Raw genomic sequence first — 897,346 nt, forward strand, 5'->3', positions numbered from 1 at the left:
TCGAGCCTTCCTCGTCGAGGATGAGCTTGAGCTGGTCGAGGTGGCGCGCAGCGGTGGCGACCGGGTAGGCGTCCATCTGGCTGGCGACCGTCTCGGCCACCTCGTCGGACAGGAAGCGCAGCGGCCGGCCGGTCCACAGCGCCTTGACGTAGTTCTCGCAGGCGCGCTCGAAGTAGTAGAGTCGGTCGAATGTGTCGGCGACGGTCTGGCCGATGACGAGCAGGCCGTGATTGCCCATCACCATGGTCTTGATCTTCGGATCGGCGAAGAGCTTCGCGCAACGCGTACCCTCCTCCTCGAAGGCAAGGCCGCCATAGCCGTCATCGACCACGACGCGGTTGTGGAACATCGCCGAGTTCTGGTCGACCGCCGGCAAGCGCGAATCTGCCAGCGAGGCGAGCACGGTGGCGTAGCGCGAATGGACGTGCATGGCGCAGCGCGCGTGCGGCACGAGTCTATGCAGCGAGCCGTGCAAGCCCCAGGCGGTCGGGTCCGGCGCGTCCGGGCGCTCCATGGTGCGCGGATCGTTGGCGTCGACCAGCACGAGGTCGCTGGCGCGCACCCGGCTGAAATGCACCATGTTCGGATTGATCAGGAACTGCGTGCCGTCGTCGTTGACGGCGAGCGAGAAATGATTGGCGACAGCCTCGTGCATGTCGAGCCGCGCGGTCCAGCGTAGCGCCGCCGCAAGGTCGATGCGCTGGTCGAAATGGGTGATGTTGGAACCGATACGGCGCGCGGCGACATTCATGGGCTGGGCTCCTGCGAGGCCGCAGCATGCACCGGCGCGAGACCCCGCACAACAGCACCGATCTTCCGGGCCGTAGTCCTGAAACGAAAATGGCCGCCACGGTGGAGGGGGGTTCCGTGGCGGCCTTACTCGAAACGATGCGGCAGCCCGGAGAGGGGGGATGAGGCTGCCGCAGTGTCCGGTATAGGCGGGGGACGGGCCTTCAACCGAACTCGGCGTTAATTGCCGATGACCGTGATTTGGGTCCCTGAACGTGGCGATTCAAGGGCGCCAAGATTACATCTTTGTAACGAACCCGTGAGAATCGGGGACGTCCTCCCGGTCCTGTCAGGTCCTGACAGCTACCGCTGGCCCGCGCGGCTTTCCGATAGACCGTACGTCGCCAGCGCGCTATCCCTTCGGCCATGAAAAAAGGCGATCACCTCTTCCTCGTCGATGGCTCGGGCTACATCTTCCGCGCCTACCATGCCTTGCCGCCGCTCACCCGCAAGTCCGACGGGCTGCCTGTGGGTGCGGTCTCAGGCTTCTGCAACATGCTCTGGAAGCTGATGCAGGATGCGCGCAACACCGACGTCGGCGTCACGCCCACCCATCTGGCGGTGATCTTCGACTATTCGTCGAAGACATTCCGCAACGAGCTTTATCCCGAATACAAGGCCAACCGCTCCGCACCGCCGGAAGACCTGATCCCGCAGTTCGGGCTGATCCGGCAGGCGACCAAGGCCTTCGATCTGCCCTGCATCGAAATGGAGGGCTTCGAGGCGGACGACCTGATTGCGACCTACTGCCGGCTGGCGCGGGAGGCAGGCGCAGACGCTACGATCATCTCATCCGACAAGGACCTGATGCAGCTCGTTGGCCCGGCGGTGTCGATGTACGACCCGATGAAGGACAAGGAAATCAAGATTCCCGAGGTCATCGAGAAGTGGGGCGTGCCGCCGGAGAAGATGATCGACCTGCAGGCGCTGACGGGCGATTCCATCGACAACGTGCCGGGCGTGCCGGGCATCGGGCCGAAGACGGCCGCCCTCCTGCTCGAACAGTTCGGCGACCTCGACACGCTGCTGGCTCGTGCCGGCGAGATCAAGCAGGAGAAGCGGCGCGAGGCGATCATCGCCAATGCCGAGAAGGCGCGTATCTCGCGGCTCCTGGTGACGCTGAAGGACGACGTGCCGAACGTCGAACCGCTGGAGGATTTCGTCCTCCAGCCGCCGAACGGGCCGAAGCTGATCGCCTTCCTCAAGGCGCTGGAGTTCACCACGCTGACCCGGCGCGTGGCGGAAGCGAGCGGCACGGATGCGGCTGAGGTGGAAGCAGCCGTGGTCAAGGTGGAACTTGGCGACGCCGCGCACGGGCCGGATGTGGGGGCGGGCGACAGCGTTCCAACCTCCGCCTTGCGGGGAGGTCGCCCCGAAGGCGCGGGTGGGGGTGAAGCCGCCTCGACTCCTGCCGGTGCATCCCCACCCACTCCCCTCAGAGGGGAGGGGGACACGCCTCAAACCCTCGCTGCCGCCCGCGCCGAGACGGCGGCGTCGATGCCATTCGACGTAAAGTCGTACACTTGCATCCGCGACATCGCCGAACTCTACCGCTGGATGGACGAGGCACGGGACGCAGGCGTCGTCGCCTTCGACACCGAGACCACTTCGCTCGATCCGATGCAGGCGGAGCTGTGCGGTTTCTCGATCGCCACCGCACCCGGCCGAGCGGCCTACGTGCCGGTCGGCCACAAGAACGGTGTCGGCGACCTGCTCGGCGGCGGGCTGGTGGAGAACCAGATTCCAATCCGCGATGCGCTCGCCGCGTTAAAGCCGTTGCTGGAGGACCCGTCGGTCCTGAAGGTTGCGCAGAACCTGAAATACGACCTGGTGGTGATGAACCGCCACGGCATCGACGTGCGCCCCTACGACGACACGATGCTGCTGTCCTACGTTGTCGACGGCGGCGCATCGACCAGCCACGGCATGGACGCGCTGTCGGAGAAGTGGCTCGGCCACAAGCCGATCGCCTTCAAGGACGTCAGCGGTTCGGGCAAATCGTTCCAGACTTTCGACATGGTCGATCTCGAGCGGGCGACCTGCTACGCGGCCGAGGACGCCGACGTGACGCTGAGGCTCTGGCTGGTCTTGAAGCCGCGGCTCGTCGCGAAAGGCCTCGTCTCGGTCTACGAGCGGCTGGAGCGGCCGCTGGTGCCGGTGCTGTCGAACATGGAGCAGCGCGGCATCTCGATCGACCGGCAGATCCTTTCGCGCCTCTCGGGCGAACTGGCGCAGAACGCCGCCCGCATCGAGGACGAGATCTATGCGCTGGTCGGCGAACGGATCAACATCGGCTCGCCCAAGCAACTGGGCGACATCCTCTTCGGCCGGATGGGCCTGCCGGGCGGCTCGAAAACCAAGACCGGCCAGTGGTCGACATCGGCGCAGCTTCTCGAGGACCTTGCGGCGGAAGGCCACGAACTGCCGCGCAAGATCGTCGACTGGCGCCAGCTCACCAAGCTGAAATCGACCTATACGGATGCGCTGCCGGGTTTCGTGAACCCGGAGACCGGCCGCGTGCACACCTCCTACGCGCTTGCCTCGACGACGACGGGACGATTGTCCTCGTCCGACCCCAACCTGCAAAACATCCCGGTTCGCACCGCCGAAGGCCGGAAGATCCGCACCGCCTTCGTCGCCGAACCCGGCCACAGGCTGATCTCGGCCGACTACAGCCAGATCGAGCTGCGCGTTCTGGCGCATGTCGCCGACATTCCGCAGTTGAAGAAGGCCTTTTCCGAGGGTGCCGACATTCACGCGATCACGGCCTCGGAGATGTTCAATGTGCCGGTCGCCGGCATGCCGTCGGAAATCCGCCGGCGGGCCAAGGCGATCAATTTCGGCATCATCTACGGCATTTCAGCCTTCGGGCTGGCCAACCAGCTGTCTATTCCACGCGAGGAGGCGTCGGACTACATCAAGCGCTACTTCGAGCGTTTCCCCGGCATCCGCGACTATATCGAGGAAACCAAGGAGTTCGCGCGCCGCGAAGGCTATGTCGAGACCATCTTCGGCCGGCGCATCCACTATCCGGAGATCAGGTCGCCGAACCCGTCGGTGCGTGCGTTCAACGAGCGCGCCTCGACCAATGCGCGGCTGCAGGGCACGGCCGCCGACATCATCCGCCGCGCCATGATCCGCATGGACGCGGCACTCGTCGCCGCCGAACTGGATGCGGTGCGCATGCTCCTGCAGGTGCACGACGAACTGATTTTCGAGGCGCGCGAGGAGGATGTCGAGCTGGCGATCCCGGTGATCCGCGAGGTGATGGAGAACGCGGCGATGCCGGCGGTGTCGATGTCCGTGCCGCTCAGCGTCGACGCGCGCGCCGCGCACAACTGGGACGAGGCGCATTGAAGGCGTCCCGATCGCGTTCGATCTGAGCCGCGGGTCCGCTCAGGCGGAGGCGCACTTCCCGCAGGTGCCGCGCAATTCGATGGCGGCCTTGCTCGCCTTGAAGCCCGTAGCCTGCGCCCAGGCTTCCAGGCGTTCGGACAGGACCGGATCGGTGAATTCCGTCACTTGGCCGCAGGTTTCGCAGATGGCGAAGCCGGTGATGCCGTGGTCGTGGTGATGGTGGCCGTGGCAGGCGACGAAGGAATTTATGCTCTCCAGCCGATGCACCAGCCCGCTCTTCATCAGCGTGTCGAGCGCGCGGTAGACCTGCAGCGGCGCACGAAAGCCATCGTCGCGAAGCTGGTCGAGCAGGGCATAGGCGCTGAGCGGCCCTTCGGACTTTTCGAGCCGATCGAGCACGAGGGTCTGGTTTCGCGTAAGGTCCGTCCTGGTCGCCATATTGCCTTCAACCATTCCGCGCGCGGTTTGTGAAGCGCGATGGCACGAATATGGGGGCTTTGCCTGAGGAAGCCAAGCGGTTCAGGCCGGACGCATGCCCGCGAGCGTCGCGAGGAGGTCGGCAAGGCCGTCGATGACGATGTCGGCGCCGATCTCGTCGACAGGCACGGAGGTGTAGCCGCCGCGCAGCGCGATCACCGGAATGCCCGCCGCGCGGGCAGAGCCGACATCCGCGACGCTGTCTCCGACCAGGACAGCGTCCTCCGGCCTGAGGCCCAGCCGGTCGAGCGCGGCGAAGATCATGTCGGGCGCCGGCTTCTTCTCCACGCCCGAATCGCCGCCGATCACGGCGTCGAGATAGGGAGAAAGCCCGAAATGATCGAGGATCGCCTCGGTGGGCATCTGCGGCTTGTTGGTGACGACGCCCATCAACACGCCCTGCGCATGGAGCTCCTCGACGATTTCCCGCGCGCCGGGCGTCAGCACGGTGAGCACGGTCAGGTGATCGGCATATATGCCGATCATAGCTTCGTATTCGAGATCGAGCTCGTCGGCGTCCAGCGGATGGCCGACCGCGATGAAGGCGCGCTCGACCAGCTTCTTCACCCCGTTGCCGATCATCGACACCACGTCAGGCAGCGACAGCGGCCCGAGCCCGCGACGCATCAGCAGGATATTGATCGACGCATGCAGGTCGGGCGCCGAATCGATCAGCGTTCCGTCGAGGTCGAACAGGACCGCCCGCGGCCAGGTGTCGCTCAAATCAGGTTTCTCCAAGGCCGATCGAACAGTTCGATCTTGATCCGCTTTACGGCGATTTTCTAGGCCGCGCGCTTCATCGCGCCGTCCGACGCCGTGCGGATCGCTTCGATGTTGGCGCGGTAGGAGGCTTCGGAGCCGCCTTTGAAGACGGCGGAGCCGGCGACCAGCACGTTGGCGCCGGCAGCAGCGACGAGAGGGGCAGTCTCGGGCGTGACGCCACCGTCGATCTCGATGTCGATCGGCCGGTCGCCGATCATCGCCTTCACGCGCTTCACCTTCTCGACCACGGAGGGGATAAAGGCCTGGCCGCCGAAGCCGGGATTGACGGTCATCAGGAGCACCAGGTCGAGTCGGTCGAGCACGTATTCGATGACGCTCTCAGGCGTCGAGGGATTGAGCGACACGCCGGCCTTCTTGCCGAGATTGCGGATCGCCTGCAGCGATCGGTCGAGATGCGGCCCGGCCTCGGCATGGACCGTGATGACGTCGCAGCCGGCATCCGCGAATGCGGCGAGATAGGGATCGGCGGGCGTGATCATCAGGTGGCAGTCGAACACCTTGTCCGTGCGGTTGCGGATAGCCTTGATGACCGGCGGACCGAAGGTGATGTTCGGCACGAAATGGCCGTCCATGACGTCGAGATGGATCCAGTCCGCGCCGGCGCGCACGATCGTCTCGACCTCGTCGCCAAGCTTCGAGAAGTCCGCCGAGAGAACCGACGGCGCGATGATGGTTCGGCTCATGCGTCCTGCCTCGCTATGGTCATGGTGGGAGACGTTTGCCCACGCGGGGGGCGACGGGTCAAGGCGTTTCTCTCTTTGGCGGCGACCTGTACCGGTTCAAAAATCGGCCTCAATCTGCCATGAACCTTCCCTTACGGCCGGTGCGCCGCTTGGGCTTGGGAGAGACGAATGGTTTTGAAACGCGCGGGCAGCCTGCTTGCGGCCATGGCGTTCGCCACACTGTGCGGTGGAACGCTGGAGGCCGGGGCGCGGACCAACAGGGCGCTGCTCGTCGGCGTTTCGGAATATCCGAACCTGCCGAAGGGCGACTGGCTGGAAGGACCGAAGAACGACGCCGGCCTGGTGCGCGACTATCTCGTCAGCAATCCGACAGCGCCCTTCGCGGCGGTCGACGTGACCGTGCTTGCCAGCAACACCGAGGGCGCGGAAGCGCCGACACGGGCGGCGATCCTGAAGGGCCTCGCAAATCTCGCGGCGAAGGCCGAGGCCGGCGACTTCGTCTACATCCAGTTCTCCGGCCATGGCTCGCAGCAGCCGGCGATCGAACCTTCGACGGAGATCGACGGCAAGGACGAGATCTTTCTCGCGTCGGACGTCGCCAAGATCGATCCCTCCACGAAGCAGGTACCGAACGCGATCCTCGACGACGAGATCGGCGCGGCGCTGGACGCGATCCGCGACAAAGGCGCCTTCGTCTGGGTCGTGTTCGACGCCTGCCATTCGGGCACGGCGACGCGCGCGGCTGGACTCGGCGTTGAAGAGAAGGAGCGCAAGATCTCGCCGGAATCGCTCGGCTTCACGCCTCAGATGATGGCCGAGGCGCGCGGGGAGGCCACGCGTGGAGCGGGAGGCGACGCGGAGCGCGAGAATGCGCTTGGGCTTTCTGATGAAGAAGAAGGGGCAGGCGGAGCGGAGCGCGGCGGCATGGTCGCCTTCTTCGCCGCGCAGACCGTGGAGACAACACCGGAGTTTCCGCAGCCGGTGACTGATCCTTCGGGCAAGATCTTCGGCCTGTTTACCTATACGCTGATGTCGAAGCTGGCCGAGAATCCGCAGGTCACCTACCGCCAGCTCAGCCAGAGCATCCTGCAGGCCTATTCCGGGCTCAACCGAACCAAGCCGACGCCGCTGTTCGAGGGCGATCTCGACGCGCCGGTGTTCGGCATGGAGCCGGGCGACGCCGTGCTTCAATGGAAGGTGGCGATTAAGGACGGCGTCGTGGCGCTGCCGGCCGGCATGCTGCACAGGGTCGAGCCCGGCACCAAGCTCGCCCTGCTGAAATCACCGCTCGATCCGATCGACGACGCGATCGGCTACCTGGAGGTGCGCTCGGCGACCAACCTGACCAGCCAGGCGCTGCCGGCGGCCTTTGCCGGTCGCTCCGCGCTGCGGATGGAGGAAATCCCGGACGGGGCCTATGCGCGGATCGCCGAGATGGCGATCAACTTCGAACTCGCGGTCGCTAAGGCGCCGGATGCGGACGGACTGTCCGAGGATGTCGCGCGCGCCAACGCGGCTTTGGAGGCGATCGCGGCGGACGGCAAGACGCCGCTGAAGCTGAGCGTGGTCGAGCCCGGCGCGCCGGCCGACATACGGCTCGCGGTGATGCGCGAGAGCGACGTGCCGGGCGCTGCCGCCGAAGCGTCGAAGGAGGCCGCACTCTGGCTGTTGCCGCCCTCGGGAGAGATCAGCCTGGAGCAGGGCCGCCGCCCGCCGTCGATGTTCACGTCGGATGCGGAAAAGCTCGGCGCGAAGCTTTCCGATGATCTCGTCGTGATCTCGCGGGCGATGAACCTGTCGCGCCTTGCGGGCGCGTCCGACTTCCGCCGCGGCGATGTCAGCGTCACCTTCTCGATCCAGCGAGCGGACGAGGAGGAGCTGACGCCGATCGAGGCGGGGAACGTGCCGGTGCTGCATCCGGGCGATTCGATCTTTGTCTCGGCGAAGAACGAGTCCCGCAAGCCGGTCGACCTCAACGTGCTCTATGTCGGCAGCGACTACACGATCAGCTCGGCGGAAGCGCCGATCCGCCTGCACGAGCGGGACGAGCTGCCGGACACCGGCCTGTTCACCGTGTCGGAGGGAAGTTTCGGCAACGAGCGACTGATCGCGGTGCTGACCGAGGCGGAGCAGCAGTCGTCCACGCTCGACCTTGGCTACCTGGCGCAGAAGGGCGTGCGGCAGGCGACGCGCTCGGCCGCTGCGCCCGAAGGCTTCGCGGGTCTGCTGGACGATATCGCCAAGGCACCGGCGACGCGCGACGTCAAGCGTTTCCAGGACAAGCGCGGCTCCAAGGGCGCGGTGCTTGTCTTCCCGATGGAGACCAGCCCGGCTGCAAACTAGCCGGCTTCCTCTTGAAGCAAACCGCGTCTATGGAATCATGATCGGGCAAGGCCCGAGACGAGGCATGACATGACAGGCATCAGGCATCTCGCACTGGCGGCCGTAGCCGCGACGGCCGCCTTCGTTCCGGCGGCTCGGGCGGACTGTGTGATCTGCGCCAACTCGATCGTCATGAACGAGGATCTCGCGGACTGCTTCCTGCAGAAATACGCCGATCCGGCGGCGATCAGCGGCGACATGGTGGCGGTCGACCTCAGCCGCTGCGAGAAGAGCCGCAGTGTCGTGCTGGCGCTGCCTGAGCCGAAGGCCGCCTTCGAGGAGCCGGACACCAAGTTTCTCCTGTCGCGGGGTCAGGTCGAGTGCCTGAAGGACAAGCTGCAATCCGACGAGATCGACCTCGATCCGTCGGCACGCATCGACCTGGGCGCTTGCCGATGAAGAAGCCGGCGAAGCTGCCGGATACCGGCACCGGCATACCGATGCCGAACACGCAGGAGCCCAAGGACGAGCCGAATCCCTTCAAGGCGACAGACTGGCGGCTGTTCCTGTTTGCCTGGAGCGGCTTTACGCTCCGGGTGCTCTTATGCGTCGGCGCCGTCTTCTCGGCGGCGCAGTTCCTGCAATCGCGCCAGGACAAGCGGGTCGAGCGCACGCTGGCGTTGGTCGAGCTGTGGGAAAAGCCGGAATACCAGGAGGCGCAGAGCGCCGTGAAACGCCGGCTGGGCGAGCTGAACCGGCAGGCGGCAGGCCTCGTGACGTCGCAGACCTCGCCGGAGCAGATGGACATCATCATGGCGAGCATCGGCGCGAAGGCGATGACCGATGAGGGCGGAACCATGCCGCTTGCCGAATTCCAGGACCGGTTCGACAGGGTCGTCTACTTCCTGAGCCGGCTCGCCTCCTGCGTGAACACCAAGCTCTGTGACCGCGCGGTAGCGGACGAGTTCTTCCTCGACTATGCGCGGTCGTTCTGGCGCTTCTTCTCGACCTATATCGAGCGCGAGCGCAAGGCCGGCACGGCCAATCTGGCCGTCGGGATCGAGACCTACCTCAAGGCGCCGCGGTGAGGCTGCTCGACACCGACCACCCGTTCTTCCGGCCGCTGTGGATTCGCATCGCGACCTTCGGCTTCACCGCAGGCTGGGCGCTCTTTGAACTGTGGAGCGGCGCGTTCCTGTGGGCCTGCGTGGTAGGCGCGCTGGCGCTGATGTCGTTTCACGGCTTTTTCATCGACTTCAATCCAGACCGGCACCAGCTCAGCCGGAAGGACGACGAAGCCTCCTGAAAGCTCACCCGCGCGATGCGCCGGCTTTCATCAGCGCGGCGAGGTCGAAACCGGACGCCTGCACGGCTTCCAGGGTCAGCGGTGTCGGCTGGCTGAGCAGCCGGCGCGCCGCCATGTGGTCGCCCGGCACATTGACCGTTTCCACGCCGATCAGCTCGCCGAGACGGAAGCACTGGACGGAAAGCTTGCCGTCGTCGACACCGCCGCGAATCTCGTGATGGTCGGCGCCCGCCGTCAGTCCGGCGATCTGGAGCTTGTGCGGTCCCTGGTCGCTCCAGAACCAGGGCAGCTTGTCGTAGCGCTCGGGATGGCCGACCAGCCGCCGCGACAGACATTTCGCCTGGTCGATGGCGTTCTGGACGGATTCGAGGCGGATCTGCAGGCCCTCCTGGCCGAAGGGGAAGGAGGCGCAGTCGCCGATCGCCGAGATGGCGGGGTCCTCCGTGGCGAGGAGATCGTCGACACGCACGCCGTCATGCACGTAAAGGCCGGCGGCTTCCGCGATTTCAGCATTCGGAATGACACCGGCCGAGATGAGGACGAGGTCCGCCGGGATTCGCTCCCCCTCGGCGGTTTCGACACCGCCCGCCTTGCCTGCCCCGTCGTCAAGGATGGCGCGGGCGAGCGAGTTGAGCCGCACGTCGACGCCGCTCGCCGTGTGGACGGCGTAGAAGTATTCGGAGACCGGCGGCGAGACGACGCGCGACATCAGCCGCGCGGTGGCTTCGAGAACGGTGACATGCAGCCCGGCCGCCCGCGCAGTCGCCGCGACTTCGAGGCCGATGAAGCCGCCGCCGACCACGACCAGGCGTGAGGCCCCGGCGAGCCGCTCGCGCAGGTTCTCGGCATCGGCCAGCGTGCGCAGGCCGACCACATTGTCGAGGTCGATCCCCGGCAGCGGCAGGCGGCGGTTGCGCGTGCCGGTGGCGAGGACGAGATGGCCGTAGGCGATGGTGCGGCCGTTCGAGAGCGTGACGGTCCGATCGGCGCGATCGATTCCGGTGACAGTACGGCCGTCCTCGAGGCCGATCCTGTTCTTCTCGAAGAAGTCGGCATTACGGAAGAGCAGCCGGTCCGGATTCGGGTCCTTGATGTATCCCTTGGAGAGTGGCGGCCGCTGGTAGGGCAGGCCCGGCTCCTCGCCGATGATGAGGATTTCGCTCTCGAACCCGTCCTGGCGCAGGCTCGCAGCGGTCTGGAAGCCGGCCTGGCCGCTGCCGGCGATGAGAATTCTGTCGGTCATGGTTCAGTCCGAGAAAGCGGGACCGGGCGTCCCTGGCAGACGCGAGATGAACCATAATCGGAAGAGAAAGCCAATCTCTCGTTGCGACCGGCGTTTGTGCCCGCCTGCCGCTTTTCACTCCCGAAAAAACAAACGACCCCCGGACGAACCGGGGGTCGCGCAATGAAGATGCGGTCAGATCAGCAGTAAGCTGCGCTGGCCGTGCAGGTCGCCTGCATCATGCCGCCGATGTTGCCGGCGCCATAGGCTCCGTAGGATGCATTCGGCCATTCGGCGTTCTGGCCGAACCAGGACGCGCCCTGGACGTTGATGCCGACCGAGGTGTAGCCCCAGCTCGTCACGCCGACGACGATATTCCGGTTGGCCGCATTGCCGAGCGAGGCGCTGCCGGTCACGACCGGAGCCGTACCGAAGTTGACGAGCCACGGGCCACCCGAGGAACCGCCTGTCATGGCGGAGCCGAGCTGGGTGTTCTTCAGCAGCTTGCCATTCGAGCCGGTCAAAGTGATGTACTTGCCGTAGGAGTCGCCGCGCAGCATCTGGTAGCCGTTGTCGATCGCGACCGGATAGCCGATCTGAGTGATCTGGGCGACCGTTGCATTGCCGAAGATCGGCGTAGAGAGATAGCTGTAACCGTTCCAGCCGTAGCCGTACCAGCCGCCCATGCCAGTGCCTGCATAGACACTGTTCTTCGGCGCAAGCGTGACGGTCGCCAGATCGTTGTTGCAGACCACGCCGGTGGCGCCGGACTGGCAGGTGTCGGTGCCGTTGAAGTAGACGGTCGGAATACGCCAGGTCACGCCGCTATAGTAGCCCCACGGGCCGCCCGCGGAATTGTAGTTCGCCGGATACCAGCGCACTTCGTTCGCGAAGCCGGCCGTGCCCTGGCCGTAATTGTGCACGCAGTGCGCGGCGGTGATCAGCACGCCCTTCTTCACGAGAGACGCGGTGCAGACGTACCAGCTCGAGCCGAAGCGCATCCAGAGCTTGCCGGAATAGCGATAGGGGCGGCTCCCGACGGGAACGAGTGCGCCGTTGGTCGTGTTCATAGGAACGCCGGTCACAGCCACGCGGGCGATGGTGTAGGGCCACTTGTAGCTGCTGTTCAGGCCGTAGGCGTTGCTGCCGACGCCGTTGTCTCCGGTCGCACCGGCCTGCTCGCCGACGGTTGGCGTGCCGCCCGTGCTGGCATAGGGAACGACGCTCGGCGTGGTGGTCGGCAGACGGCTGAGACCGGGGCCGACGGGTCCCGAGGCCGAGGCAGATCCCGATGGCCCGGCTGCTACGGTTTTGGCTCCGTTGGCGAGCTGGGCACTGCCCATCTCCACAAGCGCCAGCGTGATGCCAAGTGTGATTGATGTGAGCCTGGCTGCTTTCAGCAAGCTAGACATGATGTTCCTCCAAAAAGGGGTTCGACTTATTCCGGCGCGGAGATTACTCCGGCCATTGGGTTACGCAAGGGAAATTTATGGTAAGAAATGGGCGAAAACTGTGTTTTTTCTCACGTAAGAAAAAATAAATAGTCGTCCGACTGTGACATGTTTCACAAAGCAGTTGTATGAAAACTATCCTGTTTCGGTTTAGTTTAAGAGTTGTTTCAAGTTTCGAAGGAGATTGGCAGAGATGCTAGTACGTTCCCTAACGTAAGATAAGCATAGATCAAATCGAACCGTGTCCAGAGCGTTCTCTTTCGCGATTGCGGTGATTCGATTCTGAATCATGTATTGGTGGAAATCCGCACCCTGGGTTTCGCTGAGGCCTGAGATACTTGAGGCAAGTGGCCGGTCAACACGACCGAGGTTCGAGGCGGAGACATTATTTGCACGAGAACTGATCGCTGCCCGTAAAAGTTGAACAAGCGCGATTGTCCTCCCCATGTGAGGGAAGGCCGATCTTATCTGCGATGACGCTGCGATCAGGGGCACGACAGGTGCTTTTCAGGACGTGTCGTGTAGCTCGACTGGAACGGCGGCGGATATGGCGAGCCTTTCGATGAGCGCGCCCAGGCCACGGGTCGCGCCGCCCTCATTGCCGGCCTCGTCAGACGCCAGTCCCCGATGCAGGAACGACAGGCGGCACAGATGCGCCGCCACCGCCCGCATGTAGAGCCCGAATGCCCTGAGCGAATCGGCAACATCCTCCGCATCGAAGGGATGGCTGCCGAAGCCGGCCTGCATCGGGACGGGCGTCCAGGGTCTGCGGGCGAAGCTCCGGAGCGTGCCTTCGACATAGGCGCTCAGCAGCGTATTCGCCTGCCAGGCGGCCCACAGCACGCACCAGCGGACCCAGAACGAGCGGCTAGCAGCCTGTTCGGCCATGTCGGCGATCGAGAACAGGCGCATGACGATCCTCGCCATCTCCGCCTGTTCCCTCCCTGCCTTCGCCCTCCAGCCCATCTCCGGCTCCCGTTTGACCGGATGTAGTTTTGGGCATGCTGGCAGGGGTGGGGATGGAAAAAGTTTCGGCTGTGAGAATCTCCAAGCTGGACAAGGGGTTACGGGAGAGCAGGCGAAAATCGATCCACCGGAAGGCTCGTTTTTGCTTCGTTCGGCGCAGAGGAACGACGGGACCGCCGAAGGCGGCGAGGGCGATCAGTGCGGTATGTGCGAACGACCCGGCTGTTGCGACGCCCCCCGAGATGCGGGATTCATATGAGAATCCTATTTCTTTGACCTGCGGGCGCTCTCGAACGTTTATGGGGTTCGGGGGCATATCCTCGCCAGCTTCAGCGCCTCGCGGCCAGGTTGGTCCGGTGAAGCCGGTCGCCGAGCGGACGCAGGTCTCTCGGCAGGCACCTTGCGACGGCAGCTGAGTAACAAAAGGCCTTATGCCGCCGGCTATCGACGATGGCTCGCGCGCAAAGGGCCAAAATGAGCCGGTAGGTGTCCGATGATACTGGAATATGTCCTGAGCGGAGCCGTCACGATATTTGTCGCGGCATATCTCGCCTATGCCTTGCTCAGGCCGGAGCGGTTCTGACCGCGGTCCCGGCGTCTTTCCCGAGACAGTGCAGAGCATGGCCAGCCGCTTCCGCCGCTCGACCGGCGAGATCAATCCCCGGCCTCCCGTCCGCGAGGACAAAAAGGGTGTTCGCGCATCGGACATCATCTTCGGGATCACGCTGGCGATGCTGATCTCGGCGCTGCTGGTCCGGGCCGTGGCGAGCCTGTTCACGCCGGCTTGACCGCGGGCGCGTTTCCAAGAATTCACAACTGGAGTCTCCCATGAGCCAGTCGAAGTCCGCCAGCGTCATGGATGCCGGCATCCTCATTCCCGCGATCGGCGGGGCATTTCGCAAGCTCGATCCCCGAACGCTTGCCAGGAACCCGGTCATGTTCGTCGTGGCCGTGGTCTCGCTGCTGACGACCGTGCTTTTCCTCAAGGATCTGGCGGCCGGGGCCGAAGGCCTCGGCTTCTCGTTCCAGATCATCCTCTGGCTGTGGTTCACGGTCCTGTTCGCCAATTTCGCAGAAGCCGTGGCGGAAGGCCGGGGCAAGGCCCAGGCGGATTCGCTCAAGCGATCGCGCACCGAGACCCAGGCCAAGCTGCTCACCAATGGCGGCCGGCAGGAGTTCACGACGGTGCCCGGCACCAGCCTCAAGGTCGGCGACCTGGTGCTGGTCGAGGCGGGCGACATCATCCCGTCCGACGGTGAGGTGGTCGAGGGTATCGCCTCGGTGAACGAGGCGGCGATCACCGGCGAATCCGCGCCCGTCATCCGCGAATCCGGCGGCGACCGCTCGGCCGTAACAGGCGGCACGCAGGTCCTCTCCGACTGGATCAAGGTCAGGATCACGGCGGCCGCCGGCTCGACCTTCATCGACCGGATGATCGCGCTGGTGGAGGGCGCCGAGCGCCAGAAGACGCCGAACGAGATCGCCCTCAACATCCTGCTCGCCGCGATGACGCTGATCTTCGTGATGGCGGTGGCGACCATTCCCGCCTTTGCCTCCTACGCCGGCGGCGCCATTCCGATCGTCGTGCTGGTTGCCCTGTTCGTGACGCTGATACCGACCACGATCGGTGCGCTGCTGTCGGCCATCGGCATCGCCGGGATGGACCGGCTGGTGCGCTTCAACGTGCTCGCCATGTCCGGCCGCGCCGTCGAGGCGGCGGGCGACGTCGACACGCTGCTGCTCGACAAGACCGGCACGATCACCCTCGGCAACCGCCAGGCGACCGAATTCAAGCCGGTGAAGGGCGTGACCGAGCAGGAACTGGCGGATGCGGCGCAGCTGGCGTCGCTGGCGGACGAGACGCCCGAGGGACGCTCGATCGTCGTTCTCGCCAAGGACAAATACGGCATCCGCGCCCGCGACATGCAGAGCCTGCATGCGACCTTCGTGCCGTTCACGGCGCAGAGCCGCATGAGCGGCATCGACTTCGAAGGCTCGACCATCCGCAAGGGCGCCGTCGACGCCGTGCTGAAGTATATCGGGGAGACCGTGGCCGGGCGCCCGGAGGGCGGGGCCGTTCGCGATATCCAGGCCATCGCCGACGAGATCGCCAAGGCGGGCGGCACGCCGCTCGCCGTCGTGCGCGACAGCCGGCTGCTCGGCGTCGTCCATCTCAAGGACATCGTCAAGGGCGGCATCCGCGAGCGTTTCGCCGAGCTGCGCCGCATGGGCATCCGCACCATCATGATCACCGGCGACAATCCGATGACCGCAGCTGCGATCGCTGCCGAGGCCGGCGTCGACGACTTCCTCGCCCAGGCGACGCCCGAGAACAAGCTGACGCTGATCAGGGAGGAGCAGGCCAAGGGCAAGCTCGTCGCGATGTGCGGCGACGGCACCAACGACGCGCCGGCGCTGGCGCAGGCCGATGTGGGCGTGGCGATGAACACCGGCACGGTCGCGGCCCGCGAAGCCGGCAACATGGTGGACCTCGACAGCGACCCGACAAAGCTGATCGAGATCGTCGAGATCGGCAAGCAGCTGCTCATGACGCGCGGCTCGCTGACGACGTTCTCGATCGCCAACGACGTCGCGAAATACTTCGCCATCATCCCGGCGATGTTCATGACGCTCTACCCGCAGCTCGGCGCGCTCAACATCATGGGGCTCGCTACACCGCAGAGCGCCATCCTGTCGGCGATCATCTTCAACGCGCTGATCATCATCGCGCTGATCCCGCTCGCCCTGAGGGGCGTTGCCTACAAGGCGATCGGCGCGGGCCCGCTGCTGCGGCGCAACCTGCTGATCTACGGCCTCGGCGGACTTATCGTGCCGTTCGCCGGCATCAAGCTCATCGACATCGTCGTCACAGCCCTCAACCTCGCCTGACCGGGGAGCGCTTCCATGACCATTCTCTACCTCGTTCTCGGCCTGATCATCTTCGCCCTGCTGTTCGCAATGGCCTCGGCGCTCGATCGCGCCTGATGCGGAGTCATTCCAATGCTGCAAGCCATACTTTTCGTCGTTCTCATCCTCGGCGTCACCGCGCTGATCTCCTGGCCACTCGGGCGCTACATGCGCTGGGCGATGGATCCCTCGGAGTCCGCGGGTGAGGCCAGGCGTTTCACCTCGCTCTTCCAGTCGATCGGCGGCGCGCTCACGCGGGACGGCCAGGACTGGAAGCGCTACGCCCTGTCCCTGCTGACGTTCAATGTGGTGATGTTCGTCGTCACCTTCTCGATCCTTGCGCTGCAGCAGTACCTGCCGCTGAATCCGGACGCCAAGGAAGCGCTCGACCCCAGCCTGATCTTCAACACGGCGGCATCGTTCACGACCAACACCAACCTGCAGCACTATTCCGGCGAGGTCTCGCTGAGTTATCTCGCCCAGCTCGCGGCGCTGATGTGGCTGCAGTTCGTGTCGGCAGCCGTCGGCATCGCCGTGCTCGCGGCGCTTGCCCGCGGGCTGGCCGGCCGCAAGCTCGGCAACTTCTTCGTGGACGTGCAGCGGGCGACGTTCCTCGTCCTGCTTCCGGTCGCCTTCGTGGTCGCCCTGCTGCTGGTCGCCACCGGCGTGCCGATGACCTTCAACGGCTCGGTCGTCGCGACTACGCTCGAGGGCGTGCAGCAGACGATCGCCCGCGGTCCGGTGGCGGCCTTCGTGTCGATCAAGCAGCTTGGAACCAATGGCGGCGGCTTCTTCGGCCCGAACAGCACACATCCGCTCGAGAACCCGACCTTCTGGTCGAACGTGATCGAGACCGTCGCGATCATCCTCATCCCGATGGCCTGCGTCTGGATGTTCGGCCGCATCATCGGCCGCATGAGGCATGCCGGCGTCCTGTTCGCCGTGATGCTTCTGCTGATGGGCGCGCGCATCGTCGGTGCGGTGGCCTTCGAGACGGCGCCCACCCAGGCCTTCGCCTCGCTGCCGATCACGCAGGACGTTGGAAACCTCGAAGGCAAGGAACTGCGCTTCGGAGCCTCCGCTGGCCCGCTCTGGGCGGTGCTGACGACCTCCACCAGCAACGGCTCGGTCAACGCGATGCACGACAGCCTGAATCCGCTCACGGGCCTGATGCCGATGATCGGCATGTGGCTGAACGAGGACTTCGGCGGCGTCGGCGTCGGCATGGTGAACATGTTTCTCTACATCATCGTCGGCGTCTTCATCGCCGGCATGATGATCGGGCGCACGCCGGAATATCTCGGCTGGCGGGTCGAGGCGCGCGAGGTGAAGTTTGCCATGCTGGGCCTTCTGGCGCACGGCTTCTTCATCCTCGTCGGCACGGCGATCTTCGCCGCGACGCCATGGGGTGCGGCGACGCTGAACAATATCGGGCCGCACGGCTTCAGCGAGATCCTTTACGAGTTCTCGTCGGCGACGGCGAACAACGGCTCCGGTTTCGAGGGTCTCGGCGACGCCACGCCGGCATGGAACATCGCCACCGGCGCCGTCATGCTGCTTGCCCGGTTCATCCCGATCATCCTGCCCCTGGCGATCGTCGGGTCGCTCTCCGCCAAGCGGCGCGCGACCGAATCGAGCGGCACGCTCTCGGTGGAGGACGGCACCTTCGCCGGCATGCTGACGGCCACCGTGGTGATCGTCGGCGCGCTGACCTTCTTTCCCGCGGCGACGCTCGGCCCCATCGCCGAACACGTCATCTCCATGAACTGACAGGAGACAGCGATTATGGACTCCCTCCTCGCAAGCATCCGCATCGGCGTGGCGACCATGGCGATCTGCGCCGGCGTCTACACGGCCGCGGTCTGGGGCGTGGCGCAGGCGCTCACCCCGGCCACCGCCGAAGGCTCGCTCGTCGCCAAGCCGGACGGCACGGTGATCGGCAGCAGCCAGATCGCCCAGGCATTTACGCAGCCGGGCTATTTCTGGCCGCGCCCGTCGGCGGTTTCGTACAACGCGGCCGGCGCCGGCGGCTCGAACAAGTCGCCGACCGGCCCCGACCTTGCCGCGCGCGCGGCCGAGACGGTGGCCGCCTATGGCGCGACGCCCGCCAATCCGCTGCCGGCCGAGCTCGCAGCTGCGTCGGGCGCCGGGCTCGACCCGCACATCACCGAACGGGGCGCGCTCTATCAGGTGCCGCGCGTCGCGCAGGCGCGCGGCGTCCCGGCGGCGCAGATCGAGGCCATGATCCGCGACCGTGCCTTTGCGCCGGGCGGTTTCGTCACGCCCGACCGCATCGTCAACGTGCTGGAGCTCAACCTGGCCCTCGATGGCATGTCAGGGAAGCAATAGCCGCAATTCCGCAATCGCCCGAGAGCGGATAGAAAGCAGGACATGAGCCGCGACGACCTGCGAGACGACGACAAACGGCCTTCCCCGGACGCGCTTCTGGAGAAGGCGGAGCAGGAGATGCGCGGCCGCCTGAAGATCTTCTTCGGCGCAGCGCCCGGCGTCGGCAAGACCTACGAGATGCTGATGTCCGGCCGGGCGCGCAAGTCCGACGGCGTGGACGTGGTGATCGGGGTCGTGGAGACGCACGGGCGCAAGGAGACGCTGGCCCTGGTCGAAGGGTTCGAGGTGATCCCGCGCGCCGGGATCTCCTACAAGGGGCAGCGGCTCGAGGAGATGGACCTCGACGCGATCCTGGAGCGGCGGCCGCAACTCGTGCTCGTCGACGAGCTGGCGCACACCAATGCGCCGGGCAGCCGCCATCCGAAGCGCTATCTCGACGTGCTGGAACTGCTCGACCGGGGCATCGACGTCTACACAACCCTCAACGTGCAGCATGTCGAGAGCCTGAACGACGTCATCGCGCAGATCACCCGGATCAAGGTGCGCGAAACGGTGCCGGATTCGGTGATCGACAGAGCCGACGACGTCGAGATCATCGACCTCACGCCGGACGACCTGATCAAGCGGCTGCACGAGGGCAAGGTCTACCTGCCCAAGACCGCCAAGCGGGCGATCGAGAACTATTTCTCGCCGGGCAACCTCACCGCGCTGCGCGAACTCGCGCTGCGGCGTACCGCACAGCGGGTCGACGAGCAGCTGCTGTCCCACATGCAGGCTCACGCCATCCACGGTCCGTGGGCGGCCGGGGAGCGGGTGCTCGTCTGTGTGGACGAGAGCGCGCGTGGCGCCGCACTCGTGCGCTATGCCCGGCGGCAGGCCGACCGGCTGCGCGCGCCCTGGGCGGCACTCTACATCGAATCGCCGCACGCGGCCGCCCTGTCGGAGGCCGACAAGGACCGCGTCGCGGCAAATCTGAGGCTGGCCGAACAGCTTGGCGGCGACGCGATCACGCTGCCCGGCCAGGACATCGCCGGCGAGATCCTGCGCTACGCGGCGGCCAACAATTACAGCCATGTGATCATCGGCAGGTCCGACAAGCCGCGCTGGCGCGAGGTCTTCGAAGGTTCGGTGTCGCATGACCTCATCCGCCATGCGGGCGACATCAGCGTGCACGTCATCTCGGGCAAGGAGCGCGAGGCGCTGCCGGCGCGCGGGGTGGCGCCGGTCGACGCTCGGCGGCCGCCGAGCTTGCGGCCCTATGTCTTCAGCCTGGCCTATGTCGGGATCGCGGCGGCCTTCGGCATGCTGCTCTCCAGAACGCTGGACGTGCGCAACATCGCGCTCGTCTTCCTGATGGCGGTGTTGACCTCGGCGGCGACGGCGGGCCTGTGGCCAGCGCTGTTCGCCTCTGTCGTGGGCGCGCTCGCCTTCAATTTCCTCTTCCTCGACCCGCGCTACACGTTCACGATCAGCGACCCCGAAAGCGTCATCGCCTTCGGCTTCTTCCTGGGTGCGGCGGTGATCGCCAGCAACCTGACCGCGCGCGTGCACCGGCAGGCAGCGGCGGCGCGGCTGCGGGCACGGACGACGGAGGACCTTTACCTCTTTTCGAAGAAGCTCGCCGGCACCGGCACGCTGGACGACGTGCTGTGGGCCACGGCGCATCAGATCGCGGCCATGCTGAAGGTTCGCGTCGTCATCCTGCTTCCCGAGGGCGACACGATCGCGGTCAAGGCGGGCTATCCGCCCGACGACACGCTGGTCGACGCGGACATCGCGGCCGCCCGCTGGGCGTGGGAGCACAACCGCCCGGCCGGGCGCGGGGCGGACACGCTGCCGGGCGCCAGGCGTCTCTATCTTCCGCTCAGGACAGGGCGCACCGCCGTCGGCGTGATCGGCCTCGACAACGACCGGCAGGGGCCGCTGCTGACGCCCGAGCAGCAGCGCCTGTTCGATGCGCTGGCCGACCAGGCGGCAGTGGCGATCGAGCGCATCCAGCTCGTCGCCGACGTCGACAAGGCGAGGCTCGCCGCGGAAGCCGACAAGCTGCGCTCGGCGCTGCTCACATCGATCTCGCATGACCTGAAGACGCCGCTGGCGGCGATCATGGGAGCGGCCGGCACGATGAGGGACTATTCGGCGATCTCGGAAACCGACCGCGCAGATCTGCTGGCGACGATCGTGGACGAGTCCGAGCGGCTGAACCGCTTCATCGCCAACCTGCTGGACATGACGCGCCTGGAGAGCGGGGCGACGGAGCCGAATACATCGCTCCATTATGTCGGCGACATCGTCGGCAGCGCGCTGCGCCGGGCGGAGAAGATCATGGCCGGGCACAGGACGGAAATCGACATCCCGCGCGATCTGCCGATGCTGCGGATCGACCCGGTTCTGTTCGAGCAAGTGCTGTTCAACCTGCTGGACAATGCAGCGAAATACGCGCCTTCCGGGTCCACGGTGCTCATCCGGGCGCGGACGGACGACGGATCGGTCGTCCTCGACGTGCTCGATGAAGGGCCGGGTATCCCGCCACAGGACCTGGAGCGTGTCTTCGATACCTTCTACCGTGTGCGCAAGACGGACCACGTGCGCGCCGGCACCGGGCTCGGCCTGCCCATCTGCCGCGGCTTCGTCGAGGCGATGGGCGGCACGATCTCGGCCGCCAACAGGCGCGACAGGTCGGGCGCGGTGTTCACCATCAGGCTGCCGCTGCCGGCGACGGCCGGCCCGGAGGAGACCAAATGAGCATTTCGGCCGTGACGATCCTGGTCGTCGACGACGAACCGCCGATCCGCAAGCTCCTGCGCGTCGGCCTGACAAGCGAAGGCTATGCGGTCGTCGAGGCATCGAACGCGCGAACGGCGATCGAGAGCGTCGCACACGAGCGGCCGGATCTGATCCTGCTCGATCTCGGCCTGCCGGACATGTCGGGTCACGACCTCCTGGCGAGATGGCGCGGCGAGGGGATCGAGCTGCCGGTCGTCATCCTGTCCAGTCGAACCGACGAGAACGGCATCGTGCGGGCGCTGGAGCAGGGCGCGGACGACTACGTCACCAAGCCGTTCGGCATGAAGGAACTGGCGGCGCGCATCCGCGTCGCGCTGCGCCACCGGCTCCAGCAGCAGGGAGAGCGGCCGGTGTTCCACACCGGCGAGCTCTCGGTCGACCTGGTCAAGCGCATCGTCAAGGTGGCGGGCAAGGACGTGAAACTGTCGCCGAAGGAATACGACATCCTGCGCATCCTCGTGCAGCATGCGGGCAAGGTGATCACCCACCAGCATCTCCTGCACCAGGTGTGGGGGGGCTCCGCCGACGTGCAGTACCTGCGCGTCTATGTGCGCCAGCTTCGGCAGAAGATCGAGCGCAGCCCGGACGATCCGTACTACATCACGACCGAGACCGGCGTCGGCTACAGGCTGCGGGAAGCCGACCCCGAGCAGCCGGTGGGACCGGCCGGCTGACGCCCAGGCAAGCCGAGAGAGAGCGACCCATGATGATCTCGCAATGCATCAGGCCGGCCCATGCCGTGCTTGATCTGGACGCCGGCTCGAAGACGGACCTGCTCAAGGCGCTGGCGGAAAAGGCAGGGCAACACCTCAACGTCGCAAGCGACGACATATTCGCCGCGCTGGCGTCGCGCGAAAGGGTCGGCTCGACGGGTATCGGCGAGGGCGTTGCCATACCGCATGCGCCCGTCGCCGGCGTGACGCAGCCCTTTGGGATGGTGGCACGGCTCGCCGAGCCGATCGACTTCGACGCCATCGACGAGATGCCGGTCGACATCGTCTGCCTCGTGCTGACCCCGCCCGAGAAGGTAGCGACCTGCCTGAACCTCCTGTCGCGGATCGCAAGGCAGTTCAGGGCGCCGGGCGTGCTGGACAGGGCGCGCGCGGCGAGACGTCCCGAAGAGCTCTACGCAGCGCTCACCCGGGACGACCATTGAGCGGTGTCCGCGCGTCTGAGGATGCGCAGGCACCGTGGAATCGCGCTTCGCGAACTCAGTTCGCGGGGACCGGGCAGGCCATGTCGCCTTCCTGGCAGCTCAGATAGCCGTTGAAATTGCCGATGCGGACCTTGGTCAGGTCGCTGAGGCAAGCCTCAAGCACTTCGCGATAAACGCTGCCGCCTTCCACGCCGGAGGCCGAGAAGGCGCATTCGGCGTCGCGGAAGGCAACCCAGGCGCGCTGGGCCTTGATCAGCTGCTGCTTCGTCGCGTGGTCGTTGATCAGGCGGGATTCGATCTTCTGGTAGAGCCTGTTCAGCTCCGCATCCGCGGCGGCGTAGGTGTCCTGGGCGGCAGCCGGCCACGCGGCGGCCAGGAGGAGGATGGATGCAAGAGCCGTGCGCCGAAGCATGGAAGAACTCCCTTTATATCTGATTCGCCGGTCTACCTTAGCCCGGATCGGCGGCGGAACGAGAGCGTCCGCGCGTGTTTCGGCGAGAGATGAACCAGTATGCGCACTCGGACGGGCAAGGCCGCGACAGGCCCTTGATTTAATCATAGATATGCGCATAATACTGACTAATTGGCATGGGAGGATCGAATGCTGCCGATCATTGTCGCGGGTGGAGGCATCGGCGGGATAGCCGTCGCGCTTGGGCTCGCCCGCAAGGGAATCCGCACGCTGGTGCTCGAACAGGCAGCCGAACTCGGCGAGATCGGCGCCGGAATCCAGATCGCGCCCAACGCTTTCCACTGCTTCGATAGACTGGGCATCGGCGACCAGGCGCGCTCGGAAGCGGTGTTCGTCGATCGCCTGCGTCTGATGGACGGCCTCACGGGCGAGGAGATCGTGCACATCCCGCTCGGCGACGACTTCCGCAGGCGCTTCCGTAATCCCTATGCCGTCGTCCACCGGGCGGACCTGCACGCGGCTCTGCTCGCCGCGGCGCGGACGAGCGGACTGGTCGAGATCAGGACCAGCCACAGGGTCGAACGCTACGAGCAGGACGGCTCGTCGGTGACGGTGTCCTGCATCGGCCATGAGCCCATCCGCGGCTCGGCGCTGATCGGCGCAGATGGCCTGCGCTCCCCGGTCCGCGCCCAGATGCTCGCCGACGGCGAGCCGATCGTCTCCGGCCACACGACCTACCGCTCGGTGATTCCGGTCGAGCAGATGCCCGAGGATCTGCGCTGGAATGCCGCGACGCTGTGGGCGGGGCCGAAGTGCCACATCGTCCACTATCCGCTGAAGGGCTGGAAGGTGTTCAACCTGGTCGTCACCTACCACAACGACGTGAAGGAGGCGGTGGCCGGAAAGCCAGTCTCGGTGGAGGAGGTGAAGCGCGGCTTCGAGCACATCCATCCGCGTGCGCAGAAGATCATCGAGCATGGTTCGAACTGGAAGCTGTGGGTGCTGTGCGACCGCGATCCGGTCGACCGCTGGGTCGACGGCCGCGTGGCGCTGCTGGGCGATGCGGCGCACCCGATGCTGCAGTATTTCGCGCAGGGCGCCTGCATGGCGATGGAGGACGGCGTGACGCTGTCCGAACTGGCGGCCGCCCATCCCGGCGACATCGAGAAGGCCTTCGCCGCCTATCAGGCGCTGCGCGTGCCGCACACGGCGCGCGTCCAGCTTGGCTCGCGGGCGATCGGCCAGTACATCTACCATCCGGCGGGCGCGACCGCCCTGGCGCGCAACCACGTGCTGCGCTCCTGGACGCCGGATGAATATTACGACCGCCTGGAATGGCTGTACGGCGGCTCGATCCTGCCGCCGGCCGGGCCATCGGCGGCCGGCCAGACGCATTGAACAGGAGGAACATCAGGTGAGTTTCGTCTTAGAGCCCCAACCGACGCCGAGCGTCGCAGTCCATGGCGAGGAAGCGCGCTTCCCGGTCCGGCGCATCTTCTGCGTCGGCCGCAACTACGAGGCGCATGCGCGCGAGATGGGCAAGGACCCCACCCGCGAGGCGCCGTTCTTCTTCACCAAGCCGGCCGATGCGGTCGTCGATGACGGCGCCGTCGTGCCCTATCCGCCGCTGACCAAAAACCTGCATCACGAGGCCGAGCTGGTTCTCGCGATCGGACGCTCCGGCTTCGAAGTGTCGGAGGAAGATGCCTGGGATCTGATCTGGGGCTATGCGATCGGCAACGACCTGACCCGCCGCGACCTGCAGTTCGAGGCGCGCGACAAGGGCAGGCCGTGGGACTGGGGCAAGTCTTTCGACAACTCGGCCGTCTGCGGACCGATCCGCAAGGCTGGCGAAATCGGACATCTCGAGAAGGGCGCGATCCGGCTGTCGGTCAACGGAACGGTGCGACAGGACGCGGACGTGGCGGATCTTATCTGGTCGGTGCCGGAGATCGTCTCGATCCTGTCCCGCGCGGTGCGGCTGCTTCCGGGCGATCTCGTCTATACCGGGACGCCGGCCGGCGTCGGTGCCTTGGTGCCGGGCGACGTCTGCGTGATCGAGATCGACGGGCTCGGCAAGCTGACGACGACGATCGGTGAGCCGGCAAAATGACCGGTCTCGTCCTGCACAACTACTTCCGGTCCTCGACGTCGACGCGGCTGCGCGCCGCGCTCAACCTCAAGGGGCTGACATACGACTATGTCGCCCACCATTTGAGGAAAGGCGAGCATCGCAGCGCGGACTATCTCGCCCTCAACCCGCAGGGGCTGGTGCCGGCGCTGGTGCTGGAAGACGGAACGGTGCTGACCCAGTCGCTCGCGATTATCGAATATCTCGACGAGACGGTTCCCGAGCCGCCCCTGCTGCCCGCGACGGCCGTCGACCGGGCGCGGGTCAGGTCGCTCGCCTATGCGATCGCCTGCGAGATCCATCCGGTCAACAACCTGCGGGTGCTCGGCTATCTGAAGTCGGCCTTCGGAGCCGACGACGAGGCAAGCGCGGTCTGGTTCAGGCATTGGGTCGACGAGACCTTCGTTCCGCTGGAGAAGATGCTGGCCGGCGATCCGAGGACCCGACGCTTCTGCCATGGCGACACGCCCGGGCTGGCTGATGTGTGCCTCTACGCACAGGTGCTGAACAACCGGCGCTTCAAGGTCGACATGACGCCCTATCCGACGATCGGCCGCATCTTCGACGCATGCGCGGCGTTGCCGCAATTCGCGCAGGCCGCGCCCGAGAACCAGCCCGACGCGGAGTGAGGATGGACGAGGCGTGATGGCGAAGCAGGCGGGTGAACCCAACAACGACGATGTCGCGGCCAGCGAGGATAGCTTCCTCGCCATGCCCGGCCACCTGCTGCGGCGCTGCCACCAGATCGGCGTGGCGGTCTTCCTCGACGAATGCCGCGCGTTCGACCTCACACCTCTGCAATTCAGCGTGCTGTCGGCACTGGACGGGTTCGGTGCGATGGACCAGGCGCGGCTGGGCGGCGTCACGGCGCTGGATCGCACGACGATCATCGTCGTGCTGACGAAGCTGGAAGAGCGGGGTCTCGTGACGCGCGTGCCGTCGAAGAAGGACAAACGCGCCAAGATCGTCGCCATCACCGAAGCGGGACGACGCACCCTGGCGGATGTGCTGCCGAGCGCGCTCGAGGCGCAGAAGCGCATGCTCGGGCCCCTGAACGGTCGCGAGCAGGCACAATTGCTTACGCTGCTGCGGAAGATGGCCGAGGGCAACAACAGCCTGAGCCGCGCGCCGCACAAGCTGCCCTAGCCGGTGCGCCATCAACAAAGAACGCGAAGGAGGAGAAGATGAACGACGCGGGCCATAGCAATGTGATGAGGCCGGAGGACACTCCGGAACTGCGCCAGCTCTATGCCGACTTCGAGGCCGAGCACCTGAAGCCGCTCTGGACGCAGATCGACGACCTGATGCCGGTGGTGCCCAATCCCAAGGCCGTCCCGCATATCTGGAAGTGGTCGAAGCTGTTCCCGTTGGCGGAGCGTTCCGGCGATCTTGTGCCGGTCGGGCGGGGCGGCGAGCGGAGGGCGATCGGCCTCGCCAATCCGGGGCTGGGCGGAAAGGCCTACATCAGCCCGACGCTGTGGGCGGCGATCCAGTATCTCGGCCCGCGCGAGACCGCGCCCGAACATCGCCACGCGCAGAACGCTTTCCGCTTCGTGGTCGAAGGCGAAGGCGTGTGGACGGTGGTGAACGGCGATCCGGTGCGGATGAGCCGCGGCGATCTGCTGCTGACGCCGGGCTGGCATTTCCACGGCCATCACAATGACACCGACAAGCCGATGGCGTGGATCGACGGGCTCGACATCCCGTTCTCCTATCAGAACGACGTTGGCTTCTTCGAGTTCGGCTCCGACCGTGTCACCGACTACGCCACGCCGCGTTTCTCGCGTGGCGAGCGGTTGTGGGCGCATCCGGGGCTGAGGCCGCTGTCGGAGCTGAAGGACACGGTGAGTTCGCCGCTCGGCGCCTATCGGTGGGAGTTCACCGACCGGGCCCTGACGGAACAGCTCCTGCTCGAGGACGAAGGCCAGCCGGCGACGGTCGAGCAAGGCCATGCGGCGGTGCGCTACGTCAACCCGACCACCGGCGGGGACGTGATGCCGACGATCCGCGCGGAGTTTCATCGCCTGCGGGCGGGAGCCTCCACCCCGCCGCGCCGCGAGGTCGGATCGTCGGTGTTCCAGGTCTTCGAGGGCAAGGGATCCGTGCTGCTCAACCGGACCGAGACCAAGCTCGACAAGGGCGATCTTTTCGTAGTCCCGTCCTGGGTCGCGTGGTCGCTTCAGGCCGAGACGCAGTTCGACCTGTTCCGCTTTTCCGACGCGCCGGTGATGGAGCGGCTCGGCTTCGCGCGGACGCAGGTCGAGGAGGCGGCGCGCTAGCCAAACGGCATCAGGAACGGGAGGTCCGGCATGACCGATCACGGCGAGGAGGAAGCGCGCGCCCGGCTGCGCGAGAGGCAGGGGAGCGGCGCGCGGTACGATTCGCCCGCGGCGCCGGCGCGCGACCTGCTATGGGCGCGGCGGGGCACGGCCTATTTTGCCCGCAAGCTGAACGAACTGCCGGACAGCGCGCTCGACGCGCCGTCCCGCGTCCCCGGCTGGAGCCGGCGTCACGTCGTCGCCCATGTCGGCTACCATGCACGCAGCCTGGCGCGTTTGGCCGAGGCGGCGCGCAACGGGATGGCGGAGGAGGTATTGGCGGAGCCCGAGAACCAGATCGAGGACGTCGAGTTCGGCGCGACGCTCCCGGCGCACGCGTTGCGCTATCTGTTCCAGCATTCCGAAGTGCATCTCAACGTCGAGTGGCGCGACCTGAACGAGACGGGCTGGAAGGCGAGCGTGCGGGCGCTGAACGGCGAACTGGTGCCGGTCGCAAGGACCCCCTGGCTGCGCGCGCGGGAGATCTGGCTGCGCGCGCTCGACCTCGACAACAAGGGCTCGCCTGCCGACTTCCCGCCGGATTTCGCCGACGCGCTGCGCACCGACGGTCTCGCCATCTGAACGGCAGCCGGCTCGATCCCCGAAGAGCGCACAGGCGCAACAACGGAGGCGTTGCCCGGCAAAGGCCAGACTTGTCCAGCGCTGTCACGGGGCGCATCTGTCCGCGCGACGAACCTACGGAGAGGAGTGCGACATGTCGGTGAAGAAGTCGGTGGACGGGGTTCTGCGCGATCTGGTGATGGCGAACCGGATTCTCGCGCGCGAGGGCATCATCGACGACTTCGGCCATGTCAGCGTGCGCCATCCGGAGGATCCGGGCCGCTACTTCCTGTCGCGCTCGCGCAGCCCCGAGATCGTGACCATGGACGACATCGTCGAGTTCACCCTCGACGGCGAGCCGGTGCGGCCGGAAAAGCGCAACCTCTACAAGGAACGCGCGCTCCACGGCACGATCTACATGGCGCGGCCGGATGTGCAGGCGGTGGCGCACCACCATGCGCGTTCGATCCTTCCCTTCACCATCACCGACCTGCGCCTTAGGCCCGTGTTCCACATGGCCTCGGTCATCGGCGCGGAAGTGCCCAAGTGGGACAGCCAGGCCGAGTTCGGCGATACGAACATGCTGGTGGACGATCTTCCGAAGGGACACTCCCTGGCCCGTGCGCTGGGCTCCGGCACGACGGCGATCCTGAGGGGGCACGGCTCGGTCTGCGCCGCGCACAGCCTGGCGGCCGTCTGCTTCACGTCGATCTATCTTGCCGAGAACGCCAAGGTTCTGCTGGAAACCTTGCCGCATGGCGAGCCGACTTATCTGACACCCGGCGAGGTCGAGCAGACGGCGCAGATGCTGCTGAGCGACCTGCCGATGGAACGCGCCTGGGCTTACTACACCGCGCGGGCGGGCTTCGCCGGGCTCTGACTGTCCCTCCGGTGAGGCAATGATTAGAGCGTGATGCCGCGATAGCGCCCGCCGAGCGTTGCGAGGGGTGTACGTTCGCTGGTTGCATGGTCCTCGATCCGGCCGATGATGAGTTCCGTGCCCTCGTGGATGAAGATTGCGGACACCCGGCAGTCAAGCGCAAGCACCGCCTTGGCGAAGACGGGCGCGCCGGTTGTCATCGTGATCCATTCACCTTCGGCGAAACGATCGGCCCCCGACAGGCCGCGACGGCCGCCAAAGATCTCCGCCGTCTCCTCCGCGCCTTCCGGAAGGTAGCTGATCGCGAATGCACCCGACGATTTGATCGTCTGCAGTGCGCTGGTCGACTGGCCGACGCAGACGAGCATCGATGGCGGAGCCGCGGCCACGTGCGTGGCGGAGAGTGCGAGCAAACCGGCAGGGCCATCCGATCCTCGCGCCGCCACGACCGGCACGCTCACCGGGCGCGCACCCATCAGCCGCCAGAAGGTTTTTACATCCGGTTCCGCCATTCCGTTTTCCTATCTGAGATCGTGCGCGGCGATCGACTTGCCGCCGTCGACGGAGATGACCTGCCCGTTGACCCAGCTTGCGGCATCCGAAGCCAGGAAGGCGATGACGGTGGCGACTTCCTCCGGCCTGCCCATCCGGCCGAGCGGCGTGCGCCGTATCGTCGCCTCGGCCCAGTCGCTCGGCTTGCCGGGCTCGGCGAGCGCAGCCTCGGTCAGGATGGGTCCGGGAGCGACGGCGTTGGTGCGGATGCCGTCGCGCCCGAGCTCCACCGCGAGCTGGCGCGTCAAGCCCGTGAGCCCGGCCTTCAGCGACGCGTATGCCGAAAAACCCACCGATCCCTGGATCGCAGCACCCGAGGCGACGTTCACGATCGTGGCGTCGCCGGCCGCCTCGACCGAGCGCTTCAGGGCTGGCAGGGCGCACTGCACGCAGGCGATCGCACCCTTCAGCCCGACGGCGAGCGTCTTGTCGACATTGTCCTCGCTCAGCTCGCTGAAGGATTCAAAACGCAGATAGACGGCGTTGTTGACCAGAGCCCGCAGAGGAGCGCCGGCGAGGAAAAGATCGAAGGCCTTCCCCAAGCCCGGCCGGTCGGTGACATCCGCGACGAGCGGCGCAACGGACAGACCTTCCGCCTCGAGCCCGGCTGCCGCCTGCCGAACTGCCGTCTCGTCGATGTCGAGGAGCCCGACCCTGAGGCCGGCCTGCGCCATCGAGCGGGCGGTTTCGAGGCCGATGCCGCGCGCGGCGCCGGTGACGATGGCATGCTGGAGATGAGACATGGATTCCGACCAGGCTTACGGTAAATGCTGGCCAAGGAACTAGGGTGGTTGCTGCACTCTCGGCAATCGCGAGCAAGCGCCGGCGCGCTGTCACGCAAGAAACCCTGCGTTCGTCGCAAACCGCCTCCGGCGATGAGCCAAGGCCTCAGCTGCGCAACGAGTGCGGCAGGTCTTCCCTGATCAGCTTCGCGACGGTTGCGAGGAATTGTTCCCGCTCCTCCTGGGCGAGCGGGGCCAGGATGCGCGCCTGCGCAAGGGCCACCTTGTGCTCCAGCCCCGGCAGCAGCTCTTCGCCGGCCGGCTCAAGGAACAACGCTCGCGCCCGGCGGTCGTGCGCCTGGATGCGCCGGACGATCAGCCCCTTCTTCTCCAGCCGGTCGATGACGCCGCCGATCGTCGCGCGATCGTAGCCGATGACATAGGCCAGCGATCCCTGGTCGATGCCTGGATAGGCGTGGACCGCCGTCAGCGCGGCATACTGGACTGGGGTAAGGTCGGTTCCTGCGCGCTCAAGCTCTTCTGTCACCAGCGACATTGAGGTCTTGTGAAGGCACCAGAACAGATAATTGGGGCTTGAATGCAACAATAGTGGTCCCTTGTCTCCCCCGACCGGGAGAGCCCGTTCCTTTCGGTCCGGCGTTTCGTCCGCCTGTGGCGACAAGCTTGCGGATTCGGCGGAACGATGAACGCCCTTCGCTCCATTGCTTGCCGTCATTCGAAACGCCGCTCCTTGATCTCGATCAATACCCGACCCGTCCGTCGTCGCGCTCCCGGGCCTCGTTACGCCGGTGTGCCACCACCTTCAACCCTGACACGGCCGAAACGAGCGGCCATGGGTTGCATCGATCGCTACCATAACATGCATTCGTTTTGCGCAGGGCATGCAAATGCGTCGTGCCGTTTTTGAGTCCGCGCATGCATTCTTCAGCACCGACGCAACGCCGATTGCCCGTTCGCGGAACAGACGAAAGGCTGTCTGCGCAACGTTCACGGTGATCGCATGGCAAAACCCTTCCACCTTGCTTGGTTCATGAGCTTCTCGGCCGGAGACTGGGAAGGCGCGTTTTCCTCGGGTGGCCAGCCGTGGGACGGGCGCTATTACATCGACCTCGCCCGCCAGATGGAGCTGGCTTGCCTCGACTTCATTATGATCGAGGACACTCTCCACGTTTCCGACGTCTATGGCGGCAGCGCCGGTGCGACGCTGGGCAATGGCATGTACGCGCCGAAGCACGACCCGGCGCCGCTGGCCGCCCTGATGGGCGCTGCGACGTCGAAGATCGGCGTCGTGGCGACGATGTCGACGCTCGGCTATCCGCCTTTTCTTCTCGCACGGCTGGCCTCGACCATCGACCATATTGCGGGTGGTCGGTTCGGCTGGAACATCGTCACCAGCAGCGAGGACCGGGCCGCGCAGAACTTCGGCCTGGATGCGCTGACGCCGCACGAGCAGCGCTACGAGATGGCGGAGGAGTATGTCGACCTCGTCTGCAAGCTGTTCGATTCCTGGGAACCGGGAGCCGTCGTCATGGATCGCGACAGGCGTGTCTATGCCGATGCGTCCAAGGTTCACACGGTCGACTTCGAGGGCAAGTTCTACAAGTGCCGCGGACCGCTCAATACCGTGCGTTCGCCGCAGGGGCGGCCGGTCTTCCTGCAGGCGGGCGCCTCGCCGCGTGGCATTCGCTTCGCCGCAAAGCACGCGGATGCGATCATCGGGATCGCCCGCGGCGTCGCCGGAATGAAGCGCTATCGCGACACCGTCAGGCAGGCCGCCGAGGAGGAGGGACGCGATCCCGACCACGTCAAGATCATGTTCCTGATCCACCCGACGATTGGCGAGACGGACGAGGAAGCCCTGGCCCGGCGGGCGCGGCTCTTGGCCGATCCGGCGTCGGTGCAGCGATCGCTGGCCTCCATGTCGACCTTCACGAATATCGACTTCGCCCAGTTCGACCTCGATCAGCCGCTTCCCGACGTCACGACGAACGGCACGCAAGGGTCGCTTGACCGCTTCGCGCAGAAGGGGTCGGGAAAGACCCTGCGGCAGCTGGCGCTCGCCGAATATGACGAGGCCGCCGATCCGGCCCTCGATTTCGTCGGGTCGCCGGACACGGTGGCCGACAAGATGGCCGCGGTGATGGAGGAGGTCGGAGGCGACGGCTTCCTCATCAGCCCACCGATGCAGCGAACCTCGCGGCGCGTGTTTGCCGAAATATCGGATGGGCTTGTGCCTGCGCTCCAGCGGCGAGGCCTCGCCCGCACCTCATACACGCGGCAGACGCTTCGCGAGACGTTGCGGGAATTTTGATGGAACGGACAACGGGGCGAAGCAATGCTCTCGCTTGACGGGGTGAGCAAATCCTTTGGCGCGCATATCGCGGTCGAGGGGGCGACTTTCGAGGTCAGCCGCGGGGAGACGATTGCTCTTCTCGGGCCGAGCGGCTGTGGCAAGACGACGACGCTGAGGATGATAGCCGGCTTCCTGAAGCCGGACGGCGGGGCGATCCGCCTGGCAGGCGCCGACATCACGTCGAGCAAGCCCTACGCGCGGAACATCGGGATCGTGTTCCAGGACTATGCCCTTTTCCCTCATCTGTCCGTCGCGGAAAATGTCGCGTTCGGGCCACGCCATCGCGGCGTCGGCAAGGAGGAGACCCGGCAGCGGGTCGAGCGCTACCTGCGGCTCGTCCAGATGTCGGACAAGGCGGCGAACCAGCCCAACGCGCTCTCGGGCGGGCAGCAGCAGCGTGTCGCGCTGGCGCGTGCGCTGGCGACCGAGCCGGAGATCGTCCTGCTCGACGAACCATTGTCGGCGCTCGACGCCAAGCTGCGCGAACGGCTTCGCAGCGAGTTGAAGCAGATCCTCGGCGCGGCCGGTGCGACGACCATCATCGTCACGCATGACCAGGAGGAGGCGCTGAGCCTCGCGGATCGCGTTCTGGTCATGAATGGCGGCCGTATCATGCAGGACGCCGCACCGCGCGAAATCTACGACCGGCCGGCCAACCGCTTCATCGCCGAGTTCGTCGGCCGGTCGAACTGGATGAAAGGGGCCGTGACGGAGGACCGAACGGGATTCCGCATGGCCGGCGGGGCACTGGTGCCTCTCGCCGCATCCCTGCCGGCGGGCCGGCGGGTGTCGGGGTTCATCAGGCCGGAGAAGCTGCGGATTCTGGAAGCTTCCGGAGACACGCCGTCCGGCATGGTCTCGCTGCCGGCCGCCTTCCGCGACGCGATCTTTCTCGGCACCGACACGGAGATCACCTGCATGCTCGACACCGGCGACACCGTCGTGGTGCTCGACCGGACAGGTCGTGCCGCGGGCCTTGGCCGGGGCGACCGCGTGCGCGTCGGATTCCATCCGACGGAGATGGGGTTCGTCGACACCGAATAGAAACCGGTCGCAACGACCGAAAAGAGGGGAAGTCCAATGCGATTGTCCAGACGCCACCTGCTCAAGACCGGCATGCTTTCCACCGCGACGCTCGGAGCGCTGTCGGTCACCTCCCGCCTGCCGGCCTTCGCGGCCGACAAGCCGCTGACCGTCATCGACTGGGGCGGCAACTACATCGACAATATCCGCCTGGTGAGCGAGAAGCTGACCGGCTTCGACGTGACCTATGACGTCCATGCGGGAGACGCGACGGCCACCCTGACCAAGATGAAGACCACCTGGCCGAAGAGCGACTACGACGTCGTCGCGGCGTGGAATCCGATCTTCTCCTCCATGATCAACGAAGGCTGGGCGGAGACGGTCACCGCCGACGAGATTCCCAATCTGAAGGATGTTCCGTCCGCGCTTTTCATGAGCGACGGGACCGGCGCGTGGAAGACAGTGCCCCGGTCGATCATGGCGCTGCATTGGGGCTATGCGAAGCAGTTCTGCCCCTTCCCGCTCACCAACATCCGCGACCTTCTCGATCCGCGACTCAAGGGCCTGGTGCTGATGCCTCCGCCGCAATCCAGCACCAACATGCAGATGATATCGATCGCCTATGCGCTCGGAGGTGACGAGCGCAACATGGAGCCCGCCTGGGAGTTCGTGAAGAAGATGGCGGAGGCCGGCAATATCGGCCGCGTATCCATGTCCGACGCCGACACGTTCACGTCGATGTCTACCGGCGAGACCTGCGTCACCTTCACCACCTCGACCGGCTTTCAGCACATCGGCACGGTCACCCCGGTCGAGAACCTGGCGCGGATGCCGGCGGACAGCGGCTTCCGCACCGGCATCGTCACCGAAGGCTGGATCGTGCCGAAGGGAGCCAACACGGCGGCCGCCAAGGAATGGCTGAACGGCATGATGAGCCCAGAAAGCAACGCGGCCTTCTGTTCGGCGGTCGGCAGCATTCCCGCCAACATCAAGGCCACGGTGAGCGAGGAGCAGAAATACGTCGCCTTTACGGAAGAGGAATACGCGAAATACACCTTCCCAACCGACTGGGCCTATGTGGCGACGCAGGTCGATGGCTGGATCCAGCGCTGGGAAAAAGAGATCGCTCCGCTGCTTTGAGAAGGAGACGGCCATCGGCGGACTTGAAAGGACAGATATGTCGGGAACCGACCAACGCCTGCGGCTCATGCTAGTTGCGCTGCCGCTGGCGCTCTATCTTGTCCTCTTCCTTGCGCCGATGGCCATCGTCGTGATCGAGAGTTTCCGGCAGTTCGTGCCGGGGCGCATCGGTTCGGCGACGGGTGCGCCCCTGACGCTCGCCAACTATGCCGAACTGCTCGACGCCGCCTATCTCGGCTACTTTTTCCAGACGCTGCGCCTGTCGCTCGTCGCGTCCGTCGTGACGCTGGCACTGAGCTATCCGCTGGCGCATCACATCGCGCGACGCCCGACCGACCTCGCGCACAAGCTCATGGTCTGCGGGCTGGTGCTCCTGTTGTTCATGAGCGCGCTCGTCAAGGTCTTCGCACTGCTCATCTCGCTCGGCCCCTATGGATTCGGTCGCGAACTGGCAGGGCTTCTGGGTACCAGTCTCAACAGCCGCTTCATGTCCGAACTTCTCGTGGTCATCGGGCTGTTCAGCTTTGCCTTCCCCGTCTGCACGCTGATGCTTGTCTCCACGATCCAGGACGTCAATCCGCGATTTCTCGAGGCTGCGATGGCGCTGGGGGCGAACCGTACCAGCGGCCATTTGAAAGTCGTGATGCCGCTCTGCGCGCGTGGCTTCGCGGCTGCATTCCTCGTCGTCTTCACCCTCGGCATCAGCGCCTTCGTCATTCCGATGCTGCTGGGCCGCGGCAAGGTCACGTTCATGACCACGCTGATCTACAGCCGCTTCAGTTCGGTCGGGAATTTCCCGAGCGGAGCCGCCCTCGCGATCGTTCTGCTGCTGCTGTCCCTGCTGTCCGTCTACATGATCGGCATCGCTGCCGCGCGCCTCGCGCCCCGCATACAGGAGAAGATGGCGTGAAGCGGATGGCGGACAGGGCGGTGTTTATCGTCGTCGGCGCAGCGATGGCGCTGACGGCGGCAGTTCTCATCCTGCCGCTCGTCTACACGATAGCGATGTCGTTCGAACCGCGACCCACGATCGGTCCATTCCCGCCCGAGACGCTGTCGCTGCAATGGTACCGCAAGTTCTTCGAGAGCCCGTATTTCCTCGGAGGTCTCTGGACCAGCCTACTGGTGGCGCTGATCTCGTCGGCCGTCTCCTCGACGCTCGGCACCTTCGCTGCGATCGGCCTGTCGCGGGCGACGTTTCCGGGTGCAAGGCTGCTGAGCGCGCTGTTCCTGTCACCGCTTGTCGTGCCCGGCGTCGTGCTCGGTTTCGCCCTTGTCGTCTTCTTTTCGCTCACGGGCCTGGACTCGAGCTTCGCGCGCATCGTGCTGGCGCATTTGCTCCTCACGATCCCCTACACGATCCGGACGAGCCTTGCCGTGGTGGACGGCATATCACCAACCCTGACGGAAGCCGCTCTCAGCCTCGGAGCCAATGAGCGGCAGGCGCTGCTTCGCGTAGTCTTCCCTCTCGCCCGGACCGGCATCGCGACAGGCTTCATCCTCGCCTTCGCGTTTTCGATGGACGATATTTCGGCGACCATTTTTCTGACCGATCCGAAGGTCTACACCTTGCCCGTCGCGCTCGCGAGCAGCATCAAGTCCCAGTTCAACCTGACGATCGCCGCGGCATCCATCATGCTCATCCTGCTCGCCATCGCCTTCATCGTTGTTCTCGACAGGATTGTTGGCATCGAGGCGGTGCTGGGCAAAGGAATATACCGCTCATGAACGCAATCGCAGTTCCCGATGCCGCCGAGAACCGGCCGCTCGCACATGCCGTCCCGCGGACGTCGTCGCGTCTCGCGGCGCATTCGTCGGCGGTCGAGAGGCATCGCAAGATGCTCCGGTCCCGCCTCATCGACCGGAATGTCGGCGCGGTTCCTTCGGCCATGCTGGATTGCGCCGCCCACATGCTGCTTTATCTGGACGATCCAGCCGGCCTGCAGCGCGCCGTGCTGAGGCACCTGCTGGAGAAGCTGGACGCGAGCAGGACCGACATAGGTCTCGGCTCGCCCGACGAGCCGATGCACCGGATCGCCGTCGAGGAATGGCGCGACGGCGTGCCGGATCGCGCCCAGAGCCGTGAGGTGCCCAACAGGCACCCCGCGGTGCAGATCGTCTGGCGTTCGAACGGCGCGGTCTATCTCGACATCCAGAACGACCCGGTCCTGGGGACGCTGAGGACGGCGACCCTCGGCAGGGGCGTGCGCGCCAAGCTGGCATGCCGCATCCAGGACGGCGGGCGGGTGATCGGCATGGTCTGCGTCGACGCCCGCGAGCCGCGCGGCGACTGGAACGGACAGGCGCGGGACTATCTCAACACCATGACGGAGACTTTCATTGCCCCGATCCTGCGTGCGAGCCTCGATTGCGTGGAAGGGCGGGCACCGATGCCGCTGACCACGGCGGAGATGGCGGTGGCGCGGCTGGTCGCTGCGGGTATGACCGACAAGCAGGTTGGCAAGACGCTGGGCAAGTCGCCCAACACGATCGACAACCAGCTCAGAAGCATTCGCGCCAAGCTCAACGTCGCCAACCGGACGCAGCTCGCCAATGCCTGCTGGGCGCTTCTGTAGAGGCCAGTAGCGGATTCTCGCTATTTGCGGCAGGCAGATGTTGCCGTCTTGTTGAATCATCGGAGAACTGAGCCGAGACGGACAGGCGCAATGGCCGGCGTCGGGCTCCAACCAGAGGGATGAGCATGCATAGCCCTGTTTCGAGAATGCTGAGGTCGGCCGTCGCCGTCGTTGCGATGGCTTCGAGCCTGGCCGTGTCCGGCCCGGCGTCGGCCGCCGACTACAAGATCGCCTATCTCGCCGCCTCGCGGCCGAACATCTTCAACCAGGCCGTCTTCTCCGGGATGGAGAAGGCCGCGGCCGAGTTCGGCGTCGAGATCGAGATTTTCGACGGCGAGTTCAATCCGTCGAAGCAGTTCTCGCAGGTCGAGGACGTGGTCGCGTCCGGCCGGTTCAACGCGATCGCACTTCTCGCCAACGATTCCGTCGGCATCGTCCCCGCGCTGGAAGCCGCAGCCGCATCCGGCCTCAAGGTCGCGGCCGTCCAGTTTCCGCTGGGTGCCAACCCGGACACGCTCGAACCGCAGTTCAAGGGACTGACGACGACGGTCGCTTCCGTGCCCGCCGAGGCGGCGAAGCTGCAGGCCGATGCCGTCGTCGCCTTCTGCAAGGACAAGGCGGAATGCCGGGTGCTGATCCTGATCAGCCGGCTGATCTATCCGTTCGACAAGCGCAAATACGACGTCTTCGTCGAGGAGTTCGCCAAGCATCCGAACATAAAGGTGGTCTCCACCGTCGAAGGCGCCTACGACACCAGCACGTCGATGAAGGGTGTCCAGGACGCGCTCCAGGCCAATCCCGAGATCGACGCCATCCTGTCGATCGCCGACCAGCAGACGCTCGGTGCGGAGGTTGCGATCGAGGATGCCGGCCTCGAGGTCGAGAGCCTGTTCATCGTCTCGGGCGGCGGCACCGACATCGGGATCGAACGCATCAAGTCGGGCAAGTGGGACGCCAATCTGGCAGAGTTCCCAGCCAGCGAGGGCTACATCGCGGTGAAGACGCTCGTCGAGGCGCTCCAGGGCAAGGAAGTGCCGGCCGTCATCGACGCGCTGAAGATCGGCGCCGTCCCCTCCCTGGTCACCAAGGACGTGCTCGACTCCCATCCGGACTTCGTGCCGGAATGGAAGGGCTGAGAGGCCTGGCGCAACAAGGTGACGATGAACCCGGCTCCCGTATCCTTGTCGGCCAGCGAAGGCGACGCGGCGTTCGTGCGTCTTCGCGGCATCGGCAAGTCGTTCTCGGGAGCCAAGGTGCTGAGCGAGGTCGATGTCGACTTCAGGGCCGGCGAGGTCCACGCGATCATCGGCGAGAACGGAGCCGGGAAATCGACCGTGGGCAAGATCGTCGGCGGATACTACGCTGCCGACGAGGGATCGATCGAGATCGACGGCGCGAAGGTGGGGCGTTTCTCGCCGCGCCAGGCGCTCGCGAGCGGCATCGCGATGATCCATCAGGAGCTTCAGCTGGTGCCACAGCTCTCCGTCGCGAAGAACGTCTTCCTCGGGATAGAGAACAACCTGCTCGGCGCGACGCGGGGCGACGAGACCGCGAGGCTTCGCAAGCTCGACGAGCGTTGCGGTTTCGGCCTCGATCCTGACGCGCTGGTGTCGACCCTGCGCATCGCGGATCGCCAGAAGGTGGAGATCATGCGCGCGATCGCGCGCGACGCGCGGCTCATCATCATGGACGAACCGGCGTCCTCTCTGACCGCGGACGAGGTCGAGCGGCTGCATCGCATCATCATCTGGCTGCGCGACGACGGGCGGTGCGTCGTCTACGTGACGCACCAGCTGGATCACGTGCTGGCGCTGTGCGACCGCGTCACGATCATGCGTGACGGGCGACGTGTGCGGACGTCCGCCGTCAGCCCCGAAACCCGCGCCTCGCTCGTCGAGGGCATGATCGGATCGGCGACGGACATCGTGATCCCGCACCGGCCGCCGCGTCCCTCGCCGGAGATCCCCCCAGTGCTCGACGTGAAGGCGCTCACCACCAGCACGGGTCTGCGCGACGTCTCGATCGCCGTGCGGCCGGGCGAGATCGTCGGCCTGATCGGCCTCGTCGGCTCCGGGCGGTCGGAACTTGCACGCGCCATCTTCGGTGCGGACCCTTTGCAGGCGGGGCGCATTGTTGTCGCGGGGCAGGAGTATCAGAGCCCGTCGCCGGCGAAATCGATCAGGCGCGGCGTCGCCTTCGTGCCGGAGGACCGGCGCAAGCAGGGGCTCGACCTGACGCAGCCGACGCGCCCTAATCTGTCGCTGGTACATCGGCACCTGGTCAGCCGGCACGGCATCCTGAACCGCGGCGCCGAATATGCGCTGGCGCGCCGCCTGACCGACTGGCTGGGCGTCGTGCCGCGCGATCCGGATGGCATGGTCGCCACCTATTCCGGCGGCAACCAGCAGAAGGTGCTCCTGGCTCGCTGGACCTGCGAGCGGCCGATCCTGGCGATCCTCGACGAACCGAGCAGGGGCGTCGACATCAATGCACGGCGGCGCATCCACGATTTCGTGGTTGAGCTCGCCGGCCAGGGGGCGGGCGTCCTCCTGATCTCGTCGGAGCTCGAGGAAGTGCTGGGCCTGGCGCATCGCGGCTATCTGATGCGGGGCGGCCGGATCGCGGACGAGATCGATTGCGAGGGCGTCACCGAGGCGGACGTACTGCGCCGCCTCTTCGACGTGGAGGAGAAGACGAACCCCATGGCAACCCACCCGGGTCCAGCGCAGGCGAGCAAGACCGGATGATCCGCGACACTCTTCAGAAGTATGGCGTCCTGATCCTGATCGTGGCGCTGATCGTCGTCCTATCGGTGGCGAGCAATGCGTTCCTGACACCGCGCAACCTGCTCAACGTCGTCAACCAGGCCGTCCCGCTGGCACTGATCGCCAGCGCGCTGACGCTCGCGATCATCGCCGGCGGCTTCGACCTGTCGACGGGCGCGGTCTTCGGCGTCGCCTCGGTGCTCAGCGCCACGGTCGCGGTCAACCTCGATCCCATGCTGGGCCTCGTCGCGGGGCCGCTGATCGGCCTCGTTCTCGGCCTGGTCAATGGCGTCATCGTGACCGGCTTCAGCGTGCATCCCTTCCTCGCCACGCTCGCCACCGGCGTGGTCTATCGCGGCCTGGCTATCCTGATCGCCGGCGGCGGCCTCATCCCGGTGCGCGACGAGGTGTTTTCCTGGCTTGGCCGCGGCCGCGTCGGCATCGTCAATATCGCGGTGATCGTGCTCGCGGTCTTCGCGGCGGCGATGATGTTCCTGCTCAATGCCACCACCTTCGGTCGGCGCGTGCGTGCGGTCGGCGGCAACGAGGAGGCGGCGATCCTCTCGGGCGTCCGGACGGATCTGGTCAAGATCGCAACCTTCGCGCTGACGGGCCTTGCCGCAGGCCTCGCGGGCACGATCGCCGTCTCGCGCATCGGCGTCGGCCAGCCGACGGCCGGCGTCGGCATGGAACTGGACGCGATCGCCGCGGTGATCATCGGCGGCACCAGCATCTATGGTGGATCGGGCGCGGTCTACCGCTCGCTGTCGGGCGTGCTGCTGCTGGCGCTGATCGGCAACGGCTTCAACATCCTCAACGTCGACCCGTTCCTCAAGGATTTGACGACCGGACTGGTCATCCTTGTGGCAGTCGGCCTCAGCGCCAAGCGCCGGGCCCGATAGGCCGGACGATCGACATTCAGCATACGGAGAAAAGGCAATGACGTCTGAACGCCTTCGGTCTTTCGACTATGTCATCGTGGGAGCCGGGTCAGCGGGCAGCACGCTCGCCAGCCGGCTGTCGGAAGATCCGAAGGCGCGCGTCTGCCTGATCGAGGCGGGGCCGGCGGACTCTAACCTGTCGATCCATGTTCCGGCGGCGCAGATCAAGAACATGGTGAGCCCGCATTATTCCTGGCATTATTTCACCGAACCGCAGCGAGGGCTCGGCGGCCGCGCGATCCACATGCCGATGGGACGTATCCTCGGCGGATCGAGCTCGCTCAACGGCATGCTCTACGTGCGCGGCGACCGTTGGGACTACGACCACTGGGCGGAGCTCGGCTGCGACGGCTGGGCCTACGAGGACGTCTTGCCCTTCTTCCGCAAATCGGAGGGCAACGAGCGCGGCGCGAACCATTATCACGGGGGCGACGGGCCCCTGAAGGTGCGCAAGGGGACGCCCGGCACCGCGATCTGCGAGGCCTTCGTTGAGGCCTGTGCCGGCGCCGGCGAACGCATCAACGACGATTTCAACGGAGAGGACCAGGAAGGCTTCGGCTATTTCGACAACACGATCCATCGCGGCAGGCGCTGGAGCACGGCCTCCGCATTCCTGCGGCCCGCCGAGCGCCGGTCTAACCTGACCGTGCTGACACGCGCACTGGTGCCGCGCATCGTGCTCGAGAACGGCGTGGCGCGGGGTGTCGAAGTGGTCGTGAACGGTCGCAGCGAAACGGTCCAGGCGGATGCGGAGGTGATCCTCTGCGCTGGCGCGATCGGCACGCCGCACCTGCTGATGCTGTCGGGCGTGGGGCCGGCCGATCATCTGCGCTCCGTGGGCGTGGACGTGGCACTCGACGTGCCGAGTGTGGGTGCGAATTTCCAGGATCACCTTGGACATCACATCAATATCGATTGTCCGTTGCCGGTCAGCGCCTACCGGCTCCTGAATCCGGTGCGGGCCTTCATGGCCGGCGTGCAATATACGCTGACGCGCGGGGGGCCGCTGGGCCGCCCTTCGCTTCCGACCGGTGGTTTCTACAAGTCGAAACCGGACGCGGAGGTCGCCGATGCGCAGATGCATCTCACCATCGCCAAGCTGCCGGAGATCGAGGAGGTGTCGGGCAAGATACCGCTCCCCTCCGGCCATGGCTTCTGCGTCGTCGTCAACCAGGGCAGACCGGCGAGTCGCGGTCATGTCAGGCTCAAATCCGCCGACCCGATGGCGCGGCCGGCGGTCGATCCGAACTATCTCGGGGAAGCCTCCGACGAGGATGGCCTCTTCGCCGCAGTGGCGAAGGTCGGAGAGCTGATGGAGCGACCCGAGATGCGGCCTTACATCACCCTGCCCGACGAGCTGCCCCGCCGCTTTGGCGACCGCAAGGTCTTCCGCGCGGAGCTTCTCAGGATGGCCGGCAGCGCGTTCCACCCGGTCGGCACTTGCCGGATGGGCACGGATGCGGAGGCGGTCGTCGATCCGCAACTGCGCATGAACGGCATCAGGAGACTGCGCATCGCCGACGCGTCCGTCATGCCGACGCTGATCAATGGCAACACCAATGCGCCGTCGATCATGATCGGCGAGAGGGCCGCGGCGCTGATATCCGGCCGATAGGCGGCGACGGCTTTTGTCAAACAAGAGGGGCGGGATCATCCCGCCCCTCTTTCATTTCGTAGGTCTGGATGCTCAGCGGCCGGCGACGGCCTTGTAGCTTCCGTCGTGATAGACCAGCGGCATCGTCTGCGACCGCGAGCCTCGCAGCACGCGGCCGATGAAGATCGTGTGCGTGCCGACGCTGAGCTCGTTAACGGTCTCGCATTCGAGCGTGGCGACGACGCCGTCGATGACGGGGATGCCGTGCTCGTTGATCGTATAGGAAATGCCGTCGAACTGGTCGTCCAGCTTGCCGGCAAACCGGTTGCCGAGCTCGATCTGGTCCTCCGACAGGAGGTGGACGACGAAGTGCCGGCTGGCGCTGACGAGTGGATGGGTGCGCGTCGAGCGGTTGAGCACGATCAGCACCGTGGGGGGATCGGCCGACACCGACGAGAAGGCAGTGGCTGTCATGCCATGCATGTGACCTTCGTGCGAGGTGGTGATCACCGTCACACCGTTGACCATGGTGCGCATGATGGAACGGAACGCGCCATTGTCCATCGAGGGGAGGGCTGGTTCGGCGGCATCCACATGGATCGTCATCGCTTGCTCCTTCGGATCGTCATGCGAGTTCGTCATGGCGGCACAATGTTGGTGTGGCGGGCGGCCATCAAGCGATGCGTGGACCGGTTGCGCCCGGCGGCAACAACTCATGCCGCTGGCGGAAAACCGCGGCCGCATCGGCCTGCCGTAAACCCGGCAGAACGCGGCCTATTTATCGTCGGCGCACTATTGTTTTTCACTTCCGCGCCGTTCGATGACTTGTCGGAAAAGGCCCCCTAGCTTCGAAGCCGCGCTGCCAGCAGGCATGCGCCGCAAACGGACAGGACCGACTTGAACGCGATCGTCGAACTCAAGGATATCAGCATCTCCTTCTCGGGAGAGACCGTCTACGACCGGCTGTCCTTCGACATCCGCGACGGCGAGTTCCTTTGCATCGTCGGGCAGAGCGGCTGCGGCAAGTCGACCCTTCTCAGGGTGATCGGCGACCTGCTTAAAGTCGATTCCGGCAAGGTGCTGGTCGGCTCGCGGCCGGCGGACCAGGCTTGGGACGAGATCGCCTACGTCTTCCAGTCGCCTCGCCTACTGCCCTGGCGCAATGCCGAGGAGAACGTCGTTCTCGGCCAGCAGCTTCGTTTCGGGCGCAGTCGCTCCCGCGCCGAGATGCTGGAGAGGGCCCGCTCGCTGCTCGAGCTCGTCGGCCTCGGCAAGGACCGGCTGAAGATGCCGGCCATGCTGTCGGGCGGCGAGCGCCAGCGCGTCTCGATCGCGCGGGCGCTGGCGGTGGAGCCGCGCATCATCCTCATGGACGAGCCCTTCTCCGCCCTCGACGTCATGACGCGCCACCGCATGCGCGCCGAGATCGTCGATCTTTGGCGCAAGACCGGCAAGACCATCATCTTCGTCACCCACGAGGTCGACGAGGCGATCGAACTCGCGGACCGGATCGTGGTGCTGTCCAGCAAGCCGACGAAGGTCCGCTCGATCATCGAAGTGCCGCAGGACCGTCCCCGCAATCTAGAAGATCCGGCGCTGCGCGCAATGCACGACCAGCTCAGGAAGCTGATCGGCGACCCTTCGGTCCACTAGCAAAAAACGCCGGCTCGGCAATCGACCGGCTATAGAGGGAAACAGCCATGAAATCTCGTTTCGGAGCAGTCCTGGGAATGGCGTTGTCCATCGCCGCGTCGAGCGCGGCCTGGGCGGCGGAGAAGGTCACGGTGGGGATGATTGCCGATCCCGGCTATCACTCGGCCATGTGGGCGATCCTCAACGGCAAGGTGAGCGATCCCAATGTCGAGGTGTCGGTCGACTTCATGCCGATCCCGGCGGCGCACCAGGCGGCGCTGTCGCAGCAGTACGACATCATGCCGAACGGCACCAATGCGATCCCGGCTCTCGCGGAGCAGGGCCTGCCCGTGCGCGTGCTCGCCACCGTCATCCGCTACCTGCCCGGCGAGGACGTCGTGCAGCCGGGCCTGTGGGTGCGCAAGGACAGCCCGATCCAGAACCTGGCCGACCTGAAGGGCAAGTCGATCGCGGTCCAGTCGGTCTCGGCTGGCGACGTCGTTTCTCGCCGCGCGATCATGCAGGAATTGTACGGTTACAACGTCTCCGCAATCGGCGGCGACTTCAACTGGGTCGAGATTCCCGGCTCGCAGTTCGAGGCGGCACTGGAGGCCGGTCGCGTCGACGCCGCGGCCTTCTCGAACGTGAAGGCCTATCAGATCTCCAAGTCGCCGGACTATCGCGCCGTCATGCATGGCGGCGCCGATCTGGTGAAGCTCTATGGCGCGCCGCTGCCGGCCATCCTGCTCTTCACCTACCAGACCAAGATCGACGAGAAGCCGGAGGCGATCGCGGCGGCGGCCAAGCTGCTCGCCCAGTCCGCCCAGTATCTCAAGGAGCACCAGGACGAGGTGTTCGCGGACGTCGCGCCGAAATACAACATGAACCCGGCCGACCTGAAGGGCTGGTTCACCGAGTTTGGCGAGATGCCATACACGCTGAAGCAGTCCGACAAGGACGTGATGGTCAAATCCTGGGCCACCGCCGTGAAGCTGGGCATCCTCACCAAGGCACCTGATACGGCCGACGGGCTCATCGCGCCCCAGGCCGTGATGGCCGATTGATCCACACGCCATGCACTGGCGGCCTCCGCGATGCGGAGGCCGTTCCTGCTTGACCACGTTTACCAAGGACATCGAATGCAGATGGCCGCTGAGAGGCTGACGGACACGGCACCCGCGAAGGGTGCGCGCACGGGCGGCGGACGATGGATGCCGAGCCGGCGCACGGTGGCGACGGTGGCTTTCCTCGTCGCGGTGCTTGCCGTCTGGCAGGTCTACTCTCTGTTCGTTCCCCCGATCCAGATTCCTTCGCCGCTGCGCGTCGCGTCGCGCTTCGCCACGATGTGGTCGGATCCCGGCTTCCTGACCTATGCCGGCTACACTTTTCTGCATGTGCTGGTGTCGGTCGTGCTCGCCTTCGTTCTGGCACTCGTCATCGCCCTGCTCTGCTACTTCTTCCCGGTGCTGGATCTGGCCGTGTACGGGCGGCTCGCGCCATTTATGAACTCGTTTCCAGGCATCGGCTGGGCGTTCCTGGCGCTGATCTGGTTCGGCATCAACAGCCAGGCGGTGATCTTCTCCGCGACCGCCGCCATGCTGCCGCTTGCCCTGATCAACATCGGCACGGGGCTGCGCGAGCTCAGCCGCGAGGCGATCGAGATGTCTGTCTCCTTCACGCGCGCGCCGCTGCGCCAAGTCCGGCTGGTCATCCTGCCGATGCTGTTCCCGTATCTCTTCGCGGCGCTGCGCCTGTGCTTCGGCGTCTCGTTCCAGATCGTCGTCATCGTCGAGCTGCTCTGCGGCGCCAAGGGATTGGGCAGCATCATCAACTTCGCCCGCTCGCGCTACTGGACGGACATGATCTTCGCGGTGGCGATCCTCATCCTCCTCGTCGTCTTCCTGGTCGACCGGCTCGTGCTTGCGCGGCTGCAGGACCGCATCGGCAAGGTGTACAATGTCTAGCGGAACGCTCCTCTACCGGCTCTTCGGCCGCTCCAGCCTGGTCGCCAACGGACTGCTCGTCCTTGCGCTGGCCGCCTGGTGGGCAACCTCCAGCACACTGCCGGAGCGGATCTTTCCATCCATCGGCACCATCGCGCTCACCTTGCTCGATTTCGCGCAGGATCCGGAGTTCTGGTGGAACGCGGCGGTCACCTTTTCGCGCATCGTGGTGGCGATCGCGGCGGCGACGATCGTCGGTGGGTTGATCGGTATCATGCCGCGCTACTGGCCCTCCACCGGCGGCATTGTCGACAACATCCTCGTGCCGTTCTTCAGCTCCTTTCCCGGCCTCGCCTGGGCGATCCTGGGCACGGTCTGGTTCGGGGTGACGTCACAGGCGGTCATCATCGTCCAGTTCTTCATCGTTCTACCGTTCGCCCTCGTGAACGTCGCCGAGGGCGCCAAGGCGATCGGAACCGAAGAGGTGGAGATGGGGCGCAGCTTCAGCCGCAACCGACTTGCCACGTTCTGGCGCATCGAACTGCCGCTGCTCAGCCCGTTCTTCATGTCAGCGATCACGATCTCCTATGGCGTATGCTGGAAGATCAGCCTGATCGCCGAACTGTTCGGCGCCCGGTCGGGCATCGGCTACATGATGCAGCATGCCCAGGATGTCGGGCAGACGGATCGCATCCTCGCGCTCTGCATCGCCATCGTCATCTTCGTCATCATCGGCCAGCGCTTTATCCTGCAGCCGCTGTCGCGGCTAATCGTCAAGGGCGAAAGCAGCGGCGTGGCCGGCCGCAATGGCTGACCGGTCGCCTTCCGCGGGAGATCGAAGGCGCGTCCTCTTCTGGGGGGCGGGCGCGATCGGCGGGACCGTCGCGGCATATCTCGCGCGCAGCGGCCATGAGATCACCGTGGTCGATGCCAACCGCGCCCATGTCGAGGCGATCCGCGCGCATGGGCTGAAGATTGTCGGCCCGGTTGACCAATTCACGGTCGATGTCCCGGCATTCTCACCGGAAGAGGTGGCCGGCCGCTGGCCGGTCGTGATGCTGGCGGTGAAGGCGCAGGCGACGCGCGAGGCCTGCCGGCAGATCGCGGAGCATCTCGACGAGGATGGCATCGTCGTCTCGCTGCAGAACGGATTGTGCGAGACGCTGATCGCGGAGGAGCTGGGTGCGTCGCGCACCATGGGGGCCCTTATCGGCTTCATGGGCGACTGGCTGGCCCCTGGCGAGATCCGCTTCGGCCAGCGGGCGAAGTTCGCGGTCGGCGAGCTGGACGGGCGGATGTCGCCGCGGCTCGCCGATCTTGCGCGATTGCTTGGTGACTTCGAACCGGACGTCGAGGCGACGGACGACATCTGGGGCTATCTGTGGGGGAAGCTCGGCTTCGGCGCCCTGATCTTCGGAACTGCATTGGGTAAATCAACTCTTACCGAGCTGTTCTCCTCGCGCGAACTGCTGCCGGTGTGGCGTGGGCTCGCCGGTGAGGTGATGGCGGTCGCGGCGGCATCGGACATAAGGCCGAGGGGCTTCGATGGTTTCGAGCCGGCGGCTTTTTCGGCACAGGCGAGCCCGGCCGACGCGCAGCGCAGCATGGACGAGATGGCGGCGATCCTGAAGGGAAGCCCGAAGACGCATTCGGGCCCATGGCGCGACATCGCCGTCCACAAGCGCAGGACCGAGATACGCGATCAAATGGAGCCGGTGATCGCGGCAGGGCTGCGCAACGGCGTACCGACCCCGATGCTTCGCCGCCTGGTTGATCTCATCGGACGTGTCGAAAGCGGCGAGCTGGAGCAGTCCGACGCGCTGATCAGGCGGCTTGCCGACGGTGATCCGGCCCTCGCGGTCAACGAAGCATCCATTGCCTAAGGGAGAGAACCTCATGTCGTTTGCGCGTCCGGACCGCTCGAACTGGAAACTGCCGGACAGCGCGCGCATCGCCGTGTCCGTGAATCTCGCGCTCGAGGCGTTCCGCCACAAGAGCCAGCTGACGCTCGAGGCGCGGCCTGGCAAGACCGACCACTTCTCGCTGTCCTATGCGGAGTATGGCGCCCGCGCCGGCATCTGGCGGATCCTCGACCTGCTCGATGAGCTTGGCCTCAAGGCATCGATGTCGACCAACGGCAAGGCGGCGGAGCTTTATCCGGATGCCGTGCGGGCGGTGGCGCAGGCGGGGCACGAGGTCGTCGGCCACGGCTGGGAGAACGACGTCCTCAATGAGGACGCCGATCCCGAGAAGGAACTGGAAGAGATCCGTCGCGTCACAGAGGCCATTGCCTCCGCGGCCGGCGTGAGACCCGTCGGCTGGACCAGCCCCGGCTCGGCTGGATCGCAGAACACGCTCGATCTGCTCGCGGGCGAGGGCTACATCTGGAACGGCGACCAGGCCAATGACGATCTGCCTTACAGCGTGCCGACGAAGAACGGCCCGATGATGATCCTGCCGCGCGTGAACATGCCGCAGAACGACCTCATCATGTGGGCGAAGGCGAACAATCCGCCCGGTGTCATCTTCGAGAGCTTCAAGGACACATTCGACGAGCTCTACGCGGAGGGCCGCAAGGGCAGCCCGAAATGGGTGGAGATCGTGCTTCATGCCCATATGGGCGGACGTCCGACGCTCATCCCCACCGTGCGGCGCTGCATCGCCTATGCCCGCCAACACGAAGGCGTCTGGTTCCCGCGCAAGGGCGACATCGCCCGCTGGGCCGCTGGCATCGAGGGCATAGACCTCGGCGCCCGCGCCTGACGGCGGTTCGGGCACAGGATAATCATCAGACGTTCTGACGGAATTGTTCTTCGGTCTGCCGAGGATCGATTGGGCTATTCTCAAGGATATTGCTGGATCGGAAGGATTTCGAGATGCAGAAGAGTATTTTCATGCAAGGCGGCGCGCCCTTCAAATTGGGGTTGTTCGGCTACCTGCATGACGGTGGGGTGAGCCTGACCACCGCCAGCGAGCGATGGGCCGCCAACTGGGACGACATCGCGAAGATGGCGGTCTATGCCGATGAAGGCGGGCTCGATTTCCTGCTGCCCTATGCCAGGTGGAAGGGCATTCCCGGCGAGATCCCCCAACGCACATGGTCGTTCGAGACCCTGGCGCAGGCGGCTGCGCTGTCGGGCCTGACGAAGCGTATCGGCGTCTTCTCCACCGTTCACACGCCGATCATCCATCCGGTCATTGCGGCAAAGATGATGGCGACGATCGATCACGCGTCGCACGGCCGCGCGGGCGTGAACATCGTCTGCGGCTGGAACCAGGACGATTTCGACATGTTCGGCATCGAGAGCCTGCCGCATGACGAACGCTACAAGCACGGACGCGAATGGTTCGAGATCTGGTCGCGGCTGATGTCCGGCGTGACCGAGCCGTTCGACTACGACGGCGATCATTTCAAGGGCGTCCGCCGGGCCGAGGCGATGCCTGGAAGCGTCCAGCGCCCCTGGCCGGTCGTCATCTCCGCCGCGTTCTCACCTGCGGGGCGGAGCTTTGCCATGGAGACGTCGGACTATCTTCTGACGGTCGCAGAGGATCTGGAAGCGGCGCGCCGGGAGATCACGGCACTGTCCGACCTGCCGTCAAGCGGCAACCGTGCCGAGCCGCTGAAGCCGATCGCGGTGTGCTACGCGGTCTGCCGCGAGACGCGGGAGGAGGCCGAGGCGTTTCACCGCTACTATGCCGAGGAGAAGGCCGACAATGTCGCCGTCGACTATTGGGTAGCGGGCCGCCAGACACAGGCGATGCTGCCGGAGGCGATCTATCGCATGCGCACGCGCATCGCCGGCGGCAATACCAACTTCCCGTTGGTCGGCAGCCCGCAGGATGTCGCCGACCAGCTCATCGCCCTCCATGAGGCAGGTTTCTCCGGCGCGGGGATAGGGCTCGTCGACTATGTCGCGGACCTGCCGATCCTTGTCGAGAACGTGGTGCCGATCCTCGCCAAGGCCGGGCTTCGCGCGTAGTCGCTAAAGACCCCCTCGTCGTCCGGCCGAGTGCCGGGCGGCGGCATGCCGGAAAAGGACAAGGCGGCCGAAGCCGCCTTGCGAGAGCCGAACCGGAAGCGTATTAGCCGGCTAATTCCCGGCCGGCGGCGCGGCGCCATTCGGTCGCCGACAGGCCATAGCGCTGCTTGAATGCCGCCGCGAAATGCGCCTGGCTCCTGAAGCCCACCCGATAGGCGATCTCGCGGATCTGGACGTGCGCCTTCTGCGGATCGGCGAGCTCCTTGCGGGCCACTTCGAGCCGGTTCGTGCGCATGAATTCGCAGACCGTCTCGTCCGACTCGTGGAAGATCTTGTGCAGATAGCGGACCGAAATCCCCATCGCGTCGGCGATCTTGTTGGGGCCGAGCGCCGGGTCCGCGGCATTGGCCTTCACGTAGGCGGCACAGCGCCGGAAGATCGCATGGCGGCCCGAGGGATCGATGGTGCTCTGCGTGTCGGCCTCGACCGCAATGCTCACGAGCTCGATCACCTGGCTGCCATAGCCGTAGGCCATCGGCATAGGGATATGCCGGATCTCGCTGAGCAGCAGCTTGAGCTGGTTCGATGCGATGCGCCACGGTGAGCCGCTGCAGGTTATGGGCTGGGCGATCAGCGCCGGGACGTGGCGCAACCGCGCCTGCAGCAGCGAGGCGGGGATGAAGATGCCCAGGATCGAATATTCACCGCTTGCCGTAAATTCCAGGCTGTGCGCGCAATCGAGCAGGACATACTGGCTGCGCTCCAGCGTGAAGCGCCGCCCCCGGTGTTTCACGGCAATTGCGCCGTTCTCGACGAGCAGCAGCAGGAACCGGTCCGCCCTCGTATAGGCGAGTTCGGCCAGCTGTTCGACGGATTGCGCCTTCTCGAGCGTCAAGGTGACGAGCTCGACATTTCCCAGCATCGTCACCGGGAGCTTGGGGCTCCGATGGACCTGATGCGGTACGGATACTCGTAAGGACGTACTGATCATTTCATGCTCCGCGTTCGAGGTGCGAGGCAAAATCCCCGATGCCGGACCGCTCTTTCGGCGGCTGTTCGGTGGAGGTCGGCTCTCTCGGCTCCAGATATGATGCATACTTATTATAAGAGTACAGTCAATATGAATTCGTCGTTTTGAGGCTGCGCCGCAGGCGTGTTTGCGGTCGTCCGTTGCGGTTCCGGCGTTCGGGCTGGATGCGTTCGAGGAGACCCTGCGACAGGCCGCGGCCTTCGATTTCCCGGTGACGCAACAATTCCTGCGTTGTCGCGATCAGCCGGGCATCGGCTCCGCATTGGGCATGGCCAGCGATGCCCATAGACTCCCCGGACAGAATCCAGCCCTTCGGAGTTTCGAGCCATGACCAGGAAAAGAAGATCCTTCCCGCGTGAGTGGTCGTGGCCGGATGGCAAACTCATGGCCGTCACCATCGGCGTGCCGTTCGAGGCATTCCGCTTCCAGAGCCAGTTCAACTACATCGCCACGCCCGGCAAGAAGGACCTGCTGTCGCTGTCCTATGCCGACTACGCGTGGAAGTCGGGCGTATGGCGCCTACTCGATCTGCTCGACCGCTTCGGTGCCAAGGCCTCGATGGCGACGAACGGCCAGGCCGCCGAGACGCATCCCAACATCGTGCGCACCTTCGTCGAGGAGGGGCACGAGGTGATGGGGCATGGCTGGGTCAACGACGTCTATATCAAGGACGCCGGCGAGGAGGCCGAGCGCGAGGAGATCCGCCGCTGCACCCAGGTGCTGACCGAGGCCTCGGGCGGCGTGGCGCCGGTCGGCTGGACGAGCCCCGGCAGCACGGGGTCCGACCACACGATCCGGCTGCTCAAGGAAGAGGGCTACATCTGGAACGGCGACGATCTGAGCGACGACCTGCCCTTCGTGGTCGAGAGCGGCGCCGGCCCGTTCGTGATGATGCCGCGCCAGAGCCTCGCTACCAACGACATCACCCACTGGGTGTTCTCGCGCAATCCGCCGAGCGTGATGTGGGAAGGCTTCAAGGATACGTTCGACGCGCTCTATGCAGAGGCGAAGGAAGGTGGCGCGCGCTCGATCGACATCACGCTGCACGCGCATATGGCCGGCCGGCCGACTCTTATCCCGGCGATTGAGCGCATGCTCTCCTACGCGCTCGAGCACGAAGGGGTCTATTTCACCCGCAAATGCGACATCGCGCGCTGGACGCTGGACAAACACGCCGCGGCCTGAGCCGCGGCGGCGTCAGTCGACGCTTCGCCGTTTGGCCGTCACTTCGATCTCCACCCACATTTCCGGCAGCATCAGGCTGCTCACGGTCATGAGGGTGGAGGCCGGACGTATCTGTGCGAGCACCTCGCCGCACACTTCGGCCACCGGAACCATGTAGGCGCGGTCCGTCACGTAATAGGTGGCGCGCACGATGTCGGCGAGGTCAAACTCCGCCTGGGCTAGCGCATCGCCGATGATGCGCCAGCAGTTCCAGACCTGCCTGCGAATGTCGGGCGGCAGCGTCGTTGAGCCTTCCTCGTAGCCGACGACGCCGGAGACGAACACGAAGGGCTCGTCCACTACGGCGCGCGAATAGCCGTATTTCCGCTCGAACGGCGAGTTCGTGGCGATCAGCCGGCGCATCGCAACGCCGGCTCAGGCCGCTTCCGCGGCCAATCCCGACTGGAATGCCGTGAGAAGGCGGAAGAATTCGTCCGGTTGCTCGCGGAAGGGGAAAGATCCGGAGCGGTTTATCAGATGGAAGTGCGCCGCGCGCTGTTTGGCAGCGATGATCCGGTAGAGCCAGACGCCGTGATCGACCGACACCAGCGGATCGTTCTTCGCCCAGATGATCTGTGTCGGCACGCGAACGCCAGCTTCGCGCGCGACGCGGAAGAAACGCGACTTGGCGCGCATGATCGAGACCTGGATATCGCTCTCCGTCGCCGGCCGATCCGGGTCTGCAACCGCCCTGTGACCGGCGAGCCCTGCCGCCCTGACCGAAGCGTCGAGCAGGTCGGCGTCGATGTGGTGATGGCTGTAGGAAAGCCGGTCGTAGGCCCATGCCTGCGACTCGCGCGACCAGAGCGGTCGCGGCGGGCTGAGCAGCGACAGGTTCTCCACGCCGTCGCCCGTGGGCGAGGCCGCATTGCTGGCGACGATGGTGAGCGAGGCGACGCGGTCCGGATGATCGATCGCCGTCCAGAGCGCGACGAGGCCGCCAAGGTCGTGGCCGACGAGTTGCACCGGTTCCCGCGCCTGGCTGTCGATCAACGCAGTCACGTGCGCGACCATGCGCTCCACCGTAAGCGGCCCGACGCCGGCCTCGGTGTCGCCGCTCGCCAGAAGGTCCGGCACGAAGATGCGGCCACGTTCGGCCAGCCGGTCCGGCATGGAGCCCCACAGATGCGTGCCGCCGCAGAAGGGCGAAACGCCCGGCAGGCCGCCGTGCAGCAGGACCGTGGCCGGTCCGGGACCGGCTCCGCCGGCCAGGACGCGGGTACGGACGCCATCGATGGCGGCGAAGGATTCGGTCAGCTTGGTCATGAATCCCTCCTAGGCGCTATAGAGCGAGACAAAGGCGTCGAGCAACGCGTTGAAGCGGTCGGGATGTTCCCGGTAGACGAAGTGCCCCGCCTTGTTGACGAGGTTGAGCGTTGTGCGGCGTTCGTGCGCGGAGATCATGTTGAACATCTCGACGCCGCGCTCCGCGACTACCGTGCGGTCATTGAAGCCCCAGACGATCTGGGTCGGGCGCTGCAGCCGGCCTTCGTTGATCCAGGCGAGCGTCTCGCGCTTGTAGCGCGCGAGGTCGGGCAGGAAGAGGCGGACGCCGAGCTTCTCTTCCACCATTTTCGAGACGCCCTTGCGGTAGACCGGTTGCGAAAGGACATCCATGACGACGTCCAGCCATTCCTCGGTGACCGTTTCGGGGTTGTGGCAGTAGTTCTCGTAGACCCACCGTGCCGATTCCCGCGTGAAGGGCGGGAAGGGCGGGTTGGCCAGCGTCACCTCGTTGGTGCCGACGCCGGGGCTGAGCGTGCCAGACGAGACGATCGACAGCGAGCGGACCAGTTCCGGATACTCCATCGTCAGGCGGGCGGAGGCGAAGCCGCCACGCGAATGGCCGACGATGTGGACAGGGGGAAGCTTCATCGCGCGGATGAAGTCTGCGATATGCCGGACCACGCGCGACATGACGTAGTCCTCGTCTCGCTCCGGCACGTCCGTGTAGCCCTGGCCGATCTTGTCGGGAACGACGACGCGGTATTTCTCCGAGAGCGGGCCGGCGTTGAGGCTCCACACCGCGGCGCTCGACGACGCCTCCGCGCCGCCGAAATTGCCGCCATAGACGAAGACGATCGTCTGCTCTCCCGATCCGAGGTCGTGATAGGCGGTGCGGATGCCGCCGACATCGATGTACGAGCGTTGCGGGAAAGCCGTCGTCGCGGCTCGGGCTGGTTGCAGCATCATGTTCTCCTAGGCGGCCGCCTTGCCCACGGGCGCGAAGGGCGCGCGGAGGCCGCGTTGTTCGAGGATGGGCAGGACGTCGCGGTTGAACCGGGTCATCCCGTCGATGAAGTCGACATAGGTGAAGAGGATTCCGTCGAGGCCGGCCTGCGACAGCTGCGTCAGCCGTTCGGCGATGTGGTCGGCGGTGCCAACCAGCTGGTTGCCGCCGCCGCCGGCGGCGAAATGGTTGCGCAACTTGGCCAGCGTCTCGGGCGACATGCCCTTGGCAGTCGCCGCGTTTCCGGCGACCCAGCCGTCGACGCTCTCCTTGTCCTGCTGCTCGACCGCGTAGTGGTTGAGATAGGCCTGTGCCTCGCTCATCGTATCGCGTTGCACCATCGGCGCATAGGTCCAGACCTGGACCTCGCGGCCGAACTCGTCGCGGGCGAACTGCTTGTAGGCGCTGATCTGATGACGCCACTCTTCGGGATCTTCCGAGTGCAGCAGGAGGAAGCAGATGTCAGCATGGGCGCAAGCAAAGCGGCGGCCGGTGTCGGAGCCGCCAGCGCTCATGATGGGAGGGCAGGGCTTCTGCACCGGCTGCGGCATCGACATCGCTGCCTTGACCTTGAAATATGTTCCTTCGAAATCGAATTCCTCGCGGGCAGTCCATAGCCGGCGAATGATCTCCAGCCATTCGGCGAGATGCTCGTAGCGTTCGGTGTGCTCGCGCAGCGGCGCGCCGAACATTTCGAGCTCCGGCCGGTTCCAGCCGGCAACGACGTTGAGCACGAGACGCCCGTTGGAGATGATGTCGATCGTTGCGCATTGCTTGGCGGCGGCGATGGGGTGGATCGTCGGCGCGTGGCTGGTGGCGAACACCGCCGCGTGGGACGTGGCCTGCGCGACGCCGGCCGCGAAGGTGAACGGGTCGAGGATGATGCCGGCCGGATGATCGATGCGGCCTTCGATATAGCCCTTCCAGCGCGCATAGGCGACGATCGCCTCATAGCCGGACTCGTCGGCAAGCCTCGCCGTGCGGATCACGTTGTCCCAGGCCGGCTTGTACGCCTCGGGCACGAGCGTGTGGGCCGAACCCTTCCCGTTGGTGCCGAAGATGCCGATCTTGAGCTTGTTGGCCCCGAACAGCGGGTTGTTGGGTCGATGGACGAGCTGGGTCATCGGCGGCCTCCATGCGGGTCCTGTCGGCCCGGAAAATGTTCTCAGGGACGTTTATGACCGGCCGCCTCGGAAGGCCATGCAGGGCTTTTCGCGGCAGCGCCCGGATGTTTTTCTGGTCGAGGTCGCAGCTTCCGCCCCGCGCGCACGCCGAATATCCGATCGCTATCGACCCTCCGGCCCAAGACTCTCCGTCGGCCCAAAAACAGCTAAGGTGTGCATGTGAACGGTGCGGAACTCCTGTGCGACGTGCTTCTCGCGCACGACGTGGATACCTGCTTCGCCAATCCCGGAACGTCGGAGATGCACTTCGTCGCGGCGCTGGACCGCAACCCGCGCATGCGTTGCGTGCTGGGTCTGTCCGAAGGTGTCGTGACGGGGGCGGCGGATGGCTATGCCCGCATGACCGGCAAACCGGCCGCGACCTTGCTCCATCTCGGACCGGGTCTCGCGAATGGTCTGGCCAACCTGCACAATGCACGCCGCGCGAACTCGCCGATCATCAACGTCGTCGGCGATCACGCCGGCTACCATCTGCCGCTGGACGCCCCGCTGACTTCGGATATCGAGAGCCTTGCCCGTCCGATGTCGCACTGGGTGGGCCGCGCCAGCGATGCGGCGCTGATCCGCGAGGTCGCGACCGAGGCGTGGTCGCAAGCCGTCTCCACGCCCGGCATCGCCACGCTGATCCTGCCCGCCGACGCGGCATGGGGCAATGCGGGCCAGCAGCGGGCGACGCCATCGCGTCAGCCGCAACCTGCCGTACTCGACATCTCGCGCATGGGCGAGGCCGCTCGCGCGCTCTCCGCCCCGGAGGGCGTTGCGATCCTTCTCGGCGGGCGCGCCTTGCAGGGGCATGCCCTGGAGCTTGCCGGCAGGATCGCCGCGGCGACCGGCGTCCGTATCTTCGCCGAGACGGGAAATGCACGCATGGAACGCGGCGCAGGCCGCGTGCCTGTGGACCGTATTCCGTATCCCGTCGACTTGGCGGTCGCGTTCCTCGCGGATGTGCAGACGCTGATCCTGGTGGGCGCGAAGCCACCCGTGGCCTTCTTCGCCTATCCCGGCAAGCCGGGCCGGCTCACCCGACCGGACTGTCGTATCGTCGACGTCGCGGGCAGGGGGCACGATCTCGAGGCGGTGCTGGAGGAACTGGCCGAACGGGTCGGCGCGAGCGATGCAGTCGCTTCGGCATCGGCCTACGAGGCGGATGACATCTCGGCGCTTCCGGACGGCCCCCTCACCCCGGCCACCATTGCGCACATCGTGGCGGCAACGCTGCCGGACGGCGCGGTCGTCTGCGATGAATCGCTGACCTCCGGCGCTGATTTCTTCGCGCGCTCGCACACATCGAGGCCGCACGATTTCCTGTCCTTGACCGGCGGTTCGATCGGCATCGGCATACCGCTCGCCACTGGTGCGGCGATTGGCGCGCCGGGTCGCAAGGTGGTGGCGCTGCAGGCCGACGGGAGCGGGATGTATACCGTGCAGGGGCTGTGGACCCAGGCGCGCGAGCGTCTCGACGTCGTGACGATCGTCTTCGCCAACCGCGCCTATCGCATTCTCGAGACGGAACTGCGCAATGTCGGCGTATCCGACGCCGGGCCGAATGCGCGCCGCATGCTGGAGCTGGTCGAGCCGTCGCTCGACTGGGTCAAGCTTGCCGAGGGCATGGGGGTCGAGGGACGCCGGGTCGATACGGTTGCCGGTTTCAGGAAAGCGCTGTCGGCGGCGTTCGAATCCAGAGGTCCTTTTCTCATCGAGGCGGTCATCTGAGGGGGCCGAAGATGTTCGGGGCCGACCTCTCCGCGAATTTCGTCATGCGCCGTTCCTGACCGGGACGGCTTCCTTTTCCAGGAGGTTCAGATGTCGTTTGCAGGAAAGGTCGCGGTCGTCACGGGTGCCGCCGAAGGCATCGGGGCGGCGATCAGCCGTGCCCTGTGGGATGCCGGCGCGGATATCGCCGCGATCGACATCAAGCCGGTCGAGCGCGAGCGGCTGACCGGCGGAAGGCAGGGCACGGGACAGCGCTTCCGCTCCTATCATTGCGACGCGACATCGTCCGATCAGGTCCGGACCGTGTGCGCGCAGGTGCAGGAGGATTTCGGCCCGGCCGCGATCCTCGTCAACAATGTCGGTGGCGGCGGAACGGAACCCGGGGACGACGTCGAGACCATCAGCGACGAGCAGTGGGAATTCGTGCTCTCTCTGACGCTCTCCAGCGGCATGCGCTTCACGCGCGGGCTCGTGGGAGGGATGAAGGCGCAAGGCTACGGCCGCATCATCAACATCTCGTCCTCATTGCGTGAGGGCGTGTTCGGCTCGGTCGGCACGGTGCGCGGCCGGCTGCCCTATGTAACCTGCAAGATGGCGGTCGTCGGCCTGACGCAGCAGCTCGCCAACGATCTCGGCCCGTTCGGCATCACGGTGAACTGCGTCAGCCCCGGGCTGACGCTGCCGGGCGAGGATGCGCGCATCACGCAGCGCTTCCGCTCGCTGCCGCCGGAGGAGCAGCAGAAGCTCTACGCGCATATCCCGCTCGGGCGGCTGGCGTCGGGCGAGGACATCGCCAATGCGGTGCGGTTTCTGGCGACGGAGGAAAGCGGATATGTCAGTGGCCAGACGATCACGGTAGCTGGAGGGGGCTATCGCTAAAGGAGGAGGCCGGACATCCGGGCCTGATAGATCAATAGTCAAATGCCTATGGATAGTAGGCGAACTATATATTGGACGACATGAGGCCTCCTCCTTTAGCTAACGGCTAGACGCTCGGTTTGCGTCACGGGAGGAGAACATGATTTTCAGGCAGGCGATGCTGGCCGCGGCCAGCGTCTTGGCGATCTCTGGCGCCGCGCTGGCGCAGGATGCAAAATCCGCCGTTGCGACCGCGCGCGAGGCGAAGACGACCTGGCCCGGCCCGACCGAGGCCGTGAAGGCCGAGGGCAGCAAGAACATCTATGTCATAACCTGCGCGTCGCAGGGCATCGGCTGCGTCCGCGCCGCCAATGGCGTGGTCGAGGCGGGCGCAGTGCTCGGCTGGGATGTCCGCGTCATCGACGGCCGCGGCGATCCGGCCGCGTGGAATGCCGGCATCCTGTCGGCGGTGACGGCGAAGGCTGACGGCATCGTGCTCGCCGCGGTGCCGCCGATGCTGGTGGGCGATGCGCTGGCGCAGGCCAAGGCAGCCGGGATCTCGGTCGTGTCCGTCTTCAACCCGAAGCCGGAGCAGGCCGACAGCGTCTTCGCCTATGTCAGGCCCGACCACGTGGCACAGGGCGCGCTGGCGGCCGACTGGGTGGAGGCCGATTCCGGCGGGACCGCCAAGATCATCCTCGTCGAGGACCCGATCTTTCCCGAACTCGTGCAGCGCGGCGCGGGCTTCCGCGAGAGCATTGCGAGCTGTGGCGGCTGCGAGATCGTCGAGGCGGTCGAGTCGACGCTCGCGACCATGGCGCAGCGTCTGCCCGGCGCGGTCGCTGCCGCGCTCAGCCGGCGCCCGGACGCCAACTACGTCATCGCTCCGTTCGATTCGAACGGCTTCTTCGCCAATGAAGGCGTCCGCCAGGCCGGGCGCATCGGCGCCGTCCGTGTCGGCTCCTACGAGGGCGATCCGCAGACGATCGCGGCGATCCGCAATGGCGAATACGCGATGACGATCGCCGACCCGGCCGAATGGATGGGCTGGCAGGCGGCCGATGAGCTTGTCCGGGCCTTTGCGGGTGCGGCGCCGGCAAATGTCACGGTCGTCGATCGGCTGGTCGACAAGGACAACGCGCCGACGACCGAGGGTTGGCTCGGCGATCTGGACTACAAGGCGGAATTCCGGAAGCTCTGGGGCAAGTGAGATGTCCGGGTCCGTTCTCTCGGTGCGAGGTGCGACCAAGGCCTTCGGAGGCGCGGTCGCCCTGCGCGGCGTGGATCTAGAGGTCGGCGAGGCCGAGATCCATGCGCTTCTCGGCGAGAACGGCGCCGGGAAGTCGACGCTCATCAAGATCCTCGCCGCGGTCCACGCGCCCGATGCCGGCAGTTTCGAGATTGCCGGAGAGACGCTGCCGGCGGGCTTCGGGCCGGACGACATCGCGCGCGCGGGCATCCGCTTCGTGCATCAGGATCTCGGTCTCATCGACACAATGAGCGTGATGGAGAACATGGCCCTGGTCGGCGGTTTTGTCCGTCGCGCCGGGCTGATCGACCATCGTGCGTCATCCCGGCGTGCCGGGGAACAGCTTGCCCGGCTCGGGCTCACGGTGGATCCGGAGGCCCTTGTCGGCAGCCTGTCGGTGGCGGAGAAAGCGATCCTGGCCCTTGCCCGCGCCATGTCCGGCGATGCGCGGCTGATCGTCGTCGACGAGGTGACCGCGGCCCTGCCGAGCCCGGACGTGGCGCGTGTCCACGAGGCCATCCGGGCGGCGCGGGACCATCACGGCGCGGCGTTCATCTACGTGTCGCATCGCCTGGAAGAGGTATTCCAGCTCTGCGACCGGCTGACGGTGCTCCGCGACGGCCGCACCATCGCCACGGCGGAGGTCGGTTCGGTCGACATGGCGCAGGTGGTCAACTGGATCGCCGGCAAGTCGCTCGGCCTGGGCCGGGCTTCGGTCGGCGGAGGCGGTGGCGCGGTCCGACTGGAGGCAGAGGGCATTCGCGGCGGCGTTGTCGGGAATGGCGCAGCACTTTCGGTGTCGGCGGGCGAGATCGTCGGCATCACCGGTATCATCGGCTCGGGCTACGACGCCATTTGCGAGATGGTTGCCGGGATCGCGACACCTGTCGAAGGCAGGATTGGCATTGGCGGACAGGCGATTGCGCCTGGAAGCACCGCGGCCACGCGCGCGGCCGGGCTGGAAATCGTTCTCGGCGATCGCAGCCGCGCAGCCTTCGCGGAACGGGCGGTCCGGGAGAACCTGTTCGCCGACCGGCTGTTTCGTGGCCGGGGTCGTCCCGACCTGCCCGGCGAGCGGGTGCGCACCGGCGAGCTGGTCGCCGATTTCGACGTGCGGCCGAGGAATTGCGGCGAGGCGGCGATGCAGTCGCTGTCGGGCGGGAACCAGCAGAAGGTGCTGTTCGCCCGCGCGCTCATGGCCGAGCCCAAGGCGCTGGTGCTGATCGATCCGACGGCGGGCGTCGACGTCGGCGCGCGCGCCGAGCTGCACGAGTTGCTGCGTCGGGCGGTCCGCAAGGGAACCGCCGTGCTGTTCGGCTCGAGCGATTTCGAGGAGATCGTCGCCGTGGCCGACCGTGTGCTGGTGGTGCGCGACGGCCGCATCTGCGCGGAGATCTCGGGGGAGGACGTGACGTGGGATCGACTGTTCATGGAGGCGCATGGCGGCCACGCGCCGTTGCCAACGGCAACAATGCAAGGGCTGGCGTCATGAGTGCGCTCGATCATTCCGCCATCGGCAAGGCGCTCTGGGCGAATTCGCTGTTCTTGATGCTCATCGTCGTGGTGGCCTTCTTTTCGATCCTGCTGCCGCAGAGCTATTTTTCGTTCGCCAACGCGCAGATGATCTTCTCGACGAACGCGGTGCTGGCGCTGCTCGCGCTGGCGGCGGTGCTGCCGCTCATCAGCGGCCAGTTCGACATGTTGATCGGCTTCACCCTGGCCCTGGCGCAATCGCTGTGCGCAGGGCTGATCATCCATCACGGCGTGCCGCCGCTGCTGGCGGGCGCCATTGTGGTCGGCGTGGGCATGCTCATCGGCCTGATCAACGGCCTGCTTGTCGCCCGCGCCGGCCTCAACGCCTTCATCACGACGCTGGCGACCGGCATCGTCATCCAGGGCTTCGCCCAGCTCTATACCGGCGGCTCGTCTCTCTTCGGCCAGATGCCGTCCTACTTCCTGGCGCTCGGCCGCGGGCGGCTGTTCGGCATTCCGCTGCCGCTTGTCTATGTGCTGGCCGTCGCGACGCTGATGTGGGCCGTGCTGCGCTACACGGACTGGGGACGGCGGTGCTACGCCATCGGCGGCAATGCCAAGGCGGCGCGGCTGGTCGGCATCCCGGTCGAGCGGATCACGGTCCAGGTTTTCATGGTGTCCGGCGCGCTCGCCGCGCTGGCGGGCATCCTGTCGACCAGCATTCTCGGCTCGGCCAATCCGAACATCGGGCTCAATTATCTGCTGCCCGCCTTCGCGGCGGTATTTCTAGGCGCGGCGCCCGCAGGCCCGGGCCGCTTCAACGCGTGGGGCACGGTGATCGCCGTCTATGTGCTCGCCGCCGGCATCTCAGGGCTGCAGCAGCTCGGCGCGGCCTTTTACGTCGAACAGTTCTTCAATGGCGGTGCGCTGCTGCTTGCAGTCGCGCTCGCCCGCTGGATGGCGGTCCGCGCTGCGGCCGCGACCAAGCGATAGATCGATCGGGAGGAAGATATGTATCTGGGAGTGGATATCGGCGGCACGTTCACCGACCTCGTGCTCGTCGACGGCGAGGGTCGCCTAACCACGACGAAGGCGCTGTCGACGCCGGGAGAGCTGGAAGTCGGCGTGTTCGACGCCGTACGCAACGCGGCCGAGCAGATCGGCATGACCGCCGAGGAGCTTCTTGCGAAGGTCACCGCCTTTGGCCATGGCACCACGCAGGCCACCAATGCGGTGATCGAACGCGACGGCGCGCGCACCGGGCTTCTCGCCACGCGCGGCTTCGGCGACACGCTGGCGATCCAGCGCCTGATGGGCTTCACCGCCGGTGTGCCGGTCAGCCGGCTGGGCTGGTATTCGCGCCGCCGCTATCCGGATCCGATCGTGCCGCGCAGCCTGGTCCGCGAAGTCCGCGAGCGTGTCGATCACCAGGGCAAGGTGCTTGTCGAACTCGATGAGGACGGCGTCCGCACGGCCGTGCGCGAACTGCTCGACCAGGGCGTCCAGACCTTTGCCGTCGCCTTCCTCTGGTCGTTCCGCAACACCGACCACGAGCGGCGCGCCGGCGCGATCATCCGGGAGATGGCGCCCGACACCTATGTGACGCTGTCGAGCGACGTGGCGCCCGTCATCGGCGAATATGAGCGCACCGCGACCGCCGCGTTGAATTCCTATCTTGCGCCGAAGGTGGTCTCCTATCTCGACGGCATCGAGCAGATGCTGCGCCGTCGCGGCTTCAAGGGGGCGTTTTCCATTCTCAATTCCGCCGGCGGCGTAATGCCGGTCGCGGAGGCCGCCCGACGCCCGGTGACGCTGGTGACCTCCGGTCCGACCGGCGGCGTGATGGGCTCCGTCCACCTCGCCCGCCGGCTCGGCTATCGCAACCTGATCACCACCGACATGGGCGGCACCTCCTTCGACGTCGCCATCGTGGTCGACGAGAAACCGCTGATGTCGCTGAACCACGAGGCGGGCGGCTTCCATATCGCCACGCCAATGATCGAGGTGCGCGCGATCGGCGCCGGTGGCGGCTCCATCGCACGTGTCGTCGACGGCCAGCTTCGCGTCGGTCCCGACAGCGCCAGCGCCTGGCCGGGACCGGCCTGCTACGGCCGCGGCGGCACGGAGCCGACGGTCACGGACGCCGACGTCGTGCTCGGCATCATCGACCCCGAGACCTTCCTCGGCGGCAAGATGAAGCTCGACCGCGCTGCGGCCGAAAAGGCGGTGCGCGACCGGATCGCCGAGCCGCTCGGTCTCTCCGTCGAGGAGGCGGCCGCCGGCATCAGGCGCATCGTCGATGCGCAGATGGCCGATACGCTGCGCGAGGTCACGATCGGCCGCGGCCATGACCCGCGCGACTTCGTCATCTTCGCCTATGGCGGCGCCGGCCCCGTTCACTGCGCCGGCTACGGCGCGGAGCTTGGCGTGCCGAAGATGATCGTGCCGGTCACCTCGATGGCGCATTCCGCCTATGGAGCACTTGCCGCCGACGTCCAGTATTCCCGCGAGCGCTCGATGCTGATGCGCGGCGGTGGCGGGCCGCGCAAGCTGAGCGAGGGGCTCGACCCTTGCGCGGTCGGCTCGGCCTTCGCGGAGCTCGAGGAGGATTGCCGTACTGCCATGGAGCGGGCGGGAGTCGCTGCCGACGACGTGCGGCTGCTGCGCGCCGCCGACCTGCGTTACCGGCGCCAGACCAACGACCTGATGATCTCCTTCCCCGCCGGGGCCGTGGATCAGGCTGCGCTCGAAGAGCTCGTCGCGCGCTTCGAGGAGACCTACGAGCAGACCTACGGCAAGGGCTCCGCGTTCCGCGAAGCGGGCATCGAACTAACGAACGTGCGCGTCGAGGCCTTCGGCGCGGCGCGGAGGCCCGAGCTCAAAGTCGAAACGTCGGTCAAGGAACCGGCCGCCGGCCGCCGTCGCATCTTCGAGCCGGTCGCCATGCAGTGGATGGAGACCGCCGTCTACAACTGGCGCGACCTGCCGGTTGGCTTCCGCATCGACGGCCCGGCGGTCATCGAACATCCCGAAACCTCGGTCTTCGTCGCCGCCGGCCAGTACGCGCGGCTCGACGAGGGCGCCAACATCACCATCGAACAGAACGTGGAGGCATAGGATGAGCTCCGCTCCCGCCATCGACCCGATCACCTTCGAGGTGGTCCGCAACAAGCTCGGCGCCATCACCGAGGAACAGGCGATCACGCTCAAATCCGTTTCGGGATCGCCCGTCGTCACCGAGGCGACCGACTTCAACAACGGCATCTATCTGCCGGACGGTTCCATCGTGACGATGGGTCCGCAGGTGATCTTCCACACCGGCACGATGTCGACGGTGATCCGCTCGATCATCGAGAACTTCTCGGAGAATCCGGGCATCCGCGACGGGGACATGTTCATCCTGAACGACCCGTATCGCGGCGCGATCCACCAGCCGGACGTGTCAATCGTGGCGCCGGTGTTCCACGAAGGCCGTCACGTCGCCTGGGCGGGCTCCTGCGCGCACCAGCTCGACGTGGGCGGGATGAGCTTCGGCTCCTGGGCGATCGGCGCGACCGAGATCCAGCAGGAGGCCATGCTGCTTCCAGGCATCAAGCTCGTCGAGGGCGGCGTGCTGCGGCAAGACCTCTGGCAGATGATCATGGGCATGACGCGCCTGCCGCATGTGCTGGGCCTCGATCTCAAGGCGATGATCGCGGCCAACAACGTTGCGGCGAACAGGCTGCGCGCGCTGATGGACAAATACGGCGCCGACACCGTGTCGACCATCATGGCCGAGGAGATCAATGCCTCCGAGCGCCAGATGCGCCAGACGCTGCGCGAGCTTCCCGACGGCGTCTTCCGGGCACGCGACTACATCGAGCATGACGGGCACGAGAACCGCCTCTACGAAGTGGTCGTCACCGCGACGAAGAAGGGCGACAGCCTGACCCTTGACATGACGGGGACCTCGCCGCAGGCGCCGGGCTTCATCAACTGCACCTTCTCCGGCATGCGGGGCGCGGCCCTGACCGGCCTTCTGCCGATCCTCGCGCCGACGATCCGCTGGAACGAGGGCATCATCCGCGCTGTGGATTTCGTCGCGCCGGAGGGCATTCTCTGCAACGCCTCCTGGCCGGCCCCGATTTCCTCGGGCACGATCTCGACAGCCTGGATCGTCCAGAACGTCGTCGTGGCCGCGCTGTCGCGCATGGTTGCCTGCTCCCCAGCGCATGCGAAGGAAGGCCAGGCCGTCACCAAGGGCCACATGATGGTGATGACCTTGGCCGGCCAGGACCGCGACGGCGGCCCCTTCGGCACCTTCCTGCTCGATTCGACCGCCGGCGGCGGCGGGGCGTTCGTCGACCATGACGGTCTCGACGGTTCGGGCGACTACTGCGTGCCGCGCCCGGCGATCGCCAATGTCGAGTCCAACGAAGCGAACGGGCCCTTCCTCTACCTCTATCGTGGCTTCGTGCCCGACACCGGCGGGCCAGGGCGCATGCGCGGCGGCGCCGGCACCTCGCTGGCGATCGCGCCCTACGAGACGCCGGGTCTGCATGCGATGATGCTCGGCCATGGCGTCGAGGTGCCTAATTCCACCGGTCTTTTCGGCGGCCAACCGGGCGCTTGTGGCCGCAACTTCATTAAACGCGACGCAGGCGACGCCGCCGCGATTGCCGGGCTCGCCGCCTCGGCGGACGAACTGAAGGACGTCGGCGTCGATGAGCTTGGCCCGAAGCCGGGCCGTATGGCGCTCTCGCCGCGCGACGTGCTCGGCTACGCCTTCCAGGGTGGCGGCGGCTATGGCGATCCGCTGAAGCGCGATCCGCAGGCCGTGCTCGCCGACATCCGCAACGGCCATGTGAGCGTTGGCGCCGCCGAGCGGCAGTATGGCGTCGTGCTCGACGGCGATGCGGTGGACGCCGCAGCGACGCGTGGTCGTCGCGCGGAAATCCGGTTCGGACGGCTTGGCCGGCGGCCTGCCACGGAACCGGGAGCTAAGGACCTGCATCTTGCCGGCGGGCGTTTCCGTTGTGGTTGCGGCTGCGACCTGGGAGCTGCGAGCGGCAACTGGAAGGCGGCGGCAACGACGCGGCCGGTCGGGGCGGACAGCTACGGGCCGCATTTGCGCACCCATGCCGAGCTGGAACTGCGCGAGCATCTCTGCGGCGAGTGCGGAACGATGCTCGAAGTGGAAGTCGTGCGGCGCGGCGACCCATCCCTGCACACAATCGCGTTGAGTGCCTGAAGGAGACACGCATCATGGCATCGAGATTTCCCACGCGCGGTGGCGTGATCGTCACCGGCGCCGCCCAAGGCATTGGCCGGCGGCTGGCGTTGATGCTGGCGGCGGAAGGCGTCGACGTCTGCATTGCCGACTGGAACGATGAGGGCGGTCGCGCCGTGGTCGCGGAGAACCCTGACGGCGCCGGCCGCATGATCTTCGTCCGCACCGACGTGTCCGACGAGGCGAGCTGCGCCAATGCGGTCGGCGAGGCGGAGGCGGCGTTCGGCGGCGTGTTCGGCGTCGTCAACAACGCCTCGATCTTCTCGACGCTGCAGATGCGGCCGTTCTGGGAAATCCCGACCGAGGAATGGGATCGCGTCCAGAACGTCAACCTGAAGGGCGTCTTCAACATGTCGCGGGCGGCCCTTCCGGCACTGCGTAACTCGGGCGCGGGCTCGATCGTCAACATCGCCTCCTCGACCCTGCTCTTCGGCCGGCAGAACTATGCGCATTACGTGTCGTCGAAGGCGGGAGTGATGGGGCTGAGCCGCGCCATGGCGCGCGAACTCGGCGGATTCAATATCCGCGTCAACACGCTGACGCCCGGGCCGACCTTCACCGAGATCGAGCGCAAGACGGTCACGCCGGAGCAGCGCGAGGCGATGATCCGCCAGCAATGCCTCGAGCGGGCCGGCGCGCCGGACGACATCGCGGCGCCGATCATCTTCCTGCTGTCGTCCGAGGCGCGCTGGATCACCGGCCAGCTGCTCAATGTGGACGGCGGGATGGTGATGCACTGACGGGCCGGTCCCGTCAGGCGCAATATGGAGATGTGAGATGGCCTATGTGACGCAAGCCGACCGGATGCTCATCGGCGGAGAGCTGGTTCACGCCAGCGACGGGGCGTTCGACGAATCGATCAATCCGGCGACCGAGGAGGTGATCGGCCGCGTGCCGCGCGCCACCGTGGCGGACGTCGATGCGGCCGTCACCGCAGCCGATGCGGCCTGGCCGGCCTGGGCGGAGCTGACGCCCGCCGCGCGCGGTCGCGTGCTGCGCGATTTCGGCCAGGCGCTGCGCGCCCGCGCCGAGGAGATCCTTCGTGTCGAAGTGGCCGACACCGGCAACACGATCACGCCGATGCGCGGCGATGTCGGCGTCGCGGTCGACAGCCTCGACTATTACGCCGGTCTCATCCACGAGCTGAAGGGTGAGACCATTCCCGCCACGCACGAGAACCTGCACATGACGGTTCGCGAGCCCTATGGCGTGGTCGTGCGCATCGCGCCGTTCAACCATCCGCTGATGTTTGCGGTCGCCCGCACCGCCGCGGCACTCGCCGCCGGCAACGCGGTGGTGGTCAAGCCGCCGGAGACGAGCCCGCTGTCGGCGATGATCCTGGCCGAGATCGCCCGCGATGCACTGCCGCCGGGGGTGTTCAACATCGTGACCGGCGACGGGCGCACGGCCGGCGACGCGCTGGTGCGCCATCCGCTGGTGAAGCGCATAGCCTTCATCGGTTCGCCGGCCACCGGACGCGCCATCCAGCGCGCGGCGGCCGATGTCGCGGTCAAGCACGTCACGTTGGAGCTTGGCGGCAAGAACCCGCTGATCGCCTTCCCGGACACCGATCCAGAGGCGATCGCCGACGCGGCGATCCGCGGCATGAACTTCTCCTGGCAGGGCCAGTCCTGCGGGTCGACGTCGCGTCTCCTGTTGCACGAGGATATCCACGACCGCGTGCTCTCGCTGGTGATCGATAAGGTCAAGGCGATCCGCCTCGGCGACCCGCAAGACCCCGCGACCGGTATGGGGCCGGTCAATTCGCGCATGCAGTACGACAAGGTGCTGGCCTTCTTCGAGGCGGCGAAGAAGGATGGCGCACGGCTGATGACGGGTGGGCGCAGGCCCGAAGGCGCGGGCTTCGAACGCGGCTTCTGGGTCGAGCCGACCGTCTATGCCGGTGTCGAGCCCGGAATGCGCCTCTGGCAGGAAGAGGTGTTCGGACCGATCCTCTCCGTCGGCAAATGGAAGACGTTCGACGAGGCCGTGGAACTGGCGAACAGCACCGAATACGGCCTGACCGGCGCGGTGTGGAGCAACGACATCAACAACGCGCTGCGCATGGTGCGCCGGATCCGCGCCGGCCACACCTGGGTCAACGGCTGCTCGGCGCATTATCTCGGCGTGCCCTTCGGGGGCATGAAGAACTCCGGCGTCGGCCGCGAGGAGGGCATCGAGGAGATGCTCAGCTACACCGAGACGAAGACCATCAACATCGTACTGCGGTAGGACCCTCATGCACGACGACGCCATTGTCAGGACGACCATCCAGGAACTCGTCATCGCCAACCGGGCGCTCGCGGCGGAGAACGTCATCGACGATTTCGGCCATGTCAGCGCCCGCCATCCCCTGCGGCCGGACCGCTTTCTCCTGTCGCGGTCGCGCTCGCCGATGCTGGTCAGCGCCGACGACATCATGGAGTTCGAACTGGACGGCACGCCGGTCGACCAGAACGGGCGGCGCGTCTATGCCGAACGCTTCATCCACGCCGCGATCTTCGCCGCGCGACCGGAGGTGAACTGCGTGACGCATCACCACGCCCGCTCGGTCCTGCCCTTCACGGTGACTGACACCGTGTTGCGTCCGATGTTTCACATGGCGTCCGTGATCGGTCACGCCGTTCCGGTCTGGGAAAGCCAGGACGAGTTCGGCGACACGAACATGCTGGTTGACACGCTGCCGATGGGAGAGTCTCTCGCACGGGCTCTCGGCGACGGCACCTGTGCACTGCTGCGGGGCCATGGCGCGGTCTGCGCGGCGTCGACGATCGCCGGGGCCTGTCTCGTCTCGGTCTATCTCAAGGAAAACGCCGAGATGGTGCTGAACGCCTTGCCGCTGGGCGCGCCGCGTTACCTGACGGCGGGCGAGGTCGACAAGGCCGCCGCGATGCTGCTGAGCCCGATGCCGCTCGAGCGGGCATGGACCTACCGAAAGGCGAAGGCGGGTTTCCACGGGCTCTGATCCAGGCGGCGCGCCACTGCCTGGATGACCGGTCAGTCGTCGTCCTGTTCGCCGGTGCCGTTCGAGGTCGGCTTCAACTCCGCGCGCAGGAACTCCATCAGCAGCCGCTGCAGGCGCGAGAAGCTCTTGCCGCGCCGGTGGACGAGGAATGTCGGGACCCCCAGCTTGATCTGCGGCACCGCGATGTGCCGAAGCTGCCCGTTGGCCAGCTCGTTGCGCACGGACGTCTCCATGACGAAGGCCACGCCGGCATGGGCGCGCACCGCCTGTTTGATCGCTTCCGGGTGGCCGAACTCCAGCTTGATGTTCTCGCGGACGATGCCGTAGGCGCGCAGCGCATCCTCCTCCAGCTCCCTGCGGACCTGGTTGCGCGGCGCGCTGACGAAAGGGATCGTCGCAAGCTCGGCGGCGGTCGCCTGCGCGCCGAGACCTTGATAGTCCGGCGCCGCGATCAGGATAAACTGCTCCTCCCAGAGGCGTTCCACCACAAGACCGTCGATGTCGTGACGCGGATCGAGGATGGTCAGGCCGAAGTCGCAGGCGCCGCTGCGGACCGCATCCGTCACGCCCTGCGGATTGGAGACGCTGACGGTGACCGTCGAGGCCGGATTGATGCGACTGAACCGCGCGAGCGTCGGCGGCAGGCTGTAGGAGGCCACGGTCATCGAGGCGGCGAGTGCCGCCGAACCGGTGAGGTCGCCCGCCGGTGCGCCGAGCTCGCGCTCGAACTCGCGCGTCCGGGTCACGATCTCCGTCGCCCAGTCGAGCGCTCGCTCGCCTGCCTCTGTCAGAGCAATGCGGCGGCCCTGCTTCGCAAAGAGCCGCACGCCGAGCTTGTCCTCCAGAAACCGGAGATGCGCCGTAACGACCGGCTGCGCCACGCCGATCTTCTCGGCGGCCCGCGTGACGCTCTGGAGCTGGCAGACGAGACAGAAGATCTCGAGCTTGTGCAGCGTCGCCTGCGACGCGAAGAGACGTTGCATCGGCATTTCCTCCCGGAGGGAGGTTAGCCGTCAATCATAGTGCAATCCATATGAATCGGGCTGGAATCCGGGATTTTCCTGATGAACGGAACTTCGGTCAGTCGCGATGACCAAGCGTTCCATCCAGCCTTCCAGACCTTCACCGCTGACGAAGACGACATCAGCCTCTGAGGTTCTTGGCATCATCCAACGTCGGTTCGTATTTATGAGGATCGCCGTCCGGGGGCACGATGGTTTTGACCTCGACATTCGAGTCTCCGATTTCTTTCGCTACATCGGCGAGAACGGTGAAGCTTGCGACCACCTTGAGCGGTTTGGCCGAAGCCGTACCTGCCACTGCAATCGTGGCCGCCGTCGCTACGGAAGCCAGAAGATACAATCTAGGCATTGTCATTCTCTCCTTGGACATCAGCCCGTGAGATGCGGGCGCGGGAACAGGCGCCTGAGCGCGCGCGTCGGCGCGGCGAGCAGCGGGACGCTACAGGAGGCTTGCCGCCGACCGAGCAGTCGACTACTTCGTCAGGAAATGCCGGTTCTGTTCACGCTCGATGACGGCAATGACGGCCGGACGCTGCAGCATTTGCACCTTGTGCCGCGTGTAGTTTTTAAGATCCTGCATCGGCAGGCCATTGCTGGTTCCCCAACCGTAGAACACGAGCGCATAGGGATCGACGACGGTGTAGGCATCCCCCATCATCCAGTGATTGTCGCCGATCAGCGCATCGATCTCCCGCATGCATTCCCAGTAGCTTGATGCTGCCTTGGTCCTGATGGCGTCGTGCATGTCCTCGTGGTCGACGAAGCGGTGCGGCCGGAACCTGGCGCGCTGGAAGATGTGCGGCGTGTTCGAGAACCACGCCATCTGCGCGACGCACTGCATGCGCGAAATGAGGTCCGTGGGAAGCAAGCCGGCCTCCGGATAGGCGGTCGCGATCCACGTCAAGATTGCGGTGTTCTCCGTGATCACCTTGCCGTCCACGCTGAGCGCGGGCACTCGGCCGCGTGGATTGATCTCGAGGAATTCCGGCGTCTGGTGCTGGTTCTTGGCCAGAAGAGTCTCGATCGCGCGGTAGGGGTGCCCGCTTTCCTCGAGCGCGATGTGGGAGGCCAGCGAGCAGGCGCCTGGGCTGTAGAAGAGCGTCGGGTCGCCGTCGCGGGGTACGCCGATGTGATGCGCCGTAGTCATGCTAAAATCCCTTCCGTGATTGTCCGTGCCGTCGGGGGGCGCGGCAGTCGTCATGTGTCCATCAGAGCCGCGACGACGCGGTCCCGCGTCATCGGCATGTCACGGATCCGCACGCCGAGCGCGTGGGCGACGGCATTGCCGATAGCAGCCGCCGCCGGACCGCCCGCGCATTCGCCGACGCCGAGCGGGTCGTGAGCAGACGCCTCGACCAGTTCGACATGGATCTCTGGGATGTCGTTGAAGCGGATGACCGGATAGCTCTTCCAGTCGACACCGGCTGGTCCACTCGCGTCGAACCGCATCTCTTCGATCAGCGCCCAGCTGACCGCCTGCACGATGTTGCCTTCGACCTGGTTGGCGACCCCGTCGGGATTGATGACCAGGCCGGCGTCGACCGCACACCAGACATCGGTGACGCGGACAGCCTCGTCCACCTCGACGGCTGCGACCACCGCCGCATAGGCAGAGCTATTCTTGTAGCGGGCAAGTCCGAGCCCGAGGCCGCGTCCGGTTCCGCCCGGGCCGCGCTCCGACCATCGCGCGAGGGCGGCGGCGCGTTCTAGCACTGCCCGTGCACGCGGATCGCTCAGCAGCGACAGGCGATAGGCGAGCGGATCGGCACCGGCGCGTGCGGCCAGTTCGTCGACGAGGGCCTCGATGGCGAAGACGTTCAGCGTCGCCCCCAGCCCGCGAAGCGACGAGGTGCGGACCGGAACGTCGTGGATGAGGTGGAAGTCGATGCCCTTCGTCGCGATATCGTAGAGTGGAATGCCGTTGCGCGTTGCCCCACCGCCGCGCTCCTCGGGGATGTCGAAAGGCTTTCGCTCGGGCGGTGGCGTCTCCAGCGCCTCGGCGGCCAGGAGATAGGCGCCGCCGACGCCGGGCCGCTGGCCGTGCGCCGCGCTCCAGATCTCGGTTGTCCAGCCGACCGGACGGCCATCCTCGCCGACCGTCGCATGCACTTCAACTTCCATCGCGGAAGAGAGCGGCTCGTAGGAGAATTCGTCGGCACGGGTCCAGCAGAGACGGATCGGTCGGCCAGGTAATTCCATTGCCGCCAGCGCGGCGTCGAGGGCGGCATCGTCGGCGCCGTTGTGACCATAGCAGCCGGCGCCCTGCACATGGTGGCAGGCGACCTTGTCGATCGACAGGCCGAGGGTTGCCGCGATGTTGGCGCGCAACGGATGCATGCCCTGCGCATGCGACCAGACGGTCAGGCGCGCGTCCTGCCACAGCGCAAGGGCGCAGGAGGGCGCGATCGAGCCATGTGAGAGGAAAGGCCGCGAGAAGCGCATCGAAACGCGGTGCGCGTCGCCGGCTGCCGCGGGATCGCCGATGCGGCGGTCATGCGACGGCTGCGCGGCGAGCCAGGCCGGGCTCGCCTGTTCGGCACGGAGCTCACGACGGGTCTCCCACACCGCGATGTCGGCCGCCTTGGCTGCCGCCTTGCGCACGGCAGTTTCGTCCTCCCCGGCAATGGCGACGAAATCCGCCCGCCGCACGATCATCACCTCGTCGCCTGCCGCCCGCCGCACGGCCTCGTCGTCGAGCGCGCGCAGCCGGGCGCCGCGTCGAGGCTGGCGCACCGGGCGCGCGTGGAGCATGCCGGGCATGACAATGTCCTGGATGAAGCCGGTGCCGGTAAGCTTCGCCGGCAGGTCGAGACGCGGGATGGCCCGCCCGACAATGCGATGCTCCGCGACGGGCTTCGGCGCGACGGCATCGGTCGCCTCCGCCGACAGGTCGATTTCCGGTGCGACGTCCCAATAGTCGAGCCCGGTAGCAAGGCCACCCCGGACGAACTCTCCGGCCAGCACCGACAACTCTTCCGGCGCGGCATTGAGCCGGAGCGCGGCGCGGGTGAGCGCGAGCGCGCGGACCTCGGCGGACACAGCCCGGATCGCGCCGCCGGAATGCTCCACCGACCAGCTCGACGCGGTGTAGCCCTCTCCCGGACCTTCGAGGCTGTTGCCGGACATGACCCGTACCTGGTCCAGGCGCAGGTCCAGCTCCTCAGCGGCGATCTGCGCCAGCGCGGTGAGGATGCCTTGTCCGAGTTCCACCTTGCCGGTCGCGACGCGTATCGTCCGGTCGGGCTCGAAGCGCAGCCAGCGGTCGAGGCGGGGATTGTCCCGCAGGCTCTGGCTAGTAGCCATTGCAGACCTCCCCGCGCAGCATGCCTGCCGCTCGAGACACCGCGCGCAGGATGCGAGGATGCGCACCGCAGCGGCAGAGGTTGGGATCGAGCGCCGCGACGATTTCGGCGCGACTGGGCGACGGGTTGCGGTCGAGCAGCGCCTTGGCCGCGATCAGCATGCCCGACAGACAATAGCCGCACTGGCCGGCCTGCTCGTCGAGGAAGGCTTGTTGCAACGGGTGAAGGGCTCCGTCCGTGGCCAGTCCCTCGACCGTAACGATGAAGCGCCCTTCAAGGGTGCCGGCCTCACGGCTGCATGAATAGGCGGTATCGCCGTCGACCAGCACCATGCATGCGCCGCACTGCTCGAGGCCGCAGCCATAGCGGGCGCCAGTCAACCCGAGGTGATTGCGCAGAACGTCGAGCAACGGGGTCGTTACGGGCGCCTCGACCACGTGGTCACGGCCATTGACGGTCAGGGTCAGATGTTCGTTCATGCGGTCCTTCGCGGCGTCAGGATATCAGTTCGCCGTTGAGGCGGAGCGTCACGGCCGGCGTGACGCTGGCGGCAGCTGCCGCATGCATGAAGCATGTGCGGGCGGCCATGTTGAGGAGATTCTCGTGCATTTCCTCGGGCGCGTCTCCGTTCAGGAACAGGTGCGTGTCGAGCACCTCGGTCCGGACGTCTGCACCGCCTGTGAACGCGGTCTGCTGGACGAGCCGCGGCGAGCGGATCGCAAGCTTTTGCGCCTCGACGTAGCGGTGAAGCTGGGTGAGAAAGCAGAAGGCGATCCCCGTCGAGAGAAGGCCCAGTGCCGATGGCGCCGTGTCCGCCGGACTATCGTCGCTCAGCAGACGGAAATGGCTCATCCCGGGGCGTGCGATCCACGTCTCCGTCGCGAACCGGCCGTGGCCGAGGGACGTACCTCGCCCCGCGATCGTGAAGTATCGTTTTCCGGTCGAAGCGAAAGGTATCTGCGGCGCTTCGCCGATCTCGGTGATACCTGGCTTCTCCAGGATCGCCCTATCGCCTTGTAGTCCTTCCGGCCGTGGGGGCTTGAGCGTCAGAAACGGATCGGCGAAGTCCCCACCCACCGATTGCCGCCCACCGAGGGCCAAGCGCTGCCGGCCGTTGATGGTCAGAGCGAAGCTGCTGCTCCGCGCCGGCTCGCGCAGGAAGGCGATCGCCGGTGATGTGTCCATAGCCTCCTCCAGCAGCGAGCGCGCGGCCGCCGCTGACAGGCTGCCGGTCAGAGCGACGTCGAGGCTTGCCGCCTCCGACGTGGCCGTCGCCGTAGAATGGATGAACGAGCCGCTCGCGCCGAACGTGTGCGACACGTCGATCGCGGTCCCGACCAGGTCGACGCGGGCCCGTCCGGCTGCTGCCTCCAGACGGCTGGACAGATCCCCGGCCACTCCTGCGATCAGGTAGCCGAGCGGGAACGGCGCAATATCGTGCCCGTTCATCGTCGCGCCCTCGTCGGCGGTCAGACGCCAGGTGCTGCCTTGGTCTCCCTCCGAAAGCACGCCTTCCTTCTGCTGCGCTTCAGCCGCGCGCGCTGCCACCCTGAAGCACCCGTCTCCCGCGCCTACCACCACGTCAGGACGGGACGCACCGATCCGGGTTCGGAAGCCAAGCGGATCGCCGTATCGAAGGATGCTGTCCTGTGATCCGCTGCTCATCGGGATGGTCCTGCCGGAAAGGATTGCACCCGCGGCTCGGCGTGCCACGACAGAGGGAGTGCGCGAGTCGGACCGGCAAAGCGACCGGTTACCCGGATCGATCCCGGCGATTGAAGAACGGCTTCATGGTGCGGTCGAATGGCCGACCGCACCATCTGGCCCTCAGGTTCAGCTTGGCTGAACCAGGCCGGCCTCGACAAGAGGTCTGATCGCATCGATTTCGCGGGTGATAGCATCGGCCATCTCGTCCGGCGTGTTCGCGACGGCGCTCACTCCGATCGCCGTCAGCTTCTGCTGCGCCTCTGGTGTCGCTTCCCATTCCTTGATCGTGATGTAGATCGTGTCGACGATGTCCTTGGGCATGCCCTTCGGTCCCACGGCGCCGAACCAGAGCGTCTGGTCGTAGCCGTCCAGGCCTTGCTCAGCGACCGTTTTGACGTCGGGGATCTCCCCAAGCCGCTTGGCAGACGTCACTGCTACGCCGGCGATCTTTCCGTCCTTGATGTGCTGCAGGTAATTGGTCGGCGCGTCGAGCGAGAAGTGGATGTGACCGCCCAGGATGTCTGCCGCGAGCGGGCTCGACCCCTTGTAGGGGATGTGATTGATCTCCACACCGGCGATCTGACCGATCAGGGCAGCGCAGATATGTCCCTTCGTGCCCGCGCCCGGGTTGCCGATATTAACTTGCCCGGGATTGGCCTTGGCGTAGGCGATAATCTCCTGGAGGGTCTTCGCCGGCGCGTTGGCGCTGGCGCTGAGCAGAGCCGGACTCTCGGCAACGATCGTGATCGGTGTGAAATCCACCTGCGGATCGTAAGCCAGGTTCTTCTGCACCACCTTGTTGGCGGCGATCGGGGCGCTGCCGGACACCATGATCGTGTAGCCGTCGGGCGCCGAGCGGGCGAGCTTGCTCCCCGCAAGCGCACCGGCAGCGCCGGCCACATTCTCAACGACGAACTGCTGGCCGAGCTTAGACGTCAGAACATCGGCGACGAGACGGGCGACGACGTCGCTCGTGCCGCCGGGCGGATAGGCCGAAATAAGTGTGACCTGCTTGGACGGCCACTCGGCGGCGCGGCCGATGCCGGTTGCGCCCACGACGAGAGCTCCCCCTCCCAGTGCGATAAGTTCACGACGATTGATCATTGTGTCTCCTCCCTTCCCGTTGCGCCATACGCTGCATCAGGCCTGTGTCTACCTATGCCAAGGTGAGTGTCCGCCGGTATCGAACAGTGGCATCATTCCGCCTCGCGGAATGGTCGGGCGGATTCGAAGTTAGGCGCCCTCCGCGAGCCATTGCCGCTCGCGAGCATGGAACGCCGCCAGTTCCTCCGGCCTATCGTCGCCGAGCAGGTCCGGATTCACCCTCACGCCGCGCGTCTGCTGGACATAGGCGAGAAACTTGTAGGACGGCCGCAGGGTAGCAACCAGACCCCAGTCGATCGGAAGGGCCTCTGACGGATTGACCGGCTTGAGGACGTCGCGCTCGAACAGGACCTCGAAGCTCATGAGCTTCCACGTGCCGTCGACGCGCAGGGCGCGCGAGAAGAAGCGGCAGAAGACGTGGAAGTCGGCCTCCACCCCGCCCAAGGTGACGCGGTTGAAGATCATCGCAGGGCTCTCAACGGTGGCCCGATCGCTGGCAAACTCGGCATAGGCCGGAAACACCCAGTGCTTGCCGTTGCCTGCCTTGCCCATGAAGCTGCGCGTCGCCTCGACATAGGCCTGACCGCCGCGTCCGTCGTACCAGCTCGTGCGGATATAGGCGTCCGGATGGAAGCACTCGGCCATCACGTCGAAGCGGCGCTGGTCACGGGCGAAGCGCTCGCGACGCACGAGGTCGAAGAGTTCCTCACGGTCGAGAAAGCTCTGCAGTCGCGTCCCGGCATCCTGTTGCACGGTAATTCCTCCTGTGAGCTCGGATCCGGCGTCATTGCGGGCGGTCTGACGGGTGAAGCTTAATCCGCTTCCTGCAGCCCCTCCTCGCGCACCTTGCGGAAGTGAGGAGAGAGGATCGACAGCAAAAGCAGCGCGGTGACGACCAGAATGACGAGACTAATCGGACTGGTAAAGAACACCGTCGCGTCACCATGCGAGATGAGGAGCGTTCGGCGCAGGTATTCCTCCGCCATCGGTCCGAGGATCAGCGCCAGGATGAGCGGTGCAGGCTCCGCGCCGACCTTGCGGAAGAAGAAGCCGAGCACCCCGAACAGCGCCATCAGGTAGACGTCGAAGACATTGTTGTTGATCGAGTAGACGCCGATCGCCGTGAACACGCAGATCAGCGGGAACAGGAAGCGGTAGGGCACCGAGATCAGCTTCGCCCACATGCCGACCAGCGGCAGGTTGAGCAGGAGCAGCAAGAGGTTGCCGATCCACATCGAGACGACGAGGCCCCAGAACAGTGCCGGCTGTTGCGTCAGCATCTCCGGCCCCGGCTGAACGCCCTGGACGACGAGTGCGCCGATCATCAGCGCCATGGTCGCCGTGCCAGGCAGGCCGAGCGTCAGCATGGGGATGAAGCAGGTCTGCGCCGCGGCGTTGTTGGCGGCCTCCGGCGCGGCCACGCCCTCGATCGCGCCCTTGCCGAACTCCTCGGGCCAGCGCGAGATCTTCTTCTCCAGCGCATAGGCCGAGAACGACGCGAGCAGGACGCCCGCGCCCGGCAGGATGCCGAGCGCGACGCCGACGCCGGTGCCGCGCAGGATCGGCGCGGTCATCCGCTTCCAGTCCTCGCGGGTCGGGAACAGCCGGCTCACGGGGGCCACGCCGGCAATGCGGGAATGTTCGTTCTGCAGGTTGGCGATCACGTCGCCCAGGCCGAACACGCCCGTCGCGATGACCACGAAATCGAGCCCGTCGAGCAGGTTGGGCGATCCGAACGTGAAGCGCGAGAAGCCCGAATTGATGTCGGTGCCAATCATGCCGAACATCATGCCGAGCAGGGCCATGCCGAAGGCGGTCAGCAGCGACCCGCTGGTAAGCACCATGGACGTGACGAGGCCGAGCACGATCAGCGAGAAGTACTCGGCCGGACCAAAGGTCAGCGCGAGGCCTGCCAGCAAGGGCGCGGCGACGACGATGAAAAGAGTGCCGACCGTACCGGCGAAGAAACTGCCGATGGCCGCCGCGGCCAGCGCGCGCCCGGCCTTGCCCTGCTTGGCCATTTCGTGGCCGTCGAGCGTGGTGACCACCGAGGAGGCCTCACCCGGCAGGTTCATCAGGATCGCGGTCGTGGAGCCGCCATACTGCGAGCCGTAGAAGATGCCGGCGAGCATGATCAACGCGGTGTCGACCGGCAGGCCGAAGGTGAAGGGCAGCAGCATCGAGATCGTCGCGATCGGCCCCAGTCCAGGCAGCACACCCACCGCCGTGCCGAGGAAGACGCCGAAGAAGCAGTAGGAGAAGTTCGACAGCGTCGTCGCCGTCGAGAACCCCAGCATCAGCCCGTTGAAAATGTCCATGGCGCCCTCCCGGCGTTGCTCGGTTCAGCCTGAGAACGGCAGCCAGCTGCCGGCGAGCGGGATCGGCAGGCCCAGCAGCTTGACGAAGAGAAGCGCGCAGACCACCGAGAAGACGGCCGCACCGGCGGCCGCCTTCCAGCTGACCTCGAACATGGCGCTGGCCGCAGCCGTGCAAACGACGAGCATGAACACCGACAGCGGCAGTCCGAGCCGTTCGATCGCCAGGCCGAAGATGACGATCATGAGCGGCACGACGACGACGGGCCGCCAATTGACCGCCTCGATCGGCGGCGAGCCGTCGCGGCGGGCGCGCAGCAGGGTCGCCGCGCCAGTCGTCGTTAGCAGGACCGAGATGATCAGGGGAAAGAAGCCCGGCCCCATGCGGCTTGGGCTGCCGATCGGGTAGCCGAGCGAGATGGCGCCGGCAGCGATGCCGATCGCCGCGAAGAAGAGCCCGAGCGCGACGTCCTGACTGACTTTCATGCGATGTCCTCCCCGTCAAACCATGCCACGCCGACAATGGCGAACCACGGTCGCATATCCGAAGCAACACGTGATCATCGGCATTCTCCTCGTGCTCGGCATCGATGGCTTGACGCATACGATGCCGGCTGCGGGCCCGGCCGGCCAGGCCCTCGACCGCCTCCCTGTCCCGCCGTCGCCTTTGCCCTAGAGGTGTCGTCCCTCGTCAACCGGAAGGACGATGCCTGTCGAGCTCGTCAGACTGACGATACACGCCACGGCCGCCCGGGCGACATCGTCCGGCACGGTGACGCGGCGGAGCGGGACCTTCTCCGCCGTCCGTTCGAGCTGGTCGCGCGTGCGGTTGGGCACGAAGTCGGTGTCGACGCCGGCCGGCGAGACGGAGAACACCCGGACTTTTGGCGCCAGCACCTTGGCAAGCGCGATGGTGAGCGAATCGAGCCCGCCCTTCGCGGCAAGGTAAGCGAGGCTGCTGCCGATGCCGGTGCGCGCCGCGATGGACGAGATGTTGACGATGGCGGCGTTCTCTCCGCGTTCGAGCAGCGGGCGCATTGCCCGGATCGTCGCGAAGGGGCCGCGCAGGTTGAGCAGAACCGCACGGTCGAAGATCTCGTCGGTCAGCGCGTCGAGATCGGCGGCCGGGACCGGCGTCGTCGCGCCACCCGAATTGACCAGCGCGTCCAGATATCCCCAGCGCGCCTCGAGCGACGCCTTGGCCTGCGCGATCGACGCGGGATCCTCGATCGTGATGCGGATGGCGCAGTGGCCGTCCCCGCGCAGACCGGCGACGACCTCCTCGGCGGCATCCGCACGGCTGTTGTAACCGACCGCCACGCGGGATCCCATGTCCGCCAGGCGCGCGGAGACGGCGCGGCCGATGCCGCCGCTGCCTCCCGTCACCAGAACCGTGCGCGGCACCGCGAGCGCGGGCACTTCGATCGCTGCCATCGATTGTATTCCTCCTCCGGGCGCTTCACCGGGATGCCCGGTGCCGTGTGCCGCCCTTCGGGGCGCGGCGCGCCTGTTTCCCTGCATCCGTTCCGGCGTCAGCCGGCATAGTCCTTGATGACGGCCGCGGCCGCCGAACGGATAAAGCCGTGATCGCTCGAAAAGGCCAGAGCCGATGCGCCCAGACCGGTCGCGAACTCGAAATCGGACCGCCCCGTCGGCAACATCATCAGCGGCACGTCGGCGTCGCGCGCGGCGGCGGCGACCCGCCGGCTGATGTCCGCCACCTTCGCCCCGGCGTCGGGATCCTCGCCGAACGATGCGGTGAGGTCGCCCCGCCCTACGAAGAGCGCATCGATGCCGTCGACCCGCGCGATGTCACCGGCCGAGTCGATGGCGTGCTGGTCCTCGATCATCGCGATCACAGCCACCTGTGCGTCCTGCGCAGCCATGTGGCCGGTCGCGCCGACGCTGCCCCAGTTGCTCGCGCGGGTCAGCCCGGCAAATCCGCGGCTGCCGCCCTTGTAGCGCGCGCTCCGCGCGATGGCCTGCGCCTTCTCCACGGAGGCGACGTGCGGAACCATGATGCCCATGGCGCCGGAGTCGAGCGCGCTTAGCACATGCGACTCGGTGAATTCCGGGATCCTCACGACCGGCGCGATGTTGGCCGCGCGCGCGGCGAAGATCATCAGGTCGGTGATGGCGCGGTCGAGCGCAGCATGCTCCTGGTCGATAATGACAAAGTCGTAGCCGATGGGCCCGATTATCTCGATCACCTGCGTGGTCGGCAGCTTCAGGAACGTGCCGAGGAGCCGCGTTCGGGCCAGCAGCCTGTCTCTGAACATAGCGAATGGGGGACGGTGATCTGACATGGCGCTTCCAACTGGTCGATCCTTTCTACCGAGAGCGGCCAGCCAGCGGGGGCGGGAATAGACTCTGTTTCGCCAGACGGAATGGCGAAGTCGTTTCCCGCTGCGAAACGGGCCGGCATCAGCGTTGCCCCGCGCGTCGCCCCGATGCGAGCAGGGGCATGCATCCGTTCGCGGACCTCTAACGCAGGGAACCTGTCGCCTTGGCCGATCCGACCATCATCAGCTGCGCCGTGACCGGCAACATCACGACACCACAGCAGACGCCCCACCTGCCGATCACGCCCGGGCAGATCGCAGACGCCTGTCTCGAGGCGGCGCGCGCCGGCGCCGCGATCGTCCACATTCACGTGCGTCATCCGGATGGCCGGCCGAGCATGGAGTTGGCGCATTATCGCGAGGTGGTGGAACGCCTGCGTGCGGCGGACGAGGATGTGGTGATCAATCTGACGACCGGGCCCGGGCAGCGGTTCATCCCGAGCGAGGCCGATCCGAGCGTCGCCGCCCCGGGGACGACCTTGATGCGGCCCGAGCGGCGCGTGACGCATGTCCAGGCGCTGCGGCCGGAACTGTGCAGCCTGGATCTCAACACGATGTACTCGGGATCCTCCGTCGTCATCAACACGCCCGCGAGCCTCGGCGTCATGGCCGAACTGATCGCCGAGGCGGGGGTGAAGCCGGAGCTGGAGGTGTTCGACAGCGGCGACATCCAACTTGGCAATCATTTCATCGAACAGGGTCGGCTTCCCGCCTCGACGCTGTTCCAGATTGTGCTCGGCGTCCGCTACGGCGCTATCGCGACCCCGGAAACACTGATGTACATGAGGTCGCTTCTGCCGCCGACGGCCCCCTTCAGTGCGTTCGGCGTCGGCCGCTGGGAGTTTCCCATGCTGGCGCAGAGCTGGCTCCTCGGCGGCCATGTGCGCGTCGGCCTGGAGGACAACATCTACATCGAAAAGGGCGTGCTGGCACCGAGCAACGCCGCGCTCGTCACGAAGGCGGTCCGCATGGTCCGCGACCTCGGCGGTCGAATCGCCACGCCCGGCGAGACCCGCGAGATGCTCAGCCTCATCAGGCAGGCACCGCTGCCGGCCTAGGCCGGGCACGCGACAAACGCGACGACCCAACCAACGGAGGCCAATCATGTACGATCAAAGCGACCCACGATCCACCCTGACGAGCCGCCCTGACCCTATGCCCACCCACATGCACGACAGCTTTTTCGGGTCAGAGACTGCGCGCTTCTACGAGACCGCGCCGCAGCAGGCGGACGCGAACGGCAAGACCTGGATCAGCCGCGGCCAGAACTTCGTCGTCGCCTACAGCGAAGCCCGCGAAGGCGGCGTGTTTGCCCGCACGGCCCAGCCGGACGAATATGCGCTGATCGTGCCGGACGCCAAGACGTCGATCGAGATCACGACGCCACAGGGCAAGACGATCGTGCCGGGCTATTCCGTCGCCTTCATTCCGCCCGGCGACAGCTCGATCCGGATGCTGACGGCCGGCACGCTCGTCCGGCTCTTCACGCCGAAGTCGCGTGACATGGCCGAGGCGGCGTCCAACGCGGCGGCATTCAAGGGTCCGCACCCCAACGTTCCCCCATTCCAGCCTTGGCCGGATCCGCCCGGTGGGTTCAAGGTCAGGTCTTATACGCTGGACGTGCCTGAAGACCCCTCCCGCTTCGGGCGCATCTACCGGTGCACGACGTTCATGATCAACTACCTGACCCCGCGCGTCGGGCCGCGTGCCCGCGACAAGGTTTCGCCGCATCACCACGACGATTTCGAGCAGTGCTCGCTCGCGCTCACCGGGGACTTCACCCATCATCTACGCTGGCCGTGGACGACCAACATGAACGTCTGGCGCGAGGACGAGCACATCTTCTGCGGGTCGCCGTCGATCTGCGTCATCCCGCCGCCCTCGATCCACACGACCACGGCCGAGGGACAGGGCGTCAACCAGCTGGTCGACATCTTCGCGCCGCCCCGCATGGATTTCTCGCTGAAGCCCGGCTGGGTGCTGAACGAGGCGGACTATCCGATGCCGGGCCAGTAACCCGTATCCCCCGGTGCCGGGCGGACGTCCGTCGGTATCGGACGAGGCTACTCGGCGTCGCGCGGACGCGGCACGGTGTCGGCGCATGTCGCATCGACGGTCAACACGACCTTGCCGATCTGCAGGTTGGCGTCGAGGAGCGCGTGGGCAGTAGCGACCTCCTCGAACGGCACCGCCGCGTGGATGCGCGTCGCGATCCGCCCGTTTTCGAGCAGGGGCCACACCTGCTCTTCCAGCGTCCGGGCGAGTTGGCCCTTGTACTCGGCCGGCCTCGGCCGCAGCGTCGAGCCGGTGACGGTCAGCCGTCGGCGCACGACCTGGCGCATGTTGATCTCGGCGAACTCGCCCTGGTGGCTGGCGATGAAGACCAGCCGGCCGTCCTCGTTCAGGAGATCGAGCTGGCGCTGGGTAGCCGGCCCGGCCTGCCCGTCGAGGATGATGTCGACGCCTCTGCGCGCCAGGTGTTCGCGGATCTGGACGTCCCAAGCGTCCCGATAATCGAAGGCGGCTTCGGCCCCGACCTCCAGGCACACTGCCCGCTTCTGCGCACTGCCGGCGGTCGCCAGGACCCTTGCATCGAAGAGCTGGCGTCCGATCTGGATCGCCGCCATGCCGACACCGCTGGTGCCGCCATGGACGAGCAGGGTATCGCCGCGGCCGATCCTTGCGAGCCAGACAATGTTGTTCCAGGCCGTGAAGAAGACTTCGGGCAGCGATGCCGCTTCGATGAAGGTCAAGCCACGCGGGACGGTCATGCACTGGACTGCTGGCACCACGCAGTAGTCCGCGTAGCCGCCGCCGTTGGCGAGCGCGCAGACCGGATCACCCACCGCAAGATCTGCAACCCCGCCGCCGACCGCATGGACGAGGCCCGCGATGTCGAGGCCCGGAATGGGCGTCGTGCCGGGAGGCGGCGGATAGAGGCCGCGACGCTGCTGAATGTCGGGACGGTTCACGCCCGCCGCGACGACCCGTATCAACACCTCGCCGGCGCGCGGCTGCGGAATGTCACGTTCGACGATCCGCAGGACCTCCGGTCCTCCGGGCCGTGCGATCTCGACCACCCGCATGGCGGGTCAGCCCTCCTGGCCGACCAGCCGCGCCGGATTGGTGGCAACCATCATGCGCACGTCGTCATCGCTGAAGCCCAGCGCGAGGCAGAGCTTGATCACCTCGCGCATGCCCTGGACTGGCGTCGGATTGTCGACCTGGCCCAGGTCCGAGCCGATGGATGAATGCTCCACCCCGGCAGCCTCTATGTGTTCCTTCAGCTCCTGCGGCGAGTAGGTGTTGAAACGGGAATCGATATACAGCCCGGCCGACTGCTCCACCACCGCGCCGAGCCGCGCGAGGTCGCGGATGTCCTCGTAACTGAAGTGCAGGCCGTACATCGGGTGGTTGATCAGCAAGCGCTTGACGCCGCGGGCGCGCGCCTCGTCGAACAGCTTCCAGATCTCCCAGACATGCAGGTGCCCGGACGACAGGATCGCATCGAACTCCGCGATCGAGTCGAGGATCTGCTTGACCGGATCGAGCACATTGCCGAGCGGGTCGAGCGGGCTGAGCAGCGGCGACGACTTGAGCTGGACGTTCGAGGCCAGCCGCGTCTTGCGGTGCGCGCTGCGCACGTGGTTGGCGGCCTGCGCCGTCGGCATCCAGATCAGCCGCGCACCCATCTTGAGCTGCGCGTCGACGACGTAGGGATTGAACCCTCCGGTCGAATTGTTGAGGACGAGACCGCTGTACATCTTGAAGTCTGGCCGGGCGAGAACGCGGTCGAGCAGCGGGATGAACGGCGCCACGGAATAGTGGTGGTCCTTGAAGAGCAGGCCCTTCATGCCAGCGGCCACGGCTTCCTCCGCCGCTTCGAGGTGGTCCACCTGGCGCGGCATGGTGGACGGGCCGGAATGGACATGCAGGTCGTACGCACCCTTGAGCAGGGCATTGGCCCTTCCGTCGTCGATCGTTGCGATAAGGTGTCTCGCCTCCTCGCGGTTCCGGGTCGCCTGGTCTGCAGCAGCCATGGATTGGGTCCTTTTCTTGGTTGCCACGGGCATAGAGATTGACCCCGCATTGCCTCAACCTGTAGTCGGGGGCGTTCCGCAGGACGGAATATCGGAGGAGAGAAACCATGGGCATCCGGTCCATCGAACGCGCGATGAACGTCCTGCAAGAACTGAACCTGCAACCGATCAACACGATCGCGCAGCTTCACGCCCGAACCCGGCTACCGAAGCCGACGCTGGTGCGCATTCTCAAGACGCTGGAGGATGCCGGCTATGTCGAGAACGACGTGCGCGAAGGCGGCTATCGGGTCAGCGCCCTGGTCACCTCGCTGAGCTCCGGCTTCCACAAGGGGCCGCTGGTGGTAGAGGCCGGCCGCGCCTGGGCCGTCGCCATAACGCGCAAACACAAGTGGCCGACGGCGATCGCGCTGCCTGACTATGACGGCGTGATCATCCGCTTCAGCACCGTGCCCGACAGCCCGGTCTCGCCTTTCCACAGCACGGTCAACCGGCGTCTGAACCTGCTCACGCGCGGCATGGGTCTTGCCTACTTTGCGTTTCTCGAAGGGGAGGAAGCGGAACTGATCACCGATGTCCTGCGGCGTTCCGACGATCCCGAGAACGTGCTCAGCCACCACCCGGCCGAGCTTGCGCGACTGGTACGGAAGGTGCGCGCCAACGGCTACGCGACACGTTCCTCGCTCGTGGAGCCCCGCAATTCCAACACCATCGCCGTCCCTATCATGGGCGGGTCGGGCAAGGTCCTAGCCAGCCTCGGCCTGACCTATTTCACGTCGGCCTTTCCGTCCGAACAGGAAGCCTGCGCACGCTATGCACCCGTCCTGCTTTCGGCTGCCTCGGCCATCGCGGAGGATCTGGAACGGTTGTCAAAGAGCATCTCGATCGAACTGGATACACCTGCCGTAGAATAACAGATCGCGGGCAGACCTTGTCGAAAGGAAGAGCAGACCGCATGAGAGACACGCTCTCCGAAAGAGCGCACAAATCGGCAAGCCGCCAGGATCGCAACCCAATCGATCGAGGGGCAGCTTCCGGTGCTGATCGGAGGTCGAAAAATCCGCGTTGTCGGCGTTTGTCGAAAAGATCGCGAACGTCCGCTTCTAAGTTAAAGCAGAGTTCGCCGGAATGTCCGGGATGGGGGCGCATTCCCGTCGTTACGACGTTCGGGACTGCGTTTCATGCGTGGAAACTCTTCCCGGCGTCTGAGCTCGGTGAATGGCCAGCGGGAATTGGAAGATCGCGACAGACAAGTTCGGCCGAAGAAACCCGCCCTTCCGCATGCGTGAATAGCATGCATACAAGTTCAGAGTGACACAAAGCTGGTGACGGCGATGCCAATGTGCGCGAGGAGATGTTCGCCGAGCTAGCGGCGCTACTTCCCGAGGGGTTCGAGTGGTAGACCGTCACCCTGGTCGGGGCTGAGTGCCTGGAAAAGTCGAACTTCCTTTCAGAGAAGGGCGGCGAGGTGTTGGGTCCTGGTGCGAAGGATCATTGGCAGCCGCCGATGGTCGGTCAGTTCGTTCTCGCCTATGGCGTCGAATGGGAAGGCTGGTTCGACGCCGAGATCACAAGCATCGAGCCCAATGGCCTCTATGTCATGCGCAGCCAGTAGATTCCGGTGCTCGGATGTTTGGTCGGATGGCTCACGCGAAGCACTACGTGTATCACCCTTGTGCATCACTCGGGCGATCGTAAGTGCCTATTTTTGCTTAATATTCAGCGCCGTCAACACCTTAGAGGGTTGATGGTGCCCAGAAGAGGACTCGAACCTCCACGCCTTGCGGCACACGGACCTGAACCGTGCGCGTCTACCAATTCCGCCATCTGGGCAACGGTGCGGCCCGCCATGTAGGCGGGCGATCCGCTTGTGTCAACGCGAAAATGCGTCCCGCGGCACTATCTCGTGCCGCCGCCTCACGCTTCGAGCAATTCCTTCGAGGCGACCGTGGAATCGGCGTTCAGGCGGTAGAGGACTGGGACGCCGGTCGCGAGTTCCATCTTGACCACTTCCTCGCCGGTCAGCCCGTCGAGCGCCATGATCAGCGCCCGCAGCGAGTTGCCGTGCGCGGCCACCAGCACGGTCCCGCCCGACAGAACGTGCGGCTGGATCGTGTGGATGTAATAGGGCCAGACGCGCGCGCCGGTGTCCTTCAGGCTCTCGCCGCCGGGCGGCGGCACGTCGTAGGAACGACGCCAGACATGCACCTGCTCCTCGCCCCATTTGGCGCGGGCGTCGTCCTTGTTGAGGCCGGAGAGATCGCCGTAGTCGCGCTCGTTGAGCGCCTGGTCGCGCACCGTCTTCAGACCGGTCTGGCCGAGCTCTGCGAGGATATGGGCGCAGGTCTTCTCGGCCCGCATCAGCACCGAGGTGAAGGCGATGTCGAACTTCAGCCCCTTGGCCTTCAGCCGCTGGCCGGCCGCCTTGGCTTCCGCCGTGCCCTGTTCGGTGAGGTCGACGTCGCGCCAGCCCGTGAACAGGTTCTTCAGGTTCCATTCGCTCTGTCCGTGGCGGACGAGCACCAGCGTGCGCGACATCGTCTAGTCCTCTTGCGTTCCGGCTCTTCCGAAAGCGTCGGCGACGCCCATCGCCTCGGCGATCAGGGCGAAGTCGACGGGCTCGACGGGGAAGAGCGATTTCCTGAAATACATGCCCCAATGGCCTCTGTCCCGTACGAAGGAGAAGCGGTCAAGCAGGGGATAGATGTCGGCCTTGCGCGCCGGCAGCCATTCGGCATTGCGCTGCCAGCCGGTGTCGCCTGCGGCGGTCATCAGCTGTTCGTGCGGCTCGCCGGGAAGAATGCGGCCGATCGCGGTGAAGGCGCGCACCTCCGCGCCCTCGTTCATGCCCTCGCGCGGGCTGTAATAGGCGACCCAGTCGCCCGGCCGGGTGCGTAGCGCGGCAGAGTGCCTGCCATGGGCGAACATGGCGAAGCTGTTCTCGACGGCGATCCGGACGTGGCGTGCGGCCGCGACCCCGATCCAGTATCGGGTCATTCCGACAGGCCGAGCACGTCGAGCATGGAGTAGAGGCCGGACTTGCGGCCATGCGCCCACAGGGCGGCCTTGACGGCGCCGCGGGCGAAGATGGCGCGGTCCTCGGCGTGGTGCGACAGCACGATTCGCTCGCCGGCGCCGGCGAGAATGACGGAATGGTCGCCGACGACCGAGCCGCCGCGCAGCGTCGCGAAACCGATCGTGCCTTCCGGGCGCGGGCCGGTGTGGCCATCGCGCACCCGCACGCTGCTGTTGGCGAGGCCAATCCCCCGCCCCTCTGCCGCTGCCGCGCCGAGCAGCAGCGCCGTGCCGGACGGCGCGTCGACCTTATGCTTGTGGTGCATCTCCAGGATCTCGATGTCGAAATCCGCCGCGTCGAGCGCTTTTGCAGCCTGTCGGACCAGTACGCCGAGCAGGTTGACCCCGAGGCTCATATTGCCGGACTTGACGATCGGCGTATGCCGCGCGGCGGCCTTGATCTTCGCCTCGTCCTCGGCCGAGCAGCCGGTGGTGCCGATCACATGCACGACATGCGCCTGCGCCGCATAAGCGGCGAAGCCGACGGTCGCAGCCGGCGAGGTGAAGTCCAGCACGCCGTCCGCCCTGGCGAACACCGGCAGCGTGTCGGACGAAATGGCGATGCCGTTGGGGCCTGTTCCCGCCAGTTCGCCCGCATCCTTGCCGAGATGCGGCGAATCCTCGCGCTCGATCGCGCCGGCGAGGACTGCGCCTTGCGTCTCGGCGATGATGCGGATCAGCGTGCGGCCCATGCGGCCGGCAGCGCCCACCACCACGAGCTTCATGTCGCTCATCGCGTTCCTCCCGACTTGCGCCGCGAGGACTTGGGTGCGGCGACCTCGACCACCTCTCCCGTGCGGTCCTGCATGAAGTGGAAGCGCGCGTAGGCGCCGCCCGGCTTCACCAGCAGGCTGCGATGCGTGCCTTCCTCGATCAGCCGTCCCTGCTCCAGCACCACGATATGGTCGGCATTGACCACGGTCGACAGGCGGTGCGCGATGACGAGGGTGGTGCGCCCCTTCATCACTGTGTCGAGCGCCTGCTGGACCTTGGCTTCCGATTCGTTGTCGAGCGCGGACGTCGCCTCATCCAGGAGCAGGATCGGCGCATCTCGCAGGATGGCGCGCGCGATCGACAGGCGCTGGCGCTGGCCGCCCGACAGCGTCACGCCGTTCTCGCCCACCAGCGTGTCCCAGCCCTGTGGCTGGAGCGCGATGAAGTCGGTCGCCTGCGCAAGCCGCGCGGCTTCCTCCACCTCCACATCCGTCGCGTCCGGCCGGCCGTAGCGGATGTTGTCGCGGATCGAACCTTCGAACAGGTAGGGCTGCTGCGAGACATAGGCGATGGCGCCGCGCAGCGATCGCTTGGTCACGGCGCCGATGTTCTGGCCGTCGATCTCGATCGCGCCGCCGGTCGGGTCGTAGAAGCGCTGCAGCAGGGCGATCAACGTCGACTTGCCCGCTCCGGATGAGCCGACGATCGCCGTCGTCTTGCCGGCTTCCGCCCGGAAGCTCACGCCGCGCAGAACCGGCGGCCCTTCGGCATAGGCGAACTCGACGTCGCGGAAGACGACGTCTCCCTTGTCGACGCTGATTTCGCCGGCGCCGGGGCGGTCTCCCTGCTGCGGCTCGATGTCGAGGATCTCGTAGATCATCCTCGCATTGACCAGCGCGCGCTCGAGATTGGCCTGGACGCGGGCAAGCCGCTTGGCCGGTTCGTAGGCGAGCAGCAGAGCGGTGATGAAGGAGATGACCGCGCCCGGCGGCACCTGGGCGACCGCGGCCCGGTAGCCGGCATAGCCGATGACGCCTGCGACCGCGAAGCCGGCGAGGAATTCCGTGATCGGCGTCATCCGCTCGGAGATGCGGGCGATGCGGTTCGCACGGGCCTCGGCGCTGTCGATCAGGCTGCTGATCTTGTCCGACAGCAACTGCTCCATCGTGAAGGCCTTGACGATGGTGATACCCTGCGTCGCCTCCTGCATCGCACCGATGAGGCGCGAATTTACCTCCACTGCCTCGCGCGTCGCGCGCCTCAGCCGCCGCATCAGGTAGTTGACCGAGACGAGGATCGGCGGGCCGATGACGAGCGCTATGACCGACAGTACCGGGTCCTGGTAGACCATGACGCCGACCAGCGCGATCAGCGACACCGCGTCGCGCGCGATCGCCGTCAGCGTCATCGACAGGATGTCGCGGATGCCGGTGACATTCTCGTTGATCCGCGCGGCGAGCTGACCGGAGCGGGTCGACGTGTAGAAGCCGACGCCGAGGCGCATCAACTGGTCGAAGATACGCCGCTGGTAGCGCGCGACCAGGTTGTTGCCGATCTTGGCCAGCAGCACAGCCTGACCGTAGCTGGCCAGCCCGCGCACTCCGAAGGCCACCACAACCGCGCCGCAGATCAGCAGGATCAGGTCCTTGCGCCGCTCGGCGAACAACTGGTCGACGATGTCGCGCATGATGTAGGCGGTGAAGGCGGTCGTCACCGCGAAGGCGACGAGGCAGAGCACGGCGAGCGCATAGTAGCCGAGATAGTCGCGGCCGTTTTCGGCGAGCATGCGCCGCAGCACGGAGACGACTTCGCCCGTGTCAACTCGTCTGCTGCTGCCGTCTGCCGCCAAGTCGATCCTGTCCCGCTGCCCTGGTCCCACGCATCGCGTCGTGGCACGCTCATAGCGGCATGTGCCGCCCTTGCCTATGGCAGCGATGCCACAAAATTCCGCTACGACCGCCAGCGGCGCCCCGAGGTCTCGACGCCGAAGCGTCCCGGCGTGCGCGAATAGGCCGCGAGGCCAAGAAGCGCCGCCATCGGATGGGTGATGACATAGACCGGCATGTCGCGCATCAGCGCCGAGTGGGGCGCCTTGTCCTCAAAGGCGGCGCGGAAGTCGCTTTTCACCAGGAGCGACACGATCTTCTGCGCGATGCCGCCGGTCAGATACACTCCACCCTTGCTCATGAACACCAGCGCCAGGTCGCCGGCGATCCGGCCGAGGCAGGTGCAGAACATCGATACGGCCTCGACCGCGGTCTTGTCGGATCCGTCGAGCGCGGCGCTGGTGATCTCCGCCGGCGTCGTGAACGGCGCGGGCGTTCCGTCCGCCTTGCCGATCGCGTGGTAGATGTTGACGAGGCCGCGCCCGCACAGGAGCTGCTCGCCCGAGATGCGACCCTCGATCCGCTCTATATGCGGAAAAACCTCGAAGTCGCGCGGGCTGCGCGGGCCCATGTCCATATGTCCGCCTTCGCCTGGGACCGGGATCCAGGTGCGGCGCGCGTGGACAAGCCCCGCCACGCCGAGCCCGGTGCCGGGACCCAGCACGACGCGGCTGGCGGCCGGCTCCGGCGTGCCGGCGCCGATGCGGATCATATGCTCGTCGCCCAGCGCCACGACGGCGAGCGCCTGCGCCTCGAAATCGTTCAGCACGACGATGTCCTGCAGGCCGAGCTCTGCCTGCATCGCCTTGGGGCGCACGACCCAGGGACAGTTCGTCAGGTGGATCTCGTCACCGTCGACCGGACCCGCGACTGCCAGCACCGCAGACCGCGGCTGGATCGAGGTGCGGTCGAGGATCATCGTCTGGATCGCCTGGTCGATCGTCGCGAAGTCGGCGGTCTGGACGACAGGGAACTCCTTCGGCTCGGCATAGGAATCGATCAGGATCGCGAAGCGCGCATTGGTGCCGCCGATGTCCCCGATCAGGATAGGGAAGTTGAGCACCATGTCCGTGTCTGTGATTCGGGCCATTCTCTCCCCCGGTTGCAATCGTCTCAGGCCCGCGCCGTTGTTTCGTTGCCGGACAGGATGATCTCGGCGGTGGCGCGATTCAAGGCCATCGGAATGTCGTAGACGATGGCGAGGCGCATCAACGCCTTGACGTCGACATCATGCGGCATCGGCGTGAGCGGGTCGACGAAGAAGATCAGCGCGTCGACCTTTCCCTCGGCGATCAGCGCGCCGATCTGCTGGTCGCCGCCGAGCGGCCCGCTCTTCAGCCGCCTGATCGTCAGTCCCGGCCAGGCCTCCGCGACGCGCCCGCCGGTCGTGCCAGTGGCGACCAGGTCGCAGTCCTTCAGGAAATCGCGATGGGCGCCGGCGAAAGCGACGAGGTCGTCCTTCTTCTCGTCATGCGCGATGAGGGCGATACGCACGCGCCAGCCATCCGGTTAAATCGGTTGAAGTGTCCGGGAAGGCTTAGCCCAATCACCCGCTGGAGTGAAGCGCCAAGTTGCCGCCTCACTGCGCCGGATCGGGCCGGAACATCGGAATGGGGATCCGGTCGAGCGGAATCTCCGAGAAAGCGTTCGCCGTCACGGGCGTCGAACTGCTCGACGTCGCCGCGATCGTCGGCTGCGGGCTGCCGAGGCCCCGCACCGTCACCGCCGCTTCCGATACCGGGGAGGGCGCGCTCAGCACCGCGACGCAGGCTGCCGGCAGGCTCTTCATCGTCATGATGTCGCGGGCCTTGGGCGCGTCCGGGTTCTTGTTGGGCCGCCAGGGCTCCTCTGTGAACCACCAGGCGAGCGACTTGTCGCAGCCGTCGCCGGCGGCGACCTTTTCCTGCCCGCGGCATTCGGTCGATCCCGGCTGGCAGCCGATGCGGATGTGGAAATGGTAGTCATGCCCCCAGAAGGGGCGCACCTTGCGCAGCCACGAGCGGTCGCCGCTCACCGTGTCGCAAAGCTTCTTCTTGATGCCTGGATTGACCAGGATGCGCTCGACCTCGGGATAGCTCGCGGCGCGCTTCAACAGGTTGGTATGCGCCTTGGTCCAGAGCTTGTCTTTCACGAGGTGGGTTTTCTCGTCCACCATCAGCGTCGCGCTCATGTTCTCGCGCTCGCTCGCGCTCAGTCGCTTGTCGGGCATCGGCGTCAGCCAGATGTCGGCGTCGAGGCCGATCTGGTGCGAGGCATGGCCGGAAAGCATCGGTCCGCCGCGCGGCTGGGAGATGTCGCCGAGCAGCAGTCCCGGCCAGCCGTCCTGCGTCGAATCGCGCGCCAGCTTCTCGATCAGGTTGATCATCGCCGGATGGCCCCAGCGCCGGTTGCGCGACAGCCGCATCGCCTGCCAGTTGGGTCCGTCGGTGGCGATCGCCACGCCGCCAGAGAAGCAGCCCTTGGAATAGAATCCGTAGGACTTGGGCGCCGTCGCCGCCGGCAGGGTCTTGGCGCCGAACAGGTTCTTCGCCAGTTGCTCCGCCTGGGCGTCCACCGCGACCCCGGTCAGGGCCAGCGCAGCGACGAAGCCCGCGATCAGGCCCCTGCGGGCGCTTCGCACAGTCTTGCTCATAGTCCAGTCCCCGATGTCCGAGGCCTCGATGCCTGACAACTTTGGCGAAGCGTGGGCGGCAAAGGGTTAATGGATGGTGAAGGATACGAAACTGCTTGCGTGGCGGCTTCCGGCTTCGGTTTTAACGCCGCCAGTTGCCCTTCGCCCACATTGCGGTCAACGCAGCGCGGTAGTCCGGGTGTATGAAGCGGTAATCGGTCGATTTCAGCTTTGCGTTCGAGACGCGCTTGTTCTCGCCGTAGAAGGAGCGCGCCATGGGCGTCAGGTCCGCCGTGTCGAAGTCGACCTCCGGCGGCGGCGCGACGCCCATCAGCCGGGCCGCGAAGGCGACGACGTCCTGCGGCGGCGAGGGCTCGTCGTCGGTGACGTTGAAGACGCCGCCGGTCTCGTGCCGCGCGAGATGGAGCAGGCTGCCGGCGATGTCGTCGACATGGATGCGATTGAAGATCTGGCCCGGCTTGATGATGCGGCGCGCGGTCCCGTTCTCCAGGTTGACCAATGCGTTGCGGCCGGGGCCGTAGATGCCCGAGAGCCGCAGGATCGCCAGCGGGACGCCGCGCTGCCGGGCGAGGTCGCTCCACTCCTTCTCTGCTTCCAGCCGGTTGTCGGAACGGCCGGGGCGGGGACGACATTCGGCCGTCTCGTCGATCCATGCGCCGTCATGGTTGCCGTAAACACCGACGGTGGAAAGATAACCGATCCAGCGCAGCGCCGGCATCGCGCCGGTGAGCAGGTGGTGCGCGGCGGCGATCACCGGGTCGCCCGCCTCGGTCGGCGCGGCGGAAATGACCAGATGCGTGGCCTGTGCGAGTTCCGCTGCGATCTGTGGCGATACGTCCGTGCCGTCGAACAGGAACGGCTGGATGCCGGCGGTGCGCAGGGCGTCCGCCTTGCTCTCGCTGCGGGTCGTGCCTGCGATCGCGTCCGCTTCATCGGCTGCAAGTTTCGCGAAGGCGCGGGCGGAATAGCCGGCACCGAACAGGAAAATCCGCATGGTCATGCTGTCAGCCTTTCGCGCCGCTCGCCGAGTGCGGCCGCCCATTCCTCGCGAACCGAAGCATCGCTCTCCCCGGCCTCCATGTCGCTCGAAAGCGCCTGGAATGCCTTATCCCCCATCAGCCGCGACAGTGCCCACACCGCCGCGCCCCGCACCAGCGCCGAGGGGTCGTCAAGCAGGTTCCGGCACGGTGGGATCAGCGAGGTGTCGCCCGAATTGCCGGCTGCGACGAGCACGTTGCGCACGAAGCGGTCGCGGCCGATTCGTTTCACCGGCGAGCCGCTGAAGAATGCCCGGAACGCGCCGTCGTCCAGCGCCAGCAGGTCCGCGATGTGCGGTGCCTTCAGATCGTCGCGCGCGACCAGCTTCGCCTCGGATGCCGCGGCGGCGAACTTGTTCCAAGGGCAGGCTGCCAGGCAGTCGTCGCAGCCATAGATGCGGTTACCGATCGCGACGCGGAACTCGCGCGGGATCAGCCCCTTGTTCTCGATGGTGAGGTAGGAGATGCAGCGCCGCGCATCGAGCCGGTAGGGCGCGGGGAACGCATTGGTCGGGCAGATGTCCAGGCAGGCGCGGCACGAGCCGCAATGGTCGACCTCGGGCGTATCGGCCGGCAGCTCCGCCGTGGTGAAGATCGAGCCGAGAAAGAGCCAGGAGCCGAATTCGCGGCTGACGAGATTGGTGTGCTTGCCCTGCCAGCCAAGCCCCGCAGCCGCGGCCAGAGGCTTCTCCATCACCGGCGCGGTGTCGACGAAGACCTTCACGTCCCCGCCGGCCCGCGAGGCGATCTTGCCCGCCAGTTCCTTGAGCCTGCCCTTGATGATGTCGTGATAGTCGCGGTTGCGGGCATAGACCGAGATCGCGGCGCGGTCCTTGCGGTCGAGCAGGCCGAGCGGGTTTTCATCGGGACCGTAGTTCATGGCGAGCATGATGACGCTGCGGACCTCCGGCCACAGCACGGCGGGCGCGGCGCGCCGCTCGAAGGTTTCCGCAAGCCAGTCCATGTCGCCGTGATGACCGGCCGACAGCGCCGCCGCCAGCCGCTCGCGGGCGAGCGGGATCGAATCGGGCGTGGTGACGGCGACGGTCGAGAAGCCGAGCCGTCTCGCCTCGCGATCGATGAACGGCCGCAGCGTATCCGGTCTTGATGCCGGTGCCGCGCGCATCGTTCTAGAAGTCGAGATTGGCGTAGTGCGCGGCGGGGGAAAGGCCGCGCACGCGGTCGTTGAGAAGTGGGCGGAAGGCCGGGCGGGACTTGATTCGGCTGTACCAGTCGCGCGCCGCGCCGTTCTCCGCCCAATCGATCTCGCCGAGATAGTCGAGGATCGACAGCGTGCCGGCCGCCGCGAGGTCGGCATAGCTCATGCGCGTGCCGGCCAGCCAGTCGCGCGTACCGGCCAGCCAGTTGGTATATTTCAGGTGCTGCTTGATGTTGGCGCGCGCTGCGCGGATCGCGGCCGAATCGGGCGAACCGCCGCCCTGCGAGGACGGCATGTGCGGCTTGAACACCCGCTCGCGCACCAGATGGCGCGTTACCTCGCTCTCGGTCTTGACCAGGTACCAGTCGCACAGCCGGCGGATTTCGGCGCGGCCGATCGAATCCTCGGCGAAGAGGCGCTTGTCGCGCTTGAGGACGCCGCGCGTCTCGTCGACATATTCGGCGATGACGTTGGCGCCGACAATCGGCACATCGCCTTCCGCCAGAAGCACGGGCAGAGTGCCGGCCGGGTTGAGCGCGAGGAACTCCTTGCGCCGCGCCCACGGCTTTTCCTCGATCAGTTCCAGCTCCTCGCCATACTCGCCAAAGGCGAGCCGGACGAAACGGCTGGCGGCGTTCATGGGATGGTGGAAGAGAGTCAGCATCGATCCGTTCTGGACGCACCGGCGAGGTTGCGGAAGGCCCCGTCGCGGCACTGGCGTTTTACCGTCGGGGCGGCTAATCCTGCGCCACCCGTCGAGGTCGGGATTCGTGCCGACCTATACGGGCTCGACCCGTCGATGACAAGCAAGCCGCCCTCCCGGAGCTTCCCATGCAGGACCAGTCCATCGTTTCGGCGCTCTTGCTTGGCTTGCTGGAGGGCCTGACCGAGTTCATCCCGGTCTCGTCCACGGGGCACATCCTGCTCGCCGGCCATTTCCTCGGCTTCGAATCGACCGGCAAGGCCTTTGAGGTGCTGATCCAACTCGGCGCGATCCTCGCCATCCTGTCGGTCTATTTCGGCCGGCTGTGGAAGCTCCTCGTCGACCTGCCCCGCGACGGCAGGACGCAGCGCTTCGTGCTTGGCATTCTCGTTGCCTTCCTGCCGGCCGCCTTCATCGGCGCGCTGGCGCACGACTTCATCAAGACGGTGCTGTTCGAGACGCCGATGCTGATCTGCGTCATGCTGTTGATCGGCGGCGTGGTGCTGTTGTGGGTGGACCGCTGGGCGCTCCAGCCACGCTATCACGACGTGATGGACTATCCGCTGTCGCTCTGCCTGAAGATCGGCCTGTTCCAGTGCCTCGCCATGATCCCTGGCACCTCGCGCTCCGGCGCGACCATCGTCGGCGCGCTTCTGATGGGCGCCGACAAGCGCTCGGCCGCGGAGTTCTCGTTCTTCCTCGCCATGCCGACAATGGCCGGCGCCTTCGCCTACGACCTCTACAAGAACCGCGACATCCTCTCAGCGGCGGATCTGCCGATCATCGCGGCGGGCTTCGTCATGGCCTTCATCTCGGCCGTGATCGTGGTGCGCTTCCTGCTCGACTACGTCTCGCGCCACGGCTACGCGCTGTTCGGCTGGTGGCGCATCATCGTCGGCGGCGCGGGAATGATCGCGCTGCTGATGCTCGGCTGAGTGTGAAAAAGGCGCGGCAGGAGCTGCGCCTTAACCAGCCCTTACACTGTTTTCCGTCGTCAGATCTTCGCCATGCAGATCGAGGCATGTCCGCGCGAGACCATGCCGATCTGGCGGGCGGCGGCCTTGGAGAGGTCGATCACCCGGCCCTTGATGAACGGGCCGCGGTCGTTGATGCGAACCACCACGCTCTTGCCGTTGTGCTTGTTGGTGACACGCACTTTCGTACCGAAGGGAAGCGAGCGGTGTGCCGCGGTCATGGCGGATGGGTTCATCCGTTCGCCCGATGCCGTCTTGGAGTGAAGCGCATACCACGATGCGCGTCCGCACTGGGCGAAGGCTGGATTTGTTGAAAACGTCGCCCCCGCGATGGCCACTGCCAAGACAACACCGAAACCGTTCCGCATTCCGTAGGCACCCTCTGCCGTTGATCCTGAGTTCGGCGCCTAGGGGCGAAAGGGGGGCGGAATGTGGAGCGAATGCGGCGCTGAAGTGGCGGGGATCTAACGAATGGAGTCGCCTTGTCACATCGCGTCAGACGCGACGGCGGCAGATTCTCCTCAACCGAAGCGGGCGCGGTAGGCCGGGAGAACCTCGGGATTGCGCAGGTTGACGGGCAGATCGCCGCGCAGGATGCGCACGACTTCGGCAACCGCACCCGTTCCCATCCGCATCATGCTCTCCTCGGTGATGCCCGCCATATGAGGCGTCACGATCACATTGTCGAAGGAGAAATAGGGATGGTCCGGCGGCAGCGGCTGGGTTGCGAAGACGTCGAGCGCCGCCCCCCCGATGCGTCCCTGGCGTAGCGCGGCCACAAGCGCGTCGTCGACGATCACCGGCCCTCGCGCGACATTGACGATCAGCGCGCCCGGTTTCATCAGGCCAATCCTGCGGGCGTCGATCAGGCCGCGCGTCTCCGGCGTGAGAGGACAGCAGAGCACGACGACGTCGCTCTGCGCGACGAGAGCGTCGACATCCAGGAACGCCGCCTCGCCGAGATCCTCCGGCCGGCTGCGGCTGTTGACCGCGACCTCGAGGCCGAAGCCTTGCGCTGCGATCGCATGCACCTGCCGCCCGACAGCGCCGTAACCAACGATGCCGATCCGGCGGCCGGACAGTTCGTTGGTGTGTTCCGCATGCGCCCGGCCTGCGAGCCAGCCGGCGGTCCGCAGGTCGCGGTCCATCATCCGGAAGCGACGGAGCAACGCCATGGTCACGAAGAACACGTGCTCCGCAACCGAGCGGGCATTCACGGCCGGCACGTTAGCGACCAGCACGCCGGCCGCCGTCGCTGCCTCCATCGGGATCATGTCCAGGCCCGCGCCATGCCGAACCGCCGCTCGGAGCGCCGGAGCATCCCGGAAGATCGTCTCGGGCAGGTTGGCGCGAACGATGATGGCCGCGGCATCGCGCGACTCCGCGATCAGCGTGGCCGGATCGAGCGCGGTTGCGATCTTGAGCTTGCCTGCGCCGTCAAGCGCTGCGACCGCGGCGGGATGCAGCGCGTGCGTCGAGAAGATGACCGGGGCAGCCGCGTCAGGCATTTTCCAGACGCGCGCCTTCCTTTAGGTCCATCTCGCTGATCAGGCCCTTCCAGTAACTCTCCGCCCCCTGGAGATGCGCGTTCATAAGTGCCTGGGCGAGGTTGCCATCGCGCCGCACCAATGCTTCGAAGATCTGCAGGTGCTCGGCGTGCGATTTGCGGCCGCGCTCCGGGTCGTTGAAATAGATCGGCAGCCGGCCCTCTCCCATGACGTAATAGAGGGTGCAGATTCGGTAGAAGACGCTGTTCTTGGTCGCGCGCACGATCTCGAGGTGGAAGTCCCGATCCTCGGTATGGATCGGCTCGCCGGCCGCGACCTTGGCCTCGGAGGCGCGCAGGATTTCGCGCAGCGCCTCGTAGTTCTCTTCCGTCGCGCGGCTGCAGGCGAGTTCAGCGGCCTTGATCTCGTGGATCTTGCGCAGTTCGACGGTCTCGTAGATCTGCACCGGGTCGAGCGGCAGGCCGGCGCGGGCAAACAGCGCCATCGCCTCGACGCTCGCCTCGTGCTTGGTCAGGTAGATGCCCGACTTCGCCCGGCGTTCGACCAGCCGCATCGCCTCAAGGATCGCCAGCGCTTCGCGGATCTGGCCACGCGAAACCTGAAAATGCTCGGCAAGCTCCCGCTCGGACGGCGTGCGGTGGCTTTCCGCATCCGATTCTGCGATCAGGAACGCCGCGAGATGCGGCAGCAGGTCTTTCTCGGCCATGGCTTCAGCCACCCATTGCGTGGGCTTTCAGGAAATCCTCGTCGACAGTGATGCCTAGCCCCGGCGCGTCCGGAATGGCAATGGTTCCTTCGGCCACATCGAGTTTCTCCACCACGAGATCGTGCAGCATCGGGTTGGCGCCCAGCGAATATTCGAGAATGAAGCTCGACGGCGACGCCGCGCAGACATGCAGGCCAGCATAGAAGGCCGGCGCGCCGGCCCACAGATGCGGGGCGAGCCGGATGTTGAAGGCCGACGCGATCGCACCGATCTTCATCGCCTCCGAGATGCCGCCGCAGAAACCGAGGTCGGGCTGGAACACGTCGGCCGCGCGCGCGACGGCGAGATCGCGGAAGTCGAACCGGGTCGCCTCGCTCTCGCCGGCGGCAATCGGGATACCGCAGGCTGCTCGAACCTCCGCGATGCCCTGCTTGTCGTCCGCCGCCACCGGCTCCTCGAACCAGGCCAGGTCGCAGTCGCGCACCATGTGCGCGAAGCGCTTGGCGTCGGCGACGGTGTAGGTGCCGTGCGCGTCGACCATGATCGAGATCCCCGGCCCGAGCGCTTCGCGCGCGGCGTGCACGCGTTCGGACGAAACGTGCGGCGCCCCGTCCATCGAACCGACCCGCATCTTCACCGCCTTGAAGCCGCCCTTGTCGATATAGGACTGCAACTGTTCGCCGATCTTGTCGGCGCTTGCCCAGCCGCCGGAGGCATAGGCCGGCATGCGCTCGCTCTTGCGGCCGCCGAGCAGCTGCCACACCGGGACGCCGAGCGACTTGCCAAGGATATCCCACAATGCGATGTCGATCGCACTGATCGCGGCAACCGTCAGTCCCCGGCGCGCCAGAACCGGCATGACGTGGCCGGAAGCGGCAGCCTTCTGGTGGCGCACGCCGTTGTAAAGCATCTCCCAGATGCCATTGATGTCGCGCGCGTCGCGGCCGCGCAGCGCGGGCGCGATCTCGTTGTTGATGAGCGACACCAGCGCGCCGTAGGTCCCGGCGCTCCCGGCGGCGTTCTTGCCCTCGCCCCAGCCGACGATGCCGGCGTCTGTCTCGACCCTGACGATGGCGGCGTCGAAGGTCGTGATCTGGCCGAAGTCGCTCTTGTGCTGGCGCGCGGCCTCGATCGGGATCCTCACCCACCATGCCTGGATTCGTGCGATGCGCATGTCGCTACCCCGTTGCCGCCCCGCCATTGCGGGACGGCTTTCTCTCGACTGTGTTCGAACCCATCACTTGATCAGCGGCAGCAGGGTTTCCGCGGTGATCCGCATCTGGTCGGTGTAGAATTTCTCAGTCAGCACCGAGGAGCCGTGGTCCTGGATGAACTTGAGCTGCTCGGGCGAGATGTCGACCGGGTTGCGCTCCACCATGTCGGGGTAGCGGTTGGCGGGCGTGCGGTCGACCGGCGCGACGAACTCGTTGGTGAGCGCGCCGTCATAGCCCGCCTCGCGCAGCCAGCCGACGAGCTGCTTCCAGTTGATCGTGCCGAGACCGGCGGCGAAACGGTTGTTGTCGGCGACGTGGAAGTCGAACAGGCGCTTGCCGGCCTTTTGGATCGCTTCCTTGACGTCGAATTCCTCCATGTGGATATGGTAGGCATCGAGACAGACGCCGCACTCCGGCGATACCGCGTCGGCCAGCGCCAGCGCCTGTTCGCCGCGATTGAAGAGATAGGTTTCGAACCGGTTCAGCGGCTCGACCGCGACTCGCACGCCGACTTTCTTGGCGTGGGTGAAGCACTCGCGGGTCGCGTCCACCACCCACTTCCACTCCTCTTCCTCGGTCGCGTCTGGCACGACCTTGCCGACGGTCGCGGGCACCAGCGTGATGATCTCGCCGTCGAGTTCGCTCACCATCGTCAGCACGTCCTTGACGTACTGCACGGAGCGCTCGCGCTGGCCCTGGTCCTTGGCCGCGAGGTTGCGCTCGCCGAGCATCAACGTCACCGCGCCCCAGCAGCGGATGCCGTGCTCCTTCAGCAGCGCGCGGGTCTCTTTGGTCTTGTACTGCTCCGGCTCGCCCGAGATCTCGATCGACTCGTAGCCGAACTTCTTGATGCGCTTCAGCGTCGTTTCCAACGGCTCGGCGCGCATCCAGTTGTGTGTCGAAAGATGCATGGTGTCTCCTCTCCAGATGCTCCTGCGCGGGCGAGGTGCGCGAAAACGCGCGTCACGATCCCTCGCCCGATTTTCCTCCCGGTCCCGCCGGTTCAAAAACTGGTTGGACCAAAATCAAGCGATTGGACGAGTAACGCATTTTTCCTACCCCCGCAAGCAAACTGGATGAACGACGGGACGATATGTGCTAAGGCGCTGCAAAGAGGCGGATTGTGGTGGGTTTTCGACGTTCGGATGACGTTCGTGCGCGGTTCCGGCTCTTGACCGGCCGTCTCTCATTGGTCATACCAGAATGAACGAATGCTTGTGGCAGCGGCGTGCCATTGCGCTTCCGCGCCGCTGCCTTCTAAAAAGATCGTCTGGGAGGACAAACAGATGCCAAAGACCATGAAGGGGCCGGGAATCTTCCTGGCGCAGTTCGGCGGCGACGCCGCGCCGTTCAATTCGCTGCCCGCGATCACGAAGTGGGCCGCCGGGCTCGGCTACAAGGGCGTTCAGATCCCGACATGGGACGGACGCCTGTTCGATCTGAAGAAGGCGGCCTCGTCTAAGAGCTATTGCGACGAGGTGAAAGGCATCTGCGCCGATGCGGGCGTCGAGATCACCGAACTGTCGACCCATCTCCAGGGCCAGCTCGTCGCCGTGCATCCTGCCTACGATTCGATGTTTGATGGCTTCGCGCCGCCCGAGGTGCACAACAATCCGAAGGCCCGCCAGAAATGGGCGGTCGAGCAGATGAAGTTCGCGGCCAAGGCGTCGAAGAACCTCGGGCTGACGGCCTCGGTCTCCTTCACCGGCGCGCTCGCCTTCCCCTACCTTTATCCCTGGCCACAGCGGCCGGCTGGTCTGATCGAGGAGGCATTCGCCGAGCTCGGCAAGCGCTGGAAGCCGATCCTCGACGCCTATGACGAGGCCGGCGTCGATCTCTGCTACGAAATCCACCCGGGCGAGGACGTATTCGACGGCGCCACTTTCGAGATGTTTGTCGACGCGGTCGGCGGCCACAAGCGGGCCAACATCAACTACGACCCGTCGCACTTCCTGCTGCAGCAGCTCGACTATCTCGCCTTCATCGACATCTACCACGAGCGCATCAAGGCCTTCCATGTGAAGGACGCCGAGTTCAATCCGGACGGGCGCCAGGGCGTCTATTCGGGCTATCAGGGCTGGGTGCAGCGCGCCGGCCGCTTCCGCTCGTTGGGCGACGGCCAGGTCGACTTCTCCGGCATCTTCTCCAAGCTCGCGCAATACGACTACGACTCGTGGGCGGTGCTGGAGTGGGAATGCTGCCTGAAGCATCCGGAGGACGGCGCAGCCGAGGGGGCGCCCTTCATCGAAAGCCACATCATCCGCGTGACGGAAAAGGCCTTCGACGACTTCGCCGGAGCGAAGCCGGACAAGGCGGCGCTGCGGAAGCTGATGGGGATTTGAGGGGTTAGGGGAGTAGGGCAGTAAGGCAATAGGGCAGTAGGGGAAGCGGTAGGAGGTGGTGGGGCAGCAGATCGAAATCGGACATGTCATGCTTCGGTTTCCCCTACTGCCTTACTGCCCTCACACGGGAGGACAAAATGGTCAGCGGCAAGATGATCGAATCCGGCAATGGGCCGATCAGGCTCGGCATGGTGGGTGGCGGGCAGGGCGCTTTCATTGGCGGCGTGCACCGCATTGCGGCACGCATCGACGGCGAGTTCCAACTGGTCGCCGGCGCGTTGTCGTCGAGCCCCGAGAAGGCCAAGGCTTCTGCGGCCGAACTCGGCCTGGACCCTTCGCGCAGCTACGGCTCGTTCCAGGAGATGGCCAAGGCCGAGTCGAGCCGTGCCGACGGCATCGAGGCGGTGTCGATCGTCACGCCCAACCACATGCACTGGCCGGCTGCAAAGGCTTTCCTCGATGCCGGCATCCACGTCATCTGCGACAAGCCGCTGACGTCGAACCTGGCCGACGCGAAAAAGCTGGCAGCACTCGTGGCGAAGTCCGGCAAGGTCTTCGTGCTGACCCACAACTACACCGGCTATCCGATGATCCGGCAGGCGCGGGACATGGTGCAGAAGGGCCAGCTCGGCGAGATCCGCGTTGTCCAGGCCGAGTATCCGCAGGACTGGCTGACCACGAAGGTCGAGGACACCGGCGCCAAGCAGGCGGTCTGGCGCACCGACCCGAAGCAGTCTGGCGCCGGAGGTGCGACCGGCGACATCGGCACGCATGCCTACAACCTCGCCCGTTTCGTCACCGGCCTTGAGCTCGACAGCCTGTCGGCCGACCTCAACGCCTTTGTGAAGGGCCGCCTGCTCGACGACAACGCGCACGTCATGCTGCGCTTCAAGAGCGGCGCCAAGGGCATGCTCTGGGCGAGCCAGGTGGCGCCGGGCAACGAGAACGCGCTGAAGCTGCGCGTCTACGGCACCAAGGGCGGCATCGAGTGGAGCCAGGAACAGCCGAACCATCTGTGGTTCACGCCCTTCGGCGAGCCGAAGCAGCTGATCACACGCGCCGGAGCCGGCGCCGGTCCCGCCGCCGCCCGCGTCAGCCGCGTGCCGTCGGGTCATCCGGAAGGCTATCTCGAGGGCTTCGCCACCATCTACGCCGAAGCCGCCCGCGCCATCCGTGCTGCGCGCAGGAAGAATGGCAAGCCGGCGAAGGATGTCATTTACCCAACCGTGGCCGACGGCGTCGAAGGAGTGGCCTTCGTCGAGGCCTGCGTGAAATCGTCGAAGAAGAACGCGGCCTGGACGAAGCTGTAGAAGGCAGTAGGCAGTAGGCAGTAGGCAGTAGGCAGTAGGCAGTAGGATGCTCTGCTCCCCGCTTCGACGATACTGCGATCGCCATTGACCGTAGGCAGGCGGCCGGAACTCTTCCCTACTGCCTACTGCCTACTGCCTACTGCCTACTGCCTACTGCCTCACTCCTCCTGGAAATACTCCCGATTGAGATCACGGATCTGGTGGATCTGCGTGTCGATCTTGCGCAGGTGCTTGCGCATGTGCGCCTCGGCGAGGTCCGGATTGCCCGACAGGATCGCCTCACCGATGTCGCGGTGTTCGCGGATCGTCGCCGGCATGCCTAGTTTGAGCGAAAGATAGCGCACGCGGTCCATCTGCACCTTTTGTGCGTCGATCAGCTTCCAGACGAATTCGTTGCCCGACAGCTTGGCGATCAACCGGTGGAACGCGTCGTCCTTGGCGTGGAAGGCGCGGTAGTCGTTGGCATCGGAGGCATCGGTCTGTGCCTTGAACAGCTCGTCGAATGTATCGACCGGCATTTCGGCGCACTCCGCGGCGGCCTTGCGCACCACGGCTACCTCGAGCGCCTCGCGCACGAAGCGCGCATTGAGCACGTCGCGGATGGAGATGCGGATCACCTCGGTCGACCGCTGCGGCCGGATCCGCAGCAGCCCCTGCTCAGCCAACTGGATGAACGCCTCGCGCACCGGCTGGCGCGAGACGCCGAAGCGCGCGGCGATGTCGCTCTCCGAGATCGTGTCCCCCGGCTTCAGATCCAGCGAAACGATGGCGTCGCGCAACGATTCCGCAATGCGCTTGGCGATCGTCGGACGTGTCTCGGCGTCGAAGGCCAGCCGCTCAATATTCATCATACGAATTTCGCCCAATTCCGAGTTGACATAACATGTATACTTCCATACCAGTTCCTCGCAAGGATTTCTCGGGAGGAAAGTCCGGCGTGCCCCTGCTGAGCGACGACAGGCTTTTTCCAGCCGACGCGACGACGCGATCCATAGCGCGACAACTCTACGCGTCGGTCAAGGATCTGCCCATCGTCAGCCCGCACGGCCACACCGATCCGCGGTGGTTTGCCGACAACGCCAACTTTCCCGATCCTGCCCAGCTCATCGTCGTTCCGGACCATTACATCTTCCGCATGCTGTTCAGCCAGGGCGTGGCGCTGGAGAGGCTGGGCGTGCCGCGGGTCGACGGCGGCGCGGTCGAGACCGATCCGCGCGCGATCTGGCGGCTGTTCGCCGAGCACTATCATCTTTTCCGCGCCACGCCCTCGCGCCTCTGGCTCGACCACACCTTCGAGACGCTGTTCGGGCTCGACGTTCCGCTCTCGGCCTCTACGGCGGACCTTTACTACGACGCCATCGACGCGAGGCTGAAACAGGACGACTACCGCCCGCGCGCGCTCTACGAACGCTTCAACATCGAGGTCATCGCCACGACCGAAGGCGCGCTCGACGACCTGCGCTGGCATGCCCAGCTCAAGCAGTCAGGCTGGAAAGGACGGGTCGTCACGACCTACAGGCCGGATTCGGTCATCGATCCCGATTTCGAAGGGTTTCGAGACAACATCCGCGTACTCGGCGAAATCACCGGCTGCGACACTGGCACCTGGCAAGGCTATCTGGAGGCGCACCGCCTCCGCCGCGCTTTCTTCCGCGATCATGGCGCGACGGCGACGGACCATGGCCATCCGAGCGCCGACACCGCGAACCTGTCCGCCGACGCGGCCGCCAAGCTCTACCAGATCGTCACCTCGCGCGACGCCACACCCGACGAGGCGCGCCTGTTCCGTGCCCAGATGCTGACCGAGATGGCGAAGATGAGCGTCGAGGACGGTATGGTGATGCAGATCCATGCCGGTTCGCGCCGCAACCACTCGGCCGACATCTTCGCCCGCTTCGGCCGCGACAAGGGCTTCGACATCCCCGGCCGCACCGACTACGTGCAGGCGCTGAAGCCGCTGCTCGATGCGGTCGGCCTCGAGCCGAACCTCACTGTCATCCTCTTCACGCTCGACGAGACCGTCTATTCGCGCGAACTGGCACCCTTGGCCGGCGTCTATCCGTGCCTGCGGCTTGGCCCGGCCTGGTGGTTCTTCGACAGCCCGGCCGGCATGCGCCGCTTCCGCGAGCTAACCACGGAAACCGCCGGCTTCTACAACACCGTCGGCTTCAACGACGATACCCGCGCCTTTCCCTCGATACCCGCCCGGCACGACGTGGCCCGACGGGTCGACTGCGCCTACCTCGCGGACCTCGTGGTCGAGGGCCAGCTTCGCGACGACGAAGCGGCCGAGCTCGCCCACGATCTCGCCTACCGCCTGGCCAAGCGCGCCTACCGACTCTGAACTGCAACATCAGGAGCCCAAGGGAGGAACTCATGAACCTGATACGCAAATTTGCGACTGCCGCTGCGATGACCGCACTGATGACGGCGAGCGCTCTCGCGCAGACCGTCCTGAAGTCGTCCGACACCCATCCGGATGGGTACCCGACGGTCGAGGGGGTGAAGTATTTCGGCGAACTGGTGAAGCAGCGCACCAACGGCCGCTACTCGGTCGAGGTCTACCACTCGGCCCAGCTCGGCCAGGAGAAGGACACGATCGAGCAGGTCCGCTCGGGCGTGATCGAGCTCAACCGCGTCTCGATGGCGCCGTTCAACGGCACCGTGAAGGAGACCATCGTGCCGGCGCTGCCCTATCTCTTCCGTTCGGAAGAGCACATGCACAAGGTGATGGACGGCGCGATCGGCGATCAGATCAAGGCGGCGTTCGAGCCGGCCGGGCTGGTCGTTCTCGCCTTCTACGACGCCGGCGCGCGCTCCTTCTACAACAAGACCAAGCCGATCAACTCGGTCGCCGACATGAAGGGTCTGAAGTTCCGCGTCATCCAGTCCGACATCTTCGTCGACATGGTCGCGGCTCTTGGCGCCAACGCCACTCCGATGCCCTATGGCGAGGTCTATTCGGCCATCGAGACCGGCGTCATCGACGGTGCGGAGAACAACTTCCCGAGCTACGACACCGCCAAGCATTTCGAGGTCGCGAAGAACTACTCGCTCGACGAGCACACCATCCTTCCCGAAGTGTTCGTCATGAACAAGGGCGCGTGGGACAAGCTGACGCCCGAGGATCAGGCGATCTTCAAGCAGGCAGCCACGGAGAGTGTCGCCAAGCAGCGTGAGCTCTGGGCGGCGAAGGTCGCGGAATCGCGCAAGATCGTCGAGGCTGCCGGCTCGCAGATCACCACCCCGGAAAAGCAGGGGTTCATCGACGCGATGAAGCCTGTCTACGACAAGCACGTCACCGATGAAGTGCTCAAGAAGATGGTCGCCGACGTTCAGGCGGTGCAGTGATCTTTTGAGACGCCGAGCCATCCCCTTTGCCGTCTTTGGCGCCTCCTCCTCCGTCGATGGGGAGGAGGTCCGAGGACGGGGTGTCCTCCCTCCCCTGGACGGGGAGGGTGCTGGGCGACGCCCGGTGGAAGGGGCGACCGGCCTATCCAATTCTAGCAGGTTGCCCTGATGAGCACCGACCTACGACACGGCGTACCCATCCTCTCCCGTCTCAACACGGCAGCGCTCTATCTCGCCGGCCTCGGCCTGGTGGTGATGACGGCGACTGTCGCCTACCAGGTGTTCTGCCGCTACGTGCTGAACGACTCGCCGAGCTGGACCGAACCGGGCGCCGTCATGCTGATGAGCTGGTTCATCTTTCTCGGCGCCGCCGTCGGCGTGCGCGAGAACAATCATCTCGGCTTCGACGTCCTGCTCTACGTCCTGCCTCCAGCGGCGAAGAAGTGGCTGCGCATGACCTCCGACATCGTCGTGCTCGCCTTCGGCTTCGGAATGATCTGGTACGGCAGCAAGCTTGTCGGATTGACGTGGGGCACGGTCATGCCGGCGCTGCGCATATCCGGCGGCTGGGACTACGTTCCGGTGGTCGCCGGCGGACTGCTGGTTTCGCTGTTCGCGCTGGAGAGGATCGCGCTGCGCATCTACGGCGCCCCGATCGACGATGTGCTCGATCACCTGCCGCCGCCCGAGATCGCGGTAGAGCTCGAGAACGTCGAGGACGTGCGCCGGGACGCGGCAGAGCTGGCGAAGAGGACCTGACGATGGAACTATGGATCCTCTTCGGCACCTTCACGCTGCTGATGCTGATCGGCACGCCGATCGCCTTCTGCCTCGGCGTCGCCAGCTTCGCGACGGTCCTCTACATGGGCCTGCCGCCGCTGGTCGTCTTCCAGCAGCTCAATTCGGGCATGAGCGTCTTCTCGCTCCTGGCCATCCCCTTCTTCATCTATTCCGGCGATCTGATGGTGCGCGGCGGCATCGCCCAGCGCATCGTCGCCTTCGCCGCCTCGCTGGTCGGCCACATCCGCGGCGGCCTGGGCCAGGTCAACATCGTCACCGCCACGCTCTTTGGCGGCATCTCCGGTTCAGCGGTCGCGGAAGCCGCGGCGGTGGGCGGCCTGATGATCCCGCAGATGAAGGCGCGCGGCTACGGCGCGGACTACGCGGTCAACGTCACCTCCATGGCGGCGCTGATCGCGCTGCTGCTGCCGCCGTCGCACAACATGATCATCTATTCGATCTCGGCCGGCGGAAAGATCTCGATCGCCGATCTCTTCACCGCCGGCGTCATCCCCGGCCTGCTGCTCGCGACCTCCCTCATGGTCACGGCCTATTTCGTTGCGCGCAAGCGCGGCTACCCGACCGAGCCCTTCCCCGGTTTTAGCGCGATCGTCTATCTCTTTGCGGTCGCGACGCCCGGTCTGCTCCTGATCGCCATCATTTTTGGCGGCGTCAGGTCGGGCATCTTCACGGCGACGGAAAGCTCCTGCATCGCCGTGCTCTACGCGCTGCTAGTCACGCTTACGATCTACCGGCAGATGAGCTGGCAGGATTTCGTCCACGCCACCATGGGCGCTGTGCGTACCACGGCGATGGTCCTCCTCATCATCGGCACAGCGGCCGCCTTCTCATGGCTCATGGCCTTCCTGCGGGTGCCTGCGACGCTGGTCGCCTGGATGCAGACGATTTCGGACAATCCGATCATCATCCTGCTCCTGCTCAACATCATCATGCTGGTGCTCGGCACCTTCATGGACATGGGGCCGACGATCATCATCACCACGCCGATCTTCCTGCCGATCGTCGTCGCCTACGGGGTCGATCCGGTTCATTTCGGTGTCATCATGATCCTGAACTACGGAATAGGCCTGAACACACCGCCGGTTGGAGGAGTCCAGTTCGTCGCCTGCGCGGTGGGCAAGATCACGGTATGGGAGGCGATGCGGTCGATCTGGCCGTTCTACGGCGCCGGTGTCGTCGTGCTGCTGCTCGTCACCTATATCCCGGCCCTGTCGCTGTGGCTGCCGGCGGTGTTCAGGTGAGCATGTCGATGAACGACGACACGCTGGCTCCCGTCCGCAGGCCCAAGCTGGCCGACCGGCTCGTCGAGGAGATCCGGACCCGGATCTCCTCGGGCGATCTCAAGCCGGGTTCGCGGCTGCCGACCGAGCAGCAGCTCACCGAGGAGCATCGGGTCAGCCGGACCGTGGTGCGCGAGGCGGTCACACGGCTCGCGGCCGACGGCCTCGTCACCGCGCGCCAGGGTGCCGGCGTCTTCGTCAACGATCGTCCTGAAGCCTTGCTCGGAAGCCTGCTCGCCGACATGACCGGCAAGGTCTCGATGGTGCTCAACGTGCTGGAGGTGCGCATGGCGATCGAGATCGAGGCCGCCGCGCTCGCGGCACAGCGCAGGACGGCCTCGCAGGAAGCCGACATCCGCGTCGCCTTCTCTGCGTTCGATAAGCAGTTGAGCCGCGGGGAACCGACCGGGGCAGCGGACTTCGATTTCCACAGGGCGATCGCGGCGGCGACCAGCAACCCGTTCTATGTCGAGATCCTCGATGTGCTCGGCCGGCGCACCATTCCGCGCGACCTTGTCACGACGGTCTCGGCCAGCCTGCTGCAATCCTCGGACTATCAGCAGCGGCTGCAGGCCGAGCATCGCGACATCATGAACGCTATCATCGACGGCGACGCCACCTCCGCGCGCGACGCAATGCGGCGGCACCTGTCGGCGAGCCAGCGACGCTATCAGAGCCTGCTGCATGGTGGCGACCTCGCGCGGTCCGCCGCCCGGGCGTGACGATTATTTTTCATCCAGGGACTACAAACCATGCATGTTGACGTCAGACAGGCCATCGATCCACAGGCAGCGGCCGGCTACGGCACCGATAGGCTCCGGTCGGAATTCCTGATCCAGAACCTGTTCGTTCCGGGCGAGATAAGACTCACCTACTCGCAATACGACCGGATGGTGGTCGGCGGCGCCACGCCCGCGGGCGGCGCGCTCAGGCTTGAGCCCGTCAAGCAGGCCGGCACGCCCTCCTTCCTCGATCGCCGCGAGCTCGTCGCGGTCAACATCGGCGGCAAGGGTACGGTCTCGGCCGGCAAGGACAGTTTCACGCTCGACCATCGCGACATGCTCTATCTCGGCATGGGCGCTGGCGAGGTCTCCTTTGCCAGCGCGGATGTCGCGAACCCGGCGAAGTTCTACCTGCTCAGCGCGCCCGCTCACCATTCCTACCCGTCGCGCCTCGTGCGGATCGGCGAGGCGAACCGGCTCGACCTCGGCGCGCAGGCGACGTCGAACGAGCGCTCGATCTACCAGTTCATCCATCCCGACGTGCTGAAGACCTGCCAGCTCGTCGTCGGCATGACGGTGCTGGCGCCCGGCTCGGTCTGGAACACCATGCCTTGCCACGTGCACGACCGGCGTTCCGAGGCCTATCTCTACTTCGCGCTGGGCGAGGACGCGCGCGTGGTCCACCTCATGGGCGAGCCGGCGGAGACGCGGCACCTGATCGTGAAGAACGAGGAGGCGATCCTGTCGCCTGGCTGGTCGATCCACTCGGGTGCCGGCACGTCGAACTATACGTTCATCTGGGCGATGGCCGGCGACAATGTCGACTACAAGGACGTCGACATGGTCGCCATGGGCGATCTGCGATGAGCGGCCTGTTCAGCCTCGAAGGCCGGCGCGCCATGGTGACGGGCGCCAACACCGGCATCGGCCAGGGCATCGCGCTTGCCCTCGCCGCAGCGGGGGCGGAAGTGCTCGCGGTCGGGCGCTCGTCGATGGCCGAGACCGAAGCTGCGATCCGCGATACCGGCGGGAAGGTCGTCGCGCTCAAGGCCGATCTCGCCAGGACGGCGAGCGTGGCGCCGATGCTCGACGCGGCCTGGGAAACGCACGGCCCGATCGACATCCTCGTCAACAATGCCGGCATCATCCGCCGCGCGGCGGCGTTGGATTTCTCCGAGCAGGACTGGGACGACGTGCTCGACGTCAACCTCAAGAGCGTCTTCCTGCTCAGCCAGGCCTTCGCCCGTCGCGTCTTCGCGGCGGAGCGCGCCGGCAAGATCGTCAACATCGCCTCGCTGATGTCGTTCCAGGGCGGCATCCGCATCGCGTCCTACACGGCCGCGAAGAGCGGTCTCGCCGGGCTTACGCGCATCCTCGCCAACGAATGGGCGGCGAAGGGCATCAACGTCAATGCGATTGCGCCGGGCTACATCGTCACCAACAACACCGAGGCGCTGCGCAACGACCCGGAGCGGTCGGCCGACATTCTCAAGCGCATTCCGGCCGGCCGCTGGGGCAGCGCGCAGGACATCGGCGGCACGGCGGTCTATCTCGCCAGCGACGCGGCGAACTACGTCCATGGCGCAATCCTGCCGGTCGACGGCGGCTGGCTGGCGAGGTAGGGGCGAGATGACCGCGAGCGACAATTTCGTAAGACCGGGCGAGGCCGACTGGACCCCGACCGAGCCGGGCGTGAAGCGCCGTATCCTGACCTACAACGAGCAGCTGATGGTGGTGGAGGTCGCCTTCGAAGAGGGCGCGGTCGGCGCTCTGCACCGGCACCCGCACATCCAGGCAAGCTATGTCGCCGAGGGTGCCTTCGAGGTGACCATCTCCGGCCGCACCGAAGTGCTGACGAAGGGCCAGAGCTTCATCGTGCCGGGCGACGAATGGCACGGCTGCCGCGCTCTGGAGGCCGGCGTGCTGATCGACACGTTCACGCCGATGCGGGCCGAATTCCTCGCCAACTGAGCCGTTGCCGCGATTCTGCATGGAATTCATGCGCGAAGTTGCGTTGACGGAACGCGGCTCGCCTGTTCATCATTCCCCCAAGCTCGCAAAGAGTACCCAGAACAATCCAAGGGAAGAAGCGATGTCGCATGCTGAAATCGGACTGATCGGGCTCGGCGTGATGGGATCCAACCTCGCGCTCAACATCGCCGAGAAAGGTCATCCGATCGCGGTCTACAATCGCACGGCCTCGCGCACCGGCCTGTTCTTCGAGAATGCCGAAGGCCTGCGCGAAAACATCGTTCCCTGTACCACGCTTGCCGACCTCGTCGCCGCCATCCGTCCGCCGCGGCCGATCATCATCATGACCCAGGCCGGCAAGGCGGTCGACGAGCAGATCGCCGCGTTGCGCAAGCTGTTGTCGCCGGGCGACATCATCATCGACGCGGGTAACGCCAATTTCCGCGACACGATGCGCCGCTTTGCCGAACTCGAAGGCTCGGGCATCGAGTTCCTCGGTGTCGGCGTATCCGGCGGCGAGGAGGGCGCGCGCCACGGCCCCTCCATCATGGTCGGGGGTGCCAAGGAGTCCTGGCACCGTGTCGAACCGGTGCTGACCGCGATCGCCGCCGCCTACAACGGCGAGCCCTGCGCCGCCTGGCTCGGCCCGGATGGCGCCGGCCATTTCGTCAAGACGCTGCACAACGGGATCGAATATGCCGACATGCAGATGATCGCCGAGGTCTATGGCGTGATGCGCGACGGGCTCGGCATGGGGCCGAAGGAGATCGGCCAGGTCTTCGGCCGCTGGAACGAAGGCCCGCTCAATTCCTACCTCATCGAGATCACCTCCGCAGTGCTTGCTGCCGACGACCCGCAGACCGGCCGGCCGATGGTCGATGTCATCGTCGACAGCGCCGGCCAGAAGGGCACCGGCCGCTGGGCCGTGATCGAGGCGCAGATGATGGGCGTTCCGGCCACCGGCATCGAGGCGGCGGTCGCCGCGCGCAGCCTGTCGTCGATGCGGCAGGAGCGCGACGCGGCCGAGCGCGCCTATGGATCGCCGGTGAAGCCGATCGATCCGGCCGATCGCGACGCGCTGATCGCGGATATCGAGCAGGCATTGTTCGCCGCCAAGATCGGCGCCTATGCGCAGGGCTTCGCGGTGATGCGCGCGGCCTCGCAGGAGTTCGGCTGGGACCTGCCGATGGCGACGGTGGCGCGCATCTGGCGCGCCGGCTGCATCATCCGCTCGCAGTTCCTCGACACCATCGCCTCTGCCTTTGAGGCGAAGGCCGACCTTCCCAATCTTCTCGTCTCGCGGGCCTTCGTCTCGATGGTCTCGAAGGCCGAGCCGTCGCTGCGCCGCGTCGTGGCAACGGCCGCCACCCATGGCCTCGCGGTGCCGGCGATCTCCTCGGCGCTGGCCTATTTCGACGCCTATCGTCTCGCACGCGGCACGGCGAACCTGATCCAGGCCCAACGCGACTTCTTCGGCGCCCACGGCTTCGAGCGCATTGACGGCCCCGGCGCGCATCACGGCCCCTGGGGCGGCCATATGGCCGGCTAGGCCGGTCGGGCGCTGTCTCTCACGATCAGCGTCGCCGGCAGCGTGCGGATCAGTTCGGTTGTCGCGCCGTTGAAGGCCTTCAGGAACGTCGCGAACGCCGCCTCGCCGATCTCGTGCCGGGGCTGGCGCACCGTGGTCAGCGCCGGAATGTAGCGTTCCGCGATGTCGATGTCGTCGAAGGCGACGACGGACAGGTCGCGCGGCACCTCGACGCCCTTGCCGTGCAGTTCCGAGATGAAGCCGAACGCCATCTCGTCATTGGCGAGGAACATCGCGCGCGGGCGCTCAGCCAGTTCCAGCCATTCGCGCCCGGCCTGGACGCCCGAATCCAGCGTGAAGTCGCCCTGCAGGATCCAGTCCTCGCGGACCGGCAGTCCGTGCCGCGCCATCGCCCGCCTGTAACCGGCGAAGCGGGCGTCGGTCAGCACGTTGCCGGGCGGGCCGAGCAGGTGGCCGATGCGGCTGTGGCCGAGCGAGACGAGATGCTCGACCGCCAGTTCCGCGCCACCCTCGTTGTCGAACCTTACCGAGGGAACGCCGAGCCCGTCGTGCCATTCGCAGGCGAACACCAGCGTCGGCCTGCCGCGCCCGCCGGAAGCGGAGGACAGGATCGATCCCGGCAGGTTGCCGTCGAGCGAGATCAGCCCGTCGGCGCGGTTGTTGCGGACGAAGTCCATCAGCATCTCGCCGCCGCCCGGCGGGCGCGTGTCGGAAACAAGCACCGTGTAGCCCGCCCGGCTCGCGGCGGATTCGATGCCGGCGATGATGTGCGAGAAGAACTGGTTGCCGAGGTTCGGCACCAGCACGACGATGGCACTCGTCGTTCGCCGGCGCAGGTTGCGCGCGAGCTGGTTGACGACGTAGCCGGTCTCCTCGACCGCACGCAGCACCTTGATCCGTGTCGCCTCGGACACCTTGTCCGGAAAGGACAGCGCCCGGCTCACCGTCGCGGCGGAGACGCCGGCGGCTTGTGCGACGTCGCGTACGGTCGGCTGACGGTTTGGCATTCCCCCTCGCGTGCTTCGCCGGACTCTTTCGCGTCGAAGCCGGGAAATCAATGTAATCGATTGCAGAACTGGCGACTTTCGCTGTCGAAATACTGGAGCGCCGCCCCTTAATCGATTAGAACCAGACATGACAGATCGGCAAAGGGCCGACGATACCGGGAGAAGACGCAGATGGCCTGGCAGCCGGCGGAAAACCGCTATGAAAAGATGATCTATAACCGCTGCGGCACGTCGGGTCTCAAGCTGCCCGCGCTGTCGCTCGGCCTGTGGCACAATTTCGGCGACGACACGCCGCACGCCACCAAGCAGGCGATCGCGCGCAAGGCCTTCGACCTCGGCATCACCCATTTCGACCTCGCCAACAATTACGGCCCGCCGCCCGGTTCGGCCGAGCTGGCCTTCGGCGAGATGCTGCGCACCGATTTCGCCGGCTATCGCGACGAGATGATCATCTCCACCAAGGCCGGCTACAACATGTGGCCCGGCCCATATGGCGAATGGGGCAGCCGCAAATACCTGCTCGCATCGCTCGACCAGAGCCTGAAGCGAATGGGCCTCGACTATGTCGACATCTTCTATTCCCACCGCTTCGACCCCGACACGCCGCTGGAGGAGACGATGGGCGCGCTCGACCACGCGGTGCGCTCCGGCAAGGCGCTCTATGTCGGCATCTCGTCCTACAACTCACAGCGCACCCGCGAGGCGGCGACCATCCTGCGCGAACTGGGCACGCCCTTCATCATCCACCAGCCGAGCTATTCGATGATCAACCGCTGGATCGAGGACGACGGCCTGCTCGACACGCTCGACGGGCTCGGCGTCGGCTCGATCGTCTTCTCGCCGCTGGCGCAGGGCATGCTCACCGACAAATATCTGAAGGGCATTCCCGAGGGCAGCCGCGCCACGCAGGGCAAGTCGCTCCGGCAGGAATTCCTGAACGACAAGACCATCGCCAACATCCGGGCGCTGGATGCCATCGCCAAGCGCCGCGGCCAGACGCTTGCCCAGATGGCCATCGCCTGGGTGCTGCGCGGCGGTCGCGTGACCACGGCCCTGATCGGCGCGAGCCGACCCGAGCAGGTGGAGGACTGCGTGGCGGCGCTCGACAACCGCGACTTCACCCCGGCAGAGCTCGCCGAGATCGACAGCTATGCCAAGGAAGCCGACATCAACCTCTGGGCCGCGTCGGCGGAGCGGAAGGGGCCGGGGAGGAAGTAACGGCCGGCACGGTGAGGGGGACTTCGCCGACGTTCAGAATGGGGCTTTGGGAGGAGCCGCACGCATGACAAAAATCCGCAACCCGATCCTGCGCGGCTTCAATGCCGATCCGTCGATCTGCCGGGTTGGCCGCGACTACTACATCGCGACTTCCACCTTCGAGTGGTACCCGGGCGTGCAGATCCATCACTCGACGGACCTCGCCAACTGGACGTTGGCGAAGCGGCCGCTCGATCGCGCGAGCCAGCTCGACATGCGCGGCAATCCGGACTCGGGCGGCATCTGGGCGCCGTGTCTCTCCTATGCCGATGGCCTGTTCTGGCTGGTCTACACCGACGTGAAGCGGCTGGAGGGCAACTTCAAGGACGCGCACAACTACATCGTCACCGCGCCCGCGATCGAAGGTCCGTGGTCGGACCCGGTCTATGTCAACTCGTCGGGCTTCGACCCGTCGCTGTTTCATGACGACGACGGCAGGAAGTGGTTCCTCAACATGCAGTGGAACCACATCTCGCACGGCGTCGGCGGCAGCCCGAAGCATCCGTCCTTCGACGGCATCCTGCTGCAGGAATACGATCCGAAAGCGGGGAAGCTGGTCGGCCCGATCCGCAACATCTTCGCCGGCTCGACGCACGGGCTGGTGGAGGGGCCGCATCTCTTCAGGCGCGACGGCTGGTACTATCTCACCACGGCGGAGGGCGGCACCGGCTACGACCACGCCGTGACCATGGCCCGCTCGCGCGACATCGCGGGACCCTACGAACTGCATCCCAGCACGCATCTCATCACCTCGAAGGACGCGCCCGACGCGCCGCTGCAGCGCGCCGGCCATGGCCAGATCGTCGAGACGCCGGACGGCGAGGTCTACCACACACACCTGACCGGCCGGCCACTGCCCGGCCTGCGCCGCTCGCCGCTCGGCCGCGAAACGGCGATCCAGAAATGCGAATGGCGCGACGACGGCTGGCTGTATCTCGCGCATGGCGGGCAGGTGCCGGCGCTGGAGGTCGATGCGCCGAGGGGGACGGCGGGCAGCCGGGCGGACCGGTCGGTCTCCATCCGCCACGATTTCGCCGATGCCACGCTGCCGCCCGACTTCCAGTGGCTGCGCACGCCGCTGCCCGAGCGCATCTTCGCACTGACCGGCAAGGGGCTGCGCCTCTTCGGCCGCGAGTCGATCGGCAGCTGGTTCGAGCAGGCGCTGGTCGCGCGCCGGCAGGAGCATTTCGTCTATCGCGCCGAGACGTCGCTCGCATTCCAGCCGGAGACCTACCAGCAGGCGGCGGGATTGGTGAGCTACTATAACCGCCACAAGTTCCACTTCCTGGCGGTGACGTATACGCCCAAGACCGGCCGCGCGCTGATGATCATGTCCTGCCTGGGCGACTGGCAGAACGGCAAGCTGACCTTCGGCCTGCCCGAGCCGCTCCCGCTGCCCGAAGGGGAGATCGGCCTGCGCGCCGAGGTCGACGGGGCGTCGCTGCAGTTTTCGTATTCCACCGGCGGGGACTGGATGCCCGTGGGTGAGGTACTCGACCAGTCGATCATCTCCGACGAAGGCGGACGCGGCGAGCACGGCTCCTTCACCGGCGCCTTTGTCGGCATGGCGGCCTTCGACACGTCGGGCCGGGCGATGCCGGCGGACTTCGGCTATTTCCTCTATGAGGGCACGGATGCGCCCTGAACGGCCGCTTGCGCGTCCGTCAGGATGTCGTGGGCAGGGCACTTTCCCGCAAGGGTGTGGCTGATGCGCCTGCCCTGGAGGGATGAAGGAACTGTCCGGGCGTTAGGAGGTGTCGAGGCGCGGGGGTGTCGCTGCCGCGGCGCACATGGTTTGCATGATGCGGACGACATCCTGGTGCGGGAGGACGGCGCCGACGCTCTCGCCGGATGCCTCGTCTTGCTGCATGAGTGAAACGCGGCGGATCTGCGTCGCCATGTGCAGGATGATCATCGCCAGCGCGCGCAGCGAGACGGCAAGGGCAAGCGCATCGGCGGGGTCGGTGCCGTAGCGGACCATTGGCATGGCGGGCGACCAGTGCCCGTCTGTCTCGTTCCACGTCCGGCCGGCGATATAGTACCTGACCTCCGCATCGGCCACCCAGAGATATGCCAGTGCGGCCGACCGGACCGAATACGACCGGCCGGCCGCCTTTTCGGCGAGATTGGCGAGCGAAAGCAGCAGCAGGACGATGCGGTACAGCGCGTCCGTCCCTGTCTTTTCCTTCCGACCCATCGCCGTCTCCTTTCGACCGGCCTTAGTGTGAGGCATGTCGGCGAAAGGGGGATCGGAAAAATTTCCGCTCCAACAGAAACAAGGGCTTGCAGGAAAATGGACGGAAATCGATCCACAAGACGGACGCCCAGACTGACCGCTCGTGGCCCGCTCAAGCCAGTCCCAGAGCGGAGCCGTCGACGTCGTGCCGATCAAAGCGAGGTGCGCAGGACGTAGCCGGGCGGATGGACGAGGCGGACGAGGGTGACCGGCGCGTCGCCGATGAAGGTCGCACGCTCGGCGATAAACACGGCCTCGCCTTCCGGCAGGCCGAGGATTTCAGCCTCGGAGCGCGAGGCGCGGGCGGCGCGGAAGGAGAAGTCGGCCTGGGAGAAGGGCGAATTGCGGACGAGCCATTCGTTCGGGCTGATCCCGGCGAAGCTCTCCTCCAGGGCGCCGGGAACCGCCGCCGGATTGATCCAGCGGTCCTCGAACTGGAACGGCGCGCCGTTGGCCAGATGCAGGCAGCGCAGGTGGAGAAGCTCGCCCTCGACGCCGAGGCGGGCGCGCACGAGATCCGGCGCGCGCTCCATCTCGCGCGACAGCAGCGCATAGCGGTATTCCGCGCCCTCCGCCTCGATCTCCTGCCGCACCAGCGGGATGACGAAGCGCGCCTCGCGCACCGGATGGAGCGAGACGCGGGTGCCGGCCTTGCGCTTGCGCTCGACCACGCCGGCGCGGGCGAGCTCCTGCAGCGCGCGATTGACCGTCGCCCGCGCCGAGCCGAACTCGCGCGCCAGCTCCTCCTCGGCGGGAATCATGGCGCCCGGCTCCCATTCCCGCGCGGCGATGCGGCGCTCCATCTCCTCCTTGATCGCCCGGAAGGTGGCCATCAGAAACGCTCCAGTATCGATGCCAGGCAGGCCCGATAGCGCGCCGCGATCGCCTCGCGCGCGACGTGCCGGCCGCTCCTCACCTTGTGCCGCCCCGCCGACCAGAGGTCCGATACGGCGGCATTGCCGGCCGAGAAGACCCATGAATCAAGCGCGGCCTGTTCGCCGAGAGGCGCATAGCCTGCCGCGTCGAGATCGAGCGCGACGAGGTCCGCCCAGCGGCCTTTCTCGATCGCGCCCGTGTCGCGGCCGAGCGCGCGCGCGCCGCCGGCGAGTGCGGCGCGGTAGAGCACATCGCCCGCCGATTGGCCGGGATCGGCCAGCACCACGCGCCGCCGGTCGCGCAGGCGCTGCGAATATTCGAGCTGGCGCAGCTCCTCCGACGCCGAGATGCGGATGTTGGAATCGGAGCCGACGCCGATGGAACCGCCGAAAGAGAGGAAACGCCGGCCATCGAAAATGCCGTCGCCGAGATTGGCCTCCGTGACCGGGCACAGGCCCGCGACCGCGCCGCTGCGCGCCAGACCTTCGGTCTCGCCCGGCGTCATATGGGTGCAGTGGATCAGGCACCAGCGCGCGGAGACATCGTGCTCTGACAACAGCCATTGGACCGGCCGCGCGCCGAACACCGTGCGGGTCTCCTCCAGTTCCTTCTCCTGCTCGGCGATGTGCATGTGCAGCGGGTGACCGGGCGCGAGCGCCGCGAGATGGCGCAGGTCGTCCCGCGAAACGGCGCGCAGCGAATGGGGCGCGACGCCCCAGCCCGCATCCGCAGACAGGCGGCCGGCAATCTCCGGCATCCGCGCGACAAGTGCCTCGAAGGAAGCGAGATCGTTGCGGAAGCGCAATTGCCCGCCGGCGAGCGGCCGGCCGTCGACGCCGCCCTGCGCGTAATGCACCGGCAGCAACGTCAGGCCGATGCCGGTCTCCGCCGCGGCGGCGGCGATGCGCAACGACAGTTCCGCCGGGTCGTCGTAGCGCGCGCCGCCCGGCCGGTTGTGCAGGTAGTGGAACTCGGCCACGGCCGCGAAGCCAGCCTCCTGCATCTCCATGAAGGCATAGGCGGCGATGGCCTCGATCTCGTCGGGCGTCAGGACATCGAGGAAACGGTACATCACCTCGCGCCAGGTCCAGAAGGAATCGTGCTCGGACGGTCCGCGCGTCTCGGTCAGCCCCGCCATGGCGCGCTGGAATGTGTGGCTGTGCAGGTTGGACAGCGCCGGAAGAAGGAACGGCACGCGGACGGCATCGGTCACGAAGGCGACGCCCGGGGCGACGGAGACGATACGCCCATCGGAGCCGATCTCCACCCGGACATCCTTCGACCAGCCCTCAGGCAGCAACGCAACCGAGGCATGAATTGCGCCCCCGCGCGTCGTCATCCTCGGGCTTGTCCCGAGGATCTGCGGCGATTCCGCAGAAGCGATGCCGCCTCGATGCGGATTTTCGGCCGCGTCGGCAGATCCTCGGGACAAGCCCGAGGATGACGGCGCTGCATTGCCCGCCTCCGCCGGCATCCCCATTCTATTCATGCGCTTGCCCCGTTGACTCTTTATGTCTATACATAATAGCAATATGCGCAGACATTAAAAGCGAAATCCGATGAGCCGTCGCCTTCTCGACAATCTGCGTATCGCCACCATGGCCGGGCCGCACGGCTGGGGCATGGTCGACGGCGCGATCGGGATCGAGGACGGGCGGATCGCCTTCGTCGGCGCGGCGCCCGCCGGCTGGCAGGGCGTGGAGCGCGAGGATTTCGCTGGCCGCCTCGCCACGCCGGCGCTGATCGACTGCCACACCCATCTCGTCTTCGGTGGAAATCGCGCGCGCGAGTTCGAGATGCGGCTGGAAGGCGCGACCTATGAGGAGATCGCGCGGGCCGGCGGGGGCATCGTCTCGAGCGTCACGCAGACACGGGCGCTGAGCGAGGACGAGCTGGTCGCCCAGGCGCTGCCGCGCCTCGACGCGCTGCTGGCCGAGGGCGTCGCCACGGTCGAGGTCAAGTCGGGCTACGGGCTGACCATCGCCCACGAACTGAAGATGCTGCGCGTCGCGCGTCGGCTTGGCGGCCTGCGGCCCGTGCGCGTGGTCACTTCCTGGCTCGCCGCGCACGCGGTGCCCGCCGAATATAAGGGCCGCGCGGACGCCTATCTGGACGAGGTCGCGCTGCCGGGGCTGGAGGCGGCGCAGGCCGAGGGCCTCGTTGACGCCGTCGACGGCTTCTGCGAGGGCATCGCGTTCTCCCCTGCACAGATTGGCAAGGTGTTCGAGAAGGCGCGCGCGCTCGGCCTGCCGGTCAAGCTGCATGCGGAGCAATTGTCAAATCTCGGCGGCGCCCGGCTCGCGGCCTCCTTTGGCGCGCTGTCGGCCGACCACCTCGAGCATCTCGACGCCGCGGGCGTCGCGGCAATGGCCGCGGCCGGCACCGTCGCGGTGCTTCTGCCCGGCGCCTACTATTTCCTGCGCGAGACGCAGGCGCCGCCGGTGAAGCTGCTGCGCGAGGCCGGCGTGCCGATCGCACTCGCCACGGACTGCAACCCCGGCACCTCGCCGCTCACCTCCGTTCTCACCACGATGAACATGGGCTGCACCCTGTTCCGGCTGACGCCGCAGGAGGCGCTGGCCGGGTTCACCCGCAACGCCGCCCGCGCGCTGGGTCTGTCGGAGGAGATCGGGACGCTGGAGCCGGGCAAGCGGGCCGAAATCGCGATCTGGAACGCCGCCGAGCCGGCGGAGCTTGCTTACAGGATAGGGTTCAATCCGCTGCACGCTCTCCTTCTCCCCGTTCACGGGGAGAAGGTGGCCGAAGGCCGGATGAGGGGCGGCGCAAGATCATGAGAATATCGATGACCAATGTCGGACGCTGCCCCTCATCCCCTGCCGGACCTTCTCCCCGTGAACGGGGAGAAGGAAGCTCACGATGATCACCCTCCACCCCGGCTCGGTCCCCCTCTCCGACCTCGAAGCCATCTATCGCATCGGCGCGCCCGCCCGGCTGGACGACGCCTTCCGTCCCGGCATCGCGAAGGCCGCTGCCCGCATCGCGGAGATCGCGGGCGGCGGGGATGCGGTGTACGGAGTCAATACCGGCTTCGGCAAGCTCGCCTCGGTGCGCATTCCGCCGTCCGACCTGGCGACCCTGCAGCGCAACCTGATCCTGTCGCACTGCTGCGGCGTCGGCGCGCCGCTTGCCCCGGACATCGTGCGGCTGATCATGGCGCTGAAGTTGATCTCGCTGGGCCGCGGCGCTTCGGGCGTGCGGCCGGTGGTGGTCGAGCTGATCGAGGCGATGCTGGACAAGGGTGTGATCCCGGTGATCCCTGAGAAGGGCTCGGTCGGCGCATCCGGCGACCTTGCGCCGCTGGCGCATATGACGGCGGTTATGGTCGGCGAGGGAGAGGCCTTCTTTGCCGGCGAACGATTGAACGGCAAGGCTGCACTTGAAAGGGCCGGCCTCGCGGCGATCGTGCTCTCTGCCAAGGAAGGGCTGGCGCTGATCAACGGCACGCAGGTCTCGACCGCGCTGGCGCTCGCCGGCCTGTTCCGGGCGCATCGCGCGGCCAATGCGGCGCTGATCACTGGTGCGCTCTCCACCGACGCTGCGATGGGATCCTCGGCCCCCTTCGTCGAGGAGATCCACACGCTGCGCGGCCATCGCGGCCAGATCGAAACCGCAGCGGCGCTGCGTGCGCTGATGGCCGGTTCCGAGATCCGCGACAGCCATCTGGAAGGCGACGAGCGCGTGCAGGACCCCTATTGCATCCGCTGCCAGCCGCAGGTCGACGGCGCCTGCCTCGACCTGTTGCGCATGGCCGCGACGACGCTGGAGACGGAGGCCAATGCCGTCACCGACAATCCGCTGGTTCTCTCCGACGGCCGCGTCGTCTCCGGCGGCAATTTCCACGCCGAGCCGGTGGCGTTCGCCGCCGACCAGATTGCGATTGCCGTCTGCGAGATCGGCGCGATCGCCCAGCGCCGCGTGGCGCTGCTGGTGGACCCGAAGCTCTCCTACGGCCTGCCGCCCTTCCTGGCGAAGAATGCCGGTCTCAACTCCGGCATGATGATCGCCGAGGTGACCTCGGCTGCGTTGATGAGCGAGAACAAGCAGATGGCTTTCCCGGCCTCCGTGGATTCGACGCCGACCTCCGCCGACCAGGAAGACCATGTCTCCATGGCCTGCCACGGCGCGCGGCGGCTGTTGCAGATGACCGACAACCTCGCCGGCATCGTCGGCATCGAGGCGGTGGTGGCGGCGCAAGGGCTGGACTTTCGGGCGCCGCTGACGACGAGCACCGAGTTGACGAACGCGCATAGGGCAATCCGCAGCGTCGTGCCGACGCTGGAGGTCGACCGCTACATGGCGGGCGATCTGGAGGCCGGCGCCGAGCTGGTGAAGAGTGGCAAGCTGAATGCCAGCGTCAGCGCGGGCATTTTGCCGGGGCTCGGATGATCATTCGCGCGAGAAGAGTCTTTTGATGAAGAACATCCAGCTGATCGATGGCGCGGAAAACGCCGCCTATAACATCTATGCGATGCCAGACGAGGATTTCGATTTGATGTTTCCGAATGGCCAGGACATCGAGTTCGTTGAGGACTTCTTCAAACGCCTCGGCAGTAAGCGGGCGGGCGAGATCTATCACGCTTGTTGGCCGCGCCGTGTCGTAAAATCGGAGGTTCAAGGGATTCACGGAACCCTGTTCGTGGGGCTGAAGAAGCAGAAGAAGAAGCACTATCCGACAAAGCGCTTCTCCGACGATGGGGCATCCGAATTCTGATGCTGCCCGCTGAGATCATTCCCGGCACCTCCCCCGTCATCCTCGCCTTCCCCCATACCGGAACCGAGGTGCCCATCGACATCGCCTCGCACCTCAACGCCGAGGGCGCAAAACTCCGCGACACCGACTGGCACATCCACCAGCTCTATGCCGGCCTGCTGCCCGACGCGACGACGGTGCGCGCGACGTTCCATCGCTATGTGATCGACGCCAACCGCGATCCGTCCGGCGAAAGCCTTTATCCCGGCCAGAACACCACCGGCCTCGTGCCGCTCACCGACTTCGACAACCAGCCTCTCTGGAACGAAGCACCGACCGAGGTGGACATCGCCGTGCGGCTCGCGCAATTCCACCGGCCCTACCACGCCGCGTTGCAAGCCGAGATTGGCCGCGTGAAAGCGCTGCACGGCATCGCCGTCGTCTACGACTGCCACTCCATCCGCTCGCGCTGCCCTTTCCTGTTCGAGGGCGTGCTGCCGGATTTCAACATCGGCACCGACAACGGCAAGACCTGCGCGGGCGAGATCGAGCGCGCGGTGGCAGAGATCTGCGGCAAGGCCGACGGCTACACATCAGTGCTCAACGGCCGCTTCCGGGGCGGCTGGACGACGCGGCACTACGGCAGGCCCGAAACCGGTGTCCACGCGATCCAGATGGAGCTGGCGCAGATCACGCACCTCGCCACCGAGGAGCTCCCCTTCGCCCTCGATCCCGGCAAGGCGCGCCGGCTGCGCACGGTGCTCGCCGACATCCTTACCGAAATCGAACGTATTGCCTACGAACTCGGAGGCCGCACATGACCAATCCCCGCCACAACATCCGCGAGGTCCGCGCCCCGCACGGCCCGGAGCTTTCTGCCAAGAGCTGGATGACGGAAGCGCCGATGCGCATGCTGATGAACAATCTCGATCCGGGCGTCGCCGAAAATCCGAACGAGCTGGTCGTCTATGGCGGCATCGGCCGCGCGGCCCGCACCTGGGCCGACTTCGACGCCATCGTGGCGACGCTGAAGACGCTGACCGAGGAAGAGACGCTGCTGGTGCAGTCGGGCAAGCCGGTCGGCGTGTTCCGCACCCACAAGGATGCGCCGCGGGTGCTGATCGCCAATTCCAATCTCGTGCCCCATTGGGCAACCTGGGACCATTTCAACGAGCTGGATAAGAAAGGGCTGGCCATGTACGGCCAGATGACCGCCGGATCATGGATCTACATCGGCACGCAGGGCATCGTGCAGGGCACTTACGAAACCTTCGTCGAGGCCGGCCGCCAGCACTATGGCGGCAGCCTGAAAGGTAAGTGGATACTGACGGCAGGCCTCGGCGGCATGGGCGGCGCGCAGCCGCTGGCGGCGGTGATGGCGGGCGCCTCGTGCCTCGCCATCGAATGCGACGAGACCCGCATCGATTTCCGGCTCCGCACCCGCTACGTCGACGAGAAGGCGACGACGCTGGACGAAGCGCTGGGGATGATCGAGCGCTGGACCAGGGCCGGCGAGGCGAAGTCGGTCGGCCTGCTCGGCAACGCCGCGGAGATCGTGCCGGAGCTCTACCGGCGCGGGATCCGCCCCGACATGCTGACCGACCAGACCTCGGCGCACGATCCGCTCAACGGCTATCTGCCGAAGGGCTGGACCGTCGCCGAGTGGCGCGACAAGCGGGAAAGCGACCCTAAAGCCGTGGAAAAGGCCGCCCGCGCGTCGATGCGCGAGCATGTCGAGGCGATGGTCGCATTCTGGAACGCCGGCGTGCCGACGCTCGACTACGGCAACAATATCCGCCAGGTCGCGAAGGACGAAGGCTTCGACAACGCCTTCGCCTTCCCAGGGTTCGTGCCGGCTTACATTCGCCCGCTGTTCTGCCGCGGCATCGGCCCGTTTCGCTGGGCGGCCCTGTCGGGCGATGCGGAGGACATTTTCAAGACCGACGCCAAGGTGAAGGAGCTGACGCCAGGCAACACGCATCTGCACAACTGGCTCGACATGGCGCGCGAGCGCATCGCGTTCCAGGGGCTGCCGGCACGGATCTGCTGGGTCGGCCTCGGCGATCGCCACCGGCTCGGCCTCGCCTTCAACGAGATGGTGGCGAAAGGCGAGCTGAAGGCCCCGGTCGTCATCGGCCGCGACCATCTCGATTCCGGCTCGGTCGCCTCGCCCAACCGCGAGACCGAGGCGATGAAAGACGGGTCGGACGCCGTGTCCGACTGGCCGTTGCTCAACGCATTGCTCAACACCGCCTCGGGCGCCACCTGGGTGTCGCTGCACCACGGCGGCGGCGTCGGCATGGGCTTCTCGCAGCATGCCGGCATGGTGATCTGCGCCGACGGCACGGCCGATGCGGCGCGGCGGTTGGAGCGGGTGCTGTGGAACGATCCGGCGACGGGCGTCATGCGCCACGCGGATGCCGGCTACGACATCGCCATCGACTGCGCCAAGGACAAGGGCCTCAGGCTGCCCGGCATCCTCGGCAACTGATGCGCATCATCCGCGCCGCCGAGCACCGCGTCGTGCCTTGGAAGAACGGCGGCGGATTGACGCGCGAGGTGCTGGTCGAGCCGGACCCGGCCGATCCCGCGCAGTTCCTGTGGCGGGTGAGCATCGCGACGGTGGCCGAAGCCGGCCCGTTCTCGCGCTTCCCGGGCATCGACCGCAGCATCGCGGTGCTGGACGGCGCGGGTATGCGGCTCGATGTCGACGGGGAGATGGTGACGCTGCTCAAGGGCGACCCGCCATTCCGTTTCACGGGCGAGGCGGAGGTTCGCTCCGAGTTGCTCGACGGAGCGACGACAGACCTCAACGCGATGACACGGCGGGGCCGATTCCGTCATCGCATGGAGCGCGTACGGTGCGAGGAACTGACGGTTCCGACGGGGGCGGCGGAAACGAATATTCTGCTGTTCACCGGACCGGTGACCGTCGCAGGCATGCCGCTGGATCGCTTCGATGCGCTTGTCGGCCTCGGACGCGTCGAGAAGATCCGGATTCGGGCGGAAAAGCCCTCCGACATGCTCGTGATCGCGATCGAACAGATGGGTGACTGAGGCCCTGAGGCCCATTCCGCAATCCCGCCGCGCCTGTCACGCTCGTCGCGATGAGCCTTCTGCGTTCGCGACGTCGTCTTTGCCCTCTTGACCGCGGTCTCGCATCCGGATTCTGATCCGCCAGCCAAAAGCCATCCGGAGATGTTCATGCCTCGCCTCGTTGCATCCACCCTTGCCGCGTTCGCCTTCGTCCTGTCCGCCGGCGTGGCGAACGCTCAGGATGCCGAGGCGGGCAAGAAGATCTTCGCCCGTTGCGCCGTCTGCCATGGCATCGGCGATGCGAAGAAGCCGATCGGTCCGACCCTGAACGGCGTGATCGGCCGCACCGCGGGAACCGAACCGGATTTCGCCGCCAAGGCGTCCGGCTATTCGAAGGTGATGAAGGAGGCCGGGGAGAACGGCCTAGTCTGGGACGAGGCCAATCTCGACGAATACCTGGCCGAGCCGCGCAAGAAGCTGCCCGGCAACAAGATGGCGTTTGCCGGCATGAAGAACGAGAAGGACCGGCTGGACGTCATCGCCTACATCAAGACGTTCGGCGAGTGAGCGCGCTCACGACACAGTTTCGATACTCCGCCATGCTAGCGCCGGACAGTCCGGATGTCCGGACGAAGATGCTGCTTGACGGACGGTTACGTGGAAATTTCCGGCAGGGCTATCGCATATCGGGAGACCCCCACCCCTGACCCCTCCCCGCAAGGGGGAGGGGGGCGTCGTCGTAGTGCCTTCGACAGAAACGATTGCTGTGGCGAAGCTCCCGCGATCCCCCTCCCCCTTGCGGGGAGGGGCCAGGGGTGGGGGTCATCCGGCCAAAGCGACACGAGATTTGTCTCGATCGTCCTGCCGAGGCTCGTGCTTTGCATCGCGACCCTCGTTCTTGTTCTGGCGTTCGCGGCAAGGCCGGTGCTGGCGCAGGAGCCGAAGAGCCTGAACGGCGTGGCGCTGGTCATCGGGCAGTCGGCCTACCAGAACATCCAGCCCTTGCCCAATCCCGCCAACGATGCGCGCGAGATGGTCAAGCTGCTCACCGATCTCGGCTTCGACGCGCGCGGTGTCACGGACCGGGACGCCAATCGGCTGCGGCGCGACATCGAGCGCTTCGTCGAGGACGCCGCGGAGGCGGACGTGGCGCTGCTCTATTATTCTGGCCATGGCATCGAGGCGGCCGGCGACAACTGGCTGATCCCGGTCGACGCCGGCCCGGCAGCGTTGGACTCGGCGGAGGAGTCCTTCATTTCGCTCGCTTCGATCGTCGAGGAACTGAAGAAGTCCGTGCCGGTGACGATCGTGCTGCTCGACGCGTGCCGCACCAGCCCGTTTCCACCAGACGCGACACTGAAGCGCACGCCCACCGGCTCGGCCGAACCCGTCTCGGCCGGGGGACTCGGCGCGGTGCGCGGCGTCACCGGCTTCAAGGCGCAGACGCCCGCCAACGACAATCTCGGCATGGTGATCGGCTTTGCCGCCGAACCCGGCCAGCCGGCGCTCGACGGCGAGCCGGGCGCCAACAGCCCCTATGCGGCCGCGCTGATCCGCCATCTCGCGGCGATGAAGGGGCTGGAGTTCGGCCAGGTCATGCGCATGGTGACGGAAGAGGTCTATCTCGCCACCGGCGCGAAGCAGCGGCCGTGGATGAACGAGAGCCTGAGGCGCCTGCTCTATTTCGGCCTTGCGCCGGAGGAACCCGAAGGCGTCGACGCCACGATCACCGGCGAGCGGCGACAGCTGCTGCTCACCATGGCCGACCTGCCGGACTTCGAGCGCGTCCAGGTCGAGCAGGTCGCACTGCGCGAGGGCGTCAAGCTCGATTCGCTCTACGGCGTCCTTCGCGCGCTGGGCGAGGAGCAGACGCCCGGCACGCCGGAGGAACTCGGCAAGCTGCTCGAGGCGCAAGCGGGCCGGCTGAAATCGATGCTGTCGGAGCGCGCGGCGTTGCGCACTGACGATCCCGAACTGCTGGCGCTCGCCAACGCTGCCGACCGCGCCATCGGCGAGGGCGCGATCGTCGCGGCACGGCGTTTCCTCGACGACGCGGTGGCGAAGGTGGAGGCGGGGAGCGCCGCGGTCGACGCGCTGGAAGACCAGCTGAAGGAAAAGCGGCTGGCCGACGCCGCGATCTATGCCAGGCGCGCCGACGCGTCGGTTCTCGTCTTCGACTTCCGCGCCGCGGCGGCCGACTATGCCAAGGCCTTCGACCTCGTCGAAAAATGGGACGACCGGCTCGCCTGGAACTACAAGAACCTCGAGGCGGAGGCGCTGCGTGGCCAGGGTGCTGCCACCGGCGACCGCGCTGCGCTGGATGGCGCGCTCGCCGCCTACCAGACGGTGCTCGACATGCTGCCCAACGGCGAGAAGGGCCGCGACTGGGCCATCACCCGCAACAACATGGCGGTGGTGCTGAACACGATCGGCGAGCGCGAGGAAGGCACCGAGACGCTGAAGCGCGCGCTCGACACGTTCCGCGAGGCGATGGAGATATTCAGGGCCGAGGGCGACGACACCAACTGGGCCGCCGCGCAGAACAATATCGGCAACATCCTGCTGGCGATGGGCGGCCGTTCGGGCGATCGTGCGATGACGCGCGACGCCGTCGCCGCCTATCGCGCCGCGCTGGAGAAGCGCTCGCGCGACAAGGTCCCGCTCGACTGGGCGTCCTCGCACAACAACATCGGCATCGCGCTGTTCCAGCTCTCGCAGCCCACCGGCGACGTGGCGGGGCTGGTCGAGGCGGAGGCGTCCTACCGCGCCGCGCTGGAGGTGCTGACGCGCGACTCGGCGCCGGTCGACTGGGCGCTGGTGCAGAACAATCTCGGCAATACGCTGAACGCGCTCTCGCTCGTGCGCAACGATCCGGAGCCGGCGAAACAGGCGGCCGAGGCCTTCAAGGCGGCCATGACCGTGCGCACCAGGGAGACCTGGCCGTTGCAGTGGGCCAGCAGCCAGCTCAATCTCGGCAACTCCTACACCGCGCTCGGCCGCCACGAACTCGGCACGGCGAACATCGAGGAAGCGCGTGCGGCCTATGAGAACGCGCTGAGCGTCTTCGACCGTCAGAAGACGCCGCTCGACTGGGCCTCGGTGCAGAACAATCTCGGCTCCTCGTGGCAGACCATCGGCCAGCGCACCCAGGACCTTTCGGCGCTGCAGAAGTCGCTGGAGGCCTTCCAGGCGGCGCGGCGCGTCTACAAGCGCAGGGATTTCCCGTCCGACTGGGCGATGACCGAGAACAATGCCGGCAACACGCTGCGTCTGATGGCGGTGGTGTCGGGCGATCCGAAATACTATCGCGAGGCGATCGAGGCCTATGACCTGGCGCTGCGTGAATACACACGCGAGCGCGCACCGATGCAGTGGGCGCTGGCGACGTCGAGCATGGGCGACGCCATGCAGTTCCTCGCCGCGACGGAGGAGAAGACCGACAATCTGCACGCGTCCGTCGCAGCGCGCCGCGCCGCGCTGGAGGTGCTGACCGCGGAGAATGCGCCCGTCGACTGGGCCAATGCGCAGAACGGCCTCGGCATGTCGCTGCTCAACCTCGCCACGCGCGAGCAGAACGCGGCCTTCCTGCCCGAGGCCAAGGCCGCGTTCGAGGCGACGACGAAGGTCTTCACCCGCGACACGCAGCCGGTGCAGTGGGCCTTTGCGCTCAACAATATCGGCGACGTGCACTGGTCGCTCGCCGCCCAGGGCGGCGGCGCGGCCGACTACCGCCAGGCGCTCGCCATGTTCGAGCAGGCGAAGGAAGGCTTCGCGGCGGCCGGCTATGCGCCGCTGATCCAGCTGGTCGACCAGAAGATCGACCTGGTGAAGAAGAACCTGGCGAAGTAAGCCGGGAAGTGTCTTCTGGTTCGGTGCCGGGCAGTCGACTCTCGTTATTGTGGCGCGTTACCCCCACCCCTGCCCCTCCCCGCAAGGGCGAGGGGGACTTGGTCGTGTGCATGTCGGCCCGGAACCGCCAATGATCGGCGCCGGACTGGCGGAGTTCCCCTCCCCCTTGCGGGGAGGGGCAGGGGTGGGGGTAACGCGCCCTACGCGACAGTCCCGCGGCTCAGCCGAGCCCGTCGAACAGCACCGTCGACAGGTAGCGCTCCGCGAACGAGGGGATGATGACGACGATGTTCTTGTCGGCGTTTTCCGGCCGGCGGCCGACCACCGTCGCCGCCTGGAGTGCCGCACCCGAGGAGATGCCGACCGGCACGCCTTCGAGCCGGGCGACGAGGCGGGCATTGGCGAAGGAATCCTCGTTGGAGACGGTGACGATCTCGTCATAGACCGTGGTGTCGAGGATTTTCGGCGCGAAGCCGGCGCCGATGCCCTGGATCTTGTGCGGGCCGGGCTGACCGCCTGACAGCACAGGCGAGGCTTCCGGCTCGACGGCGACGACGCGGACGCCCGGCTTGCGCGCCTTGAGCACCTGGCCGACGCCGGTGATCGTGCCGCCGGTGCCGATGCCCGACACCAGGATGTCGACGCCGCCCTGCGTGTCGTTCCAGATCTCCTCGGCCGTGGTCTTGCGATGGATTTCCGGATTGGCCGGATTCTCGAACTGTTGCGGGATGATGGCGCCGGGAATGGTCTGCACGAGCTCCTCGGCCTTGGCGATGGCGCCCTTCATGCCCTTGGCGCCTTCGGTAAGCACGAGTTCCGCGCCCAGCAGCGCCAGCATCTTGCGGCGCTCCATCGACATCGTCTCGGGCATGGTCAGGATCAGCCGGTAGCCCTTGGCCGCGGCTGCGAAGGCGAGCGCGATGCCGGTATTGCCCGAGGTCGGCTCGACCAGCGTCGTCTTGCCGGGCGTGATGCGGCCGTCGGCCTCCATGGTCTCGATCATGGCGACACCGATACGGTCCTTGACGCTGGCGATCGGGTTGAAGAATTCGAGCTTCGCCAACAGGTTGGCGACGATGCCCTTCTCCTTGGCGAACTTGTCGAGCCGCACGATCGGCGTGTCGCCTATGGTCTCGGTGATGGAATTGTAGACCCTGCCGCGGCCCGGCACGTGCGTGGCGCTCGCATGCTTGTTCATCGTTTTCTCCCTGAGGCGGTTTGCAGCACCATAGTCTCTTGCAGGCCGAAATCCGAGAGGCGAACGATCGCGCAGGGCGCGTTGTGTAGAATTTTGTCCCAAGAAAGCCTGGAACCTAGAATGAAATTCTACGGCTCAGATGCCAGCTGCCTTGCGGGCGCCGTTTGGACGGCAGCGGAGGGCCCGGCGGAGTCGTCCGACGCGCTTGCAATCCGTCATCCACGCGCTAAACCCGTCGATGACAGGCGCCCCGCGGACGGACGGCGCGGAGAGCGGGACGCTTCATGAGTCAGTATGACGTGCTGTGCATCGGCAACGCGATCGTGGACATCATTGCGCGGTGCGAAGAGAGTTTTCTCGTCGACAATGCCATCATCAAGGGCGCGATGAACCTGATCGACGCCGACCGCGCCGAGCTTCTCTACAGCCGGATGGGCCCCGCGATCGAGGCGTCGGGCGGCAGCGCGGGCAATACGGCGGCGGGCGTCGCGAGCTTCGGCGGCCGGGCCGCCTTCTTCGGCAAGGTTGCGAAGGATGCGCTGGGCGAGATCTATGCGCACGACATCCGCGCCCAGGGCGTGGCTTTCGACACCAAGCCGCTCGACGTGCCGCCGCCCACCGCCCGCTCGATGATCTTCGTCACCGCTGACGGCGAGCGCTCGATGAACACCTATCTCGGCGCCTGCGTGGAGCTCGGGCCCGAGGATGTCGAACAGGACAAGGCGGCCGGCGCCAAGGTCACCTATTTCGAGGGCTACCTGTGGGACCCGCCGCGCGCCAAGGATGCGATCCGGCTGGCGGCGAAGCATGCGCATGCCGCCGGGCGCGAAGTGTCGATGACGCTGTCGGACTCCTTCTGCGTCGACCGCTATCGCGACGAGTTCCTGTTCCTGATGCGGTCCGGAACGGTCGACATCGTCTTCGCCAACGAGAGCGAGCTGAAGGCGCTCTACCAGACCTCGTCCTTCGAGGCGGGGCTGGAGGCGATCCGCAAGGATTGCAAGCTCGCGGCCGTGACGCGCTCGGAACTCGGCTCCGTCGTCGTGCGCGGCGACGAAACGGTCGTGGTGGACGCGATCGAGATCGGCGAGCTGGTCGACACGACAGGCGCGGGCGACCTCTACGCCGCCGGTTTCCTGTTCGGCTACACGACGGGCCGTTCGCTCGCCGATTGCGGCAAGCTCGGCTCTCTCGCGGCGGGGCTGGTGATCCAGCAGGTCGGCCCGCGCCCCCGTCAGAGCCTGCGCCAGGCGGCCGTCGAGGCGGGGCTGCTCTGAGCAGGGCTTGACAAGGCGGGCCGCCGCGGCAGTTCATGGGTGCGGGCCGGCATGGCAGCGCACCCAGGGAGGTCGCCAATGAACGTCGCCAATCTCCAGCTTCAGGGTCTTCTGATGGCGGTTGCGTCCATCAACGAGATGCTCGTCAGGAAAGGCCTTCTGTCGGTCGAGGAGATCGACCTGGCCCTGCGCAAGGCGGAAGCCGATCTCACTTCCGAGGAAAGGATGACGGAAGACCTGTCGCATTCGAACCGGGATGCGATCTGCTTCCCGATCCGTCTTTTGAAGGCTGCAAACCGCGGAACGTCGGAACGGACGACCTTCTCCGACCTTTCGCGCAAGGTCGGCGCCAACAAGGAGCGCCATGCCGATCAGGCGTAGCGATCAGAGACTGTCTGGAAATTCTACTCTGACGGCCGTCTGATGGCGTTTTCTGCGCTTCCGGTGCTCACGGACCCAAATGTCCGCTCCGCTTCTGTTCTCGAAACCGCCACCAGCTGTGTCGCCAGAGCGAATTTCGAAACAGTCTCTCAGAACTTGTAGGTGAGCTTGCCCTCGATCAGGTCGATCTCGAGCGAGTTGCCGGTGTTGTTCAGGTCTTCGAACTTGTATTTCAGGTATTGCAGCCCGAAGATCGCGTTCTGCAGTGTCGCGAAATCGAGGCCCGCGCCCACGGCCAGGCCGCGACCGTCGACGCCGGCGCTCGTGCTGCCATAGGCGCCGCCGGCGGTGCCGTAGACCAGCACGCGGTCGAAGGAATAGCCGAGCCTTGCCCGCAGATCGATGACGGAGGTCAGCCGGTTGTCGGGGCCGATCTCGATGTCGGCGGCGGATACCGAACCTTCGACGCCCGCGACCGCGTCGCCGAGCGTCCAGTCATAGCCGCCATGGATGCCGCCGATCGCGCCGTCACCGGCCACGACGCCCGGACTGCCCCAGGCATAGCCGCCCTGCACGCCGAGCCTGAAGCCGCTCCAGTCGAAATTCTGGTCACCCGCGAAACGCTCGGCGATCGGTGCCGGAATCTCGTCAGCCGCGACGGCGGGCGTCGCGGCGAGCAGCAGGATTGCGGTCACACAACGTTTCACGCTTCAGTTCCCAGATACAACGACGTGTTTGTATCGACTCACCGTTTCAGCAGAATGCCGTTCACTGATAATTGTTCCGTTAATACGGTTACGTGAACGTTGCTGCCGAAATGCGTCAGAAATGCGAAAACCGTGTGGCGAACGTTAAGGGATGTCTTCCGGGCGGCGTCCCGGCCGGGTGCGATAGCGCGGAAAGGTCCAGCCGAATTTCAGCGCCCCGCCGCGCACCACGAAGGCCGCCGCCGCCGCGATCAGCGCCGAGGCGAGCAGCGGAAAGCCCGCCAGCACCAGCCCGGTATGCGCCGCCGCGCCGACGAGGGCAGCGGTAACGTAGATTTCCGGCCGCAAAAGCACCGAGGGCTCATTGGCGAGCAGGTCGCGCAGGATGCCGCCGAAGGTGGCCGTCAGAACGCCGGTGACGATCGCGACGGCCGGTGAGCCGGTCGTAACCAGACCGATCTGCGCGCCGAGCACGCAATAGGCAGCCAGACCGACCGCATCCAGCCAAAGAAGAAGCTTCCACCGGCTCTCGAAAAGATGGGCCGTGAAGAACACCAGCACCGCGACGCCCGCGCAGACGAGAATGTAGCCCGGCTCCCGAACCCAGAATACCGGCGTCAGCCCGAGGATCAGGTCTCGGAACGTGCCGCCCCCGACGCCCGTCACGCCCGCGAGGAACAGGAAGCCGATGATGTCGAGTTGCTTCCGCGACGCCGCCAGCGCGCCGGTGGCGGCGAAAACCGCGATGCCGGCATAGTCGAAGGCGAGGATGGGGTTCATGTATTAAGGGAGTAGGGGAGTAAGGGAATAGGGCAGTAGGGCGTTAGAGACGCATTCATAGCACGTCTCCGCGGTTGCCAGGAGCGACTTCCTACTGCCTTACTCCCCCCTATTCCCTTGTCCCCCTACTCACGCATCCTTCTCGGCCTGCTCGTTCACCGGACCGGGCTCCGCGGCCTGGGCGGGGGCGGCCTTGGGGCCGCCCTTGGCGATGCCGACCATGGCCGGGCGCAGCACGCGGTCGCCGATGGAGTAGCCTGACTGCACCACCTGCACGACAGTGCCGTTCGGCACGTTGGGGTTGGGCACCTCGAACATCGCCTGGTGGAAATTGGGGTCGAAGCGTTCGCCCTGCGGTTCCAGCTTCTTCACACCGTGGCGTTCGAGCGCCGAGAGCATGGCGCGCTCGGTGATGTCGACGCCTTCGAACAGCGCCTTGAAACCGGCATCGCCTGCCTCCTTCGCCTCGGCCGGCACGGCATCGAGCGCGCGGCGCAGATTGTCCGACACCGTCAGCATGTCACGCGCGAAATTCGTTACGGCATAGGTGCGCGCATCCGCGACGTCACGCTGGGTGCGGCGGCGCAGGTTTTCCATTTCGGCTGCGAGGCGAAGCGCCCGGTCCTTGAGCTCCTCGTTCTCCTTCATCAGCCGCACCAGCGCCTCATAGTCGCCGTCATTGCCCTGGCCGTTTTCACCGGGCGCGGCATCTTCGATGCGCTCGTCGTTCATGTCGTCGTTGGGCTTCTCGCTCATCGCGTCGGTCCTGCATCAACTGTTCGTGAGTTGTGCCCGATATCGATACTTGCGGTCGAAAAATCAAGGCTGGATCGGCGGTATGCAACCTCTTCCTGTTCGCTCGCAACGCGTTTGGCGCGCGACCATGGAGATTTGATCGCTCTATGGTGCTTGCGAGGCTGTCGTCGGGCCGCGTGGACAGCTACGCAAGAAAAGCCCGCCAATCTGGCGGGCTTCGCTTCCGACGACGATGAGGCGCGGCTTGCACCCGCGTGTTAGCCGATCTCCAATCTAGTTGGGAGAGAAGAGCCGTTTTTGTGCAGGGTCGTATTGGATGTTCGGATCAGATCCCAACACCGTCATCACCGCCGTAAAGTTTGCGGCATCGAGGCTCGGCGTTGTCGCGACCGTCCCTCCTGCCAATGCAAGCTGAACGACGCCGATCTTCTGATCGATGTCCCAGGAACCACGATAGTTCAAGACCTGCGGCATGCCATCCTCCCATGATTGAGAAGATAGATAATACACGTATAGATAGAGAATGGCTACCGTAGCATCCGGCTGATCATCTGCGCGGTATAGTCCACCATCGGCACGATGCGGGCATAGTTCAGCCGTGTCGGGCCGATGACGCCGAGCGCGCCGACGACGCGGGAATCCTTGTCGCGGTAGGGCGCGACCACCAGCGACGAGCCGGACAGCGAGAACAGCTTGTTCTCCGAGCCGATGAAGATGCGCACGCCCGATCCGCCCTCGGCGAGGTCGAGAAGCTGCATCAGCCCGTCCTTGGTCTCGAGATCCTCGAACAGGTGGCGCAGCAGCTGGATATCGGCCTCGGCGGTGACGTTCTCCAAGAGGTTGGCGCGGCCGCGCACGATCAGCGTCGCCGGCAGGCCGCCGTCGCCGCCCGACCAGACGGCCAGACCCTTGTCGACCAGATCCTGCGACAGCGCGTCGAGCGCCGTCTTGGTCTGCGCCTTGAGCCGGGCGACCTCGGCGCGGGCCTCGGCCAGCGTGCGCCCGACGATATGGGCGTTGAGGAAGTTCGACGCCTCCATGAGCTGCGAGGTGGTCACGCCCGGCGGCAGCTCGACGATGCGGTTCTCCACGTCCCCATTCTGCGACACCAGCACGGCGAGCGCCCGGGTCGGCTCGAGCTGGATGAATTCAAGATGCTTCAGTGGCACTTCGTTCTTGGCGGCTACGACGAGGCCGGCGCCGCGCGACATGCCCGACAGCATCTGGCTCGCCTCGGTCAGCATCTGCTCCAGCGTCGATCCGGAACCGGAGGCCTTCACCTGCGCGTCGATCGTGCGCCGCTCCTCCTCGGACAGGTCGCCCAGCTCCATGAAGGCGTCGACGAAGAAGCGCAGGCCCTTCTGGGTCGGCAGGCGGCCGGCCGAGATGTGCGGCGCGTAGATGAGGCCGAGCTGCTCCAGGTCGCTCATCACGTTGCGCACGGTCGCCGGCGACAGCGAGGCGGGCAGCATGCGCGACAGGTTGCGCGAGCCGAGCGGCTCGCCGTCGCGCAAGTAGGAATCGACGATCGCCCGGAAGATGTCCCGGGAGCGGACGTCGAGCGACTGGAGATTCTGATCGAAGACCGGGTTCGTCATGGCCGGAGGATGGGACCGGAGCGCTGGATTCTGTGCAGAAGAATATAGTCGGGTGCGCGACCCGTGCAACCGAGCCGGCGTTTCGGTTGCTCCGCGCCTAGACTGCGTCTACAAGCGCCCTTCTCCAGCCAACCGGAACCGAGTCATGCGTCCTTCCAAGCGCCAGCCCGACGAGATGCGGGCCATTTCCTTCGAACGCGGCATTTCCAAACATGCCGAGGGCTCGTGCCTCGTCAAGTTCGGCGACACGCATGTCCTGTGCACCGCGAGTCTCGAGGAAAAAGTGCCCGGCTGGCTGCGCAATACCGGCAAGGGCTGGGTCACCGCCGAATACGGCATGCTGCCGCGCTCGACCGGCGACCGTATGCGCCGCGAGGCGGCGAGCGGCAAGCAGGGCGGCCGCACCATGGAAATCCAGCGCCTCATCGGCCGCTCGCTGCGCTCCGTCGTCGACCTGCAGGCACTCGGCGAGGTGCAGATCACGGTCGACTGCGACGTGATCCAGGCCGACGGCGGCACGCGCACGGCGGCGATCACCGGCGGCTTCGTCGCGCTGCACGACTGCCTCTCCTGGATGGCGGCGCGCAAGATGACCGACGTCTCCAAAGTGCTGAAGGACCACGTCGCGGCAATTTCCTGCGGCATCCACGACGGCGTTCCGGTGCTCGATCTCGACTATCTGGAGGACTCCTCCGCTGGCACCGACGCCAACTTCGTCATGACCGGGAAGGGCGGCATTGTCGAAATCCAGGGCACGGCGGAAGGAATCCCCTTCACCGAGGAGGAATTCGCCGCGCTGATGGGGCTCGCCAAGAAGGGTATTGCCCGGCTGGTCGACCTGCAGAAGATGGCGGTGGCGTAAGCCTCCGGCATCAGGCCCCTGCAAGGAGCTGCCGATGAAACCCTCCGCCGTCCTCGAATCCGCCCTCTACGTCACCGACCTCGCCGCCGCCGAGCATTTCTACGGCGCGGTGCTCGGGCTGGAGCCGCTCGGCAGGGTCGAGGGGCGGCACGCTTTCTTCAGATGCGGCGGAAGCGTCGTGCTCCTGTTCAGCGCCGAGGCGACCCGGCATCCGCCGGCACCCGATGCGCGCCTGCCGGTGCCGCCGCATGGCACCGTGGGCGAGGGACATCTTTGCTTCGCGGCGACCGAGGCGGAGATCGACCGCTGGAAGGCGCATCTGATCGAAGCCGGTGTGGCGATCGAGGCCGAGTTCGAATGGCCGCAAGGCGGCCGCTCCATTTATTTCCGCGATCCGTCGGGCAATTCGCTCGAATTCGCCAATCCATCCATCTGGGGGCTCTGATGAGGGATCTCGGCAAGCGCATCGTCGTCGCCAGCCACAATGCCGGCAAGCTGGCGGAGTTCGCCGACCTTCTGGCGCCGTTCGGGCTGGAGGCGAGGTCCGCCAAGGAATACGGCCTGCCGGAGCCGGAGGAGACGGGGACGACTTTCGAGCAGAACGCCTACATCAAGGCCTATGCGGCTGCGTCCGCCACCGGCCTGCCGGCCATGTCGGACGATTCCGGCCTGGTGGTCGACGCGCTGGACGGCGCGCCCGGCGTCTACACGGCGGACTGGGCGACGAAGCCGGACGGCACGCGCGACTTCATGATGGCGATGCAGAAGACCGAGGATGCGTTGCAGAAGGCGGGTGCGACCGTGCCGGACCAGCGCACCGGCCGCTTCGTCGCGGTCATCTGCCTTTGCTTCCCCGACGGCGAGGCGGAGTATTTCCGCGGCGAGGCCGAAGGCACGCTGGTCTGGCCGCCGCGCGGAACCAGTGGCTTCGGCTACGATCCGGTCTTCCTGCCCGACGGGCATTCGCGTACCTTTGGCGAGATGACCGCCGAGGAAAAGCACGGCTGGAAGCCCGGCATGGAAACCGCCACCTCGCACCGCGCCTGCGCCTTCAAGAAGTTCGCCGAGGCGAGATTGGGGTTGAAGTGACCTCGGTCGGCCGCCCCCTCACCGCATCGCTTCGCTCGGCACCTCTCCCCGAGGGGAGAGGAGGACGCGGTGGCGACGCGGCGCCCTTCTTCTTCCCGGCGGGGAGAAGGTGGCCCGAAGGGCCGGATGAGGGGGCGTGCTAGTGCGGTTGCTCACCGACCCCGGCTTCGGCGTCTACCTGCACTGGCCGTTCTGCGCGGCGAAGTGTCCGTATTGCGACTTCAACAGCCATGTCCGCCACCAGCCGCCGGACCAGGCGCGTTTCGCGCAGGCCTTTCGCCGCGAGCTGGAGCACTTCCGCGCTCGCACCGGGCCGCGCGAAGTGACGTCGATCTTCCTCGGCGGCGGCACGCCGTCGCTGATGGAGCCTGAGACCGTCGGCGCGCTGCTCGATACAGTGGCGGAGCTCTGGACCGTGCCGGAGGGCATCGAGGTGACGCTGGAGGCCAATCCCTCCTCGGTCGAAGCCGGGCGCTTCCGCGGCTACCGCGCCGCCGGCGTCAACCGCGTCTCGCTCGGCGTCCAGGCTCTGAACGATCCGGACCTGCGCTTCCTAGGCCGGCTGCACGACGTGGCGGAGGCCAAGCGCGCCATCGGGCTGGCGCGTGACATCTTTCCGCGGCTTTCCTTCGACCTGATCTATGCCCGTCCCGGCCAGTCGCTCGACGCCTGGCAGCGCGAGCTCGGCGAGGCGATCGACCTCGCGGCCGACCACCTGTCGCTGTACCAGCTAACCATCGAGGAAGGCACGCGCTTCCATGCGCTTCACGCGGCGGGCAAGTTCGTCATGCCCGATCCGGATCTCTCGGCCGACCTCTATGCGCTGACGCAGTCGGTGACGGCCCAGCGCGGCCTGCCGGCCTACGAGATCTCCAATCACGCCAGGCCGGGCGCGGAAAGCCAGCACAACCTCGTCTACTGGCGCTACGGCGAATATGTCGGCGCCGGCCCCGGCGCGCATGGGCGCTTCGTCGAGAATGGCCGCCGCGTCGTCACCTTCACCGAGAAGATGCCGGAGACCTGGGCCAATCTGGTCGAGGCCAACGGCCACGGCGTGGTGGGCGGCGAGGTCCTCCACCGGAGCGAGGAGGCCGACGAGTTCCTGATGATGGGGCTGCGGCTTGCCGAAGGCATCGACCTCGCCCGCTACGAGGACATGGCCGACCAGCCGCTGTCCTTGAAGCGTATCGCCGTGCTGCAGGGCGAGGGGCTGGTCGAATCGTTGGGCAATTCCCGGCTGCGCGCCACGCCGACCGGCATGATCGTGCTCGACGCCCTCGTTGCCGATCTCGCGCGGACCGACTAGCGCTTGACGACGCTGAATTTGTTTTCCGGGAGTTTCGAACCCTGCACGCCGCCTTCGCGGCGATGAGGGTCGGCCCTGCCACCCGGATCGCCGGCGGGGCCGTCCTGGTCGCCGTCCGCTGAGCGGGCACCCTGCGATGCGTCCATCGTATGGACGAGATACTCGATCTTCGCCGAGAAGCGTGCAGCGGCGCTCATGAGCGGGGCAGCCGCTCCCAGGGCTTCGGCAGGTTGACCGGCAGCGGCGTTGCCGGCTGGGTCGCGGCGTCCTTGACGTCGGCCCGCCGCAGGGCTGGCGGCCGCGGCGGCTTTTCCTTCCGGCGCTCGCGTCCGGCATAGTAGGGTTCGTAGCTGTCGTGAATGAGCAGGCCGTCCATCCTTCGCCTCCTGATGTCCGATGCCTAAATCCGCCGAATCGGTTTTCGTTCCCGATCGTGGCGCGGGCGTGGCGATGCTCTTCCCTTGGACCGGACGGGCATGCGACACACGGCGCATGAGCAGGCACGACACATCTCCCGAAGCCTCGCCGCGCCGGACCTTCCTCGTCGGTGAGGCGGAGGTCGTCGCGCGTCCGCTGGAGCCGGCGCTCTATCTGGTCGCAACGCCGATCGGCAACCTCGGCGACATCACGCTGCGCGCGCTGGAGACGCTCGCTGCGGCGGACGTGCTGGCCTGCGAGGACACGCGCGTCACCCGCAACCTGCTCTCGCGCTACGGCATCCGCCAGCGGCCGGTGTCCTATCACGAGCACAATGCCGCCGAGGCCGGCCCCGGCCTGATCGCGGCCCTTGCCGAGGGCAAGAGCGTCGCGCTTGTCTCCGATGCGGGCACGCCGCTGGTGTCCGATCCCGGCTATCGGCTGGTGGGCGAGGCGATCGGCGCGGGGCACCGCGTCGTGCCGATCCCCGGCGCATCGGCGCCACTCGCCGCGCTGACCGCCAGCGGCCTGCCGTCGGATGCATTCCTGTTCGCCGGCTTTTTGCCGGTGAAGGACGGCCAGCGCAGGCAGCGGCTGGAAGCTTTGAAGGCGGTGCCGGCGACGCTGATCTTCTTCGAATCGCCGCGCCGTCTCGACGATGCGCTGGCGGCGATGGCCGAGGTGCTCGGCGACCGTCCGGCCGTGGTCGGGCGCGAGCTGACGAAGACCTTCGAGGAGTTCCGCCGCGCCGGTCTTGCCGACCTCGCCGCGCACTATGGCTCGGTCGATGCGCCCAAGGGCGAGGTGGTGATCTGCGTCGGTCCGCCGGCTGAGGAGGTGGCAGACGTCGAGGATGTCGACCGGCTCCTCGTCTCGCTGGCGGCGGAAATGTCGGCGTCGAAGGCCGCCGCCGAGGCGGCGCGGCTGACCGGGCAGCCGAAACCCGGCCTTTATCGCCGGCTCCTCGAACTCAAGGGGGAGGGCGGTGGCGCCTGACGGCCGTCGCAAACGCCTGCGCGCCTATCGCCTCGGCTTCCGGGGCGAGTTCCTCGCTTCGGTCGCCCTGATGGCCAAGGGCTACCGCATCGTCGCGCGGCGCTATCGCACCAAGCTCGGCGAGATCGACCTGATCGCCCGGCGCGGCGACCTGATCGCCATCGTCGAGGTCAAGGCGCGGCCGACGCTGGCGCAGGCGATGGATGCGATCGGTCGCGAGTCGGCCTGGCGCATCGAGGGCGCGGCCGACATGTGGCTGTCGTGCCAGCGCGATTTCCCGCGCCTGTCGGTGCGCTTCGACATGGTGGCGGTGCTGCCGTGGCGCTGGCCGGTGCATGTCGAGAATGTTTTTTCAGGCAGGCGGTAGCCGCACCTCATACTTCCCTTGCGGAACGACGACATCCCCTGCACTCTGAATGGTCTCAATAACCTTCGGAGTTATCGATATGTGTCACGCCTGCGTTATCGAGAACGTCAAGTCGAACATGCTGTCGCGCCGCGCCTTGTTCCGCGGTCTCGCCGGGGCGGGTGCTGTCGCCGCTGTCGCGTCGGCTCCTGCGCCGCTGTTTGCCCAGTCCGCCGCGCCCGGTAAGGCGCATGACCTGACCCACGAGCTCTACGACAAATTCCCGACCTACTTCGGCGCCCAGCAGTTCTGGATGGATCAGAAGTTCAGCCATGCGAAGGACACGTTCAACCTGTTCGAATGGCGGCTGAGCGAGCACACCGGCACTCATATCGATGCGCCGCTGCATTTCACCGCCGACGGCAAGTCGGTTGCCGAACTGCCGGTGGAGGACCTCGTCGGGCCGCTCGTCGTCATCGACATCAAGGCCAAGGCCGCCGACAACCCGGATGCGCAGGTGACGCCCGAAGATATCAAGGCTTGGACCGACGCCAACGGGCCGCTGCCGGACGGCGCGGTGGTGGCGATGAACTCGGGCTGGTCGGCGCATGTCGCCACCGACAAGTTCCGCAACCTCGGCGCCGACGGCAAGACGATGCACTTCCCCGGCTTCCACGTCGACGCCATTAAGCAGCTTCTCGAAGGGTCGACCAAGGCGATCGCGGTCGACACGCTGTCGCTCGACTTCGGCCAGTCGCCCGACTTCATCGTCCACAACACCTGGCTGCCTGCCGGCCGCTACGGCATCGAGGGCATCACCAACCTCGACGCCCTGCCTGCCAAGGGCGCAACCATCGTCGTCGGCGCGCCGAAGGTGAAGGGCGGCACCGGCGGCCCGGCGCGGGTGTTTGCGCTCGTGTAACGGCCTATCGCGCCGCCAACACCGCCAGTCGCGGGTCGGCGGCGAAGAGCGCGATCGGAAACGACAGGCGAGCCTCGGGGCGGTCGCACAGCGCGATCGCCTCACGGGCCGAGAAGCCGATGCGCCATGTGGCGTATCGGGCAGGCGCCGGTGCGGAGAAGGCGAGACAGGACAGGAGCGCCAGGTTCGCCCTGCCGTGCGGATCGCGGATCGATCGGTAGCGGATCGCGGTCACTCCGGCCGCGCGGGCGGCGTCAGCCAGATCGAGGCAGGCCGAATAGTCGGCCGGATGGGTCCAGAGCGCTGCATCGGAGGAGAATGGCGCCGCCGTCAGGTCGATGGCGGCGTCGACGCGGAAGGCTACCTCGAACCCGGTGAATTCGAGCGGATTGCGCGGAAAGGGCGTCGTCGGACTCTCGGCGAAGAAGAGCAGCCGGTAGAAGACGGTCTCTGCCACCGCGGTTTCAGGGTGCTCGGCCGCATAATAGACGCCTGGCGAATAGCCTTCGCGCCGGAACCTCGAACTCCCAGGATATCGTCCGTATCGGAACGGCGTCGACAGGAGGTAGTGGAGGCCGGAACATTCGGGCGGGCCGGGCGGCTTCGTCCGTTCCAGTTCCTCCTCCAGCAGCGCCTGCTCTTCCAGCGTGTCGACCAGTTTCATCGTCGACACGCGATGCTGCGCCTCGACGAGGCGCCAGCAATCGCCGCCGAGCGGCCTCGCCTCAGACCGGAGCGCGTCGGGCGTCCAGATAGGCGAGGACATGGGTGAGCCCGTCTATGCTTCTGATGCGCGCCAGCGGCTGTCCGCCCAGCGCGAGGTTCTCGGCGCGCAGCCAGTGGCGCGAGGCAGCATCGTCTCCGCCCATGATGGCGTCCAGCGCGCGGTAGAGCCTGACGAAAAGCAGCGCCAGCTCATAGGGCTTGCCGGAGAGGCGGAAGCTGGCGTCGCCCCGCTTCATCCGCGACAGGCTTGCCTCCGACACGCCAATGATCGCGGCGAGATCCCTGCCCGAAACATCGAGCAGATCAGCGGCCCGTGTTACGGCCTTGGCGGCGACCACGGAAGTGTCCAGCGGGTGGTCGAGTTTGAGCGCGGTCGACACAGCAAAATCCTTTCTGTTGAAAGGAAATATAGATCTTCTTTCGCAAGAAATCAAACCTGCGACCTACACGCGTGCCGTCACCTTCATCGGCAGGCCACCCTCCGGCTGGGTGGTCAGCTTCTGCACCGGCCACGGCCTGGTCTCCGCCACCGTGTCGAAGCGGAAGCGCGAGAGGAGCACGGCGAGCGCGATAACGGCTTCCTGCATGGCGAAACTGGCGCCGATGCAGATGCGCGGGCCGGCGCCGAAGGGGAGATACTGATATCGGTCGATCGCGTCGCGCCGCCCGGGATGGAAGCGCGACGGCATGAAGGCGTCGGGCTTGTCCCAGAGCTTGCGGTGGCGATGCACCGTCCACGGCATGACGAGCACGGTCGCGCCCTTGCGCAGGACGAGGTCGCCGTAGCGGTCTTCTTCCACCGGCTCGCGGTTGATCGACGGCGCCGGCGGATAGAGCCGCATCGCCTCCTCGAAGGCCGCGCGCGTCAGCGGCATGGCGTCGAGCCATTTCACCGGGTCCGACTCGCGGGCGAGGACGGAGGCGATCTCTTCCTCGATCTTCTCGCGCTCCCACGGCGATTCCGCGAGGCAGTAGATGGTCCAGCCGAGCGCGCGGGCAGTGGTCTCGTGGCCGGCGCCGATGAAGGTGATGATGTTGTCCTCGACCTCGCCGCGCGTCAGCCCGTCGGGTCCTTCCGCCCTCAGCAGCAGGGTGAGGAAGTCCTGCGGCGCGCTGCCGGGATCCTTCGCCAGGTGCTCCTCACGCAGCGCGATCGTGTCGGCGACGATGCCGCGGAAATAAGCCATCGTCTTGCGTCCGCGGATACGCGTGATGCGCGGCAGCCAGTCCGGCGCCCTGAGCAGGTCGAGCGGGTCGACGCGGCCCATGGTCTCGAACAGGCGGTCGATCTGGGCTTCGAACGTGCCGGGAGGCGCTGCGATCTCGCCGGAAAACAGCGTCTCGGCCAGGATGTCGTAGGTCAGCGTCGTCATGTCGCGCGCCAGGTCGACCGTTGTGCCCGACACGTAGCGGTCAGCGAAGTCCTGGGTGCGCTTCAGCATCGGCTGCGCGAAGCCGAAGATATGGCGGGGCGTGAACACCGGCGCCATCGCCTTGCGCGAGCGTTTCCAGGTGTCCCCCTCGGCGGTCAGCAGCCCGTCGCGCAGGATCGGCCGCAACACCTTCTGCCGTACCGTCGACATGCGGTAGTTCTTGACGTTGTCGACGAGGATATGCCGGATCAGCCCGGGATCGTTGGCGACCACCAGCGGCCCGCCGAAGCCCGAGACAGAGATCCAGGGCTGGTTGTAGGACGGCTCGCCCCACAGTTCGAGCGGATTGCGGTAGACGATCCGCATCATTTCCAGCGTCGACGGTGGCGAGGTCCGCGGTTTCGGCGCGGGCGGCACGAAGGGGGCGGGCGTTGCGTCCATCGATCGGAAATCCGTTTCGTCCTCTACATAGGTGATGTGCGACATGCCGCCAACTTCACTCGACGCGTGATCGTGTGGCACATGGTCGTCACGCGACAGAAACCCTGGAAAAGTCGCCTGAATTTCGTTCCGGCGTGCGGTTCGGCTTGATAAAAGGGCGTGAGTGCAACTTTATCTGTCATCGGAAGTTTGAGTATCCCGGAGAAGGGCAAAAGAGGTTCACAAGCGGAAGTCTGGAATGTCGTGCAGGATACTTGTGGTTGAAGACGAAATCTTCGTCGCTATCGAGATAGAACACGTGGTTTCTCAGATGGGCCATCGGCCGATCGGCATTGCGGCCGACAGCCGCAAGGCGGAGGAACTGGCGGGCGAAGCCGAAGTGGCGTTGGTCGACCTGAATCTGCGCGACGGTCCGACCGGTCCGGCGATCGGGCGCATGCTTGCCGAGAAGCATGGCGTGACGGTGGTGTTTGTCACCGCCAATCCTTCACAACTCGGCGAGGGAGTTCCTGGAACGCTCGGTGTGATCCCAAAGCCCGTCAACGACGACGAGATGCGTCAGGCGGTGAGTTTCGCGATTGCGCATCGGCAGCGTCAGGAGGCAATGCCGCCGGCAAGCATGACGCTCTTTAGCGCTGATACGAGCAGACTCGCCAGCTGATATCCGGCTGGTCTAGGCGGAGCGACGGAGCGCCCGCGCCGGTATCGTGACGCGCACGCGCAGACCGTCCTGTTCCCACATCCGTTCCAGCCGCCCGGACAACTGACCTTCAACCGACAAGGACATCAGCCGGCTGCCAAAGCCCTCCTGCCGAGCTGGGGCCGTAATGGCCGATCCGCTCTCCTTCCACTCGATAAAGAGATTATCGGGGTCGGTATCGAGCCGAACGACAACCCGGCCGTTCTTCTCCGCGAGAGCGCCATACTTTGCAGAGTTTGTCGCGAGTTCGTGCAACAGCAACGAAATCGGTGTGGCGGATCGCTCGTCGATCCGCGCATCGTCGCCGGAGATCGACAGCCGGTCGTCTCCTTCATCGCGATAAGGCTTCAGCAAGGTTGTGATGAGGCCCTTCACAGTCATTTCGATCCCGGCCGGCCGGGATGCGGCCGAATGAGGCCGAACAAAGTCGTGTGCCACGCCGAGCGCCGAGATGCGCGCCCGCAGGGTGCTCGCCAACGGCGCCAGTTCGGGATAGGTGCGCGCCGAAAGCGCGACGATCCCGCTCATTACGGAAAAGATGTTCTTGATCCGGTGACTGAGTTCCTGAGCCACTATCTCGCGTTCTTCTGCCACGAGCTTGGTTTCGTGGATGTCAGTACAGGTGCCGAACCATCTCACGATGCGACCGTCATTGCCGCGGATGGGCATCGCCCTGCCGAGCGTCCAGCGATATTCCCCGCTGTGGTGCCTCAAGCGATACTCGATCTGATAGGGCTCGCCGGTCGCAAGCGAATGCCTCCAGGCGGCCCAGGCTTTTTCCTGATCGTCGGGATGGAACATCCCGTTCCATCCCTCGCCGTCCGTGGAGCCCTCGGGCACTCCGGTATATTCGTACCAACGGGCATTGTAGTAGTCGTGATATCCGTCCGGAAGCGTGGACCACACCATCTGCGGCATCGAGTCGGCGATCGCCCGGAACTTCGCTTCGCTCTGCGCCAGTTGTTCAGCGACCATCTTCTGATCGGTGATGTCCACCGCGACGCCTGCAAGCCGAACAGGCGTGCCGTCCGGGTCGACGATCACGCGGCCGGTGGCGAGGACCCAGCGTTCTTCCGCTCTCCGGCCAGCCAGCCGATACTCGGCCCGGAAAGGGCTTCGTTCAGCGATCGACTTTTCAATTGCCGCGGTCAGTACCTCGCGGTCCGAGACATGAACACTGTCGATGTAAGTCGCAATCGGGGCACCGGCTCGCGATGCTTCAGGATCGACGCCGAACATATCATCAAATCGCTCGTCGGCGGTCACCCGATCGGCAATGAGATCCCAGTCGAACACCCCGACGATGCCGGAAGCATCCAACGCCAGTGACAGCCGCTCTTCGCTCCGCGCCAAGGCCCGTTCGGCAAGTACGCGTTTCGTCATCTCGCTGACGATCACCAGTTCCGCGATCGGCACGCCGCGCTCGTCGAGCACGGGGCTGTAGTTCAGATCGAGCCATAGATCTTCGAAGACGCCGGTCCGATCCAGGGTCATTTTCTGATCGGTGAAGGAGACGGTCTCGCCGGAAAGAACCCGTTTCAGGATCTCAAGATTGAATTCGGCGATCTCCGGCCAGGCGATCGCGACATCCTTGCCCAATATTTCCGGATGCCGCAGGCCAGCAAAAACGGCATAGCCGTCATTGTAGACCAGAACACCGGTTTCACCCATCAGCATGACCATGGGGACCGGCGAGGACAGCATGATCCTGACTGCCGCGCGGAGACACTCAGGCCAAGCCTGTATCGGGCCGACAGCCGTTCCTCCCCAATCGAAGCTGTTGATCAGACCGAGCATCTCGCCGGAGCCGGCGCCCTTGGGGGAAACACCGCCGGCAGCCGGGAATATGGTATTGGGCATCGTGGAGAGATCTCGGGAAAAAGCGGGCGAGTTTGAATATCTATAGATGCAGTTTTGTCTTTGTCACGATGCCGGAACGGAAGTTGCCGGCTGTGAAAACGCGGAGATCGGCCCCCGGTTCCGCCCTGCCGGGCTGCCAAGGCCATTCCGGGAGCATTTAGCGGGGATAGCTCGGCATTCGACCGCCCTATCGGGGCCTGCAAACTTGGAAAGACCCCATCAAGCGCCTATATCTAGGCAGGGTTTGACGCCTGATTCGGCGTGATCCGAGCGCCTGTCCGGCGCGCTGGAGAAAAAGCACTGCATGAGCGATAACACCGAGAATCCGGCTGCCGCCGCGCCCGGAAACGAACCGGCCGAGTACGGCGCCGATTCCATCAAGGTTCTCAAGGGGCTGGACGCCGTCCGCAAGCGTCCCGGCATGTACATCGGCGACACCGACGACGGCTCGGGCCTGCACCACATGGTCTATGAGGTCGTCGACAACGCGATCGACGAGGCGCTGGCCGGCCATGCCGACCTGGTGACCGTGACGCTCAATCCGGACGGCTCCTGCACCGTCACCGACAACGGCCGCGGCATCCCCACCGACATCCATTCTTCGGAAGGCGTGTCGGCGGCGGAAGTCATCATGACGCAGCTCCACGCCGGCGGGAAATTCGACCAGAATTCCTACAAGGTTTCGGGCGGCCTGCACGGCGTCGGCGTGTCCGTCGTCAACGCGCTCTCGATCTGGCTGAAGCTCAAGATCCGCCGCGACGGCAAGATCCACGAGATGAGCTTCACCCATGGCAATGCCGACGGGCCGCTGGCCGTGACGGGCAGCTATGAGGCGCGCAAGGTGTCCGGCACCAACGAAGGCCGCAGCGGCACCGAGGTGACGTTTATGCCGTCGAGCGAGACCTTCACCATGGTCGAGTTCGACTACAACACGCTGGAACACCGGCTGCGCGAGCTCGCCTTCCTCAATTCGGGCGTCCGCATCGTGCTGACCGACGCGCGCCATGCCGATGTGAAGGTGCAGGAACTGCACTACGAGGGCGGGCTCGAGGAGTTCGTGAAATATCTCGACCGGGCCAAGAAGCCGCTGATCACAGCGCCGATCGCCATCCGCGCCGAGCGTGACGGCATCACGGTCGAGGTCGCGATGTGGTGGAACGACTCGTACCACGAGAACGTGCTGGCCTTCACCAACAACATCCCGCAGCGCGACGGCGGCACCCATCTGGCCGGCTTCCGCGGCGCGCTGACGCGCCAGGTCACCGGCTATGCCGACACGTCCGGCATCTCCAAGAAGGAGAAGGTCTCGCTCACCGGCGACGACTGCCGCGAGGGCCTGACGGCCGTGCTGTCGGTCAAGGTGCCCGATCCGAAATTCTCCTCGCAGACCAAGGACAAGCTGGTGTCCTCCGAGGTCCGCCCGGTGGTCGAGAGCCTCGTCAACGAGGCGCTCGGCACCTGGTTCGAGGAGCATCCCGCCGAGGCGAAGGTGCTGGTGGCGAAGGTCGTCGAGGCCGCCGCCGCCCGCGAGGCGGCCCGCAAGGCGCGCGAACTCACCCGGCGCAAGGGCGTGCTGGACATCACCTCGCTGCCCGGCAAGCTCGCCGACTGCCAGGAACGCGATCCGGCCAAGTCCGAAATCTTCATCGTCGAGGGCGACTCTGCAGGCGGCTCCGCCAAGGGCGGGCGTTCGCGCCAGAACCAGGCGATCCTGCCGCTGCGCGGCAAGATCCTCAACGTCGAGCGCGCCCGCTTCGACCGCATGCTGTCGTCCGACATGATCGGCACGCTGATCACCGCGCTCGGCACCGGCATCGGCAAGGACGAATTCAACGCCGACAAGCTGCGCTACCACAAGATCATCATCATGACGGACGCCGATGTCGACGGCGCCCACATCCGCACGCTGCTCTTGACCTTCTTCTTCCGCCAGATGCCGGAGCTGATCGAGCGAGGCCATCTCTACATCGCCCAGCCGCCGCTCTACAAAGTCTCGCGCGGCAAGAGCTCGCAATACCTCAAGGACGAGACCGCTTTTGAGGAGTTCCTGATCGAGTCCGGGCTGGACGAGGCGACCCTGACGGTCGCGGGTGGCGAGGTGCGCGCCGGTCAGGATCTGCGCGCCGCGATCGGCGATGCGCTCGCCGTGCGCGGCCTCATCAACGGCCTGCATACCCGCTACAACCGCGCCGTGGTCGAGCAGGCGGCAATCGCCGGCGGCCTGAACGCCGAGATCGCGGGCGATCCGGCCCGCGCGATCGACATGGCGGCCAGGATCGCCGCGCGCCTCGACCTGATCGCCGAGGACACCGAGCGCGGCTGGGAAGGCCGGACCAGCACGTCCAACGAGGGCGCCGGCGGCTTCATCTTCGAGCGCACCGTGCGCGGCGTGCGCGAATATGCGCATCTCGACATGGGGCTGCTGAACTCGGCCGACGCCCGCGCGCTCGACCGCTACGCGCAGCGCCTCGGCGAGGTTTACGGCACGCCGCCGGTGCTGCGCCGCAAGGATGTGAACGAGACGATCACCGGACCGGTGGCGCTGCTCGACGCCGTGTTCGCGGCGGGCCGCAAGGGTCTCACCATGCAGCGCTACAAGGGCCTCGGCGAGATGAACGCCGAACAGCTCTGGGAGACGACGCTCGACCCGAACGTCCGCTCGCTGCTGCAGGTCAAGGTGACGGAGGCAAACGACGCCGACTCGCTCTTCGCCCGCCTGATGGGCGACGACGTCGAGCCGCGCCGGGAGTTCATCCAGGACAACGCGCTGAGCGTGGCCAACCTGGACGTCTGACCCAAAGGCGCCCTTATCGGGCAATACGGCGAGGGGCTTCGGCTCCCGGCGTCGTTTGCCAGCCGGAGAGGCGAACGGATGACGACGCCAGCGGAAAATAATCCGTTGGCGGCCAGCGCAGGCCGCTTCCCGCCGGCCGTGCGGCATGCGAATGTCCTTACCGCGCGGCGAGGGGTGCCGCGTTTCTTTCGGGGACTTTTTCCATGAACAGCCTTTTCATGCGCAGCCTGGCGGCTGCCGCATTCGCCACGACGGCCGTGCTTGCGGCGTCGTCCTTATCGCTGGCGAGCGACGTGACGTTCGTCATGAAGAATTCGCATCCCAACGCGCTGGAGGTCGAGCTCTACAGCCAGGACCGCGATCATGTCTGGCCGGGCAACAACCAGGTCTATTATCTCGACGACGGCGAGACGAAGACCATGCCGCTTTCCTGCGAGGAGGGCGAGACGATCTGCTACGGCGCCTGGATTTCGGGCGACAAGGGCACCTATTGGGGTGTGGGGCCGGAAAATTCCGAGAATTGCGACGACTGCTGCTACACCTGCACCGGCGGCGAGACCGAGGAAATCGATCTGGTCCCGTAGGGCACGCTATCGTGGCTTCACGAGATCAAGTAAGGGGCGCGGAGACATCCGCGCCCTTTTCAGTTTGCGAGCCTCGATGACGACCGACCGAAACGCCGTGCCGATCTTCCTCGGCATCGACACCGGCGGCACCTATACGGACGCCGTGCTGTGGGCGGAGGACCGCGGCGTCGTCGCCAAGGCGAAGTCGCTGACCACAAGGCACGATCTCGCCGAGGGTATTTCCGGCGCGGTGGACGCGGTGCTCGACAAGGCGGCGGTCGCGCCGTCCTCGATCAAGCTCGTTTCCATGTCGACCACGCTGGCGACCAATGCGCTGGTGGAAGGGCAGGGCGGGCGCGTCGCACTGGTGATGGTCGGCTTCTCGGCGGCGGACCTCGAGCGCGACGGGCTCAAGGCAGCACTCGGCTCCGATCCGGTCGTCTTCTGCCCCGGGGGCCACGATGTCCACGGCAATGCCCAGCCCCTCGACCTGTCTGCGCTGGGGGAGGCGCTGCCGGCGCTCGGCGGGTCCGTCTCGGGCTTCGCGGTCTGCGCCTATTTCGCCACGCGCAATCCCGCGCACGAGAACGCCGCGCGGGATATGATCCGTAAGGCGACCGGCCTTCCGGTCACGGCCAGCCACGAATTGACCTCGAAGCTCGGCGGCCCGCGCCGGGCGCTCACCACGCTGCTCAACGCCCGGCTGATCTCGATGATCGACCGGCTGGTGGCGGCGACCGAAGGCTTCCTTGCGCAGCGCGGCATCGAGGCGCCGCTGATGGTGGTGCGCGGCGACGGCGCGCTGGTGTCTGCGGCCTTTGCCCGCACGAGGCCGATCGAGACCATACTGTCCGGCCCCGCCGCCAGCCTCGTCGGCGCGCGCCACATGACCGGGCTGGACGACGCCATAGTGTCCGACATCGGCGGCACCACGACCGACGTCGCGGTGCTCGACAAGGGGAGGCCGCGCCTCGACCCGGAGGGAGCCACAGTCGGCGGCTTTCGCACGATGGTCGAGGCGGTGGCGATGCGCACCTTCGGCCTCGGCGGTGACTCGGAGGTCTCGCTGGAGGACGGCGGGCTTGCGCCGCGCATCCAGCTCGGCCCGCGGCGGCTGGTGCCTCTGGCGCTGGCTGGCGTGAGGCACGAGGCGGTTGTGAGGGAACATCTCGAACGCCAGTTGCGCGCGCCCAATCCCGGCCGCATGGACGGCCGCTTCGCCTTCCGCACCGGCGTGCCGGAGCGGCTGGCGGCAGGACTGACCGCACCCGAGCAGAAGCTCTACGACGCGCTGACCGACGTGCCGCAGCCGCTGGACCGGGTGCTTGCGTCCACCGCGCAGGCGGCGACGCTCAACCGGCTTGTCGCGCGCGGCCTCGTGCATGTCTCAGGTTTCACGCCGTCGGACGCGGCGCACGCGTTGGGACTGCAGCGCAACTGGAATGCGGCGACGGGCCGGATGGCGGCCGACTTGTTCGCCCGTCGCCGCGACGGCCGCGGCCAGCCGATTGCGGCGACGCCGGAGGAAATCTCGCGCCGCGTGCTCGATGCGCTGACCCGCCGCTCGGCCGAGGTGATTCTGGAGACGGCCTTCGCCGAAGACGGGCTGGATGGAGCCGCGACCGTCGCGCACGCGCTGGTGCAGCGCGCCGTCGACGGCGACCACGGCATTGCGCGGCTCGCGGTCTCGCTCGACCGGCCGGTGATCGGCCTCGGCGCCTCCGCGCCGCTGCATTATGAGGGGCTGCCGCCGCTCGTCGGCAACGACTGCGTCGTGCCGGAAGACACCGACGTCGCCAATGCACTCGGCGCGGTGGTCGGCCAGGTGCGCGTCTCGGTCGAGGCGCGCGTCAGCCAGCCGAAGGAAGGACTGTTCCGGGTCGCCGCCGGCGACACGATCCGCGACTTCCCGAGCGAGGAGGCCGCCATGGAGCTGGCGGAAACCGAGATCCGCGCCACAGCGGCGGAGCGCGCCCGGGAGGCGGGCGCGGCCGACGCCAATATCGAGCTGCTGCGGGACATCCGCGCCGCCACCGTCGAAGGCCAGCGCACCTTCATCGAGGCGATCCTGACCGCCACGGCCGCGGGCAGGCCCCGGATCGCTGAGTGATTTGCTTTTCTGAAGAGTGTTTGGCGGTTCGGACAGCTTGACGCCCTTCGCGCCCGCGTGTTGAAGCGGGCGCGACGAAAACGGGAGAACGTGCATGACCGACCGCATCGACATCGACGGATTGAAGATCGCGCGCGAGCTGCATGACTTCGTGGCCAACGAGGCGCTGCCCGGCACCGGCATCGATCCGGCGAAATTCTGGTCGGACTTCTCGGCCATCGTCCACGACCTCGCGCCGAAGAACCGGGCGCTGCTTGCCCGCCGCGACGAGCTGCAGGCGAAGATCGACGCCTGGCACCGCGACAACGGCGCGCCGGTCGATCTCGCGGTCTACAAGGCCTTCCTGTCCGACATCGGCTATCTGCTGCCCGAAGGCGCGGATTTCTCGGTCGCCACGGCGAATGTCGATCCCGAGATCGCGACCATCGCCGGCCCGCAGCTCGTCGTGCCGGTGATGAATGCCCGCTATGCGCTGAACGCCGCCAACGCCCGCTGGGGCTCGCTCTACGACGCGCTCTACGGCACCGATGCGATCCCCGAGACGGACGGCGCGGAGAAGGGCAAGGGCTACAATCCGGTGCGCGGAGCGAAGGTGATCGCCTGGGCGCGCGCATTCCTCGACGAGAGCGCGCCGCTCGACGGCGCCTCCTGGACGGACGCGAAGTCGTTCGACATCGCCATGGGCCGCCTAGCCGTGACGCTGGTGGACGGCCGCATGACCGGCCTGGCGGACGGCGCGCAGCTCGCCGGCTATCTCGGCTCGCCCGATGCCCCGTCGCAGTTCCTGCTGCGCAAGAACGGCCTGTTGGTCGAGGTGCTCATCGACGCCACGTCGGCGATCGGCAAGGACGATCCGGCCAACATTTCCGACATCTGGCTGGAATCGGCCATCACCACGATCATGGATTGCGAGGATTCGGTCGCGGCCGTCGACGCCGAGGACAAGGTCGTCGTCTACCGCAACTGGCTCGGCCTGATGAAAGGCGACCTGACCGAAGAGGTGTCGAAGGGCGGCAAGATCTTCACGCGCAAGCTCAATCCCGATCTCGACTACACGGCGCCGGACGGCTCGACCTTCGAGGTCACCTGCCGCTCGCTGATGCTGGTGCGCAATGTCGGGCACCTGATGACCAATCCGGCGATCCTGCTGAAGGACGGCTCGGAAGTGCCGGAGGGCATCATGGATGCCTTCATCACGGCCGCCATCGCGCTGCACGACGTCGGTCCCAACGGGCGCCGGAAGAACTCGCGCAAGGGCTCGATGTATGTCGTGAAGCCCAAGATGCACGGTCCCGACGAGGTCGCCTTCGCCTCCGAGATCTTCGCCCGCGTCGAGGATGCGCTCGGCATGGCCCGCAACACGATCAAGATGGGCATCATGGACGAGGAGCGTCGCACCACGGTGAACCTCAAGGAGGCGATCCGCGCCGCGAAGGAGCGGGTGGTGTTCATCAATACCGGTTTCCTCGACCGCACCGGCGACGAGATGCACACCTCGATGGAAGCCGGCCCGATGATCCGCAAGGGCGACATGAAGGCCGCACCGTGGATCCAGGCCTACGAGAACTGGAACGTCGACATCGGGTTGGCCTGCGGCCTGCAGGGGCGCGCCCAGATCGGCAAGGGCATGTGGGCGATGCCCGACCTGATGGCGGCGATGCTGGAGCAGAAGATCGCGCATCCCAAGGCCGGCGCCAACACCGCCTGGGTGCCGTCGCCGACCGCCGCGACACTGCACGCGACGCACTACCACAAGGTCGACGTGAAGGCCGTGCAGGACAGACTGAAGAGCCGCCCGCGCGCCAAGCTGGACGACATCCTCTCCGTGCCGGTCGCGATACGTCCCAACTGGACGCCGGAAGAGATCCAGCGCGAACTGGACAACAATGCCCAGGGCATCCTCGGCTATGTCGTGCGCTGGGTCGACCAGGGCGTCGGCTGCTCCAAGGTGCCCGACATCAACGATGTCGGACTGATGGAAGACCGCGCGACGCTGCGCATCTCCTCGCAGCACATCGCCAACTGGCTGCATCACAAGGTCTGCACCGAGGACCAGGTGACCGAGACGATGAAGCGCATGGCGGGCGTGGTGGACCGCCAGAACGCTGGCGACCCGCTCTACCGGCCGATGGCGCCCGATTTCGAGAACTCCATCGCCTTCAAGGCCGCCAGCGACCTGGTGTTCAAGGGCCTGGCCCAGCCGAACGGCTATACCGAGCCGGTGTTGCATGCACGGCGGCTGGAGCTGAAGGCACGGGATAAGGCGAGGTAACAGAGGACTGTCTTGCGCCCCCTCCACCATGCTTCGCATGGTCCCCCTCCCCCGCTTCGCAGGGGAGGATCGACCGCGGCGATCGGCCTCGACCTGATCCTCCCCCGTGCAAACGGGGGAGGGGGACCGCCGAAGGCGGTGGAGGGCGCGCAAAGTATTTTCGCCGAAGCGTCATGATCCTCCTCGCCATCGACACCGCCTCGTCCCTCTGCGCCGCCTGCGTCTACGACGCCGTGGCGGGCCGCGAGCTTGGCCGCGCCGTCGAGGACATCGGCAAGGGCCATGCCGAGCGGCTGATGGATGTGATCGCGGCAGCGCTCGCCTCTGCCGGGAAGACCCATGCCGATATCGGCGCCATCGCCGTCTCGATCGGGCCCGGCTCCTTCACCGGCATCCGTGTCGGCGTCGCCGCGGCGCGCGGGCTGGCGCTGGCGCTGAAGGTTCCGGCCCATGGCGTTACCACGCTCTCGGCCATTGCAGAGGAAGCCCGCGAGACCTTCCCCGGCCGCCGCATCGTCGCGTCGATCGACGCCAAGCGCGACGAGATCTATGTCGAAGAGCATGCGGCGGATAGCTCGATCACACATGGTCCGGCTATCGTTGCGGTGGATGAAGCGCCGGCTCTGCTCGACGGTGAGCGCCCCGTCCTTGCCGGGTCCGGCGCGGCGGTCATCGCGGCCGGCGCCGATCCGGCGCGATATGAGCTCGCGGGCGGGGCGGCGACCGCCGACATCGCCGTCTATGCCCGTCTCGCCGCCGCCGGCCGCAGCTTCAACTCGCCGCCGAAGCCGCTCTACCTGCGCGGGCCGGATGCGCGCCCGCAGGACGGGTTCGCGCTTCCGAGGAGGGCGCCCTGATGCGCCTGCCCTTCGTCTCCCGTCGCCGCGAATACATGGTCGAACGCCTGCTGCGCGACGATGCGCCGTCGGTGGCGAAGCTGCACAAGGAGGATTTCGCCCGGCCCTGGTCGCCGGGCGAGTTCGCCGACCTGATCGACCAGCCGACGGTGTTCGGTTTCATCGCGCGCGAGGTCGGCCGCAAGATGGACCCTGCCGGCTTCGTGCTGGCGCGGCTCGCCGCCGACGAGGCCGAGATACTGACCGTCGCCGTCGCGCGCGCCCATCGCCGCGAGGGCCTCGGCCGCGAGCTGATGGAGGCCGTGCTGCGCCAGCTTCACGCCGATCGCGCCTCGCATCTGCTCCTCGAAGTGGACGAGACCAATGCGCCGGCGCTGGCGCTCTACCACCGCCTCGGCTTCCGCGAGGTCGGCAGGCGGCGGAACTATTACGAGCATGCAGGCGCTCCGGCCACCGGCGCGCTTGTCATGCGCCGCGATCTCCGCTAGCGCGGCCGGGCGAGGTGGAGGGCACTCGGGCATGATCGGCTGGCTCCGCCTCGTGTTCGGCCTCGCTGTCGCGATCGTCGTCACTCCGCCGCTGATTCTGTGGCAGATGCTCGCCATGCGCTTCGGCTGGAACGAGAAGCCGGCACCGCGTCTGTGGCACCGCATCGTGCTCAGGCTGCTCGGCATCCGCGTCCATGTCCACGGCGACCTCGCCCGCGAGCGTCCGCTGCTGATCGCGGCGAACCACGTGTCCTGGAGCGACATCGTCGTTCTCAGCTCGATCGCCGACGTGCATTTCATCGCCAAGTCGGAGATGGCGACATGGCCGGTGTTCGGGCTGCTGGCGAGATGCCAGCGCAGCGTCTTCGTCGAGCGCGAGCAGCGTCGTAAGTCGGGCGCCCAGGCGAACGAGATCGGCTCGCGCATCGCCAAGGGCGACCCGATGGTGCTGTTCGCTGAAGGCACAACCGGCGACGGCAACCAGATCCTGCCCTTCAAGTCGACCCTGTTCGGCGCTGCAAAAGTGGCGCTGTCGAATGGTGGCGGCGAGCGCGTCTTTATCCAACCGGTCGCCATCGCCTACACCCGGCTGCACGGCATGCCGATGGGGCGCCAACATCGCGTGCACGCTGCCTGGATCGGCGACAGTGTTCTGGCGCCGCATATCGGCGCCCTGCTGCGGGAAGGGGCGATGGACGTGGAGGTACATTTCGGTGCGCCGGTGGAGTTCACGTCCGACAGCCGCCGCAAGGAGGTCGCGGCGGCCGCGGAAAACGAGGTGCGGCGCATGTTGTCGGCGGCGCTGTCCAATCCAGACCCGTCGCGCCGCAAACGCTGATCCGGCGCCCTGCCCGCCAGGGCATCTGTCGCTCGGCGTCAAAAAGCGCTATGAGCCCGCCCATGAACGAAGAGATGATGACCCTCGAGCCCCGCGGCGCGGGCGACGTGGCGGCCGGGACTGCCCCGAAGCGCTATTTCGTCAAGACGTTCGGCTGCCAGATGAATGTCTACGACAGCCAGCGCATGGCCGACGCGCTCGCCGCCGACGGCTACAGCGCGACCGAGAACCCCGACGACGCGGACCTGATCCTGCTCAACACCTGCCATATCCGCGAGAAGGCGGCGGAGAAGGTCTATTCCGACGTCGGCCGGCTGCGGGAGATCAAGGCGCAGCGCAAGGCGGCGGGCCAGCAGACGACGATCGCGATCGCCGGCTGCGTCGCCCAGGCGGAGGGTGCGGAGATCATCCGCCGCGCGCCGCTGGTCGACCTCGTCATCGGCCCGCAGACCTACCATCGGCTGCCGGACGCGGTGCGCCGCGCCCGCGCGGGCGAGAAGGTGGTCGAGACGGACTACGCGGTTGAGGACAAGTTCGACCACCTGCCAGCGCCGAAGCCTGCTGCCACCCGCAGCCGCGGCGTGACGGCCTTCCTCACCGTGCAGGAAGGCTGCGACAAGTTCTGCACCTTCTGCGTCGTGCCCTATACACGCGGCGCCGAAGTGTCCCGCCCCGTCGGCCAGATCATCGCCGAGGCCGAGCGGCTCGCCGCCTCGGGGGTGCGCGAGGTCACGCTCCTCGGCCAGAACGTCAACGCCTGGCACGGCGAGGGCGCGGACGGTCGCGCATGGGGGCTCGGCGAGCTGCTGCGCCGGCTGGCGGACATCCCCGGCCTCGCGCGCCTGCGCTACACGACCAGCCATCCGCGCGACATGGATGATGGCCTGATCGCCGCCCACCGCGACCTGCCAAATCTGATGCCCTATCTGCACCTGCCGGTGCAGGCGGGGTCCGACCGCATCCTGAAGGCGATGAACCGCAAGCACACGGCGGACGACTATCTGGCCCTGGTGGAGCGGATCCGCGCGGCACGGCCGGACATCGCGCTGTCGGGCGACTTCATCGTCGGCTTCCCGGGCGAGACCGACGAGGATTTCGAGGCGACCCTCGATCTGGTGCGCAAGGTCCGCTACGTCGCCGCCTATTCGTTCAAATATTCCCCGCGCGCCGGCACGCCGGGCGCCGGCATGGCGGACCAGGTGCCGGAGGCGGTCAAGGATACGCGGCTCCAGGCGCTGCAGACCCTGCTCAACGAGCACCAGGCCGATTTCGTCGGCGCGCTGAAAGGCAAGCCGGTCGAGATCCTCATCGAACGCCAGGGCAAGGAACCGGGTCAGGTCGTCGGTCGTTCTCCCTGGCTTCAGCCGGTGATTGTTGATGAAAAGGCCGGCGGAATCGGTGACATTGTCACAGTGCGAATCACAGGGACGGGATACACCCTTTATGCCGAGCCGCTCTGACGGCGGCCGGCGCCCAACAAGGAGAGATGTTTGAACGCCGCTGCAGAACTGAAGACTACCCCCGCGGGGGCGTCCGACATGGCGCACATCGTCCTGACTTTCGACAACAACAAGCACGCCAGCGCGATCTACGGCCAGTTCGACCAGAATCTGGCCCTGATCGAGCAGAAGCTCGGCGTCGACCTGCGCTCAAAGGGCAATCAGCTCTCGGTGCGCGGCTCGACCGTCGCCGCGGAGCAGGCGCGCCGTGCGCTCGATTATCTCTATGAGCGGGCGCAGAAGGGCTCGGAGATCGCTCCATCTGACGTCGAGGGTGCGATCCGCATGGCGGTCGCGGCCGACGACCAGCTCACCTTGCCGACGCTGGAGCGCAAGGGCCGCCTCGCCGCGGCGCAGATCTCGACCCGCAAGCGCACCATCTATGCCCGCACGCCCAACCAGGACGCCTATATGCGCGCCCTCGAGCGCTCGGAGCTGGTCTTCGGCATCGGCCCGGCCGGCACCGGCAAGACCTACCTCGCCGTGGCGCACGCGGCGATGCTGCTCGAACGCGGCATGGTCGAGCGGATCATCCTGTCGCGCCCGGCGGTCGAGGCGGGCGAGCGGCTGGGGTTCTTGCCCGGCGACATGAAGGAGAAGGTCGACCCGTATCTGCGGCCGCTCTACGACGCGCTCTACGACATGATGCCGTCCGACAAGGTGGAGCGGGCGCTCGCCGCCGGCGTGATCGAGATCGCGCCGCTGGCCTTCATGCGCGGCCGCACGCTGGCGCATGCCGCCGTCATCCTCGACGAGTCGCAGAACACGACGTCGATGCAGATGAAGATGTTCCTCACCCGCCTCGGCGAGGGCGCGCGCATGATCGTCACCGGCGACCCGACGCAGGTCGACCTACCGCCCAACACCAAGTCCGGGCTGGTCGAGGCGCTGAAGATCCTCGACGGCGTGCCGGGCATCGTCACGGTGCGCTTCAACGACGCCGACGTGGTGCGCCATCCGCTCGTCGCCGAGATCGTGCGCGCCTACGACCGCGCCGGCGCCGACAAGGGCGCCGTCTGACGACCATGCCGCGAGCTTCCGCAAAATCTTCGGCCACCGGTCTCCCGGTGGTCGAGATCGATCTTTCGGTGGAGGCCGGCGAGTGGCCGGCCGAGGCCGAACTCGCAGCGCTTGGCGACCGGGCCGTGGCGGCCGCGCTGGCCGAACTCGGCGCAAAGGCAGGCCACAGCGAACTCAGTGTCCTCTTCACCGACGACGCACACATCCGCACCCTCAACGCCGAGTGGCGCGGCAAGGACAAGGCGACCAATGTCCTGTCTTTCCCGGCCTTTCCGGTCCGGCCGGGCGATGCGCTGCCGCCGATGCTGGGCGATATCGTGCTCGCCGCCGAGACGGTCCGCGCCGAATCGGCACTGGAATCCAAGTCCTTCGACCACCATCTGACCCATCTCCTGGTGCACGGCCTGCTGCATCTTCTGGGGTACGACCACGAGACGGACGACGAGGCGGAAGAGATGGAAGCGCTGGAACGTCGTATTCTTGCGAGGCTTGCCATCGCCGACCCCTATGCGGTAACGGATGAAGCCTGATTGAAGCGATGACGATGAACGACATTTCGGATAGCTCTGCGCCAGCGGGTTCGCCCCGCGAACAGGCGGGGGCGGACACCTCGGGCGACCCGCAAAGTACGCCCGCGCGGACATCTCCGCGCACCTCACTCTTCGACGGGCTCCTGCATTTCTTCCGTGGCCGCAACGGCAACACGTTGCGCGAGGACCTTGCCGACGCGCTGTCCGAGACGGCGCCCGACGGCGCTTCCTTTACGCCCGCCGAGCGGGCGATGCTCAACAACATCCTGCGCCTGCGCGAGGTCCGCGTCGAGGACGTGATGATTCCGCGCACCGACATCGAGGCGGTGGAGATCGGCACGACGCTGGGCGAGGTGCTGGAGCTTTTCGAGGAATCCGGGCATTCGCGCATGCCGGTCTATGCCGAGACGCTGGACGATCCGCGCGGCATGATCCACATCCGCGACGTCGTCGGCCATCTCACCCGCACGGCGCGGCAGAAGAAGGGCCGCGGCGCACGCAAGGCCGATCCGTCGGGGCTCGACCTCGCCCAGGTCGATCTGAAGCGTCCGATCGGCGATCTCGGCCTCACCAGATCGGTACTGTTCGTGCCGGCCTCGATGCTTGCCTCCGACCTGATGGCGCGCATGCAGGCCACCCGCACCCAGATGGCGCTCGTCATCGACGAATATGGCGGCACCGACGGCCTCGTCTCGCTGGAGGACATCGTCGAGATGGTCGTCGGCGACATCGAGGACGAGCATGACGATGACGACGAGCCGCTGATCACCCAGACCGGCGACGGCGTCTTCGTGGTGGACGCCAAGGCCGAGATCGACGAAGTCGCCGAGAAGGTCGGCGGCGACTTCACCGCCGGCGAGCATGGCGACTATGTCGACACGATCGGCGGTCTGATCTTCTCGACGCTCGGCCGCATACCGGCGCGCGGCGAGGTCGTCCGCGCCGTGCCCGGCTACGAATTCCACGTGCTCGACGCCGATCCGCGCCGCGTGAAGCGCGTGCGCATCGTCCAGGTGAAGGCAGCCGAGCCGCGCCGCCGTGCGCGGCCCGCGAAGGGAGAGGCGAGGCCCGAGGTTGCCGAGCCCGAGGCCGGCCCGGAGCAGTAGGCCCGGTCAGCTCGCGTGCTTGAGGCTGAGGCCGCTGGCCTGGTCGAAGATCGTCAGCTTGTCCGGATTCCAGCCAAACCGCACCTCGTCTTCGATCGACAGGCTGGTGCGGGCGGGAACCGTCGCGCGCAGCATGTTGTCGCCGACGCGCAGCGTCAGGATCTTCTCGACGCCGTGGTTCTCGACATCGTGCACCTTGGCCGTCACCGGCGCGCCCTGTTCCACCTGCACATCCTCCGGGCGGATGCCGAAGGTGAGCGGCCGGTCCGCTGCGCCGGCGGCGGTGGCTCCGGCGGGCAGCTCGAACCCCGGCGCGACCACGGCGCGGCCTGCGACGAGGCGGCCGTTGACCAGGTTCATCGGCGGCGATCCGACCGAGCGGGCGACGAAGGTGTTCTTCGGATTGGCGTAAATCTCCTGCGGCGTGCCAACCTGCACCAGAGCGCCGTTGTTCAGCACGCCGATCTTGTCGCCCATCGACATCGCTTCGATCTGGTCGTGGGTCACGAACAGGAAGGTCTGGCCGAGATTCATCTGGATGTTCTTGAGCTCGGTGCGGAGCGCCTCGCGAAGCTTGGCATCGAGCGCCGACAGCGGCTCGTCCATCAGGAACACGCGCGGCTTGCGCACGATCGCGCGGCCGATCGAGACGCGTTGCATCTCGCCGCCCGACAACCGGTCGGTCTTGCGCTCGAGCAGGTGTTCGATCCGCAGCGTCTTTGCCGCCTTGGCCACGCGCTCGGCGATCTCGCCGTCCGGCACGCGCCGCAGCTTGGATTTCAGCGGAAATTCGAGGTTCTGCTTCACCGTGTAGCGCGGGTAGAGCGAGTATTGCTGCAGAACCAGCGCCACGTCGCGCTCGGCCGCGCCCCAGTCGGCCACGTCGACGCCGTCGATGAGCACGCGGCCCTCGGTGGGCTTCTCCAGCCCCGCGATGATGCGCAGCGTCGTCGTCTTGCCGGCACCCGTCTCGCCGAGCAGCACGAAGAACTCGCCGTCGGCGATCTCGAGGTTGAGGTTCCTGAGCGCGGTATGGGCGCCGAAGGTCTTGGTGACGTTGTCGAGACGGATATGGGCCATCAGAATGTTCCTTGGGTGCCGCTCTTCGAGGGCGATCGGAAGCACGCGCCCCCTCCACCATGCTTCGCATGGTCCCCCTCCCCCGCTTCGCAGGGGAGGATCGACGGCGCCGCCGGCACAACCATAATCCTCCCCCGTTTACGGGGGAGGGGGACCACGTAGTGGTGGAGGGGGCGTCGCTCGCTCAAAGCCGCACCCCCAGGCTCCGCCCGCTGTCCGTGTCGAAGAAGTGCGCCTGCGCCGGGTCGATGCGGGCGTAGACCTTTTCGCCTGCCCTCGGCACGAAGCCGGCGCGGGTGCGTGCGCGCAGCATGGTCGAGCCTACCGCCAGGTCGACGATGTCGTAGGCGCCGAGCGGCTCGATGATGTGCGCCTCGACCGGCAGGTAGCCCTGACGCTCCTCGCGCTCGACAAGCACGCCCTCCGGCCGGATGCCGAGCTTGAGCGCGCCCGGTTTGTCCGCATGGCCGTTGAGCTTGCCCGTCAGTTCTTTCGGGAAGGCGAAGCCGTTCGCCTCTCCCCCCATCATCACGGTTGCCCCCTGGGTGTTGGACGACACCGTCACCGGCGCGACGTTCATCACCGGGCTGCCGACGAATTGGGCGACGAACAGGTTGGCCGGGTGGGCGTAGACCTCCTCGGGCGCGCCGATCTGCTGCAGCACGCCCTCATGCATGACGACGATGCGGTCGGCGAGGCTCATGGCCTCGACCTGGTCGTGGGTGACGTAGATCGTCGTCGAGCCCTGCTGGAGATGCAGCCGCTTGATCTCGGCCCGCATCTCCTCGCGCAGCTTGGCATCCAGCGCGCCGATCGGCTCGTCCATCAGCATCGCCTTCGGCTGCCGCACCAGCGCGCGCCCGATCGCCACGCGCTGCATGTCGCCGCCCGACAGCGCCGACGGCTTGCGGCCGAGCAGGTCGGTGATGCGCAGCACCTTGGCGATCTCACGCACCGACCGGTCGATGCCCGCCCTGTCCATGCCGGTGGCCCTGAGCGGGAAGGCGATGTTCTCGTAGACCGTCATGTGCGGGTAGAGCGAGAAGGACTGGAACACCATCGCGATGTCGCGGTCCGACGCCTTCATGTGCTGCACCGGCTTGCCGTCGATGAGGATATCGCCCTCGTCGATCGTCTCCAGCCCGGCGATGGCGCGCAGCGTCGTCGTCTTGCCGCAGCCGGACTGGCCGAGAAGCACGATGAACTCGTTGTCGGCGATGGCGAGGTTCATGTCCTTGACGACCTGGACGTCGCCGAACCACTTCTGCACGCCGCGAAGCTCGATCTGGGTCATGACTTGCCTTCGTGATGATCCGAGACGTCGAACACGCCATCCTGGGCATTGTCCGGCTTGCCGAACCAGCCGGTGAACATGAAGGTGAGCAGGCCGACAATGATCACGGTCAGCCCGTAGCGGTGCAGGAACTCCACCCAGGGCTGGCAGAGGAAGATGATGCCGAGCACCATCACGACTTCCGCGATGCGCTGCAGTTGCGTCGACTTGATCATTTGCGGATCGCCCCGAAGCTCATGCCGCGCAGCAGGTGGTTGCGCAGGAGGAAGGTGAAGATCGCCACCGGCAGCAGGAACAGGAAGGTGCCCGACGCGATCACCGTCCAGTCCGGCAGGCCGGAGCCGACCTGGCTGGGGATGAAGGGCGGCGCGGTCTGCGCACGCCGGTTGGTCATGATCAGCGCGAAGGCGTATTCGTTCCAGGCGGTGATGAAGCAGAACACGGCCGTCGCGGCGATGCCTGTGGCCGCCTCGGGAAGCACGATCTTGAAGAAGGCCTCCATGCGCGTGTAGCCATCGACGAGCGCCGCCTCCTCGTATTCCTTCGGGATCTCGTCGATGAAGCCCTTCATCAGCCACACCGAGAAGGAGAGGTTGAAGGCGGTGTAGAGGATGATCAGACCCCAATGGGTGTCGTTGAGACCCACCGCCCGATACATCAGGAACATCGGGATCGCGACGACGACCGGCGGCAGCATGCGCGTCGACAGGATGAAGAACAGAAGATCGCCCTCGCCCTTCACCTTGAAACGGGAGAAGCCGTAGGCCGTGAGCGTGCCCATCCCCACCGCCAGCACCGTGGAGGTGATGGCGATGATCAGCGAGTTCATGAACCGGCTCGGATAGCCGGACCACTGAACCTCGCCCCGGCCGGACCGCACGACCTTCTCGCCGCCGTCGAACACCAGCCGCTCCCACCAGGGCGCCGCCTCGTATTCCTCGGCGGTGGGCGGCGCGCGCAGCTGCGAGCGCTTGGTGAACAGCTTGACGAAGGGCGAGATCTCCGGCGTGAACACAACCGTCGGCGGGATCGTCGTGGCGAGGTTGCGCGGCTTGAAGGCCGTCGATGCGATCCAGTAGATCGGCGCCAGGAAGATCATCGTCACGACGAGCACGGCAACGATCGCCAGCCGGTTCAGGCCCTTTTCGGTGGAGGTCTGGACAGCAGCCATCTCAGCGCTCCTTCACCTTGTTCAGGTATTTGACGTAGATGTTGGTGATCGCCAGAACCATGATCAGCATGATGTAGGCGAGCGCGCAGGAGCGGCCCGTCTCCCAGGTCTGGAAGGCCATCTTGTAGAGCCGGATCGAGATCACCTCGGTCGTCGGCTGGCTGGTCAGGATGTAGGCCAGGTCGAAGGTCTTGAAGGCTTCCATCGTGCGGAAGATGATCGCGATCATCAGGATCGGCGCCACCAGCGGCAGCGTGATGCGGAAAAAGGTGTAGATCGGTCCGGCGCGGTCGATGGCCGCGGCCTCGTAGAGATGCTTCGGCACAGCCGAAAGACCGGCGAGCGACAGCAGCATCACGAAGGGCGACCACATCCAGATGTCGGTCAGCGCCACCGCGTAGAGCGCCATGTCGGGATTGGCCAGCCATTCGAAATTGCCGAGCCCGAGCGCATAGTTGATGATGCCGAAGGACGGATCGTAGAGCAGCTTCCAGAACAGGCCGACCACCGCCATCGACAGCATCATCGGCAGGAGCAGCAGCGTCGTGATCAGCCCCTTCAGCGGGATGTCGCGGTTGAGCAGCATCGCCGTGCCGAAGCCGACAATCACCTGCCCGACCACCGAAACGATGACGTATTTCGCCGTGATCGAGAAGTTCGCCCAGATGTAAGGGTCGTTGAGCAGCTCACGGTAGTTCTGCAGGCCGACAAAGTTCGCCGCGGCATTGCCGGAGGCGCGGAAGTCGGTGAACGAATAGCCGAGCGAATAGAGCAGCGGGAAGATGTTGAAGACGATCAGGAAGACGATCGTCGGAATGATGAAGAGATTGCGGATCGCAAGGTCGCTCATGCCGCGGGAGGCGGCGCGCGATGTGGGGTCGAGCGTGGTCAATGCTGCCGTGGCCAAGGCCACCTCCTCGGTGAGCGTCAGAGACGAAAACGGAGGGGGCGTGTGGCGCCCCCTCCGGCGAAGTCGGGATCACTTGATCCGGTTGTACTTCTTGAACGTGGCGTTCCAGTCGGCCGCGAGCGCGTCGAGCGCTTCCTTGGCCGTGCCCTGGCCCGCGGTGATGAACGGATAGATGCGCTGGTTCATCTGCATCAGCAGTTCCGCATATTCCGGCGTGGCCCAGAAGTCCTTCACCTTGAACATGGTCTCGTAGAAGGCCTTGTTATAGGGCGTGGCGTTCTGGAATTCCGGGCTCTCCAGCACCTTGGCGCTGGCGGTGTAGCCGCCGAGCTCGGCCCAGCGCTTCTGGGTCTCGTCCTTGATGAACCACTCCAGGAACTTCATCGCCTCTTCCTTGTTCTCGGAATAGGAGACGACGGAGATGCCCTGGCCACCGAGCGCGGCGAACTGGTCGCCGTCGGGACCCGCCGGATTGGCGAAGAAGCCCGTGACCTTGGCGTTCGGGTTGGAGGCCTCGTTCACCAGCGCGGGGAAGAAGGCGAAGTAGTTCATGCTCATCGCCGCCAGGTTCTCGGTGATCGCCTGGTTGTTCTCGACGAAGAAGGTCTTTGCCCAGCCGGGAGGCGTGAAGCCGTAGAGCTCGCGATAGGCCTCGAGCGCCTTGACGTTCTTCTCGGAGTTGATGATCCCGTCGACCTTGTAGTTCGCATAGTCGCCGAGTTCGCCGCCATAGGAGAAGATCGCGTTCTCGACGCCCATGACGAGGCCGTCATAGGAGTTGTCGGTGTAGATCGCGACGCCGTAGCGCTTCTGGTCCGGACGGTGGAAGAACTCGGCGATGTCGCGCAGTTCCTTCCAGGTCTTCGGCGGAGCGAGGTCGTAGCCGTATTTGGCCTTGAACGCCTCCATCTCCTTCGGGTCCTCGAACCAGTCCTTGCGATAGGACCAGCCCACCGCGTCGCCCTCGGCCGGGATAGACCAGTATTTGCCAGAATTTGACGGATACTCGGCGTAGTATTTCACCGTCGCCGGGGCCATCACTTCGCCGAGCTTGTGCTTGTTGAAGAACTCGGTCAGGTCGACATAGTGGCCGGCCTCGGAGGCCGCGCCGATCCACTGCGAGTCGCCGACGACCATGTCGTAGGCCGAGCCCTTCGCGTTGAATTCGGTGAAGGCCTTCGTCTGGAAGTCCTGCCACGGCGTGGTCTCGACCGTGACTTTGACGCCGGTTTCCTTTTCGTACTCGTTGACGAGTTCCTGCAGATAGTTGGCCGGATCCCACTCCGCCCAGAAGATCGTCAGTTCCTGCGCGTGCAGCGACGAAACGCTGCCGGCAAGCGTAAGGGCCAATCCGGCCAAAAGGCCGGTCACTTTCCTGTGCATGTCATTTCCTCCCTGTCGTGCCTCGATCGGGTCCGTGCGCGGCATGGCCGCGGCGCCGGCTCCCGTTGGCGGCTCTTCGCCGCCTCGTCCCGCCTTGGTCTCCTCCCGAGGCGAGCAGATTGAGATGACCGGTCAGTTCTCCCGCGGCGTAAGCCGCGCTGGCCGGACATTCCCCTAAACTGGTATTACCAATGCCTCGGCCCGGTCAAGCGCTTTCTTTACCACCCCGCTCTTCCTCGCTTTTCCGCGGTTTTCTGACCTGCTGGTGTCCACATATTGAACGTTGTAATCGATTACATCGACGCGACGATTGACCGCCCGACTGCAACAGTGGCGCAATCTGGTAAGACCAGAGATGTATGAACTTTGAGCGTCGCTCCCGGCCGCTCCGGCAACCCGTGATCGCCTCGTGTGAGACTATCATATCAATATGATACTCTCGTCTCAAAAAATCGCAATCCCCATTCCGCTCGGCACCGGGCGCCGCGCAGGCTGGAGACGTGCATGGGACGAGACGAACCTTTTCCGCGCCCGACCCTATTGTTTCCGCAATCGCGGCGATGAATTGTTTCGTGTCATCGGCTTGTGATCCCGCTAGGCTGGGATCGGCCGGCACCGGGCGGGTGGAGCGACGACATGTGGACTGCGTTTCTGGCGCGTGTGCCAGGCCTTGGAATGAGATCCGGTCTGGCGGCGGCATGTGCCGTGTTCCTGGCGCTGGGTGCTGCGCCGGCCTCTGCCCTCGACATCATGCTGGACGCCCGCGTCGCCGAGGCGACCGCGAAGGGCGACACCGCGGCGGCGCTGGGTATCATCGACGCCGCGCTGGCGGCGGAGACCGATCCGGCTATCGTCGAAGACCTGCTGCGCCGTCGCGCCGTCGTCCATTCCGAGGCCGGGCAGGCCAAGGAGGCCGGCGAGGCCTGGGCACGGCTTGCCGCGAAGCTTGCCGAGCGTCTGAAGGACAAGGCGCCCGAACTGATCCCGGTCTGGGAGAAGGCGGGGGCCGAGTTCGAAAAGGCCGGCGAGACCGGTCCGGCGGTCGACGCCTATGCCAGGGCGCTCGCCATCGTCGAATCCGCCGGCCTCGATCCGGCCGTGGCGGCGGACATCTACACGAAGCTCGACAAGCTGGCCGAGAATGCGCCCGACGGCCCCGTGGCCGACCAGGCGATCGATGCGCTCGAAGCCTTCGCGGACTATCGCCAGGACTTCGCCGACAAGGCCGCCGGCGGCCTGCGCGACACCTCCGATCCCGACAAGGGCTACAAGGAGGTCAAGATCTACTATGCGACCGACCGTGCCCGCTCGGGCAGCGAGCTGCCGGGCGAGTTCTACGGCGGCCAGCGCGGCACCGCACTGGAACTCGGCACCGCGGTCGTCTCCATCCCGCTCGACCACCGTCCGGGCCAGATCGAGGCGCCCTCGATCTGGAGCTTTGACTTCCGCGAGGATCCGCAGCGCCACATCGTGCTCGCAAGCGTCACGCCGTCCGCCAATGAAGCGGTCTTCGCGCAGATGCGCGAGCAGATGGCGGCCGCGCCGGGCAAGGAGGCCTTCGTCTTCATCCACGGCTTCAACGTGCCATTCAACGAGGCCGCGATGCGCACTGCGCAGATGGCCTACGACATGAATTTCGAAGGCCTGCCGATCCTCTATTCCTGGCCGTCGCGCGGCTCGGTGCTGAGCTACATCGCCGACACCGCCGTCGTGAACCTCTCAGGCCGCCGTCTCTCGCTCTTCCTGGAAGACGTGGTGGCGAAGTCGGGCGCGACACGCATCCATCTCATCGCCCATTCGATGGGCAACCGTGCATTGACCGACGCGCTGGAACTCTTCGCCCTGCGCAACAAGGACAAGCCGCCGGCATTCGACCAGGTACTGTTCACCGCGCCCGACCTCGACGCCGGCCTGTTCGGCGAGATGGTCAAGACCATCCGGCCGACCGCGCAGCGCATCACGCTCTATGCTTCCAATCGCGACTGGGCGCTCGCCGTCTCGCGCCAGCTGCATGGCGACGCACCACGCGCGGGGCAGGGCGGCAACGACATTCTGCGCCTGGCGGATGTGGATTCGATCGACATGACGACGATCGGCGAGGACATGCTGGCGCACAGCTACTACGCCAACAACCCGTCCGCCCTCACCGATATCCTGTCGCTGTTCTGGCGCGACGCGCCGCCCGAGCAGCGCTGCGGCATGACCAAGTCGACCTCCGACAAGGGGTCGTACTGGGCCTACTCGCCCGAGCCCTGCGACAGCGCAGCGCTGCTCTCGACGCTGTCGATCCTGCGGCGCGGCAGCGTCAAGAGCGCCAGCGAGGCGCGCACCTTCCTCAACAGCTATATCCTCTCGCCGACGATCGACGCCGGCGAGCGCTCTCGGCTGGAGCAGGCGCTGGGACGGCTGTTCGGGAAGTAGGAAGCGTGAGCCTCACATTGACCACAGCGTCGAAATAGGGACGGCGTGAAGTTTCTCGCCGAAAGGCGTGACACGGTCGTGGTCGTGCAACACCAGACCGCGCACAAACCGTTCGCCGACCGCTTCCTGCAATTGCCTTAGCCCGCGAAAGTCGTTGGGCCGTACCGTGGCGGCGGCTTTCACTTCAATTCCCACGATGCGGCCGCGTCGGTCCTCGATGACGACATCGACTTCGTCCTGGTCCTTCGTACGGTAGTGAAAGAACGATACTTTGCGCTCCGACCAAGACGCCAGCTTCTGGAGTTCGGAAACAACAAAGCTCTCAAGCAGGGCACCAAACCGAGTTCTGTCTTGCCGCAATGCCGTCTCCTCATCCTCGCGGAGGGCCGCAAGCAGCCCGCTATCCAAAAAATGCAGTTTGGGTGTCTTCACCAGTCGCGTCAGTCGGTTGTTCGACCACGGCGGTAGAGCTCTGACGAGGAACAGCCTTTCCAGGATTGCCACATATTTCTGGGCAGTCACGCTGGACAGGCCGAGGGCCGCCCCGAAACTGGAGTTGTTGACCAGCTGACCGGCATGTTCGGCGAGCACGTCCATCAGGCGAGGCAGTCGGTCCAACTGGTCGATGTTGGCGATGTCACGGACGTCCCGGTCGAGAATCTGGCTGACGTAGTCTTCGAGCCATGCCGTGCGCCGGACGGCGGTGGTTCTTCGCAGCGCCTCCGGATAGCCTCCTTGCAGGACGACGGCGAGCAATGCGTCACCGAATGCCGGACTCTGGCCGGCTTCGGGTTCGTCTCCTGCAAACAGGCGATCCAGAAACCTGCCGGACGTGGAGCGGAGTTCTGATTGGGCAAACGGCAGAAGAGGGATTGTCGCCATTCTGCCCGCAAGAGAATCGGCGATAATCGGCACTGTTGCGATGTTGGCCGAGCCAGTGAGCAGGAAGCGGCCCGGCTCTCCGTCGCGATCGACGCTCTCCTTGATTGCGAGCAACAGTTCAGGTGCACGCTGGACCTCATCGATCACCCCGCGCCTGATACCTCTCACGAATGCCACCGGATCTGCGCGTGCAGCGCTCAAGGCGCCGACATCGTCCAGCGTGATGTATGGCCTTCCCTCGTCTGCAAATTGTCTGACGAGCGTCGTCTTGCCTGCCTGGCGCGGCCCGACGATCAGGACGACGCGCGTGTCTGCGAGCGCAGCTTCAACCTTTGTCCGGACTTTGCGCTCGATAATTCGATGAGGCGAAACAGAAGGCACCATACGTCTATATTTAACGCATGGTTCGTCCAATTTAAAGTCAGAGGCCGTCTGATTTTAAGTGAGTTCGGATTGCACTCACCCTCTCGCCGGAATGTCCAACCCCTTCTGCACCGCCGGCCGCGCCACGCCGCGGTCGAGCCAGGCCTGCACGTTCTTGAAGTTGGAGAAGCCGACGAGGTCGCCTGCTTCGTAGAAGCCGACCAGGTTACGCACCCAGCCGAGATGCGCCACGTCGGCGATCGTATATTCGTCGCCCATCAGCCAGGTGCGGCCGGCGAGACGGGAATCGAGCACGCCGAGCAGCCGGATCGACTCGTCCGCGTAGCGCTTGAGGGGCCGCTTGTCTTCGAAGTCCTTGCCGGCGAACTTGTGGAAGAAGCCGACCTGGCCGAACATCGGCCCGATCGCGGCCATCTGGAAGAACACCCATTCGATCGTCTCCCAGCGGGCTGCCGGATCGGCGGGGATCAGCTTACCGGTCTTGTCGGCGAGATAGAGCAGGATCGCGCCGGATTCGAACAGGCCGATCGGCTTGCCGCCCGGGCCGTTGGGGTCGATGATCGCCGGGATCTTGCCGTTGGGGTTGAGCGACAGGAATTCCGGCCCCCAGGTCTCGTTCTGCATGATGTTGACCGCATGCGCCTCGTAGGGGAGGCCGATCTCCTCCAGCGCGATCGAGACCTTCACGCCGTTCGGCGTGGGAAAGGAATAGAGCTGCAGCACGTCCGGGTTCCTGGCCGGCCAGCGCTTGGTGATCGGAAAGGCGGAAAGGTCTGTCATCGTCGGGTCTCGCGTAAGGAAGGGCGGATGCCGCCCCTGATATCGCAATCGGTCAGACGGCGCGCAAGGCGATGACCGAATTGGTGCCGCCGAAGGCGAAGGCGTTGCTGACCGCCGCGCGGACGGGCCGCTGACGCGCGACGTTGGGCGTCACGTCGAGGTCGCAGGCGGGATCGGCCTCGCGATAGCCGATGGTCGGCGGCACCACGCCGTCGCGGATCGCCATGACGCAGGCGATCATCTCCAGCGCGCCCGAGGCACCGAGGCAGTGGGCGTGCATCGATTTCGTCGAGGAGACGGAGAGGCGGTCGGCCTGCGCGCCGAAGACGCGGCGGATCGCCGTCGTCTCGATCTCGTCGTTTGCCTTGGTGCCGGTGCCGTGCGCGTTGACGTAGTCGATCTCTTCCGGCGCAAGCCCCGCATCCGCAAGGCAGGCGCGCATGGCCGCCGCCGGACCCTCGACGGTCGGCGCGACGATGTCGGCGGCATCCGCCGACATGCCCGAGCCGGCGAATTCCGCGAGGATGGTGGCACCTCGCGCCACCGCATGGTCGTAGCTCTCCAGCACCGCCATGCCGGCGCCCTCGCCGAGCACGAGGCCCTGGCGGTCGGCCGAGAACGGCCGGCACGTGTCCGGCGACAGGATGCGCAGCGCCTCCCATGCCTTCAGGATGCCCCAGACCATCGGCGCGTCGGTTCCGCCAGCCAGCATGACGTCGGCACGCCCGAGCCGAATCTGGTCGGCCGCCGCCGTGAAGGCATGGTTGGAGGACGAGCAGGCCGAGCTGACGCCGAAGACAGGCCCATGCAGCCCGTACTGGATGCTGACCTGTCCGGCCGGCGCGCCGGGCATCACCCGCGGCACGGTGAAGATGCCGGCGCGGGTCTTTCCGTCGAGCAGCACGCTGCGATAGTTTTCCTCGATCGCCTCCCAGCCGCAGATGCCGGTGCCGACCACGGCCCCGATCCGGTCGGAGCGCCCCGGCTCGACGCTGAGCCCCGACTGCGACATCGCCTGGCCGGCGGCTAACACCGCGAGCAGCGAGAAACGGTCCATCGTCACCAACCGCTTGCGGTCGATGTCGTGGGTGGGGAGCTGCCTGATCTCGCCGCCGGTGCGGATTTTCAGGTCGTGCAGCGGAATCGTCTCCAGCGGCCCGATGCCGCTGCGGCCGGCCTGCATCGCGCTCCAGATGGCGGCGGTGTCGGTGCCGAGCGAGCAGAGCCCGCCCAGGCCGGTGATGACGATGCGAGGACGGCTCATCTCAGCCTTTTTTGTCGATCAGCGTTCGGACCGCGGCGACGATGTCCCCGATTGTCTTCAGGTTGTTCCAGGCGTCGACCGTGTTCATCTCGATCTCGATCGCATGCCTCTCTTCGAGGTCGAAGATGATCTCCGTGAGCTCGAGCGAGTGGATGCCCAGCGTATCCAGTTCGGTATCGGTGGTGATCTCCCCAGCGTCCGGACCGGCATGCGCCTTGATCAGCTCGATTGTTTCCGCGGCGAGCGGGTCAGACATGAAATCCCCTTGCTAAGAACACGCGAACGCGGCCATGTCCGGCCGCCGCTCCCCCCAGTATCCACGCTTTTCCAGCGCCGTTCCGCTTCTTCTATAGAAAGGGAAACCGCAGGTGGCAACAACTGGTGCCTCGACAGCGGTGTCGCGCTGCGCCTAGGTTCGCTGCCGATGATCCGCGTTTCGATCCCAGCCGACCCTTTGACGGAGCCAACACTGCAACGCGTGCAGGCGCTGGGCCGGCTCGCCGTGGCCGCGCAAGGCGGCCGCACGCGTCTGGAGCGGCTGTTCCAACAGGGCGCGGCGAAGATCAGGATGCCCACCGTAACGACAGGCGCTCTCGAGGCGATCCTGATCAACACGGCGGGCGGCATGACCGGCGGCGACCGGCTCGAATGGGAGATCGAGGTCGGAACCGGCGCGGCCGCGGTCCTGACCACACAGGCCTGCGAGAAAGCCTATCGATCGGCCGGCGGCGTCGCCCGCATCCGGACCTCCGCACAGGTGGCGGCAGGCGGCCACCTCGCCTGGCTGCCGCAGGAAACCATCCTCTACGACCGTTCGGCGCTGCACCGGCGGCTGGACGTCGACCTTGCGCCGGGCGCGACCGCACTCATCGTCGAATCCGTCATCTTCGGCCGTCGCGCGATGGGCGAGGTGGTCACGACCGCGCAGTTCCGCGACGTCTGGCGCATCCGCTCCGGCGGCCGTCTCGTCCATGCCGACGCGATCGCCTACGACGGTGATGTCGCCGGCCAGTTGTCCCGCGCCGCGGTTGCGGACGGGGGCACCGCTTTCGCCACCGTGCTGCTGATCGCGCCCGAGGCGGAAGAGCGCCTCGGCAGGGCGCGCGAGATCGTCGGCGAGACGGGCGGGGTGAGCTTCTGGGCGCTGCGCGGCGATGCGCAGGCGGCGAATGGCAAGCTTCTTGCGAGGCTTGTCGCAAGCGATGGCTACGACTTGAGGCGGCGGCTGGTTCCCTTGCTGGACCTGCTCAACGCACAGGCAGCTTTGCCTAAAGTCTGGTCAACATAGCATTCGGAGGACGCATGAATCTGACACCGCGGGAAAAGGACAAGCTGCTGGTCGCCATGGCGGCGATCGTCGCGCGCAAGCGGCTTGAGCGCGGCGTGAAGCTGAACCACCCGGAGGCCATCGCCCTGATTACCGATTTCGTCGTGGAAGGTGCGCGCGACGGCCGCTCGGTCGCCGACCTGATGCAGGCGGGCGCGCATGTCCTCACCCGCGACCAGGTGATGGACGGCGTCGCCTCGATGATCCACGACATCCAGGTCGAAGCGACATTCCCGGACGGCACCAAGCTCGTCACCGTGCACGAGCCGATCCGGTAGGCCGGCATGCTCGAGTTGCGCCCGAATTGCGAGTGCTGCGACCGCGACCTGCCGCCGGAGAGCGCGGCCGCGATGATCTGCACCTTCGAATGCACGTTCTGCTGCGACTGCGCGGAGCGGACCCTCGGCGGTGTCTGCCCGAACTGCGGCGGCAACCTTGTGCGCCGGCCCCTGCGGCCGGCAGCAATGCTCCAGAAATATCCGGCCTCCAAGCGCCGCGTGCTGAAGGCCGAGGGCTGCCCGCAGCGGGCGGCTTGAACGGCGACTGACAGAGAAGGGGACGACAAAATGATGAAGCGGATCGGATTGGCCTTCGCGGGGCTCGGCGTGGGCGTGGCCCCGGCCTTCGCGCATCTCAACCCGGCCGAGCACGGCTCGTTCGCGGCAGGTTTCTCGCACCCGCTGTTCGGCTTCGACCATATCCTGGCGATGGTGGCGGTCGGCCTGTGGGCCGCGCTTCTCGCGAGGGGGACGGACCGCCGGGCGGTCTGGCTGGTGCCCGCCGCCTTCGTCGGCACCATGCTCGCCGGTTTCGGCGCGGCCATGTTGGGAGCGCCGCTGCCCGTCGTCGAGCCTGTGATCCTCGCCTCCGTGGTGGCCATCGGCCTGCTGGCGGCGGTCGCGCTCAGTGTACCGACGGTGGCCGCCATGGCGATGGTCGGCTTCTTCGCCTTCTTCCACGGCCATGCGCACGGCGGCGAACTCGGCGAGGCTGGAGCATGGCAGTTCGCGATCGGCTTCGCGGCGGCGACCGCGCTCCTGCACGCCGCCGGCGTCCTGCTCGGGATCGGGCTTGGCAGCCGCTACGGACAGGTCGCGGCCCGCGCGGCCGGCGCACTGACGGCGGCGGGCGGGCTCTGGCTCGCTTTCGCGGGCTGAGGGGGGATTCCATGATTCTCGGAGATTTCGTTCCCGGCCAGATCATCACCGCCAAGGGCGACATCGAGCTCAATGCCGGGCAGCCGACGGTGACGCTCAAGGTCGCCAACACCGGCGACCGGCCGATCCAGGTCGGCTCGCACTATCACTTCTTCGAGACGAACGAGGGCCTGAGCTTCGACCGCGCCAAGGCGCGCGGCATGCGGCTCGACATCGCCGCCGGCACCGCCGTGCGCTTCGAGCCCGGCCAGGAGCGCGACGTGACGCTGGTGCCGCTCGGCGGAAAACGCGAGGTCTACGGCTTCCAGCAGAAGGTGATGGGCAAGCTGTGAGGACCGGGGGCTCAGCCCGCCGGCTTCGCGGCCGCGTAGACCACGACGCGCCGGTCGTCGCCGATCTCTACCGCGAGCACGTCGCGCATCAGCACTTGTCGCGAATCGATGGCGTGGAAGAGCAGCGCATTGCCCTCGAGCTCCTGCCGCAGCGAAGCGATCTCGTTTTCTCGCTCCTTCAGCTTGGCGTCGATCTCGGACGGAGGACCGCCCTCGGTCGCCGCCGCGTCGGGCAGGAAGACGATATCAACGCTCCTGACGTCGGTGACCTTGCGCACCGCCACCGCGCTTTCGCCAGCATTGTCGATCGCTTCGACGATCTTGCCGTGGTCGACGCTGGCCGAGCTCTCCTGCTCGCGAATCTCGGAGCCGACGATAGCGTCGATCGCACCCTCGGCGTCCAGTCCTTGCGCGGATGCGCTACCCGCGGCCGTCGTCGCCGCAAGCAGGGCCATGAACATGGCTCGTCGCAACATCTTTCACCTCGTCTCGTTCGTGTCCGGATCATTGGAAACCGCCCGCGTTGCGGATGGTTCCCCTCGCGATCCGCCATCGCCCCGTTTCAGCACGCTCATACCGGAGCCTGACCCATGCCCGCCCGCATTTCCCGCGCCTCCTATGCCCAGATGTTCGGTCCGACCACCGGTGACAAGGTTCGGCTTGCCGACACCGACCTGATCATCGAGGTCGAAAGGGACCTGACCACCTATGGCGAGGAGGTGAAGTTCGGCGGCGGCAAGGTCATCCGCGACGGCATGGGCCAGAGCCAGGTCACCCGCGCAGGCGGCGCGGTCGACACGGTGATCACCAACGCGCTGATCGTCGACGCGACCGGCATCTACAAGGCCGACGTCGGCCTGAGGGACGGCCGCATCCATGCCATTGGCAAGGCCGGCAATCCGGACACCCAGCCCGGCGTGACGATCGTGATCGGCCCGGGCACGGAGGCGATTGCCGGCGAGGGCAAGATCCTCACGGCCGGCGGCATGGACGCGCACATCCATTTCATCTGCCCGCAGCAGATCGACGAGGCGCTGATGTCGGGCATGACGACCATGCTCGGCGGCGGCACCGGTCCGGCGCACGGCACGCTGGCCACAACCTGTACGCCGGGCCCCTGGCACATCAGCCGCATGATCCAGGCGATGGACGCGGTGCCAATCAACATCGGCCTGTCGGGCAAGGGCAACACCTCGCTGCCGGGCGCGCTGGTGGAGATGATCGAGGCCGGGGCCTCGTCGCTCAAACTGCACGAGGACTGGGGCACGACGCCGGCCGCGATCGACAACTGCCTATCCGTCGCCGACGACTATGACGTCCAGGTGATGATCCACACCGACACACTGAACGAGAGCGGGTTCGTCGAGAACACGGTCGCGGCGATCAAGGGCCGCACCATCCACGCCTTCCACACCGAGGGTGCCGGCGGCGGGCATGCGCCGGACATCATCAAGGTGGCGAGCTTCCCGAACGTGATCCCGTCCTCGACCAACCCGACGCGGCCCTATACGGTCAACACGCTGGAAGAGCATCTCGACATGCTGATGGTGTGCCACCACCTGTCGCCGTCAATCCCCGAGGACATCGCCTTTGCCGAGAGCCGAATCCGCAAGGAGACGATCGCGGCCGAGGACATCCTGCACGACATCGGCGCCTTCTCGATCATTTCCTCCGACAGCCAGGCGATGGGCCGTGTCGGCGAGGTGGCGATCCGCACCTGGCAGACCGCGCACAAAATGAAGCTGCAGCGCGGCCGGCTGAAGGAGGAGACCGGCGACAACGACAATTACCGGGTCAAGCGCTACATCGCCAAATACACTATCAACCCGGCCATCGCGCACGGCCTGTCGAAGCATATCGGCTCGGTCGAGGTCGGCAAGCGGGCGGACCTTGTACTGTGGAACCCGGCCTTCTTCGGCATCAAGCCTGACATGGTGCTGGTTGGCGGCATGATCGCGGCGGCCCCGATGGGCGACCCGAACGCCTCGATCCCGACACCCCAGCCGGTGCATTACCGGCCGATGTTCGGCGCCTACGGCAAGGCGATGACGGCATCGTCCGTCACCTTCGTCTCGAAGGCTGCCGTGGACCTCGGCGTGCGCGGGAAACTCGGTGTCGAGAAGGAACTCGTCGCGGTGGAAAACACGCGCGGCGGTATCGGCAAGGCATCGATGGTGCTGAACAGCGCGACGCCGCACATCGAAGTCGATCCGGAGACCTACGAAGTCCGCGCCGACGGCGAACTGCTCACCTGCGAACCGGCGAAAGTGCTGCCGATGGCGCAGCGGTATTTCCTGTTTTGAGGGCGGCGAGCCGGCCGGTTCAGGTCAGGTAACGCCGTCTGGAAAAGAACGGTCGTTTGCGCGATACTCATACCATGAACAAGGTCTTCCGCCTCCAGGAGTTGACGCACTACGAAACGGACTTTGCTCGCTGGTGCGCCGAGCAGGGAGCCATGTTGCGCGAAGGTCGTCTCGACACACTCGATCGCGAGAACCTTGCCGAGGAGATCGAGAGCTTGGGACGGAGCGAGCGGCGGGAGATCGAGAACAGGCTGAAGGTGCTGTTGGTCCACCTGCTGAAATGGCGTCATCAGCCGGAGAGCCGAAGTGGAAGTTGGCGTTCGACGATCCGGGGACAACGGCAGGGGATCGCGAAGATAATCAAGGAAAGTCCGAGTCTTCGCGGCCATCCGTCGAAGGCACTCGCCGAGGAATACGCCTACGCGATTCCGGAGGCTGCCGACGAGACCGGCCTCCCCGAGACGGTGTTCCCCACGACCTGCCCTTTCACGATCGAGCAGGTTCTCGACTTGAACTGGCTCCCCGACGCAGGATAAATCCCCCGGCAAGCAAGTGCCTGGAGGAGAGTTGCATGATCTACGTCGTCGCCACCATCGAGCTGAAGTCCGGTTCGGTCGACGCCATCCGCGCGGCCGCCGCGGCCTGCCGCGTCGAGACGCTGAAAGAGGACGGCTGCATCGCCTATGAGATGTTCTCCAGCCTGGACAATCCCGACAAGCTGGTCGTGGTCGAGAAGTGGGCGACGCGCGAGGCGCTGACGGCGCATTCTAAGCAGCCGCACCTGAAAGCCTGGCGCGAGGCGAGCGCGCCGTTCACCGCGTCGCGCAAGATCGAGATCGTGCACCCCGAGAAGATCGAGGAGTTCTGAGCTTCGCCGCAGCGCGCGACGGGTTGATGCAGCCGGCCTGCGGCGCTATCGATCCGTCATGGAACCGCACGCTTCCGCCGCCGACGTTTTCCCCCATGTCCGCGTGGTGCTGGGCATGGTCGTGGGGCTCGGCGTGACGCGCATCCTGTCGGGCTTCGCGCGCATCGTCCAGCATCCGACGCAATACCCGCTCTATCCGGTGCATCTCGCCTGGTCGGCGATGCTGCTTTTGGTGCTGGTGCATTTCTGGTGGTGGCAGTTCGGCCTGCACACCATCCAGCACTGGACCTTCCCGATCTACCTGTTCGTGATCGCCTACGCGATCCTGCTGTTCCTGCTCTGCGCGCTGCTGTTTCCCGATTCGATGCGGGACTACGAGAGCTACGAGGACTATTTCTACGAGCGGCGCGGCTGGTTCTTCGGCATCCTGGCCGCCACCTACGTGCTCGACGTGATCGACACGATGATCAAGGGCGAGGAGCATTTCGCCAGGTTCGGCACGGAATATCTGGTGCGCACGCCGATCTTCATCGCGCTCAGCCTCGTCGCGGCGATGACCACCAGCCGCCGCTTCCACCTCGCCTTTGTTGCCTTGGCGCTGATCTACCAGATAGTCTGGATCCTGCGCCTGTTCGACGACATCGGGTGAGGCGCTTCCAGGCGGGAGGGTGAAGCGAATGTACCAGGCCGTTGGATCTGCGGGCTCGCGGCTGACGCGGGTGACGTGGCTGTTGGAGGAGCTCGGCGAGCCCTACGAGATTGTCAGGGCGAAGCAGTATTCGGAGACTATGAAGCGCTACAATCCGACCGGCAAGATGCCGGCGCTGGTCGACGGCGACTTCGTGCTCACCGATTCCGCTGCCATCTGCGCCTATCTCGGCGAGAAACATGCCGACAAGGGACTCGGCCCGAACCCCGGACTTCGAGGCCGCGCCGAGATGATGTCATGGATGCTCTACGCGCTGTCCGAGTTCGAGCAGCCGATGTGGAACAAGCTGAAGCACCGCTTCCTGCTGCCGACCGAGCTGCGGGCCGAGGTCGCGCCCTGGGTCGGGCACGAATTCGCCGCCGAGATCAAGGGACTGGAGGCCAAGCTGGCAGGCCGTCCCTATGCGCTGGGCGACCGCTTCTCAGCGGTCGACGTGATCCTCGGCCATTGCGGCCAATGGGCGAAGAGCGGCAAGTTCGAGGTGGCGTCGCTCGCTGTTGCGGACTATTTCGAGCGCGTGCTCTCCCGCCCGGCCCTGGCGCGGGCGAAAGAACGCGAGCAAGAGGTTCAGGCCGCATGAAACTGTCGATGAACACCGACTTCACCAAGATGCCGCGCGCCGGCAGCATCATCCGCGCCGCCGATCTGTCGGAAGGCGCGCGCATCATCCCGTTCGACCTTGCCGTGCTCGATCACGAGGATCGGCACCTGCGCCGGCGCGTGGTCGAACTCGTTCACGGCGACAAGGTGCTGGTCGACCTGCCCGATGCCGTCCAGCTCGAGAACCACGACGTGCTGGTGCTGGACGACGGCCGTCACGCCGAGATCATCGCCGCGGAGGAAGAGGTCTACGACATCCGCGCGAAAGGCCCGGTGCATCTGGCCGAACTCGCCTGGCACATCGGCAACAGGCATCTGGCCGCCCAGATCGAAGAAGACCGCATTCTCATCCTGCGCGACCATGTCATCAAGGCGATGCTCGAGGGGCTCGGTGCGACGGTGACGGAGGTGTCCGAGCCGTTCCATCCGGTCCGCGGCGCCTATTCCGGCGGGCATTCGCATGGCCACGGTCACGACCACCATCACGGCGAGGCCGATCGCTTCGGCCGGCTTCCGGGCGATCCGCACTACGGCCACAACCATGCCTGACGGCCAGACGGCGCTGCTGCGCCTGATGGCCTGGCTGTCGCCGGCCTTTCCGATCGGCTCGTTCAGCTACAGCCACGGGCTGGAGACGGCCGCGCATGGCGAACTGGTCGGCGAGGCCGCCGGCCTGCGCCAATGGCTGGTCGACCTGATCAAGCGCGGATCGGCGTGGAACGACGCCGTGCTTTTTGCCGAGGCGCACCGGCGGATGGCCGGCAGGCCAGAGGGGGGTGCCCTCGCGCCACCCGAAGACGATCCTGCACTCGCGGAACTCTGCGAACTCGCCGAGGCCCTGGCCGGGTCGCGCGAGCGGCACATGGAGACGATGCTGCAGGGTTCGGCCTTCCTGAAGGCGGCGGCGGCATGGCCGCACCCCGCCCTTGCCGAACTTCCGGCCGACTGCGCCTATCCGGTCGCGGTCGGGGCCGTCGCCGGAGCGCATGGCGTCGACCTGCGCCCGGCGCTCGCGGCCTTCCTCCAGGCCTTCGCCTCGAACCAGATCCAGGCGGCGATCCGGCTGGGCGTCATCGGCCAGGTCGATGCGATGGCGACGCTGGCCTCGCTCGAGACGGTGCTGTCCGGTGTGGCGGGGCGTGCGACACAGTCCACGCTTGACGATCTCGGCTCGGCGACGATGATGGCCGAGATCGCTGCGATGCAGCACGAAACGCACTATTCGAGGCTGTTCAGGACGTGACCCTGATCGCGCTTGCCCTGACCGTCGTTCTGACATTCGTCGCGGGCCTCCACGTCTACTGGGGGATCGGCGGCGTCTGGCCGGGAACCGACCAGCGTTCGCTTGCCCGCGCAGTCGTGGGCTTTCGCGGCGTCGACGCGACGCCTTCTCCCACGGCCTGTTTCGCGGTGGCCGCCTGCCTCGTGCTCGCCGCGCTCTGGCCGGCGGCCCTGGCCGGCCTGTTCGCCTCGCCGTTCCAGCTCGCCGGCCTCGTCGCGGGCGCCGTCATGCTGGCGCTGGTCTTCCTCGCGCGGGGGATCGCCGGCTTCACGCCGGCCTGGCGGCGGCTGACCCCGGAAGAGCCTTTCGCCACCAACGACCGGCGCTTCTTCTCGCCGCTCTGCCTCGCGCTCGGCGCGGGCTTCCTCGTTCTCGCTTTCGAAAGGGCATTGTCATGAACCCCAACGGACCCCTTCGGGTCGGCATCGGCGGGCCTGTCGGCTCGGGCAAGACGACGCTGACCGAGAAGCTCTGCAAGGCGCTGCGCGACCGCTATTCGATCGCCGTCGTCACCAACGACATCTACACCAAGGAGGACGCGATGATGCTGGCACGCCTCCAGGCGCTGCCGGAGGAGCGCATCATGGGGGTGGAGACCGGCGGCTGCCCGCACACGGCGATCCGCGAGGATGCCTCGATCAACCTGCAGGCGATCGCCGAGATGAACCGCAAGTTCCCCGACCTCGACATCGTCTTCATCGAGAGCGGCGGCGACAATCTCGCCGCCACCTTCTCGCCCGACCTCGCCGACATCACGCTCTACGTCATCTCGGTCTGCCAGGGCGAGGAGATCCCGAGGAAGGGCGGGCCGGGCATCACCCGCTCCGACTTCCTCGTCATCAACAAGTCCGACCTCGCGCCCTATGTGAACGTCAATCTCGACGTGATGGAGCGCGACGCCGGCAAGCAGCGCGGCAAGCGCCCCTTCGGCTTCACGGATCTCTCGCGCGGCAAGGGCCTGGACGAGGTGATCGCCTTCATCGAGGAGGATGGCGGCCTCGAAGCCCGCGAGGTGCGCGGCGCGGCGTGAGTTTGGCGGGGTCCTTGTCCCCGTTCACGGGGGTAACTGTCCGAAGGGCGGGGCGGGCGCGATGTCTCGGAAGTTCGCACCGCGCTTCACGCCGGACATCGGGCGGGGACCCGCGATCCACGGCGAAAGCCGCTCGGAGGATTTCGGAGAGATATAGGGCGGCGGAAGCGACGCGCGCGAGCGCCGGCATCTCACCGCCGTCATTCCGGGTCCGCGCAGCGGAGCCCGGAATCCAGCGCGCCAACGCCTGCGCACTGCACTCACCTGCGCTCCGACATGGTCACCACAGTCGTTGAACTGCCTGCTTGCCCGGCGCTCTGGGTTCCGGGTTCCGCTGCGCGGCCCCGGAAAGACGGGCGTGCGAAATTGTCCTCCCCGTGCAAGGGAAGGCCGATCTCATCTGCGATGACACTGCGATAAGGATACGACAGGCGCGCCTCAGGACGTGTCGCAGAACTCGACCGGAACGGCGGCGGATATGGCGAACCTTGCGATGAGCGCGCCCAGGCCGTGGATCGCGGCGCCCTCATTCCCGGCCTCGTCCGACGCCAGCCCCCGGTGCAGGAACGACAGCCGGCACAGCTGCGCCGCCACCGCCTGCATGTAGAGCCCGAATGCCCTGAGCGAATCTGCAAGGTCCTCCGCATCGAAGGGAGTGCTGCCGAAGCCTGCCGGCATCATGACCGGCGTCCAGGGCCTGCGTGCGAAGCTCCGGAGCGTGCCTTCGACATAGGCGCTCAGCAGCGTATTGGCCTGCCAAGCAGCCCACAGCACGTACCAGCGGACCCAGAACGAGCGGCCGGCGGCCTGTTCGGCCATGTCGGCGATCGAGAACAGGCGCATGACGATCCGCGCCTTTACCGCCTGTTGCCTCCCCGCCTTCGCCCTCCAGCCCATCGCCGGCTCCCGTTTGACCGGACACAGTTTCGGGCATGCTGGCAGGGTGGGGATGGAAAAAGTTTCGGCTGTGAGAATCTCTAACCTAGACAAAGGGTTGGCGGAGAGGGAGTGAAAATCGATCCATCTGAAAGCTGATCCGTGCTTCGTCAGACGTAGGCTTTCGCCCGCCCCCTCCACCACTACGTGGTCCCCCTCCCCCGTGAACGGGGGAGGATCTACGCGCTCGGCCGTCGCTTCTTGTTCCTTTGATGACGGATGCGTGCGGAAGGCGGCGAGGCACCGGATCCTCCCCCGTTTACGGGGGAGGGGGACCACGTAGTGGTGGAGGGGGCGCGCAGAGTAGGAAGCGAGTGGCGAAGGCGGGGAGGATGCTGAGCTGGTGCGGCGTCGTGTTGCTGCGCGGCTTCCGCCCGTTCGACGGCTATGAAAGGTCCGCCGGACCTGTCATTTCGCCTTTGGCGAACTGTCGTCTCACCCCATATTAGACCAATGAACGACCCCCTGCGTCTCGACCGCGTCCAGCAGTTGCGCTCCGGCGCGCGCAATACGATCCATACCTGGCTTCTGGGCACGGGCAGCCTGCTGCTCCTGGCGGCGACGGCTTTTGCGCTCGCGGGTGGACTCGGGCTCCTCTTCGCGGCGGGCTTCGGGTTCCTGACCAGCATCGCGGCGCGGCGGGTCAGCCCGAAGGTGGTGCTGCAGATGTACAAGGCGCGGCCGGTCTCGCGGGCGAGCTTTCCCGGCGGCTTCGACATCGTGGAGCGGCTGGCTGCCCGCGCGGGGCTGGAGCATGCGCCTGCTCTCTACGTCGTGCCGTCGAAGATGATGAACGCATTTGCGGTCGGCAGCCGCCAGGATTCGGCGATCGCGATCACCGATGCGCTGGCGCGCAATCTCACGGTGCGCGAGTTCACCGGCGTGCTGGCGCACGAAATCAGCCATATCGCGAATGAGGACCTGAAGGTGATGGCCTTCGCCGACATGGTTTCGCGCTTCACCTCGCTGTGGTCGACCTTCGGCATCTTCGCCCTGTTCTTCAACCTGTTCGGCGTCGCGGGCGGCGGCGAGGCGATGGTGCCGTGGCCGGCGGTCGCGCTGCTGGTGCTGGCGCCGACGCTCGGCGGCCTGCTGCAGCTTTCCCTGTCGCGCACCCGCGAGTTCGACGCCGACCTGCATGCGGCGATCCTGACCGGCGACCCGGACGGGCTCGCCTCGGCGCTCCGCCGGCTGGAGAAGGCGCAGGGCATGTACTGGGAGAGCCTGATGCTGCCCGGCAGCCGCACGCCGGTGCCCTCCGTGCTGCGTACCCATCCGGCGACGGAGGAGCGCGTTGCGCGGCTGATGGCGCTGAAGCGCGGCGGACCGGTCGACCTCGGTCCGGACGGCCCCGCCATGCCGCCGCCGCAGCACCGGCCCAGCATCGTGCCGCATATCCGGCCGCGCCATCCCGACCTCGCCGCCTTCATGCCGCTGCAGGCGATGGAGATGCCGGTGACGGCGGACGAATTCGCCTGTCCCGGCGGCCTTGCCGACGCCGACGGCAATCCGCGCATCCGGCCTATGCGCGGCGGCATCTACTTCTGAGGGCTGCCTGCTGACACGAATGTGATCTCGGGTTAACCGGCCGCTATCGCTTTTGAGGCATGCTGCCCCGATGCAAAGCGCTGCCGCCGAACGCTCCCGTGTCGCCTGGGTCGATATCGCCAAGGGAATCTGCATCATCATGGTGGTGATGGTGCATGCGACGCTCGGCGTCGAGCTCGCGGTCGGCGAGAAGGGCTGGATGCATTATGTCGTCGCCTGGGCGCGACCGTTTCGGATGCCCGACTTCTTCCTGATCTCCGGCCTGTTCCTCGGCCTGGTCATCGACCGGCCCTGGCTGCGCTATCTCGACCGCAAGGTGGTGCACTTCGCCTATTTCTACGTGCTGTGGCTGACGATCCAGTTCGCCTTCAAGGCGCCGGGCATGGCGATGGAGGAGGGCATTGCCAGCGCGGCGTGGAACTATCTGCTGGCCTTTGTCCAGCCCTTCGGCACGCTGTGGTTCGTCTACCTGCTGCCGATCTTCTTCGTCTTCACCCGGCTGGTGAAGAATGTTCCGGTCTGGATCGTGCTCGCCTGGGCGGCGCTGCTGGAGATCCTGCCGGTCGCCACCGGATCGGTGGTGTTCGACGAGTTTTGCGCCCGCTTCGTCTATTTCTATGCGGGCTACGTGCTGGCCGCTAACGTGTTCCGCATTGCCGACTGGTTTTCAGCCAATCCCGGCAGGACGCTGGCGCTGATGGCACTGTGGGCGCTGGTGAATGCCTGGTTCGTGTTCACGCCGGCGCCGGCGGCCCTTGTCCCCTATCTTCAGCCCGACCTCGGCAACACCGGCGCGCAGGGCGGGCTGGCGGAACTGCCTGTCCTGTCGCTGCTTCTCGGCTCGGCCGGCCTGCTGGCGGTGGTGGCGGTGTCGACGCTGCTGTCGGGCCGGCGCTGGACCGAATGGCTGCGCTGGCTGGGCGAGCATTCGATCGTCGTCTACCTCGCCTTCTTCCTGCCGATGGCGGTGACGCGCGTCGTGCTGATCAGGAGCGGTATCGTGCCCGACGTCGGCACGATGTCCGTGCTGGTGATGATCGTGGCGGTGGCGGGACCGGCGGTGCTCTACGGCCTGGTGCAGTGGAGCGGCTGGGGCAGGTTCCTGTTCGAGCGGCCGGACTGGGCGCATATCGACACGCCCGCCAGGGTGCGCAGCGCCGCGTGAGGTTGCTCAGGGCTGCGGCGCGAGCGTTGCCTCTATGGTGCTGACCATCCTGTCCACCGCGACGGCCAGCTCGCCGCCATTGTCGATGCGCACGATGTCGTCGCCGGCGAGGCTGATGCCGGGATCGCGCGCCACCCGCGCGGCGATCGCCTCGCCGCTCTCGCGCCCGCGCCCGGCGATCCGCTCGGCGAGGATGGCAGGGTCGGCGAAGACATGCACCGCCACGACGGTGCGGTAGCGCTGGCGCAGCAGCGGCAGCACCGCGCGCGAGACGTTGGCGATGGCGGTGCGGCCCTGCCTGATCGCGTCGTCGACCTCGACCGGCAGGCCGTAGCTCAGCCCGTGCGCCGCCCAGCAAAGCGCGAAGGCGCCCGCCGCGTCGGCGGCGGCGAAGGCCTCGCGGCTCATCGTGTCGTGGTCCTCGGCCGCGCCGTCGGCCGGGCGCGTAACGATGCGGCGGACGAAGAAGGTGCGCTCGGGATCGACGCGGCGGCGCGCCTCGCCGATCAGCGTATCCTTGCCCGAGCCGCTCGGCCCCATGACGGCGATGAAGGCGCCGGGCCCGATCGGTCCCCGCCACAGGCCGGGCCTCGACGCCATCGGGGACGCGCTCACGCGAAGCGCCGCTCGCGGCCGGCGCCGACCGGGTGCGAGGACCAGACGATGAAGGGCCCGCCGGAATCCGGCTCGACGAAGACGGCCAGCGTGTCGACGCTGAGCGGCGCGCCGATGACGTCGCCGAAATGCGCTTCGATCGCCTCGCGCACGCGTGGCACGTCCGACCCGCCGACGCGGCCGGTGAGCGTCATGTGGAAGCGGAAGCAGTCGAGCACGTAAGGGTAGCCCCAGCGCTGCAGGTGGTTCAGCTCGCGCGGCGACAGCGCGTCGGGGTTGCGCCGGGCGAGGTCGGTCTCCGACAGCGGCGCGCGGAAGCGGTCGAACTGCTGCACGATGTCGGTCGCGAAGCTCTCCAGCGGCAGGCTCCGCTCGGCCGGCACCAGGGCGAAGAAGCCGTCGATCTGCTTCAGCGCGATCTGTGAAATCACCGGCGGCGTGGCGGCGGCGGCGAAGGCGTCGACCGCGGCGGCGAGCGCCGGCTCGCTCTCGCCGGGCGCCAGCCGGAACGGCGCCTTCAGCGTCGCATGGAAGCCGTATCGCCGGGCGGATGCAGTATGATAGGCGACCTCGCCGGCGGACAGAGGGCCCGACGCGATGGGCGCCGTCTTCTCGCCGGTGAACGCATCGCGGCCGAGCCAGGCGGCGGCCTTTATCGCCAGCTCGCTCCGTTCGGGCGGACTGTAGTAGATCGCATAGCGCATTGCTTGTCCTCGCCTGACCGGTCCAAATAGGTGATTTGCATGACAGTTTGACGAAGCGGATGCCGCCGGGGGAAATAAATCGGCTAAGCGAAAGGCGGCTGCTGCGATGTCCGACGGCACACGCCGATGTGAATGTGCGCGCCGCAATGTGCTTTGACGCTTTCGGTTCGGATGCGCACAAGCAGGTGTCTTTTCGGGAGGTTGCCTTGAAGTTGCTGCTGTCCGCCGCCGTTTCGCTGTTCGCCCTGACCGGTGCCGTTTTCGCCGCCGATCCGGACCCTGCGAGCTGGGACGAGGTGCTGAAGGATGCGAAGGGCGAGACGGTCTACTGGAACGCCTGGGGCGGGGCGGAGAACATCAACGCCTATATCGAGTGGGCCGGCGACGAGGTCGAGAAGCGCTACGGCGTCAAGGTCGTGCATGTGAAGGTGGACGACACCGCCAAGGCCGTCGGCACCGTCGTCGCCGAGAAGGCGGCGGGCAGGAGCGAGGGCGGGGCAGTCGACCTGATCTGGATCAACGGCGAGAACTTCGCTTCGATGAAGCGCGAGGGGCTGCTGATGTCGCCGGGCTGGGCCGAGAAGCTGCCCAACTGGCGCTATGTCGACATCGACAACAAGCCGACCATCCGCACCGACTTCACCATTCCGGTCGAGGGGCTGGAGAGCCCGTGGGGCATGGCGAAGCTGGTGTTCTTCCACGATTCCGCCCGGACCGACGCGGCCACGATGCCGAAATCGGCCGACGGGCTGCTGGAGTGGGCGAAGGCCCATCCCGGCCGCTTCACCTATCCGCAGCCGCCGGACTTCGTCGGCTCGTCCTTCCTCAAGCAGGTGCTGGCCGAGAAGATCGCCGACAAGGCGCTGCTGCAGCAGCCGGTGGACGAGGCGAGCTTCGCCGAGGTGACCAAGCCGCTGTTCGACTATCTCGATGCGCTGAACCCGGTGCTGTGGCGCTCCGGCAAGGCGTTTCCGCAGAACTATCCGGCGATGAAGCAGCTTCTGGCCGACTACGAGGTCGACATCATCTTCGCCTTCAATCCGTCCGAGGCCTCGAGCGCGATCGCGTCGGGGGAACTGCCGGACACGGTGCGCTCGTTCACCTTCCCGGGCGGGACGCTGGCGAACACGCATTTCGTCGCGATCCCGTTCAACGCGAACGCCAAGGCCGGCGCGCTGGTGCTGGCCGACTTCCTGATCTCGGCGGAGGCGCAGGCGCGCAAGCAGGACCCGAAGGTGTGGGGCGATCCGACGGTGCTGGCGGTGGACAAGTTGCCGGAGGAGGCAAAGGCTGCCTTCGCGGCGCTGGACCTCGGCGTCGCGACGCTGAAGCCGGAGGAGCTGGGTCCCGCGCTCGACGAGCCGCATCCGAGCTGGATGGAGCGCATCGAGACGGAGTGGAAGCGACGCTATGGGGCTGCGAATTGAGAGACGGTAGAAACCGCTTCGCAGTGGTTTCGGCCGTCCACACGCCCCTCTGGCCTGCCGGCCATCTCCCCCTCAAGGGGGGAGATTGGCAGCTTCAACGGCATCGGCCATTCCCGAATGCAGGCGACAGGCGAAAGCTCTCGCGAGAGCCGATCTCCCCCCTTGAGGGGGAGATGGCCGGCAGGCCAGAGGGGGGTATCGGCGCCGTCGGTCTTCGGCGATCCGCATCGCGCGCGCAAACCCCTTTCCCCCTGCCATGCTGACCCGCCTCGGCCCGCCGCTGGCGATCCTGCTCTTGACCGGGCCGATCCTGGCGGGGCTTCTCGGCACGCTGCTGCCGGCCTTCGGATACCTGCCGGCGCTGGGTGGGGAGGCGATGTCGCTGGAGCCGTTGCGGCAGCTGGCGGCGGAGCCGGCGATCGTGCGGTCGGCGCTGCTCAGCCTTGGCACGGGGCTGGCGGCGACGGCGCTCTCGGTGCTGGTGGTGGCGCTGTTCCTGGCCGGATGGACGGGGACCAAGACCTTCGCGCGCGTGCAGCACCTGATCTCGCCGCTGCTGTCGCTGCCGCACGCGGCGGCGGCGTTCGGGCTGGCGTTCCTGATCGCCCCGTCAGGCATGATCGCCAGGCTCCTCTCGCCCGGACTGACCGGCTGGGAACAGCCGCCCGATCTTCTGATCGTCAACGATCCTCTCGGGCTGTCGCTGGTGGCGGGGCTGGCGGTGAAGGAGATCCCGTTCCTGTTCCTCGTGGCGCTCGCGGCGCTCCAGCAGGCAAGCCCGGCGCCGCGGGCGGCGCTGGTGGCTTCGCTGGGCTATGGCAGGGTCGCGGGGTTCCTGTTCTCGACATGGCCGGCGGTCTACCGGCAGATCCGCCTCGCGGTGTTCGCGGTGCTCGCCTTCTCGACCTCGGTGGTCGACGTCTCGGCGATCCTCGGGCCGACCAGCCCGGCGACGCTCGGCGTGCGGATCGTCGGCTGGATGAGCGATCCGGACCTGTCGATGCGCTTCAAGGCCTCGGCCGGCGCGGTGCTGCAGCTTGGCCTCACGGCGCTGGCGCTGCTGATCTGGATCGCGGTGGAGCGGGCTGCGGCCGCGGTCCGTGACCGGTTGTGCGAGCAAGGCTGTCGCGCCCGGCGCGACGGCGCGGTGCGCTATGCCGGGCTGGGGGCAATGTCGCTGTCGGGCTTCGTGGTAATGGCCGGGCTGGCGACGCTCGGCATCTGGTCGGTCGCCGGCCTTTGGCAGTTTCCCGATGCGCTGCCGGGCGAATGGACGCTCTCGACCTGGATGAAGGTGCTTCCGCGCGCGGGCGGGCCGCTGGCGACGACGCTGATCGTCGCGGCGATCGCGACGGCGGTCGCGGTCTGGGTGACGATCCTCTGCCTGATACGGGAGGACCGGACCGGCCGCGCGGCCGGCCGGGGGGCGCTGGCGATCGTCTACCTGCCGCTGATCGTGCCGCAGGCGGCGTTCCTGTTCGGGCTGCAATTGCTGTTCCTGCTGGCGGGGCTGAACGCCTCGCTGCCGTCGCTGGTGCTGGCGCATCTCGTCTTCGTCATGCCCTATGTCTTCCTGTCGCTCTCCGACCCGTGGCGGGCCTATGACCGGCGCTTCGACGCGGTCGCAGCCGGGCTCGGCAAGAGCCGGCTGCGTACGCTGGTCTCGGTCAGGCTGCCGATCCTCGCGCGACCGACCCTCGTCGCGGCGGCGGTGGGTTTTGCGGTGTCGATCGGGCAGTATCTGCCGACGCTGCTGGTCGCCGGCGGGCGGCTGCCGACGATCACCACCGAGGCGGTGGCGCTTGCGTCGGGCGGCAACCGGCGTGTCATCGGCGTCTATGCCTTCCTGCAGATGCTGCTGCCGGTGATCGGCTTCGCGATTGCCACGCTGGTTCCGGCGCTGCTATGGCGGCGCTTCCGCGCCTTGCGATACTGACGGAACCCGATGTCCGAGAAAGGCCTCATGCTGGATCGCGTGACGATCGCGCTCGGCGGGCGCGTGCTCGTTTCGATCACGCATGCCGTGGCGCCGGGCGAGGTGCTGACCGTCATGGGCCCGTCGGGTTCGGGCAAGTCGACGCTGCTGGCCTATGTCGGCGGCTTCCTCGATCCGGCCTTCGAGGCCTCGGGCAAGGTGAGCGTGGACGGCGTCGACATCACCCGCCTGCCGGCAGAGGAGCGCCACGCCGGCCTGCTGTTTCAGGATGCGCTTTTGTTTCCGCACATGACGGTGGCCGGCAATGTCGCCTTCGCGCTGCCGGCCGAGGTGAAAGGCAGGGCGCTACGCCGCGCCCGCGCCGAGGAAGCGTTGGCGGATGTCGGGCTGGAGGGGCTCGGCGAGCGCGATCCCGACACGCTGTCGGGCGGCCAGAAGGCGCGGGTGGCGCTGGCGCGCACGCTGCTTTCTTCGCCGCGCATGCTGCTTCTGGACGAGCCGTTCTCGCGCCTCGACGCGGAATTGCGGCAGCAGATGCGCGAGCTGGTGTTCGGCAAAGCGAAGGCGTCGGGCCTGCCGGTTATCCTCGTTACGCATGACGAGGCGGATGCGGCCGCGGCCGGCGGTCCGGTCGTGCGGATCGGGGCGTGACAATGCGCGACCTGCCTACGCTCCCTGTCACCGAGGCGCTGCCCGGCCTGCTCGCGGCCTTGCGCGAGCGTTCGTCGGCCGTGCTGGTCGCGCCGCCGGGCGCCGGCAAGACGACGCTGGTGCCGCTGGCGCTGCTGGACGAGCCGTGGCGCGGCGACGGCACACTCCTGCTTTTGGAGCCGCGCCGCATCGCCGCCCGCGCCTCGGCGCGGCGCATGGCCGAGCTGCTCGGCGAGCAACCCGGCGGCACGGTCGGCTATGCGATGCGGATGGAGAGCAAGGTCGGGCCGCGCACACGAATCCTCGTCGTCACCGAGGGTGTGCTGGCGCGGATGATCCTGGACGATCCGGAGCTGACCGGCATTGCGGCGATCCTGTTCGACGAGTTCCACGAACGCTCGCTCGACGGCGATTTCGGCCTGGCGCTGGCGCTCGACGTGCAGGGCGCGCTGAGGGCGGATCTCAGGCTGCTGGTGATGTCGGCGACCATCGACGGCGCGCGGGTGGCGTCGCTGCTGGGCGATGCGCCGGTGATCGAGAGCGAGGGTCGCAGCTTTCCGGTCGACATCCGCCACGAGGAGCGCGGGCCGGACGAGCCGGTGGAGGACGCGATGGCGCGCGCGATCCGCGGCGCGCTGGCAAAGGAGGAGGGGTCTGTGCTTGCCTTCCTGCCCGGCCAGCGCGAGATCGAGCGCACGGCCGAACGGTTGGAAGGGCGCATCCCGGCCAATGCCGACATCGTGCCGCTGTTCGGCAATCTCGACGCACGCACGCAGGATGCCGCGATCCGCCCCGCACCGGCCGGGCGGCGCAAGATCGTGCTGGCGACCTCGATCGCGGAAACGTCGCTCACCATCGACGGCGTGCGGGTGGTGGTCGACAGCGGCCTGTCGAGGCTGCCGAAATACGAGCCGGCGACGGGCCTGACGCGGCTGGAGACGGTGCGCGTCTCGCGCGCCTCCGCCGACCAGCGCGCCGGCCGCGCCGGGCGAACACAGCCTGGCGCTGCCATCCGCCTGTGGCGTGCCGAGCAGACGGCGGCGCTGCCGGCCTTCACACCTCCGGAAATCCTGGAGGCGGACCTGTCCGGCCTTGTGCTGGACGCCGCCGCCTTCGGCGTGGCCGACGTTTCGACGCTCGCTTTCCTCGACCCGCCGCCGAAACCGGCGCTGGAGGAAGCGCGCGCCTTGTTGCGCGAGCTCGGCGCGATCGACGGCGAGGGGCGGCTGACCGATAGCGGCAAGGCGATGCGCGGCCTGGCGCTGCCGGTGCGTCTGGCGCACATGGTGGCGGAGGCGGCGAAGTCGGGCGAGGCGCAGGCGGCGGCCGAGCTTGCGGTGCTGCTGACGGAGCGCGGGCTGGGTGGGCCGAGCGCGGATCTGGAGCGGCGGCTGGAGGGATTCCGGCGGGATCGCTCGCCAAGGGCGGAGAATGCGAAGGCGTTGGCGAGACGATTGGCGAGGGCTGCGCGTGACGAGCTGCCCCCACCCCGTACCCCTCCCCGCAAGGGGGAGGGAGGCGCCAACGTCTCAGAATCCCCCTCCCCCTTGCGGGGAGGGTTACGGGGTGGGGGCAGCTCGTCGGCTCACCCGGTACGGGGTGGGGGTATTACCGCTCCAACCTCTCCCGGCTCACTCCTCCTCTTCGCCTGGCCCGACCGCGTCGCCAAGGCACGCGGGGCGTTGGGGCGGTTTGTGCTGGCGAACGGGCGGGGAGCAACGGTGGACGAGACCGATCCACTGGCGAAAGCGGCGTTCCTCGTCGTGGCCGATCTGCAGGGTAAGGCGCAGAATGCGCGGATCGTTACGGCGGCGACGGTGACCGAGGACGAAATCCGCTCGGCGCTCGGCGACCGTATCGCGCGGCGCATCGAGGTCTCCTTCGATCCGGAAAAGCGCGCCGTCAGGGTGCGCGAGGCGGTGACGCTGGGCGCGATCCAGCTGGGCGAGCGCCAGTTGCCGCCGCCGACCGGCGTCGACGCCGACCGCGCCGTGGTCGAGGCGGTGCGGCAGAACGGGCTCGCGATCCTGCCGTGGGAGAAATCCGCCGAGGTGCTGCGCCGGCGGCTCGCCTGGCTGCACAAGGGTCTCGGCGCGCCGTGGCCGGACGTATCGGACGAGGCGCTGGTGGCGCGGCTGGACGACTGGCTGCTGCCCTATCTGCCGGGTGCCGCGTCGCTGTCGCGCATCGCGCCGTCGGTGCTGACGGAAGGGCTGATGTCGCTGGTGCCCTACGACCTGCAGCGCAAGGTGGCCGAGCTTGCGCCGACCCATTTCACCGTGCCGACCGGCAACAGCCTGCCGATCCGCTACGAAGAGGAATGGCCCGTGCTGGCGGTGCGCGTGCAGGAGCTGTTCGGGTTGGACACGCATCCCTCCATCGCCGGCGGCACGGTGCCGCTGACGCTGGAGCTGCTGTCGCCGGCGCACCGGCCGATCCAGACCACGCGCGACCTGCCGGGCTTCTGGCGTGGCTCGTGGGCGGACGTGCGCTCCGACATGCGCGGCCGCTATCCCAAGCATGTGTGGCCGGAAGACCCGCGCCAGGCGGCGCCCACCGCGCGGGCCAAGCCGCGGGGGACGTGAGCGGCGAGGTTCTGGCCTTGCCTGCTTGGCGCCGACGATGAAGGGAGGCGCAATCTCTTTGACGAGGACATGCCGAGGCTTGGCCTTGCGGCGAAGCCGGCGCATAAGAGCGCGATGCTGCTCGACCTGCGCGCCCCGGACCCGCAACTCTCACGCCGCCTGCGCCTCAACACGCTGATCCGGCTGCGCTGGCTGGCGGTCGCGGGCCAGAGCGCGGCTGTGATGGTCGTCGCCTACTGGATGGGATTCCCGCTTCCGGTCGGGTTCTGCTTCGCGCTCATCGCCTGCTCGGCCTGGCTGAACCTGCTGCTCGCCTTCCGCTATCCCTCGACGCACCGGCTGGAGCCATACGCGGCGATGGGCATCCTGCTGTTCGACACGCTGCAACTGTCCGGCCTGCTCTACATGACCGGCGGCATGACGAACCCCTTCGCCGTGCTGATCGCCGTCCCGGTCGTCGTCTCGGCGACGTCGCTGCCGCTCCAGCTCACCACGGGCCTGGGCGTCATCGCCATCCTGGCGACGACGGTGCTGGCCTTCTTCCACCTGCCGCTGCCCTGGTATCCGAACGCGGAGTTCCCGATCCCGTTCATCTATGTCGCGGGCCTGTGGATCGCGGTAGTGTCGACGATCGTCTTCACCGCTGTCTATGCCTGGCGCGTGGCGGAGGAGGCGCGCCAGCTCGCCAATGCGCTGACGGCGACCGAGCTGGTGCTGCAGCGCGAGCAGCATCTCTCCGCGCTCGACGGGCTGGCAGCGGCCGCCGCGCACGAGCTCGGCACCCCGCTCGCCACCATCGCGCTCGTCGCCCGCGAGATGGAACGCGCGCTGGGCAGCGACCCGAAATATGCCGAGGACGTGACGCTGCTCAGGACCCAGAGCGAGCGCTGCCGCGAGATCCTGAAGCGGCTGACCAGCCTGTCCTCCACGTCCGAGGAGCACATGGCGCGGCTGCCGCTGTCCTCGCTGATCGAGGAGGTGATCGCGCCGCACCGCGACTTCGGCATCCGCATCCAGCTCGAGGCGGGCGAGAAGACCGGGCCGGAGCCGGTCGGCCGGCGCAATCCGGGCGTCATCTACGGCCTCGGCAACCTGGTGGAAAACGCCGTCGACTTCGCACGAGAGACGGTGACGATCCGCTGGGGTTGGAACCAGTCCAATATCAGCCTGGTGATCATCGACGACGGCCCCGGCTTCCAGGCGGAGGTGCTCGACCGGATCGGCGAGCCCTACATGACCACGCGGCCCGGTGGCGGGGCGGCGGACGGCCAGTCGGGCGGCGGCCTGGGGCTCGGCCTGTTCATTGCCAACACGCTGCTGGAGCGCTCAGGTGCCGCAGTCTCGTTCCGCAATGCGAGCGAGAGCGGCAAGGGCGCGCTGGTCGAGGTCGTATGGCCGCGCGAGGTGTTCCTGCGCGACGCGCCGGAAGAACCTGCGAAGATCGCTTCTTGAAGCCGGCGCAATGCTTGGATTATGAGCCGCGTGTCGCCTATAGTGCGACAAGAAGAAGCAGGGAAAAGGGACAGGGCGCCATGACGGCAGACACGATACAACCGGCGGTGGCTCCGGGCGAGGATGCAAGCCTCCTCATCGTCGACGACGACAAGCCGTTCCTCACCCGGCTTGCGCGAGCGATGGAAGGCCGCGGCTTCGCGGTCGAAACCGCCGAGAGCGTCGAGGAAGCCGTCGCCAAGGCCAAAGCGCGTCCGCCGGCCTATGCGGTGGTGGACATGCGGCTCGGCGACGGCAACGGCCTCGACGTCGTCGCCGCCATCCGCGAGAAGCGGGCCGATTCCCGCACCGTGATCCTCACCGGCTACGGCAACATCGCCACCGCCGTCACCGCCGTGAAGCTGGGCGCCATCGACTACCTGTCGAAGCCGGCCGACGCCGACGACGTGGTCGCCGCGCTGACCCGCACCGGCTCCGAACCGATCGCGCCGCCCGAGAATCCTATGTCGGCCGACCGCGTGCGCTGGGAACACATCCAGCGCGTCTACGAGATGTGCGACCGCAATGTGTCGGAGACGGCACGGCGGCTCAACATGCATCGGCGCACGCTGCAGCGGATACTGGCGAAGCGCGCGCCGCGGTAGGGGGCGGGTTCCGTCCGATGGCCGCAAGCGGGTAAGGCCGGTCTGAACGGCGGATGCGATCTACTTGACCGGGTCCGTCCTGGTCGGATCGCGGGACGAGGCGGCTTCGACCGTGGCGATGACCTTTCCGGCCTTCCTCTCGCGTTTCCAGAAGTCGCGTTTCGTCCAGCGCAGGTGCTCCACCATTCGCGGGCGGTTGTGAGCTGGCCTTTCCTCACGTTCGCCATGGCTCTCACTCGCTCTCGCCGTCCACAGGCTGGATCGCGATGCCGGCCATCTCGGCGGCCATCAGGCGCGCAGCGCCCGTGCGGGCCATGCGCAACGTCAGCGCTTTTCGCGTCGGGGCGGAGAGCCTGTGTTCCGGCGCGTCGCGCAGAATCTCGGCGCCGTAGCCGTCGGAGAGGATGAAGCCGCATTCGTCGGGGAAGATCCCGGCCGGCACGTCCGGATGCGTGGCAAAGAAGAAGCGGTCGCAGAACAGGCGGTATTCCGGCCATTTGCGGTCGACGCGGAAATCCTCGATCGAGGATTTCACCTCGATGATCCAGACGTCGCCGTTCTTCATCAGCGCCACGAGGTCGGCGCGGCGGCCTGTCACCAGGCACAGCTCCGGCAGGATCGTCGCGCCCATCTCCAGGAACAGCCGCTGCACCCCGCGCCTGACCAGCATGGCGCGCTCGGACTGACGGCCGTCCACCAGCGGGTTGGGAGGCTTGATCGGGGAGACGATGGGCATCGGGGGAGGTTAGGGGATTCGGCGCGGGAGGACAATATTCCCAAGTGCCGGGCGAAATTCAATCATACGCCGAGTTGATGACTCGGAGCATTTTTTCGTGTACGGAAATGAAATGGAGATACTCTGGGACGAGCTGAAGCGGATCGCCAATCTCGACAAGCACGGCCTGGATTTCGCCGCGCTGACCGAAATGTTCTTCGAGACGTCAACGGTTATTCCCGCCAAGCACGAGAGATGGATGGCGGTGGGGTATCTCGAAGGCCGCAAGATCTCCGTGGTCTTCCGACCGCTCGGACGCGAGGCGCTGTCGGTGATGTCGATGCGACCCGCCGGTGCCAAGGAAAGGAACCTGATATGACGAAGAAGATCAAACTCCTGAAGGAATTCCAGCCCGGTCGCGGCTACAGCAAGGAAGATTGGGACGCAGTCGACAGCCCGGAACTGACGGAAGAGGAGCTGCGGCAGGCAAAACCGTTCCGGGAAGCTATGCCTGAGCTGTACGAAACATTGCAGCGGTCTCGCGGCCGGCCGCGTATCGAGAGCCCGAAGGAGGCCGTCACCCTTCGCTTGGATTCCGAGACTATCCAGAAATTCAAGTCCAAGGGCGCCGACTGGCGTGCGAGAATGGCGGAGGCGCTCGACAAAGCCGCAAGCTGATCACGTTCACCAGTGCGGCGGCTTGGTCACCGGGATCTCCGGCGCGGTGGCCTCTTCCAGCCCGGTCAGGCGCAGCGACATGGCGTCGAGGCGGCGGGTCAGGTCGTCGATGGTCTTCCAGGCCTTGCCGATCTCGGCCGACAGTTCGTGGATCGTCCGCTCCTGTTCGGCGGCAAGCACTTCGAGCGAGGTGAGGCGCTCGTCTGTTTCAACCGTCATGGCGTGATGCTCCAGCGCTGTTTCGAAATTGACAATGACAGCCCCTTTTGTCGAGACTGCGCCGAGGCATCGGCCCCCGGCGGGTTCTTGGCATCGAAACCCGCCGCATGCTAGGAATTTGACCAAACGATAAAGAGCCGGAGGGACCCGGCCTCGGAACGGGACGGCGTATGGCGGACGCGGCGATCGAACTGGTCGGCATCAACAAGAGCTTCGGCACGGTCCGGGCCAATCGCGACATCCATCTCAAGGTCGAGCGGGGCACGATTCACGGCATCATCGGCGAGAACGGCGCGGGCAAGTCGACGCTGATGTCGATCCTCTACGGCTTCTACCAGGCCGATTCCGGCGAGATCCGCATCGGCGGGAAGCCGGCCGCGATCAAGACGCCGAACGAGGCGATCGCGCATGGCATCGGCATGGTCCACCAGCACTTCATGTTGGTCGAGAACTTCACCGTGCTGGAAAACATCATCCTCGGCGCCGAAGGCGCGGCCCTCCTCAACAAGGGCATCGCCAAGGCGCGCGGCGAACTGCACCGGCTGGAAGAGGAATACGGCCTCGAGGTCGACCCCGACGCGGTGATCGAGGAACTCGCCGTCGGCCTGCAGCAGCGTGTCGAGATCCTGAAGGCGCTCTATCGCGGCGCCGAGATTCTCATCCTCGACGAACCGACCGGCGTGCTGACGCCGGCGGAGGCGGATCATCTCTTTCGCATCCTGCGCAGGCTGAAGGAGGAGGGCAAGACGGTCATCCTGATCACGCACAAGCTGCGCGAGATCATGGCCGTCACCGACAACGTCTCCGTCATGCGCCAGGGCCAGATGGTGGCGACGCGCAAGACCTCGGAGACGACGGTCGAGGAACTGGCCGAACTGATGGTCGGCCGCCGCGTGCTGCTGCATGTCGAGAAGGGCGAGGCGAAGCCGGGCGAGGTCAAGCTGTCGGTGCACAACCTCACCGTGAAGGACTCGCGCGGCGTCACAATGGTCAAGGACGTGTCCTTCGACGTGCGCGGCGGCGAGATCGTCGGCATCGCGGGCGTGGCCGGCAACGGCCAGTCGGAGCTGATCGAGACCATCGCCGGCATCCGCAAGGCGGTCTCGGGGTCGGTCACGCTGGACGGGCGGCCGGTCGACGTGACGGGCGCGGCCGATCCGGCGGACCTGCGCCGGCGCGGCCTCGCCCATGTGCCCGAGGACCGGCACCACATGGGCCTGATCCTGCCCTTCGAGGAATATGAGAACTCGATCCTCGGCTATCACAACGATCCTGAATACGGCAAAGGCCCGTTCCTCGACCTCAAGGCGGTCGAGGCGGACGCGCGCGACAAGATCGCGAAATACGACATCCGTCCCGGCGATCCGCATCTGAAGACGGCGAATTTCTCCGGCGGCAACCAGCAGAAGATCGTGCTGGCGCGGGAAATGGAGCAGGACCCGGGCGTGCTGATCGTCGGCCAGCCGACGCGCGGCGTCGACGTCGGCGCGATCGAGTTCATACACAAGCGCCTGATCGCGATGCGCGACGCCGGCAAGGCGGTGCTGCTGGTGTCGGTCGAGCTGGACGAGATCCGCTCGCTCTCCGACCGCATCCTCGTGATGTTCGACGGCCGCGTCGTCGGCGAGCGCGGGCCGGACGCCACGGAAGGCGAACTCGGCCTGCTGATGGCGGGCGTCGAGCAGAAGGAGGCGGCGGAATGAGCACGCCCGCCCTGCTGGTGATCGACGTGCAGAACGCCATCGACGATCCGGTCTGGGGTCGGCGCGGCCAGCCGGAGATGGAGGACAGGATCGCGGACCTGCTGGAGGCATGGCGCGCGCGGCGACTCCCGGTGATCCACATCCGCCACGACTCGACCAATCTCTCCTCGCCCTATCGGCCGGGCACCGCCGGCAACGACTTCAAGGCTGAAGTGGCGCCGCTGCCGGGCGAGCCCGTGGTCGACAAGCGCACCAACAGCGCCTTCATCGGCACCGACCTGGTGGATGTTCTCGACGAACTCGACGTGCGCCGGCTGGTGATGACCGGCGTGCTGTTGGAGAACTCCGTCGAGGCCACCGCGCGCATGGCCGGCAATCTCGGATTCGAGGTGGTCATTCCCGAGGACGCCGTCGCCAGCGTCGATCGCACCGACCGGCGCGGCCGCCACTGGCCGGCGGAGGACGTGCATGCCCTGACGCTCGCCATACTCGACAAGGAGTATGCGCAGATCACCGATACGCGTTCCCTGATCGAGGCCCTGCCATGAGCACCCCTTATGCCAAGCTCCCCGGCTGGGCCGACTACGGTCTCCTTCCGCTGATCAACCTGATCGTCGCCTTCTTCGTCGCCGGCCTCGTGGTGCTTCTCGTCGGCGAGAGCCCGTTCGAGGCGGTGCAGCTGATGATCAAGGGCGCGTTCGGCTCCGGGCGCGGCATTGGCTATACGCTCTACTACGCGACCAACTTCATCTTCACCGGGCTGGCGGTGGCCGTCGCCTTCCATGCCGGCCTGTTCAACATCGGCGGCGAGGGACAGGCCTCGGTGGCCGGCGTCGGCGTCGCCATCGTCTGCCTCGCCTTCGATTCCATCCTGCCGTGGTGGATCACCTATCCGATCGCGATCGTTGCCGCGGCGCTCTTCGGCGCGGCCTGGGCGCTGATCCCGGCCTGGCTGCAGGCCTATCGCGGCAGCCACATCGTCATCACGACGATCATGTTCAACTTCATTGCCGCGAGCCTGATGGTCTACCTCTTGGTGAACGTCTTCAAGGCGCCCGGACAGCAGGCGCCGGAGACGCGCGTGTTCCTCGAAGGCGCGAACATTCCGAGCCTGGAGCCGCTGCTCGGCGCGCTCGGCATCGCGGCGCGGCGCACGCCGCTGAACATCACCTTCTTCGTCTCCCTGATCGCCGCCTTCGGCGTGTGGGTGCTGATCTGGCGCAGCCGTCTCGGCTACGAGATCCGCACCATGGGCCACAGCCCGAAGGCCGCGCGCTATGCCGGCATCGGCGAGAAGCGGATCATCATCGTGACGATGCTGATCTCGGCCGGCCTCGCGGGCCTGATGGCGCTGAACCCGATCATGGGCGCGCAGGACCGCATGCAACTCGGCTTCGTCGGCGGCGCGGGCTTCGTCGGCATCGCGGTGGCGCTGATGGGGCGGTCGCACCCGGTCGGCATCATCCTCGCCGCGATCCTGTTCGGCATGCTCTACCAGGGCGGCGCCGAGATCGCCTTCGAGATGCCCAACATCACCCGCGAGATGATCGTCGTCATCATGGGACTGGTGATCTTCTTCGCCGGCGCGCTGGAGCACATGTTCCGGCCGGCGGTGCAGGCGGTGTTCGCCTCGCTGAGACCATCGAGCATGGGGCTGAAGCCCAAAGCGGCGGGAGACGCCTGACATGTTCATCGACGTCCTCATCTCGCTGCTCGACCTGACGATCCGGCTGTCGGTGCCGTTGCTGCTGGCCTGCCTGGCAGGCCTCTATTCCGAGCGGTCGGGCGTGTTCGACATCGGCCTGGAGGGCAAGATGCTGGCCGGCGCCTTCGCGGGCGCGGCCGCCGCCGCGGTCACCGGGTCGGCATGGCTGGGCGTGGGTGCGGCGCTGCTCGCCGCCGTCTTCTTCGCGCTGGTGCACGGCTTCGCCGCCATCACCAACCGCGGCAACCAGATCGTGTCCGGCGTGGCGATCAACTTCGTCGTTGCGGGCGCCACGATCCTGCTCGGCCAGGCCTGGTTCAAGGAGGGCGGCCGCACGCCGCAGCTGACCGGCGATGCGCGCTTCGACCCCATCACCCTGCCGTTCGCGAACGCGCTGCGGGACGTGCCGGTCATCGGGCCGATCTATTACGAGCTGATCTCGGGCCATTCCGTGCTCGTCTACATCGCCTTCCTGATGGTGCCGCTGACCTGGTGGGTGCTGTTCCGCACCAGGTTCGGCCTGCGGCTGCGCGCCGTGGGCGAAAACCCCGCCGCCGTCGACACGGCCGGCGTGTCGGTGGCGTGGCTGCGCTATCGCGCGGTGATCGTCTGCGGCCTGCTGACGGGTCTCGCGGGCGCCTACCTGTCGCTGGCGCAGAGCCCCGGTTTCGTCAAGGACATGACCGCCGGCCGCGGCTTCATCGCGCTCGCGGCACTGATCTTCGCCAAGTGGAAGCCGGTGCCGGCGATGTTCGCCTGCCTGCTGTTCGGCTTCCTCGAAGCCTTCGGCATCCGCTTCCAGGGCACGGCCTTCCCGTTCATCGGGCAGGTGCCGGTGCAGCTCATGCAGGCGCTGCCCTATATCCTCACCGTGATCCTGCTGGCCGGCTTCATCGGCAAGGCGGTGCCGCCCAAGGCGGGCGGCGTCGCCTATGTGAAGGAGCGGTGAGCATGGCGGTGACCGACGAGCTGTTCGCGGTCGCACGAACGGCGATGGCCAAGAGCTACGCACCCTACTCCAAATTTCCGGTCGGCGCGGCGCTGCGCACCGCTGATGGACGCACCTATTCCGGCGCGAACATCGAGGTCGCGTCCTATCCGGAAGGCTGGTGCGCAGAGACGACGATGCTCGGCCACTACATCATGGACGGCGGCGGTGAGATCACCGATATCGTGGTCGTCGCCGAACGGATGGATCGGATCACGCCCTGCGGCGGCTGCAGGCAACGGTTGGCGGAGTTTTCCCTGCCATCGACCCGCCTTCACCTCTGCGACCAGAACGGCGTAGTGGAAACGACAACGATGGGTGCTATCCTGCCCTATGGTTTCTCTGGCGAGATCCTGAAATGACCACTGCCGTCGATATCCTGGTCGAACGCCTCGCCGGCCGCACGCCCAAGGTGGGCCTCGTGCTGGGCTCGGGCCTCGGCGGACTGGTCGACGAGGTGAAGAACCCGGTGCGCATCTCCTACGGCGAGCTGCCGGGCTTTCCGAAGAGCGGCGTGACCGGTCATGCCGGCGAGCTGGTGGCCGGCGACTTCAACGGCACGCCGGTGATCATGATGGCCGGCCGGGCGCATTACTACGAGCACGGCAATGCGGGCGCGATGCGTCCGGCGCTGGAGGTGCTGCAGGGCATCGGCGTCGAGACGCTGATGCTGACCAACGCCGCCGGCTCGCTGGAGCCCACCATGGGGCCGGGCTCGGTGATGCTGATCACCGACCACATCAATTTCTCTGGCTCCAACCCGCTGTTCGGCGAGCCGACCGACAAACGCTTCGTCGGCCTGACGCAGGCCTATGATGCCGAGATGCGCGCCGCGCTGGAGGCGGCGGCGCAGAAGACCGGCACGCCGCTGCACAAGGGCGTCTACATGTGGTTCTCCGGCCCGTCCTTCGAGACGCCGGCCGAAATCCGCATGGCCCGCATCGTCGGCGCCAATGCCGTCGGCATGTCGACCGTTCCCGAGGTCATCCTCGCGCGGTTTCTCGGCCTGCGCGTGGCGGCCTGTTCGGTGATCACCAATCTCGCGGCCGGAATGACCGGCGGCGAACTCTCGCACCAGGAAACCAAGGACATGGCGCCGCTCGGAGGAGCACGGCTTGCGGCGATCCTGCGCGAGGCGATCGGAGGGTTCTGATGAACGCCAAGACGGAGCATGCGGTGGCGTCGGGCGCGGCGCCCGTCCACCTGTCCAATCTGCGCCCCCGCAACGACGGCACGCCGCTGAAGGCCGAATGGTTCGAGGCGATGGACGTCAACCTGTCCGCCGCCGAGCGCCGCGCCGCGACGCTGACCACGCGGCGCACGGTGAAGAAGGCCTGGCAGGCGGCATGGCTGATCCGCGCCATCGAGGTGATCGACCTGACGACGCTTGCCGGCGACGACACGCCCGGCCGCGTGAGGAGGCTCTGCGCCAAGGCGCGCCACCCGCTGCGCGACGACCTGGTCGAGGCGCTGGGGCTGACCGGCCGGCGGCTGACCACGGGCGCGGTCTGCGTCTACCCGACGATGGTGCCGACGGCGGTGAAGGCGCTGGAAGGATCGGGCATTCCAGTCGCCTCCGTCGCCACCGGCTTCCCGACGGGTCTCACGCCGCTCAAGCAGCGGCTGGAGGAAATCCGCTATGCGGTCGGCGAGGGTGCGGGCGAGATCGACATCGTCATCACCCGCGCGCATGTGCTGAACGGCGAGTGGGCAGCCCTCTACGACGAGGTCGCCCAGATGCGCGAGGCCTGCGGCGAGGCGCATCTGAAGGCGATCCTGGCCACCGGCGAATTGAAGACGCTGACCAATGTCTACAAGGCCTCGATGGTGGCGATGCAGGCGGGCGCCGACTTCATCAAGACCTCGACCGGTACCGAGGCGGTGAACGCCACGCTGCCGGTGAGCCTCGTCATGTGCCGCGCCATCCGCGACTATCTGGAGTTCACCGGCGGCGTGCATGTCGGCTTCAAGCCCGCCGGCGGCATCCGCGCCGCCAAGGACGCGCTCGCCTGGCTGATCCTGATGAAGGAGGAGCTGGGCGACGCCTGGCTGCAGCCGGACCTGTTCCGGCTCGGCGCATCTGCGCTGCTGGGCGATATCGAGCGGCAGCTGGAGCACTATGTCACCGGGCGGTATTCGTCGAACGACCGGCACGGGATGGGGTGAGGGGAATGATCGCAAACCTGAGTTCCTTCACGCCCCCCTCTGGCCTGCCGGCCATCTCCCCCACATGGGGGGAGATTACGCGCGTCGTCGGAGCTGCCAATCTCCCCCCTTGTGGGGGAGATGGCCGGCAGGCCAGAGGGGGGCGTGAAAGAGCGCTGCCCTTCCATTCCGTTTCGGAGGTTCACCGATGAACCAGATCCAGGACATCCTGAAGACGATGGACTACGGCCCGGCGCCGGAAGAGGATGCGATCGTTCGCGACTGGCTGAAGCGGCACAAGGGCAGGTTCGGCCATTTCATCGGCGGCAAGTTCACGGCGGCGGGTGGCGAGACGTTCGGTGTCCCCAACCCCGCCACGGGTGAGACGCTGGCGGAGGTAGCGATCGCCGGGAAGAAGGAGGTCGACGCGGCGGTGAAGGCGGCGACGGGCGCCTTTGCCTCATGGTCGAAGCTTTCCGGCAATCAGCGCGCCCGGCATCTCTATGCGATTGCCAGGCAGGTGCAGAAGCATGCGCGCTTCCTGGCGGTGCTGGAGACGATGGACAACGGCAAGCCGATCCGTGAGACGCGCGACATCGACATTCCGCTGGTCGCCCGCCATTTCTACCACCATGCCGGCTGGGCAGAGCTGCGCGACGAGGCGTTTCCGGGCCACGTGCCGGCCGGGGTCTGCGGCCAGATCATCCCGTGGAACTTTCCGCTTTTGATGCTCGCCTGGAAGATCGCGCCCGCACTTGCCGCGGGCTGCACGGTCGTCTTGAAGCCGGCCGAGCACACGCCGCTGACGGCGCTTGCCTTTGCCGAGATCTGCAAGGAGGCGGGCCTGCCGGCCGGCGTCGTCAATATCGTCAACGGCGGCGGCGAGACCGGCGCGCTGATCGCCGGGCATGAGGGCATCGCCAAGCTCGCCTTCACCGGCTCGACCGAAGTCGGCCGCATCCTGCGCAAGCAGACGGCCGGATCGGGCAAGAAGCTGTCGCTGGAGCTCGGTGGCAAGTCGCCGTTCATCGTCTATGCCGATGCCGATCTCGACGCGGCGGTGGAAGGCGTGGTCGATGCGATCTGGTTCAACCAGGGCGAGGTCTGCTGCGCCGGTTCGCGCGCGATCGTGCAGGAAGGGGTGGCCGAACGGTTCTATGCCAAGCTGCGGGCGCGGATGGAAAAGCTGCGCGTCGGCGATCCGCTCGACAAGTCGACCGATGTCGGCGCGGTGGTGGCGAAGGTGCAGATGGAGCAGATCGCGGCGCGCGTGAAGGACGGCGTTGCCGAAGGCGCGGCGATGTTCCAGCCGAGCTGGGCGTCGAAGCTGTCGACCAAGGGCTGCTTCTACCCGCCGACGCTGTTCACAGACGTGATGCCGGCCTCGAAGCTGGCGCAGGAGGAGATCTTCGGCCCGGTTCTGGTGTCGATGACTTTCCGCACGCCGGGCGAGGCGATCCAGCTCGCCAACAATTCGCGCTACGGGCTCGCCGCCTCGATCTGGTCGCAGAACTTGGACACCGCCTTCGACGCGGCGCGGCGGCTGAAGGCGGGCGTGGTGTGGATCAACTCGACCAACCTGTTCGACGCGGCGATCCCCTTTGGCGGCTACAAGGAAAGCGGCTTCGGGCGCGAAGGCGGCAAGGAAGGCATGCACGAATATCTCGTGCCCGGCTGGCTGAAGACGGCGAAGCCGGCGGCCATCGCCAAGCCGCTGCCGGCGGCCGCGCCGCTCGATGCGGACGAGGAGCGCGGCGAGGGTGCTTCGCTCGACCGGACGGTGAAGCTCTATATCGGCGGCAAGCAGGCGCGGCCGGATTCGGGCTATTCCTATCCGGTCCACGACCACGCCGGAAAGTTCGTCACCGAGGCGCCGCTCGGCAACCGCAAGGACATCCGCAACGCGGTGGAAGCCGCGCACAAGGCCGACGGCTGGTCGGGCATGACCGGTCATGCAAGGGCGCAGGTGCTGTATTTCCTCGCCGAGAACCTGGAGCTGCGCGCGGGCGAATTCGCGCGGCGGCTGGTGCAGGCGACCGGTGCGTCGGCCGCGAAGGCTTCGCGCGAGGTGGACGCGACCGTGGCGCGGGTGATGTACTACGCGGCCTGGGCGGACAAGTACGACGGCGCGGCCCGCGCGCCCCAGGCGCGCATGCTGTCGGTGGTGCTCAACGAGCCGTGGGACGTGATGGCGATCTCCTGTCCTGACGAGGCGCCGCTTCTGTCCTTCGTCTCGCTGGTCGCGCCGGCGATCGCGATGGGCAATCGCGTGGTGGTCACGCCCTCGCCGCGCCAGCCGCTGGCGGCGCTCGACCTCTACCAGGTGTTCGACACGTCGGACGTGCCGGGCGGGGTGGTCAACATCGTCACCGGCGACCGCGACCAACTCGCGGGCGTGCTGGCGAAGCACGACGATGTGGCGGCGCACTGGTATTTCGGGTCCAAGGAAGGCTCGGCGCTGGTGGAGAAAGAATCGGGGGGCAACCTCAAGGCCGTGTGGGCCAATCAGGGTCTGGCGCGCGACTGGCTCGATCCGGCGCAGGGGCAGGGGGAGGAGTTCCTGTTCCACGCGGTGAGGCACAAGGCGATCTGGACGCCGTTCGGGGTGTGATGTGCGTCTCTCGGGCGCGGTGAAAAGACCCCCCTCTGGCCTGCCGGCCATCTCCCCCTCAAGGGGGGAGATTGGCAGCTTCGGCGACTGCCCGCTGCCTGCAACGCTGCCAACTGGCGAAAACCATCGTGACAGCCGATCTCCCCCCTTGAGGGGGAGATGGCCGGCAGGCCAGAGGGGGGTATCTCGTTGAGCACCCTCCTCCCCCAGGAATTCATCCGCCTCAAGCGCGACGGCAAGGCGCTGCCGAAGGCGGCCATCGCCGAATTCGTCGAGGGCATGGCCTCCGGCTCCGTCACCGAGGGGCAGGTGGCAGCCTTCGGCATGGCGGTGTTCCTCAACGGGATGAGCCGCGACGAAGCCGTCGCGTTGACGATTGCCATGCGCGATTCAGGCGAGGTGCTGGCATGGAGCCTGCCGGGACCGGTGGTGGACAAGCACTCGACCGGCGGGGTGGGCGACAACGTCTCGCTGATGCTGGCGCCGATCGTCGCTGCCTGCGGGGCCTATGTGCCGATGATCTCGGGGCGCGGGCTCGGCCACACGGGCGGGACGCTGGACAAGATGGATGCGATCCCCGGCTATGTCAGCCAGCCGGACAACCAGCGCTTCCGCAAGGTGGTGCGCGAGGTGGGCTGCGCCATCATCGGCCAGACGGGCGACCTCGCGCCCGCCGACAAGCGCTTCTATGCGATCCGCGACGTGACGGGGACGGTCGAGTCGATCCCGCTCATCACCGCCTCCATCCTGTCGAAGAAGCTCGCCGCGGGCCTTGGCGCCTTGGTGCTCGACGTCAAGTCCGGCAATGGCGCGTTCATGGCCAAGCCCCGCGATGCGTCCGCGCTCGCCAAGAGCCTGGTCGAGGTGGCGAACGGCGCCGGCCTGCCGACGACGGCGCTGGTGACCGATATGAACCAGCCGCTGGCCTCGGCCGCGGGCAATGCGGTGGAAGTGACGAACGCGGTGGATTTCCTCACCGGCCGGCTCCGCGACCGCAGGCTGGAGGAGGTCACGCTCGCGCTTGCAGCCGAGATGCTGGTCTCGACGGGTCTGGCGCGCAGCCAGAAGGAGGGGGTGGCCAATGCGCGGCAGGCGCTGCAGTCCGGCGCCGCCGCGGAGCGGTTCGGGCGCATGGTGCATGCGCTGGGCGGGCCGGCGGACTTTCTTGCAAAGTCCGCCAACCATCTGCCGAAGGCGCCGGTCGAGCTGGCGGTGGAGGCACGCTCGTCCGGCTATGTCCGGGCGATCGCGACCCGCGACATCGGCCTCGCGGTGGTGGCGCTCGGCGGAGGGCGAACGCGGCCGCAGGACGAGGTCGATCCGGCAGTCGGGCTGACGCGCCTCGCGCCCGTCGGCGCGGAGGTGCGGGCGGGCGATCCGCTCTGCCTCGTCCATGCCCGCTCGGATGACGATGCGAAGGCGGCGGCGAATGCGGTGCTGGCGGCCTACGACATCGGCAAGGTGCGGCCGCAGCCGTCGCCGGTGGTGCTGAGGCAGGTGTCGTCGTAGGGGATGGGTAGAAAAGGCCACCTGGCCAATCTCGACATCCTTGGCCGTCCCCCCTCATCGCCCTGCCGGGCATCGAGGGTCGAGCCGACGGTCTCGACCCGCGATGCCGGCAGCCAGGTGAGGGGGCATTCCGCCTCGCCTTTACCCTACTGCTCCAGGAGCAGCGTGCCGTCCTTGACCTCGAAGCGGGTGAGCTGGCGCAGCAGGCTCATTCCGACGAGGATGCCGGACAGCGCCTCGTCCTCCAGCACCACGGCGTCGACGTCCGAGACGCGGATGCGGCCGATCTCAACCGTGTCGATCCGCACGACGGCAGCCTTCGTCTTGCCGTTGGCGGTGTTGATCTCATGCTTGAAGGCCGTTCGCGGCACCGCGACGCCGACCTTGCGGGCGGTGGTCTCGTTCATGGCGATCAGCGTGGCGCCGGTGTCGATCAGCCCTTCCACCCTGCGGCCGTTGAAGCGCAGTTCGGTGCGGAAATGGCCGGCCTGGTCGGCGGGGATGGCAACCTTGCGGCCGGTAGGCGGGGCTTCGGCCGGTCGCGCTGGGGCGGCGGGCGCGGCGACCTCGATCGGCACAACCTCCGGATCATGCGGGCCGATGTCGAGGAAGTAGGGCACGGAGGCTGAAACGCCGATAAGCGCGCCGAGCAGCAGGATGGTCCGCATCAGGTGAGGTCCCGTTTCGGGGAATGCTAACCTGGCGCGGTCACCACGGGTTTAACGCGTGGGAGAAAGGCGGCTGCCGAGGACCGTTGCCAAGGCGCAGGCAGACTCCACGCCGTCATTCTCGGGCTTGTCCCGAGAATCTGCCAGCTTCTGTGGGAAGGGTGAAGGACGACAATCCCGACCGCCGATAGATCCTCGGCACAAGCCCGAGAATGACGGCGCTAGTTCTTTGCCGGTGCGCGGGGGTCGCGTCAGCGTGTCAAACGTTGCAGCGCTTACTTCGTCCCGTACATTCGGTCGCCGGCATCGCCGAGGCCGGGGACGATGTAGCCCTTTTCGTTCAGCTTTTCGTCGATCGCCGCCGTGAACACCGGCACGTCGGGATGCGCCTTGGTGAAGCGCTCGATGCCTTCCGGGGCGGCGAGCAGGCAGAGGTAGCGCAGGTTGGTCGCGCCGCGGCTCTTCAGCTTGTCGATCGCGGCGATCGCGGAGTTCGCCGTCGCCAGCATCGGGTCGACCACGATCACCAGCCGGTCGCCGAGGTCGCTCGGCGCCTTGAAGAAATATTCGACGGCCTCCAGCGTCTCGTGGTCGCGATAGAGGCCGACATGGGCGACGCGCGCGGCGGGCACGAGGTCGAGCAGGCCTTCCAGCAGCCCGTTGCCGGCGCGCAGCACCGAGGCGAAGACCAGTTTCTTGCCCTCCAGCGTCGGCGCGTCCATCGGCTGCAGCGGCGTTTCGATGCGCGTCGTGGTCAGTTCGAGGTCGCGGGTGACTTCGTAGCCCAGCAGCAGCGAGATCTCGCGCAGCAGCCGTCGGAACCCCGCCGTCGAGGTCTCCTTGTTGCGCATGATGGTGAGCTTGTGCTGAACGAGCGGGTGGTTGACGACGGTGACGCTCATTCGGGCAACTCCTGGCGGAACGGGACCGCTGGACTTTAGCCAAGCCTCGCGGTCCGGGGAACAGCCGGCGAAGGGTCAGCCACAGTTTTGTCGGAGATTTCAGCGTCCCGCGCGGGTCGGGTCGCCAAGCTTCGCCAACAGCGCCTTCCGTGTCTTCCTGTCGACGAAGGCGGCTTCGATCGCCGTGCGCGTGACCGCGGTCAGGTCGCGGTCGGACAGGCCGAAATGCTCTTTGGCGACCGCGTATTCCTTGCCGAGGCTGGTCCAGAAATAGGGAGGGTCGTCGGAGGACAGCGTGACCTTGCAGCCGGCCGCGCGCAGCTTCGGGAACGGGTGGTCCGCATAGGACGGGAATACCTTCAGCTCGATATTCGACACCGGGCAGACTTCCAGCACCACGCCTTCGTCGGCGATGCGCTTGACGAGGTCTGGGTTCTCGATGGCGCGCACGCCGTGGCCGATGCGGGATGGGCGGATGTGGTCGAGCGCGTCGCGCACGCTTTCCCAGCCGGCAAGCTCTCCGGCATGCACCGTAATGCCGAGGCCGGCCTCGCGGGCGATCTCGAAGGCGCGCACATAGTCCTCCACGTCGCCGAAACGCTCCTCTCCGGCCATGCCGAAGCCGGTGACGAGCGGATGGCCGCATTTGACCGCGAAACGGGCGGCCGCCTCGACCGATTCGACGCCGAAATGGCGCACGCCGGTGACGATCATCCGGCCCTCGATGCCGGTCTTCGCATTTGCCCGCCGGATGCCTTCGCCGAGCGCGTTTGTGTAGGCCGTGGGCGACAGGCCCGACTTCACCGCGTGGTCGGGCGAGGTGAAGACCTCGGAATAGATGGCGCCTTCCCGCGCGAGGCTGGTGAGATAGGTCTCGGTCAGCCGGGCATAGTCTTCCTCGTCGCGGAAGAGGCTCGAGGCGGCATCGTAGGCGGCCAGGAAGGAGGTGAAATCGTGCCAGACGAAGGATCCATCCCTGATGAAGCCCGAGACGTCCGCCCCGTATTTGCGCGCCTGCTTGATGACCAGTTCGGGAGAAGCCGCGCCTTCGACATGGCAGTGGATCTCGGCTTTCAACACCATAGGCACGCTCCGGTCTGCGCGATATGCCCGCATTCATCATGATTCGGCGCGCGGCGGTTCATCGCGCCCCGGAACATAGCGCTGCCGGATCGCATCGGCTATGGTCCGGCCCGATTTCGACAGGACACAATCATGTCAGAAGAACGCACCACGGTTCGCGGCGGCATGGAGACCTCCTACGGTTTCCGCAGTGTCGCGCCCGGCGAGAAGCAGGGTCTGGTCAACGACGTTTTCCACAAGGTCGCCGACCGTTACGACCTGATGAACGACCTGATGTCGGCCGGCATGCACCGGGTCTGGAAGGACGCGATGGTGACCTGGCTCAACCCGCCGAAGCGCGGCGACTGGCGCTCGCTGGATGTTGCCGGCGGCACGGGCGACATCGCCTTCCGCATCGTCGAGGCGTCGGACCGCAATGCGCATGTCACCGTGCTCGACATCAACGGCTCGATGCTCGGCGTCGGCCGCGAGCGCGCCGAGAAGCGCCGGATCGCGGAGAATGTGGATTTCGTCGAGGCCAATGCCGAGGAGCTGCCTTTCGCGGACGACACGTTCGACGCCTATACGATCGCCTTCGGCATCCGCAACGTGCCGCGCATCGATGTCGCGCTGTCGGAGGCGGCGAGGGTACTGAAGCCCGGCGGCCGCTTCCTGTGCCTGGAATTCTCCGAGGTCGAGATGCCGCTGCTCGATCGCGTCTACGATGCATGGTCGTTCAATGCCATCCCGCGCATCGGCCAGATGGTGGCGGGCGACGGCGAACCCTATCGCTATCTGGTGGAATCGATTCGGAAATTCCCGAACCAGCGCGATTTCGCGGCGATGATGACGGCGGCCGGCCTGTCGCGGGCGACCTGGCGCAACTATTCCGGCGGCATCGCCGCACTGCATTCGGCCTGGAAGATCTGACCGGGCATGGGCACATCGGGCGCTTATTTTCGTCTGGCCCGCGCGGGCTGGATCATGGTCCGCGAGGGCGTGATCGCAGCGCTACCGGGCGACCAGCTCTGGGGCCTGCCCAAGCTCGGCTGGCGGCTCGGCAGGCTGTTTTCGCGCAGGCGCTCCTCGAGTCTCGGCCGCAGCGAACGCTTTTCCAAGGCGGTCACGCGGCTGGGCCCCTCCTATGTGAAGCTCGGCCAGTTCCTCGCCACCCGGCCGGACGTGGTAGGCAGCGAGATCGCCAACGATCTCGCCAAGCTGCAGGACCGCATGCCGACCTTCCCGCGCGAGCAGGCGGTGGCGGCGATAGAGGGGTCGCTCGGTCGCACGGTGGACGACCTCTATGTGCATCTGGGCGACCCGGTGGCGGCGGCCTCGATCGCGCAGGTGCATCCGGCCCAGGTGGCGAAGGATGGCGAACTGCGCAAGATGGCCGTCAAGGTGATCCGTCCGGGCGTGCGGCGGCGCTTCTTCCAGGATCTTGAAAGCTATTTCCTCGCCGCCCGGCAGATGGAGCGCTTCGTTCCGGCGACGCGCCGGCTGCGGCCGGTCCAGGTGGCCGAGATCCTGGAGCAGACGACCAAGATCGAGATGGACCTGCGGCTGGAGGCGGCGGCGCTGTCGGAGATCGGCGAGAACACGGCCGCCGACCCGGGCTTCCGCGTGCCGGCCGTCGACTGGGAGCGGACCGGGCGCGACGTGCTGACGCTCGAATGGATCGACGGCATCAAGATGTCGGACACGGAAGGGCTGCGGCTCGCCGGCCACGACCTCAACGTGCTGGCCGCGACGCTGATCCAGTCCTTCCTGCGGCACACGCTGCGCGACGGCTTCTTCCATGCCGACATGCATCCGGGCAACCTGTTCGTGGAGGCGGACGGGACGATCGTCGCGGTCGACTTCGGCATCACCGGCCGGCTCGGAAAGAAGGAGCGGCGGTTTCTCGCCGAAATCCTCTACGGCTTCATCGTGCGTGACTACCGGCGCGTGGCCGATGTGCATTTCGAGGCCGGCTACGTGCCGCGCAAGCACGATCCGGCGTCCTTCGCACAGGCCATCCGCGCCATCGGCGAGCCGATCCATGGCCAGCCGGCCGAGACGATCTCGATGGCGAAGCTCTTGACGCTGCTGTTCGAGGTGACCGAGCTCTTCGACATGGAGGCAAGGCCGGAACTCGTCATGCTGCAGAAGACGATGGTCGTCGTCGAGGGCGTCGCCCGCACCCTCGATCCCGCCTTCAACATGTGGAAGACGGCCGAGCCGGTGGTCGGCGGCTGGATCAGGGACAATCTGGGGCCGAAGGGCCTGCTGATCGATGCGCGCGACGGCGTCAACGCGCTGGTGGCGCTGGCGCGGCAGGCGCCGGAACTGGCCGAACGCACCGAGCGGCTGACGCGCGAGATCGACCTGATGGCCGAGCGCGGCCTGCGCTTCGACGAGGAGACGGCGAAGAAGATCGGCAAGGCCGAGGCGCGCGGCACCCGCTGGGGCCGCGTGGCGCTGTGGGTCGGCGCGCTGGCGCTGGTGTGGATCGCCTGGCAGGTAACGTGACGAGGGCCATGCGGCGTTCCGTTTGACTCGCTTGCTGTCAATGATTACATTGCTGTCAATGATTGCACGGTTATACTCATGGCGACGTTGACGATCAGGAATATCCCCGACGACGTGAAGCACGCTCTGCGCGTCAAGGCTGCCGAGCGAGGGCGCTCGCTCGAAGACGCGCTTCGCCAACTTTTGGCGATTGAAGCTGGTCGTGATGCAGAACCGGTATCCCGGATCGATGCGGACGAGATCATGCGGCGAGCGGCGGCGCTCGAGGACGACGAGCCGACCGATTCCCGATACAAATACTTTACCCAGAAGGAACTTAGCGACGCCATCTGCGGCGAATATGACGATCTGTGATGGTCGTCGATACATCCGCCATCGTCGCAATAGCCCGGCGTGAGCCCGAAGCGCTCACATTCAGCCGGATGCTCGAGCGAACGCCGGGAAAGCTCATGGCCGCGCCGACCTATCTCGAATGCGCCTTCGTGATGGCCGGCATCGCGCCGAACAAGGGTATGGCTTTCCTGCGCGAACTCGTCTCGGATACACTGATCAAGATCGTCCCGTTCGGCCCGGAGGAGTTGGAGGTCGCGGTTGAGGCGCGGCTCAGGTTCAGCCGCGGCTCCGGCCACGCCGCGAAACTGAACTTTGGCGATTGCTTTGCCTACGCACTCGCCAAGTCGCGAAATCTGCCTCTTCTTTTTAAGGGCGACGACTTCATCCGTACCGACGTCATTCCAGCATGCAAGCCGGAGTCTGGACTGTGAGCGCCCTGCAGTCGAAGCGCATCCTTCTCATCATCGGCGGGGGCATCGCGGCCTACAAGTCGCTGGATCTCATCCGCCGCCTGCGCGAGCGGGGGGCGAAGGTGCGCTGCGTGATGACGCACGCCGCGCAGCAGTTCGTGACGCCGCTGGCCGCGGGCGCGTTGTCGGCGGACCACGTCTTCACAGACCTCTTCGACCGGCAGGACGAGCAGGACGTCGGCCATATCCGCCTGGCGCGGGAGTGCGATGCGATCGTGGTGGCGCCTGCGACGGCGGACCTGATGGCGAAGCTCGCGGGCGGCCTTGCCAACGACCTCGCCTCCGCGGTGCTGCTGGCGACCGACCGACCGGTGCTGATGGCGCCGGCGATGAACCCGAAGATGTGGTCGCATGCGGCGACGAAGCGCAACCGCGCGACGCTGGCGAAGGACGGCGTGCGCTTCGTCGGGCCGGGCAAGGGCGAGATGGCGGAGAGCGGCGAGGCGGGCGAGGGGCGCATGTCCGAGCCGGTCGAGATCGCCGACGCCGTCGCCGCGCTGCTGGCGCCGCCGGCCGGCCCGCTGGCAGGCCGGCGCATCGTCGTGACCTCCGGGCCGACCCACGAGCCGCTCGATCCGATCCGCTACATTGCCAACCGCTCCTCCGGGAAGCAGGGACATGCGATCGCGGCAGCGCTTGCCAAGCTTGGGGCCGATGTGCGCCTCGTCAGCGGCCCCGTCTCGATCGCCGACCCGGCGGGCGTGACGACCATCCATGTCGAGAGCGCGCGGCAGATGCTCGCGGCCGTCCAGAGCGAGCTGCCGGCCGACGCCGGCATCTTCGTCGCCGCCGTCGCGGACTGGCGGCCCGCGGTCGAGGTCGGCGAGAAGATCAAGAAGCGCGCCGGAGAGGCGCCGCCCGCTGTCGAGATGATCGAGAATCCGGACATCCTGGCGACGATCGGCCATGGCCAGTCGCGTCCCTGGCTCGTCGTCGGCTTTGCCGCCGAGACCGAGAACCTGATCGACAATGCGGCGGCTAAGCTGAAGAGGAAGGGCGCCGACTTCATCGTCGCGAATGATGTGTCGCACGACAGCGGCGTGAACGCGCGCGGCGTCATGGGAGGCGACCGCAACCGGGTGAAGATCGTCTCGAAGGACGGCATCCACGAATGGCCGGAGATGAGCAAGACGGAAGTGGCGGAGCGTCTGGCGGCACTGGTCGCCGAGCGCCTGCGCACCATCACGGTCTGAAACGATGGATATCCCCGTCATCGAAACCGAACGCCTGCTGCTGAGAGGCATGACGCAAGGCGACTTCGAGGCGCAGGCGGAGATGTGGGCCGATCCCGTCGTCACCCGCTTCATCGGCGGCGTGCCGCTGAGCCGCGAGCAGGCATGGATCCGCCATCTGCGCCACATCGGCAGCTGGCAGGTGATGGGCTTCGGCTTCTGGGCCGTCATCGACAAGGCGACGAACCGCCTGATCGGCGAGGCGGGTTTCCACGATCTCAAGCGCGACCTGACGCCCAGCATCGAGGGCACGCTGGAGACCGGCTGGGGCTTCGTGCCGGACGCGCACGGCAAGGGCGTCGCCACGGAGACGGTCTCGGCCGTGCTAGCCTGGGGCGACGCGCAGAGACCCGCCATGCGCATGACCTGTCTCATCGATCCCGGCAACACCGCGTCGATCCGGGTTGCCGAGAAACACGGCTTCCGCGAATTCGCCAGATCGACCTATCACGGCGCGCCGACGATCCTCTTCGAGCGGCTCCGGCCGGCGTGACGCGCCGGCCGGTCGCTGTCCGATCGGCTCAGACTTCAGGAGTGCATCGCGGCAGCGGTAGCCTTCAGGCCGCCGTCTTCTCGACGCTGTCGGGATCGCCGGCGCCGGTCTCGATCAGCTCGCGCAGGCTGCCGGTGATGAGGCCGGTCCAGGCATCCGAGCAGATGGCGTAGCATTCGACCGCGGGCCTGATGCCGACATGGGTGAAGACGATCTCGGTCTGCTCGCCCTTCGGCGCGATGTCGAACCGGATCGTGGTACCGGTCCATTCCGTCCGGTCCTCGATGAAGTTGAGGGCCGAGTCGACGACCTCCCAGACGACCCTGCGGCCAAGAACGAGTTCGGTTGTCTTCTGCCGGGAGTAATGCAGATCCTTGTAGCGGTAGCTCCATTCGGCGCCGACGCGGCTGGCGTCGCCTTCGATGTTCTCGCCCCACCAGGAGCGCGGATCGACGATCGCGGCGAAGGCCTGATCGGGCGTCGCGGCCACGCGGACGGAGACGGTGAAATTGCTGTCTGACATCGGTTTGGTTCCCTGGTTGGAAGATGGGTTCAGGCGGGCGGCAGCAGCCTGTCGTAGTCGCCCTTCAGCGAGACCCAGTTGTCCCAGAAGGGAGCGGGCCCTTCGCCGGCGAGGGTCGCCTCCAGAATATCGACATGGGCGTGCCAGCCGGCGCTGACATTGAGCCTCGAGCCGCGATCGACCAGCCGGCGGTGAATGATCGTCAGAAGCACGCGTTCGCCGGCGGGCGCGAGCTCGAAGGTCACCTCGCCTTCGCTGCCCCAGCCGATCACCAGCCTTCGCGGCGGATCGATTTCGACGATGCGGCTGGCCATGCTCTGGACGGGCGCAAACCCATCCGGGCGGTGGCCAGGCGGCGTGGTGAGCTCGTCGTTGCGCCAGGTGAGTTCGAAGGGAGCGCCGGGTTCCAGCACCATCTCGCCGGCGGCAAGCCATTTCCGGCGAAGGTCGCTCTTCGTCAGGTAGCCCCAGACGCGGTCCACCGTGCCGGGAAGCAGGCGCTGGAGCTTCAGGGTCGTCGGCTCGATCAACGCGCCGTAGGTTTCGGAGGATCTGCTCATGTCGGCTTTCCTTTTTCCTGTTCAGCGTCGAGGTCTGCGCGCAGCAGGTCCTCGAGGATGTCGAGGCGCCCCGTCCAGAACCGTTCGTAGCGATCGATCCAGTCGCGCGCCTCCTTCAGGCGCAACGCTTCGAGATGGCACCAATGGGTCCGGCCGACGACATGCCGGCGCACCAGCCCGGCCTTCTCCAGGACCCGCACATGCTTCGACGCGCCGGCGAAGCTCATGTCGAGCGGCGTCGCGAGATCGCCGATCGAGCGAGCACCCTCGCTCAGCCTCGCCAGCATCCTGCGGCGGGTCGGATCCGAAAGCGCGTGAAACACGGTGTCGAGCTGTTGTTCAACCATACGGTTTAATTACCGCATGCAAATGCAATAGTCAACCGACTGGTTTAACTTTTGCCAAAAAGAAAGGCCGGACGATGCCGGCCTCTCCTTCGTGTCGGTTTCGACCGCGTCAGGCGGTGGGCTGCTTCGTCTTGCGCAGGTAGGGCAGGATCGTGTCGAACGAGCCGAAACGCTTCACGGCGTCTTCGTTCGAGACCGCCGCCGTGATGATGACGTCCTCGCCCTGTTTCCAGTCAGCCGGCGTCGCGACCTGATGCCTGGCGGTGAGCTGGATGGAATCGATCGCGCGCAGGATCTCGGCGAAGTTGCGTCCGGTCGTCATCGGGTAGGTAAGGATCAGCTTGATCTTCTTGTCCGGGCCGATGACGAAGACGGAACGCACCGTGGCGTTGTCCGCCGGCGTGCGGCCTTCCGACGTGTCGCCGGCGCCGGCCGGCAACATGCCGTAGAGCTTGGCCACTTCGAGGTTTTTGTCGCCGATCAGCGGGTAGTCGACGTCGAAGCCGGTCGCGGTCTTGATGTCGGTCTTCCACTTCGAATGGCTTTCGACGGGATCGACCGAGATGCCGATGATCTTGACGTTGCGCTTGGCGAATTCCGGCGCATAGCCGGCCATGGTGCCGAGCTCGGTGGTGCAGACCGGCGTGAAGTTCTTAGGATGCGAGAACAGGACGGCCCAGCCGTCGCCGATCCAGTCATGGAAACGGACGGTTCCCTGGGTCGTGTCCGCCGTGAAGTCGGGCGCGATGTCGTTGATACGCAGGCTCATGATGCTCCCTTTCCTGATGTGTCCCTGTAAAAATAGGGCGCTTCGGGCGGACCAGCGAGACCGCATCGCGGGGCTGGCCGAGAAACCGACGGATAACAATTCTATCGCATCTGCACGCGACAGAAAAATATCCCTGAAGCCGCGGCCGGAGGGGGTTAGCCGAGGTCGGCGGTCGATTTCTGTTCGGGCAGGGGCGGCGGAAGCCTCTTTCCCTGAGCTGCGAGATGTTCGCGCAGCAGACGGACGTTTACGTTGTTCGCCTTGAAGAAGATGTCGAAGACCGTGCCGGCGAGCGGAATCGATCCGACCGCGACGTCGAGAGCCACGTTGCCCGCCATCTGCAGGATCAGTCGGCGCGGCGCGCCGAGCCGGTAGGCCTTGTGGACGATGTGGACCGAGATGAGCCCGGCCGCGAGATCGCCCACGACCGGCAGCAGCCCGGCCACCGCGTCGACACCGAAGCGGAAGCCGATGACGGGGATGCGCCAGCGCGAGTCGAGCAGGAAGGCGAGGTCGGCGAGCTCGGGAAATTCGTCGCCGACCCTGGATGCCGCACGGGCCGCCGCTTCCCTGCTGCTGATCTTCGGCGTCATTTCCGCATTTCGGCTCCGGTTGCCTAGATATGCGCGCCAAGATCGCGGGAGCCCGGCATATAGGCGATGTCGAAGTTCGGCCGGGCTTTGATGCGTTCGTACCAGCCTGCGACGCGGGGAAGATGGTCCCACAGATCGGACCGCCCGCAATCCTCGAGCCGCACCACGGTGGGCGTCAATGCCACGTCTGCGAGAGTGTACTGGTCGCCGATGATGTAGTCCCCGTTCTCCAGCGCCAACTCCATCCGGTTCAAAGTCTGCGTCAGGCGGTCGAGGGATTCGTCGATTTCAGCCTTCGAGAAGCCGCCGCGGCCCATCTTCCGGTAGAAATGCTTTCGCAGAGGCAGGCGTTCCGTATAGTTCCAGAATTCCTCCTCCGTCATCTTGGACCAGATCGGAACGAAGAAGGTATTGAAGGAGATCGGACGGATCGACGGCGTGGGAACCTCGTCGATATATTGGCGCCAGGCTCGCATGCGAGCCAGCGTCTTCAGGTCCTTCGGCCGGACGCTCTTCTCCGGAAACGCCTCGTCCAGATATTCCGTGATGACGCTGCTCTCGATGATCGGGTCGCCGTCATGCAGCAGGGTCGGCACGACGCCGTTCGGGTTGAGCTTCAGATAGTCCGGCGTCAGGTGGTCTCCCTTGCCGAAATTGATGGCTTTGCCATCCCATTCCAGCTCTTTTTCGGCCAGAACGAGACGCACTTTCTGGCTGCAGGTCGAAATCGGGGCGTGGTACAGAAACAGCATTGTGGCCTCCTCCAAGGGTGGAGGGCACTATCGCAGAGCGCCAAGCGATGGTGCAATCGCGATTCACCGTCGTCCGTGCAGAACGGGTATGGTGGCGCTCACGTCTCCTCGCGCACCTGATAGTCCTTGATCGCGGTGAAGGTGATCTGCTTCCAGCGGTCGGCTTCGTAGTTGAGGCCGAAGCCGTGCTGGGCGAGGAAGACCGGGTCGCCGTCGAGGTCGCGGGCGATGTCGCCGCGATGGCTGTCGATGAAGCGATCGAGTTCGGCCGGGCTGTCGGCGTCGATCCAGCGGCAGACCGTGAAGCGGGCGATCTCGAAATCGACGGGCAGGCCGTATTCGGCCGCCAGCCGCTCCTTCAGCACGTCGAGCTGCAGCGCGCCGACGACGCCGACGATGGCCGGGGAGCCGTCCTCGGGCTGGAACAGCTGCACGACGCCTTCCTCGGCCATCTGCTGCAAAGCTTCCTTGAGCTTCTTCGCCTTCATCGGGTCGCCCAGCCGCACGCGGCGCAGGATCTCGGGCGCGAAATTCGGCACGCCGCGGAACAGGATTTCCTCGCCCTCGGTCAGCGTGTCGCCGATCCTGAGCGTGCCGTGGTTGGGTATGCCCACCACGTCGCCGGCATAGGCCTCGTCGGCGGTGATGCGTGAGCGGGCAAAGAAGAACTGCGGCGCGGTCAGCGACATCTGCTTGCCGGTGCGCACGAGCTTGGCCTTCATGCCGCGCTTCAGCTCGCCCGAGCAGACGCGGACGAAGGCGATGCGGTCCCGGTGGTTGGGGTCCATGTTCGCCTGGATCTTGAAGACGAAGGCGCTCATCTCCGGCTCGGTGGCATGCACGACACGGCTGTCGGCCTCCTGGTCGCGCGGCGGCGGGGCGAAGGCGCCCAGCGCCTCGATCAGGTCTCGCACGCCGAAATTCCGCAGCGCCGAGCCGAAATAGACAGGCGTCAGGTGGCCTTCGAGGAAGGCCTGGCGGTCAAACGGCTTGCAGGCTTCGCGGGCGAGCTCCAGTTCCTCGATGAAGGCCTCCTGCTCGTTGAGCGGCAGGAGCCCGGCGACGCGGTTGGAGTCCGGACCGTTGACGGGCGTCCGCTCCATCTCGTCGTCGCCCTTGCGCACCGAATTGGTGGGCAGGTGATAGGTACCGGAGAAGGTGCGGCCCTGGCCGACCGGCCATGTCATCGGCGCGGTATCGAGGGCGAGCTTCGCCTCGATCTCGTCGAGGATCTCGAACGTATTGCGCGCCTCGCGGTCCATCTTGTTGACGAAGGTGACGATCGGGATGTCGCGCAGCCGGCAGACCTCGAACAGCTTCAGCGTCCGCGGCTCGATGCCCTTGGCGGCGTCGATGACCATGACGGCCGAGTCGACCGCCGAGAGCGTGCGGTAGGTGTCGTCGGCAAAATCCTCGTGGCCGGGCGTGTCGAGCAGGTTGAAGACGTTGTCGCCATATTCGAAGGTCATCACCGAGGTGACGACCGAGATGCCGCGCTCGCGCTCGATCTTCATCCAGTCGGAGCGGGTGTTCATCCGGTCCTTCTTGGCCTTCACCTCGCCGGCGAGCTGGATCGCGCCGCCGAACAGGAGCAGTTTCTCCGTCAGCGTCGTCTTGCCGGCGTCCGGGTGCGCGATGATCGCGAATGTGCGGCGACGCGCGACGGCGTCCTTGATCGTCTCGGTCATGGATGGAATTCCGTTCGGGGCCGGCTTCTAACAAAACGCTGCCAAGCTGTCGAGCAAGGCCGTCGCGGCCGCCTTCAGTTCGAGACCAGGGGGATGATCAGCACGACGACGAGTTCGATGAACGGGATCGCCAGGTAGATGGCCAGAAAGCCGGCAATCCACATCCCGATCTTGACCGGCCAGGACGGATGCGGAGCGGCCTTCCACGCAAACACCGCGCTCGCGACGGCAAGGCCAATCGCGGCAATGCCAATGACCGGAGATCGCGTCATCGGCAGCATCATGTCATCGAACACGAGGAAGACCGCGCCGATGATGACCAGTTGGGCCGCGAGCCCGAAGAGAAACGCACGTTTCATGCCGCCCACCCGATTTTAGATCTTTCCGGCACCGTCCGCTTTCCATAGCTGAGTTCGGAAAGAACTGCGACAGGGGGCCCCGAAATCCGAGCAGGATGCGGCCCGTCCTAGGCGTGTCCAGGCAGATTTGTCAGGAGCGTGCGGCCTGACCAAACGGGGCGGTTTACCGCCGGTGGTCGGGACCCTAGATTTGGCACGAGACGGATGCGGGGACGATTCCGATGGACGCGGACAAGGGGGCCCGGTTCCGGGCGCTGCACGAGACGACCTTCGTCATCCCCAATCCGTGGGATATCGGCACCGCGCGGCTGCTCGAATCGCTCGGCTACAGGGCGCTGGCGACGACGAGTGCCGGCTACGCCTTCTCGCGCGGACTGGCCGATGGTGCCGTCGGCTTCCAGGACATGATCGCGCATTGCAGGGAACTGGCCGCGGCCGTTGACGTCCCCGTTTCGGCGGACCTCGAGAAGGGCAAGGGCGACAGTGCGGAAAGTGCGGCCGAAACGATCTTCGCCGCGGAAGCCGCCGGTCTCGCCGGCTGTTCGATCGAAGATTCGACCGGCGACCCGAGCAGTCCGATCTACGACTTCTCGCTCGCCGTCGAGCGGGTCCAGGCGGCGGTCGAGGCAGCCCGCGCGCTGAAGCGCGATTTCGTCTTCACCGCCCGGGCCGAGAATTTCCTCTGGGGCATCAAGGACCTGGACGATACGATCCGTCGCCTGCAGGCCTTCGAGAAGGCCGGCGCCGACGTGCTCTACGCGCCCGGCCTCGCCGACGTCGAGACGGTGAAGGCGGTCTGTTCCTCGGTGTCGCGGCCGGTCAATGTGCTGGCGATTGCGGGCTTTACGGTCGATGCATTGCGCGGGGCCGGGGCAAAGCGCATTTCGGTCGGCTCGAAGCTCTCCACCGCGGCGTTCGGCGCGGTGCGGCGCGCGGCGCTCGAAATGCTGGAACAGGGCACGTTCGAATATGCCCGGGACGCCATGCCCTTCGGCGACCTCCAGAACCTCTTTGCAAAGCGCGGCAACCAGGCATAGGGCCTGTCTCGCAAGTTCTCATCGAATGGACACTCCCATGACCTCCCGTGCGGCGGCCTACGCGCTCCTTGTCGGCAATTTCCTGATCGGCATGTCCGTCGTGGCGCCGGCGGGCATGGTCGGCCCGCTGTCGGCGGACCTCGGCGTGTCGGTCACGAGCGCCGCCCTGCTTCTGACGTTCGGGGCGGTGGTGCTCTGCATCGGCTCGCCGCTTGCAGCCTGGGGCGGGGCGGCGCTGGACCGCCGGCTCCTGCTCTCCCTCTCGCTGGCCGGCCTGGCCCTCAGCCATGTGGCATCTGCGCTCGCGCCGAGCCTGAGCGGCCTCATGGCGGTTCGTATCGTCGCGATGGCGTTCGCGGCGGTCTATACGCCGCAGGCCGCCGGCGCGATCGCGATGATCGTGCCCGAGAAGGAAAGGGCGGGCGCGATCTCTTTCATTTTCGCGGGCTGGTCGCTCGCCGCGGCCGCCGGCCTCCCGATAGCGGCCTGGTTCGCCTCGGAACATGGCTGGCGCGGCGTGCATTGGGGACTTGCGGCCATCGGTCTCGTGGCGGCCGCCGGCGTGGCACTGTCGGTGCCGTCGGGACTGCGCGGCGCTGCAATGTCGCTGAAGAGCTGGGGAGGGCTGTTCTCCAACCGGCTGGTCCTCGTCCTTCTCTCGGCCACGATCCTTTCCGCCTGCGGCCAGTTCGTGGTCTTCCCCTTTTTCGGCCCGTTGCTCGGAGACCTCGCCGGCGCGACGCCATCCCAGATCGCGATCGCTTTCGCGATGTTCGGCATCGCCGGTTTCATCGGCAACATCGCGGCGTCCCGCATCGTCGGTGTGTTGGGCGGGGTCCGCACGTCGCTGCTTTTCTTCGCTATGATGACGATCGGAGCGGCCTTGTGGAGCGCGACCGTCGGATCGATCGAATTCGTCTTCGCTGCTTCGATGGTCTGGGGCGCGGGCTTCATGGCCTCGAACTCGATGCAGCAGGCACGCCTTGCCGGCGCCGCGCCGGCACTTGCGGCGGCGGCGATCGCGCTCAACTCGTCGTCTCTCTATGTCGGCCAGGCCGCCGGCTCGGCGCTCGGCGGCGTGATGTTCGACGGCGGTTTCCATCGCGCCATGGGCTGGGCTGCGACTGGAGCGATCATGCTGGCCCTGCTCATGATCTGGTGGAGCGGCCGGCTCGAGCGACGACGCTAGAAAGCGAGGCCGTCCCGCCTCACGCCGGGTTCAGCCGCCCGCCTCGATGTTCCTGCGGCGGGCGATCTCCTCCTCTCCGGGACTATCAAGGGCGAAGGAAGCGGTCGGCACCGGTCGCGACGGGCGGTAGGTCGCGATGAAGATGCCGCTTGGCGTGAGGCTGGACGCGACGACCGAATAGGCTCCCGGCCTGCTTTCGTCACTGAAGAACGTCTTTCCTTTGCCGAGCACCAGCGGGAAGGTCAGCAGCGTGATCTCATCGACCAACCTTTCCGCGAGCAGGGTCTTGAGGAGCCCGCTGCTGCCTTGCACGAGCAGGTCCGGTCCATCCGTCTGCCTGAGCCGGCGCACTTCCGTGGCAGCATCGTGGATCGCGGTCGAATTCGCCCAGGCGAGCGGTGCGTCGGACGACGTCGCCACATATTTGCGGCAGGCGTTGAACTGGCGGGCGATCGGATCGTCGTCCGGGACACGCGGCCAATGGGCGGCGAAGATCTCGTAGGTCTTGCGGCCCAGCAGCAGGTCGAAGGGCCGTTCGAAGACCCGGCCGATCGCTTCGCCAACGCCGTCGTCCCAGGTGCCCGCGACCCAACCGCCATATTCGAAGCCGCCGCTCCGGTCCTCATCCGGACCGCCGGGCGCCTGCATCACGCCATCGAGGGACACGAATGCGCTGGCGATGACCTGTCTCATCTCGTTTCCTCCTTCGTTCGGCTCAGGCCGCGATCGTCTGTACACCTTCGGCGGCGAGCGCGGCCTGGACGGCCGGTCTCGTCTCGATGCGGGCGACATAGGATGCGAAGCGGTCGGGGACGCTCATCTTCGACATGACCGCCCACCGCAGCATCACGTAAAGAAACGCATCCGCGACGGAGAAGCGATCGCCGAGCAGGTAATCGTCGCCAAGTCCTGCCGCGAGGTGGGCGAAGCGACCTTGTATCGCGCCGGTGAGGATCGGCTTGGCTTCGTCGCCCGGCAGGAAGAACAACGAAAGATACGGTTTGTGCATTTCGGTCGAGATGAACGCCAGCGCCTCGGTCTGGCGGGTCCGGGGCATCCCTTCGTCGGGCTTCAAACTGGCCGATTGCTGCGCCACCCAGTCGAGCAGCGCGACGTTCTCGGTCAGCATCGAGCCGTCGTCGAAGACGAGCGCGGGCACGTATCCCTTGGCATTGATCTCGGGGAACGGCCGGCCGCTTCTGGTGAGACGGGTCTGGACATCGACTTCCTCGATCTCGAACTCCATCCCTGCCTCCCGCATCGCGATGTGGGTGGCGAGCGAGCAGCCGTCGGCGAAGTAGTAGAGCTTCACGATACCGTCTCCAGATGCTCGGCAAGCTTGTCGAGCGATTCTGTCCAGCCTGCCTCATGGCCGTCACGGACTGCCGCGTTGCGAAAGTTGCCCTGGTGCAGAGTCAGCCTGGTCCTGCCGTCCAGCGTGTCCTCGAAGCGTACGGTGACGGTCGTCAGCGGGCTGAGGCCGCCATTGCCTTCCCAACCGTCCTCCTCCCACTGGTGGGTGAAGGAGATGCGCTCGATGGGCGAGACGTCGACATAGGTGCCGCGCATGACGTGGCGCTGTCCGTCTGCGCGCTGCATCACCACCCGGAACGATCCGCCGGTGGCGGCCGTGCCGCCCGTGGCCTCAGGGATGGTCATGCCGCGCGGGCAACTCCACACCCTCATGTGGTCCGGGTCCGTCCACATCCGGAACACCAGCGCGCGCGGCGCGTCGTAGATGCGGGTGATCGTCAGTTCGTGGCCCGCATCGGGCTCGATCCGTCGTGCAAGCGGCATCGCTCTTCTCCTCGGTTCGGGTTTCGCCGGCAATCACTCGGCCGGCGCCGGATCGACGCTCACCATCCACGGGATGTTGAACCTGTCGACGCAGGCGCCGAAGCGCTCCGCCCAGAAGGTTTTCTCCAGCGGCATCTGCACCTCGCCGCCTTCCGACAGCGCCGCGAAGAGCCGCTCCGCCTCGGTGACGTTCGGCGCGGTCAGGTGGATGTTGTAGCCTTCCGGCTTCTTGTACCAGTCCTTCGGCATATCCGACGCCATCACCAGCACGTCACCGATCTTCAGCGAGGCATGCATGACGTTGTCGGCGCGCGCCGGGTCGTATTGCTGGCCGGGAGGGGCGTCCTTGTTGGTGATGATGTCCTGCACGGTGCCGATGCCGAGCTTCTCGTAGAAGGCGAAGGCCTCGCGGCAGTTGCTGTCGAAGAAGATGTAGGTGTTGGCTTTCATGCTGGTTCTCCTCCTGCCCGGATGATGCGGCTGGGAATGCGTGGTTGCGGTTCAGATCGCTTTCAGGATGGCGGCCAGCCGCTCGAGGCTCTGGCTCCAGCCTTCTTCCATGCCGCCGACATGCGGCAGCATGAACGGCGCGGCGTGGACCATCTTCGAATGCAGCGTCATCTCGGTGCGCGCGCCGCGCTCGACGAGCGTGACGGTGTGCACGTTCTCGATGATGGTCGCCCCGTCCTCGCTGGACAGACTGGTCACGAAGACGATGCGGGTCGGCTCCTCGATCTCGACGAAGTGGCCGCCCATCGGCTGGATCGAGCCGTCCGGCGCCTGCATGTGGACGTGGAACCGGCCGCCGGGACGCGGCTCTATGGCCGTGAAGGGATTGGAGAAGCCGTGCGGGCCCCACCACGCCGCGACATGGGCCGGGTCGGTCCAGGCCTTGAAGACGAGGGCGATCGGCGCGTCGAAAACGCGCCTGAAGGTGAGGTCGGGCAGTTGCATGGGCGCGGCACCGCCGGCGCCGGTGACATCAATGTTTGCTTCCATCGGGATCTCCTGCCTGCAGCTGGGTGAGATAGGCGTCGAGGCGGTCGAGGCTCTCCTCCCAGAACCGCCTGTAATGGTCGATCCAGCCGGCCGCGTCCCTCAGCGGGGCGGGATCAAGCTTCACCGGCCGCCACTGCGCCGAGCGGCCCCTTCTGACGAGGCCTGCCCGCTCCAGCACTTTGAGATGTTTGGAGACGGCCGGCAGGCTCATCGAGAACGGTTCCGCGATCTCCGTCACCGACGCTTCGCCACGCGCCAGCCGGGCGAGGATCGCTCGGCGCGTCGGATCGGCGAGCGCGGCGAAGGTGGCGGAGAGGTGGTCGGTTTCGGGCACGTATTTAGCCGATCGGTTAATTAGCTTTACGGTTAAATAACGCGGACGAATTTGAGAGTCAACAGTTGTCCGGAAATGCGCGGGAGCGATTGACGGAGGCGCGCGCGTGCAGGATAGACGGGCATCATGTCCAGCGCTCCCGCCCTCCCGATCGTTCGCCTCCCACACTCGGCCGGCCTCGACCTGCCGGCCTATGAGACCGAGGGCGCGGCGGGAATGGACCTGCGCGCCGCCGTGGCCGCGGACCGGCCGCTGATACTGCTGCCCGGCCGGCGCGCGCTGGTGCCGACAGGACTGGTCTTCGAGCTGCCGGACGGCTATGAGGGACAGGTGCGGCCGCGCTCGGGCCTCGCCTTCAAGCACGGCGTCACCTGCCTCAACACGCCCGGCACGATCGACAGCGACTATCGCGGCGAGGTGAAGGTGCTGCTGGTCAATCTCGGCGACGAGGAGTTCGAGGTGACGCGCGGCATGCGCATCGCGCAGCTGGTCGTGGCGCCGGTCACGCGCATGCGTGTGGAGGAGCACAGCCTGGCCGGCGAGACCGCGCGCGGGGCAGGCGGTTTCGGATCGACCGGAACCTCGTGACGCCCGGCCTCGTCATCTTCGACTGCGACGGCGTGCTGGTCGATTCCGAACGGCTCGGCAACCAGCGGCTCGCGCAGGTGCTGACCGAGGCGGGCTTTCCGATCTCCTATGAAGACTGCCGTCGCACCTTCGTCGGCAAGCCGATGGCGGCGGTGCAGGCGCATGTCGAGGCGACGGGCGTCATGCTCGGCGCGGACTTCGTGCAGCGCTGGAACGACGGCCTGCCGGACGTGTTCAGGAACGGGCTCGACCCGATCCCCCATGTCGGCGAAGCGGTCGCGGCGATCGCGGCGGCCGGACTTCCCTTCTGCGTCGCTTCGTCCGGGCAGCTGACGAAGATGCGGCTGACGCTCGGCCTGACCGGGCTGCTGTCCTATTTCGAGCAGTCGCTGTTCAGCGTCAGCATGGTCTCGCGCGGAAAACCCTTTCCCGACCTTTTCCTGCATGCGGCACAGGCAATGGGCCATACGCCGGAGGCCTGCGTTGTCGTGGAGGATTCCGTCGCCGGCGTGACGGCGGCGCGGGCGGCGGGCATGCGGGCGCTGGCCTATGCGGGCGATCCGGAGGCTGAACGCGAGGGGCTGGCCGCAGCGGGCGGCGAACTGTTCGACGACATGCGGGACCTTCCGCGGCTGATCGGGCTGTGATTGGATGGCGGAATGTCTTCCGACGATCCGTCCGTTCCTCCTCAATCCACCGCCGAATGGGCAAAGCGGGTAAGCTCTCTAGCCGACGTGTTGCGAACAATGAGCTCAGAGGCATTTTTTGACGAGAGCACGCTCTGCTACCATTCTTCCTTGGACCGCTTTTCTAGCCTTCTCTTAACAGTGATACCGTTTCAGAAATTCGAGGACTTTCGTCCGGCCTTGAGCAGGTTTCTGGACAACAATCCCGGTACGAAAGCCTGGCTCCCCGACACGCCGAATCGGATCGGTGAGATTGATCTGGCAGAGCTGTATTTCAGGCTTCTAGAGAATTGGGGCGGTGAACGGTGGGCAGACGGCGCTCTAGTAGAACCTTTCGAAAACGGCAGCCTCGTAGCCGCACTCGACAGGTTGGCCGAGGAAGTTGATCGACTCTTCCTAGCCCCAAGATAGCCGCTGCGGCGAAACCATATCTCCGTTCCGGCGTTCAAGCTGCACCAGCCACGGGTTCGGCCGCCGAGTTGCGGATCAGTCTCGCGGCCGGACAGGGCGGCGCCGGCGCCTTCCATGGCAGCCGCGCCGCCCTTGCCATGCCCGACACTCCTTCTTATGTCGATCGCGCATCCGGTCGGGACGCACCAGGGTGAAGGAGATCGACAATGATCGTCGAAGCTGCGCAGGCCGCCGCGAGCCGCATCTTCTCGCGGCCGTTCCGGTCGGTCCTGCTGAAGTCGATCGGCCTCACCCTGCTGATCCTCGTCGGCCTCTGGTTCGGGCTGCAAAGTCTCTTCGATGCGCTCGCAATGCCGTGGATCGACGCGCTGCTGCCCGGCTTTCCGGCCTGGGCGGGGTGGCTGAGCCTGATCGCGGCGATCGCGGCCGGCATCGGCCTTGCCATTGCGCTTGCCTTGCTGATCGCCCCGGTGACGGCGCTGGTGGCGGGGCTGTTCCTCGACGACATCGCCGAGGTTGTGGAGCGGGAGGACTTTCCGGACGACCCGCCCGGCACCGCGGTGCCACCGCTGCGCTCGCTCGTGCTGTCGCTGAAATTCGTCGGCATCGTCATCCTTGGCAACATCGTGGCGCTGTTCCTCCTGCTGATCCCGGGCGTGAATATCGCCGCCTTCTTCGTGGTGAACGGCTATCTGCTCGGGCGCGAATATTTCGAGTTCGCCGCGATGCGGTTCCGGCCGGAGGCGGAGGCCAAGGCGCTGCGCAGCCGCAATGGCGGCACGATCTTTCTCGCCGGCTTGGTCATTGCCGGTTTCCTCGCCATTCCACTGCTCAACCTCGCCACGCCGCTCTTCGCGGCCGCGATGATGGTGCGTCTCCACAAGGCGATCTCCGCCCGCGAGGACCGCAGAGGCTTTTCCGGTCGACAAGCGGCGCGTGATATGGGAGTGTAACTTTACACTGTAAACATTCGGATGCCAGCCATGATGACCGACTTCGTCCTAGCCTCGCTCCACCACGTGCTGATCTTCCTTTTGATGGCAGCACTTGCCGCGGAACTGGTGATGGTGCGACCCGGTCTCGCGGGTGCGCTCGTCGGCCGCATCAGCCGCGTCGACGGCGTCTACGGCGCCCTGTCGCTGGCGGTCCTCGTCGTCGGCGTGTCGCGGCTGATCTGGGGCGCGAAGGGCTGGGAAGCCTATTCGGGCAATGTCTGGTTCTGGCACAAGATGGCGGCCTTCCTCCTGGTCGGCCTCCTGTCCATCGCGCCGACGATCCGCTTCACGCGCTGGCGCAAGGAAGCGGCGGCCAACCCGAACTATGTCGTGCCCGACATGGAAGTGCGCGGTGTCCGCCGCTTCATGCATGCCGAGGCGGCGATCTTCCTGCTGATCCCGATCTTCGCAGCGGCCATGGCCCGCTACGGCTACTGATCGAGGTTCGGCGCCTCGTCCAGCTCGTCGAGCGGCACCAGAGGCGCCGGAATGTCGGTGGTCTTCTCCGGCGACTTGCAGATGTCGGCGATCACGCAGCGCCAGCACTCTGGCTTGCGCGCCTTGCAGACATAGCGGCCGTGCAGGATCAGCCAGTGGTGGGCGTGGCGCATGTATTCGGGCGGGATGATCCGCACCAGCGTGTCTTCCACCTCCTCCGGCGTCTTGCCCGGCGCGAGCTTCAACCGGTTGCCGATCCGGAAGATGTGTGTGTCCACCGCCATGGTCGGCTGGCCGAAGGCCATGTTCAGCACGACGTTCGCGGTCTTGCGGCCGACGCCCGGCAGCTTCGTCAGCTCGTCGCGGTCTCCCGGCACCTCGCCGCCATGGTCGCGGATCAGCGCCTGCGACAGGGCGATGACGTTCTTGGCCTTGTTGCGCCATAGGCCGATGGTGCGGATGTAGGTGCCGACCTTTTCCTCGCCGAGATCGAGCATCTTCTGCGGCGTGTCGGCGACGGCGAACAGCGCCCGCGTCGCCTTGTTCACGCCCGCGTCCGTGGCCTGGGCGGACAGCACGACCGCCACCAAAAGCGTGAAGGCGTTGACGTGCTCCAGCTCGCCTTTGGGCTCGGGCCTCTGGATGGAGAAGCGACGGAAGATCTCGCCGATCTCGGCGCGCGAATAGGCGGAACGGGCCGCCGGCCTGCGCTTGGTCCGCGCTCCCGCGGATGTGACCTTCGCGGCCGGCCCGGCAGCGATTTTCGACTTCAGTTTTGCCATCGTCCTCCTATAGTTGGAGCCGATGAGCGAGACAAACGCCCGCGACCCAGACGAACCGTTCTTTCGTGCGCTGCTGACGCCGCACCGCTCGCTTGGCCGAACGGGATTCATGGTGCTGATGGGGGCGCTGCTGGCCGGCTGGGCCTTCACCGGCGTCATCTTCCTGTCGAAAGGCGCCTGGCCGGTGTTCGGCTTCTTCGGGCTCGACGTGCTCCTGGTCTACATCGCCTTCCGCGCAAACTATCGCGCGGCGCGTGCGCGCGAGGTCGTCTCGGTCTCGCGCACCGCGCTCGACATCCTCCAGGTCGCCCCATCGGGCAAGACGCGAGAGCACCACTTCAACCCGTTCTGGGCGCGCTTCTCGGTCGCGCGGCACGACGAGATCGGAATTACCTCGATGACCGTGGAAGGACAGGGAAAGCAGGTTGCCATCGGGACGTTTCTCAATCCGGACGACCGCGACAGCTTCGCCAAGGCCTTCGGGAGCGCGCTGGCTACGGCGAAGGCGGGGTAGGTGTCAGGTCTCATCAGGAATGTCTTTGCTGGAGTAGTCCCTGCCAGCCGGAAAAACGCGAGCGATTTGAACGCCTATATCGTCGATCCGGTAGACGATCGTTGCCCTGCCTTCGAATGGCAACGTCCGAATTCCATATCCCAAGTCATCCCGCGGTTGACCGCGACGAGACATGAATTCGAGCTTCTCGCAGGCAACCCGGATGCGTCGAACATAGGCGACGGCGACAGCGGGGCTCGCATGATCCGCTATGTAGAGATAGAGTTCACGCAGGTCGACCCTAGCAGCGGGACGAAAGCGAACCCTACGGCTCATCGACCGGCTTTCATGCGTTCCTTGTGCATGTCTTCGATTTCAGCAAAGACCTCCTCAGCCGGAACATCCGGCCTCGGATCGTCGAGCGATTCCTGAATCAATCGGCGCCAGACTTCGTTTCGCGCCTTTTCTTCCCGTTCAAGCGCGCGCAAGCCGGCGCGCACGACTTCGCTGGCGGACTCATACTCGCCGGACGCCAGCCGGTCGTCGACAATGGCCTGCTGCTTGCCGAGTGTGACGGTGATGGGCTTGCTGGTGCGCATGATAAGCTCCCTATGTGACAGTGTCATACGATTTTGCGTGGGGATTGAGAAGTCCGCATGGCAAGTTTCGGGTGGGAAACGCCCGTAAGAGGGCCGATATTGGCGTTCAAGGAGATATTGCCATGAACGCTCAGACAGCCATTCTCACGAAAGACATCACTCCGCTCGCCACCTCCGCCGAGGGCGGGGACTATGACAAGGTACGCCGGGTGATCGAGAAGATCAGCCTCGACTATCGCGACCAGCCCTCGCTGGAGACGCTGGCCGAAGCGGTGGGCGAGACGCCGACGGGACTGCAGAAGCTTTTCACCCGCTGGGCGGGGCTGAGCCCCAAGGCCTTTCTGCAAGCGGTGACGCTCGACCATGCGCGCCGGCTGCTCGCCGAGGGCATGCCGCTGCTGGAAGCCTCGCTCGAGGTCGGCATGTCGGGGCCCGGCCGGCTGCACGACCTGTTCGTGACGCATGAGGCCATGTCACCCGGCGAGCACAAGTCGCGCGGCGAGGGGCTGGTGATCCGCTATGGCTGGCACATCTCGCCCTTCGGCAGGGCGCTGGTCATGGTCACCGACCGCGGGCTTGCCGGCCTGTCGTTCAACGACCCGGGCGAGGACCGCGCGGCCTTCGCCGACATGTCCGGGCGCTGGCCGAACGCGACCTATGTCGAGGACATGGCGGCGACCGCGCCCTATGCGGCGAGGATCTTCGATCCGGCGCGCTGGCGCCGTGACGAGCCGTTGCGCGTGGTGCTGATCGGCACCGATTTCCAGGTCCGCGTCTGGGAGGCGCTCTTGAAGATCCCGCTCGGCTGCGCCCGCACCTATTCGTCGATCGCCGAGGAAATCGGCAAGCCGAGCGCCAGCCGCGCGGTCGGGGCGGCGGTGGGTGCCAATCCCGTCTCCTTCGTGGTGCCGTGCCACCGCGCACTCGGCAAGTCCGGCGCGCTGACGGGCTATCACTGGGGCCTGACCCGCAAGCGGGCGATCCTCGGCTGGGAGGCTGGAAAGGCCGCCTGACCAGCATCGGTCCCGCCTCAGGCCGGACTGACCGTCCCGTTGGCGACGGTGAGGAACTGCGCCTCGTGCGCGATACTGGCGAACAGGGCGGCGTCGGTTCCCGTCATCAGGGTCTGGCCGCCCGTCTCCTTGAGGATGGAAAAGAGGGCGGCGCGGCGGCCCTCGTCCAGATGCGCGGCGATCTCGTCGAGCAGCAGGATCGGCGTCATGCCCGACACTTCCGCCGTCAGCCGCGCATGCGCCAGCGTCATGCCGACGAGCAGCGCCTTCTGTTCCCCTGTCGAGCAGAATTCCGCCGCCATGTCTTTCGGCCTGTGACGCACCAGCAGGTCGGAGCGATGCGGACCGCTGAGCGTGCGTCCCGCCGCGCGGTCGCGGGGGCGTTCGGACGCAAGCCGCTCGATGAAGTATTCCTCGATATCGACCGCCGGCCGGGCACCGACCATGCGCTCCAGGTCTCCCTTAAGCGCTATATCCGATTTTGGGAACGGGCCGCCCTCCGGCTGCTTCTCGATCATCGCGCGCATCAGCTGCAACAGCTCCATGCGCGCCGCGGCGATGGCGACGCCGGTCTCCGCCATCTGCGCCTCGATGGCCTCGAGCCAGCGGACGTCGCGCGAATCCTCCGAGATGAGCCGGTTGCGCCCCCGCATCGCCTTTTCATAGTCGAGTGCGCGCCGGCCGTGCGCGGGATCGATCGCGAGCACCAGCCGGTCGAGATAGCGGCGACGGTCGCCCGCCGGGCCGGTGAAGAGCGCGTCCATGGCGGGCGTGAGCCATGCGACGCGCAGCCGCTCCATCATCTCGTCGGCCGTGGCGTTGGCGCCGTTGATGCGCACCCTGCGGCCGTTCTCGCCTTCGCCGCCGGCGGTTCCCGACGTGCCGGTGCCGATCTCGGTCTCGCCGTCAGGGTTCTCGACCGTGGCGTGGATGGCGAAGCCGGTGGTGCCGGCCTTGCCCTGCATGTCGGAATAGGCCGCGCGCCGCAGGCCGCGCCCGGGCGTCAGAAGCGACACGGCTTCGAGCAGGTTGGTCTTGCCGGCGCCGTTCTCGCCGGCGAGCACGACGAGGCCAGGCTCCAGCGCGATGTCCGCCGAGGCGTAGTTGCGGAAATTGGCGAGCTTTAACCGCGAGACCGCGACCGGGTCGGGCTCTCTGGCGAGGTCAGACACGCATCGGCATCAGCACGTAGAGCGCGTGCTCGTCGCTGGTGTCCTGGATCAGCGTCGGCGAGCCCGCGTCGGCCAGAAGGAAGCGCGCATCGCTGCCGGTGAGCTGGGCCGCCACGTCGAGCAGGTAACGCGCGTTGAAGCCGATCTCCATCGGATCGGCCTCGTAGTCGGCCGGAATCTCCTCGGTGGCGCTGCCGGAATCCGGATTGTTGACGGTAAGCGTCACCTGGCCGTCTCCGATGACCATCTTCACCGCGCGTCCGCGCTCGGACGAGATGGTCGAGACGCGGTCGACGGCCTGCGAGAAGGTCTGCCGGTCGATGATCAGCTTCTTGTCGTTGCCGGTCGGGATGACGCGCTGGTAGTCGGGGAAGGTGCCGTCGATCAGCTTCGAGGTCAGCACCACGCTGCCGATGGTGAAACGGATCTTGGTGTCGGAGAGCTCGACCGTCACCGCGATGTCCGGATTGTCGACGAGCTTCTGCAGCTCCGCCACCGTCTTGCGCGGCACGATGATGCCCGGCATCCCTTCCGAGCCTGCCGGCGCCTCCGTGTCTGCGCGGGCGAGGCGGTGGCCGTCGGTCGCCACCGAGCGAAGGCTGAGCTGCCCGCCGGACTCGATCGTGTGCAGGTAGATACCGTTGAGGTAGTAGCGCGTCTCCTCGGTCGAGATCGCGAACTGCGTCTTGTCGATCAGGTGCTTGAGCACCGCGGAATCGATGCGGAAGATGTGCGAGAACGAGCCGGCGGAGAGCTCCGGGAAGTCCGACTGCGGCAGGCACTGGAGCCGGAAGCTCGCACGGCCCGAGATCACCGTCATCGAGTTGCCGTCGTCGGCCGTCTTCAGCATCACTTCCGCGCCGTCGGGCAGCTTGCGGACGATGTCGTAGAGCAGGTGCGCCGGAACGGTCGTGGCGCCCGTGCGCTCCACCACGGCGGGGGTCGCCTCGGTCATTTCGAGATCGAGGTCGGTCGCCTTCATCTCGAGGCTCGCGCCCGAGGCTTTCAGGAGCACGTTCGACAAGATCGGGATCGTGTTGCGCCGCTCGACGACCCGGTGAACGTGGTTCAGCGACTTCAGGAGGTTCGAACGCTCGAGAGTAACACGCATGACGACCGGGTCTCGCTCAAGTGTAACTGCCATACGCGGGCGAAACACACCCGCGCGGGCACGCCCGGAATGGGCAGGAATCGAGCGCAAACTGACAGGAAATGGCCCAGAAAAGCAAGCCCGCCGCGCCGTTCGGACGGCTTTCGGCGGGCTATTCCGGGGATAACGCAGCCCTGCCGCGGGCATGTCCCTCCGCGGCCCGGGGCGCTCGGCTCATGCCTGATCGTTGATCAGCCGCCGGAGCAGTTCGAGCTCCTGCGCGAGCGTGGTGTCGCTCGACGACTGGCCCTCGATCTTGCGGACGGCGTGAAGGACCGTCGTGTGGTCGCGCCCGCCGAAGCGGCGGCCGATCTCGGGCAGCGAGCGCGGCGTCAGCACCTTCGACAGGTACATCGCCACCTGCCGCGGCTTGACGATCGTGCGCGTGCGGCGGTTGGACAGGAGCTCCGTCTTCGACACGTTGTAGTGCCGCGCCACGATGCGCTGGATGTCCTCGATGCGCACCCGCTTCGGCTCGCCGGAGCGGTAGATGTGGCCGAGCAGCTCGTCGATCCGGTCGAGCGTGATCTGCGGCTCGAAGGACTGGCGGAAGATCAGCTGGTTGAAGGCGCCTTCGAGCTCGCGGCCGCTGCCGGTGACGGTGCGGGCGACGTGCTCGATGATCTCGTCGGGGATCGACAGAGACTGGTCCTCGGCCCGTGCGCTGGCGAGCTTCTGGCGCAGCATTTCGAGGCGCATCTGGTAGTCGGGCGCCGACATTTCGAGCGACACGCCGCCATTGAGGCGCGAGCGCACCCGCGGCTCCAGCGATTCCAGCTCGGCCGGCGGCCGGTCGGCGGCGACCACCACCTGCTTGGCGCTGTCGAGCAGCATGTTGATCAGGTGGCAGAACTCGTTCTGGATCGACTTGCCCTGCAGGAACTGCATGTCGTCGATGATCAGGAGGTCGATGTCGCGCAGCTGCTCCTTGAGCGTCAGCGCGTTGTTGTCACGGATCGCGGTGGCGAAGCGCCACATGAAATACTCGGCGGTGAGATAGACGACGCGCGACTTCGCATTGTTGCGCAGCGCTTCCGCGGCGATCGCCTGCAGGAGGTGCGTCTTGCCGAGGCCGACCGAGGCGTGAATGAACAGCGGGTTGAACCGCACCGAGCCGGGACCGGCCTCCGCGACCGTCTTCGCCGCCGCGTAGGCAACGCGGTTGGACGGGCCGTCGATGAACGACTGGAACGTATAGCGCGGGTCGAGCGGCGAGCCGAGCGAGCCGGGCTTCGATTCATGTTCGACGAAGGCCGCACGCGGGGCCACCGGCCGCTCTGCCTTCGGCGGCGAAAGCATGCCCGAGCCGAGGGCAGTCTCAGCCTGGCGCGCCGCCTTGCGCGCCGCCGGCTGCTCGGCGGCCTCGGCGGGCCCGCCATGGCGCACGGGGCTGCGCACGATCACCTCGACCTTGAGCAGGGAGGGATCGACCTCGCGCCAGATCTCGCAGATCGCCTCGAGGTAGTGACCGTTGATCCACGAGCGCAGGAACGCCGTGGGCACCGAAAGGCGCACCAGTCCCTTCGAGGCTTCCGCCAGCTTCATGCGGCCGAACCAGCTCGAATAGACGTCCTGACCGAGCCGCGCCCTGAGCTGCGCCTTCACGCGCTCGAAATTCGCTCCTGCCGCGTCCGCGCCGCGTCCCGCCTGCATCGAGCCGAGATCCGCCTTCACGCTGTCCGAAAATACCGGAAGTACCGCCTCGATCTCCGATCCGATCCCGCCATCCATTCCAGTTTTCCTTGCCTTGTCGACCATGTTGTCCGCCTTCTCCGACGCACCCGAATGGCGTGCGCCAGACCTCGCATGTCTGTTCGTGTCGCCGGTCTTCCGCCAGCTTGATTACCGGGCCCGGCGCCGTCCTCGACCGGCGTCGAACCCTTTTGAGGCAAGACCACACAGTCCCGGCTTTTGACCAGACGCGGCATGCACACCCCAATTTGCAAACGACGACGAAAATCACGTCGTCACGAGAGAAAATAACTCCTCGGCCGCAGGTTGCCCCGCGGTTGATAACCGCTGTTTTCTAATTTGGTATGCGGGTTTGTTCCCCGCCCTCTCGATGCCTGGACATTACAGAAATCACGGGCGGCAGGGCAAGTCCGTGAGTCACGGTTTCTTAACCTGTCGCCTGTCCCGGAAGGCACCAAACCGGTGCCCGTCGGATGGCGATTATGGCAAAACTGTTATGAATCAATCTCTTTTAGCAGGGCCGGTTTTTTAGACTGCCGGCCAAAAAGAATCTGAAAAAAATCGCTTGACACCGTTTTGCTCCGGCCATCCCCCGGCCTATGTGGGAAGCCTGTGGAAAACCTCCGGCAAGCCATTGAAATATATGAATAAAATATGCCGCGAGCAAAAATTGAAAACCGCTATCCCGACGGGCAAATTCGGGGATGTCTCGCGGCCCCGCCGGCAAAGGAAATCCGGTTCCTTAGCGGAAGCAAGACTTTAGCCGCAGCCCGCCAATCCGGCAAATAAAAAAGCCGGCGCAAGCGCCGGCTCCATGTCGTCGGGAGATGTCCGTCTCAGGCGGTAAGAGCCTTGACGCGCTGGGCAAGGCGCGAGACCTTGCGTGAGGCGGTGTTGGTGTGCAGGACGCCCTTCGACGCGGCCCGCATCAGCTCCGGCTGGGCTGCGGTGAACGCCGCCTGGGCGGCTGCCTTGTCGCCGGCTTCGAGCGCTTCCTCGACCTTGCGGATGAAGGTGCGAACGCGCGAGCGGCGGTTCTTGTTGACCGCCGTGCGGCGTGCGATCTTGCGGGTGGCCTTCTTGGCCGAAGACGTATTGGCCATTCCTGTCTCTCTTTCCGGTTCACGCCGCCGGAACATGAACCGCGGCCGCGACAAAACTCAACGGGCGGCCACTGGGCCGCCTCGGGTGGGCGGGCTTATAGTCGAGCTTTCCCGGCGCGTCAACGACCGGGCGGCATCAAACAGCCGCCCGCTCGAAAATTCTCAACGGTTGCGGAAGTTCGGCGAGCGCTTGTCGACGAAGGCCGCCATTCCTTCCTTCTGGTCCTCGAGCGCGAACATCGCGTGAAACACGCGGCGCTCGAAGCGCAGCCCCTCGGTGAGGGTCGTCTCGTAGGAGCGGTTGACCGCCTCCTTGGTCATCATCACCGCCGGCAGCGAGAAGGCGGCGATCTTGGCCGCGGCCTTCAGCGCCTCGTCGAGCAGATCGGCCGCAGGCACGACGCGCGATACGAGGCCGGAGCGCTCGGCCTCCGCGGCATCCATCATCCGGCCTGTGAGGCACATGTCCATCGCCTTCGACTTGCCGACAAAGTGGGTGAGGCGCTGCGACCCGCCCATCCCGGGCATGACGCCGAGGGTGATTTCGGGCTGGCCGAACTTGGCGGTGTCCGAGGCGATGATGAAATCGCACATCATGGCGAGTTCGCATCCGCCGCCGAGCGCGTATCCGGAGACGGCGGCGATGATCGGCTTGCGCACCCGGCCGAGCGCATCCCAGCCCGAGAAGAAGTCCTCCATATACATGTCGATGTAGCTCTTCGGCTGCATCTCGCGGATGTCGGCGCCGGCCGCGAAGGCCTTTTCGGAACCGGTGACGACGATCGCGCCCACGGCCGCATCCGCCTCGAAGGCCTGCAATGCTTCGACCACCTCGCGCAGCACCGTCGAGTTGAGCGCATTGAGCGCCTTGGGGCGATTCAGCGTAAGGAGACCAACACGGCCCCTAGTTTCGACGAGAATGGTTTCGTAGGCCATGGGATCCTCCAGTTGAACGAGGGCGTCGGCCTACCGCTGGCAGGCCGCGCAGAAAAAGGTCGAGCGGCCGGACTGGACGATTCTCTCGACCGTCCCGCCACAGCCTGCCCTGAGGCAGGGCTCTCCCTCCCGGTCATACACCGAGAAAGAGTGCTGGAAATAGCCAAGCGAGCCGTCGGCGTGCACGTAGTCCCTGAGGCTTGATCCGCCCGCCGCGATCGCGTCGAAGATGACCTCCCGTATGGCGGTGGCAAGCTCCTCGGCACGAACATCGGGTTTGTCGGGCGGGCCGGCGATCGTCCCGGCACTGCGCAAGGGCGACAGGCCGGCGCGCCACAGCGCCTCGCAGACATAGATGTTCCCGAGCCCGGCGATCAGCCGCTGGTCGAGGAGGGCGGCCTTCAGCGGTGCCCTTTTATCGCGCAGCAGCGAGGAAAGCAGCTCTCCATCGAGGCTGTTGCCGGTCGGCTCGACGCCGAGTCCCGACAGCGAAGGGTGCTCGTCCAGCAGGCGCTCCTCGGCGAGCAGCATGAAGCCGAAGCGGCGCGGATCGTTGAAGACGACGCGCCCGTGCTCTCCCGACGCGGTCAGGAGATGGAACACGACATGGTCATGCGCGGCGGCCTTGGAACGCTCGTAGTGGAACTCGCCGGGGATGACGGCCTCGCCGCTCATCTCGATACGCCACGAGCCCGACATGCCGAGATGCGAGATGACGACGGCGCCGTCGTCGAGATGGATCGTCAGATATTTCGCGCGCCGGCCGACCGCAGTGACGCGCCGGCTCTCCAGCCGCTCGGCAAAGCGGTCGGGAAAGGGAAAGCGAAGGTCCGGCCTCCTCTGCTCGACGCGCTCGATCACCGCGCCTTCGAGATAGGGCTGCAATCCGCGCCTGACGGTTTCGACCTCGGGAAGTTCAGGCATCTGCGCGGATCAGGCCGTAGAACGATATCCCGTGGCGTCCCGGAGCGAGCCCGAGATGCTCGGCGACGGTCTCGCCGATGTCGGCGAAGGTGGGACGCAGGCCGACGTCGACGGACCGGAGGCCTGGCCCGGCGCCGATGATCGGCACGCGCTCGCGCGTATGGTCGGTGCCGCGCCAGGAAGGGTCGTTGCCGTGGTCGGCGGTCAGTATGAGCATGTCGCCGGGCCTCAGCCGGGCCAGGATTTCGGGCACGCGCCGGTCGAAGGCTTCCAGTGCCGCGGCGTAACCCGCAATGTCGCGGCGATGGCCGTATTCGGTGTCGAAATCGACGAAGTTGGCGAAGACCAGGTCGCCGTCGGCCGCATCGACCATCGCGCCAAGTGCCACGTCCAGCATCGCCATGTTGCCGACGCCCTTGCGGACCTCGGAGATGCCGCGGTGGGCGAAGATGTCGCCGATCTTGCCGATGCCGATGGTGCGCCTGCCGCTCGCCACCACACGGTCGCACAATGTCGGCTCCGGGGGAGGCACGGCGAGATCCTTGCGGTTGGGAGTCCGCTTGAAGGTTTCCACGGTCTCGCCGAGGAACGGCCGCGCGATGACACGGCCGATATTGAGCGGGTCGACGAGCTTGCGCACGACCTTGCAGAGGTCATAGAGGCGCTGAAGGCCGAAATGCTCCTCATGCGCGGCGATCTGCAGGACGGAATCGACCGAGGTGTAGCAGATCGGCTTGCCGGTGCGGATATGCTCCTCGCCGAACCGCTCGATGATCTCGGTGCCCGAGGCATGGCAGTTGCCGAGGATGCCGGGCAGCTTGCCCTCCCGAATGATCGCCTCGGTCAGATCCGGCGGGAAGGCGGGGACCGTGTCGGGGAAATAACCCCATTTGAACGGCACCGGCACGCCGGCGATCTCCCAGTGGCCGGATGGCGTGTCCTTGCCGTCGGAAACCTCCTGCGCCGCGCCGTGGAAACCGGTGCGCATCTCCTCGCGGTCGAAGGGTTGGCCGGTCGCCGTCCGCCAGGCATCGCCGAGCCCGAGCCCGGACATGTTCAGCAGGTCGAGTGGACCTGAACGAAGTCCTTCTCGGTCGCCCTTGCCGTCCCGGCATCCGGCGAGGATGTGGCCGAACGTGTCCGCGCCCTCGTCGCCGAACGTCGCTGCATCCGACGAGCCGCCGATGCCGAAGGAATCCAGAACGAACAGGAAGGCGCGGGGCATATTCTTCGTTATAGTCGGATGAGAACATGCAAGACATAGGTGTGAACGGACGCCATGGCAATCGGAAGGCTTTCCCTGATCCTGGCCCTAGCGACATTCGCGCCGATGTCTCCTGCCAGCGCCGGCTGGCGCGAGGACCTTGGCGTATTCCGCGTCGGGATCGTCCTGCCGGCCGCCAGCGCGCCACAGCTCGAAGGCGCCGAGCGGATTCGCGCCGGCTTTGCGAACGCGCTGGAAATGCCGGTCGAGCTGTTCACGGCCCGCGACTACGCCGTGCTCGCCGATGCGCAGGCCAGCGGCCGCATCCAGTATGCGATCCACACGGCCACGTCCTATGCGTCGGCCTGGCTGCTCTGCTCCTGCGTCGAGCCGCTCGTGGCTCCGGTCGCGGAGGATGGGTCCACCGGCATCCGCTCCGTCCTGATCGCACGGCCGGACGGTCCCCCGACGCCGGAGGCGGCTATCTCGGCAAAGGTGGCGATCGGCCCGGCCGACTCGGTGGCCGGCCGGCTGATCCCCCTGGCAGAGTTCAGGCCCGGCGGCGCCGCCCTGTCCGGCGCGGAGACGTTCCTCGCGCCGGCGTCCTCCGACACCGAGGCGGAGGCGAGCCTGGAGAGCGGCGCGGTCGCGGCAATGTTCGGCTTCACGCGGTCGAATGCGGAGGGGACCGCCTTGGGAGGCACGCCGGAGCGCCTGTCGTCGGCGGGGCTGCAGGGGACGAAGGTGATCTGGACCTCGAACCTGTTGCGCAACGGGCCGCATGCCGTGCGGTCGAACCTTCCAGCCGAGGCCAAGGCCGCGCTGAAGTCGTTCCTGACGGGAATGCGCGCATCCGATCCGGAGCTCTACGACCTGATCGAGCGGCGTTTCTCCGGCGGCTTCGTCGCGGTCGGCCAGGACGACTATGCCTCGGCGGTCGACCTCGTCCGCAAGGCGTCCCGTCCCTTAGACGAGGAGTGAGCCGCGCGCCTCAGCAGGTCGAGCAATCGATGGTCGTGCTCATGCGCGGGCGCAGATAGTAGGTCTCTTGCATGTTGATGTTGTCGAACGCGGCCAGCAGGCCGGTGGCCTGCTTCTCGCTGGCGGTCCAGGTGATGATGGGGCGGTAGTCGAGCGACGTCTCCACGCGGATGAGGAAGGACCCCTTGATCCTCAGCGTCTCTGGGACGGTCGTGGTCGAATCCTTCGCGGCATCCTGCGAGAAGGCGCCGTCGACCATCTTTCGCGACCAGGCGACCGTCACGGTCGGCACATCGTCGTTGCTGATCCGGATTGCCGTGATGACGACCTTCAGCTGCGTCCGGCTGTAGGGGTTGAGCGTCGCCTCGCCGATCGACATGATCGCCTCGACCTCGGTCTTGCTGATGGACTGCTGCTGGGTGACGAGGTCGGCGATCATCGAGGCGGCGCGGCCGACCTTCTTGTTGGCGTCGATCGCGGGCGCGATCTCCATGGTCACGAAATACATCGTCAGGAGCAGCGGCGCGATGAAGGCGAATTCGATCGCGGCCACGCCCTTGCGGTCTGCGGCGGCGCGCCGGAGAAGACCGGCTATTCTGTTCATCCAGGCGAAGCTCGTCATGGTTCTTGTTTCCTCGGCTGATCGGTTTCTGGCGGATCAGTCGTCGAACGGTTCGTTCTGCCAGGTCATCGAGGCGAAGTGCAGCGTCTTGCCGCCCTTCAGGTTCGACATCCTCTTGCGCATGAAGTCGGTCATCACCGGCCATTCGTAGAACACGCGCAGCATGTTCTTCGTCATCGACTTGCCGGGGCTGAAGCCGAAGTTCGAGTCAGCCAGTTCCTTCTCGCTGCCGGACCCGACGAAGGCGATCGTCACGTCGGCGGCGTCCTTGAACGTGGGATATTCGCGCAGGTCGACCTTGAGCCCCGGGCAGCCGGACGCGACGAGGATGTCGATCTGGCTGCAGATCATCTCCTTCAGCTCGTCCTGGGTGAGGTCGGCCGCCTTGACCTGGCCGGTGCGGAGCTGGCGCGCGACATTGTCCGTGGCATTCGCGAGCAGTTGCGACCCGGCGAAGGAGATGCAGCTCTCAAGGATGGCGAAGGTGAGCAGAGCGAAAGGAATGGCCAGCAGGCTGAACTCGATCGCGACATTGCCCTCGCGGTCGCGCAGGAAGCGGCGCGACCTGCGTTCGGGAACGCCAGCGCCGATGCCCTGGACGGGCGAATTGCCTGCGGTATCCATCTGACCCTGCCTCGCCTTGCAACGCATGGGTCTCAGACTAGCGATGAATGGTTGCGATCGGGTTTGCGCGGAAAGTTAAGATTTACCCTCTCTCGCACCGAACTCGGGCAGGAACGCCGTTGGCCTATTGGCTGGCGTTCATCTCCGCTTCCGACTGGCGCTCCGCATCGGTCTTGTAGGAGCTCTCGCACAGCGGCGTGCAGGAGAGGGTCTGCACTTCCGACCGGCGGTAGATCCGCACGGAGCGATCGTCCTGGCGGGTGACGTATATCTGTTCGTCGACGATCGGCGCGCCCTGGGCGTCCATGACGACGAGATTTGTCACCCCGAAGCCCTTGCCGGTGAGGACGATGGTGCTCGCATCCTGCACCGCCGCATCCGCTATCGCCGGATTGCCGACAACGATTGTGTCCGCCGGCCGGGCGAGCTTCACGATCTTGGCCTGGTTCATAACCACCTCGATGCCGGGCTCGGCCGCCGTGGCGGTCGCGGCCGCTACGGCGAGGGTGGCGGCTATCAGCAGGCGGGCAGCGGATCGAGCCACGAGGGCCTCCTCGGATGGGAAAGTTTCAACCGAAGATGAAGGAGATTGGTGAATCTTCAGTTAAGCCGGGTTCCCCTGGGAGCGGGCGGCGGCGTGCGCGGCTGTTGGAAACAGGAAGCGCGCATGCGCGTGTGAGCGTGGGATTTCCGCCGATACAATGCGAGCCGCGCAATTATTCGGCGGTTAACCACAGACGCGTCGGGCGCCGCGTAAGGCTTTGGTAATCCTGTTCGTTAAGCCGATTGCAAGAGCTTCTGGGTAATGTCGCAAACATCCGATCGACACAGAAGAACGCCGACGGAAGTGCTGTGTAACACGTGGAGTAGGAGCTCTCAAATGACCAAGCTTTTCGCCCGCTTTGTGAAGAATGAGTCCGGCGCGACCGCCATCGAATACGGCCTGATCGCGGCCCTGATCGCCCTCGCCATCATGGTCGGCGCTGGCCAGCTCGGCAACTCGCTCGACGCCAAGTTCAAGGATCTGGCTTCGACGCTGGATGGCGCTGGCTGATACGCCTAATCGGCTGGAATTCATCGGGGCTGCGCTGAGAGGCGCGGCCCCTTTGCTTTGAATGACGCACAGTGGGCTTCATCAAGGATTAAGCCCACTATGACTAGTATTCAGCCTCAGTGAGGTTTCCGATGCTTGCGGCCGCCATCTTCGTCATCTTTCCTTTCTGCATGGCCTACGCGGCGATTTCTGACATGCTGTCGATGACGATCGCCAATCGGGTCTCGCTGCTGCTCGTCGTTGCGTTCGCGGTGATTGCGCCAATGACCGGCATGGCTTGGGCAGACTACGGCTGGCACATTGCCGCCGGCCTGGCTGTCCTATCCGTCACCTTCACGCTTTTTGCGATTGGGGGCATGGGCGGCGGCGATGCGAAGCTGCTGGCAGCCACGGCCGTCTGGATGGGGTTCGGGCCGGAACTGATGCAGTATCTGGTCTATTCCGCCGCGCTCGGCGGTCTGCTGACGATCCTAATCCTGATGTACCGGCGTTCGCCTTTGTCGGTATACACCGCTCACAACATCTTCCTACGCAATCTCGCCGATCGCGACATAGGCGTGCCCTACGGCATCGCGCTCGGCCTGGGAGGCCTCATCGCCTATCCGAACACTGCGCTCATGCAATGGGCGCTGGCCCAGGCCGCCGGCCTCTGAATTCCGCGACGGGTCGCATAAACCGAAAATTAATCACGATCGTAAGCATTGCATTAACCTTGTTTTGACGATTGCCACCCCATTGTCGGCCCCGGGTGAATTGGCTTGCCGTGGGTGGGGTCCGACATGGTTGCATCTCGAATAATCATCGCAGGCGTCGCCGTCATGGCGGCGGGCGGTGCGGGATTTATCGCAAAGAACATGTCGAAGGCCCCCGCGCCGCAGGTGGTCGTTAACGCGGCGCCAAGCGCGCCGGCGATCAAGACGGTCGACGTTCTTGTGCTCGCCAGCGATCTGCCCATGGGCGCGACGATCGAGAACCAGCTCGAATGGCAGGCCTGGCCCAGCAACACGGTCAGCGAATACTTCGTGACACGCGACAAGGAGCCGGAGGCGCTCGAGCAGTTGAAGGGCTCGGTTGCCCGGCTCGCGATGTATCAGGGCGAGCCGCTGCGCAAATCGAAACTGATCGGACAGGGCCAGAGCTTCATGTCGGCGATCCTGCCCTCGGGCAAGCGTGCCGTCGCCACCCAGATCGCGGCAGATACCTCCGCCGGCGGCTTCATCCTGCCCAACGACTATGTCGACGTGATCATGACGCGCCGTTCGGATACCGGCGGCGCCCAGGGCTTCGTTACCGAGACGATCCTCAAGAACATCCGCGTGCTCGCCATCGACCAGGCCATCCAGGAGAACGAGGAGGGCCGCAAGGTGAAGGTCGGTGACACCGCCACCCTGGAGCTGACGCCGCAGCAAGCGGAGATCATCACCGTTGCGCAGCAGATGGCCGACCGGCTCACGCTCGCGCTCCGCTCGGTCGTCGATACCCAGGAAGCCAATCTGGACGAAGCCGACTACCTCATTTCGGGCAACGGTCGTCGCGGCACGGTGCGGCTGATCAAGAGCGGTGTGGTGTCGGAAGAGGGGGCTCGCAAGTGAAGATGAAATCGAGAACTTCGATCGCCAAGCTTGGGAAGCTTTGCCGCCTGCAGGCCTCGGGTATCGTCCTGGCGGCTCTGGCCGCAGGAACCTTCCCGTCGACGGTGATGGCGCCATTCCTCGCCTCGCCCGCCCTGGCCAAGGATGGCGGCATTTCCATACGCTCGACGTCGGGCGCAAGTGAGCGCATCAAACTGGGCCTGAATAAGTCCGTGGTGATCGATCTTCCGAACGATGCCTACGACATCCTCGTCGCGAATCCGGCCGTGGCCGACGCCGTGACGCGCACGGCGCGCCGCATCTATCTCTTCGGCAAGGCGGTGGGCGAGACCAACATCTTCGTCTTCGGTCCCAATGGCCAGCAGATCGTCAGCCTCGACCTCGCGGTCGAGCGCGACGTGGCGGGTCTCGAGGAGCATCTGAAGCGGTTCATTCCGAATTCGGACATTTCCGTCGAGCTGATCAACGACAACGTGGTCCTTACCGGTACCGTCGAGACACCGCTGGATGCGACACGCGCCGCCCGTCTGGCCCAAATCTTCGTGACCGGCGGTGAAGCGACGACCGGACAGTACTCACAGACAGCTGCCGGCGGAGATGCCGCGGGCGGCGTCGACATCAACAACCCGGACTCGGAGCGCCAGGTCAGCCAGATCGTGAACATGATCAAGATCATCGGCGAGGACCAGGTGACGCTCAAGGTCACGGTTGCCGAGGTCAGCCGCACGGTCATGAAGCAGCTCGGCGTCAACATGATCGCCGAGGGCAGCAGCAACGGCATTTCTTGGGGTGCGATCGGCGACAACATTATGGGGCTCGGAGCACCGCTAAGCACTTCCGGTTTCTCCATCGGTGGCTCGATGATCCAAGCCTACATCAATGCAATGGAGCAGGCCGGCGTGATGAAGACGCTGGCGGAACCGACATTAACCGCCGTTTCCGGCGAGCAGGCCACCTTCCGCGTCGGCGGAGAATTCAATCTACTCAGTGGCTCCACCTACAGTGTCGACACTGGGCAGGCCGCGACAAAGGTCGATGTCATCGAATACGGCATCGGTCTTGAGTTCAAGCCGGTGGTGCTCTCGCCCGGGCGCATCAGCCTGAAGGTTCGCACGAGCGTGTCGGAGCCTACCACCGAAGCCGCAATCACGGTGTCGACGGCGGAGCAGAAGCGGGGGGCGACCCTTCTGTCGATCCGTAAGCGTCTTGCCGACACAACGGTCGAGTTGCCTTCGGGGGGATCGATGATGATCGCCGGCCTCGTCAGAGACGATGTGCGGCAGGCCATCAGCGGCATGCCGGGCGTCAGCAAGATCCCGGTGCTCGGCACGCTGTTCCGCAGCCGCGACTTCGTCCGCAACGAGACCGAACTCGTCATCATCGTCACGCCCTATCTCTCCCGCCCGGTCGCCCGGACCGCGCTGGCGAAGCCGGACGACAACTTCAATCCGGCCAGCGACGGCGCCGCGAATTTCCTTGGCCGCGTGAACCGCGTCTACGGCACCATGAAGACCGACAAGCCCAACGGCCGCTACCACGGCGTCGTCGGCTACATCTACAAGTGAGATGGAGACCGGCACCATGACCCTCACAGTTTCCACGTCCGATCGGAGATCTCCGGTGCGCCGACTTTCCCTTCCGCTCCTCCTCGTCCTCACGGCGGGCCTCGCCTCGGGCTGCGCGCTCGTCAAGCGCGACCATATCGAGGTCGGGTCGATCCCTGACGATTACCGCACCAACCATCCCATCGTGGTCGGCGAGGCGACGGAATCGATCGATATCGCGGTGGCGTCGAGCGATTTCAGCATGACGCGTGGACAACGCGATGCGGTCGACGGGCTGATGTATCGCTACGACCGGTCCGCGGCGCCGCCCGTGCTGGTGCTGGCGCCGTCGGGATCGGGAAATGCGGCGGCGGCGACCAACGTCGCTTCCGACATCGCCCGCTTCCTTCGCAAGAGCGGCGTCCGCAACGTCGAGATCGCGCATTACGCCGTCGATGCGCCCGACGTCTCCGCGCCGATCCGCGTCTCCTTCAGTGTCGTGAAGGCGACTACGGACAAGTGCGGCCGCTGGCCGGACGACATGCTGAAGACGTCCGACAACAAGCATTGGGCGAATTTCGGCTGCTCGTACCAGAACAATCTCGCCGCGCAGGTGGCGAATCCGAACGATCTGGTCGGCCCGCGGCGGCCAAGCGAGATCGACGCCGAGAACCGCACGGTGGCGATCGGCGAATACCAGACCAAGGACACCATCTTCGAGCCGGAAACGGGCTACTAGGCGGGAGAGGACCATGAGCAATCTTGCCTACGAGACCCAGGCGCTGCCGGACCGCGGCGACGATTTCGGAGCGATGGAGGCGCTTCGTCCGCTTCCGCGGATTTCGATCCAGGCCTTCTGCGAGACCGAAGGCGTCGCGCGGCCCATCGAGCGGGCCGGCGAGGACCGCCGCATGGCCAAGACCCACCTGAAGGTGCACATGGGCGGCCTGGAGACGGCGGTCGAGTTCTATCGGACGGCGCCCACGCCGAACCTGATCCTGCTGGAATCGCGCCGCGAACCGCGCGAGATGCTCGACAGCCTGCGCGGACTGGCCGAGGTCTGCGACCCGACCACCAAGGTCGTTGTGATCGGCCACTACAACGACATCTGGCTCTACCGGGAACTGATCCGCTCAGGCATTTCCGAATATGTCGTCGCGCCGATCTCGATGGCCGACATCCTGGCGGTGATCTCCAACATCTTCGTCAATCCGGAAGCCGAACCTCTCGGCCGAACGATCGCGTTCGTCGGCGCCAAGGGCGGCGTAGGCTCCTCTACGATCGCCCACAACGTCGCCTGGAGCGTCTCCACCCTGTTCAAGTCGGAGGTCGTCGTCGCCGACCTAGACCTGGCCTTCGGCACCGCCAACATCAATTTCGACCAGGACCCGGCCCAGGGCATCGCTGAGGCGGTGTTCTCGCCCGAACGCATCGACGAGACCTATCTCGACCGGCTTCTCGCCCAGTGCGCCGAGCATCTGTCCTTGCTCGCGTCGCCTTCCACCCTCGACCGGATCTACGACTTCGATCCGGACGCCTTCTCGCAGATCATCGACGTCGCGCAGCGCAGCGCGCCGATCGTCGTGCTGGACGTTCCGCATGTCTGGTCCGGCTGGGCGAAGACGACGCTGATGCAGGCCGACGAGATCGTCATCACCGCGACGCCGGAACTGGCCAATCTGCGCAACACCAAGAACCTCGTCGACATGCTGAAGAAGTTGCGCCCCAACGATGCGCTTCCGAAGCTGGTACTCAATCAGGCGGGCGTGCCGAAGCGCCCCGAGATCACCGCGGCCGACTTCGCCGAGCCGCTCGGCATCACGCCGATGGCGGTCATCCCCTTCGATCCTCTCCTGTTCGGCAATGCCTCCAACAACGGCCGAATGCTGGGCGAGATGGACGCGAAAAGCCCGATCGTGGGCATGATCAACGAGGTGGCGCACATCGTCACCGGTCGCGCGGAGATCAAGGCGAAGAAGAAGCCGGGCATCGAGCAGGTGCTCGCCCGCCTGAAGCTCGGCAAGAAGAAGTAAGCCCTCAAACGGAACGGATCTCGTCGCATGTTTGGGAAAAGAGGCAGTGAGGGCGGCTTTGGCGGCGTGGACACGCGTCCGCCGCCGTCCGTCGCCTCGACCACGACCGTCAAGACGGAAGCGCCGGCAGCACCGCGCCCCGCACCGGAGCCGGCTCCGGCGCCGGTCGCTGCGAAACGCTTCGAATCCGCTCCGCCCGCGCTTCAGCCGATGCGTCCCGCCGGTCCGCGCGAGCGTTCCGAGGCCTATTACGACACCAAGAGTCAGGTCTTCTCGGCCCTGATCGACACGATCGACCTGTCGCAGCTCGCCAAGCTGTCGCCCGAAAGCGCGCGCGAGGAAATCCGCGACATCGTCAACGACATCATTGCGATCAAGAACTTCGCGATGTCGATCGCCGAGCAGGAAGACCTGCTCGAGGACATCTGCAACGACGTGCTGGGCTACGGCCCGCTGGAGCCGCTGCTGGCACGCGACGACATCGCCGACATCATGGTGAACGGCGCCAAGCAGGTGTTCATCGAAGTGAACGGCAAGGTCGAGCAGACCTCGATCCGCTTCCGCGACAACCAGCAGCTCCTGAATATCTGCCAGCGCATCGTCAGCCAGGTCGGCCGCCGCGTCGACGAGAGCTCGCCGATCTGCGACGCGCGCCTTCCCGACGGCTCCCGCGTCAACGTCATCGCGCCGCCTCTCGCCATCGATGGCGCGGCCCTCACCATCCGCAAGTTCAAGAAGGACAAGCTGACCCTCGACCAGCTCGTCAAGTTCGGCGCCATCTCGCCGGAAGGCGCGGAGGTGCTCAAGATCATCGGCCGCGTGCGTTGCAACGTCATCATCTCGGGCGGCACCGGCTCCGGCAAGACGACGCTGCTCAACTGCCTGACCAACTATGTCGACCGCGACGAGCGCGTCATCACCTGCGAGGACTCCGCGGAACTGCAGCTGCAGCAGCCGCACGTGGTGCGTCTTGAGACCCGCCCGGCGAACCTCGAAGGCGAGGGCAAGATCACGATGACCGATCTGGTCAAGAACTGCCTGCGCATGCGTCCCGAGCGGATCATCGTCGGCGAGGTGCGCGGACCGGAGGTGTTCGACCTTCTGCAGGCGATGAACACCGGCCACGACGGCTCGATGGGCACGATCCACTCGAACAGCCCGCGCGAATGCCTCAACCGTATGGAATCGATGATCGCCATGGGCGGCTTCTCGCTGCCGCAGAAGACCGTGCGCGAGATCATCGTCGGCTCGGTCGACGTCATCATCCAGGCCGCGCGCCTGCGCGACGGCTCCCGCCGCATCACCCACATCACCGAGGTGATCGGCATGGAAGGCGACGTGATCATCACGCAGGACATCGTGCTCTACAAGTTGAAGGGCGAGGATGCGCATGGCCGCCTGATCGGCGAGCATGTCTCGACCGGCGTCGGCCGGCCGCGGTTCTGGGAGCGGGCCCGCTACTACGGCGAGGAGGCCCGGCTCGCCAAGGCGCTGGAAGCCATGGAAAAGCAGACTGACTGAGCGCAGTCCCTGCGCGGGAGCGGCATGAGATGTTCGGCATAGACACAACGATCCTCGCCTTCATCGCGCTTGCGGGTGTGAGCGCCGGCGCGGTCGCCTATGCGCTGATGTTCAACCGCATCCAGAGCGAGGAAAAGACCGAGAAGCGGCTGGAGACGATCAAGCGGGCGGAGACGGACCGCAGCATCGTGGCCGCCACGCGCGACCGCGCCGCCGAGGCAGCCAAGCGGCGCAAATCGGTCCAGGATTCGCTCAAGGATCTGGAAAACAAGCAGAAGTCACGCGACCAGGTGGTCAAGAAGCCGCCGCTGAAGGTGCAGATCCGCCAGGCCGGCATGACGGTCTCGATGGAAAAGTTCTACCTCTATTCCGTCGTTTGCGGCGTGGTCCTGGCGGCGCTGGCCTTTCTGGGCGGAGCGCCAGTCTGGGCCGTTCCCGGCGCCCTGCTGGTGGGCGCGCTGGGCCTGCCGCGCTGGTTCGTCTCGTTCCGGCGCGGACGGCGGGTGAAGGCTTTCCTCAACGAGTTTCCGAACGCGCTCGACATCATCGTCCGCGCGGTGAAGTCCGGCCTCCCGCTCAACGACGGCATCCGGCTGATCGCCAACGAGGCGCAGGAGCCTGTGAAGACGGAGTTTCGCCGCATCGTCGATGCGCAGCAGGTCGGTCTCTCGATCCCGGAGGCGGCGATGCGCATGACCGAGACGATGCCGTGCCCGGAGGCCGGCTTCTTCGGCATCGTCATCCAGATCCAGCAGCAGGCCGGCGGCAACCTGTCGGAAGCGCTGGGCAACCTTTCGCGCGTGCTGCGCGATCGCAAGAAGATGAAGGCCAAGGTCCAGGCGCTGTCGATGGAGGCAAAGGCCTCGGCGGTCATCATTGGCTCGCTGCCTTTCATCGTGGCCTTCCTCGTCTACCTGTCTTCCCCCAACTACATCATGCCGCTCTTCACCACGTCGTCGGGCCACATGATCCTCGCCTTTTCCGCCGTCTGGATGTCGATCGGCATCTTCGTGATGCGGAAGATGATGAACTTCGAGGTGTAGCGTCGCATGTTCACCCAGCTGTCCAAGTCGATCTCGGATCCTGCCTTTCTCATCGCCGTGTTCGTCGGCATCGCGGTCTTCGCGACGCTGTTCACGCTGATGCCGTCGCTTGCGGGCAATACGCTGAAGACGCGCATGAAGACCGTTGCGCTCGAGCGCGACGAACTGCGCGCCAAGCAGCGCGCGCGTCTCGCCGCCGAGGCCGACAAGCGCCGCCGCGGCCTGCGCGAGGAACAGTCCGTCGGCATGAAGCAGATCGTCGAGCGACTGGACCTGCGCCGGGCACTTGCCGACGAAGCGACAGTCGCAAAGTTGCGGCTCGCTGGCTTCCGCGGCCAGAACCCGCTGACAAAATTCCTGTTCTTCCGGCTGGTTCTGCCGTTTGTCGGATTTGCCCTCGCGGCTGCCTACGTCTTCCTGCTCGGCGGCCTCCCCAAGCAGCCGGCCTTCGTGAAGCTCTTCGTCTGCATCCTCTTCGCTTATGCGGGATTCTACGCGCCGGTGCTCTACGTCTCGAACCGGGCCTCCAAGCGCAAGGCGTCGATCCAGAAGGCCTGGCCCGATGCGCTCGACCTGATGCTGATCTGCGTCGAATCGGGCATGTCGATCGAGGCCGCCATGCGCAAGGTCGCAGACGAGATCGGCGCGCAGTCGGTCGAGCTGGCGGAAGAGTTCATCCTGACGAACGCTGAACTGTCGTTCCTGCAGGAGCGTCGCCAGGCCTACGAGAACCTCGCCAACCGCACCGGCCTCGAAAGCGTCAAGGGCGTCGCCCAGGCGCTGATCCAGGCGGAGCGCTACGGCACGCCGATCGCGACCGCGTTGCGTGTGCTCGCCAACGAAAGCCGCGAGATGCGGATGAACGAGGCCGAGAAGAAAGCCGCGGCCCTGCCGCCGAAGCTCACCGTGCCGATGATCCTGTTCTTCCTGCCGGTGCTGTTCTGCGTGATCCTCGGCCCTGCCGGCATCCAGGTCTCCGAGCGCGGCATCTTCGGCGACAAGAAGGAATCGAGCAGCAACTAGGCTTGTCAGGGCTCTGCCTTTGCCGCGCCTAGCGCCCGCGCTCGATGTCGTCGATCAGCTTTTCCATTTCACTGATCTCCCTCCGCTGCGCCTCGACGATCCGCGCTGCCAAATCCCTAACGCGGGGATCGGTCAGGTTCGCCCGCTCGCTCGTCAGGATGGCAATGGAGTGATGCGGGATCATCGCCCTCATCCATGAGGTGTCGCCTACGAAAACCTGGCTTCGCACGAGGTAGACCGATCCGGCGAAGACCAGCGCCGCCACCGACAGGATGACGAGGTTTGCCAGGCGAACCGTATACATGTGCAGCATGAAGGACAGCATGACGACGGCCATCGCCGAGCCCATGATCAAGGCCATATAGAGCCTGGTCTCGCTCCAGCGGATGTGACTGACCTGGTAGACATTCACATATGTCAGCGAATACATCACCACTGTCGAAACGGCGATCATCGCGGCGAAGCGGGCATAGGCGCGCATCGAACCCTCCTATTGGCTGACTTGTCCGTCAACCAGGAGCGTCGCCCAAGGGTTCCCGCTTCGGGGTCAGTTGGTGTTCTTCTTTTCCTTCTCGTCCTTCAGCTCGTTCCAGGCGTTCTGCTGGGCGAGCATGGACCGGAGATAGGCGACGTTGGCCTGTGCCTGGTCGGGCGAGAGTTCCTGGCGGGCGATCTGCTCGGCTTCGTCGAAACGCCCCTGCAGGCCGACGACCAGAGCGAGGTTCTGCCGCACGCGGCTGTCGGCGCCGGGCCGCTGGGCCGCCGTGCGCATGTGCATTTCGGCGGTCTTGAGGTCGCCTTCGAGCAGGTAGGACATGCCGAGATTGGACAGGATGGTCGGCTCGTCGGGCTTGAGATCGAGCGCCTTGCGATAGAGCTGGCGCGCATTGGCCGACTGGCCGAGCTGGTCGAGGATCGCGGCCTCGGCCGACAGGAGCTTCCAGTCCGGATATTCGGGCGTCTGGGCGCGGCGGATGGCGTCGAGCGCCTGCTCGAACTGGCCGATCGCGGCAAGCGACTTGCCGTAGGCGGCGAGCACCTCGCGATCCTTCGGATAGGCGATGGCAAGCTTACGCATCACGGCGAGCGACTGGTCGGCGCGGCCGTTCATCTGCAGCACGTTGGAATAGGCCATCGCCGTCGCCTTGTCGTTCGGCGATTTCGCATAGTCCCTGCCGAGCTTGTCCGCGGCGCTCTCGAGCTCGCCCGTCGACATGCGGTCGAAGGACTTGCCGAAGGAGCGGTTCACCGAGCCGGTGGTCATGCTGCTCTTGCTGGCGCAGCCGGCCATCGTCGCCGCGAGCAGGATCACGGCGCCCGCCGTTGCAAGCTTGCGTCCGAAAAGGGTCGCGGAACGGGCAGCGGACATGAGGCCTCCGGAAGGAATATCTCGACCGTCGAAGCGGCCTTCCTGCCCGGAGAAATATTCCGTTAACCCTAATGGATGGTTAATATCGCGACTCGCTCCCGTTAAGAATTCCCCACCGGATCCGCCAAGCAATGCCCGTCACTCTCGTCGCCGATCGTTCCTCGCTTTCTCGCCCCGTTCATCTGGTGGCGAAGGGCGCGCTCGAAAAATCCGATCTTCCCGCCGCGGCGATCGCCTGGGCGAAGGCGAATGCGTTCACCGGCGAGGAAGGGCGGACGCTGCTGCTCGCGGATGGCGACGGGAACGTGTCCGGCGCATTGTTCGGTCTCGGCGACCAGACGGGCGGACACCTGCCATTGCTTCCCGGGGCACTGGCCCGCACGCTGCCCGAAGGCGACTGGCACTTCGCGACGGCGCTGGCGGACGGCGAAAACGCGGTCCTCGGCCTCCTGCTTGGCGGCTACGCCTTCACCGCCTATGGCCGCAAGCCGCATCGCGAGATCCGCTTCGCCGCGCCAGAGGGCGTCGACAGGGCTCGCGCCGAACGCCTGGCGGAGGGCGTGTTCCTCGCGCGCGACCTCATCAACACCCCGACGAACGATATGGGGCCGGACGATGTGGAGGCCGCGGCGCGCAGGCTCGCCGCGACGCATGACGCGGAGGTCGCAGTCATTGCGGGCGACGAGCTTTTGGCACGGAACTTTCCGATGATCCATGCCGTGGGTCGGGCTTCTGCGCAGGCGCCGCGGCTGATCGACATCCGCTGGGGCAGGGAGGATGCCCCGAAGGTGACGCTGGTCGGCAAGGGCGTCTGCTTCGACACCGGCGGCCTGGACATCAAACCGGCGTCGGGCATGTTGCTGATGAAGAAGGACATGGGCGGTGCCGCCAATGTGATGGGCCTCGCCCACATGATCATGGCAGCGAAGCTGCCGCTGCGGCTCAGAGTCCTGCTGCCCGTGGTCGAGAATTCGATCGCCGGCAACGCGTTCCGCCCGGGCGACATCCTGAGGAGCCGCAAGGGCACGACCGTCGAGATCGGCAACACGGATGCCGAGGGGCGGCTGATCCTCGGTGACGCGCTTGCCTATGGCGACGAGGAAGCGCCGGAGCTGATGGTCGACATGGCGACGCTCACCGGTGCTGCGCGCGTGGCGCTTGGGCCGGACCTGCCGCCCTTCTTCACCGACGACGAGGCGCTGGCCGCCGACCTCGCCAGAGCCGCGGCCACCGCCGCCGACCCGCTCTGGCGCCTGCCGCTCTGGATGCCGTACGACGGCAAGTATTCCTCGAAGGTCGCCGACATCAACAACACCAACACCGATGGCTTCGCCGGCTCCATCATCGCGGCGCTGTTCCTGAAGCGCTTTGTCCAGCAGACGAAGTCGTGGGCGCATTTCGACATTTTCGGCTGGAATCCGGTCGACCGTCCGCACGGGATCGCGGGCGGCGAAGGCATGGCGATCCGGGCGCTGGAGAAGGTGATTTCCGAGCGCTATCGCGCCTGAGCCCCTTGCATCGCCCGGCGTTCGGGCGTTGAATGGAACGGGTCCGAAACAATAACAGGATGATCCCGGTCCATGGCGGTGAACCTGCGGCCCAGCCAGGCCTTGCGGCTCTGGCAGAGCGTCGCGCTGTCCGAGGTGAATGCGGGAATGCCGGACCTGTCGCACCGACAGTTGGCGATCCTGCTCACCGTCTATCTCGAACCGCCTCCGCACACGGTGCGAGGGCTCGCGGCCGCGCTCGGGGTGACCAAGCCGGTCGTCACGCGCGCGCTCGACACAATGGGCGCCCTGAAGCTCGTTTCGCGTCATCGCGACGAGGAGGACAGGCGCAACGTGCTGGTGAAGCGGACGATCGAGGGAGCGCTCTTTCTCGAACGCTTCGGCGACGTTATCATCGCCAGAGCCAAGGAGTTGCCGCTTTGACCGTACTCGACCGACGGCTGAACGCGTTTCGCGAGGACCTCGCCGACAAGCGGCTCGAAGGCCAGGTCGAGGCGCCCGCCTTCGTCTCAGGCCGTGCCGCCCATGTTCGCGCACCCGTGCTCGACATGCGGCGCAGGCCGAGCCTGGAGGCCGGCATCGACACGCAGCTCCTGTCCGGCCAGGATGTGCTCGTCTTCGACGAGGATGAGGGCTTCGCCTGGGTCCAGGCGCGGATGGACGGATATGTCGGCTATGTCGGCTCGAACGGGCTCGCCGAGGGTTTTTCGAAGTCCAGGCACGTCGTCTCCGCGCCGCGCACCTTCGTCTATCCGCTGCCCGACCTGAAGACCGTCCCGACCTCCGTCCTGTCGATGGGCTCGTCCGTCGAGATCGTCGGCCTTGAGGAGCGCCGGGGCACGAACTATGCGCTGCTGCCGTCGGGCGAGGCGGTGATTGCGGGGCATGTCCGCCCGGCGGACGAGACCGCCGCCGACTATGTCGCCATCGCCGAGCGGCTGATCCATACGCCGTATCTCTGGGGCGGCGCGAGCGCGTTCGGCATCGACTGCTCCGGTCTGGTGCAGCTGTCGATGCGCATGGCGGGCAGGCAGGTGTTGCGCGATTCCGACATGCAGGCGCAGACGATCGGAACGGTGATCGATCCGCAGCGCGAGGCGCTGCGGCGGGGCGACCTCGTGTTCTGGAAAGGGCACGTCGCGATCGTGACCGATCCCGAGACGATCATCCACGCCAACGGCCATACGATGACGGTCGCGCTGGAGCCGCTCGCCGAGGCGGTGTCGCGGATCGGCTATCTCTACGGCCAGCCGACCGGCTTCCGCCGGCCCTGAGCTTCAATATCCCGCGTCGCGGTCGACGAGGTTCCTGAGCGGCTCGCCCCGGTCGTGCGCGTCCATCTGGTCGAGCATCGGCCCGACGAGATGGGCAGGATCGGAGGTCGCCGCGGCGTGCGGCGTGACGAAGACGCGGGGATGGTCCCAGAGCGGGCTCGTCTTCGGCAGCGGCTCCTGTTCGAACACGTCGAGGCTCGCCTCCTTGAGCGTGCCGTCCTCCAGCGCGCGCAGGATGTCTGCCTCCTTCTGCAGCCTGCCGCGTCCGGCATTGATGAGGAACGCACCGCCGAGCCCGTTGTCGCGTCGCAGCCGCTTGAGCACCGAATAGTCGATGATGCCGTGCGTGGCGGGCGTATAAGGCAGGAGCACGACGAGGATGTCGGTGGCGTTGAGGAACGGCGTCAGCCCGGATGCGCCGGCATAACATGTCACGCCGTCCATCTCCTGTTGGGTGCGCGACCAACCGTTGACCTTGAAGCCGAGCGCAAGCAGCGCCTTCGCGCTGGCGCGGCCGAGATTGCCGAGACCCATGATGCCAACGCTGACCTCGCTGGCGGGGGGCTGCGGCGGCTCGTACCATGTGCGCCTCGCCTGCTGGGTCCGGTAGAACGCGCCCTGCCGGTGGTGGTCGAGCACCCGCCAGGTGACGTATTCCGTCATGTACTGCGTCAGGTTGTCGGCGACGACGCGCACGATCGGCACCTGCGGCAGGCCGGGATCGGTGAGGAGATGGTCCACCCCCGCGCCGACCGAGAAGATCGCCTTGAGGTTCGGCAGCTTCTCGAGGATGCGCGGCCGCTGCTTCCAGACGACGGCATAGTCGATCGACGGATCGGCGGGACCGTCCGGCTCCAGCACGACGTTGCGCCGGGCGGACAGGAGCTGCATCCACTGCTGCGGATTGAATCCGGTGATGGCGAGCAGGACCTTTCCGCTCGGCTTGCTGGCGCTCATCGGCGATAACCTTATTCGTTGACTGCGTGCTGCCTTGTGGTCGCGACGTTGAAGGCCGCGGCGATCAGCGCCTTGGTGTAGTCCGTCTCGGGTGCAGCGAAGATGCGCTCGGACGGTCCCTTCTCGACCACGACGCCGTTGCGCATGACGATCACCTCGTTGGCAAGCGCGCGGACCACCTTCAGGTCGTGGCTGATGAAGAGGTAGGCGAGGCCGTATTTCTGCTGCAGCGAGCGCAGCAGGTCCACCACCTGCGCCTGCACGCTCATGTCGAGCGCGGAGGTCGGCTCGTCCAGCATCACGAATTTCGGCTTCAGGACCATGGCGCGCGCGATTGCAATTCGCTGGCGCTGCCCGCCGGAGAATTCGTGCGGATAGCGGAAGCGGGTCTCCGGGTTGAGGCCGACCTCGTTGAGCACGTCGACCACCGCCTTGTCGCGCTGGCCGGGTGTCTGGTCCGGCTCGTGGATCTTGAGACCTTCCTCGATGATCTCCGACACCGACATGCGCGGGCTGAGCGAGCCGAACGGGTCCTGGAAGACGATCTGCAATTCGCGCCTCAGCGGCCGCATCTGTTTGAAGGAATAGGTGTTGATGTCGCGGCCGCCGAAGTCGATACGGCCCTTCGACGAGATCATCCGCGCCAGCGCCAGGCCGAGCGTCGTCTTGCCCGAGCCGGACTCGCCGACGATGCCGATGGTCTGGCCGGCGCGCACCGAGATGTCGATGCCGTCGACCGCCTTCACGTTGTCGACCGTCTTGCGGAAGAAGCCCTTCTTGATCGGGAACCAGACGCGGATCTGCTCGCCGCGCATCACCTCGGGTTTCGTGTCGTCCGCGGCGGGAGGCAGGCCGCGCGGCTCCGCCGCCAGCAGATGGCGCGTGTAGTCGTGCTGGGGATGCGCGAACACCTCCGCCGTCGGCCCGGTCTCGACGATCTTGCCCTTTGTCATCACGCAGACGCGGTCGGCGATCCTGCGCACGATGCCGAGGTCGTGGGTAATGAACAGCATCGACATGCCGCGCTCTGCCTTGAGCTTGGCCAGCAGCTCGAGGATCTGCGCCTGCACCGTCACGTCGAGCGCGGTCGTCGGCTCATCGGCGATCAAGAGCTTCGGCTCGTTGGCGAGCGCCATCGCGATCATGACGCGCTGGCGCTGGCCGCCGGAGAGCTGGTGCGGATAGGCACCGAGCCGCTTCTCCGGCTCGCGGATGCCGACCTCGTTGAGGAGTTCCAGCGTGCGCGCCCGCGCCTTCGCGTCGCCCATGCCCTGGTGCACCTTCAGCACCTCGCCGACCTGCCGCTCGATCGTGTGCAGCGGGTTGAGCGAGGTCATCGGCTCCTGGAAGATCATGGTGATGTCGCGCCCACGCACCTTGCGCAGGTCCGCCTCGCCCTTCGCCAGCAGGTCGTTGCCCTCGAAAAGGATCTGGCCGGACGGGTGGCTGGCGGCGGGATAGGCCAGCAGCTTCAGCACCGAGAGCGCCGTGACCGACTTGCCGGAGCCGGACTCGCCGACCAGCGCAACGGTCTCGCCCTTGGCGATGTCGAACGAGATGTGGTCGACAGCAAGCGTCTGCGCGCCGCCCTGCGAGAAGGCGACGGAGAGATCGCGGACGGAGACGAGTGGAGCGGTCAAATCACGGCCTCGACATCGGTCAGGCGGAAATCGTCGCCCTTGAACAGCAGCGGCTCGCCGCGCGCCTTGGACAGGGCATAGGCGAAGCAGTCGCCGAGGTTGAGCTGGGCGCGGTGGTTGCCTTTGCCGAATTTCTTGTAGGCTTCACGGGCGATCATGGCTTGCGCGCCGTCGATATCGACGATGCTCACTCCGAAGTCCGACAGGAGATTGTCGAGTTCCTCGCCCTTCTTGCTGTCCTTCAGCCGATCGAGCCTCACGGCGGCTTCGAGATAGTTCATCGGGGACATAAGATGGGGACCGCGTCCGGCTTTCAGCAGGATGTCCTCCATCGCGTCACCGTCCGGTTCTTCAAGCACGATCGCGAGGATGGCTGACGCGTCGACGATCATTTGAACAATCCGAACTCGTCGTAGAAGTCAGAATGGTCACTCGTTACCCCGGGCGGGGTTGGCCCGGAACGGCGGATGATCTCTCTGATACGTGCTTTGCGCGTCGCGTAATCGTCTTGGATCTCGAGGCGACGCAACTCTCCGTTAAGCGCCTGCTCGATCGCACCGGTAATGCTCTGGTTGGTCTGCATAGCTAGTCTGCGCGCCAGCTCTTCAACTCGCTCGTTCTTGATGTTGATGCCCATCAGTTGGCTCCAATGGTAGAAAGTCGGATCATTTCTACCATGTTTCCGCTCTCATCGGAACGTCTTCCGCGGGTCGAAGGCGTCGCGCACGGCTTCGCCGATGAAGATCAGCAGCGACAGCATGATGGCGATGGTGAAGAAGCCGGTGAGTCCGAGCCAGGGGGCGGAGAGGTTGCGCTGGCCCTGCTTCAGCAGTTCGCCGAGCGAGGCGGAGCCGGGCGGCAGGCCGAGGCCGAGGAAATCGAGCGAGGTGAGCGTCGAGATCGAGCCGTTGAGGATGAAGGGCAGGAAGGTCAGCGTCGCCACCATCGCGTTGGGCAGGAGGTGGCGATACATGATCGTCCGGTCCGGCACGCCGAGCGCCCGTGCGGCGTTGACATATTCGAAGTTGCGCGCGCGCAGGAACTCGGCGCGGACCACACCGACGAAGCCGACCCAGGTGAACAAAAGCATGATGCCGAGCAGGATGAAGAAGCCCGGCGGCAGCACCGCCGACATGATCAGGATCAGGTAAAGCACCGGGATCGAGGACCAGATCTCGATGACCCGCTGCAGCAAAAGGTCGGTCCAGCCGCCGAAATAGCCTTGCACCGCGCCGGCGGTGACACCGATGACCGCCGAGGCCGCGGTCAGCACCAGCCCGAACAGCACCGAGATGCGGAAGCCGTAGATGACGCGTGCCAGCACGTCGCGGGTCTGGTCGTCTGTCCCGAGCCAGTTCCAGTTGCCGACCGTGCAGTTGGGATCGTTCGCGCCTTGCGGGTAGCGCTGGCAGCGGAACTCCTTGTCGTACATCCAGGACGGCTTGGCGGGCGCGGCCTCGGGAATGTCGTTGTTGACGGTGCGGTACGAGTAGCGGATCGGCGGCCAGATCAGCCAGCCGTTCGCCTCTATCTCTTCGGAAATCACCGGATCGCGGTAATCCGTGACGGCGTAGAAGCCGCCGAACTTCTCTTCCGGATAATCCACCAGAACGGGAACCAGCAGCTCGCCTTTGTAGAAAGCGAGCACCGGCTTGTCGTTAGCAATGAATTCGGAGAACAGCGACAGGACGAACAGGACGAGGAAGATCCAGAGCGACCAGTAGCCGCGCCGGTTTGCTTTGAAGTTCTGCCAGCGGCGCTGATTGAGCGGCGAGAGCCACGGTCGCCTGGCTGCGCGTTCTGTCTCGACCTCGGTCTTTTCGACGATGTCCGTCATCAGACGTCGCGCCTCTCGAAGTCGATGCGCGGATCGATCCAGGTGTAGGTGAGGTCGGAGATCAGCGTCGTGACGAGGCCGATCAGGCCGAAGATGTAGAGGCTGGCGAAGACGACCGGATAGTCGCGGTCGAGGATCGACTGGAACGACAAGAGGCCGAGCCCGTCGAGCGAGAAGATGTTTTCAATCAGCAGCGAGCCGGTGAAGAACACCGAGATGAACGCGCCCGGGAAGCCGGCGATGACGATCAGCATGGCGTTGCGGAAGACGTGCCGGTAGAGCACCTGGCCCTCGGTGAGCCCCTTGGCGCGCGCGGTCACGACATACTGCTTGCGGATCTCTTCGAGGAACGAGTTCTTGGTGAGCAGCGTCGTCGTGGCAAAGGCGGAGAGCACCATCGCCGTCAGCGGCAGCGTCAGATGCCAGAAATAGTCGACGATCTTGCCCCAGAGCGAGAGCTGGTCCCAGTTCTCGGAGGTGAGGCCCCGGAGCGGGAAGCAGTCGCAGCCCAGCCGGAAGCCGTAGAACTGGTCGCCAGAGGTGAAGCCGATCGGGAAGGAATTGCCGCCGGCGAACAGGATCATCAGCAGGATCGCGAACAGGAAGCCGGGGATCGCGTAGCCGACGATGACCACGCCGCTGGTCCAGATGTCGAAGGCCGAGCCATCCTTCACCGCCTTCCTGATCCCGAGCGGGATGGAGATGATGTAGGAGATCAGCGTGATCCAGAGGCCGAGCGAGATCGACACGGGCATCTTTTCGAGGATCAGGTCGACGACGCGGATGTCGCGGAAGAAGCTCTCACCGAAATCGAACCGCGCATAGTCCCACACCATCTTGCCGAAGCGTTCGAGAGGCGGTTTGTCGAAGCCGAACTGCTTTTCGAGTTCGGCGATGAACTCGGGGTCCAGCCCCTGGGCGCCGCGATATTTGGAGGAGGATTCCCCGCCGAAGTTCTCGACGTTCTGCGCCCCGGCATCCCCGCCGCCGCCGGACAGCCGGTCCGAGCCGGCGCTGGTGCCGTTGATGCGCGCGATGACCTGCTCGACCGGCCCGCCGGGCGCGAACTGGATGAGCACGAAGGAAATGGCCATGATCCCAAACAGGGTCGGGATCATCAGGAGCAGGCGGCGGGCGATATAGGCGCCCATCAGACGCCCTTCATGCAGGTTTGGCCGGTCGTCCGGTCAGAGTTTGCCAATTGCCCTCGCCTTTTCCGCATCGAACCACCACAGCGCTTCGACCGGGAAGCCGTAGTCCGGCTTCGGCTCCCTGAATCCATAGATGTCCCAGTAGGCCGCCCGGTGATTCGCCGCGTGCCAATTTGGAATCCAGTCTCGCCGCGCGCGCAAGACCCGGTCGAGCGCGCGGATCGCCGCAACAAGGGCGGGACGGTCCGCCACCTTCGAAACGGCGGTCAGCAATTCGTCGACGGCGGGATCGGCCGTGCCGGGGAGGTTGCGGCTTCCCTTCATTGCGGCGGCGCTAGAATGGAAGAACTGCTCAAGGTCGTCATATGTCGGGGTGGCGCTCATCGACGCCGCGATCGAGATCATGTCGAAGTCGAAATCGGACTGCCGCACCGTATACTGTGCGGCATCCACCAGCCGGATCGAGGCATCGATGCCGATGGTCTTCATGTTCTCGATGAAGGGGGAATCGATGCGGATGAAGACCTCGTCGTTGACGAGGATCTCGAGTGTCAGCCGCTCGCCCTTTTCGTTGACGACGAAGGCGGATCCGTCAGGCTTGCGCCAGCCGGCCTGACCGAGAAGGTCGATGCCCCGGCGCAGCAGCCTGCGGTCGCGGCCCGTTCCGTCCGTGATCGGTTGCATGACCGGCTCGCCGAAGGTTTCCTCGGGAATCCTGCCGCGCAAGGGTTCGAGCAGCGCCTGTTCCTCGGGAGAGGGGAGTCCCGTCGCGACGAACTCCGAGTTCTCGAACAGGGAGTGCGAACGCTCATAGGCGTCATAGAAAAGGTTGCGTTTCGTCCATTCGAAATCGAAGCACAGGCCGATCGCCTCGCGCACGCGCGCGTCCTTGAAGCGGTCACGCCGCTGGTTGATCGCCCAGGCCTGCAGCGAAGGCTGCAGTTCACGCGGGAACTCGCGCTTGATCACCTTGCCTTGCGTGATGGCGGGAAAATCGTAGCCGGTCGCCCAGGTCCGGGAGGTGAATTCCTGCCGGTAGAGCACGTTGCCTTTCTTGAAGGCCTCGAAGGCAGCCTGGCGGTCGCGATAGAACTCGAGCCGGATGCGGTCGAAGTGGCCGAGGCCGCGGTTGACGCCAAGATCCTTGCCCCAGTAGTCCACGACGCGGTCGTATTCGATGAATTGGGCGGGGCGGAATGTGCCGACCTTGTAGGCTCCGCAGCCGAGCGGCGGGTTCAACTGCGACCCGTCGAACGGATTGGCCTCGAAGAAGGCCTTCGAGACGATCGGATAGCCGACGACCGACAGGATCGTGCGATCGGACTGTTCGCCCGAGAAAGTCAGTCGAAACGTCCGGGGGTCGACCGCCACCGCCTCCGTCATGCGCCCGAGGGACAGGCGCAGGCCGGGATGGGCCTTCTGCTTGAAGAGGTTGTAGGTGTAGGCGACGTCCTCGGCTGTGAGAGGCGAACCGTCGTGAAAGCGCGCCTGCGGCCGCAGGCTGAACTCGAACGTGTTGCGGTCGGCCGAAATGCTCACAGTCTCGGCGGTCAGCCCGTAGACCGCGTCCGGCTCGTCGAGCGAACGCGTCATCAGCGAATCGAAACACATCTCCATGCGCGGCGGCGCGTCGCCGTTCGGGACGAAGGTGTTCAGCGTATTGAATGTGTCCGGGTTCTGGTTCCACAGCCAGTTCGGCGGCGAGAAATTGAACGTCCCGCCCTGCGGCGCATCGGGGCTGGCATAGTCGAAATGGTCGAAGCCCGCGGCATATTTCAGGTCGCCGAAGGCGGAGAGCCCGTGAAGAGGCGTCTCGGTGGGTGTTGTGGCGAACAGCGTTGAGGGAAGCGCCGGAAGGATCGCCGCCGCGCCCGCTGCCCCGAGGAACTCCCGGCGCGACAGTGCCGCCATCAATTCGCAATCCCGAACTTGGCGTTCAGCGCCTTTTCCTTTTCGGGGTCTATCCAGAACGATTCGATGTCCGGGCCGATGACCTTTGTCGGCTGCGGCTCCGGTATGCCGAACTTGTCCCAGTAGGCCAGCCAGACGACCGGCCGGTGATATTGCGGAACGACATAGTAGCCCCACAAAAGCACGCGATCGAGGGCATGGGTGGCGACGACCTGGTCTTCGCGGCTCTTGGCAAAGATCACCCGTTCGATCAGCGCGTCGACAACGGGGTCCTTGATGCCTGAGTAGTTGCGCGAACCCGGCCTGTCGGCATCCTTTGATCCCCAATAGGTGCGCTGCTCGTTGCCCGGCGATTGCGATTGCGGCATCACCCCGAGCAGCATGTCGTAGTCGTAAGTGTTCTGCCGCGCGATATATTGGCTGACGTCCACCATACGGACCGGCGCGTCGATGCCGAGCTTGCGCATGTTGGTGATGAGCGGCATGCCGATGAATTCCTGATAGTCGTTGGCGATGAGCAGTTCCGCCCGGAACTGCTGGCCTGTCTGGGCATTCACCAGCTTGCCGTCCTTGATCACCCACCCCGCCTCGGCGAACAGCTTCACGGCCTCGCGCAGGTGGGCGCGTTCCGACTGCGGCGTGTCGAAGACCGGCAGCTTGAATTCCTGCGTGAAGAGTTCCGGCGGCAGCTTGTCCCTGTACGGTTCGAGGATCGCGAGTTCCTCACCCTGGGGTATGCCGGAGGACGCCAGCTCCTGGCCGACGAAGTAGCTGTTGGTACGCTTGTTCAAGTTGAACGTGCGTGTCTTGTTGAAGGTCTCGAAATCGTAGAGCAGCGTCAGCGCCTGGCGCACGCGCCGGTCCTTGAACTGGTCGCGGCGCATGTTCATGACGTAACCCTGCATCGGTTCACCGGATTCGTCCTTGAACTCCTTCTTGATCACCTGCCTCGCCTTGGCCGCCGGAAAGTCGTATCCAGTCATCCAGCGCGGCGGCTGGTTCTCGGCGCGCAGATCCTCATAGCCGCCTTTGATGAAAGCCTGCCATTCCGCCGTCTGGTCGAGGACGTAGCGGTAACGCCGGCGATCGAAATTGTTTCGGCCGACGTTGATCGGCAGGTCGCTCGCCCAGTAGTCCTCGACGCGCGTCCAGGTGATGTCGGTTCCAGGCTTGAAGCTCTCGATCCTGTAGGCGCCGGAGCCGAGCGGCGCCTCCAGAGTCGGCCGCGTGATGTCACGCTTCTCGCCCTTGGCGTTGGTCCCCTCCCACCAGTGCTTCGGCAGGACCACCAGGTCGCCCATGATCATCGGGAGTTCGCGGTTGCCGCCCTGGTCAAACTCGAACCGCACCTCCCGGTCGCTCACCTTCACGGCCTGTTTGACATTGCCGAAATAGCTGACGAAGTCCGGGCTGATCTTCTTGAGGGTGTCGAACGACCAGATCACGTCGTCGACCGTGATCGGCTGGCCGTCATGCCATCTGGCTTTCGGGTTCAGCCGATAGGTCGCGCTCGAAAAGTCGTCCGGATAGGAGAAGGCCTCGGCGATAAAGGCATGGTTCGTCGTCGGCTCGTCGATGGACTTTGCCATCAGCGTGTCCCACAGCAGGCCGCCCTGGAAGTTGAGCCCCGCCGCAGAGGTGCCGATGGCGATGAACGGGTTGAAGCTGTCGAAGGTGCCGACCGCGACGGAATTCAGCGTGCCACCCTTCGGCGCGTTCGGATTCACGTGATCGTAGTGCTTGAACGTGTCGCCGTATCGCGACGGCTCGCCCATTCGATCCGAGGTGCGCCATTCCTGGGCGTGGCCCGGAATGGCCCAGACGACGGTGACGGCGAGTGCTGCGGCTTTCAGCAGGTTCATTCGGGCGCGTTCTCCCTGGCGGCGACAGACGGACGATAACAAAAAAGCCGGGCTGAACCCGGCTTTTTCGTGATCTCGATCTGAAAATATCGTTACTGCGCCGGTGCGGCGGGGGCGGCAGGCGCCGCGGGAGCGGGGTTGGCCGTTTCGGTCGCGGGCTCGGTCGTCGCGCCGGCTGCCGGGGCTGGCACGGCGTCGGCGGCGGGAAGCGGCGCCGGCGTGTCGGCCAGGGTGCGCAGGTAGGCGATGATGTTGGCGCGATCACCCACGGCCTTGATGCCGGGGAAGTTCATCGCGGTACCCTTCACCAGCGCCTTCGGGTTGGTCAGGAACTCGCTGAGGTGCTCATAGTCCCAGTTCGGCCGCTCACCGGCATGGGCCTTCATCGCCGCGGAATAGGAATAGCCCTCATGCGAGGCGACCGGACGATCGACGATGCCCCAGAGGTTCGGGCCGATCTTGTTGGCGCCGCCCTTCTCGGGAGTGTGGCAGGCCGCGCAACGCTTGAACAGCGTCTCGCCGGCGCCCACGTCGGCGCTGGCCAGCAGCGGCCCGACGGGCTCGGGCGCGGCCGGGCCGGACGCTTCGCCACCGGCACCAGCCTCGGGCTCCAGCGCTGCGATCTCGAAGCCGGCCTTTTCGGGTGCATGCGACGCGAACAGCGAATCCGAGATCAGGCTGAGCGAAAAGACGACGAAAACGGTGCCGAGGATCGCCCCGATGATCTTGTTGAATTCGAACGAGTCCATGCCTCTCCGTGCTCCCGTCGCGGTGCGGGCTGGAGCGTTCGCCGTCCGCCCTCTTCCCAAATAACAAACAGCCGGCTGGAGAGCCGGTGAAAGCGGGCGGAAACTAGGTCTTTTGCGATAAGTTCGCAACACCTATAAGGGCCTTCCCCCGTGAGACGTTTTGCCACTTCCTGCCGGTCCGATCCATGAACGCGCTGATCCTCATTCCTGCCCGCATGGCCGCGACGCGCCTGCCCGGAAAGCCGCTTGCCGACATCAACGGCACGCCGATGATCGTGCATGTCGCGCGCCGCGCCGCCGAGAGCGGGCTCGGGCGTGTGGTGGTGGCGACCGATTCCCGCGAGGTGGCGGAGGTGGTGGCCGGGGCGGGGTTCGAGATCGCCATGACCCGCAGTGACCACCAGTCCGGCTCCGACCGCATCTTCGAGGCGCTGATCGCGCTCGATCCCGCCGGCGCGGTCGAAACGGTCGTCAACCTGCAGGGCGACCTGCCGACCATCGATCCGGCCTCGATCCGGGCCGCCCTCGCCCCGCTTGCCGATCCCGCGGTGGACATCTCGACGCTGGGCGTGGAGATCTCTCGCGAGGAGGAAAAGACCAATCCCAACGTGGTGAAGATCGTCGGCTCGCCGCTTTCGCCGGCCAGGCTGCATGCGCTCTACTTCACCCGGGCGACCGCGCCCTGGGGCGATGGGCCGCTCTACCACCACGTCGGAATCTACGCCTACCGGCGCGCCGCGCTGGCGAGATTCGTCGCCCTGCCGCAATCTGCGCTTGAACGGCGCGAGAAACTGGAGCAGTTGCGGGCGCTCGAAGCCGGAATGCGCATCGATGCGGCCATCGTGGACGCGGTGCCGCTCGGCGTCGACACGCCGGAAGATCTCGATCGCGCCCGCGCGATGCTCGCATAAGCAGGACGAACCGCATGCCCAAGACCAACCGTATCTCCTTCCAGGGGGAACCAGGCGCGAATTCCGACACGGCGTCTCGCGAGATGTTTCCGTCGATGGAGCCGTTGCCCTGCGCCACCTTCGAGGATGCCTTCAACGCGGTGGAGGCGGGCAAGGCGGACCTGGCGATGATCCCGATCGAGAACACGATCGCGGGGCGCGTCGCCGACATCCACCACCTGCTGCCGGAATCGAAGCTGCACATCGTCGGCGAGTATTTCCTGCCGATCCATTTCCAGCTCATGGTCCTGCCGGGCGTCCAGCGCTCGGAGATCAAGACAGTGCACAGCCACATCCATGCGCTCGGCCAGTGCCGCAAATACATCCGCAAGAACGGCTGGAAGGGCGTGATCGCCGGCGACACGGCGGGCGCGGCGCGCCTCATCGCCGACGTGAAGGACCGCTCGATGGCGGCGCTCGCGCCGCGCCTGGCGGCCGAGCTCTACGGGCTCGATATCCTCGAGGAGAACGTCGAGGACGCCGCCAGCAACGTCACCCGCTTCGTCGTGCTGACGAAGAGCAAGGAATGGGTGGAGCGCCCGACGCCCGACGCGCAGATGATGACGACGTTCATGTTCCGCGTGCGCAACGTGCCGGCCGCCCTCTACAAGGCGATGGGCGGCTTCGCGACCAACGGCGTCAACATCACCAAGCTGGAAAGCTACCAGCTGGGCGCCTTCACGGCGACGCTGTTCTACGCCGACATCGAAGGCCATCCCGAAGATGCGGGCGTGAAGAACGCGCTGGAGGAGCTGAAGTTCTTCTCGCGCGAGGTGCGGATTCTGGGGGTCTATCCGCGAAGCCCTTCGCGCGAGGAGTGGAAGGTGGCGGACTAAGCGTGGTCTTGCCACGCAGGAAAATCCTTGCGTGGCAAGAAAGGTCGACGACCGTTACGCGTTCTCCGCCCAGGTCCTGATCAGCAGGTTCGCGATCGCCGAGCGGGGCGGGGTCTTGATTCCTTCCGGCGATCGGCCGGCAATGATCTCGTTGACCTCGGCGCGCGTGAACCAGCGGACGTCCTCCAGTTCGGTCTTGTCGGCGACGATCTCCTCATTCAGCGCCTCGCCGAAGCAGCCGATCATCAGCGAATAGGGGAAGGGCCAGGGCTGGCTAGCGTGATAGGCGACGCGGCCGAGCCTTATGCCCGCCTCCTCGAAGGTCTCGCGGCGCACCGCGTCCTCGATCGTCTCGCCGGGTTCGATGAAGCCGGCGAGGCAGGAATACATACCCGGCGGGAAATGGGGGCTGCGGCCCATCAGGCAGCATTCCTGCGTAACAGCCAGCATGATCGCGACCGGGTCGGTGCGCGGGAAATGCTCGGCCTTGCAGTTGAGGCACACCCTTTTGTAGCCGCCGGCACGTATCACCGTCTCATGGCCGCAGCGGCCGCAGAAGCGGTGGGTGCTGTGCCAGGCGAGCAGGGCACCGGCCTGGGCCACGGCGCCGAGATCGTCCTCGGCGAGCAGCCCCTGGACATTCACCGAGCGGAAGTCGATCGCCTTCACGCCGTCCGGCAGTTCCTCGGGGCCCAGTCCGGCGGGTGCGGCGAGTACCGGGCCTCTCGCATCCCATCCGAGCAGGATCGCCTGATCGGTGACGGCGCCGAGCGAGGCGGCGGCGAAGGGGCGGTACCATGGATCGAAGCCGTCGCGCCCCTCCTTGAGATAGACGCGCCCGGCCTTGATGAGCATCAGCCGCGCGGCGGGGTCTTCTAGCGCGCGGCCGGTCGAATCATCGCTCCGCTGCTCCGAGCGCCTGTCGATAAGATTGCCGGAAAAACCGACCATCTTGCTGGGCTCGCGCGCGGGCGCGTCGAAAAGGCTGGAGATCATGATGTTCTGCTGTCAGGTCTGGGTGGCCAGCGCCGAGCGCATGCGATCGGCGAAGGCGTGGCGGTCTTCGGTTCGGTAGGGCTCGCGCACGCCATAGCCCCACACCGGGCCGGGCCAGCCCGGATCGCCGATGTTGCGGGCGACGACATGCACGTGCAACTGGCGCACGACATTGCCGAGCGCGCCGGTGTTGATCTTGGTGCACGCCGTCTCGATCTTGAGGGCCTGCGCTACGAGATTGGTCTCGAAGGTCAGCATCGCCTGGTCGAGCGGGGTGAGATCGTGCATCTCGGCGATGCCTGGGCGCTGCGGCACGAGGATCAGCCAGGGCCAACGCCGGTCGTCCATCAGCCGAAGCTCGCACAGGCCGAGCCACATCAGCGGAACGCTGTCAGCGTCCAGCCGGCGATCGAGCTCGAATCCCGGCTGATGACCAGGCAGCATCGGCGTTCCTCTCCTCTTCGACGAAAGGCTATGATGCGCCTTGGTTCGCCGCAACTGTCTCAAGGTCGAAATCGTTAAATTGGTCTTTCGTTGACGGTCAGGCCAGCAAGGTGTTGGATGGCGATGTCCGGAGCGGTGAGCCGCCCGCCCATTCCCTGCACGATTATGGAGTTTGCCGATGGCTTCCGCGCCTGTCTGGTTCATCACCGGTTGCTCGACCGGTCTCGGGCACGAACTCGCGAAACTCGTGGCCGCGCGCGGCTGGAACCTCGTCGCCACCGCGCGCCGCACGGAAAGCCTCGTCGACCTCGCAGGCCCGAACGTGCTGGCGCTTTCGCTCGACGTGACGAAGCAGGATGAAATCGAGGCGGCCGTCGCGGCCGCGAAAGAGCGCTTCGGCCGCATCGACGTGCTCGTCAACAATGCCGGCTACGGCTACCTGACGACGGTCGAGGAGGGCGAGGACGCCGAGATCCGCGCCATGTTCGAGGCGAACGTCTTCGGTCTGTTCGCCATGACGCGCGCGATTCTGCCGGTGATGCGGGCGCAGCGCAGCGGCCATATCATCAATATCACCTCGGTGGCCGGCCATGTCGGCAATCCGAGCTCAGGCTACTACGCCGCGACCAAGCATGCGGTAGAGGGCTGGTCGAAATCGCTCGCCGTGGAGGGCGCGCCGCTGGGCATCAAGGTCACGGCGGTCGCGCCGGGTCCGTTCCGGACCGACTGGGCGGGCCGCTCCATGATCCAGACCCCGAATCTGATCGAGGATTACGCGTCGACGGCCGGGACGAGAATGAAGAACGTTTCCGGATACAGCGGCCAGCAGGCCGGCGATCCGGTTCGTGCGGCCGAAGCGATGATCGCGCTGACCCAGATGGAAAACCCACCCTTGCACATTGTGTTGGGCCGAGGCGGCTTCGATGTGGTGACGGCAAGTCTTCGCACCAGGCTGGCCGAGATCGAGGCGCACCGGGAACTGGGAGTCGGCACCGATTTTCCGGCCTGACGCATCCGTTTGCCTCTTCGACCATTCCCGTCTTGCATTTCGCGCGCCGATTGCCGATATGCAGGATGGGAGGTTGGTGGTGGACGAGCCACTCGCCAACCGGGTCAGGTCCGGAAGGAAGCAGCCCTAACGAGCCAGGAACGGGTCATTGTTCCAGCCTCCCGCCTTTCCTTCCGCTTCGGCATGCGCGCGACCCGCTACAGGGTCGTTGACGTCGCGCGGCGGGTAGGTTGAACTGGACGGGCAGGGACCGGAACGGAGCGGACGAGGCGGATGAACCCAGCCGGAACCGACGCGAAAGGCGGCGCCTACCGTGTTCTCGCGCGGAAATATCGCCCGCGTGACTTCTCCGGCCTCATCGGCCAGGAGCCGATGGTCCGCACGCTCACCAACGCCTTTGCCTCCGGCCGCATCGCGCAAGCCTGGATGCTGACCGGCGTGCGCGGCGTGGGCAAGACGACGACCGCCCGCATCCTCGCCCGCGCGCTGAACTACAAGACACCCGAGATCGACCAGCCGACCATTCTCATGGATTCCATCGGCGAGCACTGCCAGGCCATCCTCGAAGGCCGCCATGTCGACGTGATCGAGATGGACGCCGCTTCCCACACCGGCATCGACGACATCCGCGAGATCATCGAGCAGGTGCGCTATGCGCCTGTGTCCGCGCGCTACAAGGTCTACATCATCGACGAGGTGCACATGCTCTCGACGCAGGCCTTCAACGGCCTGCTGAAGACGCTGGAAGAGCCGCCGCCGCATGTGAAGTTCATCTTCGCCACGACGGAAATCCGCAAGGTGCCGATCACCGTCCTGTCGCGCTGCCAACGCTTCGACCTGCGCCGCATCGACGCCAGCCTGATCAAGTCCCACCTCGCCCATATCGGCGGTCTGGAAGGCGTGGAGGCCGAGGACGACGCGCTCGCCATGATCGCGCGCGCCGCGGAGGGATCGATGCGCGACGCACAGTCGATCTTCGACCAGGCGATCGCGCATGGCGGCGAAAACGTCACCGCCGAGGCGGTGCGTTCGATGCTCGGCCTTTCCGACCGCAACCGCGTCATCGATCTGTTCGAGCAGCTGATGAAGGGCGACATCGCGGCCGCTTTGTCCGAATACCGCGCGCAATACGACACCGGCGCCGACCCTGCCGTGGTGCTGGCGGACCTCGCCGAGTTCAACCATCTCGTGACCCGCCTGCGCTTCGTGCCGGAAGCGGCGTCGGATGCCTCGCTGACCGAGGACGAGCGCCGCCGGGGCGCCGATTTCGCCGAGAAGCTCTCGGTCAAGGTCCTGTCGCGCACCTGGCAGATGCTGCTCAAGGGCATTCCGGAGGTGCAGGGTGCATCCCGACCGGTCTCGGCCGGCGAGATGGTGCTGATCCGCATCGCACACGCCGCCAGCCTGCCGACGCTGGACGAAGCGCTGAAGATGCTGGACGGCGATACGCTGCCGGCCGGCAGTCCGTCGCCGCCCCGCCCGTCGGGCGGGGTGCTGAACGGTTCCGGCGCCAACGCGATCGGGCAGGCCCGCATGCCGAGCGCGCAGGGTGGGGCGCAGACGATGCGGCTGGTGCAGCGGCAGGACGCGCCGCCAGCGATGCAGCCGGCGCCCGCTCCGGTCGTGGAGGAGGACGCCGTGCCGGTGCGCTCGCTGGCCGACATCGCAGCGCTCGCGACGTCGAACCGCGAGGTCGCCTTCAAGGCGCTGCTCAAGCGCTGCGTGCGGCTGGTGCGGATCGAGCCCGGCAACCTGCAGATCGGCCTGACCGACGACGCCCCGCGCGACCTCGCCGGCCAGATCGGCGCCAAGCTGCAGGCCTGGACAGGCCGGCGCTGGATGGTGAGCGTCGCGCGCGAAGGCGGCGGACCGACGTTGGCCGAGGAAGAGGCCAACAAGCGCGAGACCGCGTTCACCGACGCGAAGTCCGACCCGGCGGTGGCGGCGATCCTGGCGAAATTCCCCGGCGCAAAGATCATCGACGTACGGATACCCGACACGACCGGCGAAGCGGACGCACCGGCCGAGCTTGTGCCCGATCCGGGCATCGAGCCGGCGCTCGATCCCGATGACGACGATAGTTGAGAGAAAGGAAGACCTGCGATGAAAGACCTGCTCGGATTGATGGGCAAGGCCAAGGAGATGCAGGCCAAATTCCAGGCCATGCAAGAGGAGTTGACCCAGGTCGAGGCGTCCGGCCAGTCCGGCGGCGGCCTCGTCACCGTCACGCTGACCGGCAAGGGCGAGATGAAGTCGGTCAGCATCGATCCGTCGCTGGTGAAGCCGGACGAGGCGGAGATTCTCGAGGACCTGATCGTGGCGGCCCACAACGACGCCAAGGCCAAGGTCGAGGCGATCATGCAGGAAAAGACGCGCGAACTGACCGCCGGCCTGCCGATCCCGCCCGGAATGAAGCTGCCGTTCTAAGGCTCAGTCGAGCCGCAATTCCATGTCGATCGCTGGCAGCGGGTTGCCTGCGACGCTGGTCATGACCTGGCCGATCCGCCGGAACCCGAACGATTCGTAGAACGGGACGCCGGGCAGGCTCGCCTGGCTTTTCATCAGCGTCACGCCTTGCGCGCGCGCTTCGGCGAGGCAGTGGGCGAGCAGGCGCCCGGCGATGCCCCTGCGCTTGAAGGCCGGATGGGTGGCGAAGTGCCGGATGTGGCCGACGCCGTCGACGATCTCGCCGGTCCAGGGTGCGGACAGGCTCCAGCCACCGCAGGCCGCGGGAACGCCGTCCGCTTCCACGACGTAGTAGGTGCCGCTCTCGACCAGCCTCGGATTGGCTTTCGACATGAACGGCATCGCGGCCGTCAGTTGCGCGCGATCGTAGCTGCCGTCGTCCAGCGTCGCATAGGACGCCGTGATCAGCGCCGACAGCATGTCGAGGTCGGCGTGCGTGGCGCGCCTGATCGAGATGTCATGAGCCGTCATCGCATCTCCTCCGTTCGGGAGCGGCGACTATGCATCTTTCGCCGTCCGCGTTAAGTCTCGCGCCATGTCCTCCAAGCGAATCGCCGGCCCCGAGATCGAGCGCCTGATCCAGCTTCTGGCCAAGGTGCCGGGGCTGGGGCCGCGTTCGGCGCGCCGGGCGGCCCTGCATCTCATCAAGAAGAAGGAGCAGCTTCTCGGCCCGTTGGCGCACGCGATGGCTGACGCGGTCGACAAGGTGCGCGTCTGCTCGGTCTGCGGCAATGTCGACACGTCGGACCCGTGCATGATCTGCTCCGATCCGCGCCGCGACGATTCCACGATCGTCGTGGTCGAGGACGTGTCCGATCTGTGGGCGCTGGAGCGGGCGGGCGTGCAGAATGCGCGCTTCCACGTGCTGGGCGGCACGCTGTCGCCGCTGGACGGTGTCGGGCCGGACGACCTCACCATCGCCAAGCTCGTCTCGCGCGTGGCGGCCGGTGGCGTGGCGGAGGTGATCATCGCCGTCAACGCCACGATCGAAGGCCAGACGACGGCGCACTATATCACCGATCAGCTTGCGGGGATGGGCGTGAAGGTGACGCGGCTGGCGCATGGCGTGCCGGTGGGGGGCGAACTCGACTATCTCGACGAGGGGACGCTCGCGGCGGCGCTCAAATCGCGGACGGCGTTTTGACATGATTGAGGGCGAGAACGATCTCATGAATCGCGTTCCTTCGCGCCCCCCTCTGTCCTGCCGGACATCTCCCCCACAAGGGGGGCGTGCCGCGCTCCGGGTGTTCTTAGCAGCCGCGCTCTTCGCCCTCGCCTCCCCAGTCCAAGCCGCCTCCGTCTCCGACCAGTTCCGCGCCTGGCTCGACGCCGATCTTTGGCCTGCGGCCAAGGCGCAGGGCGTGTCGCGAAAGACGTTCGACGCCGCCTTCGCCGGTGTGTCGCCCAACCTCAAGCTGCCCGACCTCGTCATGCCCGGCGAGAAGCCGAAGCCGCCGAAGAAGCAGCATCAGGCGGAGTTCGGCTCGCCCGGCAATTATTTCGCCGAGAAGACGCTTCAGCCGGTGACATCCGGCGGGCGGGCGCGGGTGGGGCGGGTGTCGCAGACACTGTCCGCCGTCGAGAAGCGCTACGGCGTGCCGGGCGAAATCGTGCTGGCGATCTGGGGCCGCGAATCCGGCTTCGGCGCGGCCAAGATCCCCTATGACGCGTTCGAGGTGCTCGGCACCAAGGCCTTCATGGCCACCCGCAAGGACATGTTCCGCAAGGAGGTGCTGGCGGCGCTGACGATCCTCCAGAAGGGCTTTGCGACGCGAGCGATGATGAAGACGTCGTGGGCGGGCGCGATGGGCCAGCCGCAGTTCCTGCCGACCTCGTTCCTCAACCACGCGGTCGACGCCGATGGCGACGGCATTCGCGACATCTGGACCTCGACGCCGGACACGCTGGCCTCGATCGCCAACTATCTCAAGCATTATGGCTGGGTGTCGGGCCGCGACTGGGGTTTCGAGGTGAGCGTGCCGGACAGCGTGTCCTGCGCATTGGAAGGGCCTGATCGCGGCAAGCGCATCTCCGAGTGGGCGTCGATGGGCATCACGCGGGTCTCGGGCAAGCCGTTCCCTGCGCACGAGGCGAAGGCCGAGGGCTACCTGTTGATGCCGGCCGGCCGCGCCGGCCCGGCCTTCATCGTCACGCCCAACTTCTACGTGCTCAAGGAATACAACGAGAGTGACCTCTACGCGCTCTTCGTCGGTCATGCGGCGGATCGCATTGCCGGCGGCGACCGCACCTTCTCCGGCTCCTGGGGCAAGGTCGGCGGGATGCTGCGCTCCGACATTGCGAAGCTTCAGGAACGGCTGGAGGCGAAGGGCTACGATGTCGGCGGGGCCGACGGCCTGCCGGGCTACAAGACCCGCCGCTCGATCGGCGAATGGCAGGCAAAGAACGGACAGGCTCCGACCTGCTTCCCGAGCCAGGCCCTGGTCAGGTCTTTGCCCTGACCGGCTCCGCAGGCTCGGACGGCTCCACCGCCTGATGCGCGGCCAGGAAGTTGCCGATTGGCCTGAGTTCGTCGAAATGGTCGCAGAAGACCTTGATGATAACGAGAATCGGCACGGCGATCAGCGCGCCGATGAAGCCCCACAGCCATGACCAGAACGCGACGGCAATGAACACCGCCACCGCGTTGAGCTCCAGCCTGCGGCCGACCGTAACGGGCGTCACGATCTGCCCTTCGGTGATGTTGCACATCAGCACGAAGGCCGGCGGGATGGCCGCCATGGTCAGCGTCTCGAACGAGACGAGCGACACGGCCGACACGCCGATGATCGTCATCGCCGCGCCGATATAGGGCAGGAAGTTGAGGAGTGCCGCCGCGGCGCCCCACACGAACGGCATCGGCATGCCGATCGCCCACAGCCCGAGTCCGATCGCCGCGCCGAGGCAGAAATTGATGACGGCGACCGTCAGCAGGTAGCGCGAGATCTCGCGCTCGACGTCGTAGACGATACGCAGCGCGCGCTTCTTGTCGCTGAGGGTGCCGAAGGACTGCACGATCTTCTCGTAGAACAGCGTTCCGGAGGCGAGCAGAAACACCGTCAGCATCAGCGTGATGGCGACGGTCGTGCCGGCGCTCAGAAGGTTGCCGGCGGCGCGCGAGATGATGCCGGGCTGCTGCACCACCACGCGCTGGGTGTCGGCGGCGGTGACGTTATCGGTCGCCTCGTCGATGTCGCGAGAGATGCGCAGCAGCCGGTCGATCGGGCCACGCAACTCGCTGAGCTTTTCCCTGATCTGGGACCCGATCTGCGGGGCCTCGTTGACGAGATCCGTCACCGGGCCGCTGAGCAGGTAGCCGGCGATCGCGAGGCTGCCGGCGGTAAAGAAGACAAGCAGGGTGGCGGAGATCGGCGAGGGGATGCCACGCTTGCGCAGGAAGCGGACGATCGGCGTCAGCGTCAGCGCGAACAGGAAGGCGAGAACCACGGGCATGAAAAACTCGCGCGCGAAATAGAGCGACGAGAAAAGCAGGATGATGAAGATGCCGAGCACCAGTCCACGCAGGCTTGGCCATTTCTCCTGAACGGCCTTGTCGGCCTCCACGGGCTCGATTGGTTCCCCGGCATTCATGGTCTCGCTCCCCCCGCGCAGCATTCGGCCGTAACGCGGCCATTGGCGACAATGCGGGGAATGCGGGAAAGTTCCGGCGCCGGGCGCAGGAAGACCGGGGTTCAGGCCGCCTTCGAGAGGCCGAGATGGACGTCGGCGAGGATCTCGTAGGATCTCTTGCGCGCGGCGTGGTCGAAGATCTGGGCCGTGACCATCAACTCGTCGGCGCCGGTCCGCTGCAGGAAAGCCTCCACGCCGCGGCTGACCGTCTCCGGCGCGCCGACGATGGCCTGCGACAGCGTCTGGTCGAGGATGGCGCGCGACATCGGCTCGAGGCTCTCGTAGTACCCTTCCACCGGCGGCTTCAGCTTGCCGCGCGTATTGGTGCGGATCGCCACGAAGGCCTGCTGCATGGAGGAGAACAGCAGCCGCGCCTCCGCGTCGGTGTCGGCGGCGGTGATGTTGACGCCCAGCATGACATAGGGCTTGTCGAGGAACTGCGACGGCTCGAAGCGGGCGCGGTAAATGTCCAGCGCGCGGTCGAGCTCGGCTGGCGCGAAGTGGGAGGCGAAGGCATAAGGCAGGCCGAGCATGGCGGCCAGCTGCGCGCCGTAGGTGCTCGATCCGAGGATCCACACCGGCACCTCCTGGCCCTCGCCGGGATAGGCGTGCACATGGCGGTTCGGTGCCTCGGGGGCGAAATAGTTGATCAGCTCGACGACGTCCTGCGGGAAGTTGTCCGCGCCCGCGTCGAGATTGCGCCTGAGCGCCCGCGCCGTCGCCATGTCGGTTCCCGGCGCGCGGCCAAGGCCGAGGTCGATCCGGCCGGGATGCAGCGCTGCCAGGGTGCCGAACTGCTCGGCGATCACCAACGGCGAATGGTTTGGCAGCATCACGCCGCCTGCCCCGACGCGTATGGTCGACGTGCCGCCGGCGATGTGGGCGATCACCACCGAGGTCGCCGCGCTGGCGATGCCGGGCATGTTGTGATGCTCGGCAAGCCAGTATCGGTTGTAACCGAGCTTCTCGACGTGTCGCGCAAGGTCGAGGCTGTTGGCCAGCGACTGCGAGACGGTGTTGCCTTCGGTGACGGGAGCGAGGTCGAGAACGGAGAGCAGAGCCATTGTGCGCATATAGGAAGTGCTGCCCCGGATCGGCAACCCGGCGCGGCACGAGTTCTTTTGTAAAGACGAATCACGCGTTCGTGAGTAGGCTGCGCGCAATTCATGCAATGGGAGGAACCGGAAGATGCGCATCCCGGCCCTGGTTCGTAGTCTGGCGGTTCTTGCATTGGTGGTGCTCGCCGCGTGCGTCGCGGAAGAGGGCCCGATCGGCCCCGGCCCGCAATACTGCTCGCGCGAATACGCACCGGTCTGCGCCCGCCGCGGCGACGACCGCCGCACCTTCCCCAACGATTGCGAGGCCGACCGGGCCGGCTACTACGTGATCCGCGATGGCCAGTGCCGGCGCGACCGGCCGGACTATCCCGACGAGCCCCGCCCGCCGCGTCCGCCCCGCCCCGATCGTCCGCAGGCCTGCCCGATGATCTATGCGCCGGTCTGCGCCCAGCGGGGAAGCGATCGCCGTACCTTCGACAATGACTGCCAGGCCGCATCTGCCGGCTACCGCGTTATCCGCGATGGCCAGTGCGGCGGCGGGCAGATGCAGCCTCCGGGCCAGCCGGGCGCTGTCCCGGGCGGTCCCGGCGGCCGTCCCGGCACGATCGAGGGCGGCCCGGGTGCTTCCTCGCCCATTGGCCAGCCGGGCGCCAGCGCTCCGGGTGGTGGGGGGCAGGCTGTCTGCACGCGTGAATATGCGCCGGTCTGCGGTGTGGTCGGCGGCTCGCAGCAGACCTTCTCGAACGAATGCGTTGCGCGCGCCGAAGGCGCCCGTCGCATCCGCCCCGGCCAGTGCTGAGGAACAGGTGACGACGGACGGGCCGCCTGACGATCAGGCGGCCTGGCTGTCGCCGACCCGCTGGCGCACCAGCGGCGCGACCCTGGTGCCGTAGAGTTCGATCGCCTTCATCAGCCTGTCGTGCGGCATAAGGCCGATCGCCATCTGGAGCATGAAGCGGTCGTTGCCGAAGATGCGGTGCATGGCGACGATCTTGTTCGCGACCGTTTCCGGATCGCCGACGAACAGATTGCCGTCCGGGCCGCGCGCCTGGTCGAAATGGGCCCTTGAGGTCGGCCCCCAGCCGCGCTCGCGGCCGATCCTGTTCATCACCGCCGCCTGCGGACCGTAGAAGTCGTCCGCCGCCTGATCCGACGTCTCTCCAACGAAGCCGTGGACGTTGAGGCTCGTCGCCAGATGGGCCGGATCGTGCCCGGCCTTCCGTGCGGTCTGGCGGTAGAGGTTGAAGAAGGGCTGGAACCGCGCCGGCTCCCCGCCGATGATCGCAAGCGCCATCGGCAGGCCGAGCGTCGCCGCCCGTACAACCGACTGCGGCGTGCCGCCGACGGCGATCCAGAGCGCCAGCTTCTCCTGCACGGGGCGGGGAAACACGCCGAGCCCGTCGATCCGCGGTGTGTGACGGCCGCCCGGCCAGGACACGCGCACCTCGTCGCGCAGCTTCGCCAGCAGTTCCAGCTTTTCGGAGAACAGCGTCTCGTAGTCGTTGAGGTCGTAGCCGAAGAGCGGGAAGCTCTCGATGAAGGAGCCGCGTCCGGCCATGATCTCGGCCCGGCCGCCCGAGATCAGGTCGAGCGTCGAATATTGCTGGAACACGCGCACCGGATCGTCGGAACTCAGAACGGTGACCGCGCTCGTCAGCCTGATCCGATTCGTGCGCGAGGCCGCGGCGGCGAGGATCATCGCGGGCGCGGAGGCCACGTAGTCGGGGCGGTGATGTTCGCCCAGCCCGAACACGTCGAGCCCGACCTGGTCGGCAAGCTCGATCTCCGCGATCAGTTCGCGCACGCGCTTCTCGCCCGCAGCACCCGTGCCGGCATGGGCGGGATCGACGTCGCCGAAGGTGTAAAGGCCGAGTTCCATGTGCCGCTCCGCGTTCGAGGTCTCAAGCAGATATGATTCGCGCGCGGGTGCCGCCAGTCTCCGTCCGGTGAACGCACCTTGCAGGGAAAGGCCCCGCATAGCGGTGCAGAAACGTCGCGCTGGCACAAAATCTGTCAAATCCGTTGTGCAGCGGGTTGAACTTCACGCGATCCTGCGTATGTAAGCGGCGCACGCGTATGAGTATCGACGCAGACTGCGAGAGAGACTGACATCAGTGGCAATTTACAGGGAAAAGGACTTCACGGAGAGGCGCAATGCCGCCGTTGAAGCGAAGAAGGCGTTGCTTGAACGGTTCAAGTCGCGTCCTTCGGAGGACGATCCGGAAGTGATCGCCCGCAAGCAGGAGCGCGAGGCCATCCTGGCCGCCCGCGCCATCCGCGAAAAAGAAAAAGAGAAGCTCCGGCAGGAGAAGCTCGCCCGCGAAGCGGCCGAACGTGCCGAACGCGAGCGTCTTGCGGAAATCGCCCGCAAGGAAGCCGAGGAGCAGGCCCGCATCGAGGCCGAGGCTCGCGAGGCCGAGGAAAAGGATCGCCTGTCGCGCTACCTCGCCGAGGAAGCCGAGAAGAAGGCACGGCGCGACGCGCGCTACGCCGCTCGGAAGTCTCGCGTCGGGACCCGCCGCACCGCCTGATCCGGGTCGGACAGCGTCCGGCCGAAAAGCTGCTCAGCCATTATGGCGGACCCGAGATGCTCGGGCCCGCTTTTTGGTGTTAGCCTTGTGACGCGGCGTCCGGAGCCTACTTGTCTTTCTTCGGCTTGGAGATCCGTGCCGGCTCGACCTTGGCGAACGGCGCTGGCGCCGCGGCCGGTTTCTTCGCGTCCTTCTTGGGTTTTCGAGCTTCCTTGCCGGGCCTCATCGCACCCTTTGCCATGCCATCCTCCTTCGGGGCGTTCGACTGAGCGCATCTGAATGGAAAAGCACAACGCAATCAAGCGCGAACGCCGAGGCGCGGCCTAATCGTCGCCGTCGACGACGCGAAGCCGCAACTGGCCGGTGCGCGTCCCCACAGAGGGTTCCGCCGCTGGCGACGAATCCGCGCTGTCCGGAGCCTGGCCGAACTCCAGAGCCTCGATCTTCTGGCCGCGCTTGGCGAGCTTGTCGGCCGAGGTGACGATCTGGTCGATGTCCTTCGCCGTCAGCGCGAAATGCCCCTGCAACTTGCGCACGCGGTCGTCGAGACGGGACAGGTCCTCCATCAGTCGCACCACCTCGCCCTGGATCAGGTGCGCCTGCTCGCGCATGCGGGCGTCCTTGAGCACCGACTGGATCACCTGGATCGACAGCATCAGCAGCGAGGGCGAGACGATGACGATGCGGGCGCGGTGCGCGCGCTGGACCAGCGCCTCGAAGTTCTCGTGGATCTCGGCGAAGATGGACTCCGAGGGCACGAACATGAAGGCCGTGTCCTGCGTCTCGCCGGTCAGCAGGTACTTCTCCGAGATCGCCTTGATATGCACCTCAACGTCGCGCCGGAACGCCTGCGCGGCGGCCTTGGCGGCTTCCGGCGAGCCCTCCGCCGCCTCGGCGGCGCGGATCGCGTTCCATGCCTCCAGCGGGAACTTGGCGTCGATGACCAGCGGCGGTGTGCCGTTCGGCATCCTGACGATGCAGTCGGGGCGGCTGCCGTTCGACAGCGTCGCCTGGAACTCGTAGGCGCCGTGCGGCAGACCATCGGCGACGATCGCCTCCATGCGCGACTGACCGAAGGCGCCGCGCGTCTGCTTGTTCGACAGGATCGCCTGCAATTGGACGACCTGTCCGGCGAGCGACTGGATATTGCCCTGCGCCGTGTCGATCACCGCCAGCCGCTCCTGCAGCTTCGCCAGGCTCTCATGCGTCGAGCGGGTCTGCTCGGTCATCGTCTGGCCGATCCGCCCGGTCATGGCGTCGAGGCGTTGGCCGAGCGACTGGTTGAGCTCGGCCTGGCGCGCGGTCAGGCTCTCGTTCATCAGCCCCATCCGCGTCTGCATCTCGACCTGCTGGCGAACGATCTCGGCCATGCGCATCTCGGCGTCGCGCGCGAGCTGCGCGGCATCCGCGGCCGCCTGGGCACGCGCGCTCGCCGACCGCCACAGCGCCGCCGCCAGAAGCCCGACGAGGAGCAGCAGGACAATGCCGGCCCCGGCGAGCGCGTGGCCGAGCGTCACGGTCGTCGCACCGAGCTGCGCCACGGGCCGGTCGAGAAGAATCGAAAGATCGTTCATGCCGACACTCTAGGCGATTCGTCGCGCGCCGTCAGATCAAAACGGGAACGAAGCGTCGGGCTATGTTGACGCTGGATGGATCACGGCTTACCTGAGCGACATGTCCGTCAAGCCCTTGATCATCCTTCCCGACCCGCTGCTGCGCCAGGTTTCCAAGCCCGTGGAGCGCGTCGACGCGCCGCTTCTGAAGTTTGCCGGCGACATGCTGGACACGATGTACGACGCCCCCGGCATCGGCCTTGCCGCGATCCAGGTGGGCGAGCCGCTGCGCCTGGTCGTCATCGACCTTGCCAAGGAGGGCGAGACGCCGGAGCCGCAGATCTTCATCAATCCGGAGATCATGGCTTCCGGCAACGACACCAATGTCCACGAGGAAGGCTGCCTTTCGATCCCCGACTACTATGCCGAGGTCGAGCGCCCGGCCAGCGTGACCGTCCGCTATCTCGACAAGGACGGCAAGCAGCAGGAACTCGCCGCGGACGGACTGCTGGCAACCTGCCTGCAGCACGAGATCGACCATCTGAACGGCGTGCTGTTCATCGACCATATCTCGAAGCTGAAGCGCGACATGGTGATGCGCAAGTTCAAGAAGCTCGCGCGCACCGCCTGAGCGGAGCGTCCCGGCCACCGACGTTCACTTCCAAGTCGCTCCAACGAAAAAGCCCGCCGAAGCGGGCTTTTTGTTTGAGGGTTTTGCGCGGCGGCTATTCCGCCGGCGTGGGTTTCTTCTTGAAGATGCCGATGAGATTGTCCCAGAGCTCGATCTTGGCGCCCTGGCGCTTCATGATGATGCCCTGCTGCAGGATCGACAGCGAGTTGTTCCATGCCCAGTAGATCACCAGGCCGGCGGGGAACGAGGCCAGCATGAAGGTGAATATGACCGGCATCCAGGTGAAGATCATCGCCTGGGTCGGGTCCGGCGGCGTCGGGTTCATCCGCATCTGCAGGAACATCGTGATGCCCATGATGATCGGCCACACGCCGATCAGCAGGAATGCCGGAACCGCGAACGGCAGCAGGCCAAACAGGTTGAAGATCGAGGTCGGATCGGGTGCCGCGAGGTCCTGGATCCAGCCGAAGAACGGCGCATGCCGCATCTCGATCGTGACGTACAGCACCTTGTAGAGCGCGAAGAAGACGGGGATCTGGATCAGGATCGGCCAGCAGCCGGCAAGCGGATTGATCTTCTCCGTCTTGTAGAGCTCCATCATCGCCTGCTGCTGCTTCATCTTGTCGTCCGCGTATTTCTCGCGGATCTCCAGCATCTTCGGCTGCATCTTCTTCATGTTCGCCATCGAGGCGTAGCTCTTGTTGGCGAGCGGGAAGAAAACGGCCTTGACGATGACCGTGGTGGCGAGGATCGCCAGGCCGAAATTGCCGAGCAGCTTGTAGAGGTGGTCGATCAGCCAGAACATCGGCTTGGTGATGAAATAGAACCAGCCCCAGTCGATCATCAGGTCGAACTGCCGGATCTGCCGGTCGGTCTCGTAGGCCTGGATCTTGTTCACTTCCTTGGCACCGGCAAAGACGAGCGTCTCGACATTGGCGGAGGCACCCGGCGCGAGCTGGATCGGATCGGTCAGGTAGTCGGCCTGGAAGCGGGCCCGGCCGTCATCGAACCAGGAGAAGTTGGGCTGGAAGGGCTGGGCGCCCGACGGGACCAGCGCGACGGCCCAGTATTTGTCGGTGATGCCAAGCCAGCCGTCGGTCGACTTGCCGGGCGTGACCCGCTTGTCTTCCTCGAGGGTGGCATATTTGATTTCCTGCAGGCCTTCCTCACCGGTTACGCCGATCAGGCCCTCATGGATCACGTAGACGCTCGGATGGGCCGGCTTGTCGAAGCGCGTGACGCGACCGTAGTTCTGAAGCGAAACGGCGGCCGCACCGGCATTTTCCACCTTGTCGCTGACCGTGAACATGTAGTTCGCGTCCACCGCGATGGTGCGCGTGAAGGTTATGCCCTTGTCGTTGGTGTAGGTCAGCGTGACCGGGGTCGACGGAGTGAGCGTCGCGCCGGCCGGGGCCGTCCAGACCGTATCGGGGCCCGGCATTGCGCCGGCGTCGGCGCCGGCCACGTAGCCGATCTCGGCATACTGGCCGTTGGGCAGGGAGGCGGGATTGAGCAGGTCGATGTTGGGCGAGCTCTTGTCGACCTCGGTGTGGTAGGCCTTGAGCTTCAGGTCGTCGATCCGCGCGCCGGCGAGGTTGATCGAGCCGGCCAGCGCCGGTGTGTCGATCGCGACACGGTTGCCGGCGGCGACCGTAGCCTCGCGGCTGGCGCCCGCGGGCGCCGAAGCCTGGCCGGGCACCGTCGTCTGGGGCGCACCGGGCACTCCGGCTCCGGCGGGCTGGCCGGGCTGTTCGGTCGTCGGCGAATTCTGCACGGCGATGCGTTCCTGCTCGATCCGGGCGGCCTCGCGCTGCGCCTCGATGCGCGGCTGCATGAAGAACACCTGCCAGACGGTCAGTATGATGACCGACAGGATGATCGTGATGAGCAGGTTGCGGTTATTGTCGGTCATCGGTCGGTTCCGCGAATGCGCCGGGCAAGCTCGGCCTTCAATGTGCTGAACGGCGCGGCAAGCACGTCGCGCCGCGCGACGATCACATAGTCGCTCCCTGCCGCCATGTCATCAGCGGCATGGACGCGCATGGCTTCCTTGAGTCGGCGCCGGATACGGTTTCGGACGGCTGCGTTGCCGACCTTCTTCGTCACGGTGACGCCGAAACGTGGCGCGCCTTCGTCGTCGCGACGCAGCGCCTCCACGAGGAAAAGCCGCCCGCGGCGCTTTTCGCCCGCACGGACGGCCAGGAACTCAGCGCGTTTGCGCAGCCGTTCGGGAGGCCGGTTCTTCACCGGCGCTGGCCCCGGATCAGGCCGACAGCCGCTTGCGGCCGCGGTTGCGACGGGCTGCGACGACGGCGCGGCCGCCCTTGGTGGCCATGCGGGCACGGAATCCGTGCCGACGCTTGCGGACGAGCTTGGAGGGTTGATAGGTGCGCTTCATTTATTTGATACCGCGGCGTGCGGCCCTTCTTGGATCTGTCTTTTCAACAGGAGCGTTTGCCGGACTGACACTGGGCGCAACAACAATTGCGCCGGGCGGTCGACCCGAGCGTGCGCGCGCTTTTAGTGAAGACCGGCGGCCGAGTCAATGTACGGGAGCCGCGTGCTCGTTTGGCAGCGCTCCGGCCGCCTGATACACCGTGCGCACCGATTCGCGGGGACGAAGGGAACGGATGGAGCGGCTGGCCGGCAAGGTCATTCTGCTGTGGGGATGGCGCCGCGCGCTTCTGGCATTCGTAGCCGGCGCGCTGGCGACGCTGTCGCAGGCGCCGTTCGATTTCTTCGCCGTCTGCCTCGTCTCCTTTCCGGTCCTCGTTTGGCTGATCGATGGCGCGGTGAGCGAGGGCCGCGTCGGCCTCCTGGGCCGTCTCAAACCGGCATTTTCCGTCGGCTGGTGGTTCGGTTTCGGCTATTTCCTCGCCGGTCTCTGGTGGGTGGGGAACGCGCTGCTCGTCGAGGCCGAGAGCTTTGCCTGGGCGCTCCCGCTCGCAGTGCTCGTCCTGCCGGCCGGGCTGGCGATCTTCTACGGCCTGGCTGCGTCACTGGCGCGGCTGTTCTGGTCGGACGGGATCGGTCGCATCTTTGCGCTCGCCTTTGGTTTCGGCATCGCGGAATGGCTGCGCGCGGTCGTCTTCACCGGCTTTCCCTGGAACGCGATCGGCTATGCGGCGATGCCCGACGCGGTGCTCATGCAATCGTCCTCGGTCGTCGGGCTCTACGGCATGAATGCGCTGGCGGTGTTCGTCTTCGCCATGCCGGCGCTGTTCGCCTCGAAGCGGCATCTGCGCGCGGGGACGCTCCTCGCCCTGGCGCTGGTGGCCGCCCATATCGGCTTCGGGCTGCTTCGTCCGCCTCCGGTCGCCGACGGCAGGAAGATCGCGCTTCGCATCGTCCAGCCCTCCATCGACCAGTCGGAAAAATGGGACGCCGCGGTTCGCGACCGTATCTTCAAGAGGTATCTCGACATGACGACGGCGCCGCCGGCCGACGGTAAGAAGCGCCCGGATCTGATCGTCTGGCCAGAAACAGCCGTTCCCTTCCTCTTCACCGATCGCCCGGATGCGCTTGCAGCGCTGGGTGCCGCGCTCGAAGACGGCCAACTCCTCCTCGCGGGCGCGGTGCGCTCCGAGGGCGGCGCGGGCGGCAATGGCGAGACGCGCTATTACAATTCGATCGTCGCGATCGACAGCCGCGGCGAGATTGTGGGCGCCTTCGACAAGGTGCATCTCGTGCCCTTCGGCGAATATCTGCCCTTCGAGGACATTCTGACGCGCCTCGGGATGAAGAAGATCGTCTCGACGCCTGTGAGCTTCTCACAAGGACTGGGGCGATCGCTGCTCGACCTGCCAGGCGGGCTGCGCGCGCTGCCGCTGATCTGCTACGAGGCGATATTCCCGGGCGAGGTCGCTCCGGCGGCTCCAGGAGCCGACGTCATTCTCAATGTCACCAACGACGCCTGGTTCGGCGACACGCCCGGACCTTACCATCATTTCCGCCAGGCGCGGCTGCGCGCGGTAGAGCAGGGACTGCCGCTTCTGCGCGCAGCCAACAACGGCATTTCGGCGGTCGTCGCGGCCGACGGCCGAATCGTCGACGGCTTTGCGTTGAACGGCATAGGCAATCTCGACGCCGAGCTGGAGATCGCGAAGCGTCCTCCGCCGCTCGGTTCGCCAGACGTTAACGGTCTGCTGATTGTCGCCTTTTTTGCAATCTCCGCGTGTGCTATGTATTTTGCCGGGAGGGCGCGCCCGAATTGACAAGTGTTGAAGGGCGTCAGCATAGTAGACCGCCAGTCGTGGATTGGCTCTTTCGGTCGTGAATATTGGGGCCTTGTGCCGAAAGAGCAGGGAGACTGGCAAAAAAAACTCCATACGGCCGTGCAAAGCGGCGAGGAAAAGATGGTAGAGAACAAGAAAAAACCAAACCCGATCGATATACACGTCGGTAGCAGGATCCGACTGCGCCGGAACATGCTCGGAATGAGCCAGGAGAAGCTTGGCGAAAGCCTCGGCATAACCTTTCAGCAGATTCAGAAATATGAGAAGGGCACGAATCGTGTCGGCGCGAGCCGCCTCCAGGCGATCGCATCGATTCTCGGCGTGCCGGTCTCGTTCTTCTTCGAGGATGCGCCGGGGCAGGAAGGGGGCGGGCCTGCCGGCTTTGCCGAGGATTCGTCCACCAGCTACGTCGTGGACTTCCTGAACAGCGCCGAAGGCATCCAGCTCAACCGGGCATTCGTGAAGATCGCGGACGTCAAGGTGCGTCGCAAGGTCATCGACCTCGTGAAGGCGTTGGCCGCCGACGAAGACTGAGCGTCTGCTCGGCTCAAGCGGCCGGCAATGGCGGGGAAAATCGAAGGTGCGAGAGCCCTGCGCTGTCGCGCCCGTCTTGACGCGCGCCTGCCGCTTTTCTAACAGGATCGCCGATCGGGCTGGCGATCCTGCCGTGCCTGCTTTCCAGAGGGGACACCCGTGGCGCGCCTGAATTACCTCTTCACCAGCGAATCCGTTTCCGAAGGCCATCCAGACAAGGTCTGCGACCGCATCTCCGACGAGATCGTGGATCTGGTCTACCGCGAGGCGAAAAAGTCGGGAATGAACCCGTGGGACGTTCGCGTCGCCTGCGAAACGCTGGCAACGACCAATCGCGTCGTGATCGCGGGCGAGGTCCGCGTGCCCAATTCGCTGCTGAAGAAGAACAAGGACGGCTCGATCATGCACGACGCCGCCGATTTCCCGGTCATCAATCCGGCGAAATTCAAATCGGTTGCGCGCAAGGCGATCCGCGACATCGGCTATGAACAGAGCGGCTTCCACTGGAAGACGGCCAAGATCGACGTGCTGCTGCACGGCCAGTCGGCCGACATCGCGCAGGGCGTCGACAACGCCGCCGACAAGCAGGGCGAGGAAGGGGCTGGCGACCAGGGCATCATGTTCGGCTATGCCTGCAACGAGACGCCCGATCTCATGCCGGCGCCGATCTACTACAGCCACAAGATTCTCGAACTGCTGGCGGCCGCCCGCCACAAGGGCGAGGGCGATGCCGGCAAGCTCGGTCCCGATGCCAAGAGCCAGGTGACCGTCCGCTACGAGAACGGCAAGGCCGCCGAGGTCACCTCGATCGTGCTGTCGACCCAGCATCTCGACGACAAGTGGGATTCGAAGAAGGTCCGCAAGGTCGTCGAGCCCTACATCCACGAGGCCCTTGGCGATCTCAAGATCGCCGACGACTGCAACTGGTACATCAATCCCACCGGCAAGTTCGTGATCGGCGGCCCGGACGGCGACGCCGGCCTGACCGGCCGCAAGATCATCGTCGACACCTACGGCGGTGCGGCCCCGCACGGCGGCGGCGCATTCTCCGGCAAGGACACGACCAAAGTCGATCGCTCGGCTGCCTACGCTGCCCGCTACCTCGCGAAGAACGTCGTCGCGGCCAAGCTCGCCGACCGCTGCACGATCCAGCTCTCCTATGCGATCGGCGTGGCGCAGCCGCTGTCGATCTATGTCGACCTGCACGGCACGGCAAAGCCGGGCGTCGACGAAGACAAGGTCGAGAACGCGATCCGCAAGGTGATGGACCTGTCGCCCACCGGCATCCGCAAGCACCTCGACCTCAACAAGCCGATCTATGCCAAGACCTCGTCTTACGGCCACTTCGGCCGCAAGGCTGGTCGCGACGGTTCTTTCTCGTGGGAGAAGACCGATCTGGTGAAGGCGCTCAAGGAAGCCGTCGCGGCCTGATCGAGACATGTCCGAAGAACGCCGCACGCGCACGGCGGAGGCGTTCTTCGGTCGCCGCCACGGCAAGACCATCCGCCCGATGCAGGCCGTCGTGCTGGCCGACGTCCTGCCGCGGCTGAAGGTCGACCTTTCAGCTGCGTCGCCCGGCGATCTGCGCGCGCTCTTTCCGGTTCCGGTCGACCGGATCGTTCTGGAAATAGGTTTCGGCGGCGGCGAACACCTGCATCACGCGGCTGGAGCGGCGCCCGCCACCGGTTTCATCGGCGTGGAACCGTTCGTCAACGGCATGGCAAGCCTGCTGCGCATGCTGGAGCGGGAAGCGCGGCCTAACATCCGTCTCTACGACGACGACGCGGCCGCGCTGCTCGACTGGCTGCCCGACGGATCGCTCGACCGGATCGATCTTTTCTATCCGGATCCCTGGCCGAAGAAGAAGCATTGGAAACGCCGGTTCGTGAACCGGGCGAACCTCGACCGGTTCGCCAGGGTTCTGAAGCCCGGTGGCTTGTTCCGCTTTGCCTCGGACATCGACCACTACGTCAACTGGACGCTGCTGGAGGTCGCGCGGCAGGGCGGATTTTCATGGCGGGCCGAGATGCCCGACGACTGGCGCGCGCCGTACGAAGGCTGGCCGGGAACGCGCTACGAGGCCAAGGCGCTGCGCGAGGGGCGGAGGCCGGCCTATCTGACGTTTGTCAGGACCTAAGACGTCCGGAGTCCCGTTGGGGTCGCTGATCAGCGGCGAATGATACGGCTGAACTGCTCCGGATCGATGCCGAGGCGCCTGAGCGCATGGGCGTTCGGCTGCTTGCCGCTTTCGACCGCGGCGGAGGCGGAGATCGCGCTGGCCGTCACTTCGATGAAGCCGCGAAGGGTGCTGGCGAAACTACGACGAGTCATGATGACACCTGTTCGTTCGAGGTCACTCGAAGATAGGGGTGATCTCGCGCCTGCGAAATAGATCGTTGTGCAGTGCAGCAATGCACGGTGTGCATGGAAGCGGACGACGGGGTCCAGAATGCAAAAGCCCTGCGGCATGCCGCGGGGCTTGAGAAGATCGGGATGCGCCTGTGGCGCGGATCAGAACCTGTTGATCTCGCGGAAGCGTTCCGGGTCGATGCCGAGACGCTGCAGATCGCGCGGGTCGGGAGCACGGCGGTTTGCCGTCGCGTTGGCGGCCGTGACGGCGCTGCCGAAAATGTCGAGAAGGCCGAGCAGCCTTCCGGAGAAGATGCCACGGGTCATGGGAACTACCTGTCTATCTATTGATGCGCTGTGCATATAGGCGTTTGCCAATTGATGAGGCAGGGTCTGCCGCGCATTTCAGCCATGCGTGGCGTGCATTGATCGCCGTTGGGAGCGAATCCGGCCTTTCCCTTGCATCCAATTCCGAAATCGCCTATTTAGTGCGTAAATTCTTGGTCGGTATGACGAAGAGTGGGTCCACCCGGTCCCGCTCTTTTTTGTTACCAGCACCAGGATTCGACCTGGAGCGACGATGGACGAAATCACGGCAACGATCGAAGGCGACGACCGCATCATCCGCGAGAGCGGCATCGATGCGCGCATCGCGCTGATCGTCGAGCCGGTGTTGACCGCGATCGGCTACCGGCTGGTGCGCGTCCGCCTCACGGGGCAGAACGGCCTGACGTTGCAGATCATGGCCGAGCGGCCGGACGGCACGATGACCGTGGAGGACTGCGAGACGGTCAGCCGCGCAGTGTCGCCGGCGCTCGACGTCGAGGATCCGGTCGAGAAGGCGTATCACCTCGAGGTATCGTCGCCCGGCATCGACCGTCCGCTGGTGCGCAAGTCGGACTTCGCGACCTGGCAGGGCCATCTGATGAAGATGGAGACCTCGGTGATGGTGGCCGACCGCAAGCGCTTTCGCGGCCGCATCGCCTCGGTGGACGAGACCGGCGTCACCGTCGATCGCGATGCGCCGGGCTATGGCGAGGAGCCGAGCGTGCGCGTGCCCTTCGAGGCGATTTCGGATGCGCGGCTGATCCTGACGGACGACCTGATCCGCGACGCGCTGTCGAAGGACAACCAGGCCAAGAAACAGGCGCGCAAGAAGCGCGGCGAGACCGAACCGGACGGCGAGGAGCCGTCCGAGGACAATTGAGTTCATGAACCGCGGCCAGTCCGCGAGGGAGATCACAATGGCAGTCAGTGCGAACAGGCTCGAACTTCTGCAGATCGCCGATGCGGTCGCGCGCGAGAAGTCGATCGACAAGTCGATCGTCATCGACGCGATGGCTGACGCGATTCAGAAGGCTGCGCGGTCCCGCTACGGCCAGGAGACGAACATCCGCGCCGACATCAACCATGCCACGGGCGAGATGAAGCTCCAGCGGCTGATGGAAGTCGTCGAGGACGTCGAGGACTACGCCAAGCACATCTCGCTGAGGGATGCGCGGGCGCGTAATCCGGACGCCCAGGTCGGCGACTTCATCGCCGAGCAGCTGCCGCCGATGGATTTCGGCCGCATCGCCGCCCAGTCCGCCAAGCAGGTGATCGTGCAGAAGGTGCGCGAGGCAGAGCGCGACCGGCAGTATGACGAATACAAGGACCGCATCGGCGAGATCGTCAACGGCACGGTCAAGCGTGTCGAATACGGCAATGTCATCGTCGACCTCGGCCGCGGCGAGGCGATCATCCGCCGTGACGAACTGATCCCGCGCGAGAACTTCAAATACGGCGACCGCGTCCGCGCCTATGTCTACGACGTGCGCCGCGAGCAGCGCGGTCCGCAGATCTTCCTGTCGCGCACGCATCCGCAGTTCATGGCCAAGCTGTTCACGATGGAAGTGCCGGAGATCTACGACGGCATCATCGAGATCAAGTCGGTTGCCCGCGACCCCGGCTCGCGCGCCAAGATCGCCGTCATCTCGCGCGACTCGTCCATCGACCCGGTCGGCGCCTGCGTCGGCATGCGCGGCAGCCGCGTTCAGGCGGTCGTCGGCGAGTTGCAGGGCGAGAAGATCGACATCATTCCGTGGTCGCAGGACGCCGCGTCCTTCATCGTCAACGCGCTGCAGCCGGCGGAAGTCGCCAAGGTGGTGCTCGACGAGGATGCGGAGCGCATCGAGGTGGTGGTGCCCGACGACCAGCTGTCGCTGGCCATCGGCCGCCGCGGCCAGAACGTCCGCCTCGCCTCGCAGCTCACCGGCTGGGACATCGACATCCTGACCGAGCAGGAAGAGAGCGAGCGTCGCCAGAAGGAATTCGTCGAGCGGTCGAAGCTGTTCATGGAAGCCCTCGACGTCGACGAGATGGTCGGCCAGGTGCTCGCCTCCGAAGGCTTCACCTCGGTCGAGGAAGTCGCCTATGTGGACTCCGACGAGATCTCCTCGATCGATGGTTTCGACGAGGACACCGCCAGCGAGATCCAGACGCGCGCCCGCGAATATCTCGATCGCATCGAGGCCGAGCACGACGAGGAGCGCCGGAAGCTCGGCGTCGCTGACGAACTGCGCGAGCTGCCCGGCATGACGACGGCCATGATGGTCGCGGTCGGCAAGGACGGCGTGAAGACGATCGAGGATTTTGCCGGCTACGCGGTCGACGATCTCGTCGGCTGGAAGGAGCGCAAGGACGGCGAGACCAAGACCTTCGCCGGCGTGCTGGGCGATTTCGGCGTCAGCCGCGCCGAGGCCGAGCAGATGGTGCTGGCCGCGCGCCTTCAGGCGGGCTGGATCACGGAAGACGATCTCGCCGGCGAGGAAGCCGACGAAGACGCCGAAGCCGCGGCCTGACGGTCATGCTGAGGCCTGGAGCAGACCTTGAACGAAATGAACGATCGCACCTGTATCGTGACGCGGCAAGCGGGAGACCCTGAGGGTCTCATCCGCTTCGTCGTCGGTCCCGACTCGTCCGTCGTTCCCGACATCAAGAGAAAGCTACCGGGCCGCGGCTGCTGGGTGACGGCCGACCGCCGTCATGTCGATGAGGCGGCGCGCAAGAACCTGTTTCGCCGCGCGTTCAAGTCCGAGGTTTCCGTTTCGCCGAATCTCGGCGACGTGGTCGAGCGCGTTCTCGTACAGAATGCGCTAGGGGCACTGGGGCTGGCGCGCAAAGCCGGAGTTCTCGCGCTCGGTGCCGCCAAAGTCGAGGCATCGGTGCGCAGCGGCGAGGCGGCCGCCGTGCTGCATGCCCATGAGGCGCAGGCCGACGGCGTGCGCAAGATAACCCAGGCGCGGCGTGCGACGGTCCATCTCGGCGGGCCGGATATCCCCGCATACAAACTCTTTTCGGAGGCCGAATTGGGTTTGGCATTGGGGGGGGCAAATGTGATACATGCAGCCGTGCTCGCCGGGGACGCGGGCAAGGCGGCGCTGAAGCGCGTGGTAGCGCTTGACCGATACCGGGGCGGATCCCCGGATGACGGCCTCGGTTCGGCGACCATCGAATCCGTCGATGGCGCATCTAAGGATATGGAATGAGCGATACGAAATCAGACGACGACAAGACGCTGAGCGTCAATGTGAAGAAGACTTTGAGCCTCAAGCCGGCCGGCGTGACGCAGGGCACGGTGCGCCAGAACTTCTCGCATGGCCGCACGAAGCAGGTCGTCGTCGAAACCAAGAAGCGGAAATTCCCGCTGCCCGGCGAGAAGCCGACGCCGGCGGCGCCTGTGCTCGTGCCGAAGCCGGCGGCTCCCCCCGTCGTGGCGAAGCCGGTCGTCGTCGAGCCGCCGCGTCCGCGGCCTGCCCCCGCACCGGAGCGGTCGGGCGTGGTCCTGAACGAGCTGTCGCGCGACGAGATGGAAGCACGCCGCCGTGCGCTTGCAGGATCGCAGGCGCGCGAGGCGGAGGACCGCCAGAAGGCCGCCGAGGAAGCGCGCCGCCGCGCCGACGAAGAAGAGCGCCGCAAGAAGGAGCGCGAGGAATCCGCCCGCCGGCAGGCTGAGGAGGAAGCGCGGCTGAAGCGCGAGGCGGAAGCACGCAAGCGCGCCGAGGAAGATGCGCGCCGTCGCGCTCCCGCCGCGACCGCCGATGCCATGGTTCCGGACGAGGACGAGCCAGTGCGTCCACGCAGCGGAGGTGGAGGTGCTGGTGGCAGAGGTGCGCCCGCAGCCCTTCCGCCTCGCCGCATCGCCACGCCCGAGGTCGCCCGCCCGGCAAAGGGCAAGACCGACGAGGAGCGTCGCCGCGGCAAGCTGACCGTGACCGCCGCGCTGACCGACGGTGACGGCCGTGGCCGTTCGCTGTCCGCGATGCGCCGCCGCCAGGAGAAGTTCAAGCGCGGCATGCAGAACGAGCCGCGCGAGAAGATCTCCCGCGAGGTCACGCTGCCTGAGACGATCACGATCCAGGATCTGGCGCAGCGCATGTCCGAGCGCGCCGTCGACGTCGTTAAGTATTTCATGAAGCAGGGCCAGATGATGAAGCCCGGCGACCTGATCGACGCCGACACCGCGGAACTGGTCGCGACCGACTTCGGCCACACAGTCAAGCGCGTCGCCGAGTCCGACATCGAAGGCGCGATGTTCAAGGTCGAGGACAAGCCCGAGAACATGGAGCCGCGTCCGCCGGTGGTCACCATCATGGGCCACGTCGACCACGGCAAGACCTCACTGCTCGACGCCATCCGCCATGCCAAGGTGGCGGCGGGCGAGGCCGGCGGCATCACCCAGCACATCGGTGCCTACCAGGTCGACAAGGATGGCCACCTGATCACCTTCCTCGACACGCCCGGCCACGAGGCGTTCACCGCCATGCGTGCCCGTGGTGCGCAGGCGACGGACATCGCGGTCCTGGTGGTGGCGGCGGACGACAGCGTGATGCCGCAGACGATCGAGTCCATCAACCACGCCAAGGCGGCGGGGGTCCCGATCATCGTGGCGATCAACAAGATCGACAAGCCGTCGGCCAACGCGCAGAAGGTCCGCACCGAACTGCTCCGCCACGAGGTGTTCGTGGAATCGATGGGTGGCGAAGTGCTCGACGTCGAGGTGTCGGCCACCAAGGGCACCGGCATCGACAAGCTGCTGGAAGCGATCATCCTGCAGGCCGAAGTGCTCGACCTGAAGGCCGATCCGGACCGCACGGCCGAGGGCGTCGTCATCGAGGCGCGCCTCGACAAGGGCCGCGGCCCGGTCGCTACCGTTCTGGTGCAGACCGGCACGCTCATCCCCGGCGACATCATCGTCGTCGGCAACGAGTGGGGCCGCGTGCGCGCGCTGATCGACGATCAGGGCGACAGCGTCGAGACGGCGGGTCCGTCCATGCCGGTCGAAGTGCTCGGCCTGCAGGGCGTCCCGCGCGCCGGCGACACGTTCGGCACCACCGAGACCGAGGCGAAGGCGCGCGAGATCAGCGAATATCGCCAGCGTCTCGCCCGCGAGAAGGCGGTGGCCAAGCATGCCGGCCAGCGCGGCTCGCTTGAGCAGATGATGTCGCAGCTCCAGACAGTCGGCGTGAAGGAATTCCCGCTGATCATCAAGGGCGACGTGCAGGGCTCGGTCGAGGCGATCGCGATCGCGCTCGAGAAGCTCGGCACCGACGAGGTGCGCGCCCGCATCGTCCACTCGGGGGCGGGCGCCATCACGGAGAGCGATATCTCGCTCGCCGAGACGTCGGGCGCTGCGATCATCGGCTTCAACGTGCGTGCGAACCCGCAGGCCCGCCAGGCGGCCGAGCAGGCCGGCATCGAGATCCGCTACTACAACGTCATCTACAATCTGGTGGACGACGTGAAGCAGGCGATGTCGGGTCTTCTGTCGCCGGAGCGTCGCGAGACGTTCCTGGGCAATGCGGAAATCCTCGAGGTCTTCGACATCACGAAGGTCGGCAAGATCGCGGGCTGCCGCGTCACCGAAGGTCGTGTCGAGCGCGGTGCGGGCGTGCGCCTGATCCGCGACAACGTCGTGATCCACGAGGGCACGCTGAAGACGCTCAAGCGCTTCAAGGACGAGGTCTCCGAGGTTCCCGTCGGTCAGGAATGCGGTATGGCGTTCCAGAACTACGAGAACATCCAGGTCGGCGACATCATCGAGTGCTTCCGCGTAGAGATGGTGACGCGGACGCTCTGACCGGCCAGCCGGGGAGCAGATGAGCGACATCGCACAGGTTCCCATCCGCACGCTTGCCTATACGGTGTCGCGTGCGGATGCCCTTGCCTTCGCCGTGCTGCGCCACGAACTGACCGGATGGGACAAGCTGAGGCTTCTCCTCCTGATCAGTGCGGCAGGGTTGCTGGCCGGCATCGTTCCGCAGGATATCGGCCCGGTGCTGTGGTGGACATCGATCGTCACCATCCTGGTCGCAGCCGGCGTGGCAGCTGTCGTCTGGACCAATCTCGACGTTCGGCGAAAGGCGGCCACGCTGCCGATCGTGGAAGGCCAGGCGACGCTCGACCAATGGGAAGACCGCCTGATCGAGCACCGGCTGCCGGGAACCCGGCAGGTGGACATCGACAGGATCACGCAGGTGGTCTGCACGGACCGCCACGTGTTCATCCGCGAAGGCGCCCTGGCGGTGATCATTCCGCTGGCGGCCTTCCGGGACCAGGAAGACATGCAGGACTTCGCCGCCGACATCGACGAGCGGTCGAGCCAAGCGGTAGCGTAGGTGCCAAGGACAGTTAGGCCATGAGTGGAACCACCGGACCATCCCAGCGCATGCTGCGCGTCGGCGAGCAGGTGCGTCATGCGCTTGCCGAAGTCCTCGCGCGGGGCGAGGTGCGTGACGACGTCATCGAGCAGACCGTGATCTCGGTCTCGGAAGTGCGCATGTCGCCAGACCTGAAGATCGCGACGGCCTTCGTCGCGCCGCTGGCGGCCAAGGACAACGACGCGGTGATCAAGGCGCTGGCGCAGAATGCCAAGTTCATCCGCGGCAGGGTCTCAGGCGCGCTGCGCCAGATGAAATACATGCCGGAATTCCGCTTCCGTCTCGACACGAGCTTCGACAACATGGCGAAGATCGACCGGCTGCTGCGTTCGCCGGAAGTGGCGCGGGATCTCGACAAGGAAGACGACGAGTGAGCAAGCCGCGCAGGAAGAAGGGCCGGAACATCTCCGGCTGGGTAGTGCTCGACAAGCCCGCCGGGATGGGCTCGACCGAAGCCGTCTCGAAGGTCAAGTGGCTCTATCGCGCCGAAAAGGCCGGTCATGCCGGCACGCTCGATCCGCTCGCCTCCGGCATGCTGCCGATCGCGCTGGGCGAGGCGACGAAGACCGTTCCCTATGTGATGGACGGGGCGAAGATCTACCGCTTCACGGTGGCCTGGGGCGAGGAGCGCGCGACCGACGATCTGGAAGGCGGAGCTACCGCGACGTCCGCCGACCGGCCGACCGAGGCGCAGATCCGTGCGCTTTTGCCGAAATACACCGGCGTGATCATGCAGGTGCCGCCGCAGTTCTCGGCGATCAAGATCGATGGCGAGCGCGCCTACGACATCGCCCGCGCGGGGGAGACGGTCGAAATCGCCGCGCGCGAGATCGAGATCGGTAGGCTCGACATCGTCGAACTGCCGGACGAGGGCCACACGACCTTCGAGGTCGAATGCGGCAAGGGCACCTATGTCCGCTCGCTTGCCCGCGACATGGGCCGCGATCTCGGCTGCTACGGCCATGTCAGCGACCTGCGCCGCGAACTGGTCGAGCCGTTCGAGACGGACGATCTCGTGACGGTGGCCGAGCTTGAGGCGGCCGCCGGCATCGTCCGCAATCCGGACGGCACCGAAACCCGCCCCGACCCGGACGAGACGCCCACGGCCTTCGGCGCCCTCGACGAGCTTCTGGTGGATACCGTCGTCGCGCTCGACAGCCTGCCGGAGATCCCGCTGGGCGACGACGCGGCGCAGAAGGTGCGGCTCGGCAATCCTGTCATCGTGCGCGGCCGCGACGCACCCGTCGAGGCGGCGGATGCGTTTGCCACGCAGCGCGGCAAGCTGGTCGCGATCGGCTCGGTGGAGGCCGGCATGTTCAAGCCGCGCCGGGTTTTCACGGCTTAGAGACATCGTTAGTTCTCCGCCGTCGTCCCTGCCTTCGGGATGACGGTCGAAGATGTAATGGATGCCGTAAACCTCCCACAACGCCGCTGACCGTCTGACCCGCCTGTCGCTTTCGCGTCGGACTTGCTATCCCAGCGATGCAGCGGGACCAAGCGCATGGCAGTCGAGAAAGCAGAACCAGTCCAGAAGCGGACGCGCACCAAGCGCTCCCCGATCGGTGCCCCGCCGGGCACGCTGATCGCCGATCCCACGGCGCCCCAGCCGGCGCTGACGCTCACCGGCGTTGCCGCAGACAGTTCGATGCTGTTCGAGAACGCCAGCCTCGAGACAGTTCGCCACTGCCGCGCCGAATGGCCGCTCGTCTGGATCGACTGTGTCGGCCTCGGCAATGTCGATCTCATCCGCGAGCTCGGCACGATCTTCGGCCTGCACCCGCTGGCGCTCGAGGATACGGTCAACACCAGCCAGCGCCCGAAGGCGGATTTCTACGACGACCATGCCTATGTCGTCATGCGCATGATCGACCATCCCACGTCGCGGCGCTGGGAGCAGATATCGGTCTTCTTCGGCGACAATTTCGTCATCACCTTCCAGGAGCGGGCGGGCGATCCCTTCGCGCCGGTGCGCAAGCGCATCGAGGCGACGCTGCCGAACCGGCTCCGCACGCGCAAGGCCGACTATCTGGCTTACGCTCTCATCGATGCGATCGTAGACAGCTATTTCGGGCCGATCGAGACGATCGGCGACCAGATCGACCACATCGAGGACGAGATGCTGGCGGGACCGCGCAAGCACCACCTGCGCGACCTCCACCTGCTGCGCCGGGAGGTCGTGGCGCTGAAGCGGGCGCTCTGGCCGCTGCGCGATGCCCTTGCAGCGCTGACGCGCGCCGATGCGCCCTATATCCATCGCGAGACGGCGGTCTATTTCAACGACACGCTGGATCATTCCGTCCGGCTGATCGACGCGGTCGATACGGACCGCGAACTGCTGACCGAGCTTCTGGACACCCATAACTCGCTCTCTCAGGCGAGGGTGAGCGAGGTGATCTCGATCCTCACCATCGTTTCCTCGATCTTCATCCCGCTGACCTTCCTGGCGGGAATATGGGGCATGAACTTCGACCCGCAGGCCTCGCCCTGGAACATGCCGGAGCTCGAGTGGAGCTATGGCTATCCCGCCGCGCTGGCCTTCATGCTGTTTGTGGCGCTGGCCCTGCTCGGCTACTTCAAATGGCGGAAGTGGCTTTAGACCGGCCCGGCCAAGCATCACTGCGACGCCGCTGCCGAAGGGGCTGGCTTTTCCCTTCGACATGCAGTATAGGCCCCGCAGCAAAGCGGTTAACCGGCTTTGCAGACACGGCCCCTGCTGGACGACATCCCGGCTGAGGGCATCCCGTTTCCTGACAAGAGAGAAAGGAAAAGCGCGATGTCGCTGACTGCTGAGCGTAAGACTGAACTGATGAAGGAATTTGCGACCAAGCCGGGCGACACGGGTTCGCCGGAGGTCCAGGTTGCCATCTATTCGGAGCGCATCAAGAACCTGACCGAACATTTCAAGGATCACAAGAAGGACAACCACTCGCGTCGTGGCCTTCTCGCCCTTGTCTCCCAGCGCCGCCGCCTGCTCGACTATCTGAAGGGCAAGGACGAGGCGCGCTACAACGCGCTGATCGAGAAGCTCGGCCTGCGCCGCTAACGACTTCGCCGCCGGGTCCGGTAACGGACCCGGCGGCTCTGCAATGGGCCGCCGCCAGAGGGTCGGCCCGACCGGTTCCGGACCTGGACCACGTTTGTATGAACCCGGAACCGCCCATGGACAGTCATGGGGCAGGATTGCCGGATGCTTGTCGCGCCGAGGATGCGCGAGAAAGCCAAGCTTCCCGTTGTCTTGCCCGTGGCTCGTCCGACACGAAGCCAGGGACCGAATGGCGCGCCGGAATGGTCCGGTGCCGCCCGTCCCGCATATGAAGGACAAGACATGTTCAATCACCACAAGGTGGAGATCGAGTGGGGCGGCCGTCCGCTCATCCTCGAGACCGGCAAGATCGCCCGCCAGGCCGACGGCGCCGTGCTCGCGACCTATGGCGAGAGCGTCGTTCTCGCGACCGTCGTCTCGATGAAGGAGCCGAAGCCCGGCCAGGACTTCTTCCCGCTCACCGTCAACTACCAGGAAAAGACCTACGCCGCCGGCAAGATCCCGGGCGGCTACTTCAAGCGCGAGGGCCGTCCGAGCGAGAAGGAGACGCTGGTCTCCCGCCTGATCGACCGCCCGATCCGCCCGCTCTTCCCGGCCGGCTACAAGAACGACACCCAGGTCGTCGTCACCGTCATGCAGCATGACCTGGAGAACGATCCGGACGTCCTGTCGATGGTCGCCGCCTCCGCCGCGCTGACCCTGTCGGGCGTTCCGTTCATGGGCCCGGTGGGCGCTGCCCGCGTCGGCTACATCAACGGCCAGTATGTGCTGAACCCGCATGTCGACGAGATCCCGGAATCGAAGCTCGACCTCGTCGTCGCCGGCACGTCCGACGCGGTGCTGATGGTCGAGTCGGAAGCGCAGGAACTCGACGAGCCGACCATGCTCGGCGCCGTCATGTTCGGCCACAAGGCCTTCCAGCCGGTGATCGACGCGATCATCAAGCTGGCCGAGGTCGCCGCCAAGGAGCCGCGCGACTTCACGCCGGACGATCTGTCGGGCCTCGAGGCCGAGATGCTGGCGATCGTCGGCGACGAGCTGCGCGAAGCCTACAAGAACGTCGACAAGCAGAAGCGCTATGCCGCCGTCGACGCCGTGAAGGCCAAGGTGAAGGCCGCCTTCGCACCGGTCGGCGACGAGCCGGCCAAGTATGCCGCCGACAAGGTCGGCGCGGTGTTCAAGGAACTGCAGGCCAAGGTCGTGCGCTGGAACATCCTCGACACCAAGAGCCGCATCGATGGCCGTGACCTCACGACGGTCCGCAAGATCGTCTCCGAGGTCGGCATCCTGCCGCGCACCCACGGTTCGGCGCTGTTCACCCGCGGCGAGACCCAGGCGATCGTCGTCGCCACGCTCGGCACCGGCGAGGACGAGCAGTATGTCGACTCGCTGACCGGCATGTACAAGGAGAAGTTCCTCCTTCACTACAACTTCCCGCCCTACTCGGTCGGTGAGACGGGCCGCATGGGTTCGCCGGGACGCCGCGAGATCGGCCACGGCAAGCTCGCCTGGCGCGCCATCCGTCCGATGCTGCCGGCCGCCGAGCAGTTCCCCTACACGATCCGCGTCGTCTCCGAGATCACCGAGTCGAACGGCTCGTCCTCGATGGCGACCGTCTGCGGCACCTCGCTGGCGCTGATGGACGCGGGCGTTCCGCTGGCCAAGCCGGTCGCGGGCATCGCCATGGGCCTGATCCTCGAAGGCGACCGCTACGCGGTTCTCTCCGACATCCTCGGCGACGAGGACCACCTCGGCGACATGGACTTCAAGGTGGCGGGCACCAACGCGGGCATCACCTCGCTGCAGATGGACATCAAGATCGCCGGCATCACCGAGGAGATCATGAAGGTCGCGCTCGACCAGGCCAAGGGCGGCCGCGAGCACATCCTCGGCGAGATGTCGAACGCGCTCTCGGGCGCCCGTTCGGAACTCGGCGAGTTCGCGCCGCGCATCGAGGTCATGCACGTCCCGACCGACAAGATCCGCGACGTCATCGGCTCCGGCGGCAAGGTCATCCGCGAGATCGTCGAGAAGACCGGCGCCAAGATCAACATCGAGGACGACGGCACGGTGAAGATCGCCTCGTCGAACGCGAAGGAGATCGAGGCGGCCAAGAAGTGGATCCACTCGATCGTGGCCGAGCCGGAAGTGGGCGAGATTTACGAAGGCACGGTCGTCAAGACCGCCGACTTCGGCGCCTTCGTCAACTTCTTCGGCCCGAAGGACGGCCTCGTCCACATCTCGCAGCTCGCCAATGACCGCGTCCAGAAGACCACCGACGTCGTCAAGGAAGGCCAGAAGGTCTTCGTCAAGCTGATGGGCTTCGACGAGCGCGGCAAGGTGCGCCTGTCGATGAAGGTCGTCGACCAGACCACCGGCAAGGAAATCCCGAAGTCCGAGAAGAAGGCCGAAGAGGCCGCCGAGTAATCTCGGACATCGGATTGTATCGGAAGGGCGCGGAGCGATCCGCGCCCTTTTTGCTTTGAGGCGGCTCCCCTTCTCCCCGTTCACGGGGTCCGAAGGACGGGCGAGACAAGCGGCTCGCCCCGGCACAGGTGCCCGAAGGGCGGATGAGGGGCGGCACGAGCTTTCAAAGGCTGGGCACTGCCCCTCACCGCCGTCATCAACTCTGCTGCATTTGAGCGTCCCTTAGCCTGGCATTGAGGGTCACGATGATCTTTCGCATGACAGCGGCGAGGGCGAGGATTGGCTTTTTTCCGGCGGCCAGCAGGCGTTTGTAGAAGTCCGCGAACTCGCCGCGTCCGCAGGCGGCCTGCATGGCGGGCATGTAGAGTATGGTTCGCACGGCCGGGCGGCCGCCGCGCATGCGTCGGTAGCCGACCTTCTTTCCGCTTTCGTTGGGATGCGGCGCCAGGCCTGCCAGCGCGGCGGCCTGCCTTCGGTCCATGGTGCCGAGTTCCGGCATCGCGGCGAGAAGGGCGGCGGCGGTGACTTGGCCGATGCCCGCCATGGCGGTGACGACGGCGCTCCTGTGCTTCAGCACCCCGCTGCGCATGAGCGTGCGGATTGCCTGCTCGACGCGCGCGATCTGTCGCTTCAGGACGGCCAGCACGGCTCGGAAGGTCGTGGCCAGTTCGGCTGCCCCGGGCGCCTTCGAGCGGTTCTGCTCGGCCACCTTCATAGCCACGAGGTCGTCGCGGCGGCGAACCAGCGCCTTGAGCCTTTCCTGGCGGGGGTCGGCGGCCTGCCACAGGGCGAGGCTCGCCCAGCGCTCCAGGCCATAGGCGGCCAGCTCGCGCGCATCGATGGCGTCGCTCTTGCCGAGCCGGCCACGCGAACGGATGAAGGCCTTGAGCTTGCGCGTGTCGGCGCGGTGTGCCGGCAGGTCGAGGCGCAGGCACTCGTCGAGCAGGACGGTCTCGTGGCCGCCGGTCGGCTCGCACACGGCGAAATCGGCGCGGCAGGCCCGCAGAAACCGGCGGATGGCGGGACGGCGGTTGTCGATGACCTCGACGGTGCGGCCATCGGAGACGGCGATCGTCTCCTTGGCGACGTCGAAGCCCAGGCAGCGGCGGGGAAGGTGGTGCAGAAGGGCCATGCTGATGCTATCCTCATCCAGGCTGGCTTGAGATTGTTTGCGGGCGTGGCGATCAGCGGCCCGATCAACTCTCCAAGCGATGGCGCGAGACGGCAGGAACCTTGATGACGACGGGTGCAAACCCGATTCCGGGACGGTTGCCTGCCGCCGGAACTGCGGGCTGTCGAAGAGCCCGCAGTTCCACCCGTATTCTAGCCCGATTCAGACAAACAATTCCGGGTCCGCGCAGCGGAGCCCGGAATCCAGCGCGCCAACGCCTGCGCGCTGCACTCATCTGCGCTCCGACGTGGTCGCGACAGTCGATGAACTGCCTGCTTGCCCGGCGCTCTGGGTTCCGGGTTCCGCTGCGCGGCCCCGGAATGACGGCGCGCGCGATTGTCCTCCCCGTGCGAGGGAAGGCCGATCTCATATGGTAAGGCACTGCGAGAAGGGGCACGACAGGTGCACCTTTAGGACGTGTCGTGATACTCGACCGGAACGGCGGCGGATATGGCGAGCCTTTCGATGAGCGCGCCCAGGCCATGGATCGCGCGGCCCTCATTCCCCGCCTCGTCGGACGCCTGCCCCCGATGCAGGAACGACAGGCGGCACAGATGCGCCGCGATGGCCCGCATGTAGAGCCCGAATGCCCTGAGCGAATCTGCAAGGTCCTCCGCATCGAAAGGATTGCTGCCGAAGCCGGCCGGCATCGGGACGGGCGACCAGGGTCTGCGGGCGAAGCTGCGGAGCGTGCCTTCGACGTAGGCGCTCAGCAGCGCATTCGCCTGCCAGGCGGCCCACAGCACGCACCAGCGGACCCAGAACGAGCGGCCGGCGGCCTGTTCGGCCATATCGGCGATCGAGAACAGGCGCATGACGATCCGCGCCATCTCCGCCTGCTCCCTCCCCGCCTTCGCCCTCCAGCCCATCACCGGCTCCTGTTTGACCGGACATAGTTTCGGGCATGTCGGCAGGGGTGGGGATGGAAAAAGTTTCTGCTGTGAGAATCTCCAAGCGGGACAAAGGGTTGCGGGAGAGGGAGCGAAAATCGATCCATCTGAAGGCTCACTTTCCTTCGCACAACCTGCCCTCTCGCGCGCCCCCTCCACCACGCTTCGCGTGGTCCCCCTCCCCCGTGAACGGGGGAGGATACGCGCTCAGCCGTCGCGCTTTTCTAACCCTCGATGAAGGCAGCCACGGGAGATGCGGTGGCACCTTATCCTCCCCCGTTTACGGGGGAGGGGGACCACACGCAGTGTGGTGGAGGGGGCGCGGGAACAGGGAACATTGCGCAGTAGGTCGAGAGCGCCCGGCAGGGGTGTCGGGTCCGTTTTGCCAAGGATCGTCGTCCTCAACGAGATTGCGAGGCGTTCAAATCCGATAGAGTTGGTGACGGCGCGGGTGCGGGGACCTATGTATGTGGATGTGCCGGTATCCGGCTGGGTGAGCACAAGATGAGCAGAGCAACAACATTGGCGGCGTCGAGCGAAGCACCGGCGATCGGGCGCTTCGACAATTCCTATGCGCGGCTGCCCGCGGGCTTCCATGCCGCGGCGGAGCCTGCGCGTGCGGCAGGCCCGCGTCTGGTGAAGTTCAACCGGGAGCTGGCTGCCGAACTCGGCCTCGATGTCGCGGGCATCGACGACGCGACGCTGGCTGCCATCTTCTCCGGCAACGCGATACCCGAGGGCGCGGAGCCGGTCGCGCTGGCCTATGCCGGCCACCAGTTCGGCCATTTCGTGCCGCAGCTCGGCGACGGCCGGGCGATCCTGCTCGGCGAGGTGGTCGACACGACCGGCCGCCGCCGCGACATCCAGCTCAAGGGCGCGGGGCCGACGCGCTTCTCGCGCAATGGCGACGGGCTGGCGGCGATCGGCCCGGTGCTGCGCGAATATCTGGTCTCCGAAGCGATGGCGGCCCTCGGCGTGCCGACGACGCGCTCGCTGGCCGCCGTCACGACAGGCAATCCAGTCTATCGCGAGACCCGCCTGCCGGGCGCGGTGGTGACGCGCGTGGCCGCGAGCCATATCCGCGTCGGCACCTTCCAGTATTTCGCCGCGCGCAGCGACGTCGACGCGATCCGCACGCTGGCGGACCATGCCATCGACCGCCACTATCCTCAGGCGAGCGAGGCCGCCAACCGCTATCTCGCGCTCTACGAGGCGATCCTTGCCCGGCAGGCGGCGCTCATCGCCAGATGGATGCAGCTGGGCTTCATCCACGGCGTCATGAATACGGACAACATGTCGATCGCCGGCGAGACGATCGACTACGGCCCCTGCGCCTTCATGGACGAATACCATCCGGCCAAGGTGTTCTCGTCCATCGACCGGCATGGCCGCTACGCCTTTTCCAACCAGCCGCACATCGCGCTGTGGAACCTCGCGCGGCTGGCCGAGTGCCTGCTGCCGCTGCTGCACGACGATCCGGAACAGGCCGTGCCGATGGCGCAGGAGGCGCTAGGGGTGTTCCTGCCGGCCTTCGAGGCGCACTATGTCGACGGCATGCGCCCCAAGCTCGGCCTGACCAGCGCGCGCGACGAGGACAAGGCTCTGGTGAAGGGCCTGCTTGAAACGATGGCGGCCGGCGGCGCCGACTTCACGCTGACGTTCCGCACGCTGGCCGGTGACGCGGCCCTTCTCCCGCAGGATGTCGCGCGATCGGCGACGCGCAAGCTCTTCGCCGATCCTGCCGGCTTCGACGCCTGGGCGCGGCTGTGGCTGGAGCGCCTGGCGCTGGAGAATGTTTCGGCCGAGACGCGTGTTGCGCTGATGAACCGGGCCAATCCGAAGTTCATCCCGCGCAACCATCTGGTCGAGGAACTGATTGCCGCGGCGATCGAACGCGACGATTTCGGCCCGTTCCACGAGATGCTGGCGGTGGTCACGCATCCCTACGACGAGCAGCCGGGCATGGAGCGCTACGCCGAGCCGCCGCAGCCGGAAGAGCGCGTGCTGCAGACATTCTGCGGAACCTGAGGACCTGAATGGCAGCCGGTGATGACGCCCAGCGCACTCTCTTCCATCCCTTCGAGACCGGCGACATGGACGTGCCGGGCAAAGGCGCGCGGGTGCTGTTCCTCGGCGCCGAGCCCGGCTTTCGCCTGCCGGAGGGCTTCGCTGCCGAGCTCACGCTCGTGCAAGGGTTTCGCCCGGATTTCCTCAAGCTGAAGGCCGGCCGGCACAGGGTCGTGCCGGTGGCGGACGGGGAGGGATACGATCTCGTCCTCGTCTTGACGGGCAAGCACAAGGGGTTGAACGAGATCCTGATCGCCGAGGCGATGCGGCGCGGTTCGCCGGCGTCCGTCATTCTCGTGGCCGGCAGCAAGGACGACGGCATAGCCAGCCTGCGCAAGCGGCTGGAGGCGCTGGCTCCGATTGAGGGAAGCCTCTCCAAGTTCCACGGCCAGGCTTTCTGGCTGCATCGGCCGGCGGATGCGCGCGCTGTGGCCGCCATGCTGGAGAACCCCCACAGGGAGGCTCTCATCGGCGGCCGCTTTCGCGCAACCCCCGGCATGTTCTCGCACGACCGTATCGACGCCGGTTCGCGGCTCCTGGCGCAGCATATACCGCCCGATCTCTCGGGCGCGGTGGCGGACTTCTGTGCCGGCTGGGGCTATCTTGCCGCCGAGGCCCTGGAGCGATGCGCGGGCGTCGCCTCGCTCGATCTGTTCGAGGCCGATTTTGCTTCACTGGAAGCCGCGAAGCTCAACCTTGCCGACGCGCGCGTGCCGGTGGGCTTCCACTGGGCCGATCTCGCTTCCGAGCCCGTGCCGCGCAAGTTCGATGCGATCGTCATGAACCCGCCGTTCCACCAGGGGCGCGCGGCGGACCCGGCTATCGGCAATGCGATGATCCGCGCCGCGAGCGCGGCGCTCAAGCCGAACGGCCGGCTCTATATGGTCGCCAATCGCGGCCTGCCGTACGAGGCGGCGTTGTCCGCGGGCTTCCGTCAGTCCGGCGAGCTCGTTCGCGACCAGACCTACAAGGTGCTGTGGGCGCGGCGCTGATCAGTCTTGTCCGAGGCGGGAGTGCTCGAAGGCAAGGATGACCACGATCGCGATCACGAAGGGGATGATCAGGTAGAGCAGGCGGAACACGACGAGCGCTGCGATCACGTCGGCCGGATCCATCTCCGACAGCGCATGCACGAAGACGAGTTCGAGCACGCCGAGCCCGCCCGGCGCATGCGACAGGAGCGCGACCGAGAACGAGATCAGGAAGATGCCGAGGATGACGAGATAGCCGGGATTTCCGGCATCGGGCAGGGCGAAATAGACGATACCCGCCGCGCCGATGATCTCGATCGGTCCGATCACCAGCTGCCGCGCCACGATCGACGGCGACGGATAGCTCAGCTGAAAACCCCTGATATTGAGCGGCCGCAGCTTCAGCAGGCTGCCCGCCACATAGAGGCCGATCAGGGCCAGCAGAAGATAGCCGGTGCCGCGCGAGAAATCGGTCGGCAGGATATCGACGAACCTGTCGACGATCTCCGGCTCGATCACGAGGACGAGCCCGGTCAGGAACAGCACCCCGATGGCGAAGGTGAAGGAGCAGAAGGCGACGAGCACGCCGACCTCCGCCATGGTCAGCCCCTTCGACCCATAGGCCCTGTAGCGTACCACGGCGCCCGACAGCACCGAGGCCCCGACATTGTGCGAGATCGCATAGGTGGTGAAGGAGCCGATGGTGATGAACAGCCACGGCACCTTCCGGTTCAGGTATTTCAGCGCGATGTTGTCGTAGCCGGCGAGCGCGCCGTAGGCGACGAAGGTGGAGAGGATCGCCAGAAGCCAGCTGTGCAGCGAAATCCGCGCGAAGCTGGTCGTCATCTCTTCAAGGGAGACACCGCGCAGTTCGTGATAGAGCAGCCAGATCGAGAAGACCACGGCCGCGCTGCCGACGATCGGCCAAAAGAACTTCCTGAGCTTCATTCCGCCCGGCGCCACCTCATCGGAGTGAATGGGTCCGCGATCCCGCCCCGCGAACTGCGAATGGCTGGTGATGAACGCTCAAAATAGCCGGGTCAAGGCAAAAAGCCTTGAGGTTGGGGTGACGATCAGTGAACCGTGGCGCCCGCGGCGACCGGCCGGGTATCCAACCCCATCGCGGCCAGGGGACCCGGCCGTCCGTAGAGGAAGCCCTGCACCACGTCGCACCCCGCGGCGCGCAGCAGCGTCGCCTGGTCCTCCGTCTCGACGCCTTCCGCGATCGTGCGCACGCCGAGCGCGCGCGAGAGGCCCACGATGGTCGATACCACCGCGCCGCCATTGTCCTTGTCGATGCGGTTGACGAAGGAGCGGTCGATCTTGAGCTTCTGGAAGGGGAAGTCGATCAGGTAGCTGAGGTTCGAATAGCCGGTGCCGAAATCGTCGACCGCGACGGAAATGCCCATGTCGCCCAGCTGCCGCATGACCTGGGCCGCGCGCTCACGGTCCTGCATCATGGCCGTCTCCGTCACCTCCAGCTCCAGCCGCGACGGGTTCACGCCCGTCTCGGCGATGACGGCGCGGACGCGCGAGACGAAGTCCTTGGTCATCATCTGCACCGGCGAGATGTTGACCGCGATGGACATGTCCTGAGGCAGCGACTTGAGGTCCGTACAGGCCTTGCGCAGCACCCACTCGCCGATCGGCACGACCATTCCGGTCTCCTCGGCGACCGGCACGAACTCCGCCGGCGGAATCATGCCGCGCTTGGGGTGCCGCCACCGCAGCAGGGCCTCGTAGCCGATCACCCTGTCGGTGGCGAGGTCATGTTGCGGCTGGTAGTACACGTCGAAGTCGCCGCGCTGGAAGGCGGCATGCAGCTCGGATTCGATCCACTGCCGGTAGTCTGCGATCTGTCCCATGTCGGGGTGGAACACCGACCAGTTGCCGATGCCGCTCGCCCTCGCATTCTGCAGCGCGAGGTTGGAGCGCCGCAGGAGCACGATCGGGTCGCGCCCGTCCTTCGGCATGGCGACCATGCCCACCGACAGGTTCACCGACTGCAGGTGCGTCGTCAGGCGATAGGGCTCCATCATGGTCTCGATGAGCCTCTCGACCATCCGGTCGATCGAAAGGATGCGCCCGTCCGGAACCAGGATCGCGAACTCGCCCGCGCCGATGCGGCCGATCTCGGATCCCGGCGGCACGTGGTCGCGCAGGCGCGTGGCGAAGGCGCGGATCAGTTCGTCGCCCTGCGTGTAGCCGATGGCGTCGTTGATCTGCTTGAAGCGGTCGATGTCGATGTCGATCAGGAAGACGGGCTTTCCGTCCTGCACGGTCGCCGCGGCGGCGGCCGCGATCCTGCCGATCATGGCCTGGCGCGAATGCAGGCCGGTCAGCTTGTCCACCTGCGTCTCGTTGTGGACGAAGCTGGCGGACTCGTCGATGCCCGCGAAGAAGGACAGCGAGGAACCCGCCGCTGCGAGCGCGCAGAGCGAGGCGATGATCCCGCCCAGCGCCGAGGGCGTCATACCGCCCAGCTGCGCGCCGAAGCCCATACGCAGCGCCCACAGGCCGAGCACGAAGCTGGATATGCCTGCGGCGGCGATGGTGATCAGCCGGAACAGCGGACTGCGAGTCGGATTTGCATACGTCTGCATGCGTGAATCATCCTGAAGCGGGCTATCCGTATAGGAAATCCCCTTAAAGTCGGTTTCCAGCTATCGTTAGCATTTGCTGAACGCGGAGAATGCGGTCAGGCGCCGTCGTCCGTCCGCTTCAGTTCGTCCAGCGTCGGCATCGAGACGATGTGGTAGCCGGAATCGACGTAGTGGATCTCTCCTGTCACCCCGCCCGACAGGTGCGAGAGCAGGTAGAGGGCCGAGCCGCCCACTTCCTCCAGGCTCACCGTTCGCCTGAGAGGGGAGTTGCGCGCCTGGTAGGAGAACATGTGGCGGGCGTCCGAGATGCCGGCGCCGGCGAGCGTGCGCACCGGTCCGGCGGAGATCGCATTGACGCGGATGTTGCGCGGCCCGAAATCGTTCGCGAGGTAGCGCACGCTGGCCTCGAGCCCGGCCTTGGCGACGCCCATGACGTTGTAGTTCGGCATCACCCGCACCGAGCCGGCATAGGTGAGCGTGATCATCGAGCCGCCCTCGTTCATCATCGCGGCGGCCTTGCGCGCGACCTCGGTGAACGAATAGCAGGAGATCACCATCGTGCGGATGAAGTTCTCCTTCGTCGTGTCGGCATAGAGGCCCTTCAGCTCGTTCTTGTCGGAGAAGCCGATGGCGTGGACGATGAAGTCGATCGTGCCCCATTCGGCCTTCAGCGCGTCGAACACGCTGTCGACGGAGGCGCTGTCCTCGACGTCGCAGGGCAGGACGAGCTTCGCGCCGACCTTCTCGGCCAGCGGCCTGACGCGACGTCCGAAAGCCTCGCCCTGATAGGTGAAGGCCATCTCCGCGCCCTGCGCGTGAAGCGTCTGGGCGATGCCCCAGGCAATGGAATGATCGTTCGCGACCCCCATGATCAGGCCGCGCTTGCCCTTCATCAGTCCGTTCATCTGTGAACTGCCCTCAGTCTGCCACGCGCTGGAAGACCAGCGTCGCATTGGTGCCGCCGAACCCGAAGGAATTGGACAGGACGGTGTCGATCCTCGCATTGTCGATCCGCTTGCGCACGACCGGCATGCCTTCGAATTCGGGATCGAGCGTCTCGATGTGGGCGCTTTCACCGATGAAGCCAGCCTGCATCATCAGGATCGAATAGATCGATTCCTGCACGCCGGCCGCTCCCAGCGAATGGCCGGTGAGCGACTTGGTGGAGGAGATGTGCGGGAGCGCGTCGCCGAACACCTCGCGGATGGCGCCCATCTCCTTCGAATCGCCGACCGGCGTCGAGGTGCCGTGGGTGTTGATGTAATCGACCGGTCCCTTCACGGTCGCCAGCGCCTGACGCATGCAGCGCACCGCGCCTTCGCCTGAAGGGGCCACCATGTCGTAGCCGTCCGAGGTGGCGCCATAGCCGGTGAGCTCGCAATAGATCTTGGCGCCGCGCGCCTTGGCGCGTTCGTATTCCTCGAGCACCAGCACGCCGGCGCCGCCCGCGATCACGAAGCCGTCGCGGTCGACGTCGTAGGCGCGCGAGGCGACATCCGGCCGGTTGTTGAACTTGGAGGACATCGCGCCCATCGCGTCGAACAGGTTCGACATCGTCCAGTCGAGGTCCTCGTGGCCGCCGGCGAACATCACGTCCTGCTTGCCCCACTGGATCATCTCGGCCGCGTTGCCGATGCAGTGCGCCGAGGTGGAGCAGGCCGACGAGATCGAATAGTTGACGCCGTGGATCTTGAACCACGTGGCGAGCGTCGCGGACGCCGTCGAGGACATGGCCTTCGGCACGGCGAACGGACCGATCCGCTTCGGGCTGTTGTTCTTGATGGTGGTCTCAGCCGCCTCGACGATGATTCGGGTCGAGGGGCCGCCCGAGCCCATGATGATGCCGGTGCGCTCGTTGGTAATGTCGCCCTCTTCCAGCCCCGCATCCGCGATGGCCTGCTGCATGGCGACGTGGTTCCAGGCGCCGCCCTTGTGCAGGAAGCGCAGGGCGCGACGGTCGACAAGGTCCGTGGGATCGAGCGTCGGCGCGCCCCAGACCTGGCAGCGGAAGCCGTGTTCGGCGAAATCCGGCGAAAAGCTGATGCCCGACTTCGCATCGCGCAGGGATTCGCGCACCTCGTCCGCATTGTTGCCGATCGACGATACGATGCCGAGACCGGTGACGACGACTCGTCTCATGGAATGCTCCTTGTGCCGTGTGCCGCCGCGCTAGGCCGCTGCTTCCTGCTTGGCGAGGCCGACCTTCAGGTCGGTCGCCGTATAGATGGTCTCGCCGTCCGCCTTCAGCCAGCCGTCGGCGATGCCGAGCACCAACCGCCCGCGCATCACGCGCTTGAAGTCGACGCCGTATTCGACCAGCTTCGTCTTCGGCGTGACCATGCCCTTGAACTTCACCTCTCCGGTCGAGAGCGCCATGCCCTTGCCCGGTTCGCCGAGCCAGCCGAGATAGAATCCCGTAAGCTGCCACAGCGCGTCGAGGCCGAGACACCCTGGCATGATCGGATTGTCGATAAAATGGCAGGGGAAGAACCAGAGGTCGCGATGAATCGCGAAATCGGCGCGGATGAAGCCCTTGTCGAACGCCCCGCCGGTCTCGCTGATGTCGGTGATGCGGTCGAACATCAGCATCGGCGGATAGGGAAGTTGAGCGTTGCCAGGGCCGAACAACTCGCCCTTCGCGCAGGCGAGGAGCTCGTCGTAGCCGTAGCTGGATTTCTTTTCGGCCATGTGGTCTCCCGTCGAAGCTCCCTGATCGAAGCGCATTCTTGTCTTTGCACGCGCATCCTCGCCGGGCTTCGCGACGAAGGAAACTGCCGGCTTCGATTAGCTTGCCGGGTCGGAGCGGTCAATGTGCCGCTATTGATCGCTGGCGGTTCCCGGAATATATGCTGGAAAAAGCGGCGTTCGCCCGGGGTTCGGGCCGTCGCCGCGTGGCCGGCTTCGGACGGCGGTTCGGAAGGAAATGGACAAGGCGACCCAAACGATCGGACCTGATGTCGAGACGCGTGTGCGCGAGGCGGGGCTTCGCCCCACGCGGCAACGCGTTTCCCTCGCATCGCTGCTGTTCGCCAAGGGCGACCGCCATCTGACGGCCGAGGAGCTTCACGAGGAAGCGCTGGGCGTCGGCGTCGCGGTGTCGCTCGCCACGGTCTACAACACCTTGCACCAGTTCACCGAAGCCGGGATGCTGCGCATCCTGGCCGTCGAAGGGGCGAAGACCTATTTCGACACCAACACGTCCGACCATCATCATTTCTATGTCGAGGGCGAGAACAAGGTTCTCGACATCGAGGCCGGGCCGGTGACCGTGAGCAACGTGCCGGCGCCGCCGCCCGGCATGGAGATCGCCAACATCGACATCGTCATCCGCCTGCGCCCGAAGCGCGGCCGCTGACGCTTACTCAGTCTTCGATCGTTTCGTCCGGATAAGCGCCCCAGATCAGGTTCTGCGGCACCCAGCCCTTGTAGCGGTCGAACCGCATCTGGCACCAATTGCCGTTGCAGGTCTGGATTTCGCCCATGGCGCCGGGCTCGATCGTGGCGACCAGCCGCGCATCCTCGGCCGGATCGGCGCGCATCTGGATCGTGGTCTCCTTGCCCTTGAACCAGGGAGCCGCGATGCCGCTGCGCTTGCCCGACAGCAGCGACTGGTTGATCCAGCCCTCCGTGCCTTCCGAATCGCGGATGCGCCGCCAGTTGTCGTATTCCTGGATGATCTCGACCGGCAGGCCGGACTTCAGATACATCCACTCGACAGGATAGTTGCGGCCGGGCCCGATGCGCAGGTTCACGCGGCCGGATTTCAGCGTGACGAAGCGGGGAAGGGGCAGGCCGCTCTTGTTGGGGCCGACCGCCTGCGCCGCGGCCTCGCCCACCGACGGCAGCACCGGGGAGGCGACGTTGAGCGCGAAGCCTGCCAGACCCGCGCAAAGAGCCAGTCGAAGCGACAGATAACGCGACACGATCCACTCCTGACACCGCGAGGCGCCGCACCCCGCGCGACGCCTTTTTCTTTGTCATCACCCGCGGGGCTTGTTAGAGAGAGGCCGGGCGGGCGCTGGCTACGAATGTCGCCGGTCTTGGTTAAAGAGGTCTCAACAGGACCCGGGATGCCGCCCTCGAAGAGGAAATAATGCCGGGGAAGAAGAAGCCTCTCGTCGTCATCACGCGCAAGCTGCCGGATCCGGTCGAGACCCGGATGCGCGAACTGTTCGACGCGCGGCTGAACCTCGACGACCATCCGATGAGCCAGCCCGAACTGGTGGCGGCGATTCGCGAGGCGGACGTGCTCGTCCCGACCGTCACCGACCGCATCGACGCGGCCCTGATCGCCCAGGCCGGACCGAACCTGAAGCTGATCGCCAATTTCGGCAACGGCGTCGACAATATCGACATCCCCGCCGCCCAGAAGCAGGGCATCACCGTCACCAACACGCCGAATGTCCTCAACGAGGACACCGCCGACATGACGATGGCGCTGATGCTCGCCGTGCCGCGCCGCCTCGTCGAGGGCGCGAACGTGCTGCAGGGCGACGGCGGAGCCTGGCAGGGCTGGTCGCCGACCTGGATGCTCGGCCGCCGCATCTGGGGCAAGCGCCTGGGTATCGTCGGCATGGGCCGCATCGGCACTGCGGTCGCCCGCCGCGCCAAGGCCTTCGGCCTGTCGATCCATTATCACAACCGCAAGCACGTCGCGCCCGCGATCGAGGAGGAACTCGAGGCCACCTACTGGGAGAGCCTCGACCAGATGCTGGCGCGCATGGACATCGTGTCGGTCAACTGCCCGTCGACGCCGGCGACCTATCACCTGCTCTCGGCCCGCCGGCTCGCGCTGATGCAGCCGACGGCCTATGTCGTCAACACCGCCCGCGGCGAGATCATCGACGAGGACGCGCTGGTGAAGATGATCGAGCAGGGCAAGCTCGCGGGCGCCGGCCTCGACGTCTTCGCCCACGAGCCGGCGGTGAGCCCGAAGCTGGTGAAGCTCGCCAGGAAGGGCAAGGTCGTGATCCTGCCGCACATGGGCTCGGCGACCCTCGAAGGCCGCATCGACATGGGCGAGAAGGTGATCATCAACATCCGCACCTTCTTCGACGGCCACCGGCCGCCGGATCGCGTGCTGCCGATCCGGAACTAGGCCGCCAAGGCCGACGGCATCAGGCGGCGCATTGCCGCCTTCTCCGCTTCCAGCACGACCATCAGCGCCACGCCGATGCCGACGATCAGGAGGCCGTCGGCGAACGAGATCGGCGCGCTTCCGAACAGGGAGTGCATGAACGGCGCGTAGGTGAAGGCCAGTTGGGCGGCGACGACGGCGGCGATCGCGCCCAGCACGGCCGGCGTGCCCATGGCCCCGATCAGGCTGAACGATGTCGTGTGCAGGTAGCGGACGTTGAAGAGGTAGAAAATCTCCATCACCACCAGCGTGTTCACCACCATGGTGCGCGCCGCAGCCTCGCCCAGCCCCTGCCGCATTGCATATTCGTAGACGAAGAAGACGCCGGCCGTGAACAGCAACGAGACCAGCACGACCCGCCATACGAGGAATCTCGACAGGATGGGCTCGTCCCGTCGGCGCGGAGGGCGGCGCATCACGCTCGGCTCCGACCGCTCGAAGGCCAGTACCAGGCCAAGCGTGACTTCGGTGACCAGGTTGACCCACAGGATCTGGACCGGCGTCATCGGCAAGGCGAGGCCGAACGCGATGGCGAGGATGACGCACAACGTCTCGCCCCCGTTGGTGGGCAGAGTCCAGGCGATGACCTTGCGGATATTGTCGTAAACCGTCCGGCCTTCCTGCACGGCGGCGACGATCGAGGCGAAATTGTCGTCGACCAGCACCATCTCCGCCGCTTCCTTGGCGGCTTCCGTACCCTTGCGGCCCATGGCGACGCCGACATCCGCCTGCTTGAGCGCCGGCGCGTCGTTGACGCCGTCTCCCGTCATGGCGACGATGTGGCCCTCCGCCTGCAGGGCGCGGACGATGCGAAGCTTGTGTTCCGGCGTGGTGCGGGCGAACACGCTGACGCGGCCTACGAGCCCGCGCAGTTCGTCGTCGGAAACTGCGTCGATCTCGCGCCCTTCGACCGCCACCGGATCGTCGGCGATGGCGAGCTGCCTGGCGATCGCAGCGGCGGTGCCGACATGGTCGCCGGTGATCATCTTGACGGCGATGCCGGCCGAGCGGCAGGCGGCGATCGCTTCCACGGCCTCTTCGCGCGGCGGATCGATCAGCCCGACGGTGCCCAGCAGGACCAGGTCTCCGTTCTGCACGGCGTCGAAGGACAGCCGTTCGGTATCCGGCCGCGCGGGCATTTCCGCGAAGGCGAGCACGCGCTCGCCCTGGCTTGCGGCATGTGCGATGCGGGCGCTCCAGTCGTCCATGTCGATCGCCGTCTCGGATCCGTCCTGTGCCTGGGCGCGGCACATGCCGATGACGCGCTCGGGCGCGCCCTTGACGAAGACGCGTCGCTGGCCACCCGGGCCCTCGTGGAGCGTCGCCATGAAGCGGTGCCGGGCATCGAAGGGGATCTCGTCGATCCGGCTCCACTGTTCGCGGATCGTCTCGGCATGCAGCCCTCCCTTGGCGGCGAGCGTTGCGAGAGCGCCCTCCATCGGATCGCCGACGACCCGCCACTGACCGTCCCGTTCGACGACTTCGGCGTCGTTGCAGAGATGCGCCGCGAGAAAGAGGCGGTCGCGCGCTTCCTCGCTCGGCGATCCGCTCTCCAGCACGCCGTCGGGCGCGTAGCCGGAGCCGGTAACGAGCGTCTCGCCCGACGCGGTGGTGACGCGGCGCGCCGTCATCTCGTTCCGGGTCAGCGTGCCGGTCTTGTCGGAGCAGATCACGGAGGTGGCGCCGAGTGTCTCCACCGCCGGCAGGCGGCGCACGACAGCGTTGCGCGCGGCCATGCGCTGCACGCCGATGGCCAGCGTGATGGTGATGACCGCCGGCAGGCCTTCGGGAATCGCGCCGACCGCGAGCGCGACGACGACCAGCAGCGCGTCGACCCATGCATAGCCGCGAAACAGGACCGCGAAAGCGTAGACGATCGCCGCCATCGATATCGCGAACCAGGTGAACAGCCGGCCGAAATGATCGATCTGCTTCAGCAGCGGCGTGGTGAGCGGCGAGACGCGGCTCAGCAAGGCCGAGATGCGGCCGATCTCGGTCTGCGCCCCGGTCGCGACGGCGACGCCGATGGCCTGACCCGTCGCCACCAGTGTGCCGGAATAGAGCATGGAGAAGCGGTCGCCGAGCGGCGCATCCGCCGGCACCCGGCGCTCCCGCTTTTCGACTGCGACGGACTCGCCCGTCAGGATCGCTTCGTCGGCAAGCAGGCCGCGCGCGCGAACAATGCGCAGGTCCGCCGGCACCTTGTCGCCCGCCTCCAGCGCCACGATGTCGCCGGGCACGATCTCGCGGGCGTCGACCGAATGCCGCTCTCCGCCGCGCAGCACGATGGCATGCGGCGCGATCATGTCGCGGATGGCATCCAGCGCCCGTTCGGCGCGGCCTTCCTGCACGTAGCCGACGATGGCGTTGATCAGCACCGCGGCGACGATCACCGTCGCGTCGATGATGTGCCCCAGCATGGCCGCCGCGACCGACGCCAGAAGCAGGAAATAGATCAGCGAACTGTTGAACTGGCCGAGGAAGCGCAGAAGCGGATGGACGCGGGGCGGGGCAGGCAGCTCATTCGCCCCCTGGCTTGCGAGCCGTCTCGACGCCTCGGCCGGATCGAGGCCGTCCGCTCGTGTCGCGAACGCCTCGATCACCGCGTCAGGCGGCTCCGCATGCCATGCGCTGTCGAGGGGCGGGTTCCGGACGGGCCTGTCCGCGCGAGCCTTCTGCATCCCGTGCCGGTCTCCGTCCCGTCAATGCGCCGTATAGGCGCCGTCGACGAGATGGTAGCTTCCGGTGATGAAGCTGGCCGCGTCTGACAGGAGGAAGCAGGTGAGCGCCGACACCTCCTCGGGCCGGCCGATGCGGCCGATCGGATGAAGCCCCGCAAGCGCGCCGAGCGTTTCGGCGTCGAGATTGTTGGAGAGCAGCGGCGTGTCGATGTAAGCCGGGCCGACCGCGACGACACGGATTCCTTGCGTCGCGTATTCGAGGGCCGCGGTCTTGGTGAGGCCGAGCAGGGCGTGCTTGGCGGTGACATAGGCGCTGGAGCCGGGCGTGCCGACGGAACCGAGGATGGAGGCCATGTTCACGATCGCGCCTCCGCCGGACTTCAGCATCGCGGCGATCTGGTATTTGAGGCCGTAGAAGACGCCGTTGAGGTTGATGTCGATCACCGACTTCCAGCCGTCCAGCGGGTAGTCGGCGACGGGCGCGATGGGGCCGCCGATGCCGGCATTATTCACCGCGAGATGCAGAGCGCCGTAGGTCTCGACGGCGAAGGCGACCATATGCTCGACCTCTTCGGCGACAGCCACGTTGACGGCGAAGGGCTCGGCCGTGCCGCCCGCGGCGCGGATCGCCTCGACCACCTTGCCGGCATGCGTCTTGTCCAGATCCGCGACGATCATCTTGGCCCCGCCTCGTGCGAGATCCTTCGCGATCGCCTCGCCGATGCCCGACGCGCCGCCGGTCACGATTGCCACCTTGCCGTTGAAGTCGGTCATTACCTGTCTCCTTGATCCGTTCTCGACCTCCCGATGCGTTCCTCCCGCCGGATCGTGATCGCGGGATTGGAGCTATCCCGAGTGCACTGTCCGCGCCTTGATTGACATCAAGATGAAGCAGTACCGCCTTGGCGGTCGCCGTGCCTGCCAAGGCCTGCGAGGCGGCGGATTCTCGCGAATCCGTCAGGTCAGCGCGGGGAGGCTGGCTTTTCCGATCCGGTATCCAGCCGTGAAGCCGTTCCGCCGGCGTCCACCTTTGCGAGGGTGTCGCGAAAGGAGGCGAAATGCGTGCGATCCATCCGAACCGCCACCGGCGTTTCCCAGCCCATTTCCTTTGCCACGATCAGGCCGAGGAGCAGGATCGCGTCAGGCTCGTGCATGACGATGGCGGCCGGCGCGTGGCCGTTGTGGACGAGTTCGAGCAGGACTGCGGAGGCCGACGACGAGCCGATGGTGCCGGGCAGGAAGAGAACCTTGTCGGCGATGCAGTCGCCATGCTGCGGGTGGCGCACGTCGGCGATCCGGCCCGTCTTCGGATCGACCCCGCCCCAGAAGCTGATCGGCGCGTCGAGGACCAGGGCCTCGCCTTCGCCGCCGCGGCCCCCGACGAGGATTTCGCCCGGTAACCCGCTCATCAGGATGCGGCCGCCAGGACCGGCCTGCCCGACACCGCGCTCTCGACGCAGTCGGCGAGCGAGCCGTAAAGAACGCCGTATCCGGTGTTGCCGGGGGCGTAATGCGCGAACTTGCCGGAATTGGTCATCAGCACTCCGCCGGGGAGCTCGTCCATGATCGGCGTGACCACCACGCAGGTGTCCGCGACGATGGTGACGCCGGCTGCTTCCAGGCCGCGCCGGAGCCCGCATTTGTCGAGATGTGCGAGCGTGTGGCGGCCGGTGCAGGCATAGAACGGCACAGCGAGCCGCCGGCCCGCGATCAGCTTCGCCAGTTCCTCGAACTCGCGCGGCGACAAATGCGGGCTGCCGATCGCGACCGCGTCGATCCGGTCGGCCCGGTCCGCCGTCGAGAGCCGCAACTGCGCCTCGCGCGCCATCGCCTGCGTCACGCGGATCGTGCGTTCCGGCAGGTCTCCGCCAAGGGCTGTCGCAAGGTCGGGCGCTTCCGGGGTGACGCCCGCGACATGGAACAGTCCGACGGAGCCGGAAGAGGCGGCGGCCGCGCCGAACGCCTTCAGGGCGTCTTCTCCCGGATGCTTGGCCACGCCGGCGACGACGCCCACATCGTTGCCCGCCTCGCGGCCATAGAGGCTGCCCAGCACCGGCCAGGCGATCTCGGAAGCGAGAAAGGCGGGCGGCAGGCCGGAGACGTCGAACACGAAGCGGGCCCGCCTGTTCTCCGCCCGGTGCAGCCCGTAGTCCGGCGCGCAACCGGCGATGGCGCAGGCGATGTCGAGGAAATCGCCATAGCGGTTCGTCCGAGCGCCGAGGACGGAGTTGCAGAAGACGACCGCGTTCGACTCGCCCCAGGCGACATCCGTGCCGAGAGCGGGGCGATGACCGGCCTGGTAGGGCGCGCAGGTCCAGCTCGGCTCGCAGCCGAGTGTGCGATAAGCCTCCATCATCCGCCGCGCCATGCCACGCTCATGCTCGGGCAGGCGGTCGCGCGAGCAGCCGGTCAGGTCGAGCGCGCCGACGTTCAGCGTCGCGCGGACCGACACCCTCGCGCCGCCCTCGACCAGCTTTTCGGCGAACAGCGTGCCGGAATCGCCATGATAGAGCGCCCCGTCGATATGTGCCGATGCGATCGGGATCAGCCGCGGCGCAGCAAGCAGCTCCGCCGTGCGCGCCACGATCCGCATCGCCATCGCGACGCCTTCACCTCGCTCTCCCGCTGCCGTCGCGCGCTGGTCGTCGGTGAGGAGAACGGGCACGTCAGGCCGCATCCTTCGGTGCCGAGTAGCGGATGGTGTCGAAGCGCGCGCCGAGCGCGTCGTAGAGTAGCAGTCGGCCGACCAGCGGCTCTCCGGAGCCGGTGATGAGCTTGATGGCCTCCATCGCCTGCAAGGTGCCGATGACGCCGGTGAGCGCCCCTACCACGCCGGCCACGGCGCAGCTCGGCACCATGCCGGCCGGCGGAGCTTCGGGATAGAGATCGCGATAGGTCGGGTTGCTGCGGCCCTTCCCGTCATGCTCCCAGGGGATCAGCACGGTCAACGAGCCGTCGAAGCGCCCGACCGCGCCGGAGACGAGCGGCTTGCGGGCGGCCGCGCAGGCGTCGGCAAGGACATAGCGGGTGTCGAAATTGTCCGATCCGTCGATGACGAGGTCATAGGCGGAGACGATGGCGTCGACATTGGATTGATCGAGCCGGACGGCATGCGTCTCGACGGTCACATGCGGATTGATCCGCCCGACCGTCTCGCCGGCGCTCTCGACCTTGGCCTTGCCGATGGCGGCCGTGTCGTGGATCACCTGCCGCTGCAGGTTGGAGAGCGAGACGGTATCGTCGTCGACGATGCCGAGCGTGCCGACGCCGGCGGCGGCGAGATAGAGCAGCACCGGCGCGCCGAGCCCGCCGGCGCCGACGACCAGCACCCGCGCGCGCTTCAACTTCTGCTGTCCCGGGCCGCCGACCTCGGGCAGCACGATGTGGCGCGCGTAGCGTTCCAGTTCCAGCTCGGAGAGGCGCGTGTCAGCCATGCGCCGTCCCCAGGATGAAATCGGCAACCGCCTTCGCCGCGATGTCGAGATTGCCGTCGAACGTCGCGCCGGAAGCCTTGCGCGGCTTCAGGTCGTGGTCGCCGTCGGTCAGCCATTCGATCCTGATCGCTGGCGACAGCGGATAGCTTGCGACCTCCTCGCGCGTGCCGAACGGGTCGCGCTCGCCCTGGCAGATCAGGGTCGGGCAGGAGAGCTTTTCCAGATGGTCCGTCCGCAGCTTGGCGGGCTGGCCGGGCGGATGGAAGGGATAGCCGAGGCAGACGAGGCCGGCGATCGCGCCCTCCTTGAACTGCTTGTCGGCGATCATGCTCGCCATGCGCCCGCCGAGCGACTTTCCGCCGATGAACAGCGGCCCGCTGCGCTCCACGCTGCCGATGGCGCCAACATATTCACCGATCAGCCGGTTGGCCGGCGCGGGCGGCGGACGGTTGCCACTGCCGTCGCGGCGCGTGGCCATGTAGCCGAACTCGAACCGCGCGACCCGGATGCCGTGGACCGCGATTTTGGCCGCGATCGCATTCATCCAGTCCGAGTCCATCGGTGCTCCCGCGCCATGCGCGAGAAGCAGCGTCGCCTTCGCGGCGGGTGAGCCGTCATGGATGAAATCGGTCATTTTCGGTCTTCCTCGTCGCCGGAGGCTATCGTCCGCCGGGGATCATCGCAATGCATGCCTGCTGCGGCGGCGTTGACACTTGCAATCAACTGCCACGGGAGGCATGAGCGGGCCTCCGCAGAAAGGATCGTCATGGCCGTCGTCTCCAAGAACATCCCCGCGCCCGACCTCGTCTCCATCAGCCGCGCCCTGATTTCGGTATCGGACAAGACGGGCCTGATCGACTTCGTGCGGGCGCTGACGAAGCATGGCGTCGAGATCGTCTCCACCGGCGGCACGCGCAAGGCGATCGCCGAGGCCGGCATCGCGGTGACCGATGTGTCCGAGGTCACCGGCTTTCCCGAGATCATGGACGGCCGCGTCAAGACGCTGCATCCGCTGGTGCATGGCGGCCTGCTCGCGGTGCGCGGCGACCAGGACCACCAGCAGGCGATGCGCGACCACGGCATCCGCCCCTTCGACCTCGTCGTCATCAATCTCTACCCGTTCGAGGACGTGCGCCGCGCCGGCGGCGACTACGCGGCGACCGTGGAGAACATCGACATCGGCGGTCCGGCCATGGTCCGCGCCTCGGCCAAGAACCACGCCTATGTCGGCGTCGTCACCGACCCGGCCGACTATCCGCTGGTGCTGGAGGCGCTGGAGGAGAACACCGGCAGCCTGTCCTACCAGTTCCGCCAGAAGCTGGCGGCCAAGGCCTTCGCCCGCACCGCCGCCTATGACGCCGCCATCTCCGGCTGGTTCGCCGAAACGCTCGCCATCGAGCATCCGGTGTGGCGCGCCTTCGGCGGCAGGCTGGAACAGGTGATGCGCTACGGCGAGAACCCGCATCAGGACGCCGCCTTCTACGTCAACGGCGACCCGCGCCCCGGCGTCGCCACCGCCCGCCAGCTGCAGGGCAAGCAGCTGTCCTACAACAACATCAACGACACGGACGCGGCCTACGAGCTCGTCTCCGAATTCGACCCGGCCCGCACCGCCGCCGTCGCCATCATCAAGCATGCGAACCCCTGCGGCGTCGCCGAGGGCGCGACGCTGAAGGACGCCTATCTCAAGGCGCTCGCCTGCGATCCGGTCTCGGCCTTCGGCGGCATCGTGGCGCTGAACCGGACGCTGGATGCGGAAGCGGCCGAGGAGATCGTCAAGATCTTCACCGAGGTGATCATCGCGCCGGACGCCACCGACGAAGCGGTCGCGATCGTCGCCGCCAAGAAGAACCTGCGCCTGCTCATCGCCGGCTCGCTGCCTGATCCGCGCGCGGCCGGCCTGACCGTGAAGTCCGTTTCAGGCGGCCTGCTCGTCCAGTCGCGCGACAACGGCGCCGTCGACGATCTCGACCTCAAGGTGGTGACGAAGCGCGCCCCGACCGACCGCGAGCTGGCCGACCTGAAGTTCGCTTTCCGCATCGCCAAGCACGTCAAGTCCAACGCCATCGTCTATGTCCGCGACGGCGCGACGGTAGGCATCGGCGCCGGCCAGATGAGCCGCGTCGATTCCTCCCGCATCGCCGCGCGCAAGGCGGCGGACGCTGCCGAGGCAGCCGGGCTGAAGGAGCCGATGACCATCGGCTCGGTCGTCGCCTCCGACGCCTTCTTCCCCTTCGCCGACGGCCTGCTGTCGGCCGTCGAAGCGGGCGCCACGGCGGTCATCCAGCCGGGCGGCTCGATGCGCGACGACGAAGTCATCGCCGCCGCCGACGAAGCCGGCATCGCGATGGTATTCACCGGGATGAGACACTTCAGGCACTGAGGGTTCGGGACGCGATTCAGGCTGCTTCCGCGTTTACCCCGAGCTGGACGCCTGTCGCCTGCTGCAGGGCGGAGATCACCGCGAACAGGCTGGCAGCGGTCGGGTTTCCTTTCGGCCCGAACATCCGCATCAGGCTCTTCGCCGGAATGCCAGAGCGCGTGGCCAGTTCCTCGAAGCCGACTGTCGCGTTGATGAAGCTGCGCAGCACGGCTTTCCCCGTGTCGAGGTCGCCGGAAAGCAGCAGCTCCACCGCGTCGGACAGCAGGGCCGCGCGAAAGGCGGGATCGGCATCCGCACGTGCCTTCATCGTTTCCTTGAAATTCCGAGTCAGTGCCATGGCCACATAATGGTAACGTAAACGATACCATTATACAAAGCCAGGCCGTCATGCCTCCGCCGGCTTGTACTCCCGGCTCCTGATCCACGGCAGCAACACGAGCCCGATCACGAACAGCGCCACGATCGGGGTGACGCCGAGGCGCTGCGCGTCCTGCGTCGACAGGTTGAAAGCCTCCGACGCGAACCAGGCGGTGGCGAAGGCGATGGCGAAGGGGGCGATGAACGAGGTCGCGCGGCCAGAGAGTGCGTAGAGCCCGAAGGCTTCCGTCACCTTGTCGCCCTCGACCTGGTCGACCAGCAGCGTGCGCGAGGCGGCCTGGATCGAGCCGCCGGCCGCGCCGATGAAGGCCCCGGCGATGTAGAAGACGATGTCCGGCAGGGTCGACCCGCTTCCCTCTGCGGCGACCGTCATGAACAGAACTTCGGTCTTGGTGGTCGAGATCACCGTCACGCACCACAGTATCAGGATCAGGATCGAAACGCTGATCACCGGCTTCGGCCCGAAGCGCTGGTCGGCGCGGCCGCCGATCCAGGCGCCCACCGCGCCGGTCAGGTTGGCGAGGATGCCGAAGATGCCGATCTTGATGATCGGCCAGCCGAGCACGCCCGCCGCATAGATGCCGCCGAAAGAATAGAGCGCGTTGAGCGCGTCGCGGTAGAACATCGACGACAAAAGGAAGGAGAAGTAGCTGCGCTGCGAGGGCAGGGTGCGCAGCGTCTCCCACAGCTCGGCAAGGCCGCGTCGCACCGCGCCGGTCGCGGAGCCCCGCCGGCTGACGTCCGGCGTCCAGAGGAACATCGGCAGCACGAAGATCAGATACCACAGCGAGGTGAGCGGTCCCGAAGCCCGGTCGCCCTCATGCGTCGCCGGGTCGAGGCCGAACAGCGGCGACACCCCAAGCAGGGTCTTGCCGGTCTCGGGGCTCGCCGACAGGAAGCCGAGCACGATCACCAGCGAGATCAGACCGCCGACATAGCCGAGGCCCCAGGCGGAGCCGGAGAGGCGGCCGAGCTCGGAGCGCGGCACCAGCGTCGGCATCATCGCATTGTTGAACACGGCGGCATATTCCATGCCGACGAGCGCGATGACGATCGCGAGCACGGCGAAGCCGAGATTGCCCATGCCGGGGGTCGCGTACCAGAGCATCCAGCAGCCGATGAAGCCGAGTATGGAGAACAGCAGGATCCACGGCTTGCGCGGGCCGCTCGCATCGGCGATCGCGCCGAGGATGGGCGATGTCAGCGCGATGATCGCGCCGCCGATGCCGGCCGCATAGCCCCAGTATTCCTGGCCCTCGGCCGGGTTCGACGCCACCTTCGCCGCGAAATAGGGCGCGAAGACGAAGGTGATGATGAGGGTGTGGAAGGGTTGCTGCGCGAAGTCGAACAGCATCCAGCCCCAGATACCGCGCTTCGGGGCGCGTTGCACGACCTGTTCCGCCATCGTCCCATCCTCTCCGGTCAGACGCCGGCCAGATCGTTCATCAGTCCCGCCGCCACCGACAGGCGCGACAGGGTGATGTCGCCGCTCTCGGTGAGCGCCTGCAGCCGCTCGCGAGCGCGGCGGATACGTTCTCCGCCGGCGTCCACCCAGGCCGCCACCGGGTCGTCGGCCGCCGCGTGGTTGCGCAGCGCCGCCACGGCCATCCCCCGCCGGGCGATGCCGATCATGTCATGCGCCCGCGAAAGGGCAAGGCCGTCGTAGTAGTCGGTGGTGACGATCGAGCGGGCCGCATCCTCGATCCTGCCGACCCGGAAATGGGCGTTGAGCGACAGGATCGCCCGCGCCGCGGCATCGGCCGGGACGCCGGCAATGCGGCCGACCAGGGCCATTTCCGGCACCAGTTCCGCATCCGCCAGGGCGGCCAGCCGCTCGGCGAGCCTTAGCGGCGCCCCGGACTGCGCCAGCGCCTCGACGCGGGCGATGTGCCGCGCCTTCATGTCGGGCGCCAGCCATTGCGCGAGCCTCGGCTCGATCGATCGGCGGGCGGCCGCGAGTGCGGCGATGCGCTCAGCAAGCGTGGCCGCTTCGGGATTGCGCACGAACCACGAGGTCTGGCCATGCACCAGCCGGCCGACGCTCTGGTAGAGCTGCAGCTGGACCTGTCCGTCGATCTTCGTGTCGAGCGCGTCGATCTCGGCATAGAGCGCCGGCAGGCCGAACCCGTCGCGCACCAGCACATAGGCCTCGACGATTTCCTGTGGCGCTCCGCCCGTCGCATCCTGCAACCGGCTGACGAAGGTCGGCCCGCCGCGGTTGATCGCGTCGTTGGCGAGCTGCGTCGCGATGATCTCGCGGCGCAGCCTGTGGCTGGCGATCTCGGCGGCGTATTTCTTCTCCATCCGGTCGGGGAAGTAGGCAAGCAGGTCGCGTTCCAGATATGGGTCGTCTGGCAGAGCGCCCGCCACGAGGTCGTCGAGCAGCACCATCTTGGCATAGGCCAGGAGCACGCCGAGCTCTGCCCGCGTCAACGGTTCGTTGCGCGCCGCGCGTTCGGCGAGCGCCATGTCGGAGGGCAGCATCTCCACCTTGCGGTCGAGCAGCTTGCGCGCCTCCAGCCCGGCCATGAAGCGTTGCTGGTGCGGAATGTCGGCGGTGCCGCGCAGCTGGGCGAGCGAGATCGCCAGTGTCTGGTGGTAGTTGTTGGCGAGCACGAGGCTGGCCACCTCCTCGGTCATGGAGGCGAGCAGCTTGTTGCGCGCGGGGCGCGTCAGGCTGCCCTGGCGCATCGCCGTGGCGAAGGCGATCTTGATGTTCACCTCGACGTCGGACGAGTTCACGCCGCCCGAATTGTCGATCGCATCCGAGTTGCAGCGCCCGCCCGCGAGCCCGTATTCGATGCGGCCGCGCTGCGTGACGCCGAGATTGGCGCCTTCGCCGATCACCTTGGCGCGCACCTCGGACCCGGTGACGCGGATCGCGTCGTTGGCGCGGTCGCCGACCTCCTGGTTGCTCTCGGCGGCGGCCTTCACATAGGTGCCGATGCCGCCGAACCAGAGCAGGTCCGCCGGCGCTTTCAGGATCGCGTTCATGATCTCGGCCGGCGAGGCGACCGTCTTGTCGAGCCCGATCGCGGTGGCCGCGGCCTGGCTCAGCGTGACCGATTTCTGCGAGCGCGGGAAGATGCCGCCGCCGGCCGACAGCTTGCTCCTGTCGTAGTCCTGCCACGAGGAGCGCGGCAACGCGAACAGCCGCTCACGCTCGGCGAAGGAGGCCGGTGCGTCCGGGTCGGGGTCGATGAAGATGTCGCGATGGTCGAAGGCGGCGATCAGCCGGGTCTGCCGTGAAAGCAGCATGCCGTTGCCGAACACGTCGCCGGACATGTCGCCGACGCCGACCACGGTGAAAGGCTCGTTCTGGATGTCGCGGTTCATCTCGCGGAAATGCCGCTTCACCGCCTCCCAGGCACCGCGGGCGGTGATGCCCATCTTCTTGTGGTCATAGCCGGCCGAGCCGCCCGAGGCGAAGGCGTCGTCCAGCCAGAAGTCGTAGGCTTGGCTGATCGCGTTGGCGGTGTCGGAGAACGTCGCCGTGCCCTTGTCGGCGGCGACGACGAAATAGGGATCGTCCCCGTCGCGCCGCACCACGTCCTTCGGCGGCACGACGCCGGTCGAATCCAGATTGTCGGTGATCGACAGCAGCGAGGAGACGAAGTTGACATAGGCGCTGGTTCCGGCGGCGAACACCGCGTCGCGGCTGCCGCCGGCCGGCAGCTGCTTGGGAAAGAAGCCGCCCTTCGCGCCGACCGGCACGATGACGGCGTTCTTCACCTGCTGCGCCTTGACGAGGCCGAGCACCTCGGTGCGGTAGTCCTGTGCCCGGTCCGACCATCTGAGGCCGCCGCGCGCCACCGGGCCGAAGCGCAGATGCACGCCCTCGACCTCCGCGCCGTAGACGAAGATCTCGCGCCACGGCTTCGGCTCGGGCAGGCCGCCGACGTGCTTCGAATCGAGCTTGATCGCGAGCGAGACGCCGGGCTTCGCGGGCGCGAAATGGTTGGTCCTGAGCGAGGATTCGATCAGGTTCAGATAGCGGCGGATGATCGTGTCGTCGTCGAGGTTGGGCACCTCGGCCAGGGCGTCGCGGATCGCCGACTTCAGGTGCTTGCTCTCGACATCCCAGTCGTCGGCATGCGCGGGATCGAAGCGGGCGACGAAGAGCGAGTGGAGCGCGCGCGCGATCTGCGGATAGCGGTTCAGCACCCCGGCGATGAATTCCTGGCTCTGCGGGATGCCGGCCTGCTGCAGGTAGCGGCCATAGGCGCGCAGGATGAGGATCGCGCGCGGGTCGAGGCCTGCGGTCTGCGCCAGCGTGTTGAACCCGTCATTGTCCGCCTCTCCGCGCCATACGGACAGGAACACGCTTTCCAGCAGCGCGCCGCCGTCGCCGAGATCGATCGGCCGGCCGAAAGCGTTCTCGATCTCCATGTCGTGCAGGAAGATCGTGTCGCCTTCGCCGTCGGCGATCTCGAACGTGCGCTCGCTGATGACGCGGAAGCCCATGTTCTCCAGCAGCGGCACGCGCCGCGACAGTGACACCGGCGCGCCGAAATGATGGATCTTCAGCGCCGCCTGCTCCGGCGGCTGGTCGCCCTTGCGGTAGTAGTCGATCGCGATCGGGTTGTCCCGGTCGACGCTCGCCGCCCGTCTTGCGTCGTGCAGCGCCTCCGCCGGATCGAAGCTGCCGCGATAGCTTTCCGGGAAACGCGAGGCGATGGCGGCGAGCTCGTCCTCGATCGACAGCGTTTCGGCCGTTTCCGCGATCGCGTCCTCCCAGGTGCGCACGATGTCGCGCACGGCGGCTTCCAGCACGCCGGTCTCGACCTTCGGCGTCTTGCCGCCGGAGCGTCCGATGATGAAATGGACGCGCGCGAGGTTGTTGTCCGGAAACGCCGGATAGTAGGCGGAGAGGCGGCCTTCGAAGACCGTCTTGAGATAGGCGCCGATCCGCTCGCGCACCTCGCTGTCGTAGCGGTCGCGCGGCACGAACACGATCAACGAGACGAAGCGGTCGAACCGGTCGACACGCGTCAGGACGCGCACGCGCGGCCGTTCGCCGAGCGCCAGGATGGTCGCTGCATGCTTGCGCAGCAGCGGCACGTCGATCTGGAACAGCTCGTCGCGCGGATAGGATTCCAGCACGTTAATCAACGCCTTGCCGGAATGGTCCGTCGCCTCGAACCCCGACTTGGCAATCACCTGCTGCGCCTTCGAGCGCAGATAGGGAATGGTCATCACCGAGCGCGTATAGGCCGTGGAGGTGAACAGGCCGACGATGCGCAGCTCGCCGATCAGCCGGCCCCTCACGTCGAAGGTCTTCACGCCGATATAGTCGAGATAGATGCGCCGGTGCACGGTCGACTTCGTGTTGGCCTTGGTCACGATCAGCGGATCGGGGCCGTTCAGGAAGGCGCGAATCTCCGGCGTCGTCGTCACCGCCTCGGTGCCGCTGCGCAGCACCAGCGTGTTGGGATCCTCAAGGATGCCGAGGCCTGGCTGGTCGCTGCGTTCCAGCTTCCCGGTCTTCTCCCCGCCGCGATAGCTGTAGTCGCGCATGCCGAGGAAGGTGAAGTTGTCGTCGCGCAGCCATTCGAGGAAGGCGACGGCCTCGGCAACGGCGTCCTTTTTCAGCGGCAGATCGGCGTAGCGGAAGTTCGAGATCGCCTGTTCGAGGCGGGCAAGCATCGGCTTCCAGCTACCCACCGCCGAGCGGACGCTGTCGAGCACGCGCTTCAATGCGGCTTCGAGCGCCTCGGCCCTCGCTTCGGACAGCAGCGGCAGATGGATGTGGATCAGGCTGACCTTGTCGGTGTCGCTTCGGCCGGGTCCCGCATCGGCGGCGATCGAAACGACGCCGGATTTGCCGTGCGAAACATGCAGCACCGGATGCATCACCAGCAGCGGCTCCGCCCAGGCTTCGCCGATCTCGGCGATGACGGAATCGAACAGGAACGGCATGTTGTCGTTGACGAGCGTGACGGCCGTCACCTTGCGCCCCTGCCGCGCGATGCCGGGGTCGCGGTCGATAGCGATCACGCTGTCGCCCTTGCGATGGCGCTTCAGGGCCGAATAGGCGAGCTGGACCGTCTTGCGGAACGCGTCGTCGTCATAAGCCGCGACGTCCTCGCTCGGCGCATGCGAAAGCAGATGCTCGGCCAGACTCTCCGCATTGGCCTCCCGGGACGCCTCTGCTCTTGCGAGCCCCTTTTTCGCCGTTGGCATGCCGAATCCCCTCCCGTTTCCGCTTTTTGGACTATGGTATCAGAGAAAAATGCGTCGCGGCCGCTCAAATCGCGCGCAATGTGCGAAAACCGTGTGAATGGAGGATGACGTGACGGGCGAAAGGATCATCGCGCTGGACCTGGAACAGGCCGAACTGAGCGAGCCGACCAGGGCCTATTTCGCCAAGGCCAAGGAGAAGCTGGGCCTGATCCCGAACGTGCTTCTCGCCTATGCATTCGACGAGAAGAAGCTGCGCGCCTTCACCGACATGTACAACGACCTCATGCTCGGCGAGTCCGGCTTGAGCAAGCTGGAGCGCGAGATGATCGCGGTGGTCGTCTCGTCGGTGAACCACTGCTACTACTGCCTGACCGCGCACGGCGCGGCGGTAAGGCAATTGTCGGGCGATCCGGCGCTTGGCGAGATGATGGTGATGAACTACCGCGCCGCCGACCTGACGCCGAAGCAGAAGGCCATGCTGGATTTCGCGGTCAAGCTGACGGAGACGCCTGCCAGGGTCGAGGAGGCGGACCGCGAAACCCTTCGGGCCGTGGGTTTCTCCGATCGCGACATCTGGGACATCGCCTCGACGATCGCCTTCTTCAATATGTCGAACCGGGTGGCGGCCGCGACGGACATGCGGCCGAACCCGGAATATCATGCGATGGGGCGATGAGAACAACCAAAAATAGTATTTGAATTGATATAAAATCTTTGATTGTATGTCCGAAGTGATGCTCACTTCGGGGGATGGGGTGAAACGCGCTCTACTTCTGTGCTTGGCCGTGGCTCTGGTGTCGTGTTCTCGCGCGCCTGATCGGGATTTGACACTCGCTTACGGAAAGGCGGTTCGCGAAGTCGGTCTCTTCCCTGTCTATCCGCCACGCGAGGAATTTCAGATCGGAGACGTGTATATGTGGTCGCAATCTATCAGCGACCCTAACGACACGGTATCCGTCTATCTGCTGACTCTCGATTGGCTCCGTCAGAAGGCGGATGACTTCATGGCCAGCCGGATCGTGTTCCGGAACACCGACTCGCTGGATCTGGAGGATCCGGACTACAGTTCCACCGATATTCCCGAGGGCTCGTCCGATCTTGCGCTTCGCGGCGACCATCGCGAGCCGGCGCTTTCGCGATCCCTGCCGATCGCGGCATTCCCGACTGTCTCCGCGGATGCCGGGTTTACGGCAGGGGCGGGCCTTGTGAACGTACTTACCTCCGTCGGACTTGCCGGAGGTTCACGCACGATCGTCACACTGGATTTCAACGACGTACGTACCTATTGGGTCCCGACCGCGCAGGTTCTGAACGATATCCGGGGGGATCTGGCTCCGAAGATAGGTCCTTTGCTCGAAGCAGGGACGATCGACCGAGACAGGCTGGTGAAGGCAAAGCGCGGCATCGCCACCGCACCCTGCTCAAACGGGCGTCGCTGCGGCATTTCGGTCGTAACGCGCGTCTACCTCACGCGTCAGATCAATTATACCTACCGGAACAATCGCATCGTTGCCGCGGCATTGCGGATCGCGGAAAAGCCGGGCGCGACAGCGCCACTCGCTCCGAGCATCAATGTTACGGTGAAGACCGACAATCAGGGCGTCATCGACAGCGCCGACATCGACACGCAACTGGTCGAAATACGAAAGCAGCTCGACAACCTCGGCGCCAACAACGCGCAGGGGCAGGCGTTCCGCTTCGAGTCGTGGAACGCTCGCGGGGTCACGTTCTCCAGCCGATACCAGCGCCCGGTTGTCGTGGGATGGGACGGCGCGGACCTTTCATTCATGTAGTCAGGGAGCTAGCGATATGCGCATTCATCTGGCGGCACTTGCACTCGTCATCGCTGGAGATGCCTCCGCGCAGACGATGAATGCGACATTGCGAGAAGATCAGCCGTATTTTCGATATTCGGTGACCGTTCCCGATGCGCTGTCGCAGAACGGCGCATCCCTCCCCCTCGAACTCGAATTGTTCGTTTCTCGATCGGGAGATGTGCAGATCGCGAAGACTGCCTCCCGGGCCAGCCTGTGCGACCCGATCTGCTGGCTGCAGGGGAGCCCGCCGCAGCGGATATGCCTGATCTTCCAAGGATGCCCCGGAGCCCCCGGCACCGGTCCGGGCCCGACCTTGCAGTCGCCTCTGCTGGTGGAGCTGTCCGCCCCGGCGATAACGACGATGACTGCGGGAACGCCGACGACCACGACATTGTCCATTCGGCCGATCTCTCAGGAACGCGTGGAGACCCCGTTGACGTACCAGCTCGAAATGCCGCCTGCACAGTAAGGCTGAAGCTACCCCCGCGTCGCGATGGCTGCCGCAGCGCCCGCCATCGTGCCGGCGCTGACGCGGTTGGCGAACCTGACCGCGCGGGGGCTCTTGAGCAGCTTGCGCGCCTGGGCGGCGGCGAACGCCCAGCTGCAATCGACCGCGATCAGCACCGCGAGCATGGTCAGCGTCAGCTCCGCCCAGCCGGTGACCGTCACCGTGGCGAGGTCGACGAATGTCGGCAGCAGCGCCAGGTAGAACATCATGATCTTCGGGTTGCCGAGCGTCACCGCCATCCCGGCGAAGAACAGCCGCATCGGCGCGTCGGCCTTGGGAAGGTCGCCTTCGCCGACCTCGGCGGGCGCGGTCCACATCTTCCAGGCGAGCCATGCCAGGTAGGCGACGCCGGCCCATTTCAGCACCACGAAGGCGAGATGGAAGGTCTGCGCCACATAGGCGAGGCCGAACACGGCGAGCGACAGCCAGATCGCCTCGCCGACCCACATGGCGATCAGGAACGGCAGCACGCCGGACATGCCGCGCGTCATCACGCGCGAGACGAGCGCGGCGATGGACGGCCCGGGCGAGCCGGATGCGACCAGCAAGGTGCCGGCGAAGATGAGCAGCGAGGTGAGATCCATAGCGATCCTCCGGATGCCGGTATAGCGCAGCTCCGCGGACACCGGAAGGCGGCGCCCTTGCGGGTTACACCGTCGCCTCGATCGGCTCCGCCAGCTTCGGATTGGTCCGCGCGGCGACGAGGCAACCGGCGATGATGAGGCCGGCCCCCGCCAGCGTCGTCCAGGACACGACCTCGCCGAACAGGAACCAGCCGAGCCCGATCGCCCAGACGAAGGCGGTGTATTCCATCGGGATCAGGTACTGGGCCTCGGCCCGCGCGTAAGCCCAGTTCATCATCAGGTTGCCGCCGAACGAAAGCGCCGCGACGCCGGCGATCGGTAGCCAAAGGTCGCTGGACGGCGCGACGGCTACCCAGGGCGCGCCGGACGCAAGGATGATGACGAGGATCAGGTTCTGGAAAAAGGAAATCTCCAGCGGCGGCGCGATGAGCGCCTGCCGGCGCATCAGGACGAGGTTGAACGCGTAGAAGACCGTCGAGAACAGAACGGCCGCCGTGCCGGCCAGGGCGTCAGAGGTATAGGTGGAATGGCCGAACTGTCCGGCCATGATGATCACGACACCGCCCATGCCGGCGAGCGAGCCCCAGATCGCCTGCTTGCGGACCCGCTCGCCGAGCAGCAGCGCGGCGAAGAACAGGGCGATCAGCGGCGCGATGAAGCTGAGCGCGATCGCCTCGGCCAGAGGCAGCTTCGCCAGACCCCAGAAGAAGGAAATCAGCGTGATGCCGATGACGACGGCGCGCAGCGCGTGAAGTTTCAGCGCTGCCGCCCTCGGGGCCGCAGGCCGCAGGAGCGACCAGGCGCCGCCGGCGGCCATCGTCACGACAACGCTGCGCCAGAGGATGGTGTTGTAGACGCCGATCGCGATGACGAGGCCCTTCATGGCCGCATCCATCACCGACATGAGGAAGATCGCAAACGCGCACACCGCCAGCGCGATCAGTGGCGAGGCGGCGGCAGCCGTCTTCAGCTTCGTCACGGGTTCCTCCTCCGGCGTTCGGGGAGGCGGTAGCCGCGCGCCGCGCAATGCGCCAGATGGCACGCGGGGCGAGACGGCGGTCCAGCCGTCTCGCGGGACCGGCAGGCTTACGCCGCGCCGGCGATCTTCTGCTTCTCGAAGCGCTTGCGGTCGTTCGGGTCGAGATGCATCTTGCGCAGCCGGATCGACTTCGGCGTCACCTCGACCAGCTCGTCGTCCTGGATCCAGGCGAGCGCGCGCTCCAGCGTCATGCGGATCGGCGGGGTGAGCTTCACCGCCTCGTCCTTGCCGGCGGCGCGGATGTTGGTGAGCTTCTTGCCCTTGAGCACGTTCACTTCGAGGTCGTTGTCGCGGCTGTGGATGCCGATGATCATGCCCTGGTAGACCTTGACGCCCGCGTCGATGACCATCGGGCCGCGGTCCTCCAGGTTCCACATCGCATAGGCGACCGATTCACCCTGCTCGTTGGAGATCAGCACGCCGTTGGTGCGGCCCGGTAGCTCGCCCTTGTAGGGCTCGTAGGCGTGGAACAGCCGGTTCATCACCGCCGTGCCGCGCGTGTCGGTCAACAGTTCCGACTGGTAGCCGATCAGGCCGCGCGTCGGCGCATGGAACACCAAACGCTGGCGGTTGCCGCCGGAAGGGCGCAGCTCGACCATCTCGGCCTTGCGTTCGCTCATCTTCTGCACGACGACGCCGGCATGCTCCTCGTCGACGTCGATGACGACCTCTTCGACCGGCTCCAGCGTCTGGCCGTTCTCATCCTTCTGCATCACGACGCGCGGTCGCGACACGGCGAGCTCGAAGCCCTCGCGGCGCATGGTCTCGATCAGCACCGCGAGCTGCAGTTCGCCGCGGCCGGAGACGAAGAACGAATCCTTGTCGGCGGATTCCTCGATCTTCAGCGCGACATTGCCTTCCGCCTCGCGCATCAGCCTGTCGCGGATGACGCGGCTGGTGACCTTGTCGCCCTCGGTGCCGGCGAGCGGGCTGTCATTGACGAGGAAGGACATGGTGACGGTCGGCGGGTCGATCGGCTGCGCCTGCAGCGGCTCGGTGACGGCCGGGTCGCAGAACGTGTCGGCGACGGTGCCCTTGGTCAGGCCGGCGATCGCGACGATGTCGCCCGCCTGGGCCTCCTCGATCGGCTGACGCTCGAGGCCGCGAAAGGCGAGGATCTTCGACACGCGGCCGGTCTCGACCAGCGAGCCGTCGCGCGCCAGCACCTTGACCGCCTGGTTGGGCTTCAGCGAGCCGGACTCGATGCGGCCGGTGATGATGCGGCCGAGGAAGTTGTTGGCCTCCAAGAGCGTGCCGATCATGCGGAACGGGCCGGGATGCACCGTCGGCGCCGGCACGTGCTTGACGATGAGGTCGAACAGCGGCGCGAGCTTCTGGTCCTTCGGGCCTTCCGGGTTCTCGGAGACCCAGCCGTCGCGGCCGGAACCGTAGAGGATCGGGAAGTCGAGCTGCTCGTCGGTCGCGTCGAGCGCGGCGAAGAGGTCGAACACCTCGTTGACCACCTCGACGTGGCGCGCATCGGGACGGTCGATCTTGTTGATGACGACGATGGGCCGCAGGCCGACCTTGAGCGCCTTGCCGACGACGAACTTGGTCTGCGGCATCGGGCCTTCGGCCGCGTCGACCAGCACGATGGCCGAGTCGACCATCGACAGGATGCGCTCCACCTCGCCACCGAAGTCGGCGTGGCCGGGCGTGTCGACGATGTTGATGCGGGTGTCCTTCCACTCGACCGAGGTCGCCTTGGCAAGAATGGTGATGCCGCGTTCCTTTTCGAGATCGTTCGAGTCCATCGCGCGCTCGGCGACGCGCTGGTTCTCGCGGAAAGAGCCGGCCTGTTTGAGGAGTTCGTCGACCAGCGTGGTCTTGCCATGGTCGACGTGTGCGATGATCGCGATGTTACGCAGGTTCATATGGAGTCCAGGGAATCGAGGGCGGCCCGACGCTGCGGCCGGCCGATGTTCGGCGCGCTCATACAGGTTTTTTCGCAGATGCGAAAGGGGCGCGCGCCAATCGCCCAGGGCAATCGCATGACGGCTGTGCCGCCGGGTCAGCCCTGATCGATATCGATGCCGTGCAGCTCGACGACCTCGGGCTGGATCATGCGGGCGTGGTGCGACAGGAGTACGATGTCGGCGTCGATGCCTGAGCCGTGGGCGAGGGCTGCGTCAACCCGGCGGCTGGCATCCGAAAGCGCCTCGTCGCCATTGGCGTGCGCGAAGGCCCCGCCTCCGAGCACGCAGTAGGCGAACAGCGCCGCGACGGGGGGATAGGCCTGCGGCGGTGGCTCGTTCTCGCCGTGGCGGTCCTTCAAGAGGTTCACCAGCGCGAGCTTGACCCCTTCGGGCACCAGGGAGGGATGCAGGTCGAAGGTCCTCAGCGCCGCGTCGACGCTGCGCAGGTCCTCCGAGCGGCCGAACCGGCCGAGGAACCCGAACGACGATCCGCGTCTTGCCATGCATCCTCCCGGGCACCTGCCGCCCTTTCGTCACGGATATGGATACTCTAACCTCCGCCGCCAAATCACGGGGGAAGCATTTCTTGATCACCGTCATCGGATCCATCAACCTCGACCTCATCGCGACGGTCGGCCGCTTGCCGTCGCCGGGCGAGACCGTCCCGGGCACAGGTTTCCGCTCCGCGCCCGGCGGCAAGGGCGCAAACCAGGCGCTTGCCGCGCGGCGCGCAGGCTCGGATGTGCGGATGGTCGGCGCGGTCGGAAAGGACGCGTTCGCCGGTGAGGCGCTGGCGCTGCTCAAGGAGGGAGGCGTCGATCTCTCCCTCGTCGCCGAGACGGATGCGCCGACCGGCACGGCGCTGATCCTGGTCGGCTCCGACGGTGAGAACATGATCGCGGTGGTGCCCGGCGCAAACGGCGAGGTCGCGCCGGCCGCGCTCGCGGGCCTTTCGCTTGCCGCCGGCGAGCACGTCCTCTTGCAGCACGAGATACCTCTCGACACGGTTTCGGCCGCGCTTGAGGCCGCGAGGGCGGCGGGGGCGGTCTCGATCCTCAACACCGCCCCGTTCCGCGCGGAAGCAGCCGCCTTTGTCGCGGCGGCGGACTATCTCGTCGCCAACGAGACCGAATTCGACCTTTACGCCAAGGAACTGGCGCTTTCCGGCGCCTCTCGGGAGGCGAAGATGGAAGCCTATGTGGGCAAGACAGGGCGCACGGTGATCGTCACGCTCGGGGGCGACGGCGTCGTCGCGGCCAGCCCGGGTGGAACGCTGTCGGTGCCTGCCATGAAGATCACGCCGGTCGACACGGTTGGAGCCGGCGACACCTTCTGCGGCTATCTTGGCGACGGGCTCGCGCGGGGGCTTGCCCTCGAAGCCGCGATCCGCCGCGCCTCGGTGGCGGGCTCGCTCGCCTGCCTCAAGCCCGGCGCCCAGCCGTCGATACCGCTCGATGCGGAGGTTGCCGCGTGTCTCTGACGCCGGGCGTCCGCTTCGTCCGCCGCTTCTCCGGCCTCCTGCCGCTGGTGATCGTCGCGGCGCTGTTCGCAGCACCCGTCATCATCTGGCTGGTCAAGGACGACGGACCGGCCATCGTCACCGAACGGCTCAAGGCCCGCATCGTCGCCCTGGGCCCGGCCGCGGAAAAGGAGCGGCGCATCGTCGTCAGCCTGGAGGACGGCATGAGCGTCGTCATCCGCACCGACAAGGTCCCGCCCGACGCGAAACCCGGCGACGATATCGAAGTCCTTCGCTCCAAAAAGCCGACGGGGGAGATCGATTACGACCTGGATGGGTAGCCACTATTAGTCGCCTGAGATTCTGCTCAGGTTAGCTTGAAAGTTTCGCCGGCCTATCCGAAATCTATCGAACATGATGAGGATGACGGCCGCGATCATTCGATATTGGCTGGCGCAGAACGGCAAAGGCCTGGCTTCTGCCATCGCTATAGTTGCCGGTTTCGGACTTTTGGTCTTCTTGGCTGAGACTCGCGACGTGAGTCCGATCGTCTCGCGCAGGCCGATGTCGGGCACGATACTATCGATCTCGCCGACTATGGGCTGGTTCCACAACTCTCGTGGATACTACAATGACTATTCCGTTCAATTGGATGACGGCTCGACAGTGAATCTCAAGGGGCCTGTTGGCGCGCCGATGCTGATTGGCCAACGCGTCCAGATGATCCAAATTGCGCGTGAGAACGGGCGGACAAGATACATCTTGCCCGACGCCCTCGACTGGTAGCCGCTAAAGCCGCCCCAACCGCTCCACCAGCAGCGCGAAGAAGCCGTCGTGGTCGATGTCGCGCATCACCAGCGCGTTCTTCGGCCGTTTTGTCACGCTCCACCAGTCGATGACGGTCATGCCCATCGTCAGTTCCGAGGCAGTTTCCACCGTCACGTTGCAGTCGCGGCCCGAGAACAGCTCCGGCTTCAGGAGATAGGCGATCACGCAAGGGTCGTGCAGCGGGCCGCCGTCGGAGCCGTATTTCTGCTCGTCGAAGCGCTCGAAAAATTCGAGCATCTCCGCGGTCGCGATGCCGACACGGGTTCCCAGATCCCGGAACCGCTTCACCCGCACGGCCTTGGTCAGCGCCTTGTGGGTGACGTCGAGCGGCATCATCACGATCGGCACGCCCGAGCGGAACACCACGTCGGCGGCCTGCGGGTCGACATAAATGTTGAACTCGGCCGCAGGGGTCACGTTGCCGCCCTCGAAGAAGCCGCCGCCCATCAGCACGATCTTTTTGATTCGCTTCGCGATCTTCGGTTCGCGGATCAGCGCCAGCGCGATGTTGGTGAGCGGCCCCAGCGGGCACAGCGTCACCGTGCCGGGCTCCTCGGCCATCAGCGTCTCGACGATGAAGTCGACGGCGTACTGCTCCTGCAGCTTCATCGTCGGCTCGGGCAGCACCGGCCCGTTGAGGCCCGTCTGGCCATGCACCTCTTCCGCCGTCACCAGCGTGCGCGCCAGCGGACGGATGGCGCCTGCGAACACCTTCGTCTCGGGCTTGCCTGCCAGTTCGCAGATCTTGCGGGCGTTCTTCTCGGTCAGCTTCAGCGGCACGTTTCCGGCCACCGCCGTGATGCCGAGGATGTCGAGCTCGGGGCTCGCCAGCGCCAGCAGGATGGCGACGGCGTCGTCCTGTCCCGGATCGGTGTCGATGATGATCTTCTGCGTGTCTGCCATGTTTCCCTTCTCGGCCCTCCGCAGCGTCTTTCTGGCGCCTTGAACTGGAGGGCGGCGCGGACCATATCAGAGGCACGCGCCGGAATGCCATCCGGGTTCGGGCGCTTTTCAGGTCGCTCTCGAAGAGGACATGACATGTCGCGTGTGACGCCCTTCTCGAACCCGCTGATGCTGGGTTTCGAGGCCATGGAAAAGACGCTGGAGCGCGTCGCCAAATCCGGCGACGGCTATCCGCCCTACAACATCGAGCGGGTCAGGAGCGAAGGTGCGGCCGAGAGGCTGCGCATCACCCTTGCCGTCGCAGGCTTCTCCGAATCGGACCTCGATGTCTCGATCGAAGAGAACCAGCTCTGGGTGAGAGGCAGGCAGCAGGACGAGGAGCCGCGGGAATTCCTCCACCGGGGAATAGCGTCGCGCCAGTTCCAGCGCACCTTTCTTCTCGCGGACGGAATGCGCGTGGTCGGAGCGGAGCTCAAGAACGGGCTTCTTGCGATCGACCTCGACCGGCCGGAACCCGAGCGGCTGGTACGAAAAATAAACATCTCGGTGAAAGACTGACCGGGTCGTGCACCCTGGTGCGGAACCGGAAGCTCTGGCGCGGGTTGGTCCGATGAAGGACGCCCGCCTTTAGGAGGCTGACATGACGAATGAAAAGATCAACATCACCCAAGCCGAACTGGCCCATGTGGGCGAGGGCGCCCTTGCCTACCTGCGCGAAATCGGCAGCGATGAGCTCACCGCGCGCTTCCCCGGCATGCCCGAACTGGAATCCGGGCTGAAGCTGTGGGCGCTGTTCGCGGCCAACGGCCAGCCGATCCTGCTGAGCGACGCCCGCGACACCGCGCTGGCCGGTGCGTTCCAGAACGACCTGACGCCTGTCAGTCTCCACTGACCGGAACGGCCTTTCACGCGGCGTGGGAGGCCGGGGTCTCAGACAGGAATGAATGGATGGCGGCCGGGTCCGCGGTCGCGCGGATCTTCGCAACCGTGTCGCCATCCCGCAGCACCCGCGCGATGCGCGACAGGGCCTTGAGATGATCCGCTCCGGCGCCTTCGGGGGCCAGGAGGAGGAAGACAAGGTCCACCGGCTGGTCGTCCAGCGCCTCGAATTCAACCGGCTGCTCGAGCCGGGCGAAAAGCCCGGTGATCTTCTTCACGCCGGCGAGCTTGCCGTGCGGGATCGCGATGCCGTTGCCGACGCCGGTCGAGCCGAGGCGCTCCCGCTGGAGGATCGTGTCAAAAACTTCCCGCTCGGGAATGCCGGTCATTTCGGCGGCCTTCTCGGAAAGGAGCTGCAGAAGCTGCTTCTTCGAGTTTGCTCGCAGCGAGGGCATGATCGCCTTTTGGTCGATCAGGTCGCTCAGGTCCATTGTTCTTCCCCTGCTTCCGCTTCGGGCCGCCGCGCGAATCGCACAATTGCGCCCTGGAGAGCGCGTGGATTAGGTGCCGCGGGTCTGCAGCGACGGGTCGATCCAGCCGATGTTTCCGTCGGGCCGGCGGTAGACGATGTTCAACTGGTCGCTTCCCGAATTGCGGAAGACGAACACCGGGCTGTCCTTCGCGTCCAGCTCGATGACGGCTGAGGCGACGGACATGGAACGCAGGGACAAAACGCTTTCCGCCACGATGGCCGGGGCGTAGTCGGCGGGTATCTCCTCGTCATCGTCGGGGAGGGCTTCCATCACGCGATACGACATGTCGGTCGCGTTGCCGTTGGAATTGCTGGAATTGTAAGATTTCAGCCTGCGATTGTAGCGCCGCAGGCGTTTTTCGATTCGTTCAGCGGCGGCTTCGAAGGCCGGAACCGGATCCTGGCCCTGCCCGGTGGCCTGCAGGGTCAGCCCGGTGTCGAGATGCACGATGCAGTCGGCGGTGAAGCGCGACCCCTGTTTCTCGACCGTCACATGCCCTGAGAACCCGCCGTCGAAATATTTGGCAACCGCGTCGGTGATGCGTTCCTCGATGCGTCCGCGGAACGCATCGCCGATTTCCATCTGCTTGCCCGAAATTCGCAGGTTCATTTGAGAATTGACCTCTTTTGACCGTTTTCGAACTGGACGAATCTTATACCTGTGACGGCGGTGCACAAGGTTTGTGTCGGCTTTTCAGCCGGAGTTCGGTTCAAGGTCCTGCATTGGCCGCATCGCACCCTGCTCTCTCGGCAGTGCTGGCAACCGGCGCCCGTTCCATGCGGCGGGGCTTCTAGAGACTCCGTCTCTGGATGTCAACGAAGGCCGGGCGGACGCAACGGCGTCTGAGTGCCACATTGCCGCTCAGGCGTTGGCGAAGGCCATCGCGCGCTTTTCCCGGCGGCGCTGCACGGAGGACGGAATATTCATGCCCTCCCGGTATTTGGCGACCGTCCGGCGCGCGATGTCGATGCCGGTTTTCCGCAGGATATCCACAATCGCGTCGTCGGACAGCACGTCCGCCGACTGTTCCTGTTCGATCAGGCTGCGGATGCGGTGGCGGACCGCCTCGGACGAGTGCGCGTCGCCGCCCTCGGCCGACGCGATCGAGGCGGTGAAGAAGTAGCGCAGCTCGAACACGCCACGCGGGGTCAGCATGTATTTGTTCGAGGTCACCCGCGACACGGTCGATTCGTGCATGCCGATGGCGTCGGCGACCGTGCGCAGGTTCAGCGGCCGAAGATGGCTCACACCATGCGCGAGGAAGCCGTCCTGCTGGCGCACGATCTCCGCCGTGACCTTGAGGATCGTCCTGGCCCGCTGGTCGAGGCTGCGGGTCAGCCAGTTGGCGTTCTGCAGGCACTCGGCCAGGAAATCCTTTTCGCCGGCGTTGCGCGCGGTCGCATTCACCCGCGTGTAATAGGCCTGGTCGACCAGCACGCGGGGCAGGGTTTCCGGGTTGAGCTCGATCGTCCAGCTGCCATCGGGCGCGGCCTTCACGATAACATCGGCGATGATACTGGTCGTCGGCCCTGTGGAAAAGGCCAGCCCGGGCTTGGGATCGAGCGCCCGGATTTCCGCCAGCATGTCGATCAGGTCCTCCTCGTCGACGCCGCAGATGCGGCGCAGCGCCTGGAAATCGCGCCGGGCGAGGAGTTCGAGATGCGCCAGAAGCTTGGCCATGGCCGGATCGAGCCTGTTGCGGGCGCGCAGCTGCAGCGACAGGCATTCGGCGAGATCGCGGCCGAAGATGCCCACCGGATCGAAGGTCTGGCACACGCCGAGCACGCGCTCGACCACCCTGGCCGCGATGTCGAGCCGCTCGGCGGTTTCCGCGACGTCGCCGCGGAAATAACCCGCCTCGTCGAGCGAATCGGCAAGATCGGCGGCGATCATCCGGTCGACCGGATCGACGAAGGCGAAGGAAATCTGCTCGGCGATATGGTCCCGGAGCGTCACCGGACGGGCGGCGACTGCGTCCAGGTCGAAGCCCTCGCTCGCCGGCTGCTTACCGTTGCTGTTCGATTTCCATTGTGCGGCGAGGTCCGGACCCAGACGGTCGATCGCGCCCGGCTCGTCGGGGAAGACGTTCTCGAGCGTGCTGTCGAGCTTGTCTGAAATGGTCTCGGCGCTCCATTCGAGCTCCGGCTCCAGCCAGTCGGACGAAGGCTCGTCCGGAAGGGGCGCGGCCTCTGGCCCATCCTCGCCGCCCGACGCCTCGTCCGACACGCGTTCGAGCAGGGGGTTGCGCTCGATCTCCTCGTCGATGAACCGTTCCAGCTCGGTGTGGGTGTATTGCAGCAGACGGATCGACTGCATCAGCTGCGGCGTCATGACGAGCGCCTGCGACTGTCGCATCTGAAGCTTGGCTGCTAACGCCATCTACCGGACTCGACCCCACCCTGATCCAGGCCACGAGATTCCACCCGGCCGGGATTTGCCGGGCAATGAAACTGGCCCAGCTCTTGCTTGTCAAGGCTAGCAGCCCGACCTTCCTAAAGGGTAAAGCTCTCGCCGAGGTAAAGTCGGCGCACATCGGGGTTGTTGATGATGTCGGCAGCGCGGCCGTGGGTCAGCACTTCGCCTGCGTGCAGGATGTAGGCGCGGTCGATCAGACCCAGTGTCTCGCGGACATTGTGGTCTGTGATCAGCACGCCGATGCCGCGGCTGGTCAGGTGCCGGACAAGCTGCTGGATGTCGGCCACCGCGATCGGGTCGATGCCCGCGAAGGGCTCGTCGAGCAGCATGAAGGTCGGCCGGCTGGCAAGCGCGCGCGCGATCTCGAGCCGCCGGCGCTCGCCGCCGGACAGCGCGATGGACGGCGATTTGCGCAGATGCGAGATATGAAACTCCTCGAGCAGCGCGTCGAGCGACCGCTCGCGCTCCGCCTTGTTCTTCTCCACGACTTCAAGCACGGCGCGGATGTTGTTCTCGACCGAGAGGCCGCGGAAGATCGACGCCTCCTGCGGCAGATAGCCGATGCCGAGCCGCGCGCGGCGGTACATCGGCATGCTCGTGACGTCGAACCCGTCCAGCTCGATCGTGCCCTTGTCGACGGGCACCAGCCCCGTGACCATGTAGAAGCAGGTCGTCTTGCCCGCGCCGTTGGGACCGAGAAGCCCCACCGCCTCGCCGGCGCGCACGCCGATCGAGACGCCGCGCACCACGTCGCGGCCCTTGTAGCTCTTGGTCAGCCCGCGCGCGATCAGCGTGCCCTTGGCGTGCGCCTTGTCGGAGGCGATCGTGGGCCGCGCCTCGGCAGCGGCCTTCACGCCCTTTTTCGGGTCCGGCATCGAATTCAAGCGCTATTGGCCCTGCTTCTCGGGGGTGAGCAGCATCTTGACGCGTCCCGAGCCGCTGCCGCAGCCTTCCAGCTTCGCCGCGCCGGACTTCATCTCGACGGTCAGCTTGCAGCCGACGATCACGTTCTGCCCCTCGGTGAGGACGACCTCGCTGCCGGTGAGCGTCATGATCTCGGTGGCCATGTCGAACGTGCCGCGGTCGCCGGTCGCGACCTGGGTCTTCGTCTTCACGTAGACCTTGCCGTCGACTTCCATCCGCTCGATGTTGCCGCCGCCGGGCATCGTGGTGGACGACGCCTCCGCGCCTTCCTTCTTCTTGTAGTGCACGGTCATCTTGCCCGACTTCAGCAGCGTGTCGCCCTGCACGACGCTGACATTGCCGGTGAAGATGGCGATGCTCTCGGTGTCGCGCACCTCGAGCTTGTCGCTCTCGATCTGGATGGGCTTGTCGCCCTGGAGCTGGAGGCCGGAGAAATTGCCTGTCCGTTCCTGGGCCAGCGCGCCCGTCGCCATAAGCGCGAGGCCGGCGCAAAGGCCGGCCAGAAGCCTAGTTGTACGCATTGCCGCCCCCACTCGCCGCCTCGCCTGATTTCTTGCTGGGTTCGATGTCGACGCGCACGCGATTCTCGAACACGATCACGCGGCCGTTGTCGGCCATGTTCATCGACAGCGCCTTGATCTTCGACCCGTTCAGCAGGATCTCGACCGGGTCGCCCGTCGACATCGTGCCGGCATTCATATCCAGATTGGCCGAGTTCAGGTTGGCGGTCATGCCGTCGGTGGTCGTCACCGTCATCGGGCTGTCGATCACCAGCGTATTGTTGCCGTTGTCGTAGACGCCGCTCTTGGCGACGACCTTGGCCGTGTTCTTCGGATCCACCGGCAGCTTGGCGTCGATGCCCTCGAGATGGATGACGCTGGTGTTGCCGAGATCCTGGATCGCGCGGACGGCCGTCATCGTGTAGGGCAGCTTGTCCCTGGTGAAGCCGTCGAGCTTCGGATTGGCCATTACGAGCTTGCCGTCGCTGATGGCCGCGCCTTCGATGTCGATCCCCGCCACGGTGGGAATCGACAGATAGGACCAGCCGATGAAGCCGACCACGCCCGCCACCGCGAGGCCCGGCAGCCATACCTTCAGCCACCGTACAAGGCGCGAATGACGCTGCGCGCGGGCGAACACCTCGTCCGCTCGCGCGGCAGGCGTCAGCGCGCGCGTTTCGGCGCTTTCCATACCTGTTGCCTTGGCTGCCGTCATCCTGCGGTCGATACTCCGGCTTCGCTTGATTGTGCGCTGCCCAAACGCACATGGAAATAGGTCCGCTTTCCGACGGCGGAACTCTAAATGCCTCTTACATTCCAATATGGTTATTTTTGGATGAAATGACAGGGGCCAGACTGCCCTAACGCAGTTGCGAGAGGCAAATTGTGCGCTGCGTCAACATGATGCGCCACCGGATCGGGGTGGCGACCCGCCGCGGGTTGTTCTAGAAACGCTCATCGACAGACGAGCGCAACCGCCCGGAGCGAGACCGACATGGCCCTGAGAGCCGACGAGATGATTGATCGCCGCCGCCTGCGGCGCAAGCTGACGTTCTGGCGCGTCGTCGCGATCCTGATCGCCGCCGCGGCCATCGCCGCCTCGACCGGCTGGGCGATGCGCGACAGCCTGGGCGGCGCCGCGGTCGCCCACATCGCCAAGGTCAAGATCGAGGGCACCATCACCGAGGACGAGGAACTCCTGAAGCGCCTGAAGGACGTGACCGAGTCCGACAGCGTCAAGGGCGTGATCCTGTCGATCGATTCGCCCGGCGGCACGACCGCAGGCGGAGAGGCGATCTACGAGGCGGTCCGCAAGCTCGCCACTGCCAAGCCCACCGTCGCCCAGGTGGGCACGCTGGCGGCCTCCGCCGGTTACATGATCGCCAGCGCGTCCGACCACATCGTGGCCCGCCAGTCGTCCATCGTCGGCTCGATCGGCGTGCTGGTCCAGTTTCCCAACTTCACCGGCCTGATGGACAAGATCGGCATCACGCTCGACGAGGTGAAATCCTCCCCGCTCAAGGCCGAGCCCTCGCCCTTCAACGTCACCACCGACGAGGAGCGGGCGATGCTGCGCGCGATGATCATGGATTCCTACGACTGGTTCGTCGGCCTCGTGGACGAGCGCCGGCCGCTGTCGCGCGACGAGGTCCTGTCGCTCGCCGACGGCTCCATCTTCACCGGCCGCCAGGCGCTGGCGAACAAGCTGGTCGACGAGCTCGGCGGCGAGGAGAAGGCCAAGGACTGGCTGGTCACCAAGGGGGTCGATTCCGGGCTCGACATCGTCGAGTGGAAGCCGCGCAGGTCGACCACGGACTTCTTCCTGTCGAGCGCGCTCGGTCAGCGGATCGCCGCTTTGCTGGGTATTCCCGGCCTCGACGCGGATCTCCTGGAGAAGATCGGCGCGGACCGCATCTTTCTTGACGGTATGCTGTCGCTCTGGCACCCTAAATCAGCGGCCGTCTCGGACTAAGTGACGGATTTTCAAGCATCGTTCCTTTGCAGTCGTGAGTTTTCGAAGGGGGAAGCAGTCGCATGATCAAGTCCGAACTTGTCCAGCTTATCGCCAATCGCAACCCGCATCTTTTCCTGCGCGACGTCGAGAACATCGTGAATGCGATCTTCGAGGAGATCACCGATGCGCTGGCCTCGGGCAGTCGCGTCGAACTGCGCGGTTTCGGCGCGTTTTCGGTCAAGAACCGGCCCGCGCGCACCGGCCGCAACCCCCGCACCGGCGAATCCGTCGAGGTCGAGGAGAAGTGGGTGCCTTTCTTCAAGACCGGCAAGGAACTGCGTGAGCGCCTCAATATCGAGGATTGACGTCGGCAGTACCGCAGTTATGTCAGGCAGACCATGCTGAACCGCGTTCTTCTCGTCGTCGTCCTTGTCCCGCTCGCGGTCATCCTGATCGTCCTGGCGGTCGCCAACCGCGTGCCGGTCGCCTTTACGCTCGACCCATTCAATCCGGGCAATCCGGCCCTCACGCTGCAGCTTCCCCTGTTCGTGATGCTCTTCCTCGCGCTGGGCGTCGGTCTCGTCCTCGGCAGTTTCGCCACCTGGTGGAAGCAGGGCCGCTACCGCAAGGAGGCGCGCAACAAGACGCGCGAGGTCCAGTCGCTGATGCGGGAGATCAGCGACCGCAAGCCTGTGCCCCCGGCGCCCGTGGCCCCTTCCGTCGGCTCGGTTCCGGCGACGCGGCACTGAACTTATCCCGGAGAATTCCCACGTGCGCATGATCTTGGCCGCAGATGTCGACCGCGTCCTCGATTTCGCCCCTCTGGTCGAAACGTTGCGCACCGCGTTCCGTGACGGCGCGGTGCAGCCCGTCCGCCATCACCACACGATCGAGCGGCCCGATGGGACGAACCCGACGCTGCTTTTGATGCCGGCCTGGAGCGATCTGGTGCGCGCCGGAACCTCAGAGGGCGGCCATATCGGCGTCAAGATCGTCACCGTCTCGCCCGACAACAATGCCATCGGCAAGCCCGCCGTGACGGGGCTCTACCTGCTGCTCGACGCGAAGACCGGCGAGCCCCAGGCGCTCATCGACGGCCAGCGGCTCACCCAGTGGCGCACGGCCTGCGCGTCGGCGCTGGCGGCGACCTATCTCGCCCGGGAGGACGCTTCGAAGCTGCTGATCGTCGGCGCGGGCGCCCTGTCGCGCTTCCTTGCGAGGGCGCATTCGGCGGTCCGGCCGATTGCCGACATCCGCATCTGGAACCGCACTGCCGCCAACGCCGAGGCGACCGCCGCCGATCTCAAGAAGTCGGGGCTGAACGCCTCGGTCGCCCACGACCTGGACGAGGCGCTCGGTTGGGCCGACATCGTCTCGGCGGCCACCATCTCCACGGAGCCGCTGATCAAGGGCGCGCTGCTATCGCCGGGCGCACATGTCGATCTCGTCGGCGGCTTCACGCCGACGATGCGCGAGGCGGACGACGACTCGATCCGCCGCGCGCGGGTCTATGTCGACACCCGCGCCGGCGCGACCAAGGAGGCGGGCGACATCGTCCAGCCGCTCGCATCCGGCGTGCTGGCGAAGGACGACATCGTCGCCGACCTGCACGAACTCGCGCGCGGCGAGAAGCCGGGTCGCGGCTCGCCCGACGAGGTCACGCTGTTCAAGTCCGTCGGCGCGGCGCTGGAAGATCTGGCGGCGGGAATCGCCGTCTACGAAAAGATCGGCCGGGCCTGACGTCGAGACCCTGCGCGCGGGCTTTCCGGTCGCGCGGTTGCAGCCTCACCCTTGCTGTGGCAGAAGCCGCGAACTCCACGGGACGATGGATCAGGTTTGAAACCGCCGCGCGACAAACGTCGGCCTTCGAAGGCAAGACCGGGACAGCCGGCGCAGACGCCGTTCCGGCCGCTGCCGGGCGGTGCTGCTCCGAGGGTGAAATCCGACCGTGCAGAGGCCGAGCCGAGGCAAGGTTTCGCTCAGACTCCCGTCGCGCTGCGCCAGCCTGTGCCGCGGCGGCCGGGTGCGCTGCCGGCGGAGAACCTGCCGCTGATCCTCGAAGTCCTGCCCAATGCAGATTATGCGCTGCTCGATTCCGGCGACGGCGAGAAGCTGGAGCAATACGGCCCCTACCGGATCGTGCGCCCCGAAGGGCAGGCGATCTGGCGCCGCGCGCTGCCCGAGCGCGATTGGACGAATGTCGACGCGGTCTTCACCGGCGACACCGACGAGGAAGGTATCGGCCGCTGGCGCTTTCCGAAGCAGCCGCTCGGCGAGACCTGGCCGATGACGCATGACGGCATCTCCTATCTCGGCCGTTTCACCTCCTTCCGCCATGTGGGCGTCTTCCCCGAGCAGGCTCCGCACTGGAGCCACATGGAGGGGCTGATCCGTGACGCGAACCGGCCGGTGAAGGTGCTCAACCTGTTCGGCTATACGGGGCTCGCTTCGCTCGTGGCCGCCCGTGCCGGCGCCGAGGTCACTCATGTCGACGCCTCGAAGAAGGCGATCGGCTGGGCGCGCGAGAACCAGGAGATCGCGCGGCTGTCCGACAGGCCGATCCGCTGGATCTGCGACGACGCGATGAAATTCGTCGAGCGCGAGGCCCGCCGCGACAGCCGCTACGACATCATCCTGTTCGACCCGCCGGCCTATGGCCGCGGCCCCAAGGGGGAGGTCTGGCAGCTGTTCGAGGACCTGCCGGCAATGGCCGATCTCTGCCGCCAGATCCTGACGCCGAAGCCGCTGGCGGTGGTGCTGACCGCCTACTCCATCCGCGCCTCGTTCTTCGCCATCCATGCGCTGATGCGAGATATCTTCGCCGGCATGGGCGGCACGGTCGAATCCGGCGAACTGATCATCCGGGAGAAGTCCGCCGGCCGCGCCCTCTCCACCTCCCTCTTCTCGCGATGGGTGGCCAAATGACCGAAAGGCGCGCCGTCGGGCAGGTGAAGGAGGTCACGAGCCTCGCCAACCCGATCGTCAAGGACATCAAATCGCTGGCGCTGAAGAAATTCCGCGACCAGCGCAATGTCTTCATGGCCGAGGGGCTGAAGCTCGTCATCGACGCGCTCGACCTAGGCTGGACCATCGAGACGCTGGTCTTCGCCAAGTCCGCCAAGGGCAATCCAGTGGTCGAGAAGGTCGCCGCGCGCACCGTCGCCGCTGGCGGCCTGGTGCTCGAAGTGACCGAGAAGGTGCTGGCCGCGATCACCCGCCGCGACAATCCGCAGATGGTGGTGGGCGTCTTCCGGCAGCGTTGGAAGCCGCTGTCAGAGGTTCGCCCGGCCGCCGGCGATGTCTGGGTTGCGCTCGACCGGGTGCGCGATCCGGGCAATCTCGGCACGGTGATTCGCACCGCCGATGCGGTGGGCGCGAAGGGCGTCATCCTCGTCGGCGACACGACCGACCCGTTCTCGGTCGAGACCGTGCGGGCGACGATGGGGTCGGTGTTCGCAGTGCCCGTCGCGAAAGCGGGCGAGCAGGAATTCCTCGCCTGGCGGAAAGGCTTTAGCGGCCTCGTCGTCGGCACGCACCTGAAGGGCGCGGTCGACTACCGGACGGTTCCCTATGCGGGCAAACCCGTTCTCCTCCTGATGGGCAACGAGCAGCAGGGCCTGCCCGAGACGCTGGCCTCCGCCTGCGACCGGCTGGTGCTGATCCCGCAGGCGGGACGGGCGGATTCGCTCAACCTCGCGGTCGCGACCGGCATCATGCTGTTCGAGATCCGCCGCGAAGCCTTGAAGGTCGTTGCCCGCTGATGTCGAAGCGTATCCTTGCGATCTACGCGCTCGTCGCGGTCGCGGCCGCCGGGCTGGACCAGTGGATCAAGCAGCTGGTCGTGGCGAACATGGAGCTTTACGAGCGGATCGACGTGATGCCGATGTTGTCGCTCTACCATACGCGCAACACCGGCATCGCCTTCTCGTTCCTGTCCGGCCTCGACGACACGATCATGGTCGTGCTGACGGGCGTTGTGATGCTGTTCATCGTCTGGCTGGCCGCCAAGGCCGAGCCGCACCAGCATCTGGCGCGCACCGGCTTCGCGCTGATCGTCGGCGGTGCGCTCGGCAACATCATCGACCGCTCGACCCTCGGCTATGTGGTCGACTACGTCCTGTTCCATACGCAGACCTGGTCGTTTGCCGTCTTCAACCTGGCCGATGCCTTCATCTCGGTCGGCGCCGCGCTGGTGGTGCTGCAGGAGATCCTCGACTGGCGCCGCGGTTCCGCCGGCGCTGGCCGCAACCCGCCCGACGGCGCTTGAAACGCCGTTCCCCAACACGCAAGATCGCCAAGACATCCGGAGGAATTCGACAATGACCGATCGTTTCAAGGCCATCCTCATCTCGCGCGACGAGGAAAAGCGCCAGTCCGTCGCGGTGACGGAGCTGACCGAGGCGGACCTGATGGAGGGCGACGTGACCGTTGCCGTCGAGGCCTCGACCGTCAACTACAAGGACGGCCTCGCGATCACCGGCAAGTCGCCGGTCGTGCGCCGCTTCCCGCTCGTGCCCGGCATCGATTTCGCCGGCACGGTGCTTTCCTCCTCGCATCCCGACTGGAAGGCCGGCGACAAGGTGATCCTCAACGGCTGGGGCACCGGCGAGACGCATCACGGCGCCTATGCCGGCCGCTCGCGCGTCAAGGGCGACTGGCTTGTGCCGCTGCCGGCCGGAATGAGCGTCTTCGACGCGATGTCGGTCGGCACAGCCGGCTATACCGCCATGCTGTCGGTGATGGCGCTGGAGCGCCACGGCATCACGCCCGATCGCGGCCCGATCGTGGTGACGGGCGCGGCCGGCGGCGTCGGCTCCGTGGCGATCGCGATCCTGTCCAAGCTCGGCTACCACGTCATCGCCTCGACCGGCCGCGTCTCCGAGGAGGCCTATCTGAAGGAACTCGGCGCGGCCGAGATCATCCCGCGCGACGAACTGTCCGGACCGGCCAAGCCGCTCGCCAAGGAGCGCTGGGCGGGCGGCGTCGATGCCGTCGGCAGCCACACGCTCGCCAACGTCCTGTCGATGACCTCCTATGGCGGCGCCATCGCGGCGTGCGGCCTGGCGCAGGGCATGGACCTCCCGACAAGCGTCGCGCCCTTCATCCTGCGCGGCGTCTCCCTCCTCGGCATCGACTCGGTCATGGCGCCCAAGGCGCTGCGCCTGGAGGCATGGAAGCGCATCGGCACCGATCTCGACCACGCCAAACTGTCGGCCATCTCCACCCGAATTGGCTTCGACGGCATCATCGACGCGGCGAAGGCGATCATCGACGGCCGCATCCGCGGCCGCGTGGTCATCGACATGGCCGACGCGAAGTAGCCTGAAGTCAAGCTTTCCGGGCCTGTCGCTAAAATCTTAGCGTTCGGCCCAAACCTTTCTCCATCGCTGCCGGGCTACCGTCCGGCGCATGACGATGGGTCAGGAACCGAAAGCCGACGAACCTTCCGCGGGGCCGGTGTCCGCGAAGGGTGCGAGCGGCCGTCTCGCATTCAGGCTGCTGGTCACGATCAGCGCCTGCGTGACCTTGCTCGGCTTCGTCTCGCGTCTCACCGGCGGCCCGCTGTTCCTCGCGATCGCGCTCGTCTGCGCCGGCCTGGCCGGCCTGGTCGCGGCGCGCTGGGCCCAGATCCAGTTCCAGCGCAGCCGGGCGAGGGAGCACGACGCTGCCGCCCGCACCCATGCCGAGATCGAGACCCTCGCCGATCGCATGTGGGAGATGCAGGAGAGCGAGGAGCGCTTCCACGGCCTGATCGACGCGCTCGGCGACCTTGTGGTGCATCGCGACCGCGCCGGCCGCATCGTCTACGTCAACGCCGTCTTCGCCGGCCTGTTCGGCACCAGCCCGCGCAATCTCGCCGGCCGCACCCTCGCAGAGCTCGGCATCGAGGTCGGGCTTGTGCCCGACGCCGCCTTCGCCGACGGTGAGTGCCTGAGCTCCACCGACGTGCCGATCCACACCGGGGGCGGCACGCGCTGGTTCTCCTGGATCGAGCTGTCGGTGCGCGACAAGTCGAACGGCGCTGTCTCGCACCGCGCGATCGCCCGCGACATCACCGCGCGCAAGCGGGCCGAGAAGTCAATGTCTGCGGCCAAGGCCCGCGCGGAGGATGCGAGCCGCGCCAAGTCGCAGTTTCTCGCCACGGTCAGCCACGAGATCCGCACGCCGATGAACGGCATCATGGGCATGGCCAAGCTGCTCGCCGACACCGAGCTCACGCCCGAGCAGCAGACCTATGTCGGCGCGGTCTCGACCTCGGCGTCGGCCCTGCTCGCTCTGATCGACGACCTGCTCGACTTCTCCAAGATCGAGGCCGGGCGCTTCGAGCTCGAACCGCTGCCGACCTCGGCGCGTGAGCTGGTGGAGAACGTCGTCGAGCTGCTCGCGGCCCGCGCCTACGGCAAGAATGTCGGGCTCGGCTGCCATGTATCGCCCGACGTGCCGGCGCAGTTCCTCGCCGACCCCGGCCGCCTGCGCCAGGTGCTGCTCAATCTCATCGGCAATGCGATCAAGTTCACCGACGACGGCGGCGTGCTGGTTTCGGTGACCACGTCGGGAACAGGTGCTGCGCGGCGGATCGCCTTCGCGGTCGCCGACACCGGGCCGGGTCTGCGCGAGGAAGACCTGGAGCGCATCTTCCGCGAGTTCGAGCAGGCCGACGGCACCTCGACCCGCCGGCACGGCGGAGCGGGCCTTGGCCTTGCGATCTCGCGCCGCATCGCCGAGGCGATGGGCGGCAAGATCACGGTCGAGAGCACCGAAGGCGAGGGCTCCGTCTTCACGCTCGACGTGCCGGCTCCGGCCGACACCGAGGCCGAGGCGCAGCCGTCGCGGGCGCTCGCCGGTTTCGGCGTGGTGGTCTTCTCCCACAACATCATCGAGGCGGAGGCGATCGCCCTCACCATGCGCGCGCATGGCGGCTCGGCGGCGATCGCCCGCACGCCGGAGGAGACGATCGAGCGCCTGCGCGGCAGCGATGCCCGCGCCGTGCTCATCGACGCGGCCCTTGAAAGCAGCGATGGCCGGATGCTGGCGAGGGTCCGCGGCGGCGTTGACCGGGAGATCGCCGCGCTCACGCTCATCGCGCCCACCGATCGCGGCCGCCTGGCCGAATTCCGCGCCAACGGCTACGAGACATTCCTCGCCCGGCCGGTGCGCGGCGAGACGCTGGTGCGCCTGCTTCTCCAGCGCGAGATTGCAACGTCGGGCGGAGCAGCCAGCGCCGCCGGGCCGGCCGGTCGCCGCACCTCGGCCAGCGGTCGCCTGAACGTGCTGCTCGCCGAGGACAACGAAATCAACGCGCTGCTCGCCCGCGTCGCGCTGCAGAAGGCCGGCCATTCGGTCGACGTCGTCACCAATGGCAGGGCGGCGGTCGATGCGGTGATCGAGACCGCCAGCGTTCGCCGCTACGACGTGGTGCTGATGGACCTGCACATGCCGGTGATGGACGGTCTCGACGCCATTGCTCTGATTCGGAAATTCGAGGATGAGAAGGGTCTGCCGGCCATTCCGATCGTTGTGCTGTCCGCCGACAGCCAGGAGGCCACCCGCCACGGCGTGCTCGCCCACGGTGCCTCCGGATTCGTCACCAAGCCGCTGGATCCGGCAAAACTGGTCGAGGCGATCGAGGGCCACGCGGCCGCGGCCTAGAACCGGTCTTTCCACAGACCATCTTGCCGACACCGTTCCGTCATGGTCCTGTTGCAGGAAACCAGTATGTCGCTTGCGACGGTGGCATTCGGAGGATAGGCGATGCACACGACGCTGGAGCGCGCGCGCACCACTTTCCCGCTTTCCCCGGCAAGGCCGGCGGCCGAGGCCGTTATTCCTGCTGGGGCACTTCTCGGACGGATCGGTCCGCTCGAGGTTCGGCTTGCCCGCAACTCCTCGGAGATCGCGGCCGCGCAGGAGGTGCGCTTCCGGGTCTTCTACGACGAACTGGGGGCCAAGCGCGACTATGTCCACGAGCTCGAAGCGCTCGATGCGGACCGTTTCGACGCGATCTGCGACCATCTCGTCGTCTTCGACACCGCCATCAGCGGGCCGGACCACCGCCAGATCGTCGGCACCTACCGGCTGCTGCGCCAGGAGGCTGCCTCGGTCGCGGGCGGGTTCTATTCCTCGGACGAGTTCGAGATGGACGTGCTGGTGGCTCGCCATCCCGGCCGCCGTTTCCTTGAGCTCGGGCGCTCCTGCGTGCTGCCCGAGTACCGCACCAAGCGCACGGTGGAGCTGCTCTGGCAGGGCATCTGGGCCTATGCGCGGCGTCACGGCGTCGACGTCATGACCGGTTGCGCCTCCTTCCCGGGCGTCATTCCGGCTGCGCATGCCGAGGCGCTGTCGTTCCTGGCGCATCATTGCGCGGCGGATGCGGACTGGCACACGCGCGCGGTTTCGGCACGCTTCCATACGATGGACCTGATGCCGGTCGAGGCAGTGAACCAGAAGGCCGCGCTGCTTGCCATGCCGCCGCTGATCAAGGGCTATCTGAGGCTCGGCGCCCGCTTTGGCGAAGGCTGCGTGGTCGACCGTGACTTCGGCACAACGGACGTCTTCGTCATCCTGCCGGTGGAACGGATCTCCGAGCGTTACATCAACTATTACGGTGCCGAGGCGACCCGTTTCGCGGCGTGAGCCGAACGTTCCGGATTTCGGTTGATCTCGGTCAAGGCGCCATTCCGCCGACGGGTTAGGTGTCTTCCATCAACAGATGGAGGATGAGATGCCTGCTGATACCGTGATCGTCGTTGCCGGCGTTCTTGCCGCTTTTGCGTTTTTCACCGCGACACTGCTCTTTGTCGATATGGGTTCGGCTGAGAAGTAAGGCTTCGTCACACGTCGGGCTCGCTTCCTTCCGCGTTCGGCGGGAAGCCACCTGAGACGTTTTCCTACGATACCCTTCGTCCGCCGGCGTCGATCACCACCTCGCCGTCTTCCTTCACGAATGGGCCGATGTCCGGATTCGGGAGGATGTCTAGGACGGCTTCGGAAGGTCGGCACAGCTTCGTGCCGAGCGGGGTCTCGACGATCGGCCGGTTGATCAGGATCGGATGCGCCAGCATCAGGTCGATCAGTTCGGCGTCGCTCCATTTCGGGTCGGCCAGGCCGAGATCCGCATAAGGCGTGCCCTTTTCGCGCAACAGCGCGCGGGGCGTGATGCCCATCGCGCCGATCAGGTCCACCAGCCGCTCTCGCGACGGCGGCGTCTTCAGATATTCGACGACCACCGGTTCGTCGCCGGACTGGCGGATCATCGCCAGTGTGTTGCGCGAGGTGCCGCAGTCGGGATTGTGGTAGATGGTGATGGTCATTCGGCGGGTCTCGTCTCGAGGGTTTTCCGGGGCTCGGCCAGCATCCATGCGGCCAGGATCATGGCGAGCAGAGCGCCGGCGAATTCCGCGACGATGAAGCCCGGCAGGTCAGCGGGACGGATGCCGGCGAAGGTGTCGGTGAAGGCGCGTGCGATGGCGACGGCCGGATTGGCGAAGGATGTCGACGCAGTGAACCAGTAGGCCGCGGTGATGTAGAGCCCGACCAGCCAGGGGATCGCGTCGGAGCGGAAGCGCAGGCCGGCGAGGATGGTGAACACCAGGCCGAAGGCGGCGATGCCCTCCGCCAGCCATTGCGGCGCACCGGTGCGCAGCGTGGCCGACGCCTGGAGAAGCGGCAGGTCGAACATGGCGTGCGCGGCGAGCGTGCCGGCAATGCCGCCGACGACCTGCGCCACAGCATAGGCCGCAGCCGCGCCCCCGTCGATCTCGCGGCGCAGCGCGAAGACCAGCGTCACGGCCGGATTGAGATGCGCTCCCGACAGCGGCCCCAGCAGCGTGATCAGCACCACGAGGATCGCGCCCGTCGGCAGCGTGTTGCAAAGAAGCGCAAGCGCCACGTCGTCGGTCAGCCGGTCGGCCATGATGCCGGAACCGACGACGGTCGCGACGAGGAAGCCGGTTCCAAGCGCTTCGGCGGCAAGCCGGCGCAACAGGTCGGGCGCCATCTTCAACCTGCCTTCGGCAGGTCGCGGCCGATCTCGCGGAGGCGACCCTGCAGCGTCAGCCTGTCGAGCGATTTCAGCGGCAGGGAGACGAAGAGCGAGATGCGGTTGTTGAGCATGCGGTAAGCGTCGGCGAAAGCGAGGTGCTTTTCTGCCTCGGTGCCCTCGACGGCGGCCGGGTCCGGCACGCCCCAATGCGCCGTCATCGGCTGGCCCGGCCACACCGGGCAGGCCTCGTTGGCGGCGTTGTCGCAGACGGTGAAAACGAAATCCATCACCGGCGCATCCGGCACGGCGAACTCCTCCCAGCTTTTGGAGCGGGCAAAGGATGTGTCGTGGTTGAGGCTCTTCAGCAGTTGCAGTGCATAGGGGTGCACCACGCCCTTCGGCTGCGAGCCGGCGGAGAAAGCGCGGAAACGGCCCTGGCCGACCCGGCTCAAGATCGCCTCGGCAAGGATCGACCGGGCCGAATTGCCGGTGCACAGGAACAGTACGTTGTAGATCTGGTCGCTCATCTTCTTGTCCTCCCGGCCCGGCTGCGCGGGCCAAAACCTCTCAGCAGCGGCACGTGACGGCGTCGATCACCGGGCGGCAGAGTTCCGGCCGGCCCTCGCAGCAGTCTTCCATCAGGTATGCAAGCAGGTCGCGGAAGCCGGTCATGTCGGCCGCATAGCGCACCGTCCGTCCGTCGCGCCCGGGGCTGATCAGCCCTGCCTGCGCGAGGACCTTGAGATGGGCCGAGACCGTGTTCTGCACCGCGCCGAGCCGTCCCGCGATCTCGCCGGCCGGCACGCCATCGGCGCCTGCGCGCACCAGCAGGCGGAAAATGTCGAGCCGGGTTTCCTGACCGAGGGCGGCAAGGGCGGCGAGGGATGATTTTTTGTCCATATATCCAAGTATCCGGATATATGAGCCACTACAAGCGCCATATGACAGGCATGTGACGGTGGGGGCGCTATACCTCGCGCGGAACCAGCGCGCCGGCCTCGCGATCGGATGCGCGGTCGCTGGCGAGCAGGCCGGCGGCGACGCCTTCGCGGTCCGCCGCGCTGCGGTTCTGGCTCATCTTGCGCTTGCCTTCGAGCCGGGTGATCGGCAGCCGCAAGCCGACGATGCCCTTGAGCTGCGCCCTGACGAACGGCTCCGGCGCATCTGCGACCGCCCAGGGTGCCGCGCGGCCGCCCTCGTGCAGGTCGGTCAGGCGGCGCACCACGTCGAGCAGGCGCGCATCGTCCTCGTAAAACTCCGCCGGCCCGTAGGCATGCACGGCGACATAGTTCCAGGTGGGCACCACCTTGCCATGCTCGCGCTTGGTCTCGTACCAGGACGGCGTGACATAGGCGTCCGGCCCGGAGAAGATGACCATCGCCTCGCCGAGCGCCGGCAGCTTCCACTGCGGATTGGCCTTGGCGAGATGGCCGTGCAGCACAAACTGCCCATCGCCGCCCTCCTCGAGAAACAGCGGCAGGGGCGTCGCGACGAGCCCCTCCGATGTCGCCGTCACCAGCGTCGACAGGCGCGTGGCGCGGATGATGCGCGCGAGTTCGGCGGGATCGTCTTCGCGGAAGGCCGGAGGCACATACATGGCGGGGCTCCTATCGTGCGAATCTGCGCGCGCCGGCGACGCAGGCGATGACGGCGACCGTAACGGCGAGCATCGCCGGCGTCACGCTTTCGCCAAGCAGCGTGGCGGCGAGCGCCAGGCCGAAGAAGGGCTGCAACAGCTGCAGCTGCCCGACCGCGGCGATGCCGCCCTGGGCGAGGCCGCGATACCAGAAGATGAAGCCGATCAGCATCGAGAACAGCGAGACATAGGCAAGCCCGATCCAGGCCGGCGCCCCGATGCCGGCAAGGCTCGCAGGCATGGTGAGCGCGGCAAGCACCGCCATGACCGGCAGGGACAGGACCAGCGCCCACGAGATGACCTGCCACCCGCCCAGCGTTCGCGACAGCCGCGCGCCCTCGGCATAGCCCAGCCCGCAGACGACCACCGCCGCCAGCATCAGCGCGTCGCCGACCGGTGAGGCGGCCACGCCTTGCGACAGCGCGAAGCCGGCGACCAGCACGCTGCCGAGGATGGAGAACACCCAAAAGGCGGGCTTGGGCCGCTCGCCGCCGCGCAGCACGCCGAAGATGGCGGTCGCCAGCGGCAGGAGGCCGATGAAGACGATGGAGCGCGCCGAAGTGATGTGCTGCAGCGCCAGCGCCGTCAGCAGCGGGAAGCCGACGACGACGCCGAGCGCCACGACCAGCAGCGAGACGATGTCGCGCCGCGCCGGCCGTCTTTCCCGGAAGGCGACGAGCAGGCCGAGCGCGAGAACGCCGGCAATCGCCGCGCGCGCGACCGTCAGGAACAGCGGGTCGAACTGCATGACGGCGACGCGGGTGGCCGGCAGCGAGCCCGAGAAGATCACGACGCCGATCAGCCCGTTGATCCACGCGATCGCCGTCCTGTCCATTTTACACCTCGTCCCTGCGCCCCCGCGCGGCGCGGACAATGCGTCAGGACTGGACCAAGATATTGGGCCACGTGGCGGAGTATGGAGGGACAGCGCGGACAGTCTCGCCCGTCTGCCGGAGAGCCCTAGCCGCGCAACCCCCGCGACAGGAACGAATCGACCAGCGAATCGAACACGGCGCGGACGCGCGGCACGCGGGCGAGGTTTTCGTGCGTCACGATCCAGGTCTCGATCACCGTCACCTCGACCTCCGGCAGGATGCGCACGAGGTTCGGGTCGCTCTCGCCGACGGGGATCTGGGCGATGCCGATGCCGACGCCGGCGCGGGTGGCGGCGATCTGCGCCGGGTGGCTGTCGGTGCGCAGCACGAAGCGGTCGCGCGAGAGCGTGCCGCCGAGCCGTTCGGCCAGGATCGCCGCGATGGCGAGGTCGGCCCGGTTGCGGTCGGGGCCGATGATGTCGTGGTCCGCGATCTCCGACACGTCGGCGGGCGCGCCGCGCCGCGCGATATAGGCGTGCGAGGCGAACAGGCCGAGCGGGATCGCGGCGACCTTGCGCGCCACCAGCGCCTCCTGCTTCGGCGTCACGGTCCTCACCGCGACATCGACCTCCTGCGCCAGCAGGTCGGCCGGCGCGTTGGACAGCGACAGCTCGATGCGGATGCCGGGATGCTCGATGCGCAGCCGGGCGAGCATCGCCGGGATGACCTCGATGCCCATGAATTCCGGCACGCTGACGCGCACGATGCCGGCGACCTCGCCGCCCGGGGCGGACGCCTGCCGCACGAACAGGTCAGACGCCATCGCCATCGCGCGGGCGGAATCGCGCAGCGTTTCGGCGGTCTCGGTCGGCGTCAGGCCGTTCACCGAGCGGGTGAAGAGCACCGTGCCGAGCTCGCGCTCCAGCGCCTCGATCCGGTTGCGCACCGTCGGGTGCGACAGGCCGAGCCGGCGCGCGGCGGCCGACAGGCTGCCTTCCTCGAGCACGGCGAGGAAGATGCGCTGGTCGTCCCAGGAGATCGGCAGGCTCATAAAAATATTACTAGCAGATGTTAGATAATTTGCAATTTTCTTTCATGTAGCGAAAGCCCACTTTCTACCCATCGTGATGAACCGAGGAACAGAGTGATGGACGGACAGAGGACGGCGCAGGTGCTGGGCGCGACGGGCGGGATCGGCGGCGGCATCGCCGCAGCGCTGGTGAGGCATGGCTGGCGGGTGCGCGGGCTGGCGCGCAACCTGGAGGCCGCCGGCAGGGCGGGGCCGGCGAAGGTCGAGTGGATCGAGGGCGACGCGATGCGGCGCGACGATGTGGTGCGGGCGGCAACGGGCGCGGAGATCATCGTGCACGCGGTGAACCCGCCGAACTATGCCAACTGGGACAAGCTGGTTCTGCCGATGATCGACAACACGATCGCGGCGGCGAAGGCGGTGGGCGCGCGCGTGGTGCTGCCGGGGACGATCTACAATTTCGACCCGGCCGAGACGCCGCTGCTCGGCGAGCATTCGCCGCAGCGGCCGAAGAGCCGCAAGGGCGCGATCCGCGTGGCGATGGAAAGGCGGCTGGAGGAGGCAGCACCCCAGGTACCGTCGCTGATCCTGCGGGCGGGCGATTTCTTCGGCCCCGGGGTGCGGTCGAGCTGGTTCGCGCAGGCGATGGTGGCGCCGGGCAAGCCGCTGCGCCGCATCGTCAACCCGGCCAGAGGGCCGGGGCACAGCTGGGCCTATCTTCCCGACCTCGCCGAAACCTTCGCCCGGCTGGTCGAGGCGCCGTCGCGCCTGCGGCCCTTCGAGCGGGTGCAGTTCGAGGGGCTCTACGACGACACCGGCGACAGGATGGTGGAGGCGATCCGCCGCGCCGCCGGCCGCCGGCTCCCGGTCTACCGCTTCCCGTGGTGGCTGATGCGGCTCGCGGCCCCCTTCGGCGGCCTGCCGCGCGAGGCGGCCGAGATCGCGCCCCACTGGCGCCACCCCTCGCGGCTGGACAATGCCCGCCTCGTCGAACTGATCGGGCCCGAGCCGGCGACGCCGCTGGACCTTGCCGTGCGGGCGAGCCTCGCCGACATGGGCTGCCTCGCAGACGCCGCGCAGCCGGCGCTGCGCGCAGCCTCGGCCTGAGCTTTGGTTGTATCCAAATGGATATAACGATGCGCGTGCAAAAACCCGCGCAAACATGCGGCCGTCGGGTCAGGATGTGTCCGGCGCCAGCGCCTCGCGGGCGAAATAGTTCATGTCGCCGAGCGTCGAGTGAATGTCGAGGCGGCGCGGTCCGGGCTTGATCTGCCCGGGCGGACGCCCGGCGCGCAACGGCCATTGGCGCACGTGGCGCAAGGCCGGCCCTGCCACAGCAGCGGCGGCCTGCCTGACGCGCGCCTGGGCGGTGGCCCGCGCATCCGCCGCGGCGCGGGCCCGCCAGCGGGCGAAGCGCAGCGCCTGGCCCGGCACGTCGTCGAGGGCCGCGCGCAGGGCCGCGATGCGGCGGAAGAGCCGGCGGGCATCGATCGGGTCTCCCGGACGGCAAAGCGGGCGCACAGGCGCGGGCGGCGGCGCGCCGGGGGCGAGAGAGAGGATGCGCGGCACGTCGCGCGCGGCGCGCGGCCGTGGCGGGCCGGGCCGCGTCAACGGATCGAGGAGCGGAAAGACGTAGGCACGCGGGCGGGGTGCTGCGCCGCGGAAGGCGGCGACGCTCATGCCGTAGGGCAGCACGACGCCGGTGCCGGCGCCCGCGCGCACGAAGAGCGAGTTGCGCCGCGCCGCCAGCCGCGGCCGCCCCGGCCCGACCTCCACCACCACGTCCCGCGCCGCCACAACGATCAGCCGCCGCACGGCGGATTCGGTGGGCAGCAGGAGCCTGAGCACCGCGCGGTAGGCGCGACGGGGGAGGGTGGCCCTGCCTTCCGGCAACCCGGCGCCCTGCGCCGCGCCCCGGGCGGAGGTCGCCGGAAGGGCGAGCCCGACCATGGTCATCAGCACCTCCAGCACCCGCCACAGCCGCTCCCGGTTCGTCTCGACCACCGCTTCCCACTCGATCACCGCGCCCTCCTTTCGTTGAGGCGTGGGGAGTGTGCGGGAGGTGGGGAGGGGGGTGGATAGATTTTTTTGTGCGCAGAATTCATTGATAACATGATGCGGCCCGCGTCACCTTCGGGCCGGTAACGGACTGGCAGCTTTCAGATGGCAAATTGAATTCGCTAGCGCTAAAAGTATACCATAGCAGTTGGGGAATTTCTGTATGGCGGGAAAAGTTCAGGCAATACGTTTCAAGCAATGGCTCCCGGAATGGGATGATTTTGACTTCGACCCCAGGCAACACAGGCGTAAGCCCGACGAGCATATCCTGCTCTTCTCTATGCCAGCCGTCCAGTTGCGAGCTCTGAGCGGTGTCTATCGGCGAACTCGCGATCATGACGGCGGCGAAGGTCTTCAGCGTCTTCATGATCCCAAGCGGTCAGCGGCAATTCGCGACTTCGTTCGCTTCGGTCACCCCTATAGCAGCCTTCCAGTTGCGGCTCGCGATGCAACCGCTGCCAACATGCGCAAACCTGGATGGCTGCCAACCGCCATTGTCGTCAACATTCTCACAGCGAACGACGAGCGTCGTGGCCGAAAGGTCGCTGAATCTGATCTTATCTCGATAAACGATGATGAGGGAAATCGCGCCGAGTTGAAGCTACCCTATTTCGACCGTCTAGAGCGATGGATGCCATCGGATCTGGAGCCTTTCGAAGTAATCGACGGACAACATCGCCTATGGGCCTTCGATGAAGCGTTGAAGGACGGCAGCCTGCCAGGCGACTTCGAACTCCCTGTCGTCGCCTTCACAGGTCTTGATGTGGGCTGGCAAGCTTATCTATTCTGGTCGATCAATGTCTCGCCTAAGCGCATCAATCCAAGCCATGCCTTTGACCTTTTCCCGTTGTTGCGGTCAGCTGAATGGCTTGAGACTCTGTCGGACTTGCGCATCTATCGCCAAGCGAGAGCGCAGGAACTGACGGAAATCCTCTACACTCAGCCAGAAAGCCCATTCTACAATCGTATCAACATGCTGGGCGAGTCGTCGAGAACCGCCCCTCCCGGTGCTGGCGTCACCCAAGCTGGCTGGGTTCAGGCAATCACCACAAGCTTTCTCTCAACCGGTAGTGGGCGGTCGGCCAGAGGTCTTTTCGCCGCTGAAATCACGCCTGTTACAGGACCGCTCCCCTGGTCACGCCCCCAGCAGGCAGCCTTCCTTATCGCGCTGTGGGCCGCGATTCGACAGGCGATTCTTCAGGCCAGACATGACTGGATTGAGCAGCTTACTCGCCCAGATGGGCAAGAAACACTCGACCATGATCCAACTGGTGCATTTACCGGCAACCGAACAATGCTCAATCAGGAGCAAGGAGTGCGTGGTGTCCTAGCTGTTGCCAACGATGTTTTCTTCTCACTTGCCCAGCTCAAGCCGCAGCTCTTCGAATTTGAAACCAGGATCGTAGCAGGCACAGCAACCACTCCTGAAGATGTGTCGGTTGCGCTGGAAGAACTGGAAGGTTCGGAACTCCTCGAGCGGATCAAGGATTTCGCGGCGGGGATTGTAGGTTTTGATTGGAGATCTGCCGATGCACCGGGGCTGAGTGATGACCAACGCATGCTTAAGCGTGCGTTCCGTGGCAGCAGTGGGTATGTGGCGCTGCGCGAGCAGCTTTTTAGACACCTTGCGGCGGGGCCCAAGGAGATTGCCGAAGTCGCCAATGAAGCTCTGAAGCGGCTACCCTGACATGACTGCCCAATTGAATGCTACTGACAAGGCGATTCTGGCGCTTGCCGATCCTAATGTTGTCATCAATGCTCTAAGCCGATTCCGCACTCAGGCTTGCCCGCCTTGGCTCCCAGCCACACACCCTTATCCGGATGGCGCTCCTCCTAAAGGAGAGGCTGCTTTTGCTGCTGTCTCTGGCGCCGATATGCTTGAGATCATCGCTGTCCGAGGTCCGCTCCATGCAATTGATGGCTGGAGTTATCTGGGCAGGGCCTTTTCATCCCTGTTGAGTGGTCAGGCCCATGCCGCCCGCCATTTGTCCTACTATGCGGAACTGCGGGCAGCGCTCTCGATCCTCGCAAGCTCGGGAATCGGTGTTTTCAATCGGCGAAACGCCGTTGTTGATGCTTCAGGTGTGGTCCATATCATGTCTACACAGACCACCCACGACATGGCATGGCTCGCGCTCGCCGAATGGTCGGTAAGTTCCACGAGTTTGGAGTGGCTGGCCAAGCCAATACAGATTGCAGGAGCATCCTTGCTTGATCCCTTCCGGGAGTTTTTTCCCGGCGAGACATCGACTGCAGCGGGCGAACTGATGGCCGAATGGGGGTTCGACCTCCAGCAGGGAACAACAGACCGAGATCAGCGCAACTGGTCGAGCTATCAGCCAACGGCACTTGGCCCGATCCTAACAACGCCGGCGCAGGACTTCGCATTCTTGAAGATGTTCTGGAACGCGTGTAGACCAAATGGAGTCGAACTCGAGCGGCATTTGCTGCGTATTCTCCTCGAAAGAGAGGCACGATCCCATGGATCAGAGCTCTACGAATACTCACACAGCTATGCTCGATTGCAGGAAAGTGCTAAGGCTGTTGTTTCGTTCGACTTCTTGAAACGGATTGACGATCCTATCGATCATGAATTTCTCGTCCAGCTGGCAAGCCGTTCGCTGCCTGCACCACCCTATGCCATGATGTGTCGTGCAGGCCTTCTCCTCAAATTGGCGACAGGCATGGCTGAAGCAAACCTGCGCGCTGCAGGTATTCAGCCGGTAGATCATTTTAATAACTGGTGGCAGGAATTCGGTGTGCATCACGGACTGTGGCCTCCGGGTCTACCGCCGCTAACCACTGCTGATCTCTGGGAAGATATAAATGTTGCGCTCGAAGAGAGCGCTGCAGCACCCACCGACTATCGACACGAGTGGGTTTCGACACTAGCAGGCAATGCCATGCGAATGTGTGAGACAGAACGAGTCGCCTTGTGGGGGCTCTTCCAGTGAAATACATGGGGTCGAAACGCGCGATGCTCGGCAACGGGCTCGGCGAAGCGCTCGGGCGCTCGCTAGCTGAGGCCGAACGCGTCCTCGATCTCTTCACGGGATCCGCAGCCGTAGCTTGGTATGTAGCCGAACAGCACGGAAAAGAAGTCCTCGCGAGCGATCTTCAGACGTACTCGACGATCCTCGCGGCCTCCGTCATAGAACGCACAAAGCCGATTGCCGACCGGGACTGGGTTGAGAGCTGGATGCGCCGCGCCCGTGGTCGTGTCTCGGCACATAGGCAATGGAGGGATATCAAGGAACTCCAGACCTCACTGGACAAGATTCCAGTCTCCGAGGCTGCATCGAATGCACGTTCCATCGACTTTGGTACGAAATTCCCAGTCAGCAAAGCTTATGGAGGCTATTACTTTTCGCCTTGGCAGGCGGCATGGATCGACGCGCTGCGCGCAAGCATGCCCGAAGCAGAAGACCTAAAAAGTGTCGGGCTTGCTGCTCTTATTCAAGCTGCGAGTCGTTGTGCTGCCTCGCCAGGACACACTGCTCAGCCTTTCAAGCCCAACGACACCGCAGGCCGTTTCCTCATCGAAGCGTGGCAACGAGACCTTCCAGCCATTGTTCGTACACGCATCGACGATATCGCTCCTCGCAAGGCCGGGAAGAAAGGCAGAGCTTACTGCATGAGTGCCAACGAACTCGCTGAAGCGGCACGTCCCGGAGATCTTGTCTTTCTGGATCCTCCTTATTCCGGGGTACATTACAGTCGCTTCTATCATGTCCTAGAGAGTGTCGCCCGCGGCGAAGTGGGCGAAGTCTCAGGATCGGGGCGTTACCCTGAAAAGAGCGAACGCCCTATCTCCGACTTTTCTATGCTGACTACCTCTCGGCGAGCGTTTGATGACCTACTTGCCATCTTGGCTCGGAAGCATGCCAACGTCATCATCACTTTCCCAGCAGGAAAGGCATCTAATGGCCTCAGTGGAGACGATGTGAAGGCTCTTGCCACCGACCATTTTCGGATAGAGGAAGCTAAGGTCTCTTCGCGTTTTTCGACATTGGGGGGCGACCTAAAGCATCGAGCAGCGCGCCAGGACGCTGATGAACTGATCCTAACGTTATCGACACGTGCTCTTTATTGAGGGGTAGCTTGAAGGGCGGCCCGACTTGTGGCCGGTCAATCATACGATGTTGCTGCCTTTCGCTCGCAGCTCTACGATCCGCACCGGTGTGTCGAGCTGATCATCGGGCCGATGTCGGTGCAGCCGCCGAGTTTCTGCAGCACCCCGGTCGAGTCTACCCGCAGGACAATGCACCGGCGAAACCCCCTGATCAGCCGCTGCAGCCGCCCCACCACCCCCCTCACCCAATCCTGTTCAACGCCACCCTCTCCAGAAACGCCCCATACCCGCCGACGATGCCGTTGCCGATGGGGATGCCGCGGGCGAGGACGCGGAGGGCGGTGAGGTAGCGGCTTTCGAGGCTGATGGAGTGGAATTTTCGCTGGTCGACCCAGAGGGTGGCGAGCTCCACATGGACGCCGAAGACGCCCTGATAGTCGCGCCGCGTCTTGACGACCTCGATCACGCTCGGCCGGTAGCCGGTGGCGGACAGGGCGGCCAGCAGCTCGTCGCGGCTGGCGAGCTTCGCCTCGATCTCGTTGAAGCGCGGGAAGATCGCGGCGAGGACGGAGGCCCTGGTGGGGAAGGTGATCTTCTCGCTGGGCGCAAAGGCGCTGAACTCGTCGAAGGCCTCGATGATCGGCTTGACCTTCAGGCCCTCGCCCCTGAACTTGATGTTGTCCCGCTTGCCGTGCACGAACAGGTAGACGTCGCGGTTCTTCTCCTCGGCGCGGGCGACCTTGTCCTTGAGGCGACCGAAGCTGAGGGGGATGTCGACGGCATCGTCGGCCGGCCAGAAGGCGCGCCACTCCCATGTCGTTTTGGAGCGCACATAAGCGGGGCGCGCGGCGGCCGATTTCTTCTTCGCGGGCTTCGCCGGCTTCGGGACGTCGCCGGCATCGAGCAGATAGGTGCTGAGCCGCTGGCGCATGACGACGAGGGCGTCGGCGACGCCGCGCCCGACCAGGTCCATCCGGCGCAGCGCATCGACGCGGCTGTCGTGGCCCGGCAGCCACCTGTCCGGATAGGCGCGTTCGAACACGGCGCCGATCATGCCGCAGGCATGGAGCAGCGAGATCAGCGCGGCCTGTTCCGGGTCGGGCAGGTCGTCGGTCTCGATCAGCGCCATCAGCGGGTCGCGGATGCCGTCGACTTCGGCGGCGGCATGGCCGACGATCTTCGACTGGACGAAGTCCCACAGGATATTCTGCGCGCGGACGTGAACGGCGCCCTTGGCGGCGAGGGAGGCGAGCGTCTCGGACCGCAATTCGCCGACGCGGCCGACAACCTCGTTGAGCATCACGGCCATCGGGGCCCTGCCGCCGAGGCGGTCGAGGATGGTCAGCGCGAGCGGCGGGGCGGCGTCGTGCGGATCGCTCGGCCGGACGGCGAAGACGGTGTCGAGGTCGCTGTCGATCCTGTCCTGGAACGACAGGTCCATCAGATGCGCCCCCGCCAGGGCGAAGTCCGCATCCGACCAGGCGGCCAGCGATCCGGCGGCCTTCGGCACCGCCAGGCTCAAAAGCGTGAAGGCCTCGGCGATCGAAAAGCCGTCCGGAGACGTGGACGAGAGGGGGCGCACGAGGGTCACCGCCATGCGGGGAGGAGATAGGACAGGGCGCCGCCCGCCGCGCCGAGGCCGAGGATAACGGCGATGGGGCTGGTCCTCGTGCGGACGATCAGGAGATAGGACAGGACCGCGAGCGCAACGGTGATCGGCCCGGTCAGCGCGGTCTTGGCCACGGCATAGATGCCGGAGCACATCAGGCCGATCGAGATCGGTTCGAGGCCGTTCTGCACCGCGCGCCGCCAGGGCGTCTCGCCGATCCGGTTCCAGACCCGGCCGACCCACAGGCACAGCACGCTGGACGGGACGAAGAAGGCGAGGCCCGCGACGACAGCGGCGAGCGCGCCGCCGATCTGGGCGCCGAGCAGCACCACCATCGTCATGTTGGGGCCCGGCGCAAGCTGGCCGATGCCGTAGGTCTTGATGAAGACCTGTGGGCCGATGCCGAACTGCGCCGAAAGCACGTCCTGCATCTCGTGCAGCACGGCTGTCCCGCCGCCCACCGCGAACACGGACAACAGGACGAAGGTGAAAGCGAGCTTAATCAGCATCCGGCCGCTTCGCTTTCGCCGGGCGGTTGAGGAAGATCGCGATGGGGGCCACGACCATCAGCACCTGCGGCAGGGAGAGGCCGGCAAGGCTCATCAGCACGAAGGTGAGGAGCGCGATGGCGAGATATTTCAGCTCGAGGATGCGGCCCTCGGCCAGCCGGACGGTGACCGAGGACAGCAAGCCGACGGCGGCCGCCGCCACGCCGACGAGGAAGTAGCCGGCGACGGCGCTGTCGGGATTGCTGAGATAGAGCATGCCGACGGCGACGACGAAAAGGCAGCCGGGCAGCAGCAGGGCGGCCGCGGCGACGAAGGCGCCCACCGTGCCGCGCAGCCGGTCGCCCGCCAGAACCGCGATGTTGACGGCGTTGAGCCCGGGCATCGTCTGGCTGATGGCGAGCATGGCCTTGAACTCGTCAAGGCTGAACCAGCGCTTCTTCTCGGTGAGGAGGATCTTCTGATAGGCGACGACGCCGCCGCCGAAGCTCGCCGCGCCGACGATGAGGAACTCCCGGAAGATCTCGCCGAGGAGTGCGGCTTTCCGTTCAACGACCAGTTCCGTCATCGACCTCGCCCGGCTTGGTTGCCCGACCCGTCCAAAAAGCCCTCTGCCGGCAGCCTTGCGGGCTGCCGGGTCCTCACGCGCCTGCGTTATACGCCGCGATCGCGGCCATGTTGACGATGTCAGAGTCCTTCGCCGACAGGCCGACGATCTGCACCGGCTTGTTGAGGCCGACGATCATCGGCCCGATGACGGTGCAGCCGCCGAGTTCCTGCAGCATCTTGGTCGAGATCGAGGCGGAGTGGAAGGCGGGCATGACGAGCACGTTGGCTGGGCCGGAGAGGCGGCAGAAGGGGTAGCGCTGCTGCATCAGGCGATGGTCGAGCGCGACGTCGGCGGCCATCTCGCCGTCATATTCGAAGTCGACGCGGCGCTTGTCGAGAATCTTCACCGCCTCCTGCACGCGCTCGGAGCGCTCGCCGGCGGGGTGGCCGAAGGTGGAGTAGGCGAGCATGGCGACGCGGGGTTCATAACCCATCCTGCGCGCGAAGCCGGCGGTCTCCTCGGCGATGTCGGCGAGCTCCTCGGCGTTCGGCATGTCGTGCACGGCGGTGTCGGCGACGATGACGGTGCGGCCGCGGCAGAGCGCGAGCGACACGCCGACGACGCGGTGGCCGGGCTTGGCGTCGATGACGCGGCGCACGTCTTCCAACGCGGTCGAATAGTTGCGGGTGACGCCGGTCACCATCGCGTCCGCGTCGCCCAGCGCCACCATGCAGGCGGCGAAATGGTTGCGGTCGTTGTTGATCAGCCGCTGGCAGTCGCGCAGCAGGAAGCCCTTCCGCTGCATCTTCTCGTAGAGATGGTCGGCATAGATGGCGTTGCGGCGCGAGAGCCGCGCATTGATGACCTCGATGCCCTGCTTGTTCAGGTCGACGCCGGCATTGCGCGCATTCTCGCGCACGACCTCCTCGCGGCCGACAAGGATGGCGGTGCCGAGCTTCTGATTCACGTAGGAGACGGCGGCGCGCATCACCTGCTCCTCCTCGCCCTCGGCAAAGACGGTGCGCTTGGGCTGGCGGCGCACGCGGTCGTAGATGCGCTGCAGGGTGGACGCGATTGGGTCGCGGCGGGCCGACAGCTCCTGCGCGTAGCGGTCGAAGTCGAGGATCGGCCGGCCGGCGACGCCCGAGTCGATCGCCGCGCGGGCGACCGCGACGGGGATGGCGGAGATCAGGCGCGGGTCGAAGGGGACGGGGATGATGTAGTTCGGGCCGAACTTCGGCCGGTTGCCCTGATATGCGGCCGCGACGTCGTCGGGCACGTCCTCGCGGGCAAGCGCCGCGAGTGCGCGCGCGGCGGCGATCTTCATCGGCTCGTTGATGGTGGTCGCGCGGACATCGAGCGCGCCGCGGAAGATGTAGGGGAAGCCGAGCACGTTGTTGACCTGGTTCGGATAGTCCGAGCGGCCGGTGGCCATGATGGCGTCGGTGCGGATCTCGGCGACCTCCTCCGGCGTGATCTCGGGGTCCGGATTGGCCATGGCGAAGATGATCGGGTTCTTGGCCATGGATTTCACCATCGCCGGCGTCAGTGCGCCCTTGGCGGAGAGGCCGAAGAAGATGTCGGCGCCATCGAGCGCGTCGGCGAGCGAGCGCGCGTCGGTCTTCGCCGCATGCGCCGACTTCCACTGGTTCATGCCCTCGGTGCGGCCCTGGTAGACCACGCCCTTGGTGTCGCAGAGAATGACGTTCTCCGGCGCGAAGCCGAGCGACTTGACCAGCTCGATGCAGGCGATGCCGGCCGCACCCGCGCCGTTGCAGACGAGCTTGGCCGTCTTCATGTCGCGGCCGGTGATCTCCAGCGCGTTGATCAAGCCGGCGGTGGCGATGATGGCCGTGCCGTGCTGGTCGTCGTGGAAGACCGGAATGTTCATCAGCTCGCGCAGGCGTTGCTCGATGATGAAGCACTCCGGCGCCTTGATGTCTTCCAGGTTGATGCCGCCGAAGGACGGGCCAAGCAGCTTGACGCAGTTGATGAACTCGTCGGCGTCCTCGGTCTCGACCTCGAGATCGATGGAATCGACGTCGGCGAAGCGCTTGAACAGCACCGCCTTGCCTTCCATGACGGGCTTGGAGGCAAGCGCGCCGAGATTGCCGAGGCCGAGGATCGCGGTGCCGTTGGAGATGACGGCGACCATGTTGCCGCGCGTGGTGTAGTCGTAGGCGCGGGACGGGTCCTCGGCGATCGCCTTCACGGGAACGGCGACGCCGGGCGAATAGGCGAGCGAGAGATCCCGCTGCGTTGCCATCGGCTTGGTCGGCGAGATTTCCAGCTTGCCGGGCCGTCCGGTCGCGTGGAAGTCGAGCGCCTCCTGCGCGGAGACCTGCGGCCCGCTCTCGTTCCTGTCCCTCGATGCCATGCGTGTTTCCTGCCCGGTCGCGTTTCTTTTGTGGAGCGTTCGGGATTAAGGCTACACTTCGCCTTCGTAAAGCGACAAGGACGGTCTGGAGAAAAAAGTCCCCCTCCCCCTTGTGGGGAGGGGTTAGGGGGTGGGGGTTATCGGCCCGTCCCCAGACATGGAAGCCGTGATGGAGTGGCAGACGGATCATACCCCCACCCCTAACCCCTCCCCACAAGGGGGAGGGGGAGACGCGACCGTCCCGGCCGTGGCGATCCCCTCAGCTGCGGGTGCCACGCCGATGATGGAGCAGTTCATCGAGATCAAGGCGGCGAACCCGGACTCGATCCTGTTCTACCGCATGGGCGACTTCTACGAGATGTTCTTCGCCGACGCGGAGATCGCCAGCCGTGCGCTCGGCATCACGCTGACCAAGCGCGGCAAGCATGCGGGCGAGGACATCCCGATGTGCGGCGTGCCGGTGCATGCCGCCGACGACTACCTGCAGAAGCTGATCGGCCTCGGCTACCGGGTCGCGGTGTGCGAGCAGGTGGAGGACCCGGCCGAGGCGAAGAAGCGCGGCTCGAAATCGGTGGTGCGGCGCGACGTGGTGCGGCTGGTGACGCCCGGCACGATCACCGAGGAGAAGCTGCTCGACGCCAACGAGGCGAGCTATCTCATGGCGCTGGGGCGCGTGAAGGGCGAGGAGGCGCGGATGGCGCTCGCCTGGATCGACATCTCGACCGGCGCGTTCCGCGTCGCGGAGACGATGCCGGACCGGCTGCTCGCCGACATCCTCCGGGTCGATCCGCGCGAGCTGATCCTGGCCGACCCGGTATTCCACGATCCGCAGCTGCGGCCGGTGCTCGACGTGATCGGCCGCAGGGCCAACCCGCAGCCGCCGATCCTGTTCGATTCGGCGACGGCCGAGACGCGCATTTCGCGCTATTTCGGCGTGGCGACGCTGGACGGGTTCGGCAAGTTCTCGCGGCCCGAGCTGTCGGCCATCGCGGGCGCCATCGCCTATGTGGAGAAGACGCAGAAGGCCGAGCGCGCGCCGCTGTCGCGACCGGAGCGCGAAGAGGCGGGCGCTGCGCTGTTCATCGACGCGGCCACGCGCTCGAACCTCGAACTGCTGCGTACCCTGTCCGGCAGCCGCGAAGGCAGCCTGGTGAAGGCGGTGGACCGCACGGTGACGGGCGGCGGGGCGAGGCTGCTGGCCGAGCGGATCATGTCGCCGCTGACCGACCCCGACGCGGTCAACGAGCGGCTGGATTCGGTGTCGTTCTTCCGCGCCGAGCCACGGGTCTGCGAGGCGGTACGCACGGCGCTGAAGGGTGCGCCGGACATGCCGCGCGCGCTGTCGCGGCTGGCGCTGAACCGCGGCGGACCGCGCGACATGGGCGCGCTGGCGGCGGGGCTGAAGGCGGCGCGCGAGATCGCCGGGCTGTTTGCGGACCGGCCGTTGCCCGCCGAGATCGCGACGGCGGTGGAGGCGATGAGGGCGCTGCCGACGGCCCTCGGCGAGCATCTCGACCGGGCGCTTGCCGACGAGCTGCCGCTGCTCAAGCGCGACGGCGGCTTCGTGCGGGGCGGCTATGACGGCGAGCTGGACGAGATGCGGGCGCTGCGCGACCAGTCGCGGCGGGTGATCGCCGGCATGGAGCGGGATCTCATCGAAGAGACCGGCATCCGCTCACTGAAGATCCGGCACAACAACGTGCTCGGCTACTACATCGAGGTGACGGCGAACCATCACGAGACCATGACCGGCACCGACGCCGCCAAGGCGCGCTTCATCCACCGCCAGACCATGGCGAGCGCCATGCGCTTCACCACGACGGAACTGGCGGGGCTGGAGACCAAGATCGCCAACGCCGCCGACCGGGCGCTGAGCGTCGAGCTCACCGTGTTCGACCGGCTGCTCGAGGAGATCGTCGCGGAGGCCGACGCGATACGGGCCGGGGCCGGGGCGCTGGCCGTGCTCGACGTGTCGTCGTCCTTCGCCTATCTCGCCGAGCGCGAGGACTATTGCCGCCCGCTGGTCGACGGCTCGCTCGCCTTCCGCATCGAGGGCGGGCGCCATCCGGTGGTCGAGCAGGCATTGCGCCGGCAGGCGGCCGACCCCTTCGTCGCCAACGACGCCGATCTCTCACCGCAGGGCAACGACCGCCATGGCGCGATCTGGCTTTTGACTGGCCCGAACATGGGCGGCAAGTCGACGTTCCTGCGGCAGAACGCGTTGATCGCGATCCTGGCGCAGGCGGGTTCGTTCGTACCGGCGAAAGCCGCGCATATCGGCGTGGTGGACCGGCTGTTCTCCCGCGTCGGCGCTTCGGACGACCTGGCGCGCGGGCGCTCGACCTTCATGGTGGAGATGGTCGAGACCTCGGCGATCCTGAACCAGGCGGGCGAGCGGGCGCTGGTGATCCTGGACGAGATCGGCCGTGGCACGGCGACCTATGACGGCCTGTCGATCGCCTGGGCGGCGGTGGAATACCTGCACGAGAAGAACCGCTGCCGCGCGGTCTTCGCCACGCATTTCCACGAACTGACCGTGCTCGCCGGCAAGCTGCCGCGGCTGCACAACGTGACGATGCGGGTGAAGGAATGGGAAGGCGACGTCGTCTTCCTGCACGAGGTGGGCAAGGGCGCGGCTGACCGCTCCTACGGCCTGCAGGTGGCGCGGCTCGCGGGCCTGCCCGATGCGGTGATCGAGCGTGCCAAGGCGGTGCTGACGGAACTGGAGGCGGGCGAGACCTCCGGCAAGGCCTCGCGGCTGGCCGACGACCTGCCGCTGTTCAGCGCGGCGGTGCGGCGCGAGCCGGGGCCGAAGCCCGCGAAACAGGACGACGCGGCGCGGCCGCTGGTCGAGGCGGTCGCAGCACTCCATCCGGACGAGATGACGCCGCGCGAGGCGCTGGAGGCGCTCTACCGGCTGAAGGGCCTGACGCCGCAGTAGACGGCGGCATCCGAGACCACGACAGCGCGGTTCTTCCGCTTCGCCGGGACGGCGCCGACGCCCGCGAAATAAACGCGGGTCGTTACATTTCTCCATCGTCGCTCTATCAATTCATTAAACTCCGGACATCATCATCCTGCGTGGGACGGAGCGGCGCCTGTGAGGTTCTGTATCGGGGAGTCGGCTGCACCGCTGCACAGGAATATCCCTGCCGCAGCGTTCATGAGGGTCGCGAGTGGACATTGAGCGCGATACGGACAGGGCGCGCTACACGCCAGGACGGCTGCTTGCCGTCATTTGGCCTTTCGCGATCGTCGTGCTGGCCCAGACGCTCGTCGCGTCGCTGAGCATCTACACGCTGTCAGCCGTCCGCAGCTATGTCGGCGGCGAGAGCATGTGGTCGAAGGGCTACAAGCAGGCCATCCATTCGCTTGAGCACTACGTTACGAGCGGTGACGTGGACGACTTCCGCCGTTTCGAAAGTTCCATTGCCATTCCGTTGGGCGACCGGAAGGCGCGGCTTGCTCTCCAGGCCTCGCCGCCAGATCTCGATCGCGCCCGCCAAGGGCTGCTGACCGGCCGCAATCATCCGAGCGACATTCCCGGCATGATTTGGCTCTTTCGCTATTTCAGCGAGATGCCTTACCTCGCAGAGGCGATCGAGAAATGGTCGCTGGCGGATCCGAAGATCGTCGAACTGGTCGAGATCGGGCACGATATCAAGCGCGAGCGCGACGGGATGGTGGAGATCAGTCGGGCGCAGATGGACGCCTGGATCTCGCGCGTCGATGCGCTCGACCGGGAGATCAACCCGCTTACCCTGCAGTATGCGGAGGCGCTCGGACGAGGCTCGCGCGCGATCACTTACACCCTCTTCGGCGTCAACGTCGTGTCGGCGCTGCTTCTTATCCTGCTTGCCGTGATGCGCACGCGCGGCCTGCTGATCCAGCGCGCGGGGTTCGAGGTAGCGCTGATCGCCGAACGGGCGCGCGCGAACGTCACCCTCGCCTCGATTGGGCAGGCTGTGCTGACGACCGACCACGAGGGCCGGCTTCTGTTTCTCAACCGCGTGGGGGAGAAGCTGTTGGGCGTGAAACCCGAGGAGGCCAGGCAGGCGCGGATTGCCGACCTGTTCTCATTCGACGACGACAATGCGCGGCACACGGTGAATGCGACGCTCGAAACGCTTTTCGAAGGTGGTTCAGTGACCTCGACGCTGACCCCGAGAATGCTCATCCGTCGCGACGGGCGCCGCGTTCCGGTGTCGATGGTGGCGGCACCGCTGCGAATGGACGGCAAGGTGTCGGGCGCGGTGATCGTGCTGCACGACATGACGCGCGAGAACGAATATATCAGCCGCCTGTCGCACCAGGCGACGCATGACGCCCTGACGGAACTCGCCAACCGGCGGGCCTTCGAGGCGAGGCTGGAGGAACTGATCGCCGGGCTGGCCGAGACGCCGGCCTCGCACGCGATGATGTTCATCGACCTCGACCAGTTCAAGATCGTCAACGACACCTGCGGGCACGCAGCCGGCGACGAACTGCTGAAGCAGGTGGCGGGCGCGCTGGGGCAGGGCCTCGCACCGTCGGACATGCTGGCCCGCATCGGCGGCGACGAGTTCGGCATCGTCCTGCCCGGCCGCTCGCCGGAGGATGCCGCCCATGTGGCCGAGCGGCTGCGGGCCGCCGTCGAGGACCTGGACTTCCGCTGGAAGGGGCGCGCCTTCGCGGTCAGCGCCAGCATCGGCCTGATCGAGCTGTCCCAGCCGTCGACATCGCTGGAGGAGGCGCTGCAGGCGGCCGACGTCGCCTGCTACCTCGCGAAGGAAAAGGGCCGCAACCGCGTGCAGACGCATATTTCGGGCGACGCGGAGCTGGAAGCGCGGATCGGCGAGATGGCCTGGGTGCAGCGCATCCGCCGCGCGACGGAGGAGGACGGGTTCCTGTTTCTGGCGCAGGAGATCGTGCCGCTGGCGGAGCCGGACACTGGCCGCCACATCGAGCTGCTGCTGCGCCTCGCGGATGCGAATGGCGGATATGTGTCGCCCGCGGCCTTCATGCCGGCGGCGGAGCGCTTCGGCCTGATGCCGCTCATCGACCGCTGGGTGGTTTCGCACGCTTTCGCGGCGATCGGTGCGCACCTTGCCGATCCGGGCGCAGCGGCGATCTCGACCTGGGCGATCAATCTTTCCGGCCAGACGATCGGCGACACCGAGTTCAGCGTCTTCGTGCGCGACGAGTTCCGCCGCCACGGCGTGCCGCACGACCTGGTGTGCTTCGAGATCACCGAGACGAGCGCGATCTCGAACCTCGCCACCGCGCGATGCTTCATCGATGGGATGAAGGCGCTGGGCTGCCGCTTCTCGCTGGACGATTTCGGCACCGGCATGTCCTCCTTCGGCTACCTGAAGAACCTGCCGGTCGATTATCTCAAGATCGACGGCAGCTTCGTGAAGAATATCGTCGAGGACAATATCGACCGCGCCATGGTCGAGACGATCCACCGGATCGGCCACATCACCGGCAAGAAGACGATCGCGGAGTTCGTCGAGAACGACGCGATCCTCGATGCGCTGAGGGAGATCGGGGTCGACTATGCGCAAGGCTACGGCGTCGCCGCGCCGAAACCGCTGGCGGAGTTCCGGCGGGAGGTGAGCGGACGCCAGCGACGGGCCGGGCCGCTGAAGCGGGTCGTGTAGGCCGGCCGGGCTGGCCCAAGCCGGCGCGGCGCCATGGCGGTTTGGCCGGGGCGCCGGCATCTGCTATCGCCCCGGCCGCATGAGCAACGCATCGACAGCAGGCGCCGCACGGCACGATTCGGACAGGGCGACCCGGCTGGGCATCGCCTTCATGCTGCTCGCCATCCTGATGTTCGCGCTGAACGACACGCTCGGCAAATGGCTGCTCGGAAGCTACGGCGTCGGGCAGCTCCTGTTCATCCGCACCGTCTCGGCGCTGCTGGTGATGGTGCCGATCCTGATGCGGGTCGGCTGGCGTTCGCTGTTTCCGGCGAGCCGAGGCTGGCTGCTCGCCGCGCGCGCGCTGATCGCGACGCTGGAGATCGGCGCGTTCTACGTCGCCGTGTCTTACCTGCCGCTCGCCGACACGATCACCTACTGGATGGCGGCGCCGATCTATGTCGCCGCACTTTCGCCGTTTCTGCTCGGCGAGCATGTCGGCTGGCGCCGGTGGACGGCGATCATCGTCGGCTTCGTCGGCGTGCTGATCGCGCTGAACCCCTCGGCCGAGACGCTGACCTTGCCGGCGCTGGTGTCGATCGGCGGCAGCCTGCTGTTCACGCTTCTGATGATCACAGGGCGGGCGCTGCGCGGCACGCCGGACGCGGCGATGGTGTTCTGGCCGCTGGTGACGTCGGGCATCGCCGGCGCGATGACGATCCCCTTCGCCTGGACGCCGCCCGCGCTCGACGATCTGGCGCTGCTCGCCCTGCTCGGCATCGTGGCGCTCGGCGCGCACTACTTCACCAACCGCTCGCTGGCGCTGGCCGACGCGTCGACCGTCACGCCCTACCAGTACACGCTGCTGGTGTGGGCCATGCTGTTCGGCTGGCTGTTCTTCGGCGAGGTGCCGAAGGCGAACGTGCTGGTCGGCGGCGCGGTAATCGTGGCGGCGGGGCTCTACATCTTCTTCCGCGAGCGGCGGCTGGGGCGGACGAACACGGCAGACCCGTCGGCCGGCTCGGTGGCGTGAGGATCCGCCCGGGGCGCGGGCGCTCCTGACATCGACCTGTCAGGAGGTGGCGCGATGGTGGCGGCAGCGGCTGGCATCGTCCGGTGCCCGCAGCTAAAAGGCGCCTCCCTTTCGGACCAGAACCATGCAGCAGCTCGCCACAACCTCCCGATCCGCGATCGGCTTCATCCTCGTCGTCGCGATCCTCGACATCGTGGCGATGGGCATCGTCATTCCCGTCCTGCCGCCGCTGATCGAGGAATTCGCCGGCTCGACGGCCGATGCCGGCTGGATCAACGGCGTGTTCGTGGCGCTGTGGGCGTTGATGCAGTTCGTCGCCTCGCCGGTGATCGGCTCGCTGTCGGACCGCTATGGCCGCCGGCCGGTCATCCTGCTCTCCGCGGCGGGCCTGGCAGCGGACTATGTGCTGATGGCGCTGGCGCCGGACCTGTGGTGGCTGGCGGTCGGGCGCATCGTCGCCGGCATCACCTCGTCGTCGTTCACCACGGTCTACGCCTACATGGCCGACGTGACGCCGCCCGAGGGCAGGGCGAAGGCCTACGGGCTGATCGGTGCGGCCTTCGGCGGCGGCTTCGTGCTCGGGCCGCTGATCGGCGGCGTGCTGGGCGAGATCTCGCCGCGCGCTCCCTTCTGGTTCGCGGCGGCGTTGAGCAGTGTCGTCTTCGTCTACGGTCTGTTCGTGATGCCGGAATCGCTGGCGCCGGAGAAGCGGATGGCGTTCTCGTGGCGGCGCGCCAACCCTTTCGGGGCGCTGATGCTCTTGAAGTCGCACCGCGAACTGTCCGGACTGGCGACGGTGAACTTCCTGCTGCACTTCTCGCACCACGTCTTCTCGGCGGTCTGGGTGCTTTATGCCGGCCATCAGTTCTCTCTGACCACGGCGCAAGTCGGCATGCTGCTCGCAGGCGCGGGCGGGCTGGACATGGTCGTGCAGGGCCTGTTCGTCGGGCCGGTGACGAAGCGGCTCGGCGAGCGCGCGACGATGATTGTCGGCCTGCTCGGCGGCGCCGCCGGGCTGGCGTCAATGGGGCTCGCGCCGGACGCGCTCTGGTTCGCGCTGGCGCTGCTGCCCAACGCGCTGTGGGGCCTCGCCATGCCGACGCTGCAATCGCTGATGACAAGGCTGGTCTCGGAAAGCGAGCAGGGGCAGTTGCAGGGCGCCAACATGAGCGTCGCCTCGATCGCCGGCGTCGCCTCGCCGCTCTTCTTCGGCTGGGTCTATTCGGTGACGGTCGCCGCCGGTGCGGAGGCGCCCTATCCCGGCGCATCCTTCGTGATCGCCGCCGCGATTCTGGCCCTAGGGGCTTGCCTCGGCTGGGCTGTTGCCCGTCGCGCGATGCGGGCGGTATAGAGCCGGCACTTTCGGGAGAGTCGCCTTGACCGACATTGCCGCACCCGCGCCACGCCTCAACGCCAGCACGACCGTCTTCGGCGTGCTGTTCGCGGTGAGCGGCTGCCATCTGCTCAACGACATGATGCAGTCGCTCCTGTCGGCGCTTTATCCGATGCTGAAGGCGGACTACGGCCTCGCCTTCTGGCAGGTGGGGCTGCTGACCTTTGCCTTCCAGGTGACGGCCTCGCTGCTGCAGCCGGTGGTGGGACTCTACACCGACAAGCGGCCGATGCCCTATTCGCTGCCGTTCGGCAGCGCCTCGACGATGCTGGGCCTGCTGCTTCTGGCGACCTCTTCGACCTATCCGCTGCTGGTGCTGGGCGCTGCCTTCATCGGCATCGGCTCGGCGATCTTCCATCCCGAATCCTCGCGCATCGCCCGCCTCGCCTCCGGCGGCCGCTACGGGCTGGCGCAGTCGCTGTTCCAGGTGGGCGGCAATTTCGGCACCGCCATCGGTCCGCTGCTCGCGGCCTTCATCGTCGTGCCGCGCGGCCAGGGCAGCGTCGCCTGGTTCACGGTGGCTGCGCTGCTGTCGATGGTCATCCTCTACCAGGTCGGCGGCTGGTACAGCCGCTACCGCGCGAACGCCGCCAAGCGGCCGGCGGTGGCGGACCCGGCGCGCCTGCCGCGCAGGACGGTGATCACCGCGCTGGTGGTGCTGGCGCTGCTGACCTTCACCAAGAACATCTACCTGGTGAGCCTGTCGAGCTATTACACCTTCTTCGTGATCGACAAGTTCGGCGTGACCGTGCAGGGCGCGCAGGTGATGCTGTTCATCTTCCTCGGCGCGGTGGCGCTGGGCACCATCCTCGGCGGGCCGATCGGCGACCGGTTCGGCGCCCGCACGGTGATCTGGTTCTCGATCCTCGGCGCGCTGCCCTTCACGCTCGCCATGCCCTATGTCGACCTGTTCTGGACGCAGATCCTCTCGGCAGTCATCGGCCTGATCATGGCGTCAGCCTTCCCGGCGATCGTGGTGTTCGCGCAGGAGCTGGTGCCGGGCCGCGTCGGCCTGATCGCGGGCGTGTTCTTCGGCTTCGCCTTCGGCATGGCCGGCATCGCCGCAGCGGTGCTCGGCGTGGTGGCTGACGCCTGGGGAATACGCTTCGTCTACGACATCTGCTCCTACCTGCCGCTGCTCGGCCTGCTGACGATTTTCCTGCCGAACCTGCGCAGCCTGCGCGGGACGGCGGGCTAAGGGCCCCCATTCCCCAGCCGGGTCAAATCGGGTTATAGACGCCGCCGATGGCGAAGATTCCCCTGAAGCTGGAACGTATTGTCGACGGCGAGGCGCTGCGCCGCGAGCTCACCGCGCTGACCGCCGACACCGGCGGCGACGGGTCGAACCCGGCAGTGCGGCAGAAGGCGGTGGAGCTGTTCAAGCGCACCATCCTCGAAGGCCGCAAGGTGGCGGAGGAGATGCTGCTGCAGGACGGCAGCGGGAATGCCTGTGCCGAACGCCTGTCGCATCTGATGGACGAGGTGATCCGGGCGCTCTACGACTTTGCCACCGTCCACGTCTACCGCTCCAAGAACCGCTCGGCCGCCGAGCGAATGGCGGTGATCGCCGTCGGCGGCTACGGCCGCGGCACGCTGGCGCCGGGCTCCGACATCGACCTCCTGTTCGTGCTGCCCTACAAGCAGACGCCGTGGGGCGAGCAGGTCGCCGAATATATGCTCTACGTGCTGTGGGATCTCGGCCTGAAGGTCGGCCACGCCACCCGCAACATCGACGAATGCATCCGCCTGTCGCGCGGCGACATCACCATCCGCACCTCTATCCTCGAAGCCCGCTTCCTGTGGGGCGACGAGAAGCTGTTCGACGACCTCGTCGCGCGCTTCGACGAGGAGGTGGTGAAGGATACCGGGCCGGAATACGTCCAGGCGAAGCTTGCCGAGCGCGACGAGCGCCACCGCAAGGCGGGCGAGAGCCGCTACGTGGTCGAGCCGAACGTCAAGGACGGCAAGGGCGGCCTGCGCGACCTGCATACGCTGTTCTGGATCGGCAAGTATTTCTACCGCGTCCGCACCGGCGAGGAACTGGTAGAGCAGGGCGTCTTCACCTCCGCCGAATACAGGCAGTTCCTCAAGGCCGAGGACTTCCTCTGGGCGGTGCGCTGCCACATGCACTTCGCCACCGGCAAGGCGGAGGAGCGGCTGCATTTCGACATCCAGCGCGAGATTGCCGAGCGGCTGGGCTATACCACCCATCCCGGCCTGTCGGCGGTCGAGCGCTTCATGAAGGACTATTTCCTCGTGGCGAAGGATGTGGGCGACCTGACCCGCATCTTCTGCGCCGCGCTCGAGGAAGAACAGGCCAAGCATGTCCCAGGTTTCAACCGGCTGTTCCTGAACTTCTCGCGCCGCAAGAAGAAGCTGCCCGGCACCAGCGACTTCCTGGTCGACAACAACCGCATCACCATCGCGGCCGACGATGTGTTCACCAAGGACCCGGTGAATCTCGTCCGGCTGTTCTGGTTGGCCGACAAGCACGGGCTGGAATACCATCCGGACGCGCTGAAGCTGGTTACACGTTCGCTCGGCCTCATCGACCGCAACCTACGGCGCGACGCGGAGGGCAACCGCCTGTTCATGGATATCCTGACCTCGGACAGGAATCCGGAGCTGAACATGCGCCGGATGAACGAGGCGGGCGTGCTCGGCCGGCTGATCCCCGATTTCGGCAAGATCGTCGCAATGATGCAGTTCAACATGTATCATCACTACACGGTGGACGAGCACCTGATCCGCTGCATCGGCGTGCTGTCGGAACTGGAGCACGGCGACGGCGAGAAGCTGCACCCGCTGTCGCACAAGCTGATGCCCGGCCTGAAGGCGCAGCGCGAGATGCTCTACACGGCGGTGCTGCTGCACGACATCGCCAAGGGGAGGCCGGAGGACCATTCGGAGGCCGGCGCCAAGATCGCACGGCGGATTTGCCCACATATGGGCTTCAATCCCGCCGAAACGGACACGATCGCCTGGCTGGTGGAGAACCACCTGGTGATGTCGCTGACGGCGCAGACGCGCGACCTGAACGATCGCAAGACGATCGAGGATTTCGCCGCGGTCGTGCAGTCGGTCGAGCGGCTGAAGATGCTTCTGATCCTCACCGTCTGCGACATCCGCGGCGTGGGGCCAGGCGTATGGAACGGCTGGAAGGGCCAGCTCTTGCGCACGCTCTACTACGAGACGGAGCTGCTGCTGACGGGCGGCTTTTCGGAGGTGGCGCGCGAGACCCGCGCCGCCGCCGCGCGGGCGCGGTTGCTGGAGGCACTGTCCGGCTGGAGCGAACGCGACGCCAAACGCCTCGTGAAGCTGCACTACGACAACTACCTTCTGACCGTCGACCTTGCCGACCAGCTGCGCCACGCAGAGTTCATCCGCCAGGCCGACCAGTCAAAGAAGAGCCTCGCCACGATGGTGAAGACGCTCGAATTCGAGGGCGTGACGGAGATCACCGTGCTTGCGCCCGACCATCCGCGCCTGCTGTCGGTGATCGCCGGCGCCTGTGCGGCGGCGGGCGGCAACATCGTCGACGCGCAGATCTTCACCACCACGGACGGGCGAGCGCTGGACACGATCCTGATCAGCCGCGAGTTCGACATGGACGAGGACGAACGCCGCCGGGGCGAGCGCGTCGGCCGGCTGATCGAGGACGTTCTGTCCGGCCGTACCTGGCTGCCGGAGATGATCGAGAAGCGCACCAAGCCGAAGCGCGGCTCGAAGGCCTTCACGATCGAGCCGTTCGCCGAGGTCCGCAACACGCTGTCGAACCGCTTCTCGGTGGTCGAGGTCGAGGGGCTGGACAGGCCCGGCCTCTTGTCGGAGATCACCGGCGCGATCTCGGACCTGTCGCTCGACATTGCCTCGGCGCACATCACCACCTTCGGCGAGAAGGTGATCGACACATTCTACGTGACCGACCTGACCGGGCAGAAGATCGAGAACCCGACGCGGCAGGCCGCGATCCGCGACCGACTGATCGCGACGCTGGAAAATGGTGAGGCGCGGCCGCAGCGCGCGAAGGCGGCCGAAGCGGTGGCGGCGAAGTGAGGCGGGAGAGCGTCGCGCGATGAGCCTGGTCAAGAAGTTCGCGACGGTCGGATCGGGAACGATGGCGAGCCGCATCCTCGGCTTCGCCCGCGAGATGTTGATGGCGGCGGCGGTGGGCACCGGCCCGGTCGCGGAGGCGTTCTACGCCGCGTTCCAGTTTCCGAACACCTTCCGCCGGCTGTTCGCCGAAGGCGCGTTCAACGCCGCCTTCGTGCCGCTGTTCGCCCGCGAGATCGAGGCGAACGGGGTTGAAGGGGCGAAGAAGTTCTCCGAGGAAGTGTTCGGGGTCCTCTTCACCATTCTGACCGTGCTGACGATCGCCATGGAACTGGCGATGCCGTTCGTCATCCGCTACGCGATCGCCCCCGGATTCGCCGACGATCCCGCCAAGCTGGACATGACGGTGACGCTGGCGATGATCATGTTCCCCTATCTGGTGTGCATGTCGCTCGGCGCGATGATGGCGGGCATGCTGAACTCGCTGCACCGCTACTTTGCCGCGGCAATCGCGCCCGTGTTCCTGAACGTGATCCTGGTCGGCATCCTCGGCATGGTCTGGTATCGCGGCGCCGAGGGCCAGGTGGTCGGCGAGGCGCTCGCCTGGGGTGTGCTGGCGGCGGGGCTGGTGCAACTCGCCATCGTCTGGGGCGCGGTCCGCGGCGCCGGCATCCATGTCGGCCTGCGCCGGCCGCGGCTGACGCCGAACGTCAAGCGGCTGCTGTGGCTGGCGCTGCCGGCGGCGATCACCGGCGGCATCACCCAGATCAACACGCTGATCGGCACAGCCATTGCCTCGGGCCGCGACGGCGCGGTGCCGTCGCTCAATCTCGCCGATCGCGTCTATCAGCTGCCGCTCGGCGTCGTCGGCGTCGCGGTCGGCGTGGTGCTGCTGCCTGAGCTCGCCCGCGCGCTGCGTGCTGGCCACCTGAAGGACGCGGCCAATCTGCAGAACCGGTCGGTCGAGTTCACGCTTTTCCTGACCTTGCCGGCGGCCGCCGCGCTGATGGTGATCGCCGAGCCGATCGTGCGCGTGCTCTACGAGCGCGGGGCGTTTACGCCGCAGGACACCGCGGTCGTGGCCGAAGTGCTGGCGATCTTCGGCATCGGGCTACCGGCCTTCGTGCTCATCAAGGCCTTCACGCCCGGCTTCTTCGCCCGCGAAGACACGCGCACGCCGATGATCTTCGCGGCGATCTCGGTGGCTTTGAACATCGCTGTCGCGCTGACCCTGTTCCCGTCGATGGGCGCGCCCGGCATCGCGACGGCGTCCGCGATCTCGGGCTGGACGAATGCGGGCCTGCTGTTCGGCACGCTGGTCTGGCGCGGCCACTGGGGCAGCGACCGGCCGCTCCTGCTGCGGCTGCCGCGCATTCTTCTGAGCGCGGGCGTGATGGCCGGCTTCCTCTGGTTTGCCGAGGACTGGCTCGCGGCCTGGCTCACGCACGATGCGCTGTTCGTGAACCAGGCGGCTGCGCTCGGCATGCTCGTTCTCGGCGCGATGGCCATCTACTTCGCCCTCGCCTTTGCATCGGGCGGGGCCGATGCCGGGATGCTGCGGCGGAATGTGAGGCGCGGCGAGCGCTATCCGCAGCCGCCGATCGAGTAGCCTTCCGTCGGGCGGCAGAGCCCTTGATTGTGACCCCGCCATCCGCCATAAGCCGCCTCGTTTCGCCTGCCCCAGACGGGAATCCTCCCGGGGGCTTGGGCCCTCCACCAGCCACGGAACCAGCCATGTCGTTCAAGAAACTCGTCTTCTCCGGCGTCCAGCCGACCGGAAACCTCCACCTCGGCAACTATCTCGGCGCAATCCGCAAGTTCGTCGCCCTGCAGGAGCAGTCCGACTGCATCTACTGCGTCGTCGACATGCACGCGATCACCATGTGGCAGGAGCCGGCGGAGCTGGAGAACTCGACGCGCGAGGTGACGGCGGCGTTCCTGGCGGCCGGCATCGACCCGACGAAGCACATCGTCTTCAACCAGAGCCGGGTGATGCAGCACGCGGAGCTCGCCTGGGTGTTCAACTGCGTCGCCCGCATGGGCTGGCTGAACAAGATGACCCAGTTCAAGGACAAGGCCGGCAAGGACCGCGAGAACGCCTCGGTGGGCCTGTTCGCCTATCCGACGCTGATGGCGGCCGACATCCTCGTCTACCGCGCCACGCACGTGCCGGTGGGCGACGACCAGAAGCAGCACCTGGAGTTGACGCGCGAGATCGCCCAGAAGTTCAACCACGACTTCTCCGACCGCATCCGCGACCTTGGCGTGGGCGTCGAGATGAAGTCGGGCGAGGAGACGGTGCACGGCTTCTTCCCGATCACCGAGCCGGTGATCGAGGGCGAGGCGACGCGCGTGATGAGCCTGCGCGACGGCACCAAGAAGATGTCGAAGTCGGACCCGTCCGACCTGTCGCGCATCAACCTGACCGACGACGCCGAGACGATCGCCAAGAAGATCCGCAAGGCCAAGACCGATCCGCAACCGCTGCCCTCCGAGGTCGAGGGGCTGAAGGAGCGGCCGGACGCGGACAATCTGGTGGGCATCTATGCCGCGCTCGCCGGGAAGACGCGCGAACAGGTGCTTGGCGAGTTCGGCGGGCAGCAGTTCTCGGTGTTCAAGCCGGCGCTGGCCGATCTCGCCGTGGACAAGCTCGCGCCGATCGCCTCCGAGATGCGGCGCATCTCGGCCGACCGGGCCTATGTCGATTCCGTCCTGCGCGACGGCGGCGAGCGCGCGGGCGCGCTGGCCGAGAAGACGATGAAGGACGTGCGCCGGATCGTCGGCCTGCTGGGCGACTGATCCTGCCCTTGTGGCCTGCTTGCCGCCGGGCCCGCCCGGTGGCAGATTGCCGCCGATCAACCGGACGCATTGAATGGTCTCCAAACGCCTGATCCGCGAAGCCGGCCACCGGCGGAAATTCCTCGCGGTGATCGACGAAACGCCCGAATGCGAGCGCGCGGTGGCCTATGCCTCGCGCCGCGCCAAGACGACGGGCGGCGCGCTGGTGCTGCTGTTCGTGATCGAGACGGCCGAATTCCAGCATTTCCTCGGCGTCGAGGCGGTGATGCGGCAGGAGGCCACGGCCACCGCGCAGGCGGCCCTCGACTCGGCGGCGGCCACCGTGAGAAGCCGCCACGGCATCGAGCCGGAACTGGCGATCCGCGAGGGCACCAAGGCGGGCGAGATCCATAAGCTGATCGAGGAAGACCAGGACATCGCCATCCTGGTGCTGGCGGCGGGCGCCGCGAAGGAGGGGCCTGGCCCGCTGGTCGCCTCGATCGCCGGCAAGGGCGCGGCCTTCCCCATCCCGGTCACGATCGTGCCCTATAATCTGACGGATGAGGATATCGACAGTCTCGCCTGAGAGACTGTCTGGAAATTCTGCCCTGGCGGCCATCTGATGGCGGTTTCTGCGCTTCCGGTGCTCACGGACCCAAATGTCCGCTCCGCTCCGGTTCTCGAAACCACCACCAGCTGACTCGCCAGAGCGAATTTCGAAACAGTCTCTGAGCGGGAAATCTCGCTTGAAACCCGCCTCGCGCAGGTCTATTTTAGAACAATTCCAAACTCGACCCTTGAAGTCGACCACGTGGAGAAACGGCATGTTCATCCAGACCGAGGCGACGCCCAACCCGGCCACCCTCAAATTCCTTCCCGGCGTCGTCGTGCTCTCTGACGGAACGGCCGATTTCCGCGACGCCGCGAGCGCGAGCGAAGCCTCGCCGCTGGCCGCCGCGCTGTTTTCCGTGCCGGGCGTGACCGGCGTCTTCTTCGGCTACGACTTCGTCACCGTGACCAAGGACGGCCCCGACTGGCAGCACCTGAAGCCCGCGATCCTCGGCGCGATCATGGAGCATTTCATGGCCGGCCGGCCGGTGATGAACTCCGGCTCGCAGGCGGCCGCCGACACGGCCGAGACGGACGGTGAGTTCTACGACAAGGCCGACGAGGAGATCGTCGTCACCATCAAGGAACTGCTCGACACGCGCGTGCGCCCGGCCGTCGCGCAGGATGGCGGCGACATCACCTTCCGCGGCTACGAGAACGGCACCGTGTTCCTGAACATGAAGGGCGCCTGCGCCGGTTGCCCTTCGTCGACCGCGACGCTGAAGCACGGCATCCAGAACCTGCTCAAGCACTTCGTGCCCGAGGTGCAGCAGGTGGAGCAGGTGGCCTGAGGCAGTAGGCAGTAGGCAGTAGGCAGTAGGCAGTAGGCAGTAGGCAGTAGGCAGTAGGCAGTAGGTGTTCCCTTCCTAAGCCCTACTGCCTACTCACTACTGCCTCCAAAACAAAAAAGCCGGGTCCCCCGACCCGGCTTTTTCTTCAGGCGCCCCCGCCCATGAAACTGAAGCGGACTACTTGACGATCACCTTCGCGCCCACCTCGACGCGGTTGTAGAGATCGATGACGTCCTGGTTGATCAGCCGGATGCAGCCCGACGACATCGCCTTGCCGATCGACCACCATTCGGGCGTGCCGTGCAGGCGGTAGCCCGTGTCGCCGCCCTTGTTGAAGAGATACATGGCGCGCGCGCCGAGCGCGTTGTCGAGGCCGGGGCCCATGCCGCCGCGATACTTGGCGAGGTCCGGACGGCGCTTGATCATGGCCGCCGGCGGCGTCCACACCGGCCATTCCTTCTTCATGGCGACGCGCGAGGTGCCCTTCCACTCGAAGCCCTCGCGGCCGACGCCGATGCCGTAGCGCACCGCCTTGCCACCGCCCATCACGTAGTAGAGGTGCTTCGCGCCGGTGTCGACGATCACGGTGCCGGGCACTTCGGTCGTGTCGTAGCGCACCACCTGGCGACGGTATTCCTTCGGAAGCTTCGCCAGCGGGATAGCGGGGAGCTGGTAGCCGGCGTCCTTCTTCCCGCCATAGGAATTGGCGAACATGGACGCGCCGTCGGTCGCGCAGCCTGATATGGCGGTTGCGGCGGCAAGCAGGCCGGCAACGAGCAATGATCTGAATTTCATGTCGAATCCCGCAAGTGACCCAGCAGCAATGCAGCCCGATTCGAGCCGCAATTTCGTCAACATTACTAAGCGGCAGGTTGTGCGCTTGCCAAGCTTATTGCGTCGGGCTTTGCTCCGACCCGGCCATTGAGGTCCGGTCTATGGCATTTCTGCAACAGCACACCCATCTGTCCGCAAGGCGAAGTACATGAACGGCAAGGGAGATTCGACATGAATATCGGACGCGCAGCGGAGCTTTCCGGCCTGCCGGCGAAGACCATCCGGTATTACGAAGACATCGGCCTGATCAGCGCCGACCGCGCGACGAACGGCTATCGCGACTATTCGCAGGCCGACATCCACCGGTTGTCCTTCCTGCACCGGGCCCGCGCGCTCGGCTTCTCGATCGAGGACTGCCGCCAGCTCCTCGACCTCTACCGCGACCGCAACCGCGCCAGCCACGATGTGCGCGAGATCGCCAAGTCGCATGTCTCGGCGATCGACGAAAAGCTGAAGGAACTGCAGTCGATGCGTGCGACGCTGAGCCGCCTCATCCACGCCTGCCATGGCGACGACCGGCCGGATTGTCCGATATTGGAGGATATTGCGGGGGAGGTCAGGCAGTAGTGGTAGGGGAGTAAGGGAGTAGGGCAGTAGGCAGTAGGCAGTAGGCAGTAGGCAGTAGGCAGTAGGCAGTAGGCAGTAGGTGACCCCTTCCTAAGCCCTACTGCCTACTCACTACTGCCTGTGCTCCAAACGAAAACCGCCGGCCAGAGGCCGGCGGCTCGCTAAGTCACAGACCGTTCTGCCGATCAGTAGGGGCACTTGTTGTCGGTGCGGTAGTCGTGGACCTGGATCGTGCCGGCGATGATGTCGGCCTTGGCCTTCTCGACCGCGGTCTTCATCTCGGGCGTGATCAGCGGCGCGTTGTTGTCGTCCATCGCGTAGTCGATGCCGCCGTCGGCGACGCCGAGCACGTTGATGCCACCGGTGAACTTGCCGTCCTGGGCGTCCTTGAAGGAGTTGTAGACCGCGACGTCGACGCGCTTGAGCATCGAGGTCAGGATCTTGCCCGGGAACAGGTGGTTCTGGTTGGAATCGACGCCGATACCGAGCTTGCCGCCGTCGGCAGCCGCTTCCAGCGCGCCGAGGCCGGCGCCGCCGGCTGCTGCGTAGATCACGTCAGCGCCCTGGTCCATCTGCGTCTTGGCGATCTCGGTGGCCTTCGGCTTGTTGCCCCAGGCTTCCGGCGTGTCGCCGATCATGTTCTCGAACACCTGCGTCGCGCCCGCGGCCTTGGCGCCGCCGACATAGCCGCAGCCGAAGGCCGAGATGAGCGGGATGTTCATGCCGCCGACGAAGCCGACCTTCTTGGTGGTCGACGCCATGCCGGCGAGCACGCCGACGAGGTAGGAGCCTTCCTGCTCCTTGAAGACGACCGAGCGGACGTTCGGCGCATCGGCGACGCCGTCGATGATGGTGAAGCTGATCTCGGGATATTCCTTGGCGATGGCGGTGAGCGGCGTGGCCCAGGAGAAGCCGGCCATCACGATCGGGTTGTTGCCGTCGTCGGCGAAGCGGCGCAGCGCCTGCTCGCGCTCTTCCTCGCCCTTGATCTCGTATTCGCGGTATTCGATGCCCGTTTCCTTCTTGAACTTCTCGGCGCCGTTGTACGACGACTCGTTGAAGGACTTGTCGAACTTGCCGCCGAGGTCGAACAGCAGCGCGGGCTTGACGTCGGCCGCATAGGCCGAGAATGACATTGCGGTGGCGGCCATCAGGCCGAGAATGATACGCTTCATGTGATCCACACCCTGTTGGTTTTCTCTTCCGGTCGCCGTCCTACGGTCAGTTCCCTTGCCCGTGGCGTCTCCCCGCAGGCGCGAAAACGCCCGCTCGACTTTCAATCTTGCATGGCGTCGCGCAAATTTCACGCGGAATCTTTGACCGTCTGGAAAAGGCCGGTTCATGCAAAGGCCCGGGGAACGACGCCGCTCCCCGGGCCCTTTCATGTCAAAACCGCTGGTGCGGAATGCGCTCAGGCGGCGGCCGGAGCCGGCACAGCGCATTCGACGCCGGTGCCCCGCAGCCCGCAATAGCCATAGGGGTTCTTCGCCAGATATTGCTGGTGATCCTCCTCGGCGTAGTAGAACTCCGGTGCGGAGCGGATCTCGGTGGTGATCTTCTCCCGGCCGGCCTTGGAAAGCGCGGCGGCATAGGCATCGCGCGAGGCGAGCGCGGCGTCGAGCTGCTGCGGCGTGGTCGTGTAGATGGTCGAGCGATAGGTCGTGCCGACATCGTTGCCCTGGCGCATCCCTTGAGTCGGGTCGTGGCTTTCCCAGAACAGCTTGAGCAGCGCCGACAGGCTGACCTGCGCGGGATCGAAGATCACCTTCACCACCTCGGCGTGGCCGGTCATGCCGGTGCAGGTCTCCTGGTAGGTCGGGTTCGGCGTCTCGCCGCCGGAGTAGCCGACGGCCGTGAGCCAGACGCCCGGCGTCTGCCAGAACAGCCGCTCGGCGCCCCAGAAACAGCCCATGCCGAAATAGATCGTCTCGAAGCCTTCCGGCGCGGCGTCCTTGAGCGGCCGCTTGAAGACATGGTGGCGCGACGCGGTCGGGATCGGCCGCTCGCGGCCGGGCAGCGCCTCACCGGGCTTCGGCATCTGGATCTTCTTGTTCATGATGTCAGTCAGGAAGAACATGCTTGCTTTCCTTTCGAAAGAGACCAGCGACCGGCGGCGAACAGGCCGGCGGCAGGTTGTGGCTTGTGTCCGACCGCATAGAGCAGGAGGGCGAGTGCCGCGAAGAAGATGAAGGCCGGAACCTTCAGGAGCGTCAGCAGCGCCGGATCCCACAGGAAGCCCCAGGCCCCGGCCAACAGGCCCTGGAGCGCCGTCAGCGAGGAGGGCGCGTGCTCGTACCACAGCGCGCCGAGCGGCGTCGGATCGAATTTCGACAGCGCGATCGAGCGCGTCGCATCCATCACCGCCAGGATCACCGAGAGCGCGAGGGAAACGGCAGCCAGCAGCCTGAAGAGGAACCTCACCATCCGATTTGTTCGCCGTGTCGCCAGGAATGACGCTTATGTAGGCCCGCGCGCCGCGATCATCAATCCGGGCACGGGGATTTGACGGCGCGTGAGAATCAGGCCCTGCGCCCGCGCCGGGTGCGCAGGACGGCGAAGATCGGTCCGCCGACGGCGCCGAGGATGAGCCCGAGCAGGCCGATCGCCGCGGCCGCATAGCCGCAGCCGCCCTCGAAGCAGGAGACGTCCAGCCAGTCGACGATGACCGAGCCGGCCAGCAGGCCGATGCCGAGCCCCGCCGCGCCGCCGAGGATGAGGCCGAGCACGGCATTGAGGATGAGCACGCCGACGGGCACGGGCCCGGCAGGGGCGGCGGGAGCGCTCGCGACGGCGACCGTGCGGGGGCGCCGCACCAGCGTGATCGTCCACGCGGAGATCGCAATGGAAACGGCGGCGATCAGCCAGGGCGACCAGGTCGGCACGAACGCGCCGATGAACAGGGACGCCACGGGAAAGCCGATGTCGGCGAGGATGGCGATCGCCGCCCAGACGGTGAACCAGAAAGGAAAGCGCGGCGACCTGCGCCAGGCGAGGCCGAGCACATAGAGGCCGAGGAGAACCTGCACCACGCCGGCCGCCTGGCTGGCATAGATGTAGCCCATGACGCCGGGCGGCAGTTCGATCCCGAACACGGCCCACCCGCTCTGCCAGAGCCCCCGCAGCGACAGGAGCGTCGAGGCGCAGAGCCAGATGACGGGTGCCGCCGCGACGAGATCCTGGTGGAAGGCGCGCCCGCCCTGCGCCGGCTCCTGGTTCGTCGTCATGGCTTCTCCTTGCGTTTTGCCGGCGTCGGCGCGCCGGAACCAGCGCCGCAGACTTGCCACCGCTGCGTAACGGCCGGGTGCCGGGCGGAAGCCGGCTTGTAATTATGATCCGCGGGCCGCCCAAAAGGCTTGGCTTTCGCGGATCGATCGACTACATGCAGGCCGCATTCGCGGCCCGCCCGCGATCGCGGAGGGGTGGCCGAGTGGTTGAAGGCGCACGCCTGGAAAGTGTGTATACGGGAAACCGTATCGCGGGTTCGAATCCCGCTCCCTCCGCCAGATCGTATTGATTTTATTGCGTTTTAACCGAATTCAGGTTCACAACATACAAAGCCACGCACAACGCAAAACCCGCCACCGTTGCCGATGGCGGGCGTTCAAGTCGCAAACATTGCGACTTGATCAGTCGTCACGTCTTCGCAGCGCCTTCAATTTCCGCCACGACAGGACGACGGACAGGATCAGTCCGGCGGCAACTGCCGCGATGATGGCGATATCGATCATAGGCCGGAATGGTTCCGAGGGGCATCTTCTCCGCCACCCCAAATGACGCCGGGCGCGTCGAAATCAATCATGCCCTCATCATCGCACTGACCGCCCTCGTCCTCGCACTCCTCTTCCCGGTCGTCGTGCTCGACACCCTTCGCTAAGGCTTGCGGTCCTTTATCCGTCCAGCCTAGCCACGGCTCTGCGTCTCCGCCTTCCTCCAGATCCACGTCTGGCTCTAGAACGTCCAGAAGGTTGATCAGGCGTTCGATCGTCGTGGCGATCGTCAACCGGTCGCGCGGGTTGACGCTTAGCATGATGGTGTTGTCGTTCATCGCGCCCACCGTCACTTGTGCCCGATAAGCATGAAGATGCCGACACTTCTTTCATTGTCCGCGCAGTGCGCCGTAGGGGTGAGAACGCGCCAGTCCGACACGTCGGGATATGCTGCCTTCGTCGCGTCGATCAGTTCGCGGCGAGCAAGATCAACACGCTCTTGCGGTGTAGGCTGGAAACGCTGGGTAACATGCTCGAACCAGATCGCATGTTCGTGCACGCTCGCGGGCCAGATATGAGCCTGCCATAGGTCGGGAACGCCGTCGCGGCCAAGATCGGCCATCCAGTCATCCATAGCATGCGATAGCTCTTTGGCGAGGCGGTTGACCCGCTGCACCGGCTCTTCTGCCGCCTGGGCGGACGAAGCCGCGAGGGGGACAGTTGATAGAGCAGCGCCGGCAGCAGCACCGTGGCGCATGAATAGGCGTCTTGTGATAAGGCGTGAATCAGCCATGACCCGTTCCTCCTGTGAACGTGTTGCGGTTAGGGCTGGTCGGGTGTTGCAAGCGCCCGGTCAGCCTGCTATTTTATGGGCTCATTTAATTAAGATTGTCAATATATGAGCACAAAAAATCAGCGAGGAAGAGGGCGACCGAGCATTGATAGTGAGTTGGTGCGGGCTAGACTGCCACGCACCGACATTGAGGCGATCGATGCCTTCGCCTCAACGGAACACGACAACCCGTCCCGCTCAGAGGCGGTGCGCCGAATACTGCGGGATTGGCTTATTGGTCATGGGTATCTCGAGCTAGAAACCTAGGACACGGCTCAGGGGCGTGGAGCTACCGGTCAGTTCCATAACGATCCACAGAATCCAAGTGATCGGCCATATCGCAGCGAGGACAGCGTCCATGGTGAGATTAATCAGAAGCTTAAGCCAGACCGCGCTATCACCTTGCCAGGTGTCCACAACGTTGAGAATGTAAGTAACCGGCGCTGCGAACGAGAACACCATCGCACCGACGACGCCAAAAGTGTTCTTGAGCGCCTCAAACATTTCACCCCCCAAGCAATCGTGGGTATATTGATCCTAACCGAAACCGAGGGCAAGACGTTCAGGCGGCGCTTGGTGAAGAGAGTAGGTTTCGGTGAGCAAGCGAGCTGCTCCGATCGGGAGTAAAGGTGTAATGCGTGACTTGTCGGATATCGAGGACGACGACCCTATAACGCTCACGGAAGCGAGCGAGGTTGTCCTGCGCGGGGCTGTGTCCGTCTCCACCTTGCGCGCCGAAATTCGGCGGGGCAACTTGTCGGTCGAGAGGATCGGGAAGAACCTCTTCACGACGCGTACCTATATCAAGCAGATGCGGGAACGCTGTCGGCAATGAACACATGAGGGTGATTGGCTGGTCAGACGTGGGTATCTGAGAAGTTGAAATAACCGAGGCGCACGCGCATGTGGGCGATTTTGCTGGGGCTTGTCGGGTTAGCGTTCGATCTGATCGGTTTCGTGATCGTGTGGACCCACGTCCAGGCATTAAACAGTCGCGTGGTGGAGGCGCCTCGGCTTGCGATGGAAGAACTCAAAACCTCTTTTGACCGCCTGATGGCGCAGGTGGGTCAGCGAGCGCCTAGACCACCGATAGGAACACCCATTGACGCCGAATCGGCCTACCTACTTCAAGAGCGCCATCGGGAACGCCGGCTCGACTACGTTAATCTGACGGCTCAAACAGTAGCCGCAGTTCTGAAACAGGCGATCAACGAATTAGCATCTTCAGAAAAGCAGGCTAAGACCGACGCTCGCAAATCCTTGTGCCGGGAATGGAGCGGTGCAATCTTCGTGTTGTTCGGAACCCTGCTCCAAGCGGCGGCGCTGTTTGTTAACGTATAGAGGACTTATTGTAGAGTTTTAGCGTTCTGGGCATCGTGATCTGCGCACTGGGTGATCGACGGGAGGAACGGATATGGATTATCACGACAAGATCACCGGGCCATTCGAAGTGAAGGAAGTGGCGACCGTCTACGGCATGATAACGGACATGGCCGTGGTGCACAGAGGTGGTCGGCTGGACCTGCACGGATTGATTGCAGGCGAGCTGGTGGTTGAGGCCGGCGGCGTAGCGTTCATACACGGCATGGTCAGCGGCCTGATGCGAAACGAAGGCCAAGCGGTTGTTCTCGGCATGGTCGATCACATTGTGACAGGACCAAGCGGCAATACCGATATCAGGGCGGGAGCACTGGTCAAATCTCACCAGAGGCTCGACGATCTAGCCTAGGACGAAAAGCAGGATGAACCCGCACGCGGCATAGAAAGCCAGGTGGGCCATGGCTTCCTAGCTCAGGAATAGGATGTAGCACGCCACAGTTAAGCCAGCCGCTACGGTGGCGTGCGGGTATGGTACCAGTGCCTCGCACCAAAGCAGCGTCAAAGGCTCCGCCGCGCTAGCTGAGCGGCAAGGAAGTCGAGCCGTTCCTGTTCAATCTGTTCGTCTCTGGCCTGTCTGGCCGCCGCGCGCGAGCCGTCAGCGTCCAAGGCGGCTTCCTCCCGCCGTCGTAGCTCCGACTGCCAGTAAGCCGCCTGAGCGGCTGCGCGCGATTGCTTTTCAGCAAGAATTGCCGCCGTCCGGCGACGTTCTTTCGCCGCTGCGGCTAGGCACCGGGAAGAGGCATAGGCGAAAGCCTTTGTGATCCGCCCCAAATTCATTGAAACTAAGCCGTCTCGTACGTGCCGGAAAGATAGATGGTCTCGCCCGATGCGACGGGATAGGCGTTGTTCGCCAGGACAATACTGACATAGGTTCCGTTGGCGACGATCTGACCAAAAACCGGGACGCCCGTATTGAGGTTTCGGCCAAGCCAATGCGCCGTGAACACTCCCGATCCCGAGGCCGTCGCGGGAAGCGTGAAGCGAAGCGCCCCAGCCCCTGTCCCGTTGTTGGTGATGGTCGCCACGATCGACACAAACCGCATCTTGTCGGCAAGCTGCGTCCAACGGCCCAAAACGGAGGAGGTTGTGATCGTCCCGCTAGAGGCTGTCGCGGTGGGCGTGTAATTGACCGGGACCGGACTCGCAGGAGAAACGATAGCCCCGCCCGAGTCCGCGATCGTCAGGACGCCAGACGCCACTTTCATCGTGACGTAATTGGCGGGATTGTCGAACTCGAAGAGGATCAGAGCCGCATCCGAGGTGCGCTGTAGCACTTGATTCTTGCCCTTGTGAGCGAGCCGCAGGCCATAATCCCAACCGGCGGGAGCATTGCTGAAGCCGTAGAACGCCGTGCCGCCCTCCCCAACGGTCTTTGCGGCGTTGTATCCATATTCGCCGCCGTCTCGGTCATTGACGACACCGATCTGAATTTGCATCTGATGCTTTGCGGCGAAAGAAACCGGATCGACGGACTGAGTGGTTGCCTCGGCAAACGCCGCAAAGCCGTTGATGATAGCGCCATTGCCAAGAATGGCGGCGGCATCACCGTTCACCTGTCGAAAAGTGAGCAGCGTCGTGTCTATTTCACCGTCAGCAGCAGCGGTTGACGGATATCCTGCCTTAAATGCGGCGGCCGAAAACGTGTAGCCGGCACGCGCAGGACCGCTTTCGGCACCTGACCCGGAATTGACCTGCTGAAGATGAAGCAGCGACTTCGCGGTCGTGTGCTCTTCTGTCAGTTCACCGGAGATCTTGATTGCCGCGTCCGCATTGTTGGCGGTCGCGGCATAGTAAGCCGCTTGCTTGTCATACTGAACGGCTGTCTTGATGATTTCGCGCTCTAGATTTTCGAGCTTTTCCACCGCCGTGGCGTGACCGCTGTCGGATATAGAATCCACGACCAAAACATAGGGCTCGACCGCTCCGGCCTCAGGTGAGACGAAGATCAGATCATAGATGCGCAGCCCATGATCTTTTGCGTTCTGAAAATAGTCCGTTCCGAGCAGAACGTCCCCGTTGTCGTCCGACTGGTAGTCGAACCACCGCATACCGTTCTCGCCGATGGGCTGTACGACAAGGCTCAGTCTGTCCGGATTGAATGCCACGTGAGGCTCCTTCTAAGGGACTGGCGCGTCATCACGACGGGCCGGGAGCGCTTGCCTAAGGCGCTGATTGATGTTGCCGCTCGGCTATCCGAACGGTCTGAGCGAATTACTCTCCAAGATGTTTTGCTGCTGATATTCCTTCAGACGACGCTTGCCCCGACGCTTCAGATAGCCAGGCGACGCGACCTCCCTCATCGAGTTGAGGAAGAGGTAGTCAAGCGCCGGTCGGACATAGAAGAGGTTGGCCGGGTAGTAGGGATTGTTGCTGACCAGGAACTGGAGCAAATCGTCTATCGGTGCCCGCTTGTCGTCGCCGGTTAGCTTTCCAGCAGCAGCGTCTCGCGCCTTCAGGAACGTCTCAATGAAGTCCGCCGCTGAGCCGATCGTTGGGCCTGCCGCCGTTTCGAGGATGGAGCCCATAGAAAAGAATGCGGATTCCGCCGACGGCCGCCAGTCAGGATTGATTGCTGGCAGAGGTGCGGTAGCCTGGATAAAGGGTAGGATCAGCGACAGAGCAAAGTCAGTCGCTTCCGGCCCTTCCTCTTCAAGCCTGGTGACAGAGGAGACACGGTGCATCGCGTCAATGCGGCTCTCCGGTAGGACCAAAATCCCCGGCGGGGCGAGAAGGCCTAGAAGGTGTACGGGCTCGCCATCAGGAAGCGCTTCACGGCCCAGATAGATCTTCACAATGCCTGAAATGCCACGGTCATGCGCATAGCCAAAATACGGATCGCTGCCCGATACCGGGCGCATGACGATCGTGACGAGATCGCCAGCGCAAATCTCCGCTGTCGAATCAGCTTTCAGATACGAACCATCCGGAACAAGCCCGGAAAGACAGCGACCGCGACCGAAGAATTCATACTCCATCAGCGCACCATCGCTTTCATGACGGCCTTGATCTGCCCTTTCGGCAGGGCATCGAACCAATCGCCGAAGTCGTCCCTGTCGATGACATCAAGCGCCTCGAACAGACGGCGGGCGCGCTCGCGGACAACGGCGATGTTATGCGGCGCGTCGTGACCCCATTCCTTCACCAGGTCGCGCCCTACATCGGTCGAGGTAAATTCCGCGACGAGATCCTGCGATGCCGGCCTGACAAACGTCGGCTTGCCGGTGGCAAGGGCGTTGTAGATCGCATAGCGGCACTCATCGGATAGCGCGCGGTCGAACCTCTCCATAAAGGCGCGCTGCTCGCGGCGGGTCTCCAACGTTTCCACCATCGCGGCGGCGGACCGCTGAGCATTCACGTACATTGGGCGGAAGCCGAAACCTTCCCACTCCTGCACAAGCCGGAGCCCTGCCGAGGATCGGGAAAGTTCGTTACGGCCGTCCTGCCAATCCATCGGCGCTACGGGATTCACCGAATCCGGGTCCGCCGCCGCCTGTTCGGCAACAAGGATGGCTTCGTATTCTCTATTCAGCCCGTCCCGGAAATAAGCGTTGATGTCGGTGCTCATCACACGCTCGATTTCCGCTTTGCGGGCAGCACTCGGCACAGAGCCGGAGGCAGTCGGCCGCGCCGGAGCGCCACCCGCAAAGCTATCCGTCGCGCCACCTATGCCCGCGCCGGAATTCCGATCGAAAGGGACGAGTTCGTTGCTCATCAGGCGGCTCGCGACGGATATTGCTGAAACAGAAGCCGCTCGGCATGCTGCGGATTCACCGCGCCCCGCGCCACGATATGCCCATCGCGGATGCGCTCGACGCCATAGTCGCCGCCGAGCCATACGACGCGATACGTTCCGTCATTCAGCAGGGCATCGAAGCGCGCCGGCATGCTGATGACCTTGATACCGCCAAGCACTGCCTTCTTCTGGTCGGCATCGACCACGCGGGCCTCTGCACACCAACTCTCGTCAAAGGCCACGACAAGCACCTTGTCGAACTTGCGCAGGCTCCAGCGACTCCCCTGCACCTTGGCCCAGATGCCAGGTTCCTTGAGATCGTCGGCGACATAGCCATCCGGGAGACGGACAAGGACTTCCTTCCACACATGGCCCGCCGCCTGGAGCGACACGCTATTGGCCTGGATCTCCGGCAACTTGGCCGTCTCTGCTGTATTCGTCATGGCTATACCTCGTCTGGGAGTGAGCGTTTCAGGATGGCGCGTTCAGCATCGATCCAAGAGCCGAACCAGTGCGCGGCGGGATCGGGCGGCGGAGGCCAGTTCAGCGGGCCGTAGCGGTTTGTGTGACCCGTTAAAGGACGCATCGCCACCGACATGCGGCGCGACAGGCGCTCCTCCAGCGTGTTGCCGTGCAGCGCAGCGGGAGAGCCTATGCCAAGCACGGTCGCCTGCTGGTTCAGTTCCTCGGCATGCTCGCGAACCTGCTTCAGGGCGATGGCCATTTCGCGGGATGCCTTCTCCGCACTATCGATGGCGGCAAGGTAACGCTTCACGCTCTTTGCCATCTTCAGTCGCGTGGCGGCCCGCTGGGCCTGGAGAGCCTGCGCAGTGGCCTCACGGCTGCGGCGGGCGCGGAGGCCTTCGGCATCAGCGATGCGGTCCAGTTCCCGCTCAGCGGCGACGAGGAGGCTATCGTCAAACTCCAGCCCGTCCAGGGCGGCGGCGGCACGCTGGTCGCGGAGGTCTTCGACACGCTGGGCAGCAGCATCGCGTTGGGTCGAGAGGTCGTCAGAAATCACGGACAACGGGCTCCAGCTTGGGGGTGAAGAAGGTGGTACGCGGCCACCGGGCGGTGTAGGCGTCGCGCCAGCTCTGAGGAGTGAAGCCCATCAATTGGAACACACGGGCGGCATCTCCGGTGATCGGCTCCCCCTTGGCGTCGGCGATAGACGCCTCGGTCATGATGTGTGCGACGCGACGGACAAACTCGTTGTCGGTCATTTCTTCGCCGCTGCGGGCATGAACCAGCGTGGCCGGATCAGTATCCCCCACGCCGATACCGTTGGCCTGGGCATACTCATCCCAGCGAACGAAACCGCCTCTGTCTGCCGTGCCTTCGATCGTCTTGCCGCCGGACCTGCCACGCTCGGGCGCATCACGAAGCCCAAGGCTTTCGAGAGTGCGCCGTAGGGCCTCGGTCGTCTGGCGATAGGCGGCCAGGGTTTCCGGGTCCGACTTCCCGGCTTCCGCAAATGACGCCTCGCTGCGTTCCAACTCGACTGTGAGGCTTGCCGCGCGGGCGATGAGTGACACCTGCATTCCGGACGGCTCGCCAATGTCGGCGGCATAGGTCTCGGCCAATTCCTTGTAGCGCCTGGCCCAGCGCGTGCGCCCATCAACGCCCGACATCCCGCTTGCAATACGGGCCTGTCTCGGCTGTTCCGGCGCGATATCTTCGGCGATTGAGGCGGTGGTTTCGCCCATTCAAATGCGTCCTGTGTCCCATTTCATTTGTATGCTGAAACCACCCTAGAATGCAAGACGCAGTATAATAATCAACAAAATCAATATGTTTTGGCGGATGAATTCTCCGCCGAACTGTCAAAAACCGCGCAAATCAGTCGGTCAGACAGGGTGAATGCGGGCCGTGAACTAAAATGTTAGCGGCACGCTGTGGGGATAGAGCCGCATCCTTCGCGGTCTTTATGGCGTCGCAAAATCCTTAGCATTTGCTAGCAGCCGCGACTGTGCGTCCTGGCTCTCGCGTGCGTGCGCGCGCTTGGTCGCAAAGTCAGGTTTTGTCAGGTTCATCGAATGGCGCTGACGATCGCGATTACACTCCCCTCTCCTAAGCCCCGCGACTTCCGAGAGCTGCGACGGCAACGGTTGGCCGCAAAAGGTCTTGGTTTAGGTCTTGGTTTAGGTCTTGGTATGTGGACACGGTGTTGAACGTGAAAAATCGGGTGTCGACACGGTGTATGCAGGGTGTGGACACGGTGTCATGTGGCCCGTTTCCGAAAGTAAGCGGTATTGAGCAAGCGATCGGTTCCGCTGGGCTGTTGAAGCCCCTCGATCTGTCTCCGGGTCGTTCTTTCGGCTTTTTCGAGCACTCGCTTTTCCTCCCGCTCTATGCGTAGGGCGTCGGCCTCTACGAATGCGGCCTCTGACTTTTCCCTAAGCCTGTCGCACTCGATTTCCGAGATGAACCGCATGGTACCCTTCGCGTGGTCCTTGTTCATGGGAGGATTGTGCCGGAACCATCTATCGATGAGTACATAGCCGCCCTCGAATTCGATCATGCCCGCTTGGGCCACTTCCGTTCGCGCAGCGATGTAGATTTCAAGCGGCCAGCCGAGATCAGAACAGGCGTAACCATCGGGCAACATGTAGCAGCCGACCGAAGTCACGTGTGCGTTGGTGCAGAAATAGAGGAATGCGACCTTGCCCTTGTCTGAGAGGCCGGCAAATCGTGCCGACCTCCAGAGTGCAGGGCTTACTTTTGAGAACTCCCGCGCGCTCATCCGGTCGCCTCGCATTTAAGGCGGCGATGCTCAGCCTTGTGGTGTGTCCGGCAAAGCCAGATGACATCCATCGGCCGGTCATAATCCGGGTGATGTGCTTCTGTGTCCGGATCTCCACATTCCTCGCATGCGCCTTGAATCACGAGGCCGCGTTTAACTGCGGATCGAAGGCACTGATGAGCCCACGTCTGTTTCGGGTGCGCCTGTCGCCACTTGTGTTGCCGGGGATTCTTCATGCGCAGGGCCTTCCCGTGTAGGCGAGGTCAGCGATAACGAGCCCAAGCGGGAAGCTCACGGCGAACGTCCTGCAAATGCGTCTGGCTTGAAGTTCGCGGGTAGAGGCTGTATGTTCCGGGGTATCGAATGCTGTCCCGCTTCGAAACGTCCCCAGAGAGCCGCCCTTGCCCGAGGGCGGCTTTCGACTTTCAGGAGGCTTCCGCATAGCGCGCCTCCCTGCGAAGCTGGTCCGCGCGGCGGATCGCTGCAACAGCGCCGGCCGGTGGAAGGCCGAACATGTCAGCCAGGAGCGGAACGGTCGGGCGGAGCCGCTTTTCCAGCGGCGTCTCAACAAGGTAGTGCGCCGCCGCTTCGATTGTCTCCGAGGCGCCGGTCATGCCGCCACCTTGTCGCGGGCGTCGATCCGCGCCTTCTGCCAGTCGGCAATTTCGGATTCCAGCCAGCCCACACGCTGACGGGACAGTGGAACGGGCTTAGGAAACCGATTGGCGGCCATCAACTCATAGATGGTCGACCGCGAGAGCCCGACGCGGGCCTCTACGTCCTTTCGCCTCAGAATGTTCGTGGTCATTTTCGTCTCCGAACCGGGACCGGAATTGGTCCGCTGCGTTCGGAACATGGCGGATTGCCCCCCTACGGAGCATCGGAGTTCAACGGAGCGCTACGTCGCTCCGTATTTCTTGCCGTAGCCTCGGTGGAGCCGCTGCTGTTTGCTTTCGACCGAGCCGCCACCGACAGCACGATCAACCACCGCAAGCGCAGCGTTCCATGCTGACGGACTCTGGCCGCATACGATCATGCGCCGCATTTCCTCTAACAGGGGCGCGTCCTGTTTCGCGTAAGACCGATCAACCGGCTTCTGCGCCTTCGGAACATCTTCCGTCAGGAAACGGACCATCGGGTCTTTGTAGGGCGCATTCCATATCGAATGCGTTCCGTCATTGTAGATCACGCAGGGGCTTCCTGGACCGAAGCGAATAGGTTGTTCGAATAGATCAGGCGGAACCCGCTCCCGTGCGGCCGTCCACCTTGTAGTGTAATCTGTGAGATCGCCCGGGTTGGTTTCGATATTGCGGAAGGCGAACACTTCGATCTCACCATCCGCCGCCCGTTGGCAAATTTCCTGCCAAGCGCGCCCCTCTGCCTCTGCGAACTTCTGCATGTATTTCTGGTAGCCAGATCGCCAAGCTTCGTAACCATCGCGGTCGATAGTCGGATCGCCTTGAAATGCGGGATACGACACGGGAGGCACACCGTCCGGATAGGACAGTTTGTCGAAATACTCGCCCAACGGGGTCATGGGTCGCATTATACGCCTCCCCGGATAGGCGTCACGTTGTCCGCAGAGGCGGCAGGACGGGCACAGAAGTCGGACCAGTCCTGCATGAGCCGCCGCCGCTTCTCGACCATATCGCCGCGCCTGTAAGCCGCCTCGGTCTTGTCGCTGATCGTATGGGCCAGCGCCATTTCGACCAGTTCATTCGGATAGGCGGTCATCTCTGCCGCCCAATCGCGGAACGTCGACCGGAAACCGTGGGTGGTGAGATCGTCGCGTCCCATGCGGCGGAGCGTCATCAACAGCGCCATGTTGGACAACGGCTTGCCCTTCCGGTCGCCGATGAACACGAAATCGTTGTCGGCCTCGCGTGGCAGGGCAGAGAGGAGTTCAACGGCACGTTTGGACAGCGGCACGCGATGTTCCTTCCCCGCCTTCATGCGGTCGCCTGGAATGGTCCACATGCCGGCGGCAAGGTCGACTTCAGACCAGCTCGCGCCGACCGTCTCGCCCGTGCGCGTCGCTGTGAGGATGGCAAATTCCAGCGCCTTCGGGCTTACGCCTTCCATGCCGCGCAACCCCGCCATGAATGCGGACATCTCGGCATAGGGAAGCGCCGGATGATGCTTGACCTTCGCGACTTTGGACCGCTTGGGAAGGAGGTTGTCGAGATGGCCGCGCCACCGTGCCGGATTATCGCCGAAGCGAAGTCCGCGTGCGGTCGCCCAATCCAGAATGCTTTCGATCCGGCCCCGCACCCGGCTCGCCGTCTCGGTCTTTTCGGCCCAAATCGGCTCAATGGCTTTCAGGACCAGACCGACATCGACGGCGGCGACGGGAAGATCCCCGAACTTGGGATACACATAGGTTTCGAGCGTCGATTCCCATTGCCCGGCATGCTTGATGTTCTTCCATCCCGACCGGTGCGCGCGGATGTATGCGTCGGCGCACTGGCGGAACGTCATCACCTTGGCAGCTTCGGCCGAACGCGCCATGCGAATCGCGTTGCGCTCCTCCAGAGGGTCGACGCCCTCCAGCAAACGCCTGCGGGCCTCTGCCGCCTTCTCACGCGCCATCGCGAGCGGAACGGTATGCGCAGGGCCGAAGCCCATCGATTTCGCCTTGCCGTCCTTCATGTATCGGAACAGCCAAGATTTGGTCCCGGTCGGGCCGACCTGGAGATAGAGATTGAGCCCGTCCGCGTGCAGACCGGGCTTGGAAATCGCGTTTACCTTGGCGGCGCTGAGTTTGTTTATCGCCCGCATTCGAACCGCTCCAACAGTGGCCCCAACACACAAATCATTGTCGGAACATATCGGAACGTTTCGGAACTGTAAAGACGATCAATACCCCGAAATCCCGGCAATTACCGCATATTCCCGGCATGTCTCGGAACTGCTTGGATTAGGCGGAGAAGGACGCTCCCTCCGCCATCCTATGCCTGCAGCTCGGGTGACAAACCAGCCGAAACCGAAGCCCGTAAAGTGAGCTCTCGAAGCTGAAAGCGGCGCGGGAGAGCGGGTTTGCAGCGCGATCAGGCAGGAGCGTATGTCAGCCTGACCACGTCCTCGTCGATCCGGTCGCTGGCCACAAGGCGCAGCGGCGGTCGGGGGCCGGCGAAGAACGGCTTGCCGCGACCGACCACGACGGGATGGACGTAGAGCCGATATTCGTCGACCAGGCCGAGGTCCGTCAGGCTTCGCGCCAGGTCCGGTCCGGAAACGGTGATCTCTCCCGTGAGCCGGTCCTTCAGGTCGCGGATCGCCGTCTCGAGATCACCCTCGACGAGCGTGGCGTTGGGGCCGACCGACTTCAACGTGCGCGACACGACAAACTTCGGCTGGCGCCGCCATGCAGCGGCGAACTCGTGCTGCTCCGGACCCCACTCGGGATGGTCTTCGTCCCAGTAGTTCATGGTCTCGTACATGCGCCGGCCGTACACACTGCCGTCCAGGCCGCGCACATGCTCTATCCAGTGGCGAAACAGCACGGGGCTGGTCCGCATTTCCGTGTGGTCGACGTAACCGTCGAGGGACTGGTTCATTCCGAAGACGAGCTTCGCCATGCCGCAGATCCTCCATCCCGGGCAGCTCAGAATAGCTTGAGCCGCCGGCAGGCGTAAGGGGAGGCCGGGCGCGCGCCGGCTTGTGAACGGAGGCGGCGGGTCGACGATCGACAAAAAGCGGTCGGATTAAAACTTGATCTTATCAATCATGTTTTAGCGATGTAGAAGCGGTCGGAATCGCCACCGGGCCGCCTCGCATATGAACCATCTCGCCACCGAAACGACGATCAGGCTCGACGATACGGAGGGCTTTCTGGACGAATTGTGCGAGCATCTGTCGGAGCACGACGTCCAGGTGACGCGGTCGGGCGAATCGAGCCGGCTTGAGTTCCAGGGCGGGGTGGCGACGCTGAAGAGCGGCGGCAAGCGGTTGCACATCCGGGCGGAGTCGCCGCACGAGAGCGACCTCTTCTACATGCGCACGATCCTGTCGAGCCATATCGTCGAACTGGCGCCCGGCGCGTCGGACTTCGTCTGGACCGGCCACGGCACGGACGCGACGACGCCGCCGAACTTCCGCCTGATGACGGTGACGGCGACGACGCTCTTGACGCCGCACATGCGCCGGCTGACGCTGGCTGGCGAAAATCTCGGCTGGTTCGACGCCGACGACATGCATGTGCGCCTGCTGATCCCGCCGGCGGGCGTTGCGCCCGAATGGCCGCGGCTGAACAGGCACGGGCTGATCGACTGGCCGGCGGGCGAGAAGAAGCTCCGCGTCCGCAAATACACCATCCGGCGCATCGACGTGGCGGCCGGCGAGCTCGACATCGATTTCGTGGTCCATGAGGATGCCGGCCCCGGCTCGGATTTCGCCGCAACGGCCGGCGTGGGCGACGTCATCGGCATGGCGGGGCCGGGCGGCGGCGGCTGCCGCAGCGCGCGCTGGACCCTGCTCGCGGGCGACGAGACCGCGCTGCCGGCGATGGCGCGGATCATCGAGGCGATGCCCGCCGACGCGACGGGCGTCGCCTTCATCGAAGTGGCGGACCGCACGGAGGAACAGGAGATCCGCGCGCCGCAGGGCGTCGAGATCCGCTGGCTTCACCGCAACGGGGCGGAGCCGGGCACGACGAACCTTCTGTTCGACGCGGTGACGACGGCGGATTGGCCAAGCGAGGGCGAGGAACTGTTCGCCTGGGCGGCCTGCGAGTTCGATGCTTTCCGCAAGATCAGGGCCTATCTGCGCAAGGAGCGCAAGCTCGGCCGCGACCAGCACCTCGCGGTCGCCTACTGGCGGCGCGGCGAGAACGAGGACAGCTTCGCCAAGACCAAGCACCAGCACTGAGGGGACGAAGGATCAGCCGGCCTTGCCGTCGTAGATGACCTGCAGCCGGCCCTGCGAGCAGGGCTCGACGCGGGCGCGGATACGATAGGCGCGTTCGAGCGTCTGCGGCGTGATCGCCTGCTGCGGCGCGCCCGCGGCGAGGATGCCGCCGTCGACCAGGAGTGCGACGGAAGCGGCCCAGCGCAGCGCCAGATTGAGGTCGTGCAGCACGACGAGCACGATCATGCCGTCCTCGGCGGCGATCTCGTGGATGGCGCTCATCACGTCGATCTGGTGGCGCGGATCGAGCGCGCTGGTCGGCTCGTCGAGCAAGAGGATCGCCGGCCGCCGCACGATCGCCTGCGCGAGGCTGACGAGCTGGCGCTGGCCTCCCGACAGTTCGTCGAGCTGGCGGAGCGCCAGGTGGCCGACATCGAGCCGGTCGAGCGCGGCGGCGGCTTTCGCCTCGATTTCGGCCTCGCTGAGAGCCTGTTTGTAAATGCGTGATGGCGGGCTGCAAACGGCGATTTCTGCGCTTCCGGTGCTCACGAACCTGAATGTTCGCTGCGCTCCGGTTCTCGAAATCACCGTTTTCGCCTCGCCCTGACGCATTTTCAAACAGGCTCTTAGGCCCCGCTCGGAAGGGACCACGCGCAGGGCCGTCACGACCGCTTCGATTGCCGTCAGCGCGACGCCGTGCGGCAGGGCCTGCGGCATGTAGGTGACCACGCCGGCGAGATCGGCGGGGCGCAGGCCGACAAGGTTGCGCTCGCCGAGGCGGGCTTCGCCGCGGGCCGGCAGCAGGCCGGCAATGGCGCGCAGCAGCGTCGTCTTGCCGGCGGCGTTCGGGCCGATGATGGCGGTGACGGTGCCGGACAGGCAGGGCGGCAGCGACAGGCTCTTCAGCACCTCGCCGCGCGCATAGCCGGCGGAAAGGTTGGAGACGGTGAGGGACTGTCCGCTCATCGGGCGCGCTGCCTCAGGATCAGGGCGACGAAGATCGGGATGCCGACCAGCGAGGTGACGATGCCGACCGGCAGCAGCACGCCGGGGATCAGCGTCTTCGAGGCGATGGAGGCCAGCGACATGACCGTGGCGCCGGTGAGCAGGCTGGCCGGCAGGAAGAAACGGTGGTCTTCGCCGACGAGCAGCCGGGCGATGTGCGGCCCGACGAGGCCGACAAAGCCGATCGTGCCGACGAAGGCGACGGAGAGCGCGGCGAGCAGGCTGATCCGGAGCAAGGTCAGGAAGCGCAGCCGTGCGACCGGCACGCCGAAGCTGCGCGCCCGGTCGGCGCCGAAACGCAGCGCCGTCAATTGCCAGCGCGCGGCGAAGGAGGCGGGAAAGACCAGCGCAAGGGCGATGGCGAGAATGGCGATCCTGGTCCAGCTCGTCTGCGAGATGCTGCCCATGGTCCAGAAGACGAACTGCTGCAGGGCGGCTTCGGAGGCGACGAACTGCAGGAGCGCGACCAGCGCGTTGAAGGCGAAGACCATGGCGATGCCGAGCAGGACCAGCGTGTCCGGCGCCATGCCGCGCCGCGAGGCGACGGCCTGCAGGATCATGACCGAGGCGAAGGCGAACAGGAAGGCGTTGCCCGGCACCAGCCAGGTCGCCGGCAGGCCGGGCACGCTGACGCCGAGGATGAAGGCGAGTGCCGCGCCGAGAGAGGCGGCGGAGGAGACGCCCAATGTGAAGGGGCTTGCCAGCGGATTGTCGAGGATGGTCTGCATTTCGGCGCCCGCGAGCGACAGCGCGCCGCCGACGAGGATGGCCGTCAGCGCCTGCGGCAGGCGCACCTGCCACATGATGATGCCCTCCGCGCGCGAGGCGCCGTCCAGCCCGAACAGGGCCCCGAACGCCTGCTCCAGGCCGAGGCCGGCAGGACCGACGGCGAGGTCGACGAAGACGGAGACCGCGAGCAGCAGAGCGAGGCCGCCGACGAGGATGCGGCGGCGGCGCAGGAGGGCGCGGTAGCCGTCCGCTTCGCCTGATGCGGCGGGTCCGGTTGCAGCCGGAACGACGTCAGCCGGCATCAGCTATTCCTTCGGCAGGCTCACCCATGCCGTTCCCTCGAAGGGGACGGGCAGGAAGCGCCGGTTGATCTCCGCCACCGTCGCATGCGGATCGAGATCGGCGAAGGCCTCGGGATGGAACCAGGTGGCCATCACCTCGAGCGCGACGATGTTGAGCGGGCTGTTGTGGAAATTGTGCCACAGGCCGTGCGCGCGGCCGGTGCGGATCGCCTTGAGCTCCGAGATGACCGGCTGTTCGGTCATCAGCCGCAGGAAGCGCTGGGCCTCTTCCTCGGAAATGCCGGGGCCGGCGACGATGCCGCCGATGGCGGAGAAGTGGCGGCCGCCGGTGCCGATATAGACGTCCGGGTCCTGGGCGAGCACGTATTCGGGGCTGAGCGGCGCGAAGGCGCCCGGCACGACGGCCTCGCCGATATTGATGCCGCCGGCCTCGACGACGAAGCGGCCGAGATTGGCGCGGCTGGGCGACATGCAGCACTTGTCCTCGACATTGGCCTGCATGTGCATGAACACCTTGGGCCGGTCGGCGAGGCCGGCGACCCTGTCGGTGACGCGTTTGCGGTGCTCCAGGTAGAAGTCGACGAATTCACGCGACTTGTCCTCCTGCCCGAGCACCTTGCCGAGCAGCTCGATCGTCGGAATGGTGTTGTCGTAGGGATCGGTGCGCAGGTCGATATAGATGGCCGGGATGCCGGCGGCGGCGAGCGTGTCCACCAGCGCGATCGACTTGGGGTTCGGGCCGATGGCGCCGCTCATGATCACCAGGTCGGGCTCGACGGCGATCGTCTTCTCGGCCGAGAGGCTGTACGTGTCGTCGTCGAGCTTGGCGGCGGCGGCGAATTCCGGGAAGGCCGCCTCGTAGGCCTGACGCGCCTCGGGATCGAACAGCCGCGTGCCGGCTGTGCCGACGATTCGCTTTGCCACGTCGCGGTCGACCAGCGACAGGCTGACGAGCTGGCGCGCCTCGGCAAGCACGATCCGCTTCGCGGGCAGGGTGACGGAGACGGTGCGGCCGGCGAGATCGGTGACCGTGACGACCTCGGCGCGAGCGGCGAAGGTCGCGGCCGCGATCCAGAACAGGACGAGGAACGGGTAGTTCAGACGCATCAGGGTTTGCTTCCAGTGGGCTGGTCCGGCGCCAGGCTGAAGCCCACCAGCCGGCTGATCAGGACCGGCAGGACGGTGATGTGTTCCTCGCCCTCGAACTCGACATGGCGGAAGGTGAGGCCCCTGGCGACGAGCGGCGAGAGCAACGCGGCCATGGCGCGCGAACCCGCGACCATGTCCTCCAGTTCGTCGGCGCCGATGCCGATCATCAGGCGCTTGCCGGCGACGTCGAGATCGCGCTCGATGAAGGCATGCGCGACGCCGAGCAGCTCGCTTCTGTTCCACCAGACCGACGGGCTGCCGGCGACATAGGTCGAGAAGGTCTCGGGCCGGCGCAGGAAGGTGTGGAGCGTGAAGAAGCCGCCCAGCGAATGGCCGGACAGGGTCTGGCGGGACGTATCCACCGGCAGCCTGCGGCCGATCTCGGGCTTGAGGTCGCGCTCGATGAAGTCGAGGAAAGCATCCGCGCCGCCGAGCTTCGGCCACGGCTCGCCGTTCTTGCGTGGCGGCAGGTCGGCGATCGCCGCGGGCGTGGTGTAGTCGAAGTAGCGCGCCTCGACGTCGAAGAGCTGGTCGGTGTCGTAGCCGATTGCGACGAGCACCGCCGGGCCGTAGCCCTTCGGCTTGCGCGTCTGGAGACGCAGTGTCTCCGCGGCGGTCTGGAAGGTCGCGTTGCCGTCCAGCAGATAGATGACCGGATAGCCCTCGGGCGGGGCGGCGTCGAACGGCCGCGCGACGAAGATCCGGTAGCGCCGGCCGCTTCCCGATGCCGTCAGCTCGAATTGCTCGGCGCCGGGAACGACCACCTGCGCGCCGGCAGGGTCCTGCGCGGCAGCGGGCGCCGTCGCGACGGCGCCCAGCATTGTGGAGGCGCACACGGCAATCAGGCCCCGGCGCATCACCTCGAAGCCGCCATGGCGGCGATCGCGCCGTCCACCATCAGAACCGTCCCGTCGCGGAGAAGAAGAAGCGCCGGCCGTCGACGTTGAAGTCGTCGCTGATCGTGCGCGTCACCCGCTTGTCGGCGATGTTGAGCACGCCGGCGCGGACGGTGAACCTCTCGTTGAAGTCGTATTTCCCGACGATGTCGGCGGTGACGAAGGCGTCCATCTTCGACGCGGAGGCCATGTTTCCGTTCGAAGGGACGTAGGTGTACTGGTCGCCGACATAGCTGACGTTGAGCGCGAGGTTCAGCTTCTCCGTTGCCTGCCATTCGACGCCGAAATTGGCCGAATGCTCGGGCTGGTAGGCGAGCGGCCGCTCGGCGCCGCTGAGGTTGCGGGCGTCGAGGTAGGTGTAGTTGGCAGTGAACGTCCAGGTGTCGAAGGCGCGCAGCGCGATCTTGGCCTCGATACCCTGCGTGCGGGCGCGGTCGACGTTCTCATAGGTGAAGATCGGCTTGCCATCGGGCGTGAAGCCGACGAAGTTCGGATAGTCGGGCGCCGTGATCGGATCGCTGGTGCGGTTCGGCGGGAAGGGGATCATGTTCTTCAGGTCGTTGCGGAACGCGGTTACGCCCGCGGTCCAGCGCTCGTCCTCGTAGTTGACGCCGAGCTCGAAGCTGTTGCTGGTCTCGGGCTCGAGGTCGGTCGAGCCGATCAGGTAGCAGCCGCCGCCGCAGGAGATCTGCTGCCAGTTCGGGCTGTTCTCCAGAAGCGTCGGCGCCTTGAAGGCCGACGACCAGCCGCCCTTGAGGGTGAAGGCCTCGGTGAAGTGGTAGACGCCGTAGGCGCGCGGGCTGTTGTGGACGCCGAAGTTCTCGTGCACGTCGAGGCGGTTGCCGAGCGTGACGGCGAAATCGTCGGTGAAGCGGATCTCGTCCTCGACGAACAGCGCCGCCTGCCAGACGGAGGAACTGGTGTCGCCGCCGCCGGTGAGCACGTAGGGGTCCTCGATGCCCTGGTAGCGGTAGGACGCGCCGACGGTGAGCGTCTGCGGCTTCAGGTAGTCGAGCGGCAGCACGACCTTGCCGTCGATGCCGGCATTGTAGGCGGTGTTGGGCTGGTCGACGCCGAGCGTGTTGCCGTGGCCGCGATAGTTGTGCACCCGGTCGCCCCAGAGCTTCAGTTCGGTGGTGCCGAAATCGTAGTCGCCGCGATGGGTCAGGCCGACGGAATGACGGTCGAGCGGGAAGTCGTCGTGGTTGCGGTGCGAGTAGCCGTAGTTGAGGTCGATCTCGTTGCTGTCGTTCGGCCGCCAGGTGACGGTGCCGTCGATATATTTGTTGTCGCTCTCTGTGAAGCCGGGCAGCGACGAGTTGGGGTTGATCGAGGGATCGTCGGCCTCGCGGCGGTCCCAGCTGCCGTAGAGCTTCAGGCCAACCTTCTCCGATAGCGGGCCGGAGACGAAGAAGCCGGTGCGCCAGGAATTACCCGCCTTGCGGTTCTGCTGCGCGATGTATTCGGCGGTCACCGAGCCGTGCCAGGCGTCGGCGGACTTCTTGGTGATGATGTTGATGACGCCGCCGATCGCGTCGGAGCCATAGAGCGACGACATCGGGCCGCGCACGACCTCGATGCGTTCGATCGCGTCGAGCGGCACCCAGTCCGAATCGTAGTCGTTGCCGCGGAACAGGTTGGGCGCGGAGTTCACCCGCTTGCCGTCGACGAGGAACAGCGTGTAGCGCTGGCCGAGGCCGCGGATCTGGATGGTGTTCATATTGCCGGCGCGGCCGATGGTGATGCCTTCGACCTTGGCCAGAAGCTGGCGCACGTCCTGCGCCGGCATCTTCTCGATCTGCTCCGCGGTGAGGACGGTGATGCTGGCCGGCGCGTCCTTTTCCTCCACCGCGCCGCCCGAGGCGGTGATGACGAGCCGCTGGAGCTCGGTGGGAGCCTCCTGCGCGACGGCGGCCGACGTCATCGCGACGGCGAGGGCGAGGCTTGCGGGAAGCTGCCTGGCCGGCTTCAGCGCCGCGGCGGCGAGGCGCGTCGAGCCGGCCTGCGGCGAAAGGGAAGTGAAACGCATAGACAGCCCCCGCTGATGTTGGTCACATCGGCTGGCTGTCGAAATCCGAGACTAGCTGGCTGCAGCACCGAGGCCTCTCGCCCCGAATGCAAAATCACCGCTATTTTAATTGACTTTTTCTGTCAAGTTTTGCGACGCGATTACCGCGCCCATTCCAGAGCGCCGCCTCCGAGGGTAGGTTGCTTTCGGAGTTCCTCGATGGGACGTGAGGAAAAAACGATGACGAAGAACCTGGCGAAATCGGCGATCTCGCAAAAGCGGGTTCTCGACGCCGCGGCCAGGATCTTCCGCGACTACGGCTATGCCGGCACGACCATGCGTGCGATCGCGGACGAGGCGGATCTCAAGGCCGGCAGCATCTACTACCACTACAAGTCGAAAGACGACCTGATCAGCGCCGTGCTCGACATCGGCATCCGCGCCGTCACGGACAATGTCGACAAGGCGCTGAAGGCCCTGCCGGAGACGGCGACGGGCCGCGAGCGCATTGAGGCGGCGATCCGCGCGCACCTGTCTGCGATCATCGAAGTCGGCGACTATACGCTCGCGACGCGCCGCGCGCTCGGGCAGGTGCCGGAGCCGATCCGGGCGAGGAACAGGTATATGAGGGACGCTTATGGCGCGATCTGGCAGAAGATCCTTGCCGACGCGCACGAGCGCGGCGAGTTCAATACGACAGCTAATCTCTCGCTTGCCCGCCTGTTCATCCTCGGCGCGCTGAACTGGACCGTCGAATGGTTCAAGCCGGGCGGCCGCCCGATCGACGACGTGGCGCGCGAATTCGCCGCCGTCGTGCTGGACGGGCTGTCGGGCAATGGCGGCGCTGCCGCAGCGGGACCGTCGGAGTCCGTCAGGACCCCGACGCTACCTTGAAGGTAACGGTCCATCGTTCGGCGGACCGTCAGTCGAGGCTCCCGGCCGTCAGCTCTCGTAGTCGACCGTGGTCATCATGCCCGCTGCCATGTGGTAGAGATGGTGGCAGTGGAACGCCCAACTGCCCGGGTTGGACGCGTCGAAGGCGACCGTTACCTCGCTCATCGGCGGCAGCCAGACCGTGTCGCGCACCGCGCCGGCAAAGCGGCGGCCGTCGATCGCAACCACCTGGAAATGGTGCCCGTGCAGGTGCATCGGGTGGCCCATCATGCTGTCGTTGCGCATGACGAGCTCCACGCGCTCGCCCTGCCTCACGCGGATGGCCTGGTGCTCGCCCCAGGCCCTGCCGTTCATCGTCCAGGCATAGCCCTGCATCGTGCCGCCGAGGACGACTGGCACTGGCCTGGCGGCCGCGCCGGCGTCCGTCGGCGTCTTTGCCTGCAACCGGCTTTCGAGCGCGAGGTCGAGGACTGCCGCCTGTGTATCGCCGCTTGATGCGATGCGCTTCAGCACCCCGTCCTTCGTCGCGAGGACGAAGCCGGTGCGTTCGACGCCGCCTTCGCGAAGCGCGAGGATGGGCCAGGCGCCATCCTCGCCATCGAGGCGGATGCGGATGTCGATGCGCTGTCCCATTGCGAGCGGGAACCGCCGGCCCGCGACCGGAACGACCGCGTTGCCGTCGACCGCGACCAGTTCGCCCTCGAGCGCGCCGGTGTCGATCCAGAACGCGGTTGCGGTGGCGCCGTTGATGAGCCGCAGCCGCACCCTCCCGTTCCGCTCGACGTGGAAGACCTGCGGGTCGTCGAGCGTACGGTCGTTGGCGAGGTAGGCGTCGTAATCGATGTCGTTGATGTCCATGGCCATGCCGCCATGGCCGGCCATCATGTTGCCGCCCATGCCATGCCCCATCATGCCGCCGCCCATCATGCCGCCGCCTGTCGTCCCGGTGAGTTCTGCCAGAAGCTCTTCCGGGCTCCTGAAGCTGAAGTCGTGCAGCAGCACGACGACCTCCTGCTCGTCCAGTCCGGCCTCCGCCGGATCGGCGACGACCAGCGGGGAGGCGAGCAGTTGCTGTTCCTGCAGCGTATGCGCATGCATCCAGTGCGTGCCGGGCGTGCTCACTGGAAAGGCGTAGTCGAAGCTCTCGCCCGGCTTCAGTAGAGGCTGCGGAAGATCGGGCACGCCGTCCTGTCCGTAGGGCGGCAAAAGACCGTGCCAATGGATCAGCGTCGGCGCGTCGAGCCCGTTTTCGAGCCGGGCACTGAAATCCCGGCCGGCTTCGAGGCGAAGGCCAGGGGTTCCATCGGGTCCGGTGAGGCCGAACACGCTGGCTGCGCGTCCCGCGACCTCGATGATGCGGCGCTCGGCCCGAAGCAAAGGCGGTGTCGCTGCCGAGGCGACGCGGGGAGCGAAGAGGGTGGGAAGGGTAATTGCGGCTCCGCATGCGGCGGTGAATGTCAGAAACTGGCGTCTGGATAGCGATGTCATGGTTCAAGTCTTTCTCGTTCGTGACGTCGACCTTGCGGCCGATTTGCACGCGCGCGAACCGGTCGCGCGCCTGCGCTCAGGCGGTCACGGAAAGCTCGGGGGGTCGCAATGCGAGCCTGTTGTCGCCGGGCATGGACACGACCGGGCGGGCGGGTGCGAACACGCTGCCGTGCGACGTGGCGACGAAGCCCGTCGCCGGCAACGGCGCGCAGATGGCGCATCCGGGGCCGGAGACGCAGCAGTCGGCCGCGCCCGGCTCCTGATCGATGCACGGGGAGGTATGTTGGTGATCGGAGGGGGCCTGCTGCTGATGGTGATGCGTTGCGAACTGCGTCCCGGCGGGCGAAGCCTGCGCGTGGCCGGGGCCGGCGGCGAATGCGGAGGCGAGCAGGACTGCTGCAAGGCACAGAACGAGCCAGCCTCGGGCAGCGAGGCCGGACACTCCGCCGCTCCTGCCGAACCTCCTCGATCGCTTTGCGCCTGCGCTCACCGTTTTCGTTCTTTCCCGTAGCCTCGCGGCGTAACGTGGATACTGCCGCGCCGGCATTCCGGCGCCTTGTCCCAGATCAAGCCCTGGCCGTTTCTGTGCTTTCCTTCCGGTAGAGCCGGAGCAGCTGTGCGTTGATGGCGACGATGATGGTGCTCGCCGACATGAACACGGCGCCGACCGCAGGCGTCATCAGGAAGCCGGTGCCGAAGGTGATGCCGGCAGCCATCGGAATGGCGATCACGTTGTAGGCCGTGGCCCAGATCAGGTTCTGCACCATCTTGCGGTAGGTGGCGCGCGACAGGCCGAGGATGGCGGCGACGTCGCGCGGGTCGCTGCGCACCAGCACCACGTCGGCGGATTCGACCGCCACGTCCGTGCCGGCGCCGATCGCGACGCCGAGGTCGGCCTGGACGAGCGCGGGCGCATCGTTGACGCCGTCGCCGACCATGGCGACCTGCAGGCCGCGTGCCTGGAGTTCCTTGATTTTCGCCGACTTCTGGTCGGGAAGCACCTCGGCGAAATATTCGCTGATCCCCAGATCCTTCGAGACGGCCTCGGCGACCCCCTTGGCGTCGCCCGTCAGCATGATCGAGTTGATGCCGAGGCGCTTCAGCTCCGCGATCGCCTGCCGCGACTCGGGCCGCACGATGTCGGCGAGCGCGAACAGCGCGCGGGGCGTCCCGTCGCGCACCAGCACGACCACCGTCTTGCCCTGCGATTCCAGCTGCGCCAGCTCGGCCGCCGCGATCGGCTTGCCGGTGCGGGCGAGATGGCCGGGGCTGACGATCGACACATCCTGTCCCTCGACCTCGGCGACGATGCCCTCGCCGGTGACGTTGCGCACCCCGCTCGGGCGCGGAAGAGCGAGGCCGCGCTCCTTCGCCGCGGCGACGATGCCGTGCGCGATCGGATGTTCGGACTGGCTCTCGGCGGAGGCGGCGAAGCGCAGCTCCTCGTCCTCGCTGCCGCCGGCGAGCAGCACGATGTCGCTGACCCCGAAGCGGCCTTCGGTCAGCGTGCCGGTCTTGTCGAACACGACCGCATCGAGATTGCGCGCGCGCTCGAAGGCGGCGCGGTCGCGGATCAGGAGGCCGCTGCCGGCGCTGAGCGAGGTGCTGACGGCCACGACGAGCGGCACGGCGAGGCCCAGCGCGTGCGGACAGGCGATGACCATGACGGTGACCATGCGCTCGATGGCGAACTGCGCGCTCTCGCCGAGCGCCAGCCAGACGACGAGCGTGCCGACGCCGACGCCGAGCGCGATGTAGGTGAGCCAGCCGGCGGCGCGGTTGGCGATGTCCTGCGTGCGCGAGCGGGTGCCCTGCGCCTCGCGGACGAGGTTGATCACCTGCGCGAGATAGGTCTTGTCGCCGGTGGCGGTGACCTCGATGGTGACGGCGCCGGCGCCGTTGATCGCGCCGCCGATCGCGCTGGCGCCCGGCTCCTTCGACACCGGCCGCGATTCGCCCGTCAGCATCGCCTCGTTGAACGACGACTTGCCCTCGACGATGGTGCCGTCCACCGGGACCTTCGAGCCGGGGCGGATCAGGACGCGGTCGCCGGGCAGCAGCGCTGAGATGGGAACGTCCTCGACCGCGCCGTCGGTGCCGATCCGCGCCGCGGTGTCGGGCAGGAGCCGCACGAGCTCCTCCAGCGCCCGCGACGCGCCCATCACCGAGCGCATCTCCAGCCAGTGACCGAGCAGCATGATGACGATGAGCGTCACCAGTTCCCAGTAGAAGGACATGCCCTCGACGCCGAAGGTGACGGCGGCGGAGTAGACATAGGCGACGCTGATCGCGAGCGCGATCAGTGTCATCATGCCGGGCTTGCGGTCGCGCAGCTCGGCCACGAAGCCGGTCAGGAAGGGCCAGCCGCCATAGAAGAACACGATGGTGGACAGCGCGAAGACGACGAGTTCGCTGCCGGGAAAGGACAGGAGCGCGTCGAGGCCGAGGAAATGCCGGATCATCGGCGAGAGCAGCAGAACCGGCGGCGTCAGCGCCAGCGATACCCAGAAGCGGCGGCGGAAGTCGGCCACCATCGCTCCGTGATCGGAATGGCCCGCATGGCCGGCGTGGCCGGAGGAAGCCGCTCCGTGGCCGGCGACATGCGGCGCGGCAGGCGCTGCCGCGTGCCCCTCATGATGGCCGTTGTGGTGATGCTCCTGATGGTGTTCGTGTTCCATCCTGCGCCTCGCTTGTCTTCGGACATGGAAAACTGTCGGGGCGGAAGATGGAGGTTCCAGCAGCAGGAAGGTCAAGGCCTTTGCGACAGGCCTTGCTAGATTCTGTCGAGCGGGGGTGTCGTGAGGTTGCCGATCTCTGTCTTCAGATAAGAGGGGCCGAAATGGCGGGCGATCGCCTCGTGCACCTCGCCGGCGATGCGGAACATCGCGTTCTCGATCCGGTTGAGCGGTCCTGCGACCGTCACGGCGTAGACCCGGCCCGACGCCGCGATCGGCACGGAGATGCCGCCGAGGTCGACGCTGTAGTTGGAGGCGCTGCGGAACCAGCCGCGATGCAGGCCCGCCCGCATCTGGTCTTCGACCGCCTCGATGCTCATCGGCGTGCCGCTGCCATATCGCTCGAACACGACCTTGCGCAGGACCGCGTTGCGCTGGGCCTCGCCCCACTGGCTCATGATCGCCTGGCCCGAGGCGGTGGCGTGGATCGGAATCCGCTGCCCGACCTCGGCGGCGTAGCGCACCCGCTGGCTCGACTGGATGACTTCCAGGAACACGACGCTCATCCCCGATGCCGCGCCGACGCAGATCGTCTCGTCGGTGCGCGCCGCGAGGTCGCGCGCCAGCCGCAGCAGCGGTTCCGGCACCGGCTCGGACGCGGAGATCGCCTGCGAGAGGCTGAGCCATCGCGGCGTCGGATAGAAGCGTCCGCGCCCTTCGGGCTCGAACAGGAAGCCGCGGCCGCTGAGCGTGGACAGCACGTTGAAGGTGGACGAGCGCGGCCAGCCGAAATGTTGCGAGACCTCGGCGAGACTCGCAGGCTTTCCACGCTCGGCGAAGAACTCCAGCAGATCGAGCACGTTTTGGACTTGCCGAACGGTCATCGAAATTTCCTCCTATCCTGTCCAGATATAGAGACAATCGCGCCGGGAGCAACATCAATGCGGTGATCTCCACCGTCGGATGGCCGATCCGCAGGTCGATTTCTCGAGGCTGACGTTGTTTTCGGCATGCTAGGCAGCCAGGATTGGTGCAGCCGCTTGACGATGACGGCTCTTGTCGACTGGAGGTTCCAGTTGGGATTGTGATGAAAATCACTTTGAAAACAGAAAGATGGCAGAGTTTGGCTTTTTCCGTCCGCGTTCTTGACGTAAAAATCATCCATATATGGAGATAAAACTAAGATAATCGTGGACAAAGCGATGCGGGTCTTCCTAAATGTCGGATGTGGCCGGCGGAGGAGCGGGGCTGCATCCGGGAGGACTTGGTGAACGCGACATTGCGAGGCACGGTGCGCTATCCGCATCTGTTCATCGGTGGCGAATGGGTCGCGCCGGAGGGTGGCGGGATGCTGGACAGCATCGATCCCGCCACCGGGCGGCCTTGGGCGAGCGTCGCCTATGGCGGGCGCAGGGACATCGACAAGGCCGTCGCCGCCGCGCGCGCGGCGCTCGATGGTCCGTGGGGACGGATGCCGGGGCATGAGCGGGCGGCATTGCTCTATCGCCTGGCGGACATCTACCAGAAGCGTGCGCCGGAACTTACGCTGCTGGAGGCGCGCGATTCCGGCCGCGCGCTACGCGAGACGCGCGGCGACATCGGCGCGCACGCCAATTGGTATCGCTGGTTCGCCTCGCTGGCGGACAAGATCTGGGGCCGCACCATCCCGATGGACGACAGCGTCCATATCTATACGTCGCGGCTTCCGGTCGGCGTCGTCGGCGCGATCACGCCGTGGAACGCGCCGATGCTGACCACGTCTTGGAAGCTCGGGCCGGCGCTCGCGACCGGCTGCACGGTGGTGCTGAAGCCGGCTGAGCAGACGCCGGTGACCGCGCTGGAGCTGGCAAAGATGATCGAGGAAGCGGGCTTCCCGCCGGGCGTCGTCAATGTCGTGCCGGGCTACGGCAAGGATGGCGCGGGCGAGCATCTGGTTGCCCATCCCGACGTCGACAAGATCGCCTTCACGGGCGAGGGTGCGACGGCGAAGGCGATCCTGAAGACCGGCGCCGACACGCTGAAGCGCTTCTCTTTCGAGCTTGGCGGCAAGGCGCCGCATATCATCTTCGGCGACGCCGACGTCGAGCAGGCGCTCAACGCGGCAACGAGCTCGGCCTGGGCGGTGTGCGGGCAGAGCTGCGCGCTCGGCTCGCGGGTTCTGGTGGAGCGCCCGGTCTACGATCGCGTGGTCGAGGTCTTCGCTGAGAGGGCGGCGAAGGTCCGGGTCGGGATGCCGCTGGACGAGGCAACCCATATGGGGCCGCAGTCGTCCGACGAGCAGCTCCGCAAGACGCTGTCCTATGTCGATCTCGGCCAGGCGGAGGGCGCGCAACTCGTCACCGGTGGCCGGCGCATCACCAGCGGCGCTCTCGCCGACGGCTATTTCGTCCAGCCGACGGTGTTCGCCGGCGTGTCGAACCAGATGCGGATCGCCCGCGAGGAGATCTTCGGGCCAGTGGCCTCGCTCATTCCGTTCGACGGCGAGGAGGAGGCAGTGGCGATCGCCAACGACACGGCCTACGGCCTCACCGCAGGACTGTGGTCGCGCGATCTCGGGCGGGCGCACCGGGTGGCGGCGAAGATCCGGGCCGGCATCGTGTGGGTCAACACCTACCGCTACATCCGCTGGACCACGCCCTATGGCGGCTTCAAGGCGAGCGGCTGGGGGCGCGAGAACGGCGTTGAGGCGCTGGACAGCTATCTTGAAACGCGGACGACCGTCGTCAGCACGACCGGCCAGTTTCCGGACGCCTACGCGAACTGAGGAGAGGATCAGATGAGGCTTGCAGGAAAACTCGCGGTCGTGACCGCGGCTGCGTCGGGCATGGGCCGGGCGGGCGTGGAGCTCTTCCGGAAGGAGGGCGCGGAGGTGTGCGCCGTCGACCTCAACGCCGCCGCGCTGGATGCATTGGCGGCGGAGATGAAGGCGCGCGGAACGCCGATCAGCACGGTCCAGGCGGATCTCTCGACCGCGGCCGGTGCGAAGGGCAGCATCCATGCGGCGGCGGCAAAGCTCGGCGGCATCGACGTGCTGTGGGCGCATGCCGGCATCCCCGGCCCTCCCGGCATCGAGAACCTCGACCCGGACGCCTACAGGCTGGCGATGGCGCTGAACGTCGATTCCGCCGTGATCGCGGCCGGCGAGGTCATCGGCCACATGCGCAAGCGCGGTGGCGGATCGGTGATGTTCACGGCTTCGGTGTCCGGCATCGTCGGCTCACGCTTCTCGCCGGTCTATTCGGCGGGCAAGTTCGCGATCGTCGGCCTCACCAAGTCGCTGGCACAGACGTTTGCGCCCGACAAGGTGCGCGTCAACGTCATCTGCCCAGGCCTGACCGACACGCCGATGCTCGCCCAGTTCACGAGCCGGCGGGGCGATCCGGAGGAGGCGGCGGCGAACGAGAAGGCGCTGCTGGCGCAGGTGCCGCTCGGCCGGCGCTGCCGGCCCGACGAGATCGCGCATGCTGCGCTATGGCTCGCCTCGGACGACGCCTCCTTCGTCACCGGCATCGAGCTTCCGGTCGACGGCGGCTTCACCTGCCGGTGACGAGAGGGCGAGGCGATGGTGTCGCGGGCATCCAGGGCATGACCCAGCCGGACCAGGCCAAGGGCGGGGTGGGTCCGCTGCACGGGCTGCGCGTCATCGACATGACGACGGTGCTGATGGGGCCGTCGGCGACGCAGATCCTCGGCGATTTCGGCGCGGACGTGATCAAGGTGGAGGCGCCGGAGGGCGATCTCGTCCGCCAGATCGGTCCCGCCCGGCATGAGGGGATGGGGCCGATCTACCTGCACGCCAACCGCTCGAAGCGCGCGATCACGCTGGACCTGAAGCGGCCGGAAGGCTGCGAGGTGCTGCTGCGGCTTTGCGAAAGCGCCGACGTTCTGGTCTACAATGTGCGCGCCAAGGCAATGAAGCGGCTGGGCCTTACCTATGAAAAGGTCTCGGCCGCCAATCCTCGGCTGATCTATGCCGGCATGTTCGGCTACGGGCAGGACGGGCCCTATGCGGCGCGGCCGGCCTATGACGACCTGATCCAGGGCGGTGCCGCCCTTCCCTACCTGTTCTCCCGCGTCAACGAGGGCAAGCCGCGCTACGTGCCCTCGGCCATCGCGGACCGCGTCGTCGGGCTTGCCGCCGTCGGCGCGATCCTCGCTGCCGTGGTCGACCGCAGCAGGACCGGGCTCGGCCAACGCGTCGAGATCCCGATGTTCGAGACGATGGTGAGCGTCGTCTTCGGCGACCACATGGGCGGGCTGACCTTCGAGCCGCCGCTCGACGGCGGCGGCTACAGGCGCCATCTCTCGCCGGGACGGCGGCCCTACCAGACCAGCGACGGCTACATCTGCGCCCTGATCTATACCGACGCCCACTGGCAGCGCTTCTTTGCCGAGATCGGCCGGCCCGACATGCCCGCCGCGGACCCGCGTTTCCACACATTCGCGTCGCGTATGGCGCATGTGAACGAGGTCTATGACGAGCTGTCCGAGATACTGCTCACCCGCACCAGCGCCGAGTGGATCGAGTTGCTCGACAGGGCCGACATCCCGGTGATGCCGATGCACGACTTCGAGAGCCTGCTGGAAGACCCGCACCTGAACGCCACCGGCTTCTTCGACGTGATCGACCATCCGAGCGAAGGGCCGCTGCGGAGCATGGCGGTGCCGTCGAAATGGTCGCGCAGCGTCGTCGGCGCGAGCCGCCACGCGCCGCGACAGGGCGAGCACAGCGAGGAGATTTTGCGCGAGGCGGGCTACGGCGCGGACGAGATCGCCGGCCTCGTCGCGTGCGGAGCGGTGCGCGGCGCTGCTTCCGGCGGTTGAGGTTTGAGGAAAACGGCATGCATTTCGACTACACCGAGGAGCAGCAGGCGATCCGCGACGCGATAGCCAAGATCTGCGCCGGCTTCGACGACGCCTACTGGCTGAAGCGCGACCGGGAAGGGGGCTTCCCGCACGACTTCTACGACGCGCTGGCGCGCGAGGGCTGGCTCGGCATCTGCACCGCCGAGGCCCATGGCGGCGCGGGGCTGGGGATCACCGAGGCGGCGATCATGATGCGCACCATCGCCGAGTCCGGCGCCGGGCTGTCGGGCGCCTCGGCGGTGCATATCAACATCTTCGGGCTCAATCCCGTCGCGGTCTACGGGACCGAGGAGCAGAAGGCCCGCATGTTGCGGCCGATGGCGGAGGGGCGCGAGAAGGCCTGCTTCGCGGTGACCGAGCCGAACACCGGCCTCAACACCACCCAGCTCAAGCTGAAGGCGGAGAGGAGGGGCGATCGCTATGTCGTCAACGGCCAGAAGATCTGGATCTCGACCGCGCAGGTGGCCGACCGCATCCTGCTGCTCGCCCGCACCACGCCGCTGGAGGAGGTGAAGAAGCCGACGCATGGGTTGAGCCTGTTCTACACCCGCTTCGACCGCGACAGGATCACGGCGAGGGAGATCGACAAGATGGGCCGCAAGGCAGTCGATTCGAACGAGCTGTTCTTCGAGAATTTCGAGATCCCGCAAGCCGACCTGATCGGCGAAGAGGGGCGCGGCTTCGAATACATCCTGCACGGCATGAATCCGGAGCGGGTGCTGATCGCGGCCGAGGCGGTGGGGCTGGGCATGGCGGCGATCAACCGCGCGACGCGCTATGCGAAGGAGCGGATCGTGTTCAACCGGCCGATCGGCCAGAACCAGGGCATCCAGCATCCGCTGGCGAAGTGCTGGGCCGAGCTGGAGGCGGCGTGGCTGATGGTGATGTCGGCCGCCTGGCAATACGACAACGGCAAGCCGGCGGGGGCGGCGGCGAACGCGGCGAAATATCTCGCCGGAGAGGCTGGCTTCCACGCCTGCGAGACGGCGGTGATGACGCATGGCGGCTTCGGCTACGCCAAGGAATACCATGTCGAGCGCTACCTGCGTGAGGTGATGATCCCGCGCATCGCCCCGATCAGCCCGCAGCTTGCCCTCTCCTTCATCGCCGAAAAGGTGCTCGGCCTGGCGAAATCCTACTGACCCGGCGCGGCATGGTTCGGATCGCCGCCGCCGATCTCGATCTCGCCGCCCTGCTGCGGCCCGGCGACCGCATCGTGGTCGGCCAGGCGACGGCGGAGCCGCTGACGCTGACGCGCTGTCTGGTTGAGGAGCCGGGATTGCCGGCGGGCTGCCGGATCTTCCTCGGGCCGCTCTATTCGGACACGTTCCTCAATCCGCCGGCCACGCCGCTCGGACTTGAGGCTTATGGCGCGATCGGCAAAGGCGCGCAGCTGTCGAGGCAGGGCCGGCTCGACATCCTGCCGATGCCCTATTCGGCACTGTCGGCCGGCTTCGCGACCGGACTTTTGCCCGCCGACTGCGTGATGATCCAGCTCGCGCCGGAGGGGCGGGGATACAATCTCGGCATCTCGAACGACTATGCCGTCGAGGCGGCGCGCCGAGCCCGCTTGGTGATCGCGGAGATCAATCCCACCGCGCCGCGATGCCGGGGCGGCGAATGGCCGGCGGATATTCCGATCCATGTGATGGTCGAGGCGGAACAGGAACCGCTTGAAGTTTCTTCGCTGACGCATGGAGAGACGGAACTGGCGATCGCGGCGAATGTTGCGTCGCTGGTGCCGGACCGCGCAGTGCTGCAGCTTGGGGTCGGCGCGATCCCGCAGGCGGTCGCAGCCAGGCTGACGGAGCACCGCGATCTCGGGCTGCATTCGGGCGCGCTGTTCGACGGCGTTGTCGACCTCGTCGAGCGCGGCGTCGTCACCAATGCGGCGAAGGAGGTCGAGGCGGGCGTGAGCGTCGGCGGTCTCCTGATCGGCAGCCGGCGTCTCTACGATTTTGCCAGCGGCAACCCGGCCTTCCATCTCGCGCCGCCATCCGTCACCCACAGGCTGGAAACGATCGCTCGCCTCACGCGATTTTGCGCCATCAACTCGGCGATCGAGGTCGATCTCACCGGCCAGGTCAATGCCGAGACGGCGCAGGGGCATTATGTCGGCGCGATCGGCGGGCAGGTCGATTTCGTCCGCGGCGCGAACGCCTCGCGCGGCGGGCGTGCCATCATCGCGCTGCCGTCGACGGCGCGCGGCGGGATGGTGTCGCGTGTCGTGCCGCAGGTGGCGACCGTCACCTGCTCGCGCGCCGATGTCGACGCCGTCGTCACCGAATGGGGCATCGCGGAGCTGCGCGGACTGACACTCAGGCAGCGGGCGGACAGAATGATCGCCGTCGCCGCACCTCAGTTTCGCGAGGACCTGGCCCGTGCATGGCGAGAGACGTGGAGCACCCACCATGCCTGACGCATCCGGCGGGCCGCTGGCCGGCCTGAAAGTGATCGAGATGGCGGGGATCGGGCCTGCGCCCTTCGCGGCCATGATGCTCGCCGACATGGGGGCGGACGTGCTGCGCATCGACCGTCCCGAAGCGTCCGGTCTCGGGATCGAGCGGCCAGACCGCTACAACTTCACCGCAAGGAGCCGCCGCTCGGTGGCCATCGACCTCAAGCGGCCGGAAGGGACGGCCTGCGTGCTCGACCTCGTCGGCCGGGCGGACGTGCTGATCGAGGGATTCCGGCCGGGCGTGATGGAGCGACTGGGGCTGGGGCCCGGCCCCTGCCTGGAACGGAATCCGCGCCTCGTCTTCGGCCGGCTGACCGGCTGGGGGCAGGAGGGGCCGCTCGCGGCCGGCGCGGGCCACGACCTCAACTACATCGCGCTTACCGGCGCGCTCGACGCGATCGGGCGGGCAGGCCAGCCGCCGACGCCTCCGCTGAACATGCTGGGCGATTTCGGGGGCGGAGGGATGCTGCTCGCCTTCGGTCTGGTCTGCGCCGTGCTCAATGCGCGCACAGGCGGCGCCGGGCAGGTGGTGGACGCGGCGATCGTGGACGGCGCGGCGCTGCTTGCCGCTCCCGTCATGGGGCTGCACGGCGCGGGCCTGTGGCCGGGTGCGCGTGGGGAAAACGTCCTCGACGGTGGCGCGCCATATTACGACGTCTACCGCTGTGCGGACGGCGCCTATGTCTCGGTGGCGCCGATCGAAGGCAAGTTCCGTGCTTTGCTGCTCGGCCTGCTCGGCATCGCCGAGGCGGACTTTCCCGACGTGTCCGATCGCGCGAACTGGCCGGCGGCGCGTCGCATCCTGGCCGACCGCTTCGCCGAGAGAACGCGCGACGAGTGGTGCGCGCTGCTCGAAGGCACTGACGCGTGCTTCGCCCCGGTGCTCTCCTTCGGCGAAGCCCCACATCATCCGCACAATCACGCCCGCGGCACCTATGTGACGGTGGATGGAGCGGTCCAGCCGGCGCCCGCCCCGCGCTTCAGCGCGACGCCGCCGCCGATGCCCCGCGCGCCGACGGCGCCGGGGGAGGCGGGCGTCTCTGCGCTGCGCGACTGGGGCCTTTCGGCCGAGCGCTGCGAGGAACTGGAGCGGGCGAAGGTCGTCGGCCGCGCAGGTTAGGACGCGTCGCCGCTCACTCGTCGATGATCGCGACGGCGCGGCACCAGCCGGCGGATGCCTTCTCGATCTTGACCGGGAAGCAGCTCACCATGAAGCCGGTCGAGGGCAGGTCCTCCAGCCGGTGCAGCTTCTCGATGTGGCAGTAGCCGGTGTGGCGGCCGGCCTTGTGGCCTTCCCAGATCAGCGAGGCATCCTTGGTCTCGATGTATTTCTTCGCCGTGTGGATGAAGGGCGCGTCCCAGCTCCAGCCGTCGGTGCCGGTGACGCGTACGCCGCGGTCGAGCAGATACATCGTCGCCTCGTAGCCCATGCCGCAGCCGCTGGCGACATAGTCGGGCTGGCCGAATTTCACGCCGGCCGAGGTGTTGACCACGACGATCTCCAGCGGCTTCAGCTCGTGGCCGATGCGCTTCAGCTCGGCCTCGACGTCGGCGGCGGTCGCGACATAGCCATCGGGGAAATGACGGAAGTCGAGCTTGACGCCGGGCTGGTAGCACCAGTCGAGCGGGATATCGTCGATCCGCCATGCCGGCTCGCCATGGTTCATTGTTGGATGATAGTGCCAGGGCGCGTCGAGATGCGTGCCGTTGTGCGTCGACAGGACGACGCGCTCGACCGCCCAGCCGGCGCCGTCCGGCAGGTCTTCCGCCTTCAGGCCGGGAAAGAACGACAGGATCTGGGCGAGGCTCTGCGTGTGGTCGATATATTCGATCGACGGGATCTGGATCGGCGGGTCCGCCGGGATGTCGTTGGCGATGGGTATGGAAAGGTCGACGATGCGACGGGCCATGGTTTCCTTCTCCTCCGAAACAATTCCAGCACAAGTGCGAAGCGGTTTAGCGTCCGGAATTGCGTGAAAACAAAAGTCGGGTCGCGCGGTCAGCCCTGCTGCCGCACGACCTTGTTCTTCAGGATGCCGATCTTCTCGAATTCGAGTTCGACCACATCTCCGTCGGCGAGGAAATGGCCGGTCTCCAGGCCGCAGCCATTGCCGATCGTGCCGGAGCCGATGAATTCGCCGGCATGGACCGTCTCGTCCTGCGACATGTGGGCGAGGATCTCCTCGAAGCTGAACAGCATGCCCGCCGTGGTGCTCTCGCAGCGCGTCTCGCCGTTGACGCGAACGGCGGCCTTCAGCGAATAGGGATCGGGGATCTCGTCCTTGGTGACGATCCAGGGGCCGAGCACGTTGGCGCCGTCGAAGCTCTTGCCTTTGGCGGGCCCGAGGAAGCCGGGCATCTCCTTGCCCTGCTGGTCGCGGGCCGAGAAGTCGTTGAAGATCGTGTAGCCGAAGATGTGGTCGCGGGCCTTCGCCGCGCTGACATTGGCGCCCGTCCTGCCGATCACCACGCCATATTCCAGCTCGTAGTCCATGACCTTCGAGTAGCGCGGCCAGGTGATGGTGGCGCCCGGGCCGCGCACGATCATGCGGTTGGTGATGTAGTAGATCGGGATCTGGCGATAGATGTCGGCCAGCGGCGGCAGCGGTTCGGAAGCAAGCGCGGACATGTCGCCGCCGCTCATCAGCTGGCGCATGCCGCGGCCCGACTGGCGGATATGCGTCTCGTAGCTCATCCCGTCGCGCATCTGCCGCGGCTCGGGCAGCGGCGCCAAGAGCTCGACGTCGCCGATCGCTGAGGAGAGCGCCGGGTCCTGCCCATGCGCCTCGAACAACCTCGCCGCCTGCTCAAGGCCGGCATCGCCGGCGTCGATCAACGCCAGCATGGAGGCGAAGGGCGCCGTGCCGGCCCCGCTGCGGGATGCTGCTGCGGCAAGGTCGAAGATACGGGTTCCGTCCCCATGCACGATCGCGATCCGCGCCGCGTCAGATCCTGTCCGATAGGTGGCCAGCTTCATGTTCGTCCTCCCGACTTGCTAGCGTATAGATTTTATGTTTTTATCGATATTCGAAACCGGCACGCTTTGGAAGCCGGATTCTGGGAGGAAATCGATGAAGCTCGTGATGAAGGCTGCGCTCGGCGCGGCCGTGGTTCTCGCATCCTGGACGGGGCTTGCCGCCGCCCAGACCAAGATCAATATCGGCTGCACCGCGACGACGGACTGCGCCTCGGCGGCCGTGGCGCTGGAAGACGGCATCTTCAAGAAGAACGGCCTCGACGCGACGATGACGCTGATCGGCCTGAACTCGAACATTCCGGCAGCCCTCTTATCCGACTCCGTGCAGATCGGCGGCCCGACCCCGTCGGTGTTCCTGCAGGCGGTGGACGGCGGGCTCGACCTCGTCGCGGTGGCGGGCGCGAGCTCCACGTCGAAGACCACCTTCGACACAGCCGGCGTCGTCGCGTCTCCGGCGAGCGGCATCAAGGAGCCGAAGGACTTCGTCGGCAAGAAGGTCGGCGCGCCCGGAATCGGCGCCTTCCTGCAGGTCCTGTTCTCCAAATGGCTGATCGACAACGGCGTCGACCCGAAGCAGGTGAATTTCGTCGAGGTCACCTTCCCGACGATGAACGACACGCTGAAATCGGGCGCGGTGGACGCGGTGGTGACGGCCGAGCCGATGATGTCGCGCATCATCGCCAGCGGCACGGGCGCGGTCGCCGGTTACTATCTGGAGAAGCTGCCCGAGCGGCGTCCGGCGATCCTCTATGCCTCGACCCGCGCCTGGGCCGATGCCAATCCGGATGCGGTGAAGGCCTTCCGCGCCTCGATCGAGGAGGCGGCCAAGATCGTCAACGAGAATCCCGAGAAGGGCCGCCAGGCGATCGCCAATTTCACCAAGATCCCGATGGACGTGCTGTCCAAGATGAAGCTCTCCGTCTCCGATCCGAAGATCGAGCAGGAGCAGCTCGACTGGTGGGTCACGACGATGAACGAGCAGAACATGCTGCAGGGCAAGCCCGACACCGCCGCGCTCATCCAGAAATGATCGACGTAAGGGACAAGCCCGACCTGTTCGGGGAGGCCGCGCATTTCGCGGCCTCCGACACGCTCAGCGAGCGCGCCTCGGCCCTGGTCGAGCACGACATCCTCGCCGGCGTGTGGCAGCCGGGCGAGCGGCTGGCGATCCAGGCGCTGTCCGAGCGCTACGGCATCGGCGCGACGCCGCTGAGGGAAGGGCTGTCCCGGCTCGTCTCGCGCGGGCTGATCGGCGCCGTTGGCCAGAAGGGCTTCCGTGTCGCCGCCATGTCGAGCGCCGACCTCGTCGACATCACGCTGGTCAGGACGACGATCGAGGCGGAGGCGTTGCGCCGCTCGATCCGCTCCGGCGGTGACGACTGGGAGGCGACCATCGTCGCGACGCTGCACCGGCTGTCCCGCTCGGTCGAGCGCGATCCGGAGACGATGCGCGAGGGCACGCCGAAATTCGACAGGCTGCACAAGGCCTTCCACCGCGCGCTGCTGGAGGCATGCGGCTCCGCGCGTCTGCTGCGGCTGCACGACGACCTCTATTATCAGGCCTATCGCTACCGGCGCATGATGATGAGCCGCTTTGCCGTCCATGCCGACTTCATCGACGCGCATCGTGCCCTGGCCGACATCGTCCTCGCCCGCGACGAGGAGGCCGCCGTGGCGGAGCTGACGCGCCATCTCGCGACGACGCTGGATGTCGTCTACGGTGGCGAGGAGGGAGGAGCGTGAACATGGCCGCAGCGAACGTGAAGGCCGCGCCGGTCATCGGCTTCGACCGGGTCAGTCTCGCCTATGGCGAGCGCACCATCATCTCGGATCTCAGCCTGGACGTCGGCCGCGGCGAGATCGTCTGCATCATCGGGCCTTCGGGCTGCGGCAAGACGACGGCGCTGCGCATGGCCGGCGGGCTGGTGCGGCCGAGCGCGGGCGCGGTGCGCCTGCTGGGCGAGCCGCTGACCGCGCCGCGCCGCGACGTCGCAATCGTCTTCCAGGATTACGGCAAGGCGCTGCTGCCCTGGCGCACGGCGGCGGCCAACGTGTCGCTGGCACTGGAGGCGGCGGGCACGCCGCGCGCCGGGCGCGACGAGCGTATCCGCACGCTGCTGGCCAAGGTCGGCCTGACCGGGCACGAGGACAAGTATCCGACCGAGATGTCCGGCGGCATGCAGCAACGCATCCAGATCGCGCGCTGCCTGGCGCAGGACCCGGCCGTGCTTCTGATGGACGAGCCGTTCGGCGCGCTCGACGCGATGACGCGGCAGGGCCTGCAGGACGAGATGCTGTCGATCGTCGCCGAGACGGGGGCGACGGTGTTCTTCGTCACCCACGATCTCGAGGAAGCGGTCTATCTCGGCGACCGCGTAATCGGACTGCTGCCCAATCCCGGCCGCGTCGGCATCGACCTGCGCGTCGACCTGCCGCGTCCGCGCAACCAGCTCGAGACGCGCGAGATGCCCGAATTCCTGCGCCTGCGCCGCCAGTTGTTCGACTTCATCGAGAAGGCCGAGCGATGAGCGGGCAGTGGTGGAAGGGGCTCGTCGTCCCGGCCGCGCTGATCGTGCTGGCCGAGCTTGCCATGCGGGTCTACGGCTCGACCTCGATGTCGCTCGCCGCGCCGAGCGACATTCTTGCCGCGTTGGTGAGGGCGCTCGCTGACGGCTCCATCCTGGTCGCGACGCGCGACACGCTGATCACCGCCGGCGCGGGGCTCGCGCTCGGCGGCGCGGTTGGGCTCGCGCTCGGCATCCTGTTCGGCCTCGTCAAGCCGCTCGACCGGCTGATGGAGGTGACGATCGAGGCGATCAGGCCGATCCCTTCGGTCGCGGTGCTGCCGATCGCCATGCTCGTTTTCGGCTTCGGCTACGGCATGGAGATCGCCATCGTCGCCTTCTCCTGCCTCTGGCCGATCATGATCATGACCCGTTCGGCGATGGCCGGCATCGAGCCGCGCCTGATGGAAGTGTCGCGGGCGCTCAGGCTCTCCGCCTTCGACCGGGTGCGAAAGATCGTGCTGCCGGCGGCGCTGCCGCGCATCATCGTCGCCTTCCGGCTGGCGGCCGCCGTCGCGCTCGTCGTATCCGTCACGGTCGAGATCGCGGCCAACCCGCTCGGGCTCGGCTACGGCATCCTCGTGGCGCAGCAGGGCCTGCAGCCGGCGCTGATGCTCGCCTATCTGGTCTGGATCGGCATTGTCGGGTGGGGCCTGAACGCGCTTCTTTCGCTGGCACAGAACCGCCTGTTCGGGCGCGCCGCGCGCGTCGGGGCGCAGGCATGAAATCCTCCCGCCTCGCCTGGCTCGCCGCGAGCTTCGCCGTCGCCGCCCTGTTCGTCTGGGGCTGGCAGCTGATCGCGGACTACAAGCTCGTCAATCCGGTGTTCCTGCCCGGCCCCGACCGGACCTGGGGCGCGCTGGTGCGCGGCTTCACGACGGGCGACCTCGGCGTGAAGCTCGTGGCGACGATCGAGCGGATGTTCTGGGGTTGGCTGATCGCCTCGCTGATCGGCATCGCGCTCGGGGCCGCGATCGGCACCTCCCCGCGGCTGAGGGCCTATCTCGCGCCGATGCTGGAATTCCTGCGGCCACTGCCAGCCTCGGCGACGATCCCCGTCGCCATCGCCCTGCTCGGCCTGTCCGACGGCATGGTGCTGGCGGTGATCGCCTTCGGCGCGCTGTGGCCGGTGCTGCTGGCGACGATCCACGGCTTCTCGGCGGTGGAACCGCGGCTCTACGAGGTCGGCGACGCGCTGCGCCTCTCCCGCGCCGCCGTCATCGGCAAGATCGCGCTGCCCTCGGCGAGCCCCGATATCCTTGCCGGCACGCGGCTCGGCCTGACGGTGGCGCTCATCCTGTCGGTGGTCTGCGAAATGATCGCGGGGCGCGACGGTCTCGGCAACTGGATACTGCTCGCCGCCCGCTCCTTCCGCGCGCCCGATCTCTACGCCGGCGTGATCCTGCTCGGCGTGCTCGGCTACGCGACCGCAGTAGGGATCGGCCTGCTGGAGGCAAGGCTGCTCGTCTGGCGCAACAGGGCGCGCTGAGGAAACGGACGTCTCAAGCTATCGGCAAGGCTTCCGAGCGCTTGATCTGGACGAGGGCGAAGCTGGTCTCGATCGAGGCGACGCCCTCCAGCCGGGTGAGCTTGTCCTTCAGAAAGCGCTCGTAGGATTCGAGGTCGCTGGTGACGATGCGCATCAGGTAGTCGCGCTGACCGGTCATCAGGTAGCAGTCGACCACCTCCGGCCAGCCGGACACCGCCTCGCCGAACCGATCGAGATTCTCCTCGCTCTGCCGCTCCAGCTTGATCGAGGCGAAGGCGCTGATAGGCAGGCCGACCTTCGACTGGTCGATCAATGCGGCGTAGCCCTTGATGATGCCGGCCTCCTCCAAAAGCCGCACCCGGCGCGCGCAGGGGGAGGGCGACAGGCCGACCTTCTCCGACAGTTCGCCGACTGTGATCTTGCCGTCGGCCTGCAGCAGCCGGATGATCTTCTTGTCGATCGTGTCGAGTTTCAGACTTGGCATGGAATGTCCTTTGACACGAAAATATTGATGGAAATCACCAATATCAAACAGATCATTGGCTGCATTTAGCCGCATCCGGCGCCCGAGTGAAGATAGGATCCGGCCGAGTGCGGAGGAAGGCATGGACAAGATCGAGACGCTGGCGGCGCTGGAACGGAAGGTGCGCTGGCTGGCGACATGGATGGTGCACAACGCCAACCATATCCGTCCCAACGACGACGGGCTGAAGGTCGGCGGACATCAGGCGTCATCGGCCTCGCTGTCGAGCATCATGACCGCGCTCTATTTCGCCGCTCTGCGTCCCGAGGACCGGGTGGCGGTCAAGCCGCATGCGAGCCCGAACTTCCATGCCATCCAGTATCTGCTCGGCAAGCAGACGCGCGAGAAGATGGAGAATTTCCGCGGCTTCGGCGGCGCGCAGTCCTATCCGTCGCGGACGAAGGACATCGACGACGTCGACTTCTCGACCGGCTCGGTGGGGCTCGGCGCCGCGCAGGCGATCTTCGCCTCGCTGGCGCAGGACTATCTGCGCGCCAAGGGCTGGGGCATGGATCGGCCCGAGGGCAAGATGGTCGCGCTCGTCGGCGACGCGGAGATGGACGAGGGCAACATCTTCGAGGCCTTGCTGGAAGGCTGGAAGCACGGCCTGCGCAACACCTGGTGGATCATCGACTACAACCGGCAGAGCCTGGACGCCGTGGTGCGCGAAGGGTTGTGGGAGCGGTTCGAGGCGATTTTCCGCAACTTCGGCTGGGACGTCGTCATCCTGAAATACGGCTCGCTGCAGCAGGCAGCCTTCGCGGAGCCTGGCGGCGAGGCGCTGCGCGCATGGATCGATACGTGCCCGAACCAGCTCTATTCGGCGCTGACGTTCCAGGGCGGCGCGGCGTGGCGCAAGCGCCTGCTGGACGATCTCGGCGACCAGGGACCGGTCAGCCGGCTGATCGAGAAGCGCAGCGACGCGGAGCTTGCCGAACTGATGGCCAATCTCGGTGGCCACGACCTGCCGTCGCTGATCGAGGCGTTCGAGGCGGCGCGGGCGCACGACCGGCCGGTGTGCTTCATCGCCTACACGATCAAGGGATTCGGGCTGCCGCTGGCGGGCCACAAGGACAATCATGCCGGCCTGCTGACCACTTCGCAGGTGGAGAAGATGCGCGCCGAGCTTGGCGTGCGGCCAGGCAAGGAATGGGAGCCGTTCGAGGGGCTGGAGCGGGCGGCGGAACTGCGACGTTTCCTCGAAAAGGTGCCGTTCCGCACCGATGGCCCGCGCGCCATGTCCGCGATGCCCGTGGCGGTGCCGGAGCGGCTCGACGTCGAATCCGCGCGTGAGATGTCGACGCAGCAGGGCTTCGGCCTGATCATGCGTGGTATCGCCAAGGCGGGCGGCGGCCTCGCCGACCGCGTGGTGACGACCTCGCCCGACGTGACGGTGTCGACCAATCTCGGCGGCTGGGTCAATGCGCGGGCGGTCTTCGCGCGCGAAAATCTCGCCGACACATTCCGCGCCGAGCGCATTCCATCCACCTTCGTCTGGGACGCTTCGCCCAAGGGCCAGCACATGGAACTCGGCATCGCCGAGATGAACCTGTTCCTGATGCTGTCGGCCTTCGGCCTGTCGCATTCGCTGTTCGGCGAGCGGCTGCTGCCGGTCGGCACGCTCTACGACCCGTTCATCGAGCGCGGGCTCGATGCGCTGAACTATGCCTGCTACCAGGACGCCCGCTTCATGCTGGCGGCGACGCCGTCGGGCGTGACGCTGGCGCCGGAAGGCGGCGCGCACCAGTCGATCGCCACGCCGCTGATCGGCATGGCGCAGGATGGGCTGGCGAGCTTCGAGCCGGCCTTCGTCGACGAGCTCGCCGCGATCATGCGCTTCGGCTTCGACTACATGCAGCGCGATGGCAAGGCGGAGCCGGATCAGTTCACCTGGCTGCGCGACGCGGTCGGCGGCTCGATCTATCTCAGGCTCACGACGCGCGCGGTCGAGCAGCCGCAGCGCACGATGAATGCGGAGCTGGAGCAGGACATCGTCAACGGCGGCTACTGGATGCGCAAGCCGGGACCGAATGCGCAGATCGTGATCGTCTATCAGGGAACGGTGGCGCCGGAGGCGATCGCGGCGACGGGCATGCTGGCGGAGGACCGCCGCGATGTCGGCCTGCTCGCCGTCACCTCCGCGGACCGGCTGCATGCGGGCTGGTCCGCCGCACAGAAGGCGCGCGAGAACGGCCGGCCGCATGCGCGCAGCCATGCCGAGCGGCTGCTGGCCGGCGTGCCGTCGCACTGCAAGCTGGTGACGGTCATCGACGGCCATCCGGCAACGCTCGCCTGGATCGGGTCGGTCTACGGACACCAGACGCGCGCGCTCGGCGTCGAGCATTTCGGCCAGACCGGCACGATCGCCGACCTCTACAGGCATTACGGCATCGACGCCGCGGGCATCGTCCGCTCCGCCGAGGCGATCTCGCCCGGGCGGCCGGTCAGGCATCTCACAATCATATAGATGGAAGTGAGCCGGCAGCCGGCTGGCACAGTCGTTCGCGGTCGACAAACGGGCTCGGCCGCGCTAGCCGCATGGGCGTCGGGAGGAATGGCATGGCGAAGATTGCGGTAGTCGGCAGCGGCTTCATCGGACGCGCATGGGCGATCAGTTTCGCGCGGGCGGGCAACGAGGTCGCGATGTGGGACCAGGCGCCGGCGGCGACGGAAGGCGCGCGCGACTATATCGCCGGCGTGCTCGGCGACCTCGAGGCCAACGACCTGCTGCGCGGGCAGGCGCCCGACGCCGTGCTGGCGCGGATCTCGGTGACGCCGGACCTGGGGGAGGCGCTGCGCGGCGCGAGCCATATCCAGGAGAACACGCCGGAGAAGCGCGACGTCAAGCGCGAGGTGTTTTCGCTGATCGACGGGCTGGCGGAGGCGGATGCCGTGATCGCCAGCTCCTCGTCGGCGCTGCTGCCGTCGACCTTCACCGATCATCTCGCCGGCCGCCACCGCTGCCTCGTCGTGCATCCGCTCAACCCGCCCTATCTCATCCCGGCGGCCGAGGTCGTGCCGGCGCCGTGGACCTCGCCCGAAACGGTCGAGCGCACCCGCGTCCTGCTGGTCGACGCCGGTCACGCGCCGCTGGTCATGAAGCGCGAACTTGACGGCTTCATCATGAACCGGCTGCAGGGCGCGCTTTTGGAAGAGGCCTTCAGGCTGGTCGCTGACGGCTATGCGAGCATCGAGGACGTCGATATCGGCATTCGCGACGGGCTTGCGCTGCGCTGGTCGTTCATGGGGCCGTTCGAGACGATCGATCTCAACGCGCCACAGGGCGTGCGCGACTATGTCGAGCGCTATCAGGGCATCTACGAGAACCTGTTTTCCCAGATGCAGCGCCGGGTCGACTGGGCCGGGCCGGTGCTGGAGACCGTCGAGGCCGACCGGCGCGCCAAACTGCCCAAAGAGAAGCTGGTCGAGCGGCAGGTCTGGCGGGATCGCCGGCTGATGGCGCTCGCGGCGCACAAGAGGAAATCCGAGGAGGACATCGGCAAATGAGCGAGACCACAAAGCCGGCTGGCGCGCGCAAGCGCAAGGTAATCATCACGTGTGCGGTGACGGGCTCGATCCACACGCCGTCGATGTCGGAGCATCTGCCGGTGACGGCGCAGGAGATCGCGGATGCGGCGATCGGAGCGGCGGAGGCGGGGGCGGCGATCGTGCATCTGCATGCGCGCGATCCGAAGAACGGCCTGCCCGACCAGTCGCCGGCGGCCTTCGAGCCGTTCCTCAAGGTGATCAAGCAGCGCTCCGACTGCGTCGTCAACATCACCACCGGCGGCGCCTCGACCATGACGATCGCCGAGCGGCTGCAGCCGGTGGCGACCTTCAAGCCGGAGGTCGCCTCGCTCAATATGGGCTCGATGAACTTCGGCCTCTACCCGATGCTCGCCCGCTTCAAGGAGTTCAAGCACGACTGGGAGCTGCCCTATCTCGAAGGCTCGCGCGACCGCATCTTCAAGAACACCTTCGCCGACATCGAGAACATCCTGACGACCTGCGCGGAGAACGGCACGCGCTTCGAGATCGAGTGCTACGACATCGGCCACCTCTACACGCTGGCGCATTTCGTCGACCGCGGCCTGGTGAAGCCGCCGTTCTTCGTGCAGTCGGTGTTCGGCATCCTGGGCGGCATAGGCGCGCATGCTGAGGACGTGGCGCACATGAAGCGCACGGCCGACCGTCTGTTCGGCGACAGCTATTCGTGGTCGGTGCTGGGGGCGGGCGCGAACCAGATGCGGATCGCGGCTCAGGCAGCCGCGATGGGCGGCAACGTCCGCGTCGGGCTGGAGGATTCGCTGTGGCTCGGGCCGGGCCGGATGGCGAAGACCAATGCCGAGCAGGTCGCCAAGGTGCGCTCGATCATCGAAGGCCTCGGCCTGGAGATCGCCACCCCCGCCGAGGCCCGCGACATCCTGCAGCTCAAGGGCGCAGACAAGGTGAATTTCTGAGGACGGGGCGCCGGGTGCGCCGCCTGCCCTTGCGCAAGGGTTCCGGCATCTGCCGGGACGGACCTTTTGCCCGCGCGGCTGGGCGGGCGATGCGGAGCCCCTTGCCTCCATCGGCGAGCGGCGGCATTGTCGCCGCCCTCAGTCAGGAGGTGCCATGCTCTCGGCACAGGTGAAGTCGGCGACCCGCGCGATCGAGATCCTCGAACTCTTCAAGAGGGTGCGGCAGCCCAAAGGCATGTCGGAGGTCGCCAACGCGCTCGGCTATCCGGCTTCCAGCACGACCGTGCTGCTCAAGACGCTCGTCAAGCTCGGCTACCTCAACTACGACCGCAACGAGCGCGTCTACTTCCCGACCCCGAAGGTCACGTCGCTGGGGGAATGGATACCGCGCGCGCTGTTCGGCAACAGCCGCATCCTCGACGCGATGCGGGATCTCCAATCCGCCACCGGAGAGGGTATCTCGCTCAACACCAAGAACGACATCTACCTGCAGTACATCCAGGTGATCTATTCCGTCCACGCGGTGCGTTTCGACATCGACGAGGGCGCGCTCAGGCTGCTGACGCAGTCCGCCGCCGGCTGGACGCTGATGTCGACCTTGCCCGACGAGCGCATCGACAACCTCGTCCGCCGCGCCAACATCGCGACGGAAAAGGCCGCGGACCGCGTGAAGATCCCCGAGATCATGGCGCGCATCCGCGAGATCCGCGAACAAGGCTATGCGTGGGCCGAGAACATTCCCTTCCTCGGCGGGGCCACGCTCTGCGCGCTGCTGCCGACCACCATCCAGGGCCAGCCGGTCGTGCTGACCCTCGGCGGAGCGCTGGAGCGCATGCGGCTCAACCGGGAGCGCTATCTCGCGGCCCTCAGGCGCGCCGTGAAGTCGGTGACACCCAAGGACCCGTTCGACCAGCCGATCGACATCGAGTTCTGACCGCCCGACCCACCTGCCTTAGTGGGCCAGCAGCAGCGGCAGCGGCGGCGATTCCAGCATCGAGCGCGTGACGCCGCCGAAGATGCGCTGGCGCAGCCGCGAATGGCTGTAGGCGCCCATGACGAGCATGCCCGCCGCGACGTCGCTGGCATGACGGGTCAGCACGGCCTCCGGCGCGAGCCCCATGCCGGCGAGACGGTCGACGGAGACGTCGTAGCCCTTTCTCGCGAGATAAGCGGCGATGTCGGCGCCGGGCTCCTCGCCGCCGTCAGTTTCGGATGCCTTCGGATCGACCATGGCGATATGGACGTGGCGGACCTTCGGCAGCAGGCCGATCGCGGCATGCAGCGCGCGGGCGGATTCGAACGACGAGTTCCAGGCGACGACGATACGCTCGCAGCCGAGGTCCGGCGGCGATCCCGCCGGCGCCACCACAACCGGCACGCCTGTCTCGAACAGGGCAGCCTCCAGAACGGACGATCCGAGAACCGGGTCCTTGCGCAGGCTGGGTCCGATAAAGATCGCGTCGGCGCAGCGGCCGCGGCGGCCGACCTCATCGGCGATGATGCCGGCCTCGACATAGGCATCGGATACGTCGCCCTTGACGCTGTCGGCGGCGAGCAGGCCCTCCAGCTGCTCCGCGCGGGCAGTCAGGGCCTGTTCCTCGGCCGCGCGCGTTTCGAGCCAGACGGAGGTCAGCGCGGCCGCGGCCCCGACCTCGCCGATCGGCGGGCTGGGCGCGACTCCCATGGCGACGACGCTGAGATGCGCGTCGACGGTCTGCGCTACGGCGATCGCTTCCTTGAGGTCGTTGTCGATCGCCGCGCCGAGAATGGTGAGCAGGGTGGTGCCGGACATGATCAGTCTCCTATTCGTATCGAACTCGCGTCGACGGCGCCATTTGGACCCGGGGCGACGGCCGGCTCCTTGTCATGGATCAAATATGCCGGTCGCGCGTTGCGCCGAAGTTCACGCGGCGCATTCCGCTTTGGCCGCGCCCGCGCTATAGTAGCGCGTATCGCCGCCTGCCGGGAGGAGCGCCGATGTTTGGGCAGCCGAAGGAAGACATGCGGGTCGCGGACTATGTCCTCGGCCTGATGGATACCGAGGAAACCACGTTCTTCGAGCGGGAGATGCGCCAGGATCCCGCACTCGCCGCGCGGGTCGCCGACTGGCGCGAGCGGATCGCCCGCATGGACGATGCAGAGCCGGAGACCCCGCATGCGCAGATGCGGCGGCGCATCGAGGACGGCCTACGGCGGCGCGGAGACAACGTCATTGCCCTTCCCACGGCCTTTCGGGAACGGACGGAAGCCAGGCCGGAGCTCAGCGGCTGGCCGATCGTGGGCGCCGCCTGCTTCGCGGTCGGCATCCTGTTCGGCGGCTTTTGCGTCTGGCTGCTGTTCGTCTGATCGCCGGTCCGCGCGGTCATGTCGCACGGGTCCGGCAGCCCTTAAACTTGATGTTGATTGACAAGTTTAGCCGGCGGGGGCAAATGTGGGCCAGGCACTGCGGACCATGCGACCGACGGATACCCAATCAGGCGCGCTGGCCGCACGTGGCAAGGACGAATCCAGCGTTTCCAGCGGGTTGTGCGCGGCTTCGTCTCATAAGTGACCGATCCGCCTTCGAAGTCTCATGATCGTCTGTCATTGTAATCTGATCACTGAGAAAGAGATCGAGCGGACCATCCTCGATCTGTTGCAGGCCGATCCGTGGCAACTGATCGTGCCGGCCAAGGTCTATCATGCCCTGGCGAAACGCGGACGCTGTTGCGGCTGCTTCCCGAATGTGGTGGAAACGATCATTCGCGTGACCGAAGCGTATCACTCCCAGAGTGCTACCGGTGAGGCGGAGATCGTGTCGTACCTAGACCGCGTGCGCCAACTGCGCGGTCAATACGGGAGCAGAAGTCATGAAGGGCGAAAAGCAGGTCATCGAGCGGCTTAACGAGGCGCTGTTCCTCGAACTCGGCGCCGTCAACCAGTACTGGTTGCATTACAGGCTTCTGGACGACTGGGGTTTCCAGAAGCTCGCCAAGAAGGAGCGGGCGGAGTCGATCGAGGAGATGCACCATGCCGACAGGCTGGTCGCGCGCATCATCTTCCTCGAAGGCCATCCGAACCTGCAGTCGGTCGCCCCGCTGCGCATCGGCCAGAACGTCAAGGAAGTGCTGGAGGCGGACCTTGCCGGCGAATATGACGCCCGCACCGCCTACAAGAAATCGCGCGAGATCTGCCAGCAGATCGGCGACTATGTCTCGATGCACCTCTTCGAGGAACTGCTGACGGACGAGGAAGGTCATATCGACTTCCTCGAGACCCAGCTCCAGCTCCTCAACTCGATCGGCGAGGAACGCTACGGGCAGCTCAACGCCGAGCCGGCGAACGACGCCGAATAAGCCAACCTGGCCTAGCTGTGGGCGAAGATGTCCTCTTCGTCCCAGCCCATCAGATCGAGCTTCGCGCGCGTCGGCAGGAACCTGAAGCAGGCCGCGGCTTCCGCCGAGCGTCCGTCGCGCTCGAGCCGGCCGACGAGCACGTCGCGCAACCTGTGCAGGTAGAGCACGTCCGAGGCGGCATATTCGAGCTGCTCGGGCGAGAGCGTCTGCGCCGCCCAGTCGGACGATTGCTGCACCTTCGACAGGCTGACGCCAAGAAGCTCGTTGCAGATGTCCTTCAGCCCATGCCGGTCCGTGTAGGTGCGAGTCAGCCGTGAGGCGATCTTGGTGCAGAATACCGGCTCGGGCATCGCGCCGAACGCCTGGTAGAGCACGGCGAGATCGAAGCGGCCGAAATGGAAGATCTTGGTGATCTTCCTGTTTTTCAACAGCGAGACGAGGTTCGGTGCCCGCTTCTGGCCGGCCGCGATCTGCACGACGTCGGCCGTGCCGTCGCCGGGCGACAGCTGTACCACGCAGAGCCGGTCGCGATGCGGGTTGAGGCCGAGCGTCTCGGTGTCGATCGCGACCGCCTCGACGTCGTAGTTGGAGAGGTCGGCGAGGTCGCCCTTGTGGAAGCGGATCGTCATGGAACAGCCTTACTTTGCCAGCGCGTCGAGGATGCGCGCCCAGGAGCGCTGTCCCTTGTGGAACGAGGACAGCTCGTATTTTTCGTTGGGTGAATGGATGCGGTCGTCGTCGAGGCCGTAGCCGACCAGCAGCGACTCCATCCCGAGATAGGTCTGGAAATCGCCGACGATGGGAATGGATCCGCCCATGGCGATCATCACCGCGGGCTTGGGCCATTCGTCGGACAGCGCATTCTTCGCCTTCGACAGGAAGGGCGAGTCGTAGGAGAGCTGGATCGCCGGCGATCCGCCATGGCCGTGGAACTCGACCGAACAGTCGGCCGGGATGCGCTCGCGCACGAAGGCGCGGAAGGCGTCGCGGATCTTGTCGGGATCCTGCTTGTGCACCAGGCGGAACGAGACCTTGGCGGAGGCTTCCGCCGCGATCACCGTCTTGAAGCCCTTGCCGGTGTAGCCGCCGATGATGCCGTTGAACTCCGCCGTCGGCCGCGCCCAGATCAGCTCGAGCACCGAGCGGCCCTTCTCGCCCGAGGGGATCGACAGGCCGATCTCGCCGAGGAACTCCTCGGCGGTGAGGCCGAGGCTCTCCCACTGCTTCAGGATCTGGGACGGCGTCTCCTCGACGCCGTCGTAGAAGCCGGGGATGGTGACGCGGCCGTTGTCGTCATGGACGGCGGCGAGCACCTTGGCGAGGATGCGGATCGGGTTCGCCGCCGCACCGCCATAGGCGCCGGAATGCAGGTCGCGGTCGGCCGCCTTGACCGTAATCTCCTCGCCGACCAGGCCGCGCAGGGCGGTCGAGATGGCGGGCGTGTCGCGGTCCCACATGCCCGTGTCGCACACCAGGGCGAAATCGGCCTTCAGCTCCTTCGCATGGGCCTCGAGGAAAGGCTTGAGCGAAGGCGAACCGGACTCTTCCTCGCCCTCGAACAGGATTGTGATGCGGCAGGGCAGCGCGCCATGCACCTTCTTGTAGGCGCGGCAGGCCTCGACGAAGGTCATCAGCTGTCCCTTGTCATCGGCGGTGCCGCGTCCGGTGAGCACCTTGCGCCCCGGCGCGACCTCCTTGACCTTCATGTCGAAGGGATCGTCGTGCCACATATTGAGCGGGTCGACCGGCTGGACGTCGTAATGGCCGTAAAACAGAACGTGGGGTGTGCCGGCGGGTCCCTCGTGATGCGCCACCACCATCGGATGGCCCGTGGTGTCGCGCACGCTCGCCTCGAAACCGATCTCCTTCAGGTCTGCGACCAGCCATTCGGCGGCGCGCCGGCACTCGGCCGCATAGGCCGGGTCAGTGGAGATGGACGGAATGCGGACAAGGTCGGCGAGCCGGGTCAGGCTGGCGTCCAAACCGGCGTCGAGGGCATCGAGGACGGGTGCGAGCGAAGTCATGGGAAGGGCCTTTCGAATCTCGCGCGACACTAATGCGAGTTCTGTCGCGAGGAAACCGCTTCAGAGACGGAAAACGGGCGGTCCAGGGCGTGAAAGCGCGCCATATCGCGGTCACGACGGGGTGAGCCGCGCGCGACTGCCGGGTCAACATGTGGTGAGAGAGGGTGCGAGATGCTTGCGGGCGGAGGGCGCGTGCGTCATCTGCTCTGCATGACCCATCCCATCCGGCCAGCCCCGCCGCCCGCGGCCGCAGGATCTCCGACCCTGCGACCGAAAGGGGCATCCAATCGCGCCTGGACGCGCTATGGTTCGGAGGGGAATCCCGCGGGGGCGGAAATCGCAATGGACGCGCAGGATGGCGAGCGACGGAGCGGGAGGGTTGGGCGATACGTGCCGATCGTCCTGGTCATTGCCGGCCTCGCCTTCGGCTATGCGATGGGTTGGCAGCGCTATCTCTCGCTGACATATCTCGCCGAGAGCCGGGACGTGCTGAAAGCCTATGTGGCGCAGCATTATGCTCTCTCGCTGGTCTTCTTCGCTGCGGTCTACGTGCTTGCGGTCGCCTTCTCCTTTCCCGCGGCCACGGTTCTCACCATCTTCGGCGGCTTCCTCTTCGGCTGGCTGGTCGGCGGAACGGTCGTCGCCTTCGCGGCCACGGCCGGCGCGACGCTGCTGTTCATCGCCGCCCGCTCCGCCTTCGGCGACATCCTCTGCCAGAGGGTGAGCGGCAAGGCCGCGAAGCTGGCGCGGGGCTTCGAGGAAAACGCCTTCAGCTATCTGCTGGCGCTCAGGCTGGCGCCGATCTTTCCGTTCTTCTTCGTCAACATCGCCCCGGCCCTGTTCGACGTGCGCCTCAGGACCTACGTCGCGGCGACCTTTCTCGGCATCCTGCCGGGCACTTTCGCCTATTCCTATCTCGGAGAGGGGGTCGACAGCGTGCTGGTCGCCGCGCAGGAGGCGGGGCGTGAGCCCTCGGTGCACGACCTGGTGACGCCGAAGATCGTGCTCGCCTTCGCGCTTCTGGCGCTTGTTGCGCTGATCCCGGCCGTCGTAAGGAAGCTGCGGCGCGCGGGACCGGGCTGAAGCCGTCGCGTCATGCAGGGTCCTGACCGGCCCGAGCCCCCGGAGAAAGGCACGTCCATGGAGACCCTGAGGCCGGACATCTGCGTCATCGGCGCCGGTTCGGCCGGTCTTTCGGTGGCTGCCGCGGCCGCCGCCTTTGGCGTTCAGGTCGTGCTCGTCGAGAAAGGCAGGATGGGCGGCGACTGCCTGAACTATGGCTGCGTGCCCTCCAAGGCGCTGATCGCCGCCGGCCGGCAGGCGCAGGCGATGCGCGAGGCGGCGAGGTTCGGCATTGCCCCGGTCGAGCCTGAGGTGGATTTCCGCCAGGTGCACGGGCACGTCCACGACGTGATCGCCGCGATTGCGCCGAACGATTCCGTCGAGCGTTTCACGGCACTGGGCGTGCAGGTCATCCAGGCGGAAGCGCGGTTCGCCGACCGCAGGACCGTGGTCGCGGGTGAGTTCGAGATCCGCGCCCGCCGCTTCGTCGTCGCCACCGGGTCGCGCCCGGTCATCCCGCCGATCGAGGGCATCGGCACAATCGACGTCCTGACCAACGAGACGATCTTCGACCTGACGCGCCGGCCGGGACATCTGGTGGTCATCGGCGGCGGGCCGATCGGCGTCGAGCTGGCACAGGCCCACCGCCGGCTGGGCAGCGACGTGACGATCATTGAAGGCACGCGCGCGCTCGGCCGGGAGGATCCCGAGATCGCCGGCTTCGCGCTGCGCGCCTTGCGCGAGGAGGGTGTGGCGATCCGGGAGGCTGCCACCGTCACGCGCGTCGAGCGGCGCGGCAAGACCGGCGTGCGGGTGCATGTCGAGACGGCCGACGGTGCAGAGACCGTGGACGGCACCCACCTTCTCGTGGCCGCCGGCCGCGCCCCGAACGTCGAGGGGCTGGACCTCGCCAAGGCGCGGATCGCCCTTTCCGACAAGGGGATCAAGGTGAACGACCGGCTGCGCACGGCAAACCGCCGTGTGTATGCCATCGGCGACGTGGCGGGCGGGCCGCAATTCACCCATGTCGCGGGCTATCACGCCAGCCTGATTCTGCGGCCGCTGCTCTTCCGCCTGTCGGCCCGCGTCGACACCTCGATCATTCCGCGCGTCACCTATTGCGATCCCGAACTCGCCCAGGTCGGCCTGACGGAAGCGGAGGCAATGGCGGTGCACAAAGGCGTGCGCATCCTGCGCTGGCCGCTGTCGGAGAACGACCGCGCCCAGGCCGAGCGCCGGACGGCGGGGCTGGCCAAACTGATCGTCAGCTCGCGGGGGAGGGTGCTCGGCGCCTCGATCGTGGGCGCCAATGCCGGCGAGATGATCGGGCTCTATGGCCTCGCGATCGGCAAGGGGATGGGCGTGAAGGACCTGGCATCCTGGCTGCCGCCCTATCCCACGATGGGTGAAATTGGCAAACGCGCTGCGATAGCCTATTTTGCCGGGGTGACCCGCAAGCCGCTGGTTCGCGCGCTGATCCGTTTCATGCGCATCTTCGGCTGACGGGGCGCCCGGCGCCTTTCGAGGCAGGCGCCGCCTGGTCGTGGGGCTGCGGGGAATGGATGGCATGCCGGACAAGACCATGGTGAGTTCCGAACCTGCGCCGACGCACGCGTCCATTCCGTGGCTCAAGCGCCTGTCGACGAAGATGCTGATCCTCACGATCATTTCCGTGCTCGTCGCGGAGGTGCTGATCTTCATCCCGTCGGTGGCGAACTTCCGCCTGCGCTGGCTGGAGGAGCGGCTGAACACGGCGGCGGCGACGGCCGTGGTGCTCGTCGGGACCGACACGATGACGCTGCCGCGCAACGTCCAGAACGACGTGCTGATGGCGCTGGGCGCCAAGGCCGTGGCGGTGCGCTCGGGCGGGGATTCGCGCCTGCTCGTCGTCTCCGAGATCCCGCCGGAGGTCGACGAGCACATCGAGCCGTCGACGGTGGGGCCGCTGAGGGCGATCGCCGATGCGCTCGACACGCTGGTTTATGGCGGCGACCGCACGCTGCGCGTCTTCGGCAAGGTCGGCGACAGCGACAAGGAATTCGAGCTGATCATCGCCGACAAGGGGCTGCGCAAGGCGATGCTGGTCTATGCGCGCAACGTCGCGATCCTGTCGCTGATCATCTCCTTCATCACCGCAGCACTGGTCTTCGGCGCCATCAACCACATGATGCTGGGGCCGATCCGCAAGATCAGGACGGCGATGGTCACCTTCGCCGAGGCGCCCGACGATCCCTCGCGCGTGGTGCGTCCGAGCGACCGCGCCGACGAGTTCGGCGTGGCGCTGCGCGAGCTCGCCAGCCTGCAGACGCGGCTGCAGCGTACGCTGGCCGAACAGGCGCACCTCGCCAATCTCGGGCTCGCCGTATCGAAGATCAACCACGACCTGCGCAACATCCTCGCTTCCGCGCAGCTGATCTCGGACCGCCTGCGCATGGTGAAGGACCCGTCGGTGCAGGCCTTCGCGCCGAAGCTGGTGCGCACGCTGGACCGCGCGGTGGGGTATACGGAGAGCGTGCTGGCCTATGGCCGCGCCCAGGAGGCGGCCCCCTCCCGCCGCAGGATCAGGCTGCGCCAGCTCGTCGACGACGTGGAGGGCCTGCTCGGCATCGACCCCGCCTCGGTGATCGAGTTCGAGAACGCGGTGGACCATGCCTTCGAGATGGATGCCGACGCCGAGCAAATGTTCCGCGTGCTCTCAAACCTCTGCCGCAACGCCGTGCAGGCGATGAGCGCCGACACTGACAGCTCGGTCGTGCGGCGCCTGACCATCTCGGCCGAGCGGCAGGGCTCGGTCAGCCGCATCATCGTCATGGACACGGGCCCCGGCCTGCCGCCCAAGGCGCGCGAAAACCTGTTCGCCGCCTTCCGCGGCTCGGCCCGCAGCGGCGGCACCGGCCTGGGGCTGGCCATCGCGCAGGAGCTGGTCCGGGCGCATGGCGGCACGCTCGACCTGGTGGAGAGCGTCGGCGGCCGCACCGTCTTCGCGATCTCCGTGCCCGACCAGCCCGTGCAGATCGAAGCCGCCCGCCACGCCCTGCGCCGGCCGGCCTGAGGGAGGCGCAGGACCGCGAGGGCTCTTACCGTCCAGCCGGATGCGCCCTGACTTGCCGGCAACTCGCCGCGCCTTGCGCCGCCCGACCACTCATCATGGCCGGCTCGGCCGGGCCACTCGCCGCGCCGCGGCCGGCGCGTCCACACCTTGCGCCGCCGCTCGAATTTCTTGCCCGAGATGCTTGCAATTCGCGCAGCCAGCGTTTAGTTACGCGGCTCTTCCGGCCGAGAGGCTGGAGCCAAGTGGCTTGCAATACGCAGGCTGCCAGCGCGCCCGTAGCTCAGCTGGATAGAGCACCAGACTACGAATCTGGGGGTCAGGAGTTCGAATCTCTTCGGGCGCGCCACAAAATCAGGCACTTAGCCAATTTCCACAAACTAGAAAACCAAATTGGTCTGCGATTTAGTCTGCGGAATTTTCGGGTTTGTGCCCGTGAAGCCATTGCGGAGCAGCTCCTCGTTCCCACCGTAGCCGTCTTTCAGGAGATAAGTGCTCAGGCTGCCTCCGACCGACGCGAATTTTCGGGCTGGCGACTGGATTCTCTGCTTCCTGCCGGAGGAAGAGCAGCAAGCCACCGAGGACGAAAAGGCTGATACGTGAGTAGGGCGGCCTGATCGATGGTGGCTATGTGTTCGAGGCGAAGATCTATCCCTTGCTCATCGCCATCGCCGGCAAGATGATCGGCGTCCACTAGCAGGGACCGTGTCTTTTTTAGCGATGATGCGAATCTAGAACTCGGTTCATAGACCAGCAGCTTGGCGGGACAGAAGCTAAATTGGATCTAGTTTCCAGGCTCTTCGTACCTCCTCCGAATGCTGGCCGGGTTCGGGAGGAGGCATTCTCAGTTCACCCGGCGTGCGGGAAAGGCGGGGAGCAGGAGCGGGATGATGCAGCCCGCCAAGAGTCTGGTAGACGTTGCGTTCGTTGAACTGCGGGTGCGACCGGGCCTCCTCATATGAGAGAACCGGTGAAAAACAGGCGTCCTTTTGGGTCATGATAGCGATCCACTCTTCACGGGTCTTACCAGCGAAGATCGTCGCGAATAGATCGTTGAGGTACGCCCAGTTCGCCCGATCGTCGCGGTCCGGCAGCGAGGCGAAGTCCTGGCCGAGCGCGGCGACGAGCGCGGCATAGAACTGGGGCTCGATCGCACCGACGCTGACGAAATTCCCATCGGACGTGCGATAGGCGCGGTAGAAGGGTGCGCCGCCGTCGACGAGGTTGTCCTGCCTGCTGGTCGTCCAGCTCCCTTGCTGCAGGAAACCGAGAACGCCCAGCGACAAATGCGAAACGCCGTCGATCATGGCCGCATCGACCACCTGCCCCTTGCCCGATTTCTGCGCCTCCAGCACGGCCGCCAGGATGCCGAAGAGGAGATACATCGCGCCGCCGCCGAGGTCGGCGACGAGGTTCAGCGCCGGCGTCGGCTCCCGGTCGGCATGACCCGTCACCAGGAGGGCGCCCGTCATCGCAAGATAATTGATGTCGTGACCGGCTTCCATGGCCATCGGTCCGGACTGCCCCCAGCCGGTCATCCGGCCATATACAAGCCGCGGATTGCGCACGAGGCATATGTCTGGGCCGAAACCAAGTCGTTCCATGACGCCGGGGCGATAGCCTTCGACCAGAATATCGGCCTGCTCGACCATGCGATGCGCTGTCTGCTGGTCCTCGTCCTTTTTCAGGTCAAGCACGATCGAGCGCTTGTTCCGGTTGTAGAAGTCATACTTGGGCACCAGCATCGGCTTACCCGGTCGATCAATCCGGACCACGTCTGCGCCGAAATCCGCGAGCAGGCATGTCGAAAAGGGCGTCGGTCCAAGCCCGGCGAATTCGATCACCTTGTATCCGCTAAGGGGTCCGCTCATGGCCGCTATCCTCTTTGCCAATAAGTTGGGCGGGAGGCTGACTGCTCCCGCCCGCCAATGTCGATTTACTTCGGCGACGACAGGGTGGCGTCGTAGTCCTTCTGGAAGGCTTCGAGCATGGCTTCTGCCTGCGTGAAACCGGCGGCCTTGGCCTGTTCGATCCAAGCCGTCCTGACAGGCGCGGTCACGTCGCGGATCTGCTGCATCAGTTCGGGACTCGCCTTGACCACCTTGATGCCGTTCTTCTCCATCTCGCCGAGAGCCCATTCCTGGTTCGCGTGGTTCGCGGCCGCGACTGCCTTGCCGAACGCCATGCCCGAAATGGCATCGATGGCCTGACGGTCCTTTTCCGAGATTCGGTTCCAGGTGGCCTTGTTCATCCCGACCATTGTAGTGGTCGCGGCAAGGCCGCCTTCGAGAAAGATCATGTTCTTCATCACGTCCTGGAGCTTGAACCCGACGACGGAATCCGCGTTTGTGGCGACGCCGTCTATGATGCCCCCCGCAGCCATCTCGTAGACTTCGGAAATCGGCTTCAGGACGGGCACGATACCGAGCAGTTCCATTGCCTGCGTGGTCGCCTGTGTCGGGCTTCTCAGCTTCAGGCCCTTGAAGTCCTCAATCTTCTCGATGCCCTTCCCTGTGGTGGCGATGTGAGCCGTGTTGGTGGGGAACATGGCGATAACCTTGATCTCCTTGAATACGCCCGCCGGCGCGAGGAAATTCTCATAGGCATTCCAGAGCGCGACCGAGCGCTTCTCCATATCGTCGCCGAGCCAAGGCAGTTCGATGCCGTCATTGGGGATGAACCGACCGACGGTGTAGGCGGGGACGATGGCGGATGCGTCCGCCAGCCCGTCTGCTATCGTGTCGTAGGATGCCAGAACGGTGCCGACCGGCTTCGGTGTGAGCTTGAACGTCACACGACCTTCGGTGACCTTCTCGACCTCGGCCATCCACGGTTTGATGACTTTTTCGAACAGGAAATACCCGTTCGGCAGCCAGTTCGAGTAGCGGATTTCGACGTCCTGTGCGATCGCAGGAACTGACAGAGGCATCGCCAGGGCAAGGGCGAGCGCCAGCGATCTTCCCATGTTGAAAAGTTTCATTGCTTCCTCCCATTGTGCGGTTGCCCGCGGTTTTGATGCTGACGGACTGCCCAATGCGGGCAGCGCCGATCGGCCGCTATGTGCGGCAGATTCCTATTCGACCCAGGACACCGCCTCTTCGATGGAGGCACGCTCGGTTCGGAATCCGTTTGCGGGATGCGCATCGTCGCGCCAGCCGAAGGATATGCCAGCGACCACCTGACGTGTGTCGGGCAGGTCGAAAAACTCCCTCAGGAAGGACGAATGTGTCGCGATAGCAGCCTGCGGAACAGCGGCGATGCCGAGTGCCTCGGCCACCAGCAGGAACGTGGCGATATAGCCGCCGCAGTCGACTGCCCCGTAGTCGCCCAGATCCCTCTCCGTGGTGATCACTGCAAGATGAGGGGCGCCGAAGAAGCGATAGTTCTCCAGCATTTGTGCGTCTGTGCGTTCGCGATCTCCTTTCGCAATGCCGACGCTCGAATAGAGCGCGTAGCCACAGGTCCGTCGACGTTCCAGGTATACGCCGCGATAGGCCGTCGGAAAGCCGAGGTCGGTATCGCCTTGCGTCCCGTTAGAGACGCGCTCCGAATAAAGCGTGCGGAGCATGTTGAGCCTCGCGCCGGAGGTGATGATGACCTGCCAAGGCTGCGTGTTGCACCAGGACGGCGTCCGTTGCGCGATCGCCAGAAGCTGCTCAATGTGGGCGCGCGGCACCGGCTCGGTTGAAAATCCCCGGCATGAGTGTCGGCGGGCCAGAAGGCTGGCAAGGACCTCGGCGTCGTCCGCCGAGGCCTCGATCCGTGATGTCTTGGCCATCAGTTCACCCGCTTTCCGTGATGCTGCCAGTATTTGTCGCGCAGCGGGCCCTTGGTGATCTTGCCGGCGGCCGACATCGGCATTTCCGAGATGATCTCGACGCTGCGCGGGCACTTGTAGTTGGCGATCAGGTTGCGGCAGTGCTCGATGAGATCAGCCTCGCTCGCCGTCGCGCCCGGCCTGAGCACGACGACGGCATGCACGGTCTCGCCCCATTTCGGATCGGGTATGCCGATGACCGCGCACTGGCTGACGGCAGGATGGGTCGAGACGGCGTTCTCGACCTCGATCGAGAACACGTTCTCGCCGCCGGTGACGATCATGTCCTTGATGCGATCGACCACGGTGATGAATCCGTCCTCGTCCATCCTCGCCGCGTCGCCCGTATGCAGCCAGCCGTCCCGGATCGTCGCGTTCGTGGCTTCCTCGTTGCCCCAGTAGCCGCGCATGACGTTGAGCCCGCGCACGACGACCTCGCCCTGTTCGTGCAGGCCGACCTCCCGGCCCTCGGGATCGACGATCTTGAAGTTGGCGCCGTAGACCGCGCGGCCAGTTGCTTTGCGCTTGTTCGCCCGTCCTTCGCCGAAATGCGATGCCCAAGGCAGGTTCGTCAGGATGCCGCTGGATTCGGTCTGGCCATAGCCTTGGATGAACTGCCAGGTCGGCAGCTTCTCGATCATGCGATCGATCAGCGCGTCCGGGATCGGCGATCCGCCGTAGACGCACTGGCCCATGCTGGTCAGGTCATGGCGCTCGAAATCCGGATGCTGCAGCATCATGTTGATCATCACGGGCACGAAGGTCGAGAAGTTGACCTTGTTCTCCTGGATGGCCGTCATGGTGGGAACGGGGTCGAACTTTGGCTCGATGACATGCGTCCCACCAGCCATCGACACAGCGATCGCCGGAACAGTGGAGACTATGTGAAAGAAGCCGGCGATGTGGAGATAGCGCGTTCCGCTGTCGAAATGGCAGGTGCCGAGCCAGAACAGCCCAGTGATGAAGAGATTGGTGTGAGAGAGCATCACACCCTTGGGATGTCCGGTGGTGCCGCCCGTATAGAGGATGCAGAACAGATCGTCAGGGTCGCCCTCATGCTCCTCGGCGGGCGTGGTGTCGGCCACCAGCTGACGGTAGTCGAACATCCCTTCAGGACATGCGCCTTCACCGATGTAGGCGATCTTCAGGCTGCCGTTGCCCGCAGCGAGAAACTGCGCCTCCTTGACGAAATTCTCGTCGACCAACAGCACCTCTGCGCCGCAGTTGGACAGCGCATGCTGCAGCTCCACCACGGACCAGCGCGTGTTTAGCGGCACGATGATGCCGCCGATCCACGGCACGGCGAACATGATGCGGAAGAAGGTGTCGCTGTTCAGCGCCAGCGCCGCGACACGATCGCCGGGAGCAACCCCAAGCCCCTGGAAGGCCCCGCCGCCCTTCCGAATTCCGTCGATGGTCTCCCGCCAACTGCTCGTCCGCCCCCGATAGACCGTCGCGGGCGAATCCGCATTCGTCTGCAGGCAGCGACGAAGAACCGAAGTGATGCGCATGCTTTCCTCCTGAAAAGCGCGTTCGGCAGCTACCGTGCGGTGTAGCCGCCGTCGACGGGAATGCAGGCCCCGGTGACGAAGCTGGCCTCGGGACTGCAGAGATAGGTGATGAGGGAGGCGACCTCCTCCGGCTGGCCGAGACGGGCGGCCGGGTGGGCGCCTGCGAGTGCCTCTTCCGATGAGGCGGCATCCGGATTGGCTACCGCCGCGAGCTTCGCCAGCATCGGCGTGTCGATTCCGCCCGGGCACACCGCGTTGATGCGGATGCCGCGCGAGGCATATTCGAGCGCGGCGGATTTCGTCAGCCCGATTACGGCATGCTTGGCGGCGGAATAGGCCGACAGCTTCGGCATGCCGACGAGCCCGGCCACGGACGACACGTTGACGATAGCGCCCGACTTCCCCGGCAGCATCTGGGCAAGCGCGGCCTGCATGCACAGGAACGTGCCGGTGACGTTGACGGCCATCACGCGTTCCAGGTCGGCTTGTTGGAGTTCATGAAACCGGGCGATCTTTCCGTCGACGCCGGCGACGTTGCAGAGCAGGTCGACCGGGCCGTACGTTGAAAGGGCTGTCGCGAAGACGGCTTCGACGTCCGACGGGTTGGACACGTCGGCCGCCGCGAAGATGCCCCGCCCGCCTGCGCGCAGCACGTGATCGAGCGCTTCCTTCCCACGACCGGCATCGACGTCGGAAAGAACGACGCTGACGCCCGAGGCCGCGAGGCGAATCGCGGTGGCCCGTCCGATGCCGCTTGCCGCGCCCGTTATAATCGCGATCGATCCCGTCCCCACAACTCCTCCGCCCAAGTCAGTCCGTGGCCTTGCAGGCACGCAAGCATATCGTTATGTTTATTATCGTATGCAAACGCACTAAAGTCGTGCGGCGGTGTTCTGTCAAGCGTCTGTCGCCTGTCAGACGTCGTCGTCAGCTTCATCGGGGAGGAAATATCGATGAAATGGAATCGCATTGCCGCCTTCGCCTTTTTTGCCGCAGCCGCAGCCGCTGGCGTCACCGCCACCAACGCATGGGCGCAGGATGTGACACTGAGATATTCGCAGTGGCTTCCGGCGAACTATGCCCTTCAGAAGGACATCATCGACCCGTGGATTGCCGAGGTCGAGCGCGTCACAGAGGGACGCGTCAAGGTCAACAAGACGCCGAAGGTCGTCGGAACAGTCGCCGGCCAGTACGATGTGGTCGTGGACGGGCTTGCCGACATAGCGCTGATCGTGCCGGGCTACACACCTGGCCGTTTCCCCTATGTTGAAGGCATGGAACTGCCGTTTCTGGGCGACGACCCGACCGCCGGATCGCCTGTTACCCAGAAGACCTACGACAAATTCGTCGCGCCGACCGGCGAGTTCAAGGATATCGTCGTCCTGAGCATGTTCCGCGGAACCTCCGCGCACTTCGTCGTTAAGGACAAGACGCTGAATTCGCTCAATGACGTGAAGGGTCTCAAGCTCCGTAGCCCGCAACTCGCGGTCTCCACTGCCCTCGAGCTCATGGGGGCGGTTCCAATCACCAAGCCGATGTCCGAGGTCTACGAGCTGGCATCGAACGGCACGATCGACGGCGGCGTGATCCCGCTCGACACGACACTCGCGTTCAACCTGCCGGGCGTACTTAACAAATACATCGAGGCGCCCGGCGGCCTCGCGAGCACGGTCGTGATCATCGGCATGAGCCCGGCGGCATGGGAGAAGATTCCCGCCAAAGATCAGGACGCGATCAAGAGCGTGTCGGGACTGACGCTGGCGACCAACGCCGGCAAGGCCTATTCGGCCTCGCTGAAGGACGCCTACGCCAAGGTTGAAGGCCTCGGCATGAAGATCGAGACCGTCAGCGACGAGTTCCTGTCATCCATCAAGTCCGTGCTGACGCCGATCCGCACCGACTGGATCAAGATGGCCAAGGAGAAGGGGCTGCCCGATCCTGAGGCGATGCTGACCTTTTTCGAGACGGAATACGCAGCTGCTCCGAAGGCGGAGAAGTAAGATACGGAAGCTGGCCGCCGGCTCCGTCGGCGGCCAGTCTCACAATCGGGCAAGGGCCCCAGGCCATGGCCCTGACAACGAACGGGAGGAAAAGAATGACGTCGGCAAATCTCGCATCGTCAAAGTGGATAGCGGGGTCGGAGCCTGGGCAGGGCATCGCCAGAATTCGACTCTTGAACGATCAGGACCGTGCCGAGATCGAGCGGCATCCCCCTTTGTCGCTCCTGCCTGCGGACAACATCTACGACTGCATCGCGGCCGCTGCCGTACGCCATCCGGGCAAGACGGCGATCACGCTTCTCGATTCGGCCGACGCGAGCAACATCTCTGAATCCCTCACCTATGAACAGTTGATCGACCGGATCGGCAAGGCGAGCAGCCTCTTCGCGAAAATTGCCGGCGCGGACATGCCGATCGTCACCGTGATCGCACCGCTTCACCCGGATGTGCTCGTCGCATCGTGGGCGGCAGAAACGGTCGGCGTCGTCAATCCGATCAACCCGTTCCTCGACGCCGTCGCGACGATCACCCTGATGAACGCGGCGAAGTCGAACGTGCTGGTGATTGGCACATCGGCTTTCGGCCCGGGGGTGTGGGACAAGCTCGACCAACTTCGCTCCTCCGTTCCCACCCTAAAGCGGGTCCTCATCATCGGCGACGAATCGAGCGCAGACAGCTTCGCTGCGGCTGTCGCGGCCCAGCCGGGCGCGGCATTCTCGAAGGTACAGAGGCGCAAGGGCGCGGACACCGCGACCTACATGCCTACCGGCGGCACCACCAGCACGCCGAAGATCGTCCTGCACACGCAGGACAGGCAGTTAATCAATGCCTGGCTGATGGGTGCACTGATGGGCGCCGACGAGGACCAGGTTGTCGGCCTGGGAATGCCGCTGTTCCATGTTGGCGGCCTCGTGGCGGCGGCACTTCGAGCCATCATCTTCGGCCAGTCGCTTATCCTCCTCACCGTCGACGGCTTCCGCAATCCGCGCATCGTCAAGGATTTCTGGCCGCTGATGAAGCGGACCGGCATCACCAACATCATCGCCACACCAACGACGGCGGCCGCCATTCTGGCTTCGGCCGGCGAGGGCGATCATGTCGGGCATTCGGTCCAGACGTTCAGCTGCGGCGGAAGCACCATCCCAGTCGAACTTTTACGGGCGTTCCACCGCAAGTTCGGGATCTACCTGCGCGAAGTCTGGGGGATGACCGAGTTCCACGGCGTCTCGACCGGTCATCCCAATGACGGCCGCGAACCGGCGATCGGCTCAGTGGGGCGCAGGTTCGCCTTTCATGACGTGAAGGTTGTAGAACTGGACGAGTACGAGAACTTCGTCCGTGAGGCCGCGACGGGCGAAAAGGGCATCCTCGTCGTCAGCAGTATCTGCGTCGGCGCGGGTTATCTCGACCCCTCTAAGAACGGCGAGTTCTTCGTCGAGCGCATGCCGGACGGCAAGGTTTGGGCCAGCACCGGCGACATCGGCTCAATGGACGCGGACGGCCATATCTGGGTGCACGGCCGCCAGAAGGACCTTATCGTGCGCGGCGGCCACAACATCGACCCCAAGCAGATCGAGGAGGCGCTGCAGCGCCATCCGGCCGTCCAGCTATCCGCGGCCATAGGGCGGCCCGACGCCAAGCGGGGCGAGATGCCGATCGCTTATGTCCAGCTAAAGCCCGGCGCTTCGGCGAGAACGGAGGAACTGCTTTCCTTCGCCAAGGAGAACATCGCCGAACGGGCCGCCGTGCCGGTTGACATATCCATCATTCCGGCAATCCCGCTCACGGCAGTCGGCAAGATCGCAAAGCCGACATTGCGCGCTCAGGCGACCGAGGCGGTCGCGCGCGACGTCGTGGAAGGGATTGCAGGCAAGGGTTCGGTGAGATCGCTCGAAACCGACATCTCGGGCAAGCGCCTCACCGTCCGTATGCAGGTGTCGCCGACGTATCAGGCAGAGCCGGATGCGCTGCGGCGGCAGCTCGACGAGGCGTTCATGACCTTCGAGTTTGCCTCCGATATCCGCCTTGTTTGAGGTGCGGCCGAGGCAGCGCCCGTGAAGCGCAGCCTCGCACACTAGCGTCCGGCGACTATCTGGCGGCCGATCACCATCCGCTGGATTTCGGACGGGCCTTCCGCGCTGAGCAGACACAACGTGTCGCGATACAGACGCTCGATCTCGAACTGCTTCGAATAGCCGTTCGAGCCGTGGATGCGGAACGAATCCTCGGCGACCTCCTTGGCAGCCTCGGAAGCGAAGAGCTTGGCCATGCCGGCCTCTAGGTCCGAGCGGCGGCCGGCATCTTTCGCAGCGGCAGCATTGCGGGTCAGAAGACGCGCGGCCTCGATCTTGGTCGCCATGTCGGCGAGCTTGAACTGGATCGCCTGATGCTCGGCGATCGGCTTGCCGAACGTCTCGCGCGTGCGGGCATAATCGAGCGCCACCTCGAAGCTGCGCTGTGCGAGACCGACGCACAGAGACGCTGCGCCGACCCGGCCGACTTCCATCGCCGATAGCATCTGGGTGAAGCCAAGGCCAAGACCTGCCTCTTCGCCGAGGATCCGATCGGGGCAGCACCGATATCCCTCAAGCACGAGGTCTGTTGTGTCGACGCCGCGATCGCCCATCTTCTCGATGACTTCCGATATGGTCACGCCGGCGAAGCGCCCGGTATTTGTCGCCGCAAACGGTTCCTTCTCTACGATGAAGCAGGTCATGCCTGCATAGGCAGGCTCGGCGGTCGGGTCCGTCTTGACGAGGACGAACACCACACCAGCGCCGAGGCCGTTGGTGATCCAGCGCTTTCGACCGTGGAGCGACCACGATCCGTCCTGCTCTCGGACCCCGCGTGCCTCGATCGCCTGCACGTCGGAGCCGGCATGCGGTTCGGTCAGTGAAAACGCTCCCCGCAGTGCTCCGCTGGCGAGGCGCGGCAGCAGATCGGAGCGCTGCCCGTCCGTGCCGCCGCTGAGAACCAGAGCGGAGCACAGCGTGTGCGTGTTCAGTACTCCGGAGAGGGAGAACCAGCCGCGCGCAATCTCTTCCATGATGGCCGCGTGGGTGAGCGTGTCGAGGCCAAGGCCCCCATAGGCCTGTGGCACGATTGTGCCGAACAGGCCAAGCTCCCGCATCTGCTGGACGAGAGCATGCGGGAACTCCGTCTCCGCCGTTGGCCCGTTGGCCGTCGGCAAAACGTACCGGTCGACGAAGTCCCGCACCGTCGCAATCAGCGGGTGAACACTTCTGCCGGACGCAACTTGATCCGATCCTGAGGAACCCATCGGTGATCAACCCGGATAGGCGCGCTGGATGATCGCGTCGAAATCGACCGACATCGGCAGCGTGCCGTAGGCCTTGCCGCCTTCGTCGCCGAGGCGGGTCATGCAGAACGCGTCCGCCACGTAGTTCGGCGCCGTGCGGATCAGCGTCGCCGCCTGGATCGCGATCGCCATGCGTTCGGCGAGATAGCGGGCGCGCAGTTCGGGCATGTGATCGTCGTAGACCAGCGCCCTGCATTCGTCGATCGTCGCATCGAGCCGGGCATCCTGTCCGCGAACGAGCTCCAACTCCTCAAAGAAGACTTCGCCCGACAGAGGCTCCTTGCGGAAGGCACGCAGGATGTCGAGGCTGATCACGTTGCCCGGGCCCTCCCAGATGCCGTGGATAGGCGATTCACGGTAGACGCGGGGCATCACGGATTCCTCGATGTAACCCGGCCCTCCATGGGTCTCGAGACATTCGTGGACGAACGGCACAATGCGCTTGTTGACCCAATATTTTGCGACGGCGACAGAGATGCGCCCGAACGCGCGTTCGCGTTCGTCAGACACCGAGGCGTCGAAGGCGCGTGCGATGCGCATCATCATCGTGGTCGCAGCCTCGGACTCGATCGCGAGATCCGCAAGCACGTTGCGCATCAGCGGCTGGTCGACGAGGCGACGCTGGAAGGCCGTGCGGTTGCGCGTGTGATGGATCGCCTGCGTCAGCGACAACCGCATCATGCCGGTCGGGATGAGGGCGCAGCCGAACCGGGTGTGGAGCATGAATTCCATGACCGTTGGAATGCCGCGGCCCTCCTCGCCGATCAGCCAGCCATGGGTGCCCTCGAACTCCAGTTCCGTAGATGCGTTCGACTTGTTGCCGAGCTTGTCCTTGAGGCGCTCCAGAGAGATCGGATTGCGTGTTCCGTCCGGAAGCCAGCGCGGAACGAGGAAGCAGCCCGGACCTTTCTCGGTCTGCGCCACCACGAAGATAATGTCCGCGCCGGCTGCCGAGCAGAACCATTTGTGGCCGGTGAGGAGATATTCGTTGCCCGGTCCCGGCTGACCCGTCGGCGTCGCGAAGGTCGAATTGCGGCGGATGTCGGAGCCGCCCTGCTTTTCCGTCGAGGTGAAGGCCATACTGATGCCCTTCTTCTCCCAATGCGGGATCTGACGGGAGTCGTATTCCTTCGAGATCATCAAGGGTTCCCAGACCTTGGCCAGTTCGGGCTGCTTGCGGATCATCGGAACGATGCCGTAGGTGATGTCCACCGGGCACAGAACCCCACATTCGAGCTGCGAGAACAGGATTTCGGCCGCGCCGCGCGCAACATGCGATCCGCTTCGGTTGGCGCGCCACGGCAGCGCATGCACCTCGTGCTCGAACGCCAGGCCCATGATGTCATGCCATGACGGATGGAATTCCACCGTATCGACACGCTGGCCGAAACGGTTGAAGCGGCGTAGCTCGGGCACGATCCGGTTCGCAAGGTTTGCCTTCTCGATCCACTCGGGATCGAAAACCTTGCCGCCAAGCGCCATGAGATTGTCGTTCGCCCAGGCACCTCCTTCCCGCTCGACCGCCTCTCTAAGCACCGTGTCCTGCTCATAGGCGTTCACGAACTCGAGTGGCGGCGGCTGGTTTTCGACGACGTGGGTACGAAGCTGGGTCCTGGGCTGGGGATAGGACATAGACAATCTCCGATTCGGCCAGCGCGGGAATGCACGCACATGCCCGACGCACTAAATGGTATGGTGACTTACGATACACTTCATGCTGAAGACGTCCAGAGTTTATGGCTCCCCAAAATTGTATTCCAGCATAAAGTTAGCTTGCTTACGTTATCGGCTCGGTGCTACAGCTTGGATGGTTACGACCTCAGCGTCGCGATCGGCTGGGTCCTCACGGGGGAGCGAGAAACCCAATGCGCAAACTCGGAAATCTGATTTCCTACGCGGCGTCCGCCCTGATGCTCAGCCTCATGGTGCTGACCGTCTTGGACGTCATCGGGCGGAACGTCTTCGGCCATCCGCTCCGCGGGGCGACGGAATTGACCGAGATCGCACTTGTCGTCCTGACGTTCTTGCTGTTTCCATTTCTCGCTTTGAGATCCCAGCACATCGTCGCCGATGTCGCCGATTCGTTCGGTAGCCGTATTCTCGACGTTCTGCAGATCCTCCTGACGGCGGTGCTTGGCGCGCTGCTCTTCGCCCTGATCACCTGGCGCCTGTGGATCCTTGCCGGGCGCTCCACGGCTTACGGAGACGTGACCAGCAGCTTCGGGTTCCAGATCGGGCCGATCCTTTATTTCACGGCGGTCTTGGCAGCGCTTTCCGCTCTCGCCTTCCTGCCACCGCTTCTGAAGTTCATCCGGCGTCCCGCGGAGGCCGAGCCCACGCATCAGCAGAGCATTCTCTGACAGCCATTTGGGAGCCGCGTCCATGCTCGTCGCCAGCGTCGGATTTCTTGCGTCCTTCGTCCTGATCTTTCTGCGCGTGCCGATCGCCATATCCCTGGCGCTCGTGGGTTTCGCGGGCTTCGGCTACATCATCGGCTGGAATCAGGCCGGCGTGATGCTTGCGCTGGTGACCAAGGAGAGCACGATGAGCTATGGCCTCGTCGTCATCCCGCTGTTCATCCTCATGGGCAATCTTGTTGCCGGTGCCGGCATATCGGGCGACCTCTACAAGGCCGCGCAAGCTTGGCTGGGACATCGGCGCGGCGGCCTGGCTTCTGCCACTGTCGTCTCTTGCGGTGGATTCGCGGCCGTTTGCGGATCAAGCGTCGCGACGGTCGTCACCATCGGCAAGGTCGCGCTTCCGTCGATGAAGCACTACAACTATTCCGACCGCCTCTCGACGGCGTCCGTCGCCGCTGGTGCGACGCTAGGGATTATCATTCCGCCATCGATCATGCTGGTCATGTACGGGATCATCACCGAGACGCATATCGGCAAGCTCTACGCCGCTGGCCTTGTACCCGGCATCCTAGGAATGATCTTCTACGTGCTGGCGGTGAAATGGACCGTCTGGAGGAACCCCGACAGCGCGCCTAAAGCCGAGCGCGCGAGCCGCGAGGAGAAGTGGAAGTCGCTGCTCGGCGTCTGGCAGATCTGTGTTCTCTTCGTCTTCGTCGTCGGCGGCATCTACAGCGGAATGTTCACCGCCGCGGAAGCATCCGGTATAGGGGCGGCCGGCGCGTTGGCGCTGGCACTGGCCCAGCGCCGCCTGACATGGGCTCGACTGCACGAGATCCTAATCGATTCCGCGAGCACGTCGGCGATGCTGTTCGCCATGCTCATCGGAGCCTCGGTCTTCACCGAATTCCTGAACTACACGGGCGCTCACGAGGGGTTGCTCGCATTGCTGAACGATGCCGGACTTCCGCCGCTCGGCGTTATCCTGATGATATGCATGATCTATATCATTCTGGGCGCCCTTATGGAGGAGCTGTCCATGCTGCTTCTCACCGTGCCATTGTTTTTTCCGGTCGTAATCGGTCTGGGATACGATCCGGTTTGGTTCGGCGCCCTTGTGGTCGTCCTGTGCGAGCTTGGAATGATCGCGCCGCCCATCGGCGTAAACCTCTTCGTCGTCCGTTCAATCGCGCCCACCGTCCCCTTGATGGAAATCGTCCGTGGTATCGGGCCATTCGTGGTTGCGAACGTAATTCGCATCCTCTTGATCGCGGTCTTTCCGATAATCGCGCTGTTAGTGCCTAACCTACTTTTTTGAGCGCGGTCGGCCTGTTTGGCGGCAGGGTTATTCGGACTAATAAAGGGCATACGCTCTCCCGCTATCGTCTACATACGGCACGCATCGATCATCGATGCTATGCTGGAAGGGGCGCACGCGCGGGAATACGCAAAGGATGACGCTGCGGCTGGGTGGGTTACGTCAGAGCTCACTTGTTCGACTACATCGAGCGCCTTTACGATCGCCTGCGGAGACACTTGACGTTAGCCTATCTCAGCTCCGTCGAGCTCGAAGAGAAAGCTATGCTAGCTTAGCTGCGTGTCCACGAAACCGGCAGCAGGCCAGAGCCGTGTCGCCATCCGAAGGCAGACGCTAGAGGTCGCCACCTTTGTATTGCCGCACGATGCCCTTGACGGCGGTGCCCGGACGTAGACGGTGGCACTATGGTAGAGACCCGCAAATTCGATCGTTCGTGGGGAGGTGGCAAGTGGCTGTTCGATGCTGGCGCTGTCGACCGCGCGCTGGGACAGCTGCACGTCCAGACCATGCACATCCTGCTCGACGGCATGCGTCGCAGCCAAGTCCCTGAAGGCGCGCGTATGCCGTCGAGCCGGGTGATCGCCGAGGTTCTGGGCATCAGTCGCAACACCGCCAAGCTGGCGATCGAAGGGCTGGTCGAACAGGGCGTGCTCCGGGTGCGCGACCGCTCGGGAACCTATGTCGCCGCCGCCTCTCCCGCCTGTGACATTCCGGACAAGGAGGTCCGGGCGGCGGGCACCGTTGACTGGGAAGGACGCTTCACCCTGGCGCTCAATCCGGCGATCGAAGTACCAGCCGCACGCGCAGCCACGGTGAGCTTTCTCTACGGGCAATTCGACGCATCGGTGTTTCCGGCTGGACGCTGGAGGGAATGCGAACGGGCGGCGCTCAGCGTGGCGGAAATCCAGAGCTGGGGAAAGGACGTGGTTGATGAGGACGACCCACTGCTCGTCGAGCAGTTGCGCGAGCAGGTGCTGCCGCGGCACGGCATCCTCGCGCGTGCTGAGAACATCCTGATTACGCTCGGCGGTCAGCAGGGGCGTTATCTCGTCAGCCAACTGTTCGGCGTCGCCGGCACCATAACCGGCATCGAACATCCTGGCATGCCGGACATCGCCAAGATACTTGCCTTGTCGCCCACTCGACGCCGGCCGCTGCGGCTGGATCGCGACGGCGTCATCCTCGGCGACCAGCTACGCGGTTGTGACACTGTCTTCGTCACCTGTGGCCACCAGTGCCCGACGACTGCGGTGATGCCGCTCGAGCGCCGCCGCGGGCTGCTCGAACAGGCCGGTCAGGACGATTTCATCATCGTGGAGGACACGTTCGAGACGGAACTCTTCATCGCACCAGAAAACTTGCCTGCCCTCAAGGCGATGCCTGAGTCCGAGCGTGTGATCCATGTCGGTAGCCTGTCAAAGTTGATCGCGCCGGGGCTGCGGCTCGGTTATGTCGTTGCCGAACCGCCGGTCATCGCGCAGATGCGCGCATTGCGGCGGCTGATCCACCGTCATCCGCCGGGCAACAACCAGCGGGCGCTGGCGATCTTCATCGAGCGCGGGTACTACCGGGCGTTCCTGCGTCGCGCCAAGGCGGTGATGGAGGAACGTGAGCTGGTCATGGAAGAAGCGCTCCACCGACACTTCCCCGGTTCGCAATGGCGCCACTGTCCCGGCGCGTCGACGTTCTGGATCAGGTTGCCCGAAGGGCTGGGCAGCGAGGATTTCTGCCGCCACGCCGCCGCGTGCGGCATTCTCGTCGAAACCGGCACGCGGTATTTCTATGCCGGGGCGCCCGACGGCGACTATCTGCGTCTTTCGGTCTCGAGCATCCCCGCCGCCCGCATTCCCGAAGGCGTGCGGCTGCTCGCCGCCGCTTTCCACGACCACGCGTCGGCGCCCGGCACGACCGCGGCGGAAACCCGCGAAACAAACTGGGACCGTTGAATCTCGGAAACTGGAGCGTTGTCGTTGCTGCACTGCGGTGATGGCATTGCACACATAAGCGCGCATCAGACGCGACCAACATTGGGGAACGACAAATGACCGATACTGCCAACCAAGCCGGCATTGCCGGCAGGACGAACAGACGTGATTTCCTCCGCCTTTCGACCGGTGCGATCGCTGCGGCATCGCTCGGCACCGGGGCTTTCGTCACCATCGGGCGCGCCAACGCGGCCGGCGCCACGCCGGTCCAGATCCAGTACGACTGGTTGATCGGAAATGGCCAGATCGGCGACATTGTCGCCCTCAAGAAAGGCTGGTTCGCCGAGGAGGGCCTCGAAGTGACGCTCGGCGGCGGCGGTCCGAACGCGCAGACGTTGCCGCCGCTTCTCACCGGGCAGGCGCTGATGGGCCAGATGACGAGCTCGCAGACGCTCGTCGCCCATGGCGCAGGGCGTCCAGTCATGCTCTTTGCCTGCGGCTACCAGTACTCGCCCTATGCCTACGTCTCGCTGCCGCGCTCGCCGATCCGGACGCCGCAAGACATGGTCGGCAAGACCATCGCGGTCAATCCGAACGGCCGTTTCACCTTGCAGCTTATCCAGAACCTGCATGGGATCGATCCCGCCAGCATGAAGGTGATCACGCAGGGCGCGGACATGACCGCGCTGCTGGTCGGGCAGGCGGACGCCGTGACCGGGTTCCTCACCAACACCTCCGCGCTCGCGGCGCTCGGCCCCGACATCATCACCATGACCTCGGAGGACGCCGGCGTCGTCGGTTACGCCAACGCTTACATCTGCACGCAGGACGCCTTTGCGGAGAACCAAGAGATTTACGCCAAGTTCATTCGCGCCTGCGGCAAAGGATGGGGTTGGACCTTCGAGAACCGGAAGGAGGCGGTGGACATCATGTGCGACGCCTATCCGAACCTCGATCGGACCGTCGAGCACGCGACCGTCGACACGGTGATGAAGATCGCCTTCGGCCCCGACACCAAGGCCAATGGCTGGGGCTGGTTCGAGCCGGCGAAGCTGCAGAAGCAGATCGACCTGTTCGCCAGCGGCAAGGCCTTCGAGACGCGGACCCCCTTGCTCGCCGACGTCGCCTCGCAGGCGATTCTTCAGGCGACGGCGGCCGACCGGCCGAAGCTCGGATGATGCCGGCCATCAGCCTCTCCGGTGTGGACGTTTCGTTCGCCACCCCGGCCGGCCCCTTCCGGGCGCTCGACAAGGTCGCCCTCGAGGTGCCGGATGGCCGGTTCTGCGTGCTGATCGGACCGTCGGGCTGCGGGAAGTCGACGCTCCTGCGGGTAATGGCGGACCTGCAGCAACCGAGCAACGGCAGCGTCTCGGTGTTCGGCCGCGATCCGGCCGCGGCACGGCGGGAGCGCCGCATCTCCTTCGTCTTCCAGGATGCGACCTTGCTGCCGTGGCGCAGCGTCCTCGACAACGTGCGGCTGCCGCTGCAGGTCGGCGGCTGGTCGAAGCTCGGACGGGCACATCGCGATCCGGCCGAGATGATCGCGCTGGTCGGGCTGGCCGGACGCGAATCGGCCTTGCCGCATCAGCTCTCCGGCGGACAGCGCCAGCGCGTGGCGATCGCCCGCGCGCTGGTGACACGGCCCGACATCCTGCTGATGGACGAGCCTTTCGGAGCCCTCGACGAGATCACCCGCGAGCGGCTGAACGAGGAATTGCTACGCATCTGGCAGGAAACCCGCACCACCGTAGTCTTCGTGACCCACAGCCTCTCGGAGGCGGCATTCCTGGGGCAGACGATCGTCGTCATGGGCGCGCGGCCCGGCCGGCTGACCAAGGTCGTCAGCCTCGACAAGGACACCTCCACCCATGACATCGACAGAAGCTCTGCGGAGTTTTTCGAAATCACGTCGGCTCTCCGGACCCACCTCGAAGAGGCCGAAAGGGCCGCGGCCTGATCTGGTGATGAAGCTTGCCAGACCGATCCTAGGTTTCGTGTCGCTCATCGCGGCGTGGGCGCTCGTGACGTGGCTTTTCGCTGTGCCCACCTACATTTCGCCGGGGCCATTCGCTGTTGCGCGCGCCTTCGTCGCCAATCTCGGACTGCTGTTGGCCAATCTGCTGCCAACGGCGCAGGCAGCGATCGGCGGTTTCGTTATCGGCAACATCGCGGCGGTACTGCTGGCGACCCTGTTCGTGCACGGGCAGCGCGTACGCGAATCCTACATGCCAGTCGCGATTTTTTTCAACACCATCCCTATCATCGCGCTCGCGCCGGTGGTGATCCTCATCTTTGGCCTGGGCGTCGCCTCGAAGATCGTCGTCGCGGCCATCGTCTGCTTCTTCCCGACGCTCATCAACATGATCCGCGGCTTCGAATCCGTCTCGCCGTCGGAGCTCGAACTGATGCGGGTGATGTCGGCGTCGCGGAGCGAGGTGTTCTTCCGGCTGCGATTGCCGCGCTCGGTTCCGTTCCTCTTCGCGGCCTTGCGCATCTCGGCCACCGCGAGCGTCATCGGCGCGATCGTGGCGGAGTGGATCGGCGCGGAGATGGGCCTCGGCGTGCTGATCATCCAGACCACCTTCGACTACCGCACCGAGCTGCTCTACGCCGCCATCTGCGCCTCGTCGCTGCTGGCGCTGGCGATGTTCGCGATCGTCGTCATCGCCGAAAGCCTGATCGTGAAGTGGCGCACCAACTGACCCCGCCTCCCTTTCCCCCAACACCTGAAAGCGCAGACAGATGACCTCCAGCTCCACCGGCCCGAACGCGACGATCGGCGACCAGCGCCGCCTCAACCTGCTCAGCGAGATCGCGCTTCCCCCCTATGTGCTGATGCCGGGCGATCCGGATCGCGTCGACGTGATGGCGTCGCAGTGGGAGGACGCCACCGTCGTCGCGCTGCCGCGCGGTTACAAGGCGGCCTCCGGCACCTATCGCGGCGTCCGCATCGGCGCCATCTCCACGTCGATCGGCGCCCCGTCGCTGGAGTCCATCTTCACCGATCTCGCGCGCCTCGGCGTCCACAGTTTCATCCGGGTCGGCACCTGCGGCACGTTGTGGGCCGACATCGAGCCGGGCTCGCTGATCGTCAACGACGCGGCGGTGCGCCTCGACGGCACGACGAATTTCTATGCCCGGGCGGAGTTTCCGGCGGTAGCCTCGTTCGAGGCGACGCTCGCCCTTTCGGATGCGGCGAACGCGCTCGGCCACGCCTACCGCGTCGGTACCGGCTGCACCGCAGGCTCCTTCCTCACGGGCCAGGGCCGGCCCGGCTACAACGACTTCCTCTCGCCGCACAGCCAGACGATCGTGGAGGAGATGGCCAATCTCGGAGTGCTCAACTTCGAGATGGAGACGGCCTCACTGCTCACCTTTGCCCGCATCTTCCGCCTTCGTGCCGGCTCGGTCTGCTCGGTGATCGCCAACCGCCGGACCGGCGTGTGGGGCGACAATGGTGGCATCGAGAAGGCCTGCCTCACCGGGGCCGAGGCGCTGTGGCGCCTGGCCACATGGGACGGCGCACGCGGCGGCGAACGCCCGCTGGTGGCCTCCGACATCACGCCCGCCTGACGGGCCTCATCGAAAGCATCGGCATGAAAACGGTTCCCACTCCCACGCTCATCCGGGACAGCGTCATCCTGGAGCCTGGCCGCGTCCGCGTGCTCGACCGGCGGATCTTCCCGCTGCGCATTGCGTTCGTGGACTGCCCCGACGTCGAGGCCTGCGCGCGCGCCATCGAGGAAATGGTCACCCAGAGCGCGGGTCCCGGCAAGTTGGCCGGCGCTGCCATGGTGCTGGCGGCAGAAGCCTGCGCCGGCAGTGCCGCCGAGGCGCGCAAGGCAGCGATGAAGGAAGCCGGCGTCCGGTTGCTGAAAACGCGGCCGACTAATAACAACATCCGCGATATCGTCGGCGCCGTGCTGGCCACGCTCGACGCACTGGCGGCGAGCGACGAGTTCGTTACCGCCGTCGAACGGATCGTGCGACAGGAATGGGACAAGCGGCACCGCAACAGCCGCCGGCTCGGCACCGCCGCGGCCGGACTGATCGAGGACGGCGACGCCATCCTCACTCATTGCTGGGCCGAGACGAGCCTGATCGACACTTTGACGGTGGCGACGGAGACCGGCAAGAAGATCACGGTCGTCTGCACGGAGACGCGGCCCTACCTGCAAGGCGCTCGGCTCACCGCGCATTCGGTCGCCGAGATGGGGCTGCCGGTGACGGTGATTACCGACGGCATGGCGGCCCACGCAATGGCGACAGGCATGGTGTCGCGCTACATGACGGCTGCCGACCGCGTCACGCTCTCCGGCCATGTCTTCAACAAGGTCGGCACGTTCCAGATCGCAACCGCGGCAAGGGCGCTGAACGTGCCCTACGTGGCTATGGTGCTGCGGCCGGACCGGCTAGCGCCGGGGCCGGAGGCGGTAGAGCTCGAGATGCGGGATGGCGAGGAATCCCTTCACTGCCTCGGCCATCGCACCGCAACGCCGCTCGCGACCGGCTGGTATCCGGCGTTCGACATCACGCCCCCCGACTTCGTCTCCGCCTATGCGACAGAGGAAGGGGTTTTTCGAGCCGGCGACCTCGCGGGAAGGTTCGGCTGACGTGGAGCTACACGGGGCAGAGACGACCATCCTCCACGGCGGCGCGCTGTGGAACGGTACCGGCTTCGACCGCGCCGATGTAGCGATCGCCGATGGCCGGATCGCGGCGATCCTGCCGCCCGCACGCGCCTACGAGGGCGATGTCGAGATCGTCGACGCGCGGGGTTGCGCTATCCTGCCCCCCTTCTTCGACGGCCATGTGCACTCCTCCTCGACCCTGCTTCGCGGCACCGAGAACAGCTATCCGCTCGAACTCTGGTCGTTCTGGGCGATTGGCTACGGGCGCGGTGCCACCGCTGCTTCGATCAGGGCATCGATGCGGCTGACAGCGATCGAGATGATCCGGGCGGGCATCGGCGGCTATGTCGACCATTTCCCGCCGGCGCGCTTCATGGCGCAGGGCCTTGAGGTCCATCGCGAAAGCGGCCTGCGCATCGGCTTCGCCCCGTTCTTCGCCGACCTTGTCGACGAAGACCTGCTGGATATACCGCTCGACCGGTCGGTGATCGCGGCGGTGGCGCCGGTCGTTCCAAGCGACCCGGACGAACTGCGTCGGCGGACGACTGCGCTCGCCGCCATGGCGGACGACCGCATCACTCCGCTCCTTGGACCCAACGCCCCGCAGCGCTGTTCGGCCGAACTCATCTCCCTGTGGGCGAGGCTGGCGGTGGAGCACGACCTGGGCAGCCACACCCACCTGCTCGAGACCTATCCCCAGTCGCGCGCGGCAGCGGCGCGCTGGGCCGGCGGCGTGGTGGGCGAACTCGATCGGCTCGGGCTGCTCCATGGCCGAACGTCGCTTGCCCATGCCATCTGGCTCGACGCGCCGGCCCGCTGCCTGCTCGCCGAACGCGGGGCGACGGCGATCCACAATCCACTGAGCAACCAGATGCTGGGATCTGGGCGGATGCCGGTGCGATCGATGCTGGACGATGGCGTACGCCTGGGGCTCGGCACGGACTGCTCTAACACATCAGGCCGGCACGACCTGTTCGAAGCGATGCGGCAGATGCTGGTGGCGGGACGCGATGCAGGCAGTCGCCACGACGCATGGATCCGGCCCGAGGAGGTTCTGAGGGCTGCGGTCGAGGATGGCTGGGCTTCGCTTGGCAAGGGGCCGGCACGGCTGATTGCCGGTGCGCCGGCCGATCTGATGGTGCTTGATTTTCGTACGGCATCGCTCGCGGCGGCAGAGATTTCGGCCGCCAGCATCGTAAGCCATGGCGATGCAAGCGCCGTGCGCGACCTCATGGTCGGTGGCCGCTGGCTGATGCGCGACCGGACGATCCGGGTGTTCGACGAGGCCGAAATTATCGACGAGGCGGCGGGCCACGCGGCGGCGCTGCGTGAAGGCGCGCGGCCGTCCCTGGAGCGGCTGCACCCGCATGTCGGGGACTACGACCGGTGGAGCGTCGGGGTCTTTTCCAGCCTGGGCTGCCCGCATTGCGGCCGTGCCGGCGGGCTGCACGGCTTCGCCGCCGAGCCGGCCGGGGAACCGGCCGCGCCGGCGAAACCGTAGCGATGACGCAATCTTTCGAACGGGAGGAAACGAGCATGGTCGACGCCGAGGGGCTTCGGGACGAATTGTGCAGGACCTATCGCGCCATGGATGCCGCCGGGCTGATCTTCCTGGCGGCAGGCAATCTGAGCGTACGTTTCGGCGGCGGCATGCTGATCTCGCCGGCCGGCGCCTCGGCCGCCGCGATCACGCCCGCCTCCTTCGTGGAGACGGCATTCGACGGCAGCGCCCAGGCGGGGCGGCCGTCGAGCGAGTGGGCGATGCACGCGGCCATCTACGAGGCCTATCCGCAGGCGCATTCCGTCGTGCACACCCATTCCGACCATTGCGTGGCGCTCGCCGCCACGGGCGAGAATCTGCCGCCCTTCCACTACATGGTCGCTGCCTTCGGCGGCGACGACGTCCGCTGCGCGCCCTACGTCCACTGGGCGACCCGGGCGCTGGCGGACAGCGCGGTGGCGGCGCTGCGCGGCCGCAGCGCCTGCCTTCTTGGCAATCACGGCATGATCTGCCACGGCAAGACCATCGGCGCTGCCTTCAACGCCGCATTGCGGCTGGAAGTGCTGTCGCGCCAATACATCCTGGCGCGGCAGGCGGGCGCTGTCCGGCTGCTCGACGACGCGGAAATGCGCGCCGCCAACGAGCGGTATATCGGATATGGGTGATCCCTTCGATCGTCCTTGTCTTGTATCGGAAGCTGCTATTCCGCTGACGGCCCCGCAACTTCCTCAGGAAATGCTCTAGCCGGCCCTGGTGTGCCGCTCGGCCACGGGATTGCCGCTCTTCTTCCATTCGGAGAAGCCGCCGCGGAGGCTGCGGGCATCGAGGCCCATCTCCTGAGCGATTCTTGCTGCGAGCAGCGACCGCCAGCCGGAGGCGCAGTAGAAGACGAAGGTCTTCTGCTGCGCGAACACCGGCTTGTGGTAGGGGCTCTCCGGATCGATCCAGAACTCCAGCATGCCACGCGGGGCGTGGAAGGCGCCGGGGATCATGCCCTCGCGCTCCAATTCGCGCGGGTCGCGGATGTCGACCATCACCACCTCGTCCGGCGTGGCGGCCATATCGGCCACCTCGACGGAGCGGACGACGGCCTCAGCCTCGGCCAAGAGGTCCTTGTAACCCTTCGCCATGGTCAGCGGCCCATCGCGTAGAATTCGTCATTGGGGCGCATGCTGGTGACGTTGGCCAGCCGGTTCGACATGCCGAAGAAGGCCGAAATGGCGGCGATGTCCCAGGCGTCCTCCTCGGTGAAGCCATGGGTCCTCAACTCGGCGACGTCGGCGTCGCCGACCTCGTAGGCGCGCGCCGACACCTTCATGGCGAAGTCGATCATCGCCATCTGGCGCGGTGTGATGTCGGCCTTGCGGTAGTTGATCGCCACCTGGTCGGCGATCTGCGGGTTCTTGGCGCGGATGCGCAGGATCGCGCCGTGGGCAACCACGCAGTACTGGCACTGGTTGGCGTTGCTGGTCGCCACCACGATCATCTCGCGCTCCGCCTTGGTGATCGGGCCGGGCTTGTCCATCAGTGCGTCGTGATAGGCGAAGAAGGCGCGGAACTCGTCGGGCCGGTGCGCCAGCACGAGGAAGACGTTGGGCACGAAGCCGGATTTCTCCTGCACGGTAAGGATGCGTTCGCGGATATCGTCGGGCAGGCCGGCAATCTCGGGAACGGGGAAGCGGCTTATGGCGGGTGCGGTCATGATTGTCTCTCCCTTATGCGGCCGCCAGGGCGACCAGCTTCTCATGATACTGCTCGAAGGCGTCGCCCGACGCGCCGGTGTAGCGCTCGATGCTGACCATGCAGGTCTGGGCCGAGCAGCCCTGGCCGAACTGCGAGGTGCCGACGTCGAGCGTCAGCACGTTGGGATTGCCGGCGACCTCGAGGCCACTATTGCCGGTGGGCGTGAACCAGGCGCCGGTCGGTAGGATGACGACGCCCTGACGAATGCCGTCGCTCAGATCGGCGGTGGCGAGGCATGCGCCGCGCTCGTTGGAAAGCCGCACCGTGTCTCCGTCGGCAATGCCGAGGGTTGCGGCGTCGGTCGCGTTGATGAGCACTTGCTCGCGCCCGCCCCGCTTCATCGCGCGGCTTGCCTCGCCGGTCTCCAGTTGGCTGTGAAGGCGGCCGACCGGTTGCTGAGAGAGCAGGTGGAACTGGCCTGCATTGCCGGCGGCGCCCAGCCATTCGGCAGGTTCGATCCAGGCAGGGTGCTCGCGGCAGTCGGCATAGTCGAGCCTCGCCAGCGTCTCGCTGCCGAGCACGATGCGACCGCTCTCGGTGGCGAGTGCGTTATCCTGCGGATTGTCGCGGAATTCGGCCAGATAGACGTGGTCTGTCTTCATCGGGCAGCGCGCCCAGCCCTGTTCCCAGAACGTGTCGAAGTCGGGCATGTCGAAGCCGAGGCGGCCGGCTGCGTCGTCGCGGCTTATGTTGTAGAGGTGGCGCAGCCAGCCCATTTCGTCGCGGCCTTCGTTGAAGCGCTCGCCGACGCCGAGCTTGCCGGCAATTTCGTCGAAGATGGCGAAATCCGAGCGCGAATTGCCGACGGGGTCGATCGCCTTGTGCATGGCCAGGATGAAGTCCGAACGTTTGTTGCCGGCGATGTCGTTGCGTTCGATTGAGGTGTTCGCCGGCAGGACGATGTCGGCGCGCTGGGCCGTGGCGGTAAACATCGGGTCCTGGACAATGATCGTCTCCGGCCGAGTCCAGGCCCGGCCGAGGCGGTTGAGGTCCTGGTGGTGGTGGTAGGGATTGCCGCCGGCCCAGTAGACGAGGCGGATGTGGGGATAGGTCCGTGTCTGCCCTTCATAGGTGTAGGACGCGCCGGGATTGAGCAGCATGTCGCTGATGCGGGCGACTGGAATGAAGCTGTCGATCGGCTTGGCGAGCTGCGACATGCCTGGCGACTTGCCGAGATTGTAGTGCGCACCGACGCCGCCTAGGGAGGCGTAGCCGTAGCCGACGCCGCCGCCCGGTAGGCCGATCTGGCCGACCATGGAGGCGAGGCCGAGGGCGGCCCAGAAGGGCTGCTCGCCATGATGGGCCCGCTGAAGACTCCAGCTCACGGTGAGCATGCTGCGCGTGTCGACGAGGCGGCGCGCCAGTTGCGCGATCGCATCGGCTGGAAGCCCGCAGATCTCCGCCGCCCAGTCGGCGTCCTTGCGCACGCCATCCTCGCTGCCGTCGAGATAGGCGAGCAGCCGATCCGCGCCGCTGGTGCAGCGGGAGAGGAAGTCGCGGTCGTGGCGGCCGGCCTTCGCGATCTCGCCGGCCATGCCCAGCATCAGCGCGGCGTCGGTATTGGGGCGGATCGGCCACCATTCCGCCGGCAGCCAGTCGGGCAGGTCGTCGCGGAGGGGCGAGACCAGCACGACCTTCACGCCGCGCTCGGCGATGCGGCGCAAATGCTTCTCCAGCGCGTGGCTGCCGATGCCGCCGGCCTCGCTCTGGGCGGTCCGGGGCGACAGCGCGCCGAACACGACGAGCGTCTCCGTATGCTCCGCGATGGTGTCCAGCGTGTTGGCCTGGCCGCCACAGGCGACATCGCTGCCCAGCGTATGGCGCAGGATCACCGGCCCGGCCGCGATCGAATAGGTGTCGACATGGCCGGTGAAGCCGCCGGCCAGGTTCATTGTCCGCTTGAGCAGCGACGAGGCATGGTGAAAGCGCCCGCAACTGGTCCAGCCATACGAGCCGGCGAAGATCGAGGCGTTGCCATGTTCGCCGGAGACGCGGCGGATCTCGTCCGCCACCAGCGTGGTGGCGTCGTCCCAGCTGACGGGCACGAATTTCTCGCTGCCGCGGCCGCTCCTGTCGCTGCGCTCGCGCTTCTCCAGCCAGCCGGAGCGCACCATGGGCTGCAGCACGCGCCGGTCGGGCCTGGCCCATTCGCGGATGGAGTCGATGATCGGTGACGGCGCCGGATCATGCGCAAACGGCTCGACGCCGACGATGCGGCCGTCTTCGACCAGAATCGTGTAAGCGCCCCAGTGGCTACAGTGCGGATAGCGTCGGATCGCTCCCATGGCGGCACTCCCTCAGATCATCGCTTCGATAAGGAACGGTCCCTTGCGCCGGCAAGCGGACGCAAGCAAGTCGGCGAAGCGCCCGGCCGTATCGGCGCGTGCGGCCTCCACGCCCATAGCACCTGCGAGCTTGACCCAGTCAAGCGCGGGATCGTCCAGATTGAGCATGCGGCTGGCGTTCTCGCCCGGTGCGCCGGCCCCGACATTCTTCAGTTCGCCCAGCAGGATTTGGTAGCGGCGGTTGGAGAAGACGATGGTGACGACGTCGAGCCTCTCGCGTGCGTGGGTCCACAGCGCCTGGACGGTATACATGCCGCTGCCGTCGGCCTGCAGCACGATCACCTTGCGATCGGGGCAAGCGATGGCCGCGCCGGTGGCGAGCGGCAGGCCGATGCCGATCGCGCCGCCGGTAAGCTGGAGGAAATCGTGCGGCTCGGCGCCATAGGTGCTGCGGAAGAAGTCGCGCCCGGAGGTCACTGATTCGTCGCAGATGATGCTGTCCGCCGGCATCAGCCGGGCGAGGGCGACGGCGATGGCTTCTGGCGTCAGCTTCCCAGTCGGCATATCGGGGGAATGGCGCGGCGAGAGTCGGGGGGGCGGCGCCTGGGTCACGCCGACGGCGTCGGCCAGCGCTTCGATCGCCGCGACGGGATCCTCGCCCTCGGCATATAGGTCGAGCACCAGGCAACCCTCGGGCAGCATGCTGCCCGGCTTGCCCGGATAGGCGAAGAAGCCGACCGGCGCCTTCGCGCCGAGCAGGATCAACTGCTCGGTGTCGGCAAACGTCGCGACTGCCTGGTCGATGACATAGGGCACGCGGTCGAGGGCCACGCGCCCGGCGCCACGCTGCATACGGCTGTTGGCCTGCTGGGCCATCAGACGCGCGCCGGTGCGCTGGACGATGCGGTCGAGCCGTTCGAGCTGCGGTGCGCGCAACGCGATGCCGGTGACGAGGATTGTCGTGCGTCGGCCGGCCTGCAGGGCCGTGGCGGCGGCATCGATACGTGCCTGGTCGGGCTGCCCAGAAACGGCCTGGGGAAGGGGCGCGGGCATGTCGTGCGATGTCTCGTTCCACGCGGCGTCGGCATGCAGGATCATGGTCGCGATCCGGCCGGGCGTGCCGCGGGCGGCGCCGATCGCTTCCTCGGTCCGCTCGCCCACAGTGTCGGCGGTTGCGGCGCGTCCGACCCAGTGCGACATGGGGCGCGCGAGCGACTCGATATCGGAGGTAAGCGGCGCGTCGTAAGCGAGGTGATAGGTTGCATGGTCGCCGACCACATTGACGATCGGCGATCGCGCGCGCCGCGCATTGTGCAGATTGGCCAGGCCGTTGGCCAGCCCGGGGCCGAGGTGGAGCAGGGTGGCGGCGGGTTTGTCTGCCATGCGCGCATAGCCGTCGGCCGCGCCGGTGACGACGCCTTCGAACAGGCCCAGCACGCAGCGCATGCGCGGCTGGCGGTCGAGGGCGGCGACGAAATGCATCTCCGACGTGCCCGGATTGGCGAAGCACACGTCGATGTCGTTGGCGAGCAATGTCTCGCAGAGCAGGTCGGCGCCGTTCATTCGGGCGAGGTCTCCATGACGTGGTCGGCAAGATCGCGGATCACGGACATCTTCTGCCAAAGAGGCGCAATCGAATCGAGCAGGCTTACAAACAGCGCATGTTTTTCACGAGCATAGTCTGCCACTTTGCCCGTCTGCGGCATGGCGACAGCATCGGGCGTGTTCACCCATGCGCGGGCGAGTTCGGCGTCGCCCGCGTCCAGCAGGTGCCTGGCTCCGATCGTCGCGAGGCCGCGCAGACCGGCCTGGGCGCCACTGGCGCGCTCGACGGGAATACCCAGCAGCGTCGCCAGGAATCCTGCGAAGTACGGGTCGGACGCCAGGCCGCCGCCGAGCGAGAGCACGCCGGCGGGCGCGTTCATCATGTCGTGGCTGATCCGCGCGACGAAGGCCAGGCCTTCGCGGGCGGCCCAGGCGATCTGCTCGGGCCGGGTGTGCGCCGTCAGCCCCAGCAGCGCGCCGCTGGCATCGGGCGTCGTATAGGGCGCTCGCTCGCCGCCTGGCTCGAAGAAAGGGTGCAGGATCAGCCCGGAATAAGCCGGGCCGACGTGGATCGGCAGGCCGACGGCGATGCGTCCGACGTGCTGGAACAGCGTTGCGCCGTTGAAGCTCGGGTGGAACGACAGAAAGCCTTCGCCGAGGACGAAACGCTGGAGCATGGCGCCGGGCGGCGTCTGGCGCATCTGCGTCGGGTCGAGGATGTGGCAAGCATGGATTGCGCTAGTACCGAAGATCGATGCGCGCGTCACCGAGGGTCGGATGCCGAGGCCGAGGCCGACTAGCGTCGACTGCACATCGCCGGGTCCGAGCAGGACCGGCGTTCCGGCCGCGACGCCGATGGCCGCGGCCGCGGCCGACGAAAGCGTGGCACGGCATTCGCCTACCGGGGCGAAGTCCGGGAGGAGCTCCAACCCGCGCTCAAGGCCCAACGCGCGCTGGACGAGATCCGACATGGCGCCGGTTCGCCAGTCGCCCCAGACGGGTAGGGCGGCTGTCGGCTCGCCGCACAAGGCTCCCGTCAGCGTGAAGAAAAGCCATTCCTTGAGGCGAAGCACATGGGCGATGCGCGACAGGCGCTGCGGATCGTTGCGCTGCAGCCAGAGCAGTTGCAGGCTCTGCGACGCCGCCGTCGGGCGGGACCCTGTCACCGCATGGATTTCGTCCTGGGCGCCCGAGGCCTGCAGTTCTGCCGAAATCTGCCTTACCCGGCCGTCAAGCCAGGTCATGGCGTGGCCGGCCGGCTGCGTGGCCGCGTCGAGCGGCCACAGGCCGTCGCCTTGGCCGGTGACGAGGATGCCCTCGACCGGACCGCCGAGCCCGGCGGCGCAGTCGCGCAGCACCGCGAAGGCGTCGTCCCGCGTCACCGCCATGTCCTGCTCGACGCGCGCGCCGTCGCGTCGCAGCGCCTGATTCTGCCGTTCCGCCGTCGCCACGATCCGGCCATGCCTGTCGAACGCAGCGGCCTTGACGGCCGTCGTTCCGGAATCGAGGCAGAGCAGGAAAGGGCCCATGTTCTGGTTCAGGAAGCCTGCCGCAGCCCCTGGAGCGCGGCGGTTCCCTGCTGGCCGTAGGTCTTGAACTTCACCAGCACCTCCGCGATCTGGCTCTCCGACAGCACCGGCGGCTCGCCGAAGGGCAGGCACAGCAGATATTGCTGCGCCAGGGTCTCGACCGTCACCGCCAGCGCCAGGGCGCGGGCGATGGAGACATGCGCGGCAATGACGCCATGATGGGCCATGAGGCAGGCGCGACGGCCTTCAAGCGCCTTGACCACGACGTCGGCCAGCGCCTGCGATCCGAAGATCTCGTAGGGCGCGCAGGGGATCGTGCCGCCGCCCGTCGCAGCGATCGAATAGTGGATCGCCGGAATGTCCTTGCCGAGGATCGAAACGGCAGTTGCATGGGTGGAATGGGTGTGCACCACCGCGTTCAGATCCGGCCGGGCGCGCAGGATGTCGCGGTGGAAGCGCCATTCGCTCGACGGCAGCACGTCGCCGGCATAGGTGGCGTCCCAGTTCATGGCCACGACGTGCTCGGGCAGCAGGTCCTTGTAGGGAATGCCGGTCGGGGAGATGAGGAAACCGTCGCCGTGGCGGACGCTTATGTTGCCTGCCGTGCCCTTGTTGATGCCGAGGGCGTTCATGCTGCGGCACGCCTCGATCAGTTCGGTCCTCAGTGCGCGTTCTTCGTCTGTCATGGCAAGGTTCACTTCGTCGGGTAGAGGGGCTGCTCGCCTTCCAGGATACGGCCGATGTCCTCGGCGATCATGTCGGCGGCCTTGGTGATCGAATAGCGGGACGCGCCGGCAATGTGCGGCGACAGCGTCACGTTGGGAAGTTTCAGAAGCGGCCAGTCGGCTGGCGGCGGCTCGGGATCGAAGGTGTCGAGGGCCGCGCCGCGCAGATGTCCCGAGACCAGCCCATCGTAAAGCGCGGAGTAGTCGAGGACCTGGCCGCGCGTCGTGTTGACGATATATGAGCCGGGCTTCATCGCGGCGATCTGGGCGCGGCCGATCATGTTTTTGGTTTGCGGCGTGACGCGCGGATGCAGCGTGACGACGTCGCAATGCGCCAGGAGCTCGTCCAGCTCCATCTTGCGGATTCCGGCGTCGGCCTCTTCCTGCGTCAACTGCCGGAACGGATCGTAGATGGCGATGCGGCACCCGAATGGCCGCAGCAGCCGCGCCACGCGCGAGCCGATGTCGCCGAATCCGACGATGCCGACGGTGAGTTCGCAGAGTTCCGGTCCCGTATGATCAAAGTGGTAGAATTCGCGGCGGAATTCGCCGCTTGCCACCGACAGGTGGCCGCGGATCAGGTTGCGCGTTTCGGCGAGCAGAGACGCAACCGTAAATTCGGCGACCGCGGAGGCGTTGCGGCCGGGCGTGTTGACGACGGTGATGCCGCGGGCACGGGCGGCCGCCATCTCGATGTTGACCGGACCGCCGCGCGACACGGCGATGATCTTCAGCTTCGGCGCGTGCTCCAGGCTCCTGGCGGTGATCGGCGCCAGGTGCGTCACCAGGACATCGAGGTCGGCGATAAAGTCGAAATAATGCTCCGGCCGGCCGACGAACTCGGCGACGGGAAGATCGGGATCGAACTTCGTCGACTGCACCTTGAGCGGCCAGTCGAGCTGCATCTGGCGATAGGTCGCGGCGCGCCCAGCGAGCCGCTTCGTCAGCGCACCCTCGAAGAAGGCCGGCTGCATGAAACCGTCACCGATGATCCCGATCGACAGCGAGCGCGTCTGGTTCATCATGTTCATGACCTCCGGCGCTCCTATGCGGTCTTCGCCTTGGCCGGCGCGGGACCGTCTACTTCATACCCCGGCAGGACGTCCCGGTAGCGTTCGCCGTCTAGCGCGATCTCGCCCAGAATCTCGGCCGTATGCTCGGCGAATTGCGGCGGCGCGAGGCGATAGCTCGCCGGTGTGCGCGCCATCTTGATCGGACTGCCGGTGCCGCGATAGGCGCCGATGTCGACGACCATCTCGCGGTGGCTTGTGTGGGGATCGGCGACCACCTGGTCGATGGTGCGCACCGCGCCGCACGGAACGCCGGCCTTGATCAGCGTGTCGGCGAGCGGGTCGCACTCGAAGCCCGCAAGCGCCCGTTCGAGCTCGACCTTCAGCGCGTCACGGTTGACGTTGCGTTCGCCATTGCTGGCGAAACGCGCGTCGCCGGGCAGGTCGGGGCGGCCGATGATGCGGCACAACGTCTCGAACTGCCGGTTGTTGCCGACGGCGAGGAAGATCGGCTCAGTGCCGGTGGCAAAGGTGTCGTAGGGACAGATGTTCGGATGCGCGTTGCCGGACGGGCCGGGGACCTTGCCGGACAGGTAGTAGTTCGGCAGGTGAGGATGCAGCAGCGAGATCCCGCAGTCGTAGAGCGTCGTCTCGACGAACTGGCCCTTGCCGCTCAGCGTCCGCTCGTTGAGCGCGAGCAGGATGCCGATCACCGCGTTGAGGCCGGTCACCATGTCGACGACCGGCAGGCCGACGCGCAGGGGATCGCCGCCGAGCTCGCCGTTGACGCTCATGATGCCGGTGGATGCCTGGATCGCGGCATCATATCCCGGCAGGCCGCCGAGTGGGCCGTCGGCGCCGAAGCCTGAGACGCGGCAGTGGACGAGGCGCGGAAAGCGGCGCTCCAGTTCCTCGCGCGTCAGGCCCCATCGTTCGAGCGTGCCGGTCTTGAAATTTTCGATGAAGACGTCGGCCGTCTCCAACAGAGCCAGCAGCAGTTCCTGGCCGGCCGGCTGCGCCATGTCGAGCGCCATGCCGCGCTTGTTGCGGTTGAGGCCGAGGAAGTAGCTCGCGGTGCCGTTTAGGAAGGGAGGGCCCCAGCCGCGCGTCTCGTCGCCTGCCGGCGGCTCGATCTTGATGACAGAGGCGCCGTGGTCGGCCAGCACCTGGCCGGCATAGGGACCGCCCAGCACGCGGCTGGCGTCGATCACCTTGATGTTGGCCAGAGAGCCCGTATTCAGCATCATCATTCTGTCCAGTTCAATTATGAAGCGAGCATGCAAGGAGCCGGATCGCGAAGATCCCGGCGCAACTGCTCGGCGAATTCGGGGTAGGTCTCGGCCAGCTCGTCGAGGACGCGTCCGCGCAGCAGGGCGAGTGTCGCTTCGTCCGGAAGCGCCGTCTGCTTCGGCGCCTCGTCATGGGCGAAATCGAAGCCGGTCGACTGGCGGATCTCGGCCAGGTCGTGGCCCGGATGCACGCTGTCCAGCCGGAAGCCGGGCCGCGCCTTGTCGAAGGAAAACAACGCCTTGCCGGTCAGCAGGCCATAGGGGCCGCCGGTGCGATAGACGCCATCGTCGCTGACGCCCGGCGCGCTGATGAAATCGACCTTGTCGACGAAGACGCGCGGGCTGTGCTCCTCGCGGAAGAGGATGACGCGGGGCACGACGAAATAGAGGTAGCTGGAGCCGAAGGAGCCCGGCCAGCGCACGCTGGAGCGGGGATAATCTCCGGCGCCGACGAGGTTGACGTTGCCGCGGCCGTCGATCTGGCCACCGCCAAGAAAGAAGGCGTCGATGCGGCCCTGGCCGGCGCAGTCGAACAGTTCGGCCGAGCCGTTGGTGAAGAAGTTGTGCTCGACCGAGCCGAGGATCGAGATCCGCGGCTCGGGCGCTCCGGCCCTGGCCTTCATGGCGCGCAGCAGCATGGCGCCGGCCGCGGGTATCGGCGAGGAGGCCCCAACCGCGACGTGGCGGACGCCGTCGAGCAATCGTGCGATTGTGCAGATCAGCACTTCGCGGGGAAGGATATCGCTCATTGCGCGGGCTCCAACCGGGCCGATTCCATGTAGCCGGCAAACCCGACCGCAGTTCTGGCGGCGCGAGCATAGCGGAGGATTTCCGCGGTATCCGTCGGGTACTCGCCCCATAAACCATAGGGCCAGGCACCCTTCGGCGCATGGGCGATCGCGCTGACGTAGAGCGCCGGCAAAGTGCCCGCGGCGGTGGTCTCCGACAAGAGAAGGTTCTCGTCGACAATGCGTTCGACCGTGACAAGCGTGCTAGCGGACGCGTAGGCCATAGCGGCCAGTTCGCGGCGACGCCCGATCCAGACATTGCCGAAGCGGTCCGCCATCGGCGCATGGAAAATGGCGAGGTCGGGCTTGATGGCAGGGATGAGGACGATCGGGTCGCCCCGTTCGGCGAAGGGATTGTCGATGACGCGCCAGTCGTCACGGTGGCGCAGGACGTCGGTGCCGATGAGGCCGCGCATCGGCAGGAAGGGGCTGCCCTTCTGCGCCGCCATCAGGCCTGCATGGATGGCGGGGCAGGTTGCGTCCATGATCCGGATCGCGCCCTCGCGAACCGCCTCGTTGAATCGCGGCGCTCCACCGGCCTCGCCGAGGGATACCGCGCTGGTCTCCACCGTGCGCACGAGGCCTGCGCCGACGAGCTGGTCGACCTGGAGGCCGCCGGTCGGCACGCAGACGATGTGGAGGTCGCCCGCGCCGTGCTCGATGATCGGCCTGGTCATAGCCATCGACACGCCCGCATAGTCGACGGGCAAAGCGATGCGCATGCCTTGCTCGACATGCTTCGCCATGTCGCGAAGTGAAGTAGGCACTTCCATCCTCCCAAATCCGCCTCGGCGCCCTGAGGCGGTCGAGACGGTTAGCTTTTGGACTTCCAACAGGTGTTCTATAATATAGAACGCTTTTCTGAAAATGAGCCTAGTCCTGGTAGCGTGTTCCTGTCAATCCGGTTTTGGGTGCTTCACTGTCGGTGCCACGCTCCCACAGGGGGCATGTTTACACCGCGCCGGCTGCTTTCACGAAAGGCTTGACAAGCAGGTAGCGGCAGCAAATGATAAAAACAGAAAGCTGTTCTACAATATGGAACAGCGGGAGGAGAGATAGGATGGCCGAAAAGGTGGCCGGGCGCGTCGAGCGCAGGAACGCCGGGGACAATACGTCCGCCGCCACGAGCGAAGCTTTCGAGCGCAGCGTCATCGGGTCGGGGATCGCCGTCCGGGAGATAGTGAAGTCGTACGGGGCCTTCCGCGCCGCGGATCAAGTCAGCCTCGAGATCGAGCCCGGCGAGTTCATCACGTTGCTCGGCCCGTCGGGCAGCGGCAAGACGACGCTGCTCAACCTTATCGCCGGCTTCCAGAAGCCAGACGATGGTGAAATCCTGGTGGACGGAAAGGCCATTCAGGACGTGCCGACCCACAAGCGCGGCTTCGGCATGGTGTTCCAGAGCTACGCGCTGTTCCCCAACATGACGGTGACGCAGAACGTCGCCTTTCCGTTGCGAATGGCCGGCGTCGACCGCGCGACCGCCGAGCGGCGAGTCGCCGAGACGCTCGACATGATGCGGTTGTCGGAACATGCCGCAAAGAGCCCGTCGCAGATGTCGGGCGGGCAACAGCAGCGCGTGGCGATCGCGCGCGCCATTGTCCTGCGGCCAAAGGTCGTGCTGATGGACGAACCGCTGAGCGCTCTGGATCGGCGGCTGCGCGAATCGATCCAGATCGAGATCCGACAGCTTCACCGCACCCTCGGCAGCACGATCCTCTTCGTTACCCACGACCAGGGCGAAGCGCTTACCATGAGCGACCGCATCGCCGTCATGGATGCCGGCAAGATCGTCCAGGTTGGCACGCCGACCGAAATCTACCGCCACCCCAAGGATCGCTTCGTTGCATCCTTCGTCGGCGAGAGCAATCTGATCGAGGCCGAGGTCGTGCAGAAGCGCGGCACGACGATGACGCTCAAGAACCGCGCCGGCTACGTCTTCAGCGCGGAAAGCCGCGACGCGATCGACGTCGGACGTGCCTCGGTGCTCGTCCGCCCGGAGAGGATCGCGATTTCGGATGTGCCGACGGCGAACTCCATTCCGGCGGTGGTGACCTCCGCACTGTTCCTCGGCGAGATCCTGCGCGTCGAGGTGCGTATGGAGGGCGGCGAGACATTGCTCATCCGCTGCACCGACAGGACTGGCCGGCCCTTACCGTCCGTCGGCGACTTGCTGCATGTCAGCTGGGGTGCCGAAGACTGCTGGGTCCTGTCATGACCACGGCCGCCTTCGATGCGCGGCCGCCGCGCAGGCCAGCGATCCAGCTCTCTGAGTGGATCAAGAATCCCGCCGTTCTGCTCCTGCCGGCAGCCGGTTTCCTCGCCTTCATCTACCTGCTGCCGCTGATCGACCTCGGCCGCATCAGCGTCAGCGGACCCACTTGGTCAGTCTACTTCGAGCGCGTCTTCTCGGTCCCGCTCTACTGGGAATCACTGCTGCGCACGATGCAGATATCGTTGACGGTCGCCTGCCTGTGCCTCGTACTTGGCTATCCGACCGCACTGCTGATCCATCGCAGCCGCGGGATCGTCCAGGTACTGATCGCGACCGCGATCGTGCTGCCTTACTTCATCGCGATCCTGATCCGCACCTATGCGTGGATGGTGCTGCTCGGCCGCAACGGGCCAATCAACAAGCTGATGGCGGCGCTGGGCGTCTTCGCCGAACCGGCGCAGCTGCTGTTCAATCGCGGCAGCGTGCTGCTCGGCATGACCGCGGTGCTGCTGCCGCTCATGGTACTGAGCATCTATGCGAGCGTAGCGCGGCTGGACCAGAGTCTTGCGCGCGCGGCGCTGGCGGCGGGAGCGGGACCCATCGCTGTTTTCTGGCGGGTGCTGTTCCCCCTGACGCTGCCCGGCGTCGGCGCCGGCTTCCTGCTGGTCTTCGTGACCGCGCTCGGCTTCTTCATCACGCCCACCCTGCTCGGCGGGCCAGGCGACCAGATGTTCGCCATGCACATCACCCAGCAGGCCGACTTCGCTACGTCGGAGGGCTTTCTGCAGTCGCTCGCGGTCGTGCTGCTCGTCATCACGCTCGCGGTGGTGGGCATCGCCGGCCGCTTCCTCGGCTTCGAGTTTATCTGGGGCGGCGGCAAGCTGTCGGATTCGGTGGAAAAGCCCACCGCCGTCGCGGCGCAAAGCGCGACCGACGGCCGACGGTCGCTCGCCAGCGCCATCGCCGACGTGATCGGCTGGCCATTGCTGCGCCTGGCCGGGCACCTCCCGGCGAGTTTCGGCACCTGGACCGTACGCCTGATGGGCGGCCTCGTGGTGGCGGGGCTGATCCTGCCCATTGTGGTGGTGATGATCATCTCGTTCAGCAGCGCCACCTACCTGACCTTCCCGCCGCCGTCGTTCTCGCTGCGCTGGTACGAGAAGTTCTTCTCCGATTCCAACTGGATGTCGGCGTTCTGGAATTCCCTGGTAATCGCCTCCATGTCGGCCTGCATCGCGGTGACGCTGGGCGCGTCGGCGGCGATGGGCATCGTGCGCAGCCGAATCAAGGGCAAATCGGCGATCATGCTGTTGCTGGTCAGCCCGGTGATCGTGCCGCCGGTGGTGCTCGGCCTGTCGCTCTACTCGCTGTTCCTGCGCTTCGACCTGGTCGGCTCGATGTGGGGACTGGCCGCCGCGCATGCCATCGGCGGCCTTCCTCTCGTCGTCGTTATCCTGTCGGCGGCGCTGCAGGCGGTCGATCCGCGGCTAGAGCAGGCCGCGGCTGTCCATGGCGCCTCGCCGCTGACGGTGTTCCGCACCGTGACGCTGCCGGCGATCGCTCCCGGCCTTGCCGCTGCGACCTTCTTCGCCTTCCTGCACTCGTTCGACGAACTGGTGCTCTCTCTGTTCCTGTCGAGTGCGCATCTGCGGACCCTGCCGCTGATGCTGTGGGCCGACATCAACTACCAACTCAATCCGGTCCTCGCTGTCGTGTCGACACTCGAGGTCCTGCTTGTCGTGGGAGGAATAGCTCTTGCGCGCCCGGTTCTCACTCGGTCGCGGGGAGTCGCTTGACACTGCAAAAATCCAACGGAGGAGACGAGACTATGATTGCAAGGACATTACGCACTCTGTCGCCGGCTTTGCTTGCGGCGACCGTCATGATGACGGTCGGCGCGGGCGCGGCCATGGCCCAGAGCAAGGAAGTCATTATGCAGGATCCGGGCGGCGGCTACGGCGAAGCGCTTCGCAAGGTGATGTACGACCCGTTCGAGAAGGAGACCGGGATCAAGGTCATTACCGTGCAAGAGGCGCGTAGCGGTCCCCGCATCAAGGCCCAGGCCGAAGCCGGCAAGGCGGAATGGGACCTGACCTTCATCTTCGACCAGGAGACCAAGCTGCTTGGCGATTGCTGCCTTGAGGATATCGACTATTCGATGCTGTCGGAGCCGGCCCAGAAGACGCTGGCCGCGATGCCGGAGAACCTGAAGCGCAAGAAGGGCGTGGCGCTGCAGGTGATCGGGTTGTCGATCGTCTACAACACGGACAAGTTCAGCGGCGACAACGTGCCAAAGAGCTGGGCCGATTTCTGGGACGTCGAGAAGTTCCCGGGTCGCCGCTGCCTGCCGGGCTGGCCGCGCTTCGTATTCGAAGCTGCGCTAATGGCCGACGGCGTCGAGAAGGACAAGCTCTACCCGCTCGACATGGAGCGCGCGCTGAAGAAGGTCGCCGAGATCAAGCCGCACATCGCCAAATGGTGGACGACTTCGGCGCAGCCGCCGCAGCTGTTGTTGGATGGCGAGGCCGACATGTGCATGGCCTATACCGGCTCGATGAGCAAGCTTGCGCTCGAAGGCGCGCCGGTCGAACTCGAGTGGAACCAGGGCTTCGTCTATTACGACTTCTTCTCGATCCCCAAGGGCGCGCCCAACCGCGAGAACGCGCACAAGCTCCTGTCGTGGCGACTCGATCCGCAGCGCGCAGCCGAACTGACGTCCAACTTCCCGGTGGCGCTGCCGTCCCCGGTGGTGTTCGAAGCGGCCGATCCCGCGATCAGCATCTATTGGGCCAACAACCCGAAGAACGTCTCGCGGGCGATCGAGTGGAGCCCGGACTACTGGGGCGCACCTTCGCCGGCCGGTAACTCCACCAACGAAGAGTACGGCCAGGAGAAGCTGAACGGGCTCCTCGCACAGTAACGTCTCCCAACACGACCCCCGGGCGGCTGCGATACTGTATCGTAGTCGCCCTTGTCAGTGGGCTTTGGCGGCGCGGCCCGGCGTGCTACAGCCCCCGGGTTGGACATCGAAGCGGTCATACATGGACAAAGCCTTCACCAAAGGACTGAGACTTCTCGAAACGCTTGCGCTCAGTGAACAGCCCAGAGGCGTGACCGATCTTGCGGCGGAACTCAAGTTCACCAAGAGCAATGTGCACCGCCTGCTGACGACGCTGCAACTCCAGGGCTATGTCCGCCAGATCCAGCCGCACAGCACCTATGAACTCACCACGCGGATCTGGGAGCTTGGCAATCTCGTCATCCGCCGCATGGATCTCGTCAAGCTGGCACGCCCTGCGATGACCAAGCTCGCCGCCGCGACGGGCGAGACAATCCATCTGTCGGTGCTGCAGGACACCGAGGTGCTCTACGTCGACAAGATCGAGAGCGACCACCATATTCGCGCCAACACCAGCGTTGGCGCCCGGGCGCCCGCCTACACGGTGGCGACCGGCAAAGCTATGCTGGCGCAGCTCCCCGACAGCTATCTCGAACGTTTTCGCCCATTGCTGAAGCGCTACACCGATACCACGCGCACCACGATGGAGGAGCTGCGCGAGGACGTGGAACTGGCGCGTTCGCAGGGCTATGCCTCTGTGCTTCACGGCGAATGGCGCGAGGGTATCGCGGCCTGTGCCTGCGCCATCCTGGGCCGCGACGGCGAGCTGGTCGGCGCGATCGGCATGTCGGGCCCGGATACGCGCATCAAGCGCAAGCACATCAAGCAGTTCTCCGTCGATGTCATCGAGGCGGCACGCAGCATCTCTACCGCCCTCGGCTACACGGCCCGCGGCTGAGCCGCGAAACCCGCCATCCCATCTCGTTCATCGAAGGACGCCCTATGTCGATTCCCTATCCGAACACGAAGCTCTTCATCGACGGCCAATGGCGCGATGCCAGCGACGGCCGCACGATCGAGGTCGGCGATCCGGCAACAGGGATGACGATCGGCAACGTGGCCCATGCGAGCCGTGGCGACCTGGACGACGCGCTCGCGGCCGCCGACAAGGGGTCGCGCATCTGGGCGGCGACGGGAGCGTTCGACCGCTACAAGCTGATGCGCAAGGCGGCCGAGCTGCTGCGCTCGCGCGCCGACACGATCGCCGGAATCATGACGCTCGAGCAAGGCAAGCCACTGGCCGAAGCGCGTTCGGAAACCATGGGCGGCGCCGACACGATCGACTGGTTCGCCGAGGAGGCGCGGCGCGCGTACGGACAAATCATCCCGGCGCGCATGGGCGGCGTGTCGCAGTTCGCCATCAAGCTGCCGGTCGGGCCAGTCGCGGCCTTTACGCCCTGGAATTTCCCGATCAACCAGATCGTGCGCAAGCTCTCTGCGGCGATTGCCGCCGGCTGCTCGATCATCGTCAAGGCGCCGGAGGAAACGCCGGCCTCGCCGGCCGAACTTATCCGCTGCTTCATTGATGCCGGCATCCCGGCAGGCGTCGTCAACCTCGTCTACGGTGTGCCGTCCGAAATCTCCGAATACCTCATCCCGCATCCGGTGATCCGCAAGATCTCCTTCACAGGCTCCACACCGGTCGGAAAGCACCTGGCCAGCCTCGCCGGCCTGCACATGAAACGCGCCACGATGGAACTGGGCGGCCACGCGCCGGCAATCGTCTTCGACGACGCCGACGTCGCCAAGGCGATCAAGGTCCTGTCGGCCAGCAAGTACCGCAATGCCGGTCAGGTCTGCATCTCGCCGACGCGCTTCCTGATCCAGGACGGAGTCTACGACCAGTTCCTCGACGGTATCACCAGCGCCGCCAGGGCGATCAAGGTCGGCAGTGGCCTCGATCCGGAGAGCCAGATGGGGCCGCTGGCGAACGAGCGCCGTATTCCGGCGATCGAAGGGCTGCTCGCCGACGCCGTGTCGCGCGGCGCCGAAGTCACCGCGGGCGGGCGGCGCATCGGCAATGTCGGGAACTTCTTCGAGCCGACCGTGGTCGCCAACGCTCCGACGGATTCGCGCATCATGAACGAGGAACCGTTCGGCCCGGTCGCGATCGTCAACCGCTTCTCCAGCCTTGACGAAGTGGTCGACGAGGCGAACCGGCTACCCTTCGGCCTCGCCTCCTACGCCTTCACGCGGTCGGCGGAGACGATCAGGGCGCTCGGCCTGCGCATCGACGCAGGCATGACCACGATCAACCACAACGGCCTCGCCTTGCCGGAAGTGCCGTTCGGCGGCGTGCGCGATTCGGGCTACGGCACTGAGGGCGGATCCGAGGCGATCGAGGCCTATCTGGTGACCAAATACGTGACCGAGATGGCGGCCTAGAAGCCGCTGACCAGCCGCTCGCGCGACGGGCTGGCGGCGGGTTAGGGCCTGGCAAGCGCCTCAGGCCGAGACGTCGATGACGACACGTCCCTGGATCTTCCCGGCCACGATCTCCTCGGCCAGTCGAGGCAGGTCGGACAGCGGCTCGACGCGGGCGATGCGGGCGAGGTGGGCGGCGTCGAGATGAGCGGCCAGGGTGCGCCAGGCGCGCTCGCGTTTCTTCGCCGGCGCCATGACGCTGTCGATGCCGATGAGGGTCACGCCGCGCAGGATGTGTGGCGCGACCGAGCCGGGCAGGTCCATTCCACCGGCCAGTCCGCAGGCGGCCACGGCGCCGCCATAGAAGGTCTGTGCAAGAACGTTGGCGAGGGTGGTGGAGCCGACCGAATCGATGGCACCGCCCCAGCGCTCCTTCTGCAGGGCGCCACCCCTTTCGGCCAAGGTCGCGCGGTCGACGAAGCCGGTCGCACCGAGTTCGGTCAGGTAGGCATGGGATTCGGGACGTCCGGTGGACGCGGTAACCGTGTAGCCTTTGCGGGCGAGCAGGCTGATGGCGGTTGAACCGACGCCGCCGGCCGCCCCGGTGACCAGCACCTCGCGGCCGCCTGCTTCGATCGAGCCCCAGTCCTCCAGGGCATCGACGCACAGCGCGGCCGTGTAGCCGGCGGTGCCGATCGCCATTGCCTGTTCGAGGCTGAAGGCGTCGGGAAGCCGCGTCAGCCATTGCGGCTTGAGGCGTTGGAAGCGGGTGTAGCCGCCCCATTCGGTCTCGGAGAGGCCCCAGCCGTTCACGACGACTTTGTCGCCCGCCTGCCACTCGGGCGAGCGGCTCTCGACGACTGTGCCGGCGAGATCGATGCCCGCGACCATGGGCAGTCGGCGAGCGATGCGACCCTTGCCCGACACGGCCAGGCCGTCCTTGTAGTTCAGCGTCGAATAGGAGACCTCGACCAGCACGTCGTGATCGGGCAGTTCCGAAAGCGCAAGCTGGCGGAAGGCGGCTTTCGGCTTGCCCTCCTCGTCGACGATCATCAGGGCGCGGAATGTGTCGCTCACGGTGTTTCCTCTCTTCAGGTTTCAGGCCGTCGCCGGTCGGTTGGCGCGGGCGGCGCGCCGCTCGAGCGCTGCGGTGACCTCGCTGTGCATGCCTTCTAGATGGCGGCGCATCAGCGCAGCGGCCGCGTCGCCGTCACGCTGCTCGACGGCGCGCAGGATGCGTTCGTGCGCGTCCGACGTGCGCTTGCGCTCGCGGGTGCGGTAGGTCAGCAGGTTCGTGACCGGAATGAAGCTCTCGATCACCGTATGCATCATCAATTGCATCGGGCCGTTTGCTGTGGCGGTCACCAGAGCGCGGTGGAAACGCACGTCCGAGGCGCAGAACTCCTCGTCGGACAGATCCTCTTGCCGCTGCAGCGCGATCTCCGCGGCCATTGCATCGATGTCGGCCTCCGACCGGTTCGCGGCGGCCATCCGGCAACAGACGATCTCGGTCTCGATACGGGCAGAGACCATTTCGTCCCCGCCGAAGGCGCCGAGGCCGACCAGCAGCGTCGTGGCGCCGGTGAGGGTCCGGCTGACGGCGTCGATGTCGGGGCGGGTGACGAAATTGCCGCCCGCGGGGCCGCGCCGCGAACTGATTAGATTCTGCGCCGCGAGCCGCTTCAGCGCCTCCCGTACCGTCGGCCGCGAGACCTTGAAGCGGCGCGCCATCTCCTCCTCGTTGGGAAGGCGCTCGTCGATGCGCAGACGGCCGTCCATGATGGCGGCACGGATCGTCTCGGCGACCTGCCTAGCCAGTCCGGACCGCACGATGGTGTCGTAGTTCAGCTCCACAGCGTTCGGCTCCGTGGCTGGGTTTCTCAGGGACGCTCGATATCAGGATTGCAATCTAATATAGGTTTGACAAATAGGGAATTGCGGATAGCCTCCCGACATACATTTTTCGCGAGACTCCATCATGCTCGGTCCCGGATCGAATGCCCCTGACGCCGGCGATGCCGCTGATCCAGCGCTGCTCGAGCGGCTGGCGTCGGCGCTGCCGCGCAACGCGCTTTTGGTCGGCGACGCAATCGATCCGCGCTACCAGGAGGACCGGCGCGGGCGGTACTCGGCGCGGCCACGCTTCATCGCGCGGCCTGGCACGACGGCGGAAGTCGCCGCCTGTCTCGCCGCCTGCAACGCTTTCGGCCAGACACTGGTCGTGCATGGTGGCCGCACAGGGTTGTCTGGCGGCCACCGCATCGCCGACGGGGAGGCGGTTCTATCGACCGAGCGTCTGACCTTGCTCGGCGACGTACAGCCGCTGACGCGCACGGTGCTGGCATCGGCGGGAACGCCGCTGCAGGCGGTGCAGGAGGCGGCCGCCGCCGCTGGCTATCAGTTCGGCGTCGACATTGGTGCGCGCGGTACCGCGACGGTAGGCGGCAATGTTGCCACCAATGCCGGCGGCATACGCGTGCTCCGCTACGGCATGTTCCGCGCCCAGGTGGCGGGGCTCGAAACGGTGCTCGCGGATGGTACGGTGCTTTCGGCGCTGCGCGGTCTCGACAAGGACAATGCCGGTTACGATCTCAACCAGCTCTTCATCGGCAGCGAAGGAACGCTGGGCGTGGTGACACGGGCTTTGCTGCGGCTCCATCCAAAACCGCTGGACGAGGCCAACGCCTTCGTCGCGCTGAGTTCGGTCGGGGCCGCGCTGGCGCTGCTCGAGCGGTTGCGCGCCGACGTCGGCTCCGGCCTGTCGGCCTTCGAGATCATGCTGCCACAAGCCTATGAGGGCGTGACCGGCTTCCTCGGCATGCCGCTTCCGCTTGCGGCGCGGGCACCTTTTTACGTGCTCGCCGAGGTGCAGGCCTTCCGCGACGACCAGACGATCGAGCGCTTCTCGCAGAGCCTGATGGAAGCGCTGGACGAGGGCAAGGCACAGGATGCGGTCGTGTCGCAGTCGTCGCGCGAATTCCAGGCGTTGTGGACGATGCGGGACTCCTGCGCCGACTACGTGCGCACCCGCGACCACATCATGGGCGGTGACCTCAGCGTGCCGATTCACCACGTCGAAGCCGTCCTGGCGGCGAGCCAGGCGGCCGTCCGGCGCATTGACCCCGATACCGAATTTATCGTCTTCGGCCATCTGGGCGACGGCAATCTGCATTATGTGATCCGCACCCCGAAAGCGCGCGAGGCAATGGTTGCTGTCTATGCCCTGGTGGCGGAGAGCGGCGGGTCGATTGCCGCCGAACACGGTATCGGTATCGACAAGAAGCCCTGGCTGCACCTATCGCGCAGTGCGGCCGAGATCAACACGATGCGTCGGTTGAAAGCCGCCCTCGACCCGAACGCAATCCTCAACCGCGGCCGCATCTTTGACACTGCCTGACAGTGAAGGTGAGTGGCAGTCTCAAATGGTGGGCTACTCCGGCTCGGCAAGACGACGCTAAAGTGTTGCATACTGTAGTTCGACAGGCTGACATCGCGCATAACTCGGTTCGACCGCCGAGACATCCATGCGATTTCGGGCAAGGAATGGTTCATCAGAAGATGGATGTCCAATTCCAAAACCGCTGCCGCCTGCGCCAGCTTTGGCGAAGATCGTTGCCCGATTTCGAGAGCACAACCCGCTCCTCCTTGTGCTCGATCAGGTGTCCGCTGTCACTGCCAGCCGTGAACAGCCAGAACTCAGCCTAGACTGGACACAGGATGCGGCCAGCACGGATAGGTCGCAGGATGCAGCGGATCATCGCCGAGATAGAGGAATGTCGAAAGCTTTCTTCATACCACCCTTGGGCTTCGCTACAAAATTTCACGATGAAACGCTAAAAATCACAGTATTATCAGCATATAAAGTCGATACCAATCGTGGCTTGGCGAGGGCGCTCGAAAGCTCAAAAATTGCGAAAATCATACTACGAATCTGGGGGTCAGGAGTTCGAATCTATTCGGGCGCCATTTAACCCACTAAGGTCACGTATATATTCGACGATCTCCCAAATGCACCCAGCATAAGATTCCGTTTAGTCTGGGTTTTCGCGCCTGGGCGCGGAGACACTGGCAACACATGGCTCGGTCCTCTATCGCGAGCGGCGACCGTTGGCATCACGCCTAGGGTGCGGCACAGCGATTACATCGGCGCGTGGATCGACACGATGCGCGAGGCTTCCCGCGTCGTCTTCCGCGCAGCCTCCCAGGTCAGCAAGGCGGCCATCTGGATTCTCTCCCTCCAACTAGGCCGTAGACTCATTACGTTTGTCACCAGATGCGGGCTGCGACGAGTTTGACGGCGGCGAGGTAGTCGGCGGGGTCCTTGTCGTATCGGGTTGCGATGCCCCGGAAGTGTTTGATGCGGTTGAAGAAGCGCTCGACGAGGTTGCGCTGGCGATAGAGCCACGCGGAGAAGGCGAAGGTACCTTTGCGGTTTGCCTTGGGCGGAATGTTGGCCCAGGCCTTTCTCTGCTTCGCCCTGGCGCGGATCGCATCGCTGTCGTAGCCCTTGTCTGCCAGCAGGATGTCACCCTCGCCGAGGCCTTCGATCAGCGCTTCGCCTTGCGTGCAGTCGGCAATCTGGCCGGCCGTCAGGCGCAGGGTGACGGGACGGCCTTCGGCATCGACGAGAGCATGGATCTTGCTGGTCAGGCCGCCGCGGGAACGTCCCATGCAGCCATCGTCTCCATCCCCCTTTTTCCCGTGGCCGCATGCTGGTGGACACGGACACAGGAGGAATCGATCATGACGATGTCGCCGTCGTAGGCTTCTGAAACAGCTGCGAGAAGCCGATCCCAGACCCCTGCCTTTCGCCAGCGCACGAAGCGATTGTAGCAGGTTGTCGGCGGGTCGTAGCGTTCGGGAACCTCCGCCCATGGCGATCCCGTGCGAAACCGCCACAGGATGCCGTTCAAGACCCGCCGATCGTCAACGCACGGAATACCGCGCGGCTTGTTCGGCAACAGCGGAGCGATGATCGACCACTCACGATCGGTCAGTTCGTAACGGCGACGGGACATAAGAGTCCTCCCCTTTTGGGAAGCCCTTGAATCACCAGCCTACTCAGATGCCAAGAAATTTTATGAGTTTACAGCCTAGGGCGAAACCATGATCGACAGGAGGGCGGTGATCCTCCTGAACGACGAGTTGCGCAGCAACTTCTCGCCAATGGCCGCCAGCGCGACGTCGACCATGTGCCGGTGGTGAAGTTGTTCAATCCGCTTGGCGAGGGCGTCCGGCTCGCGTCCTGAACGCGGAGATTCGAGGCCTGCCCGAACAACGCCCGCCTAAAAGGCGGCGATGGATTTGCCGAGGACCGCTCCTTCGTTAGGCGCAAAATGTCCAAACCTCAATTGACACGGAGGCAAATGCCGTATTAGCTATTCACATATAGGAACATTGATCCGATAATAGGAACAAATGAAAACAGCAAGCCAATCTCTGGCACGTGGCCTGGACATCCTGACCGTGATCGACGCCTCGCCGGTCCCGATGGGGGTTCGCGAGATCGGTCGGCATCTCGACCTCAGCTCAGCGATTGTGCAGCGGCTCCTGAACACGCTGCTGTCTTACGGCTTTGTCGAGCAGGACCCGTCTACAAGGCGCTACCGGATAGGCCATCGCTCAATGGCGCTGGGGGCGTCGAACAGGAATGCCGACGGGATGATGCGCAGCGCGCACGACATCCTGCGCAAGCTTGCCGAGGAGGAGAACCTCAACGGTTATCTCGGGGCAGTGTCGGGTGGCAGGGGCATCTATCTTCTGTCGGTGCCGAGCCGCTGGATCATCCTGCGCGTCGACGCCGGCGAAGCGCTTTCCATGCATTGCACGGCATTGGGCAAGATCCTGCTCGCTGCCCTTCCCAACGCACAGGCGCGCGCCCTTCTGGGCGACGATCCTCTGCCGAGGAAGACGGAGCATACGATCACCGACGCGCAGATCGTTCTGACGCAGTTGCCGGGCATCCGCGCGGCCGGCTATTCGCAGGTGCGCGAGGAGAATCTTCCCGGCGTGATTTCCGTCGCGGCCCCCATCGCCAACGATGCCGGAGAGATCGTCGCTGGACTCAGCGTCGCCTACGCCACCGGCACGATCAGTATTTCCCACGACCGCGTCATCGAGCTCACCATCGAAGCCGCGCACAGGATCTCGCGCGGGCTCGGCTGCCCCGCGAGCCTCATCGACCGCTGGAGAAGCGATCCGGCGTCCGAACCCGCCCTGCCCGATACACGGCAGGCGTGACCGACCACAAGCAATAACGGGAACTCAAATGCTACGAACACTGACGCTCGCAGGCCTTGTCATTTCCGCCGTCGGCCTGACGGCCCACGCGCAGGAGAAGATCCAGATCGGCGCAGCCATGCCGATCACCGGCCCCGTCGCACACGGCGCGCTGCAGGAGAAGCGTGGCCTTGAGATCGCGCTGGAGGAAATCAACGCCAAAGGGGGCGTGCTCGGCAAGCAGATCGAGTTGCTCTACGAGGACAACCAGTGCAACCCCTCGCTCGCTGTGACGGTGACTAACAAGCTGCTTGAGGCCGGCGTTCCGGCCGTGCTCGGCCAGCAGTGCAGCTCGGCGGTGCTTGCCACCATGCCCCTGTTCCAGAAGGCGGAAGTGCCGCTCGTTTCGTCGATCGCCACCAATCCGAAGATTTCGCAGCTCGCCGGCGTGGGCGGCAATCCCTGGGTGTTCCGCCTCAACCCGTCCGACCGCGAGCTGGCGGTCGCGAACGTCAACTATCTCGCCAGTCTCGGCGGCATCCAGAAGATCGCCATCGTGGCCGAGAGCACCGACTATGGCCGCGGCGGCGCGGATGCCTTCGCGGAAGCTGCGAAGGACAAGGGCCTGGAGGTCGTGTCGACCGATTTCCACCCGCTCGGTGCACCCGACTTCACAACGATCATCGCCCGACTGCAGAACAACGGCGCACAGGCCGTGGCCGTCTACCAGGCACATGCCGACAATGCGAACTTCGCTCGCCAGGCGCATTCGATGGGTCTGAAGACCGTCATGACCGGAAAGCTCAGCCTCGACGGCGACACGTTTGCGGAACTGATCAAGCAGGGCGCCTATGACGACGCCGTCACCGCATTCCCGTATTCGCCGGCTGTCGACACGCCGGAGAACAAGGATTTTGCCGCCCGCGTCCTGGCGAAATACGGCGAGAGCGCAACCTACGAGACCTTCGCCGGCTATGAGTCGCTGCACATCCTCGCCCAGGCGATCGAACGCGCGGGCAGCGCCGAGCCGAAGGCCATCCGCGATGCGCTGGTCAAGACCAGCTACAAGTCGATGATCGGCGCGACGGTGGACTTCGACGATCACAACCAGGCGCACAACAATGCCGTGATCATCACGGTCAAGGACCGCGTACTCGGCGTCCGCGACGTCTTCCCGACCAAGTAAGCCAGAGCGATGAGCTACGAATTCCTTCTGCAGCTCATCGCCAACGGCATCGTAATCGGCCTGATCTACGGGCTGATCGCGACCGGCCTGGCGCTGCTGTTCGGCATCCTCCACATCGTCAACTTTGCGCATGGCGAGATGGTTATGCTGGCGATGTATGCGATCGCCATCGTTGTGCCGTTCCTCGGCGGCAGCTATGTCGCGAGCTTCGCGATAATCGTGCTGGCGGCGGCGCTGCTCGGCTGGCTGGTCTCCGGCGGTCTTCTGGCCGCGCTCTCCTCGAAGCGGAGCGACATGGCGGTGTTCGAGAAGAGCCTGCTCCTCACGCTCGGTCTCTCGATCATCCTCCTCAACGGCGTGCAGTATGTCTTCACCGCCACGCCGATGATGGTGACGACCGACATCCCGGTCGGCGCCTTCATGCTCGGTCCTGTCCGACTGAGCTATGGCCATGCCATGGCGGGAGCAGTCGCCATCGTCGTCTTCGTCGGGCTCTACCTCTTCCTGACCCGCACGAACAGCGGTAGGGCACTGCGCGCCGTGGCACAGAACCGCGACGCGGCGTTGATGATCGGACTGGATCCCGAGCGCGTCGCGCGGCAGGCCATCACGCTCGGCATCGTGCTCTGCGCGGTCGGCGGCGCGGTGCTGATACCGCTCTACGTCTTCCAGCCGATCGTCGGACAGGCACTCCTGCTCAAGGCCTTCGCCATTGTTATCATCGGCGGCATGGGCAACGTGCTCGGGGCTGCGGTTGTGGCGCTCGGCCTGGGCATTCTGGAGAGCGTGGTCGGTGGCTTCGCCAGCATCGTGTGGCAGAACGCGATCGCCTTCATCGGCATGATCGCGGTCCTCCTTGTCCGTCCGCAGGGCTTGTTCGCTCTCGCCATGCGAAAGGGCTGACACATGCCGGGCAAGATATCCGTGACATGGAACCTGGGCATGGCGGCGGCTTTGCTCGTCGCCGGCATCGCCGTACCTTTTCTGACCCATTCGTCCTACTTCCTCACGATCGGCATCTCCGCGATGATCTTCACGGTCTTCGCGATGAGCCTCAACATCGTCTACGGCTATGCGGGACTGCTGTCGCTGGCACAGGTCGGTTTCTGGGGTGTCGGCAGCTACGTCGCTGCCCTTGTCGTGACCCGGCTCGACGGCTCGATCTGGGAAGGCATGATCGCGGCCGCCGTCGTTAGTGCGGTGGGCGGCGTGATGATCGGCGCCGCGGCGCTGCGGCTCTCCAACCATGCCTTCGTCATCGTCTCGCTTTGCTTCACGCTGCTGATGCAGATGCTGGCACAGGAGTGGATCGACCTGACCAATGGGCCGATGGGCATTCCAGGCTTGCCGTCGCCCAGCATCGGCTTCGGTGAGGCAGCCTTCACCTTCGGCACGCCGACGCGCTTCTTCTACCTGACGCTGGCCTTCGCCGCACTGTCGCTGGCGGCGATCTGGATCGTCGTTACGTCCCGCATCGGCCGAACCTTCCGGATGATCAAGCACGACGAGACGCTGGCGCGTTCGCTCGGCGTCCGGGTGACGGTGTGGAAGCTGGTCGCGATCGCGCTGGCCTCCGTGTTCGCAGCCCTTTCCGGCGCGCTCTATGTCTTCTACGTCACCATTGTCGATCCGCTGATCTTCGACGTCTACTACACCCAGGTCATCCTGGTCATCGTCATCATAGGCGGCCTCGGCAGCTTCTGGCCGGTCGTCATCGGTGGCCTGCTGATCACCGTCCTGCCCGAAATCCTGCGGACACCGAACGAGCTCCGGATGATCAGCTATGGCGTGATCCTGATGCTTGCCGTGCTCGTCATGCCTACCGGCATTGCCGGTCTTGTCGCCAGGGCGCGCGCCCAGCGGACGGTGCCAACCCGGGCGGCCGCAGAGGTGTCGCCATGAGTTCCTCGCAGACGGCCGCCAACCTGATCGAGGTGCGGGGCTTGAGGCGCAGCTTTGCCGGCGTTCATGCCGTCGACGGGCTCGACCTCGACGTCGCGCAAGGGTCGGTCACCGGCCTGATCGGGCCGAACGGTTGCGGCAAGACCACCTCGGTCAACTGCATCACCGGCTTCGACCGCGGCTTCACGGGTCAGGTTGACATGGAAGGCAAGCCGCTGGCGGGCCTCGCGCCCGACGCCATCGCGCGGGGCGGCCTGATGCGGACATTCCAGGCGATCCGGGTGTTCGACACCTTCACGGTGCTGGAGAACGTCAAGCTCGCCATGCAGAGCTTCGACGGCGTCTCGACGTTGCAGGCGCTGGCGCGCACGCCGAAACTCCGCCGTACCGAAGAAGAGACCGAGGCGAAGGCTCACGAGCTTCTCGCCCTGGTCGGGCTGAGCGCCAAGTCGAATGACGCAGCGGGGGAACTCTCCTACGGGCAGAAGAAGCTGCTGTCGCTCGCCGGCATCCTGATGTCCGGCCCGCGGCTGGTGATCCTCGACGAGCCCGTCGCGGGCGTGAACCCGACACGGGCAATGGAGATCGCCGACATCATCAAGACGGTCAACGCACGCGGCACGACGTTCCTGATCATCGAGCACAACATTCCGTTCGTCATGCGCCTTTGCGACAGCGTCGTTGTGATGGATCGCGGCAAGCGCCTCGTCCAGGACACGCCCGACGCGATCCGCAACGATCCGGCCGTGCTCGAAGCCTATCTCGGAGGCGCTGCCAATGTCGGCGACTGAACCGCTGCTCAAATGCGAGGGCCTCGTCGCCGGCTATGGCGGACCGGCAATCGTCCGCAATGTCGATCTCGCGATTCCGGCAAACGAGATGATGACGCTGGTCGGCCCCAACGGCGCCGGCAAGTCGACGCTGCTGCGCGCCTTCTACGGGCTGACGAAGACCTATTCGGGCCGCATCCTGTTCGAAAGTCGGACGATCGAGAAGACCTCGCCGCTGGAGCGCTATGCCTCGGGAGTTGCCTTCGTGCCGCAAGGCCGGTGCAATTTCGATCGGATGAGCGTTGCCGAGAACCTCGCCGTCGCGGCGCATTCGGTGCCGGTCGCTAAACGCGCGGAAGCACTCGACTACGTGCTCGGCCTGTTCCCGACGCTGAAGCCGCTGATGTCGTCCATGGCCGGGAACCTGAGCGGTGGCGAGCAGCAGTTGCTCGAAATGGCGATGGTTCTGCAGACGCGGCCGAAGTGCCTGCTGGTCGACGAGCCGTCACTCGGCCTGTCGCCGCGGATGCAGGTCTCGGTGTTCGAGAAGCTGGCCGACCTGCGCAGCGCGGGCATGACGGTCGTCGCGGTAGAGCAGAACGTGCGCGTGGCGCTCGCCGTCTCAGACCGCGCGGCGGTTCTGGTCCACGGTGAGATCGCCTTCGAGGGGCCGGCGGGCGAGATCCTGGCCGACGACCGAATCCGCAGCGCCTATCTCGGCGGCCAACCCATCGCCGCAGCCCACTGACAACAGACCCAGAAGTGAGGAAGCATGACTGATCTCCCCGCCATGACGGAGCTCGCCGCCGAGCTGCGCGGCAAGGCCTTCCGCGAGGTACCGGACGACGTCGAGCTGATCGTCTCGTCGGAGAGCGCCAACAAGGCCTATCTGTCCGGCTATGTCAGCATGTCGCACGACGTCGCCCCGAATTACCGCTCGGCGGCCCTGGCGACGCGCGAAAGGGCCTCCCTCGTCGTCAGCGCCGCCGATGCCGGGCCGGCCTTCGACCTGCTGCGTGACCCGGGTCTCATCCACCGCTACGGCGAGTTCTACTTCGAGACCGCCGGCGACGGCGAGCCGAAGGGTTACAACGTCAAGCCGAAGGCATCGTTCGACGAGGCGGCGGCCGACGCGCTTCGCGCCTTGAAGCCCGCCGGCGGACGCGTCGGCATCGACCGGGCGGATGGCGACCTGCTCTGGACTCTCGGCCGCGACATTCTGGGCGAGGCCAAGGTGATCGATGTCACCGACAACCTCCGCCGGGCCCGGACGACCAAGACCGCGAACGAGGTCGAGCGCCTGCGCCGTGCGACCGTGCTGGTCGAGGACGGCTTTCGCAAGATCATCGACACCGCGCATACGGGAATGTCAGAGACCGACCTCGCGGCGATGATCGCCGAGCGGATGGTCGCCGGCGGCGGCATCCCGCGCTTCATCTCCGTCACCACCGGCCCGCGGTCGGCGCTGGCAGACGCCTATGCGACCGATCGCAAGATCGCCAAGGGCGAGCTGATCCGCATCGATGCCGGCTGCACGGTGGATGGCTACTGGTCCGACATGGCACGCACCTTTGTCTTCGGCGAGCCGGACGCGCGGCAGAGTCGAACCTACCGCGCGCTGCATATCGGCCTTGAGGAGGAACTGGCGGCGGTCACGGCCGGCATCGCGGCGAACGAGCTGTTCGCAGTGGCGATGAACGCCGTCAAGGCGAACGGCATCCCGCATTACAAGCGACAGCACTGCGGCCACGGCATCGGTCTGCGCACGTACGACTCGCCGCTCGTCAACTCTGTCGACACGACGAAGCTGGTCGAAGGCATGTGCCTCTGCGTCGAGACGCCGTACTACGAGTTCAACCTTGACGGCATGATGGTCGAGGACACGATCCGAGTGACCGCGAACGGCTACGAGCCGATCACGACGATCTCGCGGGAACTGTTCGCCATCCCCTGAGCAGGGCGTTCCATCCATCCGAACCAGAGATGAGCATTTGCCGGGCGTCAATCCGGCGACTGGAGGAAGACATGTCGGCAGGCAACAAGACGGCCTCGCTCGCGACCGGACAACGGTCGTTTGGGCCGGGCAATCCCGAGTTCCCGCTGTTTCCGACGCATCTGTCGGGCTGTCCCGTCACGTCGACGGCGGAGATGCAGTATCCGCTCGAACTCGCCTTCGACTACGGCGAGGCGAAGGACGTCGGCTTCACGGAAGCCTCACGGCAGAGCTGGCAGCAGCTGATGCCGCCGCTGCATCCGGCCTCGTCGATGCCGGTCGGCCTGACGCCGCTGATCGACGTCTCGGCGATCGCCCCCGAACGACTTCGCGACCGTGGCGTCTTCATCAAGGACGAGAGCCGCAACCCGACCTGGAGCCACAAGGATCGGCTGAACAAATACACGATCAGCGCGGCGCGTTTCGAGGAAGCTTCGACCATCATCGTCGCCTCGTCCGGCAACCACGGCGTCTCGGCTGCCGCAATGGCGGCTCGCGCCGGCCTGAACTGCATCGTCATCACCATGCCGGATGTCAGCCCGGCCTTCCGCGACATGATCCTCGGCTACGGCGCCTTCCCGATCTTCCTACAGGTGGACGCTCGGTGGCCGGCGATGCGCGCGTTGCGCGAGGTGCCGGGTACCTATCCGGTGAGCAACCTAACCGCGATCCACACTGGCCACCCCTGGGGGCCGGAAGGCTACAAGACGATCGCCTACGAGATCCTGGCTTCGCCGGGCGGCGAGCCGCCCGCCGCAGTCGTCGTGCCGACGGGATATGGCGAGATGCTTTACGGCATCTTCAAGGGGTTCCGAGAGGCGCGCGATCTGGGCCTGACACAGCGCATCCCGCAGCTCGTCTCCGTAGAACCGGCCGCACGCGGACCGCTCTATCACGCGCTCAAGTCGGGCAAACAGGCGACGACGGTGCCGGGAAAGCCGACGATCCAGGGCGGAACAGGCACGACGGTCAACGGCTATCGGGCGGTCGTCGCGGTGCGCGACAGCAACGGCATCCCCTTGCTGGCAAGCGACGAGGCGGCGCTCGCGGCGCACGCAAAGCTCGCGCGTCAGGGCATCTGGCAGGAATATTCGTCGAGCGCCGCCTTCGCCGCCCTCGACGACCTCGAAGGACTCTCTCATGACGGCCCGGTGGTCGTGATCAACTGCTCGACTGGCCTGAAGGAGCCGCCGAGGTCGATGCAGGTCAAGGAGGCCACGCCAGACCTTCCGTCTCTCCGAGCATATCTGAAGTCAGAATTTGGATTTGATTTGTGAGGTGTACTGCCACCGCATGTGATGCCTCGACGCGAATCCAGATCGTGTTGGCATCTTGAGTCTTGGCGACTGGAGGAGATTTTCTTAGCCAGTCGCCCGGAACAGGCCGTTCCAGTGTCACTGGAATGTCATCGGCAACATGAAGGAATGCGAGCCGGTGAGACCCGCGGGCGGCGGAGGAATTCGGGCCGCGCGGACGATGCCGAGCGCGGTGCCGTCCAACTTGCTGTTGCCCGAGGAGCGGGCGACGCGGGCCGACACTATCGAACCTGAGGCGTTCACCACGAAGGCTATGCTGACGCTGCCACGCGTTCCACGCGCCCGCCGTGCGGCGCGGGCAATGGCGCGCTGAACGGCGCTGTTCCACTTGTTCGGATTAACCGTCGGCGTGCTCGCCGCTTGCTGCTGGACAGAGGATTCCGAACGCGACTTCGCTTCCTTGCGGACGTCCGCCTTCTTTGCAGGCTTGGGCATCTCCGCCCTCTTCTTCGGCTTCGGCGTCTCGGTCTTCTTGCGCTCGGCCTTCTTCACGACCTTGGGCTCAGGTTTCGCCTCGGCCGTCTTGACCGGTTCTTCCGGTGGCGTCTCCTCGACGACATGCTCCGGTCGCGGCAGGGGGATCACCACCTCGGGCTCTACGGCCTCGGCGATCTCCTGCTCGATTGCTTCCTCCTCCAGCGGCTCGGCCGTTTTCTGCTCGACAGGCTCGGCGGTCTCCTGCCGGGCGATCTCCGTCTCCTGGGTGACTGGCGTCTCTTCAGGCTCGGCCTGTTCCAGCGGCGTCTTCTCCGCCTCTGCCTGCTCAACCGGTGTTTCCTCGGTCTCAACCGGCTTCGGCGTTTCCTCGTCCACTATCTGAGGCGGCTCTTCCTCCATGATCTCGTGAACTTTTTCCGGCGACGTCTCCTCGACGTCCTCTTCTGAGATCACCTCGCTGGGCGACACCGAGGCAGCCATGGCGAAGGCGACCGGCTCCAGTTCGACCAGCATAGTCTCTTCGACGCTGACTTCTTCGGGCGGGGGCTGAAGGGCCTGGAAGGCAAAGGAAGCCGCGGCATGGGCGAGAACAACGGACACGGCGGCGAACGTCCAGAGCCCCGCTTCGCGCCGGGAAATCTTCTGACCAAGGACGAGCTCCGCCGGTGCGTTCATGGCGAGACGGCCTCGGCAGCCGGCACGGCCTCGATGCCGACGAGAGCGACCTTGAGATAGCCGGCCGTGCGCAGGAGGTTCATAACCTCCATCAACTCGCCGTACGGCACCGCCTTGTCGGCGCGCAGGAAGATGCGCGTCTCGCGGTTGTTGTCGGTCAGCGCGCTGAGCGCGTTACCAAAACCCTCGCGCGGCAGCGCCTCGTTGCCAAGCGAGATGGTCAGGTCCTTCTTGACCGTGAGATAGACCGGCTTGTCCGGTCGCGGCGCGACACTCGCGGTCGACGCCGGCAGATCGACATTGATGTCGACCGTCGCCAGCGGTGCCGCGACCATGAAGATGATCAGCAGCACCAGCATGACGTCGATGAACGGCGTCACGTTGATCTCATGCGACTCCTCGAGATCGTCGCCGATGTTCTCGCGGATTCTTCCGGCCATCGCCCCGCTCCTACTCGGCCGCCAGCTTGCGCAGCGGCGCGCCCCGATAGTCGAGGTCGCGGCTGACCAGCCGTTCGACGCCGGCGGAGGCATCGGCGAGCACTTGGCGATAGCCTGCGATCGAGCGCGCGAACATGTTGTAGATGACGACCGCGGGGATGGCCGCGACAAGACCGATCGCGGTTGCCAGCAGCGCCTCGGCGATGCCCGGCGCGACGACGGCGAGATTGGTGGTCTGCGATTCGGAAATGCCGATGAAGGCATTCATGATGCCCCAGACCGTTCCGAACAGGCCGACGAAGGGCGCGGTCGAACCGATGGTCGCGAGCAGGCCTGTGCCCCGCGTCATGCGTCGGCTCGCCTGCGCCTCGATGCGGGACAGCCGTGACCCGACGCGCTCCTTGAGGCCGCTGCCGTCCACATGGTCAAGGGCTGCTTCGGAGAGCTCAACCTCCTGATGCGCCGCCTGAACGAAAAGCGGGACCGGCCCCTCCTTCCCCGCTAGCGCCGATAGCGCTTCCCGCAGGCTGCGGGCGCGGATGACGACCTCGCCGGCGCGCTGGGCGCGGGCGCTTGCGCCGAGCAGCTCGAGGGACTTGGCAAGCCAGACCGTCCAGGTGACCAGCGAGGCGAATGCCAGCCCGGTCATCACCGACTTGACGACGATGTCGGCCTGCATGAACATCCCCCACGGCGACAGGTCGTGCGGCAGGATCGGCGCGATGCCTGCATTCTCGCCGATGGTCATGCCGTTGCCGGCATCGGTCGCAGCCGCACCGGACGCCGACGCGGTAGGCGCCACATCTGTCGCGGCCGGGGGGGTGACCGCCGGCGCTTCAGGAGCGGGTTGCGCGGGCGCGACGGCCGGGACCTGCGCGGTAGGTTGCGTCTCCTGGGTCATGGCGGGCGTCGCCATCGAGAGGACGGCGGCGAATGCGAATGTCAGCAGCGGACGAAGAAAGATCGTGGTCAAAGCCGGCACCTGTTAATCTGACTATTATACTCAACTATTACGGCAGGTCGATGGCGCGAAGCGATGCCGCTTGTCAATGCCTCGTTCCGGATGTTGACAGTCCGGCGTACAGACGGCCGTAAATTCCGCGTTTCGTGATCAGCTGCGAATGCGTGCCCTGGTCGGCGATGCGAACGTCGCCGAACTCGAGGAAAGGCGCGTAGAGCCGCTTCAGCATCATCGAAGGCGCGGCAAGCTGCACTTCGGCATTGGCGGTCAGTAGGCGCCCAGCCATGGCGCGGCACTCCCTTGCCTGTGAGGTAGATCAGATAAGGCCCGCCGAGGATCGAACCAACCAGGGCGAACGGAAAAGCCACAGGTTCTGTGCTACTTTGTGTGTCCTTCAATCGTCGGATGATTTCCGTCACCATCCATCATCATGACACCATCGAAGGTGGAGAACTTGGCGATGACCGAGGCGTCGATCTTAGCCTCAGCCGCGACAACAGCGGCAGCCATTGAGGCTGCTTCACCGGCGCTCAGCCCAAAATGCTGAAGCGACTTTGCCTCCTTGAGTGCGTCGCCGCTGCAGAGCGTTAAGACCCATTTGCCGTGCTTCTTCCGAAGCAAGGTACGCCCACCCATATCGCCTTGGGACCATCCGGCCACGGCGATATCATTGTAGACCGTCACCGGATCGACTGTCAGGCGCGACTGGGGTTTGTCGAACGTGGCCATCATCAACTGACGAATGTCGTCCGGCTCGCCGGCAGATGATGGGATCGCCGTGGCGAGTGTGGATGCAACCGCGCCTGCGATCAGCAGGGGCCTCAGATAGCTCATCGTTACAATTCCTCGTTCTTGCGGCGTCACGCTCACGGTCGAATCTGGATCTTGCCTTCGATGCGCGCCATCTCGAAGTCGGTGATCAGGATATCAACGCGCACGGTCCATTCTCCTGGCAACGGCAGAACGACATCCTCGGCCAGCCATGTTCCGTCGCCGGGCTTTGCCGCCTTCCGCTTGAATGGTTCTATCCCGGCCTTGGCATTCGAGAACACGAAGGTGACATCCTTCGCATCGAGCGCACCGAAGTCGCCGGTCATCAGCATCGCTGTCACGCTAACCTTTCCGGTGCGGCCGGGGATTACAGTGAGATCCGCCATCGCCTTTTCGGTGTGGATATGAGTCGTCGCGGGGGCTGCCGCCGCAGCTGCGAGTGCACGCGGCGGCGGAGTGAAGCGCCAGGCCGCAACTGCACCGAAGATGGCGAGTGCGATCAGCGTTTCGACCACAATTGACCGTACGAGCCTGCGTGTGGCGGACGGATCGCCGCTCTCGGTCGGTTTGGTGAGTACCCAGCGGTTTGCAGCAACAAGCGCGAACAATCCCGCAAGAAGCGTCAGTTTGACCAGAAAGACCTGCCCGTATGCTGTGTCGAACACCGCTTTGGGGTTGCCGACCTGCACCACGGTCAAGATGGCGCCGGCGAGAACGAGCAATGCCACAAAGGCTGGTATCGCACGTGAGAACCTTTTCAAGGCTGGAACAGCGACTGTGTCCTTCGCATGAAGTGCGAGACCGAGCGGCATAAGTGCGCCGATCCAGGCGGCAACCGCAGCGACATGCGCGAATACCGTTGGCCGCATCAGCCACTGGGGCGAGGCGGCGCTCGCATGGCCGCTGATGGCGAGGGATGTTCCAGTAGCCAAAAGCCCAGCCACGGCTACGATACCACCGGACAGCCCGCTTATCCCTAGGCCAAGCACGCCGAAGGCGAATGCGACGAGGGCGCTGGCGACCGTGTTGCCATAGCTGGTGCCTAGTCCAGTGCTCCAGACGATCGCGTCGAAGAAGCGGGGGAGGGGGGCTTCGAGCGCATCGAGGCCCTGGAGGCCGACCGATACAATGGCGCCCAGGATGCCGATGGCGATTGCCGCGACGAACAAAGGGCGGCCTCGGAAAAGCCCGGGCATCAGCACGCGGATGGCGAAGACGCCGCCGACACCAATGAACAGCCCGACGTAGAGCGCGACCTTTGACAGCCAAAGCAGGCCTCGAACCGTCCAGTCCACCGTTTCCTGCACGACCGGTGCGACAGTGCTCGGTTCGCCGATCGAGAAGACGACCGATCCACCGATCGGATGGCCATCGGCCGAGACGACGCGCCAGCTCAGCACATGTGTGCCGCGATCGAGTTCGGAAGGTGGGCTGATTTCGACGACATTGCCGCGCAAGGCGAACTTGTCGAGCGGGAGGTTGGATCCATCGGGCCGCACGATACGGAGCGAGAGCGGTGCGACAGGTTCCGAGAATGTCAGCCTGTAGATCGCGGGCGCGGATTCGATCACAGCTCCATCGGCGGGCGACGTGGAATTCAGCGATGCATGAGCCGCTGCGGTTCCAGCGAGCGCGGCCAGAATCATGAGCACTGCGATCAGGCGCGCTCCGATCAGGCAGATAACTCTCCGGGAAGGTGTCCGCGGCACGTTACTACTCCAATGTATCTGGCGGCGGCTTGGCCGCCGCCAGATCGGCTGATCAGTGCCCGCCGGTCTTCTCCAGGATCTTTATGCCGGGAGCAGGTGATTCCAGATCGTCGCTCGACTGGCCGGCGGTCGGAGTTTCGATCCAGCGCTCGGCCGCTCCGTCCGGGCATTCCTGAATGATCGGGAAGTAGAGCATCTCGCCAACCTTGAAGTCTCCGGCCAGCGAACCACGCAGGATGAATTCGTCATATTCGTCGTCAGGCAGGCTGCCGCCGCTCCAGATGACTTCCTTGACGCCCTCGGTCATCGGCGTGCCGTGATAGTCATAGGACTTGGCGTAGGCGCCGCGCACCTTCTCCAGCTTCCAGCCTGCCTTCGGCATCGGCTTGACCGCGATCACGCCTTCCGGGATCTGCACGCGGACTGTGATGGTCGGCTTGCCTTCGCAACCGTGCGGCACGCGGAACACGGCCTTGTAGGTCGAGCCCAGAGCGGCCTCGCCCTTTTCAAGCGTGGCGTGGGCGAATGCAGGCGAAGTGATAGCCACCGCTGCGGCTGCAAACATGAGTTTCCGGAACATTGTCTCTCTCCTTGCTTTACCGGCATCCTCTGCCGGCAGGGATATGAAGGGCTCACCGGCGCGATCGGTCGGTGAGGGGCGTCGAAACGCCCCGGTTGTGCTGAGATCGACTGGGCGATCACGAAGTGCCCCCAGCCATGAGCTTCCTGAGCTTCCCGATGCGAGTCTCGGATTGCTCGCCGTAAGCGATGGTCCCGACGAACTGGCCGGCTGTATCCATCAGATAGACCGACGCCGTATGATCCATCGTATAATCGCCGTCGTCCGTCGGGATTTTGCGCCAGTAGGCGCGGTAGGATTTGCCGACCGCCGCGATCTGCGCCTCCGTGCCAGTCAGGCCGACGATGCGCGGATCGAACGATTGCAGGTACTGCGCCAGGAATTCTGGCGTATCACGCGTCGGGTCGATCGAGATGAACAGGACCCTAAGCTTCTCCGCATCCGGCCCAAGCGCCTTGAGTGCCTCGGACATCTCCCACAACGTCGTCGGACAGACTTCCGGACAGTGGGTGAAGCCGAAGAAGACCGCGAACGGCACACCGCTGAGATCCGCGCTCGAGAGCGTCGAGCCGTCCTGGGCGACCAACTCGAACGGTCCGCCGATCGAAGCGGTAGAGGTCGTGTTTCGGTCCGCCAGGGATTGGAATGCCACGAAGGCAATTGCCGCGGCGACGAGGATTATAGCTGCGAAGCCAGCGATCAGCAGCCCACGTCGGATGGGCCGTATATCCGTCCTGGTCGCTGAGCTCGCAGACGGCGCGCGATAGCCGTTCAGCTCGGTTGCGTCGTCAGGAGTCGAACCCGCTTGCGAGTGAGCCGCAGTCGATGCAAACGTAGCCGTCGTCATCGCCGGCGACGCAGCCAGCGCTTTGATTGTCCCCTCGCTTGCCATGTCAGCCCCCGTGCGCACCGTGGCTGGCAGGGGCGCCCATCTTCTCGACGGCGAATTCGACGTCGATCGTTCCGGCCTTTTCCAGGGTCAGAGAGCCTTTGAACGGCTGGCCTTCCGTTGCCGGCTTCGAGAGCTGGAGGAACATGATGTGATAGCCGCCCGGCTTCAGTTCGACCGAGCTGCCAGGCGGTATCTCTATTCCCTCGACAGGGCGCATGGTCATCACGCCTTTGTCGTCGACGGCCATCTCGTGGACCTCGGTCTTGCCGGCGATCTCGCCGCTGACGGCGATCAGCCGGTCTGGCGTGGAGCCGTTGTTCGTGATGATGAGATAGCCGGCAGCGACCTTGGCACCTGCAGGCGTCGCGCGCGACCAGGGATGATCAACGACAATGTCGCCGGATTTGAACTCATGCGCAAAGAGCGAATTGGTCATCGCAAACAATGCGAGAAGGATAAACATCGCCATCCCCATGCGCTCCTCGATCGACCGGAAGCGGGACAGCAGATAGGTGTTAGAAAGCGTGCGCGCAGCGCCGCGAATTGACGTTGACATGGGATAGCTCCGTTGCCCGACGCGAGGCGTTCTTGGGCTCGATCTGAATTCGGGGCGCGCGAATGCGCCCGGCGGATCAGAGTCCCACGGGAGGTGCGCGGGGCGATCCTGGATCGTGGTCGTCACGATGGTGGATAGCGGTTTCGCGTGCGGGGAACCGGACGACAGTTCCGCCGGCGAATTCCCGCACAAGCTGTACATTGTCGTCCGGGTCGGCGAGCGTTGTGACCGACATGCTGCACCCCATGGCGCAGCAGTTTGGGATTTTGACCGACCCGTCATGCGGTGTCGAACTCCCATCTGACGACGTGATACAGAGCGGATTGCCGAACGTATCCACCGGCACGGTTCCGGACGCAGCCGCGCCCGTTGTCCATGCCGTAAAGAAGGCCTGCAGCAACAGAATGATGGCCGCGGCGATCGCCACGGACCTATCCTTCCTGTGTGCCTTGAGATTCAGCATCTAGCCTCCACCCTTCGCGTAGCACATAGGGTGTTGAGTGCGAAAGCCCGAACTATGCGGCATTTTGCGACCATCGCGTTGAGACGCTACGCATTCAGATATCGTCTCCAGCGATTTCGCTGGATGGCAGGTCGCTCCGCTGGATATCACTCAGAGGCTTGTGTACGCGCAGCGGCTTTATCTTCTCCCCCAGGCGCATGATCCCGATGACCGTCTCAATGTCCGGGCAGCCGTCTTCGCGGCAGACCAATTCCGTTACCGCAATCACAACGTCCTCGGCGAGCCCATACTGCTCTCGAACCCAGTCCTTGATCAGACGCGTCTTTTCGGGAAGCGCACGGCGGGGTGCAAGGGGGTTATTTAAGCGGATAGACGCTGACATGAGTGGCTCGCAATTACTCGGAACCAGCCGCAACCAGCGCCTGCTCGGCACGGCACTTCATGAAACCGTTACGGAGAGTATCGCGAGGTAGGTCGCGTCTGATGAACACAATGCGCGTGACGCGGCCCTCGGTCGAGCGCCATGCGCGTTGATGCTCACCTTCGAGCAGCATGTGGACAGCCTGGACGACAAACCTGTCGTCATCGTCTTTGAAGGAGACAACGCCCTTCATACGGAGGATGTCCGCGCCGAACTCTGCGTGACGACCTTCTCAAGGAGGTTCGCAAACTCTCCAGAGAAGGCTGCTTCGATTATCTGCTTATAGAGGGGACAGGCATCGCCGAACCATTGCCTGTCGCTACCACATTCGACTTTCGTGACGAGAGTGGCGACAGCCTGTCGGACGTTGCCAGGCTGGATACGATGGTCACGGTTGTCGATGCAGTGAACCTGCTGAAAGACTATTCCTCGCACGATTTTCTCCGCGACCGGGGTGAGACGGCTGGTGACGGCGACGACCGCGCCCTTGTCGATCTGCTTGTCGAGCAGATCGAATTCGCGGACGTCATCGTGTTGAACAAGGTGTCAGATACGCCGCCTCATGACCTCGACCTCGCCCGCAAGATTATCCGCGCGCTGAACCCGGATGCCGATCTCATCGAGACCGATTTTGGCAAGGCGCCGCTCGAAAAAATTCTCGACACCAAACGCTTCGACTTCGACAGGGCACAGGAGCATCCCTTGTGGTTCAAGGAACTGAATGGCTTCAAGGATCACGTTCCGGAAACGGAAGAATACGGCATCCGCTCTTTCGTCTACCGGGCCCGCAGACCATTCGAGCCCAGCAAGTTGCAGGCGTTCATCAACAGGCCTTGGCCCGGCGTTGTCCGTACCAAGGGTTTCTTCTGGCTGGCCACCCGTCCTCACTATGTCGGTGAGCTCAGCCAGGCCGGTGCGCTCATAAGGACCGGCAAGCGGGGACTTTGGTGGGCTTCTGTGCCGCTGCACCAATGGCCGGATCATCCGGAATGGAGAGCTTCAATGAAGCCCTATCTCGATCCGATATGGGGCGATCGTCGGCAGGAGATCGTGTTCATCGGCTGCGATCCCATGGACGAGCGCCTGATCCGCGCTGAACTGGACGCATGCCTGGTGACAGATCTGGATTTCTCACCTGGCCGTTGGAGAGACCTCGCGGATCCGTTTCCAAGTTGGAACGCGCGGCATGACATACGTCAGATGGTGCAGGCGATCGTCGGGCCGTTCAAGAACCAAGTCTATCTGCGTGGCACGAACCTTCTGAACGAGGTGGCGCTGAACCATACCTCGTTCATTAAGGATGTAGCACCACTGCGCGGCAGGCACATCGGGTTCGGTATCAAGACGGAGTTCTAAGGGAACTCCTGCAAAATAGTGCAGCGGCATTGTATGCCGTTGCGCATGAAATCAGGAAAAACGGAACATCTTCGGTGATGCCGATCTCACCGAAGATGTTCTGCTGACCAACGCGCTCCGACCGCGCGTCTGCCGATGCAAATTGATTGGCGCACCTTCTCGTCGATTTTCCGCAACGAGTCGAACGGACCAACGAGAAAGCTGCGACGCGAATACGGTCTTGGTGTCGCCAACGGGGCAAAGGCGACACGTGCGGTGGCTTCCGCAGGTCATTCGAAGCCCCCTTGCAACATCGAGATCCGGCTGCCGCCGCAACAGGCACCCCGGCCGCCTGCCTCAAACCAAGCACAACCTAGCGGAAACCGTCTTGACAGACGCCGCTTCGCGAGGCTGTATTATATATAGCAATAGTGTTGCTGTATATGGGACAAAATGAGCTCGCTCGAAAATGCTCTCAAGATCATGTCGCTGCTGGATCGCACCCGGCCGGTGCTGCGCGTCGGCGAGGTCTGCCGTGAGATCGGCATCCCGAAGAGCTCTGTGTCGCGGCTGATGAAGACGCTGGGCGACTACGGCATTCTCGAGCGCGAAGCGGGAGAGGGGGTCGGTTACGTCGCGGGGCCGCGCTCGCTGCTACTTGCCGATCTCTACTCGGCGCAACATTCGCTGAAGGACCAGGTCGAGGTCGCGCTGGAGCGGCTTACCGAGGAGTTCGGCTTCGCCGGCTACGTATCGGTCATCAATGGGGCCGACATCATCATCCTGTCGGTCCGCCACGGCTCCTATCCGCTGCGGCTGGTGCGCGAGATCGGCCAGCCGATGCCCGCCTTCACGACGTCGGTCGGCAGGGCGCTGATGTCCTACCTGGAGGACGGCGAGATCATCCGTCGCGCCCGCGTCCATATGGGTGACCGCTATTCGGACCAGGAAATCCTCGCCCGCGTCGAGATGGTGCGGAAATACGGCGTCGCCTGGGGGCAGAGTGCGATCATTCCGGGGATCGCCGCGCTGGCGGCGGCGGTGTGGGACCTGCGCCGCGGCGATGGCATCGGCCTTTCCATCTCCTATCCCACGGCCGCCGTCGACCCGGCCTTGCGCATGCGCATGTTCGAACGTCTGCGCGAGGAGGCGGCCGCGATCGGGCGCAGGGCACGCGACCCGATCTGGGAGGCGCGCTCCGTGGCGGACGGACCAATTCCAGACTTCGAGGCCGAAGAGCTCGTCGAGTGAGTTTCGGCTGAAATCCTGAACACAAAAAAGGGGAACCAACGATGACCACAAATGAACGCTTCTCGATGTCCCGTCGCTCGCTGCTCAGGGCAGGCGGCGCTTTCGCCGGCGCGGCTGCGCTTGGCGGCCTCGGCACGTCCGGCGCCGCCGCGGCCGGCGGCCTAAACATCCTGATGGCCGGGGGCTCGTGGAAGGAATGGGTCGATCAGACCTTCGTCGCGCCCTTCGCGCAGGCGAATGACGTCGACGTGGCATGGAAGCTCGGACTGGGCCAGGAGCCGCTGGTGATGGCGCAGAAGGCGCGCCCGCAATGGGATCTCATCCATACCGGCCAGATGCGCGCCGGACAGCTCGGCGCCATGGGACTCTACAAGCCGCTGAGCGAGGAGAGCCTGCCGAACCTCAAGCAGATCCATCCCTCGTTCCGCTATGAATATCTCGCCGGCAAGTGCCACACGCCCTACGGCCTGTGCGTCAATACCAAGCGCATCGCGCGTCCGATCACGTCCTGGAACGATCTGTGGGATCCCGAGTTCAAGGGCCGTGTCGCCTTCCCGGCCTGGGGCTGGATCGGCGACGAAGTGTTCTATTCGCTGAACCAGGCGTTCGGCGGCACGTCCGAAGACATCGGTCCCGGTATTGAAAAGCTGAAGACGCTCTTCACCGAGAATGGCGCGGTCGTCGCAAACAATGTCGAGCACACCCGCCAGCTGATCGATTCCGAAGAAATCTGGCTCGTCCCGTTCTTCGGCGGTCGTATCGCTCAGGCTGCCGCGGCCGGCACCCCGGTCGAGTTCGTCATTCCGGAAGAGGGTGGACTTTCCTGGGTCTGGAACATGGCGATCATCGCCAACCGTCCGGAACAGTTCACCAAGAACGCTGAGGTGCTCATCAACGAGACCTATGACGCGGAGAAGCAGATCGCCTTCGCCAAGTTGACCGGCTATCCGCCGACCAACATGGAAGCAATGAAGAACCTGCCGCCGGAACTGAAGAAGATCGAGCTTTCGGACGCGCAGGTCGAGCTCCTCGGCAAGCTGCAGAGCAAGGTCGATCCGATGGTCGTCTTCGCCTATCGCGACCAGTACGCCGAGCGCTGGAACAAGGAAGTCATCGGCGCCTGACGTCGCTGACGGCGTCGTGCCGATGAGGAGCGGCGCCCGTTCCACCCCGATCAGACATGACCGGCTGTCCGCCCACGCCCCTGCGTGGCGGACTCCACGTGAAGGACTTTGCCTTGGATCACGCCCTCAAACTGGAGAAGATCGTCAAGCGCTATGCGACGGCGACTGCTCTCGGCCCTGTCGATATCGACGTGCAGAAGGGCGAACTGCTGACCCTTTTGGGACCGTCCGGCTGCGGCAAGACGACGACCCTTCACATCATCGCTGGCCTGACGGCCCCGACCGAGGGACGTCTGGTCCTCGGCGGTCGCGACATCACCAACCTCGCGCCTCCTTACCGGGACATTGGCCTGGTCTTCCAGAACTACGCTCTCTTTCCACACCGAACGATCGCCCAGAACGTCGCCTTCGGCCTGAGGATGCGGAAGGTGCCCAAGCCGGAGATCACCGACAGGGTCCGGCGCATGCTCGAGGTCGTCGGCCTGCCGAATGTGGAGGAACGCTATCCGTCGCAGCTCTCGGGAGGGCAGCGGCAGCGTGTGGCACTTGCCCGCGCGCTCGTGATCGAGCCCTCGATCCTGCTTCTCGACGAGCCGCTATCCAATCTGGACGCGCTGCTGCGCAAGAGGATGCGGCTGGAGCTGCGCGATATCCAGCAGCGCCTCGGCATCACCACCGTCTTCGTCACTCACGACCAGGACGAAGCCTTCGAAATGTCCGACCGCGTGGTGCTGATGAACAGCGGGCATGTCGAGCAGGTCGGCTCGCCGGAGACGCTCTACGACAGGCCACAGACGCGTTTTGCCGCGACCTTCATCGGCGAGGCGAGTCTGATCCCGTGTCGGATCGCCGAGGCGACAGGCGAGGATCTGCTGGTCGAGCTCGAGAAGGGGTATAAGGTAACTGCGAAGTCCGTGCGCGGCGCGCCGGTGGCGGGCTCGGAAGCCTTGCTGATGACACGCCCGGAACGCGTGTCGCTCGCAGCTCCCGACACTCCGGAGGCAGTGCCCGCAAAGATCTCGAAGCGTGTTTTCCAGGGCGAGCGGATTCTCTTCGAGCTGGAGACACCAGCCGGGCACGCGATCCAGTGCTCGGTGCCGAGCCTCGAAAACTATCGGGCGATGCAGCTCGGCGAAAAGGTCGGCGCCATCTTGCGCGAATGCCGCGTGATTCCGGGAGCCTGACATGACCCGCGAACAAGGCAAGGGCGGGAATGTGTTTGGCACGGCGCTGATGACGCCGATCGGCATCCTTTACCTGTTCTTCCTGATCATCCCGATCGGCTTCTTCCTGTCGCTCAGCTTCCTCACCTACTCGGCCGAAGAGATGTATGTCGCGCGGCCGACGCTCGAGAACTACGGCCGCCTGGTCCTCGACGGCTATTATCGTGGCATCATATTTGACACGATCAGAGTGTCGCTGATCGTCACGCTGATCACGCTGGTGCTCGGCTATGTGCTCGCGCTCTTTCTTTCGAGAATGAAGAGCGCCTGGCGCGGGATCATGATGTTCCTGATCATTGCTCCGCTGATGACCGGCGTCATCGTGCGCACCTACGGCTGGATCGTCCTCCTTGGCACCGACGGGCTGGTGAACATGCTGCTCGTCGGAAGCGGCATCGTCGAGCGTCCGCTTCAGATGTTGAACAACGAGCGTACGGCCATCGTGGCGCTGGTGCACATCATGCTGCCCTATATGGTCTTCCCGATCTTCTCGTCACTGGTAGCACAGGATCCGCATCTCGTGCCGGCCGCGGGAACACTTGGTGCGCGGCCGTTGCGGACCTTTCTCGAAATCACCCTGCCGCTCAGCCGGCCCGGAATTGTGATGGCCTCGGTCATTGTCTTCACAATGACGTCGGGCTCGATCGTGACCGTCGATCTGCTCGCAGGCCGCGACCTGACGATCATGGGGCAGGTGATCTACCAGCTCATCATGTCGACCTTCAACTGGCCGCTGGCGGCCGCGGTCGCAGCGCTGCTTGTGCTCTGCCAGTTCGCCCTGATCTCCTATTATTTCCGGAAGACGCGCCGTGGATACTGAGAGCAACACGAACGTCGTAGCGGCGCGCCTCGGGCAGCCGATCACGGCACCTGCCGTCGACCTGACTGCCCTCAATCGGTTCCTGTTCGGCCTGCTGGTGACGGCGATCTACGTCTTCCTGCTTGCGCCGATACTGATCGTGGTGTTCACCTCGTTCAGCCCGGACATGCGCAACACCTACAGCCTCTCGCAGGCTTCGCTGCATTGGTACCGCGAGTTCCTGAACAGTTCGAGCTTCACGAGCTCGTTCAAGTTCAGCCTAGTTCTGGCCGTGCTGGCGTCGATCTTCTCCACGGTCATCGGGCTTCTGACCTCGTATGCATTGGTTCGGTTCCTGGGCAAGACACGGACCATCGGGCAGTCGATCGCGATGCTGCCGATGATGATCCCGCACATTCTCATCAGCCTGTCTCTGCTTTTGCTTCTGACGCAGCTGCCGATCCCTGAAATGGCGGTGCTGGTGATCGGCCACGTGTTGATCTGCCTGCCGTTCACCATCGCGGGCATCACCGCGAGCCTAGAAGGCGTCGATCCGGACGTGGAGGCCGCGGCCTACACGCTCGGCGCCGGCAGGCTTCGCGTGTTGTGGGAGGTGACTGTGCCGCTGGTCGCGCCGGGCGTGCTGTCGTCGGCGATCTTCGCGCTGATCATCTCCTTCGGCGACGTCTATATCGCATTGTTCATCTCTGGCCCCGGCGCGACGACCCTGCCGGTCGAGATCTTCTCCTACGTCCAGTGGGAAAGCTCCCCCATCGTCGCGGCGATCACGACCGTGCAGATCGTGATGATCATCCTGTTCGGCCTCTTCATCGAGCGGCTCGTCGGGCTGCGGTCGGTCATGCGCATCTGACGGCCGCGTCGGCCGGCGTGTTTTTTCAAGGAAAGGAACCTACCCATGCAGACAATCGAGGTTGGCACCGCGCGCGCGGACGGCCCCGGCCGTTTCGACGGCGCGCTCAAGGTCGCGGAGAACCCGGACGGCACGCCGGTCGAGATCCCGGTGACGATCGTGCGCGGCGCGAAGGACGGTCCGGTGCTCTGGATGCATGCCTGCGTGCACGGCGACGAATATTGCGGCACGTTCAACGTGCAGTCCTTCGTGCGCTCGCTCGTGCCCGCCGAAATGAGCGGCGCGGTGGTGGCCCTTCCGATCCTGAACATCACCGCGTTCCGGGCCCAGCATCGCATGAGCCCACTCGAAGGCTTCAACAACGGTGACATGAACCGCTGCTTCCCGGGCAATCCCAATGGCGGCTTCACCGAGCAGACGGCCTATGTCGTCTACCAGAACCTGAAAAAGCATGCGACGCACCTGGTCGACTTCCATACCGCCTATACGCGCGACACGCGCTGGGCGCTCTACGCCGATCACGGCGGCGAGGTCAGCCGTGTCGGCCGGTTGATGGCGGAAGCTTTCGGATATCCCCACACGCTCCCCACTCCGGTCGGCACGCTCGTTGGCTCCTCCATGATGTCGGCGGGCGGCGACGGCATTCCCGCCTACATCATCGAGGCGGGCGGGCTTGGCTCCTCCTTCGACATGGAGATTGTCGCCGACGTGACCGAGCGCCTCCGCAACCTCGCCCGCGCCATCGGCATCCTCGAAGGTGCCGTGACCGACTACGGCCCGCTCACCACCTTCTCCAATTTCCACTGGGCAAACGCGCCGCGCGGCGGCCTGTTCAGGCCATCCGTCAAGGGCGGCGATATGGTGAAGGAGGGCGACGTGGTCGGCACCTATTACAACCTGCATGGCGACGCCAGCGGCGAGGTCACCGCACCGGCCTCCGGCGTGGTGCTTGCCTACCATCCCGGCCCGATCATCCCCCAGGGCGACGTGCTGATCCATATCGGCCTCAATCCCCAGACAGCGTGAGACTGAACATGACCAAGGAAATCATTGTCGGAACGGCCCGCTCGACAGGGCCTGGCGTCGCCAAAGGCAATCTGAAGATCGGCGAGACGCCGGCCGGCCGTGCGATCGAGGCGCCCGTCGTTATCGTGCGCGGCGAGAAGGAAGGTCCGGTCCTGTGGATGCATGGCTGCGTCCACGGTAACGAATATTGCGGCACCTTCATCATCCACGAATTCCTCAATTCGCTGGACCCGAAGACGCTCAAAGGAACGGTCGTCGCCATTCCCGTGCTGAACGTGACGGCCTTCGAGAAGCGGCAGCGCATGAGCCCTTTCGAAGGCTTCAACGGCGGCGACCTTAACCGGCAGTTCCCCGGTAACCCCGGCGGCACGCTGACGCAGCAAATGGCCTACGCACTGTACGAGCCACTGAAGACCTACGCCGACGTGCTGATCGACTTCCACACCGCGCTCACGCCGGACGTGCGCTGGGCGCTCTTCCCGAAGAACGGCAAGGCGGCCTTGACGTCGGAGAAGGTCGCCAAAGCGTTCGGCTATCGCGACACGCTGCCGGTTCCCGACGAACTGCTCGCCGGCTCGGCTATGATGACCGCTGCGAAGGACGGCATCGCGAGCTACATCGTCGAGTGCGGCGGCAAGGCGCGCTCCTTCACCGACGAGTCCGTCACGGATGCCGTCGAGCGGCTGACCAACGTGCTCAGGGCGTTGGAGATGCTGGAAGGCGACGTCGTCGACTACGGCGCGATGAACTACTTCTCAAGCTTCGAATGGGTCACCGCCAGGCAGGGCGGCCTGTTCGAGCGCTTCGTCAAGTGCGGCGACACGGTGGAAGAGGGGACCGAGATCGGCCGCTACTTCGACATGCACGGCAACGAGCGCGGCAAGGCGATCGCGCCGAAGCCGGGCGTCGTGCTGGCGATCCATTCGGGTCCGATCATGGCGTCCGGCGAGACGCTGATCCATATCGGCCTCGACCCGAGACAGGTCCGCGCCTGACCACGGGCGCAGCGGGGAGCCGCCGTTCAGGCGGCTCCCCTTTCTTAGCGCGAAACCGAGATCGGAAGACAGGATGGGCTCGAACAATCGCGCCACGACCGGCCGCGCGCTGGTGATGGTGGCCGTGTTCATGATGGCCGCGGGCAAGGTGGCCTACGGCACCTTGCTGACCGCCGTGCCGTCGCAGATCTATGTCCTGTTCTGCTTCGGCGTCATGCCGCTCCTCTTCTGGCCGCGCTACGGCCGGCGTGTCGGGACCATGTCCTGGCGTCCCATCCTCATGCTCAATCTCAGCACGGCCCTGTGCTTCCTGTTCTTCTTCTACGCGCTGAAGCTGATCGAGCCGGCCGTCGCCGGCGCGGTCCAGTTTGGTGTCGGACCGGGCCTGTCGATGCTGATCCTGTTCCTCGTGTCCGGCATCGTTCCGGGCCGCGCCCGCGTCGCCGTCTGCCTCGGCCTCCTCGCCGGCTGCTCGATCCTGGCGGCGTCGGCCGTGCAGGGCTCCGGCTTCGCGGTCGGAACGTCCGGCGGCTGGACGGGGCTTGTCGCGATCCTCCTGTCGGCGACAGGATCGGTCCTCATCACCTTCGCCTCCAAGGCGCTCAACGACCGCGGCTGGCCGTCGGGCGCGATCCTCGCGCATCGCTGCTACCTCATCGTCCCGATCGCCGTCGTGCTGACCGTGCTCGACGAGAAGGCCTGGCTCATCGACTGGACGCCGCGGCTCATGCTGATCCTTGCCGCGGTCGGCCTTTTGGGAACGGTCATTCCGATGGTGTTCCTGCAGATGGGCATCGAACGGACCGATCCGCACACCGTCCTGGTGATGATGGCCGCCATGCCGATCTTCACCTTCGCGCTGGAGGGTTTTTCACCCCTCTACGTCTGGTCGCCGTTGACCGCCGCCGGCCTGTGCGTGATCGCGTTGTTCATCGCTCTCGATGTAGTCTCCACTCGGGGCCACACATCTGCCGGGCCGAATCCTGCCAAAGAGGTGTAATCCCGAAGTGTGCAGGACAGAGCCGTGGCAATCGACAATGCCGGCCGCAGGATGGTTCCCGGAAATTGGGACAACTGGTCCGGTTCCTCAGGGAACTCGACAGGTGCGGCCCACAGTTGACGGGCTTGCGAAACCGCCATGCCAAGGATGAAGATCTTGCCCGCGAGGCAGGAGCAGGTCGCGTCAATCGCGCCATTCGCCCTCCAGCTCGAGACCTGACCCCGCAACGAGTTGTTTCCTGGCTGCTACGTCGGGCATGCGCCGACGGCTTGTGGTGGATGCATCCTACCCCGCAAGCGGTCATGCCTTCGCAACCCGGCGAATGGTCTGCCGCCGCATGGGAATCTCTCAAGAATCACCAATAAAGCACTGAGCCAGGTACTTACGCTCAGCACACATCAGGTCCGATCGCGAAATGACGCGGTGCGGGCATGAAAGCTGCTCATGGGCGAAGTGGTCTGGTCGATGCGGTTCTCCGAGGTCTTCTCCTATAGCCACATGCTGATCTCGGGGCTGATCGTCAGCATATGGGTGTGCATCGTCTCGGCCGGAATCGGTTTTGCCCTCGCGCTTCTGTGCGCCGAAGCCAGGTCTTCAAGCCGTCTCATGATCCGCGCGCCCGTTGTCTGGTACGTCGAAGCCATCCGGAATACGCCGTTCATCGTGCAATTGTTCTTCATCTACTTCGGGATTGCGGCACTGGGCCTCAGGCTTAATCCCAGCGCAGCCGCGATCGCCGCCTTGTCGCTCAATATTGGAGCCTATTTCACGGAGATCGTCCGCGGCGGGCTCGAGAACTCGAGAAAGGGAATTTCGGAGGCTGCCCGAGCACAGGGCATGACGCCCCTTCAGGTCTACTGGCGCATCTTGCTGCCTCCCGCCCTTGCCAAAGTCGACCGCCTGCTGGTTGGCCAATTCGTGCTCGTCTTCCTTGGATCGGCTGTGATTTCGCAAATAGCCGTCGAAGATCTGACCTATGCCGGCCAGTTCATCCAGACGCGGACTTTCCGCGCGTTCGAGAGCTATCTGGTCATCACGGTCATGTACGCGGCGGCCGGTATCGCTTTCGCCACGGTCTACGCACTGATCCGCCCATTCCTCTTTCCCTGGGAGAGGGATATGCGCAAATGAGCGGTTCGTTCAGCAATCTGGCGATTGTTCAGACACTTATCGGAAAAGTCCCCTGGACATTGGCGCTCTCGTTGATCGCGTTCGTCGGCGGAGCGACCGTCGCGTCCCTGTTCACCGTGGTCTCCGTTCTTGGCGGAAGGTATGTCTGGGGCGTCGTGTCGTTTGTCACGGTGATTATCCAGAGCACTCCGCTGCTTATGGTGATCTTCCTGTGCTTCTTTGGACTGCCGCTTCTCGGCATCGACGTCTCGCCCTGGTTCGCGTCCTCCCTTGCGCTGATCGCCTTTTCCGGGGCTTTCCTGACCGAGATCTGGCGATCGGCAGTGCGCGCAGTGCCGGTCGGTCAATGGGAGGCATCTGAGGCGTCCGGTCTCTCGCGGCTGCAGGCGCTATGGCACATCGTGCTTCCGCAATCTGTCCAGATCGCGATACCGCCGACGGTCGGCTTTGGCGTTCAGATTGTCAAAGCCACTGCACTGACATCGATCGTCGGCTTCGTCGAAGTGACGCGTGCCGGTTACGTGCTGAACAACGTCACCTTCAAGCCGTTCTTCATCTTCTTTGTCGTCGGCCTGATCTACATGGCCATCAACCTGCCGCTTTCCGTGGCGGCCAGAAAGCTGGAGCGGCGTTTCACGCCGAAATGACCAGGAAGACAATAGCAACTTGCAAATAATACCATCAACAACAATGGGGAACAAAAATGCTGAAGCGACTTTCTTCTTTCTTTGTTTCGGTCACCGCGGCCTTGCTTGTGATGCAGAGCAGCGCGTTTTCCGGGACACTCGACGAAATTCTCCAGCGAGGGACCGTCCGTATCGCGGTCATGCAGGACTTTGCGCCGTTCGGAGCTCTCAATGCCAAACTGGAACCGGAAGGCTATGACATCGACGTCGCCAAACGCATCGCCGAGAACCTGGGCGTGAAGCTCGAACTGGTCGTCACGACAGGGGCAAATCGCATTCCCTATCTTCAAACCGACAAGGCCGACATCGTCGTTGCGGCACTCGGCGCAAATCCGGAACGGGCCAAATCGATCTGGTTCTCAAGCGCCTACGCTCCCTTCTATTCCGGCGTATTTGCCTCCGGTAAGGTCGACATAAAAAGTTACGCCGATCTCGCCGGCAAGACGGTGGGCGTGACGCGAGGCAATCTCGAGGACCTCGAGATTTCGCGGCTTGCTCCCCCCGATGCGAACATCATGCGTTTCGAGGACAATGCCACGACAACGTCGGCATGGCTCACGGGTCAGGTCGAAGTGCTGGTGAGCGGAAACACCGCAGCTGCGGTCATCGCTGCAAACAATCCCGGACTCGATATCGAAAGCAAGATCGTCATCAAGAACTCGCCCGCTTTCCTGGGTGTCACGCGCGGCAACGAGGATCTGCTTCGTTGGCTGAACGTCTTCATCCTCCACCAGCGACTGGCGGGCGGTCTCGACGAGCTTTCCGAAAAGTGGTTTGGCGAGCCGCTGCCGGCAACGTTGCCCTCCCTTTGACCGAAGGCGGGGGGACGTCGCATCCAGCGCCGTCCCCCGGTCTGGCCAGACCATTCCAGAAGGTGGAAAACACGATGAGCCACGTGCCGGCTGTGGAATTTCGACGGGTATCAAAGCGATATGGCTCGTACGAAGTTCTCAAGAACATCGACCTCTCCGTCGGGGCCGGCGAGCGGGTCGTCATATGTGGTCCGTCAGGATCTGGAAAGTCGACGCTGATCCGATGCATCAACCAGCTCGAGACGCACCACGCCGGGGAAATCCTTGTTCACGGCCAGAGGGTCGATGGAGGCCCATCGGATATCAGGCGGGTGCGTCAAATGGTTGGAATGGTATTCCAGCAGTTCAACCTCTACCCGCATCTGACGGCGCTCGAAAACTGCACGATCGCTCCGGTCCTGGTTCGTCGCCTCCCGACGAAGGAGGCGCAGGAGATCGCCATGCGACATCTCGATCGCGTAAGGATCGCCGATCAGGCGGGGAAATATCCGCATCAGCTCTCCGGCGGGCAACAGCAGCGCGTCGCGATAGCGCGCGCCCTTTGCATGGAGAGCAAGGTCATGCTCTTCGACGAACCGACATCCGCCCTCGACCCTGAGATGATCGCCGAAGTCCTCGACGTGATGGTTCGTCTCGCCGAATCGGGCCTGACCATGATCTGCGTCACCCACGAAATGGGGTTTGCGCGTCAGGTTGCAGATCGCATTGCATTCATGGACAGAGGGCAAATCGTCGAGGTTGCGTCCCCTGCGACCTTCTTCACCGATCAGAGCAACGAGCGAACGCGGGCCTTTCTCTCGCAAATTCTGCATTGAACGCCGGGCAGCAATTCGTTTGAACGGAACGCGGCACGGATGATACAAGGAACCTGGACGACTTTAGCGGGCCGCGCGTCTGGAGGAACGCGTTGTCTGAAGCCTATGGAGGGCTTGCGGGCGTGCCTCGAATAGACACACGCAACAGCGCGCGCTACTGGCGCGATCCTCGGATCCACGGCCTGAGTTGTCTGGCTGCCGATTTTACGACGCACGAATATGCCCCGCACAGCCACGATGCTCTGGTCATCGCGGTCACCGAGACGGGTGGCTCGGAGTTCAGAAGCCGCGGGCGTACTGAGGAAGCGAAGACGTCGGTGCTGCTCGCGTTCAATCCCGACGAACCACACTCCGGGAGAATGGGCCGAAGCGACCGCTGGCGCTATCGCAGCCTCTATCTCTCGGCGCCGGCGCTCGACATTCTCAAGCAGGAGCTCGGACTCGAGCGGACCCCGTATTTCATGGAGAACGTCTTCACCGACGCCGATCTGATCGGCGATTTCATGCGGCTTCACCGCGCCTTGGATTTGCAAGGGGACCAGCTCGAGCAGCATGAGCTGCTGGTTGGCAGCCTCGGCGAACTGTTCCGGCGCCACGGGTCCGGAAAGGCGCATCTGTCGGTTCGGTTCGCTGACCGGACCAAGGTGCGCACCCTCAAGGAACTGATGCATGATCGGCACGATCAGGAGCTCACACTCGCCGATCTGAGCCAGGAAGTTGGGCTGACGCCGTTCCAGTTGATCGCTCTTTTCAAGAGAACCACGGGACTGACGCCGCATGCCTTTCTCACGCAGCTCCGTCTCAACATCGCGGTAAACGCTCTCGAAGCCGGTGTTCCGATCGCGGAGGCCGCGCTGAGTGCAGGCTTCTATGACCAGAGTGCCCTCACCAGGCATTTCAAACGTTGCTTCGGGATAACACCCCTTCAATGGATCAGGGCGGCCATGATCGATCCAAACGTACGCGCAATTTAAGCCAATAAACGAAGCGTTCCGGCTTCTAGTCTGACTTCCGACGCGGCCCGTCTCGGGCGAACTCCGCTTCGGAAGAACGACATGGCTAACTATTTTTGTCTCGATCATCCTGAAACCTATTCTCACCGGACCCAGGTGCTTGACGCAAAGCCGGGCAGCGTACTGCTGGCGGAAACACCGTTCTATCCGGGCGGTGGCGGCCAGCTCCCCGATCGCGGCATCATCGAATGGTCGCACGGCGAGGTAGCCGTATCGGGATTTGAAATCCAGGATGGACGCATCTGGCATCTGCTCGATGAGCCCGTTGAACTTCCCGGCGCCGAAGTCACGGCGCAAGTCGACCATGGTTTCAGGCGTCTCATGCGCCAGCTGCACACCGATCTGCATATCGTGAACGCCCTGGTCTACCGGGACTTCGATGGAGCGCTTGTGACTGGAGTGCAAATGTCGGGTGACGGTACTGCTCGTATCGACTTCGACCTCGTGGAGGCGGACAACGACCGGCTGCGGGCCATAGAACCAGAAATAAACGACGTGATCCGCAAGGATCTTGCGGTTCGCCAGTCGCATGTTCCGCAGGATGCGGCATTCAACGAACCGGGGCTCATTCGCTCGCGATCGGTGGCGCCGCCGCCGTCGCCGGACGGCCTCGTACGCATAGTGGAAATCGTTGGACTGGACCGCCAGGCCTGCGGCGGCACGCATCTCTCCTCCACCGGCGAGTCGCCTCCGGTTCGCATTCTCAAGATAGAGAACAAGGGTCGTCACAACCGCCGCCTCCGGATCGGACTTGCCGAACTGGTCTCAGACGCCGCCCGATGAACACGCTGACATATCTGTGGTCGCGGCCCCTTCTTCTCCTGCCGCTTCCCCCGCTGTTCTGGGCCGGCAACCTCGTGCTCGGGCGGGCTCTCGCCAACGACTATCCGCCTGTCTCGCTCGCCGTTGGCAGGTGGGTTGTCGCCATTGCCGTTCTCGCCCCTTTCGTGTCCGGGGCAGTATGGCGCCAGCGCAGCCTGCTGCGCCAGAATTGGCTTCTGATCCTGCTATGTGGGGCTTTCGGGATCGCCGGCTACAACGCCCTCGGCTACGTCGCCCTGCAGACCGTACCGGCGGCGAGCGTCGCCTTTCTGAACTCGTCCCTTCCCCTGATGGTGCCGCTTGCCGCGTTTGCCCTTGGCGTGGAACGGGTTCGGAAGATGACCATCCTGGGTATCCTGATATCGTTCGTCGGCGTCGCATGGATCGTGGCGCGCGGCAACCCGGCGGATCTGGCCCATATCGGCTTTGCTGCCGGAGAGCCGCTTGTCCTCGTCGCCGTTGCCAACTACGCGGTCTATTCCGTCCTCGTCAGGCGCAAGCCGGGCGAACTTGAGGCACTCGTCTTCCTGGCCAGTACGATGGTGGCGGGCCTCGGCGTGCTTCTGCCTTTCTGGGCCTGGGAGCTGGCAGCCGGAGCCAGAATCCCCTTTGATGCCGCGTCGGTCTGTGCGGTCGTCTACATCGGCGTTTTCGCCTCCCTCTTTGCATTCATCCTCTGGAACCGCTGCGTCGCAACTTTGGGACCGAGCGTGACGGGGGCATCGTTTCACCTCGTGGCTTTGTTCACGGCGATCCTCGCTTTCCTCGTTCTCGGTGAACCCGTGGCCGGATTTCACATAATTGGCGCGGTGTTGATCCTTTGCGGCTTCGTTGTTGCAACGCGACGTTGGCCAGCCCCTTCCACACCCTAATAGCGCATGCAGGAGTTCTCTCATGACCGTGTTTTCAGCGGGTGACTTTGCCGATCACGAGCAGGTCGTATTCGTCGCCGACGAGCCATCCGGACTTCGGGCCATCATCGCGATCCACGATACGACCCTCGGGCCGGCCCTCGGCGGCTGTCGCATGTATCCCTATGCCTCCGAGGCCGAAGCGCTGCGAGACGTCCTTCGCCTGTCGCGTGGCATGACCTTCAAGGCAGCGGCAGCGAATCTGGATCTGGGAGGTGGCAAAGCCGTGATCATCGGCGATCCAAGGACCCAGAAGACACCCGCGCTGCTTCAGGCGATGGGCATCGCGGTGGAACGCCTGGGAGGACGATACATCACCGCCGAAGACGTCGGCACCACGGTCGAGGATTTCGGGGAACTTCACAAAAAGACAAAGCATGTCGTCGGCCTCCCCGTTGAACTGGGCGGTACCGGCGATCCGTCACCCACAACTGCTCGAGGGGTCTACTACGGGCTGTTGGCTGCCGCGCGTCATCGTTGGGGCGAGGATCAGCTGGCCGGCAAGACCGTGGCGGTGCAGGGGCTCGGCAATGTCGGCTGGCACCTGTGCGAATTGCTCCATGCGGCCGGGGCGAAGCTCGTCGTCACTGATGTCGATGACAAGCGGGTGTCCAGGGCCGTCGCCGCGTTTGGCGCGACCAGCGTCCCACCGGAAGAAATCTACGGGGCGAGGGCGGATATCTTCGCGCCCTGCGCCATGGGAGCTATCCTGAACGACGAGACGCTGCCTTTGTTCAGGGTCGAGATTGTCGGAGGTGCTGCCAACAATCAGCTCGCCCTGGATCACCATGGCGAGGCGCTAAGGGCGAGGGGAATTCTCTATGCGCCGGATTTCGTTATCAACGCGGGTGGAATGATAAGGGTCGCATCGGAGCGGGAAGGTTTCGACGAGGCGCTCGTCGATCGGAATGTGAAAGGAATAGGCGACAGCCTGCTTGCGATATTCCAGCGCTCCGAAAGCGAAGGCATTCAGACGAACGCCGCAGCAATGCTCCTTGCTCGGGAACGCCTGTCTTCGGCGGCCACACACAGACTTTGAAAAGACCGTTTCAGCTGTCAGCGAGACCAACTTCGGCATGGGCGACACGCGCGCGATCCTGGAGCAACTAATTTCCTTCGACACCACGTCGCGCAATTCTAATCTCGCGCTCGTGGACTGGGCTGTTGACCGGTTCCAGCGTCTCGGCGCGCGCGTTCGCCTGACATTCGATGACCGGAGAACCAAGGCCAACATCCTCGCGAGCCTTGGCCCGGCAGAGGTTCCAGGCGTTGTCCTGTCGGGGCACACGGATGTTGTTCCCGTCGATGATCAGCAATGGTCGTCAGATCCGTTCATTCTTCGTGAAGACAATGGCCGCCTCTACGGTCGAGGCACCGCGGATATGAAGGGCTTCCTGGCCTGTTGCATGGCGGTGGCTGCGCAAATCGCCACCAGGAAGCTACATCGGCCAGTCCATTTCGCCTTCTCCTATGATGAGGAAGTCGGGTGTCTGGGTGTATCCCGATTGGTTCAGGATTTGCTGGCCGCAGAATGCAAGCCGGCGTTTGCGATCGTCGGCGAACCGACCGAAATGCGTATCGGAAATGGACACCGAGGCTTTTTTGGCTACGAAACTCAATTTCGAGGCAAGGCGGCCCACTCAAGCGATCCTTCCGAGGGAACCAGTGCAATTTATCCCGCCGCGGCGTTTGCAACGTTCATCCAAATGCTCGGTGCCGAAAAAAACAGGAGCCAAGACGCCACTTTCAACGTGGGTCGGATCGAAGGCGGCTCTGCAATAAACATTGTGCCAAGCAGATGTGATGTTGTCTGGGAATTTCGACCGAAGGACGACTCCACAACGCAGGAGGTGCTGGCGGCGGTGGAGACATATTTGCAGACGCAAACCGAACCGCCGACGAAAACGCTTCTCGCTCGTGTACCGCCTCTTATGCAAAATGCCGACGCCATGGCCTTTGCGGCCGAGTTGGGCGGGCAGCTTCCGGCCCGTGACCTTCCATTTGGTACGGAAGGTGGATTCTTCGATGAAGCGGGGATTGCAACTGTTGTCTGCGGTCCGGGGACGATCGCACAGGCGCACCAGCCGGACGAGTGGATAGCCGTCGAACAACTTGCCGAATGTGACCGGTTCTTGCAGCGTATCGCTAATTGGTTGGAGACGCCGCTCCGCGTGAGTTCCGGGACGAAGACCTCGGGCGCTGGCGGCTTGTAGCCGAGCGATCCTTGCGGGCGCACGGTGTTGTAATGCTGGCGCCAGCTTCGAGGATGATACTGGCCTCCTTGAGCGTGCAGAAATCTCACCGTTGAGAAGCTCATCGCGGAGGCGAGCATTGAGGCTTTCTATTAGCTGTTCTCCATGGGCTTCCGGGCGTTGCTGTGATCAGTCCTGCAAGGCAGAGGCGATGAACGCGAAGCTTCGTGACGATCTCGTCGGGCTTGTGTGTTTGCGATTGTGCCCCTCCGTCATGGTCAAAACCATACTTCAAGGTGGACCCGTTCAATGGAGAGGTGGATCAAGGGGCGAATTCAGCGGGGATTGGCCCGCAGGAAATTGAAGTCGCAGCCGTCCTCGGCCTGCAGGACCTCGTCGAAATAGAGCTTGGCATAGCCGCGCGTGGCGCGGATGTGGGCGGGGGGCGACCAGATGGCGCGGCGTGCTTCCAGCTCGGCGTCCTCGACGAGCAGGGCGATACTGCCATTCTCGACGTCGAGCTCGATCAGGTCGCCGTCGCGGACAAGGGCGAGGGGACCGCCGACGGCCGCCTCCGGCGAGACATGCAGCACGATGGCGCCGAAGGCGGTGCCGCTCATGCGGGCGTCGGAAATGCGCACCATGTCCTTGACCCCTGCAGCGGCGAGCTTGCGCGGGATCGGTATGTAGCCGGCTTCCGGCATGCCCGGCGCTCCCTTCGGTCCGGCATTCTGCAGCACCAGAACGTCGTTGGCCCTGACGTCGAGATCCGGTGCATCGAGCCGGTTTGCCATGTCCTCAAGCGACGTGAAGACGACCGCCCGGCCTGTATGCCGGAGCAGGGCCGGGCTGGCCGCAGCCTGCTTGATGATGGCGCCGTTGGGCGCGAGGTTGCCGCCCAGCAGGCGGATGCCGCCGCCCCGGTGGATTGGGTCGGAAAGTGGCCGAACCACGTCGTTGTGCCAGCCGGCGGGCTGCGCCGCCAGGTTCTCGCCGACGCTCCTGCCGGTCACGGTCAGGCAGCTTTGGTCGATCAGATGGCCGATTTCGCGCAGTACCGCGGTCAAGCCGCCGGCCTTGAACAGGTCTTCCATGTAATGCTGACCAGAGGGTTTCAGATCGACCAGCACCGGCGTCTCCGCGCCCAACCGGTCGAGTTCCTCCAGGTCGAGGTCAAAGCCGAGACGCCCGGCGATGGCGGCAAGGTGCACCACGCCGTTGGTGGAGCCGCCGACTGCCTGCAGTACGCGTAGCGCGTTGGTCATCGCAGCGCGCGTCATGATCTGCGACGGCCGCAGCTTCTCGGCCGCGAGCGCTACGGCGCGCTCGCCGGTCGCCTCGCAATGACGCAGGCGGTCGGCATGGACGGCCGGGATCGCCGCGCCGCCTGGCAACATCATGCCCATGGCCTCGCCGAGAAGCGCCATCGTGCTCGCTGTTCCCATGACCATGCAGGTGCCGGGGCCGGGCGCGAGCTTGTCGCCGATCTCCTCGATCTCGACGGCATCGACCGCACCGGCGCGATGCTGGCCCCAGAAGCGCCGGCAGTCGGTGCAGGCGCCAAGGCGCTCGCCCTTGTGGCTGCCGGTGATCATCGGGCCCGTCACGGTCAGGATCGCGGGAATGTCGGCGCTCGCAGCGCCCATCAAGAGGGCAGGGACCGTCTTGTCGCAGCCGCCGATCAGCACCACCGCATCCATCGGCTGGGCGCGGATCATCTCCTCGGCATCCATCGCCATCAGGTTGCGCAGGAACATGCTGGTGGGGTGCGAGAAGGCTTCGTGGATTGACACCAGCGGGAACTCGATGGGCAGGCCGCCGGCCAGCATGACGCCACGTTTGATTGCCTCGATCATGTCCGGCACGGAGCGGTGACAGGCATTGTAGCCTGAAAAGGTGTTGGTGATGCCGATGATCGGCCGGTCGAGCGCGCTGTCGGAATAGCCCATCGCCTTGATGAAGGCCTTGCGAAGGAACAGCGAAAAGCCGGCGTCTCCGTAGTGCGCAAGGCCGCGCCGCATGCCTTTGGGTTCGTCGCTCATCTCAAACTCTCGTCTGGCGAAGCGGTCGACCGCCGGCCGCTTGACGATGTCAGGTGATATGATAAGCATCAAACCATGTCGAATCCTTTGTTGTCTTCAGTTGCGGCGACGCCGCCGGTAGCGCGCCGCCATCCGAGCCTGGTCGAGCAGGTGACAGACGGCATCGGCGGGCAGATCCGCTCCGGTTCGCTTATGCCGGGCGCCATGCTTCCTTCCGTTCAGGCGCTCTCGGACATGTGGGGCGTGAGCCGCACGGTGACGCGCGAGGCGCTGGCGCGGCTGTCGGCCGAGGGGCTCGTCACCTCGCGGCAGGGGCTTGGCGTCTTTGTCTGCGATGCGCTACCGTCCGAGACGTTCTCGATCGCCTCCGGTCCCGAGTTGGACGATCTCAAGCGCATCCTCGAATTACGCCTCGGCGTCGAGATCGAGGCTGCGGGGTTTGCGGCGCTGCGCCGGTCGGATACGGATATCGCCGTCCTGCGTGAGGCACTGGAGGCAATGGTGCGGCTCGATCGGGCCGGAGACATTGACGCCGGTATCGAGGCGGACATCAACTTCCATCGGGCGATCTGTGCCGCGACCGGCAATGGCCACTTCGCCGACCTGTTCGTCTTCCTCAGCCAGTTCTTCCGCAAGAACATCTCGTTGTCGCGGCGGAATTCCGCCGGCAGGGCGGGCGGAAGCACGGATGCGGCGCGCGAGCACCGGGCGATCTTCGACGCGATCCTCGTCCGCGACGCCTCGGCTGCACGCAAGGCGGCGCGTATCCACGTGCTCAACACGGGCGCGCGCCTCGGCATCGACATCGAGGCCGTTGCGACGGATGCCGTCGCGGCGGACCGCATCTCCTGACGCGCACGGAGTCCCCATGACTGAAGCCCAACACACGACGATCCTCATTCCCGGGTGGATGAACGACCATACGGCCGAGAGGCTGGACAAGACCTACCGCGTCTTGCGGATCGACAGCGCGGATGCGGCGCTGCTGCCGGCGAGAGAGGTCGCCAAGATAAGGGGCATCGCGTCTGCGGGGCGGATCGACAGCCGCTTCATCGACGCGCTGCCAGCCCTAGAGATCATTGCGCATTACGGCGTCGGATATGACGCGGTCGATTCACGCCACGCCGCGGCCAGGGGCGTGGTCGTCACCAATACGCCGGACGTCCTGACCGAGGAGGTTGCCGATACGGCACTGGGCCTTTTGATCAACACCGTTCGGGAACTGCCGAAGGCGGAGGCCTTCGTGCGCGCCGGCAAATGGGTGGGAGACGACGAATATCCCCCGAGCCGCCTGACACTGCGCGAGCGCAAGGTGGGCATCTTCGGCCTGGGACGCATCGGCCTCGCGGTGGCGCGGCGCGTCGAGGCCTTTGGTCTTCCGGTGAGCTATCACAACCGAAGCCGCGTCGAAGGCGTTTCCTATGCCTATCATGCCTCGCTGCTCGAATTGGCCGAGGCGGTCGATACGCTGATCTCCGTCGCGCCGGGGACGCCGGCGACCGACAAGGCCGTCAATCGGGAGGTGCTGGCGGCGCTGGGTTCCGATGGCGTGTTCATCAATATCGGCCGTGGCAGCACCGTCGACGAGGAGGCGCTGATCGCAGCACTCGTGGACGGCACCATCGCAGCCGCCGGGCTGGACGTGTTCGCGAGCGAGCCCGATGTGCCGCAGGCGCTGCTCGACTTGCCCAACGTCTGCGTGCTGCCGCATCTCGGCGCGGCCTCGGTCCATACCCGCCGCGCCATGGGCAACCTCGTGGCGGACAATCTCGACCAGTGGTTTCGCGTCGGCGCGGCGAAGACACCCGTTCCGGAATGTGTGGCGGTTGCAGGACGCGGGTGACGTCGCGCGCCAAGTATGATTTCAGGATTGCCTCCAGGGCAGTCAGCACACTGCGCGTTGAATGGGACGAATCCATCAGCCTGCCACGACGGCTGATGGTCCGGCCGCCGTGCCCGGCAGATTGACTCGCCCAGCCGCCGGTTTCGGCATATTCTGACGCTGCGTGGTTCAGAAAACTGGGGAGAAGAAAAACGGATCAAGGGGCCTGTTCGCACGACACGATTCAAAAAAGAATTTTGAATTCAAAGGATAAGAGATCGTTCGACAGTTTTCGATGATCCGAATTGCGCGATCGTTGATCGCGATATATGACTGTGTCAGTTCAGTCTGATCCGGTGCCCCCTGCATGCTCTCAGGACGAAGACACATCCCGACACCGACGGCCCCGCATGTCGAGTGCGTTGCCGATGTCGCAGCTGGTCGGAGGTCTGTGACGTGAAACGGTTCCTGCTCGGCCGGCTGGCGTCCGCAATCCCAACCCTGTTGATCGTCACCATCGCCGTCTTCGTGATGGTGAGGCTCATCCCCGGCGACCCGGCGAAGATCATGCTGGGCGATCTGGCGAGCCCCCAGCAGCTGGAGGCGCTGCGCCACCAGATGGGGCTCGACCTGCCGCTGGTCACCCAGTATTTCATCTGGCTCTCGAACATCGCGACCGGCAATTTCGGCCATTCGATCACCTCGAACCAGGAGGTGCTGCCGCTGATGCTGGAGCGCTTCTCGGTATCGGCGACGATCGTCGTCGTGGCGGTGGGGCTTGCGGGGCTGATCGCGGTTCCGGCGGGGATGTTCGCCGCGTGGAAGCAGAACAGTCTTGCCGACCTCGCGGTGGTCGCGACTTCGACGCTGCTTCTGTCGATCCCGAGCTTCTGGCTCGGCCTGATGATCCTGCTGTTCTTCGGACTGCAGCTCAATTGGTTCCCGATCGTGGGATTCGTCTCCTTTGACGTGGACTTCATGAAGGCGCTGTCCTTCATCGCCATGCCTGTGCTGACGTTGGTGTTGATCGAGATCGGCTCCATCGTGCGTATGGCGCGCGCCAGCACGATCGAGGTGGCACGGCTCGAATACATCACGCATGCCCGTGCCAAGGGGCTGTCTGAATCGGCGGTGATGTGGCGGCACGCGTTTAAGAACGCCTTCGCCCCGACCTGGACGCTGATCGGCTTGATCCTGGGCAGCTTGCTCGGCGGCATCGCGGTGATCGAAACCGTCTTCACCATCCCCGGCCTTGGCCGGCTGCTGGTCGACGGCATCTACGCCCGCGACTACCCGATCGTGCAGGGCTGCATCCTTTTCGTCGCGGTGATCTACGTCCTGGTCAATCTGGTCGTGGACCTTCTCTATCCGCTCTTCGACCCCAGGATCACGCAATGAGCGCCGTTCCAATCCGCGCCGCGCGGCGAAACGCCAATGCCGTGCTCGGCGGCGGCATCGTCGGGCTGCTGATCCTGCTGGCGGTGCTTGGGCCGCAGATCGCGCCGCACAATCCCCTCGGCCTCGATTTGCTATCGCGCATGAGCGAGCCCTCCGCGAAATACTGGCTGGGCACCGACGAATTCGGGCGCGACATTCTGAGCCGCCTGATCTACGGCGCGCGGACGAGCGTGTGGATTTCCTTCGCGACGGTCGCCTTCGCAGTGTTTTTCGGGCTGATCTTCGGCGTGCTCGCCGGCTTCCTGCGTGGCTGGACGGATCGGATTCTGATGATGTTCAACGATGCTTTCCTCGCCTTCCCGGGCCTGCTGCTGGCGCTCGGTATCATGGCGATCGCGGGTGCAAGCCGTAACGCCATCATCATCGCGCTTGGACTTGCCTACATGCCGGCGGTCGTGCGGGTCGCCAAGGCGAGCGTGATGTCGATCCGCGAGCGCGAATATATCGAGGCGTCGCGGGTGATGGGCAACAGCGAACTGACGACGATGCTGCGGCACGTGCTGCCCAACTGCGTCGCGCCGATGACGGTGCTCGCCACGACCATGTTCGGCTGGGTGATCCTGTCAGAGAGCGCGCTGTCCTTCCTCGGGCTCGGCGTGCCGCCTCCGGCGCCGACCTGGGGCAACATGCTCGCCACGGGCCGGCCCTTCATCACCCAGGCGCCGCACCTGATCATCCTGCCGGGATTGTGCATCTCGATAACCCTTCTCGGCGTCAACATGCTGGGCGACGCGATCCGCGACCGCCTCGATCCAAAGATGCAGGGCTGAGCCATGGCGAGCATATCCGAAAGCGAACGGGCGGTGGTCGCGGTCAGCGGCCTTTCCGTCACCATCGGGCCCGGCGGTTCCCGGATCGTCGACGGGCTCGACTACTCGATCGGCCCCGGCGGCATGCTGGCGCTGGTCGGTGAATCCGGCTCCGGCAAAACTGTGGCGGCGCGCTCGATCCTTGGCCTGCTGCCGCCGCCGCTGACAATCGCACCCGGCAGCAGCATCCGTTTCCATGGCACTGAACTGGTCGGCATGCAGCCGCGCTCGCTGCAAACTATACGCGGCGCCCGCATCGGCATCGTCTTCCAGGAACCCATGGTCTCGCTCAACCCGTCGATGAGCATCGGCGAGCAGATGGCGGAAGGGCTCCGGCTCCATCACAAGCTCGGCAACGGCGAAATACGCGACCGGTCCCTTGCAATGCTGGAGCGGATCCAGATCAAGGATCCGGTACGCTGCCTGTCGGCCTATCCGCACGAGTTCTCCGGCGGCATGCGCCAGCGCATCATGCTCGCCTCGGTCATGCTCCTGAAGCCCGAACTGCTGATCGCCGACGAGCCGACGACCGCGCTGGACACGTTGGTGCAGCGCGACGTGCTCGACCTGATGATGGAGCTGACGCGCGAGAACGGCACGGCCGTGCTTTTGATCAGCCACGACCTCGGCATGGTGGCGCACTATGCCCGCGACGTCGTGGTGATGCACAAGGGCAAGGCGGTCGAGCAGGGGCACAGCAGGGACGTGCTGAGAGACCCTCGCCACGACTACACGCGGCGGCTGGTCGACGCGTTGCCGAAGCGGCACGCGGGCGGGGCGCGGAGTTCGGCGCGGGCCGAACCGTTGCTCGAGATGCGCGACATCGTCATCGACTATCCCGGCCGCCGGCACCTGTTCCGTACCAGCGAGGCCAAGCGAGCCGTCGATACAGTCGATCTGGAGGTCGGACGCGGCGAGACAGTGGCGTTGGTCGGCGCGTCGGGCTCGGGCAAGACCACACTTGGGCGGGCGATCGTCGGATTGGTGGGCACGACATCGGGCTCGATCACCTTCCGCGGCAGACCGCTCCGCTTCGACCGCGGCGAAGACATCAAGGAGCAGCGCGCCGACATCCAGATCATCTTCCAGGACCCCTACTCGTCGCTCGATCCGCGCCAGCGGGTCGACGCCATTGTGGGCGAGCCGCTGAAGCTCGATCCGACCATCAGCCGGGCTGACCGCGACAGGCGGGTCCGCGAAGTTTGCACGGAGGTCGGTCTCGGGCCGGAATTCCTGAGGCGGCTGCCGCACCAACTTTCCGGCGGCCAGCGCCAGCGTGTCGCGATCGCCCGCGCCATCGTGCGCCGGCCGGCCTTCGTCGTCGCCGACGAGCCGGTCTCGGCGCTCGACATGACGGTGCAGAAGCAGATCCTGCAGCTGATCCGCTCGCTCCAGGAGCGCTACGGCTTTGCCTGCCTGTTCGTGTCGCACGATCTGGGCGCCGTGGAGCAGGTCGCGGACCGCGTCGCGGTGATGGAAAACGGCAGGATCGTCGAGGTAGGGAGCCGCGACGACATCTTCGACCGTCCGCAGCATCCCTACACGCGCCGCTTGCTCGACGCGGCGATGCTGCTCGACCGAAAGTTCGATGGTTCGGCCGCCCAGCCTGCGGCATGAAAGACATTGACGCGTTTCGCGCCGCCCCCTACCGGCTCAGGCGCGCGCGATCGCCGAGGGAAGCCAGCAAATGACCAGCAAACCCAGGTTCGGACTCAATGCCGTCGATGCGGTGCCGCTGCACGAGAAGGTTTACCAGGAGATCGTCAAGGCGCTGATGTCGGGGCAGTTCGCTCCGGGGCAGAAGCTGACCTCGCGCAAGCTGGCGGCGGAACTCGGCACCAGCGACATGCCGGTGCGAAGCGCGCTGTCCAGGCTGCAGTCGCTGCGTGCGCTCAGCGCTCTGCCGAATGGCAGCATGGAGGTGCCGCCGATGACAGCGGACGCCTTCCGCCAGCTCATGGAAACGCGCGCCGTCCTTGAAGGTGCGGCCACGGAGGCGGCGACCGGCCTGATCAACGGCAACAATCTGCGCACCGTCCGACGCAACTGCAATGCGCTGACCGAAGCGGCGCGGGCGGGGGACATTGAACTCTACCTGCGGCTGAACTACGAGTTCAAATTCTCCATCTACCGCCATTGCGGCAACGACTGCATGATCTTCCTAATCGAGACGCTGTGGATGCAGGTCGGCCCGTTTCTCAGGAGCTATGCCAGCACGTTCGCGGGAGACCTGTCAGGCATCCTGGAGATCGACTATCATGAGGAAGCGCTTGCCGCGCTGGAGGCCAAAGACGCCGCGAGGGCGCGCGACGCGATCATCCGCGACATCCGGGAAGGCGCTGCCTATCTCCTGAAGTACGCGCATTTTCACGACACGCCGGCGGCCTGACCAAGCGCCGCCCTCATCTCGGCGCAGACGATCCTGAATGCCCGGTCCGATGCTTCCGACAGACCCGCCTGTTGCATGAAATTGTGGATCAGGCCGTCGAAGCAGCGATAGGCGACATTCGCTCCGGCCGCTTTCAGCCGTTTCGCGAAGGCTCGGCCCTGGTCCCACAGCAAGTCGTATTCGCCGCCATAGATCGCCACGGGAGGAAGGCCGCCGAGGTCGCTTTCCGCCAGCGGAGAGACACGCGGATCCGCCGAACGTTCGAGGTTCCCGGCGAGATAGGCTCGACCAAAATATTCCATGGCGGGCCGCTCGAGGTAGTAGCCGGTCCGGTAGTCCTCGTCCGAAGCACTGTGAGGTGCCAGGCTGCAATACGGCCGGAAGTCCGTCACGGGATAAAGCAGCGTGACGGCCCGGAACAACGTTTGCGGCCGGACCTCGATCATTGCCCGGATGGCGAGGTTCCCTCCGGCGCTGTCGCCCATCAGCCCGAAGCGGTCCGTGTCCGCGCCGAGACGTGGAGCATTGTCCGCCAGCCAGCGCGTCGCGGCCAGCGTGTCATCGAGCGCCGCCGGGAAGGGATGTTCCGGCGCCAGCCGGTAGTCGAGGAAGCCAACGATCGCGCCGCAGCTCTCGGCAATGCGCGCCGACTGTTTCGAATAGGCCTGCGCATCGCCAAGCACGAAGCCGCCGCCATGAAGATAGAGGATGAGCGGCAGGGCTTGGCCCGATGTCGCCGGCCTGTAGAGCGTGATGGTCACGCCCGCGGCCGCGCCGGGCAGCGCGATCGTCTCCTGCACGACACCGCCGTCCGGTCCCCGGCTCATGTCGAGATATTGCTTGCGGTAGATGGCGCGCGATTCCTCAAGAGTGACCGGCGCGGGTGGATCGGTTCGGGCTGCCTGCAGTGCATCGAGCATGGACCGGATCTGCGGATCGAGGGGCATGTGGTCTCCGATCAGATGCCACGGCGCGCCGCGTGTGAGCGCACCGCATCGCCAAAGGCCGCGAACAGGCGGGAGGATGCGGGATCGCTGCCGGCCCAGAACTCCGGATGCCACTGGACGCCGAGGGCGAAGTCGGTCGCATCCGCGACGGACACGGCTTCGATGATGCCGTCTTCAGCCACGGCATCCGCCACGATCCGTTTGCCCTGCACGCCGATGGCCTGCCGGTGCAGGGAGTTTACGACCGCGCGTTCGTCGTCAAGAATCTCCGCGATCTGCGAGCCGGCCCTGAGCTTGACCATCTGGCGCAGCCCGAACCGCTCCGCCCTGTCCGGCAGGTCGGGAGCGCGGTGGTCGAGCGCTTCCGGCCGCTCCTGGATCTCGGTCAGCAGCGTGCCGCCAGTTGCGACGTTCAGCTCCTGCATGCCCCGGCAGATGGCGAAGAGGGGTATGCCCCGCTCCAGCGCCCGCCGCAGCAGCGGCATCGCGGTGGCGTCGCGCTCGCGATCATACGGGCCGTTGGCGTCGATTGGGGCGTCGCCATAGAGCGCGGGGTAGACATTTGACCGGGAGCCGGTGAGCAGGACGCCGTCGACCGCATCGAGGATTGCATCGACATCGAGATCTGCCGCGAGATTCGGTACCAGCAACGGCGTCAGGCCCGCCGCTTTCGCAGCCGCGTCGACATATTGCGCCTGCGTCGAATGCCAGTGGACGCCATCGATCAGCGTCGTATCGGTGGCGACGGCCACAAGCGGCTTGCGCATGGTCAGACGCTTTCCAGATATGTGTCGATCTCGAAGTCGCTCACCTCCCGCGCGAAGGTGTTCAGCTCCTGCCGCTTGCAGGCCACGAACGCATCGCGAAGATCGGGGGAAAACAGTTCGGCCATCAGGGAACCTGCTTCGAACGCGTCGATGGCCGACACCCAATCGGCCGGCAGCTTCGGCAACCCGTGCGAGCCGACATCGCTCACGATGGGCTCGCCGGGCTCGAGCCCCCGCTCGATGCCGATCAGCGCGGCGCCGAGCATCGCGGCCAGAACGAGATAGGGATTGGCATCCGCCCCCGCGACGCGATGCTCGATGCGCCGCGCCTTGTTCGGGCCGCCAGGAATGCGGATTGCCACCATCCGGTTCTCATAGCCCCATGCCACGACGGTCGGCGCATAGGAGTTCGGACGCAGCCGCCGGTAGGAATTGAAATGCGGCGCGAAGATCAGCGTGCTCTCGGCCATACCGGCCAGAAGCCCGCCGACGGCATGGCGCATGGCATCGGAACCTTTGTCTGTGCCGTCGTTGAAGATGTTGTTGCCGTCGCGATCCAGCAGGCTGAAATGGACGTGCAGGCCGTTGCCGGCGCGATCACCATAGGGTTTGGCCATGAAGCTGGCGGCGAAGCCGTGCTTGCGAGCGATGCCCCTGACCGTGCGCTTGAAAAGGACCGCGTCGTCCGCCGCGCGCAGGGCGTCGGGCAGATGGTTGAGGTTGATCTCGAACTGGCCGACACCGTTCTCGGCGATCGCCGTGTCGACCGGGATTCCTTGCGCGCGGCAGGCGGCATAGACGTCATGGATGAAGGATTCGAAGGCGTCGATCTCGTCGATCGACAGCGCCGCGTCGGAATCGAGCCGCTTGCCGGTCACGGGTGAGACCGGCCCGACCGGCTTCCTGGAGGTCGGATCGAACAGATAGAATTCGAGCTCCGTCGCGACGACCGGCGTCAGCCCCCGCTCGGCGTAGCGCTTGAGGATCGCCGCGAGCGCCTGGCGGGGGTCGCCCAGGAACGGCCTTCCATCGTCATGCGCGAGCGACAGCTGCACGAGCGCCGTCGGATGCGAGGTCCAGCCGACGGGCAGGATGCCGCGACCCGTCCAGTGGCAGATGGCGTCGGCGTCGCCCGTGCTGAAGACCAGCGCGTTGCCCTCGATGTCCTCGCCCCAGATGTCGAGGCCGACGAGCGAGTAGGGCATGCGCATGCCGCCCTCCAGCGCTTTGCGGGCCTGGTCCGCGCCGATGCGCTTGCCGCGCAGCACGCCGTTCAGGTCGCAGACCGCGACGCGCAGGCTTTCGATCTCGGGATGGGCGGCGAGCCAGGCAATGGCCGCGTCGCTGGTCTGGGTCGATGCCAATTGGGCTCTCCGGGGTTTAGTGGCGGTAGCGTATCCAGGTGCTGCGCAGCGAGGTGTATTTCTCGATCGCATGGCGCGACAGGTCGCGGCCGGTGCCGGACTGCTTGAAGCCACCGAAAGGGATCGCCGGATTGACCGGATCGACGACATTGACGGCGACCACGCCGGCAGCGATCTGCTCCGAGACGCGATGCGCGCGGGCGAGATCGTCGGTGAAGATCGAGGCGGCGAGGCCGTAGATGCTGTCGTTGGCAAGCCGGACGCCTTCTGCCTCGTCGTCGAATGTCATGACGGACAGGACCGGCCCGAAGATCTCGTTGCGCGCGATCACGGCGTCCGGGCGCACGCCGGCGAAGATGGTGGGCTCAATGAAGCTGCCGGCGCCGGCCACTGTCACAGCATTCCCGCCGGTAACGAGATCGGCCGATTTGCGGCCTTGTTCGACGAAACGCATAACGTTGGAGGCATGGTTGGCGTCGACCATCGCGCCCAGCCCGGAAGCGGGATCGAGCGGGTCGCCGGGGCGGTAGTGCCCGGCGCGCTCGACCAGGAGATCGATGAAGCGGTCGCGTATCGAGGTATGGACGTAGAGTCGCGAGGCGGCCGAGCATACCTGGCCCTGGTTGTAGAAGATACCAGAAGCGACCTGGTCGGCGGCGGCGCCGAGATCTTTGCAGTCGGGGAAGACGAGGACGGGCGACTTGCCGCCGCATTCCAGCCAGACCTGCTTCATGTTGGATTCGCCCGAATATTTCAGGAACAGCTTGCCCACCGCCGTCGATCCGGTGAAGGCGAGACAGTCGACATCCATGTGGCGACCGAGCGCCTGTCCGGCAGTCTCGCCAAAGCCCGGCACCACGTTGAGCACGCCAGCCGGAATGCCGGCTTCCAGCGCGAGTTCGCCCAGCCTCAGTGCGGTGAAGGGCGATTGCTCGGCGGGCTTCAGCACCACGCTGTTGCCCGCTGCGAGTGCAGGCGCGCATTTCCAGATCGCCATGTTGAACGGAAAGTTCCAAGGAACGACAGCGCCGACCACACCGAGCGGGACGCGACGGATCAGGCCGAGATTGCCCGGCGGCAGCGGCGCCACCTCGTCGTAGACCTTGTCCGCCTCCTCCGCATGCCATTGCAGGATGTCGATGGCATTGGCGAGGTCATTTCGGTAGGCGTCGCGCACGAGCTTGCCCATGTCGAGCGATTCCAGCGCGGCCAGCTGGGGCAGCTCCGCGCGCAGCAGCTCGGCGAGGCGCAGCAGGATCTTTTTGCGCGCAACCGGCGGCATGTCCCGCCAGGTGCCGACGTCGAAGGCGCGCCGCGCCGCAGAGACCGCCAGATCGACGTCCTCCGCACCGCATGCCGCCACCTCCGCGAGCACCTTGCCGGTGGCGGGATTGATCGAGGCGAAGGTGTTGCCGGAGCGGGCGGCAACCTTCTGCCCGTCGATAATCGCATGGGTCGGGAAGGCCAGTGTGTCAGCGATACCGTGCCAGTAGTCTCGGTCGGACATCACGCTCTCCATTCTGCGCTAAACTATTTCAGTTATCTCATCCGATTGGAACGGCATCAGAAGAATTTATCGTTGAAAATCAATTTTCCTTACGGTGCCGTGACCGTCATTCTGAAATATCTTGTGCGATCTGCGATCGCAATATAGATGTGCGAAAATTCTTTCGGCGAGGTTCGGATGGCCCGGCTTCGCATCTGCCGCGCGAAAGGGAGCCACAAGTGGCCGTTATGTCGAAGCCGAATCTGATCGGTGGCGAATGGGTTTCGGCCCGCGATATGCGCGAAAACCGCAATCCGTCCGACATCTCCGACGTGATCGGCCACTATTCTGCATCGGATGGCTCGGCGGTGGATGCCGCGGTCGCCGCGGCGCGGGCCGCGTTTCCGGCATGGTCGGTCTCTACGCCGCAGCAGCGCTTCGACATTCTCGACCGCGCCGCCAGCGAGATTCTCGCACGTCAGGATGAACTCGGCGAACTGCTGAGCCGGGAGGAAGGCAAGGTGCTTGCCGAAGGCAAGGGCGAGGCGATGCGCGCCGGCATGGTGCTGAAATACATGGCCGGCGAGGCGCTGCGCAATCCAGGCGACGTGCTGCCTTCGCTGCGTCCGGGCCTCAAGGTCGAGGTGACGCGCGAGCCGGTCGGTGTGGTCGGCATCGTCACGCCATGGAACTTCCCGATCGCGATCCCGGCGTGGAAGATTGGGCCGGCGTTGGCTTATGGCAACACCATCGTCTTCAAGCCGGCCGACCTGGTGCCGGGCAGCGCCTGGGCGCTGGTCGACATCCTGAAGCGGGCTGGCCTTCCGGACGGGGTGCTCAACCTCGTGATGGGCCCCGGCCGCACAGTGGGACAGGCGATCATCGAGCATCGCGACGTCGACGCGATCTCCTTCACCGGCTCGGTGCCGACCGGCCGGGCCGCGATCGCCACGGCGGCGGGGCGCGGCGCGAAGGTGCAGGCGGAGATGGGGGGAAAGAACCCGTTCGTGGTGCTGGACGACGCTGACTTGCAGGTAGCCGTCGAGGCGGTCGTCAATGGCTCGTTTTACTCGACCGGCCAGCGCTGCACCGCCTCGAGCCGCATCGTCGCGACCGAAGGCATTCACGACCGGCTGGTCGCGGCGGTGCGCGAGCGGGTACTGGCGCTGAAGGTCGGCGACGCGCTGGACCCGGAAAGCCAGATCGGCCCCGTGGTCGACGAGCGCCAGCTCGAACAGGACCTGCGCTACATCCGGATCGGCAAGGAGGAGGGCGGAAAGCTGGAGGCCGGCGGCGAGCTTGTGAAGCGCCCGACCGAAGGCTATTTCCTCCAGCCGGCGCTGTTTTCGGAGACCACCAACGCGATGCGGATCAACCGGGAGGAGATCTTCGGGCCAGTCGCCTCGGTCATCCGCGTCAGGGATTACGATGAGGCACTGGAGGTGGCGCGCGACACCGAGTTCGGCCTGTCTTCCGGCATCGCCACGACGTCACTGAAGCATGCCGAGCATTTCAAGCGGCACTCGCGCAGCGGTATGGTGATGGTCAACGTGCCGACCGCGGGCGTCGATTTCCACGTGCCGTTCGGCGGAACCAAAGGGTCCAACTACGGGCCGAGGGAGCAGGGCGCATACGCGAAGGAATTCTACACGACCGTCAAGACCGCCTATACGGGCTGATTGCGGTGACATGAACGCCGGATACCGTGTCGAGAGCTTGCACGTCTTCCCGCTGAAGTCGGCGCGCGGGCGTTCCGTTCTGTCGGCCCGTGTCGAGCGCCAGGGCCTGGCGGACGATCGCCGCATGATGGCCGTCGACCCGGCCGGCAACGGGATCACGGCCCGCGTCGCACCCCGCCTGATGCAGATACGCGTCGAGCGCGACGGCAGCGAGGTGATCCTGTTTTCACCAGATCGGCCTCCGATCGCGTTCGACCTTTCGCGCTTGCGGCCCTTCGCCGAGCCCGTATCGGTGTGGAGCAGCACTGTCACAGCGCAGGACGCCGGGGACGCGGTTGCCGAATGGCTCTCCGGGCATCTGCAGCGTCCGTGCCGGCTGGCGGTGCAGGACGACCGCGCCGTCCGCCCGCTGACACTCGGCTCGGGCGGGATCGTCAGTCTGGCCGATACCGCGCCTTTGCTGCTTGCCAATACGGGCTCGCTGGCGGACCTCAATCGTTATCTCGATCAGCCGGCGGAGATGGACCGGTTCAGGCCCAACCTCGTTGTCTCGGGTCCCGCCGCCTTCGACGAGGATGCATGGGGCCGCCTGCGGATCGGCGAGATCGTGTTCGAGGTGGCCGGCGCCTGCGACCGCTGTGTGATGGTGACGCTCGATCCGGCGACGGGAACCGGGCGTCCAGACCACGAGCCACTGGCGTTGCTGGGCAAGCAGCGGCGCGGCGAGGACGGGCAGGTCTATTTCGGGCAGTTCCTCATCCCGCAGAATACGGGCAGGTTGTATGTCGGCGACGAGGTCGACGTGCTGTCGCGCAAGGCGCCGATCGTCATTCGACCTGCCACCGTCAAACCAGTCGAAAGGCTGCTTTCGGCCGGTATTCCGATCATCTCGGGCGGCAAGCGGGAAAAGCTGCTCACCTGCGTTGGCATCACGGACGAGGCGCACGACCTCCGAACCTTCCGCTTCACCTCCGACGAGCCGTTCAGCTACCTGCCGGGGCAGTTCATCACCATCCTGCCCGAGATCGATGGCAAACCTGTCCGGCGCAACTACACGCTCTCATCCTCGCCATCGCGGCCTCTCGACGTGTCGATCACCGTCAAGCGCGCCGAGGACGGCTATATTTCGCACTGGCTGCACGGCCGCCTAAAGGTGGGCGACGGCATCCGCGCGCTGGGACCGAATGGTCGTTTTCATCTGCGTGCCGCCGGGAGCGCGCGGAAGCTGCTTTTCCTGTCGGCGGGCAGCGGCGTCACGCCAATGATGTCGATGCTGCGTTTCGTCGTTGATGCCGGTCTGGATCGCGACATCGTCTTCCATCATAGCGCACGCGCTCCGCGCGACATGCCGTTCGTGGACGAACTGCGCTGGTTCTCGAAGCAACTCGGGCCGCGGCTGCGTGTCTCCTGGAACTTCACGGGCGCACCGGACGAGACGCTGGGCGACGGGGTTGTGCATCACGGCCGTTTGGCCGCCACGATGATCGGCGACGTCTGTCCGGACTTCGGCGAGCGGACCGTGTTCTGCTGCGGGCCCACGGGATTCCGCAACGCAGCGCGCGCATTGCATCGGGCCTGGCAGCCTGCCCCAACGGGGCCGTTCCTAGAGGAGAGTTTCGGCGCTGATCCCGATGAGGCGGAACCGGCGCCGATCGGCGACTATACGGTCGTGTTCTCGAGGTCGGGCAAGGTCGCGACCGGAACCGGCGCGGTGACGCTTCTCGAACTCGCGAGACGGGAAGGTATCGCCCTTGCGGCGGACTGCGAGGCCGGCATCTGCGGCACATGCCGTTGCAGGGTGACCAGCGGCGAAAGGCGGATCGCGCCGAATGCCGCTGATCGCGAGCGGTCCGTACTTTCGGACGAGGAGAAGCAGCAGGGTTACGTCCTGGCCTGCTCGACCAATCCGGTCGGCAAGGTCGAGATCGCCCTTTAGCAAACCCGTCTTTCGCGCCGATCCCGGGCCATGGCTTCGGGATCGCGCAGGGCTGGATCGCCATATCCACCCGCTCCGGGCGTCAGCACCTCAATCACATCGCCCGCCTGCACTTCGCCGACCCCCTGGACAAAGGGGGCGATTCCTTCCGAGAATCGAAATGCGCCGCCGGAGCCCGGCCCGCCGCCATCCAAGCCCCAGGGCCGCGACTGCATGCGCGAGCCGCCGTAATGGACGCGGCAAGGGGCGTTGGCGCGATAGACGCGGCGGATGCCCATGCCACCGCGGTATCGCCCGTCGCCGCCGGAACCGTCGATGAGTTCGTAGCGCAGAAGCGTCAGGGGGTATTCGACTTCAAGCGCCTCCACGGGAAGGTTCGACGTGTTGGTCATGTGAACGTGGACGCCGTCGAGCCCGTCCTTGCCGACACGCGCGCCGTTGCCGCCGCCAATGGTCTCGAGATAGACCCAATAGGACTCGTCGGGTCGCAAACCCGAGAAGGTGATGTCGAAGCAGCAGCCATTGCTGGCGGCGGTGACGCGCTCGGGCGCCGCTTGCGCCAGGGCTCCATGGACAAGATCGACGACGCGCTGACAGGCGGCGATGCGGTTGTCGACCGCTGCCGGATGGGCGCAGTTCAGGATCGAGCCTTTCGCGGCCTTGACCTCGATGGCTCGATAGAGACCGGCATTCGGCGGGATCGTCGGGTCAACGATCGATTTGACGGCGTAGTATACGGTTGCGAGCAGGGCAGTGTGGCAGACATTCAGTGCACCGCGAACCTGTGGCGGGCTGAACACTTCGACGCTGATCGAGTCTCCGCTTATCTCGACCGTTGCGGAGAATTCCCATTGCCGGTCGAAGGCTTCGCAGTCGAACCAGTCCGAGAAACTGTAGACGCCGTCGGGCAGGCTGCGCAGCCCGGCGCGCATCCGACGCTCTGCATAATCCTGCAATTCGCGCCCGGCCGCCGCGACAGTGTCGGCACCGTATTTTTCGCACAGCGCCTGCATGCGGCTGACGCCAAGGCGGTTCGCCGCCATCTGGGCGCGCAGGTCCGAAATGCGCTCCGCTGGAACCTGGCAGTTGAGGAGAAACAGGGACTGGACGTCCTCTTGCAGCTGCCCGGCGCGATAGAGGCGCACGGGCGGGATACGGATGCCTTCCTGGTAGATGTTCTCATGGCCGCGATCGACGAAATCCGCGTGATGCGCCGTGTTGATCGACCACGCCACGAGCCTGTCCTGGTGAAAGACCGGCTCCGCCATGACGATGTCGGGGAGGTGTGTGCCGCCGCCCTCATAGGCATCGTTGCCAATGAAGACGTCGCCCGGACGAAGGCCGTCGAGGTCAACGCGTTCCAGAATCCAGGGGATGAAGTCGATGAAGCTGCCGAGATGCATTGGGACATGCTCGGCCTGACAGAGCGTTTCGCCGTTGACGTCGAAGAGGGCCGTCGAGCAGTCGCGGCGTTCCTTGATGTTGGTGGAGTGGCTGGCGCGGACGAGCGCCTCGCCCATCTCCTCCACGATCGAATTGAAAGCGCTGCCGAGTACTTCGACGGTGATTGCGTTCGGCGCAACCTCGAAACCATTTTGAGCCTGTTTCACCGGCCAATCTCCATGATGATGTTGAGATAGGGATCGACGCGGGCGACGCAGCCCGCCGGCACCACCGTCGTCGTATCCATCTGGTCGATGATCGCCGGCCCATGAACGACGTTGCCCGGTGCGAGCTTGTGCCGGTCGTAGACGATGTTGCGGCGAAAGCTCTTCGAGGCCGCGCACCAGACCTCTCGCTCGGCCATCACTGCTGCCGAGGCATCGGCGCCCTCGAGCGGGCGTGGGCGGAATCGAGCCTTGTCGACAACCCCCACCGCCTGCAGACGGAATGTGACGAGTTGGATCTCGCCATCTTCCACAGCGAAACCATAGAGCCGCTGATGCGCCTGGGTGAAGCCCTGGCGGATCGCGTCGATCGCAGCCTCGCCGGTAACGCCGGCCGGGATTTCGATCGAAATCTCGTAGTTCTGCCCTTTGTAGCGCGCCTCGACGGCACGATGCATGCGCTGGGCGTCGGGATGGATGCCCTCGGCCGTGAACCACGTCGCGGCGCGCATCTCCAGATCAGCATAGATGCTGTCGAGAGCGGATGGCGCGAGGGCGTCCAGCAGCGCCAGCCGCGTCACCGCATAGTCCGTGCGCAGGTCGGTCATGAGCAGCCCCATTGCGCACAATATACCCGGGGTGAGCGGAACCAGCACGCGGCTCATGTCGAGTTCGTGGGCAAGGCGCGCGGCGTGGAGCGGCCCCGCGCCGCCGAAGGCGACGAGGGCATAGTCGCGCGGGTCGTGGCCGCGCTGGACACTGATGACGCGGATGGCCTTCGCCATGCTGGCTGTGACGATGTCGAGAATTCCGTCCGCCGCCTGCTCGACGCTCATCCCGACCTGGTCGGCCACGGTTGCAAGCGCGTCCCGCGCCAGGGCCCGGTGAACCTTCATGCGCCCACGCAGCAGATGTTCGGGGTTCAGCGCTTGCAGGAAGACGTTGGCGTCGGTGACTGTGGGCTCGAGGCTGCCGTGACCGTAGCAGGCCGGACCGGGAAACGCACCGGCGCTGCGCGGCCCTACCTTCACCAGCCCGCCGCTGTCGATGTGGACGATCGAGCCTCCACCCGCGCCGACCGTATGGATGTCCAGCATCGGCGCCTTGATCGGATATCCGTGCACGACGGCGTCGCCGACGACCCGGCACATGCCGCCGGACAGGAGCGCGACATCGGTGCTCGTTCCACCCATGTCGAAGGTGATGAGATCGGCGATGCCGGTCATCGCTCCCAGCGCCTGCGCGGCCACGACACCGGTGCTGGGACCGGAAAGGACCGTGCGCACCGGCATTTCGACCGCGGTCTCGAAACTGATGACGCCGCCATTCGACTGGGTGAGGTGGGGCGTCGCGCCAAGGCCGCCTTCGTTCAGGCGTTTCTGCAGGCGCCGAACATAGCCTTGCATGACCGGGCCGAGATAGGCGTTCACAACCGTCGTGGATATGCGTTCATACTCGCGGAATTCGGGTGCGACGCGATGGGAGATCGAGACGAAGGCCTCGGGAAACTCTTCGGCCAGGATCTGCCGCGCCCTCTCTTCATGGTCCGCGTGGACGAAGCTGTAGAGAAAGGCGATTGCGACCGCTTCGGCGCCGGCGGCCTTGAGATCGCGCGCGGCCTGCCGCACCGCGGTTTCGTCGAGCGGTGTCTCGACCGATCCGTCATGGGCGATGCGTTCGACCACGCCGATGCGCAGGTCGCGCGTCGCCAGCGGCTGCGGCTTGTCGGCCTGGATGTCATAGAGATCCGGTCGTTTCTGGCGGCCGATCTCGATGAGGTCGCGGAACCCGTCGGTGGTGATCAGTCCGGTGCGCACGCCCCGGTGCTGGATAAGGGCGTTGGTGGCGACGGTGGTGCCGTGTCCGAAGTAGCTCACTCCGGCGAGGGTGGCCCCGACGCGCTGCAACGCCTCTGACGATCCGTCGCCGATCGCGATCGAGGGATCGTGCGGGGTGGAAGGCACTTTCCATATCTCGATGCGCCCGCTCTCCTCCTCGAACAGACAGATGTCCGTAAAGGTGCCGCCTGAGTCGACCCCGACGCGCCAGCCCATTTCTTCAAACCCTCCTTATCCACGATCCGAGTCGGGCGTCGACGCATCGAAAAGAACATGAACAATTTGAGTTTTCATGTTTCCGATCCTGCGGCATGCCTATCGGGCATCGACGAATCAATGATGTTAAATCAGCTATTTATAGCCACATAGGCGGCGTGTTTGGTCGTATAGCAAGAAAGTTACGGACAGGCAATTGTGCGATCTGCGATCGCAGTATATAGACGGATTTACCGTCGGCTTGTGGCTGCTGCGGCTTCGTTTTGAATGGTTGGAGGCGCGGGGCGCATGGACGGAACTGTCTCGCAGGCATTGGATGACACGGCGCTGGTCGAGGCCGACCGGAGCACGTTCTTTCATCCTTTCACCGCTGTTGCGGACCAGCAGGCGAACGGCGCGCTGGTGATGTCGCAGGCCAACGGCTCGCGCATCGTCGACGCCTCGGGCAACGAGTTCATCGACGGCGCGGCGGGGCTTTGGTGCGTGAATGTCGGCTATGGCCGCAGCGAGATCAGCGACGCGATCGCTGCGCAGTCGCGCAAGCTGCCCTACTTTCACACCTTCAACGGCGTCAGCAACGAGCCGGGTATCCGTCTTTCGGAAAAGCTGCTGTCGCTCGCGCCGAAATCAATGCGGCGCGTCTTCTACGGCTCGTCCGGCTCCGACGCCAACGACACCGCCGTGAAGCTGCTCTGGTATTACAACATCTGCCGGGGCAAGCGGGAAAAACGGAAGATCATTTCGCGCGACTATGCCTATCACGGCGTTTCGGTGGCCTCGGGCAGTCTCTCGGGCATCCCCATGGTGCACCAGAATTTCGGCCTGCCGCTTGATTTTGCGCGCCATGTCTCGCGACCGGACCTCTACCGCGATGCGCCGTCGCGCCAGTGCTACACCGAGGAGGCCTATTCGGCCTATCTGGCCGACGAACTCGACCGGATGATCCGGGCCGAAGGCGCCGACACCGTCGCCGGCTTCGTCGCGGAGCCTGTGATGGGCACGGGCGGCGTGCTGCCGCCGCCGCGCGGCTATTTCCAGGAAATCCAGCAGGTTCTCGACCGCCACGACGTGCGCCTGGTTTCGGACGAGGTCATCACCGGCTACGGCCGTACCGGGACGTGGTTTGCCTCGGAAGCCTGCGGCATGAGGCCGGACCTGATCCTCACCGCAAAGGGCGTAACCAGCGGCTACCTGCCGCTCTCGGCCGTCTTCGTCGGTGACGAGATCTGGTCCGTCATCGAAGATGCGTCGAAGGACGGGCGTGTGTTCGCGCACGGCTTTACTTATTCCGGACATCCGACCTGCGCGGCAGCGGCATTGGCTAATCTCGACATCATCGAGCGCGAAGGCCTGGTCGAGCGTGTCGCCGCTATCTCGGAAGGCTTCCGTGCCAGTTTCGACGACGCGATCGGCGACTGCGACATCGTCGGCGAAATCCGCAGCGCCGGCCTGATGATGGGCGTCGAACTGGTCGCCGACCGCGAGACGAAGGCGCGGCTGCCGGCTTCGGCCAAGGTCGCGGGGCGCGTGGCGATGGCGGCGCGGCGGCACGGGGTGCTCGTGCGCGGCCTGCCGAACTCGGACATCGTCGCGCTGTCGCCGCCCTTTATCGTGACGCAGGAGGAGATCGGACTGCTCGCCGGGGGCTTGCGCGCGGCGATCGACGATGTGACCAAGGAGCTCCGCTCGGAAGGACTCATCTGATCGAATGCGTGCAGCGCCGCTTACCTATCGCAGCGAGGAGGTTCGCACCGTCGCCGTCATCGGCTGCGGCCTGATCGGTGGCGCGTGGGCAGCTTATTTCCTCAGTCGCGGACTGGACGTGCGGGCCTACGACCCGCTGCCGGATGGCGAGGCGAGGCTCGCGGCGGTCGTGAAGGATGCGCTGGCCGACCTGGAGACGGTTGGCGGCGCTCAATTTGGGCAGGGAGAGCTTTCCTATTTCGTGGACATGGCGGGCGCGGTGGCCGGCGCGGACTATGTGCAGGAGAATGCGCCGGAAAAGATCGCGCTGAAGCAGGATCTGTTGCAGGCAATCGACGCCCTCGCGCCTGCCGATGTGGTCATCGGGTCGAGCACGTCGTCCTTTCCGGCCAGCGATCTGCAGGCGAAATGCGCCCAACCGCAGCGCGTGGTGGTGGCGCATCCTTTCAATCCGCCACACCTGGTGCCGCTTGTCGAGATCGTGCGCGGCGGGCTGACCGATCCGCAGGCCCAGGACGCCGCCTACCGGTTCTTCGAGCGGATCGGCAAGGCGCCGGTCCGCGTGGCGAAGGAGGCGGTCGGCCATCTCGCCAACAGGATGAGCGCAGCACTCTGGCGCGAGGCGGTGCATATTGTCGCCGAGGGCATCGCCTCGGTCGAGGACGTCGATCGCGCCATCCGTTTCGGCCCCGGCCTGCGCTGGGCGATCGACGGACCGCATATGCTCTATCACCTCGGCGGAGGAGAGGGCGGGATCGACGCCTATCTCAGGCATCTCGGCCCCGCGCAGGAGGCCCGCTGGGCCACGCTGGGCGCGCCGACGCTCGATGCCGACACCTGCGGCAAGCTGATCGCCGGTGTCGCCGAAGAAGCCGACGGCCGCTCGATCGGCGAATTGAAGGCGCGGCGCGACCGGTTGATGATCGCGGTGCTGAAGGCTCTGGCGGCCGACGAAAGCGGGGATCGATAGATGGCCCTGCCGCTCATCATGGTCGCACCCAATGGCGCGCGCCGCACCAAGGCCGATCACCCGGCCCTGCCGATGACAGTCGAGGAGATCGCGCGGACGGCGCTGGCCTGCCATCGCGCCGGAGCAGGGGCCATTCATGCCCATGTGCGCGACCCGGACGGCACGCACAGCCTCGATGTGGGACTTTATGCGGCGCTGCTGGAAAGACTGGCCGAGACAGCGCCGGGCATGGCGGTGCAGATCTCGACCGAGGCAGTAGGCATTTACTCCGCGCCGGAGCAGATGGCTCTCGTGCGGACGCTGCGGCCGAGAGCGATTTCGGCCGCGATCCGCGAATTGGTGCCGACGGATGCGGACGAAGCCGTCGCCGGGGAATTCTATGCCTGGGCAGCCGCGGAGGCGATCGATGTCCAGCATATCCTCTACGATGCGGGCGACGTGGAACGTCTCACGAGGTTGATGGAACGCGGCATCGTGCCGGTTTCGCTCTCCTCGGTGATTTACGTTCTCGGCCGCTACGCCGTGAACCAGGAGAGCGGCCCCGATGACCTGACGCCATTCCTGGCCGCCGCCGAACGGCTGCCCGTCCGGCCCGACTGGATGGTCTGCGCCTTTGGTCGCGGTGAGACCGTATGTCTGGAGGCTGCTCTCAGGGCTGGAGGCAAGGTGCGTGTCGGCTTCGAGAACAGTCTTTGGAATGCGGACGGCAGGGTCGCGGCGTCCAACGAGGCGCGCGTCGCGGAAATTCACCGGCGGGCCGTTGCGCTTGGCCGCGCGGAGCCCGGCGCATGATGGAGCGACCCTACCGGATATTCGATGCTTACCTGACTGCGAAGCAGATGCTGACGCCGCATATGGCGCGGCTGACCTTCGGCGGTGAGCAGGTTGCCGACATGGCGACGCGCGCCCCTGACCAGCGCATCAAGCTGTTCTTTCCCAGGGATGACGGGACGCCATCGGCGATCCCCAATCGAGCCGACTGGTACGAGCTCTACAAGGCCATACCGCCTGCGGAGCGGGCGCCGATGCGGACCTACACGATCCGCGCCCTCGATGCCGACGCGCGCGAACTGGTGATCGACTTCGTGATGCATGGCGACAACGGCCCGGCCTCGCGCTGGGCGATGCGCGCGGTTCCCGGCGACCGTTTGCAAATCTCGGCTCCGAACCGGCACTTCGACGGCCCGATCGGCGGCTTCGACTGGGAGCCGCCGGCCGGACTCTCGCAGCTTCTTCTGATCGCCGACGAAACGGCGCTGCCCGCGGTCGCCGGAATAGTCGAGCAGATTGCCGCCTGGACAACCAGGCCCGTGACGCAGGCCTTCATCGAGGTGCCGGGCGAGGCCGATGTGCTGGACTTGCCGGTATGGGACGGTCTGGATATCAAATGGCTGCCGCGCGAGAACGCCGATCATGCCTATGGCGCCCATATGGTGGCTGCGGCAGAGGCGGCGAAGATACCGGCATCGGTCCTGGCGGCAGACCCGGCTGAACTGGACGCCGTAGATGTCGACCGCGACATCCTGTGGGACCGGGCGGAGCAGGCGGCCAGCAGCTTCTACGGCTGGATCGCCGGCGAGACGGCAGCCGTCAGCCGCATCCGCACACTTTTCATCAAGGAGAAGCGCATCGATCGCAGGCGTCTGACGATGATGGGCTACTGGCGGCACGGGAAAGTCCATGCTTGATCCGGTTGCCATCCTCAAGACGGGCGGCGGTGCGTTCACCCCGTCTCCCCGTACCCGGCGCGCCGAGCTCCTGAGGCTTTGCGCGCGCATCGGATACTCGCCGCCGGAGGTCCTTTTCCGCTGAGATTTCGCAATCGATTCAGGGACAGGACAAATGACAATCACCTACGACAATTTCTCCGGCGCGCAGCTTCAGGCGATCGACTCCGCGCATCATCTTCACCCTTTCACGGACCACAAGGAACTGCGCCGCGCAGGCGCACGGATGGTGGTGCGCGCGGAAGGCCCTTACATCTATGACAGCGAAGGCAACCAGATTCTGGACGGCATGGCCGGCCTGTGGTGCGTCAATGTCGGCTATGGCCGCGAGGAACTCGCCAGGGCCGCCTATGACCAGATGAAGGAACTGCCCTTTTACAATTCCTTCTTCCGCTGCACGACACCGACGCCGGTGCTTCTTTCGGCCAAGCTGGCGGAATTGGCGCCACAGAACGTCAACCAGGTTTTCTATGGCTCCTCGGGCTCCGAGGCCAACGACACGGCGCTGCGCCTCGTGCGCCACTACTGGGCGCTGGAAGGCAAGCCGACCAAGCGGATCGTGATCTCGCGCAGGACGGCCTATCACGGCTCGTCGATCGCGGGTGCGTCGCTCGGCGGGATGAAGGGTATGCACGGTCAGCTGTACGGGGCGGTGCCGGACATTGTGCACGTGATGCCGCCCTATTCATTCGAGTTGGCGATGCCCGGCGAAAGCGACCATGACTTCGGCCTGCGCGCAGCGCGCGCGGTCGAGGAGGCGATCCTGGAAGCCGGCGCGGACAATGTCGCGGCCTTCATCGGTGAGCCGGTGCTGGGAGCGGGCGGTGTCAAGATCCCGCCGGCAAGCTACTGGCCGGAGATCCAGCGCATCTGCGACAAATATGATGTGCTCTTGATGATCGACGAGGTCATCACCGGCTACGGCCGCACGGGTGCCTGGTTTGCCAGCGAGACCTACGGCATCAAGGCGGACACGATCACCACGGCGAAGGCGCTGACGTCGGGCTACCAGCCACTGTCGGCATTGCTGGTCGGCGACCGGATCGCAGCGACGTTGATCGACAAGGGCGGCGAGTTCTACCACGGCTACACCTATTCGGGGCACCCGGTGGCCTGTGCGGTCGCGTTGAAGAACCTCGAGATCATCGAGCGCGAGGGGCTCGTCGAGCGCGTCAAGAACGACACCGGTCCGTATTTCGCCAGCGCTCTGGCAGAGCGGATCGGCAGCCATTCGTTGATCGGCGAGACGCGCGCGATTGGCCTGATGGGAGCCGTCGAGATCGTCAAGGAGAGCGGCACCCGCCTGCGCTTCGAAGCCGGCAACGCCGGCGACAAGGTGCGCGACCTGGCGATCGCCAACGGATTGATGGTTCGCTCGGTGGACGACACCATCATCATGTCGCCACCGCTGATCTGGACCCGCGAACATGTCGACCTGGCGTGCGATCGTCTCGCCAAGGCGCTCGACGACGCGGAGGCCGGGTTGCGTCGCGCCGGCTGATGACGGGCGGGAAATAAAGATGGGCGCCGGAAGATCTCCGGCGCCCTTTGTCTTGGCGCGGCAGTGAAGCTCGGTCGATTCAATCGGCGCCAAGGGCGCTGCGGATGGCGCGCATCGCGGCCAGCAGTTCCAGCGAGCGCTCGGCACTCGAGTGCTCGGGCCAAGTGGAGAGCTTCACGACGGCGAAATCGGACTCCGGGTCGATGTAGATGGACTGGCCGAACACGCCGCGCGCCCACATAGCGCGGCGCTTGCCGTCCTCGATCCAGAACTTGTTCGAATAGGCACCTTCGGGCAGGACGGTGCGGTAGATGCCCTGGAACAGATCCGGCCTGCCATTGCGAGTCGCCTCGATCCATTGCGACGGGACGATCTGCCTGCCGTCGCGCGCGCCGTTGTCCAGCAACAACTGGGCGAAGCGGCCATAGTCGCGCAGCGTTCCGCACAGGCCGCCGTCGGCAAGCGCTGCCCCCCCGTCGTCGACGGTGATATAGGCGTCTTCGCCGGCGCCCATCGGCGCCCAGATCTCCTGGCTGATCAGTTCCGCGAGAGGCGTGGCGGTGGCGCGCTCCAGCACGAAGCCGAGCACGTCCGTCTCGATCGAGCGATATTTGAACAGTTCGCCATGTTCGCGCTCAGCCTCGTCGAGCGTCAGGATGAGCTGCCACATCGTGCGCGGCCAGTCGGTGCGGGTATAGACCTTCCAGCCGCAGGCCTGGTCGATCTTCTGCATGTGGGAGCCGGGCGTCGTGTAGGATTCGTCGAAGACGACGCCGCTCGTCATGTCGAGGATGTGCTGCACCTTGGCGCCCTTGTAGGCGGTGGCCGACAGCTCCGGCAGGTACTCGGTGATCGGGGCCTCGACGTCCAGCACGCCGCGGTGCGCGAGGATGCCGGTCAGGATGCCGGTCACCGACTTGGTGACGGACATTGCGAGATGCTGGCAGTGCGGCCTCATGCCGTTGCGATAGTCCTCGAAGACGATCTTGCCGCGATGCAGCACAAGGAACCCGTCGGTGAAGGATTCGTCGAGAAACTGCGCGACGGTGCGCTTCCCGTCGCCAAGCTGGAACGTGACGCCGGCGAGATCCTGCTTCGCCTCCGGAAGCGGGCGCGCAGGCCCGGCACCTCGCCAGATCTGCGCCGTCGCCGTCATCTCGCGGATATGCTGGAAGGTCCAGCGATGGTACGGCGCGATGTCCCACCGGTCACGGGGAATGATCGGGTCGCCGGGGCGGGAAGGGTCGCGCGGCTTGAGAGGTTGGTCTGACATGGGTATCGTTCCTGCGTGATCGCTGCTCAACTGCTCTTCATCTGACACGATGAAAGGCAGTTTTAAAAGGCATGTTTTGGCCTGATCGCAGAAATTATGGTTATCTTACAAAGATTCCGTCCGACATCGCGGTGATGTTCGGTTTTTGATTGCGCGATCTGCGATCGCAATATAGCTTTCCGCTGCGACATCGAAAATGAGAGATCGACCTCGACAATGAGCGCCACCAGTTTCAGCCGTTCCGATATCAACCTGACCAACTGGCGGGACAGGCCCTACTCCTCCTGGACCTTCCAGAACGTGTTCGAGTTCGTGCCGTCGGCGCAGATCCGCAGCGCCAGGCTGGAAGAGGCTCCGGTAAAGCCGTTGGGGAATTTTGCGGGACTTCGGATCGCGAACGTTGCTGGAGAGGAATTGGCCCTTGCCGACTTCCTCACGCAGAGCAACAGCGACGCACTGGTGATCATGCGCAAGGGCGAGGTGATCGCCGAATGGTATGCTCCCCACACCGATCCATCGCGTCCGCACCTGATCTTCTCGATCTCGAAATCGTTCACCGGACTGCTCGCCGGCATCCTGGAGGGCGAGGGCAAGCTCTCCTTCGACGATCTCGTGTCGAAATATGTTCCCGAGGTGACGGGCTCGGCCTATGACGAACTCACCGTGCGCGACCTGTTCAACATGACGGTCAGCATCGATTTCCAGGAACTCTATCTCGACAGGAACGGCGATTTCGACCGGTACCGCCGCGCCATGCTGTGGAACCCGGAGCGGGCGGACGATCCGACGCCGACGCTGAGGGAACTGATGTGCCGGCTGCCGCGCGCGGCCCATCCGCACGGCACCCGGCATGCCTACCGCTCGCCGAATGCGGACATGGCGGGACTGGTGGTGGAGGCCGCTTCGGGACAACGTTACGCCGAGTTCCTGAGCAGCGCCCTGTGGCGGCCGATGGGTGCGCACACGGACGGCTTCATCACCGTCGACCGCGCCGGAAATCCACGCTCGTCGGGCGGGATCTCGGTGACGGCGCGCGATCTCGCGCGGCTCGGCGACCTCGTCCGGCTGGGAGGCAAGGGCATCGTGCCGGCCGCGTTCATCGAAAGGCTCTGGGCCGGCGGCGACCGTGAAGTGTGGTCGCAGGGCGACCAGGGGCTACTCTATCCGGGCGGCAGCTATCTTGCCTACTGGTACGAGACCGGCACCGGCGCGCTGGCCGGCATGGGCATCTTTGGCCAGTGCGTGTGGGTCGACCGCAAGAGCGAAACGGTCGTGGTCCGCCAGTCTTCCGAGACCATTCCCGTCGACGACAAGCTGGACCAGCGTGTCATAGCGATGATGAAGGAGATTTCGGCACGTTGAGTCTGGCGGCGATCTCGTCCATCGGCGCAGGGCGGCGGACATGAATCTGAGGTTCATCGAGACTTTTCTCTGGGTGGCGCGGCTGGGAAGCTTCAGCGCCGCCGCCGAGAAGCTCGCTGCGACCCAGGCCTCCGTCTCACACCGCATCGCCACGTTGGAGGAGGAGCTTGGCGTGTCGCTCTTCGATCGGGATTCGCGCAGCGTGACGCTGACGCCGGCCGGGCGGCAGGCGGTGCCCAGGGCCGAGGAGATCATGCGCGCCGTCGGCGCATTCCGTATCGCGATCGCCGATCCCGAGCGGTTGGAGGGAACCGTCAGCCTCGGCACCAACGATGTGGTGGCGCACTCCCTCCTGTCTCGCATCATCACCCGCGTCAGGCAGCGCTTTCCGGGCATCGTCATCGATCTCCAGATCGAGACGAGTGCGGCGATCGCGCGCGGGCTGATGGAACGACGTGTCGACTTCGCCCTGTCCATGGGGCCGATCGGCGACAGTCGCGTCGTCAATCTCGACTTCGGTTCCTTCGCGTCAGTCTGGGTGGCGAGCCCTGCGCTCGGCTTCGGAGGCAAGCCACTGACGCTGCGCGACATCGCCACGCGGTCGCTGATGACCTTCTCGCGCGACAGCCAGCCGCATCGCTGGTTGTCGCGGCAGCTCGGGGAGGCGGGGCTGGACGCCAAACCGATTTCGAACATCAATTCGCTGATCACCATGGTGGGCCTCGCCGCCGACGGCTTCGGCTCCGCGGCGCTGCCGCATGCGGTGGTCAGCGAACACCTGACAGCGGGGACGCTGGAAGTGCTGGACGTGACGCCGGTCTTCCCGGCTTTCCCGCATCACGTTTCCTATCTCGAACTCAACGAAAGCCCGCTTGTGAAGGCGGTCGCAGCAATAGCTTTCGAGACGGCCGAGGAGGCCGCGCGCGAAGGCATGTTCGTCATGCCGGCAGACGCGGCGCGACAATAGAATTTTCTTGTAACTGGACGCGGAGATTTCTCGTTTGAACCCCTACCACCCCATCGGCAGACTGCGCTGAACGGCATGGAGGCGCGAGCGTGAAAGTCGGAATGGTGCAGATGAATTCGCAGCCGGATAAGGCCGGGAATCTTGCCGAGGCGGAGCGGCTGATCCGCTCCCTGGCGTTGAGCGACAGGCCCGACCTCATCGTGCTGCCGGAATACTTCGCCTCGATCGGCGGCGACCGGGATTTCATCCATGCCAATGGCGAGACCTTTCCTGAGGGCGAGGCCTATCAACTGATCTCGCGGCTGTCGCGGCAGTTCGGCGTCACCATCCATTGCGGTTCGTTGGTCGAGAGAAGCGGCAACCGGTTCTTCAACACCAGCCTCGTGTTCGGGCCGGACGGCGGCGAGATCGCGCGCTATCGCAAGATGCACCTGTTCGACATCGATGCGCCCGGCGGCACGTCGTACAGGGAGTCCGACACGATCAGCCGGGGCGCGGACATCGTCACCTTCAAGGTGGGCGATATTACCGTGGGTTGCGCGATCTGCTACGACATCCGCTTCCCCGAACTCTTCCGCGCGCTGCGCGACCGCGGCGCCGACGTGATCGTGCTGCCGGCGGCGTTCACGCTGATGACGGGCAAAGACCACTGGGAAGTGCTGGCACGCGCCCGGGCGATCGAGACCCAGACCTATTTCGTCGCGGTCGGACAGACGCTGTCGCACGACGACGGCAAGTTCTGGTGCTGGGGTCATTCGATGATCGTCGATCCGTGGGGACACGTCGTCGCCCAGTGCTCCGACGGCGTCGGCACCGCCAGCGCCACCCTCGATTTCGATCTGGTCGGAAGCGTGCGCGCGAAGGTGCCCGTTGCCAGCCATCACGTGCTTCAGCCGATGGGGTAACGCCAATCGGAGACGAAGCGAATTTGAGCGGTATCCGCACGCTCGGTTGAACAGACAATGCGGTGGGAACACGGAGAACAAAAATGAGATCAGGACTATTTTCGACAGCGCTGGCAGCGGTGATGCTGCTCGGTGGGGCAGGTCTGGCGAGTGCTCAGCAGAAGGGCGGCACGCTGAACATCGTGCTTGGCGCCGACATTCGCAGCCTCGACGCATCCAAGACGGACAACAACACGGATTCGCTACTCTACCACCTCTACGATCCGCTGGTCGCCTTCAAGAACGACCTGACTGTCGGCCCGGCCCTCGCGGACAGCTGGGAAGTTTCGGCAGACGGAAAGACCTACACGTTCAAGCTGAAGCAGGCGACCTACCACAATGGCGACAAGGTGACGGCCGGCGATTTCAAATGGCTGTGGGAGCGCCGCATGGCTTCCAAGGAGGGCTCGGACTCACCGTGGCTGTGCATCCCTACCTTCGATGGGTCGCGCGGGCTGAAGGTCGAGAAAGTCGACGCGCCGGACGACAACACGCTCGTCTTCACGCTGAATGCGCCGAACACCCTGTTCCTCGTGCGGCTGGCCGATCCGGTCTGCAACATCTGGGTCGCAAGCCCCAAGAACGTCGGTGCCGACGGCAAGTGGATCGCCGGCTCGGCGATCGGGAGCGGGCCGTTCTCGCTCAAGGAGTGGAAGAACGAGCAGTACGTCTCGCTGGCGCGCTTCGACGGCTATGTGCCCGGCAAGGGCGAGCGCAGCGGCCAATCGGGTGACCGCACCGCTTATGTCGATGAAGCCCGCTTCCTGATCATCCCCGACAAGACGGCGGCCGAGACGGCGCTGTTTGCCGGAGAGGTGGACGTCGTGTCGACCATCTCGCCGTCACGTGTGGAGGACCTGAAGTCCAAGGGCGTGACGGTGCTGTCGTCTCCCGGCCTGTCGCTGACGGCGATGCTGATCCAGACCCAGGATCCGCTGCTGTCGAACGTCAAGATGCGGCAGGCGATCGCGCATGCGCTGGACGGAAAGCAGTTCGCCGCAGCCCAGACGCGCGGGATGGCGGAATTCAACCCCTCGGGCGTGCCGCAGTCGAGCGCCTATTTCGACCCCTTCTTCGTCGACAGCTGGCCGGCCTACGACCCAGAAGCGGCGAAGAAGCTGCTCGAGGAGGCGGGCTACAAGGGCGAGCCGATCAAGCTGCAGACCAACAAGCGCTATATCGGCATGTATGACAATGCGGTGGTGGTGCAGGGCCTGCTCGCGGCCTCGGGCATCAATGTCGAGCTCGAAGTGCTGGACTGGGCGGCCCAGCTCGACAACTTCTTCTCCGGCAAGTTCCAGATGCAGTCCTTCGGTTATTCGGGCCGTCCAGATCCGCTGGTGATCTACGGCATGTTCATCGGCGACAAGGCAAAGACCCCGAACTATCAGTTCGGCGATCCCAAGGCGCTGGAGCTCTACCTGAAGGCGATCGACACGACCGACTTCGAGGCGCGCAAGGCGGTGCTGAAGGAATTGCAGACCCTGATGGCCGAGCAGGTGCCGATCCTCGGCATGTACTACTTCCCGGTCATCGAGGCCGTATCTCCCAAGGTGGCCGGCTACGAATCGTGGCCGCTGGACCGCCCACGCGCCTGGGGTGTTTCCAAGGTGCAGTAAGCGAAGGGACAGTTCCTCCCAACTTCGCCCGGGACCTCGGTCCCGGGCTTTTTTCTTGCGTGCCGGAAACGAAAAAGGCGCCCGCATATCGTGGGCGCCTTAGACGACGTGCCGGGCATATGGTCAGCGCGGGATGAGAGCGACCAGCTCGGCAGCCTTATCGATTTCGGCCGCCTGATGCGGCAGGAGCTCCTTGCCGATATAGTTGCTGAGCGTGGGCAAGAAAGGGTCGGCGATGTCCGTGCGGATGCCGCTCAGCTCTTCCATCACCGAGAGTCCGCAATAGGGCACGTAGGACGCCGAGTAGCCGCCTTCGTGCGACATGACGAGACGGCCGCCGCAGAGCGCGTCGGCGGCCTGCATCAGCAGTCGCGTGAAGAGGCGATAGCTCTCACTGTGGAGCATCATGCGGCCGAACGGATCGATGGCCGAGGCGTCGAATCCGGACGCCACGACGATCGCCTCCGGCTGGTAGCGCCGCAGGGCCGGCAGGACGACCCGTTCGAACACCGCGAGATAGGCTTCGTGGCCGCTGCCGGGCGGGAGCGGAATGTTGAGGTTGAAGCCTTCGCCGGCATCTCTGCCGCGCTCCTCGCGCAGGCCGCTGTTGTTCGGGAAAAGGCGGTCCTGGTGAATGGAGATCGTCAGGACGCCGGCGTCCTCGTAGAAGGCGGACTGCGTGCCGTTGCCATGGTGCACGTCCCAGTCGACCACCGCGATGCGGGAGAAGCCGTGCTTGCGGCGCGCCTTGAGGATGGCGACCGGGATATTGCCGAACCGGCAGTACCCCAGCCCCCGGTCTCGCTCCGCGTGATGGCCGGGCGGCCGAACCAGCGCATAGGCGTTACGCACGCCGCCAGACAGGACCGCGTCCATCACCGCGAACGTGCCGCCGGCCGATAGGCAGGCAATCTCGAAGCTGCCGCGGCCGAATGGCGACAGGAAGCTTGCGTCTCCGCCCCCGGCCGCACTCTGCGCCTTGATCCTGGCGATGTAGTCGGGCGCGTGGAAAAGCGCCAGATCGTCCTCGACGACAGGTATGGCATCGATGCGCGCCAGCCTGTCCGTCAGGCCGGAGACGTCCATCAGGTTCTTGAAACGGCGCTTTGTGGCAGCGTTCTCAGCGTGTTCGCCGGGTTCGATGCTGAGACCCGGCGGAAACCAGGCCGCGGCGTTCCCCGTGTCGTGCCACAGATAGAGCTCGTGGAAATTCCAGCCCGTGTTCACCCGTCCGCACCCTCGTATTCGCCCCGCCCCGTTGCGGGTCCTGAAAAAGCGGTAGCCAGGGGCGCGGTCCGCACCCCTGGCCCAACCTTCAAACCGATTCCGTCAGGCGCCCTTGCGCAGGTTCTTCTCGACCAGCGCGGTCGCGCCCGTGATGTCCGGAAGATACTCGCCGTTACGCAGGCGCTGCAGGAGGAGCTGCTCGTCCTCCTGGTCGGCAATGGCCTCACGCGCGATGGCCTCCGCCTGCTGCGGGTCGAGCACGATAACGCCGCTCTCGTCGGCAAGGATCGCGTCGCCAGGACGGATCACCTGGCCGCCGACCGTCACCGGCACGTTCACCGCGCCGTCCAGACCCATAAGCTTGGTAGTGATGGAGGAGGGGCCCCGGCACCAGACCGGCAGGCCGATAAGCTTCAACTCGTTGATGTCGGTCGAAGGGCCGTCGATCGCCGCGCCCTTCAGGCCGGCGATCTTCATCGCATGTCCGACCGCGCCACCGAAGCAGGCGTGGCGCAGGTCGCCGCACCGCTCGACGACAAGAAAATCTCCCGGCCGGATCAGCTTGGTGACGTAGTGGATGATGGTCGAGTCGGCGTGCGGCGTGCGCACGGTCACAGCTGTCCCCGCCACTCGCGCCTCGGGCAGGATGGCGGCGATGCCACGGTCGACGAAGCCCGAATGGAAGAAATGTCCCACCGTACCGGTCTCGGCGCGCTCAAGCAGCTCGATGAGCTTCGGATCGAGCTGAGGGGGCATTTCATGGATGGTGAACATCGGTACCTCGAATTGATTGCCGGAGCCGCATCCCGCACGACATCTCACCCCGCTCGGGGGGGCGCGATGCGCGTCGTGCGGCAGGCCTGTTCGAAGGTGCGTGAGGCCCTTGGCGGAATCAAACGAGAAATACTCGGTCTCGGCTATAAGATTAGCTGCGACCGGCGGGCTGCCGGCGCGTTCGCCGCTCCTCCAAAACCCTATCGCTCCACCTTCGTGTCGAGGATCACGGAGGTCTGCGTTCTCTCGACTCCGTCGAGATCGCCGATCCGATCGATCACGCGGTCGAGTGCCGACACGGACGAGGTCGCGACGATGGCGATGAGGTCGACTTCGCCACTGACGGAATGAAGTGTCCTGACCTCCCGCATCGCGGTGAGCTCTCCGATGGTCTTGCTGGCGGACTTCGGTTTCACGGTGATCAGGACATGGCCCTTGATCTGGGCGCGTTCGGCGGCGGCACTTCGTCTCAGCGTGTATCCCGAGATCACTTTGCTGCGCTCCAGCCGCTCGATCCGCGCCTGCACGGTGGTGCGCGAGAGGCTCAGCCGCCGCGCCAGTTCGGCGACCGGCATGCGCGCATTCTCGGCCAGAAGCGAAAGCAGCAGCTCGTCCTTGTCCATCTTGTCGTTTTGCCTAACGGGTTCGTCATAATGCTCGAACTTCATCGTCAACTTTAACATATCCACGGTTTGAAACGCTAATGCCGGCATGGCGTGATGGAACGACTTCATACCGGAAAGGGATTCTCATGAAAAAGATCGTCGTCGTAGGCGCCGGCAACATCGGCGGGACCATCGCGAATATGCTCGCCGAGACGGGCGATTTCGAGGTTCTTGTCTGCGACCGCGATTCGTCTCGCCTCGAGGGTATCGCAGGGCATCCGAACGTCGCCACCCAGGCGATCGATATCGGCGATGCGAACGCGCTCGAAGCGCTGCTCAAGGGCCGCTTCGCCGTCCTCAGCGCCGCGCCGTTCCACCTGACCACGCGCATCGCCGAGGCCGCATTCGCCGCCGGCACACACTATCTCGACCTGACCGAGGACGTCGCCTCCACCAAGCGCGTCAAGGAGCTGGCGAAGGACGCGAAGTCGGCCTTCATTCCACAATGCGGCCTGGCGCCGGGCTACATCTCGATCCTGGCCAACGACCTCGCCCGCCGCTTCGACACGCTGGAGACGGTGCGGCTCCGCGTCGGCGCCCTGCCACAATATCCGTCCAATGCCCTGAACTACAACCTCACCTGGAGCACCGACGGCGTCATCAACGAATATATCGAGCCGTGCGAGGCGGTGGTCGAGGGGCAACTGACCAAGGTACCGGCCATGGAGGAGCGCGAGGAGTTCTCGCTCGACGGCATAACCTATGAGGCGTTCAACACCTCCGGCGGCCTCGGCACGCTGTGCGAGACCTATGCCGGCCGCGTGCGCACGCTCAACTACAAGACGATCCGCTATCCCGGCCATGCGGCGATCATGAAGGCGCTGCTCAACGACCTGAACCTGCGCAACCGCCGCGACACGCTGAAAGACATCCTGGAGAAGTCGCTGCCGTCCACGAGCCAGGACGTGGTGGTGATCTTCGTCACCGTGAGCGGCTACAGGGATGGCCGTCTCGTCCAGGAGACGCATGCGCAGAAGATCTACAGCGGCATCATCGGCGGCCGCCAGTACAGCGCCATCCAGATCACGACGGCGGCCGGCATCTGCGCCGTCCTCGACATGCTCGCCTCCGGCGCGCTTCCCCGGTCCGGTTTTATCCGGCAGGAAGACATCGTCTTTGCCGACTTCCTCGAGAACCGCTTCGGCCGCCATTACGCGAGTCATCAGACCTCCGCCCGGCACGCCGCCTGACATCCGGCAGGCGGCGCGGGTTTGTTCATGGCTCGCGCCGCCGGTCGAATGTGCGCGCAGAGCTGTACCTTCCCGCGGCGCGTAAGCAGCGGCTAACGCTTTCGGGGTTCAGGCGCCTTCGGTCACGTCGTTGGCCCGCCTGACCTGCTCGATCCGCGATATGCGCGCCCGAAGGCGCGGGCCATACATTGCCACCACCTGCGCCACCAGCGCCTCGATGTGGGCGAGCGCGGGCACCATCGTGTCGTAGGGCGACTGCACCTCGACCGGGCTTATCAGCGACACGCTGGCGCGCGCGGCGGCCGGAGATTGCCAGCGGTCGGTGAACAGGATGATCCCTGCGCCCATCTCCTCGGCCTGGACGATGAAATCGACGACATCCCTCTGGTAGCGGCGATAGTCGAAACCGATCACCACGTCGCGGGATCCCAGATCCACGAGCCGGTCGAAATCGGCGCGCGTGGGAGAGCCGAGGTTGAGCACGCCCGCGCGAAACTGTTCGAGATGGCCCGAAAGGATGCCGGCGATGAACCCGCTGAAGCGGCCACCGACGAGGACGATGCTCTTCGCCTCGATGATCATCCGGACGGCACGGTCGAAGCTGCTCTGCGGCGTTGACGTTCGCGCCTCCTGCAACGCCATGGCTACCGAGTCGACGTAGCCCTGCATCGCGCTGTCGCTTGGCGAGGGCCTGCGGCTGTCCATCATCTGCAGCGGCGAGCGCAGCCGTTCCTCCACCTCGCCCAGCAGGCTGGCCTGGAAGGCGGGGAAGCCCTCGAAGCCGAGCTTGACCACGAGCCGATTGACGGTGGGGTCCGACACGCCGGCGCGCTTTGCAAGGCTTGCCGCGGTGGTGAGGCCTGCTCCGGGATAGTCGCTCAGGAGCACCTGGACGATGCGTTCCTCGGACGGGGTGAAAGAAACCCGGCCGCTGCTCAGGAACTCGCGTATCTGCATTGCGCCCCGTCTGTTGTCCGCGCTCAGATCCTGCCCAGCGCCGCGCACAGTCTGCCTGCCCATTCCTCGACGGCAGCGGCGCTCCGGAGCTGGTCGTTGCGCACTTCGATCAGCAGTGCGTCGAGACCCCGGGCGTCTCCATGTACGGGTATGGCGTAGTCGTCATCCTCGGCAATGCGATAGGGCTCGTCAAGCGCAAGGCTGAGGGCGGGTGCTTCCGCCGCGACCTCGTTGAGGAAGGTTGCCGCGAGCCCGCGCGAGGCGCCGGCGAGAATCCCGAGATGCCAGGGGCGCGCTTGGCCCCGGTATACCGGCGTGAAACTGTGGACCGTCAGGAGCCGGCTCTCGCGACCCTCGGCGCGTCGGCGGTCGAGAAGATCGGCCACGGTGCGGTGAAAAGGCGTGAACATGAGTTCCACGCGGCGCGCGCGCTCCGCCTCGTCCAGCGAGGCGTTGCCCGGAATGTCCGTTTCCTCGGAGCGTGTCGGAATGCTGCTTTCAGCTGCCAGGGGGCGGTTGAGGTCGATGAGCAGGCGAGAATAGTTCGCCAGGATCGCGGCCGAATCGAGCCTGCGCGCCATTGCGCGCGTCAGGGCCGCAGCGCCTATGTCCCAGCCGATGTGGTCCCTTTCGGCACCTGCCGCGAGGCCGAGCCGGTCATACTCGGCCGGCATGTGGCATGAGGCGTGCTCGCAGACGAGAACCCATTCCGACTGCCCCGCCATGTTCTCGGCGGTGGCCGCAGGGGGCCAGTCCGTCACGGCTGATGGTGCCGTTTTATAAGCGATTACAGGTATTTGCGACATGTATGATCCTGGCGGGAATGTCCGTGCGTCGGTCGAGGGATGCGGCGGCAAGATTGTAAGAGATCAGATATTTGTCCAGCAATTCTTATTTTATGAAATGATATTGACACTCTTGGGCAACCAATCATAGTGCGGATCGGCGGTTGCGGCCGTCGCCTCAAGGAGCCTTCCGTGTCCAAAGATCCGCAGGACGCCATTGCCCGCGTATGGGCCGTTCTGGATGCCGAGCCCGACTGGACGGTCGATCTCGCCTCCCGTCTGGTGCGTATCCCTTCCGTCAACCCGAAGTTCCCGACCGGCAACGGCGACGTCGACATTTCGGGCCGGGAGGCTGAGGTTCAGGCGCTTCTGGATGGAGAATTACGCGCGCTCGGCCTGACGACCCGCCAGTGGGACGCTCTGCCGGGCCGCCCGAACCTCGTGGCGAAGACGCCGGCGGGCGATCCGGACAAGTCGCTCATTCTGTGCGGTCATGTCGACGTCGTCCCGGTGGGGGATGCGTCCGCCTGGTCGTGGCCGCCTTTCAGCGGCGAGGTGCGTGATGGCCGGTTGCTGGGCCGCGGCTCGCAGGACATGAAGGCAGGGCTTGCCTGCTGCGTGGGAGCGATCCGCTCAATCCGCAAGGCCGGCATCGAACTCGATGGCGAGCTTGCCTTGCATTCGGTGGTCGACGAGGAGGCCGGCGGCTTCGGTGCGCGGTCGGCGGTCGCCGAGGGCGAGCACGCCGCGGCCGTCATCGTGGCGGAGCCGGGGCAGGGCGAGATCTTCCTCTGTCAGGGCGGGCTGGAGTGGCTGCGCGTCACGATCCGCGGTCGCCAGGGCCATTCGGCCTATCGCTACACCGGCTATTGGCCGCAGCCGCACGCCGCGCGCACCGGAAATGAACCTGTCAGCGCCGCCGATATCGCGACCCGTTTCCTGATGGCGTTGCGCGACTATGAAGCGGGCGTCGCCCGCTCGAAGTCGCATCCGCTGATGCCGGCGGGCGTCAATCATTTTGGCGTCGGCGTCGTGCAGATCGGCGCGGGCATGGGCGCCGACGGATTGCCGCAGATCCTCAGCAATCCCGGTATCGTGCCGGATGTCGCCGTCATCGACATCGACATGAAGTTCCTTCCGCATGAAAAGACCGCTGAGGTCCGCGCCGATTTCGAGGCTTTCGTCGCAGGCTTCTGCGCGTCGGATCCGTGGCTGCGCGACAATCCGATCACCGTCGAATGGGACCTGTACGGACTGCATTTCCCGCCGATGAACACCTCCCCGGATCATCCGATCGTCGGCTCGATCCGCGCCGCGCGCGAACGTCTCGGCCATGCGCAGACGATCCTGCGCGGATCGATCGGCGTCACCGACGGCGCGCACTACGCGGCCGCGGGCATGCAGGCGCTGCGATACGGCCCGGCGGGCGCGAACCAGCATGGCGCGGACGAGTGGGCCGACGTGGCCTCCATCCGCGAGACGACAAAAATCCTGGCCGCTGCAGTCATCGACTGGTGCGGCGTCAGAAGCGAATAACCACCACCGGGCGGGCGAGGGTGCGCAGATGCCCCGCCAGCCAACCGACAGAGAGGACTTGAGATATGACAGTTTCCATTCGCGCCGGGTTCATGGCGCTCATGATGGCGGGCACCGCGTTTCCCGCGATGGCCGAAACGCTGAATTGGGCGCGTGCGTCCGACGTGCAGACGCTCGACCCGCACGCCTACAACGAAGGCATCACCCACACCTTCAATCACCAGATCTACGAGCCGCTCGCCGCCCGTTCCGACGACGGCAAGCTGACGCCGGTTCTCGCCGTGTCATGGGAAAACCTTGAGAGCGATCCGTCGATCTGGGAGTTCAAGCTGCGCGACGGCGTGACGTTCCACGACGGCACGGCGCTTGAGGCGGACGACGTCGCCTTCTCCTTCGGGCGCGCGATGAGTGACACGTCCAACGTCCGCTCCCTGCTGTCCTCGGTCGACCGCGTCGAGGTGGTCGATCCGCTGACGGTGCGTGTCCATACCAAGGGCGTGAACCCGCTGCTGGTCAACAACCTGATCAACATCTTCATCATGAACCGCGAATGGTCCGAGGCCAACAACGCCGCCAAGCCGCAGGACTTCAAGGCGGGACAGGAAAGCTTCGCCGCGAGCAACGAGAACGGCACGGGCGCCTACAAGCTGGTCAGCCGGGTTCCCGACAGCAAGACCGAGCTTGCCGCCTACGACGCCTACTGGGGCAAGGGCGAGTTCCCGCTCGACATCGACCGCATCGTCTATACGCCGATCCAGTCGCCGGCCACGCGGGTCGCGGCGCTGCTGTCGGGCGAGGTGAACTTCCTCCAGGACGTTCCCGCGCAGGACATCGCGCGGCTCGAACAGTCGCCGGGCATCAAGGTGGTTCGCGGGCCGGAAAACCGCACCATCTTCTTCGGCCTCAATGTCGGCGCCGACAAGCTGGAGTTCGGCCAGGCCAAGGGCAATCCGTTCGCGGACAAGCGTGTGCGCCACGCCATGAACATGACGATCGACCGCGAGGCCATCAAGCGCGTCGTCATGCGCGGCGAGTCCATTCCGCTTGGCACCATCGCGCCGCCCTTCGTCAACGGCTACACCGAGGAGATGGGCAAGGTTCCGCCGGTCGATCTCGACAAGGCCAAGGCGCTGATGGCGGAGGCCGGCTACGGCGACGGCTTCAGCGTCACGTTGCACTGCACGAATGACGCCTTCGTCAACGAGGAGGCGATCTGCCAGGCGGCGAGCGGCATGCTGGGCAAGATCGGCATCGACGTGAAGCTCGACGTCCAGCCGGGCGGCGTGCAGTTCCCCGCCATTGCCAACGGCAAGACCGATTTCTACATCATGGGATGGGGCGTCTCGACCTTCGACAGCCAGTACCTGTTCGACAACCTCGTTCATTCGCGTTCGAACGGACGCGGCGCGTGGTCGTCGATCAACTACACGAACGCTGATCTCGACGCGAAGATCGAATCCCTCGCGGCGGAGCCGAACATCGAGAAGCGCAACGCGACGATTGCCGACATCTGGAAGGTAGTGCAGGAAGAGACCTTCTATCTGCCGATCCACAACCAGATGCTGGCTCGCGCCAGCGCCGAAAAGATCGGCATCACGCCGAATCTCGGCAACCAGATCTTCGTCAAGAACGTGACCGTGGCTGAATGATCTTTTTCCTGCTTCGCAGGCTGGGGCAGGCGGTGCCGGTGATGCTGGTCACCGCCTTCCTGTCCTTCGCCGCGTTCCGCTTCATCGGCGATCCTGTCCAGAACATGCTCGGACAGGATGCGACGGCCGCCGACAGAGCGCAGCTCGAAGCCGCGCTCGGTCTCGACCAGCCTTTTCCGGTGCAGTTCGCTCGGTTCATCTGGTCGGTGTTGCAGGGCGACTTCGGTATCTCCACCCGTATCGGACAGCCGGTTCTCCAGCTTATCCTGGAGCGGCTGCCCGCCACGCTGGAGCTTGCGATCCTGTCATTCGCGCTGGCGCTCGCCGTCGGCATCTTCCTCGGCGTGACGACGGCACTGAAGCCGGACTCGCGCATGTCGCACATCATCATGACAGGTTCGCTCGTCGGCGTGTCGCTGCCCAATTTTCTCATCAGCATCGGCCTGATCTACGTCTTCTCGGTGCAGCTCGGCTGGCTGCCGGCGTTCGGCCGCGGCGAAACCGTAAAGCTCGGCTGGTGGACCACGGGCCTGCTGACCGTTTCCGGCTGGAAGGCGGTCATCCTTCCGGTTCTGTCGCTGGCGCTCTTCCAGGTGACCCTCATTCTGCGGCTTGTTCGCGCGGAAATGAGCGAGGTCCTGACCTCCGACCATATCCGCTTCGCCAGGGCGCGCGGCCTGCCGGATCGCCTGATCAATTTCAGCTATGCGCTGAAGAATACCATGGTCCCGGTGATCACGGTCTCCGGTCTCCAGCTCGGCACGATCATCGCCTTCGCGGTGGTGACGGAGACGGTATTCCAGTGGCCGGGCGTCGGCCTGCTCTTCATCAATTCGGTCAGTTTCTCCGATGTGCCGATCATGGCCGCCTACCTTCTGCTGGTCTCCCTCGTCTTCGTCGTCATCAATCTGATCGTCGACTGCCTCTACTATCTGTTCGATCCACGCCTTCGCGCCGGTGTCGCGGGGCAATGAGATGAGCGAACAGCAGCTTTCAACCAGCGGTCCGTGGCGACGCTTCCGGCGGTCGGAGATCGGCCGCGCCTTCCTGGCTTCCCCAAGCGCGATGATCGCTTTCGCGCTGGTGGTCCTGGTCGCGCTCGCGGCTGCGCTGGCGCCTTGGATCGCGCCGCAGGATCTGCGCGCAGCGGGCTCCTTCGACCTGATGAACGGCTTCACGCCGCCGTTCAGCCGCAACGAGTTCTCGGACGCGTTCTTTCTGCTCGGCACTGACGACCAGGGCCGCGACATGCTCTCGGCCATGCTGTTCGGCGCGCGCACCTCGCTCGTCGTCGGCATCGCAGCGGTCGCGCTGTCCGCGTTTATCGGCGTGACGCTCGGCCTGATCGCAGGCTATGCGGGCGGCCGCGTCGACGCGCTCATCATGCGCGTGGCTGATGTGCAACTCGCGATCCCCTCTATGCTGGTGGCGCTGCTGATCTTCGGCCTGACCCGCTCGCTGCTGCCCACGGGGATGCGCGACGCCATGGCGATTTATGTGGTGATCCTTGCGATCGGCCTGTCCGACTGGGTGTCCTATGCGCGCACGGTGCGCGGCGCGGCGATGGTGGAGATGCGGCGCGAATACATCCAGGCCGCGACGATGATGGGTCGTCCGTCGAGCGCGATCCTGCGCCGTCACCTGCTGCCGAACGTGGCCCGGCCCATCCTGGTCATTTCGACCATCAATTTTGCGCTGGCGGTGATCGCGGAATCGACGCTGTCCTTCCTTGGCGCGGGGCTTCCGCCTAACCAGCCGTCGCTCGGAACCCTGATCCGCATCGGACAGCAGTTCCTGCTCTCCGGCGAATGGTGGATCCTCGCCTTCCCGTCCTTGGTGCTGCTCGTGCTTGCGCTGTCGATCAACATTCTGGGCGACTGGCTGCGCGAGACGCTCGATCCGAGGAGGCGCTGACATGGAGCCGGTTCTCGAGATCGAAGGCCTGCGCGTCGAGTTCCCTCTGCGCGACGAAACGCTGGTGGCCGTCGACGACGTGACGCTTTCGATCGGAGCGGGCGAGATCGTCGGTGTCGTCGGCGAAAGCGGCGCCGGCAAATCGACCGTCGGCGCGGCGATTACCGGATTGCTGCAGCCGCCAGGCCAGATTGCGGCCGGCCGCATCCGCGTCAAGGGGGCCGAGATCGATGCGACGGACGCCCGTGCCATGCGCGCGCTGCGCGGGCGGCGGGTCTCGACGATCTTCCAGGACCCGCTGACCAGCCTCAATCCGCTGTTCACCGTCGAGCGCCAGCTGGTGGATACGATCCGGACGCATCGGTCGATGTCGCTGGCCGAGGCTCGAGCCGAGGCAGTCCGTCAGCTCGATGCCGTGGGCATTCCCGACCCTGCCCGCCGGGTGAAGAACTGGCCCCACGAGTTTTCCGGCGGCATGCGTCAGCGGGCAGTCATCGCGCTCGCGCTCTGCTCGAACCCGGAACTCGTGATCGCCGACGAGCCGACGACGGCGCTCGACGTGTCCGTCCAGGCGCAAATCCTCCAGCTCATCAAGACCCTGGCGCAGGAGCGCGGCATCGGCGTGATGCTGATCACCCACGACATGGGCGTGATCGCGCAGGTCACCGATCGCGTCGCCGTCATGCAGGGTGGACGTCTTGTCGAGCTCGGTCTCACCCGAAAGGTCCTGGAACAACCGGAACATCCCTACAGCCGGGCCCTCATCTCGGTGGTACCGCGCATGGACGTCAAGCGCGACCGCTTTCCCGTGGCCGGCCTCGGCAAGGGCGTCGACGCGGCGCTGGAATGGCTGTCGGCCGGAACGCGCGCCATAAGCGCGCCGGATGGCCCGCTGGTCGAGCTGCGCGATGTCGCGATGACCTATGGCGCGCGGCAAGGCCTGTTCTCCCGCAAGGCCGGCTTCACCGCGCTCACGGGCATCGATCTGAAGATCGGGCGGGGCGAGGTGCTGGGGCTCGCCGGCGAGAGCGGATCCGGCAAGTCCACCATGGCGCGCATCCTCGCCGGCCTTACCCCTCCCAGTCATGGTGAGATGTTGTTTGCCGGCAGGAATGTCTTCACGGCAAGCCGGTCGGAACGGATGGAGATCCGTCGCCAGACTCAGATGGTGTTCCAGGATCCGTATTCCTCGCTCAATCCGCGCATGAAGGTGGGCGACATCCTGGCCGAACCGCTGCTGCATCACCGTTTCGTTGCAGGCAATGCAGCCGCGCGCCCGGTGGTGAGCGAACTGCTGGACGCGGTCGGACTGCCGGCCGATGCGGCCCAGCGCTATCCGCATGCCTTCTCCGGCGGGCAGCGCCAGCGCATCTCGATTGCGAGGGCGCTCGCCAGCCGGCCAAGCTTCCTCATCTGCGACGAGCCGACCTCGGCGCTCGACGTGTCGATCCAGGCGCAGATCCTCAACCTGATGAAGGATCTGCAGGAAAAGCTCGGCCTGACCATCCTGTTCATCAGCCACGACCTGCCAGTGGTGCGCCAGATGTGCGACCGCGTCGCCGTTCTGCAGGGCGGCGAACTGCGCGAGGTCGCCTTGACGGAGCAGCTGTTTACGAAACCGCAGCATCCCTACGTCCAGCGGCTTCTGTCGCTCATTCCGGCCATGCCCGCGTCAGCGGCAATCGGAGGTGCGCGGCATGCCTGAAGCCATTCCCTCGCGCGACGCGCCCTTCAAGCGAGGAGAGACCGCGCTCCTGCTCGTCGACATGCAGCGCATCTGGCTCGACCGCGCTTTCGAGGATCACGGCGCCGGCGGCGGGCCGCAGGCCGAGTTCTATGAGACGACCGCCGCGGTGACCGTGCCCAATTGCGTGCGGCTTTTGGCGGCCGCCCGCGCCAACGGCGTCGAGGTGCTGCATACGATCATCCGGAGCCTGACCGAAGATGGTCGCGACCGCTCGCTCGACCACAAGATGACGCCGATCCATCTGGCGCGGTCCGACGAGCGGGCGCTTCTGGTGACGGGCCTGATGCCGGCCGGCGACGAGATCGTTCTGCCGAAGACCTCCTCCGGCGTCTTCAACTCCACCAATATCGACTATCTGCTGCGCAATCTCGGTGTTCGCCAGCTGGTCGTCTGCGGGATCATGACCGATCAGTGCGTCGACATGGCCGTCAGCGACGCCGCCGACCGCGGCTTCATGGTGACCGTGCCGGAGGATGCCTGTTTTGCGGCCACCCGCAACCGGCACGAGCATGCGCTGGATGCCTTCGGCGGCTATTGCTCGCGCACGCGGACGGATGTCGTGGCCGAGCGCTTCACCCTTCTTGGAAAATCCGCATGACCGCCACCCATCTCGCCGCGATCGTCACCACCGACCTGACCGCCATCACGCGCGGCAGATTCCTGCCTGCCGACCGCATCGGGCACGCTGTAAACAGCGGCGTGGGCTGGGTTCCCGCAAATGCCTCCCTGAAGCCGACGGGTGAAATCGTCGCCGACAACATTTGGGGATCTGCGGGCGACCTGCGCATCCTGCCGGACCTTTCCGCGCGTGCCGTGACAGCCATGACCGGATCGCCGACGCCCTTCGACATGACGCCGGGCGACATCGTCACGCTCGACGGCGCGCCGTGGTCGGCCTGCAGCCGCTCGGCGCTCCGAGCAGCGATCGCCGCGCTGAAGGAGGAAACCGGCCTGTCCGTGCTGTCGTCCTTCGAGCAGGAATTCCAGCTGGTCGGCAGCGATCTGCCAGACGCGCACGTCTTCTCCTTCCAGGCCCTGCGCCGGGCCGAGCCATTCGCAGGCCGCTACTTCGCCGCTCTCGCCGATGCCGGCGTCGATCCGGAGGTCATCATCGCCGAATACGGCAAGGACCAGTACGAGATCACCAGCGGGCCGACCGACGCGCTCGCGGCCGCCGACCGCGCCGTCGTCATCCGCGAGATCACGCGCGAGATGGCGCGCAACGAAGGCTGGCGCGCGACATTCGCGCCCAAGACGCAGCCGGACGCGGTGGGCAACGGCGTGCATATCCATTTCAGCCTGATCGACGCGCAGGGAAATCCCGCCGGATTTGATGCGTCGAAGCCGGGCCGTCTTTCCGACGTCGCGGCTTCCTTCTGCGCCGGCATTCTCAACCACATGCCGGCGATGCTCGCTTTGACGGCGTCGAGCCCATCCTCGTATCTCCGGCTGAAGCCGCACAACTGGTCGTCCGCATGGACCTGGCTCGGCGAGCGGGACAGGGAAGCGAGCCTGCGGATCTGCCCGACCGTGGAGATCGCCGGCAAGGATCCGGCGCGCCAGTTCAATGTCGAGTATCGCGCGGCCGACGGCACGGCGAATCCCTATCTCGCCCTTGCCGCGCTCCTTCGCGCCGGGCTGGACGGAATCCGGCAGCAGCTCGAGCCAGCACCAATCTTCTCGGGCGATCCCGAATTGCTGAGCGACGGGGAGCGTGCTCGTCTGGGGTTGGCAAGGCTGCCCGTCACGCTCGATGCGGCCCTGGACTCGCTGGAGGCAAGCCAGGTGGTGGCGGAATGGTTCGCGCCGGAACTGCTGGCGAGCTTCCTCGGCATCAAGAGGAGCGAGGCGAAAGACGCTCATACGCTGAACGACCGCCAGGTTTGCGCGGCCTGTGCGGCCCTCTATTAAGCTTCCCGTGGTCAGTTCGGCGGATGCCGCCGCACCGCGCTCAGGAAGCGTGACATGGGCGGCGAAGGAAGCCAGCGCGCGCGGCGGGCTGCGGACAGCGGCAGTATGTGGCCCGGCGTATCCGGAATGAGCTGGAACTTGTCCAGGAATGTCCGCGTCCGCGCGAAGCTGGAGGAGGCGATGCCCAGCGCATTGGTGCTCTCGATGATGCCCGCCACCATCGGGAAATTGTCGATGATATGGACGTGGATGTCGGCGCTGCCGACACCGCAGACCGTGCGCACGAGCTGCTCGACCAGCGGCGCGGAGAGGTCGGGGACGACGATCGGATAGTCGCGCAACCGGGGCTCGCCGCTCGTCTGTTCCTTGAGGAGCGGATGTCCCTTGCGGCAGAAGACCAGACCGACGAAATCAGGCAGGTTCTCCAGCGCAAAGCCCTGCTCGCGGCTCAGTTCCTCCGTCGGTCCGACGAGCAGGTCGAGGTCTCCCTGGCTGAGCATTGCCATGGCCCGCTGGGTCGAGCTCGCCTGCATGTGGATCCTGAACTGGTCGGGCTCGCGCAGCACCGTGCGGATCGCTCGGTTCAGCAGGCCTTCCAGCGATGGCGGCGCGACCCCGATGCGCAGGATCGCGTCGCGCTCGCCGCGCTGTGTGGCGGTGTCGGCCACCAGCCGGTCCATGTCCGACACGATGCGCGCTGCACGATCGATGAAGTCGCGCCCTGCCTCGGTGACCGAGACACCGCGGGCGCGCCGGTCGAAGAGCGCGTAACCGAGATCCTGTTCGACCCAGGCGACCGCCTTCGTGACGCTCGACTGGCTGACGTTCAGTTCCGCGGCTGCCGCGGTAAACGACCCCATTCGATAGACCGTGACGACATGGCGGAGATGGTTCAGGTTCATGAAGATATTCCATTTGGGAATATCAGGAGAGTATTCGGAATTTGCAGTATCGTGCAACACTGGCAAGGGTGTCTCCGACAGAAGCGCCGCTGAGAGGAAAACGGATGTCGAAGCCGATCGTCGCCGGGGTGGGAATGGTCAAGTTTGCCAAGCCCGGTGCGTCCAGAAGCTACAATGAGATGGCAGCTGAAGCGGTTCGCAATGCGCTCGCCGATGCCGGCCTCGATTACGAGGCCGTCCAGCAGGTCTATGCCGGGTATGTCTACGGCGACAGCACCTGCGGACAGCGCTCGGTCTACGATGTGGGCATGACCGGCGTGCCGGTGGTCAACGTGAACAACAACTGTTCGTCCGGCTCGACGGCGCTCTGGCTCGCCCGTCAGGCCGTAGAGGCCGGTGCTGCCGACTGCGTGCTGGCACTGGGCTTCGAGGAGATGCGGCCGGGCGCGCTCGCCGCCCATTTCAACGACCGCACCAGCCCGTTCCAACGCTTCGACGAAGCGACCGACCGGATCGTCGGACATGGCGAAGTACCGCTGGCGCTGCGCTATTTCGGCGGCGCGGGCCTATCCTACATGGCGAAATACGGCACCACGCTGGAGGACTTCGCCAAGGTGCGCGCCAAGGCGAGCCGCCACGCGGCGCGCAATCCCCTGGCGCTATTACGTCAGGAGGTCAGCGTCGACGACGTGATGCACAGTCCGGTTGTCTGGCCCGGCGCGCTGCACAAGCTGATGGCCTGTCCGCCGACCTGCGGCGCGGCCGCGGCGATCCTGTGTTCCGAAAGCTTTGCCCGTCGGCATGGCCTCAACGACCAGGTCCGGATTGTCGCGCAGGAGATGCGCACCGATGGGCCCTCGACCTTCGACGGCGACGATATGATGCGCGTCGTCGGATACGACATGGCGGCGGCGACGGCGAAGGCGGTCTACGAGAAGTCGGGGATCGGCCCGAAGGACGTGGGCGTGGTCGAGCTGCACGACTGCTTCGCCCAGAATGAGCTCATCACCTATGAAGCCCTCGGCCTGTGCCCGGAGGGCGGCGCGCAGAAATTTATCGACGACGGCGACAACACCTATGGCGGCCAGGTCGTCACCAACCCGTCCGGCGGTCTCCTGTCCAAGGGGCACCCGCTCGGCGCCACCGGGCTCGCCCAGTGCTACGAACTGACCAAACAGCTCCGCGGTACCGCCGGCTCGACCCAGGTCGACGGCGCGCGGATCGGGCTTCAGCACAATTTGGGGATTGGCGGCGCCTGCGTCGTCACACTCTATCAGGCCCAGTGAGCCGGCCTTAAGTACGGCATCGGCAAGGCCCCGCCCGGGGCCTTCTGATCGATTTCCGGGGTCACACCGCCTGCACCAAATGGCCCGGCGCGACCGGCACCAGCGGCCGCGTGACAGGAAGGTCGCCGAGCGCGCGCAGCGGACTTGGGAGCTCCCGCGCGTCGAGCGTGACGCGCTTCAGGCGGCGCGACGGATCGGGGACAGGCACGGCCGCCAGCAGTTGCTTCGTATAGGCATGGCGTGGTGCGTGCAGCACTTCACGCGTTGGGCCGATCTCGACGATCTCGCCCATATACATCACCGCCACCCGGTGGTGCGAGATGACCAGCCGCATCGCCCAGCTCGCCATCGTCGACGCGCTCATCGCCTGTCTGTCCCTTGCCGATTACGAAAGAGCGGTGGACACGATCGCGAAGACCTTCGAGGTGTTGTCGATCAAACGCTTCTGAATTCTCGGCAGTGGCCATCGGGCCGGACTTTGGATAATGGCGGGGCGGCTCGTGGAGATCGGATGACCCATATCGCCCTGCAACAAGTGTCGCGCCGCTTCGGCGCAGTCCAGGCCGTGGACGGCGTGTCGCTCGATTTTCCGGGCGGTTCGTTCACCGCGCTGCTCGGCCCTTCCGGCTGTGGCAAGTCCACCCTGCTCAGGCTGATCGCAGGCTTCGAGGCGCCCGACGCCGGCACCATCCGCTTCGGCGACCAGATCGTCGCCGAGGCCGGGCGGCAGGTGCCGCCCGAGAAGCGCGGGGTGGGGATCGTCTTCCAGTCCTACGCGCTGTGGCCGCATATGGATGTCGCGGGCAACGTCGCCTATCCGCTGAAGACCCGCGGCGTGGAGCGGCAGGCCGTCGAGACGCGGGTGGCGGAGGTGCTCGCCATCGTCGGGCTCGAGGGCTACGGCGCCCGCAAGGTCGACGAACTGTCTGGCGGCCAGAGGCAGCGCGTCGCGCTCGCTCGTTGCCTCGTCGCCGATACCGGCATCATTCTGTTCGACGAGCCGCTAGCCAATCTCGACATGCATCTGCGCGCCACAATGGTCGACGTCTTCCGCGAGATCCATCGACGCACGCGCGCGACGATCGTCTACGTCACCCACGACCAGGCGGAGGCGCTCGCGCTGGCCGATCGCGTCGCGGTGCTCGATCGGGGCAGGCTGCTGCAGGTCGCGCATCCGTCTCAGGTCTACCGGTCGCCGGCGGACGCGACCGTCGCCGGCTTTGTGGGACGGGGCGCTATCGTCCGCGCTGAGGTGGTCGAGCCGGGTGAGGGCATGGTGACAGTGGACGTTGGTCGCGTCCGGTTTCCGGCGCGCGGCGACCGTCCTGCAAATGGCCCTGTCCGGGTCCTGCTGCGTCCGGAGGGGCTGAGGCCGGCCGAAACGGGCCTGCCGGCCGTTGTCACGTCGACGATCTATCGAGGGCCTGTCCACGAGGTCCGGCTGGCGCTCGGGACCGGTGAGGAGATCGCGCTCGACGCGTCGCATCCTCCTGCGGTCGGAGAGCGAATCCACGTCTCCGTCTCGGATGCATGGATCATCCCCGGAGTCTGATCACCGCCAAGGCAGCACGCCGGCGGGCAGACGCCCGGAGAGGCGGTCGAGCAGACCGAGGATCAGGACGACAGCGACAATCGTTGACACCGCGATTGCTGCGGCATGCGCGGCGAGCCCGGCCTCTTCGAGACTGAAGAGAATGACCCCCAGCGTCTCGTTGCCGCCGGACCAGAGCAGCGCCGATACGGTCAGCTCGTTGAACGCGCCCATGAAGACGAGCAGTGCGCCAGCCACGGCGGCCGGGGCGACGAGCGGCGCTGTGATCGTCCACATGCGCCGCAGGGCGCCTGCACCGGCTGCCGCCGCGGCCTCGTCCAGGTCGCGCGGGATCTGCCGTATGGCCGTAGCGACGGGGCGCGCGGCAAAGGTGGCGAAACGCATCAGATAGGCGACAAGGATGATCCAGGCGGTGGCGTAGAGGCTGCCGATCAGAGGCAGCGGACGCAGGAACAGCAGGATGCAGGCGATGGCGAGCGTGATGCCCGGCACGGCATAGGGCAGTTCGAGGGCGGCCTGCGCGCCGCGCCGCCATCGCGCGCTAAAGCGGTCGAGCGCAACCGCGAACGGGATCGCTCCGAAGGCGAGGATGATGGCCGCCGCAGCCGAGAGCAGCGTCGAATTGCGGAACGCGCGCATCGTCGCGGCTTGCCGCGTCAGGACTTCCGCGAAGTTCGCCAGCGTCGCCGTCTCGAAAGTCAGCTTCAGGCCGAAGGAAGGAACAAGAGCTGTTGAGCCCAGTGCCAGCGCAGGCAGGACCACCATCAGCAGGATGGCCGCCCAAGCCAGTGCGGTGAGCGGCCAGCGCCAGCGGCCGAGCGACAGGCGCGCCGGCAGTCCGCCGGAGTAGCGTCCCGCATCTCGCGCAGCCAATGCCTGCATGGCGACGCCGGCCAGCGCCAGCGCGGCGATCACCACCGAGAGGCTCGCCATCTGCGGCAGCACGCCCGGCCCGAAGCTCGACATCTGCCGGTAGATAAGCGTCGGCAGCGTCAGATAGTTCACCGGCAGGCCGAGCAAGGCGGGAATGCCGAAATTGCCGACGCCCGAGACGAAGGCCAGTGCGGACGCCGCGAGCAGATAGGGCCGCATCAGCGGCAGGACGATCGTCAGGAGCAGGTGCGGCGTCGAGGCACCGGCCGCGCGTGCGGCCTCGACGAAGTCGCGCGGGATGCGCGCCAGCCCGACCCGCAGCGTCACGAAGACGATCGGCGCGTGCTGGACGCCGTAGAGCAGGATGATGCCCTCGCGGCCGATAACGGGATTGGGCGTGCCGGGCGGGGGCGCGATGCCGAGCGCATTGAGCAGGGCGCTCGAAGGGCCGAAGAGGTGTAGCCAGGACAGCGCCGTCACCTGCGGTGCGATCATCAGCGGCAGGAGCAGGAGAAAGCCGAGCGGCCGTCTTCCCGGCATGTCCGTCAGCGCGACGGCGAGCGCGAAGGGTGCTCCGATGGCGATCGCCAGTAGGGCGCCGAAGAAGGCCGTGTCGAGCGTGTGCCACGTTGCCTTGAGCGCCGCCGTGGTGGTGATCCGGCCGGCGAAGGCGGCGAGGTCGAGCTCCCAGCCCGGCGCGATCGCGGCGAGGAGGAGCCGGCCGATCGGCAGCAGGCTGAGCAGGCCGACGACGGCGACGACCCAGCAGATAGCGGCGAGGCGGCCCGGCTTCAGCCGGGTCGCCCGTATCGCGCCGGCGCTATGAGGTCCGGCAATGTCGGCTGTGTGGATCGATGCCAAACGGGGAGATGTCCTCTGAGAAGCCGTCTGGGAGCGCCGAGCCCGGCGGGCGCTGAATTCCCGGCCGGACCGCGTTCGCAAATCTCCGGACAGGCCCTTACTGGCCCATCACTTCAGAGAACTTTTCCTTATTGGCCGCGTCGTTGGCAAGGGCCGCGGCCGCGTCGTAGCCGAGAACCTTGATCGCCGAGCGCTCGGGATAGCCGGCGGGCAGGCCGGCGCTGGCGAGCGCCGGGATATAGCCCTGCGACGCGGCGAGCTTTTGGCCTTTCTCGGAGAGGATGAAGTCGATGAAGGCCTTCGCCGCCTCGACGTTCTTCGCCGTGGACAGGATCGCGACAGGCTCGGTCACCGCCGACACGCCTTCCTTCGGGAAGACGAACTCGACCGGCGCGCCCTTCGCCTTTTCGCGGATCGGCATGTAGTCGACGATCATGCCGAAGAGCTTGTCGCCGCCGGACACGGCCTTGAGCACGTCGCCATTGCCGCCCGCGGCCACCGCGCCGTTCTCGGCGAGCTGCTTGTAGAAGTCCCAGCCTCCGGCGAGGTTGCCGGTAAGCGTGACGGTGTGGATCATCGCCGCACCCGAGGTCAGGGGGCTCGGCATCGCGATCAGGTTCTTCGCCTCGGGCTTGGCGAGGTCTTCCCAACTCGCCGGCACGAACGGGGCCTTGGTGTTGTAGACGATGCCGGTGGTGATCAGCTTGGTGGAGAAGTAGGTCTTGTCCTTGTCCACCAGCCCGGCGTCGAATGCGGCGACATCCGCCTCGGGATAGGCCATGAGACGGCCCTGGGCCTTGAGCCCTTCCATCGTCACCACGTCGGCGATCAGCAGCACGTCGGGCTGCGGCTGTCCGGCCTCGATCTCGGCCTGCAGCTTGGAAAGGATCTTCGGGGTTCCGTCGCGCACCCACTCTACGGTCACGCCCGGATTCTTCGCCATGAAGGCGTCAGCCGTCTGCTGGGCATCGGTGTTCGGCTGGCTCGTATAGAGGACCAGCTTGCCCTCGGCGGCGGAAACCTGGGCGACGCCTGCGGCAAAGAGCAGGGCGGAAAGCAGGATGCGCATGATGAACCTCGTTGGTGATGCCGGGCGAACCGGCCGCGACTTCAGAAAACGCATCCCTAGACACTGCGATTGACGATTGCGTGACAGCCGCAGGGCCGGCCTTCTTCACATGTTTTCGCAAAGCCGACGATCGTCATCTGCCCGTTATGAAAGCCCCTTATCCCTGATCCCGCGGACATTAGTGGCACCGTTGTTGCACAGCTGTGCAAAGGATTGGGATGAAGGACGAATCTTATCTGCGGATTGCCGATCTGTCGGCCGGATACGGCACGACGCGGGTGCTGGAGAACGTGAGTCTCTCCATCCGCAAGGGCGAGTTCGTCGCCCTTCTCGGCTCGTCCGGCTGCGGCAAGACGACATTGCTGCGTGCCATCGCGGGCTTCGTCCAGCCGTCCTCAGGCGCCGTCTCCGTCGCGGGCCGCGACGTCACCCGCCTGCCGCCCGACAGACGCGGCATGGCGCTCGTCTTCCAGTCCTACGCGCTATGGCCGCACATGACGGTCGCGCAGAACATCGGCTACGGCTTGAAACTGAAGGGAATGCCGCGAGAGGCGATCGCCCGCAGGGTCGGCGAGCTCGAAGGCCTGCTCGGCCTGTCGGGGCTCGGCCAGCGCAAGCCGGCGGCCCTGTCCGGCGGCCAGCGCCAGCGCGTGGCGCTGGGCAGGGCGCTCGCCATCGATCCGCAGATCCTGCTGCTCGACGAGCCGCTGTCCAATCTCGATGCGCGCATCCGGTTCAAGGTGCGGCACGACATCAGCGCGCTGCAGAAGCGGCTGGGCATCACCGCCGTCCACGTGACGCACGACCGCGAGGAGGCGATGGTGATGGCCGACCGGATCGTCATCATGGATGCGGGCCGGATCGCCCAGCAGGGACGGCCGGAGGACATCTACAACAGGCCTGCCTCGTCCTTCGTCGCCGCCTTCATGGGCGCGGAGAACATGCTTAATCTCTCCGGCCGCGTCGCCGGCGGGGTCGCCTCGATCGATGCCGGGCCGGACAACGATCCCGCCGCTCTGCAGGTGCACGGCCCAGCGCTGAGCGGCGGCACGTTCGAGGCCCGCTTCCGCGCGGAGGCGGCCGAGCTCCTGCCCGACAGCCCCGTCTCCCGGAACAGCGAAGGCTGTCTGCATCTCTTCGGCCATGTCGAGGCGGTGAGCTATCCGGGCGGCACCTGGCGCCACTCGGTCCGGGTCGGACAGGACGATCTGCTCGTCGATTCCCGAACGCCGTTCGAGCGTGGCAGCGCGGTGCGGGTGCGCATCCCGGCCGACAAGCTCTTCCTCTTCAACGCGAAGGGCGTCGCGGGCGCCTCGCACACCAGTTCCCTGCACCACGGCCGGAAAGACCGGGTGCTGGAAGCAGCAGAGACATGATCAAACGGAGACTTCTCCCCATGAAGACATTCCTTCAGGCAACGCTGGTTCTCGGTATCGCGGCCTCCCCGGCCTCGGCAGCCGAGCTCACCGTCATCACCGCCGGCGACCAGAACATGGTCGACTACATCAACGAATATCTCGGCCCGCTCTTCGAACAGCAGAACCCTGGCAACACGGTGCGCGTCGTCGGCACCGGCCCCGGCGACGCCGGCTCGCAGAAGATCGTCGAACGCTTCGAGGCGCAGAAGCAGGCCGGCGCCCAGACCTGGGACGTCGATGTCGCCATCGCCCACGAGAAGTTCATCGGCCCGATGATCAAGGGCGAGTATCTCGAGGCTTATCGCGACCGCATCTCCACCGGCAAGCTGGTGACCCGTGCCAACGCCGACATGGCCCTCGGCGCGCCCGTGAAGGGCTATGTGATGCCCATGTTCAACAGCCAGACCGCGATCGCCTACAATCCGGCGCTCGTCCCGAACCCGCCGAAGAGCTACGCCGAGATCGCCGAATGGGCGAAGGCCAATCCAAAGCAGTTCGGCTACAACGGCATCAAGGGTGGCGCATCGGGCGTCAGCTTCGTCATGGGCTGGATCTACGCCTTCGGCGACGGCGATGCCTCGAAGCTGATGAACGGCCCGTTCGAGGAAGCCGAGACGAAGAAGTGGGACGCGGCCTTCGCCAGCCTGAAGGACTTCACCACCAACGCCACGCTGACGCCCGGCAACGCCGGCACGCTCGACCTCCTGTCGCGCGGCGAGATCGCGATGGGACCGGTGTAGGTCGACATGTTCTACTCGTGGCAGGCCAACGGCCAGCTGCCGCCGGAGTTCAAGCTGGTTCTGCCGGCTCCCGGCATGCCCGGCCAGCCCATGCACTACGTTATCCCGGCCAAGGCGCCGAACAAGGAACTGGCCGAGAAGTTCGTCGAGCTGGCGACCAGCCCGAAGGTACAGGCCGAAGGCATCGTCAAGCGCTTCAACTGGTATCCGGGCATCGACGCGCAATACGTCCAGCCCGAGCTGGACGAGGCGACCTGGAACAAGCTGTTCACCGACGTCAAGCCGGAGGACCTCGCCGCTCACGGGAAGCCGTTCCCGATCGCGCCCTACAACAGCGCGATCCTGGAAGCCTACGAACGCCAGGCCACCAACTGAGCCTGCATCCGCAATGGCGCCGCCCGGTTGGACCGGGCGGCGTATCCCATGGAACGCCCATGCCGCCGCGCCTGCTCGGACTCCTGCTCGTCCTGCCAGCCCTCGCCGTGATCGTGCTTCTCTTCGTGGTGCCGCTGGCTGCCTCGGTGATCGGCGCGTTCGAGCTGGAGGCCGGCTACGGGCTTGGCAATTTCACCAAGGCCTTCGAACTCTACACCTCCGACGTCGTCTTCACCGTGCTGATCGTCAGCCTGTCGACGGTCCTGATCGGCCTCTTCTCCGTCGCCATCGGCGGCTACCTGACGCTCGGCGAGAACCCGCGGGCGGTGGCGATCCTGCGCTGGCTCTACCGCTGGCCGATGTTCATTCCCTTCGTCGTGGTCGGCCAGGTGCTGCGTACCTTCCTCGCCAAGAACGGCCTGATGAACAACGTGCTGATTGGCGTCGGCATCATCACGCCGCTGCAGGCCGTGAGCCTGCTCGACTGGCGCGGCATCGTCATCGCCTTTGTCTGGAAGCAGACGCCCTTCGTCACGCTGCTGGTGGCCGGCGCGATGGCTTCCGTCGACCGCGGCACGATCGAGGCGGCGCGCAACCTCGGCGCTTCGCGGCTGCGCATTCTGATCGAGATCCTGGTGCCGCAGGTGGCAACGACCGTGATGGTCGGGCTGGTCCTGTCCTTCGTCACCATGATGTCGGTGCTGTCCGTCCCGCTGATGATCAACGCGCAGTCGCCGACGATGATCACGGCCGACATCGCCTTCCGCATCAACGCCTATGGCGACTATGGCGTCGCCAATGCGCTGGGGCTCATCTCGCTGTTCGTGACGGCCTGCGTCGCCTGGTTCTATCTGCGCCAGAGCATGAGGGAGCGTTCATGAGCGCGGCGGCTGAAACCTCTGCCGGCATGCGGCAATCGTCCTTCGACCTGTGGTGGGTGCCGCGGGCGATCGCGCTGGGGCTGCTCGCCTTCGTCATCTTCGGCCCGCTGACGAACCTCGTCCTGTGGACGGTCGCCGAGAAGTGGTATTTCCCGCATGCGCTGCCGCTGGAATACGGTCTGGACTACTGGGGCAGGGTGTTCTCGTCACGCGGCAATGCGATGGAATCGCTCGGCAACAGCGTCTTCGTCGCGTCCATGACCGTTATCGTGTCGTTGGCGCTCGCCGTTCCCTCGGGCTATGCGCTGGCCCGGCTGAAACTGCCGGTTCGAGGGCTGATCCTGCTGGCCTTTCTGATCCCGCAGGCATTCCCGAACCTGCCCGTCTACGTCAACATCGCGCGGCTGTTCTACCAGATCGGTCTCAACGGCACGATCGCAGGCGTGGTCCTGGTCCATGTCACGCACGGGCTCGTCTATGCGGTCTGGATCGCGACCGCCGCCTTCTCGGCGGTAGACACGGAGCTCGAACAGGCCGCGCGGTCCGTCGGCGCCGGCGCGATGCGCGCCTTTCGCGACATCACGCTGCCGCTCGCCGCTCCCGGCCTGCTTGCCAGCGCCATCTTCGTCTTCCTGGAATCGCTCGACGAGTTCACAGGCAGCTATTTCGTCGGCGCGCCCGACGTGAACATGCTGCCCCTCCTGCTCTATACGGCGGGTGCGGGAGGCAACTATCAGGTGGCGTCGATCACCGCGCTCCTGCTCCTCATCCCGTCGATCGGCTTCATGCTCGTCGTCGAGCGCTTCCTGAAATCCGACGTGCTTTCGAAGGTCGGCCACTGATGTCGTCATCCGCAGAAATATCCTCCGCGCCGGCACGTGGTTTCGTCAGCGCGCAGCAGGTGGCCGAAAGGGCGGGCGTGTCGCGTTCCGCCGTGTCGCGCGCCTTCACGCCGGGCGCCAGCATCGCCGAGGAGACGCGCGAGAAGGTGATGCGCGCGGCCGGCGAGCTCGGCTACCAGGTCAACGACCTCGCCCGAGGATTGCTTGCCAACCGCAGCCGGCTGGTGGGGCTTGTCGTAACCAAGCCTGAAGTCGGCTTCCGGGCCCATCTGGTCGCAGCCCTCACGCGTATCCTGATCCGGCGTGGCAACATACCGTTCCTGATCAACACCGGCAGTTCCGAGCAGGAAGTGCAGGCGGCCCAGACCGCCCTGTTCGGTTATCGCGCCGAGGCGACCATCATCCTCTCCGGCTCGCCGCCGTCTTCATTCGTCGAGCTTGCGCGCCAGAACGGACAGCCGCTCGTCGTGATCGGCCGTTCCGAGCCGGACTGCGATCACGTCGCGATCGACAATGCGGGCACGGCGCGTCAGGCGGCGGCGCTTTTCGTCGGCCAGGGCCTGCGCCGGCTCGGACTTGCGGGCTCCGCGTCCGGCACGCCCACCATCGCCGAACGCGAGCGGGTCTTCGTCGACGAGGCGCGAAGGCTGGGCGCCAGGGTCGTCGTCGCCCGTGGCGGGGATTCCGACTATGCCGGCGGCGGTGAGGCGGCGCGCATCCTTTTCGATCGTCCGGACAGGCCGCAGGCGGTCTTCTGCGTCAACGACCTGATCGCGCTCGGCCTGCTCGACACGGTGCGCGGCCGGTTCGGCCTTCGCGTGCCGGACGACGTGGCAGTGATCGGCTTCGACGACATTCCCGAGGCGTCGTGGGGCGCCTACGATCTCACGACCTTTCGACAGGATCCCGACGAAATCGCGGCCAGCGCCGTCGCGCATCTCGACCGGCGGCTCGCCTATCCGGACGCGCCGCCGTCGACCGCGTTCCTGGGCGCGCCGCTGATCGTCCGGGGCACCACCCTTACAGGCCGGGCATCTCGCCCGTCGCCGCAATTGGAACAGTCGTCTTGACCGCTCAAGCCTCCGGCATCGATACCCGCCTCCTGCGCGCGCAGGCCGTCCTATACGAGGCGGGCAAGCTCGCGCTGTCGCACTTCGGCGCCCTGGCGAGCCTGCCGGTCGAGATCAAGCAGAACGGGCAGGACATCGTCAGCGCCGCGGACCGCGAGGTCGAGATGCTGGTGCGCGACCGAATCGCCGAGACATTTCCCGACGACGGCTTTCTCGGCGAGGAATACGGGCTCTCCGCCAGATCTTCCGGTTACACCTGGGTCCTCGACCCCATCGACGGCACGAGCTGCTTCGTCCATGGCAGCCGCAGCTGGTGCATTTCCATCGCGCTGCTGAAGGGCGGGGAAACGGTCGCCGGGCTGATCCTCGATCCGAGCGCCGACGAACTCTTCACGGCCGTATCCGGAGGCGGAGCGTTCCTGAACGGTCGGCCGATCGCGGTCGACTCGAGGACCGACATGCAGCACGGCCTGATCGGGGTCGGGGCCAGTTTCCGCGTTCCCCCGCGCGCCGTCTCGGGCTTCATCGAGCGCCTGCTCGATCGGGGCGGGATGTTCGTGCGCAGCGGCTCCGGCGCGCTCAGCCTTGCCCATGTCGCCTGCGGCCGGCTCGCAGGCTATTACGAGCCGCATATCCATGCCTGGGACTGCCTCGCCGGGCTCTGCCTGATCCGCGAAGCGGGTGGCTGGACGGCCGATTTCGCCGCCGATGGCGACCTGATGCGCGGCGGGCCGGTGCTCGGCTGTCCGCCGCAGCTGAGCGAAGACCTTCTCGACCTCATCGCCGCCACGTCCGCGGAGCGCGCCGCATGAAGATCGTCCTCGTATCGGACCTGCATCTCGTCGCGCCCGGCGAAAGCCTGTTCGGCCTCGATCCGCTCAAGCACCTCGAGGATTGCATCGCCGACCTCAACCGTCACCACACGGACGCCGATCTGGTCGTCTTTTCCGGCGACCTGACGAACGATGGCGAGGCGTCCGCCTACGCCGCGCTCGCCGAACGGCTGGCGGATCTCGCCGCGCCCTATCGCCTCATGCTGGGCAACCACGACGACCGGGCCGCCTTTGCGAACGCCTTTCCGCAAGCTGCGATGCAGGATGGCTTCGCTCAGTGCTACGTCGACCTGCCGCAGTTCAGGGCCGTGCTGCTCGACACGTTGCAGCCCGGCCAGGTCGAGGGCCGACTCTGCGAGACGCGGCTGACATGGCTGGACGACGCGCTGGAAGGAGGGCGCGACACGCTCCTCTTCCTGCATCATCCGCCATTCCCCATCGGCGTGCCTTCGCTGGACGGCTCGCGTCTGCTCGACGCGGATCCGCTGCTCGACGTCCTGCGGCGCCATGGCAACGTCCGCCATATCTTCGCCGGGCATGTGCATCGTTTCGCCGGCGGCGTCTGGCGAGGTATTCCTTTCACCACTGTGCGGGGCACGAACCATCAATCCGCACTTGAGCTGGACGGTCCGCATGCCGTCAGCTTCGAGGCCCCCGCCTATGCGCTGGTGCTGGCCGATGGCGATGGCCTCGTCGTTCACATGCACGAGTTCCCGACGTGAAACCGCCAGGAGACAACATCCCCTGGCGCTATCGCATCGACGAGTTCTGAGACCGGTGCGCCCCGGGCGGGCCAACACTTGAGAACCGCCCGGTCGCGTCCGCTAAGCCGATCGGCTCAGGCCTGAACCTCTTCCTCCTCATCCTCTTCTTCCTCGTCGTCTTCCTGCTCGTCCTGCTCTTCGTCTTCTTCGTCTTCGTCAGCCTCATCCTTCCAGGAGATCTGGAACTCGATTTCCTGCTGCCCGTCCTCGCGTTCGTGCTCGATCGAGAAAACAGCATGGCCGGGGATGAGGACGGTCTCGTCTTCTATTTCGATCTCATAATCTTCGCCGGCTTCCAGAGTATCGGCAAGCCGGCGAAGCTCGACGATGAAGTCCTGAAGGGAGTAATTCTTTTCAATGTCGCGATCGGTCGTCATGTCTTTTCTCCATTGAGGCCATCTGGCCTGCATAGAAAAACGAAGTGCTGTAAAGCTGCTGTGACGTCGGGATGACTGTACGAAATTCTTTTCGGAAAAGCTGCCCGCCCGCCAAAATGGGTCAGCTCGGATCGTCGCGATGCACGTCGTGGACGGTCATGCCGATCGATTCAGGCGGCTTCACCAGCCACTTGCGGTGCTTCAGCGTCTTGCGAGTGTCCTGGTAGCCCGCATCCCAGTGTTCCCGCATCGACGTGCCGGAGAACTCGTAGTCCTTGGCGTCGCTCTCATAAACCTTCTGCTGGTAGATGAGGTGGACGATGTTGACCTGCGGCACGTCTTCCATAGAGGCGAGGAATTCGCGATCGTCGTCCGTCAGCGCGTCCGCTGGCACGCGCAGCAGCGCCTGGTGCAGCTTGAGGCGCAGATTGTGCAGGCGTCGGAACGTGTCGGTGTTGTTGCGGGTGCGGCTCGAATACATGATGTCCTTGTGGCGCGCGAGCACATCGCCCATGTCGCGCGGAAGGATGCCGCGGGCGCTGAACAGGTCTACCTGGAAGACGAGCGTGTCGTGCACGTCCTCTTGCTCGAGCAGATATTGCAGCGGCGTGTTGGAGACGATGCCGCCGTCCCAGTAATATTCGTTCTCGATGTGGATCGGCGGAAACGCCGGCGGCAGTGCGCCCGACGCCATGATGTGTTGCGGGCCAATCACCTCGATCTCGCTGTCGAAGTAGCGGAAGTTGCCGGTCCGGACATTGACCGCGCCGACGCTCAGCCGGCGTCGGCGCTCGTTCAGCACCTCCCAGTCGATCAGGCGGTTGAGCGTGCGCTCCAGTTCGCCCGTGTCGTAGAAGCTGGTCGAGCCGGATGCGCCGGGCAACTGCATCCACGGATTGAGGTCGCGCGGCTTGAAGAAGCCGGGCAGACCCGACATCATCGTCATCATGGCGCTCGTCTGGTTGCGCAGCCTACGGAAGTAGTCGCCCTCGGGCGTGAAGTGCCAGACCTTGCGGCTCGACACCGTCTCCCAGAAATCGCGCAGGCGGTCGAGCTGGTCGCCGGGCCTGTTGCCGGCGATGATGGAGGCATTGATGGCGCCGATCGACACGCCGGAGAGCCAGTTTGCCTCGATGCCGGCCTCGACCAGTGCCTGGAAGACGCCGGCTTGGTAGGCGCCGAGCGCGCCGCCGCCCTGGAGCACCAGTGCGACCGACTGATATTCGGACAACATGCCCTCGATGTCGGGCGTCTCGCTGCGGCGCTTTTGGGTCTTGTCCAGCATGTCTGTCCTCGCTCAGCTTTCCTGCATGTAGTCGTGCACGACCTCGCCCAGGCCGAGCGTCAAGTCGGCAACGAAGTGGACGGCGGAGACGATTTCGAGCACCGGCAGCCGGGCGACATCTGCGATGACGTGGCGGAAGAGCTGCAGGTCGGCCGGCGCCGTCCAGGCCTCCTTCACGGTGATCTCCTCGAGATGGTACCGCACCAACTCGCAGATGCGCGGCGTGGCATCCACATGCGGGATGATCTTGACGAGGTAGTTAGGCGCGGCGAGCGAGCGGCCGACTTCCGCGAGATCGAGCGCGCGATGCTTGTAGCCCATCGTCGCCGTCGCGCAGAGCACCGTGCCGTAATGCAGCGTTCCGACGATCACCTCGCCTTCATGGGCGAGCTTCGGATAGGCGAGCTTCTTCGGGAAGCCCCAGATCTCCCGCCCTCCGGCGATCGGCGCGTCGTCGTCGAGATACATGGAATGCACATAGACGCCGTCCTTGCCCTCGAAGCGGACGGGAACGACCTGGCCGGACTCGGTATAGTCCCCGAAGCCGGTCGAGTCCGGCATCCTGATGAACTCGTATTTGACGATCGGCTCGACGACCTCCAGCGGCTCGGGAACGACGGCCCTCAGCGCATCCCGATTGGTGCGGTAGCTGATGATGACATATTCGCGGTCAATGAAGCGGTACGGCCCCGACGGATAGGCCGGGTTAGTCAGGGGCATCGCATAGGCGCGGCGAACGTCTTCGGCTTTCATCTGTCGTGATCCTGGAGTGGGAGGGGCGGCGCTAGTGCGCCGTCCAGCCGCCGTCGATCGGAAGGATTGCGCCGGTCATCGAGGCGGCACTGTCGCTGCACAGGAAGAGCGCGAGCCCGGCGACCTGCTCAACGGTGACGAATTCCTTCGTCGGCTGGGCCTCAAGCAGCACGTCGTTGATGACCTGCTCTTTGGTCAGCCCGCGCGCGGCCATCGTGTCCGGGATCTGCTTCTCGACCAGCGGCGTCCACACATAGCCGGGGCAGATCGCATTGACGGTGATGCCGGCGGTCGCCGCCTCCAGCGCCACCGTCTTGGTCAGTCCGGCGATCCCGTGCTTGGCGGCGACATAGGCCGACTTGTAGGGCGAGGCGACCAGCGCGTGGGCCGAGGCGATGTTGATAATACGGCCCCAGCCGCGCGCCTTCATCATCGGCAAGGCGGCCTTGATCGAATGGAAGGCCGCGACAAGGTTGATCTGGACGATCGCCTCCCACTTCTCATCGGGAAATTCATCGATCGGCGCGACATGCTGGATGCCGGCGTTGTTGACGAGAATGTCGCAGCCGCCGAGGCTGTCCGCGGCGAGCCTGACCATGCCGGCGATCTCCTGCCCGGAGAGCATGTTGGCCGGGGAATAGAGGCAGCGCACGCCGAACTCGGACTCGATGCCTGCGCGCTCCGCCTCGATCGCGGCGGCGTCGCCGAGGCCATTGATGACGATGTCGGCGCCCTGTGCCGCAAACGCGCGGACGATGCCGAGGCCAATTCCGCTCGTGGAGCCGGTCACGATCGCGACCCTGCCGTGCAGTTTGGAATTTCCGTCGCGTTCGATCACTTTATGCTCCTGTCATCCCACGTCACGCTGGCAGCTTCGGATGCTGCCGTCCCGCTACTTTGGGACACACCGACATTTCATGAAGATGACAGCTGGCCGGCCGGTTGCGGGAACTCGCCGCGAGACAGCAAATTACGTCCTGACCTGCCGCGTGACGCTCGGCGAGAAAATACTGTCATTCAAACGTCAACTATTGGCGCTACCGAATCCACGTCTTCGCTAGGTCCTGAAGCGCGATCGCGCTCCGGTGTTGGGGACCGTGCCGGATTTACTTTTTCGGATCTGACGTGACTGTGCGTTTCAAGCTTTCAGGCTGGCGCGCAGCCAAGAAAGGCGTGCCATGATCGGTGTTTTCCTCTCCCAGGCCCGAGGGCTGTCCGGAGTTCAGGGTGTTCTTGCCACCGTCGCGGCACTCGCCGTTCTTGCCCTGCCGTCGTCCGCCCAGGCCGACCCGATCCAGGGTGCCGGCTCTACCTTCGCCGCCCCGATTATCAACCAGTGGTCGCGCGACTATGAGGCGATCCGCGCCGATGGTGGCGACTACACCTCTCCCGATTGGCGTGTCGACTACGAGCCCGTCGGCTCGCTGGCCGGCATCATGCGCCTCGCCCAGCCGGAGACGGACTTCGCCGCCACCGATGCACCGCTGCCACCGGAAGACCTTGCGAAGCGCAACCTGGCGCAGTTTCCGATCGTCATGGGCGGCATCGTCGTGGTCGCCAACATCGACGGTATCGGTGCCGGTCAACTGCGCCTTTCGGGCCCGGCGCTTGCCGATATCTATCTCGGCAAGATCACCAGCTGGTCCGATCCGGCCATCAAAAGCCTTAATCCCGATCTTGCCTTGCCCGACGCTCCGATAGCCGTCCTGCACCGCGCCGACGGTTCCGGTTCGACCTTCACCTTCACCAGCTTCCTGTCGAAGGTGAGCCAGGAATGGCGGGAGAAGCATGGTGCCGACACTCTGATTGCATGGCCCGTCGGTCGCGGAGAAAAGGGCACCGGCGGACTGGCCGCCCTGACCGCGGCGACGAAGAGCGGCATCGCCTATCTCGAATACGGCCAGGTGGTCCGCGCCGGCCTTCCCTTCGTGTCGCTGCAGAACGCCAGCGGGGCCTTCGTGCGGCCCGAGCCGGCCGCCTTCCAGGCCGGCCTTGCAACCGTGACGTGGGATGCCGCGCGCGGCTTCCACGCCGACACCACCAATCTCGCGGGAGCCGCGGCGTATCCGATGGCGGTCGTGACCTATGCGATCGTGCCGAAGGATCGCGGCCAGACACGCATCAACCGTGTCCTGGACCTATTCCGGGTCGCCTTCAGCCAGGGCGCGGATGAAGCATCCGCGCTCGGCTACATCCCCGTCTCGCCGGAACTCGCCGGCCGGATCGAAGCCTACTGGGCCGAAAGCTTCGGCGCGCTGAACAACTAGGTTCGACAGACCAACAGGCTCTTACGGGCCGCCCTCTCAGAATCGAGCACTCTCATGGAAATCGATATCTTCAAGGATATTCTCGTGCCGGTCATCGGCGGGCTGGGCATCTTCATGCTCGGTCTCGAATTCATGGCCAACGGCATTCAGGCGCTGTCCGTCAACAGTATGCGCAATTTCCTCGCCAGGGCGGCGGGAACGCCGATCAAGGGCGTGCTGGCCGGAACGCTGATCACGGGCGTCATCCAGTCCTCGACCGCAATGACGGTCATGGTCGTCGGGCTCGTCAACGCCGGCGTGGTTGCGCTCAGACCCGCCATCAGCGTCATCATGGGCGCCAATATCGGCACCACGCTCGGCAACGGGCTGATCGCTCTGCCGCTCGGCCCGCTCGGGCTGATCTGCGGCGGCATCTTCGCGCTGATCTACTGCTTCGCGAAGACCGAGAAGGTCCGCAACATCGCGCTCGCCTGCATGGGCTTTGCGCTGATCTTCTACGGCCTCAACCTGATGACCGGCGGCCTGCGCCCGTTGCGCAACATGCCCGAGGTGATGGAACTTCTGCAGACGCTCAAAGCGGACTCGTATTTCAACCTGATCAAGTGCGTCCTGATCGCAGCCGCCATCACGGCGATGATCCACTCATCCTCGGCGACGATCGGCATCGTCATGGGCCTCGGTGCAGCTGGCGTGCTTGACTGGACGACGGCCGTCGCCTTCTCGCTCGGCGCCGACCTCGGCACCACGATCACTTCGTGGATGGCTTCGCTCAATCTGTCGAAGAACGCCAAGCGGGCGGCCTACGCCCACATATCGTTCAACATCATCGGCGTGTGCATCACCGTCCCGCTCTTCTTCGTCTCGATCCAGGTGCTGCACTGGGCGATGGGCGCCTTCGGCATGGGCGATCCCGGCGTTGCAGTGGTCGTCGACGGCAAGGAGACTTTCCCGCTGGTGCCGGTGGCCGTCGGCCTCTACTCGACCGTCTTCAACATCTTCAACACGGCGCTGCTCTTTCCCTTTGTCGGTGTCTTCGAGCGTGTCCTGTCCCGCGTCGGACGGACCGACGAGGAGGATGTCGAGGATTACTCGACCCCGAAATACCTCGACAGCAAGCTGTCAGACGACTTCGCCAAGGCCGTGCCCGCCGTCCAGCAGGAGACCGCGCGTCACCTGCAAGCAGGCGCCATGTTCCTCAACATTGCCCGAGGCGACAAGAAGGCTCCGTCCGATCCGGGCGAACATTATCTGGCGACCGACATCCTCAGCCGCGACATCCGCAACTACACGGCAAACCTGATGAAGGAAGACCTGCCCTATGAGCAGCTAGATCTCATCGCCAGCCTCATCGAGGAAGCCGATTTCACCGCCGCCCTCACCGAATCGATGCATCAGGTCGCTCGCCGTGTGAAGCGCGAGAAGTTCTCGTCGCCGGCACAGGCGATCGTCAACACGGCGCTCGACAAGCTCGACATGTCGCTGCGCGACATCATGCCCGATCACGGCATTCCCGATCCGCGGATGCCGGCCGGCCATGTCAGCTTCCCCGAGGTGGATGAATTGCGTGCCCGGACGCTGGCCATGGGTCCGAACGCCGGCGCCGGAGAGCGGGGCACGATCCTGGCGCTGCTCGGCTCCATCGAGCGTGCGGAGCTTCTGATCCGCCGCATCGACGCCGAGCGCAAGTCGGTGAACCGGCAGACCGTGGTGGCCCGTGCCGCCGCCCGCAAGGAGAACCGCGAGCGGCCGATGGACGAGGGCACGCTGTCTCCTGTTCCGGCCGAGTGATCGACCGAAAGGATGGTGTTGCCGCCGCCCGGCGGCGACACCATATTGCGACAGCCAGATCGGAGCCGGGTTCCCTGACCGCCAATGGCGCCGAACCCGGAGAGATTTCATGAGTGTCGGTCTGATCGCCCTTCTCGACGACGTCGCAGCGCTCGCCAAGGCGGCTGCGGCCTCGCTCGACGACGTCGCTGGGCAGGCGGCACAGGCAAGCACGAAGGCCGCTGGCGTCGTTATCGACGACGCAGCCGTGACGCCGCGATACGTCACCGGCTTCTCCCCCGCGCGCGAACTGCCCATCATCTGGAAGATCGCGCTCGGCTCGCTAAGGAACAAGCTGCTCTTCCTGCTGCCGGCCGCATTGGCACTGAGCCTGTTCGTGCCGCAGGCCATCACGCCCCTGCTCATGCTCGGCGGCCTCTATCTCTGCTACGAGGGTACCGAGAAGATCTACGAACTTCTCTTCCCGCATGCCGCCCACGCGCATGAGGCCGAGATCGAGGGAACCTCGCTCGACGCCAAGACCTTCGAAGACGAGAAGGTGGCGGGAGCGATCAGGACGGACTTCATCCTCTCGGCCGAGATCATGACCATCACGCTGGGCTCGGTGCCGGATGCCGGGCTGCCAACGCAGGCGGCGGTGCTGGCCGTCGTCGGCATCCTGATCACCATCGGCGTCTACGGCGTCGTGGCGCTGATCGTGAAGGCCGACGACTTCGGACTGATGCTGGCACGCGGCTCGTCGCGCTCGCCCCTCGCCGTGCTGTCGCGCGCCATCGGTCGCGGGCTGGTGCAGGGCATGCCCTATTTCCTGAAGCTGCTCGGAATGGTCGGCACCGCCGCGATGATCTGGGTGGGCGGCGGCATCATCCTCCACGGGTTCGAGCAATACGGCTACGGCTGGCTGAGCCATCTCCTGCACGATGCCGGCGACATGGCCGCACACGCCGTGCCCGCCATCGGCGCTTTCTCGTCCTGGCTGGTCCAGGCCGCCGGTGCCGGCCTCGTGGGCATCGCGATCGGAGCGGTCGCCATTGTGGCGGTCAGCCTGCTGGTTTCGCCTGTCCTGCGATGGATCAGGGCGCGTTCCGGCACCGCCGCATCGACGCCCAGAGTAATGCAGCACGACGACTGAGCAACGCCTTTGAAATCGAGCCTGCACGTTTGCGGGCAGCCGATCGGATCAGGCAGCCCTGGTTTCAGAGAAGTGGCCGCACCAATCGTTGGAGCTGACGACCGGCCAAAACCCGCGCGCATTGGGCTCGGGCTGCGTCACGGGCGGATTGTAGCGGCACAGGTCGACCCACGGCGCCAATGATCGGCGGGTTGCGGTAGCGGAGGTTCGCCCCAAGGCGACGCCTGTGCCCGGCTGTCGGCTCGTCAGTCCGCTGAGGCTGCGAGATGCGGTCCGGTCCTGCTGTCCACCACCTCCGGCTTTGAGATGTCGATAGTGCCGTCCCAGCCTCCGCCCAGTGCCTTGTTGAGCGCGATGTAGTCGGCGGCGATCGACACCTTGCTCTGGATGAACGAGTCCTCGGCCGAGTAGAGCGAGCGCTCGACGGTGAGCAGGTCGAGGAAGCTCGCCGAGCCGGCCTTGTAGAGGCTGCGTGTTAGCGTCGCCGCCTCGCGGTAGCGCTCGGCCGATGAGGCGAGCTTGCCGTTGCGGATGCGCTCCTGCGCCAGCGCGACGATTGCGTTCTCCACGTCTTCCAGTGCCGTCAGCACCGAGGCGCGATAGGCGATGAAATACTGGTCGCGCTGCGCCCGAGCCATGTCCACTGCGGCCGCGAGCTGTCCGGCGTTGAAGATGGGGACCGTCAGGGTCGGCCCGAACGACCAACTGACGGATGAGCTCTTGCCGAGATCGCCGATCTTGAGGCCCGATGTCGCGATGCTGCCGGTCAGGCTGACGCTCGGATAGCGCGCGGCCTCCGCCTGGCCGATGTTGGCCGTCGCCTGTGCGTACTGGCGTTCGGCGAGCCGGACATCGGGCCGCGCCAGCAGCACGTCCGCGGGAACGCCGGTCGGGATGGGCAGCTTGGGCCGCGGGATGGATGCATACTTGTCGAGCCGTTCGGTCAACGCCGCCGGCGGGCGGCCCGTCAGCACGGAGAGCCGATGGATCGTCGTCGCATAGGCGGCCTCGAGTTCGGGGATGGTCGCCTCGGTGCTGGCGGCCTGGCCCGATGCATTGGCGACGTCGACGGCCGAAACCGCGCCCGCCTCGAGCTTCGTGCGGGTGAGGGCGGCGGTCTCGTTCTGCGAGGCGGCGGTGCGCCGGGCGAGCGCAAGACGCGCCTGGTAGCCGCGCAACTCGACATAGTTCGAGGCGACGTCGCCGACCAGGGTGAGCAAGGTGGCGCGAAGCTCTTCTTCTGCTGCGTCCATGCCGTAGCGGGCCGCCTCGACCGCGCGGCGGTTCGCGCCGAAGAGATCGATCTCCCAGCTTGCGTCGAAGCCTGCCTGGAACTGGCTGTAGCTCTCGCTCGAGCCCGACGACGAGGATGCGCTCTTGTTGCGGGTGGCGCTGCCGGACCCGCTCGCCGACGGGAACAGGGTGCCGACGTTCTGCCGGTAGCTGGCGCGTGCCTCGCGGATCTTCGCTTTCGACGAGGCGACATCGAGATTGCCCGCCACAGCTTCTTCGACGAGCCCGTTCAGGAGCGGATCGTTGAGCCGCTGCCACCACAGGGCCAGCTCGGGCGGCCGGGCCGGCGCGGCCTTCTTCGAACCGCTCCATGCCGAAGGCAGGGCGAGAAGCGGCTTCTGGTAGTCGGGGCCGACCACGCAGCCGCTGATCAGCGGCGTCAGCAGCAGGATTGCGGATACCGTTCTCCGCCACTTCACTCTACCCGTCGGACTCACGCTGGCTATCCCTTGTGTTGTTCGGCTTGCTGCAGCTTGCCGCCACGCCCGCGCCATTTCTCGGTCAGTCTGGTCACGCTGACGAAGAGCAGCGGCACGAAGAACACGCCGAGCACGGTGGCCGCGATCATGCCGCCCATCACGCCGATGCCGATCGCGTTCTGCGCGGCGGAGCCCGCGCCGCTGGCGCGCGCCAGCGGCAGGACGCCAAGGATGAAGGCAAGCGAGGTCATCAGGATCGGGCGCAGGCGCAGCCGCGCCGCCTCGACCACTGCGTCCACCGCGCTGCGGCCCTGCGCTGCAAGGTCGCGGGCGAACTCGACGATGAGGATCGCGTTCTTGGCCGTCAGGCCGATCGTCGTCAGCAGCCCCACCTTGAAGTAGACGTCGTTCGACTGGTCGAAGAGCCATGCCGCCAGGAGCGCGCCGAACACGCCGACCGGCACAGCGAAGATGACGGAGAAGGGGACGGACCAGCTCTCGTAGAGCGCGGCGAGACACAAGAACACGACGAGGAGCGACACGGCATAAAGCATCGCCGCCTGCGAGCCGGCCAGCCGCTCCTGGTAGGAGAGTCCTGACCAGGACGCGCCGTATCCTCCGGGCAGCTCCGCGACGAGACGTTCGGCTTCGTCCATCGCGTCGCCGGAGCTGGCGCCGGGCGCGGCCGATCCGTTGATCGACACGGCCGCCGTGCCGTTGAAGCGCGCCAGCGACGGCGAGCCCTGCACCCATTGCGTCGTGGCGAAGGCCGAGAAGGGCACCATCTCGCCGCTGTCGTTCTTTGCATACCAGCGATTGATGTCGTCTGGCTGCATGCGGAACGGCGCGTCGGCCTGCACGTAGACCGGCTTGATCTCGCCGCGATAGATGAAGTCGTTGACGTTGGTGCCTGAGAAGGCGGTGGTGATCAGGCTGTTGATGGCCGAGAGGTCGATGCCCAGCGCGCCGGCCTTCTCCTGGTCGATGTCGATCTTGAGCTGCGCCTCCAGCGTCCGCGTGTTGCCGCGCAGGTTCTGGATCACAGCATTGCCGTTCGCGGCGTCCGCCAGCGCGTTGCTGGCCGCCGTCAGCGCATCGCGGCCCTGATTGCCGGTGTCCTCCAGATACATGGAGAAGCCGCTCGACTGGCCGAGCCCCTGGATCGCCGGCGGCGCCAGCACGAAAACCTCCGCATCGCGGATCTGCCGGAAATAGCCCGAGGCGCGTTGCGCCACCGACGAGGCCGACAGCCGGTCCTCGGTGCGCAGGTCGAAATCCTTCAGCCGCACGAAGGCCATCGCCGTGTTCTCGCCACTGCCGCTGAAGCCGAACCCCAGCGTCATGAACACGCTCTGCACTGCGTCGGTCTCCCGCGTGAGGAAGTAGTTCTCCACGATGTCGATCACCGCCTGCGTGCGGGCGGCATTGGCGCCGGCGGGAAGGGTGATCTGCGTCATCAGCACGCCCTGGTCCTCTTCCGGAAGGAAGGAGGTCGGCAGCCGCGTGAAGAGGCCGTAAGCGGCTGCAATCAGTGCGGCGAAGACGATGAACATGCGCAGGGGCCGCCCGACAAGCGCGCGGACGGAGCGGGCATATCCTCCGGTCGTCCTGTCGAGCCCGCGTTCGAACCATCCGAGCCAGCGGGCGATGAACCCCTCGTGCGACGGCTTGAGCATCAGCGCGCAGAGCGCCGGCGTCAGGATGACGGCGACCAGCACTGACAAGAGCATGGCGCTGGCGATGGTGACCGAGAACTGCCGGTAGATGACGCCGACCGAGCCGGAGAAGAACGCCATCGGAATGAACACGGCCGTCAGCACGAGCGCGATGCCGAGAAGCGCGCCGGTGATCTCGCCCATCGACTTCTCCGTCGCCTCGCGCGCGGAAAGCTTCTCGTCGCGCATGATGCGCTCGACGTTCTCGACCACGACGATCGCATCGTCGACCAGGAGGCCGATGGCGAGCACCATGGCGAACATGGTGAGCATGTTGATCGAGTAGCCGAGCGCGGCCAGCACGCCGAACGTACCCAGCAGCACGACCGGCACCGCGATCATCGGGATGAGCGTGGCGCGCAGGTTCTGCAGGAAGAGCAGAAGCACGACGAAGACGAGGATGATCGCCTCGATCAGCGTCTCCACCACCTTCTCGATCGACAGTTCGACGAACGGTGTCGTCTCGTAGGAATAGGCGACCTCGACACCAGTGGGCAGTGATCCGGCAAGGCTGTCGAGCTCGGCATGCACCAGCTCGGCGGTCGTGATGGCATTCGCGCCCGACGCGAGCTGCACGCCGAAGCCGGCGGCCGGCATGCCGTTGAAGCTGGACTTCTGCCCGTAGCTTTCAAGGCCGATCTCGACGCGGGCCACATCGGCCAGCCGAACCACGGAACCGTCGGTCGCCGTCTTGAGGATGATCCGCTTGAACTCGTCGGCGGACGACATCTGCGTCTGCGCGATGATGTTCGCCTTGAGCTGCTGGCCCTGCACGACCGGCGTTGCGCCCACGGAACCGGCCGCGACCTGCACGTTCTGCGTGCCGATCGCCGACGTCACGTCACCCGGCACCAGCTGGTACTTCTGCATCAGCGACGGATCGAGCCAGATACGCATGGCGTAGCCGGAGCCGAAGGACTGCACGGACCCCACGCCGTCGAGCCGCTCGATGCGTTCCTCGATCTGGCTCGACATGATGTCGGACAGCTCGTCGGAGGTGTAGCGGCCGTCGCGGGAGATGATGTTGCCGATCATCAGGATGCCGGACGGCGAGCGGCTGACGCGCACGCCCTGGTCCTGCACCGCTTCCGGAAGCTGCGATTCGACGCGGGAGAGCTTGTTCTGCACCTCGACCTGCGCCAGCTCGGGGTCGGTGCCGTTCTCGAAGGTCAGCGAGATCGAGGCCGAGCCGGTGCTCGACGTCGATTCCATGTAGAGCAGGCCGTCCAGGCCGGTCATCGCGCTCTCGATCTTCTTGGTGACTGAGTTCTCGACCGCCTCGGCGGTGGCGCCGTTGTAGGTCGCGTTGACGCGCACAGTGACCGGTGCAATGTCCGGATATTGCGAGATCGACAGCGAATAGATGCCCATCACGCCGGCGAGCAGCGTTGCGATTGCCAGGACGACCGCGAAGACGGGACGGGCGATGAAGAAGTTCGCGATCGCGTTGCGGGGCGAAGCAGGGCTCATGGCTTCGGCTCCCCGTCATTGCCGGCGGCGGACGAGATGGTCTGCTTGACGACGCCGTTTTCGTCGATCGTCACCTCGACCGGCGTTATCGACGTTCCGTCCGATATCTTCTGGAAGCCGTCGACGATCAGCCTGTCGCCGCTGCTGACGCCGTCGACCACGACCCAGTCATTGCCGATCGAGCCGCTGGTCGTGACCGTCTTCAGTTCCGCCTTGCCGTCCTGGGAGGCGACGAACAGCGTTGCCTCGCCTGAATCGTTGCGCTGCACGGCGCGCTGCGGCACTAGGAAGGCGTTCGGCATCGAGCCGAGGTCGACCGAGGCGCGCACGAACATGCCGGGCATCAGCACCCGCTCGGCGTTCGGGAAGGTAGCGCGCAGCGAGAAGGTGCCGCTGGTCTGGCTGACCACCATCTCGGCGAGCTTGAGCTCCCCCTTGGCCGCATATTCCCGGCCGTTCTCGAGCGTGAGGGTGACGGCGGGGACGACGCCCTGCTCGCGGCCGAGCCGGCCCGTCGATACCTCGTCGCGGATGCGCAGCATGTTGGTGCTGGAGTCGACCAGGTCGACATGGATCGGATCGACCTGGCGGATGGTCGCCAGCGCATCAGTCTGGTTGGCCGTCACCAGCGAGCCGACGCTGACGGTCGAAACGCCGATCACGCCGTCGATCGGGGCGCGGATGGTCGCGTCGTCGAGGTTGATGCGGGCAGTATCCAGTTCCGCCTTGGCGACCTCTTCGTCGGCCTGGGCCTGCAGCAGAGTGGAGCGGGCATCGTCCAGCGTCTGCGCGCTGATGGCGTTCGTCGCGGCGAGCTTCTCGTTCCTGTCGAAGGTCACCTGCGCTGCGGCCGTCGCGGCCTCGGACTTCTTCAGCGCGGCCGCGGCCGCTGCGACGGCCGCCTGGAACTTCCGGTCGTCGAGTTCGTAGAGCGCGGCCCCAGCCTCGACCTTGCCGGCCTCGGCGAAGACGATCTTGCGGACAATGCCGTCGACCTGCGGGCGGACCTCCGCAGTGGCATAGGCGACGACCCGGCCGGGAAGCTCGATGCTGCGCGGGACGGAGCGGCTCGCAAGCGCGACGACACCGACTTCGACGGGCCCTGACGCTCCGGGCGGCATCTGCGGTCCGCCTTGCTCGCCGCTGCAGCCCGCGACGGCAAACATGACGAGGATGAATACGGCAAGAGAGCTTCTCATTTTTCAGCGCCCGTTTCGTTTCCCTGATAGATGGCTTCCGATGATCCTACACCATCTATTGGCCTGACGCTGTTGCCATGGGCTGCGAGAGCCACGGCGAAGACGACCGCGGCCGCCCGAAGCAGGAGCTGCGTCTTGAAACGGAACAGGTCCGTCTCTCCGCGCGACGCGGCACGCCGGGATCCGGGATTTCCTAGCAGTGTCAGCAGCACGAGGCGCGCCTTCACAGCCGCCGTCCCTTGCCGCCGGCCCGGCCGTCGTCGGCATGGCCTGCAGCCGGCGTTCCGGGCCTGCCCACCTTTGAGCAGAGGTCCTTCAGGTGGCGGAGAATATCCCTGGGCGGCATGGCGTTGACTAAGCCTATCACCGTCGCGCCTGCCGTCAGCAGGAACTGGATGTCGAACATGTCGAGCCTTTCAAGGACAACCCCGCCCCTTTGCGCTCCGGAAAAGATCCGCGACGGCTCACCGGCCGTTCACGATTGACGCGATGACGCCTGTGCCGACGGCGACAAGCAGGAAATCATTGCCGTCGCGCACCCAGCGGTGCCCTTTGGGAGGCGCCTTGAGATCGTGCTGGCGATAGTTGGAGACACGGGATCCCTTGCCGCTGTATTTCCCGCCCTTCTTCCAATGCTGCTTCCCAGCCTTGGGTTTTGGCGAAGCCTGTTCGATCTTCTTCTGGTCTTTCGCCGGATGGCTTTGCGCCTGTGCGGCGCCGGCCATCGGCGCCAACGCCATGAGCGCCGCGATCGAAACGGCAACGAGCCTGTTCATGTCCTGTCCTCGCAATTCTAATAGGGTCGACCGGAGGCGCACGGAGCGAAGGTGCGCCTCCGGAAGGCAGCCATTTGCGGCTGCACGTCCGCTCGCCATGGGGGTGGTGGCCGGACGATCGGGAGAGTCTCACTCGTCGGTCGGCGGCGGGGGCGACATGTCGAACGGCATGTAGGGGCGGCCGTGGTCGCGCCAGTCGCCGGGCCTGCCTTCGGGGTCGCCATGCGGAGGAGCGAAGGCGATCTCGGCCTCGATGAGCCGCACGAGCTGGTCGCCGCTCAGCGTCGCGCGCAGCGAGCCGGCCGCCGCCTTAAGCGTGCGCGCCTTCTCGCCCTGCTCGATGGCGCTGTCGGCCACGCGTTCTGCGAAGAGAGGCGCGGGGGACGGCGCGGCGGGTTTCGCCTGTTCCGTGCCTAGCGCTGGCGGCGGGCCATCGCGGCCGGGGCCATGTTCGCCGCCGATCGGAGCTGGATGCTCGAAGAAGGCGATCAGCGCGGAGGTGTAGGCGCGCCACGCATCCTCCTGGGCGGTCGTGATGCCGACATAGGTCTCTGCCGCCGACAGCTTCGCAGCGATGTCGAGGCCAAGCTGGCCCATCGACTCGGGGCCGCGTTCGGGCTCGCCACCAGGCTCGGCCTGACCGAACTGCACCGGCATGCGCTCGGTCTGGAACGCATTCGCCATGCCGGGCGCAGCGGCCAGCAGGGTGGCCGACAGAAGGCCGATTGTGGTGAGAGAGCGTTTCATCGCTGCATCCTTTCGTTCGCGTTGGATGAAGCAAATCTAGGAGGCGGAAATGTCCGCCCTTGGTCCGCAAGGTTACGGTGCGTTTCCCGCAACCGCATTTTTGTAACCAAATGTTGCTGGGCTGCCGCGGGCAACAGTCCGTTGCAAAAATCTCCGGAAAGCCTCGCCGCACAGTTTATATTCTCAGACAGGAAACAGGTACCGGCCGGCATGAGCGACAACACCCATATCCTGATCGTGGACGACGACTCCGAGATCCGCTCCCTTCTCGCGCGCTACCTCGGCGGGCAGGGGTTTCGCATTTCGGTCGCCGCCGACCGGCGCGAATGCGAAAGCCGCATCGCCGATGGCAGTCCCGAGCTGATCGTCCTCGACGTGATGCTGCCGGACGGCTCCGGCCTCGACATCTGCCGCGACCTGCAGCAGCGGCGGCCGCGTATTCCGGTCATTCTCCTGACCGCCCTCAAGGAGGATGTGGACCGTATCATCGGGCTCGAACTCGGCGCCGACGACTATCTCGGCAAGCCGTTCAACCCGCGCGAACTCGTTGCCCGGATCAAGGCGGTGCTGCGCAGGGCCGGCCGCGACGAACCGCCCGCTCCCGAAACGAGGATCTATGCCTTCGCCGACTTCGAGGCCAATCCGGAGCTGCGCAGCGTTATCGATCGAACGGGCGCCGAAGTCGACCTGACCGGCGCGGAGTTCGACCTCCTGCGCGTGTTCCTCGAGCGGCCCGGCCGGCTTCTGTCGCGCGACCAACTGCTCGACATGACGCAGGGCCGCCACCGCGACCCGCTGGACCGCTCGATCGACGTGCTGATGAGCCGCCTGCGGCGCAAGCTCGGCGACGGAGATCGCGGGTCGCTCTTCAAGACCGTGCGCAACGGCGGCTATCAGCTCGTCGTGCCCGTCAAGACGATGACGGACGCGCAATGACGTCTCTGCGTACAAGGATCGCCATTCTTCTCATCCTGGCGATCGTCAGCGTGGTCGGGCTTGCGACCTTCGCGGCGAGCCGGGCTCTCCGGCCGCCTTTGCCGCAAGCCACGATGGAGCCGCTCGCGCGACAGCTTCACGTGCTCGCCAGGCTGGCGCAGGCGGATCGCCAGGCTGCGCTCGCCGCCGGCCTCGTCCTCCAGGCCGCGCCGGCCACGGGGCGGGAGGAGATGGGCATGACGCGTTTCCTCAACCGGGCACTCGAAAGGACCGGGACGGCGCGTAAGGCCGTCATCACGCGTTCGCCGGACACCCCGGTCCTCACCGCCTCCGTCGATCTCGGCAACGGCGAGTGGCTGGTCTCCGACGTGCCCGACATGCGTCCGCCGCCAGGCGGCTGGAAAATCATGGCCGGCTGGATCGCGCTGATCGTGGCGGGAAGCACTGCGGTCTCTCTGTTCGCCGCCTCGAAGATCACCCGGCCGCTCGAACTGCTCGAAGGCGCAGCCAGCCGCGTCGATTCCGACGGCTTGCTGGCGCATATCCCCGAGGAGGGCGCTGGCGAGATCCGCGCCACCGCCAGGGCGCTCAACCAGCTCTCCGGCAGGCTGAAATCGGCGATGGAGAGCCGCATGCGGCTGGTCGCCGCCGCCGGCCACGACCTGCGCACGCCGATGACCCGCATGCGACTGCGGGCCGAATTCATCGCCGACGAGGAGGAGCGCGAAAAGTGGCTCGCCGATCTGGAGGAGCTCGACGCCATCGCCGACAGCGCCATCAGCCTCGTGCGCGAGGAGGTTGGAGAGCACGGGTCGGAACCGCTGAAGCTCGGTTATCTGGTCCGCGGCCTGGCGGAGGAACTGCGCGACCTCGGCTACAATGTCTCCGATCCGCCCCTGGCATCACTGCCGGTCGCGGCGCGGCCGATCGCGCTCAAGCGGGCGATCCGCAACCTGATCATCAACGCGGCGACCCATGGCGGCGGCGCCAGGATCGAGCTGCAGGCCCGGGACGGGCTGGCGGTGGTCACCATCCTCGACGAAGGTCCCGGAATTCCGCAGGACCTGATCGGTCAAGTGTTCGAACCCTTCTTCCGCGTCGACATGGCCAGGCGCAAGACATTGCCCGGCGCGGGCCTCGGCTTGGTGATCGCGAAGGAGATCATCGAGCGTTTCGGCGGCACGATCGCGATTGCCAACCGCGAACCGCGCGGCCTCATCCAGACGATCACGCTGCCGCTGGCGAATGTCGGCTGAGCCGGCGGAACAATTCCCTAGCCCCCGCGTTTTCTCCTATTCGACCGGACCATGGGAGGACGTCATGCAACCGGTGTTGCGGAGCTTCCTGGCCGAAATTTCGGCCAGCTGGCTGAGAACAACCAAGCGTAAGCCGTTCCAGACAGGATCGATCGGCAACGATCAGCAGAGCGGAGTGAAGGAGCGGCAGCAGACGCCGTTGCGGCGGTCGCAAACCGCCTGCTATGTGCCGCCGCCCCCGCGCAACGGCGACATCGCATCGAATATGTAGGACGCGACCCTTCGGGCGGGCCCACGCGGTCTAGATTTCCGCGAGCTTCAGCCCGACCCGGTCGCGGCCTTCTGTGATAACCACCTCGACGGCGGCTGCGGCCTCCGTTTCGTCCCTGCGCGCGATGGCCTGCGCGATCCGGCGGTGCTTGGCTGCCGAGCTGGACTGGCGCGCGGCCTCGCCGAACGGGGAGCTGAGGCGGAAGCTCGTGACAAGCGCGGCCTCTACCAGCGCACCGACCGAATACATGAATGGGTTCTTCGACGCCTCGGCCAGCGCCATATGGAAGGCGAGGTCGGCGAGCGCGAAGCCCTCCAGCGAGGTGGCGTTCTCCATCGCGTCGGCATGTGCGAGCATCTGCTCGACGTCCTTCGGCGTCGCGTGGCGGCAGGCGAGGCGCGCGGCGTAGGGCTCGAAGGCCAGCCGCATCTCGGCGAGATGCGTCATGAACCGGCTGTCGGCGCCGTTGTCGAGATGCCAGCGCAGGATGTCGGCGTCGAAATAGTTCCAGGTCGACTTGTCCGTCACGCGGGTGCCGATACGCGCCTTGGCGACGATCATGCCCTTGGCGGCCAGCGTCTTCATCGCCTCGCGCAGCACGGTGCGCGACACGCCGAAACGGGCGGCGAGTTCGAAGTCCCCCGGCAGGGTGGAGCCGCGCGGATAGTCGCCGCCGACGATCGCCCGCCCGAGCGCGTCCACCACCAGCGCGTGGCTGTTGCGGATGCGCTCGCCCGAGATCGCCGCCTTGAGCATCGCTCAGGCCTTTCCGCCGGGACTGACGGCGCGGCGCCGGTCGGCAAGACCGAGCAGGGCCTTTTGCAGCACGATGAAGACGAGCAGCAGCGCTCCGATGACGATCTTCGTCCACCAGCTGGACAAGGTGCCGTCGAAGATGATGTAGGTCTGGATCAGCCCCATGATCAACACGCCTATGAGAGTGCCAGCGACGAAGCCGCTGCCGCCCGTCAGCAGCGTCCCCCCGATGACGACGGCCGCGATTGCGTCGAGCTCGACGCCCACCGCCGCCAGCGAATAGCCGGCCGAGGTGTAGAGGGAAAAAACGATTCCCGACAGCCCCGCGAGAAACCCTGACAGTGCGTAGATGGCGACGGTCGTGCGCGCCACCGGCACGCCCATCAGCCGCGCCGTCTGTACCCCGCCGCCGAGCGCGAAAACGTTGGCGCCGAAGCGGGTGCGATGGGCAAGAAGGATGCCGGCGGCGAAGACGACGAGCATCAGGCCGCCGATCAGCGTCAGTCGGCCCTTGCCCGGCATGAGCCAGTAGAGCGTCTGCAGCCAGTCGTAGAACGGGTGCGAGATCGGTACCGAATCGACCGAGAGCACGTAGGCGAGGCCGCGGGCCAGGAACATGCCGGCGAGCGTGACGATGAAGGGCGGCATCTGCAGCACGTGGATGATCAGGCCCATCGCCGCGCCGAACAAGGTGGTGAGCGCGAGCAGAACGGCGAACACCGCCAGCGGATGCAGGCTCGTGTCGCGCAGCATCACCGCGATGAACACGCCGGCAAAGGCGATCACCGAGCCAACCGAGAGGTCGATGCCGCCCGACAGGATGACGAAGGTCATGCCGACGGCCGCAATGCCGAGAAAGGCGTTGTCGGTCAGGAGATTGCCGGCGACCCGCGTCGAGAGCATCGCCGGGAACTGGATGTAGCAGATGGCATAAGCGAGCGCGAAGATCAGCACCGTCGCGGCGAGCGGCAGGAAGCGCGGGTTCATCTCCTGTCTCCCCTGTGGGCGAACAGAAGTGCGGCGCCCTGCAGTGCCGGCGACTGGAGCACGAGGATCGCGAGCACGATGCATGCCTTGATGACGAGGTTGAACTCGGGCGGGAAGCCCGCGACCAGGATGCCGGTGTTGACCGCCTGGATGATCATCGCCCCGATCAGCGAGGCGATCAGCGAGAAGTGGCCGCCGAGCAGCGACGTGCCGCCGACCACGACCGCGAGGATCGCATCGAGCTCAAGGAAGAGGCCCGCATTGTTGGCGTCGGCGCCGCGGATGTCGGCGGCGACGATGATGCCGGCCATCGCCGCGCACAGGCCCGAGACCATGTAGGCGGTGACGATCAGCAGTCTCGCATTCACGCCGGCGAGCATCGAGGCGCGCCGGTTGATGCCGACGGCCTCGATCAGCATGCCGAGTGCGGTGCGCCGCACGATCAGCGTCGCGAGGATGCCGGCGCAGATCCAGATCACCACCGGCGTCGGCAGCCAGAGCAAGCTGCCCGAACCGAGCGAGGCGAGGCCGGCATGGTTGAAGGTGAGAATCATGCCCTCGGTGATCAGCTGCGCGATGCCGCGCCCGGCCACCATCAGGATCAGCGTCGCCACGATCGGCTGGATGCCGAGCACCGCCACCAGCAGCCCGTTCCACAGGCCGCACAGTAGGCCCGCACCCAGCGCGATCAGCAGCGTCGCGGGCAGGCCGTAGCCCTGTGTGATGCAGCTCGCTGCAATCGCGCCGCAGATCGCCATCACCGCGCCGACGGAGAGGTCGATGCCGCCGGTGGCGATGACCAGCGTCATGCCGATGGCGAGCAGCGCCACCGGCGCGCCGCGGTTGAGAATGTCGATCGGGCTGCCGTAGAGACGGCCGTTGGCGAAGGAGATGTCGAAGAAGCCGGGGAAGACGATGCCGATCATCGCCACCACGACGGCCAACGTCACGAGCTGCGGCGCGACCCGCCGTCCGAAACGCGCGAGCGTCCCGTTCATGCGCCTGCCTCCGGGCTGGGCGACGGCTTGGCGATGGCCGCGACGATGCTGTCAGTGGTAATCTCCTCGCCGACGAGTTCGGCGACGTGCACGCGATCGCGCACCACGATCACGCGGTGGCTGTAGGTGACGAGCTCGTCGAGCTCGGAGGAGATGACGAGCAGCGACATGCCGCCGGCGCACAGGTCCTCGATCATGCGAATGATCTCGGCATGCGCGCCGACGTCGATGCCGCGCGTCGGCTCGTCCAGGATCAGGAAGTCGGGATTGGTGGCGAGCCAGCGGGCGAGCAGCGCCTTCTGCTGGTTGCCGCCGGACAATTGCCCGATCGGCTTTTCGGCGTCGGGCGTGCGGATGTCGAGCTTGCGGATGTAGTCGTCGGCCATCTCGCGCTGGCGGCGCAGCGGGACGGGCCGCATCCAGCCCTGGCGAGCCTGCAATGCCAGCACGATGTTCTCGCGCACGCTCATGTCGCCGATGATGCCGCTGGTCTTGCGGTCTTCCGGCGAGAAGCCGAAGCCAGCCGCGATCGCATCGCGCGGGGAGGCGAGCTTCAGCGGCTTGCCATCCTTGGTTACGGTACCGCCGTCGCGAGGGGCAGCGGCGAACATGAGCTCGGCCGTTTCGGTGCGGCCGGATCCGAGCAGGCCGGCGACGCCCACCACCTCGCCGCGATGGACGGAAAGGTCGAAGGGCGCGATCACGCCGGCGCGGCCGGTGCCCTTGAAGGAGATGCGCGGCGGTGCGGCATAGTCGAGGCCGCTTCGGCCGCGGTCGCGGGTTTCCTCCGAGAGCTCGCGCCCGAGCATCATGTTGATCAGCTGCGTCCGGTCCAGCGTCGCCGCGTCGCGCACGCCAACCAGCTTGCCGTTGCGCAGCACGGTGATGCGGTCGGAGATGTCGAACACCTGGTCGAGGAAATGCGAGATGAACACGATGCCGAGTCCCTCGGCGCGCAGGGAGCGCACGCCGTCGAAGAGCATCCGCACCTCGTCGCGGTCGAGGCTGGCCGTCGGCTCGTCGAGGATCAGCACCTTGCCCGAGAGCGACACGGCGCGCGCAATGGCGATGATCTGCTGCACGGCCACCGAATAGCTGTCGAGAGAGCGCGAGACGTCGATCGTGAGCCCGTAGCGGGCCAGCATCTCGCGCGCCGCCCGGTTGGTCTCGCGGCGCGAGACAAAGCCGAACCCTAGCGGCTGGCGGCCCAGCAAAAGATTGTCCGCGACGGTGAGGTTGGGCAGGAGATTGACCTCCTGGTAGACCGTGCCGATGCCGAGCCGCTGCGCTTCCTGCGTATCGCGCGGATCGATCGACGCTCCGTCGAGCAGGATGTCGCCGCCGTCGCGGCGATAGGCGCCCGTCAGGCACTTGATGAGTGTGGACTTGCCGGCGCCGTTCTCGCCGAGCAGCGCATGCACCTCGCCCGCCCTGAGGTCGAAGTCGACCCCGTCCAGCGCCCGCGTGCCGGGAAATGTCTTGCTGAGGCCGACTGCGGCGAGCAGCGGCCGGCTCTGGCTTGGGACCACGGTCATTCTTCCGAGCGAGAGGCTTCCTTCGGGCGGCCCTGGCGGGCGGCCGACTGGATCGTGCCAGCGTGATGGCCGGCGGGCAAGCCGCCGGCCATCGTGGAGATCAGTAGCCCAGGCCCTTCCTGGCCTCGTATTCCTTCGCCGGGTCGTCCTTCTGGGTGTAGAGCTTGGACTCGGTCTGGATGAACTTCGGCGGCATCGTGCCGTTGTCCTTGTAGGCCTTGAGCGCGTCGAAGGCAGGGCCGGCCATGTTGGGCGTCAGCTCGACGGTGGCGTTCGCCTCGCCGGCGGCCATTGCCTGGAAGATGTCCGGCACGGCGTCGATCGACACGACGAGGATGTCGGTGCCGGGCTTGAGGCCGGCTTCCTTGATCGCCTGGATCGCGCCGACGGCCATGTCGTCGTTGTGGGCGTAGAGCGCGCAGATGTTCTTGCCGCCGTTCTCCGCCTTGAGGAAGCTTTCCATCACCTCCTTGCCCTTGGCGCGGGTAAAGTCGCCGGTCTGGCTGCGGATGATCTTGATGTTGGCGGCATCCGCGATGCCCTGTTCGAAGCCCTTCTTGCGGTCGATGGCCGGCGACGAGCCGGTCGTGCCCTGCAACTCGACCACGTTGCAGTCCTTGCCCGCGACGGTGTCCACCAGCCACTTGCCGGCGACCGAGCCTTCATGGACGAGGTCCGAACCGACGGCGGTCAGGTAGAGGTCCTTGTCGGAATCGACCATGCGGTCGAGCAGGATGACCGGGATCTCGGCCTCCTTGGCCTCCTTGAGGACGGCGTCCCAGCCCGTGGCGACGACCGGTGCAACGAGGATGGCGTCGACGCCCTGCGCGATGAAGCTGCGCAGCGCCTTGATCTGGTTCTCCTGCTTCTGCTGCGCATCGGAGAACTTCAGGTCGATGCCGCGTTTCTCGGCTTCCTGCTTGGTCAGCGTGGTTTCGGCGGCGCGCCAGCCGGACTCGGAGCCGATCTGCGAGAAGCCGATCGTCTGCGCCAGCGCGGCGGACGACAGAATGGTCATGGACGCGAGCAGGCTCGCGCCAAGAAGTGTCTTGGCAAACATGGATTTCCTCCCAAACGAGGGCGTTCAGCCCGCGCAGAGAAAAATCATACAATAATACTTTTGTAAACCGTGGAATTCGCCTATGCCTCTTTGGGAAGGCCGACGAGCCCGATTCAGGAGGAAGTGCCGCATGCTGATCTCGCAGGTCGGGAACCCCGACGGGTCGATCACGGTCGTTGCCCGCGAGGGTGGGGACGCGCGTGCCGTGAGGTGCGTGCGCAGCGCCTACGAGCTGGTGCAGGACTGCATCCGCTCCGGTCGCGCCGATCTCGCCGCGCATGTCGCGGCGCTCGGTTTCGGGCCGGCGGTTGACCTCGACGCCGCACTGGCGGAAGGCCGGCTTTTGCCGCCGCTGACGCATCCAGACCCATCGCACCTGCACCTGACCGGCACGGGGCTGACCCATCTCGGCTCGGCCGCCACCCGCGACGCCATGCACCAGAAGGCGGGTGCGGCCGAGGAGACGCTTACCGACTCCATGAAGATGTTCCGCATGGGCCTGGAAGGCGGCAAGCCGGCGAACGGAGCACCGGGCGTGCAGCCGGAATGGTTCTACAAGGGCAACGGCGCCAACCTCGCGGCACCTGGCGGCGCGCTCACCTCGCCCTTCTTCGCCGAGGACGGCGGCGAGGAGCCCGAGATCGCCGGCATCTACGTCATCGGCGACGACGGCACGCCCTTCCGCGTCGGCTTCGCGCTGTCGAACGAGTTCTCCGACCACCTGATGGAGCGCCGCAACTATCTCTATCTGGCGCATTCGAAGCTGCGGCCGGCCTCCTTCGGTCCGGAGATCCGCATCGGCGAACCGCCCGCCGACATCCGCGGCGTCTCGCGCATCCGCCGCGCCGGCGAGGTGATCTTCGAGAAGCCGTTCCTGTCGGGGGAGGAGAACATGTCGCATTCGTTTGCCAACCTCGAGCATCATCACTTCAAGTATGCGCTGTTCCGGGTACCCGGGGATATCCATGTCCACATGTTCGGTACCGCGACGCTGTCCTTCGCCGACGGGGTGAGGACGGAAGTAGGCGACGAGTTCGAAATCGAGGCGCCGGGCTTCGGCCTGCCGCTGCGCAACCGACTTGCCCTCGAACCCACCCCGCCGCTCGCGAGGGTGGACGTGCGCGCGCTCTGAAAGGCTGACGAAGATGACGTTCCGCAAGGCCGAATGGCCGCGCAAGCTGAGGTCGCAGCACTGGTACGGCGGCACCTCGCGCGACACGATCTATCACCGCGGCTGGCTGAAGAACCAGGGCTACCCGCACGACCTGTTCGACGGCAGGCCGGTGATCGGCATCCTCAACACCTGGTCGGATCTGACCCCCTGCAACGGCCATCTGCGCGAACTCGCCGAGAAGGTGAAGGCCGGCGTGTGGGAGGCGGGCGGTTTCCCGGTCGAGGTGCCTGTCTTCTCGGCATCGGAGAACACGTTCCGGCCGACGGCGATGATGTTCCGCAACCTCGCCTCGCTCGCGGTCGAGGAGCAGATGCGCGGCCAGCCGATCGACGGCGCGGTGCTGATGGTGGGTTGCGACAAGACCACGCCGTCGCTGCTGATGGGGGCAGCCTCGACCGACATCCCCTCCATCGTCGTCACCGGCGGGCCGATGCTCAACGGCTACTTCCGCGGCGAGCGCGTCGGCTCCGGCACGCATCTGTGGAAGTTCTCGGAAGCCGTGAAGGCCGGCGAGATGACGCAGGCCGAGTTCCTCGAGGCGGAAGCCTCGATGAGCCGCTCGACGGGCACCTGCAACACGATGGGCACCGCCTCGACCATGGCCTCGATGGCGGAGGCGCTGGGCATGGCGCTGTCGGGCAACGCGGCCATTCCCGCCGTCGACTCGCGCCGCCGGGTGATGGCGCAGATGACCGGCCGCCGCATCGTCCAGATGGTGAAGGACGATCTGAAGCCCTCCGACATCCTGACCAAGGAGGCGTTCGAGAACGCCATCCGCACCAATGCGGCGATCGGCGGCTCGACCAATGCGGTGATCCACCTTCTGGCGATCGCCGGCCGCGTCGGCGTGGACCTGACGCTGGAGGACTGGGACCGCTGCGGCCGCGACGTGCCGACCATCGTCAACCTGATGCCGTCGGGCAAATATCTGATGGAGGAGTTCTTCTACGCAGGCGGCCTGCCGGTCGTGCTCAAGCGGCTCGGCGAGGCGGGGCTGCTGCACAGGGACGCGCTGACCGTCTCCGGCGAGACGATGTGGGACGAGGTGAAGGACGTCGTCAACTGGAACGACGACGTCATCCTGCCGGCGGAGCAGGCGCTGACGCAGTCGGGCGGGATCGTGGTGGTGAAGGGCAACCTCGCGCCGAAGGGGGCTGTGCTGAAACCGTCGGCGGCGACGCCGGAGCTGATGGTCCACCGCGGCCGCGCGGTCGTGTTCGAGGACATCGACGACTACAAGGCGAAGATCGAGGACGAGGCGCTCGACATCGACGAGACCTGCGTGATGGTGCTGAAGAACTGCGGGCCGAAGGGCTATCCCGGCATGGCGGAGGTGGGCAATATGGGCCTGCCGCCGAAAGTGCTGCGCAAGGGCATCACCGACATGGTGCGCATCTCCGACGCCCGCATGTCGGGCACCGCCTACGGGACGGTGGTGCTGCATACCTCGCCGGAGGCGGCGGCCGGCGGGCCGCTGGCGGTGGTGCGCGACGGCGACATGATTTCGCTCGACGTGCCGAACCGCTCGCTGACGTTGGAGATTTCCGACGAAGAACTCGCCGCGCGGCTGGCCGCCTGGACGCCCTCGCACGAGACGCCGGCCTCGGGCTACGCCTGGCTGCATCAGGCGCATGTGGAAGGTGCCGACACCGGCGCGGATCTCGATTTCCTGAAGGGGTGCCGCGGTCGCGAAGTCGGCAAGGATTCGCACTGATGGACCAGCGCATGAAGGTCGCCCTTGTCGGCATCGGCAAGATCGCGCTCGATCAGCACGTGCCGGCGATCGCCGCATCCGCGGACTGGAGACTCGCTGCGACCTGCTCGCGCAACGGCTCGGTCGAGCATGTGCAGGCCTTCACCGATTTCGCCGCGCTGCTCGATGCGAGACCTGATATCAAGGTCGTCTCCTTGTGCCTGCCGCCGGTGCCGCGCTTCGACTATGCGGCGATGGCGCTGGAGGCCGGTCGGCACGTGATGCTGGAGAAGCCGCCGGGCGCGACGCTGGCCGAAGTGCATGCGCTGCAGGCGATGGCCGAAGCGAAGGGGCTGACGCTCTTCGCCACCTGGCACTCGCGCATGGCGCATGCGGTGGCGCCGGCGAAGGCGTGGCTGGCGGGCAGGGCGGTTTCCCGGGCGCACATCACCTGGCGCGAGGACGTGCGCAAGTGGCATCCCGGCCAGGACTGGGTGTTCGAGCCGGGCGGCATGGGCGTGTTCGATCCCGGCATCAATGCGCTGTCGATCCTGACCGAGATCCTGCCGAAGCCGGTTCACCTGACGGGGGCGGAGCTGGAGTTCCCCGCCAACCGCGACACGCCGATTGCGGCAAGGCTCAGCTTCTCCGGCAACGTCACTGCCGATTTCGACTGGCGCCAGGAAGGTCCGCAGACCTGGGACATCGAGGTCGAGACGGACGGCGGACGCCTCGCGCTGCGCATGGGCGGCAATGTGCTGGAGATCGACGGCAAGGCGACGGCGGGCGAGAACACCATCATGGGCGAGTATCCGGCGCTCTATGCGCGGATGGCCGAACTTGTGCGGCAGGGCCGCTCCGACGTCGACCTCGCGCCGATGGTGCATGTCGCCGACGCGCTGACGCTCGGCCGGCGGATCGCCGTCGATGCTTTCGAGTTCTGACCCGGAATGACGGGCGCGCGCGGTTGTCCTCCCCTTTTGAGGGAAGGCCGATCTCATCTGCGATGACACTGCGATAAGGGCACGACAGGCGCGTCTCAGGACGTGTCGTGATACTCGACCGGCGCGGCGGCGGCGATTGCAAGTCTTTCGATGAACGCGCCGAGCCTGTCGAGCGCGCGGCCCTCATTGCCGGCCTCGTCGGACGCCTGCCCCCGGTGCAGGAACGACAGGCGGCACAGCTGCGCTGCCACCGCCTGCATGTAGAGCCCGAATGCCCTGAGCGAATCGGCGATGTCCTCGGCATCGAAAGGATGGCTGCCGAAGCCGGCCGGCATCGGGACGGGCGTCCAGGGTCTGCGGGCGAAGCTGCGGAGCGTGCCAGCGACATAGGCGCTCAGCAGCGTATTCGCCTGCCAGGCGGCCCACAGCACGCACCAGCGGACCCAGAACGAGCGGCCAGCGGCCTGTTCGGCCATGTCGGCGATCGAGAACAGGCGCATGACGATCCTCGCCTTTAACGCCTGTTGCCTCCCCGCCTTCGCCCTCCAGCCCATCACCGGCTCCCGTTTGACCGGACGTAGTTTCGGGCAAACCCGGAGGGGTGGGGATGGAAAAATTTGATGGGCCAACAGGAACAAGGGGTTAGCAGAAAACGGATGGAAATCGATTCATCAGAATGATGGTCCATTCTTCGCACGACATCAGCCTCATGCGCCCCCTCCACCACGCTACGCGTGGTCCCCCTCCCCCGTTTTACGGGGGAGGATCCGCGCGCTCGGCCGTCGCTTCTTATCCTTTTGATGAGAGTAGCCACGGGAGGGCGGCGAGGCACCTGATCCTCCCCTGCGAAGCGGGGGAGGGGGACCACGCGTAGCGTGGTGGAGGGGGCGCGAGCTAACGAAGGGACCCCGAGGGCGGTGCTCGGTTTATCGCGCCTGCGCCTCGCCCTCAGTGGCGCGCCGGCTCGTCCTCGTCGATGAGGATCCGCTCGCCGGCGCCGTCGAGGTCTTCGTACTGGCCGCTGCGCAGCGCCCAGAGGAAGGCGACCAGGGCCAGGCCGCCGAGGAAAAGGGCGACGGGGATCAGGTAGAGGAGCGTGCTCATGCGGGTCTCGTTGCCCGGATGACCAGGTCCGGACGGGCGTCCTCCTGCCGTGCCTTGCGGCCTGGGAGGGGCGCGAGGCGCAGCGCGTTGGCGATGACGATGATCGACGAGGCGGACATGGCGATGGCGGCGATCAGCGGCGTGACGTAGCCGAGGATCGCGATCGGCACGGCGAAGGCGTTGTAGACGATGGCGATCGCGATGTTCTGGCGGATGAGCCGTCCGGCCCTGACCGCCACGTCGCGCGCCACCGGCACCGCCTCCAGCCCGTCGCGCAGGAAGACGAAGTCGGCGGCGTTGCGACCAACGTCGGCGGCACTCGCCGGCGCCATCGAGACGTGCGCCGCGCCCAGCGCCGGCGCGTCGTTCAGCCCGTCGCCGACCATCAGCACCTTGTGGCCTCGCTGGGCGAGGGCGGTGAGCCGCGCGACCTTGTCGGCGGGCAGCATGCCGGACCGGAAGCTCTCGATGCCGAGGGCCGAGGCGACGCGCGCGCAGGCAGCCTCGCCGTCGCCGGAGAGCATCTCGACCGGGCCGATCTCCGTCGCGACGGCTGCGACCGCGTCCAGAGCACCGGGCCTGAGCCGGTCCTCGAAGGTGAATTCGGCGACCGCCTTGCCGTCGCGCGAAAGGACCGTGCCGTCGCCCGAGGCATCGGCCGCCCAGGCGGCGCGGCCGAGCCGCCAGACATGACCGCCGGCGCTGCCCTCGACACCAAGGCCGGGCAGTTCGGCGACGTCCGAGAAGGACGGTGCGCCGGCGTCGGTTCCCGTCGCGGCGATCGCCTGCGAGAGCGGGTGGCGCGAATAGGCGGCGAGTGCAGCGGCTGTGGAGAGGAGCGCAGGGGCGATGTCCTCTGTGCCGACGAGCCTCGGGCGGCCGAGCGTCAGCGTGCCGGTCTTGTCGAAGACAACGGCGTCGGCTTCCGCGAGGCGTTCCATGCCGGAGCCGTCCTTGACCATGACGCCGGCCTCGAACAGCCGCCGCGCCGCGACCACCTGGACGATCGGCACGGCGAGACCGAGCGCGCAGGGGCAGGTGATGATGAGGACGGCAATGGCGATGGTGAGCGCCTGGTGCCAGTCGCCGCCATAAACCATCCAGCCGAGGAAGGTAGCGAAGGCGGTGAGGTGGACCACCGGCGCGTAGAGCGCGGAGACGCGCTCGGCGATACGCCGGTAGCGGGCGCGGCCGCCCTCGGCGGCCTCCAGCATGCGGATCATCTCGGCCAGGAACGAGCCGGAGGCGGCCGCGGTCGCCTCCAGCGTCAGCGGGCCGGTGAGGTTGAGCGTGCCGGCCTGGACAACTGCGCCGGGAGCGGCCTGGACCGGCGCGCTCTCACCCGTCACCAGCGAGCGGTCGAGGTCGGAGCGGCCGTCGATGACGCGGGCGTCGACCGGGATGCGCTCGCCGGCCGCCACCAGCAGGCGCTGGCCGGGGCGGATCTCCTCGACCGGGCGATAATCGCGGACGCCGTCTTCCGAGATCACCAGCGCGCCGCGGGGCGCGAGCCGGGCGAGGCCGATCACCGCCTCGCGGGCGCGGTCGCGCATCACGTGGTCGAGCGTGCGGCCGATCAAAAGGAAGAACAGCAGCGTCACCGAGGCGTCGAAATAGGCGTAGTGGCCATGGTTGATCGTCTCGTAGAGGCTCATCGCATAAGCGAGGGTGACGCCGATGGCGATCGGCACGTCCATGTTCATCCGGCCATGCCGCAAGGCGCTCCAGGCGGAGCGGTAGTAGATGCGGCCGGCGAAGAACAGCGCCGGCAGGGCGATCAGCGCCGAGACCCAGTGGAACAGGTCGCGCGTCGCACCTTCCGCGCCCGACCAGACGGAGACGGAGAGCAGCATGATGTTGCCGGCGGCGAAGCCGGAGACGGCGACGGCGCGGATGAGCTCGGAGAGCGTGCCGTCCTTGCCGGCCATCGCCTCGTCGAACAGGTTCGGCGCGTAGCCGAGCCGGGTGAGCGTCGAGGTGATCGGGGGCAGCGCGCCGTCATGCCACTTCACCGAGACGCGCTTGGTCGACAGGTTGACGCGCGCGGCCTCGACGCCGGGCAGGCGGCCGAGCGCGCCTTCGATGGTCTGGATGCAGGCGGCGCAGTGGACGGCGGGCACGGACAGTTCGATCTGCCGGTCGCCATTGCCGAGGCTGCGCGAGGCGAGCAGCAGCTCCTCGTCGGACGGGATCGCGGCCTGGGTGGCGTCGAACTCGGCGCCCGGGGCGCAGCAGCTCATTCGAACCTCCCCTCGCGGACGACGATGCGGCGCATGTCGCGCCAGGGGTGCTCGGCGCCGATGTCGGCGGTGAGCTGCATGATCCACACGCCATCGGTCAGGTCCTCGGTGCCGGTGGCCGCACCGGTCGGATCGATCGCGAAGACGACATGCGTGTCCTCGCGGGTGGTGACCGGCCGGTGGAAGGTGGCGGATGCGCTGGCGATCGGCACCTTGCGGCCTTGCCTGTCGAGGATCGCATAGCTGATCGCCTCGCGGTCGATGGCGAGCGCGGCCGTGTAGCCAAGCGCGGCCTGCGCCTTCTCCTCGATGGCCTTTTCGTTGAACTCCTGGCTCGCCACATAGCTGTTCTGCACGACGAGGCCGGTCCAGCTCTTGCGGGCGTAGACGGCCATGGTGACGTTGACCGCGATGATGACGCCGAAGAAGGCGACCATGATGGCGAGCAGGTGCCGGCCGGTGAACTCGTTGGGGCGCGAACGTGTCATCGTCTGGTCTCCGGTCCCTCGAACTGGGCATCGTAGCTGTCGGTCTCGTAGCTGGACTTGTCCTCGATCACGAAGCGGAACGACTGCACCTTGCCCTCGATATGCTCCGCCGGCTGGCGGACATAGACCTTGAGGGTGGTCAGCTTGTCCGGCTCGACCTTCACCGCGAAGGAGCGGTCGGCGGGCTGGTCGATGCCGACGACGCTCATCTCCGCGCCCTTGAGCCCCTGCAGCGTCACGATGATGGTCCGCGGCTCGGGGATCTTGTTCAGGAGCTTCACCGTGTAGCCGTTGCGGATGCCGCCGTCCGACAGGGTGACGAAGAGCGGGTTGCGGTCGTGCAGCACGTTCACTTCCAGCCGGTCGCGCGTCAGCAGCGCATAGAGAAGCCCGACGCCGACCAGCGACCAGGCCGCGAAATAGACCAGCGTGCGCGGGCGGAAGATCTTGCGGATGTGGAAGTGCGCAAGCCTGTCGGAGAGCTTGCCGCCGGCATCGCGCACCCGCGTCGGGTCGATGGCGCTCGTGCCGCCGGCGGTGGCGACCGCCATGTTGGCGTTGTAGTCGGCGAGCGTCGCATAGGAGATCAGGCCGCGCTCGCGGCCGAGCTTGTCCATCACGCCGTCGCAGGCGTCGATGCAGAGCGCGCAGGTGATGCATTCGAGCTGCTGGCCGTCGCGGATGTCGATGCCCATCGGGCAGACGGCGACGCAGGCGTTGCAGTCGACGCAGTCGCCGACGCTCTGGCCGGCGGCGGCAGCCTTCTTGGCATGGCGCGAGCGCGGCTCGCCGCGCCAGTCGTTGTAGGTGACGGTGAGCGAGTTCTCGTCGAGCATCGCCGCCTGGATGCGCGGCCAGGGGCACATATAGGTGCACACCTGCTCGCGCATCAGGCCGCCGAACGTGTAGGTGGTGGCGGTGAGGACCGCGACGGTGATGTAGGCGATGGGCGCGGCCTGGCCGGTGAAGACGTCGACGAACAGGGTCGGCGCATCGGCGAAGTAGAAGATCCAGGCGCCGCCGGTCGCAACCGCGATGGCGAGCCAGACGGAGTGCTTGGCGACGCGCTTGATGACCTTGTCGACGGTCCACGGCCCGGCGTCGAGCTTCATGCGGGCGTTGCGGTCGCCCTCGATGGCGCGCTCGACGACGAGGAAGAGGTCGACCCACACCGTCTGCGGGCAGGTGTAGCCGCACCAGGCGCGGCCGACGGCGGACGTGATCAGGAACAGGCCGACGCCCGCCATGACCAGCAGGCCGGCGACGATGAAGAATTCCTGCGGCCAGATCTCGATGAAGAAGAAGTAGAAGCGCCGGTTCGCCATGTCGATCAGCACCGCCTGGTCGGGCGCGAAGGGCCCGCGGTCCCAGCGCAGCCAGGGCGTGAGATAGTAGATGCCGAGCGTGATCAGCATCACGATCCACTTGAAGCGCCTGAAGGCGCCGGTCGCGCGCTTGGGGAAGATCTTCTTGCGCGGCGCATAGAGCGGCTGGCGCACCTTGGCCGAGTTCACCGGCGAGGCTTCGAGGCGCTCGATCTCCGTTTCCCGGTCGAGCTTGGATATCACGGTCATGGCATCACACAGGCGAGGGCTGGTCTGTGTGCCCAATCGCACGGGCGGCGGCGTCGAACCTTGATCAGGATCAACATGCAGGATGCGGAACAGGCGTGGACAGAGCGGACATACTCAAACAAAGTATGGAGGGGGCTTCATTCCCGAGCAGACCGAGGGGTATCAAATGACTGCTGTTATCGGTTTCCTGAACACGATTTTCTGGGGGTATGTGCTGATCTACGGCCTTCTGGCCGTGGGTGTCTTCTTCACCATCAGGCTCAAATTCATTCAGTTCGTCCATTTCGGTGAAATGTTCCGCGCGGTGCGCGGCTCCAATGCGGCCGACAAGTCCGGCATCACGCCGTTCCAGGCGCTGTGCACCAGCCTCGCCTCGCGCGTCGGCACCGGCAATATCGCCGGCGTCGCGGTGGCGCTCTATCTCGGCGGGCCGGGCGCGATCTTCTGGATGTGGATGGTCGCGCTCGTCGGCATGGCGACCGCCTATTCCGAGAGTACGCTGGCGCAGCTCTACAAGGTGCGCAACGAGGAGGGGCAGTATCGCGGCGGGCCGGCCTTCTACATCGCAAGGGGTCTCGGCATGCCGTGGGCAGGCGCGATCTTCTCGATCTGCCTGATCCTCGCCTTCGGGCTCGTGTTCAACGCCGTGCAGGCGAACTCGATCGCCGACGCGATGGAAGGCGCGTTCGGCCTGCCGAAGCTCGCGACGGGCATCGTGGTGGCGGCGATCACCGGCGTGGTCATCTTCGGCGGCATAAGGCAGATCGCCCGGGTGGCCGAGATCGTCGTGCCGTTCATGGCAATCGTCTACCTGCTGATGGCGATCTATGTGCTGATCGTCCATTTCGCCGATGTCCCCGGCGTCATCGGCATGATCGTCAGCAATGCCTTCGGCATCGGCGAGGCCGCGGCCGGCTTCACCGGCGGGCTCGCGGCCGCGATGCTCAACGGCGTCAAGCGCGGCCTGTTCTCCAACGAGGCGGGCATGGGCTCGGCGCCGAACATCGCCGCCGTCGCGACGCCCGATCCGCATCATCCTTCCTCGCAGGGCTTCGTGCAGGCGCTGGGCGTGTTCATCGACACGATCCTGATCTGCACGGCGACCGCGATCATGATCCTGCTGTCGGGCGCGCTGGTGCCGGATTCGGGCGTCACCGGCACGCAGCTGACCCAGGCGGCCATGCAGGCGCATATCGGCTCGGCCGGCGTCGCCTTCATCGCGGTGGCGATCTTCTTCTTCGCCTTCACCTCGATCATCGGCAATTACTCCTATTCGGAGAATGCGATGACGTTCCTCGGCGTGGGCACCGGAACACCGGTGATGATCCTGCGTGCCGCGGTGCTGGCGATGGTCCTGTGGGGATCGCTGCAGACCGTCGCGACCGTGTTCGACGCGGCGGATGCGTCGATGGGGCTGATGGCGACGATCAACCTGATCGCGATCGTGCTCCTGTCGGGGACGGTGGCGAAGCTGACGAAGGACTACTTCGACCAGAAGAAGCAAGGCCGGCAGCCGACCTTCGACGCGGCGATGTATCCGGAGCTGAAGGGGCAGATCGAGGCCGACATCTGGTCGCAGAAGTCCTGACGCCAAAGCAAAAGGCCCGGCAGCGATGCCGGGCCTCTGCGCTGGGCCGGAAGCCGGAGGGCAATCGCCCTCACAAATGCCCTCCGTCGGCTATTCGCCGCCGCCCAGCGAATGGACGTAGACCGTCAGTTCCTTGACCGTGGTCTCGCCGAGACGTCCCGCCCAGGCCGGCATGATGCCGTGCCTGGGCGTGGCGATCTGCGCGGCGATCGCCGCCTCGTCCTTGCCGCGCAACCAGATCGCGTCCGTCAGGTTCGGCGCGCCGAGGTCACGCATGCCCTTGGCGTCCTCGCCGTGGCAGGAGGCGCAGTTGTCGGCGAAGACCGTCTTGCCGGGCTCGACGAGCGCGGGGTTCGACGGCGTGCCGCTGAGGCTGACCACGAAGGCTGCGGCGGCCGCTATCTGCTCCTTGTCGAGGGCGTCGGCGAAGGCAGGCATTTCCGAGAAGCGTGTCGCGTCGTCGGCGGTGAAGCGGATGCCGTGGCTGATCGTGGTCAGGATGTCCTCCGGCTTGCCGCCCCACAGCCAGTCGTCGTCGTTGAGGTTCGGATAGCCGGCCGAGCCGGAGGCGCCCGAGCCGTGGCACTGGACGCAGTTGACCTTGAAGGCGGCGGCACCGGCCGAGGTGGCGAACAGCCTGAGCTTCTCGTCGGCCAGGATCTCGTCGATCGGCTTCGACGCGATCGCAGCCGCATACTCGCCCTTGGCGGCCTGCGCCGCCGCGAGCTCGTTCTTGATCTCGACGCGGCTCGAATAGCCGAGCACGCCCTTGGTGGCGGAGCTGAGCATCGGCCAGGCCGGATAGGCGATGGTGTAGGCGAGCGCCCACAGGATCGTGGCGTAGAAGGTCCAGACCCACCACCTGGGCAGCGGGTTGTTCAGCTCCCGGATGCCATCCCACTCGTGTCCGGTCGTGTCGACCCCGGAAAGTTCGTCGATGTGCTTCTCGCTCATGTCAGTCGTCCTTGAGAGGAATTTGCGCCGCTTCCTCGGAGGCCTTGCGGCTGCCGGGGCGGAACGCGAAGAGGATCACGCCGATGAAGAAGACGGTCATCGCGGCGAGCGCCCAGCTGTCGGCGAATTCGCGCATCACGGTGTAGGTTTCCATGATCGCCTCCTATCGCGCGCCGGCGGTGTCGTCGTAGGTCGAGAAGTCGACCAGCGTGCCGAGCATCTGGAGATAGGCGACCAGCGCGTCCATCTCGGTCACCGCGCCGGGATTGCCGTCGAAATCGCCCACCTTCGCCTTCGGATACCGCTCCAGCAGCGCGGACGTGTCCGCGTTGGGATCGGACTGGGCGAGGAGGTCCGCCTGGGCGTTTTCGATCATGGCTTCGGTGTACGGCACGCCGACGCGGGTGTTGGCCACCAGATGCGTCGAGATCTGCGACGGTTCGATCGTCACCGAGGACAGGAACGAATAGCTCGGCATGATCGATTCCGGCACGACCGAGCGCGGTTCGGTCAGGTGCTGGACGTGCCACTCGTTCGAGTAGCGGTCGCCGACACGGGCAAGGTCCGGGCCGGAGCGCTTGGAGCCCCACTGGAACGGATGGTCGTACATCGATTCCGCGGCCAGGCTGTAATGGCCGTAGCGCTCGACCTCGTCGCGGAAGGGGCGGATCATCTGCGAGTGGCAGACGTAGCAGCCCTCGCGGATGTAGATGTTGCGCCCGGTAAGCTCCAGCGGCGAGTAGGGCCGCATCCCCTCCACCTTCTCGATCGTGTTCTCGAGGTAGAAGAGCGGGGCGATCTCGACGATGCCGCCGACGGTGACCACCAGGAGAGAACCCACGAGGAGGAGGGTCGCGTTCTTCTCAAGGATGGCGTGCTTGTCAATCAGTGCCATGGTCGGCTCCTATTCGGCAGGCTGGAGGGCAGGCGCGGGGGAGGCGGCGCTGCCGCCGATCGGCTCTTCCTCGCGCTGACGACCGAGGATGGTCATCGTGATGTTGAAAGCCATGATCAGCGCGCCGGTGAGGTAGAGGACGCCGCCGAGCGCACGCATGACGTAGTATGGATGCATGGCCGCGACCGTCTCGGCGAAGGAGTAGACCAGGAAGCCCTGATCGTCGTATTCGCGCCACATCAGGCCCTGCATGATGCCCGACACCCACATCACGGCCGCGTAGACCACGATGCCGAGGGTGGCGAGCCAGAAGTGCCACGTCACCATGCGGACCGAGTAGAGCCGCTCGCGGTTCCACAGCTTCGGCACCATGTAGTAGATGGCGGCGAAGGAGATCAGGCCGACCCAGCCGAGCGCACCGGAATGCACGTGGCCGATGGTCCAGTCGGTGTAGTGGCTCAGCGAGTTGACCGCCTTGATCGACATCACCGGACCCTCGAAGGTCGACATGCCGTAGAAGGCGATCGCCATCACCATCATGCGGATGATCGGATCGGTGCGGATCTTGTCCCAGGCGCCCGAGAGCGTCATCAGGCCGTTGATCATGCCGCCCCACGAGGGCATCCACAGCATGATCGAGAACACCATGCCGAGCGTCTGCGCCCAGTCGGGCAGAGCCGTGTAGTGCAGGTGATGCGGGCCGGCCCAGATGTAGAGGAAGATCAGCGCCCAGAAGTGGATGATCGACAGCCGGTAGGAATAGACCGGGCGGTTGGCCTGCTTCGGCACGAAGTAGTACATCATGCCGAGGAAGCCGGCGGTGAGGAAGAAGCCGACCGCGTTGTGGCCGTACCACCACTGGGTCAGCGCATCCTGCACGCCCGAGAAGGCCGAGTAGCTCTTGATGCCCGTGATCGAGACCGGCACCGCCAGGTTGTTCACCACATGCAGCATCGCGATCGTCACGATGAAGGACAGGTAGAACCAGTTGGCGACGTAGATATGCGGTTCCTTGCGCTTCAGGATCGTGCCGAGGAACACGACGAGATAGGCGACCCAGACGATCGTCAGCCAGAGGTCGACATACCATTCGGGCTCGGCATATTCGCGGCTCTGCGTGATGCCGAGCAGGTAGCCGGTGGCCGCCATGACGATGAAGAGCTGGTAGCCCCAGAACACGAACCAGGCGAGGTCGCCGCCGAACAGGCGCGCGCGGCTGGTGCGCTGCACGACGTAGAAGGAGGTGGCGATGAGCGCGTTGCCGCCGAAGGCGAAGATGACCGCCGACGTGTGCAGCGGCCGCATCCGGCCGAAGTTGAACCAGGGCTCGATGTTGAGATCCGGATAGGCGAGCTGCAGCGCCACGACGACGCCGACCAGAAAGCCCACCACGCCCCAGAACATGGTGGCGATCGCGCCGTAGCGGATCGGCCCGTCCAGATAGGCTGAAGGATCGGCGGGCGCGGCCGGCGAAAGCGCGGTCGTGCGCATCAGCACGATCGTGCTCGCGCCGAGCACGAAGAACAGCACCCACATGTGTTGCGCGAAAAGATTGTCGGTGGCGAAAGCCGCGCCGAGCAGCGCGACGAAGGCGAAGAGCCCGACGCCGATGATGTGTGGTCCGTATCTCATGGAAGGTCCCCGGCTTAACGCATGGGACGAGCCCATGCTTCGGGAGCCTCATCGCGCGGAGCGGCGGACGATGCCTTGATCCATGTCAAGGTTGCGCCACCGGACGCGCTGCACAGTCCGGCCATCGCCTGCATCAGCCGGAGTCCGCGATGAACATCACGAGGTCGAAGCCTGCCGAGGCATGCGGCGTGTCGCCCGCCTGCCCTCTGTCGGCCGCCTGCGTGCCCGATCAGGCCATGCCGTGCGAGGACGTCTCGCATATCCATGACGAGAAGCTGGCGCTGTGCGACGCGCTGGAGGCGATCGCCGATTCACTGCCCGGACAGGTCGACCGCTTCGAATGCCTGCGCGTCGGCGCGATCCTGGCGCCGGCGATCCGCCGCAGCCATGCCTTCGAGGAAAGCAGGATCTTCCCCGTCTTCGAGACGGCGTCCGCCGTGCCGGGCCGGGCGGGCTCGGTGGCGCGGCTGAAGGCCGAGCACCTGGCCGACGAATGCGCGGCGGCCGACGTGTCCGAGGAACTGCTGCGGGTCGGCCATGGCGGCGAGATCGGCAACCCGGAAGCGCTCGGCTTCATGCTGCGGGCGCTGTTCGAGGCGATGCGCCGCCATGTCGCCTTCGAGCGCGAGCACATCATGCCCGCGATCGGCCGGCTCGAAAGCCCAAGCTTAGACCGCGCCGGCTGAGAGCTTGTCCCGCCATTCGGCCGCCTTGGCGCGCAACACCTTGTCGGCGGTGAAGCCGAGCGTGTCGTCGTCCACCAGTTCCAGCGGTTCGAGCGAGAAGGCATCCTCGCCGTCGCGGGTCCACGCGGCCTGCAGCGCCTTGTTCATATGGCCGCCGGCGCGCAGCGTGAACCAGATGCGGTTGCGGATCGTGTCGATGTCGGGCGTGTGCCCGACCCATGCCTCGCCCGAGCCGGCCGAGCGCACGACATAGATGGCGGCGACGCTTTCCCGCTTCTTGTAGGCCGCGACCGCGGCGCGCCTGGCTTCGCGTTCCATGACAGAACTCCTTTTCCTGCGGCGGCAGATAGGGGGAGCCGAGGAAACTGTCAATATTACCCGGATAAAATTTGACACGCCAAATCCCGGCCGTTAGAAGGCGGCAGGAGACGAACATGGACGACAGCCAGAGACTGACGGTTTTCGAGGGCGACGGGGTCGCTTTCTCCGGCCCGGCCGACGAGGCGGGCCGCTGGGTCCGCGCCGCGCTGCGGTCCGATCCCGGCAGGATCTTCCTTGCCCTGGACGAGGCCGACGGCCGCGTGGTGGACATCGACCTGCGCGAAGAGGCCGCGCAGCCGCCGCGCGGGCGAGGCCGGCCGAAGCTCGGCGTCTCGGCGCGGGAGGTGACGCTGCTGCCCCGCCACTGGGACTGGCTGGCCGCCCAGCCGGGCGGCGCTTCGGTGACGCTCAGGCGCTTGGTCGAGGAGGCGCGCCGGTCGGACGCCCAGGCCGCGCATATCGCGCGCGAGGCCGCCTACCGCGCCATGACCACGCTCGCCGGCGACCGGCCGGGCTACGAGGAGGCGGTGCGGGCGCTCTATGCGGGGGAGGCAGAGCGGTTTCGGGAGCTGACCGGAGCGTGGCCGCCCGACATCCGGGATTTCGTGCAGCGGGTGGCGGCGGTCGGCTAAGCCGCCGAACGCATCGCTGCTCCCGGTTCGCCGGCGCGCAGCGTCAGCACAGATACGCCGGAGGCGGTGACGGCGACGGTGTGCTCGAACTGGGCGGACAGGGTCCCGTCCCGCGTCACGACGGTCCAGCCGTCGGCCTCGGTCCTGACGCTGCGGCGGCCGCGGTTGAGCATCGGCTCGATGGTGAAGACCATGCCTTCGCGCAGCGTCAGCCCGGTTCCCGGCCTGCCGAAGTGCACGACTTGCGGCTCCTCGTGCATCTGGCGACCGATGCCGTGGCCGCAATATTCGTGCACCACGGAATAGCCGTTCTTCTTGGCGTGCCGTTCGATCGCCCAGCCGATGTCGCCGAGCCGCGCGCCGGGGCGGACCGCGCGGATGCCCAGCCACATCGCCTCGTAGGTGGTCTGGACCAGCTTCCTTGCCGCCGGGTTCACCTCGCCGACGAGATAGGTCTTGCTGGAATCGGCAATGTAGCCGTTCTTTTCCAGCGTGATGTCGAAATTGACGATGTCGCCGTCGCGCAGCACGTCCGTCTTCGACGGCACGCCGTGGCAGACCACCTCGTTCAGCGAGGAATTCAGCACGAAGCCGTAGCCGTACTGGCCCTTGCTCGCGGGGCGGGCCTGAAGGTCGTGGACGATGAAATGCTCGACCATGTCGTTGACGTCGAGTGTCGACAGGCCGGCGAGCGGGGTCCGGTCCAGCAGTTCGAAGACGGAGGCGAGCAACCGGCCGGATTCGGCCAGCAGCGCCAGTTCTCGCGGCTGCTTGGTCATGCTTCGCCGACCGCCAGCGACTGTGCCGACACGCCGGCGGAACTGAGCTCGCGGGCGATGATCTCGCCGAAGCTGAGCGTCGGATTGGTCTCGCACAGCATGCCGATCCTGATCCAGTAGACCGCCTGCGCATTGATCGAGCGGCACGACACCTTGCTCGCGCGTCGAAGCTGATCGTGCAGATCGTCGTCTATGTTCACGATGCCCATCGGGGCGCTCCATATATGGTTCGTATATGAAGCGTATATAGGTCGTATAGGGAGATGCCAAGAGGGCGTTCGGCTTGGCTTGGTATCCCGCGCGGAGTGGCCCGCCGCTCAGCTTCCGGCGCGGATCTCGAGCCGTTCGAGGTCCGGCACGACGACATGGCGGTTGTTCTCGATGACGATCACGCCATCGGTGCGGAGCTTGGTGATCTGCCGGCTGACCGTCTCGATGGTGAGCCCGAGGAAGTCGGCGATGTCGGCGCGCGTCATCGGCAGGTCGAAGGTCGCCGACGCCTCGTCCGGCTCGGCGGACGGGTCGATGTGGCGCGCGATCATCAGGAGGTAGCTCGCGACCTTCTCGGCGGCGGTCTTGCGGCCGAGCGTGACCATCCAGTCGCGCGCCTCGTCGAGCTCCTTCAGCGTCTGTTCGAGCAGCTTGTGCTCAAGGCCTGGCGATTCCCGGATCATCCTGTCGATCGTGGACCTGGGGAAGGAGCACAGCTGCACCGGCGTCGCCGCCTCGGCGGTGATGCGGCTCTCCGCCTTGAAGGGACGGCCGAGGAAGTCGGGCGCGAACTGCAGGCCGACGATCTGCTGCCGTCCGTCGGCGAGCGTCTTGGTGAGCTTCACCACGCCGGACAGGATGTTCGAATAGCTCTCGATCCGCTCGGCGTCGGCGACGAGCTCCTGGCCCTCGGCGGCCTTGTGCTTCCACGAGGTCTTCGACAGCGCGGTGAGCTGCTCGGGCGTCAGCGCGCCGCAGATGCCGCGGTGCCGCGCCTCGCAGGACAGACAGAGCACGGGCGTTCCGTCGGTGTGTACGTCTTTTCTCAGGTTCTGCGTGCCCATCATCGCCTCGCCCCTTGAGTTAACACCTCGGTGCGTCTTTCGCGCTGCGGCAGACTGTCAGACCCTTCCGAACCTTGATCCACGTCAACGTGCAGAGCGGGCAAATGGTGCATCTTGCAGGCGAACAGAGGATCAGGACGTGACTTTCGCCCAGACCAGTCGCCTTGCCGAGACCGCGCCGCGTTACACCAGCTATCCGACAGCGCCGCATTTCCACCCCGGCATCGACGAGGAGGCGGTGACGCGCTGGATCGACGCGATCCCCGACGGCGACGCGGTGTCGCTCTATCTCCACATCCCGTTTTGCGACCGGCTCTGCTGGTTCTGTGCCTGCCACACCAAGCAGACGCTGCGCTACGAGCCGGTGTCCCGCTTCCTGCGCTCGCTGCATGCCGAGATCGAGACCGTCGCGGCGGGCATCGGCACGCGCACCCGCATCGCCGCGATCCATTTCGGCGGCGGCTCGCCGACCATGCTGGCGCCCGCCGACTTCCGCGAGCTGATGGCCCGCATCAGGGCCGGCTTCAACGGCGCCGACACGGCCGAGCTGTCGGTCGAGATCGACCCCAACGACATGACGGACGAGAAGCTGGACGTGATGGCCGGCGCCGGACTGACCCGCGCCAGCCTCGGCGTGCAGGACTTCGATCCCAGGGTGCAGCGCGCGATCAACCGCGAACAGTCGTTCGAGCTGACGCGCGCGGTCGTGGAAGGGTTGCGCAACCGCGGCGTCGGCTCGCTCAATCTCGACCTCATCTACGGCCTGCCGCACCAGACGGTCGACAGCGTCATGGCCACGGTCGGCCAGGCGCTGACGCTCAGGCCCGACCGGATCGCGCTGTTCGGCTATGCGCACGTGCCCTGGTTCAAGAAGCACCAGACGATGATCGACGAAACAGTGCTTCCGGATGGCGCGGCGCGGCTGGAGCAGTCGCTGGCCGCCGCGCGGCTGGTGATGGAGGCCGGCTACGCGGCGATCGGCATCGACCATTTCGCGCTGCCGTCCGACAGCCTGACGCGGGCGGCGGACGCCGGCCGGCTGCACCGCAACTTCCAGGGCTATACGGACGATCCCTGCGAGACGCTGATCGGGCTCGGACCCTCCTCGATCAGCCGCTACCGCCAGGGCTATGCGCAGAACATCGCCTCCACCATGGACTACCAGCGCCGGGTCGACACCGGCCACATGGCGATCGCCCGCGGCGTCGAGCTGTCGGAGGACGACAGGGTGCGCTCCTGGGTGATCGAGCGGCTGATGTGCGATTTCGGCTTCTCGCCGGAAGAGGCGCTGGCGCGCTTCGGCCGGGCCTGCGCGCCGGTGCTGTCGGAAGCGGCGGTCATAGCGCAGACCGACCGCGACGCGCTGCGCGAGAAGGGCGGCAGCTACGTCGTCCCCGCCGGTGCGCGGCCCTATGTGCGCACGATCGCCGCGCGCTTCGACGCCTATCTCGCGCGCGGCACGGCGCGGCATTCGCTGGCGGTTTAGCTGGACGCGTTGCGAACAAGCCATGAACGATGCTTCATGGCGGCATGAACCTTGCCGTCCGTGATTCGACCGCCGCCGCTCCGGCGAAGGACTATCTGTCCCGCCTCAACGACGGGCAGCGCCTGGCGGTGGAACATGGCGACGGCGGCGTGGCGTCGCCCCTGCTGATCATCGCGGGCGCCGGATCGGGCAAGACCAACACGCTGGCGCACCGCGTTGCGCACCTGATCGTCAAGGGCGCCGACCCGCGCCGCATCCTGCTGATGACCTTCTCGCGCCGGGCGGCAGGCGAGATGAGCAAGCGTGTGGAGCGGATCGCCGCGGAGGTGATGGGCGACCGGGCGAAGGCGCTGACCGAGGGGCTGACCTGGGCCGGCACGTTCCATTCCGTCGGCGCGCGGCTGTTGCGCGACTATGCGCTGGAGATCGGGCTCGACGCGGCCTTTACCATCCACGACCGCGAGGATTCGGCCGACCTGATGAACCTGGTGCGGCATGATCTCGGCCTGTCGAAGACCGAGAGCCGGTTTCCGGCCAAGGGCACATGCCTGTCGATCTATTCCCGCACGGTCAACGGCCAGGCCGAGTTGGAGCCGGTGCTGGGGAAATACTTCCCGTGGTGCGCCGGCTGGGCGGTGGAGCTGAAGCAGCTGTTTGCGGCCTATGTCGACGCCAAGCAGGCGCAGAACGTGCTCGACTATGACGACCTGTTGCTCTGGTGGGCGCAGATGTGCGCCGAGCCGGCGATCGCCGAGCATCTGGGCTCCCGCTTCGACCACGTGCTGGTGGACGAATACCAGGACACCAACCGGCTGCAGGCGGCGATCCTGACCGCGATGAAGCCGGACGGGCGCGGGCTGACGGTGGTGGGCGACGACGCGCAGTCGATCTATTCCTTCCGCGCGGCGGAGGTACGCAACATCCTCGACTTCCCGAACCTGTTTCCCGAGCCGGCGGGCGTCGTCACGCTCGACCGCAACTACCGCTCCACCGACGCGATCCTGTCGGCCGCCAATGCGGTGATCGGCGAGGCGCCGGAGCGGTTCGCCAAGACGCTGTGGACGGACCGCCGCTCGGCCGAGAAGCCGGCGATCGTCACCGTGCGCGACGAGGCGGGGCAGGCGACTTTCGTCTGCGACAAGATTTTGGAAGCGCGGGAGGAAGGCATCGCCCTCAAGAGCCAGGCGGTGCTGTTCCGCGCCGCGCACCATTCCGGCCCGCTCGAGGTGGAGCTGACGCGGCGCAACATCCCGTTCGTGAAGTTCGGCGGGCTGAAGTTCCTCGATTCCGCGCATGTGAAGGACATGCTGGCGGTGCTGCGCTTCGCCGAGAATCCGCGCGACCGCGTCGCCGGCTTCCGCGTGCTGCAGCTGATGCCGGGCATCGGCCCGTCGGCGGCGGCGAATGCGATGGAGGCGATGGAGCGCGCGCTCGACCCGGCGCTGGGGCTGCAGTTCTTCCGCCCGCCCGCCCGCGCCGAGACCGACTGGCCGGACTTCGCGGCGCTGTTTTCAGGGCTGCGCCAGAAGCCGGCCTGGCCGGCCGACCTGGAGCGCGCCCGCCTCTGGTACGAGCCGCATCTGGAGCGTACCCACGAGGACGCGGCGGTGCGCCGCGCCGACCTGTTGCAGCTGGAGCAGATCGCGGCCGGCTATCCCTCGCGCGAACGTTTCCTCACCGACCTTACCCTCGACCCGCCGGATGCCGTGAGCGACGAGGCGGGGCCGCCGCATCTCGACGACGATTATCTCATCCTGTCGACCATCCATTCGGCCAAGGGGCAGGAATGGACCAAGGTGTTCGTGCTCAATGCGGTCGACGGCTGCATCCCGATCGACCTCGCGGTGGGCGAGAAGGAGGAGATCGAGGAGGAGCGGCGGCTGCTCTATGTCGCGATGACGCGGGCCAAGGATTCGCTGTCGCTGGTCGCTCCGCAGCGCTTCTTCGTACACGGCCAGGCCGCGCGCGGCGACCGCCACGTCTACGCCGCGCGCACGCGGTTCATTCCGGATCATATCCTCGGGCAGTTCACACGTTCAGCCTGGCCGCCGCCGTCCGCCGCACAGGGGCGGGGGCCGCAGCCGGACGTGCGGGTGGACCTGAAGGCGAAGATGCGGGGGATTTGGCGGTAAATTGCTAGCTTGCTGATATATCATGTTTGAGCGTCGGAAGATTTATCCAGCGAGTAGCAGATAAGAAGGATAATCAATCTTTAAGTGCGTGGTTGCCTATTCCTCAGGTTGGAGTCATCTTAAAATTGATTTAACCTGGGAGGGTGATGTGGGAAGGAAATTTGGAAGGATAGGCGAGCACGATATAAGAAATGTGGTGCTCGACATTATCAAGAACGAGCCAAACCGAGAAATTAGCACGACTAAGCTAATAGCCGAGCTACGAAAGGTCGTTCCACTTAGCGGTGAGGACGAAGAACAACTAGAAGGCCGGAACGATGACCGTTTCTCTCAAATCGTTCGGAACATAAAGTCTCACAAGGATCAGCCCGGCAATCTAATATATGATGGTCACTTGATCCCGATTAAGGGCGGCTTCAAGATGATTTAGCGTATTCAGTCTTGTAGCCGGGTTTGAGCCATTTCAACTCGGTTCCAGCGGGTGCGGTCTTGTCCCAGACGAACCAAGCGTAAGCTGTTGTACCAGAGCCGGCCTGTGCCGCTCCCGCAGGATAGAAAGTTATCCTCTCGCTAAAAACCCACACTCGCGAAGGTGGGCACTCTGCAAAAATTGTTCGCGAACGGTTTGCTCCTTCTAAGAAGGCAAGGCGCAGAAGTAATGCGAACTTGCAACGTGCGAGCGTCACACCGGATCGCACAAAAGCCTCGGCACTATTATAAGGCGGATTAGTAACAATATTATCTGCGGGCGTTTGAGCGGTTGTGAAATCTATCCCAATCGTGCCGAAGCCGCGGTCGAAAAGGTCGGAGCTACGAACTACGTTGCCTTTTGTTTTGAGGATACGCGACATTGCGCCATCACCACATGCACACTCCCAAATCTCGCCTTCGAACCGCTCGTTGTCCATTAGAGCGTATGTGGCCCAAGCTGGAGTGGGGAAGTAGTCTGGGCCCGCCAAGTCGGCGAAGCGCTTCATTGTAGGCTTGAACCCGCCGTTCAGATGATACGTTGCGTCCATGATTCGCTCCCCGTCTGAACAGAGAGCATGACGCGATAAGTTGGTTAATGAAGCCTTAATGAAGTGCGGCGGATTGACTCACCGGTATCATTTGCAGAATTAGATATATTAGCACACCTTCTCATCGTTTCCTTTAGAGTAAATGGGAGAAGATTTGCTCGACGGGGGATTACAGTCTTCACACTCCCCTACATCACCGCCCCGATCTGCCAGGGCACGAACTCGTTGTCGCCGTAGCCGAGTTCTTCCGATTTCGACTTCTTGCCGGATGCGACCGCCAGGATTTCCTCGAAGATCTGCCGCCCCTTGTCGGCCACGCTGACGCCTTCAAGAATGTCGCCGCAGTTGATGTCCATGTCGTCCACCATGCGCTCGTACATCGGCGTGTTGGTGGCGAGCTTGATCGAAGGGGCGGGCTTGCAGCCATAGGCGGAGCCGCGGCCGGTGGTGAAGCAGATGATGTTGGCGCCGCCGGCGACCTGGCCGGTCGCCGAGACCGGGTCGTAGCCGGGCGTGTCCATGAAGACGAAGCCTTTTTCGGTGACGGGTTCGGCATATTCGTAGACGGCGTTGAGCGTGGTCGAGCCGCCCTTGGCGGCCGCACCCAGCGATTTTTCGAGGATGGTGGTCAGCCCGCCGGCCTTGTTGCCGGGGGAGGGGTTGTTGTTCATCTCGCCGCCAAGGCGGGCCGTATATTCTTCCCACCAGTGGATGCGCTCGACCAGCTTTTCGCCGACCTCGCGGGTGCGGGCGCGGCGGGTGAGGAGGTGTTCGGCGCCATAGATCTCGGGCGTCTCCGACAGGATGGCGGTGCCGCCGTTCTTGACCAGGATGTCGGCCGCGACGCCGAGCGCCGGATTGGCCGTGATGCCGGAATAGCCGTCCGAGCCGCCGCATTGCAGCGCCAGCGTCAGCTGCGAGGCGGGCAGCGACTCGCGCTGCGCGGCGTTGACCGCCGGCAGCATTTCCCGGATGCGCGCCAGGCCCTGCTCGATGGTCTTCCTCGTGCCGCCCGTGTCCTGGATGGTCATGGTGCGGAAGGTGTCGCCTTCCGAAATGCCGTAGGTCGATTTCATCCGACCGATCTGGAACACCTCGCAGCCGAGCCCGACCAGCAGCACCGCGCCGAGATTGGGATTGCCGGCATAGCCCCATTGGGTGCGCTGCAGGATATCGAAGCCTTCGCCGGAGCCGGCCATGCCGCAGCCGGTGCCGTGGGTGAACGAGACGACGCCGTCGACGTTCGGAAAGGCGTCGAGCAGGCCGGACCGTTCCGCCGCCTCGGCCATGAAGCGGGCGACCGAGGCGGAGCAGTTCACGCTGGTGAGGATGCCGAGATAGTTGCGCGTGCCGGCACGGCCGTTCTCGCGGCGGAAGCCCTGGAAGGTCGCCTGCTCCTCGACCGGCAGCACGTTTTCCGGCCGCGCGTCGGCGCAGAACTGGTAGTCGCGCTCGAAGTCGTGCAGGGCGACATTGTGCTCGTGCACCCAGTCGCCTTTTTCGATCGGCTGGCTGGCGAAGCCGATGATCTGGCCGAACTTGCGCACCGGCTCGTCCCTGCCGATCGCGCGGCTGGCGATCTTGTGGCCGAAGGGAATTCTTGCGCGCGCGACGATGCCCTCGGCGGCCATCTCGCCGGCCTCGATGCGCCCGACGGCGATCAGCACGTTGTCGTCGGCCCCGAGCCGCAGGGTCCTGGCTGTTCTGCTGTCCACGCTGAGCTCCCTCGGCTGACGCCGCAAACTTGTATGGTAGTTTCCTCGAAAGGTATTGCGGGGGCCGGCCGCGCGCAAGCGGCAGGGTGGTCGCATGCGGGGGCTCCCACCCTCTGGCCCATCCGTGCAGGCCGGCTGGCTTCGCATTTGGCGTCGTGCAGGTCGGTTTCGCGACACAGTCGCAGCGGCGGGCTTGCCAGCATCCGGTGCGATTCCGGGTCAGTCCTGCCATGTCGACGCAAGTCCGCCATCCGATCTGGCTTCCCGCCGTCAGGGCGCCGGGGGCAAGCACCTTTGCGCTGCTCTATGCGGTGGAATCCTTCGCGCGCGCATCCGTCGCCAGCGTCATCCCGATCCAGGCCTACGAGCTGTTGCACGACAAGCAGGCCGTCTCGCTGCTCTACACCTTCGTGGCGCTGACGGGGCTGTCGGTGACGCTGTTCATGCCGATGCTGATCGTCCGCTTCGCGAGGCGCTGGGTCTACACCGCCGGCGTGGTCTCGCTCGCCATCGGCGCGGCGATGTTCCTGACCGATACGCTGGCCGGCCAGCTTCTCGGCATGCTGTTCCGCGTCATGGGCGCGAGCGCACTGTCGATCACGCTCAACCTCTACATCATGGACCATATCGCCAAGACCAGGTTCATCGAGGCCGAGTCGATGCGCATGGCGTGGTCGACGCTCGCCTGGACCGGCGGCCCGACGATCGGCGTGTTTCTCTACAGCCATTTCGGCCTGTGGGCGGCCTACGGCGTGGTGGTGGTGTTCTGCGCCATCCTGCTCGCTCTGTTCTGGTATTTCCGGCTGAGCGACGACAAGGCGATCCGGCCGGGCGTGGCCAAGCCGACGAATCCGCTCGCCAATATCGGCCGCTTCCTGGCGCAGCCACGGCTGCGGCTCGCCTGGGCGATCGCCTTCGGCCGCTCGTGCTTCTGGACCACTTTCTTCGTCTATGGTCCGATCCTGATGGTGTCGACGGGGCAGGGCAGCCTCGCGGGCGGCATGCTGGTCTCGGCCGGCAACGCGCTGCTGTTCTCCGCGCTGCTCTGGGGCAAGGCCGGCAGGCGCTTCGGCGCGCGGCCGACCATGGCCTTCGCCTTCGCCGCGGCGTCGCTGACGCTGTTCGCAGCCGCCGCGTTCGGCGAGGTCGCACCGCTCGCGGCCGGCGGCTGCCTGCTTCTCACGGCCTTCTTCGTCATCGCGCTGGACGCGCTCGGCTCGACCGTCTTCATGCGCGCGGTCAGGGTGCACGAGCGGCCGCAGATGTCGGCGGTCTACCGCACCTATCTCGACCTGTCGGAACTCCTGCCGCCGCTGGTCTATTCCGTGGTGCTCGCCTTTGCCGGGCTCGGCGGCGTGTTCGCCACGCTCGGCCTCTTCCTCGCCTTTTGCGGCTGGCTGACGTGGACATACCTGCCGAAAGGGCTGTAGCCGCCCGAGGACAGGACCCCGGGCGGCCAAGGCTCACAGGTTGCAGGCTCGCCTGATCGCCAGCTGGACCGGCGACGGCGGCAGCGCGGGGTCGAATTCGCCACGAGGCAGAAGCGGCGGCTGCGCCATGAAGCGGGGACGGCCGGCCCGGTTGGGCTGGGCCGAGTGCACCAGGAAGGGATGGCAGAGATAGACCGTGCCAGCGTCGCCGGTCGCCAGCGCCTCGTCGCAGTGCGCCGTCGAGGCGAAGCCGTCAGCGGCCAACTCGCCCAGGGTCATGCCGTCCTCGCCGTGCGGCAGCAGTTGCCGTGCGATGTCGAGATGCGATCCGGCCCGTATCTTCGTCGGGCCGTCAGCCTCCGTCACGTCCGAGAACAGAAACAGCATGAGCAGCGCCCGACCGCGGCTCTTGATGTTGACCCGCCATTGCATGAAATCCGGAGCGTCGGTGCCGAAGCTCACATCGACGTGCCACCCCGAATCTCCGGGATCTTCGGGCGAGGGAAAGCGGACCGGAAAGGTTCCGAGGCCCGCCGGCGCGATCCAGCGGTCGACGCCGACAAGCGTGTCGTAGGCCGCGTGCAGGGCTGGCGTGTTCGCCGCCGCCACGAAGGGCGGCGCTGCCATGAACGGAAGCCGGACGACCGGCCTGGTCCACCCCTCCGGTTTGTCCGGCGACAGGCCCATTGCCTTCCAGAGGATGTCGCGGCACTCGGCGGCGAGATCGGCGCCGAATGCGCCGTCGAGCCTCAGATAGCCGCGTTCGATGAAGTGTTCGACCTGGGCCGCGCCCGGGCCTTGCTGATTGATTGCAGGCATTCCATGCTTCTCCTTCGGAGACCGCCTTGCGGCTCCGGCGATTCATCTCGGCGCGTCGCCGCGCCCCGGCTCAAGCGCGGGTCAGATGATCGGGAAGAAGCTGGACATGAACATCATGCGCACATTCTAGGGTGGGCAGGACATGCTGGCAAGGACGGGATTTCATCACCGAGGTTGACAAGACGCGGCCCAGACCCGATGCCGGGCGCAACGGAGCATCGATCGTGACGGCACAGGACAGGGCGGAACTGGCGGGAGGAGACGGGCTGTTCGCGCGGCCGTGGGTGTTCATCCGCGGCGTGCCGGCGATGAAGTTCCTGCCGCCGGAAGGGCCGCCCGAGATCGCCTTTGCCGGCCGCTCCAATGTCGGCAAGTCGTCGCTGATCAATGCGCTGGTCGGCCAGAAAGGGTTGGCGCGCACCTCGAACACGCCGGGGCGCACGCAGGAGCTCAACTATTTCGTGCCGGACGGCCATTCGGGCGAGGGCGCCGACCTGCCGCCGATCGCGCTGGTCGACATGCCGGGCTACGGCTTCGCGCAGGCGCCGAAGGCGCAGGTGGACGCCTGGACCAAGCTGGTCTTCGACTATCTGAAGGGCCGCGTGACGCTGAAGCGCGTCTACGTGCTGATCGATTCGCGCCACGGGGTGAAGGCCATCGACGACGAGGTGCTGTCGCTGCTCGACAAGGCGGCGGTATCGTATCAGATCGTGCTGACCAAGACCGACAAGATCAAGCCGCCGGCCGTGCCGAAGCTGGTAGCGGAGACGCTGGAGAGGATCCGCAAGCGCCCGGCCGCCTTCCCGACGGTGATCGCCACGTCGTCGGAAAAGGGCGAGGGCATGCAGGAGCTGCGCGACGCGATCCTGCTGGCGGCCAGCGGCGGGTGAGCTTGCCAGCATATACAAAATTTTGTATATGATCTTTCATGAAGCCACTGAGGTTTCGCGGCAGTGCTCTCGATGACTTGCGGACCTTCTCGACCGTCGCGCGCCGGGAAGTGGGTTATCAACTCGACAAGGTTCAGAAGGGACTGGAACCAACAGACTGGAAGCCGATGCCGACTATCGGGAAAGGCGTACAGGAGATCCGGGTTCGGGACGAAACCGGCGCATTTCGAGTCATATATGTCGCCAAGTTTTCTGATGCGATTCATGTCCTGCATTGCTTCCAGAAGAAGACACAGAGGACCAGCAAAGCCGACCTGGATCTCGCGGCGAAACGTTATGGCGACCTGTTGAAGGAGTTGAACCGGTGAGCAAGGACACGTTCGACAGCGTATGGGACGCCCTTGAGGAGACGCCCGCCGAAGCCGAGAACATGAAGCTCCGTTCGACGCTGATGATGGCGCTGGAACAGCATATCCGGGCAAAGGACTGGACTCAGGCGGAGGCCGCGCGCCGACTCGGCGTGACGCAGCCCCGAGTGTCCGATCTCCTGCGCGGCAAGATCAACCTCTTCGCCCTCGACAGTCTCGTCAACATGGTGGCGGCGGCCGGGCTGCACGTCGAAGTTCAGGTTCGCGACGCCGCCTGATCGAGGTCGCCAGCGCGGCGTGGCCGCACGACCCGAACCTCGTGCCTGTCCTGCCCGACCTGTTCCACTTCAGCCTCGACATGTGGCTCGCGATGCATGAGGACCTGCGCTATTCGAGGCGCGTGCGGCTGCTGTTCGACCATCTGGCGGCAGAGTTGCCAGCCTATGCGAAGACCGGGCGGCGCCCGGCGAGAGGGAAGGACGACGCATGAATCTCTCCGAGCAACTGGGCGCGGGACTGTCGGGCATCGAGCAGTTGCGCGCCATCATGGCCTCGGGCAGGAGCGCCGGCATCGGTACGACGATGGAGTTCCGCCTGACTGTGATCGAGGACGGCTTCGTCGTCTTCGAGGGAACGCCGGGGCTGCATGTCTACAACCCGATCGGCATGGTGCATGGCGGCTATGCCGCGACGCTGCTCGATTCCGCCTGCGGCTGCGCGGTGCATACGAAGCTGAGTGCGGCGCAGGCCTACACGACGCTCGAGCTGAAGGTGAGCTATCTCAAGGCGATGACCGCGAACACCGGCCCGGTGCGCGCGGAGGGAAAGGTGATCCAGATGGGCCGCCGCGCCGCCTTTTCGGAAGGGCGGCTGGTCGACGCCGCCGGCACGCTCTACGCCACCGCGACCTCGTCGCTGCTCGTCATGGAGCGCAAATAGGTCAGGCGCCCTGCGCCGGGTGGAAGGTCAGCGCCAGGCCGTTGATGCAGTGGCGCATGCCGGTGGGCTTCGGCCCGTCGTCGAAGATATGGCCGAGATGGCCGCCGCAGCGTCGGCAATGGCATTCGGTGCGGACCATGAAGAACGAGCGATCCTCGCGGGTGCCGATCGCGTCCGGCAGGGATTCCCAGAAACTCGGCCAGCCGCTGCCGGACTCGTATTTCGTCTCCGACGAGTAGAGCGGCAGGTTGCAGCCGGCGCAGTGGAATAGGCCCTTGCGCTTCTCGTGGTTGAGCGGGCTGGTGCCGGCTGGCTCCGTGTCCTCGTGGCGCAGCACCTGATAGACGTCCGGCGGCAGTTGCGCCTTCCATTCGGCGTCGGTCTTGGTGATCTCGAACTCGGCGGCGATTGCCGCGCCGCCGCGGCCACGCAGCATCGCGCCGCTGGCGAGAACCGCGGCTGTGCCGGCGGACAGATACAGGAAAGCGCGTCTGTTCATGGTGTGCTCCTCCAGACCCGTTCTACATTGGCGCGGCCGTCACGGCGAAATCAACTCGGCTTGAGCCGCCCGCGCCTGTTTACGGACCTGTTTCAAGAAAGACGGCGCTCCGCCCTCTGCGACAGACGCGGAAGGGGGAGCGCCGGACGATCGCGCGGGCGCTCGGGGGTGCGATAGGCCCCGCGCGGCCGACGGGGATCACATCTTCGGCAGGAGCACCTTGTCGATGACGTGGATGACGCCGTTGGACTGGTCGACGTCGGCGATCGTGACGGTGGCTACGCCGCCGGTCTCGTCGGTGAGCGTGATCTTGTCGCCGTCCATCTTGGCCTGCAGCGTGCAGCCGCCGACGGTCTTGACCGGATGCGTGCCGCCGTCGTCCTTGATCATCTTGCCGATCGCGTCCGACATGGCGTCAGCCGCCACGACGTGGCAGGTCAGCACCTTGGTGAGCATCTCCTTGTTCTCGGGCTTGAGCAGGTTGTCGACGGTGCCGGCCGGCAGCGCGGCGAAGGCCTCGTTGGTCGGCGCGAAGACCGTGAACGGGCCGGGTCCCTGCAGCGTCTCGACCAGGCCGGCGGCCTTCACCGCGGCGACGAGCGTGGTGTGGTCCTTCGAATTGACCGCGTTCTCGACGATGTTCTTATCGGCATACATCGGCGCGCCGCCGACCATCGGATTGGCGGCATGGGCGGCGCCGGCAAGGGCGGCGAGGGCGACAGCGGAGGCGAGAACGGAAGACGTGAACTTGCGCATGGCGTGACTCTCCTTGGGTTATTCCCCGTGGTGGGGATGCAGGGAGCTACGGAAGCAGGGGAGACAGAGTTTCGCGGATGTGTGGTCACGGTCGCGTGATCGGAATCATTCGTCGGTCGAGCGCCCGTCTCAGATATCCCTCAAATCCCCCGCCGCGACCACCGGCCCGGTTGGCGCGCCGGTGGGGGAGCCGCCCTTGGGCTCGAGGCTGATGGCGAAGACGGCGCCGGAGGCGATCTTCTGCTGGAGGTCCCGCGAGACGGCGAGATGCACATTCGATCCGGCAGGGATGACGCCGATCGACTGCGGCGGCTGGTTGTTCTCGATCACCCAGAGCTCGAAATCTCGGTCGGATGCCCGCTCGCCCGTCACGTGCGACAGGCCGATGTCCTTCGCTCGGGCGTCGTAGACGACAAAATAGTGCACGTCGCTCTGCTGCGGGGCGAGCGAGGCGACCAGCCGACCGGCAGGAGCGACCGGAGGCGGCGGCGACACGAGGGGGAGGGCGATGTAGAGGGCCAGCGCCGCAAGTGCTGCCACCGTCAGCCCGCGCCAGAAGGCGAGACTCTGCCAGAGGCCGGCCTTTGCGGTGGTGGGCGTGGCTGCATTCGCGAAGAGACGGCGGTCGAGCCCCTGTTTCACAGCGACCGGAGGCTCTATCGGCGCGTAGGCGTCTCCCATCGGCGCGAGCGTCACTTCCCAGCGGTCGACCAGGCGCGCGAAGGCCGCATCTTCTTCGTTGCGGCGCGCGGCAGCCGCGCGATCCTCGGCGCCGAGCGTGCCGAGGACGTATTCGGCAGCGACGGCGTCGTCGCCTCCGAGTTCCCTCTCGCTGTCGTCGGTGCCGTTCATCGTTCCAGGCATTCCCTGAGTTTCAAGAGGCTGCGCCGCAGCCAGGTGCGCATCGTGTTGAGCGGAACTTTGTACCTCTCGGCGAGATCCGCATAGCTCTCGCCCGCAATGTAGGCGCCGCGCACGGCGGCGGCCTTGTCCTTGTCCAGTTCGTCCAGACAGGAGAAGATCCGCTCGCGCTCGGCGCCTGCCATCGCCAGCGCCTCGGGGCCGGGCGCCGGGTCGGCGATGTCGAGCGCCTCGTCCAGATCCTCCGCCGGCCGGCGCTTCTGCCGCACGCGGTCGATCGCGTGGTTGCGCGCCACCGCCACCAGCCACGAGATCGGGCTCAGGTCGGAGACGGCGAAACGGTCGGCCTTCGTCCAGATTTTGACGTAGACCTCCTGCAGCGCTTCCTCGGCTTCGGCCCGATCGTTCAAGACACGCAAGCAGACGCCGAAGAGTTTCGCGCTCGTCTGCCGGTAGAGCAGATCGAAGGCGGTGCGATCCTTCATCGAGGTGCGCACGATCAGCTTGGTGATGTCCTGAGGCGTCATCGCGGCCAAGTTAGGGCTTCGCGGAACATTTGCAACGGGCGACGGCGCCGGTCCGGCGCGGATGTCCGCCGCTTCATTGCCAAAGTCTCGCCCGGTCGGATAGCCTCCGGCGGGAACAGGGGGGAGCGCCATGTCAGCCGAGCAGGTTCTGTGGGAATACGACGCGGTGGGTCAGGCTGAACTGGTGCGGAAGGGCGATATATCGCCCTTCGACCTGGTCGAGGCCGCGATCAACCGGCTGGAGAAGGTCAATCCGCAGATCAACTGCGTGGCGGAGAAGACATACGAACAGGCCCGCGCCGCAGCCAAGGCTGTCGACCGCGACGCGCCTCTCGCCGGCGTGCCTTTCGCCATCAAGGATCTGGGCATCGCGCAGAAAGGCGTCATCACCCATTCCGGCAGCCGCGCGCCGGTGTTCGTGCCGGACTTCGATTCCGTCCTCACCGAGCGCTACCGCGCCGCCGGGCTGATCCCGATCGCGACGACCACCTCGCCGGAATACGGTTTGAGGTTGATGACGGAATCGGCGGCGTTCGGCGTCACCCGCAATCCCTGGAACACGGGGCACACGACGGGCGGCTCGTCCGGAGGATCGTCCTCGATCGTCGCAGCCGGCGTGGTCGCGGCCGCGCATGCCTCTGATGGCGGCGGCTCGATCCGCGTGCCGTCCGCCTGCACCGGCCTCGTCGGCATGAAGACCTCGCGCGGCCGCGTGCCGCTGTCGCCGCTGGTCACAGAGAGCTGGTACGGCTTCGTCGTCGACCATGTGGTGAGCCGCACCGTGCGCGACAGCGCCGCGCTGCTCGATCTGACGCACGGACCCGATCCGCTGGCGCCCTACGCCGCGCGCCCGCCGAAGGGAACCTTCGCGGCAGCCGCGGCGCGCGATCCAGGCAGGCTGACGCTCGCCGTCTACCGCGGCTCCCCGCTCGGGCTGGAAATCTCGAAGGAGACGCTCGCCGCGCTGGACACCGCGGTGGCGCTGGCGCGCGAGGGCGGCCATTCGGTCGAGGAGATCGACCTGCCCTATATCGGCCGCCAGTTCATGGCCGATTTCGCCGGCAGCGTCGCCTCCGCCGTGGCCGGCCTGCTGCGCATGGAGCGCGTCCGCAACGGCCGCGACATCGCAGGCGATGTCGAGCGCGCCTCGCGGGTGCTGGGCCGATATGGCGAACTGCGGACCGCGGGCGAGATCTATGCGGGGCTGGAGCGCCTGCATGCGGCGTCGCGGCAGTTGATCAGCGAGACGGCGAAATACGACGCCGTGCTGATGCCGATCATCGCCCATCCGCCGCTCGCCGTTGGCGCGATGAACCCCAAGGGCGCGGATGAGCTCATCGAGAACCTGCTCGACAAGCTGCGGCTCACCTGGCTGCTCAAGTTCCCGCAGTTTTTCGGCCAGCTTCTGGACAAGAGCCTCTGGTTCACCCACTGGCCGGCGATCCAGAACGTCTCCGGCCAGCCGTCCATTGCCTTTCCGGTGCACCTGACCGAGACCGGCCTGCCACTCGGCGTGCAGGCTGCCGGCCGCCCCGGCGACGAGGAGACGCTCTACAGCCTCGCCGGGCAGTTGGAGCGGATTTCGGGCTGGGACAAGCGCCGCGCGCCGTTTCATGTGCCGGCTTGATGCCTTGGCGCCTTGCGGTAGAAATTCAGCCACCGGCTTTGAACCTGTCGCATTCTTGCGCTAAGAGGCCGCCGACCTCTCATGCCCGGGGACTTCTTCATGACCGCCGATACCGCTGAAACCGCCGCGATGCAGGCGCGCCTGCTCTCCAACGCGCTGCCCTACATGCAGCGCTACGAGAACAAGACGGTCGTGGTGAAATATGGCGGCCACGCCATGGGCGACGCCGCGCTTGGCCAGGCCTTCGCGCGCGATATCGCGCTGCTCAAGCAGTCGGGCGTCAACCCGATCGTCGTGCACGGCGGCGGCCCGCAGATCGGCGCGATGCTCAACAAGATGGGCATCGAATCCAAGTTCGAGGGCGGCCTGCGCGTCACCGACCAGAAGACGGTCGAGATCGTCGAGATGGTGCTCGCCGGCTCGATCAACAAGGAGATCGTGGCGCTCATCAACGCCGAGGGCGAGTGGGCGATCGGGCTCTGCGGCAAGGACGGCAACATGGTCTTCGCGGAGAAGGCCAAGAAGACGATGATCGACCCGGATTCGAACATCGAAAGGGTGCTCGACCTCGGCTTCGTCGGCGAGCCGGTCGAGGTTGACCGCACGCTGCTCGACCTCCTGGCGCGCTCGGAGATGATCCCAGTGATCGCGCCGGTGGCGCCCGGCCGCGACGGCCACACCTACAACATCAACGCCGACACCTTCGCCGGCGCCATCGCCGGTGCGCTGAATGCGACGCGCCTGCTGTTCCTGACCGACGTTCCCGGCGTCATGGACAAGGACAAGAAGGTGCTGCCGGAGCTGACGGTTGCCGAGGCGAAGGCGCTGATCCGCGACGGCACGATCTCCGGCGGCATGATCCCGAAGGTCGAGACCTGCATCGAGGCGATTGATCGCGGCGTCGAGGGTGTCGTCATCCTCAACGGCAAGACGCCGCACGCGGTGCTGCTCGAACTGTTCACCGAGCACGGCGCGGGAACGCTCATCGTGCCATAAGGCGAGGGCGCAGAGCCGGATCTGCTCGGACGTCGTCCCGGACGTCGCAGCCGACCCGGTACCCATTCTTCTCTGCGATTGGCCCCTGCCAAGGTTGAATCGCAATGGACACCGGATGGCCTTCGGCCTCCGGTATGACGAAGCCGTTGGGTTACGAAGCCACCGTCCGCGCCAGGTGGTCGCCGAGCCGCAGCGACAGCGCGGTGAGGGTGGTCGTCGGCGTGCACTGGCCGGCGGTCGAATAAACGGACGAGCCGGCGACATAGAGGTTCTCCATGCCGTGCACGCGGCTGTCGGCGTCGACCACGCTGGTGGCCGGGTCGGTGCCCATGCGGGTGCCGCCCATGTGGTGGTTGCCGGCGAGTTCCATGTCGGTGGGCCAGTCCTCGCCGTTCAGCACCCAGTCGCTGATGTGCAGGCGGCCGATGTCCTTGAGCGCGATCTCTTCGCCGAACATGCGCATCGATTCGACGAGCGTCTTTCGGTCGAGGTCGCCCTTCTTCCAGTGCAGCTCCATGCGCGGCACGCCCGCTGCGTCACGCTCGGTCTGGGACAGGGCGATGTGGTTCGATTCGATCGGCGGCTGCTCCCAGTCGATATGGACGCGCGCGCTGCACTGCAGGTGGGCGCCGATCGCGCTCGCCACCCATTCGGTGAGGCGCGGCGCGTAGCAGGCCATCTCGGCGATCATCTTCTTGGTGCCGTGATAGGGCATGGTCTCAAGCTGGATGTGGAAGTTCGCCAAGCCGCGGCGCTCCAGCGCTTCCGGCGTCGGGATCATGAAGCACTCGCCGTCCTCGTCGAATTCGAGCGCATCCCTGTTGGTGATGAAGGCGTTGCCGGCCCAGTACATCGGATGTTCCATCCAGTAGCGGCCGAGCGCCCTGGCGTTCGGGACCACGGCGCCGTTCGATTGCGCGTTGGACCAGAGCAGCAGGCGGGAATTCTCCAGTCCGCCCGTCGCGACGACGAAATAGGGTGCGGTGAAGTCGCCCGCCGGGGCCCCGGCCGAGTAGAGCTTCGCGCCCGTGACGGCCTTGCCGTTGCCGGCAAGTTCCAGAACGGTGGTGTTGAGCACCACGGCGACGTTGCGGCTCGCCTCCAGCTCGTCGCGGAACTGCATGCCGAAACGGACCGGGTCGCTCTTGATCAGGTCCATGCGGCCGAAATTGTCGGTAAGCGCATGCGTCGGCTTGAACTCGCGCAGGCCGAGGATCGAGCGCGTCTCGTCGAGGAAGGGCTCGATGTCGGCGTGGCGGATCGGCCAGCCCGAGTTCGGAATCCAGGACTTCGGCTCGAAGTCGTAGGCGTCGAGCACCCGGCACCAGCCGGCCCAGTGGTTCGACGACCCGCCGAGATAGCGCAGCCGCGTCACGTCCAGGTCGAAATACTGGTCGCCGACGGTGACGCCCTTGTAGAAGTCCTGCGACTCCTCGGTGATCTCCTCGCCGCCCGCCTCGAACAGGACGCAGGGGATGCCGCGCGCATCGAGCTTGCGGGCGATGGTGATGCCGGCGACGCCGCCGCCGACGATCGCAACACGCGGAGCGTGGCTCGCCGCCCTGTAGGCGGCCATGTCCTGGAAGATCATGCGAGGTCGCTCCGCTTCAGGATCCAGCCGTCGACCTCGACGATGTCGTCATGCTGGGTCGGCCGGATATATTTGAAGAGGGCAATGGCCGGCAGGGCGAAGAGAAGCGCCTTGAGGATGCCGCGGCGGCTGGTCTTCGGCAGGGGTGACTCGGATCGTGTCATCGTTGCGGTCCCGGGTTGATACATTCGGTGCTGCCGGTTCAATTCGGCACGCCTGCATCTGCTCAAGCCAGAAGCGTGCCACTGTGGCTCGCTCATCGGGCTTCCGGGTCATTCACGCCCGGCATGGTTTTCAAATCCTTACCGGAGCCATGTGCCCGGAAAATCTTTCGACGGAATGGCTAACCGTCAATCAACGACCAGAAGCAGCAGGATTCCGCAGACGATCAGGAGGCAGCCGATGGTCTCGAAGCGGTTGATCTTCTCCTTGAAGAAGAACACCGACGAAGCGAAGGTGAAGATCATCTCGATCTGCGCCAGCGCCTTGACGATCGCCGCCTGCTGCAGGGTCATCGCCATGAACCAGCCGAACGAGGCGGTGGCGCCGACGAAGCCGACGAACAGAGACGGTTTCCAGGCGGCCGCGATGCGGGACAGCTCCGCGCGGTCGCGCGCCAGCATCCACAGCGCCATGATGAGCGTCTGGAAGGAGATCACCACGAGAAGCGTGACAGCGGCCTGCATGGCGAAGGTGGGACCGCCGAGCGACAGCGACGCCGCCCGGTAGGCGACCGCCGAAACGCCGAAAGAGGTGCCCGAAGCGAGCCCGATCAGCGCTGTGCGCGAGAAGGTGGTTGTGACGAGATTGCGCAGGGTGAGTGCTGCATGTGCGACGGAGATCAGCATCACGCCGAACACTGACACCGCGATCGCCATCAGCGTGCCCGCCGTCACCGTCTCGCCGAGGAAGACCAGGCCGAACAGGGCCGCCTGCGCCGGCTCGGTGCGCGAATAGGCGGTGCCGACGGCGAAGTTGCGGAACGAGAACAGGTGCACGAGCAGGAAGGTCGCGGCAATCTGCATCAGCCCGCCGACAACCACCCAGCCGAGGAATTCGGCCGAAATCGCCGGAAAAGCGTAGCCGCCGGCACGGTTGAGGAGCACGGTGTAGAGGACGGCGAAGGGGAGGCCGAAGCCGAAGCGCACGAAGGTGGCGCCGGTCGTACCCATCACCCCCTTGAGGTGCTTCTGGCCGACCGAGCGCAGGTTCTGCAGGAACGCAGCCGCGATCGTGATGGGTATCCACAGTTCCAAGAGAGCCCCCGGGGCGAATGTCCGCCGCGGGTCTTAGTCTTTATCGCGCGAGTCGCGCAATGCGCCTGCGCCGCCGCCTCATGCCGCCAGTCGCCTCTCGGTCTCGAACATGACGCGGTTGCGGCCGGCATTCTTGGCCCGGTAGAGCTGGCGGTCGGCCTGCCGCATCAGCTCGGAAATCCTGGCATCCGGCCAGCACATCGTGCCTCCGATGCTGACGGTGAGCCGCAGCGTCCTTCCCTGGCTCGGCATGAAGCCGATCGCCTCGACCTCGGCGCGGATGCGCTCGGCAGCGCGTTCCGCCTCGCCGAGATCCGTCCCGGAGAGGAACACTGCGAACTCCTCGCCGCCGATGCGACCGACGATACTGGTCTCTCCCGTCGCGCGGCTGATCGCGGCGGCGATCTCGATCAGGGCGTCGTCGCCGACGAGATGGCCGTAATTGTCGTTGATCCGCTTGAAGTGGTCGGCGTCGACGAGCAGCAGCGCGCCACGGTTCGTCCTGCGCCGTGTAGCCTCCACCGCGGCGAAGAACGCCTCGCGGTTGAGGAAACCGGTCATGGCATCGCGCCGCGCCTTCTCGGCCAGCATGGCGTTCGCCTGCTCCAACGCGGCATGGGCGGCGCGAAGCTGGTCGTTGAGCACCTGCAGACGCTGCTGCTGCCAGTAGGTGAAGGCGCTCGCGGGGAAGGCGATGACCAGCGGGCACAGGATCGGCAGCCACAACGACGCGCCGGAGATTCCGATGCCCATCCCGGCGACGACCGCCAGCGAGGCGATGATCGACAACGCCGTCGCCAGCCCTGCCTTGATGAAGATCGAGACCACACTGCGTTCCATGGCGGCGTGATCGCAGATGGGCCTGAAATTCGCGTTCAGTCGATCCGTAAAGTTTTATCGATCATGGATTGATCGTGCTCCGGCGCGGTGCGGCGAAGGTCGTCTTGGCCCATGCGAGGCCGGGGCGTTCCACGAATCGGTAGAGCGTCCACGAGGCAATAACAGTCAGGGCGAAAGCGCAGAACGCTGCCGGCCACGGGCCGAAGACAACGGCGGCCCCGTGGGACTGTAGGAAGACGATCAGGATCTGGTGGACCATGTAGATAGCGAAGCTGATCTCGCCGAGGAAGACCAGCGGTCGGCAGGACAGGATACGGGAGACGGCGCCGTGCTGGTGGGCGAAGACGTAGACGACCAGCGCGAACAGAAGAAACATGCCGGAACGCGGATAGACCTGCGCGAAAACGCGCGGGCCCTCGGCCTGCAGGAGCTCGATGATCGGTCGATGCAGCGGCATATAGGCGATGATCAGGACGACGCATGCCAGTTGCGCCGGGAAGATAAGGTTTCGGGGCACGCGGATGCGCGCATAGAGGTGGAAGGTCAATATGCCGGCGAAGAACTCGACGATGCGAACCGGGGGGGACAGATGGAAGAACGACTGTTCGGTGACCATCGATGGCAGACTTCCCGGGGCCCCGCTGCCGAAGGGGATCGCCGCCGGGTTCCATGAGACGAATAGCATCAGTACGACCACCGCGAACGTCCAAGCGGCGATGAGCAGGATGCCCGTCCGGATGCTGAGGACTGAGATCAGCCCGAACACGATGTAGAAGAAGAGCTCGACGGAGATCGACCATGAGACCGCGTTCAGGAAGAACGCGGTTTCTAAGGACGGTATCCAGGCATGCTGGAGCGTCAGGAAGAGATAGACCTTCGTCAGGTTGGGTGCCGACGAAGCCCCGATCAATGCCAGGGCGATCAGGCCGCAGGCGACATGCAGCGGCCACAACCTGAAGAAGCGAACGGCGATGAAGCGGCCGCTGTCGCCGAGCGTGCGGATGCGACCGTGGTAGGAATAGCTGAGGACGAAGCCGCTCAGCACGAAGAAGAAGCTGACCGTCCAGCCGAGATTGACCCCCCACAGGCTCTTGGAGAGATTGAGATCGAACGGCCGCAAATGGTGCAGGAAAACCGAAAAGGCGGCGAAGAACCTCAGGGCGGTGAGGTTGTCCAGTCTCAGAGGCATCTGCAGTAATCCCGCTTGCCGCCGTTTCTTCTCACGATTCCCGGCGAGGGGACATAGGGGCGGGCAGATCAAGAGAAGCGACTGGCTTCGGCTTCCCAATATCGCCCCCCCGGATCGAGATTGCCGCTTTTACACCGCCATTGCCATGAAGTATGGAGCGGCATGACCAACAGTCCCGCCCCCGCCAGGTTTGCCCATGTCACCGACTGGGTGTTCGACCTCGACAATACGCTCTACCCGCATCACACGAACCTGTTCTCGCAGATCGACGTCAAGATGACGGCCTATGTGGCGGAATTGCTGAAGCTGTCGCGGGAAGATGCGCGCAAGCTGCAGAAGCAGCTCTATCTCGAATACGGAACGACGCTGAACGGCCTGATGGAACTGCACAGCATCGATCCGGACGATTTCCTGCAGAAGGTGCACGACATCGACTATTCCTGGGTCCAGCCCAACCCCCTGCTGGGCGAGGCGATCAAGGCGCTGCCCGGCCGCAAGTTCATCTTCACCAACGGTGACCGCGGCCACGCGGAGCGCACGGCCCGCCAGCTCGGCGTGCTGGACGAGTTCGACGACATCTTCGACATCGTTGCGGCGGGGCTGATGCCGAAGCCGGCGCGCGGCACGTACGAGAAATTCGTCGATCTGCACAAGATCGCCGGCCCGAGCGCAGTGATGTTCGAGGACTTGGCGCGCAACCTCGTCGTGCCCAAGGCGCTCGGCATGACGACGGTGCTGATTGTGCCCAACAATTTCGAGCCGACCTTCTCGGAAATCTGGGAGCGCGACCCGGCGCTCGACGACGAGGTCGACTACGTCACCGACGATCTGACCGGTTTCTTGCGTACCATATTGGGACAGGCGTCGGCTTGAAGCGGTTCACCTCCGTCGAGGCCCGGATCGACGCCGCCGCGCACCGCGTGCTCGACCGGCTGCCGCAGGGCGGCGTGTCCGGCGCGCTGGTCGAATTCGTCGTCTTCGGGCTGAAGCAGGCCTGGGCGTGCCTGTTCGGTGGCGCGCTGCTTGCCATCATGATCGCGACCGCGCTCGTCTGGCCGCAGTATGCGCCGGTCGAGCGCTACGATTTCCTCTTCCTCGCGGCGTTGTCGATTCAGGCAGCCCTGCTGGCATTCAAGCTGGAGACGCCGAGGGAGGCTGTCGTCATCCTTGTCTTCCACCTCGTCGGGACGGCGATGGAACTGTTCAAGACGAGCGCCGGGTCGTGGATCTATCCGGAGGAGGCGTTCTTCCGCATTGCCGGCGTGCCGCTGTTCTCGGGCTTCATGTATGCGGCGGTCGGCTCCTACATCGCCCGGATCACGCGCATCTTCGACATGCGCTACACCGACTATCCGTCGATCGCTGCGACGGCCGTGCTGGCGGCCGCGATCTATGCGAACTTCTTCCTGCACCATTTCATCTTCGACGCGCGATGGGGCCTGTTCGCTTTCGCCTTCGTGCTGTTCCGCAAGACGCGGGTGCACTACCGCGTCTTCCGGCACACCCACCAGATGCGGTTGCTGGTCGGCTTCCTGCTGGTCGCCCTGTTCATCTGGTTCGCCGAGAACATCGCGACCTGGTCGCGGGCGTGGATCTACCCCTCACAGGCCGACGGCTGGACGCCGGTCTCCCTGTCGAAGCTCGGCGCCTGGTATCTCTTGATGATCATTTCGTTCGTGCTGGTGAGTCTCGTCCACCGGCCGCGCGGACCGGACTGGCAGACCAGCAACGCCGACCGGGCCTAGTGCTGGTGTCCGTCGCCGGCGGTCGCGGACTTGGCCGGCGGGGTGGGTCAGTCGTCGGAGAGCGTGAGATCACCGGCCCTGACGGAAATCGCCGCGCGCCGCCGCGCCAGCGCGTCAAACTTGCTGTTCGATGCCGTAGAATGCGCGGATTACATCCCACGCCTCGTCGGCGGTGTCGGCATAGTCGATGATATCCTGGTCGCCGGGCGAGATCGTGCCCTGCTCGGCGAGGAAGTCGAGGTCGATCGCGCGCGACCAGAAATCGCGGCCGAAGAGGATGACCGGCACGCGCTCCATGCGGCCGGTCTGGATCAGCGTCAGCGTTTCGAAGAACTCGTCCATGGTGCCGAAGCCACCGGGGAAAATCGCCACCGCCTTGGCGCGCATGATGAAGTGCATCTTGCGGATCGCGAAATAGTGGAAGTTGAAGCAGAGCTCCGGCGTGACGAAGAGGTTGGGCGCCTGCTCGTGCGGCAGCACGATATTGAGGCCGATGGACGGTGCGCCGACGTCCGCCGCGCCCCGGTTGCCCGCTTCCATGACGCCCGGCCCGCCGCCCGTCACCACGACGAACTCGCGGTGATAGGAGCTGGCCGAGTGCTCGGAGCAGAGCCGGGCGAACTTGCGCGCCTCCTCGTAGTAGTGGCTGTTGGCCTTGAGGTTCTTTTCCTGCGTCTCGTTCTTCGCCGCCCAGGCTGGGCCGCCCGGCTCGGGAATGCGCGCGCCGCCGAACAGGATCACCGTCGAACGGATGCCGCGCTCCGTCAGGATCATCTCCGGCTTCATCAGCTCGAGCTGCAGGCGCACGGCGCGCGTCTCGCGGCGGGTGAGGAAATCCTCGTCGTTCCAGGCGAGCCTGTAGGTCGTCGCGCGCGTCTGCGGCGTGTCGGGAACCGCCTTGGCGCGCTCCAGATCCTCGTCGGAGTGAGGCAGCGGCGTCCAGCCGTTCTTGTCCATCGGATTCATCAGCAGTTTCCTTGCCCCGACCGTCTCTGTCCGTCTTGGATTTGCCGTGGGACCACAGTCCGGCGACGGTCGAAGCGCAATTGACCCCACTATGCCCATGACATAGGTTCCGCGCGATTTCAGCCTAGCCGTCCAGCCGTTAACGGAGTGTTTTCCATGTCGAAGCCCGATCTGACCTCCCTCGAAAAGACGGTGGAGGCCGCGTTCGAGGCGCGCGACGGAATCAGCACCTCGACCCGCGGCGAGGCGCGCGAGGCAATCGAGACGACGCTGGACCTGCTCGACAAGGGCGAGATTCGCGTCGCCGAACGCGGCGCCGACGGCGCCTGGCGCGTGAACCAGTGGATGAAGAAGGCGGTGCTGCTCTCCTTCCGGCTCAACCCGATGGAGATCATCAAGGGCGGGCCTGGCGACAGCGCCTGGTGGGACAAGGTCGCCTCCAAGTTCGACGGCTGGGGCGCAATGGACTTTGAAAAGGCCGGCTTTCGTGCCGTGCCCAACTGCGTCGTGCGCCGCTCGGCATTCATCGCCCCCGGCGCGATCCTGATGCCATCCTTCGTCAATCTCGGCGCCTACGTCGGCGAGGGCACCATGGTCGACACCTGGGTGACCGTCGGTTCCTGCGCCCAGATCGGCAAGCACGTGCACCTGTCCGGCGGCGTCGGTATCGGCGGCGTGCTGGAGCCGCTGCAGGCCGGCCCGACGATCATCGAGGACAACTGTTTCATCGGCGCCCGCTCCGAAGTGGTGGAAGGCTGCATCGTGCGCGAGGGCTCAGTGCTGGGCATGGGCGTCTTCATCGGCAAGTCGACCAAGATCGTCGACCGCGCCACCGGCGAAGTGACGTATGGCGAAGTGCCGCCTTATTCCGTCGTGGTGGCGGGAACCATGCCGGGCAAGCCACTGCCCAACGGCCAGCCGGGACCGAGCCTCTACTGCGCGGTCATCGTCAAGCGGGTCGACGAAGGAACCCGCTCGAAGACGTCGATCAACGATCTCCTGCGAGACTGAGCGATGGGCGGCCTGTCGGCGCGGCAGCTTCTCTGGCTCTTCTTACGGTTGAACGGCCGCATTAGTCGCGCGGCCTATCTTCTGGCGGGTCTCCTCGCAAATCTGGTGCCCGGTTTCCTGCTTTACCGTTTCACTCTGGCACCGGTCGAGAGCCAGGCGGCTGATTCCTGGGCGGTGGCCTTTTTTCTTATAGGCCTGCTCTCGGTCTGGAGCATTTTCGCATTGAGCGTGAAACGGGTGCATGACCTCGGCAAGCCAGGGCCGTACGCGCTTGCGCTTTTCGTCCCTGTGATCTCCTACGTGGTGTTTATCGTCCTTTGCGTGATGCCTGGCGATCCTGCGCCGAACCGCTACGGCGCCGAAACCAACTCGCCGGGGTGACGCGATGCAGTCCGGTCTCGACACCTCGGCGCGCTACAGGACGATCGACGCCGCCCGGGTGATCGCGACCGCCGAACTGCTCGAGGCGCGCATCGCCGACCGCTTCCCCGAATCCGGCCTGCGTAGGGTGGCGGTCGAACTGATCTCGCTCGGGAAGGACATCGCCCGCGAGGCCACGGAGCTGGAGGCGCCGATAAGGTGGCTGCGCGTCATGACGGTGGCGACGATCCTGGTCGGCGTACTTATCATCGGCTTCGTGATGACGATCCTATCCTTCGACCGGATCGACACCGGCGCCTTCGATTTCGTGCAGGGAATAGAGGCGACGCTGAACACGCTGCTCCTGGTCGGGCTCGGCATGATCACGCTGACCCAGATGGAGGTACGGGTGAAGCGTCGCAGGGTGTTTACCGGCCTGCACGCGCTGCGCTCGATGATCCACGTCATCGACATGCATCAGCTGACGAAGGATCCGGCGGCGCTTTCCGAGGCGTTCCAGCCGTCGACGCATTCGCCCAAGCGAACCCTGAGCGCGCCGGAACTCTCGCGCTATCTCGACTACTGCTCGGAGATGCTGTCGATCACCGGCAAGTTCGCCGCCCTCTACGCCCAGTCCGTCAATGACGACGTGGTGGTGCGCGCCGTCAACGACGTCGAGAGCCTCGGCAGCAACCTGTCCCGCAAGATCTGGCAGAAGATCGTGATGATCGCCGAGCAGTCCGGCACGCTCCGTCGCCCTGGCTGAGCCTGCCGCCTGAGGGTGACTATCGCCCGTCACGCCCAGGTGGGCCCTGTTCCTCAGCCGGATTCCGGCCTGTTCCTTCAAGGTCAAGTCTTCGGGCTCTCCCGGTCAAGACCGCATACCCCCGCGGCCGCTAGGCTTTCGGCGGACATGCCCCGCTGCGAACGCACGCGACCGTTTGCTCGGCACATGTCCGCCAGAACGCAATAACAACGAAGGGGAATGTCATGAGCATAGATTTCAACCTGAGTGCTGAACAGATAGCGCTCCGCGACGGAGCGCGCGCCTTTGCAAACTCGGTGCTGAAGGACGTTCGCAAGACGATCGCGCAATATTCCAAGCCCGACGAGCGCTTTTATTCAACCAAGCCGTTTTTCGGCCAGGGCGTCGAGGCGGGCTTCGTGAAGGCGCTTCTCCCCAAGGAGGTAGGCGGCTCCGACATCGCGACGCTCGACTTCGCGCTCGCCACGGAAGAACTGGCCGCCGTCGACGTCAACGTCCCGACTGCCATGTTAGGGAGCGGCCTTTGTATCAAGCCGGTGGCGATGTTTGGAACCGAGGAGCAGAAGAAACGCTTCCTCACCGATTTCGCCGACGATGGAACGCGCTTGGGAGCCCTGGCCTTCACGGAGGTGACCGGCGGCGCGAACTTCGATTCGCCCGATCCGCGGTTCGGCGTCAACACCTTCGCGACACTGGAAGACGACGAATGGGTGATCAACGGCCATAAGCACTACACCACCAACGGCACCGGCTGGGACGGAAACAACTGCCATCTCTATGCGGTCGTGTGTAGAACGGACCCAAGCAAGAACGCCGAGGAATCTCTCGCGGTGATCATGGTGCCGGGCGCCACTCCCGGCGTTCGGGTCACGGAGATACTCGATACGGCCGGCCACCGTGCGACGATCTCTCCGCGGATGGCTTTCGAGAATGTGCGAGTGCCGGCAAACAACATCCTGGGTAAGCCGGGCGACGGGATCAAGATCGTTTCCACGAATTTCGCCTGGACCGCGGCCCTGATCGGCGCTGCATGCGTCGGCGTGATGCGGGCCGCCTACGATCACGCCTTGCAGTTCGCACGCGAGGACTCGCGTTCAGGGCCTCATCCGATCATCGAATATCCGACGGTCGGCTACATGCTTGCCGATATCAAGATGAAGATCGAAGCCTGTCGCTACCTGACCTGGAAGGCCTGTCATCAGTACGACCAATCCAAGGGGGCCGAGCACGAGCTTGCGGTGATGACGAAGGTGTTCTGCTCGGAAACCTGCGTGAACGTCGTTTATGATACGATGCGCCTGGTCGGCGTGGACAGCTACACCGATATGCATCCGCTTGCCGAGCTGATGAACGACGCCATGTGCTTCCCGCTCTATGACGGTGGTAACATGGGTGCCCGTCGACGCAACCTGCACAGCATCATCAAGAGCCCATCCTACAGCTCGCTGACGGCACCTTACGCGACCTTCAACGCGTAGGCCGCGCCTGCAAGGTTGCCGGGGGGAGTTGTACCCGATCGAACCGATTCTGCTGGAAAGGGAACCGATCAGGTTCGACATCTCCGGCAGCCTCGCAGGACATCGAAGCCGCCAAAGAGGAAGAGAACGAGCGGCATGCGCGTCGCCAACGGGAAGGCGCCCGCGAGGAGGGCTTATGCCGGTAGGGCTTGCTCCCGCGTCAAAGTTCCCTGCTTTGGTGCCTGTAGTCCCTTGGCGGAACGCCGAAACGCCGTCGGAAAGCCCTGCTGAAAGAGGACATGTCGTTGAAGCCCCAGCGGAAGGCCGCTTCCGAAATCGTGAGGCATTTCCCCTCGCGCAGGTCGGATGCGCACCGTTCGAGGCGCATTCCCAGGATGATCTGCCCGAAGGTCTCGCCGTGTTCCTCCAGCAATTTGTGCAGGTAGCGCGTGGATATGCCGAAATGAGCGGCAACCTTGGCGGGCGCTATCTCCGGATCGGCAAAATTGAGCCGGACATATCCGAGGATAGAATTGCTCAGGGCCGATCTGAAGGTTCGGTTCCGACCGTCATCGCGATCGGGCCCGGAGGCGCGCAGCGACATGGCAGCAAGGTCGACGATCGACTTCGTCATGTCGGTCGAGCTGTGGCGAAAGCTCTCCGGGGTCCGGGCAACCGAGGCGAGGAAATCGACAACGATCCGGCCGATCGGCGTCCGGCCCGTGACCGTGCGGACCACGAGATCGTGGCCGATATGGGAATCGAAGATATGCTTCGGGATCTTGAACGAGTATTGCTCCCATTCGTCGCTTACATAGTCGAGAAGGAACGGTTCTGACGAGTCGACGATGGTGAACTCACCGGGCGTCGTAACGGCGGTCCGGCCGGCCTGGGTAACGCGGCAGGTGCCGGCCACCTGCAGATTCAGGAAACAGTAGGCATCCGCGTCGCGACGAATGCCTTGCGGTGTGCGTGCGATGGTCTGTTTCAGCGAAGAGATGTTCGAAATGCCGATGCCGTCAAACGTATGATCGGTGACGGTCCCGAGGAAATCCGTCTTGAACGACGGTTCCGGGTTGAGCGCGACATAGACATTGCACAGAACGTCCCGCCAGTAGCTGAAGCGTTCCGTCGTCCTGATTTCCGCCAGATCGAAGGTCTTCACACCTACGTCTCCACGTCCTTGCGGGAACACCGGGAAGTCGCGTGAAATAAAGCAACAATTGTGCCAAGGGCGTGCGCCCCACAGCATTTTTCACGTCCCATCAATGTCCCGATCAGGCGAGATCGGACGCGTAGAAGCCGGAACCGACATAGAGCAATGGCACACCTGCGGCCTTCGCGCCGCCTCGGTCTTCGTCTTCACGTCATGCATGATATCCAGAATGCGCCCGGCTATCAACGCATCCGATGCGGGGCGCCCTCAGGCGGCGACGCCGGGACCGTAGGGAGTGATGTCGACGCGGTCGCGGCCGGCGTTCTTGGCAGCGTAGAGTCGTTCGTCCGCCTGGCGGTACAGATCGGCAAATGTCGCACGGCTGTCGAAGGTGGTGCCCCCGATGCTGATCGACAGGCGGTGCGGGCGGCCGTGCGGGGTAAAGGGGACGGAACTGACGGCCGCGCGGATGCGGTCCGCGACGATCGCGGTGCGGGCGGGATCGAGGCTGGGCAGGAAGACGCCGAACTCCTCGCCGCCGAGGCGGCCGACGAGGTCGATCTCCCGCACGGAGGACTTGATCGTGACCGCGATCAGCTTCAGCGCCTCGTCGCCTAACTCGTGGCCGTAATTGTCGTTGACCGCCTTGAAGTGGTCGACGTCCACGACAAGGAACGCGCCGCTGCCGAGATCCTGCTGCTTCTCGACCCGTTCGAGATAGCCGTCCACAAGCGCCGTGAAGGCGCGGCGGTTGAGGCAGGAGGTGAGGGGGTCGGTCGCGGCGACGTTCATCAGCTCGTGATGAGCGATCGACAGCTCGCGCAGCTTGCTGAGCAGGAAGTAGAAGATCGGCGGCGCCAGGACAAACGGGATGAGGAAGTTGTTGAGCGGCTTTTCGCCGAGCTGCCACGTCCCGGTCTCGAACGAATAGGAGTCGATCGCGAAGGCAGCGGCGATGCAGAACAGCGTGCCGACGATCGTGCCGAGATAGACCCGCGCCTTGCCGCGCGCGGACAGGTCCAGGCGATCGAAGCGCATTTCCGTTCAACTCCCACTTGGTTCGACTCTCTCATGCCCCGGTTAAGGCATGATAAAGGTATTCCTTTGGCAGCGGTGCTGAGCCATTGCAACCTGTCGCTGGCATCGTGACAGATGCCGTCCTTTGGACTAACGCTCGTGCAATGAGCTTGCCCACCGATCCCGCCGCCAACCTCGCCGCCTTGATCCGCTGTCCCTCGGTCACACCGGCCGAAGGCGGGGCTCTGACCGCGCTTTCCGGGATGCTCGCGCCGCTGGGCTTTTCGGTCGAGCGGCCGGTTTTCATCGAGGACGGCACTCCCGACGTCGAGAACCTCTACGCCCGGCTTTCCGGCAACGGGCCGCATCTGATGTTCGCCGGCCATACCGACGTGGTGCCGCCGGGCGACGAGCAGGCGTGGACGCATCCGCCTTTCGCCGCCGAGATAGCGAATGGCGAGATGTATGGCCGCGGTGCTGTCGACATGAAGGGCGGCATCGCCTGTTTCGTGGCGGCGCTCGCCCGCCATGTCGCGGCGCGGGGCGCGCCGAAGGGATCTGTCTCGCTGCTGATTACCGGCGACGAGGAAGGCCCGTCGATCAATGGCACGTCGAAGCTGCTCGAATGGGCGGCGGCCAAGGGCGAAACCTGGGATGCATCCATCGTCGGCGAGCCGACCAACCCAGAGCGGTTGGGCGACGCGATCAAGATCGGCCGGCGCGGCTCGATCTCCGGCACGATCGTCGTGCGCGGCGTACAGGGTCATGTCGCCTATCCGCACCTCGCCGACAATCCGGTGCGCGGCCTCGTCTCGCTGGTCGAGGCGCTGCTCCACCCCGTCTTCGACAAGGGAACGGCCGATTTCCAGCCGACCAATCTCGAAGTGACGACGATCGACGTCGGCAATCCGGCGACCAACGTCATCCCCGGCAAGGCGACGGCGACGTTCAACATCCGCTTCAACGACAGCTGGACCGCCGAGACCATCCAGGCCGAGGTCCACAACCGCCTCGACCGCGCCGCGCGCAAATCGAAGCTTCGACCAGGCAAGACGGAGCCGGTGGACTACGAGCTGGTCTGGCGCGGCCGGGCGAGCCCGGTGTTCCTGACCAGCAACGACAAGCTCATCCGCACCCTGAGCGGCTCGGTCGAGGCGGTGACGGGGCGATATCCCGCGCTCTCCACCTCGGGGGGCACGTCCGACGCGCGCTTCATCAAGGACTATTGTCCGGTGGTGGAGTTCGGCCTCGTCGGCAAGACGATGCACATGGTGGACGAGCGCGTGCCGCTCGACGATCTCGAAATGCTGACGCGCATCTACGAGCGCTTCCTTGCGGACTGGTTTGCCTGACATGCCGAGCGGCGAAGAGATACAGACCTATTTCGCCGGCGCCTGGCGGCTGATGATGGGCAAGCCGGACGGCGTGCGCGCGCTCGACGTGTCGGCCGACGGGTTCTGGAACTCGTTCTATGCGATCGTCGTGGCGGTTCCCGCTCTCGGGGTGGGCTGGGCGGCGCTGGCGCTCGACCTTGCGGACTATGGGCTTGGAAGCCGCCTGTCGATCCTGCTGCGGCTGGCCGTCATCGACGTTACCGCCTGGGTGCTGCCGCTGTTGTGCCTCGGCCTGATCGCACGGCCGGTCGGCATCCTCGACCGCTATCCGCATTTCGTCGTGGCGAGCAACTGGGCCTCGGCGCTGCTGGCCTGGCTGATGCTGCCGGCGACGCTGCTGAACCTCTTCAGCCCGGCTGCCAGCGAGTTCAACGACACCGTCTCGCTGATCGTCTTCATCATTGCGCTGGTGCTGACCTGGCGGCTGACGAATGCCGTCCTGGCCAAGGGAGCCGCGGTCGCGAGCGCGGTCTTCTTCGGCGTGGTCTTCGCCGGACTGTTCCTGATCTTCTTCCTCCAGAGGCTGTTCGGCCTCGACGGGGCTCAGTTCTCGGCCGGGTAGTCGACCTTGACGAGATAGAGCCCGTCGGGGGGCGCGACCGGCCCGCAGCGCGAACGGTCAGCCGCCTCCAGCGCCTCCTTCACGTCCGGCGGCGTCCAGCCGCCTTCGCCGACGCGCTTGAGCGTGCCGGTCATCGAGCGGACCTGATTGTGCAGGAAGGACCGTGCCGAGGCACGGATTTCGATCACGTCGCCGTCGCGCGTGACGTCCAGCCGGTCGAGCGTGCGCAGCGGGCTGTTCGCCTGGCAGTGCGCCGAGCGGAAGGTGGTGAAGTCGTGCCGGCCGACGAGGTGCTGCGCGGCCTCGTGCATGGCCGCCGCGTCGAGCCGCTTCGGCACCCACCAGGCGCGCTTCGCCTCCAGAGCCAGCCGCGCCCGGCGGTTGATGATGCGGTAGAGATAGTGGCGGGCCATCGCCGAGAAGCGGGCGTCGAACTCGTCTGCGACCTTGCGCGCGGCGAGGATCGCGACCGCGTCGTTGGCGAGGCCGAGATGCGCGTTGAGCGCGTCGCGCACCCGGTCCGCCGGCCAGTCCCTGGCAAGGTCGACATGCGCCACCTGGCCGGAGGCGTGAACGCCGGCATCGGTGCGCCCGGCGCCGCGGATCGAGACCTCGTCGCCCGAAAACGCCTTGATCGCGTCCTCGATCGCCTCCTGCACCGAGCGCTGGCCGGCCTGCCGCTGCCAGCCGGCGAAGGCGCTACCGTCATATTCGATGTCGAGCCGGTAGCGCGGCATCTCAGAGATCCGAAAAGGCAGGGGCGTAGACGAGCCGGCCGGTCGTCGGAGCCTCGCCCCAGGCGAGCGCCTGCAGCGCCTCGCACTGGTAGTCGCTGACAAAGCCGGCGGCGCGCTCATGCGCATAGCCGAAGCGGCCGTAATAGGCGGGATCGCCGAGCACGACGGACAGGCTGTCCCCGCCGTGCGTCAGCGAGGCGTGCGCGTGCTCGACCAGCGCCGTCCCGATGCCGCTGTCCTGTCGCTTCGGTCTGACGGCGAGCGGCGCCAGGGCGACCGCCGGAACGCGGCCCTCGTCGGCTTCCACGAAGAGGCGCGAGAACAGGATGTGTCCGACGATCTCGCCCTCCTGCGTTGCGACGAGTTCGAGAACGGCATCGCCGTTGGCGACGAGAGCGTCGACCAGATCCGCCTCCGCCGCCTGGCCGAAGGCCTGCAGCTCGACCTCGCGGATGCCGGCGCGATCCGACGCCAGTGCCGGGCGGATGACGAGGCCGCGGATCATGACAGCCGGTCTCCCCGGGCGAGGCGGACGCCGCGCAGGAAGTCTCGTGCCGTCATCGGCTTGCCGCCGGCACGCTGCACTTCGACAAGACGAACAGCGCCATCGCCGCAGGCGATAGCGAGATCGTCGTCGAGCACCTTGCCGGGCTGCCCCGCGCCGTGCGACAGCGTCGTGCGCAGCACCTTCAGCCGTTCCGCCTTGCTGTTGACCATAATCTCGCACCACGCGCCGGGAGCGGGCGAGAGCGCGCGGATCGCATCGTGCACTTCGCGCGCCGGACGCGCCCAGTCGATGCGGGCTTCCGCCTTGTCGATCTTCTTCGCATAGGTGACGCCGTCGGCCGGCTGGGGCGAGAGTGCAAGCTCGCCCCGCTCGAGCTTCGCCATCGCCTCGACCATCAGCGCCGCGCCTGCCTCGCTCAGGCGGTCGTGCAACTCGCCGCCGGTCATGTCGGGACCAATCGCGACACGGGCAGTCAGGGCGACAGGGCCGGTATCGAGACCGACGTCCATCTTCATGACCATCATACCTGTTTCGGCGTCGCCTGCCATGATCGCGCGCTGGATCGGCGCGGCCCCGCGCCAGCGCGGCAGGAGCGAGGCGTGGCCGTTGAAGCAGCCGAGGCGCGTGCCCTCCAGGATCGGCTTCGGCAGGAGCAGGCCGTAAGCGACGACGACAGCGGCATCGGCGTCGAGTGCGGCGAACGCCTGCTGCTCGGCCTCGCCCTTCAGCGAGACGGGGGTGCGCACGTCGATGCCGAGCCCTTCCGCCGCACGGTGGACGGGCGAGGGGGTCAGTTCCAGCCCGCGCCGGCCGGCAGGGCGAGGCGGCTGCGAATAGACGGCGGCGATCTCGTGCCCCGCCGCATGCAGCGCGCGCAGCGTCGGCACGGAGAAATCCGGCGTGCCCATGAAGATCAGTCGGAGCGTCATCGCGGCCTTCGTTCACCTCGTTGCCGCCGCATCAACAGCCTCGGCGCGCGAAGGTCAACCCGTCCGGCCGGTCAACCCCTGACGGCGGCGACGTGACGGGAAAACTCCGGCGTCTCCATCAGCGCCTTGCAGCGGGCGAAGCGGTTGTCGGCATAGGCGCGGAAATCGTCGGCAGGATTGCCGTTGGCGAGCTGGATCAGGCCCCATAGCGTCCACAGAAGGTCGCACATCGCCTTGTAGATAACGACGCGTCCGCGGTCGTTGGCCGACGGTTCGCCGCCGAAATAGGCGCGCAGCATCTCGTCTTCCTGTGCCGTGTCGAAGCCGCCTTCGACGGAAAGGTCGCCGAGATCCCACATCGGGTCGTTCATGCCCGAATATTCCCAGTCGACGATCCACATCCGTTCGCCGGTGTCGAGGAAGTTCTCGCAGAGCGGATCGCAGTGGCAGGCGACGATCGGCAGCGGATGCGCCGCAAGTGCGGCGCGCACCGTCCCGTCCGCTTCGCGCACCACGTCGTGATAGCCGGCGGGCAGGTTGACGTCCTTGGTCGACAGCACCTTTAGGTAGTCGTCGATCATCGCGAACAGTTCGAAGCGGAACGGGAACACCGCGCCGGAAGTGTGAAGCTTGCGGAAGGCCTCGCCGGCGCGAGCGGGGCTGCCGGGTCGGGTGCGGAACTCTTCCGGCGACATTGTCACCCCGTCCGCAAGGAAGCGTGTCACCATCACGCCGGTGGCGTCGTCGACATGCAGCACCTGTGGTGACACCCCGGCCCGGGCGGCTTCCCGCGCCGCGACTGCCTCGTTGGCGCGGCTGATATACTCCTCGGTGCCCTTGCCCGGAATGCGCAGACAGAACTCGCCGGCCCGATAGACCCGGTTGGTGAGACCGCCCATGCGCTGGAGGGGGCCCGTGTAGCCGGCGAGGGCGGGAATGGAGGCGATGGCGGCGCGAACGTCGGCGAGGTCTTCGGTCATGCTGCGGCCCGGCTGATCATGCGCAAACCATAGACCAACACCGCCCCCTTTGGACAAGGGGGCGGCGGTTCATCTCCATCAGGAGAAAGGTCCGCGATCAGTAGCCGCCGGGTGGTAGATAGGTGAGTGCGCCGCGGATGGTGACGTTGCAGCCCGGGATACCGAGGCTGTTGGCGGTGCCCGACATCGTGACCGTCACTGTATTGGCGACCACCGCCGAGATCGAGAATTGCGTGTTGATCGACGGAATGGCGACAGGGCGCGCGAAGATGTTTCCCGCGACGCTGACCCGGCCCGCGCCGCGCAGCGTCGGCGTGGCATCGGCGTTGGAAAGCAGCAGCGACCCGTTGGTGCTCATGATCGAGAGACGTTCGGGCGTCGTCTCCGCGCCGACATTGGCGAGGTATTCGACGACGAACGATTCGGAGATATCGTATTCCGCCATGCAGAGGCCAGTATTCGTGCGAGCGGTAATGACGACGATGCCCTTGAACAGCTTGGCCGCGTAGGCCTCGCCGGCGCCGGTGAGCGCGGTTGCCAGGACGACGCTGGCAAGAAGGGACTTGCGGCCGATGGACATGTGATGGTCTCCCTGTCTGGTACTTCGTAGGTTTTGGCTGCGTTCGTGTGTCGGGTCTCAATAGCCGCCGGGCGGCAGGTAGGTGAGGGCGGCACGGATCTTCACGCTGCAGCCGGGAATTCCGAGCTGCGTCACAACTGCGGACATCGTGGCGACAAGCGACGTAGCTGCGACGGCGGAAACCGTGAAATTCGTGGTGACGGACGGTATGCTGATCGGCTTGGCCAAGATGTTTCCGGTGATGCTGACGCTACCGGCGCCGTTCAATTTTGGGGTCGAGTCCACATTCGTCAGAAGGAGCGACCCGTTCGCCCCGATGATGGAAATCCGCTCCGGCGTCGTTTCGGCGCCGATATTCGCCAGGTATTCGACGATGAAACTCTCGGAGATGTCATATTCGGCCGCGCAGGCGGCAGTGTTCGTGCGTTCGAGGACCACCGCGACGCCCTTGAACAGCCTTGCAGCGGAAGCTTCGCCCGTTGCGGCTATAGCGGTTGCCAAAACAACGCCAGCAAGAAGCGGCTTGCAGCCGATGGACATCTGATGGCCTCCCTGTCTTACACTGCCTGGGACTTCGGTGACGAAGGACATGTGCCCTTGCGTCAACAATTGCTTGGAAGCGGTGTCGTGTCGAGACTTTTCTTTCGTAACGGAAGCTTTTTTCATTTGAGATCGTAGTATTCCGTTGTCTTCGAAATCTTGCCGCGGCTGAGCCTCGCGAGACGAGGCGGCTCTGGTCGCGAGGACATTTCCGAACCGAACCAACTGCCGCACTTGCCCGGCTGGGCCAGGAATGGAGTATGCTGGGTCTTGGCATATGAGGAACGCATAATGGCTGACGGACATCACGAGGGCGCGCTCGGTCAGGTCTATGGCGCGAAGGCGCCGGAAGAGGTGGCGGCCCTCTACGACCGCTGGGCCGATACATATGACGCGGAGATGGCGGCGGCCGGTTATCGGCATCCCTCGATCGCGCTCGCGCTTCTCGCGCGCTACCTGCCGCGTGGGGCGACGCCGGTGCTCGATGCCGGCTGCGGCACCGGTCTGGTCGGCGAATGGCTGGGCATCGTCGGCTATCCGCAGGTCGAAGGCCTCGACCTCTCCACGGGCATGCTCGAACGGGCGAAGGCGAAGGGCGCCTATGCGCAGCTGCACAATCTGGCGCTCGGCGGCCCGCTGCCTTTCGCCGACGGCCACTTCGCCGGCATCGTCTCGGCGGGCGTCTTCACCACCGGCCATGTCGGCGCGGAGGGGCTGGACGAGCTGATTCGCATCTGCCGGCCGGGTGGAACGATCGTGCTGACGGTGAAGAACACGTTGTGGGAGGGCGGCTTTGCCGCCCGGATTGCCGAGCTCGAGCGACAGGGGCTTGTGAAGTGCATCGAGGAGACGGAGCCGTATGTCTCCATGCCCGGCGAGACGGGCACCGTGCCGAGCCGCGGGCTGGCACTGAAGCGATAGGCTATCCCGCGATGCGGGCCTCGAGCAGGTCGATCTCGCGCACCAGCTTGCGGGCGACGTCGTCTGGCACGTTGCGCGCCCGCGCGTTGCGATAGACTTCGTCGCGTTCGGCACGCAGGGCCGCCAGCCGGAGCTTGCGTTCGATCCCGTCAATCTTGCGCACGAGCGTGGCTTCCTCACCCGTCTTCAAGCCGGCATCGATGCGCTGGCGGTACAATTCCATCAGGCGCGTGCCGGTTTCGGCATAGATGTCCACGTCGTCGCGGCCCTGACTCAGTTCGTGCAGCTCCTGCTCGATCGCCTTGATCGCGGCTTCCGCCGAGGCGATCCGCGCCCGATCCTCCTCGACCTGATGCGAGGGTTCGGGCGGCAGTTCCAGCCCTTTCAGGAAATAGGGCAGGCCGATGCTCGCGGCGATGAGCGACATGATGATGACGCCGGCGGCGAGGAAGATCGCGAGATCTCGCGCGGGAAACGGCGTGCCGTCGTCGAGCATCAACGGCAGGGTAAGGATGCCCGCCAGCGTGATCGCGCCGCGCGCGCCGGCCACCGACATCGCGGCTATGAGCCTCCAGCTCGGCATGACCGCGACCTGCCCTTCCGGCGCCTTGCGGAAGGTCGTGTAGCGCAACGATCCCCATACCCAAAGGAAACGGAGAGCTGCGAGTGCAAGGTTGATCGCGACGACATAGACCGCCAGCCAGATCGGGTCGCGATGGCCGGTCTCCTGCACCACTTGTGCAGCACCTTCGACGATCTTCGGCAACTGCTCGCCGAGCAGCACGAAGATGATGCCGTTGAGCGTGAACTGCACCGTATCCCAGACCGCGCTGCGCCGCACGCGGGTGACCGCCAGCGCTTGGCCGGTCTGCTCGGCATAGCTCATGCTCATGCCCGCCGCGACGGCCGCCAGGATGCCGGAGCAGTGAAGATGCTCGGCCAGCAGATAGGCGGCGAAGGGGATGAGCAGACTGATCAGGATCTGGGAGCCTGTTTCCTCACCCAGCCGGCGCGAGATCCAGTTCTTGGCGGTGGTGATGCCAAAGGTCACGACGACGCCGATCGCGATGCCGCCGACGGCGACCCAGATGAAGGTGCCCACGGCGTCGAACAGCGAGAAGGCACCCGTCAGCGCCGCCGCCACGGCGAAACGCATGCAGACCAGGCCAGACGCGTCGTTGAGCAGCGACTCGCCCTCCAGGATGTGCATGATGCGCTTGGGGATCGGCACGCGCGCGGCAATCGCCGACACCGCGACAGGGTCGGTCGGCGAGACGATCGCGGCCAGCGCAAAGGCGACCGCCAGCGGCATGGACGGCACCAGCCAGTTGATGAGGAAGCCGACGCCGAGCACGGTCACCACCACAAGGCCGATCGCCAGCTCCAGGATCGTGCCCTTGTCGCGGAACAGACCTTCCTTCGGAATCCGCCAGCCGTCGAGAAAGAGAAGCGGCGGCAGGAAGAGCAGGAAGAAGATGTCCGGGCTGAGCTCGACCGGATCGCTCGTAACCGAGGCCACTGCCGCACCGAGCCCGATCTGGACCAGCGGCAAGGGCACCGCGATGGGCAAGGCACGCGCGATGAAGCCGCTGATGACGACGGCCAGTAAGAGAACGAGTACGAGGGATATCGTCTCCAAGAGCCATCTCCACGGGCAGGCAGTACAGTAGCGCGAAAGACGGACGCTAATTTCGGTTTCGGGTGATTTCTCGCATCAGTCAATCCCGCGAATGCGGTTGGCTGCCTTGCGTCCGGATCAAGTGGCCCCACGGACCGAGATCAGAACGAAGGGCTCCCGTCACCCCTTTACCCGCTCCGCGTTCGGATCGTAGAGCGCCTCGATGTGCAATTTTGCCGCCACCGTTTCCATCGCCACCACCAGTTCATATGTCCCCCCGGCGAGGAACTCGTCGCTCACGCCCTCCGCGTTGCGGACGTAGCCGTAGCCGATGTTTTTCTCCACCGTGTAGCCGTAGCCGCCGGAGGTGAGGTAGCCGACCGGCTGGCCGTCGCGCAGGATCGTTTCGCGACCGAGGAGGACGATTTTGGGGTCGTCGACCGTGAAGCAAGCGAGGCGTTTCTTCAGCGGCTGGCCGGCAACGGCCTCCAGCGCGCGGCGGCCGGAGAAGTCGGTGTTCTTGCGCAGCTTCACCGCCCAGCCGAGCCCGGCCTCGAACGGCGTGTCGTTCGGCGTGATGTCCGAGCCCCAGGCGCGGTAGCCCTTCTCCAGTCGCAGCGATTCCAGCGCGCGGTAGCCGACGGGGCGGATGCCGTGGCCCTCTCCCGCCTTCATGAGCGCGTCGAAGACCACCCCCGTCGCCTCGATCGGAACGTGCAGCTCCCAGCCCAGCTCGCCGACATAGGTGACGCGCAGCGCGCGCACGGTCGTGCCCGCGATGTCGATCTCGCGGACATGGCCGAAGGGAAAGGCCTCGCTGGAGACATCGGCGTCGGTGACGGCGGCCAGCACGTCGCGGGCGCGGGGGCCCATCAGGGAAAGCGTGCCGAACTGTTCGGTCACGTCGGTCAGCCGCGCGTCGAGGCCTGCGCCGATGTGGTCCTCGATCCAGGCGAGGTCGTGGGTGCGGAAGCCGGTGCCGGTGACGATGTAGAAGCGGTCCTCGCCGAGACGCGCCACCGTGAGGTCGGCTTCGATGCCGCCGCGTGAGTTGAGAAGCTGCGTGTAGGTCAGCCGGCCGACGGGTTTCGACACGTCGTTGGCGCAGATCCAGTCGAGCGCCTTCTGCGCGTCCGCTCCGGCAAGCTCGTATTTGGCGAAGGAGGACTGGTCGAAGATGCCGACCTTCTCGCGCACCAGCCGGTGTTCGTCGCCGACCGGGCCGAACCAGTTCTGCCGGCCCATCGAATATACATCCTCGGCCGCGACCACCGACGGAGCGAACCAGTTTGGCCGCTCCCAGCCGAGCTTGGAGCCGAAGACGGCGCGACAAGCCTTGAGGCGCTCGTAGAGCGGCGAGACGATGTAAGGCCGCCCGCTCTGGTATTCCTCGTGCGGATAAGCGATGGTGTAGTGCTTGCCGTAGGCTTCGAGCGTGCGGTCGCGCACCCAGTCGCGGTCGCGGTGAAGCTTCGAGAAGCGGCGGATGTCGACCACCCACAGGTCGAGCGGCGCCTCGCCGTCGACCGTCCATTGCGCCAGCACCCAGCCCGCGCCGCCGCCCGAGGCGATGCCGAAGGCATTGAAGCCGGCGCCGACGAACATGTTGGCGCATTCGGGCGCAGCACCGAGGATGAAGTTGCCGTCGGGCGTAAAGCTCTCCGGCCCGTTGATCATCTGCTTCACGCCGACCTCGGCCAGCGCCGGGATGCGCTCGATCGCCTGGGTCATGTGCTGCTCGAAATGGTCGTAGTCGTCGTCGAACAGGCGGAACTGCCAGTCGTTGGGCACGTCTCCGGTCGTCCACGGCTGCGGGTTCGGCTCATAGCCGCCGAAGACGAGCCCGCCGACCTCCTCCTTGAAATAGGTGCGCCGGTCGGGGTCGCGGATCGTCGGCGCGTCGGTCGAAAGGCCCGGTATCTTCTCGGTGATGACATACTGGTGCTTCACCGGCTGCAGCGGCACGTCGATGCCGGCAAACGCGCCGACCTGCCGTGCCCACTGGCCGGCGCAGTTGACGACCTTGTCGCAGGCGATATCGCCCTGGTCGGTCTTCACTGCGACGATCCGCCGGCCCTGCATCTCGAAGCCGGTGACGCGCACGTTCTCGAACAATTTCGCGCCGTGCATGCGTGCGCCCTTGGCGAGCGACTGCGTGATGTCCGACGGGCTCGCCTGCCCGTCGGTCGGCAGCCAGGACGCGCCGACGAGGTCGGAGACGTCCATGAGCGGGAACATCGCCCTGGTCTCTTCGGGCGAGAGCAGGTGCATGTCCATGCCGAAGCTCTTGGCAGTGGTGGCGGTGCGGCGGAACTCTGTCCAGCGGTCCTGGTTGGTGGCAAGGCGCAGGCAGCCGGTCATTTTCCAGCCGGTGGCGAGCCCGGTCTCGGCCTCCAGCCCCTTGTAGAGTTCGACCGAATATTTCAGTACCCGCGTGATCGAGGCCGACGAGCGCAGCTGGCCGACCAGGCCTGCCGCATGCCAGGTCGAGCCGGAGGTGATCTGCCCCATCTCCAAGAGCACCACGTCGGCCTTGTGGTCGCGGGCAAGGTGATAGGCGGTGGAACAGCCGATGATGCCGCCGCCGATGACGACGATCTGGGCGTGCGAAGGCAGCGTCATGGCTTGAGGGTTCCGAAACGGGACTGGTAACGGTCGAGCGCGGCGTCGAGCCGCTCGAGGTTTTCCGCGGTGTAGGCCTCATAGTCGACGCCCGGCGCGTCGAGATGCAGCTCCGACACCATCGACCACATGGATTCGCGCAGCAGAGAGGCGCACTGCATGGCGGCGTGCGCGCGCACGATCTCAGGCGAGGCTTTCTCGCCGAAATAGCGCGCCAGCAGTTCCTCTGACTGTTCCTCGTCGAAGCCGGCATTGGAGGCGAGGCCGGCGAGGTCGAACATGGCGGTGGTGAAGCCGGCATATTCGAAATCGATCAGCCACAGCCGCTCGCCATCGTCGAGAATGTTGGCGGGCAGGAAGTCGTTGTGGCCGAAGATGATCGGCAGCGGCGGCTGCGTCTTCTCCAGGTCGGCGGCGAGCTGGAGGAAGGCCGGCAGCCGGTCGCTCATCCGGCTCCCGCCCTCGCGCAGCGTCCGGGCGTAGTCTCGGATGACGTGGAAGACGAGGAAGGCGAAGCCGGCGCCGCTGATCTGGCGCGGCATCTCGATGTGGAAGCGCCGCACGATGTCCGCGACGCGGCCGATGTTCTCCGTCACGTCGACCGGCGTGTAGGTCTTGCCGTTGATGAAGCGCGAGACCATGACGCCGGGACCAGTATAGACCACTTCCGGCGCGAAACCGCTGGCATGCGCGGCGCGCGCGGTCATGATTTCGCGGGTGCGGTGGACGTGGTGGAACGGATAGTCCTGGCCGAAGCGCACGACATATTTGCGGCCCGCATCCTCGACAGTGTAGCTCTTGTTCGACAGCCCGCCCTTCAGCGGCTTCGGGTCGACGGGACCGGACCAGATCGGCAGCACCCAGATGCGGGCGTTCATTTCCATCAAGATGCACTTCCTCCCATGCCGGCGAGGCCGAGCCTCGCTCTTGTTCTGGCCGCGCCGGCCGAGATCAGCCGGTCGGCGATGATCGCGATCGCCGCGACCGCGAGGCCTGCGACGAGGCCGCGGCCGGTGTCCGCCTTGGTCAGCGCGATGTAGACCTCCTGGCCGAGATCGCGCGTGCCGACCAGCGCGGTGATGACCAGCATCGACAGCGCGAACATGATCGTCTGGTTGATGCCGAGCATGATCTCGGGCAGCGCCAGCTTCAGCCGGATCCGCGTCAGGATCTGGCCACGCGTCGCACCCATCGCGCGCCCCGCCTCGACCACGCGCGAATCGACCCGCCTCAGGCCGAGCACCGCGTAGCGGATCGCCGGCACGATCGCATAGGCGACGACGGCGAGCATGGCCGAAAAGTCGCCGACCCGAAACAGCATCACGACCGGCATCAGGTAGACGAAGGAGGGCAATGTCTGCAGCGTGTCGATGACCAGCGACACGACGCGCCACAGGCGCTCGTTCTCGGCGCATAAGATGCCGACCGGGATGCCGATGAGCGCGGCGAACAGCACCGAGACGCCGCAGAGATAGACGGTGATCGCGGCCTTCTCCCACTGCCCTGTCGCGGCGATCAGGAAGGCGAGGACCGCCACCGTCGCCATCAGGCGAACGCCGCCGAGCAGATAGCCGGCGACGGCGAGAAGCCCCGTCACGCCAAGCCAGGGCAGATCGGAGAGGAAGCGCTTGAAGGGGACGAGCACGTTGAGCAGCACCGCGTTCTTTACCGCCTCGAACGTGTCGAAGAAGTTGATGTTGATCCACTTCACGGCCTCGGAGAGGAGCGCGCCCGTGGAGATCTCCCAGGCCTCCGGCCATTGGCGGACGAAGGGCAGGACCATGCCGAGCGCATAGGTCGCGGCGACCAGCGCGAGCGCGGCGCTTACATGCGGATAGCGGGCGAGCAGCGAGGCATCCAGCCGCGGGGCGGCGAAGTCGCGTTGCGCGAAGGCCTGGCTCAGCCGGTCGAGCGCGACGGCGAGCGCCACGATGGCGAGGCCGGCGACGAGCCCCGCGCCGATGTCGAGGCGGCGGAGTGCGGCGAGCACGTCGAAGCCGAGGCCGCCGGCGCCGATCATCGAGGCAATGATGACCATGTTGAGCGACAGCATGATCACCTGGTTGACGCCGACCATCAGGCTGTCGCGCGCCGAGGGCACAAGCACGCGCCAGGTCATCTGGCGACGCGTCGCGCCAACCATGCGGCCAAGGTCGCGGACCTCGGGCGCGACCTGGCGCAGCGACAGCGCTGTGATGCGCGCCATCGGCGGCAGGGCGTAGATGACGGTCGCCACGATCGCGGCGGTGGGTCCGAACCCGAACAGGAACAGGATCGGCACCAGATAGGCGAAGGCGGGGATGGTCTGCATCATGTCGAGCACGGGGGTCAGCGCCCGCTCGAAGCGCGGATGGCGGTAGGCGGCGATGCCGAGTAGCAGCCCGCCGGCGACGCCGATCGGTACGGCGACCAGCACCGAGGCGAGCGTCGCCATGGCGCTCTGCCACTGGCCGAAGACAAGGATGAAGCTGAAGCAGGCGGCGACCAGCACGGCGAGCGGCCGCCCGCCGGCCGCGTGGCCCATCAATGCGACGATGCCGATCACAGCGATCCACGACAGCGGCGGCGCAACCTGCACCGCGCTCGACCCCTGGCCGGACAGGAAGCCGGTGGCAAGCAGGCTGAGTGCGAGCCGGTACGGCGCCTCGATCAGCGAGGCGAGGAAGCGGGTGAGGTCGGTGAAGGTGAACAGGCCGAAGCTGGCATCGTTGACCAGCCACTTCATCGCCGCCGAAATCCACCGCGCAGCCGGAATCTCCCAGGCCTTGGGATAGACGTCGATCCATGCCGGCACAGGCGCCAGCCAGAGGACGGCAAAGACCGCGAGCGCGGTGAGCCAGGGCAGGGAGATGCTGCCCGCGGCCATGCGGGGGGCGATAGGGCGCTGCGCCTCGATGACGGGGAGGCTCATGAGGGCCTCCATATGTCAGTTCTTTCGGCGTGAGGGGGCTGGTGCAAGCAAGGCACGTGCATCGCCTCATCCCCTCAGCATAAGGTCGGCGACGTCGCGCCGCTCGAGCCGGCCGAGGGGGGCGCCGGCGGCGTCGACCACTTCGAGCGTCTCGCCATCGGAGAACAGCCGCGCGGCTTCGGCGATGCGCGTGACGGCCGGGACGCGTGGGCGGCCTTCGGCGGTGCCTGGCTTCATCAGCGAGCCCACCGAGACGACCTTGGCTTTGGCCACGTCGCGGGTGAATTCGCGCACATAGTCCGTGGCGGGGTTGAGCACGATGTCCTCAGGCGTGCCGGTCTGGACGATCTCGCCGTCCTTCATGATGGCGATGCGGTCGGCGAGCCGGATCGCCTCGTCGAAATCGTGGGTGATGAAGACGATCGTCTTCTTGAGCTTCGATTGCAGCCGCAGAAACTCGTCCTGCATCTCGCGGCGGATCAACGGATCGAGCGCCGAGAAGGGCTCGTCGAGGAACCACAGCTCCGGCTCCACGGCGAGCGAACGCGCAATGCCGACGCGCTGCTGCTGGCCGCCCGAGAGCTGGCGCGGGAAGGAGGCCTCGCGGCCGGTGAGGCCGACGAGGTCGATCATCTCGCGGGCGCGGGCCTCGCGCCTGTCGCGCGCGATGCCCTGGATCGACAGCGGGAAGGCGACATTGTCCAGCACGCTCAGGTGCGGCAGCAGCGCGAAGTGCTGGAACACCATGCCCATCTGGTGGCGGCGGATCTCGATCATCCGCTTCTCGTCGGCGGCGAGCAGGTTCTCGCCGTTGAACAGGATCTCGCCCGCGCTCGGCTCGATCAGTCGCGAGAGGCAGCGCACCAGCGTCGACTTGCCCGAGCCGGACAGGCCCATGATGACGAAGATCTCGCCCTCCGCCACGTCGAGATTGACGTCGCGCACCGCGCCGACGAGATCGCTGGCGGCGAGCAGGTCGGCATCGGGCGAGGGATTGGCGGCGAGGAACGACCTCGCGCCCTCGCCGAACAGCTTCCAGACATGGCGGCAGGAGAGCTTGGCGGTCATGCGACGGAAGCTGCGGCCAAGGCCCAACGATCGCGTTCTGTCACGCCCCCCTCTGTCCTGCCGGACATCTCCCCCGCGAGGGGGGAGATTGGCAGCTCCGCTGCAGGCGTTCGGCTTTCAACGGCGGAGGTTGGCGAAATCGCATGTGACAGCCAATCTCCCCCCGTGTGGGGAAGATGTCCGGCAGGACAGAGGGGGGCGCGAAGTATCACGGCTTATCCAGGACTAAGCAGGCTGCTACTTCTTGATCCACTCCGACCAGCGCGCCTCGTTGGCGGCGATCCATTCGGCGGCGACGTCGGCGACCTTCTTGCCGTCGAGATCGACGGCGGTGATCATCTTGCCCATCTCGTCATTGTCGATGGTGAAGGCCTTGATCGCCTTGTAGGCGCCCGGCCACTTGTCCTTCACGCCGGCCCAGCCGACCTTCCAGATCTCGCCGAAGGGCTTGCCGCAATCGTAGAGCGCGTCGGGGTTCGAGCCCCATTTCGGGTCGGTGTAGCATTCCTTGGTGTATTCGGGGAATTCGATCCACTCGCCCTTGTATTTGGCCGGCGCCCAGTGCGGCGCGTAGATCCAGAGCAGGATCGGCGCCTGCCGCTGGTAGGCGCTTTCCAGCTCGGCGAAGAGGGCTGCGTCGGTGCCGGCATGGATCACCTCGAAGGGCAGGCCGAGAGCCGCGACGCGTTCGTCGTCGAAGCCGCCCCAGGTGACGGGCCCGCCTAGATAGCGGCCCTTCGGCGCGGTTTCCGCGGTCGAGAATGCCTCGGCGCATTTCTCGTCCTTCAGCGCTTCCCAGTTGGGCAGGCCGGGGCACTTCTCCTTCATATATTCGGGGAACCACCACTCCTCCTTGGCCTTCATGCCGGTGGCGCCGAAGTTCTCGACTTTGCCGGTGGCGGTCGCGGCGTCCATCGCGTCGCGGCCGGTGGTCTCCCACATCTCCATCGCCACGTGCAGGTCGCCCGCCTCCAGCCCCGCGAATTGCGCGAGATAGTCGGCCTGGACGTATTCGACGCTGTAGCCGGCCTTCTTCAGCACCTCGCCCATCAGCTCGGTGGTGATGAGCTGGCCGGTCCAGTCGTGCAGCGTGAGCTTGATCGGATCGGTCGATTCCTGCGCGGCGGCAGGGCCGGCAATGGTGAGCGCGGCGGCGAGCGCCAATCCCGCGCAGGCCGATTTAAGTCCGTGACCTGTGGCAATCATGTCCGAAACTCCTGTCCAAGTGTTCGCCCCGCCTCCGGTCGGGACAACCCCGCAGGAGGTCTTTGTATCGGTCTGGCAATCTCACGCAGCGGCAGCCGGCTTGTCAACGATGCGTGTGGTGTTTTATGGCTTCGTGACCGCAATTTGTTATAAAGCGGGCAAGAGCGGTCAGAAATGCCGCCAAAACGGGCAGATGGGTCTGTCATGTCCACAATGGTCCTGTCGAAACGCCACGCCGAGATCCTGCGCATGCTGCGCGAGGAGGGCACGGTCTCGATCTCCGACCTCGCCACGCGGCTCGGGGTCTCGCTGGAGACGGTGCGGCGGGACGTGAAGCCTCTCAGCGACGACGGGTCGGTGGTGCGCATGCACGGCGCGGTCGGGCTCGCGGGGCTGGGCGGCGAGGCGCCGTTCGAACGGCGCATGCGGGAGAACGCCGCCGCCAAACGCGCGATCGCGCGCCACGTCGCGGCCACCATCGCCGACGGCGAGTCGATCATGCTCGACACCGGCACCACGACCAGTTTCCTCGCCCGCGAACTGCTCGGTCACCGGCGTCTCACCGTCGTCACCAACTCCTCCGACATCGCCCGTACGCTCGCGACCGTGAACGGCAACAAGGTCTACATGGCCGGCGGCGAGCTGAGGAGCGATTCCGGCGCGGCGTTCGGGGTCTCGGCGATCGAGTTCATCAGCCGCTTCTCAGTCGACCACGCGGTGATCTCGGTCGGCGCCGTCGATGCCGAGGGGCTGATGGACTACGATCTCGAGGAATCCGAATTCGCCCGCACGGTTCTCGCTCGAGGCAGCCGCAGGCTCGCTGTCACGGATCATTCCAAGTTCGGCCGGCGCGGCCTGGTGCGCATCTGCACCTTCGACGCCGTGTCCGCACTGGTCACCGATCTGCTTCCTCCGGCGGACATCGCCGATGCGCTGGCGGCGAGCGGGGCGCTGCTCGACGTGGCGCGAGCCGATGTCGCAGACGCGGTCGAACGCTCCTAGGCTGCGGACTGTCGATACTGGACTCTCAGAACGGCACCCGAGGGCGGATACGCTGACCGTGAAAGTGATATCTGAATCCGGATTTCGCAAAAGATTCAAAAAACCATTCTATATAATGCCTAACTTTTAGGACCAGTTCCTATTTTTAATTTCTACTAATTCGATAGGGTATACCACGTCACTTTGATGGAGGTCGACATGCTGTTTACCCGAAGGTCAGTGCTTCTCTCGGCCCTTCTCGCAGGCTCGGTCCAGTTCGGGGGGATGGGTTTCGCCTTCGCCCAGGACACGCTGAACAACGTTTCCTACGATCCGACCCGCGAGCTCTACCGGGAATATTCAGAGCATTTCGCCAAGGTCTGGAAGGAGAAGACCGGCCGGACGGTCGAGGTCTCCAACAGCCATGGCGGCTCCGGCGCGCAGGTGCGGGCCGTGGTCGAAGGCCTGCCGGCCGATGTCGTGACCTTCCCGCTCGAAGGCGACATCCTTGGCATCGAGAAGGCCGGCCTCATCGAGCCGGGCTGGCAGAGCGAATTCCCCGCCGAGTCGTCGCCCTACACCTCGACGATCGTCTTCCTGGTTCGCGCGGGTAACCCGAAGGGCATCAAGGACTGGGACGACCTGGTCAAGCCGGGGGTCAAGGTCATCACGCCGAACCCGAAGACCTCCGGCGGCGCCCGCTGGAACTATCTCGCGGCCTGGGCCTACGAATTGGAGCGCTCGGGCGGCGATCAGCAGAAGGCGCAGGACTTCGTCGCGGGAATCTACAAGAACGTGCCCGTGCTCGACACCGGCGCCCGCGGCTCGACCAACACCTTCGTCCAGAACAAGGTCGGCGACGTGCTGATCGCCTGGGAGAACGAGGCGCTGCTGTCGCTCAAGGAGTTCGGCGCGGGAGAATACGAGATCGTGGTGCCGTCGGTCTCGATCCTCGCCGAGGTGAAGGTGGCGATCGTCGACAAGAATGTCGACGCCAAGGGTACCCGCGAGATCGCCAAGGCCTTCCTGGACGAACTCTACAGCCCCGAGTCGCAGAAGATCTTCGCCAGGAATTTCTATCGTCCGCTCCATCCGGAAAATGTCGACCCTGCCGACCTGAAGGCCTTTCCTGAAGTGAAGCTGGTGAAGATCGGCGATGTATTCGGGGGGTGGGCCAAGGCCCAGCCGGAGCACTTCGGCGACGGCGGAATTTTCGACAAGATCTATTCCAAGGACTGATCTTCAGTCATCGCATCACTATCGCAGGGTGTGAGGGATCGTCCCTCACACCCTTGAAGCTTGTAACGGATCAAGGCGGGCCAATGGCGCAGCTACGTTTTCGGGAGCCGAGCATCATACCAGGCTTTCGCCTGACTTTTTCGTTCACCATTCTCTACCTGCTGCTGATCGTTCTCATTCCGATCGTCGGACTCTACGTCAAGGCATTCGAGCTCGACTGGCCCGCCTTCCAGCGCATCGTCACCGGCCCGCGCTTCCTGGCGGCCATGAAGCTGAGCTTCGGCGCCTCGCTGCTTGCGGCCCTGTTCAACGTCGTCATCGGCGTGATGGTCGCCTGGGTGCTGGTGCGTTACCGGTTCTTCGGCCGTCGCATCCTCGACGCCGTCATCGATCTTCCCTTTGCGCTCCCGACCGCGGTGGCCGGCATCGCACTCACCGCGCTCTACGTGCCGCAGGGCTGGGTCGGCCGCCTGTTCGCCCCTTACGACATCTCGATCGCCTACACGCCGGTGGGCATCTGGATCGCGCTGGTCTTCATCGGCCTGCCTTTCGTCGTGCGCACGGTGCAGCCGGTGCTGGAGGATCTGAGCCGCGAAGTCGAGGAGGCCGCCGCGACGCTGGGGGCGCCGAGGCGCACCACCATCCTGCGCGTCGTGCTGCCGCCGCTCATCCCGGCGATCCTGACCGGCTTCGCGCTAGCGTTCGCGCGTGCCGTCGGCGAATACGGCTCGGTGATCTTCATCGCGGGCAACATTCCGCGGCAGACCGAGATCCTGCCGCTGCTCATCGTCTTCCGGCTGGAGGAGCGCGAATACTCGGCCGCCGCCGCCATCGCAGCCGTCATGCTAAGCGTCTCGTTCGTGATCCTCCTGCTGATCAACTTCCTTCAGGCCTGGAGCTACCGGAGGTTCGGCAATGGCTGATTTGACAGTCGCGACGTCGCGCGCCCCAATGCCGGCCGGCCGGCACGGGCACTCGCCCGTGACCGAGGCGCCGTGGGTCAGGCTCCTGCTGATCGCCACGGTGATCGTGGTGCTCGGCTTCTTCCTCGTCCTGCCTCTCGTCACCGTCTTCATCCAGGCGCTGAGCCTCGGCCTCGGCACGGCGCTCGCGACCTTCGGCGACCAGGATGCGATCGATGCGATCCTGTTAACCCTGCTGGTGGCCGCTGTCGCGGTGCCGATGAACGTCGTGTTCGGTATCGCGGCCGCCTGGGCGATCGCGAAATACCGCTTTCGCGGCCGGGCGCTGCTCATCTCGCTGATCGACCTGCCGTTTTCGGTCTCGCCGGTCGTCGCGGGTCTGCTGTACATCCTGCTGCTGGGACCGTTCACGCCCATCGGCGCGTGGTTCCTGCAGAATTACGACCTGCGCATCATCTTCGCCGTGCCCGGCGTGGTGCTTGCCACCATCTTCGTCACCTTTCCATTCGTCGCGCGCGAGCTGATCCCGCTGATGCAGGACCAGGGGACGGGCGACGAGGAGGCGGCGCTGTCTCTGGGCGCCTCCGGCTGGCAGACCTTCTGGCGCGTTACACTGCCCAATGTGAAATGGGCGCTGCTCTATGGCGTGCTGCTGTGCAATGCGCGCGCCATGGGCGAGTTCGGCGCCGTCGCGGTCATCTCCGGCAAGCTCAGGGGCGAGACCGTGACCATGCCGCTGCAGATCGAACTCTACTATCAGGAATTCAGGTCTCTGGCGCAGGTGTCAGCCTTCAGCCTGGCCGCCGTTCTGGCGAGCCTCGCGCTGGTGACGCTGGTCGTCAAATCGTGGCTCGAATGGCGCTATGGCGACCAGCTCGCGGCAACCGGAAGGGGGCATTGAGGCAATGGAACTCTCAATCAGGAACGTCCGCAAGGAGTTCGACCGGTTTCCGGCGCTGCACGACGTGTCCCTCGACATCCGCTCGGGCGAGCTGATCGCGCTGCTCGGACCGTCCGGCTCGGGAAAGACGACGCTGCTCAGGCTGATCGCCGGGCTCGACTTCCCGACCGGGGGCAACATCCTCTTCGGTGACGAGGACGCCTCGTTCAAGTCGGTGCAGGAGCGCAATGTCGGCTTCGTGTTCCAGCATTATGCTCTGTTCCGCCACATGACGGTGGCCGACAATATCGGCTTCGGCCTCAAAGTCAGGCCGGGTGCGGCACGCCCGGCGACGTCGGAAATCCGCCGCCGCGCGAGCGAACTGCTCGATCTCGTGCAATTGTCGGGTCTCGAGAAACGCTATCCGAGCCAGCTCTCGGGCGGGCAGAGGCAGCGCGTGGCGCTGGCGCGCGCGCTGGCCATCGAGCCGAAGGTGCTTCTGCTCGACGAGCCGTTCGGCGCGCTGGATGCGCAGGTGCGCCGCGAGCTGCGCCGCTGGCTGCGCGAGATTCACGACGCGACCGGCCACACCACCGTCTTCGTCACGCACGACCAGGAGGAGGCGCTGGAACTCGCCGACCGAGTGGTGGTGATGAGCCAGGGCAGGATCGAGCAGGTCGGTTCGGCCGACGACGTCTACGACCGGCCGAACTCGCCCTTCGTCTACGGCTTCATCGGCGATTCCAGCGCTCTGCCGGTGCGCATCGAGGCCGGTGAGGTCTGGCTGGATGACCGCACGGTGGGACTGACGGCGAAGGATGTGCCCGACGGCGAGGCGACGCTCTATTTCCGCCCGCACGACATAGACCTGCTCGACGGCTGCGGCGGCTGCATCGCCGGCACGCTGGCCGCCAGCCGTCGCGTCGCGGGAACGCGGCGCGTCGAGCTGGAGATCGGCGGCCGCGCCGAGCGGGTTGAGATCGAGATCCCGCTCGACCACCCTGCCGCCTCGAAGAGTCGGATCGCCTTCCGGCCCCGCAAATGGGCGGTCTATCCGAAAAGGGGATAAGCGCTATCGGGTAGGTGCGCTCCACGAGGAGTAGTTATCCGTTGCCCCTCCCAAAAAAGGGAGGGGCACGCGCACAATGCCTTTAAGATCCTCAGCTTCCCGTGACGGCGCCGGCAATGGTGCGGATGTTGTGGCGCATCAGGTCGACATAGGTCGTGGCCGGCCCGTCGGCGGGGGAGAGCGCGTCGGAATAGAGTGCGCCGCCCACCTTCAGGCCGGTCTCCTTGGCGATCTGCTCGATCAGGCGCGGATTGGTGACGTTCTCCACGAACACCGCAGCCGCCTTGTCCTCCCTCACCTGGTCGATCAGCTTGGCGACGTCGGCGGCGGAGGCTTCCGCCTCCGTCGAGACGCCTTCCGGCGCGAGGAAGGTGATGCCGTATTCCTTGGCGAAGTAGCCGAAGGCGTCGTGCGAGGTGATGATCGTGCGCTTCTCGGCCGGGACCGCGGCCACGTCGGCCCTGACTTCCGCGTCGAGCGCCTTCAACGTCTCGGTGTAGGCGGCGGCGTTCGCTTTGTAGCTGTCGCAGCCGGCTGCATCCGCCGCGCAGAAAGCGTCGGCGATGTTCGCGACGTAGATAATCGCGTTGGGGATAGATTGGAAGGCGTGCGGATCGAAGGCGCCGTGGTCGTGGCCCTCGTGCCCGGCCTCGGCGTGTTCCTCGCCCTCGTGCCCTTCCTCGTTTTCGGCATGCTTGTGGTCGTCGTGACCCGCTTCCGCGTGGCCGTGCTCGTCCTCGGCGGCCGGGATCGGCGTCACGCCCTTGGTGAGTTCGACGACGGGCGCCTTTGTGCCGCTCGCCTCGACCAGGCGGTCGATGAAGCCCTCGAACTTGAGGCCGTTGGAGAGCACGACGTCGGCTTCGCCGATGCGTGCGGCGTCCTGCGGCTTCGGCTCGTAGACATGCGCGTCGCCGTTCGGCCCGACGAGGACCGACAGGTCGATCCGGTCGCCTCCGACCTGCTTCGCCATATCGCCGATGATCGAGAAGGTGGCGACGACCTTCAGCGGCTCCGCCAGCGCGGCGGCGGGCAGCGCGGTGAGCGCGGTCGCGGCCAGAAGGATCGGGGCGAGGTATTTTCTCATGGTTTGGTCTCTTATGCAGTGCGGTGACGATGAACGCGCACGCGCCCCCTGAAGGCGCCGCGCGGGGCGGCAAGGATCGACGCGGCGTAAATCACGCCGGCCGACAGGATGATGGCCGGGCCGGACGGCAGCTCGGCGTGGTAGGAAAGGAGCAGCCCGGCGACCGACGAGGCGACACCGATCAGGATCGCCACCGCCACCATCGGGCCGATGTGTGTGGTCCAGAAGCGGGCGGCGGCTGCCGGCAGCATCATCAGGCCGACCGCGAGCAGTGTGCCGAGAGCCTGGAAGCCGCCGACGAGGTTGAGCACCACCAGCGCCAGGAAGATGAAGTGCGTCGGCGTGCCGAGCCGGCTGACGGAGCGCAGGAAGAGGGGGTCCAGGCACTCCGCCACCAGCGCGCGCCAGAACACCGTCACCGTCACGGCGGTGACGAGGCACACCGAGGCGATCAGCCACAGCGCGTCGTCGGTCAGCGCCAGAACCGTGCCGAACAGCACGTGCATCAGATCGACCGAGGAGCCGCGCATCGAGACCAAAAGCACGCCGAGAGCGAGCGAGATCAGGTAGAAGGCCGCCATCGAGGCGTCTTCGCGCTGGACGGTGAGCCGCGACACGGCGCCCGCGCCCAGCGCCACGATCATGCCGGCGATCAGCCCGCCGATCGTCATCGGCACGATCTCAAGTCCATAGAGCAGGAAACCGACGGCCGCGCCGGGCAAAATCGCATGCGCCATCGCGTCGCCCGTCAGGCTCATGCGCCTGAGCATCAGGAACACGCCGACCGGGCAGGACGACAAAGACAAAAGCACCGAACCAAGAAGCGCGCGCTGCATGAAGGCGTAGCTGGCGAAGGGGCCAACCAGGAAGTCGTAGGCCGCGTTCATGCCGCCCTCGGGCCGTGATGGTGGTCGTGACCATGATGCGAATGATCGTGGCCGTCGTGAGCATGGTCGTGCTCCGGCTCGCACCAGGGCGCATCCTCGCTCCAGGCTTTGGTGAAGCGGCGCGCCTTGAGCAGGTTCTCCGGCTTCAGCACCTCCGCCGTCGCGCCCCAGGCGACCGGCTGGCGGGCAAGCAGCAGCGTCTGCGGGAAATGCTCCCGCACCAGGTCCATGTCGTGGCTCACCACGATGATGGTGCGCTTCTCGCCGTGCCAGCGGCCGATCAGCGCGACGAGGTCGGCGACGGTGCGCGCGTCGATCGCATTGAACGGCTCGTCGAGCAGGATGAGGTCGGCGTCCTGCACCAGGACGCGGGCGAAAAGGGTGCGTTGAAGCTGACCGCCGGACAAGGTGTCGATCTGCCGCGCCTCGAAGCCTTCGAGCCCAACCGCCGAGAGCGCCCGGGCCACCGTCGCACGGTCCTCGCCAGTGATGCGCCCCAGCAGTCCGCGCTTCGGCCACAGGCCGAGAGAGACGAGGTCGATGACGCGGGCCGGGAAGCCGCGGTCGATCTCCGACTGCTGCGGCAGATAGGCGACACGCAGCGACGGATCGCGCTGGCACTCGCCGGACATCGGGCTCAGCATGCCGACGATCCCCTTGAGAAGCGTCGACTTGCCGGAACCATTGGCGCCTACGACCGCCGTCAGCGTGCCGCGCGCGATCGTGCCACTCAGGTGATGCACGGCCGGATGGCTGTCGTAGCCAAGCGTCAGGTCGCGGAACGTAAGGCAGGGAACGGTCATCGTCTCTCCGCTTGCGGCATGCGCCACGAGAGGCGACCTAATTATGTTATGTTATTACATCCGTCAATCATAAAAGACCGCTCTGGTGTCGCACCCGTCGCAGGCGCGGCGCCAGGATCCGCCGCGTGATTGACGCACGTCAAAGACCGGCCGCCGAAAGACTGTCACTCGACGCCATACTCTTCGCAGCGAGGCAAGCGTGGCCAAAGTTACCCCCTCCGACGGATCGGCCACCTTGCAGGTGGCCAATGACGGCGCGCCGACGCCTTCGCTGCGCGACATCCTAGGCGATGCGGCGCCCAAGCCGTCGCGCCTGGGGAAAGGGACATGGCGCTGGCTGCTGATCGGCGCAGCGCTCGTCGCCGCCGGCTATCTCGCCTGGGCCTATTTCGCGCAGGGCAGCGGCTACGTCTATACGACGCAGAAGGTCGCCAAGGGCGATCTCACCGTGATCGTCACGGCGACGGGCACCGTGCAGCCGATCACCCAGGTCGATGTCTCGAGCGCCATATCCGGCATCGTCCGCAAGGTGAACGTCGACTACAACAGCGTCGTCTATCGCGGCGACGTGCTGGCCGAACTCGATGCCGACACGCTCCAGGCCGGCGTCGCCAGTGCGCGCGCCCACCTGGTTGTCGCCAACGCCAACGTCGCCAAGGCCAAGGCGACGGCCGACGCGTCGATTGCCACCTACGAGCGCCAGTCGGCGCTGTTCAACCGCGGCGTCATGTCGGCGCAGACGCTCGAGGACACGCGTCTCACGATGGATGCCGCCGCCGCCGCGCTCAAGGCCGCCGAGGCGGAGGTGCTCGTCACCGATGCCGATCTGAAGCTGGCCGAGACCAATCTCTCCAAGACGCTCATCACCTCGCCGATCGACGGCGTCGTGTTGACGCGCGACGTCAACGAAGGCTCGACGATCGCCGCCTCGCTCTCCGCGCCGGTGCTGTTCTCCATCGCCGGCGACCTGAAGCGCATGGAGGTACAGGTCGACGTGGACGAGGCCGACATCGGCAACGTCGCCGTCGGCCAGTCCGGCACCTTCACGGTGGACGCCTATCCCGATCGGGCGTTTCCGGCCGAAATCACCGAGATTCGCTTCGTCTCCGAGACGATCAACAATGTGGTGACCTACAAGGCCCTGCTCGCGGTGGACAATGCCGAGCTTCTCCTGCGGCCCGGCATGACCGCCACGGCGGACATCGTGGTCAACACGGTTCGCGCGGCCCTGCTGGTGCCAAACGCAGCGCTGCGTTACACGCCGCCGGTGGAGGAAAGCTCCGGCGGCGGGCTCTTCAGCATGTTCCGGCCTCCCCACATGGGCGCGGTGACGACGGCGGACCTGCGGGGCGGCGCGCGCACGCTGTGGGTCATGCGCGACAAGGCGCCGGTCGAGGTGACCGTCGTGACCGGTGCCACCGACGGCCAGAGCACGGAGGTGAAGTCCGGCGACCTCGCCGAGGGCGACGCCGTCATCCTCGATGCTGCCGCGGCCAATTGAGATGGCCGCCCCGGTCCCGCCACCGCTGATCGAGTTCCGCGCCTTGACCAAGGTCTATGGTAGCGGAGAGGCCGAGGTGCGTGCGCTCGACGGCGTCGACCTTTCCGTGGCGCGTGGCGAGTTCGTCGCTATCATGGGTCCGTCGGGCTCAGGCAAATCCACGGCCATGAACGTCATGGGCTTTCTCGATGAGCCGACATCGGGCGAATACCTGTTCCAGGGCGTTGCGACGAGCCGGCTAGATCGTGACGATCGGACTTTGCTGCGCCGCCACATGATTGGCTTCGTCTTCCAGGGGTTCAACCTGCTCGCTCGCACCACCGCCGTGGAGAACGTCGAGCTGCCGCTGATCTATCGCGGCATGAACGAGGTCGACCGGCGCAAGCTCGCGCTGAAGGCTCTCGGCCAGGTCGGCCTTGCCGAGCGGGCGAACCACACCTCGGCCCAGATGTCCGGCGGCCAGCAGCAGCGCGTGGCGATCGCGCGCGCCATCGTCACCAGCCCGATGGTCCTGCTCGCCGACGAGCCGACCGGCAATCTCGACACCAAGATCAGCCGCGAGATCATGGCCATCGTTACCCGCCTCAACGCGGAGGAGGGGCTGACCGTGATCATGGTCACCCACGAGGACGATATCGCCGCCTATGCGCGCCGCGTTATCCGCTTCGTCGACGGCAAGATCGAGTCCGACAGGGTGCAGGAGCCGACCGGTGTTTTATGAGACGCTGAAACTCGCCGCCCAGGCGATCCTGCGCAATCCGATGCGTTCGTTCCTGACGATCCTCGGCATCGTCATCGGCGTCGCGGCGGTCATCGCGATGGTGACGATCGGCAATGGCACGACCGCCCGGGTGACCGAGGAACTCGGCAAACTCGGCAGCAATATGCTATTCCTCCGGCCCGGCCAGTTCGGGCCGGGGCGCGCCAGCACCCAGGCTAAATCCTTCACCGCGAAGGATGTCGCCGCGATCCGCGACCAGATTTCCGGCCTGCGCGCGGTCGCGCCGATGGCGCAGACGTCGGCGACCGTCATCTTCGGCGGCGAGAGCCGGCAGAGCATGGTCGCCGGCACCAATGCCGATTATCTCGTCGTCGGCGACTGGACGATTTCGGCCGGGCGCTCCTTCCTGCCGGCGGAGGAGCGCGGCACCGCCGTCTGCATGATCGGCGACACCGTGCGCGGCAAGCTGTTCGGCAGTTCGTCGCCGCTCGGCCGGAGCATCCGGGTCGGCAAGGTCTCGTGCGAGGTCATCGGCCTGCTCGGCGAGAAGGGCGACTCCAGCATGGGCACGGACCAGGACGATGTCGTCCTGATGCCGCTGCGGACCTTCCAGCGCCGCATCGCGGGCAACAGCGATGTCGACACGATCCTGGTGTCGGCGCGCAACGGCGTTGCCACCAGCAAGGTCCAGGGCGATATCGAGCGCCTGATGCGCGAGCGGCGCGGCATCGCCTCCGGCAAGGAGGACGACTTTTCGGTCAACGACATGGCGCAGATCGCCGCCACCATGGCCGGAACCACCAGCATCCTGACCGGCCTGCTCGGCGCCGTCGCCGCGGTCAGCCTGCTCGTCGGCGGCATCGGCATCATGAACATCATGCTGGTGTCGGTGACCGAGCGCACGCGCGAGATCGGCATCAGGCTCGCCATCGGCGCGCTCGAGAGCCAGGTCCTGACGCAGTTCCTCGTCGAGGCGACGGTGCTGGCCCTGTTCGGCGGCATCGTCGGCATCCTGTTCGGGCTTGGCCTGGCCTTCGGCGTCGGCGTCTATCTCGGCATTCCCTTCGTTACCAGCCCGGGCATCATCGCGCTCGCCTTCGTATTCTCGGCGCTGATCGGCATGGGGTTCGGCTATTTCCCGGCGCGCCAGGCGGCCAGGCTCAATCCGATCGAGGCGCTCAGGCACGAATAGGGACGAACTCGTCCCGCGTCTCGACGCTGCGCCGCGGGATAGGTCGGTCGGTGGACGCTGCGGGCGGCGACCGGTTTGCCGGCCCGAAAGGGTGAAGTGTCTTGACGCGAAGCCTTGCGCGCGCTTTGTGTCCGCTCCCGGAGGAATTGTCTCATGCATCACGACCCGATCGTCATCGTCGCAGCCCGCAGGACGCCGATGGGCGGCTTCCAGGGGGCGCTGAAGGACAAGACGTCGCCAGAACTTGGCAAGGTCGCCATTTCCGCAGCCCTCGCTCAGGCGGGGCTCGGTCCGGACGAGATCGACGAGGTGATCATGGGCTGCGTGCTGCCGGCCGGCCTCGGCCAGGCGCCGGCCCGCCAGGCAGCGCTCGGCGCCGGCCTGCCGCAGTCGGTGCCCGCGACGACGGTCAACAAAATGTGCGGCTCCGGCATGAAGGCCGCCATGCTCGGCTACGACTCGATCGCGGCGGGCTCCGCCGGCATCGTCGTCGCCGGCGGCATGGAGAGCATGACCAATGCGCCCTACCTCTTGGAGAAAGCCCGCGCCGGCATGCGGCTCGGCCATGGCCGTGTCATGGACCACATGTTTCTCGACGGGCTGGAGGACGCCTACGACAAGGGCCGCCTGATGGGCACCTTCGCCGAGGACACCGCGCGCGAGCTGCAGTTCACTCGCGAGGCGCAGGACGAGTTCGCGCTCGCCTCGCTGGAGCGCGCCCGTCGCGCCATCGCCGAAGGCCGCTTCCGTGCCGAAGTGGCGCCGATCGGCGACATCGTCGACGACGAGCAGCCCGGCAAGGCCAAGCCCGAGAAGATCCCGACGCTCAAGCCCGCCTTCCGCGCCGACGGCACGGTGACGGCCGCCAATTCCTCCTCGATCTCCGACGGCGCCGCCGCGATCATCATGATGCGGATGTCCGAGGCCGACCGCCGCGGCATCGCGCCGCTGGCAGTGGTGCGCGGCCATGCGAGCCATGCCCAGGCACCGGCCTGGTTCTCCACCGCGCCGATCGGCGCGATGAACAAGGTGCTCGACAAGGCCGGCTGGTCGACCGGCGACGTCGACCTCTACGAGATCAACGAGGCCTTTGCCGTGGTCGCGCTGGCGGCGATGCGCGAACTCGGGCTGCCGCACGACAAGGTCAACGTCAACGGCGGCGCCTGCGCGCTCGGCCACCCGATCGGCGCCTCCGGCGCGCGCATCCTCGCCACGCTCTTGGCCGAGATGGAGGCCCGCGACGTCAAGCGCGGCGTCGCCTCGCTCTGCATCGGCGGCGGCGAAGCGACTGCGATGGCGGTGGAACGCCTCTGACGCGCCTTAGCTCCCGGCGCCGGCCACCCGTCCCGCATTGTCGACGATCGCCTCGATCACCTGCGCGTTGAGCGGCGCGGGGAGGTCGTGGCCCATGCCGTCGATCTTCAGGAAGCGCGCTCCCGCGACATGGGTGGCAATGTCTTCTCCTGCCGCGATCGGCACCAGCGGATCGTCAGCCCCGTGGATGACCAGCGTGGGCGCGAGGATCGCGCCGAAAAGGGGACGCAGGCTGCCCGTCGCCGCGATGGCTGCGACCTGGCGGCCGGTGCCCGCGGGGTCGAGTCCATGCGCCAGCTCGCCGAGGACAATCTCGCGCTGGGCGTCGGCGTCGAACGGATAGCCCGGGCCGGCGATCCGCCGCGCGAAGGCGAGCGCATGCGCGACATATCCTTCGCGGTCTGTCGTGGGGGACGGCCCTGGCCGCATCATCATCGCCATGACCTCCGGCTCGGCCTGCGGCAGGCCCGGCGCGCCGCTGCTGGACATGATGGCGGTGAGTGACAGCACGCGCGCCGGAGAGGTCGCTGCGACGAGCTGCGCGATCATCCCGCCCATCGAGCGGCCAACGATGTGGGCCTTGTCGATTTCCAGCGCATCCATGAGCCCGATCGTGTCGGCGGCCATGTCGGCGAGCGTGTAGGGCACGTCCGGTGCGGTTCCCGCCGCGACTGCCGCTGCAAGTGCTGCGAAATCGGGCGCCGACGCGCCTGAGAGATGCGTCGAGCGGCCGGCATCGCGATTGTCGAACCGGATGACGCGAAATCCCTTCGCTGCGAGCTCCGCGCAGAACGCGTCGGTCCACCGCAGCATCTGCGCGCCGAGGCCTGCAACGAGCAGCACCGCCTCGTCCTGCGGCGAACCGAAGCTCTCATAGGCAAGGGTAATTCCGTTGGACTGAACAGATGGCATGACACGACCTCGTCTCACGCTCGCGGGCGCAAGAAGAGGGGACCACCTGCGAGGTGGTATTTCTATCCAGGTAAAATTCGCAGATGTCAATATTACCCGGATATAATTATCAGGCTTAGACCTTCAGCCCGATCTCCGTCTGCCCCTCGGTGCCGAAGATGCGCAGGTAGCGCTCGATCTCGGACCTCTCGCCGGTCGCCTTGAGCGGGTTGTCGGAGAGTTTTACCGCAGGCCGACCATCGGCCTCGACCACCTTGCAGACCAGCGAGATGGCGTTGAGGTTGTCGATCTCGCGCGGCGCGCAGCCTTCGAAGTCGTTCGTCAGGTTGGTGCCCCAGCCGAACGCCATGCGCACACGGCCGCGGAAATGATGATAGGCGGAGACGATCGTGTCGACGTCGAGCCCGTCGGAGAAGATCAGCAGCTTGTCGCGCGGGTCGCGGCCCTTTTCCTCCCACCACTTGATGATGCGCTCGCCGCCTTCGATCGCCGGTGCGCTGTCGGGGCGGAAGCCGGTCCAGTCGGCGACCCAGTCCGGCGCGTCGCGCAGGAACGCTGCCGTGCCGAAGGCGTCGGGCAATACGATCAGCAGGTTGCCGCCGTAATACTTCTCCCAGTCCTTCAGCACCTGGTAGGGCGCCCACCTCAGCTCCTTCTCGCTGTCGGCAAGTGCTGCCAGCACCATCGGCAACTCGTGGGCGTTGGTGCCGACGGCTTCCAGGTCGTTGTCCATGGCGAGCAGCACGTTGGACGAGCCGGTGAAGGCGTTGCCGAGTCCTTCTTTCAGCGCCTCGACGCACCAGCGGTGCCACAGGAAGGAGTGGCGGCGGCGGGTGCCGAAGTCGGAGATGCGCAGGTCGGGCAGCTGCTTCAGCCGCTCCACCTTGTCCCACAACTTCGCCTTGGCGCGTGCATAGAGAACGTCGAGCGAGAAGGGGCCGAGCGAGCGCATCGCGGCGCGCGAGCGCAGCTCGTTGATGATGGCGAGCGCCGGGATCTCCCACATCGACGTGTACATCCACGGACCGGGGAAGGTGAGCTCGAACTGGCCGTCCTTCTTCGTCAGCTCGTATTCGGGAAGCTGGAAGTCCTTCAGCCACTCGAGGAATTCCGGTGCGAAGATCTGCTTGCGGCCATAGAAGGAGTTACCGGCGAGCCAGATCATCTCCTTCTTCTTGAATCGCAGCGTGCGGGCATGGTCGAGCTGGTCGCGCAGCTCCTCGATGTCGATCTCTTCGGCGAGCCTGAACCGCGTCGCGCGATTGATGAGCTGGAAGGTGGCGTCGACCTTGGGATAGACGCCCCAGATCATCTGCAGCATCAGGAGCTTGTAGAAGTCCGTGTCGAGCAGGGATCGGACGATCGGGTCGAGCTTCCAGGTGTGGTTGTAGACCCGGCGCGCGATGTCGGTCTTGGTGGCCATGCTGAACTCTTCCCTCTCTCCGCGGAACTTCCTAGGCGCTGCAACGCGGAAAATCCAGCCGGGTGAAGCGGTTGTGCGGCGCTTGCACATGGACGGGATAGCTGCACTAGAGTGCGCGATGCCGCATTCCTTCACGCCCGCCTCTGGCCTGCCGGCCATCTCTCCCACGAGGGGGGAGATTACGCGCGCCGCCGGAGCTGCCAATCTCCCCCCTCGTGGGGGAGATGGCCGGCAGGCCAGAGGGGGGCGTGACAGGGCGAGAGACCGGGAAATCGAACAGCCTCCTGCGCAGTCGGCTTGGATACTCTCGTTAGCCGTCCTCTCGCTTCTCCTCTTTCCAACCGCCGCCTTCGCCCACGCTTCCGACCGCGGCTATGTGCTGCTGTTGCCGACCGGGCACTATATCGCCGGGGGCGCGCTTGCTGTCGCGGCGAGCTTCGCCGTGCTGTGGCTGGTTCCGGCCGGTGCGCTCGGGCGACTGGCCGAGCCGAGACTGGTGCTTGCGTCTCGCCTGCCGGACCTGCGTGCGATCACGAGCTGGATCTCGCTCGCCGCACTTGCGCTTCTTGTGGCGGCGGGCTGGCTCGGCAGCCGTGACCCGTTGTCCAACCCGCTGCCGCTCGTCGTATGGACGCTGTTCTGGATCGGACTGACGATGCTGACGGGGCTGGTCGGAAACCTGTTCGACTGGCTCGATCCCTGGCGTGGCGCAGCGCAGCTTCTGGGCAGGGAGAAGGATGCCGCGCCCGCCTGGCTCGACCGTCTCGGATATGCGCCCGCGATCGCCCAGTTCGCCGCCTTCGCCTGGTTCGAGCTGGTCTATCCTGCGCCTGACGATCCGGCCCGGCTCGCCTGGGCGGTGTCGATCTACTATCTCGTCAACCTCGCCGGCGTGCTTACGCTCGGCTATGCCGCCTGGACCCAGCGCTGCGAGCCGTTCTCGGTGTTCTTTCGCATCGTGTCGAAGCTGGCCGTCCTGGAGCGACGCGCCGGCACACTTGCCCTCTGCCTGCCGGGGGGGAAGCTCGCTCAAGCCGGGCCGTTGCCGGTCTCCGGCGTGCTGTTCCTGCTCCTGGCGCTCGGCTCGGTCTCCTTCGACGGGCTGATGCGCACCTTCGCCTGGCTCGGCGCCATCGGCGTCAATCCGCTGGAGTTTCCCGGCCGCTCGGCCGTGATGGTCGAGAACACGGCGGGGCTCGTCGTGGTGCCGGCCCTGCTCGCGGCGGCCTTTTTCGCCGCGGTGTGGGCAGGCGAGAGGCTGTCGGGTCAACCCGTGTCGCTCGCCCGCGCGGCCGGCACGCTGATCTGGTCCATCGCGCCGATCACGCTCGCCTACCATGTCGCGCACTACCTGATCGCGCTGCTGGTCAACGGCCAGTACGCGCTGGCCGCGATCTCCGACCCGTTCTCGCGCGGCTGGAACCTGTTCGGCACGGCGGACAACTACATCTCCGCCGGCCTCGTCATGGGGCCGGGCGCGGCATGGGTTCTGTGGAATCTCCAGGCCGGTGCGATCGTCGCCGGCCACGTGCTCGCCGTCGTGCTGGCGCACATGCTGGCGGAGCGGCTGCACGCGGACAGGGCTGCTGCGGTGAGGAGCCAGGTTCCGCTGACGCTCCTCATGATCGCATATACGGTGTTCGGCCTGTGGTTGCTGTCGACTCCGACCGGAGCATGACTTACGGATAGGTCGCTTGCCGGCTGGCGTGACCAGCGATCCGGCTTGCGTCATTTGAGTTTCGTCCTTCGCCGATCGATCGGGATGCATTTGCGGGCGAATGCGACAAGCAAGGGGAAAAAGACATGAGCGAAGAGCAGGGAAAGATCGGATTCCTTCGGAAGAGCATCAATCGCCGCACGGCGCTGAAGGGCATCGGCGCAAGTGCGGGACTTGCGTTGGGCCCAGGCTACGTACGCTATGCGCAGGCGCAGTCCTCCGCGCCGATCAAGATAGGTTTCCAGGCGCACCGCACCGGCATCGGCGCCTCCTACGGCCGTTGGTACGAGAAGACCACCATGGCGGCCGTCAAGGCGATCAACGCCGCCGGCGGCATCAACGGCCGTCCGGTCGAGATCATCACCGAGGATGACGGCACCGACGCCAAGCGCGGGCCGGAAGTGGTCGAGAAGTTCGCCAACCAGCACAAGGTCGACGTGGTCTACGGCACCCTGTTCAGCCATGTCGTCATCGCCTCATCACCGGCCGCCGGCGAGCTGAAGATCCCCTACTACGTCGTGTCGGAAGGCCACCATGTCGCCTCGACCAAGATGAACCGCTACGTGTTCCAGCCGGGCATCACCGACGTGAAGAGCCAGATCCAGTCGACTGCGCCGTGGATCGCGGCGAACTACGGCAAGAAGATCACGCAGATCTTCCCCGACTTCGCCTTCGGCCACGACCACCGCGACTACCTGCCGCCGGCGCTGAAGGCGCAGGGCGCCGACGTGGTCGCGCAGATCGCGATCCCGCCGACGGAAACCTCCTTCACCAAATACTTCCCGCAGATCCCGGCCGACACCGATGCGATCTACCACGTCATGATCGGCCCGGCCGTTCTGACCTTCGTCAAGGAGCTCGGCGAGTTCTACGGCTCGAACCGGCCGCAGCTGTTCGGCTTCATCGATTCGCTTGAAGCCGTCGACATCAACTCGCCCGGCCTCGAATTCCTCGACGGCAGCCACTTCTGGGAAGGCGCGCCGCGCTACGCCCAGGCTGACGACACAGAGGCAATGAAGGCCTACCGCGCCGCCGTCGGCATCGACGAGAACGGTGCCGCCGTCGGCGACCCGAAGGACGTCTCGACCGCCGCCCACATGTTCGGCTGCTGGGAGACGCTCTACGTCATCAAGCAGGCGATGGAAGCGGCCAGCTATCAGGGTCCGCAGGACCGCGCCAAGCTGGTCGAGGCGACCGAGGCGCTGACCGAGTTCCCGGAAGGGCCCGAGCACCCGCAGGGCGCCAAGACCTTCAATGGCAAGATCCACCAGTGCTTCGGCATTCAGAACATCTCGAAGGTCGAGGGCGGTAAGCTCAAGGTCGTGCACAAGACCAAGATCGAGGACGGCCTCTACGAAGCCGAAGGCGACTACACGACCCAGCCGCTCTGAGGCATTGACCCTTGCAGGGTAATGACGAGGTATATACCTTGTCATTACCCGAAGAGGAGTGCTCGCCATGGCCAAGGAAGCCGTCTTCACGATGAAACTCGAACCGGAGCTTCGGGATGCCTTCATGAAGGCCGCCGCGGCTGCGGATCGGCCGGCATCGCAGATCGTCCGGGAGATGATGAAGGACTTCGTCGAAACTCACGAAGAACCAAGTCTGGAATATTGGGAATTTGTGCGGCGCGGTGTCGAGAGAGCGCGCAAGGATGTTGCGGAAGGGAAGGTGTTCACCGACGAGGAAGTAAGGGAGCGGATGAAGGCGCGCTTCAGGGAGTGGGAGCGCATCAAGCGTGAGGGCGCTGCTTGAATGTCAGTTGGTCCGAGATCGCGGACGCCGATCGCGACGCGATCATCGGCTACATTTGGCTCTATAGTCCGAGAGCGGCAGCGCAGATGGACGCGTTGTTCGATCTTGCAGCCACTAAGCTAGCCGACTTTCCTTACTCGGGGAAAGTCGGGAAGCTAGAAGGCACTCGTGAGCTACTGCCCCATAGGAGCTATCGTCTGATTTATTCCGTCGAAGTCGACAAGGTGGTCATCCTCCGCATCTTCCACACGTCCCGCCAATGGCCACCGGCCGACGACAACGAGACCTCCTGAATGGCCTTCGGACCGCATCTTCTCCTCGCTTCGCTCGAAGGCCTGGTCATGGCGGCGGTCTTGGCGCTGATGGCGCTTGGCCTGTCGCTTGTCTTCGGCGTCATGCGGGTGGTCAACGTCGCCCATGGCGAGTTCTTCATGCTGGGCGCGGTGCTCGCGTGGTATTTCTCGACGCTGGTGAGCGGGCATCCGGCGCTTGGCTTCCTCCTGGCGCTGGTGCTCGCCCCGCTGGTTGTCGGCGCGATCGCGTTCGCGGCCGAGCGGCTGGTGCTGCGGCGCATCCATTACAATCCGGAGGCGACCATCGTTGCCACGATTGGCCTGCTCTACGTGCTCCAGCAGGCCGCGCTCACCTTCTACGGCCCCGACGCCAACCCGGTCGTGGCGCCGTTCAACTACCGCGTTCTTCTGCCCTGGTTCGGTTATTCCGGCTACAAGCTGGTGGTGATCGCCGCGTCGGTCGTGCTCATCGCGCTGACCTGGCTCGTGCTCACCCGCACCAGGGTCGGCCTCATAATGCGGGCGACGCAATATGATCGCGAGACGGCGCAGGCCTTCGGCATCCCCGTCGACCGCGTCTATGCCGGCGTCTTCGCGCTCGGCGCGATGCTGGCGGCGGTGGCGGCCGTGCTCATCGTGCCGATCCAGCAGGCGCATTACCTGATGGGCACCGATCCGCTGCTGCTCTCCTTCATTGTCGTCATCATCGGCGGGCTGGGCTCGCTGCGCGGCACGGTGGTGGCGGCGCTGCTGATCGGTGTGTCCGACGGCATCATCTCAGTCTTCTTCTCGCCGACGCTGGCCAAGATGCTGGCGACGATGCTGGTGGCGATGGTGCTGGTCTTCCGGCCGCAGGGCCTGTTCGGGACGGCGGCGCGATGAGCGGATACCTGTCCGCCCGCGACGACGCCCGGGTCTGGGGGCTTCACCTTGCCCTGATCGCGCTTCTGTTCGCCGCGCAATATGTTCTGCCCGACTACCACGGCGGCGTGCTTGCCCGTGTCATGGTGCTGGCCCTCTTCGCCATGGGCTACAACGTGCTGTTCGGCTACACCGGGCTGCTCTCGCTCGGCCATGCGATGTTCTTCGCCGCCGGCCTCTACGGCGCGGGCCTGCCGATCTACCACTACGGCGTCCACCCGTTGCCAGCTTTCGCCATCGGCATCGGCTGCGGCGTGGTGCTGGCGCTCGTCGTCGGCGCGCTCGCCTTGAGGACCACCGGCGTCGCCTTCATGATCGTGACGCTGATGTTCGCGCAGGTCGGCTATCTGATGTCGCTCTGGCTCGGCGATTGGACGCGCGGCGACGAGGGGCTGACGCTGTCGCGCAATGAGCGCATCATCGAGATCGGGCCGATGTTCCTCGACATGACAAGCCGCGACACGCGCTACGTCGTCGCCTGGGCGCTGTTTTCCATAGGGCTCGGAATAACGCTGCTCGTCGCCCGCTCTCGCTTCGGCCGCGTGCTGGTGGCGATCCGCGAGAACGAGGAGCGCACGCGGATGCTGGGCTTCGACACGTTCACGAACAAGCTCGCGGCCGTAGCTATCTCGGGCGCGCTTTCGGCGACGGCAGGCGCGGCCTATGTGCTGCTGTTCGGCTACATGGGTTCCACCTTCGCCTCTATCCAGTATTCGATCCTGCCGCTCCTGTGGGTGCTGCTCGGCGGGGCGGCGACGACGCTCGGGCCGTTCTTCGGCACGCTCCTGATGTTCTATCTCGCCGAGATGTCGAACGATGCGCTGAACGCCTGGTTTCCCGACGCGCGGCTCAACCAGATCGGCATCGTCGGCCTCGCGCTGATCCTGCTCGTCCTGTTCTTCCCCAAGGGCCTGTTCGGCTCGATCCGCGAACGGTGGCTCAAATGGCTGCCGTGAACCCGCTGCTCGTCGTCAAGGATTTGCACCGTTCCTTCGGCGGGCTGAAGGCCGTCGACGGCATCGACCTGACGGTGATGCCAGGTGAGGTGAGGGCGATCATCGGCCCGAACGGGGCCGGCAAGTCGACGCTGGTCGGCCTGGTCTGCGGCCGCATCGAGCCCGATTCCGGCTCGATTCTCTTCGACGGTCGGGACATCACCGCCTTGCCTGCGCATCGTCGCGTGAGACAGGGCATCGCCTACACCTTCCAGATCACCTCGATCTTTCCGAACCTGACCGTCTTCGACAATGTCGCGCTGCCGGTGCAGCGCAGCCAGCATCATTCTGTCGGTGTTGCGCGGCTGCGGCGCGGCGTGCTCGAGGCGCTCGAGCGCGTCGGCCTATCCGACCGCCTCGACCAGCCCGCCGGCGAACTCGCCTACGGCCACCAGCGCCTGCTGGAAGTGGCGATGGGCCTGTCGCTGAAGCCGAGGCTGCTCATCCTCGACGAGCCGACGCAGGGCCTGTCGGACGGCGAGATCGAGGGCTTCGTCGCGCTGGTGCGCGAGATCGCCCGCGACGCGACCGTCATGCTGATCGAGCACAACATGGACGTGGTGATGAGTCTCGCCGACCGCATCACCGTGCTCAACTTCGGCAAGGTGCTGGCCGAGGGCACGCCGGAGGAGATCCGCGCCAACGCCCATGTCCAGGCGGCCTATCTGGGGACGCCGGACGATGAATGACGTTCTTACGATCGCTGGCCTCGACTGCGCCTATGGCGAGGTGCAGGTGCTGCACGGCGTCTCACTGGCGCTGCGCAAGGCCGAGGTGCTCTGCCTGCTCGGCCGCAACGGGGCCGGCAAGACGACGCTGCTCAAGGCGATCATGGGGCTGGTGCCGGCACGCGCGGGCTCGATCCGGCTGGGCGCGACCGAACTCACGGGCCTGCCCGCCTGGCAGGTGCCGAAGCACGGCGTCGCCTATGTGCCGCAGGGTCGCCGCCTGTTCGCCGAGATGACGGTGGCCGAAAACATCGAGATCGGCCTGATGACGCGGGGCAGGGGGGCTGCGACGCGCGAGGCCGTGCTCGACCTCTTCCCGCTGCTGCGCGAGCGGCTGAAGCAGCGCTCGGGCACGCTGTCGGGCGGTGAGCAGCAGATGCTCGCCATGGCGCGTGCGCTCTGCCTCGAACCCGACGTGCTCCTTCTGGACGAGCCGACCGAAGGCCTGATGCCGTCGATGATCGCGAAAATCCGCGAGACCGTGGTGGAACTGCGCCGCCGCGGCGTCTCGACCATCCTGGTCGAGCAACGCGTCGACGCCGTGCTGTCGGTGGCCGATCGGGTGGCGTTCCTGGAGAACGGACGTAATCGCGAGACGGTGGATGTCGCGGTGCTCCGGGCCGATCCGGAGATGGTGATGCGGTACGTGGGGGTTGGCTGAGCGTTTCCGCGCGGCACCCCCCTCACCCGGCCTCCGCTTCGCTCGGCCACCCTCTCCCCGAGGGGAGAGGGGGGTTACCAACGTCTTCTCTGACCGGAGGGAGATTAGCCGCGAAGGTCGCAGATCTCCTCTCCCCTTGGGGAGAGGGTGGCCGAGCGAAGCGGAGGCCGGGTGAGGGGGATGGCGCCGATCAGGCGAGGATAACCCCCGCTTCCTTCATCCGCGCTGTCATCGCCGCCAACGATCCGCCAAGATCAATCGCACGGCAGGCATCCATCTGAACCGTCACGTCCAGCCCGTGCTTTCTCGCATCGAGCGCGGAGAAGGCGACGCAGAAATCCGTCGCCAGCCCGACCAGTGTCACCTTGCCGATGCCGCGTTCCTTGAGGTAGCCGCCGAGGCCGGTCGGCGTCGTGTGATCGTTCTCGTAGAAGGCGGAGTAGGAATCGATCGCCTTGCGGAATCCCTTGCGGATGACGATCTCGCCCTTGGTCCAGACAAGGTCGGGATGGAACAGCGCGCCCTTCGTGCCCTGCACGCAATGGTCCGGCCACAGCGTCTGCGTGCCGTAGGACATCTCGATCGTCTCGAAGGGCTGCTTGCCCGAATGGCTCGACGCAAAGCTCGAATGGCCGGCCGGATGCCAGTCCTGCGTCAGCACGACGTGGTCGAACCGTTCGATCAGCCCGTTGACGATCGGCACGATCTCGTCGCCGCCTGCGACCGCCAGCGCTCCGCCGGGGCAGAAATCGTTCTGGACATCGATCACCACCAGAGCTTCCATTCGCCTTCTCCACGTGTAGATTTGCAGGGTCGACACTCGCCCGAAGCGCTTCGTTGCGTCAATCATGCTGTGACGCGCAAGGGCTTTGACAGGACGGGATCGAAGGTATCATTTGTATGCGAATGAAAATCCCGTGAGGGGCGCTTAGTCCGGGCATGACCCAGCAGCTTTACGCCAGGCCGGACACGATCGAGGAAGCCGTGTCGCTTCTCTCGCACGGGACATGGCGGCTTCTCGCCGGCGGGACGGATTTCTATCCGGCGCAGGGCAGCCGCCCGATCCGTGACGACATCCTCGACCTGAACGGCATTGCCGCCCTGCGCGGCTTCGAACGCACGGACGCAGGTATCCGCATCGGTGCGCGCACGACCTGGAGCGACATCGTCCGGGCCGATCTTCCGCCGGCGTTCGACGGGCTGAAGCTTGCCGCGCGCGAAGTGGGCTCGGTCCAGATCCAGAACACCGGCACTGTCGCCGGTAACCTCTGCAACGCCTCGCCCGCCGCCGACGGCGTGCCGGCGCTGCTGACGCTTGATGCCAGTGTCGAGCTTTGTTCCGCGGGCGGCACTCGCGTATTGCCGCTGCCGGACTTTATCCTCGGCAACCGGCGCACGGCGTTGCAGCCAGGCGAACTCGTGACCGCTGTGCTGGTGCCTGCCTCCGCGGACGAAGGCCGATCGACCTTCCTCAAGCTCGGCGCGCGCCGCTATCTGGTGATCTCGATCGCCATGGTCGCGGCGCGGATCGCGATCGAGGGCGGACGTGTCGCACACGCCGCCGTCGCGGTCGGAGCCTGTTCCGAGGTCGCGCGGCGGCTCACCACGCTGGAGGCCGATCTGGTGGGGCAGGCGGCCGATGCATCGCTGGCGCGTGTCGTGCAGGACCGCCACGTGGCGGGGCTGACGCCGATCGGCGACGTCCGCGCTGACGCCTCATATCGCAAGGAAGCTGCGCGCGAGATCGTGGCGCGGGCACTGGCGAGGCTTGCCGGTGACGCAGAGGATATCGCCGCATGAGCCTTCCTGCGCAGGACATTTCCTTCCAGGTCAACGGCAACCGGGCCGAGGTGAAGGTGTCGCCCGTCGCACGGCTGTCTACGGTCCTGCGCGACGAGCTCGGCCTCACCGGCACCAAGGTCGGCTGCGATGCCGGCGATTGCGGCGCCTGCACGGTGCTGGTTGACGGCGCGCCGGTTTGCTCTTGCCTCATGCCCGCCGCGCAGGCCGAGGGCGCTTCGGTCACGACGGTGGAAGGTCTTGCCAACGGACGCTTGTCGTCGCTGCAGAAATCCTTCCTCGCCCATGGCGCGGCGCAATGCGGCATCTGCACGCCGGGCCTTCTCGTCTCCGCCGCGGCCCTGCTGGAGAGCAATCCGCATCCTTGCGAGACAGAGGTGGCAGACGCGCTGGGCGGCGTGCTGTGTCGCTGCACCGGCTATCGCAGGATCGTCGAGGCGGTAATGGCCGCCTCACGCTATCACAACCTGCCGGACAACATGCCCGAAGCCGGCAAGGCCGTTGGCGCCTCGCCGATCCGGCTGGACGGCGTTCCGAAGGTGGACGGCAGCGAGCGCTTCGGGGCGGACGAGACGCCGGACGGTGCGCTCGCGGTCGTCGCGATCCGCTCGCCGCACTGGCATGCATCCTTCGCGCTCGGGGACCTCGACGCCTATGTCGCGGCGCATCCGGGCATCGTCGCGGTGTTCACGGCGAAGGACGTTCCGGGCCGCAACCGTTTTGGTGTGATCGCCGCCTATGCTGACCAGCCGGCGCTGGCCGATGGCGTCGCGCGATTCCGGGGCGAGGCGGTTGCCCTGGTAGCCGGCGAGAAGGCTGCGACCGACGACCTCGACCTCGCCGCCTTCCCGATCGAGTGGACGCCGTTGCCGCATATGCTCGACCCGGCGGAGGCGCGGCGCGAGGGCGCGGAGCTGATCCATCCGGCGCGGCCCGGCAACATCCTCGCGCAGGGCGCGGTCGAGCGCGGCGATCCGGAGGCGGCTCTTGCAAGGGCTGCGGTCGTCGCCTCGGCGGAGATCGAGACCTCCTTCGTGGAACATGCCTATATCGAGCCCGAGGCGGGTTCGGCCTGGATGGACGGCGACACGGTGGTGGTGCGCGCGTGCACGCAGAGTGCGGCCATCGACCGCGACGACACGGCGACCGTGCTCGGCCTGCCGCTCGACCGCGTCCGCATCATCCCCACCGCGACCGGCGGCGGCTTCGGCTCCAAGCTCGACGTGTCGGTGCAACCTTTGCTCGGCCTTGTCGCGCTGAAGACGGGCAGGCCGGCGCGGATGGTCTACAGCCGGCGGGAATCGATGATGTCGACCACCAAGCGCCACCCGGCGCGGATGCGCGCGACGATCGGAGCGGACGCCTCCGGCAAGGTCGCCGGCATGATCTTCGAGGGCGACTTCAACACCGGGGCCTATGCGAGCTGGGGGCCGACCGTGGCCAACCGTGTGCCGGTGCATGCCTCGGGGCCGTATCTCACGCCCAACTATCGTGCCTTCGGCCGGGCGGTGCACACCAACGGGCCCATCTCGGGCGCCTTCCGCGGCTTCGGCGTGCCGCAGGCGACGATCACGCAGGAAGCTCTCTATGACGAGCTCGCCACGAAGCTCGGCATCGACCGGCTGGAATTCCGCCTGCGCAACGCGCTGCGCGACGGCGACAGCACGGTCACCGGCCAGCATCTTGCCTCCGGCGTCGGCATCGAGGCCTGCCTGGAGGCGCTGAAGCCGCACTGGGACAGGGCGCAGGCGGAGGCGCGCGCCGCCAATGCGAAGGGCAGCCAGAGCCGTCGTGGCATCGGTGTCGCCTCCTGTTGGTACGGCTGCGGCAACACCTCGCTGCCCAATCCCTCCACCATGCGCATCGGCATTTCTGCCGACGGCGCGGTGGTGCTGCACCAGGGCGCGATCGACATCGGCCAGGGCTCCAACACGGTCATCGCCCAGATCGCGGCAGATGCGCTCGGCCTGCCGCTGGCGAAGCTGCGCCTGGTCGGCGCCGATACCGCGCTGACGCCCGATGCTGGCAAGACGTCGGCCTCGCGCCAGACCTTCGTCTCCGGCAAGGCCGCCCAGAAAGCGGCCACCGCGCTGCGCGAGGCGATCCTGCGCTTCGCCAACGTGTCGGCGGCCGGGCGGCTGCAGCTCGACGGCGCGGTGCTGACGGTCAGCGAGGGCGAGGCGATGCGACGGATCGACCTCGCGTCGCTGCCGCCGGATGTGTTGGGCTATGTCTTCTCGGCGCAGGAGAGCTACGACCCGCCGACGCTGCCGCTCGACGCGAAGGGGCAGGGCGTGCCCTACGCGGTGTACGGCTATGGTGCGCAGCTCGTGGAGCTGGAGGTCGACATGGCGCTTGGCACCGTGCGGCTGATCAAGATCACCGCCGCGCACGATGTCGGTCGCGCGGTCAATCCGCTGCTGGTGCAGGGCCAGGTCGAGGGCGGCATCGCGCAGGGCGTCGGGCTGGCGCTGATGGAGGAATATATCCCCGGCCGTACCGAGAACCTGCACGACTACCTGATCCCGACCATCGGCGACGTGCCGCCGATCGAGACGATCATCGTCGAGGTGCCGGACCCGGAAGGCCCCTTCGGCGCCAAGGGGCTCGGCGAGCATGTGCTCATCCCCACCGCACCGGCCATCCTGAACGCGATACGCGACGCAACTGGCGTGCTGGTGACGAAAGTGCCGGCGACCCCGTCGCGGGTGCTGGCGGCGATCCGGTCGAAGGAGCCGACCCCATGAACGAGCTCGCCGAGCGCTTCGAGGCTGGGACGCCCGACGAGAAGAAGGCAGCGGACAAGATCCGCTGCGATGCGTGTCCGGTCATGTGCTACATCGCCGACGGCCGCACCGGCGCCTGCGACCGCTACGGCAATTCCGGCGGCCGCATCGTGCGCTGCGACCCGGTGACGATCCTCGAACATGCGGTGGAGGCCGGCCGGCTGCTGGTGCCGTTCGAGAAGGGCAAGGCGTGGGACGGCAATCCGGTCAACACCGATCGCCGCTTCGTCACCGCCATCGGCGCGGGCACGACATATCCGGACTACAAGCCGGCCCCGTTCATCGTCTCGCAGGAGGTCGCGGGCGTCGATCTCGTCACCGTGGTGACCGAGGGCATCTTCTCCTATTGCGGCGTCAAGGTGAAGATCGACACCGACCGTCATATCGGGCCGGAGCGCGCCGTGGTGCGCGTGGAGGGCGAGGCGGTCGGCCATGTCACGACCGCCGAATACGGCTCGCAGATGCTGTCGCTCGGCGGCGTGGCGCATCTGACCGGCGGCTCGAAGTCGGAGGGCCGCGTCACCTGCGATACGCTGCTCGCGCTCGTCAATAAAAAGGCGGTGGAGCTGTCGATCGACGACGGCGAGACCGTGCTCGTCCAGGCGGGAAAGCCGCCGGTCATCAGCGGAGCCACGGAGCACCGCATGCGCGTCGGCTGCGGCTCGGCCACGATCGGCATGTTCGCCAGCCAGTGGCGCGGGCTCGTCGACGAGGTGGTGGTCGTGGACGATCACATCACCGGCGTCGTCTCCGAGCACCAGGCCGGCAAGGTGCTCGGCTGGGAGGACACGGGCATCAAGATCATCGGCCGGCGCTCGACGCCGGGTCGCTATTTCAAGGTGTCGGAGCCGGGCACCGGCTGGGGCGGCACCCGATTGCAGAACCCGCTCGACATCCTCGGCGACTGGAACGCGAAGAAGGGTGCGCGGCCCGGCCTGTCGATCCTGATGGTGTCCACGACCGGGGAGCATTTCGGCTATTACGAACTCGACGGCGACCTCAAGCCGGTGGAGAAGCCGTTCCCGGATCGCTTGCGCAAGTCGGTCGAACTCATCGTCGACAACAGCGAGCCGGCGCTCTGCTCCGTGCTCTTCGTCGGCGGCGCCGGCGGCAGCCTGAGATCGGGCGTGACTGAGAACCCGGTGAACCTGACCCGCTCGGTGCATCGGATGGAGACCTATGTCACCTGCGGCGGCGCGCCGGTCTATGTCTGGCCGGGAGGCGGCATCACGCTGATGGTTGACGTCACCCGCCTGCCGGACAACGCGTTCGGCTATGTTCCGACGCCGGCGCTGGTCGCGCCGATCGAGTTCACCATGCGTCGCGACCACTATACCCGGCTGGGTGGGCACGTGTCGGAGATCCGCACCGTCGAGGACGTCATGGCACGAGGCGGCGAGTTCCTGAACGCGCGCCGCGTCGCCGCCGCGCCGCAGGGCAACGACTGGCCGCCGCTCGCCCATCTCAGGTTCAGGCAGTGACCGGCAGTCCGCAGGTCGCCTGGCTGCCCGATGGCCGGCGTCTGCACATGAACCACGGCCCGATCGACCTGATCGTCGAGGCGTGGGGCGATCCCGGCGAGGTGGCCCGCGCCTACGGCCAGGCGGCCGACCGCTTCGGGACGATACTCTCCGAACTCGTTGCCGAGCTGCCGGATCTGCGCCGCCCCGCAGGTCCGGCGCCGCGCCCGTTCGACGGGCCGACGGCGCGGCGCATGGAGCGCGCGGTCTGCCGCTTCTCCGGCCGGTTCATCACGCCGATGGCCGCGGTCGCCGGATCGGTTGCCGACGAGATGCTGGCCGCAATGGTCGACGGGTGCTCGTTCGCCAGGGCCTACATCAACAACGGCGGCGACATCGCGATTCACCTCGCGCGCGGCGAGAGCATTCGTCTGGCGATCGCAGGCACGGGCAACGGCTTCGGCGACCGGCTGGAGATCCCGCATGCGTCCGCCGTGCGCGGCATCGCCACCAGCGGCTGGCGCGGCCGCTCGTTTTCGCTCGGCATCGCCGACGCCGTCACCGTGCTCGCCCGCGACGGGGCGACGGCCGACGCGGCGGCGACGGTGATCGCCAACGCCGTCGATCTTCCCGGCCATCCGGCGATTTCCCGCGTGGCGGCTGCTTCATTGCAGCCAGACAGTGATCTTGGCGAAAGACTGGTCACGACCGATGTAGGCGTGCTTTCTCCCGCGGAAATACATGAGGCCCTTGCACGCGGCCTCGCGGAAGCGGAGGAACTCGCCGGAGCCGGCTTGATCGAGGGCGCGGCGCTGTTCCTGGCGGGAGCCTCGCGGGTCACAGTGGGCGCCCGGCTTCTCTCTGGCCCGGACGCCTAGCGTCGGCAGCGCGGCAGCGACCGAGATCGTTTTCCGACCGAAAGTAGGGCTGCAAACGGCTTGCCTGATATCAGCGTCAGCCTGTATCATCCCTGAGGCAAGTTTCTTGCAGTCCCTTTCAATAATTTGCAAACAAATGAACGTTTTTTGATATGACAGACTTTCCTATCCGCAAAATTGCGATCATAAGTGAAGAAATCTTTCATGATGGGGGTCCACCGACGAGCGTTCCGCGACGGCGCGCGGCGGCACTCGCGCTGGTCCGCAACCCCTTCGCCGGCCGCTTCGAGCCCAACCTGCAACCGGCGATGGAAGACCTCAAGCCTCTCGGCGCACTGCTGACGGAAAAGCTCATCGCCGTTCTCGGCGGAGACGTCTCCCTGATCGACGGCTATGGCAAGGGCGCGATCGTCGGCTCGGCCGGCGAGATCGAGCACGGCGCCCTCTGGCATGTGCCCGGAGGCTACGCGATGCGTGAGCGTTTGCCTGCGTCCAAGGCAATAGTTCCATCTGCGATGAAAGTCGGAGGGTTCGGCAGTTCTCTTGACGTTCCGCTGGGGCATACAAATGCGGCCTATGTCAGAAGTCATTTTGATGCTATGACAGTAAATATTCCCGATGGGCCGCGTTCCGACGAGATTTTATACTGCCTAGTCATGTCGTCCGGTCCCCGGATTCACAGTCGCATGGGTGGCCTAGAAGCCTCCCAGGCGAAAGGGGAGGACGGTTTGCGGTGATGGGCGACAACGATATGTTGGGTTCGTCCGACAGCGATGGTCCGGCGGACACCTATCACCTCCAGGAGCAGGTAGGCTTCATATTGCGCAAGGCGCACCAGCGGCATGTCGCGATCTTCTCGTCCCAGATCGGCGATCTGACGCCGCCGCAGTTCGCCGCGCTCTCCAAGCTTCACGACCTTGGCGAGTGTTCGCAGAACCATCTCGGCCAGCTGGTCGCGATGGACGCGGCGACGATCAAGGGCGTGATCGACCGGCTGAAGCTGCGCGGCCTCGTGGCGGTGGCGGAGGACAAGGAAGACCGCCGCAGGATCGTGGTGTCGCTGACGCCGGCGGGCCGGGAGACCTTCGCCCGCCTCGTGCCGGCGGCGCAAAGCGTCAGTCTCGCCACGCTGCAGCCGCTGACCAGCCGTGAATCGCAGACCCTGCTGCGGCTTCTGAATAAGATCACCTGAACGGGACGACTCACCCGTTCGGAAATGCCATCACAGGGGGCCGAAGCGCGCTTCGGCCTCTGCCAGGTCATAGTAGCCCATCGCGATGTCGTGGGCGACGAGCGCGCGCTCGCGCTTGCGCGGATCGCCATAGCCACCGCCGCCGGGCGTCTTCACCTGCACCCGATCGCCGGCGACGAGCGGGATGTCCTGCTCCTTCGACAGATGCGGCGGCACGTGCTCCTTGCCGTTTCGAATCACCCTCACCTGGTTGACGCCACCGTTCTCGCCGCCCAGCGCGCCGAGCGGCCCCGTGCGGCCGTGGTCCATGACGAAGGATGCGCGCGCCGCGCCGCGCAAAAGCTCGATCTCGTAGGCGAGTCCGAAACCGCCGCGATGCCTGCCCGCGCCGCCGGAGCCCTCATGCAGCGCATAGTGACGGTAGAGCACCGGAAAGGCCTGCTCCATCACCTCCACCGGCGGCGACTTGGAGATGCCGATGGTCGAGCATCCGTTCGACAGCCCGTCGGCTGTAGCACTTCCGCCGTAGCCGCCGCCGGAGATCTGGTACATCACGAAGTCGCGCCCGCGCGCCGGGTCGTGGCCGCCGAGCGCGAAATTGCCGCTGGAGCCCGCCGGCGCCGCCGTCACCTGGTCGGGCAGCGCCTGCACCATCGCGGCGAAGACGGCTTCGGCGATGCGCTGCGACACTTCCGCCGCACAGCCCGAGACCGGGCGGGGATAGTGTGCGTCGAGGAAGGTGCCTTCCGGCCGGTTGACGACCAGCGGTTCGAACGCGCCGGCCGACAGCGGCACGTCCGGGAAGATGTGCCGGATCGCCAGGTAGACCGACGACAGCGTCGTCGCCAGCACGCTGTTCATCGGCCCGGCGCAAGGCGGGCTGGAACCGGCGAAATCGAAGGTCAGCGTCTCGCCGTGCTTCTCGATGGCGAGCGCGATGGTGAGCGGCTGGTCGACCACGCCGTCCGAATCGACGAAGGCCTTCGACCTGTAGACGCCGTCCGGCATCTCCGCGATCCGCGCCCGCATCTGCTCGGCCGCTCGACGGCGCAGCTCGGCGATCGCGTCGGTGACGGTCTTGTCGCCGTAGCGGTCGAGCAGCTCGTAGAGCCGGTCCTGCCCCACCATCAGCGCCGCCGCCTGCGCCTTGATGTCGCCGATGCGCTGGTCCGCTACGCGGATGTTGGAGGCGATGATGGCGTGGATCTCCGGGTCCATCACCCCCTTCTTGTAGAGTTTCACCGGCGGCAGCCTCAGCCCCTCCTGCTCGACCGAGGTGGCCGAGGCTGAGAAGCCGCCCGGCACCGCGCCGCCGATGTCGGGCCAGTGGCCGGTGTTGGACAGCCAGCAGAAAATCCGGCCATTGCGCCACACGGGCTTGGCGAAGCGCACGTCCATGAGGTGCGTGCCGCCGAGATAGGGGTCGTTGACGATGTAGATGTCGCCCGGCTCCGGCGGCACCGCCTTGCCGTCGCGGATCATCTCGATCAGGGTGCGGGTCGAATATTGCATGACGCCGACGAAGACCGGCAGCCCGCCGATCCCTTGCGCGATCAGCGAGCCGTCCTGCGCCGAATAGATGCCGTCGGAGCGGTCGTTCGCCTCGGCGATGACCGGCGAGAAGGCGGCGCGCGAGAAGGTCAGATCCATCTCGTCGCAGACCTGCTGCAGGCCGGCCTGGATGACGGAGAGGGTGATGGCGTCGAGAGTGGTCATGTGCGCTTCACCTCGATGATGATGTTGCCTTCCGCGTCCGACGAACACCGGTCACCCGGCTCCACCACCGTCGTCGCGTCGAGCTGTTCGAGGACCGCCGGGCCCGCAAAGGCTGCGCCGGGCGGCAGTTTCTCGCGGGCATAGACCGGCGTGTCGATCCATCGCCCGTCGAACCAGACCTTGCGCGTCTCCACCAATGCGCCGGCGAGGCTGTCAGCGCGGCCGGCCGGGTCGATCAGCGTCGACAGGTCGACCTCGCCGCGCACGCCGATGACCGACGTGTTGAGGTTGACGAGCGCGGCGCGGATTTCCGGCAGCTTCACCCGGAAGCGGGCGTAGTAGGCCTTCTCGAACAGGTCCTGCAGATGCGCCCGCGTTACCTCCGGCGAGGGCAGGGGAACGTTGAGCAGGTGGGTCTGGCCGACGAACTGCATGTCGGCGGAATGGACGACGCGGATCGTCTGCGGCTTCACTGCCTCCTTGGCGATCAGCTCGCGCCCTTCGGCCACCTGGCGGGCGAGGATGGTCCTGGCCTTCGCCTCGTCCAGCGCGGCGACGGGCTGGTTCAGCGTGTTGACGAAGTCGTGCCGCATGTCGGCCACCACGCAGCCGAGCGCGTTGGTGATGCCCGGCCGCGCCGGTACCAGCACCTTGGGGATGCCGAGCTCGCGCGCCAGCGCCGTCGCGTGCAGCGGCCCGGCGCCGCCGAAGGCGAACAGCGCGAAGTCGCGCGGGTCGTGTCCCTTGGAGATCGACACCATGCGGATCGCGCCGGCCATCTTGAGGTTGGCGATGCGCAGCACCGCGCCCGCCGCCTCGGTCGCGCCGACGCCGATGCGGTTGCCGAGCTTCTCGGCGAAGATCGCCTCGATGTCGGGCACGCTCACTGGCGAATCGACCGCCAGCAGCCGCTTCGGGTTGAGCCGGCCGAGGATCAGGTTGGCGTCCGAGATTGTCGGCTCCGTGCCGCCGCGGCCATAGCAGATCGGCCCCGGGCTCGCCCCCGCGCTTTCCGGCCCGACGCGGATCAGACCGGCATCGTCGATGCGTGCGATCGAGCCGCCGCCGGCGCCGACGGTGTGCACGTCCACCATCGGCACGTGGATCGGCATGGCATATTCGATCTCGATCTCGTTCGAGACTGCCGGCTGCGCGCCGCGGATCAGCGCCACATCGGTCGAGGTTCCGCCCATGTCGTAGGTGACGAGGTTCGGGAATCCGGCGCGGCGACCGGTATAGGCGGCAGCCATGACACCGGAGGCGGGGCCGGACATCACGGTCTTGGCGGCCTCGTTGGTCACGTAGCGGGCGGAGATCATCCCGCCATTGCCGTTCATCATCAGGAAGTCGCGGCTGTAGCCGCGCACGGCCAGCTCGCCGCGCAGCCGCTCGACGTAGCGCTTCAGGATCGGCTGGACCGAGGCATTGACGGCCGCCGTCACCCCGCGCTCGAACTCGCGGGCCTCCGAGAGGAGCGAATGGCCGGTGGTTATGTGGTCGTTCGGCCAGAGCTCGGCTGCGATCTCGGCGGCCCGCTTCTCGTGCGCCGGATTGGCGTAGGCGTGCAGGAAATGGATCACCAGCGACTCGCAGCCGGCCTCGGCCAATTGCCTGACGGCCGCGCGCATCGCCTCTTCGTCGAGCGGCGTGCGGACCGCGCCCGACGCCTCCACCCGCTCGGGAACCTCGAGGCGCAGGTTGCGCGGGATCACCGGGACGAACGTACCGGTCATTCCATAGGCATTGGGCCGGGTGCGGCGCCCGAGCTCCAGAACGTCGCGGAAGCCCTGCGTGGTGATCAGGCCGGTCTTCGCCAGCCGCCGCTCCAGCACTGCGTTCGTCGTGGTCGTGGTGCCGTGGACGATCAGGTCGATATGCTCGATCGGAAAACCGGTCGCGCCAAGCGCGGAAACCACGCCGAAGGCCTGGTTGTCGAGCGTTGTCGGCGTCTTGGCGACATGGACCTTGCCGCCGCCCTTACCATCGATCAGGATGAGGTCGGTAAAGGTGCCTCCCACATCGATTCCGGCCACCACATACTCATCGCCTGCCGGCCGTTTCTCTGCCATCGACTGAATCCGGAATGAAGAACTGACCCGCGGGTGTAATTTGGAACGTGCGACTATTGACCCGGCTTGACCCAAAAATCATAGCTATACTAATAACTAAAGCAGGCAAGGCGACCTTGGTCGTCGCCCGCGCGCCCCGGCAGATCCAGTTACCCGGCGCCTGACCGCTCCATCCTACCGGCGCAAGCCTGTGACAAGGAAAGACCGAATGCAAGACGCTGCCGTCACGAAGGACGCGACCGCTTCCGCGCTTCCTTTCCCGATTCCCGCGAACGTTCATGCCGAGCGCGTGGTGTCGGTGACGCATTACACCGACCGGCTCTTCTCCTTCCGCATCACGCGGCCGCAGAGCCTGCGCTTCCGTTCGGGCGAGTTCGTAATGATCGGCCTGCCCAATGCCGAGAAGCCGGTCTACCGCGCCTATTCGGTCGCAAGCCCCGCCTGGGATGACGAGCTCGAATTCTATTCGATCAAGGTGCAGGATGGCCCGCTGACGCAGCATCTGCAGAAGATTCAGCCGGGCGACATCGTGCTTTTGCGGCCGAAGCCGACCGGAACGCTGGTGCTCGACGCGCTGACCCCCGGCAAGCGCGTGTTCATGATCGCGACCGGCACCGGCATCGCGCCCTTCGCCAGCCTGATCCGCGAGCCGGAGACCTATGACAAGTTCGAGCAGGTGATCCTCACCAACACCTGCCGCGACGCCGCCGACCTGCAATACGGCAACGAGCTCGCCGCGATGGCGAGCGAGGACCCGCTGATCGGCGAGATGGCAGGCGGCAAGCTCGTCTACTATGCGACGACCACGCGCGAGGAGACGCCCAACATGGGCCGCATCACCACGCTGATCGAAAACGGCAAACTGTTCTCCGACCTCGGCATCCGGCCGCTCGATCCGGCCACCGACCGGGTGATGCTCTGCGGCTCGATGGCGATGATCAAGGACGTCGCGGCACTGCTAGAAGCCCGCGGCTTCACCGAAGGCTCCAACTCGGCGCCGGCGGAATTTGTCCTGGAGAGGGCGTTCGTGGGGTGAGACGCCGGTTCGCCGTAGGCGAATTCATCGTGCCAGTGGCACGATGAAAGGCGTCGAACGGGCGGGAGCTGCCGGAGGCAGCGGGCCCCGCCCAGGGGTGGCTACCAGCTGATCACCCCTCCTCAAACCCCGTCAGCACGCCCACCGCGTTCACCCCGATCTCCTCGACGGCATAGCCGCCTTCCATCACGATCAGCGTCGGCAGACCGAGCTGCGCGATGCGGCGGCCGATCTTCGGATAGTCCTCCGTCTTCAGCCTGAACTTGGAGATCGGGTCCTTCTCGAACGTGTCGACGCCGAGAGAGACGACCAGCACGTCGGGCGCATAGTCTGCTACCCTGCGGCAGCCCTCCTCGAGGGCTGCGCTCCATGTCTCCCATGTCGTGCCCCAGGGCATCGGATAGTTGACGTTGAAGCCCTCGCCCGGCCCTTCGCCGCGCTCGTCGGCATGGCCGAGGAAGAAGGGATATTCGACCATCGGGTCGCCGTGCAGGTTCACGACCAGGACGTCGCCGCGGCGGTAGAAGATCTCCTGCGTGCCGTTGCCGTGATGGTAGTCGACGTCGAGGATGGCGACGCGCTTTGCGCCCTGGTCGACGAACCATTGCGCGGCACTCGCGGCATTGTTGATGAAGCAGTAGCCGCCGGCGAAGGCCGCGCCCGCATGGTGCCCAGGCGGGCGGCAGAGCGCGAAGGCGGCGCGCTCGCCCGCTTTCACGAGACCGGCGGCGGTGATCGCCACGTCGTGCGATGACTTGATCGCGTCCCATGTCCCGGCGACGAAGGTCGCACCGGCGTCGAACGAATAGTACCCAAGCTGCGCGTCGATGCCCTGCGGCCGCACGTCACCGCGCAGACCGCGTGTCGGCCAGGTGTAAGGCATCGCCGTGCCGTCGCGGCCGGATTCGACCCAGAGCGGCCATACCGTCGGAAGGAAGTCGATGAAATCGGCGCGGTGCACGCGCTTGGCAATGGCGATGTCGTGCTCGTTGGGCGCAAGGATCGGCCCGAGCTTCACCGCCTCGACGCGTGAGCGGATGTATTCCGCCCGCGACGGCATCTCGAAGGCCGGCACGACCGCGCCTGCCACCAGTTCGACATTGCCGGCATGGCCATGATGGCGAGGCGAGTAGATTGTCTTCATGCGTTGAATCCTGGTGGGTTGCAGAATCCCCCTCACCCGGCCTCCGCTTCGCTCGGCCACCCTCTCCCCCGAGGGGAGAGGAGATGATCCGACGTTCGCGACCAATCTTCACTCCAGTCGGCGAAGACGGCGGCAAACCTCCTCTCCCCGCGGGGAGAGGGTGGCCAAGCGAAGCGGAGGCCGGGTGAGGGGGCGCTTGTACGGCGACCAGGAGGCTAGCGGCTTTGCTTCGCCGTCTGCAAGTCGGCTGTCTGGCTCAATCCGATCTGCCATCTGGACCAAAAATCGCCTGGTGGCATGATCCCCGGAACCGGTGCTAGCCTGACCGCAACGACAAAGGGAACTTCATCTTGCAAGCAGACCTGATCGTCACCAATGCGCGGATCCTCACCATGGACGAGGGCAATCCGGCGGCGGAGGCGATGGCAGTCGCAAACGGCCGCATCCTCGCAGTCGGTAGCCGCGCCGAGATGGAAGCGCTTGCCGGACCCGGCGCGAAGCGGATCGACGCCGCGGGCAAGTCGGTGCTGCCCGGCTTCATCGAGAGCCATCTGCATATCCTGCTCGGCGCTGCCGAACTGGGCCATCTGCAACTCTTCGGCGTGAAGGGCTTCGACGAGCTGTCGCGAAAGGTTCGGGACTTCGCCGCCGCGAATCCCGACAGGCCGGTGCTGCAGGCGCAGGGCGCCGACTACACGATCCTGTCCGAGGCCGAACCCGTGACGCGGCACCATCTCGACCGCATCCTGCCCGACCGCGCCTTCGTGATGTCCTCGCCCGACCACCACACGATGTGGGCGAACACCAGGGCGCTGGAGATGGCCGGCATCCTGCACGGCAGGAAGCTCGGACCGGGCAACGAGATCGTCATGGGCGCGGACGGATTGGCCGAGGGCGAACTGCGCGAGAGCGAGGCCATGGGGCCCATCATGGCGCTGACCGGCGAGACGCGGCTGCGCCTCGGCATGACCGGCGGCGAGCCGGAAACCCCGCCGACGCCTGCCGAGCGCGCCGCCGACCGCGCGGTACTGCTGGAGGGGCTGAAGCATGCGGCGAAGCACGGCATAACCTCTTTCCACAACATGGATGGCAATGCCTACACACTCGAACTGCTGTCGGAACTGCGCGACGAGGGCAAGCTGCTCTGCCGTGGCCGCGTGCCGTTCCACTACAAGAACTTCATGCAGATCTCCGAGCTCGAGCGCGCCTCCGAGATGAGCCGCCGCTTCGACGACGAATGGCTGACGTCGGGCTTCGTCAAACTGTTCATGGACGGTGTGCTGGATTCGTGGACGGCCGTCATGGTCGAACCCTATGCCGACAGGCCGGACTGGGTCGGCGAGCCCTTGTTTCCCGCCGACGAGTTCGCCCGCATCGCCACCGAGATCGACCGGCGCGGCCTGCAGATCGCCGTGCACGCGATCGGCGACGGCGCGGTGCGCTCCGTGCTGGACGGCTACGAGGCGGCGCAAAAGGCCAATGGCAGGCGCGACAGCCGTCATCGCATCGAGCATATCGAGGTGACGACCGATGCCGACGTGCCGCGCTTCGCCGAACTCGGCGTAATCTGCTCGATGCAGCCGCCGCATCCGCCGGGTTCTCAAGGGCTGCCGCTGGAGCCGACCGTCTCGCGCATCGGCCGCGACCGCTGGCGGCTCGCCTATGCCTGGCGCACGCTGAAGGACACCGGCGCCCATGTCGTCTTCGCCTCCGACTGGCCGGTGTCGAACGTCGACCCGATTCTCGGCATCCAGTCGGCGATGATCCGCAAGCCCTGGGCCGAGGGCCTGCCCGACCACAGCTATTCGCTGCACGAGGCGATTGCCGGCTACACGGTCGAGGGCGCCTACACGGAGTTCGCGGAGGCCTCGAAGGGCAGGCTGAAGCCGGACTATCTCGCCGACTTCGTCATCCTGTCGCACGACATTGAGGCGGTCGCTCCCGAGGCGCTGCACGAGGTCCGGCCGGTACTGACGGTCTGCGGCGGCACCGTGACCTACGAGGCCTGAATGGTTCCGGCGCCGCTCCAGCCCTGGCGCAAACGCCTGAGTTTCGGGCAGTCTGCCCTGCCTTTGGTCAGGACAGCCGCCAGGATCTGCGGCGAGCCCGGCTAATGCGCCCGGCACACACCTTGCTTGGAGCTAATTGAACGGAGATTCAAAGTCGCCATTGCCAAGGCTCATGCCTTGTGCTGACATCGAAACCGCAACCGCCGCCAAGAGCGGAAGCAAAAACAGGGGATATCGTGCCGGCCAATCCGGATAGGAACGCAATCGACGTTCGCGCGGTTTCGAAAGTCTTCGGCTCAGGCGCCGATCGGGTGGCAGCGCTCGACAACGTCTCAGTCGTCATCCGCGAGAACGAGTTCTTCACCCTCCTCGGCCCTTCGGGCTGCGGCAAGACCACGCTTCTGAGGCTGATCGCCGGCTTCGATTTCCCGACCGAGGGCCAGATCCTCCTCTACGGTGACGACATCGCGCCGCTGCCGCCTTACAAGCGGCCCGTCAACACCGTCTTCCAGTCCTACGCGCTGTTCCCGCACATGACGGTGGCGCAGAACATCGGCTTCGGGCTTGAAATGCTCGGCAAGCCGAAAGGCGAGGTTGCCGCCCGCGTCGACCAGATGCTGAAGCTGGTGCGCATGGAGGCGCTGAAGAACCGCAAGACTAGCCAGATCTCCGGCGGCCAGCAGCAGCGCGTAGCTCTCGCTCGGGCGCTGGCGCCGCAGCCGAAGGTGCTACTGCTCGACGAGCCGCTCTCCGCGCTGGACTACAAGCTGCGCAAGGAAATGCAGATCGAGCTGAAGCGCCTCCAGCACGAGACCGGCATCACCTTCATCTTCGTCACCCACGACCAGGAGGAGGCGCTGACGATGTCCGATCGCATCGCGGTCATGTCGTCGGGCAAGATTCTGCAGGTCGGCACGCCGTGGGACATCTACGACAAGCCGGCCGAGCGCTTCGTCGCGGATTTCATCGGCGAGACCAATTTCATCGTCGCGAAGATCGTTTCGGCCGCCGACGGCAAGGCGACCGTGGCGCTGCCCTCCGGCACGACCATCCCGGCGACCTATGCGGAGGGGCTTGTCCCGTCCGGCGAGGTCACCGTCGTCGTGCGGCCGGAGCACGCGCGCGTCGTCAAGGAGGGAGGACATCTGCCGGGCACGGTCGAGACTGTCGTCTATTTCGGCACCGACACCAACATCCACGTCAGGCTGGAGAGCGGGGGCGTCTTCATCGCCCGGCAGCAGAACTCGCGCAGCGCCGCCTGCGGGTTCGAAACGGGCGAGCGCGTCGGGATCGACATAGCCGAAGACGCCGCCCAGGTGCTGAAGGATTGAGGCGATGACGACAGCCGCGGAGATCGCAGCCAAGGCCGAAAAGGACGATGTCCGCAAGCGCTGGCTGCTCTCCGCCCCGGCGCTCGTGATCATCTTCCTGGCCGGCATCGGTCCGCTTTTCGTGGTGCTGATCTATTCCTTCCTGACGCCCGGCCCCTATGGCGACGTCAGGTGGCAGTTTTCCACCGACGCATGGGTCGGCGTTTTCCTGCAGCGGGACATCTTCGACGACACGCTGGGCATAGCCGACGCGCATCTGTCGATCTTCCTGCGCTCGGTATGGCTGTCCTTCCTCACCACGATCCTGACGCTGATCTTCGGCTTCCCGACCGCCTATTTCATCGCCACACGGTCCGAGAAGACGCAGGCGCTCTGGCTGTTCCTGATCACGATTCCCTTCTGGACCAACCTGCTCATCCGCACCTTCGCGGTGCAGGAGGTGATCCGCAACGAGGGCCTGCTCAACAGCCTTCTCGTCTGGTCCGGCATCGTCTCGGCCCCCGTGCAGATCCTCTACACCGACTGGGCGATCGCGCTGGGCATGATCTATGTCTACCTGCCGCTGATGGTCCTGCCGCTCTATGCCTCGATGGAGAAGCTGGACTTCCGCCTCGTCGAAGCCGGTTACGATCTCTACGCGACGCGGCTGCAGGTGCTGCGGCGCATCATCATCCCGCTGGTGAAGCCGGGTATCATCGCCGGCTCGATCCTGGTCTTCATCCCTTCGCTCGGCGCCTATGTCACGCCGCGCGTTCTCGGTGGCGGCAAGCAGATGATGCTCGGCAACCTGATCGAGCTGCAGTTCGGCGCCGGCCGCAACTGGCCGCTGGGCGCCGCCCTTGCGCTGACCTTGACCGTCATCGTCACCGTCGCGCTGCTGTTCTACGTCCGCTATGCCGCGCAGGGAGACCGCCGGCATGGCTAGGTCGACCTTCGACATCAGGGCGCTGCCCGGCTTCGCCACCATCGCGATGATCTGCTTCGCGCTGCTGTACATTCCGATCTTCACCCTCGTCGTCTACGCCTTCAACGAAGGCAACTCGGTTGCGATCTGGCAGGGTTTCTCGCTGCGATGGTTTCGACAGGCCTGGAACAACCAACAGGTTGTCGACGCTTCGATCCGCTCCGTTCAGATCGCCTCCGTCGCCGCGGTTATCGCGACCGTGGCCGCCACGATGGCGGCAATCGCGACCACCCGGACGCGCCCGTATCGCGGCCTCACCTTCAAATACGCCTTCATCAACCAGCCGCTGATGATCCCGGAGATCGTCACCGCCGTCGCGTTGCTCATCGTCTTCGCCCGCATCAAGGTCGCCACCGGTTATTCCGGCCTCGGCTACCTCATCGCCGCGCACACCGCCTTCTGTATCCCCTTTGCCTACCTGCCGATCCGGGCGCGTCTGGAAAGCATGGACCTGACGCTGGAGACAGCCGCGGCCGACCTCTACGCCCCGCCGTGGAAGGTCTTTACCCGCGTGACGCTGCCGCTGCTCTGGCCGGGCATCATCGCCGGCCTCATGCTCGCCTTCGTCATCTCGCTCGACGATGTCGTCATCACCGAATTCGTAAAATCGGGCGGCCAGGACACGCTGCCCACCTACATGCTCGGCCAGTTGCGCCGCGTGGTGACGCCGGAGATGAACGCCATCTCGACCGTGTTTCTGGCGATCTCGATCCTGATCGTCACCGTCTTCTTCTTCATCAGCCGACGACGAACCTGACAATCCAGAAGGGAAAGGAAGCGAAATGAAACGTTCAACCATGATCGCGGCGCTGGGAGCCGCGCTGCTTGCCTCGACAGGCCTCGCCCGCGCCGAAGGCGAGCTCAACATCTTCAACTGGGGCAACTACACCTCACCCGAGCTGATCAAGAAGTTCTCCGACGAATACAAGATCAAGGTCACCGTCACCGACTACGATTCCAATGACACCGCACTCGGCAAGATCCGCCAGGGCGGCCACGGGTTCGACATCGTCGTCCCATCGGCCTCCTATGTGCAGATCTGGGTCGAGGAAGGCCTGCTGCTCGAATCGAACCCCAACCAGATGGAGAACTTCAAGAACGTCGATCCGCGCTGGGTCGATGTCGAGTTCGATCCGGGTCGCAAATACACGGTTCCGTGGCAGTGGGGCTCCACAGGCGTGTCCGTCGACACGTCGGTCTACAAGGGCGACATCAACACGTCCGCCATCTTCCTCGATCCGCCGGCCGAACTCGCCGGCAAGATCAATGTGGTGCCGGAGATGGCAGACGTGATGCATCTCGCCATCAGATACATGGGCGGGGAGCCGTGCACGGGTGACAAGGAGATCCTCAAGAAGGTCCGCGACAAGCTGGTCGAGGCCAAGACCAAGTGGATCTCGATGAACTACGGCAACATCGAAGCCATGGCCAAAGGCGACTATGCCGCCACGGTGAACTGGAACGGCGCCTCGCTGCGGATGCGCGACGCCAAGGCTTCGATCCACTACGGCTATCCGAATGAAGGCTATCCGCTGTGGATGGACAACGCCGCCATCCTCAAGGACGCCAAGAACGTCGAGAATGCCAAGCTGTTCCTGAACTACGTGATGGCGCCCGAGAACGCAGCGCTGATCTCCAATTTCGCCAAATATGCCAATGGCATCAAAGGCTCGGAGAAGTTCATGCCGCCGGAGATGGCGACCGCGCCGGAAATCGTCACCCCGGCCGAGTTTGCCGACAAGGGCAAGTTCATGCTCCGTTGCGCGCCGGACGTGCAAGAGATTTATACGAAGATCTGGACCGAAGTTCAGAAGTAGCACCGGTTGGCCGTTCCTCTCCGGACCCATGGAGAGCGATGATGGGCGCGGGCTTTGCGAGGTCCGCGCTGTCACTCATCCGGTGCTTCGGACCGCCTTCTCTCCGTGCGCGGGGAGAAGGCCAGGATATTGAATGACGTCCTACCGCAATTCCGATCCGCGACCGCCGATCATGCACGGCTCGCCGCCCTCTATGGTGCCGCCGCGCATCGACTGGGACCGGCCGCCGTGGAACCGTTGGTCGTTCCAGTACATCCGCGAGATTCTCCCGACGGTCGAGGTCTGGAAGGGATCGGGTCACGCCTCGCGGCTGCCGCGGGCGGAGCGAGACCTCGACATGCTGGCGGTGCGCACGGTCTCGGGTGCGTCCTCTACGCTCGCCGACCTCCTTGACGAGACCTTTACCGACGGCTTCCTGGTAATGAAGGACGGCGCGGTCGTCTATGAGCGGTACTTCAACGGCATGACGCCGCGCACGCTGCACCTCTCGCAGTCGACGGCGAAGTCCGTCACCTCCTGTGTCGCCGGCGTCCTCGTCGGCCGCGGCCTGCTCGATCCGTCGCGGCAGGTCACGGACTATCTGCCGGAACTCGCCGACACGGCATGGAAGGGTGCCACGCTGCAGCAGGTGCTCGATATGACGACGGGCGTCCGGTTCAGCGAGGAATATACCGATCCCTATTCGGAGATAGGCCAGACCGATGTTGCCAGCGGTTGGAAGCCGATCCCGCCGGGCGCCGATGCGGACTTTCATTGGCCTTCGCACATGTGGGAGTTCATCCTGCGCCTGAAGGCGCTCGACCGACCGCATGGCGAGGCCTTCGAATACCGTTCCATCGAGACCGACGTGCTCGCCTTTGCGATGGAGCGCGTCACCGGCAAGCGCCTGGCCGAACTCGTTTCGGAAGAGCTGTGGCAGAAGCTCGGCTGCGAAGAGAGCGGCTGCTTCACTGTGGATCCGGCGGGCTATGCGCTCGCCGACGGCGGCTTCAACGCCACGCTGCGCGACTATGGCCGCTTCGGCCAGATGGTGCTGGACAAGGGCGCAGGCATCGTGCCGTCACAGTGGATCGAGACGTCGCGCAACGGCATCCACGGCCCGCAGTTCAGCACCCACATGCCCGAGGCGTCCTACCGCAACCAGTTCTGGATCGAGGATCCGCGCACACGCAACCTCCAGTGCCGAGGCGTCTTCGGCCAGCTCATCCATGTCAACTTCGACGCCCGTCTCGTCACGGTGAAGCTGTCGAGCTGGCCCGATTTCACCAGTCCGGAACTTTCCGCGGCGACGCTCTCCGCCGTCCACGCCATTGCCGAGGCCCTGTCATGACCGATCTCGAACTCTGCTACCTGCCCGCCACCGAGGCGCTCGCGCTGTTCAGGAAGAAGAAACTGTCGCCCGTCGAACTGATGACGGCGGTGATCGACCGGGCCGAGAAGACTAAGGACAAGATCAACGCCTTCACCTACACCCACTACGACGAGGCGCTGACGCTGGCGAAAAAGGCCGAGGCGAAATACGCCAAGGGCAAAAAGACTGGCCCGCTCGAAGGCCTGCCGGTGGCGGTCAAGGACGAGAGTTACATCGCCGGCAAGCCGACCTCGAACGCCTCGCTGATCCTCAAGGATTTCGTCGCCGAGAAGACCTCGCCGAACAACGAGCGCATCATGGCGGCGGGCGGCATCGTGCATGCCCGCACCGCGACGCCGGAATTCTCCTGCGCCGGCTACACTTGGTCCAGGCTCTGGGGCGTTACCCGCAATCCGTGGAATACGAAGTTCACGCCGGGCGGCTCGTCCGGCGGCTCGGGCGCGGCGCTTGCCGCGGGCCTGACGCCGATCGCGACCGGCTCCGATATTGGCGGCTCGATCCGCATTCCTGCGTCAGCCTGCGGCGTCGTCGGCTTCAAGCCGCCCTATGGCCGCAACCCCGACGACCCGCCCTTCAACCTCGACTTCTACTGCCACACAGGCCCGATGGCGCGGACGGTGGAGGACACGATCCTGCTGCAGAACGTGATGTGCGGGCCGGACCCGCGCGACATTGCGAGCCTGCGTCCGAAGCTCACCCTGCCGACGAAATACAAGCCGATCAAGAACTGGAAGATCGCTTTCTCGATGGACCTCGGCCTGTTCGAGGTCGACAGGGAAGTTCAGAAGAACACCCGCGCAGCGCTGGATGTCTTCCGCTCGCTCGGTGCCACCGTCGAGGAGGTCGATCTCGGCTGGCCGAAGAACGCGCTCGAGATGGGCATGGCCTATCTCAACCACCTTTTCGGCGCCTCGCTCGCGAGATTGCTGGAGGAGCATGCGGACGAGCTGTGCACCTACACCCGCAAGTTCGCAGAGGACGGCCAGGCATCGAAGGCGACGGAGTTCGTCGCAACCCTCGACACCGCCGCGCAGATGTACAGCACGCTCGGGCCGCTGCTGGAGGACTACGACGTTTTCATCTGTCCGACCAACGCGCTTGCCGCCGTGCCGGCCGACCACGACCAGTCGAAGGACGAGGTGAAGATCAACGGCAAGGTGGTGAACCCGTCGCTCGGCTGGGTGATGACGACGCCGTTCAACATGTTGTCCCGTTGCCCGGTGATTTCCGTGCCGACGGGGCATGCGAAGAACCGCGTGCCGACCGGCATCCAGATCGTCGGCCGCACCTATTGCGACGAGGACGTGATCCGTGCCGCGTTGGCCTATGAAAAGGCGGTGGGCGGATGGTATGGAGCGCCCGCGGACCGGCCGAAGATCTGACGCCGGCCAATCGCTGCGTTGCAGCCCTGCACCGTTCGCTGACAAATGTAGTGAAGCGGCGCTGCACTCGATTGCGGCAGGTTCGGACTCGTGCTTAGGATTTGTCCAAACGATAAAAAATCGTGAGGCGGGACAATCTAGTCCCTTGGGCAGCCAGAGGTGGTGGACATGAACAAACCCAGCAGTCTTATCGTAACCCGTCGCGCCCTCATGCAGGCGCTCGGTGCAGGCGCGGCGCTCGCCGCGATGCCCGGCCTTGCCGGCCGCGCCTTCGCGCAGGAGAAGCTCAAGGTGGCGGCCGTCTACACGGTGCCCTTCGAGCAGCAGTGGGTGTCGCGCATCCATCAGGCGGCGTTGAAGGCCAAGGATCACGGCGACATCGACTATGTCGCGACAGAGAACGTCTCCAACACCGACTACGAGCGCGTGATGCGCGAATATGCCGAGGCCGGCAACAAGCTGATCCTGGGCGAGGTGTTCGGCGTCGAGGAGGCCGCGCGCACGGTCGCTGCCGACTATCCCGACACCGCCTTCCTGATGGGCTCGTCCTTCAAGCCCGACGACGCCGTGCCGAACTTCGCGCCCTTCGACAACTACATCCAGGACGCCTCCTACCTCACCGGCATCATCGCCGGGGCCATGACCAAGTCGAAGAACATCGGCATGGTCGGCGGCTTCCCGATCCCCGAGGTCAACCGCCTGATGCATGCCTTCATGGCCGGGGTGAAGGAGACGGCGCCGGAGGCCAAGTTCCAGGTCGCCTTCATCGGCTCGTGGTTCGACCCGCCCAAGGCCAAGGAGACCGCCTTCGCCCAGATCGATGCCGGCGCCGACGTGATGTATGCCGAGCGCTTCGGCGTCTCGGACGCCGCCAAGGAAAAGGGCGTGCTGGCGATCGGCAACGTCATCGACACACAGAAGGACTATCCCGACACCGTGGTCGCCTCCGCGCTCTGGCACTTCGAGCCGACGCTCGACAAGGCGATCGCCGAGGTCAAGGCCGGCACGTTCAAGGCGGCCGACTACGGCATGTATTCCTTCATGAAGGAAGGCGGCTGCTCCATCGCGCCCCTCGGCACCTTCGAGGGCAAGGTGGCGGCAGAGGTCATGGCCAAGGTTGCCGAGAAGGAAAAGGCGATCAAGGACGGCTCCTTCACCGTCGCGATCAACGACGAGGAGCCGAAGTCGAGCTGATCGGCTTCCTGTCCTTCTCCCCGTTCACGGGGAGAAGGTGGCCCGAAGGGCCGGATGAGGGGCAGTGCCACGGTATGAACAGTTTGCGCCGCCCCTCATCTGCCTGCCGGCATCTTCTCCCCGTGAAAGGGGAGAAGAGGGATTTCCCATGACCGTCCTCCACCTCTCTTCCATCACCAAGCGCTTCGGGCCGCTCGTCGCCAATGACGCGATCTCGCTCGACCTCGCGCGCGGCGAGGTGGTGGCGCTGCTGGGCGAGAACGGCGCGGGCAAGACGACGCTGATGAACATCCTCTTCGGCCACTACGTCGCCGACGAGGGCACGGTCGAGGCGTTCGGCAAGCCGCTGCCGCCCGGCGATCCGCGCGCAGCACTCGATGCCGGCGTGGGCATGGTTCACCAGCACTTTACCCTTGCCGACAACATGACGGTGCTCGAAAATATCGCGCTCGGCACCGAGCCGCTGTTTTCCCCTCGCTTCTCCCGCCAGGCTGCGCGCGAGAAGATCAGGAAGCTCTCCGCGGATTTCGGCCTGGAGGTCGACCCCGACCGCATGGTCTCGGCCCTTACCGTCGGCGAGCGCCAGCGCGTCGAGATCCTGAAGGCCCTTTACCGCGACGCCCGCATTCTCATCCTCGACGAGCCGACAGCCGTGCTCACCCCGCTGGAGACCGACGCGCTCTTCGCGACGCTGAGGAAGCTTGTCGCCGAGGGCCTGTCGATCATCTTCATCTCGCACAAGCTGCATGAGGTGATGGCGATCTCCGACCGCGTCGTTGTGCTGCGCGCCGGCAAGGTCGCCGGCGAGCGCCGCACCGCCGACACGGACCGCAAGGAACTAGCGGCGCTGATGGTCGGCCAGGACCTCGTCCAGCCGCCGGTGCCGGCGCCCGTGCGCGGCGCGGTGCTCTTGTCGCTGCGAGCCGTTTCCACCGAGGGCGGCCGTAACCCGTTGCGCGCCGTCGACCTCGACCTTTATGGCGGCGAGATCACCGGCGTCGCCGGTGTCTCCGGCAACGGGCAGGCCGCACTCGCGGGCCTGCTGTCTGGCACCGTTCGCGCCATCTCCGGCGACTATTCGATCGCCGGCGATGTCGTCGCCGACTGGTCGCCATCCCGCGCGCTGGCAAGCGGCGTCGCCCGCATCCCGGAAGACCGCCATGCGGTGGGCGCCATCGCCGACATGAGCGTGATGGAGAACGTCATCTCCGAGCGCTACCGGACCGCCCGCTTCTCGAAACGCGGCCTGATGGACTGGAAGGCCGCGCGGGCCTTCGCGGAAGAACTCATCCGCGACTACGACGTCAAATGCCCCGGCCCCGACGCCCGCATCCGGTTGCTCTCCGGCGGCAACATGCAGAAGCTTATCCTTGGCCGTGCGTTGGACCCTGAGCCCGCCATCATCCTCGCCAACCAGCCAACGCGCGGCCTCGACGTCGGTGCCATTGCCTATGTCCACGGCCGGCTGCTCGAAGCACGGGCGAGGGGAGCCGCGGTGCTGCTGATCTCGGAGGATCTCGACGAGATCCTGACGCTGTCGGACCGGATCGTGGTGATGTCCGGCGGACGGCTGTCGAGTGCGTCCGCGCGCGGGGAAAGGACGGTGCGGGAACTGGGCGAGCTGATGGCGGGACACGGGGAGGCGGCGACGTGATGTTTGTCTCCGCAATCGCCGCGTTCCTTCGCGCCCCCCTCTGGCCTGCCGGCCATCTCCCCCACGAGGGGGGAGATCGGCTGTCGCCGCGTCCATCGCCTATCGCCGACGTTTCAGGTTTGGCGCGAACAGTGAGACCGCCAATCTCCCCCCGTGAGGGGGAGATGGCCGGCAGGCCAGAGGGGGGCGCTGTCCCGCCACCACATGGCTCCTTGGTCGAGGTGCACCCCCATGCGCCTTGAACCCAAGCCCGCCCCGTCGCTCGCGACCACGCTCCTCTACCCCGTCGGCGCGATCGCGGTCACTGTCCTCATCGCCTCGCTGCTCGTGCTCGCGGCCGGCGCCAACCCGCTCTCGGTGTTCGGCCTGGTGCTGAAGGGCGCCGCTGGTTCGCAGTTCGCGCTGATGGAGACGCTGACGCGGGCGACGCCGCTGGTCTTCACCGGGCTGGCCGTCGCGGTGGCCTTCCGCGCCAAGCTGTGGAACATCGGTGCCGAGGCGCAGCTCTATGCCGGGGCGATCGTCACAGTGGTGCTCGGCACCGGCGCCCTGCCGCTGCCGGCCTTCATCCTCCTGCCGCTGATCGCGATCTTCGCCGCGCTCGCCGGCGCCATGCTCCTCCTCGGCCCCGCCGTGCTGAAGGTCCGCTTCGGCGTCGACGAGGTCGTGACCACGCTGCTGCTCAACTTCGTGATGCTGCTGTTCGTGTCGATGCTGCTCGAGGGCGTATTGAAGGACCCGATGGGCCTCGGCTGGCCGCAGTCGCAGAAGCTGATCGCCGACGCCCGCCTGCCGCGCATCATCACCGGCCGGCGCCTCCACTACGGCTTCGTCCTCGCGCTGGTCTGCGCCGTCTCCGTCTGGTTTGTGATGAAGAAGACCACGCTCGGCTACGAGATGCGCGCCGTCGGCCATAATCCGGAGGCGGCCCGCTTCGCCGGCATGCCGGTCAATCTCATCCTCATCAAGACGGCGCTGATCTCGGGCGGGCTCGCGGCGCTTGGCGGCTTCTCCGAGGTGGCGGGGCTGAAGGGCAACCTGACGCTCGATCTGTCGCCGGGCTTCGGCTACTCCGGCATCGTGGTGGCCATGCTCGCCATGCTCAACCCGCTCGGCGTCATTGTCGCCGCCATCTTCGTCGCCGGCATCTTCGTCGGCGCCGACGCCATGAGCCGCACGGCGGGCGTGCCCTCCTACATTGCCAACGTCATGGTCGCGACGGCGCTGTTGACCATGGTCACGGCGATCATGCTGACCAGATATCGGGTGAGGTGGAGGTGAGCGGGATGGCGGTGCTTTCTGGAACACCCCTCATCCGACCGAGCTTCGCTCGGCCACCTTCTCCCACAAGGGGAGAAGGACAAGCGCCCGTCCTTCTCCCCTTGTGGGAGAAGGTGTCGCCGAAGGCGACGGATGAGGGGTGTTCCAGCTTGGCGACAACGTCCATCGCCGAGGCCACCCGATGACCGAAGCCTTCGACATCCTTTTCCAGGCCACGTTCTGGGTCGCCGCGATCCGCATCGCCTCGCCGCTGATCTTCGCCACGATGGGCGAGCTGATCTGCGAGCGGGCAGGGGTGCTGAGCCTCGGTATCGAGGGCATCATGGTTGCCGGCGCGTTTGCCGGCTGGTTCACCGTCTATTCCGGCGGCGACCTGTGGGCCGGCGTGGTGGTCGCTGCGCTGACGGGTGCGGCCTTCGGCCTGCTGCATTCGACGCTGACCGTCCCGCTCGGCCTCTCGCAGCACGTGGTCGGCATCGGCGTCACGCTGCTTGCCACCTCGCTCACCTATTTCACCTACCGTCTGGCGCTGCCGGAGGTCACCTCGCCGCCGAAGATCGAGCCGTTCCAGCCGCTGCCGATTCCGTTCCTCTCCGACATCCCGCTGGTCGGCCCGGCGCTGTTCGCGCAGACCCCGCTCACCTATCTGGCCTTCGTTACGGTCGCGATCGTCGCCTGGGCGCTCTACCGCACGCCGCTGGGGCTTGCTGTCCGGGCCGCCGGGGAAAATCCGTCGGCCGTGGAGGCGCAGGGCATATCCGTCACCGCCATCCGCATGGGCGCGGTCATGGTGGGCTCGGCGCTGATAGCCGTCGGTGGCGCCTTCCTCACCATGTCGGCCTTCAACTCGTTCTTCTTCGAGATGGTCAACGGCCGTGGCTGGGTGTGCATCGCGCTGGTCGTCTTCGGCTCGTGGCGGCCAGGCAAGGCGCTGCTCGGCGCCGTCCTCTTCGCCGCCTTCGACGCCTACCAGGTGCGTCTGCAGCAGGTCACCGGCGGGGTGGTGCCGTACCAGCTCTTCCTGATGCTGCCATATCTTCTCTCCATCCTGGCCCTCATCCTCGTCGCCCGCCGCGCCACCTACCCGAAGGCGCTGATGGTGCCGTATCAGAAAGGGGAAAGATGACCTTCGACCTCCTCATCCGTGGCGGCGTCCTGCACGACGGCACGCGCGCCGATGTTGGCGTCAATGGCGAGACGATCGCGGCCATTGCGCCGAGCCTGCCGGCCGAAGCAGGCCGCATCGTCGACGCGACCGACTGCCTCGTCGCGCCGCCCTTCGTCGACCCGCATTTCCATATGGACGCGACGCTCAGCTACGGCATTCCGCGCGTCAATGCGTCGGGCACGCTGCTGGAAGGCATCGCGCTGTGGGGCGAGTTGAAGCCGCTGCTCACGCACGAGGCGGTAAAGGAGAGGGCGCTCGCCTATTGCGACTGGGCGGTGTCGATGGGCCTGCTCGCCATCCGCAGCCATGTCGACACCTGCGACGACCGGCTGCTGGCGGTCGAGGCGCTGCTGGAGGTGAAGAAGGAGATCGCGCCGTACATCGACCTCCAACTCGTCGCCTTCCCGCAGGACGGGCTCTATCGCGACCCGACGGCACGCGAAAACACAATCCGGGCGCTCGACATGGGTGTGGACGTCGTTGGCGGCATCCCGCATTTCGAGCGCACCATGGCCGACGGCACCCGCTCGGTCACCGATCTCTGCGAAATCGCGGCCGAGCGCGGTCTTTTGGTCGACATGCATTGCGACGAGACCGACGACCCGCTGTCGCGCCACATCGAGCAGCTCGCCTACGAGACCCAGCGCCTCGGGCTGCGGGGTCGCGTCAACGGCTCGCACCTCACCTCGATGCACTCGATGGACAATTATTATGTCTCCAAACTGCTGCCGTTGATGGCGGAGGCGGAGGTCTCGGCGATCCCCAACCCGCTGATCAACATCATGCTCCAGGGCCGCCACGACACGTTTCCCAAGCGCCGCGGCATGACCCGCGTCAAGGAAATGCTGGCGATGGGCATCCGCGTCGGCTTCGGCCAGGATTGCTGCCTCGATCCGTGGTATTCGCTGGGCACCGCAGACATGCTCGATGTCGCCTTCATGGGCCTGCATGTCGCCCAGATGTCGCATCCGGCCGAGATGGCGAAGTGCTTCGACATGGTCACCAGCGAAAGTGCCGCCATCATGCATCTCGACCACTATGGCCTCGCGGTGGGCAAGCGCGCCTCGCTCGTCGTGCTCGATGCCGGCAACAAGACCGAAGCCGTGCGCCTGCGGGCGGAGCGGCTGGCGGTCGTGGCGCGCGGGAAGGTGGTGGCGGAACGGCCGCGGCGCGACACGACGCTGAACCTGCCGGGACGGCCCGAAAGCGTGAACCGGCGGCACCGGACTCCGGAGTGACGGGTTCTCCTTCTCCCCGTTCACGGGGGTCCGAAGGACGGGCGAGACAAGCGGCTCGCCCCGGCACAGGTGCCCGAAGGGCGGATGAGGGGCGTGGCGCGAACTCTCGAAAGTTCGCGCTGCCACTAACTGTCCTGCCGGACATAGGGCGGGACCCGCCGCCTGCGGCAAGGGTCGCTCGGACGATGTCAAGGATATGGGACGACGGAAGCGATGCGCGCGAGCGCCGAGGTGTCAGCGCCGTCATTCCGGGGCCGCGCAGCGGAACCCGGAATCCAGCGCGCCAACGCTGGTGTATTATCTCGATCTGCGCTCCGACATGGTCGCCACAGTCGGTGAACTGCCTGCTTGCCCGGCGCTCTGGGTTCCGGGTTCCGCTGCGCGGCCCCGGAATTGTTTGTCTGAATCGGGCTAGAATACGGGTGGAACTGCGGGCTCTTCGACAGCCCGCAGTTCCGGCGGCAGGCAACCGTCCCGGAATCGGGTTTGCACCCGTCGTCATCAAGGTTCCTGCCGTCTCGCGCCATCGCTTGGAGAGTTGATCGGGCCGCTGATCGCCACGCCCGCAAACAATCTCAAGCCAGCCTGGATGAGGATAGCATCAGCATGGCCCTTCTGCACCACCTTCCCCGCCGCTGCCTGGGCTTCGACGTCGCCAAGGAGACGATCGCCGTCTCCGATGGCCGCACCGTCGAGGTCATCGACAACCGCCGTCCCGCCATCCGCCGGTTTCTGCGGGCCTGCCGCGCCGATTTCGCCGTGTGCGAGCCGACCGGCGGCCACGAGACCGTCCTGCTCGACGAGTGCCTGCGCCTCGACCTGCCGGCACACCGCGCCGACACGCGCAAGCTCAAGGCCTTCATCCGTTCGCGTGGCCGGCTCGGCAAGAGCGACGCCATCGATGCGCGCGAGCTGGCCGCCTATGGCCTGGAGCGCTGGGCGAGCCTCGCCCTGTGGCAGGCCGCCGACCCCCGCCAGGAAAGGCTCAAGGCGCTGGTTCGCCGCCGCGACGACCTCGTGGCTATGAAGGTGGCCGAGCAGAACCGCTCGAAGGCGCCCGGGGCAGCCGAACTGGCCACGACCTTCCGAGCCGTGCTGGCCGTCCTGAAGCGACAGATCGCGCGCGTCGAGCAGGCAATCCGCACGCTCATGCGCAGCGGGGTGCTGAAGCACAGGAGCGCCGTCGTCACCGCCATGGCGGGCATCGGCCAAGTCACCGCCGCCGCCCTTCTCGCCGCGATGCCGGAACTCGGCACCATGGACCGAAGGCAGGCCGCCGCGCTGGCAGGCCTGGCGCCGCATCCCAACGAAAGCGGAAAGAAGGTCGGCTACCGACGCATGCGCGGCGGCCGCCCGGCCGTGCGAACCATACTCTACATGCCCGCCATGCAGGCCGCCTGCGGACGCGGCGAGTTCGCGGACTTCTACAAACGCCTGCTGGCCGCCGGAAAAAAGCCAATCCTCGCCCTCGCCGCTGTCATGCGAAAGATCATCGTGACCCTCAATGCCAGGCTAAGGGACGCTCAAATGCAGCAGAGTTGATGACGGCGCGCGCGATTGTCCTCCCCGTGTGAGGAAGGCCGATCTTATCTGCGATGACGCTGCGATAAGGGCACGACAGGCGCACCTCAGGACGTGTCGCAGAACTCGACCGGCACGGCGGCGGCGATTGCAAGTCTCTCGATGAGCGCGCCCAGGCCATGGATCGCGCCGCCCTCATTCCCGGCCTCGTCCGACGCCTGGCCACGATGCAGGAACGACAGCCGGCACAGATGCGCCGCTACCGCCCGCATGTAGAGCCCGAATGCCCTGAGCGAATCGGCAAGCTCCTCCGCATCTAAGGGATGGCTGCCGAAGGCGGCCGGCATCGGGACGGGCGTCCAGGGTCTGCGGGCGAAGCTCCGGAGCGTGCCTTCGACATAGGCGCTCAGCAGCGTATTGGCCTGCCAGGCGGCCCACAGCACGCACCAGCGGACCCAGAACGAGCGGCCGGCGGCCTGTTCGGCCATGTCGGCGATCGAGAACAGGCGCATGACGATCCTCGCCTTTAACGCCTGTTGCCTCCCCGCCTTCGCCCTCCAGCCCATCACCGGCTCCCGTTTGACCGGACGTAGTTTCGGGCAAACCCGGAGGGGTGGGGATGGAAAAATTTGATGGGCCAACAGGAACAAGGGGTTAGCAGAAAACGGATGGAAATCGATTCATCAGAATGATGGTCCATTCTTCGCACGACATCAGCCTCATGCGCCCCCTCCACCACGCTACGCGTGGTCCCCCTCCCCCGTTTTACGGGGGAGGATCCGCGCGCTCGGCCGTCGCTTCTTATCCTTTTGATGAGAGTAGCCACGGGAGGGCGGCGAGGCACCTGATCCTCCCCTGCGAAGCGGGGGAGGGGGACCACGTAGTGGTGGAGGGGGCGCGGGTGTGGGGAGGCGCGCGGGTGCGGGGAGGGGATCGCTCGAGCGTCATGGAAAGGGCGCGCATGTCGGCCGGGCGCTTTTGCGCGAAAGTTGGGCGTGCCGGCAGTGCCTTCTGCTTGGTTCCCACCTCCATCTGCATTATGTCAGCGCCAAGACATCACATCGCGAGTCCCGACATGTCCATTTCCAAGGAAACAGTCCTCGAGAAGCTGGCCACCATCAAGGGGCCGGACTTCGAGGGCGACATCGTCTCGCTGGGGCTGGTGTCGGACATCTTCATCGCCGATTCCAAGGTGTTCTTCTCGATCACCGTGCCCGCCGCCCGCGCCAAGGAACTGGAGCCGCTGCGCGCGGCCGCCGAGCGCGCGGTGAAGGCGCTGCCGGGCGTGGCCGGCGCCATCGTGGCGCTGACGGCGGAGAAGAAGGGTGGCGGCATGGAAGCCGCACCCCCGCGTCCCGTCCCGCCGCGCCCGGCGCCTGCCGCGCGGCCCGCACCTCCGCTCGCCCCGCCGTCGACGCAGTCCGGCAAGCGCGGCGTACCGGGCGTCGAGGCGATCATCGCGGTTGCCTCCGGCAAGGGCGGCGTCGGCAAGTCCACCACCGCCGTCAACCTCGCGCTCGGCCTCGCAGCGCTCGGGCTGAAGGTCGGGGTGCTCGACGCCGACATCTACGGCCCGTCGATGCCGAAGCTGCTGGGCATCAAGGGCAAGCCGACCACGGTCGACGGCAAGATCCTGAAGCCGATGGAGAAATACGGCCTCAAGGTCATGTCGATGGGCTTCCTCGTCGAGGAGGAGTCGCCGATGATCTGGCGCGGGCCGATGGTGATGTCGGCGCTGACGCAGATGCTGCGCGAGGTCGAGTGGGGGGCACTCGACGTGCTGGTGGTCGACATGCCGCCCGGCACCGGCGACGCGCAGCTGACCATGGCCCAGCAGGTGCCGCTCGCGGGCGCCGTCATCGTCTCGACGCCGCAGGACCTGGCGCTGATCGACGCGCGCAAGGGCCTCAACATGTTCAGGAAGGTCGACGTGCCGCTGCTCGGCATCGTCGAGAACATGAGCTACTTCGTCGCCCCCGACACCGGCAGGCGCTACGACATCTTCGGCCATGGCGGCGCGAAGGCGGAGGCCGAGCGCCTCGGCGTGCCGTTCCTCGGCGAAGTGCCGATCGAGATGTCGATCCGCGAGAACTCGGACGCGGGCACGCCGGTCGTGGTGGCCGATCCAAACGGCCCGATCGCCGCGGTCTATCGCGACGTGGCGGCGAGGGTGCGGGAGCGCATGCGCGCCGAATCCTCGTCTGGTGCGGCGAAGGGCCCTGCGATCGTCTTTGAGTAACTGTTCGAAATTCCTCGCTTTTTGCCGCCCTCCTACATTCGTCTGGTTGCTGCCGGTTAAATCCTGACATAACATGTCAGCTAGTCGATGTTTCGTAATGAAACAGGGCGCGACCCAGCAGCCGGTGGAGCAAGGACGGGAATAACCCGCGACACGCCGATCCGGAGGTCCGCAAGGCAGCGTCCGAGGCCGATGGGGCATGGTGTGAGGCGGCATCGAGATGGCTGACGTGCAGTTCACGCGTCAGCTCGCGACGATTGTTTCTGTGGACGCGGTCGGCTTTTCGCGCCTGATGGGCCAGAATGCCGATGTGGCTGTTGCGGCCTTCGAGACGCGAGCGGCGATCATCCGGGAGACCTGCCGCAGCCACGGCGGCGAGATCTTCGGCGCGGCCGGAGACAGCTTCATGGCCGAATTCGGCCTGCCGGCCCGTGCGCTGCTGGCCGCGCTCGCCTTCCAGAAGCGCATCGTCGAACTCAACGCCGCCACGCCGGAGAGCGGCCGCATGGCGTTCCGGGCCGGCATCAACACCGGCGATGTGATCGTGCGCGACCTGAACCGCTACGGCGACGACGTCAACATTGCCGCGCGGCTGCAGGAATCCGCGCCCGAGAGCGGCATCGTCATCTCCGAGACGACGTTCAACCACGTGCAGCGGCTTTCGATCGCCCGCTGCCGCGACATGGGCGAGAAGCGGTTCAAGAACATCCTCTATCCGGTGCGCAGCTATCTCGTCCTGTCCGCCGAGGCCGATTCCGCGTCGGCCGGCGAGGAGAGCACGGCCCAGCCGCGCGTGCCGACCATGCCGCTGGGAGCCTTGCCGGCCGGGCCGCCGGCGGTCGCGGTGTTGCCGTTCCGCGCGGCCGGCTCCGGAGCCGAGGCGGAGGCGATGGCCGACGGTCTGGCCGAGGACATCATCATCGGCCTGTCCAATGCGCGCTGGCTGCCGGTCATCGCGCGCAGCTCCAGCTTCCAGTTCCGCGACGCCGCGCTGTCGGACGCCACCGCCGGCCTCGCGCTCGGCGCGCGCTATGTCGTCTCGGGCACGGTGTCGCTCACCGGTCCGACCATCCGGGTCAGGGCCATGCTGGAGGACGCCGTCGAGGCGAACACGATCTGGGCCGGCACCTTCGACGCCGACGTCGAGGGAATTCCCTCGATCCCCGACGAGATCGGCGGCGAGATCGTTATCGCGCTCGCCAAGGAGGTCGACCGGGTCGAGCAGGAGCGCTCCTTCCGGCTGCCGGTGGAAAGCATGGACACCTGGCAGCTCATCCGGCGCGGGCGCTGGCACATGGGGCGCCGTACCCATGACGACACCGAGATGGCGCTCGGCTTCTTCGAACGCGCGCTCGACCGGTCGCCCAACTCGACCAGTGCGCTCAACGAACTGGCCTGGTGGTATTTCTGGCGTTCCTGGCTGCGTTTCGGCCAGCCGCACGACTACGAGGCCGATCTGGTGCAGGTGGTGGCCTATGCCCGCAAGGCGCTGGCGATCGACCCGCATGACGCGCGCCCGCACTGCCATCTCGGCATCGCCGACATCATGCGCGGCAGGCCCGGCTCGGCGCTGAAGCATCTCGATATGGCGCTCGCCATCAATCCCAGCTTCTCCTTCGCGCATTCCGCCAAGGGCAGCGCGCACAATCTGCTCGGCGAGGCCGCGAAGGCGATCCCCTCCCACCTGCAGGCGGAGAAGCTCAGCCCGTTCGACCTCTACCGCTTCCACAATCTCGGCGAGCTCGCCGCCGCTTATGCGTTCACCGGCGATTTCGGCGCCTCGGCGGATGCCGCCAAGGCGTCGCTGGAACTGTCTCCGGCCTACTGGTATTCCGGCCTCATCCGGGTGGGATCGTTGTTCCGCGCCGGCAGGGAGGCGGAAGCGGCGGCCGAGCTCAATGCCTTCCGGCTGCGCCACCCGCATTTCCGGATGCGCCGGGCTGAGCTGGTTCCCTATGTCGATCCGGCCTCCAACCGCTTCCTGATCGGCAATTTCCGCGCGGCGGAGGAGCAGCTGGCGCTCGCCGTTCAGCGCTGAGGGCCGCCCGCCGGGGGCTGCAGCGCGACATGCGCGCGCAGCCGTTCCTCGTCGAGGATCCGGATGCCGTTGCGGCGGATGTCGAGGATGCGCGCCTCGCGCCACTGCTTGAGGTTCTTGTTGACCGATTCGCGCGTGGCGCCGAGGAAATCGGCGAGCTCCGACTGCGAGATCTCGATCCAGCCGTCATCGGCGGCGAAGGCCGACGCCATGAACAGCAGCCGCTTGGCCAGCCGCGCGTCGACCTTCAGCATCACCTGGTCGCCGAACTCGCCGCTGATCCAGCGGATCCGGGCGCAGAGCAGCCCGATGATCGCGCGCGACAGCGCCGGCGTCCGCGTCACCCGGTCGACGAACTGCGCATGCGAGATCGAATAGACCTCGCATTTTCCGACGCAGGTCGCGGTGGCCGTGCGCGTGCCGCCGTCGAGCGCGCCGATCTCGCCGACGAGGCTGTGCGGCGTCTCCATGTTGGCGACGATCTTGCGGCCGTCGGGGGAATAGAGGGAAATCTCCACCGCGCCCTTGACGATGCCGAAGACGCGGTCGGGGGGATCGTCCTGCATGAACAGCGTCTCGCCGTCGGCCCACTGTTCCGGCGCATGGCCGGCGAACAGCAGGTCGAACAGCTCCGCAGGCAGCTGCCCGCCCCGCGGCGCTGCCGGTCGCGGCATCTTGGCCCGCCTCATGCAGCTTCACCAATGTGTAGATCAGCGGCGCAAGACGCCGCAAATTGAATGTGTCCCGTCGCCATGCAAAGAAGACCCTCGAGGAAACCTAACCCAGGGAAAACACGATGACCAGCGATGCTGTTCTCCATGAGAAGCATGACGGCTATGCCACAGTGACGCTCAACCGCCCGCATCGCCTGAACGCCTTCAACGAGGATCAGCATCTAAGGTTGCGCGCCGCGCTGGACGACTGCGCCGCCGATGACGACTGCCGCGCCGTCATCCTGACGGGGGCTGGCCGCGGCTTCAGCGCCGGACAGGACTTGTCCGATCGCGATCCGACACTCGGCGGCCCGCGCCCCGACCTCGGCCTGACGCTGGAGACCTATTACAACCCGCTCATCCGCCAGATGCGGGCATTGGGCAAGCCGATCATCTGCGCGGTGAACGGCGTCGCCGCGGGTGCGGGCGCCAACATCGCGCTGGCGGGCGACATCGTCATCGCCGCGCGCTCGGCGAGCTTCATCCAGGCCTTCTCGAAGATCGGCCTGGTGCCTGATGCGGGCGGCACCTGGTGGCTGACGCGGCGCCTGGGCGAGGCGCGCGCCAAGGCGCTGGCGCTCACCGCCGAGCCTCTGCCGGCCGAGACGGCGGCAGAGTGGGGCCTGATCTGGAAATGCGTCGACGACGCGGAGCTGATGGCGCAGGCGCGGAAGTTCGCCGAAAAATTCGCCAACGGCCCGACGGCGGCCTATGCGCTGACCAAGCACCTGATCCAGGCGGCCTCCACCAATTCGCTGGACGAGCAGCTCGCTATGGAGCGCAACTTCCAGCATAAGGCGGGACAATCCGACGAATATCGCGAGGGTGTCGCCGCCTTCCTGCAGAAGCGCCCGGCGAATTTCCGGGGCAAGTAGGCCGGGTCCGTGCGCCGCCGCCGGCTTCCGTCGGCGGCATTTACGATGGCGTGGAGAATTCGCTTTGCTCGGCTTGAATTCCGCGGCCATTGCCGATAAGACGCGCTCCACGCTGCGCCGCGTCGCGGACAGCGCCGGATTGCCGCTTTAGCTCAGTTGGTAGAGCACATCATTCGTAATGATGGGGTCGCGTGTTCGAGTCACGCAAGCGGCACCAAATCTCTCAACAAAACCGGCACTTTGGGTTTTGCTGCGCATCGTCTTTTGATGCCGGTGCCTCGTCTCGACTTTTTTGCGGCCGAGGCTCGTCGTCTTGGCCAAGGCGGATCCGGCAGTCGCATAGTTGGCGCGACCGTCGGTGGGCAGCCTCCATCTGGCGATCCTGATCCTGCTTGAGATCAATCTCACGAATCCGCCTTTCGGCATCGGACCTCGCGGGTCGCATTCTCGATAGAGGTGCGCCGGTGAACTCAGACCATGGCCTGTGCCCGTCACCGCCCGGCCTTCGCAATTCCGCCGAAATACCAGGTGGGCGTTCGACAAGCAGGCATTTTATAACCGTTTAGTAATGCAACAGCCACAAGACCTCTATCACTCGTCTAGGCGCAGTTCTCTATAAAATCCTCCCACGCTGGCGAGTTGAGATGCGGGCCCAAATGCGCCCGCTGCACCCTGGGGCCTGTGACCCCTCTTGGGCGGAACGTTCCCGGCGATGCAAGGGAGTGCTCAATGCGCGATATCTCACGTGGTCAGCAATCGATGAAGCCGCGAAAGGTGGACGACAAGATGCGATTCGGCCTCATGTGGCCGAACTCGCCATCTCCAAACGTAACGTCATTGGCCGTTGCCGAGCGGAACCCCGACGTGCTCGACATGGATTCGCATATCGCGCTTGCCCGCACTGCCGAGAAAATTGGCGTGGATTTCGTCTTTTTCGCTGACGGCTACACCAATCACGGCGAGCACAATGCACGCGTTGGCCATGGCGAGCCCTGCATATCCGCACCGATCTGGGCGCCGATCGTCATGGCCGCGACCGATCACATCGGGGTCGTGACGACGATGCACGCCCGCTACCTGTCGCCCGTCGTCCTCGCGCGTCTGGGAGCCAATCTGGATGTCCTGAGCGGTGGGCGCTGGGGTTGGAACATCGTGCCTGGCGCCAAGGGGTCCGAGGCCAGGCTGTTCGGCATTTCGAGCGAGATCGAACACGACGAGCGCTATGCGGTGGTGGAAGAGACGCTGGCTGCGGTCCGTGCCCTTTGGAACGCGCGCGGCAAGCCGATCGATTTCAACGGAAAATACTATCATCTGGAAGGTGTGCCGCGCGGCCCCTATCCGGTCCAGGAGAGCCCGCTAATCTTCAACGCAGGCGTTTCTCCTGCTGGCCAGGACTTCATAGCACGCAATGCCGACTACGCCTTCTTCGCGGTCGTGGAAGATCTCGCACAGGTGGCAAGGACGGTGGAAGAACTGGGCGACAAGACAGAGGCGAGCGGCCGCTCCCGACTGGAGGTCAACCTCGCCGGCTCGATCGGGTATGTCATCGGGTCGACTGCGGCCGAAGCGCAGGAGAAATACGACTGGATCCGCGACTCGGTCGATATGGATGCGGCGCGCGGGTGGGCGCGGGGATTCCTCTCCGGGAGCCAGACGTATCAGAGCAATTTCGGCGGCGAGTTCGATGAGGCCGCCCGCAAGATCGGTCTTGCGGCCGGCAGCCGCGTTCTGGTCGGGACGGCCGCCGACGTCGCCGAACAGATCATCGAGATCAACCGGCAGACCGGCCTGCGCGGCTTTATGTGGCTCAGTCTCATCTGGGATCCGGCGGAGGTTGCGCTGCTCGGCGATGTCCTGCCGTATCTGGAGAAGGCGGGTCTGTGGGAGCCGCCGTCCTCACGCGGCTGGTCGTGGTGAAACGGCCATGAGCGGGTTTGTAGGGCGCAATGCAATCGTCACGGGAGCCAAGGGCGATATAGGCCGTTCCATCGCCGAAGATCTGGCGCGGCGTGGCGTGAATGTCTGGGGTGTCGACATCGGGTTCCAGGAGCAGCTCGCGCCGCAGCCGCTTGGGAGCGGGACGATCGCCAGCATGCCGCTCGATGTCACCGATTCGGCTGCAGTGAGGGCTGCGTTTTCGCAGATCGAGCAGCAGGCAGGTCCGACATCCCTCCTCGTCAATGCGGCCGGCGGCCCGGGAAAGGTTCGAGCTCCAGTCGATCAGGTCGAGGATGTGGACTGGCACAAGGTCGTGACGCTCAACCTGGATGGGCTCTTCTACTGCTGTCGCCAGGCGGCGCGCTCCATGAAGGCTGCCGGAGGGGGAGCGATCGTGAACGTCTCGTCAGGCGCTGGCAGGACTTACACGAGGACCGGCGTCCAGGCCTACGCCGCAGCGAAGGCAGGTGTGATCGGCCTGACGCGGCAGCTCGCCCGCGAACTCGGCCCCTTCGGTGTTCGCGTGAACTGCGTTGCGCCAGGGCTAGTCGCGGTCGCCGCAACTCGGGAGGAGATCGAATCCATACCATCCGAAACCATGAGCGCGCACCTCGGCAACATAGCGCTCGGACGGTTGGGGCGACCCGATGATCTCGTCGGACCGGTGCTCTTCTTCCTCGGCGAGGATGCGAGCTTCGTCACCGGCCAGACCATCAGCGTCGATGGCGGGTCCATCATGCTCGGCTAGAGCGAAGGCGTTGGCGAGCAACCGAGGGAGCCACGAGCCTGCAAATGGTGCAAGACATATCATCCGCGAATACGATATCCGAGATCGATCCAGACTGTTTCCGCACGATCCTTCGGTCTGCGGCGGCAAGCGTGGTCGTAATCACAACCTGCGCGGACGGCGAGCTTCACGGCATGACGGCCACCGCCTTCTCAAGCGTCAGCGCCGATCCGCCGAGCGTACTCATTGTGGTCAATCGCACCACCAGGAGCCATTCGCGCCTCCTGCGAAGCGGCCGCTTCGCGATCAACGTGCTGGCTGAGGACCAGGAGTGGATCGGCCAACGGTTTGCCGGCAAAATCGAGGATCAGTTCAGCGGTGTGGGCCACATTGCAACCGCCGAAGGTCTGCCTGTTCTGACGGGATGCGCAGCCCACATGGAGTGCCGCACCCAGGAGACAGTGGACGTGGGCACACACACGATCTTTGTCGGCCGCGTCGTCGCCGGTAAGGCAGAACCGGCTGCTCCGCTCCTCTATCACGACGGTCGGTTCAAGGCGTTGGCGCCTTCGCGCGAGGCGAGCTGAACGCCGTTTGGCCGTCAGGTGAGGGGCCGGCAGGTTGAAACTCTTGTTCTCAGCCGACCTGCTTTTCAGTCTCGATCTTCTCGAGGCACGACGTCGTTGCCGCGATCGCGCAATCCAGCGCATGCAAAACGCGGTTGTGTGCACGGCGGGCATCCACTGTGGCGAAACGGCGCCTGTCGCCGTCCTCTTCGACGGCCGCCAGATGGTGTAGCGGGGCCAGTGCCGGGAATGGAGGCTGCTGGAGTGCTGGATCCGGCTCGAATCTGTCACCGGTGGTGAACTGAATCGGCACCAGCGCTCGCGCTATGGCGACCAGCGTGGCGTTGATCGTGTTCAAAGTCGTCTCGGAATCCGTCTTTCCGGCGGCTACGCTGACCTTCCCGACTAGTTGGTCAAGCAACGCCGCGCGGCTCGTCAGCGCCGCAATATCCATCCAGCGGACAAGATCCTTGGCGATGTCCTCCAGTGCGTCGTGCAGCTCGCGCGCCGCACCAGAAAAATCAAATGGCAGGATGGCGTCGCAGAGTGCACGCAGCACGATGTTGGCATAGAAGCGAGCGTCACGGACGAGCACATCCGCGTCGATCTTGTCGAGCGTGTCGCCCTCTGTGTGCCACCACCAGCCGAGCGGGTGCGGAAAGTGCTCATGCATACCGCTCGAGACCGGCTGTTCTCCAAAGGCAAGGATGGCTGGAATGCCGATACCCCAGAATGACTGGTCGCCAAACCGGCCGAGGCGTTTGACGTGGATGGGTTCGCCGGAGACTTCCTCCATGACGACTTCGGCGGTCTTCCAGAGTTCGGGGCCGGACAGCGATACAAAATCGTGGTTCCCGCGCCCGCCCGTCGAGTCGATGTTCACGTGCAGGACGCAGTTCCGTTCGAGATCGTCCCAGAAGTTATCAGCATACCAGGCAGACCCGGCATAGCGCCCTTGCGAATGGCCCGACCAGAAGGCAAGCCGCAGGCCTCTGCGCAGGTGGCGGCGGTTCGCTGCGGCTATCCGCGCCACTTCAAGCATGGTGACGTTGGCGGTGCCGTTGTCCATCACACCGTAATGCCAGGTATCGTGGTGTCCGGAGAACAGTACATAGCTGCCGTCCGCCGGAGCTATCGGGTCAAGGTCGGCGATCAGCATCGGGATCTGCCGCCAGCCGGTGTCGACGTCGGCATGCATGACGATCTCGATTTTCTCGCCTGCGGCAAGGCGCGCTTTCAATCGGGCGCCGTCAGGTCCCGACACCGTGCACGCAACGGTTCGGGGCAACTGCTGCCTGGTTTCGAGCCCGGGGTTCCCCCAGACGGGAGACAGCGTCATCTCGTGCCGATGCTCGTCAGGACTGACGTGAAGATGCCCGGCGGCGCCGGCGTGTCTGAGCCTGTTGGCCACGGCCGGCGTCGCGAGGCCATCCACGACGGCAATCCGTCCAGCCAGATCGATACCCCTGAGGTCTGCGGGCATGCCCTTTCCGACATAGACGAGGTCGCCGCGCAAGCCATCCTTCGGAGACGACAGAGAGAAGGAATGAGTAATGCACTCCATCGAGTCGCCTGGTATTTCGACGGTCGCCGAGCCGGGGAGGCTGATGTAGGCGTCGTGGAACAAGATCGCCGTGCGCAGGCCCATGCCAGCGGCCCTAGCCTCAAGATAGCGCAGACTTTCGAGTTCGTCGGGGGTGCCTGGATATTTCGTCCATCGCGCAATCGTCGTCAGATCGGCAAGCATCGCTGTGCCGTCGACGGCGTCCATCGACGCCATCCTCGTGCGCTTGTCCATCGGGTCTGCTCTCGCTGTGTCAGTGAACACTGCCGGCGCCTCGACCTTCGTCGAGGGCGCCGACGAATCCTGCGACGATGCCGTTGAACACGCTCGGCTGTTCACGGAATGGCATATAGCCGGCGCGGCCGATGATCCGCAGGTGAGCGGTTCCCTGTCGCGGCGCGATCAGCCGGAAAAGAGCCATCGCGTTTTGCACGGGGCTCATCGGATCATTCTGTCCCCACACCAGCATGACAGGACAAGGGACACCCTGTTCGCGAAACCGCGTCCAGTTGTCGACCCGCATTCGCGACAGGGTCGGCCGCACGGAGGTGTCGTATTCGTTCTTGCCGTGAAGCCTCTCGCGCAGTGCCTTAAACTGGTGCGACTGGCCGACCAGGACTGCTTCGTCGAGGAAGCGTCCAGCATCGATATGATGACCGTTCCACGATTGGCGCTCCATGACCCAGGCCTGCGCCGTACGGCCATAGCGGGGTTCGAGCGGCGCCGACAACGTGAGGTTGGACAAAGGATCGCCGGCGGGCGCGACGGCCTTGCCGGCGACGATGGTGACCGAGCGGATCAGTTCCGGAGCCTCGAAGGCGAGCCTCAGGGCGGCCAAACCGCCTTCATCATGGCCGACAAGATGAACCGGTCCGCCGACGGTAATGTCGAGGAAAGCCCTCGCATGTTCGATCACGCGATCGAAGCCGTAGCTCTGCTCACTCGGAATGCCCGTTCGACCTTGTCCCAATGCATCAAAGGCGACCACTCGGGCCCGACTTCCGATTTCTTCCAGATTGGCCTCCCACACCCGCAGATTGTGGCAGACGCCTTGATCGGCGAGGGCATTCGCGTGAAGAAACGCAATGGTGGAGGGGCCGCTTCCGGTCTCGACGTAGCGGGTTCGCACTCCTCCGGCCTCGACCCATCTGTCCTCAAGCATTCTGATCTGTTCCTCGTTCTTGTCAGCGCCTGAGGCGTGCCAGGAATTCCAGCATGATGGCGTTGAACTGGGCGGGGTGTTCGTGAAACGGGTGGTGGCCGGCCTCGTTGATGAGGTGAAAGGACGCGCCGGCGTCGCGCGAGGAGATGAGCTGAAACAAATCCACGGCAGCTTCGAGTGTGGTCGTGTGATCGTTGTAGCCCCAGATGATCTGCGTCGGCCGGCCAAGTCCGGCATCGCTGATCCATTGCAGTGTCTCGCGTTTGAGCGGCGCCAGTTGGCGCAGGAAGAGTGTCTCGGCGAGTCCACCCCTGGTCATCTTCATGACCGCTTCCTGGTATTTGGGCAGGCGGAGAACTTCGTAGCCGGCCTCTACGAGGGGCTCGACGATGCTCTCGGGTCGATAGGCGCAACGCTCGAACACCCAGCGTTGGGACTCGCGCGATACGGGCGGGAAGGGGCATCCCGACAGCTCGACCTCATTCAATCCCACGCCCGGCGAAAGAGTGCCTGTATTGACCAGTGTGCAACTGCGGATGAGCTCGGGGCACTCGAGCGTCAGTCGCGCGGCAAGCATCGCGCCCCTGGACTGCCCGACGATATGTATCCCGCGCAGGCCAAGCGCCGACAGGAACGAGGCGGCATGCGCGACCACCGCCTGCATGCGGTAGTCGTCATTCGCAGGGTTGTCTGTGTGTCCTTGGCCAAGCTTGTCGAATGCGATCACCCGATACTGACGCGATAGGACCTCGAAGTTCCCATGCCAGATCTCGACTACCGAAGCCGAACTGGGGGATCCGAAATTCCCTCCGGTGATGAGGGCGATGGGTTCGCCGGCTCCCTTGTCAAAGTAGCGCGTCCGAATTCCGTTGATCTCGATCCATTTCGGCGTTCCCAGCACGGCGAATTCTGCTCCGATGATCTGAGCGCTCTGTGCGCTCGTTCATGGGGCGATCTTGCATGCGGTCGCTGGTAGGAAAACTCTAGGAAGAGTTCAAAACACATAACCATTTGGTAATGCGGGATTGGATGGTCGATCAGAAGGACAAGGAATCAGGCTCTACCGGCGGGCCGGTCCAGCGGAAGTTTGGGACCGACCTACTCTCCTTGGGGTTGAAGCGCAGGATGAGGAAATCGCGCAATCTACACGTGGCCGGCGACAGTACCCGATCGCTGAGCCATGTCAGCTGGACGGTGTCGCCGATATCGTAGATCGGAAGGTTCACGCGTTCGCCCACTCCCTGGCCCATGTGGGTGTCGCTCGCCGGAGAGCCCGCATTCGCGTACACGTCGAGACCTTGGCCGATCGCAACGGGCAGGACGGTCAACAGCTGGGCTTCGCGCAGCAAGGCGAGGCTCAGGACCAGGGAATTAGTTTCGATCACATCAGCGGGAAACGGCAGGTCGAGTTTCTTGAGCAAGACTTCAAGATGGCGCCGGGTGCGGGTGCCGATCGGCGCCACGCACCACGGATACTGGACTGCGTCCCTCCATACAGGGTTCGACTCGGCCAACAGCGGATGCCCTCGGCTGGCGAAAATCATATGATGCGCGGCCTTGATCGGGACGCTCACGTGTTTGAAGCGCGGTTCGTCATCGGCGAGAGGGCTGATGATGAGATCGACGTGGCCGCGCTCCGCCTGTTCCATCAGCTCGTGATAAGGTGCGTCGATCAGGCTCACCGCTATTTTCGGAAAGATCGCCTTGAACCTGGCCACGGCGGTTGCGAGGTTCGGCAGAAGCGCATAGGTCCGTATCCCGACCACGACGCTGCCATGCACGCCTTCGCGCAGATGCATCAGTTCGTCGTTGACGGAGTCGATCTCGCTCAAAATCAGGTAGGCGGCATCAATCAGTCTCGCGCCGATCTCGGTCGGCTGCCAGCGTTCGAGGTCATGCCTGAAAAGCGGCATGCCAATGATGTCCTCGATCTCGGCTTTCGTCTTCGACACGGCCGCTTGGGTGACGCCCATCTGCTCGGCGGCCAGGCTGATCGACTTCATCTCATTGATCGCCCGGATGAGGCGCAGATGGCGGATCTTCAGGCGCTGACGAAGGAAATTGGTGCTGATCATAGGTCTCTCACCGGCGCTCAGGAATAACCATTTGGTTAACTGAATTCAACATTACGTGGAATTTTCATACCATCGTCATGTTTGCTAGCGTCCAAACGCGGTCGTTGGAACTGTCCAAGACAGACAAGGCCGGGAGCGGAAAAGGCAAGGGCGCGGTCGAAAAGGCTGCCCGGAGCTTCGCAGGCGCGGAGTACTATTCCGAGCCGGCGTATCACCCTGGCAATATGCGTTTTCGATCTTCGGCTAGGCGGGGTGCTGCAAGCGCGGCTGCTCCGGTGCGTCGTCGCGCCAACTTTTTCCGAACCTGCGGATGGGGAAAATCGAGGAGAACCAAGAATGTTCTGGAAAAAAGCAGTCCTGAGTCTGGTGGTGGCCGGCTTCTTCGGCATGAACGCGGCGAAGGCGGAAACCGAGTTCACTTTCTCGTCTTGGATACCTTGGACGCACGGGCTGAACGTCCATCTCTACATTCCGTGGGCGGAGGCGGTCGAGAAGGCGTCGAACGGGGAAATCAAGATCCGATTTCTCCCCAAAAGCGTCGCAGCGCCGCGGGCCTATCTCGATGCGGTCCGGACCGGCCAGACGGACATCGGCTTCGGTACGCACTCCTATTCGCCGCAACTCTTTGCCGCGTATCACTTCACCGATTTCCCCTTTCTGGGAGACCGTTCCGTCGTGACATCGGTGGCATTGCAACGCACGCATGACAAATTCCTCGCCGACAAGAACCTCTACGATGGCGTCCAGCTGATCGGCATTAATACGCTGGGCCCAGGCCTTCTCTTCCACCGCACAAAGCTGATCAAATCGCCCGAGGATATGGTTGGGCAGAAGATCCGCACCGGCGGCGAGATCACGCGGCGGTTGGTCGAAGGGCTTGGAGGCGTATCCGTGGCCCAGCCGATCACCAAGGCTTATGAGCTCCTGTCGACCGGTGTCGTCGACGGACACGCAGGACACTGGGAGCAGCTCGTCGGCTTCAAGCTCGCCGAAGTGCTTCCCTACGCGACGATCATCCCCGGAGGCCTCAACAGCGGCAGTATGTATTTGATGGTCAACAAGGCGAAATACGACTCCCTTTCGCCGGTCGGCAAGGCGGCATTCGACAAATACTCCGGCGAGGTCTTCGCCAAGATGGCCGGCGAAGCCTGGGACAAGATCAACGACGAAGGCAAGGCAGCGGCAGTGGCCGCAGGCACGACGATCGCTGACGCTCCCGACGCCGTCATCGATGCGATGAAGAAAGTCAGCGTGGAGTTCGAAGCAGAATACTACAAGGAGGTTGCCGCGACCGACTTGGACGGGAAGGCCATCCTGGACTACTTCCGCTCCCAGGTCGATGAGCTGAAGGCGAAATGAGCGCGAAGCCGGAGCACGACGCCGCGCGCAAGGGCATCACGCACTGGCTCGGCGACCTGCCGAGCCGTGCCCTGGCCCTGATCGCCGGTCTGATACTTTTCGCGATGATGCTTCTGACGCTGTTCGACGTCGCAGGTCGTTACCTCTTCAACAGCCCGCTGCCTGCAACATCCGAGCTGATAGCCCTCATGATCGCAGGCCTCGTATTCTGCGCTCTTCCCTACGTCTGTTTCAGGGAAATGCACGTTACGATCGACATTCTCGACGACGTCGTTCCTGACTGGCTCAAGCGCATCCAGGGCGTGTTCGTAAATGTCTTCTCCGCGGTTGCGCTGCTGGTGATTGCATGGCGGCTCTACGAGATGTCGATCACGCACTACCGCTACGAAGAAGTGTCCGATGAATTGCTGATGCCTTTTTGGCCCTTCACCGCAGCCATGGCGTTTCTTGGCGTTGTGGCGGCTTGGGCGCAAATCTGCGCGGCGGCCCAATATGCAACGGGTGCGAGGTCCACGCCCGCGCAATCTTATCACGGCGGAGAGTAGGGTGACCGAAGCACTGGTGGGTTTTGCAGCGCTTCTGCTGCTGTCGTTCATGCGCGTGCCGATCGCCTTCGCAATGGCGGTGGTCGGCGGACTGGGCATGCTGTGGGTCGCCAGCGCATCGGCGGCGTTCGCGAACATCGGACAGACCGCGTTCGACGCGGCGGTCAATTACGAACTCTCCGTAATGCCGCTCTTCGTGCTCATGGGCAACTTCATCACCCGTGCACGGCTGTCGGATGAACTCTACGCGGCCTCCTACGCCTTCCTGGGGCATCGACGCGGCGGACTCGCCATGGCGACGGTCGTGGCCTGCGGCGGCTTCGGTGCGGTCTGCGGATCCTCGCTCGCGACCGCAGCGACGATGTCGAAGGTCGCGATGCCCTCAATGCGCCGATACGGCTATGACGACGGCCTAGCCGCCGGATCGGTGGCCGCCGGCGGAACGCTGGGTATCCTCATTCCGCCGAGCGTCCTTCTCGTTCTCTACGGCATCATGACCCAGACAAGCATCGGCAAGCTCTTTGCCGCGGGCATCGCTCCCGGAATTGTCGGCATCTGCTTCTACCTGCTGGCCGTACAGTCCGTCATCGCGCTCTGGCCCCAGCTTGGTCCGCCCGGGGAGCGGTCGAACTGGGCTTCGCGCCTGGCGGCGCTGCGTGGCGTCTGGGGCGTGCTGCTTCTTTTTGGAATCGTGATGGGTGGAATCTATGGAGGTGTCTTCACGCCGACCGAGGCGGCCGGCATCGGCGCCGCGGGTGCGTTCCTCTTCTTCCTTGGACGCAAGCAGACGTTGGCGGAACTGCTTCATCATTTGGCGGTCGTGTCCGTCGCCGGCGTGATCTTGATGGGGGCGCTGCTGCTCTTGCGGTTGCTGACCGGCGGCGCTGTCGGGACATCCCTTGCCGCCGCGGTGTTCACCGTGGTGCTCGCGCTTGTCAGCCTCGGGCTCCTACGGCGTCATGCGGGATCCGGTGAGAATGTCTTGGCGCGGCTTTCCGGCGCTTCGGCCATGCTCGCCGTGCAGCTTGCCGCCATTCTGGTGCTCTTGGCAGTGTTGGCCGGCATTTCGCGCGGAACAACAGGTGCCGTCCAGTTCATTGGCTCGAATGGACCCTTTGCCGTGCTGTCGCTGCTCTTTTGCGCTCTTGCCGGAAAGCTGACCTACTCGGCGCGCGCCTGGGGCGAGGTCTACGAAACCCTGCTCGAAAGCGCAGTGACGGTCGCGTCGCTCTTTACGGTGCTGATTGGTGCCTTGCTCTTCGCGAACTTCGTCAACTACACGACGTTTCCCGACGTGCTGCTGGAAATCACGAGAACGTTCGAGGGCAGCCCGTGGCTGGTGCTGGTATCAATCCTGGCAATCTACATCGTGCTCGGCTGCGTGTTCGAGAGCCTGTCGATGATTCTTCTCACCGTGCCGATCTTCTTCCCCGTCATAATAGAGCTTGCGCCGGGCTTCGGCTTGACTGCGGACGAAGCCGCCATCTGGTTTGGCATCGTCGTGGTCGTCGTCACTGAGATCAGCCTCATAACCCCTCCTGTCGGATTGAACGTCTTCGTTCTGAGGGGGCTGCTGCCTGATGTCTCGACCACTACGATCTTCCGTGGCGTGACGGCGTTCTGGATCGCCGACATCTTCAGACTGGCAGTAATTGCCGCCTTGCCCATCGTCAGCCTCTGGTTGACGCAGTTCGTCAAATAGTGGTGATCGCGGCGACCAGCTTTGGCTCGTCTTCAATCGGACGAAGAGTGCCAATCATGACCCAGGTGATCACGCCTGCTGCTGCGGCGCGGGCGTGACGACGTCATTCCTTCCGAACGTCATCTTCGCGGCGACCATCCACAAGGCGCGGGGCATGACGGTGGATCGCACCCATGTCCTGGCGACACCGGGTATCGATGCCTATGGCACCTATCTCGCGGTCTCACTCCATCGCGACGGCGTGGATCTGCAGTACGGTCGCGATGATTTTGCCAGCCAGGACAAGCTGACCTAAGCGTGATGCGGCGTTGGCATCCAGCCGGAATGGACGCAGCAGTTGCCGACACGGGCGAAAGCGGTCACAGCGATACTTGCTAGCAAAAGACAGCTTAGCGCCCAATCCCGAGGACGTTCGACGCATTGCGCCCGCGCCATCGACTCGCAACGGGTCGGCGGCGCAGTTGTCCGTGGACCGGACGGCCCAGCCGAGCGCGTAGACTTTATGGGCCTCCCGGTATTTTCAATCGGAGCAGTTGTTGGAACAAGGAGCGCGGCAGCATGCCAACTTACCCTTCCCGCACCCAGGTCGTGATCGTCGGCGCGGGTCCAACGGGATTGACGGTGGCCAATCTTCTGGCGGCCTATGGCGTGAATTTCGTCGTGCTTGACCGCGAGCCGGGACCGATGAACCTGCCGCGTGCCATCGTTCTGGATGACGAAGGCGCGCGAACCTTGCAAGTGTTCGGGCTCGACAAGAGCTATGTCGCGCACACGATGAAGGCGGTCGGCTCCAAGTATCTCGATGATGCAGGCAACTGCATCGCCGAGACGGGCGCAGGACCTGAAACCTATGGTTTCGCCAAGAGGCAGTACATTTACCAGCCCGAGCTTGAGCGGGCTCTACGTGAGCGGCTCGAAGAACAGGCGCCGGGCTGTCTGTTCTTCGCCTCGGACGTCACGCTCGTTTCGGAGGTGAGCGACGAACCGGTCGTGAACGTCACCGACGAAAGCGGCAGGCAGCACCAGATCAAAACCGAGTGGGTTCTCGCCTGCGATGGCGGAAGAAGTCCGATCCGCGAGAGCCTTCGCATCGGCATGTCCGGCAACACGTACACGCAAGACTGGATCGTTCTCGACATGATCGAAGATCCAGATCCTTCCAGATTCTCGAAGTTCTATTGCAGCTCCATCCGGCCGACGGTCAGCGTGCCTGCGCCGAATGGAGGGCGTCGATACGAGTTCATGCTCCTTCCTGGCGAGAAGCGGGAAGACGTTCTCGCCGACAGCTTCCTTGCCGACCTGCTGAAACCTTTTCGGGACTACGATAGCTCCAAGGTCCTGCGTAAGACCGTGTATACGTTCCACGCTCGGATGGCCGACAGGTTCAGGTCCGGGCGGATCCTCCTCCTTGGAGACTCGGCACATCTCACCCCTCCCTTCGCCGGACAAGGGATGAATGCGGGCCTGCGCGACGCCCATAACGTCGCCTGGAAGATAGCCGCCGCGGTAAAGGGCGGCGCCGATGCGGCGATTCTGGACAGCTACGAGTTGGAACGGCGCAAGCCGGCATGGGATATGATCCTGGTCGCGGTCACCATGGGCAACTTCGTGATGCCGGCCGATGCCGAACAGCTGCGGTTCAGAGAACTGCTGCTCGCTGCGCTGGGACCGTATCCGAACGTGCGGGACTATCTGATCCAGATGAAGTTCAAGCCGCGGCCGCGATATGCCGAAGGCCTGTTCCTCGATCTGGATATCCCCTGTTTCGAGGCGTCACTTGTGGGCGAGATGATTCCGCAGCCGCGGGTCCCGAGCGGTGGAGGAGCCGTTCTCCTGGACGAGAGGCTGGGGCCGGGATTTGCGCTCATCACACAGTCGCCGGCGGCCAGGGCAGCCGCGATTGGCGTCGGTCACGAGATGCTAGGTCTCCCGATGGCGCACGTGCATCTCGACAACGGCGATCCGTTCGCGGATACCGCCAACTGGATGCGGATCGATCCGTCTGCCCGACCGCTGCTCACACACCGCGATCAGGTGATGCTCGTCCGTCCGGACCGCTACTGTGCCGCGAGCTTCGATCCTGCGGAACTGGTGAGCGGCCTGAGCCGCTACAGGTCGTTGTTCTCGAGGGTCAACCTGGCGAGTTCGTCGGCAATCGAACGTGCGGTGGCTTTCAGCGCATCGCCGTGAGTGCGCACCGCGTCTTCAAACCTCAACGCGGACCCGATCCAGATCATGGTCAGGCAGGCGACGGGGCGATGTTCGGCCATCACCGGCGCGGAGATGCTCATGGTACGTTCGTTGAAGCCCCGCATCCGATAGCCCAGACCGATCTGGCGCGTCCGATCGAGGATGAATTCCAGCGGGCCATCTTCGTGGAATCCCACCTTCTCCTCGCCGAGTTCCGCCCGTAGGGCCTCCAAGACCTGTTCTCTTTCCGCATCGGGCAGATAAGCCAGGTAAGCGCGACCGCCTGCTGTGTCGAGAACGGGCAGACCTCGGCCCACCATGCCATGGTCGACCGAAAAGGGACTGATGTTGTGCGTGGACTCCCGTATCTCCATCCGGAAGTTCCGGAACGTGACCAGGTCAAGAGGCCATAGCAGCTTCCGGCCGAGTTTCATCATCTGCGGCACGGCGATCTGCGCAACCCAGTCTTTGTCCCTGAAGCCCGAACTCAAGGATTTGGTCTGCAAGGTCGGGCGCCACATATCCCCGGACTGACTGCGGATCACGAAACCCAGGCCCTCGAGGGTCTCGAGCAGCCTGTAGGCGGTCGGGCGTGGGACCCCAGCCAGCTTGGCGATATCCGCGGCCTTCATTCCATTGTGCCTGTTCACGGCCTGGAGGATTGCCAGACCGCGTTGCAGCGAACGCACTGAACCGAAGTTTGAAATGGCAAGCCACCCCTGTTCGCGTGATGGACAGTCTGGGGAGCCACATTGCAATCAACCCTCCACACGTCAAGTTCACATCGCTCCTTTCGGGGCAACGGGAGGAACATCGTTGAAATCTACCGAAGCGCGCCTCCGTGCCGCATCCCAGACACTTGCCCTGATCGGTTGCGCCGGCTTGCTGGGGCTCGCGGTCATGACATCGCTCGATGTACTCCTGCGCTGGTTGGCCGAAACGCCAATCCAGGGCGTGAACGATGTCAGCGCGGTCGTCATGGCCGTGGTGATCTCGGCATCCATCCCTGCCAATCTCGCGATGAAGCAGAACATCTCCGTCGAGGTGTTCGGATCCCTCGCGGGCGGTCGAGCGAAGAGTGCACTGGTCGCCTTTGCGAGCCTCGTTTCGCTGATTTTCATCATCCTCGTTGCCTGGCAAATCGTGCCTTACACCGCCAACTTGCGAGTGAACGGCGACCGTACATGGGTGCTGGCATGGCCGGTATGGCCCTGTTGGACGGCAGCGAGCGTCATGCTGATCTTCGCGGCCGTCGTCCAGCTGTCTGTGTTCCTGGCCGATGTGGCAGCGCTGGTGCGAGGCGGAAACAGCTCGCCGGACCCGGAGGATGATCCGGCCGCCACCGACGCCCACCTCTGATCCCATTCATCGCGAGGACGTGGTCATGGATCCGCTGCTGCTTGCTCTTCTCGGGTTCATCGCAATGATGGGTCTCATCCTCCTTCACGTACCGATCGGCATCGCCATGGCCCTGGTTGGCATGGTTGGGTTCGCCCAGATTGCCGGGTGGGCTCCGGCCCTGACCTTGATGGCCAGCGAGCCGGCTTCGGCGATGGCGAACCTCGACCTCGCGGTCATCCCGCTGTTCATGCTGATGGGCAGCCTGGCGGCAGCCGGCGGTCTCGCATCCGACGTCTACAACCTTGCCTATGCCCTTATCGGGCACCGTCGTGGCGGCCTGGCCACCACGACGATCGTTGCGAGTGGCGGCTTCGGCGCGATCTGCGGCTCGGGCGTGGCCACGACGGCGACATTCGGCCGGGTGGCAATGCCCGAAATGCTCTCGCGTGGATACAGGGCGGATCTTGCGGCGGGCTCTGTTGCGGCGGGAGGCACGCTCGGCATCATCGTGCCCCCCTCCAGCATGATGATCCTCTACGCCGTGCTGACGGAACAGTCGGTCCTGGACCTGTTCGCCGCCGGCGTGGTGCCCGCCATCATGGCGATCGTCTTCTATGTCGTCGCGATACAGATAAAACTGATGATCAGCCCGGAGGCAGGTCCGCGGGGAGCTCTGGCGACCTCTGCGAAACGGTGGCTGGCCGTGAAGCAGGCATGGGGGGTCTACGTCCTTTTTGCTGTGGTGATCGGCGGCATCTACTCGGGGATATTCACGGTAAACGAAGCCGCGGCCATCGGCGTGGTCGTGGCTTTCCTGTTCGCGCTGATCAGACGCAGGCTCGGATGGCAGCGCTTCCTCAAGGTGCTGGCCGAAGCCAGCGCCGGCACCGCGATGATCTACGTCATGGTCTTCGGGGCGACGATTTTTTCCTACTTCATGGCAGTCACAGGCGCCGCCGCTTTCCTGGTGTCCGTAATCACGCAACTGCCCGTACCGCCGCTGGCGATCATCGCCGCCCTGCTGGTTCTGTACATCTGCCTTGGAGCCTTCTTCGATGAAGTGGCTGCCATGGTAATCACCCTGCCGATAGTCGCGCCCCTTATTCTGTCGTTCGGCTACGATCTCGTCTGGTGGGGCATCATCAACATCGTCGTCATTGGCATCGGCATGCTGGCGCCGCCGATCGGTATCAATGTCATGGTTCTCCACTCCATGTACAAATCGGTGCCGCTGAAGACCATATATGTCGGCATTCTTCCGTTCCTCTGCGCCGAATTCGCGCGCCTTACCTTGCTGACCCTGTTCCCGGAAATCACTCTCTGGCTGCCGCAGATGATCCGGTGAAAGCGATGTCCGTCAGATGGACGAAACCGGGAACCGTCGTGCCCAGGCACCCTGCGCCGGCTAGCATCGGTTCATTCATCATCCAGGGAGGACTTCGATGAACTTCATGACTCGCCTACTCGCAGCGGCAGCAGCGATTTTCGTCGCGACCAACGTCGTCTCGGCGCAAACCCTGCGCTTCTCCAGTTTCGAGCCCCCCATGGCCATGGTGACGAAGCAAATCCTCACTCCCTGGGCGAAGGACGTTACTGATGCGTCGAATGGCGCTCTGAGCGTTCAGATTTTCGCGGGAGGGTCGTTGGGTCGAGATCCGGCACAGCAGCTCCAGCTTGTGGAACAAGGTGTCGCCGATATCGCCTGGGTCATTCCGGGCTATTCGCCGGGCCGGTTCCAGGAGGGCACCGTCGCCGAATTGCCGTTCGTGGTCCCCAACGCGAGCGCCGGTTCGGCTGCGATGTGGGAAATGTACGAAAAGGGATTGTTCAAGGGCGACTATGACAAACTGAAGGTGCTTGGGATCTTTGCGTCCTTCCCCAACTTCGTCGCCGCGACACGGCCTGTCGAGACACCGTCCGACCTGCAGGGCGCGAATTTCCGGGCTCCCGGGCCTACGATGCTGGCCGCCATCAAGGCAATCGGCGCAGTGCCAGTCGGTGGCATCAGCGGCCCATCGATCGCCGACAGCATCAGCAAGGGCCTCATTGTGGGCACGCTGACGCAATGGGGCGCTGTCGAGACATTCCGGATGGGTGAGGTCATCACAAACTACAACACCGTCCCGCTCGGGGCCACGCCCATGCTGGTGGTCATGAACAAGGCAAAGTACGAGTCGCTTTCCGAGGAGGCCAAGGCTGCCCTCGACAAGTTCTCGGGTGCCGCGTTCTCCAAGCGGTTCGGCGAACTGTTTGACAAGTCGATGGTGGAAGCGCGCGCACGTATCGCGGCCAGTTCCAAGGTCAAGATCCTTGACCCTGACGAGGCGCTCCTCGCCCAGTGGAAGAAGGCCGTCAGCGTCGCTCAGACCGACTGGATCGCCCAGAATCCCGGCGGCCAGGCTCTCTACGACGCGTTCACCGCGGCCATTGCCGCACACAAGACCGGTGCGCAGTGATCGGCATGCACCGCGCTTGTCGAGCGCGGTGCTCCTCTCTTGGATCGGGCTGCAATCATGACCCTTGCCTCCCTCGGTTACATCGGAATCCGTTCCACGCGGACGCAGGAATGGCAATCGTTCGCCACGAACCTGCTTGGAATGCAGCAGGTTGATGCCGGCGCAGGTGTAAGAGCCTTTCGGATGGACGACCGCAAGCAGCGGCTCGTCGTCACTGACGACGCCGGTGACGGGCTCGGCTTCATGGGCTGGGAAGTCGCCTCCGCGGCGGCGTTGGATTTGCTGGCCTCGCGACTCGAGAACGCCGGTGTCCGCGTTACCCTTGAGCCCATGGCATTGGCGGACCAGCGTCATGTGGCCCGGCTGATCTCTTTCTGCGACCCCGAAGGCAATCGCCTTGAGGTTTTTTGCGGACCCGCCATAGCGAGTGACCCATTCCTGCCGGGCAGGGCGATTTCGGGGTTCAAGACGGAATCATTGGGCATGGGGCATGCCGTGCTCCACGCGCGCGATGTTGACCTGTTGCTCCCATTCTATCGGGACTTGCTCGGCTTCCGCGTGACCGACTACGGCCTCAAGCCGTTCAAACTCTACTTCTTCCACCTCAACGGCCGTCACCACAGCTTCGCGATGGTCGGCACCGGTCGTCAGGGCATGCATCATTTCATGGTCGAGCTGTTGAGCCTGGACGATGTAGGTCAGGGGTACGACCTTGCCAGCCAGGCTGAAGGTCAGATCGCCTATACGCTCGGGCGTCACTCGAACGACCACATGATGAGCTTCTACGCCAACAGCCCCTCCGGATTCTTCGTCGAATACGGCTGGGGCGCCCGCGTGATCGACCCTGCGACCTGGGAGCCTCACGAGACCTTCGACGGGCCGAGCTACTGGGGCCACGAGCGCCTCTACCTTCCAGAAGATTCCACGGACCGGCTACGCCTGCGCGACATGAGACTGGACGCTGCGCGGCGAGGCCAGCGGGCGCCTGATCCATCGAGCGGCTGCGCCTGGTTCGACAGTATGGTCAGGCAGGAATGACGTTCTCCGCCTCCCGAACCTTCTTATAAAACCGGAGCATTCAGATGCGTATAAGTTCGTACGTCACCGATGGCGGCGTCAAGTCCTACGGCCTTGTCGAAGGCAGCGCCGTCAGGGATGTCGGCGAGGCGTTCAGGAACAGATTTCCCACCCTGTGTGCCGCGCTCGCGGCCGGAGCGCTTGCGGACCTGACGGACGCCGCAGCCTCGTCTCGCGAGGTTCCGCTCGACACCGTCGTCCTGCTTCCACCAATCGACAATCCTGACAAGATCCTTTGCATCGGGCTCAACTATATGACCCATATCAAGGAGACTGGACGCGAAGCGCCCAGCCATCCTTCCATATTCACGCGCTATCCATCTTCGCTGGTGGGACATGCCGAACCGATGGTGCGCCCTTCGGTCTCGACGTGGTTTGACTTCGAAGGTGAACTCGCCGTTGTCATCGGCCGCGCCGGGCGGGCGATTCCTGAAGCCCGTGCGATGGAACACGTTGCGGGCTATACCTGCTTCAACGACGGATCGGTGCGGGACTACCAGCGCCACACGACCCAGTTCTGGGCCGGCAAGAACTTCGATCGCAGCGGCTCGATGGGACCGTGGCTGGTTACCGCGGACGAAATGGGCGATCCCGCCGCGCAGTCGATGGTGACGAGGCTCAACGGCGAGGTCGTTCAGTCGACACCGATCTCGGACCTCGCCTTCGACATCCCCAAGCTCATCGCCTACCTCTCCACCGTGTGCGAACTGTTGCCTGGCGACGTCATCGCCACCGGAACGCCGAGCGGTGTAGGCCTCTTCCGCGAGCCCAAGCTGTTCATGAAGGCGGGCGACCGTATCGAGGTCGAGATCTCCGGGATCGGCACATTGTCCAATCCCATAGTCGACGAAAGCTGACCCCGTGACCATGCGGGCAATCCGGTTCGATGCTCTCGGCGGTCCGGATGTCCTCTATGTCGGGACGGTCGACACGCCCGTGCCCGGTCCGGGGGAGCTTCTCATCGAGGTCCAGGCCGCGGGCGTCAACAGGCCAGACATCTCGCAACGGCTGGGACGGTATCCGGTCCCGGCCGATGCCAACCCGATCCTCGGGCTGGAGGTGGCCGGTGTGGTCGCCGGTACAGGCGACGCACAATCGCCATTCCGAATTGGCGACAGGGTGACGGCGCTCGTGCATGGAGGCGGCTACGCCGAATACTGCTGTGTCGACGCCCGTCACGTCATGCGGATACCGAGCGCGCTTTCGGCGGAGGAAGCTGCCGCATTTCCGGAAGCCGCGATGACAGTCGAGTTCAATATGGTCATGCGGGCCGGCCTTCGCGCGGGCGAGACCGTTCTCATCCACGGAGGCACCTCCGGCATCGGCATGCATGCGGTGGCGCGGGCGATAAGCCTCGGTGCTTCCGTCATCACGACCTCGCGCGGCGCGGAGAAGGCGCGATACTGCCGCGAGATCGGTGCATCGGTGGCGATCGACGCGGGCGAGGGGGATTGGACCGAGGCGGTGATGCGGCACACCGGCGGGCGCGGCGTCGATGTCGTGCTCGACATGGTTGGGGGCGCCTACGCCGACCGCAACTTCGCCTGTATGGCGGAGGATGGGCGCTATGCTCTTATCTCGCTCCAAGGCGGCGCGCGCGCCGAGATCAACCTTGAGCCGGTGCTCCGCCGCCGGCTGATGCTGGTCGGCTCGACACTCCGCCCGCTTTCTGCGGACTGGAAGGCTGCGATCGTGGAGCGCGTGGCGCGAGACGTCGTGCCTCATCTGGCCGCGGGCCGCCTTGTGCCGCACGTGCACGCGGTCTTCCCCCTCGAAGAAGCGGCAGAAGCCCACCGTCTGCTCGAGGCCAACACCCACCACGGAAAGATCGTGCTGACGATGTCCCGGCCAGGTCTGTCGGGGACAAGGACCGGCACTGAGGAGCCACGATGATCCAGGTGCATTTCAGGAGCGAGGACGGATCTGTCAAATCCGCAGTCGGGACAGACGGAGATTCCGTCATGGAGATCGCGCGCAACAACGGAGTGCCCGGCATCGTCGCGGAGTGCGGAGGCGCGGCCATGTGCGCGACCTGCCACGTCTATGTCTCGTCGGACTGGCTCGAGCGGATTCCGCCAATGTCGGAGTTCGAAGACGAACTGCTCGAAGGGACGGGGGCTCCGCGGATGGAGAACAGCCGGCTCGGCTGCCAGATCAAGGTGAGCGACACGCTTGACGGCTTGGAAGTCACCGTGCCGGCCTCGCAGTACTGAAAGGTCGGCGATGGGTCGCAAGGTCGTCATAATCGGCGCAGGGCAGGTTTCGGCAACGCTCGTTGCAAAGCTGCGCGCCGATGGCCACGAAGGCACCATTACAGTTCTGGGCGACGAAAATACGCTGCCCTATCAAAGGCCTCCGCTCTCCAAGGCCTATCTTCTGGGAAAGCAGACGATGGCCCAGCTTCATCTTCGGCCATCTGCATTCTACAGCCAGGCGCAGATCGACTTGCGCCTGGGATGTCGCGCCATCGCGATCGAGCCCGGCGCCCGGCTGGTCCAGTTGCAGGGAGACGAGCTTGTCCCCTACGACCATCTGGTCCTTGCCACAGGAGCGGCGGCGCGACGCTGGCCGGCTGCGCTCGGCGGAACACTGGAAGGCGTCAGAACCCTCCGCACCTTCTCGGACGCCGACAGCCTGTCTCTCGCTTTGCAATCCGCCCGCTCCATCCTGGTCATTGGCGGTGGGTATCTGGGCCTCGAACTTGCATCCGCCGCCAGATCGCTCGGCCTTGCGGTCACCGTCGTCGAGGCACAGAAACGCCTCCTCAACCGGGTGGCGGGAGAGGATACTGCCCGATACTTCCGAACCTTGCATGTGGCCCACGGTACCCGGATCATCGAAGGGATGGGGATCCGCCGCCTTCTCGGCAAGGGTATTGTCGAAGGAGCGGAGCTGGAGAACGGCGAGGTGATCACGTGTGACCTGGTCATCGTCGGGATCGGTGCGATCCCCGAGACCGCGCTCGCCGTCGCTGCCGGGCTCGAGGTAGACGACGGCGTTGTCACCGACGAGTTCTGCCGAACCTCCGACCCCTTCATATGGGCGGCCGGCGATTGCGCACGGGTCCGCACCTCCGCGGGTTCAATCCGGCTTGAAAGCGTGGGGAATGCAATCGATCAGGCGGAAACCGTGGCCGCAAACATCTTGGGCGGCGAGCGGGCCTATCGGCCCCGGCCCTGGTTCTGGACCGAGCAACACGGCGTGAGGATGCAGATCGCGGGACTGTCGACAGGCCATGACGAGACCGTATTGCGCCGGACCTCGGACGGATCACGCAGTTCCTGCTGGTATTTCAGGAAGGACAACCTCATTGCAGTGGATGCCATCAACGACGCTCAGGCCTTTCTTGCCGGACGCCGCCTGATCGACAGCGACATGCATGTCGATCGTGCCGCGATCGGGGATCCCGCATTCGATCTGCGCAACCTGGCGAAGACGACGTCGCCGGAAATCTTATCGTGACCATTTGGTCGCACGGTTCGGATCCAGGAAACCCATGTACGAACAGGACGATTTCGACCCGCTCGACCCGTCGCAATGGCCGGAGCAACTCGTGCCACTCAAGTCCGGTTTTGCGTCGCGACTGAACGTCTACCGCGTGATGGCCCATCATCCGGATTTGCTGAAGGCCTGGGCAGGCTTGCGGCAGCATGTCGTGGTCGACAATGTCCTCGGTGCCGAACTTTCGGAGGTCGCGATCCTGCGCGCCGCCTTCCACATGCGGTCCGCCTATGAGCAGGCGCATCACATCGTCCGGGCCAGGGCCTGCGACCTGGATGATCGGTCCATTCGCGAAATCGTGGCGGGAGCCACGGTCTCGAACCCACGCTACCGGGTTGTCGCGATCGCGGTGGATGAGCTTTCGACCGGTCGCCAGCTCTCGGGAAACAGCCTCGCGGCGGTCACCGGGCTCGCAGGAAAGGCAGGCGTTCTGGATCTCATCGCCATCGTTGGCTTCTACACCACGCTGGCGTTCATCCTGAATTCCTTCGACACGCCGATCGATCAAGACGTGGCCCGGGAGCTTGCGGATTCGCCGTTGCAGCCGCTGTAACCTGTCCGCAGGTTGAACACCTCAGATCGAGACGTTGCGCGGACCGCGCGAATGAAGGTTCCTTGGGTTGCAGTTGTTCAAGGAGGAGGAACGATGTCGGCTTCCACGAAATCCACGAGCCAGTGGGACAGCCCGCCCGTCTATGATGTCGACATCTACTCCGACGAGGTCATTGCCGACCCCTATCCGCACTACCAGCGTATCCGCGATGCCGGCGCCGCGGTCTGGTTGCCTGCAAACGGGCTATGGGCGATCGGTCGCCACGCGGACGTGCGCGCGTGCCTCGCAGACCATGAGACGTTCCGATCCGGAAACGGCGTTTCGGGAAACGAGGCTGCCAACAGGATGGCACCCGGGAACCTGCTCGCTTCCGATCCGCCGCTTCACGATCATCTGCGCCGCATCGTCGCCGCGCCGTTGAGTCCGCGCGGGCTGAACGACGTCAAAGGCCGTATCGAGGCGACGGCGGAGGACCTTGTCGACCGGCTGGTCCGGCGCGGCACCTTTGACGGTATGATGGACCTTGCGCAGTACCTTCCGGTTTCCATCGTCTCCGAGCTGGTCGGAATGCCGGAACACGGGCGTGAGAACATGCTGCGCTGGGCGAGCGCGGTGTTCGACATGCTCGGCGGCGCCAACAAGCGCGGTGAGGATGCGCTCCCTGTCGTCATGGAGATGCGGGCGTATACGGTCAACGAAGCGACGCGCGACAAGGTGCGGCCGGATGGCTGGGTGTCCATGCTCTATGAGGCTGCCGACAAGGGCCTTATACGCCCCGAGCAGGTGCAGATGCTGATGCGCGACTACCTCGGACCCAGTCTCGATACGACGATCTTCGCGACCGGCCACCTCCTGTATCTTCTGGGAACCAATCCCGAGCAGTGGCAGATGATCCGCGACGACCCGAGCCTGATACCCAATGCGATCAACGAGGCGGTCAGGGTGGAGTCGCCGATCCGCGGGTTCACTCGCTATCTGGCCGATGACAAGGTGGTCGGTGACACCTTGATCCCGAAAGGCTCGCGGGCGCTGATGCTCTATGCGTCGGCCAACCGGGACGAGCGGCGCTGGGAAAAGCCCGAAACCTTCGACGTGAAGCGGGTGCTGACCGATCACGTCGGCTTCGGGCACGGTATCCATTCATGCGCCGGGATGCAGTTGGCCCGGCTCGAGATCCGCAGCATCCTTACCTCGATGGTGAAGCGGGTGAAGCGGGTTGAGGTGGGTGTTCCGGTCCTGGCGATGAACAATGTCCTCAGGGGCTACGAACGCCTGCCGGTGAGGTTCGTCGCGGACTGAAAAACAGGAAAGAAAGAGGGAGTTGGGAGAGAGAAGGCCCAGGGAAAGGCCGGCGACATTGCCAGTCGGCTTGCACTTTCCGCTCTTCAGTCCCGTCAAACACCTTATCTCGGTGTCAACGAAACCCGCAGCTCGAGAACGTGCTTGATATGTTGGTGCGCCTGGACGTTGCTGACTTGCTCGCCGCCTTCGGTGACGAACGGTCTGCTCGACCTAGGCGCGAGGGCGCTGCATGAAATCGGCGACCACGATCTCTGCGATCTTCACGAAGCGCGGCGCGGCTCCCTCGGGCCCGACGATGCGCCAGTTGCACCGGGCGCCCTCGATCAGGAGCGTGAGCGCGTCGACAAGCAGCTCGGCATCGGCCACGCCGGCATCGCGGCAAAGCTGGATCACGCGGGTCCGATAGAGCTGTCTGATGTCCTTGACGAACTTCTGGGCCGGATGATCGCTGTCCACCAACTCCGCGGCCGCGTCGAGAATCTCGCAGTTGCAATGCTCCATGGTGAGGAAGTCACCCGCGCGGTGCACCCAGTCGTTTAGCTGCGCCTTCGGATCGCCGGGATTGGCCGCCTCGATATCCGCCCAGAAGGCTTCGGCCTCCGCCGCGGCTTCCTTGAGGCACACGACGATCAGGTCGTCCTTCGAGCCGAAATGGCGGTAAAGCGTCATCTTGTTGCTGTCGGCCGCTTCGGCGATCGCGTCGACGCCGATGCCGTTGATACCGTGCTTCCTGAACAGGTCGCGCGCTGCGTCGATGATGCGCTCCCGCGGCGGATGTTTGACAGCAATCGTCATGATCGTTTCCTCGCTTCCGATCTTCTCGTCGGCTCGCTCTTGACAATGTTACCAAGGCGTAACATCTACTGTTACCAGATAGTAACATCGGCGTCGCAAGTCAACAATATAGGCCGTTCGGGAACACCGCGTAAACGCGTGTGTCGCGATGGCGTTCGGGTCAATCGGCATGGCAGACGCCGTCGAGCGGCTTGGGAAGGAATTCAGCATGGTGGGGTTCTTCATCCAGCGGCCGATCTTCGCGACCGCAATCGCGATCATCATGGTGCTGGCCGGCGGCATCTCTTACTTCCTGTTGCCGGTTTCGCAATTCCCCGACATCACGCCGCCGCAGATCGTGGTCGCCGCGAATTATCCCGGCGCGAGCGCGCAAGTGGTCGCCGATACGGTGACCACGCCGCTCGAGCAGCAGCTCAACGGCGTGCCCGGCATGCTCTACATGTCGTCGACCAGTTCGAACGACGGCTCGGCCCGCATCACCATCTCGTTCCAGGTCGGCTATCCGATCGACATCGCCGCGATGGATGTGCAGAACCGGGTCTCGCAGGCTTCTCCATCGCTGCCCGCGCTGGTCAACCAGACCGGCGTGACCGTCATCAAGCAGAACCCGAACTTCAACGTCCTGGTCAACCTGGGCTCCCCGGACAACTCCGTCGACTTCACCACGCTCAGCAACTACGCCTATCTGCAGATTCTCGATCCGATCAAGCGCCTGCCGGGCGTCGGCGACGTGCAGTTCTTCGGCGAGCGCCGCTATTCCATGCGCGTCTGGCTCGATCCCGACAAGATGGCGAGCCTCGGCGTGACGGCTGTCGACGTCCAGAACGTCATCCAGGAACAGAACATCCAGGTCGCCGCCGGCAAGATCGGCCAGGCACCCGCGCCGGCGGGCACGGCCTTCGAGATGCAGGTCAACGCCGTCGGCCGCCTGAGCGACCCGCAGCAGTTCGGCGACATCGTCCTGCGCGTGGATCCGAAAACGGGTGCGGCGACCCGCCTGCGCGACGTGGCGCGCATAGAACTCGGCGCCCTGCTTTACTCCTCGTCCTTCAGCCTGAACGGCCAGGACAGCGTGGTCCTGGCCATCCTGCAGGCGCCGGGCTCGAACGCGCTCGACCTGCAGAACAACGTCAAGGCCAAGATGGAGGAGCTCTCCAAGCGCTTCCCGTCCGGCATGGCCTACAACATGTTCTACGACACGACGCGCTTCGTCTCCGCTGCGATGGAAGACGTCGTCAAGACGCTGGTCGAGGCGCTCGTTCTCGTCGTGCTGGTCGTCTTCATCTTCCTGCAGAGTTGGCGCGCCACCTTGATCCCAATCATCGCGATCCCGGTATCGCTGGTCGCGACGTTGACGGTCATGTACCTGCTCGGCTTCTCGCTCAACATGCTGTCGCTGCTCGGCATGGTGCTGGCGATCGGGCTCGTCGTCGACGACGCGATCGTGGTCGTCGAGAACGTTGAGCGACAGTTGGAGGCGGGACTGCCGCCGCTCGCGGCGGCAAAGAAGGCGATGCAGGAGGTCACCGGGCCGATCATCGCCACGACCGGCGTGCTGCTTGCCGTCTTCGTGCCGGTCGCCTTCATTCCCGGCGTTGCGGGCCAGCTCTACAACCAGTTCGCCCTGACGGTCGCGATTTCCTTCGCGATCTCCGCGTTCAACTCGCTGACGCTCAGCCCGGCACTGAGCGCGGTGTTCCTGCGCTATCGCGGCGAGTCCCAGTTCATCCTCTTCCGCTGGTTCAATGCCGGCTTCCACTGGATGTCGCACATCTATGCCGGCAGCATCAGGACGTTCGTCCGCTGGCGCTGGCCACTGCTCGGTCTGTTCGCGCTCGGACTGGCCGGCACGTACACCCTGTCGCAGCGCATCCCCTCGACCTTCCTGCCAGTCGAGGATCAGGGCTACTTCTTCGTTGTGCTGCAGCTTCCCGACGGCGCGTCGGTGGAGCGCACCGCCGCGGTGGCGAAGAAGTCCGAGGAGATTCTGCGCAGCCTGCCGGGGGTTGAATCCGTCGGCTCGGTCGTCGGCTTCTCCTTCCTGAGCTTCGCCAACCAATCGAACGCCGGCGTCCAGTTCGCCGTTCTCAAGCCGTGGGACGAGCGAGGCCCCGGAGAGAGCGCGACGGCCTTGCGCACGATCGCGCAGGGCAAGCTCATCCAGATACCCGACGCGCTGGTGCTGGCCTTCGACCCGCCGTCGATCCAGGGTCTCGGCACGACCGGCGGCTTCGAGTTCCAGGTGGAGGACTTGACCGGACGCGGCGCCGTCGCCCTCGACGAGACGACGCAGGCCCTGCTGGCGGAGGCTCGCAAGCAGCCGGAGCTCAACCCCTTCGCGCTGTTCACGACCTTCAGCACCTCGACGCCGCAATATTCCTACGACCTCGACCGCAACAAGGCGAAGCTGCTCGGCCTCAGCCTGCCGGACGTCTTCTCGACGTTGCAGATCTATCTCGGCTCGCTCTACGTCAACGATTTCAACCTGTTCGGGCGCACGTTCCGCGTCACCCTGCAGGCGGAACCGGATGCGCGCGCCTCGGCGACCGACATCTCCCGCCTCTATGTGCGCAGCTCTTCCGGCGACATGGTGCCGCTGAGCACGCTCGGCCAATTGAAGTCGATGGCGGGCCCGGAGACGATCACCCACTACAACAATTACCCATCCGCGCTGGTGAACGGCGCGGCGGCGGAAGGGTTCAGCTCCGGCCAGGCCGTGGCCGCCATGGAACGCGCCGCCGCGACCGCCCTGCCGAGGGATTTCGCCTTCGAATGGACCGGGATCACCTACCAGGAGATCAGGGCGGGCTCGATCGCCAATCTGGTCTTCGGGATCGCCATCGTCTTCTGCTTCCTCGTGCTGGCCATGCAGTACGAAAGCTGGTCGATGCCCTTCGTGGTGCTGCTCGCGGTTCCGCTTGCCCTGCTCGGCGCACTGCTCGCGCTGTGGCTGCGCGGAATGCAGATCGACGTCTACTCGCAGATCGGCTTCGTGATGCTGATCGGCCTCGCCGCCAAGAACGCGATCCTCATCGTCGAGTTCGCCAAGCGGCGGCGCGAGGAAGGCGTGGAGATCGTCGCTGCCGCGATCGAAGCCGCGCGCCTGCGCCTGCGGCCGATCCTGATGACGGCCTTCGCCTTCATTCTCGGCGTCGTGCCGCTGATGACCGCGACTGGCGCCGGCGCGGCCAGCCGGCAGTCGATCGGCACCACCGTCTTCGGCGGTATGCTGGTCGCCACCGTCCTGACCCTGGTCTTCGTGCCGATCTTTTATGTCGTTCTTGAATCCTGGCGTGAGCGCCTGTCGCCCCGCTCGTCCGCCCGCGATGCGGCCGAGCCGGCGGAATAGAATCGGAGTTTGAAATGCGCAGTCTCAAATATGGTCTCCACGGAACCGTTCTCGCGCTGGCGGTGGCCAGCGGCTATCTCCTGGCGCAGAACGGCTGGAACGTCAGCAGCACCGCTGCCGGCGCGGCGCCATCGGCACCCGCTCCTCAGGCAATGCCGGTCCCGGTGGTCAGCGTCGTCAAGAAGACGATCCCGATCTATCTCGAATACGCCGCGCGGACGGAAGCGATCCGCAACGTCACTCTTCAGGCGAAGGCCTCGGGCTACCTGCAGCGACAGCTGGTGGCCGACGGCACGGATGTGAAGGCAGGCGACCTTCTCTACAAGATCGACCCGAGCGACTATCAGGCCGCGCTCGATCAGGTGAAGGCGCAGATCAAGCGCGACGAGGCGTCTCTCGACTACCTTCGCTCGAACCTGACGCGCGGCAGCGAACTCGCGTCCAGCGGATATCTCGCCAGAGACGGCTTCGACCTGCGCCAGAGCGCAATGCGCCAGGGCGAGGCATCACTGGCAATGTCGCGCGCGGCCGAGCACACCGCCGAGCTGAATTTGCAGAATACGGAAATCCGTGCGCCCTTCGCCGGGCGGCTCGGACGCAACCAGGCGCCGGAGGGAACGCTGATCGCCAGCTCAGCCGGCACGCCGCTCAACACTCTGGTCCAGCTTTCGCCGATCTACGTCACCTTCAATCCGAGCGAGACCGAGCTTGCGGAGATCCAGAAGGCGTTCGCGAACGGCACCGTGGACACTGAGGTCTTCGTTCCGGGCAGCGACCAGGAGCCGCGCAAGGGACGCCTGACGTTCATCGACAATGCCGTCGAGCGCAACACCGGAACGGTCGTGGCGCGCGCCACGATCGAAAACGCCGACTTCTCCCTCCTGCCGGGTCAATACGTCCGCATTCGTCTTCGGCTGCGGGAACTGCCCGACGCCCTGATGGTGCCCCAGACGGCGCTCGGCTCGAGCCAGTTCGGCAGGTACGTCTATGTGATTGGCAAGGACAATGTCGTGGAGCAGCGGATCGTCTCGCTCGGACCTGAGAACGGCCCTCTTGTCAGCCTCACGTCGGGGGTGGCCGAAGGCGACCAGATCATCTCGGGCAACCTGCAGAAGATCTTCCCCGGCGCGCCCGTACAGCCGATCAGCGACGGCGGTCAGCAGTCCTGATGCCATGCGGCTAAACGCGTCGACCGCTTTACGTGTTCGGGGTCGCGGGAGGTTGGAGAAGCCCCGTGGCCGTCATGGCGATGACGGCCATAGGGCGATGGGAATGGCACCCCGCTAATGGAATGCTGACCCAATTTGAGGCGGCCTGCACGGTCGGGCACGACAACCCAGCTACAGCCCCTGCCGTCAGCAAGTGAAGAATCCTTCAGGACAATCGGAGGATTAGATTCTTCGAGCGCTTGGGCACCAAAGGCGGGGTCGCGTGTTCGAGTCACGCAAGCGGCACCACCCCGCTCTCGCAGGCTGTCGCCGTCAGAATTCGACGGGAGGGAAGATGTTGGCGTAGTGTTTCACCGACGGGGGCTCGGCGAAGAACGGTCCGACGAGAGCCCGCCACTCCGCGAAGAGGGGGGAGCCGCGGAAGCCGACCGTATGGTCCTCCAGCGTCTTCCAGCGGATCACCACGTCGTAATGGGACTGGTCTTCGACGCAGCGTGTCAGCACCAGGCCGAGACAGCCATCGGCGCGGCGGAACACGTCGACGGCTTTGCCGACCGCTGCCTCGAACTCGGCTTCCAGGCCTTCCTTCACGCGGATTGACGCGACTTCTACAATCATTCTCTCTTCCTTCTGTGGAGCCATCGCCCGTTGCCGACGCGATAGGCGTTCGAGGGTTTCTCATCCCTCGCGCATCTCTTGTGACCCGGCCGCATCCAATACGGAAGGGCCTCGTCAGGCCGCCTTTGCCGCCTTGCGCGCCAGGCGGGCCTTGATGCTCTCGACGTCGGCGCGCGGGGTGGCGGCGAAGAGGGTCTTGGTGTAGCTGTGCTTCGGGTTTGAAAACACCTCGTCGCGCGGACCGTATTCCACCGCCTCGCCGAAATACATCACCATCACGTCGTCGGCGATGTAGCGCACCACCGAGAGGTCGTGGCTGATGAAGACGTAGGTGAGCTGGAACTCGTCCTGCAGGTCGGCGAGCAGGTTCAGCACCTGCGCCTGGACGGAGAGGTCGAGCGCCGAGACCGGTTCGTCGAGCACGAGCAGGCTCGGATTGAGCATCAGCGCGCGCGCAATGGCGATGCGCTGGCGCTGGCCCCCGGAGAACATGTGCGGGTAGCGGTTGAAGTGTTCCGGGCCGAGCCCGACCTTGACCAGCATCTGCATGGCGCGCTCGCGCCGCTCGTCGGCCGGGACGTTGGTGTTGATCAGCAGCGGCTCGCCGAGCACGTCGCCGATCTTCTGGCGCGGGTTGAGCGAGCCGTAGGGGTTCTGGAACACGATCTGCACCTTGCGCCGCAACTCCGGCGTCAGCCCGCCCTTGGCGATGTCGACCTTCTGTCCTTCGATCAGCAGGTCGCCCGCGGTCGCGGCGTCGATCATGGTGATGATGCGCGCCAGCGTGGACTTGCCGCAGCCGCTTTCGCCGACGATGGCGAGCGTCTTGCCCTTTTCCACGGTGAACGAGACGCCCTTGACCGCATGCACCACGCGCGCCTTGGAGAACAGGCCGCCGGGCACGTGATAGTCGCGGACGATGTCGCGGCCTTCCAGGACGATGGTGCTCATAGCGGGCCCTCCATGGGCGGTGTGACGACGGCCGGTGCTGCCTGTTCGAAGATCAGGTCGGAAACGGTCGGCAGCCGGTCGCCGGTGGCGTTGTCGGGAAGGGCGGAGAGCAGGGCACGAGTGTAGTTGCTCTTCGGGTTCTCGAACAGGGTGAGGACGTCCGCCTCCTCCATCTTGCGGCCCTTGTACTGGACGATCACCCGGTCGGCCGTCTCGGCGACGACGCCCATGTTGTGGGTGATCATGATCAGCGCCATGCCGTATTTCTCCTGCAGCGAAACCAGCAGGTCGAGGATCTGCTTCTGGATCGTGACGTCGAGCGCCGTGGTCGGCTCGTCGGCGATGAGCAGCTTCGGATTGCAGGCAATCGCCATGGCGATCATGACGCGCTGGCACTGGCCGCCGGACATCTGGTGCGGATAGGAGTTGAGCCGCTCCGCCGGATCGGGGATGCCGACGAGCCGCAGCAGTTCGATCGCCCGTTCGCGGCGCTGGTGGCGGTCCATGTGCATATGGAGCCTCAGCACCTCCTCGATCTGGAAGCCGACCGTGAAGGACGGGTTGAGGCTCGCCATCGGCTCCTGGAAGATCATCGCCATGTCCTTCCCGATGATCTTGCGCCGCTCGGCGGCGTCGAGCTTGAGCAGATCCGTGCCGGCGAAGCTCATCCTGTCGGCGCGCACCTTGGCCGTCCAGGGCAGGAGGCCCATGACGGCCAGCATCGACACCGACTTGCCCGAACCGGACTCGCCGACGATCGCCAGCACCTCGCGCTCGTCGACCTTTAGCGACACGCCGTCCACCGCCCGGAACGGGCCTTGCGCGGTGTCGAACTCGACAACGAGGTTTTCGATTTCAAGGAGTGCCATGTCTAGTGCCCTTGGTTATACGGCGCATGTGCATTACATTCACGCAAGAGGTGCACCGATGCGTTCTTCCAAACCACGTCCATTGCCGCCGCTTCCACCGATCTCGGGCCCGACTGGACCGCGACCGAGCTACTGAATCTTTCCTGTCTCCAGCGCCTTCTCGGCCTTTGCCGCCAAGTCGCGCCAGACATCCCACATCCCGAGATAGTCGCCGTACATTTCAAGCTGCCGCTCCCTGCCGAGGGCCTTGAACGCCGGATCGCGCATGTCGTCGGCTAGACTTTCGACCGCCTGTCTTTGTCTCGCGTAGAAGACGACCGGTCCAATAACGCTCTCCGGCAGGATGTGAATTTCTTTTGCGATCGCATCGAAAATCACATGCTTGGCAATTCGCGGCACCGAGACCGAATATCCTTTGTCTGTCGCATATCTTTCTTTCACGTCTGCGAGCAGACTTGGGAGGTCGAATCTTTCGAGATTGGCAAGCTCGCTTCTGATTTCGGCACGTAGCGCGATCTGGAAGTCTCGTATCTTCTCCTCCCGCCTCAACCTGTCGGCCTTGCGTTCCTGCCGGAAGTTGAGCTGGACGACGACAAGGCTGATCAGGCCGGAAATGACGGCTGCGACGATTGCCGGTCCGACCCAAGCCTCCATTCCTCATGACCTCTTCAGCTTCGGGTCGAGTGCGTCGCGCAGGCCGTCGCCCATCAGGTTGATCGCCAGAACCGTGATGAGGATGGCGAGGCCCGGCAGCGTCACCACCCACCAGGCGCGCAGGATGAACTCGCGGGCCTCGGCGAGCATCGTGCCCCATTCCGGCGTCGGCGGCTGCGCCCCCATGCCGAGGAAGCCGAGCGCGGCGGCGTCGAGGATCGCGGTGGAGAACGACAGCGTCGCCTGCACGATCAGCGGCGCCATGCAGTTCGGCAAGATGGTCCTGAACATCAGCCTGAGCGGCTTGGCGCCCGCTACCTTGGCTGCGACCACATAGTCCTTGGTCTTCTCCGACAGCACGGCCGCCCGGGTGAGCCGCACGAAATGCGGCTGCAGCACGAGCGCGATGGCGATCATCGCATTGATCAGGCCGGGGCCGAGCACGGCGACCAGGACCAGCGCCAGGAGCAGCGACGGGAAGGCGAGGATCACGTCCATCACGCGCATGATCAGCGTGTCGGTGCGCCCGCCGACATAGCCGGCGATGACGCCGAAGAAGATGCCGACGGTGAGCGACAGTGTCGTCACGATGACGCCGATGAAGAGCGAGAACCGCGCCCCGTAGAGAAGGCGCGAGAGGATGTCGCGGCCGACGGCGTCGGTGCCGAGCAGATAGGCTGCCCGGCCGCCCTCCTGCCAATAGGGAGGCACGAGGATCGCGTCGCGATACTGCTGCTGCGGCAGGTGCGGCGCGATCAGCGGCGCGAGCAGCGCAAGCACGACGAGAATGACGAAGACCCACAGGCCGATGACGGCGCCGCGATTCTCCGAGAAGTAGTACCAGAACTCGGACAGGCGCTGGCCGAGCGTCACCGCGTGGCGGTCGGCTTCCTGGAGGGCCTGGGGTGTGGTGGTTGCCATGATGCCCTCCTCAGTGCCGGATGCGCGGGTTGATGAGGCCGTAGAGCAGATCCACGATCAGGTTCACCAGCATGATGATCGAGGCGATGATCAGCAGGCCGCCCTGGATGACGGGATAGTCGCGCTTGAACACCGAATCGACCATCCACTTGCCGATGCCCGGCCAGGAGAAGATGGACTCGGTCAGGATCGCGCCGGCGAGCATCACGCCGACCTGCAGGCCGATCGTGGTGACGACCGGGATCATCGCATTGCGCAGCGCGTGCACGCCGATGACGCGCAGCGGCGGCAGGCCCTTGGCGCGGGCGGTGCGCACATAGTCCTCGCCCAGCACCTCGAGCATCGCCGAGCGCGTCTGGCGGGCGATGACGGCGAGCGGGATCGTGCCGAGCACGATGGTGGGCAGGATGAGGTGCGAGACCGCCGAACTGAACGCGCCCTTCTGGCCGGAGATCAGCGAGTCGATCAGCATGAAGCCGGTGACCGGCTGGAAGAAGTAGGAGAAGGAGATCCGGCCCGACACCGGCGTCCATTGCAGGAAGCCGGAGAAGAAAATGATGAGCAGCAGGCCCCACCAGAAGATCGGCATCGAATAGCCGATGAGAGCCGTGCCCATGACCGATTGATCTATGAAGGATCCTCGTCGGATCGCCGCTATGATCCCGGCCGGGATGCCGAGGATCACCGCGAAGATGATGGCGCAGAGGGAGAGCTCAAGCGTCGCCGGGAACAGCTTGGCGAAGATCGACAGGACCGGTTCCTTGGTAGTGATCGACCGGCCGAAATCTCCGGTGAGCACGTTGCCGAGATAGTCGAGATACTGGATCACGATAGGCCGGTCATAGCCGAGCTCGTGCGAGATCTTCTCGTAGCGTTCCGGCGACATCACCCGTTCGCCCGACATCAGCATGACGGGATCGCCCGGCAGCAGCCGGATGAAGGCGAAGGCGACGATCGAGACGCCGATGAAGGTCGGGATCAGGACGGCGAGGCGTCCCAGGAAAAAGCGCAGCATGGCCCACCAAAAGGTCTGTGCCGGATGTGCGGGCGCGCGGAACGACAGGTTTCGCGCGGTTTATCCGCGCCGGTACGCGCATAGCAAAAGGGGGCGTCCGTCGCCGGACACCCCCGCGAAGATGCTATGTCAGCTTACTCGGCAATGTCGACGCCCGTGAAGGCGTGATGGCCGAGCGGGCTCATCACATAGCCGGAGACCTTCTTCGACATCGGCATCACGACGACCGAGTGGTCGAGCGTGACCCACGGCGCCTCGCGCTTGAAGACGACCTGGGCCTCTTCGTAGAGCTTGGCGCGCTCGGCCTGGTCGGTCGAGGTCTTGGCCTGCGTCACCAGCTTGTCGAACTCCTCGTTGCACCACTGCGCGCGGTTGTTGCCGCCGACCGCGTCGCAGCCGAGCAGGGTGTGCAGGAAGTTGTCCGGATCGCCGTTGTCGCCGGTCCAGCCGAGGATGACGGCACCGTCGCGATCCTTGGCCTTCGAACGGTCCAGATATTCCGCCCATTCATAGGTCACGATCTCGGCCTTCACGCCGATCTCGGCGAGGTCGGCCTGGATGATCTCGGCGGCGCGGCGCGCGTCGAGCATGTAAGGACGCGCGACAGGCATCGCCCAGACCTTCATCGACAGGTCTTTGACGCCGGCGGCTTCGAGGGCTGCCTTGGCCGCGGCCGGGTCGTATTTGTCGTCCTCGATCGCGTCGTTGTAGCCCCACATGGTCGGCGGCATCGGGTTCTTGGCGACGGAAGCCGCGCCCTGGAACACCGCGTCGACGATCGCCTGCTTGTTGATTGCGCCGGCGATAGCCTTGCGGACCTCGGTCTTGTCGAACGGAGGCTGCATGGTGTTGAAGGCGAGATAGGCGACGTTGAGACCATTCTCCTCCATCACCTGCAGGTTCGGGTCGGCCTTCATGGCGGCGACGTCGGCGGCCGCCGGATACGGCATCACGTGGCACTCGCCGGCCTGGAGCTTCTGGTAGCGGACCGAGGCTTCCTTGGTGATGGCGAAGACGAGGTCGTCGATCTTCTCCTTACCCTTCCAGTAGTCCGGGTTGGCCTTGTACTGAATGCGCGCGTCGAGCTGGTAGTCGACGAACTGGAACGGACCGGTGCCGATCGGCTTCTGGTTCAGCTGTTCCTTCGTGCCGGCCTCGGCCAGCTTGTCGGCATATTCCTTGGAGACGATCGAGCCGAAGTCCATGCCGAGATTGGTGAGGAACGGAGCTTCCTTCTGCTTCAGCACGAACTTGACGGTCATGTCGTCGACCTTCTCGATCGAGGCGATCAGGTCGGGCATGCCCATGCCGGCGAAATATTCCCATGCGCCGCCGGTGACATACTGGTTGTAGGGATTGTCGGCCTTGAGCTGGCGCTCGAAGGAGAAGATCACGTCATCCGCGTTGAGCTCGCGGGTGGGGGTGAAGTAGTCGGTGGTCTGGAACTTGACGCCCGGGCGGATCTTGAACGTGTACTGCAGCCCGTCGTCGGAAATCTCGTAGCTCTCGGCGAGGCCGGGCTCGATCTCGGTGGTGCCGGGCTTGAACTCGACGAGGCGGTTGTAGACGGGACGAGACGACGCGTCGAACGTGGTGCCGGCGGTATAGAGGGCGGGGTCGAAACCCTCCGGTGAGCCCTCCGAGCAGTAGACCAGTGTCTTTGCGCTGGCCACGCCGCTCAGGACGGTTGCGGCAAGCAACGCCGCCGCAAAACTCAGTTTTTTCATAAATAACGCTCCCATTCTTTTTCGCCCGAGCCATCTGACAGGCTCGCGAAGCCTCATATAAGCATCGAATTCGGAGCATTGGAACTCCCCCTGGCGTGGCGTAGGGGAATGTTTGAAATCCGTCGGACGCGCGGTGGGAGCAGCGGAATCGCGACACTTGCGCGCCTCGGTCATCTCACCCTAGATAGACCTACCAAGGATCGACCGCTATTTGCGGCCGGCACGAAATACAAAAGGTCCTGGCGGCACTCCGCCGGGACGAGGAGGGAGCAGGGAATGGCAAAGTCGGCAGGAAAGTCCGGTGCGGGGGCAGGGGCCGCCGCTGGCAAGTCGGCAAAGGCCGATGCGCCGAAGAGCGGTCTCGCGGCACGCACCAAACCGTCCGACATGAAGAAGGCGCCCGCTGAAAGCGTGAAGAAGCCGGCCGCCAAGCGGGCAGCGGAAAGCAAGGCGAGGCCGGCCGCGGCCGCCGCTCCGGCCAAGGCGAAAGCCAAGCCCGCCGCTACGCCCAAGTCTGCCGTGTCCAAGTCGGCCGCTCCCAAGCCGGCGGCCAAGACCGTGAAGGCCGCGAAGCCGGCTGCCGCCGCAGCGGTGGCGCCTACGAAGGCCGCCGCCAAGGCCGCGCCGAAGCCCAGGGCCACGAAATCCGCGACCACGAAGCCGGTGGCGATGAAGGCGGCCGCGGTGCCTGCCGAGACGCCGGTGGCTGAGACCGCCAAGCCGGCCGCCGCGAAGCCCGCCTCCAAGGCGAAGGCCTCGGAAAAGCCGACCTCGGCCTCGAAGCCCTGGCTGGCCAGCTATCCGAAGGAGATCCCCGCCGAGATCGGCCCGATCCCCTATCAGTCGATCGGCGACCTTTTGGCGGATTCGGTCAAGAAGTTCTCGACCCGGCCCGCTTTCACCTGCATGGACAAGACGCTGACCTATGCGCAGATCGGCGAGGCGTCGCAGTCCTTCGCCGCCTTCCTCCAGTCCAAGGGGCTGCAGAAGGGCGCGCGGGTGGCGATCATGATGCCCAACGTGCTGCAATATCCGATCGCGATGATGGCGGTGCTGCGCGCGGGCTACACGGTCGTCAACGTCAATCCGCTCTACACGCCGCGCGAGCTCGAGCATCAGCTGAAGGATTCCGGCGCCGAGGCGATCATCATCCTGGAGAACTTTGCCCACACGCTCCAGTCCATCGTCGCCAAGACCAATGTGAAGCACATCGTCGTCGCCGCGATGGGGGACCTGCTCGGCCTCAAGGGCCACATCGTCAACCTGGTCGTGCGCCGGGTGAAGAAGCTGGTGCCCGCCTGGTCGCTGCCGGGGCACATCAAGTTCAACGACGCGCTCAAGGCCGGCAGCCGCGCCACCTTCAAGCCGGCGAAGGTCGGGCCGGACGACGTCGCCTTCCTGCAATATACCGGCGGCACGACGGGCGTCTCGAAGGGCGCGACGCTGCTGCATCGCAACGTGCTCGCCAATGTGGCGCAGAACGACGTCTGGGTGCAGACCGCCTATCTCAAGCGGGCGAAGCCCGATCGGCTGGTCTATGTCTGCGCGCTGCCGCTCTACCACATCTACGCGCTGACGGTGAATGCGCTGATGGGCATGCAGCAGGGGGCGCAGAACATCCTGATCCCCAACCCGCGCGACATCCCGGCCTTCGTCAAGGAGCTGGGAAAGTATCCGTTCAACATCTTCCCCGGCCTCAACACGCTGTTCAACGCGCTGCTCAACAATCCCGACTTCCAGAAGCTCGACTTCAAGCCGCTGTCGCTGACCTTCGCCGGCGGCATGGCGGCGCAGAAGGCCGTGTCGGAACGCTGGCAGAAGCTCACAGGCTGCATCATCTCGGAGGGCTACGGCCTGTCGGAGACCTCGCCCGTGGCGACCGCCAACCGCTTCGACGCCTCGGAGTTCACCGGCACGATCGGCATTCCGATCCCCTCGACCGAGATCACGATCCGCGACGACGACGGCAACGACCTGCCGCTCGGCGATGTCGGCGAAATCTGCATCAAGGGCCCGCAGGTGATGGCCGGCTACTGGAACCGCCCGGAGGAGACCGCGAAGGTCATGACCGCCGACGGTTTCTTCAAGTCGGGCGACATGGGCTTCATGGACACGCGCGGCTACGTCAAGATCGTCGACCGCAAGAAGGACATGATCCTGGTTTCGGGCTTCAACGTCTATCCGAACGAGATCGAGGACGTGGCGGCCACTCATCCCGGCGTGCTCGAATGCGCCGCGATCGGCGTGCCGGACGAGAAGTCGGGCGAGACGCCGAAGCTGTTCGTGGTCAAGAAGGACCCGGCGCTGACCGCCGATGCGCTGAAGGCCTATCTCCGCGAGAACCTGACCGGCTACAAGATGCCGAAATACATCGAGTTCCGCACCGATCTGCCGAAGACCAATGTCGGCAAGATCCTGCGGCGCGAGCTGAGGGGCTGATCCCTCTTCCGCAGCACGCTGCCGCGGTTTTGCGCTGAATCAAGGCGCTGCGGACCATCGGTCGTCATGGTGTTTTCCATGACGACCGACGGGACACCATCATGAACAGGGAATGGCACGAGGCGCATCCGCTGCCGCGCAATGCGACGTTCGAGGAGCGTCTCGAATGGCACCGGCAGCACCGCGAGCAATGCGGCTGCCGCGAATCGCCGGCAAACATCCTGAAAGAGCTGGAGAAGCGCGGCCTTCTTGGACCTCGCGCATCTCGCAAGAGCGGCTGACCAGCATGCCGTCGCGTCGCGCCGTGCTTCTGGGAGCCGCCGCGGCTGGCGTTCTGGCCGGCGGTGGCGTGGCGACGGCTTCTTTCCGGCGGGCGCTGGCGGCGGCCGAGGCGCGCATCTCCCGGGGCAGCTCGACGATCGAAACCGGCTTCGGGACGATGGAGTGGGGCGAGGGGGGCAGCGGGCCGCCGATCCTCATGATCCACGGGACGGGTGGCGGCTTCGACCAGGGGCTGGCCTTCTGCCGTCGTCTCAGCGCCGACGGTTTCCGCGTCATCGCGCCGTCGCGTTTCGGCTATCTGCGCAGCGGCTATCCCGACGATCCGAGCTCGGCGCGGCAGGCGGATGCGTTCGTGGACCTGCTCGACCATCTCGGCATCGAGAAGCTGCCCGTCGCGGGCGGGTCGGCCGGCGCGCTGTCGGCGATCGAGTTCGCCATCCGCCATCCCGACCGGTGCAGCGCGCTGATCACCATCGTGCCGGCGACATATGCACCGGAGCGGCCGAGCTTCCAGCCGATGAGCTGGTGGCAGGAGAAGACGATGCGGGCGATGCTGGAGTCCGATCTGCTGTTCTGGGCCGCGCTGGGGACGGCGCGCGACACGATGATCGGCACGATGCTGGCGACCGATCCGGCGCTTGTCTCCAAGGCGTCCGCTGAGGAACAGGCTCGCATTGGCGAGATCCTCTCCGGCATCCTCCCGGTCAGCCACCGCAGCCGCGGGCTTTTGAACGACGCCCGCCTCGCTTCCGACCCGGCGCGGTCGGAGCTTGAGCGCATCCGCGCGCCGACGCTTGCCATCTCGGTGGAGGACGACCGCTTCGGCACGGCCGACGCGGCGCGCCACATCGCGCGCGAGGTTCCAGGTACGCGCCTCGTCGTCTATCCGACGGGCGGGCATGTCTGGGTGGGACACGACGAGGAGCTGTTCGCGGAGGTCGCACGCTTCGTCCGCAGCCGGCCGATGTAGACGCGCCGGCCTATCTCTCTCCCGTCACCACGGGTCGGAGCGGATCCCTGGACCAGTCTAGCATCGATCCGTCATAGACCGAGACGTTCTCGTGGCCGAGCAGAAGCCGGGCGAAGGCGACGTTGCTGGCCGCGACCCCGGCGCCGCAATAGGCGATGACAGGTGTGTCGGGATCGATTCCGGCGTCGGTGAACCGTCGCTCCAAAGAGCCAGGATCCAGGTAGCGGCCGGTCTCGGGGTCGACCAGCGTGCCCGTCGGCACATTGACGCTTTGAGGAATGTGGCCGGGACGTCCGTAGACGATCAGAGAGTCTCCCCTGAATACGTCAGGGGGAAGAGCGTTGACGAGTTGCGAGCTGCCGTCGTCGAGAGCTTTATTGACGGCCCTGGTGTCCACGAACACGCGCTTGTCGGCCGGTCGCCACGCGAATTCTTCCAGCGGAGGCGTGGCGGGCGGAACCGCTCCTGCCTTCACGGGAAGTCCAGCGGCCTTCCAGCCCGCAAAGCCGCCATTCAGCACCGCGGCATTGGTGAATCCGAATGCGCGTAACATGAGCCAGACGCGCGCGGCCCAGCCGGGCTGCGCGGTGGAATAGACCACAACGAAACTGTCCTGCCCGATGCCGAGGGACGCTGCCATACGTGCGAAATCCTCGACCGGCGGCAACGTGAAGAGCAGGCCTTTGACGGGAACGGACAGGTCACGCTCGAGATCGACATAGCGCGCGCCGGGTATGTGGCTCTTCAGGAACTCGGCCTCGCCCGACACGGGCGCGAAGGGGCGGTCCTTGGCGGCGACGAGCGTCGTCGTGACATCGAGCACGACGAGGCCCGGCTCGCCGCGCCTCGCATGGAGTTCCTGCGGCGAGATGAGGAATTCGGGATGCGCGTAGCTTTCCATGGCCGATCCGGGTTCCGCCGGCGCCATGATGCGCGGGCAAGAATTTCCTGTCACACGCGCCGCGCCGTGACAACCGGTCCTAGCCTGCGAGGGCGTTCCTCTCGGCGAGCAGCATCGGCAGATCGGCGACAGAGCCGATGATCGCATCGGCCCGCGCGCGCTTGAACGTGTCTTCCGTGCCGGTGCCCGAGAGCACGCCGATCGAGAGCCCGCAGCCGGCATTGTGCGCCATCTCGATGTCGTGGCCGTTGTCGCCTATCATGGCCACTTCGGACGGCGAAAGGCCGGTGAGGTCGCAAAAGGCGAGCACCGTGTCCGCCGCCGGCTTCGGCCGGGCGACCGCGTCGTAGCCGTAGGCCGCCTCGAACATGCCGGCGATGCCGAGCATGAGGATGGTCTGCTGCGCGCCGGCGGTGGAATCGTTGGTCGCCACACCCATGCGGTAGCCGCCCTGATGCAGGGTGGCGAGCGCTTCCTTGACCCCGGCCACGGCGACCGCCTTCGCCGCCCCGTTGATGGCGGTGATGCCGTTGAAGCGAAGAACGAGCTCCTGCCGCAGCGTCGGCTCCAGCTCGGGATACCAAAGCGCCACGACGTCGGCATTCGTGCCGGCGGCGAAGACCGAATCGGCGATGAAGTGCTTGGCCTTGAAGTCGTAGCCCGCCTGCTGCATCAGCCGGTCCGCCCGCAGACGATCGCCACCGGCGGCCTCCAGCGCCAGCATGTCGCCGATCGAGAACCAGGTGCGGTCGAAGTCGACCAACGTCCCGTCCTTGTCGAAGAGAATACCCCGGATACGCGCCACGGCCTATTCCTCCGCCGCCAATGCATGGATGTGCGCGACGAGGCCGGCGGTCGACGCGTCCCGCCCGGCGGCCGAGGCCTTGCCTTCGACGACGGGCAGCAGCCCGGTCGCCAGCTCCTTGCCCAGCTCGACGCCCCACTGGTCGAAGGCGTTGATGCCGAACAGCGCGGCCTCGACGAAGACGCGATGCTCGTAGAGCGCGACGAGCCGGCCGAGCGCGAACGGGTCGAGCTTCTGGTGGACGATGGTCACGGAGGGGCGGTTGCCCGAGAAGACGCGGTGCGGGGCGATGGTCTCCGCCTTCGCGGCGTCCATTCCCGCCTTGAGGAGCTGCGCGCGCGCCTCGTCGAGCGTGCGGCCGCGCATCAACGCCTCGGACTGGGCGAGGCAGTTGGCGACGAGCAGGTCGTGGTGATGTGCGAGTTCCGGCTCGAACCCTTCCGCAGCGATGATGAACTCGACCGGGATGACGTCGGTCCCTTGATGCAGGAGCTGGAAGAAGGCGTGCTGGCCGTTGGTGCCGGGCTCGCCGAAGACGAGCGGCCCGGTCGGCGTCGTGACCGGCGTGCCGTCGATCGCGACGCCCTTGCCGTTCGATTCCATGTCGAGCTGCTGCAGGTAGGCCGGCAGGCGCGACAGCCGCTGGTCGTAGGGGATGACGGCGCGGGCCGGATAGAAGCAGATGACGCGGTGCCACCAGCCGATCAGGCCGAGCACTGCCGGCAGGTTCTCCAGGATCGGCGCGGTGCGGAAGTGCTCGTCCATCGCATGCGCGCCGGCGAGGAAGCGGCGGAAATTCTCCGGGCCGACGGCGATCATGATCGGCAGGCCGATCGCCGACCACAGGGAGTAGCGTCCGCCGACCCAGTCCCAGAAGCCGAAGACGCGCTCGGCGGGGATGCCGAAGGCTGCGGCCTTGTCGACCGCCGTCGAGACGGCGGCGAAGTGCAGCGAAGCGAGGTCCGCGCCGACCGCGGACTGCACCCAGGCCTTCGCCGTGGTCGCATTGGTCATCGTCTCGATGGTGGTGAAGGTCTTCGAGGCGATGATGAAGAAGGTCGTTTCCGGGTCGAGCGGCTTCAGCACGTCGGAAATGTGGGCGCCGTCGACATTGGAGACGAAGTGCGCACGCGGCCCGTCATGGAACGGAGCCAGAGCCAGCACGGCCATCTGCGGGCCGAGGTCCGAACCGCCGATGCCGATGTTGACGACGTCGGTGATCTTCCTGCCGGTCGCGCCCTTCGTGCGGCCGGAGCGGATGGCGTCGGCGAAGGCTGAGAGCGCTTCGAGCACGCGCGACACCTCGGCGGCCTCCTTCGAGCGTCCGTCGGCCACGCCCGCTGCGGCGCCGCGCAGCGCCACATGCAGCACGGCGCGGCCTTCGGTCAGGTTGATCGGCTCGCCCGCGAACATCGCCGCGCGCTTGCCTTCGAGATCTGCCGCCCGCGCCGTCTTTTCGAGCAGCGTCATGGTCGCGGCGTCGACCGCGCATTTCGACCAGTCGAGAAGCAGGTCGTCGAACGTGAGCGAAAACGCGCCGAAGCGGCCGGGATCGGCCTGGAAGGCCGCCCGCATGTCCTTCGGCGCATCGGCATCGCGATGCCGCCGCAAGGCCTCGATCGATTCGGAAAGGTCCGCTCGTGCCAATTCATCCCCCGGTCTGGTGGTCCTCGGCGGCAAGCTAGCGCGCAACAGGGTCTTATTCCACTTCGGAGGCTGGCCCAATTGTCACAATACAAAACGAAAATGTGGCTTAAGTGATTGTGCCAGTCTTGCTGACATGTTAGTTCCAGGCTAGGCTTGCCTATAGAGAGGAAGTCCGCCATGTCGTCGCGAAACGATGCCGCCATCTGGTCCGGCCTGTTCACCATATCGGCCGAATCCGGCCAGACGCTCCAGGCCCAGATCCGCCAGGCGATCGTAGCCGCCATCCTGGACCGGCAGATCGCGGCATCCATGCCGCTGCCGTCGTGCCGCATTCTGGCGGAAAAGCTCGGTGTCGCCCGCGGCACGGTGGTGCTCGCTTTCCAGCAACTGGTCGACCAGGGATTCCTGATCGCGCGCGAGCGGCGCGGCCACTTCGTCAATCCGGAAGTGCTCGCCATGCCCGCCCGCGGCCCGCACAAGCATGCCGACAACCAGGACGGCGTGGACTGGAAGGCGCGCCGCAAGGTGATGCCCAGCGACCTGCCGAAGCCCTCGAAGCAGAGCAACTGGATCAAGTCGTCCTACCCCTTCGTCTACGGCCAGTTCGATCCCGCGCTGTTCCCGACGGCGGAGTGGCGCGAGTGCAACCGCATGGCGCTGGCGGTGCTGGAAATCCGCAACTGGGCGGCCGACATGGTCGACCAGGACGATCCGGCGCTGATCGAGCAGATCCAGGCGCGGCTCTTGCCGCGGCGCGGCATCTTCGCCAATCCCGACGAGATCATCATCACGCTCGGCGCGCAGAACGCGCTCTACATGCTGGCCACGCTGCTGATGTCCAAGGGTACGCGCGTCGCGATGGAGAACCCGGGCTACCCGGACGCGCGCAGCGTCTTCCGCCTCGCTGGCGCCGAAACCGTGCCGGTGCCGGTCGACAAGGACGGGCTGAAGGTCGGCCAGATCCCGGCCGACTGCGGCTTCGTCTTCACCACGCCCAGCCACCATTGCCCGACCATGGTGTCGCTGAGCCCCGAGCGCCGCGCCCAGTTGCTCGCGGATGCGACGCGCAACAACCAGATCATCATCGAGGACGGCTACGACAGCCAGCTGGTCGACGAGGCGCCGCAGCAGGCGCTGAAGAGCATCGACCGCTCCGGCCGCGTCGTCTATGTCGGCTCGATGTCGAAGACGCTCGCGCCCGGCCTGCGCCTCGGCTACATCGTCGCCTCCGCCGACCTGATCGCGGAACTGAGGGCACTGCGCCGCTTCATGCTGCGCCATCCGCCGGCCAACAACCAGCGCGCCGTGGCGCTGTTCCTGTCGCTCGGCCATCACGAGGCCCTGGTGCGCAAGCTCTCCGGCGCCTTCAGCGAACGCCGCAAGCGGCTCATCCAGGCGGTGTCGGCCTTCCTGCCCGAATGGAAGTCGTCGCCCGCCACCGGCGGCACATCGCTCTGGCTCGAAGGTCCGGCGGGCGTGAACGCGTCCGCGCTGGCGGAGATGGCCGCGGCGCGCAGCGTGCTGATCGAATCCGGCGACCGCTTCTTCGACGGCCCCTCGCGGCCGACGAACTTCCTGCGGCTGGGCTTCTCATCGATCTCGCTGCAGCACATCGAACCGGGAATCCGCGAGCTCGCTACGGCCGCCGGCAGGCGTCCCGCCGCGGCCTGATCTGGACCAGCCGGCGAGAGCCTGTGGCCTAAAAACGGGACTTCCCGGCTTTCGCCGGGCAGCGCAAGACTGACCCGCATGTGAACGGGCGGCAGCACGGCGAAGACAAGCCGGCGCCGCAAGGAACCGGGGAACCAGTCATGAACGCAGTCTTGCAGGAGCAGGATTCGGGCGATGGCAGCCGCATGCGCCGTGCGGGAGGACGCGAGGCCCGCCGCGCGATGCGTGCCGCGCCTCTGGCGGAGGACGTGCGGCCGATCCGGCCGGGCATGGAAGGCGGGCGCTACACGCCGCTCGCCGCGCCTGACCTGGAGCGGGTCCACGAGGCCGTCCTGACGCTGCTCGAGACGGTCGGCTTCGCCAATGCGATCCCATCCTGCATCGAGGCATGTACCAAGGCCGGAGCGACCTATGGCGAGGACGGCCGGCTGCGCTTCCCGCGCGGGCTGGTCGAGCACACGATCCAGATCGCCGCGCGCAATTTCACGCTCCACGGGCAGGATCCGCGGCACGACATGGTCGTGCAGGGCAAACGGGTGCATTTCGGCACGGCAGGTGCTGCGGTGCACCTCGTGGACGTGGAGAAGCGCGAATACCGGGAATCGCTGCTGCAGGACATCTACGACGCTGCCCGCATCGTCGACGGCCTCGACAACATCCATTTCTTCCAGCGGCCGATGGTGCCGCGCGACGTGGTCGACCCTTTCGACATGGACCTGAACACGCTCTACGCCTGCGTGTCCGGGACGACCAAGCATGTCGGCACGTCCTTTACCGTGGCGGACAATGTCGGCCCGGCGCTTGAGATGCTCTATGCGATCGCCGGCGGCGAGGAGAAGTTCCGCGCCCGGCCCTTCGTCTCCAACTCGAACTGCTTCGTCGTGCCGCCGATGAAGTTCGCCGAGGATGCCTGCGGCGTGCTGGAAGCCTGCGTGAAGGGCGGCATCCCGATCCTGCTGCTCTCGGCCGGGCAGGCGGGCGCCACGGCCCCGGCCGCGATCGCCGGCGCGGTCGTCCAGGCTGTCGCAGAGGTCCTCGCCGGCCTCGTCTACGTCAATGCGCTGAAGCCCGGCCATCCCTGCATCTTCGGCACCTGGCCCTTCGTGTCGGACCTACGGACGGGCGCCATGTCGGGCGGCTCGGCCGAGCAGGCGCTTTTGACTGCGGCCTGCGCGCAGATGGCGCATTTCTACGACCTGCCGGGCGGCTCAGCGGCCGGCATGGCGGATTCGAAGCTGCCCGACATCCAGTCCGGCTACGAGAAGGGCATCACCAACGTGCTGGCGGGTCTTTCCGGCCTCAATCTGATCTACGAGTCGGCCGGCATGCACGCCTCGCTGCTCGGCTTCTGTCTCGAAAGCCTGATCATCGACAACGACATGCTGGGCCAGTGCCTGCGCTGCGTGCGCGGTATCGACGTCTCCGACGCGGCGCTGTCGGTCGACGTCATCACGGATGTCTGCATCAACGGGCCGGGCCACTATCTCGGCCACGGCCAGACGCTGAAGCTGATGCAGACCGAATATTTCTATCCGGCGATCGCCGACCGCTTCAGCCCGAAGGAATGGAACGAGAAGGGCCGGCCGGACATCCTGCAGCGCGCGATCGCCGAGAAGAAGCGTATTCTGTCGACCATGTTCCCCGACCACATTCCGCGATCAGTGGACGATCAGTTGCGGGCGCGCTTCCCGAACATCCACCTGCCGCGCTCGGCGATGGTCGGATAGCGACCGACTGCCCGCCCTACGCGGCTTTGGCCTGCGCGGAGAGGCCGAGCCTCGCCCGCGTGGCGTCGTATTCGCGCGCGAGGCGGTCGACCAGCTCGCCTGCCGAGACGATGTCCTTGACTGCGCCGATGCCCTGGCCGCAGCCCCAGATTTCCTTCCACGCCTTGGCCGAGCCGAAATCCATCTTGGACGGATCGGATTCCGGCAGATGGTCCGGGTCCATGCCGGCATTGCGGACGGAACCCTTGAGGTAATTGCCGTGCACGCCGGTGAAGAGGTTGGAGTAGACGATGTCGGCGGCGTTGGAGTCGACGATCATCTGCTTGTAGGCGTCGACCGCGCGCGCCTCCTTCGTCGCGATGAAAGGCGAGCCGATATAGGCCATGTCGGCGCCCATCGCCTGCGCGGCGAGGATCGCGCCGCCATTGGCGATGGCGCCCGACAAGAGCAGCGGCCCGTTGAACCACTGCCGGATCTCCTGGATGAGGGCGAAGGGCGACAGCGTGCCGGCATGTCCGCCGGCACCCGCCGCCACCGCGATCAGGCCGTCGGCGCCCTTCTCGATCGCCTTGCGGGCGTGGCGGTCGTGGATGATGTCGTGCAGCACGATGCCGCCATAGGAATGCACCGCCTGGTTCACTTCCGGGACGGCGCCGAGCGAGGTGATGACGATCGGCACCTTGTATTTCACACACATGGCAAGGTCGTGCTCCAGCCGGCCGTTCGACTTGTGCACGATCTGGTTGACCGCGAAGGGGGCTGCCGGGCGGCCCGGATTGGCGCGGTCGTGCGCGGCGAGCGTTTCGGTGACCTCGGCCAGCCATTCGTCGAGCTGCGCCTCGGGCCGCGCATTGAGCGCCGGGAACGAGCCGACGATGCCCGCCTTGCATTGCGCGAGCACCAGCGGCGGGTGCGAGATGATGAACAGCGGCGAGCCCACCACCGGAATCCGCAGGTTCTTGGTCAGGATCTCCGGCAGCGCCATTCTCGTCTCCTCCGTGTCGATTGACGTTTGCGTAAACGTAACGTCTGTCTAGCAGAATGATGGTCGCGCGCAATCTGCGCAAGCCCGCCTTGCCGGTGGACAATCGCCATCCCGTACCGTGCGCGGAGGCCGGCAGGTTGATTGCCGCCTCACCTGCGGTTAACGATTGCGTGAAAGGGCCTTGCCCGAAGGGAAAACGCCGCTTGGATCCGATCGAACAGGCGATCAGAAACGCATTCACGAAGGGCGATCCCGAGGACCGCGCTTTCAGGGAAAAAGTTTATCGCTCGGCCAGCGCGGCGCTCGAGAAGGCGCTGCAGGCCAATGCCTCGGTGACGCCCGAAGCCGCCGCGCGGCGGCGCAAGAGCTTGCTCGCCGTCGTCACCAGCATCGAGTCGGAGTTCGTGCCCGCGGTCGAGCCGGCAGCTCCTTCGGTCTCGCCGACGGTCGCCCCGCCAATGGCGGCGCCTTCCGTGCCGGTGCGGGAACCCGCGGCCCCGGATATCCCGGCGCCCGTCGCCGCGCGCCGCGACGAGCCTTCTTTCTTTCCGGACTCCCCTCGCGCCGAGCCGCCGGTCTCGCGTGATCCCGCACCCGACTGGCCGGCTGCGCCGGCCCCGGAGCGCGCCGAGCGGCCGGCTCTGGCGGGAGAGCCTCGGCAGGCTCCGGCAAAGCCGGCGGCGCGGTCCGAGGACAAGCCGAAGCGCAGCCGGAGCCGCTGGGGGGCGATCGCCGGCCTGCTGTCCTTCCTGATCATCGTCGTCCTTGCGGTATGGATCGCGGCGGAGTTTGGCCTGTTTGGCCCGCCAGGCGGCGGGCAGCCGCAGGCATCCGGCCCGACCGCGTCCGACAACGGGTCCGGAACGGAGGGCGCGCCGCGCAGACCGGGCGAGGACCAGGCGCTGGAGGACTGGATCGTGGTGTTCTCGCCCGACGATCCCACCACTGTCGCGGCGGCGGCTGGAGCCAAAGCCGAGGTCGTGGAAGCGGGCGGCGACAAGGCGATCCGCATTGCGTCCGGCCAGTCCGGAGCCGTCGTGCGCTTCGATATCGGGCAAGGCACGCTGGAGAGGATCGCTGGCAAGCATGCGGTGTTCGACATCGTCGCCCGCACCGGCGACGGGCCGGAGACGCAGATGTCCATTTCGTGCGATTTCGGCGCGCTCGGCGATTGCGGCCGCAACCGCTACATCGTCGGGTCGCAGCGCTCCGAGTTCCTGCTGCAGGTGGACGTGCCGGCCGGGACGCCGGCCGGGGCAGGCGCGATCGAGATCCAGTCGGACGTCGAAAATGGCGGCAAGGCGGTCGAGATCCTGCAGATCAGGGTCAGCGCCAGCGCGCCCTGATCAATCGGGCAGCAGCGCCTGAAGCGTTTCCAGCCGGTCCGCCTCGGCGGTGGGCTTGTCCCATCTCAGCCGCGAGATGCGCGGAAAGCGCATCGCCACGCCGGAGCGGTGGCGGGTCGAGCGGTTGAGGCCCTCGAAGGCGATCTCCAGCACCAGTCCGCTCGTCATGTCGGCCCGCACAGAGCGTACCGGCCCGAAGCGCTCGATCGTGTTGTCGCGAACGTATTTGTCGATCTGTTTCAGCTCCTCGTCGGTGAAGCCGAAATAGGCCTTGCCGACCGGCACGAGTTCCGGAGCAGCCTCGTCGCCCGCCCAGACGCCGAACGTGTAGTCCGAATAGAAGCTCGACCGCTTGCCGTGGCCGCGCTGCGCATACATCAGCACCGCGTCGACCGTGAACGGATCGCGCTTCCACTTGAACCACGGCCCCTTCGGCCGGCCGGGCACGTAGGCGGAATCGTGCCGCTTCAGCATCACGCCCTCGATCACCGGATGCGGCGGCGACATGCGCTGGGCATTCAGCTCGTCCCAGGTGTCGAACGGCACAAGCGGCGAGAGATCGAAGCGCCGCGGATCGAGCGAGGGCATCAGCGCCTCCAGCCGCGCCCGCCGATCGACGAAGGGCAGGGGGCGCAGATCCTCCGCGCCGTGCTGGAGAAGATCGTAGCAGCGCATGAAGGCGGGATATTTCGCGGCGAGCTTCGCCGAGACCGTCTTGCGGTTGAGTCGCTGCTGCAGGTCGGAGAAGCTGCCCGTCGCCGAGGGCGACCCCACCAGCAACTCACCGTCGATGGCGGCCTCGAAGTCCATCGCGTCGAGCAGGTCCGGGAAGGCTGTCGCGACGTCGTCGCCGGTGCGCGAATAGAGCCGCCGCACGCCGCCTTCGCCGATCGCCTGCACGCGGATGCCGTCCCATTTCCATTCCGCCGCATAGTCGGCCGGATCGGCCTTCTCGAGGTCGCGGTCCTCCACCGGATGGGCGAGCATCACCGGCCGGAACATCGCGAGCGCGGCCGCGGACGGCTTTTCCGCGCGGCCCTCGAGCCAGGCGAAGAGCGAGAGATAAGGCGGCTTCAGCCCGTGCCAGAGTTCCTCGATCTCGTTGGCTTCCTTGCTGCCGAGCTCCGCCAATGCCTGCTTGGCCAGCCGCGCGGACACGCCGATGCGCAGTCCTCCGGTCGCCAGCTTGATCAGGGCGAAGCGGGCGGGGATGTCGAGCCGGTCGAGCAGGTCGGCGAAGATGCGCGGGCCGTCGGCCCTCCCGGCGCGCTGCAGCGTCGCGACGATCTCGGAAAGGCGAGGATCGTGCGTTTCATCCTGCCGGGGCGTCTCCGGCCAGACGAGCGAGATCGTCTCGGCGAGGTCGCCGACATAGTCGTAGGAATAACCGAAGAGCACGGGGTCCATGCGTTCGGTCACCAGCGTCCTGAGCATCGCCGGCTTGACGGAGGGGATATCGAGATCGCCGGTCAGCACGGCGAGCGCGAGCCCCCGATCCGGATCGGGCGTGGCGGCGAAATAATCGACGAGCAGCGTCAGCTTGCCGTTGCGCGACGGCGTGAGCACGAGACGGTCGAGGAGTTCGGCGAAGCGGCGCATCCCACTACGATCCAAAAACCGGAGATTGCAGAAATATGGAATACAATCTAAAGTAAACACGACGTCGGGTGTGTTCTAACGGGAGGGGAGCATGACTGTTCCGAAGACGAGAAACTGGGAAGCCTGGATCGACCTGATGCCGGGATCTCCGTCCAAGCTGATCGTGACAGGTCAGGTCGAGACGACGGCGGGCAACAAGGTGCCCAGGCTGACGGAGGCGAAGCCGCAGGGCGTCAACCCAAAAATCCTGATCCTCGACCTGTCGATCGTAAAGGAGGGAGATGTCGGAACCGACGATGTCTCCTATCGGGACGCCCGTTTCACCAAGCCGGCATCGAGAGGCCAGTACACCCAGGTCGAGATCCGCTTCGGGACAGAGCATGTCACGACGATCGAGGTTGGCGAGACGCACTGACATCAGTCTCCCTCGTCCTCGTAGCCGATCAGGTGCAGCGGCTGGGCGGCGATGCCGTTCAGCGCGCACCAACGGACAAGCGCCTCCTCGCGGCCGTGCGTGACCCAGACTTCCGAAGCACCGGTCTCGGTGATGGTCGCTGTGAGTTCGTCCCAGTCGGAATGGTCCGACAGGATCAGCGGCAGTTCGACGCCGCGCTGCTTGGCGCGCTGGCGGATGCGCATCCAGCCCGAGGCGAAGCAGGCGACGGGATCGGGAAAGCGCCGCGCCCAGCGGTCGGCGAAGGCCGAGGGCGTGCCGATGACGATTGCGCCGGCGAACTGGTCCTTCGCGCCTGACTCGATGGTGGCGGGGGCCAATGGCCCGAGGTCGACGCCCTGCGAGACGTAGTAGTCGCAAAGCCTTGCCAGGGCGCCGTGGATATAGATCGTCTCGCCGTATCCGGCATCGCGCAGCAGGCGGATCACGCGCTGCGCCTTGCCGAGCGCATAGGCGCCGACGAGATGGGCGCGCTCAGGAAACTGCCGGACCGACTCCAGCAGCCGCGCAATCTCCCCGCCGGACTCAGGATGGCGGAAGACGGGCAGGCCGAACGTCGCCTCGGTGATGAAGACGTCGCAGGCGACCGGCTCGAAAGCAGCGCAGGTGGGGTCGGCCCGGCGCTTGTAGTCGCCTGAGGCGACGATGCGCATGCCGTCCATCTCGACCGCGATCTGTGCCGAGCCAAGGACGTGACCGGCGGGGTGGAAGGTGACGCGCACTCCGCCGATCTCCATCGGTTCGCCCAGCCGGGCAGCCTGCGCCGAACCGGCAAATCCGTCGCCGTAGCGGATGGCCATGATGTCCAGCGTCTCGCGCGTCGCCAGCACCTTGCCGTTGCCCGGGCGGGCGTGGTCGGCATGGCCGTGTGTCACCAGCGCCCGCTCGACCGGCCTTACGGGATCGATGAAGAAATCGCCGGGCGGGCAGTAAAGCCCTTCCGGACGGGTGTGGAGGAGGTCGCGGGCGCGCATGGCATAGAAATAGGCCATCGGCGCGCGCAGGGAAGCCTCTTGCGCGCAGCGATTGGCAGGAGCATAAGCGCGCGCCGCCGGCTGGCGGCGCCAGTCATATCGTCATGAAACCCTTCGATCCGTCTTCCGGCGATGCCCTCGCCGACAGGCGCGCCGACTTCGCCGACATGCTCTTGCAGTCGGGCGACGCCGCGGCCGCTGCCGAACTGATGCTGCAGGCGCTCGAGAAGGCGCCGGGCTGGGCCTATGGCTGGTTCCGGCTCGGCGAGATGCACGAGGCCGCGGGCGCCGTCGCGCCGGCCGCGGAAGCCTTCCGCATGGCGCTGAAGCTCGACCCGGAGGACCACGCGGGCGCCGTTCTCAAGCTTCACCTCGCCGGTGCCGCGGAAGACCCCGAGGCGATGCCCGCCGCGTTCGTCGAGACGCTGTTCGACCAGTATGCCGGCAAGTTCGAGACCTCGCTGGTGGTCAAGCTGGGTTACCGCGCGCCAGAACTGCTGTTCGACGCGGTCAAGGCGGCCCATCCCGGACGCTTTGCCTGCGCGGTCGATCTCGGCTGCGGCACCGGGCTGATGGGCGAGCGCCTGCATCAGCTCTGCGACCGGCTCGAAGGCTACGACCTGTCGACCGGCATGCTCAAGGTCGCGCGCGCCAAGGGCATATACGACGTGCTGGAACAGGCAGACCTTGCCGTCCTCTCCTTCGACGCGCCGCGCGCCGATCTGGCCGCCGCGGCGGACGTCTATATGTATGTCGGGGCGCTGGAGACGGCTTACGCCAATGCCCGGACCATGCTTATGCCGGGCGGCCTCTTCGCCTTCTCGGTTGAGAAACTTGACGAGGCCGACGGCTTCGCGCTGCGAGAGACGCGCCGCTATGCCCATTCGCGGGCCTATGTCGAAAGATGCCTCTCGGACGCCGGCTTCCGGCTGCTGTCGCTGTCGGAGGCGACGATCCGCAAGGATCGGGAGCAGGCGGTGACGGGGATGATCGTGGTGGCTTGCGTGATATAACCCAATGGGTTATATCATCGACCTGATGCAGACGGTCCTTGAGACGTGGCAGTTTGTTCGTGAAGCGGAGCGGATCTTTACGGAGGCCGAACGCGAATCCTTGATCAGCTACATTTCGGTGAATCCGCTGGTTGGGGTCGAAATCGTCGGTTCCGGTGGGTTGCGAAAGCTGAGATTTGCAATTGGCAACAAGGGAAAAAGCGGAGGCGCGAGGGTAATCTACTTCTTCTACAGCGTTGACGCTCCGATCTATCTGATCGCGTGCTTCGCCAAGAACGAGAGGGAGAATCTGAGCGCCGCCGACATTCGCGATTTCGCCAAGCTCACTGCTGCGATCAAGGATCATCACCGGAGTGCAAGACGATGAGCAAGTTCGCCAAGGACATCCTTCAGGGCCTCAATGAGGCGCTCGCCCACGCCAAGGGCGAGGACGTGCCTGGGGTGCGCATCCATCACGTTGACGTCGAGAAGGTCGACGCCAAGGCGGTAAGGCACAAGCTCAAGCTGACGCAGGACCGCATGGCCATGCTGCTCGGCACGAGCACGTCGGGCTATCGCAAGTGGGAGCAGGGGCAGCGGGTGCCGAGTGGTGCTGCGCGGACACTCCTCAAGGTGATGGACAAGGAGCCTGACGCGGTCCTGCGTGCCCTCAATGCACTCTGATCTCTGCTGGCGAGCTGAGCGCCGTTGAACGCAAGATGCCCCTTGGCTCTGCGCATGTTCTGCATTAGTTCTGGTCGCGGTGACGCAACAGACGGCCATTCGCTCGCACGCTTCGCCCGCGCATCTTCCCGAACCCTTCCTTGACTGGTTCGCGCAGCGCGGGTGGTCGCCGCGCGCCCATCAGATCGAACTGCTGTCGAGGTCGCAGGCCGGCAGGTCGGTCCTGTTGATCGCCCCGACCGGGGCGGGAAAGACGCTGGCCGGGTTCCTGCCATCGCTGGTCGACCTGGCCGAGCGGCCGAAGCGCAAGCCGGGCGAGGCGTTTCGTGGCATCCATACGCTCTACATCTCGCCGCTCAAGGCGCTGGCCGTCGACATCGAGCGCAACCTCGGCAAGCCGGTCGAGGAGATGCGGCTGCCGGTGACGATCGAGACCCGCACCGGCGACACGCCGACCCACAAGCGCCAGCGTCAGAAGCTCGATCCGCCGGACATCCTTTTGACGACGCCGGAGCAGCTGGCGCTGCTGATTTCGGGCAAGGATGCGGAGCGGTTCTTTTCGGGCCTTCGCTATGTGGTGCTGGACGAGCTGCACTCGCTGGTCACCTCCAAGCGGGGCCATCTCCTGTCGCTCGGCCTCGCGCGCCTGCGCAAGCTGGCGCCGCGGCTGCAGACGGTGGGCCTGTCGGCGACCGTGGCCGAACCGGACGAGTTGCGGCGGTGGCTGGTGCCGCAGAACCCGCCGGGCGACATGGGCGACCTGATCACCGTCGAAGGCGGTGCGAAGCCGGTGATCACGATCCTGGAGACGGACGAACGCCTGCCCTGGGCCGGGCATTCGGCGCGCTATGCCATTCCGGCCGTCTATGACGAGATCCGCAAGCACAGGACGACGCTGCTGTTCGTCAATACGCGCAGCCAGGCGGAAATGCTGTTCCAGGAACTGTGGCGGGTGAACGAGGACTCGCTGCCGATCGCGCTGCATCACGGCTCACTCGACGTCGCGCAGCGCCGCAAGGTCGAGAAGGCGATGGAGGCCGGCTCGCTGCGCGCCATCGTCGCGACGTCGACGCTCGACCTCGGCATCGACTGGGGCGATGTCGACCTCGTCGTCCATGTCGGCGCGCCGAAGGGAGCGAGCCGGCTGGCACAGCGCATCGGCCGTTCCAACCATCGCATGGACGAACCGTCGCGCGCGATCCTCGTGCCGGCCAACCGGTTCGAGGTGATGGAATGCCGCGCAGCGCTGGAAGCCAATTATCTCGGCGCGCAGGATACGCCGCCGCTGGTCGACGGATCGCTCGACGTGCTCGCCCAGCACATCCTCGGCTGCGCCTGTGCCGAGCCGTTCCGCGCCGACGATCTCTTTGATGAGATCCGCTCGGCTGCGCCCTATGCCGGGCTCGACCGGCAGACCTTCGACCAGGCGGTCGATTTCGTCGCCACCGGTGGCTATGCGCTGCGCACCTATGAGCGCTATGCACGCATCCGGCTGACGAAGGACGGCCTCTGGCGCGTCAGCCATCCGCGTGTCGCGCAGCAGTATCGGTTGAATGTCGGCACCATCGTCGAGGCCGCCTATCTCAATGTGCGCTACGTCCGGTCGGGCCGCGGCGCGACGGGTCGCGGCGGGCCGGTGCTGGGCAAGATCGAGGAGGGCTTCCTCGAGACGATCGCACCGGGCGACACTTTCCTCTTTGCTGGCAAGGTGCTGAAGTTCGAAGGCATCCGCGAGAACGAGTGCTTCGTCTCCAACGCGACCGGGCAGGATGCGCGCATCCCGGTCTATGCCGGCGGGAAGTTCCCGCTGTCGACCTACCTGGCCGACGAGGTGCGCGGCATGCTGGCAGACCCGAAGCGATGGCAGAGCCTGCCGGACCAGGTGTCGGACTGGCTGCGTATCCAGCGCGACAAGTCGGTGCTGCCGAAGCGCGGCGACCTCCTGGTGGAGACCTTTCCGCGCGGCAACCGCTTCTACATGGTCGCCTATCCGTTCGAGGGCAGGCTGGCGCACCAGACGCTCGGCATGCTGCTCACCCGCCGCATGGAGCGCATGGGCGTGCAGCCACTCGGCTTCGTGGCGACCGATTATTCGATCGCGGTCTGGTCGATGCGCGACGTGGGCGAGATGGTGGCATCGCGCCGCATCTCGCTCGCCGAGCTTTTCGACGAGGACATGCTGGGCGACGACCTGGAAGCCTGGCTCGCCGAAAGCTGGCTGCTCAAGCGCACCTTCCGCAACTGCGCCGTCATTTCCGGCCTGATCGAGAAGCGTCATCCCGGCCAGGAGAAGACCGGCCGTCAGGTGACGGTCTCGGCCGACCTGATCTACGACGTGCTGCGCGCGCACGAGCCGGACCATATCCTGCTTAAGGCCACGCGCGCGGACGCCGCGACCGGCCTGCTCGACATCCAGCGGCTGGCCGAAATGCTGTCGCGCGTGAAGGGTCGAATCGTGCATAAGCCTCTCGACCGCATCTCGCCGCTTGCCGTGCCGATCATGCTGGAGATCGGCAAGGAGCGGGTGAACGGTGGCGCAGCCGACGCGCTGCTGCAGGACACCGAGGACGATCTGATCGAAGAGGCGATGGGCGGGTGATGCTGGCGAGGAGACATGAGGCGGAGACGTTTTCCGCCGCCGCCGTGATTGCCGGCGAGGAAGCGGTATGCGACCGGCGCGGGGCGCTGTTCTTTCCGGCGCACGGGCTGCTTGCCGTGTCGGACCTCCATCTGGAGAAGGGCTCCGCCTATGCCCGCCGCGGCATGATGCTGCCGCCCTACGACACCGCGGAGACGTTGACGAAGCTCGAGGCGGTGATCGCGGATTTCGATCCGCGCATTGTCGTCAGCCTCGGCGACAGCTTTCACGACCGCGTCGGTTCCTCGCTCATGCCGTCGATCTTCCGCGACCGGCTGGAGCGGATGATGCGCTGCCGCGACTGGCTGTGGGTCACCGGCAACCACGATCCCGACGCGCCGGACAACCTGTCGGGCACGAGCGTTACCGAGGTCGCGCTCGGCGGGCTGATCTTCCGGCATGAGCCGACCGCCGGCCAGTGCGCCGGCGAGATCGCCGGCCATCTGCATCCGGGCGCCCGCATCGTCCGGCAGGGGCGCTCCGTCCGCCGCCCGTGCTTCGCGAGCGACGGGCTGCGCATGATCATGCCCGCCTTCGGCGCGCTCACCGGCTCGCTCAACGTGCTCGACCGCGCCTATGCCGGCCTGTTCGACTGGCGCGCCTTCAGGGCGCATGTGCTGGGAAGCGAACGCGTCTATGCGCTCAACCGGTCGGTGCTGTTCCCTGGCTAGGCAGTCGACAGGAACGCCGCCACCATCATGACCACCGCAAAGACGGTCAGCCGCACCCGCCAGCGGCCGTACCAGAGGGGCAGGTCGTCGCGGTGGGCGGAGAGGCTGTCCCATGCGCCCTGCGCTGCGAAGGCGACGGCGAGCAGTGCGAACGAGCCCGGCTCGCCGATCAGGAGCGCGAGCCAGCCGGCGAGAACCGGGACGGCAGTGGCAGCCAGGGTAAGATTTTCGCCCGGCGTCTCATGGGCGATCACGACGCCGAAGCGCGCGCCGCCGAGGAAGGACAGGACGAGCGCGGCATAGGTCTTGAGCAGCGAGACAGTGCCGTCGCGCCAGACGTGATCATGCGGGATCGACGCCAGCCAGAGGACGAGGATGAGGAACGGGACGCAGCCGGCCAGGACGAGCCGCAGGCCGGGCCTTGCGGGGACGTTGCCTGTTTCGCCCTCGCTGCCGGCTGTCATCGTCAATCCTTGCGGAAGATCAGCCGGCCCATCCAGCCTGTGAGCATGGCGAGCGCGACGGCGAAGAGGCCGTAGAAGAAGCTGTTCTCATGCGCGACACGGAATACGGTCTGCTCGAAGCCGGCCTTGACGATGGCCAGGCTGGAGGAAGTCTCCTTCATGAACTCGCCGTTGCGGAACAGGAAGGCCCGCGCCTTGTGCGTGCCGACGGGCACGTTGGGCGGAAGCCTGAGCGTCGCGCGGAAGAGCGTCTGCGACAGGAACTGCACGCCGCCGACGTTCTCGCTGTAAAGGCCTGCCGCGAGCTTGCGGTCGCGCAGCGCCGCGGTGAACTCGGAGATCGTGGCGGGGTTGCCGCCGCGCTCCTGCGGTTCGAGATAGATGTAGGCGGTGCCGAGCGAGAGACGCTTGTAGCTGTCGGGATTGGTGATGTCCTGCGGCGCCCGCGTCGTGGCGACCGAATAGGACAGCGGCACGTTGACGAATGTCTGCGACTGCGCGTTGACCCAGACGCCGAGAAAGCGCGACCGGCGCCACAGCACCAGCGGCTGCGCGGGACCTTCCAGCACCACGATCACGTCGTAGCCGCCCTGGCGGCTGATCTGCGGGTCGGCGTTGTCGATCGCGCCGAAGATGGTCAGGTCGGCGCCAGAGAAGTCGGACGTGATCGTGACGCGGTTGGTCGAAAGGCCGATCTGGATGTTCTCGGGCAGCTGCGACGGCGCCTCCTGCTGGGCGAGTGCCGCGAGGGGGGCACACAGGCCCAGCATGACGGCGAGGAGAACGATCGCGGCGCGCATCGCCTAGCTCCCGTCCGGCGAGGCGATCATGTAGACGCTGCCGGGCGCCACGAACATGTCGAAGGCGAGACGCAGCGCAACCGCAAGCACGAGTGCCGCGAGAAGGGCGCGCAGCTGGTCGCCGCGCAGCCGCTGGCCCATCCGCGCCCCATACTGCGCCCCGGCCACGCCCCCAACCATCAGCAGGAAGGCAAGCACGATGTCGACCGTCTGGTTCAGCGTCGACTGCACCAGCGTCGTGTAGGCGGTGGTAAACATGATGTGGAACAGCGAGGTGCCGATGACGACGTTGGTCGGAACCTTCAAGAGGTAGATCAGGGCCGGCACCATGATGAAGCCGCCACCGACGCCCATGATCGCGGCGAGGAAGCCGATCGCCGCACCGAGCGCGAGGACGGGAATGACGCTGACGAACAGCTTGGAAGCGCGGAAGCGCATCTTCAGCGGCAGACGAAGGATCCAGTTGTGCTGGCCCGACTTCTTGAGCGCCGGCGCGGCGCCGGCGCGCGCCTGGCGGATCGCGTTCAGGCTCTCGATCAGCATCAGACCGCCGACGGTGCCGAGGAAGACCACGTAGAGCAGCGAGATTGCGAGATCGAGCTGGCCGAACGAGCGCAGGATGGCGAAGACATAGGCGCCGACCGACGACCCGATTATGCCGCCTGCAAGCAGGACGAGCCCGAGCTTTATGTCCACCGTGCCGCGCTTGAGGTGTGCGAGCGTGCCTGAGAACGAGGAGGCGATGACCTGATTGGCGCCGGTCGCCACCGCGATCGCCGGAGGGATGTTGTAGAAGATCAGCAGAGGGGTGATGAGGAAACCGCCGCCGACGCCGAACATGCCCGACAGGAAGCCGACCGCCGCGCCCATGGCCAGCAGGACGAAAATATTGACCGACATCTCGGCGATGGGGAGATATATACCCACCCGTCAGACCTGACCGAAAATTGCCCTAAACGCCCGCACTCGCACGCGAATTTCCCGTCCCAGCGTGAGAGGCTCTAGACGGCTCTTGCGCCCACATTGCGGCGAAGTCAAACCGCAATGCGCCCCTCGGCGAATATTCCGCCGACTTTCGGAAATGAAGGTTAAGCCGCCGGCGGGGACGGCTACTTTTTCGCCAGGAGCGCGCGGACGAGCTCTTCGGTGACCCGGCCCGTGGGCTGCATCCCGTTGTCCTTCTGGAACTGACTGATCGCCGCCGTCGTCTTCGCACCCATCACGCCGTCGGCGCCGCCTGCGTCGTAGCCGTTCTTGTTGAGGATGAGCTGGATGTTGCGGACGGCCTGCTTCATGTCGACGCTTGCGGTCTTCGAAGGGGCCTCCGTCCAGCCATCGGGAATGGCGGTGTCGTTCGACTCGACGTCGAGTTCCTTCGGCTTCCACTCCTCGGCCGCAGCGCGGGCGCGCTCCAGCTGTTCGGGACGCAGCGCATTGGCGACCTCGTCGCGCTTCTGCGCGGCGTCCTTGTCGCCGTTCTTCGCCACGAGCGCGAACCACTTGTAGGATTCTTCCAGGTTCTGCGGAACGCCTACGCCCTTGGCCGAGAGGATGCCGAGATTGAACTGGCTGTCCTTGACGCCGAGCTCAGCCGCCCGGGTGAACCAGCGGCCGGCGGATTCGTTGTCAGTCGTCCCGTCGGCGCCCATCGCAAACAGCACCGCGAGATTGTGCATGGCACTGGCGTTGCCCTGCTCGGCCGCCATCTGGTACCAGGTCTTGGCCTTGACGATGTCGCGGGTGACGCCGGTTCCCTTTTCGTAAAAATTGCCGATGCGATACTGCGCAGGCGCGAAGCCGGCGTCGGCTGCCTGCTCGTACCACTTCGCCGCTTCGGCGAGGTCCGCCTTCGTCCCGCGCCCTTCGGCATAACGGCTGCCGATTTCGAACAGCGCCTTCGGGTCGCCCTGCTCGGCCGCCTCCCGCAGAGGCTGCGGGCCGGCTTCGGTCGGCACGACGATCGGCTCGGCGGAAATCTCTTCCGACACCGTCGCCTCGTCCGCTTCCGTCATGGCCGGCTCGGTGGCCGCGGCATGGGGCACGGCGGCGGTCGTTCCGGCATCGGTCGCGCCAGGCGCGGGGCTCGGCATGGTGGCGGGGGTCACCGGTTCGACCGGCTCGACCGTGCGGGGCGTGTCGGCGGTCTCGGTGGTCGCCTTCGCCGCCGGCTGTTCGGCCACAGGGGCCGTCTCCACAGCCTTCGGCGCCTCGGGCTCGGACACAGCGACCGGCTCGCCTTCCGCGAGGAAGGCTTTACCCAGCTGCAGGCCTGCAAGCGCGATCACGACGCCGCCGGCCGCCATCAATGCCGCCTTGCGGTGGTTCTTGAGGATACGGCCGAGACCGGACGACTTCCTCACGCCGGTGATGTCGATGCCTTTCTTCTGCGCCTCCGCTTCGGCCGCGGCGGCCTGGGCGGCGCGGCGGGCAGCGGCGATGAAGTCGGACTTGGCCGCTTCCCCCTCGGTCGGCTGCAAGGGCTTGGCGCGCTCGTCGCGCACCCGCTTCATGATCGTGCTGAGGTCGGGCGCGCCGGAGCCCGGCTCGAGCGGCCGGTTGGCGATCTTGGGATCGATCGGCTCGTCGATGTCGACGGTGGGCGCGAGGGACGGCGTGGGAAGTTCGTCTCCGGCGAGGGGGGCGGCCTTCACGGCGTCCTTGCGCCCGGCGAACGCGCGCGCCAGCCCGCTCAGCATCGAACGCCTGGCGGGGGTATCGGCGCTCGGCGGGCTTTCGATCTCGTCTTCGAGGGCCGCGGACGCGGCCGCGGCGGCCGCCTCGGCGGGCGTGCGCTTGGTGCGTGTGCCGTCGACGGGATCCATTGGATCGAAGGCATCGACAGGTTCGAGCGGCGGCGTCTCCGCAAGCGATTTGAACGCGCGGGGCGCCGGGGTGGCGCTGCTCGATTCCAGCGTGCCCAGACGATCGACGATCTTGAGCAAGGTGTCGTGGATTGCCTCGAAGGTGCGGGCGTTTCGCTCGTCGGAGCGGCGGGTGAGGGAGTCTAGCGCGTGCAGGTCCTTCGCGAGCGCCTCCACGGCGGGCGTGTCCATGCGCGAGTCGGCGATCTGGCGGATCGTCTGCTCGGCCGCCTGGCGCGCGGATTCGAGGATCGCATCGCGGCTGCCGGCGATCGACTGCTCGATCTGTTCGAGGCGAGGGCCGATGTCCTCGAATTCGGGGAGCGAAGGCACGGGCTTGCGCATGTGCTCCGACAGGCTCGCGACCTGGCTCTCCAGGCTCCTGATGAGGCCGGGGTCGATGCCCGCCACCTCGCGCGAGGACTGTTCGAGCCGGGCGGAAATGTCTTCGAGGCGCGCCTCGAGGCCGCTGATCGAGGCCTGTCCCTGCGACCCGACCGACTGGTCGAAACGGCGCGAGAGTTCTTCGAACCGCGCGTCGATGGCGTTCATCAGCGTGGCGTCCTGCGGCTGGTCGAGCCGGGTCGCGAGTTCCTCTATACGGCCTTCGAGCTCGCGGAAGATGGACTGTCCGCGCCTGGCCGTCTCGCCCTGTGCCTCCAGCATGTCGGAGATCGTGGAGAAGCGGCTTTCGAGACCGCGCACCACGGCATCGGCGTCCTGCGGGGCAAAGCCTGTATCGAGCTTCTCGGCGATCGCCGCGACATGGCGCGCCAGATGCTCCAGCGAGGCGTCGGGCATCGCCACGCGGCGCGCCATCTCGTCGACCCGAAGTGACAGCATGTTGATCCGGTCGATGATCTCGCCGCTCGGACGGTCGTCGTTGAGCTCCTCGATCTGGCGGGCGAGCGAGGCGATGCGCGCCTCGATGCGCTCGAACTGCTCGATCTGCGGCACCGGCGACTGCACGTTGACCGACGACGCCACGATGGCGCGCGAGATCTCGTCGAGGCGCTCGCCGATCAGCGCCAGCGCATCCGGCGCGGCTGTGTTCTGGTGGCGCGCGAACTGCTCGACGGCGCCGGCCAGCGTGCGCACCTTCTCTTCCATCGTCCGCAGCGACAGGGATTCGGGAAGGTTGTTGACCGCGTCGCTGATCTCTTCCAGCCGCGCGGTCAGCGCCTCGATCGCCGGGTCGCTGCCGCCGAAGCGGTCGTTGGCCGTGACGCGTTCCTCGAAGGCGTCGAAACGGCGGTCGAACTCGTCCCAGCGGCGCTCCACAGCGTGGACGCTCTCTTCCCGCGCCAGCCGGTCCATCGTCGCCCGGACTTCGTCGAGTTCGGTCCTGAGCATGCCGATGCCGCGATCGTCGCTGCGCTGGGCGAGTGCGCCGATCGCATTCGAAAGACGCTCCAGCTCGTTGGTCAGGTCGACGCCCTGCAGGCCGGCATTGGCGGCCGAGTAGGCGCGCTGGATATCGGCGCGCAGCGCCTCGAATTCGCGGCTCAGCCCGCTGGACATCTGCTGCCGCAGTTCCTCGCGCATGCCCTTGAGTTCGGTCGCGACCCTGGAGATCGTGGCGACGCCTTCTTCCTGGCGCCGGTTGGTCTCGACGGAGCGGGCGAGATCCTGCATCGACGAGCCGAACTGCGCGCGGTGCTGCTGGGGCTGCCCGAAGTCGCGCGGGCGCGGGTCGTCCTGGTAATAGGTGCGTTCCGCGGCGTAGCGATCGCTGGAGCGGAGCTGCGGCCGGGCTTCCTCCCTGGACCGGTCGAGCCGGGCGCCGATCGCGTCGAGCGTGCGGCCGATCTCGTCGATCGTCGAGCTCGTGCGCCTCGGACGGCCGGCGTTGAGCTGCTCGAGATAGGACCGCTTGCTGTTCATGGTCGCGCCTGTTCTCAACCTTAGCCGACGTTTTCCGCCGGCCCCCAAAAGTAGGCTCCTCGCGGAATCGTTAGCGGCTCAGGCCTGTGCGAAGCTGGCCTCGGCGCGCTCGTTTCCGCCGGTCCGGGTGACGGTGAACACACAAGACAGGATAACCACTGTGTTCCGGCGAGTGCACATTCCGCCGGATATGGTAAACAAGGCGTTAACCAACATTACCAAATTGCGTGCGAGCCCTGCGCCGGGCGCATGGCCGATGCGTCATTGCGTCACTTGATTGGCCGGCGAAGCGTCAGTATATGCTTTACGTAAACGTAAGAACGCCACATTTCTCGCGCTCTTTACTCTTATCGTCAAACCGAGGATGATTCGCCGGCCGCGGCGACATACCTTTCGTGCGTCGCCGCACCGGCGCCGATGCACCCTTTAGCAACGGACACAAGAACAATGATGAAACTGGTCCTGGCGGCTGACACCGCCGCGAATGCGTTTGAAAATGGTTCCACCGGGGCATCTGCCGAGCATGGCGAGGATCTCGCCCGCATCGGCGACATGGCCAAGATGTTCGGTGTCACGCTGCGCACCCTGCGCTTCTACGAGGACAAGGGGCTCCTCAATCCGAAACGCGAAGGCACGACCCGGCTCTATACCCGCCGCGACCGTGCCCGCCTCCGTCTGATCCTGCTCGGCCGCAAGGTCGGCTTCACGCTTCGCGACGTGAAGCACATGATCGACCTCTATGATCCAAAGGGGCCGAACACGAAGCAGCTGAAGGTGGTGCTCGACAAGTCGGAGAAGCAGATGGGCCGACTGCTCAAGCAGCGCGAGGCTCTCGACGAGGCGATCGACGATCTGACCAAGGCGATGGACACCGCGCGCAAGGCGCTGGCAAGCCGTCAGCCAGTCGCTGCGAACGGCTGATCGCTCTTCCTCTTCCGGCATTTTTGCCACGGCCGTCCCGCGGGGCGGCCGTTCGTTTTTTATGTCCTGCGGCAAATATTGACGTTTACGCAAACGTCAATATTTGCTAGAGGACCCTAAACGAGACATCCGCCTTCCGGCGCATCCGCCGGGCGGAATGCTGATCTGCCATTGGAGGAATAGATGCCGACTTACCGCGCGCCGGTTCAGGATACGCTTTTCGTGTTGAATGAGGTGCTCGGCTACGAGCGGTATTCGAACCTGCCGGGCTTCTCCGACGCCACGCCCGACATCCTCGAGGCGATCCTGGGCGAGGCTGCGAAGCTGGCCGAGAACGTGCTGCATCCGCTGAACCGCGTCGGCGACATCGAAGGCTGCGAACGCCATGACGATGGCACGGTGACGACGCCGAAGGGCTTCAAGGACGGCTACGACGCTTATCGCGAGGGCGGCTGGCTTGGTCTCTCCATACCGGCCGAATATGGCGGGCAGGGCCTGCCCTATACGGTGCACTCGGCCGTCGGCGAATACATGTCGTCCGCCAACATGGCACTGATGATGTATCCGGGCCTGACCCAGGGCGCGATCGCCGCGATCCTCGCCCACGGCTCGGATGAGCAGAAGTCCACCTATGTGCCGAAGATGGCCGAAGGCATCTGGACGGGCACGATGAACCTGACCGAGCCGCATTGCGGCACCGACCTCGGCCTGCTGCGCTCGAAGGCAGTCCCGAACGGCGACGGCTCCTATGCAATCTCCGGCCAGAAGATCTTCATCTCGGCCGGCGAGCACGACATGTCCGAGAACATCGTCCACCTGGTGCTCGCCCGCATCGAAGGTGCGCCGGATGGCGTGAAGGGCATTTCGCTGTTTATCGTGCCGAAGTTCAACCTCGGCGAGGACGGTTCGATCGGCGACCGCAACGCGGTTTCCTGCGGCTCGATCGAGGAGAAGATGGGCATCCACGGCAATGCCACCTGCGTCATGAACTATGACGGCGCGCGCGGCTTCCTCCTCGGCGAGGAGAACGGCGGCCTCAAGGCCATGTTCGTGATGATGAACGAGGCACGCCTCGGCGTCGGCCTGCAGGGGCTTTCGGTGTCCGAGATCGCCTACCAGAACGCCGTCGCCTACGCGAAGGAGCGCATCCAGGGCCGCTCGCTGACCGGCGCCAAGGCCAAGGACAAGAAGGCCGACCCGATCATCGTCCATCCGGACATCCGCCGCAGCCTGCTGACGATGAAGTCGTTCAATGAGGCCGGCCGCGCGCTGATCCTGTGGACCGCGATCAAGTCCGACGTCGCGCACCGCTCCGGCGACGACAAGGAGCGCCAGGCGGCCGACGACCACATGGGCCTGATGACCCCGATCATCAAAGGCGTGCTGACCGACAAGGGCTTTGACCACGCGGTGATGGCGCAGCAGGTCTTCGGCGGCCACGGCTACATCGAAGAGCACGGCATGAGCCAGTTCGTGCGCGATGCGCGCATCGCCATGATCTACGAGGGCGCCAACGGCATCCAGGCGCTGGATCTCGTCGGCCGCAAGCTTGCCATGAACGGCGGGCGCGCCGTGCAGGCCTTCTTCAAGGAGGTCGGAGAGTTCTGCGAGGCGAACCGCTCCGACGAAAAGATGGCGCCCTACACCAAGTCGCTCAAGAAGGGCCTGAACGACCTCCAGGCCGCCACGATGTGGCTGATGCAGAACGGCATGGCGAACCCCGACAATGCGGGCGCGGCCTCGACCGACTACATGCATCTCTTCGGCCTCGTCGCGCTCGGCTACATGTGGGGGCAGATGGCGAAGACCGCGCACGAAAAGCTCGCCGGGGGCGCCAACGGCGACGCATCGTTCTACGAGACGAAGCTGGTCACGGGCCGCTACTTCATGGAGCGCGTGATGCCCGAGACGGCGGCGCATCTCGCCCGCCTGTCGACCGGCGCCGAGACGATGATGAAGCTGCCGGCGGAGGCCTTCTAGGCGGCGTTTGTGCTTGCTTTTGTTCAAGCTTGAACTATATAAAGCCATCTGCCAGGAGGAACCCAGTGGCCGCAGATCCCGCAACCGTCCTTGACCTGCCGAAGCCCCGCTGGGTGACCGACGACGTCGCCATGCTCTACGACATGGCGACGCGCTTTCTCTCAGAGGAAATCGCGCCGCGCTACGAGGAATTCGAGAAGAACGAGATCTTCGACCGCGAGAGCTGGGAGAAGGCCGGCGCGGCGGGGCTGCTCTGCGCCTCGATGCCAGAGGAATATGGCGGCTCCGGCGGCACTTTCGCGCATGAGAGTGCGATCATCGAGGCGATCAGCCATGTCGGCGTCGATGGCTTCGGCATCGGGCTGCACAATTCCATTGTCGCGCCCTACATCCTGCATTACGGCTCCGAGGAGCAGAAGAAGCGCTGGCTGCCGAGGATGGCGACCGGAGAGCTGATCGGCGCCATCGCGATGACGGAGCCTGGCGCAGGCTCCGACCTGCAGGGCGTCAAGACGCGGGCCGACAAAGACGGCAACCAGTATCGCATCAACGGCTCCAAGACCTTCATCACCAACGGCCAGCTCGCCAACCTCATCATCGTCGTCACCAAGACCGATCCATCGAAGGGCGCCAAGGGCACGTCGCTGATCGTGGTCGAGACCGACGAGGTCGAGGGCTTCGAGCGCGGCCGCAATCTCGACAAGATCGGGCTGAAGTCGAACGACACGTCGGAGCTGTTCTTCAACGACGTCCGCGTGCCGACGTCGAACCTGCTCGGCCACGAGGAAGGGCAGGGCTTCGTCCAGTTGATGCAGCAGCTGCCGCAGGAGCGGCTGCAGATCGGCACCACGGCGATCTCGGTGATCGAGAAGGCGCTGGCGCTGACGATCGACTACGTCAAGGAGCGCAAGGCGTTTGGCAAATCGATCCTGGAATTCCAGAACACCCAGTTCAAGCTCGCCGAGTTGAAGACCGAGGCGACCGTCGGCCGGGTCTTCTACAACGATTGCGTCGAGCGCCACATCAATGGCGGGCTGGACCCGGTGACAGCCTCGATGGCGAAATACTGGCTCTCCGACCTGCAGGGCAAGGTCGTGGACCAATGCCTCCAGCTCTTTGGCGGATACGGTTTCATGAATGAGTTTCCGATCGCCCGTATGTATCGCGACGCGCGCGTGCAGCGTATCTATGGCGGCACGAACGAGATCATGAAGGTGCTGATCGCCCGGAGCCTCTGAGGTCGACATGTCGAAGCACACCGCCACGCTCCGCTGGAGCCAGGACGAAGGGGACCACTTCTCGCTCGGCCGCTATACGCGGGTGCACGAGATCGCCTTCGACGGCGGCACGACCATCATGGGCTCGCCCTCGCCCGACATCGTACGCGAGCCGTTCTCCAATCCGGTCGGCGTCGACCCGGAGGAGATGTTCGTCGCCTCGATCGCGTCCTGCCACATGCTGTGGTTCCTGGATTTCGCCCGCCGCGCCAAGGTCGAGGTATTGTCCTACGAGGACAAGGCCGAAGGCATCATGGAAACGGACGCTGCCGGCCGCACGTCGATCACCAAAGTGACGCTGCGGCCGAAGGTCGAAGTATCCGGCGAGGCCGGCGACCTCGACGCGATCCACCACAAGGCGCACGAGGCCTGTTTCATCGCCAATTCGGTGAAGACCGAGATTACCGTCGAGCCGGCCGCCTGATCCGCCAGCCGACGCAATGCCTGCCGCCGCCCCGCGCGGCGCAATGAGAAACTGGAGCAAGGAAATGGCTGAGGTTTATGTCTACGACGCCGTCCGCACGCCGCGCGGACGCGGCAAGAAGGACGGTTCCCTGCACGAAGTGCCGGCGGTGCGCCTGGCGGCCAAGGTTCTGGAAGCGGTGCGCGACCGCAACGGGCTCGACACGGGCACGGTCGACGACATCGTCTTCGGCTGCGTCGACCCGGTCGGCGAGGCAGGTTCGGTGATCCCGCGCGCGGCGACCTTCGAGGCCGGCTACGACACCAAGGCGCCCGGCATCCAGCTGTCACGCTTCTGCGCCTCGGGCCTCGACGCCATCAACCTGGGTGCTGCGAAGATCGCCGCCGGCCAGGACGACATCGTGATCTCGGGCGGCGTCGAATCGATGTCGCGCGTCGGCATGGGCATGTCGGGTGGCGCCTGGTTCATGGACCCCTCGGTCGGCCTGCCGTCCTACTTCGTGCCGCAGGGCGTGTCGGCCGACGTGATCGCCACCAAATACGGCTTCTCGCGCGACGACGTCGACGCCTATGCGGTCGAGAGCCAGAAGCGCGCCGCGAAGGCCTGGGAGGAGGGCTACTTCAAGAATTCGGTCGTGCCGATCAAGGACCAGAACGGCCTGACCATCCTTGACCATGACGAGCATATGCGGCCGTCGACCGACATGCAGTCGCTCGCCTCGCTCAATCCGTCCTTCACCATCCCCGGTGAGATGGGCGGCTTCGACGCGGTCGCCATCCAGCGCTATCCGGAGCTGGAGGAGGTCAACCACGTCCACCACGCCGGCAACTCGTCCGGCATCGTCGATGGCGCGGCCGCGGTGCTGCTCGGCTCCAAGAAGGGCGGCAAGGCGATGGGCCTCAAGCCGCGCGCCCGCATCAGGGCCTTCACCAATATCGGCTCGGAGCCTGCGATCATGCTGACCGGACCGGTCGACGTGACCGAGAAGCTGCTGAAGCAGGCCAAGATGAAGCTCTCGGACATCGACCTGTTCGAGCTCAACGAGGCCTTCGCCTCGGTCGTGCTGCGCTACATGCAGGCCTTCGACATCGACCACTCGAAGATGAACGTCAACGGCGGCGCGATCGCCATGGGCCATCCGCTGGGCGCTACCGGCGCGATGATCTTCGGCACCGTGCTCGATGAGCTGGAGCGCCGCGACCTCAACACCGCTCTCGTCACGCTGTGCATTGGCGCCGGCATGGGCACCGCGACGATCATCGAGCGCGTCTGACGTCTCTTTCTTCTCCCCGCCCGCGGGGAGAAGGTGGCCCGAAGGGCCGGATGAGGGGCAGGAGACAGCGGTCGCAGGTTCGCGCCGCTCCTCACCTGCCTGCCGGCATCCTCTCCCCGTGAACGGGGAGAGGGACGCAGCTTCACCGTCGCGCCCGTCCGCTGACGAAACCGAAATTCCAGGAGGGAGATCTCCACATGAGCACCTACACCAACTTCAAGGTCGAAACCGACGCCGACGGCATTGCGCTCGTCACCTGGGACATGCCCGGACGCTCGATGAACGTCTTCACCGAGGAGGTGATGCGCGAGCTCGACAAGATCGTCGACGAGGTCAAGGCCGACGCCGCGATCAAGGGCGCCGTCATCACGTCCGGCAAGGACAGCTTCTCCGGCGGCGCGGACCTGACCATGCTCCAGCGCATGCTCGGCGTCTTCGCCAAGGAAAAGCTGAAGGATGCCGACAAGGCGACCAAGGCCCTGTTCGACAATGCCGGCTACATGAGCCAGCTGTTCCGCAAGCTCGAGACCAGCGGCAAGCCGTGGGTCTCGGCGATCAACGGCACCTGCATGGGCGGCGCGTTCGAGCTGTCGCTGTCCTGCCACGCCCGCGTCGCCGCCGACTCGGACAAGGTCAAGATGGCCCTGCCGGAGATCAAGGTCGGCCTGTTCCCCGGTGCCGGCGGCACCCAGCGCGTGCCGCGGCTCGCTGATACGCAGGCGGCGCTCCAGATGCTCACCTCCGGCCAGAACCTGTCGCCGGCCAAGGCCAAGGCGATGAACCTGATCACCGCCGTGGCTCCGGCGGACAAGCTGGTAGAGGCGGCCAAGGACCTGATCAAGGGCGGCCTGAAGCCGGTGCAGCCTTGGGACGAGAAGGGCTTCAAGCTGCCCGGCGGTCCGGTCTATTCCGCTGCCGGCGCCAATCTCTGGCCGCCGGCGATCGCCATCCTGCGCCGCGAGACCTACGGCAACTATCCCGCCGCGTCGGCGATCCTGAAGTGCGTCTATGAGGGACTTCTGGTGCCGTTCGACACCGCGCTCAGGATCGAGCAGCGCTACTTCACCGAGATCATGCAGACGACCGAGGCGGCGATGATGATCCGCTCGCTGTTCGTGTCGCTGCAGGAGCTCAACAAGGGCGCGCGCCGTCCGGAGGGCGTGCCGGAGACGAAGTTCAAGAAAATCGGCGTGCTCGGCGCCGGCTTCATGGGTGCCGGCATCGCCTATGTCACCGCGCAGGCGGGTATTCCGGTCGTTCTCATCGACCGGGACATCCCGGCCGCCGAGAAAGGCAAGGCGCATTCCGCCGGCCTGATGGACGGGCTGATCAAGAAGGGCCGCGCGACGGCCGAGCAGAAGGAGAAGCTGCTCGCTCTCATCACCGCGACCGACGACTACGCGCTGCTCGACGGCTGCGACATGGTGGTCGAGGCCGTGTTCGAGGATTCCGAGATCAAGAAGGGCGTGACCGAGAAGGCGGAAGCCGTGCTCAAGCCGGCGGCGATCTTCGCCTCCAACACCTCGACCATTCCGATCACCTCGCTCGCGACCAACTCGAAGCGGCCGAAGAACTTCGTCGGCATCCACTTCTTCTCGCCGGTCGACAAGATGATGCTGGTCGAGATCATTCTCGGCAAGAAGACGGGCGACAAGGCCGTCGCCATGGCGATCGACTATGTCCGCGCCATCAGGAAGACGCCGATCGTGGTCAACGACACGCGCGGCTTCTACGTCAACCGCTGCGTGCTGCGCTACATGTCGGAGAGCTACCAGATGCTCATCGAAGGCGTGCCGCCGGCGATGATCGAGAACGCGGCGAAGATGGCCGGCATGCCGGTCGGACCGCTGGCACTGACCGACGAGACGGCGGTCGACCTCGCGCAGAAGATCATGAAGCAGACCATCCGCGACCTCGGCGAGAAGGCCGTCGACCAGGAGCAGTTCGCGCTGATCAACACGATGGTCGACACGCATGGCCGCTTCGGCCGCAAGAACGGCAAGGGCTTCTACGACTACCCGGCGAAGCCCGCGAAGAAGAAGCTCTGGCCCGGCCTCAAGGACCTCTACAAGCAGCAGGATCCGGACAAGATCGACGTCGAGGTGCTGAAGCAGCGCTTCCTCGTGACGATCGCTCTGGAGGCTGCCCGCGTGATGGAGGAAGGCATCGTGGTCGATCCGCGCGAGGCGGATGTCGGCTCGATCCTCGCCTTCGGCTTCGCGCCCTACACGGGCGGCGCTCTGTCCTACATCGACGGCATGGGGGCCAAGGCCTTCGTCAAGCTCGCCAAGGACCTGCAGAAGCAGTACGGCAAGCAGTTCAAGGCGCCGAAGCTTCTCGTCGACATGGCCGAGAAGGGCGAGACGTTCTACCAGCGCTTCAATCCCTACAAGGACGAAGCGAAGAAGGCGGCGTAGCTTTCCTCTCCCCCGGGGGAGGATGCCGACAGGTAGGTTGGGGGCAGCGCAAACGTCCCCGAATGCCGGCGCAGCCCCTCATCCGGTCCTTCGGACGACCTTCTCCCCGTAGAACGGGGAGAAGGAGACGCGGAGTCGTTGCATGTACGTCTGGGGCCGCCTGGCGCGGACGATGCTCACTGCCAGGTCGCGTGGGCCCTACCGGATGGGAGGCGAAAGCCGCCTGTCGTTTCGCTGCCTGCCGACGGACATCGACACGAACCTTCATCTGAACAATGCACGCTACATGATGCTGGCCGATATCGGCCGCATCGACATCTTCCAGCGCGCCGGCCTGATCAAGCTCGCGCGCGAGCGCCGCTGGGCGCCGATGATGGGCGGCCTGCAGGCGGTCTACGTTCGCGAGATCCGGCTCTGGAAGTGGTTTGAGGTCGTCTCGACGGTGGAGACCTGGGAAGACACCCAGGTGATCGGCCGCCACCGCTTCGTGCTGGACGACGGCCGCACGGCCGCGCTCGTGATGACCACCGCCGGCGTGTATGATTCTTCGGAGAGGCGCTTCGTGCCGATCGATGAGATCATTTCCATCCTCGGCCACGATTTCACGCCGCGCCCCCCGACCGAGGAGGAGCGCATCTTCATGGACTCGCACGCGGGACTGCGCGCATTGGCGAAGGGTTGATGGCAGGCCATAGGTCAATCTAGTGTGCTGCGCCGCTCGCAACCGACGAGGATAAGCCGCACATGCCCACCATCGACTACTACCTGACCTGCGTATCCCCCTGGACCTATCTCGGCCACCGTCCCATCCAGCAGGTGGCCGAACGCCATGGCGCGACGCTGGTCGTGAAGCCGGTCAATCTCGGTGAGATGTTCAAGGTGTCTGGCCAGGTCGCGCTCGGCGAGCGGCCCGCGGTGCGCCAGCGCTATCGTTTCATCGAGCTCCAGCGCTTCGCCGAGATGCGCGGGCGCAGGCTCAACCCGAAGCCGAAATTCTTCCCCGTCAATCCGACGCTGGCCGATCACACGATCATCGCGATCCTCCAGTCCGGCGGGGACCCGCTGCCCTATATGGACAGCGTCTTCAGCGCGGTCTGGGCCGATGAAAAGAACATTGCGGACGAAGCGACGGTGGCCGGACTGCTGACGGCCGCGGGCTTCGACGCTGACGCGATCCTGACTCGTGCGAACGATCCGGAGACCGCTGCGATCCGGGCGCGAAACACACAGGACGCCGTCGACGTGGATGCGACCGGCGTTCCCTCCTACGTGCTCGCTGGCGAGCCTTTCTGGGGTCAGGACCGGATCGATCTGCTCGATCGCGCCCTCTCGTCCGGCCGGGCGCCGTTCAAGCCGCTGTGAGTTACGCGCCTCGCGACTGGACACTCCCGGAGCGGGGAGTTACATAAAGGCAAAGGTATTTTTTCCTGTTCGTGGACGAGCCTATGCTCTCGCATGATCGTGTTTGGGCTGCCATCGACGCGCTCGCGGAGCGCTATTCGCTGTCCGCGTCCGGCCTCGCCAAGCGCGCCGGGCTTGATTCGACGGCGTTCAACAAATCCAAGCGGCAGTCGGTGGACGGTCGCCCGCGCTGGCCGTCGACCGAATCGCTCGCCAAGGTGATGGAGGCGACGGGAGCCTCGCTCGAGGAGTTCATCAATCTCGTGCGAGGGCCGGCGGCCTCGGACAGACTGCCGACGCAGCCTGCCTCGGTGCCGCTGGTCGGCTTCGCGCAGGCGGGGGCGGGCGGCTTCTTCGACGACGCCGGCTTCCCGGCGGGGCAGGGGTGGGATCTGGTCGAGATTCCCGCTGGCGCCCGCGACGGCGCCTACGCACTTCAGGTGCAGGGTGATTCCATGCTGCCTTTGTATCGCCATGGAGACCGGCTGATAGTCGATCCCAACGCAAACATCCGCCGCGGCGACCGCGTGGTGGTGAAGACCCATGGCGGTGAGGTGATGGCCAAGGTGCTCGAACGGCGGACGAGCCGCGCGATCGAACTGATGTCGCTGAACCCCGAGCATCCCGTTCGCACGGTGCCGACGACCGAGATCGCCTGGGTGGCGCGCATCGTCTGGGCCAGCCAGTAGGCCCGGTGCGGAGCCTCCCCCTCCTCATTTCGGCCGTCGGACTGGCCGGCGCCGTCGCAGCCCTCGCGGTCACGGCCTACAGTTTCGGCCGGCAGGAGCCGCGCCCGGACCCGGCGAGCGAGATCCGCCAGTCTGTGCCGGAACGGCCGGCGCCCATGCCTGCGGTGCCACCTGAACCGGCGAAGGCCGCTCGGCCGCCAGCTCCGCCTCCGGCGCCTTCGGTCACAGCCCAGGCAGAGCCTGTTCCGGCCCCGCAATCGCCTCCGCCGGCCGCTCCGTTGCCGCGCACGGTCGCACCGTCGATCATCGCCGTTCCGCCGGTCGATCCGGGCACGCTCGAGCGCGTCGATCCGCGTCCGCCGCTGAGCGTGATCGCGCCGGCCGCGCCGCCGAAGAAGCCGCCGCCGAAACCTCTCCTGTTCCAGCCTGTCGCCGAGGCCGCGGGCGTGATCGCAGCGGGCGGGCGCACGATCACCATCTCGGATGTCGATGTCGTGGGAGATGCAGAAACCTGCATACGCCCGGAAGGCGGCGAATGGCCGTGCGGCCGCGCTGCGCGCACCGCGTTCCGCTCTTTCCTGCGCAGCCGCGCGGTGACCTGCGACTTCCCCGAGGGCGAGGTTCCCGACCGGCTGTCGACGACCTGCCGCATTGGTCCGCGCGACATCGGCGAATGGCTGGTCGAGAACGGATGGGCGCGCGCAAACGGCGACAAATATGCCGGCAAGGCCAGGGCCGCGCAGGATGCCGGTCGCGGGATTTACGGCAAGGGTCCGGCCGCCCTGCCGCCCGAGCTTTCGCCTCCGGTCGATGTCCCGGCGAGTGGGGCCGCGCAGGCGCCGGCGGGCGCCAGCGACATATCGATCCTACCGTCCGAGATCGTCACGCCGCCCCGGGAGGGCGCATCGGAGGAGCAGCCTGAGGCCCAGCCGGAAGCTGCCGGGCCGGGCGAGGCCTCGCCCGGTCTCAGCCCGCTGCCGCCGCCGTCTTCGCCGCTCCGCTGAGCTCGCCCGCCAGTGCGCGATCGATGAGGGCCGCGGTTTCCTTGGCGCCATAGAGGGCCGCGAAGGAACCGAAGCGCGGTCCGCGCTCCTGGCCGATGACCACCTGGTAGATCATCTGGAAGAACGCGCCCGAGACGCCGGGCCCGCCGGTCGGGCTCTTCTTCTCGTGATCCTGGTAGCGCTCGATCTCTCGGGCCACATCAAGCGCGGCGTTCTGGATCGCCTCGCCGTCGGTGCCCGAGGGCAGGGCGCGCAGCTTGCCGGCAAGCTGCGTCAACGCTGCACGCTCCACGTCGTCCGGGGCGCGATAGACCTTGGACGGCTTCACGAAGTCATCGTAGTAGCGGATCGCGTAGCCCGCGAGCCTGTCGAGCTCAGGATGCGTGTCGGCGGTGACACCGGGCGCATAGCGCGAGATGAAGCCCCACAGCACGTTGCGGTCATGCGCATTCGAGGCGCTGACGAGGTTGAGCAGCAGCGCGAAGGTCACCGGCAGATCGATCACCGGCGGCTGGCCGTCATGCATGTGCCAGACCGGATTGCCGAGCCGCTCCTTCCAGTCCTGCCGCGGATAGGCGGAGAGGAACGAGTAATACTCGTCCACCGCCTTCGGGATGACGTCGAAATAGAGCTTCTTCGCCTGCCGCGGCCGCTGGAACATGTAGAGGCCGAGGCTCTCGGTCGGCGCGTAGGTCAGCCACTCGTCGATCGTCAGTCCGTTGCCCTTCGACTTGGAGATCTTCTGGCCGACCTCGTCCAGGAAGAGCTCGTAGACGAAGTGTTCCGGCGCATGCCCGCCCAGAATCACGCAGATGCGGTCGTAGATTGCCGCATTGGTCTGATGATCCTTGCCGAACATCTCGAAGTCGACACCGAGTGCCGCCCAGCGCATGCCGAAGTCGGGCTTCCACTGCAGCTTCACCGCGCCTCCCGTCACGGGCAGCGTCGTCTCGGTGCCGTCCTCGTCTTCGAAGGTGACTGTGCCGGCCTTCGCATCCACATGCTTCATCGGCACGTAGAGCACCCGGCCGGTCTTCGGCGAGATCGGCAGGAAGGGGCTGTAGGTCGCCTGGCGCTCGGGGCCGAGGGTGGGCAGCATCACCTTCATGATGTCGTCGTACTTTTCGGCGGCCTTCAGCAACACCGCATCGAACCGGCCGGACTTGTAATAGTCGGTGGCGCTGGCGAATTCGTAGTCGAAGCCGAACGTATCGAGGAAGCGGCGCAGCATCGCATTGTTGTGATGGCCGAAGCTCTCATAGTCGCCGCCGAACGGATTGGGCACGACGGTGAGCGGCATGTGCAGATAGGGTTCGAGGAAGGCGCGGTCCGGCACGTTGTCCGGGATCTTGCGCATGCCGTCCATGTCGTCGGAGAAGCAAAGGAGCCGCGTCGGCACCTTGTCCTCGGTCAGCACGCGGAAGGCGTGCCGCACCATGGAGGTGCGCGCCACCTCGCCGAACGTGCCGATATGCGGCAGGCCCGACGGTCCGTATCCGGTCTCGAACAGGATCGTCTGCGGCCAGTCGCGCCCCTTGTAGCGGGCGACGATCTTCTTCGCCTCCTCGAAGGGCCAGGCTTTGCTCTCATGCGCCGCGGCAACGATCTCGGGCGTGATGAGGGGAGCGGGGGCGGTCATGACATCTACCTTGTTGGCCGGCTTCGGCGCGGCTTGCTAGGTGCATTTGTCCGACGGTGTCAAGGAAAAGCCGGATCAACTGGTACGTGACACACGCTTCAACCGAGCCTCGGAATGCATCTTGAGCAGCAGATCGCGGATGTGAGCGAAGAAACGCGGTGGAAGCACTCCAAAATGAAATAGTCCCGACTTGCCTCGCGACACAGGCCGTAAATCCGGGCCGGGCCAGATAAAGTCGTTGGCCTCCGTGACCACGACGTAAGATCGCTCGCCGTCAAGACCGAGATGCGCCTTGAGTTGTGGCGGCATTTCGACTGCTTCGTCGCTTTGTTTTGGAACCGCGTGTGTGATGGGCAATACCGTTGCGACGAGCAGGCGCGTTTCCAGGCTGCGCATTGCAGCGATCACGCAAGGCCGGTCCTTGACGCCCTCGTCCAGTCCGGCGCGGTCTTCTGACCACCATAGATACGAATAGTTGATGACTAAACCGGGAATGGGAACCGGTAAGGTCAAGGCTTCCAGTCGCCAAGCAGAGCGTCGAGATGATCGAACTCTTGCGGGACCTTGCTGTTACGGATCGCTTCAAGCGTCGCTTCGTCGAAGTCGGCGACCGAACGAGCGATGCGGCCCCTTACAACGAGGTCATACATTTCTGCCGACATCAGCACGGATTCCGCGTGCCCGTCACGAGAGATCGCGATCGGCTCAGCCTTGGCTTCTTCTTGAAAACGCTCGAAATCCCTCTGAAACTCGCTAGTCGAGACGATCCTGGTCATCACAGCCATCTTTCCTGGCAACTGTTCGGCGCTTGTAACGGACAAACACGCCGCCTACCTTCCCGTCCATAGCATAGGAACCGCATCGTGCCAAAACCCTCCGCCCATGAAGCCCTGATCTACCTGATGGTGGTGACCTCCGCCTCGGATCGGGAGATGAACGATGCCGAGCTCGCCCATATCGGCGATTCCGTGCAGTCATGGCCGATCTTCATGGACTATGATTCCAGCCACCTGGTCGAGGCTGCGCGCGACTGCCAGAAGCTGCTGCAGGAGGAGGGCGGGCTCGACAAGGTGTTCGGTATGGTGCTCGAGAGCGTCCCGCTTCACCTGCACGACACGGCCTATGCCGCCGCCGTCGAGGTTGCGGTCGTCGACCGGGAGATGCGGCTGGAGGAGCGTCGGGTGCTGGAGCGCCTGCGGTCCTGGCTGGCGATAGATGCCGACACGGCGCGCGCCATCGAGATTTCCGCCAAGGCGCGCCATCGCACGCTGACCTGATGGACGCGCTGCCCTCCGAAGGTGCGGTCCGCCTCGCGGCGTTTCTCGCGATCTTCGGCGGCATGGCCGTCTTCGAACTCCTCTCGCCGCGGCTCGAACGGCCCGAGATGGTTGGCGCACTGAAGACAAGGCGCTGGTTCACGAACCTGTCGATGGTCGTGCTGTCTTCCGTCCTTCTGCGGATCGTGTTCCCAGCGGCCGCCGTGGGCGCCGCGGTCTGGGCGCAGGCGAACGGCTGGGGCATCTTCCGCGCGATCGGTCTCGATCCGCTCGTCGCGGGAATCCTTGCGTTCATCATTCTCGACTTCGCCGTCTGGCTCGAACATCTGGCGAGCCACAAGATCCCGTTGTTGTGGCGCATCCACCGCATGCACCACGCCGACAACGGTTTCGACGTCACGACAGGGCTGCGTTTCCACCCGCTGGAGATTTTGCTGTCCATGGTCTGGAAGGCCGCGGTCGTCGTCCTGCTTGGACCTCCGGTCGTCGCGGTGCTGGTGTTCGAGATCGTGCTGAACGGGACGGCGATGTTCAACCATTCCAATGTCCGCCTGCCGCTTGCCTTCGACCGTGCGCTCAGGCGGCTCGTTGTGACGCCGGACATGCACCGGGTTCACCACTCGACCATCCGGCGGGAAACGGATTCCAACTACGGCTTCAACTTTCCTTTCTGGGACAGGCTGTTCGGCACCTATAATGACCAGCCGGCCAAGGGACACGAAGCGATGGACATCGGGCTCGCCGAGTGGCGGGACAACGAATCCGCGTCCCTTTCGTGGTCGATGCGACTGCCTTTCCGGCGCAACGGTCAGTAGAAGCTGACGGGGAAATAGCGCAGATAGAGCTCGGCGAAAGTGCCGTTGGCCTGCAGCTCTCGCAGCGCGAAGTTGAAAGCGTCGGCAAGAGCGGCATCCGATGGCCTGACCGCGATCGCGAGACCGAGGCCGAGCTGCTCCGGCGCGAGGTAAGGGCCGCCGACGAACCGGCAGCACGCCTGCGAGTCCGAGCCGACGAGCCAGAACGACAGCCGCATTCCGTCGCCGAATGCGCCATCGATCTTGCCGGCACGCAGGTCTTCGTAGAGCCATTCGGTACGGCTGTAGGTGACCGGCTTCACGTCGCCGAAATAGCTGCGCAGGATCTGCTCATGCGCCGAGCCGGCCATGACGCCGATGCGCTTGCCGGACAGGGCGACGTGGAGAGGCTCGGCCACCGCGTTCGCCTTCTGCATGACAAAGCGGGCAGGGAACTGGAGGTATGGCCGGGTGAAGACGTAGCTTTCCCTGGTCGCGGGCGTGATCGCAAGGCCTGCCAGGATCGCCTCGCCGTCGCCCTTTGCGAGCGCATCCTCTAGCTCGGCCCACGGCAAAGCCTGGATCTGGCACTTGTCGCTGACACCGAGCTCGGCGCAGATGCGCCGCGCCAGATCGACGTGGAAGCCGGCAAGCCGGCCTTCGGAATCGATGTAGTTGAAGGGCGGGAAATCGACTGTGGTCAGGAAGCGCAGTCGCTGGAGCCCTTCGAGCTGCGGCTTCGGCAGCCGCTCCTTCGGATCCCAGAAATTGGGGATCTGCGGCTCCGCGGACAGGGCCGCGCCGCACAGCGTGGTCAGGACGGCCAGGATCGCCAGCAGTCGTGTCAAGAAGCTCTCCGGCTGTCTCCACCGGATCGGGCCGGCGTGAAATTATCGATGCGACATAGCATGGCGCGGGATTGCGGCAAACGTCGGCACGGGACCGCATCACGCGGAGAAATGCCGGCATTGACGGAAGGGTGCGTCTTTGCAAGAGTGCAACCCATTGGGGAATTCGGTTGCTTGGGGCAGCGGCCGATCAACATGCATGAGCAGTTCTGGATCGGGGCAGTGCGCGGCGCCGGATGTGTGCGCGCGTGCGCTATGCTGCGGGGGCGCGCTTGTCCGTCGCGGACGTGTCGGATGCGGGGGGAAGGACGGCGACGGCTGCGTTCGGCGCACGGCTGCCTGCGCTCACGCCAGGGGCGCGCGCCGAGCTCGACGAATGGTCGGCGCTGCTGCGGCGGCTGGGGGTCTCGCCGCGGCGTGCGGCCGATCTCGCCCTCACGGCCGAACGCTGCGGCACCAGCCTGCCTGACGAGCTTCTTGCCTCGGGCGCCGTGGACGAAAATACGCTCTACCGTCAGATCGCGATGAAGCTCGGCCTGGCGTTTCGTCCGCAGCTTGCGTCTCGTGAGTTGCGGATCGACGCCGGCGACGCGCTCGAACTGCTGAAAAGCAACCGATCCCGGCTGCTCCAGGTGATCGGCGCCGGCGGCTTCGTCACATATGTCACGGCGCCAAGGCCCGGCGATTGTCCCCGCATGCGGCGCCTGATCCAGGATGCGCCAGCGCTTGCCGAGCGCATCTGCATCGTGCCTCCGTCGGTCGTTCGCCGCGCGCTGATCGAGATAGCCGCCCCGCGCCTCGCGGCGGCGACGCGCGACGGGCTGTTCGCGGCCCAGCCGCGCTTTTCCGCCAGGCTGGTGGTCAACGGCTGGCAGGGAACGCTGTTCGGCGGCCTCGTCGTCGGCCTTGCGACGGCGTTCGCCCTCGCCCCGGTGAGGGCGCTGCTCGCCCTGCACTTTTGCGCGACCTTCTTCTTTTTCTGCTGCGTCTGGATCCGGCTCGCCGCTGCGTTCGGAAAGGTCGCCCGGCCGCGGGTGAGCGCGGTCGGCCTCGATCCGGCGACGCTGCCGGTCTATTCGATCCTCGTGGCGCTGCGCGACGAGACGGACGTGTTGCCGGACCTCCTGTCCGCGCTCGGACGTATCTCCTGGCCGAGGGCGCGGCTGGAGGTGAAGTTCGTCTGCGAGGACGACGACCGCCGCACGATCGAGGCGCTGCGTGCGCACGGCCTTCGTCCCTGGGCGGAGATCATCGAGGTGCCGCGCGGCATGCCCGGCACCAAGCCCAACGCGCTGACCTACGCGCTTCCGCTCACCCGCGGCGAATTCATCGCCGTCTACGATGCGGAGGATCGGCCGCATCCGCTCCAGCTCTACGAGGCCTGGAGCCGCTTCCAGGCGGAGGACGAGGATCTTGCCTGCCTGCAGGCGCCGCTTGAGATCGACAATGGCGCGGCGGGCATCCTTCCGCGCATGTTCGCGTTCGAATACGCGGCCCTGTTTCACCGCTTCCTGCCCTATCTCGCGCGGAAGGGGCTGTTTCTTCCCCTCGGCGGCACGTCCAATCATTTCCGCCGCTCCGCGCTCGAAGAGGTTGGCGCGTGGGACCCCTACAACGTCACCGAGGATGCGGACCTCGGCGTCCGTCTCGCGCGGCACGGCTATCGGACGGGCGTGATCTTCTCTCCCACCGGGGAGGAGGCGCCGGAACAGCCGATCGTCTGGCTGAAGCAGCGCACGCGCTGGCTGAAAGGGTGGGCGCAGACATGGCTCGTCCACATGCGCGACCCGGCGGAACTCGCATCCGATATCGGATTACGGTCTTTCGCCGCGGTCCAGATCCTGCTGGCGGGGTTGCTCGTCTCGTCGCTGCTGCATCCCATGCTGCTCGTGACGGGGATTTTTCTTGCGGCAAGGGCGATCGCAACTGGCGGACTGACGCCGATGCAGCTCTTCTTCTTCGCCATGGACGCCTTCAACCTCGTCCTGGGGTACGGCGCGTTCCTGCTGCTCGGCTGGCGCGCGAGCCGGCGGTCGTCGCGGCGAGGTTTCTGGAAGGTCGTGCTGTTCACGCCGCTCTACTGGATCATGATGTCCGCCGCCGCCTGGCGCGCGCTCTTCCAGCTGTTCACCCGCCCGCATCACTGGGAGAAGACGCCGCATGCGCGGCGCCGGCTTCGCGGCGGGGAGGCGAGGGCTGGCCGGGCTACAGTCCGAGGAACGCCGGGCCGTCGCCGATGATCTTCGGATCTTCCGCACCGATGACGGCCATGTCGCGTCCGGCATAGGGGATCGAGCGGAGCAGGCGCCGCATCACCGCGACCCGGGCCCTGCGCTTGTCGTTCGCGGCCACGATCGTCCATGGCGCATGGGCGCTGTGGGTCCGCGTGAGCATCGTGTCTCGGGCCTTGGTGTAGTCGTCCCACAGCTTCATGCCGGCGATGTCGATCGGCGAGAACTTCCAGTTCTTAAGCGGCGAATGCCGCCGGTCGTGGAAGCGCTTCAACTGCATCTCCTGACCGATGCCAAGCCAGAACTTGAAGAAGCGGATTCCTTCCTTGGTGATGCGCTCTTCGAAGTGGGGCGTCTCGTCGAGGAATTTCTCGTGCTGCTCGGGCGTACAGAAGCCCATGACCGGCTCGACGCCGCCGCGATTGTACCAGGAACGGTCGAAGGTCACGAATTCACCGGCCGTCGGAAAATGTTTCACATAGCGTTGATAATACCACTGCCCGCGCTCGGTCTCTGTCGGCTTGGTGAGCGCGACGTTGCGCGCGGTGCGGGGGTTCATGAATTGTCGGACAACGAAGATCGTTCCGCCCTTGCCGGCGGCGTCGCGCCCCTCGAACACGATCATCACCCGCTCGCCTGTCTCCTGAAGCCAGTGCTGCAGCTTCACGAGCTCCATCTGGAGCGTCTCGACCGCCTTGTCGTATTCCTTGTTCGCCAGCTTGTCGTCGTAGGGATAGCCACCCGACTTCAGCGCGTTCTTCTCCACCCAGTCCGGCAGCTTTGGATTGCCGACGTCGAAGGTCCGCTCCTTGCCTCCGATCTTGAGTTTCACCTTCTCGGACGGCTGGTCGTCGGTCTTCGCCATGCTGCGGGCACCTTTTTCTCGTTTCAACTCATGCTATTGGGAGGGGCGACGCGCGTAAAGCGCGTTGTCGCCGGACCATGACGGTCCAGGATGGACGAGGTGCCGGCCGCGTGGGCCGCGGGTTTGCCGAGGGGCAGATGGAAGGTTCCGGCCTGGGCGAAAACGTGACGCACCGCCTCCTGTCGGCGCGCTGGATCCTCGTCGCCTCCATTGCCGGCGTCTTTCTCGTCGCCTCGCAGGGCGCCGCGGGCTACGGCCTTGCGGCCGCCGTCTGCGCGATCGTTGTCGCCGTGGCCGCGTTTGCGCCGCGCCGCAGTCTTCGCGAGCGCCGGGCGGACAGGGAGGCGGAGGCCAATCGGCCGGCGCTGGCCTCGATGACCGCCGAGGCATTGGCCGCCGCCGTCAGCGACCCGATGGTCATCTTCGACCGCAGCGGCTCTGTCGTCCACGTCAACAGCGCCTGCGCGGTGGCCTTTCCGGGCCTGTCGACGGGCACGTCGCTGTCGCTGCGCTTCCGGGCGCCGGAGATGCAGGAGATGCTCGCCAGGGCGCTGGCGCAGGGCCGACCGCTGTCGATCGACTATTCCGAGAAGGTGCCGGTGGAGCGTTTCTTCCGTGTGGCCGTGTCGCCCGTGGGCGACGGCGGCGACCGGCTCGTGATGATCTTCAAGGACCAGAGCGAGATCCGCCGCATCGACCGCATGCGGGCCGATTTCATCGCCAATGCAAGCCACGAACTGCGCACGCCCCTGGCTTCGATCGCGGGCTTCATCGAGACGCTGCGCGGGCCGGCAAAGGACGATCCGGCGGCGCGCGAGCAGTTCCTCCAGATCATGCAGACTCAAACCGCGCGCATGGCGCGGCTGATCGACGACCTGCTCTCGCTGTCCAGGCTGGAAATGAAGCCCTATCTCAGCCCGTCTGACAGGGTGGACCTCAAGCCGCTGATCGAGGGCGTCATCGACGCGCTCAATCCGCTGGCGGAGGAGTCCGGGGTGCGGATCGACGCGGCCCTCGGTGGCGATCCGCTGATCGTGGCGGGCAACCGCGACGAACTTATCCAGGTGTTCGAGAACCTGCTCGAAAATGCCTGCAAATACGGTCGCAGCGGCGGGCTGGTGGAGGTGACGGTCAACCGCGCCGGGCAGCAGAACGGCATCGATGTCTCCGTGCGCGACCATGGTCCTGGCATCCCGGAAGAACACATTCCGCGCCTGACCGAGCGCTTCTACCGCGTCGACGTCGAGACGAGCCGCGGCCAGAAAGGAACGGGTCTCGGCCTCGCGATCGTCAAGCACATCCTGACCCGTCACCGGGCGCGCCTTACCATCGGGTCGCGGCCGGGCGAGGGGGCGACCTTCACGGTTCATTTCCCGCCCGCCGGCATCTGAATGAAACATATGACGGCTTCTTTTTTCCGTCATCGCCATGCTTTAGCGTGTCGATTCAACCTGTCGGAGGTTTGAAGTCGCTCAATGCAAACGCAGCACATCGTTCGGGCCTATGATTCCGACCTGAAATATCTGGCGAGCCGGATCGCTGCGATGGGCGGCCATGCGGAGCGGATGGTCGAGCAGGCCGTGCAGGCGCTCGTCACCTCCGACCTCGGGCTAGCGAAGAAGGTGGTCGAGGACGATGCGGTGCTGGACGAGGGCCAGCGCGAGGTGGACGAGAAGGCGATCGTCGTGATTGCCAAGCGCCAGCCGATGGCCGACGACCTGCGCGAGATCATCGGGGCGATCCGCATCTCGGGCGACCTCGAGCGTGTTGGCGACCTCGGCAAGAACATCGCCAAGCGCGTCGTCGCGGTGACCGAGACCCAGCAGCCGCTCAGCCTGTTCCGGGGCCTGGAGGCGCTCGCCGAACTCGCGCTGACCCAACTCAAGGAGGTGCTCGACACCTACGCGTCGCGCTCGATGGACAGGATCTCGTTCGTGCGCGACCGCGACGACCAGATCGACGCGATGTACACCTCGCTGTTCCGCGAACTCCTCACCTACATGATGGAAGACCCGCGCAACATCACAGCCTGCACCCATCTCCTGTTCTGCGCCAAGAACATCGAGCGCATCGGCGATCATGCCACCAACATCGCCGAGACGGTCTACTACGTCGTCACCGGCCAGCAAATGCCGCCGGAACGCCCGAAGGAGGACAAGAGCCACAAGGTGATGCTCGAGGACCTGGTGGACGATTGAGCGCACTGAGAACAAGCTCATTTGACAATCATCCGTATGTTCCGTAACATACGGATGATTTATGGAGCAGGCAGATGGTAACCGTTCCGGCAAGCGAGCTTCAGAAGAACTTTGGCGAATGGCACGACCGTTCGTACGAAGGGCCGGTGGAAATTACCCGATATGGCAGGACGACTGCGTTTCTCGTCTCTGCGCCTCTTTTCGAGGCAATGTGGTCGTCCTACCGGAGGGCAATTTCGGCCAGCGCCCTGTCCGTCGGGGATATCGACCTGATCCTCCGATCGGAGGTCGAGACCGACCGACCATATAATCTCGACGACATTCCGGATGAGGACACTACGAGCCGCTCTCCATCGACCTCTGATCGCTAGGAGCGATCGTTGAAGATCCCGGCGACGCCACCCGTCGGGTCGGTCATCGCCTATGAATATCTCTGGCTGTCCAAAGCGGGCCGCCGGGAAGACGGCGAGAAGGTCTACCCCGCGGCGATCGTCATGGCACGGCGCGACATCGGTCCGACTCCAGTCGCGTTCGTCCTGGGCATCTCCCACATGCCGCCGGACGGGAGACGGGCACTTGAGGTCCCAGCGAAGCTCAAGCGGCACCTCGGCCTCGATAGCAAGCCGTCGTGGATCTATACGGACGAGCTGAACATATTCGCCTGGCCTGGACCGGACTTGCGTCCGGCAAGTCATCTGTCGCTACTCCCGGGCGCTCGGGACAGCTGCGTCGGCGCGCTTCCGAGCGACTGGTTCAGAGCGGTCACGAGCCATATGGCGGAAAGCCATCGGATGGGAAGTGTCCGCACCGTCCGCCGCTCGACCTGACCTCCGCGGTCAGATCTTATGCATCCGGAAAAGCTCAGGAATAGCGCCGCCTATCGGTTCCGACGGCGCTCGGCGGCGGGCTGGAAGGCCAGTTTTGCGTGATACTTGCAGTAGGGGCCCGTCTCGGCGGACTCGTTGCCGCAGAAGGAGAAGTCCTCGCTGAGGGGATCGCCGTTGGGCCACTTGCAGGTGCGCTCGGTCAGCTCCACCAGGCGCAGCCGGCGCGAGATCGGCACGACGACGTTGTTCTGCACCGGGCGGATATAGGTCTGGGCGACCGCCTCGGTGTCGAACTGCACCTGAAGCGCCGTGGCTCCGATCGAAGCGGGCATGGAACGGGTCTGGCTCGACATGCGTCCAGCCGACTTCGACACGCTGCCGGCGCTCACGGCAGCCTTCGGCGCCTTCTTTTGCCGTGCCGGCGCGGCGGTCGCCCGCCCGCGGCTCGACAGCTTGAGCCGATGGACCTTGCCAATCACCGCATTGCGGCTGACGCCACCGAGGCTCGCCGCGATCTGGCTGGCGCTCAGGCCCTCGCTCCAAAGCTTCTTGAGAAGTTCGACGCGCTCGTCATTCCAGTTCATCTATCACGATCCTCGCGAAGTCGTGCGGAGCAGGAATCCAAAAGCAACCCGGTAAACCGGGCAACACCACATCTATTCGGATTGATTGGTCCGCCGCACGAAATCTGGTATTTTGTTGTCCTTAAACTACCGGTCGGTGGACTCCGTGACAAGAGTCCCGGATGCAACACGAATCGGATTTTTTGGTTTTCCCCAACTTGGGGCAGGGTGCCTGTCGACAGACCGGCAAAGCATCGGGCGGCACGCGTCCACTGCGATCCCCGCATTGACATTGCGGGCGAAAAAACCAATATTCCGCCAGCAGGCCGCCCCTCGGGCGGCTTTTTTGATTTGGGGTTTGAATTCGGCGAAAACAAGGTCCGTGCCGGAAGCCGGGCCACAATGCCGCGGATGGTGATGATGAACAGTGGAGCCCTCTTCGAGACCTTTGCACGTGCGCCGTTGGCCTTCGAGCGAGGCGAAGGTTGCTGGCTCATCACCGCGGGCGGCGAGCGATATCTCGATTTCGCCGGCGGCATCGCGGTCAACTCGCTTGGGCACTGCCATCCGCATCTGGTCGCCGCCCTGACCGAGCAGGCGGGCAAGCTCTGGCACGTCTCGAACCTCTATAATGTACCGGGCCAGGAGCGGCTTGCGGAGCGGCTGGTCCAAAACAGCTTCGCCGATCGCGTCTTCTTCACCAATTCCGGCGCCGAAGCGTTGGAATGCGCGATCAAGACCGCGCGGCGCTACCACTATACGAACGGGCATCCCGAGCGTTTCCGCATCATCACGTTCGAAGGTGCCTTCCACGGCCGCACGCTGGCGACGATCGCCGCCGGGGGCCAGAAGAAATATATGGAGGGCTTCGGTCCCAAGGTCGAAGGCTTCGACCAGGTGCCGTTCTTCGATCTGGACGCGGTGAAGGCTGCGATCACGCCGGAGACGGCGGCGATCCTGATCGAGCCGCTGCAGGGCGAGGGCGGCATCCGCGAATTGCCGCAGGGTGGCCTGGCGGCGCTGCGCAAGCTGTGCGACGAGCACGGCCTGCTGCTCGTCCTCGACGAGGTGCAGACCGGCGTCGGCCGCACCGGCAAGCTGTTCGCCTATCAGTGGACGGACGTCGAGCCCGACATCGTCGCGATCGCCAAGGGCATCGGCGGCGGCTTCCCGATGGGCGCGTGTCTGGCGACGGACGCGGCCGCCGCCGGCATGACGGCCGGCACGCACGGCACCACTTTCGGCGGCAATCCGCTCGCCATGGCTGTCGGCAATGCCGTGCTCGATGTCGTCCTGTCCGACGGCTTCCTCGACGAGGTGAGCCGCAAGGGCTTGCTTCTGAAGCAGGGCCTGGCCGCTGTCGCCGACGATTTCCCGCAGGTGGTGGAAGGCATTCGCGGCGTCGGCCTCATGGCCGGCCTCAAATGCCGGATGCCGAACATCGACGTGAACAAGGCGCTGCGTGGCCAGCATCTTCTCGCGGCACCCGCCGGAGACAATGTCGTTCGCCTCCTGCCGCCTCTGATTGCCGACGACGACGAGATCCGTATCGCGGTCGACCGCATCCGCGCGGCCGCGGCCAACCTCGCCGCAGCGATCGACAACGCCGCCTGAGGCGGGAGAGTTTCATGAGTTCACAGCCCAGACATTTCACCGATCTTTCGCTGGTGAGCGCCGAGGACCTGCGCCGCATCCTCGACGACGCCAAGGTGCGCAAGGCCGCGCAGAAGGCTGGCACCGCCGAGCAGCCGTTCGCCGGCAAGGTGCTGGCGATGATCTTCGACAAGCCGTCGACCCGCACCCGCGTGTCCTTCGACGTCGCCATGCGCCAGCTCGGCGGCTCGACCATCATGCTGACGGGCGCCGAGATGCAGCTCGGCCGCTCGGAATCGATCGGCGACACGGCGCGCGTGCTGTCGCGCTATGTCGACGCGATCATGATCCGCACCACCGCGCACGAGCGTATGACCGAACTGGCGGAGAACGCGACGGTTCCCGTCATCAACGGGCTGACCGACGACACCCATCCCTGTCAGATCATGGCCGATGTGATGACCTTCGAGGAGCATCGCGGCGCTGTGAAGGACCGCACGATCGCCTGGTCGGGCGACGGCAACAACGTGCTCCATTCGCTGATCGAAGGCTCCGCGCGCTTTGGCTTCAAGCTGAACATGGCTGTTCCCGAGGGGAGCGAGCCCGAACAGCGCTATGTCGACTGGGCGCGGAAAAACGGCGGCCGGCTGACGGTCGGTCATTCGCCGGAAGAGGCGGTGGCCGGCGCGGACGCGGTCGTGACCGATTGCTGGGTCTCGATGAACCAGGAGCACCGAGCCCGCGGCCACAACGTCTTCCTGCCGTTCCAGGTGAATGCCGACCTGATGGCGAAGGCGAAGTCCGATGCGCTGTTCATGCACTGCCTTCCGGCGCACCGCGGCGAGGAGGTCACCGACGAGGTGATCGACGGGCCGAACTCGGTGGTCTTCGACGAGGCGGAAAACCGCCTGCATGCGCAGAAGGCCGTGCTCGCATGGTGCCTTTCCGGAGCAGTCTGACGTGATGGAACCGAAACTTGGCGAGTTCGGCTTCGCCGGCGACGACCATGTCGTGCCGTTCGAAGTCGCCCCGCTCGACGTGCGCGGCCGCATCGTGCAGCTCGGACCGGCGCTCGACCATATCCTTGCGCGGCACGACTATCCCGAACCGGTGGCGCGGTTGCTGGCCGAGGCGATGGTGCTGACTGTGCTGCTCGGCACGGCGCTGAAATTCGACGGCAAGTTCATCCTCCAGACCCGCTCCGACGGTCCGGTCGACATGCTGGTGGTCGATTTCACCACGCCGTCGGCGATGCGCGCCTATGCCCGCTTCGATGCGGACCGGCTGGCGGAGTTCGTCGCCGCGGGCACGACCGCGCCGCAGGATCTGCTCGGCAAGGGCGTGCTCGCCATGACCATCGACCAGGGCGAATACATGCAGCGCTATCAGGGCATCGTCGAACTCGCCGGCCAGTCGCTCGACGAGGTGGCGCGCACCTATTTCCGCCAGTCGGAGCAAATCCCGACCGACGTGCGCCTCGCGGTCGCGCGCCATGTCGTGCGAAGCGAATACGGACCCGACGAACGCTGGCGCGCCGGCGGCCTGATCATCCAGTTCCTGCCCGAGGCCCCGGAGCGGCTGCGCCTGCCGGATCTGCCCGGCGGCGACGGCGATCCGGGGCAGGACTTCTCCGAGATTGCCGATGGCGCATGGCACGAGGCCGTGACGCTGCTGTCGACCGTCGAGGCGTCGGAACTGCTCGACCCGACAGTCGAGTCCGAGCGGCTGCTCTTCCGTCTCTTCCACGAGCATGGCGTGCGCGTGTTCGAGGGAACGCCGGTGCTCGACCAGTGCTCCTGCTCGCGCGAGCGCATCCGCGGCATCCTGGAGGGCTTCACGGCCGAGGAGATCGCCGATTCCATCGAGGACGGCGAGATCAGGGTCTCGTGCGAGTTCTGCTCGAAGCAATACGAGTTCGACCCGGCCGAGTTCGTCACGCCTAATTGACGGTGCGAATCACGCCGGGAAGGTCCAGCGAAAAGGCCGGTATCGTCACATCGAACAGCGCGCCGTCCTCGTTGCGCATCGTGTAGTGGCCGGCCATGAAGCCGGTCGGCGTGGTGAGCGGACAGCCTGATGTATACTGGTAGGTGTCGCCGGGATTGAGTTCGGGCTGGTCGCCGACCACGCCCGGCCCACGCACTTCCTCGACCTTGCCGTTGCCGTCGATGATCCGCCAGTAGCGGGTCAGCAGTTGCACGAAGCCCTCTGAATTGTTGGCGATCGTCACCCGGTAGGCCCAGACATAGCGGCTCTGCTCCGGATCGGAACGCTCCGGCATGTAGATGGGCTCCACCTCGACTTCGATGTTGCGCGTGACGGCGCGGTACATGATGGTTTCCTGCAGTTGCCTTCGAAGTGTCGCCGAGCGTCCGCCGCCGGTCAACAGTCGATGGAGGTGAGGAGGTACGATGCTCGACGGTTGGGCGCGCAGGCGCATCGATCCGGCGCTCGATGCGATCGCTGGCGCGCTGCACGCGGCCGGCATATCGGCCAACGCCGTCACGTTGTCGGCGTTCGCGATCGGGGCTGGGGCAGCTGTCGCCATCGCCATCGGCCATCTCTGGGCCGGCCTTGTGCTCATCCTTCTCAGCCGCCTGTGCGACGGCCTCGACGGCGCGGTCGCCAAGCGGGCCGGGCGGACCGATCTCGGCGGCTATCTCGACATCGTGCTGGACTTCGCCTTTTACGGCATGATCCCGCTCGCCTTCGTGGTCCTCGATCCGGCGAACAACGGCGTTGCCGGCGCGGTCCTGCTCGCGGCCTTCTACGCCAATGGAGCCAGTTTCCTCGCCTTCGCCCTGATGGCTGAGAAGCGCGGCATGAGCAGCGACGCCCGTGGGCCGAAATCGCTGTTCTTCACAACCGGGCTTGCCGAGGCGACGGAGACGCTCGCCGTCTTCCTCGCCTTCTGCGTGTTCCCGACCGTATTCCCCTTCCTGGCCTATGGCTTCGCGGCGGTGACGGCCTATACGACGCTCTCACGCCTCATGCTTGCATACCGACTGTTTGGAGAGACCAATGGATCGTAGGTCCGTCAGTTCGGGTTCCTATCTGGAACCGATCCTCGGCTTCACCCGCGCGGTGAGGATCGGTCAGCATATCGCCGTCGCAGGAACCGCGCCGATCCTTGCCGAGGGTGGCACGGCGGCGAAGGGCGACGTCTACGGCCAGACGATCCGCTGCCTCGAGATCATCGAGAAGGCGATTGTGGATGCCGGCGGAACGCGTGGCGACGTGATCCGAACCCGCATCATGCTCACCGACATGACCCACTGGCGCGAAGCGGCGCGGGCACACGGCGAATATTTCGCCGAGATCCGGCCCGCTACCACCGTGGTCCAGGTCGTCGGCTTCGTCGACCCGGACTGGCTGGTCGAGCTCGAAGCCGACGCGATCGTTTCCTAGCCCGCCGCCTTCAGCGCGCGGTCGAAATCCTCGATCAGGTCGTCCGCGTCTTCCAGGCCGACCGAGAGCCGCAGCGTGCCCGGCCCGATGCCGAGCTCGGCGCGCGCCTCGTCGGTGAGGTTCTTGTGCGTTGTCGTTGCCGGGTGGGTAATCAGGCTCTTCGCGTCGCCGAGATTGTTGGAGATCTTGACGATCTCCAGCGCGTTGGAGAGAGCGAAAGCCGCGCTCTTGCCGCCCTTCACATCGAAGCAGATCAGCGTCGAGCCGCCCTTCATCTGCCGGGCGATGATGTCGGCCTGCGGATGGTCCTTGCGGCCGGGATAGATCACGCGCGAAATGCCGGGGTGCTCCGCCAGCCAGTCCGCGATCCGCCCGGCACTTTCCGTCTGCTGCCTGACACGCAGCGGCAGCGTCTCCAGACCCTTCAGGAGAGTCCAGGCGTTGAACGGCGACAGCGAAGGCCCCGTGTGACGAAAATAGTCGTGCAGATTCTTGTCGATCCATTCCTTGTCGGAGAGGATCACGCCACCAAGGCAGCGTCCCTGGCCGTCGATGTGCTTGGTCGCGGAATAGACGACCACATGCGCGCCGAGTTCGAGCGGCTTCTGCTGCAGCGGCGTGGCGAAGACGTTGTCGACCACGACGCGGGCGCCGATCGAATTGGCGAGCCTGGCCACGGCTGCGATGTCGACCACCTCCAGCGTCGGATTGGTCGGGCTTTCGAGGAAGAACAGCTTGGTATTCGGCCGGACCGCCTTCTCCCATTCGTCCTGCTTCGTGCCGTCGACCAGCGTGGCCTCGATGCCGTATTTCGGCATCAGAGTCTCGATGACCCAGCGACAGGAGCCGAATAGGGCACGCGCCGCCACGACATGGTCGCCGGCCTTGACCGAACAGAGCAGTGCCGCCGAGACGGCCGCCATTCCCGAAGCGGTCGCGCGCGCGTCCTCGGCTCCTTCCAGCGCGCACATGCGCTTTTCGAACATGTCGACGGTCGGGTTGGCATAACGCGAGTAGATGAAGCCCGGCTCGTCGCCCTTGAAGCGGGCCTCGGCGCTCTCGGCCGTCTCGTAGACATAGCCCTGCGTGAGATAGATCGCCTCGGAGGTTTCGCCGTGGTGCGAGCGCAGCGTGCCTCCGTGTACGAGAGCCGTCTGCGGCCGCCAGTTGCTGTTCGTCATGTCCCAAAACCCCAAAACAAAAAACCGGCCGCGAGAAGTCGCAACCGGTCCACAGAGCCTTGCGGCCACACGGTCCTTTAGCGACTTGTTTTACGTGGCTGCAAGCCGACCGGCCAAATCACCACGGGATAACCGCCTCATAGACCCCTGGCCGACTTGCGTCAATCCGGCTGATCCGTAGAGATTCGCGGCGAGCCCGGGCGTGCGGTCCCGGCCGCCGCCGCAGGTCCCGTCGGCGAGAATTCGAGAGAGTGAGTCCTTGCGTCAGACCGGCATCCTTCCCGACCGCGACATCGCCGCCCTGTTTTCCGACGGCGCGCTGACGAGCGGCCGCGCGCTCGACGCCGACCAGATCCAGCCTGCCAGCCTCGATCTCAGGCTCGGCGAGAAGGCCTGGCGCGTGCGCGCGAGTTTCATGCCGGGGCGCCACGCGACGGTGGAGGACAAGCTGGCGCGGCTGAAGCTGCACGAGATCGACCTGCGCGAGAGCGCGGTGCTGGAAACGGGATGCGTCTACATCGTGCCGCTGCTGGAGAAGCTCGCCCTGCCGGCCGACGTTTCCGCCTCCGCCAATCCCAAGAGCTCCACCGGCCGCCTCGACATCTTCACGCGCGTCATGGCCGACCACGCGCAGGAATTCGACAAGATCCCGGCCGGCTATGCGGGCCAGCTCTACATGGAAGTCAGCCCGCGCACCTTTCCGATCGTCGCCCGCACGGGCTCACGCCTGTCGCAGATCCGTTTCCGCAAGGGGCATTCCCTCCTGTCGGAGGCTGAACTCGCGGCCCTCCACGTCGAGCAGACGCTCGTCGCATCGGAAGAGCCCAATATCTCCGGCGGCGGCATAGCACTCTCGATCGATCTCGAAGGCGACGAAAACGGACTGATCGGCTATCGCGGCAAGCGGCATTCCTCGCTGGTCGACGTCGACAAGCGCGCCGCGCACGACATCCTCGATTTCTGGGAGCCGATCTACAATCGCGGCAGCCGCGACCTGATCCTCGATCCGGACGAGTTCTACATCCTGGTCAGCCGCGAGGCGGTGCATGTCCCGCCCGATGTCGCAGCCGAGATGACGCCGTTCGATCCTCTCGTCGGCGAGTTCCGCGTCCACTATGCCGGTTTCTTCGATCCCGGGTTCGGCCATTCCGCCGCCGGCGGCGCCGGCAGCCGCGCTGTCCTGGAAGTTCGCAGCCACGAGGTGCCGTTCATCCTGGAGCACGGCCAGGTGGTCGGCCGCCTCGTCTACGAGCACATGCTGTCACGCCCCAAGGCGCTCTACGGCGTCGACCTGAAGTCGAACTACCAGGCGCAGGGCCTGAAGCTGTCGAAGCACTTTCGCTGAGGTTCAGCGGAAGAGTGCGTCTTTCGCTGCAGCGAGGCAGCCGTTGAATTTTCCGAAAAAGGCGGCTTCCCGTACGGACAGTCGCTCCTTGCCCCAGCCCGCGACGGAAGTTGCCGAGTCGAGCGGTTTGACGGTCTGCTGAAGAAGCCATGGGAGCCTCTGCGCTGTGCAGCGAAGCATTTGCGCGCGAACCGGGTCGATGCCGCAGGTTTGGCCTCGCGCATTGAGATCTTGCCATCTCAGCCGGGCTAAGGCGCCGTCGGCGCCAGCCGTCACAAAGCTGATCTCGGATTCTGAAAAGTTCGCGGCCCGCAGTGCGGCCTTGATCTCCGACTTTGCAGTTCTGATAGAGAGGGCGCTGCAGTCTTCCGCGGCTGCCACACTGGACAAGGGCATGACCATTGCCGTGGCGATGCATATGACGTTCAAGCGCATCGCTTGATCCTCCGAACGAGAACTTAGACGGGCGTGGTGCCGAATTTCAGCGCCCGCACCTCCTCGCGCAGCGCCCTGATCTCGCGCAGGATCTCGTCCTGGTCCTCCTGCAGCGCTTCCCGCTCCGCGCTCGCCTCCGCCTCGTGCTCTTCCTCCATCGCGGAGACGATGACGCCGATGAACAGGTTGAGCACGGTGAAAGAGGTGGCGACGATGAAGGGGATGAAGAACAGCCAGGCGGTCGGATAGACTTCCATCACCGGCCGCACGACGCCATCCGACCAGCCTTCCAGCGTCATCACCTGGAACAGCGTGTAGAGCGAGGCGCCGATGTCGCCGAACCGGTCGGGGAAGGACTGGCCGTAGAGCTTCGTCGCCATCACCGCGAAGACATAGAAGACGAGCGCGAGCAGCAGGATGATCGAGCCCATGCCGGGCAGCGCCGTGATGAAGCCGGTGACGACACGCCTGAGCGACGGGACGATCGAGATCAGCCTCAGCACGCGCAGGATGCGCAGTGCACGCAGCACCGACAGCCCGCCGGTGGCCGGAATGAGCGCCACGCCGACGACCAGAAGGTCGAAGATGCGCCACGGATCCTTGAAGAAGTCGAGTCGGTAGACGGCGAACCGCGCCAGCAGTTCGAGCACGAAGACAGCGAGGATCAGGCTGTCGGCGATGGCCAGCGCCCCGCCGAACGCCGCTACGGCGGAAGGCGAGGTCTCGAGGCCAAGCGTGATCGCGTTGATGAAGATCAGGGCGGTGATGAAGGTCTCGAAGCGGCGCGATTCGATGAGCGTCTTGAGGGCGGTCACGGCGGCTCCGGCGGATGTTGGAAACTCGCAGACAGATGATGCGCGCGCCTCAAACCGTCAAGCGCGATCCTCAGACAGCGGCGGCAGAAAACGGTGGAGAGTTATTGCGGCAGTGTCTCCATCAGGAACCGCACCTGGCTGCCGCCCATCACCTCGCCAATGTCGGCGGGCGACATGCCTGCCTTGAGGAGCGCCTCGGTGATCTTCGCCATGCCCGTCGCATCGAACGGCGTCGTCACCGCACCGTCGAAATCGGAGCCGAGGCCGACATTTTCCGCGCCGACCAGATTGGCTACGTAAAGCTGCGCCCTGGCGATGTCGTCCGCGCTCGTGCCGCAGACCGCGACATCCCAGAAGCCGATGCCGATCAGGCCGCCCTTGTCGGCGATCGCCCGTACCTGGTCGTCGGTGAGGTTGCGGCCGTTGTCGCAGGTGCCCCGCACGCCGGTGTGCGAGACCACGATCGGCTTGGTCGCGATGGCCAGAACGTCGTCGATCTGCGCCATCGAACCATGCGCGACGTCGACGATCATGCCTCTCGCCTCCATGCGGCGGATCATCTCGCGCCCGGCCTCCGTCAGTCCGGTTCGCGCCGCGCCATGCGCCGAGCCGGCCATCTCATTGTCGAAGAAATGCGTTGGCGACATCATCCGGTAGCCGGCGTCGAAGAGCACGTCGACATTGGCCGGGTCGCCTTCCAGCACCTGGGCTCCTTCGAGTGCGAGCACGCCGGCGACGATATCGGGCTCAACCTTGCGGCGGGCGAGAAACCGCTCCAGGTCGCCACGGCTGTAGATCATCGTCAGCTTCCCGTCCGACTTCGCCGCGAACTCCTTCAGCCGCTCAGCCTGGTAGAGCGCGCGCTCTTTCAGGCTGATCCATGTCCTGGGTGGCCAGCGCTGCGCGATGGCGAGGAGCGTGATGTTGTCGCTGTCGGCCGTGTTGTGGTCGATGTTGAGGCCGCGCGGTGTCTTTGACACCACCGAAAAGACCTGCACCGCCACATTGCCTTCGATCAGCCGCGGCACATCCACCTGCCCCCGCGTGCCTTTTTCGAGCAGATCGCGACCCCACAGCAGCGAATCGGCATGCAGATCCGCGACCGTCAGCGTCCTGTGAAGTTCACCCGCGCGCTCGGAGACGGAATAGGGCGGCGGTTCGATCACCGCGTTCATGCCGCGCTCCACCTCGGCGGGCGCGACGAAGAAGAAGACGCCGAGGCTGACGAGAATAAGGACAACCAGGACCCCAAGAGCCCATTTCAGAAATCGCGGCACTGTCTCCCCCCTCATGCAGATCATCCGACAGGTGCGCGCAAGCATGCCATACGTCAAGCGCCGGCGCGTGCCTAACAAGCGCCTTGACAGCGCCCGGTCGGATCGCGGATGACTGTCGCCGCCGCGGGTGTAGCTCAATGGTAGAGCAGCAGCTTCCCAAGCTGAATACGAGGGTTCGATTCCCTTCACCCGCTCCATCCTTTCTCCGGTATGCGGCGACTTTTGACCCGGTGGCGTGGAAACCTTCCCTAACGGAGCGTCTTTACTTGGCTGAATAGAAAAAGTGATTCTCATTCTCGCCAGGGAACATGAAAGGCAAATACGCGATCGCGGCGGCTGCAGAAGTTCCAGTCGAGTATATTAAGTATCAAGAACATATCTATTTGTATAAATTATAATAAGACATATGTGTGACGAATTTCACACAATATGACATATACTATGTAATATAGCTCGTTCCACTGCGATAAAATCCAGTATATTGCCAGATTTTCCTTGCCTTATCTCATTCCGACTGTATTTTCCGTTCGGTCAAAAATTGAATCCTGGAGGATAGGATGACGAGGTTGTCACATGTGGCCAAAATCGCCTCGCTGGCGGTTGGAGCCACGCTGCTGCTGGCTGGGACGGGCAGCGCGCAGATTGGGAACGGGGCGCAGACTATCGAAGCCTTTCCGTCGGGCCAGTCTTCGGCTTCGGCCCCCGTCGGTCCGGGACTGAGCCGCCTGCCTACCACGACGCCCACGGTGACGCCCTATGCGTCCACCGGCGGAACGCCGCCCGTCGGCAATGCCGCTGGTGCAATCGGCGAAAGCGGGGTGGGCAGCAATGCCTACGGCCTGAACACCTCGTACAAGTGGCCTTACACCATTGCCCGAGTGGCGGTGACTGGCGCACCATATAATACGACCAACGGCGCAGCGGTGCCTGTCTCGAGCCGTCCTTATCGCTATGCCGGCAAGCTCTGGATGCGTTTTGGCTCAAGCTGGTACGTCTGCACCGCTTCGCTCGTGAAGAAGGGCGTGCTGATCACCGCCGCGCACTGCGTGCACAACTATGGCCAGGGCCAGGCGGGCTTCGCCGATGAAGTTCGCTGGTATCCTTCGAACTACGCCGCAGCCGGCGGACCGTTCGGCTTCTACACAGGGCAGTCCTGGCGCGTTCCGACGCCGTATGTGAACGGCACGGATACCTGCCAGACAGGTGCCACGGGTGTTGTCTGCAACAACGACATCGCCACCGTGCGCCTCGCGCCCCGGAACGGCGCCTATCCGGGAACCACGATGGGCGGCTGGTATGCCTATGGCTGGAACGGATACAGCTTCCTCGCGACGCCGATCTTCGGCAATGCGACGGTCGCGGCGATCACCCAGATCGGCTATCCGGTCGCGATCGACAACGGCTACCAGATGCTGCGCGGTGACTCGTTCGGCAAGTTCATCGCCATGACCGGTTCCAACGGCAAGGCGCTGAGGAACACCCAGCTCGGCTCCGCCATGACCGGCGGCTCGTCGGGCGGGCCGTGGCTGGTGAACTTCGGCACGGCGCCGGTCGTCACCGGCAGCGCGTCGCTCGGCAAGGCCGGTACGGTTGGACGCAACATCGTCGTGGGCGTCACGAGCTGGGGCTATACCACGGTCGGCATCAACGTCCAGGGCGCGTCCTGGTTCGGCCAGAACGCCGAGTTCCCGCTGGCCAGCTACGGTGCTTACGGCGCCGGCAACATCGGCAAGCTCATGCAGGACACATGCACCGCGAACCCGGGCAACTGCTGAGCTGAGCAGCTGCTGACTTGAAAGATGGGGCCTCCGGGTAATTCCGGGGGCCCTTTTCATTGGTTGAGCAGCGTCTCCGCCGGCCAGCTACACTTCATTCAGGGCGCGTTCGGACACCGCGGGTACTCCGTCCTTCGCCGTCTTGCTGCATATCGCGTCTATCGCCGGCTTGATATCGCCACTCTCTGCGCGTATCTGCCGGCTGTATCGGAGATGAATCCATGCCCGACGGCGTGAATCGCATTCTTGGCGACAGCCCGCTGCGCCTGCTCTTGAAGCTGGTGGTCGCGTCCTTCATCGTCGGCATGATCATGGCCTCGCTCGGCCTGTCGCCGTGGGATATCCTCATCGGCGCCCGCGATTTCCTGGTCCGGCTCTGGAACATGGGCTTTTCCGCCATCGACCAGTTCCTGGGTTACATCCTGCTGGGCGCGGCGGTCGTGGTGCCGATCTGGCTGATCCTTCGGCTCGTCAACTACCGCCGCAACTGATCGCGGCTTCCAGGACGAGGGCGCCGTTTGGGAGCGCCTAATCCAGCGTTGCTTCTGCCCAGCGCTCTGTTGCGCTGTCACGGATGTCGCGGATAGAGGCGAGGCCCTCCCTGGCGGCGAAGCGGGACAGGCCGGATACAATTTCGCCCGGCAGGCCGGGCCCCGCAAAGATCATCCCCGTATAGAGCTGGACGAGATCGGCCCCGGCGCGGATCTTCTCGATCGCCGTCTCAGTTGTGTCGATCCCGCCGACGCCGACCAGCGGAAAATCCGGCCCCAGCCTCAGGCGCATCCGCGCGAGCATCGCCGTCGAGCGGTGGAAAAGGGGACGACCCGACAGCCCGCCCGCCTGCTTCGCCGTCTCCGTGTCTTGAACGCCGGCGCGGGAAAGCGTGGTGTTCGACACGATCAGTCCATCCAGCTTCTGCGTGAGCAACTCGGCGGCAATGTCGTCGAGATCGGCATCGACGAGATCCGGCGCGATCTTCAGGAAGATCGGCGTCGCAACTCCCGTCCCGGCGCGCGCCGCGATCACCCTGCCCAGCAGTTCGGCGAGTGCCTCGCGGCTCTGCAGCGCCCGCAGTCCTGGTGTGTTCGGCGAGGAGATGTTGACGGTCAGGTAGGACGCGCTCCTCGCAAAGGTACGCACCCCGGCCTCGTAGTCCGCGATCCGGTCGGCCGAATCCTTGTTGGCGCCGATGTTGACGCCGACAATGCCGCCGCCCCGCCGCTTTGCCAGTCTCTGCGCCAGTGCCGCATGTCCCTGATTGTTGAAGCCGAGACGGTTGATCACGCCGCGGTCGCTCATCAGGCGGAAGATGCGCGGCTTCGGATTGCCCGATTGGGGCAAGGGGGTAACCGTCCCGACCTCCGCGAAGCCGAACCCCAGCCGCAGCAGCGCGTCCGGAATCTCGCCGTTCTTGTCGTAGCCCGCCGCCATGCCGAGCGGATTGGGGAAGCGCAGCCCGGCGATCTCGACCGTAAGGCGCGGATCAGGCTTCGGGGAGCAGGCGAGAGGCATGCCCGACCTGAGCGCCGCGATCGAAAGGCCATGCGCCGTTTCCGGGTCGAAGGCGAAGAGCAGTGGCAGCCCGAGTTTGAAGGGCGAGACCATCAGGCGCCGAGGTCCGGAAACACATGGTTGCCGTCAGGGCCGAGCGGCATCTCTCTGACCCACAGCGCGGCGGAAACGGGCACGGGAGCATAGAGGTGTGGGAAGAGCGCGCCGCCGCGCGACACCTCGTAGCGCATCGCCGCGCCGAACGCGCCGTCGTCCACCGCGATCAGCAGAAGGTCGCCCTGGCCGGCGAAGTGTTTCGCCGCGGTCTCCCGCACCTGCTCGGCGGTCGAGAAATGGATGAAGCCGTCCGCAAGGTCGATCGGCGCGCCCTCGAACAGGCCCGTCTCCGCCGCCTTGTCCCACAGCGCGCGCGGCGCGATCTTGTAGATAATCCGTGACATGGCTGCGCTATAGACGACAAGCCGACGCGCCGGAAGCGGGGTGGACCCAACCGCGGACATGTCCACCGCATTTCCGGCGCAAAGATCAGGGATGAATCGCGAGAGAGCAGGAGGTCCCCATGCGCATCGCCCGACTGGCAGCATTCGCCCTCGCCGCGACCATTCCGGCCGCCGTCGCGCAAGAGGCGGAAACCCGCTATACGCTCGAAAAGACGCCGGACGGCTATGTCCGCATGGATAACCGCACCGGCGAGATGTCGGTCTGCACGGAGCGCGCGGGACAACTCGTTTGCCGTCTTGCCGCCGACGAACGCTCCGCGTGGCAGGGCGAGATCGACCGGCTGACGCGCCGTCTCGACGAGGTCGAAAAGCGTCTCGGCGCGCTCGAAGGCTCGCCCACCCCGCAGACGGCGCTGCCGAGCGAGGAACAGTTCGAGCAGAGCTTGACCTTCATGGAGCGCTTCTTCCGCCGCTTCATCGACATCGTGAAGGATCTGGAAGCCGAAACCGATACCGCCAAGCCCGAGGCGCCATCGCCGCAGAAGACCTGATCAACTCAACCGGCGGTCGGCGGCGAATAAGGCGTGAGGCCCGCAAGCTGAAGCAGGGCGGAAGCGGCGAACAGCCCGAGCGCCACCCACAGCGTTACCTGGGCATAGTGGCCGTAGACCTCGCGCATGATCGTCGCGAAGACGAGCTTGGCATGAGCCTCCGCCGGCCGGTTCGCCTCGTCCAGATAGAGCCAGACTTCGCTGTGCCGCGGATTGCGCGAGGCAGCCGTCATTGCCCTCCAGAGAAGGATCAGGGACATAACGAGCGCCAGCACCGCGCCCGACCTGAACGACGAAACCGGCGCAAAGGAAAAGCCGACCATCACGCAGCCGATCGCGAGCCAGCCGAACATCACCGCGCGTCCGACGCACTCGACGGCAACCTGCCTGATCTGGTTCATGTCGCTCTCCGGCGGAGCACTTTGGGACGATCATTGCTGCGTCATGGGCCGCATCGCAAATCACTTTGCGGAGAAGCCGCCAGGCAGTGTTTCGTTCCCGCGAATGTCCGGAATTTCGCGCGGTCAGGTATGCGTGCCGCCGCGGCTGGCCGCTGCCGGCAGGTAGCGCTGGATCAGCTCCTGCACATGGGCGTTGCGGCCGTTTGCGCTCTCGCCGCCCATCACCGTCACGATCAGGCGCTTGCCGTCGCGATTCACCGAGGTGACGATGTTGAAGCCCGAGGCACGGATATAGCCGGTCTTGATTCCGTCGATCCCGCCGGTCTCGAGCAGCTTGTTGTGGCCGCGCACCATCTTGCCCGCATAGGCAAATTCGCGCGTCGAGAAATAGGCATAGTGGTGCGGGAAGCGCTGGCGCAGCGCCATCCCGAGCAGGGCCATATCCCGGGCGCAGGTCTGCTGCCCGGCGTCGGGAAGGCCCGAAGCGTTGCGGAACGTTGTCTTCGTCATCCCGAGCGCGCGCGCCCTGGCGGTCATGTTGGCGGCGAACTGCGCCTCCGATCCGCCGAGATACTCGCCGACGGCGGCCGCCACGTCGTTGGCCGAGCGCACGACCAGCGCGCGAATGGCGCTGTCGACATCGATCGATCCACCCGGCTTGATCCCCATCTTGGTTGGCGGCTGCGAGGCGGCGTGGGCCGAGATCGGAATCTGGGTCGACTTGCTGATGCGGCCGGAATCCAGCGCCTCGAACAGCATGTAGATGGTCATCATCTTGGTGAGGGAGGCCGGATAGCGGATCTGGTCGGCCGAGGCGGAATAGAGCGTGCGGCCGGTGTTCGCGTCGACCACGATCGCGGCATATTTCTCCGACTGGATCGGCTGGATCTGCAGCGCCCTGGTCGGCGAACTCGTGGAACAGGCCGCAAGCGAAAAGGCCATCGCCCCTGCCAGGACAAGCCGCAAGATCGGTCGCATGTTCATTCCGGCCGCCTAGAACCCTCATGTCCCGCCGGAGCGGCGGGCGATTGCCCCTCGGCGCCACCTGTCGCGCCGCTGTGGCGCGGCGTCAACTCCCGCGGGAATTGCCGCGTACACATGCCCGTGAGTTCTCCGAAAGGTGTTGCGCGGATGCCGCGCTCAGGCGCCGATCCGCCCGGTAAGGCCCGCCCAACTCGAATCCTGTGAGTCGGCGTCCCAGATCGCATTGCGCTTCGAAAGCGCCTTCTCCCACGCGATCGAGGTCTCCGCGATCGTGTCGATGCTGTCGTAGCGTGGCACCCAGTTGAGCGTCGACTTCAGCAGAGTCGGATCGGCGATGACGCAGGGCATGTCGCCTTCGCGCCGCGGTCCGAGATGCACCTCGATGCTGCGCCCGCTTGCGCGCTGCACCGCCTCGATCAGGTCGAGCACGGAATATCCGTGGCCGTAGCCGCAATTTGCGACCAGGTTGCCGCCGCCCGAGCGCAGATGCAGCAGCGCCAGGCGATGCGCGGCGACGAGGTCACTCACATGGATGAAGTCGCGGATGCAGGTGCCGTCATGCGTCGGATAGTCGGTGCCGAACACTTCGATGCGGCTGCGCTTGCCGAGCGCGGCCTCGACTGCGACCTTGACCAGATGCGTCGCGCCCTTGGTCGATTGGCCGGTGCGGCCGCGCGGATCGGAGCCGGCGACGTTGAAATAGCGCAGCGCGGCGTAGTGGAACTCGTGCGCGCGGGCGACATCCCGCAGCATCAGCTCCGTCATCATCTTCGAGACGCCATAGGGCGTCTCCGGCGCCAGCCTATAGCTCTCCGGCACCGGATCGGAATGGGTCATGCCGTAGACGGCGGCCGTGGAAGAGAAGATGAAGTTCTTTACCCCGCCGCGCACGGCCGACTCGATCAGGGTGCGCGACTTGGAGGTATTGTTCTCGTAATAGGCGAGCGGATCGGCGAGCGATTCCGGCACCACGGCCGAGCCGGCGAAATGGATGATCGAATCGATGTCGTTGCGGCGCAGGATGGTCTTCATCAGCTCCTGATCGGCGATGTCGCCGATGACAAGGCGCGCCTCGGGCGGCACGGCCCAGCTGAAGCCGGTCGACAGACGGTCGAGCACCACCACGTCCTCGCCGTGGTCGAGCAGTTCCCAGACCATGTGGCTGCCGATATAGCCGGCGCCTCCCGTCACAAGTACAGCCATACGAAGCACCCTTTGGCCGACCAAGGCCGGCAAGACGCGCCGGCCGCCCGGATTTCCGGTGCCCCAAGGTTAGCGCGAAAGGCTTAAGGAAGCGTAGGCTGAAAACTTGGGGCTGCCGGCGTGTCTTGATCCAGGACAAAGCGGCATCGGCCCGAAACGTTCATTTGGGAATAGCTGCTGCATCGGCAGCGTTTGCCGTGGCAATTTGACCGTCAGCGGCGAATGGATTCCCCCGGCGTCCGGGACTATGTTCCGGCGCGAATGCAGGACTAGGGTATGAACTACCAACGTTTTTTCCAGGAAGCGATCGATCAGCTCCACGCCGAGCGCCGCTATAGGGTCTTCGCCGATCTCGAGCGGATCGTGGGTTCTTTCCCCCGCGCGATCTGGCGCTCCGGCGGCGACACAAAGGAAATCACCGTCTGGTGCTCGAACGATTATCTCGGCATGGGCCAGCATCCGGATGTGATCGCAGCCATGCAGAACGCGGCCGGGTGCATGGGCTCCGGCGCTGGCGGAACGCGCAACATCTCCGGCACCAACCATCCGCTTGTCGAGCTCGAGGCTGAACTCGCCGACCTGCACGGCAAGGAGGCTGGCCTCGTCTTCACCTCCGGTTTCGTCTCCAACGAGGCGTCGATCTCGACCATCGGACGCCTGCTGCCCAACTGTCTCATCCTCTCGGACGAACTGAACCACTCCTCGATGATCGAGGGCGTGCGCCGCTCGGGCGCGGAGAAGAAGGTCTTCCGTCACAACGACGTGCGCCATCTGGAAGAGCTGCTGCGTGCGGCGGGGCGTGAGCGCGCCAAGCTGATCGTGTTTGAATCCGTCTACTCGATGGATGGCGATATCGCGCCGATCGCCGAGATCGCCGACCTCGCCAAGCGCTACAATGCCATGACCTATATCGACGAGGTCCATGCGGTAGGCATGTATGGCGACCACGGCGGCGGCATCACCGAGCGCGAGGGGCTCGCCGACCGCATCGACGTGATCGAGGGCACGCTGGCCAAGGCATTCGGAACGCTGGGCGGCTACATCACCGGCACCAGGGAAGTGATCGACGCGGTCCGCTCCTATGCGCCGGGATTCATCTTCACAACAGCGCTGCCGCCTTCCATTGCAGCGGCCGCGACTGCCTCGATCCGCCACCTCAAGGTGTCGGGTGCCGAGCGGGAGGCGCAGCAGCGCCAGGCCACGCACACGAAGGAGGTTCTTTCGGGAGCGGGCCTGCCCGTCATGCCCTCGCAGACGCATATCGTGCCGGTGCTCGTTGGCGATCCGGAACTGTGCAAGATGGCGAGCGACCGGCTGCTCGCAGTGCACGGCATCTACATCCAGCCGATCAACTATCCGACTGTGCCGCGCGGTACCGAGCGCCTGCGCATCACCCCGACGCCGTTCCACACCGACGGATTGATCGACGGGCTGAAGGACGCGTTGGTCGAAACCTGGACCGCGCTCGGCATACCGTTCAGCGACATGCGCAAGCCGGGCATCGAAAAGAGCGACCGGATCATTCCGCTGGTCGTGCCGTCCGCCGGCGGCTGACCGGAAGCCAGCGTCGCGCCTTTGACTCAAAGGCTGGTGAGCGCATAGCGTGCGTCCTGTTTCCTGACGCACGGAGGGCGCGATGTTGGATGCTCGCGACGATCGGCTGGCGATCCGCGATCTCGTCGAAAACTGGGCCGTCTGGCGCGACGCCGGCGAGTGGCAGCGGTTCCGAACCGTTTGGCACGACGACGGTATCATGATGGCCACCTGGTTTCAGGGGACGGCTGATGAGTTCATCGCGGTCAGCAAGTCGGGCTTCGAGCGCGGCGTACGGATTCTGCATTTTTTGGGCGGCTCATCGATCGATGTCGCCGGCGATCGCGCGATCGCGCAGACCAAGATGACCATCAGCCAGCGTGCGGACGTTGAAGATGTCCTCTGCGACGTCGTCTGCACCGGCCGCTTTTACGATTTCCTCGAAAAGCGTGACGGCAGATGGGGGCTGGTCCTGCGCCAGCCGATCTACGAAAAGGATCGCATCGATCCCGTCGATCCCAAGCAGGTCCCGCAACTGGATCGGAAACTTCTGGAGAGCTTCCCCGAAGGCTATCGGCATCTCGCCTATCTTCAGACGGGCATCGGCTACCGGGTCAAGCCCGATATGCCGGGGCTGACCGGCGATGCGGTGCAGGCCCTGTATGCGCGCGGCAGAAGGTGGCTTGCGGGCGGACCGGCGGTCTGAAGGCCTCAGAGGTTCCTGATCCAGGTTGCCAGCCGGTTGGCCGATTCCTCCACCTGATCCAGCCGGCGGTGGAAGCAGATGCGGAAGAATCCGGCGCCGTCCTCTTCGAACGCCGTTCCAGGCGCCAGTCCGACATTCGCCTGGTCGACGATGTCGAACGCGGCCTGGCGCACGTCGGTCACCCCGTCGATCGAGAAGTAGAGATAGAACGCGCCCGCCGGCACGCTGAAGCGAGCCCGTCCGGTCTCGCCGAGGATGCGGCAGACGATGTCGCGCGCCTGATGCGCGCGCTCGACCTGCGAGGCGATGAAGGCGTCGCCATGATCGAGCGCTGCGACCGCGCCGCGCTGCATGAACTGCGCGACGCCGGAGGTCGAATACTGGATCAGGTTCTCGAACACGGCCTGGAGGTCGGGATGGACCTTGAGCCAGCCGACGCGCCAGCCGGTCATGGCCCAGTTCTTCGAGAAGCTGTTGACGAAGAGGATGCGGTCGTCCGGCTCCATCACGTCCATGAACGACGGCGCGCGCCGGCCGCCATAGTAGAACAGCGAATAGATCTCGTCGGCGACGATCCAGATACCCTTTTCGCGCGCCATGGAAAGCAGCGCCTTCAGCGTCTCGATGTCGGCGGTCCAGCCGGTCGGGTTCGACGGCGTGTTGACGAACAGCGCCCGCGTGCGCGGCGTGATCGCGGCCTCTACCTTGTCGACGTCGCAGGTCCAGCCATTGCCGGACCAGTCGAGATGGACCGGCACCGGCCTGGCACCGGCCACGCCCGCCGCGGCGGCGAGATTCGGCCAGGCCGGCGACAGGTAGACGATCTCGTCGCCCGCGCCGGCGATGGCGTCGATGGCAAGCTGGATCGACTGCATGCCGGAGCCGGTGACGATGAACTCCTCGGCGGCGAAGTCGCGGCCGAAATGACGCCTGTGATAGCGCGCGAGCGCCTCGCGCAACTCGGGAATGCCGCGCTGCCAGGTGTAGAAGGTCTCGCCGGCGCCGAGCGCCTCCATCGCGGCCATGGTGATGAAATCAGGTGTCGGCAGGTCTCCCTCGCCAGCCCAGAGCGGGATCAGCCCCTCTTTGCCACGGCCGTGGTTCATGACGGCGACGATGCCGCTTTCAGGCGCGAGGCGCGCTTCGGGACGGAGATAGGATGTGATGGAGGCAGGCAAGGAAGGCTATCCGGTTGGAAGCCAAGCCTTAGCCGGTTTCCAGCCCCGACAAAACAGAAATCCCCGGCCGCGGGCGACCGGGGAGTGTGTTGCGGACGTCTCCTGACGATCAGGCCTTCTTGGCGAGAAGGTCGCGGATCTCCGTGAGGAGCTGCACGTCTGCGGGGGCAGCGGCCACTTCGACCGGCTTCTCCTTCTCGAGGCGCCTGCGCAGGTTGTTCAGCAGCTTGACCATGATGAAGATGATCCACGCCAGGATCAGGAAGTTGATCACGACGGTCAGGAAGCTGCCATAGGCGAACACCGCGCCCTGCTTGCGTGCCTCCTCCAGCGAGGTGGCGGTGACCGACGACGACAGAGGGAGGAAATAGTTGGAGAAGTCGAAGCCGCCGAAGATCGCGCCCACGATCGGCATGATGATGTCGCTCACGAGTGACGAGACGATCAGACCGAACGCACCGCCGATGATGACGCCAACGGCAAGGTCCATGACGTTGCCCTTCGAGATAAACTCCTGGAATTCCTTCAGCATCTGGTCCCTCCGAAATGCGGGGTTGCACAGGCCGGCCGCAATCCATTGGCAGCCCGATCGCGTGACCATAGCGGATTCCGTTCCGGCAGACAGTGCAAAATTCGCGGCGTAGCCGCCGCTGAAGGGAACTTTTCCCGCGACTTACGTCGCCCTTGATCGCCCGCCACAAGACGCGCAATGGTTCTGCCACGCCGGCCAAGGAGGAAATAGGGCGTGCAGGGCTGGGTCATCGTCATCATCGCGATCGCCTACGTCACGCTGCTGTTCGGCGTGGCGAGCCTCGGCGATCGCCGCGCGGCCCTGCTCGGCTCGGGCCACTCGCGCCCGTATATCTATGCTGCGAGCCTTGCGATCTACTGCACCTCCTGGACCTTCTTCGGCTCTGTCGGCCTCGCCTCCGAGCGCGGTCTCGAATATCTGGCGATCTATATCGGCCCGGCGCTGGTCTTCATCTTCGGCTTCCCGCTGCTGCGCCGGGTGATCCGTCTCGCCAAGACCGAGAAGATCACCTCCGTCGCCGACTTCCTCGCAGCCCGCTACGGCAAGAGCTTCGCCGTCGCCTCGATCGCCACCATCATCGCCACCGTCGGCGCCATCCCCTACATCGCCCTCCAGCTCAAGGCGATCTCGGGGTCGGTCAGCCTGATGGTCGAGCACTACAACGGCGCGGCTCCGGCCCTGGATTTCTTCATCGGCGACGTGTCGCTCGCCGTCGCCTTCCTGCTGGCCGTGTTCGCCGTGCTGTTCGGCACGCGCCACGCCGACGCGACCGAGCATCAGGACGGGCTCGTGCTCGCGGTGGCGGTGGAATCGATCGTCAAGCTTGCCGCCTTCCTGGTGATCGGCCTTGCAATCACCTTCTTCTTCCTCGGCGGTCTTGACGGTTTCATCGCGGCCACCTCGGCGAATGCGGAGGTGACCCAGGCGGCGAACTACCAGACATCGCCATCCACCTGGATCGTGATGACGGTGCTGAGCGGCTTCGCGATCCTGCTCCTGCCGCGCCAGTTCTACGTCACCATCGTCGAAAACCGCAGCGAGGGCGAGCTGCGCACGGCGACATGGCTCTTTCCGCTCTATCTGGTGGTGATCAACCTGTTCGTCCTGCCGATCGCGTTTGCCGGCCTGACGCTCGTGGGCCACGAAACCTCGGCGGACCTCTATGTTCTGTCCGTGCCGCTGCTCGCGGGCCACGACCTGCTTGCGCTCGCCGCCTTCATCGGTGGCCTGTCGGCGGCCACCGCGATGGTGATCGTCGAGAGCGTCGCGCTCGCCATCATGATCTCCAACGATCTGGTCATCCCGATCTTCGCCCGCGGCATGCTGCGCCCGACCGAGCGCCGGCGCGAGGACCTCTCGACGGTGATCCTCAACATCCGTCGCGCTGCGATCTTCATCGTCCTGTTCGTGGCCTTCCTCTACTACCGCGAGGCGACGACAAACACGCGGCTGGCCTCGATCGGGCTGATGTCCTTTGCTGCGATTGCCCAGTTCGCGCCGGCCTTCGTGGGCGGGCTGGTGTGGCGCGGCGCCAATGCGCGCGGCGCCATCCTCGGTATGACGGCGGGTTTTGCCGTCTGGACCTACACGCTGCTCGTCCCGTCTTTGCTTCCACCCGACACCGACTTCGTCGCGCACGGCCTGTTCGGGATCGCCGCGCTGCGGCCGCAGGCGCTGATCGGCACGGTCGCCGAGCCGCTGAACCACGGTGTGCTGTGGAGCCTCGCCATCAACACGCTCTTCTTCGTGCTGGGATCGCTGTCGCGCGCCTCGAAGCCGCTGGAACGCATCCAGGCCGCGCTCTTCGTGCCGCGCGACCAGAACCCGATGCCGAGCCTGCGCCGCTTCCGCACCGCGGTCACCGCCAACGACCTGCGCGAGACGATTTCACGCTATCTCGGCGTCGAGCGGACGGAGCGCTCGTTCGAGACCTTCGAGAAACAGTCGGGCGCCCGCATCGTCGGGTCGGAGCCCGCGAACACGGCGCTGATCCGCTATTCCGAACAGTTGCTCACCAGCGCGGTCGGTTCGTCGTCGGCCCGGCTGATCCTGTCGCTGCTGTTCCAGCGCAACGACAAATCCTCGCGCGACGCGTTCCGCCTGCTGGACGACGCGTCGGAAGCCCTCCAGCAGAACCGCGACCTGCTGCAGATCGCGCTCGACCAGATGGCGCAGGGCATCACCGTGTTCGACCGCGATTTCCGGCTGACCTGCTGGAACCGCCAGTATCGCGTCCTGTTCGACCTGCCGGAGGAACTGGGGCAGGTAGGCGTCTCGCTCAGCCAGATCCTCGACCTGCTCGTCCAGCGCGGCGACCTGGAACCCAGCGCGGAGACGACCATTCTCGACCGCCTGTCGACCTATGACCAGCCCTGGCAGCTGGAGCTCAGGACCAGCGGCCGGATCGTGGAGCTGCGCTCGAACCCGATGCCTGACGGCGGCATGGTGGCGACCTATGCCGACATCACCGCGCGGGTGCATGCCGACAAGGCGCTGAAGGTCGCGAATGAGTCGCTCGAACAGCGCGTCGCCAGCCGTACGGCGGAACTCACCCGCGTCAACAGGGAGCTGGCCGAGGCGCAGATGCTGGCCGAGGAGGCCAATCTCGGCAAGACCCGCTTCCTCGCGGCCGTCGGCCACGACATCCTCCAGCCGCTCAACGCCGCGAGGCTCTACTGCGCTTCGCTGATCGAGCGCACGCGCAAGGGCTCGGAGCGGGAGGCGGCCGCCAACATCGATTCCGCCCTCGATTCCGTCGAGGCGATCCTGGGCGCAGTGCTCGACATTTCGAGGCTCGATGCGGGCGCGATGAAGCCGCAAGCGACCGTGTTCCGCCTCGACGGCCTGCTGCGCCAGATCGGAACCGACTTCCAGCCGCTCGCGCGGGAGAAGAACCTCAGCCTGCGCATCGTGCCGTCCAGCATCGCGGTGATGACCGACCGCAACCTGTTCCGGCGCCTGCTGCAGAATCTCGTCTCCAACGCGATCAAATATACCCGCTCCGGCAGCGTGCTGGTCGGCGCGCGCCGCCGCGGCTCGCTGGTCGAGATACAGGTGGTCGACACCGGCATCGGCATTCCGGCGGACAAGCTGAACAGCGTTTTCCAGGAGTTCCTGCGGCTGGACGAAGGGGCGAGGGAGGCGCAGGGGCTTGGCCTCGGCCTGTCGATTGTCGACCGCATTGCTCGCGTGTTGCGCCTGGAACTGAGGCTCGGTTCGACCGAGAAGGGCACGACCTTCTCCGTGCTCCTGCCGATTTCGGCCGCGCAGGAACTTCCGGTCCTGGAGCGCGGCCGAGTCGAGCGGCAGGGGGCCTTCTCGGTCGACGGCATGACCGTCTATTGCATCGACAACGACGAACGGATCCTGGAAGGGATGCGCCAGCTTCTCGAAGGCTGGGGATGCCGCGCCGTGCCGATCTCGGGCAGTGCCGCGCTCGACGCCATGGATGCGAAGGAACTGCCGCGGCCGGACATCGTGTTCGCCGACTACCATCTCGACGACGAGACGGGTTTCGACCTGATCGCCGCCCTGCGCCTGCGCTTCGGTGAGGAGGTGCCGGCGGTTCTCGTGACGGCCGATCGGTCGGCGGATGTGCGCCAGAAGGCTGCCAACCTCGACATCCCTATCCTCAACAAGCCGGTGAAGCCGGCCGGCCTGCGTTCGATGCTCGCCCGGTATCAGCGCACGGCCGCGGCCGCTGAATAGGTCAGGCGGTGGGCAGCGGCTCGGAGCCGATCTTGGAAAGCTGGATCACGGCCTGGGTGCGGCTGTCGACGCCGAGCTTCTGCAGCACGGCGGACACATGCGCCTTGATCGTCGCTTCGGACACGCCAAGCTCGTAGGCGATCTGCTTGTTGAGCAGACCTTCCGCCAGCATCGACAGGACGCGCGACTGCTGCGGCGTCAGCGACTGCAGCCGCTGGATCAGGTCGGAAATCTCGGGATCCGCCTCGACGCCGAGGTCGATGTCTTCCGGCGACCAGATCCCGCCGGCGAGCACGGTCGAGATGGCCGTGCGGATATGCTCCATGCTGGACGACTTCGAGATGAAGCCGGACGCGCCGAGGCTGAGCGCGCGGCGTATCGTCTCCGGGTCGTCATGCGCCGACACGATGACGACCGGCACGCCGGCCTGGATACCGCGCAGCGCGACAAGGCCGGACAAGCCGCTGACGCCGGGCATGGCGAGGTCGAGCAGAATGAGGTCGAGATCGTCGTTGGCCGCCACGATCGCCCGCGCGGTCTCGAAGTCGCCCGCCTCAAGTATTTCCGGATCGCCGCCGATCCCGGCCAGCGCCTGCTTCAGCGCGCCGCGAAACAGCGGATGATCGTCGGCGATCATGAACCTGACGCCTGTTGCCACCCGTTCCTCCCGAATATCCGACGGTCTGTTGCCAGCGGTTTGAATCAGGACTTTAGGCGCTCGGCAAAGCATTTCAAGCGCCGCATCGCCGCGAGGGACGGAGTTTTCCGGCGATCTTGGCGTCTAGCCCCGATGTTGCTCGGCCATCCGCGACAATTCCTGCCGATGCCGGTACATCGCCTTCAGCATCGCGTCGTCGCGGTCGAAAGCGGCGCGGACGGTCGGATTGGGCATCCGGCGTCGCTCAGGCTGCCTCATGGCCTGACATGCCGCTGCGAGGTCGGGATGGATGCCTGCCGCCGCCGCTCCGGCCATCGCCGTGCCGAGCAGCACGGCGTCTTCCGCTTCCGTCTCCGCCACCTCCACGCCGGTCGCGTCGGCATAGAGTTCCATCAGAAGCGGATTGCGCGTGTGTCCGCCGGTGACGTGCAGGGATTCGATGCTGTAGCCGTGCGCGTTCATGTGCTCGAGGATTTGCCGCACGCCAAGCGCGATGGCTACCGCCGTGCGCCAGTAGAGCCGGCACAGCCCGTCGAAGGATGCATCGAGCGTCAGGCCGCTGATTGCGCCGGTCGCATGCGGGTCGGCGAAGGGGGAGCGGTTGCCGTGGAAGTCCGGCAGCACGTGCAGGTCCGGCGCCAGATGCGGTTCGCGCGCGCGCAGTTCGGCGATCCTGGCGATGATGCGTGCATGTGCCTGAGCATCGGGTTCGCCGCCCTTGCCATGCAGCCGGATGATATGATCGAGCAGCGCGCCCGTCGCGGACTGGCCGCCTTCGGATTGCCAGAGCCCGGGCAGGGCGGTGCCGAAATAGGGGCCCCAGATGCCGGGCACCATGCGCGCATCTCCGGCAAACGCCATCACGCAGCTCGACGTGCCGGCGATCAGCGCCAGATGCCGGTCGGCGGCCTCGGAGGCATGCGCGCCGATCACGCCGAGCGAGCCGGCGAAGGCGTCGATCATTCCGGGACTGACGAGGCAGGACGGCGACAGGCCAAGTTCTCCGGCAGCGGCCGGCGTCACCGTGCCGATGGCGCTCCCGACAGCACTGGCTTCGTCCGGCAGGCCACCCCGAACGAGCATATCGCCGAGGCCGACCCTGTCGAAGAAATCGCGCCGCCAGCCGCCCTCATGCGCGAGATAAGTCCATTTCGTCGTCAGCGTGCATTGCGAGCGCGCCGTCGTTCCCGTCGCCTTCCAGGTGAGGAAATCGGCGAGGTCGAAGAAATGCCCGGCCGCCGCCCAGGTCGCCGGTGCGTTCCGCTTCAGCCACATCAGCTTCGGCGTCTGCATTTCCGGCGACATCACGCCGCCGATATGGGCGAGCACCGGATGACCGGTGGCGGTGCATTCGTCCGCCTCGGCGAGCGCCCGGTGGTCGAGCCAGACGATCGTGTCCCAGCGGCTCTCGCCACCTGCCGACACGGAGAGTTGGCGCCCGTCCCTCCCGCGCACCACCAGCGAGCACGTCGCGTCGAAGGCGATCGCGCCGATGTCGTCGGGCCGGGCCTCCGACTTCGACCTGGCGGACTGCACAGCGCGGCAGACGGCGCGCCAGATGTCCTCGGAATCGTGCTCCGCCTGGTTTGCCGACGGACGGTTCATCGCGATCGGATGCTCGCCCCGGCCGAGCTGACGGCCGGCGGCGTCGAAGATGCCGGCGCGGGCGCTGCCGGTTCCGACATCGACGGCACAGATCAGCCGGCGCGCCACGGTCAGGTCGCCGGCGTGCCCGGAAGGATCAGGTCGGGAAGAAGGCGCATGTCGTCGAAGATCGCATCCGGTGCGAGCGCCTCGACTGCCGCGCGGAGCCCGCTCGGCGCGGCATGTGTTCCTCCCGTGAAGGCGAGCACGCGCATTCCGGCGCTCTTGGCCGCCTGGATGCCGGCCGGACTGTCCTCGACCACGACGCAGTCCCGCGGCTGCGTGCCCATCTCGCGCGCCGCATGCAGGAAGAGGTCGGGCGCCGGCTTGCCGTGCTTCACCATGGTGGAACTGTATATGTGCGGCTCAAGGCTTTCCAGTAGGCCCGTCAGCGACAGCGAGAGTCGTATTCTCTCGGGCTTCGACGAAGAGGCCACGCAGCGCGGCCCGGAAATGCGCGCCAGCGCATCGGCGATGTGCGGGATCGGCTTCAGGTCGCGGCGAAAGCGGTCGTTCAGCCGCCCGCGAAGCACGTCCAGATGCGCGTCGGTGACCTGAAGCCCGAAATCGTCATGCATGATCGACACGATGGTCGCCATCGAGCGGCCGAGGAAGCGCGTATAGGCGAGGTCCTTGGCGAGCGGCGCGCCGAGCTCGACGAAATAGTTCGTCAGCACGTCGATCGAGAGCGGCTCGCTGTCGACCAGCACGCCGTCGCAATCGAAGATGACAAGACCGGGGCGAATACTCATGCAACCATCCGTCGCGACCGGGGCTGCCGCCTCCTTGACCCGGCCCGTTTCATTGCGGCACCGCCTTCTCTACGATCCGAGATAGCGGCGCAAGGTCGCCTCCGTGCCGTCGGTCCACAGATGGCGCAGCCATTCGGCGAAGCTCGCTCGAAAGGCGGGCGCCTCACCGACGGCGCCGTAGACGTCATCCATCGACAGCCAGGCCGACGGCTCCGACCTCGCGGCGTGCGAGACCACCTGCAACCGGTCCCAGCCCGGATCGTTCGGCGCAATCTCGCGGCCGGAATCGCTGACGCCGTAGCAGTAGCGGCACCAGAGTGCCGATTCGAGCGCGAGGCCCGACACGCCTTCGCCGCGCGCCAGCCGGTCCGTGATGCTCGGCACGATGAATTTTGGCTGGCGGTTCGACCCGTCAAGGCAGAGCCGCCGCACCGTGTCGCCGATCTTCGGATTGGCGAAACGCTCTTCGATCAGGGCGTAGTAATCCTCGAGGCTGGTGTCGGGAACGGGCGGCAGCACGGGAATGATCTCCTCGCGCTCGACCTTGCGCAGGAAGCCAAGCACCAGCGGATGCGCCATCGCCTCGTGCACGAACTCGATGTCCATCAGCCCGGCGGGATAGGCGATGACCGCATGGCCGCCATTGAGGATGCGGATCTTCATGTGTTCGTAGGGCGTCACGTCCGGCACGAACTGGACGCCGACCTTCTCCAGCGCCGGCCGGCCGGCGGGGAAGTTGTCCTCCAGCACCCATTGCCGGAAGGTCTCGCAGAACACCGGCCATTCGTCCTCGACGCCGAACTGGTCTGCGGCGATGCGGCGCTCGCGCTCGCCGGTCGCGGGCGTGATCCGGTCCACCATCCCGTTCGGGAAGGCGATCTCGTTGCGTATCCAGCCGGCAAGGGTTGGGTCGGAGAGCTTCGCCAGACCCACCACGGCGTTGCGCGTCACCACTCCGTTGTGGGGGATGTTGTCGCAGGACATGACGGTGAAGGGCTGAACGCCGCTCGCCCGGCGCAGCTTCAGACCGGCTACGATCAGGCCGAACACAGTCTTCGGTGCGTCCGGGCGCGCGCCATCGGCCACGATCGCGGGATGCGTGGCGTTGAATGCTCCGGTCGCCGGGTCGATGAAATAGCCGCCCTCGGTGATGGTCAGCGAGACGATGCGGATTGCCGGATCCGCGAGCCTTGCGATGATCGTCGCGGCATCGCCGGGCTTCAGGTAGTCGACCATCGCGCCGGTGACCCGTGCCGACATCCGTGTCGCGTCCTGTTCGACCACGGTGGTCAGCCAGTCCTGCCGCTCGAATTTCTCCCGCGCGGCGGCGTCCGCATCGAGCACGCCCGCGCCGACGATCGCCCAGTCATAGCCGGAGCCGAGATTGAACAGGTCGTCCAGATAGACCGCCTGGTGGGCGCGGTGGAAGTTGCCGACGCCGAAATGCAGGATGCCGCCGCTCAGCTGCGAGCGGTCGTAGCGCGGCACGGCGACGTTCTTCGGCAACCTGTGGAGGTTCTGGGCTGTGAGCTTGGTCGGCATTGTCGTGATCCTCAGCTCATCCAGTTGCCGCCGTCGACGTTGTAGGTCTGGGCGACGATGTAGTCGGCTTCCGCCGAAGCCAGGAAAACGGCCATGCCGGTGAGGTCGGCGGCGGTGCCCATGCGCCCATAGGGCACGGCCTCGCCGACGAGCTTCTTCTTCTCGCCCGGCTTGCGGCCCTCATATTTCGCGAACAGCGAATCGACGTGGTCCCAATGCTCTCCGTCGACCACGCCGGGCGCGATCGCATTGACGTTGATGCCGTGCTTGATCAGGTCCAGTCCGGCCGACTGAGTGAGCGAGATGATCGCGGCCTTGGTGGCGCAGTAGACGCCGACCAGCGCCTCGCCGCGCCGTCCGGCCTGGCTCGCCATGTTGATGATCCTGCCGCCGCGCCCGCGCGCGATCATCGACTTCGCCGCCGCCTGGAGCATGAACAACGCGCCCGCGACATTGACCGAGAACAGCCGGTCGTAGCTCGCGCGCGTGATGTCCACGATCGGCGCGAGGTCGAAAAGCGCCGCATTGTTGATCAGGATGTCGATGCCACCAGTCCGGTCCTCGACCGCCTTGACCGCCGCATCGATGGAATCCTGTCGCGTCACGTCGAGTGAGACGGCATATGCCTTCGGTCCGATCTCGGCGGCGGTCGCTATCGCCGCATCGACGTTGACATCGCCGATCGCCACCGTCGCGCCTTCGCGCACATAGGCCTCGGCGAAGGCGCGGCCGATGCCCCGCGCCGCTCCCGTGATGAGCGCCGACCTGCCTTCCAGACGCATCAGCGGATCGCCTTTCCGTCCTGGTCGAAGCGGTGCAGCTTGGTGGCGTCCGGCGTCAGCCATATCTCGTTGCCGTGGTCGACACGGATTTCGCCGTCGGCGCGCACCGTCAGTGTGCCGACGTCGGAATTGACATGCAGGAACGTGTCGGAGCCGAGATGTTCGGCGACCCCGACAGTGCCTTTCCACTCTCCGGACGCGGTCGAAACCTTGAGGTGCTCGGGCCGGATGCCGATCGTGGCGGCATCGTGCTTCGATGCCGCGGCACCTGTGATGAAGTTCATCTTCGGCGAGCCGATGAAACCGGCGACGAACAGGTTCTTCGGCGACTTATAGAGCTCAAGCGGCGAGCCGACCTGCTCGATGTTGCCGGCGTTGAGCACGACGATCTTGTCGGCCATCGTCATCGCCTCGACCTGGTCGTGCGTGACGTAGATCATCGTCGTCTTGAGTTGCTGGTGAAGTTCGGAGATTTCCAGCCGCATCGTGCCGCGGAGCGCCGCGTCGAGGTTGGACAAGGGCTCGTCAAAGAGGAAGGCGGAAGGCTGGCGCACGATGGCGCGGCCGATCGCGACGCGCTGGCGCTGGCCGCCGGAGAGCTGGCCCGGGCGGCGTTCGAGATAGTTGGTCAGGTTCAGCGTCGCGGCCGCCGCCTTGACCTTGCGGTCGATCGTCGCCTGATCCTCTCCCGCCATCTTGAGCGGAAAGGCGATGTTCTTCGCCACCGTCATGTGCGGGTAGAGCGCATAGGACTGGAACACCATCGCGAGCTTGCGCTTGGCCGGCGCTTCATTGGTGACGTCGCGTCCGTCGATCTCGATCGTGCCGCCGCTGGTGTCCTCCAGCCCCGCGATGAGGCGGAGCAGCGTGGACTTGCCGCATCCCGACGGCCCGACGAAGACGACGAACTCGCCGTCCTCGATGACGAGGTCGATGTCGGGGATGATGGTCGTCGCGCCGAAGGATTTCGACACATTCCTGAGCGTGATGTTGCCCATTTCAGTCCCTCCCGGAAATTATCGTGGGTGCTACTTCACGGCGCCGAATGTCAGGCCGCGCACGAGCTGCTTCTGGCTGAACCAGCCCATGATCAGGATCGGCGCGATGGCGAGTGTGGAGGCGGCCGACAGCTTCGCCCAGAACAACCCTTGCGGACTGGAAAACGAGCTGATGAAGGCGGTGAGCGGGGCGGCTTCCGTCGTCGTCAGGCGAATGGTCCAGAACGCTTCGTTCCATGCGAGGATGATGTTCAGCAGCATCGTCGAGGCGATGCCGGGCACCGCCATCGGCGTCAGCACGTGGACGATCTCGTTCCACAGCGAGGCGCCATCCATCCGCGCCGCTTCCAGGATCTCACCCGGGATCTCGCGGAAATAGGTGTAGAGCATCCACACCACGATCGGCAGGTTGATCATGGTCAGCATCACGGCAAGCCCGATGCGGGAATCGAGCAAGCCCAGGTCGCGGAAGATGATGTACATCGGGAACAGCACGGCCACCGCCGGCATCATCTTCGTCGACAGCATCCACATCAGCACGTCCTTGGTGCGCTTTGTCGGCGAGAACGCCATCGCCCAGGCGGCGGGAATCGCGATCAGCAGCGCCAGAAGCGTCGAGCCGACCGACAGGATCACCGAATTCATGAACGGTTTGAAGTAGTTGTACTGGCCCTGCACCTCCGCGTAGCTCTCCGTCGTGAACGACGGGATGAGCTGGAAGCCGGCGATCGCCTCGGTCTCGGATTTGAACGAGGTGATGACCGTGTAGAGGATCGGGAAGAAGATCAGCAGGGCGACGATCCAGGCCGCGACGGTGGCGAGGACCTTGTGCTGTGTCGTGACTTTGCGGGCCATGGCTGTTCTCCCTCACTTGTCCAGGTTCTTGCCGACCGCGCGCATGGCGAAGAAGGCGACGACGTTGGCGAGGATCACGGCGATGATGCCGCCGGCGGAAGCCTGGCCGATTTTGAATTCCAGCGACGCCTTCTGGTAGACGAGGAAGGGCAGGTTGGTGGATGCGTAGCCCGGCCCGCCATTGGTCGTGACCAGGATCTCCGCATAGACCGCGAGCAGGAAGATCGTCTGGATCAGGATCACCACCGTGATCGCCCGCGACATATGCGGCAGCGTGAGGTACCAGAACCGCGACAGCGCCCCGGCCCCGTCCATCTCCGCCGCCTCCTTCTGCTCTCCGTCGAGCGATTGCAGCGAGGTCAAAAGGATCAGCGTCGCGAAGGGCAGCCACTGCCAGGCGACGATCATGATGATCGAGAACAGCGGATATTGCGCGAACCAGTCGACCGGTTGCAGGCCGAGGAAGCGGGCGAGGTCGGCCGAGACGCCGTAGCCGGGATGCAGGATCATGTTCTTCCACACCAATGCCGCGACGGGCGGCATGACGAAGAAGGGCGAGATCACCAGGATACGCACAAAGCCCTGGCCGAAGATCGGCTGGTCGAGCAGCAGCGCGAGCAGGATGCCGCCGACGACGGTGATCAAAAGCACCGCGCCGACGATGATCAGCGTGTTGAGGATCGCGAAGAAGAAGGCCGGATTCGAGTAGAACAGCGCGTAGTTGGCGAAGCCGACGAAGCCGTCGCGGATCGGATTGAGCGGATTGTACTGCTGGAACGACAGCCAGAGCGTGATCGCCAGCGGCACGATCATCCAGATGAACAAAAGCACGACCGACGGCGCCATCATCAATCGGGCGAGCGTTCGGGTCTGTCGCGTGGCCATGGGACGATCTCCACATATCAGGACGTACGGCGCGGCGCTGGTCGTTCTTCTCCCCGTTCATGGGGAGAAGGTGGCCCGAAGGGCCGGATGAGGGGCGGCTCTCACTTTCGAGAGTTTGGCTGCCCTCATCTGCCTGCCGGTATCTTCTCCCCGTGAACAGGGAGAAGAAGGCTCCGAAGAGGTGGCCGCCCGGACGGGTCCGGACGGCCAAGGCACCGGGAGGTTGCCTATTGGATGTAGCCGCCTTCCTTCATCGCGGCGGTGGCGGCGTCCTGCGCCTGCTTCAGCGCATCGTCGACCGACATCTGGCCGGCAAGTGCCGCCGAGAAGAGCTGGCCGACGGTGGTGCCGAGGCCCTGGAACTCGGGGATGGCGACGAACTGCACGCCGACATAGGGAACCGGCTTGACGGTCGGCTTGGTCGGGTCGGCCGCGTTGATCGAATCCAGCGTCATCTTCGCGAACGGAGCCGCCTTCTGGTATTCAGGGTTCGCATAGAGCGACGTGCGGGTGCCCGGAGGCACGTTGGCCCAGCCTTCCTTGGAGGCGACGAGTTCGGCGTAGCTCTTGCCGGTCGCCCAGGCGATGAACTTCTGCGCGGCCTCCGCCTTCTGCGTGCCCGCCGGCACGGCGAGGTTCCATGCCCACAGCCAGTTGCCGCGCTTGCCCAGCCCATTGTCGGGCGCGAGCGCGTAGCCGACCTTGTCGGCGACGGTGGAGTCCTTCGGATTGGAGACGAAGGAGGCGGCGACCGTGGCGTCGATCCACATGCCGCACTTGCCCTGCTGGAACAGAGCCAGGTTCTCGTTGAAGCCGTTCGAGGACGCACCCTGCGGACCGGCGTCGTTCATCAGCTTCACATAGGTGTCGAGGGTGTTCTTCCACTCGGGCTGGTCGAACTGCGGCTTCCACTCCTCGTCGAACCAGCGCGCGCCGAAGGAATTCGACATCGCGGTGAGGAAGGCCATGTTCTCGCCCCAGCCGGCCTTGCCGCGCAGGCAGATGCCGTTGATGCCGGCGGCGCGGTCGGTCATCTTGCGGGCGGCTTCGCCGATGAACTCCCAGGTGGGCGCGTCGGGCATCTTGAGCCCTGCCTTCTCCATCAGGTCGGTGCGGTACATCACCATCGAGCTCTCGCCGTAGAAGGGCGCGGCATAGAGCTTGCCGTCCATGGAGATGCCGCCGCGGATGGCCGGCAGAAGGTCGTCGACGTCGTAGTCGGCGCCGAGATTGTCGAGCGGCAAGAGCCAGTTCTGCTTCGCCCAGATCGGAACCTCGTAGGTGCCGATGGTCATCACGTCGTACTGGCCGCCCTTGGTGGCGATGTCGGTGGTGACGCGCTCGCGCAGCACGTTTTCCTCAAGCGTGACCCAGTTGAGCTGGATGTCCGGATTCTTCGAGGTGAAGTCGTCCGCCAGCTTCTGCATGCGGATCATGTCGCCATTGTTGACGGTGGCGATGGTGAGCGTCTCCGCCTGGGCCGACCAGGCGAGGGCAAGCGTGGAACACGCGCCCAGGATGAGCGTCCTGAAAGTCATCGATTTCCTCCCAAACAGCCTTATTGAGCAAATGCCTTGGCTATGGGCAATTACTCACACTCTCTGATTTAGGTCAAGACGGATTCGTTGCTGCGGCGCAGCACGCGGACAGGCGTCAGGGAGCGGAGCGGGCGAGTTCGGCAAGCAGCCATTCGCGGAAGGCGCGGATCTTCGGCACGTTGCGACGTGCCGTCTGATGGACCAGCCAGTAGGAGTGGTTGTCGTGGCCGAGGATGTCGAAGGGCTGGATCAGGCTGCCGGCCGCGAGTTCCTGGGCGAACATCGCCGGGGTGAGGATGCCGACCCCGAGCCCGGCGACGACGGCGCGGCCTTCATAGCTCTGCGAGCCGAACTGGCTTCGCGGGCGCGTCGCAAGCGCGGAGGCAGCGTCCACCCCGGCCAAGCCGAACCAGGTCGTCCACCACGGGTCGCCCGCATCGACGATCGGAAGCTTGAGCAGGTCGGCGGGTTCGCGCACGCCGCCGATGCTGGCGGCAAGCGACGGGCTGAGCATCGGGGTGAAGGTCTCGTGAAACAGGAAATGCGAATCCAGCCCGGCCCACTGCCCGATCGAGCTCGAACGGATGGCGACGTCGATGTTGTCGCGCGCCAGGTCGGCGAGAAGGTCCGAGGTCTCGATCCGCACCGCGATCCTGGGGTTGTCCATCTGGAAGGAGCCGAGATGCAGCGCCAGCCAGTTCGCGGCGAAGGTGGGGATCGTGCTGATCGAGAGCGTGCCCTGGCCGGTCCGCGCGGTCTCGTAGGCCTCCGCGATCTTCCTGAACGCGTCCGTCGATGCGATCGCCAGAGCCTGCCCCGTCTCGGTCAGCAGCACCTGCCTCGGCCTGCGCACGAACAGCGCGGAGCCAACCCGCTCTTCCAGGACCTTGATCTGGTAGCTCACCGCCGCCTGGGTCATGGCAAGTTCTTCGGCTGCGCGGGTGAAGCTCAGATGCCGGGCCGCCGCCTCGAAGGCGCGGAGTGCTGACAGAGGGGGAAGGCGGCTCGACATGCATAAGCCCTGTTAATTTATACTGCGCCACGTTCGATTGGTCGGCAAGGCACTGATGGCCCATATCGATGACATCGGATTCTGCCGGAAGGAGGTTTCCATGTCGATCGCATTCATCCATTCGATCCTTGCCGCCATGCGCCGTGCGGCACGGGTTCTGATCCGCGAACACGCCAGAAAGCGCAGGAATGCCATGGCTGTGCAACATCTCGCGGCGCTGCCGGCCTATCTGCGCCAGGACGTCGGCCTCAGGGAAGATGTCGACTTCGTCGACGTGGTCGAACACGGCATCAGGCAGCGCGCGGCCGACGAGGGCACGCGCCGTACCTTCGCCATCCTGCCGCACGCGATATAAGTCTGGCTATGGCAGCCGCAAGAGCGCCTCAGCCGTCGCCTCGTCGGTGATCAGCCCGTTGACGAGCCGGCCGCGAATGGCGGCGGAGATGGCCGGAAGCTTGGCCTTGCCCATTGCCGCCGCGATGACGAGCGAGCGGGAGCGATCCGGTATCGGGGCGGACGCGACGCGGTCGTTGGTCATGCCGTCGATGAAGGCCCCGTCCTGGTCGAACGCCCAGCCGACGATCTCGCCGACGGCGCCGGCCTTACGCAAGGCCAGCAGTTCGGCCTCCGACACGAAGCCGTCGAGCACGAGCGGCGCGCTGGGGCCAAGCTCGCCGATGCCGACGAAGGTGACGTCCGCCCGGGCGGCGAGCTCGAGGGTCGGGCGGATCATCGCCTGCGCATGCAGCATGTCGCGCTCGGCCTTCGACGAGGCGATGACCGGCAGCGGCATGGGAAAGGAGCGCGACTTCACCGTGTCGGCCATCGTGAAGACGACGTTGTAATAGGCGGCCGACCCGTCCGGACCGATGTTGCCCGTCAGCGACACAACCTTGTGCTGCGGACCGTCGATCGACGGCAACTGTTCGACGGCGGCCTTCAGGGTTCGCCCCGTGCCCATGGCGAGCACGATCGGCTCGTTCTTGCCGAGCCAGCGCTCGATCTCGGCCGCGACCGCCTGGGCGACGCCGAGCGTGGTGGACGCGGAGCCGGGGTCGCTCGGCACCACCTCGCAATAGGACAGGCCGAATCGCTCGGTCAGGTCATTCGCCAGCGAAAGGCATTGCGCGATCGGGTGGTCGATACGCACCTTCACCAGTCCTTCCGCGACGGCAAGCGACACGAGACGCTGCGCCGACTGGCGCGAAACGCCGAGCTTGGCGGCGATCTGGTCCTGCGTGTTGCCGGCGACATAATAGAGCCAGCCCGCGCGGGCCGCGTCGTCGAGCTTGGAATTGGGCGTCGCCATAGGCCGGCTTTCCGGGAGAAATCAGGTCGAGCCTTGATAAGACCTTTCCGCCGCGGCGGGCAACTGCTCCCCTTTCGTCCACCGCTTGCCGTTTCTTTGGGCTTGCGGGCGTACGGCTTCAAAAATAAGCTCAAATCGACAACCCGCCACGCCGGCAAGAGACGGCGGGGGCATATCGACAGGGGCACCCTATGAACATCTTCCGCACCGCGGTCCTCGCAGCGGCATCGACGCTTGCGCTTTCCGTCGCATCCGCCGAGGCCAAGACCCTGACCATCTCGTGGTGGGGCTTCAACGGCGAGAAGCTCGACCAGTTCATCGTCAAGCCGTTCCAGGAGAAGTGCGGCTGCGAGCTGGTGTTCGAAACCGGCAACAACGCCGACCGCCTCAACAAGATCAAGCAGCGCGGCGGCGCGGGCGTCGACGTCGCCTACTTCACCGACTCCTATTCGCAGATCGGCATCGAGGAAGGCCTGTTCCAGAAGGTCGACCCGGCGAAGATTCCCAACCTTGCCGGTCTCTACGATCTCGCGAAGGATCCGCAGGGCGGCTACGGCCCGGCCTACACGATCGGCCGCGTCGGCATCATGTATGACGAAGCGAAGGTGAAGCCGATCACCGCCTGGGCGGACCTGTGGCGCGAGGACCTCAAGGCCTCGCTGTCGCTCCCGGGCATCACCACGACCGCAGGCCCGATGGTCGTGCTGCTCGCCGGCGACAAGGCCGGCACCGATGCCTTCACCAATGCCGATCCGGCCTTCGCCGAGATCGAGAAGATCAAGCCGAACGTCGTCAAGAACTACAACACCGGCTCCGAGCTGGTGAACCTGTTCTCGACCGGCGAGGTCACCGCCTCGCTGGCGCAGGACTTCGTGCTCGGCCAGCTCAAGAAGGCGGTCCCGACCATCAAGTGGGCTGACCTGCCGGACGCGATCGCGACGCTGAACACCGTCAACATTCCGAAGGGCGCGGCCGAGCCGGAGCTGGCGCACGAGTTCATCAACTTCATCCTCGATCCGAAGTTGCAGCAGACGCTGGCCGAAAACGGCGTCGATGCGCCGGTCGCGACCGCCGTGACGCTGACGCCCGAACAGGCGGTGCAGTGGACCTACGGCGCCGACATGATCAAGAACCTGAAGCGGATCGACTATTCCAAGCTCAATGCCGCCAAGGGCGGCTGGATCGAGCGCTGGAACGAGATTTTCGGTGGGTGAGCGACCGGTTCGCGAAGCGAATTCATCGTGCCGGTGGCACGATGAAAGGTCGCGAACGCCGGGGAGCTGCCGCAGGCAGCGGGTCCCCCGTCGGGCGACCGGTTTGCGTCCGACGTTCTAGTCCCGTGATCGGCCTCCCACTCCTCCCGCCGGCGGCAATGCCATGCTGAAACGCTACATCGGCTGGTGGCTCGCGCTGCCGGCGACGCTGCTCGTCGCGGCGTTCCTCATCCTGCCCGTCGCCGGCACCATCGGCTCGACCTTCGGAGAGGGGGCCGGCCCCTTTGCGCCTTACATCAACTTCTTCTCCAGCGGCTTCCGGCGTCGCGTGCTGTGGCGGACGCTGGAAATCTCGCTCGCAACGACGGCCATCTCGCTGCTGCTCGGTTTCCTGACGGCCTATGTCGTCTCGCGCGTGCCGCGCAACCTGAAGAGCGTGCTGATCATCGCCGCCGTGTTCCCGCTGCTCACCGGCGTGGTGGTCCGTTCCTTCGCCTGGCTGATCATTCTCGGCAAGAACGGCATCCTCAACACGACGCTGATGGGGCTCGGCATTACGTCCGAGCCTTTCGCCATGCTCTACACGCAAGGTTCGGTCATCGTCGCCATGGTCTACCTGTTCACGCCGCTGATGATCCTGACGCTCGTCGGCGTGCTGGAGAACATTCCCGACGACCTGATCCAGGCCTCGGCCTCGCTCGGCGCGAGTCCGGGCGGGACGTTCCGGCAGGTCGTCTTCCCGCTTGCTGTGCCCGGCCTGATCGTCGGCGCGGTGCTGGTCTTCACCGGATCGTTCACCTCCTACGCGACGCCGCAGCTGCTCGGCGGCGAGAAGCAGATGGTGATGGGCACGCTGATGTACCAGCAGGCGATGGTGAACTTCGATTGGGTCAGTGCCTCGACGATCGCGACGATCATGGTCGTGATCACCATCGCAATCGTGCTCCTGATGACCCGCGTCGCGAAGCGCCTCAACCCGATGGCGACGTGATGGCGACCAAGATCCCCCTTCCGCTGATCCTTTTGACGATCGCCGTCTACATCTTCCTGGTCGGCCCGCTGATCATCGTCCTCGGCGCGGCCGTGTCGGACACGTCCTATCTCACCTTCCCGCCGCAGGGGCTTACGCTGCGCTGGTTCGAGCGCATCTTCGAGATCGGCGCTTTCCGCCGCACCATCATCACCAGTATGCAACTCGCGGTCCTCGCGACCGCGCTGGCGCTGATCGTCGGCATCCCCGCCGCCTACGCGCTCAACCGCTACCGCATCCAGCTGCCGGCCTGGCTGTCGACGGTCTTCGTGCTACCGATCCTGGTGCCGGAGATCGTGCTCGGCTTCTCGCTGCTGAAGTCGGTGGCGGTCGGCGCGTCGCTGCCGATCTTCCCGACCCTGCTGATCGGCCACACGCTGCTGGTCTTGCCCTATGCGGTGCGGGTGATCTCGGCCAGCCTCGCCTCGTTCGACTTCTCGATCGAGGAGGCGGCGATCAGTCTCGGCAGCCCGCCGGCCAAGACCTTCTTCACCATCGTGCTGCCCAACGTCCGCTCGGGCGTGATCGCGGCCTTCATCCTCGCCTTCATCACCTCGATCAACGACGTCTCGACCTCGCTGTTCCTGACCGGGCCCGGCATCTCCACCCTGCCGATCCAGATCCTCGCCCATGTCGAGCAGTTCTTCGACCCCGTGATCGCCTCCGTCTCCGTGCTGCTGATGCTTCTCACCGTGCTCGTCATGGCGATCGTGGAGCGGACGCTCGGCCTGACATTCCTGACGAAGTGACCTCATGACCCAGCCGCTCTCCGTCCGAAACGTCACCGCCCATTACGGCACGACCAAGGTGCTGGAAGACCTGTCGCTCGACGTGGGCGAGGGCGAGCTGGTCTCGCTGCTCGGCGCCTCCGGCTGCGGCAAGACGACGACGCTGCGCCTGATCGCCGGCTTCCTCGAGCCGACCTCCGGCACGATCACGCTCGGCGGGCGCGACCTGACCCGCCTGCCGGCCTACAAGCGCGACATCGGCCTCGTCTTCCAGAACTATGCGCTGTTCCCGCATCTTACCGTGCTCGACAACGTCGCCTTCGGGCTGAAGCAGCGCGGCGTGGCGGGCGCCGAGCGCGAGAAGCGGGCGCGCGGGATGCTGGAGCGCGTCGGCCTGTCGCCGCTCGCCGACCGGTTGCCCGGCGCGCTGTCCGGCGGCCAGCGGCAGCGCGTGGCGCTGGCGCGCGCGCTGGTCATCGAGCCGCCGCTCTTGATGTTCGACGAGCCGCTGTCCAACCTCGACGCCAAGCTCCGGATCGACATGCGGGTCGAGATCCGCCAACTGCAGCGCGCCAACCGCACCACCGCCGTCTACGTGACGCACGACCAGGAGGAAGCGTTCTCGATCTCCGACCGCGTGGCAATCATGAATGCCGGGCGCATCATGCAGTTCGACACGCCCGAGACGCTCTACCAGCGCCCGGCCAACGCCTTCGTCGCCCGCTTCGTCGGCTTCGAGAACCTGATCCCGATGAAGGTCGTCGCCCGCGACGGCGCGGGCGTGACGGCCGAGGCGGCCGGTGGCGCAAAGCTGACGCTGTCGCGCGAGCGCTTCGGCGACATCCCGGACAGCTTCGTCTTCGCGACACGTGCGGACGGGTTGAAGGTGATGGCCGGCGCGGGCGAGGGGATACCGGCGACGACCGGGCTGCGGACCTATCTCGGGCGGGCTTACCAGTACCAGTGCGAGACGGCGGCAGGGCCGATCGTCGCGAATGGTGCTCTGTCGGAACCGCTGGAGCCAAGCTCGGCTGCGACGCTGGTGCCGGTGCCGGATCAGTGCTGTGTGCTGGGGGTGGAGTAGGGCGGTGCGAAGGGTATCGGAAGGTCGCGTTCCTTCACGCCCTCCTCTGTCCTGCCGGACATCTCCCCCACAAGGGGGGAGATCGGCAGTTCCACGTTCACCGTTCCTTCTGCGGCGTAGGCGATTGGCGAAAGCAGACGTGACGGCCAATCTCCCCCCTGGTGGGGGAGATGTCCGGCAGGACAGAGGGGGGCGTCGTGAAGCGCTGCTCTGGAGATCGGTGGCGGGCTCATTGCCATGACCCTCCTCCTCACCAACGCGCTTCTCCTCCCCTGCACCGCCGACATGCCGGTGATCCAGAACGGCTGGGTGCAGGTCGATGGCGAGACGATCATGGCGACGGGCGTGGGCGTCCCGCCGAACATTCCCGGTGCGGAGACTATCGACTTCGGCGGCGACGTGCTGATGCCGGGCATGGTCAATCCGCACTGCCACATGGCGATGACCTTCTTCCGCGGCCTCGGCGAAGATGTCGACGACAGGCTATTCCGCTACATGCTGCCGCTGGAGCGCAAGTTCGTCACGCCGCAGGCGGTGCGGGCGGGCAGCGCGCATGCCGCGCTCGAGATGATCATGGGCGGCGTCACCACCGTGGCCGACATGTATTACTACGAGACCGAGGTCGCCGCCGTGGTCGACGAGGCCGGCATGCGCGGCGTGCTCGGTCAGACTCTGGCGGATTTCGATCCGCCCGACCACAAGAGCTTCGACGAAGGCTTTGCGCTGGTCGACAGGCTGGTCGCAGCATATGGCGGCCATCCGCGCATCACGCCGTCGATCGCGCCGCACGCGCCTTATTCCACGGGGATCGAGGTGATGCGGCGCGTCGCACGCTTCGCCGAGGAGCATCCCGGCGTGCCGGTGCAGATGCATGTCGCGGAGACCGACCAGGAGGTCGAGTGGGCGCGGACGAACTTCGGCTGCACGCCGGTCGAGGCGGTGGAGAAGGCGGGGCTGCTGCGCAAGGGCCTGATCTGCGCCCACTGCATGCATGTTTCGGAGGGCGACATCGCGAAGATGGCGCATGCCGGCGTGTGCGTCGCGCACAATGCGCGCTCCAACGGCAAGGCCGGGCGCGGCATCGCGCCGGTCGAGGCGATGCGCCGGGCGGGCATTCCGGTGGGCATTGCCACCGATGGCGCGATGAGTGGCAATACGCTCGACCTGTTTGCGCAGTTCGGGCCGGTGTCGATGTTCCAGAAGATCCTCGGCCACAGCCGCAAGCCGATGCAGGCGGTGGAGGTGATCCGCATGGCGACGGCGGAAGGCGCGAAGGTGCTGGGGCTCGATGCGCGCATCGGCTCGCTGGAGGCCGGCAAGCAGGCCGACCTGATCCGCATCGATCTCTCCGCCCCGCGCTGCCAGCCGGTCTACGACATCTATTCCACCCTGGTCTTCACCGCGATGGCGGGCGACGTGCGCGATACGATGGTGGCCGGCAGGTGGCTGATGCGCGACCGCGAGGTGCTGACGCTGGAGCGCGAGAAGGTGATGCGCGACGCGCTGCAGGTCGCCGCGACCTTCAAGGCGGAGATGGCGCGGATCGACGCGGGGACGTGAGCGTACGTGGCCCCGCCCGGGCACGCATGTACGGCGCCCGGTTCGGCCAATTCTCGCAGGGGAGGGACTGCGTGCGACGTCCGGCGCGGTCTACGACGAATCGATCGCCTGCACCGCCCCGAGGGCGAAGGCTTTGCAAAGGATGTCGCAAGCCTCGCGGCCTGTCGGTTGGCTGACGCCGGGCGATCCGTTGCCGTGGCCTCCGCCGCCGAAGGCACTTTCTTCCAGGACGAGCCGGCGGCGGATCTGCGTCGCCATGTTCAGGATGATGATCGCAAGAGCGCGCAGAGAGACGGCGAGGGCAAGCGCATCGGCGGGGTCGGTGCCATAGCGGACCGTCGGCATGGCGGGCGACCAATGCCCGTCGGTCTCGTTCCACGCCCGGTCGGCGATATAGTCCCTGACCTCCGCATCGGCCACCCAGAGATATGCCAGCGCGGCCGAGCGAACCGAATACGACCGGCCGGCCGCCTGTTCGGCGAGATTGGCGAGCGAAAGCAGCAGCAGGACGATGCGGTCCAGCGCGTCCGTCCCTGTCTTGTCCTTCCAACCCATCGCCGTCTCCTTTCGACCGGCCATAGTGTGGGGCATGCCGGCGAAGGGGGGATGGAAAAAGTTCCGGGGTGAGTGAAATCAATCGGTTGATGGGAAAGGGGCGGAAATCGATGCACGGCGTGGGCATTTCGTGCTCTTTGCGATCTGTGCCTCGCCCGCCCCCTCCACCGCCTTCGGCGGTCCCCCTCCCCCGTAAACGGGGGAGGATCAGGGCGCGGCAGCGCGGCCGGCATATCCTCCCCTGCGAAGCGGGGGAGGGGGACCACACGCAGTGTGGTGGAGGGGGCGTGTCAGTGAGGTCGTAAGAGGTTAGAAGTCCGGGGACCGTGGCGATTCCATCTATAGCCGGATGGGATGTGCCGCGGGCCGATGGAGCATTGCATGACCGAACAGACCGCCCAGCTTCCCGCCGTCCTCGCTCACGCCGAAGCCGGCATCGATGCCTCGCTTGGGCGCCTGTTCGAGCTGATCCGCATCCCGTCGGTCTCGACCGATCCGGCCTATGCGGAGGATTGCCGGCGCTGCGCGGAGTGGCTCGCGGCCGATCTCACGGGGATGGGGTTCGAGGCTTCGGTGCGCAAGACCGCCGGACATCCGATGGTGGTGGCCCACGACCATTCGGGCGAGGGGCCGCATGTGCTGTTCTACGGCCACTACGACGTGCAGCCGGTCGATCCGCTGAACCTGTGGAACTCCGATCCGTTCGAGCCGTTGCTGGTGCCGCAGCCGAACGGCGATACACATATCGTGGCCCGCGGCGCATCCGACGACAAGGGCGCGCTGTTCACCTTCCTCGAAGCCTGCCGTGCCTGGAAGGACGTGACCGGCAGTCTGCCGATCCGTGTTTCGGTGCTGCTGGAGGGCGAGGAGGAATCGGGCAGCCCCAGCCTGCCCGGCTTCCTCGATACGGCCGCCGAGGAGCTGAAGGCCGATGTCATGCTGGTCTGCGACACGGACATGTGGGACGCCGAGACGCCGGCGATCACCACCATGCTGCGCGGCATCGTCAAGGAGGAGTTCTGGGTGCGCTGCGCCGACCGGGACCTCCATTCCGGCATCTACGGCAATGCGGCGCGCAATCCGCTGCAGGTGATGTCCGAGATCATCGCCAGCCTGCGCCGGCCGGACGGCAGCGTGGCCCTCGACGGCTTTTATGACGGGGTGAAGGAGCTGCCGGCGGAGCTTGCCGAGCGCTGGAAGAGCCAGCCCTTCGACGACAAGAAATTTCTCGGCGATATCGGTCTCTCCATACCGGCCGGCGAGAAGGGCCGCTCGGTGCTGGAACAGGTCTGGTCGCGGCCGTCCTTCGAGGTCAGCGGCATTTCGGGCGGCTATGCCGGCGAAGGGTTCAAGGCGGTCATTCCGGCGGAGGCCAATGCCAAGATCTCGTTCCGGCTGGTCGAGGGACAGGACCCCGACAAGATCGCCGCCGCCTTCCGTGCCCATGTGAGCGCGATGATCCCGGCCGACTGTTCCGTCGAGTTCCGCAACCACGGCACGAGTTCGGCGACCGTAATGCCGGTCGACAGCCCGCTGCTGACGAAGATGCTCCGCGCCCTGGAGGACGAGTGGGGGCGCTCGGCGATTGCCGGCACGGGCGGGTCCATCCCCATCGCCACCGTCTTCAAGGACAGGCTGGGCATGGATTCGCTGTTCGTCGGCTTCGCCCGCTTCGACAACCGCATCCACAGCCCGAACGAGAAATACGACCTGTCGAGCTTCAGGAAGGGCATCCGCTCCTGGGTGCGCGTGCTGGCGGCGTTCGCGCAATGACGCGCAAGGTCGTCATCGACACCGACCCGGGCATAGACGACGCGGTCGCGATCCTGTTCGCGCTCGCCTCGCCGGTGTTTGAGGTCGTCGGCATCACCACCGTCGCCGGCAATATCAGCATCCACACGGTGACGGGCAATGCGGGCCGGATTTTGGCCCTGGTCGAGCGATCCGACATTCCGGTTGTCGAGGGGGCGCCGGAGCCGCTGTCGCGCAAGGGGATCGACACGGCCGAGATACACGGGGACGACGGGCTGGGTGGCGTCGCCTTTCCGGAACCGGCCGCCGCGCCGCTGGAAGGGGCGTCGGAGTGGCTTGCCCAGACTCTGCTCGCCAGCCCGGCCGGCAGCATCGATATCCTCGCGCTCGGGCCCCTGACCAACATTGCCCGGCTGGTGCAGGACCACCCCGCCGCCGCGCAGCGCATCGGCAGGATCGTCGCCATGGGGGGCGCGGTGGACGAGCGCGGCAATATCGGGCCGCGTTCGGAATACAATCTCGCGGCGGACCCGGAGGCGGCGGACATCGTGCTGCGCGCGGGCCTGCCGCTGGTACTGATCCCGCTCGACGTGACGCGCAAGGTGCGCGCGGGGCGCGACTATCTCGCCCGGTTGAGGTCGTCGGACAGCACCCCGGCGCTCGTCTCGGCCGATCTCATCGAGGCCTATTTCCAGTCGGGCGGCGAAAGCCGGCCGCTGCACGATCCCTGCGTGATGCTCTACGCGGAACGGCCTGAACTGTTCGGGGTGGAGAGGATCGCACTGTCGCTCGACCTCGGCGACGGGCCGGATGCCGGCGCGCTGCTGCGGGATGCGGAAGGCGGCGTGGCGGCCGAGGTCGCGATGCGGGTCGAGGCTGCGGGCGTGCTCGACCTCCTGGCCGAGCGGCTGGCGGGGCGCTGAGTCAAGCCGCGCCAAGTTCCCGCTCGACCAGCCTCGTCCAGAATGCCACGCCGGGCAGGATCGCGTCGTCGTTGAAATCGTAGCGGGTGTTGTGGTGCAGGGCGCCGTCTTCTGCCGGGCCGTTGCCGAGCCAGACATAGGCGCCGGGCACGCGGCTGGAGAAGATGGCGAAATCGTCGCCGGCAGTCGAAGGCGGGAACTGGGTCATCACGCTCGCCGCGCCGAGGGCTTCCTGTGCGGCTTGCGTCGCCCGGCGCGTGGCATCCGCCTCGTTGATCACCGGCGGCATCTGTCGGACGAACCGGTAGTCGGCCTCGATGCCGTTGGCGCTGGCGATGCCCGCCGCCACCCTGCCGATCTCGGCCTCCACCCGGTCGCGCGTCGCATGCGAATAGGTGCGCGCCGTGCCGCCGATGCGGATGTCGTCCGGGATGACGTTCAGCGCCTTGAAGTCGCCCGCGGCGAGCGCGCAGGCACTGACCACGGCGGTGTCGATCGGGTCGGTGCCGCGCGAGACGATCGTCTGCAGCGAGGAGAGGAACTGGCCGGCGGCCACAATCGGGTCGCGGCCGAGATGCGGCTTGCCCCCATGGGTGCCGACGCCACGGAAGGTGACGTGCCAGTGGTCGGACGAGGCGAGCTGCGGCCCTTCGACCACCGCCATCTGTCCGACCGGGATGCCCGGCATGTTGTGCAGCCCGTAGAAGCGGTCGATGCGGAAGCGGTCGAACAGGCCGTCCTCGACCATCGCCTTCGCGCCGCCTCGGCCTTCCTCGGCCGGCTGGAAGACGAAATGCACCGTGCCGGCGAGGTCCTTGCGCTTCGCCAGCGCCCGGGCCGCGCCGAGCAGCATGACGGTGTGCCCGTCGTGCCCGCAGCCATGCATCTTGCCGGGGACGGTCGAGCGGTAGGGCCGGTCCGCCGCCTCAGGCATGGCGAGCGCATCCATGTCGGCGCGCAGTGCGATCGCCGGGCCGTCGCTCTCGCCGCGAAGCGTGGCGACAACGCCGGTCTTGCCGAGGCCTGTCTCGATCTCCAGCCCGCAGCCGGTCAGAAACTCGCGCACGATGGCGCTCGTGCGCTCCTCCTCGAAGCCGAGTTCGGGGTGGGCGTGCAGGTCGCGCCGCAGCGCCACGAGGGCTGCGAGGTCGTCGGGGGCGAGGATCGCATCATTCATGGCTGGACTCATCCTTCGCCGGGCGGGAGAAAGCAACCGTCTGGATTCTCTCTCCCCCTGTTGGCGCGGTCGATGTCGTACAAACCTGATGATTTCCGGCCCCATGATTTCTGGCAAGAGATCCGCCCCGCGGGCGGCTTTTCGCGGCAGGTGCGCGACGGGCTTTCGCATCTCTATCCGGCAAGCCTGCCGGACGGGCGCGAGATCGCGCTGCCGATCCGCGTGCTGCCCGCGGGCGACCGCGCCGTCGCATCGCTGATCATCAACCAGGCGAGTTTCGCGGTGGAGGATGCGCTGGCCGAGGCAATGGCCGGCGAGGCACGGGCCTTCGCGCCGGAGGTGGTGGTGGGCGTGCCGACGCTCGGCCTGCCGCTCGCGGCCAATGTCGCGCGCCGCCTCGGCCATTCCCGGATGGTCGCGCTCGGGACGTCGCGAAAGTTCTGGTACGACGAGGGCCTGTCGGAACCGCTGCGCTCGATTACCAGTCCGGGCGAAGGCAAGCGGATCTACCTCGACCCGCGCATGCTGCCGCTTCTGAGCGGTCGGCCGTTCGTGCTCGTCGACGATGTGGTGAGCACGGGAACATCGATCCTGGCGGTGCTGCGCATGCTGGAGAAGGCGGGGCTGCGGCCGAGCGCCATCATCGTCGCGATGCGGCAGGGAAATGCCTGGCACGAGGCGCTCGCGGCGTCGCCCTTCGCGGAGGTTCCCGTGCGCTCGGCGATCGCCACGCCGCTCCTGTCGCCCGGTAGCGACGGGATGTGGCACCCGTTGTGATCGCAACGCGGCTTGTTTTGCCGCTCGGCCTGCGGCACAAGCCGGGCCTGTCGATCCTTTCGGGACCAGAGCCATGACCATCCAGCCCGACCAGCGCCTCCTGCGGCTTTCCGGCGCCCTCAACGTCCGCGACCTTGGCGGCTATGCGACGGCCGGCGGCGGCTCGACCCAGTGGGGCAGGGTGCTGCGCGCGGCGAGCCTGCACAGGCTGGAGGCCGCCGAACTGGAGGCGCTTGCCGGGCGCGGCCTCGCGACCGTGATCGACCTGCGCCGCGCCGGCGAACTGCATGAGGCGCCGAACCCGTTCTCGCGCCACGGCGGCGTCGCCTATCACCACGTCTCGCTGTTCGACCGGCTGGCGCCGCTGGAAATGGTGGGCAACAGCGACAACCTCCTGCTCGACCTCTACAAGATTGCCCTGCGCGAGCGCGGCGCCGAATTCGCCCGGGTGCTCAACCTGATCGCCGACGCGCCGGACGGCGCCGTGCTCTTCCACTGCACGGCCGGCAAGGACCGGACGGGGCTGATCGCCGCGATCCTGTTGCTCGTCGCCGGCGTCGACCGCGACCAGATCCTGCAAGACTATGCGATGACCGGGCCGCTGATCGCGCCGATGCTTGAGGAACTGGTCGAGCATGCGCGGGCGAAGGGCCTGAACGTCGACGGTTTCCGGCAGTTGCTGACCTGCGAGCCGGCGACGATGGAAGGCGCGCTCATCGAGCTCGACACCGCGCATGGCGGCGTCGAAGCCTACCTTGCCGCCATCGGCCTGCCCGAGAAGACGGTCGAGCGGCTTCGCGACCGGCTGACAAAGCCGGCCGTGCGCGCGGTATAGGCCGCCTCGCCTGCCGGCGTCTCAGCCCATCGCCGCGAAACTGGGCTGGTTCGGGCAGAATTCGGCGGCGTGCTCATGGGCGGTGCCGCTGTCCAGCTCGCGCCGGCAGCGGGCCTTGTCGCCGCATTTCGAGCAGGAGACCGCCACGTCGCGGAAGAAGGCGGGCGCGTCTCGCTCGAGCTTTGCGGCGTCTATGCCGTAGGCCTGCATCATCCGGAGCATAAGGCGATCGGCGCCGACGCCCTTGCCGACGATGTCCCTGAAGTCGGCAATGTCCACGCCGGTGTCGCGCGCAAGCTCCGCGACGACGGACGGGTCGCACCCGTCGAGTTCGGCGAGCGCCGAGCGGGCGGAGCGGAAGTCCTGCCACTTCTCCGCCACCCTGTGGAACACCTCGCGTGCGGTGGAACCGGTCATCGTGCCTCTCCCTCGACCAATCAATCGTCCGCCAAATCTACCAGTGTGGGCGCCATGAAGGGTTGATCTCGATCAACCGCCGCCGGCCGGCGGCGTTGACATTGCACCGCCGGCAATTCTACCAGCGGCGCCAGAAGACGCACGGAACCGCAGCCGATGACCAATGTCGCACTCACGGGCCTCGCGCGCGAACTCTCGCGCCGTGCGGATGAAGGCCGGCCTGTGCGCATCGGCGTCATCGGCTCAGGCGAGATGGGCACCGACCTCGTCACGCAGTGCATGCTGATGAAGGGCGTCGAGCTCTCGGCCATGGCGACGCGCCGGCCGCATACCGCCAAGCACGCGATCGAACTCGCCTATGGCGAGACGTCGAAATTCGCCGAGGCTGACACACAGTCCCGCGTCACCGCCGCGATCGAGCAGGGCCGCATCGCCGTCACCTCGATCGAGACGATGGTGACCAACCCGCTGATCGACGTGGTGGTCGACGCAACCGGCAAGCCGGGCGTAGCGGCCGACTTCAACCTCATTGCCATGGAGCACGGCAAGCATCTGGTGATGATGAATGTCGAGGCGGACGTGACCATCGGCGTCTATCTCAAGAAGCAGGCCGAGCGGCTGGGCGTCGTCTACACGGTCGGCGCCGGCGACGAGCCGTCGTCCTGCATGGAGCTGATCGAGTTCGCCTCTGCGCTCGGCTACACGATCGTCTCGGCCGGCAAGGGCAAGAACAACCCGCTGAACCACGACGCGGTGCCCGACGACTACCGCGAGGAAGCCGAGCGCCGGAACATGAACCCGCGCATGCTGGTCGAGTTCGTCGACGGCTCCAAGACGATGGTGGAAATGTGCGCCATCGCCAACGCCACCGGGCTGGTGCCGGATGTTCCTGGTATGCATGGGCCGAAGGCCGGGCGCGACGAGCTGGCGAAGATCCTGATCCCGCGCGAGGACGGTGGGGTGCTGTCGAGGAAGGGCGTGGTCGACTATACGATCGGCAAGGGCGTGGCGCCCGGCGTCTTCGTGGTGGTGGAGGCGACGCATCCGCGCATCATCGAGCGCATGGACGACCTGCATGTCGGCACGGGGCCGTACTATTCCTTCCACCGGCCCTACCACCTGACGTCGCTGGAAGTGCCGCTGACCTGCGCGCGCACAGTGCTGTTCGGCAAGCCGGACATGGTGCCGCTCGACAGGCCGGTCGCCGAGGTCTGCGCCGTCGCCAAGCGCGACTTGAAGCCGGGCGAGCGGCTCGATTCGATCGGCGAGACGATGTACCGCTCCTGGACGATGACCGTGCCGGACGCGCGGGCGGCGGGGGCGATCCCCTGCGGCCTGCTGGAGGGCGGCAAGGTCACCTCGCCGGTGCGCAAGGGCGAGCTGCTGACCACTGCCAATGCCGAGCCGGACCGCACGACGAAGCTTTACGCGATGCGGCAGAAGCAGGAGGCGATGATTGGGTAAGGTTGGTGGGACGATTGTAGATTGAGGTCGTCATCCCGGCGGCCGCAGGCCAGCCGGGATCTATTCTTCTCTCCGGTTACCCGCCGAAAACGCCCGCATCCGTGGCAAGTTTGGCAGCGCCCTTTTCCCTACCGTCAATAGATCCCGGCTGACCTCCGGTCGCCGGGATGACGGAGGAAGGGGCGCGCGACGGTCTTTATGCCTGAAACATGACTTTTCTTATCTAGTTAAATGGTGCAGTATCCGGGCGGTCGAAGCACCGGCGCGGGAAGCCGGCTTTGTCGTGTCCGAGGAAGAGATCTCATGAAAATCAGCACCTTGCCCGCCGCGCTCTGCGCTCTTTTGGGTTTTTCGGTCTCCGCGCTCGCCGTGGAGCCTGCGGCCATCGTCAAGACCTATTCCGACATCGCGCTTGCCGGTTATGAGGACAGCCTGACGACGGCGAAAGCGCTCGATGCCGCCGTGGATGCGCTGGTCGCCAAGCCGTCGGCCGAGACGCTGGACGCGGCGCGGAAAGCGTGGCTCGCGGCGCGGGTGCCCTACCAGCAGACCGAGGCGTTCCGCTTCGGCAATGCGATCGTCGACGAATGGGAAGGCCGCGTGAACGCCTGGCCGCTGGACGAGGGGCTGATCGACTATGTCGACGCCGGCTACGGCACCGAGTCGGATTCGAACCCGTTCTATGCGGCGAACGTGATCGCCAACACCAAGATCAGCGCCGGCGGCGACGAGGTCGACGCCTCGAAGATCACGCCGGAGGTGATCCAGTCTCTGCAGGAGATCGGCGGCTCGGAGGCGAACGTCGCCTCGGGCTATCACGCGATCGAATTCCTGCTCTGGGGACAGGATCTCAACGGCACAGGCGCCGGTGCGGGCAATCGCCCGGCGACCGATTTCGACACCGCCAACTGCACCGGCGGCCATTGCGACCGCCGCGCCGAATATCTTAAGGCCGCGTCCGACCTGCTGGTCGCCGATCTCGAGGAAATGGTCGCCAACTGGAAGGAAGGCGGCGAGGCGCGCAAGACGGTCGAGGGCGATCCGACGGCCGGCCTGTCGGCGATCCTGACCGGTCTCGGCTCTCTATCCTATGGTGAGCTCGCCGGTGAGCGCATGAAACTCGGCCTCTTGCTGCACGATCCGGAGGAGGAACACGACTGCTTCTCCGACAACACGCACAACTCGCACTACAACGACATCGTCGGCATCAACAATGTCTATCACGGCCGCTACAAGCGCGTTGACGGCTCGGTCGTGGAAGGTCCCAGCCTCGCAGCATTTGTGCGCGAGAAGGATGCAGCGGTTGCGGACGAAATGGACGCAAAGCTCGCCGCCACGCTGAAGGCGGCCGAGGCGATGAAGGCGCGCGCCGAGACCAAGGAGGCCTACGACCAGATGATCGGCGAGGGCAATGCAGAGGGCAACGCGGCCGTGCAGGCCGTGATCGACGGCCTGGTGGCCCAGACCCGCTCGCTGGAGCGCGTCATTGCGTCGCTCTCGGTGGGTGACGTGACCATCGAAGGCTCCGACAGCCTCGACAATCCGAACGCCGTGTTCCAATAGGAGCTGCCCGCCAGCCCCGTTGCGGGCCGGCTGGTCAGGTCATGAAGATCCGTTTGACATTGTTCCTGCTTCTCGCGGCGACCGCGGCCGTCGCGGGCGGGTTGCGCGACGATCTTTCGCCGACGGACCAGGAGCGGGTGCACGACATCACGCTCCCGGCCACGGATTTCTCGAAGCCGGAGAAGTTCGAGAAGATGCAGGGCGGCGCGGCCACGACGCCGAAGGTCGGCGACGCTAACGCCCTGTCGCAGCCCTCGGCGAACCTGTCCTTCGCGGACAAGGAGCGCTTCTCGCTCGGCAACGGCATCTTCCGCAAGGACTGGGTGACAGCGCCGTCATCGACGCAGGCGTCGGACGGGCTCGGCCCGCTGTTCAATTCGCGCAACTGCCAGGCGTGTCACATCAAGGACGGGCGGGGCCACGCGCCGCTGTCGCCCGGCGCCGACGCGGTGTCCTATCTCGTGCGGCTTTCCGTGCCGCCGGATGAAGAACAGGCGAAGCTGATCGCCGCCGGCGCTCTCGCCGCGGCTCCCGATCCGATTTACGGCCTGCAATTGCAGGACAATTCCGCCGCCGGCCTTGCGCCGGAAGGTCGCGTGCACATCGACTACGAGGATGTACCGGTGGCGCTTTCGGAGGGCGAGACGGTCACCCTGCGCAAGCCGACGCTGACGATCGACAAGCCGGGCTTCGGCCCCTTCGCCTCCGGCCTGATGATGTCCGGCCGCATCGCGCCCGCCATGTCCGGCATGGGTCTGCTGGAAGCGATCCACGATGCCGACATCATGGCCCATGCCGATCCGGACGACAAAGACGGCGACGGCATCTCAGGCCGTCCGAACCTGGTCGCCGACGGCAAGGGCGGGCTTCTGATCGGCCGCTTTGGCTGGAAGGCGGCGCAGCCGAGCGTCGAGCAGCAGACGGCGCATGCCTTTGCCGGCGACATGGGCCTGTCGACGCCGATCCTGCCCGACAATTCAGGCGACTGCACCGCGGCTCAGCCGGACTGCCGCGCCATGCCCAATGGCGCGCAGGAGCGCTACGGCGACACGGAAGTGCCGCAGGACGTGCTCGACCTCGTCGTCTTCTATTCGCAGAACCTCGCGCCGCCGGTGCGGCGCGGCTTCGACAAGCCGGACGTGCTTGCCGGCAAGGCGGCGTTCTACCAGGCCGGCTGCCCGGTCTGCCACGTGCCGAAATACGTCACCAGCCGCAATGCGACGCACGAGGCGCAGCGCTTCCAGCTCATCTGGCCATATACCGATCTGCTGCTGCACGACATGGGGCCGGGGCTGGCCGACGGTCGGTCTGAGGGGCTGGCGGACGGCAGCGAATGGCGCACGCCGCCGCTGTGGGGCATCGGCATCTCGCACAAGGTGAGCGCGGAGGCGGGCTTCCTGCATGACGGCCGCGCCCGCACGGTGCAGGAGGCGATCCTGTGGCATGGCGGCGAGGCGCAGGCGTCGCGCGACGCCTATGTCGCGCTGCCCAAGGCCGAGCGCGACGCGCTGGTGAAGTTCCTGGAGTCGCTGTGATGCGGAACCTGCTGGTCGCGCTTGCGCTGATCGCCTGTGTCGCCCCGGCTGCGGCGGACGGCGTGGGCGGGCAGGTGCTCGATGGCTTCGTCGCGCCGTCGCTCGCGGATTTCACGCGCTCGACGGGGGAGTTGGCATCGTCCGTCACGGCGCTGTGCGAAATGCCCTCCGACGCCGCGCTGACAGACTCGCAGGCGGCCTTCGCGGCTGCGATGGAGGACTGGGGCCATGTCTCCATCCTGCGCTTCGGGCCGCTCGCGGCCGACGGGCGCTTCGAGAAGCTGTTCTTCTGGCCGGACGCGCGCAGCATCGGGCAGAAGCAGGTGCAGGGGCTGCTGGCATCCGGCGATGCGGGAGAGATCGCTTCCGGGATGAGCGGGAAGAGTGCGGCGCTGCAAGGCTTTCCCGCACTGGAATTCGCGTTGCACGGCACCGGGTCGGAGAAGCTCGCGGCGGGCGATCCGTGGCGCTGCTCGGTCGCAGCGGCGATTTCGTCGAACATCGCCTCGATCGCGGCGTCGGTTGCCGGGGAATGGGCCGAAGGAACGCCCTTCGCCGCGTCGTTCTCGGCGCCTGCCGAGGGCAAGGAGCCCTACCGGAACGAGGCGGAAGTGCAGGGCGAGATCGTCAAGGCGCTCGCCACCGCGCTGCAGTTCATCCGCTCCGCCGAACTGTCTCCGCCGCTGGGCGAGGAGCCGGCCAAGGCCAATGGCCGCCGGGCGCCGATGTGGCGCAGCGACCTGACCGCGTCGCTGATTGCCGCGCAGGTGGACGGCGTGCGCCGGTTGCTTGCCGTGGCCGGCTATGAGCAGTCGCTGCCTCAGGACAGCCGCTACGTGGCTGCGTCGATTCGCTTCGAACTCGACAATGCGATCCGCACGCTGGGCCTGGTCAATGGGCCGGCCGAACAGGCGTTCGGCACCGAGCCGGACCGTGGCCGCTTCGCCTTTGCCGAACTCGCGCTCCACCACGCCGGCGAACTGGTCAATCGTGACCTTGCCGCCGCACTCGGCCTGACCATGGGGTTCAACGCGCTCGATGGAGATTGACCGCCGCACCTTCCTGACGCTTCTCGGCGCCGCGGCCGTGGCGCCTTCGGGAGCGCTTGCATCGGAGGAGGAACTCTACCTCGCGGCGCGGGCGAGGGGAGGCCAGCACGAGGTGGCCGTGCTCGATGCGCGCGGAGTCGACCGGCTCGTGCTGCCGATCGAGGATCGCGGCCATTCCTTTGCCATTGACCATATGCGCCGCACGGCGGTTGCCTTCGCGCGTGCGCCGGGGCGCTATGCGGTCGCCTTCGACATCGGCGGCAAGGCCGTGCCGCAGCCGCTGGTGGCGGCCGAGGGCCGGCACTTCTTCGGCCACGGCATCTTCTCGCCGGACGGACGGCTGATGTTCGCCTCGGAGAACGACTACGAGGCCGGCAGGGGCGTGACCGGCATCTACGACGTCGGCAAGGGCTTTGCGCGCCTCGGCGAGTTCGACTGCGGCGGCATCGGCCCGCACGACGTGGTGCTGATGCCGGACGGCAAGACCGCCTGCGTCGCCAATGGCGGCATCCTCACCCATCCCGACTACGACAAGCTGAAGCTCAACATCGACACGATGGCGCCGAGCCTCGCCTATCTCGACATGGCGAGCGGCGACATCGTCGAGCAGGTGGCGCTGCCGAAGGAACTGCACAAGCTGTCGATCCGCCATCTGATCGTTGACGTCCACGGCGCGGTCTGGTTCGGCTGCCAGTACGAGGGCGACACGGGGGACCGTCCGCCGCTGGTCGGCCGCCACAGGCGCGGACGCGAGCCGGAACTGTTTCCCGGGCCGCCAGACCTGCTGCGGCGCATGGACAATTACATCGGCTCCGTCTCGGTGGACGCCTCCGGTGAGGTGGTGGCGACGTCCTCGCCGCTCGGCGGCCTCGTCGCCTTCTGGGACGCCACGACCGGCCGCTATCTCGGCGAGCAGAGCATGGCCGATGTCTGCGGCGTGGCGCCGCTCAAGCCCGGCCATGTGCTGGCGACCACCGGTCGCGGGGCCGTCGACGACATGTCGCCCTCGGCACGCGCGGCGATCCTGGAAGAGTCCGCGGCGAATCCGGCCTGGGACAACCACCTGCGGCGGGTGTGAGCCCTTACCCCAGCTCCGCCCCGCGCCTGCGTGCGGCGTCAACCGCTTGCGTCAGCAGCGTCTTCAGCCGGTCGTCGCCCATCAGCACCGACAGCGCCGCCGCGGTCGTGCCGTTCGGGCTCGTCACCTGTTCGCGCAGGCGGGTGGGTGTCTCGCTGCTCTCCTTCGAAAGGCAAGCCGCGCCGTAGACGGTCTGCATGGCGAGCAGCTTCGCGGTATCGGCAGGCAGGCCGGCAGCCTCGCCGGCGGCGGTGAGGCATTCGATGAAATGGAAGATGTAGGCGGGACCGGAGCCCGATACGGCGGTCACTGCATCCATCAGGCTCTCGTCGTTGATCCTCGCCACCTCGCCCGACACGGACAGGAGGTCGGCGACGAACGCGCTCGCCTCGTTGGTTACGTTCGGGTTGGCGAAGGTGACCATCATGCCCTTGCCGATCGCCGCCGGTGTGTTGGGCATGCAGCGCACGATTGCCGCGCCGGCGCCCAGGATTTCCTCGAACACGGCGATCCGCGTGCCTGCTGCGATGCTAAGATAGGTCGCGCCCATGCCGGCGAAGTGTCGATAGGCGGGGACGACGTCGCGCATCACCTGCGGCTTGACGGCGAAGATCACCAGCGTCGGCGCGGTCTCCTTGGGCATTTCCGCCGGATCGGCGCCGGTCAGGGCTCCGAGCTCCGCCGCGCGCGTTCTAAGCGTCGCGTTCGGCTCGACCACGAAGACCTCGTGCGGCTTGAGTTTGCCCGATGTCAGCCAGCCCGACAGCATGGCGTGGCCCATATTGCCGCAGCCGACGAGAACAACCAGAACCGACATGTCGCGCCTCCATTCCTGTCAGGGGAATGGACCGGGTCGCCGATCGTTGCAAGGGGTAGTGAAACTGTCTCTCAGTCCGGAATGCGGGTGGGCACCGGGTGGCGCGCGACGAGCCTCAGTCCGAGCGTCGCCATGACGAAGAAGAGCCAGACGGGGTCGGCGCGGCGGAAGAAGAAAGATTCGAGGAAGGCGTTGAGCGCGGTGAACAAAAGCATCATCATGAACATGTCCGCCAGGAGCACATTCTCCCGCCGCGGTCCGGAGCGCAGGTAGTCGGACAGCGGGACGACGAGGAAGGCGATGACGGCGGCGATGAGCGCGGGCACGCCCATGATCACGGCGATGTCGAGATAGCCGTTGTGGCCGTGCACGATGCCGCGGATGTCCCAGTCGCGGTCGAAGGGCTGGTCCATCGTGAAGACGAACATCGTGCCCCAGAAGCTCTCGAAGCCGTAGCCGGTCCACGGCCGCTTCGCGATCATCTCGCCGGAGAACTCCCACAGCGCGGTGCGCCCGGTATAGGTCATGCCCGGAAAATACTCGGCCGCGAGATGCTTCAGCGGCGCGATGAAGACGATACCGAGCGTGCCGAGCGCCGTGCCGACGATGGCGAGCGCGAAGATCAGCGGCACCAGCCGCCTCAGGCCGATGATGCCCGGCAGCATGACAAGCAGGATCGCCATCGGCACCAGGCCGGCGGTGGTCTTCGATCCGGTATTGGCCATGAACAACATCGCGCCGGCAAACAGCAGCGCCCCGATCCATCGCCAGCCGCGCCGCCACAGATAGAGGCCCATGAAGGACAGGCAGGCCATAACTGGGCCGGCGATGTTCTTGTGGCTGAATGAACCGCGCCAGAAGCCCGCATGCTGCGGCTCCAGCGAATCCGCGCTGTGGATCGCCTCGCCCGGAAAGGCGATCAGGCCGAAATAGCAGAGGCCGACGGTCACGAGCCCGGCGAAGGCGAAGATCGTCGACAGGGAATCCGCGTCGCGCGGGACGGTGAGCACAGCGGCGATGGTGAGGATGCCGACGAGCGTGAAGATCGCGGCCCGCAAGGCCGAGGGCGGGTCCGTCGCATGCATCACGGAAAGGGCGAGAAAGCCGAGCACGATCAGCCACCAGGGGCTGATGAGCGACATAAGCACGCGACGATCGACGAAGCAGGCGAGCGAGAAGATGGCGAGCGCGCCCAGCGAGCCGAAGCCGAGCTGGTTGACGATGTCGCCGCCTTCCTGAACGCCGGGAGCGGGCGCCGGCTGGAACGGCTTGAAGGAGACGATGACGACCGTCAGCATCACCGACGCGAGAATCGTGCCGATGCGCCGCGCCGTGAAGGCGTCGGCAATGCGGTCCCAGTCAATTCTTCTCGGGAGTGCGGTACTGTTCATTGGCATAGCCGAATTCGGCGCCGATCCGGCCGAGTGCCACGTAGATCGGATAGAGGGCGATCGATGCCGAGCCGGTGCTGGCGTAGCGCGCCGCGGCCCTGAGCGGCGACGCACCGAGCAGCGCCAGGCTTCGAGCGGCCACCTTGGCCCTGCCGAACGGGTCCGCGGCGCGCTTGCGCTTCTCGACCAGGGTCGAGATCACGCCGTTGCGCAGCGCGCGTGCCCGAATCCAGTCTGCTTCGACGCGCCGCTCGGGCACCGCTTCGTAGACCGGCGCTTCCGCGCACCAGCCGAGTCGGAAGCCGGCAGCCGCCGAGCGCGAGAGGAAGTCGCTGTCGCCGCCACCCATGAAGTTGAACGCGAGTTCGAGAAAGGGCGAGCCCATCTTCTCCAGTACGTGGCGCCCGATCAGGAGATTGCCGGACGAATAGAGCGCCGGCACGAGGCCGCTCGTCTTGTAGGGCGTCGAGAAGACCGGGTGGCTCTCCCAGTGCTGGTGCGCCGGATTGTCGAACACGGGCAGCTGCGGCCCGCCGACGATGTCGGCCGGCAGCGTCTCCGCCGCCCGGCACATCCGCTCCAGCCAGTCGGGATCGGCGATCTCGTCGTCGTCGATGACGAGGAGGTGCCGGAACGTCGGGAACTGGATCAGCGCCGTCAGCCAGCCGGCATTGTAGGCGCTGCAATTGCCGCGCTCATGCGCGATGATCAAGAGGCCGGGGATGCGCCCGCTCTCGAACCAGGGACCCGCCGCCGTCACGCCCTCGCGGCCCTCGGCGTCGTTCTCCATCACGATGACCGCAAAGCGGCGCTGCGTGCGCTGCCGCTCCAGCGAGGCGAGCGTCTCCAGCACCTGTTTGGGGCGGCGGAAGGTCGGCATCGTCACGACCACGTCCACGGCCTGCGCATCGAGGCCGGGAGAGCGCGCGATCAGCGAGATCGGCGGGTCGGAAGGGCGGGGGTTCATGTCGGCGCAATGCGTCCGTTTGAAAACCGTTTTGGTATCGCAGAGCGCCATTAAGGAGCCGTAAAGAGACACTCTACCCAGGCGGATGCATAAGACGCTATCTAGGCAATTAAAGGGCCATTAAGCACCTTTTGTATTCGAAACCGGAACACAGGCCTTTTCCGCGCGGGAAACATATTTAGCCTCACCCGCTTAACCCCTGTTTCGGCCTCTTCTGCTAACGCCTCGTGGCAACAGGAAGCCGCAATGCATCTGGTATTCGCCACCTCAATCGTCCCGTCCGGAACCGCCACGACAGGCTATGAGATCGCCAATGCCGCGATCGTCGACGCGCTGCGGCGGGCGGGGGTCAAGGTCACGGTGCTGGGCTTCATCTGGCCGGGCGCGGCGCCGTCCGACCCCGAGCATACGATTGTCCTTGGCGAGGTCGACGTCCGGACGGATAATGCGTCGGGTCTGCAGAAGGCAAGCTGGCTGCTCAGAGCAATGTCGACGGGCCTTACATTCTCCTCGGTGAAGCTGCGTGCGGCGACGCCCGACCAGGTCCGCGCGGCGCTTGCCTCGATCGGACCCTACGACGGCTATGTGCTCAATGCCGCCCAGTTCGCCGGCGCCTTCGAGGACGTGTTCCGCGACCGGCCGGCGATCTTCGTGGCGCATAATGTCGAATACCGTTCGGCCGAGGAGAACGCGGCCGCTGCGCGCGGGCTGATGCAGAGGGTGCTTTATACGCGCGAGGCCGGCCTGCTGCGCGGCATCGAGCGCAGGCTGTGCGACCGCGCCGATTTCGTCTGGACGCTGGCCGAGGACGACCGGCCGCTGCTCGGCATCGATCGTGACGACCGTTCGTCCGCGCTGCCGCTGGTGACGCGGCTCGATCCGCCGCCGCCGCCCGGTCCGCGTGAGACGACCTGCGACGCGGCGCTGATCGGCACCTGGACATGGCAGCCGAACCGTATCGGCCTCGAATGGTTCCTGGGCGAGGTGGTGCCTCACCTTCCGGCTGATTTCACCGTCCGGATTGCCGGCAAGACGCCGTCCGACCTCGCAAGCGCACATCCTGGCGTGAGGTTCGTCGGCTTCGTGCCGGATGCGACCGAGTTCGTGCGCTCCGCCCGCGTGATCCCGCTCGCCAGCCGCGCCGGAACCGGCGTCCAGCTCAAGACGATCGAGACATTCGAATTGGGCCTGCCCTCGGTCGCGACGTCGCGGTCGCTGCGCGGCATCGCCAACGTGCCGGACAATTGCATGATCGCCGACGATCCGGTTGAGTTCGCTCGTGCCCTGGTCGATGCGGCGCGCAATCCCGGGCCGGACGCCGATGGCCGCGCGTTCCACGCCGCGCAGCGCGCCGCGCTCGATCGCGAGATCGCGCGCGGCCTCGCCCGGATCGCCGACGCCGGACACGAGGCCGCGGCATGAATCTCCAACCCTCGCCGCCGCCCCAGCCCCGCCTGCCGTCGATGGAAATCCTCGGCGTGCCGGTGGTGGCCATGGGCTGGCAGGAGGCACTGGACATCCTCGGCGGATATCTGCGCGGCCGCTTCTTCATGCCGGTCGGTTTTCTCAACGCGCACAATGCCAACGTCGCCTGCGCCGACGGCGAGTTCGCCCGTGCGCTCGAACGCTTTCTCGTCCTTCCCGACGGCGTGGGCGTGGATATCGCCGCGAAATGGCTGCACGGCCGACCTTTTCCGGCGAACCTCAACGGCACCGATTTCGTGCCGGCGCTGATTGCATCGATGTCCTCGCCGCTCAAAGTGGCGCTGCTCGGCGCGACGCAGGAGAACGCCGGCGGCGCGGCCGAACAACTGTCGGCCCTAGCGCCCCAGCACGAGTATCGCGTCATCCATGACGGCTATTTCACCAAGAAGCAGGAGCCGGACATCATCGCCGATATCGCCGACTATCGGCCGGACATTCTGCTCGTCGCCATGGGCGTGCCGCGACAGGAGCTTTGGATCGAGCGCAACCTGACGTCCATCCATTGCACAATGCCGATCGCCGTCGGAGCGCTGCTCGACTTCCTCTCCGGCCGCGTGCCGCGCGCGCCGCTGTGGGTGCGGCGCCTCAGGCTCGAATGGCTCTATCGCCTCTGGATCGAGCCCGGCCGGCTGTGGCGGCGCTACGTCGTCGGCAACCCGCTCTTCCTGGCGCGGGTGCTGGCGCAGAAATTCGTTGGCTACCGCGCCGGCACGGAGCGCGTGCGCGATGCATGACGTGCTTCGCCGCGCGAACGCGCTCGTCACGGCAAGCTACAAGCCGGATCTGGAGCGTTGCCGGCTGCTGTGCGAGACGGTGGACCGCTACGTCACCGGCCATTCGCACCACTATATCCTCGTCGCCTCGGAGGATGTCGCGCTTTTTCGGCAACTCGAAGGGCCGAAGCGGACGGTGGTGGACGAGCGCGACCTGCTGCCGTCCTGGCTGCGGTCCTTTCCCGATCCATTCTTCCGCTTCCGCAAGCGGGTCTGGCTCTCCCTGCGCACCATGCCGCTGCGCGGCTGGCACGTGCAGCAGCTGCGCCGCATCGCCATCGCGCATCATGTCGGCGAGGAGGCGCTGATCTATTGCGATTCCGATGTCGCGTTCCTGCGTCCGTTCGATTGCCGTTCCTTCTGGAACGGAGGCGACCTGCGCCTTTTTCGCCGTGAGGGTGCGCTTGCCGGCGACGGCCTCGACGACCAGCGGCTGTGGGCGAGCAATGCGGGCAAGGTTCTCGGCCTCTCCGCGCCGCCGCGGAACGACTACATCGCCACCGTCATCGCCTGGCGACGCGACGCCACGACGACGATGTGCCGGCGCATCGAGGAGATCACCGGCCGTCACTGGGTGGCCGGCATCGCCTCGAACCGCCACTTCTCCGAATGCATGATTTACGGCCGCTACGCCGACGAGGTGCTGGAAGGGCAGGGGCACTTCCATGCCTCGAACGAGCTCTGCCGCGTCTACTGGACCGGCCCGGCCCTGTCTGACGACGAGTTCCGCGAGTTCGTCGCCGCGATGAGCCCCGACCAGGTGGCGATCGGCATGCAATCCTTCATCGGCACGGACATCGGCCGCATCCGCAGGCTCATCGAGGCCTGATCAGACCGTCTTCGCCGGCAGGCGCATCGCACTGTAGGTGAGCAGCGCCGAGGCGACGTAGAGCAACGCGAAGACCGCGTTCAGCACGATCACGAGCTGGCTGACCTCGAGCGACTGCACCAGCACCAGCGCCAGAAGCACTGCCTTCAGGCCGGCGAGCAGCGCGAGATTGATCGCGCGCAGCAGGGTCTGGCCGCGGGCGAACAGAAGTTCCGCCTGGTATTCGACGAGATTGCGCAGGCCCGGCACGAACAGCGCCAGACCCAAGAGCGGCGCAGCTTCCGCCACGTTTTTGCCGAGCAGCGTCGGGTAGTAATGCAGGATCACCGCCAGCACGGCGAGCGCCGCTGTCGAGGTGACGAACACCGCTGCTTCCAGGCCCACCCGGCGGATGGTCCTGGCCAGAAGCTCGGGCGCGCGCATCAGGCGCTGCACCAGCATCATGGTGAAGGTGCGGATCGGGATCGCCGTCAGGTCGACCAGTCGCATGATCATCGCGTAGATGCCGGCGAGCTGCGCGCCGCCGAGCGCCAGGACCAGCAGCTTGTCCATCTCCATCTGCAGGTAGAACAGGATTTCGGCCCCCGCCACGTAGAGCGAATCCGGCAGGCGGCGCAGATAGACCCTCGGCCTCAGCCGCAGCCGGCAGCGCGGATAGAAGAAGCCCGCCGCGATCAGGAGCGAAACGGCGTTGGCCGCGAGATACAACAGGCTCCATGTCGGCAGGTCGCGCACCGGCATGAACGCGAAGGCACTTGCCGCGACGGCCCTGAGCACCGTGCCCAGGATGACGAGCACCGACGCGCGGCCGAAGCGGCCCATGCCGTTGTTGACGATCACCACAGCCTCGACCGGCCGCCACAGCAGCGCCTCGGCCGCGATGACGGTCAGGAAGACCGGGAGCGCCATCTCGCCGCCGAAGAACAAGGCATGCGCGGCGAAGCTCGCCAGCCCGAGAACAGGCAGCGAGATCAATGCCATGAAGATGAACCCGGCCGTGAATACGCCGATGAGTGCAGGGCGCACGGTGGCGGTGCGGTAGAGTGCGGTGATGTAGCCGAAGGCAAGGATGCGCGACAGCATCACGCCGGCCGCCGACGCGGTCGCGAACAGGCCGAATTCGGCGATCGTGAGCGTGTTCGCCAGCGCGATGAAGTAGATCAGCGAGAAGACCAGCCGTCCGGCCGAGCCGCTGATCGCGCTCGCATAGTCGCGCAGGACGCCGATCCGCCCGCGCAGCACCGCGGAAATCAGGGAGGCCGGTTTCGGTTCGATTGTTTCGCTCGGCGTGACGCTGGACACGCCGCAACCCTAGCGGGGAAAGTTTAACGCGTCGTTCAGCATCGCTGCTCGCCAAGGTAGAAAAGTCGTTGTGGAACACGTGAAAAATGTGGTCTTGGCCACACATCTTGCCACAGAAATTAACCATTTGTTTCCCATGGCTCTTTAGCGTGCCTTAACGATTGGCAACCCTCCAGTCGGCAGGCATGACCCGAAAAGGCGCTAGGGGCGAATGATCAACCCGGACCATCGAGACCAGGGAAGACCCCCGCGTTCTCTGCTCTCGTTCGGGCAGACGCCGGCGAAGCCCGCGGCAGCCAGTTCGGCGCCGGCCGGCTTCGACGCTGACGAAACCCCTCCCGCCGAGCGGCACCGCATCGCGCGCGCGCGCCGCGAGGCGCGCTCCGGCCGTCTGCTCGAGGCCCTCGCCGCGCTGCCGGAGACCATCGAAGAAGAAGCGCCGCGCCCCACTGCCGCTCGGGCGGCACCCGTCGCGCCGGCTCCGGCGCCCCGTGCGTCCGAAGCAGCCGCGCCGCTCGCGGCCGCGCCCGCTCCTGCCGGGGAGCTGTGGCGGCCGCTGATCGACCCGCTGAAGATCTGGAACGGCATCGTCCGCTCCCGCTGGATCATCCTGACGACGACCGTGGCGGGCGCCGCGCTCGGCGTCATGATCGCACTGTCGACGCCGAAGAAGTTCGAATCCGTCGCCGAGCTCCTCGTCGACCCCCGCGACATCAAGATCACCGACCGCAACGTGACCGAGGGCGGCCTGCCATCCGACGCCACGCTGGCGATCGTCGAGAACCAGGTGAAGGTGCTCACCTCCGGCAACGTCCTGGCCAAGGTCGTGGACAAGCTGAACCTCGCCGCCGATCCCGAGTTCAACGGCGACGAAAAGAGCTTCGGCCTGGGCGCGCTCGTCTCCGAGTTGCGATCGATCTTCTCGCGCAGCGAGAAGGGCGAGGGCGACATGCGCCGCGCGCTGGCGATCCAGGGTCTCGCCAAGAGCCTCGACGTCGAGCGCGGCGGCAAGACCTTCGTGGTCTCGATCTCCGCCGTCACGCAGAGCGCCGAGAAGTCGGCGCTGATCGCCAACACGCTGACCGAGACCTTCCTGCAGTCCTACGGCGACATCCAGTCCGACACGGCGGGCCGCGCCTCCGACGAACTGTCCTCGCGCCTTGCCGAGCTGCAGAAGGGCCTCGACGAGGCCGAGCGCAAGGTGGAAGCCTACAAGGCCGAGCGGGATCTCGTCGACGCGCAGGGCCGGCTGATCTCGGACGACGAGATGGTCAAGCTCAACGACCAGCTGACCATCGCCCGCGCCCGCACGATCGAGCTCAACGCGCGCGCCGCCTCGATCCGCGACCTCAATCCCGATGCGGTGGTGGGCGGCAGCCTGCCCGAGCAGATCAGCTCGCCGGTGATGGCGGAGCTGCGCACGCAATATGCGACGGCCAAGCAAGAGGTCGAGCGCCTGTCGGTCCGGCTCGGGCCGCGCCATCCCGAGCGGCAGTCAGCCGAAGCCCAGCTTGCCGGCGCGCGCGATTCGCTCGCCTCGGAGCTGCGTCGCATCAGTTCCTCGATCCAGGTCGACCTCAAGCGCGCCGTGCAGCTCGAGCAGGACCTCGCGAGCCGCCTCGCCCAGCTCAAGGCGCGGCAGGCGCAGGTCAGCGAGGACCTGGTCACCGTGCGCGAGCTGGAGCGCGAGGCGGCCGCCAAGCGCGCCGTCTACGAATCCTTCCTGCTGCGCGCCCGCGAGACCAACGAGCAGCGCGGCATCAACACCGCGAACATGAGCGTCATCTCGGTGGCCCAGCCGCCGCTCGAGCCGCTCGGCCCGTCGCGGGCGATGACGGTGATCGCCTCCACGATCCTCGGCTTCATGGCCGGCATCGGCATCGGCGGCGTGCGCGGCGCCATCGACAGCCTGCGCTCCGGCGGGGGCGGAAGCCCTGTCCGCCCGGCCCCCCGCCCGGCGCCCGCCCGCCCGCGCGACGAGACTGACGATGAGATCGACCGGATCATGAATTCCGCCGCGCGGCGCGAGGCATCCGAAGCGGCCACGGCGGCCGCAGCCCGCAAGGCCGAACCCGCTCCGGCCGTCGCATCGGCCGACGCCAGGAAAAGCGCCGCGGCGCATCCCGAGGCCTATCCCTCTGCTCCGGCGCAGACCGGCCATCCGGCACAGCCGGCGCCTCAGCCTACGCAACCACCGAGCTGGTACGATCCGCAGGCGGCCTACGCCGCCCACCAGCAGGCCGCCTACCAGGCCTGGCTTGCCGCACGCCCGCAGCACCCGGCCTATCCGCCGCAGCCGGCGCCGGCGCAGCACTGGGGCTCGTGGCCCGGCGAGCCGGGCCATGCCCAGCCGGTCTACCCGCAGCCGCAGATGCCGCTGAACATGCAGGCGCCGCAGCCCTGGCCGGCGCAGCCGCAATTCGCGCCCCCCGCCGGCTGGCAGCCGCCGCAGGAGATGATGCAGCCGCCGCAACCCCAGTCCTTCCAGCAGGCGCAAGCGCAGGCGGATGCGAGTTCGATCGACGAAATCCGCGAGAGCCTGCGCGAATTCCGCGACGCCGTTCGCGAACTCGCCGTCAGCCGCGCGCGCGGCCGGATGTGAAGCAGGAATTGCGGCATAGTACGCCGCTTTGACAGGTAGGACTTGCCGCCGTTTCGTGGCATGACCGCGCCAGCCGAAGCAGGAGGGCGCATCATGGCCGAGATCATCGACGGCAAGAGGGCGGGCGAGGACGTCGCCGCGAAGGTGGCCAAGGCCTCTGCCGAGCTGGTCGATAGGACCGGCGTCAAGCCGGGTCTCGCCGTGGTCATCGTCGGCGAGGACCCCGCCAGCCAGGTCTACGTCGCCTCCAAGTCGCGCAAGGCGCGCGAATGCGGCTTTCATTCCGTGCAGCACACGCTGGCGGAGGATACGCCCGAGGCCGAGCTCCTGGCGCTCATCGACACGCTCAACGCCGATGCCGCGATCCACGGCATCCTGGTCCAGCTGCCGCTGCCGGCGCATATCGATTCCGGCAAGGTGATCCAGGCGATCTCCCCGGACAAGGACGTCGACGGGTTCCATTTCATCAATGTCGGCAAGCTCGGCGCCGGCGTCCTCGACACCGCCTTCGTGCCCTGCACGCCGGCCGGTTCGATGCTGCTGATCGAGCGCATCCACGGCCGCGACCTGTCGGGCCTCAACGCGGTCGTCGTCGGCCGCTCCAACATCGTCGGCAAGCCGATGGCAAACCTGCTGCTCGCCGCCAACGCCACGGTGACGATCGCGCATTCACGGACCAAGGACCTGCCGGCGCTCTGCCGCACCGCCGACATCCTCGTCGCCGCCGTCGGCCGGCCCGAAATGGTCAAGGGCGACTGGGTGAAAGAAGGCGCGACCGTGGTCGATGTCGGCATCAACCGCATCCCGGCGCCCGAGAAGGGCGAGGGCAAGTCGCGCCTCGTCGGCGACGTGGAGTTCGCGTCCGCCGCGCAGCGCGCCGGCGCGATCACCCCGGTCCCCGGCGGCGTCGGTCCGATGACGATCGCCATGCTGATGGCCAACACCCTCGTCTCGGCCTGCCGGTCGGCGGGGGTGGAAGGGCCGAAGTTTTAGGGGAGTAGGGGAATAGGGGAGTAAGGGAGTAGGGCAACAGGTGAGAACGGGCTTGCAACGAAAGCCGATCCGAGTTGCCTTCCCCTACTCCCCTACTCCCCTACTCCCCTACTCCCCTACTCCCCTACTCCCCTACTCCCCTACTCCCCTACTCCCCTACTCCCCTACTCCCCTACTCCCCCTCCTTCCCGCCTCCCTCGGCATCCTGTAGAACGCCGTCATGCCCGAACCCTCTGCTTCCGGCCGGCAACTCGCCTTCCTGCTGGTGGACAAGTTCCCGATGTTCTCGCTGGTGGCGGCGATCGACACGCTGCGCTCGGCCAACCGGATGCTGGGCAGGGATTTCTATTCCTGGAAGACGGTGTCGGCCGACGGCGAGGCGGTGGTGGCGTCAAACGGGCTGCCGCTCAAGATCGACTATACGATTTCCGACCTGCCGCCGGTGGACATCCTGTTCGTCTGTGCCGGCCTGAGCTTCGAGTTCGCCGGCAAGTCCAGGGTGCTCTCGGGCCTGCGGAGCATCGGCCGCCGTGGCGCCGCGCTTGGCGCACTTTCGGCGGGCTCATACACGCTTGCCGAGGCAGGGCAGCTCGACGGCCACCGCTGCACGATCCACTGGGAGAACCGCGCCGGCTTCCGCGAGCGCTTTCCCGACATCGACTGCACCGGCAATGTCTTCGAGATCGACCGCAAGCGCTATACCTGCGCGGGCGGCACGACCTCGATCGACCTGTTTCTGGAGATCGTCCGCGCGGATTTCGGGGCAGGGATTGCCAATGAGGTCGCCAACCAGTTCCAGCACGAGCGCATCCGCTCGGCCGGCGACCGCCAGCGCGTCGGGCCCGAACGCGACCTGACCGGCAAGTCGGACAAGCTGCGCAAGATCGTCGAGCGGATGGCGGACAATCTCGACGAGCCGCTGTCGGCGGTGGACCTCGCCAAGGCTGCCGGCCTGTCGGTGCGCCAGGTCGAGCGGCTGTTCCTGCGCCACCTCAACATGACGCCGGGCCGCTACTACATGCGGCTCCGACTGGAGCGCGCCCGCGAGCTGCTGCGCCAGACCAACATGCCGATCCTAGACGTGGCGATCGCCACCGGCTTCACCTCGCACTCCTATTTCGCGCAGTCCTACCGACTCCAGTTCGGCCGCCCGCCCTCGGAAGAACGACGCACGACGTATTGATGCCTGTGGGGTACAGAAGAAACCTCCAATGGAGGCTCATACCACCACCGGATTTGCCGCGCCGTCCATGCTGATCGACACGCCGGTGATGTAGCTCGCCTTGTCCGAGGCGAGGAAGAGCACCGCGTTGGCGATCTCTTCCGGGCTTGCCATGCGGCCGAGCGGGATGCGGGCGATGCTGGCGCGGCGGGCTTCTTCCACGTCAATGCCGGCGAGCCGCGCCTCGGCGGCGAGGCCTTCGGCCACGCGGCCCGTCTCCGTTCCGCCAGGATTGATCGCCACCACACGCACGCCGCGCGGGGCGTAGGCGGTGGCCAGTCCCGCGGTCACCAGCATCAGCGCCGCATTGGCCGCGCCTCCCGGAACATGAACCCGCGAGGCCACCTTGCCTCCATTGCCGATCACGTTGACGATCACGCCCGATCCTCGTTCGGCCATCGCCTTCACCACCGGATCGATCGCATTGACGTAGGAGAAATATTTCGCGTCCATCGCCGCGCGGTAGGCATGCGGCGAGAGCTCGTCCGGCGGGGTGCGTTTCGCCGCGCCCGCGCTGTTCACCAGCACGTCGATAGCGCCGAGATGCGCCGTCATCGCCGCGATCGCGCCGGCCGCCGCCTCAGCGTCGCTCAGGTCGGCCGCGACGCCATGGACGCCCGGTAGGGCAGCGCGGGCCTGATCGACGTTCTCGCGCGAGCGCGACACGATGCCGACGCGCGCGCCTTCCTCGAGGAACGCCTTCGCGCAGGCGAAGCCGATGCCCTTCGAGCCGCCGGTGATCACGACGCCCTTGCCCTTCAATCCCAATTCCATTGCGATTCCTCCGCGTTCGGCTTGAAGTCAGTCCCGCGCAAGCGATCGTTTGGCAAGATGAAAAGAATCCCGCCGGCGCGTGGAACCTTGGCCGGCCCGGACCGTTGCCGCGACGACTGCCGAGGGGTGATGCCATGCCGATCGACCAGACGTTTCACGAGCCGGTGCTGCTGAAGACCGGAAAGACCGGCCTCGCCGAGATCAGGACGCTCGCGCAGGCCCGCGATCTTCTGCGGGAAGGATGGCCCGAGACGCACGGCAAATGGTACTACGCAGCCGATCGTGCCTGTGCCGACGCGGCCGACGGCAAGGCCTCGGTCCATATCGCCCGGCGCATCTTCGTCTACGCCGCCGAGGAAGCCCGCCTGAGAGCCTGACCAGCCCGTAGACTCATAGACTCCCAGCCACGGTCGCATCGATGCAAATTGGACCATGGCCAGAAGTGTGCGGCTATCTTATCGTATCGAGTGAAAGCCCTTGGAAAGCGCTTCGGCCTGGAGAGGAAGCGTTCGACGAGGTTTCGCTCGCGGTATGGCCATGTATGGTTTCGACCGTCGTTTGTAATCGCTACAGTGGTAGAAGCGGAGGAAGACAACCATGGATCTGGTAATTCCAAGTGCAGCCAATCTCGGCCTGTTTGTCAGCGCCACGCTGGTGCTGCTTCTCGTGCCCGGCCCGGCAGTCCTTTACATCTTCGCGCGCTCAGTCGAGCAGGGTCGCTCTGCCGGTCTCGTTTCGATCCTCGGCATCCATACGGCCACACTTGTTCATGTCGTTGCAGCCGCTGTGGGATTGTCGGCGCTTCTGGCATCGTCCGCGCTCGCGTTCAGCGTGGTGAAGTATGCCGGCGCGGCCTACCTGATCTGGCTTGGCCTCAAGAAGCTCTTCGGCTCTTCGGACATTCCCGACGTCGAGGGTGGTTTACCGAAGCGCAGCGGCATGCGCCTCTTTCGTGAGGGCTTCATCGTCAACCTCCTCAATCCGAAGACAGCCTTGTTCTTTCTGGCGTTCCTGCCGCAATTCGTTGAGGTCGGCCGGGGTCATGTCGCGATGCAGATCGCTTTCCTCGGCATTCTCTACACGGTGATTGGCGTTTTGACGGACGGGGCCTATGCGCTTCTGGCTGGCACAGCCGGCAACTTCCTGAAGCGCAGTCCCGTCTATCTGAAAGCCGAACGCTGGGTCAGTGGCTTCGTCTATATCGGCCTTGGTTTGACGGCTGCCTTTGCTGGCAATCAAAAGAAATAGACCGCCCGTCTTCCCTAAAAGTCGCACCAAACGGCTAGGCCGAGCGGATGGCATGCTGCCGCAATAATCAGAGAGCCGTTCGCCCTTATAGGTTCACGCCCTAGGCAAAGACGCTCGCGCCCGCCTCGGCCTGGCCCACCATGGCCCGGAATGCGCCGAAGAGTTCGCGCCCCATGCCGTAGCCGTTGGCCGTAAGGTCGGCCGTCACGCAGGTGCGCGTGGCGATCTCCTCCGCCGACAGGAAGACTTCGAGCGTGCCTTCCTCGCCGTCGAGCCGGATCAGGTCGCCGTCGCGGATCTTGCCGATCACGCCGCCGTCCAGCGCCTCGGGCGTTACGTGGATTGCCGAGGGCACCTTACCTGAGGCGCCCGACATGCGCCCGTCGGTCACGAGCGCAACCTTGTAGCCGCGATCCTGCAGCACGCCGAGGACGGTGGTGAGCTTGTGCAGCTCCGGCATGCCGTTGGCCTTCGGCCCCTGGAAGCGCAGCACGGCGACGAAGTCCTTTTCAAGCTCGCCCGCCTTGAAGGCCGCGTTCATCTCCTCCTGGCTGTGGAAGATCACGGCCGGCGCCTCGACGCGTCGCCGCTCCGGCTTGACGGCCGATGTCTTGGCGATGGCGAGGCCGATATTGCCTTTGAGCACCTTGAGGCCGCCGGTGGCCTGGAACGGCTTCGCCGCGGTCGCCAGCACCTTGTCGTCGCCGCTTTTCTCGGGTGCCGGCTCGCGCACCACGGTGCCATCCGCGCCGAGCTTCGCTTCGACCGCATAGGCCGCAAGCCCTTCGCCCCACACGGTCTGCACGTCGTCGTGCAGGTAGCCGCCGGACAGAAGCTCGCGGATCAGGAAACCCATGCCGCCCGCGGCGTGGAAGTGGTTCACGTCGGCCAGCCCGTTCGGATAGACGCGGGCCAAGAGCGGCACGATGTCGGAGAGGTCGGAAATGTCCTGCCAGGTCAGCCTGATGCCCGCCGCCTGCGCCATCGCGATGATGTGCATCGTGTGGTTGGTCGAGCCGCCGGTCGCGTGCAGGCCGACGACGCCGTTGACGAAGGAGCGTTCGTCGATCATGCGACCGACGGGCGTATAGGCGTTGCCGAGATGGGTGATGGCGAGCGCGCGTTTCGTCGCTTCCTTGGTGAGCGCGTCGCGCAGGGGCGTGCCGGGATTGACGAAGGAGGCGCCCGGCGTGTGCAGGCCCATGATCTCCATCAGCATCTGGTTCGAATTCGCCGTGCCGTAGAAGGTGCAGGTGCCGGGGCCGTGATAGGACTTCGATTCCGCCTCCAGGAGCTCGGCGCGGCCGACCTTGCCCTCGGCATAGAGCTGGCGCACGCGCGCTTTCTCGTCGTTGGGCAGGCCCGACGTCATCGGTCCGGCCGGGATGAACACCGCCGGCAGGTGGCCGAAGGTCAGCGCGCCGATGACGAGACCGGGCACGATCTTGTCGCAGACGCCGAGATAGACGGCGGCGTCGAACATGTTGTGCGACAGGCCGACGGCCGTCGCCATCGCGATCACGTCGCGCGAGAACAGCGACAGCTCCATGCCGGGCTGGCCCTGCGTGACGCCGTCGCACATGGCCGGCACGCCACCCGCGACCTGCGCAATGCCGCCGGCCTCGCGCGCAGCCTGCTTGATCAGTTGCGGGAAGAATTCGAACGGCTGATGCGCCGACAGCATGTCGTTGTAGGAGGTGATGATGCCGAGGTTCGGCACCACATCGCCGCCGAGCGCGATCTTCTCGCTCGGCGCACAGACGGCGAAGCCGTGGGCGAGATTGCCACAACCGAGCACGGCGCGGTTGGCGCTCTTGCCGGTGGCCGCCTCGACGCGGCCGAGATAGTCCTCGCGCAGCGGTCGCGACCGCTCGCGGATGCGGTCCGTGATGGCTTCGATGGCTGTCAGGGCGGACATGGCGGATCTCCTACGGAGCCCAATAGATATCGATCGGTGCTGATGCAGCGTCGAAGACGCGGGCGATGGGAAGCCTGGGCGCGGCCTGAGCCATCGCCCGCTCGAGGACGTCCTTCTTCGCCTCCCCCTCGATATGGAGCGCCAGGAGGCCGGCGCCAACCAGGAGAGGCAAGGTAAGCGTAATGCGGGGCTCGCCGCCGGATGGGGCATCCACGGACATGACGAGGCGCGACTGCGGCGGATCGGTAAGCTCGTCCAGATTTGGCGCATCGGGAAAGAACGAGGCGGTGTGGCCGTCGGCGCCCATGCCGAGCACGACGACGTCGAGCCGGGGGCCGAGCAGGGCAATGCCGGCTTCGGCCTGTCGGGCGGCGGCGTCGACGGTGGCGGCCTGCGAGTACAGGCCGACGAACCGCGCCAGCCGCGCCTCGTTCCTCAGCAGCTTCTCCCTGACCAGCCGCTCGTTGGACCGCTCGGACGCGGGCGGCACGAAGCGCTCGTCCACCAGCGTCACGACGACTTTCGTCCAGTCGAGATCCTTGTGCGACAGGGCGTCGAAGAACAGCGCCGGCGTCGTGCCGCCGGAGACGGCGAGCGTCGCGCCGTCCTTCGCCTCGATTGCCGCGCGCAACTGGTCGGCGACGGTCGCGGCAAGCGCGGAGGCAAGCGCGTCACGCGTCTCGAATGCCCGCCACCATGCCTTTCGCGATCCCATCAGGTGCTCTCGTGCCAGGTCCTGCCGTCGCGCTCGATCAGCGCGATGGCCGAGGAGGGCCCCCAGGTGCCGGATGTGTAGCCCTGCGTCTCCTGCAGGTTCTCGGCCCAGGCGCCCTGGATCGGGTCGATCCACTTCCACGCGGCTTCGACCTCGTCGCGGCGCATGAACAGCGTCTGGTTGCCGCGCACGACGTCCATCACGAGACGCTCATAGGCATCGGGATTCCGCTCCTGGAATGACTGGGCGAAGCTCATGTCGAGGGCGATGTTGCGCAGCCGCATGCCGCCGGGGCCGGGGTCCTTGATCATGATCCACTGCTTCACACCCTCGTCGGGCTGCAGGCGGATGACGAGCTGGTTGGCCAGGATGCGGCCGGCGTTGTCGCCGAAGATCGAATGCGGGATGTGCTTGAACTCGATGACGATCTCGGACACGCGGGTCGCGAGGCGCTTGCCGGTGCGCAGGTAGAACGGCACGCCGGCCCAGCGCCAGTTCTCGATCTCGGCCTTGATCGCCACGAAGGTCTCGGTCGTGCTCTGCGCGCCGAGTTCCTCCTGGTAGCCCTTCACCGCGCCGCCCGCCGAGGCGCCGGCGCGATATTGGCCGCGCACCGTCATCTTCGGCGCTTCCTGGCCGTTGATGCGCTTCAGCGAGCGCAGCACCTTCAGCTTCTCGTCGCGCACGGCGTCTGCATCCATCGAGGAGGGGGCCTCCATCGCGACGAGGCACAGGAGCTGCAGGATATGGTTCTGCACCATGTCGCGCAGCGCGCCGGCCTTGTCGTAGTAGCCGATGCGGTCTTCCAGCCCAACGGTCTCGGCGACCGTGATCTGCACGTGGTCGATATGCGCGGAGTTCCACAGCGGCTCGTAGAGCATGTTGGCAAAGCGAAGCGCCATCAGGTTCTGCACTGTCTCCTTGCCGAGATAGTGATCGATGCGGAAGATCTGGTGCTCGTCGAAATAGCTGCCGATCTGGTCGTTCAGCGCCTGGGCGGAGGCGAGGTCGCGGCCGATCGGCTTTTCGACGACGATGCGGCTGTTCTGGCAGATCAGCCCGCTGCCCTTGAGATGCTTGGCGATGTCGCCGAACAGCGCCGGCGCGACCGCCATGTAGAAGACCCGGATGCGGTCGCTGTCGCCGACCTGCTTCTTGATGGCGTCGAACCCTTCGCCGGTCTTGCCGTCGGCCGAAACGTAGTGGAGCCGCGCGATGAAGGTCTCGAGTTCCTGCGCGTCGATCTCGTTCGCCTTGACATGGTCGCTGATCGCCTTCTTGGCGAACTCGCGGTACTCCTTGTGGGTCATCTTCGCCCGCGACGTGCCGATGATCCGCGTCGGTTCGGTGAACTGGCCCGCGCGCTGGCGCTGATAGAGCGCCGGCAGCAGCTTGCGCTCGGCGAGATCGCCGGTGCCGCCGAAGGCGATGAAGTCGAAAGGTTCGACGGGGATGATCTGGCTCGTCATGTTGTGCCCGCTGTCTGCTCCGGAGCGCTCCGGCCCCGTATAATCTAATCGATTTAAAGTTCCTAGTCCCGCTGGAGCAATTGCTTCAGCTTGACACATGCCCGAGGGAGGGTCTTTTCCTGCGGCCACCCCGGCGCAGCACTATTGCAGTGCAGCATAACGCGCGGCCGGTGAAAAGCGAAAAGGAGCCGGCATGGGCACGCACCTGTCTCGAACCGTCGCCGAAGGCGTGGCCTTCATGCAGATCATCGACGGCAAGCCGACCGACGCGCTGTCGGGCGCGCGCATCGACGTGGCTTCGCCCTCGGACGGCAAGGTGTTTGCCTCGATTCCGGCCTCGGGCGAGGCGGATGTGGACCGCGCGGTGCGCTCGGCGCGCAAGGCCTTCGACGAGGGCCCGTGGGGACGCATGCCGGCGGTCGAGCGCGGCCGTTGCCTGACGCGGCTGTTCCAGCTGGTCGAGAGCCACGGCACGGAGCTTGCCGCGCTCGAATCGCGCGACACCGGCAAGCCGATCCGACAGGGCAGGGCGGACATCACCGCCACCATGCGCTACTACGAATTCTACGGCGGCGCGGGCGACAAGATCCACGGCGACACGATTCCCTTCCTGCCCGGCTATACCGCGCTGACGCTGCGCGAGCCGCATGGCGTCGTCGCCGGCATCATTCCGTGGAACTATCCGCTGCAGATCCTTGCGCGCGTGCTTGGCGCGGCGCTCGCGATGGGCAACACGCTGGTCGCCAAGCCCGCCGAGGACGCCTCGCTCAGCGCGATCCGCATCGCCGAGCTGTGTCTCGAGGCAGGTATCCCCGAAGGTGTCGTCAACGTCGTCACCGGCTACGGCCGCGAGGCGGGCGCGGCGCTTTCGGCCCATCCCGGCGTCGACTACGTCACCTTCACCGGCTCGCCGCTCACCGGTACGGCAATCCAGCAGGCGGCGGCGATCAACAACCGCGGCGTGACGATGGAGCTCGGCGGCAAGTCGCCGCAGATCGTCTTCGCCGACGCCGACATCGAGGCGGCCGTTCCCGTGCTCGTCAACGCCATCATCCAGAACGGCGGCCAGACCTGCTCGGCCGGCAGCCGCGTGCTGGTCGAGCGGCCGGTCTACGAACAGGTCGCGGCCGCACTCGCCGAGCGCTTCTCGGCGCTGGTCGCCGGTCCCCACGATGCCGACCTGGATCTCGGGGCGCTGATCAATCCGAAGCAGCGCGACCGCGTCGCCGGTATGATTGCCGCCGCGGAGGAGGCGGGCGTTTCCGTGCTCGCCCGTGGCTCCGTCGCGAAGGATGCACCGGCCGGCGGCTGGTATCAGGCGCCGGTGCTGTTCGGCTCCGTCGATCCCGTCGCGACGATCGCGCAGGAAGAAGTGTTCGGCCCTGTGCTCGCGCTCTCCCCCTTCGATGGCGAGGAGGACGCGATCCGGATCGCCAACGGCACCGAGTTCGGCCTCGTCGCCGGCGTATGGACGAAGGACGGCGCGCGCCAGCACCGCGTCGCCAAGCGCGTCCGCGCCGGCCAAGTCTTCGTCAACGGCTACGGCGCCGGCGGCGGCGTCGAACTGCCTTTCGGCGGCTTCAAGAAGTCCGGCCATGGCCGCGAGAAGGGCTTCGAGGCGCTCTACGACATGAGCGCGACCAAGACGATCGTGTTCAATCACGGATGATGGCTCGCCTGGAAAATAAGGTCGCCATCGTCACCGGCGCCGCCTCTGGCTTCGGCGAAGGCATGGCGCGGCGCTTCGCGGAAGAAGGCGCGAAGGTGGTCGTCGCCGACCTGAACGCGAAGGGTGCCGAGCGCGTCGCGTCCGAGATCGGTGGCGGCGCGATCGGACTCGGGGTCGACGTGACGTTGCGCGCCGAGGTGGACGAGATGGTCTACGCCGCCATGCAGGCTTTCGGCCGCGTCGATCTCATGGTCAACAATGCCGGCTTCACCCATCGAAGCGGCAGTCTCACCGATGTCGACGAGGAGACATTCGATCTTGTCGCCGACGTCAACATGAAGGCGGTCTATTTCTCGACACTCGCGGTCGTGCCGATCATGGAGCGCCAGGGCGGCGGCTCGATCCTCACCACCGCTTCTGTCACCGGGCTGCGTCCCGAGGCCGGGCTGACATGGTTCAACGCGTCCAAGGGCTGGGCAATCACGGCGACGAAGTCGATGGCCCTCGAGCTCGCGCCGAAAGGCATCCGGGTCAACTGCCTCTGCCCGGTGTTTGGCGAGACCGGCATGCTGGCAAATTTCAGGGGCGCCGACACGCCCGAGCTGCGCGGCCGGCTGAGCGCCGAGATTCCGCTCGGCCGGCTGTCGACGCCGCTCGACGTTGCCAATGCCGCGCTGTGGCTTGCCTCAGACGAGGCTGCCTTCATCACCGGCGTGGCGCTGGAAGTCGACGGAGGGCGCGGCATATGAAGACCTGGACGCTGGCGGCGCTGCTTGTCCTGACACCGTTGATCCAGGCACAAGCTGTCGAGATCGTCGTCACGGATGGCGACAGCCTCGATCTCGACGGCAGGCATGTCGAGATCTGGGGCATCCTCGCGCCGCAGAAATCAGAGACCTGCAGGACTGCAGCAGGCATCGCATGGCCCTGTGGCGAGCGCGCATTCCGCCAGTTGTCGGAGGCCGCGGCGGACAGCAGCTTCGCCTGCGAGGAAAAGGAACCGGGCTTCGTGCTGTGCCGCGCGGGAGGGCTCGACGTCGGCCGGTTGCTTGTCAAGGAAGGCCTCGCCCGGGCGCGCCGCGACTATGTCGATGTCGAAGCCCGCGCGCGCGAAGCCAAGATTGGCATCTGGGAGTAGCCTCAGCCTTCGACTTCCGTCTCCGGGCGGTCGCTGCCGGCCGCGTGTTCCGTGCGCCAGTTGCCTGAACTGTCCTGGTATTCGATCTCCGCGTCGCGTCCGCCGAGCCTGTGCTCGTTGGCCGCTGCAAGCGCGGCGTTGCGGGCGCTGTCGTGGTCCGGAAACGTCTCGGAAAACACGTCGCCGAGCTTGTAGGCCCAGCCGCCGTCATGCTGGACGACGCGATAAACGATACCTGACATTGCTACACTCCTGCGTTTTTGAACCAACAGCAACGGAGCCGGTGCGGTTCCCTGAGGAATATGGATTGGCGCGGCTGTCTTCACAATGCTCGTCAGTGTGGGGCGACCGGCGCCAGGAACTCGTCTTCATCGGCGTCGAACCGATGGACAAGCCCGAACTGACCGCCCGCCTCGAGGCTTGCCTGGTGGAGCAGCGCGTGGCGGGTCCTGCCGGACCCGTTCCCGGCGTGGTAGCGCAGCGGTACGGTTGACGCGGGCATCGCGCTGGTTTCTTTGGCGGCCCCGGCTATATTTGCCGGAAAAATGCGGGAAACGGGAAACGCGCATGCACAGGGTCGCCATCACCGGCACGGGCATCTTCACGCCCGAAGAGGTCATCACCAATGCGGAACTGGTGGCCTCCTACAACGCATATGCCCGCCGCCGGAACGAGGAACATGCCGGCGAGATCGCCGCCGGCAGCCGCGAGCCGATGCCGATGTCGAGCGAGGAGTTCATCTTCAAGGCGTCCGGCATCGAGCGGCGCCACGTGATGAACAAGTCGGGCGTTCTGGACCCGGACCGGATGATGCCGACGCTGAGGCCACGCGCGGACGAGGAACTCTCGATCATGGCCGAGATCGCGGTGGACGCCGCGAACAAGGCGCTGGCGCAGGCCGGGCGCACGGCAGGCGAGGTGGACGCGGTGATCTGCGCGGCGTCGAACCACGAGCGCGCCTATCCGGCGATCGCGGTCGAGATCCAGCAGGCGCTGGGCATCAAGGGCTTCGCCTTCGACATGAACGTCGCCTGCTCCTCGGCGACCTTCGGTATCCAGGCCGCCGCCGACATGATCCGCTGCGGCTCGGCGCGCGCGATCCTGATGGTCAATCCGG

Annotated in this window: 870 protein-coding genes, 5 tRNA genes, 1 other RNA gene, 6 pseudogenes and 1 riboswitch (2 of these 883 cut by a window edge); of the genes and pseudogenes, 490 read left to right on the forward strand and 392 right to left on the reverse strand. The window is 65.9% G+C overall.

Annotated features, from left to right (window positions below):
* On the reverse strand, positions 1 to 751 hold the 5' portion of the coding sequence (locus B9Z03_RS06130) for a class II aldolase and adducin N-terminal domain-containing protein (protein WP_085463380.1). The gene continues 14 nt to the left of window position 1, outside the view; the window shows 751 of its 765 coding nt (coding positions 1–751); its start codon is at positions 749 to 751; its stop codon lies beyond the left edge, outside the window.
* A 404-nt stretch (positions 752 to 1,155) separates the two neighbouring features.
* Here B9Z03_RS06130 and polA point away from each other — a divergent pair, with 404 nt between their 5' ends.
* Positions 1,156 to 4,146, forward strand: coding sequence for a DNA polymerase I (polA, locus tag B9Z03_RS06135; RefSeq protein ID WP_085463381.1), 2,991 nt, complete (start codon positions 1,156 to 1,158; stop codon positions 4,144 to 4,146).
* A gap of 39 nt (positions 4,147 to 4,185) precedes the next feature.
* On the opposite strand, the gene B9Z03_RS06140 is transcribed toward polA, so the two are convergent.
* The 3 genes from B9Z03_RS06140 to rpe all read right to left on the reverse strand — a co-directional run bounded on the left by B9Z03_RS06140 (position 4,186) and on the right by rpe (position 6,089).
* Positions 4,186 to 4,584 carry a Fur family transcriptional regulator gene (locus tag B9Z03_RS06140; RefSeq protein ID WP_085463382.1) on the reverse strand — a complete coding sequence of 133 codons (399 nt, stop codon included), beginning with the start codon at positions 4,582 to 4,584 and terminating at the stop codon, positions 4,186 to 4,188.
* An 81-nt stretch (positions 4,585 to 4,665) separates the two neighbouring features.
* Positions 4,666 to 5,346 carry a phosphoglycolate phosphatase gene (gene gph, locus B9Z03_RS06145; RefSeq protein WP_244561672.1) on the reverse strand — a complete coding sequence of 227 codons (681 nt, stop codon included), beginning with the start codon at positions 5,344 to 5,346 and terminating at the stop codon, positions 4,666 to 4,668.
* Between the two features lie 59 nt (positions 5,347 to 5,405).
* Entirely contained in the window at positions 5,406 to 6,089 is a 684-nt protein-coding gene (gene rpe, locus B9Z03_RS06150; RefSeq protein ID WP_085463384.1) for a ribulose-phosphate 3-epimerase, read from the reverse strand.
* Positions 6,090 to 6,257: 168 nt separating this feature from the next.
* Here rpe and B9Z03_RS06155 point away from each other — a divergent pair, with 168 nt between their 5' ends.
* The 4 genes from B9Z03_RS06155 to B9Z03_RS06170 all read left to right on the forward strand — a co-directional run bounded on the left by B9Z03_RS06155 (position 6,258) and on the right by B9Z03_RS06170 (position 9,717).
* Positions 6,258 to 8,432: a caspase family protein gene (locus B9Z03_RS06155; protein ID WP_085463385.1), complete on the forward strand. Its 2,175-nt coding sequence runs from the start codon at positions 6,258 to 6,260 to the stop codon at positions 8,430 to 8,432.
* A gap of 69 nt (positions 8,433 to 8,501) precedes the next feature.
* Entirely contained in the window at positions 8,502 to 8,870 is a 369-nt protein-coding gene (locus B9Z03_RS06160) for a hypothetical protein (RefSeq protein WP_085463386.1), read from the forward strand.
* Positions 8,867 to 9,499, forward strand: a complete 633-nt coding sequence (locus B9Z03_RS06165) for a DUF4760 domain-containing protein (RefSeq protein ID WP_085463387.1) — start codon at positions 8,867 to 8,869, stop codon at positions 9,497 to 9,499. The genes B9Z03_RS06160 and B9Z03_RS06165 overlap by 4 nt, the downstream gene beginning before the upstream one ends.
* Entirely contained in the window at positions 9,496 to 9,717 is a 222-nt protein-coding gene (locus B9Z03_RS06170) for a hypothetical protein (RefSeq protein ID WP_085463388.1), read from the forward strand. Before B9Z03_RS06165 ends, B9Z03_RS06170 begins: the two co-directional genes overlap by 4 nt.
* A gap of 4 nt (positions 9,718 to 9,721) precedes the next feature.
* On the opposite strand, the gene B9Z03_RS06175 is transcribed toward B9Z03_RS06170, so the two are convergent.
* The 3 genes from B9Z03_RS06175 to B9Z03_RS06185 all read right to left on the reverse strand — a co-directional run bounded on the left by B9Z03_RS06175 (position 9,722) and on the right by B9Z03_RS06185 (position 13,356).
* Positions 9,722 to 10,960: an NAD(P)/FAD-dependent oxidoreductase gene (locus B9Z03_RS06175; RefSeq protein ID WP_085463389.1), complete on the reverse strand. Its 1,239-nt coding sequence runs from the start codon at positions 10,958 to 10,960 to the stop codon at positions 9,722 to 9,724.
* A gap of 179 nt (positions 10,961 to 11,139) precedes the next feature.
* Positions 11,140 to 12,351 (reverse strand): trypsin-like serine peptidase, encoded by a 1,212-nt coding sequence (locus tag B9Z03_RS06180; protein ID WP_139832181.1) that lies wholly within the window; start codon positions 12,349 to 12,351, stop codon positions 11,140 to 11,142.
* A gap of 546 nt (positions 12,352 to 12,897) precedes the next feature.
* On the reverse strand, positions 12,898 to 13,356 hold the full coding sequence (locus B9Z03_RS06185) for a hypothetical protein (RefSeq protein ID WP_139832182.1): 459 nt from the start codon (positions 13,354 to 13,356) through the stop codon (positions 12,898 to 12,900).
* A 493-nt stretch (positions 13,357 to 13,849) separates the two neighbouring features.
* Between B9Z03_RS06185 and kdpF the strand changes: the two genes are divergently transcribed.
* The 8 genes from kdpF (at position 13,850) to B9Z03_RS06220 (ending at position 22,555) form a co-directional block, all read left to right on the forward strand.
* Positions 13,850 to 13,939, forward strand: coding sequence for a K(+)-transporting ATPase subunit F (gene kdpF / locus B9Z03_RS30615; RefSeq protein ID WP_085463392.1), 90 nt, complete (start codon positions 13,850 to 13,852; stop codon positions 13,937 to 13,939).
* 37 nt (positions 13,940 to 13,976) lie between these two features.
* On the forward strand, positions 13,977 to 14,144 hold the full coding sequence (locus B9Z03_RS29760; RefSeq protein ID WP_176247446.1) for a hypothetical protein: 168 nt from the start codon (positions 13,977 to 13,979) through the stop codon (positions 14,142 to 14,144).
* Between the two features lie 40 nt (positions 14,145 to 14,184).
* Positions 14,185 to 16,245, forward strand: coding sequence for a potassium-transporting ATPase subunit KdpB (gene kdpB, locus B9Z03_RS06195; RefSeq protein WP_085463393.1), 2,061 nt, complete (start codon positions 14,185 to 14,187; stop codon positions 16,243 to 16,245).
* A gap of 111 nt (positions 16,246 to 16,356) precedes the next feature.
* Positions 16,357 to 18,033, forward strand: a complete 1,677-nt coding sequence (gene kdpA, locus B9Z03_RS06200; RefSeq protein WP_176247447.1) for a potassium-transporting ATPase subunit KdpA — start codon at positions 16,357 to 16,359, stop codon at positions 18,031 to 18,033.
* A 15-nt stretch (positions 18,034 to 18,048) separates the two neighbouring features.
* Positions 18,049 to 18,612 carry a potassium-transporting ATPase subunit C gene (locus B9Z03_RS06205; RefSeq protein WP_085463394.1) on the forward strand — a complete coding sequence of 188 codons (564 nt, stop codon included), beginning with the start codon at positions 18,049 to 18,051 and terminating at the stop codon, positions 18,610 to 18,612.
* Between the two features lie 42 nt (positions 18,613 to 18,654).
* The gene (locus tag B9Z03_RS06210) at positions 18,655 to 21,357 is read left to right on the forward strand and encodes a sensor histidine kinase (RefSeq protein ID WP_085463395.1); all 2,703 of its coding nucleotides are present in this window, start codon (positions 18,655 to 18,657) and stop codon (positions 21,355 to 21,357) included.
* Positions 21,354 to 22,073 (forward strand): response regulator transcription factor, encoded by a 720-nt coding sequence (locus B9Z03_RS06215; RefSeq protein ID WP_085463396.1) that lies wholly within the window; start codon positions 21,354 to 21,356, stop codon positions 22,071 to 22,073. The genes B9Z03_RS06210 and B9Z03_RS06215 overlap by 4 nt, the downstream gene beginning before the upstream one ends.
* 29 nt (positions 22,074 to 22,102) lie before the next feature.
* On the forward strand, positions 22,103 to 22,555 hold the full coding sequence (locus tag B9Z03_RS06220; RefSeq protein WP_085463397.1) for a PTS sugar transporter subunit IIA: 453 nt from the start codon (positions 22,103 to 22,105) through the stop codon (positions 22,553 to 22,555).
* A 55-nt stretch (positions 22,556 to 22,610) separates the two neighbouring features.
* On the opposite strand, the gene B9Z03_RS06225 is transcribed toward B9Z03_RS06220, so the two are convergent.
* Entirely contained in the window at positions 22,611 to 22,967 is a 357-nt protein-coding gene (locus B9Z03_RS06225; protein WP_085463398.1) for a lysozyme inhibitor LprI family protein, read from the reverse strand.
* A 189-nt stretch (positions 22,968 to 23,156) separates the two neighbouring features.
* On the opposite strand from B9Z03_RS06225, the gene B9Z03_RS06230 reads away from it, so the two are divergent.
* The 7 genes from B9Z03_RS06230 to B9Z03_RS06260 all read left to right on the forward strand — a co-directional run bounded on the left by B9Z03_RS06230 (position 23,157) and on the right by B9Z03_RS06260 (position 28,857).
* Entirely contained in the window at positions 23,157 to 24,365 is a 1,209-nt protein-coding gene (locus tag B9Z03_RS06230) for a 3-hydroxybenzoate 6-monooxygenase (protein ID WP_085463399.1), read from the forward strand.
* A 16-nt stretch (positions 24,366 to 24,381) separates the two neighbouring features.
* Positions 24,382 to 25,080, forward strand: coding sequence for a fumarylacetoacetate hydrolase family protein (locus B9Z03_RS06235; protein ID WP_085463400.1), 699 nt, complete (start codon positions 24,382 to 24,384; stop codon positions 25,078 to 25,080).
* On the forward strand, positions 25,077 to 25,727 hold the full coding sequence (gene maiA / locus B9Z03_RS06240; RefSeq protein ID WP_085463401.1) for a maleylacetoacetate isomerase: 651 nt from the start codon (positions 25,077 to 25,079) through the stop codon (positions 25,725 to 25,727). Before B9Z03_RS06235 ends, maiA begins: the two co-directional genes overlap by 4 nt.
* 16 nt (positions 25,728 to 25,743) lie before the next feature.
* Positions 25,744 to 26,244, forward strand: a complete 501-nt coding sequence (locus B9Z03_RS06245; protein ID WP_085463402.1) for a MarR family winged helix-turn-helix transcriptional regulator — start codon at positions 25,744 to 25,746, stop codon at positions 26,242 to 26,244.
* Between the two features lie 38 nt (positions 26,245 to 26,282).
* Positions 26,283 to 27,377 (forward strand): cupin domain-containing protein, encoded by a 1,095-nt coding sequence (locus B9Z03_RS06250; protein WP_085463403.1) that lies wholly within the window; start codon positions 26,283 to 26,285, stop codon positions 27,375 to 27,377.
* Positions 27,378 to 27,407: 30 nt separating this feature from the next.
* A complete protein-coding gene (locus B9Z03_RS06255) occupies positions 27,408 to 27,998 on the forward strand; it encodes a maleylpyruvate isomerase N-terminal domain-containing protein (protein ID WP_085463404.1) in 591 nt (196 codons plus the stop codon).
* A gap of 133 nt (positions 27,999 to 28,131) precedes the next feature.
* Positions 28,132 to 28,857 carry a class II aldolase/adducin family protein gene (locus B9Z03_RS06260; RefSeq protein ID WP_085463405.1) on the forward strand — a complete coding sequence of 242 codons (726 nt, stop codon included), beginning with the start codon at positions 28,132 to 28,134 and terminating at the stop codon, positions 28,855 to 28,857.
* Positions 28,858 to 28,880: 23 nt separating this feature from the next.
* Here the strand turns inward: B9Z03_RS06260 and B9Z03_RS06265 are convergent, their stop codons facing one another.
* The 3 genes from B9Z03_RS06265 to B9Z03_RS06275 form a co-directional block, all read right to left on the reverse strand.
* Positions 28,881 to 29,369: a flavin reductase family protein gene (locus B9Z03_RS06265; protein ID WP_085463406.1), complete on the reverse strand. Its 489-nt coding sequence runs from the start codon at positions 29,367 to 29,369 to the stop codon at positions 28,881 to 28,883.
* A gap of 9 nt (positions 29,370 to 29,378) precedes the next feature.
* Positions 29,379 to 30,152: an SDR family NAD(P)-dependent oxidoreductase gene (locus tag B9Z03_RS06270; protein ID WP_085463407.1), complete on the reverse strand. Its 774-nt coding sequence runs from the start codon at positions 30,150 to 30,152 to the stop codon at positions 29,379 to 29,381.
* 145 nt (positions 30,153 to 30,297) lie between these two features.
* Positions 30,298 to 30,687 (reverse strand): MarR family winged helix-turn-helix transcriptional regulator, encoded by a 390-nt coding sequence (locus B9Z03_RS06275; protein ID WP_139832183.1) that lies wholly within the window; start codon positions 30,685 to 30,687, stop codon positions 30,298 to 30,300.
* Positions 30,688 to 31,152: 465 nt separating this feature from the next.
* Here B9Z03_RS06275 and B9Z03_RS06280 point away from each other — a divergent pair, with 465 nt between their 5' ends.
* The 10 genes from B9Z03_RS06280 to B9Z03_RS06325 all read left to right on the forward strand — a co-directional run bounded on the left by B9Z03_RS06280 (position 31,153) and on the right by B9Z03_RS06325 (position 42,565).
* Complete coding sequence (locus tag B9Z03_RS06280) at positions 31,153 to 32,463, forward strand: NtaA/DmoA family FMN-dependent monooxygenase (protein WP_085463409.1); 1,311 nt, start codon at positions 31,153 to 31,155, stop codon at positions 32,461 to 32,463.
* Between the two features lie 24 nt (positions 32,464 to 32,487).
* The gene (locus B9Z03_RS06285; RefSeq protein ID WP_085463410.1) at positions 32,488 to 33,549 is read left to right on the forward strand and encodes an ABC transporter ATP-binding protein; all 1,062 of its coding nucleotides are present in this window, start codon (positions 32,488 to 32,490) and stop codon (positions 33,547 to 33,549) included.
* A gap of 36 nt (positions 33,550 to 33,585) precedes the next feature.
* Positions 33,586 to 34,668, forward strand: coding sequence for an ABC transporter substrate-binding protein (locus B9Z03_RS06290; RefSeq protein WP_085463411.1), 1,083 nt, complete (start codon positions 33,586 to 33,588; stop codon positions 34,666 to 34,668).
* Positions 34,669 to 34,705: 37 nt separating this feature from the next.
* Entirely contained in the window at positions 34,706 to 35,578 is an 873-nt protein-coding gene (locus tag B9Z03_RS06295) for an ABC transporter permease (protein WP_176247448.1), read from the forward strand.
* Positions 35,579 to 35,583: 5 nt separating this feature from the next.
* Positions 35,584 to 36,396, forward strand: coding sequence for an ABC transporter permease (locus B9Z03_RS06300; RefSeq protein WP_244561885.1), 813 nt, complete (start codon positions 35,584 to 35,586; stop codon positions 36,394 to 36,396).
* Positions 36,393 to 37,244, forward strand: a complete 852-nt coding sequence (locus B9Z03_RS06305; protein ID WP_085463414.1) for a helix-turn-helix transcriptional regulator — start codon at positions 36,393 to 36,395, stop codon at positions 37,242 to 37,244. The genes B9Z03_RS06300 and B9Z03_RS06305 overlap by 4 nt, the downstream gene beginning before the upstream one ends.
* Positions 37,245 to 37,369: 125 nt before the next feature.
* A complete protein-coding gene (locus B9Z03_RS06310) occupies positions 37,370 to 38,380 on the forward strand; it encodes a sugar ABC transporter substrate-binding protein (protein WP_176247449.1) in 1,011 nt (336 codons plus the stop codon).
* Between the two features lie 24 nt (positions 38,381 to 38,404).
* Entirely contained in the window at positions 38,405 to 39,991 is a 1,587-nt protein-coding gene (locus B9Z03_RS06315; RefSeq protein ID WP_085463416.1) for a sugar ABC transporter ATP-binding protein, read from the forward strand.
* Positions 39,988 to 40,911, forward strand: a complete 924-nt coding sequence (locus B9Z03_RS06320) for an ABC transporter permease (protein ID WP_085463417.1) — start codon at positions 39,988 to 39,990, stop codon at positions 40,909 to 40,911. The genes B9Z03_RS06315 and B9Z03_RS06320 overlap by 4 nt, the downstream gene beginning before the upstream one ends.
* Before the next feature lie 37 nt (positions 40,912 to 40,948).
* A complete protein-coding gene (locus B9Z03_RS06325; RefSeq protein ID WP_085463418.1) occupies positions 40,949 to 42,565 on the forward strand; it encodes a GMC family oxidoreductase in 1,617 nt (538 codons plus the stop codon).
* A 72-nt stretch (positions 42,566 to 42,637) separates the two neighbouring features.
* Here B9Z03_RS06325 and B9Z03_RS06330 read toward each other — a convergent pair whose 3' ends face one another.
* Entirely contained in the window at positions 42,638 to 43,150 is a 513-nt protein-coding gene (locus B9Z03_RS06330) for a flavin reductase family protein (protein WP_176247450.1), read from the reverse strand.
* Between the two features lie 291 nt (positions 43,151 to 43,441).
* Here B9Z03_RS06330 and B9Z03_RS06335 point away from each other — a divergent pair, with 291 nt between their 5' ends.
* The 7 genes from B9Z03_RS06335 (at position 43,442) to B9Z03_RS06365 (ending at position 50,099) form a co-directional block, all read left to right on the forward strand.
* Positions 43,442 to 44,197 (forward strand): ABC transporter ATP-binding protein, encoded by a 756-nt coding sequence (locus tag B9Z03_RS06335; RefSeq protein WP_085463420.1) that lies wholly within the window; start codon positions 43,442 to 43,444, stop codon positions 44,195 to 44,197.
* 47 nt (positions 44,198 to 44,244) lie between these two features.
* On the forward strand, positions 44,245 to 45,240 hold the full coding sequence (locus B9Z03_RS06340; RefSeq protein WP_085463421.1) for an ABC transporter substrate-binding protein: 996 nt from the start codon (positions 44,245 to 44,247) through the stop codon (positions 45,238 to 45,240).
* A 75-nt stretch (positions 45,241 to 45,315) separates the two neighbouring features.
* A complete protein-coding gene (locus tag B9Z03_RS06345) occupies positions 45,316 to 46,140 on the forward strand; it encodes an ABC transporter permease (protein WP_176247451.1) in 825 nt (274 codons plus the stop codon).
* Positions 46,133 to 46,933 carry an ABC transporter permease gene (locus B9Z03_RS06350; RefSeq protein ID WP_085463423.1) on the forward strand — a complete coding sequence of 267 codons (801 nt, stop codon included), beginning with the start codon at positions 46,133 to 46,135 and terminating at the stop codon, positions 46,931 to 46,933. Before B9Z03_RS06345 ends, B9Z03_RS06350 begins: the two co-directional genes overlap by 8 nt.
* Positions 46,926 to 48,002: a ketopantoate reductase family protein gene (locus B9Z03_RS06355; protein ID WP_085463424.1), complete on the forward strand. Its 1,077-nt coding sequence runs from the start codon at positions 46,926 to 46,928 to the stop codon at positions 48,000 to 48,002. Before B9Z03_RS06350 ends, B9Z03_RS06355 begins: the two co-directional genes overlap by 8 nt.
* Positions 48,003 to 48,015: 13 nt before the next feature.
* Positions 48,016 to 48,882, forward strand: coding sequence for a polysaccharide deacetylase family protein (locus B9Z03_RS06360; RefSeq protein ID WP_085463425.1), 867 nt, complete (start codon positions 48,016 to 48,018; stop codon positions 48,880 to 48,882).
* A gap of 113 nt (positions 48,883 to 48,995) precedes the next feature.
* Entirely contained in the window at positions 48,996 to 50,099 is a 1,104-nt protein-coding gene (locus B9Z03_RS06365) for an LLM class flavin-dependent oxidoreductase (RefSeq protein WP_139832184.1), read from the forward strand.
* 103 nt (positions 50,100 to 50,202) lie between these two features.
* Here the strand turns inward: B9Z03_RS06365 and B9Z03_RS06370 are convergent, their stop codons facing one another.
* Both B9Z03_RS06370 and B9Z03_RS06375 read right to left on the reverse strand, forming a co-directional pair.
* Positions 50,203 to 51,120, reverse strand: a complete 918-nt coding sequence (locus tag B9Z03_RS06370; protein WP_176247452.1) for an AraC family transcriptional regulator — start codon at positions 51,118 to 51,120, stop codon at positions 50,203 to 50,205.
* 94 nt (positions 51,121 to 51,214) lie between these two features.
* Entirely contained in the window at positions 51,215 to 51,415 is a 201-nt protein-coding gene (locus B9Z03_RS06375; protein WP_085463428.1) for a hypothetical protein, read from the reverse strand.
* Positions 51,416 to 51,513: 98 nt separating this feature from the next.
* On the opposite strand from B9Z03_RS06375, the gene B9Z03_RS06380 reads away from it, so the two are divergent.
* A complete protein-coding gene (locus B9Z03_RS06380) occupies positions 51,514 to 52,314 on the forward strand; it encodes a polysaccharide deacetylase family protein (protein WP_176247453.1) in 801 nt (266 codons plus the stop codon).
* Positions 52,315 to 52,326: 12 nt separating this feature from the next.
* On the opposite strand, the gene B9Z03_RS06385 is transcribed toward B9Z03_RS06380, so the two are convergent.
* From B9Z03_RS06385 to B9Z03_RS06400, 4 genes are read right to left on the reverse strand one after another with little or no spacing between them, the layout of a single operon-like run.
* Positions 52,327 to 52,716 carry a RidA family protein gene (locus B9Z03_RS06385; protein WP_085463430.1) on the reverse strand — a complete coding sequence of 130 codons (390 nt, stop codon included), beginning with the start codon at positions 52,714 to 52,716 and terminating at the stop codon, positions 52,327 to 52,329.
* Between the two features lie 12 nt (positions 52,717 to 52,728).
* Positions 52,729 to 53,619 carry an alpha/beta fold hydrolase gene (locus B9Z03_RS06390; protein ID WP_085463431.1) on the reverse strand — a complete coding sequence of 297 codons (891 nt, stop codon included), beginning with the start codon at positions 53,617 to 53,619 and terminating at the stop codon, positions 52,729 to 52,731.
* A 9-nt stretch (positions 53,620 to 53,628) separates the two neighbouring features.
* On the reverse strand, positions 53,629 to 54,543 hold the full coding sequence (locus tag B9Z03_RS06395) for an alpha/beta fold hydrolase (RefSeq protein ID WP_176247454.1): 915 nt from the start codon (positions 54,541 to 54,543) through the stop codon (positions 53,629 to 53,631).
* A gap of 9 nt (positions 54,544 to 54,552) precedes the next feature.
* Positions 54,553 to 55,707 (reverse strand): LLM class flavin-dependent oxidoreductase, encoded by a 1,155-nt coding sequence (locus B9Z03_RS06400; protein WP_085463433.1) that lies wholly within the window; start codon positions 55,705 to 55,707, stop codon positions 54,553 to 54,555.
* A 219-nt stretch (positions 55,708 to 55,926) separates the two neighbouring features.
* Here B9Z03_RS06400 and B9Z03_RS06405 point away from each other — a divergent pair, with 219 nt between their 5' ends.
* The 10 genes from B9Z03_RS06405 to B9Z03_RS06450 all read left to right on the forward strand — a co-directional run bounded on the left by B9Z03_RS06405 (position 55,927) and on the right by B9Z03_RS06450 (position 69,294).
* Positions 55,927 to 57,480 carry an acetolactate synthase large subunit gene (locus tag B9Z03_RS06405; protein ID WP_085467523.1) on the forward strand — a complete coding sequence of 518 codons (1,554 nt, stop codon included), beginning with the start codon at positions 55,927 to 55,929 and terminating at the stop codon, positions 57,478 to 57,480.
* A gap of 90 nt (positions 57,481 to 57,570) precedes the next feature.
* Positions 57,571 to 58,359: an SDR family NAD(P)-dependent oxidoreductase gene (locus tag B9Z03_RS06410; RefSeq protein ID WP_085463434.1), complete on the forward strand. Its 789-nt coding sequence runs from the start codon at positions 57,571 to 57,573 to the stop codon at positions 58,357 to 58,359.
* Between the two features lie 139 nt (positions 58,360 to 58,498).
* Positions 58,499 to 59,548 (forward strand): sugar ABC transporter substrate-binding protein, encoded by a 1,050-nt coding sequence (locus B9Z03_RS06415; RefSeq protein WP_085463435.1) that lies wholly within the window; start codon positions 58,499 to 58,501, stop codon positions 59,546 to 59,548.
* Between the two features lies 1 nt (position 59,549).
* Positions 59,550 to 61,079, forward strand: a complete 1,530-nt coding sequence (locus tag B9Z03_RS06420) for a sugar ABC transporter ATP-binding protein (protein ID WP_176247455.1) — start codon at positions 59,550 to 59,552, stop codon at positions 61,077 to 61,079.
* The gene (locus B9Z03_RS06425; RefSeq protein WP_085463437.1) at positions 61,076 to 62,053 is read left to right on the forward strand and encodes an ABC transporter permease; all 978 of its coding nucleotides are present in this window, start codon (positions 61,076 to 61,078) and stop codon (positions 62,051 to 62,053) included. The genes B9Z03_RS06420 and B9Z03_RS06425 overlap by 4 nt, the downstream gene beginning before the upstream one ends.
* An 18-nt stretch (positions 62,054 to 62,071) precedes the next feature.
* Entirely contained in the window at positions 62,072 to 64,177 is a 2,106-nt protein-coding gene (locus tag B9Z03_RS06430; protein WP_085463438.1) for a hydantoinase/oxoprolinase family protein, read from the forward strand.
* A 1-nt stretch (position 64,178) separates the two neighbouring features.
* A complete protein-coding gene (locus tag B9Z03_RS06435) occupies positions 64,179 to 66,290 on the forward strand; it encodes a hydantoinase B/oxoprolinase family protein (protein WP_085463439.1) in 2,112 nt (703 codons plus the stop codon).
* A 14-nt stretch (positions 66,291 to 66,304) separates the two neighbouring features.
* A complete protein-coding gene (locus B9Z03_RS06440) occupies positions 66,305 to 67,069 on the forward strand; it encodes an SDR family NAD(P)-dependent oxidoreductase (protein ID WP_085463440.1) in 765 nt (254 codons plus the stop codon).
* Positions 67,070 to 67,106: 37 nt separating this feature from the next.
* A complete protein-coding gene (locus B9Z03_RS06445) occupies positions 67,107 to 68,561 on the forward strand; it encodes an aldehyde dehydrogenase family protein (protein ID WP_085463441.1) in 1,455 nt (484 codons plus the stop codon).
* A 7-nt stretch (positions 68,562 to 68,568) separates the two neighbouring features.
* Positions 68,569 to 69,294 (forward strand): class II aldolase/adducin family protein, encoded by a 726-nt coding sequence (locus tag B9Z03_RS06450; RefSeq protein WP_085463442.1) that lies wholly within the window; start codon positions 68,569 to 68,571, stop codon positions 69,292 to 69,294.
* Between the two features lie 32 nt (positions 69,295 to 69,326).
* Here the strand turns inward: B9Z03_RS06450 and B9Z03_RS06455 are convergent, their stop codons facing one another.
* The 12 genes from B9Z03_RS06455 to B9Z03_RS06510 form a co-directional block, all read right to left on the reverse strand.
* Positions 69,327 to 70,277, reverse strand: coding sequence for a LysR family transcriptional regulator (locus tag B9Z03_RS06455; protein ID WP_176247456.1), 951 nt, complete (start codon positions 70,275 to 70,277; stop codon positions 69,327 to 69,329).
* 160 nt (positions 70,278 to 70,437) lie between these two features.
* A complete protein-coding gene (locus B9Z03_RS30175) occupies positions 70,438 to 70,665 on the reverse strand; it encodes a metal ABC transporter solute-binding protein, Zn/Mn family (protein WP_244561673.1) in 228 nt (75 codons plus the stop codon).
* Positions 70,666 to 70,788: 123 nt separating this feature from the next.
* A complete protein-coding gene (locus tag B9Z03_RS06465) occupies positions 70,789 to 71,463 on the reverse strand; it encodes a glutathione S-transferase family protein (RefSeq protein WP_176247457.1) in 675 nt (224 codons plus the stop codon).
* Between the two features lie 50 nt (positions 71,464 to 71,513).
* On the reverse strand, positions 71,514 to 73,619 hold the full coding sequence (locus tag B9Z03_RS06470) for a molybdopterin cofactor-binding domain-containing protein (protein WP_085463445.1): 2,106 nt from the start codon (positions 73,617 to 73,619) through the stop codon (positions 71,514 to 71,516).
* Positions 73,609 to 74,097: a (2Fe-2S)-binding protein gene (locus tag B9Z03_RS06475; protein WP_085463446.1), complete on the reverse strand. Its 489-nt coding sequence runs from the start codon at positions 74,095 to 74,097 to the stop codon at positions 73,609 to 73,611. The genes B9Z03_RS06470 and B9Z03_RS06475 overlap by 11 nt, the downstream gene beginning before the upstream one ends.
* Positions 74,098 to 74,113: 16 nt before the next feature.
* Positions 74,114 to 75,283 (reverse strand): hypothetical protein, encoded by a 1,170-nt coding sequence (locus tag B9Z03_RS06480; protein WP_139832185.1) that lies wholly within the window; start codon positions 75,281 to 75,283, stop codon positions 74,114 to 74,116.
* A 168-nt stretch (positions 75,284 to 75,451) separates the two neighbouring features.
* Complete coding sequence (locus B9Z03_RS06485; RefSeq protein WP_085463448.1) at positions 75,452 to 76,429, reverse strand: Bug family tripartite tricarboxylate transporter substrate binding protein; 978 nt, start codon at positions 76,427 to 76,429, stop codon at positions 75,452 to 75,454.
* Positions 76,430 to 76,558: 129 nt separating this feature from the next.
* Positions 76,559 to 77,182, reverse strand: a complete 624-nt coding sequence (locus B9Z03_RS06490; RefSeq protein ID WP_085463449.1) for a nuclear transport factor 2 family protein — start codon at positions 77,180 to 77,182, stop codon at positions 76,559 to 76,561.
* Between the two features lie 59 nt (positions 77,183 to 77,241).
* Entirely contained in the window at positions 77,242 to 78,747 is a 1,506-nt protein-coding gene (locus tag B9Z03_RS06495) for a tripartite tricarboxylate transporter permease (RefSeq protein WP_085463450.1), read from the reverse strand.
* A 24-nt stretch (positions 78,748 to 78,771) separates the two neighbouring features.
* Positions 78,772 to 79,230: a tripartite tricarboxylate transporter TctB family protein gene (locus B9Z03_RS06500; protein ID WP_085463451.1), complete on the reverse strand. Its 459-nt coding sequence runs from the start codon at positions 79,228 to 79,230 to the stop codon at positions 78,772 to 78,774.
* Between the two features lie 186 nt (positions 79,231 to 79,416).
* On the reverse strand, positions 79,417 to 80,178 hold the full coding sequence (locus B9Z03_RS06505; protein ID WP_085463452.1) for an SDR family NAD(P)-dependent oxidoreductase: 762 nt from the start codon (positions 80,176 to 80,178) through the stop codon (positions 79,417 to 79,419).
* Positions 80,179 to 80,276: 98 nt separating this feature from the next.
* Complete coding sequence (locus B9Z03_RS06510; RefSeq protein ID WP_085463453.1) at positions 80,277 to 81,050, reverse strand: HpcH/HpaI aldolase family protein; 774 nt, start codon at positions 81,048 to 81,050, stop codon at positions 80,277 to 80,279.
* 200 nt (positions 81,051 to 81,250) lie between these two features.
* On the opposite strand from B9Z03_RS06510, the gene B9Z03_RS06515 reads away from it, so the two are divergent.
* Both B9Z03_RS06515 and B9Z03_RS06520 read left to right on the forward strand, forming a co-directional pair.
* Complete coding sequence (locus B9Z03_RS06515; protein ID WP_085463454.1) at positions 81,251 to 82,144, forward strand: beta-keto acid cleavage family enzyme; 894 nt, start codon at positions 81,251 to 81,253, stop codon at positions 82,142 to 82,144.
* A gap of 46 nt (positions 82,145 to 82,190) precedes the next feature.
* Complete coding sequence (locus tag B9Z03_RS06520) at positions 82,191 to 83,102, forward strand: cupin domain-containing protein (RefSeq protein ID WP_085463455.1); 912 nt, start codon at positions 82,191 to 82,193, stop codon at positions 83,100 to 83,102.
* A 47-nt stretch (positions 83,103 to 83,149) separates the two neighbouring features.
* Here the strand turns inward: B9Z03_RS06520 and B9Z03_RS06525 are convergent, their stop codons facing one another.
* Both B9Z03_RS06525 and B9Z03_RS06530 read right to left on the reverse strand, forming a co-directional pair.
* The gene (locus B9Z03_RS06525; protein ID WP_085463456.1) at positions 83,150 to 84,172 is read right to left on the reverse strand and encodes an NAD(P)H-quinone oxidoreductase; all 1,023 of its coding nucleotides are present in this window, start codon (positions 84,170 to 84,172) and stop codon (positions 83,150 to 83,152) included.
* Positions 84,173 to 84,178: 6 nt separating this feature from the next.
* Entirely contained in the window at positions 84,179 to 85,126 is a 948-nt protein-coding gene (locus tag B9Z03_RS06530) for a DUF6282 family protein (RefSeq protein ID WP_085463457.1), read from the reverse strand.
* A 107-nt stretch (positions 85,127 to 85,233) separates the two neighbouring features.
* Here B9Z03_RS06530 and B9Z03_RS06535 point away from each other — a divergent pair, with 107 nt between their 5' ends.
* Positions 85,234 to 86,040 carry a helix-turn-helix domain-containing protein gene (locus B9Z03_RS06535; RefSeq protein ID WP_085463458.1) on the forward strand — a complete coding sequence of 269 codons (807 nt, stop codon included), beginning with the start codon at positions 85,234 to 85,236 and terminating at the stop codon, positions 86,038 to 86,040.
* Positions 86,041 to 86,874: 834 nt separating this feature from the next.
* Here B9Z03_RS06535 and B9Z03_RS06540 read toward each other — a convergent pair.
* From B9Z03_RS06540 to B9Z03_RS06590, 11 genes are all read right to left on the reverse strand, one after another.
* Positions 86,875 to 86,959, reverse strand: a tRNA-Leu gene (locus B9Z03_RS06540).
* An 84-nt stretch (positions 86,960 to 87,043) separates the two neighbouring features.
* The gene (locus B9Z03_RS06545; RefSeq protein WP_085463459.1) at positions 87,044 to 87,664 is read right to left on the reverse strand and encodes a 2,3-bisphosphoglycerate-dependent phosphoglycerate mutase; all 621 of its coding nucleotides are present in this window, start codon (positions 87,662 to 87,664) and stop codon (positions 87,044 to 87,046) included.
* A 3-nt stretch (positions 87,665 to 87,667) separates the two neighbouring features.
* Positions 87,668 to 88,123 (reverse strand): EVE domain-containing protein, encoded by a 456-nt coding sequence (locus B9Z03_RS06550; RefSeq protein ID WP_085463460.1) that lies wholly within the window; start codon positions 88,121 to 88,123, stop codon positions 87,668 to 87,670.
* Entirely contained in the window at positions 88,120 to 88,935 is an 816-nt protein-coding gene (dapB, locus tag B9Z03_RS06555; protein WP_085463461.1) for a 4-hydroxy-tetrahydrodipicolinate reductase, read from the reverse strand. The genes B9Z03_RS06550 and dapB overlap by 4 nt, the downstream gene beginning before the upstream one ends.
* Complete coding sequence (locus B9Z03_RS06560) at positions 88,932 to 90,701, reverse strand: ABC transporter ATP-binding protein (RefSeq protein ID WP_085467524.1); 1,770 nt, start codon at positions 90,699 to 90,701, stop codon at positions 88,932 to 88,934. The genes dapB and B9Z03_RS06560 overlap by 4 nt, the downstream gene beginning before the upstream one ends.
* Positions 90,702 to 90,865: 164 nt before the next feature.
* On the reverse strand, positions 90,866 to 91,891 hold the full coding sequence (locus B9Z03_RS06565; protein ID WP_085463462.1) for a glucokinase: 1,026 nt from the start codon (positions 91,889 to 91,891) through the stop codon (positions 90,866 to 90,868).
* 23 nt (positions 91,892 to 91,914) lie between these two features.
* Complete coding sequence (locus B9Z03_RS06570) at positions 91,915 to 92,295, reverse strand: methylglyoxal synthase (protein WP_085463463.1); 381 nt, start codon at positions 92,293 to 92,295, stop codon at positions 91,915 to 91,917.
* Between the two features lie 85 nt (positions 92,296 to 92,380).
* Entirely contained in the window at positions 92,381 to 93,433 is a 1,053-nt protein-coding gene (mepA, locus tag B9Z03_RS06575) for a penicillin-insensitive murein endopeptidase (protein WP_085463464.1), read from the reverse strand.
* A 121-nt stretch (positions 93,434 to 93,554) separates the two neighbouring features.
* Positions 93,555 to 94,427, reverse strand: a complete 873-nt coding sequence (locus B9Z03_RS06580; RefSeq protein ID WP_432417025.1) for an SDR family oxidoreductase — start codon at positions 94,425 to 94,427, stop codon at positions 93,555 to 93,557.
* Positions 94,428 to 94,429: 2 nt separating this feature from the next.
* Positions 94,430 to 95,596, reverse strand: coding sequence for a tRNA epoxyqueuosine(34) reductase QueG (gene queG / locus B9Z03_RS06585; protein WP_085463466.1), 1,167 nt, complete (start codon positions 95,594 to 95,596; stop codon positions 94,430 to 94,432).
* Positions 95,597 to 95,600: 4 nt separating this feature from the next.
* Positions 95,601 to 96,293: a glutathione S-transferase family protein gene (locus B9Z03_RS06590; protein WP_085463467.1), complete on the reverse strand. Its 693-nt coding sequence runs from the start codon at positions 96,291 to 96,293 to the stop codon at positions 95,601 to 95,603.
* A gap of 167 nt (positions 96,294 to 96,460) precedes the next feature.
* Here B9Z03_RS06590 and B9Z03_RS06595 point away from each other — a divergent pair, with 167 nt between their 5' ends.
* Positions 96,461 to 97,267, forward strand: coding sequence for an undecaprenyl-diphosphate phosphatase (locus B9Z03_RS06595; protein WP_085463468.1), 807 nt, complete (start codon positions 96,461 to 96,463; stop codon positions 97,265 to 97,267).
* 59 nt (positions 97,268 to 97,326) lie between these two features.
* On the opposite strand, the gene B9Z03_RS06600 is transcribed toward B9Z03_RS06595, so the two are convergent.
* The 5 genes from B9Z03_RS06600 to B9Z03_RS06620 all read right to left on the reverse strand — a co-directional run bounded on the left by B9Z03_RS06600 (position 97,327) and on the right by B9Z03_RS06620 (position 101,645).
* Positions 97,327 to 97,674 carry a septal ring lytic transglycosylase RlpA family protein gene (locus tag B9Z03_RS06600; RefSeq protein WP_085463469.1) on the reverse strand — a complete coding sequence of 116 codons (348 nt, stop codon included), beginning with the start codon at positions 97,672 to 97,674 and terminating at the stop codon, positions 97,327 to 97,329.
* 153 nt (positions 97,675 to 97,827) lie between these two features.
* Positions 97,828 to 98,814 (reverse strand): NAD(P)-dependent oxidoreductase, encoded by a 987-nt coding sequence (locus B9Z03_RS06605; protein ID WP_085463470.1) that lies wholly within the window; start codon positions 98,812 to 98,814, stop codon positions 97,828 to 97,830.
* Entirely contained in the window at positions 98,807 to 99,520 is a 714-nt protein-coding gene (locus B9Z03_RS06610) for a FadR/GntR family transcriptional regulator (protein ID WP_085463471.1), read from the reverse strand. The genes B9Z03_RS06605 and B9Z03_RS06610 overlap by 8 nt, the downstream gene beginning before the upstream one ends.
* 4 nt (positions 99,521 to 99,524) lie before the next feature.
* Entirely contained in the window at positions 99,525 to 100,694 is a 1,170-nt protein-coding gene (locus B9Z03_RS06615; protein ID WP_085463472.1) for a mandelate racemase/muconate lactonizing enzyme family protein, read from the reverse strand.
* Positions 100,695 to 100,757: 63 nt separating this feature from the next.
* The gene (locus B9Z03_RS06620) at positions 100,758 to 101,645 is read right to left on the reverse strand and encodes a sugar phosphate isomerase/epimerase family protein (RefSeq protein ID WP_085463473.1); all 888 of its coding nucleotides are present in this window, start codon (positions 101,643 to 101,645) and stop codon (positions 100,758 to 100,760) included.
* A gap of 375 nt (positions 101,646 to 102,020) precedes the next feature.
* On the opposite strand from B9Z03_RS06620, the gene B9Z03_RS06625 reads away from it, so the two are divergent.
* Positions 102,021 to 103,076, forward strand: coding sequence for a sugar phosphate isomerase/epimerase family protein (locus B9Z03_RS06625; RefSeq protein WP_085463474.1), 1,056 nt, complete (start codon positions 102,021 to 102,023; stop codon positions 103,074 to 103,076).
* A gap of 137 nt (positions 103,077 to 103,213) precedes the next feature.
* Complete coding sequence (locus B9Z03_RS06630) at positions 103,214 to 104,386, forward strand: Gfo/Idh/MocA family protein (protein WP_085463475.1); 1,173 nt, start codon at positions 103,214 to 103,216, stop codon at positions 104,384 to 104,386.
* A gap of 158 nt (positions 104,387 to 104,544) precedes the next feature.
* On the opposite strand, the gene B9Z03_RS06635 is transcribed toward B9Z03_RS06630, so the two are convergent.
* Positions 104,545 to 105,237, reverse strand: a complete 693-nt coding sequence (locus tag B9Z03_RS06635) for a GntR family transcriptional regulator (RefSeq protein WP_085463476.1) — start codon at positions 105,235 to 105,237, stop codon at positions 104,545 to 104,547.
* Positions 105,238 to 105,269: 32 nt separating this feature from the next.
* Here B9Z03_RS06635 and uxaC point away from each other — a divergent pair, with 32 nt between their 5' ends.
* From uxaC to gndA, 9 genes are all read left to right on the forward strand, one after another.
* Positions 105,270 to 106,730: a glucuronate isomerase gene (gene uxaC, locus B9Z03_RS06640; protein ID WP_085463477.1), complete on the forward strand. Its 1,461-nt coding sequence runs from the start codon at positions 105,270 to 105,272 to the stop codon at positions 106,728 to 106,730.
* 32 nt (positions 106,731 to 106,762) lie between these two features.
* A complete protein-coding gene (locus tag B9Z03_RS06645) occupies positions 106,763 to 107,737 on the forward strand; it encodes a TRAP transporter substrate-binding protein (protein WP_085463478.1) in 975 nt (324 codons plus the stop codon).
* Positions 107,738 to 107,905: 168 nt separating this feature from the next.
* Positions 107,906 to 108,496, forward strand: a complete 591-nt coding sequence (locus B9Z03_RS06650; protein WP_085463479.1) for a TRAP transporter small permease — start codon at positions 107,906 to 107,908, stop codon at positions 108,494 to 108,496.
* Between the two features lie 2 nt (positions 108,497 to 108,498).
* Positions 108,499 to 109,779, forward strand: coding sequence for a TRAP transporter large permease (locus B9Z03_RS06655; RefSeq protein WP_085463480.1), 1,281 nt, complete (start codon positions 108,499 to 108,501; stop codon positions 109,777 to 109,779).
* A 2-nt stretch (positions 109,780 to 109,781) separates the two neighbouring features.
* The gene (locus B9Z03_RS06660; protein ID WP_139832186.1) at positions 109,782 to 110,540 is read left to right on the forward strand and encodes a FadR/GntR family transcriptional regulator; all 759 of its coding nucleotides are present in this window, start codon (positions 109,782 to 109,784) and stop codon (positions 110,538 to 110,540) included.
* A 30-nt stretch (positions 110,541 to 110,570) separates the two neighbouring features.
* Positions 110,571 to 111,407, forward strand: a complete 837-nt coding sequence (gene kduI, locus B9Z03_RS06665; protein ID WP_085463481.1) for a 5-dehydro-4-deoxy-D-glucuronate isomerase — start codon at positions 110,571 to 110,573, stop codon at positions 111,405 to 111,407.
* A complete protein-coding gene (kduD, locus tag B9Z03_RS06670; protein WP_085463482.1) occupies positions 111,404 to 112,162 on the forward strand; it encodes a 2-dehydro-3-deoxy-D-gluconate 5-dehydrogenase KduD in 759 nt (252 codons plus the stop codon). Before kduI ends, kduD begins: the two co-directional genes overlap by 4 nt.
* 7 nt (positions 112,163 to 112,169) lie before the next feature.
* On the forward strand, positions 112,170 to 112,511 hold the full coding sequence (locus B9Z03_RS06675) for a cupin domain-containing protein (RefSeq protein ID WP_085463483.1): 342 nt from the start codon (positions 112,170 to 112,172) through the stop codon (positions 112,509 to 112,511).
* A gap of 121 nt (positions 112,512 to 112,632) precedes the next feature.
* Positions 112,633 to 114,060: an NADP-dependent phosphogluconate dehydrogenase gene (gene gndA / locus B9Z03_RS06680; protein ID WP_085463484.1), complete on the forward strand. Its 1,428-nt coding sequence runs from the start codon at positions 112,633 to 112,635 to the stop codon at positions 114,058 to 114,060.
* Here gndA and B9Z03_RS06685 read toward each other — a convergent pair.
* The gene (locus tag B9Z03_RS06685; RefSeq protein WP_085463485.1) at positions 114,057 to 115,067 is read right to left on the reverse strand and encodes a LacI family DNA-binding transcriptional regulator; all 1,011 of its coding nucleotides are present in this window, start codon (positions 115,065 to 115,067) and stop codon (positions 114,057 to 114,059) included. The two genes, gndA and B9Z03_RS06685, sit on opposite strands and share 4 nt — an antisense overlap.
* Positions 115,068 to 115,238: 171 nt before the next feature.
* On the opposite strand from B9Z03_RS06685, the gene mgrA reads away from it, so the two are divergent.
* Together mgrA and B9Z03_RS06695 are read left to right on the forward strand one after the other, a co-directional pair.
* Positions 115,239 to 116,285, forward strand: a complete 1,047-nt coding sequence (gene mgrA, locus B9Z03_RS06690) for an L-glyceraldehyde 3-phosphate reductase (RefSeq protein ID WP_085463486.1) — start codon at positions 115,239 to 115,241, stop codon at positions 116,283 to 116,285.
* A gap of 64 nt (positions 116,286 to 116,349) precedes the next feature.
* Positions 116,350 to 117,969, forward strand: a complete 1,620-nt coding sequence (locus B9Z03_RS06695; protein ID WP_085463487.1) for a glycoside hydrolase family 43 protein — start codon at positions 116,350 to 116,352, stop codon at positions 117,967 to 117,969.
* Between the two features lie 102 nt (positions 117,970 to 118,071).
* Here B9Z03_RS06695 and B9Z03_RS06700 read toward each other — a convergent pair whose 3' ends face one another.
* From B9Z03_RS06700 to B9Z03_RS06710, 3 genes are all read right to left on the reverse strand, one after another.
* Positions 118,072 to 118,521 (reverse strand): hypothetical protein, encoded by a 450-nt coding sequence (locus tag B9Z03_RS06700; protein ID WP_085463488.1) that lies wholly within the window; start codon positions 118,519 to 118,521, stop codon positions 118,072 to 118,074.
* Positions 118,522 to 118,712: 191 nt separating this feature from the next.
* Complete coding sequence (locus tag B9Z03_RS06705; protein ID WP_085463489.1) at positions 118,713 to 119,393, reverse strand: GntR family transcriptional regulator; 681 nt, start codon at positions 119,391 to 119,393, stop codon at positions 118,713 to 118,715.
* The gene (locus B9Z03_RS06710) at positions 119,393 to 120,775 is read right to left on the reverse strand and encodes a formimidoylglutamate deiminase (RefSeq protein WP_085463490.1); all 1,383 of its coding nucleotides are present in this window, start codon (positions 120,773 to 120,775) and stop codon (positions 119,393 to 119,395) included. Before B9Z03_RS06710 ends, B9Z03_RS06705 begins: the two co-directional genes overlap by 1 nt.
* A 220-nt stretch (positions 120,776 to 120,995) precedes the next feature.
* Here B9Z03_RS06710 and hutI point away from each other — a divergent pair, with 220 nt between their 5' ends.
* The 8 genes from hutI (at position 120,996) to B9Z03_RS06750 (ending at position 131,032) form a co-directional block, all read left to right on the forward strand.
* Positions 120,996 to 122,231 (forward strand): imidazolonepropionase, encoded by a 1,236-nt coding sequence (gene hutI / locus B9Z03_RS06715; protein WP_085463491.1) that lies wholly within the window; start codon positions 120,996 to 120,998, stop codon positions 122,229 to 122,231.
* Positions 122,232 to 122,313: 82 nt separating this feature from the next.
* Entirely contained in the window at positions 122,314 to 123,843 is a 1,530-nt protein-coding gene (hutH, locus tag B9Z03_RS06720) for a histidine ammonia-lyase (protein ID WP_085463492.1), read from the forward strand.
* Between the two features lie 22 nt (positions 123,844 to 123,865).
* A complete protein-coding gene (locus B9Z03_RS06725; protein WP_210191349.1) occupies positions 123,866 to 124,168 on the forward strand; it encodes a hypothetical protein in 303 nt (100 codons plus the stop codon).
* Positions 124,168 to 124,968 carry an N-formylglutamate deformylase gene (gene hutG, locus B9Z03_RS06730; RefSeq protein WP_085463494.1) on the forward strand — a complete coding sequence of 267 codons (801 nt, stop codon included), beginning with the start codon at positions 124,168 to 124,170 and terminating at the stop codon, positions 124,966 to 124,968. The genes B9Z03_RS06725 and hutG overlap by 1 nt, the downstream gene beginning before the upstream one ends.
* Positions 124,965 to 126,638: a urocanate hydratase gene (gene hutU, locus B9Z03_RS06735; RefSeq protein ID WP_085463495.1), complete on the forward strand. Its 1,674-nt coding sequence runs from the start codon at positions 124,965 to 124,967 to the stop codon at positions 126,636 to 126,638. Before hutG ends, hutU begins: the two co-directional genes overlap by 4 nt.
* Entirely contained in the window at positions 126,638 to 127,204 is a 567-nt protein-coding gene (locus tag B9Z03_RS06740; RefSeq protein WP_085463496.1) for a HutD/Ves family protein, read from the forward strand. The genes hutU and B9Z03_RS06740 overlap by 1 nt, the downstream gene beginning before the upstream one ends.
* Before the next feature lie 147 nt (positions 127,205 to 127,351).
* Positions 127,352 to 127,750, forward strand: coding sequence for a c-type cytochrome (locus tag B9Z03_RS06745; protein ID WP_085467526.1), 399 nt, complete (start codon positions 127,352 to 127,354; stop codon positions 127,748 to 127,750).
* A gap of 306 nt (positions 127,751 to 128,056) precedes the next feature.
* The gene (locus tag B9Z03_RS06750; protein WP_244561675.1) at positions 128,057 to 131,032 is read left to right on the forward strand and encodes a caspase family protein; all 2,976 of its coding nucleotides are present in this window, start codon (positions 128,057 to 128,059) and stop codon (positions 131,030 to 131,032) included.
* A gap of 220 nt (positions 131,033 to 131,252) precedes the next feature.
* Here the strand turns inward: B9Z03_RS06750 and cysK are convergent, their stop codons facing one another.
* Positions 131,253 to 132,230 (reverse strand): cysteine synthase A, encoded by a 978-nt coding sequence (cysK, locus tag B9Z03_RS06755; RefSeq protein WP_085463498.1) that lies wholly within the window; start codon positions 132,228 to 132,230, stop codon positions 131,253 to 131,255.
* Between the two features lie 284 nt (positions 132,231 to 132,514).
* On the opposite strand from cysK, the gene B9Z03_RS06760 reads away from it, so the two are divergent.
* Positions 132,515 to 133,507 carry an adenosine kinase gene (locus B9Z03_RS06760; protein WP_085463499.1) on the forward strand — a complete coding sequence of 331 codons (993 nt, stop codon included), beginning with the start codon at positions 132,515 to 132,517 and terminating at the stop codon, positions 133,505 to 133,507.
* Between the two features lie 78 nt (positions 133,508 to 133,585).
* Positions 133,586 to 133,888, forward strand: coding sequence for a hypothetical protein (locus tag B9Z03_RS06765; RefSeq protein ID WP_085463500.1), 303 nt, complete (start codon positions 133,586 to 133,588; stop codon positions 133,886 to 133,888).
* A gap of 149 nt (positions 133,889 to 134,037) precedes the next feature.
* Here the strand turns inward: B9Z03_RS06765 and B9Z03_RS06770 are convergent, their stop codons facing one another.
* The 5 genes from B9Z03_RS06770 to hrcA all read right to left on the reverse strand — a co-directional run bounded on the left by B9Z03_RS06770 (position 134,038) and on the right by hrcA (position 137,729).
* The gene (locus B9Z03_RS06770) at positions 134,038 to 134,583 is read right to left on the reverse strand and encodes an outer membrane protein (RefSeq protein ID WP_085463501.1); all 546 of its coding nucleotides are present in this window, start codon (positions 134,581 to 134,583) and stop codon (positions 134,038 to 134,040) included.
* Between the two features lie 156 nt (positions 134,584 to 134,739).
* Positions 134,740 to 135,375, reverse strand: a complete 636-nt coding sequence (locus B9Z03_RS06775; protein WP_085463502.1) for a trimeric intracellular cation channel family protein — start codon at positions 135,373 to 135,375, stop codon at positions 134,740 to 134,742.
* Positions 135,376 to 135,504: 129 nt separating this feature from the next.
* Positions 135,505 to 136,131 (reverse strand): nucleotide exchange factor GrpE, encoded by a 627-nt coding sequence (gene grpE / locus B9Z03_RS06780; protein ID WP_085463503.1) that lies wholly within the window; start codon positions 136,129 to 136,131, stop codon positions 135,505 to 135,507.
* 273 nt (positions 136,132 to 136,404) lie between these two features.
* Positions 136,405 to 136,605 carry a hypothetical protein gene (locus B9Z03_RS06785; protein WP_085463504.1) on the reverse strand — a complete coding sequence of 67 codons (201 nt, stop codon included), beginning with the start codon at positions 136,603 to 136,605 and terminating at the stop codon, positions 136,405 to 136,407.
* Positions 136,606 to 136,658: 53 nt separating this feature from the next.
* Complete coding sequence (gene hrcA, locus B9Z03_RS06790; RefSeq protein WP_085463505.1) at positions 136,659 to 137,729, reverse strand: heat-inducible transcriptional repressor HrcA; 1,071 nt, start codon at positions 137,727 to 137,729, stop codon at positions 136,659 to 136,661.
* Positions 137,730 to 137,874: 145 nt separating this feature from the next.
* On the opposite strand from hrcA, the gene rph reads away from it, so the two are divergent.
* The 4 genes from rph to hemW all read left to right on the forward strand — a co-directional run bounded on the left by rph (position 137,875) and on the right by hemW (position 140,986).
* Positions 137,875 to 138,591 carry a ribonuclease PH gene (gene rph, locus B9Z03_RS06795; protein ID WP_085463506.1) on the forward strand — a complete coding sequence of 239 codons (717 nt, stop codon included), beginning with the start codon at positions 137,875 to 137,877 and terminating at the stop codon, positions 138,589 to 138,591.
* 34 nt (positions 138,592 to 138,625) lie between these two features.
* Positions 138,626 to 139,036, forward strand: a complete 411-nt coding sequence (locus B9Z03_RS06800; protein WP_085463507.1) for a VOC family protein — start codon at positions 138,626 to 138,628, stop codon at positions 139,034 to 139,036.
* Positions 139,036 to 139,680, forward strand: coding sequence for an RdgB/HAM1 family non-canonical purine NTP pyrophosphatase (rdgB, locus tag B9Z03_RS06805; RefSeq protein ID WP_085463508.1), 645 nt, complete (start codon positions 139,036 to 139,038; stop codon positions 139,678 to 139,680). Before B9Z03_RS06800 ends, rdgB begins: the two co-directional genes overlap by 1 nt.
* 136 nt (positions 139,681 to 139,816) lie before the next feature.
* Complete coding sequence (gene hemW / locus B9Z03_RS06810; RefSeq protein WP_432416990.1) at positions 139,817 to 140,986, forward strand: radical SAM family heme chaperone HemW; 1,170 nt, start codon at positions 139,817 to 139,819, stop codon at positions 140,984 to 140,986.
* Here hemW and B9Z03_RS06815 read toward each other — a convergent pair.
* Both B9Z03_RS06815 and B9Z03_RS06820 read right to left on the reverse strand, forming a co-directional pair.
* The gene (locus B9Z03_RS06815) at positions 140,983 to 141,183 is read right to left on the reverse strand and encodes a hypothetical protein (protein WP_085463510.1); all 201 of its coding nucleotides are present in this window, start codon (positions 141,181 to 141,183) and stop codon (positions 140,983 to 140,985) included. The genes hemW and B9Z03_RS06815 overlap by 4 nt on opposite strands.
* Complete coding sequence (locus tag B9Z03_RS06820; RefSeq protein WP_085463511.1) at positions 141,180 to 141,362, reverse strand: hypothetical protein; 183 nt, start codon at positions 141,360 to 141,362, stop codon at positions 141,180 to 141,182. Before B9Z03_RS06820 ends, B9Z03_RS06815 begins: the two co-directional genes overlap by 4 nt.
* 116 nt (positions 141,363 to 141,478) lie before the next feature.
* Between B9Z03_RS06820 and rsmI the strand changes: the two genes are divergently transcribed.
* From rsmI to B9Z03_RS06835, 3 genes are all read left to right on the forward strand, one after another.
* Complete coding sequence (gene rsmI, locus B9Z03_RS06825) at positions 141,479 to 142,399, forward strand: 16S rRNA (cytidine(1402)-2'-O)-methyltransferase (protein WP_139832187.1); 921 nt, start codon at positions 141,479 to 141,481, stop codon at positions 142,397 to 142,399.
* On the forward strand, positions 142,389 to 142,766 hold the full coding sequence (locus B9Z03_RS06830; RefSeq protein WP_085463513.1) for a YraN family protein: 378 nt from the start codon (positions 142,389 to 142,391) through the stop codon (positions 142,764 to 142,766). Before rsmI ends, B9Z03_RS06830 begins: the two co-directional genes overlap by 11 nt.
* A gap of 79 nt (positions 142,767 to 142,845) precedes the next feature.
* Positions 142,846 to 143,667 carry a cyclase family protein gene (locus B9Z03_RS06835; RefSeq protein WP_085463514.1) on the forward strand — a complete coding sequence of 274 codons (822 nt, stop codon included), beginning with the start codon at positions 142,846 to 142,848 and terminating at the stop codon, positions 143,665 to 143,667.
* Positions 143,668 to 143,671: 4 nt separating this feature from the next.
* On the opposite strand, the gene B9Z03_RS06840 is transcribed toward B9Z03_RS06835, so the two are convergent.
* From B9Z03_RS06840 to B9Z03_RS06850, 3 genes are all read right to left on the reverse strand, one after another.
* Positions 143,672 to 144,433, reverse strand: a complete 762-nt coding sequence (locus tag B9Z03_RS06840; RefSeq protein WP_085463515.1) for an RES family NAD+ phosphorylase — start codon at positions 144,431 to 144,433, stop codon at positions 143,672 to 143,674.
* Positions 144,393 to 144,773, reverse strand: coding sequence for an antitoxin Xre/MbcA/ParS toxin-binding domain-containing protein (locus B9Z03_RS06845; RefSeq protein WP_085463516.1), 381 nt, complete (start codon positions 144,771 to 144,773; stop codon positions 144,393 to 144,395). The genes B9Z03_RS06840 and B9Z03_RS06845 overlap by 41 nt, the downstream gene beginning before the upstream one ends.
* 63 nt (positions 144,774 to 144,836) lie before the next feature.
* Positions 144,837 to 146,207 carry a cytochrome P450 gene (locus B9Z03_RS06850; RefSeq protein ID WP_085467527.1) on the reverse strand — a complete coding sequence of 457 codons (1,371 nt, stop codon included), beginning with the start codon at positions 146,205 to 146,207 and terminating at the stop codon, positions 144,837 to 144,839.
* A 235-nt stretch (positions 146,208 to 146,442) separates the two neighbouring features.
* Between B9Z03_RS06850 and B9Z03_RS06855 the strand changes: the two are divergent.
* Positions 146,443 to 146,868, forward strand: a pseudogene (locus B9Z03_RS06855) (response regulator); the annotation flags it as partial.
* Between the two features lie 12 nt (positions 146,869 to 146,880).
* Here the strand turns inward: B9Z03_RS06855 and B9Z03_RS06860 are convergent.
* The gene (locus tag B9Z03_RS06860) at positions 146,881 to 148,767 is read right to left on the reverse strand and encodes a PAS domain-containing sensor histidine kinase (protein ID WP_139832188.1); all 1,887 of its coding nucleotides are present in this window, start codon (positions 148,765 to 148,767) and stop codon (positions 146,881 to 146,883) included.
* A 304-nt stretch (positions 148,768 to 149,071) separates the two neighbouring features.
* On the opposite strand from B9Z03_RS06860, the gene gyrB reads away from it, so the two are divergent.
* The 11 genes from gyrB to B9Z03_RS06915 all read left to right on the forward strand — a co-directional run bounded on the left by gyrB (position 149,072) and on the right by B9Z03_RS06915 (position 162,847).
* Positions 149,072 to 151,561 (forward strand): DNA topoisomerase (ATP-hydrolyzing) subunit B, encoded by a 2,490-nt coding sequence (gene gyrB / locus B9Z03_RS06865; RefSeq protein ID WP_085463518.1) that lies wholly within the window; start codon positions 149,072 to 149,074, stop codon positions 151,559 to 151,561.
* A gap of 203 nt (positions 151,562 to 151,764) precedes the next feature.
* Positions 151,765 to 152,145: a hypothetical protein gene (locus tag B9Z03_RS06870; RefSeq protein ID WP_085463519.1), complete on the forward strand. Its 381-nt coding sequence runs from the start codon at positions 151,765 to 151,767 to the stop codon at positions 152,143 to 152,145.
* A 76-nt stretch (positions 152,146 to 152,221) separates the two neighbouring features.
* Positions 152,222 to 154,237 carry a hydantoinase/oxoprolinase N-terminal domain-containing protein gene (locus B9Z03_RS06875; RefSeq protein ID WP_085463520.1) on the forward strand — a complete coding sequence of 672 codons (2,016 nt, stop codon included), beginning with the start codon at positions 152,222 to 152,224 and terminating at the stop codon, positions 154,235 to 154,237.
* A 94-nt stretch (positions 154,238 to 154,331) separates the two neighbouring features.
* Positions 154,332 to 156,509: a malate synthase G gene (locus B9Z03_RS06880; RefSeq protein ID WP_085463521.1), complete on the forward strand. Its 2,178-nt coding sequence runs from the start codon at positions 154,332 to 154,334 to the stop codon at positions 156,507 to 156,509.
* 173 nt (positions 156,510 to 156,682) lie between these two features.
* Positions 156,683 to 157,366 (forward strand): tRNA (adenosine(37)-N6)-threonylcarbamoyltransferase complex dimerization subunit type 1 TsaB, encoded by a 684-nt coding sequence (gene tsaB, locus B9Z03_RS06885; protein ID WP_085463522.1) that lies wholly within the window; start codon positions 156,683 to 156,685, stop codon positions 157,364 to 157,366.
* Positions 157,366 to 157,854 (forward strand): ribosomal protein S18-alanine N-acetyltransferase, encoded by a 489-nt coding sequence (rimI, locus tag B9Z03_RS06890; protein WP_085463523.1) that lies wholly within the window; start codon positions 157,366 to 157,368, stop codon positions 157,852 to 157,854. The genes tsaB and rimI overlap by 1 nt, the downstream gene beginning before the upstream one ends.
* A gap of 31 nt (positions 157,855 to 157,885) precedes the next feature.
* Complete coding sequence (locus tag B9Z03_RS06895) at positions 157,886 to 158,692, forward strand: lyso-ornithine lipid O-acyltransferase (protein ID WP_085463524.1); 807 nt, start codon at positions 157,886 to 157,888, stop codon at positions 158,690 to 158,692.
* A gap of 62 nt (positions 158,693 to 158,754) precedes the next feature.
* Positions 158,755 to 160,152: a tRNA (N6-isopentenyl adenosine(37)-C2)-methylthiotransferase MiaB gene (miaB, locus tag B9Z03_RS06900; RefSeq protein ID WP_085463525.1), complete on the forward strand. Its 1,398-nt coding sequence runs from the start codon at positions 158,755 to 158,757 to the stop codon at positions 160,150 to 160,152.
* Positions 160,153 to 160,230: 78 nt separating this feature from the next.
* Positions 160,231 to 161,211 carry a PhoH family protein gene (locus B9Z03_RS06905; RefSeq protein ID WP_085463526.1) on the forward strand — a complete coding sequence of 327 codons (981 nt, stop codon included), beginning with the start codon at positions 160,231 to 160,233 and terminating at the stop codon, positions 161,209 to 161,211.
* Positions 161,212 to 161,216: 5 nt separating this feature from the next.
* The gene (gene ybeY, locus B9Z03_RS06910; RefSeq protein ID WP_085463527.1) at positions 161,217 to 161,741 is read left to right on the forward strand and encodes an rRNA maturation RNase YbeY; all 525 of its coding nucleotides are present in this window, start codon (positions 161,217 to 161,219) and stop codon (positions 161,739 to 161,741) included.
* 23 nt (positions 161,742 to 161,764) lie between these two features.
* Complete coding sequence (locus B9Z03_RS06915; protein WP_432417026.1) at positions 161,765 to 162,847, forward strand: hemolysin family protein; 1,083 nt, start codon at positions 161,765 to 161,767, stop codon at positions 162,845 to 162,847.
* Between the two features lie 6 nt (positions 162,848 to 162,853).
* Here the strand turns inward: B9Z03_RS06915 and B9Z03_RS06920 are convergent, their stop codons facing one another.
* From B9Z03_RS06920 to B9Z03_RS06945, 6 genes are all read right to left on the reverse strand, one after another.
* The gene (locus tag B9Z03_RS06920; RefSeq protein ID WP_085463528.1) at positions 162,854 to 163,927 is read right to left on the reverse strand and encodes an ABC transporter ATP-binding protein; all 1,074 of its coding nucleotides are present in this window, start codon (positions 163,925 to 163,927) and stop codon (positions 162,854 to 162,856) included.
* A 184-nt stretch (positions 163,928 to 164,111) separates the two neighbouring features.
* Positions 164,112 to 165,221: an ABC transporter ATP-binding protein gene (locus tag B9Z03_RS06925; protein ID WP_085463529.1), complete on the reverse strand. Its 1,110-nt coding sequence runs from the start codon at positions 165,219 to 165,221 to the stop codon at positions 164,112 to 164,114.
* Positions 165,218 to 165,436 (reverse strand): hypothetical protein, encoded by a 219-nt coding sequence (locus tag B9Z03_RS06930; protein WP_085463530.1) that lies wholly within the window; start codon positions 165,434 to 165,436, stop codon positions 165,218 to 165,220. Before B9Z03_RS06930 ends, B9Z03_RS06925 begins: the two co-directional genes overlap by 4 nt.
* On the reverse strand, positions 165,433 to 166,392 hold the full coding sequence (locus B9Z03_RS06935; protein WP_085463531.1) for a carbohydrate ABC transporter permease: 960 nt from the start codon (positions 166,390 to 166,392) through the stop codon (positions 165,433 to 165,435). The genes B9Z03_RS06930 and B9Z03_RS06935 overlap by 4 nt, the downstream gene beginning before the upstream one ends.
* A 1-nt stretch (position 166,393) precedes the next feature.
* Positions 166,394 to 167,299: a carbohydrate ABC transporter permease gene (locus B9Z03_RS06940; RefSeq protein WP_085463532.1), complete on the reverse strand. Its 906-nt coding sequence runs from the start codon at positions 167,297 to 167,299 to the stop codon at positions 166,394 to 166,396.
* 72 nt (positions 167,300 to 167,371) lie between these two features.
* Positions 167,372 to 168,685 carry an extracellular solute-binding protein gene (locus B9Z03_RS06945; RefSeq protein WP_085463533.1) on the reverse strand — a complete coding sequence of 438 codons (1,314 nt, stop codon included), beginning with the start codon at positions 168,683 to 168,685 and terminating at the stop codon, positions 167,372 to 167,374.
* Between the two features lie 675 nt (positions 168,686 to 169,360).
* On the opposite strand from B9Z03_RS06945, the gene B9Z03_RS06950 reads away from it, so the two are divergent.
* Positions 169,361 to 171,106 (forward strand): alpha/beta hydrolase, encoded by a 1,746-nt coding sequence (locus B9Z03_RS06950; protein WP_139832189.1) that lies wholly within the window; start codon positions 169,361 to 169,363, stop codon positions 171,104 to 171,106.
* Positions 171,107 to 171,118: 12 nt separating this feature from the next.
* Here the strand turns inward: B9Z03_RS06950 and B9Z03_RS06955 are convergent, their stop codons facing one another.
* The 4 genes from B9Z03_RS06955 to B9Z03_RS06970 form a co-directional block, all read right to left on the reverse strand.
* Positions 171,119 to 172,372 (reverse strand): ATP-binding protein, encoded by a 1,254-nt coding sequence (locus B9Z03_RS06955; RefSeq protein WP_085463535.1) that lies wholly within the window; start codon positions 172,370 to 172,372, stop codon positions 171,119 to 171,121.
* A 75-nt stretch (positions 172,373 to 172,447) separates the two neighbouring features.
* Positions 172,448 to 173,152: a glutathione binding-like protein gene (locus B9Z03_RS06960; RefSeq protein WP_085463536.1), complete on the reverse strand. Its 705-nt coding sequence runs from the start codon at positions 173,150 to 173,152 to the stop codon at positions 172,448 to 172,450.
* A 52-nt stretch (positions 173,153 to 173,204) separates the two neighbouring features.
* Positions 173,205 to 174,416 (reverse strand): beta-ketoacyl-[acyl-carrier-protein] synthase family protein, encoded by a 1,212-nt coding sequence (locus tag B9Z03_RS06965; RefSeq protein WP_085463537.1) that lies wholly within the window; start codon positions 174,414 to 174,416, stop codon positions 173,205 to 173,207.
* Position 174,417: 1 nt separating this feature from the next.
* The gene (locus tag B9Z03_RS06970; protein WP_085463538.1) at positions 174,418 to 174,672 is read right to left on the reverse strand and encodes an acyl carrier protein; all 255 of its coding nucleotides are present in this window, start codon (positions 174,670 to 174,672) and stop codon (positions 174,418 to 174,420) included.
* 168 nt (positions 174,673 to 174,840) lie between these two features.
* Between B9Z03_RS06970 and B9Z03_RS06975 the strand changes: the two genes are divergently transcribed.
* The 5 genes from B9Z03_RS06975 to B9Z03_RS06995 are packed head-to-tail and all read left to right on the forward strand — an operon-like array spanning position 174,841 to position 177,232.
* Complete coding sequence (locus B9Z03_RS06975) at positions 174,841 to 175,704, forward strand: urease accessory protein UreD (RefSeq protein ID WP_085463539.1); 864 nt, start codon at positions 174,841 to 174,843, stop codon at positions 175,702 to 175,704.
* A gap of 14 nt (positions 175,705 to 175,718) precedes the next feature.
* A complete protein-coding gene (locus B9Z03_RS06980) occupies positions 175,719 to 176,021 on the forward strand; it encodes an urease subunit gamma (protein WP_085463540.1) in 303 nt (100 codons plus the stop codon).
* Positions 176,022 to 176,027: 6 nt separating this feature from the next.
* Positions 176,028 to 176,279, forward strand: coding sequence for a DUF1272 domain-containing protein (locus B9Z03_RS06985; protein ID WP_085463541.1), 252 nt, complete (start codon positions 176,028 to 176,030; stop codon positions 176,277 to 176,279).
* Positions 176,280 to 176,309: 30 nt separating this feature from the next.
* A complete protein-coding gene (locus B9Z03_RS06990; protein ID WP_085463542.1) occupies positions 176,310 to 176,900 on the forward strand; it encodes a HupE/UreJ family protein in 591 nt (196 codons plus the stop codon).
* Positions 176,901 to 176,911: 11 nt separating this feature from the next.
* Positions 176,912 to 177,232, forward strand: a complete 321-nt coding sequence (locus B9Z03_RS06995; protein ID WP_085463543.1) for an urease subunit beta — start codon at positions 176,912 to 176,914, stop codon at positions 177,230 to 177,232.
* Positions 177,233 to 177,243: 11 nt separating this feature from the next.
* On the opposite strand, the gene B9Z03_RS07000 is transcribed toward B9Z03_RS06995, so the two are convergent.
* On the reverse strand, positions 177,244 to 177,687 hold the full coding sequence (locus tag B9Z03_RS07000; RefSeq protein WP_244561676.1) for a hypothetical protein: 444 nt from the start codon (positions 177,685 to 177,687) through the stop codon (positions 177,244 to 177,246).
* Positions 177,688 to 177,822: 135 nt separating this feature from the next.
* On the opposite strand from B9Z03_RS07000, the gene ureC reads away from it, so the two are divergent.
* The 9 genes from ureC (at position 177,823) to ureG (ending at position 184,024) form a co-directional block, all read left to right on the forward strand.
* Positions 177,823 to 179,535: an urease subunit alpha gene (gene ureC / locus B9Z03_RS07005; protein ID WP_085463545.1), complete on the forward strand. Its 1,713-nt coding sequence runs from the start codon at positions 177,823 to 177,825 to the stop codon at positions 179,533 to 179,535.
* Between the two features lie 74 nt (positions 179,536 to 179,609).
* The gene (locus B9Z03_RS07010; RefSeq protein WP_085463546.1) at positions 179,610 to 180,071 is read left to right on the forward strand and encodes a DUF29 domain-containing protein; all 462 of its coding nucleotides are present in this window, start codon (positions 179,610 to 179,612) and stop codon (positions 180,069 to 180,071) included.
* Between the two features lie 35 nt (positions 180,072 to 180,106).
* Positions 180,107 to 180,403 carry a putative quinol monooxygenase gene (locus B9Z03_RS07015; protein WP_085463547.1) on the forward strand — a complete coding sequence of 99 codons (297 nt, stop codon included), beginning with the start codon at positions 180,107 to 180,109 and terminating at the stop codon, positions 180,401 to 180,403.
* Between the two features lie 58 nt (positions 180,404 to 180,461).
* On the forward strand, positions 180,462 to 181,052 hold the full coding sequence (locus tag B9Z03_RS07020; RefSeq protein ID WP_085463548.1) for a hypothetical protein: 591 nt from the start codon (positions 180,462 to 180,464) through the stop codon (positions 181,050 to 181,052).
* A 28-nt stretch (positions 181,053 to 181,080) separates the two neighbouring features.
* Positions 181,081 to 181,692, forward strand: a complete 612-nt coding sequence (locus B9Z03_RS07025; RefSeq protein WP_085463549.1) for a glutathione S-transferase family protein — start codon at positions 181,081 to 181,083, stop codon at positions 181,690 to 181,692.
* A complete protein-coding gene (gene ureE / locus B9Z03_RS07030; RefSeq protein WP_085463550.1) occupies positions 181,689 to 182,261 on the forward strand; it encodes an urease accessory protein UreE in 573 nt (190 codons plus the stop codon). Before B9Z03_RS07025 ends, ureE begins: the two co-directional genes overlap by 4 nt.
* Complete coding sequence (locus B9Z03_RS07035) at positions 182,254 to 182,955, forward strand: urease accessory protein UreF (RefSeq protein WP_244561888.1); 702 nt, start codon at positions 182,254 to 182,256, stop codon at positions 182,953 to 182,955. The genes ureE and B9Z03_RS07035 overlap by 8 nt, the downstream gene beginning before the upstream one ends.
* A complete protein-coding gene (locus tag B9Z03_RS07040) occupies positions 182,952 to 183,392 on the forward strand; it encodes a DUF3995 domain-containing protein (protein WP_085463552.1) in 441 nt (146 codons plus the stop codon). Before B9Z03_RS07035 ends, B9Z03_RS07040 begins: the two co-directional genes overlap by 4 nt.
* A complete protein-coding gene (gene ureG, locus B9Z03_RS07045) occupies positions 183,389 to 184,024 on the forward strand; it encodes an urease accessory protein UreG (protein ID WP_085463553.1) in 636 nt (211 codons plus the stop codon). The genes B9Z03_RS07040 and ureG overlap by 4 nt, the downstream gene beginning before the upstream one ends.
* A gap of 438 nt (positions 184,025 to 184,462) precedes the next feature.
* Here the strand turns inward: ureG and B9Z03_RS07050 are convergent, their stop codons facing one another.
* On the reverse strand, positions 184,463 to 184,921 hold the full coding sequence (locus tag B9Z03_RS07050) for a hypothetical protein (RefSeq protein ID WP_139832190.1): 459 nt from the start codon (positions 184,919 to 184,921) through the stop codon (positions 184,463 to 184,465).
* Between the two features lie 492 nt (positions 184,922 to 185,413).
* On the opposite strand from B9Z03_RS07050, the gene B9Z03_RS07055 reads away from it, so the two are divergent.
* Positions 185,414 to 186,508 carry a zinc metalloprotease HtpX gene (locus tag B9Z03_RS07055; RefSeq protein WP_085463555.1) on the forward strand — a complete coding sequence of 365 codons (1,095 nt, stop codon included), beginning with the start codon at positions 185,414 to 185,416 and terminating at the stop codon, positions 186,506 to 186,508.
* 70 nt (positions 186,509 to 186,578) lie between these two features.
* Positions 186,579 to 187,673, forward strand: a complete 1,095-nt coding sequence (locus B9Z03_RS07060) for an acyltransferase family protein (RefSeq protein WP_085463556.1) — start codon at positions 186,579 to 186,581, stop codon at positions 187,671 to 187,673.
* Between the two features lie 6 nt (positions 187,674 to 187,679).
* Here the strand turns inward: B9Z03_RS07060 and phnN are convergent, their stop codons facing one another.
* On the reverse strand, positions 187,680 to 188,288 hold the full coding sequence (gene phnN, locus B9Z03_RS07065) for a phosphonate metabolism protein/1,5-bisphosphokinase (PRPP-forming) PhnN (protein WP_244561677.1): 609 nt from the start codon (positions 188,286 to 188,288) through the stop codon (positions 187,680 to 187,682).
* Positions 188,285 to 188,992 carry a DUF1045 domain-containing protein gene (locus tag B9Z03_RS07070; protein WP_085463558.1) on the reverse strand — a complete coding sequence of 236 codons (708 nt, stop codon included), beginning with the start codon at positions 188,990 to 188,992 and terminating at the stop codon, positions 188,285 to 188,287. Before B9Z03_RS07070 ends, phnN begins: the two co-directional genes overlap by 4 nt.
* A gap of 206 nt (positions 188,993 to 189,198) precedes the next feature.
* On the opposite strand from B9Z03_RS07070, the gene B9Z03_RS07075 reads away from it, so the two are divergent.
* From B9Z03_RS07075 to B9Z03_RS29765, 7 genes are all read left to right on the forward strand, one after another.
* Complete coding sequence (locus tag B9Z03_RS07075) at positions 189,199 to 190,419, forward strand: ABC transporter substrate-binding protein (protein ID WP_244561678.1); 1,221 nt, start codon at positions 189,199 to 189,201, stop codon at positions 190,417 to 190,419.
* 256 nt (positions 190,420 to 190,675) lie between these two features.
* Complete coding sequence (locus tag B9Z03_RS07085; protein WP_085463561.1) at positions 190,676 to 192,355, forward strand: ABC transporter permease; 1,680 nt, start codon at positions 190,676 to 190,678, stop codon at positions 192,353 to 192,355.
* A gap of 9 nt (positions 192,356 to 192,364) precedes the next feature.
* Entirely contained in the window at positions 192,365 to 193,006 is a 642-nt protein-coding gene (locus B9Z03_RS07090; RefSeq protein WP_085463562.1) for an ATP-binding cassette domain-containing protein, read from the forward strand.
* A 2-nt stretch (positions 193,007 to 193,008) separates the two neighbouring features.
* The gene (hrpB, locus tag B9Z03_RS07095) at positions 193,009 to 195,591 is read left to right on the forward strand and encodes an ATP-dependent helicase HrpB (RefSeq protein ID WP_085463563.1); all 2,583 of its coding nucleotides are present in this window, start codon (positions 193,009 to 193,011) and stop codon (positions 195,589 to 195,591) included.
* 114 nt (positions 195,592 to 195,705) lie between these two features.
* Positions 195,706 to 197,043 (forward strand): ActS/PrrB/RegB family redox-sensitive histidine kinase, encoded by a 1,338-nt coding sequence (locus tag B9Z03_RS07100; protein ID WP_085467530.1) that lies wholly within the window; start codon positions 195,706 to 195,708, stop codon positions 197,041 to 197,043.
* Between the two features lie 80 nt (positions 197,044 to 197,123).
* Entirely contained in the window at positions 197,124 to 197,687 is a 564-nt protein-coding gene (locus tag B9Z03_RS07105; RefSeq protein ID WP_085463564.1) for an ActR/PrrA/RegA family redox response regulator transcription factor, read from the forward strand.
* Between the two features lie 64 nt (positions 197,688 to 197,751).
* Positions 197,752 to 197,889 carry a hypothetical protein gene (locus B9Z03_RS29765; protein ID WP_176247460.1) on the forward strand — a complete coding sequence of 46 codons (138 nt, stop codon included), beginning with the start codon at positions 197,752 to 197,754 and terminating at the stop codon, positions 197,887 to 197,889.
* A gap of 30 nt (positions 197,890 to 197,919) precedes the next feature.
* Here B9Z03_RS29765 and B9Z03_RS07110 read toward each other — a convergent pair whose 3' ends face one another.
* Positions 197,920 to 198,423 carry an MmcB family DNA repair protein gene (locus tag B9Z03_RS07110; RefSeq protein WP_085463565.1) on the reverse strand — a complete coding sequence of 168 codons (504 nt, stop codon included), beginning with the start codon at positions 198,421 to 198,423 and terminating at the stop codon, positions 197,920 to 197,922.
* 112 nt (positions 198,424 to 198,535) lie between these two features.
* Here B9Z03_RS07110 and B9Z03_RS07115 point away from each other — a divergent pair, with 112 nt between their 5' ends.
* Together B9Z03_RS07115 and B9Z03_RS07120 are read left to right on the forward strand one after the other, a co-directional pair.
* Positions 198,536 to 198,781: a BrnT family toxin gene (locus tag B9Z03_RS07115; protein WP_085463566.1), complete on the forward strand. Its 246-nt coding sequence runs from the start codon at positions 198,536 to 198,538 to the stop codon at positions 198,779 to 198,781.
* Entirely contained in the window at positions 198,778 to 199,080 is a 303-nt protein-coding gene (locus tag B9Z03_RS07120) for a BrnA antitoxin family protein (protein WP_085463567.1), read from the forward strand. Before B9Z03_RS07115 ends, B9Z03_RS07120 begins: the two co-directional genes overlap by 4 nt.
* 6 nt (positions 199,081 to 199,086) lie before the next feature.
* Here B9Z03_RS07120 and B9Z03_RS07125 read toward each other — a convergent pair whose 3' ends face one another.
* Positions 199,087 to 199,299 (reverse strand): SlyX family protein, encoded by a 213-nt coding sequence (locus B9Z03_RS07125; RefSeq protein WP_085463568.1) that lies wholly within the window; start codon positions 199,297 to 199,299, stop codon positions 199,087 to 199,089.
* Between the two features lie 170 nt (positions 199,300 to 199,469).
* Here B9Z03_RS07125 and B9Z03_RS07130 point away from each other — a divergent pair, with 170 nt between their 5' ends.
* From B9Z03_RS07130 to deoA, 9 genes are all read left to right on the forward strand, one after another.
* Complete coding sequence (locus B9Z03_RS07130; protein WP_085463569.1) at positions 199,470 to 201,002, forward strand: ABC transporter ATP-binding protein; 1,533 nt, start codon at positions 199,470 to 199,472, stop codon at positions 201,000 to 201,002.
* On the forward strand, positions 200,999 to 201,550 hold the full coding sequence (locus B9Z03_RS07135) for a cysteine hydrolase family protein (protein WP_085463570.1): 552 nt from the start codon (positions 200,999 to 201,001) through the stop codon (positions 201,548 to 201,550). Before B9Z03_RS07130 ends, B9Z03_RS07135 begins: the two co-directional genes overlap by 4 nt.
* Positions 201,547 to 202,686, forward strand: a complete 1,140-nt coding sequence (locus tag B9Z03_RS07140; RefSeq protein ID WP_085463571.1) for an ABC transporter permease — start codon at positions 201,547 to 201,549, stop codon at positions 202,684 to 202,686. The genes B9Z03_RS07135 and B9Z03_RS07140 overlap by 4 nt, the downstream gene beginning before the upstream one ends.
* A gap of 1 nt (position 202,687) precedes the next feature.
* Positions 202,688 to 203,656 carry an ABC transporter permease gene (locus tag B9Z03_RS07145; RefSeq protein ID WP_085463572.1) on the forward strand — a complete coding sequence of 323 codons (969 nt, stop codon included), beginning with the start codon at positions 202,688 to 202,690 and terminating at the stop codon, positions 203,654 to 203,656.
* Between the two features lie 2 nt (positions 203,657 to 203,658).
* A complete protein-coding gene (gene cdd / locus B9Z03_RS07150; RefSeq protein ID WP_432416991.1) occupies positions 203,659 to 204,057 on the forward strand; it encodes a cytidine deaminase in 399 nt (132 codons plus the stop codon).
* A complete protein-coding gene (locus tag B9Z03_RS07155) occupies positions 204,054 to 204,848 on the forward strand; it encodes a purine-nucleoside phosphorylase (protein WP_085463573.1) in 795 nt (264 codons plus the stop codon). Before cdd ends, B9Z03_RS07155 begins: the two co-directional genes overlap by 4 nt.
* A complete protein-coding gene (deoC, locus tag B9Z03_RS07160; RefSeq protein ID WP_176247461.1) occupies positions 204,848 to 205,861 on the forward strand; it encodes a deoxyribose-phosphate aldolase in 1,014 nt (337 codons plus the stop codon). Before B9Z03_RS07155 ends, deoC begins: the two co-directional genes overlap by 1 nt.
* Before the next feature lie 187 nt (positions 205,862 to 206,048).
* A complete protein-coding gene (locus B9Z03_RS07165; RefSeq protein WP_085463574.1) occupies positions 206,049 to 208,451 on the forward strand; it encodes an aldehyde dehydrogenase family protein in 2,403 nt (800 codons plus the stop codon).
* Between the two features lie 189 nt (positions 208,452 to 208,640).
* Positions 208,641 to 209,960, forward strand: a complete 1,320-nt coding sequence (gene deoA / locus B9Z03_RS07175) for a thymidine phosphorylase (RefSeq protein ID WP_244561679.1) — start codon at positions 208,641 to 208,643, stop codon at positions 209,958 to 209,960.
* Between the two features lie 146 nt (positions 209,961 to 210,106).
* Here deoA and B9Z03_RS07180 read toward each other — a convergent pair whose 3' ends face one another.
* The 3 genes from B9Z03_RS07180 to B9Z03_RS07190 all read right to left on the reverse strand — a co-directional run bounded on the left by B9Z03_RS07180 (position 210,107) and on the right by B9Z03_RS07190 (position 212,613).
* Positions 210,107 to 210,628, reverse strand: a complete 522-nt coding sequence (locus B9Z03_RS07180) for a TIGR02281 family clan AA aspartic protease (RefSeq protein ID WP_244561680.1) — start codon at positions 210,626 to 210,628, stop codon at positions 210,107 to 210,109.
* Positions 210,629 to 210,903: 275 nt separating this feature from the next.
* Positions 210,904 to 211,530 (reverse strand): uracil phosphoribosyltransferase, encoded by a 627-nt coding sequence (upp, locus tag B9Z03_RS07185; RefSeq protein WP_085463577.1) that lies wholly within the window; start codon positions 211,528 to 211,530, stop codon positions 210,904 to 210,906.
* A 99-nt stretch (positions 211,531 to 211,629) separates the two neighbouring features.
* Positions 211,630 to 212,613, reverse strand: coding sequence for an adenosine deaminase (locus B9Z03_RS07190; protein WP_085463578.1), 984 nt, complete (start codon positions 212,611 to 212,613; stop codon positions 211,630 to 211,632).
* Positions 212,614 to 212,745: 132 nt separating this feature from the next.
* On the opposite strand from B9Z03_RS07190, the gene ubiE reads away from it, so the two are divergent.
* The 6 genes from ubiE (at position 212,746) to B9Z03_RS07220 (ending at position 217,631) form a co-directional block, all read left to right on the forward strand.
* The gene (gene ubiE, locus B9Z03_RS07195) at positions 212,746 to 213,522 is read left to right on the forward strand and encodes a bifunctional demethylmenaquinone methyltransferase/2-methoxy-6-polyprenyl-1,4-benzoquinol methylase UbiE (RefSeq protein WP_085463579.1); all 777 of its coding nucleotides are present in this window, start codon (positions 212,746 to 212,748) and stop codon (positions 213,520 to 213,522) included.
* Between the two features lie 6 nt (positions 213,523 to 213,528).
* Positions 213,529 to 215,103 (forward strand): 2-polyprenylphenol 6-hydroxylase, encoded by a 1,575-nt coding sequence (gene ubiB, locus B9Z03_RS07200; protein ID WP_085463580.1) that lies wholly within the window; start codon positions 213,529 to 213,531, stop codon positions 215,101 to 215,103.
* Positions 215,104 to 215,181: 78 nt separating this feature from the next.
* Positions 215,182 to 215,457 (forward strand): FitA-like ribbon-helix-helix domain-containing protein, encoded by a 276-nt coding sequence (locus B9Z03_RS07205; RefSeq protein ID WP_139832192.1) that lies wholly within the window; start codon positions 215,182 to 215,184, stop codon positions 215,455 to 215,457.
* Positions 215,457 to 215,867 (forward strand): type II toxin-antitoxin system VapC family toxin, encoded by a 411-nt coding sequence (locus B9Z03_RS07210; protein ID WP_085463581.1) that lies wholly within the window; start codon positions 215,457 to 215,459, stop codon positions 215,865 to 215,867. Before B9Z03_RS07205 ends, B9Z03_RS07210 begins: the two co-directional genes overlap by 1 nt.
* Positions 215,864 to 217,099 carry a bifunctional phosphopantothenoylcysteine decarboxylase/phosphopantothenate--cysteine ligase CoaBC gene (gene coaBC / locus B9Z03_RS07215; protein WP_244561681.1) on the forward strand — a complete coding sequence of 412 codons (1,236 nt, stop codon included), beginning with the start codon at positions 215,864 to 215,866 and terminating at the stop codon, positions 217,097 to 217,099. The genes B9Z03_RS07210 and coaBC overlap by 4 nt, the downstream gene beginning before the upstream one ends.
* A gap of 4 nt (positions 217,100 to 217,103) precedes the next feature.
* A complete protein-coding gene (locus B9Z03_RS07220; RefSeq protein WP_085463583.1) occupies positions 217,104 to 217,631 on the forward strand; it encodes a GNAT family N-acetyltransferase in 528 nt (175 codons plus the stop codon).
* A 64-nt stretch (positions 217,632 to 217,695) separates the two neighbouring features.
* On the opposite strand, the gene B9Z03_RS07225 is transcribed toward B9Z03_RS07220, so the two are convergent.
* The 8 genes from B9Z03_RS07225 to B9Z03_RS07260 form a co-directional block, all read right to left on the reverse strand.
* Positions 217,696 to 218,154, reverse strand: coding sequence for an SRPBCC family protein (locus tag B9Z03_RS07225; RefSeq protein WP_085463584.1), 459 nt, complete (start codon positions 218,152 to 218,154; stop codon positions 217,696 to 217,698).
* A 29-nt stretch (positions 218,155 to 218,183) separates the two neighbouring features.
* Positions 218,184 to 218,714, reverse strand: coding sequence for an SRPBCC family protein (locus tag B9Z03_RS07230; RefSeq protein ID WP_085463585.1), 531 nt, complete (start codon positions 218,712 to 218,714; stop codon positions 218,184 to 218,186).
* Positions 218,711 to 219,061 carry an ArsR/SmtB family transcription factor gene (locus tag B9Z03_RS07235; RefSeq protein ID WP_085463586.1) on the reverse strand — a complete coding sequence of 117 codons (351 nt, stop codon included), beginning with the start codon at positions 219,059 to 219,061 and terminating at the stop codon, positions 218,711 to 218,713. Before B9Z03_RS07235 ends, B9Z03_RS07230 begins: the two co-directional genes overlap by 4 nt.
* Before the next feature lie 109 nt (positions 219,062 to 219,170).
* Positions 219,171 to 219,830: a peroxiredoxin gene (locus B9Z03_RS07240; RefSeq protein WP_085463587.1), complete on the reverse strand. Its 660-nt coding sequence runs from the start codon at positions 219,828 to 219,830 to the stop codon at positions 219,171 to 219,173.
* Positions 219,831 to 219,985: 155 nt separating this feature from the next.
* Positions 219,986 to 220,423, reverse strand: coding sequence for a DUF4112 domain-containing protein (locus B9Z03_RS07245; protein WP_085463588.1), 438 nt, complete (start codon positions 220,421 to 220,423; stop codon positions 219,986 to 219,988).
* Positions 220,424 to 220,446: 23 nt separating this feature from the next.
* On the reverse strand, positions 220,447 to 221,175 hold the full coding sequence (locus tag B9Z03_RS07250) for a glutathione S-transferase family protein (protein WP_085463589.1): 729 nt from the start codon (positions 221,173 to 221,175) through the stop codon (positions 220,447 to 220,449).
* Positions 221,176 to 221,273: 98 nt separating this feature from the next.
* Positions 221,274 to 222,863, reverse strand: a complete 1,590-nt coding sequence (locus B9Z03_RS07255) for a peptide chain release factor 3 (RefSeq protein ID WP_085463590.1) — start codon at positions 222,861 to 222,863, stop codon at positions 221,274 to 221,276.
* 74 nt (positions 222,864 to 222,937) lie between these two features.
* The gene (locus tag B9Z03_RS07260; protein WP_139832193.1) at positions 222,938 to 223,222 is read right to left on the reverse strand and encodes a hypothetical protein; all 285 of its coding nucleotides are present in this window, start codon (positions 223,220 to 223,222) and stop codon (positions 222,938 to 222,940) included.
* A 221-nt stretch (positions 223,223 to 223,443) separates the two neighbouring features.
* On the opposite strand from B9Z03_RS07260, the gene B9Z03_RS07265 reads away from it, so the two are divergent.
* Positions 223,444 to 224,259 carry an isocitrate lyase/PEP mutase family protein gene (locus B9Z03_RS07265; protein ID WP_085463592.1) on the forward strand — a complete coding sequence of 272 codons (816 nt, stop codon included), beginning with the start codon at positions 223,444 to 223,446 and terminating at the stop codon, positions 224,257 to 224,259.
* 37 nt (positions 224,260 to 224,296) lie between these two features.
* On the forward strand, positions 224,297 to 225,448 hold the full coding sequence (locus tag B9Z03_RS07270; protein ID WP_085463593.1) for an MFS transporter: 1,152 nt from the start codon (positions 224,297 to 224,299) through the stop codon (positions 225,446 to 225,448).
* Positions 225,449 to 225,478: 30 nt separating this feature from the next.
* Here B9Z03_RS07270 and B9Z03_RS07275 read toward each other — a convergent pair whose 3' ends face one another.
* The 6 genes from B9Z03_RS07275 to B9Z03_RS07300 are packed head-to-tail and all read right to left on the reverse strand — an operon-like array spanning position 225,479 to position 228,578.
* Positions 225,479 to 226,141 (reverse strand): dihydrofolate reductase family protein, encoded by a 663-nt coding sequence (locus tag B9Z03_RS07275; protein ID WP_085463594.1) that lies wholly within the window; start codon positions 226,139 to 226,141, stop codon positions 225,479 to 225,481.
* 22 nt (positions 226,142 to 226,163) lie between these two features.
* Complete coding sequence (locus tag B9Z03_RS07280; protein WP_085463595.1) at positions 226,164 to 226,760, reverse strand: glutathione S-transferase C-terminal domain-containing protein; 597 nt, start codon at positions 226,758 to 226,760, stop codon at positions 226,164 to 226,166.
* The gene (locus B9Z03_RS07285; RefSeq protein ID WP_085463596.1) at positions 226,757 to 227,245 is read right to left on the reverse strand and encodes an SRPBCC family protein; all 489 of its coding nucleotides are present in this window, start codon (positions 227,243 to 227,245) and stop codon (positions 226,757 to 226,759) included. The genes B9Z03_RS07280 and B9Z03_RS07285 overlap by 4 nt, the downstream gene beginning before the upstream one ends.
* A 33-nt stretch (positions 227,246 to 227,278) precedes the next feature.
* Positions 227,279 to 227,695 (reverse strand): VOC family protein, encoded by a 417-nt coding sequence (locus tag B9Z03_RS07290; RefSeq protein ID WP_085463597.1) that lies wholly within the window; start codon positions 227,693 to 227,695, stop codon positions 227,279 to 227,281.
* 51 nt (positions 227,696 to 227,746) lie between these two features.
* Complete coding sequence (locus B9Z03_RS07295; protein WP_085463598.1) at positions 227,747 to 228,244, reverse strand: SRPBCC family protein; 498 nt, start codon at positions 228,242 to 228,244, stop codon at positions 227,747 to 227,749.
* Positions 228,228 to 228,578 (reverse strand): ArsR/SmtB family transcription factor, encoded by a 351-nt coding sequence (locus tag B9Z03_RS07300; RefSeq protein ID WP_210191350.1) that lies wholly within the window; start codon positions 228,576 to 228,578, stop codon positions 228,228 to 228,230. Before B9Z03_RS07300 ends, B9Z03_RS07295 begins: the two co-directional genes overlap by 17 nt.
* 126 nt (positions 228,579 to 228,704) lie before the next feature.
* Here B9Z03_RS07300 and dut point away from each other — a divergent pair, with 126 nt between their 5' ends.
* The 5 genes from dut (at position 228,705) to B9Z03_RS07325 (ending at position 231,696) form a co-directional block, all read left to right on the forward strand.
* The gene (dut, locus tag B9Z03_RS07305; protein WP_085463599.1) at positions 228,705 to 229,166 is read left to right on the forward strand and encodes a dUTP diphosphatase; all 462 of its coding nucleotides are present in this window, start codon (positions 228,705 to 228,707) and stop codon (positions 229,164 to 229,166) included.
* A complete protein-coding gene (locus tag B9Z03_RS07310; RefSeq protein ID WP_085463600.1) occupies positions 229,163 to 229,813 on the forward strand; it encodes an HAD family hydrolase in 651 nt (216 codons plus the stop codon). The genes dut and B9Z03_RS07310 overlap by 4 nt, the downstream gene beginning before the upstream one ends.
* Positions 229,814 to 229,825: 12 nt before the next feature.
* The gene (locus tag B9Z03_RS07315) at positions 229,826 to 230,263 is read left to right on the forward strand and encodes a hypothetical protein (protein ID WP_139832195.1); all 438 of its coding nucleotides are present in this window, start codon (positions 229,826 to 229,828) and stop codon (positions 230,261 to 230,263) included.
* 206 nt (positions 230,264 to 230,469) lie between these two features.
* On the forward strand, positions 230,470 to 231,216 hold the full coding sequence (locus B9Z03_RS07320) for a sulfate transporter family protein (RefSeq protein WP_085463602.1): 747 nt from the start codon (positions 230,470 to 230,472) through the stop codon (positions 231,214 to 231,216).
* A 33-nt stretch (positions 231,217 to 231,249) separates the two neighbouring features.
* Positions 231,250 to 231,696, forward strand: coding sequence for a DUF2214 family protein (locus B9Z03_RS07325; protein WP_085467534.1), 447 nt, complete (start codon positions 231,250 to 231,252; stop codon positions 231,694 to 231,696).
* Here the strand turns inward: B9Z03_RS07325 and nth are convergent.
* On the reverse strand, positions 231,690 to 232,478 hold the full coding sequence (nth, locus tag B9Z03_RS07330; protein ID WP_085463603.1) for an endonuclease III: 789 nt from the start codon (positions 232,476 to 232,478) through the stop codon (positions 231,690 to 231,692). The genes B9Z03_RS07325 and nth overlap by 7 nt on opposite strands.
* A 22-nt stretch (positions 232,479 to 232,500) precedes the next feature.
* Between nth and B9Z03_RS07335 the strand changes: the two genes are divergently transcribed.
* Entirely contained in the window at positions 232,501 to 232,992 is a 492-nt protein-coding gene (locus B9Z03_RS07335) for a DUF2244 domain-containing protein (RefSeq protein WP_085463604.1), read from the forward strand.
* Between the two features lie 3 nt (positions 232,993 to 232,995).
* Here B9Z03_RS07335 and B9Z03_RS30620 read toward each other — a convergent pair whose 3' ends face one another.
* Together B9Z03_RS30620 and B9Z03_RS07345 are read right to left on the reverse strand one after the other, a co-directional pair.
* The gene (locus B9Z03_RS30620) at positions 232,996 to 233,307 is read right to left on the reverse strand and encodes a type II toxin-antitoxin system RelE/ParE family toxin (protein ID WP_085463605.1); all 312 of its coding nucleotides are present in this window, start codon (positions 233,305 to 233,307) and stop codon (positions 232,996 to 232,998) included.
* Positions 233,304 to 233,570, reverse strand: a complete 267-nt coding sequence (locus B9Z03_RS07345; protein ID WP_085463606.1) for a type II toxin-antitoxin system ParD family antitoxin — start codon at positions 233,568 to 233,570, stop codon at positions 233,304 to 233,306. The genes B9Z03_RS30620 and B9Z03_RS07345 overlap by 4 nt, the downstream gene beginning before the upstream one ends.
* Positions 233,571 to 233,692: 122 nt before the next feature.
* Between B9Z03_RS07345 and B9Z03_RS07350 the strand changes: the two genes are divergently transcribed.
* Positions 233,693 to 234,583 carry a methylated-DNA--[protein]-cysteine S-methyltransferase gene (locus tag B9Z03_RS07350; protein ID WP_085463607.1) on the forward strand — a complete coding sequence of 297 codons (891 nt, stop codon included), beginning with the start codon at positions 233,693 to 233,695 and terminating at the stop codon, positions 234,581 to 234,583.
* A gap of 17 nt (positions 234,584 to 234,600) precedes the next feature.
* On the opposite strand, the gene recF is transcribed toward B9Z03_RS07350, so the two are convergent.
* The 7 genes from recF to B9Z03_RS07385 all read right to left on the reverse strand — a co-directional run bounded on the left by recF (position 234,601) and on the right by B9Z03_RS07385 (position 242,785).
* Positions 234,601 to 235,755, reverse strand: coding sequence for a DNA replication/repair protein RecF (recF, locus tag B9Z03_RS07355; protein WP_085463608.1), 1,155 nt, complete (start codon positions 235,753 to 235,755; stop codon positions 234,601 to 234,603).
* Positions 235,748 to 236,866 (reverse strand): DNA polymerase III subunit beta, encoded by a 1,119-nt coding sequence (gene dnaN, locus B9Z03_RS07360; RefSeq protein ID WP_085463609.1) that lies wholly within the window; start codon positions 236,864 to 236,866, stop codon positions 235,748 to 235,750. Before dnaN ends, recF begins: the two co-directional genes overlap by 8 nt.
* A gap of 213 nt (positions 236,867 to 237,079) precedes the next feature.
* Positions 237,080 to 238,558, reverse strand: a complete 1,479-nt coding sequence (dnaA, locus tag B9Z03_RS07365; protein ID WP_139832440.1) for a chromosomal replication initiator protein DnaA — start codon at positions 238,556 to 238,558, stop codon at positions 237,080 to 237,082.
* A gap of 875 nt (positions 238,559 to 239,433) precedes the next feature.
* Entirely contained in the window at positions 239,434 to 239,700 is a 267-nt protein-coding gene (rpsT, locus tag B9Z03_RS07370) for a 30S ribosomal protein S20 (RefSeq protein WP_085463611.1), read from the reverse strand.
* Positions 239,701 to 239,862: 162 nt separating this feature from the next.
* The gene (locus tag B9Z03_RS07375) at positions 239,863 to 240,636 is read right to left on the reverse strand and encodes an enoyl-CoA hydratase (RefSeq protein ID WP_085463612.1); all 774 of its coding nucleotides are present in this window, start codon (positions 240,634 to 240,636) and stop codon (positions 239,863 to 239,865) included.
* Between the two features lie 30 nt (positions 240,637 to 240,666).
* Complete coding sequence (mutM, locus tag B9Z03_RS07380) at positions 240,667 to 241,560, reverse strand: bifunctional DNA-formamidopyrimidine glycosylase/DNA-(apurinic or apyrimidinic site) lyase (RefSeq protein ID WP_085463613.1); 894 nt, start codon at positions 241,558 to 241,560, stop codon at positions 240,667 to 240,669.
* A complete protein-coding gene (locus B9Z03_RS07385; protein ID WP_085463614.1) occupies positions 241,553 to 242,785 on the reverse strand; it encodes a phosphopentomutase in 1,233 nt (410 codons plus the stop codon). The genes mutM and B9Z03_RS07385 overlap by 8 nt, the downstream gene beginning before the upstream one ends.
* A gap of 54 nt (positions 242,786 to 242,839) precedes the next feature.
* Between B9Z03_RS07385 and B9Z03_RS07390 the strand changes: the two genes are divergently transcribed.
* Entirely contained in the window at positions 242,840 to 243,745 is a 906-nt protein-coding gene (locus B9Z03_RS07390) for a phosphate/phosphite/phosphonate ABC transporter substrate-binding protein (RefSeq protein ID WP_085463615.1), read from the forward strand.
* Positions 243,746 to 243,755: 10 nt separating this feature from the next.
* On the opposite strand, the gene B9Z03_RS07395 is transcribed toward B9Z03_RS07390, so the two are convergent.
* The 3 genes from B9Z03_RS07395 to B9Z03_RS07405 form a co-directional block, all read right to left on the reverse strand.
* Positions 243,756 to 244,367, reverse strand: a complete 612-nt coding sequence (locus tag B9Z03_RS07395; protein WP_085463616.1) for a TadE/TadG family type IV pilus assembly protein — start codon at positions 244,365 to 244,367, stop codon at positions 243,756 to 243,758.
* 36 nt (positions 244,368 to 244,403) lie between these two features.
* Positions 244,404 to 244,991 (reverse strand): TadE/TadG family type IV pilus assembly protein, encoded by a 588-nt coding sequence (locus B9Z03_RS07400; protein WP_085463617.1) that lies wholly within the window; start codon positions 244,989 to 244,991, stop codon positions 244,404 to 244,406.
* Positions 244,992 to 245,115: 124 nt separating this feature from the next.
* Positions 245,116 to 245,535 (reverse strand): pilus assembly protein N-terminal domain-containing protein, encoded by a 420-nt coding sequence (locus B9Z03_RS07405; RefSeq protein WP_432416992.1) that lies wholly within the window; start codon positions 245,533 to 245,535, stop codon positions 245,116 to 245,118.
* Positions 245,536 to 245,871: 336 nt separating this feature from the next.
* Here B9Z03_RS07405 and B9Z03_RS07410 point away from each other — a divergent pair, with 336 nt between their 5' ends.
* The 9 genes from B9Z03_RS07410 (at position 245,872) to B9Z03_RS07450 (ending at position 254,801) form a co-directional block, all read left to right on the forward strand.
* Positions 245,872 to 246,045, forward strand: coding sequence for a Flp family type IVb pilin (locus tag B9Z03_RS07410; RefSeq protein WP_085463618.1), 174 nt, complete (start codon positions 245,872 to 245,874; stop codon positions 246,043 to 246,045).
* A 131-nt stretch (positions 246,046 to 246,176) separates the two neighbouring features.
* Positions 246,177 to 246,698, forward strand: coding sequence for an A24 family peptidase (locus B9Z03_RS07415; protein ID WP_085463619.1), 522 nt, complete (start codon positions 246,177 to 246,179; stop codon positions 246,696 to 246,698).
* Between the two features lie 126 nt (positions 246,699 to 246,824).
* On the forward strand, positions 246,825 to 247,637 hold the full coding sequence (gene cpaB, locus B9Z03_RS07420) for a Flp pilus assembly protein CpaB (RefSeq protein WP_085463620.1): 813 nt from the start codon (positions 246,825 to 246,827) through the stop codon (positions 247,635 to 247,637).
* Positions 247,638 to 247,639: 2 nt separating this feature from the next.
* Entirely contained in the window at positions 247,640 to 249,202 is a 1,563-nt protein-coding gene (locus tag B9Z03_RS07425) for a type II and III secretion system protein family protein (protein ID WP_085463621.1), read from the forward strand.
* 55 nt (positions 249,203 to 249,257) lie between these two features.
* Positions 249,258 to 249,920 carry a CpaD family pilus assembly protein gene (locus B9Z03_RS07430; RefSeq protein ID WP_244561682.1) on the forward strand — a complete coding sequence of 221 codons (663 nt, stop codon included), beginning with the start codon at positions 249,258 to 249,260 and terminating at the stop codon, positions 249,918 to 249,920.
* A 13-nt stretch (positions 249,921 to 249,933) separates the two neighbouring features.
* A complete protein-coding gene (locus B9Z03_RS07435) occupies positions 249,934 to 251,214 on the forward strand; it encodes an AAA family ATPase (RefSeq protein ID WP_085463623.1) in 1,281 nt (426 codons plus the stop codon).
* 27 nt (positions 251,215 to 251,241) lie between these two features.
* On the forward strand, positions 251,242 to 252,735 hold the full coding sequence (locus tag B9Z03_RS07440) for a CpaF family protein (protein ID WP_085463624.1): 1,494 nt from the start codon (positions 251,242 to 251,244) through the stop codon (positions 252,733 to 252,735).
* Between the two features lie 29 nt (positions 252,736 to 252,764).
* Positions 252,765 to 253,778 (forward strand): type II secretion system F family protein, encoded by a 1,014-nt coding sequence (locus tag B9Z03_RS07445; protein ID WP_085463625.1) that lies wholly within the window; start codon positions 252,765 to 252,767, stop codon positions 253,776 to 253,778.
* Positions 253,779 to 253,784: 6 nt separating this feature from the next.
* Positions 253,785 to 254,801, forward strand: a complete 1,017-nt coding sequence (locus B9Z03_RS07450) for a type II secretion system F family protein (RefSeq protein ID WP_085463626.1) — start codon at positions 253,785 to 253,787, stop codon at positions 254,799 to 254,801.
* A gap of 28 nt (positions 254,802 to 254,829) precedes the next feature.
* Here the strand turns inward: B9Z03_RS07450 and B9Z03_RS07455 are convergent, their stop codons facing one another.
* Both B9Z03_RS07455 and B9Z03_RS07460 read right to left on the reverse strand, forming a co-directional pair.
* The gene (locus B9Z03_RS07455) at positions 254,830 to 255,282 is read right to left on the reverse strand and encodes a DUF305 domain-containing protein (protein WP_085463627.1); all 453 of its coding nucleotides are present in this window, start codon (positions 255,280 to 255,282) and stop codon (positions 254,830 to 254,832) included.
* A 66-nt stretch (positions 255,283 to 255,348) separates the two neighbouring features.
* Positions 255,349 to 256,170, reverse strand: coding sequence for a tetratricopeptide repeat protein (locus B9Z03_RS07460; RefSeq protein ID WP_085463628.1), 822 nt, complete (start codon positions 256,168 to 256,170; stop codon positions 255,349 to 255,351).
* 131 nt (positions 256,171 to 256,301) lie between these two features.
* On the opposite strand from B9Z03_RS07460, the gene B9Z03_RS07465 reads away from it, so the two are divergent.
* The 3 genes from B9Z03_RS07465 to B9Z03_RS07475 all read left to right on the forward strand — a co-directional run bounded on the left by B9Z03_RS07465 (position 256,302) and on the right by B9Z03_RS07475 (position 258,952).
* Entirely contained in the window at positions 256,302 to 257,678 is a 1,377-nt protein-coding gene (locus tag B9Z03_RS07465) for a leucyl aminopeptidase family protein (protein WP_085463629.1), read from the forward strand.
* 72 nt (positions 257,679 to 257,750) lie between these two features.
* Positions 257,751 to 258,101 (forward strand): MarR family winged helix-turn-helix transcriptional regulator, encoded by a 351-nt coding sequence (locus B9Z03_RS07470; RefSeq protein ID WP_085463630.1) that lies wholly within the window; start codon positions 257,751 to 257,753, stop codon positions 258,099 to 258,101.
* Positions 258,098 to 258,952, forward strand: coding sequence for a C40 family peptidase (locus tag B9Z03_RS07475; RefSeq protein ID WP_085463631.1), 855 nt, complete (start codon positions 258,098 to 258,100; stop codon positions 258,950 to 258,952). Before B9Z03_RS07470 ends, B9Z03_RS07475 begins: the two co-directional genes overlap by 4 nt.
* A 3-nt stretch (positions 258,953 to 258,955) precedes the next feature.
* On the opposite strand, the gene B9Z03_RS07480 is transcribed toward B9Z03_RS07475, so the two are convergent.
* The 9 genes from B9Z03_RS07480 to B9Z03_RS07520 all read right to left on the reverse strand — a co-directional run bounded on the left by B9Z03_RS07480 (position 258,956) and on the right by B9Z03_RS07520 (position 269,059).
* Positions 258,956 to 259,909: a 2-hydroxyacid dehydrogenase gene (locus B9Z03_RS07480; protein ID WP_085463632.1), complete on the reverse strand. Its 954-nt coding sequence runs from the start codon at positions 259,907 to 259,909 to the stop codon at positions 258,956 to 258,958.
* A gap of 11 nt (positions 259,910 to 259,920) precedes the next feature.
* A complete protein-coding gene (locus tag B9Z03_RS07485; protein WP_085463633.1) occupies positions 259,921 to 261,549 on the reverse strand; it encodes an ABC transporter ATP-binding protein in 1,629 nt (542 codons plus the stop codon).
* Complete coding sequence (locus B9Z03_RS07490; RefSeq protein ID WP_085463634.1) at positions 261,546 to 261,941, reverse strand: type II toxin-antitoxin system VapC family toxin; 396 nt, start codon at positions 261,939 to 261,941, stop codon at positions 261,546 to 261,548. The genes B9Z03_RS07485 and B9Z03_RS07490 overlap by 4 nt, the downstream gene beginning before the upstream one ends.
* Positions 261,938 to 262,186, reverse strand: coding sequence for a type II toxin-antitoxin system VapB family antitoxin (locus tag B9Z03_RS07495; RefSeq protein ID WP_085463635.1), 249 nt, complete (start codon positions 262,184 to 262,186; stop codon positions 261,938 to 261,940). The genes B9Z03_RS07490 and B9Z03_RS07495 overlap by 4 nt, the downstream gene beginning before the upstream one ends.
* A 51-nt stretch (positions 262,187 to 262,237) precedes the next feature.
* Entirely contained in the window at positions 262,238 to 263,386 is a 1,149-nt protein-coding gene (locus tag B9Z03_RS07500) for an ABC transporter permease (protein WP_085463636.1), read from the reverse strand.
* The gene (locus B9Z03_RS07505; protein ID WP_085463637.1) at positions 263,386 to 264,537 is read right to left on the reverse strand and encodes a microcin C ABC transporter permease YejB; all 1,152 of its coding nucleotides are present in this window, start codon (positions 264,535 to 264,537) and stop codon (positions 263,386 to 263,388) included. The genes B9Z03_RS07500 and B9Z03_RS07505 overlap by 1 nt, the downstream gene beginning before the upstream one ends.
* Before the next feature lie 36 nt (positions 264,538 to 264,573).
* Positions 264,574 to 266,448 carry an extracellular solute-binding protein gene (locus B9Z03_RS07510; protein ID WP_085463638.1) on the reverse strand — a complete coding sequence of 625 codons (1,875 nt, stop codon included), beginning with the start codon at positions 266,446 to 266,448 and terminating at the stop codon, positions 264,574 to 264,576.
* Positions 266,448 to 268,310: an extracellular solute-binding protein gene (locus B9Z03_RS07515; RefSeq protein WP_085463639.1), complete on the reverse strand. Its 1,863-nt coding sequence runs from the start codon at positions 268,308 to 268,310 to the stop codon at positions 266,448 to 266,450. Before B9Z03_RS07515 ends, B9Z03_RS07510 begins: the two co-directional genes overlap by 1 nt.
* A 92-nt stretch (positions 268,311 to 268,402) precedes the next feature.
* Complete coding sequence (locus B9Z03_RS07520; RefSeq protein ID WP_085463640.1) at positions 268,403 to 269,059, reverse strand: c-type cytochrome; 657 nt, start codon at positions 269,057 to 269,059, stop codon at positions 268,403 to 268,405.
* A gap of 185 nt (positions 269,060 to 269,244) precedes the next feature.
* Here B9Z03_RS07520 and B9Z03_RS07525 point away from each other — a divergent pair, with 185 nt between their 5' ends.
* Entirely contained in the window at positions 269,245 to 269,970 is a 726-nt protein-coding gene (locus B9Z03_RS07525; RefSeq protein WP_085463641.1) for a 3-deoxy-manno-octulosonate cytidylyltransferase, read from the forward strand.
* Between the two features lie 14 nt (positions 269,971 to 269,984).
* Positions 269,985 to 270,845, forward strand: a complete 861-nt coding sequence (locus B9Z03_RS07530) for a prephenate dehydratase (RefSeq protein WP_085463642.1) — start codon at positions 269,985 to 269,987, stop codon at positions 270,843 to 270,845.
* A gap of 54 nt (positions 270,846 to 270,899) precedes the next feature.
* On the opposite strand, the gene nudC is transcribed toward B9Z03_RS07530, so the two are convergent.
* Entirely contained in the window at positions 270,900 to 271,841 is a 942-nt protein-coding gene (gene nudC / locus B9Z03_RS07535) for an NAD(+) diphosphatase (protein WP_085463643.1), read from the reverse strand.
* A 12-nt stretch (positions 271,842 to 271,853) separates the two neighbouring features.
* Positions 271,854 to 272,285 (reverse strand): HIT domain-containing protein, encoded by a 432-nt coding sequence (locus B9Z03_RS07540; protein WP_085463644.1) that lies wholly within the window; start codon positions 272,283 to 272,285, stop codon positions 271,854 to 271,856.
* Between the two features lie 172 nt (positions 272,286 to 272,457).
* Here B9Z03_RS07540 and B9Z03_RS07545 point away from each other — a divergent pair, with 172 nt between their 5' ends.
* The 4 genes from B9Z03_RS07545 (at position 272,458) to B9Z03_RS07560 (ending at position 275,721) form a co-directional block, all read left to right on the forward strand.
* Complete coding sequence (locus tag B9Z03_RS07545; RefSeq protein WP_210191352.1) at positions 272,458 to 273,294, forward strand: oxidoreductase; 837 nt, start codon at positions 272,458 to 272,460, stop codon at positions 273,292 to 273,294.
* A 68-nt stretch (positions 273,295 to 273,362) separates the two neighbouring features.
* Positions 273,363 to 273,459, forward strand: an RNA gene (ffs, locus tag B9Z03_RS07550) — signal recognition particle sRNA small type.
* Positions 273,460 to 273,567: 108 nt separating this feature from the next.
* Positions 273,568 to 275,379 (forward strand): DNA polymerase III subunit gamma/tau, encoded by a 1,812-nt coding sequence (locus B9Z03_RS07555; protein WP_085463646.1) that lies wholly within the window; start codon positions 273,568 to 273,570, stop codon positions 275,377 to 275,379.
* Between the two features lie 18 nt (positions 275,380 to 275,397).
* Entirely contained in the window at positions 275,398 to 275,721 is a 324-nt protein-coding gene (locus B9Z03_RS07560; protein WP_085463647.1) for a YbaB/EbfC family nucleoid-associated protein, read from the forward strand.
* A gap of 3 nt (positions 275,722 to 275,724) precedes the next feature.
* On the opposite strand, the gene B9Z03_RS07565 is transcribed toward B9Z03_RS07560, so the two are convergent.
* Positions 275,725 to 276,231, reverse strand: coding sequence for a GNAT family N-acetyltransferase (locus tag B9Z03_RS07565; protein ID WP_085463648.1), 507 nt, complete (start codon positions 276,229 to 276,231; stop codon positions 275,725 to 275,727).
* 64 nt (positions 276,232 to 276,295) lie between these two features.
* On the opposite strand from B9Z03_RS07565, the gene recR reads away from it, so the two are divergent.
* Entirely contained in the window at positions 276,296 to 276,904 is a 609-nt protein-coding gene (gene recR, locus B9Z03_RS07570; RefSeq protein ID WP_085463649.1) for a recombination mediator RecR, read from the forward strand.
* 25 nt (positions 276,905 to 276,929) lie between these two features.
* On the forward strand, positions 276,930 to 278,219 hold the full coding sequence (locus B9Z03_RS07575) for a lytic murein transglycosylase (protein WP_085467536.1): 1,290 nt from the start codon (positions 276,930 to 276,932) through the stop codon (positions 278,217 to 278,219).
* Here the strand turns inward: B9Z03_RS07575 and B9Z03_RS07580 are convergent.
* Both B9Z03_RS07580 and B9Z03_RS07585 read right to left on the reverse strand, forming a co-directional pair.
* Positions 278,203 to 279,348, reverse strand: coding sequence for an AI-2E family transporter (locus B9Z03_RS07580; RefSeq protein WP_085463650.1), 1,146 nt, complete (start codon positions 279,346 to 279,348; stop codon positions 278,203 to 278,205). The genes B9Z03_RS07575 and B9Z03_RS07580 overlap by 17 nt on opposite strands.
* Positions 279,349 to 279,449: 101 nt before the next feature.
* Positions 279,450 to 280,451 carry an LLM class flavin-dependent oxidoreductase gene (locus tag B9Z03_RS07585; RefSeq protein ID WP_085467537.1) on the reverse strand — a complete coding sequence of 334 codons (1,002 nt, stop codon included), beginning with the start codon at positions 280,449 to 280,451 and terminating at the stop codon, positions 279,450 to 279,452.
* Between the two features lie 169 nt (positions 280,452 to 280,620).
* On the opposite strand from B9Z03_RS07585, the gene B9Z03_RS30390 reads away from it, so the two are divergent.
* Positions 280,621 to 281,244 carry a Kazal-type serine protease inhibitor family protein gene (locus B9Z03_RS30390; RefSeq protein WP_280174838.1) on the forward strand — a complete coding sequence of 208 codons (624 nt, stop codon included), beginning with the start codon at positions 280,621 to 280,623 and terminating at the stop codon, positions 281,242 to 281,244.
* A gap of 33 nt (positions 281,245 to 281,277) precedes the next feature.
* Here the strand turns inward: B9Z03_RS30390 and B9Z03_RS07595 are convergent, their stop codons facing one another.
* Positions 281,278 to 282,324 carry an LLM class flavin-dependent oxidoreductase gene (locus B9Z03_RS07595; protein WP_085463652.1) on the reverse strand — a complete coding sequence of 349 codons (1,047 nt, stop codon included), beginning with the start codon at positions 282,322 to 282,324 and terminating at the stop codon, positions 281,278 to 281,280.
* A 235-nt stretch (positions 282,325 to 282,559) separates the two neighbouring features.
* Between B9Z03_RS07595 and B9Z03_RS07600 the strand changes: the two genes are divergently transcribed.
* A complete protein-coding gene (locus tag B9Z03_RS07600) occupies positions 282,560 to 282,976 on the forward strand; it encodes a DUF6481 family protein (protein ID WP_085463653.1) in 417 nt (138 codons plus the stop codon).
* A gap of 106 nt (positions 282,977 to 283,082) precedes the next feature.
* Here the strand turns inward: B9Z03_RS07600 and B9Z03_RS30395 are convergent, their stop codons facing one another.
* Both B9Z03_RS30395 and B9Z03_RS07605 read right to left on the reverse strand, forming a co-directional pair.
* A complete protein-coding gene (locus B9Z03_RS30395) occupies positions 283,083 to 283,217 on the reverse strand; it encodes a hypothetical protein (RefSeq protein WP_280174839.1) in 135 nt (44 codons plus the stop codon).
* Positions 283,218 to 283,299: 82 nt separating this feature from the next.
* Complete coding sequence (locus B9Z03_RS07605) at positions 283,300 to 284,550, reverse strand: DNA recombination protein RmuC (RefSeq protein ID WP_085463654.1); 1,251 nt, start codon at positions 284,548 to 284,550, stop codon at positions 283,300 to 283,302.
* Positions 284,551 to 284,650: 100 nt separating this feature from the next.
* Between B9Z03_RS07605 and def the strand changes: the two genes are divergently transcribed.
* Positions 284,651 to 285,160, forward strand: a complete 510-nt coding sequence (gene def, locus B9Z03_RS07610) for a peptide deformylase (RefSeq protein WP_085463655.1) — start codon at positions 284,651 to 284,653, stop codon at positions 285,158 to 285,160.
* 94 nt (positions 285,161 to 285,254) lie between these two features.
* On the opposite strand, the gene yidC is transcribed toward def, so the two are convergent.
* Genes yidC through rpmH form a run of 3 tightly spaced genes read right to left on the reverse strand, consistent with a single transcriptional unit; the run spans position 285,255 to position 287,558 of the window.
* On the reverse strand, positions 285,255 to 287,072 hold the full coding sequence (yidC, locus tag B9Z03_RS07615) for a membrane protein insertase YidC (RefSeq protein ID WP_085463656.1): 1,818 nt from the start codon (positions 287,070 to 287,072) through the stop codon (positions 285,255 to 285,257).
* Positions 287,069 to 287,407 (reverse strand): ribonuclease P protein component, encoded by a 339-nt coding sequence (rnpA, locus tag B9Z03_RS07620; RefSeq protein ID WP_085463657.1) that lies wholly within the window; start codon positions 287,405 to 287,407, stop codon positions 287,069 to 287,071. Before rnpA ends, yidC begins: the two co-directional genes overlap by 4 nt.
* A gap of 16 nt (positions 287,408 to 287,423) precedes the next feature.
* A complete protein-coding gene (gene rpmH / locus B9Z03_RS07625) occupies positions 287,424 to 287,558 on the reverse strand; it encodes a 50S ribosomal protein L34 (RefSeq protein ID WP_083867726.1) in 135 nt (44 codons plus the stop codon).
* A 232-nt stretch (positions 287,559 to 287,790) separates the two neighbouring features.
* Here rpmH and lnt point away from each other — a divergent pair, with 232 nt between their 5' ends.
* From lnt to trmB, 4 genes are all read left to right on the forward strand, one after another.
* Entirely contained in the window at positions 287,791 to 289,374 is a 1,584-nt protein-coding gene (gene lnt, locus B9Z03_RS07630) for an apolipoprotein N-acyltransferase (protein WP_085463658.1), read from the forward strand.
* Positions 289,375 to 289,515: 141 nt separating this feature from the next.
* Positions 289,516 to 289,929, forward strand: coding sequence for a helix-turn-helix domain-containing protein (locus B9Z03_RS07635; RefSeq protein ID WP_085463659.1), 414 nt, complete (start codon positions 289,516 to 289,518; stop codon positions 289,927 to 289,929).
* Positions 289,930 to 290,088: 159 nt separating this feature from the next.
* Complete coding sequence (gene metK, locus B9Z03_RS07640; protein WP_085463660.1) at positions 290,089 to 291,360, forward strand: methionine adenosyltransferase; 1,272 nt, start codon at positions 290,089 to 290,091, stop codon at positions 291,358 to 291,360.
* Positions 291,361 to 291,367: 7 nt separating this feature from the next.
* Positions 291,368 to 292,066, forward strand: coding sequence for a tRNA (guanine(46)-N(7))-methyltransferase TrmB (gene trmB, locus B9Z03_RS07645; protein ID WP_085463661.1), 699 nt, complete (start codon positions 291,368 to 291,370; stop codon positions 292,064 to 292,066).
* Between the two features lie 29 nt (positions 292,067 to 292,095).
* Here trmB and B9Z03_RS29770 read toward each other — a convergent pair whose 3' ends face one another.
* Together B9Z03_RS29770 and B9Z03_RS29775 are read right to left on the reverse strand one after the other, a co-directional pair.
* The gene (locus B9Z03_RS29770) at positions 292,096 to 292,260 is read right to left on the reverse strand and encodes a hypothetical protein (RefSeq protein WP_176247462.1); all 165 of its coding nucleotides are present in this window, start codon (positions 292,258 to 292,260) and stop codon (positions 292,096 to 292,098) included.
* Between the two features lie 180 nt (positions 292,261 to 292,440).
* Positions 292,441 to 292,605, reverse strand: coding sequence for a hypothetical protein (locus B9Z03_RS29775; protein ID WP_176247463.1), 165 nt, complete (start codon positions 292,603 to 292,605; stop codon positions 292,441 to 292,443).
* 262 nt (positions 292,606 to 292,867) lie between these two features.
* Here B9Z03_RS29775 and rimP point away from each other — a divergent pair, with 262 nt between their 5' ends.
* The 10 genes from rimP to pnp all read left to right on the forward strand — a co-directional run bounded on the left by rimP (position 292,868) and on the right by pnp (position 304,446).
* The gene (gene rimP / locus B9Z03_RS07650) at positions 292,868 to 293,485 is read left to right on the forward strand and encodes a ribosome maturation factor RimP (protein WP_139832442.1); all 618 of its coding nucleotides are present in this window, start codon (positions 292,868 to 292,870) and stop codon (positions 293,483 to 293,485) included.
* A gap of 37 nt (positions 293,486 to 293,522) precedes the next feature.
* Positions 293,523 to 295,118 (forward strand): transcription termination factor NusA, encoded by a 1,596-nt coding sequence (gene nusA, locus B9Z03_RS07655; RefSeq protein ID WP_085467538.1) that lies wholly within the window; start codon positions 293,523 to 293,525, stop codon positions 295,116 to 295,118.
* Positions 295,119 to 295,154: 36 nt separating this feature from the next.
* The gene (locus B9Z03_RS07660; protein WP_139832443.1) at positions 295,155 to 295,805 is read left to right on the forward strand and encodes an RNA-binding protein; all 651 of its coding nucleotides are present in this window, start codon (positions 295,155 to 295,157) and stop codon (positions 295,803 to 295,805) included.
* The gene (infB, locus tag B9Z03_RS07665; RefSeq protein ID WP_085463664.1) at positions 295,802 to 298,396 is read left to right on the forward strand and encodes a translation initiation factor IF-2; all 2,595 of its coding nucleotides are present in this window, start codon (positions 295,802 to 295,804) and stop codon (positions 298,394 to 298,396) included. Before B9Z03_RS07660 ends, infB begins: the two co-directional genes overlap by 4 nt.
* Positions 298,397 to 298,415: 19 nt before the next feature.
* A complete protein-coding gene (locus B9Z03_RS07670; protein WP_085463665.1) occupies positions 298,416 to 298,934 on the forward strand; it encodes a hypothetical protein in 519 nt (172 codons plus the stop codon).
* A gap of 20 nt (positions 298,935 to 298,954) precedes the next feature.
* A complete protein-coding gene (rbfA, locus tag B9Z03_RS07675; RefSeq protein WP_085463666.1) occupies positions 298,955 to 299,350 on the forward strand; it encodes a 30S ribosome-binding factor RbfA in 396 nt (131 codons plus the stop codon).
* Positions 299,347 to 300,321 carry a tRNA pseudouridine(55) synthase TruB gene (gene truB / locus B9Z03_RS07680; RefSeq protein ID WP_085463667.1) on the forward strand — a complete coding sequence of 325 codons (975 nt, stop codon included), beginning with the start codon at positions 299,347 to 299,349 and terminating at the stop codon, positions 300,319 to 300,321. The genes rbfA and truB overlap by 4 nt, the downstream gene beginning before the upstream one ends.
* A gap of 156 nt (positions 300,322 to 300,477) precedes the next feature.
* Complete coding sequence (gene corA / locus B9Z03_RS07685; protein WP_085463668.1) at positions 300,478 to 301,572, forward strand: magnesium/cobalt transporter CorA; 1,095 nt, start codon at positions 300,478 to 300,480, stop codon at positions 301,570 to 301,572.
* 177 nt (positions 301,573 to 301,749) lie between these two features.
* Positions 301,750 to 302,019 (forward strand): 30S ribosomal protein S15, encoded by a 270-nt coding sequence (gene rpsO / locus B9Z03_RS07690; protein ID WP_085463669.1) that lies wholly within the window; start codon positions 301,750 to 301,752, stop codon positions 302,017 to 302,019.
* 282 nt (positions 302,020 to 302,301) lie between these two features.
* Entirely contained in the window at positions 302,302 to 304,446 is a 2,145-nt protein-coding gene (gene pnp / locus B9Z03_RS07695) for a polyribonucleotide nucleotidyltransferase (RefSeq protein ID WP_085463670.1), read from the forward strand.
* Between the two features lie 196 nt (positions 304,447 to 304,642).
* Here the strand turns inward: pnp and B9Z03_RS07700 are convergent, their stop codons facing one another.
* Positions 304,643 to 305,578: a transposase gene (locus B9Z03_RS07700; RefSeq protein ID WP_085463671.1), complete on the reverse strand. Its 936-nt coding sequence runs from the start codon at positions 305,576 to 305,578 to the stop codon at positions 304,643 to 304,645.
* A 449-nt stretch (positions 305,579 to 306,027) separates the two neighbouring features.
* On the reverse strand, positions 306,028 to 306,486 hold the full coding sequence (locus B9Z03_RS07705; RefSeq protein ID WP_139832196.1) for a hypothetical protein: 459 nt from the start codon (positions 306,484 to 306,486) through the stop codon (positions 306,028 to 306,030).
* Positions 306,487 to 307,011: 525 nt separating this feature from the next.
* Between B9Z03_RS07705 and B9Z03_RS07710 the strand changes: the two genes are divergently transcribed.
* Together B9Z03_RS07710 and B9Z03_RS07715 are read left to right on the forward strand one after the other, a co-directional pair.
* Positions 307,012 to 308,535, forward strand: a complete 1,524-nt coding sequence (locus tag B9Z03_RS07710) for a protein adenylyltransferase SelO (RefSeq protein ID WP_085463673.1) — start codon at positions 307,012 to 307,014, stop codon at positions 308,533 to 308,535.
* A gap of 8 nt (positions 308,536 to 308,543) precedes the next feature.
* Positions 308,544 to 309,566, forward strand: coding sequence for a class I SAM-dependent methyltransferase (locus tag B9Z03_RS07715; protein WP_085463674.1), 1,023 nt, complete (start codon positions 308,544 to 308,546; stop codon positions 309,564 to 309,566).
* Here the strand turns inward: B9Z03_RS07715 and B9Z03_RS07720 are convergent, their stop codons facing one another.
* The 5 genes from B9Z03_RS07720 to fabA form a co-directional block, all read right to left on the reverse strand.
* Entirely contained in the window at positions 309,567 to 310,493 is a 927-nt protein-coding gene (locus B9Z03_RS07720) for a lysylphosphatidylglycerol synthase transmembrane domain-containing protein (protein WP_085463675.1), read from the reverse strand.
* A gap of 125 nt (positions 310,494 to 310,618) precedes the next feature.
* Complete coding sequence (locus tag B9Z03_RS07725; protein WP_085463676.1) at positions 310,619 to 312,148, reverse strand: putative bifunctional diguanylate cyclase/phosphodiesterase; 1,530 nt, start codon at positions 312,146 to 312,148, stop codon at positions 310,619 to 310,621.
* Positions 312,149 to 312,243: 95 nt separating this feature from the next.
* Complete coding sequence (gene fabI / locus B9Z03_RS07730) at positions 312,244 to 313,053, reverse strand: enoyl-ACP reductase FabI (RefSeq protein WP_085463677.1); 810 nt, start codon at positions 313,051 to 313,053, stop codon at positions 312,244 to 312,246.
* Positions 313,054 to 313,066: 13 nt separating this feature from the next.
* Positions 313,067 to 314,287, reverse strand: a complete 1,221-nt coding sequence (fabB, locus tag B9Z03_RS07735; protein WP_085463678.1) for a beta-ketoacyl-ACP synthase I — start codon at positions 314,285 to 314,287, stop codon at positions 313,067 to 313,069.
* A gap of 30 nt (positions 314,288 to 314,317) precedes the next feature.
* Positions 314,318 to 314,836 (reverse strand): 3-hydroxyacyl-[acyl-carrier-protein] dehydratase FabA, encoded by a 519-nt coding sequence (gene fabA / locus B9Z03_RS07740; RefSeq protein WP_085463679.1) that lies wholly within the window; start codon positions 314,834 to 314,836, stop codon positions 314,318 to 314,320.
* Between the two features lie 235 nt (positions 314,837 to 315,071).
* Between fabA and irrA the strand changes: the two genes are divergently transcribed.
* On the forward strand, positions 315,072 to 315,503 hold the full coding sequence (gene irrA / locus B9Z03_RS07745; protein ID WP_085463680.1) for an iron response transcriptional regulator IrrA: 432 nt from the start codon (positions 315,072 to 315,074) through the stop codon (positions 315,501 to 315,503).
* Positions 315,504 to 315,510: 7 nt separating this feature from the next.
* On the opposite strand, the gene B9Z03_RS07750 is transcribed toward irrA, so the two are convergent.
* Complete coding sequence (locus B9Z03_RS07750; RefSeq protein WP_085463681.1) at positions 315,511 to 316,071, reverse strand: SH3 domain-containing protein; 561 nt, start codon at positions 316,069 to 316,071, stop codon at positions 315,511 to 315,513.
* Between the two features lie 170 nt (positions 316,072 to 316,241).
* Here B9Z03_RS07750 and B9Z03_RS07755 point away from each other — a divergent pair, with 170 nt between their 5' ends.
* Positions 316,242 to 317,246: a 2-hydroxyacid dehydrogenase gene (locus B9Z03_RS07755; RefSeq protein WP_085463682.1), complete on the forward strand. Its 1,005-nt coding sequence runs from the start codon at positions 316,242 to 316,244 to the stop codon at positions 317,244 to 317,246.
* On the opposite strand, the gene B9Z03_RS07760 is transcribed toward B9Z03_RS07755, so the two are convergent.
* From B9Z03_RS07760 to B9Z03_RS07785, 6 genes are all read right to left on the reverse strand, one after another.
* Positions 317,243 to 319,966 carry a cation-transporting P-type ATPase gene (locus tag B9Z03_RS07760; protein ID WP_085463683.1) on the reverse strand — a complete coding sequence of 908 codons (2,724 nt, stop codon included), beginning with the start codon at positions 319,964 to 319,966 and terminating at the stop codon, positions 317,243 to 317,245. The two genes, B9Z03_RS07755 and B9Z03_RS07760, sit on opposite strands and share 4 nt — an antisense overlap.
* Positions 319,967 to 319,987: 21 nt before the next feature.
* Positions 319,988 to 320,740, reverse strand: a complete 753-nt coding sequence (locus tag B9Z03_RS07765; RefSeq protein ID WP_085463684.1) for an SDR family NAD(P)-dependent oxidoreductase — start codon at positions 320,738 to 320,740, stop codon at positions 319,988 to 319,990.
* A gap of 188 nt (positions 320,741 to 320,928) precedes the next feature.
* On the reverse strand, positions 320,929 to 321,375 hold the full coding sequence (locus B9Z03_RS07770) for an aconitase X swivel domain-containing protein (protein ID WP_085463685.1): 447 nt from the start codon (positions 321,373 to 321,375) through the stop codon (positions 320,929 to 320,931).
* The gene (locus B9Z03_RS07775) at positions 321,375 to 322,631 is read right to left on the reverse strand and encodes an aconitase X (RefSeq protein ID WP_176247464.1); all 1,257 of its coding nucleotides are present in this window, start codon (positions 322,629 to 322,631) and stop codon (positions 321,375 to 321,377) included. The genes B9Z03_RS07770 and B9Z03_RS07775 overlap by 1 nt, the downstream gene beginning before the upstream one ends.
* A gap of 1 nt (position 322,632) precedes the next feature.
* Positions 322,633 to 323,400, reverse strand: a complete 768-nt coding sequence (locus B9Z03_RS07780) for a molybdopterin-synthase adenylyltransferase MoeB (protein ID WP_085463687.1) — start codon at positions 323,398 to 323,400, stop codon at positions 322,633 to 322,635.
* Positions 323,393 to 324,034 carry an alpha/beta family hydrolase gene (locus B9Z03_RS07785; RefSeq protein WP_085463688.1) on the reverse strand — a complete coding sequence of 214 codons (642 nt, stop codon included), beginning with the start codon at positions 324,032 to 324,034 and terminating at the stop codon, positions 323,393 to 323,395. Before B9Z03_RS07785 ends, B9Z03_RS07780 begins: the two co-directional genes overlap by 8 nt.
* Before the next feature lie 132 nt (positions 324,035 to 324,166).
* Between B9Z03_RS07785 and purH the strand changes: the two genes are divergently transcribed.
* Positions 324,167 to 325,783 carry a bifunctional phosphoribosylaminoimidazolecarboxamide formyltransferase/IMP cyclohydrolase gene (gene purH, locus B9Z03_RS07790; protein ID WP_085463689.1) on the forward strand — a complete coding sequence of 539 codons (1,617 nt, stop codon included), beginning with the start codon at positions 324,167 to 324,169 and terminating at the stop codon, positions 325,781 to 325,783.
* A gap of 16 nt (positions 325,784 to 325,799) precedes the next feature.
* Here purH and B9Z03_RS07795 read toward each other — a convergent pair whose 3' ends face one another.
* From B9Z03_RS07795 to B9Z03_RS07805, 3 genes are read right to left on the reverse strand one after another with little or no spacing between them, the layout of a single operon-like run.
* A complete protein-coding gene (locus B9Z03_RS07795) occupies positions 325,800 to 326,120 on the reverse strand; it encodes a helix-turn-helix domain-containing transcriptional regulator (protein WP_085463690.1) in 321 nt (106 codons plus the stop codon).
* 48 nt (positions 326,121 to 326,168) lie between these two features.
* The gene (locus B9Z03_RS07800; protein WP_085463691.1) at positions 326,169 to 327,566 is read right to left on the reverse strand and encodes an MFS transporter; all 1,398 of its coding nucleotides are present in this window, start codon (positions 327,564 to 327,566) and stop codon (positions 326,169 to 326,171) included.
* A gap of 17 nt (positions 327,567 to 327,583) precedes the next feature.
* Positions 327,584 to 332,344, reverse strand: a complete 4,761-nt coding sequence (locus B9Z03_RS07805) for an NAD-glutamate dehydrogenase (RefSeq protein ID WP_085463692.1) — start codon at positions 332,342 to 332,344, stop codon at positions 327,584 to 327,586.
* Between the two features lie 109 nt (positions 332,345 to 332,453).
* On the opposite strand from B9Z03_RS07805, the gene B9Z03_RS07810 reads away from it, so the two are divergent.
* From B9Z03_RS07810 to B9Z03_RS07820, 3 genes are all read left to right on the forward strand, one after another.
* Positions 332,454 to 333,020 (forward strand): peroxidase-related enzyme, encoded by a 567-nt coding sequence (locus tag B9Z03_RS07810; RefSeq protein ID WP_085467539.1) that lies wholly within the window; start codon positions 332,454 to 332,456, stop codon positions 333,018 to 333,020.
* 148 nt (positions 333,021 to 333,168) lie between these two features.
* Entirely contained in the window at positions 333,169 to 334,137 is a 969-nt protein-coding gene (locus B9Z03_RS07815) for a hypothetical protein (protein ID WP_139832197.1), read from the forward strand.
* 16 nt (positions 334,138 to 334,153) lie between these two features.
* On the forward strand, positions 334,154 to 334,630 hold the full coding sequence (locus tag B9Z03_RS07820) for a hypothetical protein (protein ID WP_085463694.1): 477 nt from the start codon (positions 334,154 to 334,156) through the stop codon (positions 334,628 to 334,630).
* A gap of 8 nt (positions 334,631 to 334,638) precedes the next feature.
* On the opposite strand, the gene B9Z03_RS07825 is transcribed toward B9Z03_RS07820, so the two are convergent.
* The 4 genes from B9Z03_RS07825 to B9Z03_RS07840 form a co-directional block, all read right to left on the reverse strand.
* Positions 334,639 to 335,253, reverse strand: a complete 615-nt coding sequence (locus tag B9Z03_RS07825) for a LysE family translocator (protein WP_085463695.1) — start codon at positions 335,251 to 335,253, stop codon at positions 334,639 to 334,641.
* Positions 335,254 to 335,317: 64 nt separating this feature from the next.
* Positions 335,318 to 336,232: a DMT family transporter gene (locus B9Z03_RS07830; protein ID WP_244561684.1), complete on the reverse strand. Its 915-nt coding sequence runs from the start codon at positions 336,230 to 336,232 to the stop codon at positions 335,318 to 335,320.
* Between the two features lie 107 nt (positions 336,233 to 336,339).
* Complete coding sequence (gene typA / locus B9Z03_RS07835; protein WP_085463696.1) at positions 336,340 to 338,166, reverse strand: translational GTPase TypA; 1,827 nt, start codon at positions 338,164 to 338,166, stop codon at positions 336,340 to 336,342.
* Positions 338,167 to 338,303: 137 nt separating this feature from the next.
* The gene (locus B9Z03_RS07840; protein ID WP_085463697.1) at positions 338,304 to 338,711 is read right to left on the reverse strand and encodes a hypothetical protein; all 408 of its coding nucleotides are present in this window, start codon (positions 338,709 to 338,711) and stop codon (positions 338,304 to 338,306) included.
* Between the two features lie 83 nt (positions 338,712 to 338,794).
* On the opposite strand from B9Z03_RS07840, the gene B9Z03_RS07845 reads away from it, so the two are divergent.
* The 3 genes from B9Z03_RS07845 to B9Z03_RS07855 all read left to right on the forward strand — a co-directional run bounded on the left by B9Z03_RS07845 (position 338,795) and on the right by B9Z03_RS07855 (position 340,453).
* Positions 338,795 to 339,688, forward strand: coding sequence for a ribokinase (locus B9Z03_RS07845; protein WP_085463698.1), 894 nt, complete (start codon positions 338,795 to 338,797; stop codon positions 339,686 to 339,688).
* Entirely contained in the window at positions 339,679 to 340,008 is a 330-nt protein-coding gene (locus tag B9Z03_RS07850; protein ID WP_085463699.1) for a hypothetical protein, read from the forward strand. Before B9Z03_RS07845 ends, B9Z03_RS07850 begins: the two co-directional genes overlap by 10 nt.
* Before the next feature lie 82 nt (positions 340,009 to 340,090).
* Positions 340,091 to 340,453, forward strand: a complete 363-nt coding sequence (locus B9Z03_RS07855) for a hypothetical protein (RefSeq protein ID WP_139832198.1) — start codon at positions 340,091 to 340,093, stop codon at positions 340,451 to 340,453.
* Between the two features lie 3 nt (positions 340,454 to 340,456).
* On the opposite strand, the gene B9Z03_RS07860 is transcribed toward B9Z03_RS07855, so the two are convergent.
* Complete coding sequence (locus B9Z03_RS07860; RefSeq protein WP_085463701.1) at positions 340,457 to 341,398, reverse strand: nucleoside hydrolase; 942 nt, start codon at positions 341,396 to 341,398, stop codon at positions 340,457 to 340,459.
* Between the two features lie 135 nt (positions 341,399 to 341,533).
* On the opposite strand from B9Z03_RS07860, the gene B9Z03_RS07865 reads away from it, so the two are divergent.
* Together B9Z03_RS07865 and B9Z03_RS07870 are read left to right on the forward strand one after the other, a co-directional pair.
* Positions 341,534 to 341,956: an Hsp20 family protein gene (locus B9Z03_RS07865; RefSeq protein WP_085463702.1), complete on the forward strand. Its 423-nt coding sequence runs from the start codon at positions 341,534 to 341,536 to the stop codon at positions 341,954 to 341,956.
* Between the two features lie 82 nt (positions 341,957 to 342,038).
* Positions 342,039 to 342,290, forward strand: coding sequence for a BQ00720 family protein (locus B9Z03_RS07870; protein WP_085463703.1), 252 nt, complete (start codon positions 342,039 to 342,041; stop codon positions 342,288 to 342,290).
* Positions 342,291 to 342,303: 13 nt separating this feature from the next.
* Here the strand turns inward: B9Z03_RS07870 and ptsN are convergent, their stop codons facing one another.
* From ptsN to lptC, 6 genes are all read right to left on the reverse strand, one after another.
* Positions 342,304 to 342,768, reverse strand: a complete 465-nt coding sequence (ptsN, locus tag B9Z03_RS07875) for a PTS IIA-like nitrogen regulatory protein PtsN (protein WP_085463704.1) — start codon at positions 342,766 to 342,768, stop codon at positions 342,304 to 342,306.
* A gap of 69 nt (positions 342,769 to 342,837) precedes the next feature.
* Positions 342,838 to 343,419 (reverse strand): ribosome hibernation-promoting factor, HPF/YfiA family, encoded by a 582-nt coding sequence (gene hpf / locus B9Z03_RS07880; RefSeq protein ID WP_085463705.1) that lies wholly within the window; start codon positions 343,417 to 343,419, stop codon positions 342,838 to 342,840.
* Between the two features lie 252 nt (positions 343,420 to 343,671).
* A complete protein-coding gene (gene rpoN, locus B9Z03_RS07885) occupies positions 343,672 to 345,189 on the reverse strand; it encodes an RNA polymerase factor sigma-54 (RefSeq protein ID WP_085463706.1) in 1,518 nt (505 codons plus the stop codon).
* A gap of 113 nt (positions 345,190 to 345,302) precedes the next feature.
* Positions 345,303 to 346,100 (reverse strand): LPS export ABC transporter ATP-binding protein, encoded by a 798-nt coding sequence (lptB, locus tag B9Z03_RS07890; RefSeq protein ID WP_085463707.1) that lies wholly within the window; start codon positions 346,098 to 346,100, stop codon positions 345,303 to 345,305.
* A gap of 12 nt (positions 346,101 to 346,112) precedes the next feature.
* A complete protein-coding gene (locus B9Z03_RS07895) occupies positions 346,113 to 346,670 on the reverse strand; it encodes an LptA/OstA family protein (RefSeq protein WP_085463708.1) in 558 nt (185 codons plus the stop codon).
* Complete coding sequence (gene lptC, locus B9Z03_RS07900; RefSeq protein ID WP_139832445.1) at positions 346,657 to 347,340, reverse strand: LPS export ABC transporter periplasmic protein LptC; 684 nt, start codon at positions 347,338 to 347,340, stop codon at positions 346,657 to 346,659. Before lptC ends, B9Z03_RS07895 begins: the two co-directional genes overlap by 14 nt.
* 303 nt (positions 347,341 to 347,643) lie before the next feature.
* Here lptC and sppA point away from each other — a divergent pair, with 303 nt between their 5' ends.
* The 10 genes from sppA (at position 347,644) to B9Z03_RS07950 (ending at position 357,237) form a co-directional block, all read left to right on the forward strand.
* Positions 347,644 to 348,621, forward strand: a complete 978-nt coding sequence (gene sppA / locus B9Z03_RS07905; protein WP_085463710.1) for a signal peptide peptidase SppA — start codon at positions 347,644 to 347,646, stop codon at positions 348,619 to 348,621.
* A 62-nt stretch (positions 348,622 to 348,683) separates the two neighbouring features.
* Complete coding sequence (locus B9Z03_RS07910) at positions 348,684 to 348,968, forward strand: integration host factor subunit beta (protein ID WP_085463711.1); 285 nt, start codon at positions 348,684 to 348,686, stop codon at positions 348,966 to 348,968.
* A 33-nt stretch (positions 348,969 to 349,001) separates the two neighbouring features.
* On the forward strand, positions 349,002 to 349,352 hold the full coding sequence (locus tag B9Z03_RS07915) for a LapA family protein (protein ID WP_085463712.1): 351 nt from the start codon (positions 349,002 to 349,004) through the stop codon (positions 349,350 to 349,352).
* A gap of 28 nt (positions 349,353 to 349,380) precedes the next feature.
* Positions 349,381 to 350,343, forward strand: a complete 963-nt coding sequence (locus tag B9Z03_RS07920) for a bifunctional Delta(1)-pyrroline-2-carboxylate/Delta(1)-piperideine-2-carboxylate reductase (RefSeq protein ID WP_085463713.1) — start codon at positions 349,381 to 349,383, stop codon at positions 350,341 to 350,343.
* Between the two features lie 96 nt (positions 350,344 to 350,439).
* A complete protein-coding gene (locus B9Z03_RS07925) occupies positions 350,440 to 351,528 on the forward strand; it encodes a class I SAM-dependent rRNA methyltransferase (protein WP_085463714.1) in 1,089 nt (362 codons plus the stop codon).
* Positions 351,525 to 352,364, forward strand: a complete 840-nt coding sequence (locus tag B9Z03_RS07930; RefSeq protein ID WP_085463715.1) for a TrmH family RNA methyltransferase — start codon at positions 351,525 to 351,527, stop codon at positions 352,362 to 352,364. The genes B9Z03_RS07925 and B9Z03_RS07930 overlap by 4 nt, the downstream gene beginning before the upstream one ends.
* Entirely contained in the window at positions 352,364 to 352,870 is a 507-nt protein-coding gene (gene lspA, locus B9Z03_RS07935) for a signal peptidase II (RefSeq protein WP_085463716.1), read from the forward strand. The genes B9Z03_RS07930 and lspA overlap by 1 nt, the downstream gene beginning before the upstream one ends.
* A 52-nt stretch (positions 352,871 to 352,922) precedes the next feature.
* Positions 352,923 to 353,924: an acrylyl-CoA reductase (NADPH) gene (locus B9Z03_RS07940; RefSeq protein ID WP_085463717.1), complete on the forward strand. Its 1,002-nt coding sequence runs from the start codon at positions 352,923 to 352,925 to the stop codon at positions 353,922 to 353,924.
* A gap of 94 nt (positions 353,925 to 354,018) precedes the next feature.
* A complete protein-coding gene (locus tag B9Z03_RS07945) occupies positions 354,019 to 356,253 on the forward strand; it encodes an ATP-binding protein (RefSeq protein WP_244561686.1) in 2,235 nt (744 codons plus the stop codon).
* A 102-nt stretch (positions 356,254 to 356,355) separates the two neighbouring features.
* Entirely contained in the window at positions 356,356 to 357,237 is an 882-nt protein-coding gene (locus B9Z03_RS07950; protein ID WP_085463719.1) for a l-ornithine N(alpha)-acyltransferase, read from the forward strand.
* A gap of 254 nt (positions 357,238 to 357,491) precedes the next feature.
* Here the strand turns inward: B9Z03_RS07950 and arsC are convergent, their stop codons facing one another.
* The 7 genes from arsC to B9Z03_RS07985 all read right to left on the reverse strand — a co-directional run bounded on the left by arsC (position 357,492) and on the right by B9Z03_RS07985 (position 362,087).
* On the reverse strand, positions 357,492 to 357,914 hold the full coding sequence (gene arsC, locus B9Z03_RS07955; protein WP_085463720.1) for an arsenate reductase (glutaredoxin): 423 nt from the start codon (positions 357,912 to 357,914) through the stop codon (positions 357,492 to 357,494).
* A complete protein-coding gene (locus tag B9Z03_RS07960; RefSeq protein ID WP_085463721.1) occupies positions 357,911 to 358,600 on the reverse strand; it encodes an aquaporin in 690 nt (229 codons plus the stop codon). The genes arsC and B9Z03_RS07960 overlap by 4 nt, the downstream gene beginning before the upstream one ends.
* 2 nt (positions 358,601 to 358,602) lie before the next feature.
* On the reverse strand, positions 358,603 to 359,112 hold the full coding sequence (locus B9Z03_RS07965) for an arsenate reductase ArsC (protein WP_085463722.1): 510 nt from the start codon (positions 359,110 to 359,112) through the stop codon (positions 358,603 to 358,605).
* Positions 359,113 to 359,152: 40 nt separating this feature from the next.
* Positions 359,153 to 359,485 (reverse strand): ArsR/SmtB family transcription factor, encoded by a 333-nt coding sequence (locus B9Z03_RS07970; RefSeq protein ID WP_085463723.1) that lies wholly within the window; start codon positions 359,483 to 359,485, stop codon positions 359,153 to 359,155.
* Between the two features lie 67 nt (positions 359,486 to 359,552).
* Positions 359,553 to 360,182: an FMN-binding negative transcriptional regulator gene (locus B9Z03_RS07975; protein ID WP_085463724.1), complete on the reverse strand. Its 630-nt coding sequence runs from the start codon at positions 360,180 to 360,182 to the stop codon at positions 359,553 to 359,555.
* Positions 360,183 to 360,192: 10 nt separating this feature from the next.
* The gene (locus B9Z03_RS07980) at positions 360,193 to 361,056 is read right to left on the reverse strand and encodes a DMT family transporter (protein WP_085463725.1); all 864 of its coding nucleotides are present in this window, start codon (positions 361,054 to 361,056) and stop codon (positions 360,193 to 360,195) included.
* Between the two features lie 125 nt (positions 361,057 to 361,181).
* On the reverse strand, positions 361,182 to 362,087 hold the full coding sequence (locus B9Z03_RS07985) for a LysR family transcriptional regulator (protein WP_085463726.1): 906 nt from the start codon (positions 362,085 to 362,087) through the stop codon (positions 361,182 to 361,184).
* A gap of 96 nt (positions 362,088 to 362,183) precedes the next feature.
* Here B9Z03_RS07985 and B9Z03_RS07990 point away from each other — a divergent pair, with 96 nt between their 5' ends.
* The gene (locus tag B9Z03_RS07990; protein WP_085463727.1) at positions 362,184 to 363,173 is read left to right on the forward strand and encodes an NAD(P)H-binding protein; all 990 of its coding nucleotides are present in this window, start codon (positions 362,184 to 362,186) and stop codon (positions 363,171 to 363,173) included.
* 69 nt (positions 363,174 to 363,242) lie between these two features.
* Here B9Z03_RS07990 and B9Z03_RS29780 read toward each other — a convergent pair whose 3' ends face one another.
* On the reverse strand, positions 363,243 to 364,088 hold the full coding sequence (locus tag B9Z03_RS29780; RefSeq protein ID WP_176247465.1) for a hypothetical protein: 846 nt from the start codon (positions 364,086 to 364,088) through the stop codon (positions 363,243 to 363,245).
* Positions 364,089 to 364,287: 199 nt separating this feature from the next.
* Between B9Z03_RS29780 and B9Z03_RS08000 the strand changes: the two genes are divergently transcribed.
* The 3 genes from B9Z03_RS08000 to B9Z03_RS08010 are packed head-to-tail and all read left to right on the forward strand — an operon-like array spanning position 364,288 to position 368,217.
* Positions 364,288 to 365,811, forward strand: a complete 1,524-nt coding sequence (locus B9Z03_RS08000; protein WP_085463728.1) for a DGQHR domain-containing protein — start codon at positions 364,288 to 364,290, stop codon at positions 365,809 to 365,811.
* Position 365,812: 1 nt separating this feature from the next.
* Positions 365,813 to 367,078, forward strand: coding sequence for a hypothetical protein (locus B9Z03_RS29325; protein ID WP_139832200.1), 1,266 nt, complete (start codon positions 365,813 to 365,815; stop codon positions 367,076 to 367,078).
* 5 nt (positions 367,079 to 367,083) lie between these two features.
* Positions 367,084 to 368,217 (forward strand): DNA adenine methylase, encoded by a 1,134-nt coding sequence (locus B9Z03_RS08010; protein ID WP_085463730.1) that lies wholly within the window; start codon positions 367,084 to 367,086, stop codon positions 368,215 to 368,217.
* A gap of 220 nt (positions 368,218 to 368,437) precedes the next feature.
* Here the strand turns inward: B9Z03_RS08010 and B9Z03_RS08015 are convergent, their stop codons facing one another.
* The 4 genes from B9Z03_RS08015 to B9Z03_RS08030 all read right to left on the reverse strand — a co-directional run bounded on the left by B9Z03_RS08015 (position 368,438) and on the right by B9Z03_RS08030 (position 373,238).
* A complete protein-coding gene (locus B9Z03_RS08015) occupies positions 368,438 to 369,778 on the reverse strand; it encodes a GOLPH3/VPS74 family protein (protein ID WP_176247467.1) in 1,341 nt (446 codons plus the stop codon).
* 5 nt (positions 369,779 to 369,783) lie between these two features.
* Positions 369,784 to 370,314: a chromate transporter gene (locus B9Z03_RS08020; RefSeq protein ID WP_085463732.1), complete on the reverse strand. Its 531-nt coding sequence runs from the start codon at positions 370,312 to 370,314 to the stop codon at positions 369,784 to 369,786.
* Positions 370,304 to 370,879 (reverse strand): chromate transporter, encoded by a 576-nt coding sequence (locus B9Z03_RS08025; RefSeq protein WP_085463733.1) that lies wholly within the window; start codon positions 370,877 to 370,879, stop codon positions 370,304 to 370,306. Before B9Z03_RS08025 ends, B9Z03_RS08020 begins: the two co-directional genes overlap by 11 nt.
* 73 nt (positions 370,880 to 370,952) lie before the next feature.
* A complete protein-coding gene (locus tag B9Z03_RS08030) occupies positions 370,953 to 373,238 on the reverse strand; it encodes an NADP-dependent malic enzyme (RefSeq protein ID WP_085463734.1) in 2,286 nt (761 codons plus the stop codon).
* 280 nt (positions 373,239 to 373,518) lie between these two features.
* On the opposite strand from B9Z03_RS08030, the gene mutS reads away from it, so the two are divergent.
* The 10 genes from mutS (at position 373,519) to B9Z03_RS08080 (ending at position 389,516) form a co-directional block, all read left to right on the forward strand.
* Entirely contained in the window at positions 373,519 to 376,179 is a 2,661-nt protein-coding gene (mutS, locus tag B9Z03_RS08035) for a DNA mismatch repair protein MutS (protein WP_176247669.1), read from the forward strand.
* 235 nt (positions 376,180 to 376,414) lie between these two features.
* A complete protein-coding gene (locus B9Z03_RS08040) occupies positions 376,415 to 378,880 on the forward strand; it encodes an EAL domain-containing protein (protein WP_244561687.1) in 2,466 nt (821 codons plus the stop codon).
* A gap of 79 nt (positions 378,881 to 378,959) precedes the next feature.
* Positions 378,960 to 379,892, forward strand: coding sequence for a DMT family transporter (locus B9Z03_RS08045; RefSeq protein WP_085463736.1), 933 nt, complete (start codon positions 378,960 to 378,962; stop codon positions 379,890 to 379,892).
* 124 nt (positions 379,893 to 380,016) lie between these two features.
* On the forward strand, positions 380,017 to 381,243 hold the full coding sequence (locus tag B9Z03_RS08050; RefSeq protein WP_085463737.1) for a TCR/Tet family MFS transporter: 1,227 nt from the start codon (positions 380,017 to 380,019) through the stop codon (positions 381,241 to 381,243).
* Between the two features lie 25 nt (positions 381,244 to 381,268).
* Positions 381,269 to 382,483 (forward strand): MFS transporter, encoded by a 1,215-nt coding sequence (locus B9Z03_RS08055; RefSeq protein WP_085463738.1) that lies wholly within the window; start codon positions 381,269 to 381,271, stop codon positions 382,481 to 382,483.
* A 47-nt stretch (positions 382,484 to 382,530) separates the two neighbouring features.
* Positions 382,531 to 385,341 carry a [protein-PII] uridylyltransferase gene (locus B9Z03_RS08060; RefSeq protein ID WP_085463739.1) on the forward strand — a complete coding sequence of 937 codons (2,811 nt, stop codon included), beginning with the start codon at positions 382,531 to 382,533 and terminating at the stop codon, positions 385,339 to 385,341.
* A gap of 19 nt (positions 385,342 to 385,360) precedes the next feature.
* Positions 385,361 to 386,947 (forward strand): murein biosynthesis integral membrane protein MurJ, encoded by a 1,587-nt coding sequence (gene murJ, locus B9Z03_RS08065; RefSeq protein ID WP_085463740.1) that lies wholly within the window; start codon positions 385,361 to 385,363, stop codon positions 386,945 to 386,947.
* 125 nt (positions 386,948 to 387,072) lie between these two features.
* On the forward strand, positions 387,073 to 388,137 hold the full coding sequence (gene trpS / locus B9Z03_RS08070; protein WP_085463741.1) for a tryptophan--tRNA ligase: 1,065 nt from the start codon (positions 387,073 to 387,075) through the stop codon (positions 388,135 to 388,137).
* Between the two features lie 73 nt (positions 388,138 to 388,210).
* Complete coding sequence (locus B9Z03_RS08075) at positions 388,211 to 388,702, forward strand: universal stress protein (protein WP_085463742.1); 492 nt, start codon at positions 388,211 to 388,213, stop codon at positions 388,700 to 388,702.
* A 238-nt stretch (positions 388,703 to 388,940) separates the two neighbouring features.
* Positions 388,941 to 389,516: a NifU family protein gene (locus B9Z03_RS08080; protein WP_085463743.1), complete on the forward strand. Its 576-nt coding sequence runs from the start codon at positions 388,941 to 388,943 to the stop codon at positions 389,514 to 389,516.
* A gap of 177 nt (positions 389,517 to 389,693) precedes the next feature.
* On the opposite strand, the gene B9Z03_RS08085 is transcribed toward B9Z03_RS08080, so the two are convergent.
* Positions 389,694 to 390,311 carry a L,D-transpeptidase gene (locus tag B9Z03_RS08085; RefSeq protein WP_085463744.1) on the reverse strand — a complete coding sequence of 206 codons (618 nt, stop codon included), beginning with the start codon at positions 390,309 to 390,311 and terminating at the stop codon, positions 389,694 to 389,696.
* A 210-nt stretch (positions 390,312 to 390,521) separates the two neighbouring features.
* On the opposite strand from B9Z03_RS08085, the gene cueR reads away from it, so the two are divergent.
* A complete protein-coding gene (cueR, locus tag B9Z03_RS08090) occupies positions 390,522 to 390,917 on the forward strand; it encodes a Cu(I)-responsive transcriptional regulator (RefSeq protein WP_085463745.1) in 396 nt (131 codons plus the stop codon).
* A gap of 185 nt (positions 390,918 to 391,102) precedes the next feature.
* Here cueR and B9Z03_RS08095 read toward each other — a convergent pair whose 3' ends face one another.
* The 4 genes from B9Z03_RS08095 to B9Z03_RS08110 form a co-directional block, all read right to left on the reverse strand.
* Positions 391,103 to 392,092, reverse strand: coding sequence for a BMP family lipoprotein (locus tag B9Z03_RS08095; RefSeq protein ID WP_085463746.1), 990 nt, complete (start codon positions 392,090 to 392,092; stop codon positions 391,103 to 391,105).
* A gap of 236 nt (positions 392,093 to 392,328) precedes the next feature.
* A complete protein-coding gene (gene msrA / locus B9Z03_RS08100; protein ID WP_085463747.1) occupies positions 392,329 to 392,994 on the reverse strand; it encodes a peptide-methionine (S)-S-oxide reductase MsrA in 666 nt (221 codons plus the stop codon).
* On the reverse strand, positions 392,982 to 393,341 hold the full coding sequence (locus tag B9Z03_RS08105; RefSeq protein ID WP_085463748.1) for a hypothetical protein: 360 nt from the start codon (positions 393,339 to 393,341) through the stop codon (positions 392,982 to 392,984). The genes msrA and B9Z03_RS08105 overlap by 13 nt, the downstream gene beginning before the upstream one ends.
* Before the next feature lie 95 nt (positions 393,342 to 393,436).
* The gene (locus B9Z03_RS08110; protein WP_085463749.1) at positions 393,437 to 394,141 is read right to left on the reverse strand and encodes a hypothetical protein; all 705 of its coding nucleotides are present in this window, start codon (positions 394,139 to 394,141) and stop codon (positions 393,437 to 393,439) included.
* Positions 394,142 to 394,330: 189 nt separating this feature from the next.
* Here B9Z03_RS08110 and B9Z03_RS08115 point away from each other — a divergent pair.
* Positions 394,331 to 394,420: transfer RNA gene (locus B9Z03_RS08115), tRNA-Ser, on the forward strand.
* Positions 394,421 to 394,641: 221 nt separating this feature from the next.
* On the opposite strand, the gene B9Z03_RS08120 is transcribed toward B9Z03_RS08115, so the two are convergent.
* The 3 genes from B9Z03_RS08120 to B9Z03_RS08130 all read right to left on the reverse strand — a co-directional run bounded on the left by B9Z03_RS08120 (position 394,642) and on the right by B9Z03_RS08130 (position 395,960).
* Complete coding sequence (locus B9Z03_RS08120) at positions 394,642 to 394,962, reverse strand: hypothetical protein (RefSeq protein WP_139832202.1); 321 nt, start codon at positions 394,960 to 394,962, stop codon at positions 394,642 to 394,644.
* Between the two features lie 11 nt (positions 394,963 to 394,973).
* Entirely contained in the window at positions 394,974 to 395,417 is a 444-nt protein-coding gene (locus tag B9Z03_RS08125; RefSeq protein ID WP_085463751.1) for a hypothetical protein, read from the reverse strand.
* Positions 395,418 to 395,711: 294 nt separating this feature from the next.
* Positions 395,712 to 395,960: a hypothetical protein gene (locus B9Z03_RS08130; RefSeq protein ID WP_085463752.1), complete on the reverse strand. Its 249-nt coding sequence runs from the start codon at positions 395,958 to 395,960 to the stop codon at positions 395,712 to 395,714.
* A 399-nt stretch (positions 395,961 to 396,359) separates the two neighbouring features.
* On the opposite strand from B9Z03_RS08130, the gene B9Z03_RS08140 reads away from it, so the two are divergent.
* Together B9Z03_RS08140 and B9Z03_RS08145 are read left to right on the forward strand one after the other, a co-directional pair.
* Complete coding sequence (locus B9Z03_RS08140) at positions 396,360 to 396,797, forward strand: hypothetical protein (RefSeq protein ID WP_085463754.1); 438 nt, start codon at positions 396,360 to 396,362, stop codon at positions 396,795 to 396,797.
* Between the two features lie 73 nt (positions 396,798 to 396,870).
* The gene (locus B9Z03_RS08145; RefSeq protein WP_085463755.1) at positions 396,871 to 397,185 is read left to right on the forward strand and encodes a hypothetical protein; all 315 of its coding nucleotides are present in this window, start codon (positions 396,871 to 396,873) and stop codon (positions 397,183 to 397,185) included.
* A gap of 433 nt (positions 397,186 to 397,618) precedes the next feature.
* On the opposite strand, the gene B9Z03_RS08155 is transcribed toward B9Z03_RS08145, so the two are convergent.
* From B9Z03_RS08155 to B9Z03_RS08210, 12 genes are all read right to left on the reverse strand, one after another.
* Positions 397,619 to 398,941, reverse strand: a complete 1,323-nt coding sequence (locus tag B9Z03_RS08155) for a hypothetical protein (protein ID WP_139832203.1) — start codon at positions 398,939 to 398,941, stop codon at positions 397,619 to 397,621.
* Positions 398,942 to 399,025: 84 nt separating this feature from the next.
* Positions 399,026 to 399,811 carry a hypothetical protein gene (locus B9Z03_RS08160; RefSeq protein WP_085463758.1) on the reverse strand — a complete coding sequence of 262 codons (786 nt, stop codon included), beginning with the start codon at positions 399,809 to 399,811 and terminating at the stop codon, positions 399,026 to 399,028.
* Complete coding sequence (locus B9Z03_RS08165; RefSeq protein ID WP_085463759.1) at positions 399,811 to 400,548, reverse strand: hypothetical protein; 738 nt, start codon at positions 400,546 to 400,548, stop codon at positions 399,811 to 399,813. Before B9Z03_RS08165 ends, B9Z03_RS08160 begins: the two co-directional genes overlap by 1 nt.
* Positions 400,548 to 401,012: a hypothetical protein gene (locus B9Z03_RS08170; protein WP_085463760.1), complete on the reverse strand. Its 465-nt coding sequence runs from the start codon at positions 401,010 to 401,012 to the stop codon at positions 400,548 to 400,550. Before B9Z03_RS08170 ends, B9Z03_RS08165 begins: the two co-directional genes overlap by 1 nt.
* A 2-nt stretch (positions 401,013 to 401,014) precedes the next feature.
* Positions 401,015 to 401,590 carry a hypothetical protein gene (locus tag B9Z03_RS08175; protein ID WP_085463761.1) on the reverse strand — a complete coding sequence of 192 codons (576 nt, stop codon included), beginning with the start codon at positions 401,588 to 401,590 and terminating at the stop codon, positions 401,015 to 401,017.
* The gene (locus tag B9Z03_RS08180; RefSeq protein WP_085463762.1) at positions 401,580 to 402,275 is read right to left on the reverse strand and encodes a hypothetical protein; all 696 of its coding nucleotides are present in this window, start codon (positions 402,273 to 402,275) and stop codon (positions 401,580 to 401,582) included. Before B9Z03_RS08180 ends, B9Z03_RS08175 begins: the two co-directional genes overlap by 11 nt.
* A 515-nt stretch (positions 402,276 to 402,790) precedes the next feature.
* Positions 402,791 to 403,312, reverse strand: a complete 522-nt coding sequence (locus B9Z03_RS08185) for a hypothetical protein (protein ID WP_085463763.1) — start codon at positions 403,310 to 403,312, stop codon at positions 402,791 to 402,793.
* A gap of 425 nt (positions 403,313 to 403,737) precedes the next feature.
* Positions 403,738 to 403,926, reverse strand: a complete 189-nt coding sequence (locus tag B9Z03_RS08190; protein ID WP_085463764.1) for a hypothetical protein — start codon at positions 403,924 to 403,926, stop codon at positions 403,738 to 403,740.
* Positions 403,923 to 404,120 (reverse strand): helix-turn-helix transcriptional regulator, encoded by a 198-nt coding sequence (locus tag B9Z03_RS08195; RefSeq protein WP_085463765.1) that lies wholly within the window; start codon positions 404,118 to 404,120, stop codon positions 403,923 to 403,925. Before B9Z03_RS08195 ends, B9Z03_RS08190 begins: the two co-directional genes overlap by 4 nt.
* 90 nt (positions 404,121 to 404,210) lie before the next feature.
* On the reverse strand, positions 404,211 to 404,858 hold the full coding sequence (locus B9Z03_RS08200) for a hypothetical protein (RefSeq protein WP_085463766.1): 648 nt from the start codon (positions 404,856 to 404,858) through the stop codon (positions 404,211 to 404,213).
* Entirely contained in the window at positions 404,858 to 406,090 is a 1,233-nt protein-coding gene (locus B9Z03_RS08205) for a tyrosine-type recombinase/integrase (protein ID WP_085463767.1), read from the reverse strand. The genes B9Z03_RS08200 and B9Z03_RS08205 overlap by 1 nt, the downstream gene beginning before the upstream one ends.
* A 269-nt stretch (positions 406,091 to 406,359) precedes the next feature.
* Entirely contained in the window at positions 406,360 to 406,890 is a 531-nt protein-coding gene (locus B9Z03_RS08210) for a dihydrofolate reductase family protein (RefSeq protein WP_085463768.1), read from the reverse strand.
* A gap of 199 nt (positions 406,891 to 407,089) precedes the next feature.
* On the opposite strand from B9Z03_RS08210, the gene B9Z03_RS08215 reads away from it, so the two are divergent.
* Positions 407,090 to 408,178, forward strand: a complete 1,089-nt coding sequence (locus B9Z03_RS08215) for a siderophore-interacting protein (protein ID WP_085463769.1) — start codon at positions 407,090 to 407,092, stop codon at positions 408,176 to 408,178.
* A gap of 12 nt (positions 408,179 to 408,190) precedes the next feature.
* Here the strand turns inward: B9Z03_RS08215 and B9Z03_RS08220 are convergent, their stop codons facing one another.
* Genes B9Z03_RS08220 through B9Z03_RS08240 form a run of 5 tightly spaced genes read right to left on the reverse strand, consistent with a single transcriptional unit; the run spans position 408,191 to position 414,267 of the window.
* The gene (locus B9Z03_RS08220; protein ID WP_085463770.1) at positions 408,191 to 409,123 is read right to left on the reverse strand and encodes an ABC transporter ATP-binding protein; all 933 of its coding nucleotides are present in this window, start codon (positions 409,121 to 409,123) and stop codon (positions 408,191 to 408,193) included.
* A complete protein-coding gene (locus tag B9Z03_RS08225; RefSeq protein ID WP_085463771.1) occupies positions 409,120 to 410,193 on the reverse strand; it encodes a FecCD family ABC transporter permease in 1,074 nt (357 codons plus the stop codon). The genes B9Z03_RS08220 and B9Z03_RS08225 overlap by 4 nt, the downstream gene beginning before the upstream one ends.
* A gap of 3 nt (positions 410,194 to 410,196) precedes the next feature.
* A complete protein-coding gene (locus tag B9Z03_RS08230) occupies positions 410,197 to 411,300 on the reverse strand; it encodes an ABC transporter substrate-binding protein (RefSeq protein WP_085463772.1) in 1,104 nt (367 codons plus the stop codon).
* Complete coding sequence (locus B9Z03_RS08235; RefSeq protein WP_085463773.1) at positions 411,300 to 412,199, reverse strand: alpha/beta hydrolase; 900 nt, start codon at positions 412,197 to 412,199, stop codon at positions 411,300 to 411,302. Before B9Z03_RS08235 ends, B9Z03_RS08230 begins: the two co-directional genes overlap by 1 nt.
* A gap of 40 nt (positions 412,200 to 412,239) precedes the next feature.
* Positions 412,240 to 414,267: a TonB-dependent receptor domain-containing protein gene (locus tag B9Z03_RS08240; protein WP_085463774.1), complete on the reverse strand. Its 2,028-nt coding sequence runs from the start codon at positions 414,265 to 414,267 to the stop codon at positions 412,240 to 412,242.
* Between the two features lie 219 nt (positions 414,268 to 414,486).
* On the opposite strand from B9Z03_RS08240, the gene B9Z03_RS08245 reads away from it, so the two are divergent.
* Positions 414,487 to 415,140 (forward strand): TetR/AcrR family transcriptional regulator, encoded by a 654-nt coding sequence (locus tag B9Z03_RS08245; protein WP_176247468.1) that lies wholly within the window; start codon positions 414,487 to 414,489, stop codon positions 415,138 to 415,140.
* Between the two features lie 48 nt (positions 415,141 to 415,188).
* Here the strand turns inward: B9Z03_RS08245 and B9Z03_RS08250 are convergent, their stop codons facing one another.
* On the reverse strand, positions 415,189 to 416,628 hold the full coding sequence (locus B9Z03_RS08250) for a multicopper oxidase family protein (protein ID WP_085463776.1): 1,440 nt from the start codon (positions 416,626 to 416,628) through the stop codon (positions 415,189 to 415,191).
* Here B9Z03_RS08250 and B9Z03_RS29785 point away from each other — a divergent pair.
* Entirely contained in the window at positions 416,622 to 416,891 is a 270-nt protein-coding gene (locus tag B9Z03_RS29785; protein WP_085463777.1) for a hypothetical protein, read from the forward strand. The two genes, B9Z03_RS08250 and B9Z03_RS29785, sit on opposite strands and share 7 nt — an antisense overlap.
* A gap of 303 nt (positions 416,892 to 417,194) precedes the next feature.
* Here the strand turns inward: B9Z03_RS29785 and B9Z03_RS08260 are convergent, their stop codons facing one another.
* Both B9Z03_RS08260 and B9Z03_RS08265 read right to left on the reverse strand, forming a co-directional pair.
* Positions 417,195 to 419,306, reverse strand: a complete 2,112-nt coding sequence (locus tag B9Z03_RS08260; RefSeq protein WP_085463778.1) for a copper-translocating P-type ATPase — start codon at positions 419,304 to 419,306, stop codon at positions 417,195 to 417,197.
* A 95-nt stretch (positions 419,307 to 419,401) separates the two neighbouring features.
* On the reverse strand, positions 419,402 to 420,187 hold the full coding sequence (locus B9Z03_RS08265; protein WP_085463779.1) for an IclR family transcriptional regulator: 786 nt from the start codon (positions 420,185 to 420,187) through the stop codon (positions 419,402 to 419,404).
* A 383-nt stretch (positions 420,188 to 420,570) separates the two neighbouring features.
* Here B9Z03_RS08265 and B9Z03_RS08270 point away from each other — a divergent pair, with 383 nt between their 5' ends.
* The 6 genes from B9Z03_RS08270 to B9Z03_RS08295 all read left to right on the forward strand — a co-directional run bounded on the left by B9Z03_RS08270 (position 420,571) and on the right by B9Z03_RS08295 (position 427,747).
* Positions 420,571 to 422,067: an aldehyde dehydrogenase gene (locus B9Z03_RS08270; protein WP_244561689.1), complete on the forward strand. Its 1,497-nt coding sequence runs from the start codon at positions 420,571 to 420,573 to the stop codon at positions 422,065 to 422,067.
* Positions 422,068 to 422,079: 12 nt separating this feature from the next.
* Positions 422,080 to 422,850, forward strand: coding sequence for an SDR family NAD(P)-dependent oxidoreductase (locus tag B9Z03_RS08275; RefSeq protein WP_085463780.1), 771 nt, complete (start codon positions 422,080 to 422,082; stop codon positions 422,848 to 422,850).
* Positions 422,851 to 422,918: 68 nt separating this feature from the next.
* On the forward strand, positions 422,919 to 424,127 hold the full coding sequence (locus B9Z03_RS08280; RefSeq protein ID WP_085467544.1) for a CaiB/BaiF CoA transferase family protein: 1,209 nt from the start codon (positions 422,919 to 422,921) through the stop codon (positions 424,125 to 424,127).
* A 17-nt stretch (positions 424,128 to 424,144) separates the two neighbouring features.
* Entirely contained in the window at positions 424,145 to 425,311 is a 1,167-nt protein-coding gene (locus B9Z03_RS08285; protein WP_085463781.1) for an acyl-CoA dehydrogenase family protein, read from the forward strand.
* 11 nt (positions 425,312 to 425,322) lie between these two features.
* Positions 425,323 to 426,588: an acetyl-CoA hydrolase/transferase family protein gene (locus B9Z03_RS08290; protein WP_085463782.1), complete on the forward strand. Its 1,266-nt coding sequence runs from the start codon at positions 425,323 to 425,325 to the stop codon at positions 426,586 to 426,588.
* A complete protein-coding gene (locus B9Z03_RS08295) occupies positions 426,581 to 427,747 on the forward strand; it encodes a CaiB/BaiF CoA transferase family protein (RefSeq protein ID WP_085463783.1) in 1,167 nt (388 codons plus the stop codon). Before B9Z03_RS08290 ends, B9Z03_RS08295 begins: the two co-directional genes overlap by 8 nt.
* A gap of 13 nt (positions 427,748 to 427,760) precedes the next feature.
* Here the strand turns inward: B9Z03_RS08295 and B9Z03_RS08300 are convergent, their stop codons facing one another.
* Both B9Z03_RS08300 and B9Z03_RS08305 read right to left on the reverse strand, forming a co-directional pair.
* Positions 427,761 to 428,537, reverse strand: coding sequence for a cyclase family protein (locus B9Z03_RS08300; protein ID WP_085463784.1), 777 nt, complete (start codon positions 428,535 to 428,537; stop codon positions 427,761 to 427,763).
* Between the two features lie 89 nt (positions 428,538 to 428,626).
* Complete coding sequence (locus tag B9Z03_RS08305) at positions 428,627 to 429,604, reverse strand: fumarylacetoacetate hydrolase family protein (protein WP_085463785.1); 978 nt, start codon at positions 429,602 to 429,604, stop codon at positions 428,627 to 428,629.
* 94 nt (positions 429,605 to 429,698) lie between these two features.
* On the opposite strand from B9Z03_RS08305, the gene B9Z03_RS08310 reads away from it, so the two are divergent.
* Genes B9Z03_RS08310 through B9Z03_RS08330 form a run of 5 tightly spaced genes read left to right on the forward strand, consistent with a single transcriptional unit; the run spans position 429,699 to position 433,657 of the window.
* The gene (locus B9Z03_RS08310; protein WP_139832206.1) at positions 429,699 to 430,634 is read left to right on the forward strand and encodes an ABC transporter substrate-binding protein; all 936 of its coding nucleotides are present in this window, start codon (positions 429,699 to 429,701) and stop codon (positions 430,632 to 430,634) included.
* On the forward strand, positions 430,631 to 431,347 hold the full coding sequence (locus B9Z03_RS08315) for an FCD domain-containing protein (protein WP_085463786.1): 717 nt from the start codon (positions 430,631 to 430,633) through the stop codon (positions 431,345 to 431,347). Before B9Z03_RS08310 ends, B9Z03_RS08315 begins: the two co-directional genes overlap by 4 nt.
* 2 nt (positions 431,348 to 431,349) lie before the next feature.
* Entirely contained in the window at positions 431,350 to 432,132 is a 783-nt protein-coding gene (locus tag B9Z03_RS08320; RefSeq protein WP_085463787.1) for an ABC transporter ATP-binding protein, read from the forward strand.
* Positions 432,129 to 432,893: an ABC transporter permease gene (locus B9Z03_RS08325; protein ID WP_085463788.1), complete on the forward strand. Its 765-nt coding sequence runs from the start codon at positions 432,129 to 432,131 to the stop codon at positions 432,891 to 432,893. Before B9Z03_RS08320 ends, B9Z03_RS08325 begins: the two co-directional genes overlap by 4 nt.
* Entirely contained in the window at positions 432,890 to 433,657 is a 768-nt protein-coding gene (locus B9Z03_RS08330; RefSeq protein WP_085463789.1) for an ABC transporter permease, read from the forward strand. The genes B9Z03_RS08325 and B9Z03_RS08330 overlap by 4 nt, the downstream gene beginning before the upstream one ends.
* A gap of 13 nt (positions 433,658 to 433,670) precedes the next feature.
* Here the strand turns inward: B9Z03_RS08330 and B9Z03_RS08335 are convergent, their stop codons facing one another.
* Complete coding sequence (locus B9Z03_RS08335) at positions 433,671 to 434,141, reverse strand: Lrp/AsnC family transcriptional regulator (protein WP_085463790.1); 471 nt, start codon at positions 434,139 to 434,141, stop codon at positions 433,671 to 433,673.
* 121 nt (positions 434,142 to 434,262) lie between these two features.
* Here B9Z03_RS08335 and B9Z03_RS08340 point away from each other — a divergent pair, with 121 nt between their 5' ends.
* The 4 genes from B9Z03_RS08340 to B9Z03_RS08355 all read left to right on the forward strand — a co-directional run bounded on the left by B9Z03_RS08340 (position 434,263) and on the right by B9Z03_RS08355 (position 439,574).
* Complete coding sequence (locus B9Z03_RS08340; protein ID WP_085463791.1) at positions 434,263 to 436,647, forward strand: transketolase-like TK C-terminal-containing protein; 2,385 nt, start codon at positions 434,263 to 434,265, stop codon at positions 436,645 to 436,647.
* Positions 436,648 to 436,739: 92 nt separating this feature from the next.
* Positions 436,740 to 437,687: a 3-hydroxyacyl-CoA dehydrogenase gene (locus B9Z03_RS08345; protein ID WP_085463792.1), complete on the forward strand. Its 948-nt coding sequence runs from the start codon at positions 436,740 to 436,742 to the stop codon at positions 437,685 to 437,687.
* The gene (locus B9Z03_RS08350) at positions 437,684 to 438,640 is read left to right on the forward strand and encodes a 3,5-dioxohexanoate:acetyl-CoA acetone transferase (protein WP_085463793.1); all 957 of its coding nucleotides are present in this window, start codon (positions 437,684 to 437,686) and stop codon (positions 438,638 to 438,640) included. Before B9Z03_RS08345 ends, B9Z03_RS08350 begins: the two co-directional genes overlap by 4 nt.
* A 154-nt stretch (positions 438,641 to 438,794) precedes the next feature.
* Positions 438,795 to 439,574: an IclR family transcriptional regulator gene (locus B9Z03_RS08355; protein WP_085463794.1), complete on the forward strand. Its 780-nt coding sequence runs from the start codon at positions 438,795 to 438,797 to the stop codon at positions 439,572 to 439,574.
* 18 nt (positions 439,575 to 439,592) lie between these two features.
* Here the strand turns inward: B9Z03_RS08355 and B9Z03_RS08360 are convergent, their stop codons facing one another.
* Positions 439,593 to 440,432, reverse strand: coding sequence for a universal stress protein (locus B9Z03_RS08360; protein ID WP_085463795.1), 840 nt, complete (start codon positions 440,430 to 440,432; stop codon positions 439,593 to 439,595).
* A gap of 185 nt (positions 440,433 to 440,617) precedes the next feature.
* Here B9Z03_RS08360 and B9Z03_RS08365 point away from each other — a divergent pair, with 185 nt between their 5' ends.
* The 3 genes from B9Z03_RS08365 (at position 440,618) to bfr (ending at position 441,975) form a co-directional block, all read left to right on the forward strand.
* Positions 440,618 to 440,986, forward strand: a complete 369-nt coding sequence (locus B9Z03_RS08365) for a hypothetical protein (RefSeq protein ID WP_085463796.1) — start codon at positions 440,618 to 440,620, stop codon at positions 440,984 to 440,986.
* Positions 440,987 to 441,212: 226 nt separating this feature from the next.
* Positions 441,213 to 441,524, forward strand: coding sequence for a (2Fe-2S)-binding protein (locus B9Z03_RS08370; RefSeq protein ID WP_085463797.1), 312 nt, complete (start codon positions 441,213 to 441,215; stop codon positions 441,522 to 441,524).
* Positions 441,490 to 441,975 (forward strand): bacterioferritin, encoded by a 486-nt coding sequence (bfr, locus tag B9Z03_RS08375; protein WP_085463798.1) that lies wholly within the window; start codon positions 441,490 to 441,492, stop codon positions 441,973 to 441,975. Before B9Z03_RS08370 ends, bfr begins: the two co-directional genes overlap by 35 nt.
* An 11-nt stretch (positions 441,976 to 441,986) precedes the next feature.
* On the opposite strand, the gene B9Z03_RS08380 is transcribed toward bfr, so the two are convergent.
* Together B9Z03_RS08380 and B9Z03_RS08385 are read right to left on the reverse strand one after the other, a co-directional pair.
* Positions 441,987 to 442,604 carry a ribonuclease D gene (locus B9Z03_RS08380; protein WP_085463799.1) on the reverse strand — a complete coding sequence of 206 codons (618 nt, stop codon included), beginning with the start codon at positions 442,602 to 442,604 and terminating at the stop codon, positions 441,987 to 441,989.
* Positions 442,605 to 442,613: 9 nt separating this feature from the next.
* Positions 442,614 to 443,999, reverse strand: coding sequence for a M20/M25/M40 family metallo-hydrolase (locus B9Z03_RS08385; protein ID WP_085463800.1), 1,386 nt, complete (start codon positions 443,997 to 443,999; stop codon positions 442,614 to 442,616).
* 342 nt (positions 444,000 to 444,341) lie between these two features.
* Between B9Z03_RS08385 and B9Z03_RS08390 the strand changes: the two genes are divergently transcribed.
* From B9Z03_RS08390 to B9Z03_RS08405, 4 genes are all read left to right on the forward strand, one after another.
* Positions 444,342 to 445,082: a TVP38/TMEM64 family protein gene (locus B9Z03_RS08390; protein ID WP_085463801.1), complete on the forward strand. Its 741-nt coding sequence runs from the start codon at positions 444,342 to 444,344 to the stop codon at positions 445,080 to 445,082.
* Between the two features lie 57 nt (positions 445,083 to 445,139).
* Positions 445,140 to 446,564, forward strand: a complete 1,425-nt coding sequence (locus B9Z03_RS08395) for a dihydrolipoyl dehydrogenase family protein (protein ID WP_085463802.1) — start codon at positions 445,140 to 445,142, stop codon at positions 446,562 to 446,564.
* Between the two features lie 79 nt (positions 446,565 to 446,643).
* Positions 446,644 to 448,113, forward strand: coding sequence for a sensor histidine kinase (locus tag B9Z03_RS08400; RefSeq protein ID WP_432417027.1), 1,470 nt, complete (start codon positions 446,644 to 446,646; stop codon positions 448,111 to 448,113).
* Between the two features lie 269 nt (positions 448,114 to 448,382).
* Positions 448,383 to 448,459 (forward strand) — tRNA-Arg (locus B9Z03_RS08405).
* 424 nt (positions 448,460 to 448,883) lie between these two features.
* Here the strand turns inward: B9Z03_RS08405 and B9Z03_RS08410 are convergent.
* The 5 genes from B9Z03_RS08410 to B9Z03_RS08430 form a co-directional block, all read right to left on the reverse strand.
* Complete coding sequence (locus B9Z03_RS08410; RefSeq protein ID WP_085463803.1) at positions 448,884 to 449,981, reverse strand: CaiB/BaiF CoA transferase family protein; 1,098 nt, start codon at positions 449,979 to 449,981, stop codon at positions 448,884 to 448,886.
* A gap of 65 nt (positions 449,982 to 450,046) precedes the next feature.
* Positions 450,047 to 451,090, reverse strand: a complete 1,044-nt coding sequence (locus B9Z03_RS08415; RefSeq protein WP_085463804.1) for a TRAP transporter substrate-binding protein — start codon at positions 451,088 to 451,090, stop codon at positions 450,047 to 450,049.
* A gap of 93 nt (positions 451,091 to 451,183) precedes the next feature.
* A complete protein-coding gene (locus tag B9Z03_RS08420) occupies positions 451,184 to 451,888 on the reverse strand; it encodes a nitroreductase (RefSeq protein WP_085463805.1) in 705 nt (234 codons plus the stop codon).
* Positions 451,888 to 453,438 carry an acyl-CoA synthetase gene (locus tag B9Z03_RS08425; RefSeq protein WP_085463806.1) on the reverse strand — a complete coding sequence of 517 codons (1,551 nt, stop codon included), beginning with the start codon at positions 453,436 to 453,438 and terminating at the stop codon, positions 451,888 to 451,890. The genes B9Z03_RS08420 and B9Z03_RS08425 overlap by 1 nt, the downstream gene beginning before the upstream one ends.
* A gap of 29 nt (positions 453,439 to 453,467) precedes the next feature.
* Positions 453,468 to 454,232, reverse strand: a complete 765-nt coding sequence (locus B9Z03_RS08430) for an SDR family NAD(P)-dependent oxidoreductase (protein WP_085463807.1) — start codon at positions 454,230 to 454,232, stop codon at positions 453,468 to 453,470.
* Positions 454,233 to 454,391: 159 nt separating this feature from the next.
* On the opposite strand from B9Z03_RS08430, the gene B9Z03_RS08435 reads away from it, so the two are divergent.
* Both B9Z03_RS08435 and B9Z03_RS08440 read left to right on the forward strand, forming a co-directional pair.
* Positions 454,392 to 455,438 (forward strand): TRAP transporter substrate-binding protein, encoded by a 1,047-nt coding sequence (locus tag B9Z03_RS08435; RefSeq protein WP_085463808.1) that lies wholly within the window; start codon positions 454,392 to 454,394, stop codon positions 455,436 to 455,438.
* A gap of 173 nt (positions 455,439 to 455,611) precedes the next feature.
* On the forward strand, positions 455,612 to 457,471 hold the full coding sequence (locus tag B9Z03_RS08440; protein WP_176247469.1) for an AMP-binding protein: 1,860 nt from the start codon (positions 455,612 to 455,614) through the stop codon (positions 457,469 to 457,471).
* Positions 457,472 to 457,512: 41 nt separating this feature from the next.
* On the opposite strand, the gene B9Z03_RS08445 is transcribed toward B9Z03_RS08440, so the two are convergent.
* Positions 457,513 to 458,655 carry an acyl-CoA dehydrogenase family protein gene (locus tag B9Z03_RS08445; RefSeq protein ID WP_244561690.1) on the reverse strand — a complete coding sequence of 381 codons (1,143 nt, stop codon included), beginning with the start codon at positions 458,653 to 458,655 and terminating at the stop codon, positions 457,513 to 457,515.
* Positions 458,656 to 458,724: 69 nt separating this feature from the next.
* Complete coding sequence (locus B9Z03_RS08450; RefSeq protein WP_085463811.1) at positions 458,725 to 460,389, reverse strand: acyl-CoA dehydrogenase family protein; 1,665 nt, start codon at positions 460,387 to 460,389, stop codon at positions 458,725 to 458,727.
* A 290-nt stretch (positions 460,390 to 460,679) separates the two neighbouring features.
* Here B9Z03_RS08450 and B9Z03_RS08455 point away from each other — a divergent pair, with 290 nt between their 5' ends.
* From B9Z03_RS08455 to B9Z03_RS08500, 10 genes are all read left to right on the forward strand, one after another.
* On the forward strand, positions 460,680 to 461,117 hold the full coding sequence (locus B9Z03_RS08455) for a TRAP transporter small permease (protein ID WP_176247470.1): 438 nt from the start codon (positions 460,680 to 460,682) through the stop codon (positions 461,115 to 461,117).
* Positions 461,118 to 461,139: 22 nt separating this feature from the next.
* Positions 461,140 to 462,432, forward strand: a complete 1,293-nt coding sequence (locus B9Z03_RS08460) for a TRAP transporter large permease (protein ID WP_085463813.1) — start codon at positions 461,140 to 461,142, stop codon at positions 462,430 to 462,432.
* A gap of 404 nt (positions 462,433 to 462,836) precedes the next feature.
* Positions 462,837 to 464,378, forward strand: a complete 1,542-nt coding sequence (locus B9Z03_RS08465) for an aminotransferase-like domain-containing protein (RefSeq protein WP_085463814.1) — start codon at positions 462,837 to 462,839, stop codon at positions 464,376 to 464,378.
* A 95-nt stretch (positions 464,379 to 464,473) separates the two neighbouring features.
* Complete coding sequence (locus B9Z03_RS08470; RefSeq protein ID WP_085463815.1) at positions 464,474 to 465,535, forward strand: ABC transporter substrate-binding protein; 1,062 nt, start codon at positions 464,474 to 464,476, stop codon at positions 465,533 to 465,535.
* Entirely contained in the window at positions 465,535 to 466,314 is a 780-nt protein-coding gene (locus B9Z03_RS08475) for an ABC transporter ATP-binding protein (RefSeq protein ID WP_244561691.1), read from the forward strand. Before B9Z03_RS08470 ends, B9Z03_RS08475 begins: the two co-directional genes overlap by 1 nt.
* A gap of 7 nt (positions 466,315 to 466,321) precedes the next feature.
* Positions 466,322 to 467,059 (forward strand): ABC transporter permease, encoded by a 738-nt coding sequence (locus B9Z03_RS08480; protein WP_085463817.1) that lies wholly within the window; start codon positions 466,322 to 466,324, stop codon positions 467,057 to 467,059.
* A 40-nt stretch (positions 467,060 to 467,099) separates the two neighbouring features.
* The gene (locus B9Z03_RS08485) at positions 467,100 to 467,930 is read left to right on the forward strand and encodes a nucleoside phosphorylase (protein ID WP_085463818.1); all 831 of its coding nucleotides are present in this window, start codon (positions 467,100 to 467,102) and stop codon (positions 467,928 to 467,930) included.
* A 23-nt stretch (positions 467,931 to 467,953) separates the two neighbouring features.
* A complete protein-coding gene (locus B9Z03_RS08490; RefSeq protein WP_085467547.1) occupies positions 467,954 to 468,970 on the forward strand; it encodes a translation initiation factor eIF-2B alpha/beta/delta subunit family protein in 1,017 nt (338 codons plus the stop codon).
* 1 nt (position 468,971) lies between these two features.
* Positions 468,972 to 470,489, forward strand: coding sequence for an amidohydrolase family protein (locus B9Z03_RS08495; RefSeq protein WP_176247471.1), 1,518 nt, complete (start codon positions 468,972 to 468,974; stop codon positions 470,487 to 470,489).
* 35 nt (positions 470,490 to 470,524) lie between these two features.
* A complete protein-coding gene (locus B9Z03_RS08500) occupies positions 470,525 to 471,154 on the forward strand; it encodes a class II aldolase/adducin family protein (protein ID WP_085467548.1) in 630 nt (209 codons plus the stop codon).
* 75 nt (positions 471,155 to 471,229) lie between these two features.
* Here B9Z03_RS08500 and B9Z03_RS08505 read toward each other — a convergent pair whose 3' ends face one another.
* From B9Z03_RS08505 to B9Z03_RS08550, 10 genes are read right to left on the reverse strand one after another with little or no spacing between them, the layout of a single operon-like run.
* Entirely contained in the window at positions 471,230 to 471,619 is a 390-nt protein-coding gene (locus B9Z03_RS08505; RefSeq protein WP_085463820.1) for a rhodanese-like domain-containing protein, read from the reverse strand.
* A gap of 2 nt (positions 471,620 to 471,621) precedes the next feature.
* Complete coding sequence (locus tag B9Z03_RS08510; RefSeq protein ID WP_085463821.1) at positions 471,622 to 472,191, reverse strand: peroxidase-related enzyme; 570 nt, start codon at positions 472,189 to 472,191, stop codon at positions 471,622 to 471,624.
* Positions 472,192 to 472,204: 13 nt separating this feature from the next.
* A complete protein-coding gene (locus tag B9Z03_RS08515) occupies positions 472,205 to 474,517 on the reverse strand; it encodes a molybdopterin-dependent oxidoreductase (protein ID WP_085463822.1) in 2,313 nt (770 codons plus the stop codon).
* Between the two features lie 12 nt (positions 474,518 to 474,529).
* Positions 474,530 to 476,080, reverse strand: coding sequence for an acetolactate synthase large subunit (locus B9Z03_RS08520; RefSeq protein WP_085463823.1), 1,551 nt, complete (start codon positions 476,078 to 476,080; stop codon positions 474,530 to 474,532).
* Positions 476,077 to 477,591, reverse strand: a complete 1,515-nt coding sequence (locus B9Z03_RS08525; protein ID WP_085463824.1) for an FGGY family carbohydrate kinase — start codon at positions 477,589 to 477,591, stop codon at positions 476,077 to 476,079. The genes B9Z03_RS08520 and B9Z03_RS08525 overlap by 4 nt, the downstream gene beginning before the upstream one ends.
* A gap of 8 nt (positions 477,592 to 477,599) precedes the next feature.
* Complete coding sequence (locus B9Z03_RS08530) at positions 477,600 to 478,277, reverse strand: class II aldolase/adducin family protein (protein WP_085467549.1); 678 nt, start codon at positions 478,275 to 478,277, stop codon at positions 477,600 to 477,602.
* 8 nt (positions 478,278 to 478,285) lie between these two features.
* The gene (locus B9Z03_RS08535) at positions 478,286 to 479,347 is read right to left on the reverse strand and encodes a 2-hydroxyacid dehydrogenase (protein WP_210191354.1); all 1,062 of its coding nucleotides are present in this window, start codon (positions 479,345 to 479,347) and stop codon (positions 478,286 to 478,288) included.
* Between the two features lie 14 nt (positions 479,348 to 479,361).
* Complete coding sequence (locus tag B9Z03_RS08540) at positions 479,362 to 480,570, reverse strand: CaiB/BaiF CoA transferase family protein (RefSeq protein WP_085467551.1); 1,209 nt, start codon at positions 480,568 to 480,570, stop codon at positions 479,362 to 479,364.
* Positions 480,571 to 480,590: 20 nt separating this feature from the next.
* A complete protein-coding gene (locus tag B9Z03_RS08545; RefSeq protein WP_085463825.1) occupies positions 480,591 to 481,364 on the reverse strand; it encodes a CoA transferase in 774 nt (257 codons plus the stop codon).
* The gene (locus tag B9Z03_RS08550) at positions 481,361 to 482,149 is read right to left on the reverse strand and encodes a CoA transferase subunit A (RefSeq protein ID WP_139832446.1); all 789 of its coding nucleotides are present in this window, start codon (positions 482,147 to 482,149) and stop codon (positions 481,361 to 481,363) included. The genes B9Z03_RS08545 and B9Z03_RS08550 overlap by 4 nt, the downstream gene beginning before the upstream one ends.
* Positions 482,150 to 482,463: 314 nt before the next feature.
* Between B9Z03_RS08550 and B9Z03_RS08555 the strand changes: the two genes are divergently transcribed.
* The 5 genes from B9Z03_RS08555 (at position 482,464) to B9Z03_RS08575 (ending at position 488,899) form a co-directional block, all read left to right on the forward strand.
* Positions 482,464 to 483,618 carry an ABC transporter ATP-binding protein gene (locus B9Z03_RS08555; protein WP_085463826.1) on the forward strand — a complete coding sequence of 385 codons (1,155 nt, stop codon included), beginning with the start codon at positions 482,464 to 482,466 and terminating at the stop codon, positions 483,616 to 483,618.
* A complete protein-coding gene (locus tag B9Z03_RS08560) occupies positions 483,615 to 485,411 on the forward strand; it encodes an ABC transporter permease subunit (RefSeq protein ID WP_085463827.1) in 1,797 nt (598 codons plus the stop codon). The genes B9Z03_RS08555 and B9Z03_RS08560 overlap by 4 nt, the downstream gene beginning before the upstream one ends.
* A gap of 32 nt (positions 485,412 to 485,443) precedes the next feature.
* Positions 485,444 to 486,535, forward strand: a complete 1,092-nt coding sequence (locus B9Z03_RS08565; RefSeq protein ID WP_085463828.1) for an extracellular solute-binding protein — start codon at positions 485,444 to 485,446, stop codon at positions 486,533 to 486,535.
* A gap of 121 nt (positions 486,536 to 486,656) precedes the next feature.
* A complete protein-coding gene (locus tag B9Z03_RS08570; protein ID WP_085463829.1) occupies positions 486,657 to 487,412 on the forward strand; it encodes an IclR family transcriptional regulator in 756 nt (251 codons plus the stop codon).
* A 44-nt stretch (positions 487,413 to 487,456) separates the two neighbouring features.
* Positions 487,457 to 488,899, forward strand: a complete 1,443-nt coding sequence (locus B9Z03_RS08575; protein ID WP_085463830.1) for an NAD-dependent succinate-semialdehyde dehydrogenase — start codon at positions 487,457 to 487,459, stop codon at positions 488,897 to 488,899.
* A 60-nt stretch (positions 488,900 to 488,959) separates the two neighbouring features.
* Here B9Z03_RS08575 and B9Z03_RS08580 read toward each other — a convergent pair whose 3' ends face one another.
* Positions 488,960 to 489,955 (reverse strand): MDR family oxidoreductase, encoded by a 996-nt coding sequence (locus tag B9Z03_RS08580; RefSeq protein WP_085463831.1) that lies wholly within the window; start codon positions 489,953 to 489,955, stop codon positions 488,960 to 488,962.
* A gap of 21 nt (positions 489,956 to 489,976) precedes the next feature.
* Complete coding sequence (locus B9Z03_RS08585) at positions 489,977 to 490,732, reverse strand: FadR/GntR family transcriptional regulator (protein ID WP_085463832.1); 756 nt, start codon at positions 490,730 to 490,732, stop codon at positions 489,977 to 489,979.
* Positions 490,733 to 490,856: 124 nt separating this feature from the next.
* Here B9Z03_RS08585 and B9Z03_RS08590 point away from each other — a divergent pair, with 124 nt between their 5' ends.
* Entirely contained in the window at positions 490,857 to 492,275 is a 1,419-nt protein-coding gene (locus tag B9Z03_RS08590; RefSeq protein WP_085463833.1) for an FAD-binding oxidoreductase, read from the forward strand.
* A gap of 622 nt (positions 492,276 to 492,897) precedes the next feature.
* Entirely contained in the window at positions 492,898 to 493,173 is a 276-nt protein-coding gene (locus B9Z03_RS30190; RefSeq protein ID WP_432417028.1) for a zincin-like metallopeptidase domain-containing protein, read from the forward strand.
* On the opposite strand, the gene B9Z03_RS08595 is transcribed toward B9Z03_RS30190, so the two are convergent.
* A protein-coding gene (locus tag B9Z03_RS08595; RefSeq protein WP_139832207.1) for an IS5 family transposase occupies positions 493,145 to 493,896 on the reverse strand; the annotation gives its coding sequence in 2 pieces (ribosomal slippage) (positions 493,145 to 493,581 and positions 493,581 to 493,896; 753 coding nt in all). The genes B9Z03_RS30190 and B9Z03_RS08595 overlap by 29 nt on opposite strands.
* 88 nt (positions 493,897 to 493,984) lie before the next feature.
* Here B9Z03_RS08595 and B9Z03_RS08600 point away from each other — a divergent pair.
* From B9Z03_RS08600 to B9Z03_RS08640, 9 genes and pseudogenes are all read left to right on the forward strand, one after another.
* Positions 493,985 to 494,124: pseudogene (locus tag B9Z03_RS08600) on the forward strand (DUF2958 domain-containing protein); the annotation flags it as partial.
* 172 nt (positions 494,125 to 494,296) lie between these two features.
* Positions 494,297 to 495,118: an IclR family transcriptional regulator gene (locus B9Z03_RS08605; protein WP_085463834.1), complete on the forward strand. Its 822-nt coding sequence runs from the start codon at positions 494,297 to 494,299 to the stop codon at positions 495,116 to 495,118.
* Positions 495,119 to 495,146: 28 nt separating this feature from the next.
* Complete coding sequence (locus B9Z03_RS08610) at positions 495,147 to 496,283, forward strand: ABC transporter substrate-binding protein (RefSeq protein ID WP_176247472.1); 1,137 nt, start codon at positions 495,147 to 495,149, stop codon at positions 496,281 to 496,283.
* A gap of 9 nt (positions 496,284 to 496,292) precedes the next feature.
* Positions 496,293 to 497,186 carry a branched-chain amino acid ABC transporter permease gene (locus B9Z03_RS08615; RefSeq protein WP_085463836.1) on the forward strand — a complete coding sequence of 298 codons (894 nt, stop codon included), beginning with the start codon at positions 496,293 to 496,295 and terminating at the stop codon, positions 497,184 to 497,186.
* Between the two features lie 39 nt (positions 497,187 to 497,225).
* A complete protein-coding gene (locus B9Z03_RS08620) occupies positions 497,226 to 498,185 on the forward strand; it encodes a branched-chain amino acid ABC transporter permease (protein ID WP_176247473.1) in 960 nt (319 codons plus the stop codon).
* On the forward strand, positions 498,182 to 498,976 hold the full coding sequence (locus B9Z03_RS08625) for an ABC transporter ATP-binding protein (protein WP_085463838.1): 795 nt from the start codon (positions 498,182 to 498,184) through the stop codon (positions 498,974 to 498,976). Before B9Z03_RS08620 ends, B9Z03_RS08625 begins: the two co-directional genes overlap by 4 nt.
* Positions 498,963 to 499,703, forward strand: a complete 741-nt coding sequence (locus B9Z03_RS08630) for an ABC transporter ATP-binding protein (RefSeq protein ID WP_085463839.1) — start codon at positions 498,963 to 498,965, stop codon at positions 499,701 to 499,703. Before B9Z03_RS08625 ends, B9Z03_RS08630 begins: the two co-directional genes overlap by 14 nt.
* A gap of 24 nt (positions 499,704 to 499,727) precedes the next feature.
* Positions 499,728 to 500,909 carry a M24 family metallopeptidase gene (locus B9Z03_RS08635; RefSeq protein ID WP_085463840.1) on the forward strand — a complete coding sequence of 394 codons (1,182 nt, stop codon included), beginning with the start codon at positions 499,728 to 499,730 and terminating at the stop codon, positions 500,907 to 500,909.
* A gap of 71 nt (positions 500,910 to 500,980) precedes the next feature.
* Positions 500,981 to 502,225 (forward strand): threonine synthase, encoded by a 1,245-nt coding sequence (locus B9Z03_RS08640; protein WP_085463841.1) that lies wholly within the window; start codon positions 500,981 to 500,983, stop codon positions 502,223 to 502,225.
* Between the two features lie 117 nt (positions 502,226 to 502,342).
* Here B9Z03_RS08640 and B9Z03_RS08645 read toward each other — a convergent pair whose 3' ends face one another.
* The 13 genes and pseudogenes from B9Z03_RS08645 to B9Z03_RS08700 all read right to left on the reverse strand — a co-directional run bounded on the left by B9Z03_RS08645 (position 502,343) and on the right by B9Z03_RS08700 (position 510,363).
* Entirely contained in the window at positions 502,343 to 503,377 is a 1,035-nt protein-coding gene (locus B9Z03_RS08645; RefSeq protein WP_085463842.1) for an energy transducer TonB family protein, read from the reverse strand.
* Entirely contained in the window at positions 503,374 to 503,817 is a 444-nt protein-coding gene (exbD, locus tag B9Z03_RS08650; RefSeq protein ID WP_085463843.1) for a TonB system transport protein ExbD, read from the reverse strand. The genes B9Z03_RS08645 and exbD overlap by 4 nt, the downstream gene beginning before the upstream one ends.
* A gap of 10 nt (positions 503,818 to 503,827) precedes the next feature.
* A complete protein-coding gene (gene exbB, locus B9Z03_RS08655) occupies positions 503,828 to 504,733 on the reverse strand; it encodes a tonB-system energizer ExbB (RefSeq protein WP_085467553.1) in 906 nt (301 codons plus the stop codon).
* A 130-nt stretch (positions 504,734 to 504,863) separates the two neighbouring features.
* Complete coding sequence (locus B9Z03_RS08660; protein ID WP_085463844.1) at positions 504,864 to 505,064, reverse strand: hypothetical protein; 201 nt, start codon at positions 505,062 to 505,064, stop codon at positions 504,864 to 504,866.
* A 92-nt stretch (positions 505,065 to 505,156) separates the two neighbouring features.
* On the reverse strand, positions 505,157 to 505,612 hold the full coding sequence (locus B9Z03_RS08665; RefSeq protein ID WP_085463845.1) for a copper uptake system-associated protein: 456 nt from the start codon (positions 505,610 to 505,612) through the stop codon (positions 505,157 to 505,159).
* A gap of 32 nt (positions 505,613 to 505,644) precedes the next feature.
* Positions 505,645 to 506,856, reverse strand: coding sequence for a copper resistance D family protein (locus B9Z03_RS08670; protein ID WP_244561893.1), 1,212 nt, complete (start codon positions 506,854 to 506,856; stop codon positions 505,645 to 505,647).
* Positions 506,857 to 506,895: 39 nt separating this feature from the next.
* A pseudogene (locus B9Z03_RS30195) lies at positions 506,896 to 507,195 on the reverse strand (copper resistance CopC family protein); the annotation flags it as partial.
* A gap of 115 nt (positions 507,196 to 507,310) precedes the next feature.
* Positions 507,311 to 507,838, reverse strand: coding sequence for a YcnI family copper-binding membrane protein (locus B9Z03_RS08675; protein WP_085463846.1), 528 nt, complete (start codon positions 507,836 to 507,838; stop codon positions 507,311 to 507,313).
* A 118-nt stretch (positions 507,839 to 507,956) separates the two neighbouring features.
* Positions 507,957 to 508,730: an SCO family protein gene (locus tag B9Z03_RS08680; RefSeq protein ID WP_244561693.1), complete on the reverse strand. Its 774-nt coding sequence runs from the start codon at positions 508,728 to 508,730 to the stop codon at positions 507,957 to 507,959.
* 1 nt (position 508,731) lies between these two features.
* Positions 508,732 to 509,286 (reverse strand): copper chaperone PCu(A)C, encoded by a 555-nt coding sequence (locus tag B9Z03_RS08685; RefSeq protein ID WP_085463847.1) that lies wholly within the window; start codon positions 509,284 to 509,286, stop codon positions 508,732 to 508,734.
* Positions 509,287 to 509,362: 76 nt separating this feature from the next.
* A complete protein-coding gene (locus B9Z03_RS29330; RefSeq protein WP_139832208.1) occupies positions 509,363 to 509,749 on the reverse strand; it encodes a hypothetical protein in 387 nt (128 codons plus the stop codon).
* 94 nt (positions 509,750 to 509,843) lie between these two features.
* Positions 509,844 to 510,131, reverse strand: a complete 288-nt coding sequence (locus B9Z03_RS08695) for a nitrate reductase (RefSeq protein WP_085463849.1) — start codon at positions 510,129 to 510,131, stop codon at positions 509,844 to 509,846.
* A gap of 13 nt (positions 510,132 to 510,144) precedes the next feature.
* On the reverse strand, positions 510,145 to 510,363 hold the full coding sequence (locus B9Z03_RS08700) for a CobW C-terminal domain-containing protein (protein WP_085463850.1): 219 nt from the start codon (positions 510,361 to 510,363) through the stop codon (positions 510,145 to 510,147).
* Between the two features lie 5 nt (positions 510,364 to 510,368).
* Here B9Z03_RS08700 and B9Z03_RS08705 point away from each other — a divergent pair.
* The 18 genes and pseudogenes from B9Z03_RS08705 to argE all read left to right on the forward strand — a co-directional run.
* Positions 510,369 to 511,349 (forward strand): annotated as a pseudogene (locus B9Z03_RS08705) (GTP-binding protein); the annotation flags it as partial.
* 609 nt (positions 511,350 to 511,958) lie between these two features.
* A complete protein-coding gene (locus B9Z03_RS08710; protein ID WP_085463852.1) occupies positions 511,959 to 512,756 on the forward strand; it encodes an IclR family transcriptional regulator in 798 nt (265 codons plus the stop codon).
* Between the two features lie 41 nt (positions 512,757 to 512,797).
* On the forward strand, positions 512,798 to 513,880 hold the full coding sequence (locus B9Z03_RS08715; protein WP_085463853.1) for an ABC transporter substrate-binding protein: 1,083 nt from the start codon (positions 512,798 to 512,800) through the stop codon (positions 513,878 to 513,880).
* A gap of 113 nt (positions 513,881 to 513,993) precedes the next feature.
* The gene (locus tag B9Z03_RS08720; RefSeq protein WP_210191355.1) at positions 513,994 to 515,064 is read left to right on the forward strand and encodes an ABC transporter ATP-binding protein; all 1,071 of its coding nucleotides are present in this window, start codon (positions 513,994 to 513,996) and stop codon (positions 515,062 to 515,064) included.
* A gap of 1 nt (position 515,065) precedes the next feature.
* Positions 515,066 to 515,923: an ABC transporter permease gene (locus B9Z03_RS08725; RefSeq protein WP_085463855.1), complete on the forward strand. Its 858-nt coding sequence runs from the start codon at positions 515,066 to 515,068 to the stop codon at positions 515,921 to 515,923.
* Positions 515,913 to 516,773: an ABC transporter permease gene (locus tag B9Z03_RS08730; protein WP_085463856.1), complete on the forward strand. Its 861-nt coding sequence runs from the start codon at positions 515,913 to 515,915 to the stop codon at positions 516,771 to 516,773. Before B9Z03_RS08725 ends, B9Z03_RS08730 begins: the two co-directional genes overlap by 11 nt.
* A gap of 45 nt (positions 516,774 to 516,818) precedes the next feature.
* Entirely contained in the window at positions 516,819 to 517,799 is a 981-nt protein-coding gene (locus B9Z03_RS08735; RefSeq protein ID WP_085463857.1) for a succinylglutamate desuccinylase/aspartoacylase family protein, read from the forward strand.
* Between the two features lie 8 nt (positions 517,800 to 517,807).
* Positions 517,808 to 518,794, forward strand: a complete 987-nt coding sequence (locus B9Z03_RS08740) for a succinylglutamate desuccinylase/aspartoacylase family protein (protein WP_085463858.1) — start codon at positions 517,808 to 517,810, stop codon at positions 518,792 to 518,794.
* 73 nt (positions 518,795 to 518,867) lie between these two features.
* The gene (locus B9Z03_RS08745) at positions 518,868 to 519,794 is read left to right on the forward strand and encodes a DMT family transporter (protein WP_244561694.1); all 927 of its coding nucleotides are present in this window, start codon (positions 518,868 to 518,870) and stop codon (positions 519,792 to 519,794) included.
* Between the two features lie 444 nt (positions 519,795 to 520,238).
* Positions 520,239 to 520,925 carry an amino acid ABC transporter permease gene (locus B9Z03_RS08750; protein WP_085463859.1) on the forward strand — a complete coding sequence of 229 codons (687 nt, stop codon included), beginning with the start codon at positions 520,239 to 520,241 and terminating at the stop codon, positions 520,923 to 520,925.
* Positions 520,922 to 521,572 carry an amino acid ABC transporter permease gene (locus B9Z03_RS08755; protein ID WP_085463860.1) on the forward strand — a complete coding sequence of 217 codons (651 nt, stop codon included), beginning with the start codon at positions 520,922 to 520,924 and terminating at the stop codon, positions 521,570 to 521,572. The genes B9Z03_RS08750 and B9Z03_RS08755 overlap by 4 nt, the downstream gene beginning before the upstream one ends.
* A 56-nt stretch (positions 521,573 to 521,628) precedes the next feature.
* Positions 521,629 to 522,423, forward strand: a complete 795-nt coding sequence (locus B9Z03_RS08760; RefSeq protein WP_085463861.1) for a transporter substrate-binding domain-containing protein — start codon at positions 521,629 to 521,631, stop codon at positions 522,421 to 522,423.
* A 74-nt stretch (positions 522,424 to 522,497) separates the two neighbouring features.
* Positions 522,498 to 523,238 (forward strand): amino acid ABC transporter ATP-binding protein, encoded by a 741-nt coding sequence (locus tag B9Z03_RS08765; protein ID WP_085463862.1) that lies wholly within the window; start codon positions 522,498 to 522,500, stop codon positions 523,236 to 523,238.
* 92 nt (positions 523,239 to 523,330) lie between these two features.
* Positions 523,331 to 524,212 (forward strand): AraC family transcriptional regulator, encoded by an 882-nt coding sequence (locus tag B9Z03_RS08770; RefSeq protein WP_210191356.1) that lies wholly within the window; start codon positions 523,331 to 523,333, stop codon positions 524,210 to 524,212.
* A gap of 81 nt (positions 524,213 to 524,293) precedes the next feature.
* Positions 524,294 to 525,034, forward strand: a complete 741-nt coding sequence (locus B9Z03_RS08775; protein ID WP_085463863.1) for an alanyl-tRNA editing protein — start codon at positions 524,294 to 524,296, stop codon at positions 525,032 to 525,034.
* The gene (locus tag B9Z03_RS08780; protein ID WP_085463864.1) at positions 525,031 to 525,945 is read left to right on the forward strand and encodes a DMT family transporter; all 915 of its coding nucleotides are present in this window, start codon (positions 525,031 to 525,033) and stop codon (positions 525,943 to 525,945) included. The genes B9Z03_RS08775 and B9Z03_RS08780 overlap by 4 nt, the downstream gene beginning before the upstream one ends.
* Before the next feature lie 22 nt (positions 525,946 to 525,967).
* Complete coding sequence (locus B9Z03_RS08785; protein ID WP_085463865.1) at positions 525,968 to 527,023, forward strand: Glu/Leu/Phe/Val family dehydrogenase; 1,056 nt, start codon at positions 525,968 to 525,970, stop codon at positions 527,021 to 527,023.
* A 37-nt stretch (positions 527,024 to 527,060) separates the two neighbouring features.
* On the forward strand, positions 527,061 to 528,197 hold the full coding sequence (argE, locus tag B9Z03_RS08790; protein ID WP_085463866.1) for an acetylornithine deacetylase: 1,137 nt from the start codon (positions 527,061 to 527,063) through the stop codon (positions 528,195 to 528,197).
* On the opposite strand, the pseudogene B9Z03_RS29335 reads toward argE, so the two are convergent.
* Positions 528,152 to 528,354: pseudogene (locus tag B9Z03_RS29335) on the reverse strand (integrase core domain-containing protein); the annotation flags it as partial. The gene argE and the pseudogene B9Z03_RS29335 sit on opposite strands and share 46 nt — an antisense overlap.
* A 157-nt stretch (positions 528,355 to 528,511) precedes the next feature.
* Entirely contained in the window at positions 528,512 to 530,218 is a 1,707-nt protein-coding gene (locus B9Z03_RS08795; RefSeq protein WP_085467558.1) for an IlvD/Edd family dehydratase, read from the reverse strand.
* A gap of 90 nt (positions 530,219 to 530,308) precedes the next feature.
* Here B9Z03_RS08795 and B9Z03_RS08800 point away from each other — a divergent pair, with 90 nt between their 5' ends.
* The 6 genes from B9Z03_RS08800 (at position 530,309) to B9Z03_RS08825 (ending at position 536,696) form a co-directional block, all read left to right on the forward strand.
* Positions 530,309 to 531,070 (forward strand): FadR/GntR family transcriptional regulator, encoded by a 762-nt coding sequence (locus B9Z03_RS08800; protein WP_176247474.1) that lies wholly within the window; start codon positions 530,309 to 530,311, stop codon positions 531,068 to 531,070.
* 16 nt (positions 531,071 to 531,086) lie between these two features.
* The gene (locus tag B9Z03_RS08805) at positions 531,087 to 532,061 is read left to right on the forward strand and encodes a 2-hydroxyacid dehydrogenase (RefSeq protein ID WP_085463868.1); all 975 of its coding nucleotides are present in this window, start codon (positions 531,087 to 531,089) and stop codon (positions 532,059 to 532,061) included.
* Positions 532,062 to 532,496: 435 nt separating this feature from the next.
* Entirely contained in the window at positions 532,497 to 533,438 is a 942-nt protein-coding gene (locus tag B9Z03_RS08810; RefSeq protein WP_085463869.1) for an ABC transporter permease, read from the forward strand.
* Positions 533,435 to 534,268: an ABC transporter permease gene (locus tag B9Z03_RS08815; protein WP_085463870.1), complete on the forward strand. Its 834-nt coding sequence runs from the start codon at positions 533,435 to 533,437 to the stop codon at positions 534,266 to 534,268. The genes B9Z03_RS08810 and B9Z03_RS08815 overlap by 4 nt, the downstream gene beginning before the upstream one ends.
* 3 nt (positions 534,269 to 534,271) lie before the next feature.
* Positions 534,272 to 535,924, forward strand: a complete 1,653-nt coding sequence (locus tag B9Z03_RS08820) for a dipeptide ABC transporter ATP-binding protein (RefSeq protein ID WP_085463871.1) — start codon at positions 534,272 to 534,274, stop codon at positions 535,922 to 535,924.
* 70 nt (positions 535,925 to 535,994) lie between these two features.
* The gene (locus B9Z03_RS08825) at positions 535,995 to 536,696 is read left to right on the forward strand and encodes a GntR family transcriptional regulator (protein WP_085463872.1); all 702 of its coding nucleotides are present in this window, start codon (positions 535,995 to 535,997) and stop codon (positions 536,694 to 536,696) included.
* Here the strand turns inward: B9Z03_RS08825 and B9Z03_RS08830 are convergent.
* From B9Z03_RS08830 to B9Z03_RS08845, 4 genes are read right to left on the reverse strand one after another with little or no spacing between them, the layout of a single operon-like run.
* Positions 536,675 to 537,643, reverse strand: a complete 969-nt coding sequence (locus B9Z03_RS08830; protein ID WP_085463873.1) for an alpha/beta hydrolase — start codon at positions 537,641 to 537,643, stop codon at positions 536,675 to 536,677. The two genes, B9Z03_RS08825 and B9Z03_RS08830, sit on opposite strands and share 22 nt — an antisense overlap.
* Before the next feature lie 11 nt (positions 537,644 to 537,654).
* Positions 537,655 to 538,410 carry a gamma-glutamyl-gamma-aminobutyrate hydrolase family protein gene (locus B9Z03_RS08835; RefSeq protein ID WP_085463874.1) on the reverse strand — a complete coding sequence of 252 codons (756 nt, stop codon included), beginning with the start codon at positions 538,408 to 538,410 and terminating at the stop codon, positions 537,655 to 537,657.
* A gap of 2 nt (positions 538,411 to 538,412) precedes the next feature.
* On the reverse strand, positions 538,413 to 539,774 hold the full coding sequence (locus tag B9Z03_RS08840) for a glutamine synthetase family protein (RefSeq protein ID WP_244561695.1): 1,362 nt from the start codon (positions 539,772 to 539,774) through the stop codon (positions 538,413 to 538,415).
* 16 nt (positions 539,775 to 539,790) lie between these two features.
* The gene (locus B9Z03_RS08845) at positions 539,791 to 541,281 is read right to left on the reverse strand and encodes an aldehyde dehydrogenase (protein ID WP_085463876.1); all 1,491 of its coding nucleotides are present in this window, start codon (positions 541,279 to 541,281) and stop codon (positions 539,791 to 539,793) included.
* A gap of 227 nt (positions 541,282 to 541,508) precedes the next feature.
* Between B9Z03_RS08845 and B9Z03_RS08850 the strand changes: the two genes are divergently transcribed.
* Both B9Z03_RS08850 and B9Z03_RS08855 read left to right on the forward strand, forming a co-directional pair.
* Positions 541,509 to 542,939 carry an aldehyde dehydrogenase family protein gene (locus B9Z03_RS08850; RefSeq protein WP_085463877.1) on the forward strand — a complete coding sequence of 477 codons (1,431 nt, stop codon included), beginning with the start codon at positions 541,509 to 541,511 and terminating at the stop codon, positions 542,937 to 542,939.
* Positions 542,940 to 542,949: 10 nt separating this feature from the next.
* A complete protein-coding gene (locus tag B9Z03_RS08855; RefSeq protein ID WP_085463878.1) occupies positions 542,950 to 544,875 on the forward strand; it encodes an MOSC N-terminal beta barrel domain-containing protein in 1,926 nt (641 codons plus the stop codon).
* Here B9Z03_RS08855 and B9Z03_RS08860 read toward each other — a convergent pair.
* Both B9Z03_RS08860 and B9Z03_RS08865 read right to left on the reverse strand, forming a co-directional pair.
* Positions 544,872 to 546,485 carry a hydantoinase B/oxoprolinase family protein gene (locus B9Z03_RS08860; protein WP_085463879.1) on the reverse strand — a complete coding sequence of 538 codons (1,614 nt, stop codon included), beginning with the start codon at positions 546,483 to 546,485 and terminating at the stop codon, positions 544,872 to 544,874. The genes B9Z03_RS08855 and B9Z03_RS08860 overlap by 4 nt on opposite strands.
* Entirely contained in the window at positions 546,482 to 548,536 is a 2,055-nt protein-coding gene (locus tag B9Z03_RS08865; protein ID WP_085463880.1) for a hydantoinase/oxoprolinase family protein, read from the reverse strand. Before B9Z03_RS08865 ends, B9Z03_RS08860 begins: the two co-directional genes overlap by 4 nt.
* 288 nt (positions 548,537 to 548,824) lie before the next feature.
* Here B9Z03_RS08865 and B9Z03_RS08870 point away from each other — a divergent pair, with 288 nt between their 5' ends.
* The 5 genes from B9Z03_RS08870 (at position 548,825) to B9Z03_RS08895 (ending at position 554,438) form a co-directional block, all read left to right on the forward strand.
* Complete coding sequence (locus tag B9Z03_RS08870) at positions 548,825 to 550,240, forward strand: aminotransferase family protein (protein WP_085463881.1); 1,416 nt, start codon at positions 548,825 to 548,827, stop codon at positions 550,238 to 550,240.
* 4 nt (positions 550,241 to 550,244) lie between these two features.
* Complete coding sequence (locus B9Z03_RS08875; RefSeq protein WP_085463882.1) at positions 550,245 to 551,210, forward strand: 3-hydroxyacyl-CoA dehydrogenase NAD-binding domain-containing protein; 966 nt, start codon at positions 550,245 to 550,247, stop codon at positions 551,208 to 551,210.
* A complete protein-coding gene (locus B9Z03_RS08880; protein WP_210191357.1) occupies positions 551,211 to 552,002 on the forward strand; it encodes a beta-keto acid cleavage family enzyme in 792 nt (263 codons plus the stop codon).
* The gene (locus B9Z03_RS08885) at positions 551,999 to 552,898 is read left to right on the forward strand and encodes a siderophore-interacting protein (protein ID WP_085463883.1); all 900 of its coding nucleotides are present in this window, start codon (positions 551,999 to 552,001) and stop codon (positions 552,896 to 552,898) included. The genes B9Z03_RS08880 and B9Z03_RS08885 overlap by 4 nt, the downstream gene beginning before the upstream one ends.
* 160 nt (positions 552,899 to 553,058) lie before the next feature.
* Entirely contained in the window at positions 553,059 to 554,438 is a 1,380-nt protein-coding gene (locus tag B9Z03_RS08895; protein ID WP_085467560.1) for an aspartate aminotransferase family protein, read from the forward strand.
* 79 nt (positions 554,439 to 554,517) lie between these two features.
* On the opposite strand, the gene B9Z03_RS08900 is transcribed toward B9Z03_RS08895, so the two are convergent.
* The gene (locus B9Z03_RS08900) at positions 554,518 to 555,711 is read right to left on the reverse strand and encodes a serine hydrolase domain-containing protein (RefSeq protein WP_085463885.1); all 1,194 of its coding nucleotides are present in this window, start codon (positions 555,709 to 555,711) and stop codon (positions 554,518 to 554,520) included.
* 216 nt (positions 555,712 to 555,927) lie between these two features.
* On the opposite strand from B9Z03_RS08900, the gene B9Z03_RS08905 reads away from it, so the two are divergent.
* The 4 genes from B9Z03_RS08905 to B9Z03_RS08920 all read left to right on the forward strand — a co-directional run bounded on the left by B9Z03_RS08905 (position 555,928) and on the right by B9Z03_RS08920 (position 560,603).
* The gene (locus B9Z03_RS08905) at positions 555,928 to 557,073 is read left to right on the forward strand and encodes a serine hydrolase domain-containing protein (RefSeq protein WP_085463886.1); all 1,146 of its coding nucleotides are present in this window, start codon (positions 555,928 to 555,930) and stop codon (positions 557,071 to 557,073) included.
* Positions 557,074 to 557,113: 40 nt separating this feature from the next.
* The gene (locus B9Z03_RS08910; RefSeq protein WP_085463887.1) at positions 557,114 to 558,040 is read left to right on the forward strand and encodes a LysR family transcriptional regulator; all 927 of its coding nucleotides are present in this window, start codon (positions 557,114 to 557,116) and stop codon (positions 558,038 to 558,040) included.
* Between the two features lie 89 nt (positions 558,041 to 558,129).
* A complete protein-coding gene (locus tag B9Z03_RS08915) occupies positions 558,130 to 558,945 on the forward strand; it encodes a carbon-nitrogen hydrolase family protein (protein ID WP_139832209.1) in 816 nt (271 codons plus the stop codon).
* Positions 558,946 to 559,028: 83 nt separating this feature from the next.
* Complete coding sequence (locus tag B9Z03_RS08920) at positions 559,029 to 560,603, forward strand: ABC transporter substrate-binding protein (protein ID WP_085463889.1); 1,575 nt, start codon at positions 559,029 to 559,031, stop codon at positions 560,601 to 560,603.
* A gap of 123 nt (positions 560,604 to 560,726) precedes the next feature.
* On the opposite strand, the gene B9Z03_RS08925 is transcribed toward B9Z03_RS08920, so the two are convergent.
* The 3 genes from B9Z03_RS08925 to B9Z03_RS08935 all read right to left on the reverse strand — a co-directional run bounded on the left by B9Z03_RS08925 (position 560,727) and on the right by B9Z03_RS08935 (position 563,272).
* Complete coding sequence (locus B9Z03_RS08925; RefSeq protein WP_085463890.1) at positions 560,727 to 561,830, reverse strand: class II histone deacetylase; 1,104 nt, start codon at positions 561,828 to 561,830, stop codon at positions 560,727 to 560,729.
* Between the two features lie 102 nt (positions 561,831 to 561,932).
* Positions 561,933 to 562,604: an RraA family protein gene (locus B9Z03_RS08930; RefSeq protein WP_085463891.1), complete on the reverse strand. Its 672-nt coding sequence runs from the start codon at positions 562,602 to 562,604 to the stop codon at positions 561,933 to 561,935.
* A gap of 200 nt (positions 562,605 to 562,804) precedes the next feature.
* Positions 562,805 to 563,272, reverse strand: coding sequence for an Lrp/AsnC family transcriptional regulator (locus tag B9Z03_RS08935; RefSeq protein WP_176247672.1), 468 nt, complete (start codon positions 563,270 to 563,272; stop codon positions 562,805 to 562,807).
* A gap of 83 nt (positions 563,273 to 563,355) precedes the next feature.
* Here B9Z03_RS08935 and B9Z03_RS08940 point away from each other — a divergent pair, with 83 nt between their 5' ends.
* Complete coding sequence (locus B9Z03_RS08940; RefSeq protein WP_085463892.1) at positions 563,356 to 564,459, forward strand: saccharopine dehydrogenase family protein; 1,104 nt, start codon at positions 563,356 to 563,358, stop codon at positions 564,457 to 564,459.
* A gap of 108 nt (positions 564,460 to 564,567) precedes the next feature.
* On the opposite strand, the gene B9Z03_RS08945 is transcribed toward B9Z03_RS08940, so the two are convergent.
* Positions 564,568 to 565,416, reverse strand: a complete 849-nt coding sequence (locus B9Z03_RS08945; protein ID WP_085463893.1) for a MurR/RpiR family transcriptional regulator — start codon at positions 565,414 to 565,416, stop codon at positions 564,568 to 564,570.
* Between the two features lie 23 nt (positions 565,417 to 565,439).
* The gene (locus B9Z03_RS08950) at positions 565,440 to 566,177 is read right to left on the reverse strand and encodes an N-formylglutamate amidohydrolase (RefSeq protein WP_244561696.1); all 738 of its coding nucleotides are present in this window, start codon (positions 566,175 to 566,177) and stop codon (positions 565,440 to 565,442) included.
* A 216-nt stretch (positions 566,178 to 566,393) separates the two neighbouring features.
* On the opposite strand from B9Z03_RS08950, the gene B9Z03_RS08955 reads away from it, so the two are divergent.
* The 7 genes from B9Z03_RS08955 (at position 566,394) to B9Z03_RS08985 (ending at position 574,958) form a co-directional block, all read left to right on the forward strand.
* Positions 566,394 to 567,737: a M20 family metallopeptidase gene (locus B9Z03_RS08955; protein ID WP_244561697.1), complete on the forward strand. Its 1,344-nt coding sequence runs from the start codon at positions 566,394 to 566,396 to the stop codon at positions 567,735 to 567,737.
* 65 nt (positions 567,738 to 567,802) lie between these two features.
* Positions 567,803 to 569,386 carry an ABC transporter substrate-binding protein gene (locus B9Z03_RS08960; RefSeq protein WP_085463895.1) on the forward strand — a complete coding sequence of 528 codons (1,584 nt, stop codon included), beginning with the start codon at positions 567,803 to 567,805 and terminating at the stop codon, positions 569,384 to 569,386.
* Positions 569,383 to 570,360 (forward strand): ABC transporter permease, encoded by a 978-nt coding sequence (locus B9Z03_RS08965; RefSeq protein ID WP_085463896.1) that lies wholly within the window; start codon positions 569,383 to 569,385, stop codon positions 570,358 to 570,360. Before B9Z03_RS08960 ends, B9Z03_RS08965 begins: the two co-directional genes overlap by 4 nt.
* A gap of 1 nt (position 570,361) precedes the next feature.
* Entirely contained in the window at positions 570,362 to 571,300 is a 939-nt protein-coding gene (locus B9Z03_RS08970; RefSeq protein WP_085463897.1) for an ABC transporter permease, read from the forward strand.
* 1 nt (position 571,301) lies between these two features.
* Entirely contained in the window at positions 571,302 to 573,005 is a 1,704-nt protein-coding gene (locus B9Z03_RS08975) for a dipeptide ABC transporter ATP-binding protein (protein WP_085463898.1), read from the forward strand.
* Positions 572,998 to 573,645: a cysteine hydrolase family protein gene (locus B9Z03_RS08980; RefSeq protein ID WP_085463899.1), complete on the forward strand. Its 648-nt coding sequence runs from the start codon at positions 572,998 to 573,000 to the stop codon at positions 573,643 to 573,645. Before B9Z03_RS08975 ends, B9Z03_RS08980 begins: the two co-directional genes overlap by 8 nt.
* Positions 573,642 to 574,958: a type I glutamate--ammonia ligase gene (locus B9Z03_RS08985; protein ID WP_085463900.1), complete on the forward strand. Its 1,317-nt coding sequence runs from the start codon at positions 573,642 to 573,644 to the stop codon at positions 574,956 to 574,958. Before B9Z03_RS08980 ends, B9Z03_RS08985 begins: the two co-directional genes overlap by 4 nt.
* A gap of 11 nt (positions 574,959 to 574,969) precedes the next feature.
* Here B9Z03_RS08985 and B9Z03_RS08990 read toward each other — a convergent pair whose 3' ends face one another.
* Positions 574,970 to 575,860 carry a LysR family transcriptional regulator gene (locus B9Z03_RS08990; protein ID WP_085463901.1) on the reverse strand — a complete coding sequence of 297 codons (891 nt, stop codon included), beginning with the start codon at positions 575,858 to 575,860 and terminating at the stop codon, positions 574,970 to 574,972.
* A 104-nt stretch (positions 575,861 to 575,964) separates the two neighbouring features.
* Here B9Z03_RS08990 and B9Z03_RS08995 point away from each other — a divergent pair, with 104 nt between their 5' ends.
* On the forward strand, positions 575,965 to 577,146 hold the full coding sequence (locus B9Z03_RS08995) for a lipid-transfer protein (protein WP_085463902.1): 1,182 nt from the start codon (positions 575,965 to 575,967) through the stop codon (positions 577,144 to 577,146).
* Between the two features lie 61 nt (positions 577,147 to 577,207).
* On the opposite strand, the gene B9Z03_RS09000 is transcribed toward B9Z03_RS08995, so the two are convergent.
* Positions 577,208 to 577,480, reverse strand: a complete 273-nt coding sequence (locus B9Z03_RS09000; protein WP_348529002.1) for an ABC transporter ATP-binding protein — start codon at positions 577,478 to 577,480, stop codon at positions 577,208 to 577,210.
* On the opposite strand from B9Z03_RS09000, the gene B9Z03_RS30400 reads away from it, so the two are divergent.
* Together B9Z03_RS30400 and B9Z03_RS09005 are read left to right on the forward strand one after the other, a co-directional pair.
* On the forward strand, positions 577,467 to 577,595 hold the full coding sequence (locus B9Z03_RS30400; RefSeq protein WP_280174840.1) for a hypothetical protein: 129 nt from the start codon (positions 577,467 to 577,469) through the stop codon (positions 577,593 to 577,595). The two genes, B9Z03_RS09000 and B9Z03_RS30400, sit on opposite strands and share 14 nt — an antisense overlap.
* A 62-nt stretch (positions 577,596 to 577,657) precedes the next feature.
* Complete coding sequence (locus tag B9Z03_RS09005; protein ID WP_085463904.1) at positions 577,658 to 578,698, forward strand: ABC transporter ATP-binding protein; 1,041 nt, start codon at positions 577,658 to 577,660, stop codon at positions 578,696 to 578,698.
* On the opposite strand, the gene B9Z03_RS09010 is transcribed toward B9Z03_RS09005, so the two are convergent.
* Together B9Z03_RS09010 and B9Z03_RS09015 are read right to left on the reverse strand one after the other, a co-directional pair.
* On the reverse strand, positions 578,699 to 580,423 hold the full coding sequence (locus tag B9Z03_RS09010; RefSeq protein ID WP_432417029.1) for an ABC transporter permease: 1,725 nt from the start codon (positions 580,421 to 580,423) through the stop codon (positions 578,699 to 578,701).
* A gap of 106 nt (positions 580,424 to 580,529) precedes the next feature.
* Positions 580,530 to 581,501 (reverse strand): ABC transporter substrate-binding protein, encoded by a 972-nt coding sequence (locus B9Z03_RS09015; RefSeq protein WP_085463905.1) that lies wholly within the window; start codon positions 581,499 to 581,501, stop codon positions 580,530 to 580,532.
* A gap of 218 nt (positions 581,502 to 581,719) precedes the next feature.
* Here B9Z03_RS09015 and B9Z03_RS09020 point away from each other — a divergent pair, with 218 nt between their 5' ends.
* The 8 genes from B9Z03_RS09020 to B9Z03_RS09050 are packed head-to-tail and all read left to right on the forward strand — an operon-like array spanning position 581,720 to position 588,382.
* Positions 581,720 to 582,877: an ABC transporter ATP-binding protein gene (locus tag B9Z03_RS09020; RefSeq protein WP_085463906.1), complete on the forward strand. Its 1,158-nt coding sequence runs from the start codon at positions 581,720 to 581,722 to the stop codon at positions 582,875 to 582,877.
* A 20-nt stretch (positions 582,878 to 582,897) separates the two neighbouring features.
* Positions 582,898 to 583,659, forward strand: a complete 762-nt coding sequence (locus B9Z03_RS09025; protein ID WP_244561698.1) for an extracellular solute-binding protein — start codon at positions 582,898 to 582,900, stop codon at positions 583,657 to 583,659.
* Between the two features lie 6 nt (positions 583,660 to 583,665).
* Positions 583,666 to 584,034, forward strand: a complete 369-nt coding sequence (locus tag B9Z03_RS30480) for an extracellular solute-binding protein (RefSeq protein ID WP_244561699.1) — start codon at positions 583,666 to 583,668, stop codon at positions 584,032 to 584,034.
* 59 nt (positions 584,035 to 584,093) lie between these two features.
* Positions 584,094 to 584,915: an ABC transporter permease gene (locus tag B9Z03_RS09030; RefSeq protein ID WP_085463907.1), complete on the forward strand. Its 822-nt coding sequence runs from the start codon at positions 584,094 to 584,096 to the stop codon at positions 584,913 to 584,915.
* Entirely contained in the window at positions 584,912 to 585,757 is an 846-nt protein-coding gene (locus B9Z03_RS09035; protein ID WP_085463908.1) for an ABC transporter permease, read from the forward strand. Before B9Z03_RS09030 ends, B9Z03_RS09035 begins: the two co-directional genes overlap by 4 nt.
* Positions 585,757 to 586,827, forward strand: a complete 1,071-nt coding sequence (locus tag B9Z03_RS09040) for a LacI family DNA-binding transcriptional regulator (RefSeq protein WP_085463909.1) — start codon at positions 585,757 to 585,759, stop codon at positions 586,825 to 586,827. Before B9Z03_RS09035 ends, B9Z03_RS09040 begins: the two co-directional genes overlap by 1 nt.
* On the forward strand, positions 586,824 to 587,639 hold the full coding sequence (locus tag B9Z03_RS09045; protein ID WP_085463910.1) for an inositol monophosphatase family protein: 816 nt from the start codon (positions 586,824 to 586,826) through the stop codon (positions 587,637 to 587,639). The genes B9Z03_RS09040 and B9Z03_RS09045 overlap by 4 nt, the downstream gene beginning before the upstream one ends.
* Complete coding sequence (locus tag B9Z03_RS09050) at positions 587,636 to 588,382, forward strand: phosphodiesterase (RefSeq protein ID WP_085463911.1); 747 nt, start codon at positions 587,636 to 587,638, stop codon at positions 588,380 to 588,382. The genes B9Z03_RS09045 and B9Z03_RS09050 overlap by 4 nt, the downstream gene beginning before the upstream one ends.
* A gap of 116 nt (positions 588,383 to 588,498) precedes the next feature.
* Here B9Z03_RS09050 and B9Z03_RS09055 read toward each other — a convergent pair whose 3' ends face one another.
* The 4 genes from B9Z03_RS09055 to B9Z03_RS09070 form a co-directional block, all read right to left on the reverse strand.
* Positions 588,499 to 588,801, reverse strand: a complete 303-nt coding sequence (locus tag B9Z03_RS09055) for an amphi-Trp domain-containing protein (RefSeq protein ID WP_085463912.1) — start codon at positions 588,799 to 588,801, stop codon at positions 588,499 to 588,501.
* 121 nt (positions 588,802 to 588,922) lie between these two features.
* A complete protein-coding gene (locus tag B9Z03_RS09060) occupies positions 588,923 to 590,086 on the reverse strand; it encodes a patatin-like phospholipase family protein (protein ID WP_085463913.1) in 1,164 nt (387 codons plus the stop codon).
* Positions 590,087 to 590,098: 12 nt separating this feature from the next.
* Positions 590,099 to 590,839, reverse strand: coding sequence for an acetoacetate decarboxylase (locus B9Z03_RS09065; RefSeq protein ID WP_085463914.1), 741 nt, complete (start codon positions 590,837 to 590,839; stop codon positions 590,099 to 590,101).
* A 31-nt stretch (positions 590,840 to 590,870) separates the two neighbouring features.
* Positions 590,871 to 591,677 carry a 3-hydroxybutyrate dehydrogenase gene (locus B9Z03_RS09070; RefSeq protein ID WP_280174841.1) on the reverse strand — a complete coding sequence of 269 codons (807 nt, stop codon included), beginning with the start codon at positions 591,675 to 591,677 and terminating at the stop codon, positions 590,871 to 590,873.
* Positions 591,678 to 592,017: 340 nt separating this feature from the next.
* Here B9Z03_RS09070 and pstS point away from each other — a divergent pair, with 340 nt between their 5' ends.
* The 3 genes from pstS to B9Z03_RS09085 all read left to right on the forward strand — a co-directional run bounded on the left by pstS (position 592,018) and on the right by B9Z03_RS09085 (position 596,026).
* Entirely contained in the window at positions 592,018 to 593,106 is a 1,089-nt protein-coding gene (gene pstS / locus B9Z03_RS09075; protein ID WP_085463915.1) for a phosphate ABC transporter substrate-binding protein PstS, read from the forward strand.
* A 54-nt stretch (positions 593,107 to 593,160) separates the two neighbouring features.
* Positions 593,161 to 594,894 carry a Na/Pi cotransporter family protein gene (locus B9Z03_RS09080; protein WP_085463916.1) on the forward strand — a complete coding sequence of 578 codons (1,734 nt, stop codon included), beginning with the start codon at positions 593,161 to 593,163 and terminating at the stop codon, positions 594,892 to 594,894.
* A 109-nt stretch (positions 594,895 to 595,003) separates the two neighbouring features.
* Positions 595,004 to 596,026 (forward strand): DUF808 domain-containing protein, encoded by a 1,023-nt coding sequence (locus tag B9Z03_RS09085; RefSeq protein WP_085463917.1) that lies wholly within the window; start codon positions 595,004 to 595,006, stop codon positions 596,024 to 596,026.
* Positions 596,027 to 596,271: 245 nt separating this feature from the next.
* On the opposite strand, the gene B9Z03_RS09090 is transcribed toward B9Z03_RS09085, so the two are convergent.
* From B9Z03_RS09090 to B9Z03_RS09120, 6 genes are all read right to left on the reverse strand, one after another.
* On the reverse strand, positions 596,272 to 597,813 hold the full coding sequence (locus B9Z03_RS09090; protein WP_085463918.1) for an efflux transporter outer membrane subunit: 1,542 nt from the start codon (positions 597,811 to 597,813) through the stop codon (positions 596,272 to 596,274).
* Entirely contained in the window at positions 597,762 to 600,896 is a 3,135-nt protein-coding gene (locus tag B9Z03_RS09095) for an efflux RND transporter permease subunit (RefSeq protein WP_085467565.1), read from the reverse strand. The genes B9Z03_RS09090 and B9Z03_RS09095 overlap by 52 nt, the downstream gene beginning before the upstream one ends.
* A gap of 23 nt (positions 600,897 to 600,919) precedes the next feature.
* On the reverse strand, positions 600,920 to 602,122 hold the full coding sequence (locus B9Z03_RS09100) for an efflux RND transporter periplasmic adaptor subunit (protein WP_085463919.1): 1,203 nt from the start codon (positions 602,120 to 602,122) through the stop codon (positions 600,920 to 600,922).
* A 223-nt stretch (positions 602,123 to 602,345) separates the two neighbouring features.
* Positions 602,346 to 602,528 carry a hypothetical protein gene (locus B9Z03_RS09110; RefSeq protein ID WP_085463921.1) on the reverse strand — a complete coding sequence of 61 codons (183 nt, stop codon included), beginning with the start codon at positions 602,526 to 602,528 and terminating at the stop codon, positions 602,346 to 602,348.
* A 58-nt stretch (positions 602,529 to 602,586) separates the two neighbouring features.
* Positions 602,587 to 602,898, reverse strand: a complete 312-nt coding sequence (locus tag B9Z03_RS09115) for an RcnB family protein (protein ID WP_176247475.1) — start codon at positions 602,896 to 602,898, stop codon at positions 602,587 to 602,589.
* Positions 602,899 to 603,027: 129 nt separating this feature from the next.
* Positions 603,028 to 603,645, reverse strand: coding sequence for a hypothetical protein (locus tag B9Z03_RS09120; protein WP_176247476.1), 618 nt, complete (start codon positions 603,643 to 603,645; stop codon positions 603,028 to 603,030).
* Between the two features lie 210 nt (positions 603,646 to 603,855).
* On the opposite strand from B9Z03_RS09120, the gene B9Z03_RS09125 reads away from it, so the two are divergent.
* The 3 genes from B9Z03_RS09125 (at position 603,856) to B9Z03_RS09135 (ending at position 606,108) form a co-directional block, all read left to right on the forward strand.
* The gene (locus B9Z03_RS09125; protein WP_085463923.1) at positions 603,856 to 604,581 is read left to right on the forward strand and encodes a response regulator; all 726 of its coding nucleotides are present in this window, start codon (positions 603,856 to 603,858) and stop codon (positions 604,579 to 604,581) included.
* Complete coding sequence (locus tag B9Z03_RS09130) at positions 604,578 to 605,837, forward strand: ATP-binding protein (RefSeq protein ID WP_085463924.1); 1,260 nt, start codon at positions 604,578 to 604,580, stop codon at positions 605,835 to 605,837. Before B9Z03_RS09125 ends, B9Z03_RS09130 begins: the two co-directional genes overlap by 4 nt.
* Positions 605,838 to 605,901: 64 nt before the next feature.
* Positions 605,902 to 606,108 carry a hypothetical protein gene (locus B9Z03_RS09135; protein WP_085463925.1) on the forward strand — a complete coding sequence of 69 codons (207 nt, stop codon included), beginning with the start codon at positions 605,902 to 605,904 and terminating at the stop codon, positions 606,106 to 606,108.
* Positions 606,109 to 606,138: 30 nt separating this feature from the next.
* On the opposite strand, the gene B9Z03_RS09140 is transcribed toward B9Z03_RS09135, so the two are convergent.
* The 5 genes from B9Z03_RS09140 to ytfQ form a co-directional block, all read right to left on the reverse strand.
* Entirely contained in the window at positions 606,139 to 606,864 is a 726-nt protein-coding gene (locus B9Z03_RS09140) for a FadR/GntR family transcriptional regulator (RefSeq protein WP_085463926.1), read from the reverse strand.
* Positions 606,865 to 606,867: 3 nt separating this feature from the next.
* Complete coding sequence (gene yjfF, locus B9Z03_RS09145) at positions 606,868 to 607,851, reverse strand: galactofuranose ABC transporter, permease protein YjfF (protein WP_085463927.1); 984 nt, start codon at positions 607,849 to 607,851, stop codon at positions 606,868 to 606,870.
* The gene (locus B9Z03_RS09150; protein ID WP_085463928.1) at positions 607,848 to 608,849 is read right to left on the reverse strand and encodes an ABC transporter permease; all 1,002 of its coding nucleotides are present in this window, start codon (positions 608,847 to 608,849) and stop codon (positions 607,848 to 607,850) included. Before B9Z03_RS09150 ends, yjfF begins: the two co-directional genes overlap by 4 nt.
* Complete coding sequence (locus B9Z03_RS09155; protein ID WP_085463929.1) at positions 608,846 to 610,384, reverse strand: sugar ABC transporter ATP-binding protein; 1,539 nt, start codon at positions 610,382 to 610,384, stop codon at positions 608,846 to 608,848. The genes B9Z03_RS09150 and B9Z03_RS09155 overlap by 4 nt, the downstream gene beginning before the upstream one ends.
* A gap of 100 nt (positions 610,385 to 610,484) precedes the next feature.
* Positions 610,485 to 611,444 (reverse strand): galactofuranose ABC transporter, galactofuranose-binding protein YtfQ, encoded by a 960-nt coding sequence (gene ytfQ / locus B9Z03_RS09160; RefSeq protein WP_085463930.1) that lies wholly within the window; start codon positions 611,442 to 611,444, stop codon positions 610,485 to 610,487.
* Positions 611,445 to 611,574: 130 nt separating this feature from the next.
* Between ytfQ and araD1 the strand changes: the two genes are divergently transcribed.
* The 3 genes from araD1 to B9Z03_RS09175 are packed head-to-tail and all read left to right on the forward strand — an operon-like array spanning position 611,575 to position 615,255.
* Entirely contained in the window at positions 611,575 to 612,576 is a 1,002-nt protein-coding gene (gene araD1, locus B9Z03_RS09165) for an AraD1 family protein (protein WP_085463931.1), read from the forward strand.
* Positions 612,577 to 612,589: 13 nt separating this feature from the next.
* On the forward strand, positions 612,590 to 614,332 hold the full coding sequence (gene araD / locus B9Z03_RS09170) for an L-arabinonate dehydratase (protein ID WP_085463932.1): 1,743 nt from the start codon (positions 612,590 to 612,592) through the stop codon (positions 614,330 to 614,332).
* Positions 614,332 to 615,255, forward strand: coding sequence for a Gfo/Idh/MocA family protein (locus tag B9Z03_RS09175; protein ID WP_210191358.1), 924 nt, complete (start codon positions 614,332 to 614,334; stop codon positions 615,253 to 615,255). Before araD ends, B9Z03_RS09175 begins: the two co-directional genes overlap by 1 nt.
* Positions 615,256 to 615,350: 95 nt before the next feature.
* On the opposite strand, the gene B9Z03_RS09180 is transcribed toward B9Z03_RS09175, so the two are convergent.
* The 5 genes from B9Z03_RS09180 to ccoG form a co-directional block, all read right to left on the reverse strand.
* Positions 615,351 to 615,809 (reverse strand): hypothetical protein, encoded by a 459-nt coding sequence (locus tag B9Z03_RS09180; RefSeq protein WP_139832210.1) that lies wholly within the window; start codon positions 615,807 to 615,809, stop codon positions 615,351 to 615,353.
* Positions 615,810 to 616,203: 394 nt separating this feature from the next.
* Positions 616,204 to 616,359, reverse strand: coding sequence for a cbb3-type cytochrome oxidase assembly protein CcoS (gene ccoS / locus B9Z03_RS09185; protein WP_085463934.1), 156 nt, complete (start codon positions 616,357 to 616,359; stop codon positions 616,204 to 616,206).
* Entirely contained in the window at positions 616,356 to 618,599 is a 2,244-nt protein-coding gene (locus B9Z03_RS09190) for a cation-translocating P-type ATPase (RefSeq protein ID WP_085463935.1), read from the reverse strand. Before B9Z03_RS09190 ends, ccoS begins: the two co-directional genes overlap by 4 nt.
* Positions 618,596 to 619,087: a FixH family protein gene (locus B9Z03_RS09195; RefSeq protein WP_085463936.1), complete on the reverse strand. Its 492-nt coding sequence runs from the start codon at positions 619,085 to 619,087 to the stop codon at positions 618,596 to 618,598. Before B9Z03_RS09195 ends, B9Z03_RS09190 begins: the two co-directional genes overlap by 4 nt.
* Positions 619,084 to 620,661 carry a cytochrome c oxidase accessory protein CcoG gene (gene ccoG / locus B9Z03_RS09200; RefSeq protein WP_085463937.1) on the reverse strand — a complete coding sequence of 526 codons (1,578 nt, stop codon included), beginning with the start codon at positions 620,659 to 620,661 and terminating at the stop codon, positions 619,084 to 619,086. The genes B9Z03_RS09195 and ccoG overlap by 4 nt, the downstream gene beginning before the upstream one ends.
* A 166-nt stretch (positions 620,662 to 620,827) precedes the next feature.
* Here ccoG and B9Z03_RS09205 point away from each other — a divergent pair, with 166 nt between their 5' ends.
* The gene (locus tag B9Z03_RS09205) at positions 620,828 to 622,249 is read left to right on the forward strand and encodes an alanine/glycine:cation symporter family protein (protein WP_085463938.1); all 1,422 of its coding nucleotides are present in this window, start codon (positions 620,828 to 620,830) and stop codon (positions 622,247 to 622,249) included.
* 90 nt (positions 622,250 to 622,339) lie between these two features.
* Here the strand turns inward: B9Z03_RS09205 and ccoP are convergent, their stop codons facing one another.
* From ccoP to ccoN, 4 genes are read right to left on the reverse strand one after another with little or no spacing between them, the layout of a single operon-like run.
* On the reverse strand, positions 622,340 to 623,203 hold the full coding sequence (ccoP, locus tag B9Z03_RS09210) for a cytochrome-c oxidase, cbb3-type subunit III (RefSeq protein ID WP_085463939.1): 864 nt from the start codon (positions 623,201 to 623,203) through the stop codon (positions 622,340 to 622,342).
* Between the two features lies 1 nt (position 623,204).
* Positions 623,205 to 623,357, reverse strand: coding sequence for a cbb3-type cytochrome c oxidase subunit 3 (locus B9Z03_RS09215; protein WP_085463940.1), 153 nt, complete (start codon positions 623,355 to 623,357; stop codon positions 623,205 to 623,207).
* Between the two features lie 9 nt (positions 623,358 to 623,366).
* Positions 623,367 to 624,098, reverse strand: a complete 732-nt coding sequence (gene ccoO, locus B9Z03_RS09220) for a cytochrome-c oxidase, cbb3-type subunit II (RefSeq protein WP_085463941.1) — start codon at positions 624,096 to 624,098, stop codon at positions 623,367 to 623,369.
* A gap of 9 nt (positions 624,099 to 624,107) precedes the next feature.
* Positions 624,108 to 625,730 carry a cytochrome-c oxidase, cbb3-type subunit I gene (gene ccoN, locus B9Z03_RS09225; protein WP_085463942.1) on the reverse strand — a complete coding sequence of 541 codons (1,623 nt, stop codon included), beginning with the start codon at positions 625,728 to 625,730 and terminating at the stop codon, positions 624,108 to 624,110.
* Between the two features lie 149 nt (positions 625,731 to 625,879).
* Here ccoN and B9Z03_RS09230 point away from each other — a divergent pair, with 149 nt between their 5' ends.
* Positions 625,880 to 626,416 carry a hemerythrin domain-containing protein gene (locus B9Z03_RS09230; RefSeq protein ID WP_244561701.1) on the forward strand — a complete coding sequence of 179 codons (537 nt, stop codon included), beginning with the start codon at positions 625,880 to 625,882 and terminating at the stop codon, positions 626,414 to 626,416.
* On the opposite strand, the gene B9Z03_RS09235 is transcribed toward B9Z03_RS09230, so the two are convergent.
* A complete protein-coding gene (locus B9Z03_RS09235; protein ID WP_085463943.1) occupies positions 626,399 to 626,734 on the reverse strand; it encodes a GIY-YIG nuclease family protein in 336 nt (111 codons plus the stop codon). The two genes, B9Z03_RS09230 and B9Z03_RS09235, sit on opposite strands and share 18 nt — an antisense overlap.
* 116 nt (positions 626,735 to 626,850) lie before the next feature.
* Between B9Z03_RS09235 and B9Z03_RS09240 the strand changes: the two genes are divergently transcribed.
* Complete coding sequence (locus B9Z03_RS09240) at positions 626,851 to 627,369, forward strand: DUF2239 family protein (RefSeq protein ID WP_085463944.1); 519 nt, start codon at positions 626,851 to 626,853, stop codon at positions 627,367 to 627,369.
* On the opposite strand, the gene map is transcribed toward B9Z03_RS09240, so the two are convergent.
* The 3 genes from map to B9Z03_RS09255 form a co-directional block, all read right to left on the reverse strand.
* The gene (map, locus tag B9Z03_RS09245; RefSeq protein ID WP_085463945.1) at positions 627,366 to 628,148 is read right to left on the reverse strand and encodes a type I methionyl aminopeptidase; all 783 of its coding nucleotides are present in this window, start codon (positions 628,146 to 628,148) and stop codon (positions 627,366 to 627,368) included. The genes B9Z03_RS09240 and map overlap by 4 nt on opposite strands.
* Positions 628,145 to 628,357: a ParD-like family protein gene (locus B9Z03_RS09250; RefSeq protein WP_085463946.1), complete on the reverse strand. Its 213-nt coding sequence runs from the start codon at positions 628,355 to 628,357 to the stop codon at positions 628,145 to 628,147. The genes map and B9Z03_RS09250 overlap by 4 nt, the downstream gene beginning before the upstream one ends.
* A gap of 108 nt (positions 628,358 to 628,465) precedes the next feature.
* A complete protein-coding gene (locus tag B9Z03_RS09255; protein WP_085463947.1) occupies positions 628,466 to 629,203 on the reverse strand; it encodes a Crp/Fnr family transcriptional regulator in 738 nt (245 codons plus the stop codon).
* Positions 629,204 to 629,342: 139 nt separating this feature from the next.
* Between B9Z03_RS09255 and hemN the strand changes: the two genes are divergently transcribed.
* Positions 629,343 to 630,689, forward strand: a complete 1,347-nt coding sequence (gene hemN / locus B9Z03_RS09260; protein ID WP_244561702.1) for an oxygen-independent coproporphyrinogen III oxidase — start codon at positions 629,343 to 629,345, stop codon at positions 630,687 to 630,689.
* A 44-nt stretch (positions 630,690 to 630,733) separates the two neighbouring features.
* Positions 630,734 to 632,821 (forward strand): ATP-dependent helicase, encoded by a 2,088-nt coding sequence (locus B9Z03_RS09265; RefSeq protein WP_085467568.1) that lies wholly within the window; start codon positions 630,734 to 630,736, stop codon positions 632,819 to 632,821.
* Between the two features lie 416 nt (positions 632,822 to 633,237).
* On the opposite strand, the gene B9Z03_RS09270 is transcribed toward B9Z03_RS09265, so the two are convergent.
* Both B9Z03_RS09270 and B9Z03_RS09275 read right to left on the reverse strand, forming a co-directional pair.
* Positions 633,238 to 633,840 (reverse strand): hypothetical protein, encoded by a 603-nt coding sequence (locus B9Z03_RS09270; protein WP_085463949.1) that lies wholly within the window; start codon positions 633,838 to 633,840, stop codon positions 633,238 to 633,240.
* A gap of 188 nt (positions 633,841 to 634,028) precedes the next feature.
* A complete protein-coding gene (locus B9Z03_RS09275) occupies positions 634,029 to 635,555 on the reverse strand; it encodes a UxaA family hydrolase (protein ID WP_244561703.1) in 1,527 nt (508 codons plus the stop codon).
* Positions 635,556 to 635,785: 230 nt separating this feature from the next.
* Here B9Z03_RS09275 and B9Z03_RS09280 point away from each other — a divergent pair, with 230 nt between their 5' ends.
* On the forward strand, positions 635,786 to 636,985 hold the full coding sequence (locus B9Z03_RS09280) for an MFS transporter (protein WP_085463951.1): 1,200 nt from the start codon (positions 635,786 to 635,788) through the stop codon (positions 636,983 to 636,985).
* Positions 636,986 to 637,018: 33 nt separating this feature from the next.
* Here B9Z03_RS09280 and B9Z03_RS09285 read toward each other — a convergent pair whose 3' ends face one another.
* Positions 637,019 to 637,804 carry a phytanoyl-CoA dioxygenase family protein gene (locus tag B9Z03_RS09285; protein WP_085463952.1) on the reverse strand — a complete coding sequence of 262 codons (786 nt, stop codon included), beginning with the start codon at positions 637,802 to 637,804 and terminating at the stop codon, positions 637,019 to 637,021.
* A 221-nt stretch (positions 637,805 to 638,025) separates the two neighbouring features.
* On the opposite strand from B9Z03_RS09285, the gene yihA reads away from it, so the two are divergent.
* The 5 genes from yihA to B9Z03_RS09305 are packed head-to-tail and all read left to right on the forward strand — an operon-like array spanning position 638,026 to position 640,001.
* On the forward strand, positions 638,026 to 638,694 hold the full coding sequence (gene yihA / locus B9Z03_RS09290) for a ribosome biogenesis GTP-binding protein YihA/YsxC (protein ID WP_432417030.1): 669 nt from the start codon (positions 638,026 to 638,028) through the stop codon (positions 638,692 to 638,694).
* Positions 638,695 to 638,732: 38 nt separating this feature from the next.
* Complete coding sequence (locus tag B9Z03_RS09295; protein WP_085463953.1) at positions 638,733 to 639,062, forward strand: type II toxin-antitoxin system RelE/ParE family toxin; 330 nt, start codon at positions 638,733 to 638,735, stop codon at positions 639,060 to 639,062.
* Entirely contained in the window at positions 639,059 to 639,340 is a 282-nt protein-coding gene (locus tag B9Z03_RS09300; protein ID WP_085463954.1) for a helix-turn-helix domain-containing protein, read from the forward strand. The genes B9Z03_RS09295 and B9Z03_RS09300 overlap by 4 nt, the downstream gene beginning before the upstream one ends.
* A 41-nt stretch (positions 639,341 to 639,381) precedes the next feature.
* Complete coding sequence (locus B9Z03_RS29795) at positions 639,382 to 639,552, forward strand: hypothetical protein (protein ID WP_176247477.1); 171 nt, start codon at positions 639,382 to 639,384, stop codon at positions 639,550 to 639,552.
* Positions 639,549 to 640,001, forward strand: a complete 453-nt coding sequence (locus B9Z03_RS09305; RefSeq protein WP_085463955.1) for a PaaI family thioesterase — start codon at positions 639,549 to 639,551, stop codon at positions 639,999 to 640,001. The genes B9Z03_RS29795 and B9Z03_RS09305 overlap by 4 nt, the downstream gene beginning before the upstream one ends.
* 1 nt (position 640,002) lies before the next feature.
* Here B9Z03_RS09305 and msrB read toward each other — a convergent pair whose 3' ends face one another.
* The 4 genes from msrB to B9Z03_RS09325 form a co-directional block, all read right to left on the reverse strand.
* A complete protein-coding gene (msrB, locus tag B9Z03_RS09310; protein ID WP_085463956.1) occupies positions 640,003 to 640,500 on the reverse strand; it encodes a peptide-methionine (R)-S-oxide reductase MsrB in 498 nt (165 codons plus the stop codon).
* 198 nt (positions 640,501 to 640,698) lie between these two features.
* Positions 640,699 to 641,256, reverse strand: coding sequence for a fasciclin domain-containing protein (locus B9Z03_RS09315; RefSeq protein ID WP_085463957.1), 558 nt, complete (start codon positions 641,254 to 641,256; stop codon positions 640,699 to 640,701).
* A 129-nt stretch (positions 641,257 to 641,385) separates the two neighbouring features.
* Positions 641,386 to 642,108: an anti-sigma factor gene (locus B9Z03_RS09320; RefSeq protein ID WP_139832211.1), complete on the reverse strand. Its 723-nt coding sequence runs from the start codon at positions 642,106 to 642,108 to the stop codon at positions 641,386 to 641,388.
* Entirely contained in the window at positions 642,105 to 642,644 is a 540-nt protein-coding gene (locus B9Z03_RS09325; RefSeq protein WP_085467570.1) for a sigma-70 family RNA polymerase sigma factor, read from the reverse strand. The genes B9Z03_RS09320 and B9Z03_RS09325 overlap by 4 nt, the downstream gene beginning before the upstream one ends.
* A 130-nt stretch (positions 642,645 to 642,774) precedes the next feature.
* Between B9Z03_RS09325 and B9Z03_RS09330 the strand changes: the two genes are divergently transcribed.
* Together B9Z03_RS09330 and argB are read left to right on the forward strand one after the other, a co-directional pair.
* Positions 642,775 to 644,271, forward strand: a complete 1,497-nt coding sequence (locus B9Z03_RS09330; protein ID WP_085463959.1) for an amidase — start codon at positions 642,775 to 642,777, stop codon at positions 644,269 to 644,271.
* Positions 644,272 to 644,370: 99 nt separating this feature from the next.
* The gene (gene argB / locus B9Z03_RS09335; RefSeq protein ID WP_085467571.1) at positions 644,371 to 645,267 is read left to right on the forward strand and encodes an acetylglutamate kinase; all 897 of its coding nucleotides are present in this window, start codon (positions 644,371 to 644,373) and stop codon (positions 645,265 to 645,267) included.
* A gap of 151 nt (positions 645,268 to 645,418) precedes the next feature.
* Here the strand turns inward: argB and B9Z03_RS09340 are convergent, their stop codons facing one another.
* From B9Z03_RS09340 to B9Z03_RS09360, 5 genes are all read right to left on the reverse strand, one after another.
* A complete protein-coding gene (locus tag B9Z03_RS09340; RefSeq protein WP_085463960.1) occupies positions 645,419 to 646,858 on the reverse strand; it encodes an FAD-dependent oxidoreductase in 1,440 nt (479 codons plus the stop codon).
* Complete coding sequence (locus tag B9Z03_RS29800; protein WP_176247478.1) at positions 646,855 to 647,022, reverse strand: hypothetical protein; 168 nt, start codon at positions 647,020 to 647,022, stop codon at positions 646,855 to 646,857. The genes B9Z03_RS09340 and B9Z03_RS29800 overlap by 4 nt, the downstream gene beginning before the upstream one ends.
* Positions 647,023 to 647,208: 186 nt before the next feature.
* On the reverse strand, positions 647,209 to 648,114 hold the full coding sequence (locus B9Z03_RS09350; RefSeq protein ID WP_085463962.1) for a DMT family transporter: 906 nt from the start codon (positions 648,112 to 648,114) through the stop codon (positions 647,209 to 647,211).
* Between the two features lie 78 nt (positions 648,115 to 648,192).
* Positions 648,193 to 648,954 carry a GGDEF domain-containing protein gene (locus tag B9Z03_RS09355; protein ID WP_085463963.1) on the reverse strand — a complete coding sequence of 254 codons (762 nt, stop codon included), beginning with the start codon at positions 648,952 to 648,954 and terminating at the stop codon, positions 648,193 to 648,195.
* 61 nt (positions 648,955 to 649,015) lie between these two features.
* Entirely contained in the window at positions 649,016 to 650,143 is a 1,128-nt protein-coding gene (locus tag B9Z03_RS09360; protein WP_085463964.1) for an acyltransferase family protein, read from the reverse strand.
* 162 nt (positions 650,144 to 650,305) lie between these two features.
* Here B9Z03_RS09360 and B9Z03_RS09365 point away from each other — a divergent pair, with 162 nt between their 5' ends.
* Entirely contained in the window at positions 650,306 to 651,016 is a 711-nt protein-coding gene (locus B9Z03_RS09365; RefSeq protein WP_085463965.1) for a pyrimidine 5'-nucleotidase, read from the forward strand.
* Positions 651,013 to 651,888 carry a DUF817 domain-containing protein gene (locus B9Z03_RS09370; protein ID WP_085463966.1) on the forward strand — a complete coding sequence of 292 codons (876 nt, stop codon included), beginning with the start codon at positions 651,013 to 651,015 and terminating at the stop codon, positions 651,886 to 651,888. Before B9Z03_RS09365 ends, B9Z03_RS09370 begins: the two co-directional genes overlap by 4 nt.
* 114 nt (positions 651,889 to 652,002) lie before the next feature.
* On the opposite strand, the gene B9Z03_RS09375 is transcribed toward B9Z03_RS09370, so the two are convergent.
* Positions 652,003 to 652,854 carry an LOG family protein gene (locus B9Z03_RS09375; protein ID WP_139832212.1) on the reverse strand — a complete coding sequence of 284 codons (852 nt, stop codon included), beginning with the start codon at positions 652,852 to 652,854 and terminating at the stop codon, positions 652,003 to 652,005.
* Positions 652,855 to 653,010: 156 nt separating this feature from the next.
* Between B9Z03_RS09375 and dapD the strand changes: the two genes are divergently transcribed.
* The 4 genes from dapD (at position 653,011) to B9Z03_RS09395 (ending at position 656,469) form a co-directional block, all read left to right on the forward strand.
* Positions 653,011 to 653,865: a 2,3,4,5-tetrahydropyridine-2,6-dicarboxylate N-succinyltransferase gene (dapD, locus tag B9Z03_RS09380; RefSeq protein ID WP_085463967.1), complete on the forward strand. Its 855-nt coding sequence runs from the start codon at positions 653,011 to 653,013 to the stop codon at positions 653,863 to 653,865.
* A gap of 3 nt (positions 653,866 to 653,868) precedes the next feature.
* Entirely contained in the window at positions 653,869 to 654,246 is a 378-nt protein-coding gene (locus tag B9Z03_RS09385) for a DUF805 domain-containing protein (protein ID WP_085463968.1), read from the forward strand.
* A gap of 4 nt (positions 654,247 to 654,250) precedes the next feature.
* Positions 654,251 to 654,991: a hypothetical protein gene (locus tag B9Z03_RS09390; RefSeq protein WP_085463969.1), complete on the forward strand. Its 741-nt coding sequence runs from the start codon at positions 654,251 to 654,253 to the stop codon at positions 654,989 to 654,991.
* Positions 654,992 to 655,215: 224 nt separating this feature from the next.
* Complete coding sequence (locus B9Z03_RS09395) at positions 655,216 to 656,469, forward strand: acyl-CoA dehydrogenase family protein (protein WP_085463970.1); 1,254 nt, start codon at positions 655,216 to 655,218, stop codon at positions 656,467 to 656,469.
* A gap of 199 nt (positions 656,470 to 656,668) precedes the next feature.
* On the opposite strand, the gene B9Z03_RS09400 is transcribed toward B9Z03_RS09395, so the two are convergent.
* Together B9Z03_RS09400 and B9Z03_RS09405 are read right to left on the reverse strand one after the other, a co-directional pair.
* On the reverse strand, positions 656,669 to 657,613 hold the full coding sequence (locus tag B9Z03_RS09400; RefSeq protein ID WP_244561704.1) for a helix-turn-helix domain-containing protein: 945 nt from the start codon (positions 657,611 to 657,613) through the stop codon (positions 656,669 to 656,671).
* Positions 657,614 to 657,871: 258 nt separating this feature from the next.
* Positions 657,872 to 658,642 carry a GGDEF domain-containing protein gene (locus B9Z03_RS09405; RefSeq protein ID WP_085463971.1) on the reverse strand — a complete coding sequence of 257 codons (771 nt, stop codon included), beginning with the start codon at positions 658,640 to 658,642 and terminating at the stop codon, positions 657,872 to 657,874.
* 143 nt (positions 658,643 to 658,785) lie between these two features.
* On the opposite strand from B9Z03_RS09405, the gene dapE reads away from it, so the two are divergent.
* On the forward strand, positions 658,786 to 659,973 hold the full coding sequence (gene dapE / locus B9Z03_RS09410) for a succinyl-diaminopimelate desuccinylase (RefSeq protein WP_085463972.1): 1,188 nt from the start codon (positions 658,786 to 658,788) through the stop codon (positions 659,971 to 659,973).
* Between the two features lies 1 nt (position 659,974).
* Entirely contained in the window at positions 659,975 to 660,577 is a 603-nt protein-coding gene (locus B9Z03_RS09415) for a transporter (protein WP_085463973.1), read from the forward strand.
* Here B9Z03_RS09415 and truA read toward each other — a convergent pair.
* From truA to B9Z03_RS09445, 6 genes are all read right to left on the reverse strand, one after another.
* On the reverse strand, positions 660,559 to 661,314 hold the full coding sequence (gene truA / locus B9Z03_RS09420) for a tRNA pseudouridine(38-40) synthase TruA (protein ID WP_085463974.1): 756 nt from the start codon (positions 661,312 to 661,314) through the stop codon (positions 660,559 to 660,561). The genes B9Z03_RS09415 and truA overlap by 19 nt on opposite strands.
* A 1-nt stretch (position 661,315) precedes the next feature.
* Positions 661,316 to 661,816 (reverse strand): GNAT family N-acetyltransferase, encoded by a 501-nt coding sequence (locus B9Z03_RS09425; protein ID WP_432417031.1) that lies wholly within the window; start codon positions 661,814 to 661,816, stop codon positions 661,316 to 661,318.
* On the reverse strand, positions 661,816 to 662,751 hold the full coding sequence (fmt, locus tag B9Z03_RS09430; protein ID WP_085463976.1) for a methionyl-tRNA formyltransferase: 936 nt from the start codon (positions 662,749 to 662,751) through the stop codon (positions 661,816 to 661,818). Before fmt ends, B9Z03_RS09425 begins: the two co-directional genes overlap by 1 nt.
* Before the next feature lie 71 nt (positions 662,752 to 662,822).
* Positions 662,823 to 663,731: a phosphotransferase family protein gene (locus tag B9Z03_RS09435; RefSeq protein WP_085463977.1), complete on the reverse strand. Its 909-nt coding sequence runs from the start codon at positions 663,729 to 663,731 to the stop codon at positions 662,823 to 662,825.
* A gap of 97 nt (positions 663,732 to 663,828) precedes the next feature.
* A complete protein-coding gene (locus B9Z03_RS09440) occupies positions 663,829 to 664,311 on the reverse strand; it encodes a hypothetical protein (protein WP_085463978.1) in 483 nt (160 codons plus the stop codon).
* A 57-nt stretch (positions 664,312 to 664,368) separates the two neighbouring features.
* Positions 664,369 to 664,851, reverse strand: a complete 483-nt coding sequence (locus B9Z03_RS09445; RefSeq protein WP_085463979.1) for a hypothetical protein — start codon at positions 664,849 to 664,851, stop codon at positions 664,369 to 664,371.
* Between the two features lie 291 nt (positions 664,852 to 665,142).
* On the opposite strand from B9Z03_RS09445, the gene B9Z03_RS09450 reads away from it, so the two are divergent.
* Complete coding sequence (locus B9Z03_RS09450; protein ID WP_085463980.1) at positions 665,143 to 665,772, forward strand: class I SAM-dependent DNA methyltransferase; 630 nt, start codon at positions 665,143 to 665,145, stop codon at positions 665,770 to 665,772.
* A gap of 1 nt (position 665,773) precedes the next feature.
* On the opposite strand, the gene B9Z03_RS09455 is transcribed toward B9Z03_RS09450, so the two are convergent.
* The 6 genes from B9Z03_RS09455 to B9Z03_RS09485 form a co-directional block, all read right to left on the reverse strand.
* Positions 665,774 to 667,411 carry a Na+/H+ antiporter gene (locus B9Z03_RS09455; protein WP_085463981.1) on the reverse strand — a complete coding sequence of 546 codons (1,638 nt, stop codon included), beginning with the start codon at positions 667,409 to 667,411 and terminating at the stop codon, positions 665,774 to 665,776.
* 159 nt (positions 667,412 to 667,570) lie between these two features.
* Entirely contained in the window at positions 667,571 to 670,012 is a 2,442-nt protein-coding gene (locus tag B9Z03_RS09460; protein WP_085463982.1) for a GcvT family protein, read from the reverse strand.
* On the reverse strand, positions 670,009 to 670,896 hold the full coding sequence (locus B9Z03_RS09465; RefSeq protein ID WP_085463983.1) for a phosphotransferase: 888 nt from the start codon (positions 670,894 to 670,896) through the stop codon (positions 670,009 to 670,011). Before B9Z03_RS09465 ends, B9Z03_RS09460 begins: the two co-directional genes overlap by 4 nt.
* On the reverse strand, positions 670,896 to 672,923 hold the full coding sequence (locus tag B9Z03_RS09470) for an ABC transporter permease (protein ID WP_210191359.1): 2,028 nt from the start codon (positions 672,921 to 672,923) through the stop codon (positions 670,896 to 670,898). Before B9Z03_RS09470 ends, B9Z03_RS09465 begins: the two co-directional genes overlap by 1 nt.
* Before the next feature lie 66 nt (positions 672,924 to 672,989).
* Entirely contained in the window at positions 672,990 to 673,991 is a 1,002-nt protein-coding gene (locus B9Z03_RS09475) for a quaternary amine ABC transporter ATP-binding protein (protein ID WP_085463985.1), read from the reverse strand.
* A gap of 237 nt (positions 673,992 to 674,228) precedes the next feature.
* Positions 674,229 to 675,197, reverse strand: a complete 969-nt coding sequence (locus B9Z03_RS09485) for an ABC transporter substrate-binding protein (RefSeq protein WP_085463986.1) — start codon at positions 675,195 to 675,197, stop codon at positions 674,229 to 674,231.
* A 213-nt stretch (positions 675,198 to 675,410) separates the two neighbouring features.
* Between B9Z03_RS09485 and B9Z03_RS09490 the strand changes: the two genes are divergently transcribed.
* From B9Z03_RS09490 to B9Z03_RS09510, 5 genes are all read left to right on the forward strand, one after another.
* A complete protein-coding gene (locus tag B9Z03_RS09490) occupies positions 675,411 to 676,199 on the forward strand; it encodes a DeoR/GlpR family DNA-binding transcription regulator (protein WP_085463987.1) in 789 nt (262 codons plus the stop codon).
* Between the two features lie 198 nt (positions 676,200 to 676,397).
* The gene (locus tag B9Z03_RS09495; RefSeq protein ID WP_085467574.1) at positions 676,398 to 677,417 is read left to right on the forward strand and encodes a sulfate ABC transporter substrate-binding protein; all 1,020 of its coding nucleotides are present in this window, start codon (positions 676,398 to 676,400) and stop codon (positions 677,415 to 677,417) included.
* 83 nt (positions 677,418 to 677,500) lie between these two features.
* A complete protein-coding gene (gene cysT, locus B9Z03_RS09500; protein WP_085463988.1) occupies positions 677,501 to 678,340 on the forward strand; it encodes a sulfate ABC transporter permease subunit CysT in 840 nt (279 codons plus the stop codon).
* Positions 678,333 to 679,241, forward strand: coding sequence for a sulfate ABC transporter permease subunit CysW (gene cysW, locus B9Z03_RS09505; RefSeq protein ID WP_085463989.1), 909 nt, complete (start codon positions 678,333 to 678,335; stop codon positions 679,239 to 679,241). The genes cysT and cysW overlap by 8 nt, the downstream gene beginning before the upstream one ends.
* A 4-nt stretch (positions 679,242 to 679,245) precedes the next feature.
* Positions 679,246 to 680,289 (forward strand): sulfate/molybdate ABC transporter ATP-binding protein, encoded by a 1,044-nt coding sequence (locus B9Z03_RS09510; protein ID WP_085463990.1) that lies wholly within the window; start codon positions 679,246 to 679,248, stop codon positions 680,287 to 680,289.
* A 91-nt stretch (positions 680,290 to 680,380) separates the two neighbouring features.
* Here the strand turns inward: B9Z03_RS09510 and aztC are convergent, their stop codons facing one another.
* From aztC to aztA, 3 genes are read right to left on the reverse strand one after another with little or no spacing between them, the layout of a single operon-like run.
* The gene (aztC, locus tag B9Z03_RS09515) at positions 680,381 to 681,376 is read right to left on the reverse strand and encodes a zinc ABC transporter substrate-binding protein AztC (protein WP_085463991.1); all 996 of its coding nucleotides are present in this window, start codon (positions 681,374 to 681,376) and stop codon (positions 680,381 to 680,383) included.
* 11 nt (positions 681,377 to 681,387) lie between these two features.
* On the reverse strand, positions 681,388 to 682,263 hold the full coding sequence (aztB, locus tag B9Z03_RS09520) for a zinc ABC transporter permease AztB (protein ID WP_085463992.1): 876 nt from the start codon (positions 682,261 to 682,263) through the stop codon (positions 681,388 to 681,390).
* Positions 682,260 to 683,066: a zinc ABC transporter ATP-binding protein AztA gene (aztA, locus tag B9Z03_RS09525; RefSeq protein ID WP_085463993.1), complete on the reverse strand. Its 807-nt coding sequence runs from the start codon at positions 683,064 to 683,066 to the stop codon at positions 682,260 to 682,262. The genes aztB and aztA overlap by 4 nt, the downstream gene beginning before the upstream one ends.
* Positions 683,067 to 683,301: 235 nt before the next feature.
* Between aztA and B9Z03_RS09530 the strand changes: the two genes are divergently transcribed.
* From B9Z03_RS09530 to B9Z03_RS09545, 4 genes are all read left to right on the forward strand, one after another.
* Positions 683,302 to 684,567, forward strand: a complete 1,266-nt coding sequence (locus B9Z03_RS09530; protein WP_085463994.1) for an efflux RND transporter periplasmic adaptor subunit — start codon at positions 683,302 to 683,304, stop codon at positions 684,565 to 684,567.
* Position 684,568: 1 nt separating this feature from the next.
* Entirely contained in the window at positions 684,569 to 685,288 is a 720-nt protein-coding gene (locus B9Z03_RS09535; protein ID WP_085463995.1) for an ABC transporter ATP-binding protein, read from the forward strand.
* Positions 685,278 to 686,480, forward strand: coding sequence for an ABC transporter permease (locus B9Z03_RS09540; protein ID WP_085463996.1), 1,203 nt, complete (start codon positions 685,278 to 685,280; stop codon positions 686,478 to 686,480). The genes B9Z03_RS09535 and B9Z03_RS09540 overlap by 11 nt, the downstream gene beginning before the upstream one ends.
* A 153-nt stretch (positions 686,481 to 686,633) precedes the next feature.
* Complete coding sequence (locus tag B9Z03_RS09545) at positions 686,634 to 687,794, forward strand: acetyl-CoA C-acyltransferase (protein ID WP_085463997.1); 1,161 nt, start codon at positions 686,634 to 686,636, stop codon at positions 687,792 to 687,794.
* Between the two features lie 6 nt (positions 687,795 to 687,800).
* On the opposite strand, the gene B9Z03_RS09550 is transcribed toward B9Z03_RS09545, so the two are convergent.
* The gene (locus tag B9Z03_RS09550; RefSeq protein WP_085463998.1) at positions 687,801 to 688,706 is read right to left on the reverse strand and encodes an alpha/beta fold hydrolase; all 906 of its coding nucleotides are present in this window, start codon (positions 688,704 to 688,706) and stop codon (positions 687,801 to 687,803) included.
* A 115-nt stretch (positions 688,707 to 688,821) separates the two neighbouring features.
* Positions 688,822 to 690,129, reverse strand: a complete 1,308-nt coding sequence (gene pncB / locus B9Z03_RS09555; protein WP_085463999.1) for a nicotinate phosphoribosyltransferase — start codon at positions 690,127 to 690,129, stop codon at positions 688,822 to 688,824.
* A 376-nt stretch (positions 690,130 to 690,505) separates the two neighbouring features.
* Between pncB and B9Z03_RS09560 the strand changes: the two genes are divergently transcribed.
* The 8 genes from B9Z03_RS09560 to B9Z03_RS09595 all read left to right on the forward strand — a co-directional run bounded on the left by B9Z03_RS09560 (position 690,506) and on the right by B9Z03_RS09595 (position 697,199).
* On the forward strand, positions 690,506 to 691,807 hold the full coding sequence (locus B9Z03_RS09560) for a hypothetical protein (RefSeq protein ID WP_244561705.1): 1,302 nt from the start codon (positions 690,506 to 690,508) through the stop codon (positions 691,805 to 691,807).
* Positions 691,808 to 691,932: 125 nt separating this feature from the next.
* On the forward strand, positions 691,933 to 693,237 hold the full coding sequence (locus tag B9Z03_RS09565) for an ABC transporter substrate-binding protein (RefSeq protein ID WP_085464000.1): 1,305 nt from the start codon (positions 691,933 to 691,935) through the stop codon (positions 693,235 to 693,237).
* Between the two features lie 67 nt (positions 693,238 to 693,304).
* Complete coding sequence (locus B9Z03_RS09570) at positions 693,305 to 693,601, forward strand: hypothetical protein (RefSeq protein WP_085464001.1); 297 nt, start codon at positions 693,305 to 693,307, stop codon at positions 693,599 to 693,601.
* Entirely contained in the window at positions 693,598 to 693,894 is a 297-nt protein-coding gene (locus B9Z03_RS30625) for a type II toxin-antitoxin system RelE/ParE family toxin (protein WP_085464002.1), read from the forward strand. The genes B9Z03_RS09570 and B9Z03_RS30625 overlap by 4 nt, the downstream gene beginning before the upstream one ends.
* Complete coding sequence (locus B9Z03_RS09580; protein WP_085464003.1) at positions 693,895 to 694,776, forward strand: branched-chain amino acid ABC transporter permease; 882 nt, start codon at positions 693,895 to 693,897, stop codon at positions 694,774 to 694,776. It begins immediately after the preceding gene.
* Positions 694,773 to 695,771, forward strand: a complete 999-nt coding sequence (locus B9Z03_RS09585; RefSeq protein ID WP_085464004.1) for a branched-chain amino acid ABC transporter permease — start codon at positions 694,773 to 694,775, stop codon at positions 695,769 to 695,771. Before B9Z03_RS09580 ends, B9Z03_RS09585 begins: the two co-directional genes overlap by 4 nt.
* Positions 695,768 to 696,499, forward strand: a complete 732-nt coding sequence (locus B9Z03_RS09590; protein ID WP_085467575.1) for an ABC transporter ATP-binding protein — start codon at positions 695,768 to 695,770, stop codon at positions 696,497 to 696,499. Before B9Z03_RS09585 ends, B9Z03_RS09590 begins: the two co-directional genes overlap by 4 nt.
* Positions 696,492 to 697,199, forward strand: a complete 708-nt coding sequence (locus B9Z03_RS09595; RefSeq protein ID WP_085464005.1) for an ABC transporter ATP-binding protein — start codon at positions 696,492 to 696,494, stop codon at positions 697,197 to 697,199. The genes B9Z03_RS09590 and B9Z03_RS09595 overlap by 8 nt, the downstream gene beginning before the upstream one ends.
* 190 nt (positions 697,200 to 697,389) lie before the next feature.
* On the opposite strand, the gene pncA is transcribed toward B9Z03_RS09595, so the two are convergent.
* Positions 697,390 to 697,983 carry a bifunctional nicotinamidase/pyrazinamidase gene (pncA, locus tag B9Z03_RS09600; protein ID WP_085464006.1) on the reverse strand — a complete coding sequence of 198 codons (594 nt, stop codon included), beginning with the start codon at positions 697,981 to 697,983 and terminating at the stop codon, positions 697,390 to 697,392.
* 155 nt (positions 697,984 to 698,138) lie between these two features.
* Between pncA and B9Z03_RS09605 the strand changes: the two genes are divergently transcribed.
* The 6 genes from B9Z03_RS09605 (at position 698,139) to B9Z03_RS09630 (ending at position 705,315) form a co-directional block, all read left to right on the forward strand.
* A complete protein-coding gene (locus B9Z03_RS09605; RefSeq protein WP_085464007.1) occupies positions 698,139 to 698,999 on the forward strand; it encodes an FAD binding domain-containing protein in 861 nt (286 codons plus the stop codon).
* Positions 698,996 to 701,746: a molybdopterin-dependent oxidoreductase gene (locus tag B9Z03_RS09610; RefSeq protein WP_085464008.1), complete on the forward strand. Its 2,751-nt coding sequence runs from the start codon at positions 698,996 to 698,998 to the stop codon at positions 701,744 to 701,746. The genes B9Z03_RS09605 and B9Z03_RS09610 overlap by 4 nt, the downstream gene beginning before the upstream one ends.
* A complete protein-coding gene (locus B9Z03_RS09615; protein ID WP_085464009.1) occupies positions 701,743 to 703,266 on the forward strand; it encodes a 6-hydroxynicotinate reductase in 1,524 nt (507 codons plus the stop codon). The genes B9Z03_RS09610 and B9Z03_RS09615 overlap by 4 nt, the downstream gene beginning before the upstream one ends.
* Positions 703,263 to 704,123 (forward strand): UPF0280 family protein, encoded by an 861-nt coding sequence (locus B9Z03_RS09620; RefSeq protein WP_085464010.1) that lies wholly within the window; start codon positions 703,263 to 703,265, stop codon positions 704,121 to 704,123. Before B9Z03_RS09615 ends, B9Z03_RS09620 begins: the two co-directional genes overlap by 4 nt.
* A 152-nt stretch (positions 704,124 to 704,275) precedes the next feature.
* A complete protein-coding gene (locus B9Z03_RS09625) occupies positions 704,276 to 704,860 on the forward strand; it encodes an amino acid synthesis family protein (protein ID WP_085464011.1) in 585 nt (194 codons plus the stop codon).
* A complete protein-coding gene (locus B9Z03_RS09630) occupies positions 704,860 to 705,315 on the forward strand; it encodes a MarR family winged helix-turn-helix transcriptional regulator (protein WP_085464012.1) in 456 nt (151 codons plus the stop codon). The genes B9Z03_RS09625 and B9Z03_RS09630 overlap by 1 nt, the downstream gene beginning before the upstream one ends.
* 30 nt (positions 705,316 to 705,345) lie before the next feature.
* On the opposite strand, the gene B9Z03_RS09635 is transcribed toward B9Z03_RS09630, so the two are convergent.
* Together B9Z03_RS09635 and B9Z03_RS09640 are read right to left on the reverse strand one after the other, a co-directional pair.
* Entirely contained in the window at positions 705,346 to 707,031 is a 1,686-nt protein-coding gene (locus B9Z03_RS09635) for a hydantoinase B/oxoprolinase family protein (RefSeq protein WP_085464013.1), read from the reverse strand.
* The gene (locus B9Z03_RS09640) at positions 707,028 to 709,100 is read right to left on the reverse strand and encodes a hydantoinase/oxoprolinase family protein (protein WP_085464014.1); all 2,073 of its coding nucleotides are present in this window, start codon (positions 709,098 to 709,100) and stop codon (positions 707,028 to 707,030) included. The genes B9Z03_RS09635 and B9Z03_RS09640 overlap by 4 nt, the downstream gene beginning before the upstream one ends.
* Positions 709,101 to 709,308: 208 nt before the next feature.
* On the opposite strand from B9Z03_RS09640, the gene B9Z03_RS09645 reads away from it, so the two are divergent.
* A complete protein-coding gene (locus B9Z03_RS09645; RefSeq protein WP_085464015.1) occupies positions 709,309 to 710,136 on the forward strand; it encodes a ferredoxin--NADP reductase in 828 nt (275 codons plus the stop codon).
* A 112-nt stretch (positions 710,137 to 710,248) separates the two neighbouring features.
* On the opposite strand, the gene B9Z03_RS09650 is transcribed toward B9Z03_RS09645, so the two are convergent.
* Positions 710,249 to 711,280: a histone deacetylase family protein gene (locus tag B9Z03_RS09650; protein ID WP_085464016.1), complete on the reverse strand. Its 1,032-nt coding sequence runs from the start codon at positions 711,278 to 711,280 to the stop codon at positions 710,249 to 710,251.
* A gap of 392 nt (positions 711,281 to 711,672) precedes the next feature.
* On the opposite strand from B9Z03_RS09650, the gene B9Z03_RS09655 reads away from it, so the two are divergent.
* From B9Z03_RS09655 to B9Z03_RS09720, 13 genes are all read left to right on the forward strand, one after another.
* A complete protein-coding gene (locus tag B9Z03_RS09655) occupies positions 711,673 to 713,289 on the forward strand; it encodes an amidohydrolase (protein ID WP_085467576.1) in 1,617 nt (538 codons plus the stop codon).
* A gap of 236 nt (positions 713,290 to 713,525) precedes the next feature.
* A complete protein-coding gene (locus tag B9Z03_RS09660; RefSeq protein WP_085464017.1) occupies positions 713,526 to 714,620 on the forward strand; it encodes an ABC transporter ATP-binding protein in 1,095 nt (364 codons plus the stop codon).
* A gap of 4 nt (positions 714,621 to 714,624) precedes the next feature.
* Positions 714,625 to 715,545: an ABC transporter permease gene (locus B9Z03_RS09665; protein WP_085464018.1), complete on the forward strand. Its 921-nt coding sequence runs from the start codon at positions 714,625 to 714,627 to the stop codon at positions 715,543 to 715,545.
* On the forward strand, positions 715,538 to 716,341 hold the full coding sequence (locus B9Z03_RS09670; RefSeq protein ID WP_085464019.1) for an ABC transporter permease: 804 nt from the start codon (positions 715,538 to 715,540) through the stop codon (positions 716,339 to 716,341). Before B9Z03_RS09665 ends, B9Z03_RS09670 begins: the two co-directional genes overlap by 8 nt.
* Before the next feature lie 25 nt (positions 716,342 to 716,366).
* The gene (locus tag B9Z03_RS09675) at positions 716,367 to 717,401 is read left to right on the forward strand and encodes an ABC transporter substrate-binding protein (protein WP_085464020.1); all 1,035 of its coding nucleotides are present in this window, start codon (positions 716,367 to 716,369) and stop codon (positions 717,399 to 717,401) included.
* 133 nt (positions 717,402 to 717,534) lie between these two features.
* Positions 717,535 to 718,731: a serine hydrolase domain-containing protein gene (locus tag B9Z03_RS09680; RefSeq protein ID WP_085464021.1), complete on the forward strand. Its 1,197-nt coding sequence runs from the start codon at positions 717,535 to 717,537 to the stop codon at positions 718,729 to 718,731.
* Positions 718,728 to 720,155: an amidase gene (locus B9Z03_RS09685; RefSeq protein WP_085464022.1), complete on the forward strand. Its 1,428-nt coding sequence runs from the start codon at positions 718,728 to 718,730 to the stop codon at positions 720,153 to 720,155. Before B9Z03_RS09680 ends, B9Z03_RS09685 begins: the two co-directional genes overlap by 4 nt.
* 168 nt (positions 720,156 to 720,323) lie before the next feature.
* Positions 720,324 to 721,349, forward strand: a complete 1,026-nt coding sequence (locus B9Z03_RS09690; RefSeq protein ID WP_085464023.1) for a BMP family protein — start codon at positions 720,324 to 720,326, stop codon at positions 721,347 to 721,349.
* A gap of 148 nt (positions 721,350 to 721,497) precedes the next feature.
* Positions 721,498 to 723,003, forward strand: a complete 1,506-nt coding sequence (locus B9Z03_RS09695) for an ABC transporter ATP-binding protein (protein ID WP_085464024.1) — start codon at positions 721,498 to 721,500, stop codon at positions 723,001 to 723,003.
* Between the two features lie 231 nt (positions 723,004 to 723,234).
* Positions 723,235 to 724,284, forward strand: coding sequence for an ABC transporter permease (locus B9Z03_RS09705; protein WP_085464026.1), 1,050 nt, complete (start codon positions 723,235 to 723,237; stop codon positions 724,282 to 724,284).
* A gap of 181 nt (positions 724,285 to 724,465) precedes the next feature.
* Complete coding sequence (locus B9Z03_RS09710; RefSeq protein ID WP_085467577.1) at positions 724,466 to 725,410, forward strand: ABC transporter permease; 945 nt, start codon at positions 724,466 to 724,468, stop codon at positions 725,408 to 725,410.
* Entirely contained in the window at positions 725,407 to 726,690 is a 1,284-nt protein-coding gene (locus tag B9Z03_RS09715) for an amidohydrolase family protein (protein WP_085464027.1), read from the forward strand. Before B9Z03_RS09710 ends, B9Z03_RS09715 begins: the two co-directional genes overlap by 4 nt.
* A gap of 606 nt (positions 726,691 to 727,296) precedes the next feature.
* A complete protein-coding gene (locus B9Z03_RS09720; RefSeq protein WP_085463671.1) occupies positions 727,297 to 728,232 on the forward strand; it encodes a transposase in 936 nt (311 codons plus the stop codon).
* An 86-nt stretch (positions 728,233 to 728,318) separates the two neighbouring features.
* On the opposite strand, the gene B9Z03_RS09725 is transcribed toward B9Z03_RS09720, so the two are convergent.
* Entirely contained in the window at positions 728,319 to 728,777 is a 459-nt protein-coding gene (locus B9Z03_RS09725; RefSeq protein ID WP_139832214.1) for a hypothetical protein, read from the reverse strand.
* A gap of 509 nt (positions 728,778 to 729,286) precedes the next feature.
* On the opposite strand from B9Z03_RS09725, the gene B9Z03_RS09730 reads away from it, so the two are divergent.
* Both B9Z03_RS09730 and B9Z03_RS09735 read left to right on the forward strand, forming a co-directional pair.
* On the forward strand, positions 729,287 to 730,450 hold the full coding sequence (locus B9Z03_RS09730) for an Mrp/NBP35 family ATP-binding protein (RefSeq protein ID WP_085464029.1): 1,164 nt from the start codon (positions 729,287 to 729,289) through the stop codon (positions 730,448 to 730,450).
* Positions 730,451 to 730,670: 220 nt separating this feature from the next.
* Positions 730,671 to 732,488, forward strand: coding sequence for an adenylate/guanylate cyclase domain-containing protein (locus B9Z03_RS09735; RefSeq protein WP_085464030.1), 1,818 nt, complete (start codon positions 730,671 to 730,673; stop codon positions 732,486 to 732,488).
* On the opposite strand, the gene B9Z03_RS09740 is transcribed toward B9Z03_RS09735, so the two are convergent.
* Positions 732,479 to 733,162 carry a Crp/Fnr family transcriptional regulator gene (locus tag B9Z03_RS09740; RefSeq protein ID WP_244561706.1) on the reverse strand — a complete coding sequence of 228 codons (684 nt, stop codon included), beginning with the start codon at positions 733,160 to 733,162 and terminating at the stop codon, positions 732,479 to 732,481. The genes B9Z03_RS09735 and B9Z03_RS09740 overlap by 10 nt on opposite strands.
* Before the next feature lie 122 nt (positions 733,163 to 733,284).
* Between B9Z03_RS09740 and paaG the strand changes: the two genes are divergently transcribed.
* From paaG to B9Z03_RS09765, 5 genes are all read left to right on the forward strand, one after another.
* Entirely contained in the window at positions 733,285 to 734,076 is a 792-nt protein-coding gene (gene paaG / locus B9Z03_RS09745) for a 2-(1,2-epoxy-1,2-dihydrophenyl)acetyl-CoA isomerase PaaG (RefSeq protein WP_085464032.1), read from the forward strand.
* Between the two features lie 141 nt (positions 734,077 to 734,217).
* Positions 734,218 to 734,293, forward strand: a tRNA-Thr gene (locus tag B9Z03_RS09750).
* A gap of 512 nt (positions 734,294 to 734,805) precedes the next feature.
* Positions 734,806 to 735,993, forward strand: a complete 1,188-nt coding sequence (locus B9Z03_RS09755; RefSeq protein WP_085464033.1) for an LLM class flavin-dependent oxidoreductase — start codon at positions 734,806 to 734,808, stop codon at positions 735,991 to 735,993.
* A 7-nt stretch (positions 735,994 to 736,000) separates the two neighbouring features.
* Positions 736,001 to 736,762, forward strand: a complete 762-nt coding sequence (locus B9Z03_RS09760; protein ID WP_176247480.1) for an SDR family NAD(P)-dependent oxidoreductase — start codon at positions 736,001 to 736,003, stop codon at positions 736,760 to 736,762.
* 44 nt (positions 736,763 to 736,806) lie between these two features.
* On the forward strand, positions 736,807 to 737,328 hold the full coding sequence (locus tag B9Z03_RS09765) for a flavin reductase family protein (protein ID WP_085464035.1): 522 nt from the start codon (positions 736,807 to 736,809) through the stop codon (positions 737,326 to 737,328).
* Positions 737,329 to 737,377: 49 nt separating this feature from the next.
* Here the strand turns inward: B9Z03_RS09765 and B9Z03_RS09770 are convergent, their stop codons facing one another.
* The 4 genes from B9Z03_RS09770 to B9Z03_RS09785 form a co-directional block, all read right to left on the reverse strand.
* Positions 737,378 to 739,078, reverse strand: coding sequence for a M28 family peptidase (locus B9Z03_RS09770; RefSeq protein WP_176247482.1), 1,701 nt, complete (start codon positions 739,076 to 739,078; stop codon positions 737,378 to 737,380).
* A 46-nt stretch (positions 739,079 to 739,124) separates the two neighbouring features.
* Positions 739,125 to 740,033: an alpha/beta fold hydrolase gene (locus B9Z03_RS09775; protein WP_085464037.1), complete on the reverse strand. Its 909-nt coding sequence runs from the start codon at positions 740,031 to 740,033 to the stop codon at positions 739,125 to 739,127.
* Positions 740,034 to 740,055: 22 nt separating this feature from the next.
* On the reverse strand, positions 740,056 to 740,934 hold the full coding sequence (locus tag B9Z03_RS09780; protein WP_176247483.1) for an alpha/beta fold hydrolase: 879 nt from the start codon (positions 740,932 to 740,934) through the stop codon (positions 740,056 to 740,058).
* Positions 740,935 to 741,070: 136 nt separating this feature from the next.
* The gene (locus B9Z03_RS09785) at positions 741,071 to 742,108 is read right to left on the reverse strand and encodes a LysR family transcriptional regulator (protein ID WP_085464039.1); all 1,038 of its coding nucleotides are present in this window, start codon (positions 742,106 to 742,108) and stop codon (positions 741,071 to 741,073) included.
* Between the two features lie 252 nt (positions 742,109 to 742,360).
* On the opposite strand from B9Z03_RS09785, the gene B9Z03_RS09790 reads away from it, so the two are divergent.
* From B9Z03_RS09790 to B9Z03_RS09810, 5 genes are all read left to right on the forward strand, one after another.
* Positions 742,361 to 743,467: a TRAP transporter substrate-binding protein gene (locus B9Z03_RS09790; protein WP_139832215.1), complete on the forward strand. Its 1,107-nt coding sequence runs from the start codon at positions 742,361 to 742,363 to the stop codon at positions 743,465 to 743,467.
* On the forward strand, positions 743,464 to 744,012 hold the full coding sequence (locus B9Z03_RS09795) for a TRAP transporter small permease (RefSeq protein ID WP_085464041.1): 549 nt from the start codon (positions 743,464 to 743,466) through the stop codon (positions 744,010 to 744,012). Before B9Z03_RS09790 ends, B9Z03_RS09795 begins: the two co-directional genes overlap by 4 nt.
* A 1-nt stretch (position 744,013) precedes the next feature.
* Positions 744,014 to 745,714, forward strand: a complete 1,701-nt coding sequence (locus B9Z03_RS09800; RefSeq protein WP_176247484.1) for a TRAP transporter large permease — start codon at positions 744,014 to 744,016, stop codon at positions 745,712 to 745,714.
* Between the two features lie 94 nt (positions 745,715 to 745,808).
* The gene (locus tag B9Z03_RS09805) at positions 745,809 to 746,009 is read left to right on the forward strand and encodes a hypothetical protein (RefSeq protein ID WP_085464043.1); all 201 of its coding nucleotides are present in this window, start codon (positions 745,809 to 745,811) and stop codon (positions 746,007 to 746,009) included.
* Positions 746,010 to 746,272: 263 nt separating this feature from the next.
* Entirely contained in the window at positions 746,273 to 747,904 is a 1,632-nt protein-coding gene (locus tag B9Z03_RS09810) for a bifunctional 3-(3-hydroxy-phenyl)propionate/3-hydroxycinnamic acid hydroxylase (protein ID WP_085464044.1), read from the forward strand.
* On the opposite strand, the gene B9Z03_RS09815 is transcribed toward B9Z03_RS09810, so the two are convergent.
* Entirely contained in the window at positions 747,823 to 748,593 is a 771-nt protein-coding gene (locus B9Z03_RS09815) for a helix-turn-helix domain-containing protein (RefSeq protein ID WP_280174842.1), read from the reverse strand. The genes B9Z03_RS09810 and B9Z03_RS09815 overlap by 82 nt on opposite strands.
* Positions 748,594 to 748,786: 193 nt before the next feature.
* Here B9Z03_RS09815 and B9Z03_RS09820 point away from each other — a divergent pair, with 193 nt between their 5' ends.
* The 10 genes from B9Z03_RS09820 (at position 748,787) to B9Z03_RS09865 (ending at position 758,131) form a co-directional block, all read left to right on the forward strand.
* Positions 748,787 to 749,263: a TRAP transporter small permease gene (locus tag B9Z03_RS09820; protein WP_210191361.1), complete on the forward strand. Its 477-nt coding sequence runs from the start codon at positions 748,787 to 748,789 to the stop codon at positions 749,261 to 749,263.
* Positions 749,264 to 749,288: 25 nt separating this feature from the next.
* The gene (locus B9Z03_RS09825) at positions 749,289 to 750,590 is read left to right on the forward strand and encodes a TRAP transporter large permease (protein WP_085467579.1); all 1,302 of its coding nucleotides are present in this window, start codon (positions 749,289 to 749,291) and stop codon (positions 750,588 to 750,590) included.
* Positions 750,591 to 750,687: 97 nt separating this feature from the next.
* Positions 750,688 to 751,701, forward strand: coding sequence for a TRAP transporter substrate-binding protein (locus B9Z03_RS09830; protein WP_085464046.1), 1,014 nt, complete (start codon positions 750,688 to 750,690; stop codon positions 751,699 to 751,701).
* A 57-nt stretch (positions 751,702 to 751,758) separates the two neighbouring features.
* On the forward strand, positions 751,759 to 752,739 hold the full coding sequence (locus B9Z03_RS09835; RefSeq protein ID WP_085464047.1) for a VOC family protein: 981 nt from the start codon (positions 751,759 to 751,761) through the stop codon (positions 752,737 to 752,739).
* 44 nt (positions 752,740 to 752,783) lie between these two features.
* Positions 752,784 to 753,635, forward strand: a complete 852-nt coding sequence (locus tag B9Z03_RS09840; protein WP_085464048.1) for a fumarylacetoacetate hydrolase family protein — start codon at positions 752,784 to 752,786, stop codon at positions 753,633 to 753,635.
* Positions 753,636 to 753,645: 10 nt separating this feature from the next.
* Positions 753,646 to 754,671, forward strand: coding sequence for an NAD(P)H-quinone oxidoreductase (locus tag B9Z03_RS09845; protein WP_085467580.1), 1,026 nt, complete (start codon positions 753,646 to 753,648; stop codon positions 754,669 to 754,671).
* Positions 754,668 to 754,991 (forward strand): 2Fe-2S iron-sulfur cluster-binding protein, encoded by a 324-nt coding sequence (locus B9Z03_RS09850; protein WP_085464049.1) that lies wholly within the window; start codon positions 754,668 to 754,670, stop codon positions 754,989 to 754,991. Before B9Z03_RS09845 ends, B9Z03_RS09850 begins: the two co-directional genes overlap by 4 nt.
* Before the next feature lie 10 nt (positions 754,992 to 755,001).
* Positions 755,002 to 756,240, forward strand: coding sequence for an NAD(P)/FAD-dependent oxidoreductase (locus B9Z03_RS09855; RefSeq protein WP_085464050.1), 1,239 nt, complete (start codon positions 755,002 to 755,004; stop codon positions 756,238 to 756,240).
* 34 nt (positions 756,241 to 756,274) lie between these two features.
* The gene (locus tag B9Z03_RS09860) at positions 756,275 to 756,832 is read left to right on the forward strand and encodes a carboxymuconolactone decarboxylase family protein (RefSeq protein WP_085464051.1); all 558 of its coding nucleotides are present in this window, start codon (positions 756,275 to 756,277) and stop codon (positions 756,830 to 756,832) included.
* Positions 756,833 to 756,925: 93 nt separating this feature from the next.
* Positions 756,926 to 758,131, forward strand: coding sequence for a cytochrome P450 (locus tag B9Z03_RS09865; protein WP_085464052.1), 1,206 nt, complete (start codon positions 756,926 to 756,928; stop codon positions 758,129 to 758,131).
* Positions 758,132 to 758,344: 213 nt separating this feature from the next.
* On the opposite strand, the gene B9Z03_RS09870 is transcribed toward B9Z03_RS09865, so the two are convergent.
* Complete coding sequence (locus tag B9Z03_RS09870; protein ID WP_085464053.1) at positions 758,345 to 758,929, reverse strand: TetR/AcrR family transcriptional regulator; 585 nt, start codon at positions 758,927 to 758,929, stop codon at positions 758,345 to 758,347.
* Positions 758,930 to 759,137: 208 nt separating this feature from the next.
* Between B9Z03_RS09870 and B9Z03_RS09875 the strand changes: the two genes are divergently transcribed.
* Together B9Z03_RS09875 and B9Z03_RS09880 are read left to right on the forward strand one after the other, a co-directional pair.
* A complete protein-coding gene (locus tag B9Z03_RS09875) occupies positions 759,138 to 762,278 on the forward strand; it encodes an efflux RND transporter permease subunit (RefSeq protein WP_085467581.1) in 3,141 nt (1,046 codons plus the stop codon).
* Positions 762,279 to 762,292: 14 nt separating this feature from the next.
* Positions 762,293 to 763,447 carry an efflux RND transporter periplasmic adaptor subunit gene (locus B9Z03_RS09880; RefSeq protein ID WP_085464054.1) on the forward strand — a complete coding sequence of 385 codons (1,155 nt, stop codon included), beginning with the start codon at positions 762,293 to 762,295 and terminating at the stop codon, positions 763,445 to 763,447.
* Between the two features lie 312 nt (positions 763,448 to 763,759).
* Here B9Z03_RS09880 and B9Z03_RS09885 read toward each other — a convergent pair whose 3' ends face one another.
* From B9Z03_RS09885 to B9Z03_RS09915, 7 genes are all read right to left on the reverse strand, one after another.
* Positions 763,760 to 764,065 carry an antibiotic biosynthesis monooxygenase family protein gene (locus tag B9Z03_RS09885; protein WP_085464055.1) on the reverse strand — a complete coding sequence of 102 codons (306 nt, stop codon included), beginning with the start codon at positions 764,063 to 764,065 and terminating at the stop codon, positions 763,760 to 763,762.
* 114 nt (positions 764,066 to 764,179) lie between these two features.
* Positions 764,180 to 765,016: a dipeptide ABC transporter ATP-binding protein gene (locus tag B9Z03_RS09890; RefSeq protein ID WP_085464056.1), complete on the reverse strand. Its 837-nt coding sequence runs from the start codon at positions 765,014 to 765,016 to the stop codon at positions 764,180 to 764,182.
* Positions 765,013 to 765,885 carry an ABC transporter ATP-binding protein gene (locus B9Z03_RS09895; RefSeq protein ID WP_085464057.1) on the reverse strand — a complete coding sequence of 291 codons (873 nt, stop codon included), beginning with the start codon at positions 765,883 to 765,885 and terminating at the stop codon, positions 765,013 to 765,015. Before B9Z03_RS09895 ends, B9Z03_RS09890 begins: the two co-directional genes overlap by 4 nt.
* Before the next feature lie 129 nt (positions 765,886 to 766,014).
* A complete protein-coding gene (locus tag B9Z03_RS09900; protein WP_085464058.1) occupies positions 766,015 to 766,539 on the reverse strand; it encodes a hypothetical protein in 525 nt (174 codons plus the stop codon).
* Between the two features lie 3 nt (positions 766,540 to 766,542).
* On the reverse strand, positions 766,543 to 767,460 hold the full coding sequence (locus B9Z03_RS09905; RefSeq protein WP_085464059.1) for an ABC transporter permease subunit: 918 nt from the start codon (positions 767,458 to 767,460) through the stop codon (positions 766,543 to 766,545).
* Between the two features lie 10 nt (positions 767,461 to 767,470).
* Positions 767,471 to 768,475, reverse strand: coding sequence for an ABC transporter permease subunit (locus B9Z03_RS09910; RefSeq protein WP_085464060.1), 1,005 nt, complete (start codon positions 768,473 to 768,475; stop codon positions 767,471 to 767,473).
* 134 nt (positions 768,476 to 768,609) lie between these two features.
* Positions 768,610 to 770,202, reverse strand: a complete 1,593-nt coding sequence (locus tag B9Z03_RS09915) for an ABC transporter substrate-binding protein (RefSeq protein ID WP_085464061.1) — start codon at positions 770,200 to 770,202, stop codon at positions 768,610 to 768,612.
* 387 nt (positions 770,203 to 770,589) lie between these two features.
* Between B9Z03_RS09915 and B9Z03_RS09920 the strand changes: the two genes are divergently transcribed.
* From B9Z03_RS09920 to B9Z03_RS09925, 3 genes are all read left to right on the forward strand, one after another.
* Positions 770,590 to 772,641: a long-chain fatty acid--CoA ligase gene (locus B9Z03_RS09920; RefSeq protein ID WP_210191414.1), complete on the forward strand. Its 2,052-nt coding sequence runs from the start codon at positions 770,590 to 770,592 to the stop codon at positions 772,639 to 772,641.
* Between the two features lie 101 nt (positions 772,642 to 772,742).
* The gene (locus B9Z03_RS29805) at positions 772,743 to 772,922 is read left to right on the forward strand and encodes a hypothetical protein (RefSeq protein ID WP_176247485.1); all 180 of its coding nucleotides are present in this window, start codon (positions 772,743 to 772,745) and stop codon (positions 772,920 to 772,922) included.
* Between the two features lie 5 nt (positions 772,923 to 772,927).
* On the forward strand, positions 772,928 to 773,893 hold the full coding sequence (locus tag B9Z03_RS09925; RefSeq protein WP_176247486.1) for an alpha/beta fold hydrolase: 966 nt from the start codon (positions 772,928 to 772,930) through the stop codon (positions 773,891 to 773,893).
* 10 nt (positions 773,894 to 773,903) lie between these two features.
* Here the strand turns inward: B9Z03_RS09925 and B9Z03_RS09930 are convergent, their stop codons facing one another.
* The 3 genes from B9Z03_RS09930 to pgi all read right to left on the reverse strand — a co-directional run bounded on the left by B9Z03_RS09930 (position 773,904) and on the right by pgi (position 777,174).
* Positions 773,904 to 774,794 (reverse strand): sulfurtransferase, encoded by an 891-nt coding sequence (locus B9Z03_RS09930; protein ID WP_085467582.1) that lies wholly within the window; start codon positions 774,792 to 774,794, stop codon positions 773,904 to 773,906.
* A 79-nt stretch (positions 774,795 to 774,873) separates the two neighbouring features.
* Positions 774,874 to 775,599: an HAD family hydrolase gene (locus tag B9Z03_RS09935; protein ID WP_085464064.1), complete on the reverse strand. Its 726-nt coding sequence runs from the start codon at positions 775,597 to 775,599 to the stop codon at positions 774,874 to 774,876.
* A gap of 3 nt (positions 775,600 to 775,602) precedes the next feature.
* Positions 775,603 to 777,174, reverse strand: coding sequence for a glucose-6-phosphate isomerase (gene pgi / locus B9Z03_RS09940; RefSeq protein ID WP_244561898.1), 1,572 nt, complete (start codon positions 777,172 to 777,174; stop codon positions 775,603 to 775,605).
* Positions 777,175 to 777,423: 249 nt separating this feature from the next.
* Here pgi and B9Z03_RS09945 point away from each other — a divergent pair, with 249 nt between their 5' ends.
* Positions 777,424 to 778,917, forward strand: a complete 1,494-nt coding sequence (locus B9Z03_RS09945) for a MocR-like pyridoxine biosynthesis transcription factor PdxR (protein WP_085464066.1) — start codon at positions 777,424 to 777,426, stop codon at positions 778,915 to 778,917.
* Between the two features lie 140 nt (positions 778,918 to 779,057).
* On the forward strand, positions 779,058 to 780,644 hold the full coding sequence (locus tag B9Z03_RS09950) for a trimethylamine methyltransferase family protein (protein WP_085464067.1): 1,587 nt from the start codon (positions 779,058 to 779,060) through the stop codon (positions 780,642 to 780,644).
* Positions 780,645 to 780,660: 16 nt separating this feature from the next.
* Here B9Z03_RS09950 and B9Z03_RS09955 read toward each other — a convergent pair whose 3' ends face one another.
* Positions 780,661 to 781,629, reverse strand: coding sequence for an NAD(P)H-dependent flavin oxidoreductase (locus B9Z03_RS09955; RefSeq protein WP_085464068.1), 969 nt, complete (start codon positions 781,627 to 781,629; stop codon positions 780,661 to 780,663).
* Positions 781,630 to 781,832: 203 nt separating this feature from the next.
* On the opposite strand from B9Z03_RS09955, the gene B9Z03_RS09960 reads away from it, so the two are divergent.
* A complete protein-coding gene (locus B9Z03_RS09960) occupies positions 781,833 to 782,975 on the forward strand; it encodes a hypothetical protein (RefSeq protein ID WP_085464069.1) in 1,143 nt (380 codons plus the stop codon).
* On the opposite strand, the gene B9Z03_RS09965 is transcribed toward B9Z03_RS09960, so the two are convergent.
* A complete protein-coding gene (locus B9Z03_RS09965; protein ID WP_085464070.1) occupies positions 782,976 to 784,574 on the reverse strand; it encodes a cisplatin damage response ATP-dependent DNA ligase in 1,599 nt (532 codons plus the stop codon).
* A gap of 91 nt (positions 784,575 to 784,665) precedes the next feature.
* Here B9Z03_RS09965 and B9Z03_RS09970 point away from each other — a divergent pair, with 91 nt between their 5' ends.
* Positions 784,666 to 784,989 carry a hypothetical protein gene (locus B9Z03_RS09970; protein ID WP_085464071.1) on the forward strand — a complete coding sequence of 108 codons (324 nt, stop codon included), beginning with the start codon at positions 784,666 to 784,668 and terminating at the stop codon, positions 784,987 to 784,989.
* A gap of 2 nt (positions 784,990 to 784,991) precedes the next feature.
* On the opposite strand, the gene B9Z03_RS09975 is transcribed toward B9Z03_RS09970, so the two are convergent.
* Positions 784,992 to 786,002 carry a ligase-associated DNA damage response exonuclease gene (locus B9Z03_RS09975; protein ID WP_085467583.1) on the reverse strand — a complete coding sequence of 337 codons (1,011 nt, stop codon included), beginning with the start codon at positions 786,000 to 786,002 and terminating at the stop codon, positions 784,992 to 784,994.
* A gap of 104 nt (positions 786,003 to 786,106) precedes the next feature.
* Between B9Z03_RS09975 and B9Z03_RS09980 the strand changes: the two genes are divergently transcribed.
* The 5 genes from B9Z03_RS09980 (at position 786,107) to pdeM (ending at position 790,987) form a co-directional block, all read left to right on the forward strand.
* On the forward strand, positions 786,107 to 787,015 hold the full coding sequence (locus tag B9Z03_RS09980; protein ID WP_085464072.1) for a class I SAM-dependent DNA methyltransferase: 909 nt from the start codon (positions 786,107 to 786,109) through the stop codon (positions 787,013 to 787,015).
* A 4-nt stretch (positions 787,016 to 787,019) separates the two neighbouring features.
* A complete protein-coding gene (locus B9Z03_RS09985; RefSeq protein WP_244561711.1) occupies positions 787,020 to 787,382 on the forward strand; it encodes a type II toxin-antitoxin system RelE/ParE family toxin in 363 nt (120 codons plus the stop codon).
* Complete coding sequence (locus tag B9Z03_RS09990; RefSeq protein ID WP_085464073.1) at positions 787,379 to 787,678, forward strand: helix-turn-helix domain-containing protein; 300 nt, start codon at positions 787,379 to 787,381, stop codon at positions 787,676 to 787,678. Before B9Z03_RS09985 ends, B9Z03_RS09990 begins: the two co-directional genes overlap by 4 nt.
* A gap of 79 nt (positions 787,679 to 787,757) precedes the next feature.
* The gene (locus B9Z03_RS09995) at positions 787,758 to 790,277 is read left to right on the forward strand and encodes a ligase-associated DNA damage response DEXH box helicase (RefSeq protein WP_085464074.1); all 2,520 of its coding nucleotides are present in this window, start codon (positions 787,758 to 787,760) and stop codon (positions 790,275 to 790,277) included.
* A complete protein-coding gene (pdeM, locus tag B9Z03_RS10000; protein WP_085464075.1) occupies positions 790,277 to 790,987 on the forward strand; it encodes a ligase-associated DNA damage response endonuclease PdeM in 711 nt (236 codons plus the stop codon). Before B9Z03_RS09995 ends, pdeM begins: the two co-directional genes overlap by 1 nt.
* Here pdeM and B9Z03_RS10005 read toward each other — a convergent pair.
* The 4 genes from B9Z03_RS10005 to B9Z03_RS10020 all read right to left on the reverse strand — a co-directional run bounded on the left by B9Z03_RS10005 (position 790,984) and on the right by B9Z03_RS10020 (position 796,996).
* Entirely contained in the window at positions 790,984 to 791,451 is a 468-nt protein-coding gene (locus B9Z03_RS10005; RefSeq protein WP_085464076.1) for a DUF3429 domain-containing protein, read from the reverse strand. The two genes, pdeM and B9Z03_RS10005, sit on opposite strands and share 4 nt — an antisense overlap.
* A gap of 2 nt (positions 791,452 to 791,453) precedes the next feature.
* The gene (locus B9Z03_RS10010) at positions 791,454 to 792,251 is read right to left on the reverse strand and encodes a TIGR02186 family protein (protein WP_085464077.1); all 798 of its coding nucleotides are present in this window, start codon (positions 792,249 to 792,251) and stop codon (positions 791,454 to 791,456) included.
* Positions 792,252 to 792,254: 3 nt separating this feature from the next.
* Positions 792,255 to 793,178, reverse strand: a complete 924-nt coding sequence (locus B9Z03_RS10015) for a sulfite exporter TauE/SafE family protein (protein WP_085464078.1) — start codon at positions 793,176 to 793,178, stop codon at positions 792,255 to 792,257.
* Between the two features lie 182 nt (positions 793,179 to 793,360).
* On the reverse strand, positions 793,361 to 796,996 hold the full coding sequence (locus tag B9Z03_RS10020) for a peptidoglycan-binding protein (protein WP_085464079.1): 3,636 nt from the start codon (positions 796,994 to 796,996) through the stop codon (positions 793,361 to 793,363).
* 450 nt (positions 796,997 to 797,446) lie between these two features.
* Between B9Z03_RS10020 and B9Z03_RS10025 the strand changes: the two genes are divergently transcribed.
* From B9Z03_RS10025 to B9Z03_RS10070, 10 genes are all read left to right on the forward strand, one after another.
* Positions 797,447 to 797,917, forward strand: coding sequence for a MerR family transcriptional regulator (locus tag B9Z03_RS10025; protein WP_085467585.1), 471 nt, complete (start codon positions 797,447 to 797,449; stop codon positions 797,915 to 797,917).
* A 183-nt stretch (positions 797,918 to 798,100) separates the two neighbouring features.
* Entirely contained in the window at positions 798,101 to 799,897 is a 1,797-nt protein-coding gene (locus B9Z03_RS10030; RefSeq protein WP_085464080.1) for an acyl-CoA dehydrogenase C-terminal domain-containing protein, read from the forward strand.
* A gap of 65 nt (positions 799,898 to 799,962) precedes the next feature.
* The gene (locus B9Z03_RS10035; RefSeq protein WP_139832218.1) at positions 799,963 to 801,135 is read left to right on the forward strand and encodes an acyl-CoA dehydrogenase family protein; all 1,173 of its coding nucleotides are present in this window, start codon (positions 799,963 to 799,965) and stop codon (positions 801,133 to 801,135) included.
* Between the two features lie 7 nt (positions 801,136 to 801,142).
* Positions 801,143 to 801,598, forward strand: coding sequence for an OsmC family protein (locus tag B9Z03_RS10040; protein ID WP_085464081.1), 456 nt, complete (start codon positions 801,143 to 801,145; stop codon positions 801,596 to 801,598).
* A 64-nt stretch (positions 801,599 to 801,662) separates the two neighbouring features.
* A complete protein-coding gene (locus tag B9Z03_RS10045; RefSeq protein WP_085464082.1) occupies positions 801,663 to 802,871 on the forward strand; it encodes an acetyl-CoA C-acetyltransferase in 1,209 nt (402 codons plus the stop codon).
* A gap of 197 nt (positions 802,872 to 803,068) precedes the next feature.
* Positions 803,069 to 805,288 (forward strand): 3-hydroxyacyl-CoA dehydrogenase NAD-binding domain-containing protein, encoded by a 2,220-nt coding sequence (locus B9Z03_RS10050; protein WP_085464083.1) that lies wholly within the window; start codon positions 803,069 to 803,071, stop codon positions 805,286 to 805,288.
* Positions 805,289 to 805,430: 142 nt separating this feature from the next.
* Positions 805,431 to 805,970 carry a thioesterase family protein gene (locus B9Z03_RS10055; protein ID WP_085464084.1) on the forward strand — a complete coding sequence of 180 codons (540 nt, stop codon included), beginning with the start codon at positions 805,431 to 805,433 and terminating at the stop codon, positions 805,968 to 805,970.
* A gap of 62 nt (positions 805,971 to 806,032) precedes the next feature.
* Complete coding sequence (locus tag B9Z03_RS10060) at positions 806,033 to 806,650, forward strand: 2-hydroxychromene-2-carboxylate isomerase (protein ID WP_085464085.1); 618 nt, start codon at positions 806,033 to 806,035, stop codon at positions 806,648 to 806,650.
* A gap of 83 nt (positions 806,651 to 806,733) precedes the next feature.
* Positions 806,734 to 807,378, forward strand: a complete 645-nt coding sequence (locus B9Z03_RS10065) for a S24 family peptidase (protein WP_085464086.1) — start codon at positions 806,734 to 806,736, stop codon at positions 807,376 to 807,378.
* Positions 807,379 to 807,656: 278 nt separating this feature from the next.
* A complete protein-coding gene (locus B9Z03_RS10070; RefSeq protein WP_085464087.1) occupies positions 807,657 to 808,382 on the forward strand; it encodes a thermonuclease family protein in 726 nt (241 codons plus the stop codon).
* Here the strand turns inward: B9Z03_RS10070 and B9Z03_RS10075 are convergent.
* The 3 genes from B9Z03_RS10075 to B9Z03_RS10085 all read right to left on the reverse strand — a co-directional run bounded on the left by B9Z03_RS10075 (position 808,345) and on the right by B9Z03_RS10085 (position 810,797).
* Positions 808,345 to 810,021, reverse strand: a complete 1,677-nt coding sequence (locus tag B9Z03_RS10075) for a lysine--tRNA ligase (RefSeq protein ID WP_085464088.1) — start codon at positions 810,019 to 810,021, stop codon at positions 808,345 to 808,347. The two genes, B9Z03_RS10070 and B9Z03_RS10075, sit on opposite strands and share 38 nt — an antisense overlap.
* Before the next feature lie 75 nt (positions 810,022 to 810,096).
* On the reverse strand, positions 810,097 to 810,534 hold the full coding sequence (locus B9Z03_RS10080) for a hypothetical protein (RefSeq protein ID WP_085464089.1): 438 nt from the start codon (positions 810,532 to 810,534) through the stop codon (positions 810,097 to 810,099).
* The gene (locus B9Z03_RS10085) at positions 810,531 to 810,797 is read right to left on the reverse strand and encodes a type II toxin-antitoxin system Phd/YefM family antitoxin (protein WP_176247487.1); all 267 of its coding nucleotides are present in this window, start codon (positions 810,795 to 810,797) and stop codon (positions 810,531 to 810,533) included. The genes B9Z03_RS10080 and B9Z03_RS10085 overlap by 4 nt, the downstream gene beginning before the upstream one ends.
* 87 nt (positions 810,798 to 810,884) lie before the next feature.
* On the opposite strand from B9Z03_RS10085, the gene B9Z03_RS10090 reads away from it, so the two are divergent.
* Positions 810,885 to 811,298 carry a tellurite resistance TerB family protein gene (locus B9Z03_RS10090; RefSeq protein WP_085464091.1) on the forward strand — a complete coding sequence of 138 codons (414 nt, stop codon included), beginning with the start codon at positions 810,885 to 810,887 and terminating at the stop codon, positions 811,296 to 811,298.
* The gene (locus B9Z03_RS10095) at positions 811,298 to 812,113 is read left to right on the forward strand and encodes a sterol desaturase family protein (RefSeq protein WP_085464092.1); all 816 of its coding nucleotides are present in this window, start codon (positions 811,298 to 811,300) and stop codon (positions 812,111 to 812,113) included. The genes B9Z03_RS10090 and B9Z03_RS10095 overlap by 1 nt, the downstream gene beginning before the upstream one ends.
* Here B9Z03_RS10095 and B9Z03_RS10100 read toward each other — a convergent pair.
* On the reverse strand, positions 812,107 to 812,931 hold the full coding sequence (locus B9Z03_RS10100) for a transporter substrate-binding domain-containing protein (protein ID WP_085467587.1): 825 nt from the start codon (positions 812,929 to 812,931) through the stop codon (positions 812,107 to 812,109). The two genes, B9Z03_RS10095 and B9Z03_RS10100, sit on opposite strands and share 7 nt — an antisense overlap.
* Positions 812,932 to 813,212: 281 nt before the next feature.
* Between B9Z03_RS10100 and B9Z03_RS10105 the strand changes: the two genes are divergently transcribed.
* Positions 813,213 to 815,180: a glycosyltransferase family 2 protein gene (locus B9Z03_RS10105; protein WP_176247488.1), complete on the forward strand. Its 1,968-nt coding sequence runs from the start codon at positions 813,213 to 813,215 to the stop codon at positions 815,178 to 815,180.
* Here the strand turns inward: B9Z03_RS10105 and ppk2 are convergent.
* Complete coding sequence (ppk2, locus tag B9Z03_RS10110) at positions 815,146 to 816,036, reverse strand: polyphosphate kinase 2 (protein WP_085464094.1); 891 nt, start codon at positions 816,034 to 816,036, stop codon at positions 815,146 to 815,148. The two genes, B9Z03_RS10105 and ppk2, sit on opposite strands and share 35 nt — an antisense overlap.
* A gap of 137 nt (positions 816,037 to 816,173) precedes the next feature.
* Between ppk2 and B9Z03_RS10115 the strand changes: the two genes are divergently transcribed.
* The 3 genes from B9Z03_RS10115 to B9Z03_RS10130 all read left to right on the forward strand — a co-directional run bounded on the left by B9Z03_RS10115 (position 816,174) and on the right by B9Z03_RS10130 (position 819,061).
* Positions 816,174 to 817,427: an ATP-binding protein gene (locus B9Z03_RS10115; protein WP_085464095.1), complete on the forward strand. Its 1,254-nt coding sequence runs from the start codon at positions 816,174 to 816,176 to the stop codon at positions 817,425 to 817,427.
* Between the two features lie 84 nt (positions 817,428 to 817,511).
* A complete protein-coding gene (gene phoU / locus B9Z03_RS10120; protein WP_085464096.1) occupies positions 817,512 to 818,234 on the forward strand; it encodes a phosphate signaling complex protein PhoU in 723 nt (240 codons plus the stop codon).
* Between the two features lie 380 nt (positions 818,235 to 818,614).
* Positions 818,615 to 819,061, forward strand: coding sequence for a hypothetical protein (locus B9Z03_RS10130; protein WP_085464098.1), 447 nt, complete (start codon positions 818,615 to 818,617; stop codon positions 819,059 to 819,061).
* Positions 819,062 to 819,111: 50 nt separating this feature from the next.
* Here the strand turns inward: B9Z03_RS10130 and B9Z03_RS10135 are convergent, their stop codons facing one another.
* Positions 819,112 to 819,645, reverse strand: a complete 534-nt coding sequence (locus B9Z03_RS10135; protein ID WP_085464099.1) for a GcrA family cell cycle regulator — start codon at positions 819,643 to 819,645, stop codon at positions 819,112 to 819,114.
* 399 nt (positions 819,646 to 820,044) lie between these two features.
* Here B9Z03_RS10135 and B9Z03_RS10140 point away from each other — a divergent pair, with 399 nt between their 5' ends.
* The 3 genes from B9Z03_RS10140 to B9Z03_RS10150 are packed head-to-tail and all read left to right on the forward strand — an operon-like array spanning position 820,045 to position 823,164.
* The gene (locus tag B9Z03_RS10140; protein ID WP_085467588.1) at positions 820,045 to 821,238 is read left to right on the forward strand and encodes an aspartate aminotransferase family protein; all 1,194 of its coding nucleotides are present in this window, start codon (positions 820,045 to 820,047) and stop codon (positions 821,236 to 821,238) included.
* Positions 821,239 to 821,252: 14 nt separating this feature from the next.
* Complete coding sequence (argF, locus tag B9Z03_RS10145; RefSeq protein WP_085464100.1) at positions 821,253 to 822,176, forward strand: ornithine carbamoyltransferase; 924 nt, start codon at positions 821,253 to 821,255, stop codon at positions 822,174 to 822,176.
* A gap of 4 nt (positions 822,177 to 822,180) precedes the next feature.
* Positions 822,181 to 823,164, forward strand: a complete 984-nt coding sequence (locus B9Z03_RS10150; protein ID WP_244561712.1) for an Hsp33 family molecular chaperone — start codon at positions 822,181 to 822,183, stop codon at positions 823,162 to 823,164.
* Here the strand turns inward: B9Z03_RS10150 and apaG are convergent.
* Entirely contained in the window at positions 823,157 to 823,549 is a 393-nt protein-coding gene (gene apaG, locus B9Z03_RS10155; RefSeq protein ID WP_085464102.1) for a Co2+/Mg2+ efflux protein ApaG, read from the reverse strand. The genes B9Z03_RS10150 and apaG overlap by 8 nt on opposite strands.
* Before the next feature lie 79 nt (positions 823,550 to 823,628).
* Between apaG and B9Z03_RS10160 the strand changes: the two genes are divergently transcribed.
* A complete protein-coding gene (locus B9Z03_RS10160) occupies positions 823,629 to 824,249 on the forward strand; it encodes a CDP-alcohol phosphatidyltransferase family protein (RefSeq protein WP_085464103.1) in 621 nt (206 codons plus the stop codon).
* Entirely contained in the window at positions 824,239 to 824,625 is a 387-nt protein-coding gene (locus tag B9Z03_RS10165) for a RidA family protein (protein WP_085464104.1), read from the forward strand. Before B9Z03_RS10160 ends, B9Z03_RS10165 begins: the two co-directional genes overlap by 11 nt.
* On the opposite strand, the gene B9Z03_RS10170 is transcribed toward B9Z03_RS10165, so the two are convergent.
* A complete protein-coding gene (locus B9Z03_RS10170) occupies positions 824,622 to 825,806 on the reverse strand; it encodes an O-succinylhomoserine sulfhydrylase (protein ID WP_085464105.1) in 1,185 nt (394 codons plus the stop codon). The genes B9Z03_RS10165 and B9Z03_RS10170 overlap by 4 nt on opposite strands.
* Positions 825,807 to 825,863: 57 nt before the next feature.
* Positions 825,864 to 825,941, reverse strand: a riboswitch (SAM riboswitch).
* Positions 825,942 to 826,065: 124 nt separating this feature from the next.
* On the opposite strand from B9Z03_RS10170, the gene B9Z03_RS10175 reads away from it, so the two are divergent.
* Complete coding sequence (locus B9Z03_RS10175) at positions 826,066 to 827,151, forward strand: 2'-deoxycytidine 5'-triphosphate deaminase (protein ID WP_085464106.1); 1,086 nt, start codon at positions 826,066 to 826,068, stop codon at positions 827,149 to 827,151.
* 3 nt (positions 827,152 to 827,154) lie between these two features.
* On the opposite strand, the gene B9Z03_RS10180 is transcribed toward B9Z03_RS10175, so the two are convergent.
* From B9Z03_RS10180 to B9Z03_RS10190, 3 genes are all read right to left on the reverse strand, one after another.
* Entirely contained in the window at positions 827,155 to 827,586 is a 432-nt protein-coding gene (locus B9Z03_RS10180) for a hypothetical protein (RefSeq protein ID WP_085464107.1), read from the reverse strand.
* 23 nt (positions 827,587 to 827,609) lie between these two features.
* Positions 827,610 to 828,401 carry an ion transporter gene (locus tag B9Z03_RS10185; protein ID WP_085464108.1) on the reverse strand — a complete coding sequence of 264 codons (792 nt, stop codon included), beginning with the start codon at positions 828,399 to 828,401 and terminating at the stop codon, positions 827,610 to 827,612.
* A 101-nt stretch (positions 828,402 to 828,502) separates the two neighbouring features.
* Positions 828,503 to 829,693: a dipeptidase gene (locus B9Z03_RS10190; RefSeq protein ID WP_139832219.1), complete on the reverse strand. Its 1,191-nt coding sequence runs from the start codon at positions 829,691 to 829,693 to the stop codon at positions 828,503 to 828,505.
* Between the two features lie 108 nt (positions 829,694 to 829,801).
* On the opposite strand from B9Z03_RS10190, the gene B9Z03_RS10195 reads away from it, so the two are divergent.
* From B9Z03_RS10195 to B9Z03_RS10205, 3 genes are all read left to right on the forward strand, one after another.
* Positions 829,802 to 829,875: transfer RNA gene (locus tag B9Z03_RS10195), tRNA-Gly, on the forward strand.
* A gap of 360 nt (positions 829,876 to 830,235) precedes the next feature.
* Complete coding sequence (locus B9Z03_RS29355) at positions 830,236 to 831,453, forward strand: trypsin-like serine peptidase (RefSeq protein ID WP_139832220.1); 1,218 nt, start codon at positions 830,236 to 830,238, stop codon at positions 831,451 to 831,453.
* 221 nt (positions 831,454 to 831,674) lie between these two features.
* On the forward strand, positions 831,675 to 831,944 hold the full coding sequence (locus tag B9Z03_RS10205; protein ID WP_085464110.1) for a DUF6460 domain-containing protein: 270 nt from the start codon (positions 831,675 to 831,677) through the stop codon (positions 831,942 to 831,944).
* 37 nt (positions 831,945 to 831,981) lie between these two features.
* On the opposite strand, the gene B9Z03_RS10210 is transcribed toward B9Z03_RS10205, so the two are convergent.
* Positions 831,982 to 833,058: a quinone-dependent dihydroorotate dehydrogenase gene (locus tag B9Z03_RS10210; protein ID WP_085464111.1), complete on the reverse strand. Its 1,077-nt coding sequence runs from the start codon at positions 833,056 to 833,058 to the stop codon at positions 831,982 to 831,984.
* On the reverse strand, positions 833,058 to 833,405 hold the full coding sequence (locus B9Z03_RS10215; RefSeq protein WP_085467589.1) for a DUF952 domain-containing protein: 348 nt from the start codon (positions 833,403 to 833,405) through the stop codon (positions 833,058 to 833,060). The genes B9Z03_RS10210 and B9Z03_RS10215 overlap by 1 nt, the downstream gene beginning before the upstream one ends.
* A 119-nt stretch (positions 833,406 to 833,524) precedes the next feature.
* On the opposite strand from B9Z03_RS10215, the gene B9Z03_RS10220 reads away from it, so the two are divergent.
* Positions 833,525 to 833,956 (forward strand): hypothetical protein, encoded by a 432-nt coding sequence (locus B9Z03_RS10220; RefSeq protein WP_085464112.1) that lies wholly within the window; start codon positions 833,525 to 833,527, stop codon positions 833,954 to 833,956.
* Between the two features lie 5 nt (positions 833,957 to 833,961).
* On the opposite strand, the gene B9Z03_RS10225 is transcribed toward B9Z03_RS10220, so the two are convergent.
* The 3 genes from B9Z03_RS10225 to galE form a co-directional block, all read right to left on the reverse strand.
* Positions 833,962 to 834,357, reverse strand: a complete 396-nt coding sequence (locus B9Z03_RS10225) for a hypothetical protein (protein ID WP_085464113.1) — start codon at positions 834,355 to 834,357, stop codon at positions 833,962 to 833,964.
* Positions 834,358 to 834,480: 123 nt separating this feature from the next.
* The gene (locus B9Z03_RS10230; RefSeq protein ID WP_085464114.1) at positions 834,481 to 835,341 is read right to left on the reverse strand and encodes a D-alanyl-D-alanine carboxypeptidase family protein; all 861 of its coding nucleotides are present in this window, start codon (positions 835,339 to 835,341) and stop codon (positions 834,481 to 834,483) included.
* A gap of 156 nt (positions 835,342 to 835,497) precedes the next feature.
* On the reverse strand, positions 835,498 to 836,544 hold the full coding sequence (galE, locus tag B9Z03_RS10235; protein ID WP_085464115.1) for a UDP-glucose 4-epimerase GalE: 1,047 nt from the start codon (positions 836,542 to 836,544) through the stop codon (positions 835,498 to 835,500).
* Between the two features lie 276 nt (positions 836,545 to 836,820).
* Here galE and hemA point away from each other — a divergent pair, with 276 nt between their 5' ends.
* Together hemA and B9Z03_RS10245 are read left to right on the forward strand one after the other, a co-directional pair.
* Positions 836,821 to 838,098: a 5-aminolevulinate synthase gene (hemA, locus tag B9Z03_RS10240; protein ID WP_085464116.1), complete on the forward strand. Its 1,278-nt coding sequence runs from the start codon at positions 836,821 to 836,823 to the stop codon at positions 838,096 to 838,098.
* Positions 838,099 to 838,180: 82 nt separating this feature from the next.
* On the forward strand, positions 838,181 to 838,783 hold the full coding sequence (locus tag B9Z03_RS10245) for a nuclear transport factor 2 family protein (protein WP_085464117.1): 603 nt from the start codon (positions 838,181 to 838,183) through the stop codon (positions 838,781 to 838,783).
* Positions 838,784 to 838,788: 5 nt separating this feature from the next.
* Here the strand turns inward: B9Z03_RS10245 and B9Z03_RS10250 are convergent, their stop codons facing one another.
* On the reverse strand, positions 838,789 to 839,961 hold the full coding sequence (locus B9Z03_RS10250) for a pyridoxal phosphate-dependent aminotransferase (protein ID WP_085464118.1): 1,173 nt from the start codon (positions 839,959 to 839,961) through the stop codon (positions 838,789 to 838,791).
* 109 nt (positions 839,962 to 840,070) lie between these two features.
* Positions 840,071 to 840,493, reverse strand: a complete 423-nt coding sequence (mscL, locus tag B9Z03_RS10255) for a large conductance mechanosensitive channel protein MscL (RefSeq protein ID WP_085464119.1) — start codon at positions 840,491 to 840,493, stop codon at positions 840,071 to 840,073.
* A gap of 213 nt (positions 840,494 to 840,706) precedes the next feature.
* On the opposite strand from mscL, the gene B9Z03_RS10260 reads away from it, so the two are divergent.
* Positions 840,707 to 844,201, forward strand: coding sequence for a hybrid sensor histidine kinase/response regulator (locus B9Z03_RS10260; protein ID WP_085464120.1), 3,495 nt, complete (start codon positions 840,707 to 840,709; stop codon positions 844,199 to 844,201).
* Position 844,202: 1 nt separating this feature from the next.
* Here the strand turns inward: B9Z03_RS10260 and B9Z03_RS10265 are convergent, their stop codons facing one another.
* The 10 genes from B9Z03_RS10265 to B9Z03_RS10310 form a co-directional block, all read right to left on the reverse strand.
* On the reverse strand, positions 844,203 to 844,838 hold the full coding sequence (locus B9Z03_RS10265) for a response regulator (RefSeq protein ID WP_374684923.1): 636 nt from the start codon (positions 844,836 to 844,838) through the stop codon (positions 844,203 to 844,205).
* A gap of 144 nt (positions 844,839 to 844,982) precedes the next feature.
* Positions 844,983 to 846,572: an FGGY-family carbohydrate kinase gene (locus tag B9Z03_RS10270; protein WP_085464122.1), complete on the reverse strand. Its 1,590-nt coding sequence runs from the start codon at positions 846,570 to 846,572 to the stop codon at positions 844,983 to 844,985.
* 2 nt (positions 846,573 to 846,574) lie between these two features.
* A complete protein-coding gene (locus B9Z03_RS10275; protein WP_085464123.1) occupies positions 846,575 to 847,255 on the reverse strand; it encodes an HAD family hydrolase in 681 nt (226 codons plus the stop codon).
* Positions 847,256 to 847,324: 69 nt separating this feature from the next.
* Positions 847,325 to 848,797 carry a mannitol dehydrogenase family protein gene (locus tag B9Z03_RS10280; protein WP_085464124.1) on the reverse strand — a complete coding sequence of 491 codons (1,473 nt, stop codon included), beginning with the start codon at positions 848,795 to 848,797 and terminating at the stop codon, positions 847,325 to 847,327.
* Between the two features lie 11 nt (positions 848,798 to 848,808).
* Positions 848,809 to 849,582 carry an L-iditol 2-dehydrogenase gene (locus tag B9Z03_RS10285; protein ID WP_280174852.1) on the reverse strand — a complete coding sequence of 258 codons (774 nt, stop codon included), beginning with the start codon at positions 849,580 to 849,582 and terminating at the stop codon, positions 848,809 to 848,811.
* Entirely contained in the window at positions 849,579 to 850,577 is a 999-nt protein-coding gene (locus B9Z03_RS10290; RefSeq protein ID WP_085464126.1) for an ABC transporter ATP-binding protein, read from the reverse strand. The genes B9Z03_RS10285 and B9Z03_RS10290 overlap by 4 nt, the downstream gene beginning before the upstream one ends.
* 30 nt (positions 850,578 to 850,607) lie before the next feature.
* Positions 850,608 to 851,432 carry a carbohydrate ABC transporter permease gene (locus B9Z03_RS10295; protein ID WP_085464127.1) on the reverse strand — a complete coding sequence of 275 codons (825 nt, stop codon included), beginning with the start codon at positions 851,430 to 851,432 and terminating at the stop codon, positions 850,608 to 850,610.
* Positions 851,433 to 851,444: 12 nt separating this feature from the next.
* Complete coding sequence (locus tag B9Z03_RS10300; protein WP_085464128.1) at positions 851,445 to 852,317, reverse strand: carbohydrate ABC transporter permease; 873 nt, start codon at positions 852,315 to 852,317, stop codon at positions 851,445 to 851,447.
* A 227-nt stretch (positions 852,318 to 852,544) separates the two neighbouring features.
* Entirely contained in the window at positions 852,545 to 853,855 is a 1,311-nt protein-coding gene (locus tag B9Z03_RS10305) for an ABC transporter substrate-binding protein (RefSeq protein ID WP_085464129.1), read from the reverse strand.
* Positions 853,856 to 853,970: 115 nt separating this feature from the next.
* Positions 853,971 to 854,867, reverse strand: a complete 897-nt coding sequence (locus B9Z03_RS10310) for a LysR substrate-binding domain-containing protein (protein ID WP_085464130.1) — start codon at positions 854,865 to 854,867, stop codon at positions 853,971 to 853,973.
* A gap of 100 nt (positions 854,868 to 854,967) precedes the next feature.
* Here B9Z03_RS10310 and B9Z03_RS10315 point away from each other — a divergent pair, with 100 nt between their 5' ends.
* On the forward strand, positions 854,968 to 855,222 hold the full coding sequence (locus B9Z03_RS10315) for a hypothetical protein (RefSeq protein ID WP_139832223.1): 255 nt from the start codon (positions 854,968 to 854,970) through the stop codon (positions 855,220 to 855,222).
* Positions 855,223 to 855,228: 6 nt separating this feature from the next.
* Here the strand turns inward: B9Z03_RS10315 and B9Z03_RS10320 are convergent, their stop codons facing one another.
* Positions 855,229 to 856,176, reverse strand: coding sequence for a sugar-binding transcriptional regulator (locus B9Z03_RS10320; RefSeq protein ID WP_085464132.1), 948 nt, complete (start codon positions 856,174 to 856,176; stop codon positions 855,229 to 855,231).
* A gap of 191 nt (positions 856,177 to 856,367) precedes the next feature.
* Here B9Z03_RS10320 and B9Z03_RS10325 point away from each other — a divergent pair, with 191 nt between their 5' ends.
* From B9Z03_RS10325 to B9Z03_RS10350, 5 genes are all read left to right on the forward strand, one after another.
* Positions 856,368 to 857,390 (forward strand): ABC transporter substrate-binding protein, encoded by a 1,023-nt coding sequence (locus B9Z03_RS10325; RefSeq protein WP_085464133.1) that lies wholly within the window; start codon positions 856,368 to 856,370, stop codon positions 857,388 to 857,390.
* 163 nt (positions 857,391 to 857,553) lie between these two features.
* A complete protein-coding gene (locus B9Z03_RS10330; RefSeq protein ID WP_085464134.1) occupies positions 857,554 to 858,381 on the forward strand; it encodes an ABC transporter permease in 828 nt (275 codons plus the stop codon).
* Positions 858,381 to 859,169: an ABC transporter permease gene (locus tag B9Z03_RS10335; RefSeq protein ID WP_085464135.1), complete on the forward strand. Its 789-nt coding sequence runs from the start codon at positions 858,381 to 858,383 to the stop codon at positions 859,167 to 859,169. Before B9Z03_RS10330 ends, B9Z03_RS10335 begins: the two co-directional genes overlap by 1 nt.
* Positions 859,170 to 859,173: 4 nt before the next feature.
* The gene (locus tag B9Z03_RS10340) at positions 859,174 to 860,232 is read left to right on the forward strand and encodes an ABC transporter ATP-binding protein (RefSeq protein ID WP_085464136.1); all 1,059 of its coding nucleotides are present in this window, start codon (positions 859,174 to 859,176) and stop codon (positions 860,230 to 860,232) included.
* 237 nt (positions 860,233 to 860,469) lie between these two features.
* Positions 860,470 to 861,792 carry an amidohydrolase family protein gene (locus B9Z03_RS10350; RefSeq protein ID WP_085464137.1) on the forward strand — a complete coding sequence of 441 codons (1,323 nt, stop codon included), beginning with the start codon at positions 860,470 to 860,472 and terminating at the stop codon, positions 861,790 to 861,792.
* A gap of 90 nt (positions 861,793 to 861,882) precedes the next feature.
* Here B9Z03_RS10350 and B9Z03_RS10355 read toward each other — a convergent pair whose 3' ends face one another.
* Positions 861,883 to 862,347, reverse strand: coding sequence for a hypothetical protein (locus B9Z03_RS10355; protein WP_085464138.1), 465 nt, complete (start codon positions 862,345 to 862,347; stop codon positions 861,883 to 861,885).
* Positions 862,348 to 862,728: 381 nt separating this feature from the next.
* On the opposite strand from B9Z03_RS10355, the gene B9Z03_RS10360 reads away from it, so the two are divergent.
* Both B9Z03_RS10360 and B9Z03_RS10365 read left to right on the forward strand, forming a co-directional pair.
* Positions 862,729 to 864,120 (forward strand): M20/M25/M40 family metallo-hydrolase, encoded by a 1,392-nt coding sequence (locus tag B9Z03_RS10360; RefSeq protein WP_085464139.1) that lies wholly within the window; start codon positions 862,729 to 862,731, stop codon positions 864,118 to 864,120.
* Positions 864,117 to 865,022, forward strand: coding sequence for a nucleoside hydrolase (locus B9Z03_RS10365; protein ID WP_085464140.1), 906 nt, complete (start codon positions 864,117 to 864,119; stop codon positions 865,020 to 865,022). Before B9Z03_RS10360 ends, B9Z03_RS10365 begins: the two co-directional genes overlap by 4 nt.
* A gap of 1 nt (position 865,023) precedes the next feature.
* On the opposite strand, the gene B9Z03_RS10370 is transcribed toward B9Z03_RS10365, so the two are convergent.
* On the reverse strand, positions 865,024 to 866,199 hold the full coding sequence (locus B9Z03_RS10370) for a M20 aminoacylase family protein (protein WP_085464141.1): 1,176 nt from the start codon (positions 866,197 to 866,199) through the stop codon (positions 865,024 to 865,026).
* A gap of 72 nt (positions 866,200 to 866,271) precedes the next feature.
* On the opposite strand from B9Z03_RS10370, the gene B9Z03_RS10375 reads away from it, so the two are divergent.
* Together B9Z03_RS10375 and B9Z03_RS10380 are read left to right on the forward strand one after the other, a co-directional pair.
* Complete coding sequence (locus tag B9Z03_RS10375; protein WP_085467591.1) at positions 866,272 to 866,976, forward strand: phosphoribosyltransferase; 705 nt, start codon at positions 866,272 to 866,274, stop codon at positions 866,974 to 866,976.
* 73 nt (positions 866,977 to 867,049) lie between these two features.
* Entirely contained in the window at positions 867,050 to 867,811 is a 762-nt protein-coding gene (locus B9Z03_RS10380) for a tyrosine-protein phosphatase (RefSeq protein ID WP_085464142.1), read from the forward strand.
* Positions 867,812 to 867,832: 21 nt separating this feature from the next.
* On the opposite strand, the gene B9Z03_RS10385 is transcribed toward B9Z03_RS10380, so the two are convergent.
* The gene (locus B9Z03_RS10385; protein WP_085464143.1) at positions 867,833 to 868,228 is read right to left on the reverse strand and encodes a DUF6455 family protein; all 396 of its coding nucleotides are present in this window, start codon (positions 868,226 to 868,228) and stop codon (positions 867,833 to 867,835) included.
* A gap of 156 nt (positions 868,229 to 868,384) precedes the next feature.
* Here B9Z03_RS10385 and B9Z03_RS10390 point away from each other — a divergent pair, with 156 nt between their 5' ends.
* The 5 genes from B9Z03_RS10390 to B9Z03_RS10410 all read left to right on the forward strand — a co-directional run bounded on the left by B9Z03_RS10390 (position 868,385) and on the right by B9Z03_RS10410 (position 874,917).
* Positions 868,385 to 869,692, forward strand: a complete 1,308-nt coding sequence (locus B9Z03_RS10390) for an NAD(P)H-dependent oxidoreductase (RefSeq protein WP_085464144.1) — start codon at positions 868,385 to 868,387, stop codon at positions 869,690 to 869,692.
* Between the two features lie 303 nt (positions 869,693 to 869,995).
* Entirely contained in the window at positions 869,996 to 871,255 is a 1,260-nt protein-coding gene (locus tag B9Z03_RS10395; RefSeq protein WP_085464145.1) for an imelysin family protein, read from the forward strand.
* A 41-nt stretch (positions 871,256 to 871,296) separates the two neighbouring features.
* Positions 871,297 to 872,790, forward strand: a complete 1,494-nt coding sequence (locus B9Z03_RS10400) for a di-heme oxidoreductase family protein (protein WP_085464146.1) — start codon at positions 871,297 to 871,299, stop codon at positions 872,788 to 872,790.
* Entirely contained in the window at positions 872,790 to 873,839 is a 1,050-nt protein-coding gene (locus B9Z03_RS10405; RefSeq protein ID WP_085464147.1) for an imelysin family protein, read from the forward strand. Before B9Z03_RS10400 ends, B9Z03_RS10405 begins: the two co-directional genes overlap by 1 nt.
* Entirely contained in the window at positions 873,829 to 874,917 is a 1,089-nt protein-coding gene (locus B9Z03_RS10410) for a DUF1513 domain-containing protein (protein WP_085464148.1), read from the forward strand. The genes B9Z03_RS10405 and B9Z03_RS10410 overlap by 11 nt, the downstream gene beginning before the upstream one ends.
* Before the next feature lie 4 nt (positions 874,918 to 874,921).
* Here the strand turns inward: B9Z03_RS10410 and proC are convergent, their stop codons facing one another.
* From proC to B9Z03_RS10425, 3 genes are all read right to left on the reverse strand, one after another.
* Entirely contained in the window at positions 874,922 to 875,734 is an 813-nt protein-coding gene (proC, locus tag B9Z03_RS10415; protein ID WP_085464149.1) for a pyrroline-5-carboxylate reductase, read from the reverse strand.
* A gap of 71 nt (positions 875,735 to 875,805) precedes the next feature.
* A complete protein-coding gene (locus B9Z03_RS10420) occupies positions 875,806 to 877,125 on the reverse strand; it encodes an O-antigen ligase family protein (protein WP_085464150.1) in 1,320 nt (439 codons plus the stop codon).
* Entirely contained in the window at positions 877,094 to 878,092 is a 999-nt protein-coding gene (locus tag B9Z03_RS10425; RefSeq protein ID WP_085467592.1) for a glycosyltransferase family 2 protein, read from the reverse strand. The genes B9Z03_RS10420 and B9Z03_RS10425 overlap by 32 nt, the downstream gene beginning before the upstream one ends.
* Positions 878,093 to 878,338: 246 nt before the next feature.
* Between B9Z03_RS10425 and B9Z03_RS10430 the strand changes: the two genes are divergently transcribed.
* From B9Z03_RS10430 to B9Z03_RS10440, 3 genes are read left to right on the forward strand one after another with little or no spacing between them, the layout of a single operon-like run.
* Positions 878,339 to 879,514, forward strand: coding sequence for a glycosyltransferase (locus B9Z03_RS10430; protein ID WP_085464151.1), 1,176 nt, complete (start codon positions 878,339 to 878,341; stop codon positions 879,512 to 879,514).
* Positions 879,511 to 880,311, forward strand: coding sequence for a WecB/TagA/CpsF family glycosyltransferase (locus tag B9Z03_RS10435; RefSeq protein ID WP_085464152.1), 801 nt, complete (start codon positions 879,511 to 879,513; stop codon positions 880,309 to 880,311). The genes B9Z03_RS10430 and B9Z03_RS10435 overlap by 4 nt, the downstream gene beginning before the upstream one ends.
* Complete coding sequence (locus tag B9Z03_RS10440; protein ID WP_085464153.1) at positions 880,304 to 881,179, forward strand: DUF6492 family protein; 876 nt, start codon at positions 880,304 to 880,306, stop codon at positions 881,177 to 881,179. Before B9Z03_RS10435 ends, B9Z03_RS10440 begins: the two co-directional genes overlap by 8 nt.
* Here B9Z03_RS10440 and B9Z03_RS10445 read toward each other — a convergent pair whose 3' ends face one another.
* On the reverse strand, positions 881,180 to 882,481 hold the full coding sequence (locus tag B9Z03_RS10445) for a lipopolysaccharide biosynthesis protein (RefSeq protein WP_085464154.1): 1,302 nt from the start codon (positions 882,479 to 882,481) through the stop codon (positions 881,180 to 881,182).
* Between the two features lie 211 nt (positions 882,482 to 882,692).
* On the opposite strand from B9Z03_RS10445, the gene B9Z03_RS10450 reads away from it, so the two are divergent.
* The 3 genes from B9Z03_RS10450 to B9Z03_RS10460 all read left to right on the forward strand — a co-directional run bounded on the left by B9Z03_RS10450 (position 882,693) and on the right by B9Z03_RS10460 (position 887,259).
* A complete protein-coding gene (locus B9Z03_RS10450) occupies positions 882,693 to 885,083 on the forward strand; it encodes a GumC family protein (protein ID WP_085464155.1) in 2,391 nt (796 codons plus the stop codon).
* 93 nt (positions 885,084 to 885,176) lie between these two features.
* On the forward strand, positions 885,177 to 886,076 hold the full coding sequence (gene folD / locus B9Z03_RS10455; protein ID WP_085464156.1) for a bifunctional methylenetetrahydrofolate dehydrogenase/methenyltetrahydrofolate cyclohydrolase FolD: 900 nt from the start codon (positions 885,177 to 885,179) through the stop codon (positions 886,074 to 886,076).
* A 220-nt stretch (positions 886,077 to 886,296) separates the two neighbouring features.
* Entirely contained in the window at positions 886,297 to 887,259 is a 963-nt protein-coding gene (locus B9Z03_RS10460) for a GlxA family transcriptional regulator (RefSeq protein WP_085464157.1), read from the forward strand.
* Positions 887,260 to 887,295: 36 nt separating this feature from the next.
* Here B9Z03_RS10460 and B9Z03_RS10465 read toward each other — a convergent pair whose 3' ends face one another.
* Positions 887,296 to 888,072 (reverse strand): SDR family oxidoreductase, encoded by a 777-nt coding sequence (locus B9Z03_RS10465; RefSeq protein ID WP_085464158.1) that lies wholly within the window; start codon positions 888,070 to 888,072, stop codon positions 887,296 to 887,298.
* A 134-nt stretch (positions 888,073 to 888,206) separates the two neighbouring features.
* On the opposite strand from B9Z03_RS10465, the gene B9Z03_RS10470 reads away from it, so the two are divergent.
* Positions 888,207 to 888,449: a DUF982 domain-containing protein gene (locus B9Z03_RS10470; protein WP_085464159.1), complete on the forward strand. Its 243-nt coding sequence runs from the start codon at positions 888,207 to 888,209 to the stop codon at positions 888,447 to 888,449.
* 62 nt (positions 888,450 to 888,511) lie between these two features.
* On the opposite strand, the pseudogene B9Z03_RS30205 reads toward B9Z03_RS10470, so the two are convergent.
* A pseudogene (locus B9Z03_RS30205) lies at positions 888,512 to 888,604 on the reverse strand (IS5/IS1182 family transposase); the annotation flags it as partial.
* A 65-nt stretch (positions 888,605 to 888,669) separates the two neighbouring features.
* Here B9Z03_RS30205 and B9Z03_RS10475 point away from each other — a divergent pair.
* Positions 888,670 to 889,320, forward strand: coding sequence for a LysE family translocator (locus tag B9Z03_RS10475; protein WP_085464160.1), 651 nt, complete (start codon positions 888,670 to 888,672; stop codon positions 889,318 to 889,320).
* Positions 889,321 to 889,420: 100 nt separating this feature from the next.
* Here the strand turns inward: B9Z03_RS10475 and edd are convergent, their stop codons facing one another.
* The 3 genes from edd to zwf are packed head-to-tail and all read right to left on the reverse strand — an operon-like array spanning position 889,421 to position 893,422.
* The gene (gene edd / locus B9Z03_RS10480; protein WP_085464161.1) at positions 889,421 to 891,238 is read right to left on the reverse strand and encodes a phosphogluconate dehydratase; all 1,818 of its coding nucleotides are present in this window, start codon (positions 891,236 to 891,238) and stop codon (positions 889,421 to 889,423) included.
* Positions 891,239 to 891,248: 10 nt separating this feature from the next.
* Entirely contained in the window at positions 891,249 to 891,953 is a 705-nt protein-coding gene (gene pgl / locus B9Z03_RS10485) for a 6-phosphogluconolactonase (RefSeq protein ID WP_085464162.1), read from the reverse strand.
* On the reverse strand, positions 891,953 to 893,422 hold the full coding sequence (gene zwf, locus B9Z03_RS10490) for a glucose-6-phosphate dehydrogenase (protein ID WP_085464163.1): 1,470 nt from the start codon (positions 893,420 to 893,422) through the stop codon (positions 891,953 to 891,955). Before zwf ends, pgl begins: the two co-directional genes overlap by 1 nt.
* Before the next feature lie 193 nt (positions 893,423 to 893,615).
* Here zwf and B9Z03_RS10495 point away from each other — a divergent pair, with 193 nt between their 5' ends.
* From B9Z03_RS10495 to B9Z03_RS10505, 3 genes are read left to right on the forward strand one after another with little or no spacing between them, the layout of a single operon-like run.
* Positions 893,616 to 895,091 carry an aldehyde dehydrogenase family protein gene (locus tag B9Z03_RS10495; protein ID WP_085464164.1) on the forward strand — a complete coding sequence of 492 codons (1,476 nt, stop codon included), beginning with the start codon at positions 893,616 to 893,618 and terminating at the stop codon, positions 895,089 to 895,091.
* Positions 895,091 to 895,840: a glucose 1-dehydrogenase gene (locus B9Z03_RS10500; RefSeq protein WP_085467593.1), complete on the forward strand. Its 750-nt coding sequence runs from the start codon at positions 895,091 to 895,093 to the stop codon at positions 895,838 to 895,840. Before B9Z03_RS10495 ends, B9Z03_RS10500 begins: the two co-directional genes overlap by 1 nt.
* Positions 895,837 to 896,229 (forward strand): thermonuclease family protein, encoded by a 393-nt coding sequence (locus B9Z03_RS10505; protein ID WP_085464165.1) that lies wholly within the window; start codon positions 895,837 to 895,839, stop codon positions 896,227 to 896,229. Before B9Z03_RS10500 ends, B9Z03_RS10505 begins: the two co-directional genes overlap by 4 nt.
* Positions 896,230 to 896,231: 2 nt before the next feature.
* On the opposite strand, the gene B9Z03_RS10510 is transcribed toward B9Z03_RS10505, so the two are convergent.
* Positions 896,232 to 896,471, reverse strand: a complete 240-nt coding sequence (locus B9Z03_RS10510) for a hypothetical protein (protein ID WP_085464166.1) — start codon at positions 896,469 to 896,471, stop codon at positions 896,232 to 896,234.
* A gap of 92 nt (positions 896,472 to 896,563) precedes the next feature.
* Complete coding sequence (locus B9Z03_RS30485; RefSeq protein WP_348529005.1) at positions 896,564 to 896,731, reverse strand: hypothetical protein; 168 nt, start codon at positions 896,729 to 896,731, stop codon at positions 896,564 to 896,566.
* Between the two features lie 65 nt (positions 896,732 to 896,796).
* Between B9Z03_RS30485 and B9Z03_RS10520 the strand changes: the two genes are divergently transcribed.
* On the forward strand, positions 896,797 to 897,346 hold the 5' end (the start) of the coding sequence (locus B9Z03_RS10520) for a beta-ketoacyl-ACP synthase III (protein ID WP_085464167.1). The gene runs 569 nt beyond the window's last position; only the first 550 of its 1,119 coding nucleotides appear in the window; it begins with the start codon at positions 896,797 to 896,799; its stop codon lies beyond the right edge, outside the window.

It is taken from the genome of Mesorhizobium australicum (genome assembly GCF_900177325.1).
Taxonomy (GTDB): Bacteria; Pseudomonadota; Alphaproteobacteria; order Rhizobiales; family Rhizobiaceae; genus Mesorhizobium_A; species Mesorhizobium_A australicum_A.

Coding starts and splice junctions, on each gene's coding strand:
- B9Z03_RS09830 (WP_085464046.1), top strand. CDS start 750,688: ATGAACTTCATGACTCGCCTACTCGCAGCGGCAGCAGCGATTTTCGTC.
- B9Z03_RS06430 (WP_085463438.1), top strand. CDS start 62,072: ATGTATCTGGGAGTGGATATCGGCGGCACGTTCACCGACCTCGTGCTC.
- B9Z03_RS10355 (WP_085464138.1), bottom strand. CDS start 862,347: ATGGGTTGGAAGGACAAGACAGGGACGGACGCGCTGGACCGCATCGTC.
- B9Z03_RS09925 (WP_176247486.1), top strand. CDS start 772,928: ATGCCGTCGCGTCGCGCCGTGCTTCTGGGAGCCGCCGCGGCTGGCGTT.
- B9Z03_RS09875 (WP_085467581.1), top strand. CDS start 759,138: ATGGTGGGGTTCTTCATCCAGCGGCCGATCTTCGCGACCGCAATCGCG.
- B9Z03_RS08825 (WP_085463872.1), top strand. CDS start 535,995: ATGACCAGCAAACCCAGGTTCGGACTCAATGCCGTCGATGCGGTGCCG.
- B9Z03_RS09535 (WP_085463995.1), top strand. CDS start 684,569: ATGGCCGCCCCGGTCCCGCCACCGCTGATCGAGTTCCGCGCCTTGACC.
- B9Z03_RS07465 (WP_085463629.1), top strand. CDS start 256,302: ATGCCCGTCACTCTCGTCGCCGATCGTTCCTCGCTTTCTCGCCCCGTT.
- B9Z03_RS08300 (WP_085463784.1), bottom strand. CDS start 428,537: ATGGCCCGTCGCATCGTCGACCTTTCCATACCCATCGCCAACGACATC.
- B9Z03_RS07555 (WP_085463646.1), top strand. CDS start 273,568: ATGAACCCAGCCGGAACCGACGCGAAAGGCGGCGCCTACCGTGTTCTC.
- B9Z03_RS08525 (WP_085463824.1), bottom strand. CDS start 477,591: ATGGGCCCTTTCCTGCTCTGCCTCGATTCCGGAACGACGGCCGTCAAG.
- B9Z03_RS09625 (WP_085464011.1), top strand. CDS start 704,276: ATGACAGACTTTCCTATCCGCAAAATTGCGATCATAAGTGAAGAAATC.
- B9Z03_RS09965 (WP_085464070.1), bottom strand. CDS start 784,574: ATGCGCCGCTTCGCCGAACTCCTCGACCGTCTCGTGCTCACGCCGTCG.
- B9Z03_RS09725 (WP_139832214.1), bottom strand. CDS start 728,777: ATGGGCTGGAGGGCGAAGGCGGGGAGGCAACAGGCGTTAAAGGCGAGG.
- B9Z03_RS10020 (WP_085464079.1), bottom strand. CDS start 796,996: ATGAACAGCAAGCGGTCCTATCTCGAGCAGCTCAACGCCGGCCGTCCG.
- B9Z03_RS07415 (WP_085463619.1), top strand. CDS start 246,177: ATGCTTGCGGCCGCCATCTTCGTCATCTTTCCTTTCTGCATGGCCTAC.
- B9Z03_RS08315 (WP_085463786.1), top strand. CDS start 430,631: ATGATCGACGTAAGGGACAAGCCCGACCTGTTCGGGGAGGCCGCGCAT.
- B9Z03_RS07165 (WP_085463574.1), top strand. CDS start 206,049: ATGAACCAGATCCAGGACATCCTGAAGACGATGGACTACGGCCCGGCG.
- B9Z03_RS07225 (WP_085463584.1), bottom strand. CDS start 218,154: ATGTCAGACAGCAATTTCACCGTCTCCGTCCGCGTGGCCGCGACGCCC.
- B9Z03_RS08200 (WP_085463766.1), bottom strand. CDS start 404,858: ATGCGACCCATGACCCCGTTGGGCGAGTATTTCGACAAACTGTCCTAT.
- B9Z03_RS08320 (WP_085463787.1), top strand. CDS start 431,350: ATGGCCGCAGCGAACGTGAAGGCCGCGCCGGTCATCGGCTTCGACCGG.
- araD1 (WP_085463931.1), top strand. CDS start 611,575: ATGCTGATCTCGCAGGTCGGGAACCCCGACGGGTCGATCACGGTCGTT.
- B9Z03_RS09895 (WP_085464057.1), bottom strand. CDS start 765,885: ATGGCACTCCTTGAAATCGAAAACCTCGTTGTCGAGTTCGACACCGCG.
- B9Z03_RS08900 (WP_085463885.1), bottom strand. CDS start 555,711: ATGTCAGACCAACCTCTCAAGCCGCGCGACCCTTCCCGCCCCGGCGAC.
- ptsN (WP_085463704.1), bottom strand. CDS start 342,768: ATGGACCTGAGCGACCTGATCGACCAAAAGGCGATCATGCCCTCGCTG.
- B9Z03_RS08350 (WP_085463793.1), top strand. CDS start 437,684: ATGAGCGAGACCACAAAGCCGGCTGGCGCGCGCAAGCGCAAGGTAATC.
- B9Z03_RS07860 (WP_085463701.1), bottom strand. CDS start 341,398: ATGGCAGACACGCAGAAGATCATCATCGACACCGATCCGGGACAGGAC.
- B9Z03_RS06920 (WP_085463528.1), bottom strand. CDS start 163,927: ATGGCCCATATCCGTCTCGACAACGTCACCAAGACCTTCGGCGCCCAT.
- B9Z03_RS09125 (WP_085463923.1), top strand. CDS start 603,856: ATGAGCGACAACACCCATATCCTGATCGTGGACGACGACTCCGAGATC.
- B9Z03_RS08415 (WP_085463804.1), bottom strand. CDS start 451,090: ATGAAACTTTTCAACATGGGAAGATCGCTGGCGCTCGCCCTTGCCCTG.
- B9Z03_RS08545 (WP_085463825.1), bottom strand. CDS start 481,364: ATGAGCGATATCCTTCCCCGCGAAGTGCTGATCTGCACAATCGCACGA.
- B9Z03_RS09650 (WP_085464016.1), bottom strand. CDS start 711,280: ATGAAGACAATCTACTCGCCTCGCCATCATGGCCATGCCGGCAATGTC.
- B9Z03_RS10380 (WP_085464142.1), top strand. CDS start 867,050: ATGACCATCCAGCCCGACCAGCGCCTCCTGCGGCTTTCCGGCGCCCTC.
- B9Z03_RS09330 (WP_085463959.1), top strand. CDS start 642,775: ATGTCAGCCGAGCAGGTTCTGTGGGAATACGACGCGGTGGGTCAGGCT.
- B9Z03_RS06850 (WP_085467527.1), bottom strand. CDS start 146,207: ATGGACGCAACGCCCGCCCCCTTCGTGCCGCCCGCGCCGAAACCGCGG.
- B9Z03_RS10330 (WP_085464134.1), top strand. CDS start 857,554: ATGCTGAAACGCTACATCGGCTGGTGGCTCGCGCTGCCGGCGACGCTG.
- B9Z03_RS10340 (WP_085464136.1), top strand. CDS start 859,174: ATGACCCAGCCGCTCTCCGTCCGAAACGTCACCGCCCATTACGGCACG.
- B9Z03_RS07820 (WP_085463694.1), top strand. CDS start 334,154: ATGCGCATTCATCTGGCGGCACTTGCACTCGTCATCGCTGGAGATGCC.
- B9Z03_RS09085 (WP_085463917.1), top strand. CDS start 595,004: ATGAGTGTCGGTCTGATCGCCCTTCTCGACGACGTCGCAGCGCTCGCC.
- rimI (WP_085463523.1), top strand. CDS start 157,366: ATGCGCCTGCCCTTCGTCTCCCGTCGCCGCGAATACATGGTCGAACGC.
- ubiB (WP_085463580.1), top strand. CDS start 213,529: ATGGGCACATCGGGCGCTTATTTTCGTCTGGCCCGCGCGGGCTGGATC.
- B9Z03_RS07440 (WP_085463624.1), top strand. CDS start 251,242: ATGTTTGGGAAAAGAGGCAGTGAGGGCGGCTTTGGCGGCGTGGACACG.
- yidC (WP_085463656.1), bottom strand. CDS start 287,072: ATGACCGACAATAACCGCAACCTGCTCATCACGATCATCCTGTCGGTC.
- B9Z03_RS08370 (WP_085463797.1), top strand. CDS start 441,213: ATGATCGTCTGTCATTGTAATCTGATCACTGAGAAAGAGATCGAGCGG.
- B9Z03_RS06745 (WP_085467526.1), top strand. CDS start 127,352: ATGCCTCGCCTCGTTGCATCCACCCTTGCCGCGTTCGCCTTCGTCCTG.
- B9Z03_RS06710 (WP_085463490.1), bottom strand. CDS start 120,775: ATGACGACGCGCGGGGGCGCAATTCATGCCTCGGTTGCGTTGCTGCCT.
- B9Z03_RS07660 (WP_139832443.1), top strand. CDS start 295,155: ATGAACGATCGCACCTGTATCGTGACGCGGCAAGCGGGAGACCCTGAG.
- B9Z03_RS10465 (WP_085464158.1), bottom strand. CDS start 888,072: ATGGAATTGGGATTGAAGGGCAAGGGCGTCGTGATCACCGGCGGCTCG.
- msrA (WP_085463747.1), bottom strand. CDS start 392,994: ATGTTCTTCCTGACTGACATCATGAACAAGAAGATCCAGATGCCGAAG.
- B9Z03_RS08695 (WP_085463849.1), bottom strand. CDS start 510,131: ATGTCAGCGTCTATCCGCTTAAATAACCCCCTTGCACCCCGCCGTGCG.
- B9Z03_RS08215 (WP_085463769.1), top strand. CDS start 407,090: ATGAACCATCTCGCCACCGAAACGACGATCAGGCTCGACGATACGGAG.
- B9Z03_RS07120 (WP_085463567.1), top strand. CDS start 198,778: ATGACGAAGAAGATCAAACTCCTGAAGGAATTCCAGCCCGGTCGCGGC.
- B9Z03_RS07385 (WP_085463614.1), bottom strand. CDS start 242,785: ATGCCCCGCGCCTTCCTGTTCGTTCTGGATTCCTTCGGCATCGGCGGC.
- B9Z03_RS06860 (WP_139832188.1), bottom strand. CDS start 148,767: ATGCCCAATACCATATTCCCGGCTGCCGGCGGTGTTTCCCCCAAGGGC.
- B9Z03_RS09175 (WP_210191358.1), top strand. CDS start 614,332: ATGGACCAGCGCATGAAGGTCGCCCTTGTCGGCATCGGCAAGATCGCG.
- B9Z03_RS10320 (WP_085464132.1), bottom strand. CDS start 856,176: ATGGCGACGCCCAATTCCAAGCTCGACGACGCGGCCCGCGCGGGCTGG.
- B9Z03_RS06675 (WP_085463483.1), top strand. CDS start 112,170: ATGACCGCGAGCGACAATTTCGTAAGACCGGGCGAGGCCGACTGGACC.
- B9Z03_RS09030 (WP_085463907.1), top strand. CDS start 584,094: ATGCCGCCGCGCCTGCTCGGACTCCTGCTCGTCCTGCCAGCCCTCGCC.
- folD (WP_085464156.1), top strand. CDS start 885,177: ATGGCCGAGATCATCGACGGCAAGAGGGCGGGCGAGGACGTCGCCGCG.
- B9Z03_RS07540 (WP_085463644.1), bottom strand. CDS start 272,285: ATGCTGCCTGGTCATCAGCCGGGATTCGAGCTCGATCGCCGGCTGGAC.
- B9Z03_RS08145 (WP_085463755.1), top strand. CDS start 396,871: ATGGATTATCACGACAAGATCACCGGGCCATTCGAAGTGAAGGAAGTG.
- B9Z03_RS08335 (WP_085463790.1), bottom strand. CDS start 434,141: ATGCCAAGTCTGAAACTCGACACGATCGACAAGAAGATCATCCGGCTG.
- B9Z03_RS09255 (WP_085463947.1), bottom strand. CDS start 629,203: ATGGGCACGCAGAACCTGAGAAAAGACGTACACACCGACGGAACGCCC.
- B9Z03_RS07560 (WP_085463647.1), top strand. CDS start 275,398: ATGAAAGACCTGCTCGGATTGATGGGCAAGGCCAAGGAGATGCAGGCC.
- B9Z03_RS09065 (WP_085463914.1), bottom strand. CDS start 590,839: ATGAAAGCCGAAGACGTTCGCCGCGCCTATGCGATGCCCCTGACTAAC.
- B9Z03_RS08835 (WP_085463874.1), bottom strand. CDS start 538,410: ATGCGCAAGCCGCTTGTGGCCGTCGCCACCGATACGACGCTGATCGAT.
- B9Z03_RS09855 (WP_085464050.1), top strand. CDS start 755,002: ATGGGTCGCAAGGTCGTCATAATCGGCGCAGGGCAGGTTTCGGCAACG.
- B9Z03_RS08125 (WP_085463751.1), bottom strand. CDS start 395,417: ATGGCTGATTCACGCCTTATCACAAGACGCCTATTCATGCGCCACGGT.
- B9Z03_RS06965 (WP_085463537.1), bottom strand. CDS start 174,416: ATGAGCCGTCCTCGCATCGTCATCACCGGCCTGGGCGGGCTCTGCTCG.
- B9Z03_RS09235 (WP_085463943.1), bottom strand. CDS start 626,734: ATGGAACGCGAAGCCAGGCGCGCCGCGGTCGCGGCCTACAAGAAGCGG.
- B9Z03_RS06275 (WP_139832183.1), bottom strand. CDS start 30,687: ATGTCGCTGGTGACAGAAGAGCTTGAGCGCGCAGGAACCGACCTTACC.
- B9Z03_RS07705 (WP_139832196.1), bottom strand. CDS start 306,486: ATGGGCTGGAGGGCGAAGGCGGGGAGGGAGCAGGCGGAGATGGCGCGG.
- lspA (WP_085463716.1), top strand. CDS start 352,364: ATGTCGAAGCGTATCCTTGCGATCTACGCGCTCGTCGCGGTCGCGGCC.
- B9Z03_RS08435 (WP_085463808.1), top strand. CDS start 454,392: ATGAAATGGAATCGCATTGCCGCCTTCGCCTTTTTTGCCGCAGCCGCA.
- msrB (WP_085463956.1), bottom strand. CDS start 640,500: ATGAACAGACGCGCTTTCCTGTATCTGTCCGCCGGCACAGCCGCGGTT.
- B9Z03_RS09910 (WP_085464060.1), bottom strand. CDS start 768,475: ATGCTGCGCTTTTTCCTGGGACGCCTCGCCGTCCTGATCCCGACCTTC.
- B9Z03_RS06995 (WP_085463543.1), top strand. CDS start 176,912: ATGATTCTCGGAGATTTCGTTCCCGGCCAGATCATCACCGCCAAGGGC.
- B9Z03_RS29800 (WP_176247478.1), bottom strand. CDS start 647,022: ATGACACGATCCGAGTCACCCCTGCCGAAGACCAGCCGCCGCGGCATC.
- B9Z03_RS09040 (WP_085463909.1), top strand. CDS start 585,757: ATGTCGTCATCCGCAGAAATATCCTCCGCGCCGGCACGTGGTTTCGTC.
- B9Z03_RS08620 (WP_176247473.1), top strand. CDS start 497,226: ATGGCGGCGGCTTTGCTCGTCGCCGGCATCGCCGTACCTTTTCTGACC.
- B9Z03_RS30480 (WP_244561699.1), top strand. CDS start 583,666: ATGTTCTACTCGTGGCAGGCCAACGGCCAGCTGCCGCCGGAGTTCAAG.
- B9Z03_RS09870 (WP_085464053.1), bottom strand. CDS start 758,929: ATGACGATTGCTGTCAAACATCCGCCGCGGGAGCGCATCATCGACGCA.
- B9Z03_RS07605 (WP_085463654.1), bottom strand. CDS start 284,550: ATGAACGATCTTTCGATTCTTCTCGACCGGCCCGTGGCGCAGCTCGGT.
- B9Z03_RS09325 (WP_085467570.1), bottom strand. CDS start 642,644: ATGACGCCTCAGGACATCACCAAGCTGATCGTGCGCACCTCGATGAAG.
- B9Z03_RS10305 (WP_085464129.1), bottom strand. CDS start 853,855: ATGACTTTCAGGACGCTCATCCTGGGCGCGTGTTCCACGCTTGCCCTC.
- hutH (WP_085463492.1), top strand. CDS start 122,314: ATGATCACCCTCCACCCCGGCTCGGTCCCCCTCTCCGACCTCGAAGCC.
- rpsO (WP_085463669.1), top strand. CDS start 301,750: ATGTCGCTGACTGCTGAGCGTAAGACTGAACTGATGAAGGAATTTGCG.
- B9Z03_RS09635 (WP_085464013.1), bottom strand. CDS start 707,031: ATGACCACTCTCGACGCCATCACCCTCTCCGTCATCCAGGCCGGCCTG.
- B9Z03_RS06990 (WP_085463542.1), top strand. CDS start 176,310: ATGATGAAGCGGATCGGATTGGCCTTCGCGGGGCTCGGCGTGGGCGTG.
- B9Z03_RS08780 (WP_085463864.1), top strand. CDS start 525,031: ATGAACACGCTGACATATCTGTGGTCGCGGCCCCTTCTTCTCCTGCCG.
- B9Z03_RS09880 (WP_085464054.1), top strand. CDS start 762,293: ATGCGCAGTCTCAAATATGGTCTCCACGGAACCGTTCTCGCGCTGGCG.
- B9Z03_RS06560 (WP_085467524.1), bottom strand. CDS start 90,701: ATGCTCGCCGAAAACGGCCGCGACTATCTCGGCTACTATGCGCTCGCC.
- B9Z03_RS07325 (WP_085467534.1), top strand. CDS start 231,250: ATGACCGACTTCGTCCTAGCCTCGCTCCACCACGTGCTGATCTTCCTT.
- B9Z03_RS08500 (WP_085467548.1), top strand. CDS start 470,525: ATGGTCGACGCCGAGGGGCTTCGGGACGAATTGTGCAGGACCTATCGC.
- B9Z03_RS08395 (WP_085463802.1), top strand. CDS start 445,140: ATGGAGACCCTGAGGCCGGACATCTGCGTCATCGGCGCCGGTTCGGCC.
- B9Z03_RS09110 (WP_085463921.1), bottom strand. CDS start 602,528: ATGTTCGACATCCAGTTCCTGCTGACGGCAGGCGCGACGGTGATAGGC.
- B9Z03_RS08050 (WP_085463737.1), top strand. CDS start 380,017: ATGCAGCAGCTCGCCACAACCTCCCGATCCGCGATCGGCTTCATCCTC.
- B9Z03_RS08195 (WP_085463765.1), bottom strand. CDS start 404,120: ATGACCACGAACATTCTGAGGCGAAAGGACGTAGAGGCCCGCGTCGGG.
- B9Z03_RS08220 (WP_085463770.1), bottom strand. CDS start 409,123: ATGAGCGGACAGTCCCTCACCGTCTCCAACCTTTCCGCCGGCTATGCG.
- upp (WP_085463577.1), bottom strand. CDS start 211,530: ATGAGCGTCACCGTCGTCAACCACCCGCTCGTTCAGCACAAGCTCACC.
- hutU (WP_085463495.1), top strand. CDS start 124,965: ATGACCAATCCCCGCCACAACATCCGCGAGGTCCGCGCCCCGCACGGC.
- B9Z03_RS08740 (WP_085463858.1), top strand. CDS start 517,808: ATGACCAAGGAAATCATTGTCGGAACGGCCCGCTCGACAGGGCCTGGC.
- B9Z03_RS06465 (WP_176247457.1), bottom strand. CDS start 71,463: ATGACTACGGCGCATCACATCGGCGTACCCCGCGACGGCGACCCGACG.
- mscL (WP_085464119.1), bottom strand. CDS start 840,493: ATGCTGAAGGAATTCCAGGAGTTTATCTCGAAGGGCAACGTCATGGAC.
- B9Z03_RS08945 (WP_085463893.1), bottom strand. CDS start 565,416: ATGCAGATACGCGAGTTCCTGAGCAGCGGCCGGGTTTCTTTCACCCCG.
- B9Z03_RS06655 (WP_085463480.1), top strand. CDS start 108,499: ATGGAACTATGGATCCTCTTCGGCACCTTCACGCTGCTGATGCTGATC.
- B9Z03_RS06445 (WP_085463441.1), top strand. CDS start 67,107: ATGGCCTATGTGACGCAAGCCGACCGGATGCTCATCGGCGGAGAGCTG.
- phoU (WP_085464096.1), top strand. CDS start 817,512: ATGCAAACGCAGCACATCGTTCGGGCCTATGATTCCGACCTGAAATAT.
- B9Z03_RS07870 (WP_085463703.1), top strand. CDS start 342,039: ATGACGAATGAAAAGATCAACATCACCCAAGCCGAACTGGCCCATGTG.
- B9Z03_RS08735 (WP_085463857.1), top strand. CDS start 516,819: ATGCAGACAATCGAGGTTGGCACCGCGCGCGCGGACGGCCCCGGCCGT.
- B9Z03_RS07295 (WP_085463598.1), bottom strand. CDS start 228,244: ATGGAAGCAAACATTGATGTCACCGGCGCCGGCGGTGCCGCGCCCATG.
- B9Z03_RS09130 (WP_085463924.1), top strand. CDS start 604,578: ATGACGTCTCTGCGTACAAGGATCGCCATTCTTCTCATCCTGGCGATC.
- B9Z03_RS09770 (WP_176247482.1), bottom strand. CDS start 739,078: ATGGACGCCGTCGACGGCACAGCGATGCTTGCCGATCTGACGACGATT.
- B9Z03_RS09715 (WP_085464027.1), top strand. CDS start 725,407: ATGACCTTCGACCTCCTCATCCGTGGCGGCGTCCTGCACGACGGCACG.
- B9Z03_RS08290 (WP_085463782.1), top strand. CDS start 425,323: ATGGTTCGGATCGCCGCCGCCGATCTCGATCTCGCCGCCCTGCTGCGG.
- B9Z03_RS08865 (WP_085463880.1), bottom strand. CDS start 548,536: ATGGGCTGGCGCGTCGGGGTCGACTCAGGCGGCACCTTTACGGACATC.
- B9Z03_RS08510 (WP_085463821.1), bottom strand. CDS start 472,191: ATGACCGCACCCGCCATAAGCCGCTTCCCCGTTCCCGAGATTGCCGGC.
- maiA (WP_085463401.1), top strand. CDS start 25,077: ATGACCGGTCTCGTCCTGCACAACTACTTCCGGTCCTCGACGTCGACG.
- ccoG (WP_085463937.1), bottom strand. CDS start 620,661: ATGACCGTGATATCCAAGCTCGACCGGGAAACGGAGATCGAGCGCCTC.
- B9Z03_RS08025 (WP_085463733.1), bottom strand. CDS start 370,879: ATGACGGAACTGGTCGTTGAACGGAAAGCCGCACTCCTCGGCGAGATC.
- pgi (WP_244561898.1), bottom strand. CDS start 777,174: ATGCGGGCGGCCTTCCAGGCCGATCCCGGCCGCTTCGGCGCGTTTTCG.
- B9Z03_RS10190 (WP_139832219.1), bottom strand. CDS start 829,693: ATGAGGGGGGAGACAGTGCCGCGATTTCTGAAATGGGCTCTTGGGGTC.
- B9Z03_RS06160 (WP_085463386.1), top strand. CDS start 8,502: ATGACAGGCATCAGGCATCTCGCACTGGCGGCCGTAGCCGCGACGGCC.
- B9Z03_RS07470 (WP_085463630.1), top strand. CDS start 257,751: ATGGCGGTGAACCTGCGGCCCAGCCAGGCCTTGCGGCTCTGGCAGAGC.
- B9Z03_RS06765 (WP_085463500.1), top strand. CDS start 133,586: ATGAACGTCGCCAATCTCCAGCTTCAGGGTCTTCTGATGGCGGTTGCG.
- B9Z03_RS08910 (WP_085463887.1), top strand. CDS start 557,114: ATGAATCTGAGGTTCATCGAGACTTTTCTCTGGGTGGCGCGGCTGGGA.
- B9Z03_RS06775 (WP_085463502.1), bottom strand. CDS start 135,375: ATGAACCCCATCCTCGCCTTCGACTATGCCGGCATCGCGGTTTTCGCC.
- ureC (WP_085463545.1), top strand. CDS start 177,823: ATGCCCGCCCGCATTTCCCGCGCCTCCTATGCCCAGATGTTCGGTCCG.
- B9Z03_RS07595 (WP_085463652.1), bottom strand. CDS start 282,324: ATGGAACTCGGCCTTTACACCTTCGGCGACGTCGATCCCGCCCATGCC.
- B9Z03_RS09340 (WP_085463960.1), bottom strand. CDS start 646,858: ATGATCTTCCAGGACATGGCCGCCTACAGGGCGGCGAGCCACGCTCCG.
- B9Z03_RS08120 (WP_139832202.1), bottom strand. CDS start 394,962: ATGAACGACAACACCATCATGCTAAGCGTCAACCCGCGCGACCGGTTG.
- B9Z03_RS09155 (WP_085463929.1), bottom strand. CDS start 610,384: ATGACCGTGGTCCCAAGCCAGAGCCGGCCGCTGCTCGCCGCAGTCGGC.
- B9Z03_RS07525 (WP_085463641.1), top strand. CDS start 269,245: ATGAACGCGCTGATCCTCATTCCTGCCCGCATGGCCGCGACGCGCCTG.
- B9Z03_RS06420 (WP_176247455.1), top strand. CDS start 59,550: ATGTCCGGGTCCGTTCTCTCGGTGCGAGGTGCGACCAAGGCCTTCGGA.
- B9Z03_RS30175 (WP_244561673.1), bottom strand. CDS start 70,665: ATGCCTAGATTGTATCTTCTGGCTTCCGTAGCGACGGCGGCCACGATT.
- hrcA (WP_085463505.1), bottom strand. CDS start 137,729: ATGACGAACCCGGTCTTCGATCAGAATCTCCAGTCGCTCGACGTCCGC.
- B9Z03_RS07480 (WP_085463632.1), bottom strand. CDS start 259,909: ATGAGCGCCAGCAAGCCGAGCGGAAAGGTCCTGCTCGCCATCACCGGA.
- B9Z03_RS10165 (WP_085464104.1), top strand. CDS start 824,239: ATGGATCGTAGGTCCGTCAGTTCGGGTTCCTATCTGGAACCGATCCTC.
- B9Z03_RS07315 (WP_139832195.1), top strand. CDS start 229,826: ATGTCTTCCGACGATCCGTCCGTTCCTCCTCAATCCACCGCCGAATGG.
- B9Z03_RS06475 (WP_085463446.1), bottom strand. CDS start 74,097: ATGAACGAACATCTGACCCTGACCGTCAATGGCCGTGACCACGTGGTC.
- ppk2 (WP_085464094.1), bottom strand. CDS start 816,036: ATGGCGAAGACCGACGACCAGCCGTCCGAGAAGGTGAAACTCAAGATC.
- B9Z03_RS08165 (WP_085463759.1), bottom strand. CDS start 400,548: ATGAGCAACGAACTCGTCCCTTTCGATCGGAATTCCGGCGCGGGCATA.
- fmt (WP_085463976.1), bottom strand. CDS start 662,751: ATGACGCTCCGACTGATCTTCATGGGCACGCCGGATTTCTCCGTGCCG.
- kdpA (WP_176247447.1), top strand. CDS start 16,357: ATGCTGCAAGCCATACTTTTCGTCGTTCTCATCCTCGGCGTCACCGCG.
- B9Z03_RS08985 (WP_085463900.1), top strand. CDS start 573,642: ATGACCGCCACCCATCTCGCCGCGATCGTCACCACCGACCTGACCGCC.
- B9Z03_RS08520 (WP_085463823.1), bottom strand. CDS start 476,080: ATGAACGGCGCCGACCTGCTCTGCGAGACATTGCTCGCCAACGACATC.
- proC (WP_085464149.1), bottom strand. CDS start 875,734: ATGTCGGTTCTGGTTGTTCTCGTCGGCTGCGGCAATATGGGCCACGCC.
- B9Z03_RS09450 (WP_085463980.1), top strand. CDS start 665,143: ATGGCTGACGGACATCACGAGGGCGCGCTCGGTCAGGTCTATGGCGCG.
- def (WP_085463655.1), top strand. CDS start 284,651: ATGTCCGTCAAGCCCTTGATCATCCTTCCCGACCCGCTGCTGCGCCAG.
- B9Z03_RS07495 (WP_085463635.1), bottom strand. CDS start 262,186: ATGGGCATCAACATCAAGAACGAGCGAGTTGAAGAGCTGGCGCGCAGA.
- rph (WP_085463506.1), top strand. CDS start 137,875: ATGCGTCCTTCCAAGCGCCAGCCCGACGAGATGCGGGCCATTTCCTTC.
- B9Z03_RS07520 (WP_085463640.1), bottom strand. CDS start 269,059: ATGGACTCGTTCGAATTCAACAAGATCATCGGGGCGATCCTCGGCACC.
- B9Z03_RS10385 (WP_085464143.1), bottom strand. CDS start 868,228: ATGACCGGTTCCACCGCACGCGAGGTGTTCCACAGGGTGGCGGAGAAG.
- B9Z03_RS09465 (WP_085463983.1), bottom strand. CDS start 670,896: ATGGAAATGAACGCCCGCATCTGGGTGCTGCCGATCTGGTCCGGTCCC.
- B9Z03_RS29325 (WP_139832200.1), top strand. CDS start 365,813: ATGACTGCCCAATTGAATGCTACTGACAAGGCGATTCTGGCGCTTGCC.
- B9Z03_RS08045 (WP_085463736.1), top strand. CDS start 378,960: ATGAGCAACGCATCGACAGCAGGCGCCGCACGGCACGATTCGGACAGG.
- B9Z03_RS08885 (WP_085463883.1), top strand. CDS start 551,999: ATGATGGAGCGACCCTACCGGATATTCGATGCTTACCTGACTGCGAAG.
- B9Z03_RS08700 (WP_085463850.1), bottom strand. CDS start 510,363: ATGAAGGGCGTTGTCTCCTTCAAAGACGATGACGACAGGTTTGTCGTC.
- B9Z03_RS29355 (WP_139832220.1), top strand. CDS start 830,236: ATGACGAGGTTGTCACATGTGGCCAAAATCGCCTCGCTGGCGGTTGGA.
- B9Z03_RS10295 (WP_085464127.1), bottom strand. CDS start 851,432: ATGGCCCGCAAAGTCACGACACAGCACAAGGTCCTCGCCACCGTCGCG.
- B9Z03_RS08285 (WP_085463781.1), top strand. CDS start 424,145: ATGCATTTCGACTACACCGAGGAGCAGCAGGCGATCCGCGACGCGATA.
- B9Z03_RS06425 (WP_085463437.1), top strand. CDS start 61,076: ATGAGTGCGCTCGATCATTCCGCCATCGGCAAGGCGCTCTGGGCGAAT.
- B9Z03_RS09135 (WP_085463925.1), top strand. CDS start 605,902: ATGCAACCGGTGTTGCGGAGCTTCCTGGCCGAAATTTCGGCCAGCTGG.
- B9Z03_RS10360 (WP_085464139.1), top strand. CDS start 862,729: ATGACCGAACAGACCGCCCAGCTTCCCGCCGTCCTCGCTCACGCCGAA.
- B9Z03_RS08105 (WP_085463748.1), bottom strand. CDS start 393,341: ATGGTGAGGTTCCTCTTCAGGCTGCTGGCTGCCGTTTCCCTCGCGCTC.
- B9Z03_RS09550 (WP_085463998.1), bottom strand. CDS start 688,706: ATGCCATCTGTTCAGTCCAACGGAATTACCCTTGCCTATGAGAGCTTC.
- B9Z03_RS06650 (WP_085463479.1), top strand. CDS start 107,906: ATGAGCACCGACCTACGACACGGCGTACCCATCCTCTCCCGTCTCAAC.
- B9Z03_RS09005 (WP_085463904.1), top strand. CDS start 577,658: ATGACCCATATCGCCCTGCAACAAGTGTCGCGCCGCTTCGGCGCAGTC.
- B9Z03_RS06205 (WP_085463394.1), top strand. CDS start 18,049: ATGGACTCCCTCCTCGCAAGCATCCGCATCGGCGTGGCGACCATGGCG.
- B9Z03_RS09685 (WP_085464022.1), top strand. CDS start 718,728: ATGACCGATCTCGAACTCTGCTACCTGCCCGCCACCGAGGCGCTCGCG.
- B9Z03_RS08260 (WP_085463778.1), bottom strand. CDS start 419,306: ATGGAACACGAACACCATCAGGAGCATCACCACAACGGCCATCATGAG.
- B9Z03_RS06870 (WP_085463519.1), top strand. CDS start 151,765: ATGAACAGCCTTTTCATGCGCAGCCTGGCGGCTGCCGCATTCGCCACG.
- B9Z03_RS08400 (WP_432417027.1), top strand. CDS start 446,644: ATGGTGAGTTCCGAACCTGCGCCGACGCACGCGTCCATTCCGTGGCTC.
- B9Z03_RS07140 (WP_085463571.1), top strand. CDS start 201,547: ATGAGCACCCCTTATGCCAAGCTCCCCGGCTGGGCCGACTACGGTCTC.
- B9Z03_RS06705 (WP_085463489.1), bottom strand. CDS start 119,393: ATGGCCACCTTCCGGGCGATCAAGGAGGAGATGGAGCGCCGCATCGCC.
- B9Z03_RS09485 (WP_085463986.1), bottom strand. CDS start 675,197: ATGATTGCCACAGGTCACGGACTTAAATCGGCCTGCGCGGGATTGGCG.
- B9Z03_RS07455 (WP_085463627.1), bottom strand. CDS start 255,282: ATGCGCGCCTATGCCCGCTTCGCCGCGATGATCGCCGTTTCGACAGTG.
- B9Z03_RS06305 (WP_085463414.1), top strand. CDS start 36,393: ATGAACGCAATCGCAGTTCCCGATGCCGCCGAGAACCGGCCGCTCGCA.
- B9Z03_RS06535 (WP_085463458.1), top strand. CDS start 85,234: ATGGGCATCCGGTCCATCGAACGCGCGATGAACGTCCTGCAAGAACTG.
- dnaA (WP_139832440.1), bottom strand. CDS start 238,558: ATGCAGGCGGGACGCGGCGCGGACGCGGCAGGAGCGAATTTCGAGCGC.
- B9Z03_RS07770 (WP_085463685.1), bottom strand. CDS start 321,375: ATGAGCGGGTTACCGGGCGAAATCCTCGTCGGGGGCCGCGGCGGCGAA.
- B9Z03_RS09475 (WP_085463985.1), bottom strand. CDS start 673,991: ATGACCGCCAAGCTCTCCTGCCGCCATGTCTGGAAGCTGTTCGGCGAG.
- B9Z03_RS06820 (WP_085463511.1), bottom strand. CDS start 141,362: ATGGACGGCCTGCTCATTCACGACAGCTACGAACCCTACTATGCCGGA.
- B9Z03_RS30485 (WP_348529005.1), bottom strand. CDS start 896,731: ATGCCCGCGTCAACCGTACCGCTGCGCTACCACGCCGGGAACGGGTCC.
- B9Z03_RS07425 (WP_085463621.1), top strand. CDS start 247,640: ATGAAATCGAGAACTTCGATCGCCAAGCTTGGGAAGCTTTGCCGCCTG.
- B9Z03_RS07635 (WP_085463659.1), top strand. CDS start 289,516: ATGGTAGAGAACAAGAAAAAACCAAACCCGATCGATATACACGTCGGT.
- B9Z03_RS07975 (WP_085463724.1), bottom strand. CDS start 360,182: ATGTATGTGCCTCCGGCCTTCCGCGAAGACGATCCCGCCGAACTCGCG.
- B9Z03_RS08450 (WP_085463811.1), bottom strand. CDS start 460,389: ATGTCCTATCCCCAGCCCAGGACCCAGCTTCGTACCCACGTCGTCGAA.
- dut (WP_085463599.1), top strand. CDS start 228,705: ATGTCCAGCGCTCCCGCCCTCCCGATCGTTCGCCTCCCACACTCGGCC.
- B9Z03_RS08265 (WP_085463779.1), bottom strand. CDS start 420,187: ATGACCGTTCGGCAAGTCCAAAACGTGCTCGATCTGCTGGAGTTCTTC.
- B9Z03_RS06330 (WP_176247450.1), bottom strand. CDS start 43,150: ATGACGATCCATGTGGATGCCGCCGAACCAGCCCTCCCCTCGATGGAC.
- B9Z03_RS08410 (WP_085463803.1), bottom strand. CDS start 449,981: ATGAGCGGACCCCTTAGCGGATACAAGGTGATCGAATTCGCCGGGCTT.
- miaB (WP_085463525.1), top strand. CDS start 158,755: ATGAACGAAGAGATGATGACCCTCGAGCCCCGCGGCGCGGGCGACGTG.
- B9Z03_RS07025 (WP_085463549.1), top strand. CDS start 181,081: ATGTACCAGGCCGTTGGATCTGCGGGCTCGCGGCTGACGCGGGTGACG.
- B9Z03_RS09230 (WP_244561701.1), top strand. CDS start 625,880: ATGAACATCACGAGGTCGAAGCCTGCCGAGGCATGCGGCGTGTCGCCC.
- B9Z03_RS06495 (WP_085463450.1), bottom strand. CDS start 78,747: ATGGACATTTTCAACGGGCTGATGCTGGGGTTCTCGACGGCGACGACG.
- B9Z03_RS06635 (WP_085463476.1), bottom strand. CDS start 105,237: ATGATGAATATTGAGCGGCTGGCCTTCGACGCCGAGACACGTCCGACG.
- B9Z03_RS06400 (WP_085463433.1), bottom strand. CDS start 55,707: ATGACCCAGCTCGTCCATCGACCCAACAACCCGCTGTTCGGGGCCAAC.
- B9Z03_RS09865 (WP_085464052.1), top strand. CDS start 756,926: ATGTCGGCTTCCACGAAATCCACGAGCCAGTGGGACAGCCCGCCCGTC.
- B9Z03_RS08575 (WP_085463830.1), top strand. CDS start 487,457: ATGTCGATTCCCTATCCGAACACGAAGCTCTTCATCGACGGCCAATGG.
- B9Z03_RS08785 (WP_085463865.1), top strand. CDS start 525,968: ATGACCGTGTTTTCAGCGGGTGACTTTGCCGATCACGAGCAGGTCGTA.
- rbfA (WP_085463666.1), top strand. CDS start 298,955: ATGAGTGGAACCACCGGACCATCCCAGCGCATGCTGCGCGTCGGCGAG.
- uxaC (WP_085463477.1), top strand. CDS start 105,270: ATGTATACTTCCATACCAGTTCCTCGCAAGGATTTCTCGGGAGGAAAG.
- apaG (WP_085464102.1), bottom strand. CDS start 823,549: ATGTACCGCGCCGTCACGCGCAACATCGAAGTCGAGGTGGAGCCCATC.
- B9Z03_RS08225 (WP_085463771.1), bottom strand. CDS start 410,193: ATGCCGGCTGACGTCGTTCCGGCTGCAACCGGACCCGCCGCATCAGGC.
- B9Z03_RS10025 (WP_085467585.1), top strand. CDS start 797,447: ATGAAACTGGTCCTGGCGGCTGACACCGCCGCGAATGCGTTTGAAAAT.
- argB (WP_085467571.1), top strand. CDS start 644,371: ATGACCGCCGATACCGCTGAAACCGCCGCGATGCAGGCGCGCCTGCTC.
- B9Z03_RS09795 (WP_085464041.1), top strand. CDS start 743,464: ATGAGCGCGAAGCCGGAGCACGACGCCGCGCGCAAGGGCATCACGCAC.
- B9Z03_RS07375 (WP_085463612.1), bottom strand. CDS start 240,636: ATGGCCTACGAAACCATTCTCGTCGAAACTAGGGGCCGTGTTGGTCTC.
- hutG (WP_085463494.1), top strand. CDS start 124,168: ATGCTGCCCGCTGAGATCATTCCCGGCACCTCCCCCGTCATCCTCGCC.
- B9Z03_RS08615 (WP_085463836.1), top strand. CDS start 496,293: ATGAGCTACGAATTCCTTCTGCAGCTCATCGCCAACGGCATCGTAATC.
- B9Z03_RS08295 (WP_085463783.1), top strand. CDS start 426,581: ATGCCTGACGCATCCGGCGGGCCGCTGGCCGGCCTGAAAGTGATCGAG.
- B9Z03_RS07855 (WP_139832198.1), top strand. CDS start 340,091: ATGACGGCCGCGATCATTCGATATTGGCTGGCGCAGAACGGCAAAGGC.
- B9Z03_RS07985 (WP_085463726.1), bottom strand. CDS start 362,087: ATGAGCCTGCCGATCTCCTGGGACGACCAGCGCATCTTCCTCGCCGTG.
- B9Z03_RS08880 (WP_210191357.1), top strand. CDS start 551,211: ATGGCCCTGCCGCTCATCATGGTCGCACCCAATGGCGCGCGCCGCACC.
- B9Z03_RS08980 (WP_085463899.1), top strand. CDS start 572,998: ATGCCTGAAGCCATTCCCTCGCGCGACGCGCCCTTCAAGCGAGGAGAG.
- B9Z03_RS07990 (WP_085463727.1), top strand. CDS start 362,184: ATGGACGGACAGAGGACGGCGCAGGTGCTGGGCGCGACGGGCGGGATC.
- B9Z03_RS09510 (WP_085463990.1), top strand. CDS start 679,246: ATGGAACTCTCAATCAGGAACGTCCGCAAGGAGTTCGACCGGTTTCCG.
- B9Z03_RS06245 (WP_085463402.1), top strand. CDS start 25,744: ATGGCGAAGCAGGCGGGTGAACCCAACAACGACGATGTCGCGGCCAGC.
- gndA (WP_085463484.1), top strand. CDS start 112,633: ATGTCGCATGCTGAAATCGGACTGATCGGGCTCGGCGTGATGGGATCC.
- B9Z03_RS06260 (WP_085463405.1), top strand. CDS start 28,132: ATGTCGGTGAAGAAGTCGGTGGACGGGGTTCTGCGCGATCTGGTGATG.
- B9Z03_RS09920 (WP_210191414.1), top strand. CDS start 770,590: ATGAAGAAGGCGCCCGCTGAAAGCGTGAAGAAGCCGGCCGCCAAGCGG.
- rpmH (WP_083867726.1), bottom strand. CDS start 287,558: ATGAAGCGCACCTATCAACCCTCCAAGCTCGTCCGCAAGCGTCGGCAC.
- B9Z03_RS08610 (WP_176247472.1), top strand. CDS start 495,147: ATGCTACGAACACTGACGCTCGCAGGCCTTGTCATTTCCGCCGTCGGC.
- B9Z03_RS08380 (WP_085463799.1), bottom strand. CDS start 442,604: ATGACGATCCGCTTCCACAAGGGCGACCTCGCCGACCTCTCCAACTAC.
- B9Z03_RS07180 (WP_244561680.1), bottom strand. CDS start 210,628: ATGCGGACCATCCTGCTGCTCGGCGCGCTTATCGGCGTTTCAGCCTCC.
- B9Z03_RS06980 (WP_085463540.1), top strand. CDS start 175,719: ATGAATCTGACACCGCGGGAAAAGGACAAGCTGCTGGTCGCCATGGCG.
- B9Z03_RS09470 (WP_210191359.1), bottom strand. CDS start 672,923: ATGAGCCTCCCCGTCATCGAGGCGCAGCGCCCTATCGCCCCCCGCATG.
- fabB (WP_085463678.1), bottom strand. CDS start 314,287: ATGAGACGAGTCGTCGTCACCGGTCTCGGCATCGTATCGTCGATCGGC.
- B9Z03_RS09280 (WP_085463951.1), top strand. CDS start 635,786: ATGTCGACGCAAGTCCGCCATCCGATCTGGCTTCCCGCCGTCAGGGCG.
- B9Z03_RS06545 (WP_085463459.1), bottom strand. CDS start 87,664: ATGTCGCGCACGCTGGTGCTCGTCCGCCACGGACAGAGCGAATGGAAC.
- B9Z03_RS07940 (WP_085463717.1), top strand. CDS start 352,923: ATGACCGATCGTTTCAAGGCCATCCTCATCTCGCGCGACGAGGAAAAG.
- B9Z03_RS09985 (WP_244561711.1), top strand. CDS start 787,020: ATGGGTTATATCATCGACCTGATGCAGACGGTCCTTGAGACGTGGCAG.
- B9Z03_RS08970 (WP_085463897.1), top strand. CDS start 570,362: ATGAGCGAACAGCAGCTTTCAACCAGCGGTCCGTGGCGACGCTTCCGG.
- B9Z03_RS10325 (WP_085464133.1), top strand. CDS start 856,368: ATGAACATCTTCCGCACCGCGGTCCTCGCAGCGGCATCGACGCTTGCG.
- B9Z03_RS29770 (WP_176247462.1), bottom strand. CDS start 292,260: ATGACTCGTCGTAGTTTCGCCAGCACCCTTCGCGGCTTCATCGAAGTG.
- B9Z03_RS10045 (WP_085464082.1), top strand. CDS start 801,663: ATGGCTGAGGTTTATGTCTACGACGCCGTCCGCACGCCGCGCGGACGC.
- B9Z03_RS06365 (WP_139832184.1), top strand. CDS start 48,996: ATGCAGAAGAGTATTTTCATGCAAGGCGGCGCGCCCTTCAAATTGGGG.
- B9Z03_RS08960 (WP_085463895.1), top strand. CDS start 567,803: ATGACAGTTTCCATTCGCGCCGGGTTCATGGCGCTCATGATGGCGGGC.
- B9Z03_RS06290 (WP_085463411.1), top strand. CDS start 33,586: ATGCGATTGTCCAGACGCCACCTGCTCAAGACCGGCATGCTTTCCACC.
- rpoN (WP_085463706.1), bottom strand. CDS start 345,189: ATGGCGTTAGCAGCCAAGCTTCAGATGCGACAGTCGCAGGCGCTCGTC.
- B9Z03_RS07205 (WP_139832192.1), top strand. CDS start 215,182: ATGGCGACGTTGACGATCAGGAATATCCCCGACGACGTGAAGCACGCT.
- B9Z03_RS10005 (WP_085464076.1), bottom strand. CDS start 791,451: ATGACAGCCGGCAGCGAGGGCGAAACAGGCAACGTCCCCGCAAGGCCC.
- B9Z03_RS09100 (WP_085463919.1), bottom strand. CDS start 602,122: ATGAGAAGCTCTCTTGCCGTATTCATCCTCGTCATGTTTGCCGTCGCG.
- B9Z03_RS09190 (WP_085463935.1), bottom strand. CDS start 618,599: ATGAGCTGCTGCGCCCCGGGCGCCGAGTTCGACGCCACCCAGGCCGCG.
- B9Z03_RS07965 (WP_085463722.1), bottom strand. CDS start 359,112: ATGAGCGACCAGATCTACAACGTACTGTTCCTGTGCACCGGCAATTCG.
- B9Z03_RS07015 (WP_085463547.1), top strand. CDS start 180,107: ATGATCTACGTCGTCGCCACCATCGAGCTGAAGTCCGGTTCGGTCGAC.
- B9Z03_RS08760 (WP_085463861.1), top strand. CDS start 521,629: ATGCTGAAGCGACTTTCTTCTTTCTTTGTTTCGGTCACCGCGGCCTTG.
- B9Z03_RS09565 (WP_085464000.1), top strand. CDS start 691,933: ATGAGCGAAGAGCAGGGAAAGATCGGATTCCTTCGGAAGAGCATCAAT.
- B9Z03_RS09320 (WP_139832211.1), bottom strand. CDS start 642,108: ATGAACGGCACCGACGACAGCGAGAGGGAACTCGGAGGCGACGACGCC.
- B9Z03_RS08000 (WP_085463728.1), top strand. CDS start 364,288: ATGGCGGGAAAAGTTCAGGCAATACGTTTCAAGCAATGGCTCCCGGAA.
- B9Z03_RS06180 (WP_139832181.1), bottom strand. CDS start 12,351: ATGTCTAGCTTGCTGAAAGCAGCCAGGCTCACATCAATCACACTTGGC.
- B9Z03_RS07720 (WP_085463675.1), bottom strand. CDS start 310,493: ATGAAGCTCAGGAAGTTCTTTTGGCCGATCGTCGGCAGCGCGGCCGTG.
- B9Z03_RS09000 (WP_348529002.1), bottom strand. CDS start 577,480: ATGCGGCTGGTCATCTCGCACCACCGGGTGGCGGTGATGTATATGGGC.
- B9Z03_RS07115 (WP_085463566.1), top strand. CDS start 198,536: ATGGAGATACTCTGGGACGAGCTGAAGCGGATCGCCAATCTCGACAAG.
- B9Z03_RS07220 (WP_085463583.1), top strand. CDS start 217,104: ATGGATATCCCCGTCATCGAAACCGAACGCCTGCTGCTGAGAGGCATG.
- B9Z03_RS06385 (WP_085463430.1), bottom strand. CDS start 52,716: ATGCGCCGGCTGATCGCCACGAACTCGCCGTTCGAGCGGAAATACGGC.
- B9Z03_RS09495 (WP_085467574.1), top strand. CDS start 676,398: ATGCTGTTTACCCGAAGGTCAGTGCTTCTCTCGGCCCTTCTCGCAGGC.
- B9Z03_RS08535 (WP_210191354.1), bottom strand. CDS start 479,347: ATGAACATGATGAACCAGACGCGCTCGCTGTCGATCGGGATCATCGGT.
- B9Z03_RS07725 (WP_085463676.1), bottom strand. CDS start 312,148: ATGCAGACGTATGCAAATCCGACTCGCAGTCCGCTGTTCCGGCTGATC.
- B9Z03_RS07000 (WP_244561676.1), bottom strand. CDS start 177,687: ATGGCCCTGCTTGCGGCGACGACGGCCGCGGGTAGCGCATCCGCGCAA.
- B9Z03_RS09990 (WP_085464073.1), top strand. CDS start 787,379: ATGAGCAAGTTCGCCAAGGACATCCTTCAGGGCCTCAATGAGGCGCTC.
- B9Z03_RS08240 (WP_085463774.1), bottom strand. CDS start 414,267: ATGCGTTTCACTTCCCTTTCGCCGCAGGCCGGCTCGACGCGCCTCGCC.
- B9Z03_RS09950 (WP_085464067.1), top strand. CDS start 779,058: ATGAACGCAGTCTTGCAGGAGCAGGATTCGGGCGATGGCAGCCGCATG.
- B9Z03_RS07100 (WP_085467530.1), top strand. CDS start 195,706: ATGCTGCTCGACCTGCGCGCCCCGGACCCGCAACTCTCACGCCGCCTG.
- B9Z03_RS07960 (WP_085463721.1), bottom strand. CDS start 358,600: ATGGCGCCCGACCTGTTGCGCCGGCTTGCCGCCGAAGCGCTTGGAACC.
- polA (WP_085463381.1), top strand. CDS start 1,156: ATGAAAAAAGGCGATCACCTCTTCCTCGTCGATGGCTCGGGCTACATC.
- B9Z03_RS07435 (WP_085463623.1), top strand. CDS start 249,934: ATGAGCAATCTTGCCTACGAGACCCAGGCGCTGCCGGACCGCGGCGAC.
- B9Z03_RS06255 (WP_085463404.1), top strand. CDS start 27,408: ATGACCGATCACGGCGAGGAGGAAGCGCGCGCCCGGCTGCGCGAGAGG.
- B9Z03_RS09015 (WP_085463905.1), bottom strand. CDS start 581,501: ATGCGCATCCTGCTTTCCGCCCTGCTCTTTGCCGCAGGCGTCGCCCAG.
- B9Z03_RS07060 (WP_085463556.1), top strand. CDS start 186,579: ATGCAAAGCGCTGCCGCCGAACGCTCCCGTGTCGCCTGGGTCGATATC.
- B9Z03_RS10310 (WP_085464130.1), bottom strand. CDS start 854,867: ATGTCGAGCCGCCTTCCCCCTCTGTCAGCACTCCGCGCCTTCGAGGCG.
- B9Z03_RS08870 (WP_085463881.1), top strand. CDS start 548,825: ATGGACGGAACTGTCTCGCAGGCATTGGATGACACGGCGCTGGTCGAG.
- B9Z03_RS06510 (WP_085463453.1), bottom strand. CDS start 81,050: ATGTCAGATCACCGTCCCCCATTCGCTATGTTCAGAGACAGGCTGCTG.
- B9Z03_RS07350 (WP_085463607.1), top strand. CDS start 233,693: ATGAACGCTCAGACAGCCATTCTCACGAAAGACATCACTCCGCTCGCC.
- B9Z03_RS06340 (WP_085463421.1), top strand. CDS start 44,245: ATGAAATCTCGTTTCGGAGCAGTCCTGGGAATGGCGTTGTCCATCGCC.
- B9Z03_RS07795 (WP_085463690.1), bottom strand. CDS start 326,120: ATGGCACTGACTCGGAATTTCAAGGAAACGATGAAGGCACGTGCGGAT.
- B9Z03_RS29775 (WP_176247463.1), bottom strand. CDS start 292,605: ATGACCCGTGGCATCTTCTCCGGAAGGCTGCTCGGCCTTCTCGACATT.
- B9Z03_RS07945 (WP_244561686.1), top strand. CDS start 354,019: ATGGGTCAGGAACCGAAAGCCGACGAACCTTCCGCGGGGCCGGTGTCC.
- B9Z03_RS06185 (WP_139832182.1), bottom strand. CDS start 13,356: ATGGGCTGGAGGGCGAAGGCAGGGAGGGAACAGGCGGAGATGGCGAGG.
- B9Z03_RS08180 (WP_085463762.1), bottom strand. CDS start 402,275: ATGGGCGAAACCACCGCCTCAATCGCCGAAGATATCGCGCCGGAACAG.
- B9Z03_RS08555 (WP_085463826.1), top strand. CDS start 482,464: ATGGCCGAAAAGGTGGCCGGGCGCGTCGAGCGCAGGAACGCCGGGGAC.
- B9Z03_RS06265 (WP_085463406.1), bottom strand. CDS start 29,369: ATGGCGGAACCGGATGTAAAAACCTTCTGGCGGCTGATGGGTGCGCGC.
- B9Z03_RS30395 (WP_280174839.1), bottom strand. CDS start 283,217: ATGGCAAAGGGTGCGATGAGGCCCGGCAAGGAAGCTCGAAAACCCAAG.
- aztC (WP_085463991.1), bottom strand. CDS start 681,376: ATGAGAAAATACCTCGCCCCGATCCTTCTGGCCGCGACCGCGCTCACC.
- B9Z03_RS09385 (WP_085463968.1), top strand. CDS start 653,869: ATGGGCGGCCTGTCGGCGCGGCAGCTTCTCTGGCTCTTCTTACGGTTG.
- B9Z03_RS09665 (WP_085464018.1), top strand. CDS start 714,625: ATGACGACAGCCGCGGAGATCGCAGCCAAGGCCGAAAAGGACGATGTC.
- exbD (WP_085463843.1), bottom strand. CDS start 503,817: ATGGCCGGAAGAATCCGCGAGAACATCGGCGACGATCTCGAGGAGTCG.
- B9Z03_RS06880 (WP_085463521.1), top strand. CDS start 154,332: ATGACCGACCGCATCGACATCGACGGATTGAAGATCGCGCGCGAGCTG.
- B9Z03_RS09845 (WP_085467580.1), top strand. CDS start 753,646: ATGCGGGCAATCCGGTTCGATGCTCTCGGCGGTCCGGATGTCCTCTAT.
- B9Z03_RS07265 (WP_085463592.1), top strand. CDS start 223,444: ATGGACGCGGACAAGGGGGCCCGGTTCCGGGCGCTGCACGAGACGACC.
- B9Z03_RS09390 (WP_085463969.1), top strand. CDS start 654,251: ATGCAGTCCGGTCTCGACACCTCGGCGCGCTACAGGACGATCGACGCC.
- B9Z03_RS29805 (WP_176247485.1), top strand. CDS start 772,743: ATGAACAGGGAATGGCACGAGGCGCATCCGCTGCCGCGCAATGCGACG.
- B9Z03_RS07090 (WP_085463562.1), top strand. CDS start 192,365: ATGTCCGAGAAAGGCCTCATGCTGGATCGCGTGACGATCGCGCTCGGC.
- B9Z03_RS09765 (WP_085464035.1), top strand. CDS start 736,807: ATGGTGCAAGACATATCATCCGCGAATACGATATCCGAGATCGATCCA.
- B9Z03_RS06280 (WP_085463409.1), top strand. CDS start 31,153: ATGGCAAAACCCTTCCACCTTGCTTGGTTCATGAGCTTCTCGGCCGGA.
- B9Z03_RS09270 (WP_085463949.1), bottom strand. CDS start 633,840: ATGGACGCAACGTATCATCTGAACGGCGGGTTCAAGCCTACAATGAAG.
- B9Z03_RS08020 (WP_085463732.1), bottom strand. CDS start 370,314: ATGCTGATTAAGCTCGCTTTCACCTTCGTCCTGTTGTCCGTGTTCGCG.
- B9Z03_RS09640 (WP_085464014.1), bottom strand. CDS start 709,100: ATGGCAGAGAAACGGCCGGCAGGCGATGAGTATGTGGTGGCCGGAATC.
- B9Z03_RS08010 (WP_085463730.1), top strand. CDS start 367,084: ATGGGGTCGAAACGCGCGATGCTCGGCAACGGGCTCGGCGAAGCGCTC.
- B9Z03_RS08235 (WP_085463773.1), bottom strand. CDS start 412,199: ATGCGCCGGGGCCTGATTGCCGTGTGCGCCTCCACAATGCTGGGCGCC.
- B9Z03_RS06960 (WP_085463536.1), bottom strand. CDS start 173,152: ATGACAGACCTTTCCGCCTTTCCGATCACCAAGCGCTGGCCGGCCAGG.
- B9Z03_RS06320 (WP_085463417.1), top strand. CDS start 39,988: ATGATCCGCGACACTCTTCAGAAGTATGGCGTCCTGATCCTGATCGTG.
- B9Z03_RS06945 (WP_085463533.1), bottom strand. CDS start 168,685: ATGCACAGGAAAGTGACCGGCCTTTTGGCCGGATTGGCCCTTACGCTT.
- argE (WP_085463866.1), top strand. CDS start 527,061: ATGGGCGACACGCGCGCGATCCTGGAGCAACTAATTTCCTTCGACACC.
- B9Z03_RS10375 (WP_085467591.1), top strand. CDS start 866,272: ATGTCGTACAAACCTGATGATTTCCGGCCCCATGATTTCTGGCAAGAG.
- B9Z03_RS06415 (WP_085463435.1), top strand. CDS start 58,499: ATGATTTTCAGGCAGGCGATGCTGGCCGCGGCCAGCGTCTTGGCGATC.
- B9Z03_RS10405 (WP_085464147.1), top strand. CDS start 872,790: ATGCGGAACCTGCTGGTCGCGCTTGCGCTGATCGCCTGTGTCGCCCCG.
- B9Z03_RS08470 (WP_085463815.1), top strand. CDS start 464,474: ATGACCGATACTGCCAACCAAGCCGGCATTGCCGGCAGGACGAACAGA.
- B9Z03_RS08365 (WP_085463796.1), top strand. CDS start 440,618: ATGTTTGGGCAGCCGAAGGAAGACATGCGGGTCGCGGACTATGTCCTC.
- B9Z03_RS10460 (WP_085464157.1), top strand. CDS start 886,297: ATGCCCGAACCCTCTGCTTCCGGCCGGCAACTCGCCTTCCTGCTGGTG.
- B9Z03_RS07930 (WP_085463715.1), top strand. CDS start 351,525: ATGACCGAAAGGCGCGCCGTCGGGCAGGTGAAGGAGGTCACGAGCCTC.
- B9Z03_RS06985 (WP_085463541.1), top strand. CDS start 176,028: ATGCTCGAGTTGCGCCCGAATTGCGAGTGCTGCGACCGCGACCTGCCG.
- B9Z03_RS08930 (WP_085463891.1), bottom strand. CDS start 562,604: ATGTTCACCATCCATGAAATGCCCCCTCAGCTCGATCCGAAGCTCATC.
- B9Z03_RS06480 (WP_139832185.1), bottom strand. CDS start 75,283: ATGAGCAGCGGATCACAGGACAGCATCCTTCGATACGGCGATCCGCTT.
- deoC (WP_176247461.1), top strand. CDS start 204,848: ATGAACGCCAAGACGGAGCATGCGGTGGCGTCGGGCGCGGCGCCCGTC.
- B9Z03_RS09250 (WP_085463946.1), bottom strand. CDS start 628,357: ATGGGCATCGTGAACATAGACGACGATCTGCACGATCAGCTTCGACGC.
- B9Z03_RS08995 (WP_085463902.1), top strand. CDS start 575,965: ATGTCGAAGCCGATCGTCGCCGGGGTGGGAATGGTCAAGTTTGCCAAG.
- queG (WP_085463466.1), bottom strand. CDS start 95,596: ATGCGCGCGGCACCGGCATCAAGACCGGATACGCTGCGGCCGTTCATC.
- B9Z03_RS06630 (WP_085463475.1), top strand. CDS start 103,214: ATGGTCAGCGGCAAGATGATCGAATCCGGCAATGGGCCGATCAGGCTC.
- trpS (WP_085463741.1), top strand. CDS start 387,073: ATGTCGTTCAAGAAACTCGTCTTCTCCGGCGTCCAGCCGACCGGAAAC.
- B9Z03_RS10280 (WP_085464124.1), bottom strand. CDS start 848,797: ATGCCGACCAAGCTCACAGCCCAGAACCTCCACAGGTTGCCGAAGAAC.
- B9Z03_RS09055 (WP_085463912.1), bottom strand. CDS start 588,801: ATGACGACCGATCGCGACATTGAAAAGAATTACTCCCTTCAGGACTTC.
- B9Z03_RS10205 (WP_085464110.1), top strand. CDS start 831,675: ATGCCCGACGGCGTGAATCGCATTCTTGGCGACAGCCCGCTGCGCCTG.
- pstS (WP_085463915.1), top strand. CDS start 592,018: ATGATCGGTGTTTTCCTCTCCCAGGCCCGAGGGCTGTCCGGAGTTCAG.
- B9Z03_RS07575 (WP_085467536.1), top strand. CDS start 276,930: ATGAATCGCGTTCCTTCGCGCCCCCCTCTGTCCTGCCGGACATCTCCC.
- B9Z03_RS09545 (WP_085463997.1), top strand. CDS start 686,634: ATGCATCACGACCCGATCGTCATCGTCGCAGCCCGCAGGACGCCGATG.
- B9Z03_RS07035 (WP_244561888.1), top strand. CDS start 182,254: ATGCCTGACGGCCAGACGGCGCTGCTGCGCCTGATGGCCTGGCTGTCG.
- B9Z03_RS07345 (WP_085463606.1), bottom strand. CDS start 233,570: ATGCGCACCAGCAAGCCCATCACCGTCACACTCGGCAAGCAGCAGGCC.
- ccoN (WP_085463942.1), bottom strand. CDS start 625,730: ATGAGATACGGACCACACATCATCGGCGTCGGGCTCTTCGCCTTCGTC.
- B9Z03_RS08085 (WP_085463744.1), bottom strand. CDS start 390,311: ATGAAATTCAGATCATTGCTCGTTGCCGGCCTGCTTGCCGCCGCAACC.
- B9Z03_RS07260 (WP_139832193.1), bottom strand. CDS start 223,222: ATGAAACGTGCGTTTCTCTTCGGGCTCGCGGCCCAACTGGTCATCATC.
- B9Z03_RS09720 (WP_085463671.1), top strand. CDS start 727,297: ATGGCCCTTCTGCACCACCTTCCCCGCCGCTGCCTGGGCTTCGACGTC.
- B9Z03_RS08715 (WP_085463853.1), top strand. CDS start 512,798: ATGACCACAAATGAACGCTTCTCGATGTCCCGTCGCTCGCTGCTCAGG.
- B9Z03_RS06785 (WP_085463504.1), bottom strand. CDS start 136,605: ATGCCGCAGGTCTTGAACTATCGTGGTTCCTGGGACATCGATCAGAAG.
- B9Z03_RS07980 (WP_085463725.1), bottom strand. CDS start 361,056: ATGGACAGGACGGCGATCGCGTGGATCAACGGGCTGATCGGCGTCGTG.
- B9Z03_RS09860 (WP_085464051.1), top strand. CDS start 756,275: ATGTACGAACAGGACGATTTCGACCCGCTCGACCCGTCGCAATGGCCG.
- B9Z03_RS07445 (WP_085463625.1), top strand. CDS start 252,765: ATGTTCGGCATAGACACAACGATCCTCGCCTTCATCGCGCTTGCGGGT.
- B9Z03_RS08110 (WP_085463749.1), bottom strand. CDS start 394,141: ATGACGACGAACCAGGAGCCGGCGCAGGGCGGGCGCGCCTTCCACCAG.
- B9Z03_RS08210 (WP_085463768.1), bottom strand. CDS start 406,890: ATGGCGAAGCTCGTCTTCGGAATGAACCAGTCCCTCGACGGTTACGTC.
- B9Z03_RS10335 (WP_085464135.1), top strand. CDS start 858,381: ATGGCGACCAAGATCCCCCTTCCGCTGATCCTTTTGACGATCGCCGTC.
- B9Z03_RS07145 (WP_085463572.1), top strand. CDS start 202,688: ATGTTCATCGACGTCCTCATCTCGCTGCTCGACCTGACGATCCGGCTG.
- B9Z03_RS08645 (WP_085463842.1), bottom strand. CDS start 503,377: ATGAACGCACCGGCGGAGCTCGTCCTTGGTCAGAAGATTTCCCGGCGC.
- B9Z03_RS08355 (WP_085463794.1), top strand. CDS start 438,795: ATGCTCTCGGCACAGGTGAAGTCGGCGACCCGCGCGATCGAGATCCTC.
- paaG (WP_085464032.1), top strand. CDS start 733,285: ATGACCAGCGATGCTGTTCTCCATGAGAAGCATGACGGCTATGCCACA.
- yjfF (WP_085463927.1), bottom strand. CDS start 607,851: ATGAACCCGCGCTTCCTGCCGCTCGCCGCGACGGTGCTGATCTTCGCG.
- B9Z03_RS06970 (WP_085463538.1), bottom strand. CDS start 174,672: ATGTCTGACCCGCTCGCCGCGGAAACAATCGAGCTGATCAAGGCGCAT.
- B9Z03_RS08385 (WP_085463800.1), bottom strand. CDS start 443,999: ATGACTTCGCTCGCACCCGTCCTCGATGCCCTCGACGCCGGTTTGGAC.
- B9Z03_RS07785 (WP_085463688.1), bottom strand. CDS start 324,034: ATGACCGATTTCATCCATGACGGCTCACCCGCCGCGAAGGCGACGCTG.
- B9Z03_RS09080 (WP_085463916.1), top strand. CDS start 593,161: ATGGAAATCGATATCTTCAAGGATATTCTCGTGCCGGTCATCGGCGGG.
- trmB (WP_085463661.1), top strand. CDS start 291,368: ATGTCCGAAGAACGCCGCACGCGCACGGCGGAGGCGTTCTTCGGTCGC.
- ccoS (WP_085463934.1), bottom strand. CDS start 616,359: ATGAGCACGCTCCTCTACCTGATCCCCGTCGCCCTTTTCCTCGGCGGC.
- B9Z03_RS08920 (WP_085463889.1), top strand. CDS start 559,029: ATGAGATCAGGACTATTTTCGACAGCGCTGGCAGCGGTGATGCTGCTC.
- B9Z03_RS06895 (WP_085463524.1), top strand. CDS start 157,886: ATGATCGGCTGGCTCCGCCTCGTGTTCGGCCTCGCTGTCGCGATCGTC.
- B9Z03_RS07135 (WP_085463570.1), top strand. CDS start 200,999: ATGAGCACGCCCGCCCTGCTGGTGATCGACGTGCAGAACGCCATCGAC.
- B9Z03_RS07400 (WP_085463617.1), bottom strand. CDS start 244,991: ATGGATACCGCAGGCAATTCGCCCGTCCAGGGCATCGGCGCTGGCGTT.
- B9Z03_RS10065 (WP_085464086.1), top strand. CDS start 806,734: ATGCTCTCGCATGATCGTGTTTGGGCTGCCATCGACGCGCTCGCGGAG.
- B9Z03_RS10410 (WP_085464148.1), top strand. CDS start 873,829: ATGGAGATTGACCGCCGCACCTTCCTGACGCTTCTCGGCGCCGCGGCC.
- B9Z03_RS07190 (WP_085463578.1), bottom strand. CDS start 212,613: ATGGTGTTGAAAGCCGAGATCCACTGCCATGTCGAAGGCGCGGCTTCT.
- B9Z03_RS09730 (WP_085464029.1), top strand. CDS start 729,287: ATGTCCATTTCCAAGGAAACAGTCCTCGAGAAGCTGGCCACCATCAAG.
- B9Z03_RS10475 (WP_085464160.1), top strand. CDS start 888,670: ATGGATCTGGTAATTCCAAGTGCAGCCAATCTCGGCCTGTTTGTCAGC.
- B9Z03_RS08710 (WP_085463852.1), top strand. CDS start 511,959: ATGAGCTCGCTCGAAAATGCTCTCAAGATCATGTCGCTGCTGGATCGC.
- B9Z03_RS06520 (WP_085463455.1), top strand. CDS start 82,191: ATGTACGATCAAAGCGACCCACGATCCACCCTGACGAGCCGCCCTGAC.
- zwf (WP_085464163.1), bottom strand. CDS start 893,422: ATGACGAGCCAGATCATCCCCGTCGAACCTTTCGACTTCATCGCCTTC.
- B9Z03_RS09775 (WP_085464037.1), bottom strand. CDS start 740,033: ATGCTTGAGGACAGATGGGTCGAGGCCGGAGGAGTGCGAACCCGCTAC.
- B9Z03_RS06435 (WP_085463439.1), top strand. CDS start 64,179: ATGAGCTCCGCTCCCGCCATCGACCCGATCACCTTCGAGGTGGTCCGC.
- lptC (WP_139832445.1), bottom strand. CDS start 347,340: ATGGAAAGCGCCGAAACGCGCGCGCTGACGCCTGCCGCGCGAGCGGAC.
- B9Z03_RS08340 (WP_085463791.1), top strand. CDS start 434,263: ATGGACAAGATCGAGACGCTGGCGGCGCTGGAACGGAAGGTGCGCTGG.
- B9Z03_RS08775 (WP_085463863.1), top strand. CDS start 524,294: ATGGCTAACTATTTTTGTCTCGATCATCCTGAAACCTATTCTCACCGG.
- B9Z03_RS09365 (WP_085463965.1), top strand. CDS start 650,306: ATGACCAACAGTCCCGCCCCCGCCAGGTTTGCCCATGTCACCGACTGG.
- B9Z03_RS10085 (WP_176247487.1), bottom strand. CDS start 810,797: ATGACCAGGATCGTCTCGACTAGCGAGTTTCAGAGGGATTTCGAGCGT.
- B9Z03_RS09675 (WP_085464020.1), top strand. CDS start 716,367: ATGAAACGTTCAACCATGATCGCGGCGCTGGGAGCCGCGCTGCTTGCC.
- B9Z03_RS07715 (WP_085463674.1), top strand. CDS start 308,544: ATGGCAGCCGGTGATGACGCCCAGCGCACTCTCTTCCATCCCTTCGAG.
- B9Z03_RS06220 (WP_085463397.1), top strand. CDS start 22,103: ATGATGATCTCGCAATGCATCAGGCCGGCCCATGCCGTGCTTGATCTG.
- B9Z03_RS07110 (WP_085463565.1), bottom strand. CDS start 198,423: ATGCCCATCGTCTCCCCGATCAAGCCTCCCAACCCGCTGGTGGACGGC.
- B9Z03_RS07710 (WP_085463673.1), top strand. CDS start 307,012: ATGAGCAGAGCAACAACATTGGCGGCGTCGAGCGAAGCACCGGCGATC.
- B9Z03_RS07950 (WP_085463719.1), top strand. CDS start 356,356: ATGCACACGACGCTGGAGCGCGCGCGCACCACTTTCCCGCTTTCCCCG.
- B9Z03_RS06345 (WP_176247451.1), top strand. CDS start 45,316: ATGCAGATGGCCGCTGAGAGGCTGACGGACACGGCACCCGCGAAGGGT.
- B9Z03_RS06875 (WP_085463520.1), top strand. CDS start 152,222: ATGACGACCGACCGAAACGCCGTGCCGATCTTCCTCGGCATCGACACC.
- B9Z03_RS06525 (WP_085463456.1), bottom strand. CDS start 84,172: ATGCGGGTGGTCGAGATCGCACGGCCCGGAGGACCGGAGGTCCTGCGG.
- B9Z03_RS09705 (WP_085464026.1), top strand. CDS start 723,235: ATGCGCCTTGAACCCAAGCCCGCCCCGTCGCTCGCGACCACGCTCCTC.
- bfr (WP_085463798.1), top strand. CDS start 441,490: ATGAAGGGCGAAAAGCAGGTCATCGAGCGGCTTAACGAGGCGCTGTTC.
- B9Z03_RS08990 (WP_085463901.1), bottom strand. CDS start 575,860: ATGAACCTGAACCATCTCCGCCATGTCGTCACGGTCTATCGAATGGGG.
- B9Z03_RS09970 (WP_085464071.1), top strand. CDS start 784,666: ATGACTGTTCCGAAGACGAGAAACTGGGAAGCCTGGATCGACCTGATG.
- irrA (WP_085463680.1), top strand. CDS start 315,072: ATGGACAAGGCGACCCAAACGATCGGACCTGATGTCGAGACGCGTGTG.
- B9Z03_RS09375 (WP_139832212.1), bottom strand. CDS start 652,854: ATGAATCCGATGGACAAGAACGGCTGGACGCCGCTGCCTCACTCCGAC.
- B9Z03_RS08625 (WP_085463838.1), top strand. CDS start 498,182: ATGAGTTCCTCGCAGACGGCCGCCAACCTGATCGAGGTGCGGGGCTTG.
- B9Z03_RS06230 (WP_085463399.1), top strand. CDS start 23,157: ATGCTGCCGATCATTGTCGCGGGTGGAGGCATCGGCGGGATAGCCGTC.
- B9Z03_RS08465 (WP_085463814.1), top strand. CDS start 462,837: ATGGTAGAGACCCGCAAATTCGATCGTTCGTGGGGAGGTGGCAAGTGG.
- B9Z03_RS10210 (WP_085464111.1), bottom strand. CDS start 833,058: ATGGTCTCGCCCTTCAAACTCGGGCTGCCACTGCTCTTCGCCTTCGAC.
- B9Z03_RS06350 (WP_085463423.1), top strand. CDS start 46,133: ATGTCTAGCGGAACGCTCCTCTACCGGCTCTTCGGCCGCTCCAGCCTG.
- B9Z03_RS10055 (WP_085464084.1), top strand. CDS start 805,431: ATGTACGTCTGGGGCCGCCTGGCGCGGACGATGCTCACTGCCAGGTCG.
- lnt (WP_085463658.1), top strand. CDS start 287,791: ATGGAGCGGCTGGCCGGCAAGGTCATTCTGCTGTGGGGATGGCGCCGC.
- B9Z03_RS08755 (WP_085463860.1), top strand. CDS start 520,922: ATGAGCGGTTCGTTCAGCAATCTGGCGATTGTTCAGACACTTATCGGA.
- B9Z03_RS08360 (WP_085463795.1), bottom strand. CDS start 440,432: ATGTCCGGCACCACCCTGCTCACCATTCTCGGCGCGGCGATCGACAAC.
- B9Z03_RS08060 (WP_085463739.1), top strand. CDS start 382,531: ATGGCGAAGATTCCCCTGAAGCTGGAACGTATTGTCGACGGCGAGGCG.
- B9Z03_RS10060 (WP_085464085.1), top strand. CDS start 806,033: ATGCCCACCATCGACTACTACCTGACCTGCGTATCCCCCTGGACCTAT.
- B9Z03_RS09615 (WP_085464009.1), top strand. CDS start 701,743: ATGAACGAGCTCGCCGAGCGCTTCGAGGCTGGGACGCCCGACGAGAAG.
- B9Z03_RS29785 (WP_085463777.1), top strand. CDS start 416,622: ATGTCATGGTTCAAGTCTTTCTCGTTCGTGACGTCGACCTTGCGGCCG.
- tsaB (WP_085463522.1), top strand. CDS start 156,683: ATGATCCTCCTCGCCATCGACACCGCCTCGTCCCTCTGCGCCGCCTGC.
- B9Z03_RS10140 (WP_085467588.1), top strand. CDS start 820,045: ATGAACAGTGGAGCCCTCTTCGAGACCTTTGCACGTGCGCCGTTGGCC.
- B9Z03_RS08390 (WP_085463801.1), top strand. CDS start 444,342: ATGGACGCGCAGGATGGCGAGCGACGGAGCGGGAGGGTTGGGCGATAC.
- B9Z03_RS08080 (WP_085463743.1), top strand. CDS start 388,941: ATGTTCATCCAGACCGAGGCGACGCCCAACCCGGCCACCCTCAAATTC.
- B9Z03_RS10230 (WP_085464114.1), bottom strand. CDS start 835,341: ATGAACATGCGACCGATCTTGCGGCTTGTCCTGGCAGGGGCGATGGCC.
- B9Z03_RS07920 (WP_085463713.1), top strand. CDS start 349,381: ATGATCTTGGCCGCAGATGTCGACCGCGTCCTCGATTTCGCCCCTCTG.
- B9Z03_RS10450 (WP_085464155.1), top strand. CDS start 882,693: ATGATCAACCCGGACCATCGAGACCAGGGAAGACCCCCGCGTTCTCTG.
- B9Z03_RS09360 (WP_085463964.1), bottom strand. CDS start 650,143: ATGCCTCTGAGACTGGACAACCTCACCGCCCTGAGGTTCTTCGCCGCC.
- B9Z03_RS06390 (WP_085463431.1), bottom strand. CDS start 53,619: ATGACCAAGCTGACCGAATCCTTCGCCGCCATCGATGGCGTCCGTACC.
- B9Z03_RS06395 (WP_176247454.1), bottom strand. CDS start 54,543: ATGCTGCAACCAGCCCGAGCCGCGACGACGGCTTTCCCGCAACGCTCG.
- B9Z03_RS09025 (WP_244561698.1), top strand. CDS start 582,898: ATGAAGACATTCCTTCAGGCAACGCTGGTTCTCGGTATCGCGGCCTCC.
- B9Z03_RS09980 (WP_085464072.1), top strand. CDS start 786,107: ATGAAACCCTTCGATCCGTCTTCCGGCGATGCCCTCGCCGACAGGCGC.
- B9Z03_RS10275 (WP_085464123.1), bottom strand. CDS start 847,255: ATGAGTATTCGCCCCGGTCTTGTCATCTTCGATTGCGACGGCGTGCTG.
- aztA (WP_085463993.1), bottom strand. CDS start 683,066: ATGACCGTTCCCTGCCTTACGTTCCGCGACCTGACGCTTGGCTACGAC.
- B9Z03_RS09570 (WP_085464001.1), top strand. CDS start 693,305: ATGGCCAAGGAAGCCGTCTTCACGATGAAACTCGAACCGGAGCTTCGG.
- B9Z03_RS07500 (WP_085463636.1), bottom strand. CDS start 263,386: ATGACGGACATCGTCGAAAAGACCGAGGTCGAGACAGAACGCGCAGCC.
- B9Z03_RS07055 (WP_085463555.1), top strand. CDS start 185,414: ATGAACGACCCCCTGCGTCTCGACCGCGTCCAGCAGTTGCGCTCCGGC.
- B9Z03_RS07270 (WP_085463593.1), top strand. CDS start 224,297: ATGACCTCCCGTGCGGCGGCCTACGCGCTCCTTGTCGGCAATTTCCTG.
- B9Z03_RS06505 (WP_085463452.1), bottom strand. CDS start 80,178: ATGGCAGCGATCGAAGTGCCCGCGCTCGCGGTGCCGCGCACGGTTCTG.
- B9Z03_RS09215 (WP_085463940.1), bottom strand. CDS start 623,357: ATGGAAACCTACACCGTGATGCGCGAATTCGCCGACAGCTGGGCGCTC.
- B9Z03_RS08605 (WP_085463834.1), top strand. CDS start 494,297: ATGAAAACAGCAAGCCAATCTCTGGCACGTGGCCTGGACATCCTGACC.
- B9Z03_RS06930 (WP_085463530.1), bottom strand. CDS start 165,436: ATGATCAAGTCGACGCAACTGCAGCGCATCGCGGAAGTCGTGATGGTG.
- B9Z03_RS09680 (WP_085464021.1), top strand. CDS start 717,535: ATGACGTCCTACCGCAATTCCGATCCGCGACCGCCGATCATGCACGGC.
- pnp (WP_085463670.1), top strand. CDS start 302,302: ATGTTCAATCACCACAAGGTGGAGATCGAGTGGGGCGGCCGTCCGCTC.
- ccoP (WP_085463939.1), bottom strand. CDS start 623,203: ATGAGCGAGAAGCACATCGACGAACTTTCCGGGGTCGACACGACCGGA.
- cpaB (WP_085463620.1), top strand. CDS start 246,825: ATGGTTGCATCTCGAATAATCATCGCAGGCGTCGCCGTCATGGCGGCG.
- B9Z03_RS09115 (WP_176247475.1), bottom strand. CDS start 602,898: ATGAACAGGCTCGTTGCCGTTTCGATCGCGGCGCTCATGGCGTTGGCG.
- B9Z03_RS08845 (WP_085463876.1), bottom strand. CDS start 541,281: ATGTCCGACCGAGACTACTGGCACGGTATCGCTGACACACTGGCCTTC.
- B9Z03_RS07050 (WP_139832190.1), bottom strand. CDS start 184,921: ATGGGCTGGAGGGCGAAGGCGGGGAGGCAACAGGCGGTAAAGGCGCGG.
- B9Z03_RS09630 (WP_085464012.1), top strand. CDS start 704,860: ATGGGCGACAACGATATGTTGGGTTCGTCCGACAGCGATGGTCCGGCG.
- B9Z03_RS06925 (WP_085463529.1), bottom strand. CDS start 165,221: ATGACCCAGATCGAGCTTCGCGGCGTGCAGAAGTGGTTCGGCGACGTC.
- B9Z03_RS09090 (WP_085463918.1), bottom strand. CDS start 597,813: ATGGCGCGGGCGTGGCGGCAAGCTGCAGCAAGCCGAACAACACAAGGG.
- typA (WP_085463696.1), bottom strand. CDS start 338,166: ATGAACCTGCGTAACATCGCGATCATCGCACACGTCGACCATGGCAAG.
- B9Z03_RS07670 (WP_085463665.1), top strand. CDS start 298,416: ATGAGCGACATCGCACAGGTTCCCATCCGCACGCTTGCCTATACGGTG.
- B9Z03_RS07230 (WP_085463585.1), bottom strand. CDS start 218,714: ATGAGCAGATCCTCCGAAACCTACGGCGCGTTGATCGAGCCGACGACC.
- B9Z03_RS06550 (WP_085463460.1), bottom strand. CDS start 88,123: ATGACCCGATACTGGATCGGGGTCGCGGCCGCACGCCACGTCCGGATC.
- B9Z03_RS08795 (WP_085467558.1), bottom strand. CDS start 530,218: ATGAGCGACGAACCCAAAGGCATGCGGCGCGGCCTTGCGCACTACGGA.
- B9Z03_RS08075 (WP_085463742.1), top strand. CDS start 388,211: ATGGTCTCCAAACGCCTGATCCGCGAAGCCGGCCACCGGCGGAAATTC.
- B9Z03_RS08160 (WP_085463758.1), bottom strand. CDS start 399,811: ATGGAGTATGAATTCTTCGGTCGCGGTCGCTGTCTTTCCGGGCTTGTT.
- B9Z03_RS08635 (WP_085463840.1), top strand. CDS start 499,728: ATGACTGATCTCCCCGCCATGACGGAGCTCGCCGCCGAGCTGCGCGGC.
- B9Z03_RS10395 (WP_085464145.1), top strand. CDS start 869,996: ATGAAAATCAGCACCTTGCCCGCCGCGCTCTGCGCTCTTTTGGGTTTT.
- B9Z03_RS09295 (WP_085463953.1), top strand. CDS start 638,733: ATGAAGCCACTGAGGTTTCGCGGCAGTGCTCTCGATGACTTGCGGACC.
- B9Z03_RS10420 (WP_085464150.1), bottom strand. CDS start 877,125: ATGAACAGTACCGCACTCCCGAGAAGAATTGACTGGGACCGCATTGCC.
- B9Z03_RS08745 (WP_244561694.1), top strand. CDS start 518,868: ATGGGCTCGAACAATCGCGCCACGACCGGCCGCGCGCTGGTGATGGTG.
- B9Z03_RS06975 (WP_085463539.1), top strand. CDS start 174,841: ATGATCCGCGTTTCGATCCCAGCCGACCCTTTGACGGAGCCAACACTG.
- B9Z03_RS06295 (WP_176247448.1), top strand. CDS start 34,706: ATGTCGGGAACCGACCAACGCCTGCGGCTCATGCTAGTTGCGCTGCCG.
- B9Z03_RS07915 (WP_085463712.1), top strand. CDS start 349,002: ATGCTGAACCGCGTTCTTCTCGTCGTCGTCCTTGTCCCGCTCGCGGTC.
- B9Z03_RS07780 (WP_085463687.1), bottom strand. CDS start 323,400: ATGGCTGACACGCGCCTCTCCGAGCTGGAACTGGAACGCTACGCGCGC.
- B9Z03_RS09735 (WP_085464030.1), top strand. CDS start 730,671: ATGGCTGACGTGCAGTTCACGCGTCAGCTCGCGACGATTGTTTCTGTG.
- B9Z03_RS09120 (WP_176247476.1), bottom strand. CDS start 603,645: ATGAAACGCTCTCTCACCACAATCGGCCTTCTGTCGGCCACCCTGCTG.
- truA (WP_085463974.1), bottom strand. CDS start 661,314: ATGCCGCGCTACCGGCTCGACATCGAATATGACGGTAGCGCCTTCGCC.
- B9Z03_RS06455 (WP_176247456.1), bottom strand. CDS start 70,277: ATGCAACGTCTCTTCGCGTCGCAGGCGACGCTGCACAAGCTCGAGATC.
- B9Z03_RS08940 (WP_085463892.1), top strand. CDS start 563,356: ATGAAAAAGATCGTCGTCGTAGGCGCCGGCAACATCGGCGGGACCATC.
- B9Z03_RS07255 (WP_085463590.1), bottom strand. CDS start 222,863: ATGACCGAGACGATCAAGGACGCCGTCGCGCGTCGCCGCACATTCGCG.
- B9Z03_RS06530 (WP_085463457.1), bottom strand. CDS start 85,126: ATGGCTGCTGCAGACCAGGCGACCCGGAACCGCGAGGAGGCGAGACAC.
- B9Z03_RS08530 (WP_085467549.1), bottom strand. CDS start 478,277: ATGACAGACGAAGAACGCGCACTGAGGACCGAACTGATCGAGGCGTGC.
- B9Z03_RS06600 (WP_085463469.1), bottom strand. CDS start 97,674: ATGCGGAACGGTTTCGGTGTTGTCTTGGCAGTGGCCATCGCGGGGGCG.
- rdgB (WP_085463508.1), top strand. CDS start 139,036: ATGAGGGATCTCGGCAAGCGCATCGTCGTCGCCAGCCACAATGCCGGC.
- B9Z03_RS10300 (WP_085464128.1), bottom strand. CDS start 852,317: ATGGCCACGCGACAGACCCGAACGCTCGCCCGATTGATGATGGCGCCG.
- edd (WP_085464161.1), bottom strand. CDS start 891,238: ATGTCCGCCCTGACAGCCATCGAAGCCATCACGGACCGCATCCGCGAG.
- B9Z03_RS10010 (WP_085464077.1), bottom strand. CDS start 792,251: ATGCGCGCCGCGATCGTTCTCCTCGCCGTCATGCTGGGCCTGTGTGCC.
- B9Z03_RS10150 (WP_244561712.1), top strand. CDS start 822,181: ATGGAACCGAAACTTGGCGAGTTCGGCTTCGCCGGCGACGACCATGTC.
- B9Z03_RS06590 (WP_085463467.1), bottom strand. CDS start 96,293: ATGCTGACTCTCTTCCACCATCCCATGAACGCCGCCAGCCGTTTCGTC.
- B9Z03_RS06485 (WP_085463448.1), bottom strand. CDS start 76,429: ATGATCAATCGTCGTGAACTTATCGCACTGGGAGGGGGAGCTCTCGTC.
- B9Z03_RS09695 (WP_085464024.1), top strand. CDS start 721,498: ATGACCGTCCTCCACCTCTCTTCCATCACCAAGCGCTTCGGGCCGCTC.
- B9Z03_RS08490 (WP_085467547.1), top strand. CDS start 467,954: ATGAAAACGGTTCCCACTCCCACGCTCATCCGGGACAGCGTCATCCTG.
- B9Z03_RS09975 (WP_085467583.1), bottom strand. CDS start 786,002: ATGCGCGCCCGCGACCTCCTCCACACCCGTCCGGAAGGGCTTTACTGC.
- B9Z03_RS07515 (WP_085463639.1), bottom strand. CDS start 268,310: ATGAACCTGCTGAAAGCCGCAGCACTCGCCGTCACCGTCGTCTGGGCC.
- nth (WP_085463603.1), bottom strand. CDS start 232,478: ATGGCAAAACTGAAGTCGAAAATCGCTGCCGGGCCGGCCGCGAAGGTC.
- B9Z03_RS10510 (WP_085464166.1), bottom strand. CDS start 896,471: ATGTCAGGTATCGTTTATCGCGTCGTCCAGCATGACGGCGGCTGGGCC.
- lptB (WP_085463707.1), bottom strand. CDS start 346,100: ATGCCGGACCCGAAAAAGGGCGTGAAGGCCGCTGCCGAGGCGCGGCCC.
- hutI (WP_085463491.1), top strand. CDS start 120,996: ATGAGCCGTCGCCTTCTCGACAATCTGCGTATCGCCACCATGGCCGGG.
- B9Z03_RS08030 (WP_085463734.1), bottom strand. CDS start 373,238: ATGGCATCGAGGGACAGGAACGAGAGCGGGCCGCAGGTCTCCGCGCAG.
- B9Z03_RS07970 (WP_085463723.1), bottom strand. CDS start 359,485: ATGGACAAAAAATCATCCCTCGCCGCCCTTGCCGCCCTCGGTCAGGAA.
- B9Z03_RS08170 (WP_085463760.1), bottom strand. CDS start 401,012: ATGACGAATACAGCAGAGACGGCCAAGTTGCCGGAGATCCAGGCCAAT.
- B9Z03_RS08505 (WP_085463820.1), bottom strand. CDS start 471,619: ATGGCGAAGGGTTACAAGGACCTCTTGGCCGAGGCTGAGGCCGTCGTC.
- B9Z03_RS06740 (WP_085463496.1), top strand. CDS start 126,638: ATGCGCATCATCCGCGCCGCCGAGCACCGCGTCGTGCCTTGGAAGAAC.
- rsmI (WP_139832187.1), top strand. CDS start 141,479: ATGAGCAGGCACGACACATCTCCCGAAGCCTCGCCGCGCCGGACCTTC.
- B9Z03_RS10370 (WP_085464141.1), bottom strand. CDS start 866,199: ATGAATGATGCGATCCTCGCCCCCGACGACCTCGCAGCCCTCGTGGCG.
- B9Z03_RS07285 (WP_085463596.1), bottom strand. CDS start 227,245: ATGCCGCTTGCACGACGGATCGAGCCCGATGCGGGCCACGAACTGACG.
- B9Z03_RS06325 (WP_085463418.1), top strand. CDS start 40,949: ATGACGTCTGAACGCCTTCGGTCTTTCGACTATGTCATCGTGGGAGCC.
- B9Z03_RS08630 (WP_085463839.1), top strand. CDS start 498,963: ATGTCGGCGACTGAACCGCTGCTCAAATGCGAGGGCCTCGTCGCCGGC.
- B9Z03_RS07275 (WP_085463594.1), bottom strand. CDS start 226,141: ATGAGACAGGTCATCGCCAGCGCATTCGTGTCCCTCGATGGCGTGATG.
- kdpF (WP_085463392.1), top strand. CDS start 13,850: ATGATACTGGAATATGTCCTGAGCGGAGCCGTCACGATATTTGTCGCG.
- B9Z03_RS08460 (WP_085463813.1), top strand. CDS start 461,140: ATGCTCGTCGCCAGCGTCGGATTTCTTGCGTCCTTCGTCCTGATCTTT.
- B9Z03_RS09315 (WP_085463957.1), bottom strand. CDS start 641,256: ATGCGCAAGTTCACGTCTTCCGTTCTCGCCTCCGCTGTCGCCCTCGCC.
- B9Z03_RS06440 (WP_085463440.1), top strand. CDS start 66,305: ATGGCATCGAGATTTCCCACGCGCGGTGGCGTGATCGTCACCGGCGCC.
- B9Z03_RS09825 (WP_085467579.1), top strand. CDS start 749,289: ATGGATCCGCTGCTGCTTGCTCTTCTCGGGTTCATCGCAATGATGGGT.
- B9Z03_RS08305 (WP_085463785.1), bottom strand. CDS start 429,604: ATGAAGCTGGCCACCTATCGGACAGGATCTGACGCGGCGCGGATCGCG.
- B9Z03_RS08905 (WP_085463886.1), top strand. CDS start 555,928: ATGAGCGCCACCAGTTTCAGCCGTTCCGATATCAACCTGACCAACTGG.
- nudC (WP_085463643.1), bottom strand. CDS start 271,841: ATGATCTCCAGCCTTTTCGACGCGCCCGCGCGCGAGCCCAGCAAGATG.
- B9Z03_RS08455 (WP_176247470.1), top strand. CDS start 460,680: ATGGTGCTGACCGTCTTGGACGTCATCGGGCGGAACGTCTTCGGCCAT.
- B9Z03_RS08850 (WP_085463877.1), top strand. CDS start 541,509: ATGTCGAAGCCGAATCTGATCGGTGGCGAATGGGTTTCGGCCCGCGAT.
- ybeY (WP_085463527.1), top strand. CDS start 161,217: ATGCCGCGAGCTTCCGCAAAATCTTCGGCCACCGGTCTCCCGGTGGTC.
- B9Z03_RS08190 (WP_085463764.1), bottom strand. CDS start 403,926: ATGACCGGCGCCTCGGAGACAATCGAAGCGGCGGCGCACTACCTTGTT.
- B9Z03_RS08275 (WP_085463780.1), top strand. CDS start 422,080: ATGAGGCTTGCAGGAAAACTCGCGGTCGTGACCGCGGCTGCGTCGGGC.
- B9Z03_RS06835 (WP_085463514.1), top strand. CDS start 142,846: ATGTGTCACGCCTGCGTTATCGAGAACGTCAAGTCGAACATGCTGTCG.
- B9Z03_RS07910 (WP_085463711.1), top strand. CDS start 348,684: ATGATCAAGTCCGAACTTGTCCAGCTTATCGCCAATCGCAACCCGCAT.
- B9Z03_RS08660 (WP_085463844.1), bottom strand. CDS start 505,064: ATGGCTGGGCGCCTACTGACCGCCAATGCCGAAGTGCAGCTTGCCGCG.
- B9Z03_RS07010 (WP_085463546.1), top strand. CDS start 179,610: ATGAACAAGGTCTTCCGCCTCCAGGAGTTGACGCACTACGAAACGGAC.
- B9Z03_RS09415 (WP_085463973.1), top strand. CDS start 659,975: ATGCCGAGCGGCGAAGAGATACAGACCTATTTCGCCGGCGCCTGGCGG.
- B9Z03_RS06760 (WP_085463499.1), top strand. CDS start 132,515: ATGAGTCAGTATGACGTGCTGTGCATCGGCAACGCGATCGTGGACATC.
- B9Z03_RS06700 (WP_085463488.1), bottom strand. CDS start 118,521: ATGGGTCGGAAGGAAAAGACAGGGACGGACGCGCTGTACCGCATCGTC.
- B9Z03_RS09890 (WP_085464056.1), bottom strand. CDS start 765,016: ATGAGCACCATCGTCCTGGAAGGCCGCGACATCGTCCGCGACTATCAC.
- B9Z03_RS06595 (WP_085463468.1), top strand. CDS start 96,461: ATGCAGGACCAGTCCATCGTTTCGGCGCTCTTGCTTGGCTTGCTGGAG.
- B9Z03_RS06620 (WP_085463473.1), bottom strand. CDS start 101,645: ATGCATCTTTCGACACACAACTGGATGCGCGCCGAGCCGTTGGAAACG.
- B9Z03_RS10265 (WP_374684923.1), bottom strand. CDS start 844,838: ATGATCGCCGACGATCATCCGCTGTTTCGCGGCGCGCTGAAGCAGGCG.
- B9Z03_RS10040 (WP_085464081.1), top strand. CDS start 801,143: ATGTCGAAGCACACCGCCACGCTCCGCTGGAGCCAGGACGAAGGGGAC.
- B9Z03_RS09035 (WP_085463908.1), top strand. CDS start 584,912: ATGAGCGCGGCGGCTGAAACCTCTGCCGGCATGCGGCAATCGTCCTTC.
- B9Z03_RS10115 (WP_085464095.1), top strand. CDS start 816,174: ATGGAAGGTTCCGGCCTGGGCGAAAACGTGACGCACCGCCTCCTGTCG.
- B9Z03_RS10390 (WP_085464144.1), top strand. CDS start 868,385: ATGACCAATGTCGCACTCACGGGCCTCGCGCGCGAACTCTCGCGCCGT.
- ureG (WP_085463553.1), top strand. CDS start 183,389: ATGAACCCCAACGGACCCCTTCGGGTCGGCATCGGCGGGCCTGTCGGC.
- B9Z03_RS06140 (WP_085463382.1), bottom strand. CDS start 4,584: ATGGCGACCAGGACGGACCTTACGCGAAACCAGACCCTCGTGCTCGAT.
- B9Z03_RS10245 (WP_085464117.1), top strand. CDS start 838,181: ATGTTGGATGCTCGCGACGATCGGCTGGCGATCCGCGATCTCGTCGAA.
- B9Z03_RS09835 (WP_085464047.1), top strand. CDS start 751,759: ATGACCCTTGCCTCCCTCGGTTACATCGGAATCCGTTCCACGCGGACG.
- B9Z03_RS06355 (WP_085463424.1), top strand. CDS start 46,926: ATGGCTGACCGGTCGCCTTCCGCGGGAGATCGAAGGCGCGTCCTCTTC.
- B9Z03_RS08975 (WP_085463898.1), top strand. CDS start 571,302: ATGGAGCCGGTTCTCGAGATCGAAGGCCTGCGCGTCGAGTTCCCTCTG.
- B9Z03_RS10430 (WP_085464151.1), top strand. CDS start 878,339: ATGCATCTGGTATTCGCCACCTCAATCGTCCCGTCCGGAACCGCCACG.
- B9Z03_RS10225 (WP_085464113.1), bottom strand. CDS start 834,357: ATGAACCAGATCAGGCAGGTTGCCGTCGAGTGCGTCGGACGCGCGGTG.
- murJ (WP_085463740.1), top strand. CDS start 385,361: ATGAGCCTGGTCAAGAAGTTCGCGACGGTCGGATCGGGAACGATGGCG.
- B9Z03_RS09205 (WP_085463938.1), top strand. CDS start 620,828: ATGACTGCTGTTATCGGTTTCCTGAACACGATTTTCTGGGGGTATGTG.
- B9Z03_RS09180 (WP_139832210.1), bottom strand. CDS start 615,809: ATGGGCTGGAGGGCGAAGGCGGGGAGGCAACAGGCGTTAAAGGCGAGG.
- B9Z03_RS07240 (WP_085463587.1), bottom strand. CDS start 219,830: ATGAGCCTGCGTATCAACGACATCGCGCCCGACTTCACGGCGGACACG.
- B9Z03_RS09580 (WP_085464003.1), top strand. CDS start 693,895: ATGGCCTTCGGACCGCATCTTCTCCTCGCTTCGCTCGAAGGCCTGGTC.
- recR (WP_085463649.1), top strand. CDS start 276,296: ATGTCCTCCAAGCGAATCGCCGGCCCCGAGATCGAGCGCCTGATCCAG.
- pdeM (WP_085464075.1), top strand. CDS start 790,277: ATGCTGGCGAGGAGACATGAGGCGGAGACGTTTTCCGCCGCCGCCGTG.
- B9Z03_RS09285 (WP_085463952.1), bottom strand. CDS start 637,804: ATGCCTGCAATCAATCAGCAAGGCCCGGGCGCGGCCCAGGTCGAACAC.
- B9Z03_RS07840 (WP_085463697.1), bottom strand. CDS start 338,711: ATGGCAAGACGCGGATCGTCGTTCGGGTTCCTCGGCCGGTTCGGCCGC.
- B9Z03_RS08675 (WP_085463846.1), bottom strand. CDS start 507,838: ATGTTCCGGAAACTCATGTTTGCAGCCGCAGCGGTGGCTATCACTTCG.
- corA (WP_085463668.1), top strand. CDS start 300,478: ATGGCAGTCGAGAAAGCAGAACCAGTCCAGAAGCGGACGCGCACCAAG.
- B9Z03_RS09885 (WP_085464055.1), bottom strand. CDS start 764,065: ATGATTGTAGAAGTCGCGTCAATCCGCGTGAAGGAAGGCCTGGAAGCC.
- cysT (WP_085463988.1), top strand. CDS start 677,501: ATGGCGCAGCTACGTTTTCGGGAGCCGAGCATCATACCAGGCTTTCGC.
- B9Z03_RS07335 (WP_085463604.1), top strand. CDS start 232,501: ATGAGCGAGACAAACGCCCGCGACCCAGACGAACCGTTCTTTCGTGCG.
- B9Z03_RS10365 (WP_085464140.1), top strand. CDS start 864,117: ATGACGCGCAAGGTCGTCATCGACACCGACCCGGGCATAGACGACGCG.
- B9Z03_RS09755 (WP_085464033.1), top strand. CDS start 734,806: ATGCGCGATATCTCACGTGGTCAGCAATCGATGAAGCCGCGAAAGGTG.
- B9Z03_RS09405 (WP_085463971.1), bottom strand. CDS start 658,642: ATGCGCTTCGATCGCCTGGACCTGTCCGCGCGCGGCAAGGCGCGGGTC.
- B9Z03_RS08560 (WP_085463827.1), top strand. CDS start 483,615: ATGACCACGGCCGCCTTCGATGCGCGGCCGCCGCGCAGGCCAGCGATC.
- B9Z03_RS10220 (WP_085464112.1), top strand. CDS start 833,525: ATGCGCATCGCCCGACTGGCAGCATTCGCCCTCGCCGCGACCATTCCG.
- B9Z03_RS06955 (WP_085463535.1), bottom strand. CDS start 172,372: ATGGTGCCTTCTGTTTCGCCTCATCGAATTATCGAGCGCAAAGTCCGG.
- B9Z03_RS29760 (WP_176247446.1), top strand. CDS start 13,977: ATGGCCAGCCGCTTCCGCCGCTCGACCGGCGAGATCAATCCCCGGCCT.
- fabI (WP_085463677.1), bottom strand. CDS start 313,053: ATGAACGGACTGATGAAGGGCAAGCGCGGCCTGATCATGGGGGTCGCG.
- B9Z03_RS06950 (WP_139832189.1), top strand. CDS start 169,361: ATGAGATCCGGTCTGGCGGCGGCATGTGCCGTGTTCCTGGCGCTGGGT.
- B9Z03_RS30400 (WP_280174840.1), top strand. CDS start 577,467: ATGACCAGCCGCATCGCCCAGCTCGCCATCGTCGACGCGCTCATCGCC.
- B9Z03_RS08815 (WP_085463870.1), top strand. CDS start 533,435: ATGAGCGCCGTTCCAATCCGCGCCGCGCGGCGAAACGCCAATGCCGTG.
- B9Z03_RS08640 (WP_085463841.1), top strand. CDS start 500,981: ATGTCGGCAGGCAACAAGACGGCCTCGCTCGCGACCGGACAACGGTCG.
- B9Z03_RS08205 (WP_085463767.1), bottom strand. CDS start 406,090: ATGCGGGCGATAAACAAACTCAGCGCCGCCAAGGTAAACGCGATTTCC.
- B9Z03_RS10160 (WP_085464103.1), top strand. CDS start 823,629: ATGCTCGACGGTTGGGCGCGCAGGCGCATCGATCCGGCGCTCGATGCG.
- B9Z03_RS07250 (WP_085463589.1), bottom strand. CDS start 221,175: ATGCTGTTTCTGTACCACGCCCCGATTTCGACCTGCAGCCAGAAAGTG.
- B9Z03_RS08765 (WP_085463862.1), top strand. CDS start 522,498: ATGAGCCACGTGCCGGCTGTGGAATTTCGACGGGTATCAAAGCGATAT.
- B9Z03_RS10440 (WP_085464153.1), top strand. CDS start 880,304: ATGCATGACGTGCTTCGCCGCGCGAACGCGCTCGTCACGGCAAGCTAC.
- B9Z03_RS06905 (WP_085463526.1), top strand. CDS start 160,231: ATGGCGCACATCGTCCTGACTTTCGACAACAACAAGCACGCCAGCGCG.
- argF (WP_085464100.1), top strand. CDS start 821,253: ATGAGTTCACAGCCCAGACATTTCACCGATCTTTCGCTGGTGAGCGCC.
- B9Z03_RS06645 (WP_085463478.1), top strand. CDS start 106,763: ATGAACCTGATACGCAAATTTGCGACTGCCGCTGCGATGACCGCACTG.
- B9Z03_RS06380 (WP_176247453.1), top strand. CDS start 51,514: ATGGCCGTCACCATCGGCGTGCCGTTCGAGGCATTCCGCTTCCAGAGC.
- B9Z03_RS07895 (WP_085463708.1), bottom strand. CDS start 346,670: ATGCGTACAACTAGGCTTCTGGCCGGCCTTTGCGCCGGCCTCGCGCTT.
- B9Z03_RS08230 (WP_085463772.1), bottom strand. CDS start 411,300: ATGCGTCTGAACTACCCGTTCCTCGTCCTGTTCTGGATCGCGGCCGCG.
- dapE (WP_085463972.1), top strand. CDS start 658,786: ATGAGCTTGCCCACCGATCCCGCCGCCAACCTCGCCGCCTTGATCCGC.
- B9Z03_RS09900 (WP_085464058.1), bottom strand. CDS start 766,539: ATGGAGGCTTGGGTCGGACCGGCAATCGTCGCAGCCGTCATTTCCGGC.
- fabA (WP_085463679.1), bottom strand. CDS start 314,836: ATGGCCGAAAAGAAATCCAGCTACGGCTACGACGAGCTCCTCGCCTGC.
- B9Z03_RS08480 (WP_085463817.1), top strand. CDS start 466,322: ATGAAGCTTGCCAGACCGATCCTAGGTTTCGTGTCGCTCATCGCGGCG.
- B9Z03_RS07245 (WP_085463588.1), bottom strand. CDS start 220,423: ATGACGCCGAAGATCAGCAGCAGGGAAGCGGCGGCCCGTGCGGCATCC.
- B9Z03_RS07235 (WP_085463586.1), bottom strand. CDS start 219,061: ATGGTTGAACAACAGCTCGACACCGTGTTTCACGCGCTTTCGGATCCG.
- B9Z03_RS07585 (WP_085467537.1), bottom strand. CDS start 280,451: ATGGCTCTGCTCTCCGTTCTCGACCTCGCTCCCGTCACCGAAGGCAAC.
- B9Z03_RS07410 (WP_085463618.1), top strand. CDS start 245,872: ATGACCAAGCTTTTCGCCCGCTTTGTGAAGAATGAGTCCGGCGCGACC.
- B9Z03_RS09785 (WP_085464039.1), bottom strand. CDS start 742,108: ATGATCAGCACCAATTTCCTTCGTCAGCGCCTGAAGATCCGCCATCTG.
- B9Z03_RS10435 (WP_085464152.1), top strand. CDS start 879,511: ATGAATCTCCAACCCTCGCCGCCGCCCCAGCCCCGCCTGCCGTCGATG.
- B9Z03_RS07130 (WP_085463569.1), top strand. CDS start 199,470: ATGGCGGACGCGGCGATCGAACTGGTCGGCATCAACAAGAGCTTCGGC.
- cysW (WP_085463989.1), top strand. CDS start 678,333: ATGGCTGATTTGACAGTCGCGACGTCGCGCGCCCCAATGCCGGCCGGC.
- B9Z03_RS06840 (WP_085463515.1), bottom strand. CDS start 144,433: ATGTCCTCGCCTATCTGGACGCCCGACGCGCTCCGGTCTGAGGCGAGG.
- B9Z03_RS06375 (WP_085463428.1), bottom strand. CDS start 51,415: ATGGGCATCGCTGGCCATGCCCAATGCGGAGCCGATGCCCGGCTGATC.
- B9Z03_RS08250 (WP_085463776.1), bottom strand. CDS start 416,628: ATGACATCGCTATCCAGACGCCAGTTTCTGACATTCACCGCCGCATGC.
- B9Z03_RS08590 (WP_085463833.1), top strand. CDS start 490,857: ATGCTCGGTCCCGGATCGAATGCCCCTGACGCCGGCGATGCCGCTGAT.
- B9Z03_RS09020 (WP_085463906.1), top strand. CDS start 581,720: ATGAAGGACGAATCTTATCTGCGGATTGCCGATCTGTCGGCCGGATAC.
- B9Z03_RS08680 (WP_244561693.1), bottom strand. CDS start 508,730: ATGGCAAGCGAGGGGACAATCAAAGCGCTGGCTGCGTCGCCGGCGATG.
- B9Z03_RS08420 (WP_085463805.1), bottom strand. CDS start 451,888: ATGGCCAAGACATCACGGATCGAGGCCTCGGCGGACGACGCCGAGGTC.
- B9Z03_RS10215 (WP_085467589.1), bottom strand. CDS start 833,405: ATGTCACGGATTATCTACAAGATCGCGCCGCGCGCGCTGTGGGACAAG.
- B9Z03_RS10030 (WP_085464080.1), top strand. CDS start 798,101: ATGCCGACTTACCGCGCGCCGGTTCAGGATACGCTTTTCGTGTTGAAT.
- B9Z03_RS06450 (WP_085463442.1), top strand. CDS start 68,569: ATGCACGACGACGCCATTGTCAGGACGACCATCCAGGAACTCGTCATC.
- B9Z03_RS07510 (WP_085463638.1), bottom strand. CDS start 266,448: ATGGCGGCACTGTCGCGCCGGGAGTTCCTCGGGGCAGCGGGCGCGGCG.
- map (WP_085463945.1), bottom strand. CDS start 628,148: ATGACCAAGCAGCCGCGAGAACTGGCGCTGCTGGCCGAATCCGGCCGG.
- B9Z03_RS06210 (WP_085463395.1), top strand. CDS start 18,655: ATGAGCCGCGACGACCTGCGAGACGACGACAAACGGCCTTCCCCGGAC.
- ubiE (WP_085463579.1), top strand. CDS start 212,746: ATGTCAGAAGAACGCACCACGGTTCGCGGCGGCATGGAGACCTCCTAC.
- B9Z03_RS08855 (WP_085463878.1), top strand. CDS start 542,950: ATGAACGCCGGATACCGTGTCGAGAGCTTGCACGTCTTCCCGCTGAAG.
- B9Z03_RS08310 (WP_139832206.1), top strand. CDS start 429,699: ATGAAGCTCGTGATGAAGGCTGCGCTCGGCGCGGCCGTGGTTCTCGCA.
- B9Z03_RS09760 (WP_176247480.1), top strand. CDS start 736,001: ATGAGCGGGTTTGTAGGGCGCAATGCAATCGTCACGGGAGCCAAGGGC.
- B9Z03_RS06565 (WP_085463462.1), bottom strand. CDS start 91,891: ATGGCCCGAATCACAGACACGGACATGGTGCTCAACTTCCCTATCCTG.
- B9Z03_RS06815 (WP_085463510.1), bottom strand. CDS start 141,183: ATGAGCGCCGCTGCACGCTTCTCGGCGAAGATCGAGTATCTCGTCCAT.
- B9Z03_RS08830 (WP_085463873.1), bottom strand. CDS start 537,643: ATGCCCCTCGATCCGCAGATCCGGTCCATGCTCGATGCACTGCAGGCA.
- B9Z03_RS09355 (WP_085463963.1), bottom strand. CDS start 648,954: ATGGAACGCAGTGTGGTCTCGATCTTCATCAAGGCAGGGCTGGCGACG.
- B9Z03_RS08095 (WP_085463746.1), bottom strand. CDS start 392,092: ATGAAGCGTATCATTCTCGGCCTGATGGCCGCCACCGCAATGTCATTC.
- B9Z03_RS08245 (WP_176247468.1), top strand. CDS start 414,487: ATGACGAAGAACCTGGCGAAATCGGCGATCTCGCAAAAGCGGGTTCTC.
- cueR (WP_085463745.1), top strand. CDS start 390,522: ATGAATATCGGACGCGCAGCGGAGCTTTCCGGCCTGCCGGCGAAGACC.
- hemA (WP_085464116.1), top strand. CDS start 836,821: ATGAACTACCAACGTTTTTTCCAGGAAGCGATCGATCAGCTCCACGCC.
- mutM (WP_085463613.1), bottom strand. CDS start 241,560: ATGCCTGAACTTCCCGAGGTCGAAACCGTCAGGCGCGGATTGCAGCCC.
- B9Z03_RS06285 (WP_085463410.1), top strand. CDS start 32,488: ATGCTCTCGCTTGACGGGGTGAGCAAATCCTTTGGCGCGCATATCGCG.
- sppA (WP_085463710.1), top strand. CDS start 347,644: ATGGCCCTGAGAGCCGACGAGATGATTGATCGCCGCCGCCTGCGGCGC.
- B9Z03_RS08540 (WP_085467551.1), bottom strand. CDS start 480,570: ATGCTGAATACGGGCTCTCTGGCCAACATCAAGGTGATCGACGCCAGC.
- B9Z03_RS08935 (WP_176247672.1), bottom strand. CDS start 563,272: ATGAAGTTCGAGCATTATGACGAACCCGTTAGGCAAAACGACAAGATG.
- B9Z03_RS08140 (WP_085463754.1), top strand. CDS start 396,360: ATGTGGGCGATTTTGCTGGGGCTTGTCGGGTTAGCGTTCGATCTGATC.
- B9Z03_RS08725 (WP_085463855.1), top strand. CDS start 515,066: ATGACCCGCGAACAAGGCAAGGGCGGGAATGTGTTTGGCACGGCGCTG.
- B9Z03_RS10505 (WP_085464165.1), top strand. CDS start 895,837: ATGAAGACCTGGACGCTGGCGGCGCTGCTTGTCCTGACACCGTTGATC.
- B9Z03_RS06165 (WP_085463387.1), top strand. CDS start 8,867: ATGAAGAAGCCGGCGAAGCTGCCGGATACCGGCACCGGCATACCGATG.
- B9Z03_RS07085 (WP_085463561.1), top strand. CDS start 190,676: ATGCTGACCCGCCTCGGCCCGCCGCTGGCGATCCTGCTCTTGACCGGG.
- B9Z03_RS09140 (WP_085463926.1), bottom strand. CDS start 606,864: ATGCTCAAGGCGGCGATCTCGGGCGAGCGCATCCGCAACAGCCACGCG.
- B9Z03_RS09445 (WP_085463979.1), bottom strand. CDS start 664,851: ATGTCCATCGGCTGCAAGCCGCTTCTTGCTGGCGTTGTTTTGGCAACC.
- B9Z03_RS09670 (WP_085464019.1), top strand. CDS start 715,538: ATGGCTAGGTCGACCTTCGACATCAGGGCGCTGCCCGGCTTCGCCACC.
- B9Z03_RS08805 (WP_085463868.1), top strand. CDS start 531,087: ATGACTGAAGCCCAACACACGACGATCCTCATTCCCGGGTGGATGAAC.
- B9Z03_RS09595 (WP_085464005.1), top strand. CDS start 696,492: ATGAATGACGTTCTTACGATCGCTGGCCTCGACTGCGCCTATGGCGAG.
- hpf (WP_085463705.1), bottom strand. CDS start 343,419: ATGAACCTGCGAATTTCGGGCAAGCAGATGGAAATCGGCGATGCGTTC.
- B9Z03_RS06685 (WP_085463485.1), bottom strand. CDS start 115,067: ATGCCAAACCGTCAGCCGACCGTACGCGACGTCGCACAAGCCGCCGGC.
- B9Z03_RS06660 (WP_139832186.1), top strand. CDS start 109,782: ATGTCGATGAACGACGACACGCTGGCTCCCGTCCGCAGGCCCAAGCTG.
- mgrA (WP_085463486.1), top strand. CDS start 115,239: ATGGCCTGGCAGCCGGCGGAAAACCGCTATGAAAAGATGATCTATAAC.
- B9Z03_RS08685 (WP_085463847.1), bottom strand. CDS start 509,286: ATGTCAACGTCAATTCGCGGCGCTGCGCGCACGCTTTCTAACACCTAT.
- hrpB (WP_085463563.1), top strand. CDS start 193,009: ATGCGCGACCTGCCTACGCTCCCTGTCACCGAGGCGCTGCCCGGCCTG.
- B9Z03_RS10495 (WP_085464164.1), top strand. CDS start 893,616: ATGGGCACGCACCTGTCTCGAACCGTCGCCGAAGGCGTGGCCTTCATG.
- B9Z03_RS08185 (WP_085463763.1), bottom strand. CDS start 403,312: ATGAGCGCGCGGGAGTTCTCAAAAGTAAGCCCTGCACTCTGGAGGTCG.
- B9Z03_RS06800 (WP_085463507.1), top strand. CDS start 138,626: ATGAAACCCTCCGCCGTCCTCGAATCCGCCCTCTACGTCACCGACCTC.
- B9Z03_RS06695 (WP_085463487.1), top strand. CDS start 116,350: ATGACAAAAATCCGCAACCCGATCCTGCGCGGCTTCAATGCCGATCCG.
- infB (WP_085463664.1), top strand. CDS start 295,802: ATGAGCGATACGAAATCAGACGACGACAAGACGCTGAGCGTCAATGTG.
- B9Z03_RS09915 (WP_085464061.1), bottom strand. CDS start 770,202: ATGAAAAAACTGAGTTTTGCGGCGGCGTTGCTTGCCGCAACCGTCCTG.
- dapB (WP_085463461.1), bottom strand. CDS start 88,935: ATGAGCGACATGAAGCTCGTGGTGGTGGGCGCTGCCGGCCGCATGGGC.
- B9Z03_RS08425 (WP_085463806.1), bottom strand. CDS start 453,438: ATGCGCATCACTTCGGTTCTTCGTCGCTGCCTGCAGACGAATGCGGAT.
- B9Z03_RS09710 (WP_085467577.1), top strand. CDS start 724,466: ATGACCGAAGCCTTCGACATCCTTTTCCAGGCCACGTTCTGGGTCGCC.
- ccoO (WP_085463941.1), bottom strand. CDS start 624,098: ATGGCACTGATTGACAAGCACGCCATCCTTGAGAAGAACGCGACCCTC.
- dapD (WP_085463967.1), top strand. CDS start 653,011: ATGTCGAAGCCCGATCTGACCTCCCTCGAAAAGACGGTGGAGGCCGCG.
- nusA (WP_085467538.1), top strand. CDS start 293,523: ATGGCAGTCAGTGCGAACAGGCTCGAACTTCTGCAGATCGCCGATGCG.
- B9Z03_RS08130 (WP_085463752.1), bottom strand. CDS start 395,960: ATGTTTGAGGCGCTCAAGAACACTTTTGGCGTCGTCGGTGCGATGGTG.
- B9Z03_RS07395 (WP_085463616.1), bottom strand. CDS start 244,367: ATGACGAGCTTCGCCTGGATGAACAGAATAGCCGGTCTTCTCCGGCGC.
- B9Z03_RS07450 (WP_085463626.1), top strand. CDS start 253,785: ATGTTCACCCAGCTGTCCAAGTCGATCTCGGATCCTGCCTTTCTCATC.
- B9Z03_RS09440 (WP_085463978.1), bottom strand. CDS start 664,311: ATGTCCATCGGCCGCAAGTCCCTTCTTGCCAGCGTCGTCCTGGCAACC.
- pncB (WP_085463999.1), bottom strand. CDS start 690,129: ATGGCCACCAAGACCGACATCGCGCGCCGGGTCTACAACCACACCTGG.
- B9Z03_RS07800 (WP_085463691.1), bottom strand. CDS start 327,566: ATGGCGGAACAGGTCGTGCAACGCGCCCCGAAGCGCGGTATCTGGGGC.
- pncA (WP_085464006.1), bottom strand. CDS start 697,983: ATGGAAGCTCTGGTGGTGATCGATGTCCAGAACGATTTCTGCCCCGGC.
- B9Z03_RS09645 (WP_085464015.1), top strand. CDS start 709,309: ATGCAAGACGCTGCCGTCACGAAGGACGCGACCGCTTCCGCGCTTCCT.
- cysK (WP_085463498.1), bottom strand. CDS start 132,230: ATGAACAAGCATGCGAGCGCCACGCACGTGCCGGGCCGCGGCAGGGTC.
- B9Z03_RS10170 (WP_085464105.1), bottom strand. CDS start 825,806: ATGACGAACAGCAACTGGCGGCCGCAGACGGCTCTCGTACACGGAGGC.
- kduI (WP_085463481.1), top strand. CDS start 110,571: ATGCATGTTGACGTCAGACAGGCCATCGATCCACAGGCAGCGGCCGGC.
- B9Z03_RS09265 (WP_085467568.1), top strand. CDS start 630,734: ATGAACCTTGCCGTCCGTGATTCGACCGCCGCCGCTCCGGCGAAGGAC.
- B9Z03_RS06470 (WP_085463445.1), bottom strand. CDS start 73,619: ATGGCTACTAGCCAGAGCCTGCGGGACAATCCCCGCCTCGACCGCTGG.
- B9Z03_RS06935 (WP_085463531.1), bottom strand. CDS start 166,392: ATGGCTGCTGTCCAGACCTCCACCGAAAAGGGCCTGAACCGGCTGGCG.
- B9Z03_RS10425 (WP_085467592.1), bottom strand. CDS start 878,092: ATGAACCCCCGCCCTTCCGACCCGCCGATCTCGCTGATCGCGCGCTCT.
- B9Z03_RS08820 (WP_085463871.1), top strand. CDS start 534,272: ATGGCGAGCATATCCGAAAGCGAACGGGCGGTGGTCGCGGTCAGCGGC.
- B9Z03_RS06500 (WP_085463451.1), bottom strand. CDS start 79,230: ATGAAAGTCAGTCAGGACGTCGCGCTCGGGCTCTTCTTCGCGGCGATC.
- B9Z03_RS06225 (WP_085463398.1), bottom strand. CDS start 22,967: ATGCTTCGGCGCACGGCTCTTGCATCCATCCTCCTCCTGGCCGCCGCG.
- B9Z03_RS07530 (WP_085463642.1), top strand. CDS start 269,985: ATGCCCAAGACCAACCGTATCTCCTTCCAGGGGGAACCAGGCGCGAAT.
- B9Z03_RS06625 (WP_085463474.1), top strand. CDS start 102,021: ATGCCAAAGACCATGAAGGGGCCGGGAATCTTCCTGGCGCAGTTCGGC.
- ureE (WP_085463550.1), top strand. CDS start 181,689: ATGAAACTGTCGATGAACACCGACTTCACCAAGATGCCGCGCGCCGGC.
- B9Z03_RS10400 (WP_085464146.1), top strand. CDS start 871,297: ATGAAGATCCGTTTGACATTGTTCCTGCTTCTCGCGGCGACCGCGGCC.
- B9Z03_RS07070 (WP_085463558.1), bottom strand. CDS start 188,992: ATGCGCTATGCGATCTACTACAGTCCGCCCGAACGGAGCGAGCTGGCG.
- B9Z03_RS07755 (WP_085463682.1), top strand. CDS start 316,242: ATGCCGGGGAAGAAGAAGCCTCTCGTCGTCATCACGCGCAAGCTGCCG.
- B9Z03_RS07155 (WP_085463573.1), top strand. CDS start 204,054: ATGACCACTGCCGTCGATATCCTGGTCGAACGCCTCGCCGGCCGCACG.
- B9Z03_RS06300 (WP_244561885.1), top strand. CDS start 35,584: ATGGCGGACAGGGCGGTGTTTATCGTCGTCGGCGCAGCGATGGCGCTG.
- B9Z03_RS08965 (WP_085463896.1), top strand. CDS start 569,383: ATGATCTTTTTCCTGCTTCGCAGGCTGGGGCAGGCGGTGCCGGTGATG.
- B9Z03_RS09945 (WP_085464066.1), top strand. CDS start 777,424: ATGTCGTCGCGAAACGATGCCGCCATCTGGTCCGGCCTGTTCACCATA.
- B9Z03_RS10135 (WP_085464099.1), bottom strand. CDS start 819,645: ATGAACTGGAATGACGAGCGCGTCGAACTTCTCAAGAAGCTTTGGAGC.
- aztB (WP_085463992.1), bottom strand. CDS start 682,263: ATGAACGCGGCCTACGACTTCCTGGTTGGCCCCTTCGCCAGCTACGCC.
- B9Z03_RS09435 (WP_085463977.1), bottom strand. CDS start 663,731: ATGACCGAAGACCTCGCCGACGTTCGCGCCGCCATCGCCTCCATTCCC.
- B9Z03_RS07580 (WP_085463650.1), bottom strand. CDS start 279,348: ATGAATGCCGGGGAACCAATCGAGCCCGTGGAGGCCGACAAGGCCGTT.
- B9Z03_RS09930 (WP_085467582.1), bottom strand. CDS start 774,794: ATGGAAAGCTACGCGCATCCCGAATTCCTCATCTCGCCGCAGGAACTC.
- B9Z03_RS06315 (WP_085463416.1), top strand. CDS start 38,405: ATGAACCCGGCTCCCGTATCCTTGTCGGCCAGCGAAGGCGACGCGGCG.
- B9Z03_RS10180 (WP_085464107.1), bottom strand. CDS start 827,586: ATGCGCTTGAACGTCATATGCATCGCCACGGCAATGGTCATGCCCTTG.
- B9Z03_RS08325 (WP_085463788.1), top strand. CDS start 432,129: ATGAGCGGGCAGTGGTGGAAGGGGCTCGTCGTCCCGGCCGCGCTGATC.
- B9Z03_RS08875 (WP_085463882.1), top strand. CDS start 550,245: ATGCGTGCAGCGCCGCTTACCTATCGCAGCGAGGAGGTTCGCACCGTC.
- B9Z03_RS10350 (WP_085464137.1), top strand. CDS start 860,470: ATGACCCTCCTCCTCACCAACGCGCTTCTCCTCCCCTGCACCGCCGAC.
- B9Z03_RS07865 (WP_085463702.1), top strand. CDS start 341,534: ATGTCGCGTGTGACGCCCTTCTCGAACCCGCTGATGCTGGGTTTCGAG.
- B9Z03_RS06580 (WP_432417025.1), bottom strand. CDS start 94,427: ATGCGGATTTTCCTGTTCGGTGCCGGCTATTCCGCCCGCGCCTTCGCG.
- mutS (WP_176247669.1), top strand. CDS start 373,519: ATGATGGAGCAGTTCATCGAGATCAAGGCGGCGAACCCGGACTCGATC.
- B9Z03_RS09810 (WP_085464044.1), top strand. CDS start 746,273: ATGCCAACTTACCCTTCCCGCACCCAGGTCGTGATCGTCGGCGCGGGT.
- B9Z03_RS09905 (WP_085464059.1), bottom strand. CDS start 767,460: ATGGCAACCACCACACCCCAGGCCCTCCAGGAAGCCGACCGCCACGCG.
- B9Z03_RS10290 (WP_085464126.1), bottom strand. CDS start 850,577: ATGGGCAACATCACGCTCAGGAATGTGTCGAAATCCTTCGGCGCGACG.
- B9Z03_RS09460 (WP_085463982.1), bottom strand. CDS start 670,012: ATGACGCTGCCTTCGCACGCCCAGATCGTCGTCATCGGCGGCGGCATC.
- B9Z03_RS06155 (WP_085463385.1), top strand. CDS start 6,258: ATGGTTTTGAAACGCGCGGGCAGCCTGCTTGCGGCCATGGCGTTCGCC.
- B9Z03_RS09655 (WP_085467576.1), top strand. CDS start 711,673: ATGGACGAGGGCAATCCGGCGGCGGAGGCGATGGCAGTCGCAAACGGC.
- rpe (WP_085463384.1), bottom strand. CDS start 6,089: ATGAGCCGAACCATCATCGCGCCGTCGGTTCTCTCGGCGGACTTCTCG.
- araD (WP_085463932.1), top strand. CDS start 612,590: ATGACGTTCCGCAAGGCCGAATGGCCGCGCAAGCTGAGGTCGCAGCAC.
- B9Z03_RS09050 (WP_085463911.1), top strand. CDS start 587,636: ATGAAGATCGTCCTCGTATCGGACCTGCATCTCGTCGCGCCCGGCGAA.
- B9Z03_RS07805 (WP_085463692.1), bottom strand. CDS start 332,344: ATGCCAACGGCGAAAAAGGGGCTCGCAAGAGCAGAGGCGTCCCGGGAG.
- B9Z03_RS07825 (WP_085463695.1), bottom strand. CDS start 335,253: ATGGATCTCACCTCGCTGCTCATCTTCGCCGGCACCTTGCTGGTCGCA.
- mepA (WP_085463464.1), bottom strand. CDS start 93,433: ATGAGCAAGACTGTGCGAAGCGCCCGCAGGGGCCTGATCGCGGGCTTC.
- B9Z03_RS06605 (WP_085463470.1), bottom strand. CDS start 98,814: ATGCCTGACGCGGCTGCCCCGGTCATCTTCTCGACGCACGCGCTGCAT.
- B9Z03_RS08570 (WP_085463829.1), top strand. CDS start 486,657: ATGGACAAAGCCTTCACCAAAGGACTGAGACTTCTCGAAACGCTTGCG.
- B9Z03_RS07760 (WP_085463683.1), bottom strand. CDS start 319,966: ATGCAGAAGGCTCGCGCGGACAGGCCCGTCCGGAACCCGCCCCTCGAC.
- B9Z03_RS09305 (WP_085463955.1), top strand. CDS start 639,549: ATGAATCTCTCCGAGCAACTGGGCGCGGGACTGTCGGGCATCGAGCAG.
- B9Z03_RS08550 (WP_139832446.1), bottom strand. CDS start 482,149: ATGGCGAAGCATGTCGAGCAAGGCATGCGCATCGCTTTGCCCGTCGAC.
- B9Z03_RS08345 (WP_085463792.1), top strand. CDS start 436,740: ATGGCGAAGATTGCGGTAGTCGGCAGCGGCTTCATCGGACGCGCATGG.
- B9Z03_RS08475 (WP_244561691.1), top strand. CDS start 465,535: ATGCCGGCCATCAGCCTCTCCGGTGTGGACGTTTCGTTCGCCACCCCG.
- kdpB (WP_085463393.1), top strand. CDS start 14,185: ATGAGCCAGTCGAAGTCCGCCAGCGTCATGGATGCCGGCATCCTCATT.
- B9Z03_RS06250 (WP_085463403.1), top strand. CDS start 26,283: ATGAACGACGCGGGCCATAGCAATGTGATGAGGCCGGAGGACACTCCG.
- B9Z03_RS09840 (WP_085464048.1), top strand. CDS start 752,784: ATGCGTATAAGTTCGTACGTCACCGATGGCGGCGTCAAGTCCTACGGC.
- B9Z03_RS09395 (WP_085463970.1), top strand. CDS start 655,216: ATGAGCATAGATTTCAACCTGAGTGCTGAACAGATAGCGCTCCGCGAC.
- B9Z03_RS08330 (WP_085463789.1), top strand. CDS start 432,890: ATGAAATCCTCCCGCCTCGCCTGGCTCGCCGCGAGCTTCGCCGTCGCC.
- B9Z03_RS08485 (WP_085463818.1), top strand. CDS start 467,100: ATGACCTCCAGCTCCACCGGCCCGAACGCGACGATCGGCGACCAGCGC.
- B9Z03_RS09605 (WP_085464007.1), top strand. CDS start 698,139: ATGACCCAGCAGCTTTACGCCAGGCCGGACACGATCGAGGAAGCCGTG.
- B9Z03_RS09690 (WP_085464023.1), top strand. CDS start 720,324: ATGAACAAACCCAGCAGTCTTATCGTAACCCGTCGCGCCCTCATGCAG.
- B9Z03_RS10315 (WP_139832223.1), top strand. CDS start 854,968: ATGTCGATCGCATTCATCCATTCGATCCTTGCCGCCATGCGCCGTGCG.
- B9Z03_RS09490 (WP_085463987.1), top strand. CDS start 675,411: ATGGTCCTGTCGAAACGCCACGCCGAGATCCTGCGCATGCTGCGCGAG.
- B9Z03_RS09060 (WP_085463913.1), bottom strand. CDS start 590,086: ATGCTGGACAAGACCCAAAAGCGCCGCAGCGAGACGCCCGACATCGAG.
- B9Z03_RS06360 (WP_085463425.1), top strand. CDS start 48,016: ATGTCGTTTGCGCGTCCGGACCGCTCGAACTGGAAACTGCCGGACAGC.
- B9Z03_RS10500 (WP_085467593.1), top strand. CDS start 895,091: ATGGCTCGCCTGGAAAATAAGGTCGCCATCGTCACCGGCGCCGCCTCT.
- B9Z03_RS08515 (WP_085463822.1), bottom strand. CDS start 474,517: ATGGGAGCGATCCGACGCTATCCGCACTGTAGCCACTGGGGCGCTTAC.
- B9Z03_RS08750 (WP_085463859.1), top strand. CDS start 520,239: ATGGGCGAAGTGGTCTGGTCGATGCGGTTCTCCGAGGTCTTCTCCTAT.
- B9Z03_RS10075 (WP_085464088.1), bottom strand. CDS start 810,021: ATGACCGCCCCCGCTCCCCTCATCACGCCCGAGATCGTTGCCGCGGCG.
- B9Z03_RS10095 (WP_085464092.1), top strand. CDS start 811,298: ATGGACGCGCTGCCCTCCGAAGGTGCGGTCCGCCTCGCGGCGTTTCTC.
- B9Z03_RS09610 (WP_085464008.1), top strand. CDS start 698,996: ATGAGCCTTCCTGCGCAGGACATTTCCTTCCAGGTCAACGGCAACCGG.
- B9Z03_RS08565 (WP_085463828.1), top strand. CDS start 485,444: ATGATTGCAAGGACATTACGCACTCTGTCGCCGGCTTTGCTTGCGGCG.
- B9Z03_RS10050 (WP_085464083.1), top strand. CDS start 803,069: ATGAGCACCTACACCAACTTCAAGGTCGAAACCGACGCCGACGGCATT.
- B9Z03_RS07460 (WP_085463628.1), bottom strand. CDS start 256,170: ATGTCCGCTGCCCGTTCCGCGACCCTTTTCGGACGCAAGCTTGCAACG.
- B9Z03_RS07765 (WP_085463684.1), bottom strand. CDS start 320,740: ATGACCGACTTCAACGGCAAGGTGGCAATCGTGACCGGCGGCGCGTCG.
- B9Z03_RS07125 (WP_085463568.1), bottom strand. CDS start 199,299: ATGACGGTTGAAACAGACGAGCGCCTCACCTCGCTCGAAGTGCTTGCC.
- exbB (WP_085467553.1), bottom strand. CDS start 504,733: ATGGCGACGCCCGCCATGACCCAGGAGACGCAACCTACCGCGCAGGTC.
- cdd (WP_432416991.1), top strand. CDS start 203,659: ATGGCGGTGACCGACGAGCTGTTCGCGGTCGCACGAACGGCGATGGCC.
- B9Z03_RS06610 (WP_085463471.1), bottom strand. CDS start 99,520: ATGGCCGAGAAAGACCTGCTGCCGCATCTCGCGGCGTTCCTGATCGCA.
- pgl (WP_085464162.1), bottom strand. CDS start 891,953: ATGGGATCGCGAAAGGCATGGTGGCGGGCATTCGAGACGCGTGACGCG.
- B9Z03_RS08665 (WP_085463845.1), bottom strand. CDS start 505,612: ATGAGCTATCTGAGGCCCCTGCTGATCGCAGGCGCGGTTGCATCCACA.
- B9Z03_RS06615 (WP_085463472.1), bottom strand. CDS start 100,694: ATGCGCATCGCACGAATCCAGGCATGGTGGGTGAGGATCCCGATCGAG.
- grpE (WP_085463503.1), bottom strand. CDS start 136,131: ATGAGCGAGAAGCCCAACGACGACATGAACGACGAGCGCATCGAAGAT.
- B9Z03_RS09240 (WP_085463944.1), top strand. CDS start 626,851: ATGGACGACAGCCAGAGACTGACGGTTTTCGAGGGCGACGGGGTCGCT.
- B9Z03_RS07490 (WP_085463634.1), bottom strand. CDS start 261,941: ATGATCGTCGACGCGTCAGCCATCCTCGCGATCGTGCTTGAAGAACCG.
- B9Z03_RS07105 (WP_085463564.1), top strand. CDS start 197,124: ATGACGGCAGACACGATACAACCGGCGGTGGCTCCGGGCGAGGATGCA.
- B9Z03_RS30620 (WP_085463605.1), bottom strand. CDS start 233,307: ATGAGCCGTAGGGTTCGCTTTCGTCCCGCTGCTAGGGTCGACCTGCGT.
- B9Z03_RS06215 (WP_085463396.1), top strand. CDS start 21,354: ATGAGCATTTCGGCCGTGACGATCCTGGTCGTCGACGACGAACCGCCG.
- galE (WP_085464115.1), bottom strand. CDS start 836,544: ATGGCTGTACTTGTGACGGGAGGCGCCGGCTATATCGGCAGCCACATG.
- gyrB (WP_085463518.1), top strand. CDS start 149,072: ATGAGCGATAACACCGAGAATCCGGCTGCCGCCGCGCCCGGAAACGAA.
- kduD (WP_085463482.1), top strand. CDS start 111,404: ATGAGCGGCCTGTTCAGCCTCGAAGGCCGGCGCGCCATGGTGACGGGC.
- B9Z03_RS07290 (WP_085463597.1), bottom strand. CDS start 227,695: ATGAAAGCCAACACCTACATCTTCTTCGACAGCAACTGCCGCGAGGCC.
- B9Z03_RS07320 (WP_085463602.1), top strand. CDS start 230,470: ATGATCGTCGAAGCTGCGCAGGCCGCCGCGAGCCGCATCTTCTCGCGG.
- B9Z03_RS06310 (WP_176247449.1), top strand. CDS start 37,370: ATGCATAGCCCTGTTTCGAGAATGCTGAGGTCGGCCGTCGCCGTCGTT.
- B9Z03_RS09850 (WP_085464049.1), top strand. CDS start 754,668: ATGATCCAGGTGCATTTCAGGAGCGAGGACGGATCTGTCAAATCCGCA.
- purH (WP_085463689.1), top strand. CDS start 324,167: ATGGCCGTCGTCTCCAAGAACATCCCCGCGCCCGACCTCGTCTCCATC.
- B9Z03_RS29330 (WP_139832208.1), bottom strand. CDS start 509,749: ATGCTGAATCTCAAGGCACACAGGAAGGATAGGTCCGTGGCGATCGCC.
- B9Z03_RS09955 (WP_085464068.1), bottom strand. CDS start 781,629: ATGGCGCTGCCGGAGATCCTGACCAAGAACCTGCGGATTCCGGTGGTG.
- ytfQ (WP_085463930.1), bottom strand. CDS start 611,444: ATGTTTGCCAAGACACTTCTTGGCGCGAGCCTGCTCGCGTCCATGACC.
- arsC (WP_085463720.1), bottom strand. CDS start 357,914: ATGACCATCACCATCTACCACAATCCCGACTGCGGCACCTCGCGCAAC.
- B9Z03_RS07700 (WP_085463671.1), bottom strand. CDS start 305,578: ATGGCCCTTCTGCACCACCTTCCCCGCCGCTGCCTGGGCTTCGACGTC.
- B9Z03_RS07390 (WP_085463615.1), top strand. CDS start 242,840: ATGGCAATCGGAAGGCTTTCCCTGATCCTGGCCCTAGCGACATTCGCG.
- B9Z03_RS07565 (WP_085463648.1), bottom strand. CDS start 276,231: ATGACGGCTCATGACATCTCGATCAGGCGCGCCACGCACGCCGACCTC.
- dnaN (WP_085463609.1), bottom strand. CDS start 236,866: ATGCGTGTTACTCTCGAGCGTTCGAACCTCCTGAAGTCGCTGAACCAC.
- B9Z03_RS09195 (WP_085463936.1), bottom strand. CDS start 619,087: ATGACACGTTCGCGCCCCAACGAGTTCACCGGCCGGCACCTGCTCGCC.
- B9Z03_RS06270 (WP_085463407.1), bottom strand. CDS start 30,152: ATGTCTCATCTCCAGCATGCCATCGTCACCGGCGCCGCGCGCGGCATC.
- B9Z03_RS07020 (WP_085463548.1), top strand. CDS start 180,462: ATGGAACCGCACGCTTCCGCCGCCGACGTTTTCCCCCATGTCCGCGTG.
- B9Z03_RS10470 (WP_085464159.1), top strand. CDS start 888,207: ATGCCGATCGACCAGACGTTTCACGAGCCGGTGCTGCTGAAGACCGGA.
- B9Z03_RS09740 (WP_244561706.1), bottom strand. CDS start 733,162: ATGCCGCGACCGGCAGCGCCGCGGGGCGGGCAGCTGCCTGCGGAGCTG.
- B9Z03_RS06175 (WP_085463389.1), bottom strand. CDS start 10,960: ATGACCGACAGAATTCTCATCGCCGGCAGCGGCCAGGCCGGCTTCCAG.
- B9Z03_RS09150 (WP_085463928.1), bottom strand. CDS start 608,849: ATGAACGGGACGCTCGCGCGTTTCGGACGGCGGGTCGCGCCGCAGCTC.
- B9Z03_RS07505 (WP_085463637.1), bottom strand. CDS start 264,537: ATGGGCGCCTATATCGCCCGCCGCCTGCTCCTGATGATCCCGACCCTG.
- B9Z03_RS06410 (WP_085463434.1), top strand. CDS start 57,571: ATGTCGTTTGCAGGAAAGGTCGCGGTCGTCACGGGTGCCGCCGAAGGC.
- B9Z03_RS07210 (WP_085463581.1), top strand. CDS start 215,457: ATGGTCGTCGATACATCCGCCATCGTCGCAATAGCCCGGCGTGAGCCC.
- rpsT (WP_085463611.1), bottom strand. CDS start 239,700: ATGGCCAATACGTCTTCGGCCAAGAAGGCCACCCGCAAGATCGCACGC.
- B9Z03_RS09585 (WP_085464004.1), top strand. CDS start 694,773: ATGAGCGGATACCTGTCCGCCCGCGACGACGCCCGGGTCTGGGGGCTT.